At 69.3% G+C, this 696,525-nt stretch carries 606 protein-coding genes, 6 tRNA genes, 3 rRNA genes, 1 other RNA gene, 6 pseudogenes and 1 riboswitch (1 of these 623 only partly in view); of the genes and pseudogenes, 360 read left to right on the forward strand and 262 right to left on the reverse strand.

Translation table 11 applies throughout. The features are described 5' to 3' along the window. Positions 1-492, reverse strand: the 5' portion of a protein-coding gene (locus tag ELQ92_RS02585) for a GMC oxidoreductase (RefSeq protein WP_128497385.1). 1,023 nt of this gene lie to the left of the window's left edge; 492 of the gene's 1,515 nt are visible here — the first part of the coding sequence; the start codon lies at positions 490-492; the stop codon falls past the left edge of the window. 113 nt (positions 493-605) lie between these two features. Here ELQ92_RS02585 and ELQ92_RS02590 point away from each other — a divergent pair, with 113 nt between their 5' ends. Further along, positions 606-1,367, forward strand: a complete 762-nt coding sequence (locus ELQ92_RS02590) for a sugar phosphate isomerase/epimerase family protein (RefSeq protein ID WP_128497387.1) — start codon at positions 606-608, stop codon at positions 1,365-1,367. Between the two features lie 12 nt (positions 1,368-1,379). On the opposite strand, the gene ELQ92_RS02595 is transcribed toward ELQ92_RS02590, so the two are convergent. Then, positions 1,380-2,780 (reverse strand): helix-turn-helix domain-containing protein, encoded by a 1,401-nt coding sequence (locus ELQ92_RS02595; RefSeq protein WP_166426686.1) that lies wholly within the window; start codon positions 2,778-2,780, stop codon positions 1,380-1,382. A gap of 296 nt (positions 2,781-3,076) precedes the next feature. Between ELQ92_RS02595 and ELQ92_RS02600 the strand changes: the two genes are divergently transcribed. The 12 genes from ELQ92_RS02600 to ELQ92_RS02660 all read left to right on the forward strand — a co-directional run bounded on the left by ELQ92_RS02600 (position 3,077) and on the right by ELQ92_RS02660 (position 14,900). Next, positions 3,077-4,162, forward strand: a complete 1,086-nt coding sequence (locus ELQ92_RS02600) for an extracellular solute-binding protein (RefSeq protein WP_128497390.1) — start codon at positions 3,077-3,079, stop codon at positions 4,160-4,162. Then, complete coding sequence (locus tag ELQ92_RS02605) at positions 4,147-5,010, forward strand: ABC transporter permease (RefSeq protein WP_128497391.1); 864 nt, start codon at positions 4,147-4,149, stop codon at positions 5,008-5,010. The genes ELQ92_RS02600 and ELQ92_RS02605 overlap by 16 nt, the downstream gene beginning before the upstream one ends. Continuing rightward, positions 5,007-5,807: an ABC transporter permease gene (locus tag ELQ92_RS02610; RefSeq protein WP_128497393.1), complete on the forward strand. Its 801-nt coding sequence runs from the start codon at positions 5,007-5,009 to the stop codon at positions 5,805-5,807. The genes ELQ92_RS02605 and ELQ92_RS02610 overlap by 4 nt, the downstream gene beginning before the upstream one ends. Beyond that, positions 5,804-6,961 carry an ABC transporter ATP-binding protein gene (locus ELQ92_RS02615; protein WP_128497395.1) on the forward strand — a complete coding sequence of 386 codons (1,158 nt, stop codon included), beginning with the start codon at positions 5,804-5,806 and terminating at the stop codon, positions 6,959-6,961. Before ELQ92_RS02610 ends, ELQ92_RS02615 begins: the two co-directional genes overlap by 4 nt. Beyond that, the gene (locus ELQ92_RS02620; RefSeq protein ID WP_128497397.1) at positions 6,958-7,968 is read left to right on the forward strand and encodes a dimethylarginine dimethylaminohydrolase family protein; all 1,011 of its coding nucleotides are present in this window, start codon (positions 6,958-6,960) and stop codon (positions 7,966-7,968) included. The genes ELQ92_RS02615 and ELQ92_RS02620 overlap by 4 nt, the downstream gene beginning before the upstream one ends. A 4-nt stretch (positions 7,969-7,972) precedes the next feature. Beyond that, positions 7,973-9,220 (forward strand): M20 family metallo-hydrolase, encoded by a 1,248-nt coding sequence (locus tag ELQ92_RS02625; RefSeq protein WP_128497398.1) that lies wholly within the window; start codon positions 7,973-7,975, stop codon positions 9,218-9,220. Beyond that, entirely contained in the window at positions 9,217-10,881 is a 1,665-nt protein-coding gene (locus ELQ92_RS02630) for a thiamine pyrophosphate-binding protein (protein ID WP_128497399.1), read from the forward strand. Before ELQ92_RS02625 ends, ELQ92_RS02630 begins: the two co-directional genes overlap by 4 nt. Next, positions 10,878-11,831: an NAD(P)-dependent oxidoreductase gene (locus tag ELQ92_RS02635; RefSeq protein WP_128497401.1), complete on the forward strand. Its 954-nt coding sequence runs from the start codon at positions 10,878-10,880 to the stop codon at positions 11,829-11,831. The genes ELQ92_RS02630 and ELQ92_RS02635 overlap by 4 nt, the downstream gene beginning before the upstream one ends. A gap of 217 nt (positions 11,832-12,048) precedes the next feature. Further along, positions 12,049-12,342 (forward strand): hypothetical protein, encoded by a 294-nt coding sequence (locus tag ELQ92_RS02645; RefSeq protein ID WP_128497403.1) that lies wholly within the window; start codon positions 12,049-12,051, stop codon positions 12,340-12,342. 58 nt (positions 12,343-12,400) lie between these two features. Beyond that, positions 12,401-13,771: an LLM class flavin-dependent oxidoreductase gene (locus ELQ92_RS02650; RefSeq protein WP_128497404.1), complete on the forward strand. Its 1,371-nt coding sequence runs from the start codon at positions 12,401-12,403 to the stop codon at positions 13,769-13,771. A 129-nt stretch (positions 13,772-13,900) separates the two neighbouring features. Continuing rightward, positions 13,901-14,302, forward strand: a complete 402-nt coding sequence (locus ELQ92_RS02655; RefSeq protein WP_128497406.1) for a VOC family protein — start codon at positions 13,901-13,903, stop codon at positions 14,300-14,302. 106 nt (positions 14,303-14,408) lie between these two features. Next, positions 14,409-14,900, forward strand: coding sequence for an aromatic ring-opening dioxygenase LigA (locus tag ELQ92_RS02660; protein ID WP_243694825.1), 492 nt, complete (start codon positions 14,409-14,411; stop codon positions 14,898-14,900). Positions 14,901-14,974: 74 nt separating this feature from the next. On the opposite strand, the gene ELQ92_RS02665 is transcribed toward ELQ92_RS02660, so the two are convergent. The 5 genes from ELQ92_RS02665 to ELQ92_RS02690 form a co-directional block, all read right to left on the reverse strand. Further along, complete coding sequence (locus tag ELQ92_RS02665) at positions 14,975-16,114, reverse strand: VIT1/CCC1 transporter family protein (protein ID WP_243694826.1); 1,140 nt, start codon at positions 16,112-16,114, stop codon at positions 14,975-14,977. A gap of 241 nt (positions 16,115-16,355) precedes the next feature. Continuing rightward, positions 16,356-16,847, reverse strand: coding sequence for a MarR family winged helix-turn-helix transcriptional regulator (locus ELQ92_RS02670; protein ID WP_128497408.1), 492 nt, complete (start codon positions 16,845-16,847; stop codon positions 16,356-16,358). A 486-nt stretch (positions 16,848-17,333) separates the two neighbouring features. Continuing rightward, complete coding sequence (locus ELQ92_RS02680; RefSeq protein WP_128497411.1) at positions 17,334-18,830, reverse strand: catalase; 1,497 nt, start codon at positions 18,828-18,830, stop codon at positions 17,334-17,336. A 55-nt stretch (positions 18,831-18,885) separates the two neighbouring features. After that, entirely contained in the window at positions 18,886-19,332 is a 447-nt protein-coding gene (locus ELQ92_RS02685; protein ID WP_128497412.1) for a Fur family transcriptional regulator, read from the reverse strand. A 423-nt stretch (positions 19,333-19,755) separates the two neighbouring features. After that, a complete protein-coding gene (locus ELQ92_RS02690) occupies positions 19,756-20,997 on the reverse strand; it encodes a HupE/UreJ family protein (protein WP_128497414.1) in 1,242 nt (413 codons plus the stop codon). A 184-nt stretch (positions 20,998-21,181) separates the two neighbouring features. Between ELQ92_RS02690 and ELQ92_RS02695 the strand changes: the two genes are divergently transcribed. The 5 genes from ELQ92_RS02695 (at position 21,182) to ELQ92_RS02715 (ending at position 31,778) form a co-directional block, all read left to right on the forward strand. Beyond that, complete coding sequence (locus tag ELQ92_RS02695) at positions 21,182-21,811, forward strand: hypothetical protein (protein WP_128497415.1); 630 nt, start codon at positions 21,182-21,184, stop codon at positions 21,809-21,811. Between the two features lie 240 nt (positions 21,812-22,051). Beyond that, positions 22,052-25,309: an immunoglobulin-like domain-containing protein gene (locus ELQ92_RS16445; RefSeq protein ID WP_128497417.1), complete on the forward strand. Its 3,258-nt coding sequence runs from the start codon at positions 22,052-22,054 to the stop codon at positions 25,307-25,309. 107 nt (positions 25,310-25,416) lie between these two features. After that, positions 25,417-30,804: a glycoside hydrolase domain-containing protein gene (locus tag ELQ92_RS02705; RefSeq protein ID WP_128497418.1), complete on the forward strand. Its 5,388-nt coding sequence runs from the start codon at positions 25,417-25,419 to the stop codon at positions 30,802-30,804. Positions 30,805-30,940: 136 nt separating this feature from the next. Further along, a complete protein-coding gene (locus ELQ92_RS02710) occupies positions 30,941-31,186 on the forward strand; it encodes a heavy-metal-associated domain-containing protein (protein WP_128497420.1) in 246 nt (81 codons plus the stop codon). 148 nt (positions 31,187-31,334) lie between these two features. Next, entirely contained in the window at positions 31,335-31,778 is a 444-nt protein-coding gene (locus tag ELQ92_RS02715) for an MmcQ/YjbR family DNA-binding protein (protein ID WP_128497421.1), read from the forward strand. Between the two features lie 146 nt (positions 31,779-31,924). Here ELQ92_RS02715 and ELQ92_RS02720 read toward each other — a convergent pair whose 3' ends face one another. From ELQ92_RS02720 to ELQ92_RS02735, 4 genes are all read right to left on the reverse strand, one after another. Beyond that, entirely contained in the window at positions 31,925-35,023 is a 3,099-nt protein-coding gene (locus ELQ92_RS02720; RefSeq protein WP_128497423.1) for a M14 family zinc carboxypeptidase, read from the reverse strand. Between the two features lie 407 nt (positions 35,024-35,430). Further along, positions 35,431-36,588, reverse strand: a complete 1,158-nt coding sequence (locus tag ELQ92_RS02725; protein WP_243694827.1) for an acyl-CoA dehydrogenase family protein — start codon at positions 36,586-36,588, stop codon at positions 35,431-35,433. Positions 36,589-36,768: 180 nt separating this feature from the next. Then, positions 36,769-38,016, reverse strand: a complete 1,248-nt coding sequence (locus ELQ92_RS02730; RefSeq protein WP_128497426.1) for an acyl-CoA dehydrogenase family protein — start codon at positions 38,014-38,016, stop codon at positions 36,769-36,771. A gap of 1 nt (position 38,017) precedes the next feature. Then, positions 38,018-39,466 (reverse strand): LLM class flavin-dependent oxidoreductase, encoded by a 1,449-nt coding sequence (locus tag ELQ92_RS02735; protein WP_128497427.1) that lies wholly within the window; start codon positions 39,464-39,466, stop codon positions 38,018-38,020. 246 nt (positions 39,467-39,712) lie between these two features. On the opposite strand from ELQ92_RS02735, the gene ELQ92_RS02740 reads away from it, so the two are divergent. The 4 genes from ELQ92_RS02740 to ELQ92_RS02755 all read left to right on the forward strand — a co-directional run bounded on the left by ELQ92_RS02740 (position 39,713) and on the right by ELQ92_RS02755 (position 43,373). Further along, positions 39,713-41,056, forward strand: coding sequence for an ABC transporter substrate-binding protein (locus ELQ92_RS02740; protein ID WP_128497429.1), 1,344 nt, complete (start codon positions 39,713-39,715; stop codon positions 41,054-41,056). Between the two features lie 176 nt (positions 41,057-41,232). Beyond that, positions 41,233-42,072, forward strand: a complete 840-nt coding sequence (locus ELQ92_RS02745) for a carbohydrate ABC transporter permease (RefSeq protein WP_166426687.1) — start codon at positions 41,233-41,235, stop codon at positions 42,070-42,072. Between the two features lie 145 nt (positions 42,073-42,217). After that, positions 42,218-42,991, forward strand: coding sequence for a carbohydrate ABC transporter permease (locus tag ELQ92_RS02750; protein ID WP_243694828.1), 774 nt, complete (start codon positions 42,218-42,220; stop codon positions 42,989-42,991). Positions 42,992-43,300: 309 nt separating this feature from the next. Next, positions 43,301-43,373, forward strand: a tRNA-Arg gene (locus tag ELQ92_RS02755). Between the two features lie 207 nt (positions 43,374-43,580). Here the strand turns inward: ELQ92_RS02755 and ELQ92_RS02760 are convergent. Next, complete coding sequence (locus tag ELQ92_RS02760; protein ID WP_128497434.1) at positions 43,581-44,318, reverse strand: MBL fold metallo-hydrolase; 738 nt, start codon at positions 44,316-44,318, stop codon at positions 43,581-43,583. 101 nt (positions 44,319-44,419) lie between these two features. Here ELQ92_RS02760 and ELQ92_RS02765 point away from each other — a divergent pair, with 101 nt between their 5' ends. Continuing rightward, the gene (locus ELQ92_RS02765; RefSeq protein WP_128497435.1) at positions 44,420-45,067 is read left to right on the forward strand and encodes a trimeric intracellular cation channel family protein; all 648 of its coding nucleotides are present in this window, start codon (positions 44,420-44,422) and stop codon (positions 45,065-45,067) included. A 4-nt stretch (positions 45,068-45,071) separates the two neighbouring features. Here the strand turns inward: ELQ92_RS02765 and ELQ92_RS02770 are convergent, their stop codons facing one another. From ELQ92_RS02770 to ELQ92_RS02810, 9 genes are all read right to left on the reverse strand, one after another. Continuing rightward, positions 45,072-45,848 carry a GNAT family N-acetyltransferase gene (locus ELQ92_RS02770; RefSeq protein ID WP_128497436.1) on the reverse strand — a complete coding sequence of 259 codons (777 nt, stop codon included), beginning with the start codon at positions 45,846-45,848 and terminating at the stop codon, positions 45,072-45,074. Beyond that, positions 45,845-46,453: a hypothetical protein gene (locus tag ELQ92_RS02775; protein ID WP_128497437.1), complete on the reverse strand. Its 609-nt coding sequence runs from the start codon at positions 46,451-46,453 to the stop codon at positions 45,845-45,847. Before ELQ92_RS02775 ends, ELQ92_RS02770 begins: the two co-directional genes overlap by 4 nt. After that, positions 46,453-46,890 (reverse strand): hypothetical protein, encoded by a 438-nt coding sequence (locus ELQ92_RS02780; protein ID WP_128497438.1) that lies wholly within the window; start codon positions 46,888-46,890, stop codon positions 46,453-46,455. Before ELQ92_RS02780 ends, ELQ92_RS02775 begins: the two co-directional genes overlap by 1 nt. Further along, a complete protein-coding gene (locus ELQ92_RS02785; RefSeq protein WP_128497440.1) occupies positions 46,887-47,072 on the reverse strand; it encodes a hypothetical protein in 186 nt (61 codons plus the stop codon). Before ELQ92_RS02785 ends, ELQ92_RS02780 begins: the two co-directional genes overlap by 4 nt. Then, entirely contained in the window at positions 47,069-48,775 is a 1,707-nt protein-coding gene (locus tag ELQ92_RS02790) for a superantigen-like protein SSL4 (protein WP_128497441.1), read from the reverse strand. The genes ELQ92_RS02785 and ELQ92_RS02790 overlap by 4 nt, the downstream gene beginning before the upstream one ends. After that, entirely contained in the window at positions 48,768-49,067 is a 300-nt protein-coding gene (locus ELQ92_RS02795; RefSeq protein ID WP_128497442.1) for a hypothetical protein, read from the reverse strand. Before ELQ92_RS02795 ends, ELQ92_RS02790 begins: the two co-directional genes overlap by 8 nt. 24 nt (positions 49,068-49,091) lie before the next feature. After that, positions 49,092-53,504, reverse strand: a complete 4,413-nt coding sequence (locus ELQ92_RS02800) for an FtsK/SpoIIIE domain-containing protein (RefSeq protein WP_128497443.1) — start codon at positions 53,502-53,504, stop codon at positions 49,092-49,094. A 107-nt stretch (positions 53,505-53,611) separates the two neighbouring features. After that, positions 53,612-53,908 (reverse strand): WXG100 family type VII secretion target, encoded by a 297-nt coding sequence (locus ELQ92_RS02805; RefSeq protein WP_128497445.1) that lies wholly within the window; start codon positions 53,906-53,908, stop codon positions 53,612-53,614. 65 nt (positions 53,909-53,973) lie between these two features. Further along, complete coding sequence (locus ELQ92_RS02810) at positions 53,974-55,329, reverse strand: LysM peptidoglycan-binding domain-containing protein (protein WP_128497446.1); 1,356 nt, start codon at positions 55,327-55,329, stop codon at positions 53,974-53,976. Between the two features lie 400 nt (positions 55,330-55,729). Between ELQ92_RS02810 and ELQ92_RS02815 the strand changes: the two genes are divergently transcribed. After that, the gene (locus ELQ92_RS02815; RefSeq protein WP_243694829.1) at positions 55,730-57,343 is read left to right on the forward strand and encodes a LuxR C-terminal-related transcriptional regulator; all 1,614 of its coding nucleotides are present in this window, start codon (positions 55,730-55,732) and stop codon (positions 57,341-57,343) included. A gap of 105 nt (positions 57,344-57,448) precedes the next feature. After that, entirely contained in the window at positions 57,449-58,873 is a 1,425-nt protein-coding gene (gene thrC, locus ELQ92_RS02820; RefSeq protein WP_128497999.1) for a threonine synthase, read from the forward strand. 24 nt (positions 58,874-58,897) lie between these two features. Here thrC (ELQ92_RS02820) and ELQ92_RS02825 read toward each other — a convergent pair whose 3' ends face one another. Continuing rightward, complete coding sequence (locus tag ELQ92_RS02825; RefSeq protein WP_128497449.1) at positions 58,898-59,092, reverse strand: hypothetical protein; 195 nt, start codon at positions 59,090-59,092, stop codon at positions 58,898-58,900. A 131-nt stretch (positions 59,093-59,223) separates the two neighbouring features. On the opposite strand from ELQ92_RS02825, the gene ELQ92_RS02830 reads away from it, so the two are divergent. Then, complete coding sequence (locus tag ELQ92_RS02830) at positions 59,224-64,161, forward strand: ExeM/NucH family extracellular endonuclease (protein WP_243694830.1); 4,938 nt, start codon at positions 59,224-59,226, stop codon at positions 64,159-64,161. 93 nt (positions 64,162-64,254) lie between these two features. On the opposite strand, the gene ELQ92_RS02835 is transcribed toward ELQ92_RS02830, so the two are convergent. Both ELQ92_RS02835 and ELQ92_RS02840 read right to left on the reverse strand, forming a co-directional pair. Beyond that, positions 64,255-64,893, reverse strand: a complete 639-nt coding sequence (locus tag ELQ92_RS02835; RefSeq protein ID WP_128497451.1) for a DUF4166 domain-containing protein — start codon at positions 64,891-64,893, stop codon at positions 64,255-64,257. Next, complete coding sequence (locus tag ELQ92_RS02840; protein WP_243694831.1) at positions 64,890-66,062, reverse strand: low temperature requirement protein A; 1,173 nt, start codon at positions 66,060-66,062, stop codon at positions 64,890-64,892. Before ELQ92_RS02840 ends, ELQ92_RS02835 begins: the two co-directional genes overlap by 4 nt. A 131-nt stretch (positions 66,063-66,193) precedes the next feature. On the opposite strand from ELQ92_RS02840, the gene ELQ92_RS02845 reads away from it, so the two are divergent. After that, positions 66,194-66,760, forward strand: coding sequence for a GNAT family N-acetyltransferase (locus ELQ92_RS02845; RefSeq protein WP_243694832.1), 567 nt, complete (start codon positions 66,194-66,196; stop codon positions 66,758-66,760). Positions 66,761-66,861: 101 nt separating this feature from the next. Here ELQ92_RS02845 and ELQ92_RS02850 read toward each other — a convergent pair whose 3' ends face one another. The 5 genes from ELQ92_RS02850 to ELQ92_RS02870 are packed head-to-tail and all read right to left on the reverse strand — an operon-like array spanning position 66,862 to position 70,785. Then, a complete protein-coding gene (locus tag ELQ92_RS02850; protein ID WP_166426688.1) occupies positions 66,862-67,449 on the reverse strand; it encodes a GyrI-like domain-containing protein in 588 nt (195 codons plus the stop codon). Between the two features lie 39 nt (positions 67,450-67,488). Next, positions 67,489-67,854 (reverse strand): nucleoside triphosphate pyrophosphohydrolase family protein, encoded by a 366-nt coding sequence (locus tag ELQ92_RS02855; RefSeq protein WP_128497454.1) that lies wholly within the window; start codon positions 67,852-67,854, stop codon positions 67,489-67,491. Then, positions 67,847-68,494, reverse strand: coding sequence for a TetR/AcrR family transcriptional regulator (locus ELQ92_RS02860; RefSeq protein ID WP_128497456.1), 648 nt, complete (start codon positions 68,492-68,494; stop codon positions 67,847-67,849). Before ELQ92_RS02860 ends, ELQ92_RS02855 begins: the two co-directional genes overlap by 8 nt. A 48-nt stretch (positions 68,495-68,542) precedes the next feature. Continuing rightward, positions 68,543-69,727: a low temperature requirement protein A gene (locus ELQ92_RS02865; protein WP_128497458.1), complete on the reverse strand. Its 1,185-nt coding sequence runs from the start codon at positions 69,725-69,727 to the stop codon at positions 68,543-68,545. After that, on the reverse strand, positions 69,724-70,785 hold the full coding sequence (locus tag ELQ92_RS02870) for an aldo/keto reductase (protein ID WP_128497459.1): 1,062 nt from the start codon (positions 70,783-70,785) through the stop codon (positions 69,724-69,726). The genes ELQ92_RS02865 and ELQ92_RS02870 overlap by 4 nt, the downstream gene beginning before the upstream one ends. Before the next feature lie 187 nt (positions 70,786-70,972). Between ELQ92_RS02870 and ELQ92_RS02875 the strand changes: the two genes are divergently transcribed. Together ELQ92_RS02875 and ELQ92_RS02880 are read left to right on the forward strand one after the other, a co-directional pair. Continuing rightward, entirely contained in the window at positions 70,973-71,365 is a 393-nt protein-coding gene (locus ELQ92_RS02875) for a nuclear transport factor 2 family protein (protein WP_128497461.1), read from the forward strand. An 82-nt stretch (positions 71,366-71,447) separates the two neighbouring features. Next, a complete protein-coding gene (locus tag ELQ92_RS02880) occupies positions 71,448-72,278 on the forward strand; it encodes a helix-turn-helix transcriptional regulator (RefSeq protein ID WP_128497462.1) in 831 nt (276 codons plus the stop codon). Positions 72,279-72,320: 42 nt separating this feature from the next. Here the strand turns inward: ELQ92_RS02880 and ELQ92_RS02885 are convergent, their stop codons facing one another. Beyond that, positions 72,321-73,058, reverse strand: coding sequence for an SDR family oxidoreductase (locus ELQ92_RS02885; protein WP_243694833.1), 738 nt, complete (start codon positions 73,056-73,058; stop codon positions 72,321-72,323). A 104-nt stretch (positions 73,059-73,162) separates the two neighbouring features. Here ELQ92_RS02885 and ELQ92_RS02890 point away from each other — a divergent pair, with 104 nt between their 5' ends. The 8 genes from ELQ92_RS02890 to ELQ92_RS02925 all read left to right on the forward strand — a co-directional run bounded on the left by ELQ92_RS02890 (position 73,163) and on the right by ELQ92_RS02925 (position 80,941). After that, positions 73,163-74,584: an MFS transporter gene (locus ELQ92_RS02890; RefSeq protein WP_208004214.1), complete on the forward strand. Its 1,422-nt coding sequence runs from the start codon at positions 73,163-73,165 to the stop codon at positions 74,582-74,584. Positions 74,585-74,649: 65 nt separating this feature from the next. Next, complete coding sequence (locus tag ELQ92_RS02895) at positions 74,650-75,222, forward strand: TetR/AcrR family transcriptional regulator (RefSeq protein ID WP_128493376.1); 573 nt, start codon at positions 74,650-74,652, stop codon at positions 75,220-75,222. A gap of 140 nt (positions 75,223-75,362) precedes the next feature. Then, positions 75,363-76,097 carry an alpha/beta fold hydrolase gene (locus ELQ92_RS02900; RefSeq protein WP_128497466.1) on the forward strand — a complete coding sequence of 245 codons (735 nt, stop codon included), beginning with the start codon at positions 75,363-75,365 and terminating at the stop codon, positions 76,095-76,097. Then, positions 76,094-76,945 carry an enoyl-CoA hydratase/isomerase family protein gene (locus ELQ92_RS02905; protein ID WP_128493374.1) on the forward strand — a complete coding sequence of 284 codons (852 nt, stop codon included), beginning with the start codon at positions 76,094-76,096 and terminating at the stop codon, positions 76,943-76,945. Before ELQ92_RS02900 ends, ELQ92_RS02905 begins: the two co-directional genes overlap by 4 nt. Positions 76,946-77,030: 85 nt before the next feature. Beyond that, positions 77,031-77,882 carry an alpha/beta fold hydrolase gene (locus ELQ92_RS02910; RefSeq protein WP_128497467.1) on the forward strand — a complete coding sequence of 284 codons (852 nt, stop codon included), beginning with the start codon at positions 77,031-77,033 and terminating at the stop codon, positions 77,880-77,882. Positions 77,883-78,079: 197 nt separating this feature from the next. Further along, positions 78,080-79,531 carry an ABC transporter permease gene (locus ELQ92_RS02915; RefSeq protein WP_128497469.1) on the forward strand — a complete coding sequence of 484 codons (1,452 nt, stop codon included), beginning with the start codon at positions 78,080-78,082 and terminating at the stop codon, positions 79,529-79,531. Positions 79,532-79,586: 55 nt separating this feature from the next. Continuing rightward, positions 79,587-80,309, forward strand: coding sequence for an ABC transporter ATP-binding protein (locus ELQ92_RS02920; RefSeq protein WP_128497471.1), 723 nt, complete (start codon positions 79,587-79,589; stop codon positions 80,307-80,309). A gap of 86 nt (positions 80,310-80,395) precedes the next feature. Continuing rightward, positions 80,396-80,941, forward strand: a complete 546-nt coding sequence (locus ELQ92_RS02925; protein WP_243694887.1) for a GNAT family N-acetyltransferase — start codon at positions 80,396-80,398, stop codon at positions 80,939-80,941. Between the two features lie 18 nt (positions 80,942-80,959). On the opposite strand, the gene ELQ92_RS02930 is transcribed toward ELQ92_RS02925, so the two are convergent. Beyond that, positions 80,960-81,033, reverse strand: a tRNA-Gly gene (locus tag ELQ92_RS02930). Positions 81,034-81,107: 74 nt separating this feature from the next. Here ELQ92_RS02930 and dcd point away from each other — a divergent pair. Then, a complete protein-coding gene (dcd, locus tag ELQ92_RS02935; protein WP_128497473.1) occupies positions 81,108-81,698 on the forward strand; it encodes a dCTP deaminase in 591 nt (196 codons plus the stop codon). 201 nt (positions 81,699-81,899) lie between these two features. Next, entirely contained in the window at positions 81,900-82,100 is a 201-nt protein-coding gene (locus ELQ92_RS02940) for a hypothetical protein (RefSeq protein WP_128497474.1), read from the forward strand. 9 nt (positions 82,101-82,109) lie between these two features. Here the strand turns inward: ELQ92_RS02940 and ELQ92_RS02945 are convergent, their stop codons facing one another. Further along, positions 82,110-83,297 (reverse strand): FUSC family protein, encoded by a 1,188-nt coding sequence (locus tag ELQ92_RS02945; protein ID WP_128497475.1) that lies wholly within the window; start codon positions 83,295-83,297, stop codon positions 82,110-82,112. 159 nt (positions 83,298-83,456) lie between these two features. Here ELQ92_RS02945 and ELQ92_RS02950 point away from each other — a divergent pair, with 159 nt between their 5' ends. Next, positions 83,457-83,972 (forward strand): hypothetical protein, encoded by a 516-nt coding sequence (locus ELQ92_RS02950; RefSeq protein WP_128497476.1) that lies wholly within the window; start codon positions 83,457-83,459, stop codon positions 83,970-83,972. Between the two features lie 24 nt (positions 83,973-83,996). On the opposite strand, the gene ELQ92_RS02955 is transcribed toward ELQ92_RS02950, so the two are convergent. Continuing rightward, on the reverse strand, positions 83,997-84,836 hold the full coding sequence (locus ELQ92_RS02955; protein WP_128497477.1) for a helix-turn-helix transcriptional regulator: 840 nt from the start codon (positions 84,834-84,836) through the stop codon (positions 83,997-83,999). Between the two features lie 179 nt (positions 84,837-85,015). Between ELQ92_RS02955 and ELQ92_RS02960 the strand changes: the two genes are divergently transcribed. Then, positions 85,016-85,960: an SDR family oxidoreductase gene (locus ELQ92_RS02960; RefSeq protein WP_128497478.1), complete on the forward strand. Its 945-nt coding sequence runs from the start codon at positions 85,016-85,018 to the stop codon at positions 85,958-85,960. Between the two features lie 28 nt (positions 85,961-85,988). Here ELQ92_RS02960 and ELQ92_RS02965 read toward each other — a convergent pair whose 3' ends face one another. The 4 genes from ELQ92_RS02965 to idi are packed head-to-tail and all read right to left on the reverse strand — an operon-like array spanning position 85,989 to position 88,804. Then, entirely contained in the window at positions 85,989-86,789 is an 801-nt protein-coding gene (locus ELQ92_RS02965) for an SDR family NAD(P)-dependent oxidoreductase (protein WP_128497479.1), read from the reverse strand. Between the two features lie 4 nt (positions 86,790-86,793). Continuing rightward, positions 86,794-87,411 carry a DUF2238 domain-containing protein gene (locus tag ELQ92_RS02970; RefSeq protein WP_128497480.1) on the reverse strand — a complete coding sequence of 206 codons (618 nt, stop codon included), beginning with the start codon at positions 87,409-87,411 and terminating at the stop codon, positions 86,794-86,796. After that, positions 87,408-88,325 (reverse strand): endonuclease/exonuclease/phosphatase family protein, encoded by a 918-nt coding sequence (locus ELQ92_RS02975; RefSeq protein ID WP_243694834.1) that lies wholly within the window; start codon positions 88,323-88,325, stop codon positions 87,408-87,410. Before ELQ92_RS02975 ends, ELQ92_RS02970 begins: the two co-directional genes overlap by 4 nt. Beyond that, positions 88,286-88,804: an isopentenyl-diphosphate Delta-isomerase gene (gene idi / locus ELQ92_RS02980; RefSeq protein WP_128497482.1), complete on the reverse strand. Its 519-nt coding sequence runs from the start codon at positions 88,802-88,804 to the stop codon at positions 88,286-88,288. Before idi ends, ELQ92_RS02975 begins: the two co-directional genes overlap by 40 nt. Before the next feature lie 123 nt (positions 88,805-88,927). On the opposite strand from idi, the gene ELQ92_RS02985 reads away from it, so the two are divergent. From ELQ92_RS02985 to ELQ92_RS03045, 13 genes and pseudogenes are all read left to right on the forward strand, one after another. Then, positions 88,928-89,998: a polyprenyl synthetase family protein gene (locus ELQ92_RS02985; protein WP_128497483.1), complete on the forward strand. Its 1,071-nt coding sequence runs from the start codon at positions 88,928-88,930 to the stop codon at positions 89,996-89,998. A gap of 47 nt (positions 89,999-90,045) precedes the next feature. After that, a pseudogene (locus ELQ92_RS02990) lies at positions 90,046-90,741 on the forward strand (phytoene/squalene synthase family protein); the annotation flags it as partial. Continuing rightward, positions 90,696-92,435, forward strand: a complete 1,740-nt coding sequence (gene crtI, locus ELQ92_RS02995) for a phytoene desaturase family protein (RefSeq protein ID WP_243694888.1) — start codon at positions 90,696-90,698, stop codon at positions 92,433-92,435. The pseudogene ELQ92_RS02990 and the gene crtI, both read left to right, overlap by 46 nt. Then, positions 92,432-92,764 (forward strand): lycopene cyclase domain-containing protein, encoded by a 333-nt coding sequence (locus ELQ92_RS03000; protein WP_128497486.1) that lies wholly within the window; start codon positions 92,432-92,434, stop codon positions 92,762-92,764. Before crtI ends, ELQ92_RS03000 begins: the two co-directional genes overlap by 4 nt. Beyond that, entirely contained in the window at positions 92,761-93,084 is a 324-nt protein-coding gene (locus tag ELQ92_RS03005) for a lycopene cyclase domain-containing protein (RefSeq protein WP_128497487.1), read from the forward strand. Before ELQ92_RS03000 ends, ELQ92_RS03005 begins: the two co-directional genes overlap by 4 nt. Then, entirely contained in the window at positions 93,071-93,946 is an 876-nt protein-coding gene (locus ELQ92_RS03010) for a prenyltransferase (RefSeq protein ID WP_128497488.1), read from the forward strand. The genes ELQ92_RS03005 and ELQ92_RS03010 overlap by 14 nt, the downstream gene beginning before the upstream one ends. A gap of 115 nt (positions 93,947-94,061) precedes the next feature. Beyond that, the gene (locus ELQ92_RS03015; protein WP_128497489.1) at positions 94,062-95,159 is read left to right on the forward strand and encodes a LacI family DNA-binding transcriptional regulator; all 1,098 of its coding nucleotides are present in this window, start codon (positions 94,062-94,064) and stop codon (positions 95,157-95,159) included. Between the two features lie 305 nt (positions 95,160-95,464). Beyond that, positions 95,465-97,162 (forward strand): ABC transporter substrate-binding protein, encoded by a 1,698-nt coding sequence (locus tag ELQ92_RS03020; protein WP_243694835.1) that lies wholly within the window; start codon positions 95,465-95,467, stop codon positions 97,160-97,162. After that, positions 97,159-98,139 carry an ABC transporter permease gene (locus ELQ92_RS03025; RefSeq protein WP_128497490.1) on the forward strand — a complete coding sequence of 327 codons (981 nt, stop codon included), beginning with the start codon at positions 97,159-97,161 and terminating at the stop codon, positions 98,137-98,139. The genes ELQ92_RS03020 and ELQ92_RS03025 overlap by 4 nt, the downstream gene beginning before the upstream one ends. Next, on the forward strand, positions 98,136-99,068 hold the full coding sequence (locus tag ELQ92_RS03030; protein WP_128497491.1) for an ABC transporter permease: 933 nt from the start codon (positions 98,136-98,138) through the stop codon (positions 99,066-99,068). The genes ELQ92_RS03025 and ELQ92_RS03030 overlap by 4 nt, the downstream gene beginning before the upstream one ends. Beyond that, positions 99,065-100,801, forward strand: coding sequence for an ABC transporter ATP-binding protein (locus ELQ92_RS03035; RefSeq protein WP_128497492.1), 1,737 nt, complete (start codon positions 99,065-99,067; stop codon positions 100,799-100,801). Before ELQ92_RS03030 ends, ELQ92_RS03035 begins: the two co-directional genes overlap by 4 nt. Next, complete coding sequence (locus ELQ92_RS03040) at positions 100,798-101,676, forward strand: alpha/beta fold hydrolase (RefSeq protein WP_128497493.1); 879 nt, start codon at positions 100,798-100,800, stop codon at positions 101,674-101,676. Before ELQ92_RS03035 ends, ELQ92_RS03040 begins: the two co-directional genes overlap by 4 nt. A 106-nt stretch (positions 101,677-101,782) precedes the next feature. Then, the gene (locus ELQ92_RS03045) at positions 101,783-102,985 is read left to right on the forward strand and encodes a glycoside hydrolase family 1 protein (RefSeq protein ID WP_128497494.1); all 1,203 of its coding nucleotides are present in this window, start codon (positions 101,783-101,785) and stop codon (positions 102,983-102,985) included. A gap of 12 nt (positions 102,986-102,997) precedes the next feature. Here the strand turns inward: ELQ92_RS03045 and ELQ92_RS03050 are convergent, their stop codons facing one another. From ELQ92_RS03050 to ELQ92_RS03075, 7 genes are all read right to left on the reverse strand, one after another. Further along, complete coding sequence (locus tag ELQ92_RS03050; RefSeq protein WP_128497495.1) at positions 102,998-103,558, reverse strand: hypothetical protein; 561 nt, start codon at positions 103,556-103,558, stop codon at positions 102,998-103,000. A 48-nt stretch (positions 103,559-103,606) separates the two neighbouring features. Continuing rightward, positions 103,607-104,290, reverse strand: coding sequence for a response regulator transcription factor (locus ELQ92_RS03055; RefSeq protein ID WP_128497496.1), 684 nt, complete (start codon positions 104,288-104,290; stop codon positions 103,607-103,609). Positions 104,291-104,339: 49 nt separating this feature from the next. Beyond that, positions 104,340-104,564, reverse strand: coding sequence for a sensor histidine kinase (locus ELQ92_RS16520; RefSeq protein ID WP_243694837.1), 225 nt, complete (start codon positions 104,562-104,564; stop codon positions 104,340-104,342). After that, entirely contained in the window at positions 104,561-105,727 is a 1,167-nt protein-coding gene (locus ELQ92_RS03060) for a sensor domain-containing protein (protein ID WP_243694838.1), read from the reverse strand. Before ELQ92_RS03060 ends, ELQ92_RS16520 begins: the two co-directional genes overlap by 4 nt. Positions 105,728-105,893: 166 nt before the next feature. Next, entirely contained in the window at positions 105,894-107,726 is a 1,833-nt protein-coding gene (locus ELQ92_RS03065; RefSeq protein ID WP_128497497.1) for an MOSC domain-containing protein, read from the reverse strand. Between the two features lie 161 nt (positions 107,727-107,887). Beyond that, positions 107,888-108,637, reverse strand: coding sequence for an SDR family NAD(P)-dependent oxidoreductase (locus tag ELQ92_RS03070; RefSeq protein WP_128497498.1), 750 nt, complete (start codon positions 108,635-108,637; stop codon positions 107,888-107,890). Positions 108,638-108,676: 39 nt separating this feature from the next. After that, positions 108,677-109,528 carry a fumarylacetoacetate hydrolase family protein gene (locus ELQ92_RS03075; RefSeq protein ID WP_128497499.1) on the reverse strand — a complete coding sequence of 284 codons (852 nt, stop codon included), beginning with the start codon at positions 109,526-109,528 and terminating at the stop codon, positions 108,677-108,679. A 161-nt stretch (positions 109,529-109,689) separates the two neighbouring features. Between ELQ92_RS03075 and ELQ92_RS03080 the strand changes: the two genes are divergently transcribed. The 3 genes from ELQ92_RS03080 to ELQ92_RS03090 all read left to right on the forward strand — a co-directional run bounded on the left by ELQ92_RS03080 (position 109,690) and on the right by ELQ92_RS03090 (position 112,534). Continuing rightward, on the forward strand, positions 109,690-111,000 hold the full coding sequence (locus ELQ92_RS03080; RefSeq protein WP_128497500.1) for an L-fuconate dehydratase: 1,311 nt from the start codon (positions 109,690-109,692) through the stop codon (positions 110,998-111,000). After that, on the forward strand, positions 110,997-112,028 hold the full coding sequence (locus ELQ92_RS03085) for an aldo/keto reductase (RefSeq protein WP_243694839.1): 1,032 nt from the start codon (positions 110,997-110,999) through the stop codon (positions 112,026-112,028). The genes ELQ92_RS03080 and ELQ92_RS03085 overlap by 4 nt, the downstream gene beginning before the upstream one ends. A gap of 77 nt (positions 112,029-112,105) precedes the next feature. Beyond that, positions 112,106-112,534, forward strand: coding sequence for an RbsD/FucU family protein (locus ELQ92_RS03090; protein WP_128497501.1), 429 nt, complete (start codon positions 112,106-112,108; stop codon positions 112,532-112,534). Positions 112,535-112,548: 14 nt separating this feature from the next. On the opposite strand, the gene ELQ92_RS03095 is transcribed toward ELQ92_RS03090, so the two are convergent. After that, the gene (locus ELQ92_RS03095; protein ID WP_128497502.1) at positions 112,549-113,418 is read right to left on the reverse strand and encodes a sugar phosphate isomerase/epimerase family protein; all 870 of its coding nucleotides are present in this window, start codon (positions 113,416-113,418) and stop codon (positions 112,549-112,551) included. Positions 113,419-113,620: 202 nt separating this feature from the next. Between ELQ92_RS03095 and ELQ92_RS03100 the strand changes: the two genes are divergently transcribed. The 5 genes from ELQ92_RS03100 (at position 113,621) to ELQ92_RS03120 (ending at position 118,506) form a co-directional block, all read left to right on the forward strand. After that, positions 113,621-115,126, forward strand: a complete 1,506-nt coding sequence (locus ELQ92_RS03100) for a sugar ABC transporter ATP-binding protein (RefSeq protein ID WP_128497503.1) — start codon at positions 113,621-113,623, stop codon at positions 115,124-115,126. A 70-nt stretch (positions 115,127-115,196) separates the two neighbouring features. Then, on the forward strand, positions 115,197-116,231 hold the full coding sequence (locus ELQ92_RS03105) for an ABC transporter permease (protein ID WP_128497504.1): 1,035 nt from the start codon (positions 115,197-115,199) through the stop codon (positions 116,229-116,231). 217 nt (positions 116,232-116,448) lie between these two features. Then, on the forward strand, positions 116,449-117,420 hold the full coding sequence (locus ELQ92_RS03110) for an ABC transporter substrate-binding protein (protein ID WP_243694840.1): 972 nt from the start codon (positions 116,449-116,451) through the stop codon (positions 117,418-117,420). A 122-nt stretch (positions 117,421-117,542) separates the two neighbouring features. Continuing rightward, positions 117,543-118,109, forward strand: coding sequence for a DUF2087 domain-containing protein (locus tag ELQ92_RS03115; protein WP_243694841.1), 567 nt, complete (start codon positions 117,543-117,545; stop codon positions 118,107-118,109). Between the two features lie 127 nt (positions 118,110-118,236). Then, complete coding sequence (locus ELQ92_RS03120; RefSeq protein WP_128497506.1) at positions 118,237-118,506, forward strand: hypothetical protein; 270 nt, start codon at positions 118,237-118,239, stop codon at positions 118,504-118,506. 19 nt (positions 118,507-118,525) lie between these two features. Here the strand turns inward: ELQ92_RS03120 and ELQ92_RS03125 are convergent, their stop codons facing one another. The 12 genes from ELQ92_RS03125 to ELQ92_RS03180 form a co-directional block, all read right to left on the reverse strand. Then, a complete protein-coding gene (locus ELQ92_RS03125) occupies positions 118,526-119,548 on the reverse strand; it encodes a phosphotriesterase family protein (protein ID WP_128497507.1) in 1,023 nt (340 codons plus the stop codon). Then, the gene (locus ELQ92_RS03130) at positions 119,545-120,507 is read right to left on the reverse strand and encodes a shikimate dehydrogenase family protein (protein WP_128497508.1); all 963 of its coding nucleotides are present in this window, start codon (positions 120,505-120,507) and stop codon (positions 119,545-119,547) included. Before ELQ92_RS03130 ends, ELQ92_RS03125 begins: the two co-directional genes overlap by 4 nt. Beyond that, positions 120,504-121,178 (reverse strand): bifunctional 4-hydroxy-2-oxoglutarate aldolase/2-dehydro-3-deoxy-phosphogluconate aldolase, encoded by a 675-nt coding sequence (locus ELQ92_RS03135; protein WP_243694842.1) that lies wholly within the window; start codon positions 121,176-121,178, stop codon positions 120,504-120,506. Before ELQ92_RS03135 ends, ELQ92_RS03130 begins: the two co-directional genes overlap by 4 nt. Further along, on the reverse strand, positions 121,175-122,161 hold the full coding sequence (locus tag ELQ92_RS03140; protein ID WP_128497509.1) for an NAD(P)-dependent oxidoreductase: 987 nt from the start codon (positions 122,159-122,161) through the stop codon (positions 121,175-121,177). The genes ELQ92_RS03135 and ELQ92_RS03140 overlap by 4 nt, the downstream gene beginning before the upstream one ends. After that, positions 122,158-123,660, reverse strand: a complete 1,503-nt coding sequence (gene xylB, locus ELQ92_RS03145; protein ID WP_128497510.1) for a xylulokinase — start codon at positions 123,658-123,660, stop codon at positions 122,158-122,160. The genes ELQ92_RS03140 and xylB overlap by 4 nt, the downstream gene beginning before the upstream one ends. An 83-nt stretch (positions 123,661-123,743) precedes the next feature. Continuing rightward, positions 123,744-124,319, reverse strand: a complete 576-nt coding sequence (locus ELQ92_RS03150; protein WP_243694843.1) for a glucose-6-phosphate isomerase family protein — start codon at positions 124,317-124,319, stop codon at positions 123,744-123,746. 95 nt (positions 124,320-124,414) lie between these two features. After that, positions 124,415-124,606, reverse strand: a complete 192-nt coding sequence (locus ELQ92_RS03155; protein ID WP_128497511.1) for a hypothetical protein — start codon at positions 124,604-124,606, stop codon at positions 124,415-124,417. A gap of 250 nt (positions 124,607-124,856) precedes the next feature. After that, a complete protein-coding gene (locus ELQ92_RS03160) occupies positions 124,857-125,189 on the reverse strand; it encodes a hypothetical protein (RefSeq protein ID WP_128497512.1) in 333 nt (110 codons plus the stop codon). A 178-nt stretch (positions 125,190-125,367) separates the two neighbouring features. Then, on the reverse strand, positions 125,368-126,252 hold the full coding sequence (locus ELQ92_RS03165) for a GntR family transcriptional regulator (protein WP_128497513.1): 885 nt from the start codon (positions 126,250-126,252) through the stop codon (positions 125,368-125,370). 9 nt (positions 126,253-126,261) lie between these two features. Continuing rightward, positions 126,262-126,666, reverse strand: a complete 405-nt coding sequence (gene rbsD, locus ELQ92_RS03170) for a D-ribose pyranase (RefSeq protein WP_128497514.1) — start codon at positions 126,664-126,666, stop codon at positions 126,262-126,264. Further along, positions 126,663-127,724 carry a ribokinase gene (locus ELQ92_RS03175; RefSeq protein WP_128497515.1) on the reverse strand — a complete coding sequence of 354 codons (1,062 nt, stop codon included), beginning with the start codon at positions 127,722-127,724 and terminating at the stop codon, positions 126,663-126,665. The genes rbsD and ELQ92_RS03175 overlap by 4 nt, the downstream gene beginning before the upstream one ends. 79 nt (positions 127,725-127,803) lie before the next feature. Next, positions 127,804-128,805: a sugar-binding transcriptional regulator gene (locus tag ELQ92_RS03180; protein ID WP_166426689.1), complete on the reverse strand. Its 1,002-nt coding sequence runs from the start codon at positions 128,803-128,805 to the stop codon at positions 127,804-127,806. 93 nt (positions 128,806-128,898) lie between these two features. Between ELQ92_RS03180 and ELQ92_RS16205 the strand changes: the two genes are divergently transcribed. Beyond that, a complete protein-coding gene (locus tag ELQ92_RS16205; RefSeq protein WP_166426690.1) occupies positions 128,899-129,540 on the forward strand; it encodes a transaldolase family protein in 642 nt (213 codons plus the stop codon). Between the two features lie 18 nt (positions 129,541-129,558). Here the strand turns inward: ELQ92_RS16205 and ELQ92_RS03190 are convergent, their stop codons facing one another. The 3 genes from ELQ92_RS03190 to ELQ92_RS16525 form a co-directional block, all read right to left on the reverse strand. Further along, positions 129,559-130,245 (reverse strand): FadR/GntR family transcriptional regulator, encoded by a 687-nt coding sequence (locus ELQ92_RS03190; RefSeq protein ID WP_128497517.1) that lies wholly within the window; start codon positions 130,243-130,245, stop codon positions 129,559-129,561. Positions 130,246-130,357: 112 nt separating this feature from the next. Then, positions 130,358-131,692: an MFS transporter gene (locus ELQ92_RS03195; protein WP_128497518.1), complete on the reverse strand. Its 1,335-nt coding sequence runs from the start codon at positions 131,690-131,692 to the stop codon at positions 130,358-130,360. A gap of 157 nt (positions 131,693-131,849) precedes the next feature. After that, entirely contained in the window at positions 131,850-132,503 is a 654-nt protein-coding gene (locus ELQ92_RS16525; protein ID WP_128497519.1) for a TM2 domain-containing protein, read from the reverse strand. Between the two features lie 236 nt (positions 132,504-132,739). On the opposite strand from ELQ92_RS16525, the gene dnaK reads away from it, so the two are divergent. The 4 genes from dnaK to ELQ92_RS03220 all read left to right on the forward strand — a co-directional run bounded on the left by dnaK (position 132,740) and on the right by ELQ92_RS03220 (position 136,829). Continuing rightward, positions 132,740-134,599, forward strand: coding sequence for a molecular chaperone DnaK (dnaK, locus tag ELQ92_RS03205; protein ID WP_128497520.1), 1,860 nt, complete (start codon positions 132,740-132,742; stop codon positions 134,597-134,599). Continuing rightward, positions 134,599-135,270: a nucleotide exchange factor GrpE gene (locus ELQ92_RS03210; RefSeq protein WP_128497521.1), complete on the forward strand. Its 672-nt coding sequence runs from the start codon at positions 134,599-134,601 to the stop codon at positions 135,268-135,270. The genes dnaK and ELQ92_RS03210 overlap by 1 nt, the downstream gene beginning before the upstream one ends. A gap of 14 nt (positions 135,271-135,284) precedes the next feature. Then, entirely contained in the window at positions 135,285-136,292 is a 1,008-nt protein-coding gene (locus tag ELQ92_RS03215) for a DnaJ C-terminal domain-containing protein (protein WP_128497522.1), read from the forward strand. A gap of 81 nt (positions 136,293-136,373) precedes the next feature. Continuing rightward, complete coding sequence (locus ELQ92_RS03220; protein WP_128497523.1) at positions 136,374-136,829, forward strand: heat shock protein transcriptional repressor HspR; 456 nt, start codon at positions 136,374-136,376, stop codon at positions 136,827-136,829. Position 136,830: 1 nt separating this feature from the next. On the opposite strand, the gene ELQ92_RS03225 is transcribed toward ELQ92_RS03220, so the two are convergent. Further along, on the reverse strand, positions 136,831-138,192 hold the full coding sequence (locus ELQ92_RS03225; protein ID WP_128497524.1) for a 6-phospho-beta-glucosidase: 1,362 nt from the start codon (positions 138,190-138,192) through the stop codon (positions 136,831-136,833). Next, positions 138,189-138,938, reverse strand: coding sequence for a DeoR/GlpR family DNA-binding transcription regulator (locus ELQ92_RS03230; RefSeq protein WP_128497525.1), 750 nt, complete (start codon positions 138,936-138,938; stop codon positions 138,189-138,191). The genes ELQ92_RS03225 and ELQ92_RS03230 overlap by 4 nt, the downstream gene beginning before the upstream one ends. A gap of 103 nt (positions 138,939-139,041) precedes the next feature. On the opposite strand from ELQ92_RS03230, the gene ELQ92_RS03235 reads away from it, so the two are divergent. The 7 genes from ELQ92_RS03235 to ELQ92_RS03265 all read left to right on the forward strand — a co-directional run bounded on the left by ELQ92_RS03235 (position 139,042) and on the right by ELQ92_RS03265 (position 146,162). Continuing rightward, a complete protein-coding gene (locus ELQ92_RS03235) occupies positions 139,042-140,184 on the forward strand; it encodes a carbohydrate kinase family protein (RefSeq protein WP_128497526.1) in 1,143 nt (380 codons plus the stop codon). Further along, positions 140,177-141,532: an ABC transporter substrate-binding protein gene (locus ELQ92_RS03240; RefSeq protein WP_128497527.1), complete on the forward strand. Its 1,356-nt coding sequence runs from the start codon at positions 140,177-140,179 to the stop codon at positions 141,530-141,532. Before ELQ92_RS03235 ends, ELQ92_RS03240 begins: the two co-directional genes overlap by 8 nt. Further along, positions 141,525-142,421 (forward strand): carbohydrate ABC transporter permease, encoded by an 897-nt coding sequence (locus ELQ92_RS03245; protein ID WP_128497528.1) that lies wholly within the window; start codon positions 141,525-141,527, stop codon positions 142,419-142,421. The genes ELQ92_RS03240 and ELQ92_RS03245 overlap by 8 nt, the downstream gene beginning before the upstream one ends. Then, complete coding sequence (locus tag ELQ92_RS03250; RefSeq protein ID WP_128497529.1) at positions 142,418-143,236, forward strand: carbohydrate ABC transporter permease; 819 nt, start codon at positions 142,418-142,420, stop codon at positions 143,234-143,236. Before ELQ92_RS03245 ends, ELQ92_RS03250 begins: the two co-directional genes overlap by 4 nt. Continuing rightward, a complete protein-coding gene (locus tag ELQ92_RS03255; RefSeq protein ID WP_243694844.1) occupies positions 143,233-143,970 on the forward strand; it encodes a glucosamine-6-phosphate deaminase in 738 nt (245 codons plus the stop codon). The genes ELQ92_RS03250 and ELQ92_RS03255 overlap by 4 nt, the downstream gene beginning before the upstream one ends. An 88-nt stretch (positions 143,971-144,058) precedes the next feature. Continuing rightward, positions 144,059-145,186 carry a class I SAM-dependent methyltransferase gene (locus ELQ92_RS03260; RefSeq protein ID WP_128497530.1) on the forward strand — a complete coding sequence of 376 codons (1,128 nt, stop codon included), beginning with the start codon at positions 144,059-144,061 and terminating at the stop codon, positions 145,184-145,186. A gap of 103 nt (positions 145,187-145,289) precedes the next feature. After that, on the forward strand, positions 145,290-146,162 hold the full coding sequence (locus ELQ92_RS03265) for a DUF817 domain-containing protein (protein WP_128497531.1): 873 nt from the start codon (positions 145,290-145,292) through the stop codon (positions 146,160-146,162). A 76-nt stretch (positions 146,163-146,238) separates the two neighbouring features. Here ELQ92_RS03265 and ELQ92_RS03270 read toward each other — a convergent pair whose 3' ends face one another. Next, positions 146,239-147,264 carry a TerC family protein gene (locus tag ELQ92_RS03270; RefSeq protein ID WP_166426691.1) on the reverse strand — a complete coding sequence of 342 codons (1,026 nt, stop codon included), beginning with the start codon at positions 147,262-147,264 and terminating at the stop codon, positions 146,239-146,241. Between the two features lie 259 nt (positions 147,265-147,523). Between ELQ92_RS03270 and clpS the strand changes: the two genes are divergently transcribed. The 23 genes from clpS (at position 147,524) to der (ending at position 172,052) form a co-directional block, all read left to right on the forward strand. Further along, the gene (gene clpS, locus ELQ92_RS16530; RefSeq protein WP_243694845.1) at positions 147,524-147,826 is read left to right on the forward strand and encodes an ATP-dependent Clp protease adapter ClpS; all 303 of its coding nucleotides are present in this window, start codon (positions 147,524-147,526) and stop codon (positions 147,824-147,826) included. After that, positions 147,823-148,422 carry a DUF2017 family protein gene (locus ELQ92_RS03280; protein ID WP_166426692.1) on the forward strand — a complete coding sequence of 200 codons (600 nt, stop codon included), beginning with the start codon at positions 147,823-147,825 and terminating at the stop codon, positions 148,420-148,422. Before clpS ends, ELQ92_RS03280 begins: the two co-directional genes overlap by 4 nt. Positions 148,423-148,448: 26 nt before the next feature. After that, on the forward strand, positions 148,449-149,654 hold the full coding sequence (locus ELQ92_RS03285; protein ID WP_128497534.1) for a glycosyltransferase: 1,206 nt from the start codon (positions 148,449-148,451) through the stop codon (positions 149,652-149,654). A gap of 699 nt (positions 149,655-150,353) precedes the next feature. Continuing rightward, positions 150,354-151,874 (forward strand): 16S ribosomal RNA (locus ELQ92_RS03290). Between the two features lie 418 nt (positions 151,875-152,292). Next, positions 152,293-155,412 (forward strand): 23S ribosomal RNA (locus ELQ92_RS03295). Positions 155,413-155,543: 131 nt separating this feature from the next. Further along, positions 155,544-155,660: ribosomal RNA gene (rrf, locus tag ELQ92_RS03300) — 5S ribosomal RNA — on the forward strand. Together the 16S, 23S and 5S rRNA genes form the textbook arrangement of a ribosomal RNA operon. Positions 155,661-155,927: 267 nt before the next feature. Next, complete coding sequence (locus ELQ92_RS03305) at positions 155,928-156,455, forward strand: hypothetical protein (RefSeq protein WP_128497535.1); 528 nt, start codon at positions 155,928-155,930, stop codon at positions 156,453-156,455. 35 nt (positions 156,456-156,490) lie between these two features. Next, positions 156,491-157,462 carry a hypothetical protein gene (locus tag ELQ92_RS03310; protein WP_128498012.1) on the forward strand — a complete coding sequence of 324 codons (972 nt, stop codon included), beginning with the start codon at positions 156,491-156,493 and terminating at the stop codon, positions 157,460-157,462. Next, a complete protein-coding gene (locus ELQ92_RS03315) occupies positions 157,434-158,471 on the forward strand; it encodes an HAD-IIA family hydrolase (protein ID WP_128497536.1) in 1,038 nt (345 codons plus the stop codon). Before ELQ92_RS03310 ends, ELQ92_RS03315 begins: the two co-directional genes overlap by 29 nt. A 9-nt stretch (positions 158,472-158,480) precedes the next feature. Continuing rightward, a complete protein-coding gene (locus ELQ92_RS03320; protein ID WP_128497537.1) occupies positions 158,481-158,678 on the forward strand; it encodes a hypothetical protein in 198 nt (65 codons plus the stop codon). After that, complete coding sequence (locus ELQ92_RS03325; protein WP_128497538.1) at positions 158,675-159,484, forward strand: TlyA family RNA methyltransferase; 810 nt, start codon at positions 158,675-158,677, stop codon at positions 159,482-159,484. The genes ELQ92_RS03320 and ELQ92_RS03325 overlap by 4 nt, the downstream gene beginning before the upstream one ends. Next, positions 159,481-160,398, forward strand: coding sequence for an NAD kinase (locus ELQ92_RS03330; protein ID WP_128497539.1), 918 nt, complete (start codon positions 159,481-159,483; stop codon positions 160,396-160,398). Before ELQ92_RS03325 ends, ELQ92_RS03330 begins: the two co-directional genes overlap by 4 nt. After that, a complete protein-coding gene (gene recN, locus ELQ92_RS03335; protein WP_128497540.1) occupies positions 160,391-162,109 on the forward strand; it encodes a DNA repair protein RecN in 1,719 nt (572 codons plus the stop codon). Before ELQ92_RS03330 ends, recN begins: the two co-directional genes overlap by 8 nt. Positions 162,110-162,265: 156 nt before the next feature. After that, positions 162,266-163,912, forward strand: coding sequence for a CTP synthase (locus ELQ92_RS03340; protein ID WP_128498013.1), 1,647 nt, complete (start codon positions 162,266-162,268; stop codon positions 163,910-163,912). Positions 163,913-163,973: 61 nt separating this feature from the next. Next, complete coding sequence (locus tag ELQ92_RS03345; RefSeq protein ID WP_128497541.1) at positions 163,974-164,609, forward strand: NUDIX domain-containing protein; 636 nt, start codon at positions 163,974-163,976, stop codon at positions 164,607-164,609. Next, complete coding sequence (gene xerD, locus ELQ92_RS03350; protein ID WP_128498014.1) at positions 164,606-165,511, forward strand: site-specific tyrosine recombinase XerD; 906 nt, start codon at positions 164,606-164,608, stop codon at positions 165,509-165,511. The genes ELQ92_RS03345 and xerD overlap by 4 nt, the downstream gene beginning before the upstream one ends. 63 nt (positions 165,512-165,574) lie before the next feature. Next, positions 165,575-166,468, forward strand: coding sequence for a ParA family protein (locus ELQ92_RS03355; protein WP_128497542.1), 894 nt, complete (start codon positions 165,575-165,577; stop codon positions 166,466-166,468). Beyond that, entirely contained in the window at positions 166,452-167,261 is an 810-nt protein-coding gene (locus ELQ92_RS03360; protein ID WP_128497543.1) for a segregation and condensation protein A, read from the forward strand. Before ELQ92_RS03355 ends, ELQ92_RS03360 begins: the two co-directional genes overlap by 17 nt. Beyond that, positions 167,251-167,922: an SMC-Scp complex subunit ScpB gene (gene scpB / locus ELQ92_RS03365; RefSeq protein ID WP_424979606.1), complete on the forward strand. Its 672-nt coding sequence runs from the start codon at positions 167,251-167,253 to the stop codon at positions 167,920-167,922. Before ELQ92_RS03360 ends, scpB begins: the two co-directional genes overlap by 11 nt. Beyond that, positions 167,906-168,757 (forward strand): pseudouridine synthase, encoded by an 852-nt coding sequence (locus tag ELQ92_RS03370; RefSeq protein ID WP_424979608.1) that lies wholly within the window; start codon positions 167,906-167,908, stop codon positions 168,755-168,757. The genes scpB and ELQ92_RS03370 overlap by 17 nt, the downstream gene beginning before the upstream one ends. Next, on the forward strand, positions 168,754-169,860 hold the full coding sequence (locus ELQ92_RS03375; protein ID WP_128497544.1) for a prephenate dehydrogenase: 1,107 nt from the start codon (positions 168,754-168,756) through the stop codon (positions 169,858-169,860). The genes ELQ92_RS03370 and ELQ92_RS03375 overlap by 4 nt, the downstream gene beginning before the upstream one ends. Before the next feature lie 4 nt (positions 169,861-169,864). Further along, positions 169,865-170,545 (forward strand): (d)CMP kinase, encoded by a 681-nt coding sequence (gene cmk / locus ELQ92_RS03380; protein ID WP_128497545.1) that lies wholly within the window; start codon positions 169,865-169,867, stop codon positions 170,543-170,545. Next, on the forward strand, positions 170,538-172,052 hold the full coding sequence (der, locus tag ELQ92_RS03385) for a ribosome biogenesis GTPase Der (protein ID WP_128497546.1): 1,515 nt from the start codon (positions 170,538-170,540) through the stop codon (positions 172,050-172,052). Before cmk ends, der begins: the two co-directional genes overlap by 8 nt. 232 nt (positions 172,053-172,284) lie before the next feature. On the opposite strand, the gene ELQ92_RS03390 is transcribed toward der, so the two are convergent. After that, positions 172,285-172,644: a DMT family transporter gene (locus tag ELQ92_RS03390; RefSeq protein WP_128497547.1), complete on the reverse strand. Its 360-nt coding sequence runs from the start codon at positions 172,642-172,644 to the stop codon at positions 172,285-172,287. After that, positions 172,641-172,988: a DMT family transporter gene (locus ELQ92_RS03395; RefSeq protein WP_128497548.1), complete on the reverse strand. Its 348-nt coding sequence runs from the start codon at positions 172,986-172,988 to the stop codon at positions 172,641-172,643. Before ELQ92_RS03395 ends, ELQ92_RS03390 begins: the two co-directional genes overlap by 4 nt. Before the next feature lie 138 nt (positions 172,989-173,126). On the opposite strand from ELQ92_RS03395, the gene ELQ92_RS03400 reads away from it, so the two are divergent. Beyond that, positions 173,127-174,272: an NAD(P)/FAD-dependent oxidoreductase gene (locus ELQ92_RS03400; RefSeq protein ID WP_128497549.1), complete on the forward strand. Its 1,146-nt coding sequence runs from the start codon at positions 173,127-173,129 to the stop codon at positions 174,270-174,272. A gap of 27 nt (positions 174,273-174,299) precedes the next feature. Here the strand turns inward: ELQ92_RS03400 and ELQ92_RS03405 are convergent, their stop codons facing one another. After that, positions 174,300-174,800: a 2'-5' RNA ligase family protein gene (locus tag ELQ92_RS03405; RefSeq protein WP_128497550.1), complete on the reverse strand. Its 501-nt coding sequence runs from the start codon at positions 174,798-174,800 to the stop codon at positions 174,300-174,302. A 117-nt stretch (positions 174,801-174,917) separates the two neighbouring features. Between ELQ92_RS03405 and ELQ92_RS03410 the strand changes: the two genes are divergently transcribed. Beyond that, positions 174,918-177,080, forward strand: coding sequence for an ATP-dependent Clp protease ATP-binding subunit (locus ELQ92_RS03410; protein WP_128497551.1), 2,163 nt, complete (start codon positions 174,918-174,920; stop codon positions 177,078-177,080). Positions 177,081-177,429: 349 nt separating this feature from the next. After that, on the forward strand, positions 177,430-177,864 hold the full coding sequence (locus ELQ92_RS03415; protein WP_243694846.1) for a hypothetical protein: 435 nt from the start codon (positions 177,430-177,432) through the stop codon (positions 177,862-177,864). A gap of 70 nt (positions 177,865-177,934) precedes the next feature. On the opposite strand, the pseudogene ELQ92_RS03420 reads toward ELQ92_RS03415, so the two are convergent. From ELQ92_RS03420 to ELQ92_RS03455, 8 genes and pseudogenes are all read right to left on the reverse strand, one after another. Continuing rightward, positions 177,935-178,800 (reverse strand): annotated as a pseudogene (locus tag ELQ92_RS03420) (IS5 family transposase). A gap of 48 nt (positions 178,801-178,848) precedes the next feature. Continuing rightward, the gene (locus ELQ92_RS03425) at positions 178,849-180,327 is read right to left on the reverse strand and encodes an MDR family MFS transporter (protein ID WP_128497553.1); all 1,479 of its coding nucleotides are present in this window, start codon (positions 180,325-180,327) and stop codon (positions 178,849-178,851) included. A gap of 262 nt (positions 180,328-180,589) precedes the next feature. After that, on the reverse strand, positions 180,590-181,186 hold the full coding sequence (locus ELQ92_RS03430) for a nitroreductase family protein (RefSeq protein WP_128497554.1): 597 nt from the start codon (positions 181,184-181,186) through the stop codon (positions 180,590-180,592). A 75-nt stretch (positions 181,187-181,261) separates the two neighbouring features. Beyond that, complete coding sequence (gene acs / locus ELQ92_RS03435) at positions 181,262-183,301, reverse strand: acetate--CoA ligase (protein WP_424979613.1); 2,040 nt, start codon at positions 183,299-183,301, stop codon at positions 181,262-181,264. Between the two features lie 114 nt (positions 183,302-183,415). Continuing rightward, the gene (locus tag ELQ92_RS03440; RefSeq protein ID WP_128497555.1) at positions 183,416-183,835 is read right to left on the reverse strand and encodes a hypothetical protein; all 420 of its coding nucleotides are present in this window, start codon (positions 183,833-183,835) and stop codon (positions 183,416-183,418) included. Between the two features lie 133 nt (positions 183,836-183,968). Then, a complete protein-coding gene (locus ELQ92_RS03445) occupies positions 183,969-184,235 on the reverse strand; it encodes a hypothetical protein (protein ID WP_128497556.1) in 267 nt (88 codons plus the stop codon). Positions 184,236-184,269: 34 nt separating this feature from the next. Next, the gene (locus tag ELQ92_RS03450; RefSeq protein ID WP_128497557.1) at positions 184,270-185,493 is read right to left on the reverse strand and encodes a baeRF2 domain-containing protein; all 1,224 of its coding nucleotides are present in this window, start codon (positions 185,491-185,493) and stop codon (positions 184,270-184,272) included. Continuing rightward, entirely contained in the window at positions 185,490-185,750 is a 261-nt protein-coding gene (locus ELQ92_RS03455) for a hypothetical protein (protein WP_128497558.1), read from the reverse strand. Before ELQ92_RS03455 ends, ELQ92_RS03450 begins: the two co-directional genes overlap by 4 nt. 184 nt (positions 185,751-185,934) lie before the next feature. On the opposite strand from ELQ92_RS03455, the gene ELQ92_RS03460 reads away from it, so the two are divergent. The 4 genes from ELQ92_RS03460 to ELQ92_RS03475 all read left to right on the forward strand — a co-directional run bounded on the left by ELQ92_RS03460 (position 185,935) and on the right by ELQ92_RS03475 (position 197,851). Continuing rightward, positions 185,935-186,984: a zinc-dependent alcohol dehydrogenase family protein gene (locus ELQ92_RS03460; protein WP_128497559.1), complete on the forward strand. Its 1,050-nt coding sequence runs from the start codon at positions 185,935-185,937 to the stop codon at positions 186,982-186,984. An 83-nt stretch (positions 186,985-187,067) separates the two neighbouring features. Next, positions 187,068-189,701: a helix-turn-helix transcriptional regulator gene (locus tag ELQ92_RS03465; RefSeq protein ID WP_128497560.1), complete on the forward strand. Its 2,634-nt coding sequence runs from the start codon at positions 187,068-187,070 to the stop codon at positions 189,699-189,701. Between the two features lie 208 nt (positions 189,702-189,909). Next, complete coding sequence (locus ELQ92_RS03470; RefSeq protein WP_128497561.1) at positions 189,910-197,151, forward strand: DUF5979 domain-containing protein; 7,242 nt, start codon at positions 189,910-189,912, stop codon at positions 197,149-197,151. A gap of 112 nt (positions 197,152-197,263) precedes the next feature. Next, the gene (locus tag ELQ92_RS03475) at positions 197,264-197,851 is read left to right on the forward strand and encodes a hypothetical protein (protein WP_128497562.1); all 588 of its coding nucleotides are present in this window, start codon (positions 197,264-197,266) and stop codon (positions 197,849-197,851) included. On the opposite strand, the gene ELQ92_RS03480 is transcribed toward ELQ92_RS03475, so the two are convergent. The 3 genes from ELQ92_RS03480 to ELQ92_RS03490 all read right to left on the reverse strand — a co-directional run bounded on the left by ELQ92_RS03480 (position 197,848) and on the right by ELQ92_RS03490 (position 201,015). Continuing rightward, positions 197,848-198,921, reverse strand: coding sequence for a threonine aldolase family protein (locus ELQ92_RS03480; RefSeq protein WP_128497563.1), 1,074 nt, complete (start codon positions 198,919-198,921; stop codon positions 197,848-197,850). The genes ELQ92_RS03475 and ELQ92_RS03480 overlap by 4 nt on opposite strands. A gap of 85 nt (positions 198,922-199,006) precedes the next feature. Further along, entirely contained in the window at positions 199,007-200,134 is a 1,128-nt protein-coding gene (locus ELQ92_RS03485; protein ID WP_128497564.1) for an ABC transporter permease, read from the reverse strand. After that, positions 200,131-201,015 carry an ABC transporter ATP-binding protein gene (locus tag ELQ92_RS03490; protein ID WP_128497565.1) on the reverse strand — a complete coding sequence of 295 codons (885 nt, stop codon included), beginning with the start codon at positions 201,013-201,015 and terminating at the stop codon, positions 200,131-200,133. Before ELQ92_RS03490 ends, ELQ92_RS03485 begins: the two co-directional genes overlap by 4 nt. Positions 201,016-201,137: 122 nt before the next feature. On the opposite strand from ELQ92_RS03490, the gene ELQ92_RS03495 reads away from it, so the two are divergent. Further along, the gene (locus ELQ92_RS03495) at positions 201,138-201,488 is read left to right on the forward strand and encodes a hypothetical protein (RefSeq protein ID WP_243694847.1); all 351 of its coding nucleotides are present in this window, start codon (positions 201,138-201,140) and stop codon (positions 201,486-201,488) included. Between the two features lie 66 nt (positions 201,489-201,554). Here ELQ92_RS03495 and ELQ92_RS03500 read toward each other — a convergent pair whose 3' ends face one another. From ELQ92_RS03500 to ELQ92_RS03540, 9 genes are all read right to left on the reverse strand, one after another. Then, complete coding sequence (locus tag ELQ92_RS03500) at positions 201,555-202,232, reverse strand: response regulator (protein ID WP_128497566.1); 678 nt, start codon at positions 202,230-202,232, stop codon at positions 201,555-201,557. After that, positions 202,229-203,965 carry a histidine kinase gene (locus ELQ92_RS03505; RefSeq protein ID WP_243694848.1) on the reverse strand — a complete coding sequence of 579 codons (1,737 nt, stop codon included), beginning with the start codon at positions 203,963-203,965 and terminating at the stop codon, positions 202,229-202,231. The genes ELQ92_RS03500 and ELQ92_RS03505 overlap by 4 nt, the downstream gene beginning before the upstream one ends. After that, positions 203,940-204,206: a hypothetical protein gene (locus ELQ92_RS03510; RefSeq protein ID WP_128497567.1), complete on the reverse strand. Its 267-nt coding sequence runs from the start codon at positions 204,204-204,206 to the stop codon at positions 203,940-203,942. The genes ELQ92_RS03505 and ELQ92_RS03510 overlap by 26 nt, the downstream gene beginning before the upstream one ends. Positions 204,207-204,300: 94 nt before the next feature. Beyond that, positions 204,301-205,326, reverse strand: a complete 1,026-nt coding sequence (locus ELQ92_RS03515; RefSeq protein WP_128497568.1) for a Gfo/Idh/MocA family protein — start codon at positions 205,324-205,326, stop codon at positions 204,301-204,303. A 118-nt stretch (positions 205,327-205,444) separates the two neighbouring features. Next, positions 205,445-206,875 carry a DUF6421 family protein gene (locus ELQ92_RS03520; RefSeq protein ID WP_128497569.1) on the reverse strand — a complete coding sequence of 477 codons (1,431 nt, stop codon included), beginning with the start codon at positions 206,873-206,875 and terminating at the stop codon, positions 205,445-205,447. 242 nt (positions 206,876-207,117) lie between these two features. Beyond that, positions 207,118-207,996 (reverse strand): ABC transporter permease, encoded by an 879-nt coding sequence (locus tag ELQ92_RS03525; protein WP_128497570.1) that lies wholly within the window; start codon positions 207,994-207,996, stop codon positions 207,118-207,120. A 112-nt stretch (positions 207,997-208,108) separates the two neighbouring features. Next, a complete protein-coding gene (locus ELQ92_RS03530; protein WP_128497571.1) occupies positions 208,109-209,152 on the reverse strand; it encodes an aliphatic sulfonate ABC transporter substrate-binding protein in 1,044 nt (347 codons plus the stop codon). Positions 209,153-209,276: 124 nt separating this feature from the next. After that, entirely contained in the window at positions 209,277-210,149 is an 873-nt protein-coding gene (locus ELQ92_RS03535) for an ABC transporter ATP-binding protein (protein ID WP_128497572.1), read from the reverse strand. Between the two features lie 240 nt (positions 210,150-210,389). Beyond that, positions 210,390-211,490, reverse strand: a complete 1,101-nt coding sequence (locus tag ELQ92_RS03540) for a Glu/Leu/Phe/Val dehydrogenase dimerization domain-containing protein (protein ID WP_128497573.1) — start codon at positions 211,488-211,490, stop codon at positions 210,390-210,392. 150 nt (positions 211,491-211,640) lie between these two features. On the opposite strand from ELQ92_RS03540, the gene ELQ92_RS03545 reads away from it, so the two are divergent. Further along, positions 211,641-212,561 (forward strand): AEC family transporter, encoded by a 921-nt coding sequence (locus ELQ92_RS03545; protein WP_128497574.1) that lies wholly within the window; start codon positions 211,641-211,643, stop codon positions 212,559-212,561. 115 nt (positions 212,562-212,676) lie between these two features. On the opposite strand, the gene ELQ92_RS03550 is transcribed toward ELQ92_RS03545, so the two are convergent. From ELQ92_RS03550 to ELQ92_RS03560, 3 genes are all read right to left on the reverse strand, one after another. Beyond that, positions 212,677-212,931, reverse strand: a complete 255-nt coding sequence (locus ELQ92_RS03550; RefSeq protein ID WP_128497575.1) for a zinc-ribbon domain-containing protein — start codon at positions 212,929-212,931, stop codon at positions 212,677-212,679. A gap of 133 nt (positions 212,932-213,064) precedes the next feature. Next, positions 213,065-213,940: an exodeoxyribonuclease III gene (locus ELQ92_RS03555; protein ID WP_128497576.1), complete on the reverse strand. Its 876-nt coding sequence runs from the start codon at positions 213,938-213,940 to the stop codon at positions 213,065-213,067. Between the two features lie 51 nt (positions 213,941-213,991). Continuing rightward, positions 213,992-214,942, reverse strand: a complete 951-nt coding sequence (locus tag ELQ92_RS03560) for a LysR family transcriptional regulator (RefSeq protein ID WP_128497577.1) — start codon at positions 214,940-214,942, stop codon at positions 213,992-213,994. 348 nt (positions 214,943-215,290) lie between these two features. Here ELQ92_RS03560 and pyrE point away from each other — a divergent pair, with 348 nt between their 5' ends. Then, the gene (gene pyrE / locus ELQ92_RS03565) at positions 215,291-215,839 is read left to right on the forward strand and encodes an orotate phosphoribosyltransferase (RefSeq protein ID WP_128497578.1); all 549 of its coding nucleotides are present in this window, start codon (positions 215,291-215,293) and stop codon (positions 215,837-215,839) included. Further along, positions 215,840-217,945: a hypothetical protein gene (locus ELQ92_RS03570; RefSeq protein ID WP_128497579.1), complete on the forward strand. Its 2,106-nt coding sequence runs from the start codon at positions 215,840-215,842 to the stop codon at positions 217,943-217,945. Between the two features lie 64 nt (positions 217,946-218,009). Here ELQ92_RS03570 and ELQ92_RS03575 read toward each other — a convergent pair whose 3' ends face one another. Further along, positions 218,010-218,810, reverse strand: coding sequence for an HAD-IIA family hydrolase (locus tag ELQ92_RS03575; protein WP_128497580.1), 801 nt, complete (start codon positions 218,808-218,810; stop codon positions 218,010-218,012). Positions 218,811-218,902: 92 nt separating this feature from the next. Further along, complete coding sequence (locus ELQ92_RS03580) at positions 218,903-219,232, reverse strand: hypothetical protein (RefSeq protein WP_128497581.1); 330 nt, start codon at positions 219,230-219,232, stop codon at positions 218,903-218,905. Between the two features lie 118 nt (positions 219,233-219,350). On the opposite strand from ELQ92_RS03580, the gene ELQ92_RS03585 reads away from it, so the two are divergent. Together ELQ92_RS03585 and ELQ92_RS03590 are read left to right on the forward strand one after the other, a co-directional pair. Continuing rightward, positions 219,351-220,004 carry a hypothetical protein gene (locus ELQ92_RS03585; protein WP_128497582.1) on the forward strand — a complete coding sequence of 218 codons (654 nt, stop codon included), beginning with the start codon at positions 219,351-219,353 and terminating at the stop codon, positions 220,002-220,004. Further along, positions 220,001-220,783 (forward strand): hypothetical protein, encoded by a 783-nt coding sequence (locus tag ELQ92_RS03590; RefSeq protein ID WP_128497583.1) that lies wholly within the window; start codon positions 220,001-220,003, stop codon positions 220,781-220,783. The genes ELQ92_RS03585 and ELQ92_RS03590 overlap by 4 nt, the downstream gene beginning before the upstream one ends. A 93-nt stretch (positions 220,784-220,876) precedes the next feature. Here ELQ92_RS03590 and ELQ92_RS03595 read toward each other — a convergent pair whose 3' ends face one another. The 8 genes from ELQ92_RS03595 to ELQ92_RS03630 all read right to left on the reverse strand — a co-directional run bounded on the left by ELQ92_RS03595 (position 220,877) and on the right by ELQ92_RS03630 (position 227,860). Next, complete coding sequence (locus ELQ92_RS03595) at positions 220,877-221,152, reverse strand: hypothetical protein (RefSeq protein ID WP_128497584.1); 276 nt, start codon at positions 221,150-221,152, stop codon at positions 220,877-220,879. Positions 221,153-221,194: 42 nt separating this feature from the next. Beyond that, the gene (locus tag ELQ92_RS03600; RefSeq protein WP_128497585.1) at positions 221,195-221,974 is read right to left on the reverse strand and encodes an Imm52 family immunity protein; all 780 of its coding nucleotides are present in this window, start codon (positions 221,972-221,974) and stop codon (positions 221,195-221,197) included. Positions 221,975-221,994: 20 nt separating this feature from the next. Next, positions 221,995-223,548 (reverse strand): toxin glutamine deamidase domain-containing protein, encoded by a 1,554-nt coding sequence (locus ELQ92_RS03605; protein ID WP_128497586.1) that lies wholly within the window; start codon positions 223,546-223,548, stop codon positions 221,995-221,997. Then, the gene (locus tag ELQ92_RS03610; RefSeq protein WP_128497587.1) at positions 223,451-225,838 is read right to left on the reverse strand and encodes a hypothetical protein; all 2,388 of its coding nucleotides are present in this window, start codon (positions 225,836-225,838) and stop codon (positions 223,451-223,453) included. Before ELQ92_RS03610 ends, ELQ92_RS03605 begins: the two co-directional genes overlap by 98 nt. A gap of 8 nt (positions 225,839-225,846) precedes the next feature. Continuing rightward, positions 225,847-226,155, reverse strand: a complete 309-nt coding sequence (locus ELQ92_RS03615) for a hypothetical protein (protein ID WP_128497588.1) — start codon at positions 226,153-226,155, stop codon at positions 225,847-225,849. Then, positions 226,148-226,675: a WXG100 family type VII secretion target gene (locus ELQ92_RS03620; RefSeq protein WP_128497589.1), complete on the reverse strand. Its 528-nt coding sequence runs from the start codon at positions 226,673-226,675 to the stop codon at positions 226,148-226,150. The genes ELQ92_RS03615 and ELQ92_RS03620 overlap by 8 nt, the downstream gene beginning before the upstream one ends. Before the next feature lie 64 nt (positions 226,676-226,739). Next, positions 226,740-227,033, reverse strand: coding sequence for a WXG100 family type VII secretion target (locus tag ELQ92_RS16210; protein ID WP_166426693.1), 294 nt, complete (start codon positions 227,031-227,033; stop codon positions 226,740-226,742). Positions 227,034-227,269: 236 nt separating this feature from the next. Continuing rightward, positions 227,270-227,860 carry an FCD domain-containing protein gene (locus ELQ92_RS03630; RefSeq protein WP_341810209.1) on the reverse strand — a complete coding sequence of 197 codons (591 nt, stop codon included), beginning with the start codon at positions 227,858-227,860 and terminating at the stop codon, positions 227,270-227,272. 352 nt (positions 227,861-228,212) lie between these two features. On the opposite strand from ELQ92_RS03630, the gene ELQ92_RS03635 reads away from it, so the two are divergent. Further along, complete coding sequence (locus tag ELQ92_RS03635) at positions 228,213-229,274, forward strand: alpha/beta fold hydrolase (RefSeq protein ID WP_208004218.1); 1,062 nt, start codon at positions 228,213-228,215, stop codon at positions 229,272-229,274. A gap of 75 nt (positions 229,275-229,349) precedes the next feature. Here ELQ92_RS03635 and ELQ92_RS03640 read toward each other — a convergent pair whose 3' ends face one another. Next, a complete protein-coding gene (locus tag ELQ92_RS03640) occupies positions 229,350-230,036 on the reverse strand; it encodes an FHA domain-containing protein (RefSeq protein WP_128497592.1) in 687 nt (228 codons plus the stop codon). 190 nt (positions 230,037-230,226) lie between these two features. Between ELQ92_RS03640 and ELQ92_RS03645 the strand changes: the two genes are divergently transcribed. Continuing rightward, positions 230,227-231,471, forward strand: a complete 1,245-nt coding sequence (locus tag ELQ92_RS03645) for an MFS transporter (RefSeq protein ID WP_128497593.1) — start codon at positions 230,227-230,229, stop codon at positions 231,469-231,471. 12 nt (positions 231,472-231,483) lie between these two features. On the opposite strand, the gene ELQ92_RS03650 is transcribed toward ELQ92_RS03645, so the two are convergent. The 3 genes from ELQ92_RS03650 to ELQ92_RS03660 all read right to left on the reverse strand — a co-directional run bounded on the left by ELQ92_RS03650 (position 231,484) and on the right by ELQ92_RS03660 (position 238,718). Beyond that, positions 231,484-232,929: an MFS transporter gene (locus ELQ92_RS03650; protein ID WP_128497594.1), complete on the reverse strand. Its 1,446-nt coding sequence runs from the start codon at positions 232,927-232,929 to the stop codon at positions 231,484-231,486. A gap of 256 nt (positions 232,930-233,185) precedes the next feature. Beyond that, positions 233,186-237,517 carry an FtsK/SpoIIIE domain-containing protein gene (locus ELQ92_RS03655; protein ID WP_128497595.1) on the reverse strand — a complete coding sequence of 1,444 codons (4,332 nt, stop codon included), beginning with the start codon at positions 237,515-237,517 and terminating at the stop codon, positions 233,186-233,188. 82 nt (positions 237,518-237,599) lie between these two features. Next, positions 237,600-238,718: a hypothetical protein gene (locus tag ELQ92_RS03660; RefSeq protein WP_128497596.1), complete on the reverse strand. Its 1,119-nt coding sequence runs from the start codon at positions 238,716-238,718 to the stop codon at positions 237,600-237,602. 126 nt (positions 238,719-238,844) lie between these two features. Between ELQ92_RS03660 and ELQ92_RS03665 the strand changes: the two genes are divergently transcribed. The 9 genes from ELQ92_RS03665 to ELQ92_RS03705 all read left to right on the forward strand — a co-directional run bounded on the left by ELQ92_RS03665 (position 238,845) and on the right by ELQ92_RS03705 (position 246,561). Then, the gene (locus ELQ92_RS03665; protein ID WP_128497597.1) at positions 238,845-239,672 is read left to right on the forward strand and encodes a hypothetical protein; all 828 of its coding nucleotides are present in this window, start codon (positions 238,845-238,847) and stop codon (positions 239,670-239,672) included. After that, entirely contained in the window at positions 239,665-240,432 is a 768-nt protein-coding gene (locus ELQ92_RS03670) for a hypothetical protein (protein WP_128497598.1), read from the forward strand. The genes ELQ92_RS03665 and ELQ92_RS03670 overlap by 8 nt, the downstream gene beginning before the upstream one ends. 69 nt (positions 240,433-240,501) lie before the next feature. Then, positions 240,502-241,152 (forward strand): TrmH family RNA methyltransferase, encoded by a 651-nt coding sequence (locus ELQ92_RS03675; protein WP_128497599.1) that lies wholly within the window; start codon positions 240,502-240,504, stop codon positions 241,150-241,152. A 133-nt stretch (positions 241,153-241,285) separates the two neighbouring features. Further along, on the forward strand, positions 241,286-242,152 hold the full coding sequence (locus ELQ92_RS03680) for an ABC transporter ATP-binding protein (protein ID WP_128497600.1): 867 nt from the start codon (positions 241,286-241,288) through the stop codon (positions 242,150-242,152). Further along, a complete protein-coding gene (locus tag ELQ92_RS03685) occupies positions 242,149-242,820 on the forward strand; it encodes an ABC transporter permease (protein WP_128497601.1) in 672 nt (223 codons plus the stop codon). The genes ELQ92_RS03680 and ELQ92_RS03685 overlap by 4 nt, the downstream gene beginning before the upstream one ends. Then, the gene (locus tag ELQ92_RS03690; protein WP_128497602.1) at positions 242,817-243,641 is read left to right on the forward strand and encodes an ABC transporter permease; all 825 of its coding nucleotides are present in this window, start codon (positions 242,817-242,819) and stop codon (positions 243,639-243,641) included. Before ELQ92_RS03685 ends, ELQ92_RS03690 begins: the two co-directional genes overlap by 4 nt. A gap of 10 nt (positions 243,642-243,651) precedes the next feature. Then, entirely contained in the window at positions 243,652-244,605 is a 954-nt protein-coding gene (locus ELQ92_RS03695; protein ID WP_128497603.1) for an ABC transporter substrate-binding protein, read from the forward strand. Between the two features lie 129 nt (positions 244,606-244,734). After that, on the forward strand, positions 244,735-245,217 hold the full coding sequence (locus ELQ92_RS03700) for a DUF3151 domain-containing protein (protein WP_128497604.1): 483 nt from the start codon (positions 244,735-244,737) through the stop codon (positions 245,215-245,217). Positions 245,218-245,274: 57 nt separating this feature from the next. Then, on the forward strand, positions 245,275-246,561 hold the full coding sequence (locus ELQ92_RS03705) for an adenylosuccinate synthase (RefSeq protein ID WP_128497605.1): 1,287 nt from the start codon (positions 245,275-245,277) through the stop codon (positions 246,559-246,561). Between the two features lie 93 nt (positions 246,562-246,654). Here the strand turns inward: ELQ92_RS03705 and ELQ92_RS03710 are convergent, their stop codons facing one another. Continuing rightward, positions 246,655-247,263, reverse strand: coding sequence for a maleylpyruvate isomerase family mycothiol-dependent enzyme (locus tag ELQ92_RS03710; RefSeq protein ID WP_128497606.1), 609 nt, complete (start codon positions 247,261-247,263; stop codon positions 246,655-246,657). A gap of 38 nt (positions 247,264-247,301) precedes the next feature. On the opposite strand from ELQ92_RS03710, the gene ELQ92_RS03715 reads away from it, so the two are divergent. After that, positions 247,302-248,438: a lactonase family protein gene (locus tag ELQ92_RS03715; RefSeq protein WP_128497607.1), complete on the forward strand. Its 1,137-nt coding sequence runs from the start codon at positions 247,302-247,304 to the stop codon at positions 248,436-248,438. 60 nt (positions 248,439-248,498) lie between these two features. On the opposite strand, the gene hutI is transcribed toward ELQ92_RS03715, so the two are convergent. The 10 genes from hutI to ELQ92_RS03765 are packed head-to-tail and all read right to left on the reverse strand — an operon-like array spanning position 248,499 to position 261,187. Continuing rightward, entirely contained in the window at positions 248,499-249,701 is a 1,203-nt protein-coding gene (gene hutI, locus ELQ92_RS03720; protein ID WP_128497608.1) for an imidazolonepropionase, read from the reverse strand. A gap of 4 nt (positions 249,702-249,705) precedes the next feature. After that, positions 249,706-251,031 carry a formimidoylglutamate deiminase gene (locus ELQ92_RS03725; RefSeq protein WP_128497609.1) on the reverse strand — a complete coding sequence of 442 codons (1,326 nt, stop codon included), beginning with the start codon at positions 251,029-251,031 and terminating at the stop codon, positions 249,706-249,708. Next, a complete protein-coding gene (locus tag ELQ92_RS03730; RefSeq protein WP_243694849.1) occupies positions 251,028-252,263 on the reverse strand; it encodes an allantoate amidohydrolase in 1,236 nt (411 codons plus the stop codon). The genes ELQ92_RS03725 and ELQ92_RS03730 overlap by 4 nt, the downstream gene beginning before the upstream one ends. Further along, positions 252,260-253,912 (reverse strand): urocanate hydratase, encoded by a 1,653-nt coding sequence (gene hutU / locus ELQ92_RS03735; RefSeq protein ID WP_128497610.1) that lies wholly within the window; start codon positions 253,910-253,912, stop codon positions 252,260-252,262. Before hutU ends, ELQ92_RS03730 begins: the two co-directional genes overlap by 4 nt. A gap of 48 nt (positions 253,913-253,960) precedes the next feature. Further along, positions 253,961-254,662 (reverse strand): IclR family transcriptional regulator, encoded by a 702-nt coding sequence (locus tag ELQ92_RS03740; protein WP_166426694.1) that lies wholly within the window; start codon positions 254,660-254,662, stop codon positions 253,961-253,963. Positions 254,663-254,720: 58 nt separating this feature from the next. Further along, the gene (locus tag ELQ92_RS03745; RefSeq protein WP_128497612.1) at positions 254,721-256,166 is read right to left on the reverse strand and encodes a UbiD family decarboxylase; all 1,446 of its coding nucleotides are present in this window, start codon (positions 256,164-256,166) and stop codon (positions 254,721-254,723) included. Continuing rightward, positions 256,145-257,776, reverse strand: coding sequence for a histidine ammonia-lyase (hutH, locus tag ELQ92_RS03750; RefSeq protein WP_128497613.1), 1,632 nt, complete (start codon positions 257,774-257,776; stop codon positions 256,145-256,147). The genes ELQ92_RS03745 and hutH overlap by 22 nt, the downstream gene beginning before the upstream one ends. A 29-nt stretch (positions 257,777-257,805) precedes the next feature. Then, positions 257,806-258,375: a UbiX family flavin prenyltransferase gene (locus tag ELQ92_RS03755; RefSeq protein WP_128497614.1), complete on the reverse strand. Its 570-nt coding sequence runs from the start codon at positions 258,373-258,375 to the stop codon at positions 257,806-257,808. Next, positions 258,372-259,862 (reverse strand): aldehyde dehydrogenase family protein, encoded by a 1,491-nt coding sequence (locus tag ELQ92_RS03760; RefSeq protein WP_128497615.1) that lies wholly within the window; start codon positions 259,860-259,862, stop codon positions 258,372-258,374. Before ELQ92_RS03760 ends, ELQ92_RS03755 begins: the two co-directional genes overlap by 4 nt. After that, on the reverse strand, positions 259,859-261,187 hold the full coding sequence (locus ELQ92_RS03765; RefSeq protein WP_128497616.1) for an NAD(P)/FAD-dependent oxidoreductase: 1,329 nt from the start codon (positions 261,185-261,187) through the stop codon (positions 259,859-259,861). Before ELQ92_RS03765 ends, ELQ92_RS03760 begins: the two co-directional genes overlap by 4 nt. A gap of 253 nt (positions 261,188-261,440) precedes the next feature. Here ELQ92_RS03765 and ELQ92_RS03770 point away from each other — a divergent pair, with 253 nt between their 5' ends. The 13 genes from ELQ92_RS03770 (at position 261,441) to ELQ92_RS03830 (ending at position 274,221) form a co-directional block, all read left to right on the forward strand. After that, positions 261,441-262,358, forward strand: a complete 918-nt coding sequence (locus ELQ92_RS03770) for an ABC transporter substrate-binding protein (RefSeq protein ID WP_128497617.1) — start codon at positions 261,441-261,443, stop codon at positions 262,356-262,358. Positions 262,359-262,393: 35 nt separating this feature from the next. Next, positions 262,394-263,296 carry an amino acid ABC transporter permease gene (locus tag ELQ92_RS03775; protein WP_128497618.1) on the forward strand — a complete coding sequence of 301 codons (903 nt, stop codon included), beginning with the start codon at positions 262,394-262,396 and terminating at the stop codon, positions 263,294-263,296. Further along, positions 263,293-264,108: an amino acid ABC transporter ATP-binding protein gene (locus ELQ92_RS03780; RefSeq protein WP_128497619.1), complete on the forward strand. Its 816-nt coding sequence runs from the start codon at positions 263,293-263,295 to the stop codon at positions 264,106-264,108. The genes ELQ92_RS03775 and ELQ92_RS03780 overlap by 4 nt, the downstream gene beginning before the upstream one ends. Then, the gene (locus tag ELQ92_RS03785) at positions 264,108-264,896 is read left to right on the forward strand and encodes an electron transfer flavoprotein subunit beta/FixA family protein (protein WP_128497620.1); all 789 of its coding nucleotides are present in this window, start codon (positions 264,108-264,110) and stop codon (positions 264,894-264,896) included. Before ELQ92_RS03780 ends, ELQ92_RS03785 begins: the two co-directional genes overlap by 1 nt. Further along, the gene (locus ELQ92_RS03790; RefSeq protein WP_128497621.1) at positions 264,893-265,852 is read left to right on the forward strand and encodes an electron transfer flavoprotein subunit alpha/FixB family protein; all 960 of its coding nucleotides are present in this window, start codon (positions 264,893-264,895) and stop codon (positions 265,850-265,852) included. The genes ELQ92_RS03785 and ELQ92_RS03790 overlap by 4 nt, the downstream gene beginning before the upstream one ends. A 291-nt stretch (positions 265,853-266,143) precedes the next feature. Further along, positions 266,144-267,805 (forward strand): amidohydrolase, encoded by a 1,662-nt coding sequence (locus tag ELQ92_RS03795; RefSeq protein ID WP_243694850.1) that lies wholly within the window; start codon positions 266,144-266,146, stop codon positions 267,803-267,805. Next, entirely contained in the window at positions 267,802-268,830 is a 1,029-nt protein-coding gene (locus ELQ92_RS03800; RefSeq protein WP_128497622.1) for an agmatine deiminase family protein, read from the forward strand. Before ELQ92_RS03795 ends, ELQ92_RS03800 begins: the two co-directional genes overlap by 4 nt. Before the next feature lie 59 nt (positions 268,831-268,889). Further along, positions 268,890-269,522: a GNAT family N-acetyltransferase gene (locus ELQ92_RS03805; protein WP_128497623.1), complete on the forward strand. Its 633-nt coding sequence runs from the start codon at positions 268,890-268,892 to the stop codon at positions 269,520-269,522. 86 nt (positions 269,523-269,608) lie between these two features. After that, positions 269,609-270,565: a DMT family transporter gene (locus tag ELQ92_RS03810; RefSeq protein WP_243694851.1), complete on the forward strand. Its 957-nt coding sequence runs from the start codon at positions 269,609-269,611 to the stop codon at positions 270,563-270,565. Positions 270,566-270,735: 170 nt separating this feature from the next. Then, complete coding sequence (locus ELQ92_RS03815) at positions 270,736-271,557, forward strand: ABC transporter ATP-binding protein (protein WP_128497624.1); 822 nt, start codon at positions 270,736-270,738, stop codon at positions 271,555-271,557. Beyond that, positions 271,554-272,951, forward strand: coding sequence for an FtsX-like permease family protein (locus tag ELQ92_RS03820; RefSeq protein ID WP_128497625.1), 1,398 nt, complete (start codon positions 271,554-271,556; stop codon positions 272,949-272,951). Before ELQ92_RS03815 ends, ELQ92_RS03820 begins: the two co-directional genes overlap by 4 nt. A gap of 29 nt (positions 272,952-272,980) precedes the next feature. Then, positions 272,981-273,280 (forward strand): chorismate mutase, encoded by a 300-nt coding sequence (locus ELQ92_RS03825; RefSeq protein ID WP_128497626.1) that lies wholly within the window; start codon positions 272,981-272,983, stop codon positions 273,278-273,280. Then, positions 273,277-274,221 (forward strand): SDR family NAD(P)-dependent oxidoreductase, encoded by a 945-nt coding sequence (locus tag ELQ92_RS03830; protein ID WP_128497627.1) that lies wholly within the window; start codon positions 273,277-273,279, stop codon positions 274,219-274,221. The genes ELQ92_RS03825 and ELQ92_RS03830 overlap by 4 nt, the downstream gene beginning before the upstream one ends. A 66-nt stretch (positions 274,222-274,287) precedes the next feature. Here the strand turns inward: ELQ92_RS03830 and ELQ92_RS03835 are convergent, their stop codons facing one another. Both ELQ92_RS03835 and ELQ92_RS03840 read right to left on the reverse strand, forming a co-directional pair. Next, positions 274,288-276,306 carry a YhgE/Pip domain-containing protein gene (locus ELQ92_RS03835; RefSeq protein WP_128497628.1) on the reverse strand — a complete coding sequence of 673 codons (2,019 nt, stop codon included), beginning with the start codon at positions 276,304-276,306 and terminating at the stop codon, positions 274,288-274,290. Then, positions 276,303-279,095, reverse strand: coding sequence for an MMPL family transporter (locus ELQ92_RS03840; RefSeq protein WP_128497629.1), 2,793 nt, complete (start codon positions 279,093-279,095; stop codon positions 276,303-276,305). Before ELQ92_RS03840 ends, ELQ92_RS03835 begins: the two co-directional genes overlap by 4 nt. Before the next feature lie 107 nt (positions 279,096-279,202). On the opposite strand from ELQ92_RS03840, the gene ELQ92_RS03845 reads away from it, so the two are divergent. Together ELQ92_RS03845 and ELQ92_RS03850 are read left to right on the forward strand one after the other, a co-directional pair. Then, positions 279,203-279,868 (forward strand): TetR/AcrR family transcriptional regulator, encoded by a 666-nt coding sequence (locus ELQ92_RS03845; RefSeq protein WP_128497630.1) that lies wholly within the window; start codon positions 279,203-279,205, stop codon positions 279,866-279,868. A gap of 90 nt (positions 279,869-279,958) precedes the next feature. Further along, positions 279,959-280,162 (forward strand): hypervirulence associated TUDOR domain-containing protein, encoded by a 204-nt coding sequence (locus ELQ92_RS03850; RefSeq protein WP_128497631.1) that lies wholly within the window; start codon positions 279,959-279,961, stop codon positions 280,160-280,162. 96 nt (positions 280,163-280,258) lie between these two features. On the opposite strand, the gene ELQ92_RS03855 is transcribed toward ELQ92_RS03850, so the two are convergent. The 12 genes from ELQ92_RS03855 to ELQ92_RS03910 form a co-directional block, all read right to left on the reverse strand. Beyond that, positions 280,259-280,804 carry a Dps family protein gene (locus ELQ92_RS03855; RefSeq protein ID WP_128497632.1) on the reverse strand — a complete coding sequence of 182 codons (546 nt, stop codon included), beginning with the start codon at positions 280,802-280,804 and terminating at the stop codon, positions 280,259-280,261. A gap of 63 nt (positions 280,805-280,867) precedes the next feature. Then, positions 280,868-281,668, reverse strand: coding sequence for an SDR family NAD(P)-dependent oxidoreductase (locus ELQ92_RS03860; protein ID WP_128497633.1), 801 nt, complete (start codon positions 281,666-281,668; stop codon positions 280,868-280,870). A gap of 127 nt (positions 281,669-281,795) precedes the next feature. After that, positions 281,796-282,665 (reverse strand): SMP-30/gluconolactonase/LRE family protein, encoded by an 870-nt coding sequence (locus ELQ92_RS03865; protein WP_128497634.1) that lies wholly within the window; start codon positions 282,663-282,665, stop codon positions 281,796-281,798. Beyond that, complete coding sequence (locus ELQ92_RS03870) at positions 282,662-284,542, reverse strand: glycoside hydrolase family 15 protein (RefSeq protein WP_128497635.1); 1,881 nt, start codon at positions 284,540-284,542, stop codon at positions 282,662-282,664. Before ELQ92_RS03870 ends, ELQ92_RS03865 begins: the two co-directional genes overlap by 4 nt. A 71-nt stretch (positions 284,543-284,613) precedes the next feature. Continuing rightward, on the reverse strand, positions 284,614-286,107 hold the full coding sequence (locus ELQ92_RS03875; RefSeq protein ID WP_128497636.1) for a sugar porter family MFS transporter: 1,494 nt from the start codon (positions 286,105-286,107) through the stop codon (positions 284,614-284,616). A gap of 223 nt (positions 286,108-286,330) precedes the next feature. Beyond that, a complete protein-coding gene (purL, locus tag ELQ92_RS03880) occupies positions 286,331-288,637 on the reverse strand; it encodes a phosphoribosylformylglycinamidine synthase subunit PurL (protein WP_128497637.1) in 2,307 nt (768 codons plus the stop codon). A gap of 160 nt (positions 288,638-288,797) precedes the next feature. Next, entirely contained in the window at positions 288,798-289,079 is a 282-nt protein-coding gene (locus ELQ92_RS03885; protein ID WP_128497638.1) for a hypothetical protein, read from the reverse strand. A gap of 154 nt (positions 289,080-289,233) precedes the next feature. Further along, positions 289,234-291,012 carry an ABC transporter ATP-binding protein gene (locus ELQ92_RS03890; protein WP_128497639.1) on the reverse strand — a complete coding sequence of 593 codons (1,779 nt, stop codon included), beginning with the start codon at positions 291,010-291,012 and terminating at the stop codon, positions 289,234-289,236. Further along, the gene (locus ELQ92_RS03895; protein ID WP_128497640.1) at positions 291,009-292,631 is read right to left on the reverse strand and encodes an ABC transporter ATP-binding protein/permease; all 1,623 of its coding nucleotides are present in this window, start codon (positions 292,629-292,631) and stop codon (positions 291,009-291,011) included. Before ELQ92_RS03895 ends, ELQ92_RS03890 begins: the two co-directional genes overlap by 4 nt. Before the next feature lie 283 nt (positions 292,632-292,914). After that, positions 292,915-293,433, reverse strand: a complete 519-nt coding sequence (locus tag ELQ92_RS03900; protein ID WP_128497641.1) for a hypothetical protein — start codon at positions 293,431-293,433, stop codon at positions 292,915-292,917. Positions 293,434-293,472: 39 nt separating this feature from the next. Beyond that, positions 293,473-294,168 (reverse strand): phosphoribosylformylglycinamidine synthase subunit PurQ, encoded by a 696-nt coding sequence (purQ, locus tag ELQ92_RS03905; RefSeq protein WP_128497642.1) that lies wholly within the window; start codon positions 294,166-294,168, stop codon positions 293,473-293,475. After that, positions 294,165-294,461: a phosphoribosylformylglycinamidine synthase subunit PurS gene (locus tag ELQ92_RS03910; protein ID WP_128497643.1), complete on the reverse strand. Its 297-nt coding sequence runs from the start codon at positions 294,459-294,461 to the stop codon at positions 294,165-294,167. Before ELQ92_RS03910 ends, purQ begins: the two co-directional genes overlap by 4 nt. Before the next feature lie 196 nt (positions 294,462-294,657). Here ELQ92_RS03910 and ELQ92_RS03915 point away from each other — a divergent pair, with 196 nt between their 5' ends. Continuing rightward, positions 294,658-295,872: an alcohol dehydrogenase catalytic domain-containing protein gene (locus ELQ92_RS03915; protein ID WP_128497644.1), complete on the forward strand. Its 1,215-nt coding sequence runs from the start codon at positions 294,658-294,660 to the stop codon at positions 295,870-295,872. Positions 295,873-296,026: 154 nt separating this feature from the next. After that, positions 296,027-296,659 (forward strand): TetR/AcrR family transcriptional regulator, encoded by a 633-nt coding sequence (locus ELQ92_RS03920; protein ID WP_166426695.1) that lies wholly within the window; start codon positions 296,027-296,029, stop codon positions 296,657-296,659. A gap of 31 nt (positions 296,660-296,690) precedes the next feature. Here ELQ92_RS03920 and ELQ92_RS03925 read toward each other — a convergent pair whose 3' ends face one another. Beyond that, positions 296,691-297,620, reverse strand: a complete 930-nt coding sequence (locus ELQ92_RS03925; protein WP_243694852.1) for a phosphoribosylaminoimidazolesuccinocarboxamide synthase — start codon at positions 297,618-297,620, stop codon at positions 296,691-296,693. Between the two features lie 352 nt (positions 297,621-297,972). Here ELQ92_RS03925 and ELQ92_RS03930 point away from each other — a divergent pair, with 352 nt between their 5' ends. The 3 genes from ELQ92_RS03930 (at position 297,973) to ELQ92_RS03935 (ending at position 303,497) form a co-directional block, all read left to right on the forward strand. Then, positions 297,973-301,242, forward strand: coding sequence for a LamG-like jellyroll fold domain-containing protein (locus ELQ92_RS03930; RefSeq protein ID WP_128497647.1), 3,270 nt, complete (start codon positions 297,973-297,975; stop codon positions 301,240-301,242). 110 nt (positions 301,243-301,352) lie between these two features. Continuing rightward, the gene (locus ELQ92_RS16215; protein ID WP_166426697.1) at positions 301,353-301,490 is read left to right on the forward strand and encodes a hypothetical protein; all 138 of its coding nucleotides are present in this window, start codon (positions 301,353-301,355) and stop codon (positions 301,488-301,490) included. 126 nt (positions 301,491-301,616) lie between these two features. Next, positions 301,617-303,497 carry a glucoamylase family protein gene (locus tag ELQ92_RS03935; RefSeq protein ID WP_128498023.1) on the forward strand — a complete coding sequence of 627 codons (1,881 nt, stop codon included), beginning with the start codon at positions 301,617-301,619 and terminating at the stop codon, positions 303,495-303,497. A 58-nt stretch (positions 303,498-303,555) separates the two neighbouring features. Here the strand turns inward: ELQ92_RS03935 and purD are convergent, their stop codons facing one another. Then, on the reverse strand, positions 303,556-304,845 hold the full coding sequence (gene purD / locus ELQ92_RS03940; RefSeq protein WP_128497648.1) for a phosphoribosylamine--glycine ligase: 1,290 nt from the start codon (positions 304,843-304,845) through the stop codon (positions 303,556-303,558). A 19-nt stretch (positions 304,846-304,864) separates the two neighbouring features. Between purD and ELQ92_RS03945 the strand changes: the two genes are divergently transcribed. From ELQ92_RS03945 to purF, 4 genes are all read left to right on the forward strand, one after another. Beyond that, a complete protein-coding gene (locus ELQ92_RS03945) occupies positions 304,865-305,227 on the forward strand; it encodes a sterol carrier family protein (RefSeq protein WP_128497649.1) in 363 nt (120 codons plus the stop codon). Positions 305,228-305,295: 68 nt separating this feature from the next. Beyond that, the gene (locus ELQ92_RS03950) at positions 305,296-305,724 is read left to right on the forward strand and encodes a potassium transporter Trk (protein ID WP_128497650.1); all 429 of its coding nucleotides are present in this window, start codon (positions 305,296-305,298) and stop codon (positions 305,722-305,724) included. Beyond that, complete coding sequence (gene purM, locus ELQ92_RS03955; RefSeq protein ID WP_128497651.1) at positions 305,721-306,827, forward strand: phosphoribosylformylglycinamidine cyclo-ligase; 1,107 nt, start codon at positions 305,721-305,723, stop codon at positions 306,825-306,827. The genes ELQ92_RS03950 and purM overlap by 4 nt, the downstream gene beginning before the upstream one ends. Before the next feature lie 168 nt (positions 306,828-306,995). Continuing rightward, positions 306,996-308,453 (forward strand): amidophosphoribosyltransferase, encoded by a 1,458-nt coding sequence (purF, locus tag ELQ92_RS03960; RefSeq protein WP_128497652.1) that lies wholly within the window; start codon positions 306,996-306,998, stop codon positions 308,451-308,453. Between the two features lie 184 nt (positions 308,454-308,637). On the opposite strand, the gene ELQ92_RS03965 is transcribed toward purF, so the two are convergent. Continuing rightward, positions 308,638-308,832 carry a DUF3073 domain-containing protein gene (locus ELQ92_RS03965; RefSeq protein ID WP_128497653.1) on the reverse strand — a complete coding sequence of 65 codons (195 nt, stop codon included), beginning with the start codon at positions 308,830-308,832 and terminating at the stop codon, positions 308,638-308,640. Between the two features lie 317 nt (positions 308,833-309,149). Between ELQ92_RS03965 and ELQ92_RS03970 the strand changes: the two genes are divergently transcribed. From ELQ92_RS03970 to ELQ92_RS03990, 5 genes are all read left to right on the forward strand, one after another. Beyond that, positions 309,150-310,190 (forward strand): LacI family DNA-binding transcriptional regulator, encoded by a 1,041-nt coding sequence (locus tag ELQ92_RS03970; protein ID WP_128497654.1) that lies wholly within the window; start codon positions 309,150-309,152, stop codon positions 310,188-310,190. Positions 310,191-310,448: 258 nt separating this feature from the next. Beyond that, entirely contained in the window at positions 310,449-311,999 is a 1,551-nt protein-coding gene (gene mmsA / locus ELQ92_RS03975; RefSeq protein ID WP_128497655.1) for a multiple monosaccharide ABC transporter ATP-binding protein, read from the forward strand. Further along, entirely contained in the window at positions 311,996-313,303 is a 1,308-nt protein-coding gene (gene mmsB, locus ELQ92_RS03980; RefSeq protein WP_128497656.1) for a multiple monosaccharide ABC transporter permease, read from the forward strand. The genes mmsA and mmsB overlap by 4 nt, the downstream gene beginning before the upstream one ends. Before the next feature lie 44 nt (positions 313,304-313,347). After that, positions 313,348-314,451 (forward strand): substrate-binding domain-containing protein, encoded by a 1,104-nt coding sequence (locus tag ELQ92_RS03985; protein ID WP_128497657.1) that lies wholly within the window; start codon positions 313,348-313,350, stop codon positions 314,449-314,451. Between the two features lie 382 nt (positions 314,452-314,833). Further along, on the forward strand, positions 314,834-317,770 hold the full coding sequence (locus ELQ92_RS03990; protein WP_128497658.1) for a LamG domain-containing protein: 2,937 nt from the start codon (positions 314,834-314,836) through the stop codon (positions 317,768-317,770). Between the two features lie 72 nt (positions 317,771-317,842). On the opposite strand, the gene ELQ92_RS03995 is transcribed toward ELQ92_RS03990, so the two are convergent. Both ELQ92_RS03995 and ELQ92_RS04000 read right to left on the reverse strand, forming a co-directional pair. Beyond that, a complete protein-coding gene (locus ELQ92_RS03995; protein WP_128497659.1) occupies positions 317,843-319,786 on the reverse strand; it encodes a glycogen debranching N-terminal domain-containing protein in 1,944 nt (647 codons plus the stop codon). Continuing rightward, a pseudogene (locus tag ELQ92_RS04000) lies at positions 319,783-319,996 on the reverse strand (carbohydrate ABC transporter permease); the annotation flags it as partial. The gene ELQ92_RS03995 and the pseudogene ELQ92_RS04000, both read right to left, overlap by 4 nt. Before the next feature lie 229 nt (positions 319,997-320,225). On the opposite strand from ELQ92_RS04000, the gene ELQ92_RS04005 reads away from it, so the two are divergent. The 7 genes from ELQ92_RS04005 to ELQ92_RS04035 all read left to right on the forward strand — a co-directional run bounded on the left by ELQ92_RS04005 (position 320,226) and on the right by ELQ92_RS04035 (position 328,493). After that, a complete protein-coding gene (locus ELQ92_RS04005; protein WP_128497660.1) occupies positions 320,226-320,729 on the forward strand; it encodes a universal stress protein in 504 nt (167 codons plus the stop codon). Continuing rightward, positions 320,726-321,199 carry a CrcB family protein gene (locus tag ELQ92_RS04010; RefSeq protein ID WP_128497661.1) on the forward strand — a complete coding sequence of 158 codons (474 nt, stop codon included), beginning with the start codon at positions 320,726-320,728 and terminating at the stop codon, positions 321,197-321,199. Before ELQ92_RS04005 ends, ELQ92_RS04010 begins: the two co-directional genes overlap by 4 nt. Continuing rightward, the gene (crcB, locus tag ELQ92_RS04015) at positions 321,196-321,588 is read left to right on the forward strand and encodes a fluoride efflux transporter CrcB (RefSeq protein WP_128497662.1); all 393 of its coding nucleotides are present in this window, start codon (positions 321,196-321,198) and stop codon (positions 321,586-321,588) included. Before ELQ92_RS04010 ends, crcB begins: the two co-directional genes overlap by 4 nt. Positions 321,589-321,756: 168 nt before the next feature. Continuing rightward, positions 321,757-324,510, forward strand: coding sequence for a LuxR family transcriptional regulator (locus ELQ92_RS04020; RefSeq protein ID WP_128497663.1), 2,754 nt, complete (start codon positions 321,757-321,759; stop codon positions 324,508-324,510). 400 nt (positions 324,511-324,910) lie between these two features. Further along, positions 324,911-326,218: an acylneuraminate cytidylyltransferase gene (locus tag ELQ92_RS04025; RefSeq protein WP_243694853.1), complete on the forward strand. Its 1,308-nt coding sequence runs from the start codon at positions 324,911-324,913 to the stop codon at positions 326,216-326,218. Then, the gene (locus ELQ92_RS04030) at positions 326,215-327,087 is read left to right on the forward strand and encodes an N-acetylneuraminate synthase family protein (RefSeq protein ID WP_128497664.1); all 873 of its coding nucleotides are present in this window, start codon (positions 326,215-326,217) and stop codon (positions 327,085-327,087) included. The genes ELQ92_RS04025 and ELQ92_RS04030 overlap by 4 nt, the downstream gene beginning before the upstream one ends. After that, positions 327,084-328,493 carry a DUF6716 putative glycosyltransferase gene (locus tag ELQ92_RS04035; RefSeq protein WP_128497665.1) on the forward strand — a complete coding sequence of 470 codons (1,410 nt, stop codon included), beginning with the start codon at positions 327,084-327,086 and terminating at the stop codon, positions 328,491-328,493. The genes ELQ92_RS04030 and ELQ92_RS04035 overlap by 4 nt, the downstream gene beginning before the upstream one ends. Before the next feature lie 30 nt (positions 328,494-328,523). On the opposite strand, the gene ELQ92_RS04040 is transcribed toward ELQ92_RS04035, so the two are convergent. Both ELQ92_RS04040 and ELQ92_RS04045 read right to left on the reverse strand, forming a co-directional pair. Next, entirely contained in the window at positions 328,524-329,480 is a 957-nt protein-coding gene (locus ELQ92_RS04040) for an NADP-dependent oxidoreductase (RefSeq protein WP_128497666.1), read from the reverse strand. Positions 329,481-329,660: 180 nt separating this feature from the next. Continuing rightward, positions 329,661-331,736, reverse strand: coding sequence for an MMPL family transporter (locus ELQ92_RS04045; RefSeq protein ID WP_128497667.1), 2,076 nt, complete (start codon positions 331,734-331,736; stop codon positions 329,661-329,663). Positions 331,737-331,802: 66 nt separating this feature from the next. Here ELQ92_RS04045 and ELQ92_RS04050 point away from each other — a divergent pair, with 66 nt between their 5' ends. Then, the gene (locus ELQ92_RS04050; RefSeq protein WP_243694854.1) at positions 331,803-332,351 is read left to right on the forward strand and encodes a MarR family winged helix-turn-helix transcriptional regulator; all 549 of its coding nucleotides are present in this window, start codon (positions 331,803-331,805) and stop codon (positions 332,349-332,351) included. A gap of 24 nt (positions 332,352-332,375) precedes the next feature. Here ELQ92_RS04050 and ELQ92_RS04055 read toward each other — a convergent pair whose 3' ends face one another. The 4 genes from ELQ92_RS04055 to ELQ92_RS04070 all read right to left on the reverse strand — a co-directional run bounded on the left by ELQ92_RS04055 (position 332,376) and on the right by ELQ92_RS04070 (position 336,270). Beyond that, positions 332,376-332,978 carry a YqaJ viral recombinase family protein gene (locus ELQ92_RS04055; protein ID WP_128497668.1) on the reverse strand — a complete coding sequence of 201 codons (603 nt, stop codon included), beginning with the start codon at positions 332,976-332,978 and terminating at the stop codon, positions 332,376-332,378. A 121-nt stretch (positions 332,979-333,099) separates the two neighbouring features. After that, positions 333,100-333,846 carry a ThuA domain-containing protein gene (locus ELQ92_RS04060; RefSeq protein ID WP_128497669.1) on the reverse strand — a complete coding sequence of 249 codons (747 nt, stop codon included), beginning with the start codon at positions 333,844-333,846 and terminating at the stop codon, positions 333,100-333,102. Next, positions 333,843-334,961 carry a Gfo/Idh/MocA family protein gene (locus ELQ92_RS04065; RefSeq protein WP_128497670.1) on the reverse strand — a complete coding sequence of 373 codons (1,119 nt, stop codon included), beginning with the start codon at positions 334,959-334,961 and terminating at the stop codon, positions 333,843-333,845. Before ELQ92_RS04065 ends, ELQ92_RS04060 begins: the two co-directional genes overlap by 4 nt. Positions 334,962-335,049: 88 nt before the next feature. Further along, on the reverse strand, positions 335,050-336,270 hold the full coding sequence (locus ELQ92_RS04070; RefSeq protein WP_128497671.1) for an ROK family protein: 1,221 nt from the start codon (positions 336,268-336,270) through the stop codon (positions 335,050-335,052). A gap of 138 nt (positions 336,271-336,408) precedes the next feature. On the opposite strand from ELQ92_RS04070, the gene ELQ92_RS04075 reads away from it, so the two are divergent. From ELQ92_RS04075 to ELQ92_RS04090, 4 genes are read left to right on the forward strand one after another with little or no spacing between them, the layout of a single operon-like run. Continuing rightward, positions 336,409-337,170, forward strand: coding sequence for a sugar phosphate isomerase/epimerase family protein (locus ELQ92_RS04075; protein WP_128497672.1), 762 nt, complete (start codon positions 336,409-336,411; stop codon positions 337,168-337,170). Continuing rightward, on the forward strand, positions 337,167-338,264 hold the full coding sequence (locus ELQ92_RS04080; protein ID WP_128497673.1) for a Gfo/Idh/MocA family protein: 1,098 nt from the start codon (positions 337,167-337,169) through the stop codon (positions 338,262-338,264). The genes ELQ92_RS04075 and ELQ92_RS04080 overlap by 4 nt, the downstream gene beginning before the upstream one ends. Positions 338,265-338,266: 2 nt before the next feature. Further along, a complete protein-coding gene (locus tag ELQ92_RS04085) occupies positions 338,267-339,361 on the forward strand; it encodes a Gfo/Idh/MocA family protein (protein ID WP_128497674.1) in 1,095 nt (364 codons plus the stop codon). A 57-nt stretch (positions 339,362-339,418) separates the two neighbouring features. Further along, positions 339,419-340,432: a sugar phosphate isomerase/epimerase family protein gene (locus ELQ92_RS04090; RefSeq protein ID WP_128497675.1), complete on the forward strand. Its 1,014-nt coding sequence runs from the start codon at positions 339,419-339,421 to the stop codon at positions 340,430-340,432. A 118-nt stretch (positions 340,433-340,550) separates the two neighbouring features. Here ELQ92_RS04090 and ELQ92_RS04095 read toward each other — a convergent pair whose 3' ends face one another. Continuing rightward, on the reverse strand, positions 340,551-341,390 hold the full coding sequence (locus ELQ92_RS04095) for a hypothetical protein (RefSeq protein WP_128497676.1): 840 nt from the start codon (positions 341,388-341,390) through the stop codon (positions 340,551-340,553). Positions 341,391-341,440: 50 nt separating this feature from the next. Beyond that, the gene (locus ELQ92_RS04100; RefSeq protein WP_128497677.1) at positions 341,441-342,928 is read right to left on the reverse strand and encodes an APC family permease; all 1,488 of its coding nucleotides are present in this window, start codon (positions 342,926-342,928) and stop codon (positions 341,441-341,443) included. A gap of 137 nt (positions 342,929-343,065) precedes the next feature. Between ELQ92_RS04100 and ELQ92_RS04105 the strand changes: the two genes are divergently transcribed. Beyond that, positions 343,066-343,812 carry a response regulator transcription factor gene (locus ELQ92_RS04105; RefSeq protein ID WP_208004219.1) on the forward strand — a complete coding sequence of 249 codons (747 nt, stop codon included), beginning with the start codon at positions 343,066-343,068 and terminating at the stop codon, positions 343,810-343,812. Continuing rightward, entirely contained in the window at positions 343,809-345,377 is a 1,569-nt protein-coding gene (locus ELQ92_RS04110; RefSeq protein WP_243694855.1) for a sensor histidine kinase, read from the forward strand. Before ELQ92_RS04105 ends, ELQ92_RS04110 begins: the two co-directional genes overlap by 4 nt. Positions 345,378-345,429: 52 nt before the next feature. Here the strand turns inward: ELQ92_RS04110 and ELQ92_RS04115 are convergent, their stop codons facing one another. Beyond that, positions 345,430-346,620 carry an AAA family ATPase gene (locus ELQ92_RS04115; RefSeq protein WP_128497679.1) on the reverse strand — a complete coding sequence of 397 codons (1,191 nt, stop codon included), beginning with the start codon at positions 346,618-346,620 and terminating at the stop codon, positions 345,430-345,432. A 364-nt stretch (positions 346,621-346,984) separates the two neighbouring features. Here ELQ92_RS04115 and rplJ point away from each other — a divergent pair, with 364 nt between their 5' ends. From rplJ to ELQ92_RS04135, 4 genes are all read left to right on the forward strand, one after another. Beyond that, on the forward strand, positions 346,985-347,500 hold the full coding sequence (gene rplJ / locus ELQ92_RS04120) for a 50S ribosomal protein L10 (protein WP_128494034.1): 516 nt from the start codon (positions 346,985-346,987) through the stop codon (positions 347,498-347,500). 54 nt (positions 347,501-347,554) lie between these two features. Beyond that, positions 347,555-347,941, forward strand: a complete 387-nt coding sequence (gene rplL / locus ELQ92_RS04125; RefSeq protein ID WP_128497680.1) for a 50S ribosomal protein L7/L12 — start codon at positions 347,555-347,557, stop codon at positions 347,939-347,941. A 193-nt stretch (positions 347,942-348,134) separates the two neighbouring features. Further along, positions 348,135-348,602: a MarR family winged helix-turn-helix transcriptional regulator gene (locus ELQ92_RS04130; RefSeq protein WP_128497681.1), complete on the forward strand. Its 468-nt coding sequence runs from the start codon at positions 348,135-348,137 to the stop codon at positions 348,600-348,602. Continuing rightward, a complete protein-coding gene (locus ELQ92_RS04135; RefSeq protein ID WP_128497682.1) occupies positions 348,599-349,837 on the forward strand; it encodes an MFS transporter in 1,239 nt (412 codons plus the stop codon). Before ELQ92_RS04130 ends, ELQ92_RS04135 begins: the two co-directional genes overlap by 4 nt. A gap of 13 nt (positions 349,838-349,850) precedes the next feature. On the opposite strand, the gene ELQ92_RS04140 is transcribed toward ELQ92_RS04135, so the two are convergent. Then, positions 349,851-350,858 (reverse strand): LacI family DNA-binding transcriptional regulator, encoded by a 1,008-nt coding sequence (locus ELQ92_RS04140; protein WP_128497683.1) that lies wholly within the window; start codon positions 350,856-350,858, stop codon positions 349,851-349,853. A gap of 325 nt (positions 350,859-351,183) precedes the next feature. Between ELQ92_RS04140 and ELQ92_RS04145 the strand changes: the two genes are divergently transcribed. From ELQ92_RS04145 to ELQ92_RS04160, 4 genes are all read left to right on the forward strand, one after another. Then, positions 351,184-352,503 (forward strand): ABC transporter substrate-binding protein, encoded by a 1,320-nt coding sequence (locus ELQ92_RS04145; protein ID WP_128497684.1) that lies wholly within the window; start codon positions 351,184-351,186, stop codon positions 352,501-352,503. Between the two features lie 134 nt (positions 352,504-352,637). Continuing rightward, on the forward strand, positions 352,638-353,771 hold the full coding sequence (locus tag ELQ92_RS04150; protein ID WP_128497685.1) for a carbohydrate ABC transporter permease: 1,134 nt from the start codon (positions 352,638-352,640) through the stop codon (positions 353,769-353,771). Continuing rightward, positions 353,771-354,742, forward strand: coding sequence for a carbohydrate ABC transporter permease (locus ELQ92_RS04155; protein WP_128497686.1), 972 nt, complete (start codon positions 353,771-353,773; stop codon positions 354,740-354,742). The genes ELQ92_RS04150 and ELQ92_RS04155 overlap by 1 nt, the downstream gene beginning before the upstream one ends. 195 nt (positions 354,743-354,937) lie before the next feature. Then, positions 354,938-356,803, forward strand: a complete 1,866-nt coding sequence (locus tag ELQ92_RS04160; RefSeq protein WP_128498027.1) for an ABC transporter ATP-binding protein — start codon at positions 354,938-354,940, stop codon at positions 356,801-356,803. A 136-nt stretch (positions 356,804-356,939) separates the two neighbouring features. On the opposite strand, the gene ELQ92_RS04165 is transcribed toward ELQ92_RS04160, so the two are convergent. After that, on the reverse strand, positions 356,940-357,689 hold the full coding sequence (locus ELQ92_RS04165; RefSeq protein ID WP_128497687.1) for a DUF305 domain-containing protein: 750 nt from the start codon (positions 357,687-357,689) through the stop codon (positions 356,940-356,942). Positions 357,690-357,693: 4 nt separating this feature from the next. Beyond that, entirely contained in the window at positions 357,694-358,395 is a 702-nt protein-coding gene (locus tag ELQ92_RS04170) for a DUF3105 domain-containing protein (RefSeq protein ID WP_128497688.1), read from the reverse strand. A gap of 233 nt (positions 358,396-358,628) precedes the next feature. Here ELQ92_RS04170 and ELQ92_RS04175 point away from each other — a divergent pair, with 233 nt between their 5' ends. From ELQ92_RS04175 to ELQ92_RS16805, 8 genes are all read left to right on the forward strand, one after another. Continuing rightward, the gene (locus ELQ92_RS04175) at positions 358,629-359,993 is read left to right on the forward strand and encodes a cystathionine beta-synthase (protein ID WP_128497689.1); all 1,365 of its coding nucleotides are present in this window, start codon (positions 358,629-358,631) and stop codon (positions 359,991-359,993) included. 33 nt (positions 359,994-360,026) lie between these two features. Next, positions 360,027-361,205 carry a cystathionine gamma-synthase gene (locus ELQ92_RS04180; RefSeq protein ID WP_128497690.1) on the forward strand — a complete coding sequence of 393 codons (1,179 nt, stop codon included), beginning with the start codon at positions 360,027-360,029 and terminating at the stop codon, positions 361,203-361,205. A 183-nt stretch (positions 361,206-361,388) separates the two neighbouring features. Then, on the forward strand, positions 361,389-362,615 hold the full coding sequence (locus ELQ92_RS04185) for a multidrug effflux MFS transporter (protein WP_128497691.1): 1,227 nt from the start codon (positions 361,389-361,391) through the stop codon (positions 362,613-362,615). 55 nt (positions 362,616-362,670) lie between these two features. Further along, positions 362,671-363,315, forward strand: coding sequence for a phosphatase PAP2 family protein (locus ELQ92_RS04190; RefSeq protein WP_128497692.1), 645 nt, complete (start codon positions 362,671-362,673; stop codon positions 363,313-363,315). Continuing rightward, a complete protein-coding gene (locus ELQ92_RS04195; RefSeq protein ID WP_128497693.1) occupies positions 363,308-364,120 on the forward strand; it encodes a hypothetical protein in 813 nt (270 codons plus the stop codon). Before ELQ92_RS04190 ends, ELQ92_RS04195 begins: the two co-directional genes overlap by 8 nt. Next, on the forward strand, positions 364,117-365,226 hold the full coding sequence (gene menC, locus ELQ92_RS04200; protein ID WP_128497694.1) for an o-succinylbenzoate synthase: 1,110 nt from the start codon (positions 364,117-364,119) through the stop codon (positions 365,224-365,226). Before ELQ92_RS04195 ends, menC begins: the two co-directional genes overlap by 4 nt. Positions 365,227-365,442: 216 nt before the next feature. Continuing rightward, the gene (locus tag ELQ92_RS16535) at positions 365,443-365,865 is read left to right on the forward strand and encodes a hypothetical protein (RefSeq protein WP_243694856.1); all 423 of its coding nucleotides are present in this window, start codon (positions 365,443-365,445) and stop codon (positions 365,863-365,865) included. Further along, positions 365,769-366,005 carry a GNAT family N-acetyltransferase gene (locus ELQ92_RS16805; RefSeq protein ID WP_424979760.1) on the forward strand — a complete coding sequence of 79 codons (237 nt, stop codon included), beginning with the start codon at positions 365,769-365,771 and terminating at the stop codon, positions 366,003-366,005. Before ELQ92_RS16535 ends, ELQ92_RS16805 begins: the two co-directional genes overlap by 97 nt. On the opposite strand, the gene ELQ92_RS04210 is transcribed toward ELQ92_RS16805, so the two are convergent. The 4 genes from ELQ92_RS04210 to ELQ92_RS04225 form a co-directional block, all read right to left on the reverse strand. Then, complete coding sequence (locus tag ELQ92_RS04210; protein WP_128497696.1) at positions 365,962-366,516, reverse strand: hypothetical protein; 555 nt, start codon at positions 366,514-366,516, stop codon at positions 365,962-365,964. The two genes, ELQ92_RS16805 and ELQ92_RS04210, sit on opposite strands and share 44 nt — an antisense overlap. A gap of 161 nt (positions 366,517-366,677) precedes the next feature. Beyond that, positions 366,678-371,192, reverse strand: a complete 4,515-nt coding sequence (locus ELQ92_RS16695; protein WP_166426699.1) for a S8 family serine peptidase — start codon at positions 371,190-371,192, stop codon at positions 366,678-366,680. Positions 371,193-371,403: 211 nt separating this feature from the next. After that, the gene (locus ELQ92_RS04220) at positions 371,404-372,417 is read right to left on the reverse strand and encodes a helix-turn-helix domain-containing protein (protein ID WP_128497698.1); all 1,014 of its coding nucleotides are present in this window, start codon (positions 372,415-372,417) and stop codon (positions 371,404-371,406) included. A gap of 78 nt (positions 372,418-372,495) precedes the next feature. Beyond that, positions 372,496-372,580: transfer RNA gene (locus ELQ92_RS04225), tRNA-Ser, on the reverse strand. Positions 372,581-372,701: 121 nt separating this feature from the next. On the opposite strand from ELQ92_RS04225, the gene ffs reads away from it, so the two are divergent. The 9 genes from ffs (at position 372,702) to ELQ92_RS04270 (ending at position 385,078) form a co-directional block, all read left to right on the forward strand. Then, positions 372,702-372,798, forward strand: an RNA gene (ffs, locus tag ELQ92_RS04230) — signal recognition particle sRNA small type. 137 nt (positions 372,799-372,935) lie between these two features. Further along, positions 372,936-375,062 (forward strand): phosphate acetyltransferase, encoded by a 2,127-nt coding sequence (gene pta / locus ELQ92_RS04235; RefSeq protein ID WP_128497699.1) that lies wholly within the window; start codon positions 372,936-372,938, stop codon positions 375,060-375,062. Further along, positions 375,059-376,264 carry an acetate/propionate family kinase gene (locus ELQ92_RS04240; protein WP_128497700.1) on the forward strand — a complete coding sequence of 402 codons (1,206 nt, stop codon included), beginning with the start codon at positions 375,059-375,061 and terminating at the stop codon, positions 376,262-376,264. Before pta ends, ELQ92_RS04240 begins: the two co-directional genes overlap by 4 nt. Before the next feature lie 190 nt (positions 376,265-376,454). Next, positions 376,455-379,040: a DNA polymerase III subunit gamma and tau gene (locus ELQ92_RS04245; RefSeq protein ID WP_128497701.1), complete on the forward strand. Its 2,586-nt coding sequence runs from the start codon at positions 376,455-376,457 to the stop codon at positions 379,038-379,040. A gap of 17 nt (positions 379,041-379,057) precedes the next feature. Further along, positions 379,058-379,657 (forward strand): recombination mediator RecR, encoded by a 600-nt coding sequence (gene recR / locus ELQ92_RS04250; RefSeq protein ID WP_128497702.1) that lies wholly within the window; start codon positions 379,058-379,060, stop codon positions 379,655-379,657. Positions 379,658-379,803: 146 nt separating this feature from the next. After that, on the forward strand, positions 379,804-381,069 hold the full coding sequence (locus ELQ92_RS04255; RefSeq protein WP_128497703.1) for an aspartate kinase: 1,266 nt from the start codon (positions 379,804-379,806) through the stop codon (positions 381,067-381,069). Between the two features lie 26 nt (positions 381,070-381,095). Then, entirely contained in the window at positions 381,096-382,148 is a 1,053-nt protein-coding gene (locus ELQ92_RS04260; protein ID WP_128497704.1) for an aspartate-semialdehyde dehydrogenase, read from the forward strand. Positions 382,149-382,194: 46 nt separating this feature from the next. Continuing rightward, positions 382,195-383,880: a sensor histidine kinase gene (locus ELQ92_RS04265; RefSeq protein ID WP_128497705.1), complete on the forward strand. Its 1,686-nt coding sequence runs from the start codon at positions 382,195-382,197 to the stop codon at positions 383,878-383,880. Beyond that, positions 383,870-385,078, forward strand: a complete 1,209-nt coding sequence (locus tag ELQ92_RS04270; protein ID WP_128497706.1) for a GGDEF domain-containing protein — start codon at positions 383,870-383,872, stop codon at positions 385,076-385,078. Before ELQ92_RS04265 ends, ELQ92_RS04270 begins: the two co-directional genes overlap by 11 nt. A gap of 201 nt (positions 385,079-385,279) precedes the next feature. Here the strand turns inward: ELQ92_RS04270 and ELQ92_RS04275 are convergent, their stop codons facing one another. After that, positions 385,280-385,882, reverse strand: coding sequence for a hypothetical protein (locus ELQ92_RS04275; protein ID WP_128497707.1), 603 nt, complete (start codon positions 385,880-385,882; stop codon positions 385,280-385,282). Between the two features lie 266 nt (positions 385,883-386,148). Between ELQ92_RS04275 and ELQ92_RS04280 the strand changes: the two genes are divergently transcribed. Further along, positions 386,149-387,642: a glycosyltransferase family 2 protein gene (locus ELQ92_RS04280; protein WP_128497708.1), complete on the forward strand. Its 1,494-nt coding sequence runs from the start codon at positions 386,149-386,151 to the stop codon at positions 387,640-387,642. Positions 387,643-387,911: 269 nt separating this feature from the next. Here ELQ92_RS04280 and ELQ92_RS04285 read toward each other — a convergent pair whose 3' ends face one another. Continuing rightward, on the reverse strand, positions 387,912-388,823 hold the full coding sequence (locus tag ELQ92_RS04285; protein ID WP_128497709.1) for a response regulator transcription factor: 912 nt from the start codon (positions 388,821-388,823) through the stop codon (positions 387,912-387,914). Between the two features lie 89 nt (positions 388,824-388,912). Beyond that, complete coding sequence (locus ELQ92_RS04290; RefSeq protein ID WP_166426700.1) at positions 388,913-389,869, reverse strand: glycoside hydrolase family 6 protein; 957 nt, start codon at positions 389,867-389,869, stop codon at positions 388,913-388,915. A 197-nt stretch (positions 389,870-390,066) separates the two neighbouring features. Here ELQ92_RS04290 and ELQ92_RS04295 point away from each other — a divergent pair, with 197 nt between their 5' ends. After that, positions 390,067-391,545: a malate:quinone oxidoreductase gene (locus ELQ92_RS04295; protein ID WP_128497711.1), complete on the forward strand. Its 1,479-nt coding sequence runs from the start codon at positions 390,067-390,069 to the stop codon at positions 391,543-391,545. Between the two features lie 4 nt (positions 391,546-391,549). Next, positions 391,550-392,179: a thymidine kinase gene (locus tag ELQ92_RS04300; protein WP_128497712.1), complete on the forward strand. Its 630-nt coding sequence runs from the start codon at positions 391,550-391,552 to the stop codon at positions 392,177-392,179. A 42-nt stretch (positions 392,180-392,221) separates the two neighbouring features. Here the strand turns inward: ELQ92_RS04300 and ELQ92_RS04305 are convergent, their stop codons facing one another. Continuing rightward, positions 392,222-392,668, reverse strand: coding sequence for a VanZ family protein (locus ELQ92_RS04305; RefSeq protein ID WP_128497713.1), 447 nt, complete (start codon positions 392,666-392,668; stop codon positions 392,222-392,224). Beyond that, the gene (locus ELQ92_RS04310; protein WP_128497714.1) at positions 392,665-393,090 is read right to left on the reverse strand and encodes a VanZ family protein; all 426 of its coding nucleotides are present in this window, start codon (positions 393,088-393,090) and stop codon (positions 392,665-392,667) included. The genes ELQ92_RS04305 and ELQ92_RS04310 overlap by 4 nt, the downstream gene beginning before the upstream one ends. A gap of 68 nt (positions 393,091-393,158) precedes the next feature. On the opposite strand from ELQ92_RS04310, the gene ELQ92_RS04315 reads away from it, so the two are divergent. After that, positions 393,159-393,235: transfer RNA gene (locus ELQ92_RS04315), tRNA-Pro, on the forward strand. Between the two features lie 135 nt (positions 393,236-393,370). Here ELQ92_RS04315 and ELQ92_RS04320 read toward each other — a convergent pair. Then, positions 393,371-394,345: a metallophosphoesterase gene (locus tag ELQ92_RS04320; RefSeq protein WP_243694857.1), complete on the reverse strand. Its 975-nt coding sequence runs from the start codon at positions 394,343-394,345 to the stop codon at positions 393,371-393,373. Further along, a complete protein-coding gene (locus ELQ92_RS04325) occupies positions 394,342-396,822 on the reverse strand; it encodes a transglycosylase domain-containing protein (RefSeq protein ID WP_166426701.1) in 2,481 nt (826 codons plus the stop codon). Before ELQ92_RS04325 ends, ELQ92_RS04320 begins: the two co-directional genes overlap by 4 nt. Before the next feature lie 160 nt (positions 396,823-396,982). Between ELQ92_RS04325 and sp36 the strand changes: the two are divergent. Together sp36 and ELQ92_RS04335 are read left to right on the forward strand one after the other, a co-directional pair. Then, positions 396,983-397,126: pseudogene (gene sp36 / locus ELQ92_RS04330) on the forward strand (Sp36 family protein); the annotation flags it as partial. 14 nt (positions 397,127-397,140) lie between these two features. Further along, positions 397,141-397,611: a RidA family protein gene (locus ELQ92_RS04335; RefSeq protein WP_128497717.1), complete on the forward strand. Its 471-nt coding sequence runs from the start codon at positions 397,141-397,143 to the stop codon at positions 397,609-397,611. 79 nt (positions 397,612-397,690) lie between these two features. Here ELQ92_RS04335 and acs (ELQ92_RS04340) read toward each other — a convergent pair whose 3' ends face one another. Further along, positions 397,691-399,652: an acetate--CoA ligase gene (gene acs, locus ELQ92_RS04340; protein ID WP_128497718.1), complete on the reverse strand. Its 1,962-nt coding sequence runs from the start codon at positions 399,650-399,652 to the stop codon at positions 397,691-397,693. A 442-nt stretch (positions 399,653-400,094) separates the two neighbouring features. Here acs (ELQ92_RS04340) and ELQ92_RS04345 point away from each other — a divergent pair, with 442 nt between their 5' ends. From ELQ92_RS04345 to ELQ92_RS04365, 5 genes are all read left to right on the forward strand, one after another. After that, on the forward strand, positions 400,095-401,120 hold the full coding sequence (locus ELQ92_RS04345) for a TadA family conjugal transfer-associated ATPase (protein ID WP_128497719.1): 1,026 nt from the start codon (positions 400,095-400,097) through the stop codon (positions 401,118-401,120). Next, positions 401,117-402,061, forward strand: a complete 945-nt coding sequence (locus ELQ92_RS04350; protein WP_166426702.1) for a type II secretion system F family protein — start codon at positions 401,117-401,119, stop codon at positions 402,059-402,061. The genes ELQ92_RS04345 and ELQ92_RS04350 overlap by 4 nt, the downstream gene beginning before the upstream one ends. 100 nt (positions 402,062-402,161) lie before the next feature. Next, the gene (locus ELQ92_RS04355) at positions 402,162-402,389 is read left to right on the forward strand and encodes a DUF4244 domain-containing protein (RefSeq protein ID WP_243694858.1); all 228 of its coding nucleotides are present in this window, start codon (positions 402,162-402,164) and stop codon (positions 402,387-402,389) included. Further along, positions 402,386-402,733, forward strand: a complete 348-nt coding sequence (locus ELQ92_RS04360) for a TadE family type IV pilus minor pilin (RefSeq protein ID WP_128497721.1) — start codon at positions 402,386-402,388, stop codon at positions 402,731-402,733. The genes ELQ92_RS04355 and ELQ92_RS04360 overlap by 4 nt, the downstream gene beginning before the upstream one ends. Then, positions 402,730-403,077 carry an Rv3654c family TadE-like protein gene (locus tag ELQ92_RS04365; protein WP_128497722.1) on the forward strand — a complete coding sequence of 116 codons (348 nt, stop codon included), beginning with the start codon at positions 402,730-402,732 and terminating at the stop codon, positions 403,075-403,077. The genes ELQ92_RS04360 and ELQ92_RS04365 overlap by 4 nt, the downstream gene beginning before the upstream one ends. A gap of 107 nt (positions 403,078-403,184) precedes the next feature. Here the strand turns inward: ELQ92_RS04365 and ELQ92_RS04370 are convergent, their stop codons facing one another. Beyond that, positions 403,185-403,421, reverse strand: coding sequence for a hypothetical protein (locus ELQ92_RS04370; protein ID WP_128497723.1), 237 nt, complete (start codon positions 403,419-403,421; stop codon positions 403,185-403,187). A gap of 114 nt (positions 403,422-403,535) precedes the next feature. Here ELQ92_RS04370 and topA point away from each other — a divergent pair, with 114 nt between their 5' ends. From topA to ELQ92_RS04405, 7 genes are all read left to right on the forward strand, one after another. Continuing rightward, positions 403,536-406,334, forward strand: coding sequence for a type I DNA topoisomerase (topA, locus tag ELQ92_RS04375; protein WP_128497724.1), 2,799 nt, complete (start codon positions 403,536-403,538; stop codon positions 406,332-406,334). Between the two features lie 23 nt (positions 406,335-406,357). Continuing rightward, the gene (gene tmk, locus ELQ92_RS04380; protein ID WP_243694859.1) at positions 406,358-406,972 is read left to right on the forward strand and encodes a dTMP kinase; all 615 of its coding nucleotides are present in this window, start codon (positions 406,358-406,360) and stop codon (positions 406,970-406,972) included. A 67-nt stretch (positions 406,973-407,039) separates the two neighbouring features. After that, entirely contained in the window at positions 407,040-408,290 is a 1,251-nt protein-coding gene (locus tag ELQ92_RS04385; protein ID WP_128497725.1) for a DNA polymerase III subunit delta', read from the forward strand. Between the two features lie 8 nt (positions 408,291-408,298). Continuing rightward, entirely contained in the window at positions 408,299-409,858 is a 1,560-nt protein-coding gene (locus ELQ92_RS04390; protein WP_128497726.1) for an alpha/beta hydrolase, read from the forward strand. 115 nt (positions 409,859-409,973) lie between these two features. Further along, positions 409,974-410,046 (forward strand) — tRNA-Thr (locus tag ELQ92_RS04395). Positions 410,047-410,157: 111 nt separating this feature from the next. Beyond that, positions 410,158-410,649 carry a helix-turn-helix transcriptional regulator gene (locus ELQ92_RS04400; RefSeq protein WP_128497727.1) on the forward strand — a complete coding sequence of 164 codons (492 nt, stop codon included), beginning with the start codon at positions 410,158-410,160 and terminating at the stop codon, positions 410,647-410,649. 4 nt (positions 410,650-410,653) lie between these two features. Beyond that, entirely contained in the window at positions 410,654-411,055 is a 402-nt protein-coding gene (locus tag ELQ92_RS04405; protein ID WP_128497728.1) for a VOC family protein, read from the forward strand. Positions 411,056-411,076: 21 nt separating this feature from the next. Here the strand turns inward: ELQ92_RS04405 and ELQ92_RS04410 are convergent, their stop codons facing one another. Continuing rightward, positions 411,077-411,802, reverse strand: coding sequence for a DUF72 domain-containing protein (locus ELQ92_RS04410; protein WP_128497729.1), 726 nt, complete (start codon positions 411,800-411,802; stop codon positions 411,077-411,079). A gap of 266 nt (positions 411,803-412,068) precedes the next feature. Between ELQ92_RS04410 and ELQ92_RS04415 the strand changes: the two genes are divergently transcribed. The 5 genes from ELQ92_RS04415 to ELQ92_RS04435 all read left to right on the forward strand — a co-directional run bounded on the left by ELQ92_RS04415 (position 412,069) and on the right by ELQ92_RS04435 (position 416,741). After that, positions 412,069-412,995 carry an aldose 1-epimerase family protein gene (locus ELQ92_RS04415; protein WP_128497730.1) on the forward strand — a complete coding sequence of 309 codons (927 nt, stop codon included), beginning with the start codon at positions 412,069-412,071 and terminating at the stop codon, positions 412,993-412,995. After that, positions 412,992-414,014 carry a Gfo/Idh/MocA family protein gene (locus tag ELQ92_RS04420; RefSeq protein ID WP_128497731.1) on the forward strand — a complete coding sequence of 341 codons (1,023 nt, stop codon included), beginning with the start codon at positions 412,992-412,994 and terminating at the stop codon, positions 414,012-414,014. Before ELQ92_RS04415 ends, ELQ92_RS04420 begins: the two co-directional genes overlap by 4 nt. A 57-nt stretch (positions 414,015-414,071) precedes the next feature. Next, complete coding sequence (locus ELQ92_RS04425; RefSeq protein ID WP_128497732.1) at positions 414,072-415,562, forward strand: D-alanyl-D-alanine carboxypeptidase/D-alanyl-D-alanine-endopeptidase; 1,491 nt, start codon at positions 414,072-414,074, stop codon at positions 415,560-415,562. Between the two features lie 32 nt (positions 415,563-415,594). Beyond that, positions 415,595-416,071, forward strand: coding sequence for an NUDIX hydrolase (locus ELQ92_RS04430; RefSeq protein WP_128497733.1), 477 nt, complete (start codon positions 415,595-415,597; stop codon positions 416,069-416,071). A gap of 76 nt (positions 416,072-416,147) precedes the next feature. Beyond that, positions 416,148-416,741 carry an isochorismatase family protein gene (locus tag ELQ92_RS04435; protein ID WP_128497734.1) on the forward strand — a complete coding sequence of 198 codons (594 nt, stop codon included), beginning with the start codon at positions 416,148-416,150 and terminating at the stop codon, positions 416,739-416,741. Positions 416,742-416,879: 138 nt separating this feature from the next. On the opposite strand, the gene ELQ92_RS04440 is transcribed toward ELQ92_RS04435, so the two are convergent. Further along, the gene (locus ELQ92_RS04440) at positions 416,880-418,316 is read right to left on the reverse strand and encodes an XRE family transcriptional regulator (RefSeq protein WP_208004220.1); all 1,437 of its coding nucleotides are present in this window, start codon (positions 418,314-418,316) and stop codon (positions 416,880-416,882) included. A gap of 120 nt (positions 418,317-418,436) precedes the next feature. Between ELQ92_RS04440 and ELQ92_RS04445 the strand changes: the two genes are divergently transcribed. Beyond that, positions 418,437-420,302 carry a phosphoenolpyruvate carboxykinase (GTP) gene (locus ELQ92_RS04445; RefSeq protein WP_128497735.1) on the forward strand — a complete coding sequence of 622 codons (1,866 nt, stop codon included), beginning with the start codon at positions 418,437-418,439 and terminating at the stop codon, positions 420,300-420,302. Positions 420,303-420,465: 163 nt separating this feature from the next. On the opposite strand, the gene ELQ92_RS04450 is transcribed toward ELQ92_RS04445, so the two are convergent. From ELQ92_RS04450 to ELQ92_RS04465, 4 genes are all read right to left on the reverse strand, one after another. Next, complete coding sequence (locus ELQ92_RS04450; RefSeq protein ID WP_128497736.1) at positions 420,466-422,451, reverse strand: ABC transporter ATP-binding protein; 1,986 nt, start codon at positions 422,449-422,451, stop codon at positions 420,466-420,468. 58 nt (positions 422,452-422,509) lie between these two features. Beyond that, positions 422,510-422,725: a hypothetical protein gene (locus ELQ92_RS04455; RefSeq protein WP_243694860.1), complete on the reverse strand. Its 216-nt coding sequence runs from the start codon at positions 422,723-422,725 to the stop codon at positions 422,510-422,512. A 72-nt stretch (positions 422,726-422,797) separates the two neighbouring features. Then, positions 422,798-423,991 carry an N-acetylglucosamine-6-phosphate deacetylase gene (locus tag ELQ92_RS04460; RefSeq protein WP_128497737.1) on the reverse strand — a complete coding sequence of 398 codons (1,194 nt, stop codon included), beginning with the start codon at positions 423,989-423,991 and terminating at the stop codon, positions 422,798-422,800. Then, positions 423,988-425,199 carry an ROK family transcriptional regulator gene (locus ELQ92_RS04465; protein ID WP_166426703.1) on the reverse strand — a complete coding sequence of 404 codons (1,212 nt, stop codon included), beginning with the start codon at positions 425,197-425,199 and terminating at the stop codon, positions 423,988-423,990. Before ELQ92_RS04465 ends, ELQ92_RS04460 begins: the two co-directional genes overlap by 4 nt. Positions 425,200-425,353: 154 nt before the next feature. On the opposite strand from ELQ92_RS04465, the gene ELQ92_RS04470 reads away from it, so the two are divergent. From ELQ92_RS04470 to ELQ92_RS04500, 7 genes are read left to right on the forward strand one after another with little or no spacing between them, the layout of a single operon-like run. After that, positions 425,354-426,394 (forward strand): SIS domain-containing protein, encoded by a 1,041-nt coding sequence (locus ELQ92_RS04470; RefSeq protein WP_128497739.1) that lies wholly within the window; start codon positions 425,354-425,356, stop codon positions 426,392-426,394. Beyond that, a complete protein-coding gene (locus tag ELQ92_RS16225) occupies positions 426,391-427,314 on the forward strand; it encodes a BadF/BadG/BcrA/BcrD ATPase family protein (RefSeq protein ID WP_166426704.1) in 924 nt (307 codons plus the stop codon). Before ELQ92_RS04470 ends, ELQ92_RS16225 begins: the two co-directional genes overlap by 4 nt. Beyond that, positions 427,311-428,240, forward strand: coding sequence for a sugar phosphate isomerase/epimerase family protein (locus tag ELQ92_RS04480; RefSeq protein ID WP_128497741.1), 930 nt, complete (start codon positions 427,311-427,313; stop codon positions 428,238-428,240). Before ELQ92_RS16225 ends, ELQ92_RS04480 begins: the two co-directional genes overlap by 4 nt. Continuing rightward, positions 428,237-429,604, forward strand: coding sequence for an ABC transporter substrate-binding protein (locus ELQ92_RS04485; protein WP_128497742.1), 1,368 nt, complete (start codon positions 428,237-428,239; stop codon positions 429,602-429,604). Before ELQ92_RS04480 ends, ELQ92_RS04485 begins: the two co-directional genes overlap by 4 nt. After that, on the forward strand, positions 429,604-430,539 hold the full coding sequence (locus tag ELQ92_RS04490; protein WP_128497743.1) for a carbohydrate ABC transporter permease: 936 nt from the start codon (positions 429,604-429,606) through the stop codon (positions 430,537-430,539). The genes ELQ92_RS04485 and ELQ92_RS04490 overlap by 1 nt, the downstream gene beginning before the upstream one ends. Then, positions 430,536-431,351, forward strand: a complete 816-nt coding sequence (locus tag ELQ92_RS04495) for a carbohydrate ABC transporter permease (RefSeq protein ID WP_128497744.1) — start codon at positions 430,536-430,538, stop codon at positions 431,349-431,351. Before ELQ92_RS04490 ends, ELQ92_RS04495 begins: the two co-directional genes overlap by 4 nt. Before the next feature lie 2 nt (positions 431,352-431,353). Then, positions 431,354-432,469, forward strand: a complete 1,116-nt coding sequence (locus ELQ92_RS04500) for a Gfo/Idh/MocA family protein (RefSeq protein ID WP_166426705.1) — start codon at positions 431,354-431,356, stop codon at positions 432,467-432,469. Positions 432,470-432,561: 92 nt separating this feature from the next. Here the strand turns inward: ELQ92_RS04500 and ELQ92_RS04505 are convergent, their stop codons facing one another. From ELQ92_RS04505 to ELQ92_RS04530, 6 genes are all read right to left on the reverse strand, one after another. Further along, entirely contained in the window at positions 432,562-433,986 is a 1,425-nt protein-coding gene (locus ELQ92_RS04505) for an MFS transporter (protein WP_128497746.1), read from the reverse strand. A gap of 169 nt (positions 433,987-434,155) precedes the next feature. Further along, positions 434,156-434,626 (reverse strand): 6,7-dimethyl-8-ribityllumazine synthase, encoded by a 471-nt coding sequence (gene ribH, locus ELQ92_RS04510; protein WP_128497747.1) that lies wholly within the window; start codon positions 434,624-434,626, stop codon positions 434,156-434,158. A gap of 57 nt (positions 434,627-434,683) precedes the next feature. Continuing rightward, positions 434,684-435,967 carry a GTP cyclohydrolase II gene (gene ribA, locus ELQ92_RS04515; RefSeq protein WP_128497748.1) on the reverse strand — a complete coding sequence of 428 codons (1,284 nt, stop codon included), beginning with the start codon at positions 435,965-435,967 and terminating at the stop codon, positions 434,684-434,686. Next, entirely contained in the window at positions 435,964-436,590 is a 627-nt protein-coding gene (locus ELQ92_RS04520) for a riboflavin synthase (RefSeq protein WP_128497749.1), read from the reverse strand. The genes ribA and ELQ92_RS04520 overlap by 4 nt, the downstream gene beginning before the upstream one ends. A gap of 1 nt (position 436,591) precedes the next feature. Then, positions 436,592-437,620, reverse strand: coding sequence for a bifunctional diaminohydroxyphosphoribosylaminopyrimidine deaminase/5-amino-6-(5-phosphoribosylamino)uracil reductase RibD (gene ribD / locus ELQ92_RS04525; RefSeq protein ID WP_424979677.1), 1,029 nt, complete (start codon positions 437,618-437,620; stop codon positions 436,592-436,594). Between the two features lie 86 nt (positions 437,621-437,706). Further along, a riboswitch (FMN riboswitch) is annotated at positions 437,707-437,852 on the reverse strand. Positions 437,853-437,906: 54 nt separating this feature from the next. After that, positions 437,907-438,938: a sugar-binding transcriptional regulator gene (locus tag ELQ92_RS04530; protein WP_424979679.1), complete on the reverse strand. Its 1,032-nt coding sequence runs from the start codon at positions 438,936-438,938 to the stop codon at positions 437,907-437,909. A gap of 179 nt (positions 438,939-439,117) precedes the next feature. Here ELQ92_RS04530 and ELQ92_RS04535 point away from each other — a divergent pair, with 179 nt between their 5' ends. The 3 genes from ELQ92_RS04535 (at position 439,118) to glpK (ending at position 443,268) form a co-directional block, all read left to right on the forward strand. Next, positions 439,118-440,806, forward strand: a complete 1,689-nt coding sequence (locus ELQ92_RS04535) for a glycerol-3-phosphate dehydrogenase/oxidase (RefSeq protein ID WP_128498035.1) — start codon at positions 439,118-439,120, stop codon at positions 440,804-440,806. A gap of 121 nt (positions 440,807-440,927) precedes the next feature. Beyond that, complete coding sequence (locus ELQ92_RS04540; protein ID WP_279432150.1) at positions 440,928-441,680, forward strand: MIP/aquaporin family protein; 753 nt, start codon at positions 440,928-440,930, stop codon at positions 441,678-441,680. Between the two features lie 73 nt (positions 441,681-441,753). Continuing rightward, the gene (gene glpK / locus ELQ92_RS04545) at positions 441,754-443,268 is read left to right on the forward strand and encodes a glycerol kinase GlpK (RefSeq protein ID WP_128497750.1); all 1,515 of its coding nucleotides are present in this window, start codon (positions 441,754-441,756) and stop codon (positions 443,266-443,268) included. Positions 443,269-443,360: 92 nt separating this feature from the next. Here glpK and ELQ92_RS04550 read toward each other — a convergent pair whose 3' ends face one another. Genes ELQ92_RS04550 through ELQ92_RS04565 form a run of 4 tightly spaced genes read right to left on the reverse strand, consistent with a single transcriptional unit; the run spans position 443,361 to position 447,029 of the window. Continuing rightward, positions 443,361-443,963 carry a GNAT family N-acetyltransferase gene (locus ELQ92_RS04550; RefSeq protein ID WP_128497751.1) on the reverse strand — a complete coding sequence of 201 codons (603 nt, stop codon included), beginning with the start codon at positions 443,961-443,963 and terminating at the stop codon, positions 443,361-443,363. Between the two features lie 15 nt (positions 443,964-443,978). Then, positions 443,979-444,983, reverse strand: a complete 1,005-nt coding sequence (gene trpS, locus ELQ92_RS04555; protein ID WP_128497752.1) for a tryptophan--tRNA ligase — start codon at positions 444,981-444,983, stop codon at positions 443,979-443,981. Between the two features lie 54 nt (positions 444,984-445,037). Next, positions 445,038-445,886, reverse strand: a complete 849-nt coding sequence (locus ELQ92_RS04560) for an exodeoxyribonuclease III (RefSeq protein ID WP_128497753.1) — start codon at positions 445,884-445,886, stop codon at positions 445,038-445,040. Between the two features lie 9 nt (positions 445,887-445,895). Next, the gene (locus tag ELQ92_RS04565; protein ID WP_128497754.1) at positions 445,896-447,029 is read right to left on the reverse strand and encodes a YihY/virulence factor BrkB family protein; all 1,134 of its coding nucleotides are present in this window, start codon (positions 447,027-447,029) and stop codon (positions 445,896-445,898) included. A gap of 148 nt (positions 447,030-447,177) precedes the next feature. Here ELQ92_RS04565 and ELQ92_RS04570 point away from each other — a divergent pair, with 148 nt between their 5' ends. Next, positions 447,178-448,128, forward strand: a complete 951-nt coding sequence (locus ELQ92_RS04570) for an FHA domain-containing protein (RefSeq protein WP_128497755.1) — start codon at positions 447,178-447,180, stop codon at positions 448,126-448,128. A 120-nt stretch (positions 448,129-448,248) separates the two neighbouring features. On the opposite strand, the gene ELQ92_RS04575 is transcribed toward ELQ92_RS04570, so the two are convergent. The 5 genes from ELQ92_RS04575 to ELQ92_RS04595 all read right to left on the reverse strand — a co-directional run bounded on the left by ELQ92_RS04575 (position 448,249) and on the right by ELQ92_RS04595 (position 453,045). Further along, a complete protein-coding gene (locus ELQ92_RS04575) occupies positions 448,249-449,010 on the reverse strand; it encodes a succinate dehydrogenase iron-sulfur subunit (protein ID WP_128497756.1) in 762 nt (253 codons plus the stop codon). A gap of 1 nt (position 449,011) precedes the next feature. Next, positions 449,012-450,826 carry a succinate dehydrogenase flavoprotein subunit gene (gene sdhA, locus ELQ92_RS04580; RefSeq protein WP_128497757.1) on the reverse strand — a complete coding sequence of 605 codons (1,815 nt, stop codon included), beginning with the start codon at positions 450,824-450,826 and terminating at the stop codon, positions 449,012-449,014. An 11-nt stretch (positions 450,827-450,837) separates the two neighbouring features. After that, complete coding sequence (locus ELQ92_RS04585) at positions 450,838-451,296, reverse strand: succinate dehydrogenase hydrophobic membrane anchor subunit (protein ID WP_128497758.1); 459 nt, start codon at positions 451,294-451,296, stop codon at positions 450,838-450,840. Between the two features lie 11 nt (positions 451,297-451,307). Then, a complete protein-coding gene (gene sdhC, locus ELQ92_RS04590) occupies positions 451,308-451,739 on the reverse strand; it encodes a succinate dehydrogenase, cytochrome b556 subunit (protein WP_279432152.1) in 432 nt (143 codons plus the stop codon). A gap of 187 nt (positions 451,740-451,926) precedes the next feature. Next, a complete protein-coding gene (locus ELQ92_RS04595; RefSeq protein WP_128497760.1) occupies positions 451,927-453,045 on the reverse strand; it encodes a magnesium and cobalt transport protein CorA in 1,119 nt (372 codons plus the stop codon). A gap of 94 nt (positions 453,046-453,139) precedes the next feature. On the opposite strand from ELQ92_RS04595, the gene ELQ92_RS04600 reads away from it, so the two are divergent. From ELQ92_RS04600 to ELQ92_RS04655, 12 genes are all read left to right on the forward strand, one after another. Beyond that, complete coding sequence (locus ELQ92_RS04600) at positions 453,140-454,255, forward strand: mannose-1-phosphate guanylyltransferase (protein ID WP_128497761.1); 1,116 nt, start codon at positions 453,140-453,142, stop codon at positions 454,253-454,255. 173 nt (positions 454,256-454,428) lie between these two features. Further along, positions 454,429-455,193: an HAD family hydrolase gene (locus ELQ92_RS04605; protein ID WP_128497762.1), complete on the forward strand. Its 765-nt coding sequence runs from the start codon at positions 454,429-454,431 to the stop codon at positions 455,191-455,193. Between the two features lie 46 nt (positions 455,194-455,239). Beyond that, entirely contained in the window at positions 455,240-457,732 is a 2,493-nt protein-coding gene (locus ELQ92_RS04610) for a glycoside hydrolase family 65 protein (RefSeq protein ID WP_128498037.1), read from the forward strand. A 184-nt stretch (positions 457,733-457,916) separates the two neighbouring features. Continuing rightward, positions 457,917-459,005: a BMP family lipoprotein gene (locus tag ELQ92_RS04615; protein ID WP_128497763.1), complete on the forward strand. Its 1,089-nt coding sequence runs from the start codon at positions 457,917-457,919 to the stop codon at positions 459,003-459,005. 129 nt (positions 459,006-459,134) lie between these two features. Continuing rightward, entirely contained in the window at positions 459,135-460,649 is a 1,515-nt protein-coding gene (locus ELQ92_RS04620) for an ABC transporter ATP-binding protein (RefSeq protein ID WP_128497764.1), read from the forward strand. Continuing rightward, positions 460,646-461,905: an ABC transporter permease gene (locus ELQ92_RS04625; RefSeq protein ID WP_128497765.1), complete on the forward strand. Its 1,260-nt coding sequence runs from the start codon at positions 460,646-460,648 to the stop codon at positions 461,903-461,905. The genes ELQ92_RS04620 and ELQ92_RS04625 overlap by 4 nt, the downstream gene beginning before the upstream one ends. Beyond that, entirely contained in the window at positions 461,902-463,212 is a 1,311-nt protein-coding gene (locus ELQ92_RS04630) for an ABC transporter permease (protein ID WP_128497766.1), read from the forward strand. Before ELQ92_RS04625 ends, ELQ92_RS04630 begins: the two co-directional genes overlap by 4 nt. Beyond that, a complete protein-coding gene (locus ELQ92_RS04635) occupies positions 463,209-463,646 on the forward strand; it encodes a cytidine deaminase (RefSeq protein ID WP_128497767.1) in 438 nt (145 codons plus the stop codon). Before ELQ92_RS04630 ends, ELQ92_RS04635 begins: the two co-directional genes overlap by 4 nt. Before the next feature lie 61 nt (positions 463,647-463,707). Next, a complete protein-coding gene (locus ELQ92_RS04640) occupies positions 463,708-465,024 on the forward strand; it encodes a thymidine phosphorylase (RefSeq protein WP_128497768.1) in 1,317 nt (438 codons plus the stop codon). 52 nt (positions 465,025-465,076) lie between these two features. Beyond that, positions 465,077-466,207 (forward strand): adenosine deaminase, encoded by a 1,131-nt coding sequence (locus ELQ92_RS04645; RefSeq protein ID WP_128497769.1) that lies wholly within the window; start codon positions 465,077-465,079, stop codon positions 466,205-466,207. Between the two features lie 104 nt (positions 466,208-466,311). Next, positions 466,312-466,773, forward strand: a complete 462-nt coding sequence (locus ELQ92_RS04650; protein WP_128497770.1) for a PTS sugar transporter subunit IIA — start codon at positions 466,312-466,314, stop codon at positions 466,771-466,773. Next, positions 466,770-467,042, forward strand: a complete 273-nt coding sequence (locus tag ELQ92_RS04655) for a PTS sugar transporter subunit IIB (protein WP_128497771.1) — start codon at positions 466,770-466,772, stop codon at positions 467,040-467,042. The genes ELQ92_RS04650 and ELQ92_RS04655 overlap by 4 nt, the downstream gene beginning before the upstream one ends. 12 nt (positions 467,043-467,054) lie before the next feature. Here ELQ92_RS04655 and ELQ92_RS04660 read toward each other — a convergent pair whose 3' ends face one another. After that, on the reverse strand, positions 467,055-468,737 hold the full coding sequence (locus ELQ92_RS04660) for a phospho-sugar mutase (RefSeq protein ID WP_128497772.1): 1,683 nt from the start codon (positions 468,735-468,737) through the stop codon (positions 467,055-467,057). Continuing rightward, the gene (locus tag ELQ92_RS04665) at positions 468,734-469,567 is read right to left on the reverse strand and encodes a purine-nucleoside phosphorylase (RefSeq protein WP_128497773.1); all 834 of its coding nucleotides are present in this window, start codon (positions 469,565-469,567) and stop codon (positions 468,734-468,736) included. Before ELQ92_RS04665 ends, ELQ92_RS04660 begins: the two co-directional genes overlap by 4 nt. A 136-nt stretch (positions 469,568-469,703) precedes the next feature. Between ELQ92_RS04665 and ELQ92_RS04670 the strand changes: the two genes are divergently transcribed. Next, complete coding sequence (locus ELQ92_RS04670) at positions 469,704-471,140, forward strand: NAD(P)H-quinone dehydrogenase (protein ID WP_128497774.1); 1,437 nt, start codon at positions 469,704-469,706, stop codon at positions 471,138-471,140. Between the two features lie 51 nt (positions 471,141-471,191). On the opposite strand, the gene ELQ92_RS04675 is transcribed toward ELQ92_RS04670, so the two are convergent. The 3 genes from ELQ92_RS04675 to ELQ92_RS04685 form a co-directional block, all read right to left on the reverse strand. Further along, positions 471,192-472,139: a hypothetical protein gene (locus ELQ92_RS04675; RefSeq protein ID WP_128497775.1), complete on the reverse strand. Its 948-nt coding sequence runs from the start codon at positions 472,137-472,139 to the stop codon at positions 471,192-471,194. Between the two features lie 158 nt (positions 472,140-472,297). After that, positions 472,298-474,067, reverse strand: a complete 1,770-nt coding sequence (locus ELQ92_RS04680) for an acetyl/propionyl/methylcrotonyl-CoA carboxylase subunit alpha (protein WP_128497776.1) — start codon at positions 474,065-474,067, stop codon at positions 472,298-472,300. Positions 474,068-474,207: 140 nt separating this feature from the next. Then, the gene (locus ELQ92_RS04685; protein WP_128497777.1) at positions 474,208-474,894 is read right to left on the reverse strand and encodes a Maf family protein; all 687 of its coding nucleotides are present in this window, start codon (positions 474,892-474,894) and stop codon (positions 474,208-474,210) included. A gap of 10 nt (positions 474,895-474,904) precedes the next feature. Between ELQ92_RS04685 and ELQ92_RS04690 the strand changes: the two genes are divergently transcribed. The 4 genes from ELQ92_RS04690 to ELQ92_RS04705 are packed head-to-tail and all read left to right on the forward strand — an operon-like array spanning position 474,905 to position 479,131. Next, a complete protein-coding gene (locus ELQ92_RS04690) occupies positions 474,905-476,155 on the forward strand; it encodes a class I SAM-dependent RNA methyltransferase (protein ID WP_128497778.1) in 1,251 nt (416 codons plus the stop codon). Between the two features lie 15 nt (positions 476,156-476,170). Further along, positions 476,171-476,827: a response regulator transcription factor gene (locus tag ELQ92_RS04695; RefSeq protein WP_128497779.1), complete on the forward strand. Its 657-nt coding sequence runs from the start codon at positions 476,171-476,173 to the stop codon at positions 476,825-476,827. Continuing rightward, positions 476,817-478,079 carry a sensor histidine kinase gene (locus ELQ92_RS04700; RefSeq protein ID WP_128497780.1) on the forward strand — a complete coding sequence of 421 codons (1,263 nt, stop codon included), beginning with the start codon at positions 476,817-476,819 and terminating at the stop codon, positions 478,077-478,079. The genes ELQ92_RS04695 and ELQ92_RS04700 overlap by 11 nt, the downstream gene beginning before the upstream one ends. Next, positions 478,076-479,131 carry a hypothetical protein gene (locus ELQ92_RS04705; RefSeq protein ID WP_128497781.1) on the forward strand — a complete coding sequence of 352 codons (1,056 nt, stop codon included), beginning with the start codon at positions 478,076-478,078 and terminating at the stop codon, positions 479,129-479,131. Before ELQ92_RS04700 ends, ELQ92_RS04705 begins: the two co-directional genes overlap by 4 nt. Here the strand turns inward: ELQ92_RS04705 and ELQ92_RS04710 are convergent. The 3 genes from ELQ92_RS04710 to ELQ92_RS04720 form a co-directional block, all read right to left on the reverse strand. Beyond that, positions 479,107-479,901 carry an SDR family NAD(P)-dependent oxidoreductase gene (locus tag ELQ92_RS04710; protein WP_128497782.1) on the reverse strand — a complete coding sequence of 265 codons (795 nt, stop codon included), beginning with the start codon at positions 479,899-479,901 and terminating at the stop codon, positions 479,107-479,109. The two genes, ELQ92_RS04705 and ELQ92_RS04710, sit on opposite strands and share 25 nt — an antisense overlap. Positions 479,902-480,296: 395 nt before the next feature. Then, the gene (locus ELQ92_RS04715; RefSeq protein ID WP_243694861.1) at positions 480,297-480,578 is read right to left on the reverse strand and encodes an acyl-CoA carboxylase epsilon subunit; all 282 of its coding nucleotides are present in this window, start codon (positions 480,576-480,578) and stop codon (positions 480,297-480,299) included. Positions 480,579-480,586: 8 nt separating this feature from the next. After that, positions 480,587-482,158 carry an acyl-CoA carboxylase subunit beta gene (locus tag ELQ92_RS04720; protein ID WP_128498039.1) on the reverse strand — a complete coding sequence of 524 codons (1,572 nt, stop codon included), beginning with the start codon at positions 482,156-482,158 and terminating at the stop codon, positions 480,587-480,589. 187 nt (positions 482,159-482,345) lie between these two features. Here ELQ92_RS04720 and ELQ92_RS04725 point away from each other — a divergent pair, with 187 nt between their 5' ends. The 5 genes and pseudogenes from ELQ92_RS04725 (at position 482,346) to ELQ92_RS04745 (ending at position 487,033) form a co-directional block, all read left to right on the forward strand. Further along, positions 482,346-483,140, forward strand: a complete 795-nt coding sequence (locus ELQ92_RS04725) for a biotin--[acetyl-CoA-carboxylase] ligase (RefSeq protein WP_128497783.1) — start codon at positions 482,346-482,348, stop codon at positions 483,138-483,140. A gap of 49 nt (positions 483,141-483,189) precedes the next feature. After that, entirely contained in the window at positions 483,190-483,747 is a 558-nt protein-coding gene (locus ELQ92_RS04730) for a PH domain-containing protein (RefSeq protein WP_166426706.1), read from the forward strand. Positions 483,748-483,814: 67 nt separating this feature from the next. After that, positions 483,815-485,014, forward strand: a pseudogene (locus ELQ92_RS04735) (5-(carboxyamino)imidazole ribonucleotide synthase); the annotation flags it as partial. 145 nt (positions 485,015-485,159) lie between these two features. Further along, entirely contained in the window at positions 485,160-485,678 is a 519-nt protein-coding gene (gene purE / locus ELQ92_RS04740; protein WP_424979693.1) for a 5-(carboxyamino)imidazole ribonucleotide mutase, read from the forward strand. 53 nt (positions 485,679-485,731) lie between these two features. After that, a complete protein-coding gene (locus ELQ92_RS04745) occupies positions 485,732-487,033 on the forward strand; it encodes an LCP family protein (protein ID WP_128498041.1) in 1,302 nt (433 codons plus the stop codon). 103 nt (positions 487,034-487,136) lie between these two features. Here ELQ92_RS04745 and rfbB read toward each other — a convergent pair whose 3' ends face one another. The 4 genes from rfbB to ELQ92_RS04765 all read right to left on the reverse strand — a co-directional run bounded on the left by rfbB (position 487,137) and on the right by ELQ92_RS04765 (position 490,987). Beyond that, entirely contained in the window at positions 487,137-488,135 is a 999-nt protein-coding gene (gene rfbB / locus ELQ92_RS04750; protein WP_128497786.1) for a dTDP-glucose 4,6-dehydratase, read from the reverse strand. 52 nt (positions 488,136-488,187) lie between these two features. Further along, positions 488,188-489,324 (reverse strand): glycosyltransferase family 4 protein, encoded by a 1,137-nt coding sequence (locus ELQ92_RS04755; RefSeq protein WP_243694863.1) that lies wholly within the window; start codon positions 489,322-489,324, stop codon positions 488,188-488,190. Next, positions 489,321-490,187 (reverse strand): dTDP-4-dehydrorhamnose reductase, encoded by an 867-nt coding sequence (gene rfbD, locus ELQ92_RS04760; RefSeq protein ID WP_128497787.1) that lies wholly within the window; start codon positions 490,185-490,187, stop codon positions 489,321-489,323. The genes ELQ92_RS04755 and rfbD overlap by 4 nt, the downstream gene beginning before the upstream one ends. Positions 490,188-490,258: 71 nt before the next feature. Continuing rightward, positions 490,259-490,987 (reverse strand): CAP domain-containing protein, encoded by a 729-nt coding sequence (locus ELQ92_RS04765; RefSeq protein ID WP_166426707.1) that lies wholly within the window; start codon positions 490,985-490,987, stop codon positions 490,259-490,261. 181 nt (positions 490,988-491,168) lie between these two features. On the opposite strand from ELQ92_RS04765, the gene rfbC reads away from it, so the two are divergent. From rfbC to rfbA, 3 genes are all read left to right on the forward strand, one after another. After that, positions 491,169-491,774 (forward strand): dTDP-4-dehydrorhamnose 3,5-epimerase, encoded by a 606-nt coding sequence (gene rfbC, locus ELQ92_RS04770; RefSeq protein WP_128497789.1) that lies wholly within the window; start codon positions 491,169-491,171, stop codon positions 491,772-491,774. Beyond that, positions 491,771-492,715, forward strand: a complete 945-nt coding sequence (locus ELQ92_RS04775) for a class I SAM-dependent methyltransferase (protein ID WP_128497790.1) — start codon at positions 491,771-491,773, stop codon at positions 492,713-492,715. The genes rfbC and ELQ92_RS04775 overlap by 4 nt, the downstream gene beginning before the upstream one ends. A gap of 122 nt (positions 492,716-492,837) precedes the next feature. Further along, positions 492,838-493,701, forward strand: coding sequence for a glucose-1-phosphate thymidylyltransferase RfbA (rfbA, locus tag ELQ92_RS04780; RefSeq protein WP_128497791.1), 864 nt, complete (start codon positions 492,838-492,840; stop codon positions 493,699-493,701). Between the two features lie 88 nt (positions 493,702-493,789). On the opposite strand, the gene ELQ92_RS04785 is transcribed toward rfbA, so the two are convergent. From ELQ92_RS04785 to ELQ92_RS04800, 4 genes are read right to left on the reverse strand one after another with little or no spacing between them, the layout of a single operon-like run. Then, positions 493,790-495,379, reverse strand: coding sequence for a glycosyltransferase family 2 protein (locus ELQ92_RS04785; protein ID WP_128497792.1), 1,590 nt, complete (start codon positions 495,377-495,379; stop codon positions 493,790-493,792). Continuing rightward, on the reverse strand, positions 495,376-496,728 hold the full coding sequence (locus ELQ92_RS04790) for a glycosyltransferase family 4 protein (RefSeq protein WP_128497793.1): 1,353 nt from the start codon (positions 496,726-496,728) through the stop codon (positions 495,376-495,378). The genes ELQ92_RS04785 and ELQ92_RS04790 overlap by 4 nt, the downstream gene beginning before the upstream one ends. A 27-nt stretch (positions 496,729-496,755) precedes the next feature. Beyond that, the gene (locus ELQ92_RS16230; protein ID WP_243694864.1) at positions 496,756-497,616 is read right to left on the reverse strand and encodes a glycosyltransferase family 2 protein; all 861 of its coding nucleotides are present in this window, start codon (positions 497,614-497,616) and stop codon (positions 496,756-496,758) included. Beyond that, positions 497,613-498,734, reverse strand: coding sequence for a glycosyltransferase family 4 protein (locus ELQ92_RS04800; RefSeq protein ID WP_243694865.1), 1,122 nt, complete (start codon positions 498,732-498,734; stop codon positions 497,613-497,615). Before ELQ92_RS04800 ends, ELQ92_RS16230 begins: the two co-directional genes overlap by 4 nt. A 117-nt stretch (positions 498,735-498,851) precedes the next feature. On the opposite strand from ELQ92_RS04800, the gene ELQ92_RS04805 reads away from it, so the two are divergent. From ELQ92_RS04805 to ELQ92_RS04815, 3 genes are all read left to right on the forward strand, one after another. Further along, entirely contained in the window at positions 498,852-499,670 is an 819-nt protein-coding gene (locus tag ELQ92_RS04805; RefSeq protein WP_128497795.1) for an ABC transporter permease, read from the forward strand. Continuing rightward, positions 499,667-500,410 (forward strand): ABC transporter ATP-binding protein, encoded by a 744-nt coding sequence (locus ELQ92_RS04810; RefSeq protein WP_243694866.1) that lies wholly within the window; start codon positions 499,667-499,669, stop codon positions 500,408-500,410. The genes ELQ92_RS04805 and ELQ92_RS04810 overlap by 4 nt, the downstream gene beginning before the upstream one ends. A 71-nt stretch (positions 500,411-500,481) precedes the next feature. Continuing rightward, complete coding sequence (locus ELQ92_RS04815; RefSeq protein WP_128497796.1) at positions 500,482-503,160, forward strand: hypothetical protein; 2,679 nt, start codon at positions 500,482-500,484, stop codon at positions 503,158-503,160. A gap of 54 nt (positions 503,161-503,214) precedes the next feature. On the opposite strand, the gene ELQ92_RS04820 is transcribed toward ELQ92_RS04815, so the two are convergent. Beyond that, positions 503,215-504,528: a rhamnosyltransferase WsaF family glycosyltransferase gene (locus ELQ92_RS04820; RefSeq protein WP_128497797.1), complete on the reverse strand. Its 1,314-nt coding sequence runs from the start codon at positions 504,526-504,528 to the stop codon at positions 503,215-503,217. 176 nt (positions 504,529-504,704) lie between these two features. On the opposite strand from ELQ92_RS04820, the gene ELQ92_RS04825 reads away from it, so the two are divergent. Genes ELQ92_RS04825 through ELQ92_RS04835 form a run of 3 tightly spaced genes read left to right on the forward strand, consistent with a single transcriptional unit; the run spans position 504,705 to position 511,292 of the window. Beyond that, positions 504,705-507,869: a glycosyltransferase gene (locus tag ELQ92_RS04825; RefSeq protein WP_128497798.1), complete on the forward strand. Its 3,165-nt coding sequence runs from the start codon at positions 504,705-504,707 to the stop codon at positions 507,867-507,869. Further along, positions 507,866-509,953 carry an acyltransferase family protein gene (locus tag ELQ92_RS04830; protein WP_128497799.1) on the forward strand — a complete coding sequence of 696 codons (2,088 nt, stop codon included), beginning with the start codon at positions 507,866-507,868 and terminating at the stop codon, positions 509,951-509,953. Before ELQ92_RS04825 ends, ELQ92_RS04830 begins: the two co-directional genes overlap by 4 nt. A 40-nt stretch (positions 509,954-509,993) precedes the next feature. Then, positions 509,994-511,292, forward strand: a complete 1,299-nt coding sequence (locus ELQ92_RS04835) for a UDP-glucose dehydrogenase family protein (RefSeq protein ID WP_128497800.1) — start codon at positions 509,994-509,996, stop codon at positions 511,290-511,292. Positions 511,293-511,367: 75 nt separating this feature from the next. Here the strand turns inward: ELQ92_RS04835 and ELQ92_RS04840 are convergent, their stop codons facing one another. The 3 genes from ELQ92_RS04840 to ELQ92_RS04850 form a co-directional block, all read right to left on the reverse strand. After that, positions 511,368-512,639, reverse strand: a complete 1,272-nt coding sequence (locus ELQ92_RS04840) for an O-antigen ligase family protein (protein WP_243694867.1) — start codon at positions 512,637-512,639, stop codon at positions 511,368-511,370. Further along, a complete protein-coding gene (locus ELQ92_RS04845) occupies positions 512,636-513,973 on the reverse strand; it encodes an O-antigen ligase family protein (RefSeq protein ID WP_128497801.1) in 1,338 nt (445 codons plus the stop codon). Before ELQ92_RS04845 ends, ELQ92_RS04840 begins: the two co-directional genes overlap by 4 nt. Positions 513,974-514,035: 62 nt before the next feature. Then, a complete protein-coding gene (locus tag ELQ92_RS04850; protein ID WP_128497802.1) occupies positions 514,036-515,214 on the reverse strand; it encodes an acyl-CoA dehydrogenase family protein in 1,179 nt (392 codons plus the stop codon). A gap of 167 nt (positions 515,215-515,381) precedes the next feature. On the opposite strand from ELQ92_RS04850, the gene manA reads away from it, so the two are divergent. After that, positions 515,382-516,590: a mannose-6-phosphate isomerase, class I gene (manA, locus tag ELQ92_RS04855; protein ID WP_128497803.1), complete on the forward strand. Its 1,209-nt coding sequence runs from the start codon at positions 515,382-515,384 to the stop codon at positions 516,588-516,590. Between the two features lie 18 nt (positions 516,591-516,608). Here the strand turns inward: manA and ELQ92_RS04860 are convergent, their stop codons facing one another. Next, a complete protein-coding gene (locus ELQ92_RS04860) occupies positions 516,609-517,583 on the reverse strand; it encodes a GlxA family transcriptional regulator (RefSeq protein ID WP_128497804.1) in 975 nt (324 codons plus the stop codon). A gap of 82 nt (positions 517,584-517,665) precedes the next feature. Here ELQ92_RS04860 and ELQ92_RS16235 point away from each other — a divergent pair, with 82 nt between their 5' ends. From ELQ92_RS16235 to ELQ92_RS04875, 4 genes are all read left to right on the forward strand, one after another. Beyond that, positions 517,666-517,803 (forward strand): hypothetical protein, encoded by a 138-nt coding sequence (locus ELQ92_RS16235; RefSeq protein ID WP_166426708.1) that lies wholly within the window; start codon positions 517,666-517,668, stop codon positions 517,801-517,803. Positions 517,804-518,058: 255 nt separating this feature from the next. Then, positions 518,059-518,385 (forward strand): WhiB family transcriptional regulator, encoded by a 327-nt coding sequence (locus ELQ92_RS04865; protein ID WP_128497805.1) that lies wholly within the window; start codon positions 518,059-518,061, stop codon positions 518,383-518,385. A 169-nt stretch (positions 518,386-518,554) separates the two neighbouring features. Beyond that, entirely contained in the window at positions 518,555-521,806 is a 3,252-nt protein-coding gene (locus ELQ92_RS04870) for a glycosyltransferase family 2 protein (RefSeq protein WP_128497806.1), read from the forward strand. Next, the gene (locus tag ELQ92_RS04875; RefSeq protein ID WP_128497807.1) at positions 521,803-523,215 is read left to right on the forward strand and encodes a DUF5719 family protein; all 1,413 of its coding nucleotides are present in this window, start codon (positions 521,803-521,805) and stop codon (positions 523,213-523,215) included. The genes ELQ92_RS04870 and ELQ92_RS04875 overlap by 4 nt, the downstream gene beginning before the upstream one ends. A gap of 22 nt (positions 523,216-523,237) precedes the next feature. Here the strand turns inward: ELQ92_RS04875 and ELQ92_RS04880 are convergent, their stop codons facing one another. Next, on the reverse strand, positions 523,238-523,690 hold the full coding sequence (locus tag ELQ92_RS04880) for a metallopeptidase family protein (RefSeq protein WP_128497808.1): 453 nt from the start codon (positions 523,688-523,690) through the stop codon (positions 523,238-523,240). Positions 523,691-523,778: 88 nt separating this feature from the next. Between ELQ92_RS04880 and ELQ92_RS04885 the strand changes: the two genes are divergently transcribed. The 3 genes from ELQ92_RS04885 (at position 523,779) to ahcY (ending at position 527,021) form a co-directional block, all read left to right on the forward strand. After that, complete coding sequence (locus ELQ92_RS04885; protein WP_128497809.1) at positions 523,779-523,991, forward strand: DUF3499 family protein; 213 nt, start codon at positions 523,779-523,781, stop codon at positions 523,989-523,991. 5 nt (positions 523,992-523,996) lie between these two features. After that, entirely contained in the window at positions 523,997-525,442 is a 1,446-nt protein-coding gene (locus tag ELQ92_RS04890) for a phosphomannomutase/phosphoglucomutase (protein ID WP_128497810.1), read from the forward strand. A gap of 76 nt (positions 525,443-525,518) precedes the next feature. Beyond that, positions 525,519-527,021 carry an adenosylhomocysteinase gene (gene ahcY, locus ELQ92_RS04895; RefSeq protein ID WP_128497811.1) on the forward strand — a complete coding sequence of 501 codons (1,503 nt, stop codon included), beginning with the start codon at positions 525,519-525,521 and terminating at the stop codon, positions 527,019-527,021. Positions 527,022-527,075: 54 nt separating this feature from the next. On the opposite strand, the gene ELQ92_RS04900 is transcribed toward ahcY, so the two are convergent. Next, the gene (locus tag ELQ92_RS04900; protein ID WP_128497812.1) at positions 527,076-527,915 is read right to left on the reverse strand and encodes an RDD family protein; all 840 of its coding nucleotides are present in this window, start codon (positions 527,913-527,915) and stop codon (positions 527,076-527,078) included. 18 nt (positions 527,916-527,933) lie between these two features. Here ELQ92_RS04900 and ELQ92_RS04905 point away from each other — a divergent pair, with 18 nt between their 5' ends. Beyond that, positions 527,934-528,929, forward strand: coding sequence for a stage II sporulation protein M (locus ELQ92_RS04905; RefSeq protein ID WP_128497813.1), 996 nt, complete (start codon positions 527,934-527,936; stop codon positions 528,927-528,929). An 18-nt stretch (positions 528,930-528,947) separates the two neighbouring features. On the opposite strand, the gene ELQ92_RS04910 is transcribed toward ELQ92_RS04905, so the two are convergent. The 6 genes from ELQ92_RS04910 to ELQ92_RS04935 all read right to left on the reverse strand — a co-directional run bounded on the left by ELQ92_RS04910 (position 528,948) and on the right by ELQ92_RS04935 (position 535,423). Further along, positions 528,948-529,703, reverse strand: a complete 756-nt coding sequence (locus tag ELQ92_RS04910) for an MIP/aquaporin family protein (protein WP_128497814.1) — start codon at positions 529,701-529,703, stop codon at positions 528,948-528,950. A 63-nt stretch (positions 529,704-529,766) separates the two neighbouring features. Further along, on the reverse strand, positions 529,767-531,074 hold the full coding sequence (locus ELQ92_RS04915) for a DUF58 domain-containing protein (protein WP_128497815.1): 1,308 nt from the start codon (positions 531,072-531,074) through the stop codon (positions 529,767-529,769). Beyond that, positions 531,075-532,085: an AAA family ATPase gene (locus ELQ92_RS04920; RefSeq protein ID WP_128497816.1), complete on the reverse strand. Its 1,011-nt coding sequence runs from the start codon at positions 532,083-532,085 to the stop codon at positions 531,075-531,077. After that, on the reverse strand, positions 532,082-533,305 hold the full coding sequence (locus ELQ92_RS04925; RefSeq protein ID WP_128497817.1) for a DUF4350 domain-containing protein: 1,224 nt from the start codon (positions 533,303-533,305) through the stop codon (positions 532,082-532,084). Before ELQ92_RS04925 ends, ELQ92_RS04920 begins: the two co-directional genes overlap by 4 nt. Further along, positions 533,302-533,964, reverse strand: a complete 663-nt coding sequence (locus ELQ92_RS04930) for a DUF4129 domain-containing protein (RefSeq protein WP_166426709.1) — start codon at positions 533,962-533,964, stop codon at positions 533,302-533,304. The genes ELQ92_RS04925 and ELQ92_RS04930 overlap by 4 nt, the downstream gene beginning before the upstream one ends. Before the next feature lie 4 nt (positions 533,965-533,968). Continuing rightward, on the reverse strand, positions 533,969-535,423 hold the full coding sequence (locus tag ELQ92_RS04935) for a DUF7847 domain-containing protein (protein ID WP_128497819.1): 1,455 nt from the start codon (positions 535,421-535,423) through the stop codon (positions 533,969-533,971). 180 nt (positions 535,424-535,603) lie between these two features. On the opposite strand from ELQ92_RS04935, the gene mtrA reads away from it, so the two are divergent. The 5 genes from mtrA (at position 535,604) to hpf (ending at position 541,226) form a co-directional block, all read left to right on the forward strand. Continuing rightward, positions 535,604-536,290: an MtrAB system response regulator MtrA gene (gene mtrA, locus ELQ92_RS04940; protein ID WP_128497820.1), complete on the forward strand. Its 687-nt coding sequence runs from the start codon at positions 535,604-535,606 to the stop codon at positions 536,288-536,290. Next, positions 536,287-537,948 carry an MtrAB system histidine kinase MtrB gene (gene mtrB / locus ELQ92_RS04945; protein ID WP_424979709.1) on the forward strand — a complete coding sequence of 554 codons (1,662 nt, stop codon included), beginning with the start codon at positions 536,287-536,289 and terminating at the stop codon, positions 537,946-537,948. Before mtrA ends, mtrB begins: the two co-directional genes overlap by 4 nt. Continuing rightward, positions 537,945-539,624, forward strand: a complete 1,680-nt coding sequence (locus tag ELQ92_RS04950) for an LpqB family beta-propeller domain-containing protein (RefSeq protein WP_128497821.1) — start codon at positions 537,945-537,947, stop codon at positions 539,622-539,624. The genes mtrB and ELQ92_RS04950 overlap by 4 nt, the downstream gene beginning before the upstream one ends. A gap of 147 nt (positions 539,625-539,771) precedes the next feature. Next, a complete protein-coding gene (locus tag ELQ92_RS04955; protein ID WP_128497822.1) occupies positions 539,772-540,446 on the forward strand; it encodes a ComF family protein in 675 nt (224 codons plus the stop codon). Between the two features lie 114 nt (positions 540,447-540,560). Next, positions 540,561-541,226, forward strand: a complete 666-nt coding sequence (hpf, locus tag ELQ92_RS04960; RefSeq protein WP_128497823.1) for a ribosome hibernation-promoting factor, HPF/YfiA family — start codon at positions 540,561-540,563, stop codon at positions 541,224-541,226. A 64-nt stretch (positions 541,227-541,290) separates the two neighbouring features. On the opposite strand, the gene ELQ92_RS04965 is transcribed toward hpf, so the two are convergent. The 6 genes from ELQ92_RS04965 to ELQ92_RS04990 all read right to left on the reverse strand — a co-directional run bounded on the left by ELQ92_RS04965 (position 541,291) and on the right by ELQ92_RS04990 (position 547,126). Then, positions 541,291-541,935 (reverse strand): PadR family transcriptional regulator, encoded by a 645-nt coding sequence (locus ELQ92_RS04965; protein ID WP_128497824.1) that lies wholly within the window; start codon positions 541,933-541,935, stop codon positions 541,291-541,293. Between the two features lie 81 nt (positions 541,936-542,016). Further along, positions 542,017-542,784: a FadR/GntR family transcriptional regulator gene (locus tag ELQ92_RS04970; RefSeq protein WP_243694868.1), complete on the reverse strand. Its 768-nt coding sequence runs from the start codon at positions 542,782-542,784 to the stop codon at positions 542,017-542,019. Then, positions 542,781-543,569, reverse strand: a complete 789-nt coding sequence (locus ELQ92_RS04975) for a 3-oxoacyl-ACP reductase (RefSeq protein ID WP_128497825.1) — start codon at positions 543,567-543,569, stop codon at positions 542,781-542,783. Before ELQ92_RS04975 ends, ELQ92_RS04970 begins: the two co-directional genes overlap by 4 nt. Next, positions 543,566-544,960: an aldehyde dehydrogenase family protein gene (locus ELQ92_RS04980; protein ID WP_128497826.1), complete on the reverse strand. Its 1,395-nt coding sequence runs from the start codon at positions 544,958-544,960 to the stop codon at positions 543,566-543,568. The genes ELQ92_RS04975 and ELQ92_RS04980 overlap by 4 nt, the downstream gene beginning before the upstream one ends. Further along, positions 544,957-545,709 (reverse strand): gamma-glutamyl-gamma-aminobutyrate hydrolase family protein, encoded by a 753-nt coding sequence (locus ELQ92_RS04985; RefSeq protein WP_243694869.1) that lies wholly within the window; start codon positions 545,707-545,709, stop codon positions 544,957-544,959. The genes ELQ92_RS04980 and ELQ92_RS04985 overlap by 4 nt, the downstream gene beginning before the upstream one ends. A gap of 52 nt (positions 545,710-545,761) precedes the next feature. Further along, positions 545,762-547,126, reverse strand: a complete 1,365-nt coding sequence (locus ELQ92_RS04990; RefSeq protein ID WP_128497828.1) for a glutamine synthetase family protein — start codon at positions 547,124-547,126, stop codon at positions 545,762-545,764. A gap of 228 nt (positions 547,127-547,354) precedes the next feature. Between ELQ92_RS04990 and ELQ92_RS04995 the strand changes: the two genes are divergently transcribed. Beyond that, positions 547,355-548,884, forward strand: coding sequence for an amino acid permease (locus ELQ92_RS04995; protein WP_128497829.1), 1,530 nt, complete (start codon positions 547,355-547,357; stop codon positions 548,882-548,884). A gap of 212 nt (positions 548,885-549,096) precedes the next feature. Further along, on the forward strand, positions 549,097-551,958 hold the full coding sequence (secA, locus tag ELQ92_RS05000) for a preprotein translocase subunit SecA (RefSeq protein ID WP_128497830.1): 2,862 nt from the start codon (positions 549,097-549,099) through the stop codon (positions 551,956-551,958). A 54-nt stretch (positions 551,959-552,012) separates the two neighbouring features. Here secA and ELQ92_RS05005 read toward each other — a convergent pair whose 3' ends face one another. Then, positions 552,013-552,504, reverse strand: a complete 492-nt coding sequence (locus tag ELQ92_RS05005) for an Rv3235 family protein (protein ID WP_243694870.1) — start codon at positions 552,502-552,504, stop codon at positions 552,013-552,015. Positions 552,505-553,104: 600 nt separating this feature from the next. Here ELQ92_RS05005 and ELQ92_RS05010 point away from each other — a divergent pair. After that, a complete protein-coding gene (locus ELQ92_RS05010; RefSeq protein WP_128497831.1) occupies positions 553,105-553,695 on the forward strand; it encodes a hypothetical protein in 591 nt (196 codons plus the stop codon). 59 nt (positions 553,696-553,754) lie between these two features. Here ELQ92_RS05010 and ELQ92_RS05015 read toward each other — a convergent pair whose 3' ends face one another. Then, positions 553,755-554,045 carry a helix-turn-helix domain-containing protein gene (locus ELQ92_RS05015; protein ID WP_128497832.1) on the reverse strand — a complete coding sequence of 97 codons (291 nt, stop codon included), beginning with the start codon at positions 554,043-554,045 and terminating at the stop codon, positions 553,755-553,757. A gap of 124 nt (positions 554,046-554,169) precedes the next feature. Here ELQ92_RS05015 and ELQ92_RS05020 point away from each other — a divergent pair, with 124 nt between their 5' ends. Genes ELQ92_RS05020 through ELQ92_RS05030 form a run of 3 tightly spaced genes read left to right on the forward strand, consistent with a single transcriptional unit; the run spans position 554,170 to position 557,567 of the window. Further along, positions 554,170-554,802 (forward strand): SAF domain-containing protein, encoded by a 633-nt coding sequence (locus tag ELQ92_RS05020; RefSeq protein ID WP_166426710.1) that lies wholly within the window; start codon positions 554,170-554,172, stop codon positions 554,800-554,802. Continuing rightward, complete coding sequence (locus ELQ92_RS05025) at positions 554,799-556,064, forward strand: CpaE/TadZ family protein (RefSeq protein WP_128497834.1); 1,266 nt, start codon at positions 554,799-554,801, stop codon at positions 556,062-556,064. Before ELQ92_RS05020 ends, ELQ92_RS05025 begins: the two co-directional genes overlap by 4 nt. A gap of 9 nt (positions 556,065-556,073) precedes the next feature. Continuing rightward, entirely contained in the window at positions 556,074-557,567 is a 1,494-nt protein-coding gene (locus ELQ92_RS05030) for a sensor histidine kinase (protein ID WP_128497835.1), read from the forward strand. 69 nt (positions 557,568-557,636) lie between these two features. Here ELQ92_RS05030 and ELQ92_RS05035 read toward each other — a convergent pair whose 3' ends face one another. Further along, positions 557,637-557,885: a WhiB family transcriptional regulator gene (locus ELQ92_RS05035; RefSeq protein ID WP_090711166.1), complete on the reverse strand. Its 249-nt coding sequence runs from the start codon at positions 557,883-557,885 to the stop codon at positions 557,637-557,639. A gap of 379 nt (positions 557,886-558,264) precedes the next feature. On the opposite strand from ELQ92_RS05035, the gene ELQ92_RS05040 reads away from it, so the two are divergent. Next, positions 558,265-558,702, forward strand: a complete 438-nt coding sequence (locus ELQ92_RS05040; protein WP_128497836.1) for a hypothetical protein — start codon at positions 558,265-558,267, stop codon at positions 558,700-558,702. 26 nt (positions 558,703-558,728) lie between these two features. Here the strand turns inward: ELQ92_RS05040 and bcp are convergent, their stop codons facing one another. The 3 genes from bcp to aroA are packed head-to-tail and all read right to left on the reverse strand — an operon-like array spanning position 558,729 to position 561,627. Beyond that, positions 558,729-559,208, reverse strand: a complete 480-nt coding sequence (gene bcp / locus ELQ92_RS05045) for a thioredoxin-dependent thiol peroxidase (protein ID WP_128497837.1) — start codon at positions 559,206-559,208, stop codon at positions 558,729-558,731. After that, positions 559,205-560,269, reverse strand: coding sequence for a ribosome small subunit-dependent GTPase A (rsgA, locus tag ELQ92_RS05050; RefSeq protein WP_128497838.1), 1,065 nt, complete (start codon positions 560,267-560,269; stop codon positions 559,205-559,207). The genes bcp and rsgA overlap by 4 nt, the downstream gene beginning before the upstream one ends. Further along, positions 560,266-561,627, reverse strand: coding sequence for a 3-phosphoshikimate 1-carboxyvinyltransferase (gene aroA, locus ELQ92_RS05055; protein ID WP_128497839.1), 1,362 nt, complete (start codon positions 561,625-561,627; stop codon positions 560,266-560,268). Before aroA ends, rsgA begins: the two co-directional genes overlap by 4 nt. Positions 561,628-561,777: 150 nt before the next feature. On the opposite strand from aroA, the gene ELQ92_RS05060 reads away from it, so the two are divergent. Then, positions 561,778-562,512: a sigma-70 family RNA polymerase sigma factor gene (locus ELQ92_RS05060; RefSeq protein WP_128498049.1), complete on the forward strand. Its 735-nt coding sequence runs from the start codon at positions 561,778-561,780 to the stop codon at positions 562,510-562,512. After that, a complete protein-coding gene (locus tag ELQ92_RS05065) occupies positions 562,509-562,775 on the forward strand; it encodes a zf-HC2 domain-containing protein (protein ID WP_128497840.1) in 267 nt (88 codons plus the stop codon). Before ELQ92_RS05060 ends, ELQ92_RS05065 begins: the two co-directional genes overlap by 4 nt. A gap of 165 nt (positions 562,776-562,940) precedes the next feature. On the opposite strand, the gene ELQ92_RS05070 is transcribed toward ELQ92_RS05065, so the two are convergent. Beyond that, positions 562,941-566,735 (reverse strand): multifunctional oxoglutarate decarboxylase/oxoglutarate dehydrogenase thiamine pyrophosphate-binding subunit/dihydrolipoyllysine-residue succinyltransferase subunit, encoded by a 3,795-nt coding sequence (locus ELQ92_RS05070; protein WP_243694894.1) that lies wholly within the window; start codon positions 566,733-566,735, stop codon positions 562,941-562,943. Positions 566,736-566,868: 133 nt separating this feature from the next. Between ELQ92_RS05070 and guaB1 the strand changes: the two genes are divergently transcribed. Then, positions 566,869-568,311: a GMP reductase gene (guaB1, locus tag ELQ92_RS05075; RefSeq protein ID WP_128497842.1), complete on the forward strand. Its 1,443-nt coding sequence runs from the start codon at positions 566,869-566,871 to the stop codon at positions 568,309-568,311. Between the two features lie 49 nt (positions 568,312-568,360). Here guaB1 and ELQ92_RS05080 read toward each other — a convergent pair whose 3' ends face one another. Next, positions 568,361-569,323, reverse strand: a complete 963-nt coding sequence (locus ELQ92_RS05080) for a type IV toxin-antitoxin system AbiEi family antitoxin (protein WP_128497843.1) — start codon at positions 569,321-569,323, stop codon at positions 568,361-568,363. A 394-nt stretch (positions 569,324-569,717) separates the two neighbouring features. Here ELQ92_RS05080 and ELQ92_RS05085 point away from each other — a divergent pair, with 394 nt between their 5' ends. Together ELQ92_RS05085 and ELQ92_RS05090 are read left to right on the forward strand one after the other, a co-directional pair. After that, on the forward strand, positions 569,718-571,031 hold the full coding sequence (locus tag ELQ92_RS05085) for a hemolysin family protein (protein WP_128497844.1): 1,314 nt from the start codon (positions 569,718-569,720) through the stop codon (positions 571,029-571,031). Continuing rightward, entirely contained in the window at positions 571,024-572,073 is a 1,050-nt protein-coding gene (locus ELQ92_RS05090; RefSeq protein WP_128497845.1) for a hemolysin family protein, read from the forward strand. The genes ELQ92_RS05085 and ELQ92_RS05090 overlap by 8 nt, the downstream gene beginning before the upstream one ends. Positions 572,074-572,200: 127 nt before the next feature. Here ELQ92_RS05090 and ELQ92_RS05100 read toward each other — a convergent pair whose 3' ends face one another. Further along, a complete protein-coding gene (locus tag ELQ92_RS05100) occupies positions 572,201-573,271 on the reverse strand; it encodes an NADH:flavin oxidoreductase/NADH oxidase (RefSeq protein ID WP_128497846.1) in 1,071 nt (356 codons plus the stop codon). Positions 573,272-573,354: 83 nt separating this feature from the next. Between ELQ92_RS05100 and ELQ92_RS05105 the strand changes: the two genes are divergently transcribed. The 7 genes from ELQ92_RS05105 to ELQ92_RS05135 all read left to right on the forward strand — a co-directional run bounded on the left by ELQ92_RS05105 (position 573,355) and on the right by ELQ92_RS05135 (position 580,123). Continuing rightward, the gene (locus tag ELQ92_RS05105; RefSeq protein WP_128497847.1) at positions 573,355-574,188 is read left to right on the forward strand and encodes an ADP-dependent NAD(P)H-hydrate dehydratase; all 834 of its coding nucleotides are present in this window, start codon (positions 573,355-573,357) and stop codon (positions 574,186-574,188) included. 126 nt (positions 574,189-574,314) lie between these two features. Continuing rightward, positions 574,315-574,770, forward strand: a complete 456-nt coding sequence (locus tag ELQ92_RS05110) for a hypothetical protein (RefSeq protein WP_128497848.1) — start codon at positions 574,315-574,317, stop codon at positions 574,768-574,770. Next, complete coding sequence (locus ELQ92_RS05115; protein ID WP_128497849.1) at positions 574,757-575,680, forward strand: FAD:protein FMN transferase; 924 nt, start codon at positions 574,757-574,759, stop codon at positions 575,678-575,680. Before ELQ92_RS05110 ends, ELQ92_RS05115 begins: the two co-directional genes overlap by 14 nt. After that, positions 575,677-577,176, forward strand: coding sequence for an oxidoreductase (locus ELQ92_RS05120; RefSeq protein ID WP_128497850.1), 1,500 nt, complete (start codon positions 575,677-575,679; stop codon positions 577,174-577,176). The genes ELQ92_RS05115 and ELQ92_RS05120 overlap by 4 nt, the downstream gene beginning before the upstream one ends. A 58-nt stretch (positions 577,177-577,234) precedes the next feature. Beyond that, positions 577,235-578,482 (forward strand): glycosyltransferase 87 family protein, encoded by a 1,248-nt coding sequence (locus ELQ92_RS05125; RefSeq protein ID WP_128497851.1) that lies wholly within the window; start codon positions 577,235-577,237, stop codon positions 578,480-578,482. A gap of 33 nt (positions 578,483-578,515) precedes the next feature. Beyond that, complete coding sequence (locus tag ELQ92_RS05130) at positions 578,516-578,824, forward strand: thiamine-binding protein (protein ID WP_128497852.1); 309 nt, start codon at positions 578,516-578,518, stop codon at positions 578,822-578,824. Positions 578,825-578,887: 63 nt separating this feature from the next. After that, positions 578,888-580,123 carry an MFS transporter gene (locus tag ELQ92_RS05135; protein ID WP_128497853.1) on the forward strand — a complete coding sequence of 412 codons (1,236 nt, stop codon included), beginning with the start codon at positions 578,888-578,890 and terminating at the stop codon, positions 580,121-580,123. Here the strand turns inward: ELQ92_RS05135 and ELQ92_RS05140 are convergent. From ELQ92_RS05140 to ELQ92_RS05160, 5 genes are all read right to left on the reverse strand, one after another. Then, complete coding sequence (locus tag ELQ92_RS05140; RefSeq protein ID WP_128497854.1) at positions 580,113-580,760, reverse strand: response regulator; 648 nt, start codon at positions 580,758-580,760, stop codon at positions 580,113-580,115. The genes ELQ92_RS05135 and ELQ92_RS05140 overlap by 11 nt on opposite strands. Before the next feature lie 35 nt (positions 580,761-580,795). After that, positions 580,796-582,019 (reverse strand): hypothetical protein, encoded by a 1,224-nt coding sequence (locus tag ELQ92_RS05145; protein ID WP_128497855.1) that lies wholly within the window; start codon positions 582,017-582,019, stop codon positions 580,796-580,798. Continuing rightward, positions 582,016-583,242: a sensor histidine kinase gene (locus tag ELQ92_RS05150; RefSeq protein WP_128497856.1), complete on the reverse strand. Its 1,227-nt coding sequence runs from the start codon at positions 583,240-583,242 to the stop codon at positions 582,016-582,018. The genes ELQ92_RS05145 and ELQ92_RS05150 overlap by 4 nt, the downstream gene beginning before the upstream one ends. 159 nt (positions 583,243-583,401) lie before the next feature. Next, the gene (metX, locus tag ELQ92_RS05155) at positions 583,402-584,607 is read right to left on the reverse strand and encodes a homoserine O-acetyltransferase MetX (protein ID WP_128497857.1); all 1,206 of its coding nucleotides are present in this window, start codon (positions 584,605-584,607) and stop codon (positions 583,402-583,404) included. Positions 584,608-584,748: 141 nt separating this feature from the next. After that, positions 584,749-586,074 (reverse strand): bifunctional o-acetylhomoserine/o-acetylserine sulfhydrylase, encoded by a 1,326-nt coding sequence (locus ELQ92_RS05160; RefSeq protein ID WP_128497858.1) that lies wholly within the window; start codon positions 586,072-586,074, stop codon positions 584,749-584,751. Between the two features lie 188 nt (positions 586,075-586,262). Here ELQ92_RS05160 and ELQ92_RS05165 point away from each other — a divergent pair, with 188 nt between their 5' ends. The 12 genes and pseudogenes from ELQ92_RS05165 to ELQ92_RS05220 all read left to right on the forward strand — a co-directional run bounded on the left by ELQ92_RS05165 (position 586,263) and on the right by ELQ92_RS05220 (position 595,291). Then, the gene (locus ELQ92_RS05165) at positions 586,263-587,039 is read left to right on the forward strand and encodes an SDR family oxidoreductase (RefSeq protein WP_128497859.1); all 777 of its coding nucleotides are present in this window, start codon (positions 586,263-586,265) and stop codon (positions 587,037-587,039) included. 26 nt (positions 587,040-587,065) lie between these two features. After that, positions 587,066-587,554, forward strand: a pseudogene (locus tag ELQ92_RS05170) (phosphoribosyltransferase); the annotation flags it as partial. A 158-nt stretch (positions 587,555-587,712) separates the two neighbouring features. Continuing rightward, the gene (locus tag ELQ92_RS05175) at positions 587,713-588,429 is read left to right on the forward strand and encodes a Type 1 glutamine amidotransferase-like domain-containing protein (protein WP_128497860.1); all 717 of its coding nucleotides are present in this window, start codon (positions 587,713-587,715) and stop codon (positions 588,427-588,429) included. Continuing rightward, positions 588,426-589,154 (forward strand): uracil-DNA glycosylase, encoded by a 729-nt coding sequence (locus ELQ92_RS05180; RefSeq protein ID WP_128497861.1) that lies wholly within the window; start codon positions 588,426-588,428, stop codon positions 589,152-589,154. The genes ELQ92_RS05175 and ELQ92_RS05180 overlap by 4 nt, the downstream gene beginning before the upstream one ends. Before the next feature lie 10 nt (positions 589,155-589,164). Beyond that, positions 589,165-589,743 carry a GNAT family N-acetyltransferase gene (locus ELQ92_RS05185; RefSeq protein ID WP_208004222.1) on the forward strand — a complete coding sequence of 193 codons (579 nt, stop codon included), beginning with the start codon at positions 589,165-589,167 and terminating at the stop codon, positions 589,741-589,743. Between the two features lie 40 nt (positions 589,744-589,783). Beyond that, positions 589,784-591,217 (forward strand): amidase, encoded by a 1,434-nt coding sequence (locus ELQ92_RS05190; RefSeq protein WP_128497862.1) that lies wholly within the window; start codon positions 589,784-589,786, stop codon positions 591,215-591,217. Next, a complete protein-coding gene (locus ELQ92_RS05195) occupies positions 591,214-591,585 on the forward strand; it encodes a TraR/DksA family transcriptional regulator (protein WP_128497863.1) in 372 nt (123 codons plus the stop codon). The genes ELQ92_RS05190 and ELQ92_RS05195 overlap by 4 nt, the downstream gene beginning before the upstream one ends. A 315-nt stretch (positions 591,586-591,900) precedes the next feature. After that, on the forward strand, positions 591,901-592,659 hold the full coding sequence (locus ELQ92_RS05200) for a hypothetical protein (protein ID WP_166426711.1): 759 nt from the start codon (positions 591,901-591,903) through the stop codon (positions 592,657-592,659). A 171-nt stretch (positions 592,660-592,830) separates the two neighbouring features. After that, positions 592,831-593,037, forward strand: coding sequence for a hypothetical protein (locus ELQ92_RS05205; RefSeq protein ID WP_128497865.1), 207 nt, complete (start codon positions 592,831-592,833; stop codon positions 593,035-593,037). Further along, positions 593,034-593,351, forward strand: a complete 318-nt coding sequence (locus ELQ92_RS05210) for a hypothetical protein (RefSeq protein ID WP_128497866.1) — start codon at positions 593,034-593,036, stop codon at positions 593,349-593,351. Before ELQ92_RS05205 ends, ELQ92_RS05210 begins: the two co-directional genes overlap by 4 nt. Before the next feature lie 118 nt (positions 593,352-593,469). Beyond that, positions 593,470-593,757, forward strand: a complete 288-nt coding sequence (locus ELQ92_RS05215; protein WP_166426712.1) for a hypothetical protein — start codon at positions 593,470-593,472, stop codon at positions 593,755-593,757. A 118-nt stretch (positions 593,758-593,875) separates the two neighbouring features. After that, positions 593,876-595,291 carry an HNH endonuclease signature motif containing protein gene (locus ELQ92_RS05220; RefSeq protein WP_128497868.1) on the forward strand — a complete coding sequence of 472 codons (1,416 nt, stop codon included), beginning with the start codon at positions 593,876-593,878 and terminating at the stop codon, positions 595,289-595,291. Positions 595,292-595,356: 65 nt separating this feature from the next. Here the strand turns inward: ELQ92_RS05220 and ELQ92_RS05225 are convergent, their stop codons facing one another. The 6 genes from ELQ92_RS05225 to ELQ92_RS05250 all read right to left on the reverse strand — a co-directional run bounded on the left by ELQ92_RS05225 (position 595,357) and on the right by ELQ92_RS05250 (position 601,590). Next, positions 595,357-596,142 carry an ABC transporter ATP-binding protein gene (locus ELQ92_RS05225; protein ID WP_128497869.1) on the reverse strand — a complete coding sequence of 262 codons (786 nt, stop codon included), beginning with the start codon at positions 596,140-596,142 and terminating at the stop codon, positions 595,357-595,359. Continuing rightward, positions 596,139-596,966, reverse strand: coding sequence for an ABC transporter ATP-binding protein (locus tag ELQ92_RS05230; protein WP_128497870.1), 828 nt, complete (start codon positions 596,964-596,966; stop codon positions 596,139-596,141). Before ELQ92_RS05230 ends, ELQ92_RS05225 begins: the two co-directional genes overlap by 4 nt. A gap of 73 nt (positions 596,967-597,039) precedes the next feature. Continuing rightward, the gene (locus ELQ92_RS05235; RefSeq protein WP_128497871.1) at positions 597,040-597,954 is read right to left on the reverse strand and encodes an ABC transporter permease; all 915 of its coding nucleotides are present in this window, start codon (positions 597,952-597,954) and stop codon (positions 597,040-597,042) included. Then, entirely contained in the window at positions 597,951-598,901 is a 951-nt protein-coding gene (locus ELQ92_RS05240) for an ABC transporter permease (RefSeq protein WP_128497872.1), read from the reverse strand. Before ELQ92_RS05240 ends, ELQ92_RS05235 begins: the two co-directional genes overlap by 4 nt. Positions 598,902-598,952: 51 nt before the next feature. Continuing rightward, positions 598,953-600,449, reverse strand: a complete 1,497-nt coding sequence (locus tag ELQ92_RS05245; RefSeq protein ID WP_128497873.1) for an ABC transporter substrate-binding protein — start codon at positions 600,447-600,449, stop codon at positions 598,953-598,955. 82 nt (positions 600,450-600,531) lie between these two features. Then, positions 600,532-601,590: an alpha/beta fold hydrolase gene (locus tag ELQ92_RS05250; protein WP_128497874.1), complete on the reverse strand. Its 1,059-nt coding sequence runs from the start codon at positions 601,588-601,590 to the stop codon at positions 600,532-600,534. Between the two features lie 135 nt (positions 601,591-601,725). Here ELQ92_RS05250 and ELQ92_RS05255 point away from each other — a divergent pair, with 135 nt between their 5' ends. Then, on the forward strand, positions 601,726-602,196 hold the full coding sequence (locus tag ELQ92_RS05255; RefSeq protein WP_128497875.1) for a carboxymuconolactone decarboxylase family protein: 471 nt from the start codon (positions 601,726-601,728) through the stop codon (positions 602,194-602,196). An 88-nt stretch (positions 602,197-602,284) separates the two neighbouring features. Continuing rightward, a complete protein-coding gene (locus ELQ92_RS05260; RefSeq protein WP_128497876.1) occupies positions 602,285-602,776 on the forward strand; it encodes an SIP domain-containing protein in 492 nt (163 codons plus the stop codon). A gap of 121 nt (positions 602,777-602,897) precedes the next feature. Here the strand turns inward: ELQ92_RS05260 and ELQ92_RS05265 are convergent, their stop codons facing one another. The 7 genes from ELQ92_RS05265 to ELQ92_RS05295 all read right to left on the reverse strand — a co-directional run bounded on the left by ELQ92_RS05265 (position 602,898) and on the right by ELQ92_RS05295 (position 611,481). Further along, a complete protein-coding gene (locus tag ELQ92_RS05265) occupies positions 602,898-604,427 on the reverse strand; it encodes a hypothetical protein (RefSeq protein WP_128497877.1) in 1,530 nt (509 codons plus the stop codon). Positions 604,428-604,566: 139 nt separating this feature from the next. Then, entirely contained in the window at positions 604,567-605,013 is a 447-nt protein-coding gene (locus tag ELQ92_RS05270; protein ID WP_128497878.1) for a Fe-S oxidoreductase, read from the reverse strand. Next, positions 605,014-606,462, reverse strand: coding sequence for a dihydrolipoyl dehydrogenase family protein (locus ELQ92_RS05275; RefSeq protein ID WP_128497879.1), 1,449 nt, complete (start codon positions 606,460-606,462; stop codon positions 605,014-605,016). It lies immediately after the preceding gene. Between the two features lie 74 nt (positions 606,463-606,536). Then, complete coding sequence (locus tag ELQ92_RS05280) at positions 606,537-607,343, reverse strand: crotonase/enoyl-CoA hydratase family protein (RefSeq protein WP_128497880.1); 807 nt, start codon at positions 607,341-607,343, stop codon at positions 606,537-606,539. 74 nt (positions 607,344-607,417) lie between these two features. Beyond that, positions 607,418-608,251, reverse strand: coding sequence for an arginase family protein (locus tag ELQ92_RS05285; RefSeq protein WP_128497881.1), 834 nt, complete (start codon positions 608,249-608,251; stop codon positions 607,418-607,420). Positions 608,252-608,369: 118 nt separating this feature from the next. After that, a complete protein-coding gene (locus ELQ92_RS05290; protein WP_128497882.1) occupies positions 608,370-609,143 on the reverse strand; it encodes a PspA/IM30 family protein in 774 nt (257 codons plus the stop codon). Positions 609,144-609,294: 151 nt separating this feature from the next. Continuing rightward, positions 609,295-611,481: a TPM domain-containing protein gene (locus tag ELQ92_RS05295; protein ID WP_243694871.1), complete on the reverse strand. Its 2,187-nt coding sequence runs from the start codon at positions 611,479-611,481 to the stop codon at positions 609,295-609,297. Between the two features lie 162 nt (positions 611,482-611,643). Here ELQ92_RS05295 and ELQ92_RS05300 point away from each other — a divergent pair, with 162 nt between their 5' ends. The 6 genes from ELQ92_RS05300 (at position 611,644) to ELQ92_RS05325 (ending at position 618,919) form a co-directional block, all read left to right on the forward strand. After that, positions 611,644-612,498 carry a DUF3097 domain-containing protein gene (locus tag ELQ92_RS05300; RefSeq protein WP_128498053.1) on the forward strand — a complete coding sequence of 285 codons (855 nt, stop codon included), beginning with the start codon at positions 611,644-611,646 and terminating at the stop codon, positions 612,496-612,498. Between the two features lie 135 nt (positions 612,499-612,633). Continuing rightward, on the forward strand, positions 612,634-614,676 hold the full coding sequence (locus ELQ92_RS05305) for an acyltransferase family protein (protein ID WP_128497883.1): 2,043 nt from the start codon (positions 612,634-612,636) through the stop codon (positions 614,674-614,676). A 135-nt stretch (positions 614,677-614,811) separates the two neighbouring features. Further along, entirely contained in the window at positions 614,812-615,936 is a 1,125-nt protein-coding gene (locus ELQ92_RS05310) for an ABC transporter substrate-binding protein (protein WP_128497884.1), read from the forward strand. A gap of 9 nt (positions 615,937-615,945) precedes the next feature. After that, complete coding sequence (locus ELQ92_RS05315; protein ID WP_128497885.1) at positions 615,946-616,851, forward strand: ABC transporter permease; 906 nt, start codon at positions 615,946-615,948, stop codon at positions 616,849-616,851. Positions 616,852-616,952: 101 nt separating this feature from the next. Further along, positions 616,953-617,774 (forward strand): ABC transporter permease, encoded by an 822-nt coding sequence (locus tag ELQ92_RS05320; RefSeq protein ID WP_243694895.1) that lies wholly within the window; start codon positions 616,953-616,955, stop codon positions 617,772-617,774. An 80-nt stretch (positions 617,775-617,854) separates the two neighbouring features. Beyond that, positions 617,855-618,919, forward strand: a complete 1,065-nt coding sequence (locus ELQ92_RS05325; protein ID WP_128498054.1) for an ABC transporter ATP-binding protein — start codon at positions 617,855-617,857, stop codon at positions 618,917-618,919. Between the two features lie 128 nt (positions 618,920-619,047). Here ELQ92_RS05325 and ELQ92_RS05330 read toward each other — a convergent pair whose 3' ends face one another. From ELQ92_RS05330 to ELQ92_RS05360, 7 genes are all read right to left on the reverse strand, one after another. Beyond that, positions 619,048-619,554 (reverse strand): hypothetical protein, encoded by a 507-nt coding sequence (locus tag ELQ92_RS05330; RefSeq protein ID WP_128497887.1) that lies wholly within the window; start codon positions 619,552-619,554, stop codon positions 619,048-619,050. A 205-nt stretch (positions 619,555-619,759) separates the two neighbouring features. Next, positions 619,760-620,032, reverse strand: a complete 273-nt coding sequence (locus ELQ92_RS05335; protein WP_128497888.1) for a hypothetical protein — start codon at positions 620,030-620,032, stop codon at positions 619,760-619,762. A gap of 202 nt (positions 620,033-620,234) precedes the next feature. Further along, positions 620,235-620,768, reverse strand: a complete 534-nt coding sequence (locus tag ELQ92_RS05340) for a hypothetical protein (protein ID WP_128497889.1) — start codon at positions 620,766-620,768, stop codon at positions 620,235-620,237. A 156-nt stretch (positions 620,769-620,924) separates the two neighbouring features. Continuing rightward, entirely contained in the window at positions 620,925-622,865 is a 1,941-nt protein-coding gene (locus ELQ92_RS05345; RefSeq protein WP_128497890.1) for a DUF4012 domain-containing protein, read from the reverse strand. After that, positions 622,862-623,839, reverse strand: coding sequence for a hypothetical protein (locus tag ELQ92_RS05350; RefSeq protein WP_128497891.1), 978 nt, complete (start codon positions 623,837-623,839; stop codon positions 622,862-622,864). Before ELQ92_RS05350 ends, ELQ92_RS05345 begins: the two co-directional genes overlap by 4 nt. Before the next feature lies 1 nt (position 623,840). Then, a complete protein-coding gene (locus ELQ92_RS05355) occupies positions 623,841-624,473 on the reverse strand; it encodes an arsenate reductase/protein-tyrosine-phosphatase family protein (protein ID WP_128497892.1) in 633 nt (210 codons plus the stop codon). 56 nt (positions 624,474-624,529) lie between these two features. Continuing rightward, on the reverse strand, positions 624,530-625,945 hold the full coding sequence (locus ELQ92_RS05360) for a tyrosine-protein kinase domain-containing protein (protein ID WP_128497893.1): 1,416 nt from the start codon (positions 625,943-625,945) through the stop codon (positions 624,530-624,532). 113 nt (positions 625,946-626,058) lie between these two features. On the opposite strand from ELQ92_RS05360, the gene ELQ92_RS05365 reads away from it, so the two are divergent. The 3 genes from ELQ92_RS05365 to ELQ92_RS05375 all read left to right on the forward strand — a co-directional run bounded on the left by ELQ92_RS05365 (position 626,059) and on the right by ELQ92_RS05375 (position 629,855). Further along, positions 626,059-626,775, forward strand: coding sequence for a CPBP family intramembrane glutamic endopeptidase (locus ELQ92_RS05365; protein WP_166426713.1), 717 nt, complete (start codon positions 626,059-626,061; stop codon positions 626,773-626,775). A 141-nt stretch (positions 626,776-626,916) separates the two neighbouring features. Beyond that, positions 626,917-628,398 (forward strand): sugar transferase, encoded by a 1,482-nt coding sequence (locus tag ELQ92_RS05370; RefSeq protein ID WP_128497895.1) that lies wholly within the window; start codon positions 626,917-626,919, stop codon positions 628,396-628,398. A gap of 59 nt (positions 628,399-628,457) precedes the next feature. After that, positions 628,458-629,855, forward strand: a complete 1,398-nt coding sequence (locus ELQ92_RS05375) for an O-antigen ligase family protein (protein ID WP_166426714.1) — start codon at positions 628,458-628,460, stop codon at positions 629,853-629,855. On the opposite strand, the gene ELQ92_RS05380 is transcribed toward ELQ92_RS05375, so the two are convergent. From ELQ92_RS05380 to ELQ92_RS05395, 4 genes are all read right to left on the reverse strand, one after another. Then, positions 629,852-630,583 carry a hypothetical protein gene (locus tag ELQ92_RS05380; RefSeq protein ID WP_128497897.1) on the reverse strand — a complete coding sequence of 244 codons (732 nt, stop codon included), beginning with the start codon at positions 630,581-630,583 and terminating at the stop codon, positions 629,852-629,854. The two genes, ELQ92_RS05375 and ELQ92_RS05380, sit on opposite strands and share 4 nt — an antisense overlap. After that, complete coding sequence (locus tag ELQ92_RS05385; protein WP_128497898.1) at positions 630,580-631,836, reverse strand: lipopolysaccharide biosynthesis protein; 1,257 nt, start codon at positions 631,834-631,836, stop codon at positions 630,580-630,582. Before ELQ92_RS05385 ends, ELQ92_RS05380 begins: the two co-directional genes overlap by 4 nt. After that, entirely contained in the window at positions 631,833-634,049 is a 2,217-nt protein-coding gene (locus ELQ92_RS05390) for a glycosyltransferase (RefSeq protein WP_128497899.1), read from the reverse strand. Before ELQ92_RS05390 ends, ELQ92_RS05385 begins: the two co-directional genes overlap by 4 nt. A gap of 88 nt (positions 634,050-634,137) precedes the next feature. Beyond that, entirely contained in the window at positions 634,138-634,710 is a 573-nt protein-coding gene (locus ELQ92_RS05395; protein ID WP_128497900.1) for an LbetaH domain-containing protein, read from the reverse strand. 129 nt (positions 634,711-634,839) lie between these two features. Between ELQ92_RS05395 and ELQ92_RS05400 the strand changes: the two genes are divergently transcribed. The 4 genes from ELQ92_RS05400 (at position 634,840) to ELQ92_RS05415 (ending at position 639,636) form a co-directional block, all read left to right on the forward strand. Next, a complete protein-coding gene (locus tag ELQ92_RS05400; RefSeq protein WP_243694872.1) occupies positions 634,840-636,072 on the forward strand; it encodes a glycosyltransferase in 1,233 nt (410 codons plus the stop codon). A 168-nt stretch (positions 636,073-636,240) separates the two neighbouring features. Beyond that, the gene (gmd, locus tag ELQ92_RS05405) at positions 636,241-637,281 is read left to right on the forward strand and encodes a GDP-mannose 4,6-dehydratase (protein ID WP_128497902.1); all 1,041 of its coding nucleotides are present in this window, start codon (positions 636,241-636,243) and stop codon (positions 637,279-637,281) included. Further along, positions 637,278-638,252: a GDP-L-fucose synthase family protein gene (locus ELQ92_RS05410; RefSeq protein ID WP_128497903.1), complete on the forward strand. Its 975-nt coding sequence runs from the start codon at positions 637,278-637,280 to the stop codon at positions 638,250-638,252. The genes gmd and ELQ92_RS05410 overlap by 4 nt, the downstream gene beginning before the upstream one ends. Positions 638,253-639,222: 970 nt before the next feature. Further along, positions 639,223-639,636, forward strand: a complete 414-nt coding sequence (locus ELQ92_RS05415; RefSeq protein WP_128497904.1) for a hypothetical protein — start codon at positions 639,223-639,225, stop codon at positions 639,634-639,636. A 260-nt stretch (positions 639,637-639,896) separates the two neighbouring features. On the opposite strand, the gene ELQ92_RS16700 is transcribed toward ELQ92_RS05415, so the two are convergent. The 3 genes from ELQ92_RS16700 to ELQ92_RS05430 all read right to left on the reverse strand — a co-directional run bounded on the left by ELQ92_RS16700 (position 639,897) and on the right by ELQ92_RS05430 (position 642,019). Beyond that, positions 639,897-640,499: an acyltransferase gene (locus tag ELQ92_RS16700; RefSeq protein WP_128497905.1), complete on the reverse strand. Its 603-nt coding sequence runs from the start codon at positions 640,497-640,499 to the stop codon at positions 639,897-639,899. After that, positions 640,496-641,587 (reverse strand): glycosyltransferase, encoded by a 1,092-nt coding sequence (locus tag ELQ92_RS05425; RefSeq protein ID WP_128497906.1) that lies wholly within the window; start codon positions 641,585-641,587, stop codon positions 640,496-640,498. The genes ELQ92_RS16700 and ELQ92_RS05425 overlap by 4 nt, the downstream gene beginning before the upstream one ends. A gap of 359 nt (positions 641,588-641,946) precedes the next feature. Beyond that, positions 641,947-642,019, reverse strand: a tRNA-Arg gene (locus tag ELQ92_RS05430). A gap of 169 nt (positions 642,020-642,188) precedes the next feature. Here ELQ92_RS05430 and ELQ92_RS05435 point away from each other — a divergent pair. The 4 genes from ELQ92_RS05435 (at position 642,189) to ELQ92_RS05450 (ending at position 645,120) form a co-directional block, all read left to right on the forward strand. Then, positions 642,189-642,410, forward strand: coding sequence for a hypothetical protein (locus ELQ92_RS05435; protein WP_128497907.1), 222 nt, complete (start codon positions 642,189-642,191; stop codon positions 642,408-642,410). A gap of 50 nt (positions 642,411-642,460) precedes the next feature. Next, positions 642,461-643,126, forward strand: coding sequence for a pyridoxine/pyridoxamine 5'-phosphate oxidase (locus ELQ92_RS05440; RefSeq protein WP_128497908.1), 666 nt, complete (start codon positions 642,461-642,463; stop codon positions 643,124-643,126). A 27-nt stretch (positions 643,127-643,153) separates the two neighbouring features. Further along, positions 643,154-643,948, forward strand: a complete 795-nt coding sequence (locus ELQ92_RS05445; RefSeq protein ID WP_128497909.1) for a transglutaminase-like domain-containing protein — start codon at positions 643,154-643,156, stop codon at positions 643,946-643,948. Between the two features lie 92 nt (positions 643,949-644,040). Next, a complete protein-coding gene (locus ELQ92_RS05450; RefSeq protein WP_128497910.1) occupies positions 644,041-645,120 on the forward strand; it encodes an acyltransferase family protein in 1,080 nt (359 codons plus the stop codon). Between the two features lie 57 nt (positions 645,121-645,177). Here the strand turns inward: ELQ92_RS05450 and ELQ92_RS05455 are convergent, their stop codons facing one another. Beyond that, positions 645,178-645,819 carry a hypothetical protein gene (locus ELQ92_RS05455; RefSeq protein ID WP_128497911.1) on the reverse strand — a complete coding sequence of 214 codons (642 nt, stop codon included), beginning with the start codon at positions 645,817-645,819 and terminating at the stop codon, positions 645,178-645,180. A 107-nt stretch (positions 645,820-645,926) separates the two neighbouring features. Here ELQ92_RS05455 and argS point away from each other — a divergent pair, with 107 nt between their 5' ends. From argS to prfA, 8 genes are all read left to right on the forward strand, one after another. Next, the gene (argS, locus tag ELQ92_RS05460) at positions 645,927-647,591 is read left to right on the forward strand and encodes an arginine--tRNA ligase (protein ID WP_128497912.1); all 1,665 of its coding nucleotides are present in this window, start codon (positions 645,927-645,929) and stop codon (positions 647,589-647,591) included. A gap of 107 nt (positions 647,592-647,698) precedes the next feature. After that, positions 647,699-648,487 carry an LmeA family phospholipid-binding protein gene (locus tag ELQ92_RS05465; protein WP_128497913.1) on the forward strand — a complete coding sequence of 263 codons (789 nt, stop codon included), beginning with the start codon at positions 647,699-647,701 and terminating at the stop codon, positions 648,485-648,487. A 255-nt stretch (positions 648,488-648,742) separates the two neighbouring features. After that, on the forward strand, positions 648,743-650,293 hold the full coding sequence (locus tag ELQ92_RS05470; protein WP_243694873.1) for a diaminopimelate decarboxylase family protein: 1,551 nt from the start codon (positions 648,743-648,745) through the stop codon (positions 650,291-650,293). Continuing rightward, a complete protein-coding gene (locus ELQ92_RS05475) occupies positions 650,290-651,651 on the forward strand; it encodes a homoserine dehydrogenase (protein WP_128497914.1) in 1,362 nt (453 codons plus the stop codon). The genes ELQ92_RS05470 and ELQ92_RS05475 overlap by 4 nt, the downstream gene beginning before the upstream one ends. Before the next feature lie 2 nt (positions 651,652-651,653). Beyond that, positions 651,654-652,739: a threonine synthase gene (gene thrC, locus ELQ92_RS05480; protein WP_128497915.1), complete on the forward strand. Its 1,086-nt coding sequence runs from the start codon at positions 651,654-651,656 to the stop codon at positions 652,737-652,739. Continuing rightward, on the forward strand, positions 652,736-653,668 hold the full coding sequence (thrB, locus tag ELQ92_RS05485; RefSeq protein ID WP_128497916.1) for a homoserine kinase: 933 nt from the start codon (positions 652,736-652,738) through the stop codon (positions 653,666-653,668). Before thrC (ELQ92_RS05480) ends, thrB begins: the two co-directional genes overlap by 4 nt. Positions 653,669-653,872: 204 nt before the next feature. After that, positions 653,873-656,320 carry a transcription termination factor Rho gene (gene rho / locus ELQ92_RS05490; protein ID WP_128497917.1) on the forward strand — a complete coding sequence of 816 codons (2,448 nt, stop codon included), beginning with the start codon at positions 653,873-653,875 and terminating at the stop codon, positions 656,318-656,320. A gap of 108 nt (positions 656,321-656,428) precedes the next feature. Continuing rightward, a complete protein-coding gene (prfA, locus tag ELQ92_RS05495; protein WP_128497918.1) occupies positions 656,429-657,502 on the forward strand; it encodes a peptide chain release factor 1 in 1,074 nt (357 codons plus the stop codon). 60 nt (positions 657,503-657,562) lie between these two features. Here prfA and epsC read toward each other — a convergent pair whose 3' ends face one another. Together epsC and cysK are read right to left on the reverse strand one after the other, a co-directional pair. Further along, positions 657,563-658,126, reverse strand: coding sequence for a serine O-acetyltransferase EpsC (epsC, locus tag ELQ92_RS05500; protein ID WP_128497919.1), 564 nt, complete (start codon positions 658,124-658,126; stop codon positions 657,563-657,565). 8 nt (positions 658,127-658,134) lie between these two features. Continuing rightward, positions 658,135-659,073 (reverse strand): cysteine synthase A, encoded by a 939-nt coding sequence (gene cysK, locus ELQ92_RS05505; protein ID WP_128497920.1) that lies wholly within the window; start codon positions 659,071-659,073, stop codon positions 658,135-658,137. Between the two features lie 162 nt (positions 659,074-659,235). Between cysK and prmC the strand changes: the two genes are divergently transcribed. From prmC to ELQ92_RS05570, 13 genes are all read left to right on the forward strand, one after another. Beyond that, positions 659,236-660,108 (forward strand): peptide chain release factor N(5)-glutamine methyltransferase, encoded by an 873-nt coding sequence (gene prmC / locus ELQ92_RS05510; RefSeq protein ID WP_128497921.1) that lies wholly within the window; start codon positions 659,236-659,238, stop codon positions 660,106-660,108. Between the two features lie 160 nt (positions 660,109-660,268). Next, on the forward strand, positions 660,269-660,949 hold the full coding sequence (locus ELQ92_RS05515; RefSeq protein ID WP_128497922.1) for an L-threonylcarbamoyladenylate synthase: 681 nt from the start codon (positions 660,269-660,271) through the stop codon (positions 660,947-660,949). Beyond that, positions 660,946-662,289: an MraY family glycosyltransferase gene (locus ELQ92_RS05520; RefSeq protein WP_128497923.1), complete on the forward strand. Its 1,344-nt coding sequence runs from the start codon at positions 660,946-660,948 to the stop codon at positions 662,287-662,289. Before ELQ92_RS05515 ends, ELQ92_RS05520 begins: the two co-directional genes overlap by 4 nt. Then, positions 662,286-662,732, forward strand: a complete 447-nt coding sequence (locus ELQ92_RS05525; protein ID WP_128497924.1) for a Cg1360 family ATP-synthase-associated protein — start codon at positions 662,286-662,288, stop codon at positions 662,730-662,732. The genes ELQ92_RS05520 and ELQ92_RS05525 overlap by 4 nt, the downstream gene beginning before the upstream one ends. A gap of 200 nt (positions 662,733-662,932) precedes the next feature. After that, a complete protein-coding gene (atpB, locus tag ELQ92_RS05530) occupies positions 662,933-663,730 on the forward strand; it encodes a F0F1 ATP synthase subunit A (RefSeq protein WP_128497925.1) in 798 nt (265 codons plus the stop codon). Between the two features lie 43 nt (positions 663,731-663,773). Further along, complete coding sequence (atpE, locus tag ELQ92_RS05535; RefSeq protein ID WP_128495930.1) at positions 663,774-664,010, forward strand: ATP synthase F0 subunit C; 237 nt, start codon at positions 663,774-663,776, stop codon at positions 664,008-664,010. A 28-nt stretch (positions 664,011-664,038) separates the two neighbouring features. Next, complete coding sequence (locus ELQ92_RS05540) at positions 664,039-664,605, forward strand: F0F1 ATP synthase subunit B (RefSeq protein WP_128498056.1); 567 nt, start codon at positions 664,039-664,041, stop codon at positions 664,603-664,605. Positions 664,606-664,611: 6 nt separating this feature from the next. After that, positions 664,612-665,406 carry a F0F1 ATP synthase subunit delta gene (locus ELQ92_RS05545; RefSeq protein WP_128497926.1) on the forward strand — a complete coding sequence of 265 codons (795 nt, stop codon included), beginning with the start codon at positions 664,612-664,614 and terminating at the stop codon, positions 665,404-665,406. Between the two features lie 48 nt (positions 665,407-665,454). Further along, positions 665,455-667,092 (forward strand): F0F1 ATP synthase subunit alpha, encoded by a 1,638-nt coding sequence (gene atpA, locus ELQ92_RS05550; protein ID WP_128497927.1) that lies wholly within the window; start codon positions 665,455-665,457, stop codon positions 667,090-667,092. Between the two features lie 3 nt (positions 667,093-667,095). After that, a complete protein-coding gene (locus ELQ92_RS05555; RefSeq protein WP_128497928.1) occupies positions 667,096-667,995 on the forward strand; it encodes a F0F1 ATP synthase subunit gamma in 900 nt (299 codons plus the stop codon). A gap of 35 nt (positions 667,996-668,030) precedes the next feature. Beyond that, on the forward strand, positions 668,031-669,488 hold the full coding sequence (atpD, locus tag ELQ92_RS05560) for a F0F1 ATP synthase subunit beta (protein ID WP_208004251.1): 1,458 nt from the start codon (positions 668,031-668,033) through the stop codon (positions 669,486-669,488). Between the two features lie 2 nt (positions 669,489-669,490). Further along, complete coding sequence (locus tag ELQ92_RS05565; RefSeq protein WP_128497930.1) at positions 669,491-669,760, forward strand: F0F1 ATP synthase subunit epsilon; 270 nt, start codon at positions 669,491-669,493, stop codon at positions 669,758-669,760. Positions 669,761-669,795: 35 nt separating this feature from the next. Then, a complete protein-coding gene (locus tag ELQ92_RS05570) occupies positions 669,796-670,581 on the forward strand; it encodes a YaaA family protein (protein WP_128497931.1) in 786 nt (261 codons plus the stop codon). Here the strand turns inward: ELQ92_RS05570 and ELQ92_RS05575 are convergent. Then, positions 670,567-671,244 carry a DNA-3-methyladenine glycosylase I gene (locus tag ELQ92_RS05575; protein ID WP_128497932.1) on the reverse strand — a complete coding sequence of 226 codons (678 nt, stop codon included), beginning with the start codon at positions 671,242-671,244 and terminating at the stop codon, positions 670,567-670,569. The two genes, ELQ92_RS05570 and ELQ92_RS05575, sit on opposite strands and share 15 nt — an antisense overlap. A 136-nt stretch (positions 671,245-671,380) precedes the next feature. Between ELQ92_RS05575 and ELQ92_RS05580 the strand changes: the two genes are divergently transcribed. The 3 genes from ELQ92_RS05580 to ELQ92_RS05590 all read left to right on the forward strand — a co-directional run bounded on the left by ELQ92_RS05580 (position 671,381) and on the right by ELQ92_RS05590 (position 676,563). Further along, on the forward strand, positions 671,381-672,343 hold the full coding sequence (locus ELQ92_RS05580; protein WP_128497933.1) for an aldo/keto reductase: 963 nt from the start codon (positions 671,381-671,383) through the stop codon (positions 672,341-672,343). Between the two features lie 103 nt (positions 672,344-672,446). After that, positions 672,447-673,715, forward strand: coding sequence for a PP2C family protein-serine/threonine phosphatase (locus tag ELQ92_RS16565; protein WP_243694874.1), 1,269 nt, complete (start codon positions 672,447-672,449; stop codon positions 673,713-673,715). 643 nt (positions 673,716-674,358) lie between these two features. Then, positions 674,359-676,563, forward strand: coding sequence for an FtsK/SpoIIIE domain-containing protein (locus ELQ92_RS05590; protein WP_243694896.1), 2,205 nt, complete (start codon positions 674,359-674,361; stop codon positions 676,561-676,563). Positions 676,564-676,606: 43 nt separating this feature from the next. Here the strand turns inward: ELQ92_RS05590 and ELQ92_RS05595 are convergent, their stop codons facing one another. Beyond that, positions 676,607-677,608, reverse strand: a complete 1,002-nt coding sequence (locus ELQ92_RS05595) for an asparaginase (RefSeq protein ID WP_128497935.1) — start codon at positions 677,606-677,608, stop codon at positions 676,607-676,609. Between the two features lie 120 nt (positions 677,609-677,728). Here ELQ92_RS05595 and ELQ92_RS05600 point away from each other — a divergent pair, with 120 nt between their 5' ends. Next, positions 677,729-678,229 carry an OsmC family protein gene (locus ELQ92_RS05600; RefSeq protein WP_128497936.1) on the forward strand — a complete coding sequence of 167 codons (501 nt, stop codon included), beginning with the start codon at positions 677,729-677,731 and terminating at the stop codon, positions 678,227-678,229. A 45-nt stretch (positions 678,230-678,274) separates the two neighbouring features. On the opposite strand, the gene ELQ92_RS05605 is transcribed toward ELQ92_RS05600, so the two are convergent. Next, on the reverse strand, positions 678,275-679,039 hold the full coding sequence (locus ELQ92_RS05605) for a lysophospholipid acyltransferase family protein (protein WP_128497937.1): 765 nt from the start codon (positions 679,037-679,039) through the stop codon (positions 678,275-678,277). A 163-nt stretch (positions 679,040-679,202) separates the two neighbouring features. Here ELQ92_RS05605 and ELQ92_RS05610 point away from each other — a divergent pair, with 163 nt between their 5' ends. Beyond that, a complete protein-coding gene (locus tag ELQ92_RS05610; RefSeq protein ID WP_128497938.1) occupies positions 679,203-680,216 on the forward strand; it encodes an FKBP-type peptidyl-prolyl cis-trans isomerase in 1,014 nt (337 codons plus the stop codon). Between the two features lie 47 nt (positions 680,217-680,263). Next, positions 680,264-681,346, forward strand: coding sequence for a 1-deoxy-D-xylulose-5-phosphate reductoisomerase (gene dxr, locus ELQ92_RS05615; RefSeq protein WP_128497939.1), 1,083 nt, complete (start codon positions 680,264-680,266; stop codon positions 681,344-681,346). A 22-nt stretch (positions 681,347-681,368) separates the two neighbouring features. Here the strand turns inward: dxr and ELQ92_RS16570 are convergent, their stop codons facing one another. Continuing rightward, complete coding sequence (locus tag ELQ92_RS16570; RefSeq protein WP_243694875.1) at positions 681,369-682,937, reverse strand: Mur ligase family protein; 1,569 nt, start codon at positions 682,935-682,937, stop codon at positions 681,369-681,371. Positions 682,938-683,045: 108 nt separating this feature from the next. Between ELQ92_RS16570 and ELQ92_RS05625 the strand changes: the two genes are divergently transcribed. The 13 genes from ELQ92_RS05625 to nusA all read left to right on the forward strand — a co-directional run bounded on the left by ELQ92_RS05625 (position 683,046) and on the right by nusA (position 696,474). Then, positions 683,046-684,431, forward strand: a complete 1,386-nt coding sequence (locus ELQ92_RS05625) for a M50 family metallopeptidase (RefSeq protein ID WP_243694876.1) — start codon at positions 683,046-683,048, stop codon at positions 684,429-684,431. Positions 684,432-684,549: 118 nt separating this feature from the next. After that, positions 684,550-685,722, forward strand: a complete 1,173-nt coding sequence (locus tag ELQ92_RS05630) for a sensor histidine kinase (protein ID WP_128497941.1) — start codon at positions 684,550-684,552, stop codon at positions 685,720-685,722. After that, complete coding sequence (locus tag ELQ92_RS05635) at positions 685,719-686,384, forward strand: response regulator (RefSeq protein ID WP_128497942.1); 666 nt, start codon at positions 685,719-685,721, stop codon at positions 686,382-686,384. The genes ELQ92_RS05630 and ELQ92_RS05635 overlap by 4 nt, the downstream gene beginning before the upstream one ends. 141 nt (positions 686,385-686,525) lie before the next feature. Continuing rightward, positions 686,526-686,843: an SHOCT domain-containing protein gene (locus ELQ92_RS05640; protein WP_208004223.1), complete on the forward strand. Its 318-nt coding sequence runs from the start codon at positions 686,526-686,528 to the stop codon at positions 686,841-686,843. 93 nt (positions 686,844-686,936) lie between these two features. Continuing rightward, the gene (gene ispG / locus ELQ92_RS05645; RefSeq protein ID WP_128498059.1) at positions 686,937-688,076 is read left to right on the forward strand and encodes a flavodoxin-dependent (E)-4-hydroxy-3-methylbut-2-enyl-diphosphate synthase; all 1,140 of its coding nucleotides are present in this window, start codon (positions 686,937-686,939) and stop codon (positions 688,074-688,076) included. Positions 688,077-688,245: 169 nt separating this feature from the next. Next, the gene (locus ELQ92_RS05650; RefSeq protein ID WP_128498060.1) at positions 688,246-689,250 is read left to right on the forward strand and encodes an AAA family ATPase; all 1,005 of its coding nucleotides are present in this window, start codon (positions 688,246-688,248) and stop codon (positions 689,248-689,250) included. A gap of 7 nt (positions 689,251-689,257) precedes the next feature. After that, positions 689,258-690,145 (forward strand): DUF58 domain-containing protein, encoded by an 888-nt coding sequence (locus ELQ92_RS05655; protein ID WP_128497943.1) that lies wholly within the window; start codon positions 689,258-689,260, stop codon positions 690,143-690,145. Then, positions 690,132-690,611 carry a hypothetical protein gene (locus tag ELQ92_RS16240; RefSeq protein ID WP_166426715.1) on the forward strand — a complete coding sequence of 160 codons (480 nt, stop codon included), beginning with the start codon at positions 690,132-690,134 and terminating at the stop codon, positions 690,609-690,611. Before ELQ92_RS05655 ends, ELQ92_RS16240 begins: the two co-directional genes overlap by 14 nt. 7 nt (positions 690,612-690,618) lie before the next feature. Then, on the forward strand, positions 690,619-691,611 hold the full coding sequence (locus tag ELQ92_RS05660) for a vWA domain-containing protein (RefSeq protein WP_166426716.1): 993 nt from the start codon (positions 690,619-690,621) through the stop codon (positions 691,609-691,611). Next, positions 691,608-692,633 (forward strand): vWA domain-containing protein, encoded by a 1,026-nt coding sequence (locus ELQ92_RS05665; protein WP_166426717.1) that lies wholly within the window; start codon positions 691,608-691,610, stop codon positions 692,631-692,633. The genes ELQ92_RS05660 and ELQ92_RS05665 overlap by 4 nt, the downstream gene beginning before the upstream one ends. Next, complete coding sequence (locus tag ELQ92_RS05670; protein ID WP_128497946.1) at positions 692,626-693,468, forward strand: hypothetical protein; 843 nt, start codon at positions 692,626-692,628, stop codon at positions 693,466-693,468. Before ELQ92_RS05665 ends, ELQ92_RS05670 begins: the two co-directional genes overlap by 8 nt. A gap of 76 nt (positions 693,469-693,544) precedes the next feature. Further along, a complete protein-coding gene (locus ELQ92_RS05675; RefSeq protein ID WP_128497947.1) occupies positions 693,545-695,323 on the forward strand; it encodes a proline--tRNA ligase in 1,779 nt (592 codons plus the stop codon). Positions 695,324-695,487: 164 nt separating this feature from the next. Further along, the gene (gene nusA / locus ELQ92_RS05680) at positions 695,488-696,474 is read left to right on the forward strand and encodes a transcription termination factor NusA (RefSeq protein WP_128497948.1); all 987 of its coding nucleotides are present in this window, start codon (positions 695,488-695,490) and stop codon (positions 696,472-696,474) included. The last annotated feature ends 51 nt before the right edge of the window (positions 696,475-696,525 follow it).

Below are 696,525 nucleotides of genomic sequence, written 5' to 3' on the forward strand. Positions count from 1 at the left end.
GGGATACGGTTCGCGATTCACCTCGAGCAGTTCGGCTGCACGGACGAGGTCGCGCTCCCACTCCTCGGGGGCGATGTGCGGAGTGATCTCGCTGCCCCAGGGGAACGGCGTCGCGGCCGTCCAGTGGATGCCCATCCCCCCGGCGTTCCAGGCGACGGAGGCGCTCGGCATCTCCTCGGCGTCCTCTCCGAGAGAGGTCAGGTGGTACATGCCCGGCGTCACGCCCTGCATCGAGGCACCGGTCTCAGCGCTCGGTGCGACCCCGGTGTAGAAGGCCTGGACGCCCGAGGAGACGCGCTTGTTGTACTGGTCCCAGACCTCGGGATCCGTGACGTCGTGCAGATGCTGGCCGGCGACGGGCCCGACGGTCGGTCCTCCCGCGATCATGACGATCCGCGCGTGGGGTCGCTGTTCGCGGACGCTCCGGGCGACGGCAGCACCCATGAGGCCGCTTCCCACGATGAGGAGATCGACGGGTTCTTCGGCGTGCATGTGCTCTCCTCGGATGGGCCGGTGGGTGTTGACGTGCACCCGAGTGTACTCATAACCTGAACACTCGTAAAGGTTTCGCCCGAAGAACGAGACACGGCCGACGAGGAGACACGATGCTGATCAGCGCGAGCGAATGGGTCCTCGGGGACCGTCCCACAGCCATCCGGCGGGCCCGCGCAGCGGGATTCGAGGCGATCGAGCTCGACGCCACTCCGGGTGTCGACGTCCCCCGCCTCGCAGAGAGTCTCGCGGACGCCGGGCTCGCCGTTCCGTCGCTCTGCTGGGCATGGAACAGTGAAGACGAACTCGGCTCGCCCGACCCCGAGTCACGCCGACGCGCGCAGCGTTATCTCCTCGGTTCGCTCGAGCTCGCTCGCGAACTGGGCGCATCACAACTCGTCACGCTGCCGGCCTGCCGGAAGGTCGCATGGTCCCTCGACGAGACGCGGATGCACGGCATCGAGCGCGCTGCGGCCTCGATCTCCGAGGTCCTCGCCGATGCGCCAGCGGAGGTGTCGCTCGCACTCGAGGGCCTCCGCCGTGAAGAGAGCTTCCTCATGAACTCGCTCGCCGACGCCGATGTTCTGCGCTCGATGATCGACGATGACAGGGTCGGTCTCGTCGCCGACGTGTACCACCTCGCCTACGAAGAGCTCGACCCGATCGCTTCGTTGCAGCGATTCGAGGACGTCATCACACTGGTGCACCTCGCGGAACCCGCGCGGACGCCGCTCCTCGCGACCTCGCCGGGCGTCGACACGCTCGTCGACCGACTGCGAGCGATGCCGGGTGTCCGGTCCGCGACCCTCGAGTTCGAGGTCGGGGACGACGACGCGGCGCTCGCAGCGAGCGCGGAATTCGCGCGCACCATCTGAGCCGCTGAGGGTTCAGCGGCTGCTCTGCGCCGCGAGCTCGATGGCGATGTCGAAATCGGTACGGTCGCGAGTGGAGTCGAGGCTCCTGCCCGTGATCTGCTCGATGAGTTGGACTCGATGTCTCAGCGTGTTCGGGTGGATGTAGAGCTCGCTCGCGGCGATGCTCCACCGTCCGCCCGTCCGGAGGAACACCTCGAGTGTCTGCATGAGCTGACCGCCGCGTGCGCCGTCGTACTCGCGGAGGGGCGCGAGCAGGGCCGCGCCCGTCTCACGCATGAGGTCGGACGCCTGGGAGTACAGGACCGTCGAGGGGCTGTTGAGTTCGTCCGCTCCGACGATGCTCCCCGGTCCCGACCGCCGCGCGAGCGCCAGCGCGTGTTCCGCCTGGATCAATGACAGTCGCAGCCTTCCGGGACCGCCGGCCGACCCGACACCCGCCGACGCCGTCGAGGGGAGTCCCTGTGTGAGTCGCGCGATGACGTCCTCGCCGGACACGCAGACGAGGACGGCATCGTCGAACGGCGCGGCTGCCGCGTGCTGGCCGGCCGCGCGCCGCGTCGCGAGCAGGACCGCCTCGGGATCGGGGTTCCATACGGCGACGACCGCGAGCCCGTCGACCTCCTCGACGCCGAGCGAACGGAGCCGCGCCAGCACGGACACCTCGTCCTGCTCGCCGCTGCGAAGCCAGGTGAAGAGTTCGCGCGTGTATCCGTCGACGGCGCGGCGCACGGAACGGATCCGTTCGATCTCGAGGGCGATGAACGGGACACCGACGGAGAGGACGGCGCGCTGCTCGACGCTGAAGGAGCCGGGCTCGAGGGTGCTGAAGAGTTCGGCGTCCAGAACACCCTCGCTCAGCAACGGGATGGCGTGCATGCCGTCCGTGGAGTCGACGCCGAACGTCTCGCGGTCTGCGACGAGGCCGATGGGGGAGCCGAGACCAGACGACAGGGACTCGAGCATCGAGCCCAGGCTCCTGTCCTCCCGCAGCGCAGCGACGAAGGTCTCGTAGTAGTCGAGATGACGGCGCAGCGGCCGTTCCCAGACCCGGCGCTGAGCCGCGACGAAGGACTTGATGACACGCACGAAGGGCACCTCGACGGGCACGAGGAAGAGCGTGAGGCCGCCACGCTCGCACGCGGTTACGAGATGGGACGGAAGATCGGTCACCGTGCTCGTGAGTCCGAAACCGAGTGCGAGGACCCCTGCGTCCGCAAGGTCGCGGACGTAGGCGTCAGCCGAGACCGCCGGCCACCATTGCCCTGAGGTGAGGGCCACGTCGCCCGCGGAGATGAACTCCGAGGCAGGGAAACGGTCGATCGCGTGCACCCATTCGATGGAGGCGTCGAGATCGCCGTGGACCGCCACCGTGAGCGACAGCCCGGGCTCGCCGAGGAGTTCGCCGACCTTCACGGCGTCCTCCTTTCCACCTGAGATGCAGGCTCTCGAAATCTCCGCGAAACGCTCGGGCGCTTCGCATGTAACGGCTCCGAAACAATCGTCCGCACGGGGACCCTCCCGTTGGAGGATCCACCAACCTCGGGTCGTGAATCGGGCCATTCGTCCAATTCCCTGACGAGACCGACCTCAATCAGGATAGGCGGACCGGACACGCTCACCCGTCACACCCGACCAGCGATGCCCGGTCCGCCGCGCCGTCGGCACTCGCACCTCACCGGCATCTCCACCGACATCCCGAAAGGTCCACCATGATCCGACACCGTTCAGCGGCCATCGCGACGGCTTCGTCCCTCGCCGCTCTCCTCGCTCTCACCGCGTGCTCGTCCGACTCCGGCTCCGGAGCCGGCGACTCCGCGTCGGGCACCGAGATCAGCGGCGAGGTCACGTTCGCCGGTTATGGCGGAGCGGGCGGCGACAGCATCACCTCGGCGTGGCTCGACCCGTTCTCGGAGGAGACCGGGGTCGACGCGCTGCTCGACCCCTCGATGGACAACTCGAAGCTCCTGCAGATGATCGAGAGCGGCAATGTCACGTGGGACGTCGTCGAGGTCGGCCTCGACTTCGACCTGACGGAGGCGAACGACGGCCTCGTGGACATCGACTGCGACGTCGTCGACTGCGCCGCTTTCGACGGAAACTGGGAGGTCACCGCCAAGGGCGTCCCGATGTTCATCTACTCGACGACCGTCGCGTACAACACGGACCTGTTCAGCGAGGCGGACGCTCCCCAGGACTGGGCCGACTTCTTCGACACCGACGCGTTCCCGGGGAAGCGTGCCATCAATGCGGCGGAGGGCTTCTTCGGGCTCGCGGAGGCCGCCCTCATCTCCGACGGCGTCGCCCGCGACGAGCTCTACCCGCTCGACATCGACCGGGCCCTCGAAGTCATGGAGCCGGTGAAGGACGACCTCATCTTCATCTCCAGCGGCTCGGAGTGCATCGACCTCGTCACCTCCGGTGAAGCCGCCGTCGGCGCCTGCTACAACGGACGGGTCACTCTCGCCGCCGCCGAGGGGCTGCCGATCGCGCAGTCGTGGAACCAGCAGATCCAGTCGGCCGATTACGTCGCCATCCCGGAGGGGAGCCAGAACGTCGACGCCGCGATGGCGCTCATCGCCTACATCACCTCGACGGAGCACGCGGGCGACATCGCGGACTACATCACCTACGGGCCGGGTAACCCCGCCGCCGAGGTGAGCGACGAAGCCGCCGCCGAGGTCCCCACCGCGAACGAGGGCGAAGGAGACGACGCCCCCATCGTGGCCGACTGGCAGTGGTGGAACGAGAACCGCGCGGACGTGCTCGAGACGGTCTCCGAGTGGGTCGCGTCCTGAGCATCCAGGGAGGAGGCCGACGCTGGTGGATCAGCGTCGGCCTCCTCGGCCTGCTCTTCGTCCTGCTGGCGCTCGTCGTCCCACTCGTCGTGGTCGTCCAGCGGAGCCTCGACGCCGGATTCGGGAACTTCGCCGACGCGCTCGCATCCGCCTCGTTCCTTCGGTCGCTCGGGAATACCGCGACGCTCGCCGTGAGTGTGACGGTCTGGTCCGCGCTGATCGGCTACCCGTACGCCTATGCGATGGCTCGATCGGGGCGAGTGCTGTCCCGCGTGCTCATGACGGCACTCATGCTCTCCTTCTGGACCAGCCTCCTCGTGCGCAGCTACGCCTGGCAGGTCATCCTCAACGACACGGGCCTCGTCAACGAGCTCCTGCTGGGTGTCGGGATCATCGACGAACCGCTGCAGCTGATCCGGACGCCGCTCGCGACACTCATCGGCATGACGCACATCCTCGTCCCCTTCACGGTCCTCGCCGTCTACGCACAACTGCGCGGCATCTCTCCGGACCTCGCGATCGCCGCGCGGGGACTCGGAGCCACGCGCACCCGGGCGTTCTGGACCGTGACGTTCCCGCTGTCCCTGCCGGGGCTCGCAGCGGGTAGCCTCCTCGTCTTCGTCCTCACCCTGGGCTACTACGTGACCCCGCAGCTTCTCGGCGGGGCCGGGAACGCCGTGATCGGACAGTCGATCGTCGAACAGACGAACGTCCTGCTGAACACGGGGGTCGGGTCGGCCATGGCCGTCCTGCTCCTCCTGATCGTCGTCCTGATCCTCGGCGTCGCCGCTCGATTCCTGGGACTGGGACGTGTTCTCGGCATCGCAACGGAGAGGAGCGCTCGATGAACGCCGGAGTATCGGTCCGCGTCGTCGGGATACTCATCGCCATCCTGCTCATCGTGCCGACCATCGTCATCTGTGCGACCGCGTTCACCAGTGGCTCGTCGGTGACGTTCCCCCCGCAGGGCTTCTCCCTCCGCTGGATCGACGACGTCCTCGGCGATCGTCGCTGGATGCGTGCCTTCGGGAACTCCTTCTCGGTCGGGCTGCTCGCCGCCCTGTTCGCGATGATCGCGGGCGCAGCCCTCGCCCTGGGGGCGGCGCGTGCCCGAGGTGCGGTCGCGTCGGTCTTCACCGCCGTCTCCGTGCTCCCCATGATCGTCCCTCTGGTGGTGGGCGCGATCGGCTTCTATCTCGTCTATGCGCGCCTCGGTCTGACGGGCAACGTGCTGGGCCTGGCGATCGCGCACGGTGTGCTCGGGCTGCCGTACGTCTTCGTCAACGTCCTCGCTCTCCTGCGGACGCTCGATCCGAGGATCGAGGAGGCCGCCCGCGTCCACGGCGCCGGTCAGTTGACGACGCTCGTCACGATCACCCTGCCCCTCCTCGCGCCTGCGACGGTGATCGGCGGTCTCCTCGCCTTCATCTCCTCGTGGGACGAGGTCGTCGTCGCGACGTTCCTGAGCGATGCACGCTTCCAGACCCTGCCCGTCCTGATGTACGGACAGATCCGTTCGGGCGTCGAACCGTCGGTATCCGCTGTGGCCCTCGTCGTCACGGTCGTCACCTTCGCGGTCGTCCTCGTCGTTTTCTCCGTCGGACCGATCCGCGCCCGACTCGCCAGAAGGAGCTCGAGACCATGAGTCCAGCAGACAGCCGCGCCCCTGGGGCGGCCCTCGACATCCGCTCGATCACCAAGCGGTACGGCGACACGCCGGCCGTCGACGCTGTGAGCCTCGACATCCGTGCGGGAGAGTTCGTCACCCTCCTCGGGGCCTCCGGGTCGGGCAAGACCACGCTGCTCCGCATCATCGCCGGTTTCGCCGACGCCGACGAGGGCTCGCTGCTCGTCGACGGTCAGGAGCTGCGCTCGGTGCCCGTCCATCGGCGCGACATCGGGATGGTGTTCCAGAACTACGCGCTCTTCCCTCACCTGAACGTGGAACAGAACGTCGCCTACCCGCTTCGGATGCGCGGGATGCGCGGCCCCGAGCGCCGCCGGCGCGTCGCCGAGGCCCTCGAGGCCGTGCACCTGCCGACCTTCGGCCGTCGTCGGATCACCGAACTCTCCGGGGGGCAGCAGCAGCGCGTCGCTCTCGCTCGGGCGATTGTCAGCCGTCCGCGGCTGCTGCTGATGGACGAACCCCTCGGTGCCCTCGACCGCAACCTGCGCGATGCGCTGCAGCTCGAGATCAGCCGACTCAGTCGCGAGTTGGGCCTGACGGTCGTCAACGTGACGCACGACCAGGAGGAGGCCCTGACGATGAGCGATCGGATCGCCCTCCTCGATCGAGGTCGGCTCGTGCAGTTCGCGACCCCCGACGACCTCTACCACCGTCCCGTCGACGACACGGCGGCCGCCTTCGTCGGAGAGTCGAACCTTTTCCGCGGGTCCGTCCGCGACGACGGAACGCTCGACGGTGCGGACGGCGTCGTCTTCTCCCCGCCGTCTCTCGTCGACGGCTCCGCCGTCGGATCGGGACGCGTCGCCGTCATGGTGCGCCCCTCCCTGGTCCGGATCACCGCCGTCGGAAGCGCCCCGGAAGCCCACTCGCGCGTGGACGGCCACGTCAGCGGAATCGTCTACGCCGGCGACTCCCGCAAGATCATCGTCACGACCGCCTCCGGCACCGAGCTGATCGCACGAGAGGACGCTGCCCGGCCGCTCGACGTGAGCGTCGAGCAGCCCGTCACCCTGCACTGGGACGCCCGGTCGTCCATCGTGACCCGACTCGCCGCAGGCTCCGCCGGAGCCACGGCCCCCGCCCCCGAGACCAGAAGGACAGTACGCGCGTGAGCAGCAACATCGATTCGACGAAAGAAGTCGCCGACGGGCGCTTCCACGCCCTCATGGGGCCGGAGGCGTTCCCCGCATTCCACGAGCTCGGAGAGCTCGAAGGGACGTGGGGTCGACGCTGGGGAGCCGCCGACGAGGTGAGCCGATTGCGCTCCGTGCTGATGCGTCGTCCGAGTGCCGGCCTCGGCGCCGTCCGTGCCGACGCCTACGACGCCGACATGGACGCATTCGTCGACCCGGACCGCCGTTGGTACTGGACGGGGGCCGACCTGCCCGACCTCGACGCCGTCACGGAGCAATACGAGGGCTTCGTCGCCGCTCTCGAGGCCGAGGGCATCGAGATCGTGTTCGCGCCCGAACTGCCGGCCGATTACACCAAGGCCGTGTACACCCGCGACCCTCTCGTCACCGTTCCGGGCGGCGCCGTGATCGGTCGCCTCGCGCCGCGGATGCGCCGCGGGGAGGAGCAGTCCATCGCAGCGACGGTCGCCGCAGCCGGTATGCCGATCCTCGGAACCGTCACGGGATCCGGACTCGCCGAAGGGGGCAGCTTCGTGAAGGTGCGCCGGAACCTCGCGTTCTACGGCTCGTCCGTGCGATGCAATCCGGAAGGCGGACGCCAGCTCGCCCGCATCCTCGAGCCGTTCGGCATCGAGGTGCAGCGTGTGAGCCTTCCGGGCTACCTCATCCACCTCGACATGTGCTCCGTCATGCTCGACGACGACCTGGCTCTCGTGAACCCGCGACTCGCGCCCTACGACTACATGTCGGCGCTGTGGGACCTCGGAATCGAAACCGTCGACGTACACCCCGACGAGGAGTGGTCGACGAACCTGTTGGTCCTCGACAGGCGGCGCGTGATCATGCCGGCCCATCTCGAGCGCACGGCCGAGTTGCTCAACAGTCGCCACGGCGTCGAGGTGGTCCCGATCGAATTCCGAGAGATGCTGAAGAACGGCGGTGGGCTCCACTGCTCGACGATGGAACTCCAGCGGGACTGGAGCTGACGCCATGACGGATGCGTTCCTCGACGATTTCGCGACCATGTCGGCGTTCGGCGCCACCCCGGGTGGGGGCGTCGAGCGGCAGGCGGCGAGCGCCGCCGACGGCGAGAACCGCGCGTGGTTCACCGCCTGGCTCGAGCACAACGGCTTCGATGTCCGGGTCGATGCCATCGGCAACATCTTCGGACTGATCGAGCGGATCCCGGGCGCTCCCTACGTCGTCGTGGGTTCCCACCTCGACAGTCAGCCGCTCGCCGGGCGATTCGACGGAGCGTACGGCGTGCTCGCCGGTGCCCACGCGGTCCGCGCCGCCGCCGGTGCGGAGGGACCGGCGGTCTTCAACCTCGCCGTCGTCGACTGGTTCAACGAGGAGGGTAGCCGGTTCAAGCCCAGCATGATGGGCAGCGCCGTATTCACCGGAGGGCTCGCGCTCGAGGTGGCGCTCGCCACGACCGATCCGGCCGGAACGTCTGTCGCCGATGCGCTCGACGCGATCGGAGGACGCGGAGAGGCTGCTCCCCTCGACGTGGCCGCGTACCTCGAGATCCACGTCGAGCAGGGCCGCGAGCTCGAGGACACGGCGACCACGATCGGCCTCGTCGCCACGACGTGGACGGCTCACAAGCTCGAGGTCGTCGTGCGCGGCGAGCAGTCGCACACCGGAGCGGCGCGGATGGCCGATCGGCGCGACGCCCTCTACGGGGCCGCCGAACTGATCGTCGCGGTGCGCCGTCTCGTCGACGGCTTCGAACCCGAGGAGCTCCACACGGCCGTCAGCGAGATGTACCTCGACCCGAACTCGCCCGTCGCAATCGCCCGCGAGGTGCGCATGCTCGTCGACGTGCGCTCCCCGTACCGATCGATCCTCGAGACGGCGGTCGATCGACTGCGGTCGGAGATGAGCGTCATCGAGGCACGCGCTCAGGTCGACATCGAGATCCGCGGGGTCGTCGAGTGGTCGAGCGGGCCGTTCCTCGAAGAGGGGATTCTCCTGGCCGCGGCCGAAGCGGAGAGGCTCGGCTACAGCCACCGCCGCTCCGCCACCGTCGCGGGGCACGACGCGACGAACATGAAGGAGATCGTCCCGACCGTGATGCTCTTCGTGCCGAGCGTCGACGGGATCTCCCACAACGAGCGGGAATTCACCTCCGACGCCGACATGCTCGCCGGTCTCGACGTCCTCACCGCGGTGCTGGTCAGGGTCGCCGCGGGGCACCTCGACGCGGCCACCGGTGATATCGGGGAGGGGAGATGACCCCCGCCGTGGCTCGGACGGGTGGGGACGTCGCCGTCGAGACGCTGCGGGCGCTCGGGGTCGAACGCCTCGTGGGGACGCCGGGCCAGCACGCGCTCGGCCTCTTCGACGCCCTGCGCCGCCATGGGATGGAGCTGTTGCCCGCTCGAGTGGAGAACAACGCGGGCTTCATGGCGGACGGCCTCGCCCGGGTCGGTGGCGCCGTCGCGCCGCTCCTCCTGTCGACCGGTCCCGGGGCCCTCACGTCGCTCCCGGCACTCATGGAGGCGGCCGGTTCCTCCATCCCCGTTCTGGCCTTGTCCGCCCAGATCCCCCTGAGCGGACTCGGCGGAGCGAAGCACGGGCATCTCCACGAGCTCGACGACCAGTCGGCGGTCTTCGCGCAGGTCGTCAAAGGCAGTTGGACCGTGCGCACGGCTGCACAGATCCCGTCGGCGATCCGGTCGGCATGGGAGCTCGCCGAGACCGTGCCCTGCGGCCCGGTCCTCGTCGAGATCCCGCAGGACATCCTCCTGGGCGAGGTCGGGGACACCGTCCCCGTCGTGGTCGATGTCCGGTCGGAGCCTCGCGCAGCGCGGGTCCGCGACGAATCGATCATCGCCGCAGCGCGGGTCCTCGACGCAGCGTCGCGACCCGTCGTACTCGCGGGTGGTGGCGCGGCGCGCTCGGGAGCCCGCGGCGCACTCGAGCGGGTCGCCGAGGCTCTCGACGCTCCCGTCTTCGCGACCTTCAGCGGTCGCGACGCCGTCGCGTCGTCGCATCCTCTTGCGGCCGGCAGTTGGCTCGAGGACACCGCCACGACGGAGTACCTCGAGAACGCGGACGTCCTCCTCGTGGTGGGCAGCGGACTCGGAGAACTGTCGAGCAACTACTTCACCCTCCGTCCACGCGGAACCGTCATCCAGATCGACGCCGATCTCACCGTGCTCGGGGCCAACCACCCGGTCCTCGCGCTCCACGGCGATGCGAGGGACGCGCTCGAGCGGATCGGCGACGCCCTCGGATCCACGACCGAGGTGGCGCGGCGAGCGGTGCGGGTGGCCGAGATCGCCGCCCTGCACGCGACGGTCGAGGCCCGCCTCGACGCGCAGGGACTCGAGGCGGAACGGACCATCATCGCGGCCATCCGCACCGCGCTACCGGATGCGGCCGACAGCTTCTGGGACATGACCATGATCGCCTACTGGGCGTGGTCGGCCTGGGATGGGAGGGACGGGAGGTTCGCCACGGCACAAGGCGCGGGTGGCCTCGGTTACGCATTCCCCGCGGCGGTCGGAGCGGCCTTCGCGGACCGGTCGCGTCCGGTGCTCGCCGTCTCAGGAGACGGCGGCGCGATGTACGGGATCTCGGAGCTCGGCACGAGCGTGCAGTTGGGGCTCGACATCACCTGGCTCATCGTGGCCGACGGCGGCTACGGGATCCTCGAGGAGTACATGACGAGTGCCTTCGGCGTAGCGACCGCGACGTCCCTCGTGATGCCGGACTTCGTGGCGCTCGCCGCGTCTTTTGGTGTCGACGCTCGGGCTACGACCGTCGACAGACTCGCCGCGGACCTCGCCGATGCGCTGGCGACGCCGGGTCCGTCGGTCGTGGTGCTCCCGCAGCGGATCGCTCTCTTCGCGCCGACACATCTCGACCGACCATCGGGGCCCGCAGCATGACGGCCGCCGCGGACGACCGCCCGGTCGTCGTCATCACGGAGAGTGGAGGCGTCGACCCGGGCGGCGGTGGCGCGCTGCTCGAGGAGAACGGCTTCGAGGTGGTCGTGCTGGCAGGCACACTCCCGATCGGCGAAGTCTCCGGGCCGTCGAGTGAACGGCGGCGGGCGGCCGTCGCGGCCATCATCGGTCTCGCCCCGTTCGGAGCCAACGAGATGGACCAGCTCCCCGACCTGCGAATCATCGCGACGACCTCGACGGGGGTCGACATGGTCGACGCGCGGGCGGCGGCGGATCGCGGCATCGAGGTCGTCGGACTCGGCGGCGTCGCGACGAAGGAGGTCGCCACGCACGCGCTCGCGCTGATCCTCGCCTCATTGCGCGAGGTGCAGGCGGGCATGGACGTGGTCCGTGGCGGCGGCTGGACCTCCGAATTGACCGTCACTCCTCCAGATATCGGCCGACTGGTGCTGGGGCTCGTCGGCTTCGGACGGATCGCGCGGGAGACGGCCAGAATCGCCCGACCGTTGTTCGGTCGCATCGTGGCGACGGACCCATTCGTGACGGAATCCGAGCACGGGGTCGAGTTGGTGGAGTTCGACGATCTCCTCGACAGCGCCGACGTCGTGTCCCTGCACGTGCCTGCGACCGCGGACAGCCGGGGACTCATCGCCCGGGATGCGCTGGCGCGCCTACGACCGGGCGCGCTGCTCGTGAACGCCTCCCGAGCCGAGATCGTCGATTCCGCTGCCGTGCTCGACGCGCTCGAGTCCGGTCGTCTCTCCCGGTATGCCGCCGACGTGCTCGACGGCGAACCTCCCGCCGCCGACGATCCGCTTCGGTCGCACCCTCGCACGATCGTGACACCGCACATGGGATTCCTGTCGACGAGCTCGCTTGAGCGTTACGAACTCGACCCGGCCGGGGCGATCATCGAGCGGTTCGCTCGCTGAGTCCCCCCTCTTCACACCCCGGCCGCCAGCTCGTCGAGGACGTGGCGGGCAAGAGCACGCTGCTCGGATGGCTCGTTCGTGATCATGATGAGCGCCTTCCACACCGCCCAACCGCGGCCGCGCGCCCACGTCGCGTGTTGAGTGACGATACCCCCGTGAAGTCGAGACGCTCCGCAACCCCGGCCGTCGGTGCCGTGGACGCGGTTACCGTGGCCGCATGCCCTCCGTCACCATCGTCGCCCACGTCGTCTCGACCGCACCCGAGGCGCTCGTGATGATCGCCAAGACCGTGCGGTCCCACGTGGAGGGCGCCGGCTCCGCGAGCGCATCCGTCCCGCTGCCCATGAACGCACGGGCGTCCGTCACCGTTGCCGGGTTCGGTGACGAGCTCCCCGTCGCGATCGACGTCGAGGCGCCGACGCTCGAGGAGGCGAAGGCCGCCGCCTCCGCCCTTCGGCTGCAACTCAAGGCGGGACCCGGCTGGCGGATGGAGTCCGGGCCAGGCGCGTGAACGTCATGTCCCGTCACCGTCGTCGCCGGTGCTCGGATGCCGCGATAGCGTGGCTCGGGTGAGCTCCCTGATCCACCTCAACGGTTTCGAGATGAACACCCCCAGCCACATCAATCACGGCTTGTGGGTGCACCCAGAGAACCAGCGGCACCGGTACACCGACATCGACTACTGGACCGAGACGGCGCGATTGCTCGAGCGCGGACTCTTCGACGCCCTGTTCATCGCCGACGTCGTCGGGACCTACGACGTCTACCGCGGCAGCCGCGACCCCGCGGTCGAGCGCGGGATCCAGATCCCGAACAACGATCCGTACCTCGTGGTGCCCGCGATGGCCGCGGTCACACGGGATCTCGGCTTCGCCGTCACCGCCTCGACGACGTACGAGCCGCCCTTCGGCAACGCGCGCCGGTTGTCGACGCTCGATCACCTGACGAAGGGGCGGATCGCCTGGAACGTCGTGACGGGGTACCTCCCCGATGCGGCGCGCAACTTCGGGCTGCGCGAGCAGGTCACGCACGAGGTGCGGTACGACGTGGCTGAGGAGTTCCTCGACGTCTCCTACAAGCTGTGGGAGGGCTCGTGGGAGGACGACGCCGTCGTGCTCGATCGCGAACGCCGCGTCTACACAGACCCCGCGAAGGTGCACGAGATCCACCACGAGGGCCGGTTCTTCTCCGTCGACGGCCCGCACCTGAGTGAGCCGAGCCGGCAGCGGACACCCGTGATCTACCAGGCGGGCAGCTCCGATTCGGGCAAGAATCTCGCCGCACGGCACGCTGAGGGTGTCTTCGTCTCCTCCCGGACCCTCGACCGCGTCGCGGCAGACGTCCGCGACCTGCGGGACCGGGCGGAGGGCTTCGGGCGCGGTCGTGACGCCATCCGCGCGTTCACCTCGATCAACATCGTGCTGGGCGAGACGGAGGCGGAGGCCCGGCGGAAGGCCGAGGAGGTGTTCGGCTATCGTGACCTCGACGGCTACCTCGTCCACTTCGGCGGGGGAACGGGCATCGATGTCGCGGCGCTCGCCGAGGACGAGGGTGTGACCTTCTCCGGCCGAGGCCACATCGAGTCGCGCGAGAAGGAGTTCGCCGAGGCACAGGGCGGCAAGGCGAAGGCGATCATCGATTCGCTGAGCGACCCGTGGAACGACGAGTTCCACGTCGTCGGGACGCCCGAGCAGGTGGCCGATCGCCTCGAGGAGATCGTCGAGCGCACGGGTGTCGACGGCTTCAATGTCGTGCAGTACCTCTCGCCCGGCACCTTCGAGGACATCGTCGAGCTGCTCGTGCCGGAGTTGCAGCGCCGCGGCCGGTACCGCACAGCCTACGAGGAGTCGACGCTGCGCGAGCGCCTCTTCCCGGGCGCCGGTCCGCTGCTTCCCGCGACGCACCCCGCCGCGGCCCACCGCGGCGCCTTCCGCGCCTGACGGGCCGACCGACCGCATCCCATTCCCCCCGAGCGCTACGCGGATCGCCGAGCGCTTCACGAATAGCTGTAGCGCTCGGCGAAGGATGGAGCCCTCGCTGCGGGGACGACGACGCACTAGCGTGAGCGCATGTCAGCGCCGCTCGTATACATCACGTTCCCCGGGACCGCCCGCGAGGCGCTCGGCTTCTACGCCGACGTGTTCGGCGGGTCGCTCTCGCTCCACACCTTCGCCGAGTTCGGGCGGAGTGACGGAGACCCCGACGCGATCGCTCACGGCACCCTCGACGGGGTCGTCGCTCTCGCCGGGTCCGACGCGGCGACCGGCGAGGAGGCCGTGCACGTGCGCGGACTAGTGCTCTCGTTGCTCGGTACCGCGGAACCGGGCGTCCTGCACCAGTGGTTCGACGCCCTCGGGCGCGGGGGTACTGCTATCGATCCGCTGCAACGCCGGCCGTGGGGTGCGACCGACGGTCAGCTGACCGACCGCTACGGTCTGCGCTGGCTCATCGGCTACGAGCCGCAGTCCTGATCGGAGAGACGGATATGCGGCGGTGACGCGGTAGGACCAACGACCCTACGGTGCCCGCGCGCGGTCCGCTTGAGTAGGGCTGTCCACCACTGAGACAGAGGAAATCATGACCGCCACCGCCCCGTCCCCCGCCACATCCCCCGCCACCGCGACCGTCACGATGCCCGCCGGTAAAGCCCGCGCGGCTCGCCTCATCGGATTCCTCGGAATCCTCGCCGGAATCGTCCTCATTCTCGGGGGCGGGATCGTCTGGGGGATGGTGAGCAGTCAACTCGCCGCGGAGAAGATCACCGTGTCCGAGGATGCTGCGTTCCTCGCCGGCGCTGACGTCCGCGGTCCGCTCACGGCTTTCGCGCAAGCGGACATCATCAACCACCACGCCCTCGCCGCGAGCGACGGCAAGACCTACGCAGAGCTCGAGCAGGACGATCCGGTGCGCGCGACCATGATGAACGCGTCGTTCCTCCGCGCGTCGCTCTTCACGTCGGTCGTGTCGTTCGGCGTCGCGGCTTTCGCCATCGGGCTCGGTCTCGTCATCGGGGCGATCGGCTGGGTTCTCACGGTCCTCGTCCCCCGTCAGGTGATCGCTCGCGACTGACACGGCCTCGCCGTGGAACGGCCGGTCGGGTGCACATGCATCCGCCGGCCGTTCGTGTGTCGGGGTCGCCGCCGTCAGCCGACGGTGGTGCCGAAGAGGAGGCCGAGAGCGTAGGTGACTGCCGCCGCGCCGAAGCCGATCCCGAGTTGGCGGAGGGCGCGCGCGAGGGGTGAGGCACCCGAGAGGATGCCGACCGACGCGCCGGTGAGGAGCAGGGCGATCCCGACGAGCGCCGCGGCGACCGCGACCGCCGGCAGCCCCGAGAGGCCGAAGAGGTACGGCAGTACGGGGATGACCGCGCCGGCGGCGAAGAGGAAGAAGCTCGTGATCGCGGCGCTCCAAGCCGTGCCGATCGATTCGTGGGCGTCGGCGAGCTCGGCGTCGTGCCCGATGCTCATCGCTCCGGTGGGCGGCCCGTCGGCGCTGTGGGCGATGCGTTCGAGGACCTCGCTGGCGTGTTCGGACGCCGCCTCCTCCGTCATGCCGCGCGCACGGTAGACGAGGGCGAGCTCGTTCGCCTCGACGTCGAGGTGGGGGAGCGCCTTCCGCGCGCTCGGGTCGGGCGTCGACGCCTCGAGGAGCTCGCGCTGCGAGCGGACGGATACGTATTCGCCCGCGCCCATCGAGAGCGCTCCGGCCAGCAGCCCGGCGATACCGGAGGCGAGCACGACCGACGTGGCGACGCCCGTCGCGCTCATGCCCACGACGAGGGCGAGGTTCGAGACGAGACCGTCGTTCATGCCGAAGACGGCGGCGCGGAAGCTACCCGAGAGACGGGAGCGGCCCCGCTCGGCGAGGCCACGAACGACCTCGCCGTGGATCCGCTCGTCCGCGGCCATCGCGGGTGGGGCGTCGACGTCGTCCTCATAGGGCGAGCGCGATTCCGCCCGCTGCATGAGGGCGAGGACGAAGACGGAGCCGTAACGGCGAGCGAAGAAGGTGAGCACGCGCGTCCGCAGGTCGCTCGGGATCGGCCGGCCGATACGTGCTCCGAGGAGCTCGATCCAGTGCTGCTGATGGCGCTCCTCCGCTTCGACGAGCCCCAGCAGGATCTGCTGCTCCTCGCCCGCGCGACGCGACGCGAGGTCGCGGTAGACGGCCGCCTCGGCGCGCTCGTCGGCGAGGTATCGGCGCCAACGGCGGACCTGCGCCTTCGTGGGCGAGACGGCCGCGCCGTTCTCATCGATTCGGGTGGGGGCGGAGTGTTCGGTCACGGTGATGCTTCCGCTCGGGCGGCCGGTGATCACGAGGGAGGACCGGCCACGGTGGACGTTGTGGCCGAAGGTCTCGCTCGCCCGTCACCGGGTGGGCTGCCGGGTGCCGATCGTCGTGACCGGCGCCAGTATGTCGACAGACCGCCGCGCCGCCCCTGGTCCCGTCGGGCTGAGCCGGCGGTTCTCGGTGGGCGCTCGGAGCTACTCCCCTTCGCGCCCCCGAGTATACCGGGCCGTCACCTCACAGGGTCGGGGAGGGTGAAGCGGCGGCGGTGACGGCGTGGAGCAAGGAACGGAGGGACTCGAGCTCGTCCGTCGCCATGCCGAGCCGGGCGACGATCTGCTGCGGGATCGCCTCGGCCTGGCGGCGGAGGTCGCGCCCCGTCTCGGTGAGTGAGACGAGGAGGACGCGCTCGTCGGCCGGGCTCCGGCGACGGGTGATGAGGCCGGCGGTCTCGAGGCGCTTGAGAAGCGGGGAGAGCGTTGCGGGCTCGAGCGCGAGCGCGGACGCGAGGCCACCGGCCGAGCGGCCGTCCTGGCTCCAGAGCGCGAGCATCACGAGGTACTGCGGGTGGGTGAGGCCGAGCGGCTCGAGCACAGGCCGGTACAGCGAGAGGACGCTGCGCGAGGCGACGACGAGCGCGAAGCAGACCTGATTCTCCAGTGCGAGCAGATCGGGACCGTCGACGAGATCATCGTGATGCGCGTCGGCGGTTCCGGCGGATGTGGTCATGAGGAACACTCTAGCGAGATTCGCTGAGTACACTAAAGGTTATGGTGCGAAAGAAGGCGGGCGACGAGCGGCAGCCCCGCCCCCGCCCCCGCATCCGCGAGGTGGGTTTCACCAACTGGTTGAATGCGACGCTCTTCCCGTACATCGGCCCGCCTCCGGTCGGTCCGTACGACCAGCCGCCACTCCCGCCGAGTACGGAGTCGGCGTGCCCCCTCTGCGGCGCCCCGATGTCGGGGCATGTCGTGGATCGATCCGGGCCACGCACGATGCTCCACTGTCCGCGCCCCGTTACCCCGTAGTATCAAGTCGCCGCCGAGTCCGGTGGGGCTGCGAACCTTTCGGGTAGGCGCCGCGCCCCGCCGGCCTCGGCCGCCCTGCCTTCCGCTCGCCTTCACTCCCCCTCACCAAGAACAGCTTTCGAGCGCCGTTCCGCCGGCATACCGGTGGAAGGACGCTCGAAAGCTGTATCTGGGGAGTGAGGGAGGATCAGCGTGAGGCGGGCGCCGGCTCTCCGACGAGCGAGGTGCGCGGCTCGGCGATGGGGGGCAGGGCCTCGGCGACACGGCGTCCGAGGACGACGTCCACGTTGCTCCAGTAGAGCAGGACGCGCTCGCGCAGCTCGGGGATCGTCACCTTCGAGACGTGTCCGGCGATGTTCGAGACGAGTCGGTCACGTGCGGCGTCGTCGAGGACCTCGTTGACGAGCGTGCGCGCCTGCACGAAGTCGTCGTCCTCCGGGTGCAGTGTCGCGGCGGCACGGATGAGCTCGCCGTCGTTCTGCCAGCCACGGTCGTCGCCGTGCGCTGCGGCATCAGCGTGCGGGCCGCCGAAGGAGTTCGGCGCGTAGACGGGCTGCTCGGGCGAGCGGTAGCCGTGGCGCATCGCGCCGTCCTTCGAGTAGCTGTTCGTCTCCGTGTGGGGGCGGTTCACGGGCAGCTCGGCGTGGTTCGTGCCGACGCGGTAGCGGTGCGCGTCCGCGTAGCTGAAGATGCGGGCCTGCAGCATCTTGTCGGGGCTCGCGGCGATTCCGGGGACGAAGTTCGACGGCGCGAACGTCGCCTGCTCGATCTCGGCGAAGTAGTTGCCCGGGTTGCGGTCGAGTGTCATGCGGCCGACGGGGATGAGCGGGTAGTCGCTCTTCGGCCAGACCTTCGTGAGGTCGAATGGGTTGAAGCGGTACTCGGCGGCGTCCGCGTACGGCATGACCTGGACCGAGAGGTCCCAGCTCGGGAAGTTGCCGGCGTCGATCGCCTCGTGAAGGTCGCGGATGTGGAAGTCCGCGTCCTCGCCGGCGATCTGGTCGGCCTGCGCCTGCGTAAGGGTGTCGTGGCCCTGGGCGGTGCGGAAGTGGTACTTCACCCAGAAGCGCTCGCCCTCGGCGTTGATCCACTGGTACGTGTGCGAACCGAAGCCGTCCATGTGCCGCCACGACGACGGGAGGCCGCGGTCGCCCATGAGCCATGTGACCTGGTGGGCCGACTCGGGCTGCAGGGTCCAGAAGTCCCACTGCATGTTGTGGTCGCGGAGGTGGCTGCCCGGAAGACGCTTCTGCGAGCGGATGAAGTCGGGGAACTTGATCCCGTCCTTGATGAAGAAGACGGGAGTGTTGTTTCCGACGAGGTCGTAGTTGCCCTCGCTCGTATAGAACTTGATCGCGAACCCGCGCGGGTCGCGCCAGGTGTCGGGGCTGCCGAGCTCGCCGGCGACGGAGGAGAAGCGCGTGAGCAGCTCGGTCTCGACGCCGGGCTGGAAGAGTGCGGCGCGCGTGTACATGCTCACGTCGTTCGTCGTCGTGAACGTGCCGAACGCTCCACCGCCCTTCGCGTGGACGACGCGCTCCGGGACCCGCTCGCGGTTGAACTGCGCGAGCTTCTCGACGAGGTAGTGATCGGTCAGCGCGATGGCGCCGTCCGCTCCGACGCTCTGCGAGTGCTGGTCGCTGCCGACAGGTGCTCCGGAATTGGTGGTGGTGTGGTTGGTCACAGAGGGACTCCTGGTGTCGGGGATGGTGATGGGTCGGAAACGATATGGGGTCGCATCATGCGACGGGGGAGGCGACGGGGGTCTCGGCGACCGTAGCGCAATCGGGGCAGACGCCCCAGAAGTTGACCTCGGCGGTCGCGATCGTGAAGCCGCTCGTCGACGAGGGGGTCAGGCACGGTGCGTGACCAACGACGCAATCGACGTCCTCGATCGCTCCGCACTCGGTGCAGACGACGTGGTGATGGTTGTCGCCGAGGCGGCGCTCGTAGCGTGCCGGCGATCTCGCGGGCTCGATCCGGCGCACGAGGCCGGCGCTTGCGAGAGCGGACAGGATGTTGTGCACCGACTGGATGGAGATATCCGGGTCGACGTCGCGCAGCAGCGCGTGAATGCTCTCGGCATCGGAGTGGGGCGCGTTCTCGAGGAGCTCGAGTACCTGCAATCGGCCCCGCGTCACGCGCAGGCCAGCGGCGCGGATGTCGGCGGAGAGATCGGAGGGCATGACCTCACACTAGTGGGTAATCGTGAATGACTCAAAATAGGCGCCCGGCGTGGCGGCTGCGTAACCCCAGCCAGGGGACGCCGATCGGAGGAGAATCGCCGCACGACCGCGCAGTCCCAGGCCCGTCCGACCACTGAAGACCGAGGCCACAAACCGGCCAGATCCCTCAGCTCGACCATCTCCGCCGATCCGAGCAGCCCAAGCAGGTTTACGGCACCTACAACGCGCTGGCGGCGATCGCCTATCTCCTGCGGTCGATCGATCCCGACTCTGACTGGGCCGCGTACGCCGCAACGCAGCTTCGTGACTTCCCGACTTCGGAAGGACTGACGGTCGCATCGCTGGGCGCGCCTGAGGAGATCGCTGGGCGCGCCTGAGGAGTGGGGCTATCTCGGACTGTGGCGATCGTGAGCCGAGTGCCCGTCACTCCCAACCGAAGACGCGCTGCACGAACCAGACGACACCGAAGAGCGCGACACCCGCACTGAGCAGCCCGCTGACCCACCGCGCGACGCTCGGCGCGCGGCGACGCAGGAGCACGAGGAGTGGGAAGACGACCAGGATGATGGCCACCTGGACCGCCTCGATGCCCACGTTGAAGACGAGCAACGACCAGAGCAGTGACCACGACCACGCCTCGTCGATGCCGAGCGCGGACGCGAAGCCCATGCCGTGGATGAGGCCGAAGACGAACACGACTCCCAGGCGGATCCAGCCGGCACGGTCCATCCCGAGCGGTCCACGCGGCGGCGCCTCTTCCTCGGTGTCACTGCGTCGACGCCACAGCCGGACGAGCGGCCAAGCCGCGACGATCGCGATCGAGAGGGCGATGATCGGCTCGATGACCGCAGCCGGGAGCGTGAAGACCTGGAGCGCCGCGAGGATGAACGTGATCGAGTGCGCGATCGTGAAGGCCGTCGCCGCGAGGACGATCTCCCGGAGGCGGCGCGAACCGGCGATGAGCGCGAGCAGGAACAGCACGTGGTCGATGCCGAAGAGCAAGTGCTCGGCGCCGAGCACGAAGAACTCCCAGAGCCGTGTCCCCGCGCTCTGTCCGACCGAGAACTCGGGGTTGTCGGCGTCGATCACGGCGCTGCCCGACTCGTCCCCGAGGTCGTAGGTCAGGATCGTCTCCGTGCCGCGAACGTACAACTCGTCGTCCGGGAAGAGCGAGGACGTGACGGTGAGTTCCGCGCCGCCCTCTCCGCACGCGGCGTCGAGCGACAGGACGGCGTAGGGAACGCCCTGCTGCTCGGTGATCTCGTAGCCGCCGTCCTGGGAGAGCGCGCACGCTGCACCTCCCGACGACACCGTGAAGCGGTCGGCGACGTACGCGAGCGCCGTGTCGGCGTAGGCGTCGAGAGTCGTCGCCTGCTCGGCGGCGTCGCCGTACTCCCACGCCTCCGTGCCCTCCTGGAAGAGCGGGTCGACCTGTTCCGCGTCGGCGGCGGAGACGACGAACAGGTCGTACTCGAGCTGCAGCTCCACGTCGAGATGCCCCGGTGCGGAACCCTCCGCGACGTCCGCGTAGACCACGGAGGAGATGCCGTGAGCCGAGGCGGGCGCCGCACCGAGACCACCGATGCCGAGCATCGCGGCGCCGACGGCGGCGGCCCCGGCGAGCAGGCCCGTGATGTGGCGGCGGTGGGGACGGCGGGATGTCATGGTTCTCCTTCAGGTGACGCTCGGACGGTCGTCCCGAGCCCCACGGCACTCTGTCGTCGATCGGTGAACGGATGGCCAACGCGGGGCGAACGGGAGTGGTCATCGGTCACCGACCGCGCCGCCGTTCACCCCCCGGTCACCCTCCGGCCACCTCGCGGCCGCCGGTTGCCTGTTCACTGTCGCGGTGCCGACCACTTCCCACCTCTTCCGGAACGCAGCCGCCCTCACCGTGACGGCCGTGCTCGCGGTGGCGCTCACGGGCTGCGTTTCCGACGGCTCGGCACCCCCGCCGGTGGCACCGAGCAGTGCCTCCGAGGTCGTTCCGGTCCCCGGGCGTACGATCCCCGCCGTGCCGCCAGCCGTCCCAGATCTGCGCGGGTACCGCATCGCCGTGGTGGTCCCCGATGACTCGAGCGCCTCCGACACCCTGCTCAGTTCGGCACGCGCGTTCGCATCGACGAGCGGCGCGGAACTCGTGGAGTTCGCCGCCGACACGGAGGGCGATGACCCGGTCGGAGACGCGTTCGCGGCGGCCATCGGCGCCGACGCGGATGTCGTCGTCGGTCTCGGCGAAGGCGTCATCGGCGTGTTCGACTTCGAGACGGGGAAGATCCTCGATCAAGAGGTCCTCGTCATCGGCGGTCAACTGGCCGAGCCGACGGGGAACGTCACAGCCGTGATCTGGCCGGGCGCCACCGCTCGAGAACCGACCGACGACGAGAGCGTGACGGTCGCTCGGGGGATCGACGCGTTGAGCGCCGGCATCATGAGCATCCGCGACGGCGTCACGGGTGTCGTCTTGAGCCTCGGCTGATGGATCGCGAGCGGGTTTGGCGCGAAGTGGATGCTCGCCGATCGGTCGAGCCCCACGCTTCACGCGCGAGTCACCCGTCGTTCACCCGGCGGCCGTGTCGCGGTCACGAGGAGCCCCAAAGGTTGCAGAGGGTGCCCGGACGGCGCCCCATGACACACCCATCCCTCCCGAAACTCACGATTGGCTTGTGACATCTTGCTGACAACCGAAGCGAAGCCGCGGTCAGCGGCGGAGCAGCGCATGAACAGGAACGCGAGACGCGGCATCGCCGGTCTCCTTCTCCTTTCCCTCACCACCGGAGGCGCCGCCATGGCGAGCCTGCCGGCCGTCGCCGCCACCCAGACCGTGACCGCCGCCGCCGTGGGCGTCGCCGCCGAACCGGTCCGCCTCCAGGCCGAGGCCTACACGAGTGACAACGGCAACGGTCTCAAGAAGGAGACCTCGAGCGACTCGACCGGCGCCTCGCTCGGCAACGTCGGCGGCACCTGGGACGGTGGCGAGCTCACGTACGACAAGGTCGACTTCGGCTCGGCTCCCCTGTCGTCGCTCACCGTCCGCTACGTCAACAACTCGAACCGCGTCGGTGCGAACCCGTCGCTCGACTTCTACATCGACGAGAAGACCGACGAGAACAAGATCGCCACCGCGGCGCTTCCTGTCACCGGCGACAACTGGCAGGCGTACAACACGACGACCGTCGACCTCGCGACCGAGCTCTCCGGTGAGCACACGCTCATCGTCGTGATGAGCGTGACCGCCGACTCCGGCCACCCGTTCGCCGGCAACTTCGACTACTTCGAGTTCGCGGCCGCGCCGCTTCCCGAGTCGTACCTCACGTCCGCCGACTCCTGGTCGTACTCCGACAACGGCACCGACCCGTCCGGTGACGGATCGCTGTCGTGGACGACGGCCGCGTTCGACGACTCGGCGTGGAAAGAGGGCGTCGGTCCCTTCGGCTCCAAGCGCGGCGCCGCGGACCTGGGTGGCGGATTCGTCGCCAACACGCTGATCCAGTATGCGAAGACCGGCTCGTCGAACACGATCGAGACGTACCACTTCCGCAACGACTTCGACGTCACGGCGGGCGAGCTCGCGCAGATCGAGTCGCTCCAGGGAACGGTCACGTATGACGACGCCGTGCGCGTCTACGTCAACGGCCAGAAGGTCGCCGGCTTCGTCGACGACCGGGTCAACGGTGCGGCAAACCAGAACCTCACCTACGCCGGTAACAGTGGCGGCAACCCGGTGACGAGCACCTTCACGGTTCCCGCCGGCGTGCTCGAGGCCGGAGAGAACACGATCGCGATCGCGCTCTACCAGGACCGCGAGACCAGCAGCGACAACTACCTCGACCTGAAGGCGCTCGCGCCGGTGGTGCCGACCCCGGCTCCCACCGAGGCGACGATCTCCGACCTCGTGCTCGGCGTCGGTTCGACCGAGGCCGAGCGCACCCTGGCCTGGTACTCCGACGTGGACGTCGCTCAGGTCGCGCAGATCGCCAAGAGCTCCGACGTCGTCGACGGCGCGTTCCCCGCGTCGGCCCGTGTGATCGAGACGACGAAGGCCGGCGCCACGACGAGTGGCGAGTTCTTCCGCGACGCCACGCTCGACGGGCTCGAGGAGAACACCGAGTACTCCTACCGCGTGGGCAGCGCCGACATGGGCTGGTCGGACGTGTACACGTTCCGCACCCAGGCGTTCTCCGGCGACTTCTCGTTCTTCTTCTTCGGGGACCCGCAGCTCGGCGCCTCGGGCAATGTGGAGAGAGACGCAGCCGGCTGGCAGGACACCCTCGAGGTCGCGACGCAGAGCTACCCGGACGCGGAGCTGCTGTATTCGTCGGGTGACCAGGTGAACACGGCCACGAACGAGAGGGAGTACGAACTCTTCCTCCAGTCCGACCACCTGCGCGAGCTTCCGTTCGTCGCGAACAACGGAAACCACGACGTCGGCTCGAAGGCCTACGAGCAGCACTTCAACCTTCCCAACGAAGACCTCACGGCGGGTGCCGGCTCGGCCACGTCGTCGGGTGGCGACTACTGGTTCATCTACAAGGACGTCCTGTTCCTGAACCTCAACTCCAACAGCCGCGACTACAGCTCGCACTATGCGTGGATGGACAAGGTCATCGCCGAGCAGGGCGACAAGGCGAAGTGGAAGGCCGTGGCGTTCCACCACTCCCTCTACTCCGTGGGACCGCACCAGGACGACGGCGACGTGATCGACCGACGCAACACCATGCCGGAGAAGATCTCCGAGCTCGGCATCGACCTGGTCCTCATGGGTCACGACCACAACTACGCCCGCACCTACCTCATCAAGAACGGCCAGAAGGCTGATGAGAACGAGGTTCCGGCCGCGGTCAAGGTCGAGGCGAAGGACGGCGAGGTCATGTACGTGACCGCGAACTCCGCCAGCGGATCGAAGTACTACGACACCGAGAACCCCGGCGCGTGGTGGGCATCCGTCTGGAACCAGGAGAAGGTGCGCAACTACACCGTGCTCGACGTCACGGACGACGAGATCTCGGTCCGCACGCTCCGTAGCCAGCAGAACGGCGCCGAGAAGCCCGTGAACAGCGTCGTGGACGAGGTCACGCTGACCAAGGATGCGGCTCCCGAGCTGACGGTGCCCGAGGACGGCGACATCGCCAAGGGCGCCGAGTTCGACCCGCTCGACGGGGTCTCCGCGACGGACAACGTGGACGGCGACCTCACCGAGGCGATCACGGTCTCCGGATCGGTCGACACGGCGACGGCCGGCGAGTACACGCTGAGCTACACGGTCGAGGACGCGCGTGGCAACGTCACGACGGTCGAGCGCGTCGTGACCGTCGTCGCCCCGGACCCGACGGACCCGACCGACCCGACGGATCCCACGGACCCGACGGACCCGACGGATCCCACGGACCCGACGGATCCCACGGACCCGACGGATCCCACGGACCCGACGGATCCCACGGACCCGACCGACCCGACGGATCCCACGGACCCGACCGACCCCACGGACCCGGGCACGGACCTGCCCGGAACGGGTGAGCCGGGCACGTCGCAGCCGTCGTTCACTCCGGCACCGCCCGTGTCGGACGGCTCGGACCTGCCGGCCGATCTCCGCGACGCCGTCGACGCGACGGTCTCCGGACGCACGGTCAGCATCACCGGTCTCACCGCCGGCGAGTGGTACTACGTCTACGTCTACTCGTCGCCGACGGGACTCGGTTGGGTGCAGGCCGACGCGAGCGGCGGCGCGACCGCCATGCTTCCGAGCGGCCTCGACGCCGGCGCGCACCGGCTCGCGGTGCTCGACGACGCGGGCACACTGGTCGGTTGGGGACAGTTCGTCGTCGCGGCAGCGTCCGACCCCGAGGCCGGGGACGACCTCGCCGTGACGGGTTCGGATGCGGCCACCGCGTGGGGCTTCGCGTCCCTCGCCGCGTTGCTCCTCGCCGGCGGCGGCGCCCTGCTGATCACTCGTCGCAACCGCGCAGCCCAGAGCTGACGCACCCGGCCGCCGGGGACCGGTTCCCACCGGTCCCCGGCGGCCCTCCGGGCGATTCGCCCACCTTTGCCGCGCCCCACCAACGCCCCTCGGAGAACCCGCCCAGCATGTCCACGTCATCCCGTTCCCTCCGCCTCGTCGCCGGAGGACTGCTCGCAGCCCTGCTCGGCTCCGTGGCCGCCCCCACGACCGCGACGGCGGTCGAACCCGCCGCGGTGAGCGCCGCGGCCACCGACTTCGCCGCCCTCGTGAACCCCTTCGTGTCGACGGAGGACGACTTCGGTCAGGATCTGCCGGGTGCCGAGGCCCCGAGCTCGATCGTCAAGATCAACCCGATGACGACACCCGGCCGTTCCCACAGCGGATACGACTACGCCGAGGACCAGATCGCCGGGTTCACACACACCAACCTCGACGGGGTCGGCGGATCGGGCGGCGGCGGCGACCTGCTCGTCGTGCCCACCTACACCAGCTACACCGGAGTGCCGACGACGGCGTCGTACGCGAAGGACTACAGCCACGACGCGGAGGAGGCCGAGCCCGGCTACTACGGCGTGGAACTCGAGACCGCGAACGGCCCGATCCTCGCCGAAGCCACCACCGACGTCCGCACCGGCCAGGACCGCTACACCTTCCCGAAGGCCGGGAGAGCGTCGCTCGTCGTCGACCTGCGCAACAACTTCACGCGCCGGAATGACGCATCCATCGACGTCTCGAAGCTCGAGGACGGCCGCGTCGCGCTCTCGGGGAAGGTCGGCGGCCACTTCAACGGCTACGACTACGCGATGTACTACTACGTCGAGACGACCAGTGCCGTGTCGAACACGCGCACGTGGGGCGCCTCGGGCGCCCTCGGCTCGGCGTCCCATCAGGACGGCACCAACCTCGGTGCGATCCTCGACTTCGACGTCGACGCGGGCGAGCAGGTCGGCTTGAAGGTCGCGATCTCGCCGATCAGCGCAGCTCAGGCGAAGACCGACCTCGCGGCCGAGATGAACGACCGCTCGTTCGAGGACGTCCGTGCGGACACGAAGGCCGACTGGAACGAGATCCTCGGGCGCCTCGCCGTCTCCGCCTCGGAGACGAGCGACCCCGACGGCGACCTCGCGAAGCTGTTCTACACGCACCTCTACCGCCTCTTCGGGCAGCCCGTGAACGCGACGAGCACGAGCGGTACGTATCGCGGTCTCGACGGTGAGATCTACGAGGCCGACGGGTACACCCACTACGACGGCTGGGGCACGTGGGACGACTTCCGCAAGTTCGAGGTCCTCGCGATCGGGTACCCCGAGGTCTTCCGCGACCAGGCGCAGTCGCTCGTCGATCTCTTCGGCTCGTTCGCGAAGAGCGGTAAGGACTCGCTGTCCGGTGCCGTACACTCCGTGCCGACCGTCCGCTTCGAGCGTGCGGCCGTCGTGATCGCGGACGCTGTCGCGAAGGGAGCGGAGCTGCGCGGGCTCGCGGATGCGTGGCCGGCGCTCGTCTCCCAGTCGGCCGGCGGCTACAGCAACCCCGACAACGTGAAGCGCGGCTACATCGCGAACGAGGTCGACGACACGCTCGGCGCAGCGTACGACGACACGGCGCTCGCGACGATCGCCGACGCGCTCGGGAAGACGGACGAGGCGCAGAGCTTCCGCTTGCGCGCCGCGAACTGGACGAACCTGTACAAGGACGACGCCGTGACCGTCGCCGACGGCGACACCGTCGGCCTCGTCTTCCCGAAGGACGCGAACGGTAACTGGGTGAACGCGAATCCGGAGGCGTTCGAAGCCGGCAACGTCTACCAGGGCACGCTGTGGCAGTACAACTGGACGGTCGCGAGCGACATGGGCGGCATGATCGACCTCATGGGCGGAGAGGACGAGACCCTCTCGGCGCTCAGCTTCATGTTCGGGGAGCAGGCGCCGAACGACGGCGGCCGCATGCTGTTCTCGAGCGCGAACGAGACCGACCTGCAGGTGCCGTACCTCTTCAACTACGTCGGTGCACCGTCGAAGACGCAGAAGTGGGTGCGCGACCTCTACACGAAGGAGACCTGGAACCGCTACATCGCGACCGGATCGACGGGCGAGTATCCGACGAGCGGCGGCGAGTTCCGTCCGCCGATCAAGACGAAGGTCTACAAGAACGCCCCGCAGGGCTTCCTGCCCACGCAGGACAACGACACCGGCGCGATGTCGGCGACGTTCGTCGCCGCGGCGCTCGGCCTGTACCCCGTTCAGGCGGGCTCCGATGAATACCAGATCGGCACGCCGTTCTTCGAGAACGTGCACATCAGCTACGAGTCGGGCCGCTCGTTCGACATCAGCGCGAACGGCGTCTCGCCCGACGACTACTACATCCAGTCGGCTGCGCTCAACGGGCAGGACTTCGAGCGCACGTGGATCACGTACGACCAGCTCACGGCCGGCGGCGAGCTCGCCTTCGAGATGGGTGACACCGCGTCCGAGTGGGCGGCCGACGGTGTGGCCTCGTCCTCGCTGAGCGACGTGCTCCCGAGCTCGGTCTACGACCGGACGGGCGCGATCGCCGTCTCCTCGCGGCTGTTCTCCGAGTCGGATGCCTCTGACGGCTCCATCGGGAACGAGATCGCCCTGACGCTCGCCAATGGCACGTTCGCCGGCAAGAACGGCGACGACCTCGCAGCGAACGGTGCGATCTCCGCCGCGAACCTGCCCGCCGGGCTGAGCCTCGTGGCGAAGCGCACCGGTGACCGCGGCGTCGCCCTGTCCCTCGCCGGCCAGGCCGACGACCACGGCACGCTCGACAGCATCGACGACCTCGAACTGAGCATCGCCGACGCGGCGTTCAGCCGGAAGCCGTCGACCGGGTCGCGCGAATTCGCGTTCAAGGTCACGTTCGACGGCGCCGCGCTGCAGGCCGAGGACACGACGCTGACGGCGTCCGCCGACGGCACGGTCGACACGACGGTGGCGCTCACGCTGAGCGGTGCGACGTTCGCCGGAGCCGCGGGACGCGACCTCGTCGCGGACGGCGACCTCGCGGTGCCGGGACTCCCGGACGGGATCAGGGCGACGGCCGTGAAGCGGAACGACGAGACGGTCGATCTGCGACTGCTCGGCTCGCTCGGTGACGCCCAGCGCGCTCAGTTCGCCCTCGCCTTCACGGACGCGGCGCTCTCCGGAGCGCGCGCCACGGAACTGAGCGGCGACGGCATCTCCGGACTCGGTACCTTCACGATCGCGGTGGACCAGCAGTGGCGCGCCAAGCTCACCGCCCTCGTCGAGGAGGCCGACCTCGTCGTGGAGGGCGGCTACACGGCCGGCTCGTTCGCTGCGTTCAGTTCGGCGCGAGACGCGGCGAAGGCCGTGCTCGCGGACGAGAAGGCGACGGACGAGCAGCTCCAGTCCGCCTACAGCACGCTGAACCGCGCCGCCGCGGCGCTCACGATCGCCGACACGTCGGACGAGGTGCGCCTCGGCGACACGCTCTACGGCGAGGTCCTGTTCGACGACGACTTCTCGACGGATCGCTCGGCCGAGTACACGGTGTTCGGCGACGTGAGCGAGTCCTCCGCGGACGTCTCCGTGGACACCGCGTCCGGCACGCTCACGGCGAAGGCCGACGGGCGCCGCTTCAGCCACGTCGCCCTCCCGGTGAGCGGCGGGGAGGACTTCGCCCTCGTCGTCGAGCCGAAGAGCTTCGCCGGAACGAAGGCTCCGGAGGACAGTCTCTTCATCGGTCTCACCGACGGGCCCACGAACCGCGCGCACAGCTGGTTCAACAACACGCGCGCCGAGACCGGCATGGACTTCTGGGTCGACGGTCAGGGCAAGGACAGCGGTGCCGGTTCGCTCACAGGAGTGCAGTGGAACCCCGGCGACCGGTTCGCGACCGTCGTCGCCGACGGCGTGATCACGTCGTGGATGGAGGAGGACGGCTCCTGGCGGAAGCTCCGCTCGGGTGTCCTCACCTCCGCCGTGACCGTCGAGCAGCTCGCCGCATGGGATCCCACCCTGAGCCTCCGACTCGACACGGGAACGATCGAGATCGACCGCGTCACGCTCCTCGCGGCGACCGAGGCCGCTCCGGTCGAGCCGGTGCGGATCGAGGCCGAGGGCTTCACGGGGTCGAGCGGCGGGACGCTCGTGGCGGAGGGCGCGAGCCCGTCGGGCAACGTCGGCGGCACGTACGACGGCGGTCGACTCACCTACGCGGACGTGGACTTCGGCGCCGGGGAACAGAGCACGCTCACGGTGCGCACATCCACCCGGGATGAGCGCGTCGGCGCGAACCCCCGTCTCGAGTTCTACCTCGACGAGCCGACCGAGGCGAACAGGGTCGCTGACGTCGCGCTGCCGAAGACCGGCGGCTGGGGCAACTACGTGACCACGACGGTCGACCTCGAGAAGCCCGTCTCCGGACGTCACACACTGGTCGTCGTGATGCACTCCGACCCCGTTGCCGGACAGCAGTACCAGTACGTCTCCAACCTGGACTGGTTCGAGTTCGCGCCCGCCGAGGGCGAGGTGACGCCGGCGGACCTCACGGAGCTGCTGGCCGCCATCGCGGACGCGCAGACGGTGGTGGAGCAGGAGGAGCGGTACATCGCGATCGACTTCGCCGCGTTCCGCCGGGCACTCGACGCCGCCGAGGACGTGGCGGCGACGCCGGAGGTGCGCCAGGACGAGGTCGACGCGGCGCTGCGGATCCTGACCGCTGCGACCGATCAACTCGAGTGGAAGGTCGTGCGTCAGCTCCCGGGGCTCATCGCGGAAGCCGAGGCGATCGACACGGCGCCCTACACGCCCGAATCCGTCGCGGCCCTCGTCACGGCGCTCGAGACGGCGCGCGCGGTCGAGGACGGCGCATCGTACGAGACGTACGTCGGTGCGTTCGACGGACTCCGCGCGGCGATCGACGGGCTGACGGAACCGACGGACCCGACCGATCCCACGGACCCGACGGATCCCACGGACCCGACCGATCCCACGGACCCGACGGACCCGACGGACCCGACGGACCCGACGGACCCGACGGACCCGACGGACCCGACCGATCCCACGGGCCCCGGAGCGCCCGCGTTCACGCCGTCCGTCCCGGCGGAGTCGGGTGACGACCTGCCGGAGGCGCTGCAGGACCGCATCACGGTGTCGGTCTCGGGGCGCGTCGCGACGCTCGGTGGACTCGCTCCTGACGCCTGGCACTACATGTACGTGTACTCGGAGGCGACCGCCCTCGGATGGGTGAAGGCGGACGCTGAGGGTGGCGCGACCGTGACGCTCCCGGCGAGCCTCGAGGCAGGCGAGCACCGGATCGCCGTGCTCGATGCGGATGGCAACCTCCTGGGATGGGCTGAGTTCACTCTCGCCGGCGACCAGGACGGTGCGGGTCAGGGCGGTGACGGCGGCCTTGCCGTCACGGGAACCGATGCGGCAGCCGCCTGGAGCGCGGGAGCCCTCGGCCTCCTCCTCCTCGCCCTCGGCGCGACCCTCGTGGTCGCGCGACGCCGGAGGAGCGCCGCGAACTGAGCCGCAGCGGCTCACGCCGCCCCCGGACCGACATGCGGGTCCGGGGGCGGCGTTGTCCGTCGGGGTGGGCGAGCGTATCGTGGATGCCCCAACCCGGTATTCGGACGACGGATGCCCCGATCGGCGAGGTGGCCTCATGAGCTCCACACACGAACCCGCTTCCCCTGTGCACGAGCAGTACCTCGTCTCGGGGATGACGTGCGATCACTGCGTCCGCGCCGTCACCGAGGAGATCTCCGCGATCGACGGTGTGGAAAGCGTCGGCGTCGACCTCCACGAGGGTGGCGTCTCACGTGTCGACGTCGTCAGCACGCGTCCCCTCGCCGCGACCGACGTCGAGGCCGCGATCCTCGAGGCCGGTTACTCCCTCGCTAGCGCCTAACCCAAAGGGCTACTCCCGCATGAGGGCTACAGATAGACGTGGCGCCCTCGCTGCCGGTCTGTAGCCCTCGCTCCTCCCGAGCCGCGCGCTCTGCGACTCCTGCGCCGACGCCGTGGTGGACGTCGGTGGTTCGGAGTAGCGTCGCGGCATGGAACGGCAGCACCCCATGCTCTTCGAGGAGGGCGACCCCATCGTCGAACGCGTGCGAGGGCTGTGCGCGCCGTATCCCGAGTCCGCTGAAGTGATGGCATGGGGCCGGCCCACGTTCCGGGCCGGGAAGAAGATCTTCGTCACCCTCGGTTCGTCGATGAACAGGCCGCACTCGATCGTCGTGAAGCCCGAGATCGAGGAGCGCCGGGCCCTGATCGAACTCCCCCGAGTCTTCATCCCTCCGTACTTCGGCCCGGGCGGGTGGATCGGTATGGACGTCGATCGCTCGGCCGAGACCGATTGGGCACTCGTCGCCGAGTTGATCGACGCCTCCTACCGCCGGGTCGCGCTCAAACGGCAGATCGCGGCTCTCGACGCGCACCCGGTCGTGCCCGTGGTCGACGCATCCTCGGTACGGCACGCATCGAGGACGGTGAGGTGACCGTCGGCCCTCCGGGGACGCGGCGGGTGAAATCGTCGGGGTCACCGCGGGGCCTGACGAGTCGACAGCGACGGGCGATGCGGGGTTCTGCAAACGACGATGAGGGCGCCACCCCGGCGGGGTGGCGCCCTCATCGTGTCGTGCGGCTACTCCGCGGCGGCGCGCATCCGCTTGGCCGCGACGAGGCAGGCGCCGAGCAGGAGCAACGCACCCGCGAGACCGACGAGCGGGAGCGGGTCGTTCGCACCCGTCACGGCGACGTCATCACCAGGAGCGGCCGGACCGGCGCCGTCCGGATCGGTCGTGCCGGGCTCGTCCGTCCCCGGCTCGCCCTCGCCGGGCTGCTCGCCCGGCACCTTACCGGGAACCTCGACGGCGAGCACCGTGATGTCGTCCCAGCCGATGAGCACGCCCGCGGCATCCTCGACGGCGACGCGGTGGACTTCCGCCGTCGTGTCCGCGGGGATCGTCACCTCGAAGGTCCCGGCGGCGGAGACCGTCCGCGTGCCGAGCACCACCGGCTCCGAGAAGAGCGTTGTCGCGAGTTCCTGCCCGGCGAACGCCGCATCGACCGTCACCGTGATGGTGTCGCCCGCCGTCGCCTCTTCGGGAACGCTCACGCCCGTCTTGGTGTCGTCCGTGAGGTCGTCCTCCGTGATCGGCGGGACGACGGCGGTGCCCGGACCGGCTGCCCAGTAGAGCGCCCGTGCGATGTCGCTGAAGGCTCCGACAGGGTGGTTGCGGAACGTCGGCGACGTGCCGAAGAGGAAGAAGCGGGAGCCCGCCTCCGTCTCCGAGGAGACCGCCGATGCCTGCCCGGCGGCGTCCACCGTCGAGCGTCCGGGGGAGGTCGCCCAGTGACCGGACACGAACGTGTCGGCGGCGTACGACTGCTCCACCGTCACGCCCTCGCCGAGTGCCGAGAACCACGTGGCCGGGTAGATGAACGCCGTGTCCTGCGCGCTCGGCCCGAACAGGCTGCCCTCGGGGGTGTCGACGCGCACGATGCCGTTCGATCCGCTCGTGCCCGTCGTCGCGGTGAGCTGAGCGAGGCCGTTCGTGACACCGAAGGTCGCACCGCCGCTACCGCGCGCCACGACGTCGCCGCCGCGGGCGAGGTAGGCGCTGAGCGCCGCCGCTCCGGCCGACTGCGCCGGCGTGAATGCGAGGTTGCCGCCGAGGAACAGCACGTCGAGCGTCGACAGGTCGACGGCTCCCGACGTGAGCAGCGCGGCGCTCACGAGCACGGGCTCGTCGATGCCGAGCTTCAGCAGGACGTCGCGGTCGTCCGTCGTCGTGTAGCCGACGGCGAGTGAGCGGAGCGAGGTGGTCGTCTCCTCGCGGAGGGCGAGTCCGTCGGTCGCGGCGAAGTCGACGCCGAAGAGCGACGCGGCCTCCTCGGCGGCGGCGCGGCTCGCCGCATCCTTCCCGAGGACGACCGTGCCGTCGTCGAGCTGCGAGAGCGGGATCCCCGCGTCGAGCAGCGCCGTGATCGCCTGCCATTCGGCCGTGCCGCTCGGCTCGAGCGAGAGGTACGGGCCACCCTCGGCGACGGAACCCCCGAGGTCGGCGGTCGTCACCGGCTCGACGGTGACCGAGAGGGCCGGGTCGGTCGTGTTCCCTACCGAGACGACGTCGGCCCCCCAGAGGAGCGAGAGGCTCCACGCGGAGATGTCGTACATGCTGTCGATCCGGTCCGAGATGTCGGTGCCGTCGGCGAGCAGCACGTTCGCGAGCCCACGCAGCGGCTGGTGCATGTCCACGAGGAACGTCCCGGCCCCGTAGGTCGTGCCGCCCGCCGTGAAGGGCGCGGTGGCGCGCGTCACCTCGATGTCGTTGACGAGGAGCTGTTCGACGAGCTGCTCGGCGTCGGAGCGCGAGCGCTGCGAGCCGTCGACGGGGATGACGTAGGCGCGCGGGAACGTCGCGTTGTAGATGTCGGTCTCGTCCCAGATGTCGGTCCACTCCGTGGGGACTCCGGGCTCGAGGTCATCGGCCGCGATGTCGGCGGGGATCGGGGTCTGCTCGGCGCCCGTGATGCCGCGCTCGAAGATCTCCATCTGGTTCTCGAGCAGCGGGTCCCGGTTCTCGACGACGTAGTCGATGATCGAGTCGATGACGACCTCGGCCACCTCGGTGTCGACGGCGGAGTTGAACTGGTTCTGCGCCGGGTTGTTGTTCACACGACCGAGGGGCAGCTCGACGGTGTTGGTGATCGCGCCCTGGTAGGCGACGTACTGCGGGGCGAAGATGGGGGGCCAGTCGTCCCAGCCCGACCGGATGTCGCGGTAGGGGATGAGGATCTTGCCGGTGTTCTCGGTCGTCGGTCGACCCGTGCCGTCGTCGTAGGTGTTGCCGGGGATGTCCGCGGCGACGACAGCCTCCTCGACCGCGAGGGCGGCGGAGTAGGCGTGCGGCAGGAAGAGGTCGTACTCGTAGTTCTCGCCGTGGGGCGGTCCACACGGCTCGACCTGGAGGATGCCCGTGTACCCGTGGATGTCCACGAAGTACGTCGGCTGGATGAGGCCCGTGATGTCGCGGAGTGCCGTCGTCGTGTTGGTCGCGTTCGTGATGAAGTCGCGGTTCGGGTCGTAACCGTTCGCCGTCGCGCGCGTGCCGTTGAAGCGGCCGTCGGGGTTGGCCGTCACGGTGAAGTAGAGGCGCGTCGTGTCGAGGAGCTCGGCGACCTCGGGGTCAGCGGCCGTCTCGACGAGCTGGTCGATGTAGTTGAGGGTCGCGTCCGTTCCCTCCCATTCGTTGCCGTGGATGTTCGCGTTGAACCAGATCGGCAGCTTGTAGCCCTCGGCGATCGCGGCGTCCTGGGCTGCGGCGGTCGGAGCATGCTTGATCGCGTCGCGCCAGGCGGTCTGCTGCGCGGTTTCGGTCGGGGTCTCCGGCGCGGTCACCGTCACGAGGTAGAGGTCGCGGCCCTGCTCCGACTGGCCGATGATCTGCGCGGAGACGTAGTCGCTCTCCGCCATCAGATCGTTGAGAGCGGGAGCGATCTCGGCGTAGGGGACGGCGCCGCGGTTGATGGAGGCATCGGTGGGGTCGGCGGGATACTCCGTGAGCGTCGGCTGCACCGGGTAGCTCGTGGGGAGCGCGACGCCGCCGGTGGTGCGGACGATGGGAAGGGATGGAGCGTCGAGGACACCCTCAGCGGCGGTTGCCGCTGGGGCGGAGAGGAACACGGCCGTTGCGGCAACGATGACGCTGCTCGCTCCGGCCACGACACGATTGAGCACGAAGGCTTCTCCGTTTCGAAGGCGCGATGGAACGACGGAACGACGCACTCGTACGTCGATGGATGCGCCGACGGCGGTGCGTTCGGTGGCCGGAATGGCCGGAGGGAGGCTGTGGCTTCACCGTACGGTCGCCATGTTTCACCGGTGTGTCGGCCGAGTGACTCGTGGCGACCGGCGTACCCCCAGAACGAGGGGTCGGTCGGCGGATCGGTGCGTGCACGGCGGGCTGGGTGAGCGAATCGTTGCGTACGACGCCTCGATCCTGAATCGATAGCGCGTCGTCCGGTCCCGGTGCGTCGGTCCTGCGGGCGCCACAGGGACCCCGCCATCCGCGCGAGGGGGGTGGTTCGGAGCCGAGGGCGCCACGTCTAGGTGGCGCCCTCAGGCGGGAGTAGCCCTTTGGGGGGTCAGGGGGTGGGGAGGGCGGTGCCGATGGACCAGATGAAGGGAGGGGGCGTTCCGTTGATCGACCAGTCGCCGACGATGCGCGCCTTGTAGACGACGGGATTGTGCGAGGCGACCGTGCGGGCGTTCCGCCAGTGCCGGTCGAGCCCCTTCGCGCGACTCGTCGCGGAGGCGCCGAGCGTGTTGAAGACGAGGGTCGCGGCGCGCGGGACGGACTCCGAGAGCACGACTTGCGCTTGAGCCGAGCGGATCTCCGCGAGCACGTTCGCCGCGAGGTCCTCCTCGGTGTCCCGCAGGTGCGCCGTGTCGGCGGCCCCCTGCACGGCCTCGGCGACGCCGCGGACGAGGGCGAGCGCGGTGTAGGCGACGGACGAGATCTCCCCGACGACGGCCTGGATCTGCGCGTCGTCCCGCACGAGCGATGCGACCCCGTGGCTGTACACGCGCGTGCGCTCGCGGATCGCCCGCGCGGTTTCACGCTCGGTCGCGGCGGCGATGCCCGCGAGGACCGCGAGCAGCACGAGCTGGTACAGCGCCGTCTGGTAGCGGAACCGGTCGTCGAAGAGCGAGACGTGCGCCTCGTCGACCTCGGCGTCCGTGAACACGATCGTGCCGGTACCCGTGAGCTGCTGGCCGAAGCCGTCCCAGTCATCCGAGATCGCGACGCCCGACTGGCCCGTGCGCACGAGCACCGTCACGGACTCGCCCTCCCGATCGGCGGTCACGTCGGTCCACTCCGCGAAGATGCTGCCCGTCGTGTAGAACTTTCGGCCGTTCAGGACCCAGCGATCGCCTCGCCGCTCGAGCCGCGTCTGCGAGGAGCCGATCGCGCCGTTGCCCGTCTCGCTCCACGCGTTGCCGACGATCTCGCCCGCCGCGAAGCGCCGCAACCACACGTCGCGCTCGCCGCCGGGAGTGGCCTGCAGCCGGTCCTCGACGAAGGCGATGTGCCCGCGGAAGATCTGCGGGAGATTCGCGTCGGCAGCGCCGAGCTCGATGAGGACCTCCGCGAGCTCGGGGATCGTGAGGCCGTCGCCGCCGAAGTCCGTCGGCACGCGGAGGCGACCGAAGCCCGCGTCGACGAGCCACCGCACGGGCTCGAACGGGAGGACATGCTCCTGCTCGCGCGCGACGGCGCCGTCGGCGATCCGCGCGAACACGGGTCGCAGTCGCGCGAGCACCGCGTCGAGCGGGGTCGCGCCGGTCGCTGAGCGAGCATCGGCCGCTGAGCTTGTCGAAGCGCCAGGAGCTTCGTGGTCGCTGGGCCCTTCGACGGGCTCAGGGACAGCGCGGCCAGGTTCCGAGGTCGATGTGGTGTGCCTCTGCTTCATCGCGAGTCCCTACGTGTAGAGCGAGATCGGTTGGAGCTCGCCGTTGAGCACGAACGCGCCAACCTCGAGCTTCTTGTAGTCGACGGGGTCGTGGAGCGAGTGCGTGCGCACGTTCCGCCAGAAGAGATCGAGTCCCGTCGAGGCCTTCGCCGAGCTCGATCCCGTGATCTCGAAGATGCGGTTCGCGACCTCGATGCCGACCTCGGTCGAGACGACCTTGAGTTTGGCGATCTCGATCGCGATCTCGCCACGGATCTCCGCCGTCACGTCGTGGCCGAGCGCGATGACCTCGTCGAACGCGCGGCCCGCGCGATCGGCGAGCGCCTCGACCGCGGCGATCTTCGACGCGAACTCGCCGACCACGCGCTGCACGAACGGGTCGTCGCGGTACGTGTCGGCGATGCTCAGGAACCACGCCGCCGGTCGGGCACGCGTGATGTCGAGTCCCTGCGCGAGCGCCCCCTCCGCGACCCCGAGGTAGAGGTTGCCGAAGGCGAGCTGGATGCCCGGGGTGATGAGGGTCGAGAACGGCTCATCCGTCCCCACACCGAGGATGTCGGCGGGCGTCACGGCCACGTCGGTGAACCGCACGGAGCCGCTCGCCGAGAGGCGCTGTCCGAGCGCATCCCAGTCGCCGAGGTACGTCACGCCGTCACGATCGTGATCGAGCGCGAAGAAGAGGAAGCGTCCGTCGAGCTCTCCGCCCTTCACGATCGCGTTGACGAGCACGACGTCGCCCGCCGACGCTCCCGTCGAGAAGCGCTTGAGGCCGTTGAGCCGGTACCCGTCGCCGTCGGGGACGAGTTCGAGGTTCGGGTCGGTCGGGTTGACCGAGTCGCCCCAGATCCAGCGCCCCTCGACGGTCCGCCGGTACCAGTCGGCGCGCTTCGCGGCATCGGTGTTGAAGCCGATGTTGCCCGAGTTGATGTAGTGGTACGCGAGGATCTGGGCGATCGAGGCATCCGTCCGCGACAGGATGCGGACCACGAGGAACGCCGACTGCCAGTGGCCCCCGCCCCCGCCGAACTCGGCCGGATCGAGGAGGTTCACGAGCCCGCCCTCGCGGAGGAGGTCCAACTCCGTCGTGGGATCGAGGTTCGCGCGGTCACGGGCGAGGGCGTCCTCGCCGAGTGCCGCGGCGACGCCCTCGGCGACGCCGCGCCAGTGGGCGAGTTCCTCGCGCGAGGCGGTTCCGCTCCAGGGGGATCGTGTGGTCGTCCGTGAGGCATCGACCGTGGGGGTCGTCGTATCGGTCACGTCAGGCTCCTTGCGGTTCGAGGTCGGCTGCCGAGCCGAAGAGGGATGCGGCGGTGTCGTCGGCGGCGCTCGGGCCGTCGGCGAAGGCGCCTCGGTATGCGTGCGCGGGATGCCACGCGGGCACGACGGGCGAGCCGGTGCCGTTGAGGCGACCGCGCAGGGTCCCCTCGGGGTACTCGTCCCACACGCGCCCGCGGCGGCGCAGCTCGGGGACGAGCAGTTCGACGACGTCCTCGAAGGTACCGGGCGTCACGACGTAGGCGAGGTTGAAGCCGTCGATCCCGCCCACCTCGACCCAGCGCTCGAGCTCGTCCGCGACGGTCGCGGGACTCCCGACGATGACCGGGCCGATTCCGCCGATACCGACGTAGTGCGCGATGTCGCGCGGCGTCCACTTCCGCTCCGGGTCGTACTGCGTGAAGATCGCGAGCGCGGACCGCGCGGCGTCGGTGTCGATGTACGTGAGCGGGACGTCCGGGTCGTACTGAGAGAGATCGAGTCCCGACCAGCCGCCATACAGCGCGAGTGCGCCGTCGAGGCTCACGTATGGACGGTAGGAGTCGTACTTCTCCTGCGCCTCCTCGTCGGTCTCCGCCACGACGACCGTCGCGAGCGTGAGGATCTTGACGCTGTCGCGGGGGCGGCCGATCTGCTCGGCGCGATCCCGGATATCGTCCGTGATGCGTCGCGTCAGTTCCGGCTTCAGTCCGTTGATGAAGATCGCCTCGCCGTGCTTCGCGGCGAACTCCCGACCGCGCGACGAGGCGCCGGCCTGGAAGATCACGGGAGTGCGCTGCGGGCTCGGCTCGGAGAGGTGCACGCCGGGCACCTCGAAGTGCTCTCCGACGTGATCGATCGGGTGGACCTTGGTGGGATCGGTGTAGATGCCGCGCTCGCGGTCGATGACGACCGCGTCGTCCTCCCACGAGCCCTCCCATAGCTTGTACGTGACGTCGAGGAACTCGTCGCCGATGCCGTAGCGGTCGTCGTGGCCGATCTGCGCGCCGAGGCCGAGGTTCCGGGCCGCCGAGTCGAGATATGACGTGACGACGTTCCAGCCGACGCGGCCCTTCGTGAAGTGGTCGAGCGTCGAGAAGCGGCGGGCGAGCGCGTAGGGGAGCTCGTACGTCGACGCGACCGTGACACCGAAGCCGAGGTGCTCCGTCGCGTGCGCCATCGCGGAGACCTGGACGATCGGGTCGCCGACGGGGATCTGCGCGGAGTCCTCGAGCGCCGTCGCCGCCGAGTGCCGGTAGACGTCGTACACGCCGACGACGTCCGCGATGAAGAGCGCGTCGAACGTGCCACGTTCGAGCAGCTTCGCGAGGTCGACCCAGTAGTCGAGCGAGTTGTAGCGGTGCGCCTGGTTCTCCGGGTGCTTCCAGAGGCCGGGCGCCTGGTGCGTGACGCAGCTCATGTCGAACGCGTTGAGGATGATGCGCGATGCCATCTGGCTCTGCTCCGCTTCGTGGATCGGATGCCCCGGGGGGCCGTGGTCCGCCGACGCTATCGAAGCCGCCGTGCGCCTCGGAAGGGCCGCCGACACACGGCGAAACGTTCGGAGGACACACTTCGTCACACCGTGTCGTCGTCTTACGTCGCGCCTTCCGCCGGGCGTCACCCGCCCCTACATTTCGATGAACCGCCCGGCCGCCGGGCCGCCCACAGCCCTCCCTCAGCACACCAGGAGACCACCATGACCAGCACCCGATCCCCGTTCGGACGCCGCGCCAGCGGTGTCGCGTTCGTCGCCGGAGCCGCCGCCGTGGCGATGACCCTGTCCGCGTGCGCCGGAGGGGCGGCGAGCGGCTCGAACGCCGACGGCGACTTCTCCGGAGAGGAGCTCACGGTGCTCCTCATTTCCTCGCACGAGGGTGCGTCGGAGTGGCTCTCGACCGAGTTCGAGGAGAAGACCGGCGCGACCATCAACCCGGTCATCGTGCCGTACGACGAGATCGGCTCGAAGCTCGCCCTCGACCAGCAGTCCGGCGCGAACACCATCGACGTCGCCGCACCCTGGTACGTCTCCCTCGGCGATCTCGCGGCGGACGGCGCGATCCAGGACCTCACGGAGTGGGTCGACGGCAACGACGCCCTCGACGTCGACGACTTCATCCCTTCCCTCTGGAAGCCCTACAGCCAGGTCGACGGTAAGACGTACGGTCTGCCGTTCGACGGTGACACGCACGTCCTCTTCTACAACCGGGAGATCCTCGCCCGGAACGGCTTCGACGCGCCGCCCGCGACGTGGGACGAGTACCTCGAGCAGACGAAGACCATCACCGAGAACGAGAGCGCCGACGGCGTGTACGGTGCCGCGATCTTCGGCCAGAAGTCGCCGCTCATCCTCGGTGCGAGCTTCGCGAACCGGCTTGCGGGATTCGGCGGCGAGTTCGTCGACGAGAGCGGCGAGCCCACCATCAACACGCCCGAGGCCGTCGCTGCGGCGCAAGCGCTCGTCGACGTGAACGACTACGCGCTGCCGACCCCCGCCGAGACCGACTTCGGCGCCGGCAACAGCGCCTGGTTCGCGGGCAAGGTCGGCTTCATCGAGAACTGGACCGACCTCGGCGTGCGATCGCAGGACCCCGAGAGCGGCTCCGAGGTCGTCGACCAATGGGGTGTGACGTTCCTCCCGACGGGCGGCGGCAACACGGCATCGCGGGCGTCTCTCGTCGCGGGCTTCAGCTGGGTCATCGCCGCGAACACGCAGAAGACCGAGCTCGCTCAGGAGTTTATCGAGTGGGCGTCGTCGAGCGAGGTCAATGCGAAGCTCCTCACCGAACTGCCGCCGACGGGGATCGACCCGAACCGCCTGTCCTCGCTCGAGGACGAGACGTACGGCACGGAGTTCCCGGAGATCCAGGAGGCCAACCGCGCGACGCTCGACGGGGCGCTCGCGTGGCCGACCGGCGAGAACGCCACGGAGGCTGCGCAGGTCCTCACGGACGAGCTCGCGAAGCTGCTCGCGGGGGAGGGTGGCACCGCTCAGGAGACGCTCGACCGAGTGCAGGCCGAATGGGAAGACCTCCTCGGGTGACCGCGTCGACGACGCGTGACGCGGCCGCGTCCTCAAAACGCCCTCACCCGTCCCCTGAGCCTGTCGACCCTTCGACCGGCTCAGGGAACGACCAGCCACGTCAGGAACGCGGTGCCCGCACCGACCGGAAGGCAACACGGCCCCGACCACGCACCACGTGGACGCGGCGCGTCTTCGTGGCCCCCGCCGTTCTCTCCCTGGTCGTCCTCGGCGGTTATCCGCTCGTGTTCATCGCGCTCGCCGCGTTCACCGAGTCGAGCCTCGGTCGGCCGTTCCAGGAGTTCGTCGGCGCCGCGACGTTCGAATCGGTCCTCGCCGACGGGGACGCGACCGCCTCGCTCCTCCGCGGCGTCGTCTACGCGCTGCTCGTCGCGGTCGTGAGCGTGGCGCTCGGCGTCGCGACGGCCGTCGCCTTGTGGCGTTCGGTGCGAGCGGGAGCCGTCGTGCGGACCCTCCTCCTCCTGCCCATGATCACGCCGCCCGTCGTGGTGGGCGTCCTGTGGAAGCTCGTCTTCACTCCCTCTGGGGGGCTCGTGGACACCGTCCTCGGTGCGGTCATCCCTGGAGGGGCGACCTTCTCGGTGCTCTCGCATCCGGTGTTCGCGTTCCTCGGTGTCGCGCTCGCCGACGTGTGGGAGTGGACGCCTCTCATCGTGTTGCTCGTCTTCGCGGCCCTCATCGGCCAGGACGCCGCGATCACCGAGGCCGCATCGCTCGACGGAGCGCACGGGTTCCGCTTGTTCCGGAGCATCACGCTTCCGGCGATCGCGGGAACGGTCGCGGCCGCGTTCCTCATCCGTCTCGTCCTCGCGTTCAAGGTCTTCGACCTCGTGTACGTGATGACGTCGGGCGGGCCCGGGCAGGCGACGACCCTGCCCGCGTACGTCATCTGGCAAGCGGCGCTGCAGCAGTTCGACGTGGGCCGCGCCGCCGCCGTCACCCTGCTGCTCGCGGTCGTCGTCACTCTCGTGACGCTTCCCGTCGTCGCCGTCACCCGGAGGCTCCACAATGACTGACGCGTTCTCCCGGCACCTCGCCGCGACCCCGCCCAATACAGCTTTCGAGCGCACATCCGGCAGTACAACGGTGCCCCCGCGCTCGAAAGCGGGATCTGGCGGGAGGGGAAGGGGCGGGCGGTCGGTCGCGGCCGAGGTGTGGGTGGTGTTGTCGCTTCTGGCGGCGCTCGTCCCGCTCGGATACCTCGTGTCGGTGTCGCTCATGAGTCAAGGTCAGATCTCGGCCGGGTCGCTCGTGCCGCTCCCACCGGACTGGGGCAACTGGTCCGCCGCTCTCACCGAGACGGGGCTTCCGCGGGCCGTGCTGAACTCGATCGTCGCGGCACTCGGAGGCGCCCTGCTCACCCTCGCGTTCGCGTTGCCCGCTGCGTGGGCGATGGCGCGACACCGCACCGGCGGACGGTCGCTCGCGGGGCTCGTGCTGAGCCCGTGGCTGCTTCCGCCGATCGTCGCGATCGTGCCGCTGTTCAGTCTCCTGCGGGTGCTCGGACTCAACAACACGCTCGTCGGTCTGACCCTCGTCTACGCACTGACGAACACGGCCGTCGCGATCTGGCTGCTCGAGGGCTTCGTCCGTCGGCTGCCGGTCGAAGTCGACGAGGCGGCTCAGCTCGACGGCGCGGGGGAGTGGCGGGTCCTCGTGAGTGTCGTGACGCCGCTGCTCACGCCCGCGCTCATCGCTGTCGGGGTGATCGTCGCGGTGCTCAACTACAACGAGTTCCTTTTCGCGACCTTCCTCACCCAGGGGCCGGATGCGCAGACGGTGCCTGTGATCCTCTCCCTCATGCTCGGGGAACGCGTCCAGGACTTCGGCACGATCGCTGCCGCGTCCCTCGTGGGGGTCGTCCCGGTCTACGCCGCAGCGGTCTTCCTCCAGCATCGCCTCGTGGGTGGCCTCACCGCAGGCTCCCTCACCTAACCCAGAGAGCTACACCCGCACGAGGGCGCCAGGTGCACGTGGCGCCCTCGGGCCCGAAGTGCCGCCCTCGACCCCCGCGCTCTGAGCCCGTCCCGCCCACCGCGACACGGTTGCCGAGCTTGTCGAAGCGTGGTGACCGCAACCGAGCACGATGCCCTTCGACAAGCTCAGGGAGTGCGTGGTGCGCTCCTCCGGGGCCGTGGGGCTCGGTTCCCGGTTCGGTCACCGGCCGATTGGCGCACTGCCACGTTGGCCTGATAGTCTCTACTCTGGCCTGCGAGCGGGAGACTGCTCGGAACGCCGAAAACTGCGCCCGTAGCTCAACGGATAGAGCATCTGACTACGGATCAGAAGGTTGGGGGTTCGAATCCCTCCGGGCGCACTCTGCTAGCGAAAACAGTCGTCAGCCTCCGGCTGATACGTGCAGCTGGCGCAGATTCTGGTTGAGACAGAATGAAACGGCCCGCGAAAGCGGGCCGTTTTCGTGTGGAGTGGCCAACTCGTCGTTCCTGCCGCCCCGCGAGGTCGACGAGGCGGGGACGCACGAGGCGGGGGCTCGACATCGCGCGCTCCCCCTCCCTGCTCCTCGTCACGGTCGACGCGCGATCTCGACGGCGTGCCGCAGCGAGCCGGTCCAGGACGGGCCGTGACCCGGCATCATCGTGGTCGCGTCGAGTTCGGGGAGTCGCCCTAGGGACTCACTCGCTCGCGGCAGGTCGTGATGGAACATGCTCGGAAGCAACTGCGGTCCCGACCGGCGAGACGTGCGGTGGCCGGTGACCAGCGCGTCGCCGGTCACGACGACCCCCGACTCCTCGTAGAGGTAGGCGGCGTGGCCGGAGGTGTGACCGGGCAGGGCGATGAGGCGTGGCGTGCCCGGGACCTGGACGAGACCGTCGTCCGACGGGGCCGCGGTCGCGCTGGGCACGGCCAGGGCGGGATCTCCCCCGAGTAGTGGCGCGATACTCGCGGCCCACGCGATCACTCCGGGCCGTGCGGCTTTTCTCACGATCGAGAGGGGCGTCACTTGCTGGATGTGCTCCCGATGGATGTGCGCCACTTCGCCGGGCGGCGCGTAGACCGGCGTTCCGTGCTCCTTCGCCAGCCAGGCGGCGCCGCCGATGTGATCTGCGTGTGCATGAGTGATCAGTACGGCTCGCACGTCCTCGGGGGCTCTGCCCAGTGCGTGGAGCGAGGCGATGAGCTCGGCGCGCTGTCCCACGTAGCCGGAGTCGATCAGCACGACGCCGTCAGGGTGGTCGTCGATGACCCAGTTCACGTGATTCGTCTGCACGAAATGCAAGGACCCGACGCGTTCGATTCTCATGGCGTATCCCTTCCGGAAACGGAAACTATATGTAATATATCGGATGCCGGTACGCGGGATGATCGGCTGAACAGCCCACCTGACCCACTCGGGAGACGATCATGGATAACGCACTCTTCGCGGTCCCCCTCTGGGTCGAGCTCGTCGCCGCCGGCCTCGGTGGCCTGCAGGGAGCGATGTTCGCAGCCGGCTACCGCGACCACCGAATCGACGTCCTCGGTGTTGTCGCGATCGGAATCGGCACGTCCTTGGGCGGCAGCCTCCTCCGGGACGTCGTCCTCAACCAACCCCCCGTGGTGGTCTGGAGCAACTGGTACCTCCTCGTCGCGGCCGCAGGAGCGCTCATCGGTATGGCGCTCGAGCACATCTTCCAACGCCTCAACTGGCTCATCACCGGACTCGACGCCGTCGTGATCGGCCTCTTCGGTGCGATCGGCACCTCGAAGGCGCTCGTTCTCGGGGTGCCGACGGTGGGTGCGATCTTCATCGGCGTGATCGCGGCCGTCGGGGGCTCGGTCGTGCGGGACGTCTCCCTCGGTCTGCCCGTCGCCTTCCTCCAGGTCGGATCGCTCTACGCCGTCGCGGCCGGCGCCGGCGCCGGCCTCCTCGTCCTCCTCGACTCGGTCGGGGTTCCCATCCCCGCCAGCGGCCTCGCCTGCGTGATCGCCACGACGGTGATTCGCCTGGCCGCCGTCCGCTTCCGCTGGACATTCCCCGAACAGACAACGCTGCGGCACGTGCGCCGCTAGTGGATTACCCCGCACGTGCGCGCCCGGGGTGGGGCGGTGCCGAGAAGAGGTGGGCGTGCAACGTCGACACGGCATCGAACCCCAGCGACTCGTAGACGGGTCGGCCCATCCCACTGGTCTGGAGCGTCGCCCAGGTCGCGCCGGCGGCTCGAGCCTCGCGAAGCGCGTGCATCGTGAGCGCGCTCGCGAAGCCCCGGCCACGGAAGGCCTCAGCCGTCGACACGAGGTAGACGCCGACCAGGTCGCCCGACGACAGGATCTCGGCGGTCGCCACGATCCCACCGTCGACGAGGCCCGCGAAGCGCCTGAAACGGTGGGCCGGATACACCCGCCCGCGTTCCACCCCCACAAGCGGGGCGCCCAGGTGCGCCCCCAACCCCATCGATGCGCTGTAGCCGCGGACCCACTCATGAAGGGAGTCCGGAGCGGAAATCTCCACCACCGTCAATTCCGCGGGCGGGTCGTCCGAGCCGACATCGCGCAGGTCCATCTCCATGATGGTCGTCCCTCCGACGTAGGTGCCGCCATGCGCTTCGAGAAGACGTGCCGTGTCCGGGTGTGAGAGCTCGGACACCTCCCAAAGGAAGGGGACTCCCGCCATGCGCGCCCGGACGTCGTCGACGATCACGTCGGAGATCTCCGAATTGTGGGTGACCGCGTTCAAGCGCGCCGCGGGAACCCCGCTCTTGTAGAGCGACAGGGCCCCGGTCGATCTGTCATCGACGCCCCAGCCGTGCCAATAACTCTGGTGGTTCGCCAGTTGATCGCCGAGACCCGTCACTGCTCACCCCAGCGCACGGTGGTCAGTTGCGCGTCGAAGAGCTCGACGAGAACGTCCGCCAGCGGGCCAGTCGGATCGGCGCTGCCGAGAGTGACGAAGGTGAAGACGAGCCAGGCTCGGTCGTCGGTCGGGCTCGACACCGTGTAGGTGACGCGCCGGACGGCGTGTCGGGAGAGCGGATCGGCCGTAGGGTTCGCAGGCTCGACGCCCTCCTCTCGCAGCGCGGGTTGGCCGTCGATGTCGACGAGCCGCGTGACGCTCGACGAGTTGGCGGCGAGTGCGTTGAGGACCGTCTCCGGCGTCGTCGCGCCGCCTTCGCCGTCTCGCCATTCCGAAACGGTGTACGAGGCGGGAACGGCGATGTCGCCCATGCGGCGGGTCGGGAGACAGATGAGCCCTGCACCGGCGGAACGGGCGTGCTCGACGACCCGACTGAGGTGCTTGTGCAACTCCAGTCGGAACGGTGTCGCGGAGTCGCGCGGCACGTCATCGGGAACCGCCTGATGGGCGAGCGCGCTCAAACGGGCCTCGAGTTCGGTCCGGTCGGCGTTGTTGAGGGAGAGGTTCTCCCAGCCGGGGATGTCCACGATCGAATAGGCGCTCATCACTTCTCCCTCGTTGCGCGCACGGTCGAGAGGAGATCGAGCATCGCTGTGTACAGGTCGGGTACGGTTTCGATCGGCACGGACCGTGCGGTCAGCGTGATGTCGAGACCCCAGGCGCGCCGGAGGAGCACGATCCGGGCCGAAAGGTCGCCCTCGGGACTCTCGTCGAACGACAAGAGCGAGACGCCATCGGCGAGGTGATCCGGCAGGCCCCGCCGGTGAGGTCGGCCGAGCGGGCCGACCTCGTTCGCATCGAAACGGTCGAGAAGGTAGCGGGTGTCCGGTCCGAGGGCGTGGAAGACGCGCAGGGTCGCCGCGGGGGCGGCACCCTGTGCCACTCCCGGTGCGAGGAAGACTCCGGAGGTCTCGCCTCTCCTCCACGCCACGGGGAGCGGCCCGACGGACGCTCCCTCGCCCGTCGATCGTTCGGCGATCATGCGTCCCTCCCGTGCGCGTTCACGTCGTCCGCGATGAGGAGCACGTGTGACCGGTGCCATCGGATGGTCGAGGTCGTGATCGCTTTGCTCTCGCCGTCGGAGGCCGCGACAGGACGACCGGCTGTGTGCCAGCGCTCGACGGCGACGCTGACGGTGTCCGTCGCTTCGACGTTCGTGATCATGACGGGTCGACCTCGTTCCCGGCGAGGTCGAGGTCCTTCCGGGTGTGATCGGACCGTCCGGCGATGTACCGGGCGACGGGAGTGACCTGTCCGTTCTCGGCCATCGACCAGGGCACGACCCACTCGTAGCGGTCACTGTCATCACTGAACAGGGGATTCCGGATGATCATGCCGTTCGCGCCCAGACGGTCGACGAAGTGGGGCGGCTCACCGGTGAGTCCGGGGAACGACTCGAGCGGGTTCTTGTCCAGTTCGCGGTTCGGTGTCACCAGCGTGAACTCGTGAGGGTAGGTGAACTTGACGACGTCGCCCGGCCTCGGGCGGCCCGTCGCGTCGTCCACCTGGTGAGCCCAATTCTCAGCGCTGGCCTTCGTGTCGGCGACGTAGAGTCCCTTCCAGTCCATCCAGGGACTCCCATTCTGGTAGAGAGCGTCATCGCCGCGGCGAGCGCCGTTGTCGTAGAACATCCGGGCCCCGTCCGTGCCCATGCCGCGGTAGCCCTCGAAGTGCGAGATGCGGGTGTATCTCACACCGGTGGGCGACTCCCACGTCTGTGTTCCCGGCTTGATCGTGACGCCCGGCGGGAGGTCGTTCGGCGGGTCGACGACCTTCGACCCCGGAGGAACGTGCCAGTCCAGCTCCGTCTTGGTCGGTCCGGCCGGGGTGTCCGGCCGCGCGGCGGGCGGGGCATCGGGGCGTGGCGTCGGCGCCTCGGGCGCGGGGGTGTCCGCTGTCGGAGTATCCGCTGTCGGGGTATCCGGTCTCGGCGTCGGGGTATCCGGTCTGGGCGTGGGGGGTCGTGTCCCCGCCGGCGTCTCGGTGGGTGTCCCGCGGGCGGGGACGGCCGTGCGCGTTCCCTTGGCGACCGAACCGACGCCGAGAGTGGCGAGGCCGAGCACGGCGAACGCGATGTCCTCTGGTGAGCTCTCCCCGACGGCGACGAGAACGAGCTCGGACACGACCACCACGGCGTCGAGTCCGCGAGAAAACGCCATCAGACCGGCCGAGATCACGGGTCCCACCCCGGGTATCACGAGAGCTACCACGGCGAGCACGGTCGCGACGATCGTGAACACCGTGATCAGGATCTTCAGAATCTTGATGAATCTGTGCGCGAAGCGGTCCCAGTGCGAGTCCTTGAGGCCGTCGTCGAATCCTCTGCTCACCGTCCGGGCGGCTGTGCGCCCGGCCTCGTCCAGACGCTGCAGCACCCCCGTGAGTCTGGCCCTGGCCTCCTGCAGCCGGGCTGCAGCACCGTCGGCTGCCGCGGTCCGATCGGCATTCGCCTGCTCCTCCTCGGGAGTGAGCGTGGCTCCCTCTGCCGCCTCGGCGAGCGGCATCGTGTCGGCGCGGGCCTGCGCGCCGGCGGCGTCGATCGCGTCATCGAGAGCCGAAGCGGAGCCGAGCAGGGCGGCATCGATTGCGGGCCGGTACTCCTGGAGGGCGCTCACCACGGCCTCATAGCGCCCGACGGTCTGCTTCAGGTCCTTCCCGACCTCGCTCGCTGAGGACCGGAGCTCGTCGGCGTACGCTCCCCTGAGCGACTCGCCCGATCCGATCCGGGCGAGCCTGTCTCCCTGCACGCGGAGCGTCTCGGCGAGCGAGCGGAAGTGCGCCAGCTGCTCATCGATCGCGGCCGTGTCGGCCACCACCGGATCGGACGGTTTACCGAGCAGATCCCATGGCCCCGGGCGCTCAGGCATTGCTCACCTCATCCACCTGAATGCTGTCTGCCAGCTGCTTCTCGGCGTCGGTCCACGTCTGGCAGGCCTGGTCGACGCGCTCGCTGAGCTTCCCCAGCCTCTCGTTGATCTTGTCGCGGTGTACGTACCAGTTGTTCACGAATTCGCCCATCGCCCACGTCAGATCGTCCTGACCCCAGATCCGGTTGGTCTGGTCGGCTCGGTCTTTCGCCAGACTGAACTCCTGGTGAATGGTTTTCAGGTCACGATTGGTGTCGTCGAGCGTTTCGTCGACGACGAGGTGATCCGCCATGCAAGGTCCTTTCAGAGGTGAGTGTCAGTTCACGAGCCGGGGGGCTTGAAGAGTGCGGATGGTGCCACCGCCGAGGTGGGCGAGCATCCGGCCGGGCGGCATCGGGGCGACGGTCGCCGACCGCGGGATACGCACGCCGATGAGGTCGCCGTCGAACGGGCTGCGGGGGCTCAGCAGCGCACCGCGCTGATTGTTCCGGACGTCCGTCTGCCAGCCCGTGAAGCCTCCTCCCACCTCGGCGGCGCTGCCCCCCAGGATCACGCCGCGGCCGGCGCCCGGAGCCTCGCGAATCCAGTCCCGCAGGGCGTCACTCGCAGGCATGTCGCGCACCAACTCCCCGTCGTCGATGACGAGGACGACCGGACCGGCCACATCGAGCGCCGGACGGAGCTCGTCCGCCGCGATGTCGCTCCTCTCGAAGACGGGACCGAGGCCGGGTCGGCCCTCGAGCAGACCCGGTAGGGGCGATCGGCGCGGAGCGATCACCACGACCGTCGTTCCGGCATCGAGGAGAGATCGGGCCATGGTGGCCAGTACGTTGCTCTTCCCCGACTGAGGCGGCCCCGCCACGAGGAAGGTCGGCGGCCCGCCCGCCAGGTCCACTCCCACCGATGAGAGCTCGTCGCCCCCGACCCCGAGCAGCGCCCACAGGGCGGGCGCGCCGGCATTCGTGGGGTACCGGGCGATCTCATCCCAGGTCAGGAGGGCCGGCAACAGATCGATGCGCCAGGGACGCTGCCGCGGCGGTACACCGAGGTCTCGCTCCCGCGCGCGCATGGCGATCTCGGTCAGCGCAGCCGCCTGCGCGGTCGCGCTCGGATCGTTCGCGAGGAGGGCGACCTGCGCCTCCTGGCCCGTGGAGCCCCGGAACATCCTTCCGTCCGGCACGGTCTGCGCGATCTTCCGCGGGTTGAGGCCGCCCATGCCGTAGTCGCTCCGGTCGCTGAGTCGCAGCATCCATTTCTCCTCGGTCAGAACGCTGACGCGCCCCGAGAGCAGCGAGCGGTCGCCGGCGACGATCAGGTGGATTCCGGCGCTCGCACCTTCGCGGAGGAAGGCGAGCACCTGCTCCACCAGGATGCCGCCGTCCACCTCGCCGAAGGTGCTCGTGAAGCTCTCCCACCGGTCGAGGAACACGATGATGTGGGGGAGGCGGTCGACGGCGGCGACCTGCTCGCGTTGCTCGGAGATGTCAGCGACTCCGAGTCGGCCGAACAACTCCTGCCGCTCAGTCAACTCCCTCTGGAGCCGGTCGAAGATCCGCCCGATCCGCTCACGCTCGTTGCGTTGCACGACGGCACCCGTGTGGGGCAACCGGTTCAGCGGAAGCAGCGCGCCGTTGCCCATGTCGATTCCGAAGAAGTGGAGGTCTGCGGTACCGATGTTGTCGGCGAGTGCGCCGGCGATGGTTCGAAGGGCCTGGGATCGTCCCGATCGCGCGGCCCCCACGATGTACATGTGCCCGAACTCGGCCAAAGCGATCGACACCGGCGGCTGCGACTGGGTGCCGGGGGCGTCGCCCAGGGCCCATGCGACGGCGGGGAGTGATGGAGCGGATCCCGGCTTCGGGGCTGTGCCGCTCGACGGGGGTCCGCCTCGCGGCTCGTCGGTGCGCGGGAGGTCGGCGCGAAGGACCGTCTCGGGGAGGGGGGCAAGCCACGGCGAGTGGTTCGGGGGCAGGCCGAGACCGGCAGCCGCCTCGATCGCCGCGTCGACGAGCCGGGAGAGGTCGGTGGCCACCCCCTCTTCAGCGTCCGAGCGTGGTGGGGTGGGCGGAGGGTAACCCGCACTCGCCCAGCCGATCTCGACGATGACGGGTGCGGCGACCGGCGCGGGTCCTGCGGTGGTCAGGCTTCGGCCTCCCACGCGCGCGGTCTGGAAGGGGACGAGGGAGGAGTGCCCGAGTCGGACATAAGCGCGACCCGGCAGTGTCGCCGGGATCCGCGCGGAGTCCGGAGCGTCGATGACGTCGGTGCTGTCGGCGGCATCGGTGACACGCAGAGAGATCCGCAGGTTGGTGTTGGCACGGATCTCCGCCGAGACGACGCCGGATGGCCGCTGGGTGGCCAGGATCAGGTGGATTCCGAGCGACCTGCCCCGTTGCGCGATGTTCACGAGCCCGGCGACGAAATCCGGGAGTTCGCGAGCCATCGACGCGAACTCGTCGATGACGATGAGCAGTCGTGGCAGGGGCGCCAGTGCCCCCGGCGCTCCTCGATCGCGAGCGGCGACGTAGTCCTCGATGTCCTTCGCGCCCACGTCCGCCAACAGGTGTTCCCGCCGGGTCAGCTCGGCGCCGAGCGAGGTGAGAGCGCGCTCGACGAGGTGCGCGTCGAGGTCGGTCACCATGCCGACCGTGTGCGGGAATCGGACGGCATCCTTGAAGGCTGCTCCCCCCTTGTAGTCGACGAGGACGAAGTTCATCTCGTCGGGTCGGTTGACCACGGCGAGGCTCGCTACGAGCGACTGCAGGAGCTCCGACTTGCCAGAGCCCGTCGTTCCGGCCACCAGGCCGTGAGGGCCGTCAGCCACCAGTTCGATCGAGAACGGGCCGTCCAGGGACACCCCGATGACCGCGCGCGTGCTGCGAGCACCCCCGGCCCACCGTGCGGCGAGGGCGGGAGCGCCGATGGGCTCGAGCTCCATCACCTCGGTGAGCCGGGCGGCAGAGGGGATGGAGTCCTCTTCGTCATCACCTGTGTCGCGTATCGGGGCGAGGGACCGGGCCACGCGTTCGAACCAGGCGGTGTCGATGTCGTCGAGACGGACGTTCTGCACGGCCTGGTGTGCGGAACGGCGGACGACAGCCCGGCCCTCCGGCAGGATTGCGACGACGGACGTGCACTCCTCCGGGAGCGAACGCTCGTTGTCATCGATGCAGATTCCGTAGACGCCGACGGCCGGCCCGTCCCGGAGCACTCCGGCGACCCCGGGGTAGTTCCTCAAGCGGCGGGCGCCGTCCCACACCACCACGATGTCGGGCGTGAAGCGGTGGAGTCGACCGCTCGCCGCGGCGGCTTGAGACGTCCGGTCTGCGACGAGCTGCACCAACTCGCCGATGCGGCGACCCACTGTGTCCGCATCGTTACCGATGAGCGAGCGGGTGTCCTGGCCGAGCGCGGGGACGGAATGCGGAAGCCACACGGTCCAGGCCCAGTCGTGATGGCTGTCTCCGGACGTGAGGACGACGAGCTGCACGTCGCGTGGGCTCTGCATCACCGCCAACTGAGCGGCGAACCACTTCGCAACGGAGCGGGAGCGGGCGGGCGCCCCCGCGACGCCGATAACGCCCGTTTCGGAGAGCGGCACCGACGTGGGGACGTCCCGAAGAGTTGCGGGTACACGCCGACGGTACTCCACAGGCTCTCGAAGATCCTCGACGGCCACGGCGCTCGGGAGATCGGCGGTGCCGACGCGGAGAAGGAGGTGATCGTCGTCGCCGGCGCGGCGCTCCCAGAGTCGAGAACCGGGGGTCGCGGCGATCGTGCCCAGGTCGGTCGCGCTGGGCGTGGCGGCCTGCAACGCCCACCTCTCCTGGGCGTGACGCTCGCGGATGTCCTCCTCGATGCGTTCGACCGTCGCCTTGTGTTCAGCCAGCTTCTCCCGATGGGTCCGTCGTCCCTGCCTCTTCGCCGTGAGGGCGTTCGCCATCACCATGATCGGTGAGAGCAGGGCCAACGCCAGGAAGGCGACGGACTGGAAGAGGACGGCCGACACCACTCCGGCGAGCAGCGGGAGGAGCGCCGCCACCCAGGGCAGCGGGTTCCTCGGTGGAGCACTCGGTGCGGCGGGGATGCGGTAGAGCTCGTCGACCGGCGCGAATCGCAGCCGAGGTGGCCGATTGAAGTCCAACGTGCCCCCGTCGTCCGACGGTTCGAGCACCGCGTTCGTCTCGATGACCGGGCGCTGTTGGAACAGGCTGTCCCCGATCCGCACGTCGACCCCTTTCGGCCACGGGACGAACTCCTGCGTCAGCGGCGTGCCCGAGAGCTCCGCTTGAACGAGTGTGTTCACCGTGCGCACGCGAACGGTCATCTGGAGGTCGACGACGACCACGAGTGCCCGCGAGGGCAAAGGGGCCAGCACCGCATCGTTCGACGGGGAACTGCCGAGAGAGTGCTGCCCGGGCCCGATGCGGACGACGCGTCCCGTTCCGGGGCCGCTCGATACGCCGATGTCGATGAGCCCCTCGGTCGTACTCACGCGTGGGGGAGGGCCGTGGTGCAGGGCGATCACGGAGCCGTGGCGGAGGCCCGCGGCGCTGATCGTGTCGGTCGGGTCGACTGCTGTTCCTCCAACGGTCACCGTCGTACCGTCCTGTGCGAGGGTGATTCCGGTGCGGGCGAGGATCTCAGCGACGGTCGTGGCTGCGTCGGCATCGACGAGTAGATCGCGCGCTCCGCTGGTGGTGTCGCGGACGGTGACGGCGATGCGCATGGGTCGTTTTCAGGTCGAGGTGCGGAGAAGGGGCTGGACGGCGAAGGGAGAGGAGAGGGAGGCAGCTGGTGTCCCGCCCTGGGGGCAAGCGGGACACCAGCACCGGGTCAGCGCTTGAGCGCGTTGGCGAGGTCCGCGTCGGTCTGCTGCAGAGCCTCGGCTGCCTTGTTGAGGTAGGTGCTCATCCCCTCGAGTCCGGCGATCGTCTTCGTGGCGCCATCGTTGAACTCCTGGTACGAGCTCCCGAAGGCGATGGACGACTGGTCGGTCACATAGCCGCCGGACACCAGGCTGTCGACGAGGCTTTTCAGTCTGCTGAGCTGCATGTTGATCTCTTGCTGGCCGTTCGCCAGACGGCTTGCGGCATCCTGCATGTCGCCGTAGGTCACGTTCAAGTTCGCCATGGGTGATTCCTTCTGTTCGATGGTCGGGGTTGCCACGGGCGGGCGCCCGGACAGGTGGGGGACGGTCAAGCGGAAGTCGGCATCCGATCGGACAGCGACGCGCTGTAGCGCACGTCGGGAAGGAGGTCGCTCGACAGCACGCCGTCCCGCGCTGTGAACCTCCACGGGGCGCCGGCAAAGGGAGCCGTGACGATGACGATCCAGGAGAAGCCCGGTGACAGGAAAAGGGACCGCAGAGCATCGCCTTGGGCCCGCGAGGTGATCTCGTCGACCACGGCGATCCCCTTCTCGGAGAAATCGGTACTCGCCCCGGCGATGAAGTCGTCGAGCGCGATCTGCCGGTCGGCGCCGCGCGCGGCGAGGTGTACGACGTGCGGCGAGCCGGACCAGGGACTGCCGGTCAGCTCGGCGAGCCAACCGTCGACGACATCGGCGACCGCCGTCGCGGGGCCGTCGATGCTCACGGGACCCCCGGCCCTGTGGAAGTCGAGGAGCAGTCGCCCGGCATCGGTGATGCCGAGAGTGGCGAGTCCGGAGAAGCGCTCGCTCCCCGTCTCGGGTACCGGTTGGCGCTGGAGATGAGCGAGAGCCGCTGTCCAGATGCGGCCGTCGGAGGAAGCGCTCCACCCCGACGGTGCGCGAGTGGACGGAGCGGTGAGTTGGAGGTGGATGGACGCTCCATCGACGGTGACGAGGTAGAGGCCGGGGAAGGGGATGTCCTCGGCATCGCAAGCGGCGCTCACGATCTTCAATGCACTGTCGATGGTCCAGGACGCCGACCAGTCCCGCGACCGTGCCGTGCTCCGGGTGCCCGCCGCGCGACGGCGGCGTCGGCGGAGCACCCACCACGCGAGCGCGGCGAGGAGCATCACAACGATCGCGATCGCGATCGCGGCCAGCGGTGGTGCCGTGAGGCCGGCCGCAGGAGCGGCGTCGGCGGTGTCGCGCGTCGGTGTGGCGGAGGGGGGCGCCGACGTCGGTGTCGGTGCCGGCGCGGGGTCGACGGGGCGCGAGGTCGGGACGGGCTGGGACGGCTCGTCCGGGCGCTGAATCCGGCCGAACTGCACACCGGGACCTTCTGCATCAGCGGGCAGGAGGAGGATCCAACCGGGGTTCAGGCTCGTCGGCACGGTGAGCGCTCCGCCATCGGGCTGACGGCGGCCTTCGTTGAGCTCGAAGATCTCCGTGAACCGATTGCCGTCGCCGAGGTAACGCTGGGCGATGGCGAAGAGGAACTCGGGCTCACCGTTCACGCTCGATTGCACGACGTAGAAGGGGACCACCTCGTCGGCGTGGGTGGAGACCCGGTCCACTGATGGGCCCGCCTCGGCCGGGGCGGGTGCGAGCGCGAGGAGCGAGATCGTGATGATCACCAGCGCGAAGAGTCCGCGGATGGTGTCGTGAGCGTGCCGGCTGGTCATTGATTCATCCCACCAACCCGTCATCGGGCGAGGAATACGTATGTCTACCGATATCGCCCATCGGCGCGATGGATCCGCGGATATACGTAGGGATATACGTAGGGATATACGTACCGTTCGGCACGCGCGTGCATCCTCCCGGAATAGGCTCACTGTGTCTGCGATCGTCTGGACGAGCGAACGCGTGACGGGGCGGCGACGTTCGTCGGGGCATCGCGTCGGGGCGGTCACAATCAACGCCCAGCCCCCCTTGATATATTGCGTATTGAATATCACACGGCAGGAACGTGATCTTCGTGCGCGGATCCGTCGACGAGACGGCCAGGGGCCTTCGGTGGACAGTGAGAAGCGCATGCCGAGATCTCGTTCAGGCACCGAAGTCGAGAAGAGGATGACGGACATGTCCGGGAGATCGCCCGATGACGACCCGGTACAGGATGTGAGGAGAGCGGAAGCCCTGTTCCGCTCATCGGAGCATGCTGCGGCCCTCGATATTCTGGACGCTCTGGACATCGCGACTCTTCCGCCGTCGATCCTCGACCGCGCGCTCCCGTTGATGCTCATGGCCGGTGAGGCGACGGCAGGGGAGGAGTTCTCGCTGAGACTGCTCGGTCGGATCGAACGTCTCACAGCCCACGGCGACCTCGACGCGTCGAGCATCGTGATGACGTACCGTGCGGAGGCGACGGCCGAACCGCGCCGTCGAGCCGAACTCGCAACCGTCGCCCTCGATCGGCTGTCGGTCTCGACAGCGCCCGTCTCCCGCCACCGCGCCATCGCCGTCCTCCTCGCGGCCAAGGTCGACCTCGGGCAGGGTTTCGATCACGAACTCCTGGCGCAGATGGAGGAGTTGGAGCGGCAGATCGATCTCGTGGCGCCCGTCGACAGCGCGCTCGCCCAACGCGGATTCCTCGCCTATCAGGTGGGATTGCTCGATGAGTCGCGGAATGCCCTCGCACTACTCCGGCGTCAGGCCCGGATCGATGGCGAGCCCTTCATGGAGCGCATCTTCACGATTCACCTCGCCACGGTGGACGTCTACGCGGGACGTCGGACGGCCGCAGACGATCTCCGGGGAGTGACCGAGGCCGATGCGGTTCTCTCCCCGGCAGCGGCACGCGCATCGGGTTTGATCGCCCTGAGAGGAGCGGACGAGGCGGCCCTGCAGGCCGTCCTCCTTCAGCCGACCGTGCAGGGGTCGGAAGTCCATGGCGCCCTGACGCGCCGTGCTCTGATCGGCCTCGCAGCGGCCCGACGGGAGCAATGGCGAGAGGCCTACCAGCAGCTCTCCATCGCGCTCGCGCACGCCGAGTCGCTCGGTTCCCAGGAGCCCGGGCGCCGCATGTGGATCGACTTCGACCTCGCACGAGCGGCCGTCGGGACCGGTCGTCGGCAGGACGCTCGCCGCATGACGGACCGTCTGGAGATCCTTTCCCGGGGGTCGCGACCGCTCCTCGATGGTGTGGTGATACGCATCCACGCCCTCCTCGCGGCGGAAGAGGATCCCCCACGATCGGTCGAAATGCTCGAGGATTCCGTTGCCGTGCTGTCCGGCGCGGGTTTTCCCGACCAGCTCGTGCTGTCTCTCCTCGAGCTCGGGCGTGCCCTGGCCTCCCTGGGGCGTTTCGACGACGCACGGCAGGTTCTCGAGAGGGCGCACGTGCTGGCTCATCAGACCGGTGACCTCTCGCTCGGCCTTCTCGTCGACCGTGCGATGGCCCTGGCCTCCTCGGACGCCGTCCTCGCTGCGCTCACGACTCGAGAGCGCGAGATCGCGAGGGCAGCTGCGCGAGGCGCCAGCAGCCGGCAGATCGCGGAAGAGAGCTTCACGAGCGTGCGGACGGTCGAGACGCAATTGTCCTCGGTCTACCGCAAGCTCGGGATCACGTCTCGCGCGCAGCTGATGTTTCTGCTGGCGGATCGCGTTCGAGCGGAGAGGGTCGGATCGCTCCCGCGACGGGCTGAGCGGTGGGCAGCCGAAGGGGGGTCTGCACCGACGGGGCTCTGCGGGTAGTCTCCGTGCACCAGCGCGATCAGTGCGGGGTCCCCGTCCTCGAGGCTCCGTAGAATGGCAACGACCACCGATCGAACATCGACGCAAGCGACCGAGGCCCCCATCGTGCAGTTCATCTCCACCCGCGGCGGTTCGCTCGGGACCTACACCGACGTCCTCATCGAAGGCCTCGCGCCGAACGGGGGGCTCGCGGTTCCCGCCGAGCTGCCACGGATCGACGCCGCCGAACTCGACCGGTGGAGGGAGCTCGACTACATCGGTCTCGCCTCCGAGGTGATCGGGCTCTTCGCGACCGATATCCCGCGCGCCGACCTCGCGCGGTTGTGCGAGTCGGCGTACGGTGCCGGCCGCTTCGCGAGCCCCGAGGTCGTTCCGCTCAGCGACATCGGCGAGGGCCTCACGCTCGTCGGCCTGTCCGAAGGCCCGACGCTCGCCTTCAAGGACCTCGCCATGCAGTTCCTCGGCGAGGGCCTCGAGTACGCGCTCACGAAGGCCGACCGCGTCCTCAACGTGCTGGGTGCGACGTCCGGCGACACCGGGTCCGCCGCCGAGCACGCCGTCCGCGGTCGCGAGCGCATCGCGATCTTCATGCTCTCGCCCGAGGGCCGCATGAGCCCGTACCAGCGCGCGCAGATGTACTCGCTGCACGACGAGAACGTGCACAACATCGTCGTCGACGGCGTCTTCGACGAGTGCCAGGACCTCGTGAAGCGGCTCTCCGAGGACCTCGACTTCAAGCGCGCCCATCACCTCGGCGCGATGAACTCCATCAACTTCGGCCGGATCTCCGCGCAGATCACGTACTACGTCTGGGCGTGGCTTCGCGCCACGGACGCCCTCCCTGAGGGCGAGCGTGCGGGCTTCGAGGTGTCGTTCGCGGTGCCGTCCGGCAATTTCGGCAACATCCTCTCCGGCCAGTACGCGCGCCTCATGGGCGTGCCGATCCGCCGACTCGTCCTCGCGGTCAACGAGAACAACGTGCTCGACGACTTCTTCCGCACCGGCGTCTACCGTCCTCGCTCGGCCGAGCAGACGCTCGCGACGTCGAGCCCGTCGATGGACGTGTCCCGGGCGTCGAACCTGGAGCGCTTCGTGTTCGAGCTGTTGGGTCGCGACCCGGAGCGGACCGCCGCGGCGTGGCAGGAATTGAGCGCCACGGGCCAGATCGATCTCTCGGCGGAGAGGCACCGGTTCGAGTCCGAGTTCGGAATCGTGAGCGGGACGAGTACGCACGCCGACCGGCTCGCGACGATCCGCTCGTTCGCCGAGACGGCGTCCGTCGTCCTCGACCCTCACACCGCCGACGGCGTGAAGGTCGCGCGGGAGTACACCGAGTCCGGCGTGCCCATGCTCGTCCTCGAGACGGCGAAGTCGCCGAAGTTCGCCGACACCATCACCGAGGCTCTGGGCGAAGCAGTGCCCGTCGACCCTGCGACGCGTGCGCTTCTCGAGGCGCAGCAGCGCACGGCCGACATGCCGAACGACGAGAACCCGCTCCGCGCCTACATCGGCGAGCACGCGCTGCGCTGACGGTCGTCTCGATCGCCCCTGCTGCTACTCCGCGGGTGCGGCGATGGCGGCGGCGACGGCGGTCGCCTCGATCGCCTCAGCGTTCGCGACGATGTCCTCACCCGGGGTGGACAGCGGTGCGCCCGAACGCAACGCATCGAGGAGCGCAGCGAGCTGGTGGTCGTACGACGTGTCACCCGCGACCGTGAACGTCCGCGGCGACTCGCCGTCGACGTTCACCCGACGGCGGAAACGGCGTCGGCGCTCTCACTTCGCGAGAGTTCACTTTCCCGAAACCTGAGGATCTTCTCAATGTCGGACGCGCAACGTAGCCTGACCGAGTTCGACTGTCGCGATCCGAGGGAGATCCATTGTCCAAGCCAGCCACGAGACCCGTCAGGGCGGGTTTCGCGACGCTTCTCGGGGGCGCGCTCGTCGCGGCTCCCCTCATCGGGGTGGCGGCCCCGGCATCAGCCGCCGTCGACGGCAGCGATGTCGTCATCAGCGAGGCCTTCCTGAACGGAGGCAGCAACGGGGCTGCGTACACCCACAAGTTCGTGGAGCTGTACAACCCCACCGACACCGACATCTCCCTCGAGGGCATGTCGATCCAGTACCGGAGTGCAGGCGGCACGAGCAACCCGACGGGCGTCATCCCGCTCTCGGGTTCGATCGCCGCCGACGGCTACTACCTCGTGCAGGGCGCGTCGAACAACGCCTCCGGCGACATCGGGGACCCGCTTCCCACGCCGAATGCATCGGGGAGTGCCTCCTTCAGCGGCTCGTCCGGCACGATCTTCCTCGCTGATCAGGCGACCGCTCTCACCGCGCCCGCCACGGGTTCGCTCGTGGACGCCGAGGCGATCGTGGATCTCCTCGGCTACGGCACGTCGAACACGTTCGAGACGTCGCCCTCCACAGCGGCCTCGCTCACCACGTCGATCGCCCGCACCGAAGGCGTCGACACCGACGACAACTCCGCCGACTTCCTCGCGGGCGCGCCCACGCCGACGAACGCCGCCGGTGAGATGCCGGAGTCTCCGGAGGAGCCGACCGAGCCCGAGGAGCCCACCGCCCCGAGCGAGCCCGTCACGATCGCCCAGATCCAGGGCGCGGGGACGACGTCCCCGTTCGCCGGCCAGACGGTCACGACCACGGGTGTCGTCACGGCGACCTATCCGTCGGGTGGCTTCAACGGCTACTACATCCAGACGCCGGGCACGGGCGGCGCGATCGACCTCGCGACGCACACCGCATCGGACGGGATCTTCGTCTACTCCGCCTCGACGGTCGCCTCGGTCGCCATCGGCGACTACGTCAAGGTGACGGGAGTCGCGGGCGACTACTACGACCTCACGCAGATCACCGTGGGCTCTGCAGCTGGTCTCGAGAAGCTCGACGCCTCCACCGTCGAGGCGCCGGAAGCGGCGACGATCGCCTACCCGAGCGATGCCGGCAAGCGCGAGGCGCTCGAAGGCATGCTCGTGGCGCCGGTCGGCGGGTTCACGGTGAGCAACACGTACTCGACCAACCAGTACGCCGAGCTCGGTCTCGCGGCCGGCGAGTCCCCGCTCATCACGCCCACGGAGATCGCGCGACCCGGATCGGCCGGGTACACGGCCGCCGTCGCGGACAACGCGGCGCGCGCCGTGACCCTCGACGACGGAGCGTCGATCAACTTCCTCGGCTCCGACGCGAACAAGGACATCCCGCTCCCATACCTCACGCAGAACGCGGCGATCACCGTCGGGTCGGCCGTCGAGTTCACCGAGGAGGTCATCCTCGACTACCGCAACTCCGCATGGAAGTTCCAGCCCACGACGCAGCTCACGGCGGAAGACGACCTGCCTGCGACCTTCAGCGACGTGCGCGAGGCGAAGCCGGCCGATGTGGGCGGCGACATCCAGATCGCCGGCTTCAACGTCCTCAACTACTTCACCACGACCGGCGACGAGCTCGCTGGCTGCGAGTACTACCGCGACCGCGACGGCGACCCCGTCACGATCGACGGCGGCTGTGCCGCTCGCGGCGCCGCCGAGGACGAAGACCTGGAGCGCCAGGAGGCCAAGATCGTCGCGGCGATCAACGGGCTCGGTGCCGAGGTCGTCTCCCTCGAGGAGATCGAGAACTCGGTGAAGTTCGGCACGGATCGCGACGAGGCCCTGTCGATCCTCGTCGAGGCTCTCAACGAGGCCGCGGGCGACGACGTCTGGGCGTTCGTGCCCTCGCCGGACGCCTCGGAGCTCCCCTCCGTCGATTCGCAAGACGTCATCCGCAACGCCTTCATCTACAAGCAGGCCGCCGTGCAGCCCGTCGGTGACTCGCGCGTGCTCCTCGACCCCGCGTTCAACAACGCGCGTCAGCCGCTCGCTCAGGAGTTCCGGGTCACGGACGCCGAGGGCACGTTCCTCGCGATCGTGAACCACTTCAAGTCCAAGGGTTCGGGATCCGGCGCGGACGCCGACCAGGGTGACGGACAGGGCGGTTCCAACGCCTCCCGCGTCGCTCAGGCGAACGCCCTCGTCGCGTTCTCGAACGAGCTCCAGACCGAGCTCGGAACCGACGAGGTCTTCCTCATCGGTGACTTCAACGCCTACACGATGGAGGACCCGTCGGTCGTCCTCACCCAGGCCGGCTACGTCGACCAGGGATCGAAGACGGGCGAGTACAGCTACTCGTTCAGCGGGCAGAGCGGATCGCTCGACCACGTCTACGCCTCCCCGGCCGCCGACGCCAAGATCACCGGTGTCGACATCTGGAACATCAACGCGGGTGAGGCGATCGCGAAGGAGTACAGCCGCTACAACTACAACGCGACGAACTTCTACGACGAGAGCGTCTTCCGTTCCAGCGACCACGACCCGATCCTCGTCGGCTACTCGGTCGACGCTCTCCCGGTCGACCTCAACCTCATCGACATCAACGACTTCCACGGTCGCATCGATGCCAACACCGTCAAGTTCGCGGGCACGATCGAGCAGCTCAAGGCCGAGTACGGCGACGACAACTCGATGTTCGTCTCCTCCGGCGACAATGTGGGTGCCTCGGTCTTCGCATCGTCCTCGCAGGGTGACCAGCCCACGATCGACGTACTGAACACGCTCGAGCTCGTCGCGAGCGCCGTGGGCAACCACGAGTTCGACCAGGGTTTCGCGGATCTCACCGACCGCATCGAGACCGAAGCGGACTGGGACTACCTGGGCGCCAACGTGTACGAGAAGGGCACGGAGACCCCCGCCATGCAGGAGTACTCCCTGCAGGAGATCGACGGCCTGACGGTCGCCTTCATCGGCACCGTCACCCAGGAGACCCCCTCGCTCGTGTCTCCCGACAACGTCGCGTCGATCGACTTCGGCGACCCCGTCGAAGCGGTCAACCGCGTGGCGGCGAAGCTCACGGACGGCGATGCCGCGAACGGTGAGGCCGACGTCATCATCGCGAACTACCACGAGGGTGCCGGCGCGGGCGCGCCCGACGGTGCGACGCTCGAGGAGGAGGTCGCCGCCGGCGGCGTCTTCGCCGAGATCGTCACCGAGACCTCGGCAGAGGTCGACGCCATCTTCACGGGTCACACGCACAAGCAGTACGCGTGGGACGCTCCCGTCCCGGGCGTCGAGGGCGAGACCCGTCCCGTGCTCCAGACGGGCAGCTACGGCGAGAACATCGGAAACGTTGTCCTCACGCTCGACCCCGAGACGGGCGACGTGCAGTCGTACACCGCTCGCAACGTGAGCCGCACGACGGTCGCCGACGACGTCCTCGTCACGGCGTACCCTCGCGTCGCGGAGGTCAAGGCCATCGTCGACACGGCGATCGCCGAGGCCGCCGTCATCGGCAACCAGCCGAAGGGTTCGGTCACCGCCGACATCACGACAGCCTTCGCCGGCGGATCGTACGTCGACGGGAAGTGGACCGGCGGCACTCGTGACGACCGCGCGAGCGAATCGACGCTCGGCAACACCGTCGCCGACGCGCTCCAGTCGATCCTCTCCTCGGAGGAGCGGGGCGGGGCCGAGATCGGCATCGTGAACTCGGGCGGTCTGCGCGCGGAGCTCTTCTATGCTCCGGACGGCACGATCACCTACGCCGAGGCGAACGCGGTCCTGCCGTTCCTCAACAACCTCTGGACCACGACCCTCACGGGTGCGCAGTTCAAGGAAGCGCTCGAGCAGCAGTGGCAGACCAACGCCGACGGCACCATCCCGTCGCGGCCGTTCCTCAAGCTCGGCCTGTCCGACAACGTGGAGTACACCTACGACGCATCTCGTGCCCAGGGTGACCGCGTCACGGGAATCTGGATCGACGGCGAGCCCCTCGTCGCCGCTCAGGACTACCGTGTCGGGTCCTTCAGCTTCCTGCTGCAGGGCGGCGACAACTTCCGCGTCTTCGCGGAGGGGGCGCAGACGCGCGACTCGGGTCTCGTCGACCGCGACGCGTGGATCTCCTACCTCGAGGAGAACCAGGGACTGTCTCCTGAATTCGACCGCAAGAGCGTGTCCGTCACGAACGCACCGACCGAGATCGTCGAGCCGGGCTCGACCGTCACGTTCGACGTCTCGTCGCTCGACCTCACGTCCCTCGGAAGCCCGGTGAACACCTCGCTCACGGCGGAGTGGACGGGATCGGACGCGACGTTCGATCCGATCGCCGTCGCGAACGGCGCGGCGTCGGTGTCGCTCACGGTACCGGCCGATGCTGCAGCGGACAGCGAGATCGTGCTCACGGCGCAGCCGTCCGGCACCGTTTTCCGCGTGCCCGTCTCAGTGAACGCCGCAGAGGAGCCCGAGCCGCAGCCGGAGAAGCCGATCGAGGCGCCCGTCGGCGTCGACTCGGAGGACCTCCCGGCCGATCTCGAGGACGCGATCTCGGTGTCGCCGGATGAGGTGAAGCCCGGCCAGGAGATCTCGGTCTTCGTCGGTGCCGAGCGCGCCGGCGAGTGGGTCGCGGTGTGGATGTACTCCGCTCCGACGCTCATCGCCGACTGGCAGCAGGTCTCGGTGACGGGTTCGGTCACGGCGACCATCCCGCTCGACGCGACGGCCGGTGAGCACCTCATCGCCGTGACCGACGCAGCGAACGATGTCATCGGCTGGACGGACATCACTGTCCTCGCCGCTGCGGCGCCGGGAGACGGAGATGGCGACAACGGCACCGGCGACGGATCAGGAGCCGGCAACGGATCCGGTTCCGGAACGGGTGACGGCCTCGCCGTGACCGGAACGACGGTGGCGCCCATCGCGGCACTCGCGCTCCTGCTGCTGCTCGCCGGAGCGACGGTCCTCATCGCGCGGAAGCGCGCGCGGGCCTGATCGACCCTGAACGCCGTGTGGCGCGTCACCTCGCTGGTGGCGCGCCACACGGCGTTTCGCGCAGCCCGCGATGAGCACGATCGTCGGATCACCTCACCGTTCCGGAGACGGTCCGATCGTGTAGGTGAAGGATCCGGTGTAGCGGAAGATCTCTCCGAGGAACGGGGCGTCGATTCGGACGTCGACGTGCTGACGTGACGGATCCCTCTCCTCGATGTGTTCACGGAGGTGCATCGTGGCGAGTGGCGGGAGCGGGACCCGCGCGCGGCCGACGTGCACGGCGAGGGCCGTGGACGTCATGTGCAGGGCGCCGGAGACGACCGAGAGTCGGATCGTGACGCCGAGCCCGCCACGCTTCCCCAGCCTGTCGTAGAGGCGGCCGCACCGGACGATCATGGCGTCCTCCATGATCCGGGTGCGGCCGCGGAAGGCGAACGTGCGGACGGCGCTGAGCCCGCCGTTCCTCCTCGGAATGTTGGTGACCTCGAACGGCACATCGTGTCCGAGCTCGGGGAAGAGGACGTGCCGCCATGCCATCAGGGCCAGTACGGGACGGAGGAATCGGCGCCGGGATCCCGCGACGCGGTAGACGCCAGCCCCTGATCCCACCCAGCCGGCGGGGATCGGGCCGAAGTAGCGCTGGAGGCGCGGGTCGAGCGCCGAGTAGTCCGCGCCGAGGATGCGCTGATACATCGACGTCGGGGGTTCGGTGAGAGAGGCGTCTTCGCTCATGCCCCAGTGTGCTCCCGGGTCACCTCGAGCACAACGACGATCGTGATCATGATGACGGCGGCCACGACGAGGCTCAGCGGACCGAGCGCGCTCACCGCGAGCCCGACCGCGAGGATCACCACCGCGGCATTCGCCCAGGCGGGCAGCCGGTCGCGGAGGGCGAGGAACCAGATGCCGAGGATGAAGAGGGCGACGGGGACCGTGGTCGTCGCGGCCGCGACCGCCGCATCGAGGTCCGCCTGATTCGTGTCATGGTCGATCGCGACCTCGATCCCTGCGGAGAACGCCCCCGCAGCGGCGAAGATCATGTAGTGCACATACCCGAACACGAACGAACCTCGGAACGTCGTGAGGCGCTCGTGCTGCGGACGCGCGAAGTAGACCCACCACATCCCGGCAGCGAGGATCAGCCCCGTCACCGCGATCGTGAGGAGCGGGGCGATTTCCTCCGAGTGGTGGATCGCGTCGATGATGGCGTTCGCCGACGCGAGGATCGACTCCCCGAGCAGGATGAGCGTGAACAGGCCGTACCGCTCGGTGACGTGGTGCGGATGCGACGGTGTGGCGACGCGTCGCTCCGCCCACAGCGGGATGATGACCTCCACGAGAGCGAGGATGAGGAAGCCGATCGGCTGCCACGCGTCGGGGATGGCGAGCCACCATGCCACCCACAGCATCTGGAGGCCGGCGATGCCACCCGCGTACCGCAACGCCGTCGCGCGGTGGCCGGGCGAGCTGATCCCCGCGCGTAGCCACTGCGTCACCATGGCGAGCCGCATCACGACGTACCCCAGCACCACGAGGGTGAACTCTCCGTCGATCATCGCCGTCGCCGCTCCCGCCGCGAGCACGAGCGCGCCGCCCATCTGGACGATCGTCGTGACGCGGTACAGCCAGTCATCCGTGTCGAACGAGGTCGCGAACCACGTGAAGTTCATCCACGCCCACCAGATCGCGAAGAAGACCATGAGGTAGGGGCCGACACCGCTGACGATGTGCCCCTCGCTCTCGAGGTGGTGGAGGTTCTGTGATGAGATCGCGACCGAGACGACGAAAACGAGGTCGAAGAACAGCTCGAGTGGACTCGCCGTCCGGTGCGGCTGGTCCGGATCCCGCGCCGTCATCCGGACGAGCCCGAATCGGGAGCGGAGGGGAACCGGAGTACTCATGAACGGCCTTCCCGTCGACACGAGGTGCCTCTGCACCGGTTCGGACGATAGCAGTCCGCCGTGTCGCGACAATCGGGCCGCCGTGGCCGGGCGTCGTCCGCGGGGGCTTCGTCTCCCGGTAATCTGGTCCGGTGGGTCAGCAAACCATCGTCCGCTCCGTGCAGGACGCCGATATCGCGGGTGTCGAGCGGGTCGTCCGCGAGGCGTTCGGGTCGGACGGGGCCAAGGTGTTCGGTCTCGTGGAGGCGCTCCGCCCCGGGTACGCCCGTGCGGAACTCGTCGCGGAGCTCGACGGGGAGATCGTCGGGCACGTCCTGCTGAGTCACTCGTGGGTCGATGCGCGCGCCGCCCTCCTCGACGTCCTCGTACTCAGTCCGCTCGCGGTGCTCCCGGCGTTCCAGGGGCAGGGGATCGGCGGCGAGCTGCTCGGCGACGCGTTCGCGTCGGCGGAGGAACTGGCGTCACCGGCGATCTTCCTCGAGGGCGACCCGAGCTACTACTCGCGCCAGGGCTTCTCAGCCGCCGAGCCGCTCGGCTTCGAGCGGCCGAGCCGGCGGATCCCCGAGGCCGCGTTCCAGGTGGCGCTGCTGGACGGTCACGAGGAGTGGATGAGCGGACGCCTCGTCTACCCGGAGCCGTTCTGGACCTACGACTGCGTCGGTCTGCGCGACCCCCTGCTCACCCGATTCGGCTGCTGATCGCCTCCTTGGGGAGCGCATCCGAGTAGGTCCACAGGGCGCGGGCGCAGCCGACAATCTCGCGCTCCGCCGACCGTGCCGAGCGTCGAGTCGCAGGTGGTTCAGAGGACGGGGTCCCTCAGTATCGTGCGGAGCGTGTCCTGCGGCGTGGTCCGGGTGAAGGCGTCGAGATGGATCTCGTGATGCGGGCCGGCTCGGTGCAGGTCCTGACGTCGTGCGTACTCTCCGAGGCGCGCGAGTGTTGCATACTCGTCCGAGAACGGCCCATGATGCATGACCTGAACCACGTCCTGCTCGGGGATCGTGAACGATGTGACGGCGTCGGAGGCGGTGTCCGCGGCGCTCGCCGCCCGGGTCCGTGCTGAGGCGATGGCTTCGTCGGTCGTGCCTGCCGGGATCTGCGCCAGTACCCGATAGAGCAGGGATGGGATCGGGTTCACGCTGTAGAAGTCGGCGATCTCCGCGGGTGTGGAGTTCTCGGGGTACCAGAACTGGAGTTCCACGACCGGCGTCTCCTCCCTCTGGGCGAGGGCGCGGGCGATATCGGAGACCAGGATCTTCTTGCGGTAGAACTCATCGCTGCCGGGCGCGCCGTCGCCGAGGACGGCGACGTAGTCGACAGAAGGAGTCCGGACGTACTCCGGATCGTCCGACGCATGCAGGTGCTCGGAGAGCGTGGTGGCGGACACTATCACTCCTGTCGGTCTTGTGGCGGGGGCGGAAACGGGTCAGTTCGAGTGGTCGGGGCGGGTGCGGGCTATGGTGGCCTCGAGGCCACCGCTGATGTTCGCCATCGTCTCGGCGTAGGCCTGGTCCAGGTCGATGCCGAGCTTGTCGGCGAGGACAAACGTCCACCACATCGACTCCGCGAGCTTGTGTTCGAGCTCGGCGCGTGGATCGCCGTCGATGCCCCAGGTGCCGTCGTGGGCGAGGAGGAGTCGACCGATGTAACCGACGTCGTTCGAGAAGCCGATCATGAGTTCGTGCAGCGACCAGGTCTTCCCGTTGAAGCGCTCCTCCAGCACCTCGTATTGGGATCGGACGGCGAGGGCTTGGTCTCGCGCAATGGACAGTGACGATGTGTGCTCAGACACGGGCGGTCTCCTTCGAGTCGACTGATGGGTGTTCGGTGGAGCGGGGGGAAACGAGGGGTGTGGGGAAGCCGGCCACGATCCGCCGCACCATGGACAAGAGCGTTTCCCGGGTCGTCCCGTCTGCGGCGCGGATGGCGAACCCGCTGGTCACGGTGATCAGAAACGCTGCGAGTTCATCCGGGTCCTCATCCTCCGCGAGATCGCCCTCGTCGACCGCGCGACGAAATCGCTCGGCGAAGAGGGATTCGATCCTCGCTCGGTTCTCCGTGAGTGCAGCCAGCTGCGTCGACCCCTCCGTCGCCACCGCAGCCTGCACCGAGAGGCAGCCGGCGGGACGCCCTGGCATGGTGACCGCGACAGCGTTGCCGGTGAGGAACGACTCCGCCACCTCACGAGCCGTCGGTCGAGCGAGGGCGTCCGTGACGTAGCCCATGCTGCGTTCGACGTAGCGGCGAAGCGCTGACTGGAAGAGCTGAGTCTTGTCACCGAATGCCGCGTACAGACTCGGCCGGCTGATGCCCATTGCTGCGGTCAGCTCGGACATGCTGGCCCCGTCGAAGCCGCGACGCCAGAAGACATCGACCGCATCATCCAGGGCGCGATCGGGATCGAAGCCGCGCGGTCGCCCGGAGACTGCCATGCCCTCGCCTCCTTCTCTTGTATACCAATCGGTACATAAGTCATTGTGTCACAGATCGTCGGGGTGAGGCGAATGCTCACACAGGCGCTGGTAGGCGGTGAGCCCGAGCGTCAGCAGCGCGATGATGCCGAGTGCGGTGAGAGGTGGAATGAGCGACATCGCCGGGGTCAATGCGAGCGCGAGGCCTGCTGCGACCACGCTGGACCGGGGGAGACGGTGGGTCGTGCGCCAGACGTAGGCCGCTGTGGACACGAAGAACAGTGCGACCCCGCCCGTGAGGGCCGTTGCCGTGAAGGCTCCCGCATGGCTCGCTACGTCGATGTGTTCGATGGCGCTGCCGATCCCCGTGGAGGCGAGGAGGATCCCCGCCACGATCCCGAAATGAAGGTACGTGCCGGCGGTCGCTACCGCGGTGCGGCGTGTACCGGTGAGGGCAGCGATATAGCGCTCGGCAGTCGCGGGCAGGCGGTCGAAATACTGCCACCACATCCCGAGTGCGAGTGTCGCGGCGAGGAGTGAACCGACGACGACGACCGGCGAAAGGGTGGCGTGAGTGGCTCCGAGCCCGATCGAGATGATCGATTCTCCGAGGGCCAGGATGACGACGAGACCGTGTCGCTCGGCGTAGTGTCCGACCGACGGGAGCTGCCACTCGCCGTTGCGAGAGGTGAGGTACACGGTGATGCCTTCGATCACCACGGCCGCCGACCACAGCGTGAGCTGAGCGGTCCCGCCCAGTACTGCCCCCGCGATCAATGCGGCGGACACGGGCACGATGGTTATGCCCATCGTGCGGAGCACCTGGCGGCGCAGTGGCAGGTCTCGGCCGGCCACGACGATGTTCACGCCCGTGTAGGCGAGCGACAACGCCACGAAGCCGACTGCGAACAGGAGCGCCCCGAAACGGCTCTCACCGGGGCGCGGATATACCTCGGGGATGGCGATCGAGAGTGCGAGGACCATCACGATCGCGAGGATGATCCCCACCCGGACGACTCCGTGGTCGGCCGTGCTTTGGTTCGCCAGCCAGGCGTGCGAAGCCCAGGACCACCACAGCACTCCGAGAACCGCGACACCGCCGAGCACGCTCGTCACACTCGCCTCGGCAGCCATCAGGTGCGTCACCTGAGTGAAGGCGAAGACGTAGACGAGGTCGAAGAACAACTCGAGCGGTGTCGCGCGGTGGTCCCCGCTCGGCGGGGTACCCGCGCGAGCGTCGACGGGGGCGGTCATGCGCGGGCGAATGCGGTCGAGTTCAGGCCGTTGATCGAGGTGTCGCCCTGGAGAAAGCCCGTCGCGAAGCTTCGGATGACATTCATCGGGTACTCGAGCGTCGGCTCGGTGAGAGCCGACAACCGGGCGATGTTCTCGGGGGACAGCACGACGTCGGCCGAGGCCAGGTTGGCCTCGAGCTGCTCGACGGTTCGGGCGCCGATCAGCGTCGATGTGACCTCCGCCTGCTGCCTGACCCACGCGAGCGAGACCGCAGCGACGGTGGCGGAGTGCTCGTCGGCGATCTCCGCTAGCGCGTCGAGGAGCACGAACGTGTCTTCGGTGAGATTGGGGGAGGCGTAACCTGACCGGCTCGATCCCTCCACGGATCGTACGGCTCGGGAGTACTTGCCCGAGAGCACTCCGGACGCCAGCGGGCTCCAGGGAGTGACGCCGAGGCCGAGCGCACGGGCCGCTCCGAACTGCTCTCCCTCGGGAGTGCGGGCGAGCAGCGAGTATTCGACTTGAAGTGCTGCGATGCGCTCCCAGCCGTGTGCTCCTGAGAGCCCGACGGACTGCCCCACCCACCAAGCCGGTACGTTCGAGACGCCGATCGCCCTGACCTTCCCCGCTCGTACGAGGTCGTCGAGAGTGGAGAGGGTCTCGTCGATCGGGGTGTGCCGATCCCACTGGTGCATCCAGTAGAGGTCGATGTAGTCGGTCTTGAGACGGCGCAGTGATTCGTCGAGCTGCGTGTAGATGGCCTTTCGTCCTGCTCCGCCGGCGTTGGGGTCCGCGGGGTGCAGAGTGCCGCCGAACTTCGTCGCGAGTACGACGCGGTCGCGCAATCCGGATCGCTGCTCGAAGTAGTCGCCGAGCGTCTGCTCGGACTTCCCGGCGTTGTACTGGTTCGCGGTGTCGATGAAATTGCCGCCCGCGTCCACGTAGTGGTCGAGGATCTCGAAGGAGGTCTGCGGTGCAGAGCCCCAGGTGCCGTCGTCGAAGTTCATGGCTCCGAGTGCCAAGGGACTGACGCGCAGTCCCGTCTTGCCGAGCGTGCGGTAGGAGTGGATGGTCATGGTGCCTCCGAAGTAGATGACCGACTGGATGCTTCGAGTCTCCGACCCCGCTTCGGCCGCAAGAAGGGCGAGCCACACGGGGTGCCGCGCACCCCCTCAGCCGATCGTGCATGGAACGAGGGTGGGTGCCACACACCCTGGGAAGCGCACCCTTCCCGGCGACGTCCTCCCCCGTCACTGTGGACTCATGACCACCAACACGAATGACCTCGTCATCACCACCGCCACCGTGACCGCCTGGGTCGACCGCTACCTGACCGCCTGGGAGACCAACGACCCGCAAGACATCGCAGGACTCTTCACGGAGGACGGCGAGTATCACGAGAGCCCGTACGAGACGGACTGGATCGGACGGGACGAGATCGTCGCCGGCTGGCGCAGTCGTTGGGATTGGCAGCAGGGCGGCTGGAGTTTCGATTGGGAGATCGTGTCGATCGACGGCGCCACCGCCGTCATCACGGGTGTGGGTCGCTACACGAAGCTCGGTGACTTCGACAACCAGTGGACCGTGACCTTCCGCACGCCCGAGCTCTGCGAGAGCTTCGTCATGGTCAACACCGAGCGCGACGGGAACGAGTGATTGCCATACACCGATCGACTCCCGTGCACCGCTCCGTGCGCGACACGATGTGCGCATTCCGAGGTCGAGTAACGTGAGGACCATGCCGGTCCAACCCAGTCCTCTCGGTGACTTCCTCCGGGCGCAACGCGCCCGCGTCGCTCCCGGAGATGTGGGACTCCCCGATGTCGTCGGCCGTCGCGTCACCGGTCTGCGCCGCGAAGAGGTCGCCGTACTGGCCGGAGTGAGCGTCGACTATTACACCCGTCTCGAACAGGGGCGCGAGCGCACGCCCTCCGCTCAGGTCGTCGATGCGATCTGCGGGGCGCTCCGCCTCAGTCCTGATGCTCGTCAGCACGCGTATCGACTCGCTCTGCTCGCACCGACGTTCCAGCCGCCGCCGGGCGCCGTCAGTTCGGAGCTGCTGCAGCTGATGGATGCGTTCCCCGGCGCGGCGGCTTACGTCGTGGATCCGGCCTTCCGAGTGATCGCGGCCAACGCCACCGCTCGCGCCCTCCTCGGTCCCACGCAGCTCGAGGCCGGCGGACTCGAATACATCTTCCTCGAGCCCAGCGCGCATGACTACTTCGTCGAGTGGGACGTCGTCGCGCGGGCAGCGGTCAGCGCACTCCGGCTCGCCGCCGGTTTCGCCGTGCCGTACCCGGCCGTGCCGCCACTGGTCGAACGCCTTCTGCGGGAGAGCAGTGACTTCGCCGCCCTGTGGGCGGATCACACGGTGTCGGGACTGAACATCACCTACAAGGTCATCAACCACCCCGACATCGGTCGGGTGGAATTGACCTACCAGACCCTCGATGTCCGTGATGCGCCGGGCCAGCAACTGACGGTTGCGACGGCTCCCGCGGGATCGCCGAGTTCCGACGCGCTCGCGCTGCTGGGTACGATCGACGCCACGCGTCGAGCCCGGAGTTGACTCGAGGAGGCAGGGGCATCGGAGCGACGCTCACATCCGCTGTCAGGCGCTGAAGCCTCCGTCGATGGTCAGGGAAGAGCCGGTCACGAATGCGGCCTCCGGCGTGACCAGATAAGAGACGAGTGCCGCCACCTCGGTCGGCGAGCCGAACCGCTCGACGGCGATGCGGGAACGAAGCGTTCCGCCGGCCGGGCCGTCCGAGGGGTTCGCATCGGTATGCACGGGCCCGGGCTGCACGTTGTTGACCGTGAGCCCGCGCGGTGCGAGCTCGCGTGCAAGAGCCTTCGTGAAGCTCGCAACCGCTCCCTTGGTCATCGAGTAGACCGAACCCCCGACAAAACCTGTGTAGTCGGCGTTCACGCTGCCGATGTTGACGATGCGTCCGCCCTGGCGGAGATGCGGGATGGCGGCCCTCGTCGACAGGACCAGTGCGCGGACATTGATCGCGATCATGGAGTCGATCTCCGCCACCGGCAGCTCGGTGAGTTCACTCCATGTGCCGCCCCCGGCATTGTTCACCAGCACATCCAACCCTCCGACGCGACTGACGACGGACTCGACGACCGCGGCGAAGGCCTCCTCCTTCGTCCCGTCGGCCTGGTAGGCGATCGCGGTCCCGCCGGCATCCCGCACGGTGTCGACGAGCGCGTCGGCTGCCGTGTGCGATGACATATAGGTGAAGGCCACGGTGTACCCGTCTGTGGCGAGGCGTTGCACGATGGCGGCTCCGATTCCTCGTGATCCGCCGGTGACGAGAGCGATGCGTTCGGTTGACGGCATGATTTCTGTCCTCATTCACATAGTAGGGAATATCTGGAGGGCTTCTCCGGATACCTTAGATAGAAACGGAGGTGCTCTCCGTTCATTCCCTTTGAGGAGATTCGGTGTCTCTCGTCTCGAACAAGCCCCGTACTGCGGCCTTCGCCCTGTCGGCGGTGTTGGCATTGCAGCTCATGCTGCAGCTCGACGCTCAGGTCATGACCGTCGCCCTGCCCGCCGTACAAGCAGAACTCGGCTTCACGGCCGCGTCCCTGTCGTGGGTACCGAATGCTTATGCTCTCGCCTTCGGGGGGTTGATCCTGCTCGGTGGCCGACTCGGCGACGCGTTCGGCCGCGTACGGGTATTCGCGGTGGGCACCGGGGTGTTCATGCTCGGGTCGCTGCTCGGAGGTCTCGCGATCGACCCGATCATGCTCGTCGCCGCTCGTGTCCTCCAAGGGATCGGTGCGGCCGTGGCCGCACCGAGCGTGTTGGCCCTGATCGCAACGATGGCGCGAGACGAAGCGGCTCGCGCGAAGGGGCTCGCGTTGTTCACTGCGACCTCCGCGATCGGGTCGTCGGCTGGTCTCATTCTCGGCGGTTCGTTGACCGATCTGGCTTCCTGGCGATGGGGGCTCCTCATCAACGTGCCGGTCGGCATCGTCGTCATCGCGACCGTGGCCTGGCTCGTGAACGAGAGCGATCGGCGCCGAACCCACGCCTTCGACGTTCCGGGAGCGGTCTTCGCCAGCTTGGCATCCGCCGGGATCGTATGGGCCTTCATCTACGCGGGAGAATGGGGCTGGGGTTCAGTCAGCACCGTTCTCTTCTTCGGATTGGCCATAGTCCTCATCGCCGTGCTCGTCGTGATCGAACGACGTTCGGCCAACCCTCTCGTCGCCGTTCACCTTCTGACACACACGCCGCGCGTCGGCGCTCTCATCAACATGGGACTGATCGTCGGCACCCATGCCGCCATGCTGTTCTTCATCGTGCAGTTCCTGCAGCGCGTTCTCGACTTCGGCCCGCTGCTTGCCGGACTCGCTTTCCTGCCCCTCACCGCAACGGTGTTCATTGTCACTCGATGGGTGCCGGGCATCGTCGCTCGTTTCGGCGCTCGCATCCCACTCGTCATCGGGGGAATGCTTGTCGCTACGAGTTTCCTGCTCTGGGCGCCGCTGAACGAGAATGCATCCTATGTCGCCGTCGTCGTTCCGCTTGTCGTCCATGCACTCGGAGTGGCGCTCATCTTTACGGCCGGTACTCTTACGGCGATGAACGCGGTCCCCGAGGACGACACCGGCTCGGCATCGGGATTGCTGCAGATGGCGCAGCAGGTCGGAGGATCGGTCGGGATCGCGGTCGCGGTCAGCGTCTATGCGACCGGTGCGGTAGAAGGGCAGTTCATCCCCGGCTTCGCCGGTGCCATGTTCACCGGCGCGGGACTCGCGGCCGTGGCGACCGTGGTCGCGATCTTCACGATCAGGAGGCCGGTCGCCAAGGCGGCCGAGCAGCCCGTGCATAGCCCCCGCGTCACAGCCCGCTGATCATATCCTTGATACACAACACCACGCGGCTTGCGAGGGGAAGGGCGGACCACATCTCTACCGACATGAACCCACCCCGGCGTATGCGCGCAGACGCGCTGAAGAACCGGGCGCGCATTCTCGAGGCCGCCCGGGTCGAGGTCGAGCTGGGCGGCACGGAGTGCTCGCTCGACAACGTCGCCAAGCGGGCGGGAGTGGGTCCCGGTACCCTGTATCGGCACTTTCCCACGCGCGAGGACCTCATCAGCGAGCTGCTCCTCACCTGGGTCAGCGACGTCGAAGCCGACGCCGACGCCACGGCGACCGATCGCTGGGACGACGTCCTCGACTGGTTGATGCGCTTGGTCGAGCGCGCACGGCTCTACCGTGGACTCGCGTCCACCATGGCGGCCACCGAGAGTGATGAGGACTCGCCCTTGCGTGCGGCCCATGCCGCCGTCGTCGAAGCGAATGGGCGGGTGTTCGACCGCGCCTTCCACGCGGGAGTGGTGGTGGCCCCCGTCGACTCCGGCGAAGTCATCCGGCTCGTCACGGGGGTCGCCATGAGCGCCGAGCAGGCAAAGCTCGATCCGGCTCAGGTGCGGTCGATGCTCTCGATCGTCCTCCACGGCCTCACCCCTCCGCACGCTCACTCCTGAAATCCCGCCCAACGAGGCACCCGAACAACTCGCCAGAAACTCAGGCAAAAAACTTTTGGCTAGCGGGAATTACCTGCCCCCTTCGAGCGCTCTCTCTAATAACCGGAGAGACTCTCCGGTAAAGACCGGAGAGGGTCATCATGACCGACACCACCACCAACCCCACCATCGTCATCGTGCACGGAGCATGGACCGATGCAAGCTCCTTCGCGGGAGTTCAGCAGTTGCTCACCGCGGTCGGCTACGACGTCCTCGAGTTCGCGAACCCGCTGCGATCACTCGGCGGCGACGCCGACTACCTCGCCGCGTTCCTGCAGAGCCGCACCAGCGGCCCGGTCATCCTCGTGGGCCACTCCTACGGTGGAGCGGTCATCGGAGCAGCCGCCGCGGCCGTTCCCAGCGTGACCGGTCTCGTCTACGTCAACGCTTTCGTTCCGACTGAGGGAGAAAGCCTCCTCGACCTGCTGAACAGCGCCGGCCCCGTCGACCCGACCCAGCTGTTCGACATGGCGCCCTACCCCGGCGCCCCAGAGGGAGATGTCGACCTCTACATCCAGCGCGGCCCGTTCGAACCCGCATTCGCAACGGGACTCTCCGAGGAACTGCAGGCGGAGTTCTACGCCAAGCAGCGCCCGATCACGTTCAGCGCTGTCGGCGCGCCGGCTGCTGCGAACCAGGGCTGGGAGAAGCTTCCCTCCTGGTACGTGGCGGGCACGATCGACGGCAGCATCCCGCTGGCTCTCCAGCTCCGGATGGCCGAGCGTGCCGGATCGGCCGTCACGCAGCTGGAAACAGGTCACCTCTCGATGGTGACCCACCCCCGCGAGGTCGCCGACGTCATCCTCGCCGCCGCGACGGTCGCAGAACGCGCATGAGCTTCCTCGACGACTTCCACCCCACCCAGCTCAAACTCACCGTCGAATCGCCGACTTTCTGGCGAGTGACCTTCGACAACCCACCGATCAACGTGATCGGGCTCGAGATGATGCGCGAGCTCAAAGAGCTCCTCACCGAGCTCGAGCACAATGACACGGTCAACGTGGTGGTCTTCGACAGCGCCGACCCCGACTTCTACATCGCCCATTACGACGTCGAAGTCGACAACGACGCCGCCGAGGCACTGCCGACCACCACCGGGTACACCGCCTGGGTCGACATCACGGTGCGCATGAGCAAATTGAATGCCGTCACCATCGCGGCCATCCGGGGCAACACCCGGGGTGCCGGCAGCGAACTCGTCCTCGCAATGGACATGCGCTTCGCGAGCCTGGAGAAGGCGAAGCTCGCTCAAGTGGAGATCGCACTGAAGGCCGTCACCGGAGGTGGCGCCAGCGGTCGGCTGCCGTCGCTCGTCGGACGGGGCCGCACGATGGAGATCCTGCTCGGCGGCGAGGACTTCGACGGAGCGCTCGCGGAGCGCTACGGATACGTCAATCGCGCCATACCCGACGCTGAGTTCGAGGACTTCGTCAATGCTTTCGCACGGCGCGTCTCCGGGTGGGACCACCAAGCGATCGTGGAGATCAAAGCGTTCATCGACAAGTACACCCGTCTCCCCGACGCCGAGTACCCGCTCCACTCCGACGCGTACTGGGCGGGAGTCTCCCGCCCTGAAGTCGCCGGGATCGTGGGGCGCCTCCTGGACAACGGGATGCAACAGCGCGGACCGCTGGAATACGACCTCGGTCGACAGATCGCCACGATCGCTCAAGAGGAGGCATGACGGTACGCCCCTCGTCAGAAACCCAGATAAGCCGCGGCAAATGACCGTCGCACAATCCCCGCAACATCACTCAAGAAAGAAGATCATGAACAAGCCCGCTCGCACCCTCCGGGGTGCCACACGTCGAATCCTCACCATCGCCGCCGGTATCGCTACTGTCGCAAGCGTCGCCCTCGCGGGTACCGCGAACGCCGACAGCGTCACCGACAGGCACAGGCCGCAGGCCAAGCCGACCGTCGTCATCGTGCACGGCGCCTGGACCGACGCCAGTTCGTTCACCGCCGTCGAGAAGATCCTCACGAAGGACGGCTACCCGGTCCTCGATTTCGCCAACCCGCTCCGTTCCCTCAGCGGTGACTCCGAGTACCTCGCATCGTTCCTCGCCGCCCGCACCACCGGCCCGGTGGTCCTCGTCGGTCACTCCTACGGCGGAGCCGTCATCAGTGAAGCAGCCCTCACCGACCCGGACGTGAAGAGTCTCGTGTACGTCGACGCCTTCGTCCCCGCTGAAGGTGAGAGCCTGCTCGACCTGCTGAACAGCGCCGGCCCCGTCGACCCGACCCAGCTGTTCGACACCATCCCGTACCCGGGCGCCCCCGAGGGTGACGTCGACCTCTACCTCAAGAAGGAGGCTTTCGCACCCGGCTTCGCCAACGGCCTCTCCCACGCGGAACAGGCCTCGTTCTACGCCAAGCAGCGCCCGATCACCTTCAGCGCGGTGAACGAGAAGGCCTCCGCGGCCGAAGCATGGAAGACGCTTCCGTCCTGGTACGTCGCAGGCACCCAAGACGCCAGCATCCCGCTCGCACTGCAGCTGCAGATGGCCGAGCGCGCCGGATCCACCGTCACCGAGGTCAAGGCAGGGCACCTCGCGATGGTGAAGGAACCGAAGAAGGTCGCCAAGGTCATCGAGGTCGCAGCGAAGAGCACCAAGTAGCGCTGTCACGTGAAGAGGACGAGGCGCGTCGCGAAAGCGCGCCCCTCGTCCTCTTCACGCATGAGGACGCCGATGGGTCCACTTCTCGCGCAGCCCCCGGTGCGTCGATAGCCCACTCATAGGACACGCATTCCCTGTCGAGAGATCCGGCTCCTACCGTCTGATCGACCGGTCGGACGGACCGGAGAAGGAGACCCATGTACTTCACGTATCTGCGCCGCGAATTGAGCGGACGCACCAAACAGACGGTCATCGTCGCGGCGGGACTCGCGATCGCCATCGCACTCGTCATCATCGTCAACGCCCTCACAGCGGGGGTGCGTGACGCGCAGACGCAGGCCCTCGAGTCCGTCTACGGCGTGGGAACCGACCTCACGGTCGCGGGTGCGCAGCAGGAACCGGGAGAGGGCGATGGGGCGCGATTCGAGTTCGGCGAGGGCGGCGGCGCCACGGCCGACGACGGAACCACGACGCTCGCGCAGTCGCAGTTGCGCACCGAGATGGGACGGTCGACGCTCGACGCGACGACCGTCGACACGATCTCGGGCATCGACGGGGTCTCATCCGCTTCCGGCGCGCTGAGCCTCACGAACTCGACGTTCTCCGGCGAGCTCCCCGAGATACCCGCAGAGGGCGCGACGGGCGAGGCGCCCGCCGACGGGGCGCCGCAGGGCGGGGGAGGGTTCGGCGGCGGATCCTTCGACGTCGACTCATTCACCGTGCTCGGCGTCGACCCCGCCGCGCAGTCCGTCGGGCCGCTGTCGTCGGTGACCGTCTCGGAGGGGCGCGCGCTCGAGACCGACGATGCCGGTCAGAACGTCGCCGTCGTCGACGCGACGTACTCGACCACGAACGACCTCACCGTCGGCGGGACCGTCGACGTCGGCGGCGCCGCGATGGAGATCGTCGGAATCGTCACGTCGAGCACGAGCTCGACGGACACCGCGTCGAACGTCTACATCCCGCTCGACGTCGCTCAATCGCTCGCGGACGTCGGCGACGTCGTCTCCACCGTCTACGTGCAGGCCGCCACCGCCGACGGCATCGCCGCAGTGCAGGAGGAGATCGAGACGGCGCTCCCCGACACGACCGTGAGCTCCCAGTCGGACCTCGCCTCCACGGTCTCCGGCTCGCTCTCGAGCGCGACGTCCCTCGTCACGAACCTCGGCACGTGGCTGTCGATCCTCGTTCTCGCCGTGGCCGTGGTCCTCGCGGTGCTGTTCACGATCTCAGGGGTGTCGCGGCGTACGCGCGAGTTCGGCACCCTCAAGGCGATCGGCTGGTCGAACGGCCGCGTGATCCGACAGGTTGCCGGCGAGTCGATGGTGCAGGGCCTCTTCGGTGGCGCGATCGGTCTCGCGATCGGACTCGGGGGCATCCTCGCGATCAACGTGATCGCCCCGACGATTTCCTCGGCCCCCACGACGACGAGCGAGGCCGGACGGGACGGCGGTCCGGGCGGCGGTGGCCCCGGCTTCGCGTCCGTCGCGCAGACCGTGTCGGACATCACGCTGACCGCGCCCCTCACGCCATGGGTTCTCGTCGCGGCCGTCGGTCTCGCGGTCTCCGCGGGTCTCGTCGCCGGTGCCTTCGGCGGGTGGCGAGCCGCGCGGCTCAGCCCGGCCGAGGCCCTCCGCTCGGTGGCATGAGCCGCCGACCCGACATCGCATCCCTTTCCTCGACAACACGACAGGACCGCCCATCATGACCATGACCGAGCCCCACATCGACGCCCCGAACGAGCCGACGACCCCGCTTTACCGTCTCGCGGACGTGTCGAAGACGTACACGCAGAAGAAGCGGGTGGTGAAACCGCTCGTGGGAGTGGACCTCGAGATCGCCCGGGGCGACTTCGTCACCATCCAGGGCCCCACCGGCGGAGGGAAGAGCACATTGCTCCAACTCCTCGGCGCTCTCGACCGGCCCACGTCGGGACGACTGACACTCGGAGACACCGACCTCGCTGCCGCGAGCAACGCGGCGCTCGGCTCCGCCCGTGCACGCGAGATCGGTTTCGTCTTCCAGGGCTTCAACCTCATTCCGACCCTCACGGCGAGCGAGAACGTAGACATGGGTCTCGAGCCCCTCGGCCTGGCCGATGCCGAGCGTCGTGCCCGCGTGGCCGAGGCCCTCGCTCACGTGGGTCTCGCGGATCGGGCGGATCACCGGCCGGGGGAGTTGTCCGGTGGACAGCAGCAGCGCGTCGCGATCGCTCGGGCGATCGCGAAGCGTCCCCGCGTGCTCCTCGCCGACGAGCCCACGGGGAACCTCGACGAGAGCATGCGCGACGAGATCCTCGACCTGCTGCAGGCGCTCAACGACGGTGGCCTCACGCTCATCGTCGTGACGCACGACTCCGCGGTGGCGCGGCGGGCGTCGCGGAGGCTGCGGCTGGAGAAGGGCACGATCCGCGACATCACGCGGTGAGAAGACTCCCGCGACGCGCTTCGACAGCTCGGCGACAGAGGGGGACGGGCCTCTGGACCGGCCCTCCCGATAGCCTGGAGCCCGTGATGGACAACGACCGGCGGCGTGACTGGGCACCGGAACTGCCCCTCCGCACGCCGCGGCTCCTGCTCCGAGAGCACCGGATGACCGACCTCGACGACCTCGCGCTTTTTCACGGCGACGAGCGGACCGTCCGCTATCTCCCGTGGCCGGTCCGCTCACGCGACGACACCCGCACGGCGCTCCTCAAGAAGCTCGAGCAGCACTGCGCTCCGGCGGAGGGCGACTGGCTCGTGCTCGCGATCGAGGAGATCGCGACCGGGCAGGTGATTGGAGAGGTCGACCTGAAGCGCGGCGCGGACGGCCAGGCGGATCTCGGCTACGTCGTCCGCCGCGACCGGGAAGGCCTCGGCCTCGCTTCCGAAGCCGTCCGCGAGCTCCTCCGCCTGGCGACCGAGGACCTCGGCGTGACGACGATCGACGCACACATCGTGCCCGGCAACAGGGCATCGGAACGCTTCGCCGAGCGCCTCGGCTTCGTCCGCCACCCCGAGGGCGATGTCGACGACACGGAAGACCCGACTCTGGCCTATCGCCGGTCGTCCGCCTGAGGGCCCTGATCGTCAGTATGGAGCGGATGACGGGAATCGAACCCGCGCTATCAGCTTGGGAAGCTGAAGTTCTACCATTGAACTACATCCGCGTTCGCCCGGAGGCGCTCCGCCAGCCTAGCAAACCGCGCCGACACATGCCGCAAGCCGCCACTACACTGACCGTGTGCTTCTCTCCGATCGCGACATCCGGGCCGAACTGACCAGTGGGCGCATCGCGCTCGACCCGTACGAGCCGGAGATGATCCAGCCGTCGAGCATCGATGTGCGGCTCGATCGCTTCTTCCGGCTGTTCGACAACCACAAGTACCCCTTCATCGATCCGGCCGAGGATCAGCCGGAGCTCACGCGGCTCATCGAGGCGAAGCCCGACGAAGCCTTCGTTCTGCACCCCGGTGAGTTCGTACTCGGGTCCACCTTCGAGAGTGTGACTCTGCCCGACGATGTTGCTGCGCGGCTCGAGGGCAAGAGCTCGCTCGGTCGCCTCGGCCTCCTCACCCACTCGACCGCGGGCTTCATCGACCCGGGTTTCGAGGGGCACGTGACGCTCGAGTTGAGCAACGTCGCTACGCTGCCGATCAAACTCTGGCCGGGTATGAAGATCGGGCAGATGTGCTTCTTCCGGTTGTCGTCCCCCGCCGAGCGGCCCTACGGCTCCGCCGCCTACGCATCGCGTTACCAAGGGCAGCGCGGGCCGACGGCGTCGCGATCGTTCCAGAACTTCCACCGCACGGACGTCGGCTCCCGCGAGTTGTGACGATCGCAGCCGGACCCCGTTCCGGTTCTGAGGTATCGCCGGGTGTTGCGGCAGCGTGGTCGGGACGCGTGGACACGACCAGCGCGCGTCGGTGCTAGCACGCCACGCGCGACGGCGGTATGGGTACGACCGGGGTCGCAGCGACGGTTAGGTTCGATCCACCGGGCGAGGATCCTGCTCGCCGTGACGAGAGGAACCGACATGAGCGACCCCACAGCAGCGAACCCCTCGAACAACGGGGCTGACCGCGAGGACGGCTCGAACGGCGCCGGTCCGGCATCGGACGAGAACATCAACGCCGAACTCGATGCCGACATGGCCGAGGCGCTCGACGCCGACAACGACCTCGATGACGACCTTGTCGTCGAGCACCCCTCTCTCGACGAGGGCGCCGGGATCTGACGCCTCGGCCTAACGCTTCGGGCGTCGGTCCCGCGTCGCTTCCCGGGGCGGACGGGCGGTGCGGGACGAGCGTCGCTCCTCGAGGTCCTCGCGCATTCGTCCCGCGGCGACCGCGAGTGAACTCACGAGCGGTTGGGCTTCGGCCGACGCCGTGCGCTCGCGCAACTCCTGCTCCACGACGGCCGGTTCGCGCGCCTCGGACGCGACGTGGTTCTCCGATCCGGGTGAACCGGCGCGCTCCTCGTCCCACCGCTCCATGAAGCGTGCGAGGCCTCCGATCAGTTCGGCCGCCGGAGCGCGCGTCGCCGCATCGGCGAGCTCCGCGAGCGGCCGGTCGTGCTCGGAGCCGCGCAGCACCGCACCCATTGCTTCGAGGTGTACGCGGCAACGCCGAAGCGCGGCCAAGTCGTCGAGGTCCTCGTCGACGTCGTAGTGCATCCAGCGAGCACGCGGGTTCGCGCGTCGGCTGTCCCGGGCCTCGCGCACGGCCGTCGCCGCCTCCGCGAGGCGGGACTCGTAGGTCAGGAGCTCGTGCTCCCAGCCTGACCCGTCGCCGCCCGTCGAGAGCGATTCCGCCATCGCCTCGAGCGTCCGTCCCCCCGTCCGCCGCAACGCCGACAGGGCCATGGCGGAATCGTCGACCCGCAACGGCGGAAACACGAGCAGGTTGACGGCGATGCCGATCACCATGCCGAGACCCATCTGGGCGATGTATCCGATCGAGTAGTCGTTCGCGTTCGCCCCGCCGATGATCAGGACGAACAGAGCGGCGATCGGCACGTAGTCCTTTCCCGGTCCGAGCACCGTCAGGCCCGCGAGCGCGGTCCCGACGAAGAGCGCGACCGGGACCGCGATCCACGGCGGGGCGGCGGCCGCGATCAGACCCCACGCGACGACCACCCCGAGGGCGAGACCCGCGACGGTCTGAACGCTCGAGCGCATCGAGTCCATGAGGGTCGGTGCCATGGCGATGAGCGCGCCGAGAGGGGCGTAGTAGGCGTAGTCGGCCGTCTCTCCGGGCAGCAGACCGCCGAGGAACCACGCGATCGTCGCCGCGAAGGCGGTCTTCCCCGCGTGGAGCAGTCGCGCGGGTCGCACGGCGCGTCGGACCGCGAGCACGAAGGCCGAGCGCCGCGTCGCGGACGTGGTGTTCGGCCGTGCCAAGACGACCGGATTCGTCTCGAGGGGAGAGGACATCGCACCGAGTGTGCCACCCCGCAGCCTCGGACGAGAACGGGTTGCGATCACGGAGCCGCTGAGCATGGCCCGGCGCCTCGCGCCCCCGGTACCCTGGGATCAGCCCATCGGGCGACGGCGGCCGGTGGACGACCAGCGATCCCACCAGAAGAGGCCGCCATGACCGACGCACAGACACGATTCACCTCAGCCCTCACGGCAGCGGGTCCCGCGGCAGCGCATCCGAAGCGCATCGCGCGGTTCGGTCGCCTCGTCGGTTCCTGGCGGGTGTCGGCGTCGCGCCTCGACGAGTCGACGGGCGAGTGGGTCGTCGGCGAATTCACCTGGCACGTCGCGTACATCCTCGACGGCCGCGCCGTGCAGGACGTCTCCGTGCGCGAGACGGCCCACGGCGCCGAGACCATCGGCACCGCGATTCGCGTATACGACGCCGACATCGGCCTCTGGCGTGTGTCCTACGTCGAGCCCCTGCGAGGCGAGTACTGCAACCTCCTCGCGACGGGCCACCGGAAGGACGGGATCCGACAGGACGGCACGCGCAACGACGGCAAGGCCATCCGCTGGAACTTCTCGAACATCACGGACACGTCGTACACGTGGGAGAGCTACGTGTCGGACGACGACGGCCGAACGTGGTGGCTCGCCGAGCACAACGAGGGCACCCGCATCGACTGACACGTGGTCCGCGCGGCGGCGGGATCAGCGGAGCGGCTGGGTTCCGAGCACCGACAGCAGGCGGAGCTTCTCCGCGCTCTCGGTGCCGGGCACTGCGGTGTAGACGAGGAGCGCGTGGGCCTGGTCGGGATCCACGAGCCGCTGACAGTGCAGTTCGAGAGCGCCCACTTCGGGGTGCACGAAGCGCTTGGTGTCCTTCGGACGCACGCCCACCTCGTGAGCCGCCCACAGTTCTCGGAACTCGGCGCTGCGCTCGAGCAGCAGGTCCGCGAGCGCCGACGCCGGGGATCCGGGGCCGCGCCGCCCCGCGATCTCGCGGAGCCCTGAGGCGTACAACCTGCTGAGGAATGCGTGCTCCTCGGCGGCGTAGAGCCGGCGGGCCGACGGATCCGTGAACCACCGGAAGCCGAGACTGCGGTCCGGTCCCACGAGTGTCGTGTTGTCGCCGGTCAGCGCGACGCCGAGCCGCGACTGCCGCAGCGTCTCGCCGAGCTCCGTGACGATCTCGGCCGGAGTGTCCTCGAGGCGGTCGAGCACGCGCAGCAGGCCGGGGCTGATGTGCGCACTGCTGACGCCCCGCGCGGGCGGCGTGTGGCCGCCGAGGTGGAACAAGTGGTCGCGTTCCTCGTGCGAGAGGTGGAGGCCTTGCGCGATCGAGGCGAGCATCTGCTCTGAGGGCTGCGGACCGCGCTCGCGCTCGAGTCGGGCGTAATAGTCCGTCGACATGTGGCAGAGCAGCGCGACTTCCTCGCGCCGGAGGCCGCTCGTCCGCCGCCGGTGCCCGCGCGGCAGCCCGACGTCCTCAGGCTGCAGTGCTTCGCGCCGCACACGGAGGAACTCCGCCAACCCGGTGCGATCGATCACGGTCTCCTCCTTCTCTCGACGTCGTCCCTGTCTACAGTGTCCGACACGACTGAGCCACGGCCCGTCGATCCACCCCTCCGGCCCGAGAGGTGGCGCGGGCAACAGCGGATCCGGAGGCCCTGGATGTGGGATGCGATCGACGCGAGCGTTGATCCACCACGACACGTCAGGAGCAGACCATGCCACGCAGATCGATCGACATCACCCTTCCGGATCTCACGGGGAGACGCGCCCTCATCACCGGGGCGAGCGACGGGATGGGCCTCGTGATGGCGCAGCGCCTCGCCGCGGCGGGAGCCGAGGTCATCATCCCCGTGCGGAACCGCCGCAAGGGAGAGGCGGCCGCCGATGCGATCCGTGCGGCTGCGCCGTCGGCGACCGTCGTCGTGCGCGACCTCGACCTCTCCTCCCTCCAGACCGTGAAGGGGCTCGGCGAAACCCTTCGTCGCGAGGGAGATCCGATCCATCTCCTCATCAACAACGCGGGAGTGATGACGCCGCCGACGCGGCAGACGACCGCCGACGGCTTCGAACTGCAGTTCGGCACCAATCATCTCGGTCACGTCGCGCTCGTCGCCGAGCTCCTGCCGCTGCTCCGCGCGGGGGGAGCCCGCGTCGTGTCGCAGATCAGCGTCGCGGCGCGCTCGGGCGGCATCGATTGGGACGACCCGAATGGGGAGCGGGGCTACGACGGGATGAAGGCGTACAGCCAGTCGAAGATCGCGTTCGGCCTCTTCGGGCTCGAGCTGCAGCGGAGGAGCGAGGCCGGAGGATGGGGCGTCACGAGCGTGCTCTCCCACCCGGGGGTGGCACCGACCAACCTCCTCGCCGCGCGCCCGGAACTCGGCCGGAGCCGCGACACGACGCAGGTCCGGATGATCCGCTGGCTCTCCGCGCGGGGGGTCCTCGCGGGCACGGTCGAGAGCGCCGGCCTGCCCGCGCTGCTCGCCGCGACCTCGCCCGACGTGCGGGGTGGCACGCTCTACAGCCCGAGGGGATTCGGCCGGACGAGCGGCGCACCCGCCGAACAGCCCCTGTACTCGACGCTCCGCAGCGCGGAGGACGCGAGCCGCATGTGGGAACTGTCCGAGCGGCTCACGCAGACGACGATCGACGTGTCCTGACCCCGCTCCACCTTGTGCGGAGCGGGCTTCAGCCCATCCGGATGACGTTCCCCGTCACGCGACGGCCGGCCTCGGAGACGAGGAACGAGACGACCTCGGCGACCTCGTCGGGCTCGGCGACGTCGAAGAAGGAGTCGTCATCCGCGACGAAGCCACGGATCTCGTCGGTCACCCAACCCGTGTCGGTCACGGGCGGATGGAGGGCGTTGGCCGTGACGCCGAAGCGGCTCAGCTCGAGGCTCGCGGACATCGTGTAGTTCGTGATGGCGGCCTTCGCCGCGCCGTAGGACACCTCCTGAGGGAAGCCCTTCTCGCCGCCGGAGGTCATCGAGACGATGCGGCCCCATGCGCCGTCACGTTGCCGCAGGCGCCGCGCGAATTCGGCGATGAGGAGCGCGCCCGCTCGCGCGTCGACGCCGAACTGGCGGTCGAAGGACTCGGGCGTGACCGGGGAGAGTGCCCGCCCCGCCCAGTCGAGTTCCTCCGCACGGAAGGTGTCGCTGAGCGACGCCGTCGCGTTGTTGATGAGCACGTCGACGGGGCCGAACGTGTCCTCGGCGGCGTCGAACAGCCCCGGAATGACGGAAGCGTCGAGGAGGTCGGCCGAGACCGCGATCGCTCGGCCGCCGGCGCCCTGAATCCGATCGATGACGGCGCTCGCGTCGAGGCGGTGGTTCTCGCGCAGTCGCTCGGGCGTTCCCGCGCGCCCCGGCTCGTCGAGCGCGAGGAAGGTGATCACGACGGCGAGTCCGTCGGCGGCGAGTCGTTCGGCGATCGCGGCGCCGATGCCGTGGTTCGCTCCGGTGACGAGGGCGATGTGTCCGGTCATCCGTTCAGCCTACGGCGGCCCCGCGGTCACCGTCGGGGAAGGCCGCCTGCGGCTCCGGCTGACGTCGCATGCTCGCGAGAGCGATGCCGGCGAGCACCGCGCCGACGCTCCCGACCGCCATGTCGGCGATCGTGTCGTCGTAGGCGACGAAGATCTCGTCGCTCACGAATGTCTTGCCGAGCCACTCGATCATCTCCCAAACGGCACTCGCGGCGAGGCCGATGAGCGTCGTGAGGACGATCGGGACCGCGGCCGTCACAGAACCGACCCGCGGTGCCGTGAGGATCTCCACCCGCTCGAGCAGGAGGAAGAGCATCGCCGCAACGACGCCCGTGCATGTGAGATGCACCGCGAGGTCCCACCAGGCGATGCGCGCGTAGAGGTCGAAGACGTTGCTCCACGCGGCGACGAGCAGCGCAACGCCGTAGACGACGTCGAAGAGCGGTCGCGCGCCGATGAAGCGGGGGAGCAGGAGCGCCGGGACCACGAGGGCGAGGACCCCGGCGTCCGTCGCGGTCCACCAGATGGCCGCGACGAGCACACCGAGGCCGCCGAGCCCCCGCACGATATCCGCCGCGATCGCCGTGCGTCCTCGCGGCGGGCGGAGGAAGTTCTCGATCACGGCTCCGTCGCCCTCGTCGACGGCAGGCGCATCACCACCTGGACGGGCAGGTGGTCCGATGCCCACACTCCGGAGGGGCGCGCGGGGTTGATGGCGGCGCGGACCACCTCGACGTCGGCGGTCGTCAGGATCCAGTCGATGCGTTTCCGGCCCGTGCGGGGCTCGCGGTAGTTGGGGAACGTCCCCCACGAGGGTGTGAGCCGCTCGGAAGCGGCGGACCAGGCGTCCACGAGCGTCCGGCGTCGCTCTCCCCGCTCGGTGAGGAGTGCCCGGATCGGTGACGATTCAGCGCCGGTGTTGAGATCGCCCATGACGACCGAGGGGAGCCCGGCCTCCGCGACGAGGGCGCGGATGCGGTCGGCCGATCGCATCCGGGAGCGACGCGACAGATGGTCGAAGTGGGTGTTGACGACGAGGAATCGCGCCGAGGTCGTACGGTCGCGGAACACGGCCCGGACGAGGATGCGCGGCACCATGTTGCCCCAGCCCGTCGAGCCGGGCGCCTCGGGAGAGTCCGACAGTGCCTGCTGGGACCAGTCCTCGAGATGCAGCCGTTCGGTGTCGAAGAAGATCGGGCAGCCCTCGCCGCGGCGGTCACGACCGCGGCCGTGACCGATCCGACGGTAGCGCTCGCCGAGCGCCCGCTTCACGAATGCGGCCTGTTCCGGGACGACCTCTTGCGTGCCGAGCACGGTCGGTCGTTCCGCCGCGAGCAGCGCGCCGAGCGCCGGTCGTCTGGTCGTCCAGAGGTCGGGGCTGCGTTCCGTGAGATGACGCAAGGGCCGGCGGACGTTGAACGTCATGACGTGCAGGTCGGGTGTGAGCGCCGCACCGATCAGCGCGGTGCCCGCCGCCGTGGTCATCGGGTCCTCGGTCAGGCCGACGCGAGCAGCGGAAGCTGCAGTGTCAGCCACGGGCTGAACGCCCAGGGCGTCGCGGCGATCGCGGCGTCGAGTGCCGCGGGCTCGGCCCAGAACCATTCGACGACCTCGGCCGGCTCGGGCAGGACGGCGCTCGTCGTGGTCGCGCGGTAGACGGGGCAGATCTCATACTCGACCGTGCCGTCGGCGTCGACGGCACGGTACCGGAAGTCCGGCAACGCGAGCGTGAGCGAGTCGAGTTCGATTCCGAGCTCCGCGCGGGCCCGGCGGTGGACCGCCGCCTCCATGTCCTCGGCCGGTCCCGGATGGCCGCAGAAGGAGTTCGTCCAGACGCCGGGCCACGTCTTCTTGGAGAGTGCCCGACGCGTCACGAGGATGCGGCCGTCGGGGTCCGATACGTGACACGAGAAGGCGAGGTGCAGCGGCGTCGAGTCGGTGTGCACCGTGGCCTTGTCCGCGACTCCGATCGGGGTGCCGTCTTCGCTCAGCAGGACTACTTGTTCCACGGTCATGCCTCCATTCTCCGTCACACCTGGAGTGCTCGTGCTCGAGAGCATCGTCTCACCGTCGTCAAGATACTTAGATAGTCTAGTAAAAAGTTTCAACGACCACCGAGGGTCGGTTATGGTCGAGCAATGGACCCCCACGATCTGGTGATCGTCGCCGGGCGACGACTGCCCCGCGTCGACGAGGTGCTCGACGGCTGGTTCGAGGTCGCAGCCGCTCGTGCCGGGCGCTTCGGGTCGAGGTATGCGCACATCATTGAAAGCCTGCGGCACAACACCGTGGGAGGGAAGCGATTCCGCCCGCGCATGGTGCTCGCGGCCTACGAGAGCCTCGGCGGTACCGACATCGACGCCGCCGCCCGGGTCGCTGCGGCCTACGAACTCCTCCACACCGCGCTCATCGTCCACGATGACGTCATCGACCGTGACTTCATCCGTCGCGGCCGCCCGAACGTCTCAGGCAGTTACCGCGATCGGGCGACCACGGCCGGTATCGCGCTCCCGCTCGCGGAACACCGGGGTATGTCGGTCGCCGTCGTCGCCGGAGACCTCGCGCTCGCCGGCGCATACCGACTCATCGACGAGTCAGGAGCCGACGAGCTGACGCGCGGCCGGCTCATCGAACTGCTCGACGACGCCGTCTCCGCGGCTGCGGCCGGGGAGTATACGGACGTCGACTTCTCGTTGCACGTCGAGATGCCGTCCGTCGAGGAGGTCGTCGAGATGGAGCGCCTCAAGACCGCGTGGTACTCGTTCGAGGCCCCCCTGCAGGCGGGAGCCGTGCTCGCGGGCGCATCGTTGCCGACCATCGACGCGCTCGGTGTGTTCGGACGCAACATCGGCATCGCCTACCAGATCATCGACGACGTCCTCGGCGTCTTCGGCGAGGAGGACGTGACCGGCAAGAGCGCGACGGGCGACCTGCGCGAAGGCAAGCGGACCGTGCTCATCGCCCACGCGGCCACGCAACCCGAGTGGGCGGCCGTCCGTGGGTTGTTCGGCGACCCGGACCTCGATGACGCGGGAGCCGCGCGGCTGCGTGACGCGATCACGGCGAGCGGAGCGCGCACGTTCGCGGAACTCCTCGCGGGGGACTACGCCAACCGGGCCTGGGAGGCGCTCGCCGGGCATGCCGTCCCCGCGTCGGCGCGCGACGAACTCGCTCCCGTGGTCCGAGCCGTGCTGGAGCGGACCCGGTGACGGGGGGCCAGCAGTACGACGCCGTCGCCGTTGAGGCCGCGGCTCTCGTGATCCGCCGCTACTCCACGTCGTTCGGCCTCGCCGCGCGGCTGCTGTCCCCGCCCGTTCGCCGGGACGTCCGGAGCATCTACGCGCTCGTCCGGATCGCCGATGAGATCGTGGACGGTGCCGCGAGCGACGCCGGGCTCGACGACGCGTCGACCACCCGGACCCTCGACGACCTCGAGGCCGACACCGAGCGTGCCATCGCGATCGGATACAGCGCCAACCTCGTTGTACACGCCTTCGCGCTCACCGCTCGGCGGGCCGGAATCGACGCCTCCCTCACGCGGCCGTTCTTCGCGTCCATGCGTGCAGACATCACGGACGTCGAGCACACGCCCGAGAGCTTCGACGCGTACGTGTACGGCTCCGCCGAGGTCGTCGGGCTCATGTGCCTGCGCGTGTTCCTCGCGGGCGAACGCCGTAGCGCCGCCCAGACGGCGCGCCTCGAGGAGGGCGCCCGCCGGCTGGGCGCCGCGTTCCAGAAGGTCAACTTCCTCCGCGACCTGGCAGCCGACTTCGCGGGCCTCGGTCGCAGCTACTTCCCCGGCATCAGCGTCGATGCATTCTCCGAGGCCGACAAGACGCGGCTGCTCGACGACATCGACGCCGACCTCGCCGCGTCTGCCGCGACGATCGATGGACTGCCCGCCTCATCGCGCCGGGCGGTCGTCCTCGCGCACGACCTCTTCGCGGAGCTCTCCCGCCGCATCCGATCCACCCCCGCCTCAGAACTCGTCACGACGCGCGTGCGCGTCCCCAACCCCGTGAAGATGAGGATCGCCGTGAACGCAGCCAGAGGAGTGCGTCCCCGATGACGCCGCGACACGGAGCGCCCGAGCGCACGGTCGTGATCGGCGGCGGCATCTCAGGACTCGCGACCGCGGCGCTGCTCGCGCGCAGCGGGCGGGACGTCACGCTCCTCGAGAAGAACGACGAGCTCGGTGGCCGTGCGAGCCTCCTCGAGCGCGACGGCTTCCGTTTCGACCTGGGGCCCAGCTGGTTCCTCATGCCGGAGGTCTTCGACCACTTCTTCCGGCTCATGGGCACTTCCTCCGCCGAACAGCTCGATCTTGTGCGGCTCGAGCCCGGCTACCGCGTCTATTCCGAGGGACACACCGAACCCATCGACATCGCCGCGACGCGGGCCGAGAACGTCGCCCTCTTCGAGTCGATCGAACGCGGTTCCGGCGCTCGACTCGAGCGCTACCTCGACTCCGCCGGCGAGGTCTACGAGCTGGCGAAGAGGCGCTTCCTCTACACGACATTCGAGTCGCTCACGCCGTTGCTCGCCGCGGACGTCATCCGGGAGTTGCCGCGATTCGTGAAGCTCTTCGGCACGGATCTCGACTCCGCTGCCGGGGCCGTCGTCTCGGACGACCGGCTGCGCCAGATACTCGGCTACCCGGCGGTCTTCCTCGGGTCTTCCCCGTATACCACTCCGAGTATGTACCACCTCATGAGCCATCTCGATCTCGAGGACGGCGTCTACTACCCCCGCGGCGGCTTCGCCCGCGTGATCGAGGCGATCGCCGACCTCGCCCGCGAGGCCGGCGTCCGCATCGAGACGGGCGCGAGCGTCCGCCGCATCCGCACCGAGGCCGCGCGGCGCCGTCGTGCGCGCGCGACGGGCGTCGAATGGACCGATACGGCGGGGGATCCGCACGTCGAAGAGGCCTCGGTCGTCGTCTCCGCCGCCGACCTCCACCACACAGAGACGAAGCTGCTTCCGCCCGCGCTGCGGACGTACCCGCAGTCCTACTGGGACCGGAAGACGCCGGGCCCCGGCGCGGTGCTGCTCTCGCTCGGCGTGCGCGGCGAGCTGCCGGAGCTCCTCCACCACACGCTCTTTTTCACGAAGGACTGGCGCTCGAACTTCGACGCGATCGGCGGGCCGTCTCCGTATGTTCCCGATCCGGCATCGCTCTACGTCTGCAAGCCGAGCGCGACCGACGCCGTGGCGCCGGAGGGGCACGAGAACCTCTTCGTGCTCGTCCCGATTCCCGCCGATCCGTCTCTCGGCGGCGGATCGAGCGACACCATCCGCGCGGCCGGCGATCGGGCCATCGCGCAGATCGCCGACTGGGCAGACATCCCGGACCTCGCGGAGCGCATCACGGTGCGCCACGACGTCGGGCCGGCTGACTTCGTCGAGTCGATCAACGCGTGGCGCGGCACGATGCTCGGCCCGGCGCACACGTTGGCGCAGTCCGCGCTCTTCCGTGCCGGCAATGCGAGCAAGCGCGTCGACGGACTCGTCTACGCGGGCGGGTCGACGATCCCCGGCATCGGCCTGCCGATGTGCCTGATCAGTGCCGAACTCGTGGTCAAGAGGCTGAATGGCGACACCTCGACCGAGGCGCTGCCGGTCCCCCTTCAGACGGGGCACGAGTGAGCTTCGTCTACCTCGCGGCTCTCCTCGTCTCGATCACGGGCATGGTCGTGCTCGACCGTCGCTTCCGGCTGTTCTTCTGGGCGAACGCTCGCCGTGCGGCGATCGTGCTCGTGTCCGGCGTCGTGCTCTTCATCGTCTGGGATCTCTTCGGGATCGGTCTCGGCATCTTCTTCCGGGGCCAGACGCCCTTCATGACCGGGGTACTTGTCGCACCGGAGGTGCCCGTCGAGGAGATCTTCTTCCTCGTGCTGCTCTGCTACCTCTCGATGAACGTCTTCGGCGCGGCCTCCCGCCTCAGCGACGCCACCGGGACGGAGGAGTCGCGGTGACCTACTCGCTCCTGAACCTCGCGTTCCTCGTCCCCGCCGCGGTCCTCGCGCTCGTCGCAACGCTCCGCGTCCCGCACCGACGCCGCTTCCTCCGCGGCCTTGGCCTCACGCTCCTCGTCGTGCTCGTCCTTACGGCGATCTTCGACAACGTCATGATCGGGATCGGACTCGTCGCCTACGAGCGCGAACACCTGTCGGGGGTCTTCATCGGGATCGCCCCGATCGAGGACTTCTCCTACGCTGTGTTCGCGGCGGTCGTCCTCCCGTCATTGTGGAGCCTGCTCCGCCCGTCCCGTCGGAGGCCCCGTGCGCACGCTTGAACAACTCCTGCTCTCCTCGCGACCGTTGTCGTGGGTCAACACCGCATTCCCCTTCGCCGCCGCGTACTACCTCGCGACCCGTGACCTCGACCTCGCGTTCTGGATCGGGACGATCTACTTCCTGATCCCCTACAACCTCGCGATGTACGGGATCAACGACGTCTTCGACTACGAGTCCGACCTGCGAAACCCGCGGAAGGGCGGTGTTGAAGGGGCGGTACTCGACCGATCGCTGCACCGCACGACGATCATCGCGGTGCTCGTCACCAACATCCCCTTCGTGATCGCGCTCGTCGCGCTCGGCTCGCCCGTGTCGTGGCTGGTCCTCGCGGTGAGCCTCTTCGCCGTCGTGGCGTACAGCGCGAAGGGACTGCGGTTCAAGGAGGTGCCGTTCCTCGACTCGATCACGTCGAGCACGCACTTCGTCTCACCCGCCGCATACGGGCTCGCGCTCGCGGGCGTCGTCGTCGAACCGGCGCTCGTCGCGCTTCTCGCCGGCTACTTCCTCTGGGGGATCGCGAGCCACGCGTTCGGCGCCGTGCAGGACGTCATCGCCGACCGCCTGGGCGGGATCGCCTCGATCGGCACCGTGCTCGGCGCCCGCGCGACGGCCCGTTTCGCGCTCCTCGCTTATCTGGTCGGCGGCCTGCTGCTTCTCGGGACCACCTGGCCCGGCCCGCTCGGAGCGCTCCTCGTGCTGCCGTACGTCGCGAACGTCGCCCCGTTCTGGAACGTCACCGACGAGACGGCGGAGTCCGCGAACCGCGGGTGGAAGCGCTTCCTGTGGCTCAACTTCGTGACGGGCTTCCTCGTCACCCTGCTCCTCATCTGGTACGCCCTCTCCGCCCCGCTCGCTGGTTGAGCTGGTCGGTCGGATGTGAACCTCGGTACCGGCGCCGTGTCCACGGCTCAGGCGACGCGCTTCGGCGACTTAGGATGAGGCGGATGACCGCGATGCGACGAGGGGGGACAGCGCCATGAGTGCGAAGGCCCCCACCGTGTACGACGTCGCCGAGCACGCCGGCGTCTCGATCGCGACGGTCTCTCGTGTCCTGCGCCGACCCGGCGACGTACGCGAGGCGACCCGCGAGCGTGTGCTCGCCTCCGTCCGCACCCTCGGTTATGTGCCGAGTGCGAGCGCCCGGGGGCTCGCCGCCCGACGGACCGGCGTCGTCGGGTTGTTCTTCCCGGACTTCGACGCCATGCGGGAGACGACCTCGTTCGTCCCCGATCGCAGCGGCTCCGTGCCGGTCGTCGCCGACCCCCCAAGAGAGGACGGTTCCCCCGGATCGGACCTCCTCTACTTCGACGAGGTGCTGAGGGGTGCGGAGATCGAGGCATGGCGTAACGGTTTCGTGCTGCTCGTCGGCGTCGGCCGTGGCTCCGATTCGGAGTCGATCGTGTCGGACATCGCCGGCCGCGTCGACGGTCTGGCCGTCCTCGCCGGGAGCGTTCCGGACGAGATGCTCGAGCACATCGCCCGCCGCATCCCCGTCGTCCTCATCGCGGGACCGCGCCGGGACGACGAGTTCGATCACGTGAGCGTCGACAATCGCGCGGGGATGCGCGCTCTCGTCGAGCACGTCTTCGCCGTGCGCGAGGCCGACGGGATGCTCTACATTCGCGGCAACATCGAGACGCCCGACGACATCGAACGCTTCGAGGGCTTCCAGGACGCGATCGCGGCGCACCCGGCCGAGACGCGTCCCGGCGTGAGCGTCGTGGCGGCGGAATTCTCCCGTGACCGGGCTCGCGACGTCGCGACCTCGCTCGTCGCATCCGGCCACATCCCCGACGCGATCGTGTGTGCGAACGACCAGATGGCTCTCGGGGTCCTCGATGCGCTGCAGGCGCACGGCGTCGCGGTGCCCGGTCGGGTCCTCGTCGCGGGGTTCGACGGCATCGACGCGGGTCGCCATTCCGCCCCCCGCCTGACGACCGTGCGTCAGCCGATGGAGGACCTCGGTCGCGCCGCGGTGCACGTGCTGTCCCGCCGTCTCGGCGACCCGTCCCAGCCGCCGGTGACTCTCCGCCTCCCCGTCCGCGTCCTCGTCCGCGAGAGCACCTCCCCCTGAGAGTGCTACACCCGCACGAGGGCGCCACGTATACCTTGCGCCGTCGGTGCCGAAGAGGCGCCCTCGACTGGTTTCTCATGCGAGTACCAATTCGTGCCGGGACGCGACGAGGCGTGGTCGAATGCCTCACATCCGTGTCGAGGGCGCTAGCTAGACGTGTAGCCCTCGTGCGGGTGTAACTCTCTGGAGGTTGCGAAGGCGGGATGTATGCGCATACAGTGGAGGAATCCACGGACGGATCCCCGTCCGGCGCAGCGCAGCCCCCGGACTGCCTCGTGACGACGACGACATGAGGATTCGACACCGTGTCACCCACTTCTCCCCCCGCCCCGACTCCACGCACGGAGCGAGCACCGCGACGTACGGCACGACGGGCCCTCGCCGCCGTCGGCGCCGCAGCCGTGCTCGTCGCGACCGGGTGTAGCATCCAGGTCACGTCTCAACCGGACCCGACGATCCCCGACGACACGATGCTCATCAACGCGGACCGCGGAAACCCGCTCTTCGACCGCAACTTCAACCCGTACCTCACCAACACGCGCACGGCGTCCCGGTGGATGTACGAGCCGCTCATCATGATCAACCCGCTCGACAACGAGCAGACGCCGTGGCTCGCGACGGACTGGACGCTCCCGGACGCCGACACCATCGAGATGACCATCCGCGACGACGCCGAATGGAGCGACGGCGAGCCCCTCACGGCCGACGACGTCGCCTTCACCTTCGAGATGCTCAAGGAATACCCCGCGATCGACATCAAGGGTGCGTGGCAGCACATCGACACCGTCGAGGTCGACGGCGACACGATCACCTTCGAACTCCTCACCGACGACGTGCCGGCGCTCCCGATCATCGGCGCCACGTACATCGTCCCGGAGCACATCTGGTCGGAGGTCGAGGACCCGGCCACCTGGCGCAACGAGGACCCGATCGGGTCCGGGCCGTTCACGCTCGGCAACTACAACCAGCAGCAGTACTCGATGGACAAGAACGAGGACTACTGGCAGGCCGACTCCGTCGAGATCGAGCACCTCATCCTCCCCGCCACGAACACTCAGCTCGACACCGTCACACGCGGTTACGACTGGGCGTACTCCTTCATCTCCGACGTCGAGGGCACCTGGGGTGCTGCGAGCGAGAGCAACACGTGGTGGTTCCCGCCCATCGGCATCATCGGGCTGATCCCGAACCACGACGTCGCTCCCTTCGACGACGTGCACGTCCGTCGCGGCATCTCCCTCGCGCTCGAGCGTGCCGCGATCGCCGACTCGGCCTCGGAGGGCTACATGGAGCCCGCCGGGCAGACCGGGCTCATCCTCCCCAACCAGGAGGACCAACTCGACCCGACCATCCCCGATAGCGGGATGATCGAACAGGACACCGACGCCGCGCTCGCCGAGTTCGAGCAGGCCGGCTACACCCTCGAGGGCGATCGCCTCGTCGGCGCCGACGGCGAGCAGTTCTCCTTCTCCCTCACGACGGCGAACGGCTACTCGGATTGGACACGCGCGGCTCAGGAGGTGCAGCGACAGCTCCGCGGCGTCGGCATCGAGGTGAACCTGAGCCTGCCGCAGCCGGCGGGCTACCAGCAGGCGATCGCGAACGGCGACTTCGAGGTCGCGATCGGCGGCATGGGCGGCGGCTACGTCTATCAGGCCTACAACAGCCTCCTCTCGAGCGAGTTCTACGTTCCCGTCGGCGAGACGACGGCGAACAACTTCGCCCGGTACCAGAACCCCGCGGCGGACGAGTTGCTCGCCGAGCTCAAGGCCACGCCGGACCCTGCGGAGCAGCTCGAGCTGAGCCACGCCCTGCAGAACATCGTCTACGACGACCTGCCCGTCATCGGCATGTACTACGGCGGATCGTGGGGACTCTTCAACGACGCCAAGTTCACCGGGTGGCCGAGCGAAGAGGATCCCTACATGGCCCCGCAGAACTACGACTCCGCGCCGCTGATGATCTTCACGCGCTTGAAGCTCGCGAACGGAGACGACCAGTGAAGTACATCGCCGGGAAGCTCGGCCTCTTCGTGCTCACCCTGTGGGCGGCCGTCACCCTGAACTTCTTCCTCCCGCGCCTCATGCCGGGTTCGCCGGCCGACGCGGCGATCGCGAAGCTCTCGCAGAACGGTCCCGTGACCGAGGCGACGCGGGCCGCGATCGAGGCCCAGCTCGGCGTCCCGGACGGCAGCCTGTGGGAGCAGTACCTCGCGTACCTCCGCCAGGTCGTCACGCTGGACTTCGGCGTCTCGTACACGTTCTACCCGCAGACGGTCTCGAGCATGGTGAGCACGGCGCTGCCGTACACGATCATCCTCGTGGGCGTCGTGACGATCGTCGCGTTCATCCTCGGGACGCTCATCGGCGTCGCGGCGGCATGGAAGCGCGGAACCTGGCTCGACTCGCTCCCGACCCTCGGCGGCAGCTTCATGAGCACGTTCCCGTACTTCTGGACCGCGCTCCTCCTGCTGTTCTTCGCAGGCTACGTGCTGCACTGGTTCCCCACCACCGGCGCGTACTCGGCCACGACGACCCCCGCCTTCACGCCCGCGTTCATCGGCGACGCACTCCTCCATGCGGCGCTCCCCGCGCTCACGATCCTCGTGACGAGCCTCGGCGGCTGGATCATCGGCATGCGCAACGCGATGATCAACACGCTCGGCGACGACTACGTGACCTTCGCCGAGGCGAACGGCCTCCGAGGCGGTACCGTCGCCATCCGCTACGCGGCCCGCAACGCGATCCTCCCGAACCTCACGGGATTCGGGCTCGCGCTCGGAGGCGTCGTCGGCGGATCGATCCTCGTGGAACAGGTGTTCGGGTACCCCGGCATCGGCTACCTGCTGTTCAACGCCGTGATCGGGCAGGACTACCCGCTCATGCAGGCGCTCTTCCTGATGATCACGGTGAGCGTGCTCGTCGCCAACTTCCTCGTCGACATCCTGTACGGCGTACTCGACCCAAGGACCCGCCGATGACGTCAACGCAGAATGTCAGAATCCCGACCGACGGCGCAGCGGACGGGGCCGTCGCGGCGCCGAGCCGGTGGCGCTCCCTCGGACGCACGCTCGGAGTCGTGTGGTCGAACGGGAAGGCCCGCGTCGGCATCGTCATCCTCGGACTGTTCGTGCTCGTCGCGGTCTTCGCGCCGCTCCTCGCCCCATACGACCCGAAGGACACGTCCTTCGACCGCAACCTGGACGCGACCGGAGCGCACTGGCTCGGCACGACGGCCGCCGGCGAGGACGTCCTCAGCCAGCTGATCTTCGGCGCGCGGATCTCGATCCTCGTCGGCCTCGCCGCCGGCGTGCTCTCGACGCTCATCGCCGTGGCGATCGGCCTCAGCTGGGGGTACCTCCGCGGATTCGCGAGCGAGGTGGTGGGTTTCATCGTCAACCTCTTCCTCGTGATCCCGGGCCTGCCGCTCATGATCGTGATCGCCGCGTACCTGCAGAACGGCGGCATCCTGATGATCATCGCCGTGATCGTCGTGACGGGCTGGGCGTGGGGAGCCCGCGTGCTTCGCAGCCAGACGCAGTCTCTGCGCAGCCGCGACTTCGTGACGGCCGCACAGTTCTCGGGGGAGCGCGCTCCGCGCATCGTCTTCCGGGAGATCCTCCCGAACATGACGTCGCTCATCGTGGGCAGCCTCTTCGGCGCCGCCACGGCGGCGATCCTCGCCGAGGCGGGCCTCGAGTTCCTGGGGCTCGGCGACTCGAGCATCGTCAGCTGGGGCACGATGCTCTATTGGGCGCAGAACTCGAATGCCCTCCTGACCGGCCAGTGGGCGCTGCTGTTCGCACCCGGTCTCTGCATCGCGCTCCTCGCGCTCAGCCTCACGCTCATCAACTTCGGAGTGGACGCCGTGAGCAATCCGCGCCTCCGCGAAGGGAAGGCCAAGAAGTGACCTCCACCGAACAGACGGTCCCTGAGCTCGTCGACGGGCTCCTCGACGTCCGCGACCTCTCCGTCGTCTACGAGAGCCCGGGGGCCGCCCCGGTCCAAGCGGTCGATCACGTGAGCTTCACGCTCAAGCGCGGTGAGTTCGTCGGCCTCGTGGGCGAGTCCGGCTCCGGCAAGTCGACCCTCGGCTTCGCGCTCACGCGGCTGCAGAAGCCACCGGCGCGCACGAACGGCGGCAAGATCTTCTTCGACGGCTCGGACATCCGCGAGCTCGACACCGAGATGCTCCGGAAGCAGCGTCAGGGCGGTTTCGCGATGGTCCTGCAGTCGGGGATGAACGCGCTCAACCCGGTGCGCACGATCCGGAACCACTTCCTGGACATCTTCCGCGCCCACGGTCACGTCGCGCCGGCGGACCGCGAGGCGCGTGCGGCGGAGCTCGTGCGCAAGGTCGAGCTCGAGCCTTCGGTCCTCGCCCGCTATCCAGGGGAGCTCTCCGGCGGTATGCGACAGCGCGTTTCGATCGCGCTCGCCCTCTCGCTCGAACCGCAGCTCATGGTGTTCGACGAGCCGACGACGGCGCTCGACGTGCTCGTGCAGCACGCGGTCATGGACACGATCCAGGCGCTGCAGAAGTCCGAGAACTTCACGGCGATCCTCATCAGCCATGACCTCGGCATCGTGCTGGAAGCCACTGAGCGTGTCCTCGTGATGCACGAAGGACGGATCGTCGAGGACGGCTCGAGCCGTGACATCCTCGAGCGGCCTCAGGACAACTACACGCGAATGCTGCTGAGCCATTATGCCGATCCGAGGGCCGACGTCGTCGAGCTGCCCGGGTTCCCCGACCGTCATGCGCGCGTCGCAGCCGGGGTCACTCGCGCGGAGGCCGCGACGAGCGAACCCACCGTCGTGACACGCAGCGTGCGCTCGGCCGATTCCGCGATCGTCGTCGATCACGTCTCCAAGGTGTACCCGCCTCCTCGTCGCGGCGAGAAACCCGTCCGCGCGCTCGACGACGTCTCCTTCACGCTCGAGCCGGGCCAGTCGCTCGCGCTCGTCGGCGCATCCGGCAGCGGCAAATCGACGCTCGCGAAGCTCGTGACCGGTATCGAGAAGCCCACGGAGGGCACGGTCCGTTTCGGTGACGTCGACGTCACGCGGTTGCGCGCGAAGGGGCTGCGCGATCTGCGGAGCAACGTGCAGATGGTCTTCCAGGACCCGTACGCCGCGCTCAATCCGCTGCACACCGTCGAGTACACGCTCTCGCGGCCCATCCACAACATGACGGATCTGCGGGGCGACGACGCGCGCGCCCGGCTGCACGAACTCCTCGAGACCGTCGGTCTCACGCCGACGGAGACGTTCGCGCAGAAGCTCCCGCACCAGTTGTCCGGCGGTCAGCGCCAGCGCGTCGTCATCGCACGCGCCCTCGCGAGCGATCCGCAAGTGCTCATCGCGGACGAGCCGGTGTCGATGCTCGACGTCTCGCTGCGCGCCGGGGTGCTCGCCCTGCTCGAGGACCTGCGCGAGAAGTGGGGGGTGAGCCTGCTCTACATCACCCACGACCTGCTGAGCGCTCGCCTGGTGACCGACGACATCATGGTGCTGCACGACGGCCGGGTCGTCGAGCGCGGGGTCACCGCCGATGTGCTCCGGAATCCGCAAGACGACTACACCATCCGCCTGCTCGACGCCGTGCCCAACCCGCGTCGCTTGCGCGAGGACGTCGCGTGACCGTCTCGTTGGCTCCCATCGACCACTTCGGCGGCCTGCCGATGCGACCGGGGAGCGAGGCGTTCGCGCTCGAGCTGCCGGTCGGTCGGTTGACGGCGCTGCGCGCGGCTCCGGTCGGCGAGGCGCGAGGCGTCGTCCTCTGGGTGCCCGGCTTCACGGGATCCAAGGAGGACGCGCACGAGATCCTTCCGCGTCTCGCCGAGGCCGGCTGGGACGCGTGGGCTTACAGCCAACGCGGCCAGGCCGACTCCGCGCGACCGACGGACGACGACTATTCGCTCGACGCGCTCGCGGGCGATGCCGTCGAGGTGGCGCGGATCGTCGGGGACGGGGCGCCCGTGCACCTCATCGGGCACAGCCTCGGCGGGGTCGTCGCGCGGGCCGCGGTGGTCCATGCGCCCGGAGCGTTCGCGAGCCTCACGATGCTCTGCAGCGGTCCGAAAGGCTGGCCGGGACGCCACAACGACACCACCGAGACGGTGGCGCAAGCCGGCAGCATCGGCCTCTGGGAACGCGACAACCCGGACAAGGTCGGCGCGAGCGACGAGGAGATCGGCGCGTTCGAGGCGTTTTTCCGGCACCGCGCGGCCGCGACGGCGAACCAGAATCTGTTGCAGGGTGCGTCGATCCTCCGCTCGGAGGACGACACGACGGAGGACCTGCGCGCCACGGGCGTCCCCGTGCTCGTCGCGCACGGCGAGGACGACGACAAATGGCCGATCGACTGGCAGCGCGATATGGCCGACAGGCTCGGCGCCCGCTACGTCGTGATCCCGGGCGGCGCGCATTCGCCGCAGGCCGAGGCCCCCGAGGCCACTCTCGACACTCTCACCTCCTTCTACTCCTCGCTCTCCTCGCCGGTTTCCCACCCCTGAACCATCCCGAACCGCCCCTGAACCACCCGTCGAAGTGCGGACTTCGGTCCCCTTCCGGCCTGTATCGACGACCGATGTCCGCACTTCCCGGTGTGGATGAACCACGATGAAAGAGGTTCGCGTGAGCGAGCAGCAGTCCCTCCAGTTCCCCGACGGCTTCCTCTGGGGTGCCGCCACCGCAGCGCACCAGGTCGAGGGCGGCAACGTCTCGAACGACTGGTGGCTCAAGGAGCACACACCGGGAACGACGATAGTCGAGCCGTCCGGCGACGCCGTCGACCACTACCACCGCTATCGGGAGGACATGAAGCTCCTCGCTGACGCCGGTCTCACGTCGTACCGGTTCAGCATCGAGTGGGCGCGAATCGAGCCGGAGCGCGGTTACGTGTCACGCGCGGCGATCGACCACTACCGCCGCATGGTGGACACCGCGATCGAGCTCGGGCTCGAGCCCGTCGTGTCGCTCCTCCACTTCACGGTTCCGCGCTGGATGTTCGAGGCCGGATTCTGGCGGAACCCGGAGGCGCCGGAGCTCTTCGAGCGCTTCGTCGAGACGGCCCTGCCGATCGTGTCGGACGGGGTCCGCTACGTCTGCACGATCAACGAGCCGAACATCGCGGCCATGCTCGCGGGCGGGGAGGACGCCGCCAACCTCGTCGCGTACGGTCTGCCGAATCCCGACCTCGGCGTCGCCGACGCGCTCCTCGACTCGCACACGCGCGCTCGCTCGGTGCTCTCGCAGTTGCCGCAGATCGAGTCGGGTTGGACGGTCGCGACTCAGGCCTTCCACTCGACGGGCGAACCCGGCGCCGACGAAAAGCTGCACGAGTACGGGTACCCGCGCGACGACTGGTACCTCGAGGCCGCACGCGGCGACGACTTCGTCGGCGTGCAGGCGTACACTCGCACGTTCATCGGCTCCGAGGGGCCGCTGCCCGTCGCCGACGACGTCGAGACGACGCTCACCGGCTGGGAGTTCTTCCCGCCCGCGCTCGAGCTGGGCGTGCGCAGCGCGTGGGAACTGACCGGCGGCGTCCCCGTCCTCGTGACGGAGAACGGCATCGCGACGAGTGATGACACCCGGCGCATCGCCTACACCGACGGTGCGCTCCGTGGCCTGCACGCGACGATCGCGGACGGGATCGACGTTCGCGGATACCTGCACTGGAGCGCACTCGACAACTACGAGTGGGCGTCGGGCTTCCGCCCGACGTTCGGCCTCATCGGCATCGACCGCGAGACGTTCGAGCGTCACCCGAAACCGAGCCTCGCCTGGCTCGGCGACGTCGCCCGCCGCAACGGCCTCTAGGCCCCGGCGGCGTCAGGCGGGTTGCGGCTCGACCGGACGGAGGAGCGACGCCCACGCCGTCTCGACGATGAGCAGGAGCGCCCACACCGGCATGACCGACCACACGAGCGCGCCGACGGGAACATCGGCGGTGGAACACGACTCGACTGGAAGTGCCGAGAACACGGTGCTCCCGCACGAGCGGGCGAGCTCGACGGCCTGGAGGAGGAGAGCGGCTCCGAAGACGATGAGCACGGCGCCGCTCGTCGCGGTGACGAGCCACGAGCCGACGCGGAGCCGACGCGTCGGGCGGCTGTCGTCGCCGACCCGTCGGAACGACCCGGCGAGCGCCCCCGCCACCAGGAACGTCCACAGGACGGTGCCGATCTGCACAGCGATGAATCCGTAGGGGAGTCCGTCGGCGCACGCCCAGCCGGCTGCCTCCCCGTCGGCCGTGAATCGACACGCGACGCGGAGAACGTCGCGGAGCACGCCCACCAGGGCCATCGCCACGGCGGCAGAGACGACGCTCGCTCCGACGAGGATGAGGAGGACGCGGAGGACACGTCCAGTTCGCGGCGAGCTGATGGTCACACCGCGAGCGTATGAACATCCGACGGGGCTCGGAAGCCCCACATCGGGTCAGCGCTGGAGGTAGGCGATCACGGCGAGGACGCGGCGGTGGTCGGAGCCGGAGTCCTCGAGGCCGAGCTTCTGGAAGATCGACGTGATGTGCTTCTCGACCGCTCCCGTCCCGACGAAGAGCGCCGCGGCGATCGCCTGGTTGGTGCGGCCCTGCGCCATGAGCTCGAGCACGTCGCGTTCGCGGTCCGTGAGGGACTCGAGGGGATCGCGGCGCCTCCCGAGGAGCTGCGACACGACCTCGGGATCGAGCACCGTCCCGCCGTCCGCGATGCGCTCGATCGCGGACTCGAGCTCGGTGAGCGACGAGACGCGGTCCTTCAGGAGGTAGCCGACGCCGCCGCGCCCGCTGCCGAGCAGCTCGCGCGCATACGCGCCCTCGACGTACTGCGACAGCAGCAGGATCCCGACGGACGGGTGCTCCGCGCGCAACCGCAGGGCCGCCGTCACGCCCTCGTCGCGGAACGTCGGCGGCATCCTCACATCGAGCAGGACGATGTCGGCCGGGGTCTGATCGAGCAGAGCGTGCAACTCCTCGCCGGAGCCGGCCGACCCGACGACCCGATGGCCGGCCTCATCAATGAGCCGCACGAGTCCCTCGCGCAGCAGCACCGAATCGTCGACGACGATGACCCGCAGTTCCCGCCTCACCACCCCACCCTCCCACACCTGAAAACTTCGCATGTGCACGAAAATTCGAGCACATGCGAAGTTTTCAGGGGGGTGAGAGGGGTCACGGGTGGGCGGGGACGGTGGGAAGGGGGAGCGTCGCGGTGACGGTCGTCGGGCCTCCCGCCGGGCTCCACACGTCGAGGCGGCCGCCGACCCCGCGCACGCGCTCGTCGAGCCCGGCGAGCCCATGGCCCTCGAGCGGCTGAGCACCGCCGTGACCGTCGTCGCCGATCACGACACGCAACCAGCGCGTGCCGCCCTCGCCCGGAACCACCTCGAGTGTCACCGACGCCCACGTCGCACCGGCGTGCTTCGCGACGTTCGCCGCGGCCTCGCTCGCCACGAAGTAGGCCGCCCGCTGCACCTCGTCGGGGATGACGATCTCGCGGGGGACGTAGGCGCGCACCTCCATGGGCACGGTGCTCCGCGCCGCGAGCGACTCGAGCGCGGCGACGAGCCCGCGGTCGAGCAGGATCGGCGGCGCGAAGCCGCGCGAGAGGGCACGCAGTTCGTCGAGAGCGTCGCGGGACTGACCCGCAGCCTCGGCGAGCAGGGCGCGTGCGCGCTCAGGGTCGGTCTCGAGCTGCCGCTCGGCGCCGCGATGTCCATCTGCAGACGGACGAGGCGCTGCTGCGGCCCGTCGTGGATGTCGCGCTCGAGGCGACGGAGCGCCGTGCCCTCCGCCGCTGCGGCGGCGGTGCGAGTCGCCTGGACCTCGGCGACGCGGTCCTCGAGGTCCTCGCTGCGGAACCTCGCGAGCATGAGGCGCGCGATCGCGTGGTGGGCGAGTGTGAGCCCGTGCGTGACGAAGGGAAGGGTGGCGAGGAGCAGCAGACCGACGACGACATTGAGCAGCATGTCCGCGGCCTGCGCGCCGATCGAAGGCGCAACGCCGGGCCACAACACCTGGAACAGCCCCTGGTTCGTGCGTTCCGCGTCGATCCACCACGGGAAGCTCCACGCGAGGGCGCCGCCGAGACCGCCGAAGACCCACGCGATCGTGACCGCCCACGTGAAGGTTCCGACGATGGGGTTCACGATCGTGGTGTGCACGAGGTGCAACCAGGAGTGCGGGTCGGTGAAGGGGCGGAAGAACGTCCGCCAGAATCCCTCGGCAGGGCGGACCGGCCAACGCGGCTCGTCGATCGGAGGGAGCCCTGCTCCGCGGAGGCGCAGGAGCTCGAACGAGCCGAACGCGCGGCCCACGTACAGGGTCGCGAACAAGACGAACAAGCCGACGTAGATGACGATCGTGCCGGCACCGATCGCGAAGAGTGTCACGGCAAGGATGTTGCCGGCGATCACGATCGGGAGGGTGGGGAGGAGGAAGCCGAGCTCGCGGGGATCGCCGCGCCAGAGTTTGCCGTAGGTGGCGAGCGGGCCGTCGGTGGTGCGCCGCTCGCTGGGGTGAGCCGCCACTGGGGTGGTCGCGGCCGTGTCGGTGGTCATCGGGTTCTCCTTGAGTCGCGTCGGCCGAGCGAGACGCTCCGGGACGACGGATCAGCTCCATCATCCCGGAAACGCGCGGTTCGGCGGGGATGACTCCAGCCTCTCCTCCCGCCTGCCCGTGCCCCATCCTGTGGACTGCCGACGTCGACGGGGGATAGCCCCCCGCTCATCTCTCGGGATCGAACTCCACGTCGCTTGTCGGGGCGGCGCAGCACACGAGGATCGAGCCCGCGGGAGGCGGGACGAGCGGGTCGACGAGGTACTCGACCGTGCCGCTCCGGAGTCGACGGACGCACGTCCCGCAGGCGCCGACGCGGCACCCGCTCGGCCAGTCCTGGCCGACACCCTCCATCGTGTCGAGAAGCGATCCGGAGCGGGGCCGCCACTGCGCTTCCGCCGATCCCGCGCGCACGCGATGCGGCCCAGAGGACGAGGCTGCCCGTGGCGCCGTGAGCTCTGCCGCCGCCGGCGAGTAGAAGATTTCGGCGTGGACGTGCTCGGACGGGACGCCGGCCGTCTCGAGCGCCGACCGCACCTCAGCGGCGAAGAGCGCTGGACCGCACACGAAGACGTCGACGGCAGTGGGATCGAGTCCGTCGATCGTCGCGAGGACGTCGCTCGCGGTCGGCCGTCCGGCCCGAGCGCCATGCGACTGGACCCCGTCGGGGTCCGCTCGGCTGAGGTGGAGGGTGAGAGAAGCGTCCCCGAGCGCCGCGGACGACCGGGCCACCTCCTCCCACAGTGCGAGGTCGGCCGCCGACCGCTCCACGTGGAGAACGCGCACGCGCCGGTCCGAGCGCTCCGCCGCGAGCGCGCGCAACATCGCGGTGGTCGGGGTGATGCCGGACCCGGCGCTCACGAGCACGACGTCGCGCTCGTGAGCGCGATCGAGCGTCACGTCCCCGAAGGGACCAGTGATGATGAGATCGTCACCCACCGAGAACCGCTCGTGCATGGCGGTGGAGATGCGGCCGTCGCGGCGGACGGTGATGCGGGCGCGACCCGGTGCGATCGCGGAGATCGTGTACGCGCGCCACGCGGGCGCTTCCTCGCCCGGGAGATGCACACGCACGTGCTGACCCGGTCTCGCCTCGCCGATCAGGCCCGTTGGATCCGCGATCCAGAAGCTCGCCGAGCGGGAGCCCGCCGTCTGCCGGTCGACGATTCGGCCGGTGCGGGGCCATCCGGCCTCGCCGTCGAGCGGAGCCGCCTCCGGTGCCGTGTGGTCGAGGATCTTCAGGGCGTCGCCCGCGCGCACGGAACCGCCTGTGATGACGCGCGCGTAGACGCCGCAGTACATGTGGCCGAAGCGGCTCGCGAGCAGGGCGGGGACGTTGAGATCCGAGACCCCGGAGACGGGATCGATCGTCGTGGCGCGGCAGCGGTCCGTCGGCTGGAAGAACTCGAGGACGGCACCACCGACGCGGACGCGGCGGCCGAGGAGGTCGAGCTCGCCCCAGGCGGGGACGCCGTCGAGCAGGATGTTCCCGCGGAATCGACGCGGATCGACCTCCGCTCCGGCGGTGGACTCGAGCGCGGCGACGGTGGCGAGGTTGATGAATGAGAGGTGCGCCTCGGGCCAGTCCCAGAGACCGGTGGCGCCGGTGCGGATGAGGCGCACGGGCCCGGCGGGCCCTGCGGTCAGTGCATCGCCGAGGAGCGCGTTGACGGTCGATCCGCGCAGGGTGGCCGTGCCGAGCGGCGCGCTCGCCGTGTCGCCGCCCGGCGCGGTGAGCGTGAGGACCGGGTCGTCCCCCTCGGCCCCGTCGAGAGCGACGCCGAACCGGACGATCCCCTCGTAGCGTGCGACGTGGAAGTACGCCTCACGGGAGTTCCAGGCCGCGGGCGTCTCGACGCGCACGCGCCCGTTCTCGATCGCGTGGCTCCGGTCCCATCGCAGTCCGCGCCCCGGCTCGAGCGCCACGGCGCCCTCGGCGACGATCCCGGGCAAGCCCTTCACCGGGTAGCGGGTGATCGACGCGATCCGCGGCTCGCTCATGCTTCCTCCCCGGTCTCGGCGAACCGCTCGACACGTCGCCACCCTCCATGATCCCGCGTCGACCCTCTTCTCCCCTCTCTTACCCCCCTAAAAACTTCTTATGTGCTTGAAAATTCGAGCACATAAGAAGTTTTCAGGGGGGAGAGAGGGGAGAGGAGGGCTCAGGGGGCGGGGCGGGGGCGGAGGGCCTGCATGCCGCCGTCGACCGCGAGGTCGATGCCCGTCGTGGAGCCGGACCGCGGGCTCGCGAGGTATGCGACCGCGTCGGCGACCTCGTCGGCGGAGACGAGCCGGCCGTGCGGCTGGCGCGCCTCGAGGGCGGCTCGCTCCGCGACCGGGTCGTCCGCCGAGTCGAGCAAACGGCCGACCCACGGAGTGTCGGCCGTTCCCGGGTTCACGCAGTTCACGCGGATGCCCTCGCGGATGTGATCCGCCGCCATCGCGCGGGTGAGCGCGAGCACCGCGCCCTTCGAGGCGCTGTAGAGCGCGCGTTGGGGGAGCCCGGCGGTCGCGGCGATCGACGACGTGTTCACGATCGCGGCGGCCGGCGACTCCCGGAGGTGCGGAAGGGCGGCGCGCGCCACCCGCGCCATGCCGATGACGTTGATGTCGAACACGCGGGCCCACTCGGCGTCGTCGTTGTCCGCGACGGTGCCCTGGGCGCCGATCCCCGCGTTGTTCACCACGATGTCGAGCCGCCCGAACTCGTCGACGACCCGCTGCACCGCGGCGCGCACGGAGGCGTCGTCCGAGACGTCCGCGCGCACCGAGAGGTGTCGCTCGTCGCTCGACTCCGCCAGGTCGAGCACGCCGACGCGTGCTCCGCCCTCCGCGAGTCGCGCCGCGATGGCGGCGCCGATCCCGGAGGCTCCGCCCGTGACGACCGCCACGAGCCCGTCGAAATCACCCATGATCCCTGATGTCCTTACGTCGATGGTGGAAGGCGTCGCTCACGGAGCGGCGCTGAACTCCTGGCGCTGTCGGCCGAGCCCGTCGATCTCGATCTCGACGACGTCGCCCGGCTGGATGTAGGGGAACCGCCCGGACAGGGCGACGCCTTCCGGCGTGCCGGTCAGGACGAGGTCGCCCGGTTCGAGGGTCATGTACTGGCTGAGGTGCCAGACGATGTGGTCCACGCCGAAGATCTGATCGGCCGTCGACGAGTCCTGCCGCGGCTCGCCGTTGACCCAACTGCGCAGCCGCAGGTTCTGGTAGTCGACGTCCTCGGGCGTGACGAGCCAGGGTCCGGTCGGGTTGAAGCCCGGCGCGATCTTGCCCTTCGACCACTGGCCGCCCGACTCCTCGAGCTGAAAGGTGCGCTCCGACAGATCGTTCGCCGTCACGAAGCCGGCGATGTGCGCGACGCTGTCGTCGGGGGAGTCGAGGTAGCTCGCTCGCGCGCCGATGACGATCCCGAGCTCGACCTCCCAGTCCGTCTTCACGCTGCGGCGGGGGATGTGCACGTGGTCATTCGGTCCCACGACGGTGTTCGGGACCTTGAGGAAGACGACGGGGACCTCGGGAGGGGCCGAGCCCGACTCGGCCGCGTGCGCCGCGTAGTTCATGCCGATGCAGACGACGGCGCTCGGCCGGGCGATCGGTGCCCCGGTGCGGAGGGATGCGGCGTCCTCGACCTCGGGCAGCTGCCCGTTCGCGCGCGCTTCGGCGGCGCGGGCGACGCCGTCCCCCGACAGGAAGTCTCCGTCGATGTCGGCGGTGAGGGAGCGGAGGTCGAACGTGGCGTCCCCGTCGATGAGGACGGGGATCTCCTGGCCGACGGGGCCGAGGCGGGCGAACTTCATCGTGCGATTCCTTCCAGGGGGACGTCGCTGTCGCGAGGGAACATCAGAACTCTAGCGGGGGGAAACGGGTCGAGGCAGCCCCAGTACCCCGGATCGGCGCAATTGACACTATAGACATCGGATGTTTATGCTCGCAGCATCCAACGAAGGAGAAACCGTCCGTGAGCATCGTCACCGCCATCGACACGAGCGACATCCGCTTCCCCACGTCCCAGCAGCTCGACGGCTCCGACGCGATGAATGCCGACCCCGATTACTCGGCGGCCTACCTCCGGATCTCGACCGACGCGAGCGACGGTCTCGAGGGCCACGGCTTCGTCTTCACCATCGGACGCGGAAACGACGTCCAGGTCGCCGCGATCCACGCCCTCCGCGAGCATCTCGTCGGTCGGAACGTCGAGGACCTGCTCGCGAACATGGGGGCGACGTGGCGCAAGTTCGTCTACGACTCGCAGTTGCGCTGGCTCGGTCCCGAGAAGGGCGTCATGCACATGGCGATCGGCGCCGTGGTCAACGCGCTGTGGGACCTCAAGGCGAAGCGTGCCGGCCTCCCGCTCTGGCAGCTCCTCTCGCGGATGACCCCGGAGCAGCTCGTCGAGCTCGTCGACTTCCGCTACCTGAGCGACGCGATCACGCCCGCCGACGCGCTCGAGATCTTCCGTGCGGCGGAGCCCGGTCGCGCCGAACGCGAGGCGGCCCTGCTCGCGACCGGCTACCCCGCCTACACGACGACGCCCGGCTGGCTCGGCTACTCGGATGAGAAGCTCGTCCGCCTCGCGAAGGAGGCCGTCGCCGACGGCTTCGACCAGATCAAGCTCAAGGTGGGTGCGGACCTCGAGGACGACATCCGCCGCATGCGGCTCGCTCGCGAGGCCGTCGGTCCGGACGTCCGGATCGCGATCGACGCGAACCAGCGCTGGGACGTCGCAGACGCGATCGAGTGGGTCAACGCCCTCGCCCCGTTCGACGTGGCGTGGATCGAGGAGCCGACGAACCCCGACGACATCCTCGGGCACGCCGCGATCGCCCGCGGCGTCGCGCCGATCCCCGTCGCCACGGGGGAGCACGGTGCGAACCGCGTCATGTTCAAGCAGTTCCTGCAGGCGAAGGCCCTCGAGGTGCTCCAGATCGACGCCACGCGCGTCGCCGGGGTCAACGAGAACATCGCGATCCTGCTCCTGGCCCACCGCTTCGGCGTCCCCGTCTGCCCGCACGCGGGAGGGGTCGGCCTCTGCGAGGCCGTCCAGCACCTCTCGATGTTCGACGCCGTCGCGCTCTCCGGCGAGACGACCGGGCGCGTCATCGAATTCGTCGACCACCTCCACGAGCACTTCGTCACGCCCGTCGACGTGCGCGGCGGTGCCTACTGGCCGCCGCTCGCGCCCGGAGCCGGCGCCGAGATGCTCGCGAGCACGCGTGAGGAGTTCACGTTCTCGCCGTCGGCCGACGTTCGAGAGGTGGTCGCCCGGTGACGACACTGCGCACCGCCGCGACCGCCGTCCCGTTCGGCGATCTCACGTACGGTGCCGCGAACGTCGGCAACCTCTTCCGCGCTCTGACGGATGACGACGCGGCCGCCGTCCTCGAGGCGGCGTGGGAGGCGGGTATCCGCTCGTTCGACACCGCTCCCCACTACGGGCTCGGGCTGTCGGAGCGACGGCTCGGAGCGTTCCTGCGTACGAAGCCACGCGACGAGTTCGTGATCTCGACGAAGGTCGGACGGCTCCTCCGCCCGAATCCGGAGGCTGACGGCGGTCTCGATCTCGACAACGACTTCCACGTCCCGACGGACCTCCGTCGGGAGTGGGACCTGAGCGCGGACGGCATTCGGCGGAGCCTCGAGGAGTCGCTCGAGCGCCTCGGTCTCGATCGCGTCGATGTGCTCTACCTGCACGATCCCGAGCGGCACTCGCTGCGTGAGGGTCTCGACTCCGCCATCCCGGCGCTCGCCGCCTTGCGTGACGAGAGGACGGTCTCGGCGGTCGGCGTCGGGGCGATGACGACGGAAGCGCTCACGGCGTCCGCCGAGACGGGGGCAATCGACCTTCTCATGGTGGCCGGGCGGTTCACGCTCGCGGAGCAGCCCGCGGCCCTCGACGTCTTCCCGGCGTGCGATCGCAACGGCGTCGGTGTCGTCGTGGCGTCCGTATTCAACTCGGGGCTCCTCGCGCAGGACGTCCCGGCGCGCGACGGCCGGTACGAGTACGGCTCGGTGCCGGACGACGTCTTCGACAGGGTCTCCGCGATCGCCGCGGTCTGCGCGGAGTTCGACGTCCCACTCCCGCACGTGGCGCTGCAGTTCGTGCAGCGGCACCCCCTCGTCCGTACGGTCGTGGTGGGCGCGAGCCGCCCGGAGCAGATCCGCCAGAACGCCGAGCGGATGGGCGCCCCCGTCCCGGACGGCGTCTGGAATCGACTCGAGGAGGACGGTCTCGTGTCCGCTCTCAGTCCGCGATGCGTGCCCTCATCCGAGCGATGCGTGCCCTCATCCGATGTCTAATCGTGATCTGACGGTCTCCTGTCTCCCCGACCGCCCTCTATCATCGGAAACATCCGACCGCTCGAAGGAGAGTGATCATGCTCGACGGAATTGATCCCGTCCTCACGGGGGAGCTCCTGCTCCACCTCGACGCGATGGGTCATTCGGACGCGGTCGTCGTCGCCGACGCGCATTTCCCTGCCCACCGCATCGGGTCCCGTGTCGTCGACCTGCCGACGCTCTCCTCGCCCCGCGTGCTCGCGGCGATCCGCTCGGTCGTGCCGCTCGACGACGCTCCCGGCCTCGACCTCATGAGGTCGGCCGACGGAGGGGTCCTCGATGTCCAGCGCGAACTCATGACGGCGGCCGGAACGGGCGACCGTGACGTGCGTTTCGTCGAACGATTCGACTTCTACGACGTCGCTGCGCCTGCCTACCTCATCGTGCGCACGGGCGAGACCCGGAAGTACGGCAACGCGATCCTGCGCAAGGGTGTCGTCGGGCACCCGCCGGCGGTGGGCTCGTGAGTGCCGCTGCGCGGTCAGTGCAGCGCGATCGTCTCGACGGTCCGCAGGTGGTCGCGGATGAAGCGGTTGGCGTGGGCCGCGAGGTCGTCGCCGTCGTCCCAGAGGTTCCGCCACACGCCGAGGGTGTTGCTGAGCGTGGCGCTCACGACCGTCGAGGAGAAGGACTCGAAGACCACGGGTCCGTCGTAGTCGACGCGCGCGAGTGCGCGGAAGAAGGAATCGAAGTCGACCGTTCCGGATCCCAAGTACCCGCGGTGCGACTCGCCGATGTGCACGTAGCCGAGCCTCTCATCGACGTCGAGCACGGGCTGCATGAGGTCGGACTCCTCGATGTTCATGTGGTACGTGTCGAGGTGCACGAAGACGTTCTCGCGGTCGATCGCGTCGAGGAAGCCGAGCGCTTGTCGGCCCGTGTTGACGAGATTCGTCTCGTAGCGGTTGACGACCTCGAGCGAGAGGTCGATCCCGAGTGCGGCGGCCTTCTCGGCGAGGCGCCTGAGCGCGGCGGCGCTCGCCGCGCGGCCCTCGGCCGTCGGCGGCGTGACGTACTTCTTCATGGCGCTGTAGAGGACGCCACAGAGCTTCGTGGAGCCGAGGGCTGCGACGATGTCGAGGCATTCCTCGAGGAGTCGCTCGCCGGCCTCCCGGGCTTCCGGGTCCTCACTCGTGAGGTCGGTCGCGTCGCTGAGGCCCAGGGAGGCCGTCGCCGCGATGCCGTGCGCGGCGAGCTCGCGGGCCGCGTGCTCGCGGTCGAAGGCGTAGGGGTCCATGAGCGGGAATTCGATGAGGTCGAAACCGGCCTGGGCGGTCTTCTCGACGGCGAGCGAAATGCCGGCACGGTCGAAGGTTCCGGTGAAAACGAGGGCGTGGACGCCGATCTGCACGGGGTGGTCCTTTCTCGAGGATCGTCTCTGATCCGGGGAAACGTCGGTGGTTCTCGCCCACACTATGCTTTTCACGCGCCATTAGATACATTTAGGTACAACTTCGGCCCTGAGGTCCCGACGAGCGAGTGCGACCATGTCGCCTGAGTTTCCGGGAACCCGCGGACCGGAGACGCATCTCTCCAACGAAGCAGGGAGCAACGTGACCACCCATCTGCTCGACGTCGACGGCATCAGCAAAAGCTTCCCCGGCGTCCAGGCTCTCAAGGACGTCCGGTTCCGCCTCGACCGGGGCGAGGTCCTCGCCCTCGTCGGCGAGAACGGCGCAGGCAAGTCGAGCCTCATGAAGATCCTCTCGGGGATCTACACGAAGGACGACGGCACGATCCGCTTCGAGGGCAAAGAGATCGAGATCGACGGGCCGCGCGCCGCTCAGGCCCTCGGAATCTCGATCATCCACCAGGAGATGAACCTCATGCCCCACCTCACGGTGGCGCAGAACATCTACATCGGTCGGGAGCCCCGCGGCCTCGGGGGCTTCGTCCTGCGCGAGCGCGCGCTCAACAAAAAAGCGGGAGAGCTGCTCCGACGACTGCGCATCGACCTCGACCCGCGTCAGGAGGTCGGCGAGCTCACCGTCGCGAAGCAGCAGATGGTCGAGATCGCGAAAGCGCTGTCGGTCGACTCGAAGGTCCTCATCATGGACGAGCCGACCTCCTCGCTCACCGCCTCCGAGAGCGAGACGCTCTTCCGCCTCATCGAGGGACTCAAGGCCGACGGGACCGGCATCATCTACATCTCGCACCGCATGGAGGAGCTCGGGCGCATCGCCGACCGTGTCACCGTCATCCGCGACGGCCGCTACGTCGGCACCCTCGAGAAGGGCTCGTTCGACGTCCCCACGATCATCGAGATGATGGTGGGCCGACACATCGACGAGAACGCCCGGCCCGCGACGATCGATACTCACGACAACGACGTGGTGCTGAAGGTCGAGAACCTCAGCACGCGGAGCCTCGTCACGGACGTGAGTTTCGAACTGCGCCGGGGCGAGATCCTCGGCTTCGCCGGTCTCATGGGCGCCGGCCGCACCGAGGTCGCGCGCGCCATCATCGGGGCCGATCCGAAGACGAGCGGCACGATCACCGTGAACGGGAAGGCCGTCGGCATCACGAAGCCGACGGACGCCGTGAGGCACGGCATCGGCTACCTCTCGGAGGATCGCAAGGCCCTCGGCCTCCTGCTCGGCCAGACGGTGAGCGAGAACATCCTGCTCCCGTCGCTTCCGAATTTCACGAACCCGCTCGGCTTCGTGCAGCCCGCGAAGGGCCGCAACGTCGCGAAGCGCTACGTCGACCAGTTGAAGATCAAGACCCCGTCGGTCCAGCAGGTGACGAAGCTGCTCTCGGGAGGCAACCAGCAGAAGGTCGTCATCGCGAAGTGGCTCGAACGCGATTGCGACATCCTCATCTTCGACGAGCCGACCCGTGGCATCGACGTCGGCGCGAAGGACGAGATCTATGCGTTGCTGACGGATCTCGCGGCGCGCGGCAAATCGATCATCGTCATCTCGTCGGAGCTGCCGGAGGTCTTGCGTCTCTCGCATCGGATCGCCGTCATGGCGACGGGGCGGATCACGGGCTTCCTCGACAACGAGAAGGCCACCCAGAACTCCGTCATGGAACTCGCGACGCGAGGCCACGAATGATCACCCCCCGACCCCGCGCCTCGCGCACACTGCACGCCACCACCGCCGTCCCTGGAGAGAGAGCTCACCGATGACCACCTCCACACCCCCCACCCCCACTTCGTCGGCGACGGCCCCCGAGCAGATCAATCCGCCCGGAGGGACCGAGCGCCGCCCGATCGGTCAGGTGCTCCGCAGTCAGCTGCAGCAGTCCCTGGCGTTCGCGACGCTCGTCGTGCTCATCATCTTCTTCTCGATCTCGAGCAGCAGCTTCTTCACGGTGAGCAACATCTCGGGCATCCTGCTCTCGACCGCGGTGATCGGCATCCTGGCCGTCGGCACGACGTTCGTGATCATCACGGGCGGTATCGATCTGTCGATCGGAACCGGCATGACGCTCTGCGCGGTCATGACGGGTGTCTTCATCACCGACATGGGCCTCCCGCTCATCGTCGGCGTGATCGGCGGCATCGCGACCGGCGCGCTCATGGGCTTCATCAACGGACTCAACATCACCTTCCTGGGCCTACCGCCGTTCATCGCGACGCTCGCGATGATGCTCATCGCCCAGGGCCTTGCGCTCGTGATCTCGGGCGTCGCGCCGATCTACTTCGCCGAGCAGGCGTTCAAGGACATCGCCCTGGGAACGCTCATCCCGGGTCTGCCCAACGCGGTCCTCATCCTCTTCGCGTGTGCCCTCGTGGCCTACGTCGTGCTGAGCAAGACGATCCTCGGCCGATACACGTTCGCGATCGGCTCGAACGAGGAGGCGACGCGGCTCTCCGGCGTCAACACCCGCAAGTGGACGATCCTCATCTACACCGTCGCGGGCATCTTCACCGGCATCGCGGGCGTCGTCATCGCCGCCCGACTCGGCTCGGCGCAGCCGCAGCTCGGCACGGGCTACGAGCTGCAGGCGATCGCTGCCGTCATCATCGGCGGGACGTCGCTCCTCGGTGGGCGCGGCTCGATCCTCGGAACGCTCATCGGTGCGCTCATCATGAGCGTGCTTATCAACGGTCTCCGCATCCTGTCGATCCAGACGGAGTGGCAGAACGTCGTGGTCGGAATCGTGATCCTCGTGGCGGTCTTCACCGACTCGCTGCGTCGTCGTCGCGAAGCCTGACCTCACCCTCTCGGAGCGACCGATCGGCGAGGCGCCGAGCGGTCGGATCCGTTCGATACTGAAATCGGTTCCAGCCCCGTGATCTCGCGGGAGGTAACGATCTTGTATCTACATGGCCCAAACCTGCACAAACGCCTCACCCCCGAATACCGTAAAGAGACCAGCAGAGGTGCTGGGACCCGAGAACAATGGAGTTTCGATGAAGAACGCTAGGAAAATGTCGGTCCTCGCGACCGCAGCCATCGCGGTGGTCGCCCTCGCCGGGTGCGCCCAGGGCGGCAGTGCCGGAAGCGGCGGCGACGCGGGGAGCGGCGACAAGCCGTACATCGCGATGATCTCCAAGGGCTTCCAGCACCAGTTCTGGCAGGCCGTCAAGCAAGGCGCCGAGGAGAAGGCTGAAGAGCTCGGAGTCGAGATCACCTTCGAGGGTCCCGCATCCGAGACCGAGGTCGACGCGCAGCTCCAGATGCTGCAGGCGGCCATCGACAAGAGCCCCGACGCAATCGCGTACGCGGCGCTCGACCCCGAGGCCTGCATCCCCCTCATCGACGCCGCCGGCGCCGCGGACATCCCCGTCGTGCAGTTCGACGCGGGTTGCGACTCCGACGTCCCGGTCAGCATCGCCAAGACCGACAGCCTGGGCGCCGGAGCCCTCGCCGCCGACCACATGGCCGAACTCATCGGCGAGGAGGGCGAGGTCGCGATCGTCGGCCACAGCCAGATCAACTCGACCGGTGTCGAGCGTCGTGACGGCTTCGTCGAGCAGATGGAGGCCGAGTACCCCGACATCGAGATCGTCGACATCCAGTACGGCGACGGTGACCACCTCAAGTCCGCCGACATCGCGAAGGCCATGATCGCCGCCCACCCCGACCTCAAGGGCATTTACGGCACCAACGAGGGATCGGCCGTCGGCGTCGTGAACGCGCTCACCGAGCTGGGCCTGAACGGCGACGATCTCACCGTCATCGGCTTCGACTCGGGCAAGGCCCAGATGGACGCGATCACAAACGGCCTCATGGCCGGCGCGATCACCCAGAACCCGATCGGCATCGGCGCGGAGACGGTTCAGGCGGCGTACGACGCCATCAACGGCGACACGCCCGAAGAGGTCATCGACACCGGTTACTTCTTCTACGACGCCGAGAACATGAAGGACGAGGAGATCGCGGCCGTCCTCTACGAGTAGGCCTCTCCAGCGGTACCCGGGGACGGGGGCGGTGCGCGATCGACGCGCTCCGCCCCCGTTCTCACATGCGATTGGGGGATGACGCCGGGCGCGGTGTCGGGGCGGAGTACTAGCGTGGACGCGTGAGTGAGCTCAGCCGATCGGAACGTCGTCAGAACGCGTCAGTATCGGGCGCCCGGCAACGCGCCCACGTCGAGTTGAACGCGTGGCGCCGCATCGTCGGCATCCTCGCGAACGACGAGGCGCGCGCCGTCTACGCCCGCATCGTCCTCGGCGAACCCGTCACGGAGGCCGCGACGGGGCTCCGCGAGAGGCGGCTGGGACGGGTGCTCGCGAACCTCGTCGACAGCGGGCTCGTCCGTGAGGACTCCGGTGTCCTCGTCGCCACGGGCGATCTGTTTCGATCCATGCTCGCGGCGGAGCCTGCGCAGCAGGCCACCGGTGTTGATCGCTTCCTGCGTGACGGCCGGATCGAGCAGTACCCCGCATCGGCCGGGGAGCGCCGTGAGCTCCTCGAATGGGTCGTCGCCGAGGCGTTCGCTCCGGGCGACGAGCTCTCCGAGGGGGATGTCAACGAGCGGCTCGCGCGCTTCACGGACGATGTCGCCGTGCTGCGCCGGTACCTCGTGGACCACGAACTCCTCGAGAGGACGCCGTCCGGCTCGACCTACGCACCCGTCGCGCGCTGAACGGCCGTCGCGTCACCCCGCGCACGGCCCTGAGCCGCGAACGGGGCGGGAGCGAGCCGTGGGACCGGCGTCATGACGGATGGGGTTCGTCCTCTCTCAGGGTGAGACTCCCGAAAGGACACGAACCATGAACATCGTCATCGACGAATACAGCGTCTGGACCACCGCGCTCAAGGCCGATCGGCTGTTGAATCGACTTCCCGCTGAACAGATCGCCCACCTCGGCGACGGTTTCGCGTGGGACATCACGGACGAGGACGTGATCGTCGCGCGCCGCTACCTCGTCGGCGCCCGCGTCCAAGCCGTCGTGCTCGGCCGCGAGATCGCCCGCATGGTCGCCGCGCCCGAGGGCGTGCTGCTCGAGCACCCCGCCCGACGCGACCTCGCGACGGCCTGACGGGGCCGAGCCCTCCGGGTCAGTGCGACCAGGGCAGGAAGAGCGCGGGGTTCGCCTCGAGCAGGGTACCGACGGCCGCGTCGCCGATGAGCGCTCGGAGCCTCGGCAGGTAGCGCTCGCCGAAGTACCCGAGGCCCGGCATGCCGCCGTACGCGAGGTACCGCGAGCGACGCGCCACGTCGTTCCCGAGCAGGATGCGATTCGTGCCGCCGCCCTGGACGACCCGCAGCGTGAGGTCGAGGAGTTCCGCATCGCTGCGGGTTCTCGAGCGGCCCATCCCGTCGTAGCCGAGGAAGGCGCCGCGTCCGGCGAGCGACAGGTGCAACCCGGCGTCGGGATCCCGGTCGGCGTGGGCGAGCACCACCCGATCGGCGGGCACGCCCCCGGCGGCGAGCAGGTCGAGGACCTCGTGGGCCGCTGAGCAGAACTCGAGATGGACCATCACGGGGGCGCCGGTGACGCGGTGCGCCTCGGCCGCTGCCTCGAGGGTGGAACGATCGACGGCGTCGATGGCCCAGTAGTCGATGCCCGTCTTCACGAGTCCCGCCCGGACAGGAGCGCCCGCGGGTGTCGTCGCCGTCGGCAGGCCCTCGGGGACACCGCCGTCGCGGAAGCGCTGGGCGTCCGCGTCGTCCGCGAGCATCCCGAGCGTCAGTTCCTGCACGAAGAGAGTGGCCTTGTCGTCGGCCGACAGTGACCGTTGCGGGTGGTCCGCTGGGTAGTGGGCCGAGCGGTGCATCCCGGTCGAGGCGACGACGGCCAGGCCGGTCGTGGCGGCGATGCGGGCGACGGCGGCGGTGTCCCGCCCGAGGCCCACGGGCGTCGCGTCGATCATCGCGTCGATGCCGCTCGCGTGGAGGGTGACAGCCTCCCGGAGCGACGCCCGCTCGTCATCGAGTTCATCGCCCGGGAGGAGCGGCGATGACTGGAACAGGTGCTCGTGGTAGTCCAGGCGGCCGAGTGTCGCGACCGGGACGTCGCCGAGCACGGTGCGGATCACGGGCCCCGAGCCCGCACCGTCGGTCCTCCCTGTCTCCGTCATCGCACGGCCGTCGCGGCGTCGGCGAGCTCCTCGACGAGATCGGGGGTCAACTCGACGTCGAAGACCTCGGCGATGACTTGCGACCACCCGTGGATGAAGTAGCGCCAGCCGTCCACGACGGTGAGGCGGCGCGCCTCTTCCTGTGCACGCGCCTGATGGAGGAACTCGAGAGAGCCGCGGTAGTTGAACTCCCACACGATGGAGTCGAGCGGGAAGACGGCTTCGTCGAGAAGCGGCGATCCGGGCCGGTCCTTCCCGAGCCCGCTCGCGTTGACCACGAGACTCCCGGGAGGAGCCGACGCGAGCAACTCGCTCGACGCCTCCGGCGATGCGACGTGCAGGTACTCGACCGCGCCGTCGGGTGTGCCGCGGCGCTCATGAACGGCCCGGAGGTGCTCGAGCCGCCCGATGCTCGTGTCGGTCACGATCGTGCGGGCGGGACGATCGTCGCGTTCCTGCAGGTCCCACGTGAGTGCGGTGCCCGCTCCTCCCGCGCCGAGGACGATCGCCGCCGCCCCCGTCGACGCGAAGTGCCCGCTCGGCAGGAACTCCGACAGTGCGAGCCCGGCGGTCAGTGGGTCCTTGGCGTGACCGAGCAGGCGACCGTCGCGCTTCGCGATGCTCGAGATCTCGCCGCAGGCGTTGGCGAACGGGTCGACGGAGTCGAAGAGTCCGTGAGCGGCGTCGTACAGGGCCATCTTGTGGGTCGTCACGAGCGCCCCGCGGTGCTGGGGGTCGTCGCGGATGCGCTCGACGAGTTCGACGTACGCGTCCGCCGGCGCCCCGACCGGCAGGTCGTGCCCGACGAGCCTGTCGGTGGGAAGGCCGAGGATCCGCGCCCACTCGGGGAACACCCGCATGATCGAGGAGCCGCTCGTGTCGACGCCGACGAACCCCATGTATCCACCCGCGACGTCGGCTCCCGTCGCCGGCGCGTCCGTCGTCCGCGGTGCGCTCATCTCGTCGCCTTCGTCCAGGCCGACGAGAACGCTCGCGCCCGTCGCTCGATCTCCGCCATGTCCCCGCTCGCGAGGGCCGAGGCCGGGACGAGATCACCCCCCGCGCCGAGGGCGACGGCGCCTGCTGACACCCATTCCGCGACGTTGTCGGGCCTGACACCACCCGTCGGCATGAGAGGCGCGTCCGGGAACGGGCCGCGTAACGCCGTCAGGTACGCCGGCCCGCCGAGCGACGCGGGGAAGATCTTCACGACGTCCGTCCGGAGTGCGAGGGCGTGCATGACCTCCGAGGGCGTGAGCGCCCCGGTCATGACGGCGAGTCCCGTGTCCTTCATCGAAGCGGCGAGTTCAGCGGTCGTGCCGGGACTCACGAGGAATCGTGCGCCCGCGTCGGCCGCGAGGCGCGCGTGCTCCTGAGTCACGACGGTACCCGCTCCGACGAGGGCGGCGTCGCCGAGCCGGTCCGAGAGTTCGCGGATCACGCGGGGCGCGTCAGGGGTCGAGAAGGTGATCTCGATCCCGGTCACCCCGCCGGTGACGAGTGCCACGCCGGCAGCGATCGCGGTGTCCGCGTCGGGAGCACGGACGACGGCGATGACGCCGATGCGTCGGATCCGGTCGAGGACGGCGGCGACGGCCGGCGTCGGCGTGTGGAGGGAGGGCAGGGTCACGAGTGATGAGCCTTTCGTGAGGGGGAGACGGGCGGCACGGAGACGGGATGTTCCGGGGGGAGTCCTGCGAGGACGGCGAGCACGTCGTCGACGGCGAGGGTCCCCATGTTGTCGATCGCTTCGACCGTCTGGGCGCCGAGGTGAGGGGTGACGGTGACGACCTCGGCGAGGTCGGGTGCGAGCAGCGGGGAGTCGTGGGCACCCGAGTCGCCTGCGACCGTATCGGCGGCGTACGCCGCGACGACCCGGTCCCGCAGCGACGCCGCGAGCGCCTTCTCGTCGACGAGGTCGGCACGCGCCGTGTTGACGATCGTGATGCCCTGACGGACGCGGTCGAGCCAGGCGGCCGTCACGATCGTCTGTCCGCCGGGGGAGTGCAGCGTCACGAGGTCCGCGGTCGAGGGCAGTTGATCGAGGTCGCGGGGCGAGGCGCCAAACGATTCGATGATCGCCGCGGGGACGTACGGGTCCGCGACGAGCAAGCGGGGTCCGAACCCCGAGAGCCGCCGTGCGACGCCCTGGCCGATCCGGCCGAATCCCACGATGCCGATCGCGAGGTCGGCGACCTCCCGCCCTCGAGTGGCGGACCAGTCGCCCGCGCGGACGCGGCGGTCGCCGGCGGCCGTGCCGCGGAGCGCCGCGAGCATGAGGCCGACGGTGTGATCGGCGACGGCATCGCTGTTGGCGCCTGGGGTGTTCGTCACGACGACGCCACGGGCGCTCGCCGCCTCGAGGTCGACCGCGTCGACTCCCACGCCGTAGCGTGCGATGACCCGCAGCCCGGGGCAGGCGTCGAGATGCGCGGCGCTCACCGGGCCGGTTCCGGCGATCCACGCGACCGCGTCGGCGAGGAGCGGGCGGAGCGTCTCGAGGTCGTGGTCGCTCGGGCCCCGTACCACGCGATGCCCCGACGCGAGCAGACGAGCGGTGACGTCGGCGCGACCGCTCGAGAAGGACCGGCTCGTGACCAGGACCGTGCTCATGACCGAACCGTCCGTGTCGGGTACCAGGGTTCGAGCCGGTCGTAGGCATCGCGGAACACGAGCGACCGGTCCCGGTAGGACGTATGCCGTCCGGCGTCCGGAGTGAACTCCGCCGTGACCTCGGAAAGGTCTCTCGCGGCTCCGAAGTCGTCGACGAGGCCGAGCCCGACGGCCGCGGTGACGGCGGCGCCGAGGCTGTTCCCCTCCTCGACGACCGTCCGACGGCGGACGGGAACACCCCAGACGTCGGCCATGATCTGCAACCAGACCGAGCTCGAGGCACCGCCGCCGATCGCGTCGATGCGGTCGACCGTCGCGCCCGACTCGCGGAACGCGTCGATGCACGTGAGGAGGTTGAAGGCGACTCCTTCGAGCACCGCGCGTGTCATGCTCGCGCGGGTGTGATGCCGATTGAGTCCGACGAAGGCGCCCGCGGCGTCGGGATTGAAGTGGGGGGAGCGCTCACCCATCAGGTAGGGCAGGAAGAACAGGCCCCCTTCCGACGCTGACGCGGTGTCGGCGTCGGCCACGAGCGCCGAGAGGCTCGCGCTCGACGGGTCGGGTGAGAGGATCTCGTTGATCCACTGCACAGCGGCGCCGCCCGCTTGCATCGTCGCGGTCGGGACGAAGAGACCGGGCACCACGTGGCGGAAGGTGAAGACGCGCATGAGGTCGTCGACGGCCGGTCGCTCGCTCGCGAACGAGATCCACGAGGAGGTGCCGAGGCACACGTACGCCTGGTCCTCCGGCCCCACGACGCCCGCTCCGACGGCCGCGATCGGTCCGTCGCCTCCACCGAGGACGACACGCGTGGATCGCGGCAGTCCGGTGGCGCTCGCCGCGTCGTCCGTCAGCTCGCCCACGATCGCCGTCGACTCGAGGATCTCCGGGAAGAGTGAGAGCGGGAGCCCGGCGGCCCCGATGACCTCCTCAGCCCAGACGCCGCGTTCGAGATCGTAGGCGTTGGTCGCCGAGGCGTCGGAGTGGTCGGTCAGGAGCCGACCCGTGAGCCTCTGGACGATGAAGTCCTTCGCGACGCAGACGTGCCGCACTCGAGACCAGACGTCGGGCTCGTTGTCCCGCACCCACATGATCTTGGGGAGCGAGTACGTGGGGTTGAGCCGGTGTCCGAGCAGCGGGTACGCGGCGGCCTGGCCGATGGCGGATTCGAGGGCCGCCGTCTGAGCCGTGCTCCGCGTGTCCGCCCAGATGATCGCCGGCCGCACCGGCTCCCACGCATCATCGAGGAGCACGGCCCCCATCATCTGCCCGCTCACGGTGAGTCCCGTCACCTGGGCGGGGTCGACGTTCGACCGGGCGATGAGAGCCCGGGTGGCCGCGACCACGGCGTTCCACCAGTCGGATGGGTCCTGCTCGGCGATCCCGCCGTCGGCGAATCGGGCACCGTAGGAGACGGTCACGGCGGTGACGAGGCGGCCATCGTCCTCATGGAGCGACGCCTTGTTCCCCGTCGTGCCGAGGTCGTGAGCGATGATCATCGGTGATCCTTCTTCTCGAGTGGGCGGTGGGTGCCGTCGGCCCTCATCGTCGTTGGTCGTCGCACCACCGCGGCGTTCAGGGATCAGCGCGTGAAGCCCACGAGGGTCGGACCGTCGTCACCCGCGTGGACCCGCTTGCCCATGCCGTGCTCGAGGACCCATCCGTAGTCGTGGCCCGCTCCGCCCGGGTAGACGGCGAGGAACGAGTAGGGCTCATCGCCGACGTTGATGCTGCGGTGCGCCCACCCCGGAGGGATGTAACCGATGGTGTCGGGCGTGATCTCGAGGAACCGCGTCTCCGTGCCGTCGAACAGGAGTAGACCGCCTCTCCCTCGGAGGCCGAGGTAGATCTCGCCCTGATGGTCCGGGTGCTGGTGCCCCTTCGTCATCCAGAATTCACCGGCTGTCGTACCGGGTTCGATCGTCGTGATCGATTGCGGCAGCTCGCGGTCGGTCTCGGGCACGAGTGATGACGCCACGGTGTAGACGACGGGGTCGCCGTCGTCGATCGCCGCCGCCCAGGCATCGCCGTCGGCGAACAGCCCCTCCAGGTCGGACATCCTCCGGACGAGGGTGGGGCCGGCGGGGTCCAGTGTCAGCGCGCTCCGATCGAACCGGATGGCGGTGGGCGGGACGGGGACGGGGGAATACTCGCTCACGTGTGCTGCTCCTGTTGTGCTCTGGCGGCGTCGCTGCCACCGGATGTCTGGAACAACAGTACATGTAGTAACAAGTTGGCGATAGAGGTGTCGTGTCAGTCGCGCGGACGCCGCCGGAGGAGCCCTCTCGTCCACGCCGTGAAGCGCCCCCAGTGCCGGTCCGTGAACTCGTCCGAGAGCGCTTGTGACTCCCTCCCGAGGTCGCCGCCGTTCCGGATCGACTCGAGGGCAGCGAGAGCCCGCGCCTCTTGCTCGGCGGCTCGTCGAGCCCGCTCGTCCTTGTCCACCCGGCGAGCCTACAAGCCGGCTCCCCTCAGGCCCCGGTCTTGACGGCCTGCAGCGTATAGCTGAGGGGAGCGACACCGTCGAGCGCCGCTCGATCGTCCCAGTTCGCGCGATTCGTCTCGCGATGGTGGCCGAGTGGTTCGGATGTGAGCGACCTCGCCTTTCCGCCCGACTACCGAGCCGACCAGCTCGGCCGTCCGTCGGCGCGAGGCGCGAACGTCACTGCAGCGCGACGCCGTGTGCCCGTTCGGATCACGAGCTCTCGACGGTGAGGACGATCATCAGGGCGGCGATTCCCGCCACGGCGATCGCGCCCATGAGCCAGGCGAGAGTGTGGGATCGTCTCCGGGTCGGAGGCATCGTGACGGCGGAGACGACCATGAGGAGGTAGAGCACCGCGACCGCGATGATCCCCGAGAGTGCGATCCCGAACTGCAGAGGCAGTTCGAACGTGAGCATCGTGATCGTGATCGCGGCGAGGATTCCTCCGAGCGTGAGCCAGAGAGCCCGTCCGGTGCCACGGAGTGCGGGTTGATTACGGACGCGCGTCGGGTCGGCCGACCGGTCGTTCTGTTCGCCCGTCATCGTCACATCCCTCCGCCCGGCGTATCGCGCACGGCTCGTTTCCGTGCAGGGTCGTCACCACCGACGCTAGGACCGCGGACATTCGAGGACAAGGGGCTTGGCTCGCGCCGGTGTTCGGTGTCAGAGTTCGCCCGTTCTCGAGTTGCCGCCTCCGTCCGAGCGCGTCAGCGCTGCGACGTCACAAGCCGGTGTGTCGCAGCTCCGCCGCGCTCACGTCGCTCGCCGACGCGCGGAGTTGGAATTCGAAACGGCTCCGGTCGCCCCGGTGGTAGGCCACGAACACCTCGATCGGGATCCCGTCCTCGTCCATGCTCACGCTCCGGAGCACGAGGAGCGGTTGCCCGACACCGACCCGCAACAGGCGCCCGTGCGTCTCATCGGCGATCGCGGCCTCGGCTGAGCGCACGCCCTCGACGGCGCGGATGCCGTGCTCCGCGAGGAGCCCGTAGAGCGACCGGTCGCTGAGATCCGCCGATTCGGCGTGCACGCCGATCGATTCCGGCAACCAGGTGGTGCTGAGCGACCACGGTTCACCGTCCACGAAGCGCAGACGCTCGATGACGAGGACGCGCGCACCGACGGGAACCCGCAATTGTTCCGCGATCTCCTCGTCAGCGGGCTCGAACTCCTGCCGACGCACCTCGCTGTGCACGTGACCTCCGCGCGCGGCGACCTCCTCGTACAATCCGGCGAGCGTGTGGACGAGGGTCTCCGGCGTCTTCTTGTGCGCGATGAAGGTGCCCTTGCCCTTCACACGCTCGATGACGCCCTGGTGCTCGAGCTGGGCGAGAGCCTGCCGCACGACGGTGCGCGAGACGCCGAACTCCTCGCACAAGCGGTGCTCTCCGGGCAGGAGATCGCCGGGACCGAGACCGCGCTGTTCGATCGCCTCGATGATCCGTGCGCCGAGTTGCCGATACATCGGGACGGGCGCCTCCCGGTCGATGGTGCCCGTGACGGCGGCGCCGCGGGACCGCCGCGTGCGACCGGCGGGTCGCGACGCTCGCTCCGTGTTCCCGTCGGGGGCGCCGTCGGGGCCGACCGTCGTGGCGGGTGTCGTCATGGCGTCGTCTCAGTACGCCACGCCGGCGGTCAGGATGACGTTGGCGTAGGGGGTGAACTCACCGGACCGGACGAAGGCGCGCGCTGCGCGCGTCAGCTCCTTGAACTCGACGTGGGGGACGAGGACGATCTCGATTCCGAGGGGGTCGAGCCGTCCCCTCAAAGCCTCGAGCATCTCCGGGCTGTGCTCGGCGATCTCGGTCGAAGCGGTGGCGCCCTCGACGACCATCTCGGCGAGCACCGTGTCGAGCACGTCGAGGAAGGCGGGAGCGCCGGCCCGGTACGCGAGGTCGACACGTTCGCTTCCTCGAGGGATCGGAAGGCCGGCGTCGGTCACGACGATGCCGTCGGTGTGACCCGTCTCCGAGATGACGCGGGAGAGTTGCGGGTTGATCGTCGTCGCGGTTCGTCTCATGACTGCGCTCCGTTCTCGGCACCGACGGGCTCCGGCGCGGTGGGATCCGGCGCGATGGGATCCGGCGGGGTGGGATCCGACGGGGCGGACGTCGCCGCCGAGCGCGCGAGCAGCGCGTCGACGTCGATGCGCGCGGGCAGGCTGGGGGAAGCGCCTCGTCGCGTCACGGCGATCGCCCCGGCCGCCGTCGCGACGCGCACGGCGTCCTCGAGCGTCGACCCGGCGGCGAGTGCTGCTCCGAGGTAGCCGGCGAAGGCGTCGCCCGCAGCGGTCGTGTCGACGGGGGTCACCGTGATGGCCGGGAGGTGGGTCACCGAGTCCGCGGACACGATCGTGGCACCGTCGGCCGCTCGCGTGACAATCGCGAACGTCACCCCGCGATCGACGAACCACCGGCCGGCGGCGGTCGCGCTCGCGTCGTCGCTCACCGTGATACCCGTGAGGATCGCGGCCTCGGTCTCGTTCGGCGTCACGATGTCGACGAGCGGCCAGATCGCGTCATCGAGCGGCTGCGCCGGCGCCGGATCGAGCACGGTCAGGAGGCCGTGCTCCTTCGCCGTCGCGACGGTGTGCCGGGTGAGTCGGTACGGGGTCTCGAGTTGCGTGAGAAGAACCGAGCACGTCCCGGCGGTCTCGGCGAACGCCTCGTCGATGTGCTGCTCGTCGAGCGACGCGTTCGCGAGCGGCACCATCACGATGTCGTTCTCGCCGGACGCGTCGACGCGGATGTGCGCGATGCCGGTCGGACCCTCGACCGATCGAACGAACGTCGTGTCGACGCCGGCGTCCCTGAGTCCGTCTGTGACCAGATCGCGGAAGAGGTCGCTCCCGACGCACGCCACCATGACCGCCGGTGCTCCCGCAAGGCCGGCGGCGACGGCCTGGTTCGCGCCTTTGCCGCCGAGGACCAGGGTGAAGTCCTCCCCGAGGATCGTCTCGCCGCGCGCCGGGAGGCGGCCCGAGAACGTCGTGAGGTCGGCCGTGACACTGCCGACGATCAGCACGCCCCGACGTTCGGGGGGCGACGGCGCGGCGGGGGAGTCGACGTGAGGGGACATCGATGGCCTTTCGGTCGGGCGTCAGGCGGTTCGCGAGAACGCCGGTCCGCCGACGCTGACTGTTGAACCTGTCATTACATTAGCCCGAGTCGCGGGTGCCCGTGCTGTTCTCCCCCGGGTGCGCGATGGCCCGGGCGGCCGCCTCGTCGGTCACGAGGACGTCGATCAGCCCGCTGTGCAGGACGCTCGAGATGGCGGTGGCCTTCGTCGCTCCGCCGGCGACGGCGACGACCGTCGGAACGGACCTCAACTGCTCGAGTGAGACGCCGATCGTCCGCTCGGAGAGGGATGACCGCACGGCACGACCGGCGGCGTCGAGCACGATCCCGCAGACGTCGGCTGTGGCGCGCCCGTGCCACAGCTCGCGGCGATCGTCCGGGCCCACGAGGTCGAGCAGCGAGGACGATGGCGGCTGCCACGACCCGATTCCCACGATCGCCGTCGTCACCGCGGGGAACCGGAGTGCGGTGAGGGCGACGCTCGGGTCCTCGCGCAGCAGCGCAGCCGTCCGGGCCGATGCGAGGACGAGCGGGCTATGCAGTGGGACGGCGGTGGCCCCGGTGCGGCGGGCAAGCTCCTCCACGAGATCCCGTCCGCTGCGGGCCGGTCGTCCGGGGGACCGCTCCCCGAGGGGCGCGGGAGTCACGCCACCGACGAGTTGGACGACTTCGGCGAGGTGCACGTCGTCGAGCGCGTCGACGACGTGCGCGACGCTCGCGCCCCACGAGAGACCGACGACGTCGTCGGGCCGGAGATGCGCCGACAGGAAACGGGCGGCGGCGAGGCCGACCGCGTGCAGTGGCGTCGCCGTCCGCCGATCCGCCCCCGGCATCTCCGCTTCACGGACGACGATGACGCGCCGGAGGCCGAAACGTCGTTCGAGCACGTCGGCGAGTTCCGTGTCGACGTCGTCGGGCACATCGATCCGGATGTGCACGATGCCGGCGGCGTGGGCGGCGTCGAGCAGGCGCGCGACCTTGAAGCGCGAGAGACCGAGCTCCGCGGCGATCTCGCTCTTCTGGCGACGATCGAGGTAGAACCTCCGGGCGACGACGGCGGCATCGAGCAGGTTCTCGGTCACGATTCCTCCTCGTCCACGACGCTCATACGAGCGCAATCTTCTCATGTGAGCGATGGCGATGCAGAGTGGAAGGATCGTCGAAAGGACCTCCCCGTGAAGTTGTATGCCGACAGCGCCCGATTGGACGCCGTTCTCCCGCTCGTCGAGGCGGGACTCGTGGCCGGGGTGACGACGAATCCGACCATCCTCGATCGCGACGGTCATTCGGAAGCCCACCGGCCGATGCTCTACGAGACGCTCGCCGCTGCGGGGGCCCGCGAGATCTTTCTTCAGGCCGTCGGGGCGGACGAGCGGTCGCTGCGTTCGGACGCAGAATCGCTCGTGCCCTTCGGGGATCGGCTCGTCGTGAAGGTGCCGGCGACGGCGGCTGGATTCTCGGTCGCGGCGGCGCTCGCCTCGGGCGGCGTCCCGGTGCTCGTGACGGCGGTCTACTCGGTGACGCAAGCGGCGAGTGCCGCCGCGATCGGTGCCGCTTACATCGCGCCCTACTACGGCCGCCTCGCGGACTCCGTGGCCGATCCGCTCGCTCTCGTCTCCCGGATGGACGCCGTCCTCGCCGGCAGCGGGACGCGGACGCTCGTCGCGAGCGTGCGGAGTGCGGAGGCCGCGGAAGCGCTCGCCCTCGCCGGAATCCGCCACATCACTGCGAACGTGCCGGTGCTGCTCGAGATGATGCATCACCCGGCCTCGGAGGCCTCGGCCGCCGAGTTCGAGCGGGTGGCCTCGGGACGGTAAGCGCGCGAGCGCCAGTGCTCAGGCCGTCGTGGTCTCGGTCCACTCGCGGAGCCATGCCTCGACGCCCGAGACGTGGACGAGGGTGAGCGCTCTCGCGAGCTCGGCGTCCCCGCGCTCGAGGGCCGTGACGATGCCGCGGTGCTCGGCGAGGGTGCGCTCGACGGCGTTCTCCTGGGTGAGTCCCCGCCAGATCCGGGCCCGGACCGTCGAGCTCGAAAGACTGTCGATGAGGCTCGCCAGGTAGCGGTTCCCCGCGGCGTCGGCGATCGTGCGGTGGAACTCGAGGTCGTGTTCGACGAGACCCTCGACGCTCGTCGAGCCGTCGACCGAATCGATCTGTGCGCCGAGTCGCGTGATGAGCGCGGGGTTCGCTCGAGCCGTCGCGAGTGCCGTCGCCTCGGGCTCGAGGATCCGCCGGACCGCGAAGAGTTCGAGCACCGAGTCGTCGTCGTGGAGGTCGACGACGAACGAGATGGCCTCGAGCAGCAGGCGGGGCTCGAGGCTCGTCACGTAGGTGCCGTCGCCGCGTCGGACGTCGAGGACCCGGATCACCTCGAGGGCCTTCACGGCCTCGCGCATCGAACTGCGGGAGAGGCCGAGGTGCTCGGACAGTTCCTTCTCCGGGGGCAGTCGATCACCGGGGCCGAGCTCGCCGCGCGTGATCATCCCCTTGATCTTGAGGATCGCCTCGTCGGTGACAGCCATGCCCCGATGCTATCGACCCTCCCCCGCCTCCCCTCTCACCCCCCTGAAAACCTGTTATGTGCTCGAAAATTCGAGCACATAACAGGTTTTCAGGGGGGTAAGGGGGTGCGGGTCAGGGGGAGGGGGTGCGGGCAGGGCGGACGAAGAGCAGCAGGACGAGGCCGATCGCGAGGACAGCGACGATCCCGAGAATGCCCCAGTACTGTGCGCCACCGATCGCGACGAAGACGCCGAACGCCATCGGGGCGAGGAACGAGACGGCGCGGCCGGTCGTGGCGTAGAGGCCGAAGATCTCGCCCTCCTCGCCCGCGGGCACGATGCGCGCGAGGTAGCTGCGAGCCGCCGACTGGGCCGGACCGACGAAGAGGCAGAGCGCGAGGCCGAAGATCCAGAAGACCGTCTGTCCTCCGTCGTGCAGGACGAAGACGGCGAGGCCGGCGACGACGAGTCCGATGAGGGCGACGACGATGACCGGTTTCGCTCCCAGTCGGTCGTCGAGCAGGCCCACCGAGATGGTCGAGATACCCGCGACCACGTTGGCGGCGATCGCGAAGATGATGACCTCGCCGGCCGAGAAGCCGAAGGTCCCTGCAGCGAGTACGCCGCCGAAGGTGAAGACGCCCGCAAGCCCGTCCCGGAAGACGGCGCTCGCGGCGAGGAACCCGAGCAGGGGACGGTTCGTCCGCCAGAGTCGCGTGATGCTCGCGCCGAGCCGGCGGTAGGAGGCGAAGAAGCCGACGCGCTCGCGGTGCGCTCCGCGCCCCCGATACTCGGGCACGGCGAAGAACACGGGGAGGGCGAAGAGCCCGAACCAGACGGCCGACACGAGCATGGAGACGCGAACGTCCATCCCGTCGTCGCCCGTGACCCCGAACAGGCCGACCTCGGGCGAGATGAAACCGAAGTAGACGATGAGCAGGAGCACGATGCCGCCGAGATAGCCCATGCCCCAGCCGAAGCCCGACACGCGGCCGATGGTGCGTGGTGTGGCGACTTGCGAGAGCATCGCGTTGTAGTTGACGCCCGCGAACTCGAAGAAGATGTTGCCGGCCCCGAGGAGGAGGAGGCCGAGCGGCAGGAACGCCGCGTCGGGTGCGACGAGGAACAGGAGCGCCGTCGCGATCACCACGAGCGCCGTGTTGACGCCGAGCCAGAACTTGCGGCGCCCCGAGGTGTCCGAGCGCTGCCCGGTGACCGGGGCGAGGACGGCGATCACGAGACCGGCGGCGCTCAGCGTCCAGGCGAGCCATTGCGAGACGAGCGTCTCGCCCCCGAAGCCCTCGGCCGTGGTCAGGTACACCGTGAACACGAACGTCGTGACGACCGCGTTGAAGGAGGCGCTGCCCCAGTCCCACAGGCCCCAAGCGATCACGCGTCGGGTGTTCGTTCTCTCGGGGGACTCCACCAGCGGCGCGGCCGGGACGGAGGACTCAGTGGTGCCGCTCATGCGCTCAGCGTATCGCCGGGTGGTAGCCGGTCGGTGAACGACGGAGCCCGCGGCATCGCGTTGGGGAGCGGCAGCCCCGCGACCCGTGACACTCCTCTTAACGTGCGGTGGCCGCGAGGGCACCCCCGCGGCCACCGCACGTCGCGTTCTGCAGCACTCAGCCGTCGCGCAGTGGGCGCCCGCTCGCGTCCGTCTGGAAGTTCTGCGACCGGGTGAGGATCATGATGCCCTCGATGAGCCCCCAGATGGAGGACACGATCGCGAGGGTCCCGAACGAGATCACCGTGATGCAGACCATGGCGATGCCGATGCCCGTGTAACCGAGGTAGAACCGGTGCACACCGAACGCGCCGAGGAGGATGCCGAGGATGCCGGCGACGACGCGGCTCTTCGCCTGCGGATCGAAGTTCGGGTTGTAGCCGCCGGGCGTCTGGCCGTAACCGGGCCCGCCGGCGTACCCGCCGTAACCACCCTGCTGGGGATAGGCGTTCGGGTCGAACGGCGGGGTCTGCTGGTAGCCGTTCGCATCGTACGGCGGGTAGGGCACCTCGCCGGGTGCCGGAGGCTGCGGCGCCTGTCCGTAGCTGTTGGGGGCGGAGGGCGACTCCGTGGAGCTCTGTCCATACGGAGAGGACCCCGGGGGCGGTGTCGACGGGGTGCCCTGTCCGTATCCCGGGTAGGGGGCCGAGTCGTGCGGGGGGACCGGAGTGTCCTGCGCGGGGCGCGCGGCGTCGAACGGCGGCTGGGCGTCTGACGGCGGCGGGACGGGCGGGTCCTGCGGCGGGACGGGCGGCTGGTTGTTGTCGGACATGTCCGTATCCTACCGACGCGGCGCTCTCGTGCCGAGGGGGAAACGCCCGTCCCGATGGGAGTTGAGCCGTTTACACTCAACTTTCAGTCCCCCGACTTGACGGCGGGATCGTGCCGAGTAAACTTGAGTCGTCGGCGCTCAAGTCTCGATCGAGGCTTGGCCGGCACCGGACTTCGGGCCGCTCCTCCAGAGGCGGCACCCGTACGGGCGGATCGCCCGAGAAGGAGAAACACACCATGGCACGAGCAGTAGGAATCGACCTCGGAACCACCAACTCGGTGGTCAGCGTCCTCGAGGGTGGCGAACCCACCGTCATCGCGAACGCCGAGGGTCTGCGCACCACCCCGTCGGTCGTCGCGTTCACCAAGGACGGCGAGGTGCTCGTCGGCGAGACCGCGAAGCGCCAGGCCGTCACGAACGTCGACCGCACCATCGCGTCGGTCAAGCGCCACATGGGCACGAACTGGACCTTCGCCGTCGACGACAAGAAGTACACCCCGCAGGAGGTGTCGGCCCGCATCCTCGCGAAGCTCAAGCGCGACGCCGAGCAGTACCTCGGCGACACCGTGACCGACGCGGTCATCACCGTCCCCGCGTACTTCAACGACGCTGAGCGTCAGGCCACGAAGGAAGCCGGCGAGATCGCGGGCCTCAACGTGCTCCGCATCATCAACGAGCCGACCGCCGCCGCGCTCGCGTACGGCCTCGACAAGGGCAAGGAGGACGAGCTCATCCTCGTCTTCGACCTCGGTGGCGGAACCTTCGACGTCTCCCTCCTCGAGGTGGGCAAGGACGACGACTTCTCGACGATCCAGGTCCGCTCCACGGCTGGTGACAACCGCCTCGGTGGCGACGACTGGGACCAGCGGATCGTCGACTGGCTCGCGACGCGCTTCAAGGAGTCGACGGGAGTCGACGTCTCGAACGACAAGATCGCGAAGCAGCGCCTCAAGGAGGCCGCGGAGCAGGCGAAGAAGGAACTGAGCTCGCAGACGTCGACCAACATCACGCTGCCCTACCTCTCGCTCACGGAGTCCGGCCCCGCGAACCTCGACGAGACGCTCAGCCGCGCCAAGTTCGAGGACCTCACGAAGGACCTGCTCGAGCGCACGAAGAAGCCGTTCCAGGACGTCATCCGCGAGGCGGGCATCAAGGTCGGCGACATCGCACACGTCGTGCTCGTCGGCGGATCGACCCGTATGCCGGCGGTCTCCGAGCTCGTGAAGCAGGAGACCGGCGGTCAGGAGCCCAACAAGGGCGTCAACCCTGACGAGGTCGTCGCCGTCGGCGCCGCTCTCCAGGCAGGTGTCCTCAAGGGCGAGCGCAAGGACGTGCTCCTCATCGACGTCACCCCCCTCGCTCTCGGTATCGAGACGAAGGGTGGCATCATGACGAAGCTCATCGAGCGCAACACCGCCATCCCGACGAAGCGTTCCGAGACCTTCACGACGGCGGACGACAACCAGCCGTCCGTCGCGATCCAGGTCTTCCAGGGTGAGCGCGAGTTCACGCGGGACAACAAGAACCTCGGAACGTTCGAGCTCACCGGCATCGCCCCGGCCCCGCGCGGCATTCCGCAGGTCGAGGTCACGTTCGACATCGACGCCAACGGAATCGTGCACGTGTCAGCGAAGGACAAGGGCACCGGCAAGGAGCAGTCGATGACGATCACGGGCGGCTCGGCCCTCTCGAAGGAGGACATCGAGCGCATGGTCCGCGAGGGCGAGGAGCACGCGGCGGAGGACAAGCGTCGTCGTGAGCAGGCGGAGACGCGCAACAACGCCGAGCAGCTCGCCTACAGCACCGACAAGCTCATCAAGGACAACGAGGACAAGCTCCCCGAGGACGTCAAGTCCGAGGTCCAGGGTGACGTCGACGCGCTCAAGTCGGCTCTCGCGGGCGAGGACGAGGACGCGGTGAAGGCCGCCTTCGATAAGCTCAGCACGAGCCAGACGAAGCTCGGGGAAGCGATCTACGCGCAGTCCCAGGCGGAGCAGGCCGCTCCCGCCGAGGGTGCTGAGCAGCCCGCCGACTCCTCGAACGACGAGGACGTCGTGGACGCCGAAGTGGTCGATGACGAGGACGACAAGAAGTAATGACTGAGAACCGAAACCCACAGGATCACGACAGCGAACCCCAGGGCGACGGTTTCTCCGCCGGTGAGGGGCCGGAGGCGACGGCCTCCGGCCCCGCGCCGCAGGACGGGGAGACCGCCGGCCAGTCGGACGGCACCCCCGCCGGCGAGGAGGAGCTGACCGTTCAGGACATTCTCGATGCGGCCGAAGCCGAAGCCGAAGCCGAAGCCGAGGGCGAGGGCGAGGGCGAGGTCGACGGATCGGCGACGTCCGGTCCGGACTCCGAGCACCTCGAGGACCTGCGCCGGGTCACGGCGGAGTACGCCAACTACCGCAAGCGCACGGAGGCGAACCGCGAGACCGAGCGCGAGCGCACGACGGGTGACGTCGTGAAGCTGCTGCTCCCGGTGCTCGACGACCTGGACCGTGCCGAGAAGCACGGCGACCTCGCGGGAGACGCGCCCTTCGCGCAGATCGCCACGAAGCTGCGGTCGGCCGTGGAACGGCTCGGCTTGCGTCCGTTCGGAGCCGCGGGCGAGCCGTTCGACCCGACCATGCACGAGGCGATCTTCCAGCAGCCGAGTGCCGAGGCGACCTCCGAGTCGATCCTCGACGTCGTCGAGACGGGGTACTTCGTGGGAGGAACGCTCCTGCGCGCGGCCAAGGTCGTCGTACAGGTGCCGGCGAACTAAGGGATAACGGACAGATGGCAAGTCAAGATTGGTTCGACAAGGACTTCTACAAAGTCCTGGGTGTGTCGAAGGACGTCTCGGCTGCCGACCTCAAGAAGACGTACCGCAAGCTCGCGCGGACGTATCACCCGGATTCGAACCCGGGCGACGCCGCGGCCGAGGCTCGCTTCAAGGAGATCAGCGAGGCGTATACCGTCCTCAACGATCCCGAGCAGCGCAAGGAGTACGACGCCGTCCGGGCCATGGGCTCGGGCGCGCGCTTCACGGCTCCGGGCGGCGGCGGGGCCGGCAACGGGGGTTTCGAGGACGTCTTCGGCGGGATGTTCGGTGGAGGCTCCCGCGGGCAGCAGTACAGCTACCAGCAGTCCGGCTTCGAGGACATCCTCGGGGGCATGTTCGGTGGCGGTGGTGGCGGCCGCACCGCGGGCTTCGGCTCGCCGAGCGGCGGCTTCCGCGGGTTCGGCGGCCCGACGAAGGGACGCGATGTGACCGCGTCGACGACCGTCGACTTCGTCACGGCGACCCAGGGCGACACCGTGAGCCTGCAGACGTCGGAGGGGCGCACCATCAAGGTGAAGATCCCCGCGGGCGTCTCCGACGGGCAGAAGATCCGCTTGCGCGGCAAGGGTCAGCCCTCTCCCGACGGCGGCGAGGCCGGAGACATCGTGCTCACGGTGTCGGTGCGCAAGCACCCCGTCTTCGAGCGCGACGGTCTCAACCTCCGGGTGACGGTCCCCGTCACGTTCGTCGAGGCGACCCTCGGCGCGACGATCGAGGTCCCGACGCTCGGAGGCGAGCCCGTCAAGCTGCGGGTCGCCCCGGGCACGCCGTCCGGACGCGTCCTGCGCGTGAAGGGCAAGGGCGTCACGACCTCGAAGGGGACGGGCGACCTGCTCGCGGTCGTCCAGGTGGCGGTGCCGTCGCACTTGAGTGCGGAGGCTCTCGAAGCGCTCAACACGTTCGCGAAGGTGGGGCCGCAGGAGAATCCCCGCGTCGACCTCATCGCTCGCGCACGCGGGTGACCGCCGCACACCGGACGGAACACGGCGCACCGAACACGACACGGACAGGCGGCCCGGCGGCCGGGAGGAGGGTGATCATCGATGGATGAGGAGACACCTGTCTTCGCGATCGCCGTGGCCGCCGAGCTCGCGGGTATGCACCCGCAGACGCTTCGCCAGTACGACCGCATCGGTCTTGTGAGCCCGACGCGCACGGCCGGCAAGTCGCGGCGCTACTCGATGCGCGACGTCATGCAGTTGCGCGAGGTCGCGCGGCTCAGCTCGGAGGGCGTGAGCCTCGAAGGCATCTCGCGTATCCTCGCGCTCGAGAACCAGGTCGCGGACCTCACGAAGCGCGTCCGGGACCTCGAGCACACGCTCGCAGACCAGATGCTGCGCTCGTCGGGGCGCCTCGTCTTCGCCGCGGGTGCCCACGGGGACGTCGTCCCGCTCCGCCACGGCACGCGCGCCCAGCGCCGTACCGAAGTCGTCGTCTGGCGTCCCCTCGGGGAGCGCCCGGCTCGTGTCGAGCCCGACGACGTTCTCGGCGACGACTGACTCAGCGACCGTCGAAGAGGCGGCCGATGGAGTCGAAGCGCTCGCCGTAGTGCTGAGCAAGAGACTTCGCGACCGTCACGGAATCGACGAGCGGATGTGCGGCGAAGGCGCGCCACGCGAGCTCGCGGGCGTGAGTACCGGAGGAGCGCGTCGCCTCGATGACGAGTCTCTCCGCGGACTTCACAGTCGTCATGAGCCCCGCCATCTCGCCGGTCACCTCGGCGATCGGCCACGGGTGGACACCCGAACCGTCGACCGTGCAGCCGACTTCGATCACCGCGTCGTCGGGTAGCGCCGGCACGAGACCGGCGTTCGCGATGTTCAGGATCATCGTGGACGAGCGCCCGGTCGCAAGCGCTGCCATGAGGTCGAGCGCGACCTGCTGGTACCCGCCCGAGTCGACGTCGGAGGCGTGGCGTTCGCCCTCCTCTCCCTCCGGCCGGCTCTCGGCCATGTAGCTCGATTCGCGCTCATGGCGCGTGCGGAGCCACGATGCGAGGGGGTCCTCGCCCGGCGCGTCGAAGAACGCCCGCTGCTGCACGTCGAGGAACTGGCCGCGCGTCGCCTCGGACGCCGCGATCCGTTCGGTCGCCTCTCGCGTGAAGTAGTAGTAGTACAGGTATTCGTTGGGGAGCGCCCCGATCGCACGCACCCAGTCGAAGCCCATGAGCCGGGCCTCCTCGATCTCCGCGAGCGCCGCGTCCGAGGCGAGCAGGTCGGGCAAGCGGTCCTCGCCGCCCACCTCGAGCGAGCGGAGCCAGCCCAGGTGGTTGAGGCCGACGTAGTCGAATCGGAGGGGCGCGTCGCTCGCGCCGGCGAGCGGGGCGACGGCGGTGGCGGCTCGCCGCATGAGACCGATCGGGGTGTCGCAGATGCCCACGACACGCTCCCCGAGGATCGAACGCATCGCCTCGGTCACGATGCCGGCCGGATTCGTGAAGTTGATGACCCAGGCATCTGGTGCGACGTCGCGGATCCGACGCGCCAGTCGCTCCATGAACGGGACGGTGCGGAGCGCGTAGGCGAGCCCGCCCGGCCCCACCGTTTCTTGGCCGAGGACTCCCAAATCGAGTGCCGTGCGCTCGTCGATGATCCGGCCCTCGGTGCCGCCGATGCGGACCGCGCTGAAGACGAAGTCCGCACCCGTGAGGGCCTCGTCGAGGTCATCGGTCGTCGTGATGCGCGGGTGACGGGCGGTCGACTCGGACAGCCGCTCGATCACGGCCCCGATGGTGCCGAGGCGAGAGGTCGACGTGTCGTACAGGCACAGCTCGTCGATGACGACGGGCGCGCCCGCGGCTGCGACGGCCTCGAAGACCTGGGGTACGCGGAATCCGCCGCCGCCGATGATCGTGAGCTTCATGTGGTGAGCACCTCCACTCCGGCGGACCGGAGAACGTCGAGTGTGGCGGGGTCGGCGTCGTCGTTGGTGACGACCGTCGAGTAACGATCCGGCCCGCACACGTTGAGCAGACCGACGCCGGGGAACTTCGAGGAATCTGCGAGCACGACGACGCGGTTCGACGACTCGATCATGGCCTTCTTGACGGGCACCTCCATGCCTGTCGTGTCGGCGATCGTGCCGTCTGAGCGGATTCCGCTGGTGCCGAGGAAACACACGGATGCGCGGATCTGCGCGAGTGCCTGCTCGGTGAGTACACCGACCATGGAGTGGTAGTTCTTGCGCACGGCGCCTCCCAGCACGATGAGTTCGACCTCGTCGTCGTCGCGGAGCTGGTCGATCACGGCGAGGCTCGAGGTCACGACGGTGAGGCGACGCCCGCGCAGATGCCGTGCCAGGAGCGCGGTCGTGGTGCCGATGTCGATGAGGATGACGTCGCCGTCCTCCACGAGTGCAGCGGCACGGGAGGCGACGAGTTCCTTCTCGGCACTGCGGACGCGCTCGACGTCGCTGAACGGCACCCGATCGGGTTCCACATTGCCGCCCCCGCGGACGCGCCGGAGCAGTCCGTCGGCGCTCAGCGCGTTGAGGTCGCGGCGGATCGTCGAGGCGGAGACGCCGAACCGACCGGCCAGGAGTTCGACGGACACCTCTCCCTCCGTGCGCAGGGAGTCCAGGATCTTCGCCTGGCGCGTCGCTGTAAGCATGCGGCGAGCATATCAGTCACTTTCGATCATGATTTGACGCAACTTCGATCATTAACCAGTATGTTCAATCAAACGGCTCCACCTCGACGACGAAGGACTCCTCATGACTCCGAGCAACGCTGATCACGATGTCGACGTCGTGCTCGCGGGATCGATGTTCTTCGACATGGTGCTCACGGGTCTGAGCGCGCCGCCGTCGGCCGGCACCGAGGTCTGGGCCTCCGGTATGGGGTCGAGCCCGGGCGGCGTCGCGAACCTCGCCGTCGCCGCGAGCCGGCTCGGGCTCCGCACAGCCCTCGCGTCCACCTTCGGCGACGACGCCTACGGCCGCTGGTGCTGGCGCGTGCTCGAGCAGCACGAGCACATCGACCTCAGTCGCTCACGCTGCCTCGAGGACTGGCACACGGCGGTCACCGTCTCGATCGCCGAGCACGGCGACCGGAGCATGATCACGCACGGGCACGACAGCCCGCTCAGGGCGGATGACCTGCTCGCGGACGCGGTCTCCTCGGCCGCGGCCTTCGCCGAGCTGAGCGGCATGACGACCGTCGACGAGAACGAGGAGTGGTGGCGGCGGGCAGCCGCCTCCGGTACCCGGGTCTTCGCCGACGTCGGCTGGGACTCGACGGGAGTCTGGGATCCCGCGACCCTCGACCCGCTCGACTCCTGCTACGCCTTCACACCGAACCAGGTCGAGGCCATGGCGTACACCCGGACCGACTCGCCGCTCGCCGCCGCGCGCATCCTGGCCGAGCGGGTGCCACTCGTCGTCGTCACGTGTGGAGCGGACGGTGCTCTCGCGATCGACGCGGAGGCCGGGGTGGAGGCCGTCGTCCCACCCGTCCCCGTCACCCTCCTCGACGCGACCGGCGCCGGCGACGTCTTCGCGGCCTCCTTCGTGCTCGGGACGCTCCGCTCGTGGCCGCTCGAGCAGCGACTCGCGTTCTCCGCGTTGTGCTCGGCGCTCGCCGTCCAGCAGTTCGGCGGGTCTCTCGCCGCTCCCGGCTGGGGCGACATCGCCGACTGGTGGGCTCGCACGCGCGCCGCCGGCGAGAGCGACCTCGTCCGCCGCTACGGTTTCCTCGACGACGCCGTGCCCGCCGGCACCGCCGGCACCGCCGGGATCGTGCGCCGCGCCGATGCGACCTTCCGTTGGCCGGACGACGTGATCGAGACCATCCCGAACCCCGATCGACCCCTCACCGCACCACCCACCCGTTTGGAAGGGAACCACGGCAATGAATAGACGAAATCGCACGCTGTTGTCAGGGATCGGTGCGGGCACGCTCGTCGTCGCCCTCGCCGCTTGTGCTCCGGGCGCCGGCGGCACGTCTGACCCCGACACGGACACGGGCGCCATCTCCACCGACATCAGCGGTGTCGAGGACATGACCCTCACCGTGTGGGACCAGGAGACGCGCGGCGGCCAGAACGAGCAGATGGAACAGCTCAACGCGGCGTTCGAGGAGAAGTACCCGAACATCACGATCGAGCGTAATTCGCAGTCGTTCGACGACCTCGCGACGACGTTGCGGCTCGCGCTCACCGGCAACGACGCGCCGGACGTCGTGCAGGCGAACAACGGTCGCAACTCGATGGGCGCCTTCGTCGAGGCCGGTCAGTTGCGTCCCCTCGACGACTACGCCGCGGAGTACGGGTGGACCGACCGCTACTCCGAGAACGTCCTCCAGTACTCCACCTACGGCGAGGAGGGCGCTGTCTTCGGCGAGGGTGAACTCTACGGCCTCCCGCAGGTCGGCGAGGTCGTCGGCGTCTTCTACTCGAAGGCCAAGCTCGCGGAGCTCGGTCTCGAGGTGCCGGAGACGTGGGCGGACTTCGAGGACGCCGTGGAGGCCGCCTCCGCCGATGGTCCTGCTCTCCAACTCGGGAACATCGAGCAGTGGCCGGCCGGTCACGTGTTCGGTCCGATCCAGGGCCAGTACGTCGACGCCGCCGACGTCACGGCCCTCGGTCTCGGCAACCCCGGTGCGAGTTGGACGAGTCAGGACAACGTCGACGCCGCCGCGGAGTTGCAGGACTGGGTCGAGGCCGGCTACTTCAACGAGGGCGTGAACGGCACCGACTACGACGCGGCGTGGCAAGCGTTCGGCTCGGGCGACGGCACGTTCCTCATGGGAGGATCGTGGCTCGCCGCTGACCTCGAGGACGCGATGGGCGACGACGTCGGCTTCTTCGCCCCCGCCCGCGACGACGGCACGATCGCGACGACGGGTGGCACGGGTCTCCCCTTCACGGTGACCTCGGCGGCCGAGAACAGCGACGTCGCCGCGGCGTACATCGACTTCATCACGAGCGACGAGGCCATGGAGGTGCTCGCCGAGACCGGAAACCTCCCGGTCAACCGCACGGCCGAGCTCGCTCCGAGCGACGGCGTCCTCGCGGACGTGTACGCGGTGTTCGGCGAGGTCACGGAGTCGGGCGAACTCCTGCCGTACCTCGACTACGCGACTCCCACATTCGGCGACACCCTCGGCCAGGCGCTGCAGGATCTCATCGACGGCCGGGTCGACCCGGAGGCCTTCACCGAGCAGCTCGAGACCGACTACGCGGGATTCACCTCAGGCGATGAGTAGGACCACCGTGCCCGGCCGGAGCGCGCGTCGCTCCGGCCGGGCGTGGGTGCCGTACGCGTACCTCGCTCCGGCGCTCGTCGTCTACGGCGTCTTCCTGCTCTTCCCCATCGGACGGGCGGCGCAGTTCTCGTTCTTCGAGTGGGACGGGCTCGGGGAATCGACGTTCGTCGGCCTCGACAACTACGTCACCGTCTTCCAGGACGGCCGACTCCTCGAAGCGTTCGGGCACGCGTTCGTGCTGATCTTCTTCTTCTCGATCCTGCCCCTCGGGATCGGCCTCCTCGCCGCGGGTGTCCTCAACCGGGCACAGGTGCGCGGTCTCGGGTTCTTCCGTACGGTGCTCTTCCTGCCGCAAGTCATCGCCATGGTCGTCGTCGCCGTGGCGTGGAGGCAGATCTACGCACCGGACGGAGTACTCAACGGCGCGCTGCGCGCCGTGGGGCTCGGTCACCTGACGAGGCCGTGGCTCGGCGACTACACCTTCACTCTCCCCGCCGTCGGCCTCGTCGGCACGTGGGTCGCGACCGGGCTCGTCATCGTCCTCATGCTCGCGGGGATGAGCAAGATCCCGCGCGAGCACTACGAGGCGGCCCGACTCGACGGTGCCGGGGCGCTCCGGGAGTTCCTCGCCGTGACCCTCCCCGCCGTCCGCGGCGAGATCACGGTTGCGCTCACACTCACGATCATCGCGGCCCTCAAGACGTTCGACCTCGTGTACGTGACGACGCGTGGTGGCCCCGGCACGTCGACGACCGTGCCGAGCTACGAGATCTACCGCCGTGCGTTCGAGACCGGTGACGTGGGTCTCGCGACAGCCGTCGGAGTCGTGCTCACTCTCGTCGTCCTCGTCATCACCGCCGTCATCAATCGCATCGGAGACAGATCGTGAAGGTCTCGGCGTTCGAGCGCGCGACGAACTACGTCGTGCTCGTCTTCTTCGCCCTCGTCGTGCTCGGCCCCATCGGCGTCATCGTCTCGTTGGCTTTCGGCCCCGAGAGCGCCTCGGTCGCACGCGAGGGCTTCGCACTGCACATCGAGAACTTCGCGGAGGCCTGGGTCGTCGGCCGGTTCGGCGAGTACATGGCGTGGTCGGTCGTCGTCGCCGTCATCGTCGTCGTGATCGCCGTGACGTGCTCCATCCTCGCCGGGTACGCGTTCGGGGTGATGAGGTTCCGGGGTTCCGGCGTGCTCTTCGCGCTCTTCCTGCTCGGCATCATGGTGCCGACCGAGGCGTTCATCGTCCCGCTCTTCTTCGACATGCGCAGTCTCGGTCTCACGAACACCGTGTGGGGCGTCGCCCTGCCGCAAGCGGCGATGTCGATCGCCTTCGGAACGTACTGGATGCGCACGTACTTCCGATCCGCGAGCCTCTCGATCATCGAGGCCGCGCGGCTCGACGGGGCCGGCTCGTTCCGAATCCTGTGGCAGATCCTCGTGCCCGTCGGGCGCCCCGCGATCCTCACCCTCGTGCTGCTCACGTTCATGTGGACGTGGAACGAGTTCCTCATCCCGCTCGTGATGTCGCCGAGCGGCACCGTGCGCACGGCGCCTCTCGGGCTCGCCTTCTTCCAGGGGCAGTACACACAGGGCACGGCGCTGCTCGCCGCCGGAGCCGTCCTCGTCGCTCTGCCCGTCGTCGTGCTCTACATCTTCCTGCAGCGGCATTTCATCACGGGCATGATCGAGGGAGCCGTGCGCGAGTGATCAACATCCATCGGCTCCCCGATCCTGCAGCGGTCGGTCGCGCGGCCGCCGATCTCGTCGATGCCGCCGTTCTCGACCGGGGCGAGCGTGTCGTGGGTCTCGCGACCGGTTCGTCGCCGCTCGAGACGTACGCGGAACTCGTGCGCCGGCACGGCCGGGACCCGCACAGCCCGTATCGGTCCGTCGACGCGTATCTCCTCGACGAATACGTCGGCCTGCCGGTCGGGCACCCCGAGCGCTACGCCGCGGTGATCCGCCGGGAGTTCACGGACGCGATGGGGGTGGCGCCGCACCGGGTGCACGGCCCTGACGCCGACGCGCCCGACCTCGACGAGGCGAGCCGCGCCTACGACGCGGCGATCGAACGCGCCGGGGGAGTGGGAATGCAGCTCCTCGGCCTCGGGAGCGACGGGCACATCGCCTTCAATGCGCCGGGCACCCCCTTCGACGCGGGCACGCACGTCGCGACACTGAGCGAGTCGACCCGTCGGGACAACGCGAGGTTCTTCGGCGGTGATGTGGCGAGCGTGCCGCGGACGGCGCTCTCTCAAGGCATCGCGACGATCCTGCGTGCCCGCTCGATCGTCGTGATCGCGACGGGTGCCCGGAAGGCCGACGTCGTCGGGCGACTGCTCTCGAGCGAGCCGACGGAGGCCCTCCCGGCGACGGCCCTCCTCCGTCACCCGGGCACCGTCCTGCTCATCGACGACGCGGCCGCGGCCCACCTTCCCTGAGGTGGGGCGTGTCGTCCCCTCAGACGTTCCGGCGGGGACCGGCACGCGAGACCTCACGAGTGGTGCGGGGTGGCCGTACGCTGAGGGGATGCCTTCCTTCGACTTCGACGCGCTCCGGCGCCGGCCAGACGTCGAGGCCCCCGACCTCGTCGCGGTCGACGCGACCGATCGGCTCCTGCTCGACGAAGCCGCTCCGGCGCTCGAGACGGCGGCCCCGGCAGAGGTCGCCGTCGTCGGCGACCACTACGGGGCGATCGCGCTCGGCGCCGTCGCTCTGCACGGTGCGCGGCACGTCCGGGTGCATCAGGACGCGCTCTCGGGAGAGCTCGCGCTGCGACGCAACGCGGAAGCGTTCGGGCTCGAATCCGAGGTGAACTCCGGACCGCTCGGCGAGCCGCTCGTCGCGGGCGCCCGCGTGGTGCTCGCGCAACTGCCCCGCTCGCTCGACGCCCTCGACGAGATCGCCGCCGTCGTCTCCCGGGGGGCGGCGCCGGACGTGGTCCTGTATGCCGGGGGCCGTGTGAAGCACATGACGCGCGGGATGAACGACGTGCTCGGGCGCTACTTCGACGACGTGACGGCGACACGGGGCAGGCAGAAGTCCCGGGTGCTCGTCGCGCGCTCGCCCAAGCCGGACGCCGTGCCGCGCTCGTGGCCCGTCCGCGCCCACGACGCTGCCCTCGACCTCCACGTCTGCTCCTTCGGCGCCGCCTTCGCCGGCGCGCGTGTCGATGTCGGGACCCGCTTCCTCCTCGAGTCGGTGCCCCGGATGACGCGGAGCGCCCGAGTCGCGCTGGACCTCGGATCCGGCACGGGTGTCATCGCGTCGGTCCTCGCACGTTCGCGGCCCGGCTTGCGCGTCATCGCAAGCGACCAGTCCGCGTCGGCCGTCGCGTCCACGCGCGCCACGGCCGAGGCCAATGGGGTCGCCGACCGCATCGAGGTCGTGCGCGACGACGCTGCGTCGGCGCTCGCGGACGGTTCCGTCGACCTCGTGGTCCTCAATCCCCCCTTCCACATCGGCAACGCCGTTCACGCGGGGATCGCGGAGAAGCTCTTCGTCGCCGCCGGCCGTGTGCTCGTTCCCGGCGGCGAACTCTGGACGGTGTGGAACTCCGGGCTGCGCTACCGCGAGAGCCTCGAGCGGCACGTCGGCCCGACCGAGCAGGTCGCCCGGAACGCCACGTTCACCGTCACGGTCTCACGGCGGCACTGAGCGGGTCCGCTCCTCAGGATCCATCGGGAGGATGACGATCCGGCCGCGCGGCCCGGGATAGTCTGACCGCGGCCGCGGATCCGACCCGGCTGCGAGGGGCGGCATGGCGAGATTCACACCGGTCGAGGAGCGCATCGACACCTTCGCACGCCGCCTCCTCGCGGGGGCACCGGAACGTGGTGCTCGGGCGCGGCTCGTCGAGTTCCTCGTCTTCGGCGCGAAGCAGGCATGGGCGTGCGTCTTCGGCGCCCTGCTCCTCGTCGTCCTCGTGGCGGCGCGACTCTGGTACCCGGACGACGCGGTCGTCGCCCGCAACGACGTCCTCGTGCTCGCGGCCGTCGCGATCCAGGTGTTCATGCTCGTGGCCCGCCTCGAGTCGGGCCGAGAACTCTGGGTGATCGTGCTCTTTCACGTCGTGGGCACCGTCATGGAACTGTTCAAGACGGAGGTCGGATCGTGGAGCTACGAGGCGGGCGGTGTCCTGCACATCGGGGCCGTCCCGTTGTTCAGCGGCTTCATGTACGCCGCGGTCGGCTCCTATATGGTCCGCGTCTACCGGCTCTTCGACTTGCGCTTCGCCCGGTATCCGCGCGTCTGGATGTCGGCGGTCGTGGCTGGGCTCATCTACGCGAACTTCTTCACCCACCACTACGTCTGGGACGCGCGCTGGCTCCTGCTCGCGGCGATCGTGTTCGTCTACGCGCGGACGGTCATGCACTTCCGCGTGTTCCGGCGGACCTTCCGGATGCCCGTACTCGCCGCGTTCCTGCTCGTGGCGGTCTTCATCTGGCTCGCTGAGAACATCGCGACGGCCGCGGGCGCCTGGATCTATCCGCATCAGGAGACGGGTTGGGAGCTCGTCCCGCTCACGAAGCTCGTCGCGTGGTTCCTGCTCATGATGATCTCGGTCGTGCTCGTCACGTTCGTATACCCGCCGCGCACCCCCGATCCCGTGCACGTCGAGCGCCACACGTGACGCCGAGCGCCACACGAATCCGTGTGGTGCTCGGCGGGAGGCGGCGCGCTCGCGGTGGGCGCGGTCACGCGCAGGGCTAGCGGTCGGTCGTCGCGTCGGCGATTTCGCGCTCATCCTCAGCGGTTGGCGGGCCGGCGTGGCCCTGGCCGCGGGTCTTCGCGAGGCTCGCGACCGTCGCGGCGGCGATGGTCGCGCCGATGAAGGCGAGAGAGAACCAGATCGGGATCTCGGGAGCCCAGAGCATCGGCTCACCCGCGTTGATGAACGGCAGTTCGTTGACGTGCATCGCGTGCAGCACGAGCTTGACACCGATGAACGCGAGGATGACCGCGAGGCCCTGCGCGAGGTACACGAGGCGCTCGAGCAGTCCACCGATGAGGAAGAACAGCTGGCGTAGACCCATGAGGGCGAAGGCGTTGGCCGTGAAGACGATGTAGGCCTCCTCGGTCAGGCCGTAGATCGCGGGGATCGAGTCGACGGCGAAGACGAGGTCGATGACGCCGATCGCGATGATCACGAGGAGCATGGGTGTGAAGAAGCGCTTGCCGTCGATCCTCACAGCGATGCGATCGCGGTGGTAGTCGTCGGTGATCGGGAGGATGCGTCGCGCGAGCCTGACGGCCCGGCCGTTCGCGGGATCGCTCTCGTGACTGCTGAACGCCTGCCGGTAGGCGAGCACGAGCAGGAGCGCACCGAAGATGTAGAAGATCCAGGAGAAGTTGTCGATGAGCGTCGCCCCGACGGCGATGAAGATGCCGCGGAGGACGAGGGCGATGATGATGCCGATCATCAGGACCTTCTGCTGGTACGCCTTCGGCACCGCGAAGCCGCTCATGACGATGAGGAAGACGAACAGGTTGTCGATCGAGAGCGCCTTCTCGGTGAGGTAGCCGGCGAAGTACTCGCCGCCGAAGCCCCAGCCGGAGACCATGCCGATCCCGACGCCGAAGAGGAGGGCGAGGCCGATGTAGAAGGCCGACCATCGAGCGGACTCGCCGATGCTCGGCTCGTGGGGTTTGCGGACGTGGGCGAAGAACTCGTACACGAAGAAGGCGATCGTGACGGCGATCGTGATCAGCCAGACAGCAGGGGTGACGTTCACTTTTCCAGTGCTCCAGAAGGGGTCGACGGACGTGGACCAAAGTCTCATCCGCCCCCGGATCGCGGAGTCGCGATCTGCTGGAGGCCGACACTCCGGGACCCGTCGATGGGTCCGTATTGACGAAAGCGCCGGAGCTGGATTACTCCCCTTGCGGCGACAAGAGTAGGAAATGAACCTGAGCAAGCGCCCGGAGTCCCGGTGGGTCCTTCCTCCCTCTGGCGCGCGTGCGGACCGGGTGCGGAGGTGGCAGGCTTGAGAGGTGACCCCCACCCTCTCCGACACGGACACCTCGAGGAGCGCCGAGCTCCATGAGGAGGGCGCGCACGCCTCCCCCTGGGTCGCGATCGTCTGGAACGACCCCGTCAACCTGATGTCGTACGTGTCCTTCGTCTTCCGCAGCTACTTCGGGTACTCCCGTCCCGAGGCCGAACGCCTCATGCTGCGCGTGCACAACGACGGACGAGCGGTCGTCGCCACGGGGAATCGTGAGGAGATGGAGCGGCACGTCGAGGCTATGCACGGGTACGGACTCTGGGCCAGCATCGCGAAGGCCGACGAGTGAGCGCGTTCCTCGCGACGACGGACGGTCGCGTGCTTGCACATTTCGACGCCTCGGAGGTGGACGTGCTGCTGTCCTTGTCGCGGCAGTTCTCGGCGCTGCTGCATGACGCCGCTGATCCCGCGCACCTCGTCGACCCGGCCATCGCCCGGCTCTTCCCCGCTGCGTACCGCGACGACGCCGCGGCGTCGGACGAGTTCCGGCGGTACACGCAGAAGGATCTCGCGAGCGCGAAGCTCCACGCCGCCGACCGGGTGCAGTCCGCGCTCGACGGCACGGCTGAGCCGTCCCTCGAGGTCGTGCTTCCCGACGGACGCGTCGCGATCGGGCTGAGCGTCGAGGACGGCTGGTCCTGGCTACGGCATCTCACCGATCTCCGTCTGACTCTCGCCGCGCGGATGGGCGTCGTCGACGACACCGCGGCCTTCGACGACGAACCGGACCCCGACGTGCTGACCGAGGACGAGCTGCTCACGCGAAGCCTCTTCGATTGGGTCGGGTACGTGCAAGAGCTGTTCGTCGCGGCTCTCGAGGACGTCGCCGGGACCGACACGATCGCGGGCCCGAGCGCAAGCGGCCCGTCGTCCACGGGGGAGTGAGCCCGCGGCCCTAGCCTGGGGTCACCATGCACATCCTGATGCTGAGCGACCAGCACGCCGCGTCCGCCGGAGGGGTGCAGGTCTCCATCCGCCTGCAGACCCGGTTCCTCGAACGAGCCGGGCACACGGTCACGGTGTGCGCGCCGCGGATGCACCCGTCGCATCCGGTCGATCCCCACGATGTCGACACGGCCTCGCTACCGATCACGCTGGACCGGGAGTACTCGGCCTCACTTCCGGGCAGACGCACCGATGCCGCTCTCGATCGGGCGATGGCCGCGCGTCCGCCGGTCGACGTCGTGCACGTTCAGGCCGACTTCTGGCAAGCGGTCATCGGGTACCGCTTCGCCGAGCGGCACGGGATCCCCGTGGTGCACACGTTCCACAATCACGTCGAGTTCGGGATCGAGCAAGTGGTTCCGGCTCCGCGGTTGGCTGTGCGCGCGATGCTGTGGGCACAAGGACTCGTGCTCCGTCCTCGGTTGTCGGCACTCCGGCCGAGCGCGTGGAGCTACCTCGACGAGTTCGCGCGGCGGGCGTCGGAACTCGTCGCCCCGAGCCGACACTTCGCGGAACTCCTCCGGACGAGAGGGATCGGACCGGACATCGAGGTGATCGCGACGGGCGTCGACGACGACCTCATCGACGAGGTGCGCGCGGCGGCGGCGTCGTCGTCGGGGGAGAGGCGTCGACCGGTCTTCCTCTGGATGGGCAGGATGAGCGCGGAGAAGCGGCTCATGGAGTTCCTCGAGGCCGTTCGCCTGTCGGGGGCCGATGCCGAGTTCCGTCTGTACGGCGCCGGACTCCTCCTCGGGAAGGCCGAGGCGTTCGTCGCGCGCCACGGTCTCGGTGATCGTGTGGTCTTCGCAGGTCGGGTGCCGTATCGCGATTCGCTCGTCGCGTTGGCGAGCGCCGATGCGCTTGTGCAGACGTCGATCGGATTCGAGACGCAGGGGATGACCGTCTTCGAAGCGACCGTGGTCGGGACGCGCTCGATCGTGAGCGATCCGGCGATCGCCGGGGATCTTCCGGAAGGGGCGGCATGGCAGCCGGCGGACGGTTCGGTGCGGGCTCTCGCGGACACGATCGCCGAGGTCGCGGGAGCCCTGCAGTCCGGCACGGCCGACTCGCTCTCTCCGGGTGCCGGAGACTCCCTGCTGCAGAGCACGCAGACCGCGCGGATGATCGCCGTCTATGAGCGCGCCATCCGAGCCCACTCGCGAGCAGCGTGAGGGGTAGTGGACGACATATCCGCGTGATTCCGCGGATCCGGACCGCGACACGCCCGGGATGCAGGTGCAATTTGCACGACCCCCGGATCCCACGTAATGTCTTCCTTGTTGCCCCGAGCGGAACGGAAAGCGGGAAGCAGCGAGTGAGTGAAAAACTCACCAGCTAGCTCAGCTCCGAACCCCATGCGGCAAGTGTCTCTGACACAAACCACCCCAGTCTAAAACGCTGATCCTCTTGTAGTGATCGCCTCACATGACTAGGATGGAAAATCCACTCCCGGAGCAGTCAAATGCCCCACTCGGGTGTCTCTGTCGATAAGACAGTAAGACTTCCGGAAGCGAATTTGACACAGCGAAACGAAGTGGTAAGGTAGAGAAGTTGCCCCGAATGGCTGCCGGAAGGCGAGCAGTCGGGAGCGCCCGATCCTTGAGAACTCAACAGCGTGCACAATGTCAAATGCCAAAAACCTCGTGACTGTGCTTACTCGATTCAACTTCGTTGATGACAGTGAACAACACTGACGACAGTCAGGCGCCGACCTCGGTCGGCGAGTCGTGAGATTCCTTTGGAAAAATATTGAACAACAAAGCAAGTCAGTAATGATTTGTTCTGTCAGTTTCGAACTCGTATCGCTCCTACCCATTCCGGTGGGACGGTACACAAAATGTGCCGGGCGTTCGCGTCCGTGCAAATAAACATTTACGGAGAGTTTGATCCTGGCTCAGGACGAACGCTGGCGGCGTGCTTAACACATGCAAGTCGAACGGTGAAAGAGGAGCTTGCTCCTCTGGATCAGTGGCGAACGGGTGAGTAACACGTGAGTAACCTGCCCTTGACTCTGGGATAAGCGTTGGAAACGACGTCTAATACCGGATACGAACCGTGGAGGCATCTCCTGCGGTTGGAAAGAACTTCGGTCAAGGATGGACTCGCGGCCTATCAGGTAGTTGGTGAGGTAACGGCTCACCAAGCCGACGACGGGTAGCCGGCCTGAGAGGGTGACCGGCCACACTGGGACTGAGACACGGCCCAGACTCCTACGGGAGGCAGCAGTGGGGAATATTGCACAATGGGCGAAAGCCTGATGCAGCAACGCCGCGTGAGGGACGACGGCCTTCGGGTTGTAAACCTCTTTTAGCAGGGAAGAAGCGAAAGTGACGGTACCTGCAGAAAAAGCACCGGCTAACTACGTGCCAGCAGCCGCGGTAATACGTAGGGTGCAAGCGTTGTCCGGAATTATTGGGCGTAAAGAGCTCGTAGGCGGTTTGTCGCGTCTGCTGTGAAAACGCGAGGCTCAACCTCGCGCCTGCAGTGGGTACGGGCAGACTAGAGTGCGGTAGGGGAGATTGGAATTCCTGGTGTAGCGGTGGAATGCGCAGATATCAGGAGGAACACCGATGGCGAAGGCAGATCTCTGGGCCGTAACTGACGCTGAGGAGCGAAAGCGTGGGGAGCGAACAGGATTAGATACCCTGGTAGTCCACGCCGTAAACGTTGGGAACTAGATGTGGGGACCATTCCACGGTCTCCGTGTCGCAGCTAACGCATTAAGTTCCCCGCCTGGGGAGTACGGCCGCAAGGCTAAAACTCAAAGGAATTGACGGGGGCCCGCACAAGCGGCGGAGCATGCGGATTAATTCGATGCAACGCGAAGAACCTTACCAAGGCTTGACATATACCGGAAACGGCTAGAAATAGTCGCCCCGCAAGGTCGGTATACAGGTGGTGCATGGTTGTCGTCAGCTCGTGTCGTGAGATGTTGGGTTAAGTCCCGCAACGAGCGCAACCCTCGTTCTATGTTGCCAGCACGTAATGGTGGGAACTCATGGAAGACTGCCGGGGTCAACTCGGAGGAAGGTGGGGATGACGTCAAATCATCATGCCCCTTATGTCTTGGGCTTCACGCATGCTACAATGGCCGGTACAAAGGGCTGCAATACCGTAAGGTGGAGCGAATCCCAAAAAGCCGGTCTCAGTTCGGATTGAGGTCTGCAACTCGACCTCATGAAGTCGGAGTCGCTAGTAATCGCAGATCAGCAACGCTGCGGTGAATACGTTCCCGGGCCTTGTACACACCGCCCGTCAAGTCATGAAAGTCGGTAACACCCGAAGCCAGTGGCCCAACCTTTTGGAGGGAGCTGTCTAAGGTGGGATCGGTAATTAGGACTAAGTCGTAACAAGGTAGCCGTACCGGAAGGTGCGGCTGGATCACCTCCTTTCTAAGGAGCATCTGACTCTCCACTCCGGTGGTGAGTCCAGAGCCAGCATCGAGGCGAATGTCCTCGACTGGAAGCTCATGGGTGGAACATTGACATTGGTGAAGCGCTGAACAGCGAGATCACAGTACGCCGGCTTGCCGGTTGGAACCGATCGAACTGGGAACCGCTTCACATGCACGCTGTTGGGTCCTGAGGGACCGGGAAGGATCGAGAGATCCGGACTGCACCTCTGGACCTTTCGTCGTCGGCATGACTTGCCGACGCGGAGGGTACCGCCCGTACTTTGAGAACTACACAGTGGACGCGAGCATCTTAGATTCAGAGTTTCGACTCTGGATCACAAAGATCAAAGACCCTCTTCGGAGGGTCGTAGATCATTGGTCAATTTCTTTAGAGAAATCGATTCAAACTCATGTGATTTCAAGTTTCTAAGAGCAAACGGTGGATGCCTTGGCATCTGGAGCCGAAGAAGGACGTAGTAATCTGCGATAAGCCTCGGGGAGCTGATAAACAAGCGTTATATCCGAGGATTTCCGAATGGGGAAACCCCGCTGGGCCCGCAAGGTGACCCAGTGACTCCCGCCTGAATATATAGGGCGGGTAGAGGGAACGTGGGGAAGTGAAACATCTCAGTACCCACAGGAAGAGAAAACAACAGTGATTCCGAGAGTAGTGGCGAGCGAAATCGGAACAGGCTAAACCGAGCATGTGTGATAGCTATCAGGCGTTGCATGTTCGGGGTTGTGGGACTTTCCAGACCGCGCTGATAAGCGGTCAGCATTAGAACGCGATATAGACGAATGGTATTGAAAGGCCAGTCATAGAGGGTGCCAACCCCGTAGTCGAAATGTCGCAATCGTGCGGAGAGTATCCCAAGTATCACGGGGCCCGAGAAATCCCGTGTGAATCTGTCAGGACCACCTGATAAGCCTAAATACTCCCAGATGACCGATAGCGGACAAGTACCGTGAGGGAAAGGTGAAAAGTACCCCGGGAGGGGAGTGAAATAGTACCTGAAACCGTTTGCTTACAAACCGTTGGAGCCTCCTTGTAGGGGTGACAGCGTGCCTTTTGAAGAATGAGCCTGCGAGTTAGCGATATGTGGCGAGGTTAACCCGTGAGGGGAAGCCGTAGCGAAAGCGAGTCTGAATAGGGCGATTCAGTCGCATGTCCTAGACCCGAAGCGAAGTGATCTATCCATGGCCAGGTTGAAGCGACGGTAAGACGTCGTGGAGGACCGAACCCACTTAGGTTGAAAACTGAGGGGATGAGCTGTGGATAGGGGTGAAAGGCCAATCAAACTTCGTGATAGCTGGTTCTCTCCGAAATGCATTTAGGTGCAGCGTTGCGTGTTTCTTGCCGGAGGTAGAGCTACTGGATGGCCGATGGGCCCCAAAAGGTTACTGACGTCAGCCAAACTCCGAATGCCGGTAAGTGAGAGCGCAGCAGTGAGACAGTGGGGGATAAGCTTCATTGTCGAGAGGGAAACAACCCAGACCACCAACTAAGGTCCCAAAGCGCGTGCTAAGTGGGAAAGGATGTGGAGTTGCACAGACAACCAGGAGGTTGGCTTAGAAGCAGCCACCCTTGAAAGAGTGCGTAATAGCTCACTGGTCAAGTGATTCCGCGCCGACAATGTAACGGGGCTCAAGCACGCCACCGAAGTTGTGGCATTGACATTAGTGGTAGGCCTTCGTGGTCCAGCCGTGTTGATGGGTAGGAGAGCGTCGTGTGGCGAGTGAAGCGGCGGTGTGAACCAGCCGTGGACGCCACACGAGTGAGAATGCAGGCATGAGTAGCGAAAGACGGGTGAGAAACCCGTCCTCCGAAAGACCAAGGGTTCCAGGGCCAGGTTAATCCGCCCTGGGTAAGTCGGGACCTAAGGCGAGGCCGACAGGCGTAGTCGATGGACAACGGGTTGATATTCCCGTACCGGCGAAGAACCGCCCAAGCCAATCCAGTAGTGCTAAGAGTCCTAACCCGGACGACTGATTCCCTTCGGGGATGACGCATCCGGTCTAACGCTCGAACCCGTCTGGTGCGGTTAGCGTATTAACAGGTGTGACGCAGGAAGGTAGTCGGTCCTAGGCGATGGTTGTCCTAGGCCAAGGTTGTAGGCCGAGAGATAGGCAAATCCGTCTCTCACATAGGCTGAGAACTTAAGGGGAGCACGATAAGTGCAAGATCCGATGATCCTATGCTGCCAAGAAAAGCATCGACGCGAGGTTCCAGCTGCCCGTACCCCAAACCGACACAGGTGGTCAGGTAGAGAATACCAAGGAGATCGAGAGAATCGTGGTTAAGGAACTCGGCAAAATGCCCCCGTAACTTCGGGAGAAGGGGGGCCTGAGGCGTGAACGGATTTACTCCGGGAAGCGCTGTATGGCCGCAGAGACCAGTGGGAAGCGACTGTTTACTAAAAACACAGGTCCGTGCCAAGTCGCAAGACGATGTATACGGACTGACGCCTGCCCGGTGCTGGAAGGTTAAGAGGAAGGGTTAGCTTCGGCGAAGCTCAGAATTTAAGCCCCAGTAAACGGCGGTGGTAACTATAACCATCCTAAGGTAGCGAAATTCCTTGTCGGGTAAGTTCCGACCTGCACGAATGGCGTAACGACTTCCCAGCTGTCTCAACCGCGAACTCGGCGAAATTGCACTACGAGTAAAGATGCTCGTTACGCGCAGCAGGACGGAAAGACCCCGTGACCTTTACTACAGTTTGGTATTGGTGTTCGGTGTGGCTTGTGTAGGATAGGTGGGAGACTGTGAAGCTGGCACGCTAGTGTCGGTGGAGTCGTTGTTGAAATACCACTCTGGTCACTCTGGATGTCTAACTTAGAACCGTAATCCGGTTCAGGGACAGTGCCTGATGGGTAGTTTAACTGGGGCGGTTGCCTCCCAAAAAGTAACGGAGGCGCCCAAAGGTTCCCTCAACCTGGTTGGCAATCAGGTGTCGAGTGTAAGTGCACAAGGGAGCTTGACTGTGAGACTGACAAGTCGAGCAGGGACGAAAGTCGGGACTAGTGATCCGGCAGTGGCTTGTGGAAGCGCTGTCGCTCAACGGATAAAAGGTACCTCGGGGATAACAGGCTGATCTTGCCCAAGAGTCCATATCGACGGCATGGTTTGGCACCTCGATGTCGGCTCGTCGCATCCTGGGGCTGGAGTAGGTCCCAAGGGTTGGGCTGTTCGCCCATTAAAGCGGTACGCGAGCTGGGTTTAGAACGTCGTGAGACAGTTCGGTCCCTATCCGCTGCGCGCGTTGGAAATTTGAGAGGATCTGACCCTAGTACGAGAGGACCGGGTTGGACGAACCTCTGGTGTGTCAGTTGTTCCGCCAGGAGCACCGCTGATTAGCTACGTTCGGGATGGATAACCGCTGAAAGCATCTAAGCGGGAAGCCGGCCTCAAGATGAGATTTCCATACCTTCGGGTGAGAGGCTCCCAGCCAGACTACTGGGTTGATAGGCCGGATGTGGAAGAGAGGACTAAAGACTCTCGGAGCTGACCGGTACTAATAAGCCGATGACTTGATAATCACTACACTCATACTGTTGTAAGGCTGGTATGAGTGGCCTGATGCCCGCGTCCACTGAGTGGTTCTCGATGTACGGTCGAGAACTGATCTAGCTAACAGCTAGTACGTTCACTTTGATACATCAATAGTGTTTCGGCGGCCATAGCGAGAGGGAAACGCCCGGTTACATTCCGAACCCGGAAGCTAAGACTCTCTGCGCCGATGGTACTGCAGGGGGGACCCTGTGGGAGAGTAGGACACCGCCGGACTTCTTCGTTGAAATGGCCACCCATTGTTGGGTGGCCATTTTGCGTTAACGGGGCATGCTCGAGAGAGCCCGTGATGCCGGAACGAGCGAGAACGACCTGGAGACGACATGAGCGAGACCGACGACGAGCGGAACGGCCGCTCCAGGCCCCCACGCGACGGGGCAGATCGCGATCGACGCGCCGGCGGACCCGCCGGAGGCTCTCGCGCTCAAGGCGGCGACGATCGTCGCGCCCGCCAAGGCGGTCGCGACGACCGTCGACCGGCGCGTGACAACGATCGACGTCCTCCTCGTGAGGGTGATCGGCGTCCTCCTCGTGAGGGTGACCGTCGTCCCTCGCGTGACAACGACCGTCGTCCTGCTCGCGGAGGTGACAGCCGTCCCTCGCGTGACAGCGACCGTCGTCCTCCTCGTGAGGGTGATCGTCGTCCTCCGCGTGACAACGACCGTCGTCCGCCGCGCGAGGGTGATCGCGGTCCCGCCCGAGAGGGTGACCGTCGTCCGCCTCGCGACAATGATCGTCGTCCCCCGCGAGAGGGTGACCGTCGTCCCTCCGGCGACAGGGAATGGTCGCCTCGTCCTCCGCGTGACGGTCGGCCGCCCCGAGAGGGCGCCCGCGACTCCGGTCGTCCGTCGTACGGCGATCGAGGCGGCATCGGACGGGGCCGTACCGACGGCGACTCCCGCCCGCGGCGGGACGCACGTCCCGACCGAGGAGGCCGTCCTCCCCAGCGTGACGGGCGCCCCGACCGGGGCGGGCGGCCGCAGCGGAACGATCGGTTCGAGCCTGAACTGACGCCCGAGGAACAGTTGCAGCGTGAGTTGCGGTCGGTGCGCCCGCGGCACGACGATCCCGAGATCCCCGAGGACGTCCAGCCGCGCGACCTCGATAAGGTGGCGCGAAATGAGCTCAAGTCGCTCACGAAGGACAACGCCGACTGGGTCGCCAAGCACCTCGTCATGGCGTCCCGTCTCATCGACGAGGACCCGGAGCTGGCGCACGCGCACGCGCTCAGCGCTGCTCGACGGGCCGGCCGTATCGGAGTCGTTCGCGAGAGCCTCGCGATCACGGCCTACGAGACCGGTGACTACGCACTCGCTCTCCGCGAGCTGCGCACGTTCCGTCGCATCAGCGGCTCCGACGAGCAGCTTCCGCTCATGGTCGACAGCGAGCGCGGGGTCGGGCGCCCAGAGAAGGCGCTCGAGCTCGGCCGTTCCGTAAACCGCTCGACGCTCACTCCCGCGACCCAGGTCTCGCTGGCGATCGCGATGTCGGGAGCGCGCCTCGATCTCGGTTCTCCGGAGCTCGCGCTCGGCGAACTCGAGATCCCGCAGCTCGACCCGGATCGCGCGTTCAGTTACAGCCCTGCCCTCTACGATGCCTACGCCGAGGTGCTGAGCGAGCTCGGCCGCGACGCCGATGCCGCGCTATGGCGGAGGCGGGCCTCGGTTGCTCTGCAGCTGCTGGGCGACCCGGACGAGTCCGAGACGGTCGAGATCGTCGAAGAGGAACTGCCGATGGATGAGTCCGACGACACCGCCGTGGACGGTTACGCCTCCGACGACGCGGTGATTTCAGACGGTGACGACGACGCGTTCGACATCCCGGCCGATGACATCGCCGCGACCGACGACGCTGTCATCGAGGCCGACGAAGCGGACGTGGCCGGCTCGGCTGAGGAAGCTGTCCGGCCCAATGAGGCTGACGAAGCGGACAAGACGGACGCTGCCGTCGAGACCGACGCTGCCGACGAGACCGGGGAAGAGGACGAGGATGGCGCTGTTCGGCCGCAAGAAGACTGAGCCGACGCCGCTCGACGGCGTCGACGTCGTGCTCGCCGACCTCGACGGTGTCGTTTACGCCGGCCCGAACGCCATCGCGCACGCTGTCGAGAGTCTCAACCTCGCGGGCGAGACGCGGCGGCTCGGGTACATTACCAACAACGCGTCGCGCACCGACGAGTCCGTCGCCGCTCATCTCCGCGAGCTGGGCCTCCGCCCCACAGCGAACGACGTCGTCACGAGCCCGCAGGCCGCGATGCGTCTCCTCAGGGACCACGCGGAGCCCGGGTCGACGATCCTCGTCGTGGGTGGCGACGGCCTGGTGTCCGAGGTCGAGAAGGCCGGTTACGTCGTGACCCGCAGGGCCGAGGACTCCCCGGCCGCGGTCGTGCAGGGGTTCGCGCCCGAGGTGGGATGGAGTCAACTCGCCGAGGCGGCCTTCGCACTGCAGACGGGTCGCGAGGCGAACGATCTGCCCTGGATCGCCACGAACACCGACTGGACGATTCCGCAGGCCCGCGGCATCGCGCCCGGCAACGGCACTCTCGTCTCGGCGGTCCACACCGCCGTCGGGCGGCTGCCTATCGTCGCCGGCAAGCCGGAGACGCCGATCTTCGACGAGGCCCGAACGCGCTTCGCCGCGACGAAGCCGCTGTTCATCGGCGACCGCCTCGACACCGACATCAAGGGGGCGAACGCGGCCGGCATGGACTCCGTGCTCGTGCTCACCGGCATCGACCGCGCGAAGCACGTCCTCGCCGCCGACCCGAGTTCACGCCCGACGTTCATCCTGGAAGACCTCCGCGGCCTTCACGAACCGTACCCCGCGACGACGTTCAGCGCCGACAAGTCCACCGCGACGGTCGGGCGGTCCGTCGTGAAGATCTCCGGCACCGACGTCGTCGTCGTCCAGGACGGCGACTCCGCGATCGACCGCTTACGCGCGGCCTCGGCCGTCATCTGGGCGAGCGGTCGCGCGATCTTCGGGTTCACCGTCCCTCCTCGGCTGCACGAGGAGTCGGGACTGTAGCCTGGAGGAGTGTCGAACCAGTCGGATGATCCCCTTGGAGCCGCGCCCGAGACGGGCGTCCCGCTGACCTCGGCCGACGGCGACGGGCTCGTGTCCCGCCTCCGTCTGATCGAGGACCAGCCGCTCGAGCACCGCGCCGATGCGTACGGCGCCGTGCACGCGGAACTGAAGGCGGTCCTCGACAGCGCGGACCGCACGGCCGGATGACGTCCTCCCGACTGGACGCCGCCCTCGCCGCGCGGGGTCTCGCGCGTTCGCGGAGCCATGCCGCACGGCTCATCGCCGACGGCCTCGTGAGTATCGACGGAGCCGTCGTCACGAAGCCCTCGCTCACCGTAGCCGCCACGGACGTCGTCGAGGTCCAGGCCACCGACGGCTACGTGAGCCGCGCGGCCGCCAAGCTCGTGCACGCCCTCGACACCTTCGGCATCGATCCGCGCGGGGTCCGGACGCTCGACGTCGGGGCGTCGACGGGCGGATTCACCGAGGTGCTCCTCCGACGCGATGCGCGTGCCGTCATCGCACTCGATGTGGGACACGGTCAGCTCGTGGAGCCGATCCGCTCCGACCCTCGCGTCTCGGTCGTGGAAGGCGTCAATGCGCGCGAACTCACGGCGGGGCTGCTCGCCTCGGCGAGCGGTGTCGATTGGGCTCCCGAGCTCGTGGTGGGCGATCTCTCGTTCATCTCGCTCACGCACGTGATCCCACCGGTACGCGCGTCCGTCTCCGCGGACGCCGAATTCGTCCTCCTGATCAAGCCGCAATTCGAGGTGGGCAGGACGCTCGTGAAGGAGGGGATCGTCGTCGACGTCGCCGCTCGCGCCGAGAGCATCGGCCGCGTTCTCGAGGTCGCCGAGGAGAGCGGGCTGCACACCGTCGCCGTCCTGTCGTCCCCCATCACCGGACTGCATGGGAATCACGAGTACCTCGTTCATCTCAGCCCGAATTCCGGTCGGCATCCGTCAGAATGGACGGACGAGATCCGACGGATCGCTGGAGCAGGAGAGTCATGACCGCACCACAACGCGCGATCCTCGTCGTGTCGCACACCGGGCGGCGTGACTCGATCGATGCCGCCGTGTCCGTGATCGACGAACTGGCCGCCGGCGGTGCGACGCCCGTGCTCCGACGCGACGAGTGGGAGGACATCGCCGCAGCGTGTGTGCTTCCCAGCAACACCGCCATCCTCGGGGAGCAGATCGACGCCGCCGACCTCGAGCTCGTCATCGTCCTCGGGGGTGACGGCACGATCCTGCGTGCCGCCGAACTCGTGCGGGGCTTCTCCGCTCCGCTCCTCGGCGTCAACCTCGGGCACGTCGGTTTCCTCGCCGAGAGCGAGCGCGACGATCTCGGGGAAGCCGTACGGCGAGCGATCGACGGAGACTACCTCGTCGAAGAGCGCATGACTCTCTCGGTGCGCGTCAAGCAGGGAAACGATGTGGTCTACGAGACGTGGGCCCTCAACGAGGCGACCGTCGAGAAGGCCAGCCGCGAGCGCATGCTCGAGGTCGTCATCGAGGTCGACGGGCGGCCGCTCTCTGCGTTCGGGTGCGACGGTGTGGTCGTGTCGACACCCACCGGCTCCACCGCGTACAACTTCTCCGCCGGCGGCCCCATCGTCTGGCCGACCGTCGAGGCGATCACCCTCGTGCCGTTGAGCGCCCACGCCTTGTTCGCCCGTCCACTCGTCGTGGGTCCGGAGTCGTCGCTCGCGGTCGAGGTCATCCCGCGCAATCAGGGCTCGGGCGTGCTGTGGGCCGACGGGCGTCGCGCACACGAATTACCACCGGGAGCACGCGTCGTCTATCGCCGTTCGAGCGTCCCGGTGCGGTTGGCGCGACTGCACCAGGGGCCCTTCACCGACCGGCTCGTGCACAAGTTCCATCTGCCGGTCGAGGGCTGGAGAGGGCCGAACGGTCGTGATTGAGGAGATCGAGATCCGCGACCTCGGCGTGATCGCCGAGGCGACCCTCCCGCTCGGGCCGGGGTTCACCGCCATCACCGGAGAGACGGGCGCGGGCAAGACGATGGTCGTGACCGCTCTCGGGCTGCTGCTCGGCGGCCGTGCCGACAGCGGCACCGTGCGCTCCGGCCAGGAACGCGCGAGTATCGACGGGCGCTGGGTCGTCCCGGAATCGGGGCCCGTGACGGAACGCGTGCGCGAGGCGGGTGGTGACGTCGATCCCTTCGGTGAGGGGCGCGCAGAGCTCACGCTCGGGCGCACCGTCTCGGCGGAGGGGCGCAGCCGCGCGGCCGTGGGCGGCCGTGCCGCCCCCGTCGGCATCCTGTCCGAGCTCGGCGAACGGCTCGTCGTCGTGCACGGGCAATCGGAGCAATTGCGGCTCAAGTCGGCGACGGCGCAGCGCGAGGCGCTCGACCGGTTCGCCGGAGGCGACCTCGCGGCGCTGCTCGGCGACTACGCGCACGCCTTCGCGCGCTGGCGGGCGAACCGATCCGAGCTCGAGACGATCACGACCGAGCGTGATGCGCGAGCGAGCGAGGCCGCGACGCTGCGCGAGACGATCGCCGAGATCGAGGTGGCGGCTCCTCAACAGGGGGAGGACGAGGAACTCGCCGTGCGGGCGACCCGCCTCGGCAACCTCGAGGCGTTGAGACTCGCGGCCGCGGGCGCTCGCGAAGCTCTCTCCGCCGAGGAGCCGGACGGTGTCGACGTCGTCGGACTCGTCGGTGCCGCCCGTCGTCTCGTCGACGACGCGAGCGGAGCCGATCCGACGCTCGCCGCAATCGGTGAGCAGCTCGCGAACATCGGATACCTCGCGGCCGACGTCGCCGCCGAGCTCTCGAGCTACCTCGCGGAGGTCGACGCCGACGGTGCTCGTGAACTCGAGATCGTGAACGAACGCCGTGCGACGCTGACCGCGCTCATGCGCGCATACGGACCGACGCTCGCCGACGTCATCGCCGTGCTCGACACGGGCAGCGCCCGTCTCCTCGAGCTCGACTCGGACGACGAGCGGATCGAGGAGCTCACGCGACAGGTCGCGGAGGACGCTGAACTCGTCGAGCGGCTGGCGGCCGACGTCAGCGCAGCCCGCACGGCCGCCGCCGCCGAGCTGGGCGAGCGCGTGAGCGCCGAGCTCACCGCTCTCGCGATGCCCGACGCGCGGCTCACGATCGACGTCCAGTCGAACGGTGACTTCACGGCGAGCGGTCGGGACGAGGTCCGTTTCCTGCTCCAGCCCCACAGCGGCGCGGAACCGCGGGCCCTCGCGCGGGGCGCGTCCGGCGGCGAGCTCTCTCGCGTCATGCTCGCGATCGAGGTCGTCATCGCGGGGACTGACCCCGTTCCCACATTCGTCTTCGACGAGGTCGACTCGGGAGTCGGCGGTGCCGCGGCGATCGAGATCGGCCGGCGACTCGCCCGGCTCGCCGAGTCCTCGCAGGTCATCGCCGTCACCCACCTCGCGCAGGTCGCGGCCTTCGCGAACAACCACTTGAGCGTGCGCAAGCAGAGCGACGGCTCCGTGACCTCGTCGAGCGTCGTGCGCCTCGAGGGCGACGAGAGGGTCTCCGAGATGGCGCGACTGCTCTCCGGTCTGCCGGACTCCGAGTCGGGCCTGGCCCACGCGGAGGAGCTGCTCGCGCTGTCCCCGCACGATTCCCAGGTGTTAGGATAGAAGCCCGTGGCGGACATTAATAACGCGGGCTCCCTTTCCTCTCCTGACGCTCCTTCCCGATCACTCGACGACTCCGTCGAGACGGGTGGTTCGAGCAGCGCGTCCCGTTCGTCGGGATCCGGTGGATCAGCGGGCTCCGGCCGCACGACGAAGCACATCTTCGTCACGGGTGGAGTCGTCTCCTCCCTCGGGAAGGGCCTCACGGCCGCGAGCCTCGGCAACCTGCTGACGGCACGCGGGCTGCACGTCGTGATGCAGAAGCTCGACCCCTACCTCAACGTCGACCCGGGAACGATGAACCCGTTCCAGCACGGCGAGGTCTTCGTGACCGACGACGGCGCCGAGACGGACCTCGACATCGGACACTACGAACGCTTCCTCGACATCGACCTGAGCCAGGCCGCCAACGTGACGACGGGCCAGATCTACTCGAGCGTGATCGCCAAGGAACGCCGCGGCGAGTACCTCGGCGACACGGTCCAGGTCATCCCTCACATCACCGACGAGATCAAGCGCCGCATGCGGCTGCAGGCCTCCGAAGACCCACAGCCCGATGTGATCATCACCGAGATCGGCGGAACGGTCGGAGACATCGAGTCGCAGCCGTTCATCGAGTCGGCACGGCAGGTGCGACACGAGCTCGGCCGCAAGAACGTGTTCTTCGTGCACGTCTCGCTCGTGCCCTTCATGGGCGCGTCGGGCGAGCAGAAGACGAAGCCGACGCAGCACTCGGTCGCGACGCTCCGCTCGATCGGCATCCAGCCGGACGCGCTCGTGCTCCGCAGCGACCGACCCGTCACGGAATCGAACAAGCGCAAGATCGCGCTGATGTGCGACGTCGACGAGGACGCCGTCGTCAACGCCGTCGACGTCCCGTCGATCTACGACATCCCCACGATGCTGCACGACCAGGGCCTCGACGCCTACATCATCGACGCACTCGGCCTCGAGGCCTCTCCCGTTGACTGGTCGGGCTGGGAGGGCGTGCTGCGCGCCGTGCACGACCCCAAGCACGAGGTCACGATCGGCCTCGTCGGGAAGTACATCGACCTGCCCGACGCATACCTGTCGGTCACCGAGGCGCTCAAGGCCGGCGGTTTCGCCCACGACACGAAGGTCAAGATCGTCTGGGTCCCCTCCGACGAGTGCGACACCCCCGAGGGTGCCGCCCGTGTGCTGAGCGCGGTCGACGGCATCTGCATCCCCGGCGGCTTCGGCATCCGCGGCATCGAGGGCAAGGTGGGCGCACTCACGTTCGCCCGGAAGAACGGCATCCCCGTGCTCGGCCTGTGCCTCGGCCTGCAGTGCATGGTGATCGAATACGCGCGCACCGAGGCCGGTCTCGAGGGCGCGAGCTCGACCGAGTTCGACCCGGACACGACCTTCCCCGTCATCGCGACGATGGCCGAGCAGGTCGAGATCATCGCGGGCGGCGACCTCGGCGGCACGATGCGCCTCGGCCTCTATCCCGCTGCGCTCGCCGAGGACTCGCTCGTGGCCGAGCTGTACGGCACCAACGAGATCTCGGAGCGCCATCGTCACCGCTACGAGGTCAGCAACGAGTATCGCGAGCGGATCGCCGACGCCGGTCTCCGGTTCTCGGGCACCTCGCCAGACGGTCGCCTCGTCGAGTACGTCGAGCTCGACCGCTCGGTGCACCCGTTCTACGTCGGTACACAGGCCCATCCCGAGCTGCGGTCGCGGCCGAACCACGCCCACCCGCTCTTCGCGGGGCTCGTCGGCGCGGCCCTCGATCGGCACCAGGCCAGCCAGCTGTTCGACGAGGACGTCGTCGACGCCTGACCCGATCGGCGAGTATGACCGATCGGCCCCCGCACGACGCTCGTGACACGAAGGGAACGCCATGACCGATTCGCCTCTCGAGGACACCGCATTCCCCGTCGACGTCACGGCGTCGGAGCGGGTGTTCGACGGCCTCGTGTGGGACATCCGCCGCGACACGTTCGACTACAACGGCAGTCCCGTGACCCGCGAATACATGGATCACACCGGGGCCGTCGCGGTGCTCGCGCTCGACGATCACGACCGTGTCCTGCTCATCCGCCAGTACCGCCACCCCGTCGGTCTCCGGGAGTGGGAGCTCCCCGCTGGGCTTCTCGACGTCGACGGGGAAGACCCGCTCGTCGCCGCGCAGCGCGAGCTCGAGGAGGAGGCGGACCTCCGCGCGGAGGACTGGCACGTCCTGTCGGAGTTCGCGACGAGCCCGGGTGGCAACAACGAGGTCATCCGGATCTATGTCGCCCGCGACGTGAGCGCCTCCCACGGTGATTTCGAGCGAGCCGAGGAGGAGGCGGACATCGAGGTGGCGTGGGTCGCCCTCGACGATGTCGTCGACGCCGTGCTGGCACGCCGCCTCCAGAACCCCTCGCTCGCGATCGGCGTGCTCGCCGCCCACGCGTCCCGCGCGCGCGGCTGGGCGACCCTCGCACCAGCGGACATCCCGTGGGACCGGCACCCGAAGCGGCGTCCGGCACCGTGACCCTGGCACGCGCCGTCGATGACTACCTGCGGCACGTGCAGATCGAGCGGGGGCTGTCCGCCAACACGGTGTCGGCGTACCGTCGCGATCTCGCCGGCTACGTCGAGTGGCTCGAGTCCGCGGGGATCGATGAGCCGCGGGACGTGCTCGCGACCCATGTCACGGGCTACGCGCGGGCCCTCTCGAGGCGTGAGGACCGGCCCCTGGGGCCGTCGTCGCTCGCACGCGTGCTGTCGTCCGTCCGCGGATTCCACCGTTTCCTTCTCGAGGAGCGGGACGTGGACGGCGACGTCGCGCGCGACGTCCGTCCGCCGAAGCTCGGGCGCCGCTTGCCGAAGGCGCTCACCATCGATCAGGTCGAGCGCCTCCTCGCCGCGACCGAGGGGGAGGACGTCGCCGCGTTGCGCGACCACGCGCTCCTCGAGTTGCTCTACGCGACGGGCGCGCGGGTCTCGGAGGTCGTCGGACTCAACGTCGACGACGTCATCGACGAGGACATCGTGCGGTTGACCGGCAAAGGCGACAAGCAACGCATCGTCCCGCTCGGGCGGTACGCCCGCACGGCCGTCGATGCGTATCTCGTCCGTGGCCGCCCCGTGCTTTCGGCGATGGGGGTGGCGACGCCGGCTCTTTTCCTCGGGATGCGTGGTGCTCGACTCTCGCGGCAGAGTGCGTGGCTGATCCTCCAGGCCGCCGCCGAGCGTGCGGGGCTGACGGCGCACGTGTCGCCGCACACGCTGCGCCACTCGTTCGCGACGCACCTCCTCCAGGGCGGCGCCGACGTCCGTGTCGTGCAGGAGCTGCTCGGTCACTCCTCGGTCGCGACGACGCAGATCTACACGCTCGTGACGGCCGACTCCCTGCGCGACGTCTACACGGCCGCGCACCCGCGCGCCCGCTGAGTCGGCGCCTTCGCGGCGACTACAATCGATCCAAGCACCAGAACCGATTGGAGCGAGCCGCCCGTGGCCAGAGCTGACGACACCGCCCTCTTCGCGTCGACCGATGCGTCGGCGGCGCCGAAGCCCGGGGCCACCGGTCGTCCGCTCCGCGAGTTCCCCACGCCGCCTCCGCTCTCGGGTCACGGTCCCGCGCGCATCGTCTCGCTCTGCAATCAGAAGGGCGGCGTCGGCAAGACGACGACCACGATCAGTCTCGCCGCGGCGCTCGCCGAATACGGTCGCCGGGTGCTCGTCATCGATTTCGACCCGCAGGGTGCGCTGTCCGCCGGACTCGGCATCGGCACGCACGAGGGTCTCACGATCTACGACCTGCTCCTCAACCCGAAGCGGCCGGCCTCCGAGGCGATCCAGGAGACGCGGATCCCCGGGCTCGACATCATCCCGGCCAACATCGACCTCTCGGCGGCCGAGGTGCACCTCGTCAACGAGGTCGCGCGCGAGCAGATCCTCTCGCGCGTGCTGCGGCAGGTGACGGGCGACTACGACGTCGTGCTCATCGATTGCCAGCCGTCGCTCGGCCTGCTCACGGTCAACGCGCTCACCGCGAGCCACGGCGTCCTCATTCCGCTCGAGTGCGAGTTCTTCGCCCTCCGCGGTGTCGCATTGCTCATCGAGACCATCGAGAAGGTGCGCGACCGGCTCAACCCCGCGATCGAACTCGACGGCATCCTCGCCACCATGTTCGATTCGCGCACGCTCCACTCTCGCGAGGTGCTCGAGCGGGTCGTGGAGGCGTTCGGTGACGACGTCCTCGAAACGGTCATCGGACGCACCGTGAAGTTCCCGGACGCCTCGGTCGCGGGCACCCCCATCACGTCGTTCGCTCCCGAGCACCCCGCCGCCAAGGCGTACCGGCAGCTCGCGAGGGAACTGGTGGCGCGTGGCGCCGTCGCCTGAGCGCACCGAATCGGACGGCTTCCGGGTCGAGCTCGCGAACTTCGAGGGGCCGTTCGACCTCCTGCTCTCGCTCATCACGAAGCACGAGCTCGACATCACCGACATCGCGTTGTCGGTCGTGACCGATGAGTTCCTCTCGTACCTCCGGGGCCTCGGCGACGACGCCGACCTCGACCAGACATCGGAGTTCCTCGTCGTCGCGACCACACTCCTCGACCTGAAGATCGCGGGACTCCTTCCGCAGGGTGAACTCGTCGACGCCGAGGACGTCGCTCTGCTCGAGGCCCGGGATCTCCTCTTCGCGCGGCTCCTGCAGTATCGAGCATTCAAGGAGGCGTCCTCCTGGTTCCAGTCTCGCTTCGACGCCGAGTCGACGCGGCACTCCCGTTCGGTCCGACTCGAGGAGAAGTACCGGCAGCGCACGGTCGAGCTCGTCTGGACGCTCACACTCGAGGACTTCGCGGCCCTCGCGACGCTCGCCCTGACGCCTCGGGAGATCCCCGTCGTCGGGCTCGACCACTTGCACGCCCCGCTCGTGAGCATCCGGGAGCAAGCGGCGCACGTCGTCGCGATGCTGCGGCACGGCGAGACACTCACCTTTCGGCAGCTCGTCGCGGGCGCCGATCAGAAGGGCGTCGTGATCGCCCGATTCCTCGCGGTGCTCGAGCTCTACCGGCACGCATCGATCTCGTTCGAGCAGCTCGAACCGCTCGGGGAGCTGACGGTGCGCTGGACCGCGGAGAATTGGACAGACGAGAACCTCGCGAACCTGGGAGCAGACTATGACGGATGAGTCCACACGGGCGCCCGCCGACCCGGTGCCGAAAGCCTCGGTGATGGACGACGTGCCGGGTCGGGAGCCGGAGGAGATCGCGACACCCGTCGCGATCGCGCCGGCCGACGTCGACGTGGAGCGGGCGATCGAGGCGCTCCTCATGGTCGCCGACGAGCCGCAGAGCGTCGTCGGTCTCGCGACGGCCCTCGGTCGCCCCGTCGCCGAGGTCCGCGCGGCCGTCGAACGGCTCGCGCGCGACTTCGACGGCGTCGATGGAACGGTGCGCCGGGGCTTCGAGCTCCGCGAGGTCGGGGGCGGCTGGCGCTTCTACGTGCGCGCCGACTACGACACGCTCGTCGCCGACTACGTGAACCAGCAGAACCCGTCGCGGCTGTCGCAAGCGGCGCTCGAGACCCTTGCGGTCATCGCCTACAAGCAGCCGATCTCGCGGAGCGCGATCGCCTCGATCCGCGCCGTGAACGTCGACTCGGTGGTACGGACGCTCCTCGGCCGCGGCCTCATCACGGAGCTCTTCACCGACAGCGAGACGGGAGCGATCAACTACGGCACGACCGACGTGCTGCTCGATCAGTTGGGGATCAACTCGCTCGACGAGCTGCCGCTCATCTCGCCGCTGCTCGCCGATGGACAGGAGGGATTCGATGTCGATGTCCGATGACCCGTTCGCCGAGCCGGAGGGCGTGCGTCTCCAGAAGGTCATGGCAGCCGCCGGCGTCGCCTCCCGCCGCGTCTCCGAACAGTTGATCGCCGAGGGGCGAGTGACCGTCAACGGCGAACTCGTGACCGAACCCGGGCGACGGATCGACCCCGAGACGGACCTCGTGTCGGTCGACGGCCGGGCCGTCCAGCTCGACACGTCGAAGCGCTACCTCATGCTCAACAAGCCGCGGGGCATCGTGAGTTCGATGAACGACGAGCGCGGCCGCCCCGACCTGCGCATCTACACCGACGGGTTCGAGGAGCGACTCTTCAACGTCGGACGACTCGACGCAGAGACCTCGGGCCTGCTCGTCCTGACGAACGACGGCGACCTCGCGCACGTGCTCGCGCATCCGTCGTTCGGTGTATCGAAGACGTACGTGGCGAAGGTCGAGGGCGCCGTGTCGGCGCAGACCATCCAGAAGCTCAAGAACGGCGTCGAGCTCGAGGACGGGACGACGTCCGCCGACGCGGCCCGAGTCCTCGCCGCCGGTTCCGGGAAGTCGGACGGCACCTCGCTCGTGGAACTGACGCTGCACTCGGGGAAGAATCGGATCGTGCGGCGCATGCTCGCGGCCGTCGGTCACCCCGTGATCGATCTCGTGCGCCGCCAGTTCGGCCCGCTGCACCTCGGGACGCTTCGCTCCGGTGCCGTTCGGGAACTCACGCGTGACGAGCTGGGCGCGCTCCTGACGATCTCTCGGGGTGCAGGGGATGCGGGGACCGAGGGTGCGGGGGCCGAGGATGCGGCCGGAACGAAGCCGACGGACGGCGCGCAGCGGGGGACCCGATGAACGACATGTCGCGCGACGGGCGTGCCCCCCGGCTCTCGGGGCAGATCCGTGTGGTCGGCGCGGGGCTCCTCGGTGCGAGCATCGGCCTCGCAGTTCGGGCCAACGGCGTCGACGCCATCCTCGCCGACGCGTCGCCGAGCCAGTTGCGGCTCGCGATCGACTACGGGGCCGGCCGAGCGGAACGCCCCGACGACGATCCCGCGATCGTCGTCGTGTGCGTTCCGCCGGACGTGGTGGCCGACGTCGTCGAGGCGGAGCTCGCGCGCTTCCCGAACGCCGTCGTCACGGACGTCGCGAGCATCAAGCTCGCTCCGTTCCGCGAACTGCAGGCGCGCGGGGTCGACCTCGTGCGCTACATCGGCTCGCACCCGATGGCCGGGCGCGAGCGCGGGGGAGCGATCTCGGCCCGGGCCGACCTGTTCCTCGGCCGGCCCTGGGTCATCTGCCGCGACCACGAGACCCCCGTCGACGCGCTTGCGCTCATCGAGGACCTCGCTCTCGACCTCGGCTCCGTCCCCATCGAGATGACGCCGGAGGAGCACGACGCGAGCGTCGGCCTCGTCTCCCACGTCCCCCAGATCGTGTCGAGCGCGCTCGCGAAGCAGCTCGTGAGCGCTCCGGACGCGGCCGTCCGCCTGACCGGTCAGGGTCTCCGTGACACGGTGCGGATCGCGTCGAGCCAGCCGGAACTGTGGGTGCAGATCCTCGCGGCGAACGGCGCTCCCGTGGTCGAGGTACTCGACCGCCTCGTGGGGGACCTCCGCAGCATCGCGGATGCACTCCGGAACCCCGACGCGCCGGGCTCCCGGCGCGAGATCGCGGACGTGATCGCGGCGGGGAACGCGGGTGTCGCCCGCCTGCCGGGCAAACACGGCCAGGACCGCCGCTTCGCGCAGATCGTCGTCATGGTCGATGACGCCCCCGGTGAACTCGGGCGTCTCCTCTCCGAGCTCGGCGAGATCGGTGTCAACATGGAGGACCTGCGTCTCGAGCATTCACCCGGCGCGCAGATCGGTCTCGCCGAGATCAGTGTCCTCCCCGAAGTCCAGCAGCGCACGGTCGCCGACCTCGAAGCGCGCGGCTGGCGGATTGCGAGTGTGTAGCAGTATGGCCGACATTATCGTTGCGATCGACGGTCCCGCCGGCAGCGGCAAGTCGAGCGTGTCCAAGGCCGCAGCGCGCCGGCTCGGCTTCGACTACCTCGACACGGGGGCGGCGTACCGTGCTCTCGCGTGGTACGTGCTCGACCGGGGGATCGCGCCCGACAACAGTGACGCCGTGCTCGCCTCGCTCGGCGCGTTCGACTACTCGATCTCGATCGATCCGAGCGAACCCGTCGTCATGGTCGGGGACGCCGACGTCACCGACGCAATCCGGGAACCGCGGGTCTCGAGTGTCGTGAGTGCCATCGCCCGCGTCCCCGAGGTGCGCACGTTCGTGACCGGGATCTTCCGTTCGACCATCGATGCGGCGCCGCATCCCGGCATCGTCGTCGAGGGACGGGACATCACGACGGTCGTCGCCCCCGACGCCGACGCACGGATCCTGCTCACGGCGGCCGAAGAGGTTAGAATGGCGAGACGCTCCGCCGAACTCACGACCGAGTCGGCGGCTGACGTCGGGGAGCAGCTCCGCTCCCGTGACCGGGCCGACTCCCGCGTGGTGGACTTCCTCACCGCCGCGGACGGCGTCGTGACGGTCGACTCCACCCACCTCGACTTCGACCAGACCGTCGATGCCGTGCTCGAGGTGATCGCGCGCGAAACGACAAGGACTTCCCATGGCTGACGATTACGACGAGCCCGACACGAACGACGACGGTCTGGCCGAGAAGCTCGGAGGGCTCGACGAGGAGCTCGCCGCCCAGCGGACCGCGGCCCTCCGCAGTGGTCTCGCGGACTACGAGCTCGACGAGGAGGACCTCGCCGTCCTCGACGCCGTCTCAGACGACCCGGACGCCATCCGCTATCTTCCGGCGCTCCCGGTCGTCGCGATCGTCGGGCGTCCGAACGTGGGAAAGTCGGCGCTCGTGAACAGGATCCTCGGGCGCCGCGAGGCCGTCGTCGAGGACACACCCGGCGTGACGCGCGACCGCGTCTCGTACCGGGCCGAATGGAACACGCGCTTCTTCACTCTCGTCGACACGGGCGGTTGGGAGCCGGATGCGCGCGGCATCGACGCCTCCGTCGCGGCGCAAGCCGAGGTCGCGATCGATCTGTCGGATCTCGTCCTCTTCGTCGTCGACGCGAACGTCGGCGCGACGAGCACGGACGAGCAGGTTGTGAAGCTCCTGCGTCGCGCCGGCAAGCCGACGTTCCTCATCGCGAACAAGGTGGACGACGTCCGGCAGGAGCCGAACGTCGCCGAGCTGTGGTCGCTTGGGCTCGGCGAGCCGAAGCCCGTCTCGGCGCTGCACGGCCGCGGTGTTGCTGATCTGCTCGACGAGATCATGAAGACGCTGCCGGAAGTGTCGGCGGTCGCGAAGGAGGAGGTCGGCGGTCCGCGTCGCGTCGCGATCCTCGGTCGCCCGAACGTCGGCAAGTCGAGCCTGCTCAACAAGGCGGCGGGCGAGGAGCGTGCCGTCGTCAACGAGCTCTCGGGCACGACGCGCGACCCCGTCGACGAGCAGGTCGAGATCGCCGGTAAGTTCTGGCGCTTCGTCGACACGGCGGGCATTCGTCGCCGGGTCCATTTGCAGCAGGGCGCGGACTTCTACGCGTCGCACCGCACATCGGCGGCTCTCGAGAAGGCGGAGGTCGCCGTCGTGCTCATCGACGTGACCGAGCCGATCAGCGAGCAGGACGTCCGCATCATCGACCTCGTCCTCGAGTCGGGGCGCGCGCTCGTGCTCGCCTTCAACAAGTGGGACCTGCTCGACGACGAGCGCCGCCGCTACCTCGAGCGAGAGATCGAACAGGATCTGGCGCACGTCTCGTGGGCGCCGCGCGTCAACATCTCGGCGCGCACGGGACGCCACATGGAGAAGCTCGTCCCGGCGCTCGAGCTCGCGCTCGAGTCGTGGGACACGCGCCTTCCGACCGGCAAGTTCAACGCGTTCCTCGCCGAACTCGCCCAGTCGCACCCCCACCCGCTGCGTGGCGGGAAGCAGCCGCGCATCCTGTTCGGTACGCAGGCGTCGAGCCGCCCGCCGACATTCGTCCTCTTCACGACGGGCTTCCTCGACCCGGGCTACCGCCGTTACATCCAGCGCCGCCTTCGCGAGATCTACGGTTTCGAGGGCACTCCGATTCAGGTCAACATGCGCGTGCGGGAGAAGCGCCAGCGCCGCTCCTAACCCAGAGAGCTACACCCGCACGAGGGCGCCAGCTACGGCTGGCGCCCTCGGTGCGTTCGTGGCGCCTTCGACCCCACGCGCACCCTCAGCGTTCCGTCTCCGGTGCAGAAGGACGAGCCCGTCCTCAGTCAACTCCTCTTCCCCAATGGCCGAGGAGGCGCACGAGGGCGGCAGTATGGTGTCGAGAGTGCCTGTTCTACGTGGCGCCCTCGAGCGGGTGTAGCCCTCTGGTTTAGGGGGCGGCGCCGAGCTCGACGAGGAGGACGCCCCCCATGATGAGCGCGATGCCCGTGGCCATGAGAACGGTGAAGGGTTCCTTGAAGAGGAGGGCGCTCGCGACCGCGGTGATCGCGACGCCCGCAGCCGCCCAGACGCCGTAGGCGATACCGAGGGGCATACCCGCGCCGAGCGAGAGCGAGAGCAGCGAGAACGCCGAGACGTAGCCGGCCGCGACGACCGCATACCAGCCCCGGCGGCGTCGGGTGCTCCCCTCACTCTCCATCGAGTCGCCGCCGCCGACGGCCGCGCGGAGCGAGAGCGTCGCGGTCACCTCGGTCAGGATCGCTCCGGCGAGGAAGAGCCAGGCCGTCACGAGCGCGCCCGCTTCCGCTCGGTGGCGCGCTGCGACCCGAGTTCGACGCAGAGGACGCCGACGATGATGAGCGCGAGTCCGGCGAGCATGACGGGCGTGAGGGGTTCCCCGAAGAGGACTGCGGCGAGCAGAGCGGTCGCCGCCACGCCGAGTGCCCCCCAGATCCCATAGGCGACTCCGAGCGGGATGCCCGCGCGGAGGACGAGGCCGAGGAGGGCGAACGAGGCGACGTATCCGACCACGACGACGACGTAGAACGCGGGCGCGTCGAGCGCTGCTTTGAGGGAGAGGGACGCCGTCACCTCGACGGCGATCGCGGCGGCGAGAAGCAACCAGGCGGACACTCTTCCTCCGATGGGTGATCGGGGCGCGCGTCGCCCCGATCGGCACGTTAGCACCGGCGCTCACCGACGGCCGACGCGAGGATCGGCGACAGGGGTCTTGCGATCGCCGAATCCGGTCGGAGACGCCAGGATGGAGTCATGAGAGCGATCGTCGTCGGGGCCGGCGCCTGGGGTCTTCCCGCAGCCGCAGAACTGCAGGCGCGTGGACACGACGTCACGCTCGTCGACCGCTACGGCGTCGGTAATACGTTCGCGTCGTCATCCGGTCCGACCCGACTGTGGCGGTTCGCCGACCCCGATCCCGTGAAGGTGCGGCTCATGCGGCGCGGGCTCGCTGCGATGGAGCGGCTCGAACAGCGCTCCGGGCGTCGCGTCTTCGTGCGTCGGGGGCTCCTCTGGCGGGACGACGCCGGACTCGACCGCCTCGCGGGAACCCTCGCCGACGAGAGCGTCGAGCACACCCTCGTGGACGCCGCCGACGTCGAACGGTTCTTCCCCGGGCTGCGCCCCGACGGTCGCGGCGCGGTGTGGACTCCGGACGGCGGCTCGGTGCTCGCCGCCGAGTCGCTCATCGCTCAGGCCGCCCTGTTCGATGCGTACGGGGGGATCACCGTCTTCGGGAGGGTCGTCGTGGCCGTCGAGCGCTCGGGTCCCCGTCCGCGGGTCGTCCTCGCCGACGGCGGCGTCCTCGAAGGCGACGTCGTCGTGCTCGCACCGGGGCCGGGGGCCTCCGCGCTCCTCGGCGGGCTCGGCGTCGATCTCCCCCTCCTCCCCGTCCTCGAACAGGTCGTGCACGTCGGGGACCCGGCGGCTCCTCATCTCACCGACGACCTGCCCGGCCTCGTCGACGCCCCGCGGGGTGAGGAACCCGGGATCTATGCGATGCCGACCCCGGGCGTCGGGTACAAGATCGGCATCGATGACGCGATCCGCGACTGGTACGATGGCGACCTCGACCGGACGCCGAGCGCGTCGCGGACGCGGGAGACGATCGATCGGGTGGTGCGCGATCTCCCGGGTATCGCCCCGAACGTGATCGACGCCGCCGTCTGTTCGTGGACCGCGTCGCCCGACGGACGGTTCGTCGTCGACGCACTCGACGGGGCAGTCGTGCTCGCGTGTGGCGACTCCGGCTCGGGCTTCAAGTTCTCCGCGGTCATGGGGCTCGTCCTCGCCGATCTCGTGGAGGGCCGGGAACCGGACGCCGACGTCGCGTCACTCGGGCTCGCGCGCTTCGCGGGAGCGCCGCCCCGAGCCGTTCCGCGTAGCCTCTTCGACGTGTGACCGCGGCCGCGGGATCGGGGAGGGGCGTCAGGGGGCGAGCGGTGTGATGGTCTTCGTCTCGCCGTCCCAGAACCGCGCTGCCGTGAGTGTGCCGTCTGCCGGGAAGCCGAGCACCCCGTGAGCGAGGCCCACCTGCTGAGCCGTCATCCGACGGGCGAGTGTGACGTGGGGTGTCCAGGCCCCCGGGGAGCTCGTCGGGACGGGATCGTCCGCCGTCTCGAGGATCGCGGCGTGCAGCGCGAGCAACTCGGCGGTCACGACGAGGCTGCGGACGAGCACGAAACGCCCACGGCCGGCCGGAAACGTCGACAGGGCGCTGAAGCGTAGGGGGAGTGGCAGTTTCGCGAAGGCGACGCGGGGGACATCACCGGCGTCGAGTCGCGTCCCCGCGGCGAGTGTCACGTGGGGTGCGTTGCTCGCTGCGGCGTGCGACGCGAGACTCGGGAGACCGTGCTCGGCGAGGAGGGACCATTCCGCGCGCACCGCCGCGTCGGTCGTCGGGTCGAGGGTCAGTTCGATGCTGCGCACCCCGCCATTCTCCCCTCCCGCGATGGGAATGCCGGCGGCCCCCCGTAGTGTTTCCCTCCATGAAGCGGTAAACTTGAGTCACTTGGACTCAACTTCAATCAAGGAGAAACGAGACACATGCAACCGGGCCAGCAGCCTCCCCAGGAGGAGCAGAAGAGCGCCCTCGAGCAGTTCGGCGTGAACCTCACCGAGGTCGCCCGCAACGGCAAGCTCGACCCCGTGATCGGTCGCGACGCCGAGATCCGTCGAGTGAGCCAGGTGCTCACGCGGCGCACCAAGAACAACCCCGTGCTCATCGGAGAGCCGGGCGTCGGCAAGACCGCCGTCGTCGAGGGCCTCGCCCAGCGCATCGTCGCGGGCGACGTCGCCGAATCGCTCAAGGGCAAGGAGATCGTCGCGCTCGACATGGCGGCCCTCGTCGCCGGAGCGATGTACCGCGGCCAGTTCGAGGAGCGGCTGAAGTCCGTCCTCAAAGAGATCAACGAGGCTGAGGGCCGCATCATCACGTTCGTCGACGAGCTCCACATCCTCATGGGCGCCGGAGCCGGCGAGGGGTCCGTCGCGGCCTCCAACATGCTGAAGCCGATGCTCGCGCGCGGCGAACTCCGGCTCATCGGCGCGACGACCCTCGACGAGTACCGCGAGTATGTGGAGAAGGACGCCGCCATGGAGCGGCGCTTCCAGCAGGTGTTCGTCGGGGAGCCGAGCGTCGAGGACAGCGTCGCGATCCTCCGCGGTCTGAAGGAGCGCTATGAGGCCCACCACAAGGTCGCCATCGCCGACTCCGCTCTCGTGGCCGCCGCGGCGCTCTCGAGTCGCTACATCCCGGCACGGCAGCTGCCCGACAAGGCGATCGACCTCATCGACGAGGCGGCGAGCCGGCTCCGCATGGAGATCGACTCGGCCCCGGTCGAGATCGACCAGTTGCGCCGCAGCGTCGACCGGTTGAAGCTCGAGGAGCTCGCGCTCAAGCGCGAGAAGGACGAGGCGTCCAAGGAGCGGCTGGCGAAGCTGCGTGACGACCTCGCCGAGCGCGAGGCCGAGCTCGCGGGCTTGCAGGCCCGCTGGGAGGAGGAGCGTGCGTCGCTCAACAGGCTCGGTGATCTGAAGACGCGGCTCGACGAGGCCAAGGTCCGGCTCGATCGCGCGATGCGCGACGGCGACTACCAGAAGGCGTCCCGCATCGAGTACGAAGAGGTCCGACCGACGCAAGCGGCCATCATCGAGGCCGAGCGTGCAGAGGCCGAGCCATCCGGCGACCGGATGGTCGGCGACCAGGTCACCGAGAGTGATATCGCCGAGGTCGTCGCGGCGTGGACCGGGATTCCGGTCGGCCGGTTGCTCCAAGGCGAGACGGAGAAGCTCCTTCACCTCGAGGTGGAGCTCGGCAAGCGGCTCATCGGTCAGAAGCGCGCGGTCCGGTCGGTCGCCGACGCGGTGCGCCGGTCTCGCGCGGGGATCTCGGATCCGAACCGCCCGACGGGATCCTTCCTCTTCCTCGGCCCGACGGGCGTCGGGAAGACGGAGCTCGCGAAGGCGCTCGCCGAGCAGCTCTTCGACGATGAGAAGGCCATGATCCGAATCGACATGTCCGAGTACGGCGAGAAGCACTCGGTATCGCGTCTCGTGGGGTCGCCCCCCGGCTACGTCGGGTACGAGCAGGGCGGCCAACTGACCGAGGCCGTGCGGCGCCGCCCCTACTCCGTCATCCTGTTCGACGAGGTCGAGAAGGCGCACCCGGAGGTGTTCGACATCCTGCTGCAGGTGCTCGACGACGGACGCCTGACGGACGGCCAGGGCCGCACCGTCGACTTCCGTAACACGATCCTCATCCTCACGTCGAACCTCGGCTCGCACGTGCTCGTCGATCCGACGATCCCCTTCGAGCAGAAGGAGGCGACCGTGCAGGGTCTCGTGCGTCAGGCGTTCAAGCCGGAGTTCGTGAACCGGCTCGATGACATCGTCGTCTTCCAGGCCCTGTCGCAGGAGGAACTCGGCCAGATCGTGGAGCTCTACATCGACCGTATGCAGGGCCGACTCGCCGAGCGTCGGCTGGAACTCGCCGTCACGCCCGACGCGCGAGCGTGGCTCGCGGAGCGCGGGTACGATCCGATCTACGGGGCGCGTCCGCTGCGCCGGCTCATGCAGAGCGAGATCGACGACCGGCTCGCGACCGCGATCCTCGACGGCAGCGTCCGGGACGGCGACACGGTCCGGGTCGACCTCGATCCGGCGGCGGACGTCTTGACGGTGAAGGCGCTCGTGCCCCACGCCGCCTGACCCCAATCGACCCACAGGAAATCCCCTCTGTGCACACGGTTTCGTGCACAGAGGGGATTTTTCGTGGCCCTAGGCCGTGTCGCTAAATGTTGTTGCGCGGCGCGCGGGTGGTTCTTGAGGTGTGTCGCGAGATGTCGTTACGGACGAGGTCTGGGAGCTGATCCAGGACGTGTCCGCGCGCGTTTGAGCAGGCGAGCGCGGACCGGAGGGTTCGGTGCCCTAGGGTCGCGATATGCGGATCGTCACCTCAGGGACCCACGCGAGCGGAAAGAGCACATTGGTTGCGGATTTCGCGCTTCGTCACCCGGAATTCGCTGTGTTGCCCGATCCGTTCGATCTTGTGGATGAGATGTGGGACAGCCCGAGCGCCGCCTCGTTCGCCGCGCAGCTTCGGGTCTCGGCCGACCGACTCGATCCACTCGAGTCGCCCGAGAACCTCATCGCCGAGCGTGGCCCCATCGACTTTCTCGCGTATCTGCTGGCTCTCGAGGAGCTGACGGGAGCATCCAGCTCCCGTCAGCTCCTCGAGCGCTCGACAGAGATCACTCGAGAGGCGCTGAGCCACGTCGACCTGCTTGTGGTGCTGCCACTCACCGCGATCGACCCCATCGAGGCCTGCATCGACGAGCACTTGGAGCTCCGAAACACGATGAACGACATCCTGCTCGATCTCCTCGGCGACTCCGACCTCATCGGCCAGCGCCCGAAGATCGCCGAGATCACGGGCGACCGGGACCGCCGACTGACAGCTCTCGAGGCTCTGGCCATTCAGAAGACCGACTGACCGCTCGCAGTAGGATCCGCGAGTTGAGCACACTCACGCCGATCGGACCTCGAAGCTATGGGCCGTGATACTAAATCCATTGCAAGGCTGCGGAGAGGCAGAGCCCGGCCGCGTATGAGCAGGCGGTTTTGTCGTACCGGGACGCGAGCCCCGCGCCACTGCTTGATGAAGCTGAAGCACCGTTCGATGACGTTGCGGCCCTTGTAGCGTTCCTGCTGCTCGTCGCTGAAGTCGATCGGGCGGCCCGGCTTCTTCCGACGCTTCTCGATCTGGTCGTCGCGCTCGGGGATCGTGGCCTCGATGCCGCGCTCGCGCAGCCACGCCCGGTTCCTCTTCGACGGGTAGCCCTTGTCCGCGAGCACCCGGTCCGGCCTCGTACGCGCAGGTCCCCGGCCGGGGACGTGGATCTCGTCGAGTACCTCAGTGAGCATGCTCGTGTCCGCGACCTGCCCTCCGGTGAGAACGAACGCCAGCGGCCGAGTTTGCCCGTCGCAGACAAGATGGATCTTCGTCGTCAGACCGCCCCGTGACCGGCCGATCGCGTGGTCAGGAGGCTCGGGCCCGGATTTCTTGTAGTTCGACGGAGCCCCCTGTGTCGCGGGGCAGGATCGCGCCGTGCTGGTGGACGCGCGCGATCGAGGAGTCCAGCGATACGACCCAGTCGATCTCGCCTGCGAGCGACGCCCGCTTCTGCACGTGGCTGAGCAGATCCTCCCAGATCCCGTCGACCGCCCAGCGACGGAAGTTCTTGTAGATCGTGTTCCAGCTCCCGAACCGCTCAGGCAGGTCACGCCACGCCGATCCCGTCCGGAACCGCCACGCCGTCGCCTCGACCACCGTGCACCGATCCACGGGCGGGCGACCCCGCGTCCTCGCCGGCGGGAACACGTCCTGGATCAGCTCCCAGACCTCGTCCGTAATGACATCTCGCGACACACCTCAAGAATCACCCGCGCGCCCCGCAACAGCATTCAGCAACACGGCCTAGTGGTGCGCCGGTGCCGAGGCCCCCTCGGTCGCGGGCGCCGAGCGCACGAAGAACGCGCCGACGATGCCGAGCGAGGAGATGATCGCGCCGTAGAGGAACGCGGTGTGGACTCCGCCCGCCGTCGCGTGCAGGGGGCTCGCGCCGTCGGCGAGGAGTGCCGTGGTGCCGACGGTCATGACCGAGACGAAGAGGGTCGTGCCCGCCGCGCCCGCCAGTTGCTGGACCGTGCCGACGATCGCGCTGCCGTGCGAGTACAGCTTCGGCACGACGGCCCCGAGCCCGGATGTGAAGAGCGGCGTGAAGGTGAGCGCGAGGCCCGCGGAGAGCGCGACGTGCACGGCGAGGACGACCCACGCCGGGGTCGATTCCGTCGCGCCGAACGCGAGTGCCCACAGGGCGACGGCGACGATGATCGTGCCGGGCACGAGCAACGGACGTGCGCCCACCCTGTCGTAGGCGCGACCGACGAACGGAGCTGCGAGGCCCATGAGAAGGCCGCCGGGCAGGAGGAGGAGTCCCGCTTGTACCGGTGCGAGCCCGAGGACGGACTGGAGGTAGATCGGTATGAGGATGAGGGTCCCGAACAGCGCCATCATCATGACCGCCATGAGCAGAACCGTGACCGAGAAGGTGCGGGACCGGAACGTGCGGAGATCGAGCAGGGCGCGGTCGGTGCGCTGGAGCTGCAACTGCCGACCGATGAACAGCGCGAGGCCGAGGCCGCCGACGACGAAGGGGACCCAGACGGGCATGAGCGCGGTTCCGCTCGCGCCTTCGCCGAGCGAGCTGAGCGCGTAGACGACGCCGCCGAAGCCCACGACCGAGAGGATCACGGACAGGACGTCGATCCGCGACTCGGTGTGCTCGCCGACGTTCTTCATCCGACTGAGGCCCAGCACGAGGGACGCGAGGGCGATCGGGAGCACGAGCCAGAAGATGAACCGCCAATCGAGGTAGTTCAGAATGACGCCCGAGATGGTCGGGCCCACCGCAGGGGCGACCGAGATGACGATGGAGATGTTGCCCATCATCCGTCCCCGGTTGGCCGGGGGCACGAGCGTCATGACGGTGGTCATGAGCAGCGGCATCATGACGGCGGTGCCGCTCGCCTGGATGACCCGGCCGAGAAGGAGGACCTCGAACGACGGTGCGAGGGCCGCCGCGAGCGTGCCGAGGCTGAACAACGTCATGGCCGTGCCGAAGAGCGTGCGCGTCGTGAACCGCTGAATGAGGAATCCCGTGATCGGGATGATGACGGCCATCGTGAGGAGGAACGCCGTCGTGAGCCACTGGCCGACGTGCGCCTCGATGTTGAGGTCGGCCATGAGCACGGGGAGGGCGACGCCCATGACTGTCTCGTTGAGGATGACGACGAACGCCGAGACGAGCAGGAGGGTGATGACGGAGCGATCACGGGCGGAGAGCGTGCCGACGGCGTCCGCGGGTCTGGGGGAGAGAGTGGTCTGGTCGGTCATGGGGAGCCTCGAGTCGTCGTCGTGTCGCGCAACCCGACGGGTGGTCGTCCCGCGGGTGCCGCTTCGGTGCTGCAGAGTCGTCGCGTCGATCGGGTGGAGCCCGTGCGCATACGACAGCAGAACCGGCGGAAGTGCTCCGTCATTCCCGATCGGATCGGATTGGATCGGAGCCGCGCCGTCTTCTCAGTATGGCCGTTCGGATCACGATGCGCCGTGGCCGTCCTCAGGTTTCATCCGTCGGAAACCTGCCGGACCGCTCGGCTCACTCGTCGACGAGGACGATGTCCTCGAAAGCGTTGCGACTGCGCGGTGCCGTCTCCCGTGATCGCAGGACCTCCGACTGGAGGGCGTCGGGGGAGCCGACGGGGCCGACGGCCGTGACGGTCACGGGCACGAAGCGCTCCTCCAGCGAGAACGCGCGGCGGACGGCGTCGACGTCGAACCCGCCCATCGTGTGGGTGTGCAGGCCACTCTTCTGAGCCTGCAGGGTGAAGGTCGCGGCGGCTTGACCGAGGTCGTACTCGGCCCAGCGGAGCGGAGTGCCCTCGGCCGTCTCGACTTCCGCGACGTTCACGACCAACGCCGCGGCGGTCGAGGCCCACGCGGCGTTGAATCCGAGCAGGTTCTCGGAGATGCGGCGGTAGGTGTCGCTTCCACGCCGCCCGACGATGAAGCGCCAGGGCTGCGTGTTGTTGGCGGACGCAGCCCATCGGGCCGCCTCGAGGGCGGCGACGAGCGCGGTCTCGTCGAGCGCGCTCTCGGTGTCGAAGGAGCGCGGGCTCCAACGACCCGCGATCACGTCGCTGATGGGTACGCGCGTTTCGGCGAGGCGGTCGGGGGATGTCGTGGTGGTGCTCACGGTCGGGTCTTCCTGTCGATGCGAAGGGACCGGACTCCGTCGTCCTTCACTCCTCAACGCCCGATCCCCGCATTTCTATTCCAAAGTATGGAAAAGAGTGCTGATCCTCGCGGGGACCGTGTCGTCCTGAAGACTCGTCACGTCGCCGAGTGCACGGCCGTCCGCGATGTCGGCGAGCAGACGCCTCATGATCTTCCCCGACCGGGTCTTCGGGAGATCGGGGACGACGAGGATCGAGCGCGGCTTCGCCACGGGACCGATGACCTCGGCGACGTGGGCACGGAGGGGCTCTGCCAATTCCTCGGAGAGCGACCGCCAATACTCGGGATCGTGAGAGCGATCGGCGTCGCGCGCGGAGGGGATGACGAAGGCCGCGACGGCCTGGCCGGTGACCGCGTCGGCGATGCCCACGACCCCGGCCTCGGCGACGCCCGGGTGGGAGACGAGGGCCGATTCGATCTCGATGGTCGACAAGCGGTGCCCCGACACGTTCATGACGTCGTCGACGCGGCCGAGGACCCAGATGTCGCCATCGGCGTCCCACTTGGCACCGTCGCCGGAGAAGAAGAAGCCGTGCTCCCAGAACCGGGTCCAGTACGCGTCGCGGTAGCGCTCCGGGTCGCCCCAGACGGTGCGCGCGAGCGAGGGCCCCGGGAGGTCGACGACGAGATAACCCCCGGAGCCGAAAGGAACGGTCGAGCCCTCGTCGTCGACGATGCGCGCCCCGAGACCCGGGAGGGCTCGGGTCGCCGACCCGGGCTTGAGCGTCGAGACTCCGGGCAGCGGCGCGATCACGGCGGCCCCGGTCTCGGACTGCCACCAGGTGTCGACGATGGGTGCTGAGCCCGCGCCGATCGCGTCGCGGAACCAGATCCACGCCTCCGGGTTGATGGCTTCACCGACCGAACCGAGGAGGCGGATGCTCGAGAGGTCGTACTGCTCCGGGACGCCGTCGGGGAACCATGAGCTCAAGGTGCGCACGAGGGTAGGCGCGGTGTAGTAGGTCGTGACTCCGTAGCGCTCGATGATCTCGAAGTGCCGACCGGGGTGGGGGGTCTGCGGGGTGCCCTCGTAGATCACCTGGGTGACGCCGTTCGAGAGCGGGCCGTAGATCTCGTAGGTGTGGGCGGTGACCCAGGCGAGGTCGGCCGTGCACCAGTGCACGTCGTCCGGCTTGACGTCGAAGACCGCCCAGTGTGTGAACGACGCTTGTGTGAGGTAGCCGCCCGACGTGTGCACGAGTCCCTTCGGACGACCCGTGGTCCCCGACGTGTAGATGATGAAGAGGGGCGTCTCCGCGTCGAAGTACTCGGCGTCGTGCTCGCCGGATGCGGAATCGACGGCGTCGTGCCACCATACGTCTCGCCCCTCCGTCCAGGGGATGTCGGGAGTCTCGGCACCGGTGCGCCGCACCACGAGGACATGCTCGATCGCGGGTGCGTCGGCCACGGCGCGATCGGCGTTCTGCTTGACGGCGACGGCCGCACCCCGGCGGAACTGGCCGTCGGTCGTGATGAGCAGTTTGGCCCCCGTGTCGTGGACCCGGAACGCGAGCGCCTCGGCCGAGAACCCGCCGAAGACGAGCGAGTGGATCGCGCCGATGCGCGCGATGGCGAGCGTCGCGATGACGGTTTCGGGGATGACCGGCAAATACACCACGACCCGGTCTCCGCGACCGATCCCGAGGGCCGTGAGGGCGTTCGCCGCCTTCTTCACCTCGCGCTCGAGTTCGGCGTAGGTGATGCGTCGACGATCACCCGGCTCGCCCTCGAAGTGCAGCGCGACTTTCTCCCCCCGGCCGGCGGCGACGTGCCGGTCGACGCAATTGACGGCGACGTTGAGGGTGCCGCCGGAGAACCACTCGGTCCGCGGGACGCTCAGGGATCCGTCGGCACGACGTCGAACGGGCTCCCACACGTGCGCAGTGTGCCACGGGGTGTGCCACTCGAGGCGGCGCGCCTGCTCCTCCCAGAACGCGACCGGATCGGCGGCTGCCCGGGCGTACCAGGAGCCGTCGACGTTCGCCTCCCGCGAGATGGCGGTGGGAGGCGGGAACTCCCGCCTCTCGTCGAGCAGGTTCGCGATCGTGGGTTCCGAGGAGGTCGCGTTCGTCACGTTCTCAACGCTATGCGCTCACGGGACGCGTGGTCCGCCCGGACGACACGTCGCGTAACAGCGGCACCCGCCGTCCCTGTGGACGACGGGTGCCGTTGTCGTGCCCGAGCGCGATCAGGCCTGACGCGGCTCCGGGTCGATGTCCGGATCCGTGTGCGTCTCGACGTCGGGACCCTCGAGCGAACCGTCGTCTGTGGAGTGCTCGACGGCCGGTCCGGGCCTCGCGGGTTCGTGCGGTTCGGCGTCCTCGGCACCCGGGGTCGACTGGTCGAGGCTCGCGGCCGCGATGGGGTCGTTCACCGCGGCGTCGTGCATGTCGGTGTGGTCCGTCGTCTGCTCCGTGGACCGGCTCTCGTAGACGGGCGTGCCACCGTCGCCGTCTTCGCCGATGTGCTCGCTCAGTCCGCCCGAGCCGCCCAGGTGCTCGCCCGGGCCTTTTTCGGCGTCCTCGACGCGCTTGGCCGCCCACTCCTCTTTCGCCCCGTCCATGATGGGGGCGTCTTGCGTGTCCTCGTGGGATGTGTCGGGAGCCATGTGGTCCTCCTCGTGTCGGGTCGAGACCGATCTCGACTCCGCCCAGGCTACGAAGAGGTCGCCCGGCGGACCAGGCGGTTGACGACGAGCGGCGACCGTGACAGGTGCGCGCGCTCGCCGTCTCCGCCCGAGGTCACGAGGTGAGCGCGCCTCCGTCGGCGGAGTCGTCCAGGTCGATCTCCTCGCCGGACAAATCGTTCTCCGCGTATCCCGGCTCGGGTTCTCGAGGAGCCCCGCCCGTCGGGCCGTCGTTCCCATCACCGGCCCCGGGGAGGACCGTCTCTCCGGCGGCTGCGTCCGTGGCGACCGTCTGGATCGCGTGCTCACGGAGCAGCTCGTCGTCGGGGTCGCGGTGCTCCCCTCCGGTCGAGGTGTCGGGGTTCGTGGTGTCGTTCGTCATGGGTCTCCTTCTTCTCTCGAGTATCGGCGGCTGGTCAGGCCGGGGTGTCGGGCCCGGTCGCCCAGCGCAGCACGGCCGCAGGCGTGCGGACGTCGGCGCGCTCGGCGTCCGCGGGCTCCGGGCCGCCGCCCTCAGCCTCGTAGCTCTCGGCCCGCAGCCGGTCGTCATCGCGCGGTCGCGCGTCGTCGGTGAGGAAGACGACGCGCGCGTCGGTGAGGAGCGCCGCCCGCGCGAGAGCGAGGTCCGCGGGGACGGTCGCGATCACGGTCGCGTCGAACGCCTCCTCCGGTGCCGTCGCGACCCACGGGGCCGCGTCGAGCGCGAGCAGGGTCGCGTCGGCGTCCGACGGACCTCCGAGGAGCAGGATCTCGACCTGCGACTGCTGCAACGCGGCGACGACCTCGCCGACTCCCGACGCCGCGGTCCGGCTGCCCGGCCCGCCTGCTCGCAGCAGATCGAGGGCCGACGCGCGCTCGCGCTCGACGTGGCTGTCGATGAGGCGGTCGATCTCCGCCTCGAGCGCCTCGTTCGACGAACCCTCCGGAGCGCTGTTCGCCACGACCGTCGAGGTGAGCGAGGCGGCGGGCTCGGTCAACTCGCCGTGCAGTTTCTGGACGGCGCGGACGTCGCCGGCCACGACGACGAAGCCTGGCGAGTGCTCCGCGACGAGCTTCTCGACCTGCGCCGCGACGTCCGCCTCGTTCTGGCGCCACACCTCTTCCGTGTGGCGCTGATAGCGCAAGTGCGCCCAGCCGCCGGACGGCACCTTGTGCACGGCGTCATCCCGCCCCTCGAGGTGCTGTTCCGTGAGGGCGTCCACGCGCGCCGTCCGCCGCAACGAGACGGTTGCCGCGTCGCGCTGCACCTCGGCGACGACGAAGAGGACGTCGGCGGGCCGATGCCGAAGGAGAGGGGTGACGTCGGGCACGGGGCCGAAGGACACCCGCTCCGGGACGACGGGGTCGCCAGAGAGTACCTCGTCCACGAGGACCGCACCGTCGCGTACGACGAGGAAGCGGGAGACCGGGCTCGGTGCTCCCGTCGTGGTCGACAGGACTCGCTCGACGGTCTCGAGATCGGCATGCGGGGCGCCGCGGTCCTCCAACCGTGCCGCGAGGCCCCGGGCCCGCAGTTCGGCGAAGCGGCCGGGGTTCTCCTGGTCGCCCGACGCGTCCGCGTACACGACCGAAACGGGCCCCGTCGAGTGGAGCAGGGCGCCGACATCGAGCATGTCGGTGCCGCCGGCGGTGTCCGTCATCGCTCCTCCTCCTCGTCCACGTCGTCGTCCGTCTCGACCGGCGAGCGATGGACGATGGGGTCCTCGGCGTCGACGAACCCCCCGTCCATGCCCGACGCCTCCTGGACGTCGGTGTCGTCGGTGTCGTCGGGGAGCGGTTCCGTCTGGCGGAACTCCTCGACGTGGCTCGGACCGTGACCCTGCACGATGCTCTGCGTCTCGTGCTTCATCTCCTCGTCGAGCCGGGCACTATGGGTCGTGTTGCCTCGTTCGCTCATCGTGCACCTCCATCGGATCGGTGCCCGGCCGTGGTGCCGGGCACTTCCACGGTAGGCAGGGGTACGGTCACGATCCCAGCGCTTGACTCCACCCATCGACCTCGTGATAGTCCCCCCCCCGGCTCCCGTTCGACGTCGGGGCCGGGGGGCAGCGACGAAGCGGCGGGAGTCGTAGGCTCGGCGTATGCATGCCGCCGTCATTCACGCCGCCCACGATGTCCGCTTCGAGTCCGTTCCGGACCCCGTCCTCTCCACGGGAGGCGACGCGATCGTCCGTGTCGTCGCCGCGTGCGTGTGCGGCTCGGACCTGTGGCCCTACCGCGGGGTGACGGAGACCGCGGCGCCGAAACGCATCGGGCACGAGTTCGTCGGCGTCGTGGAGGAGATCGGGCCTGACGTGCGCACCGTCTCCGTGGGTGATTTCGTGATCGCGCCGTTCTACGACTGCGACATGACGTGCGTCAACTGCCGCAACGGCTTCAGCACGTCGTGCCTCGACGGCGGGTGGTGGGGCGCAGAGGACAAGCGGGGGGCCTTCGCGGACGGCGGTCAGGGCGAGCGCGTCCGCGTGCCTCATGCCGACGGCTCCCTCGTCGCGACGCCCGGCCAACCCGACGCTGCCCTCGTCCCGCACCTCCTGACCCTCGCGGACGTGATGGGAACGGGACACCACGCGGCGGTGTCGGCGGGTGTGGGGCCGGGATCGACGGTCGTCGTCGTGGGCGACGGCGCCGTCGGTCTCTGCGCCGTCCTCGCGTCGAAACGTCTCGGAGCCGAACGCATCGTCGCCATGTCGCGTCACGCCGACCGCCAGGCTCTCGCGCGCCGCTTCGGCGCCACTGACATCGTCGCCGAACGCGGTGACGAGGGCGTCGAGCGGATCCGCGCGATGTTCGACGGCATCGGCGCCGACCACGTGCTCGAGTGCGTCGGGACCAAGGAGTCGATGGACCAGGCGTTGCGTTCGGCACGACCCGGCGGACAGGTCGGCTTCGTGGGCGTTCCGAACGGCGGCCCGGAACTGCCGATGCGGCAGATGTTCAGCACCAATGTGGGCGTGCGCGGCGGTGTGGCACCCGTCCGCAACTACATCGACGAGCTGCTGCCCGAAGTGCTCTCCGGGGCGATCGAACCCGGCCTCGTCTTCGACCTCGAGCTGCCGCTCTCGGAGGTCGGCGAGGCGTACGCGGCGATGGACGAGCGCCGCGCCATCAAGGTCCTCCTGCGTCCGTGACGGTCCACCGAAGCCGCCACCCTGTTCGACGGCGTCGGGCACGGTGAGGGACTTTCCGCACGCCGGCCGTCGAAGAGGATGATGTGAGCGACATCGGAGTCTTCGGCGCCCCCCGCGTGTCGCCAGGTCTCGTCCACCGCCCGGCGCTCGAGAGTCGACTCGACGACGACGCGATGATCACGACGATCGTCGCGGGAGCCGGCTACGGCAAGACGACGCTCCTGGCGAGCTGGGCCTCGACGCGTCGCGTCCCCGGCGTATGGGTGGACGGGGCCATCGGCGCCGGTGACAGGGTGTCCTTCTGGAACAACGTCTTCGCGGTCGTGGCCCAGGCCGCAGACCGGGTGGGTTTCGGCGTCTTGCAGCACGCCGTCGTCCCGAAGCAGCCAATGGTCGACGATCGCGACATCCCCGCCGTCGTCACGACGTTCGCTCGGAGCATCTCCGGACCGTTCGTGCTCATCATCGACGGAGCAGAGGCGATCGACATCGACGCGGTCTCGGACGACCTCGTCGCGTTCGTGCGCTTCGCCACGGCCTCGCACCTCTACGTGGCCGATCGTCGTTCACGTTTCCGTCCCGCTCGCGCGGCCTCGGACGTGAGCGAGTCGCGGGTCACAGCTGACGACCTCCGATTCACGATCGATGAGACGGCGCGACTCGTCGAGGCGCTGTCGCACCGGACGAGCGACCGGCTCGCTCCCGACGAGGTACACCGGCTGACGGACGGCGTCGTGGGTCTGGCGCGTCGAGTCGGCGGCGTTTCGCGCAAGGACTCGGTACGCGGCGACGAGGTGAAGGAGCTCCTGCGTCCGTGGGTGGCGGATGTTGCACCGATCGTCGACGGAATCCGAGCGGCCGAGCGGCCTGACGCGTCGGCATCCTCGGAAGCCGAACACGTCGTGCCAGCAGCCCTCATGATCGCGGCGCTCGGACGGACGCGCGTCGACGAGGCCGCCTCGCTCACCGACCTCGCCCGGCCGACGGTCGTCGCTCTCCTCGACGCGGCCGCCGATCGGGGGATCGGTTCATGGGTCGACGGTGCGGGGGAGCGCTTCGCATTCGCCCGCATCGTCTCGCTCGCCGCGCGACTGGACGCTGCGGAGGAGTTGGACCCGGCCGGGATGCGCAGGGTCGCCGCGCGGTTCGCCCACCTCTTCGCGCGACGAGGCGACGCCGTGATCGCGTTCGGACAGGCCCTCGATGCCGCGGAATTCGACCTGGCCATCGCGATCGGAAAGCGATCCTTCCTCGACCTCGTGCGCGACGACACCCCGGGACTGCTTCGCCGACTCAAGCGCATACCGCTCGCGCGCCTGCGCCGGTACCCGCTCCTCGTGCTCTTCATCGCCATCCTCCACATGCAGTCCTCCCGCGGCCATGCTGCAGCGATGCTGCACTTCCGTCTCGCCGAGCAGCTCGCGCGCTCCTCCGAGGCGAGCGCCTCCGCCGACGATCGAGCCCTCATGATCGGCGTCCGGAGCGCGACGGTGCGGATGCAGGGAAGGTTCGACAAGGCCGTCCCGATGGCGCGCGAGTTCCTCGACCGGTTCGACCGACTGACCGTGGAGGAGCAGGACCGATTGAGCACTCTCAGTCGGCACTTCCTCTGGCAGGTGGCCCACACGCTCCTGTTCTCAGGGGACACCGCCGGTGCCGTCGGGGCGGCCCAGCGCATGCTCGGTGTGCCCGTGCCCCCGGAGGTCGAGAAGGATCGGGGTATCCATCCGGCCCTCACTCTCGCGGCGGCAGCCCACGCGATCGACGGATCGATGACGGTCGCCGGGGAGACCCTCGCAGAGGCGATGACGCACCCGCCGCGTCGGAGCGCTTTCCATCACGTGTGGGAGACGACCGCTGAAGCCCTCGCAGCGATCGAACGCGGCGACTTCGCCGCCGCTCGCACGCTCCTCGACGACCTCGATCACGATCTCGCCGGTGGTGAGTACTGGCCGATCGACCTCGTCATCCGCGTGATGGCCGACCTCGGCGACGGCCGCCTCGACGCAGCGATCGAGCGCACGAGAGCCGTCGCCACCGGTGACTCGCCTCCTCGCCAGGCCGTCGCGACGCGGGACAGCGTCATCGTCCTCTTCGGGCTGCTGTCCCTCGCGGGGCGGCCGTCGGGAACGGCCCAGAGCGTCTTGCGCCACGTGTCCGGGCCGGGTCCGCTCCGGTGGCTCGCAGAGGCGATGATCGCTCTTCGCGACGGCGAGTTCCTGAAGGCCGCTGGGCTGACGCGCAATGCGCTCGGAGAGGGAACGGTGTCCCCGCGTGTCCGGTGCGGCGCGCTTCTCGTGCGCGCGGCGGCTCTCGCCGCGGCCGGTCAGGAGGACGCGGCCGCACGCGCGGCGGCGTCCGCGTTGGACCTCATGCAGGAAAACGGCCTCGCGACACCCTGGTTGCTGCTCTCAGCGGCCGAGCGTGCCGATCTCCTCGGAATGGTCGGCACGGCCGATGTCCCGGTCGAGCTCGCCGACGCCCTCGGTCGGATGCCCGTCGTCTTCGTCGACGGTGCACGCGTCGAACGGCCGACGGCACGCGAGCACGAGGTCCTCGTCCAACTCGCGGCGGGCGCGACGATTTCCGAGGTCGCGCGGGCCTCGGGCGTCTCGCCCAACACCGTCAAGACGCACCGGGCGCGCATCTACCGGAAGCTCGGCGTCGACAATCGGGCCGACGCCGTGCGGGTCGCTCTCGAGCACGACCTCCTCTGAGCGCCGGGTCGTCGAGAGATACCCCCCGATCGGGGTGGGATGACCTGAGCGGGTGACAATCGTGAACGGCCTGCCAGACGTCCATAGGCTCGACGACGGCCACCGCAGACCCGAACTGAGGCTCGGCCTTCCGCAGATGCACACGCCCCGAGCGATTGCCCCCCCGCCCGGGGCGTGCATCTTTCAGCACCAACCCGAGAGTCTCCCCGTGTCTGTTCCATACCCTCGTCGGCAGCGCACCCGCGCTCACGTCTCCTCGCTCCGGCAGTCTCGTTCCGCCTTCACCGCGGCCATGGCGATCGTGCTCGCCGTCATCGGGGGAGGACTCACGGCGTCCCCGGCCTTCGCGGCGATCGCTGCGCTCTCGATCACGAAGACGGTCGAGGGCGGCGATGCGGCGTCATTCATCCCGGGAGACGAGTTCTCCTACACGATCACCGTCGGTTGCGACGACGAGGACTGCGTCGACGCAGAACTGGTAGACCCCCTGCCGACCGAGCTCGCCGGCTTCGAGATTCTGTCGACCTCTGTCGAGCCGCCGAGTCAGGCCGCCGCTCTCGAACTCCGGGGCTGCGCCGACGTCGTGACCGAGGAGTGCATTCTCGCCGTGGAGTTCCGGCAATCGCTCGCCGACGGCGTCGGCATCCGCGCCGGTGCCACCTACCAGGTCTCCCTCACCCTCAAGGTGCCGCAGGATCTGCAGCCGACCTGGTCGTCTAACGGCGACACGATCGTCAACACGGCCACGGCTCTCGCCGCGACGGCCGACACCGTCAGCGATCCCGCGAGCATCGTCGTCACGATCGCGACGGACGTCGACGTGGACGTCGACAAGGCGTGGGAGCCGTCGAGCCAGCAGTTCGAGCCGGGAGCCTCCTCGACGGTCTCGCTCGGCATCCGGAACGCCTCCAACATCTCCGCGGGCTCCCTCACGCTGCAGGAACCAGGTTCGGCCGACGCCGGGGAGGCGGCGCTCGCCTCCGACAACCCCTTCCGCATCGTGGATCTCGCAGGGCTCGGAGCAGTCACCGCTCCGGAGGGCGCTGATCGCATCACCGTCGATGCCTTCGTCTACGACGCCGGCTCCTGGAACTGGGTCGTCGGCGGCGAGACCCCCGTCGGTGAGGCCGCCCTGCCCGCCGGTGTCGATCCGGCCGCCGTCGGCGGTCTCCGCTTCACGTTCTCAGCGACGGACGGATCGACGATCGTCGCCGTCGGCGGCGCCGGGAGCGTCGAGATGAACGTCGTCCAGCGCGCCACGGATCGGGAGACCGGGGCATCCCTCGTCCTCGGCGCCGATGTCGTCAACGTCGTCGCGGGGACGGTCCTGCCGGTCACGGGCGAACCGGTCACCGCGACGGCAGAAGCCGCGTACGAGATCGGCAGCCTCGATGTCGAGGTCATGGCGACGAAGAGCATCAACCCCGAACGCGTGCCCGCCGGCTCCAGCGCGACGGCGTCGATCGGTGCTCGCAACGACTCCAACGGCGTCCTCACGCGACTCGTCCTCGCCGACGAGGGCTACTTCACCCCCGACGTCATGTTCGGCGGTTTCAGCGGTCCTCTCGCGCTGCCGGCAGGCGCGACACGCGCGACGGTGACGTGGACGTACAGCGATGGTTCCACCGTCGACGCGGCGGTCGGACCGGGAACGGCGCCCTCTCCCTCCGACGCTCCAGCCGCCGAGCACCTCACGGGCTTCTCGATCGCCTATACGGGAGCCATCGAGGCGGGCGCAACCGTCGCGGCGGACTTCGAGATCGCGATCCGGGAATCGGCCGTCCCCGAAAAGGAGTCCGGGCCGCTCGAGACGGTCAACACCCTCGTCGCGACGGGTGAGAACGCCGCAGGAACGGCCACAGCCGAAGCCGAAGCCCCCCTCGACGTGTTCTTCCCCGACATTCGACTGGTGCTCGATAAGACGATCTCACCGAGCGGAGCCGTCGCGGCAGGCGGGACCGTCGTCGTCCAGACGCCGGTCGCGACGAGCACCGACTCGGCGTTCGTGACCCCGACGTCGATCGTCGTCGACGACGTGTGGCGAGAGGGACGCGAGAGCGACTTCTGGAACGCGTTCACGCCGCTCGCGATCGCGCCGACGCAGGTGCCCGTCGGCTCGACGCTCACGGTCTCCTTCTCGACAGACGGCGGCGCCACGTGGCAGACGCTCACCGACGTCGACGCGACGGCGGGCACGCGGGTGGTCTCCGGGTCCCTCGCGGACCTCGCCTCCGCGAACGGGGTCGACCTCAACGTCGAACTCGTCACGGGGCTGCGTTACAGCTTCCGCGACGGCGTCGGTTTCGCGGCCGGCACGACCGTCTCCCCGAACACCGTCTTCCAGGCCCGATCGACGCTCCGCGGGTCGCCGGATACGGCGACCTCGATCGCCGATGCCGACCCCTCGGTCTACGAGAACCGGGCGTTCGCCGTCGCGGAAGGCGCCGTCGACGGCGGGTCCGTCGTCCGGAGCGACGAGGTCGACGATGTCGCCGTCGGCTCGATCGTCTCGTTCGACGGCGTCGGCTCGGTACTCGCGAACAAGCGCTTCACGGTGCCGGGCGGTTCGGCGAACCTCGACTTCGTGAACGCTCAGTCGGGCGAACGTGCCGGTACGCTCCTCGCGTGGGGTGTCACGGCGACCGGCTACGACTCCGTCGTCGTCTCGGACGCCGCTGGTAACGAGACGTCGCCGCAGGACACCGTCTTCCAGGCGTTCGACCTCACGCGGATCGCTCCCGTCACCTTCCAGCGCGACCCGCTCCTCCGGTGGGACACCGTGTCGGCCGTCGACCTGTTCATCGACGGAGCGTGGCAACGCGTCCCGGCGCCGGGTGGCAACTGGATGAACGGCTCGGGCTTCGTGGGCTACATCCTGAGCGCGTCGGAGCGCGCCGCCACGACAGGCGTGCGCATCACGGTCGTGCCGAACGACGCGGCGCGCGAGTCGAGCTCTGACCCGCTCGCTCCGCCCGTCGGCTCCGGCGTCGCGACGAGCACGGCGACGGGAGTCCGTCCGCTCGACCTGGTCTGGACGCTCCGCAACGTCGTCCGCGTCGAGGACGCCGCCGGTCGCTGGGTCACGTCCGAGCACGGCTACAACGACGAGGATCCCGCGACCGTCTGGAACAGCATGTCGGTCGGCGGAGTGCAGGGCGGCAGCCCCGTCGAGCCCCGCACCGCTCGCGACAGCCTGACGATCATCGACCAGGCGCCTCTCGTGTCGGTGCGGAAGAGCTCGAACACGACGATGATCCCCGTGCCGTTCGCCGGTGACGTCGCTCCGTCGGACTACCCGACCCTCGATTTCACCATCACGGCAACCAACGACAGCTCCGCACGAGCGCCCTACATCCGCGTGACGGACCCGATGCCCTGTGTCGACACGGCGCAGCAGGACTGTCTCGCTGGGCCCGGCGAGTGGGACGCGGATCCGTTCGATGGCCTCCCGTACGAGCCAGACGACAACCCGTTCGAGATGCTCACGATCACGCACCTCGGATTCTCGATCGCGAATGCCGGAGTGGACCCGGCCGCCTCGACTGTGGCGCTGCGCCGACTGGCTGCGGACGGGTCGCTCTCGACGAGCCTGGTGAGCGTCACGGCCGCCGAAGCGCTCACCCCGGCCCAACTCGCCGACGTCGTCGGCGTGAGCGTGCTCTACCAGGGCACCTCCCCCGAGACCACGGGCGGCACGATCGTCACCGGTGCCCCGCTGACCCTCGTGCTCACGGCGCAGTTGCGAGTCACCGAGCGCAGCGACGCATCGATCCCTGTCGAGCCCTTCGTCGTCGCGAACTACGCCTTCGTCCAGGGACACGATCCCGTGCTCGCGGAGGACGGTGCTCCGTACGACTCCGACACAGACGGGTTCGACCTCGTCGGGGGACGGCTCGACGTGACGGCCCAGAAGACCATCGCACCGGACGCGTTGCTCGAGAAGAACCGAGCGGAGCCCGTCTCCGTCTTGTTGCGCGCAACGGGCGGTGCGTCGACGGTCGCGACCAATCGCGTGGTGATCTCCGACACGGATGCCGGCTTCTGGAGCCGGTTCGCCCTCTCCTCGCTCGGTTCTGTGACGTTGCCGGCCGGCTCAGACCGCGTGCGGGTCGACGTGCGGACGGGCGCAGACGAGTGGGTCGAGGGTGTTCCTGCCGCCGCGGCGGCGCTCCCCGCTCTCGATGTCGCCGACGTGACCGGGATACGCTTCGTCTTTACCCGGGCCGATGGCGGTGTCTTCTCGCACACGGCCCCTCCGGCCGGATGGACGGCGACCGCGGCGCTTACGGTCCGACTCCTCGACACGGTCCGCGGGAGCGGTGAGGAGATCCCCTTCCCGAGCGTCATCGACAACGCGATCGATGTCGTATCCGAGCGTACGGACGACCCCGAGATCTACGCGAGCGCCGCGGCCGAGGCGAGCGACACTATCGCCCTTGAGACGGGGACGTACCAGCTGGACGTGGAGAAGAGCCCTGCGGGCAACATGCACACGGTCTCACCCGGAGAGAGTACGCCGTGGACCCTCGAGTTCACCAACACGGGATCGGGCTTCCTCACCGTCGACGAGTTCGTCGACACGCTGCCGGCCGAGCTGTCCTTCGACCAGGTGCCGCCGGTGTACGAGGCGTCGGAGGGTGGGACGCTCCCGATGGAGGTCGAACATCGTTACGACGCCGCTACGCACCAGTTGTCCTTCTCCTGGCCGGACGGCAGTCGTATGCGTCCGGGTGAGACGTTCCGGATCACGGTCGGTCTCGTCCTCGAGCCCGGGCTCCAGGTGGGGCAGCGGACCACGAACCGCTTCGTCGTGACGACCGCGCAGGAACTCTCGGCGTGCACGAACACGTCGGGCAACGGACAAGGAGTCCTCACCGGTTCGGCCGCGACGGAGTGCGGGACGAGCAACTTCGTCCAGCCGACGCCCGGCGCGTCGCTCGCCACCTACAAGGGTGTCAAGGGCGAGATCGATGGTGACCTCGTGTCGGGCGCCGTCAACGTCCAGTCACCGGCTACCGAGTGCGTCCCCGATCGCGACGGGTATGTGCAGACACCCTGCGCAGCCCTCACGGCCCTCGGGGCGACCGACGAATGGAAGCTCCAGGTCGTCAACAGCGGCACCGAGGGGTACTCGCGCGTGACGCTGGTCGACCCCCTGCCCGCACCGGGCGACCGGATGCTGGCCACGGGTGGATCCCGGGCGTCGACGTTCCGTCCCGTCTTCGATTCGGCTTTCGGCGTCGAGGCCCGGACCATCCCCGCCGGAGCGACCCTCGTATGGTCGGTGACCACCGACGCCGCGCCGTGCGTCGGCACCGGGACCACGACGTGGCCGAGCGACCCGACGTGTGAGGCTAACGCCTGGGTCCCGTCCGCCGACTTCGCCGGCGACTGGGCCGACGTCACGGCCCTTCGCGCCGACGTCGACTTCGCCGCTTCGCCCTCCGGGGTGATGACCCCGGGCCAGACCCTCCAGCTCGCATACCGCACGGTCAATGTGCCGGCATCGGCGGAGGAGCCGGAAGCGGCACCGATCGACGTCCCGGTCGTTGACGACGTCGCATGGAACCAGTTCGGCGCGTTCGCGTCCCTCGCGGGAGGCGGGACTCTCCAGCGGGCACCTGTCAAGGCGGGAGTCACGCTCCTCGGCGGTCCGCTTGAGATCGAGAAGGTCGTCGACGGTCCGGGTTCCGGCTACGCCCCCGATTCGTTCCGCGTCGACGTCTCCTGCGTCGTCGGGGGAGCGGCCGTCGACATGGGTACCAATGCCGAGGTCACCCTCGACGAGAGCGGCTCCTACCGTCACCGCATCGACGGCATCCCCCTCGGTGCCGATTGCACCGTCGAGGAGGATGGCGAGGTCGGGGAGTTCGGCGAGTCCGCTCGTGTCGGCAGCCCGTCGGCCGTCTCGATCCTCCAGTCGCAGGGCGAGGACGGTGCGGTGCCCGCCGGTCAGGCCGTGACGATCACGAACGTGTACGAGCTGGGTGGTATCAGCATCACGAAGGCCGTCGACACGGCCGCGACAGTGGGGTCCTTCGGGCCGTTCGGTGTCACGGTCGAGTGTGTGACCGCGCTCGGCGATCCCGTCGCGCTCGACCCGTCGGACTCGGAGTTCGTGCTCGAGGCCGGTGCCACCCGTACGATCACCGACGCGATCCCCCTCGGCTCCCGGTGCACCGTGTCCGAGACGAACGCCGGCGGCGCCGACGCGACGACCATGTCGGGCGGGACCGTCGTCGACGGCGGTGACGGCAGTGCCGTCCTCACGGTCGACGGCGAAGCAGACGGCGTGCTCATCACGAACACGTTCGCGGCCGGCACCTTGTCGGTGCTCAAGACGGTGCTGGGCGACGGCGCCGCCGACTACGGCGACGGCCCGTTCGCGGCGTCCGTCTCCTGCAACTACGGGGGAGAGGTGGTCTACTCCATCGACGACCTGCCGCTCGTTCCGGACGAGGCGGTCCGGGTGGACGCCGTCCTCCCCGTCGGGACGGTGTGCGACGTCGCCGAGGTAGCCACGGGAGGAGCGACCGAGCACGAGGAGTCCGCGGCCGTCGTCATCACCGGTCCGGCCGACGGCGAGACCGTCGGCGCCGTTACTGCCGTCATCACGAACGCGTTCCACACGAGCGGGCTCGACGTCGTCAAGGAACGGACCGGTGACGGTGTCGAGGAGTTCGGCGACGGCCCGTTCGGGATCCTGGTCTCGTGCACCTGGGTGAAGGACGGCGCGACTCTCACGATCCCCGTCGTCGACGGCGGCGTCCTGTCGCTGTCGGAGGAGAACGGGTTCGCCGCGGGGATCGACGGCATCATCGTCGGGGCGTCGTGCGCCGTCGAGGAGACGGATCCCGGACTCGCCGTCGAGAGCCGCATGACGCCCACCGACGGTACGGTCACGATCGCAGACGCCGAGAGCGAGCGGGCGACGGTCGTCGTCCGGAATCGTTTCGACGTCGGTCAGCTCGCGATCGAGAAGACCGTGCAGACTGCCACCGTCGCCCCGGGGGACGACGTCCGCTACGTGATCACGGTGCGCAACACGGGTCAGATCGACGCGGCGAACCTGCGGGTCGAGGACGTGTTGCCCGTCGGTGCCACATTCAGGTCGGCCGCCCCGGAGGGCTTGCTCGACGGTCGGACGCTGTCGTGGATCGTCGACGAGCTCGCGGCCGGACAGAGCACGACCATCGATGTCGTCGTGAGTTACGAGGCTCCCGGCACGTACGTCAACCACGCCGCCGTGAGCAACGGGCTCGGCCCGTGGCGGCCCGTCGAGGTCGTCGCAGGGTGCGAGGGCGGCGACGCCTGCGCGACGGTGGCGGTCGCCGTGCTGGCCGTCACCGGAAGGGCCGAGCGCTCGCTCCTCTTCCTTCTGGGAACCATGGCGCTCGGGCTCGGGTTCCTCGCCGTCGTCGCCGCTCGTCGGCGCTACAGTAGGCGGTGACAGTGGATGCTGCCCGTCCTCCGCGAGGACGGGCAGCATCGTGCTGTGCCGCGGTCTAGCTCGGCGTGGCGGAGAACGGGCGGTCCTGACCGGCCCAGGAAGGTCGTGGCGGATGACGATGTCTCGGTACCCGACGAGGAGTCTCCTCCAGTGCGCGGCTATCGCCGCGGCGGGCGGCGTCCTCATCATTCTGCTCGGCCCTGTGGGAACGTGGGCTGCCGTCCTGAGCGCGCCGCTCTACGCCGTCGTCGGCTCCCTCAACCTGTTGTCCCCCATGGTCGCGCTGCGATGGACCCGGCTGCCGTGGGCGGCCACCCTGACGGCCTTCCTCGGCGGACTGCTCGCGATGTCGTTCTCCGTTCTCGGTATCCTGCTCATCCCGGCGCTCGTGCTCCCGGCGGTCGCGATGGACGCCGTCGCGCTGCTCGTCCGTCCCCGTGGACGACGAGCGGGACTCTACGCGGGTGCGGTGGCCGGTGGCCTCGTGATCTTCGCGATCTCGTTCGTCGTCATCCCCGCCGAGCTGGTGACGCCGGTCCTCGTAGTGATATTGCTCGTCCTGAGGATCGCGGCGTACGTCGGTGTCATGCGTCTGGCTGGCTCGGTCGCCGCGGGCCTCGAGCGTGCTGGCGTCAAACCGACGCCGTCGCCCATCGTGACGCGCGTGGAGCGGCCCTCCGCCGGGGGGAGCGCGGGCTAGGCCGACGCGGCGAGCTCCGCGCGGATGCCCTCGACGAACGTGTCGACGTCCTCCTCCGTGGTGTCCCACGAGCACATCCAGCGCACCTCGCCCTTCTCGGCGTCCCAGTCGTAGAAGCGGAACGACTCGTGGAGGCGCGCGGCGGCCTCGGCGGGGACGGAGGCGAAGACGGCGTTCGCGTCCGTCGCTTGCGTGAACGAGAGACCGGGAGCCGAGCCGTCCGCGATCGCGGCCTCGAGTGCGGCGCGGAGGCGCGCGGCCATAGTGTTCGCGTGCGCGGCCGACGTGCGCCACAGGTCCTCGCTCAGCAGGGCGATGAACTGCGCCGACAGGAACCGCATCTTCGACGCGAGTTGCATGTTGACCTTGCGGAGGTAGGTGAGGCCCTCGGAGGCGGCCGGGTCGAGCACGACGATGAGTTCACCGAGCAGCAGGCCGTTCTTCGTGCCGCCGAAGGAGAGCACGTCGACGCCCGCGTCGGTCGTGATGGCACGCAGGGGCACGTCGAGGGCGGCCGCGGCGTTCGACAAGCGGGACCCGTCCATGTGCAGGCGCATGCCGCGCTCATGCGCGTGATCGGCGAGCGCGCGGATCTCCTCGGGGGAGTAGACCGTGCCGAGCTCGGTCGACTGCGTGATCGACACGACGAGCGGCTGCGCGCGGTGCTCGTCACCCCAGCCCCAGGCCTGACGGTCGACGAGCTCGGGCGTGAGCTTGCCGTCGGGGCTCTCGACCGTGAGGATCTTGATGCCCCCGATGCGCTCGGGGGCGCCGTTCTCGTCCGTGTTGATATGGGCGGTCGCGGCGGCGACGACGGCGCCCCAGCGCGGCAGCATCGACTGCAGGCCCGTGACGTTGGCACCCGTGCCGTTGAAGACGGGGAAGGCCTCAGCGCGCTCGCCGAAGTGCTCGCGCACGACCTCCTGGAGTCGTGCCGTGTAGGCGTCCTCCCCGTACGCGATCTGGTGTCCGCCGTTCGCCTGGCCGATGGCGGCGAGGATCTCGGGGTGGATGCCGGCGTAGTTGTCCGAGGCGAAGGCGCGGAAGCGGGGATCGTGCAAAGCGGTCACCCTCCCATCCAACCACCTCTCCTCACCCCCCTAAACACTTCCTCTGTGCACGAAAATTCGAGCACAGAGGAAGTGTTCAGGGGGGTCAGTGGGTGAGGGCGTCGCGCCACTTCACGGTGCCGCCGAGCTTGAGGAGTGAGTTCTCATAGATCTTGGAGCCGAGCACGATCGTGCCGAGCGCCGTGACCGCGAGGATCACGAGGGAGAGCAGCGGCTCCCACCACTGGGCGTCGCCGAGGAAGAGGCGCACGGGCATCCCGACCGGGGCCGAGAAGGGCACGTACGACATGATCCCGAGGACGACCGGGTTGTCGTAGAAGAAGATGACGAGGAAGTACGGGATCATCACGAGCATCGTCACGGGCGTCGTCGTCGACCCGATGTCCTCGACGCGCGAGACCATCGAGCCCGTGGCCGCGAAGAGCGCCGCGAGCAGGACGAAGCCCAGGACGAAGAAGACGACGAACCACAACACCGGTGCGCCGAGCACGGACAGCAGCTCGCTCTGCCCCGTGATCGTCAGCCCGATGATGGCGAGCGCCGTGATCATCGCGATCTGCCCGAATGCGAGGATCGAGTTGCCGAGCACCTTGCCGGCGAGCAGCGCCCGCACCGGGACGGCCGACATGAGGATCTCGACGACGCGCGTCTGCTTCTCCTCCACGACGGACTGCGCGATCGTCGAGCCGAAGGTCATCGCCGAGGCGAAGAAGACCACGCCGAACGCGATCGCCACGAGGTAGGCGAGGAACGGGTTCTGCGCGTCGCCATCGAGCAGAGCGACGGGTGGCGTGATGCTCAGCTGCTGCAGGAGTCCCGTCGGCGTTTCCGAGTCGGCGACGACGATGATCCCGAGGGCCGTCGAGTCGTCCGGCAGGATCGCGGCGACGACGTCGCCGGCGCGGACGAGGGCTTCCGCCTCCTCGGCTGTCGCGACCTCGGTCACGTCGAGGCCCTGTTGCCCCTGCACGGCCGCGGCACTGTCGCCCGTCACCGCGACCTTCGTCGCCTCCTCGTTGCCGCCGACCAAACCGCCGATGAGGATCGAGCCGAGGACGACGAGCATGAGGATGCCGGTCGAGATGAGGAACGCCTTGCTCCGCAGCTTCATCCGGACCTCGCGCTCGGCGACGAGCCACGAGCTCTGCAGGAAGCTCGGCGTTGCGGGGGTCGCGGCATCGTGGAGCGCGTGGGTCGTGTTCGTCGTGGTCATGCGACGACCTCCTTGAAGATCTGGGCGAGCGACGGACGCTGGCGGGAATACGAGGTGACGGGGCCGCGCGCGACGGCGTCGCGCAGCACGGCCTGGGCGGTGTCCTCGGAGTCGACCTCGAAGATCGTGTCGCCGCCGTGGAAATCGACGACCGTGACGCCCGGGACCTCCCGCACCCAGCCGGCGTCTCCGGCGACGTGCAGTTCGTAGCGGCGCGAGGAGTACTGCTCGCGCAACTGCTCGCGGGGACCGTTCGCGCGGATCTGCCCGCCTGCGATGATGACGAGGTCGTCGCAGAGCCGCTCGACGATGTCGAGCTGGTGGCTCGAGAACAGCACCGGGATGCCGGCCGCCGCGTAGTCGCTCAGCACGCCGACGACGGTGTCGACGGCCATCGGGTCGAGCCCCGAGAACGGCTCGTCGAGCACGAGGACGTCGGGTTCGTGCACGAGCGACGCCGCGATCTGCGCACGCTGCTGGTTCCCGAGCGAGAGGCTCTCGACGAGGTCGCCGCGGCGCTCGCCGAGGCCGAGCCGGTCGAGAAGACGCTCGGCCTTCTTCTGCGCCGCCGACGCGGTGAAGCCGTGGAGGCGAGCGAGGTAGACGAGCTGCTCCTCGACCTTCATCTTCGGGTAGAGGCCGCGCTCCTCCGGCATGTAGCCGAAGCGGCGGCGCGCCTCGGCCGAGAGCGGTCGACCGTCGAGCGTCACACTTCCGGAATCCGAGGAGAGCACCCCGAGGATGATGCGCATCGCGGTCGTCTTGCCGGCGCCGTTGCCGCCGACGAAACCGGTCATGCGCCCGGGCGCGACGTCGAACGAGACCGCGTCGAGCGCGCGGCGCGAGCCGTACGTCTTGGTCACATCCGTGAGTGTGAGCATCTGGAGAGCCTCCCTGGTCGTTGGCTCAACGCTATGGTCGCGGCGGCCCCGCGGCATCCGCCGTGCGACGGGTTAAGCATGTCCGCCCGGGGGAGGAGGGAACGCGTGCGATGATGCTGTCCGTGTGGAGACGCAGACGAGACGAGCAGGCGGCGGGGGCGACCGAGGGGACGGCGGCGGGAAACGGCCTGCTCGGCGTCGGCGTGCAGGTGCACGTCGTCGAATCCTCACCCGGGACGAGCGACCACTGGGCGGGCGAGCCGTCGGGCGTCATCGTCTCGCTGGGTGACTCCCGACCGGACGGCGTCGTCGGCATCCCGCGCCTCAAGGGCCAGGTCTGGAAGGTCGTCTTCGACGAGCCGCAGTACCGACCGGACGGCACGGGTCCGCTCGCCTCCGCCGAGATCCCCGCGTCCCTCCTCGTCGCCGCGCCGCTCGCGACGGGCGACGACCTCCCGTACGAGCTCCGGTAGCGGCGAAATCGGGCAGGCCGGATCTCGCGAGGTCCGATCGCGGGCGGGGCCGGGGAGCCGTCTGCCTCAGCTGCCCGGGACGGTGATGCCGTTCTCGTAGGCGTAGACGACGGCCTGGATGCGGTCGCGCACGCCGAGCTTCTGCAGCACCTTCGAGACGTGGCTCTTGACCGTCGCCTCACCGACGTAGAGCTGCGTCGCGATTTCGGCGTTCGACAGACCACGCGCGACGAGACCGAGGACCTCGAACTCGCGCTCGGTGAGCTCCTGCACCTCGGTGGGCACGATGATCGACCCTGATTCCGTCGCGGAGGGGGCGATCGATCCGAACCGCTCGATCACGCGGCGGGTCACGGCGGGGGCGAGCAGCGCGTCGCCCGAGGCGACGACGCGGACGGCGTCGACGAGCTGCTCGGGGGTCGAGTTCTTGAGCAGGAACCCGCTCGCCCCGGACTGGAGGGCGTCGAAGAGGTAGTCGTCGCGGTCGAACGTCGTGAGGATGAGCACCGCGGCATGGACCGACGGGTCGCGGACGATGAGACGCGTCGCTTCGAGGCCGTCCATTCCCGGCATCTGGACGTCCATGCAGATCACGTCGGGGTCGAGGGCCGCCGCACGCTCGACGGCTTGCGTTCCCGAGGCCGCCTCGCCGACGATCTCGATGTCGGGCTGCGCCCCGAGGATGATGCGAAAGCCGGCCCTCACCATCTCGTGGTCGTCGGCGAGCAGGACTCTCGTGGTCATCGGGTGTCTCCGTCTCCCGACGCCGTCGTGACGTCGATCATGTGGTTCTCGGCATCGGGAGCGCCGACGTGGGGGGCGGCGGGCGCCGGAGTGTCCACGACCGGCACGCGTGTGCGGACGACGTAGCGGCCGTCGGACGCTCGGCCGATGTCGATCGTGCCTCCGGAGGCCGTTGCGCGCTCGCGCATCCCGACGTGCCCGAGCCCGCCCCGATTCCGTGGATCGCCGGTCGCGCGCCCGGTGTTGCTCACTTCGAGCTCGATAGCGTCGTGGAGGTAGCGCACCCGAACGTCGGCCGTCGCGGCGCTGCCGCCGTACTTGCGGGCGTTCGTCAGCGACTCCTGCGCGATCCGATACAGATTGAGGGCGACGCCCGCGGGAACGCGTCGCGGTTCCCCGATGACGTCGAGCGCCGTGGGGAGCCCGGCGGCCGTGGAGTCGTCGACGAGCGCGGGCAGCGCATCGAGGCCGAGGGTCGACGCGCTCGAGGCGGCGGGATCGGCGGTGCCGCCGGGGTCCCGGAGTGTCGAGAGGAGACCGTGCAACTCGGCGATCGCGCTGCGCGCGTTCAGTTCGACGTTCGACAGCGCGTCCTTCGCGGCGGTCAGGTCCGACGACAGCACCATGCGGGCCGCCCCAGCCTGCACGCCCATGACCGAGACGTGGTGGGCGACGACGTCGTGCAGTTCGCGCGCGATGCGCACGCGCTCGAGGCTGACGGCTTGAGCGGCCGTGAGTTCGCGCTCGCGCTCGAGTTCCCGCGTGCGACGTTCGAGAAGGGCGCGCTCCCTGGCGCTGGCGAGTGCGCGGTCGCCGAAGAACCACGCGCCGCCGAAGTACAGGAGGTTCGTGAGTACCTGGACGAGCAGGAATGCGACGAGCGGCGAGAAGGCGCCGGCGCGCGAGAACCCCGCGAGCGAGTCCGGATCTGTTCCCTGGATGAACATCGCGATCATGAGCCACGTGAACATCGCGAGCACGATGAGCCCCCGGGTGAGCAGGGCCCGGCGGCGGTCGGTCACCCAGGCTCCGACCGTATAGATGCCGAGGAAGAGCGTGATGTTCGAGATCAGAAGCTCGGGCACGAGCAGTGTCTGGCCGACGATGAACGCGGTGGAGAGGACGAGGGCCACCGAACACGGGTACCGCCGACGGAGGGCGAGCGGAAGTGTCATCGCCACGGCCCAGATGATACTGAAACCCATTGGGGCCGGCTGCGGATAGAACCCTGCCGTGCGGTAGAGCATGATGCTGAAGACGCAGCCGATGAACAGGGCGACCGCGAGCACCGTGTCGTTCCGGATCGCCGTCCGGTCGACCGGTGGGCGCTGCCACCGCGGGTCGTCGGGGTCGAGGTCGTGCGGGGCGGTCGTCGGGGACGCACCGTCCGTGGTCGCGGTGTCGACGGACGCGCCCGCCCGTTCGTCCCGATCCTCAGCCATGTGTCGAGCGTATAGAGGCTCGCGGTCGGTCGCGTCCGCCGGGAGGCGGAGACGGAGCGCCGGTCGAGTCACGTCAGCTCCGATCCGGGCGAGCTGTTCGCCGACGGTCCGGGCGGCGACGACCGGGCCGAGCCGGACCTGGCCGTGGAGCTGCCGCGCGAACTCGTGGAACTGCGTCGCGCGGAGGATCGTCCACGGCACGACGCCGTCCTCCACGAGCTGCTCCTGCAGAACCTTCCCGGCGTAGTAGCCGTGGGGTGCGCGGTCACTCCCGACGATCCCGAGCGTCACGTGGTGCGCGACCCCCGCGCGCACTTCCGCGTCGAGCAGCGTCCTCGTGACGGAGCGGAAGAACCCCTCCGATGCCCGCGCCGACGAGCGCGGAGGTGAGCCCTGCTCCGGAGACGAGGTCGACGCCCGTCGATCGGGTCAGCACGACGGCGTCGTGACCGTCTCGTCGCAATGCGTCGACGACGAAGCGCCCGACCGTTCCCGTCCCGCCCGCGACGGCGACCCGCTTCGTCTCGTTCATCCGCTCCCTGTCTCGTTCGCCCGTCGGCCTCGTGGCCGTCGGGGCATCATCCCGTCCCGGGGGACGGATCGGTCCCGCCCCTCGGCTTTGCGGTTCAGGCCGCGCCGAGCTGGCGGCGGGCCTCATCGAGCGTCTCCATGACGGCGATCGCCTCGTCGAGGCCGTGCAGCGGCGACTCCGAGAGTCCCGCCTGGATGTACCGTGCGGCCGCAGCCGCCTGATAGCAGAGCGATTGGCGGGCCGGCCGGTCGGCCTCGTCGGTCCACGAGCCGACGAGCGTGCCTGCCGCGTCGTAGAGTCGGACGGTGTCGGCGTCCCAGAACGGGGAGCCGACCTCGATCCGGCCGCGCGTGCCCGAGATGACCGAGTTCGCGGGGGTCGGTGCGTTGATGCTCGCGCTCAGCAGCGATTGCGCGCCGTCGGGCGAGCTGAGGACGAGCGCGGCCTGCGCGTCGACGCCAGTCGGCGCGAGCGCTCCGCGGGCGACGACGGCGTCCGGAGTGCCGAGGAGGAAGGACGACCACGCGACGACGTAGACGCCGAGGTCGAGCAGGGCGCCACCGGCGAGAGCGGGATCGAAGAGACGGCTCGACGGGTCGAACTCCGCCGCGCCGCCGAAGTCGGCGAAGACGATGCGGACGTCGCCGATGGCGTCCGATTCGAGGAGCTGGCGGACGACGTCGCTCTGCGGACGGTACCGCGTCCACATGGCCTCCATCGCGAAGACGCCGGCCGCCCGGGCCGCCTCGACGATCCGGCGGGCTGCCGCAGCCGTCGGCGCGAGGGGCTTCTCGATGAGGACGTGCTTCCCCGCGTTGATCGCGAGCAGGGCGTGCTCCTCGTGATGGCTGTGCGGCGAGGCGATGTAGACGATGTCGACGTCCGCATCGGCGACGAGTTCCTCATACGAGCCGTAGGCGCGATCGATGCCGTGCGCTCGCGCGAACTCCTCGGCGCGCTCGAGGGTGCGCGAGCCGGCGGCGACGACGCGCTGCCCGGTGTGGCGGAGGAGGGAGTCGACGAAGTCGTTCGCGATCGCCCCCGGCGCGAGGATCCCCCAGCGCAGGATCGGCGCGTCGCGCGGGTCGGGGAAACGGGGGGAGGGCAGCGCTGTCGACATCGGTGTCTCTCTCGGCTCGGGATCGCCTTCATCCTGGCATAAGCGCGCGTGCCCGAGACGGTGCGGGACCCGACCGGCCGCCACCTCGCTGGAGTGACGGCCGGTCGGCGGGACGACGTCAGCCGCGCCCGGTGATGCCCGACGTCGATGCGATCACGTCGCCCATCTTCTTCTGCAGCGCCTCATAGAACATCGAGAGCGGGAACTCGTCGTCGAGCACGGCGTCGGTCATGCCGCGCGGTGCGCCGAGGAGCACCTCGTCGGGCAGGCCGCGCTTCCACAGCGAGGCGGGATGCGGCTCGACGACGGCGGACACGAGCTCATAAGCGGCGAGCCAGTGGGCGACCTTCGGGCGGTCGATGGAGCGCCAGTAGAGCTCGTCGATCGCGTCACCCAGCTCGACCACGACGTCGGGCACGGCGTCCCAGTCGATTGCGAGCGACGTGTCGGTCCAGTGCAGGACGCGGTGCTGGTGCAGCCACGCGAACAGCAGCTGGCCGCCGAGACCGTCGTAGTTGCGCACGCGCGACCCCGTGAGGGTGAACCGGAAGATGCGGTCGAAGATGACCGCGTACTGCACGAGACGCGCGTGCCGAAGTGTCTCGGCCTCCGCGTCCGAGAGCTCGGCGCGCTCGCGACTCGAGAGATCCTTCTCCAGGCGCACCGACTCGCGGAAGGCCGTGAGATCGCACCGCAGCTCCTCGAGGGAGTAGAGGAAGAACGGCATCCGCTGCTTGATCATGAACGGATCGAACGGCAGATCGCCGCGCATGTGGGTGCGATCGTGGATGAGGTCCCACATCACGAACGTCTCCTCGGCGAGTCGCTGGTCGTCGAGGAGCTCCTGGGCATCGGCCGGCAGCTCGAGCTTCGTGATCTCTGCGGCTTTCCGGACGACGCGGCGGAACCGTGCCGCTTCGCGATCGGCGAAGATCGCACCCCACGTGAACGTCGGGATGCTGCGCATCGCGACGGTCTCGGGGAAGAGCACGGCGGAGTTCGTGTCGTAGCCCGGCGTGAAGTCGACGAAACGGATCGGCACGAAGAGGGCGTTCGAGTAATCGCCCGCTTCGAGCGCCCCGATGAACTCAGGCCAGACGACCTCGACGATGACGGCTTCGACGAGTCGGTCCGTCGACCCGTTCTGCGTGTACATCGGGAAGATCACGAGGTGGAACTCACCGTCGCGACGCGACGCCTGCGGCTGGAACTCGACGAGGGAGTCGAGGAAGTCCGGCACGCCGAAGTCGGCGTCGGCCCATCGCTCGAAGTCGAGCGCGACGGCGTCGAGGTAGGCGCCGTCGGCGGGGAACAGGGGCGCGAGCTCGCGGATCGACATGACGATGTCCGCGACGTGAGCGCGGGCGGCCTCGTGCGCCGCGGTCTCGGGGATCGAGCCGTCCTTGATCTGGTGCTCCCGGATCGCGCTCGCGGCGGCCTTGAGCCGCAGCCAGGCCGGTGTGGCGGCGATGTCGTCCCCGGAGAGTCGCACGTCTTCCACGACCTCGGGCTCGCCGATGATCGCCTGGTTGCTGCGTTCGATGGTCATGGATCCCTCCTCGGGTGCGCATGGGCTGAGTGAAGGCGAGTGCCCTCTCGGCGAGCGTATCCGGGGGAGTCCAAGCGATTCTTTGCCTCTCGCGCACGCCCGCTGCGCACTTCGCCCCCGCCGCGCACGTTTCCCCCTCGTTCCCCTCTCTCCCCCCTGAAAACTTCGCATGTGCACGAAAATTCGTGCACATGCGAAGTTTTCAGGGGGGAGAGGGAGGGAGGTGGGGAGGAGGAGGGGGGTCAGGACCAGCGGCGCTTGACCCAGCGCTCGAAGAGGCCGACGAGCGAATCGGAGAGCTTGCCGAGCACGGCGAGCAGGATGATGACGAAGAAGATGCGATCGATGCGCCCGTTGTTCTGCGAATCGACGAGGCGGAAGCCGAGTCCCATTGACGACGCGATGAGCTCGGCGGCGACGAGGAACAGCCACGCCTGGGCCAGTGCGAGCCGCAACCCGGAGATGACCGACGGGATGACCGCCGGCAGCTGGACCGTCGCGAACAGTCGAGGGCCGGTGAACCCGAACGCCCGTCCCGCCTCGACGAGGTGGCGGTCGACGTGGCGCAGCGCCGCGGACACCGTTGTGTAGACGGGGAAGAACGCGCCGATCGCGATGAGGATGACTTTCGAGTCCTCGCCGATCTTGAACCACAGGATGAGCAGCGGCACCCACGCGAGCGACGGAACGGCACGGAGGGCTGCGAGGGTGGGCGACAGCAGGATGTCGCCGATCTTCGAGAGTCCGACCAGCGCTCCTGCCGTGAGTCCGAGGGCGGCGCCGATCCCGAAACCGAGGAGGACACGCTGCACCGAGATCGCGACGTCCGAGGTGAGCAGGCCGCGCTGGGCCAGGTCGACGCCGGCGAGCCACACCTCGGTGGGTGACGGGAGCCGCGACGACGGTACGAGATCACTCGCGCTCACGAGCGTCCAGACAGCGAGGACGAGGATCGGGAGGATCGCGCCGGCGACGAGGACGAACCACGTCTTCGACGTGAGCCGACCGGTGCCCCGGGCGAGGAAGGCGCGCCCCGGTCGCGCCTCCGTCGTGTCGTAGGACGGGCCCTGCACGCTCACGACACCGGGCACGCGATCGTCGCGCTCACTCTGATAGGTCATGTCCTCCTCCTTCCGCTGTCCCTCGAACTCCGTGGAGTGTCACGTCTGGTCGCTTTTCGGGCCCGAAGCGGCCACAGATGTCACCTCACGGAAGGTCAGGGGGCTGCCGTGGTCAGCCGGCAATGGCTGAGGGGTCGGCGTTCTCCGCGAAGGACGGCTCGAGGAGGGTGTCGAGGGCCTCGTCCACCGCGTCCTGCGACGCGACGTCGCCCGACTCGACGAAGATCGGACCGATCACCGACAGCACGTCGAGCTGGGCCTGGCCGGGTACGTTGTCGACGTCGAGATTCGAGCGCTCTTCGATCACCGTCGACGCGACGGTGAGGTCGAGACCGGCGACATCGGCGAGAATCTGCGCCGTCTCGTCGGGGTTCGCCTGAGCCCACTCACGCGCCTTCTCGTACGCGTTCACGACGGTCTGCGCGACGTCGGGCTTCTCGCTGAGGAACTCCTCCGTCGCGTTGAGGAAGCCGTAGCTGTTGAAGTCGACGTTGCGGTAGACAAGCTGAGCCCCGTCTTCCTCGGCCCCCGCCATGATGGGGTCGAGCCCCGCCCACGCATCGACGGAGCCGTTCGACAGCGCGGTCGCGCCGTCGGCGTGCTGAAGGTTCTCGATGGTGACGTCCGCCGGGTCGACGCCCGCTTCCTCGAGCGACTGGAGCAGGAAGAAGTACGGGTCGGTGCCCTTCGTCGCGGCGACCTTCTTGCCCGCGAGGTCGGCGACGTCGGTGATGTCCGAGTCGGCGCCGACGACGAGGGCCGACCACTCCGGCTGCGAGTAGATGTCGATCGTCTGGATGGGGCTGTTATTGGAACGGGCGAGGAGGGCAGCGGATCCGGCCGTCGAACCGACGTCGATCGCGCCGGCCCGCAGGTTCTCGTTCGCCTTGTTCGACCCGGCGGACTGCACCCAGTTGACCGTGATGTCCTGGTCCTCGAGCGCGTCCTCGAGCCAACCGTTCTCCTTGATTACGAGGGAGAGAGGGTTGTAGGTCGCGAAGTCGATGTTGAGCGTGCCGCCGGTGGTCTGGCCACCGTCGCTCGACGCTCCATCGGTCGCCGCGTTCTCTCCCGCGGCGCACCCACTCAGGACGAGCACCGTCGCGGCGGCCGCAGCGGTGAGTGCCGAGAGGGATCGGGGTCGGATCGTGCTCATGGGTGCTCCTGATGGTCGGTGTGCCGCCGCGTGGTGGCGGGTGTCGGGTGTGCGATGCGGGTGTCGGGGCACCGGTTGCGGGTGTCGACGAGTGAGGGTGGAGGTGGCGCGGGGTCCGTCGGGATCAGAGGGTCATGCTCGCCCGGTCCGTCCTGACGACACGCGGATCCGCTCCGGCGCCGTGGCGGTCGATGCCCAATCCGTCGAGTAGCCGCGCCCGCAGTTCGGCGAGTTCGGACGAGCCGCGATCACGCGGCCGCGCACCGGGAACCGTGAGCAGTTCCGCGATCGTCGCACCCGCCTCGCCGCCGTCGTCGCGAGCGAGCAGGACGACACGGTCGGCGAGTTGCAGGGCCTCGTCCACGTCGTGCGTGACGAGAAGGACGGTCGTCGGCTCCGCAGCCAGGATGTCGAGGAGGAGGTCTTGCATCTTGAGCCGGGTGAGCGCGTCGAGTGCACCGAACGGCTCGTCGAGCAGGAGGACTCCGGGGTTGCGCGCGAGCGCACGAGCGAGCGACGCGCGCTGGGCCATCCCGCCCGAGATCTCTCGCGGTCGGTGGCCCGCGAAGTCGCCGAGCCCGACGAGCTCGATGAGTTTCTCCACTCGGGCCGACCCCGCGGAACGCGGCGTCCCGCGCGGAAGTCCGATCGCGACGTTGTCGTGCACCGTGCGCCACGGCAGGAGGCGCGGCTCCTGGAATCCCACGGCCGTCCGTGCGTCGATACCGATTACGGGCGAGCCGTCGATGCGCACCTGTCCGGTCGAAGCAGCATCGAGACCGCCGGTGATCCGCAGCAGCGTCGACTTCCCGCACCCGCTCGTCCCGAGGATCGCCACGACCTCGCCCGGTTCGACGTGCAGTTCGATATCGCGGAGGACGGGACGCGCCGGTCCCGATCCCCGTTCCGCAGCGAATGCGCGCCCGACTCCGTCGAAGTCGATGGAGACGGCGCGACTGACGTCGCGAACGGTCTGCCGGGAAGCTGTCGTGGTCACGGGGGCTCTCGTCGATGGCGCGGGAACGGAGTGGGACTGCCTCAACGCTAAGCCGACGGGCTCCTCCGCCTCGGATCGCACGAAAGAATACGTAATAATGCGCCTCCGCCCCCGTTCGCCGGCGGAGCTGCATGACGCCTCCTGCCGGTGGGCCGCGGGAGCGCGGGGTGTTCTCCGCACGGTGCCCCTGCCGTCCGCTGCTGCCCGAACGGGACGGTGATCACCGCCCCGTTCCGCGATCTACGCCGGGGAGCCGGACCGGGACAAACGAGTGGCTGCCAAGCGCTCGGCCGAGTCGAGCGTCGTGGTGCCGTCGCGTCGGGCGGTCTCGACGACCTCGGAGAGGGTGTCGCCGATCGCGGCGAGTCGCTCGGGAAGCCGTGACCGATCCGCGTCGTCACACGCGAGGTGGAGCACGCCTCCCGCGTTCACGATGAAGTCCGGCGCCCAGAGGATGCCGCGCGCCGCGAGTGCTTCGGCCCCCGAGCGATGAGCGAGCTGGTTGTTGGCCGCGCCCACGACGGCGACGGCCGCGAGGCTCGCGATGACGTCGTCGTTCAGGGCTCCGCCCACTCCGCACGGGACGAAGAAGTCGGACTCCACGAGGTGCTCGGTGCCGGGGGAGACCCACATCGCGCCGAGTTCCTCGGCGAGCACGCGCCGGGACGGGTCGACGTCGGTCACCGTGAGGTCGACTCCCGACGTGCTGAGCGAACGGGCGACGAGCGAGCCGACGTGGCCGAGCCCGGAGATCGTGGCGCGCCGCCCGTCGAGTTCCGCGGTGCCGAAGAGCGATCGCGCGACGGCTCGGATGGAGGCGACGACGCCGGTCGCCGTGGCCTCGCTCGGTTCGCCAACGCCCCCCTGCTCGGCGGGCAGGCCCGTGACGTGTTCGGTGCGCTCCGCGACGACGGCCATGTCGGCGGAAGAGGTCCCGACGTCCTCGGCGGTGACGTACGCACCGCCGAGCGACTCGACGGCGTCTCCGAGGTCGAGCATGGCGGCGCGGCGCCGTTCCCCGTCCAGCCGAGTACCCGCCGGGACGTGGACGACGGCCTTACCGCCGCCGTGCGCCAACCCGGCGCACGCGTTCTTGAGCGTCATCCCTTCTGACAGTCGCAAAGCGTCGTCCACCGCCTCGCGCCACGTGAGGTAGGTCCAGACGCGCGCCCCGCCGAGGGCAGGCCCGAGCGTCGTCGAGTGCACGGCGATGACGATGGTGAGGCCGGAGCGCTCTCCGCGGACCACCACGAGGCGCTCGTGGACCGGCGTGTCGGTCGCGTCGGCGGGGCCGCTCGACGTCACGGAGGGTGGTTCGGTGGTCGTGGTCAGGGATGTCATCGCAGCTCCTCGTGGGGGTCCTCGTGCTCGGGTCCGAGCGCTCGGCGAGGGGCGGGTGGCTCCATCGCCGCGACCATCCTTCCACGTCGAGCAGGACTGCGGCGAGACCCTCGACGGCGGTGAGGGGACCGGTCGCCGTAGGCTGAGCGGATGGGAGGCGTGCTGCTCGGGTTCGGGATCATCGGATTCGTCATCGCCGTCGGTTACGTCGCGGCGCGACTCGGGATCGGCGGGCCGGAGGCCGGCTTCGTCCTCAACCGGATCGCGTTCTTCGTGACGGGACCGGCGCTCCTGTTCACGGTGCTCGCGCGAGCGGACATCGCCGATGTGTTCTCCGTGCCCCTCCTCGTCGCGCTCATCGCAGCCGTCTCGATGGCGGCGGTCTACCTCGTGATCAACCTGCTGTTCTGGCGTGATCCGCTCGGGCGGGCGACGATCGGGTCGATGGCCTCGGGCTACGTCAACGCGAACAACATCGGTCTTCCCGTCGCGGTCTACGTGCTCGGCGACGCCCACTACGTCGCCCCGCTCATCGTGATCCAACTCGTGATCTTCGCGCCGATCGGGCTCGCCCTCCTCGACATCGAGGCGCGCGGTTCCGCCTCCGTCGGTGGCATCCTCAGCCAGCCGGTGCGGAACCCGCTCATCATCGCCTCGCTCACGGGGCTCGTCATCGCCGTGCTCGGAATCGAGGTCCCGGCTCCCGTGATGGCGCCGTTCGAGCTGCTGGGGGGAGCGGCCGTCCCGCTCATCCTCATGGCCTTCGGCATGTCGCTCTACGGGCAGCGCCCCTTCGCGGCGTCCGAGGGGCGTTCCCGCATCGTCGTCGCGTCGGTGCTCAAGGCCGTGGTGATGCCGATCATGGCGTGGGTCGTCGCCTCCCTGGGCTTCGGGCTCTCCGGCGCCGAGCTCTTCGCCGTCGTGACCCTGTCCGCTCTCCCCACGGCGCAGAACATCTTCAACTACGCGAGCCGATACAACCGCGGCGTCGTCCTCGCGCGCGACACGGTGCTCGCGACGACGCTCGCCTCGGTCCCCGTCATCGTCGTGATCGCGGCGCTGCTCGCCTGACCGTTCGCTTGCGGCACGCTCACGCTCACCCCCCCATTCCGACCGTCGAGGGCGACGAACGGGGAGTCACGGTGGAGGAACCGCGGTGGAACGGCTCGGCTGTCGGGGTGACGGCTCAGGCGGCGGAGCGCGTCGACGCCCACGCGACGGCGTTGTCGGCCTGCTCCCGGCTGATCGCGGTGCGGCCGCCGCAGTTCGTGCACTCGTTGACGTAGCGGGTCGACACGGGGAAGAGCGGGACGAAGAAGACCGTGAACCTGTTGGCGAGCTTGATGACGCGCTGCGCGACGTTCTGGGAACAGAACGGGCACACGAAGGAGACGATCGCGACGATCGTCGAGCTGAGTCGGGTGCCGAAGAGGAGGATCACCCGATCGACCTTACGGAGAGTCGTCTCCGGCGCGCAGGGGTTCCGCGTGCGTCCGCGATGGGGTAGTGCCCGCTCGACCGATGCTGGTGAGTCCCGGTGCCGACGAGCCCGGCGCCGTCACGGTCTGCGGCCGTCAGCCGAAGATCATGGGGCGGTCGTCGTCGTCCTCCGGGTCGACGTCGAGGTCGACGACCACGGGAACGTGATCGCTCGGTGCGTCGCCCTTGCGTTGATCACGCTCGATCGACGCACCCGAAACGAGGTCGGCGAATGCGGGAGAACCGAGGATGAAGTCGATGCGCATTCCTTCGTTGCGCGGGAAGCGCAACTGCTTGTAGTCCCAGAACGTGTAGCCGGTGGGCACGAGCGGGCGGACGACGTCGGTGAGTCCCGCGCTCTCGAGCGAGGCGAAAGCCTCTCGCTCGGCCGGGGAGATATGCGTCGAGACGCCGGGGATGTGGCTCGGGTCGCCCATGTCCTCGTCGAGCGGTGCGACGTTGAAGTCGCCCATGAGCGCGAGCGGCAGGTCGGGTTCGGCGGCGAGCCAGGTGCGCACGTCCTCCTCGAGCCGGGCGAACCACTCGAGCTTGTACTCGTAGTGCGGGTCGCCGACCGCGCGGCCGTTCGGGGCGTAGAGGCTGAAGAGACGGATGCCGTCGACCGTGCCGCCGATGACGCGCGCCTCGAGCGGCAGGCCAGCGGCGTCGAACTCGGGGCCGGCGCCGTCCGGACCCGGGGTGGCAGGCTTGCCGAAGCCCGGCATGCCCTCGAAGCTCGTGACGATGTCGGTCATGGGCAGGCGGGAGGCGAACGCGACGCCGTTCCACTGGTTGAGGCCGTGCAGGTGGACCTCGTACCCGGCGGCCTCGAAGGCCTCGATCGGGAACTGGTGCGGGCGGCACTTGATCTCCTGCATCCCGAGCACGTCGATGTCGGAGTTCACGAGCCAGTCGACCACCCGTGCCGAGCGGGCTCTGATCGAATTCACGTTCCAGGTGGCGATCCGCATGCCCTCAACGCTACCGGCTGCCGCCGACGGCTCCCGCCGCGTGCGTCACCGTCACACCCAGCGGGGCCCGACGAGCGGGGGCTCCTCCGGCAGGGTGTGGCTGGACGCGAGGGCCTCGGCCTGCTCGCGGATGGTGTCGGCCACCGTGCGGACCGCGAGCCGTTCGGCCTTGTCGGGTCGCATGAGCATGAGCACGTGGCGGAAGGCCTCGACTCCGCGGAGGGGTCTCGTCACGATGCCCTTCTCCGGTCCGGACGCCGTGAAACGGGGGGCGAAGGCCACACCGATGCCCTGTGCGACGAGGGCCTCGGTGATGAGATTGTCGGAGATGCGCTGGACGACCTCGATCTCACTCCCCGTGACCGCTTCGAGCTCATGGAGGAGCAGGTCGAACGCGAACTGCTCCGGGACTCCGATCCACGCTTCGCCGACGAGGTCCTCCGGGGTGAGTTCGCTCTTGCCCGCCAAGCGGTGCCCGACGGGGAGGACGACGTCGAGCGGTTCGCTCAAGAGGTAGATGTTGCGGAGACCCCGGCCGCTCCACGAGCGCTGACCGGGGAGGGAGTAGGCGATGACGATGTCGAAGTCGGCGGTGAGGCTCGGGAAGTCGGTCATGTCGGCGTCGCGATTCGTCAGCTCGACGGTGAGCCCGGGGAGGCGGGAGAGGGCGGCGACGGCCGGCGGCACGAACGTCTGTCCCGCCGTCGGGAACGTGGCGACCGAGACATGGCCCGTCGGGTCGCCGATGTACTCGTCCCACGTGGCCTCGGCCTTCGCGATCGCTGCGGCGACCTCGATGGCGCTCGCCGCGAGAGCGCGGCCCGCGTCGGTCAGGACGATTCCTCGACCACTGCGTTCCGTGAGGGGCAGACCCGCCTCGCGCTCGAGGAGTTTCAGCTGTTGCGAGACGGCCGACGGAGTACGGTGCGTGGCCGTCGCGACGGCGTGGATCGAGCCTCGCTCAGCGAGTTCCCGGAGGAGGTCAAGGCGGCGCACGTCCATGTAGCGAGGCTACACAATAGGCGGAGTTTTATTCGCTTGTCGTTCATGATCCGCGGGCGCTTAATAGGAATGTACGAACGGTTCCCTCCCGGAAAGGACACTCTCATGACCGTTTTCCTCCTCACCCTCGGTCTCGTCTCCGTTTCCGCCATCGCGGGGACCATCGTGACGGTCGCCCGCGACGGATACCGTCGTGTCCCCGTCCGCACCTTCAACCTCGTCTGACCGAAGCCCCCGCCGTGCGGGTCCTCTCGCTCCCAGGGTCAACAGAGCGAGGGGGCCCGCACGGCGGCGTCTCAGGCGCAACCGCATGAAATGGCACGAAATGCCCCGCTAGACTCGGTTTCCGTGACCGACGCACGCGAACGACTGATCGACTTCATCAAGAAGGATGCCGTCTTCCACGGTGACTTCACGCTTACGAGCGGGAAGAAGGCCACCTACTACGTCGACATGCGTCGCGTCAGCCTCGATCACCGTGTCGCTCCGCTCATCGGGCAGGTCATGCTCGAGCTCATCAGGGACGTCCCCGACGTCGCCGCGGTCGGCGGGCTCACGATGGGCGCCGACCCGATCGCATCGGCGATCCTGCACCAGGGCGTCGCTGCGGGAGCCGCATATGACGCCTTCGTGGTGCGCAAGCAGCCGAAGGACCACGGTCGCGGGCGTCAGGTCGAGGGGCCGGATCTCGCGGGCAAGCGCGTCATCGTCGTCGAGGACACCTCGACGACGGGCGGATCGCCCCTCGCCGCGATCGAGGCGCTCCGCAAGGTCGGCGCCGAGATCGCCGGTGTCGCCGTCGTCGTCGATCGCAACACGGGCGCGCGGGAGATCATCGAAGAGGCCGGTTACCCCTACTTCGCCGCGCTCGACCTGAACGACCTCGGGCTCAGCTAGATGTCGGACGGGACGGGCGGCCGTTTTCCCTCGGACGGTGACGAGGCCGACGAGGAGCTTCGACGCGTCGACGGACCGGGAACGAGTGGGGAGACCGCGCCGGACCTCGATCCGGAGACCGACGGCATCGAGATCCTCGACGACGGAGCGGACTGGCTGGCCACGCAACTCGCGGCCCTGCCGCCGGACACGTCAGAGCTTCCGATCGTCGCATCCTCCCCCGATGGCTCGGATGCCGCGGACGGTTCTGATACCGCTGGATCTGATAGCGACGGTTCTGATACCACTGGTTCGGTCGAGGGCGAGTCGGACGCGGCGTCACGACGTGCACCCGATCGCGACGTCCCGGACGCTCACGACTCCTCCGCGACGCCGACGGCGCTCCTGCCCGAGGGTCTGCTCGGCGGATCCGACGAGGAGTCGGCGGACTCCCCGTCCGTCCCGCCGCTGACACGTGCGCGCGCAACGGGGCCGCGCCGTACCGGTTGGCTCGGGCGCCGGGAACCGGTCGACGGCGCACCCCAGGGTGCAGGCGTTCCGGCCCCGGCGCCGCCAGCGGAGGAGGGTCAGGCTTCCGCCGCGCCCGCCGACGACGGGGACGCCCTGTCGATGTCCGGACCGGTCGCCCCTGATCGAGCCGACTCCGGCGACGTCCCGGAAAACGACCCAGCCGACGTGCCGCCGCGGTCGTCCCGCTCCGCGCATCCCAACGCGATCATCATCCCCGGCCTCCCCCCGCGCTCCGCGGCTCCGCCGCCGGCGGTCACCCCCTCCAACGACTCCGAGACCACTCGGCACGCCGATCGCTCGCTCCGTGACGACACCGCCGTGTCGGCCCCCGATGAACCGCGCACCGATGAGCCCCGGTCCGTCGAGGCCAGCACGAGCGATACGGATGAGACCGGGGAGATCCCGTTCGGTGCTTTCGGCTGGTCCCTCGTCGCGAACGACGAGCCGGATCCGATGCTCGAGCGCGAACGACGCGCCGCCGAGGCGGAGGCCGAGCGTCGTGCCGCGGAGGAGTCCGCGGCGCAACCGACCGCATCCGAGTCCACCGGGTCACGCGCCACATCGGCGGGGACGGACGGCGACGACGATCCGACTCCCGGCGGAGTCGACGCCGGCTGGCTCGCGACGACGCCGCTTCCCGGCTCGATCCCTCCCCGGCCTCCGCTTCCGACCGCGTCGCCGGCGTCCCCGACCCCGGTCGACGAGCGCCCGACGTGGTCACGACCCGACCTCGACGACCGCTTCCCGGCGACGGCGGCGATGGACGCTCTCCCCGCGGACGAGGACCCGGACGACCCGGATGACGAGATCGAGGGAGCCGACCGCGACTCGCTCGGAACGACCGGACTGCCCGTCTCCGCGGCGCGAGCGGCTGCAGGAAGCGTCGAGCACGTGCCCGTCTCCTCGGCCGCCGCGGGAGCAGGCGGTGTGTCCGTCTTCCCCGCCGGGGTCGTCACCGATACGGAAGGCGACCGCTCCCGACGGCTGGTGCCTCCGTCGTCGACCCCCGCTGGGGCACCGGTCGAGCGCACGCGGCTGCTCGGCCTCATCGGGGCCGGTGTCGTCATCGTGCTGGCACTCGTCGCCCTCTTCTTCCTCGGCACACGGTTGCCGCTCATCCTCGGCGGGTCGCCGCAAGCGGAGGAGGCTGCGGCGCCGACGCCCACCCCGACGCCGACGCCGGCTGAAGAAGCCCCTGCCACGGGCCCACTCGCTCCGGGCACCTACGCCTGGGACGAGCTCCGCGGCGGAGAGTGCCTCGAACCGTTCGAGTCGCCGTGGGCTGAGGAGTTCACGGTCGTGGACTGCGCCGAGCCTCACGCCGCGCAACTGGTCTTCGAGGCGCCGTACACGGACGATCCCGCCATGCCGTTCCCGGGGGAGGAGGTCATCGCGAGCGAGATCGGCCTCTTGTGCAGCGCTCCCGGCGTGATCGATTTCGCCGCGGCCGAGCCGTTCACCGATCTGCAGGTTCAGGGCGCGTATCCCGTCTCCGGCGAGCAGTGGGCGGCCGGCCAGCGCTCTTACTTCTGCTTCGCGAGTCGTTCCTCAGGAGAATCACTCACGACGTCGGTCGCCACAATTCCCACCCCCTGACCCCCCTGAAAACTTCCTATGTGCACGAATTTTCGAGCACATAGGAAGTGTTTAGGAGGGGGAGCTAGAGGGTGTCGGTCTCGATGGGGCCCTCGATGAGGAGCTCGTGCACGCCGGAGAGGATCTCGTCCGGTCTGAACGGGTACTTGCGGATCTCGGCCTCGTCGCTGATGCCGGTCATCACGAGGATCGTGTGGAGGCCGGCCTCGATGCCCGCGACGATGTCCGTGTCCATACGGTCGCCGATCATCGCGGTGTTCTCCGAATGCGCCCCGATGCGGTTGAGAGCCGACCGGAACATCATCGGGTTCGGTTTGCCCACCACGTAGGGTTCCCGCCCCGTGGCCTTCGAGATGAGCGCGGCGATCGCTCCCGTCGCGGGCAGCACACCCTCGGCGCTCGGTCCCGTCGCGTCCGGGTTCGTGACGATGAAGCGCGACCCGTCGCGGATGAGCCGGATGGCCTTCGTGATGGCGTCGAACGAGTAGTTCCGCGTCTCGCCGACGACCACGTAATCCGGCGCCGTCTCGGTCATGATGAACCCGACCTCGTGGAGCGCGGTCGTGAGTCCCGCCTCGCCGATCACGAACGCCGAACCACCGGGCACCTGGCTCGCACAGAAGTCCGCTGTCGCGAGAGCGGAGGTCCAGAGGGACTCCTCCGGCACGATGAGGCCGGAAGCCCGGAGTCGGGCGCTCAGGTCGCGGGGCGTGAAGATCGAGTTGTTCGTGAGAACGAGGAAGGGGTTCCCGAGGTCGGTCCACTGCTGCAGCAGCGCGCTCGCCCCGGGGAGCGCGTGGTTCTCGTGGACGAGCACGCCGTCCATGTCGGTGAGCCAGCACTCGATCTCGCTGCGGTTCGACATCGATCCTCCTGAAGGTCGTCGGGTCGGGTCGCTCCCAGTGTAGGGCCGCGGCTCCACGCTCGACCGAGCAATCGGCCGACCTCTCGGACTCCCTACCAGCCGGGCTTGCCGGCGCACGCGGTGCCGAGCAGCGCGACGCCGGATTCCTGGTCGGCGAACGCCGCGTACGTCGCCTTCGCGTCGCCCGCGAGCGCCGCTTCCTCCATGCGGTCGAGGTTCCCGGCGGCCGCGCGCGCCCACGCCAGATACGCAGGGTCGTCGATGCCGTCCGTCCCGAGGTGCACGATCGAGCGGAGGTGGGACAGCAGCGGGGTGACGCGACCGAGCTTCGCGGGAGCGCCGAGCGACTCGATCACGGTCTGCGTGAGCTCGAGCACCGTCTGGCGTACCTGTTCGCAGCGGTCGGCGAGAACGTCCGTCATGGCCCCTCCATCGGTCGGTGATGCCCGCGTCCGAGCCTAGTGGTCGCATCCTGCCGCTCCCGTAGAATCGAGCGTCGGGACGCCGGTCCCGAATGATTCGTCGAGGGGATGCACGGTCATGGCCGCATACGACAAGGGGTTCGCCCGGCATCCGGAGCGTTTCCAGCGAGGCCGGTCCTGGGCGAAGACGATCGTGTTCCTCGTCCTCGCTCTCGCCGCGCTCGTCTCCCTCGCATACACACTCGTGAACTTCGCCACGCTGCAGTCGAACGCAGCGGACACGACGGGGACGGTGCGTTTCGTCGCGGGGCAGCGCATCGGTCTCGTGCTGTCGCCGGTCTTCCTCGTGCTCGTCGCAGCGGCGCTCGTGTTCGCCGCGGTCCGTTGGGGGCGCACGTGGAGCGTCACACCGACGGGCACACGCCTCCGCAAGCGGCACTGGAGAGGGCTCTCGGGCGGTCGCGCACTCTTCGACGACCTCTCCGCCCGCTTTCGGACGGGGGACCCCTCGGCCTTCACGCCGCTCCCCGCGGCGCCGTCACACGCCGACGTCGATGTCGAGTTCTGGACGGCGGACGCCGACCGTGTCGGTTTTGCGACCCTCGTCCTCCATGAGGGGAAGAACGGCAAGGACCTGATTTACTCGGAACCCTTCGTGTTCTCGGGACCGTCGTACGACGCCTTGAGCGCGGCCCTCGCGACGGGACTCGACGAGCGGGCCGCGCCTCCGACCGCCGCCGGTCCCGCTCCGGCCGTCCCGCCCGCTCTATGACCGCGCCGGTACCGCTCCCCCCGCATCTGACGCATTGGGCCGACGCGTTCGCTCGGGGTGACCACTACGACGCCCTCTACGACCGGTCCGCCGCCGAAGGCTATCTCGCGCGCAACCGACTGACGGTCGCCGCCCTCGCCGGCATCGGCATCGTGAGTGCGCTTCTGTGTGTCGTCCTCGTCGTGTTCGGGGGCGGATTCACTCGGCTCCTCGTCGTGCTCGGCGTCTTCGGGCTCGTCGTCATGTTCCTGACGCTCCCCACGATGATGAACGTGGGTCGACGGCTGCGTCACATCCGCGCAGGTAACGGCGTGTTCGGTCGCGTCTCGCTCCACGGCGTGGACTTCGCGCTCACAGGACGCATTCCGTGGGAGGAGGTCTCGGCCGTCGTCGTCTTCGACGACACGGAGCGGGTGCGGCGGGTGCGCCGGATCCCCCTCATCGGACGGGGCGTCGACATCTCGCGTCGGGCGGGCAACGGGTCGAAGGGCCTCTCGTTCGCTCTGCCCGACGGATCGGCCGTGCAGGCGCGCATCCACGATGCGTCGCAGCGCGGTTTCGTCCGGCTCTGGGGTCCGACGGGTGATCCGGCCCGACACGGAGACGTGTCGCTCCTCCTCGATCCGCTCCTCGACGAGCGGGGCGCGACGTCGTTCACCGAGGCGGTCGTGACTGCCGCGATCCTCCGCGGTGTCCCGGTTCTCACGCCGCGGTCGAGCGCCGACTACATCAAGACACTCGGCCGCCTCCTCGACCCGAAGTGGCCCGCCGGTCTCTGATGGCGTGATGGCTCGTCGGTCTCTGATGGCGTGATGGCTCGTCGGGCCTATCGCCTCGCCCAGACGAGGCTCCTCGTACGAGTGGGGCACTCCTCACGAGGTGGGGCGGACGAACTTCTCGGGAGGAGTGCGGGTGCCAGCGAGGAACGCGGCGAGTCCCGCGTCGAAGTCGAGCGCCGAGCCCACGAAGAGGACGCTCTCGTCGGGCGCGACGTAGATCTTGCCGCCGCCTCGAGCCGTGTGGAGAACACACACACCGGCACCGTCGTCGAGAGGGATCGTGCGCAATTCAGCGTGCGGAGTGAGTTGCGCGAAATAGGCCTGAGCGACGGCGGCGAGACGCTGCTGTCCGGGATCGAGAGTTGACATCCATGCTCCTGTCGAGGGGTGCCTGCGGGGGGCAGGGAGTGATCAATCGGGACGCTGACCGCTGGGGTGCTCCGAGGACCGCGGGATGCGCGCATTCCAGCCGCCGGCCACCGCGCGATCGAGCACCTCTCGCGCGGATCGGCCCGACACCGCGTCCGTCGGCGAGTCGGGCGTGAGAGAGAGCACGGCGCCGTCGGCCGTCGACTCCATCCGAGCGGAAGCGGGTGTCTCCGGGAATGCGCCGGCGCGGTCGCTCAGATAGGTGAGCGCACCCACCCAGGGAACGTCGATGTCTGGAGGGAGCACACTCTCGTTGACCTGTCGCTGCTCCTTCGAGAGCAGCGCGGCGTGCTCCGGTTGCCAGGCGGCGACGAGGCCCGCGAATGCTGCGTCCCAGAGGGAGTAGGTCTCCTGCTCGGGGAACAGCGAGGTGCCGTCGACGAAGACGCTGTTGAAGAAGCTGTGTTTCGGCACCAGGGCCGAGCCCGCGGTGACCTCGAGGCGGAGAGTCGCCCGGGCATCGAACGCCGACTGCCCGCCGGGGACGAGGATGAGGGTGATGCCGAATCCCTGCTTCGGGAATGTCTTCCCCTCGATCGAGCGGGGGACGCTCCGCGAGACCAGTTCCTCGACAGCGAGGGGATCGGCCGACACATCATTTCCCGAGTCGTCGGTCCAGCGCCCGTCGATGGCTGCGCGGAAACCGTCCAAAGCGTCGAGCGTGCTGGTCAGTCGAGCCGCGATGGCGGCCGGTGCCTCTGCGCGGGCTCCCCAGAAGGCCTGGAACAGAAGGCCCCATCGCGTCGTCGTGTGCGTCGTCATACGATCATCCTCTCGCGTCGTCAGGCCTTCGGAGTGAAGACGACATCGACTCCGCGGATACGACGGTCGCTGAAGTACTCGCGCACGGCAGCGGCGACGTCGAAATCGGAGAAGTGCCATTCGAGTCGTGCGCCGTCGGGGAGGGCGTCGAGCTGCGCACGCAGCTCGGTGACGAACTTCGGGCTGTCGATCCGTGCGAGGAAGCTGTCCTGATCGGCGACGTGCGCATAGCCGTGCTTCGATTCGAGGAACACCTCGACGGGCGGATCCCCGCGGAGCGTGTGGCCGTCGAACTCGACGAAGCGTTCATGGCCCTCGGACCAGATGCGGTACTCCACGATCGTGCCGTTCTGGTCCCGAAGCGAACCCGAGATCTGCTCCTGGTACTCCGGCCAGTCGCCGAACTGGTGTCGGTTCGGCGTCGTGTGCCATTCGCCACTCCCACCCCCGCTCGTACCCGCGGTCGGCGTGACCGGCGGATGGGTGCCGGGGAATCGGCTGTCGCCGGAGGCATACGCGGATGGGTCGACCGGCGAGGCCGTTCCCGCCCCGACGGCCTGCCCGACCGATCGATCAACGGCCGGATCGGTCGTTGCGAGCGGCTCAGTCGTTCCAGATCGCTGGGTTTTTCGCGAGTCGTCGGCGGACGGCGCGTCGCCGGCGCCCGATGCGGCGTCCGTCTCCCGCGGCGCGGGAACGGCGACGTTCTCCGGGCGGATGGAGGCGTCCCAGGTGGTGGCGTTCGGCTCGTTCGGCGGCCAGGGGGAGCGCGTCCCCGTCTGGGCGTCGATCGACCACACCGTCGTGCCGTCGAAGTAGGCGTTGAACCAGTGGCCGTCCCCCGTGGAGCGGTCGATCCCGACGACGCAGTGCGAACCGGCGCCCATCCCGCGGAGCGAGTCCGCGATCTGTTCGGGCGTCATCGGCGTCTGGGGATTGCCGGTACGCGCCTCCATCTGCGGGACGTCGAGGGTCCCCGTCGGGGCCTCCCGCGTGGGATCACCGTTGAGGAAGTCGTTGAGGATGCTCGACGTGTTCCCGCAGTTCGTCGCGTAGCCGTTAGCCGGGTCGAAGGGGTCGAAGTTCGGGTTGATCGCCGCGAGCGCTGCGTCGATCTCCGCCGTCGTGCGCTCCGTCGTGTTGTTGCCGCTGCCGGGCTGCTGAGCGTCGGCGGTGTTCGCTTCGGGAGTCCCGGCGGACGCGTCGCCCGGTGTGGTCGGCGTGGACGGGTCGTTCGGCGTCGACGCGATCGGCGAGCCCGGTGCGTCGGGGGAGGTGGGAGCCGTCGGGGATGTCGGCGTGGACGGCGCCGTCGATGTGGAGGGGACCGTCGGAGCCTTCCCGCCACTGGCTCCCGTGTGGAGACCCACGACACCGACGGCGCCGGCCGCGACGGCGCCCGCTGCGACGGCGTCGTCGGCGTCGAGGGCCTCCGGGTCGACGGTGTCCGCGCGACTCGCGTCAGTCGTGGGGGCGTCAGTCGTAGGGGCGTCGCTCGTGGGGGCGTCGCTCGAATCGGCATCCGCCGCAGCGGCATCGGCGGCGACCGCGGCCTCGAAAGCACTCGAGTCCACGTCGGGCCTGCTCGTCGACGGCGCGCTCGGCGTGGTCGCCGCTCCCGAGGCACCTCCGGCGACCGGCGCGGCGGCGGGCGAACCGTCGGCGGGCGAGCTGGGTGCTGCAGCGGGCGCGGGTGCGGTGGAGGGGGCGGCAGGAGCGACGGGAGCGGCGCTCGCCGGAACGGCGGGTGCGTCGACGTCGGGCCTTGACGTGTCGGGCGTTGACGTGGGCGCGGCGGACGTTGACGAGCCCGGCGCTGCCGGCGCTACCGGCGCGGACGAGCCCGGCGCTGCCGGCGCTACCGGCGCGGACGAGCCGGGTACAGCGGGTGCGGGCGCGTCGGACGTGGTCGACGTGCTCGCATCGGGAGTACTCGCGTCGGCGACCGACGGGGCTCCGCTGTCCGGGTTCGAGGGGACGTTGCTGTCGGGCGTGGATGGGACGCTCGAGTCGGGAGAGGACGGAACCGTGTCGGGCGTGGATGGGACGCTCGTGTCGGGAGCGGACGGAACCGTGTCGGGCGTGGATGGGACGCTCGTGAGCGGACGGAACCGTGTCGGGCGTGGATGGGGCGCTCGTGTCGGGCATCGAGGGGATGCTCGACTCGGGGCTCGAGGGCGAACCGCCGTCCGCCGCCGACGGCGCGGGCGCGTCCGGAGGGGAGACGTCCGGGACGCCGCCGCCGACCGAGGGAGCATCGGCGCTGCCCGCACCGAGCGGAGCGTCGCCGGCGGGGATGTCGACAGACGTGGAGGCGTCGACCGGGGTCGAGGTCTCGACGCTGCCGTCGACGACGGGAGCGTCCGGTGCGTCGGTGTTCGTCCCACCGGCTGTGGCGGGCGCGGAGCTCGACGGTGCCCCGCCGCCCTGCGGGCCGGTCGGAGTGTTCGCGGTCGGGGCGCTCGGGGCGTCCGCCGAGGACGGTGCGCTCGGGGCGTCGGGTGACGCGCTCGAGGGGACGACCACGCCGGGGGAGGTCGTGTTCGCGGATCCGCCCGCGGCCGGCGCGGGCGCGTTCGGCCGTGCTCCTCCCGAGATCGTGCGAGCCGGTCCTCCGATGAGGGCGCCGAGTGCGGCGGACGAGAGCGGGTTGACGGGCGAACCCGTGACCGCAGACTGGACGACGCCATCGGTCAGGCCGTCCACGGCTCCCTCGGTGACGCCGACCGCGGAGTTGGTGGCGACGCGTGAGAAGCCGGAGCGCGAGTTGATGCGCAGGATGTGGGCGCCGCCGTCGCCGACGCGGCCCGAGACGCTGCCGCCGGCGAAGGAGCCGAGACCCGCGGCGAGCAGGCTCTGGGCCCGCTCGGGGGCGACGACGTTGACGGCCGCCTGAACGGTCACGGTCGCGATCGCGCTCTGGGTGCCCTCCGCGAGAGCGCGGAGCAGGACCTTGGCCGCGAGGGCGTTCATGCGCGTGAGGGCGACGAGCTTCTGCACGAGTGCCGCGATCTTGAGCACCCAGCGCATGACCGTGGTGGCGATCTTCGCGACCACGGCGGGGGCTGCGAGGCCGCCGGTCGCGACGGAGAGGAGGGCGCCGAGACCGAGGTCGAGAGCGATCTCCGCGGCCATCTGGCCGAGGAACCACCCGATCTCCTCCCACATCGCCTCGACCTGTTCCTTCTGCTTGGAGCACAGGGAGCTGAGGCCGTCAGCGCCGCTCGCCGCTTTCGCGATCTCGCGCAGCTTCTCGGCGATGAGGTCGCGGGACTGGCGGATGTCCGCCGCCTGCGGGATGTCCATGGACGCCAGGTTCGTGAGGGTGCCGTCGAGCTGGCTCGCCGCGCTCGAGACGGACGTGCCGAACGAGGACCACGCCGAGGCGGCCTCGCCGAGCTTGCCGGTGTCGGCGTCGGGCAGGACGACACCGATCTGGGCGAGCGCATCCATCACGAACTCGCCGAACTCGCCGAGCGGGGTCTCGGGACCGGGCGCCTTCGCGCTCGGGACGGAGAAGGTCGCGGCGGACCCCGGAGTGCTCGAGGGGGAACGGGAGGCGACGGTCTCGAGGGTCCCGACGGTGCCGGCATCCTTATACGCATTGGCCGTGTCCTGCAGGAGCGTGTCGAGGCCGCGGAGGGTTTGTGCATAGGACGCCGCGGCGTTGAGCGTGTTCACGGCGCCGTCGCCGTACCCGTCGATGAACTCCTGCGCGGCCTCCTCGTTGCCGGCCATGCCGCCCGTTCCCGAGAGGGCCGACTGCGCGGCGCGTGCCGCGGAATCGAGGGTGGTCGCGACACGGTAGAGGTCGTCGCCGTCGAGGACGAGGCGCGACGGGGTCACGCGGACGAACACGGACACGGTGCCTCCTAGGCCAGGCTCGCGCGGGTGTCGCTCCACGCGGTGTCGAGGTTCTCGACGGTGGTCGAGTATGCGGTGTGAACGGCTTTGGCGAGCTCGTGGAGGCCACGGGCGCTCTCACCGAGCCCCTGGGCGCCAATCGACCAGGTCTCGAAGCTCGCGAGGAACTGCGTCATCGCGGGTCCCTGCCACTCGGCGGGCAGCATGTAGGCGAAGCCGCCGGCGCCCTGACGAAGGGCGTCGCAATAACGCACGAGGCTCTCCATCTGTGTGACGAGCTGCTCGAGGGAAGCGAGCTCGACCTGCTGCTCAGACATCCATGCCCTCGATGTCTTCGGCCGTGGAGTCCGCCGCCTTCTGCTCGCCCTTGTCGTTCGAGCCCCGCGAGGCGATCGAGCCGCCGGTGACGAACGAGCCGTAACCCGCGGAGACGAGCCGGGTGTCCTCCTCGGCCTCGTCGCGTTCGGCCGACGCGTTTTGCGACGCGGCGACGCGCTGGGCGAAGGCCGCGGCGCCTCCCGCTGTCGAGGCGGTGGACTGGCGCCGGTTTGCGAAGCCACCGGATAGGCCCACCTCCGTGGTGATGTAACCCGACTCCGCCATCCGCAATTGCGAGGCGAGGCCCGTGAGAGCCGCGCGCACCATGAGCGCGCCCGACTCCCACTCGCCCCACAGCTCGACGAACTTGTCGGCGTCATCACCCTGCCAGGTGGCCCCGGCGACGCTCGACACCGTGGCGCTCGCCTCGGCGAGGTTGCTGTCGAAGGTCGCGACGACCGTGTCCAGCAGCGTGGACACCTCGCCGAGCGAATTCGCGCGGACACGGTACTGCACCATCTCGGATCCTCAGGTCGATGACGGACGCGGCGGGAACGCCGCGCGGAGGTGACGCCGGAGCGACTCAGGCGCGGAAGAGGCCGGAGATCGAGGTCTCGGAGTCCTCGTAGGTGAGCGACGCCTGGTTGAGCAGCTCGCTGATGCCCTGGAGGGACTCCTTCAGCTGAAGCGCCGACTGGTCCCACTGGCTGTAGAGCTCGTTGAAGCTCTGCGACGCCGTCCCCGACCAGTCGCCGCCGACGAGACCGTCGACGAGTCCCTTGAGGTTCTGCAGCTGCGACTCGATCGACTGCGAGCCGGACGACAACTGACCCGCGACGCCGGCGAGCGATTCTGATGTGACCTTGATGTCGGCCATGGCAACCCTCCACGTTCTCGAATGATGACGGAGGACCGGGAGATCGTGAGCACGGGTGTCCTGCTGGACCCCCCGTGCCGTCGATCCGGCGTCTCCAACTGGGTCGAGCCTAAAGTGACCTCCCGACGCCAACAAGGTGGAGAGGTACCCATGCCTCGCATTGGGGGGCGTCCGGGAGGTGGCACGTTCGGTCGCTCCGCTCGCGGGCTCGGCGTCGGCAGCGGGGCGCATCGCCTTCATGGCGTGGCTCGCGCGGCCACCGCCGCGAACAGTCCCATGAATGCGGGGTCGCTCGCGCGGCCGAGGGCGCCATCGGCGTCTCGCTCGATGAGGGCGCCGACCATGTCCGACACGGCGTCGTGGTGGCGGTCCACATCGGCCCGCCATTGTGGATCGATGGGACCCGAGAGATGGCGGAGCGTGTCCATCTGGGTCCGCAGGATCGACCCCGCGACCGCGGTGAGGATCCCGGCCGGTGGTATCGACACGATCGTGGCGAATACCTCGAGGCTCGACCGGACGAACGTCTGGAGGTCACCGTCGCGTGCTGCCGTCAGTGCCGTCACTCGCTGACGGAGGGACATCGCGCCGGCCGCGGTCATTCCGTCGACCGCGTCGGCGAAGACGAGCGGGCGAAGGGCTTCGAGCACCCGCGCCGTCTGGGGATACAACGGCCCGTCGATGTTCAGCGGGTGAAGGGACCGAACGAGGTCGGACAGCGCCGAGCTCTCCCCGGCGAAGACGCCACCCCCCGGCCCGGTGCGCACGGAGATCTCGCCGGTCGACTGCAACAAGCGCAACGCCTCGTGCAGTGTGCCGATCGACACCCCGTAGGCCTCGCGTAGTTCCTGACGGCTGCCCAGACGTGCTCGAGGCCCTGCTTCCCGGGCTCGCTCGGCTATTCGTTCCGCGATCGTCTCGGCGCGTGGCACCGACGCCGACCGCGGTCTGCGTGTGGGGGGCATGTTCTCTCCGTCTGCCGGGGTCTCTGTAAATCTAGGCGGACTCACGATCTAAGATTATTCATGAATAATAGACACGTCAGTTCAACCCGTTGCTGCGGCGCGGCCTCAGCAACGGTCCCGAGATCCAGAAGGAAGTGAGGATGGCATGTCGGCCACATCGACGGAAGAGACGAGCCGTTCGCCCCGACCGCGATCGAGAACGAAGAAGGTGTGGATGGCCATCGGCGCCGTCGTCGTCGTGATCATGCTTGCCGCAGTCGTCACATTCGGCGTCGTCAAGCACTCCGTCGACACCTACAGGGATCCATGGATTCAGAAGGTCGCGGACGCCGGCTACGAGGAGAAGACCGCGCGGGTGAACGATGTGAACTTCAGCTACGTCGAGGGCCCGGACAACGGACCGCCGCTGATGCTCCTGCATGCGCAGCTCATGGACTGGTTCGACTACAGCCGCGTCATGCCGGAGCTCGCCGAGAGCTACCACGTCTTCGTGGTCGACTATCAGGGCCACGGCGAGACGACCTACCCGGACGACTACGCGATGACCGCCGATCAGATCGGCACCGACCTCGGCGCGTTCATGGATCAGGAGATCGGGGAGCCGGCTTTCGTGAGCGGCAACTCGTCCGGCGGTCTTCTCACGACCTGGCTCGCGGCCAACCGCCCCGACGCCGTCCGGGCGGTCGCGCTCGAGGACCCGCCGCTCTTCTCGTCCGAGTACCCGGAGATCCAGAACACCGTCGCGATCAAGGCCTTCAAGAGCAGTTACGACGTCGCCATGAGTGACGCCGGCAACGAGGACTTCCTCATGTACTGGCTCGAGTACAACTCCGCGTTCTTCGACAAGAACGTCTTCCCCGGCTCGACCGCGGTGATCACGTACTTCGTCACCTCCTATCGTGAGGCGAACCCCGGCGAGCCCGTCGAGCTCAGCTTCATCTCGGATGACACGGTGCGCCTGCTGATGAGAGGGCTCGAGGAGTACGACCCCCGCTTCGGCGCAGCGTTCTACGACGGAACCTGGAACGAGGCATTCGATCATGCCGAGGCGTTGCAGGCGATTACCGCGCCGACGCTGCTCATCCACGCCAACTTCTCGACCACCGACGACGGGCTCCTCGACGGAGCGATGGATCAGGAGGAGGCCGACAAGGCCATGTCATTGCTCGTGGACGGGACGTATGCGCGGGTTGATTCGGAACACGTCGTCCATCTCGATCAGCCTGACCAGTACGTCGGTCTCCTCAACGACTTCTTCCTCGACGGTGTGAAGTGAGCGCTACGAGCCTGATCCGTCAATGAGGTTGCAGAATCCTCGCGACGAGGCTGCTTCAGCCCACGGGCCAGCCGCTCATAACCCGATGACGTCGAAGTAGTAGTCGGCGCCCATCCAGACGCGATCGCCGACGGCGAGCGGGAACGCCCGGTTCGTCACGAGGGGTGTTGTGCTGTCTCCGCGTTCCACCTCGGTGCCGTTGGCGGAGCCGAGGTCGACGACGGCGAGGGTGCCGTCGGCCGGCTCGATCCGGATGTGCGCCCGGGACACCGAGCGCGAGGGGTCGTCGATCTGCACTCCCGCGATGCGCGCGTCGGTCGCCACGACGCCGGGGTTCCGGCCCACGATCGCGGGTGCGATGATGGCGATGGTGGAGCCGGTGCTGAGTTTCACGTGCACGGAGGACGGGCCGGGCGGTGTCGGGGCCGGGCGAGGCGCGGGGCTCGGTGTCGGGGCGGGGGACGGGACAGCCGGAGCGGCGGCGGGAGTCGGCGTCGATCGCGACGGGGGAGCGGGCGGGTCCGCCGGAGCCGCCTCGTCCGGTGCGGGGGCGCCGAAGGTCCCGGGGAGCGGAACTCGGCCGATCCGCCGCTTCTTCTTCTCGGAAGCCGGAGCGGGTGCGGCGGTGGTGGGAGCGGGCGAGGCGCCGGCGACGTGAGCGCCGAAGGGAGGCGGCACGGAGGCGACGAGCTGGCCGCAGTTCGCACAGAACATGCTGTTCGGACGCAACTCCTCGTCGCAGAACTGGCAGCGCGCGGACATGTGATCTTCCCCCGGTCGATGGTGCTCGCGATCTCGGCGAGACCGAGTCTAGACGGCCGGACGACCACCCCCCTCCGCGTGGGGACGTTCCCCGCACTGCGTACGCAACGGACATCCGCGGGTGAGATCACGGCCGCGGATGTCCGTTGCGTACGCAGTGCCGGGGGTGGGGCCCTCATAGACTCGATGAGTGACGACCCTTCCCGCTGCCCCGCTCTGGGCCGGGCGGACGCTCGCCGTTGTGGGAGTCGTCCTCGCGGCGGCCAATCTGCGCACGGCGGTCGCCGCTCTCTCTCCGATCGTCGCCCAGATCGGCGACGACATCCCGCTCGACTCGATCGGTCTCGGACTCCTCGGGACCCTGCCGCCGTTGTGCTTCGCCGTCTTCGGCCTGCTGGCACCCGTCCTCCAAGCCCGCGTGCGGCTCGAGACACTCCTCGTGGTCCCACTCGTGCTCGTCGTGCTCGGGCACTTCGTGCGGGCCGCAGCTCCATCGTTCCCGTTGCTCGCGATCGGCAGTGCTCTCGCGTTCGCGGGCATGGGAGTTGCGAACGTCGCCCTGCCGCCGGTCGTGAAGAAGTACTTCCCGGACCGCATCGGGCTCATGACGTCGCTCTACGCGACCGTGCTCTCGCTCATGACCTTCGTCCCCCCGCTCATCGCGGTCCCGGTCGCCGACGCGGCGGGGTGGCGGGTGTCGCTCGGGCTCTGGTCGGTCTTCGCGATCGCCGCCGTCGTTCCGTGGGTCGGACTCCTGCTGCGCGAGCGCCGTGGGCGCGAGCGCGCCGCGCCCACCGACGACACCGCGTCGATCGCCATCGTGCCCCCGACGGTCGCGGGGAGGACGTGGCGCTCGCCGCTCGCGTGGGGCATGGCGGTGCTCTTCGGGACCACATCGCTCAACGTCTACGCGCTGTTCGCGTGGCTCCCGCAACTCCTCATCGAGGATGCCGGCGTGACGCCGGCTGAGGCCGGTTCCCTGCTCTCGCTGTATGCGGCCGTCGGCCTGCCCGCGTCGATCATCGTGCCCATGCTCGCGGTGCGGTTGCGGACCGTGTGGCCGCTCCTCGGCGCCGGCCTCGTGTTCTACGTCTCCGGGTATCTCGGGCTTCTGCTGCTCCCACACACGCTCACGTGGTTGTGGGTCGCGCTCGCGGGGGCAGGGCCGCTGCTCTTCCCCCTCACACTCGTGCTCATCAATCTGAGGACGCGCTCGGGCGCGGGATCCGTGGCCCTCAGCGGCTTCACGCAGGGCATTGGCTACGTCGTGGGCGCGATCGGACCGCTCCTCTTCGGTGTCCTGCACGAGGTGACGGGCGGCTGGACGGCGCCGCTCGTCTTCCTCCTCGTGACGGTCTGCTCGATCCTCGTGACGGGGAGCATCGTCGCGCGCCCCCGGAGCCTCGAGGACGACTGGGCCCGTTCCGCCCGCTGACGAGCGACCGGGTCAGCCGGCGTGCACCATGACGTGCTCGCCGCTCGGGAGCAGGTCCTCCTTGCGGCCACGGATGAAGACGACGGCGACGACCGCGGCGACGAGCAGGCCGACCGCGGCCGCGACGAACGCCGCCGAGTAGCCGTCGACGAGCGCGGCGGGCGATGAGGCTCCCGTCGCGTGTCCCGATGCCGCGGCGTAGATCGTCGTGAAGATCGAGAGGCCGAGGGAGCCGCCGATCTGCATCGTCGCGTTGGCCGTGGCGCTCGCGGCTCCCGCGTCGTGCGGCGCGACGCCCGTGAGCGCGAGGTTCTGGAGCGGCACGAAGAGCATCCCCATACCGGCGCCGAGAACGAGGAGCCCGGGCAGGACCTCCGTGAGGTACGCGCCGTCCGGCGTGATCCGGCTGAGGAGCAGGAGGCCGACTGCGCCGACGAGCGGACCGGCGATCATGAGCGGGCGCGGTCCGATGGCGGGGAGCAGTTTCGTCGCGATGGGAGCGACGACCGCGATCGCTACCGTGAGCGGCAGGGACGCGAGGCCCGCGAGGAGCGGCGAGAATCCGAGCACGATCTGCAAATGGAACGTGAGGTAGAGGGTGCCGCCGATCATGACGCTCCCGGCGACCGCCTGCATGAGGAAGGCGCCGCCGCGGACGCGGTGCAGGATGACGCGGAGCGGCAGCAGCGGCTGCGCGACGCGCGACTCGATCCACACGAAAAGACCGAGGAGGAGGACACCGGCGACGATGAATCCGATCGTGTCGAGGCGCGCCCAGCCGTTCTCGGCGAGGGTGAAGCCGTAGACGAGGCTCGCGAGGCCTGCGGCGACGGTCAGGGTGCCGGCGATGTCGTAGCGGTTGTCGCCCTCTGCGCGGCTCTCGCGTAGCAGGAGGGCGCCGGCGACGACGCTCACGATAACGATAGGCACGTTGACCCAGAGGCACCAGCGCCAATCGGCGAACTCGGTGAGGACCCCGCCGAGCACGAGACCGACGGCCGCTCCCGCACCGGCGACCGACCCGAAGACGGCGAAGGCGGTGTTGCGGTCGCGTCCGCTCGGGAAGGTCACGGTGAGGAGCGCGAGGGCCGCGGGCGCCATGAGCGCGGCGAAGATCCCCTGCAGTCCGCGTGCGGCGATGAGGTCGACGGCGCCACCGGCGAAGCCGCCCCATGCGGATGCGAGGCCGAAGCCGATCATGCCGACGAGGTAGGTGCGCTTGCGGCCGGCGTAGTCGGCGATGCGACCGCCGAGCAGCAGGAGCGCGCCGAACGCGAGCGCGTAGGCCGTGACGACCCACTGCCGCTCGGTGTCGGTCAGGCCGAGGCTCACTTGCGCTTGCGGGAGAGCGATGTTCACGATCGTGCCGTCGAGGACGACGACGAGCTGGGTGAGGGAGAGGCTGACGAGGACCCACCAGCGGTGGCTGGTGGTCGTCGCTGCAGGCAGCGTGGACATTGGGGACCTTTCGATCGGGACTGGAGGGGGAGCAACGGGGTTTCCAGCCCGGATCGACGCGGCGCTCGCCGCGGTTCGACCACCCCGACTCGAAGTCGGGCGTCGACAACGATACGTGATTCCGGCGCGAACGCGTGTGCACGGCGTCGACTGACCCCTCCCCTCACCCCCCTGAACACTTTTCTGTGCACGAATTTTCGAGCACAAAGGAAGTGTTCAGGGGGGTGAGGGGAGGGGGGAGAGGAGGGGGAGGGGGTCAGGCGCGGATGTCGGGGACCTGAACCGGGGTGTAGACGCCGTCGCGGAACAGCACGCCGCCGCCCGCCGCGGTCTTGCCGAGCATGAACTTCGGGATCTGCGCCGCGAAGGCCTGCGTTCCCGTCATCGCGTTCGACGGCGAGAGCACGAGCCCTCTGCGGGCGCGCTTCGCTTCGACGTACGGGCCGCCGAACACACTCGACACCGACTCGGTCGAGAGCGAGACGATGAAGACGAGGTCGCGCTTCACCCCGATGAGCGCATGTTCGAGCGGGGAGTCGCGGAGGGCGTCGGCATCATCGACGACCACGGTGAGCGGCCGCCCCTCGAGAGCATCGAGCACGGCCGCGATCGCCTCCGGACCGGCCGACGTGTCGGAGAGCACGGGGACGGAGTGCCCCGCCGCCACCTCCGTCAGTACCGAGGCCTTCGTCGCGACGACGGTGACGGGAGCCGACGACCACGCGAGCTGATGCACGATCGCCGCGAGAGCCGACGACCGCCCGGTGCCCCGATCGCCGAGGACGACGAAGCCCCCGTCACCCGGCCAGTCGAGCGTGAACCGCGAGAGCGTGTCACCCCCGACGCCGATCACGGGCAGCTCCGCCGTCGATCCCGAAGCCCGCGGCAGCGTGTAGGCGGAGGAGAGCGGGACGTACGACGGCAGCGGGTCGACGTGGAACGGCTGCGGCAACTCAGCGAGCTCGGGGAAGCTCGAGAAGTGCTGCGCCACGTGTTCGACGATCGCGCGCACCGTCGCGGTCTGGCCCTCGCCGCTCGAGTCGCGCGACACGAGCGCGAGTTGCGCCTCCGTCCCGTTCGGTCCGAACAGCACACGACCGGCCGGCATGTTCGGCGGCACCTCGCGGATCATGATGCCCGCCGAGCGGTAGTCATTGACGTCGCGCATCGGCAGTACGTACTGCGTGTCGATGAAGCTCGCGATCTTGTCACCCGAGATTCCGCGGTCGGCGGTGACGACGACGCGGATCCCCACGGCCGGTCCCTCGCGCAGCACCCTCATGAACTGGTCGCGGAAGGAGACGAGTTCGTCGGGCCCGAGGGTCGAGGCGAGCCGTTCCCACCCGTCGACGACGACGAGGGCGAAGGGCAGCGCCTCGGCGGGGTCGACGAGGCGGCGCTGCTCCACGATGTTGCCCACGCCGGCGCGCGAGAGCGTGTTCTGTCGGATACCGAGCTCCTCGACGAGTCGAGACATGAGGCGCGGCAGGCGCCCCTGCTCGAGCGCCGTGACGACGGCGCCCGTGTGCGGAGCCTCGGCGAATGGCAGCAGGCCGCCATTGCCGTAGTCGGCGATGTAGAGGTGGAGGTCTGCGGGGGTGAAGGTCTGCACCGCTTGCGCGAGGAGCGTCCGCAAGGCCGTCGTGCGACCCGAGAGCGCACCGCCGAAGAACATGAGGTGCGAGTCCGTCGCGACGTTCCAGGTGAGAGTGCGCTGCGTCTGCTGCGCCGGGACATCCTCCGTGCCGAGGACGATCTCGCCATCCGCGCGTGATTCGGATGTGAAGCGATCGAGGGTGAGTTGCGTCGGGAGGGGAACGAGCCACGGCGACGGGTTCTTCGTCACGCCCATGGTCGCGGTCGCCTCGCCGATGAGATTGACGAGCGCGCGCAGGTCGGTGTCGTCCTGGTCGAGGATCGCGGACGGGACCGAGGCCTCGGTCGCGAATCGGGGCGGGAAGCCGAGAGTGTGCCAGTCGAGTTCGGCGTGCGGCGGCAGCACCTTGCGGACACGCTGAACGCCCGGGCGGATCCCCGCGACGCGCGCCGTCTGGAACGGCACGGGGGCGAGGCCGGCGCCCGTGCGCACGAAGCCGCGACCGGGCGTCGACGCGCTGATGAGAGCCGCCTCGCCGCTCCCGAGCACGTCGGTGGAGTCACCGCGATCGGTCACGCGCAGCGCGACACGCAGGTTGATGTTCGACTGCATCTCGGGAGTGATGACGCCGGACGGGCGCTGCGTCGCGAGCACGAGGTTGACGCCGAGGGAGCGCCCGACACGTGCGATCCGGACGAGCCCGTTGATGAAGTCGGGGAGCTCGGTCTTGAGTTCCGCGAACTCGTCGATGACGATCATGAGCCGGGCCAGTCCGCTGCGCGCGGCCGCGTCGGCGTCCTTCGCCCACGCGGCGTCGATGTCCTTCGCGCCCAGGTCGCGCAGCACGCGCTCGCGACGCTTGAGTTCCGCGTCGAGCGACGCGAGCGCACGCTCGGTCTCGCGGGCGTCGAGGTTCGTGACCATGCCGACGGTGTGCGGGAGGCGCTCGCAGTCGGCGAACGCCGACCCGCCCTTGTAGTCGACGAGGACGAAATTGAGCGCGTCCGGCCGGTTGGTGAGGGCGAGCGACACCACGAGCGCCTGCAGGAACTCGGACTTCCCGGAACCCGTGGTCCCGGCGACGAGTGCGTGCGGACCGTCCTGGACGATGTCGAGGGCGAACTCCCCCTCGGCTCCCGCGCCCACGACGACATACGTCTGCCGCGGCGCGATGCGCCACCGGTTCACGAGCACGCTCGGGTCCTCGAGGTCGACGCCGAGGAGTTCGGTGTAGCGGACGCTCGTGGGCAGGAGCCCCTCGTCGCCCGCGCCGCTCACGTGCACGATCGAGCACAGGTTTCGTGCGATCGTCTCGGCCGACGAGAGGGAGACTCCGTCGAGCAGCACGCTCGGGTAGTAGGCCTCGTCCGTCTCGAGGCGCGCGAGGGTGTGGTCGGTCGGGTCGACGGCGACGACCGTCGCGCACTCCTCCGGCAGTCGGGAGCGGTCCGAGTCGATCGCGATCACGTGGATGCCGTAGGACGAACCCGACGCGAGCAGCTGCACCATCCCGGGCAGCATGCGATATCGCCGCGCGCCGTCGATGACGACGACGACGTGGGAGTCGAACGATCCGCGGGTGCCGGCCCGCATGCGCGCCTCGAGCAGGGCCGTGACCTCGCGGAGGCGCTCGCGGCGGGTGTCGTCGGTGTTCCCGATGAGGGAGACGACGCTGTCGCCGAGTTGCATGTGGGGGAGCCACTGCGCCCAGCCCCAGTCCGACGCGCTGTCGCCGTCGCACAGGACGACGAGCTGGAGGTCGCGCGGCGAGCGCAGGACGGCGAGCGAGGTGAGCATGGCGCGGAGTGTGCCGCGTGTGACGTCCTCGGGCCCCGCGATACCGACGACGCCCGCCTTCACGTCGGCCACGACGGGCGCGGGGGAGACCCCGACGCGTCGTTCCGTCGTCCGGTCCTTCTGCGAACCGCCCTCGAATCGTACGTCGAGGTCGACCTCGGTGACGCCGAGCCGCACCTCGAGCGCGTCCGCGTCGCCGATCCGTCGCTCCCAGAGCCGCGACAGCGGGCGGTTCGCGATGTCCCGGATGACGACGGGGTCCGGGCGCCGGTACCAGGAGTCGAGCCGCTGGTCCTTGACGAGGGTCTCGATGCGCGCCTTCGTGTCCTTCACGTCCTGCACCCACTGCGCCTCGGTGCGTTCGCCCTTGCGCTTCTGGAGGCGTCGGTTGGTGAGGAACGACCCGATGACCATGACGGGCGAGGCCGCGGCCATGAGCAGCATGACCGGTCGCTGGAACAGCACGGCCATCGTGACACCGAGGATGACGGGGATGACGGCGGACAGCCACGGCAGCGGGGACGCGTCGGTCTCCTCGGGTTTGTCGCCCGGGAGCTGGACGACCGGCTGAGGTCGCTGCGGTTGGATGCGAGACGGGCGGTTGAACGCCCGCATCCCCCGTCCGTCGGGAGCGATGTCGGCGTCGGAGGCCGGTCCGACACCGATGCGGAAGAGTCCGCTCCCGAGCTGGAGGAGGTCGGCGGGCACGAGCGTGATCGCGCCCGCGCGCTCCTCTCCGTTCACCCAGACGGGCGCCGTCGTCCGAACGCTCGCACGGAGGGCTCCTCGGCGGCTCTCGTCCCCGGCGTCGAGCGTGACGACGGCGTGGTGGTCGTCGAGCCAGGGATCCGCGATCCGCACGTGGGCCGTCGCTCCGCTGCCGATCGAGAGGGGCACCCCCGGACTCAGGGCGATGGTCTCGCCGGCGAACGGCCCGCCGACGACCTCGAGCCGCGGGAGGCCCGCCGGAAGGTCGCGCGCGTCGGTCTTGGGGAGTGCGGTGCCGGTGAGGACGGCTCCGTTCAGCACGCCCGCTTCCCCGAGGGAGGCGTCGGGAGACGCCGGCACGAGTTCACTCGGCGCGACCTGGAGGGACTCCGCGATCTCGGCGACGGTCGTGGACTCATCCACCTTGAGCAGCCACGATCCCGCCGCCCCCGAGTGCGGGTTCCGAACGCTCAGTCGAAGGGCCATGAGGGCGGTGCTCCATCCATGGGGGCGGCGAGGGGCCGTGGCGGTGTCGAGGGCGCACTGTCGGGAGTCGGGGGTCGAGGTGTCATGGGCTTGCCCTGTCGAGGAGTCCGATGAGCGCGTCGAAGGGGCTCGGATCCGGTCTCGGGGGCTCCTCGACGGGAACCCGCGTCGGCACGATGACGCGCGACTCGCTGCGGGCCTTGGCCGTGATCGGACCGGGGAGCGGAGCATCGGCGAGACCCGGGGTCACGACGGTGACACTACCGACGGCCTGCTCGCCGTCCTCGGTCAGGACGGTGAACGAGAACTGGTCGACGGGTGCGCCGCTCGAGCGGAACTCCGCGCTGCCGTCGCCCGGACAGATCGCGGTGCCCGCCACGGCAGCACCGCACGCGGCGAAGACGGGTACGGCGTCAGGGTCGCTCGAGGCGACGAGCGAGTGGAGGTCGACGGTCGTCGTGCCGTCACGTTCCGCCTCGACGACGCTGTGCAGCGCGAGGAGGGTCGATGGCCCCGTGGGGTAGACGGCGATGGTCAGCGTCGCGGCCTCCGACGCGTGGTCGAGGTCGTCGATCACGCGCACCGTCAGCTCGGCCTCGCCCGTGAAGTCGGGCGCGGCGGCGAACTCGAGATGGGTCGGGGTGACGCCGAGTTCACCGGCTCGGCGCGGGGACACTCCGACGGCCTCGATCCGGGAGTCGCCCTCGGCGCTGCAGAGGGTGCAGACGATGCCGAGATCGGACAGCGGCACGAGGACGCGCGCGCCTTGGGCGAACGGCACCGGGTAGGCCCTCGACTCGAGGGCCGGCGGTTCCGGCGGAGCGAGGCCGACGCTGTAGACGACGGTGATCGTCGTCGATCCCGTGGTCAGGGCGACGGGCACGTCCTGGCGCGGGAGCTCGGGGTCGTACTCGGGAGCGGCGAAGGTGAGCTTCTCCGGCTCGCACGCGATCCGGATGCCGTGCGGCGCCGAGACGGCGCCGCAATCGGCGATCGTCCAACCGGCTGCGGGAGCGATGTCCGCGGTCGAGCGGTAGGGGATGTCGACGACAGCGACGCCGTTCGTCGCGGCCCGCGCCGAGGCCGTTCCGGCGATGGCTCCGGCGACTGTTCCGACGACGAGGAGCAGCGAGCCGACGACGGCGAGGCCACGACGGGAGTGCGCGGCGCGGCGCGGCGCGGCGGTCGCTGGCTCGCTCATGCCGTCGTCGTCCCCTCCGGCCCCTCCCGAGAAGCGGGGTCCGTCGCCACTATGCTAGGTCGTGCCGTCCGGCCGGGACAGTCATGGCCGACCACGAGGTCGCCGCCCGGTAGGCCGAGGGGATGCATGGACAGCACCGCGTCGTCGTTCCGCCGCGATCGCCGGGGCGCTCGGGGGCCGGGCGGGGAACGCCCGGCGGAATCGGGTGGGACGCCTCCTGCGAGGGCGGCCGCGGACGGTGACACGATCGGCTGGGACCCCGAGCGGGAGGTCGTCGTGTCCGCTTCGGCCATTCCTCCGGCCGCCGAAGCGACCTGGGCGCCGTCTCCCGACCAGCCGTCACCGCTCGCCGCCGCGCCGGCCGCCGGTGCACGCGGCCTCGCCCGCCCGACTGATCCCGCCGGTGCCGACGGTGGCGCCGTCCGTCTCGGCTGGGAGCCCGGACAACCCTCTCTTTCCGCGGGAACGCCGCGCGCGGCCGCTCCCGTGAAGCGCGGCCTCGTCTCCGGCGCGACGGTCCTGCCGGAGATCACCGAGGCGCCCCCGGCACCACGGAAGCTCTGGAAGCACCCGGCCTTCATCCTCTCGATGGTGACGACGGTCATCGCCGTGGGCGCCGCGGTCACCCTCATCATCATGGCCGCGCTCGCCGAGGGGCCACCGCGCGTGACGGGACTCGACATCACGGCGGGCAGTGGCGGCGTCGCGCTCTCGTGGAACGGACCGGACGTGCCATACGACGTGTTCGTCGTGGGCGACGGTGGCGACGTCCTCGATGTCTCTCAGGGGGTGCGTGGGCGAGGCATCTGGTTGCCGCGCGCGTTCGACACGTTCGACGACGACTCGTGCTTCGTCGTCCGGGCGGAGAGCATCGGCGGCGACGTCGCGCTCGGGGCGGAGATGCTCGACGAGCAGGGCGCCGCGAGCGTGTGCGTGGCCGACGCCGATGAATGAACGGAGCACGACCACGGTCGCGGCGGTCGCTCTCGCGGCGGTGCTCGGCCTCACCGGGTGCGCGTCGGCCGGGGCTGAGCCGACTCCCCTCCCCACGCCGACTGTCGTCGATCTCTCCGAGGTCGACGTGACCGATGTCGACCGCAACGGCGTCGAGTACCTCTCGGATCGCGCGGCGCTCGACGCGGTCCTCGCGGGGATGGACGAGGCCGGACCGGTCACGGTGACCGGCTCCTTCCAGGAGCGGCCGGACGAGGACGGCGGTGGCACTCGTCGAGTGCGCATCGACCTCACCGGGACGCAGTCGCGCTTCCGGGCTGAGATCTCCGCAGCGGACGCGACGATGACCGCGGTCGTCACGGACGGGCGGGCCTACGTGACGGGCAACGCCGCATTCGCCGAGGTGCTCGGCGTTCCGGAGGCCGCCGGGGGTGTTGTGTGCCTGCCATCGGACGATCCGCGCATCACGACGTGGGCGCCGTCGTTGTCGCCGTCGGACCTCCTCGAGTCGATGGTGGGCGAGGAGGCCGGTGTGTCCCTCGAACCGGCCGTCGGACCGGAGGACGTGACGGAGTCCGTCGAGTTCGTGATCGGGGCGGCCGGGGCACCGATCGGATCACTCGTCGTCGCGGCGACGGGACCGGCCGTACCCCTCCGCCTCGTCGCCGCCGACACGCGCGGTGACGCCGACTTCTCCTTCGTCTGGGGGGAGACGGACGAGGTCGTGGTGCCCGAGGAGGCCGCCCTGCCCTGCGCCTGATCGGCGAGGCGACTCGACCGGCGCGTCGCGGCGCGGCCCGTCGCCGTCGGCTCGTCCTAGGCTGAAACCGTGCAACCGACGCAAGGCGACGAGCCGAACCCGAGCCCGGAGCCGACGACTCACGGCGTCGGGCCGTGGCGGGGTGAGTGGCCGGACGACCCGCGACTCGATCCCGAGCTGCTCGAGAACGGTGACACGCGCAACGTCGTGGACGCCTACCGGTACTGGTCGATGGAGGCCATCGTCGCCGACCTCGACGCTCGTCGTCACCCCTTCCACGTGGCGATCGAGAACTGGCAGCACGACATGAACATCGGGTCCATCGTGCGGACGGCGAACGCGTTCCTCGCCGAGACCGTGCACATCGTGGGTCGACGCCGGTGGAACAAGCGCGGTGCCATGGTCACCGATCGGTATCAGCACGTCCTCCATCACGCAGATGTCTCCGAACTCGTCGCGTGGGCCGCCGAGCGGGGGCTCCCCGTGATCGGTGTCGACAACGTGCCGGGCTCCCGTCCGATCGACGAGGACCCGCTGCCCGAGCGATGTGTCCTGCTGTTCGGGCAAGAGGGGCCCGGGCTGTCCGACGAGGCGATCGCCGCCTCCGAGCGCGTCGTCGAGATCCGCCAGTTCGGCTCGACGCGCTCGATCAACGCATCGGCCGCTGCGGCGATCGTGATGCACGAATGGATCCGCGCATACGCAATCCGGCCGCATTAGCGCACCGAACGGGGAATGCCAAGCACTTGGCGTCGGTTACGCAACTGACGTGACCCGTGGCGCAGTGTCGGTGGTTGCGCCTACGCTCGACAGACAACCGGACGTCGATCCACACGAGGGGAGCCCGGTACGCATGATCACTTTCGACGGTGTCTCGAAGAGATTCCCCGACGGCTCCCTGGCCGTCGACGACTTCTCACTCACCATTCCGTCCCGCACCACCACGGTCCTCGTGGGGTCGTCCGGCAGCGGCAAGACCACCCTCCTGCGCATGATCAATCGCATGGTCGATCCGACCTCCGGGCGCATCCTCATCGACGACGAGGACGTCGCCGGCCTCGATCCGGTGAAGCTCCGTCGCCGCATCGGTTACGTCATGCAGAACTCCGGGCTGCTCCCGCATCGCACGGTCATCGACAACGTGGCGACGGTTCCGATCCTCGAGGGGGTCAAGAAGTCCGAGGCGCATGCTCGAGCACTCGAACTGCTCGACACCGTCGGCCTCGACCGCGGCCTCGCGAAGCGGTATCCCGCACAGCTCTCCGGCGGTCAGCAGCAGCGCGTCGGGGTCGCGCGCGGTCTCGCCGTCGACCCGAACATCCTCCTCATGGACGAGCCCTTCGGCGCCGTCGACCCCCTCGTCCGAGACGAGCTCCAGCAGGAACTGCTGCGCATCCAGCGCGACCTCTCGAAGACGGTGGTCTTCGTCACACACGACATCGACGAGGCGTTCCTCCTCGGCGACCAGGTCGTCATCCTCCGCACCGGCGGTGTCATCGCACAAGCGGGCACGCCGGCGGAGATCCTCGCGAACCCGATCGACGAGTTCGTCGCGAGCTTCGTGGGGGCGGACCGCGGCAAGCGGTCGCTCCACGTCGACCCCGCGCACACGAGCGGGGAGCGTGGGGAACGTGTTCTCGTCGACGGCGGCGGCCGGGCCGTCGGAATCCTTCGAGACGAGGCACCGGCTCCCCGATCGCCCGGGGCCGTAGCGCCATGACCTGGGTCCTCGCCAACATCGAACAGATCTGGCGGCTCACGCTCGACCACATCGCGTTGAGCGTGCCGCCGATCATCCTCGGCTTCCTCATCGCCGTGCCGCTCGGTTGGATCGCCCACCGATACCGGCCGTCCCGCGGCGCGATCCTCACGGTGAGCGGACTGCTCTACACGATCCCGGGGATCGCCTTGTTCCTCTCGCTCCCCGTGATCCTGGGGACCCGCATCCTCGATCCTCTCAACGTCGTCGTGGGCATGACGATCTATGCCGTCGCATTGCTCGCCCGCACCGCCGCCGATGCGTTCGACGCGGTGTCGAACGATGTTCGCCAGTCCTCGGTCGCTGTCGGCTACGGCCCCGTGCGACGCTTCTTCGTCGTGGAATTGCCGCTCGCGGGCCCCGTGCTCCTCTCCGGACTCCGTGTCGTCTCGGCGAGCACCGTGAGCCTCGTCTCCATCGGGTCCCTCATCGGGGTCTCGAGCCTCGGCTACTTCTTCCTCAACGGCCTCAATCGGCGCTTTCCGACCGAGATCTTCACGGGGATCGTCGGTGTCATCCTGATCGCCGTCGTCTTCGACCTGCTGCTCGTGGTGATGGGCCGGTTGGTGTTGCCGTGGGCGCACGTGTCACGTCGCCGCGAATCGTCGAGTCGGAGGGCGATCGCATGAATTCGCTTCTCGGCGCACTCGCCTGGCTCGGCGATCCCGTCAATTGGACGGGCGAGCGGGGCATCCCCGTTCGACTGCTCGAGCACCTCGGCATCACGAGTGCCGCGGTCCTCGTCGCTGCCGTGATCGCCGTCTCCCTCGGTCTCTACATCGGGCACACGGGGCGGCTGTCCTTCCTCGTCGTGAGTACGACGGGAGCATTGCGCGCGCTTCCGACGCTCGGTCTCCTCGTCCTCTTCGCGCTCTGGCTCGGGGTGGGTATCGGGCCCGTCATCCTCGTGCTCGTCATCCTCGCGATCCCGCCGCTCCTCGCCGGTGCCTACGCGGGAGTCGAATCGGTCGATCGCGGCACGATCGACGCGGCTCGCGCCATGGGGATGACGGAGTGGCAGATCCTCACACGGGTCGAGATACCGCTCGGGCTCCCGATCATCGTCGGAGGGCTCCGGTCCGCCGTCCTCCAGGTCGTCGCGACCGCGACGATCGCCGCCTACCTTCCCATCGGCGGGCTCGGTCGCTACATCTTCGACTACCTGCCGCTCCGCCGATTCGAGCCGGTGTTCGCCGGCGCGATCCTCGTGACCCTGCTGGCCCTCGTCCTCGAGGGCGTCTTCGCGGCCCTTCAGCGACTCACCGTCCCGAAGGGCGTGCGGATCCTCCAGGGTTCGCCCGCCGCCCGCGGCGGATCCGGGCGCGCGCGCGTCGAGCTCGCGTCCGGGTCGCCCGCCGCAACAGCCCACGCACAGGGCGCATCGGGGCCACCCCAGCGTCGGTCGGACTCCGTTTCGGCCGAGAACTCGACCTCACTCCCCACACAGTAAAGGAAGTCCCATGTTCACGAATCGACGCACGCGTCTGTCGCTCGGGCTGCTCGCAGCCGGCGCAGCGCTCACGCTCGCCGCGTGCTCCAGCTCCGACCCCATCACGGGCGGCGGCGGGGGCGGAGACGACTCCGGCTCCGGCGACACCCAGTCCATCCACGTCGGCTCCGCCGGCTTCGCCGAGTCCGAGATCATCGCGGAGATCTACGCGCAGGCCCTCGAGGCCAACGATTACACGGTCGAGCGCACGATGCAGATCGGCCAGCGCGACGCGTACATCGCGGCGCTCGAGGACGGCTCGATCGACCTCGTCCCCGATTACACCGGGAACCTCCTCCAGTTCTACGACGACCAGAGCGACGCGGTGACGAGCGACGAGGTCTACTCCGCCCTGCAGGAGGCGCTGCCGGATGGATACGAGGTCCTCGAGCAGGCCGAGGCGGAGGACAAGGACAGCTACAACGTCACGCAGGAGTTCGCCGACGAGTACGGCCTCGCGAGCCTCGCGGACCTCATGACGGTGACGGAACCGCTCATCATCGGCGGCAACCCGGAACTCGCCGAGCGTCCCTACGGTCCCACGGGACTGCAGGAGATCTACGGCGTCTCGCCGTCGAGCATCCAGTTCGAGCCGATCAGCGACTCGGGCGGACCCCTCACGGTGCAGGCGCTCCTCGACGGCACCGTCAACATCGCCAATATCTACACGACGACGCCGGCGATCGCGGACAACGGCTTCGTGACGCTCGAGGACCCGGAGAACATGATCCTCCCGCAGAACGTCGTGCCGCTCATCTCGTCGGACGCCGCGTCCGACGAGGTCGCGGAGATCCTCAACTCCGTCTCGGCGGAGCTCACGACCGAGGACCTCATCGACCTCAACGGTCGTAACCAGGGTGACGAGAAGGCTTCCCCGGCCACCCTCGCGACCGACTGGCTCACCGAAAAGGGCCTCTTCCAGTAACCACAGAGCTACACCCGCTCGAGGGCGCCAGGTCTACCTGGCGCCCTCGACGCGCATCTGCCGCCCTCGCACGTTCCGCGTCCGACCAACTCGGATGTGACGCGGAAGCGTGAGCGGTAGGCTGTTGTCGTGACTGGACACGACCTGCTGGGGACCCCCGAGACGCGGCTCCCCGCTGAACCGGAGGTCGTTGCGGCGCTCGCGTCGGCGACCACCATCGACGACATCGAGGCGGTCGTCCGCGCGCATCCGACCTCCTCGCTCGCGTGGGCCCTGCTGGCGGAGCACAGCTTCCACCCGGCGTCGGCCCTTCAGGCGTACGCCTACGCCCGAGTCGGCTACCACCGGGGGCTCGACGCCCTGCGGAAGGCCGGCTGGCGCGGGCAGGGCCCCGTCCCGTGGTCGCACGAGCCGAACCGCGGCGTCCTCCGCTCCCTCTACGCGTTGCGCAAGGCGGCAGCGGCGATCGGTGAGATGGACGAGGTCACGCGGCTCGACGAGTTCCTTCGTGGAGCCGACGAAACAGCCGTCGCGCGCATCGAATCGCTCGGCGAGACCCGTGACGAACCGTCGCCCTCGACGGAGGCGTTCGTCATCCGCGGCCTGGACTGACCGACCGCGCACAGAACTGACCGAGCACCCGCTCGGCCGAACGAAAGGGCATCGAGCATGCCGGGAATCGTGATCGTCGGCGCCCAATGGGGCGACGAAGGAAAAGGCAAGGCGACTGACCTCCTCGGCAGTCGCATCGACTACGTCGTGAAGTTCAACGGCGGGAACAATGCCGGCCACACCGTGGTCGTCGGCAACGAGAAGTACGCGTTGCACCTGCTCCCCTCGGGAATCCTGACGCCGGGTGTCACACCGGTGATCGCGAACGGCGTCGTCGTCGACCTCGAAGTCCTCTTCCACGAGCTCGAGGCGCTCACCGCTCGCGGGGTCGACGTCTCGAAGCTGCGCGTGAGCGCCAACGCGCACATCATCACGCACTACCACCGCACCATCGACAAGGTCACGGAACGGTTCCTCGGGAAGCGCCAGATCGGGACGACGGGTCGCGGCATCGGTCCCGCATATGCCGACAAGATCAATCGTGTCGGCATTCGGGTCCAGGACCTCTTCGACGAGAACATCCTGCGCCAGAAGGTCGAGGGCGCTCTCGACGTCAAGAACCACATGCTCGTCAAGATCTACAACAGGCGCGCGATCGCCGTCGACGAGATCGTCGAGGATCTGCTCTCCTACGTCGAGCGGCTGCGCCCCATGGTCACCGACACGGCGCTCGAGCTGCACGAGGCCCTCGAACGCGAGGAGATCGTCCTCTTCGAGGGCGGCCAGGCGACGATGCTCGACGTCGACCACGGCACGTACCCCTTCGTGACGTCGTCGAACGCGACCTCGGGAGGCGCCTCGACGGGCTCCGGCATCGCGCCCAACCGCATCGATCGGGTCATCGGGATCGTGAAGGCGTACACGACTCGTGTCGGCGCCGGACCGTTCCCGACGGAGCTGTTCGACGAGTTCGGCGACTACCTGCGCGCGACGGGCTTCGAATTCGGGACGACGACGGGCCGGCCGCGTCGCGTCGGCTGGTACGACGCGCCGATCGCGCGGTACGCCGCTCGGATCAACGGTGTCACGGATTTCGTACTCACGAAGCTCGATGTGCTCGACGACCTCGACACGATCCCCGTGTGCGTCGCCTACGAAGTGGATGGCGTCCGAGTGGACGAGATCCCCGTCTCCCAGTCGGACTTCCACCACGCGAAGCCGATCTACGAGGAGTTCCCGGGCTGGAAGCAGGACATCACCGGTTGCCGCACGTTCGAGTCGTTGCCGAAGAACGCGCAGGACTACGTCCTCGCGCTCGAGGCGATGAGCGGCTCGCGGATCTCCGTGATCGGCGTTGGTCCCGGCCGTGACGAGGTCGTGGTCCGCCACAACCTCCTGCCCTAGCCCTCCCTCGCCCACCTCTCCCCCCTGAACACTTCCTCTGTGCACGAAAATTCGTGCACAGAGGAAGTGTTCAGGGGGGTTAGACGACGGGGGCTAGACGACGGAGAAGTCGTGCGGGAGCGGTTCGCGGCCCGTGAGCGCCATGAGGAGCTGCTCGCCCTTGCCGGTGCGCGCGGCGATTCCGGCCGCGAGCGTGGCCGTGGCCTCGACGAGGTCCGCGGGGACCGAAAGGGGTGCGCCGAGCGCCCGACCGATGTCCATCGAGTGCACGACGAGTTCGAAGACACGGGTCTGCAGGTACTCCTCGAGCAGGATCCCCATGCCACCGATCGAGACGATGCGCCCGGCCGGCTGTGCATCGATGAGCGTGAGCGCATGATCGCGCAGCTCCCGGACGCGCACGATCGGATCGTCTCCCAACGACTCGCCGACCTCGACACCGCGTCGGCGGATCGCCTCGGGGTTCGTGTAGACGAGGTAGAGCGCGCCGTAGTAGTCGGCGGCGGTGTCGATCGACACGGAGCCCGGATCGTCGAGGCCGAGGTAGTCGATCACCGTGATGAGGGCGCGAGCGGTGTGACCGACGAGACCGCGCACATCCCAGGTGCCGAGTCCGGGGAGCGACCACGCGTCGGGCGGCACGGCCTCCACGGCGTCCACGAAGAGGGAAGACGCTGCGCGGAAGCGATCGATGCTGACCATGGCACCATGCTGGCACGGCGGGCTGACACACTGAAGAGATGGATGACAACGCGGTGGCCTTCTGGCTCGGCAGCTACACCCCCGGAGCGGACGGGACGGGAAAGGGGACCGGAGTCGGTGTCCGCGCGCTCGGCCGTGAGGAGTCCGGTGGCCTCGTGCCGATCGCCCACGTCGAGTCGGATTCGCCGTCGTGGGTCGTGCAGCACCTCGTCCTCCCCGTGGTCTATGCGGCCGAGGAGTTCTCGGGCTTCGTCGTGGCCTTCGCGGCCTCCCACGACGGGACGCTCACGCGGCTCGGCGAACCGGTGCCGGTCGGCGGGATCGTCTGTCACCTCTCGGTCTCCGCCCGCGGCGGCGCCCTGATCGCCTCCTGCTACGGCGACGGCCGCGTCGTCGTCCTCCCGCTCGCCCCCGACGGTCGCCTCGCTGGGGGCACGGTGGAACTCGAGACCACCGCCGACCCGTACGCGGTCCCGACCTCGGCGACGCTCTCCCGGGGTGGGCTCCTGCTGCCCCCATCCGTGACCGAACCGGTTGCGCCGGCGATGACGGACGTGGAGCCGCGGCAGTCGCGCGCCCACACGTCCCGCTGGCTCGCCGACGGCCGTGTCGTGACGACGGACCTCGGCTTCGATCTCGTCCGGTTCTGGCGCCGCAGCCCGTCGGCGTCCGCGCCCCTCGTGCTCGACCACGAGGTGACCCTTCCCCGCGGTGTGGGGCCGCGGCACCTGACGTGGCATGAGAGCGGCCACCTCCACGTCGTGACCGAGTACTCGATCGAGGTCTTCACCCTGCGGGCGGGGGAGGACGGCAGGTTCTCGGTGATCGCGGGCGTCGAGGCGACGGCGGACGGCGCGCAGGACGGGGATTCCGCCGCCGAACTGACGGTCGTCGGGTCGCGCGAGCACCTGCACGCGAGCGTGCGCGGCAGCAATCGCATCTCCACGCTGCAGATCCGCGGCGACGGCAGCGAGCTGCGGGCGATCGGCGACGTCGACAGCGGGGGAGACCACCCCCGACACCACGTCGAGGACGGCGGTGTGCTCCACGTCGCGAATCAGACGTCGGGCACGATCGACTCGTTCGAGATCGACGAATGGACGGGAATCCCCGCCCGGCGCGTCGGTCGCGTCGAGGTCGGCTCGCCGACCTGCCTCGCGCCCGCGCGACCGTAAACCGATGCGCACACGCAGGGCGTAGCCCACCGGGGGCTGCGGCCACGGATGCTGATGGAGTCAGCTGACCGGAGCGTCATCCACGGGGCGGCCGCCGGACACGACGAGTCGTCCGCGACGCCACACACTCTCGACGAGCGCGACGCCCGGCCGGTAGGCGAGGTCGACGTGACTCGAGCCGCTCAGGGCGACGACATCCGCGCGGGAACCCACGGCGATGCGTCCGACGTCGTCGCGCCGGAGCGCCGCGGCGCCACCGGCCGTCGCCGCGTACAGGGCCTCGGCTGGAGTCATCCCCATTTCGCGGACGGCGATCGCGACACAGAACGGCATCGAGGAGGTGTAGCTCGATCCGGGGTTGCAGTCGCTCGCGATGGCCACGGTCACTCCGGCATCGAGCAGGCGGCGGGCGTCGGGATACGGCTGCCGCGTCGAGAACTCGACGCCGGGGAGGAGTGTGCAGACGGTCTCCGAACCGGCGAGGGCCGTGATGTCCTCGCCGGTGAGGTAGGTGCAGTGATCGACGGCTGTCACTCCCATGTCGACGGCCAGCCGGACCCCCTCGCCGATGCCGAGCTGGCTGGCGTGCATCCGGGCCCCGAGCCCTCTTCGAATACCGGCCTCGAGGATCCGCCGTGACTGCTCCGTGGTGAAGGCACCGGACTCGCAGAAGACGTCGATCCAGCGCGCGTGCGGTGCGCAAGCGTCGAGCATCGGACCGACGACGAGGTCGACGTACTCGTCCGAGCGGCCCGCGAACTCCGGTGGGACGACGTGGGCGCCGAGAAACGTCACTTCGTCGGTGAAGCGCCCGGCGATCTCGAGGAGCCGCCTCTCGTCGTCTACGGAGAGGCCGTAGCCGCTCTTGACCTCCATCGTGGTGGTGCCCGACAAGAGGGCCTCGGTGAGCAATGACCGCACCCGATCGGCGAGCTCGTCGTTCGTCGCCGCGCGTGTCGCAGCGACCGTCGAACGGATGCCCCCAGCGGAGTAGGGGCGACCAGCCATGCGGGCCTCGAACTCGGCGGACCGGTCGCCCGCGAAGACGATGTGGGAGTGGCTGTCGACGAAGCCGGGGATCACGGCGCGACCTCCCAGGTCGACGACGACGTCCGACGCCGGTGCGTCGGCGCCGGCGCCGACCCACGAGACAAGGCCGTCGTCGAGCTGGACGGCGGCGTCGGTGAGCAGACCGAGGGGGTCGGACCCGTCGCGTGCCTCGTTCGTGACGAGCTGGCCGATGCCCGTGAGGAGTGTCGTCATGGCGTCATCCGTTCGTCGAAGGTACTGCGGTCGTCGGTGAGAGGCCGAGCAGGTGCGCGAGCGCGTCGGAATCGCGGCTGGCGACGGATCGTCCGCCGACGATGACGGTCGTCACATCCGCCGCCGTCGCGCTGTACGGGAGCTGCTCGTGGTCCGAGCCGAGCGTGCGGACGCTGTCCGCCGCGATCTCGACGAGATCGCACCACGCGCCGCTCCGGATCTCCCCGCCGTCGAGTCCGAGGGACACGTAGCCGTCCCGGGTGCCCGCACGCCAGAGCTCATCGGGCGCGAAGCGACCGCGCGAGCCCGACGCGAGGCGCTCGCCGTATTCGAGCCCGCGCACCTCGGCGAACGGATCGATCACGGCGTTCTGGTCGGAGCCGATCGCGATCGGGCTGCCGGCGTCGGCGAGTCGACGTGCCGGGCCGATGCCGTCGCCGAGGTCGGCCTCCGTCGTCGGGCACATGACGATCGTCGCGCCCGCCCCGCCCAGGAGGGCGATGTCGTCGTCCGTGAGGTGTGTGGCGTGCACCGCGCTGAGGCGGCGGGAGAGGAGCCCGGCGTCGGCGAGGAGTCGTGACGGCGTCGCTCCCGTGGCGGAGAGGGACTCGGCGTTCTCCGCCGGCTGTTCCGAGAGGTGGACGTGGAGGGGGACGTCCTGCGGGAGCCCCCCGGCGACGACCGCGAGCTCCTCGACGGGGACCGCCCGCACCGAGTGCACCGCGGCGCCGAGTGTCACGAGGCCGGATGAGCGCGCCGTGAGGGCGTCCCGCACGGCGGACCAGCGGTCGAGCCACCGCGCGGCCGACCCGTCGCCGAAGCGCACTTGATCGCCCTCGAGCGGACGCCCGATGCCGCCGGTGAGGTAACAGGTGTCGAGCAGGACCAATCGGATCCCGACCTCCTCGGCAGCGTCGGCGATGGCGTTCTCCATGTCGTGCCGAGGGTAGGGCGACCCGTCCGGGCGATGGTGCACGTAGTGGAACTCTCCGACGCTCGTGTACCCGGCGGCCGCCATCTCCGCGAACACCGCCGTCGCGACCCGCCGGTAACGATCGGGGGTGAGTCGTCTCGCCTCCTCGTACATGGCGGTCCGCCAGCGCCAGAAGTCGCCGGAGCCGTCGTGCGTCCGCCCGCGCAGCAGGCGGTGGAACGCGTGCGAGTGGGCGTTCGCGAAGCCGGGCACGACGGTGCCGAGCGTGACGGCGTCGGTGGGGCGCTCGACTCCGACGGTCACGGCCGCGATCGCGCCCCGCTCGTCGGATGCGATGAGCACGTCGCTCGCGAAGCCGTCCGGGAGACGGGCGGCCGTGGCCCAGTAGCGCGTCATGCTGATGCCGCCTCCGCTCCGGTGAGATCGGCGAGGACGCGGGTGAGGGCGTCGACGCCCGCCCTGCAGTCCTCGTCCGATGCCGACTCCGACGGGGCATGCGAGACGCCGTTCGGATTGCGTACGAAGAGCATCGCGGTGGGGATCCGGGCGGCGAGCACGCCGGCGTCGTGACCGGCTCCCGTCGAGAGGGCCGGGACGTCGTCACCGATCGCGCGAGCGATGCGCTCGCGCAGACCGGAGTCGAACACGACGGCGGGGGACACCGACTCGGCGGTCACCTCCACCGTGCACCCTTCCACCGAGGCGATGGCGTCCGCCGCGATCGAGACCGCGCGGACGAGGTCGGCGAGCGCGTCATCGTCCTCGGCGCGGCAATCGGCCCAGACGGTGGCGGTGGAGGCGATGACGTTCGTGCCGCCGGGGATGAACTCGACGCGACCGACGGTCGCTCGCGTACTCCGTTCCGCGTCGCCCGCCGCCGCCAGGTCGCGTGCGTCGAGGACCAGGCGGGCGGCCGCGACCACGGGGTCGCGGCGGTCCTCCATGCGGGTCGCGCCGGCGTGGTTGCCCTCGCCGGTGAAGCGGATGCGCCAGCGACCGTGCGCCAGGATGCCCGTCGCGACCGCGACGGCGTGGGGAGTGTCCGCGAGCCCGACGCCCTGCTCGACGTGGAGCTCGACGAAGCTCGAGAGCTCGTTCACCGTCGGGTCGGCGCCCATACCGGTCGGGTCGATGCCCGCCTCGGCGGCGGCATCCGCGAGCGCCACTCCGCGGTCGTCGAGGAGGCCGAGCACCGAGACCGGGTCGACGGCGCCGACGGAGAGACGGGAGCCGAGGCACGCCGAGCCGAAGCGCGCCCCCTCCTCCTCGGCGAACACGACGACGGCGAGCGGCACGGCCGGCCGGTGACCGGTCTCCCGGAGCCACGAGACGGCCGCGAGGGCGCTCGCGACGCCGAGTGGACCGTCGTAGGCGCCGCCGCCCGGCACCGAGTCGAGGTGGCTGCCCGTGCCGACGGCGCCGGGACGGGGCTCCCCCCACCACGCCCAGAGGTTCCCGTTCCGATCCGTCGACACGTCGAGCTCCAGCGCTTCGGCGTGCCGCGTGAACCAGGCCCGTAGCTCGCGCTCGGGCGACTCGAACACGCGGCGGGAGTACCCGCCGCGCGCGGCGTCGCGTCCGATGTCGGAGATCTCCGCGAGCAGGTCGACGACGTCGAGCACGCTCACTCCCACAGGGGGACGCGCAGCCCCCGCTCACGGGCGACCTCGGCGGCGCGCTCGTAGCCTGCGTCGACGTGGCGCATGACGCCCGTGCCCGGGTCGTTCACGAGCACGCGTTCGATCTTCTCGGCCGCGAGGGGCGTGCCGTCGGCGACGATGACCTGACCGGCGTGGATGGAACGGCCGATGCCGACGCCGCCGCCGTGGTGGAGCGACACCCACGTCGCGCCCGACGCGGTGTTGAGGAGGGCGTTGAGGAGCGGCCAGTCGGCGATCGCGTCGCTGCCGTCGGCCATCGACTCCGTCTCCCGGTAGGGCGAGGCGACGGAGCCGGAGTCGAGGTGGTCGCGACCGATCACGATGGGAGCGGAGAGCTCGCCGCTCGCGACCATCTCGTTGAAGCGCAGGCCAGCGAGGTGACGCTCCTTGTAGCCGAGCCAGCAGATCCGGGCGGGAAGGCCTTCGAAGTGGACCTTCTCGCTGGCCTTCTCGATCCAGCGCCGCAAGTGCTCGTCCTCGGGGAACAGCTCGAGGATGGCGCGATCGGTGGCCGCGATGTCCGCAGGGTCTCCTGAGAGAGCCGCCCAGCGGAACGGACCCTTGCCCTCCGCGAAGAGCGGGCGGATGTAGGCGGGCACGAAGCCCGGGAAGTCGAAGGCGCGTTCGTAGCCGCCGAGCTTCGCCTCGGCGCGGATCGAGTTGCCGTAGTCGAAGACCTCGGCGCCGGCGTCCTGGAAACCGACCATCGCCTCGACCTGCTTCGCCATCGCGGCGCGGGAGCGCTCCGTGAAGGCGACGGCGTCGGACGCCGCGGCGGCCTGCCAGTCGGCGACCTCGATGCCCTCGGGGAGGTAGGACAGTGGGTCGTGCGCGCTCGTCTGGTCGGTCACGATGTCGATCGGCACCCCGCGTTCGAGGAGTTCGGGGAAGACGGTGGCCGCGTTGCCCACGACGCCGATGGAGCGTGCGACGCGGTTCGTCTTCGCGTCGAGGGCACGTTCGATCGCCGTGTCGAGGTCGGGAGCCAGCTCGTCGAGGTACCCGTGCGCGACGCGGCGGGCGAGCCGGGCCTCGTCGACGTCGACGATGAGGCAGGCGCCCTCGTTCATGGTCACGGCGAGGGGCTGAGCCCCTCCCATGCCGCCCGCTCCGCCCGTGAGCGTGAGGGTTCCCGCGAGGGTCCCGCCGAAGGATGACCGCGCGATCGCGCCGAAGGTCTCGTAGGTTCCCTGCAGAATGCCTTGCGTGCCGATGTAGATCCACGAGCCCGCCGTCATCTGCCCGTACATCGTGAGGCCCTCGGCCTCGAGGCGGCGGAACTCCGGCCACGTCGCCCAGTCGCCCACGAGGTTCGAGTTGGCGATGAGTACGCGGGGTGCCCACTCGTGCGTGCGGAAGACGCCGACGGGTTTGCCCGACTGCACGAGGAGGGTCTCGTCGGAATCGAGCGACTCGAGGGTCCGCACGATCGCGTCGTACGCCTCCCACGACCGCGCGGCGCGCCCGGTGCCGCCGTAGACGACGAGGTCGTCCGGGCGCTCGGCGACCTCGGGATCGAGGTTGTTCATGAGCATGCGGAGGGGGCCCTCGGTCTGCCAGCTCTTCGCGGTGAGGGTGGTTCCGCGGGCAGCGCGGACGGGGCGGGCGGTACTCATGGTTCTCCTAGCGGATCGGTGTGGTGTGAGGAGCCGCGGGGCGACGCGTCAGCCGGCTGCGCGCCGCGGCGGCGTCCCGGGGAGGATGTGGAGTTCGGTGCTGAGGAGGTCGGCGTGGTGCCGGACGCGCGCGCCGTACGACGCGAGCTCCTCCTCGGTGATGCGGAACGACGGGCCGATGATGCTGAGGGCGCCGACGATGTTGCCGCGCGCGTCCGTGATCGGGGCGGCCGCCGCCGCGGCGTCCGGCTCGATCGGCGTGCCGCGGGACAGGACGAACCCGCCGTCGCCGAGCCGACCGCCGAGCACGGAGCCGAGCGCCGTCCCGACCGTCGTGATGGCGCGACCGGTCCACGTCGCGTGCCGGATGGCACGCGGGCTCTCGACCTGCCGGAGGTACACGGCGGTGTCCTCGCCGTCGGGGACGGCGAGGTAGGCGGTCTCTCCCGTGTACTCGGAGAGCTCGTGGAGGTGCGGTTCCGCGAGGTTGTAGAGGGCGAGGTTGCCGACGGCGATCGCCCCGATCTGGAGGATCTTCGTGCCGGCGACGTAGTGTCCGGCCGTGTCGCGACGCAGGAACCCGCTCGACTCGAGAGTCTTGAGGAGTCGGGCGACGGTGCTCGTCGGGAGCCCGACGGCGCGGGAGGCCGCGCTCAGGCTGACGGGTTCGGAGGCCGCGGCGATCTCGTGGAGGACGCGGAGCGCGCGTTCGACGCTCCGGGATCCTCCGGCGTCTGCCTGGTCGTTCATGGTGCCCCCTCGGGGTCGTGGTTGCTGGAGTGAGCCGATCCGCCGGCGGTCCGGCCGATCACTCCGACATTCTCTCGCGCATGTGCTCGGCCGGTTCGAGGACCGACAGGTCGGCGACGTAGCGGGAGAGGTCGACGTCCTCGAAACCGTGCGGCGGGAGATCGGCCCGTTCGGGGAAGCCCTCGAGCGGCCTCGTCGTGTCGAAGCCGAGCTTCGACGTGGTCGTGTCGGTGCCGTTCGGTGTCGTGAACTGGCGCGCGCTCGGGTCCATTCGGATGCCCTTCGCATCGTGGAGCGTCACGAGGTCGCGGTGCGCCTGGAAGCGCACGTTGAGACTCCAGAGCACGGCAGCGTCGTCCCGCACGTCGATGTCGTCGTCGACGACGTAGACGTGCTTGAGGAAGTGGTCCGCGGCGAAGGCGGCGAGGATCGCTTGCTTGCCGTCGCCGTCGCGCCGCTTCCGCACCGCGATGTAGGCGCTGAACGAGCCGCCCGAGAATGGGATGCGCACGGCGGTCGTCCCCGGGACGGACCGGCGCACCGCGTCGAGCAGCCGCGCCTCGCGGCCGGGGTAGAGCCAGAGGCACAAGTGCTCGGAGTGGGTCGGGTGCAGGTCTTGGAAGATCGCGTCCGACCGCCGCGTGATGGCGCTCGCCGTGAACACGGGCGCCTGCGCGGCACCGTAGTAGTAAGAGAACTCGCCGAAGGGGCCCTCACTCTCGCGTCGGCCGGGGTCGACCGTGCCTTCGATGACGATCTCCGCGCCAGCGGGGACCTCGAGATCGACGCTCACGGCATCGACGACCTCGAGGGGCGCGCCGAGGAGCGCTCCCGTCAGCCGGTGCGCGTCGAGCGCGACGGGGTTCTTCAGTTGCGAGGCGATCGCGTAGGCCGGGTGGTGCCCGATGACGATCGCGACGGGGACGGTCGTTCCCGCCTCGCGAGCGGCGGCGAAGATGCGGCCGAGGTCGTGGTCGGGAGCGGCGTTGACGGTGAGCGTTGCACGACCCGTGATCATCATCCGATACATCCCGGTGTTGATGGACCCCGTTTGCGGGTCGCGCGCGACGACGACTCCGGAGGTGATGTAGGCACCGGCGTCGTTGCGCGAGTGGGTCGCGATCGGCAACGCCCCGAAGTCGATGTCCTCGCCGGTCACGACGACGTCATGGACGGGGGCGGAGTCGACGCGCCGGACCTCGGGCAGCTCCGCGCGCTGAACGGCGAGCACGTGGTCGAGCGCCGCCGTCGCGGGCACGCCGAGGGCGGACGCGATGCGGGCGCGTGTGCCGAACAGTCCCATGAGCACGGGGAGGTCGGTGCCCTCGACGGAGTGGAAGAGTACCCCGGGGGCTCCGAACGGCTCGAGCGCTTTGACGACGGCCGAGACCTCGGCGCCCGCGGTCACGGACCGCGAGACGTCGATGAGATCCGGTGTGTCCCGCAGGCCGTCGAGGTAGGTGCGGAGGTCGGCGCCCGCCATCAGGCCGCCCCGCTCGTCCACAGCTCGCGCGTCGCGGGGCCATCGTCGCCCGGGGTCGTGGGGGACGGAGTCGTGGGGGACGGAGTCGTGGGGGCCGGGGCGTCGCCGAGGCCGGCGAGGCCGATGGAGCCGTGCTCCGCGTACCGTCCCGAGAGGATGTCGGCGGCGATCGTCTCCATCTCGCCCGCGAGCACGCGGTCCTCCGCGAGGAACTCGGAGCGGTCGCGGACCGCGGCGTAGACGCGCGCGAGAGCCGGTGCGTCGGCTCCCTTGCTGCGGAGGTCGCTGCCCTGGGCCGCGGCCATGAGCTCGATCGCGACGACGTACGCGGCGTTGCGCGCCATCCCCGCGAGGCGGGCCCCGGCGTGGGTCGCCATGCTCACGTGGTCCTCCTGGCCGGCGGAGGTGGGGATCGAGTCGACGCTCGCGGGGAACGCCTTCGACCGGTTCTCGGCGACGAGGGCCGCCGACGTCACCTGCGCCATGAGGAAGCCCGAGTTGAGTCCGGCCCCCTCGACGAGGAACGGGGCGAGACCGCTCATCGACGCGTCCATGAGCATCGCCGTGCGCCGCTCGGAGAGCGAGCCGATCTCGCACAGCGCCATCGCGATCGTGTCGGCGGCGAAGGCCACGGGCTGACCGTGGAAGTTGCCGCCCGAGAGGATCACGCCGTCCTCGGGGAACATGAGCGGGTTGTCGGACACGGCGTTGGACTCGCGCTCGAGCACGGTCGCGGCGTGCTCGAGGAGGTCGAGCGACGCGCCCATCACTTGGGGCATGCAGCGCAGGCTGTAGGGGTCCTGCAGTCGGCGTCCGTCGAACTCGGTCGCGAGGACGCCGCTCTCGGCGACGAGCGCGCGCAGTGCCGCGGCCGCTCGGATCTGGCCCGGCTGACGGCGGATCCGCTGGATGCGGTCGTCGAGCGCCGTCGGGCGCCCGGCCGTCGCCTCCATCGTGAGCGCACCGGCGGCGATCGCGGCGTTGAAGACGTTCTCGGCGAGGAAGAGCCCACGGAGAGCGAGGGCTGTCGACACCTGGGTGCCGTTGATGAGCGCGACGCCCTCCTTCGGGCCGAGCACGACGGGCTCGAGGCCGATGCTGCGGAGCGCCTCGGTGGACTCCTTCTCCTCGCCTCCGATCATGACCGTTCCGAGCCCCGTCATCGCTCCGACGAGGTGGGAGAGCGGAGCGAGGTCGCCGGAGGCGCCGACCGAGCCCTGGCTCGGCACCACGGGGAGGATGTCGTTGTTGAGCATCGCGACGAGGGTGTCGACGATGGAACGGCGGACGCCGGAGTGGCCCTGGCTGAGGCACAGAACCTTCACGAGCATCGTCGCGCGAACGACCTCGGCGGAGAGTGGGTCGCCGACGCCCACCATGTGCGAGGCGATGAGGCGACGCTGCAACTCCTCGAGGTCCTCGGCCGAGATGCGCCGGTCGGCGAGCTTCCCGAAGCCCGTGTTCACGCCGTAGATGACGTCGCCGTTCGCGATCGCGTCCGTGATCACCCGGTGGCCGCGCTCGATCGCGTCGATCGCGTCGTCTCCGAGGGTCACGGTCACGGGACCGCGGAAGGGCGCGCGCAGCTCGTCGAGGGTCGCGCCGACGGGGCTGATGGTGAGGGTCGTCATGGGGTTCCTTCGATCGGGGGAGGGGGAGCTCATTCGGCGCCCTCCGTCCAGCGGGTGATGAGCGACGATTCGATGTCGAATCGATCGAGGAGTCGTCCGACCCCGTCGTCGATGATGTCCTCGACGGTTTGCGGACGGTTGTAGAAGGCGGGGGCCGGCAGGCAGATCGTCGCTCCCGCGAGGGTGACCTGCTCCATGTTCCGGATGTGGATGAGGTTGAGGGGCGATTCGCGCAGGAGGATGACGAGCGGCCGCCGTTCCTTGAGGGTCACGTCGGCGGCCCGAGTGAGCAGGCTCGTCGTGGCGCCCGTCGCGATCTCTCCGAGGGTGCGGACCGAGCACGGCGCGATGATCATGCCGCGCGTGCGGAACGACCCGGACGCGATGCTCGCGGCCACGTTCGTCACGGCGTGGTTGACGTCGGCCTTCGCGCGGACCTCTCGCGGCGTGAGGTCGGATTCGAAGGCGAGCGTCAACTCGGCGGCCTTCGACATCACGAGGTGGCTCTCGATGCCGAGCACGCGCAGCTCCTCGAGGAGGCGGATGCCGTAGGCCGACCCGCTCGCGCCCGTCATCCCGACGACGAGTCGATCGGTCATGACGGACGCACCTTGATGTTGATGGACTTCGCCTCGCTGTAGCTGCCGAACTCCTCGGCCGATTCCTCGCGACCGATGCCGCTGCCCTTCATACCGCCGAACGGCGAGCCGGGGTAGTGGCGGTTGGCGTCGTTGACCCACACGTAGCCCGCCCGGATCGCGGTCGAGAGCCGTAGCGCCCTGTCGATGTCGCGCGTCCAGACGGCGGCGCTCAAGCCGAGATCGGTCTCGTTGGCGAGAGCGACGACCTCGTCTTCGGTCGTCCAGGACTGGACGATCGCGACCGGGCCGAAGATCTCCTCGCGGGCGACCCGCATGCCGCTCGTGACGTTCGTGACGAGCGTCGGTTCGACGAAGTACCCGTCGGCCTCGACGCGCGAGCCGCCCGTGACGAGCGTCGCGCCCTCGGCGACCGCCGAGGCGATGTGGTCGAGGACGCTCTCGGTCTGCGCCGCCGAGACGAGCGGTCCCATCTCGGTGTCCGGGGCGTATGCGGCCCCGAGGGAGAGCGAGCGCATCCGCGCGGCGAGCCGCTCGACGACCTCGTCGTGCACGGAGGCGTGGACGAGGATGCGCGCGGTCGACTGGCACGACTGGCCGGCGCTCACGGTGAAGCTCAGTCCCGCGAAGGCCGCGGCGGCGGCCTCATCGATGTCGGCGTCCGCGCAGATGACGAAGGGGTTCTTCCCGCCGAGCTCCGCGGAGAAGTGCTTCACGACGCCGCTCTCGGACAACCGGGCCTGGATGGCGACCGCTGTGCGGTCGCTCCCCGTGAACGCGATGCGCTTGACGCGCGGGTGGACGACGATCGCGTCGCCCGCCTGGACGCCGCCCGAGACGATGTTGACGACGCCGGCGGGCAGAGCCTCGGCGACGAGAGCGCCGAGAGCGAGGGTCGCCACAGGGGTCTGCGCCGCGGCCTTGATGACCATCGTGTTGCCGGCGAGGAGGGGGAAGATGAAGCCGGCGATCGCGAAGAGGCTCGGGTGGTTGAACGCGATGATCTTGCCGACGACGCCGTAGGGTTCGAAGCTCACGAGCGAGATCCCGTCAGCGTGGGGGCGGGTCATCCGGCCCGTCGACGCGAGGGCGATGCCGGGCCACTCCGTGAGGTAGCGGAGGGCGAGCCCGACGTCCCGACGCGTCGAGGCGAGCGGGTTGCCACTGTCGATCGACTCGAGCAGTGCGAGGTCCTCTCCGTGTACGGCGAGGAGCTCGCGGAACCGGGAGAGGTGCGCGGCCCGCTCGGAGACGGTCAGCGCCGCCCAGGTCGGCTGCGCCGCCTCGGCCGCGGCGATCGCGCCGTCGACCTCCTCACGTGAGGAGTCCGGGACGTCGGTGTAGGCGGCACCCGTCGACGGGTCGACACTCGCGCTCCGGTTCCGGGTTTCTGTCCAGGCGCCGCCGACGAGATTGAGGGGCCGTCGCTCCGGCCAGAACGCCGCGAGGGCGTCGTCGTACGACGGGGTGGTTGCGGTTGTCGTCATCCGCGGGAACCTCCGAGTAGTGGGGTGCGTCGTCGCGAGAACGCCGACGACGAGATGGTCGCCCCCGAGAGGGGGAGCGTGTGGGTGAGGGGAGTCGCGTCGGTGTCGTGACCGTCGAGACCCGCGCGGACGATCGCCGTCATGAGGTCGCCGACGACCGGAGCGGTCTTGAACTGGTTCCCGCTCGTGCCGACGGCCACGTAGAAGCCGTCGCGATCCGTTCGGTCGTAGATCGGGAGCCAGTCGTCCGTCACGTCGTAGAGCCCGGCGATCCCGCTCGGCGCGACGGAGATCCGGCTGCCGGGGATACGGCGTGCGGTGCGGACGGAGTGGCGGTACCAGGCCTCGCGGCTGGGCGAGGGGTCGAGGGAGTCGACGTCGTCGAGCACCTCGACGCCGTCGACCGGCGAGCCGTTGCCGCCGACGAGCACGGCGTCGTCTCCGTCCGGACGGAAGTTGATCCCGAGGTCGCCGTCGACGATGTGGGCGCCGTCGCGCGACATCGACACCGTCTCCGGGAGGTGGACGAGGTGGAGCTCCTGGCGATGGGCGCTCAGGCCGACCGTGAAGTCGCCGCCGACGCCCGCGAGCGCGTTGATCGTGCGGGAGTGTGGCCCGGCCGCGTTCACGACGGCCGCCGCATCGAGGTGGCCGCCGTCGTGGAGTTCGATGCGCGTCACGCCGCTCTGCTCGGCGAATCCGGTGACGCGCCGTCCGAGCTCGAAGCGGACGCCGAGGCGCCGCGCGAGAGCGGCGAGGTTCTGCGCCGCGAGCGCGGGGTCGGAGACGTAGCCGGAGGTGGGGGTGTGGAGGGCGCGTTCGATCCGCTCGGTGGGTTCGCGCCAGAACGCCGAGTCCTCGATCGCGGCGGGTGGGCCGAAGCGACGCGTGTCCGCCCACGGCAGTGCTCGGGCGAGGCCGTTTCCGTCGACCTCGTCGTAGTCGACTCGTGCGCGCGTCATCGTGTCCGCGAGCCGCTCGAGCGATTCCGTGCCGTCGTCGAAAACGAACGTTCCGCAGCGGACGAACTCCGCGACGGCTTCGTCGGCCGGCGTCGAGGTGAACTCGCGCCAGTCGGTCCAGGCCGCGATCGACTCGGCGGCCATCGCGCTGCTCTCGACGTCGAAGGCGTGCACCCGGACGATCCCGGCAGAGGAACTCGTGGATCCGAAGCCCGGCGTGCCGTTCGCGTCGATCACGATGACGTCGAGACCCGTTCGTGCGAGCGAGACCGCGATGGTCGCCCCGATGATCCCCGCACCGACGACGGCGACGTCGAACGTCTCCCGCGGTGTTCTTTTCGGGGATGTTACGAACGGGTTCATTTCTTATTTCCTCGCCCGATTGGTCTGTTGCCGGGCGGTCCCGGCAGGTTACTGTTTCCTACCAGTTGGAACTCTATACCGCAGAACGGGAAACATCTGGAAAGGTGGGCTCGCGAAATCGATCTGTAACGTCCTATTTACATGGACGTGAGGAACTCGATTCACGGGCCACTTTCGGCAGCCCTTCCCACTTCTGATGGAGAACCGACTCACCCGCACGACGTATCAACGTCACCGACCAGGAGGTTCAGCAATGCCAGGCACCACCTCTCCGCGGCTCTCCCGCCGCATGCGCGCCCCGCTCGCCGCGGCGTCCATCGTCACGATCGCCCTCTCCCTCTCCGCCTGCGCCCAGGGCGACTCCGACGAGCCGGCTCCCGCCGGTTCCGCCGCCACCGACCTCACGGCGATGCTCCCGGACGACGTCGTCGACCGTGGCTACATCACGGTGGCCGGCGACGCCTCGTACCCGCCCATCGGCTTCATGGACGACGACGGGACGACCATGGTCGGCCTCGACGCCGACATCGCCAAGGCCATCGGCGAGGCCCTCGGCATCGAGCTCCGCAAGGAGAACGCGTCGTTCGACTCGATCATCCCGGGCATCCAGGGCGGGAAGTACGACGCGGGCATGTCGTGGATCAACGACACGGAGGAGCGCCGCGCCATCGTCGACTTCATCGACTACAGCCAGGACGGCTCGTCGATGTTCGGGCTCGCCTCGCTCGCCGAGAAGCCCGCGTCCCTCGAGGAGCTGTGCGGTCGCAGCGTCGCCGTCCAGAAGGGCACGGCCCAGCAGACGGACGTCGAGACGGCGTCGACGGCGTGCGAGGAGGCCGGCGACCCCGCGGTCGACCTGCAGGTCTACCCCGACCAGACGGCCGCGAACCTCGCCGTGAAGTCCGAGCGCGCGGAGGTGTCGATCGCCGACATGCCCGTCGCCGCGTGGCAGGTCTCCGAGACGGACGGCGAGTTCGAGCTCTTCGGCGAGCCCTACGGCGAGGTCATGCACGGCGTCGCCGTCCTCAAGGGCAGCGAACTCGCCGAGCCGATCGCGCGAGCGCTCGAGCAGATCATGGAGGACGGCACCTACGAGTCGATTCTCGACGAGTGGGGCATGAGCGACGCCGCCATCGACGCTCCCCTCATCAACGGGGAACCGCTCTCCTGAGCCCCCGCCGGCACCACGCGTAAGGAAGAACCATCATGACGACGACGGCACCGCCTCCCACTCGATCGGCCCCCCTCCCGGTCGCCCGCCAACGGCACTACGGCCGGTGGGTGGTGGTCGTCGTCCTCGTGGCCGTCGGGGGGTTCGTGACGTTCTCGCTCGTCACGAACCCCCGATTCGGCTGGCCCGTGGTCTTCGAGTGGTTCACGTCCGAGCGCATCCTCTCCGGGCTCCTCAACACCCTCGAACTCACCCTCATCTCGATGGTCATTGGCGTCGTCCTCGGCGGTGTCGTGGGCATCATGCGCCTCTCGACGAATCCCGTCATCGCGGGCGCGAGCTGGGCGTTCGTGTGGTTCTTCCGCGGGACGCCGGTCTTCGTGCAGCTCCTCTTCTGGGGATCCATCTCGGCCCTCTACCCCGTGATCGTGCTCGGCGTCCCGTTCGGGCCGTCGTTCGCCGAGTTCTCGGCGAACGACCTGATCACGCCCTTCGCCGCCGCGATCCTCGGCCTCGGGCTCAACGAGGCCGCCTACATGGCGGAGATCGTCCGGGCCGGGGTCCGGAGCGTCGACGAGGGGCAGCGCGAAGCCGCCGCGGCGCTCGGCATGGGCCGTGCCCGCATCATGTGGCGCGTCGTCCTGCCCCAGGCGATGCCCGTCCTCATCCCCCCGACGGGCAACGAACTCATCGGGCTCCTCAAGACGACCTCGATGGTCGCGGTGCTCGCCTTCCCCGAGCTCCTCTACTCGGCCCAGCTCATCTACGCCGTGAACTACCAGACCATCCCGCTGCTCATCACGGCATCGCTCTGGTACCTCATCGTCACGAGCGTCCTCAGCATCGGGCAGTACGTCCTCGAACGGCACTACGGCCGGTCGTTCTCCGCGCGGGTCTCGCGCAAGAAGACGGCGGCCATGATCGGACACGCGGCATGAGCACCACCACGACGACCACAACGACGGCCCGAGCGGTCTCCGGACCGATGGTCGACGTCCGCGAGGTCCGAAAGCATTTCGGACACATCGAGGTCCTGAAGAGCGTCGACCTCGCCGTGCAGCCGGGGGAGGTGTGCTGCCTCCTCGGACGCTCCGGGTCCGGCAAGTCCACACTCCTGCGCTGCATCAACCAGCTTGAGAGCATCGACGCCGGCGAGATCTTCGTCGCCGGGGAGCGCATCGGGTACGAGGAGAAGCGCGGGAAGCTGCACCCCCTCTCGGATCGTGCTGTCGCCCGCCAGCGGCGCTCGATCGGCATGGTCTTCCAGCGCTTCAACCTCTTCAGTCACATGACGGCGCTCGACAACATCATCGAGTCGCCGACGGGAGTGCTGCGGACGAGTCGCTCCACGGCGAAGGCGCGTGCTCTCGAACTGCTCGACCGCGTCGGCCTCGCGGATCGCGCCGACCACTACCCGCGCCAGCTCTCGGGCGGGCAGCAGCAGCGCGTCGCGATCGCGCGCGCTCTCGCGATGGACCCCGCCGTCATGCTCTTCGACGAGCCGACGTCGGCACTCGACCCCGAGCTCGTGGGCGATGTCCTCGGCGTCATGCGCGACCTCGCGGCCGACGGTATGACGATGGTCGTCGTCACGCACGAGATCGGCTTCGCCCGCGAGGTCGCGGACACCGTCGTCTTTCTCGACGGCGGCGAGGTCGTCGAGCGCGGGGCGGCGAGCGAGGTCCTCACGGCGCCGGAGCACGCGTCGACCCAGGCGTTCCTCTCCCGCGTCCTCCGCGAGGAGGCGTGATGCGCGTCCTCGTCCTCGTGAAGGACGTGCCCGCCGATCCGGCCTCGACGCCCTACCGGCCCGACGGCCGGCTCGACCGCGCGGCGAACCGCTCCGTCATGAGCGGGGTCGACGGGTTCGCCGTGACCGAGGCCGTCCGGCTCGCCGATACAGGTGAGGTCGTCGCCGCGACCATGGGACCGGCGGCCGCACGGACGACGCTCCGCGACGCCCTTCTCCTCGGCGCGGATCGAGCCGTGCACGTCGACGACCCGGCGCTCGCGGGTGCCGATGCCCTCGTCACCGCCCGTGTCCTCGCCGGGCTCGTTCGACGCGTCGAGCCCGACCTCGTGCTCCTCGGGCGCGAGTCGAGCGACGCGCGCATGGGTGTGCTGCCGGCGATGCTCGCCGAGATGCTCGGGTGGCCCGTCCTCATCGGCGTCGACGGGCTCGCCGTTGGCGCGGCGGAGCCGCTTCCGGTCCTCCGCGCCCGTCGCCGGACGAGCCGCGGGGCCGCCACCGTCCTCACGACGCTCCCCGCCGTCGCGGCGATCGGGGAGTACGCCAACACTCCGCGTGAGGTGGCCGTCGATGACGCGCGCCGTGCCTTCACCGCATCCGTCGAGCACGTGACGGCGGCCGAGTTGGGTCTCCGGCTGGACGAGCTCGTTCCCACGATGCGTGTCGTCGACGTCACCGCCGTCCAACCCGTCGCGCGAGCGGCCGTCAGACCTGCCGATCCCGTCGCCGCGATCCTCGAGGTGCTCGAACGGGCCGGCGCGCGCGTGCAGCCGGCGGTGGGCGCATGACCTGCGTCGTCGTCGAGGTCGTCGATGGTGAGCTCACGTCGCCGTCACGCGACGCCGTGGCGCTCGCCGTGTCCCTCGCACCGGTCACAGCCGTGTCGGCGACCGTGCTGCCGAGCGCGGTCCTCGGCGAACTCGGCGACGCGGGCGTGCACGACGCCCTCGTCGGTTCCCTCGGCAGTGGTTCGGATGAACCTGTCTCGACCGACGCGATGCTCGCCGGCCTGCTCGCCGAACTCGACCACGACCGAACGGTCGTCGTCACGCCGTCGAGCGGTTCCGGCCGGCAGATCGCCGGACGGCTCGCGGTGCGACTCTCCCTCCCGGTGCTGGGATCCGTCACCGCCGTCGAGCGGGTCGAAGCGGGGCTGCTCGCGACCACGACGGACGGCGCACACCGTGTCCGCGTGCAGACGGCCGAGGCCGCGGTCCTCGTCGCCCGACCGACCGGGCGGGCGGCTGCCGCGCGCGTGGGGGGCAGCGCTGCCGTCTCCCGACCGATGGTGTCCGCCGCCGACGGCACGAGGGAACGCGTCCAGTCCGTCGGATGGGCGGCGCACTCAGCCGGGCACGACGCCGCTCTCGACCGGTCCCGCATCGTCGTGGTGGGCGGACGCGGGCTGGGCTCGCCCGACACCTTCGCGCGTGCGAGATCGTGGGCCCACGCGATCGGTGCGGCCTTCGGATCGTCGCGCGCACCCGTGGAGGCGGGGTGGGCGTCCTACGACGAGCTCGTCGGCCAGACGGGAACGACGATCGCTCCCGAGGTGTACCTCGCTTTCGGCGTGGCCGGGGCGCCCCAGCACCGAGCGGGGATGCGGGGCGCGGCCGTCGTCGTCGCGATCAACTCCGATCCGGGAGCACCGATCATCGACGACGCGGACGTCGTGGTCATCGGTGACGCCGCGGAGACGCTCGCGGCGCTCGAGGCGGCGAGCGTGGGAGAACCTCTCGTCTGACGGGCTCACGGGCAGCGCGTGCGCGTTTGATTGGTGTGCGAACACGTGCGTCGGGGCGATTCAACGGATTCCGTTGTCAAACACCTTTTTCGCAACCGACTCTGGTGTTCCGACCCCCACAGATGTATCGTGATCGTCACCCGGGGTTCGGAGCGACGGTGAGCCGGCCGCCCACCTTCCCGAGGGTGAGGATCGCCCAGCGTCGCTCCGACCCGCCCCGCGTGTCGGCCTTCCCGAGAGCGGTCACACCCGCTCGCCGCCGGCCCCGATGAGAGACCGACGGAGACCGCCGTGACCCCACCGCCCGAGCAGCACTCGCCCCTGCCCGTCGACGGGCAGGAGCCGGATCTCGTCATCCTGGCCCGCGTCGTCCACACCCTCGATCCCGATCTCGGCGATGTCGAGGCGCTCGCGATCCGCGACGGCCGGATCGTCGCCGCTGGTGGCCGGAACGATGCCGCGGCATGGGGAGGAGGGGCCACTCGTGTCATCGATCTGGGCGCCGCCGCTGTCACCCCCGGGCTCGTCGACGCGCACCTCCACCCGATCTCCGGCCTCGAACTCGCGCGTGGTGTCGACCTGAGCGGGTGCGAGGACCTCGACGCCGTCTCCGCCGCCCTCGCCGAGGCCGCAGCACACGTCGGTGCTGATGACTGGGTCTCCGGGTGGGGGCTCGATCCCAACGTCTTCGGCACGACCGAGCCTCACGGCGGCGTACTCGACGCCGCGTGCGGCGGCCGTCCCGCATTCGTCATGCTCTTCGACGCGCACTCGGCGATCGTCTCCCGCGCGGCACTGCGTCTCGCGGACGTCGTGGGGGAGCGGGAGTTCCCGGACGCTTCCCGCATCGTCGTCGATGCGTCCGGTGATCCGACGGGACTCCTGCTCGAGAACGAGGCCATGCGACTCGTCGAATCGATCAGGCCGTCGGAATCGTTCGACGAGCGCGTCGCGCACCTCGTCGCCGTGCTGGAGGGGATGGCTGCGACCGGTATCACGGCCGGTCACGTCATGGACATGCACGATGACGATGCCATCGCGGTGCTCGAGGCCGTCGAGGCGCAGGGTGACTTGCCCATCCGCCTCCGCATCTCGCCGATGTGCGTCCCCGGCATGACCGATACGGAGTTCGCCGAGTTCGTCGGCCTGCAGGGCCGGGGCGGTCGTCGCTGGACCGTGGAGGGGGTGAAGCTCATGATCGACGGCACGATCGACAACGGAACGGCCTGGTTGCGCGAGCCCGACACGCGTGGCGAGTCCACGAGCCCGCTCTGGCTCGACCCCGCGGAATACGCCCGGCGCGTGACCGAACTGCACTCCCGCGGCATTCCGACGGCGACGCACGCGATCGGCGACAAGGCGATCGAGGTCGTCGTGCGGACGCTCGCCGCCCTCCAGCGCACCGGGATCCAGCACCGCGTCGAGCACATCGAGACGCTCCCGGACGACGTGCTCGCGGTGTTCGTGGAAGCGGGCATCGCCGCGAGCATGCAGCCGACCCACTGCACGCACTACACACGCGCCGACCAGACGGACAACTGGTCGGTCCGGCTCGGTCGTGAGCGCGCCGATCGCGCGTGGCGCATCGGCGACCTCCGCACCGCCGGCGTGACGGTCGCGCTCGGGAGCGATTGGCCCGTCGCCCCGTACGACGCGCGCGCCTCGATCGCCGACGCGATCCTCCGCCGCCCGGCCCTCAAACCGCACGTCGCCCCCGTCCTGCCCGAGCAGGCCGTTTCCGCGCTGCAGGCGCTCGAGGGCTACACGACGCATGCGTTCGCGTCGATCGGCGCGGTCGGCGGGACGCTCTCGATGGGAGCCCCCGCCGACCTCGTCGCATTCGCCGTCGATCCGCTCGACAGCGACCCGGACGACTTCGCCGCGTCGGACGTCCTCCTGACCCTCATCGACGGCACCCCCGTCATCGGGGCCGACGAGCGGGTCGACGCGTGAGCGCCTGGCGGATGCCCCACGAGGCGGGCGAGCAGGTCCGTACCTGGATGGGGTGGCCGGCGCCGGCGGAGACGTTCGGTCAGGGCGATGAGGAGGAGGCGGCCGCCGTCGCGGCCTGGTCGAACGTCGCCAACGCGATCGTCGACTTCCAGCCCGTGACGATGATCGTTCCGGCGGAGTCCGCGTCCGCCGCCCGACGCACGCTCTCGCGGAGCGTCGACGTCGAGATCGCGCCCCTCGACGACGGTTGGCTGCGGGACAGCGGTCCGACCTTCGTGCACGCCGAGGACGGATCCGTCGCCGCGATCGATTGGCACTTCAACGGCTGGGGACAGCAGCCGGACATCCGATGGGAGGAGGACCAGCACACCGCTCGCCGTGTCGCGGCGCTCGCCGGCGTGCCCGTCGTCTCGTCGCCCATCGTCAACGAGGGCGGCGGCATCCACGTGGATGGTCGCGGCACGGTGCTCGCGACCCGTTCCGTGCAGCTCGATCCGTTCCGCAATCCCGGTCGCACGGCGGAGGACATCGAACGCGAGTTCGCACGCACGCTCGGCGCCGACCGCGTCATCTGGCTCGATCGTGGTCTGTACCGCGACGCGCAGGCATACGGCACCCGTGGACACGTCGACATCGTGGCGGCCTTCCCCGACGAACGGACGCTGCTCGTGCACGACCAACGGTCGATGGAGCACCCCGACGCTGCGATCATGCGTGACGTCATGGACGTGCTCGGCGACGCCGTCGACGTCGACGGCCGCCCGTATCGGATCGTGCGCGTGCCGGCGCCCGTGTCCCTGCACGACGACGAGGGATTCGTCGACTACAGCTACATCAATCACACGCCCGTGAACGGCGGGGTCATCGCGTGTGCGTTCGGCGATGCCAACGATTCCGTCGCGGCCGAGTTGCTCGCGGAGGTCTACCCGGGTCGTGCCGTGGTCGCCGTCGACGCGCGACCGATCTTCGCTCGCGGCGGCGGCATCCACTGCATCACGCAGAACCAGCCGGTCCCGCTCGGCTGAAAAGAGCGCCCGGATTCCGTCGTCTCGACCCGGTCGCCACCGCGTGGAAGACTGACGCCGTGAACGCTCGTGTCCCCGAACCGCAGACGCTGACCGGTCGCTCGGTCGCCCTCACCCCGCTCATCCGCGCCGACCTGCCGGAGCTCCACGCGGCGATCGCGCATCCCGAGGTGTTCGCAGGAGGGTACGGCGGCGGACCCGCAGGCCTGCCGACGGATCTCGCCGCGTTCCTCGCGTTCGCGGAGTCGTACTATCCGTGGACGACGGGCATCCCGTTCCTCGTCTCGACGGTCCCCATGCCGGAAGCCCCCCGCGTCGTCCTCGGCACGACGTCGCTCGCCGACCTCGACGTGACGAACCGCGGGGCTCACATCGGGTGGACGGCATACGACCCGCGTGTGTGGGCGACCTCGGTCAACATCGAGAGCAAGCTCCTCGTCCTCGGCCTCGCGTTCTCCCACGGCTTCGATCGCGTGAAGCTCCAGGCCGACGCGCAGAACGCCCGCTCCCGCGCGGCGATCACAAAACTCGGGGCGGTGTTCGAGGGGGTGCTGCGGCACGATCGCGTGCGCGCGGACGGCTCGTGGCGCGATACCGCGGTGTACTCCATCCTGTCCGAGGAGTGGCCGGAGGTCCGCGCGGGCCTCGATCGCCGCCTCGCCGTCGACACGCGTCCGCTTCCGGTGTTCTGACGCCGTCCGTGACGGGCGGCGGGAAGTGGCGCTTCCATGACCGAATGCCGCCGGTGCCGTTCGTCCGCGAGCGGTAACGTCGATGCGTGAGCGCCACCGACACCTCCCCGACCGCCGTCGATCCCTCCGGGCCGAGCCGCCGCGCCGGCATCACCGTGACGGTGCAGTTCCTCGCCCTCGGTCTCGTCTGGGGGTCGAGCTTCCTCTTCATGAAGGTGGCGCTCGACGGGGTGTCGTTCGGTCAGGTCGCGTGGGCACGACTCGTGCTCGGGTCCCTCACCCTCGGCGTCATCGCTCTCGTCATGCGGGTGCGGCTCCCGCGCTCGCCGAAGGTCTACGCACACCTCACGGTCGTGGCAATCTTCTACGCGGTCGTCCCTCACCAGCTCTTCGCGTGGGCCGAGCAGTACGTCTCGTCGAGTCTCGCCTCGATCTACAATGCGATCACGCCGCTCATGACGGCGCTCTTCGCGGCGCTGCTCTTCCGAGTGGAGAGGTTCGACCTCGGGCGGGCCCTCGGGGTCGTGCTCGGTCTCGTCGGCGTCATCGTCATCGTGGCGCCGTGGCAGGTCGGCGCCCTCGCCGGTGACATCGGCGGCCAACTCGCATGCCTCGGGGCGGTCGCCTGCTACGGCTTCACCTTCGGGTACATGCGTCGCTTCCTCACCCCGTACGCGCTGCCGCCGATCACCGCAGCCTTCCTCTACATCTCGATCGCAGCCGTCATCATGGTGATCCTCACCCCGGTCGTCGCCTGGTCGCCGGTGCGGCTCGACGTGTGGATCGTGTTGAGCCTGCTCGCCCTGGGAGTGCTCGGGACGGGCGTCGCCTACATGTGGAACATGAACGTGTTCGACGCATGGGGTCCGACGCCGGCTTCGAGCGTGACGTACATCACCCCCGTCGTGGGTGTCGTCCTCGGAATCGTGCTGCTCGGGGAACAACTCTCGTGGAACCAGCCGCTCGGCGGTCTCGTCATCTTCGTCGGCATCCTGCTCGCACAGCAGCGCATCCGCCTGCCGCGCCGCCGCGCCGTCGCCTGACCCGCAACGACTCGCGGCGACGGCCCCCTCGAGCGCGGGTTGTCACGAATCGGCTATCCCCGGGGCTGGGGACCGCTGATATGTGACAACCCAGGGATCAGTCCAGGGAATGATGACGATGCGTCGGTGGGCCGACGCGCGATCGAGCGACGCCGACGAGGCTGGAGAGCATGAACACTCCACTCCTCCACGCCTCGTCCCTCGTTCTGCGGTACGGCTCGACGACGGCCCTCGCGGGTGTCGACCTCGTCATCAACGAGGGCGAGTCCGTCGCCATCATGGGCGCGTCGGGCTCCGGCAAGACGAGCCTCCTGCACTGCCTCTCCGGCATCCTCCGACCGGACGGCGGCACGGTACGTTTCGCCGGCCCGACCGGCCCGGTCGACCTCTCCACACTGTCCGACGGTGAGCGCTCCCGACTGCGCCGTGAGGCGTTCGGGTTCGTCTTCCAGCAGGGACTGCTCGTCCCCGAGCTGACGGCGGTGGAGAACGCCGCCCTCCCGCTGCTGCTCTCCGGGTACGCGCGACGCGATGCCGAGGCTCGCGCGGCTGCGTGGCTCGGGGCGCTCGGCCTCCGTGGCCTCGAGGAGCGCCGGATCGGCGAGCTCTCCGGAGGTCAGGCGCAGCGCGTCGCGATCGCGCGGGCCCAGGTGGGCGGTGCCACGCTCATCTTCGCGGACGAGCCGACCGGTGCTCTCGATTCCGCGACGAGCGTCGACGTCATGGACGCACTCCTCCGCTCGACGGTCGGTCAGGGCCACACGCTCGTCGTCGTGACCCACGACGAGAAGGTCGCGGCTCGCTGCTCCCGCGTCGTGCGGCTCACCGACGGCCAGATCGTGAGCGACTCGGCCGGACCCGTTCCTCCCCGTGCGGCCGTTCCCGCGCCCGGCGCCTTCGCCGGCCCCTCGCCGGTGACGACGGCCGTCGCTCACGTCGCCGCCACGGACGGCCCCGCCTTCGGCGGCGCCGGTTGGGAGGCCGGACGATGAGCACGATCGCTCCTCCCACCCCCACCGCAGCCCCCACGGCTTCTCGCCCCTCCGGCCGCGCCCCCATCGCTCGGCTCGCGTGGATGCTCACGCGCCCCGGCGCGGCGAGCCCCGCGACCGTCGCGCTGCCGATCGTCGCCTTCGCGGTCACGACCGCGCTTCTGCTCATCGTGCTCGGCGGCGTCCTCATGTTCTGGCAGCGCACGGACGTCAACGCCGAGGCCTTCAAGCTCCTCAGCCTCCTCGCGCTCGCGCTCCTCATCGTCCCGCTCGCCACGCTCGGTGGCGCGGCGGCTCGGCTGTCCGCACGTCGCCGGGACGACCGGTTGGCCACTCTCCGCCTCCTCGGCGCCACGACCGGGACGGTCACCCTCGTGACCGTCGTCGAGTCGACGGTGCTCGCGTTCCTCGGCGCCCTCGCCGGGGTCGTGCTCTACGCCGTCAGCATGCCGCTCGTCGGCCTCATCCCCTTCGACGGTGGACCGATCGGGCCGACGGCGATCTGGACGGGACCTCTCCCCATCCTCGCGGTCGTCGTCGGCGTCGCACTGCTCGCCGCCGTGAGCTCGGTGATCGGCCTCCGCGCGGTCGTCGTCTCACCGCTCGGCGTCCGGCTGCGTCAGCGGGCCCCGCACACGTCGTGGCTGCGCCTCCTCGCCGGAGTGGTCATCGTCGCGGTCGCGTACGGGACGCTCAGCAGCCTCGGTGTGATCACGGATGTCGCGATCCTCGTCGTGGCCCTCGTCGGCGCCTTCGCCGCGTCCGTCGCCGTCCTGGGCCTCGTCGGCCCGTTCGCTCTGTCCGTGTTCGCGAAGGTGCGGCTGCGCCGGGCGAAGACCGCCGAGCAGCTCATCTCCGCCCGCGGCATCCTCGAGTCCCCGAAGGCTGCGTGGCGCCTCGTCGGAGGCGTGGCGATGACGAGCTTCGTCGCCGTCGTAGCCGGGACGGGAACGGCACTCCTCGAGTCGTTTTCGGCCCAGTCGTCGGCCGATGCGATCTTCATCGCGGACATCCGCACGGGTGTGCTCATCACACTCGTCGCATCGTTCACGATGGTCGCCTGCTCCGTGGGTGTCGGTCAGGCGGCCGCAGTCCTCGACCGGCGTGACCTCTACGTGAGCCTCGATCGCGTCGGGATGCCCGTCGCGACCATGGATAGGGCGCGCGTGCGCTCCGTCATGCTCCCGCTCGTGTTCGTCGCGGTGGGCTCGGCGCTCCTCGGTGCGCTCCTGGTGTTCCCTCTCGCCGGTCTCGCGCTCATCGTCGCGCCGCTCTCGCTCCTCGTGATCGGGATCTGCTTCGTGCTCGGTCTCGCCCTCGTGAGGCTCTCGCTCCTCGCGACCCGGCCCATCCTCACGAACGTGCTCGCGCATCCGGAGCGTTCGCTCGGCTGACGGCCCACGGCGGCGGATAGGGTTTCGGTATGCCGGATAGCGACGTCACAGCCCAGCTCACCCGCTTGCGCAAGAGCATCGACAACATCGACGCCGCTCTCGTGCACCTCCTCGCGGAGCGCTTCAAGTGCACGCAGGAGGTGGGGCATCTGAAGGCGACGCACGGTCTGCCGGCGGCCGACCCGTCTCGCGAGTCCCAGCAGGTCGAGCGGCTCCGGGCGCTCGCCGAGGAGAGCGAGCTCGACCCGGCGTTCGCGGAGAAGTGGTTCTCGTTCGTGGTGGCGGAGGTCATCCACCACCACGAACAGATCGCCTCGGAGCGGGGATGACGACCCGCGGGTCGCGCCACTGGGACCCGGAGCGGCTCCCCTCGCAGGTCGGCCGGGTGGTCGCGATCACCGGGGCGAATGCGGGGCTCGGGTTCTTCACGTCGCTCCAGCTCGCTCGGGCCGGTGCCCGCGTGGTGCTCGCGTGCCGCGACGAGACACGCGCGGAAACTGCGCGCGCGGCGATCCGCCGGTTGGTGCCGGAGGCGTCGGTCGATGTCGTGCGTATCGACACTTCCGACCTCGCATCGGTCGGGGACGCGGCGCTCGCACTCTCGGCCCTCAATCGGCTCGACGTGCTCATCACCAACGCTGGAGTCGTCCATCCGCCTCGCGAGCGCGCCCTCACGGGGGACGGCCTCGAACTCGTCGGGGCGACCAACCACTTCGGTCATTTCGCTCTCGTCGCCGGCGTCATCGACGCTCTCGAGCGCACCCCCGGAGCCCGCGTCGTGACGCTCGGGAGCCTCGCGACGCGGCTCGTCCGGCTCGACGTTGACGACCTGCAGCTCGAGCGCCGATACACCGGCTGGCGCGCCTACGCGCAGTCGAAGATCATGGCGTGGTCGTTCGGACTCGAGCTCGACCGTCGGCTCCGCGCGTCGGGCCTCGGCACCCGGGCTCTCGTCGCCCACCCGGGTTACTCGATCACGGGCCGAACGCCCATCGTGCGCGGGGTGAACGAACCCGGGGCCGGGCAGCGATTCGTCGACAACCTGCAGGCGTCGTTCACGCAGGGCAAGGACCGCGGCGCGTGGCCGACGGTGCGGGCAGCCGTCGACGCGGGCGCCGAGGGCGGAGAGTCCTTCGGTCCGCGCTTCTTCATCAAGGGCGCGCCCGTTCCCCAGATGCCCGTCGGAGTGGTGCGGGATCGTGCCACGGCCACGGCGATCTGGACCGAGAGCGAACGCGCGACCGGCGTCCGCTTGCTCTCCGCCTCCTGACCCGACGACGACAGGCCCCGGCGGCACTCGACTACTCGAGTGCCGCCGGGGCCCCGTGGTGCGGGGTCAGGCCGTCGTGGGTGAGGCCGTGGTCGCCGGCGCGGTCGGGGTGAAACGCCGCGCCGGGACCGTGCGTTCCGTGGCGACCCGGATCGTCGAGACGATGAGGGCGGCGAGCGTCCAGAGCACGAGGCCGACGATCGCGGGGGCGAGGCCCGTCGTATCCGCGGCGATCGCGCGGATCGCCTCCTGAGCGGGCGCCACCGGCAGGAAGCCGAACACGGCGTCGAGCGCGTCCGGCACGGTCGCGACGATGCCCGTCGCGAGCGTCACGAGGGCGACGATCATCGCGATGAAGCGGCCGCCACCGTGGAAGACCGCGACGAGTGCCTGCATGACGGCTGCGAACGCCACTCCGGTCAGGGCGAGCAGTCCGGCGAAACCGAACCACTCGGCGATCCCGAACTCCAGTTGGAACTGCAGGACGCCTGCGACGAGCACGCCCTGGATCGCGCCGGCGATCCCCGCGGGCAGGAACGAGCGCAGCACGAGACCGACGGACGAGCGCGTCGAGCCCACGAGGGTCGTCGGCACCGCGCGCAGCAGGATGAACGACGCGAAGGCGCCGAGCCAGAGGGCGAGCACGGCGTAGAAGGGCGCGCCCTTCGAGCCGAAGTCCACGCCGCCGCCGTCAGCAGCGACCGGATCGGCCACGACCGACGCGAGGTTCTCGCGCTCGCTCTCGTTGTACGTGGGAAGCGCGTCGACAGCCTCATCGAGTCCGTCGGCCAGCTGCCCGACGCCGTCGGCGAGTTGGCCCGTGCCCTCGGCGAGGGTCGTCGTGCCGCCCGCGAGTTGCCGGACGCCGTCCGCGTACTGGTCGACGCCGTCCGCGTACTGCGTTGCCCCGGAGGAGAGCTGGCTCGCGCCGCTCGAGAGCTGAGCCGTGCCCGATGCCACTTGTGCAGCACCGTCGGCTGACTGCGCGATCCCGCTCGCGAGGGATGGGGCGTTTCTCACGATGCCTGCGGCACCGGCACCGATGGTGGATGCATTCGCGACGAGTTGAGTTACCTGCCCGTCAACCGGCTCGGCCACCGCGGCTTCGAGTCCTGCAGCATACTGATCGAGTCTCTTGCAGAACTCCTGAGAGCCATCACACGTTTCCGCGAATCCTCGCGCCGCCTGGGCTTGGGTTCGGAGCCCCTCGGCGCCCGCCGACACGAGTGCGGGGAACGCTGTTGCGAGTCCGGACACTCCGTCGGCCAGCACATCCGCGTCCGCCTGTGAGGGCAGTTCTGCCGTACCGTCCGCGATCTGGCGCAGGCCGGATGCGAGCGACTGCGCGCCGTCGTTCAATTGGCTTGCGCCGTCGGCGAGCCCACGTGCGCCAGACGCGATACCGTCCGCGCCGGTCGCAAGGGTGTCCGCGCCTGTCGCGAGCTCGGCGGTTCCGGTCGCGAGTTCGTCGGCGCCCGACGCGAGTTCGTCCGCTCCCTCCGCGGTCTGCTGCGCGCCGTCGGCGGCCTCACCGAGCTGGTCGCCGAGCGTGTTGAAGCCGAGGTAGATGTTCTCGAGGTAGGACGTCGTGAGCTCGCGCCCCGTGAGCGATGCTGCCGTCGACGTGATAGTCGCGGTGAGAGCGTCGTCGACGAGGCGGGTGCGGTCGGACGTCGTGACGTCGATCGTCGCCTGCTCGGCGTCCTCCGCGTCACCACCGACGGACGTCGCCGCCTCGGAGAAGTTCTCGGGGATCGTGACGACGGCGACGTAACTGCCGTCGGCGAGGCCCGCGTCGGCGTCCTCCTCATCCGTGATGACCCAGTCGTAGTTGGGGTCGTCGTTACTGACGAGTCCGGCGGAGAGCTGGCGGCCGAGCGGGACCTGCTGGCCGTCGATCTCGACGGGCTCGTCCGCGTTGACGATCGCCGCGGTCACCTGCGGGAGGCGATCCTGCGGATCCCACAGCGCCCAGACCAGGATGCCCGCGACGACGAGCGGGACGAGGATGATGCCGACGATGGACGCCCAGCCGATGCGGCGGGGGCTGCCGGCGCGTTCGAGAAAGCTCACGGGGGTGCTCATGCGCGTACCTGCGTTCCTGCGTGTGGAGAGTGTGTGGACGCATCGGCGGGCGAGCCGCCGGCGTCCGCGAGTCTGTGGGTGATGCCGGGGGCGGGGAGCACGTCGCTCGTGTCGCCGGTGGTCCCGAGGAGGAGTGCCGTCCGGACGCCCGACCGGGACTCGGCCGTCGCCGTCGCGTGGAGGAGGTCGCGGATGCGGCCGCGCTCGACCGGGTCGGTCACGACGTCGACGCCGTCGACCGCGATGACGGAGGGACGCTCGGCGAGGCCGCGGCGCAGCGCGGTCACCGGGTCCACCGAGTTGCCGAGATCCACGTAGCCCGTGCGCGAGCGGACACCACTCGCGCGCACGGGCAGCGGGAGCCCCGCGACCTTGAGACGGCCGTCCGAGATCTCGAGCCGGCCGGTGAGCGCGAGCAACGCCGCCGAGACCTCGTGGGGCGACGAACCGGAGACGACGACCGACTCGCCGACCGGCACCATGAGTGAGAGGTCGTCGAGAATCGCCGCGTCGTCGGTCGCGACGCGCACGTCCTGCGCCGCGATCGCGACGTGCTCGCCGCCGAAGTCGCGGAGCGCGAGCTCCTTGTGGATGCCCTCGCCCTCGACGTCGAAGTGGGGGAGCGCGCGGTCGAGACGCTTCGGGATCCACCACGCGCGCTCGCCGAGCAACGCGAGGATCGCCGGGATGAGCGTCATGCGCACGACGAAGGCGTCGATGAAGACTCCCGTCGCGAGGCCGAGCGCGATCGGCTTGATGTTCGTGTCGCCCTCGGGGACGAAGGCCGCGAACACCGCGAACATGATGATCGCCGCGGCGGTCACGACCTTCGCCGAGCCGAGGAAGCCGGTCTCGATCGATCTGCGCGCGTCGCCCGAGTGCACGTAGTCCTCCCGCATCCGTGCCACGAGGAACACCTCGTAGTCCATCGCGAGACCGAACAACACACCCATGAGGATGATCGGCATGAAGCTGATCACCGGCCCGGTGTTCGCGACGTGGAGCAGGTCGGCCCCGACGCCGTTCTCGAACACGAGCGCGACCACGCCGAACGACGCGAGCACCGAGAGCAGGTACCCGAGCGCCGCCGTGACGGGGACCCAGATCGAGCGGAACACCATCGTGAGAAGGATGAGCGAGAGGCCGACGACGAGGATGCCGAACGGCAGTAGCGCACGACCGAGCAGATCGGAGATGTCGATGCCGACGGCCGTGAAGCCCGTGACCGAGAGGTCGACGTCGTACTCGTCGAGGAAGTAGTCGTGCATGTCGCGGATCTCCGCGACGAGGGCTTTGGTCTCGACGGAATCGGGCGATCCCTCCGGGATGACCTGGATGATGCCCGTGTCGGCCGTCATGTTCGGTGTCGCGAGCGGCACGGCGGCGACGCCGTCGAGGTCTTCGAGCTCCGACTTGAGGTCGTCCATGAGGCCGAGCGGGTCCGTGCTCTCGACGATCGTCCCCGTCACGATCAGGGGGCCGTTGAACCCCTCACCGAAGTGGTCGGAGACGAGGTCGTATGCGACGCGTGCCTCGTCGTCCGGCGGGAGAGCGCCCGCATCGGGGAGGGCGAGCCGCAGCCCGGTGGCGGGAAGGGCCAGGAGCGTGACGACGCCGACGACGCCGAGGATCGTCACGATGGGCCAGCGGGTCGCTGCGCGGACCCAGCCGCGGAAGAAGCGGTTGGGCTTCGCGGTTCCCTCGTCCTCCATGGCCGCTGGCGGCAGCGGTTCGCCGTTCGTCTCCGGGATCGCGCGCCGGGCGCGCTTCGAGACGATGCGCGTGCCGACGATGCCGAGGATCGCCGGGATGAGCGTGAGGGAGATGACGACGGCGATTCCGACTCCGACGGCGGCTGCGACACCCATGATCGTGAGGAACGGGATGTTCGCGACAGCGAGGCCGACGAGGGCGATGATGACGGTGAGACCGGCGAAGATGACCGCCGATCCCGCCGTCGCGACCGACTGCGCGGCAGACTCCTCGGGGTCCATGCCGCGCTTCAGGTTGTCCTGGTGGCGCGAAATGATGAACAGGGCGTAATCGATGCCGACCGCGAGACCGAGCATGAGCGCGAGCATGGGCGTGGTCGAGGTCACGGAGCCGAAGGCCGTCGCGATGAAGATGAGGCACACGGAGATGCCGACCCCGAGGATCGCCGTGAGGAGGGGGATTCCGGCGGCGAGAGCTGACCCGAACGTGATCATGAGCACGACGAGCGCGATCACGACCCCGAGGACCTCGGTGAGCGTGAACGCCGGGAACCCCGTGCTGAAGAGCTGTCCGCCGAGTGCCGACTCGGCGCCCTGGGGCAGCGCCTCCGCAAGCGACGCCGCCGCGTCCTCAATGTCGGAGCGCGTCCCCTCGGTGATGTCCCCGGCTTCGCCCGTCAGCTGGATCGAGATGATCACGGCGCCCTCGTCATCCGAAATCGAACCGTCGACGTTTTCGTCGTACGGGGACACGGCGCTGTCCACCTGGCGCAGGTCGTCGAGCTCGGCGATGACGTCTTCGACGGGCTCCCGGACATCGTCATCGAGGACGGAGCCACCGTCGGGCGCGACGACGACGATCTGGGCGCTCGCACCGCTCACTTGGGGGAACGTCGCCGCGAGACGGTCGAGAGCCTCTTGCGACTCGGTTCCGGGGATCGAGATTCCGTTGTCCGTGCCCTGCTGGAAGAGCAGGGCGGACCCACCGGCGAGAGCGAGGACGACGATCCAGATCGTGACGACGGTCTTGCGCATGCGGAACGCCCAGCGCCCGAGCGAGTACAACAGTGACGACACGCGGTCTCCTGAAGAAGGGATGAGAAGGGATCGATACACCGGCGTATCCGATACATGAATGTATTCGATACACTGGTGTATCGCAATCCGGCACAGGAAAGGCTCAGATGTCCACAGACGTCGATACCGCGCCCGCCGTCGGCGACTCCGAGCGCCGCCGCCGTACCCGCGAACGCCTCATGGACGCGGCGTTCGACGTCTTCGCCGAGGCCGGCGTGCACACCGCCTCCGTCGAAGCGATCTGCGAACGCGCGGGCTTCTCGCGCGGGGCGTTCTACTCGAACTTCGAGTCGAAGGAGGAGCTCTTCTTCGCCCTCTCCGACCGTGAGGTCGACAAGACGCTCGCGCGGGCGACGGACATCGCCCGTGAGGTCTTCCCCGCGAGTGCGCCGAACGGCGAGGACGTCGCGGAGGTCGTGCGCACCATGATCCAGTTCGTCCGGGGGGAGGCGAACTGGCACCGGATCGTCGCGGAGTACCGCTTGCTCGCGATGCGCAGCGGCGACGTCGCGACGCGATACCTCGACTTCACGCGCCGCCTCAACGAGCGCGTCGGCGACATGCTCGAGACGATCACGCTGGGCGCCGGCCTGCGGTTCGTCGGTGACATCCGGCTCATCTCGCGCACGCTCATCGCGCTCTCGAGTGCGATCACCGAGGAGCAGATGCTCGGCGGTCAGTCCACCGACGGAAGAGAAACGGAAGGTGATCCCCTCGACTTCGAGGCGATCGTCGCCTACGTCCACCTCGTCACGGAGCCGGCGATCGACTGACGGCGGCCATCGCTCGTCCGCCGTCGCGCGATGTGCACGCCGGTCCGCAACGGGTTCCGCGTCCCGTCCCGCGCCAATACCGTTGGCGGCATGAGTATCTCGAAAGGCGACACGGTCTCGTGGAACACCTCCCAGGGGGAGACCCACGGGAAGGCGGTCCGGAAGCGTGTGAGCGACTTCGAGTTCGACGGCCAGACGTTCAAGCCGACGAAGGACGACCCGTACTGGATCGTCGAGTCGGAGAAGTCGGGCAAGCAGGCCGCGCACAAGGAGTCGTCGCTCACGAGGGAGTGATCCGTCCGGCCGTCCCCTCGACGCGAAAGTGCGGGCTTCGGTCGCCATTCCGTGAGGAACGACGACCGAAACCCGCACGTCGGGGGTGGGGAACGGCTAGCTCACGCGCTTGGCGACGCGGTTCTCCGCTCCGACCATCCACGCGTACTGCTCGAGCTTCTCGATGATGCCGTGCAGGATGTCGGCGCTCGTCGGGTCGTTCTCGTCGACGGTGTCGTGCACCTCGCGCATCGTGCCGACGACGGCCTCGAGTCGCTGGACGACGAGGTCGACGGTCTCGGCGGTGTCGATCTCACCGTGAGGGAACTCGGGAAGCGTCGTCGTCGCCGACACGGTGTCGCTGCGGCCGTCCGGGACGGCGTGCAGCGCTCGCAGTCGCTCGGCTACCTCGTCGCTGAACTCGCGGGCGGCCTCGATGATCTCGTCGAGCTGGAGGTGCAGGTCCCGGAAGTTCTTCCCCACGACGTTCCAGTGCGCCTGCTTGCCCTGGAGGTGGAGCTCGATCAGGTCGACGAGCACGGCCTGCATGCAGTCGGTGAGCTCCTTCGAGGCGACGAATCCCTTCTCGGCGTTCTGACGGCGGGTCTTCTTGCCGCCGGCGTCTGCGGGAGCGGTGGTCGTGCGTTCGAGAGTGTCGGTCATTCCTTCTTCTCCTTCGTGCCGCGACGTTCGCGGCGTCGTTCCGGTGATGGTGGTTCGGGTGGGTCAGGTGGTCGCGACGGAGCCGGCGTCCACGCGGTAGTTCGAGCCGTTCACGAACGACGCGAGGTCTGAGCAGAGGAAGGCGATGACGCTCGCGACCTCCTCGGGACGACCCCGTCGGCCGAGTTCGATGTAGGGACGCTCCTCCTCCAGGAACGACGCGATCGCCTCGTCGACATCGGTGCCGCGCTGCGCAGCACGCTTCTCCATCATCGCGTCGGTCATCGGCGTGTGGATGAAGGCGGGCGAGACCGCGTTGACGAGCAGTCCCTCCGCGGCGTAGCTGCGTGAGAGGCCCTTCGCGAACGCGAGCACGCCGGCCTTCGCCGCGCAGTACGGCAACTCGTCGTCGTACGGCTGCACGGCGTCCTCGCTCGCGATGAGAACGAGTCGGCCCCAACCCCCCGATCGCAGGTCCGGCAGGAATTCGCGGACGAGCCGGACGGGACCCATGAGGTCGGTCTCGATCGTGTCGACCCAACCGGCGTCGTCGATCTCGTGGAAGAGCCCCTGAGTGCCGGTGATCCCGGAGGACTGCACGAGGATGTCGATCTCGCCGACCGCCTCGCGCGTCCGCGCGTGCAACGCGGCGAGGTCGTCGACGCTTCGCACGTCGGCGGCGAAGGCGAAGAGCTTCCCGTCGGCGGCTCCGAGTCTCGCCGCTGCGTCGTCGAGCTTGCCCTGATCCTGGTCCGAGATCACGACAGTGGCACCCTCGGCGAGTAACGTCTGGGCCGTGTGCCACCCGATTCCGGAGTCACCGCCGGTGATGAGCGCCGTGCGGCCGCTGATTCCGAGGTCCATTCGACTCCTTCCGTGGACGCAGATCTGCGCCTTCCCCCTACTCTTCTCCGGTCTCGCGGAGAGCGCAGGGGGTTGCACGTTCAGGAAGGAGGGATCACTCCGTCGGCCTCGTCCCGGGGAACCGTCCTCACCCCGCGAAGGCGAACACCGGGCGTCCCGGAACGCCGACCTCGAGGGTGAAGATCCCGCCGCTTTCGGGGCTCTCCTTTAGTTCCTCGGGCGAGAGGTTCTCACGAGCGGTTCCGACGAAGAGGGTACGGAGACCGGCGCCGCCGAGAGTCACGCTCGTGACGTTCGGCGCGGGCACCTCGACGGTGCGGTCGATCGTGCCGTCGGGAGCCCAGCGCACGACGACGCCCTCGCCGTAGAGACCGTTCCAGAGGTAGCCGTCGACATCCCGCACGATGCCGTCGGACGGGCGGCCCACGAGGAAGGGGGCGCGTTCCGCGAGGGCGCCGCTCCGCGGGTACGGAGCGCGGAAGACCGTCGAGAGGTTCGTGTCGCCGAGGTACATCTCGCTGCCGTCGTCATTCCACTCGAACGCGTTCGTGGTGCCGAAGCCGCTCGCGAGCAACTCGACCGAGCCGTCGGGCCGGACGCGGTGGATCTCCGCGACCGGATCGTCGCCGCCCTCGTTCATGCCGCCGACGATGAAGTCGCCGAACGGGTCGACCTTGCTCTCGTTGACGCGGACCGACTCGGACGCGAGCGGGAGCAGCGCGAGCTCGCGCTCGATCGCGCCGTCGTCGTCGAGGAGCAGGACGCGGTCGCGGTCGCCCGCGACCACAAAACCGCCGCCGCGTCGCGGCTGTACGGCGGAGACGGGCGGTGGCAACTCGACGACCGTGTCGGCTGACCCGTCGGCGGGACCGTCGATCGGGCTCACGTGCAGCAGCCCCGCGGCGATGTCGACCCAGCAGATCGCTCGCCGCCCGGCGTCCCAGTAGAGGCTTTCGACGAGTTCGGCTCCCGTGGCACGGAACGTTCGCATGGTCATCCTGTGGTCTCCTCGATCGTGATGGCGGCGTTGATGAGCGCGAGATGGCTGAGCCCCTGCGGGAGGTTGCCCCAGAAGTCGCCCGTGTCCGGGTCGATCATCTCGGAGTAGAGTCCGACGTCGTTCGCGAGCGCGATCATGCGCTCCATGAACGCGTGCGCTTCGTCGCTCCGTCCGACGCAACCGAGAGCGGAGGCGACCCAGAACCCGCACGCGACGAAGGGGAACTCCTCGGACTCGACGCCCGAGTAGCGGTAGGGCGGCCCCGCCGTCCCGAGCTCGGCGAGGACGGCGTCGATCGTCTTCGACATGCGCTCACCGCGGTCGAAACCACTGGGCGCGTGCAGGAGGACCGACGTATCGAGTTCATCGCCGCCCGGGTGCATCGTCCACGCCTGCTTCGTCTCCGACCAGCAGTTCTCCCACACCCATGCGTGGATGCGGTCGCGTTCGGTGCGCCACCGCTCGACGCTCCCCGAGAGTGCTCCGACATCGGCGAGGTGCACCGCGGCGTTGAGCGCTTGCCAGCAGCCCATCATCGACGAGGTGTGGCGGCGCAGGTCCGGCAACTCCCACATGCCCGAGTCGGGGTGACGCCACAGATCGCACGTGACGTCGGCGACCTGAGCGAGGAGCCGCCGTGTCGGCACGTCGAGGACGTTGCCGCCCGCGACGTGCTGTCTGGCGATGTCGATGAGGTCCCCGTAGACGCCGAGCTGCAGTTGCGATCCAGCGGGATTGCCGGAGACGACGGGCCCCATGCCGCGCCATCCGGGTGCGCTGTGCTCGACGGGCGCCACGGGATCCTCTCCGTGGAGGTCGAAGAACACGCGGAGATGGGCGCCGTCGGACTTCACGGCGTGCAGGATCCACGACAGAGCCGAGTGCGTCTCTTCGCGGAGCCCGAAGCGCACGAGCGCGCGCGTCGTGTACGCGAGATCCCGCACCCACGCGAACCGGTAGTCCCAGTTCTTCCCGCCGCCGCGGCTCTCGGGGAGAGAGGTCGTCACGGCCGCGGCGATCGCGCCCGTCTGGCTGTGGATGAGGAGCTTGAGGGCGAGCGCGCTCCGGTGGACGGATTCGGCCCACGGGCCGTCGTATGCGAAGGTGCGTGACCACTGACGCCACTCCTCGATCGTGCGGTCGACCCGGTGGACGGCCGCCTCCGGATCCGCCACATGCAGAGGCTCGTCGAGCGTCCCCGTGATGATGAGCGCGTGGGCCGAACCCTCCGACGTCGCGAACGTGCCGCGTGGCATGCCGTCCCCGTCCTCACCGGGCTGCCGACCGGGCTCCGGACCCGTCGACTCCTCCGGTCCGTGTCCGGCGCCCGAAACGGCGATCGATGCCCCGTCGACGTGGAGTACGGTGCACACTGCGCCACCACCACCGCCATCACCACCGCCCTCCTCCGCCTCGGGGTCACGAGCGCCTGACGGCAGATCCTCCACCCACGGCGAGGCCGTCCCGAGCGCCGTTCCCGGCCGGACGCACCACCGCATCTCGACGGAGCCCGACAGGCCCTCGACGCGGCGGGAGAGTTCCGTCCAAGGAAGGGGACCGGCGACGCCCGTGACGAGCGCGTCGGTGACGCGCACCCGACCGGTCTCGGTCGTGAAGGTCGTCTCGAGAACGTTGGTCCCCCGCACGTAGCGCCGCGCCGCGCGGAACCCGCCGACGGGTCGCAACTCGATCCGGCCGCCCTCCTCCTCGTCGAGGAGTGATGCGAAGACGGGAACGCCGTCGAGCGCCGGTACGGCGAGCCAGTCGATGCGGCCGTCGGAGCGCACGAGAGCCGCCGTGCGCCCGTCGCCGATCACGGCGTAGTCACGGAGCGGGGCGTAGTCGTCGGAATCCGATGTCGTACGAGGCTGCATCCCCTCACCCTAAACACGTGTCGCGGGTCCCGGGAGGAGTTGCGCAGACGGCGCCGACGGGTCAGGTCTCCTCAGGAACGCGACTTCGCTTCCGCGCGGGCCTTCGCCTTCGCCTTCGCCTTGTCGGAATCGGCGAAGAGCGTCTCGGCGTGCTCGAGCTCCATGCCGTTCGTCTCCGGGACCTTCCGCCACACGTAGAGGCCGGACAGGAGCGCGAGCGCCGCATAGAGTCCGTAGGTGAAGGTGAGCGAGAGCTCCGACAGCGGCGGGAACGAGACCGTCACGAGGAAGTTCGCGATCCACTGGGCGGCGGCCGCGACGCCGAGCGCCTTGGCGCGGATGCGGGTCGGGAAGATCTCGCCGAGCAGCACCCACACGAGCGGGCCCCACGAGGCGCCGAAGCCGACGACGAACAGGTTCGCGGCGATGAGGGCGACGGGGCCCCAGACGCCCGGGAGGGAGACGTCATCGCCCGACCCTTGCGAGAACGAGAACGACAGGGCCATCGCGGCGAGCGACAGCGTCATGAGGGCCGAGCCGCTCAGGAGGATCGGCTTCCGACCGATGCGGTCCACGAGGACGATCGCGACGATCGTCACGAGCACGTTCGTCACGGACGTGATGACGCTCACGAGCAGAGAGTCCTGCTCGCTGAAGCCGACGGCCTTCCAGAGACTCGTCGAGTAGTAGAAGATCACGTTGATGCCCACGAACTGCTGGAACACCGAGAGGATGATGCCGACCCAGACGATGGGGTGCAGGCCGAAGGCCTTACCCCGCAGCGACGCGTCCGCGTGCTTGCGGTCCTCGTCGATCGCCGTCTGGATGTCACGGACGGAGCGGTCGAGGTCGTCCGCCGGGACGAGTCGGGAGAAGATCTCGCGGGCCTCGTCCGTGCGACCGCGCGCGAGCAGGTACCGCGGCGACTCGGGCATCGTGTACGCGAGTACCCCGTAGACGGCGGCCGGCACGACGCCCACCAGGAACATCCAGCGCCACGCCTCGAGCCCCCACAGCAGCGGCTCCGACGCACCGCCCGCGATGGTCGCGAGCAGGGCATCGCTCAGGAGTGCGGCGAAGATACCGAGGGTGATGGCGAGCTGCTGCAGCGAGCCGAGGCCTCCCCGGATCTGGCGGGGCGCGATCTCCGCGATGTACGCGGGAGCGACGACCGATGCGATGCCGATCCCGACACCGCCGACGATGCGCCAGACGATGAGGTCCCACGGGCTGAACGTGAGCGCCGATCCGATCGAGTTCGCGAAGAAGAGCACGGCGCCGATCATCATGACGCGACGGCGACCCAAGCGGTCGGAAAGGTTCCCGGCCATCACCGCTCCGACGGCGCACCCGAGGAGTGCGACGGCGACGACGAACCCGGTGAGCGCACTGCCGAGCTCGAAGTTCCCGTCGATCGAGTCGACGGCGCCGTTGATGACGGAGCTGTCGAAGCCGAACAGGAACCCGCCGACCGCCGCCGCGATCGAGAGGGCCACGGCGCGCCGTCCATATGGTGTCCGGACGGTGAAGCGGGTGTCGTCTGTCTTGTCAGTCTGCTCAGCCACCCGCACACGCTAGTACCGACCGGGCAGGCAGGAGCGAGGGTGGACAAGCGTGTCGCCGAGCGATACGCGACCTCCGGCCTCCTCCGCCATGTGGCCGGCGTCTCCCGGGTTGTCACATATCAGCGGTCGCGAAGCCGTTTCACCGCGGAGATGCGACAACCCAAGGGGGACGGAGGGCGGAGGGCGCGTGTCGGGGGAGGGAGGCGAGGACGCGGGAAAAGCGTCAGACGGCGGTTGCGCCGAAGTGCTCGGGGAGCGTTGCGGCGGAGCGCGCCCGCAGGTCCTCGGCCTCGATCGTGAAGACGTCCTGGATCTCGAGAGCCGTGCCGTCGGTCACGCCGATGCGCAGCACCGGGTAGCCGCGCACGTCGCAGAGGGCCTGGAAGCGCACGTCGTCCTCGCGTGGGACGGAGACGATGACACGGCCGGTCGACTCGGAGAAGAGCGCCGTCGTGAGGTCGACGCCGTCGCGCTGCATGACTTCTCCGAGCCAGACACGAGCGCCGACGCCGAAACGCATGACGCTCTCGGCGACGGCCTGGGCGAGCCCACCGTCGGACAGGTCGTGCGCCGAAGCGAGCAGCGACTGCTGCGATGCGGCGTGCAGGAGACCCGCGAGCGTCTTCTCGGCCTCGAGGTCGACGGCCGGCGGGCGACCGCCGAGGTGACCGTGCACCGTGGCGGCCCACGCGGAGCCGTCGAACTCCTCCTGCGTCGTGCCGAGGAGGTAGATGTTGTGGCCCTCGTCCTGCCAGCCCGAGGGAACCCGGCGCGCGACGTCGTCGATCACGCCGAGCACACCCACGACGGGCGTCGGGAAGATCGGCGTGTCACCCGTCTGGTTGTAGAACGAGACGTTACCGCCCGTGACAGGGATGCCGAGCTCGAGGCACGCGTCCGAGAGGCCCTCGACGGCCTGCGAGAACTGCCACATGACCTCGGGGTTCTCGGGGCTGCCGAAGTTGAGGCAGTCGGTGACGGCCGCCGGCACGGCACCCGAGACGGCGACGTTGCGGTACGCCTCCGCGAGGGCGAGCTTCGCGCCCTGGCTCGGGTCGAGCTGGCAGTAGCGGCCGTTCGCATCGGTCGCGATCGCGAAGCCGAGCCCCGACTCCTCGTCGACGCGGATCATGCCGCCGTCGTCGGGGAAGCTCAGCGCCGTGTTGCCGAGCACGTAGTAGTCGTACTGGTCGGTGATCCAGTTCTTCGACGCGAGGTTGGGCGACGCCACGAGGGAGAGGAACTGCGCGAGCACGTCCTCGCTCGACTCCGGGCGGGGGAGGACAGCGGCCGTGTCGGCGTTGAGGGCGTCGATCCACGTCGGGTAGGCCACCGGACGCTCGTAGACGGGACCGTCGACGGCGACCGTGCGCGGGTCGACGTTCACGATCTCCTCGCCGTGCCAATCGATGACCAGACGACCCGTGTCGGTGACCTCGCCGAGCACACTCGTCTCGACGTCCCACTTCGCCGTCACGGCGAGGAACGCGTCGAGCTTCTCGGGCTCGACGACCGCCATCATGCGCTCCTGCGACTCCGACATGAGGATCTCCTCGGGAGTGAGCGAGGGGTCGCGCAGCAGGACGTGGGAGAGCTCGACGTGCATGCCGCCGTCGCCGTTGGAGGCGAGCTCGCTCGTCGCGCACGAGATACCGGCTGCACCGAGGTCCTGGATGCCCTGCACGAGGCCGTCGCGATAGAGTTCGAGGCAGCACTCGATGAGGACCTTCTCGGCGAACGGGTCGCCGACCTGCACGGCGGGACGCTTCGTCGGGCCGGTGCTGTCGAACGAGTCGGACGCGAGGATCGAGGCGCCGCCGATGCCGTCGCCGCCCGTCCGCGCACCGAAGAGCACGACCTTGTTGCCGGCGCCCGACGCGTTCGCGAGGTGGAGGTCCTCGTGACGCAACACACCGACCGAGAGCGCGTTGACGAGCGGGTTGCCCTGGTACACCGGGTCGAAGTACGTCTCGCCGCCGATATTCGGAAGGCCCAGGCAGTTGCCGTAGAAGGAGATCCCGGAGACGACGCCGTGTACGACACGGGCCGTGTCGGGGTCGTCGATCTTCCCGAAACGCAACTGGTCCATGACGGCGACGGGCCGGGCGCCCATCGAGATGATGTCGCGGACGATGCCCCCGACGCCGGTCGCGGCGCCCTGGAAGGGCTCGATGTACGAGGGGTGGTTGTGGCTCTCCACTTTGAAGGTGACGGCCCAGCCCTCACCGATGTCGACGACGCCCGCGTTCTCGCCCATACCGACCATGAGGTTCTTCGTCATCTCCGGAGTGACCTTCTGGCCGAACTGGCGGAGGTAGATCTTGCTCGACTTGTACGAGCAGTGCTCGCTCCACATCACCGAGTACATCGCGAGCTCGCCGGAGGTGGGGCGGCGTCCCAGGATCTCCGTGATGCGGGCGTACTCGTCGGGCTTCAAGCCGAGAGCGCCGTACGGCTGCTCCTTCTCGGGCGTGGCTTTCGCGTTCTCGACGGTGTCTGCGACGGCGGTGGGGGACGCGGGAGTGCTCACGGCGCTTGGGGCTCCTCGGTACGGGCGGGCTTCGCGATGCGGAAGGGGGCTGGTGCGGTGACGAGCTGTCGCCTCAATCCTAGTCGCGTGCAGACGGACGACGCCCCCGCTCCCGGGGTCACCGGGGCGGGGGCGTCGACCGTCCGACTGAGGTGTGACGTCAGGCCGGAAGTCCGAGGGAGAAGCGCACTGCGTTGTTCTCGTCGAGCTGCGCGTCGAGGATGCGATCCGACAAAGCGGTCGCGGCGTTCTCCTCGAGGAAGACGCGAGCGCCCTCCCGCTCGACGATCTGGTCTGCCGCTTCGGGAGCGGGGACCACGTCGACGGCGAAGTCGGTCGTGCTCTCTGCCTGGCTGATACGCAGGCCACCCTCCGTCGTTCCGACGGACTGGTCGGTGATGGTCCGGACGAGCGTGCTGGCGTTTTCGGTCATGGTGAGCATGGATCGTCTCCTGACGTTGGCGTTCGTTCTCGTTCGTGCAGCTACGATTCCGTGGTCGGCGCCGGAGTTCAACCGAAACGCGTACTCTCTGCGGGAACTCCCACGGTCCGCACACGGGGCACGGAGGATGGTGCCGCTTCCCGCCGGGCGAAGCTCAGACGCGAGCGAGGAGAGCCGCGAAGGGCCCGGCGGCATCGGCCAGATCCGCCGGCGCTCCCTCCTCCACGACGGCTCCGCGGTCGAGGACGAGGACCCGGTCGGTGCCGAGGACCTGGTCGACGCGGTGGGTGACCTCCACGATCGTCCGGTGCCCGCCAGCCCACGCGGCGAGCCGTTGGCGGACCGAGTGTTCCGTCACCGGGTCGAGGGCTCCCGTCGACTCGTCGAGAACGAGCACGTCCGGGTCCGTGATGAGGGCCCGCGCAAGCGCGAGGCGCTGCAACTGGCCTCCCGACAACCGGGCCCCGCGTTCCCGGAGCGGCGTATCGAGTCCCTGGGGGAGCGAGGCGACGACGTCCTCGAGGGTTGCGACGTGGAGGGCCGCGGCGATCTCCTCCTTCGTCGCGTCCGGCGCTCCGAGCACGAGGTTCTCCCGCACGGAGCGGCCGAAGACGAACGGTCGCTGGCTCACGATCGCGACGCGGCTCCGCACCTCGCCGAGGGGGATGCCGCGGAGGTCGATGCCGTCGAGTTCGACGGATCCGGACTGCGGATCCCAGACCCGCGCGAGCAGAGAGGTGAGCGTGGACTTGCCACTGCCGGACACACCGACGATCGCCGCGTGCGTGCCGCGCGGGATACTCCAGGTCACTCCGGAGACCGCCGGTTCGAGGGAACCGGGATACCCGAAGGAGACGTCCGTGAAGCGCACGGCGTCCACGTCGTGGGGGCGATCGGCTGCGGAGACGACGATCGAGGCCGGTCCCGCATCGGAGACGACGGGCTCGCGCTCGAGCACCTCGAACAGCCGCGCGGCGCTCGCGAATGACGCGTCGAGGTCAGCGACGAAACCGTCCACGGCGCGCGCCGGCCCCGCGATCCCGAGCAGCACGGCGATCGCCGTCGCGACCTCCGGCCAACCGATCACGCCGTCGCCCGCGCGGGTCGTGCCGACCAGCAGCACCGCGACGACGCCGCCGAGCTGGACGACCTGGACGAGGGCGGAGCGCACTCCGGCGACGATGCCGACACGGTCCGCGGCCCGAGCGGCGTCCGCTCCCAGTCGGTCGAGACCGGCGAGGCGGTCCTTCGCGTGGTCGAACGCGACGATCTCGCGAACCCCGGCGACGGAATCGGCGACGTGCTGCGAGATGCGGCCGTTGGCTCGGGCGCGTTCCTCGGTCGCGCGCCACGTCCGGCGACCGGAGAGGAAGGGGATGACCGCGACGACGAGGGCGGGAACCGGGAGCATGACGAGGGCGAGGACGGGGTCGACGGCCACGGCGGTCCACGCGATGGCCGTCAATGGCACGACCACCGCGGACGCGGCCGGCGGCAGCGTGTGGGCGAAGAACACCTCGACGCGGTCGATGTCGCGGGTGGCGCGAGTGCTGAGGTCACCGCTCGCCGCTCCGTCCGTCGCGGCGGGAGCCTGGGGAGCGAGCCGCGAGAAGAAGAGCCGCCGCAGCGACGCGAGCGCCGAGAACGCGACGTAGTGTCCCGAGTACTGCTCGAGGTACCGCAGCAGGGCCTTGACGAGGGCGAGGCCCACGAGCGAGCCGACCGTCGGCAGTACGACGCCGCCGAGGACGTCCGTTCCACTCTCCGTCGCCGAACGGATCACGCCGGTGACGGCGACGACGAGCAGGGCGACGCCCACGAGCTGCCCGACGATGCGGAGGACGATCGCGAGGAGGAGCGGCGTCAGCAGGTCGCGGGTGTGGCGGAGCAGCCAGAGCGCGAGATCACGGCGGCGGGGAGCGGGGGCGCTCACGAGTGGGCTCCGAGTTCGATGATGCGGTCGACATCCCGGATGGCGCTCGTGCGGTGGGCGATCGTGACCACGGTCCGGTTCCGGGACAGGGTTCTGAGCGCGTCGACGATCGCGGCCTCCGAGGCGAGGTCGACCTGGGAGGTGGGCTCGTCGAGGATCACGACGGGGGCGTCGCGGAGCAGCGCCCGAGCGATCGCGATGCGCTGCGCCTGACCGCCGGAGAGGGACAGGCCGCGCTCGCCGACGGGCGTGTCGAGGCCGAGCGGCATGCGCTCGACGTCGGCGGCGAGACCGGCCGACGTGACGGCGGCGTGCAACTCCTCGGTTGTCGCGTCGGCCTTCGCAACACGCAGGTTATCCGCGATCGAACCGGTGAAGAGGGTCGTCTGCTGGTCGACGACGGCGATGAGGCTCCGCACCGACTCGCCCGAGGCGGCACGCGTGTCGAGGTGCCCGACGCGCACCGCTCCCGATTCCGGGAGCAAGTGGCGACTGAGCAGCGCGGCGACCGTCGACTTCCCGACGCCGCTCGGCCCGACGAGGGCGACGTGCTCGCCCGCGGCGATCGAGAGCGACAGATCGCGCAGCACGGGCGCCCCGTCGCCGTAGCCCGCCGTGACGTGGTCGAGTTCGATGGACACCCCACCGCTCGTCGGCCGCTCCCGGCTCTCGGTGCGTCCTGTGGGCAGGGCCGGACGTTCCGCGAGCACGCCTGAGAGGCCGCGCTCGGCCGCACGCCCTGTCGCCCCGATGTAGAAGAACTGGCCGACGATGTCGGCGGGTCCGGTGAGGAGCGTCGAGAGGAGCACGAGGGCGACCGCGGCTCCGGGGGACAGTGTCCCATCGAGGAGACGCACGATCGCGAGCGTCGCCGCGAGCGCGAGCGTCCCGAGGGAGAAGGCCGCGTCCACGACGAGGATGAGGAGCTGGTTCGCGGCGAGGAGCCGCATGACCTGGCGGCGGTTGTCCTCGCCGCGTGCCGCGAGGTCACGACCGGTGCGCTCCTCTGCGCGGTGCAGGACGAGGGTCGAGAGGCCCTGGACCGCTTCGAGGAACGCTCCCGACAACATCGCGGTGCTGCGACGGTACGATCCGCTCACCTTCCGGAAGGCGCGCTGGAAACCGCCGACGACGAGGGGGATCACGGGAATCGCGATCGCGAGCCAGAGCGCCGAGACGACATCGACCGTGAATCCGATCACGATGATCACGAGGACCGGCCCGGCCATCGTCCCCGCGATCGGTCCGACGAAGCCGGCGCGATACGCCGCGGCCTTCTCGACGTCGGTCGTAGCCGCCGAGACGAGCCGACCGGACGCGGCCGCGGGGCGTCGCGTCACTCCCAGTCCGAAGACATGGCCGAGCACGAGTCCGCGCAGGCGGCGTTCCGCCCCGCTCGTCGCCCGTGCGGAGAAGCGCGACGACAACAGCGTGCACGCGACGGCGACGAGCGGCAGGATGATCAGACCGGAGACGACAGGTGTTCTCAGCGCGTCGCCGGCGGCGATCGCGTCGAGCACCCGGCCGACGAGCACGAAGAAGACGGCGAGGGCCGAAGCCGACACGAGCGCGAGGACGACCGGCACGGCCGCCGCCGCGCGCGGAGTCGCGGCGAGCACGCGGGGATCGACGGGCGTCGCGTCCGCGGCCCCGGGGTGACCCGGGCGTCCGCCGCCTGGGTGGCCCCTCTCCGCAGACGGACGGCCGCCGGCTCCGGGACGCTGGTCGGCCGCCGCACCGCGGGCACCACGGGTGGTGGTCGCAGGATGCGCAGGGGATCCCGTCGACGCATGATTCACGCCTTCATCATCTCCCGGATTCCGGATGCCTGGAGCGGGTTGCGGTCCCGCGAGGCGTTGGACGGCGCGTGGCAGAGCGAGGTCGACTGACTCGTTGCACCGGTCAGGACAGCGGCTCGAGCACAGTCTCCCACTCGCCGTCGAACGTCACCATGTACGTCGTCGCCGGGTCGAGGCCCTCCGGGTCGTCGATCTCGAAGGTCGTCGGTCCCAAGTCCGCGGTACAGACGTCACCACCCGTGCGCTTCAGGACGATATCCAGCGCGTCCGCGCCGGTCAGCTCGAGCGCTGCGGGGGCGGCCGGACACGAGGAACTTCCGAACGTCACGACCGCCAGGGTCTCCTCGGAGAGCCAGACGGCGCGCGGTGAGAAGTCCGGATCGGGGAGGGGAGTGCTCTCGGGAGCCTCCGGAACGGCGGTCTCCGAGCCCGGCTCGATATCCGTGGGCTCGAGCGACACGAGGGGCGGGGCCACCGTCGGGACGGGGCGCACCTCGGTGACGGACCAGTCCATCCCCTCCGGGAACCCGCTGTAGCTTCGCGAGGCGATACCGGTGTCCCGGACGCCGGGGACGCCGGAGCACCCCGCGAGTACGACCATCGAGATCGCTGCGGCCGACACGGATCGAAGAAACGGTGGCATCCGCGCGTTCACAGCGGCTCAGACGGCCTGGAGGGCCCGGATCGCCGAGGTGAAGAAGGTGAGGCCGTCGGTGCCCGAGCGCATCGCATCGCGCGTGTCGGGACCGAAGCCGAGCTCGGTCGCATGCTCGGGGTGCGGCATGAGGCCGACGACGTTGCCGCGCTCGTTCGACACTCCCGCGATGTCTCTCAAGGACCCGTTCGGGTTGACGCCGAGGTAGCGGAAGACGACACGTCCCTCGCCCTCGATGCGGTCGAGCTCCTCATCCGACGCGATGAAGCCGCCCTCGCCGTTCTTCAGCGGGATGACGATCTCCTGCCCGTGGGTGAAGCCGTTCGTCCACGCCGTGTCCGTCTGCTCGACACGCAGGGCCTGGTCGCGACGCACGAAGGTGCCGACATCGTTGCGGATGAGACCTCCCGGCAGCAGGTGCGCCTCGGTGAGCATCTGGAAGCCGTTGCAGATGCCGAGCACGGGCATCCCCTTGCCGGCGGCGTCGACGACCTCGGACATGATCGGCGCGTGGGCCGCGATGGCACCCGCCCGGAGGTAGTCGCCATAGCTGAAGCCGCCCGGGAGGACGAGGGCATCGACGCCGTCGAGGTCATGGGAGCCATGCCAGAGGGCGACGGGCTCCGCGTCGGCCAGACGGATCGCGCGCAGGGCGTCACGGTCGTCGAGCGAGCCGGGGAAGGTGACGACGCCGATCCTCACGGCGCGACCGTCTCGGCGGGAGCGGCCTCCGTGGACACGGTGGGGCCGTCGATGACACTCACACCGACGACGTCCTCGATGACCGAGTTCGAGAGGAGGTCGACGGCGATGCCGCGCACCTGCTCGAGCGTCGCGTCGTCGACGGGACCGGAGGTCGTGAGTTCGAAGCGCTTGCCGACCCGCACCCCCGTGATGTCGGTGTTTCCGAGTCGGGTGAGTGCTCCCGCGACGGCCTTGCCTTGCGGGTCGAGCAGCTCGGCCTTCGGCATGACGTCGACGACGATCGTGGGCACCGGTGAACTCCCTGGAGTGTGGGGGACGGGAACCCTTCCATCCTACCGGGTGCCCCGACGCTCGTCCGGCCGTGACCGCTGCCTGCCGTTCACCCGCCGTCCACCGACCGTCCACCGCCCGTTGGGGACCGCTCGTTAGCGTGGGTCGCGCCGACTGGAGTCGGCCGCCGCTCGCCGACGAAGGAAATGGGGGACGATGCGTGCGACACGCCGTCCGGCTGCCCCCGCCGTGCCCGTCGACGACGTCGGCCCCACCCGGCACGACGTCATCGTCCGCCCGGCGCCGATCGCGATGGTCTGGCAGGGCGCCGACACCGCCCATGCCGCGATCGCCGTCCCCGGTGTGTCCCTCGGTCCGGGGGACGTCCTCGTCGCGGTCGAACTCGCGACCGTGTGTCCTGCTGATGCCGCCACAGTTCGCGGCAACGGAGCCGTGAAGGTCCCGCTCGTCCTCGGGCACGAACAGGTCGGCCGGATCGCGGCGATCGGTGGCAGCGCTGAGACCGCGGACGGCGCCCGCCTCATCGTCGGGATGCGCGTCGTGTGGTCGCGTCGGATCGGGTGCGGATCGTGCGACGCCTGTCTCGCCGGGTCTCCGAGCGGTTGCGCGACGGCGCGGGAGTACGGCGCCGACCGCTTGCGCCGCGGGTGGGAACTGAGCGGAGGGTTCGCCACTCACGTCCTCGTGCGCTCGGGCACCGCGATCTTCCCCGTGCCCGAGGTCGTTCCCGCCGCCGTGCTGGCGCCGGTCCCCTGCGCGACGGCCCTGGCGGCGGCGGCCGTCGAGGGCGTTCTCGTGGCCACGGAGGTCGACGGTGAGGACGTCGTGGTTCTGGGGGCGGACCTCGTCGGCTTGACGGCGGCGGCGATGCTCGCCGACGAGGGCGCTCGCGTCATCGTGGTCGATGCCGACCGTGCTCGGCGTGCGCGTGCGCACGCGTTTGGGGCGGCGGCCGCCGTCGCCGACGTGGCGGGCATCGTGAGCTCCGGGCGACCGATCGTGGCCGTCGTCGACGCAGCCCCGGCGCCCCGAGCGAGGCCCGACCGAGCGGACTCCGAGGTGCACGACTGCTGCGATCGAGCCGCCGAACTGGTGGGCGGCGGAGTGCTCGCGCGGATCGTCCACCTGCACGGAGCGCCGGCGGCCACGCACCGACCGTCGCGGAGATCGATCGACTCCGCGCCCGATCCCGTCGCCGACGGTGCCGCCCGCGACCGCGTCCTGCTCGTCGACCGCCCCGATCCGCGCCACCTCGCAGCGGCCGTCGCGTTCGTGTCGAACGCCTGGTACCGCTATCCGCTCGAGGATCTCGTCTCCGTCCGGTACCCGCTCGAACGACTGGACGACGCGCTGCGGGCCGCCGCGGAGGGACCGGCGCTGAGAGTGGGCGTCGAGACGTCCGCGCGTTGACCGGTCCGCGCTGACCTGTGCAGGTCCGCGATCGTGGGCGGCGAGTCGTCACCCGGGGAGGGGTTGCCGGAAAAGCCTCGTCGTCTGGGCCTTATAGGATGGGTGACGAGTCGGGGGCGACGACATCCAGGGGGCGAAAGGAGAGCGGTTCCACGTGCCCAAGAGGCGGGACGCAGTTCAGAACCACGAGAAACTGTTGGCTGCGGCACGGGCCGTGATCGCGGAGCGAGGGATCGACGCTCCCCTCGAGGAGATCGCTCGGCGGGCCGATGTCGGCATCGCGACGCTGTACCGCAACTTCGCGAGCCGCGACGAGCTCGTTCAGGCGCTCTTCGAACGGTCGATGGACGAGGTCGACATCCTCCTCTCCGAGATCGGCGGAGAGGCGACGGCCTGGCAGTCTTTGGTCAACTTCATGGACCGTCTCGGGATGTGGCTCCTCGCCGACCCCGCGATGCCGACGATCGTGACCCGCATCGGGATCATCGACCCGGATCGGCGGCCCGCCATGCGTTTCACGGGCGCCATGACGGCGATCGTCGAGCAAGCGCAGGCCGATGGCGACCTCCGGGATGACGTGACCTCGATCGACATCGTGCTGCTCGCGACGATGCTCGGATCCATCGGCCGGTATGGCGACGAGTACGTCACCCAGTGGCGGCGTCAGCTCGACATCGTCCTCGACGGGCTTCGGCCCGCGGATGCTGCCCGTGTCGCGCTCGCGGCGGGACCCGTCGACCTCGACAGCTACCACAGGATGCTCCGCCGGAGTCCGGCGCAGGCCTGACTCGCGACTCGGGGTCGGAGCGCCGACGCGCTCAGACCGATGTGACCCGCTCGAGCAGCTCTCGGTAGCGAGCAGCCGTGCGCTCCACGATCTCGGCGGGCAGTTCCGGCGGGGTGCCGGTCTTGTCCCAGTTCGCGGCGAGCCAGTCGCGCACGATCTGCTTGTCGAAGCTCGCCATCCGCTCGGTCGGCGTCGAGCCCGCGTTCCACGCTTCGGCGTCCCAGTACCGGGACGAATCGGAGGTGAGGACCTCGTCGGCGAGCGCGATCACGCCGGTCACGGGGTCACGGCCGAACTCGAACTTCGTGTCGGCGAGGATCAGCCCGCGCGATTCCGCGAGGCGGGCGGCGCGATCGTAGACGGACAGGGAGAGGGCTCGGAGCGCTTCCGCGTCCTCGACGCCCACGATTTCGACGACCCGCTCGAACGTGATGTTCTCGTCATGCTCACCCAACTCGGCCTTGAATGCGGGAGTGAACAGGGGTTCCGGCAGGCGGTCGCCGTTCGACAGACCGGCGGGAAGGGCGATCCCGCAGACGGTTCCACTCTCCTGGTACTCGAGCCATCCGGTCCCGGTGATGTAGCCGCGCACGACGCATTCGATCGGGAACATCTCGAGCGTGCGCACGAGCATCGCCCGCCCGGAGACGTCGCCGGGTATGAGGTCGCGCGCACCAGACGGGACGTTCTCGTCGATCGTGTGGTCCGGCTGGAGGTGATTCGGCACGTCGGACAGTGTGTCGAACCACCACAGACTCAGGGTCGTGAGCAGTTCGCCCTTCCCGGGGATCCCGGGGGAGAGGACGTGGTCGAACGCACTCACGCGATCGCTCGCGACGACGAGCATCGTGCCGGCCGGCCCGGGCGGACGATCTCCCTCGCCGTCCGGTCGGTAGAGATCACGGACCTTCCCCGAGTACACATGCTTCCAGCCGGGCAGATCACGGAGTGTCGAGGTCACCGCCCCATTATCTCCGACTCGAAAGACCGGATTCGACGTATCGTCGTGTGCCTCGGCATCGACCCTGGGCGTCGCCGAACGTGACGGTAGGTCTGCGCCCGCGCTCCGGTCGACGTGCGCATGACCCCCGGAGTGGGGGGACGAACGGACTTGGCCTCCGGGGGAGTAGGCTGGAACCTTGATGTGAGCATCCGTCATGTTCGTGCCGAGGTGATTGCCGACGATCGACCAGGCCGTTCGTCGAAACGAGTGGAGAGCAGTGCGTACCCAGATCGAGTCATCCCCGAGGTCCTCAGGCCTCCACCGCCCCCCAATCGCGCGCTCGCTCGCGCTCCTCTCGGGGGTCGCCGTGATGATCTCCGCGTTGCTACCCGGCGGTGTCGCCGTCGCCGATTCCGCCCCGGTCGACCCGGCGTCGCCACGCACCCCGACGACGGTCAGTGCCGACGTGCTCCCGACGCCTCAGATCGACGGAGTCGTGTGGGATCAGCTCGTCGTCGGCGACACCGTCTTCGTCGGCGGGGAGTTCACCTCGGCGCGGCCCTTCGGCGCCCCTCCCGGCACGCAGGAGGTGGCTCGCACCAACTTCCTCGCGTACGACCTCGAGACGGGGGAACTCCGCACCGACGTGGCGCCGACGTTCAACGCGCAAGTGCGGTCGATCGCCGTCACCCCGGACGGCAAGCGCCTGTTCGTCGGCGGCTCCTTCACGAGTGTCAGCGGTCAGACCCGGTACCGGCTCGCCGCCTTCGATCTGCCGTCGATGACGCTGGTCGGCTCGTTCCGCCCGACCATCGCCGCGACCGTGGAGGCGATCGCCGTGACGTCGTCGTCCGTGTACATCACGGGCGTGTTCGGGGCTGTGCAGAAGCAGACGCGAGCACGGGCGGCGGCGCTCTCCCCGACCAACGGCGCGCTGCTTCCGTGGGCACCCGCCGTGGTGGGTGGGACGTCGAAGGCCATCGTCATCTCGCCAGACGAGTCGAAGATCGTGCTGGGCGGCAACTTCACGTCGCTCAACGGCTCGAGCGACCCGGGGTACGGCATGGGCGCTGTCACCGCCGACACGGGCGCCTCGCTCCCGTGGGACATGAATTCGATCATCCGAAACGGCGGATCGAAGTCCGCGATCATGGATCTCTCGAGTGACGGGGACAGCGTCTACGGCGTCGGCTACCAGCACAGCGAGGGAGGAAAGGCGACCGAAGGTACCTTCCGAGCCAGCTGGTCCGATGGATCGCTCACCTGGCTCGCCGACTGCCATGGCGACACCTACTCGGTCGAGGTCGTCGGTGACGTCGTCTATACCGCAGGGCACAACCACGCGTGCGACAACACGGGCGGATTCCCCAACGACCCCGACACGTATCACCGGGCGATCGCCTACTCGAAGGCGCCGTTCGGTACCACCATCCACAATCCGCCGCCCGCCGGCTGGACCTACGGGAATTTCGCGGGGAATCCGGCAACGAACGTCCTGCACTGGTACCCCGACTTCGACGCCGGCACCTATACGGGCATCACGCAAGGACCGTGGGACGTCACGTCGGCCCGGGGCTTCGTCCTCTACGGCGGCGAGTTCACGTCGATAGACGGCCAGAAGCAGCAGGGACTCGCGCGGTTCGCGTCGCCCGCGACCGCCCCGAACGCGAAGGGACCGCAACTGTCCGCGACCGCGATGAATCCGGCCGTGACGGCGATCGGTGATGGGGCGGTCCGTGTCTCGTGGCAGGCCAACATGGACGTCGACAACAGGACACTCACCTACGAGCTCATCCGTGACGGCGGGTCCTCGCCCCTCGCGACGATGGACGCCGACTCGGCGTTCCACGATCGCCCGATCCTGTCGTTCATCGATAGGGACGTCGCGCCCAACTCGACCCATACGTACCGTGTGCGCACGATCGACCCCTTCGGCAACGCCACGTCGAGCGGAACCGTCTCGTTCTCCATGCCTCCCGCGGATGATCTCGACACCGTCCCCGTGTCGGACTACGACGCCCTGGTCCTCTCCGATACGCCGAGCCACTACTGGCCGTTCAACGAACCAGCCTCCGCGACGGCGCGGGACTGGGCGGCTGCCTCGGATCAATCGCTGGTCGGCTCGTACGAGCGGGGAGTGACGGGTATGGAGGGTGATGGTGCGGGAGCGGCCACGCGCTTGGATGGGGACGCCCGATCCACATCCAGCCCCACCGAGCCCCTCTCGAACACGGTGAGCATCGAGGCCTGGTTCCGCACGACGACGACCCGGGGCGGACTGCTCGTCGGGGCGACGAACGCGGGTGGTGGTGACCGCGACCGACTCGTCTACATGAGTGATGATGGGCGCCTGCACTTCGGCGTCTACCCGGGAACTGTGCGCATGGTCGACTCGGATGAGTCGTTCAACGACGGCCAGTGGCACCATGCCGTAGCGACTCTCGGACAAGGGGGCCAGCAGCTCTTCGTTGATGGAGAGCTCGTCGACGAGCGCACGGACACGATCAGCGCCCAGGCCTATTCGGGATCCTGGACCGTTGGAGGGTACTCGCTCGCCGGGTGGCCGGATCGACCGTCGAGCGATACGTTCGAGGGAACCGTCGATAATGTCGCGGTCTACCGCACTCAACTGGACGCTGCCACCGTCGCCGCACATGCCGCGGTCCTCGATGGCGTCGATGCCCAGCCGGAGCCGGAGCCGGAGCCGGAGCCGGAACCCGAGCCGGCGAACGAGCCGCCGTCCGCGGCCTTCACCGCGACCGTGACAGGCTTGACGGTCGCGGTCGACGCGGAAGGCTCTTCGGACACCGACGGCATCCTGGTGGACGTGAAGTGGGACTTCGGAGACGAAGGCACCGCGACGGGTGTCACGGCGACGCACGTCTACGCCACCGCCGGCGACTACGACGTCACGGTCACCGTGACCGACGACGACGGTGACAGTGCCACGCGGTCAGAGATCGTCTCGATCGTGGCTCCTCCCGTGGAGGAACCCGAGGAACCGGCGGGCCCGGACCCTGTCGCGGCCGACGACTTCGCACGCACCGCGCAGTCGAGTTGGGGAACCGCGCGTGTCGGCGGCGACTGGTCCGTCTCGGGCGGCGCCAGCGGTTTCGCGGTCGACGCGGGCAGCGGGCGCATCACGAACACGGCGGGCCAATCGCGGTCTGCTCTGCTCCGCGGAGTGGACGTCGGCCCCTCGCAGTCGCGGGTCGCGTTCTCCCTCGACGAGCAGCCCGTCGGCGGAGGTCAGTACGTCCAGCTCACTGCGCGTCAAGTCGGCTCCGAGAAGTACACGGCACGCATCCGAGTTCAGGCCGACGGCGTGCTCCAACTTCAACTCCAGCGGTCGGGGACCACTCTCAAGGCCGTCAACCTCGCGGGTGTGGACTACGAGCGCGGCGATGTCGTGTCCCTCGTCGTCGATCTCAGGACGAGCGGGGCGGCGACCGAGCTCGCGGCGAAGGCGTGGATCGCAGCCGAGTCGGACGAACCCGAGACGTGGCAGGCATCGGCCACCGATGCGACCCCGGCGCTGCAGTCCGGCGGCAGTGCAGGCCTGACCTTCTATCTCTCCGGATCGGCGACCTCCGCCACGACGGTCGCGTTCTCCGACTTCGCCGTCGTGCCGACGCAGTAGCGGGGGAGCACCGTCCCGACGCCTCATTGCGGCGGCCTCGTCTTCGAGGCCGCCGCCGGGAACGCGGATTTCAGGCCCGATCGATTCTGGGCCTGGTGTGTTCGGTGTGAATGCTCGCTCTTCGGGTTCCGGACCGCGTGGAGCGGCACGACCCGAGCGGGATGTTCTACAACTGGTACGCGCCCGAGACGGGCGCGAAGCTCACGACCTGGCCGGACAGCGGCGACGTCGTGCACCCCTTCCGGTGAGTCGGTCCCGACCGGCGGCACCGCCGACGACTTATCCCCAGGCGGGGGTCGTCGGCGGTTTCGCGTGGTCGGAGTGTGATGCACTCGTCGTGTGCGGGCCGACCCCGCGCAGGGGGAGTTCTCGTGATGTTCCGTCGCGCCGCGTCGTCCGGCACCTCGACCCCGAGCCGGCGGTGGCGCGCTCCCGCAACACTGTCGGCTGCAGTCGTCGTCGTCGCACTGTCGGCATACACGGGCGCCGTCGCGCCGGAACGGACGGGCGCGCGTGAACCGACGGAGATCGCCGCGGCCGGTGATCCCACCGTGTCGTCGCGACCGACGCCCACCCCGGCGACCGCGAGACTCTCGGATCCGGGGGGACTCGGGACGCCTCCCGGTGGACCACAGCCGACTCGGACGAGTGACCCGCGAGGCGGCGGAGCCGAGACCCCGTCCGGGGCCGTGACCGCCGCGCCGGTCGACGGTGTCACGGGCGAAGACGATCCCGCCGCTTCTCCCGATCCGTCTTCCGCGCTGACCTCGACCGACGAGCAGACCCTCCGCCGTTATGCGACGGACAGCTGGCGCTCGATGACGGCCATGGTCGACGAGCAGACAGGCCTCGTCACCGACCACATCGGCATGGCTCTCGATGATCCGAGCACGTACACCTCTCCGACGAACATCGCCGGCTACCTCTGGTCGACGGTCGTCGTCCGCGATCTCGGCATCCTGTCGTCCGAGGAGTCGCACGAGCGCCTCGCGGCCGCACTCGACGCGGTAGCGCGGCTCGAGCGCCACGCTCCAAGCGGCATGTTCTACAACTGGTACTCCCCGCAGACCGGCGCGAAGCTCACTGCATGGCCGGATGGGAAGGCGAATGGGGTCGAGCCGATCGAGCCGTTCCTGTCCACGGTGGACAACGGATGGTTGGCCGCCGCTCTGCGCATCGTCGCCTCCGCTGATCCGGCACTCGCGGCGGAGGTCGAGCGAATCTCCGCCCCCATGGACTTCGCCTGGTTCCACGACCCGACCGCGGCCGACGGTGCCGGGCTCTCCCGCGTGGGCTTTTGGCCCGATCGCCCATCGGACGACTGCTCGGAGCCGGCGGACGGGTCGGGAGCGGCGGTCGGGGTCTTCGTCTCCTGCGCGTCCTACGGGACCACGGTGAGCGAGGCGCGCATCGCCACCTACATCGGCATCGCCAACGGGCAGATTCCGAGCAGCACCTATTTCGCCACGTCACGGACCGGTGCCGCGAGCGGTTCGGATGCTGGGTGGATGCGCGCTCCTCACGGGGAACGACGCCACTACGACGGAGTGCCCGTGCTCGAGAGCACCTACGCGTACGACGGTATGCGCATCGTGCCGAGCTGGGGTGGCAGCATGTTCGAGGCGCTCATGCCCGACCTGCTCGTGCCGGAGGCCGAATGGGGACCGCGCTCCTGGGCCGTCAACCACCGTGCGACGGTCGCCGCTCAAAAGAGCCGAGGATTCGTCGACGGAGGAGACGGCTTGTGGGGTTTCAGCCCGGCCGCCGATCCGTCCGGCGGCTATGGGCTCTACGGGGTGACCGGGCTGAGCATCGGCGCCGTCTCGCATGGGCCCGCGACGGCGAGTGCGCAGGTGGACGCCGATGGTGGTGGCTCCGCCACAGGCGTCGAGCTGCTGCCCCCGTCGCTCACACATTCGCCGACCCCGGCGGGCGGACCTCCGGGCGACGAGGTCGTGACACCCCACGCGTCGTTCCTGGCACTGCCCTACGACCCTCGAGCTGCCCTGGACAACCTCGCCCGGCTCGAGAGCGAGCCCGGCATGTACGGCGCGGGCGGATTCGCCGACGCCATCGACGTCGAGAGTGGACGGGTCGCCTCGACGCATTTGAGTCTCGACCAGTCGATGGTGCTCGCTGCGATCGGCAATGCGGTGAACGACGACGCGCTCAAGGGCTATCTCGTCGGCGGCGAGTTCGAGGAACGCGTCCGGCCGCTCGTCGCTCTCCAGATCTTCGGCTCCGTCATAGACTGACCGCGATGAATCGCCCGTGGCCCATTCACGCAGCGCTGGCGGCGCCGGGGGACGGCGATCAGCGCGCCACGCGCGCGGCGATGTCCGACCGGTGGTGCGAACCTTCGAGTCCGATGGCGCCGACGGCCTCGTAGGCGCGGGCACGCGCTTCGCCGAAGCCCGCTCCCAGACCCACGACGCTCAGTACACGGCCTCCCGTCGCGACCAGACCCTCTGTCGTGGCGACCGTCGCGGCATGCGCGATGTGCACACCCTCGACCGCTGCAGCAGCGTCGAGTCCCGTGATCGGGCGGCCCGTGATCGGAGCGGCAGGGTAGTTCTCACTCGCGACGACCACCGTCACGGCGGCAGTGTCGGAGAAGGTCGGAGGGTCGATCTCGGCGAGGGTCCCGGTCGCTGCGGCCTGGAGCAGTTCCGAGAGCGGCGAGTCGAGCCGCGGAAGGACGACCTGCGTCTCGGGGTCGCCGAAACGGGCGTTGAACTCGATCACCCGGATCCCACGATCGGCGTCGCTCTCGTGCTTGTCCGTCAGGATGAGTCCGGCGTACAGGAGCCCGATGAATGGTTTCTGCTCGTCCGCCAGTCGGTGGATGACCGGTCGGGCGATCGTCTCGGTGACCTCCCTGACGAAGTCGGCTTCCGAGCCGAAGCGCTCGCCGAGCCAGGGAAGCGGCGAGTAGGCACCCATGCCGCCGGTGTTGGGACCCGTGTCGCCGTCGCCGGCGCGCTTGTAGTCCTGCGCCGGGGAGAGCGGGACGACCGAGTGACCGTCGCTCACGAAGAAGAGCGAGACCTCCTGGCCGTCGAGGAACTCCTCCACGAGTACGCTGCCGGCATCGAGGAAAGCGTGTGCATGACGGAGCGCCGCGGCTCGATCGTCGGTCACGATGACGCCCTTGCCGGCCGCGAGGCCGTCGGCCTTCACGACGTACGGGGCGCCAAAGGTGTCGAGAGCCGACTCCACCTCCGCCGCCGTGGCCGCTCGCACCGCTCGGCCCGTCGGCACCCCCGCCTCCTCCATCACGTGCTTGGCGAAGGACTTCGAACCCTCGAGCTCCGCCGCCTCCCGGCCGGGACCGAAGACCGCGATCCCCTGCTCGCGCAACTCGTCGGCCACTCCCGCGACGAGTGGCGCCTCCGGACCGATCACCACGAGCTCGACGCCCTCGGCGATCGCATGGTTCGCGACGGCGACCGGGTCATTGGCGTCGAGCTCCACGATGGGGACGGACGCGGCGATCCCGGCGTTCCCCGGGGCGACGACGATCTCGTGAGCGGTCGACTCCGACAGGAGCGAGAGGACGATGGCGTGCTCGCGCGCGCCGGAGCCGAGGACGAGGATCTTCACGGCCACTAGCCTATTGGTCATGGCTCGAGCACGGATCTCCGACGGTGACGGCCGCGAGGCGCTCGCGCGGGTCGGCTCCGGGGCGACGGACAGGAACGCCGTCGCGACAGCGGTGCGATACACGCTCCAGCGCCTCGCCGACATCGCACCGGGACACACGGTCGAGGTGCGAGTCCCTCCCTTCGCCGCGGTCCAGTGCGTCGACGGTCCCCGCCACACGCGCGGCACCCCGCCCAACGTCATCGAGATGGACGCGACGACGTGGCTCGCGCTCGCCCTCGGGACGACCCCGTGGGAGGAAGCCCTCGCGTCGGGGTCCGTGCACGCCTCGGGATCGCGCGCCGATCTCGGCGGGCTGCTTCCACTGCGACTGCCCGTGTGAGCGCCCGCTCCGGCCCCGTCGGCACGTCGGCGCCGCGGAGCCGGCGGCTCGTGAGGGACAATGGACGAGTGAGCCTCGAACAACCCTCCCCGGTCGATCCGCACGATGCGGAACCCACCCGCGAGCGTGTCATCGTGCGCCGTGCTCCGAAGGTCTGGGGTTTCCTCGCGCTCGGCACGCTCCTCGGGGTCGCCGCGGCCCTGATCCTGACATTCGCCTTCCGCCCCGCCGACGGTGGACCCACGGTGACCGAGGACGGGACGGCGTTCGGGCTGACGCAGGTCTTCGGCTTCCTCCTCGTCTGCCTCGTTCCCATCGGAGCGGGGGTCGGTGCGCTCGCCGCGATCGTCCTCGACCGGATCCTCGCGCGAAAAGCGGTGGAGGTGGACGTCGATAGGATCGACGTGGCCGCCGACCCCGGGTTCTCCGGAGGCGCGGACGCGACCGACGACATGCCATCCGACGCCACGCCGAACGAGGACTTCCCACGCCGATGAGCTCAGCTGACACCTACCGCGACGCCGGCGTCGACACGGCCGCGGGAGACCGCGCCGTCGAACTCATGAAGTCGGCCGTGTCCGCGACGCACGGACCCGAGGTCCTCGGCGGCGTCGGGGGCTTCGCCGGTCTCTTCGACGCGTCGGCCCTCACGCGGTACCGCTCGCCGCTGCTTGCGACCTCGACAGACGGCGTCGGGACGAAGATCGCGCTCGCGCAGGCGATCGACCGGCACGACACGATCGGGCAGGACCTCGTCGGAATGGTCGTGGACGACATCGTCGTGGTGGGAGCGAAGCCGCTCTTCATGACGGACTACATCGCGTGCGGCCGCGTCGCACCCGAACGGATCGCCGCGATCGTCACCGGAATCGCCGAGGCCTGCGCCGCGACGGGCACCGCGCTCGTCGGCGGCGAGACCGCTGAACACCCGGGACTCATGGCACCCGACGACTACGACGTCGCGGGAGCGGCGACGGGTGTCGTGGAGTCCGACGCCGTCCTCGGTGCCGACCGGGTGCGCGACGGGGACGTCGTGCTCGCGATCGAGTCGTCGGGACTGCACTCGAACGGCTTCTCGCTCGTCCGTCACATCCTCGCGACGGCCGGCATCGGCCTGGCTGACCACTCGGACGACCTCGGCGGCGTCGTCGCGGACGTCCTGCTCGAGCCGACGCGCCTCTACACCTCCCCTCTTCTGCAGGTGCTGGAGGGGACACCGACAGCGGGCGCGGTGCACTCGCTGTCGCACGTGACGGGCGGCGGTATCGCCGCGAACCTCGCCCGGGTCCTGCCGCGCGGGTCCTGGATCGAGGTCGAGCGCTCGACGTGGTCCCCGCCGACGGTCTTCCGCGCGCTCAGCAGCATCGCGGGCTCGACGCTCGAGAGCTCGGAGGGCACCTGGAATCTCGGCGTCGGCTTCTTCGCCGTCGTCGAGGCCGAGCGTGCTGCTCTCGTCGCCGAGACGATCACGGGACTCGGCATCCCGACCTGGCCCGTGGGTACGGTCTCCACGTCTCCGCGTGATCTCGATTCGTTCGAGCAGGGCGCGAAGGGTGTCGACGGCGGCGCCGTGCGCCTCGTCGGAAGCTACGCGGGCTGACGCCGCAGCGCCCGCGCGGTCGATCGCAGCCACGGGAAGGGAACGTGGTGCGCTGAGTCCGGGGTGGCCTCAGCCCCGTGCCCTGCGGGACGTCGGCATCGGCTTGTGTGCGAGACTAGGGACGTCCGCTCGGACACTTCCCAGAACCCCCAGGAGCCAGCGCCCAGCATGTGCGGCATCGTCGGTATCGTCTCGCCTGAGCCGGTCAATCAGCAGGTTTATGACAGCCTCCTCCTCCTTCAGCACCGCGGGCAGGACTCGACAGGGATCGCGACAGCGGACGGCTCGACCTTCCACATCAAGAAGGCGAAGGGTCAGGTCCGCGAGGCGTTCCGGACGCGCGACATGCGCTCGCTCCTCGGCACCATCGGTCTCGGTCATGTGCGGTATGCCACGAAGGGTGATGCGACCAACGAGAGCGAGGCGCAGCCGTTCTACGTGAACGCGCCGTACGGCATCGTTCTCGTGCACAACGGCAACCTCACCAATACGCGTGAGCTCGCGGACGACCTCTTCCACGTCGATCGTCGGCACGTCAACTCGACGAGCGACACGGAGATGCTGCTCAACGTGCTCGCGACGGAGCTGCAGGGACAGATCTCGGGGCTCGACCTCGACCCCGATCAGGTCTTCGCCGCCGTGTCGCAAGTCCACGAGCGTGTCGAGGGCTCGTACGCGGCCATCGCGATGATCGCGGGCCACGGGTTGCTCGCGTTCCGCGACCCGTTCGGCATCCGTCCTCTCGTGCTCGGCCGCCGCGCCGCGGGGCTCGTCGGCGACGAGTGGATCGTCGCCTCGGAGTCCCTCGTGCTCGAGGCGAGCGGCTACGAGGTCGTCCGAGAGGTCGCCCCCGGCGAGGCCGTCTTCATCACGACGAGCGGTGAGTTCTACTCGCGCCAGTGCGCTCGCGAGCCGCGACTCGTCCCGTGCTCGTTCGAGTACGTCTACCTCGCTCGCCCCGACTCCGTCATGAACGGCATCTCCGTGTACGAGGCGCGCTTGCGGCTCGGCAACCGTCTCGCCGACACGATCGCGCGCTACGCGCCCGCCGGGGACATCGACGTGGTCATGCCGATCCCGGACTCGTCGCGGCCGGCGGCGATGCAGGTGGCGCAGAAGCTCGGCGTCGAGTACCGCGAGGGCTTCTACAAGAACCGCTACGTCGGTCGCACCTTCATCATGCCCGGTCAGTCGGAGCGGAAGAAGAGCGTCCGGCAGAAGCTCAATGCGATGTCGAGCGAGTTCGCGGGCAAGAACATCCTCATCGTGGACGACTCGATCGTGCGCGGTACGACCTCGAAGGAGATCGTGGACATGGCGCGCGCCGCCGGCGCGAACAAGGTGACGTTCACGTCGGCCGCGCCGCCCGTGCGGTACCCGCACGTCTACGGGATCAACATGCCGACCCGGCGGGAACTCGTCGCCGCCGGTCGCAAGATCCCGGAGATCGCGCGGGAGCTCGGGGCCGACCACCTCATCTACCAAGAGGTCGAGGACATGAAGTCGGCGATCCTCGAGGGCTCCTCGATCACGGAGCTCGAGATGAGCTGTTTCACGGGCGAATACGTCACGGGCACGGTGACGCAGGAGTACCTCGACTGGGTCGAGCGCACTCAGCTCTCCTAACCCTCACCCCCCTGAAAACCTCTTATGTGCGCGAAAACGCGTGCACATAGAAAGTTTTCAGGGGGGAGAGGGGAGTGCAGCAGACGACGACTCGCTCACCGCAGAGCGGCGTGGCCCGGCCTACGCCGACGATCGGGTCAGCCGAGCACGTCACCAGCGGACGGAGCCAGCAGGTGACGTCGTGCTATGCGCGCTTCGACTCGTCGGGGAACCCGTCCGAGGCGTACTCGGACCACTTGGACACCTCGTCCTCGATGTGGGGGTCGTGTGCATGACCCGTGAGTTCTCGTTCGAGCGCATCGTAGTTCACGTCGGGGCTGTACGACTTCAGCTCCCGCGCGATCTTCGTGTGCTTTGCCTTCTGACGGCCACGCCCCATGCGAGACCCCCTTACGATTCGGTGACCGGCTCCCGAGGCGGGAATCGCTGAGTTCCGGGGAGACGATCGGCCGAACGGACGTGCCGTGCCGAGCATGCTCTGCGGGTCAGGGATTCTCGATGCGGTGAACCGGAGGTTTCATCAACCAGAGAACGACTAAGACTGCCTCGAAGTCTACCACGGCGGCCCTGGGGTCGTGGCCGCGCGGGGGACCTGTGGGCGGCCCTGCGGCTCTCTGCGGGGCCTCGACGTGTGCGTACAATGAGGGCGACCGCCGTCGTGTGAACGTACACATGGACCCTTATTCTTGGAGCGCAATGCCGCCGGAAGCTGGAAAGGGGCGCGCTCCGAACATCCGGGACGTCGCTGCACTCGCGGGAGTGTCGTACCAGACGGTGTCCCGAGTGCTCAACGGAAGCGAGAAGATCCGGCCCGAGACGAAGCAGCGCGTCCTCGAGGCGATCGAGGAGAGCGGCTTCCGCCCGAACCAGGCTGCCCGTGCCCTCGTGACGAGTCGGTCCCGCACCATCGGGGTGCTGTCGACCCACCAGCACGCACACTTCGGCCCACAGACGATGGTGCACGCGATGGAGGTCGCGGCGGCCGAGTCGGGTTACCGATTGGCCGTCGTCACGACGGGGACGACTGCCGCCTCGATCGTCGAGGCCCTCGAGCGGCTGCAGAGCCAAGCCGTCGAGGCGCTCGTCGTCGTCGCCCCCAAGGTCAGCGTCTTCGAGGCGATAGAGGATAGTTCGCTCGATCTGCCCCTCGTGACGCTCGACTCGTCCATCCACAACAAGCGCCCGGGGCGCACGCACAGTTTCGCCGTGGACCAGTACGAAGGCGCCCGGATGGCGACGCGCCACCTCATCGAACTCGGGCACCGCTCGATCATCCACGTCGCCGGTCCCCAGGACTGGATCGAGGCCGATGAGCGCATGCAGGGCTTCCTGTACGAACTGAGTGAGAACGATCTGCCCGTACGAGCGCCGATCCTCGGGGAGCTCTCGGCCGACTTCGGGTACCGAGCCGGTCTCGAGCTCGTGCGGCGCCGTGACTTCTCCGCGGTGTTTGCAGCGAACGACCACATGGCCCTCGGCCTGCTGCATGCGTTCCGCGACGAGGGGCTCTCCGTCCCGGGGGACGTGAGCGTCGTCGGCTTCGACGACATCCCGGACGCCGCGCACTATCTGCCACCACTGACGACGGTGCGCCAGGACTTCGCCGCCGTCGGCCGCCGGTCGGTCGAGATCGTCATCGGCGCGATCGACACGGGTTCCCTCGGGGCGCTCGAGCTCATCCGGCCGACGCTCATGGTTCGCGAGTCGACCGCGCCTCCTCCCGTCGCCTGGCGATGAGAAACACCGACCCGGCCCGTCGACGGGGCGCGAGGTCACGACCGGGTCACGGTCGCGCACGGCCCAGACGATCCCGGTTGACACCGGCTCGACGCGGGCCTATCGTGATCGCGGGCATGTGAACGGTCACATCAGGATCGGTCATCGCCCGAGTTTCTGACGGACCGACCGGCCCGCCACGACAACGACGTCCTTTGTGGAGGCAGTGAATGCGAACCCGTCGCGCCGAAACCCGAATCGCTCGGGGGGTGCAGTCGCATGGTTGATCAACCCGTCATCCTCGAGATGCGATCCATCACGAAGGAGTTCCCCGGCGTCAAAGCGCTGTCGGACGTCTCCATCGCGGTGCGCGCCGGAGAGGTCCACGCCATTTGCGGCGAGAACGGCGCCGGCAAATCGACGCTCATGAAGGTGCTCTCGGGTGTGTACCCCTACGGCACCTACGAGGGCCAGATCGTCTACCAGACCGAAGAGGTCCGCTTCCGCGACATCCGCTCGAGCGAGGCCGCCGGAATCGTCATCATCCACCAGGAGCTCGCGCTCATCCCGGAGCTGTCGATCACCGAGAACATCTTCCTCGGCAACGAGCCCGGCCGTGGGGGAGTGATCAACTGGAAGGAGGCGAAGAAGCGCGCCGTCCAGCTGCTCGCCCGTGTCGGCCTCCGTGACGACCCCGACACACTCATCAAGGACATCGGCGTCGGCAAGCAGCAGCTCGTCGAGATCGCGAAGGCCCTCAACAAGGACGTCAAGCTCCTCATCCTCGACGAGCCGACCGCTGCTCTCAACGAGAACGACTCGCAGCACCTGCTCGACCTCATCGTGGGTCTCAAGGGCAAGGGCATCGCGTCGATCATCATCTCCCACAAGCTCAACGAGATCGAGCAGATCGCGGACTCGATCACGATCATCCGCGACGGGAAGACGATCGAGACGCTCGATGTGCGGGGCGGCGACGTCAACGAGGACCGCATCATCCGCGGCATGGTCGGTCGCAGTCTCCAGTCGCGCTTCCCCGACCGTACGCCCCACGTCGGCGAGGTGTTCTTCGAAGTCAAGAACTGGACCGTGCAGCACCCCCTCGTCCCCGAGCGCCTCGTCTGCAAGAACGAGAGCTTCACCGTCCGCAAGGGCGAGATCGTCGGATTCGCCGGGCTCATGGGCGCCGGTCGCACGGAGCTCGCGATGAGCATCTTCGGGCGCTCGTACGGCACGTTCGTCGAGGGCCAGGTGTTCAAGGACGGCAAGGAGATCCAACTCCGCAACGTGAGCGAGGCGATCGACCAGGGTCTCGCGTACGTGAGCGAGGACCGCAAGTCCCTCGGGCTCAACCTCCTCGACGACATCAAGCGTTCCGTCGTCTCGGCGAAGCTCGGCAAGATCTCGCGCGGCCAGGTCGTCGACGATTTCAAGGAGCACGCGATCGCGGACGAGTACCGCAAGAGTCTGCGCATCAAGACGCCGACGGTCGACGAGGGCGTGTCGAAGCTCTCGGGAGGTAACCAGCAGAAGGTCGTCCTCGCGAAGTGGATGTTCACCGACCCCGACCTGCTCATCCTCGACGAGCCCACCCGCGGCATCGACGTCGGTGCGAAGTTCGAGATCTACGGCATCATCCAGCAGCTCGCGGCCCAGGGGAAGGGTGTCATCGTCATCTCCTCGGAGCTGCCCGAGCTGATCGGCCTCTCCGACCGGATCTACACGATCTTCGAGGGCCAGATCACCAACGAGTTCACGTCGGCGGAAGCCGAGCCGGAGATGCTCATGAAGAGCATGACCTCCACGAGCAAGAAAGCTGAAGCAGCATGAGCGGATTCTCCGACGTCAAGAAGATCTTCGGGGGCGGCACGACGTCGACCGCCCGTCAGGCCGGCATCCTCCTGAGCCTCGTCGCCATCGTCCTGGTGTTCCAGTTCTGGACGAACGGTCTCACCCTGACACCCGGCAACCTCATCGCCGTCGTCAACCAGTACTCCTACATCCTGATCCTCGCGATCGGCATGGTGATGGTCATCATCGCCGGTCACATCGACCTGTCGGTCGGTTCGGTCGCGGCGTTCACGGGCATCATCGTCGCGAAGGCGATGGCGGACTTCGACCTCCCCTGGCCGCTCGCGATCGTCCTCGGCCTCGTCGTCGGAGCGCTCATCGGTGCATGGCAGGGCTTCTGGGTCGCGTACGTCGGAGTACCGGCGTTCATCGTGACACTCGCGGGCATGCTCATCTTCCGCGGCGGGAACCAGTACATCGGCGCCGCGACCGCCGTCCCCGTCCCCGAGGGCTTCACGGTCATCGGTGCGGGGTACCTCCCCGAGATCGGCCCGGACACGGGATACAACAACCTCACGCTCATCCTCGGCTTCCTCGCCGTGGTCGCCATCGCCTGGCGCGAGTGGCGCTCACGCCGCACGCAGGCCGAAATGGGCTCCGAGATGGTTCCGGTCTGGGTTTCCATCGCCCGCGTCGTCATCATCGGCGCCGTAGTGCTCTACGCGGCCTTCCTCTTCGCCGGCGGCCGCGTCGGGACGAGCTTCCCGGTCTCGGGCCTCATCCTCGTGGCGCTCGTCGTCGCATACTCGTTCCTCACTCGCAATACGATCATCGGTCGTCACATCTACGCGGTCGGCGGCAACTCCCACGCCGCCGAGCTGTCGGGCGTCAAGTCCAAGCGGGTCAACTTCTTCGTCATGATGAACATGTCGATCCTCGCCGGCCTCGCCGGCATGATCTTCATCGCACGGGCCGGAGCATCGGGCGGCCAGGACGGAAACGGCTGGGAGCTCGACGCCATCGCCGCCGCCTTCATCGGAGGCACGGCGGTCGCGGGCGGCGTCGGAACCGTCATCGGCGCCATCATCGGCGGTCTCGTCATGGCCTTCCTCAACAACGGCCTCCAGCTCGTGGGCGCGGGAGCCGACCTCGTGCAGATCGTCAAGGGCCTCGTGCTCCTGCTCGCCGTCGCGATCGACGTCTACAACCGGTCGCAGGGCCGCTTCTCGATCATCGGCATCTTCCGGCCGAAGCGTCGCAACGGCCCCTCCGACCAGACCCCGACGCCGACGACGGGAACGCCCGACACGGCGAAGCCCGGCGCCGTGACCGTCAACAACTAGACCTGTCCAATCCCCACCCTGAATCCCAAGAGAAAGTGAAAACAATGCGCAGAACAGCACTCGCAACCGTGGCCCTGGCCTCGGCTGCTGCGCTCGTCCTCGCCGGCTGCTCCAGCCGGACAGCTGACGAGACGGCTGGCGGAAGCGGCGAAGAAGCCGGCTTCGCAGCGGACTCCCTCGTCGGTGTCGCCCTCCCGGCGAAGACCTCCGAGAACTGGGTCCTCGCGGGCGACCTCTTCACCGAGGGCCTCGCGGACGCGGGCTTCGAGTCCGACGTCCAGTACGCGGCGGCGAGCGGCACAGTCGCCGATCAGCAGTCGCAGATCCAGTCGATGGTGACGAAGGGCGCGAAGGTCATCATCATCGGTGCGGCCGACGGCTCGCAGCTCGGCACGCAGGTCGCCGCGGCCAAGGAGGCCGGTGCCACCGTCATCGCGTACGACCGCCTCATCCTCAACACGGAAGACCTCGACTACTACGTCGCGTACGACAACGCCGAGGTGGGTCGTCTCCAGGGCCAGGCCCTGCTCGACGGCATGGCCGCGAAGGGCGAGGGTCCGTACACGATCGAGCTGTTCTCCGGCTCGCCCGACGACGCCAACTCCGCCGTGTTCTTCAACGGCGCCATGGAGGTACTCCAGCCCGCGATCGACAGCGGCGACGTCGTCGTCGGTTCCGGTCAGACGGACATCCAGCAGACCGCCACGCAGGGCTGGGAGGCCGAGAACGCCCAGAGCCGCATGGACTCGCTCCTCACGAGCACCTACACAGGTGACACGCAGCTCGACGGCGTCCTCTCCCCGAACGACAACCTCGCGCGGGCGATCATCACGTCCGTCAAGGGTGCCGGTAAGGACATCCCGGTCGTGACCGGTCAGGACTCCGAGGTCGAGTCGGTCAAGTCGATCATGGCGGGCGAGCAGTACTCGACCATCAACAAGGACACTCGCGCCCTTGTCGCGAAGGCCATCGAGATGGCCGAGCAGCTCCAGAAGGGCGAGGACGTCGACGTCAACGACGAGGAGTCGTACGACAACGGCTCGAAGATCGTGCCGGCATTCCTGCTTCCCCCGGTCATCGTGACGAAGGAGAACGCGGCCGAGGCCTACGCGAACGACCCGACTCTCGGGCCGATCGCCGAAGGCTGATCACTGCGGCAACACCCGTAATACCAGCTACACGCGCTCCAGGACGGGCGGACCGGATCTCCGGCCCGCCCGTCCTGTGTTGTCCACAGGCATGTGGTCCCGTTGGGGCGCTCTGTCCTCCTGCTGGGGCACAATCGGGGTGCGCGTCGATCATCCGTCGTGCGTCACCTTGGGGGAGGGACGAACCATGCATTCTCGTGCGCAATCATTCGACAGGCCGGACGGCAGACCGAGTGCTCGTCCACGACGCGGGTCATCACTCTCCGCTGTGATTCGTCGGCGTCGCGCGACCGTCGTCCTGACGGTCGGCGCTGTTCTCCTGGCATCGGTCCTGTCCGCGTCGGTCGTCCCGAGCGACACAGCCCGAGCCGAGGCTGCTCCCGTGGATCCGTCAGCGGCGGCGACTCCGCCCACGGTCACGGCGGATCTCCTTCCGGCCCCGCAGATCGGCGACGGCAGTACGGGAAGCGTCGGCGACGCCGTGAAGTCCGGCGTCGTCCGCGACCAGGTGGTCGTCAGCGACACGGTGTTCGTGGGCGGCGCCTTCACGAAAGCGCGGCCCTTCGGCGCGGGAGTCGGCAAGAGCGTCGTCGCACGCACACATCTCCTCTCGTACGACCTGAAGTCGGGTGTGCTCTCGGACTTCGCTCCCACGTTCAACGCCCAAGTGCGTGCGGTTGCGGCATCCCCCGACGGTGCGCGGCTCTATGTCGGCGGCGACTTCACCATCGTGAACGGCCAGAAGCGCTCCCGGCTCGCCGCGTTCGACGTCGCGACAGGGGCACTCATCGGTTCGTTCACGCCCGTCGTCAACAAGTCGGTGTCCGCGATCGCGGTCACGGCCACCGCGGTCTACGTCGGAGGCGGTTTCACCACGGCGGCCGGCGATGGCCGCAGCCGATCGGCCGCCTTCGCTCCGACGACCGGCACGCTTCTGCCGTGGAATCCGGGTACGACCGGCGGTGACGTCAAATCGATCGTCGTCGCGGCCGGGGGCGAACGCGTCGTCCTCGGCGGCGTGTTCCAGTCGCTCGCCGGGGGAGCGCGCGAGGCCCTCGGCATGGCGTCCGTCACTCCCGATACGGGGGCGGCGCAGCCCTGGGCCGTCGGATCGGTCATCCGCAACGGCGAGCAGCAAAAGTCCGGCATCCTGAGCCTCGCGACGAGTGGCGATTCCGTGTACGGCACCGGTTACGCCACAGGAACGGGCAATTTCGAAGGAACGTTCAAGGTACGTGCATCCGACGGGGCGATCGAGTGGATCGAGGACTGCCGTGGCGACACCTACTCGGTGCAGCCCGTCGGACGGGTCGTGTACACGGCCGGTCACGCTCACGACTGCTCCAACGCGGGTTCCTTCGGCGGCTACGTGGAACCCGAGCGCTACTATCGGGCCATCGCCTTCTCCGACGCCGCCACGGGGACGGTGCTCGACCGGCAGACGGAGTTCTGGAGCCACGCCGGCCACCCCTCGCCCTCGTTGCTGCACTGGTTCCCGGCGATGGACACCGGTGCCTTCACAGGCGCGAACCAGGGACCGTGGGACGTCACCACCGGGGGTGGCTACGTCCTGTACGGAGGCGAATTCCGCTCGGTCAACGGCGTGAAGCAGACGGGACTCGCGCGTTTCGCCGTCGTTCCCGAGGCCGAGCGGAAGAATCCCCCGACGCTGTCGGGAGCCGCCATGACCCCCGTCCTCGAGGCCTTCCAGGGCACGGGTGTCACGCTCTCGTGGGCAGCCAATCACGATCGGGACAACTCGCGGTTGCGCTACGAGGTCATCAGGGACGGCGATCTCGAGAACCCGGTCTTCGGCACGGGCTGGATCGAATCGACGTTCTGGCAGCGGCCCGAGATTCGGGGCGTCGACGGAGGGCTCGACCCCGGGGCGTCCTATTCGTATCGGATCCGCACCGTCGACCCCGACGGCAACGCCACTCTCAGCAGCGCGGTGAGCTACACCGCGAGCGCTGGTGTCCTCGGAGCGATCACCGACTACGACCGTCAGGTGCTCAGCGACGCTCCGACGGCGTATTGGCCGCTCAACGAGACGGCCGGTGACGTCGGGTACGACTGGGCGGGCTCGAACCATCTGACCGCCGTGCCCCGTCGAGTCGTCGGGATCGAGTCGGTGCCGGGGGGACGCGCGGGGGACTTCGATGGGACCGACGACTTCGCCGTGCAGAGCGACGCGGTGTCGGCACCGCAGGTGTACTCCGCGGAGGCGTGGTTCTCGACCACGAGCACGAAGGGCGGTCAGATCGTGGGTTTCGCACACACCCGCGATGCCGTCAACGCGGCGCATGACCGACACGTCTATCTCACCGACGACGGGCGGGTGGTCTTCGGCGTCTGGACCGACAACGCCCAGACTGTCGTCTCGCCACCGGGTCTCAACGACGGCGGGTGGCATCATGTCGTGGTGACCCTCGGGCCCTCCGGGCTTCGACTCTTCCTCGACGGAGCACTCGTCGGATCGAGAGCGGGCGACATCACAGCAGGTGTTTTCGAGGGCTACTGGAACGTCGGCGGAAACACGGTCGCGGGGTGGCCCGGGGCGCCGTCGAGCGACTTCGTCGACGGTGCCATCGACAACATCGCTCTCTACCCCGTGGTCTTGTCGCCCGCGGCGGTCGCCGCGCACTTCGACGCGGCCACGTCGGGCACGGAGCCGGTACCCGAACCGGAGCCGACGCCGACGCCGGAACCCGAGTCTCCGACGGTGATCGCGCGTGACGGCTTCGAGCGTTCCACATCGAGTGGGTGGGGCACGGCCGAATCCGGTGGAAGCTGGTCGGTGCCGGGCTCGGGGGTGAGCGTGGGCTCGGGAGCCGGTGTCCTACGACTCGCTCCCACGGAGCAACGCACCGCGATCCTCGGCGCCGTCTCCGCGCCGGCCACCGATACGCGGATGACCTTCCGTCTCGATCAGGCCCCCGGCACCTCGCCGCACTACGTGAGTGTCATCGGCCGCGCTATCGGATCCGAGCGCTACACGGCCCGCGTCATCCTCGAACCGACGAAGTCGCGGATCGACATCCAGGCGTCCGGCGTGACGCTCGCAACCGTGGGCATCGCGTCATCGGCCTATGCGCCCGGCGAGAGCATCACCCTCCGATTCGAGGTCACGGGCACCGCGCCGACGACGCTCCGCGCCAAGGCGTGGACGGGAACGGCGGAACCCGACGCGTGGCAGCTCACGAGAACCGACTCGAAGGCCGCGCTCCAGGCTCCCGGAAGTGTCGGGATGATGTTCTACGCGGGACGACCGACCACCACGACTCTGTCCGTGACCGACTACGTCGTTGTGCGTCCGTGAGCCCCCCAGTCACGAGCCAACGCTGAAGCCCTGCGCCGCGACCACACCGGGCCGCGGCGCAGGGCCTGCCGCTCAGGACGTGACGGCCGTCTGCACCGCGAACGCTGCGGCCGCCGACCAGGCCTGCGGTCGGCAGGCTGCCGGGTAAGGCGTCGGCGAGGAGAATTCGTCGGCGGCGTCGCCCGAGTACAGCTCCGGCATACGGAACGAGAACCGCTCCGCCGCCGTCAGCAAGCCCTCGGACAAGACCCGCGCCTGCTCGAGGTGCCCGGACCGCACGAGTCCCGCGATCGCGATCGCCGTGTCGTGCGTCCACACGCTTCCGCCGTGATAGCTCAGCGGCCAATACCCGGCGGCTTCGGTCGACAGCGTCCGGAGACCGAAGCCCGACGACATCGAGGGGCCGATGAGCAGCGTCGCGACCGTGCCTTCCTCCTCCGCGTCGAGGATGCCGGTTCCGAGGAGATGCCCGATGTTGCTCGTGAGCGAGTCGACCGGACGCTTGTGCGCATCGAGCGCGACGGCCGGGTAGCGGCCCTCCGGGGTCTCGACCCAGTAGGCCTCCGCGAAGCGCCGCTTCAGGTCGGCCGCCCAGGAGCGGAGCGCCTGGGTGTCGTCGCGGCCGTCGCCGAGAGCTTCGAGAAGTCGAGCGCCCGCCATGACGGCCTCGTACGCATACCCCTGCACCTCGCAGAGCGCGATCGGGCCTTCGGCGAGGCGGCCATCCCGCCACTGGATCGAGTCACCGGAGTCCTTCCAGCCCTGGTTCGCGAGACCGTGACCCGTGAGATCGACGTAGTCGAGGAACCCGTCGCCGTCATTGTCCCCCGGCTGGATGATCCAGTCGAGACAGCCGCGCAGCGTGGGGAGCAGCTCCGTGACGGCGAGTTCCGACATCCCGGCGGCGTACGCGTCGGCGAGCAACGTGACCCAGAGGGCGGTCGCGTCGACGGTGCCGTAATACACGGGCGGAAGCGTGACCCCTTCGCCCGGGATGGTGAGAGGCGCCGACCGCAACTCGTGCATGATCTTCCCCGGCTGCTCCGCCGACTCCGGATCGTGGGCGATCCCCTGCAATCGTGCGAGGATACGGAGCGTCGACGCGGCGATGTCCGTCGTCACCGGCAGGAGGAGGCGAGCCGCCCAGATCGAGTCACGGCCGAAGAGCGTGAAGAACCACGGGGCGCCGGCGGCCAGGAACTCGTCGTCGGGATGGTCGGGGAGCGCGAGGCGGAGAGCGTCGAGGTCCGCCAGGGCGGCAGCGACCCAACGGGCCACACGCGGATCCGACGTCGTGCCCTCGGGAGCACGCCAGGACACCTCCCCTCGGGGCGCCACGACGACGAGGGACTCGTCGGTGATCGCGACGCAGAGCTCCCGTGATTCGGACGCGTGCGGCGGAACGTCGAGCGGCCAGGAGACGCGCACCTTGCCGTCGGCCGTGGAGACCACGGCGCCCGGAGCCGTCACCCGCAGAGTGACCGATCCGCTCGAAATCACGATGCCGTCCTCTATCGGCTCACCGCTCCACTCGGCGCCGTCCACGATCCCCGCCTTGAGGCTCGACATCGTCGAGAAGTCCGGCGACAGCTCGACCACGAGGGATGTCTCGATCGTGTGGTCCACGCCCGACGAGAGCGTGAGGCGCTCGACGACCGATCCGGCCGAGACATCGCGTCGTCGCTCGAGGCGCACCCGAGGATCCGCGCCGCCGTGACCATCGATCTCGCGCACGAGCGACACGAAGGTCGCCCCCGTCGCTCCCCGCGGTGCGACGCTCACGGCCTCCGGGTCCGTGTCGCCGACACGGACCCGGAGGCCCGCCGCGACCCGCGTGTCGCCATGGTAGATCCCGTGGATGACCGTCGCCCCGATGTCACCGTCCTCCGCCGACCACGCCTGGGTGGGGGCGCGCAAGACGACGACCGAGTCGTGGAGGAGCGGCTGGAGGGGACGGACGGCCGGCTCATCGTCCCCGGGTCGCGTCGTCTCACTCGTCGGATTCGTACTCGTCATTCCGTCACGGCCCCTTCACTGGCGTTCCTGATTCGACGTGGAGGATGAAGAACTTCACGGCAACGGAGATCATCATGATCGCCGCCGGAGCGAGTTGCAACGGATACGGCGTCCCCTCACCCAACTGACCGGACGCGAGCGACGCGACGCCCTTGCGGGGCGTGGTGAGCTCTGCGTCGCCACGATGGAGTGCGACAACTCGTTCCAGGACCGGGAGGACGTCGCCGCGGGCGCCCTCGACCTGCTCATGGGCCCACGGAACCGGCGTCGACCGGTCCGTCACGGGCGCGTCCGCAGGTGACGTCCTCGTGGAGCCGCGCCTCATCGTGAGGGGATGACGGCGGCGTTATGCTGAGCGTGTGGGACACCGTCGGTCCCGATCGGATCCGGTCCGATCGGGGGACTGCCGCAAGCGGAGTCACAGGAGGAGGCTGAGGTCATGACCGTTCGACCCTCGTCGCAACCCGTCCTCGTGGGCATCGTGCCGGGTCAACCGGACGCCGTCCTTCGAACGGCAGCCGAGTACGCCGCCGCCTTCGGCGCCGAGCTCATCGTGGCCTGGGTCGACGCGACGCGTTACACCGCCGGCCTCTGGGCGGACGGCTCCGTCGCGTTCGTCCCGTACGACGTGAACGGTGACAGTGAGATCGATTCCGACTGGATCGACGCGCAGGTACGTCCCCTCCTCGAGGGCGCTCCTGTGAGGTGGCGGGTCGTGACGGGGGAGGGCGAACCGTCGGCCGGACTCTGCTCGATCGCCGACCGCGAGAAGGTGGGCTCGATCGTCGTCGGTACGCGCGAACCGGGATTCCGGGCCGGTCTCCAGGAATTCTTCACCGGATCGATCGCCGCCCACCTGGCCCACCGCCAGCGTCAGCCCGTCATCGTGGTGCCGCTCGCGCCGGTCCGGGAAGCCCACGACTTGCCGTGGGCCGAGGAGTGACCGTCCCCCCTCACGATCGATCCGCCCCCTCCGCCGTCCGCACCTCCCCGTGGCCCGGCCGCCGAGCGGTCCTGCTCGTCTTCGTCGGCGGTGCCATCGGAACGGCGGCACGCGCCGCGGTTCTCGCGCTTCTTCCGCAGGTGAGCGCCGTTCCGGTGGGCGTCCTGGTCGTCAACGTGGTCGGCGCGTTCGTGCTCGGGGTGCTCGTGGCGGGGCTCGAAGCGGTCAGCTCGGCACGGCGGCGAAGGGAGGCGCGGCTGCTCCTCGGCACGGGGCTGCTGGGAGGCTTCACGACCTACAGCGCTCTGGCCATGGACACGGTGTCGCTCGTCGCCGTCGGTGAGGTGCTCCCCGCTCTCCTCAACGCCGTTGGCTCCGTCCTTGTCGGCCTCGCGGCTGCCGCAGTGGGTCTGGCGGCCGGCCGCGTCATCGCTCGTCGCCGTGAGGCGACCGGGAACGACGACCGATGACGCCGTTGTCCGTCCTGCTCGTCGCCGTCGGTGGTGGCGTCGGTGCCGCGCTGCGGTTGATCGTCGACAGTGCGGTCCTGGCGAGACGGCCGGGTGCGCGGTTTCCGCGCGGAACCATCGTGGTCAACATCTCCGGCTCGTTCGTGATCGGCGTCGTCGCGGGGATCACGGCAGCGTCGATGCTTCCCGTCGGCGTGGCGGCGATCCTCACGACCGGCGTCCTCGGAGGGTACACGACCTTCTCCTCCGCGAGTCTCGACGCCGTCGCGCTCATCAGTGCGGGGAAACGAGGCGCGGCGGTCGTCTATGCCGGCGGCACGCTCGTCCTCAGCGTCATCGCGGCGGCGGTCGGGCTCGCGGCGTCGGCGATCGCCGTCGCTGCCCTCTGACGACTGGCGACACCGTCCCGGGTCATCACCCGGTGAGGGCGCGGACCATTTCGAGGACCATCTTTCGGGTTCACCGCCATCCGGAGCGCCGTCGAGTCGACAGTGTGATCTACACCGGGTGTGAATCACCCGGCGTAATTCACTCGTCGATCAAGGTGAGGGTCGCACATGGCGGGATCGATCAAGAGAGTGCCGACGGGGGACGACGTCCTCGCGCACGCACGGTCACGAGCGCACACGGTGCAGGCGCACGTCCAGTTGGACGAGGGGTTGCACGCCCCCGGACAGGCTGCGCCGGCCACGATGCGGACGGCGCAATCGGTCGACGGCGGCGCGGGTGTGCCGTCGCTCTACGGGTCGCCGCTCGAGCCGTCCTGGACCATCCGGCGACCAGAGCTCACCGCCGTACTGGACGACGGCCGCGCCGTCACGATCGTGCGCGGGGGATCGGGCTTCGGCAAGACGATGCTCGTCGCACAGTGGGCCGCCCGCGCCGCCACTGCCGGGGTGTGGATCGACGTCGATGACGATGTGTCCGACCGCCTGACCTTCTGGGCCCGCCTCTTCGCGATGGTGCAGGACTCCGGCCAGGCGCCGCTCGACGAGAAGTGGCTCCCGTCACCGGATCAGATCATGGCGGGTGGAGACCTCCGGCGTCACCTCATCCGGTTCGCATCGCACTTCAGCGCCCCGTTCGTGATCGTCATCGATAACGCGCACGACCTCGGCGACGGTGCGGTGGAGGACGACGTGCGCGCGATGCTGCGGGTCACCGATCGGCTGAGGGTCGTCATCGTGACGCGGGGAATGAGCTCGTTCGACCGGAAGGAGCACGGAGCGGATCTCGACATCGTCGAGATCGAACCGCGCCGACTCCTCTTCACCGCGAGGGAGTGCGCCCTCGTCATCGTCCGATCGGTACTCACCGTCGACGCGAAGCTCGCTCACGAGGTCCATGCCATCACGGGTGGCATGCCGCTCGCGACACGTCTCGTCGCCGAGTTGCTCGACGGAACGAATCGCTTGAGCACCTCGCGGGAGACGGACGCGGTCATCGATCGCGTCGCCGAGGCCCTCGTGGCCTCTGCCGGTGTTCCCGGCGGCCCCGAAGAGGAGGAGTTCTGGTCGTTCCTGCAGCGGGCGTCTCTCCTCGACGGTGTGACGGCTGACGAGGCAGCCCGCCTGGGCGGGGCGCACCGGCACGCTGCCCGGGAGTGGCTCGACCGGGCGCGGTCGCTCGGATTCGGCTTCTGGGAATCGGACGGCGATGAACCGCGCTTCCATTTCGTGCCCATCACGGCGCGTGTACTCGAGCGCAGCGCGACGCCCCCCGATCGCTCCAATACGGCGAACGCCGAGGCGGCAGCCGCCGAAGTGCTCTGGAGCCGGGGCGATGCGCGTGCCGCATGGGCGCGGGCCGTCCGCACCGAGCAGTTCGCGCTCGCAGAACGCATCCTCCGGGAGTCGTTCACGATCGTGTCGGACGACGTCCCGTCGGCATTCGAACCCCTGCTCGCGGTGGGGACGTCGAAGCTGCGCCGTTTCCCCTTCCTCACGGCCCTCCTCGGGGTGGCCCACGCGCGTAGCGGGAACGGCCGCGCGGTGGGCTCGGCGTACTTGTCGAATGCCGAGCAGTTCGCGCGCTCGCGGATGGCCGAGGCATCGGGCGACGAGCGACTCGCGATGCTCGCGGTGCGGCTCGTGGCTTTGAGGCTCGACGGCCGGTGGGCCCCGGCGCTGTCCGTCGCGGCGGACGTGAGTGCTGCAGCGGAGCGGGCCGAGCTCGATCACCGCCGTCACACCCCCGATGTGCTCGCCTCGACGCTGTTGCAGGCGGCGTTGACGTTCGCCGACGCCGGCCAGCACGCCTCCGCGCTGCGGGCGGCCGAGCGTGCGCTCTCCGTCTCCGGCATCCGGGCGGAGTCCGTTTCCGCGATCCACGGGGTACTCGCGGGAATCCACGCCCTCGGCGGATCGATCCCGCGAGTCGAGGAGCACCTCTCCGCCCGTGAACAGCCCGGCGTCCCGTCGACCCGGTCATCGTGGGCAGAGCTCGCAACCGTCCTCCTCCTCCTGGAGTCGGCGGATTTCGAGGCGACGCTCGACGCGCTCGACGCGCTCGCCGTGTCGTCGAATCCGGAGATGCGGGTGCGGTCGATCCCCGTCCGCGCGCTCGTCGACGCGGCGCAGGGGCGCTCACTCACGAGTATCGCGACGGTGAGCGATGCCGTGACCGACCGGGACCGTATCGCGGTGCCGCCGGCCGTCCGCTCCAGCCTCAACCGCTCGATCGTCGTCCTGTATCTCGCCGTCGGGGCGCTTGCCCACGCGAAGTCCGCCATCCGCTCCTTCGAGAAGGGAGACCCGGCGTCGGCCATCGGGCGAGCGCAGATCGCCCTCATCGAGGACAAGGCCCTCGATGCCGTCGCCGGAGCGAGCGATGCTCTTGCCATTCCCACGCTGCGCCCCCGCGATCGCGCCGAGCTGCTTCTGGCACGAGCGGCGGCGTCGCTCCGCCTCGGGGGCGAGCGAGCGGCCATCCACGACCTCTCGGAGGCGCTGAGGGTCCTCGACGGCAACGGTCTGCGTACGCCGTGGATGTTCCTCGTCGAATCGGATCGATTGGCCCTCGGAGCGCTGGCCGACGGTGCAGGACTCCTTCGGCCAGAGCTGCTCGAGCGGCTCGAGAGTGTCCCGGTGCTCTTCACACGTCTCGACTCCATCGTGGAGCTGACCGGCCGCGAACGCGAGGTGCTCACGTTGCTCGTGTCCGGGCTCAGCGTGTCGGTCATCGCCCGCCAGCTCGTCGTCTCGCCCAACACGGTGAAGAAGCAGCGCGCGAGCATCTACCGGAAGCTCGGCGCCACCACGCGCGAGGAGGCGGCCATCGCCGCGATCGCGCGCGGTCTGCTCGACCGCTGACGCCCTCACGCTGGCGCCTCCGTGCCCGCGTCCTCCTCGGCGAGGACCACTGAGGGGACCAAATCCCGGCCCCTCTTCGTGTCGATGAGAGGAGCCGCGTCATCGTGGAGCGACGTGCGTGACTCCGCCTTGGCGGTGTCACGTCGGACGAGACGTCCGGGGCACGGTGAATGGACCGGGGGGTTGCGTTCGCCGTCGCCTCGGGCCCAGAGGATAACCCTCCTCGCAGGTGGCTCCTCCGGCCGCCGATCGGGTCGGTGACCGGAGGAGCTCCCGTCGGCCGTCGTCGTGGTCCGATGACACGCACGGTCCCGCTCACGCACACAATGGTCGTCGGCGGGGAGACGCGCGTTCACCGGGCGGCCACCTCGCGGCTACTCGACCCGCTTAGCGTCACCCCATGGACACAGGGCGGCCGATGCGATCGGAGGAGGACTCCCTCGCGTCGGTGACCCGGAGTGTCGTCGCGATCATCCCGGCACGCGGCGGATCGAAGGGCATCCCCGGCAAGAACCTGCGTGTCGTCGGAGGAGTGCCCCTCGTCGCTCGCGCGGTCGCGGCCGCGCGTGGCGCTCGTGGCATCGACGCGGTCGTCGTCTCGACGGACGACGCCGAGATCGGTCGGGTCGCGCGGGCCGCCGGCGCTCTCATCGTCGAGCGACCGGCCGGGATCGCCGGGGACGAGGCCTCGTCGGAGTCCGCGCTCCTCCATGCGCTCGACATGCTCGAGGTCGACGGCTCGGCGCCCGACGTCGTGGTCTTCATCCAGTCGACCTCTCCGCTCATCGACCCGCTCGACCTCGACGAGGCCGTCGCGCGCGTGGTCTCGGGTGACGCGGAGGTCGTCTTCTCAGCTACGGCGACGCACGCGTTCCTCTGGCGTGACGCAGGACCGGCGCACGGCGTCGTCGGTGTGAACCACGACAGGGCCTCTCGTCCCCGGCGGCAGGACCGTGCGCCGGAGTACCGCGAGACGGGAGCGTTCTATGTCATGGACGCCGCCGGCTTCCGGTCGGCGCGGCATCGCTTCTTCGGCCGCGTCGCGGTCCAACTCGTACCCGAGCGGCACGGTCTCGACATCGACACGGCGGCCGACCTCGAACTCGCCCGCGCTATCGCCGCGATCGACGAGGAATCGCTCGACGAGGCCGCCGTCCATATGGACGCGATCGACGTGGATGCCGTCGTGACCGACTTCGACGGCGTGCACACGGACGACTCCGCCTTCGTCGACGCTGACGGCCATGAATCGGTCCGTGTGAGCCGGGCCGACGGGCACGGCGTCCGACTCCTCCGTGAGGCCGGTGTCCCCGTCATGATCCTCTCCGCTGAGCGCAACGACGTCGTCATGGCGCGGGGCCGCAAGCTGCAGGTCGAGGTCGTCCACGGCGTCGACGGCGACGACGCGCGTGGTGACAAAGGCGACGTCCTGACCGCGTGGTCCGAGCGCGTCGGCGTACCCCTCGAGCGCGTCGCCTACGTCGGCAACGACGTCGGCGACCTCCCTGCACTCCGACTCGTCGGTTGGCCGATCGCGGTCTCCGACGCTCACCCGTCGGTGCGCGCGGTCGCGCGTGTCGTCCTCGCCGCCCGTGGCGGCGACGGCGCCGTGCGCGAGCTCGCCGACCGTGTCATCGCCGCTCACCGGCGGCCATCACTCGACCCGCGACCCGCGGGTCGGCTCACAGAAGAACGGAGATCATCATGACGATCACCATCGGACGCTCGGAGATCGGCGACGGCCACCCCGTCTACGTGATCGGCGAGATCGGTCTCAACCACAACGGCTCGGTCGAGCTCGCGAAGAACCTCATCGAGGTCGCTGCGGAGGCCGGAGCGCAAGCCGTCAAGTTCCAGAAGCGCACCCCCGACATCTCGACGCCCGAGCACATGAAGAGCACGCCGCGCGACACGCCGTGGGGCACGATGACCTATCTCGAATACCGCCGCCGTGTCGAGTTCGACCGCGACCAGTACATCGAGATCGGCGATTACGCGACGCTGTGCGGGCTGGACTGGTTCGCATCACCGTGGGACGAGCCGGCCGTCGCCTTCCTCGAGGACCTCGCGGTGCCGGCGCACAAGGTCGCCTCCGCCTCGGTGACGGACCTCGGGATGCTGCGGGCCCTCGCTGCGACGGGGAAACCCGTCATCCTCTCCACGGGCATGTCGACGCTCGAGCAGATCGATGCGGCCGTCTCGGTCTTCGATCCCACGCACCTCGTGCTTCTGCACGCGACGTCGACCTACCCGCTGCCGGCTGGTGAGGCGAACCTCCGCACCATCCGGACCCTGGGTCAGCGCTACCCCGCGCTGCCCATCGGATACTCCGGCCATGAGCCGGGGCTCGAGATCTCCTTCGCCGCGGTCGCACTCGGTGCGTGCGTCGTCGAACGTCACATCACCCTCGACCGGGCGATGTGGGGTTCGGACCACTCCGCGTCGCTCGAGCCGAGCGACTTCGCGCAACTCGTCGCGGGAATCCGCACGGTCGAGGAAGCGCTCGGAGACGGAATCAAGCGCGTGTTCCCGGGGGAGCAGGCCCCCATGGCGAAGCTCCGTCGGGTCCTCGTGTGACGACCCCCGCGGTGCAGCGGTCCGAGCCCACGGGAAGCTCGACGGCCGGTCGCCGGCCGACGCTCCTCGTGATCGGCGACACCGATTCGTACGTGAAGTGGGGAGCGGCACTCGCGTCGCGGCTTCCCGACGGCTGGGACGCGGAACTCGTCGTCGTGCGCAACCCGATGCGGCCGAGCGCCCGCCAACTGGCGTCGGCGCTCGCGGGGAGCAGATTCGCGCCGGACGACGCGCGTGACACGACTCTCGCGGACCTCGGTACGCTCGTGCGATCCCTCAAGCCGGAGGCCGTCCTGCTGTCCGTCCGCGGCCCGATGGTCCGTGTCCTCGTGCGGCACGTCGTGTCACGGGAGTGGCGACCCGTCATCGTGTCAGGGCTTCCCGGGATCACCATCCCGGCCGCGGTCAAGGCGGTCGTCTACCGGGAGCAGGCCGACCTCGTGGTGCTGCACAGCAAGCGCGAGGTGAGGGAGTTCGCCGCGAACGCGCGCTCGCTCGGCGTCAGCACACGATTCGGCCTCGCCACCTTCCCGTTCATCCCCGACGTCGTACCCGTCGCGGCCCACGCGGCCGTCGGTCGTATCGCCGCCCCGGCGTCCGAACACGTCGAGGGAGTCGGAACGGCGACGGCGCACGGCGGCGCCGATCGCGGGGACGTCGCCGAGCGTCGCCGAGACTCGATCGTCTTCGCGACACAAGCCAAGGTGCCGTCGTCGCGCGCCGACCGTCTGCTCCTGCTGTCCTGGCTCGTCCGGCTGGCCCGCTCACAGCCGGAGTCACGGGTCGTCATCAAGGTGAGGGCGCTCGCCGGGGAGGCGCAGACGCACGCCGAGCAATGGGACTACGCAGGTCTGCTCGAGGCGCCCGAGCTCCCCGCGCTCGCCGACGGGCCCGTCCCCGGCAACCTCGTCGTCGCGGACGGGCCGATGTCCGAGCACCTCGAGCGCGCTTCCGCTTTCGTGACGATCAGTTCGACGGCGGCGCTCGAGGCCGTCGCGGCCGACGTTCCGGCCCTGCTTCCCACGGACTTCGGGGTGAACGCACGGCTCATCAACCTCGTGTTCGAGGGCAGCGGACTGCTCGCGGGGTCGGACGCCCTCGTCGCCGGTCGGTTCGCCGAGCCGGATCCGGCGTGGCGCGACGACAACTACCTGCACGGCCGAGCGAACGACGACTGGGCCGAGGCCCTCGAAGCGCTCGTCCGCCGGGAGCGGGTGGCACGCACGAATGTGCTTCCGCAGCGCTTCAATCGGATCGGATGGGGGATTCGACGGGCATGGGAGCGCAAGAGAATGCTCGGCGACGAGGACCGGACGCTGTCGGGATCGGTGGCCGTCGCGATCGCCGTGCCCGCCCGCCGGGTCGTACGCGTCGTTCGCCGGATCGTCCGCCGAGCGGCGGCCTGACGCGTCGGCGGAGCCCGGCCCGTCTACGCCCTAGCTGTCCGCGATCTTCACCACGAGCTTTCCGCGCGTGTGTCCGTCCTCGAGGAGTGTGTGGGCCTCGGACACGCGATCGAGGTCGAAGACGTCGTCGACGAAGACCTTCACGTCACCCGACTCGAGGAGTCGTGTGATGGTCGAGAGCGTGTCGCCGTCGGGAGCCACCGTGTAGGTCGTCGCGCGCACTCCGGCAGCCTCGGCCTCGTCGAGCACCGTGGGCCAGCTCCCTGTGGGGGCGTTGACGATGAGACCGCCGCGCCGAAGGACTCGGAGCGATCGCGAACCCGTGTCGTCGTGCACGTTCCCGACGAGGTCGATGACGACGTCGACCTCGCCGACGACCTCGTCGAAGCGGGTCGTCGTGTAGTCGATCGCCACGGATGCCCCGAGTTCCCGCAGCCACTCGAGGTTGCGCGTCGACCCGGTCGCGGTGACGTGAGCGCCGAAGTACTTCGCGAACTGCACGGCGAAGTGGCCGACCCCGCCGCCCCCGGCGTGGATGAGCATCCGCTGGCCGTCGTGCGCCTTCGCGAGCTCCACGACCATGCCCCACGCGGCGAGGGCAGCGACGGGCACGCCCGCGGCCTCCACGTGAGAGAGGGTGGGCGGCTTTCGCGCGACGCTCAGACTCGGAACGGCGATGTACTCCGCGTACGCTCCCGAGTAGCGGGGGACCGGAACGACGCCGTAGACCTCGGTGCCGGGCTGCAGCGGGTGAGCTTCGTAGGGCGAGCGCACGACGACGCCGCTGAAGTCGTTTCCGAGCACCGCGGGGAATCCCGGGAGCGCCGCCGAGACGCCCCCGCCGGCGCGTGTCTTCGCGTCGATGGGGTTCACTCCCGCTGCGACGACGCGCACGATGAACTCGGAGCCGCTGCGACGGGGCACGGGGACGGTCGCCGTCCGGAGGACGCTGGGCGGACCCGTCTCCTCGATCACCGCCGCGGTCATGGACTCGGGGATCTCATCAAGTGGTCCGTCCGCGGATCGAGCTTGCCACGCATCCCTCACACCAAGCCGCATCGCCTGCACACTCCCCGAATCCACCCCCGATCACGACGGCGATCGGTGACCTCCGACGAGGTCATCCTCAGTCAAGTGAGGCAATGATTCGGGGGTGTTACAACGGCGTCAACTCGCGGAGAACTCTCGTATTACCGGCGTGTTTCGCGGCCACCAGAAGGCGTCGCCCGTGAGGAAGACGAGCGCGGGGACGAGGACCGTGCGGACCACGAGCGTGTCGAGGAGCACCCCGATGCACACGATGATGCCCACTTGCGTCAAGGCGACGACGGGCAGCACGCCGAGCACCGCGAAGACCGCCGCGAGCAGGATTCCGGCGCTCGTGATGACGCCTCCCGTCGATGCCAGCGCGCGCACCATGCCTTCCCGTGTCCCGAAGCGCACGCGTTCCTCGCGCGCTCGCGTCGTGAGGAAGATGTTGTAGTCGACCCCGAGCGCGGCGAGGAACAGGAACGCGTAGAGCGTCACGTTGGCGTCGAACGCGGGGAAGCCGAGGAGGTTCAGGAAGATCCAGTTGCCCGCGCCGATACTCGCGAAGAACGTCGCGAGCACGCTCGCGATGAGCAGCACCGGGGCGACGAGCGAGCGCAGGAGCAGAGCGAGGATCACGAAGACGATCGCGAGGATGATCGGCACGATGAGGGCGAGGTCGCGTGCTGCCGCGACATTCGTGTCGAGCGCCCTCGCATCGGATCCTCCGACGAGAGCGTCGGAGACCTCTCCGTCGGCGCCGGCGAGGTCGGTTCGCAGGGATCGGATCGCGTCGAAGGCCGCCTCGCTCTCCGGCTCGGCGTCGAGGGTCACGGACAGAGCGGTGAGGCCGTCGTGGCTCTCTCCGGGGCGCACGCTCTCGACGGACTCCGCCTTCCGCAGGAGGGCGACGGTGTCGCCGACACTCGCCTCTGCGGTCAGCACGGTCGTCTCGCTCGTGAGCCCGGCCGAGAAGGACTCGTCGATCGTCTCCTGCGCGACGACGGAGTCGGGACTGCCGAGGAACTGGTCGGTCTGCGACAGTCCGACGCTGTAGCCGGCGAGACCGAGGAGCAGCACGCCGATCCCGGCGACCGCCGCGGTCGCGACGATCGCGGGTCGTCGCTCGACGCCTCGACCGAGGCGTGTCCAGAACCCGGGGCGTGCCCCGGTGTGCTGACCGTGCCGGACGCGGGGGACGAAGGGCCAGAAGAGACCACGGCCGCACACGACGAGTGCGGCGGGCAGGACGACGAGGGCGAACACGATCGCGATGACCACGCCGATCGCGCACGCGAAGCCGAGGGCCTGGTTGCCGGCGAGGGATGCGAAGAGCAAGGTCACGAGGCTCAAGGCGACGGTGCCGCCGCTCGCGGCGATCGCCGGTCCGGCGCTGCGCACGGCCGTCGTCATCGCGGCGTGACGGTCCGCCTGCACGAGCAGTTCCTCGCGGTAGCGGGCCACGAGAAGGAGAGCGTAGTTCGTCCCGGCTCCGAAGACGAGCACGGAGAGGATCCCCCCGATCGACGCGTCGATCGTGATGCCGACGACGTCCGCGAGCGCCGTGACGACGATGCGAGCGAGCCCGTCCGCCGTGCCGACGACGGCGAGAGGGACGATCCAGAGGAGGGGACTGCGGTAGGTCACGATGAGGAGGACGGCGACGACGATCACGGTCACGAGCAGCAGGCGGATGTCGGCGCCGGCGAAAGCGTCGGAGATGTCGTCCTGGAACCCGACCGGGCCCGTGAGTCGCACCCCGAGCCCGTCCGGGCCGTCCTCCTCCGCGACATCGCGGAGCTCCGCCGCCGTCCCGGGGAGGTCGTCCTCGACCTCCCCGGCGTCGAGCGGGACCACGACGATCGCGGCGAGTCCGTCGTCGCTCGGCCGGGGGACGACGGCCGGGGGCGTCGTCGAGAGGTCGGCGAGGGCAGCGGCACGGTCGGCGATCGACGCGAGGTCGTCGGCGGACAGTTCGCCGCCGTCCTCCCTGCTCCAGACGAGGATTCCGGCCGTCGCCTCGGCCGAGGGGAACTCGTCGAGCAGGGCGGCGGCCCGGGCGGACTCCGCCGATGCCGGCAGCCCGGTGTCGGGGAAGGCGTCCGATTCGACGGACGGGACGAGCGCGAAGAGCAGCCCGGCGATGATGACGGACAAGGCGAGGGTGACCCACGCGGTGATGCGGCCGCTGAGGAATCGCGCGATCGTCGCCATATCGGACTACCCCTGCTCTTCGTACTACCAAAAAGTTTAGCTATCGCAGGGATTAGCATGTCTGACATGGAGGACGGACGCAAGCGGGAGGACGCCGCCGCACGGCGTGGTGTCGGCGACCCGGCCTCGATCCGCGAGCGGTACGCGGAGCTCCTGCCCGAGGGGTTCCCGGCCCCGAGCCCCATCCCGATGCTCGTGCGTCGCGTGTTTCAGCTCGAGCAGCGCTTCGAACGGCGGCTCGCGCAGGCCCTCGACGTGAACGCGACGGATCTTTCGGCGATGGAGCACCTCATGGAGCAGGGCCCGATGACTCCGAGCGAACTCGCGACGAGACTCGAGATGTCGACGGCGGCGACGACGCATGTCATCGACCGGCTCGTCGCCGTCGGCCATGCGGAACGCCACCCGCATCCCGTCGACCGGCGCAAGATCACGGTCACTCCCGCTCCGGCGTCCGTGAGGCGGGCGTTCGAGGAGTTGTCCCCGATGATCGCGGGCGTCGGCGAAGTCGCGGCGGCCTACACCGCCGAGGAGCAGAGGGTGATCGCCGGGTTTCTCGCGGGCATCGCCGATCTGTACGAGGAACTCGTCGAGGACGAGTCGTCCGCCTCCTGACGGAAGCGTCGTGACCGTGCGCCGTCAGACCGCGCGCTGCTCGGGCGGAGTCGTCCGGCGGTGCAACTCGTCGATCAGCGCAGAGGCGAGCCGGACGAGCGCGGTGATCTCGAGCTCGTCGCGATCGACCCATGCGCACCGCGGCTCGTCGTCGACGGGCACGAAACCGTCGTGCTGCTCCCACACCACGAGTGTGCGCTCGGCCCCGAGGACGTACTGCTGCCACCACACTTGTCGCAAGTAGTGGCGGGGGATGGAGCGCCAGGCTTTTGCCGTTGTCTTGATCTCGCAGAGGAGGAGTCGACCGTCGGTCGATTCGGCGAGACCGTCGGGGGTCGCGAGGTGGCGACGCTCCTGCTCAGCGTGGTAGAGAGCCGTCGAGGGGCGGATGCCGTGCGTCGCGGCGACCCAGCGGGCGATCTCCGGCTCACGGATCCGACCGTGATCGGTGTACGCGTTGCCGCCGAAATTCGTCCCGTAGAGCTTCGCTGTCGCTGCCACGTCGATCGAGCGCGGGGTGGAGAGCTTCGCGACGTCGGTCGCCGTGATCCCCCGCGATCGGGCCCGAAGCCACGCGACCCGATCCGTCGAGTCGGCGACGAGTCGTTCGCGGTAGGTCAGTGGCACCCGTCTATTCTGCCTCGCCTCGACCGGCGGCCGGACCGACACGCCAACGCGGGCCGACGCGGCGCACCCCTGCTCCTGCCGTGCGGATGGGCGGGAGGGAGCAGGGGTGCGATGAGAGGGATCAGTGGGAGAGGTACCACTCCCGCGCGGGATTGTCGACGGCCGGGATCGACCGCGCGGCTGCCGCGGGCGCCACGGGGGCCGCCCAGCGCACGCCGTTCGCGAGCACCTTGCGGATCTGTGGGTGGAAGTAGACGGGGTACTCCTGGTCTCCCGGGCTGAAGTAGAAGATCCGGCCGTGGCCGCGTGAGAACGTCACGCCCGACCGGAAGACCTCTCCACCCGCGAACGAACTGATGAAGACGAGGTCGTCGGGCGTCGGGATGTCGAAGAGCTCTCCGTACATCTCCTGGTGCTCGATGACGATGGGGTGCTCGATCCCCTCCGCGATGGGGTGGGTCGGAGCGACCGTCCAGACAAGCTCGCGCTCGGCCTCGTTGCGCCATTTGAGGGAGCAGGTCGTGCCGAGCAGCCGCGTGAAGATCTTCGAGAAGTGCCCGGAGTGGAGCACGAGCAGTCCCATGCCGGACAGGACGTGTCGCTGCACGCGCGCGACGACCTCGTCGTCGACCTGGTCGTGGGCGATGTGGCCCCACCACAGCAGCACGTCCGTCGCGGCGAGGACCTCCTCGGTGAGACCGTGCTCGGGGTCGGCGAGCGTGGCCGTGCGGACGATGACCTCGTCACCGAGCGCCTCGGTGAGCCCGTCGGCGATCGCGCCGTGGATGCCGGACGGGTAGATCTCGGCGATCGCGGGCTGGGTGCTCTCGTGCACCCCTTCGTTCCAGACGAGGACGCGGATGGTCATCGGCTTCCCTCTCCATCGGTGATGTGCAGGTCGTGGTCGAGGCGCACTTCGGCGCCGGCCGCTGCGGATTCGTAACACGCATCGATGATGCGTGCCCGCCCGAGCGCCAGCGACCCGTCGTGTGTGGACCACGAGGACTCGTCGGCGACGTGCTCGACGAAGGTGTCGATGACCGCGGCGTGCCCCCGCCCCGGGTCGGCCTCCACCCGGATGTCGGTCTCCGTCTCGGCCTGCCCGGTGAAGAGGGTGAGCTCGCCGACGGGGGCGTAATCGACGACCCGAAGGTCCGCGCCGCCGTCCGTGCCGTAGAGCGTGATGCCGAACTCGTCTCCCGAGGAGCGGAATGCTGCCCAACTCGTCTCCAGCACGAGCGAGCCCCCGCCTTCGAGTCGCAAGAGCACGCTCGCGAGGTCCTCGACCTCGTACGCCGACCCCACTTGCTGTTTGTCGGAGACGGCGCCTCCGAGGCCGCGCGGGCCGAGTTCCGAGTGCGTCACGGCGGAGACGGCGAGGACGCGCGGCTCTCCGAAGAGGTGGAGCGCGTAGTCGAGGACGTGCACACCGAGATCGATGAGGGGCCCTCCGCCCGCCATCTCCCGGTTCGTGAACCAGCTGCCGAGCGCCGGGATGCCGGAGCGGCGCAGCCACGTCGCTCGCGCGTGGTAGGGACGCCCGATCGTGCCCTCGTCGATCGCGGCCTTGAGCGCCTCCACGTCGCCGCGACGGCGGTGGTTGAACGCGATCTCGAGCACCCGTCCGGCCGAGCGGGCCGCGGCGACCATGCCCTCCGCCTCCTCGGCCGTGCGGGCGATCGGCTTCTCGCAGAGGACATGCAGTCCGGCCTCGAGTGCGCCGATGGTGATCGGTGCGTGCAGGAACGTCGGGACGGCGACGCTCACGGCGTCGAGACCTCCCGCCGCGACGAGGTCCTTCCAATCGCTGTACGCGTGCGGCACGCCGAACTTCTCCGCGAGTTCGGCGCGCGGGCCGTCCTCCATGCCCGCGATGGCGACGAGCTCGACGTCCTCGAGGGCGTCGTATGCCTCCATGTGCTGCTGTCCGGCCCAACCGAGCCCGACGACTCCGACGCGGAGCGGTCGTGAGTTCGTGGTCATGCGTCCTCCTGATGTGGATCGTGTTGTCTGGTGCGGTTCTGGTTCGTGGTGCTCGGTAGGGAGAGCACGGGGGGACGGATCCGCACCGTCAGTCGGCGACGGCCGTGACCGGCGACGGGTCGGCTCTCACGGCGTCCCACGTGCGGGAGCCCGGAGAGAGGGCGTCCTGGATCACCAGGATCGCCGCACCCGCGACACCGGCGGTCTCGTCCGACCGGCTCTGGACGATCGTGAGGTGCTGGGTCGCGAGGGGGATCGACCGGCGGTAAACGGTCTCACGGACCCCGGCGATGAGCTGCTCCCCGGCGCGGGCGATGCTGCCCCCGATCACGATGACCGAGGGGTTGAGCAGGTTCACGAGCGACGCGAGCACCGCCCCGATCTCGCGCCCGGCCTGTCGGACGAGGTCGTGCGCCTCGCGGTTCCCCTGTCGCACCAGCGAGACGACGTCCGTGCTCGACGTGGCCGCCACGCCGCGCTCCCGGAGGAGCGCCGCGATGGCGGGACCGCTCGCGATCCCCTCGAGGTCGCGGTCGTCGTCGACCGGTCGCTCCGTTCCCGGATGCCACGGCACGTGCACGTGACCGAGGTCGCCCGCCGAGCCCTGGGCCCCGCGTTGAAGCGTCCCGCTCGACACGATCCCCGCGCCGATGCCCGTCGAGACCTTCACGAAGACGAGGTCGTCGGCGTCGGGCCACGCCGTCGCGTGCTCCCCGAGCGCGAGGAGGTTGACGTCGTTGTCGACCAGGACGGGCACATCGAAAACGGTACGGAGCCGGGCGGGGATGTCGAAACGATCCCAGCCGGGCATGATCGGCGGATTGATGGGACGACCGGTCTCGTGCTCGACGGGTCCCGGCACCCCGACCCCGACGCCGATGAGGTCGGAGCGGGGGCGACCGCTCGCCGACATGAGATCGAGCGCCGTCGTCGTCGCCCAGTCGAGGACGGCGTCCGGGCCGTCGGCGATGTCGAGAGTCGTCGTCGCGTGGTCGAGGAGGGTTCCCGCGAGGTCGGTGATCGCGACGGTCCCGTGGGTAGCGCCGAGGTCGATCGCGAGCACAACCCGGGAGGACGGCAGGAAGGCGATGCGGGCCGGTGGGCGTCCCCCGGAGGAGGCTGCTTCGCCGGCCGGTCCCACGAGCCCCATCCCGACGAGCGCATCGACGCGGCTCGAGACGGTTGAGCGGGAGAGCCCGGTGAGGTCGACGATCTCGGCCTTCGTCCGCGGCACGCCGTCACGGAGCAGCTGCAGGAGCTCTCCGACACCGGAGGCTCGCGTCGCTGCGAGACGACTGAGCTCGACCATGTTTTGAGTAAACCACAGGCGACTAACGCGCGACCAGGATCGACTTTTGATTGACAGGCGTCAAAAGTCCGTGAAAGGTTGAGGACAGGGCACCGGTGCGCCCGCATCGACGCGAACATCCGATCACGAGGAGAACGAGTGACCTCCCCCAGCATTTCCGTCCAGTTGTACACGGTGCGCGAGCAGGCAGCCGAGGATCTCGGCGCGACCCTCCAGCGCATCGCAGACCTCGGCTACAGCCTCGTCGAGCCCTACGGCTTCGTGGGCTTCGGTCCCGCCCTCGGAGAGGCGCTGCGCGTCTCGGGACTCCGAGCACCCACGACCCATCAGGGCTTCATCGGGCAGGGTGAGGCCGAACTCGACGAGGTCTTCTCGAAGGCGGCGGCCCTCGGCATCGACACGGTCATCGACCCGCACGTTCCCGCGGACAAGTGGCAGAGCGCCGACGACGTGCGCGCGACCGCCGAAGCCCTCAACGCCGCGGCCGCCGTCGCCGCCCGTCACGGCGTGCGCGTCGGCTATCACAACCACGCCCACGAGATCGAGTCGACGATCGAGGGTGAGACCGCCATCGAGTTCTTCGCCGGCCTGCTCGACGACTCCGTCGTCCTCGAGATCGACACCTACTGGGTCGTCGTCGGCGGGGAGGACCCCGTCGCGCTGCTCGGGCGCCTCGGCGACCGCGTCGTCGCGATCCACGTCAAGGACGGATCCGGCGGCACCGACGTGAAGGAGCAGGTCGCGGTCGGTTCCGGTCGACTTCCCATCGCGGACATCGTCGCGGCCGTTCCGAACGCCCTGCACGTCGTCGAGCTCGACGACTCGCGCGGGGACCGCTTCGAGGCCATCGCCGAGAGCCTCCGTTTCCTGACGGCTCTCTCCGAGGGAGAGGGCAAGTGAGCGCCGGGCCGGTCGGGGTCGGCATCATCGGTGCCGGCGTCATCAGCACGCAGTACCTGGAGAACCTCACGGTCTTCCCGGACGTCGAGGTGCGCTTCATCGCGGACCTCGACCTCGAGCGCGCAGCCGCGCAAGCCGCGGCGTTCGGCGTGCCCGCCTCCGGCACGGTCGACGAGCTGCTCGCTGACGACGGCATCGAGATCGTCGTCAATCTGACCATCCCGCGCGTGCACGTCGAGGTCGCCCTGCAGGTGCTCCGCGCGGGCAAGCACGTGTGGAGCGAAAAACCCTTCGCGCTCGAGCGCGAGAGCGGGCGGGGGCTACTCGAGGCCGCGCATGCCGCAGGCCTCCGCGTCGCGACGGCGCCCGACACCTTCCTCGGCGCCGGCATCCAGTCGTCGCGTCGCCTCGTCGAGTCCGGCGCGATCGGGACCCCGCTGACGGCTCTGACGCTCATGCAGAGCCCGGGACCGGAGTCCTGGCACCCCAATCCCGACTTCCTCTTCCAGGAGGGCGCCGGTCCGCTCTTCGACATCGGCCCCTACTACATCACCGCGCTCGTGCAGTTCTTCGGTCCCGTGAAGCGCGTCTCGGCCGTGACCTCGAAGGCGAAGGAGAATCGGACCATCGGGTCGGGACCCCGCGCCGGAGAGACGTTCGAGGTCACCGTCCCCACCCACGTCGCAGCGTTGCTCGAGTTCGAGAGCGGTCAGACGGCGCAGTCCGTCTACAGCTTCGACTCGAAGCTCAAGCGCACCCAGTTCGAGATCGCCGGGGTCGACGGCACACTGACGGTCCCGGACCCGAACACCTTCGACGGAGACCTGATCGTCCAGGGTGACGAGCCCGAGCCCCACACGGTCCCGGCGACGGGCTCGACGTTCTCCCGAGGAACGGGAGTCGTGGAACTCGCGCGCGCCATCCGTGCGGGCGTCCCGGAGCGTGCATCGGGCGAACTCGCCTTCCACGTGCTCGACGTCATGCAGTCGACGATCGAGGCGGGCACGAGTGGTCGGCCCGTCGATGTCGAAAGCTCCGTCTCGGTCGTGCCCCCGCTGCCGGAGGACTGGGACCCGTCCGAGAGGACACTCTGACCATGGCGTTCACCACGGGACTCGGCGTCGGCATCGTCGGCGGCGGCTTCATGGCCGAGGTGCACTCGCGAGCCGCTCGAGCGGCGGGTGCGAGGCTCGTTGCCGTGTCGTCGTCGTCGGCGGACCGGGCGGCCGCCGCCGCCGAGCGGCTCGGGATCGAGCGGGGCGTCGAGTCGCTCGACGCCCTGCTGGAGGATCCGCTCATTCAGGTCGTGCACGTCTGCACGCCCAACGCGCTGCACGCCGAGCAGGCCGAGCGTGTCATCGCGGCGGGCAAGCACGTCGTGTGCGAGAAGCCCCTCGCGACGACGGTGCCCGACGCCGCCCGGCTCGTGGCGGCCGCTGCCGCGGCCGGAGTCGTCGCGAGCGTCCCGTTCGTCTACCGGTTCCACCCGCTCGTGCGGGAGGCGCGGGCCCGCGTGGCCGCGGGGGAGAGCGGCCGGCTGCTGACATTCGCCGCCTCGTACCTGCAGGATTGGCTGCTCGAGGAGAGCGACGACAACTGGCGTGTGGACTCGGCGTCCGGAGGCCGGTCCCGTGCCTTCGCCGACATCGGCTCGCACCTCGTCGACCTCGTCGAGTTCGTCACCGGGGACCGGGTCACGCGCGTCGCCGCGAACGCCCGCACGTTCTTCACCGAGCGCGCCGAGCACAGCGCCGTCACGACGGAGGACGCCGTCGCCGCGACGGTCGAGACGGCGTCGGGTGCGATCGGCACCCTGCTCGTCTCGCAAGTCGCCCCGGGCCGGAAGAACCGCTTGCACGTCGAGATCGCGGGTGCCGCCGAGTCCCTCGTCTTCGATCAGGAGCAGCCGGAGACCCTGTGGCTCGGTCGGCGTTCGGGGACGACGGTGCTCCCACGCGACGCCGACCAGCTCTCGCCCGACGCAGCGCGGCTCGTGGCCGTTCCTGCCGGTCACGCGCAGGGCTACCAGGACGCCTTCAATGCATTCGTCGTCGACTCCTACTCGGCGGTGCGCGGCGGTCGGCCGGAGGGCCTTCCCGTCTTCGCGGACGGACTCCGTGCGGCCGTCGTGACGGAGGCCGTGCTGGACGCCTCTGATGCCGGCGCCTGGGTCGACGTCCCCCAGCCCTGACCGGTCCCGACGGGTCGGCGACCGCGCGGCCCGAGACATACTCATCGAGGAGATGACATGACAGAGTCCACCCACCCCGTCACCCTGTTCACCGGCCAATGGGCCGACCTGCCGTTCGAGGAGGTCGCCCGACTCGCCTCGGAGTGGGGTTACGACGGTCTCGAGATCGCGGCGTCGGGAGACCACCTCGACCTCAAGCGCGCCGATGAGGACGACGCCTACCTGAAGAGCCGGCTCGAGATCCTCGACCGCTACGGCCTCAAGGTCTGGGCGATCTCGAACCACCTCGGCGGCCAGGCGGTGTGCGACGATCCGATCGACTTCCGCCACCAGGCGATCCTCCGTCCGTACGTGTGGGGCGACGGCGACGCCGAAGGCGTCCGTCAGCGCGCCGCCGAGGACATGAAGCGCTCCGCCCGCGTCGCCCGCAAGCTCGGCGTCGACACGGTGGTCGGCTTCACGGGATCCAAGATCTGGCCGTACGTCGCGATGTTTCCGCCCGTCGGGGCCGATGTCATCGACGCGGGCTACGAGGACTTCGCGAATCGGTGGAACCCCATCCTCGACGTGTTCGATGCGGAGGGCGTGCGATTCGCCCACGAAGTGCACCCGTCCGAGATCGCGTACGACCACTGGACGAGTGTCCGTACGCTCGAGGCGATCGGCCGTCGGGAGGCGTTCGGCTTCAACTGGGACCCGTCGCACATGATGTGGCAGGGTGTCGACACCGTCGGATTCATCTGGGACTTCCAGGACCGGATCTACCACGTCGATTGCAAGGACACCCGCCTCCGCCCGAACACGGGCCGACCGGGCATCCTCGGCTCACACCTGCCGTGGGGTGACCCTCGTCGCGGGTGGGACTTCGTCTCGACCGGGCACGGTGACGTGCCGTGGGAGGACGCGTTCCGGGCGCTCGACGCCATCGGCTACGACGGGCCCATCTCGATCGAGTGGGAGGACGCCGGCATGGACCGGTTGCACGGCGCGAAGGAAGCGGTCGGCTACATCCGGTCGCTCCTCTGGAAGCGGCCGGAGGCCTCGTTCGACGCGGCCTTCAGCAACCAGTAACTCTGCCGCATGCTTCCGATTGCGTACGCAACGGACATCCGCGGGGGGAATCCCAGGCGCCGTTGTCCGTTGCGTACGCATTCGCTTGTTTGGGGAGAGGCGGGAGGACGGAATCGAGTCAGCCGAGGGGGACCGTTCCGCGTGGCGTCTCGACGTGCAGCGTGACGTCGTGCGCCTCCGGCCAGCGGTCCATCTCGCGCGTCGGTTCCTCACCATCGTCGGTCACCTCGACCATCTCGAGAGACGCGAGCCGCCCGTCGCCGATCGCGAGAGTCACGACGTAGAGGGTCCCGTCGTCGGCGGCGAATCGGGCCGTCACGGGAAAGACGGCGTTACCGGGTACGGCGAGCGGCGCGTCGTCGGCGACGACGAACTGCACGAACGAGACCGATGGGAACCGCTCGTCAGTGAAGCTGCGCTCGCGAGCGGTCACGAGTTGCGCGCGCAACGCGGGAGCGCCGAACGCATCGGTGCGCGCGAGGAGAGCGGCGGTCAGCACGCGTACCGGATCGGGCAGCGGCCGGTCCTCCCAGGCGAGGGCGTCGGGATCCGGCAGGGTGTGCAGGCTCCACGCGCGGTCCGCGAGGAACGTCGCGGCGGCGAAGGCCACCGAGGTCGCAGCGATCACGATCCGCGGTCTCCGGACGCCGAGTCGCACGAGACCGCGCTGCATGCGGGCGTCGACGGCCTCGCCCGCCTCCGCAAGACCGAGAGCCGCTCCCGTCGCTCCGACCGTGGTGCCGACGCGGGCCTCCATCGAAGCGAATTCGGAGCGGGCGGCCGCCCAGGTCATCGCGCCCGTGACGGCGGCGATGGTGGTTCGGTACGCGGCGCGCCGGGCCGGACTCAGTGCTGACGGATCGATGAGGGAGAGCGCGCCGAGGGCGACGGAGGAGACGACGCCGAACTCGGCGCTGTGCGGGTCGCCGAGCCGGCGGAGGGAATCACGGAGGTCCACCCGTCGAGCTTAACCGCGCTCGACCGAGGCGCCGCGGCGATCGGGTCAGGTCACACGGGTTCCGCATGTGCGAGGCGTGAGTGGCGGCGCCCGTACAGGAGGTAGATCGCCGCTCCGATCACGAGCCAGACGAGGAATCTCACCCACGTGAGCGTCGTGAGGTTGAGCATGAGCCAGAGGCACAGCGCGGCCGAGACGATCGGGAGCACGGGTGACCAGGGCATGCGGTAGGCGATATCGCGGTTCGGGTACTTCCGACGCAGCACGATGACGGAGATGCTCACGAGCACGAAGGCGGACAGCGTGCCGATGTTGATCATCTCCTCGAGGATGCCCACGTCGGTGAGTCCCGCGAGGAGCGCGACGACGGCGCCCGCGCCGATCTGCAGCCGGATCGGCGTGTGGCGCGTCGCGGACGTCTTGCTCCACGAGCGCGGCAGCAGGCCGTCGCGGCTCATGGAGAACAGGATGCGCGCGAGGCCGAGCAGCAGGACCATGATGACCGTCGTGAGGCCGAGCAGGATGCTGACGGAGATGACCTGGGCGGCCCAATCCGCTCCCACGGCGACGAACGCCGTCGCGAGCGACGGGGCCTCGGCCTCCGCGAGGACCGTATACGGCACCATCCCCGTCAGCACGATGCTGACGCCGATGTAGAGGACCGTGACGATGCCGAGACCGAGGAAGATCCCGAGGGGGAGGTTCCGACGGGGGTTCTCCACCTCCTCGGCGCTCGTGGCGACGACGTCGAAGCCGATGAACGCGAAGAAGACGATCGACGCGCCGGCGAGAAGCCCGAAGACACCGTACGTCGCGGGTTCCGCTCCCGAGAGGAATGAGAAGAGCGACTGCGCCCAGACATCCGAGTCGCCACCATCGGTCGGCTGCGACGGCGGGATGAAGGGTGAGAAGTTCTCCGGTCGGACGAAGAAGGCGCCGACGACGATCACGAAGAGGACCGTCGCGACCTTGATGACGGTGAAGACGGAGCTCACCCGGGCGGAGAGCTTGGTCCCGAGCGCGAGGAGGGTCGTGAAGACGGCGACGATCACGAAGGCGCCCCAGTTCACCTGGAGCCCGAACACCGGGATTTCGGGAGGGACGTTCCAGCCCCAGATCCGGAAGACCTCGTCGAGGTAGACGCCCCAGTAGCTCGCGATGACCGCCGCCGCGGTGAGCATCTCGAGGATGAGGTCCCACCCGATGATCCACGCGAGTCCCTCTCCGAGGGTCGCGTACGTGAACGTGTAGGCGGAGCCCGCGACCGGGACGGAAGACGCGAACTCGGCGTACGCCATGATGGCGAGGGCGCACGTCACGGCCGCGAGGACGAACCCGATCGAGATCGATGGCCCTGCGTAGTTCGCCGCGGCGTTCGCCCCCACCGAGAAGATCCCCGCCCCGACGGCGACGGCGACGCCCATGATGGCGAGATCCCACCACGTGAGCGACCGCGTGAGCGTGCGCCCCTCTGCATGCGAGTCGGCGATCGACGCCTCGATGCTCTTCGTGCGGGTGAGGGCGGAGAGAAGACCCATGGTGGTGCTCCTTCGACGAGAGGGGCCGCTGACGCTCCATTCTCGTCCGACGGGGCGGCGAACGCCCAGCCCGATCCTCCGGCGGGCGCTCACGCCACCCATAGCCGCCACAAAGGTCGATCCTGATAATGAGGAGCATGACGCCTTCCGGCCGCACCCCCGCCCGCCCCGCCCCACTCACGAAACCCGACGGGTCGCCCATCCGCGTGCTCGTCGTGGATGACGAGCAGAGCCTCACCGACCTCCTCCGCATGGCGCTGCGCTACGAGGGATGGGACGTCCGGACCGCGGCGGACGGCCACGCGGCGCTCGGGATCGTGCGGGAGTTCCGTCCCGATGCGCTCGTGCTCGACGTCATGATGCCGGGCCTCGACGGCCTCGAGGTTCTCCACCGCTTGCGCGCTCAGAACGACGACACCCCCGTGCTCTTCCTCACGGCGAAGGACTCCCTCGATGATCGCCTCGCCGGACTGACGGCCGGTGGTGACGACTACGTCACGAAACCCTTCAGCCTCGAGGAGGTCGTCGCCCGGCTGCGCGGGCTGATCCGGAGGACGGCGCTCGTGTCGGCGGCGAACTCGCCCATCATCACCGTCGGGGACCTCGAACTCAATGAGGACAGCTACGAGGTGCATCGTTCGGGCTCGCAGATTGACCTCACGGCCACCGAATTCGAACTGCTCCGGTACCTCATGCGCAATCCGCGGCGGGTGCTCAGCAAGCCGCAGATCCTCGACCGGGTCTGGAGCTACGACTTCGACGGCCGGGCGAGCGTGGTGGAGCTCTACATCTCCTACCTCCGCAAGAAGATCGACGCGGGACGTGAGCCGATGATCCACACCGTTCGCGGGGCCGGGTACATGATCAAGGCCGCCGGCTCGTGAACAGGGGAGCCCTCGGAGGCTGGTCGCTCCGCCGCCGGCTCACGATGGCGACCGTGGTCCTCATCGCGATCGCCGCGCTCGTGATCGGCGTCGTGAGCATCCTCAGCGTCCGCGGGATCCTCACTCAGCGGCTCGACTCGGAACTCGCGGCCGCGAGCGAACGTGCGTCGAGGGCTCCGACGGGCTATCGCTCGTACCCGCCTCCGGGAGAGTTGGACGACGAGCCGGGGCCCGGTCAGATCATCGGCATCCTCGGTCAGTCGACCGGAACCCTCGGGGTGGAGATCGAGAACGGTGTCGTGACCTACGCCGGGTACCTCGACGAACAGGGGACCCGCCGGGACATCGATGGGGGCGTGGCCGCTGCGCTCGCCCTGCAGACGAGGACCGGTGCCCCGACGACGGTCGACGTCGGTGCTGAGGGTCTCGGCCGCTATCGGGTCGTCGCCGTTGAGACGGAGGACGGTTCGGTTCTCGTGGTCGGACTGCCGATGGCGTCGCTCGAGCAGACGGTGACCCAATTGATCTGGATCGTCGTCGCCGTGACGATCGGCGGAATCGCGCTCGCTACGGTCGTCGCCTATCTGATCGTGCGTGCGAGCGTCCGACCGCTCGAACGGGTCGCCCAGACCGCTGCGGCCGTGTCGACTCTTCCGCTCGAACGCGGCGACGTGCCACTGTCCGTGCGCGTGCCGGACGAAGACGCGGACGAGCGGACCGAGGTCGGGCGCGTCGGCGCCGCGTTCAACCGCATGCTCGGGCACGTCGGCGGTGCGCTCTCGGCGCGGCAGGCGAGCGAGGACAAGGTTCGCCGGTTCGTGTCGGACGCGAGCCACGAATTGCGCACGCCCCTCGCGTCGATCCGGGGCTACGCCGAGTTGACCCGGATGTCTCCGGAGGAGCTTCCGTCCGACGCGACCTATGCCCTCGGACGCATCGAGTCTGAGGCCCGCCGGATGACCACGATCGTCGAGGACCTCCTCCTCCTCGCCCGACTCGACGAGGGCCGAGCGCTCGAGAGCGAGCCGGTGGATGTACGCACCCTCGTCGTCGATGCCGTCAACGATGCACGGGTGTCCTCCGCCGATCACGAGTGGTCGGTCGAGCTGCCGCCGGAGGATGAGCCGACGATCGTCTGTGGCGACGCCTCCCGGTTGTTCCAGGTCGTCACGAACCTGCTCGCGAACGCACGAGTGCACACTCCCGCCGGAACGCGGGTGGCGACGACACTGCGGGTCCTCCGGGGACCGGCGGTGATGGTGGGAGCCGCGGCCGGAGCCGGTGGACCGGCGGCCGGGCGGCTCGAGATCGCCGTGACCGACGACGGCCCGGGGATCGCCCCCGAGATCCGCGAGCGGGTCTTCGAGCGCTTCGTCCGCGGTGACAGCTCGCGCTCCCGCGCGACGGGCAGCACAGGACTCGGGCTCGCGATCGTCCAGGCCGTGACCGAGGTGCACGGGGGTTCGGTCGCGGTGGAGAGTGCCCCCGGCCGTACCCGCTTCACCGTCGAATTGCCGCTGTCGGAACTCGCGAGCGACGCCACGGCCCGTCCGGCCGCCGTCTGACGTCCGGCCGCCGTCTGGCGTTAGGCCGCATGGGCCGGTCGGAGGGCGGGCGTCAGCGGGTCGGCCATACCCACGCGGGAGCGTCGAGCATCCCCTGACCCGCCACGAGTGTCTCGCCTAGTCGCTTCTCGAGCCGGTGCTCGGTGGCGTCGGCGCCGGTGCGCACGGCGTCGACGAGGGCGCGGGCATGGGTCACGACCACGAGTTGCGTCTCTGCCGCGGCCGCCACGATGAGCTCTCCGAGAGCCGGCAGCAGGTCGACGTGCAGGCTCGTCTCCGGCTCGTTCAGGACGAGCAGCTCCGGCGGCCGCGTCGAGAGCAGGGCGGCGGTGAGCAGGAGGAACCGCAGCGTGCCGTCGGAGAACTCGTGCGCCTCGAGCGGCCGGAGCATGCCCGGCTGGCGGAGGCGAACGCGGAAGAGTCCGCCGTCGTCGGCCTCGACGCGGACGCTCGTGCCCGGGAACGCGCGATCGACGACGGCATCGACCGCGTCGCCGCCGCCCTGCTCGCGGATGGTCTGCAAGCAGGCGGCGAGGTCGGCGCCGCTCGAGGACAGCACGGGGGTGGCCGTCCCCACCCGCGGTCGCCGCGACGGCGCATCGGCGTCGGTCCGGAGGTGGTCGTAGAACCGCCATCGTCTGATGGAACGACGGACAGCGTCGATCTCGGGGGTCGCGTCGTCGCCGCCGAACTCGGAGAGGATGCTCTCGCGCGCGTCGAGCCGCCGTTCGAGGGACCGCCAGTGGGCGTCGCGGACGCGGACCGCGGGGCCCGAGCGGTCGACGAGGACGGCCGACGGCCGGGCGACCCCTCCCGCGAAGATCTGCTCTCGCTTGATCTCGGGGTCGTTGACGAACGCCGTGATACCGGGACGCGGGATCCCGAGGTCCACGAGGTACCCCAGATCGTCTCCGCCGAAGCCGAGTCTCATCGACACGGGCGAGGAGCGCCGGCCGCCCTGGACGGGCACATCCCCGGAGAGCATGTCGCGCGAGAACCCTTCGGGACCCGCCCACAGGGTCGACGCGAGCCCGCCCTCGCGGGCGAGCGCGCCGACGACGCCCGTGCCCGTGGACCCGCCGTCGGTGACCCCGGCGCCCGCCGTGCTCGCGAGCAGTCGCAGCGCGCGGTAGAGGCTCGACTTGCCGGAGCCGTTCGGGCCGGTGACGATGTCCAGACCCCCGAGGGCGATCACGAGATCGCGGACGGAGCGGTAGCCGGCGACGGCGAGGGTCGAGATCATGGAGACAGGATGCCCCACGCCTCCGACAGTCCGCAGCGGACTCGATCGCACCGCTCCGGCATCGGTGATCCCGCGCGACACGCCCGAGTTGTCATGGGTGCCCGCGGTGGGGTACCGTAGAGCCATACCGAAGACCGCCGGTTGTCGTCGTGCGCGGAAGCGCACATCGGCCGAAGGCTCTGAACGAGACTCGTCTCGAACGGGGTGACCTGCGCAGGTGTGACGAAGTTCTCCTCGTCTCGGGTCTCACGATTCGATACGACTCCAGGCTCCGCGCGCTTGCGCCGGGGCCTTTTTTCATGGCTCGGGCGGTCGTCGGGCGCGTCACTTCCGTGACGCGTGACATGACAATCAAGGAGTGGCCATGGCGAACAAGGAAGCCTCGGTTGCCGAACTCACGGACCTGTTCCAGAGCTCGACCGCCGTTCTGCTGACCGAGTACCGCGGCCTCACGGTGGCGCAGCTCAAGCAGCTGCGTACGGACATCCGTGCGGACGCAACGTACGCCGTGGTGAAGAACACGCTGACCAAGATCGCGGCGAACAACGCCGGCATCTCGTCGTTCGACGACGAGCTCGCCGGTCCGTCCGCGATCGCTTTCGTGCACGGAGACCCTGTCGCCGTCGCGAAGGGCCTGCGCGCCTTCGCCAAGGCGAACCCCTCCCTGGTGGTCAAGGGTGGTTACTTCGACGGTAACCCGCTGACCGCCGAAGAGGTAGGCAAGCTCGCCGACCTCGAGTCCCGCGAAGTGCTGCTCGGCAAGCTCGCCGGCGCTTTCAAGGCCTCGCTGTTCGGAGCCGCATATCTGTTCAACGCACCGCTGTCGAAGGCCGTTCGCACGGTCGACGCGTTGCGCGAGAAGCAGGAGTCCGCTGCGTAATCGTCCTCCGGGCGATTCACAAGCGGTGAGTAAACGACACAAGGAGAAGAAACTATGGCAAAGCTGTCAACTGAGGAACTGCTCGAGCAGTTCAAGGAGCTCACGCTCATCGAGCTGAGCGAGTTCGTCAAGGCGTTCGAGGAGACCTTCGAGGTCACCGCTGCCGCCCCCGTCGCCGTTGCCGGTCCGGCTGCTGCCGGTGGCGCGCCCGCCGAAGAGGTTGAGGAGAAGGATTCCTTCGACGTCATCCTCGAGGCTGCTGGTGACAAGAAGATCCAGGTCATCAAGACCGTTCGCGAGCTCACCTCGCTCGGCCTCGGTGAGGCCAAGGCTGTCGTCGACGGAGCCCCCAAGGCTGTGCTCGAAGGCGCCAACAAGGAAGCTGCTGACAAGGCGAAGGCCGCTCTCGAAGAGGCCGGCGCGACCGTCACCCTCAAGTGAGTCGTCCCCTTCGGGGGAACTCCGTGCGGTGGGGGTCGACTCCGGTCGACCCGAGCTCCGAATCACGCTGAAGGGCGTCGTCCTGCGGGACGGCGCCCTTTCGTGTTCCCGTCGCGACCCCCGGCGGCGTCCGGGGGTAGGTGTATCCGGCCAGGTGCACCATTGCATAGCCGAGCTATGTAAAGTGGATTCCGTGAGTACCGATCAGAACACCGACCTCAAGACCCTGCTGGGCGCGCTCGTCTCGAGCGGCCACCGACTCACGCGACTCGCCGCAACCGCGACAGACGATCAGCGATCACCCGCCGTCTGGCGCACCCTGAGTGCGTTGTCGTCCTACGGACCCGTGCGGCTCGGGGAACTCGCGCGCCTCAGTCGCGTCACGCAGCCGACGATGACCAAGATCGTCCGGAACCTCGACGACCTCGACTGGATCAAACGCATCATCGACGTCGAGGACAAGCGGGCGTGGCTCATCGCGGCGACTCCGAAGGGGCTCGACGCCCTCGCCGAGTGGCGCGACACCCTCGCGACCGCCCTCCTGCCGTATTTCGCCGACCTGAGCGACGACGACGTCGCCGCGATCGAACGCGTCGTCGAGATCCTCGACGAGCGCGCGGCGCTCGACGCGTCCGAGGCTGTCGACGGAGAGGTCGCGTGAGCGCGGGGGCGCCGGCCGGCTCGATCCTCCAGCAACCGCGGAGCGTCTGGGCGGTCGCTTTCGCGTGCGTCGTCGCGTTCATGGGTATCGGTCTCGTCGACCCGATCCTGCCCGCCATCGCCGCCGACCTGCACGCGACGCCGACGCAGACGTCGCTGCTCTTCACGAGCTACCTGCTCGTCACGGGACTCGCGATGCTCGTCACGAGCTGGTTGTCCAGCCGGATCGGCGCGAAGCGGACGCTCCTGCTCGGGCTCGCGCTCATCGTGGTCTTCGCTGTCGCCGCCGGTGCGTCGAACTCCGTCGAAGCCGTCATCGGCTTCCGAGCGGGCTGGGGTCTCGGCAACGCGCTCTTCATCTCGACGGCGCTCGCGACGATCGTCGGAGCGACATCCGGTGGCACGGGGGCGGCGATCGTGCTCTACGAGGCCGCCCTCGGCCTCGGGATCGCGATCGGCCCGCTCGTCGGTGGGCTCCTCGGTTCGGTGAGCTGGCGTGGACCCTTCTTCGGGACGGCCGCGCTCATGGCGATCGGTTTCCTCGCGATCACGACACTTCTGCGCGCGGAGGGCGGACGCGCGGCTCCCCAACCCCTCTCGGCGCCGTTCCGGGCGCTCCGAGTGCCAGCGCTCGCCGTGCTCGCGGTCACGGCGCTCTTCTACAACATCGCCTTCTTCGTCCTCCTCGCGTACACCCCGTTCGCCCTCGAGGCTCTCGGCGTCGATGACGCGTTCACGCTCGGGCTCGTCTTCTTCGGCTGGGGGGTCGCCCTCGCCATCACGAGCGTCGCGCTCGCTCCCGTGCTCGCTCGGCGCGTGCGACGGACCACCGTGCTCGCCGCCGGCTTCATCGTCCTCGCGGCCGACCTCGTCGCGATCGCCCTCCTCACCGAGTCGCTCCCGGGGGTCATCACGGGAGTCGTGGTCGGTGGTCTCGTCCTCGGCGTGATCAACACCGTCCTCACGGAGGCTGTCATGGAGGCGACGGAGTTGCCGCGATCGGTCGCGTCGTCGGCCTATTCGGCCGTGCGCTTCCTCGGCGGCGCGGTCGCCCCTCCCGTCGCCGCCGAGCTCGCTCGCGTGTCCGGCACCCCGGCGCCCTACGCCACGGCGGCGGGGTCGGCCCTCCTCGCCCTCGTCGTGCTCCTCCTGGGTCGTCGTGCCCTCGGTCGCGTCGACGTGCCGGTCATCGATCCGCTCGAGGAGGCCGCGGCCGTCGGTACGGGCGACGCATGAATCGACGCGGGACTCAGGTCCGGGGACGGGCCGTCGTGCTCCGAACGACGAGGCGCGTGGGGTGCAGGAGTGCCGTCGTGCTCTCCTGGCGGCCGCCGAGCGCGTCCATGAGCAGCTCGACCACGGCCACGCCTTGCTCTCGAGGCGACTGCTCGACCGTCGTGAGGGAGAACATCTCGGCGTACTCGTGCCCGTCGACGCCGACGATACTCAGCTCGGCGGGGACCTGCACCCCGGTCCGGCGCGCGGCCACGATCGCTCCGACGGCCACCTCGTCCGAGGCCGCGGAGATCGCCGTCGGGCGCGACCGCAGGTTGCTCACGACCTGCACCCCGGCGGCGTAGCCGCCCGGGAGTGTCATCTCGCTCGGGACGTGCAACGTCTCTGCGCCGAGACCGGCATCGGTCATCGCATCGAGGTATCCCCGGAGCCGTCGACCGTGCACGGTCCCCGTCAGATCCGCCGATCGTTCCCCGCCGATGTGCACGATCCGTGTGTGACCGAGTCCGATGAGGTGCTCTGTGGCCAGCCGCGACACGGCCACGTCGTCGATCGCGACGGAGCTGACCCCGTCGTACTGAGCGCCGAGCGATACCACCGGGCGATCGAGGGAGAGCAGCCGATCGAGCTCGTCGGGGGAGGGGTCGAGGCCGATCGTGATGACGCCGTCGAATCTCTTGCGGGCGAGGAAATGCTCGAAGATGCGCGAGCGGGAGGGGGTGCCCGGCCGCACGTTGTAGAGGGTCAGGTCGTAGTCGCACGCGAGAAGTGCGTCCTCGACGCCCTCGAGGACCTCCCCGAAGTACCAGCGGTTGACGAAGGGGATGATGACGCCGACGTTCTTGGTGCGCCCCGTCACGAGGCTCGCCGCATTGGTCGATGCGACGTAGCCGATGTGGCGAGCGGCCTCAAGGACGCGCTGGCGCGTCGCCTCCGAGACGTAGCCACCGCCCGTGAGCGCCCGGCTAGCGGTGGACTTCGAGACGCCGGCCATGCGCGCAACGTCCGAGATCCCACTCATCGTCGTGCTCCCCTCCTTCGGGTCCGGCACCTGAGGCTAACGCACGATCGGCCCGGAATGGAAACGGTTCCCGATCGATCGAGGCGCCGCGGAATGAGAGCGCTCTCCCGTCTCATCACCGTTTCCCCCGTCTTGGCCGGTGCCGCCGCGCTGAGAGCGCTCTCAACGTTATCCACAGGTATATCGATTTGTGATCTTCGGAAGTTGTGCAACGGTCGGGCGTGCCATAGCGTGTGCATGGAACCGGTTCCCGACCCGTTCGGAGATCGACCCGAGCCTGCGGCCCTACGCGTCGTGGCGCACACACTCAACGAGGAGGCACTTGATGCGAATCACTTCACGGGGGCGAGTTCTCGCACCCATCGCCGCGATCGGCGTGATGGGCTTGGCCCTCACGGCATGCTCCGGCGGACCCGGCACCGGCAACGGTGGCAGCGGAGGAGGCGAGGGCGACGGCGAGGTGACCGTCTACGGCACCATCGCCGACACCGAAGCCGAACTTCTCGAGCAGTCCTGGGCTGACTGGGAAGAGGAGAACGACATCGACATCGTCTACGAGTCCTCCAAGGAGTTCGAGACGCAGATCTCCGTCCGCGCACAGGGAGGCAACGCTCCCGACATCGCGATCTTCCCGCAGCCCGGCCTGCTCGCCGATCTCGCGACGCGCGACTTCCTCAAGCCGGCCCCGCAAGCGGTCGAGGACAACGTCGACGAGTACTGGTCCGAGGACTGGAAGGCCTACGGAACGGTCGAGGACACGTTCTACGGCGCCCCGCTCATGGCGAGCGTCAAGGGCTTCATCTGGTACTCGCCGTCGCAGTTCGAGGAGAACGGCTGGGCCGTTCCCGCGACCTACGACGAGATGGTCGAGCTCACTGCGACGATCAGGGAGAGCACGGGCACCGCTCCGTGGTGCGCGGGCTTCGGCTCCGACGCGGCGACCGGATGGCCGGGAACCGACTGGGTGGAGGACCTCGTCCTGCGCCAGGCCGGCCCCGAGGTCTACGACCAGTGGGTCGCGAACGAGATCCCCTTCACGGACCCGCAGATCGCCGAGGCGTTCGACGCCGTCGGTGAGATCCTCAAGAACCCGGAATACGTGAACGCGGGCTTCGGCGACGTCGCCTCGATCACGACGACGCCGTTCGGCGACCCGGCCTCCGCCCTCGCGGACGGCACGTGCGCGCTGCACCACCAGGCGTCGTTCTACGACGGCTTCGTCACGGACGCCGGTGCGACCGTTGCTGAAGACGGCGACATCTGGGCGTTCCTGACGCCGTCGATCGACGGCTCGAAGGCCGTCACCGGTGGTGGCGAGATCGTCGGCGCGTTCAGCGACGACGCCGACACGCAGGCCGTGCTCGAGTACCTCTCGAGCCCGGAGTGGGCCAACAGCCGCGTCGCCCTCGGGGGCGTCATCTCGGCCAACACGGGTCTCGACCCGGCGAACGCCTCGAGCGGAATCCTCACGCAGGCCATCGAGATCCTCCAGGACCCCGAGACCACGTTCCGCTTCGACGCGTCCGACCTGATGCCGAGCGCCGTCGGCGTCGGCACGTTCTTCAAGGGCATGGTCGACTGGGTCAACGGATCCGACACCGCGACGGTCCTCGAGCAGATCGAATCGGGCTGGCCGTCCGAGTAGACGGTTGACGGGCAGGGCCGCCGGGACACAGTCCCGGCGGCCCTTCTCCCCAGCCCCTCCACAGCACTACCCACCCGACCCGCTACACCGCGTATGGTGAGCACTGAGTCCACCGTCGCACTCGAGAGGCGTCCATGTCGTCCTTCTTCACGTGGCTGAGCACCCTGCCGGCCATCGCGCAAGTCCCGATCATCATCGTGGCGTTCGTCGCCCTGATCGGCATCCTGATCTTCTTCATCGAGATCGCGCCCCGCCGAGGCAGGGTCTACACGATCCTCCGACTCGCGGCGTGCATCCTCATCCCGCTGCTCATCCTCGTGGCACTCGAGTCGTACACGATCGCGATCATCGCGGCCGGCGTCCTCGGCGTGTTGTTCTTCTGGCTCGACTACCGGTCCTCACAGGGAGCCGGGTATCTCTTCCAGCTCGTCGGCTTCCTGGCCCCCGCGATCGTGCTCCTCGTGATCGGACTCGTCGTCCCGACGATCCAGACCACGGTGCAGGCGTTCCTCAATGCACGCGGCACCGACTTCGTCGGTCTCGACAACTTCATCTGGATCTTCACGCAACCGCAGGCCGTCCGGACCGTCCTCAACACGATCGTCTGGGTCCTCATCGCTCCCGTCGTCTCGACGATCGCGGGCCTCGCGTACGCGGTCTTCATCGACAAGTCCCGCGGTGAGAAGTACTTCAAGATCCTCGTCTTCATGCCGATGGCGATCTCGTTCGTCGGCGCCTCGATCATCTGGCGGTTCGTCTACACCGCTCGCCCGGCGGACCAGCAGCAGATCGGTCTGCTCAACCAGATCGTCGTCTGGTTCGGCGGCCAGCCGGTGACCTTCCTCTCCGCCGATCCCTGGAACACGATCGCTCTCATCGTCGTGCTCATCTGGGTCCAGACCGGTTTCGCCATGGTGGTGCTCTCGGCCGCGATCAAGGGCGTTCCGGCGGAGCAGATGGAGGCCGCCGAGCTCGACGGCACCAATGCCTGGCAGCGGTTCATCAACGTGACCGTCCCCGGCATCCGCTCGTCGCTCGTCGTCGTGCTCACGACGATCTCGATCGCGTCGCTCAAGGTCTTCGACATCGTCCGCACGATGACCGCCGGCGCCAACAACACCTCGGTCATCGCGAACGAGATGTACACCCAGTTCAAGAACTTCGAGCAGGGTCGGTCCGCGGCGTTCGCCGTCGTGCTGTTCCTCCTCGTGCTGCCGATCGTCGTGTACAACGCCCGGCAGATCAAGAAGCAGAGGGAGATCCGCTGATGAGTGCCGTCACCCCCATCGACCTGCCCGTCGACGAGGATCAGAAGAAGACGCTCACCCGTGGGGAGCGCAAGGTCGAGAGCGGTTTCGCCAAGGGGACGAAGCGTCGTCTCACGTCGCGCGGCGCGACGATCGCCGCCCTCGTGATCGCGATCCTCTGGACGATCCCGACGTTCGGCCTCTTCGTCTCGTCGTTCCGTCCCGCGAACGAGGTGCGTACCACCGGCTGGTGGACCATCTTCAGCAACTGGGGCTTCACGATCGACAACTACACGACCGTGTTGCAGTCGGGAAACGGCCAGCTGACGCTCGGGGACGCGTTCATCAACTCGGTCGCGATCACCCTGCCGGCGACGGCGATCCCGCTCGTCATCGCGTCGCTCGCGGCGTACGCCTTCGCGTGGATGGAGTTCCGCGGCAAGAACATGCTCTTCATCGCGGTGTTCGCCCTCCAGATCGTGCCGATCCAGATGGCCCTCGTCCCGCTCCTGCAGCTGTTCTCACGCGGAGAGATCTTCGGCTTCCCCGTGATCGCGGCGCTCGGATCGTCCGGATACACGCAAGTGTGGATCGCCCACTCGATCTTCGCATTGCCGCTCGCGATCTTCCTCCTCCACAACTTCATCGCGGAGATCCCCGCCGAGGTGATCGAGGCGGCCCGCGTCGACGGCGCCGGTCACGGCCAGATCTTCTTCCGGATCGTCCTCCCGCTCACGATGCCGGCGATCGCGTCCTTTGCGATCTTCCAGTTCCTGTGGGTGTGGAACGACCTGCTCGTGGCGTTGATCTTCGCGGACGGCTCCGTCGCCCCGATGACGAAGCTGCTCGCGGAGATCACGGGAAGCCGTGGTCAGGACTGGCACCTGCTCACGGCCGGCGCCTTCATCTCCATCCTCGTGCCGCTCATCGTGTTCTTCAGCCTGCAGCGGTACTTCGTGCGAGGACTGCTCGCGGGATCGACGAAGGGGTAGGGGCTTCCCGGCGGTCTCGGTCTGACGACCGGTACCGCCGACGGGGCTACCCTCGAGCGACGGCGGTGGACAAGGGAGTCCGCCGCCGTCCGACATTCTCGCCGCGGCGGGCAGAGTCGGCAGGCGCGGTCTGGTACGCCCTCGGCGCAACCGTCCGGTGAGGCTCGATGGCGGTCGTATGGTGAGGGCATGACGATGCGGGGCGGCGGCCACGGTGGGCCGAGGGCGCGGGTGAGCGCGAGCGACGAATCGATGCAGCGGGCGCTCAACGCGGAAGCCCCGAGGATCCCTGGCCTCTTCCACCGCATCACGGGTCTGTTCGCGCCGTACCGCACCCGGCTCATCGTCACAGCGGTGCTCGTCGTCCTCGCTGCCGGACTCTCTGTCGTGCCACCTCTGCTCGTCGAGCAGGCGTTCGACGTTGGGCTCTTCCCCGAAGCGGGTGGCCCCAACCTGGGGGCGCTCGCGCGGATCGTCATCATCATGATCGTGATCTTCATCGTGACGAGCTGTCTCGGCGTCTGGCAGAGCTATCTCACGGCGACGGTCGGCAATCGTGTCATGGGAGCGCTGCGCGTCGAACTCTTCTCGAAGCTCCAGTCGATGGAGTTGAGCTTCTTCACGCACACGAAGACCGGAATCATCCAGTCCCGGCTTCAGAACGACGTCGGTGGCGTCGCGAGTGTCCTGACGAACACCGTGTCGAGCGTGCTCGGGAACACCGTCAACGTGCTCGCGGCCGTCGTCGCGATGATCCTCATCGACTGGCGGCTCACGATCGTCGCACTCGTCCTCATGCCGGCGCTCGTGGCCGCGCAGCGTCGCGTGGGGCAGGTGAGAGCGCGCATCGCGACCCAGACGCAGGAGTCGCTGTCCGACATGACGGCGATCACGCAGGAGACCCTCGGTGTCTCCGGGATCCTGCTGTCGAAGAGCTTCAACCGTCAGGAGAGCGAGATCGAGCGGTACCGCACCGCGAATGCGACGCAGATCACGTTGCAGGTGCGCCAGGCCATGAGTGGTCAGTGGTTCTTCGCGATGGTCAACATCTTCCTCTCGTCGATCCCGGCGATCGTCTACCTCGTGTCGGGCTGGTTGCTCGTGGGCGGTAACGAGGGCGTCACCGCCGGGACGATCGTCGCGTTCACGACGGTCCAGTCGCGATTGCTGTTCCCCCTCATGGCCCTCATGCGGGTCGGGCTCGACGTGCAGACGTCCGGTGCACTCTTCGCGCGCATCTTCGAATACCTCGATCTGCGCCCGCGCGTCACCGACAAGCCGGACGCGATCACCGTCGAGGAGGCGCCGGGTCCGCTCGGTCTCGTCGAATTCCGCGACGTCTCGTTCCGCTATCCGGATGCGGCCGAGGACTCGCGCCCGACGCTCGACGAGGTGTCCTTCCGGATCGAGCCCGGCCAGTTCGCCGCCTTCGTCGGTCCGAGCGGTGCCGGCAAGACGACCGTGTCCTATCTGGTCCCGCGCTTCTACGACGCCGAGAGCGGTACGGTCTCCTTCGCGGGAGCCGACGTCCGGGATCTCACGCAGGACTCCCTCGTGTCGCACATCGGCATCGTGAGCCAGGAGACCTCGCTCTTCCACGCGTCGATCGCCGAGAACCTCCGTTACGCGAAACCGGATGCGACGGACGAGGAGTTGCGGGAGGCCGCGATCGCGGCGAACATCCACCAGACCATCGTGTCGTTCCCGGAGGGCTACGACACGGTCGTGGGGGAGCGCGGCTATCGTCTCTCGGGCGGAGAGAAGCAGCGCATCGCGATCGCACGCGTGCTGCTCAAGGATCCCGCCGTTCTCGTGCTTGACGAGGCGACGAGCGCCCTCGATTCCCTCTCCGAGCGAATCGTCCAGCGTGCCCTCGAGGCCGCATCGGCGGGCCGGACGACGATCGCCATCGCCCACCGGCTCTCCACCGTCATCGACGCGGACATCATCCTCGTGGTTGACGCGGGTCGCATCGTGGAGCGCGGGACCCATGCCGAGCTCCTCGCCCACGACGGCATCTATGCGCGGATGCACGCGGAGCAGCGCACGGACGCCCTCTGACGCACTGGCGGCCCGCCGCAGGAGGTGTTCGAGGGCGAGTGCGCCAGGGGGCCGCGAGGTGTGCGCTCAAAAGCTGTATCTCACCGGGGGCGAGTGGGCGCGGAAAGGGGAGAGCAGGAAGGGGAGATGAGGAGGGTCAGAACTCGTCGGTCGCGCCGCGGTCCGCGAGCATCGATTCCATGAGGTCGATCTCCGACTCCTGACTCGCGACGACGCCCGTCGCGAAGCGCGTGACCGTCTCGTTCGTGCTGCGGTCGAGCACGGCCTCGGCCATCTCGACGGCCCCGCGGTGGTGCGCGATCATGAGCTGGAGGAAGTAGACCTCGGCGTCGACGCCGGTGAGCGTCTTGAGTTCGGCGATCTGGTCCGCCGTCGCGAGCCCCGGCATCGGAGCCCCCGGCTCGTGGGCCGCGGAGCCGCCGCCGTCGTGCTCGTGGCCCGAGCCGTCGAGGGCCGCGCGCGTCATCCAGGTCATGGGCGGCTCGGGCCCGGCCTGCGAGAGCCCCCACTCCTGAAGCCAGCCGTACATCATGCCGGACTGCGTCGCTTGCGTCGTCGTGATGTCGTACGCGAGGGTGCGGACGTCCTCGGCGTCGGTCAGGTCGCGCACGATGAGCGCGAGCTCGACGCCCTGGTTGTGGTGCGTCTGCATGTCCCGCGCGAAGCCCGCCTCGGCGCTCGTGTCCGTCGGGGTCGCCTCGCCGAGCGTCGACAACCGCCCGACGGAGAAGGACACGGCGGCGACCGCCAGGAGGACGAGGACCGCGATGACCGCGACGGCGATCGGCGAGCGGCGACGGACGGTCGTGGGGGCAGCGGCCGAGGAGGGAGCCGTGTCCTCCGTCTCGACCGCGCCGTCCACGTCGCGTCCGTCGCTCGTCGTCATCGGATCAGCTCACCTTCCCCGGGCCGTCGACCGCGCCGGAGCAGGAGGCGCCGGGCTCCGGCACCGAGTCGCTCCGCCAGTACTCCTCCATGAACTCCGCGATGCGCGAATCGTCGACCGAGTCGACCTGCAGCTGCGTGTTCCATCCGCTCAGGACCACGGGGCTCGGGAGATCCTCGAAGGGCGAGAGGATAACGTAGGTCGACGGCAGCTTCTCACGCAGCGTCTGCACGTCCTCGTCGCTCAGCGACGGGTCGTAGGTGACCCAGACGGCGCCGTGCTCGAGCGAGTGCACTGCGTTCTCGTTCGGGACGACCTCGGTGTAGATGCCGCAGTTGAGCCAGTACGGGTTGTGCTCCCCACCGGCGGGAGGCGTCTGCGCGTAGGTGACCGCTCCCTCGACGTGCGTCGAAACGTTCTCGAAGGTCTCGACGCCCTCGATCTCGGCCCCTGTTCCTCCGGCCGTGTACGAAGCGCTCCGCGGAGCGGTGAGCACGATCGTCGTGACGACGAGCGCGACGATCGCGACGCTGCCGATGACGGCCGACCAGATGCCGATGCGACGGTTGCGCGCCTTGCGGGCCTGCTCCTTCTTGTACGCCTCGACCTTCTCGGCACGCTGAGCGGCTCGCTGCTCCTTGACGCTCTGCTTCTTAACCGTCGGGGGAATGCTCGCGCCGGACGGCGTCTGCTGATTGGGGGTCACGGGGGGCCTCTCGATCGCGGGTCTCTCGGTGCTTCCAACCTAGGCGATGGCGCTGTGTATTCCCTCGAATGGACCCCTCGTCCGCACGAAGATCATCCGGGGTGCTCACCCGGTGTCTCGTCTAGAGTGGAGGCGTGTGGTCCTCCTTTCCCTGTTGTCGCTGTCGTTAGTCACGTCGTAACGACCCTGCCCGGGTGAGGGCGCCCCTCTGACAGCTACGCAAGGACACCGGTATGAAGTACGCAGCCTCCATTCTCGACCTCGTCGGCGACACCCCGCTCGTCCGGCTGAACTCGGTTACCGACGGTATCGCCGCGACCGTGCTCGCGAAGGTCGAGTACATGAATCCCGGCGGATCGGCGAAGGACCGCATCGCGAGCCGCATCGTCGACGCCGCGGAACGCGACGGGCTGCTGAAGCCCGGCGGCACGATCGTCGAGCCGACCTCCGGCAACACGGGGGTCGGGCTCGCACTCGTCGCCCAGCAGCGCGGCTACCACTGCATCTTCGTGCTCCCCGACAAGGTCGGCGAGGACAAGCGCAACGTGCTCACGGCCTACGGCGCGGAGATCGTCGTGACGCCGACCGCTGTCGCGCCCGACCACCCCGACTCCTACTACAGCGTCTCCGATCGGCTCACGGCGGAGATCCCCGGGGCCTTCAAGCCCAACCAGTACGCGAACCCCAACGGCCCCCGCAGCCACTACGAGACGACGGGTCCGGAGATCTGGCGCGACACGGACGGCCGCCTCACTCACTTCGTCGCGGGCGTCGGCACGGGCGGGACGATCTCGGGCACGGGCCGTTACCTCCGGGAGGTCGCGGGCGACGCCGTTCGCGTCATCGGGGCGGATCCCGAAGGCAGTGTCTACTCGGGCGGCACGGGGCGCCCGTACCTCGTCGAGGGCGTCGGCGAGGATTTCTGGCCGGGCGCCTACGATCCCACCGTCGTCGACGAGGTCATCCCCGTGACCGACGCGGAGTCCTTCGCCATGACGCGGCGACTCGCACGCGAGGAAGGGCTGCTCGTCGGCGGATCGAGCGGTATGGCCGTCGTCGCCGCGTTGCGAGCGGCTCGTGACCTCCCCGCGGACGCCGTCGTCGTCGTCCTCCTGCCGGATGGCGGCCGCGGATACCTCGGCAAGATCTTCAACGACACGTGGATGCGTTCTTACGGGTTCCTCGACGAGGACAAGGGCGCGACCGTCGCAGACGTCGTGTCGGGCAAGGACGGCGCCATCCCCGCCCTTCTGCACGCCCACCCCGTCGACACCGTGCGCGACGCGATCGCGGTGATGAGCGAGTTCGGCGTCTCCCAGCTGCCCGTGCTCACGGCCGAGCCACCCGTCGTGATGGGAGAGGTCATCGGGGCCGTCTCCGAGCGCTCGCTCCTCGAGAACGTGTTCTCCGGCGACTCCAAGATGTCCGACGCCGTGTCGACGGTCGTCTCCGACCCGCTGCCGATCATCGGCTCGGGGGAGTCCCTCGCAGCCGCGCGTGCGGCGCTCGCGTCGTCCGACGCACTGCTCGTGACCCTCGACGGCAAGCCGCACGCCGTCATCACCCGCCACGACCTCCTCGCCTTCCTGGGCGAGTAGAGGCTTCCGGCACGACACCCGTCAGGAGACCCCATGGCGAAGAAGAAGTCCACCCCCACAAGCGCGTTCGCGACGCTCGCCATCCACGCCGGTCAGGATCACGACGCGGCGACGGGCGCTGTCATCCCGCCCATCTTCCAGTCCTCGACCTTCGTGCAGGACGGCATCGGCGGCCTGCGCGGCGGCTACGAGTACGGTCGGAGCGCGAACCCCACGCGGACGGCGCTCGAGACGCAACTCGCGGCGCTCGAAGGTGGTCAGCACGGTCTCGCGTTCTCGTCGGGACTGGCGGCGGAGGATGCTCTCCTGCGGGCCGTCGTCCGCCCAGGTGACCACATCGTCATCGGCAACGACGTCTACGGCGGCACGTACCGTCTCATCAACCGGATCTTCGGGGATTGGGGTGTCGAGCACACGGTCGTCGACCTCGCCGACCTGCGTGCCGTCGACAAGGCGATCACGCCCCGCACGAAGATGCTGTGGATCGAGACGCCGTCGAACCCGCTCATGAAGATCAGTGACATCGCGGAGCTCACGGAGATCGCCCATGCCGCCGGGCTCCTCGCGGTCGTCGACAATACCTTCGCCTCGCCGGCGCTGCAGCGCCCGCTCACGCTCGGTGCCGACGTCGTCGTGCACTCGATGACGAAGTACATCGGCGGGCACTCCGACGTCATCGGTGGCGGCCTCGTGCTCGACGACGACGAGCTCGAGGAGAAGGTGCGCTTCCTGCAGTTCGCCGCCGGCGCGATCGCGGCACCGATGGAGGCGTGGCTCACGACGCGCGGACTGAAGACGCTCGACGTTCGGATGCAGCGGCACTCGGAGAACGCCGGTCGTCTGGCCGAGTTCCTCGACGGGCACTCGGGCATCGAGACGGTGTACTATCCCGGGCTCGCGTCGCACCCCGGTCACACGATCGCTGCGACCCAGATGTCGCGTTTCGGCGGAATGCTGTCGATCGCGGTCGCGGGTGGGGAACGGGTCGCGCGCCGCTTCGCCGAGAAGACACGCGTCTTCCAGCTCGCGGAGTCCCTCGGCGGAGTGGAGTCGCTCGTCAATTACCCCTCGGCGATGACGCACGCGTCGGTCGCGGGGACGGAACTCGCGGTGCCGCCGAACGTCGTGCGACTGTCGGTCGGCCTCGAGGACGCCGACGAGCTCATCGCCGACGTGGATCGTGCTCTCGCGAAGGCCGTCAAGCAACGCTGAGCCCGGAACGGGTGCGGCGGCCGCCGGCGGTCGTGCCCGTTTCCGCATTTTCGGCGAGTCAAGGGTTCAAGTCGCTCGAAACGATTCGATAAGCTGATCGCGAGCACTGGCCCGCTCCGCGCCCCGAGGCGACGAGCCGCTGCATCCGCTCCTCTTCCGCCCTCGAGCTCTGAAAGCCGTTTCGTGACGACCATCGTTCACCCCGGCGATGCGCTGTCCCGTCGACAGCGCGTCGTCTACATCCTCGTCCTCGGCGCGCTCACCGCGCTCGGGCCGTTCACCATCGACCTGTACCTGCCGGCGTTCCCCGTCCTCGAGGACGAGTTGGACGTGAGCGCCGCGCTCATCCAGCTCACGCTCACCGGCACGACGATCGGATTCGCGGTCGGCCAGCTGTTCATGGGCCCGTGGAGCGACAAGGTCGGACGTCGCCTCCCGCTGCTCATCGCGACGAGTGTGCACATCGCCGCCTCCATCGGTGTCATCTTCTCGCCGGACATCGTGTGGCTCGCCGTCTTCCGCGTCCTGCAGGGCGCCGGGGCGGCGGCGGGCGGAGTCGTCGCGATGGCGATGGTGCGTGACCTCTTCGGAGGGAAGCCGCTCGTGCGGATGCTCTCCCGGTTGGCCCTCGTCAACGGCCTCGCGCCCATCCTCGCTCCGGTCATCGGCTCGCAACTGCTGCTCTTCGTCAACTGGCAGGGACTGTTCGTCTTCCTCGCGGTCTACGGTGCCCTCGTGGTGACGGCGGTCGCCCTCTTCATCATCGAGACGCTGCCCGCGGCGCGCCGGGCGGAAGCCGGTCACAGCACGATCGGGCAGCGCTACCACGCCTTGTTCACCGATCGTGCCTACCTCGGCGTCGCGCTCATCGGCGGCATGACGTTCTCGGGACTCTTCGCGTACCTGTCGTCGTCGTCGTTCCTCTTCCAGCAGCACTTCGGACTCGACGCACAGCAGTACGGCCTCCTCTTCGCGATCAACTCGATCGGCGTCGTCGCGGGGGTGCAGATCTCGTCCCGCGTCATGCGTCGGTACGGTCCGCAGTGGATCCTCGCCTTCACGACGGGGACACACGTCGTCACCGCGACGGCGATCATCCTGCTGGCGCAGACGGACGCAGGACTCTTCGGCATCCTCGTCCCGCTGTTCTTCTACATCACCGCGTGTGGATTCTCGTTCCCTGCCGTTCAGGTTCTCGGGCTGGCGAACCACGCGAAGGAGGCCGGGACCGCCGCCTCGCTGCTCGGCGCGCTCAACTTCGGGCTCGCGGGCGTGATCTCACCGATCGTCGGCGTGCTCGGCATCTCGGCGACGGCCATGGGATCGGTCATGCTCGGGACGGCCATCATCGCGACGTTCTCGATCTGGGTCATCGTCCGTCCCCGGACAGTACCCGAACTCTCCAACTGACCGCCGCGCCCGCCCCCCGTGGTGGGCTGGGACGAGCGGCCACTACCGTGGGGTGATGGCCACCCGCGCGCGTTACGTCGGAACCCTCGTCGGCGTGGGAGTCGTCCTGATCCTGCTCGCGACGACCGCCGGTGTGCTCATCGCCGCCGGTGTCCTCCCGAACCCGAACGCCGTCGACACGTGGTGGTCGGGACTCGCGGCGTCGATGCGGTCGCCGGTGACGACCGCGATCGCGCTCGCGTTCAACGCTCTCGGTCGCGGCCTCGCGGCCACACTCGTCGTCCCCCTCGTGCTCGTCGGCGTCCTCGTGGTCGCACGACGACCGTGGTCCGCCGCGGCGCTCGTCGCGGCGGCGGCTCTCACCTGGGCGCTCACGCGGGTCCTGAAATCGGTCGTGGCCCGCGACCGACCCGAGGACATCCTCGTCGTGAGCGACTTCGGCTCCTTCCCCTCGGGGCACGCGTCGAACGCGGCGGCCCTCGTCACGGTGCTCTTCCTCGCGTTCCGGTCGGTCGCCCTCCGCGTCCTCGTCTCGATCTACCTCGTCGCGATGATGTGGTCGCGACTCCTGCTCGGGGCACACTGGGCGACCGACGTCGTCGGGGGAGCGCTCGTGGGCGTCGGCGCCGCTCTCATCGTCGTGGCTGTCGTGCGACCGCTGCTGCGCCGTGAGCCGCTCCGGCGGGGAACCCGTGGCTGAGTCGTCGGTCGCGCGAGCCGGCGCTCGACGCGCGGCAGACCGAGCCGGCGTCCGGATCGTCGAGGCCCGGTCACCGGCGGAGGCGCGTGCGACGGAGGCGATGTTCTCCGCGACGTGGGGAGAGGGGCGCGGGGCCGACGCATCGACGCTTCAGGCGATCGCCCATGCGGGGAACCCTGTGCTCCTGGCGCGACGCGACGACGCCGTGCTCGGCGCTCTCTTCTCGTTCCTCGGGTGGGACGGTGGGCTGCACGTGCACTCGCACATGACCGCAGTCGCGTCCGGCACACGATCCGCGGGCGTGGGCTTCGCGCTCAAGCTCACTCAGCGCGCGCTCTGCCTCGAGCACGGGATCCGCGAGGTCCGCTGGACCTACGACCCCCTCATCCGCCGGAACGCCCGCTTCAACCTCTGGAAGCTCGGCGCGCGGGTGTCCGCGTTCCACCCCGACTTCTACGGCGTGCTCGACGACGCCATCAACGGCTCGGACCGGAGCGACCGATTCGAGGTGAGGTGGCGGCTCGACTCACCGGAGGTGGAGGCCGCGCTCGCCGAAGACCGCGCTCCGGCTGCTCGCGAGCCGGACGACGGACGACGCGACGACGGACGACGCGACGACCTCGTGCTCCCAGTCGACTTCGAGGCGCTGCGTTCGGAGGAGCCCGCGGCCGCCTCGGGCCTCCGGGAGCGCAGCAGAGGGCTGTTCACCGAGGCCCTCCGTTCCGGTCGCTCCATCCGCTTCACGGGCACAGGGTACGTCTTCGACCGCGGGGGGACAGCTACCAGGGAAGGGAACACACGATGAGGATCGAACGCATCGAGCTCCACACAATCGGCATGCCGCTCGTCCGGCCGTTCGAGACGAGCTTCGGCCGACAGACCGAGCGCGAGGTCCTGCTCGCCCACGTCGTCGCCGACGGCGTCGACGGCTGGGGCGAGTGCGTCGCAGGCACGACTCCCGACTACAGCTCGGAGTACGTTGCGGGATGCGCCGCCGTGATCGAGCGGTTCCTCGCTCCCGCGCTCCTCGCGGCCCTCGACGTCACGGCGGACGGTCTCGACGCTCTGTTCAGGGGCGTGATCGGCCACCGGATGGCGAAGGCGACCCTCGAGGCCGCCGTGCTCGACGCCGAGACGCGCGCGGCTGGCATCTCGTTCGGGGAGCGACTCGGGGCTGTGCGCGACCGCGTCGAATGCGGCGTCTCCGTGGGGATCAGCCCTGATCTCGACACCCTGCTCGCCGAGGTCGACGGCTATGTCGAGGCCGGTTATCGACGCATCAAGCTCAAGATCAAGCCGGGCTGGGACATCGAGCCGGTCGCGCGGGTCCGCGAGCTCATCGGGACCCTGCCGCTCCAGGTCGACGCCAACACCGCGTACACGCTCGATCACGTCGAGCATCTGCGGCGCCTCGACGAGTACGGGCTGCTCCTCATCGAGCAGCCGTTCGTCGAGGAGGACATCGCGGCACACGTGCTCCTCGCCGACTCGATCGACACCCCGGTGTGCCTCGACGAGAGCATCACGTCGACAGGGATCGCCATCGACGCGATCGAGCGGGGAGCGACGAGCATCGTCAACATCAAGCCGGGCCGCGTGGGCGGCTACCTCGAGGCCGTGTCGATCCACGACGCGTGCCGTGCGCTCGACGTGCCCGTGTGGTGCGGCGGCATGCTCGAGACCGGCGTCGGGCGAGCGATGAACGTCGCGCTCGCCGCCTTGCCGGGATTCGCGCTGCCGGGCGACACGAGCGCGTCGAGCCGGTACTTCGCCGAGGACCTCACGGAACCCTTCGTGCTCGACGACGGCTATCTGGACGTGCCGACGGGACCGGGATCCGGTGTCGAAATCCGCAGAGACCTCGTCGAGCGCTGGGCCCTCGCCGAGCCGCGCGTCCTCGTGCGACCTTAGGATGCCCGACCTGACGAGCGGCGACGGTGCGGCACGGCCGGACCAGGACGCAGCCGCGGCGCGCAAGCGGGCGGACGAGCTCGCGTTCCCGGGTGCTCGACACTCAGGAATCGAGCCTCGGGCTCGTCTTCCACTACGCCGAGGACGTGTGCTGCGCGAGACGTCCCCGTCGACGACGCCACGGGCGATCACCTCGACGACGAGGTGCTCGCGGACGTGTACGCGACGCCGTACCTCGACCATGCGACGGGCGTCGGCCTCGTCGCCGTCGACGAGGCCGACGAGGTGCAGGGCTACCTGATCGGCACGACCGAAACCGCGGCCTTCTCGCGCTGGTTCGTCACCGCCTGCTGGCCGAAGGTCTCGCGGGGCCGCGCGCCACGAACCCGCGCGGACGCGGCGCTGCTCGCGTCCGCCGCCGATCCGAACCGGATGCTCGTCTCGTGCATAGACGACTTCCCGGCGCACCTGCACATCGATCTGCTGGAGGGGCGCGAGGCGTGGGGACGGGTCGACGTCTCGTCGGGGCCGCCGTCGAGCAGTTGCGCTCGCGAGGAGTACCGGGCGTGCACCTTGTCGTGTCCGCCTCGAACGACCCCGCGATCACGTTCTACCGACGGACGGGTTTCGCCGAGGTGACCGAGGACCGGGCGACGGTGCCCGAGGAATCCATCGTCTTCGGGCGCCGCGTCGACGCTCGCGTCCCCCGAGAGGTGATGCCCCCGGGCCGGGTCTCTAGCCGAGTCTTGTCGGGCGTCGCTCGAACCAGTAGAGCATGAGGGGATTCGTGCGCTGGAGCTCGTCGAGGGTGATGGCGTTCTCGATGTGCTCGACGGGGACGGTGACGAGGTGCTCGGCGACCTTGTGGATGGATGCCGTCGACCAGTAGTCGCCGCGCATCCGCAATTGGACCCGTCCGTCGCCGTCGAGAACGAAGAGCTGGCGGCGGGGCTCGGCGGCGAGCGTCCTGTGCAGATCGAGGAGCACGGCACGCGCGACCCTCTCGAGCGGGACGCGGTGCGTGCCACCGAAGAACGTCTTCTCCACGAGGTGTGTCGGGGTGACGGTGACCGACACACGGAAGTACTGGACCATCCCGTACGCGACGACGAGTGCGACGACCGTCGCCGCGCCGGCGACCCAGATCCAGGGACCGTCCGGGACGGTCAGCCACAGCAGCACCAGGAGGATCGGCACGGTGAGGGAGGCGATCGCCACGAGTCCCTGGCCGAGGAGCCGGCGGCGCACGTGCACGGTGACCGACGACCCCGTCCCCACGTTCTTCAGCATGGTGCCCCCTCTCCCCGGCGTACAGTCTGCCCGAGAGTGAGGCCTGTTCACCATCCACCTTTTGGAGGACAAGGAAGCGGAGAGCGGGGACGATGCGGTGCGCCGAGTGATGCGGTGCTCCCAGCTGCCGGGCCGCCGGGAGCACCGCGCGACGGAGGTCGTCAGCCGACGGTGGAGGTCTCTCCTCTCCGGCGACGCGCGCGCAGGAGAGCGAACGCGCCGAGGGACATGGCCGTGCCCGCGGCGAGCATCAGGGCTGCTGCGCCCGCCGCTCCGGTCGAGGCGAGGGGATCGTCGGATGCGTCCGGATCTTTCGGGTCACCCGGGATCTCGCTCGGCTGCGGGTCCGGTGTGGGCTCCCCGGGCTCCCCGGGCTCCCCGGGCTCCCCAGGCTCCCCGGGAAGCCCGGGCTCGGCGGGTTCGCCTGGCTCCCCGGGCTCAGTCGGCGCCTCGGCACCCGGTCGCAAGTCCTCCGTGCTCAGACCCGGGATGTTGATCCAGGTCTGCGCGATGAGGTGGATGCCCGGCGGGACTGTCGCCTCCCACCCGGTCACTGCCCACAGCGGCGTCTCCTCCCGCACAGGCATCGACCGGCTGATCACGGGCCCGCGTTCCGTGATCTCCTCGACGGGGATCGCCTCATAGAAGAAGGGGTCCCGTTCGAAGCGTTGCTCGCCCTCACCGACCGCGAGGTCGAACCCGCCGCTGTACGGCGCGTACCGATTGCTCATCTCGAGGGTGAGAGGCCTTTCCTCGTCGGTTTCGTCGCCGACGGTCATCGTGCCCCAATAGTTCTGGGAGATGGAGATGCCCGCCGTATCGCAGCGGCCGTCGGCAACGTTCTCGAAGGTGGCGATCGTCGTCGCCGTGGCCTGATCGAAGACCTCCACGCTGACGAAACCGGTGAGATCCCATGTCCGTGTGGCGCTGCCGCCGTCGAAGAACTCCGATGCGACCACGAGACGGCCGTCGCAGCCGACGTAGCGCACCATTTCGACGATGGTCGTCCCGGTGCGGTTGTCCACGGCGACGTCGACGACATCGGGGTCGGTGGTGTTCGGCGTGATGGTGAGGGAGCTCGGACCGGAGGTCTCGGCCGTGAAGACGTCTGTCCTGTACGACGGCCCCTCCGAGCCGTCCTCGAACACCACCGCGATGACCCCCACGAGTTCGCCGGCCGCGACCTCCACCGTGGACGTGTCGATCGTGAGGGAAGGCAGGCCCGTGACCTCGCCGACCCTCAGGGTCTCATCCGCGAAACGTTCACCGGAGGCCACCGATTCGATGGTGTAGTGGATCGTGCCGTGGCCGGAGTACGTGATCGCGAGTCGCGACATCGGCGTGCCGTCGAAGGCGACCGTCGGGTAGCCCCACGCATTCTGAATCGTGACAGGCGTGACGTTGAACGGCGCACTGAGCTCGGCGCCACCTCCCGCGAGGGTCAACTCGTGGGCTCCCGCAGTCGTGTCGTCCGGGACGGTGACGAACCAGTCGATCGCTCCTCCCGGCGGAGCGACGCCGACCCTGACCACGCCGATGCCGTCGATCGACGCCGTGTAGCGTTCACCCGCAACGAGCCCGGTCGCCGAGACGCGCAGATCGCCGCCGAGACCGACCCACTCGGGGCCGACCTCCAGGGCCGCGAGCCCGGGAGCGGCGACCGGCTCATCGCCGGCGTCGACGGTCACGATCGTCGTGAGTCCGGTGTCGCCGAAGCGCACGACACCGAGATAGGTCCCGCCGTCGAGTCCCGACCATGCCGCGCGGACGATCGGGGTGTCGCCCACGGCCCCGGAGAGGGTACCGGGTTCCGTCGTGAACTCCCCGGCGGCCGCCGCGGGATCGACGGCGAACGTCGTGAGCGTGTAGTCGAGGGACGTGGACCCGTCCGATGCGGCGGAGTAGAAGCTCACGTCCACGAGGTAGGTGCCGCCGGACGCCGGCACCGAGCCGAGGTCCACACGCTCGTCGGCGCTGCCCGTCGCGGACATCCCCACCTGGGAGAAGCCGCCGTTCTGGTTCCGGCGGGAGACCACGAGGTCGAGGTCGGCCGAGTCGTCCGCGGCGTCGAGGTCGAAGCGCGCGAACGTCGTCCCCGCCGGGATCGTGATGGCGAAGCGGTCGGAGGAGGCTCCGACCGTGCCTGTACCGGTCTGGCGCGAGCCCCGGGCCAGACCGTCGGCGCTCAACGGGATCGAACCGGCCTCTCCGACGCTCACGGGGATCCCGACCTCGCCGGTCGTGCCCGTGCCGGCCACCTCGGTCGGCACGTCGAGTGCCACCGGCTGGATCGCGAGAGCACTCCGCACGGCGAACCGATCGTTCGCCCACGTGAGGTATCCCGTGCTGAACCGCGAGAGTTCGGCGTCGGTGCGGGTGAAGGTCACTGTGAACTCGCGCTCCTCGCCCGCGGCATCGAAGCTGAGTGTGCTCGGCGACACCGTCACCGACACGCCCGAAAGCCCCTCGACGGACGCGGTGTACTCGCCCGACGCCGTCGCGGTGACGGTCCGGGTCACGGTCTGAGAACCGGCGAGTCCACCGATCCCGATGGACGGGAGGTTGAGATCCGACGGGTCGATCGGATCGACGCCGTGCTCTTCGCCGATGCCCTGCAGGTACGCGGTCCAGTCGGTGACGTCGTTGAGATAGAGAAGACCGGGGGACAGGTAGTCGCGGGGAACCACCTCGCCGTTGCCCTGCCCGAAGGGGTCACCGAACGGTTCGCCGATGTCGGTGAGTGTTTCGCGCGTGGTGGTCATGAGGGCCGACTTCACCTCCGACGGCGACGCCGTCGGATGTTCCCCGAGGTAGAGGGCAGCGAGGCCGGCGACGTGTGGAGAAGCCATCGAGGTTCCCGACATGTATCCCCATGTCGGGTCGGCTTCATCGGCGTTGGCGGTGGCCGCGAGGATGTTCACCCCGGGGGCGGCGACGTCGGGCTTGATCAGGTCGGATCCGTCCGCGAGCACGGGGCCGCGACTCGAGAAGCCCGCTACCTGGGGAGTCGGAGCCGGGGCTTCACCCGCGGTGTTACCGTTCTCGAGCGTCGCCGTGGGTCCGTCGGTGGCGGTGTAGGCGACGAGGGCGTCGCGAGCGGCGGAGTCGACGTGGATCGTCGGGACACTGTGCGCGTCGAGGTCCGTCGAGTCGGGCGAGGTGTTGACGAGCACCATACCGATGCCGCCGGCTCGCGCAACCTCGGCCGATTTCGCTACCCTGTCGACCTCGCCGCGGTCGCAGAGCACGATCGTTCCGGCTGTTCGAGCCGGGTCGAGGGAGTCTGGGCCGCACAGTGCGGAGGACGTGGCACCGGCGAGCGCGACGTCCGCTGCGGACACGAACGGACCGGCGACGCCGGCGCTCGGCACCGTCGTCGTCGCACCGAGGAATGCGGTGCCGTCGCCGAGGCGCACCGTGCCCTCCGGTGCGGGAATGGTGGAGGCGGCGACCGTCGTGATCCACGGCGACGCGTTGTCCAGCGTCGAGGCATTCGGCCCCGCATTGCCGGCGGCCGCCGCGACGAAGATGCCGACCTCGGCCGCCCGCATGAAGGCCTGATCCGTGAGGGAGTTCGTCGTCTCGGCCGCGCCGCCTCCGATGGAGTAGTTGATGACGTCCACGTTGTCGGCGACGGCGGCGTCGATCGCCGCGAGCAGGTCGGCCGTCGCGCAACCGTCGTCCGTCGTCGCCGCGGGGTCCGGGCCCTCCCAGCAGGCCTTGTACACGGCGAGCTTCGCGGCGGGCGCGACGCCCGAGATGACCGGCCCGGCGGTGACGGCGTCGACGGACGCGTTGCCGGCAGCGGTCGAAGCCGTGTGGGAACCGTGCGACGCTCCGTCGCGAGGCGAGAGGTACTCGCCGGTAGCGGTGGTGCCGATGCGGTCGGCGCCGAACCCGTTCACGAAGTATCGCGCTCCGATCAGCTTGGTGGAGCAGTCGTCGGCCGTGAACTGGTCTCCCGTCTCGCACGTGCCGCGGAACTGTGACCCGTCCGTCTTCTCGAAGATGATGGCGTCGCCATCGCGATACGGGTCCCCGCCGGCGGTGGAGCGGAGGGGGTCGCCGGCGAACGAGGGGTTCTCCGGCGCGATGCCGGTGTCGATGATGCCGACGACGATGCCCGCCCCGGCCTCGTCGGACCCCCCGAGCGAGGACCAGACGCCGTCGTCGCCCTCGAGTCCGAGGTAGCCGGTGGACGTGCCGGCGTCGGAGACGCTGAGGATCTCGTTCTCGACGACGGTCGCGACGCGAGTGTCTGAGCGCAGCTTCTCGAGTTGCGCGTCGGTGAGGTCTGCGGCGAAGCCGTTGGTCGCCAGCGTGTATCCGATCAGGATGTCCGCGCCGACGGATTCCGCCACCTGGGACTGGGTCTCCTCGAGCCCGCGGGTGTAGTCGGCGACACGTCTCGACGCGGCGTCGAAGCGCGAACCCGATCGAGCCGCGGCAGCCTGGTCCCTCAGGACGACGACGTAGGTCTTCGTCTCCTCTGTCCCCGCGTCCCCCGCCGGTGTCGAGAATTCGGTGGCCGAGGACGGGGCGACGATCGGCTCGAGAGCCAATGCCGTCGACGGGAGGGCGAGGGAGACGGTCACGGCGCCGAGCGCGAGAGCGGCCGCGAGGATGCGCGCCGGTCGTCGATGCGCTGGGGCAGGCCGAGGTGATCTGAGTTTCACTGAGGGTCCTTTGAGACATCGGGAGGGGACGGGTCCTCCCGGTGACGATGCGCAACCGGAGAGTCCCTCCTCCGTTGCTACCGATGCCACGGGTTCCGCGTCAATCGACCGCGTGTCCGATAACGGCGCTGTCCGATTCCGGACGCCCCCGTTCATAGAGCCGCAACAGCGGGGAAACGCGCTCGACACATCGGCACCGCGGTGGAGAGGACTAGATCCAGCCTCGCCGCGCCGCCTCGACACCGGCATGGAACCGGCTCATGGCGCCCAGCTCGGTGAAGACGTCCTGCATCCTCCGCCGGAGCGTGCGTGTGGACACGCCCAACTCGCGTGCGATGACCTCGTCCTTGAGGTCGGCCGACAGCAGCGTGAGGAGCATGCGTTCGTCCGGCGTCGGGGGTCGTCCCGTTCGGCGGCCGGTCGAGGGGGTGCGGATCCGTGGGCCGGCGCTCTCGCCGCCCACGAGGGGCTCTGCGGTATCCCAGTAAAGCTCGAAGAGTGCGACGAGGGCGTCGATGAGTTGCGGGGACCGTGTCACGAGCGCCTCGTGCGTCGGTTCGCCCAGAGAAAGCGACAGGATCGCGCGCTCACGGTCGGCCAGGGCGAGCTTGAGCGGCACGGACTCGGTGAGCCGTGCCCGCTCGCCTCCCGCGATGTCCTGGAGGACCTCGCCGAGGCGGCCGGGTCGGTCGAAGCTCTCGCGTCCGTAGAGACTTCGCCAATCGACGCCCCTGGCGAGCGCGAGGCCCTGCAGTCGATCCTGCACGCCGACGACGTATGGAGGCTTGTCGAAGGCGAGCATCTCCCGTTCCACGCCCAGGCTGACACGTCCGTACCAGTCGCCGATGGCGTCTGCTCCGGTCACGACCAGCGTGCGCGTCGATTCCGCCGCTCCCCGCCGGTTGAGGTCGAACGCCTCGGCGAGCTCGGGGATGACCGAGCGGAGAGCGTCGACCCGCTGAGCGTGACTGTCGGCGATCGACCTGAGGGAGGCGCGCGGATCGACGGCGATGAATCCGCCGGAGGCCACCTGGACCGTGAGGCCAGCGTCGGACAGGTTCGCCAGTCTCTCCGCGACGACATCGTCCGAGAGGCCCAGAGCGAGGGCGAGTGAGCTCGGATGTGCGACGTCGACCGAGAGGAGCTGCCGATAGACACTCTCGCCGGTCTCGTCGATCCCGGCGAGTTGCAGTACGTCGAGGCGAGGCTCTGAGCCGGCGGTCACGAGCGGGCCACTCGTCGTGGGGTTGTGCGTGTACCCGATGTCGCGATCCGAGGTGTGACTGTGGCGGCGTGTCTTCGGCGGAGGATGGGGGATTCGAACCCCCGAGGGCTTGCACCCAACACGCTTTCCAAGCGTGCGCCATAGGCCACTAGGCGAATCCTCCTGACGGTCGCGGCGAACCGCGACCTGAAACATCCTACCCGGTCGCACGGCCGGCCCGCGCCACCGCCGCTCGTGCTCCCCCGGTGCGCGAACGACGAGTCGGCGGGCGCTGTAAGATGGTGGTCGGCCCCCCGCGTGGCGCCATCCAGGCCAACTCCCCCAGGGCGGAAACGCAGCAAGGGTAACCGGGCTCTGGCGGGTGCGCGGGGGGTCCTTTCTTGTCGGGGCGCAAGTGACCCGTGCAGCGTCCGACGCGACCTCGCCGCACGTCCTCCCAGTTTTCGACGGTGCGTAGAAGAGCGTCGGCGGCCTCCTGTAGCGTGGGACACGAACCCTTGGACAACCGAAGGATGATCGTGGCCACGAGCGTGTACATCACATCGGCGGAGGGGCACACCGGCAAGTCGACCATCGCCCTCGGGCTGCTCGACCTGCTCTCCCACGAGGTCAAGCGCGTCGGTGTCTTCCGCCCCATCTCCCGATCGGTCGAGGAGCGGGACTACGTCCTCGAACTCCTCCTGCAGCACGACGGGGTCGACCTCGAGTACGACGAGTGCATCGGCGTCGGGTACGACGACGTGCATGCCGACCCCGAACTGGCCCTGTCGCGGATCGTGCAGCGGTACAAGTCGGTCGAAGCGAAGTGCGACGCCGTCGTCGTCCTCGGTTCCGACTACACGGACGTCGGCAGCCCGACGGAGCTCGGGTTCAACGCGCGGATCGCGACCAACCTCGGCGCCCCCGTCCTCCTCGTGCTCGGCGGGCGAGAGGGTCAGGGCGGGGGAGAGCGCCTCGGTCAGAGCCGGTCGCGCAGTCCAGAGCACATGCGTCAGATCGCCGAGCTCGCGCTCGAAGAGCTGCGGAACGCCCATGCGACCCTCCTGGCCGTGATCGCGAACCGCGCCGACGGCACCGACACGGCCGCCGTCGTCGACGGCATCGAGGCAGCGAAGCCCGGTGTGCCCGTCTGGGCCATCCCCGAGGATCCGTATCTCGTCGCGCCGAGTATGGGATCGATCATGTCGTCGCTCGACGGCGAACTCCTCAAGGGCGACCCGGCCCTCCTGCAGCGGGAAGCGCTCGGGGTCGTCGTCGCGGGGATGGGCATGGTCAACGTCCTCCCGCGCCTCACGGAGGGCGCCGTGCTCGTCGTCGCGGGGGACCGGACCGAGGTCCTCCTCGCCGCGCTCATGGCCCAGGCCGCCGGAACGTTCCCGTCGATAGCGGGGATCGTGCTGAACGGCGGTTTCGACCTCCCCGAGCCGATCGAGAGGCTGCTCGACGGTTTGCCGCAGACCCTGCCGATCATCCGCACCGGTCTCGGCACCTACGACACGATCGTCTCGATCACCTCGACGCGCGGCCGACTCGCCGCCGACTCGCAGCGGAAGTACGACGCGGCCCTCGCGCTCTTCGAGCAGCATGTCGATACCGACGCGCTGCTCGACCGGCTGCAGGTGAGCCGGACGTCGGTCGTCACTCCGCTCATGTTCGAGTACGGCCTGCTCGAGCAGGCCCGGGCGGCCGATCGACACATCGTCCTGCCGGAGGGGGAGGACGACCGCATCCTCCGCGCGGCCCACACGCTGCTCGCGCGCGACGTGGCCCGGCTCACGATCCTCGGAGAGCCGTTCGAGGTGCGCTCACGCGCCATCGAGCTCGGCCTCGACATCGCTCGCGCCGAGGTGCTGTCGCCGCACGATCCCGTGCTCGCGCTGAGGTTCGCGGAGGAGTACGCCCGTGTCCGCGCCCACAAGGGGGTCACCCTCGATCAGGCGAAGGACGTCGTGACCGACGTGTCGTACTTCGGAACGCTCATGGTGCACATGGGGCTCGCCGACGGGATGGTCTCGGGCGCCATCCACACGACGGCGCACACGATCCGACCCGGTTTCGAGATCATCAAGACGACGCCGGGCGTCAACGTGGTGTCGAGCGTCTTCCTCATGGCGCTCGAGGACCGCGTGCTCGTCTACGGCGACTGCGCCGTCGTGCCCGATCCGGATGCGTCCCAACTCGCCGACATCGCGATCTCCTCGGCGGGGACGGCAACCCAGTTCGGCATCGACCCGCGCATTGCGATGCTGTCGTACTCGACGGGGGAGTCGGGCTCCGGCGCCGACGTGGAGAAGGTGCGAGCGGCCACGGCCCTCGTCCGGGAACGTCGGCCCGACCTGCGGGTCGCCGGCCCGATCCAGTACGACGCGGCCGCCGACGCGGCCGTCGCGGCGACGAAGATGCCCGACTCCGACGTCGCGGGACGTGCGACCGTGTTCATCTTCCCCGACCTCAACACGGGCAACAACACCTACAAGGCCGTGCAGCGGTCGGCGGGCGCGGTAGCCATCGGGCCCGTGCTCCAGGGGCTCAACAAGCCGATCAACGACCTCTCGAGGGGAGCGACCGTGCAGGACATCGTGAACACCGTCGCGATCACGGCCATCCAGGCGGGCGCTCGCGCCGCACAGGAGACGGCGTCGTGACGACCGTCCTCGTCGTCAACTCGGGGTCGTCGTCGTTCAAGTACCAGCTCATCGACGTCGAGAACCGCACGGCGCTCGCATCCGGACTGGTCGAGCGGATCGGTGACGACGCCGGCCGGGTGCGACACCGTGACGAGACCCGTGGTGATGCCGACGCGGTCTGGGAGCGCGACACCCCGATCGCCGACCACACCGCGGGCTTCGGCGAGATGATCGCGAGCTTCGACGAGCACGGGCCGTCTCTGGAGGAGAACAGGCCGGTCGCCGTCGGCCACCGCGTCGTGCACGGCGGGCGGCGCTTCTTCGAGCCGACCGTCATCTCCGAGCTCGTCAAGATCAACATCGAGGACCTCTCCGACCTCGCGCCTCTTCACAATCCCGCGGCCGTGCAGGGGATCGACGCCGCACAGAAGGTGTTTCCCGACATCCCGCACGTCGCGGTGTTCGACACGGCTTTCCACCAGACGCTGTCGCCCGCAGCATTCACCTATGCGATCGATCGCGACCTCGCGGCGAAGCACCGCATCCGCCGCTACGGCTTCCACGGCACCTCGCACAAGTACGTCTCGGAGCACGTCGCGGAGTTCCTCGGCCGACCACTCGCCGACCTGAATCAGATCGTGCTCCACCTCGGCAACGGCGCGTCGATCACCGCCGTGCGGGGCGGGCGCTCCGTCGAGACCTCGATGGGCATGACACCCCTCGAGGGCCTCGTGATGGGCTCGCGCTCCGGCGATCTCGACCCGGCCGTCCTCCTCCACCTCATGCGGCGCGCGGGTATGTCGGCCGACGACCTCGACGAACTCCTCAACAAGCGCAGTGGTGTCCTCGGCTTGTCGGGCGTCTCCGACATGCGCGACCTCGGCCGGCGGGCTGAGGAGGGGGATGCGATCGCTCGAGAGACCCTCGACGTCTACGTGCACCGGCTCCGCCACTACATCGGGGCCTACTACGCCCAGCTCGGGCGAGTGGACGTCATCGCGTTCACCGCCGGGATCGGCGAGAACGACCCGGTGATCCGCGCGGAGAGCCTCGCCGGGCTCGAGAGGCTCGGGATCGTCGTCGACGACGAGCGCAACGGGTCGGTCGTTCGCGGGGCGGTCTCCGTGATCTCGGCGGACGAGTCGGAGGTCACCGTGCTCGTCGTGCCGACCGACGAGGAGCTCGAGATCGCGGTGCAGACGCTCTCGGCCGTGAGCTGATCCCGACCGCGAGGGTCAGGAGCAGCGCCAGCCGACGAGGGCGACGAGGCTCCTCGTCTGCGGGCGGCATCCGGGCCCACCCAGTGCTGCAGGGTCGCGCGGACGGTGATCGAGAGGGCGATAGCGATCGTCCTCCGCTTCGCCCGACCCGGCCGGACCGGCTGTCGGTGGTGGCGGCTACCATTGACTCGTGGTCACCGCCCTCTATCGCCGATATCGGCCCGAGACGTTCGCCGAGATGATCGGTCAGTCTCAAGTGACCGATCCGCTCCGCACAGCGCTGCGCACCAACCGGGTCAACCACGCTTACCTCTTCAGCGGTCCGCGTGGCTGCGGCAAGACCACGTCGGCGCGCATCCTCGCGCGGTGCCTCAACTGCGCGGAGGGCCCGACGGACACGCCGTGCGGCGTCTGCGACAGTTGCGTCGAGCTGTCGCGCGACGGCGGGGGCTCGCTCGACGTGGTCGAGATCGACGCCGCGAGTCACAACGGCGTGGACGACGCCCGCGATCTGCGCGAGCGCGCGATCTTCGCCCCGGCACGCGACCGCTACAAGATCTTCATCCTCGACGAGGCGCACATGGTGACGCCGCAGGGATTCAACGCGCTCCTCAAGATCGTCGAGGAGCCGCCGGAGCACGTGAAGTTCATCTTCGCGACGACCGAGCCGGACAAGGTCATCGGCACGATCCGTTCGCGGACGCACCACTACCCGTTCCGCCTGATCCCGCCGGCTCAGATGCTCGACTACGTCGCCGAGCTCTGCGAGGCCGAGGGCATGTCGGTGGAACCGGGGGTCCTGCCGCTCGTGGTGCGTGCCGGTGGGGGCTCCGCCCGTGACACGCTCTCGCTGCTCGACCAGCTCATGGCGGGGTCCGAGGGCTCGTCCGTCGACTACGAACGAGCCGTCTCCCTGCTGGGGTACACCCATACGGCGCTCCTCGACGAGGTCGCCGACGCCCTGGCGGCGAGCGACGCTGCGGGAGTCTTCGGTGCCGTCGACCGCGTCATCCAGACCGGACAGGATCCGCGCCGTTTCGTGGACGACCTCCTCGAACGCCTCCGCGACCTGATCGTCGTGGCGGCCACGTCCGACGGCGCGTCCGCCGTCATGCGGGGGATCCCGCAGGACGAACTCGATCGCATGTCGCGCCAGGCGTCGGCATTCGGGCAAGCGGAATTGTCGCGTGCAGCCGACCTCGTCGGGCGTGCCCTCACCGAGATGTCCGGTGCGACGTCACCACGACTCCACCTCGAACTCATGATGGCGCGCATCCTCGTGCCCGCCGCCGACGCGACGGCCCGCGGGGCGCTCGCCCGTGTCGAGCGGCTCGAGCGCCGTGTCGGGGTCGACGGCGGCCCCGTGGCCGGGTCGACGCCGATCACGACCGCCGCCGACGGGCAGAGCGTCCCTCCGGCTTCGGCGGCGGCGTCGTCGTCCGTGTCGGCTCCGGCGCCTGCTGCGGCCTCCACCGGGGGAGCGGGCGCGAGCGCCGCGTCGGCCGACGCCGAGGCGGTCCCACCGTCCGCCTCCGACGGCCCCGCTTCGGCTCCCGCGGCTTCGCGGGCGGAGAGTTCTGCTCCCGCCGTCCCGGCACGAGCGGATGCGGTGTCGCCGTCGGCACCGGACCCGGAGAGCACCCCGCCTCGTCCGACGACGCCGCCGACGGGTACCGTCTCGCTGCAGCAGCTCAAGGACGCCTGGCCTGAGGTGCTCGAGCGCGTCGGCGCCGCGAAGCGCGGGGCGTGGATGGTCGCCGTCACGGCGACCGTGCGCAACCTCGAGGGCGACGTGCTCACTCTCACGTTCCCGAGTCAGCACGATGTCGAGAGCTTCAAGCAACTGAACGCCGGTACCGGCGTGAGCGAGTACGTGCGCCAAGCCATCCTCGACGTCCTCGGTATCCGTGTGAAGTACATCGCACGAGTCGACGGTGCGCCCGTCGTGGCACCGGCTGCCCCGGCGCCCGCCGTCCTGAGCGCCACTCCGGTCGAGGAGCGCTCACCGCGACGGTCCGCCGGGACCGGTGGTGCGGTCGCCGGAGGGCCGACGAGCGCGGCTTCGCCGGGTCCGGCCGCGTCGGCCGACCCGACGGGGGGTCCGGCCGCGGCGCGATCGACGGCGCGAGCACAGCAGAACCCCGGGCGCCGCACGCCGCCACAAGCCCCCGCCGACGACGATGTGCCGCCGCTGTCGGACGATGACGCGCCGCCGGACGACTCTGTTCCGCCGCCGCTCGAGGATCACGAGCGGCCCGGGCGCGGCGCGCCGGCCGGTCGACGACCGGGGAGCGCCGCACCGCAGGACGCGGGAGCGCCGCGGACGAGCGCGTCGTCCCCCGCAGCGTCATCGCCCACGGTGTCGTCGCACGTAGCGTCGTCGGCCAGGGCCACGGCCGCACCGCCCGCCGGTGCTGCGCCGCAGAAGAGCACGCCGCCCTCGTCGAGTGGCACGACGGACGCGGCGGGATGGCACGTCGTCGCGATCCCCGGCGCCTCCCGCTCGGGGGCGGACGCCGGCCCCCCGGCGGCACCGAGCGTTCCGGATCCGCAGCCGAGCCCGCCGACCGTCGCCCCGGCGGTCACTGCGGCACCGGTCGCCGAGATCCCGGAGCCACGCGCGGTCGCCGCTGAGCGGCCCATACGCCCTGCGGTCGCCTCCGATTCCTCGGGTCGGCAGAACGCCCGTTACGGCGAGGCGGTCGTGCGCGAGATCCTCGGGGCCCGCTTCATCGAGGAGCAGCCGTACTCGCCGCCGTCGAGGTTCACACCATGACGGAAGGGGAGTAGGCCGTGTACGAGGGAATCGTCCAGGAGCTCATCGACGAATTCGGCCGGCTTCCGGGTATCGGCCCGAAGTCGGCGCAACGCATCGCGTTCCACATCCTGCAGACCGAGACGTTCGACGTGTCCCGGCTCGCCGAACTGCTCACGGAGTTGCGCGAGAAGGTGCATTTCTGTGCGATCTGCGGCAACGTTGCCGAGCAGGAGACGTGCTCGATCTGCCGGGACCCCCGTCGGACGCCCGCGCTCATCTGCGTCGTCGAAGAGGCGAAGGACGTCGTCGCGATCGAACGCACGCGAGAGTTCCGCGGTCTCTACCACGTGCTCGGCGGAGCGATCAGTCCGATCGACGGCATCGGGCCCGACGAGCTGCGCATCCGCCAACTGCTGCAGCGGCTCGCCGACGGTACGGTGCAGGAGGTCATCATCGCGACCGACCCGAACCTCGAGGGCGAGGCCACGGCCACGTACCTCAGTCGCCTCCTGCAGACGCTCGAGATCCGCGTGACCCGACTCGCCTCAGGTCTGCCCGTCGGCGGCGACCTCGAATATGCGGACGAGATCACCCTCGGTCGCGCCTTCGAGGGACGGACGGTCCTCTCCAACTGACGGCGCGATGCCACGCCCCCGGTGCTCGGGGTCGCCGGCGGTCGGCGAGCGGCGTCCGTCCGTCCCGTCACATTTCCGGTCGGTCATGCCGCGAACCCTACAATGGTGACCGGGCTTCGCCCGTCATCCCACCCAGGAGTCATCCCGTGAGTCTCATCGTGCAGAAATACGGCGGGTCGTCGGTCGCCGACGCCGAGAGCGTCAAGCGCGTCGCGCGCCGCATCGTCGAGACCCGTAAAGCCGGCCATGACGTCGTCGTGGCCGTCTCCGCGATGGGCGACACCACGGATGAACTGCTCGATCTCGCGCATCTGGTCACGCCGCTCCCCGAGCCCCGAGAGCTCGACATGCTGCTGTCGGCGGGGGAGCGCATCTCCATGGCGGTGCTCGCCATGGCGATCAAGGGCATGGGGTACGAGGCGCAGTCGTTCACCGGCAGTCAGGCCGGCATGATCACCGACGCGCACCACGGCGCCGCCCGGATCGTCGACGTCACCCCGGTCCGCGTGCGCAAGGCGCTCGATGCCGGGGCGATCGCGATCGTCGCCGGCTTCCAAGGATTCAACCGCGACACCATGGACATCACGACCCTCGGTCGCGGCGGTTCGGACACGACCGCCGTGGCACTCGCCGCGGCGCTCGACGCCGACATCTGCGAGATCTACACCGACGTCGACGGGATCTTCACCTCGGACCCCCGTGTCGTACCGAAGGCGCACAAGATCGACTCGATCACGAGCGAGGAGATGCTCGAGCTCGCCGCCGCCGGTGCCAAGGTCCTCTACATCCGCGCCGTCGAGTACGCACGTCGCCACGGTGTCACCCTGCACGTGCGCTCGTCGTTCAGCAACAACGAGGGAACCCTCGTGATCAACCCGAAAGAGGGTGAGACAGTGGAACAGCCCATCGTCACCGGGGTCGCCATCGACCTCAGCGAAGCCAAGATCACGGTCGTCGGCGTGCCCGACGTCCCCGGCAAGGCCGCTCAGATCTTCAAGATCATCGCGCGGGCCGACGCGAACGTCGACATGATCGTCCAGAACGTCTCGGCAGCGGCGACCGGCCTCACGGACATCTCCTTCACGCTGCCGAAGTCCGAGGCGCAGTCGGTCCTGACCGCGCTGCGGAATGAGCGCGACGACGTCCGGTTCGCCTCGCTGCAGCACGACGACCAGATCGGGAAGCTCGCGCTCGTCGGCGCCGGAATGCGCACCAACACGGGAGTCTCGGCGCGACTGTTCGAGTCTCTCTACGACGCCGGCATCAACATCGACATGATCTCGACGAGCGAGATCCGCATCTCGGTCGTGACCCGCGCAGACACGATCGCGGAAGCCGCGCGAGCGGTCCACACCGCGTTCGGCCTCGACGGCGACGTCGATGCCGTCGTGTACGCCGGCACGGGACGTTGAGCGGCGAGATCGAGAAGAGGATCAACATGGGTGAGGGAATGCGCGTCGGAGTCGTCGGAGCCACCGGTCAGGTTGGGACGGTCATGCGCCGACTCCTGCTCGAGCGGGAGTTCCCGATCGCGGAGATCCGATTCTTCGCAACGGCTCGCTCCGCGGGTCAGACCATCTCGTTCGGCGATCGCGATGTCGTGGTCGAAGACGTCGAGACGGCCGATCCCGCGGGACTCGACATCGCGCTCTTCTCGGCCGGTGCGACCGGCTCCCGGGCACACGCACCGCGGTTCGCGGCGGCGGGGGCCACCGTGATCGACAACTCGAGCGCGTGGCGCATGGACCCGGACGTGCCGCTCGTGGTGAGCGAGGTGAATCCGCACGCCGTCGACGAGGCGCGGAAGGGCATCATCGCCAATCCCAACTGCACGACGATGGCGGCGATGCCCGTGCTCAAAGTCCTCCACGCCGAGGCGGGACTCGAGCGCCTCATCGTCAGCACCTACCAGGCCGTGTCCGGCTCGGGCCTCAAGGGTGCGGAGGAGCTGGCCTCGCAGGTCCGGGCGGCGACAGAGCAGAACGTTCTCGGCCTCGTGCACGACGGCGCCGCCGTCACACTCCCGCAACCGGTGACCTATGTCCGCCCGATCGCATTCGACGTCATCCCGCTCGCGGGTTCGATCGTCGACGACGGCGAGCGTGAGACGGACGAGGAGAAGAAGCTCCGGAACGAGAGCCGCAAGATCCTCGAGCTCCCCGAGCTGCTGGTCGCGGGGACGTGCGTCCGCGTCCCCGTCTTCACGGGCCACTCGCTGTCCATCAACGCCGAGTTCGCCGAGCCGATCAGCCCGGAGCGCGCCGAGCAACTGCTCGCCGCAGCACCCGGCGTCGAACTGGCCGACGTCCCGACGCCATTGCAGGCGGCGGGGAGTGACCCGTCGTTCGTCGGGCGCATCCGCACCGACCAGAGCGTCCCGGGCGGTCGGGGTCTCGCCTTGTTCATCTCCAACGACAACCTGCGCAAGGGTGCGGCGCTCAACGCGGTGCAGATTGCGGAACTGATCGCCGCAAAGCAGCCCGCCGCGTGATCGTGTCCGGCGGGGCGCCCGTCGGACCCGTTGCTACTCTCGACCCATGGCTCGAGTGATGGCGCGCGTTGCGGGCGTCGCGGCGCAACGCCTCGAGCGCAGCGTGTTCCGCATGCAGATGCTCGCGGCGACCTCGGTGCTCGCGCTCACCGTCGTGACGTACGTGTTCTCGCCGCTCGGCGTGACGAACGCGTTGTATGTGACGGGCCTCGCGATCATGTTCCTCGCGACGGCCGTCGCCGCCGCGGTGCCGTGGGCCCGGTTGCCGCACAACGCCATCGCCGCGGTCCCCCTCCTCGACATCGCGGCCATGATGTTCGTGCGCGAGGGTGAACCGGCTGCCGCCGCGAGTCTGTTCTTCGTGTTCCCGATCTTCTGGCTCGCGACCCACTTCTCGACGTGGATCGCGATCCTGGGACCGGCCATCTGCGCGGGCCTGCTCTGGACGTCGGTCTGGTGGCGCGGAGAGACGCTCACCGTCTCGAACGTCCCCACCCTCTTCGTGCTGCCGATCACGTTCATGTTCCTCGCGACCGCGGCGTACCAGGCCGCTCGGCGCGGCGCCGCGCATCGGATCCTGCTCCGCCAGCAGTCGCGGTTGCTCGAAGGCGCCGTCGCCGGGGTGCGCCGCCAGCAGGAGACCCTCGACGAGATCATCAACGCCGTGACCTTCGGGGTGATCGGATACGACGAACGCGGCAACGTCGTGCTCGTGAACCAGGCGCATCGAGCGCTCATGGAGCCCTTCGGCGATCTCAACGACGCCCTGGTCCAGGAGCGGGTGTACCTGCCGGACCGGGTGACGCCGATTCCGGAGCGCAGACGACCGTACCGACGGGCGATGCGCGGCGAGGTCTTCGACAACGAGATCATCTGGCAGGGCCGGCCGGGAGAGCGACGGATCGCCCTCGCCGTCTCCGCCCGTCAACTCCTCGACGACGACGGCGAAAGCCAGGGGTGCATCATCATCACGCGCGACGTGACGCCGGAGCTCGCCGCCGTGGAGGCGCGTGACGACTTCGTGGCGTCGGTGTCGCACGAGTTGCGCACACCCCTGACCTCCGTTCTCGGGTACCTCGACCTCGTCGTCGACAATCCCGGACTCGACACCGAATCCCGACGTCTCGTCGGTATCGCGCTCGACAACTCCGAGCGGCTGCTCCAGATCGTGAGTGATCTCCTCGTCACCGTCAGTGGCGACTCCCACCAGTTCGTGATGCACTTCGCCCCGTGCGAGATCACGGAGATCGCGGCGCAATCGATCGAGGCCGCGCGTGTCGCGGGAGGAGCTCGCGGCATCACGCTCGACGTGCGCTCGAGCGGGGACGTCATCGTGATGGGGGACGCGTTCCGGCTCCGGCAGGTCATGGACAACTTCGTGTCGAACGCGATCAAGTACAACGTCGACGGCGGTTCGGTCGTCGTGACCATCACGGACACGGGCTCCGACGCACGCGTGACGGTGCGGGACACGGGGCGCGGCATGCGTCCGGACGAGCAGGAGCGGCTGTTCGAGCGCTTCTACCGGGCGGATTCCGTTCGGCAGACGTCGATCCATGGCACGGGTCTCGGCCTCAACATCGCTCGCGAGATCATCGAGGAGCACGGCGGCTCCGTCTCGGTGGAGAGCGAGCGGGGCGTGGGGACGACGTTCACCATGACCCTCCCGAAAGAGCCTCGATCCGCAACGGTGACGGGCAAAAGACAAGGACGGAACGGTCATGATGCTTGACACCGGCACCCTCATGGTGATGAGCGCGCTCGTCACCATCCTCGCAGGGGCGTCGTTCATCCTGAACACCTCCATCCAGCGGATCGACCTCGTGTCGCGCCTCTGGACGGTCGCGTTCACGAACGGCATGCTGGCTTCGCTCGCCTACGGCTTCGACGCCATCAGCCCGGGTCTGTGGGTCACGGTTGCGGTGGGCAACGCGGCCGTCACGGCGGCCGTGGGCTTCGTGTGGGCCGGCTGCCGCGCGTACAACGGTCGGCGGCCCTGGCTCGTGGTCGTCGTCGTTGTGACCGTCGCGGTCGCCGCGGCTGTCGTCGTCCGGGGGCCGGAGGGAGGCGAATGGGCCGGAGGTTGGGCGATGCTTGCGGGCGTCGGGCTCTTCGCGCTGCTTGCGGGAGTCGAGGGTCTCACGGGGCAGATGCGCTCCCGGGTGAATGCACGCTTGTTGGCCGTCGTCATGCTCGTGATCGCCGGTTTCTACCTCGCACGTTGCGCGGTCTTCCTGCTGTACGGGCCCTACAGTGATCTCTTCCGCGCCTACTTCGGCACGAATCTCGCGACCTTCGTGACGATCCTCTTCATGATCTCCTCGTCCGTCGCGATGACGAGCCTGCAGGTGGAGCGCTCGCTCAGCGGGGCCAATCCCCTCGTCCGCGGGGGACGACGCACGTTCACGCTGGGGGTTCTGGCGAGCGACACCTTCGAAGAGGGAGCGCGGGACCGCATCGACCGCGCGCGCCGCCGCTCGAGTTCGGTTGCGCTCCTGCTCATCCGCATCGACGGCCTCAAGGAGATCAACACGGCGTTCGGCCGCGGGACGGGTGATGTGGCCCTGCAGACGGTCGCGACGGTGCTGCGCGAGGTGACGCCGACGTCCTCCATCCTCGGCCGTCAGGACTCCTCGCACTTCGGTGTGCTCGTGATGGTGTCGGAACCGCAAGCGACGCGGGAGATCGCCGAGGCGGTGCTCGCCGAGATCGTGGAGGCGCGCGTCGAGGGCACGAACGACATCCGTTTGAGCGCGTCCATCGGTGTCGCCGACAGCTTCACCGTGCCCTTCGACTTCGACAAGCTGCGAGACGCAGCCCTCGGTGCTCTCGATCGCGCCCGCGAGGCCGGCGGCAACAGGGTCGAGGCGGCGGTCCAGACTCAAGCGGTTCCGCGCCGCATCGACCGTTCCCGCATGGCTCTCGACTGACCCAAAGCGCTACACCCGCACGAGGGCTCCAGCTACACCTAGCGCCCTCGAGGCCCAACTGGCGCCCTCGGTTCATGTTCGCATCGAGTCCCACCGCGGCTCGTCCCTGACGAGCCGCCGAAAGCCTGCTTACGAGCGCGCCAGCTCGGTGCCGAGGGCGCCACGTAGAGGTGTAGCCCTCGTGCGGGTGTAGCTCTCTGGCTAGGGGGCGATGGCGACCGTGAGGGTGTCGGTCGCGGTCTGCTTCGCATACTCCGACGATGTCGGTGTCGTCTGGAGAAGCAGCTCATAGGTGATCGTGAGCTGCACGGAGGTCGCCGTCGCGTCGACGGCGGGCAGGACGAAGCTCTGGCTGTAGCTGTAGGGCGACGAGATGAAGTAGCCCGGCGCGACGTTGGCGTTGTCCGCGAGTGGCGTCGGGGCCGGGAGGGGGGCTCCGTCACCTCGGACGGCCGTGACGATCGACACCTTCGACAGGTAGATCCGGTTGTCCCCGCCCTTGAGAGCGGCGACCGCCGAGAAGCTCAGGGGCTTGTTCGCGTCGGCCGTCCACTGGTCCATGGACAGCGTCGACCAGTAGTTGACGGTCAGGGTGATGTTGCCGGCGGTCAACTGGCGCTCCGTGCTGCCGGAAGCCAACTCGTTCACGACGGTGGCGACCGTCTCGACCGGGGCCGGCGTCGTCATGACCGGTGTCGGCGTCATCGACGTCTGGGCCTCCCAGGGGCCAGTGCCGCATCCCGCGAGCGAGAGGACGACGGCCATCGACGCCACGGTGGCGGTCATGATTCTCCGGATGCGCATGGGGCCATCTTCCCATCCGCGACAACGATCCGCTGCCGGTCGAGCGGCGGAACGGCTCCGATGGGACCCCCCAACGAAGGGGAAGGGCGCCGCCTCGGCCGATGAACTGCGCCGATGGTGCGCAGATCTTGAGGAAAACCTGAGCTTAACCAGCGGGTACCCCGCGGGACGCTTGAGGTCGCGGGTATCTACTGATCTCAGAACGCACGAGGAATCGTGCGGGACACCTAGCACACCATCACACTCGGATGCGGACGGACACGGCCATGAACACAGGGACCCGAACCCCGACGTCATCGGCACAGAGTGCCGTCCGTGAAACCGAATCCCCACGCGTCGGGGGGACCTCGGCACGACCCGATCTCGATGAATTCGCGAACGACTTCATCGAGAGTGTCGAGGCCCTCCCCACGTATCGCCCGACGGTGGGCTGCATCATCCCCGCGTACAACGAGGAGGAGTCGATCGCGAGCGTGCTCGATTCCCTCCTCCAGCAGACGCGTCTGCCCGATGTCATCCACGTGATCGTCAACAACACGACGGACGCGACGGTCGAGTTCGCAAGTCACTACGCGGGCCCCCACGTCCGCCGCACCGGCCCGGGCGAGTACCAGGAGACCGAGATCTTCGTCCACGACATCGGTGTGAACCCGGACAAGAAGGTCGGTGCGCTCAACTACGGCTACGACCTCGTCGAGGGCTACGACTACCTCCTCGGTGTCGACGGCGACACGACGGCGGACCCGACCGCCGTGCAGAACCTCATCGACGAGATCTCCTCCGACACCCGGATCGGCGGCATCTCCGCCATCTACAGCATCGACGACACGGCCATCACGGGCCCCATCGCCCCCTTCCTCATCGCCGGTCAGCGTGCCCAGTTTGCGGCGTTCAACATGTCGAACATGTTGAAGGGCCGCAACATGGCGGTGCTCGGTGGTCAATTCTCGATCTTCTCCACCACGGCCCTCCGTGAGGTCATGGAGGACAGCCACCAGCAGACGCCGTGGGTGAAGGACAGTGAGGTCGAGGATTCGCTCCTCTCGCTGCAGATCAAGAGCGCCGGCTACCTCACCAAGATCAGCGCCCAGGCGCGCGCCAACGTCGGGGGCATGCACACGCTCCGTTCGCTCGACGCGCAGCAGGTGAAGTGGAACTTCGGCGCCATCGAGCTCATGTGGCCAGGACAGCGCGGTGACACGAAGGGGCAGCCCTTCCATCCCAACCTCCGCTTGCGCTGGTTCGAACACTTCTCGATGCTCGTCAACATCATCACGCGCGTCATGTTCGTGCTGCTCCTCGTCGCGTCGCTCTCCATCGGGGCCTTCGTGTTCAGCCCGGTCTGGCTGATTCCGCCGACCGTCGCCGTCATCCTCAACCTGCGCGTGGCGCTGTCGATGAAGTCGCGCAACTGGAAGGACATCCTCTTCGCCCTCCTGGTGGCGCCCGCCGAGATCTACATGTGGATTCGGATCGGCCACTTCCTCCGAGCGTGGACGAAGTTCGCGAGCCGCAAGCAGGTCGACAACTGGGCGGAGCAGGCGAAGGCCGAGCGTGGCTCGGGCAATGCCTACCTCGTTCCGCTCGTCGGACTGCTCGCGACCGTCGCCGCGCTCACCTTCGTCTGGTTCCAGCTGTCAACCGACGTTCAGTCGATGATCCTCTGGGTCTGCTGGCCTATCCTGGGTGTCATCACCGTCCTTCAGACGCTCGGCATGTTCTTCTCAGTCATCCGTCGTCACCGCGGGTACCGCGTCTGATCCCACCCGACCGGTTCGAGCCTCTCGACGGGCCCAGGGGGCACCCCCTCAGTTCCCTGGGCCTCTCGAGGGCCTCGAATAACCGATAACTCAATATGACACCGCACGACTCGAGCCCGTCGACGGGTTCAGGGAGCACCCCCTCAGTTCCCTGGACCTCTCGCTGGGCTCGAGTGGTCTCCACCGGACCCCGACCCGGGCCGGGCCGCTGTGTCTCCGCGGCAACGCCCGGTGCCGTCGGACCGGCCCACCCCGAGAGGGGCAGCGGCCTAGCTGAGGGCGGCGAGCCGGTAGCCGACGCCGCGCACCGTCTCGATGAATCGCGGGGACGCGATGTTGTCACCGAGTTTCCGGCGGAGGTTCGCCATGTGGACCTCGACGGCGCGCTTGTCGGCGTCGTTCACGTAGTAGGTGGTGACGTAGTCCTCCCCGCGCAGCCGCAGGGCGAGGTCCGCCTTCGACCGGACGCGCCGACGGGAGTCCATGAGCGCGGCGACGAGGTCGAACTCGCTGCGCGTGAGTTCGAGCTCGACACCGTCGACCTCCGCGATGCGCATCTCGGCGTTGACCCGCAGGCCGTTGTGCTCCAACCAGCCTTCCTCCGATGACTCCGGAGCACGGTCGGCGGCGGGCAGCGGCGCGGACGGGGCTGGCGAAGGCGTCGGCTGCTGAGCGAGGGCGCGAGCGGGAGCCGGGGCGGCCGCGGCCGGAACCGCGCCGTCGGCCCGAGCCGTCCAGACCGGGGTCATCGCCGGGCCGGTCGTCGGGACGGGCCCGGTGGTCGTCGCGTCGCCGTTCGGGTGACGCGGCCGCCGGAGCATCGCCTCGATACGGGCACGGAGCTCACGAGGCCGGAACGGCTTCGTTACGTAGTCGTCCGCGCCGGATTCGAGGCCCTGCAATGCGTCGATCTCCTCGTCGCGGGCGGTCAGCATGACGATGTAGGTGTTGCTGAAGGCCCGGATGCGCTTGGCCGCCTCGAAACCGTCGATCCCGGGGAGGCTGACGTCGAGCGTCGTCACCACGGGGGAGAACTGGCGGACGGCGGCCACGCCGTCGATGCCGTTGTCCGCCGACACGGTCTCGAAGCCCGCTTGTGAGAGAACGGTCTCGAGGAGCCCCCGGATGTCGGGATCGTCTTCGATGATTACGGCGAGGCGCCGTTCGCCAGTGTCATCCATCGGGCCGATCGTACCAAGTCGCGGGGCCGGAGGCTGCCCCCAGGCCGGGGAGCGACCGGCGTGGCGGCCTCGATCGCTCGCGCCGGCGCTCACCAGCCGGCGTTGCGCCCGAGCTCCTCGACGGCCGACGGCCACCACGCACCGGCCCGTGGACCGCCGTTGCACGCACCATCACTCTCTCCGGGTGCCTTGACCCACAGGTTCGCGTCCATCGCTCCGCTCGTCGGCTCGGAGAGGGGAGTGGCGCCAAGAGCACGACCCGACGGATTGCACCAGTCACCGTTCGACCCGGCGCCGTTCCGCGACGTGTCGATGACGTAATGTGCTCCGCCCACGAGAGCACTCAGCGTCTCGGCGTAGTCCCGCTCGTCCGACGTGGGATTGAAGTTCGACACGTTCGTCGAGAAGCCACGGATCCGGTCGATCCCGACGCGCCGGAGCAGCGCGGCCATGTCGTCGGCGCTCCGCCAGTTGGAGTGCCCGCCGTCGACGTAGACCCACGCTGTCGTCTCCGCGAGCATCGACACGGCCCCGGCGATAGCGTCGACCTGCTCGTCCTCATCCTCGCACTCGATCGCGAGAGAGAGCGAGTCCGGCTCGACGATCACGACACTGCGTTGCTCCCCGAGGGACGAGGCGATCTCGGCGACCCACTCGGGGTAGGCGGTCGGGGAGAGTCCGCCGACGGAGAAGTTGCCGCAGTCGCGGTTGGGGACACCGTAGACGACGAAGACGGGAACGGACCCGGTCGTGGCCGCATCGGCGACGACGCTGCGGACGTATCCTCCGACCTCTCCCCGCCCGTGTTCCTCCGGGGTGAGCCAGACGGCGGTCGGCGTGGCTGCGACGCGCTCCACGACGGGGTCGCCGTTCCCCTCCGCGACGGCGGTGGCGGCGGCTCCCTGCGGATCGACGTAGATCCTCTGTGCGTTGAAGGGACCGCTCGACTGCGCGTTCACGAGGAAGACGAAGCCGGCCGCGACGACGATGACGGGCACGAAGACGCTCGCGAGCACGAGCGCCGTACGCCTACGGACTTCACCCAACGATCCTCCCCACCAGCTGCCTGTTCGACAGTGTATTGCCCGCGGTGCGGCGGGAGTGCGCGATGACGTGTCGCCCGGCGGGAGCGGAGGGGGACGAGCGTGGCCTCGCCGGTGTGCGACGAGACCATCGGCGCGGCCGCGTCGTCGTCGTCGGCACCGGGGCTCCGGGCCGTGCCGCGCCACCTAAACTAGAGGTCATGACGTCTCCTGAACCGGTGGATGTCGTCCTCATCGGTGGCGGCATCATGAGCGCGACTCTCGCTTCCCTCATTACCGAGCTCGAGCCCGATTGGACCGTCGAGATCTTCGAGCGCCTGGGCGACGTCGCCCAGGAGAGCTCGAACCCGTGGAACAACGCGGGAACGGGTCACGCGGCGCTCTGCGAGCTCAACTACATGCCCGAGGGCAAGGACGGCTCGGTCGACCCAGCGAAGGCGATCGGCATCAACGAGCAGTTCCAGCAGAGCCGGCAGTACTGGAGCCACCTCGTCGAGACGGGCGCCATCTCGGAGCCGTCGACGTTCATCAACACCGTTCCGCACATGACGTTCGTGACGGGCGAGCACGACGTGACGTACCTGCGGAACCGCTACGACGCCCTCAAGGACCAGCCGCTCTTCGCCGGCATCGAGTTCTCGGACGACAGCCGACGCATCGCGAAGTGGGCGCCGCTGCTCATGACGGGGCGCCGCTCCGGTGTGCCGTTCGCGGCGACACGCGTCGAGGCCGGGACGGACGTCGACTTCGGAGCTCTCACGCGCCAGCTCTTCGCCTCCGCGATCGACAACGGTGCGAAGCTGCGACTCAACCACGAGGTCCGGCGCCTCAAGAAGAACCGCGACGGCACCTGGCGGATCGGCTACCGTCGCACCGTCGGACGCGCTCCCGGCGCGATCGACGCGCGCTTCGTCTTCGTGGGGGCCGGGGGCTGGGCGCTCAAGCTGCTGCAAAAGGCCGGCATCCCGGAGATCGACGGCTACGGCGTCTTCCCGATCTCCGGCCAGTTCCTCCGCACGGACGACCCGGCGATCGTGGCGAAACACCAAGCGAAGGTCTACAGCCAGGCCGCCGTCGGAGCGCCGCCCATGTCGGTGCCGCACCTCGACACGCGCGTTGTCGACGGCAAGCCGAGCCTGCTCTTCGGTCCGTACGCGGGCTTCAGCCCGAAGTTCCTCAAGAACGGGTCGATCCTCGACATCGTCACGCAGGTGCGACCGAAGAATCTCGGTCCGATGCTCTCCGTCGCGCGTGACAACCCGAGTCTGCTCACCTACCTCATCGGCGAGCTGCTCGCGTCGCGGAAGAAGAAGGTCGCGGCCCTCCGCGCGTTCATGCCGACAGCCGACGGCTCCGATTGGGAGTTGATCACGGCCGGCCAACGCGCTCAGGTCATGAAGAAGGACCCGAAGAAGGGCGGCGTGCTGCAGTTCGGCACCGAGGTCATCGCTGCCGGCGACGGCACGATCGCGGGTCTCCTCGGGGCCTCGCCCGGAGCGTCGACGGCCGTGCCCATCATGCTCGACGTGCTGCGGACGTGCTTCCCGGGCAAAGCCGACGAGTGGGACGAGGCGCTCCGCACCATGATCCCGACGGTCGGCACGACACTCAACGACAAGCCAGAGCTCGCCGACGAGGTCCTCACGCGCACGGCGCGTGTACTCGGCATCGCCCGCTGACACCATGGCGAAGCTGTACTTCCGCTACGGGGCGATGAACTCCGGCAAGAGCACCGCGCTCCTCCAAGCGGCGTACAACTACGAGGAGCGCGGACAGCGCGTGCTGCTCGCGAAGCCCGCCGTCGACACCAAGGGTGACCGCTCGATCGAATCCCGCCTCGGCGTCACGCGCGAGGTCGACTACGTGATCGAGCCGGGCGAGGACGCCTTCGCACAGTTCCAGCGGCACCGCCGCGAGTCGCTCGACCGCGACGGCGTTGACATCAGTTGCCTGCTCGTCGACGAGGCGCAGTTCCTCGAGGGCCCGCAGGTCGACGGACTGCTCCGTGTCGCGCTCCTCGAGGGCGTCCCCGTGCTCGCGTACGGTATCCGCACCGACTTCCTCACGGAGGCGTTCCCCGGCTCCCGCCGGCTGCTCGAGGTGGCTCATACGCTCGAGGAGCTCAAGACGATCTGCCGCTGCGGGCGCAAGGCACTCTTCAACGGGCGCAAAGTCGGCGACCGGTTCGTGTTCGACGGCGATCAGGTCGCGATCGACGGCGAAGAGGTCACCTACGAGTCGCTCTGCGGCAATTGCTACCTCGAGGAATCGGGCAACGTCATCGGCGCCCACCCCACCCTCTCACCCCCCTGAAAACTTCGATTGTGCACGAAAATTCGAGCACAATCGAAGTTTTCAGGGGGGAGAGGTGGGGAGACGGTGGGCGGTTGCTCTTCCTCTGATCCGGAAACCCGTCACGACGAGCGCGCCGATCGTTGCGCCCGTCGTGTTCGCGAGGACGTCGAGCGGCGTCGCGAAGCGCTCCGGCAGCAGCAGGGCCTGACCGAACTCGATGGCGAGTGAGAGCGCGAGCCCGATGATCGGCGCGAGCCACCACTCCCACCGGGGGAGGAGGAGGGCGATGAGGACGCCGAGGGGCACGAACATCACGATGTTCGCCCCGAACTCGAGATGGGCGTAGTCGACCCAGCCCGGTGCGCCCGCCGCGGCGAGTCGATCGAGGACCGAGCCGAGGAGGCTCCGCACGCCCCGGTCGACGGGTACCGGCCAATAGCCGATCGCGAAGACCACGACGAGGGTGAGCGTCGCGAGGACGCGGACGGCGATCTTCCGAGCGGTCACGCGGCCTCGGAGCGCTGACGCGGTCGGCGACGGAACAGGAGGGAGAGCGCGCCTCCGATGAGCGCACCGGCGGTGTTGGCGAGGAGGTCGGACGTCGTCGCCCACCGCTCGGGCAGGAACGTCGACTGCAGGAACTCGATGAGCAGCGTGAAGGCGAGCCCGAGCACGATCGCCCACGACCACATCCAGCGGGGGAGGGCGAGTGCGAGGAACAGCCCGAAGGGCACGAACATGACGATGTTCGCCGTGAACTCGATCACCTCGAACGTGATGGCGGTGGGGAGCCCGGAGGCGTGGAGGGCGTCGACGATCGCTCGGGCGAGGGGAGTGCCGTCGCCGCCCCGCGGATCCGGCCACAGCGTCATGAGCAGGATCGCGAGCATCGTGACGGCCAGGAGGATCGTCGGAAGTCGTCTCGCCATGCCGACGATTATGACAGTGTCTCGAGCGACCGAAATGTCGGGTATCCTGGGTGAGGCCTTCGGGCCACCGGGGTGTGGCGCAGCTTGGTAGCGCGCCTCGTTCGGGACGAGGAGGTCGCAGGTTCAAATCCTGTCACCCCGACCATCCGGGCCCGGATCCACGCGAGAGCGAGGATCCGGGCCTTTCCTTTTCCCGGCCTGCCGGCCCCCGACAACCAGGAAGTCCCCTCTGTGCCCGCATCTTCGCGCACGCAGGAAACTTTTCAGGGGGGCGAGCGAGTCAGCGCTCGGCGGGGACGAGAGTGAGGAGCGTCGCCTCGGGGAGGCACGCGAAGCGGACCGGCGCGTAGATCGACGTGCCAAGACCGGCCGAGACGTGCAGGAAGGCCGAGCGGTAGGCGTGGCGCCACGTGCTGAGGCCTTTCACCTGGCGGCGGGGGATGTCGCAGTTCGTGACGAGTGCGCCGAAGAACGGGACGCAGACCTGGCCGCCGTGCGTGTGGCCGGCGAGGATCAAATCGGCGCCGTGCGTGACGAATGACGCGAGCACGCGGCGGTAGGGAGCGTGCGCGACGCCGATCGTCACGGCCGGCTCCGAGCCGCGGTCGTCGTCGTCGAGCGACTCCTCGTCCTGGCGGGAGTCGATGAGGCCGGTGAGGCGATCGAGTCGGTCGCGACCGATGTGCGGGTCGTCGACGCCGAAGAAGTCGAGCCGCGTGCCCTTGATCGTGATCGATCCGACGTCGTTGTTGAGCCCTGTCCAGCCGAGTCCTTCTCGGAAGAAGCGTTCGAGGCGCGGGGTATCGAGATCGGCGGGCTCGTCCTTCACGCCTCCCGAATGACGCACGAGGTACCGCAGCCAGTTCTTACGCATCGGGCCGTGGTAGTCGTTCGAGCCGTTCACGAAGACGCCGGGGATACCGTCGTAGCCCTGGAACGCGGCCTCGATGCCGGCGATCCCGTCCTCGTGGCCGAGGTTGTCGCCGGTGTCGACGACGAGGTCGGGACGGAGCTGCGCGAGCGAGCGCACCCACGCCTGCTTGTCGCGCTGCCACGGCGCCATGTGCAGGTCGGAGACGTGGAGGACGCGGATCGGCTCGGACCCGGGCGGGAGGATGGGCACGGTCTCACGGCGCAGGGTGAACATCTTGCGCTCGACGAGCGATCCCCAGGCGAATGCGAGCGCCCCAGCGAGCGCCGTGGCGCCCAGCACGATGCTGGGCGCCACGATGCTGCGGGGGATGTGCGAACTCAACCGCAACCGATCGTCACGGTCGATCCCGGTGCTGCGTCGGTGTCGCCACCCGGTGATTGAGAGTTGACCCGCGCGTCGTCCTCGGAGCACGACCCGTCGACGGCGACTGTGAAGCCGGCGTCCTCGAGGTCCTGCTGGGCATCGTCGGGCCTGTCGCCCATGATGTCGGGGACCTCGGCGCCCTCGCCACTACTGACGTAGAGGGTGATCGTCGAGCCGTAGTTGGCTCGCCCGCCACCACCGGGCTCGGTGCGTGCGACGAGACCGGCCCCGATGCTCGAGGGCACCTCGCCGTCGGCGACCGTCACCCCGAATCCCGAGGCTTCGAGACGGGACGTGGCCTCCTCGACCGACATGCCGGAGACGTCCGGCACGGCCCGCGTCGCGACCTTCGTGAGGTTGGGGTCCGGGGTGGGGAAGACGCCGCCGGGACGGAGGTCGTCGATGTCGGCCATGATGTCCTTCCACACGGCGAAGCGCGCGCGGTCGCCCTGGTAGTCGCCGACGGAGGCATACCGGAGGTCGACCGCCCCCTCGACGTTTCCGATCCAGAGCGCGACGGCGGCCGTGGTGCTCGCGCCGGCGAGCCACGTGTGCTTGCGCTCGTCGGTCGTTCCCGTCTTTCCGATGAGCTGCGTGCCGTCGTATGGGTTGCCGGACGCGCCGGTTCCGCCGTTCATGACGCCCTTGAGCGCGTACGCGGCGGTCGCCGCGACGTTCTCCGGGATCGCCTGCGTGCAGGTGCTCTTGGGTGCCTCGAGCTCGTCGCCCTCCGGTCCGACGATGCGGTCGATCGCGATCGGCGTGCAGTACTTGCCGTTGGCGGCGATGGCCGCGTAGGAGCCGGCGACGTCGATCGGCGCGACCTCGTTGGTGCCGATGATGGAGGTCGTGTTGACCTGGAGCTCGGTTCCGTCGGCGCGCTTCATGCCGAGGGACTTCGCGACGTCGCGGATCTCGCAGAGGTCGAGCTTCTCGGCCATCGCGGCGAAGCCCGTGTTGAGCGACGACGAGGTCGCGCTCATGACACTGAGCGTGCGGCCGCTCGCGTTGCCTGAGTTCTGGAACTTGTACGTGCCGCCTGCTCCCTCGCACGAACCCGTGAGGGTGTAATTGCGGATCGTCCCGCGGACCGTCTCGTTGACCGAATGGCCGTTCATGAGCCAGTCGACGAGGGTGAAGAGCTTGTACGTCGATCCAGACTGGAAGCCCGTCGAGCCGCCGTACTCGGATGTCGTGTTGAAGTTGACGGAGGTGTAGCCCGGCTCCGTCGAGGTGTTGCTGAACTTCTTCGACTGGGCCATCGCGAGGACACGTCCCGTTCCGGGTTCGATCGTCGTCGCTGCTGCTGCGACGTCACCCGAGTCGGATTGCAGCGGAACCTTGCCGTAGATGGACTGCTCGCTCGCCTGCTGAACGCCGAGGTCGAGCGTCGTGTAGATGTCCAGTCCACCGCGCTTCAAGAGGTTGAGGCGCTCCTGTTCCGAATCGCCGAACTCGGGGCTGTTCCGGATGACGTTGATGACGTAGTCGCAGAAGTATGCGGCGCCGCCCGAGGGCTCGCAGCCTGTGCGCGGCTGGGTGATCTTCGGCTCGACCGGAGTCGCGATCGCCTCGTCGTACTGCTCCGCCGTGATCTTGCCGTAGGCCTTCATGGCCTGGAGCGTGATGTCGCGTGCCTTCTTCGTTTGCTCGTAGCCGTTCGCCGCACCGTTCGTCTCGCTGTCGGGGCGGTCGATGCGCAGGGAGTTCGGATTGGTCACCATCGACATGATCGTCGCCGCCTGGACGAGGTTGACGTCCTTGGCCGAAACCCCGAAGTAGTACTGCGACGCCGACTCGACGCCGTAGGTGATGCCACCGAAGTGCGCGATATTGAGGTACCCGCGGAGGATCTCGTCTTTCGAGTACTTCTTCTCGAGGCCGATCGCGTACCGCATCTCCTTGAGCTTGCGGGCGACGCCGTCGGAGCCGTCGGCGGTCGTGTACGCGGTGGCGCACTTCTCGCCCTCTTCGACGGACTCGGAACTGTTGACGCAGCGCTGGACGAGCTGGTTCTTCACGTACTGCTGGGTGATGGACGATCCACCCTGGACCTCGCTGCCGAGGAGGTAGGTCGAGACGATGGCTCGAGTCGTACCGATGACGTCGACACCACCGTGCTCGTAGTAGCGGTTGTCCTCCTTGGCCACGGCCGCGTCCTTGTAGAACTGCGAGATCTGGTCCCATTGGACCTCCTGGCGGTTCTGGTCGTAGAACTCCGCCAGCTCCTTCGGCTGCCCGTCGGCGCCCTTCGCGTAGACCGTCGACTTCTCCATGAGTGGAGTGATCTCGAGGAACTCGGGAAGGGCGTCGAAGATCTTGATCGTGTTGCTCGCCCCCATGCCGGAGATGGCGAGGGCCGGAGTCACGGCGGCGGTGACGAGGATACCGGCCGCGGCACTGAGGCCGACGAAGCCGAGGAGGCCCCCGAGCACACCTCTAGCCGTACGTTTTTGATGAGGCATAGGATCGATGGTAAGCGACGATTCTGGAAATGCGCCCTATCACGCGCGCAGACGCGCGCCCGGTAGCGGCACGCGAGCGGGGGTGTCGCGCCTCATCAAGCCCCGCAAACCCCACCACGAAGGAGCCCCCATGACGCGCTGGGAGTACATCACCACGCCGCTTCTGATCCACAACACCACGGCCATCCTCAACAACTGGGGGAGCGACGGCTGGGAGCTCGTCCAGATCGTCAACGGGCCGGAGGGCGGCCTCGTCGCGTACTTCAAGCGCCCGATCGCGAGCGCCTGATGGGAGCCGTCACCGACCGGCTCGCCGAGCTCGGCGTCGAACTGCCCGAGGTCGTGCCGCCTCTCGCGGCCTACGTGCCCGCCGTCGTCAACGGCAACCTCGTCTTCACCTCCGGCCAGTTGCCGATGTCGGCTGGGCAGTTGCCGGCGACCGGCAAGGTCGGCGAGGGTGATGGTCTCGTCTCCGCCGAGGACGCGAAGACCTATGCGCGCACGTGCGCCCTCAACGCCCTCGCGGCGGCGCGATCGGTCATCGGCTCTCTCGACCGGGTCACCGCGGTCGTCAAGGTCACGGGCTTCGTCGCCTCCGACCCGTCGTTCACGGCGCAGGCCGCCGTCATCAACGGCGCGAGCGAGTTCCTCGGCGAGGTCTTCGGCGACGCGGGTGTGCACGCCCGCTCGGCCGTCGGGGTCGCGGTGCTGCCGCTCGATTCGCCCGTCGAGGTCGAGGTCATCCTCGCCTTCGCCTGACGCTGACGCTGACGGCACGAACGACGGACGGCGGGTTCCCCGAGGGGAGCCCGCCGTCCGGCGTTGACGGGAGGAGCGCTCAGCGCACCCTGTCGCCGATGATCCGCATGACCTGCGTGTCCGCGAGCGTCGTCGTGTCGCCGATCTCGCGGCCCTCGGCGAGGTCGCGGAGCAGGCGGCGCATGATCTTCCCCGACCGCGTCTTCGGCAGCTCCGCGACGACGTAGATGTCGCGTGGGCGTGCGATCGCGCCGATCTGCTTCGCGACGTGCGAGCGGAGTTCCGCCGCGACATCGGTGGCCTCGGCCTCCGCCTTCTGGCTCTCCTTGATGATCACGAAGGCGACCACGGCCTGGCCCGTGGTGTCGTCCGACGCACCGACGACCGCGGCCTCGGCTGTGAAGTGGTGGGCGACGAGCGCGGACTCGATCTCAGCCGTCGAGAGGCGGTGACCGGAGATGTTCATGACGTCGTCGACGCGACCGAGCAGCCAGATGTCGCCGTCCTCGTCGATGCGCGCGCCGTCGCCCGCGAAGTAGCGGTCGCCGAAGGTCGACCAGTAGGTCTCCCGGAACCGCTTCTCGTCCCCCCAGATGCCGCGGAGCATCGACGGCCACGGTTCGGTGACCACGAGGAGCCCGTCGCCCTGACCGACCGAGACGCCCGCGTCGTCGACGACATCGACGGAGACGCCGGGCAACGGGACCTGAGCGCTGCCGGGCTTCGCGTCGGTGACGCCCGGAAGGGCGGAGATCATGATGGCGCCCGTCTCCGTCTGCCACCACGTGTCGACGATGGGGGTCTTGTCGGCACCGATGACGTGTCGGTACCACAGCCACGCCTCGGGGTTGATGGGTTCGCCGACTGAGCCGAGCAGGCGGAGACTCGAGAGGTCGAAGCGCTCGGGGATCTGCCGCCCGAGCTTCATGAAGGATCGGATCGCCGTCGGTGCCGTGTAGAGGATCGTCACTCGGTACTTCTCGACGATCTCCCACCACCGTCCGGCGTGCGGCGCGTCGGGTGTGCCCTCGTAGAGCACTTGTGTCGCTCCGTTCGCGAGCGGCCCGTAGGCGACATAGCTGTGGCCCGTCACCCAGCCGACGTCGGCCGTGCACCAGTAGACGTCGGACTCCGGGTGGAGGTCGAAGACGTTGCGGTGCGTGTAGGCGACTTGAGTGAGGTAGCCGCCCGAGGTGTGCAGGATGCCCTTCGGCTTCCCGGTCGTGCCGGACGTGTAGAGGATGAAGAGGGGGTTCTCGGCCGGAAAGGACTGCGGCTCGTGCTCCGCCTCGGCAGTGGCCATGGCGTCGTTCCACCAGATGTCGCGGCCCGGGGTCCAGCCGACCTCGTTCTCGCCGCGGCGGACGACGAGCACGTTCGTGACCGTGTCCTGAGCAGGCAGGTCTCCGCGCGGCTCGAGGGCGGCGTCGACGGCGGGCTTCAACGCGGAGACCTTGCCCTTCCGCCAACCGCCGTCGGCCGTGATGACAAGCTTCGCGCCGGCGTCGTCGATGCGGGCGCGGAGGCTGTCGGCGCTGAACCCGCCGAAGACGACCGAGTGCGCGGCGCCGAGCCGCGCGACGGCGAGCATCGCGATGATCGCCTCGGGGATCATCGGCAGGTAGATCGCGACGCGGTCGCCCGCCTCGATGCCGAGGTTCGTGAGCACGTTGGCGGCGCGCTTGACGTCGGCGGTGAGCTCCGCGTAGGTGATGGCGCGGGAGTCGCCGGGCTCGCCCTCCCAGTAGAGGGCGACGCGCTCACCGTTGCCGGCTTCGACGTGACGGTCGAGGCAGTTGTACGCGACATTGAGTTCGCCGTCGTCGAACCACTTCGCGACGGGGGCGTTCGACCAGTCGAGCGTGCGGGTGAAGGGCGTGTCCCACGCCAGAAGGGTCCGGGCCTGGTCGGCCCAGAAGCCGAGCCGATCGGCGGAGGCCGCGGCGTAGAGCTCGGGGCCCGCGACCGCGGCATTCCGGAACTCGGGGGACGGGGGGAAGACGTGCGTCTCGTGCGGCGTCTGATCGACCTGTGAATCCATGAACCGCTCGCTCCTTCGCGTGCTCTGCCGGGCGTCAGTGCGTGCGCGGACGCCCGCCCCGACGCGGACGATGAACCGAGGTTATCGCGGAGGACGGAACCGGGACACCCTCCGAAAGGAGGGAGCGAACGGCGCCGATGCGGACGTGCGCGTATCAGTTCGATGAGGGCGCGGAGTCGGATGGCGAAAAACGGATGTGAGGCGTACGATTGAGCACGGCCGAATGCAAATTCTGGCGTGCAGCGCGCGTGATTCCCCCGATCCAGCGTTGCGTGAGGCGGCATCCATTCCCCCCAATGGATGCCGCCCTTTTTTGCGGTCCATGCCGTTCGAGAGTGCGTGGCCCGTGACGACCGCCGTCCACAAGCGGTGACCGTCGGCGCTCTCCACGGATTGGCACCTCGTGCGCTACGCCGCCGGGCGTGCGGCGTAGCGTCCGCGTATGAGAGAACGCTTCGTCGCCGTGCCCTCGTTCGGAAGCCGTGCCGAGGAGATCGTCGGCCGATCGGCCGTGGCCTCGACGGAGCGGCTCGCCCTCGCGGCAGAGTTCGGGCCGTTGGCGCGGTTCGTCGCGAGTGCGGACGTGACCGATGTGTTCGTCAACGGCGGACGTGACGTCTGGGTCGATCGCGGGAGCGGACTCGTCCGCGCCGAGGTGACGGCGCTCGACGCTCACGAGACCCGCGATCTCGCCGTTCGTCTCGTCGCGCTCGGGGGCCGGCACGTGGACGAGGCGACGCCGTGTGTCGACGTCCGGCTCGCCGGAGGTGTTCGCGTGCACGTCGTCCTGCCCCCGATCGCCGCGTCCGGGACGGTCGTCTCCATCCGCTTGCCCCCGGAGCGGCGCCTCGGACTCGAGGACCTCGCCGCTTCGGGCCTGTTCGGCGGGGAGGCGTCGCGGGTCGATCGGCTCATGCGAGCGGTCGGCGCTCGCACGAATCTTCTGGTCACCGGCGCGGGAGGCAGCGGGAAGACCACGCTGCTCGGGGCCCTGCTCGCAGCGGCGCCGCCGGACGAGAGGATCGTCACGATCGAGGACGTGGCCGAACTCCGCATCGACCATCCCCACGTCGTCGGCTTGCAGACCCGCCAGGCGAACGTCGAGGGCGCGGGAGATCTGAGCCTCGGGCGGCTCGTGCGCGAGTCGCTCCGCATGCGGCCCGATCGGCTCGTCCTCGGCGAGTGCCGGGGATCCGAGGTGCGCGAGCTGCTCGCCGCGCTCAACACGGGCCACGACGGGGGAGCAGGAACCTTGCACGCGAACTCCCTCGACGACGTCCCCGCACGGCTCGAGGCGCTCGGGGCGCTCGCCGGGATGAGCCCCACGGCGCTTGCACGACAAGCCGTGAGCGCGATCGGATTGGTGTTGCACGTCGAGCGTGCGGCGGGTGCTCGCCGACTGAGCGCCACGGGGCACCTCGTGCTCGCGGCCGACGGTCGGCTCGCCATCCGACGTGGACAATGGTGAGCCGACGGCGCCTCGGCGACGCCGTCGAGGACGCTGCCGGCGTCGCCGAGCGGCTCGCGGTACTTCTCGGCGCAGGGGTCGCGCCGGCATCCGTGTGGGGATATCTGATCGATGACTCGGCGGTCGGGAGCGCACGCGGCGACCCTCTCGGTGATCGTCTCCGGCTGATCGACGCGGCGGCGCGAACCGGCCGTGACGTCGCCCCTGCCATCGTCGGCGCTCTGTCCGATGCGCACGGCGAGGACGCCTGGCGGGCCGTTGCAGCGGCCTGGATCGTGTCGTCGGAGTCCGGAGCGCCGATGGGCCCGGCGCTCCGCGCGTTCTCGACGGCTCTGCGCGCGATCGTGCACTCACGGCGGGAGGTCGACGTCGCGCTCGCCGGCCCGCTCCTGAGCTCGCGGATCGTCCTCGCCCTGCCGCTCGTGGCGATCGGGCTCGGCGCTGCCCTCGGTTTCGACGTCCTCGGAGTGCTCTTCGGCAGTATCACGGGGTTCGTGTGCCTCGTCGTCGGTGCCACGTTGGCCGGTGTTGCGGTGTGGTGGGTCGCCCGTCTCACGGCCGCCGCGAGACGGGCCGACCCGTCTCCCGGGCTGAACGCCGACCTCGTGGCGATCGCCATGGGCGGCGGAGTCTCAGCCGAGAGGGCCGTCGCACTGGTCGAGGAGGCGCTCGCCCTCGTGGACCTCCCGGGAGGGGCATCGACGGCCGTCGACGGCATCCTCGCCGTGTCACGGAGAGCGGGAGTCCCCGCTGGCGAGCTCTTGCGGAGCGAGGCGGAGTCCGAGCGGCGCCGTGCGCGTACGGAGGGCGCGCGTCGTGCGGCTCGACTGGGATCGCTCCTCATGCTCCCGCTCGGCGTGTGTGTGCTCCCCGCGTTCATCGTGCTCGGGATCGTCCCCATGGTCCTGAGCCTCCTGTCGTCCACCGGTCTCGCCTGGTGACGGTTCTCCGCCACCCGCCCCATTCGGGACATGCACGGTTCCGTCGCCCGCTTGACTGGCCGTTCACCCGATCACCGATTCCCGAGGGAAGGTACCCGACATGACTCCCGCAACTCCCACGCCTGCAGCTGCCGACGGCACGAGCGGACGATTCCGCTCCCTGGTCCGGCGCCTGCGTGACGACGACGGCGCCGCCACGGCCGAGTACGCCATCACGACGATGGCGGCGGTCGCCTTCGCGGGTCTCCTCGTCGCGATCATGCGTTCCGACGAGGTCCGCGGCATCCTCACCGAGCTCGTCCGGCGCGCGTTGTCGTTCGACGGATGACGCCGCGCAGAGATCGCGGCAGCGTCACGGCGGAGTTCGCCGTGACGCTGCCGGCCGTGCTCCTCGTCCTCGTCGTGTGCGTCGGCGCCGCATCCGTCTCCGTCCAGCGCATCGAGGTGGAGGGCGCCGCGGCCGCGGCCGCGCGGGTGCTCGCTCGCGGAGACAGGTCGGTCGCGCCGACCACCGTCGCCCGATTGGCGCGGAACGCCCGGCTGAGTTCGAAGCGCGACGGTGACTTCGTCTGCGCCACCGTCACCGCTCAGGCTCGCTTCGCGGTCGCTCACTCCATCGGTGTGGAGGTCGTCGGGCACTCCTGTTCGCTGTCGGGGGAGGACGCTCCATGAGACGCGGAAGAGGGAAAGAGAAGGGATCCGCTTCGGTCCTCGCCGTCGGGGTCGCGAGCGTCTCGCTCGTCTGTGTCGCTGCGGCGGGGGCCGTCGGCGAGGCGAGCGTCGGCCGTGCGAGCGTCGCCACCGCAGCGGATGCCGCCGCGCTCGCGGGTGCCGACACGCTCGCGGGGTTCGTCGTCGGCGACGCGTGTGAGATCGCGGCTCGAGCGGCGCGCGTCAACGATGCACGGCTCGAGAGCTGCTCCGTGACCGGGTCTGAGGTCCGGGTGGTCGTCGGCGCGATGATCCTCGGCGTCGCTGTGACGTCACGGGCTCGCGCAGGACCGCCGCCCGGATGAGGGCGACGCTGTCGACACCCCGGCGATCAGGCGAGCGCTCAGAGCTGGGACATGCGGGGGCCGGCCCTCATCGCTCCTCGTGCGGGAGGCCTCCTCGTGCCGGAGGCTCAGTCGAAGGAGGTGGATCGGTACCGGTACGCGACGGCACTCGGCCGGTCCGAGCCCTCCGTGTCGAACTCCCGATCGGAAGTGCACGTGTATATATAGGTCTTCTTGCCGTCGGAGGGAATTCCGATGCTCGGTTTCGGTTCTCCTGAATCGAGGAAGTCGACAGCGATCGTCTTCCCCTCGAGCGGACCGTCCGTGAGCTTCGCTGTGTAGCGAGCGGCGACTGTTGTACTCATGCGACCCATTGTCCTCAGCGACCCCCGGGGCGCAAGAGGGCGTTCGATGCGACCGGAACGATTAGGCACCTCCTCTGTTCGTGTGTGTATGGTGTGCCTGAAGAAAGGACCCCTGTGGCCACCACCAAGAAGCTCGTGATCGTCGAGTCCCCGACGAAGATGAAGTCGATCGCGGGGTACCTCGGCGACGGCTACGAGGTGCTCTCGAGCGTCGGCCATATCCGGGACCTCGCCGAGCCGAAGAACCTCCCCGCCGAGCTCAAGAAGGGCTCCCTCGGCAAGTTCGCCGTCGACGTCGACAACGACTTCGAGCCGTACTACGTCGTCTCCGACGCGAAGAAGAAGACGGTGGCCGAGCTCAAGCGGGCACTGAAGGACGCCGACGAGCTCTACCTCGCGACTGATGAGGACCGCGAAGGCGAGGCCATCGCGTGGCACCTCCTCCAGGTCCTGAAGCCTAAGGTCCCCGTCCACCGCATGGTCTTCCACGAGATCACGAAGGACGCGATCCTCGCGGCGAAGGACAACACGCGCCAACTCGACGAGTCTCTCGTCGACGCGCAGGAGACCCGCCGCATCCTCGACCGGATCTACGGCTACGAGGTCTCGCCCGTGCTCTGGCGCAAGGTCGGACCGAGTCTCTCCGCCGGTCGTGTGCAGTCGGCGGCCACGCGACTCGTCGTCGACCGGGAGCGGGAACGTCTCGCCTTCGTCGCCGCGTCGTACTGGGATATCTCGACCACGGCGACGCCGGGTGAGGAGAGCGACGCCTTCGAGGCGCGCCTCGTCCGTCTGGACGGCACGCGCGTCGCGACGGGACGCGACTTCGACGACTCGGGGACGCTCACCGCGAAGGTCACGACCCTCGATGAGGCCTCGGCGACGCTCCTCGCGAACGCCCTCGCCTCGGGTGCCGATGCGAAGGTCTCCCGGCTCGAGACGAAGCCGTACTCCCGTCGCCCGGCTGCGCCGTTCACGACGTCGACCCTGCAGCAGGAGGCGGCGAGGAAGCTGCGCTTCTCGGCGAAGCAGACGATGAGCGTCGCGCAGTCGCTCTACGAGAACGGCTACATCACCTACATGCGTACGGATTCGCCCTCCCTCTCCGGGCAGGCCATCACGGCTGCGCGGGAACAGGCCGTCGAGCTGTACGGCGCGGACTCCATTCCTGACAAGCCCCGTCTCTACACGGGCAAGTCGAAGGGAGCGCAGGAGGCGCACGAGGCCATCCGCCCGTCGGGCGAGCACTTCCGGTCGCCGGCATCGCTCTCGAACTCCTTGCGCGGCAACGACTTCCGCCTCTATGACCTCATCTGGAAGCGCACGGTCGCGAGCCAGATGGCCGACGCGAAGGGCCAGACGGCCACCGTCACGATCGAGGCCACGGTGCCCGAAGCCGCTCGCGGTGTGGCTTCGGTCGCCGAGTTCACCGCCGCCGGTACCGTCATCACGTTCCGCGGTTTCCTCGCGGCATACGAGGAGGGACGCGACGAGGAACGTGTCGCCGACCCGTCGAAGCGCGAGGCGAAGCTTCCCGAGCTCACCGAGGGTCAGGCCCTCACGCTCACCCAGGTCGACGCCAAGGGCCACGAGACGTCGCCGCCGCCCCGCTACACCGAGGCGAGCCTCGTCAAGGCGCTCGAAGAGCTCGGGATCGGCCGGCCGTCGACGTACGCGGCGATCCTCTCGACGATCATGGACCGCGGCTACGTGAGTCAGCGCGGCCAAGCGCTCGTGCCCAACTGGATCGCGTTCAGCGTCGTGCGCCTGCTCGAGGACCACTTCTCGGAGCTCGTGGAGTACGACTTCACGGCGTCGATGGAGGAGGACCTCGACGAGATCGCGGCCGGTCGCCGCGACCGTCTCGACTGGCTCACGTCGTTCTACTTCGGCAAGGACGCGCACCGCGGCCTCCGTCAGGTCATCGACAACCTCGGTGAGATCGACGCGCGGGAGATCAACTCCGTGCACCTGACCGACGACATCACCCTCCGGATCGGCCGGTACGGCCCGTACCTCGAGGTCGCGGACCCCGACGGAACGCCCGACCCGGAGACGGGCGTCGTCCCGCCGCGCCGTGTCAACGTGCCCGAGGACCTCGCGCCGGACGAGCTGACCGCCGACAAGGCGCGCGAGCTCGTCGACGCCCCGATCGTGGGCGACCGCGTCGTCGGCGTCGACCCCGAGAGCGGCAAGCAGATCGTCGTGAAGACGGGACGCTTCGGCCCGTACGTCACCGAGGTCGAGCCGGAGCCCGACGCGGAGGCGACACCCCTCGCCGACGAGAAGACGGGCGAGATCATCGAGCCAGCCCCCGCCGAGGCTCCGGCGAAGGCGAAGACCACGAAGGCCAAGACCACCAAGGCGAAGGCGGCGTCGAAGGCGGCCGCCCCGAAGCCGCGGACGGCATCGCTGTTCCGGTCGATGTCGCCGGAGGAGATCGATCTCGAGACCGCTCTGAAGCTGCTCTCTCTGCCCCGCGTCGTGGGTGCCGACCCGGAGACCGGTGCGGAGATCACCGCGCAGAACGGTCGTTACGGCCCCTATCTGAAGAAGGGGACCGATTCGCGTTCGCTCGAGTCCGAGGATCTCATCTTCGACATCGAGCTTCCGGCCGCGCTCGAGATCTTCGCGCAGCCGAAGTACGGCGCGAGGCGAGCGAGTTCGGCGCTCAAGGAGTTCGAGGCCGACCCCGTGAGTGGCAAGGCCATCCGCATCCGCGACGGTCGTTTCGGACCCTACGTGACCGACGGCGAGACCAACGTCACGATCCCGAAGGCCGAGAACCCCGAAGAGATCACCTTCGAGCAGGCCGTCCAGATGCTCGCGGACAAGCGAGCGAAGGGGCCGGCCAAGAAGCCCACGCGGGCGGCTGCCAAGAAGCCGGCGCGCAAGGCGCCGGCCAAGAAGTGATCGAGGCGTCGTCGCCTTCCGGCTTGTGGATCACGCTGGAGGGAGGCGACGGCTCCGGCAAATCGACGCAGGCCGCCCTCCTCGAGCGCTGGCTCGTCGACGAGGGGCGCACGGTGTTGCGAACACGCGAGCCGGGTGGATCGGACGTCGGCGTCGCGATCCGGGAGATCGTGCTGCACCACCGCGGAGACATCGATCCGCGCGCTGAGGCGCTGCTCTACGCCGCCGACCGCGCACACCACGTGGCCACCGTCGTGAGACCGGCGCTCGAGCGCGGCGAGGTCGTCGTGCAGGATCGCTATCTCGACTCCTCGGTCGCATACCAGGGCGCCGGCCGAGTGCTCGACCCCACGGAGATCCGCGAGCTGTCACTGTGGGCGACGGGATCGGCACTGCCGGACCTCACTGTGCTGCTCGACATCGACGAGGGAGCGGCCCGCCGGCGGCTCGACACCTCCCGAACCCGCTACGACCGGCTGGAGGCCGAGAAGGCCGAGTTCCACGCCCGAGTGCGGTCGGCCTTCCTCGACCTCGCGGCTGCCGAACCGGAGCGCTTCCTCGTGGTCGACGCCGCACAGCAGATCGACGTGATCGCCGAGACCATTCGCGCTCGCGTGACGACCGCGCTCGGCTCGTGACGCCTCGCGGACCGATTGTGACTCTCACCGGTCCGCCGAGGTCAGGGGTCCCGGCTACGCTGGTCGGGTGACGGTGTGGACGGAGATCACGGGCCAGGGCGAAGCGGTCGCCGAGCTCGCGCGGGCCGCGTCGATCGACCCCCGCGACGGTGTTGTGCCCACCGCGTCGGGAGTGTCCGGACCGGAACCCGGCGGGCTCTTCGACGGCCTCGCCGAGGCACCGTCCGGCTCCGGCGATCCGGAGGCCCGCTCGAGCAACGCGAGCGCCATGACCCACGCGTGGCTCATCACCGGTCCTCCGGGCTCGGGGCGCTCCAATCTCGCCTACGCCTTCGCGGCCGCCCTCATGAGCCCGGACGGCCGTGGTGACGAGAACACCCTGCGGCAGGTGAACGCGCGAACCCATCCCGACCTCGGCGTGCTCGCGACCGAGAACGTCAGCTTCAAGATCGAGGACGTGCGCCGATTCGCGACGACGTCGTACTACTCGCCCTCCGTCGCGCGCTACCGCGTCATGGTCGTCGAGGACGCCGACCGGATGACGGAGCGCACCTCGAACGTGTTGCTCAAGGCGCTCGAGGAGCCCCCCGAGCGCACCGTCTGGATCCTGTGCGCGCCGAGCGACGCCGACATGCTCCCGACGATCCGCTCGCGTGTCCGCACGGTACGACTGCGCATCCCCGACGTCTCGGAGGTCGCCGAACTCATCGCGCGGCGTGACGGCGTCGATGCGGCGACGGCCGAGCAGGCGGCGCGACTGGCCCAGAGCCACATCGGCATGGCCCATCGGCTCGCCACCGATCCGGAAGCGCGCCGCCGCCGCGACGACACCGTGCGCACGGCCCTCGGCATCCGGTCCGTGGGAGGAGCCGTGCTCGCCGCCGCCCGCATGATCGAGGTGGCGACGGCCGACGCGAAGGCGTTCACGGAGTCGCGCGACGCCGAAGAGCGTGAGAGCGCGCTGCGCTCGCTCGGGGTGGAGCCCGGGGCGGCCGTTCCCGCACAGTTGCGTGCGCAGCTGAGGTCGCTCGAAGACGACCAGAAGCGGCGCGCCACGCGCTCGCTCCGTGATGGCATCGACCGCATCCTCGTCGACCTGCTCTCGGTCTTCCGCGACATCGTCATGGTGCAGCTGGGTCGACCCGAGGCGGTCATCAATCGCGAGTTCGGGGACGAGATCGGGCGAGCGGCCGCCGCGACGAGCCCGGCTCGCACACTCGAGACGATGGACGAGATCACCGTCGCCCGCAGACGGATCGAAGGGAACGTCGCTCCAGCACTCGCCCTCGAGGCGATGCTCGTGTCGGCGGTCCGGTGAGGGAGAACATGACACGCATACGTCGGCGCACGCTGCTCACGATCGGGGCGCTGGCCACGGCGGTCGCCCTGACACTCACCGGGTGCGTCACGGCCTTCTTCCCGGACGGCGGCGGCTCGGGCGGCGCCTCGACGCCCGCTCCGGTGACGGACGACCTCGCCGGCGACCTCGTGCCCTTCTACGAGCAGCAGCTCGCGTGGGAGTCATGCGAGGGCGAGGGCTTCGAGTGCGCGACCGTCGCGGCGCCGATGGACTGGGAGAATCCGGCCGACGGCGACATCGAGCTCTCGATCGTCCGCCAGCGCGCGACGGGCGGCGACCCCATCGGGTCACTGCTCCTCAATCCGGGCGGACCCGGCGCGTCGGGGGTCGACCTCGTCGCAGACAGCGTCGATTTCGCGGCCGGTGAGCCGTTGCAGCGCGACTTCGACATCGTCGGCTTCGACCCGCGCGGTGTCGAGCGTTCGACACCGGTGCGCTGCCTCGACGCCGAAGACATGGACGCGTACCTCTACGATCTGCCGACGGCCGAGAAGGGCAGCGACGCCTGGATCGCGGAGATCACCGACAGCAGCGCCCGTTTCGGCGCGGCATGCGCGGCGAAGACGGGCGAGTCGCTCGAATTCGTGACGACCGTCAACGCCGCTCGCGACCTCGATCTCCTGCGTGCCGTGCTCGGTGACGACGAGCTCTACTACCTCGGCTACTCGTACGGCACCTTCCTCGGGGCCACCTACGCGGAACTCTACCCCGAGCGCGCCGGCAGACTCGTCCTCGACGGTGCGATCGACCCGTCCGCCTCGATCACCGATGTCAACGTCGCGCAGTCGAAGGGATTCGAGAGCGCTCTCGCCGCCTACCTCGAGGACTGCCTCGACGGAACGGACTGCCCCTTCAGCGGCACGGTCGACGAGGCGAAGCAGGACATCACCGCATTGCTGTCGTCCGTCGAGCAGTCGCCCCTTCCGGCGAGCGACGGTCGGCAACTCGGCACGTCGACCCTCGTCACGGCGATCATCTACCCGCTCTACTCCGCCGCCAGCTGGCCGTACCTCTCGCAGATGTTCGAGCAAGTCATGTCCGGCGACCCGACCTACGCCTTCTACTTCGCCGATCAGTACAACGGGCGTGACGAGGACGGCGAGTACCTCAACAACCAGACCGAGGCGTTCTCGGCCTACAACTGCCGCGACTACACGTTCGACCCCGACGTCGAGACGATGCGGGCGAATGCCGAGGAACTCGCTGCTGTGGCGCCGGTGATCGGACCGTACATGGGCTACGGCGACATCGGGTGCTCCGCCTGGCCGTATCCCGAACAGGCCGACCGTGACGAGATCCACGCGGAAGGGGCCGCTCCGATCATGGTCGTCGGGACGACGAACGATCCCGCAACGCCCTACCAGTGGGCCGAAGCGCTCGCGGAGCAGCTCGAGAGCGGCTTCCTCGTGACCTACGAGGGTGAAGGACACACCGCCTACAACAAGGGCTCGGACTGCGTGAACGCGGCCGTCGAGGCCTTCCTCGTCGACGGCACGGTGCCGCAGGAGGGGCTCACGTGCGACTGAGCTCCGGCCGCCACTCGCCCGGGACGCAGCTCCGTTTTCACGTTCGCCGTTCGACCCGCTAAGATCATTCACTGTGCGTTACAGCAGTCCGGTGACGGGTCGGCTCGGCGCACGTGCCGCCTTAGCTCAGTTGGTAGAGCGATTCACTCGTAATGAATAGGTCGTCAGTTCGATTCTGACAGGTGGCTCCGTGTTGATGAGGGTCAACCGCCCGCGCCGGGTCGGCTCCGCCTGATCCCTCGGCTTCGGTTGGGGGATTCGTTCGTCGTGCGGTCCCTCGTGCGGTGTACCGTCGAGGCATGTCGCCCGACCGGCTCCGGATGCTGCGTGATCTGCGACGCGCTCGCGACCTGATCGACCGCGAGTACGCGCAGCCCCTCGACGTCCCCACGATGGCGCGGCACGCGCTCATGTCGCCGGCGCACTTCTCCCGTCAGTTCCGTGCGGCCTACGGTGAGAGCCCCTACGAGTACCTCATGATGAGGCGCATCGAGCGCGCGATGCTGCTCCTGCGAAACGGCGTCTCGGTCACCGACGCCTGCACGGCCGTCGGCTGTACCTCGCTCGGCTCGTTCAGCTCCCGATTCGCCGAAGTGACGGGCGATTCGCCGAGCGCCTACGGGCGGCGACGGCACGACGCCGTCGAGGCGATGCCGTCCCGATACGCGCACGCCGTCACCCGCCCGCGCCGGTCGCCGCGCGGCGCCGTAGACGGTGCCGACCACGACGAGGCGCGCACCCCGATGAGCAGGATCCGAGAAGCGGACGAGCGCGTCCCCGCTCTACGGTAAACCCATGATCTCTCTCCAGTACTGCGCCATCACCGTCGAGGAGATCGACTCCTCGATCGCCTTCTACCGCGACGCCCTCGGCTACGAGGTGCGGAACGACGTGTCCTCCGGCGAGTTCCGCTGGGTGACCCTCGGATCCGGCTCCGAGCCGACCGCCGCCGAACTCGTCCTCTCTCAGCCGCACGCGGGCCAGTCTCCCGAGGACGGCGACACGCTGCAGGAACTGCTCGTGAAGGGAGTGCTCGGCTTCTTCGTGTTCCGCACCGACGACGTCGACGCCGCCTTCGAGCGCGCGCGGGCCGCGCGCGCCGACGTCCTGCAGGAGCCGATCGACCAGCCGTGGGGACCGCGTGACTGGGCCGTTCGCGACCCGTCCGGGAACATCATCCGCGTGGCGCAGGCCTGACCTGCGCCTCGCGCGCCGACGTCAGGCGATGAGGGTCGTGAACGTCTGGGCGTTCCGCACGGCGTGCCCCTCGCCGTCGTTGTTGAAGTAGACGAAGACGTCCTTCCCTGCGTCCCTCCACTCGCCGACACGATCGGCCCACCAGCGGAGATCCGCATCGGAGTACGCCCCCGCGTAGAGGTGCTCGTGATCGGGACCGTGCATCCGCACGTAGACGATGTCGGAGGTGGCCCGGAGTACACATGGCAGGTTCGCGCCGCTCATCACGCAGAGGGCGGCGCCGTGCTCCTCGAGCAGGCGGTAGACCGCCTCGTCGTCCCAACTCGGGTGCCGCCACTCGACCGCGACGCGGATCCACGCGGGCATCGCGGCGAGGAAATACGCCAGGCGGGCGTCGTCGCGTTCGAGATCGGGCGGCAATTGCACGAGGAGGACCGCGCGGCGGTCGCCGAGTGCGTGCCACGACGCCGCGATCCGCTCGATCCACTCCTCGGGGTGCAGGAGTCGCCGTCCGTGCGTGAGCCACCGAGGCGCCTTCGCCGAGAGCAGGAAGCCGGGCGGGAGCCGGTCACGCCACGACGCGAAGCTCGCCGGCGGCGGCCACCGGTAGAAGCTCGCGTTGAGCTCGACCGTGGGGAACCGTGCCGTGTACGCGTCAAGCCGCCGCGCGGCGGGCAGTCCGGGTGGGTAGAGCACGCCGTTCCAGTGGTCGTAGCTCCAGCCGGAGGTGCCGATGTGAATGCCCACGGAGCCAGGCTAAGCAGATCGGCGTCACGGTGGACACCCCTAGGGGGACGTCAGTCGGGTCGGGTCGACGTGCACGCCGATGGAGAAGGCACCGCCACTGTTCGGCCGGCGTCGTGGCTGCCGAGGGGAGCGATGGAGGGGAGCGGTGGCACCGGCGCATCGAGAAGAGGGGAGGGCGTGAGGGCCACACGACGACCCTCACGCCCCGTCGACGGCTGGTGCGACAGGTGAGCCGTCGACGGCCCCTTCGGATAGAGTTCGGAGCGATGAGCACATCGGAGTGGTTTCCCACAGGAGAACAGGTCGACCTCGTCCGGGACGGAGTCTCGGCGGTCGTGACGGAGGTCGGGGCGACGATCCGGCGCCTCGTGGTCTCGGGCGTCGACGTCGTCGAGGGCTTCGAGGCGGACGAGATCCCGAAGAGTTCGCAAGGCGCGATCCTCGTGCCGTGGCCGAACCGGGTCCGCGACGGGAAGTGGCAGCACGAGGGGCAGACGCTGCAGCTCGACATCAGCGAGCCGAAGTTCGGCAACGCCTCCCACGGGCTGTTGCGGAACACGGGCTACGCCGTCGAGCGGCTCGCGGCGGACCGTGTCGTCCTCCGCGCGCCCGTCCATCCCACGCGCGGCTACCCGTTCAGCCTCGCGACCGAGGTGGAATACGCGCTCACCGACGACGGTCTCGCCGTCACGCACCGCATCACGAACCGCGGCCGCGATGCCGCGCCCGTCGGCATCGGCGCCCACCCCTACTTCCGGATCGGCGACGTCCCGACCACGGAGCTGACGCTCCGGACCACGGCCGCGACGATCATCACGGTCGACGAGCGCTCGAACCCCACCGGAACGGCACCGGTTCCCCCCGAGAAGGACCTGCGTCCGGGACCGCGGGTCGGGGACATTACCCTCGACGACGCCTTCACGGATCTCGAGCCGGTGGGCGGTCGCGTCGAGCACGTCATCACCGCCCCCGACCGAAGCACCGTCACCGTGTGGGCCGACGAGTCCTTCGCCTGGGTCCAGGCCTTCACCTCCACGACACTGCGGCCCGGCCGGATCGCGCTCGCGGTCGAGCCGATGACGATGCCGGCGAACGCCTTCAACTCGGGCGACGGCCTCACCTGGCTGAGCCCCGGCGACACCCTCACGTGTCAGTGGGGGATCAGCGTGCACATCGAGGAGCAGCAGGGATGAACGGGACCGACGAGCGGGCGGCGCCACGGGGACTGCGCTGGGGCATCCTCGGAACGGGCGGGATCAGTACGACCTTCGTCGAGGACGTGACGGCGGGCGGATTCGACGTCGTGGCCGTGGGGTCGCGGTCGATGGAGTCGGCCGAGCGGTTCGCGCGCGAGCACGGGATCTCTCGCGCGCACGGCAGCTCGGCGGAGCTCGCCGCCGATCCTGACGTCGACGCCGTCTACATCGGCACGCCGCACCCGTTCCACGCGCGGAACGCCGTCGAGATGCTCGAGGCGGGCAAGCACGTGCTCGTCGAGAAGCCGTTCACGATCAACGAGGCGGAGGCGCGGCTGATCGCCGACACGGCGACCCGTGTCGGCAAGGTCGCCCTCGAGGCGATGTGGACGCGCTTCCTGCCCCACATGGTGCGGGTGCGCGAGATCCTCGCCTCCGGCGCCCTCGGGGAGCTCCGGTCCGTGACGGTCGACCACTGCCAGGACCTGCCCGACGACCCGGCCCACCGTCTCAACGACCTCGCGCTCGGCGGCGGAGCGCTCCTCGACCTCGGCATCTACCCGATCTCGTTCACGTGGGACGTGCTCGGCGCCCCGACGGACATCGCCGCCCAGGCGATCTTCAAGGACACCGGGGCCGACGCGCAGACCGCGACGCTCTTCCGCTACGCCTCGGGTGCGGTCGCGACGACGGTCTGCGCGAGCGACGCGGTCGGCCCGAATCGCGCGAGCGTCGTCGGGACCGAAGGTTGGCTCGACTTCGACAGTGTCTGGTATTCGCCGACGACGGTGCGCCACCACGCGTCGGACGGGTCCCTGATCGAGGAGATCGACGGTCGCGTCGACGGGCGCGGCATGCGGTTCCAGGCGGCGGAGCTCGAGCGGCTCGCGGCGTCCGGCGCGATTTCCGGCGAGATCCTCCCGCTCGAGGAATCGGTCGCCATCATGGGTACCCTCGACACCGTGCGTTCACTCACGGGGTTGCGGTATCCGAGCGAGGACCCTTCCACGGACTGACGGGTGAGAGGACGGGTTCACACCGGGCTCGGGTCCGGGCGACCGTAGACTCGTCAAGTGACGACCGACGCCAGCACCCGGCTCTCGCGGGCGGAACGTCGAGCGGTGCGGAGAGCCGCGCCCCGACACGGTCGTCGGGCCCCGATACTCGGCAGCGGAGGCCCGGTCCGCTCGGCCGTCGCGACGATCTGCGTCGCCCTGGCGGCGGCCGTCGTGGCCGTCTCGGCCGGTGCCGGAGCGACGGCCGTGGCGTCGGCCGTCGCGGCTCCGGCACTCGTTCCCACGGTGCCGACTCCCACGGAGGACCCGCGGATCGTCGCGGACGAACCGGTGCCGGCGACCATCCCCCGCACGTGCTCCGTCGCGGCGGTGGCGGCGGATCCTCGCCTCGCGACGTTGCAGGCGCAGGTGCGCAACGCGGACACCGGCGAGATCCTCTTCGATCGGGACGGTTCGGTGCCGAATCGGACGGCGAGTACCCTCAAGGTCGTCACGTCGGCCGCCGCGCTCGCCGTCTTCGGAGAGGACCACCGCTTCGAGACCCGCGTCGTCGCCGGAGCGGAACCCGGGACGATCGTGCTCGTCGGCGGGGGTGACGTGACGCTCAGCCGATTGCCGAGCGGCCAGTCGTCGGTCTACCGCGACACCGCGCACCTCGACGACCTCGCGGCGAAGACCCTCGAGGGATGGGCGGCAGCCGGTCACACCGAGCCCGTCTCGCGCATCGTGCTCGACGCGTCCCTCTTCGGGGACGACGCCTGGCGCTCCGACTGGAACCCGAATGCACCGCTCGAGGGGTACCACACACGCGTCACCGCCCTCCAGGTCGACGGGGATCGCGAGGATCCCACGCGTACAGGGTCGGTGCGGGGCACGGATCCGATCGGTCGCACGGGTGCCGCGTTCGCCCGGTACTTCGAGGGCGCGACCGTCGAGACCGGGACCGCGGCACCGGCCGCCGAGGAGCTCGCGAGCGTGTCCTCTCCGACGGTCGGTTCGCTCGTCGGCGACACCCTCCTCCACAGCGACAACATGGTCGCCGAGATGCTCGCGCGGCTCGTCTCGATCGAGCTCGGGAGCGGCGCGACCTTCGCGGCCCTCCAGGACGCGATCCCGACGGCGCTCGCCGGATACGGGATCCCGACGGACGCTCTCGTGATCGCGGACGGCTCAGGTCTCAGTACCGCCAACGCCGTACCGCCGGCCTTCCTGACGCGCCTGCTCGGCCTCGTCGAGGACGGGATCGGCGAGCTCGAAGCCGTCGAGGCCGGGCTGCCGGTCGCCGGGCGGTCCGGCACGCTCGAGGAGGACGGTCGCTTCACCGGTGACAGCGCGGCGGCGGCGGGTCACATCCGCGCCAAGACGGGGTACATCCGCTCGGCGTACGCCTTGTCCGGCATCATCGACGCCGCGGACGGCTCGACCCTCGTCTTCACGATCTTCGCCATCGGAACCGTCGGGCAGACCCTGCCGAGCAGCACGATGGAGGGTATCGACGCGCTCGCGACGGCGTTCTACCGCTGCGGCGACACGCTCTCGAACCGCTGAACGCGGTCGTCGCGCCCGGTAGAGTCCGAAACGTGGCCACTCCCGAATTCATCATCGCCCTCCGCGAGAAGATCGGTACGGCGCCGCTCTGGCTCTCCGGAGTCACGGCCGTCGTACTGCGCGCCGAGGAGGTCCTCCTCGTGAAGCGCGCCGACACCGGCGAGTGGACACCGGTCACGGGGATCATCGACCCGGGCGAGGAACCGGCGATCGCCGCGCTCCGCGAGGTCGAGGAGGAAGCGGACGTCACCGCGGTCGTCGAGCGGCTCGCGTGGGTCCGCGTCACGGACCCCGTGGTGTACCCGAACGGCGACCGCTCGCAGTACCTCGATCTCGTGTTCCGCTTGCGTTGGACGGCGGGCGACCCGGCTCCGGCCGACGGGGAGAACACCGAGGCCCGTTGGTTCCCGCTCGACGCGCTGCCCCCGATGTCCGAAGACATGCTGACGCGTGTCGCGGTGGCGGTGGAGGACCGTCAGGACACGCGCTTCCAGGCGCCTGGTCGCTGACGTACGCAAGCCCTCCACCGACTCCCGGTCAGGCGTCCTACAATCGGCTCAGCACCACACCGAAGGAGGACGAGCCATGGCGCGAGCGCTGCTCATCGTCGATGTTCAGAACGACTTCACGGAGGGTGGGGCCCTCGGAGTCAGGGGTGGTGCAGCGGTCGCCGACGGCGTCACCCGGTATCTGCGCGCGCACCCCCACTTCTACGACCTCGTCATGGCGTCACGCGACTGGCACGACCCGGACGGCTCGAACGGCGGGCACTTCGCCGACGGCCTGCCGGACTACGTCGACACCTGGCCGAGGCACTGCGTCGCCGGCTCGCCGGGAGCGGAGTATCACCCGGCGCTCGACACGTCGCTCATCGACGTGCACGTGCGGAAGGGGCAGGGCGTTCCGGCGTATTCGCTTTTCGAGGGCACGACCGACGAGGGGACGAGTTCGGGGGAGGCGCTGGCCGATCGAGGCGTCACCGAGGTCGACGTCGTCGGTATCGCGACGGACCACTGCGTCCGCGCGTCAGCCCTCGACGCGATCGCGCACGGTCTGCATGTGCGCGTCATCACGGACCTCATCGCCGGTGTCGCCGTCGATCCGAGCGCCGCGGCGCTCGCCGAGATGGCACGACAGGGCGGCGAGCTCGTCCCGAGCGCCTCGATAGCCGTCGCCTAGGGCCGGAGGACAGGACGGCGTCACCGTGGCCGGTCCTCGGCACCGGGCCTGGGTCGCCCGGCGCGGGGGAAGGGCCCAGGAGTCGCGCCTCTCCCCGGGCCCCGATTCGTTCGGAGCACCGTCGGGCGCTGGATGGCCTCAGGATTCGTGACGGGAGAGGAACTCGTACACCTCGGTGTCGTCGACGCCGGGGAACGAGCCGCGTGGCAGCGGTGCGAAGGTGTGGGTGTGCACACGCGCGCTCGGCCACGCCTTGCCGGCCCAACGGGCCGCGAGCTCGTCTGACGGGCGGCGGCAGCAGGATTCGTCGGGGCAGCGCGACTCCGCGCGTTCGGTGGTCTCCCGTCCGCGGAACCACCTGGCGTCGTCGAACGGCACCCCGACGCTGATCGAGAACTCGCCGTCGTCGGTGGAGCCGGTCTGGGTCGCACACCAGTACGTCCCGGCCGGGGTGTCGGTGTACTGGTACAGCTCGGTCGTGCGGTTGGTGCGGTCGAACGCGTTCCGCGCGCTCCACTTCCGGCACACGAACTGGCCCTCGATCGCGCCCGTGACGTCGGTCGGGAGAGGGAGCCCGTCGTTCTCGTAGCCGCGGAGGAGCGAGCCGTCGCCCGTGACACGCAGGAAGTGCATGCGTATGTCGAGCTTCGACGTCGCGAGATTCGTGAAGCGGTGGGCCGCGGCCTCGTGCGTCACCCCGAACGCGTCGCGGAAGTCCTCGATCGCCAGGTCCTTCTCGCGTTTCGCTTGGGTGAGGAAGGAGACCGCCGCGGTCTGGGGCATGAGGCAGCAGGCTGCGTAGTAGTTGATCTCGAGGCGCTGGTGCAGGAACTCCGCGTAGCTCTCGGGCCGCTCGTGTCCGAGAACGCGGTGGGCCATGGCCTGGAGAGCCATCGACCGGAGGCCGTGGCCGCCCGGGATCGACGCCGGCGGCAGATAGATGCGCTTGTTCTCCATGTCGATGACCGAGCGGGTGGAATTCGGGAGGTCGGCGACGTAGATGAGGGTGAACCCCAGTTGCTCGGCCATGATCCCGACGGTGCGGTGGGTGAGCGCGCCGGAGGTGTGGCCGGCGGCGCGGACCCGCTCCTCCGCGAGGCTCTCGATCTCCGGCAGGTAGTTGTCGTGCTCCCGCATCCGCTCCCGCAGCTCCGTGTTCGCACGCCGGGCCTCCTCCGGCGTCGCGATCGCCTCGCTCGCCCGGCGCTGGAGCTCGCGGTGCAGGCCGACGACGGCTTCGAGCGTCTCGTCGGTCGTACCCTTCGTCACCCGCACACGCGGGAGGCCGAGCGTCGCGTAGAGCGCGCCACGCTGGGCGCGTTCGAGTTCGATCTCGAGCGCGGCGCGGCGCGTGGGAGCCTCGCCGGACAGCAGCTCGGCGAGGTCGAGCCCGAGCTCGCTCGCGATCGCGTGCAGCGTCGAGAGTCTCGGCTCCCGCTTGCCGTTCTCGATGAGCGAGAGCTGACTCCCGGCGACACCGACTCGGTCGCCGAGAGCGTCGAGCGTGAGGCCGGCGGCGGTCCGGAAGTGCCGGATGCGGTGGCCGAGGGTGTCCAGTTCGGATTTCGTCGTCACGCTTTGACTGTAGCGAAAGAATCGGTGTTCTTTCGAGAATATTCGGGGGTCGGATGCTGGTTCATCAAGTCAGGATGGCATCATCACCGCTTCTTGACAGCCCGATGAAGGGACGCCAGCATGAGCATCGCACACGTGAGTGAGACCCAGCACCGGACCGCGGACGCGGAGCCGTCGCGGACCGTGGACGAGCGTCGCGGCATCGCGGCCCTCGAAGCGTGGGTCGCTCGGATCGCCGCACTCACCCGGCCCGACCGCGTCGTCTGGTGCGACGGGACGCGAGCCGAGTCCGACCGTCTCACGAAGCAGCTCGTCGCCGAGGGCAAGCTCATCCGCCTCAACCCCGAGTGGCGGCCGAACAGCTTCCTCGCGCGGAGCGATCCGGACGACGTCGCTCGCGTCGAGTCGCGCACGTTCATCTGCACGACGCGTCAGGAGGACGCCGGCCCCACGAACAACTGGGTTGCCCCGGACGCCATGCGAGCCGAGCTCGACGGCGTCTTCGCCGGCAGCATGCGGGGTCGCACGATGTACGTCGTCCCGTTCTCGATGGGGCCGCTCGGCGGTCGATTGTCGCAGCTCGGCGTACAGGTGACGGACTCCGCCTACGCCGTGTTGTCGATGGGGGTCATGACGCGTATGGGGTCGCGGGTCCTCGATCTCATCGAGGCGGGAGAGCCGTGGGTCGCGACCGTGCACTCGGTCGGTGCGCCGCTCGCGCCGGGCGAGCGGGACGTCGCGTGGCCGTGCAATCCCACGAAGTACATCGTGCAGTTCCCCGAGACACGGGAGGTGTGGTCGTACGGTTCCGGTTACGGCGGCAACGCGCTCCTCGCGAAGAAGTGCTTCGCGCTCCGGATCGCCTCCGCGATGGGGCGTGAGGAGGGCTGGCTCGCCGAGCACATGCTGCTCATCAAGCTCACCGATCCCCGTGGCCGGTCGTACCACATCGCCGCGGCCTTCCCCTCGGCGTGCGGCAAGACCAACCTCGCGATGCTCCGGCCGAGCGTGCCCGGGTGGAGGGTGGAGACGCTCGGCGACGACATCGCCTGGCTCCGCCCGGGGGAGGACGGGCGTCTGTGGGGCATCAATCCGGAGGCGGGATTCTTCGGCGTCGCCCCCGGCACGGGGGAGTCGACGAACGCCACGGCCGTCGAGACCCTCTGGGGCAACACGATCTTCACGAACGTCGCCCTGCGCGACGACGGCGACGTGTGGTGGGAGGGCCTGACGGACACTCCGCCGGCTCACCTCGTCGATTGGCGGGGTGAGGACTGGACGCCGTCGAGCGGCCGACCGGCCGCTCACCCGAACTCGCGGTTCACGGTGGCCGCGGCGCAGTGCCCGCAGATGGCGGACGACTGGGAGGCGCCGGACGGCGTGCCGATCGACGCGATCCTCTTCGGCGGGCGCCGGGCGACCAATGTGCCTCTCGTCGTGGAGGCGACGGACTGGCGGCACGGCGTCTACATCGGAGCGACGATCTCCTCCGAGAAGACGGCGGCGTCCGAGGGTACCGTCGGCGAGCTCCGGCGGGATCCCTTCGCGATGCTCCCCTTCTGCGGGTACAACATGGCGGACCATTGGGCCCACTGGTTGGCGATCGGCGACGCGCTCCGTTTCGATCGAGCCCCGCGCATGTTCCAGGTGAACTGGTTCCGGAAGGGCGCCGACGGCGAGTTCCTCTGGCCCGGATTCGGAGAGAACGCGCGCGTGCTCGAGTGGATCGCCGGCCGCGTCGCCGGCGAGGCGGGGGCCGTGGAATCGATCATCGGCAGGTTGCCCGTCGTCGACGAGTTCGACGTCGACGGACTCGACCTCCCGGACGACGCCCTCGAGCAGCTGTTCGCGGTCGACGTGGAGTCGTGGCGTCAGGAGGCCGACCTCACGGAGGAGTTCTTCTCGGGCTTCGGCTCGCGACTTCCTGCCGCTCTCGCGACGGAGCTCGCGGCCCTGCGCTACCGTCTCGCCGCAGCCGGCTCCTGATCGGTCGGGGTGGGGGTGGCGGACCCGGTGATGCCGCAGGACGACCTTGGCGGGACCGTTCTGCGGCATCACCCGGCCCTCCCTCCCCCCCCCACCCCTCTCCCCACCCTGAACACTTCCTATGTGCTCGAAAATACGTGCACATAGGAAGTGTTCAGGGGGGTTAGACGAGGAGTTGGTGCTTGGCGAGCTCGCGATAGAGCGGAGTGGACTCGACGAGCTCCGAGTGCGTGCCCGCTCCGACGACGCGGCCGTCCTCGAGCACCACGATGCGGTCGCTGTCGACGACCGTCGAGAGCCGATGGGCGATGACGATGAGCGTGCGCCCCTCCGCGACGGCATCGATCGCGAGTCGCATCTTCTGCTCGTTGACGCCGTCGAGGCTGGACGTCGACTCGTCGAGCAGCAGGATCGGGGGAGCCGCGACGAGGGCGCGGGCGATCGCCAGTCGCTGTCGCTCACCGCCCGAGAGCATGATCCCGTCCTCGCCGACGGGCGCGTCGAGGCCGGCGGGATCCCGGTCGAGGACGTCGCCCAGGTTGACGGCGTGCAGCACATCGATGCACTGCTCGTCGGTCGCCGTCGGGTTGCCGAGCAGGAGGTTCTCGCGGATCGTGCCCGCGAGCACGGGAGCGTCCTGCTCGACATAGCCGATCCGCGCACGCAGTTCCTCCCGTGGAAGCGAGCGGACGTCGACGCCGTCGATGCGGACCACTCCGGACGCGGGGTCGTAGAACCGCTCGATGAGTCCGAGGACGGTCGACTTGCCCGCGCCGCTCGGCCCGACGAGGGCGGTGCGGGTTCCGGGAGCTGCGCGGAAGCTGACCCCACGGAGAACGGGGTCACCCGGGGCGCGACGGCTCCGGCCCGCCTCGTCGTCGGCGGTGTCGGTTGCGGCAGCCGTGTAGGCCGTGTCGACGGCCGCCACGCTCCGGTCGCCCGTCGGAGTCGGTGCGGCCGTCCCCTCCCGCTTCTCGGTGTCGACGGCCGGTCGTGCGTAGGCGAAGACGACGTCCTCGAACTCGATCGCGGCCTGCGCCGACGCCGGGGTCTTCGGGGCCGCCGCCGATCGCGCGATGTCGGCGTCGTAAGCGTCCTCGGCGGGGAGTCCGATGATCTCCTGGATCCGGCCGAGCGCACCGAGAGCCTGGTTCGTCGCGGTGATCGCGCCGAAGGCCTGGCCGAGCGGCATGATCATCATGAACAGGAAGAGGATGAACGCGACGAGGTTCGCGATGGTGATGGCGTCCGACGCGACGCGGAACCCGCCGACGCCGAGCACGACGAGGAACGATGCCTGCATCGCGATGCCCGCTACGGGGACGACGAGGGCGGAGATCTTCGCGACCTGCACCCCCATCCGCCAGGCGCCCGTCGCGTTCTCGTCGATCGCCCGCACCTCGCGCTCCGTGGCCCCGGCCGCGCGGATCGTCCGCACGGCGCTGATGGCGCGCTCGACCGAGGCGGCGAGATCCCCCACCTTCTTCTGCGCGCGCGCGCTCGCGACGCGGATACGGGCAGCGAGGAGCGTGACCGTCACGACGGATACGGCGATCACGAGGACCGTGAGTCCGAGGAGCACGGGGTCGATGATGAACATCGCGATGAGCGCCCCGACGAAGGTCACCGCTCCCCCCACGGCTTCGACGAGGCCCTGGGTCAGGACCGCGCGGAGCAGTGTTGTGTCGCTGCCGACGCGGGAGACGAGATCGCCGGTGCGCCGCGCGTCGAACTCGGACACGGGCAGGTGCAGCATGCTCCGCACGAGGCGTCGGCGCGACGAGAGCACGACGCCTTCACCAGTGCGCTGGAGGAGGTAGTGCTGGTAGCCGCTGATGAGCCCGCTCACGACGACGAGCGCGATGAGCCCCCACACGAGCGTGCCGAGCGGGTCTCCCGCCTCGACGATCGAGATGACCTGGCTCACGAGCAGCGGCTGGGCGAGCGACGCGGCCGCGCCGAGGATGCTCAGCCCGATGATGAACCAGAGGACCCGGCTGTGCTCGAAGAGGTAGGGGAGGAGTTCGCCGAATCGGGCGCGGGGGCCCTCGTCGATCGTAGGAGTGCCCCGGCCGAGCCGACTGCGTCCCGTCCGTCTCGGTCGGTCCTCCGTCGTCGTCGCGGCGGCGGAGGGGGTGGAGCCGGTCATGCGTGTCGTCCTGTCGGGAGTGCCACAAGGGCGGGGGATCGGGTGGAGAGTGCCGGGGTCACGATCGACCGTACTTCTTGTGCACGGCCTGGCGGCTCACGCCGAGACACATCGCGACGAGTTGCCAGCTTGCTCCGGTGTTGCGGGCCCGCCGGATGGCGACGGCCTCGACGCGGTCGAGCTCGCGGCGGAGCGCGGCGATCGCACGCAGCGACTTGAGCGGATCGTTCGATCCCGCGTCGGCCGCGAGGGTGTGGATGGTCGTCGAATCCATGGCCACTCCTCCCGTCGCGCGTCAACTGGAGTTGACACATCGACAGTACGTCCCGCTCGACGGCATGTCAACTCACGTTGACGCTCCATCGCCTGGTGCTCCGACGAAGCCGGGCGCGCGATGAATCGTGCGGCCGCCCGCGATCGTGGCGACCACGCGCAGATCGGGGTCGAGGAGGACCAGGTCGGCGTCCGCGTCCACGCGGATCCTACCCTTTTGCGATGCGCCGATCGATGCGGCCGGGGTCGTGGAGAGCGAGCGCAATGCGTCCGGCAGGGGGACACGGGCGCGTGAGACGAGGAAGCGGAGCGCGTCGTCGAGCGGCGTGACGCTCCCTGCGAGCATGCCCTCGTGCGTGCGCGACGCCCCCTCGGAGATCACGACGTCGGTGCCCTCCCATCGGCGGTGGGGTCCGTCCGGGAGGCCCGTCCCGTCGGACCCGTCGCTCACGACGACGATCCTGTCGGGGCCGACCTCGCGATAGAGGGCGGCGACGACCTCGGGCGGGACGTGGTGTCCGTCGGCGATGATCTCCACGCGGACACCCGGGTCGGCGAGGAGGGCGGAGACGAGCGAGTCCCCTCGACGTTCGGGCATGGCGTTGAAGAGGTGGGTCGCTCGCGAGGCGCCGGCAGCGATGGCGGCGCGTGCGGTGGCGCCATCGGCGTCGCTGTGGCCGATCGACACGCTCACGCCGGCCGAGCGGAGTGTCCGCACCGCCTCGAGCGCGTGTGGGGCCTCCGGCGCGAGGGTGACGATCAAGAGGGCGTCCCCGAGTGCTGCCACGAGACGCCCGATCTCGGCGAGGTCGGGGTCTCGCACGGCGTCTGCCCGATGGGCCCCTCGGCTGCGCGGGCTGAGGAACGGGCCTTCGAGGTGGACGCCGAGGACGTCGAGCCCGTGGGCCCGCCGGCCGAGGAAGCTGGGGAACCGGCCGACCGACTCTTCGAAGGCCGGCCGAGGGAGGCTCGCGGTCGCCGCGGTGACGGACGTCACACCGTGCCGCACGAGGAACGCGCCGATCGCGTCCGCTGCGTCGGGGGAGCCCTCCATGAAGTTGCGACCGAGGGCGCCGTGCACGTGCGTGTCGACGAAGCCGGGCACGACGAGGAGACCGTCGGCGTCCGTGTCCACCGCGTCGAGACCGGATCGCGCCGGTTGCTCGATGCCCGCGATCCGTCCGCCGTCGATGACGACGTCCCGCTCCCTGATTCGCCCGTCCGGAAGCAGGACGCGCCCCCGGGAGATGCGGTGTCCCACGTTCATGCGATGGCGCCCTCAGCCGCATCGGCGGGCGACCAGATCGCAGGACGCGACAGGATGCGCCGGTAGGCGCCGCCGAGGAGGATCGACGAGGCGTGGTCGCGCGCGAGGAACGCCGCGCCCTGCACGGTCGCGGCGGTCCCCTTGCGGGAGGTGCGCACCTCCGTCCGGGGGATGCGCGAGCGGAACTCCTCGACGACGAGCGCCACGAACTCGGGATTGCGCGAGAGGCCGCCGCCGATCACCAGGACCGACGGGTCGAGCACGGTCGCGACCGCCGTGGCGACCCGCGCGATCGCGGTCGCGTGCCGACGCATGACACTCGAAGCGACCGGGTCCCCCGTGGCCGCGAGGGCGAAGACCTGTTCGCTCGACGCCGGCGGCTCTCCTTCAGGCCACTCTGATCGCACGGTGGCGAGCAGTCCCCGAGAGCCGTAGGCGTGCTCGATCGCATTGCGAGGAGAATCCACGGCGGCGTCCCAGGCGAGGGGGATCTGCGCGAGCTCGCCGCTGGCTCCGCTGCTTCCGCGGATGAGCGCGCCGTCGGCGAAGAAGCCGAGACCGATCCCGACTCCGATCTGGAGGTAGCCGCCATCGTCGACGCCCCGCAGGTCCCCGTCCTCGTGCTCGGCGACCGCGGCGCAGTTCACGTTGTTCTCGACCACCACCGGCACGGTGGAGGGGAGCCCCGACGCCCGCACGAGGGCCGAGACCATCACCGCCGTCGTACCGTCGTCGGAGGGGCTGAAGCTCTTCGGAACGACCTGGTTCACGCCCACGCCGACGGAGACGGGGTGACCCCGTCTCCGCTCGGCGGCCAGCACGGAGGCGACGAGCGCCCCGGCCGCCAGAGCGGCGGACAGCGGGTCGCCCGTCTCGACCGCCCGGTCGAGCCGAGCCAGCACGGTCCCGTCGAGGTGCTGCGCGAGCACGCTCACCTGCGTCGAGCCGATGTCGACGCCGACGACCCATCCGGCCGTGTCGTCGAGCCCGTAGACGAGCGTCGCGCGACCACGCGGACCCTGCTCCCGGCGCAACTCGCGAACGAATCCCCGCGCCTCGAGATCGCCGAGCACGGTCGTCACCGTGGGGAGGCTGACACCGAGCACGGCGGCGATCGACTTCCGCGTCGCCTCGCCGTTCTCCAGCAGGATCGCGAGGACGCCGGCGGCGATCCCGTTCTTTGCCGCAGGCGGTTGGGTTGCTGGCATGGTCGTCCCTCCTCGTTCGGTTCCGGGCCTCCACCGATCATCGTGCATCGCACCATGCCGCACACGGACTTCGGGAAAAAGCTTGACTTAATTATTAAAGTCGGCAAGTTTAATAAAAGCTTGCCACAGACACCAGACGAGGAGCGAATCGCACGTGACGGAGAGCACCCCATACGACCCGCCGAGGGAATGGATTCCGGCTGCGGCATCGTTCGCCGCCCAGCCCGAGGCACTCCGCTCGATGATCCGCTCGGTGCCCGAGCAGCTCGCGAACCTCCCCGCACGACCCGATCGCCTCCTGATCGCCGCGATCGGGGCCAGCCACGCGGCGGCGGCCTCACCCCTCCACGTGCTCCGGGCCGACGGGATCGATGTGACGCGGCACCTCCCGGGCGAACTCGCCGCAGGCACCGGGACGGCCGACCTGTTGCTGGCCATCTCGCAGAGCGGACGCAGCGCCGAGGTCGTGGACCTCGCCGCGCGGTCGACGGCACCGTCTCTCGTTGCCCTCACCAATTACGCCCGCTCGCCGCTCGCCGCTCATGCATCACTCGACGTCACCCTCGGCGACCACTCCGACAGTTCCGTCTCGTTCCTCTCGTTCACGGGCACGATCATGGCCCTGGCGATGATGGCGGACCGGTGGGCCGGGCGCTCGGACGAGGCACGATGGGCCGCCGTCGTCGACGCGGCCGAGGAGTCGGCCGCCGTCGCGGAGCCGGTGCTGGCCGGGATGATCGACGAGATCGTCTCCCGGCGATCCGTCGACTTCGTCGCGCCCTCCGCCGCGCTGTCCGCCGCCGAGGAGGCCGCCCTGATGCTGAGGGAGGGGCCGAGGATCCCGGCGACCGCCATGGAGACGCGGCTCTACCTGCACGGGCCGATGGACGTGGCGGGCGACACCGCGCACGTCGTCGTCGGCGGTGCGCGAGAGGCGATCCTCGTCGATCAGCTCGGCGAGCGGTCGAGCACCCTGCTGTTCGTCACCGGCCGCAGCGGCCCGCGCCCCACGACCGATCACGCGCGGGTCATCGAACTCCCCGTCGACCTCTCCGACGGCCCCGGCTTCTCGATCGTGGCATCTGTCGTCACCCAGCGCCTCGCACTGCTGGCCTCCGACGCCCTCGGCATCGACATCGACGAGCCCGCGTTCACGAGACTCGACACCAAGACCGCCCTTCCGGACGCACGATGAGTGGCGGGGTCATCGCGGGACTCGACGTGGGAGGGACGAAGGCGCACCTGCTCGCCGTCGGTGCGCACGACGGCGACACCGTGGTGGACCGCGTCGTCTCGAACCGGGGATGGACGGGACTGGGGGACCTCGAGCGCCGCGACGTCCTCGCTCGCATGGCCCTCGAGCACTTCGCCGGCCTCGAGGTGACCGCGATGGTCGCCGGTGTGCACGGGAGCGACAGCCCCGAGCAGCAGCGCATCCTGACCTCCGGTCTGGCGGGCGGCTTCCTCGTCGCGGAGGTCGTCAACGACTCGGAGCTCATCCTCCCCGCCGGCGGTCGTTCGACGGGCACCGGTGTCGTCGCGGGAACCGGGTCGTCGGCGACCTCGCGGACGGCGGACGGGTCGAGCTTCACGGTCGGAGGGTGGGGATGGGCGCTCGGTGATGACGGCGGCGCCGTCGCCATCGTCCGCGACGCCGCGCGCTCCGTCCTCGAGGCGGCCGACGCGCTCGACACCGACCTGCTCGTGCCCGCTCTGCTGAACGCCCTCGACGTGGGCCACCCCCATGACCTCGGTCACCTGCTCGCCTCCACGGAACCGACCGACTGGGCCGTCACGGCGAGGGCCGTCTTCGAGGCCGCCGAGCAGGGGTCGCCGAGAGCGGTCGCCGTCATCGAGGCCAACGCCGCTGCGCTCGCGGACCTCCTTGGCGTCATCCGGCGTCGGGGCGGTGACATCTCGATCGTCGTCGCGGGAGGGGGCGTCATGACGGGACAACCGTCGTTCTACGCGGCCTTCCGTCGAGCCGTCGAGGAGCGGCACGGGGACGACGCGCAGGTCGCCCTGCTCTCCGCCCCACCCGTCGTCGGCGCCGTGGCTCTGGCCCGTGACCTCGTCGACACCCCCACCCGTCCGGATATCGGGAGGACCCCATGACCATCCGCCGCGCGAACGCCCCGGTCACCTGGGGGGTGTGGGGTCCGCACAGTCTGCCCGCCGGCCGGGAGCCGGCCGACGTCCTGCGCGCCGTCGCCGACGCCGGCTACGACGGCATCGAGCTCGGAGCCCTCGGGTTCTTCGGGCACGACGAGGAGGTGGCCGACACTCTCGGCTCCGTCGGTCTCGTGAGCGCGGGAGCCTACGTTCCGCTCCGCGTCTTCGAGGGGGAGGAGGCGCTCGCAGCGGACCTCGCCGCGCTGCAGGACGTGGCGCGCGTGCTCGTCCTCTCAGGAGCGACCGGTCCGCTCATCCTCGCCGAGGAGACAGTCCCCTCCATCAAGAGGCACGTCGCGCGTGGCGGCCGGCACCCGGAGCTCGACCTCGACGACGACCAGTGGAGGGAACTCGTCCGGATCGTCCGACACGCCGTCGCCCTCACCGAGGACGCCGGGCTGACGGCCAGTTACCACCCCCACACGGGCACCCATGTCGAGCAGCCCGGCGAGGTGGATCGGCTCCTCGAGTCGACGGACGTCGGCCTCACCCTCGACACGGGCCACGCGCTCGCCGGAGGCGACGATCCCGTCAATCTGGCGCGACGCTGGGCCGGTCGACTCAACCACGTGCACATCAAGGACATCGTCGTGGCGCCCGTGCACCGCGCCAGCCGCGACGGCACCGAGTTCGGCATCGCGGACGTCTCCGTGCCGCTCGGTGAGGGCGACGCGGACCTCGTGCCGTTCCTCGACACGCTCCGCACGCAGCACTACGCGGGCTGGATCGTCGTGGAGCAGGACCGACGCCCGGACGGCGGTCACGACCACGCGGCCGTCGACCGCGAACAGGCCAGGAACCTGGCCTGGCTCGATGATCACATCCCCTATCCACCCGACCACCGTGGTCACACAGAGGAGAACTCATGAATCGCACCAAGAGCAGGCCGCTCGCTGCGGCCATCGGCATCACGACGGCGATACTGCTCGCCGGGTGCGCGCCCGGGTCCGGGCAGCGCACCGACACCGCGGAGGTCGAGGAGATCACCGAGCCGGTGACGGTCGAACAGGTCGCCGACCTGGGCGACGTGACACTGCGGGTCTGGGCCGATGCGGGCGAGGAGAGCATGCTCGACGCCCTCGTCCAGCAGTACGAGGAGACCTACGACAACGTCACCGTCGATGTGACCATCAAGGGATGGGACGACCTGATGGGCACGGTCGTCAACGCGATGAACGGCGACAACGCACCCGACGTCACGAACGGCAACCAGGGCTTCGCCATCATGGGGACGATGGTGAAGGGCGGGATGCTCCGCCCCATCGATGATGTCATCTCGGCCTACGGCATCGACGAGGGGCTGCCGGAGAGCGGTTTCGACTCCATGCGCTGGAACGCCGACGGCACGCAGTGGGGGAGCGGGAGCATCTACGGCATGGGTGGAGCGACGCAGCCGCTCGGGCTCTTCTACAACCGCGCGAAGCTCGACGCGCTCGGGCTCGAGGTGCCGGACTCCATCGGCGAGCTCGAGGAGGCGCTCGCCGCGGCGAAGGCCGGCGGCGAGACGCCCATCCAACTCGGCAACTCCGACCAGTACCCGCTCGGCTCCCACGTACTCGGGATCCTCATCAACATGTACGCGGCTCCGGCGAAGGTGAACGAGTGGATCGCGGGCGGATCGGACGCGTCCTTCGACAGCCCCGGCATCCGGGCGGCCCTCGATAAGCTCGCCGAATGGGGTGAGAAGGGCTACTTCGCCCCCGGGTACGACGGTCGTTCGCTCGATGACGCCGTCGGTGCCTACGGCGAGGGGGACGGAGTGTTCTTCCTCGGCGGGTCGTTCAACGGCTCGAAGCTCGCCGCCGTGGATCCCGACGCGTTCGGCTACACCCTGCTGCGCGCGGAGAGCGGGGAGTACGTCACGACCGGCACCTTCGGGACCCCGTGGCACATCAGCTCGAAAAGCTCGATCCAGCCGGCGGCGATCGCGTTCCTCAGCATGATGCTCAGTGAGGACTTCGCCCAGACATACGCCGACAACAGCCGGCTCCCCGTCGCCGACCTCGACGGCGTCACCGCGACCGGCTCGATGCACCAGTCCCAGCTCGACGCCGCCCAGGCCCTCTTCGCCGATGGCGCGTTCGTCGGCTACCTCGACTGGGCCACCCCGACGATGCAGCGCACCCTCGGCGCCGGGGCGCAGGAGCTGCTCGGCGGACAGATGAGCGTCGACGAGTTCATCGAGAGCGTGCAGTCCGACTGGTCCGACTACCAGACCGAGCGCACGGGCTGATGACGACGGCTCCCGCCGTCCTCACGGTCGCCGACCGGGGCGCGCGTCGCGCGCGCTCCGGTCGGCCGGGACGCGCCCGCTCGCGCCACTACCTCTACCTGGTGCCCGGCTTCGCGCTGTACGCGGCGTTCACGCTCGCGCCGCTCGTGCAGACCATCCAGTACTCCTTCTACGACTGGGACGGCATCACGGAGGCGACGTGGGCCGGCGTCGACAACTACGTCGCCGTCATCACCGACCCCGTGAGCCGCTCCACGTTCGGGCACTCGATCGTCTTCATCTTCTTCTACACGGTGCTCCCGACGATCATCGGGCTCCTCATCGTCGCCGTCATGAGCAGGGTCCGCATCCGGTTCCTCACCGTCTTCCGCACGGTCCTGTTCCTGCCGCAGATCCTCGCCACCGTGGTCATCGCCGTCGCCTGGCGCTGGATCTTCGCGCAGGACGGGCCGATCAACGCGATCCTCGATCTGCTGAGTCTCGGAGCCCTGTCCCGGGCGTGGCTCGGCGACTTCGCGACGGCGCTGCCGGCCGTCGGGCTGATCGGCACGTGGATCATGTACGGGCTCTGCATGGTGCTCTTCGTCGGCGGCGTGCAGAAGATCCCCGTCGAGCTCTACGAGGCGGCCCGCATCGATGGCGCCGGTCCCGTCCGGGAGTTCTTCAGCGTGACCCTCCCCGGTCTGCGCGGTGAGATCTCGATCGCACTGGTCCTGACGGTCACGAACGCGCTCCGAAACTTCGACATCGTCTGGAACACCACGTCGGGGGGCCCGGGCACCTCGACGCTCGTGCCGAGCTACCTCATCTACGAGGGGGCCTTCGTGACCCGCGAGGTCGGCTTCGCCGCGGCGGCGAGCGTGGTCCTCACGCTCCTCATCCTCGTGATCACCGGTGCGATCACCCGACTGCTGCGATCGGGGGCCGATCGATGAAGGCCTCGCTCAAGGAGAGCATCGCCGGACACGCCTTCCTCATTGCCGGCGCGGTCATCGCCCTCTACCCGTTCCTGTCGATCATGGCGCAGGCACTCAGCCCGGCGCCGGGGAGCACGGCGAGCGGGCCGACGCTCGAGAACTTCGAGTCGGCGTGGACGCGCGGCGGTTTCAGCCTGTCGCTCTTCTCGAGCGCCTTCGTGGCGCTCGCGGTCGTCGCGGTCACGGGTTTCGTGGCCGCTCTCGCCGGCTACGCCCTGTCGGTGCTGAAGGTGCGGTGGCGCGGTCTCATCATGGCCGTTCTGCTCATCGGGCTCGTCCTCCCCTCGGAGGCGCGCATCATCCCGCTCTATGACATGATGTCGAGCCTCGGTCTCCTGAACACGTACTGGGCGCTCATCCTGCCGCAGATCGCGAGTTCGTTCTCGCTCGCCACCTTCTGGATGGCGAACTACTTCGGCGCGCTGCCCTCGAGCCTCGCCGAGGCCTCGTCGCTCGACGGCGCGAACAGCTGGCAGACCCTGCGGCACGTGTATGCGCCGCTCGGCATGTCGGCCCTCGCGACCCTCAGCTGTCTCGTGTTCCTCTATACCTGGAACGAGTTCATGCTCGCCCTCGTCCTCATGCCGGACGACGCGAGCGTACAGACCGCGCCGCTCTCCCTGTCGTTCTTCGCGGGGAACGAGCGCAACACGGAGCCGGAGGTCATCGCGGCCGCGGCCGTGCTGGTGGCCCTCCCCGTCGTCATCGCCTATGCCTTCCTGCAGCGGCGATTCATGTCCGGACTTCTGGAAGGAGCCGTGAAGGAATGAGCATGGACACCACGTCCGGACGGAGGACGCGTCTCGGCATCGTCGGACTCGGGTTGATCACGCAGAGCGTGCACCTGCCGAACCTGCGGGCGATGGCGGACCGCTTCGAGATCGTGAGGGTGTGCGACCTCTCGGCGAGCGTCGCCGAGAGGATCGCCGCTGACCTCGGCGCCGCGCACGGGACGGCGGCTCAGGAGGTCATCGACGATCCCGCCGTCGACGCCGTGCTCCTCGGCACCCCCGGGGCGCACTCCGGGCTCGCTCGCCGGGCACTCGAGGCGGGGAAGCACGTCTTCGCCGAGAAGCCGTACGCCTACGATCCCGCGGTCGCCGAGCGGGATGCGGTGTTCGCCGCGTCGGCCGGGCTCGTCCTGCAGGTCGGCTACATGAAGATGTACGAGCCCGCGATGGCGGAGGCGCGACGGCGTCTGCCCGAAATCGGCGCGGTCCGGCTCGTGCGGATGACCGTCCTGCATCCCTCGGACGAGCACCAGACGACGGGCATCCCGGTGCTGCGCGGCTCCGACGTCTCGGACGACGTGATCGAGGCGGCCGTGGCGGCGAACCGACGGGAGGTCGCCGATGCGCTCGCCGCCGATCCTCTGGTCGATCCCGTGCTGTTCCGCAACGTCCTGCACGGATCGGTGTGCCATCAGGCCGCCGTGCTGCGGGCGCTGCTCCCGAATGACGAGGCATCGGTGTCCTGGGCCGACGCGGACACGGCGTCGGCGGGGGAGCGCACCGGGCCGCCTCGGCTCCAGGTCGCCGGGCGGCTCTCGGGCGGGGCGCAGTGGTCGCTGTCCTGGAACTGGCTGGCGGACCACCCCGAGTACAGCGAGTGGGTGGAGGTCTTCGGGGACGCCGGCTCGATGCGGATCGATCTCCCCGGCCCGTACGGCGACCGGACGAGCGCGACGCTGACGGTGACGAGCGCCGCGGTGACGGAGGAGACGTCATCAAACGGCGGCTTCTGGGACCCGGGCGAGCCCGGCGCCTTCGTGCGCGAGCTGGCCGCGTTCTCCGACGCGATCCGCGGGGGAGCCCCAGTGCTGTCGACCGCGGAGGGTGCGGCGGCCGACGCCGGTCTCCTCCGGGAGATCGCCCGCCGGCTCGTGTGACTCGAGGTCCGGGCTTGCGTCCGCCGCCCGGAGACGAAAAGGGTGGCGGGTCCCTGGACGAGACCCGCCACCCTTTCACCGTCACGGCGACGTCAGGCGTTGATGTCGATGTCCTTCGTCTCCTTCGAGAGGAGGAGTGCGATGAGCGTCAGCACACCCATCACCGAGAGGTAGACGCCGACCCAGAACGGACTGCCGTCGGCGGAGGACCAGAGCCACAGCGCCACGATCGGAGCGAGGGCCGCGCCGAGGATCGAGCTCACGTTGTAGCTGATCGCCGAACCGGTGTACCGCACGTTCGTCGGGAACAGTTCGGGCAGCAGCGCGCCCATCGGGCCGAACGTCGAGCCCATGAGCGCGAAGCCCAGCACGAGGAACAGGATCACGGCCGGCGTGCCGCCGCCGAGCATCGGGACGAAGAGGAATCCGAACACGATGATGAGCGACGTGACGACGATGAGCGTCTTGCGGCGACCGAAGCGGTCTGCGAGCGGTCCGGACACGAGCGTGAAGATCCCGAAGAACACGACACCGAAGATGAGCATGAGCACGAAGTCGGTGTACGAGTAGCCGAGTCCCGGATAGAAGGCCGCGCGGAACGCCTCCTCGTTGAACGGGTTGCCGGCCTTCTCAGCAGCGGCCTGCGCCGCAGCCGCGTCGACATCACTCGCCTTCGTTCCGTAGGTGAGCGTGAAGTTCGTCATGAGGTAGAAGAGCACGTAGGTCGCGAGCATGATGAACGTGCCGAGGATGAGTTCGCGCCAATTCGACCGGAGCACGGTGCCGAGCGGCAGCTTCCGCACCGCACCGCGGTCGACGGTCTTCTGGAACGCGGCCGACTCGACGAGTCGGAGGCGGACCCACAGGCCGATGACGACCATGACGGCGGAGAAGAGGAACGGGATGCGCCAGCCCCAGTCGTCGAACGCCGGCGAGGGGGTCCCGGGTGCAGCGGAGTTCGGGAGAACCGCGTTGATGATGAGGAAGATGCCGTTCGCGATGATGAAGCCGAGCGGGGCACCGAGCTGGGGGAACGTGCCGTACCAGGCGCGCTTGCCGGCGGGGGCGTTCTCGGTCGCGACGAGGGCTGCGCCGCTCCACTCGCCGCCGAGCGCGAAGCCCTGGGCGAGGCGGAGGATCAGCAGCAGGAGCGCGGCGAACCAGCCGATGTTCTCGTACGTCGGCAGCACACCGATGAGGAAGGTCGCGATGCCCATCGTGAGCAGGGAGGCGACGAGGGTGGCCTTCCGCCCGAACTTGTCGCCGAAGTGACCGAAGACGACGGCGCCGACGGGTCGCGCGATCATGGCGGCCCCGAAGGTCGCGAACGACGCGAGGAGCGACGTCGTCTCGTCGGCGGCCGGGAAGAAGAGCCGCGGGAACACGAGCACGGCGGCCGTCGCGTAGACGTAGAAGTCGTAGAACTCGATCGTCGTGCCGACGAGGCTCGCGAGGATGACACGCGAGCGGGGATTGGCGGGAGTGGTACCGGAGGGTACGGAAGCGGTGCGAGACATGAAGCCTGACGTCCTGAGAGTGAGCGAAGTGAGATGACCGCGGTCCGCGGGCACGCCGTTCGTGCCCGTACCGACGGTGGAGAGTGGGGAGGTCCGCTCGTGACGGACCCCGTAACCCTACGCCCGCTGTGAATCCGATGCCAATCCGCGCCGCACGGCGGCGAGCGCGCTAGGAGCGCAGCGACCGGAGCGCGACGGCGGTCGCGACCGCGGCCTCGGCGGCCTCGCGGCCCTTGTCCTCCTTGGAACCGGGGAGGCCGGACCGATCGATGCCCTGCTGCTCGTCGTCGAGGGTCAGCACGCCGAACCCCACGGGCTTGCCGGTGTCGAGTGCGACCCGCGTGAGACCGTCGGTCGCGGCCGCCGAGACGTACTCGAAGTGCGGGGTCCCGCCGCGGATGATGACGCCGAGCGCCACGACGGCGTCGGCCCCCGCTTCGAGAGCCGCCTTCGAGACCACCGGCAGCTCGAAGCTTCCAGGCACCCGCACGAGCCGGTACGAAGCGCCGGATTCCTCGAGCGCGGCCGACGCGCCCGCGATGAGCGCCTCGCTGATGGTCTCGTGCCAGCTGCCGGCGACGATGACGACGTCGAGGCCGCTGCCGTCGACGGAGATGTCGGGTGATCCTGCACCGCTCATGAGTGGGCCGTCCTTCGTGGTCGTGGTGAGAGGGAGATGAGGAGGAGAGGGAAGAGGTCAGCGACGGTCGACCGGGGGCACGGGCTCCGGGACGGGTATGACCATGTCCAGCTGGTGGCCCATCCGGTCGCGCTTCGTGTCGAGGTAGGCGGCGTTGATCTCGCCGACGCCCACGACGAGGGGGACGCGCTCCGTCACCGTGATCCCGCGGCCCTCGAGCTGCCGGACCTTCTCCGGATTGTTCGTCAGCAGTCGCACGGAGGAGATGCCGAGGTCTTCGAGGATCGCGGTCGCCGCCGTGTAGCTGCGGGAGTCGGCCGGGAGCCCGAGCGCGAGGTTCGCGTCGAGCGTGTCGAGCCCCTCCTCCTGGAGTCGGTACGCGCGCAGCTTGTTGACGAGACCGATGCCGCGGCCCTCGTGGCCACGCAGGTAGATGACGACGCCGCCCGAGCGGTCGATCTCCTCGAGCGCCGCCGTGAGTTGAGGGCCGCACTCGCACTTCAACGAACCGAAGGCCTCGCCCGTCAGGCACTCCGAGTGCACCCGCACGATCGTGCCGTCGGCTGGTTCGCCCGAGATGATCGCGACGTGGTCGGCGCCCGTCTCCCGATCGCGGTACGCGCGCACCCGGAAGCTCCCGTAGGTCGTGGGGATCGTCGTCTCGACCTCGAAGCGCACGGCGGAGTCGGCGTCCGAGTCATCGCTCTGGCGATCGCAGACACCGGCGGCGTCGGGGTGGGAGTTCAGGAAGTCGACGAGGTCGGCGATCGTGATGACGGGGAGCCCGGAGCGCTCGCCGAGCTCGATGAGCGCGGGGAGCCGCATCATGTCGCCCCCGTCCTCGACGAGTTCAGCGATGACACCGACCGGCTCGAGGCCCGCGAGGGTCAGGAGGTCGACAGCCGCCTCAGTGTGACCCGGCCGCGTGCGGACGCCCCCGTCGACGGCGCGCAGCGGCAGGACGTGGCCCGGCCGAATGAGATCGGACGGCCCCGATGCGGGGTCGGCGAGCACCCGCAGCGTGTGCGCTCGGTCATGGGCGCTGATGCCCGTCGTGATGTGATCCGCAGCATCGACGGAGATCGTGTACGCGGTCCCGCGGGGGTCCTCGCTGCGCGCGACCATCGGCGGCAGCTCGAGCCGATCCGCGGTCGCGCCCGTCATGGGCGCGCAGAGGTAGCCGCTCGAGTGGCGCACCGTCCAGGCGATCCACTCGCGCGTCGCGAACTGGGCGGCCATGATGACGTCGCCCTCGTTCTCGCGTCCCTCGTCGTCGGCCACGATCACGGGTGTGCCCGAGCGGAGCGCGTCGAGCGCCTGCGGGATGGTGCCGATGGTCATGATGCGTTCCTTCCGGCGGCCTGGAACGCGAGCATGCGTTCGACGTGGCGAGCGACGATGTCGGTCTCGATATTGACGGTGTCGCCGACCGCGAGGGCCCCGAGCGTCGTGGCGGAGAGGGTCTCGGGGATGAGCGAGACCTCGAACCACTGCTCGGTCGAGGCCGAGTCCGAGATCGAACTCACCGTGAGTGACACGCCGTCCACGGCGATCGACCCCTTGTCGACGACGAGGGGTGCGAGGTCGGAGGGCAGGGCGAACCGGAGCACGCGCCAGGCCGAGCCCGGCGTGATCGACAGCAGCACGGCCGTACCGTCCACGTGTCCCTGCACGATGTGCCCGCCGAGCCGGTCGCCCACTTGCGCGGCACGCTCGAGGTTCACCTCGCGACCGACGAAGATCCCGTCGAGGGTCGACATCGCGAGCGTCTGGGCCATGACGTCGGCCGTGAAGCCCTCGGCGTCGTACGAGACGACCGTGAGGCACACGCCGCTCACGGCGATCGAGTCGCCGAACCCCGCCCCGGTGACGGCGAGAGGGCCGCGAACGGTCAGTCGGACGGCGTCCTCGCCGTGATCGACGGCCGTGACGACGCCGCGTTCTTCAATGATGCCGGTGAACATGTCAGTGGCGTCCTTTCGGGGAGGCGATGAGAAGGAGGTCGGGACCGAGCGGAAGGGTCTCGCGGACCGCGAGTCGCATCCCCTCGGATATCGAGGAGACCCCGATGTCGGTGATCGCGGTGCGCTCGCCTCCGAGCAGGAGCGGAGCGAGATAGACGTGGACCTCATCGACGAGACCGGTCGCGATGACGGCGCTCGCGAATCGTGGTCCGCCCTCCACGAGCAGCGAGCGGATGCCGCGGGCGTGCAGTGCGCGGAACTCGCCCGGAAGAGCGTTGCCGGGCGACGTGAGGAAGCCGCGCGGATGCGCGCGCACCTGGGCGGCCGCAGGCACCTCGGAACGGCCGAAGACGACGGGGATCGGTTGGGTCGGCGCGAGCCGGTCGTCGATCCGGGCCGTGAGCGCCGGGTCGTCCGCGATCACGGTTCCGGTACCGACCGCGATCGCGTCGACCGCGGCGCGGCGACGGTGAACATCGGCGCGGGCCTCGCGGCCGGTGATCCAGCGGCTCGATCCGTCCACGGCGGCCACACGACCGTCGAGTGACGACGCCCACTTCACCGTGATGAGCGGTCGCCCGAGCCGGGCGGACGCGAGCCAGTCGTCGAGCAGGATCTCGCCCTCCTCGCGACGGACGCCGGCGATGACGTCGACGCCGACGGAACGTAAGCGCTCGGCACCGCCGCTCGAGGCGTCGCCGGGGTCGTCGACGGAATAGGCGACGCGCGCGACGCCCGCGGCGATGAGCGCTTCGCTGCAGGGTCCCGTGCGGCCCGTGTGGTCGCACGGCTCGAGCGTCACGACGACGGTCGAGCCCTCGGCCTCACCCGGCGAGAGCCGCGAGAGGGCGTCGACCTCGGCGTGCGGCGTCCCGGCGCCACGGTGGTGCCCTTCGGCGATCACTCGGCCGTCGGCGGAGAGGATGACACAGCCCACGCGCGGATTGACGCCGCGCGCAGGGCCGAGCGCGGCGAGCTCGAAAGCGCGCGTCATCGCTGCGTCGATGCCTGATTGGGTCAGCATCCTCATCCGTCCTGTCTCGATCGAGACGGGCCCCGGGGTGCTGACGGTGCCGCGGCGGCATCGTCGATCACGGCCCCGCGGGTTCGCGAAGCCGTCGTGCTGCCTTCCATCCGGACTCGAGCCGATCTGCACGATCAACCCATAACCGTCGGTGCTGGAGTTCCACCAGCTCAACCGCCGAAGCGGGTCGCGGACTATCACCGCCGGTTCGGACTCTCACCGACCCCGGAGCACGTATCTGTTGTCATCGTAGGCCAACGCAGCGGGTCGCGCGATATTCCGTCACCCGCCGTCACATAGGTGACGGGACGTTGTCCTCCTCCGGGCGGCGACCCCCGTCCGCCGCCCGTGCTGCGAGCGTCTCATCGACGAGTCGGCGGGCGGTGCCCGAATCGACGATGAGGTCGGTCACGATCCCCGCGGCGAGGGCGCCCTTGAGGCTCGGGAGCTTCGAGACGCCCGAGACGACGCAGACGCGCCGCGCGACGCCACGGAGGACCGCGATGCCGGGACCAGAGGACCGGGCGTTGAGCGAGACGCCGTCGTCGCTGCCGTCCTCCCGGTAGAACACCGTCGCGACGTCTCCGACGACTCCGGCGGCGGAGAGGGCGGCGAAGTCCTCGGGGTCGAGGTAGCCGCCGATGTAGACCTGGCTCGGTACGCCGGCGAAGGGGGACCCGAGGCCGAACACCGCGATGTCGAGCGTGCGCTGCATCGAGACGACACGCGCGATGCTGCGCTCCCGCCACAGGGCCGCCTTCGTCTTGGGGTCGTCGAAGAACGCGGGGACCGGGAACTGCTGCACGGCGGCGCCGTAGGCGGATCCGTACCGCTCGAGGATCTCACTCGCGTAGAGGATGCCGGTCGTGCGTGGGTTGGCGGCACCGTTCAACTGCACGATCGTGGAGTTGTGGGTCGGCCGGGGGATGAGGTGGCGAGAGATCGCGCTCATCGTCGAGCCCCATGCGATCCCCATCGACATGTTCGAGTCGAAGAACGCGCCGAGAATTCGTGCAGCGGAGACGGCGACCCGTTCGAGGCGGTCGACGTCGACGGCCTGGTCGGGAACGGGCACGACGTGCGCGACGATCCCGAACAGCCGGGCGATGTCGCCCTCGAGCTGACGCGGCATGTCGAACGGGGAGTGGACACGGATGTCCACGAGCCCGGTCTCGCGTGCGTGGCTGAGGAGCCGGGAGACCGAGGACCGCGACGTGTGGAGCTCGGCCGCGATCGCCTCCATGGTCAGATCCTGCAGGTAGTAGAGCTGAGCGGCGGTGAGGGCGTCCCGTGTCTTCGCGCTCAGCGCCCCCGTCGTCTCCACTGTGTGCTCCGCTTCTCTGCACGTTTGTTCAATCCGCTTGAACAGACGTGAGTCTACGCGGAAGATTCCTGTCGAGGGTGCCGATGACGCATGGTCGTCGCGCGCCGATCGATCTACGCGAGGAGCACACCGTGGTACGTCCCAACCCGATTCCGGCCGAGCGCCGTGCAACAGTCTCGATGATCGCCGACCGTCCGAATGCCCAGGTCCTCATCATCGGTGGGGGCATCAACGGTATCGCCACCTTCCGTGACCTCGCCCTCCAAGGCGTCGACGTCGTCCTCGTCGAACGAGACGACTTCGTCGCGGGAGCATCCTCGGCCTCGTCCCACATGATCCACGGCGGCGTGCGCTACCTCGAGAACGGCGAGTTCCGCCTCGTCCGCGAATCCGTCCAGGAGCGAAACCGGCTCATCAAGACGGCTCCGCACTACGTGAAGCCGCTGCGGACGACCATCCCGATCTACTCGACCTTCTCCGGGATCCTCTCGGCCCCGCTGCGTTTCCTGACTCACAAGGCCGGCAAGCCGACCGAGCGCGGCGCCGCGCTCATCAAGGTGGGGATGGAACTCTACGACTCCTTCTCTCGCGACGGCGGGTCCGTTCCGCGCCACCGCTTCCTGGGCCGGAAGCGCTCGCTCGAGGAGCTTCCCCGCCTCAACGCCGGTCTCAAGTACACGGCGACCTACTACGACGCCTCGATGCACGACCCCGAGCGGCTCGCGCTCGACGTGCTCCGAGACGGCGTCGAGGCCGGGCCGCACGCTCGCGCCGCGAACCGGCTCTCGGCCGTGGCGTCCGAGGGCGGGTCCGTCATCCTCCGCGACGAGGAGACCGGTGAGACCTTCCCCTTCACCGCCCAGGTCGTCGTCAACGCGAGCGGGCCGTGGACGGACCTCACGAACGAGAGCCTCGGGAAGCCGACCGCGTTCATGGGCGGGACGAAAGGTTCCCACATCGTGCTCGACCACCCCGAGCTCCTCGAGGCGACGGGCGGGCGCGAGATCTTCTTCGAGCACGAGGACGGCCGCATCGTCCTCATCTACCCGCTCAAGGGCATGGTCATGGTCGGCACGACCGATCTCGAGGCCGACCCCTCGAAGCCGGCCGTCTGCACGGAGGAGGAGGTCGACTACTTCTTCGACCTCGTGAAGCACGTGTTCCCCGACATCGCCGTCGACCGCTCGCAGATCGTCTACCGATTCTCGGGGATCCGCCCACTGCCGGGTCACGGCGACACCGCTCCCGGCTTCGTGTCGCGCGACTACCGCATCGTCGAGGGCGAGCTCGGCGGAACGCCTCTCCTCAGCCTCGTCGGCGGCAAGTGGACGACGTTCCGCGCCCTCGGCGAGCACCTCACCAACGAGGTGCTCGGAAAGCTCGGTCGTGAGCGCACCGTCTCGACCGCGACTCTCGCCATCGGCGGCGGTCGCGACTACCCGACGACCCCGGCGGCGCGCCGGGTCTGGGTCAGCGCACGGGCCGACGCGCTGTCGTCCGACCGCGTCGACGAGCTGCTCGAGCGTTACGGGACGCGAGCGGACGCCTTCATCGCCCTCGCCGACGAGTCCGACGAGCACCCCCTCGAGACGGTGCCGTCGTACAGCCGGGAGGAGATCGCGCACATCGCGCGCACCGAGCAGGTCGTGCACCTCGAGGACCTCGTCCTCCGGCGCACGAGCATCGCTTTCACGGGCCGCGCCTCGCGCGCCGCGCTCGAGGAGCTCGCCGAGGTCGCCGCCGGTGCCCTCGGATGGGACGAGGCCACGCGTGACGCCGAGGTGGAGCGCACAGCGGCGCTCCTCGTCGAGCGCCACGGAGTGGATCTCGACACCGCAACGCGGAAGGAGACCAACGGCGTCCGCTGATCCCCAGCGGGCCCGTCGGCTCTTGTTGCAGCACTCGCCTGGCGCTACCTTTCAGGTGGGTTGACAATCCTCGCCGAGCGTCCGGGACGGACCCGGCCGGCGTGATCGAAAGAAGGTCAATGTGGACACTCCTCTGGCAACAATCTTCCTGAGCGAGGTGGTCGGTACCGCGATGCTCCTCCTCCTCGGTGGTGGTGTCGTCGCCACCGCGATCCTCGCGAAGTCGAAGGGTCTCGGCGGGGGGTGGCTCCTCATCAACTTCGGGTGGGGTCTCGCGGTCTTCGCCGGTGTCACCGTCTCTTACTCGTCCGGTGCGCATCTGAACCCGGCCGTCACGATCGGACTGCTGACGACCCAATCGGTCACGATCGGTCAGGCCTTCGTCTACTGGGGCGCGCAGATGGTCGGCGCGTTCATCGGTGCGGTCCTCGTGTGGCTGACGTTCAAGCAGCACCTCGACGCGGAGACGGATCCGGGCGCCAAGCTCGGTGTCTTCTCGACCGGTCCGGCCATCCGCAATTACGGTTGGAACCTCGTCACCGAGATCATCGCGACCTTCGTGCTCGTCTTCGTCGTGATCGGCTTCGGTCGTGCGGGCGACCCCGAGCTCGGTTCTCCCGCCGGCCTCGCCGCCCTCGGTGCTGTGCCCGTCGCCCTCCTCGTCGTCGGTATCGGTGCCTCCCTCGGTGGCCCGACGGGGTACGCGATCAACCCCGCACGTGACCTCGGCCCGCGCATCGCTCATGCGCTGCTTCCCATCAAGGGCAAGGGATCGAGCGACTGGGCGTACGCGTGGGTCCCGGTCGTCGGACCGCTCATCGGCGGCGTCCTCGCCGGCCTCGCCTCCGGCGCTCTGCTCCCGCTTCCCGTCTGATCCTCCTCGGCTGCGGCGAACCCCGTCGCCGCACCCCTTCCCGACACGCTGTCCACAACAAAGGAGTTAACCCATGGCGCAATACGTCATCGCCATCGACCAGGGCACGACATCGTCGCGTGCGATCGTCTTCGACAAGTCCGGGTCCATCATCAGCACGGGCCAGCTCGAGCACGAGCAGATCTTCCCGAAGGCCGGCTGGGTCGAGCACGACCCGAAGGAGATCTGGAACAACACCCGAGAGGTGATCGGTCAAGCGCTCTCAAAGGCCAACATCACCCGCCACGACATCGCGGCGATCGGCATCACGAATCAGCGCGAGACCGCGGTCGTCTGGGACAAGAACACGGGCGAGCCCGTCTACAATGCGATCGTCTGGCAGGACACCCGCACCCAGTCGATCGTCGACCGCCTCGCGAAGGACGGCGGTGTCGAGCGCTTCAAGAAGACGGTCGGTCTCCCGCTCGCGACGTACTTCTCGGGCACGAAGATCGTCTGGATCCTCGAGAACGTCGAGGGCGCGCGTGAGAAGGCGGAGGCGGGGGACCTGCTCTTCGGCACCACCGACACCTGGGTGCTCTGGAACCTCACGGGCGGCACGGGAGGTGGCGTGCACGTCACCGACGTGACGAACGCGAGCCGCACGCTCTTCATGGACCTCGAGACCCTCGAGTGGGATGAGGAGATCCTCGCGGCCTTCGATGTGCCGAAGTCGATGCTCCCCGAGATCAAGTCGTCGAGCGAGGTCTACGGCACGGCGTCCACCCACAGCCTCCTGCGTGAGGTCCCGATCGCGGGAATCCTCGGCGACCAGCAGGCGGCGACGTTCGGCCAGGCCGCGTTCCAGACGGGCGAGGCGAAGAACACCTACGGCACCGGCAACTTCCTCATCTTCAACACCGGTGAGGAGATCGTGCGGTCGGAGAACGGCTTGCTCACGACGCTCGGCTACAAGCTCGGCGACGCGAAGCCGCACTACGCGCTCGAGGGCTCGATCGCCGTCACGGGTTCGCTCGTGCAGTGGCTCCGCGACAACCTCGGGCTCTTCTCGAGCGCCCCCGAGATCGAGACGCTCGCGAAGAAGGTCGAGGACAACGGAGGCGCCTACTTCGTCCCCGCCTTCTCCGGCCTCTTCGCGCCGTACTGGCGCCCCGATGCCCGCGGCGCGCTCGTGGGACTCACGCGCTACGTGAACAAGAACCACATCGCACGCGCGGCGCTCGAGTCGACGGCGTACCAGACTGCCGAGGTCATCGACGCTGTCAACGCCGACTCGGGCGTTCCACTCACCGAGCTCAAGGTCGACGGCGGCATGACGGCCAACGACACCCTCATGCAGTTCCAGGCCGACATCCTCGGCGTTCCCGTCGTCCGTCCGGTCGTGGCCGAGACGACCGCGCTCGGTGCCGCGTACGCCGCCGGCCTCGCGGTGGGCTTCTGGGCCGACCTCGACGACCTCGCCAAGAACTGGCAGGAGGACAAGCGCTGGGAGCCGCAGATGCCGACGGAGCAGCGCGACAAGCTCTACCGCAACTGGAAGAAGGCCGTCACGAAGACCTTCGACTGGGTGGACGAGGACGTCGACTGACGCCTGCTCGCCACGTCTGACAGGGGACGCGGGGGTGCTCGAGCGATCGAGCGCCCGCGCGTTCGTCGTTCCTTGCAGGGTCAGGGGCGACCTCAGGTCGTGGTGGTCGTGAGAGTCTCGGCCGGCCATTCGTCGGCGGGGGAACGCGGATCATCGGCGAGGATGGCCGCGGTCCATTCGTCCTCGCGACCCGACCGGCCCATCGCTCCGAGCCGTCTGACGGCCTCGAACCGGAAGCCGGTGAGGCGCGCGACCCGAGCAGACGGTCGATTGCCACGGTAGGCGCGCCACTGCACGCGGACGAGGGCCGCATGATCGGGGTCGAAGGCGTAGTCGAGTACGGCGGAGACGGCTTCCGTCATGAGTCCGAGGCCGCGTCCCGCCGGAGCGAGCCAGTAGCCGATCTCGCCGGCGCCGTCGCGGATGCCCTCGAGACCGACCATGCCGACGAGTTCGGTCGCTGCGTCTGGTCGTCGCACCCGGACGGCCCACGTCCGAGCCGTGCCCGCCTCCCAGCCCGCCGGGACGAACGCGTTGACGAAGTTCTCGGCCGCATCGCGGCCGTAGGGCGAGGGCACGGTCGTCCACCGCTGCACGGCCTCGTCCTGGCAGGCCTCGGTGATCGCGTCCACGTCGTCGGCTGTCGGCACCGAGAGGACGAGGCGCTCCGTCCGGAGTTCGGCCGGATCTGTCATACGTGCCTCATCAGGTCAACGCCGCCGCAGGAGGCCGACGCGGTCGTAGACGTCGGAGAGCGTCGCGTCCGCGACGGCGTCGGCCTTCTCGGCGTTCACCGAGAGGATGCGGTCGAGTTCCGCCGGGTCGTCGAGGAGCTCGAGGGCGCGGGAGCGGACGGGTTCGAACTCCGCGAGGACGACCTCGGCGAGCGCCTTCTTGAAGTCGCCGTAGCCGGAACCGGCGAAGTCGTCCTCGATGGCCGACACGGGGCGTCCCGACAGCGCCGAGAAGATCGTGAGCAGGTTGGAGACGCCGGGCTTCGCGTCGCGGTCGAAGCGGACGGATCCCTCGTCGTCGGTCACGGCGCGCATGATCTTCTTGCGCGTCACCGACGGCTCGTCGAGCAGCCACAGCACGCCAGCGTGCGACTCCGACGACTTGGACATCTTCGACGTGGGGTTCTGGAGGTCGTAGATCCGCGCCGTCTCCTTCTGAGTGATCGCCTCGGGGATCACGAAGGTCTCGCCGTAACGCGCGTTGAAGCGCTCGGCGAGGTCGCGCGTGAGCTCGATGTGCTGGCGCTGGTCGTCTCCGACCGGGACGACGTCGGTCTGGTAGAGCAGAATGTCGGCGGCCATGAGGACGGGGTAGGCGAACAGTCCGACGCTCGTCGCCTCGGTGCCGTAGCGCGATGACTTGTCCTTGAACTGCGTCATGCGGCCCGCCTCGCCGAAGCCCGTGATGGTGTTGAGGATCCAGGCGAGCTCTGCGTGGGCGCGGACGTGCGACTGCACGTACAGCGTCGACGACTCGGGTTCGATTCCGGCAGCGATGTACTGGGCGGCGGTCCGGCGGGTCTTCTCCCGCAGTTCGGCTGCGTCGTGCGGCTGCGTCAGTGCGTGCAGGTCGACGACGGAGAAATACGCGTCGTAGTCGCGCTGGAGCTCTCGCCACTGCAGCAGGGCACCGATGTAGTTGCCGATCTGCAGGGAATCGGCGGAGGGCTGCATGCCGGAGTAGAGACGGGGCGAGGTCATTGTCGTCCTTCGCGAAAGGAGCCGGGGGCGGCGCCGAGTGGGTGGGGGAAGAGGTCAGATGGCGTAGTCGACGACCACGGGGGCGTGATCGGACCATCGCGTGTCCCAGGCGCTCGCGCGATCGATCGCGTACGAGGCGACGGTGGACGCGAGAGCCGGCGACGCCATGTGGTAGTCGAGCCGCCACCCGGTGTCGGTGTCGAAGGCTTTTCCGCGCTGGGACCACCACGTGTACGGCCCCTCGACCTCGCCCGCGAAGGCCCGGCCGACGTCGACCCAGCCGTGGCCCGTGCCGACGCTCCCGTCGACTCCGGTCACCTCGGCGCCCTCCTCGCCGAAGAAACGGTCGAAGTAGGCGCGTTCCTCGGGGAGGAAGCCCGCGTTCTTGCGGTTGCCCTTCCAGTTCTTGATGTCGAGTTCGCGGTGCCCGACGTTGAGGTCGCCGACGACGAGCGCGTACTCCGCGTGCGCGCGGAGCTCCGGGAGGCGGGCGGTCATCGCGTCGAGGAACTTGTACTTCTCGACTTGCTTCGGGGTCCCGACGTCGCCGGAGTGCACATACGTGGAGACGACGGTGAGCGGTGTCCCGTCGACGTCGTAGTCGGCTTCGAGCCAGCGCCCGGCGCTGTCGAAGTCGTCGGCGCCGAAGTCGACGCGGTGCACGTGAGCCGCCCGCCTGCTGGCGAGGGCGACTCCGGCGCGGCCCTTCGCCGTCGCCTCGTCGTGAAGCACCGTCCACTCGGGACCGAGCAGGTTCTCGATGTCCGCCGTCGAGGCGCGCACCTCTTGCATCGCGAGGATGTCGACGTCACGACCGGCGAGCCACGCGCCCATGCCCTTGCGATAGGCGGCGCGGATGCCGTTGACGTTGACGGAGACGATGCGGATGGGACGATCGGGCATCCCCCCAGTTTAGTCGTGACGGCCGACACCGGCCCGTGCCGCTTCGTCCTCCGCGACGGCGCGCTCGAGAGCGCGTCGCGCGCGGAACCGGGCGAACGGTCCGCCGGCCTCGGCGAGCCGGGTCCGCGCCGCCTCGAGGGCCGACGCCGCCACGATGCGTCGCGCCTCCGCCTCGCGCTGCGCCTGCTGTTCCGGTGTGTACTGCACCACGTCGACGCCCCGGTCGTCGAGTGTCACGGCGATCCAGGTCGCGCTGACGAGCACGACCCGCCAGACGATCGCGAGCCAGAGCAGGAGACCGATGAACACGGCGAACGTCGCGAGCAGCGGATTCCGGGTCGCGCCCCCGAGCAGATATCCGCTCGCGATGCTGAGGGCTGCGAGCACCACGCTGCCAGCGCCCGCTCCCAGGAGGAGGTCCCGTGGCGGGATCGGGATGGCGCTCAGGACGCGGAAGATGAGGGAGAGCGCGACGATGTTGACGACGACCGAGACGAGGATGCCGACCGCCCGGATGCCGATGGCGACCGGTGCCGATTCCTGCTCGAGCCCGAGCAGCCCGGCGACCCAGTCGAGAGCGGCGGTGCTCGCGACGGAGACGAGCCCGCCGGCGACGAGGAGCACTCCGAAGCCGAGGGCGAGACCGAGATCGATGGCCTTCTGCAGGAGGAAGAAGCGTGTCACGGGCGGCACTCCGAAGACCGCGCGCACGGCTTGCCTCATGAAGCCGAGCCAGGCGATCGCCGTGCCGAGGAGACCGACGAGCGCGATCCACCCGACGAACTCGACGTCCCGGAGGGCGTCGGGGGAGATCAGGCCTCCCTCCGCGATGAGCCCGGGGACGTAGCTGTTGATGATCTCGATGAGGGCCGCGAGGACGTCGGGGTTGGAGCGTAGCCACACTCCGGCCACCGAGAAGCTCACGAGGATCGCCGCGAACACGGCGAAGACCGACTGGAAGCTCATGCCGGCTGAGAGCAGCACGCCGTCACGCTCGCTGAATCGCGTCAGGACCCGCACGGGCTTGAGGGCCATGACGCGTTCGGTGACCCGTCCCACCCGCTCGACGAGGGAGGGCGTGCTCGTCGTCGGCGAATCGCCCGCCGGGTCCGTCGAGTGATCGGTGTCGGATCGGGAGGCCATGGGGAGAGCCTAACGAGACACTCGCGCAGACCCGGCGGCGGCCGAGTCCCGCATACGGGGGGTGTTCTGACAGAATGGCCGGAGGCGTGTGCCGAAGCCGACCGACGTTCCCCGAGCCGGCCGCACGCCCGTCGTCCTGAGGTGGTTCGTGAATCCCAGCATCCGATACTCGGCGTGGACGGACAGCCCCGACTGGGTCCTGCTCGTCACGCGCCGGATCGTCGTCGCCCTGAATTCGGCTCCCGACCATGTCCTGATCTCGCGTCTGTGGGCCACGGCGTCCGCAGAGGGTGCGACCGTCGATCGCGTCCTCGACGCGGTACCGGCGGAGCTCGGCGGGAGTCCGTTGCCCTTCGCCGTCGTGGGACTGCCCGTGGAGGAGGGTGATTCGGCGCTCACCCTGTTTGTGCACGCGGGCGCGGGACTCGACGTGCTCGCCTCGGGGACGCGTCGCCGGGTCGTCGCGGAGAGCAGCCCGTGGTTCCGGACGCGTCTCGACGCCGTATCGCACGTCGCGCTCGGGGACCCGGCGCAGATCCACGCACCGGCCCTGCCGCTCACGGAGGGGGTCGTCCGGGCCGGTCGGCTCGACATGGTGTTCGCCGACGAGCGCCTCACGCAGCCGCGCACGGGCGCCATCAGCGTCGCCGAGGCCGCGCACGACGGCCATACCGTGCTGCGGTCGGACCTCCCGCGACCTCGTGACCTCGACGCGCCTGATGAGCCGGCCGTCCCCGGGGGACCCCGGACGCTCATGTACGGCTATCGCCTGAACGGGAGCCCGCCGTTCGCGCTCGACGTGCCGCACTACTTCGGGCGGAATCCCAAGCTGCCCTCCGCGGGTGGACGCGTCGTCATCGTGCAGTCCTCGACGAAGTCGGTGTCGGCCACCCATGTGAAGGTGGAGCAGGTCGGGGACAGCGTCGTCGTCACCGACCTGAAGTCGACGAACGGAACGTCGCTCATCGTCCCGGGCTCCAGCTGGCAGCGCCTCGCCGCCGGTCAGTCGCTCGTCGTCCCGGCGGGGACCTTCGTCGACATGGGCGACGGCAACGTCATCGAGATCATGCCGGGCCAGCCACTCGAGCCCGGCCGCTGATCCGCCTCGCCGATCTCCCGGCGAGGGTGCTCGCCTCCGGATCGACCTCTCGACACGACAACGGCGCCGGTACTCGGCTGATCGAGTACCGGCGCCGTCACGTGGGCGGGGGAGTGCGGGTCAGGCGGTGCCGCGCATGAGCGCGGACTTGACCTCGGCGATCGCCTGAGTCACCTGGATGCCGCGGGGGCACGCCTCGGTGCAGTTGAACGTGGTGCGGCAGCGCCACACGCCGTCCTTGCCCCCGAGGATGTCGAGGCGCACCTTCGCTTCGTCGTCTCGGGAGTCGAAGATGAAACGGTGCGCGTTGACGATGGCGGCGGGACCGAAGTACTGCCCGTCCGTCCAGAACACGGGGCACGACGACGTGCACGCGGCGCAGAGGATGCACTTCGTGGTGTCGTCGAAGCGGGCCCGGTCCACGACCGACTGGACGCGCTCCTTGCCGGCACCGGGCATCGTGCGCGCCTGGAGGAACGGCTGGACCTCCCGGTAGGAGGCGAAGAACGGCTCCATGTCGACGATGAGGTCCTTCTCGAGGGGCAGGCCCTTGATCGCCTCGACGTAGATGGGCTTCGAGATGTCGAGGTCCTTGATCAGCGTCTTGCAGGCGAGGCGGTTGCGGCCGTTGATGCGCATGGCGTCGGAACCGCAGATGCCGTGCGCGCACGAGCGACGGAACGTGAGCGAGCCGTCCTGCTCCCACTTGATCTTGTGCAGGGCGTCGAGGATGCGGTCCGTCGCGAACATCTCGACGTCGAAGTCCTGCCAGCGCGGCTCGTCGTCGGCGTCGGGGTCGAAGCGACGGATGATGAGCGTGACGGTGAACGACTCGATCGCGTCGGCGTCGCTCGGTGCTGCGTCGAGGGTGGCCGTCGACATGTCAGTACTTCCTCTCCATGGGCTCGTATCGGGTGATCACCACGGGTTTCCAGTCCAGGCGGATGTGGTCCGCCGGATTGGCCGAGTGGGGGTCTCCCGACAGGTAGGCCATCGTGTGCTTCATGTAGTTCTCGTCGTCGCGCTTCGGGTAGTCGTCGCGCATGTGCCCGCCGCGGCTCTCCTTGCGGTTGCGAGCCGAGAACACGACGACCTCGGCGAGGTCGAGAAGGAATCCGAGCTCGATCGCCTCGAGCAGGTCGGTGTTGTAGCGCTTGCCCTTGTCCTGCACCGAGATGCCGAGGTAGCGCTCGCGGAGGCCGTGGATGATCTCGGTGACGTCGGCGAGCGACTCGTCGGTCCGGAAAACCTGGGCGTTGCGGTCCATGTTGTCCTGCAGCTCCTTGCGGAGGACCGAGACGCGCTCGGTGCCCGTCGCCGAGCGCAGTTGCGCGATGAGCTCGCGGATCTCCTTCGTCGGGTCCTCCGGGAGCGGGGTGAAGTCGACGCCCTTGACGTACTCGACGGCATTGCGGCCGGCGCGCTTCCCGAAGACGTTGATGTCGAGGAGCGAGTTCGTGCCGAGACGGTTCGAGCCGTGGACCGAGACACACGCGCACTCGCCGGCGGCGTAGAGGCCGGGGACGACGGTCGTGTTGTCACGCAGGACCTCGGCGGCGACGTTCGTGGGGATGCCGCCCATCGCGTAGTGCGCCGTCGGCATGACCGGGACCGGCTCGACGACGGGGTCGACGCCGAGGTAGGTGCGCGCGAACTCCGTGATGTCGGGGAGCTTGGTCTCGAGGACCTCGGCGCCGAGGTGCGTGCAGTCGAGCAGGACGTAGTCCTTGTGGGGACCGGCGCCACGGCCCTCCGCGACCTCCTGCACCATGCAGCGTGCCACGATGTCGCGGGGCGCGAGGTCCTTGATGGTGGGGGCGTAACGCTCCATGAAGCGTTCGCCGGATGCGTTGCGGAGGATCGCGCCCTCACCGCGCGCGCCCTCCGTGAGGAGGATGCCGAGGCCCGCGAGTCCCGTGGGGTGGAACTGGAAGAACTCCATGTCCTCGAGCGGCAGCTTCTTGCGCCAGATGATGCCGACGCCGTCGCCCGTGAGCGTGTGCGCGTTCGAGGTCGTCTTGTAGATCTTCCCGAAGCCGCCCGTGGCGAAGATGATGGCCTTCGACTGGAAGACGTGCAGGTCGCCCGTCGAGAGCTCGTACGCGACGACGCCCGACGGCTGCTCGACCCCGTCGACCTCGGTCATGACGACGTCGAGGACGTAGAACTCGTTGAAGAAGTTGATGCCGAGCTTGACGCAGTTCTGGAAGAGCGTCTGGAGGATCATGTGGCCGGTGCGGTCGGCCGCGTAGCAGGCGCGTCGGACGGGCGCCTTGCCGTGATCGCGAGTGTGGCCGCCGAAGCGCCGCTGATCGATCTTGCCCTCGGGGGTGCGGTTGAACGGCAGGCCCATGTTCTCGAGGTCGATGACCGCGTCGATGGCCTCCTTCGCGAGGATCTCGGCCGCGTCCTGGTCGACGAGGTAGTCGCCGCCCTTGACGGTGTCGAAGGTGTGCCACTCCCAGCTGTCCTCCTCGACGTTCGCGAGCGCTGCGGCCATGCCGCCTTGCGCCGCTCCCGTGTGGGAACGCGTGGGGTAGAGCTTCGAGATGACGGCGGTCTTCGCGCCGGGGCCGGCCTCGATCGCCGCGCGCATGCCGGCACCGCCGGCACCCACGATCACGATGTCGAACTGGTGGTAGTGGACGCCGTCCACGATCGTCGAGTCGGACGTGGTGGTACCTGTGGAATTCGTCATGGTTCCTGTGACTAGGGGGCGGGGCAGAAGGAGGGGAGCAGGTGCGCCTGGTCGGCAGTCACCGGCGGGCACGGATCGAACGTGAAGACGACCAGGGTGCCGAGCGCGATGAGGACGACGACCGACGCGAGGATCGCGCCCTTGAGGACCTTCCGGAGGACCGGCGTGCGCGCGTAGTCGTTGACGATCGTACGCATGCCGTTGCCGCCGTGGATCATCGCGAGCCACAGCATGAGCGTGTCCCAGACCATCCAGAACGGGTCCGACCACTTGCCGCCGACGAAGGCGAAGTCGATCGCCTTTACGCCTTCGCCGACCATGAGGTTGACGAAGAGATGTCCGAAGATGAGCACGAGGAGCACGACGCCGGAGACGCGCATGTACACCCAGCCCCACTTCTCCCAGTTGATGCCGCGCGTCTTCGCGGAGCCGGCCGGGGTGCGGGGGGATTCGATGGTCGTGGAAGTCATGATCGTCCCCCTCAGTGGCTGAACACGTTGATCAGGTGCCGCGGCACGAAACCGATCATCGTGATGGCCCAGAGGCCGATCACGACGTAGAACATGACGCGCTGGTAGACGGTGCCCTTCGACCAGAAGTCGATGAGGATGATCCGGATGCCGTTGAACGCGTGGAAGACGATGGCGCCGACGAGGGCGACCTCGCCGAGACCCATGATCGGGGTCTGGTATGTGCCGATGACGGCGTTGTACGCCTCGGGGGAGACCCGCACGAGCGCCGTGTCGAGCACGTGCACGAGCAGGAAGAAGAAGATGGCCACGCCGGTGATGCGGTGCAGCACCCACGACCACATGCCCTCGCGGCCGCGGTACAGGGTACCGGCGGGACGGCGCGACGTCGTAGTGGAGAGATCGGGCTCTCGCGATTGCTCCGGTGTTCCGACAGTCTTCACTGACACGAAACGACCTCCCATTTCCGGCGGGGGTTGTCGGAGCCTGTGCGGCCCCGTGCGTCACTTCGGCGCGTGAACCCAGTCTATTCGGCCCCGCCGACATTGTCCCTTTAGGGGACCCTAACCCTCTCGACGTCGAGACACTGGGTGTCGCCGAGCGTCGCTCGTGTCCGCCCGCGACGCCGGCTCAGAGCCAGGTCTTCCGTTTGAACACCGCGTAGAGGGTGACGCCCGAGGCGAGGAGGAGCGCGAGTGCGAAGGGGTAGCCGAAGAGCCAGTGCAGCTCGGGCATGACGTCGAAGTTCATGCCGTAGACGCCCGTGATGATCGTCGGGCCGAAGAGGATGGCCGCCCATGCCGAGATCCGTTTCACGACCTCGCCCTGCTGCAGGCTCGTCTCCGTCATGCGCGCGATCTCGTCGTTCTGCCGCTGGGCGACGAGGGTGCCGTTGACCGTGAGGATGTCCCGCAGGAGCTGGCGGAACCCCATCACCTTCTCGTCGATGTGCTGGAGGTGGTCGGACACGTCGCGGAGGCCGCGCTGCAGCTCGGGTGCGACGCCGTATTTCTCGCTCCCGAGTTCGAGTCGGCGCACGACGTCGAGGAGGGGCTGCTCGGCGCGCTCGAAGGCGATCACCTCGCGGGAGAGTTCGTAGATGCGGCGCGAGACGGTCGTGTCGCCCTCGAACACTTGCTCCTCGATCTCGTCGATGTCGTTCGAGAGCCCCTGGACGACGGGCACGTACTCGTCGACGACGGCGTCGATGATCGCGTAGAGCACGGCGTGGGGACCGAGGGCGAGCAGATCGGGGTTGGCCTCCATACGCGAGCGGACACCCGTGAGTTGTGGTGCCTCCGAATGCCTCAAGGTCACGATGAAGTTCGGGCCGACGAAGAGATGCAGTTCCCCGAACTCGAGGCGCTCGTCCTCATCGACGTAGTCGGCCGCGCGCAGCACCATGAAGAGGACGTCGTCGTAGCGCTCCATCTTCGGGCGCTGATGCGCGACGACAGCGTCCTCGACGGCGAGGGCGTGGAGTCCGAACTCGTCCGCGATCGCTCCGATCTCGTTCTCGTCCGGCCGGTAGAGCCCGATCCAGGCGAAGCCGTCCGTCGTGGTGCGGAGGATCTGGAAGGCCTCGGACAAGGTAGCGGGCGTCGAGACCTTGCGGCCGTCGGAGTAGACGCCCGCGGCGACGAGGCTGTCCCGATCGTCGGGTGCGTGCACGAGGCGGCGGGCGCCTCGGGTGGCCGATGAGCGCTTCACATCGGGAAGCGGGATGCCGAGGGTGTTGCGATCGTTCACTGCCGCCCCTTCCGTGACGTCCTTACTGTAGACCCGCTCACAGGGGCGCTTCTCCCGTCATGTCGCGGAAGTGCCGTGTCGGTATGGTGGCCCCATGACGACGTCTCTCGAGCGGTTCTACAGTGTGATCCCGGCCGGGGGGATCGGTTCCCGGTTGTGGCCCCTCTCCCGCGCCGACGCCCCGAAGTTCCTGCACGACCTCACCGGTAGTGGCAGCACGTTGCTGCGGGCGACGTACGATCGGCTCTCCCCGATCGCCGGTGCCGACCGGATCATGGTCGTCACCGGGCGCGCCCACCGCGCCGCCGTCGAAGCTCAACTCCCCGGCATCGCCGATCACAACATCGTGCTCGAGAGCGAGCCCCGTGACTCGTCCGCGGCGATCGGTCTGGCCGCGGCGATCCTGTCCCGCCGCGAACCCGACGTCATCATCGGCTCGTTCGCAGCCGACCACGTCATCCGCAGCTCCCGACAGTTCCGCGCGACGGTCGCGGAGGCCGTCGCTGCCGCCGACGCCGGCTACATCACCACGATCGGCATCCAGCCGACGGAGCCGGCCATCGGATTCGGGTACATCAACAGCGGCGAGAGCCTCTCGATCGACGCGTCCCCGAACGCCCTCCGCGTGCGCTCCTTCGTCGAGAAGCCGAACCTCGCGACGGCGCGCCGCTATCTGCGTTCGGGGGAGTACCTCTGGAACGCCGGGATGTTCATCAGTCGCGCCGACGTCCTGCTCGAGGAGCTCGGCCGCTCGGAACCCGAGCTCCGCGACGGACTGCTCGAGCTCGCGGCCGTCTGGGACGATCCGGCGCTCCGCGGGCCGGCCGTCGACAGGATCTGGCCGGGCCTGCCGAAGGTCGCGATCGACTACGCGGTCGCCGAGCCCGCGGCGAAAGCCGGTCGGCTCGCTGTGGTCCCGGGGCACTTCGATTGGGACGACGTGGGCGACTTCGCGTCGCTCGCGAAGATCAACTCCGGTGGTCGACCGTCGGACCTCGCGATCCTCGGCGAGAATGCGCGAGTGCTCGCCGACTCGTCGAGCGGCATCGTCGTCACGCAGACGACCCGGGTCATCAGCCTCATCGGTGTCAACGACATCGTCGTCGTCGATACGCCGGACGCGCTGCTCGTCACGACCCGCGAGAACGCTCAACGGGTGAAGTCGGTCGTCGACGCGCTCAAACTCTCGGGTCGGGGCGACGTCCTCTGACCCCGGCCGCTCCCGCCGCCGTCGTCCTCGACGCGGCACCGGCGTCCCACTCTGCACAGACCGGTCGCCGTCGTCTTGCGCATCACGGTATGACTGACAAGATTGACTCCGACGGCCCCTGACGATGTGGGCGCGACGTGTCGATTCCCGCACCCACCACCAGTGGAGACTCCGTGACAACCACCCCATCGGGCAACGCGCTCCTGCCCGACCTCACCACGTACGACGCCGTGCTCTTCGACCTCGACGGAGTCCTGACGCCGACGGCCGACGTGCACATGCACGCGTGGAAGCTCATGTTCACCGAGCTGTTCGCCGCCTGGGGGGTGGCGAAGCCCTATCTCGACGAGGACTACTTCCTGTACCTCGACGGGATGCAGCGCTACGAGGGCGTGTCCCGCCTGCTCGCCTCCCGCGGCATCGAACTGCCGTGGGGCTCGCCGGAGGACGCCCCGACCGCCGAGACGGTGTGCGGCGTCGGCAACCGCAAGAACATCGCGTTCGCCGAGACGCTCGCACGCGAGGGCGTGGAGCCGTATGCCGGATCGGTCGCGATGCTCGATGTGCTCGACGCCGCCGGCGTTCCGAAGGCCGTCGTCTCGAGCTCGAAGAACGCCGAGGCGGTCCTCACCGCCGCGGGCCTGCGCGAGCGCTTCGGCGTCGTCGTGGACGGCGCCGTCGCCGAGGTGGAGGGCCTTCCGAGCAAGCCGGCACCCGACATGTTCCTCCTCGGGGCGACGCGACTCGGCGTCGATCCGTCGCGCGCCGTCGTCGTGGAGGACGCGACCTCCGGCGTCGCCGCCGGCGCCGTCGGCGGCTTCGGCCTCGTCCTCGGTGTCGACCGCGGCGCGGGTGCCGACGCGCTCCTCGCGGCCGGAGCGGGCGTCGTCGTGTCCGATCTCTCGGAACTGCTCTCGGCCGACTCCGCCGCCGAGTGACCCTTTTCTCCGCTTCCCGACCCGAAGGACCACACACCCCATGGCGATGATGGATCGCGAGCGCTTCCCGGTCGACCCGTGGAAGCTCGTCGAGAAGAAGTTCGACGTCGAGTCGGCGGGCCTCACCGAGACCCTCTTCTCGATCGGCAACGGCTACCTCGGGATGCGCGGGAACAACGCGGAGGGTCGCAAGGCCCACGAACACGGAACCTTCATCAACGGCCTGCACGAGACGTGGCAGATCCGGCACGCCGAGCAGGCATACGGCTTCGCCGAGGTCGGTCAGACCATCGTGAACGCTCCGGACGCGAAGGTCATGCGCCTCTACGTCGACGACGAGCCGCTCTCGCTCGACGAAGCCGAGCTCCTCGACTACACCCGCACGCTCGACTTCCGCTCCGGCGAACTCTCCCGCGAGCTCCTCTGGTTCACGCCCGCCGGCAAGAGGGTGCGCGTCAAGACCACCCGGATGGTGTCGTTCGTCGAGCGACACCTCGCCCTCCTCACGATGGAGGTCACCGTGGAGGACGCCGACGCCCCGGTGACGATCTCGTGCCAGATGCTCAACCGGCAGGACGGCGAGGACGAGTACGGCGGAGCGCCCGGGCGAAGTGGCAAGACTTTCGATCCGCGGAAGACCGACAAGATCTCCGACCGCGTCCTCATCCCCGGCGAGTACTGGCAGGACGGCGGGCGGAGCGTCCTCAGCTATCGTGTCGCGAACTCAGGGATGACCGTCGCCGTGGCCGCCGATCACACGATCGACACCGACAACGACTACGTGCACCGCACCATCATCGAGCCGGACATCGCCAAGAACGTCTACCGGGTCCAGGCGAAGGCCGGGGTTCCGATCAGCATCACGAAGTTCGTGAGCTACCACTCCTCGCGGGGGGCGCCGACGCGTGAGCTCATCAACCGCTGCCGGCGGACGCTCGACCGTGCGCGCTCGGAGGGGATCGCCGCCCAGAGCGACAAGCAGCGCGATTGGCTCGACACCTACTGGCGCGCGTCCGACGTCGAGGTGGACGGGCAGCCCGAGATCCAGCAGGCCGTGCGCTGGAACCTCCTGCAGCTGGCCCAGGCCGCCGCGCGCGCCGATGGGCTCGGCATCCCGGCGAAGGGCCTCACCGGGAGCGGCTACAGCGGCCACTACTTCTGGGACACCGAGATCTACGTGCTCCCGTTCCTCAGCTACACGACGCCGCTCTTCGCGCGCAACGCGCTCCGCATGCGCGAGCAGATGCTTCCGGCCGCGCGCAAGCGGGCCGCCCAGCTCAACGAGGACGGCGCGCTCTTCCCGTGGCGGACCATCAGCGGCGAGGAGGCCTCGGCCTACTACGCGGCGGGCACCGCGCAGTACCACATCAACGCCGACGTGACGTATGCGCTCGCGCGATACGTCCGGGCGACGGGTGACACGGAGTTCCTCCACCGCGGCGCGATCGACATCGCCGTGGAGACCGCACGGCTCTGGGCGACGCTCGGGTTCTGGCGCATTGTGGACGAGGACACCGAGACCTTCCACATCCACGGCGTGACCGGGCCGGACGAATACACGACCGTCGTGAACGACAACCTCTTCACGAACGTGATGGCACGGTTCAATCTGCGTTACGCGGCGCAGTCGGTGCGCGAGCTCGAGCAGTCGGACCCGCAGGGTTATGCGCTCCTGATCGCCCGACTCGCGCTCTCGGACTCGGAGATCGAAGAGTGGGAGCGCATCGGCGCGTCAATGGCGATCCCCTATTCAGAGGCGCTCGGCATCCATCCGCAGGACTCGCTGTTCCTCGACCGCGAGGTGTGGGATCTGGCGAACACGCCGAAGGACCAGATGCCCCTCCTGCTCCACTTCCACCCGCTCGTCATCTACCGGTTCCAGGTACTCAAGCAAGCGGACGTCGTGCTCGCGTTGTTCCTGCAGGGGGACGAGTTCACGCACGAGGAGAAACTCGCCGATTTCGAGTATTACGACCCGCTGACGACCGGTGACTCGACTCTCTCGGGCGCCGTTCAGTCGATCATCGCGGCGGAGATCGGCTACCAGGACCTCGCGCTCGACTACTTCCACGACTCGCTCTTCGTCGATCTCGCCGACCTCCACAACAACGCGGCGGACGGCGTGCACGTCGCGTCGGCCGGAGGAGTGTGGAGTTCGCTCGTCAGTGGTTTCGGGGGCATGCGCGACTACGACGGACGGCTCTCGTTCGACCCGCGGCTGCCCGCCGAGTGGACGAAGCTCGCCTTCAACCTCATGTGGCGCGGAAGCAAGCTCGTCGTCCGGCTGCGGCCGAATGAACTGAGCGTCACGGTCGTCGAGGGGGAGGCGGTCGAGCTCTCGGTCCGTGGCACCTCCTACACGGTCGAGCCGGGCGCCGAGCTCGTCGTGTCGCTGCGCGATCAGGGCCCGCGGATCCCGGGGAAGCCCACTCAGCGGATCCACTCGCGGGCGCGCCGCGACGACGGCACCCTCATGACCGCGAGCCTCCCCGTCGTGAGCAACCTCGTCCAGGAGGACGACCTCGAGGGAGACTCCTAGGGGCCGGACGGCTCCGCCGGGCGTCCGTGCGATGGCGGAAACGAGCAGCGATTCACCGCTTCGGCGCGCTATGTAACGAGTCTGTTGCGAGAAGCTCCCCTGGTCCGGGACGGATCGTCACATTGGGTAACCTGTGTGCATCCGTCCCCGCCGTCCTGCCGGGGACTTCTTTCTGGAGGACATCTTGACTATCACTACCCGACGGGCCACGGTCTCCGGTCTCGCGAGCCTCGGCGTCATCGCGCTCCTCGCCGGCTGCGGCCAGGCGCCCGAGGAGAGCGGCACCGGCGGCGGCGACGCGGCTTCCGACTTCACTCCCTGCATCGTCTCCGACGCCGGTGGCTTCGACGACAAGTCGTTCAACCAGGCGAGCTTCGAGGGGATCACGAAGGCCGCCGACTCGCTCGGCACCGAGGTCGTCGACGTCGAGTCCGAGACCGAGGACGACTACGCCCCGAACATCACGAGCCTCGTCGACGAGGGCTGCAACCTCATCGTCTCCGTCGGCTTCGCACTCGCCGAGGCGACCGGTGCGGCCGCCGAGGCCAACCCCGACGTCGAGTTCGTCATGCTCGACGACAACTCGATCGAGGCCGACAACGTCAAGCCGATCATCTACGACACGGCCCAGGCCGCGTTCCTCGCGGGCTACGCTGCAGCCGACACGACCGAGACCGGCACCGTCGGCACCTTCGGCGGCATGCAGTTCCCGACCGTCACGATCTTCATGGACGGCTTCGCGGACGGCGTCGCGTACTACAACGAGCAGAAGGGCACCGACGTCCAGGTCGTCGGCTGGGACGTCGACGCGCAGACCGGTTCCTTCACCGGTGGCTTCGAGGCGAACGACACCGCCAAGCAGCTCGCGACGACGCTCATCAACCAGAACGCCGACATCCTGCTGCCCGTCGGTGGTCCGATCTTCATCAGCGCCATCGAGGCCATCCGCGACTCCGGCAAGGACGTCAAGATGATCGGTGTCGACGCCGACCTCTACGAGACGTACCCCGAGGGCAAGGAGTTCTTCCTCACGTCGATCCTCAAGCAGATGTCGACGGGTGTCGAGGACGTCGTGACGGAGGCCGGCAACGGTGAGTTCGACAACACGCCGTACGTCGGAACCCTCGAGAACGAGGGTGTCGGCATCGCACCGTTCCACGACTTCGAGGACGCCGTGAGCGAGACGCTGCAGAGCGAGCTCGACGAGATCTCCGCCGGCATCGTCGACGGATCCATCGAGGTCACGTCGCCCGCTTCGCCCGCCGCCGAGTAACAGCAGCGGAGCATCACCCCCAGCGTCGGGAGGCCGGTCGGATCGACCGGCCTCCCGACCACGTGAGACGACAGCGGGAGGCCAGCCGCTCGGCTGGCCTCCCGCTGTGTCCGGCTTTAGGATCATCGAATGCAACTCGAACTCCGCGGGATCACCAAGCGCTTCGGCGCTCTGACCGCGAACGATCACATCGATCTCGTCGTCGCCCCCGGCGAGATCCACTGTCTCCTCGGGGAGAACGGTGCCGGCAAGTCCACTCTGATGAACGTGCTCTACGGCCTCTACCAGGCCGACGAGGGCGAGATCCTGCTCGACGGCGCCGTCCAGCACTTCGACGGACCCGGCGACGCGATGCGCTCCGGCATCGGCATGGTCCACCAGCACTTCATGCTCATCCCCGTATTCACCGTCGCAGAGAACGTCATGCTCGGGCACGAGCAGACGAGCTTCGGCGGACGACTCGACCTCGACGCCGCGCGGAAGCGCGTCCGCGAGATCTCCGACCGTTTCGGGTTCAGCGTCGACCCCGATGCGATCGTCGGGGACCTGCCCGTCGGCGTGCAGCAGCGCGTCGAGATCATCAAGGCGCTCTCGCGCGACGCCCGCGTCCTCGTCTTCGACGAGCCGACGGCCGTCCTCACTCCACAGGAGACCGACGAGCTCATGGCGATCATGCGACAGCTGCGCGACGAGGGCACGTCGATCGTCTTCATCACCCACAAGCTCCGCGAGGTCCGCGAGGTCGCGGATCGCATCACCGTCATCCGGCTCGGCAAGGTCGTGGGCGAGGCCGCCCCGACGGCGAGCAACTCGGACCTCGCCGCCCTCATGGTCGGACGAGCCGTCGAGCTCGTCGTCCAGAAGCAGCAGGCGCGTCCCGGGCCCGCGTCCCTCGTCGTCGAGAACCTCGATGTCATCGACCCCAACGGCCTCAAGGTCGTCAACGACGTGAGCTTCACCGTTCATGAAGGCGAGATCCTCGCGATCGCCGGGGTCCAGGGCAACGGCCAGACCGAACTCACCGAGGCGATCATGGGTCTGCAGCCGCGTGTGAACGGCCGCGTCAGCCTCGGCGGCCAGGTCCTCACGGGTCTGAGTGTGCGCCGCGTGCTCGACGCCGGAGTCGGTTTCGTGCCGGAGGACCGGACCGAGGACGGCCTCGTCGCCGAGATGACGATCGCCGAGAACCTCATGCTCGACCGTTCCCACAGCGAGCCGTTCGTCGCCCGCGGCTCCCTGCGACTCGAGCACCTCGACGGCTTCGCCGAGGAGAAGAAGAAGGAGTTCGACATCCGCGCCCAGTCCATCTCGACGCCGGCCGGCCGGTTGTCCGGAGGGAACCAGCAGAAGGTGGTCCTCGCTCGCGAGATGAGCCGTGATCTGAGACTCCTGATCGCCGCCCAGCCGACGCGGGGTATCGACGTGGGGTCGATCGAGTTCGTGCACAAGCGCATGGTCGAGACGCGCGACGCGGGAATCCCCGTCATCGTCGTGTCCACCGAACTCGACGAGGTCGTCGCCCTCGCCGACCGCATCGCCGTGATGTACCGCGGCTCGATCGTCGGCATCGTTCCCGGCGACACGCCCCGCGACGTCCTCGGCCTCATGATGGCCGGCGAACGCCCCTCGGAGGTCGCCGCGTGAGCGGCGGTACGCCGGCACCGGCGACCACGACGGAGCAGACCGCCGACCAGCCTCGGGCGAATGCGATCCTCAAGGAGATCGTGAACGGGAACGTGCTCATCACGGTCCTCGCCGTCCTCCTCGCGCTGCTCATCGGCGGCGTCCTCATCGCTCTCACGAACGAGGACGTCCAGACCGCCGCCGGCTACTTCTTCAGCCGACCGCAGGACACCCTCCTCGCGGTATGGAACGCCGTGTCGGGAGCGTACGTCGCGCTCTTCCAGGGCTCGATCTACAACTTCCGCCGCGACGACTTCCTCACGGCGATCCGCCCGCTCACCGACACGCTCACGTATGCGGCGCCGCTCATCGTCGCGGGCCTCGGAGTCGGTCTCGCCTTCCGGGTCGGAATGTTCAACATCGGTGGACGCGGCCAGATGCTCATCGCCGCCGCGGCCGCCGGATGGGTCGGCTTCTCCTTCCACCTCCCGTGGGGCATCCACCTCATCGTCGCCGTGATCGCGGGCATCGTCGGCGGCGCGCTCTGGGCCGGGATCGTCGGCCTCCTCAAAGCGCGTACGGGCGCCCACGAGGTCATCCTGACGATCATGCTCAACTACGTCGCCTTCTACCTCGTGGCCTACATGCTGAGGACGCCCGGCCTGCTGCAGGCGCCCGACCAGGTGAACCCCAAGTCGCCGCCGATGCTCGAGACGGCGATCTTCCCGCCGCTGCTCGGACCGGCGTACAAGCTTCACGTCGGCTTCATCATCGTGATCCTCGCGACGGTCTTCGTGTGGTGGCTCCTCAACAGATCGAGCCTCGGCTTCCGCTTCCGCGCGGTGGGTGAGAACCCGAACGCCGCGCGCGTCGCCGGAATGGACGTCAAGAACATCTACGTCTACGCGATGCTCGTCTCGGGAGGACTCCTCGGGCTCGCCGGCGTGATGCAGGTGCTCGGCACCGTCCCGACGGGCTTCAGTTCCGGGATCGACGCCGGCATCGGTTTCGATGCGATCACAGTCGCTCTCCTCGGTCGATCCAAGCCGTGGGGGATCTTCGCCGCCGGCGTCCTCTTCGGAGCGTTCAAGGCCGGCGGCTACGCGATGCAGGCGTCGCAAGGCGTCCCGGTCGACGTCGTCACGATCGTGCAGTCGCTCATCGTCCTCTTCATCGCCGCACCTCCGCTCGTGAGGGCGATCTTCTTCCTGCCGGACGGCAGCAGGAGACGCCGCCGCACCACGCCGATCGTCACGAAGGAGGTCGAGGCCAAGTGAGCGCGACCATCACGCCCGATGCGACTCCCGTGTCGGTGACCCTCGAGTCGACGGAGATCCGCAGCTGGAAGGCGCCCATCGCGCTCGCCGTCTTCGTCGTCGTCGCGGTCGTCCTCTTCGTCGTGCTCGGCCGCGACGGGGCCACGACGTTCCGGCTGTCGAGCGACTCGGACGTCGTCCAACTCGCCGACTGGGTCCTCCCGGCCCGTCCCACCGGTATCACGGTGACGGTGCTGCTCGCGCTCCTGACCGTGGTCGTCGTCGCCCTCACGACGATGGGGAACCGGTTGAGCGCACGTGCCCGGCGGATGGTGCTCGCAGCGTCGATCGTCGCGTTCACCTTCCTGTTCCTCCTCGGCTTCCTGACCTGGGCGGCGGCTGGGGCAGCGATCCCCGTCACGGGTCTCCTCCTCGGCACGGTGTCCCTCAGCGCCCCGCTGATCTTCGGGGCGCTCGGTGGCGTCATCTCCGAGCGCGTCGGCGTCGTGAATGTCGCCATCGAGGGCCAGCTGCTCGCCGGGGCCTTCTGCGCCGCACTCGTCGCCTCGGTCACGGGCAATCCCTTCGTGGGGCTCGTCGCCGCGATGATCGCCGGCGTGCTCGTGAGCTTCGTGCTCGCCGCGTTCTCGATCAAGTACCTCGTCGACCAGGTGATCGTCGGCGTCGTGCTCAATGTGCTCGTGCTCGGTCTCACGTCGTTCCTGTACTCCACGGTCCTGAGCGTCGACACCGCGGCCCTCAACACCGCTCCGCGCTTCCCTCGCTTCCCGATCCCGGTGCTGAGCGACATCCCGGTCATCGGCCCGGTGCTCTTCCGCCAGACGCTCATCGTGTACCTCATGTACATCGCCGTGGTCGCCGTGTACATCGGGCTCTTCCACACCAAGTGGGGACTGCGGCTGCGCGCCGTCGGCGAGCACCCGCAAGCGGCCGACACGGTCGGCATCCGCGTGAACCCCACCCGGTTCTGGAACGTGTCCCTCGCGGGGGCGGTCGCGGGGCTCGGTGGCGCGTACTTCACGCTCGATTCGGTATCGAGCTTCGGGAAGGACATGACCGCGGGAGCGGGCTTCATCGCGCTCGCCGCGGTGATCTTCGGGCGGTGGAACCCCGTCCGTGCCACGTTCGCGGCACTGCTGTTCGGCTTCGCGACGAATCTCCAGAACGTGCTCGGTGCGATCGGCTCGCCCGTGCCGAGCGAGTTCATGCTCATGCTGCCGTACGTCGTCACCGTCCTCGCGGTGGCCGGTCTCGTCGGCTACGCCCGCGGCCCCGCCGCCTCAGGAAAGCCCTACATCAAGTCATGACCGACGTCTCGAACGCCCCTCAGCCCGCCGGTACCGACGACACCGATTGGGACGCTCTGCGCGCGGTCGCCGACGAGGCGATGCGGAAGGCCTACGTGCCCTACTCGATGTTCCCGGTGGGGGTGGCCGCGATCGTCGACGACGGTCGTGTGATCTCCGGCTGCAACGTCGAGAACGCCTCCTACGGTCTGACGCTGTGTGCCGAGTGCGCCCTCGTGTCGACCCTGCACCTCACGGGCGGCGGGAAGCTCGTCCGCTTCACGTGCGTCGACGGCGACGGGAACATCCTCATGCCGTGCGGGCGCTGCCGCCAGTTGCTGTTCGAGCATGCAGCCCCCGGGATGCTCCTCGAGACGGTCTCGGGTGTCCGCACGATGGACGAGGTCCTGCCGGACGCGTTCGGCCCGAGCACCCTCGACGCCTACGCCCGCTGACCCCCGCGCCGTCCGCGCGGACGCCGGCGCGTCTCGGCGCGTTGGCCGGAAAGGAACATCCATGAACGTCACCGTCACGGACGGCCAGGCCGTCGAGGCCTTCGACGTCGTCGACCTCATCCGAACGAAGCGCGACGGCGGGGAACTCGCCACCGCGGAGATCGACTGGCTCATCGAGGCCTACACGCGTCGCTACGTGGCCGACGAGCAGATGTCCGCGCTCGCGATGGCGATCCTCATCCGCGGCATGAGCCGCCGCGAGATCCGCGACATGACTCTCGCGATGATCGCGTCGGGCGAGCGGATGGATTTCTCGGGGCTCGGCAAGCGCACGGTCGACAAGCACTCGACGGGCGGTGTCGGGGACAAGATCACCTTGCCCCTCATGCCCCTCGTCGCGTCGTTCGGCGTCGCCGTTCCACAGCTCTCCGGGCGTGGCCTCGGCCACACCGGTGGGACCCTCGACAAGCTCGAGAGCATCCCGGGCTGGCGCGCCGACCTCACGAACGAGCAGATGTTCGCTCAACTGCGCGATGTCGGCGGGGTGATCTGCGCCGCCGGCAGCGGTCTCGCCCCCGCGGACAAGCGCCTCTACGCCCTCCGCGACATCACGGGGACGGTCGAGGCCATCCCACTCATCGCATCGAGCATCATGTCGAAGAAGATCGCGGAGGGCACCGAGGCGCTCGTCCTCGACGTCAAGTTCGGCTCCGGCGCCTTCATGACGGACTTCGACAAGGCCGAGGAGCTCGCTCGCACCATGGTCGAACTCGGAACCGATGCCGGCGTCGCCACGTCGGCGCTCCTCACCGACATGAACGTCCCGCTGGGCCTCGCGATCGGCAACGCGAACGAGGTACGCGAGTCGGTCGAGGTGCTCTCAGGAGGCGGGCCCGCCGACATCGTCGAGCTCACCGTCGCACTGGCCCGGGAGATGCTCGCCCTCGTGGGCCAGCCGGACGCGGACGTCGAGGCGGCGCTCGCCGATGGCCGCGCGATGGACTCGTGGCGCGCCGCCATCTTTGCGCAGGGCGGCGACCCGGATGCGCCGCTGCCCGTCGCGCGCGAGACGCACACGGTGACGGCGGACCGCTCCGGCGTGCTCGCTCGCCAGGACGCCCTCCCGTTCGGCATCGCGGCATGGCGCCTCGGCGCCGGACGTGCGCGTCAGCAGGATCCGGTACTGCACGCCGCCGGCATCGACCTGCACGCGAAACCGGGCGACGAGGTCGTGGAAGGGCAACCGCTCTTCACCCTCTCGGCCGACGACGACTCACGGTTCGAGCGCGCCCTCGCCGCCGTCGAGGGCGCGTGGGAGATCGCACCGGCCGGTACGGTCGTCGAGAGCGGCCCACTCGTGCGGCAGCGCATCGGCTGATCCGCTGGAGATCCGCCCTGGCGCGTGATCGACGTCGCGGTACGCTGATGCAGTGAGCACGAGCGACGACGAATTCTTCTCCGACGGCATCGACCTGCGGGACCTTCCGAAGGTGTCCCTGCACGACCACCTCGACGGCGGACTCCGCCCCCAGACGATCATCGACCTCGGGCGGGAGATCGACCTCGACCTCCCTGCCGCCGACGCCGATTCCCTCGCCGACTGGTTCGTCGACTCGTGCTCGGCGGGCAACCTCCCCGACTACCTCAAGACGTTCGATCTCTCGATCGCCGTCATGCAGTCCCGCGAGGGACTCCGGCGGGTGGCGCGCGAATTCGTCGAGGACCTCGCCGATGACGGAGTCGTCTACGGCGAGATCCGCTGGGCGCCCGAGCAGCACCTCCGCGGCGGACTCAGCCTCGACGAGACGGTCGAAGCGGTGCAACAGGGCATCGACGAGGCGATCGACGACGCCGCCCGGACGGGTCATGACATCCGCGTGGGACAACTCGTCACCGCCATGCGGCACGCCGATCGCGGCCTCGAGATCGCCGAGCTCGCGGTCCGGCACCGGGACCGCGGCGTCGTCGGGTTCGACATCGCGGGAGCAGAGGCGGGCTTCCCGCCCAGCCGCCAGCGCGTGGCCTTCGACTTCCTCGCCTCCGAGTACTTCCCGGTTACGGTGCACGCCGGCGAGGCCGACGGCCTCGAGTCGATCCGTGGAGCGCTCTTCGACGGACGGGCCCTCCGGCTCGGACACGGCGTCCGCCTCGCGGAGGACATCACCATCGAACGCAGCGACGACGAGAACGTCTACGTGTCGCTCGGGCGGCTCGCCCAGTGGGTGAAGGATCGTGAGATCACGCTCGAGCTCAGTCCATCGTCGAACCTCCAGACGGGCGCCATCGAGCGCTGGGGCGACGAGATCGAGGACCACCCCTTCGACCTCTTGTACCAGCTGGGGTTCCGCGTCACGGTCAACGTCGACAACCGTACGATGAGCGCGACGAGCCTCACTCGCGAGCTCGCACTCTTGAGCGACGCCTTCGCGTACGACCTGGGGGACCTCGAGGCCTTCCAGCTGAACGCCGCGGCCGCCTCGTTCCTGCCCCTCGAGGAGCGTGAGGACCTCGCGGAGCGCATCTCGGCCGGATTCGACGACGTGGAGAATCGCGCCCGCTGATCGATCCGGAACGGCCTCCACATGCTGAGGAAACGCTCGGCCGCCGAGCGGTACTCTGGAGGCGACGAGCCACTCGTCAGCCACCCCGACCTCAGGATCCGCCGATGCCGCTGCCTCCGCTCACCGAAGCCACCGTCCGACTGGGCGTATCGGCGGCGGACTGGCGCGCGGCCGTGCGGCTCTCGGGTGACGTGCTCGTCGCTTCGGGATCGGTCAGCCGCGGTTACCCGCAGCGCATGGTCGACGTCATCGAGGAGTTCGGCGCGTACGTTGTGATCGCCCCAGGGCTCGCCCTGGCGCACGCGCGGCCGGGCGCCGACGTCGTCGAGAACGGCTTGTCGCTCGTCACGCTCGAGAGTCCCGTCTCCTTCGGTCACGCACACAACGATCCCGTGCACGTCGTCATCGGGATCGCCGTCACGACGGCAGACGTGCACGTGACGGGCATCGCCGACCTCGCGAATGCGTTCAACGATCCGGACCTGGTCCCGGCGCTGAGCGCCGCGACAGACGCGACAACGGCGATCGGGCTCATCGAATCGGCTACGGCGAGGGGAGCGGTATGAAGATCGTCGCGATCTGCGGGGTCGGTGTGGGGACCTCGGGAATCCTGAAGGTGAACGCCGAGAGGGCGCTCGCTCGACTCGGCATCGAGGCGGACGTCACGGCCTCCGACGTCGGATCGCTCGCGATCACGGCCACGGATGCACAAGTCATCCTCACCTCGCCGGAACTCGTCGACAAGATCCCACCGACGTGGGCCGACATCGTCGTGATCGACAACTACGTCGACCATGCCGAGATCGAGAAGAAGCTGCTCGAAGCCCTCGGCTGAGGGAGTCGGGGATCAGGCGCCGACGAGTTCGGAGACCCCCGCTCGGAGGGCGGCGAGTCGGGCCTCGGCCTCGTCGACGCGGTGGGCGAGGTCGCCGTCGGTGCTCGAGACGTCGATGTAGACCTTGAGCTTCGGCTCGGTACCGCTCGGGCGCACCATCACGCGGGACCCGTCGACGAGACGGAGACGGAGCACATCACTCGGAGGCAGAGCGCCGAAGCCGCCCGACAAGTCCTCGATCCGCTCGACGGCGATCCCCCCGACCGCCCGCGGCGGCTCCTCGCGCAACCGTCTCATCGTCGCTCCGATCTGTGCGACATCCGAGACGCGGACCGAGATCTGGTCGCTCGCGAAGTGACCGAAGGTCTCGCTGAAGCGCTCGAGGTGCTCGGCGACGCTCGAGCCGTCGGCCGCGAGCTGCGCGGCGAGATCGAGGAACGCGACGGCCGCCGAGATGCCGTCCTTATCGCGGACGGTCTCCGGATTGACGAGGTAGCCGAGTGCCTCCTCATAGCCGAAGATCAATCCGGGAGCGCGGGAGACCCACTTGAAGCCGGTGAGCGTGTCGGCGAATTCGAGCCCGTACTTCTCCGCGACCGCGGCGAGCGCCGGGGAGGAGACGATCGAGCACGCGAGCGTCCCCTCCGGGGCGCCGTCTCGGGGGGCCGCGAGCGACTCTGCCGCGCGCCAACCGAGGAGGGCGCCCACCTCGTTACCGGTGAGTCGCCGGTAGCCGCTCCCGCTCGCCGGGTCCGGGATCGCGACCGCGAGCCGGTCGGCATCGGGGTCGTTGGCGATGATGAGGTCTGCTGCGTGCTCACGCGCGGTCTCGTAGGCGAGATCGAGCGCGCCCGGCTCCTCCGGGTTCGGGAACGACACGGTCGGGAAGTCGGGGTCCGGGTGGACTTGGGCCGCAACCGTCACGGGCGACGCGAAGCCCGCCGCCTCGAAGACGCGGGACGCGGTCTCCCAGCCCACGCCATGCATGGCCGTGTAGACGACCGTGGGCTGGACGCTCGGCTGTGCCGACGCGACCTGCGCCGTACGGGAGACGTAGGTGTCGATGACGCTCTCGTCGGCGACCTCGTAGTCCGTGGAACGGGCCAGGCCGACGATCGATCCCGCCGCGACCGCGTCGATCGACTCGGCGATCTCCGCGTCGACCGGGGAGATGATCTGGGAGCCGGCATCGCGGTCGCCGAGGTACACCTTGTAGCCGTTGTCGCGCGGCGGGTTGTGACTCGCCGTCACCATCACGCCGGCGCTCGCGTCGAAGTGGCGGACGGCGAATGCGAGCACCGGGGTCGGCAGCAAGCGGGGGAGGAGGATCGCGCGAACACCGGCACCCGCCATGAGCTCCGCGGTGTCCTCGGCGAAGACCCGCGAGTTCTTGCGGCCGTCGTAGCCGATCACGACGGACGGCTCGTCGCGGCGCGCGATGAGCCAGTCGGCGAGACCACGGGCGGCCTGGGCCACGAGGACGCGGTTCATCCGGTTGGGCCCGGCGGCGAGTTCCCCGCGGAGGCCCGCGGTGCCGAAGGCGAGTCGTGAGTCGAACCGATCCGACAGGACCGCCTCGGCGCCCGGGCGTGCGTCCTCGACGGCCTCGATGAGGCCTCGGAGCTCGGCCCGGGTCTCGTCGTCCGGATCCTGGTCGAGCCACGCCCTCGCTCGCTCGACGAGCCCGGCGCTCACAGGCGCTCCACGACGCGCGCGAGCAGGTCGCTGATCACGGGCTCGGCGGCGCGGCCGGCCTCGATGACCTCCTCGTGGCTGAGCGGGGTCTTCTGGATGCCTGCCGCGAGATTGGTGATGAGAGAGAGCCCGAGGACCTCCATGCCGGCCTGTCGCGCGGCGATCGCCTCGAGCGCCGTCGACATCCCGACGATGTGGCCGCCGATCGCCTTCGCCATCTGCACCTCCGCGGGCGTCTCGTAGTGCGGGCCGCGGAACTGGCAGTAGACGCCCTCGTCGAGCTCCGGCGCCACCTCCCGTGCGATGCCGCGCAGCCGAGACGAGTACAGGTCGGTGAGGTCGATGAAGGTGGCGCCCTCGAGGGGGGAATCGGCCGTGAGATTGATGTGGTCGCTGATGAGGACCGGCGTCCCCGGCGTCCACGTCTCCTTGATGCCGCCGGCTCCGTTCGTGAGGATCATCGTGGTCGCGCCCGCAGCGGCGGCCGTGCGGACGCTGTGCACGACGCGGCGCACCCCGTGACCCTCGTAGTAGTGCGTGCGGGCGCCGATGACGAGGGCGTGCTTCCCAGAGGGGAGTCGGACGGAGCGCAGTGTGCCGACGTGGCCGACGAGGGCGGGCTTCGAGAAACCGGGGATCTCCGTGGCGGGGATCGTCGCGACGGTCTCGCCCATGAGCTCCGCCGCTCGGCCCCAGCCGGAGCCGAGGGTGAGGGCGATGTCGTGCCGCGCGACGCCGGAGATCTCGGCGATGCGCTCGGCGGCCTGAGCCGCGACGGTGAAGGGATCGACGCCCGGAGCGTCCAACGGATTCGACGAAGAGTCAGCCATCCCTCCACTCTAATCGGGCGTGCGAGTCGGACCCGATGCCACGACGGACCCGGGACGGCGACGTCGGCGTGTGATCCGGGTGCGAGGCCGCTTCCGCGAATTGGTGCGGGTCGTCCCGCACTGAGAGAATCGACGCATGGCTTACGAGTTTGAGCGGAAACAGCGGATCGCCGTACTCGGCGGGGGGCCCGGCGGGTACGAAGCGGCGCTCGCGGGAGCACAGCTCGGTGCCGAGGTCACGGTCGTCGAGCGCGTCGGTGTCGGCGGTTCCGCCGTCATCACGGACGTCGTACCGTCGAAGTCCCTCATCGCGACGGCCGAGGCGGCGATCGCCGTCCGGGAGTCCTCCGAGCTCGGCGTGCAGTTCTACGGGCGCACGGGCGACGGGAAGCCCGTGCGCCCCGAGGTCGCCGTGAACCTCGCCGCCGTCAACAAGCGTCTCCTCGGCCTCGCGCGGCAGCAGTCGGAGGACTTGCGTTCCAATCTGCTCGAGAACGGCGTCCGGATCGTTACCGGTGAGGGTCGTCTCGACGGACGTGACGCCGTGATCGTGTCGACCGAACCGGGTGGCGCGGGCACCGACTTCGACCGCATCGAGGCCGACACGGTCGTCGTCTCCGTCGGCGCGAGCCCGCGCATCTTGCCGACGGCGATCCCCGACGGTGAACGCATCCTCACGTGGACGCAGCTGTACAACCTCTCCGCGATCCCCGAGCACCTCGTCGTCGTCGGTTCGGGCGTCACGGGCGCCGAGTTCGCGTCGGCCTACCGGGCGCTCGGCTCGGAGGTCACACTCGTATCGAGCCGCGACCAGGTCCTCCCCGGCGAGGACGCCGATGCCGCCGCCGTCATCGAGCGCGTCTTCAAGCGCAACGGCATGACGGTACTCGCGAAGTCGCGGGCCGAGTCGGTCGTCCGCTCGTCCTCCGGGGTCGTCGTGACGCTCTCGGACGGACGCACCGTGGAAGGCAGCCACTGCCTGATCGCGATCGGAGCGGTTCCCAACACCACGGGGATCGGGCTCGAGGAGGCGGGGGTGCAGCTCTCCGAGAGCGGCCATGTGCGCGTGAACCGGGTCGCTCGCACCTCGGTCCCGAACATCTACGCGGCGGGTGACTGCACCACGTTCCTCCCCCTCGCATCGGTCGCGTCGATGCAGGGCCGGACGGCGATCTTCCACGCCATGGGCGACGCGGTGACGCCGACGGAGCTGCGGAACGTGTCGGCGAACATCTTCACCCAGCCGGAGATCGCGACGGTGGGGTGGACGCAGAAGCAGATCGAGGACGGCATCGCTCAGGGCGACATCTACAAGCTCCCGCTCTCGTCGAATCCCCGGGCCAAGATGATGGGGATCAAGGACGGTTTCGTGAAGCTGTTCGCGCGAACCGGATCCGGGACGGTCATCGGCGGGGTCATCGTGGCGCCGAAGGCCTCGGAGCTCATCTTCCCGCTCGCCCTCGCCGTCGAGCACCGGCTCAATGTCGACCAGGTCGCACGCGCCTTCGCGGTATACCCCTCGCTCACCGGAAGCATCACGGACGCCGCCAAGGCTCTCCACATCGTCCTCTAACCCCCCTGAACACTTCCTATGTGCACGAATTTCTAAGCACATAGGAAGTGTTCATGATGGGGAGCGGCGAACGGTCGGAAGACCTGCTTGTCGGAGGATCGCGGCGAGTCGACCGACGCCGGTGACGTCTCGGTGCTCCCACCGAGCGAACCCGACACTCATCCGTCGAAGGACGTTCTCGCGATTCTTCTCGGCGATGACGGCCTGGCGAGCGTCTTCGCCATCGGGGGATGGCGCGGCGCCGTATTTGATCCGGCCGTCCGCCTCACCGATTACACCGTAGTCGGGCCACCAGAAATCGACCTTCGCGCGGAAGCTGTCGGGGCCCCTGAACTCCTTCTGCAGTTCTGGTTCAGCGAAGCCGGCCTCCATGATGCGAACCCGACTGAACGATTCGAGTGGCGAGTCGGCGAGAGGTGTGGCGAACGCGACCGCAGCGGCCGCTCGCCGTGAGCCCGGCACGCCCTGCATTCTCCCGGCGGCTTCTCGTAGCTCATCGCGAGTGGTCGCCGGGCCTCCGTCACGCCCGGCATACAACGCACTGTCCATCGTCACGACCGCTTCCGCGAAGGGGACGATCAGTGCGATGTCGACGGCGGTCTGAGCGACGGTCGTGACCGAGAAATCTCCGGTGTGAACCGTCTCGTGACGGTCGGCGTTTCCCGTGTGGCGGCGGAAGGCGCCGGATGATCGCGCCGCCCTGTTATCCACGAGGATGTCGACGGTCGCGGGCCAGCGTTGCCAGATGTTGAGACCCCAGTAGGCGGCGGCGGAAAAGTGGCTGAGGGTCGGATCCGAGTGGAGGCGCTCGAGCGAGGCCAGGACTCGAAGGCGGTGGCGGCGAAGTGGCGGGAGTTCGCGCCAGACGCGGCTGTCGACATACGCTCCGGGTGCGACCGAGAGGAGGTCACCCTTTCGGAGTGAGCGATCCAGATCGCTGATCGAGTCCCCCCGAGCAATGCGGTCACGGCGGCGAGTGATGAGAGAGTCGTCTTCCATCCGAAGAGGATGCGCTGGTCGGCACCGCCGCCGGACTCGCTCAGTGCCGTCCGGCGGAGGGGCGTGGGCACGAGCGGCTTGGGGACGACGCACCCTTACCCGCATGAACACTTCCTATGTGCTCGAATTTTCGAGCACATAGGAAGTGTTTAGGGGGGTTAGGGGAGGGGGAGGGAGAGGAGGCGGTGGCCCGCCGAGACCGTCGTGCCAGCCGGGGCGTCGAGGTTCGAGACGGTGCCGTCCTTCGGGGCGGTGATCGGCTGCTCCATCTTCATGGCCTCGAGCACGAGGAGGAGATCACCCCTGACGACGGCCTGCCCCTCCTCGACGGCGACCTTGACGATCGTCGCCTGCATCGGCGCCTTGACGTCGTCGCCCGTCGCCGCGGCGGACGCGCCACCGGACGAGCCGCGCCGCGGCGGAGGCGTCGCGCTGCGACCGCGCGGACTCGATGCCGGCAACAGAGCATTCGGCAGGTTCACCGCGAGTCGCTTCCCGGAGACCTCGACGACGACGGTGTGGCGTTCGGCCGGTGGCAGCGCCTCCTCCAGCTCACCGTTCCACGGCTCGATCTCGCCCGCGAACTCGGTCTCGATCCAGCGCGTGAAGACTCCGAAGTCGCCGTCCTCCGCCATGAAGGCGGGATCGCGGACGATGAGCCGGTGGAACGGCAGGACCGTCGGCAGTCCTGACACCTCGAACTCGTCGAGGGCCCGTCGGCTGCGTTCGAGCGCCTGCGCGCGATCCCGGCCCGTCACGATGATCTTTCCGAGCAGAGAATCGAAGGCGCCGGAGATACTGTCGCCCGCCGTCACACCGGAGTCCAGGCGGATGCCCGGGCCACCGAAGGTCTTGAAGACGTGGATGGGACCCGGCTGGGGCAGGAATCCGCGCCCCGGGTCCTCCCCGTTGATCCGGAATTCGATCGAGTGCCCGGTGGGGACGGGGTCGTCGTAGTCGAGGACGCCGCCCTCGGCGATACGGAACTGCTCACGGACGAGGTCGATGCCCGTGACCTCCTCGGACACCGGGTGCTCGACCTGCAACCGCGTGTTGACCTCGAGGAAGGACACCGTGCCGTCCTGCCCGATGAGGAACTCGCATGTCCCGGCGCCGAGGTAGCCGACTTCCCGCAGGATGGCCTTCGACGCCCGGTACAGCTCGGCGTTCTGCTCCTCCGTCAGGAACGGAGCGGGCGCCTCCTCGACGAGCTTCTGGTGACGGCGCTGCAGAGAGCAGTCGCGCGTCGACACGACGACGACGTTCCCGTGGGCGTCGGCGAGGCACTGCGTCTCGACGTGGCGGGGCTTGTCGAGGTACTTCTCGACGAAGCACTCTCCCCGGCCGAAGGCCGCGATCGCCTCGCGCGTCGCGGACTCGAAGAGCTCCGCAACCTCGTCGCGTTCGCGCGCGACCTTGAGACCGCGCCCCCCGCCGCCGTAGGCGGCCTTGATCGCGACGGGGAGGCCGTGAGCATCGACGAACTCGAGCACCTCGGATGCGTCGGCGACGGGGTTGAGCGTCCCCGGCGCGAGAGGGGCGCCGACCTTCTCGGCGATGTGGCGTGCCGACACCTTGTCGCCGAGCTTCTCGATCGCGTCGGGGGATGGACCGATCCACGTCAGACCGGCGCCCTCGACGGCTCGGGCGAAGTCCGCGTTCTCCGCGAGGAAGCCGTAACCCGGGTGCACGGCGTCCGCTCCGGATCGACGGGCCACACTCAGGAGCTTCTCGATGACGAGGTACGTGTCAGCGCTCGTGGTCCCCTCGAGCGCATACGCCTCGTCCGCGAGTCGGACGTGCAGAGCGTCCCTGTCCTGATCTGCGTAGACGGCGACACTGCCGATTCCGCTGTCTCGAGCTGCGCGGATCACACGGACCGCGATTTCTCCCCTGTTGGCGATGAGGACCTTCGTTATGCGTGGCACAAGAGTCGAGTCTATTGGGACGCCGGAAGACGTCTGTGAGGAACATACACAAAATTGGCCGAAGGATACGTGGGAAGCCACTAAAGCCATCGGACACGGCCGGACTACGCCTCCCCGGAACGCCGGGAACGCGCCGTCGCTCAGAGCGCGCCGCGTCGGTTCCAGAGCGCCGTCCACTCATGGCCCGAGGCACGGACGAGTCGGCGGAGGGTCGGGAGGGAGAGACCGACGACCGTTGAGGGGTCGCCCGACACGGACGAGATGAAGGGCGCGCCGAGACTGTCGATCGTGAACGCGCCCGCGACGGCGAGGGGCTCACCGCTCGCGACGTACGCGTCGATCTCGTCATCCGAGACGTCGTCGGCGAACGTCACCGCGGCCTCGGCGGCCGCTCCGCGCGCTCCGTGGACGACACCCGCGACCGGGTCGACGTCGATGAGCCAGTGGCCCGAGTGGAGGACCCCGGTCCGGCCGCGCTGCATGAGCCAGCGCTCGCGAGCGCGCTCGGGAGTGTGCGGCTTGCCGTGCAGCGTGCCGTCGAGTTCGAACATCGAGTCGCCGCCGAGGACGAGTCCCCGTTCCCGTCCCGCCGAGAGGACACTCTCCACGACGGCTTCGGCCTTCTCCCGGGCGAGCAACGAGACCGTCTCGGCGGGAGACAGCACGCGGTGCCGCGACGCTTCGGCGAGAACGGCGTCCTCATCCACCGCCGAGGGCAGGACAACGGGTTCGATGCCGCTCGACCGGAGGAGGGCGAGGCGCGCGGGCGACGTGGAGGCGAGGTACAGCAGCACGGGGAGGTCCTCTCGCGCACGGGCGTGTGTCATGCTCGAACGCATGGCAGACGCACCGGACATCGTGGATCTGACGATCACCAACGTAGCCCACGGCGGGGTCTTCGTCGCCCGCCACGAGGGTCGAGTGGTGTTCGTCCCCGACACGCTCCCGGGAGAGACGGTGCGCGCGCGGCTCGTCGACACTCGGAAGAAGAGCTTCTGGCGCGCCGAGGCGCTCGAGGTGCTCGACGCGTCCGCCGACCGGGTCGACCACGTGTGGTCGGCGTCCGCGATCGACCGTGATCCGGCCGACCGGGCCGGAGGCGCCGAGTTCGGTCACATCGCGCTCCCGCGCCAGCGGACCCTGAAGGCCGACGTCTTGAGCGACGCCCTCGTCCGGTTCGGCGGTCTCGACGCGGACTCGCCGTTCGTCCGCACGGTCGTCGAGCCGACGGCGGGCGACGACGACGGGAACGGCCTGCACTGGCGCACTCGTGTGTCCCTGCACGTGGACGGCGAGGGGCGCGTCGGTCCCTATGCCGCCCGTTCCCACCGCGTCATCACCGTCGAGGACCTGCCCCTCGCGACCTCCGAGGTCGCGGCGGCCGCTCCTCTCCGCGAGCGCCTCGACGGGGCGACGACGGTGGACGTCGTCCTCTCCGCCGACGGGGTCCTCGTAGCGGTGGACGGTGCCGCCCGTACCGGGGCCGTTCACGAACGTGTGGGGGAGCGCACCTTCTCGCTCGAGCCCCTCGGTTTCTGGCAAGTCCACCGCGAGGCGGCGGTGCTGCTCTCGTCGGCGGTGTCGTCGGCCGTCGACGCCGGACGATTCGATCCGGCTGCCCCGAACCTCGACCTCTACGGCGGCGTCGGCCTGTTCGCCGCGACGCTCGCCGACCGTTTCGGCCGGGGTGTCCGGGTGACGACGGTGGAGGCGGAATCGTCGGCGACCGACCACGCCGCCGAGAACCTGTCCGACGTGGTCGGCGCCCGGGCCGTCACGGCCCGCGTTGATCGGTTCGTCCGCTCGATCGGCGCCGAACGCGACGTCGCCCGCTACCGAGCGGCCACGATCGTCCTCGATCCGCCGCGCTCGGGCGCGGGCACCGCCGTCGTCGGCGAGCTGGCCGCGCTGCAGCCGGCCCAGATCATCTACGTCGCGTGTGATCCGGTGGCGCTCGCGCGGGACACGAAGGCATTGCGGGCGTCGGGTTACGAGCTCGACTCGCTGCGCGCCTTCGACCTCTTCCCCCATACGCACCATGTCGAGGCGGTCGCCGCGTTCACACGCACCGGGGACCGCCCCTCCTGACGCTACGATGAGCGCATGGTTAGGGTAGCGATCATCGACGACCACGAGTCGGTCAGACTGGGTGTCTCGGCGGTGTGCGCCATCGCGGGCTATGAGGTCGTGCACAGCGTCTCCACCGTCGACGCCTTCGTGGCGCGGGCCGCCGAACGGCCCGTCGACATCGTGGTCCTCGACCTCTCGCTCGAGGACGGCTCGTCCATCACCGACAACGTCCAGCGATCCCACGCGACGGGGGCGGCGGTGCTCATCCACAGCATCGCCGATCGCGTCGCGAGCGTCCGAGAGGCCTTCGCAGCGGGAGTCGCCGGAGTGATCCCGAAGGCGTCACCGACGGAGGTCATCGTCGATGCGATCGCGACGGTCGCCGCCGGCGGCGTTCTCAACAACCTCGAGTGGGCGAGCGCGATCGACGCGGACAGCGAGTTCGCCACCGTGCAGCTCGGTCGCCGGGAGCGCGACGTCCTGCACCTCTACGCTTCCGGGCTGCCGCTCAAGCAAGTCGCCCTCGAACTCGGCATCGCCGTCTCGACGGCGAAGGAGCACTTGGGACGCATCCGGAGCAAGTACGTCGAGGTGGGCCGCCCCGCGCCGACGAAGGTCGATCTGCTCCGACGCGCCGTCGAGGACGGTATCCTGCCGGAGCTGAACCCCGGTCAAGTGGATGGCGACTGACCGCCCCCGCAGCCGCTTCCAGCCGGCGAGTGTCGCCGAGACGATCGTCACGCGCGGCGAGCTGTCGGGTCGCAAGGTCTTCAGTTCCGGGCGGGTCGAGGAGCTCTTCGCCCGCACCATCGGAATCGCGACGGTCGTGTTCGGTGGTCAGGCCGTGTGGATCGGCCTCGCCGCCCCTCAACTGATGGAACGTCCGGTCGGCATCGCCGCGCTCGTCGCCATGACTCTGATCATGGTCGCGACGGTCGTCGCGTCGTGGATGCTCCGTGGCATGCGCGTTGCGAGTCTCTTCTTCTGCTGGGGGTACATCGTCGTCCTCCTCGTGTGGCCGTCGCTCATCGACGTGCCGGGAGGAGACCCGGCCGAGCCGTGGTTCTGGTACCTGCTGACCGTCGCGGGCGCGTGTGCGGTGTTCGCGATGAGCGTGCGGCTCGCCGTCCTCTACACGGTCGTCTCACCCATCCTCTACGGCGTCGCCCGCGCCGCGACGAACGATCCGTCGCAGTGGCAGGTCGGAGTGTTCGACGCCTCGTACGGCCTGATCATCGGGCTCGTCGTCCTCGTGGTCGGTGTCACCTTCCGGCGTGCGGCGCGGGGGGTCGACGCCGCCCGGGACACTGCACTGGCCCGCTATGACGAGGCGGTCCGCCTCCACGCCGTCGAGGCCGAGCGCGTCGAGGTGGACGCGATCGTGCATGACAGCGTGTTGGCCGCCCTGCAAGCGGCGGACCGCGCCGAGTCCGCGGCTCAGTACCGCGCAGCGGCGACGCTCGCCGTGAAGGCGCTGGCCCATTTCCGCCACGCGGGACTCGCCCCGGCCGCCTACGACGCGCACGTCACCTCGGGCGAACTCGCGGACGCGCTCGCGTCGCAGGCGTCGTCGCTCGAGCGTCACATCGACTTCACGTTCCTCGGCGCTCGCGACCGTGTCATGCCGTCCGTCGTCGCCGAGGCGATGATCCTCGCCGCCGCCCAGGCGATGCAGAACAGCATCCAACACGGCGGCGGCGAGACGGTCGGACGATCCGTCGTCGTCCGGGCGACGGGTACGGCGGGGGTCTCCGTGAGCGTGGAGGACGACGGCGAGGGGTTCGACCCGCGCGAGGTCGAGCCGGGCCGGCTCGGCGTGCGCGTCTCCATCATCGAGCGGATGGTATCCGTTGGAGGTCGCGCCTCGGTGGACTCGGAGGTCGGTCGTGGCACGACGGTGCGCCTCGAATGGACGCCGGCGGGATCGGAGGCCGACACATGATCCGCATCTCCCGGTACACGATGCTCGCTCTCGCCGGGCTCTTCTCGCTCTACCACGTCTTCCGCGGTGTCATCACGCTCGGCGTGCCCGACTCCCCGTGGCCGAGCATCGTCGCGATGGTCCTCTACATCGGTGCGACGATCATCAGCCTCTGGCCGACCTCTCCCGTCCAGATGCCCCTGTCGCTGGCCTTCTTCAACCTCGCCGTGTCGATCACGCTCTGCCTGCTCGTCACGAGTGAGCTCGATCCGGGGGCCGACAACGGCTATGCGACCTGGCACGTCGCCTCCATCGGCACACTCATGACGATCACGGCGGCACGCCGCCGGGAGTGGACGGCATGGGCCGGCGTCGGGTTCCTCACGATCCAGTCGATCGTCTGGGCGGGTATCGGCACGGCGGCGGCCATCGGCGTCACGGGCTCGGTGACCTGGGTCGCGATCGCCGTCGTAATCGCTCGCGCGCTCGCCCGCGCGGGTCGCGACGCGGAGAAACTCGTACTCGCCGAGAGGGCGGCGGCGGAGTGGCAGGCCGCCCAGGACGCCCACTTCACGGAGCGTGCGCGTCGTCTCGACGAGGCATCGCGCCTCGCGGGACCGACGCTGCGACGCATCGTGCTCTCCGGCGGCGACCTCACCCCCGACGAGCGGATGGAGGCGCGACTGCTCGAGGCCGGCCTCCGGGACGAGATCCGTGGTCGGAGGCTGCTGAACCTCGATGTCCGTCGGGAGGTGCTCGCGGCGCGCCGACGAGGGACGATGGTGTCTCTCCTCGATGAGGGCACCATCGACGACCTGCCGCAGGAGGAGCTCGACCGGGTCCTCGCCGTCGTCGCGGCGTCCGTCGCGGACTCGACGTCCGAGCGGCTCATCGTGCGGACGGCTCCTCTCGACTCCACGGCGGCTGTGACGCTCGTGGGCCTGTCGAAGCCCGCTCCGGGGTCCGAGGACCCCGACGATGACGTCGACCTGTGGCGAGAGGTGCCACGATCGGCGGCGGCCGGGTCCGATCCGGGGAGACGGAGCCGTCAGGGCACGATGGAGTCCACGTAACCGCCGTCGACGCGCACCGCTGCGCCCGTCGTCGCCGATGCGAGGGGGGAGGAGAGGTAGACGACGAGATTCGCGATCTCCTCGGGCTCGATGAGCCGTTGGAGCAGCGATTGGGGCCGGTGAAGCCGCATGAACTCCCGCTGCGCCTCGTCCCAGGGCAATGAACGGTCGACGAGTTCGTACACGAAGTCCTCGACACCGCCCGTGTGCGTGGGGCCGGCGATGACGGAGTTGACGGTGACGCCGGTGCCGGCGGCCTCCTTCGCGAAGCCCCTCGACACCGCCAGGAGGGCGGTCTTCGACATGCCGTAGTGGATCATCTCCCGGGGGATGACGATCGCGGAGTCGCTCGCGATGTCGAGCACCCGGCCCCAGCGGCGCTCCATCATCCCGGGCAGGTAGACGCGGATGAGCCGCACCGCGGAGAGGACGTTCACCTCGAAGTAGCGTCGCCACTCGTCGTCGTCGATCGTGAGCGCGTCCTGCGACCCGAACACGCCCAGGTTGTTGACGAGGACGTCGACGTCGGGGAGCGCTGCGAGCACCGCATCGACACCGGCCTCCGTCGTCACGTCGGCGACGACGGGGACGAGGCGCGCACCGTCGACCCGTGCGGCGATCGCGTCGATGGCGCGGGTCACGCTCTCCGCGGTGCGTCCGTTGACTCCGACCTCGGCCCCCGCGGCGGCGAGTCCGGTCGCGATCGCCGCGCCGATCCCTTGCGTCGATCCCGTCACGAGGGCCGTCTTCCCACTCACATCGATCTTCATCTCCCCATCCTCCTGCTTCCTTCGCGGAAGCGCCCTTCGTTCGCGGCAGTGGAGTGAGAAGGGCATCGAGGGGTCTGCCCGGACGACTTCCCCAAAGCGATCGCGCGGACGCGGAACGCCCCCACGCACATGTCGCGCGTACGGAGCGAATCGACCGACTAAAAAAGGAAGGGCCGGTTCTTCCCGAACCGGCCCTTCCGAAGCCCCGGGTCAGAGCAACAACCCGAATATTGCTCTGACCCGCCCCCAACACATCCGCCCCTACCCTAGTGAGGCGGATGATTGGCGGTGCAACTCTTGAGAGAGACACCTAGCAATAAGTATTCTGTTCGTTCGCGCCCCCGTCCGCTAGTCGGCATTTTGGGGGACAACGGGAGGAGAAGCCTCCGCTGCGTTCACGCCCAGGGGAAGCGCCACGCTCCCGGCGCCGGATGCAACGGCGTCCGGAGGTTCCGCTGGGACAGCGCCCACCGACTCCGGACGGGACCGTCGTCGGTCGTCGCTCGCGCGGCCTCTTCCTCGAGCTGGCGGGCGATCACCACGGCCACGGCTGCGACCTCCTCGGGCGTCGCGCCTCCCGAGACCACACGAACGGCGGGGGATGGTGTCGCCGGCTCGGTCACGTCGGTCTGGTCGAGCTGGTCGGGCCGGGGTGCCGCGTGCCGTCCTGTCATCATCGTGCCCATCAGAGGGGGATGTTGCCGTGCTTCTTCGGCGGCATGCTCGCTCGCTTGCCCTTGAGCGTGCGCAGCGCCTTGATGACCGCGACACGCGTCGTGGCGGGCTCGATGACGCCGTCGAGTTCGCCGCGCTCTGCGGCGAGGAACGGGCTTGCAACGTTGTAGGTGTACTCGTTCGCGAGTCGTGTGCGGACGGCGGCGACGTCTTCGCCAGCCTCCTCCGCGCGTCGGATCTCCCCACGGTACAGGATGTTGACCGCGCCCTGCCCGCCCATGACGGCGATCTCCGCGGTGGGCCAGGCGAAGTTGATGTCGGCGCCGAGTTGCTTCGAGCCCATCACGATGTAGGCGCCGCCGTAGGCCTTCCTGAGGATGACCGTGACGAGGGGCACGGTGGCCTCGGCGTAGGCGTAGAGCAGCTTGGCGCCACGGCGGATGACACCCGTCCACTCCTGATCGGTGCCGGGCAGGTAGCCCGGGACGTCGACGAGTGTGAGGATCGGGATGGAGAAGGCGTCGCAGAATCGCACGAAGCGGGAGGCCTTCTCGCCGGCCTCGATGTTGAGGGTCCCGGCCATCTGATTCGGCTGGTTCGCGATGATGCCGACCGTGCGGCCCTCCACACGGGCGAACCCGATCACGATGTTGGGGGCGAAGAGGGGCTGAACCTCGAGGAAGTCCCCGCCGTCGACGACGTGCTCGATGACGACGTGCACGTCGTACGGCTGGTTCGGGGAGTCGGGGATGAGGGTGTTGAGCTTCCGGTCCGCGTCCGTCGTCTCGAGCTCGACGTCGGCGGCGTATTCCGGCAGTTCCGCGAGGTTGTTGTCGGGGAGGAAACCGAGGAGGGTCCTCGCGTACTCGAGGGCGTCGTGCTCGTCCTGTGCGAGGTAATGCGCGACTCCCGAGCGGGTGTTGTGCGTGAGTGCCCCTCCGAGCTCCTCCATACCGACGTCCTCGCCCGTGACGGTCTTGATGACGTCGGGTCCCGTCACGAACATCTGGCTCGTCTTGTCGACCATGATCACGAAGTCGGTGAGGGCCGGCGAGTAGACGGCGCCGCCGGCCGCCGGCCCCATGATGATCGAGATCTGCGGGATGACGCCGGACGCCGCGGTGTTCCGGCGGAAGATCTCGCCGTACTTGCCGAGCGCGACGACGCCCTCCTGGATGCGCGCTCCTCCGGAGTCGAGGATGCCGATGATCGGCACACCCGTGCGGAGCGCGAGGTCCATGACCTTGATGATCTTCTCCCCGGCGACCTCGCCGAGTGATCCGCCGAAGGTCGTGAAGTCCTGTGAGTAGACGGCGACCTGGCGGCCGTTGATGGTCCCCGTTCCGGTGACGACGGAGTCGCCGTACGGACGCGATTTGTCCATGCCGAAGGCGTGGGTCCGGTGGCGCACGAACTCGTCGATCTCGACGAAGCTGCCGTGGTCGAGGAGTTCCGCGATCCTCTCGCGAGCGGTCATCTTGCCCTTGGCGTGCTGCTTCTTCTGAGCCGCGGCATCGGCGTCGGTGACGGCCTGCTGGTAACGGTTCTTCAGGTCGGCGACTTTGCCGGCCGTCGTGAACATGTCGGGTTCGGTCGTACGCTCTTCGGTCACGGATGTCACTCTATCCCGGGCCCGGGTGACGGCACCGTGCACGACTTTCGACAAGAGACCGTCGGGATCTTGGAGGGATGTCCACAACGGCGCGTCCACGGCGCGGCGTCGTCGGCGCCGGCGCGTTCTCCACGTCGGCGCGGGTTAGCCTGTCGACATGCCCGTCGACGCGCCCGACCTCCCCCTCAGTTCCGTCCTCGTCCCTCGGCTCGAGTGGCTCTCGTCGATCGGTTCGACGAACGGGGAGCTCGTCGCTCGAGCCGCTGCACAGGGGTGGCCGGACCTCTCGGTCGTGGCGACCGACGACCAGACGGCGGGCCGTGGGCGACTCGGGCGCAGCTGGGTCGCTCCGGCCGGATCGGCGCTCGCCGTCTCGATCCTGCTCCGTCCGCGGCTCCCGATCCCCCGATTGGGCTGGCTTCCGCTCATCGCGGGACTCGCGGTCGCGCGCGCCGCCGACAGGTTCGTCTCGGCCGATCGTGTGAGCGTGAAGTGGCCGAACGACGTGCTCGTCGGGGGACGCAAGCTCAGTGGCGTCCTCTCCGAGCTCACGACCGACGGTGCCGTCGTCGTCGGAGCCGGTGTCAACACGGCGGCGACCGCTGAGGACCTCCCCGTGCCGACGGCGACGTCCCTCGCGATCGAGGGTGCGACCCTGACGGGTCCCGATCCGGTGCTGTCCGCCTACCTCGAGGAACTGCTTCCCCTCTATCGGTCCTTCGTCGCGGCGGGAGGTGACGCCACGACGAGCGGTGTCCGCGCCGCCGTCAGTGAGCGATGCGCGACGATCGGCTCGCGGATCCGGCTCGAGCTCCCCGGCGACATCGTCGTGCACGGGACGGCTCTCGGCATCGACACGGACGGGCGCCTCGTCGTGCAACCGGCGGACGGATCCGGTCTCCTCCCGGTCGCCGCCGGCGACGTGACGCACGTGCGTCCGGACGCCGACTGACGACGCGGCCTCCACGGGTCGCCCCGGCGCATACTGCACAATGGGTTCCATGACCTTCGAGCCCCCTGCTCAGGCCGGTGCCGCCGTGCGCGCCGCCGGAGCGACAGAGCAGGTCGTCGCGCGCATGCACCGCAACGCCCGCGTCCTCTTTCTTCCGGCTCTCCTCTTCATCGCGCTCGCCGGGGGCGCCGTCTATCTCCTCGGCATCGCCGAGGAGACCTGGCAGCTCGCCGCCGGACTCGTCGCGGCGGGTCTCCTCTTCCTCTTCGGTGTGCTCGTACCCTTCCTGTTCTGGCTCACCCGCAGCTACACCGTGACCACCAAACGGATCATCGTTCGGCACGGTCTCTTCACCCGCACGCGGCGGGAGGTCCTGCACTCGCGCGGCTACGCGATCACCCTGAAGCGCGGTCCCCTCCAGTCGATGCTCGGTTCGGGCACGATCGTCGTCGACGCCGGGAGCGACCATCCCCTCGTCTTGTCAGACGCGCCGGGGGCCGTCCTCGTCCAGTCGACGCTGCACGAGCTCGTCGAGCGAGCGCAAGCCAGTGGTGGCACGGGCTACGGGACGGGGCCGCAGGGCGCGGAGGGGGCTACTCGCTTCTGATCCGCTCCCGGCGTCGTCCGCTCCCCGCGCGTGTCGTCATGGGGGAGGATGGGGGGACGCACGGAGAGGTCGTGCCGCGCCCGGGTGGCGCGGACGCGCGGCCTCTCGAGGAGAACGGAGTGACGACATGCCTCGAGTCGGAGTGATCGGTGGAGGGCAGCTCGCCCGCATGATGGTTCCGGAAGCCCTCGAACTCGGGATCGACATCCGTGTCCTCGCCGAGTCCGACGATGCACCGGCGTCGATCGCCGCGACCGCGGTCGGCGACTACCGCGACGAGGCCGTGGTCCTCGCGTTCGCCGCGGATGTCGACGTCGTGACCTTCGATCACGAGCACGTCCCGCAGCACGTGCTGCGCGCGCTCGAGGACGCAGGCGTCGAGGTGCGCCCGGGTCCCGACGCGCTCCTCTACGCGCAGGACAAGATCCTGATGCGCCGTCGCCTCCAGGAACTCGGTCTCCCGGTCCCGGAATGGACCACCGCGTCGTCCGCCGAGGACCTCGAGCGCTTCCTCGCCGAGCACGGTGGCGCGGCCGTGGTGAAGACCCCGCGGGGTGGGTACGACGGCAAGGGGGTCCGGGTCGTCCGGGCGGCCGCGGATGTCGCCGATTGGTTCGCGACTCTCGACGAGGACGGCAACGGGGGAGAACTGCTCGTCGAGGAGCTCGTGAGCTTCCGGAGGGAGCTCGCACAGCTCGTGGCGCGCCGTCCGTCCGGCGAGATCGAGGCGTGGCCGGTCGTCGAGACGGTCCAGCGCGACGGCGTGTGCGCCGAGGTCCTGGCTCCCGCTCCCGCCTCGGCCGGTCGCGTCGCCGAGGTCGCCGCGCAGATCGCGTACGACGTCGCCGAGGGTCTCGGGGTGACGGGTGTGCTCGCGGTCGAGCTCTTCGAGACCGACGATGACAGGCTGCTCGTGAACGAGCTCGCGATGCGGCCGCACAACTCGGGCCACTGGACTCAGAACGGCTCGACCACGAGCCAGTTCGAGCAGCACGTGCGCGCCGTGCTCGACCTTCCGCTCGGCGCCGCGGGGACGACGGCGCCCTGGAGCGTGATGGTCAACGTGCTCGGCGGTCCCACCGACGGTTCGGCGCTCGTCGATCACTACCCCGCGATGCTCGCGCAGCACCCGACGGCGAAGATGCACGCCTACGGAAAGGCTCCCCGCCCCGGTCGGAAGCTCGGCCACGTCAACGTCGCCGGGGACGACCTCGATCAGGCCGTGTACGAGGCACGAGCGGCGGCGGCCTTCTTCACGACCCTCTGAGTCGAACCTCCCATCCCCGACGTGCGGCCTCTCGTCGCCGATTCCTGGATCGCGGGGACGAGAGCCCGCACGTCGGAAAGTCGATGGCCTCTGAGGACGGGACGACGGGCGCGCCTGGACGTTCGTCCAGGCGACTCGACCTAACATGTGCGTTATGCCACACCACGATTCCGTGCGCCCGATCGTCGGCGTCGTCATGGGAAGCGACTCGGACTGGTCCGTCATGAGTGACGCGTCCGCGGCGCTCAGCGAGTTCGGCATCGACCACGAGGTCGAGGTCGTGAGCGCGCACCGCACTCCCGCGCGCATGATCTCCTACGGCCGGGGGGCGGCCGACCGGGGACTCCGCGTGATCATCGCGGGTGCCGGTGGCGCGGCCCACCTCCCCGGGATGCTCGCTTCGGTCACATCGCTCCCCGTCATCGGCGTCCCCGTCCCCCTCGCGCGGCTCGACGGTCTCGACTCGCTGCTGTCGATCGTGCAGATGCCCGCCGGGATCCCCGTCGCGACCGTCTCGATCGGCGGGGCGAAGAACGCCGGGCTGTTGGCGGCTCGCATCCTCTCGACCTCGGACGACGCGGTGCGCGAGAAGCTCGACGCCTACGCGCTGGCCCTCGAGGGCCAGGTGGCCGAGAAGAACGAGCGCCTCAAAGGGAGTCTGTGAGCGGCATCGCCGCGAGTCCCCTCCGGTACCCGGACTCGCGTTCCGCTCGGGTCATGACGCATCGCGCGTGGTGGCTCGTCCTCGTCAACTTCCTCATCCCGGGCTCCGCCCAGGTGCTCGCGGGAAGTCGACGGCTCGGTCGCCTCGGCCTCGGCGCCACGCTCACGCTGTGGGCGCTGCTCGCCGTGGGCGTCGCGTTCTTCCTCTTCTTGCGCTCCGCTCTCATCACGATCGTCACGTTCGAACCCGTGCTGTGGCTCGTGCAAGGGCTCATGGTCGCCTACGCCGTGCTGTGGCTCGTGCTGACCCTGGACACGTTGCGCCTCGCCCGGCTCGTCAAAGCCGCGCCGGGCGCTCGCGTCTGGATCGCGGCCGCCACGGTCGTCCTGCTGGCCGTCTCGGCGGGTGGAGCCACCGTTGGGGCCTACTACGCGGGAGTGACGCGGGGGACCCTCTCGTCGATCTTCGGGGGCGGGGCGATGGAGGCCCCGGTCGACGGCCGGTACAACATCCTGCTTCTCGGCGGTGACGCCGGACCCGACCGCGACGGACTCCGTCCGGACACCATCCGCGTCATGAGCATCGACGCCGAATCCGGGGCCGCGACGACGATCGGGCTCCCGCGCGACATGCGTGACACGCCCTTCTCCGCCGACTCGCCGCTCGCCGGCCTCTACCCCGATGGCTTCCAGAACTGCGACGTCAGCGCCTGCAAGCTCAACGCCGTCTACACCGAGGCCGAGCTCCGTCACGGCGATCTCTACCCCGACGCCGCGGCGTCGGGGAGTTCCGCGGGTATCGAGGCGATGAAGGAAGCGGCTGAGGGTGTCACGGGCCTCACGATCCAGTACTACGTCCTCATCGATATGCAGGGCTTCGCCGACCTCGTCGACGCGCTCGGCGGTGTGGAGGTCACGGTGAACGACCGGCTCCCCATCGGCGGCGACGAACAGCTGAACAACGTGGACGGGTGGATCGAACCGGGCACCCAGGTGCTGGACGGCTACCACGCCCAGTGGTACGCGCGCTCGCGGCACTCCACGAGTGACTGGGACCGGATGGAGCGCCAGAACACGCTCATCGAGGCCATCCTCACGCAGTTCACCCCGGGCAACGTCCTCACGAAGTTCGAGGCGATCGCTCAAGCGGGGTCGAAGATCGTGAAGACCGACATCCCGCAGGGGATGCTGTCCTACTTCGTGGACCTCGCGACGAAGACGCGTGAGCAGCCGATCCAGTCGATCGAGCTCACGCCGCCCACCGTCGATCCGGACGATCCGGACTTCGCCGCCATCCACGAACTCATCGGGACGACGCTCTCGCCGCCCGACGACTCGACGTCCGGCGAGGGCTGACCGCACGCCGGACGACGCCGGTCGCCTCTGACGAAAGGATCGCGGTCGCCCCCGATCACTCGAGGACAACCGCGATCCGTGGTCGTGCGGTGTGGAACGGGGGCTACTGGCCCTGGGCGGCGTAGCGGGCTTCGGTCGCGTCCTTCACGGGCGCCCACCAGGCCTCGTTGTCGCGGTACCACTCGATCGTGGCGGCGAGTCCGGCTTCGAAGTCGACGTAGCGCGGCTCCCAGCCGAGTTCCGTGCGCAGTCGCGTCGAGTCGATCGCGTAGCGGAGGTCGTGACCGGGACGGTCGACGACGTGGTCGTACGCGTCCGCCGGCTGGCCGAGGGTCGTGAGGATGAGCTCGACGACCTCTTTGTTGTTCTTCTCGCCGTCGGCACCGATGAGATACGTCTCGCCGATGACGCCCCTCTCGAGGATCGTGAGCACGGCGGACGAGTGGTCGTCCGCGTGGATCCAGTCGCGCACGTTCTCGCCCGCTCCGTAGAGCTTGGGGCGCTCGCCGCGGAGCACGTTCGTGATCTGTCGCGGGATGAACTTCTCGACGTGCTGGAACGGACCGTAGTTGTTCGAGCAGTTGCTGATGGTGGCCTGCACGCCGAACGAGCGGACCCACGCGCGCACGAGCAGGTCGCTGCCGGCCTTCGTCGACGAGTAGGGGCTCGACGGGTTGTACGGGGTGTTCTCGGTGAACTTCGCGGGGTCGTCGAGTTCGAGATCGCCGTAGACCTCATCGGTCGAGATGTGGTGCAGGCGGGTGCCGTGACGACGCGCGGCCTCGAGGATCGTGTACGTCCCGACGATGTTCGTGTCGAGGAACGGACGCGGGTCGTCGAGCGAGTTGTCGTTGTGGCTCTCCGCGGCGAAGTGCACGACGGCGTCGACGGTGGGGAACAGTTCGTCGAGCAGGGGCGCGTCGGTGATGTCGCCCTGGACGAACGTCAGACGGTCGGCGGGGATGCCCTCGAGCGACGCGAGATTGCCGGCGTACGTGAGGGAATCGAGCACGGTCACGTGCGAATCGGTGTTCGCGATGACGTGGTGGACGAAATTGGATCCGATGAAGCCGGCGCCGCCGGTCACGAGAAGCGTGGACATTCGATCATCCTAACGGGAGGGTCGAGGGGAGGACCTGTCGCCTCCCGTGGGCTCAGAGGTCGGCGTGCAGCTGCCAGACACGTTCGGCCGAGTCGCGCCAGCTGAACGCGCGCTCGCGGTCCTGGGCGAGGATGCCGAGTCGGCGCAACTGCTCGCCGTCTGCGAGGGTGTCGGAGAGTGCGGCCGCGAGGCGCTCCGGGTAGCCCTTGCCGGTGAGCTCGACGGCGACCCCCGCGTTCGCCGACACCTCCACGAGAGCGGCATCATCGGAGTGTACGACGGGCGTCCCGAACCGGAACGCCTCGACGATCGGGAGCCCGAAGCCCTCGTGCCGCCCGGGATGGACGAACACGGTGGCGCGATCGAGGAGGACGGCGAGGTCGGCGTCATCGACGACGCCGAGGGCACGGACACGGTCGTCCGGGAGGCCGGCCTCGTCGGCGACGGAGGCGACCGTGAGCTCTCCCCACGAGTCGGGGCCGAGGATCAGGAGAGGCAGGTCCGGCGCCCCGGGCAGGCCGAGGGCGGTGATCAGATCCGTGAGCCCGCGGCGGGGGTCGAGGCTTCCAATCGTCAGCAGGAAGGAGGAGGGCAGCCCCAGCCGCTCGGCGCGCTCGTCGGCGTCGTCGGGGACGACGAGGTCCTCGCTCGCGGCACCGCCGATGACCCGGACCCGGTCGCCGAGGTCCACGATGTCGGCGAGGCGCGCCGCGACCGCGTGCGAGGGGACGACGACGGCGTCGGCGTGCTTGCGAGCCCGCTTGAGCATCACCTTGTTCCAGGCGACGGTCGCGGGTGTGAGCGACTTCGGGTGGGTCCACGCGAGGGTGTCGTGCACCGTGACGACGATCTGCGTGCCGTCGGTCGCGGTGTCGTGCTTCACGAGGGGCGCGAGGAGGCCAGGGGCGTGGATCATGCCGGTGGCGAGCGTCGGGGCGATGCCGAGCTGCCAGGCTGTGGCGAGCTCTCGGCGCGGCAGGGTCGTGCGGTGGAGGTCCCCGAGCCCCGGCAGCCGATCGGTGAGCACGTCGATCTTGTCCTGCGGGAGTGCCGACACGATGCCCTCGACGCTGCAGCCCCGCGGAGCGGTCGCGATGAGCGCGCGAGTGAGTTCGTGCGTATACCGTCCGACGCCCGTCGGAGCGGGGGTCGCCATCTGGTCGACGACGACACGGAGGACGGTCGTCACGACTGCGCCGGAGCGGCGGGAGCGATGGCGCCCTGCTGGACGGCGGCGTGGAGTGCTTCACGCCAGTCACGGAGGGGCGGGAGTCCCGCTCGGGCCCAGCCGTCGTGGCCGAGCACCGAGTAGGCGGGACGCGGTGCCGGTCGCACGAACGTGCGGCTGTCCGTCTCGAGCACGCGCTCCGGGTCGAGATCGAGCTCCTCGAAGATGGCGCGCGTGAAGCCGTGCCAGCTCGTGACGCCCGCGTTCGTACCGTGGTAGATGCCGGCGGGCGCGTGGGCGTCGAGAAGGGCGACGATGCGTTCGGCCAGATCCTTCGTCCACGTCGGCTGCCCGAGCTGGTCGTTCACGACCGACACCGTGTCGTGGCTCGCGGAGAGCCGCACCATGGTCGCCGCGAAATTGGGGCCGTGCTCGCCGTAGAGCCAGGCGGTGCGGACGACGAATGTGCCGTCGGGGTGTTCGGCGAGCGCGGCCTCCTCGCCGGCGGCCTTCGTCCGCCCGTAGGCGTTGATCGGGTCGCGCGTCCTGTCCTCGGGGTACGGGGAGGTCGCGAAGCCGTCGAAGACGTAGTCGGTGGAGATCGTCACGAGCCTCGCCCCGCTCTCGTGGGCGGCGATCGCGAGGTTCGCCGGACCCGTCGCGTTGACGGCGAAGGCGGCGTCCTCGTTCGCCTCGGCGTCGTCGACCTTCGTGTACGCCGCCGCATTGATGACGGCGTCGTGTCCCGCAACGGCCTCGCGCACCGCCTCGAGGTCGGTCACGTCGAGTTCGGCACGGCCGAGCGCCGTGACTTCGCGTCCCGCGAGGGCCTCCTGGAGGTCGCGACCGAGCATGCCGTTCGCGCCCGTGATGAGATACCGCATCGTGCTCCTTCGTCTGAACGTGTCGATTCTAGGCGAGGGAGCCGCGTGGTCCCGGAGGTGGACGCGGGGTGCTAGCGGGCGATGACCGGCGTCGGCTTGCTCGTCCGTGTGACCGTCTTCCCACCGTAGGTGCCCGTGACCTTGGAGGTGAGGCGCTTACCGGCCTGCGATGCCAGGATCAGGTGCCGCTCCCCTCGAGCGCCCGGGATCCGGACTCCGTCCACGTACCACGAGTAGGAGAGCGTCACGCCCCGCGGGCCCCAGGAGCCCGGGCTCGTGGTGATGATCTTGCCGACGCGCGAGTCGCCCGAGAGCCGAGGCACGGAACTCGTGATGGCCGTGTTCGGGTAGGTCGCGAAGACCTGCACCCAGAAGTTCCCCTTGGCGGCATAACCGACGCCGATGTGCGTGTAGCGGGTGTCGAGGATATTGGCACGGTGTCCCGTCGATCCCATCCAGCCCTTCACGACGGCACCGGCACCCGTGTACCCGTACGCGATGTTCTCGCCGCAGCAGAGCGAGTAGCCCGGCGACGCCTTCGACGTCCGCCAGGCGTTGGTGCTGTGCTCCATGCGGTTCACCGAGGACATGTGGTTCGCCCAGGCCTGCGCCATGTTGTTGAGGCTCTGCTCCGGTGCCAGGGCCCGCCGGCCGTTCGCGGCGCGGTGCTCGTTCGTGATCCGGATCACGGACTGGACGGGGGTCTCGGCGGCGACCGCCGGACTCGTGAGGGGGGCGCTCGCGACGCCCGCGCTTCCCAGGAGAACGCCGATCGCGAGCGCGGCGGTGAGTCTGAGCATCCGATTCATGGTGACGGTGTCCTTCGTGCGGGGGTCCCCGGGTGAGGGACGAGTCGACGGTCGACGGGTTCGGGTGCTTCGACGAGGGGGGCTAGACCTCATGACTACGGTATGCGGGCGGCTCGAAACGAGCAAGTCGACACCTCCGGGCGGGACCCGGTCGAACCGCTAGGCTGCACTCGTGAACATCCGCGAGCTCAGCATCCCCGACAGCTACGAGATCACGCCTCGCCTCATCGGCGACGACCGCGGCCTCTTCCTCGAGTCGTACAAGGCCGACGTCCTCCGCGAGGCGACGGGCCGCACGATCGATCTGGCGCAGACGAACACCTCCGTGTCGACGCGCGGCACGGTCCGCGGCATCCACTTCGCCGACATCCCGCCGAGCCAGGCGAAGTACGTCACGGCCCACCGGGGAGCCGTCCTCGACTTCGTCATCGACATCCGCGTGGGATCTCCGACGTTCGGGCAGTGGGATTCCGTGCTCCTCGACGACGTGGACCGTCGCGCGATCTTCATCTCCGAGGGTCTCGGCCACTGCTTCGTCGCACTCACGGATCACGCGACGGTCAACTACCTCGTGACGGACGTCTACCGTCCCGACCGCGAGCACGGGATCAACCCGCTCGACCCGGCGATCGGGCTCGAGTTCCCGGACGATGCTGGGGAACTGCTCCTCTCGCCGAAGGACACCGCTGCACCATCTCTGGACGAGGCCCGAGCCGCCGGGCTGCTGCCCGAGTGGGACGCCGCGCGCGCCTTCTACGGCTCCCTCAGCACGTCATGAGCGCGGCCGTCCCCGTCTCCACGCGGGTCTCGCTGGCGAGCCACTGGCAGCCTCGCCACCTCGTGCAGTCGGCATGGACGGGGCACGCGCCCTTCGCGGCGGCCGTCGTCGAGGTGCTTCGTCCGGACACCCTCGTCGAGCTCGGCGCTCACATGGGCTTCTCGTACTTCGCGTTCTGCGAGACGGTCGCCCGATTGGGCATCGACACGCGAACCGTCGCGGTCGACTCGTGGGAGGGAGACGAGCACGCCGGGTACTACGGTGACGAGGTCTACGAGTCGGTCCGGCGCATCAACGAGGCATACGCGTCGTTCTCCACACTCACCCGCAGTTACTTCGACAAGGCGCTGCCGGGATTCGCCGATGGGTCGATCGATCTCCTCCACATCGACGGCCGGCACCGCTTCGAGGACGTCACGAGTGAGTTCGAAGCCTGGCTCCCGAAGATGTCGCCGCGCGGTGTGATGCTCTTCCACGACACCAACGAGTTCAAAGAGGGATTCGGCGTCCACCGGTTCTGGGCCGACGTGGAGTCGCGTTACCCGTCCTTCCACTTCCTGCACTCGCACGGCCTCGGCGTACTCGGCGTCGGCTCCCAACTCGACCCGCGCGTCCGCGACATGTTCGCGATCCTGAACGATTCGCCGGACGCCTCGCGCGCGGCGTACGAGTCGCTCGCGGGCGACATCACGCACCGCGCGAAGCTCGAGGCGCTCCCCGCCCGGGTCCGGGAGCTCGACCGTCGCGCCCGCGACATCGGGTCGGAGCTCTCGAGCGAGACCCGGCACCGCGAAGAGGCGCAGGAACGGCTCGCGCAGTCCCGGCGCGAGCTTCGTGCCGCTCGCCGCGCTCTCGACGACGTGCTCTCGAGCACGAGCTGGAGGCTCACAGCACCCGTGAGAGCCCTGGGCGGGCTCGTCCCACGGCGGAGTCGTCGCTGACCCCGCCACCGTCGAGCCGGGACACGCGGTGATCGTCGCCGACAGGTGCGGGAGGGAGCACATGCGCCGCCACCCGCGCGGTCGCGGCCGAGAACGGCGCCTAATGGGTAGGATGGCCGACTATGCGTGGCATTGTTCTCGCCGGAGGATCCGGCACCCGTCTGTGGCCGATCACCAAGGGTATCTCCAAGCAATTGATGCCCATCTACGACAAGCCGATGATCTACTACCCCTTGTCGACCCTCATGATGGCGGGCATCGACGAGATCCTCATCATCACGACCCCGGAGTACAACGAGCAGTTCCGCGCCCTGCTCGGTGACGGGTCGGAGCTCGGAATCCGCCTCGAATACGCCGTGCAGCCGTCGCCCGACGGTCTCGCCCAGGCGTTCATCATCGGCGAGGAGTTCATCGGTGACGAGAGCGTCGCGCTCGTGCTCGGCGACAACATCTTCCACGGCACCGGTCTCGGTTCCTCCCTGCGCGGGAACACCGAGGTCGACGGTGCGACGATCTTCGCGTACCACGTCTCGAACCCCACCTCCTATGGCGTCGTCGAGTTCGACGACGACTTCCGCGCGGTGTCGATCGAGGAGAAGCCGACGGAGCCGAAGAGCAACTACGCGGTGCCCGGTCTCTACTTCTACGACAACGACGTCGTGCGCATCGCGAAGACCATCGAGCCGAGCGCGCGCGGGGAGCTCGAGATCTCGACCGTCAACGAGCGGTACCTCGAGGCCGACCGGTTGCACGTCCAGGTGCTCGACCGCGGCACGGCCTGGCTCGACACCGGGACGTTCGAGTCGATGATGCAGGCGTCGGAGTACGTGCGTGTGATCGAGGACCGACAGGGCTTCAAGGTCGGCTGCATCGAGGAGATCGCCTGGCGTGCCGGCTGGATCGACGACGCGCAGCTCGCGAAGCTCGCGGCTCCGCTCGTCAAGAGCGGGTACGGCCGCTACCTGCAGAGCCTGCTCGCCGACTGACGGCGACGGTCCACCGGCTCCCGGTTCGAGAGCGGAAGGGGGTGCGCGGCTCGGCTGCGCACCCCCTCGTCGTCTCCGGGTCGAGGCGTCAGCGCCCGAGCCGGCGGCGGGCGGCGCCGAGTGCTCGGCGGGCGGCCGCGGTCGGACCGGGCGCGATCGACTGAGCCCGCCGGGCGATGCGCGTGAGCCGCGGTTCGAGCGGCGTCGTCCCCGTGCCCTTCGCGGACGGGCGGGCGACCCGGAACCAGCGCTCGCGCAGTCGCGCCGTGTCCACCGGGCGTCGCGCCCAGTCCCCGAGCAGTCCCTCGAGGACGTGCTCGGGGGCGTCGAGCCCCGTCACCGTCCACTCGGCATGCGTCACGACGGGCGTCGCATCCAGGTAGTGCGTGAGATCGGCGTTCGCCTGCTCCGACGTTCCGACGATCACATCGGCGGCGGCGATGAGGTCGAGGACGGCCGTCCGGTCCTCGCCTCGCGGGTCCCGGCGGTCCCAGCGACGGAGGTAGGAGGGATCGTCGTTGACGTACACCCACCGCAGCGCGCTGCGGTTCATCCGCAACAACTGCTCGGCGGACGATGCGTCCGTCCCGATGGCGATGCCCACGTCGTGAAGCGAACGGAATTGCGAGTGCGGCACGACGGTCAGGCCGCGGAACCGCGTCGCCGTCGCGGCGGCGACGGCGTCGGGCACGGAGACCGTGAAACGTGCGGATGCCCCCGCCCGTTCCCGCGCGAGTTCGAGGAACCGGACGGCGCTCTCCGGCAGCACCTTGCCCTCGAGACGATCGATGTCGAGGAAGACGGTCGGTACGTCGTCTCCGGGGACCATCGCGTCCGCGAAGTGATCGACGGGGTCGATGTCACGCCAGAGGTACTGCTGGACCGCGTCGGTGTAGAACGGGTATCGAGAGACGACGATCTTCTCGTGCGCCGATCGCAAGGCCATGCGCTTCTCGCCCTCGAAGCTCTTGGACCCGGCGTGGAAGGCCAGGGCGCGGTTCGCGATGAGGGACAGGTAGCCGTGGGCGTTGACGCGCAGGCAGAAGTCGTTCTCCTCGCCGTAACCGGGTGCGAAGATCTCGTCGAAGAGCCCGTAGGAGCGGATGAGCTCCCGGCGGACGAGGAAGCAGAATCCGTGCGCGACGGGGGAGATGCTGTAGCGGGGGAGCTCCGGTGCGAGCACGGCGTGCACCGCAGCCGTGCGCTCGATCGTCCGCGGCGTCTTGGGAACGCGCAGATAGTGGGGCATGCTCACGATCGTCGCGTTGTTGCTGCGCGCACACACGACGCCGTGCGTGTCGGACGCGTGCAGCACACTCGACATCTCCTCGAGGAAGCCCGGCGTCGCCATCGCGTCGCTGTTGAGCAGCAGGATGTCGTTGTCGGTCGTGTCGAGCTCGAGCGCCGCTCGGTTGCAGTTGCCGACGAAGCCGAGGTTCCGCGGGTTCCGTTCGTACCTGACGCCGGGGGCGCCGTCGATACGGGAGAGGAGCGCCCGCTCGATCTCGTCGGCGTCGGGCCCGACGTCGTTCACGAGGAGGAGCGAGTTCCGCTCGAGGTCGACGTGCTCGATGACCGAGTCGACGCACTCGAGCAGCGTCGGGAGGTCTCCGTAGACGGGGACGACGATCGTGACGGGCCATGCGGTGACGGCCGGAGGGGTGACGGCGGTGCTCATCGTCCGACCACCCGCCGGACGGCCGCGACGGGCCGTTTCGCGAGGTTCCGCAATCGGCCCCTGATGCGTGTGGCGATGAATCGCACGGTCGTCATCCCTCCCGTCCTCATCATCTCGGAGTAGTGGCCGGGCAGGGCGAACCAGTAGCGCGCGATCTCCGGCAGTCGATAGGCGGGGCCGCCGACGAGGCCCGTGAGGGTGTCGATCGCTGCCGCGTTGCTGTACTCGTGCTCCGTCATGCGCAACGCGCGCTCGCGGGCGGCGGCGCCGTGTGCGGCGACGGCCGCGGGATCGGCGGCATAGCGGGCGATCGCGTCCACGAGCGTCTCCGGATCCTCGGGCGAGAACAGGCTGCCCGTCGCCCCGTCCTCGACGAGTTCGGCGCCACCGCCGTCGGAGGACGCGATCGCGGGCTTCGACAGCAGCATGTACTCGAGAGTCGTGCGGCCGAAGGCCTCGATACTGGAGGCGGTGACGCAGACGTCGGCGGCCGAGACGAAGGGGAAGGGGTTCTCCTGCTCCCCGACGATCGTGACGCGGTCGTCGATGCCGAGCGCCCGTGCGCGGGCGGTGAGCTGGACGTCGTAGTCGGGGTCGGTCCAGGAACCGACGAGGCACACGCTCGCACGGATGCCGCGCTTCTCGAGCTCCCCGACGGCGTCGATCACACGCCACTGGCCCTTCGTGTCCGAGAGGCGACCGACGACGGCGATCCGCAGCCCCGGGTCCGCCGGGAACGGGGTGGGGTCGGCGATGGCCGACGCCTTCGCGTCGAGTGAGGTGACGTCGACCTTGGGGTAGACCACTTGGATCGGCTTGTCCATGTACTGGGCGATGTGATCGCGCACCGCGAGCGAGTTCGCGAACACCGCTTCCGAGAGGAGACCGACGTCGTGGAAGGTCCGCTCCCGGCCGATCTGGAATGCGAGGCCGTGGTCGAGGTCGCCGTACTCCCGGACGAACCAGGCGTGGGGGATGCCGAGGACCTTCGCCGCGAAGGCGCCCCACGGAGCGACGATCGAGTTCGTGACGACGAGGTCGGGGCGGCGGCGCTCCATCATCTCGATGATGCGGCCCACCGAGGCGTAGTCCTCGCGGGCGAAGTAGGTGATCTCGGAGAGCGGGGCCTCGGGCTTCGGGATCGTCCAGCCGCGGTACCGGAACGCCTCGTAGGCCCAGCCCTTCTCCTCGATCGCGGCGATGAACTGGCCGCGGGGGTGCTTCGTGATGAAGACCGCCTCGAACTCCGGATCACGGTCGTACCAGTCCTGGACGAGCTGGATGAGGGACCGCTCGGCGCCGCCGAGATTGATCGGAGCCGTACTGTGGTTCACGAAATAGACGAGCACAACGACCGATTCTAGGGCGTCGTGCTGTCAGGACCGCGGGAAGCGCGTCGCCAGGCGTGATCGCACCGCGAGCCCGGCCCGCAGCGCCCAGCGCACCGGCGCCCACAGCGGACCCGGGTACACGCGGGACACGTAGGTGTAGGCGCTGCGATGGTGCGCCCGCACCATCGCGGTCGAGGCGTGCGACGTCGAGTGGGCCCCGACGTGCGTGACGACGGCTCCCGGTACGTACCGGGAGCGGAACCCCGCCTCACCGATGCGCCGGCCGAGGTCGACGTCCTCGAAGTACATGAAGAACACCTCGTCGAACCCGCGGACGCGCTCGAAGACGGAGCGCCGGACGAGGAGACACGCGCCCGAGAGCCAGCCGGTGTCGAAGGGGGAGTCGACGGCCGCGAGATCCGTGGGGCGGTATCGCCTCGACCACGGATTGTCAGGGGCCACCGTGGACAGGACGCCGTGGCCGATTCCCAGGAACAAGCGGGGGAGGGGGCGGGCCGACGGGTACGTCGCGCCGTCGGCGTCGAGGATCCGAGGACCGACGACACCGATGTCGTCGCGAGCGCTCGCCGCGTCGATGAGTGCGTCGATCGAGCCGGGGTGCAGGACGACGTCGGGGTTGACGACGAGGATCCACTCCTCCGTCGCGCCCGCCGCCGCGCGGTTGACCGCCCGCCCGTACCCGAGGTTGTCGGCGTTCTCGAGCACCTCGACGGCCGGACCGCGCCGGGCCGCTTCGCGCTGCGGGGCTCCGTCGACCGAGCCGTTGTCGCTGATGACGACGCGGAGGTCGTGAGTCGATGCGCCGTCGAGGGAATCGAGGAATGCGGTGAGGTGATCGCCGGAGTTGTACGTGACGGTCACGACGAGCACGGAGCCGCGCGTCACGATCGAGCCGCGCGTTCGTAGGCGCGGCGGTGGGCCGCGGCGCTCACCGCCCACGTGAACGTCGCGGCGCGCTCGCGCGCCCGGTGTCCCCGCTCGACACGACCGTCGCGGTCCGCGACGACGCGGGCGATCGCGCTGCCGAGCGAGGAGACGTCCGTGCCCGCGTAGACGACGGTGTCGCCCCCGACCTCGGGAAGCGACGACTCCCGCGTCGTGATGACGCTCGCGCCGCACGCCATGGCCTCGAGGACGGGCAGGCCGAAGCCCTCGCCCCTGCTCGGGTAGGCCACGGCGAGGGCGCCGCCGAGGAGGACGTGCAACTCCTCGCGCGGCAGGTAACCGGGGAGGACGACGTTGAGGTCCGACGGCACCCGCTCGAGGTGCGCGTCGATGGTCGAGTCCCAACCGCGCGCTCCCGCGAGGACGAGAGCAGGGGGGGCCGTGGTCCCGGCATAGCGCTCGACGTAGGCGTCGATGAGCGCCGGGACGTTCTTGCGGGGTTCGAGAGTGCCGAGGAAGGCGATCCATCCCGACGTCGGCAGCTCGAGCCGGCGGCGGAAGGCCTCGACGGCACGGTCCTCCGGGGGCCGGAATGTCTCGAGGTCGACGCCGTGGTGGGCGACGACCGCGCGGTCCGACGCGACACGCGCGAACGGCGCGAGTTCATCGAAGGTCGCGGCGCTCGGCGCGACGAGGACGTCCGCGCGACGAGCGGCGAGGAGCGTCCACGCCCGGAAGAACCAGCGCTTCACGACGGAATGGTCGTGCGGGAGCGTGAAGAACGTCGCGTCGTGGATCGTCACGACGTGAGGCGCTCGGGACGACAGCGGGAAGGTGTAGTGGGGGGAGTGGATGACGTCGGCTCCGATCGCCCGGGCGATGCGGGGGAGTCGGACCTGCTCCCACAGCAGACGGAGAGGAGCGGAGCGGAAACGGTCGCCAACGATGACGCGTCCGTAGCCCGCTCCGGAGGCGAACACGGCCGATGCGAGAGACCGTCGCGTCACGACGGTGATGCGCATCCCGTCGCCGCGAAGTTCCGGTGCGATGCCTTCGAGGTACCTGCCGACTCCGCCGAGTTCATCGGGGATTGCGGTAGCGTCGAGCAATACGTGCACGCTCTGCATCCTCCCGCGACCCACCTCGTCTGATTCGGCGGATTGCCCGCACAAATGTTTAGATTCTAGTCGAGCCGCGAAGGAATTCTCCTCCGCGTACCTTCCCGAAAGCACCGGATGACCTACCTCTCAGAGCTTTTCGCCAGCCGCGAGCTCTTCTACAACCTCACGATGCGCGACGTGAAGGGGAAGTACCGTCGCACCGTCCTCGGGCAGTTGTGGTCGCTCATCAACCCGCTCGCGACGATGCTCGTGTACACCCTCGTGTTCTCGTTCATCTTCCGCGCGAGGCCCTCGGAGGGTGACCCGAGCGGACTCGACATCTACCCGCTCTGGCTCATGACCGGGCTCCTGCCGTGGATGTTCTTCACGCGAGTGGTCAACGGGGGCATGTCGTCGGTCATCGGTAACGGCGGGCTCATCAAGAAGGTGTACTTCCCCCGGATGCACCTCCCGTTCTCCGTCGCGGGCTCCGTCGGTTACACCTGGGCCATCGAGATGGGAGTGCTGACCGTCGCCCTGACGGTCTTCGGCGGCATGCCGCTCATCTGGGTGCCCGTCGCGCTCGTCTTCATGGTGATGCTCGCGCTCTTCGCCCTGGGGCTCGCGATGCTCCTTGCAATCGGCAACGTCTACTTCCGGGATCTGCAGCACTTCACCACGATCGCTCTGCAGATGTGGATGTACCTGACGCCGATCATCTACCCCATCCACCTCGTGGAGGACCAGGCCGAGCGTCACGGCCAGTGGATCCTCGACGTGTACAAGCTCAACCCGATGGAGCGCTTCGTCTCCGTCTTCCGCGAGCTCCTCTACGACAACCGGTGGCCCGACCTGAGCGATTCGCTCGTCTGCGTCGCCTGGACGGTCGTCATGTTCACCCTCGGATTCCTGGTGTTCAAGCGGAGCGAGAAGAGATTGGCCGAATTGCTGTGAGTGAAGCCGCTGTCGTCGTCGACGACGTATCCAAGAAGTTCCGTCTCTACAAGGAGAAGAACGATTCCCTGAAGACCGCACTCATGCGGGGCCGGCGCTCGGTGCACGAGGACTTCTGGGCGCTGCGTGACGTCTCGTTCGAGGTGCCCGAAGGGTCGACGTTCGGTCTCGTCGGGCGCAACGGGTCCGGGAAGTCGACTCTCCTGAAGTGTCTCGCGAAGATCCTCTACCCCAATTCGGGGTCCATCACCTCGAAGGGCAAGGTCGCTTCGCTGCTCGAGGTGGGGTCGGGATTCCACCCCGAATTGTCGGGTCGCGAGAACGTCTACCTCAACGGTTCGATCCTCGGGATGAGCCGGAAGGACGTCGCCCGGAAGTTCGACGAGATCGTCGAGTTCAGCGGAGTGCGCAAGTTCATCGATCAGCCCGTCAAGAACTACTCCTCCGGCATGTACGTGCGGCTCGGCTTCAGTGTCGCCATCAATGTCGACCCCGATGTCCTCGTCGTCGACGAGATCCTCGCGGTGGGCGATGCGGCCTTCCAGGCGAAGTGCAAGGAGAAGTTCGCGGAGTTCCGTCGCGCCGGCAAAACAGTCATCCTCGTGACCCACTCGATGGGCAACATCCGGGACATGTGCGACCACGCGGCATGGCTGGACAACGGCACGCTGCGTCAGGTGGGCGATGCCCAAAGCGTGATGAGCGCATACACTGCAGATATCGGTAAGGGAGACCGATGATCGCGGGGTTCTGCGCCGCGGCGACGTAGGGCCGGCTCGCACTCGGCTCGCCACACGGCTGAGGGAGAACCGTGGAAGCCAGATCGCGACGCATTGCGTCCCTCGCCGTTTGGGCACTCGTGCTCACGATCCTGGTCCCGCTCGCGGGACTCATGGGGGCGGCCCCCGCCAAAGCCCTCGTAACCGACGGCTTCGACCCCGGTTACATCATCAGCGATGAGAAGTTCGCCGACTCGGGGTCGATGACGAACGCCCAGATCCACGAGTTCCTGCAGGCCAAGGGTGCGAAGTGCACCTCGAACTGCCTCAAGGACTACCGGATGGCGACGAGTGACCGTGACCCGGTCGCCGGCCGCTGCAACGGCTATACGGGCCGGAGCAGCGAGAACGTCGCGAACATCATCAAGAACGTCGCGGTCTCGTGCGGCATCAATCCGCAGGTGCTGCTCGTCATGCTCGAGAAGGAGCAGGGTCTCGTGACCGCGACGGCCCCGTCGGCGTCGCGGTACAAGATCGCGATGGGCTACGCCTGCCCGGACACGGCCCCGTGCGACACGCGCTACTACGGCTTCTACAACCAGGTCTACATGGCGGCGTACCAGTACAAGGTCTACGCGACGTCGCCGTCATCGTTCCGGTACAAGGCCGGTCAGAACAACTCGATCCAGTGGCACCCGAACGCCTCCTGCGGCTCGTCGACGGTGTACATCCGCAACCAGGCGACCGCGAGCCTCTACAACTACACGCCGTACCGCCCGAACGCCGCGGCGCTCGCGAACCCGTACGGCATCGGCAACTCGTGCTCGTCCTATGGCAACCGCAACTTCTTCGTGAAGTTCACCGACTGGTTCGGGACGACGACGTCCTCGCTGCCGGAGGGTCGCATCAACTCGACCGTGGTGGATCCGGGCGTCGTCCGCGTGACCGGGTGGGCTCTCGATCGCGACAGCTCCGAGTCGATCGGGTTGCACGTGTACGTGAACGGATCGATGTACAAGGCGGCGGAGGCGGACATCTCCCGACCGGACGTCGGTAGGGCGTTCCCCGGCTACGGTGACGACCACGGATTCGACCTGTTCCTCCGGCTCCCGGCGGGTCAGACGGAAGTGTGCGTCTACGGCCTCAACGTCGGTGGCGGCAAGAACAACCTCATCGCCTGCCGCACCGTCGATCCCATTGCCGGCTCGCCCGTCGGCTCGCTGACCACAGCCCAGGTGGAGCCCGGTGGGGTCCGCCTCGCGGGATGGGCACTCGATCCCGACACCCTCGATGCCGCCTCGCTCTCGGTGACGTTCCAGGGCAAGAGCGTCGGGACGATCCGGGCGTCGTCGACCTCCGAGGGAGTCGTGACGTCGTATCCGACGCACGGCACCAATCGAGGCTTCGACACGGTCGTGCCGGTCGGGGTCGGTCGAGGGGACGTGTGTCTCACAGCAGTGAACGTCGGCGTCGGGAAGAACGTCTCTCTCGGGTGCCGAACGCTCGACGTCTTCGGCGACAACCCCATCGGCCGCGTCGACACGATGTACACGGGCCCCGCCACCGTGCAGGTGAGCGGGTGGACCATCGACCGCAACACGACGGGCGGCGTCAACACCGAACTGCTCGTCGACGGCAAGGTCGTCGCGTCGAAGGTCGCCGCGGCGTCCCGGCCCGACGTGGCGCGTGTCTACCCCGGGTACGGCGAGTACCACGGCTACACGGTCTCGGGCGTCCTCCCGGCCGGTTCCCACACGGTGTGCGTCCGCTTCATCAACAGGGGGGACGGGACCGGCCAGACGACGATGGGCTGCCGGAGTGTCACTGCTCCGACGGGGTCGCCGACGCTCGAGATCGAGAAGGTCGTGCGCACGGCCACCGGGTACACCTACACGGGCTATGCGATGGACCCGGACTCGACGAGCCCCGTGACGATCCGCGCGGTCACGCCGAACGGGACCGTCCTCGCCTCCACGACGGCCTCCGCGAGCCGACCGGACCGCGGAGCGGCCTTCCCCCTCTACGGCGCCGACCAGGGGTTCACCCTGACCGTTCCGCTCGGAGCCAAGACCGCCGACTTCTGCGTCACGGCCGTGAACGTCGGAGCGGGATCCAACGCCGCGTCGTGCACGCGGTTCGGTCCCGATCCGACCGCACGCCTGGACGCCGTCACCGCGGCCCCCGGCGGAGTCGACGTGCGCGGGTGGGCGCTCGACCCGGACACCCGCAACGCGATCGACGTGCACGTCTACGTCGACGGGAGGCACACCTCGACGCTTACGGCCAACGGGACCCGCGCGGACATCGGGCGTGCGTACCCCGCGTACGGCGACGCGCACGGCTATTCGGCCCGGATCCAGATGTCGGCCGGCAGCCACAACGTGTGCGTGTACGCGCTGAACGTCGGCTCGGGCACGAACGTCCTCGTCCGCTGCCAGAAGGTCGTCGTGTCGGGCGGTCTCCCGTTCGGCCGCGTGGACTCGCTCGTCGCCTCGACGGGTGGCGCGACCGTCTCGGGCTGGGCTCTCGACTACGACACCGCGAACCCCATCGACGTGCACGTGTACGTCGACGGGAAGATGCGCGTGGCCTCGACCGCTTCCGGCTCCCGTCCCGACGTCGCCCGTGTCTACCCGGCGTGGGGCGCGCAGCGTGGATACTCGGTGCCGCTCGCGCTCAGCTCGGGGACACACGAAGTGTGTGTCTACGGCATCAACGCCGGACCCGGGAAGAACGACAGGATCGGCTGCAGGACGATCACCGTCCGGTGACGGCGAGGAGGAGCGAGGCCACGTCCTGGTGACCGGTCCGCTCCTCCTCTTCCCTTACGCGACGACGTCGGCGATGGCCGTGAGCGCGTCCTCGAGCGGCCCGCCGATCCGGTCGCGGGTGATCGGCGAGAAGGACCCGGGGCCCTCTGCGCGTTCACGTCGGATCGCGGCGACGAGGGCAGCGCCGAGCGCGTCGGGCGATTCCGGGACGGCCGTGAGGCGCTCGTGCAGGTTCTGGCGCGTGCCGTAGAACTCGTTCGTGACGACGTGAGCCCCGGAGACCGCGGATTCGAGCGGAGGGTGGCTCGGGTGCGGACTCATCTGCAAGGAGAGCACGACGTTCGCCGTGGGGAGGAAGGTGAAGTAGTCGTCCCACGCCATGCGGCCGAGGGGCGAGAGCGTGCGACCGCCGCCGAGATCGACCGGGGGGTGAGCCTCGCCGGCCGAGACGACGTCGACGGACGTGGCCTCGTCACCGAGGATCTGCATCGCTCGCCGGAGCGAGGCGACGCCGAGCTCGAAGAGATTGCGGGGCTTGCTCGGTCGCCCGTAGAAGAGGACGGTCGTGCGGTCCCCCCGGCCGCGGCGAGCGGCGACGTCGGCGAGTCTGTCCCCGTCGAAGGCCGGCGCGAAGACGTGCTCGGGCGGGACGTCGAGTCCTTCCGTCCTCTCGAGATGATCGAGCAGTGGACGGGAGTTCACGAGGGGCACGAATCCCGCGTGGTAGGTCGACCGGGCGGTCGTGAACGACGTCGACCACGGCGTGAATCCGGGCTCGTAGTCCTGGATCAGGTAGGTGACGGACGACCGATCGACGAGCTCGGCGTGGGCGGCGACGTCGAGCGCATGGGCGGTCGTCCAGTGCGTGGCGATCCAGCGGTCGCCGGGGTGGAAGCGCGACCCGGGGAGGTCCTGGCGCAGGAGGATCTCGACGTCGTCGAGTCCGAATGTCTCGCGGAGCAGAACGCGACCCGCGTCGGCGTCCGAGGCGATCTGGTTCCGGGCGAGGGCGATGACCCGCACCGGGAGGTTCACGCGGGCGGCGATCCCGGCGAGAACGTCGATCGCCGTCGCGACTCCCGCGAAGACCGCATCGGCGCGGAACTCGGGGAGCACGAGGTTGACGTGACGCGGGACGTCGGACGCCGGTGTGAGGGTGCTGAGCGCGAGACTCGAGTCGACGAGGCCGAAGAACACTCGCGCCGCCGCTGGAGCGACGGCCTGCTCGCGCCGGTCGATCGCGTCACCCTGAGCGGCCGTGGTGCGGCCGTGGGCGTGCAGGACGGCTGCGCGGAACTCGGAGGAGCGCACGTACCCGATGTTCAGTTTGCCGAGGTCCGAGAGGAGCTGCAGGGGGCGTGGAGGCATGGACACACTTTCGGCCGAGGGCAGGAACCCGCCACAGTCTATTTTGTTAGGCTGTGTCGTCGCGCCGGGCACCGTGGTCGGGCCCGCACAGCGGACCGACGGGTGCGACTGGCTGGTCGAGAATCACGGGTCGACCGCCCTCGAGCTGAGTCAATCGACGGAAGAGACCAACCACCATGAATCGACGGGCGATCGCGCGCCGCGTGCTCGACAGGATCCCGCTCCTCGACGCGAGGATCATCACCCCGATCCGTGTGGAGCGTCGGAAGCGCCAGCTCCGGGAGCTCGGGCGTACCGGACTCATCGACGCCGCGTACGTCGCCCTTCAGGCCCCCGTGCCCATCCGGTCGTCCCGGGATGCCGTCCGATTCCTCGCGACAGCGCCCAATCACTTCTCGCCCCATCCCATCGTGGAGCCTCGCTGGATCTCGAGTCGGGTGAAGGGGCGCGACTGGCTCGCGACGCTCCTCGACCCGTCCGTCCCGCCGATCTCGGTCGGACCGGTCTTCGACGTCGCGGTGCTCCCCGAGGCGGAGCGCTCGGGCTCGCTCGCCGAGACCATCGGGCGGTTCCTCTCCGCGTCGAGCGGTGCGACGCCGCTGCCGCTGCCCGAGGGCACTCGTGGCCCCGTCACTCTCGGGGACGCGCGCGCCGACGCCTTCCGTCTCGCCGAGGAGCGCGCCGCGACGGCCGACTGGGTCGCCGTCCGCGGGAGCCGCGAGTGGGACGCCGACGCCGAGCGACGCTACATCGAGACGCACCACGCGCGCGCGGACCGGTGGCTCGACCGGCCGCACGACCGCCCGGCCGTATCGATCGTCATGCCCGTCTTCAATCGCGCGAACGTCGTCGGCGCCGCGATCGACTCGGTCATCGCCCAGACCTTCCCCGCATGGGAGCTCGTCATCGTCGACGACGGATCGAGCGACGCGACGGCGGACGTGGTGCGCGAGTACTCCGCTCGCGACGAGCGCGTCCGCCTCGTCACGGGTGATCACGCGGGCGTCTCGGCCGCCCGCAATCTCGGGATCGGAGCCTCCCGCGCAGACGTCCTCGCCTTCATCGACTCCGACAACACGTGGACGCCGCACCTCCTCGCCCTGTCCCTCAATGAGATCCTGAGCGGGCGCGCCGACCTCGTCTACTCCGCGATCGAAATCGACGAGGGTGGGGAGAAGCCGCGCTACCTCGGCATGGAAGGCACGGCGGAGCACCTCCTCCACGGCAGCAGCTTCATCGATCAGAACACGCTCGTCGTGAGGAAGGACCTCGTCGAGGAGGTCGGGGCGTTCGACGAGTCGCTGCGGCGCTGGGTCGACTTCGACCTCTTCATCCGGCTCTTCCGACGCACCGATCGGATCTCCTACCTCCCCTTCATCGGGGTCCGCTACGACCACCGCGACGACGCCGTCGACCGCATCACGACGAGCGAGTCGCCCCACTGGCGCGAGATCGTGCTCAAGAAGTACGTCCTCGACGAGTATGCGGCGACAGCCCCCGAGCGGGTCGACGGGCGTGTCTCCGTCGTCATCTCGACGGTCGGGGAGTGGGAGTGGCCCGTGCGTGCGGTCGACGCGGTCCTCGCGACGACCGAGGGCTCGGACGTCGAGGTCGTGCTCGTGGTGTCGGGTTCGCAGCGGGAGGTCCCGGCGATCCTCGGAGCCCGCTACACCCACGATCCGCGGGTGCGGGTGATCGTCCGGCGCGGCCGTCTCAAGCGGCCGCTCGCGCACGACATCGGTTTCGCTGCTTCGAGTGGCGAAACCGTCGTCTTCCTCGAACGCACGGTCGAGGTGCGCCCGGGCTGGCTCGAGCCCCTCGTCGCCGCGCTCGACGACGAGCGCGTCTTCGCCGCGCAGCCCGTGCCGGTCGGACCCGGCGGGGCCGCGCGTCATGCGGGCATCGTGTTCGGGGGGCCGGGCGTGCTCCCGATGCGCTACCTCGCGGAGCACCCGGTCGAGGACCTCGTCGCCTCGCGCCAACGCGAGTTCCTCGCCGTCGGCGACGGGGCGATCGCGGTACGTGCGTCGTCGTTCTCGGCCGTCGGCGGGTACGACCCGCTGTTCCAGGGCGCGTTCGAGGACGTCGATCTGTGCCTCCGCGCCGCACGCGAGCTCGGGACGGTCAACGTCGTCGTGCCCGAGTCCCGCGTCTTCCTCCAGGGTGAGCGGGGACGCGTCGTCCAAGTGGGGCGACGCGAGAACGCGCGCCGCTTCGAGGACCGCTGGGGCGCCACTGTGCCCGACGAGATCGAGGAACGGTATGGGGCTGCGGGCTTCGACGTCGTCGAGCGCCGAGGCGCCCCCTCCGAGGACGTCGACGGTGACGACGGGGCCGAGTCGGCGGGCCCGGTCGACATCGAACTCGTGCTCTCCCGACGTGAACGACTCGTCGAATCCGGTCCCTTCGCCGGACGGCCCGCCTTGCGCTGGGCCATTCGGATCGCCTCTCCCGCCGAGCCGCGGGGCGACGTCTGGGGTGACACCTTCTTCGCCGCCGAGATGAGGACGGCCCTCGAACGGCTCGGTCAGGAGGTCGTCGTCGATCGCACGAGCCGCCGGGTCCGAGCGACGGCGTATCTCGACGACGTCGTTCTCACGATCCGCGGCCTCGCCGGCGCTCGCATGCAGGACGGCGCCGTCAACGTGCTCTGGGTCATCAGCCACCCCGACCGCGTCGGCGAGGCGGAGGTCGTGCCGCAGGATCTCGTCTACGCGGCGAGCGAGTCGTGGGCCCGTGAGGCGTCCGAGCGCTTCGGCCGACCCGTGCGGCCGCTCCTGCAGGCGACGGACCCCGAGCTCTTCAATCCCGAGCGCGCCACGCCCGGAACGGGGCACGACGTGCTGTTCGTGGGGACGACCCGCAAACTGTACCGGCCGATCGTGCGGATGGCGCGCGAGGCGGGGGCGCGTCCGGCCATCTACGGTCACGGCTGGGAGGAGTTCCTCCCCGAGGAGGAGATCGCCGGGCAGTCCATGGACCGCGCGGAGGCCGGTGCGGCGTACCGGGCGGCCGGCGTCGTCCTCAACGACCACTGGGAGGACATGGCGACGGAGGGCTTCCTCTCGAACAGGCTGTTCGACGGCGTCGCCGCCGGGGCCCGCATGATCTCGGATCCCGCCGTCGGTCTCGGTGAGGTGTTCGGCGACGTCGTGACCGTCGTCACCTCCACCGAGGAGATGGCCGCGGCACTCGCCGACGTCCGGGAGCGGGTCTCGGAGGAGGCCGTTCTCGCCGCGTCCGCCCTCGTGCGGGAGAAGCACTCGTTCGACGCGCGCGCGTCGACCCTCGTGACGGATGTCTACGCGCTGCGCGAGGAGCGGGGACAGACCGCCTCATGAGCGGGTCCCGACGGGTCGAGGGCGGGCGCCGCGAGCCGGACGGGTTCCGTCCCGAGATCCAGGCGCTGCGCGCGGTCGCGGTTCTCGCCGTCGTCGTCTACCACTTATGGCCAGCCCGGCTCCCCGGCGGGTACGCGGGCGTCGACGTCTTCTTCGTGATCTCGGGTTTCCTCATCACGGCCCACCTCGTGAAGGAAGCGGAGCGCTCGGGCCGGATCCGGTTGCCGTCGTTCTATGCGAGACGGGCGAGACGGCTGCTGCCCGCGGCCCTCGTCGTCCTGCTCGCGACGGCGATCGGGACCGCGATCGTGCTGCCGCTGCAGAACTGGCCGCAGGTCGTGGGCGAGATCCTCGCCGCGACGTTCTACGTGGAGAACTGGGTGCTCGCGGCGGACTCGGTCGATTATCTCGCGCAGAACGCCAACATCGCGAGTCCCGTCCAGCACTTCTGGTCGCTCTCCGTCGAGGAGCAGTTCTACCTCGTCTGGCCACTCCTCGTGATCGCCGCTCTCGTGCTCGTCCGGCGCCGGGGCCATGGACCCGTGCGTCGGATCCTGGTGTTCCTCTTCGGGGCCGTCGCGGTCGCCTCGCTCCTGCACAGCGTCGTGCTCACGACGGTCGACCCTGGCCCCGCCTACTTCGCGACCACGACGCGCGCCTGGGAGTTCGCGGCGGGTGGTCTGCTCGCGCTCGTGCCGGCCGCGCGCCGGCTCCCGGCCGCCGTGCGAGTCGGCTCCTCATGGCTCGGCCTCGTGCTCATCGTCCTGACGCTCGTGACCTTCACAGAGCTCACGCCGTTCCCCGGTTGGGCGGCACTCCTTCCCGTCATCGGGACGCTCCTCGTGATCGCCGCCGGCGCGAGCGGCGGACTGCTCGGCACCGCCCGTCTCTTCCGGCTCCGACCCGTCCAAGCGCTCGGCTCAATCTCCTACAGCCTCTATCTCTGGCACTGGCCGATCGTCGTGCTGGCTGCCGCTGCTGTCGACGGTGAGCTGTCGACCCCCGCCCGCCTCGGCCTGCTCGCCCTCTCCCTGCTGCTCGGCTGGCTCACGAAGCTCCTGGTCGAGGACCCCGCGCGCACATGGGCGGTCCTCGCCGGCGCGCGCCCCCGCCGCACCCTCGCGGCGACGTCGCTCGCTCTCGTGCCCGTCGTCGTGGCCTCGCTCGCCGTAGGCGGAACGGCGTCGGCGCGGATCGCGACGGAGGAGGCCCGTGTGGTCGCGGCTGTGAACGGCGACATCGACTGCTTCGGCGCGGCCGCGCTGATCGACGCGGGATGCGACGCCGATGCGGCGCCGGCGGGCGACCTCGTGCCGTCGACGATCGCGGCGCCCTCCGACGACGTCAACACGCCGGAGTGCTGGAGCCGCAACGGCGAGGCCGAGCTCAAGGTCTGCTCGTTCGGACCGGACGCGGCTCAGGCCGAGGTCCGCATCGCTCTCGTCGGGGACTCGCACAGCAACCAGTACCTGTCGGCCGTGCAGTGGCTCGCCGAGGAACGCGGCTGGGCCGTCGACGTCATCGGCAAGACGGGGTGCATCTGGACGGCGGCGAGCCAGGACAACGACCCGGCCTGGCTCGCGAACTGCGCCGAGTGGAAGCGATCGCTCGACACGTACCTGCGGGGTGACGTCGAGTACGACGCGGTCGTGACGAGCGCATCGGCGGAGTCGCCGATCGCCCCGGAGGGTGAGGACCTCGCGACGGCGACGGTGCGCGGCTTCGTCGAGGCCTGGGCACCCGTCGCCGACCGAGGCACGGTCATCGTCGCGATCCGGGACAACCCGCACACGCGGGGCGACTACCTCGAATGCATCGCCGATGACCCTGCTTCGGCGGCCGCTCGCTGCGCGGTGCCCATAGACGACGCCTTCCCCTTCTTCGACGGTCTCCCGGGAGCGGTCGAGCGCACCCCGGGAGCGACGCTCGTCGACTTCACGCCCTACTTCTGCGACGGTGACGTCTGCCCACCCGTCATCGGGGGCAGCATCGTCTACCGCGACCCGGGACACCTGACCTCGACGTACGCCCGGACCCTCGCGCCGCTGCTCGGCGACGCGATCCAACAGGCCATCGGCTCCTGACCCGTCCTCCACCCGTCTCATTGCTAGGCTGATCCACGATATGAAGCTCTCAGTTATCGGTTGCGGCTACCTCGGAGCCGTCCACGCAGCCGCCATGGCGTCCATCGGCCACTCCGTCGTCGGCATCGACGTCGACGCGGACAAGATCGCTCTCCTGAATTCGGGCCGCGCCCCGTTCTTCGAGCCCGGTCTCACCGAGCTCCTCTCCGAGGCCCTCGCCACCGGCAACCTGCGGTTCTCCACCGACTTCGCCGATGCGGCCGCGGCCGAGGTGCACTTCGTCGCCGTGGGCACTCCGCAGTCGAAAGACGGTCTCGGAGCCGACCTCCGCTACGTGAACTCGGCCGTCGACGCCCTGCTGCCCCACGTCGCCCCCGGCGACGTGATCGTCGGGAAGTCGACCGTCCCGGTCGGCACGGCGGAAGGTCTTGCGGAACGGATCACGCCCACCGGGGCGATCCTCGCGTGGAATCCCGAGTTCTTGCGTGAGGGCTTCGCCGTCGAGGACACGCTGCGTCCCGATCGGCTCGTCTACGGCGTCGGAGACGGCGCCGAGCGCGCCGAGAGCGTGCTCGACGGCGTCTACCACGTGGCGCTCGCCGCGGACACGCCGAAGATCGTCACGGGCTACGCGACGGCCGAGCTCGTCAAGGTCTCCGCCAACGCCTTCCTCGCCACCAAGATCTCCTTCATCAATGCCATGGCCGAGATCTCCGAGGTCACGGGAGCCGACGTCACCGCCCTCGCCGACGCGATCGGGATGGATGCGCGCATCGGTCGCCGATTCCTGAACGCGGGAGTCGGCTTCGGCGGCGGGTGCCTCCCGAAGGACATCCGGGCCTTCCGCGCCCGTGCGGAGGAGCTCGGCGTCGGTCGCTCCGTCGCGTTCCTCGGGGAGGTCGACGCGATCAACCTGCGCCGCCGGGACCGGGTCGTCGACCTCACGACGGCCCTCCTCGACGGCGACGTCGCGGGTCGGAAGATCGCCGTTCTCGGCATCGCCTTCAAGCCGAACAGTGACGACATCCGTGACTCGCCCGCCCTCGACATCGCGTCGCGCCTCGCGGCCCTCGGCGCCGACGTCGTCGCGACCGACCCCGAGGCGATCGAGAACGCTCGCCGCATGGAGCCGGACCTGACCTTCGGCACCGTCGAGGAGGCCCTCACGGACGCCGACATCGTCCTCCTCCTCACGGAGTGGAAGGACTTCACGGGCATCGACCCCGTCTGGGCCGCCTCGCTCGTGAAGACCCCGCTCATCATCGACGGACGCAACGCCCTGCCGCACACGCAGTGGATCGATGCGCTCTGGGAGTACCACGGCCTCGGCCGTCGCTGAAGCCGGAACCGTTGAACCGCCGGCCCACGGGCTCGCCGCGACCGTCGACCCGCCCGGGTCGGCGGTCGCGGTCGTTCAGGCCGGGAGCCGCGACCGCCAGCTCTGGCTCTCGGAGGCCTTCACTGCACAGATGACGAGCAGCAGCCAGCCCGACTCCACGAGCGGGAAGCTCTCGGCGACACCCGTCGTGAGGAGCGCGACGAGGATGAGCGCCGGCCAGGCGTACGTGACGGTCCGGCGGTTCGACGCGAGCAGCCACGAACGGATGACCGCGAAGGCGCAGAGGGCCCCGAAGAGGGCGAGCCCGACGATGCCCACTTGCAGCGCCACATCGATGTACGCGTTGAGCGCCGACGCGTGCTCCCGCTGCACGGACCAGTTGATCCCGGCGAACGGGAGGATCGAGTCGCGCCAGATGCCGGTCCAGCCCCAGCCCTCGATCGGATTGACGTCGACCGCGCGCAGCGTCGAGAGCCAGAGCGCGTAGCGCACCTGGAACTCGCCTCCCGCGTTGAGGAGGTCGATCACGCGGGAGCGCCCGACATAGGTGGCGACGAGCGTGACGACGACGAGCGCGAGGAGGGCGTACTGCAGCATCGGCCGGCGCTCCGTCGGCGTGCGCCGCACGGCGAAGAGGGCGGAGGTGGCGGCGAGGATGACGATGGCCACGACGGCCGTGACGGGTGAACCGCTGAAGAAGAGGCACGTACCGGCGAGGACGATCGAGACGATCCCGAGACCGCGCTGCACCGACCGTGTCCGCAATTCGATGATGTGCGTCACGAGCGCGAGCACGGCGACGAGGCCGAGGAGGTTCCGCGTTCCGAAGACACCCTGGATCGGCCCGCCGACGGCGAGATCGCCGGCGATGCCGAGGACGGGGATCGGGGTATCGATGAGGATGCCGCTCAGGATCTCGAGCCCGAGCGAGAGTCCGAGCACGGCGCGGAAGACGCTGCCGGCGGCTCGGACGATCTGGATGAGGTCACGGCAGAGGGCGATCGTGACGCCGAGCAGGGCGATCGCCACTTGGAACAGCCAGCCGGCGAGCGAGATCCACTGTGCACCGCTCCAGACGATGGAAGCGCCGCACCAGATGACGAACCCGAGGATCGTGAGCGGGAGCACCCCCCGCCACTCGATGAGTTCACGCCGCGCGATCAGGATCGCGATCGCGAGCACGCACAGCCCGGCGATGACGGCGATGTAGCCGGGCCATCCGATGAGCGAGCGGGTGAGGTGGCCGGTGAAGCCCGCGGTGATCGCCGTGACGGTGAACGCCTGGGCGACGGGAGCCGACTCGAGGAACGATCGCAGAGAGTCGCGCGGCACGGGGCGGGAGCTCACGCCGCGACACCGCCGCGGCGCTCGATGACGGGGCGCGCCTTCGTGGCGACGGCGAGGGCGACGAGCAGGACCCAACCGGACTCGATGAGGATGCGGCTCTCCATGAGTGACTGCACGACGAGCACGACGGCCACGAGGACGGGCAGGAGCGCGCTGATGGAGTAGGGGGAATCGTCGGCGAGACCGGTGCGCGGGCGGTCGATCGCGATGAACCAGGACCTCCAGAGGACGGACACGATGACGGCGGCGAAGAGGACGAGCCCCACGACCCCGAGCTGCAGCCACACGTCGAGCCAGGCGTTGTGCGCTTGCAGTTGCTCGACGCCGTTGCGCACGATCGGCTCGTCGAAGGGGACGGCCCCCGGGAGCCACGGACTCGAATAGCCCCAACCGAACCATGGGCGCCTCGCGGCGAGTTCCGTGACGCCGGCCCAGATGTCGACGCGCCCTGTGAGGTCGGCGCTCTTGCCGAGGAGGTCGAGTGCGGCTCCGCGGAAACCGACGGCCACGACGACGACGACCGCCGCGACCGCGGCTCCCGCCCCGTACAGCGCGAGTCGGCCGCGCGGCGACGCCCGGCGAGCGAGCAGTGCGGCGCACAGGACGATGATGCACGCCACGGCGGCGATCATCATGGTGCTCGACCGGGTGAGGCCGAAGGTGATCGCGGCGAGCGCCAACCAGACGTAGCCGCTCGAGCGACGGACGGAGCCGTCGGCGAGCTGTACCGCGAAGACGATGATTCCGAGTAGGGCGATGATGCCGAGGAGGTTCGCATTGCCGACCCAGCCCTGGATGCGGTCGCCCTCGAAGAGCACGTCGCGGGACCAGAGGTCCATGAGGGGGGCGTCGGCGCCGCGTGGGTCCCACGGTCGGGGGAGCGGTGCGCGCACGATCGTCGCGACGACGAGCTCGAAGACGAGCGACAGGCCGATCAGCCAACGCAACGAGGATCCGAGCACGCGTTCGACGCCGTGCCAGTCGAGGGACAGTGCGACGGTGCACCCGACGATCGTGGTCATGAGGGTGCCGACGAGAGTCGCCGCCGTCGGCCCGGGGTACGCGGACCACGCGAGCGAGACGACCGCGAGGGCGAGGAACGCGACGAGCGACTTCGGCGTCGTCGACCAGCGCAGTCGTGGCCGGGACCGGACGAGGACGACGGCGCACGAGGTGGAGACGACGATGCAGAGGGCGATGTAACCGGGCCAGGTCAGGAGGTTCCGCCACCCGTCTCCGCCGAAGGCGACGACGAGCCCGAGCGTCGAGACGGCCGTGGCCACGACGGTCCGGGTGTCCTGATCGCGCGGAGGCGAGACGGTCTGCACGCTCATGGGGTCAAGGGTAACGTGACGCGCCGTCACCGAGCCTCGTTCGGGATCGCCGGCGCGACGACTCACACGAACGCGGCGGACCCGGTGATGGCGCGTCCGACGATGAGGGCGTTCATCTCTCGCGTGCCCTCATAGGAGTACAGCGCCTCGGCGTCGGCGAAGAAGCGCGCGGCACCGTAGTCGAGGACGATGCCGTTCCCGCCCATCGCCTCCCGCGCCCATGCCACGGTCTCGCGCATGCGAGCGGTGCAATACGCCTTCGCGAGAGCCGAATGCTCGTCGCGCTGCGTGCCCTCGTCGTGCATCTGGGAAACGCGCACGCACATCGCCATGGAGGCCGTGATGTTGCCGAGGCACTTCGACAGCAGGTCCTGGACGAGCTGGTGCGACGCGATCGGCTTGCCGAACTGCACGCGCTCCTTGGCGTAGGCGAGGGCGGCCTCATACGCGCCGATCGAGACCCCGACACTCGACCACGCGACGCCGGCGCGCGTGAGCCGGAGGACCTTGGCGGTGTCGCGGAAGGAGGACGCGCACTGCAGACGGTGCGACTCGGGGACGACGACGCCGTCGAGCACGATGTCGGCGTTCTGCACCGCACGCAGACTGATCTTGCGTTCGATGGCCGTCGCCGAATACCCCGGGGTGGACGTCGGGACGATGAAGCCCTTGACCTGCCCGTCCTCGACGTCCTTCGCCCACACGATGGTGATGTCGGAGAACGTCGCATTGCCGATCCACCGCTTCGCACCGTCGAGCACCCAGTTCTCCCCGTCACGACGCGCGGTCGTCCGCAGGCCCTGTGCGCTGTCGCTGCCGGAGAGGGGCTCGGTGAGGGCGAAGGCCCCCGTCACCTCGCCGCTCGCGAGCCGGGGGAGCCACTCGGCCTTCTGCTCCTCCGAGCCGCACACGCCGATGGAGCCCATCGCGAGCCCCTCCTGCACACCGACGAACGTCGAGATCGAGGCGTCGACGCGGGAGAGCTCCATCGACACGAGGCCGCGGAAGACGGCCGAGTTCTCGAACGGTGTCGTCTCGGGCCAGGCGAAGCGGCCGACGTCCGTCGCCATGAGCGGCGCGATGAGGTCGTACGGGAACTCCGCACGCTCCCAGTAGTCGTCGATCGTCGGCCGCACGTGCTCCTCGAGGAAGGCGCGGATGCCGGTGATGGCGTCCTTCTCCCGGTCGGTGAGAAGGGTCTCGAAGCCGAGGAAGTCGCTCGCGAGGGGCTCGAAGGACATGTCGCTGCTTTCGTTGCTCGATGGTCGTCGCGCGTCGGCGTCGGGCGCCGTCGCACCTCGACCCTACGGCCGCTCCGCTCGCGCCGGGAACGCTTGGTAGATTCGCTCCAGCCGCGACGCGAAGCCGTCCGGCGTCTTTTGTAGGGTCGCCCAGAGGAGAGTGCCGCATGTTCCTGCCCATCGACAACGTCCCGCGGGACTACGCGTGGGGGTCGACGAGCGCTATCGCCGAACTCCGGGGGATGGAGCCATCCGGGGGACCCGAGGCGGAGCTCTGGCTCGGCGCCCACCCGGGCTCTCCCGCACGAATCCTGTCGCCGGAGAGCGTCGGCGGCGCGACGGACCTCGCCGAGTGGATCGCCGCTTCGCCGTCGCACGCGGGGCTCGCGGGCCCTCGTCTCCCCTTCCTCCTCAAGCTGCTCGCCGCTGCCGCGCCGCTCTCCCTGCAGGCTCACCCGTCGCTCGAGCAGGCGGACGCGGGCTTCGCGCGCGAGAACGCCGCCGGCGTGCCCATCGACGCTCCGCATCGCAACTACAAGGACGCGTTCCACAAGCCGGAGCTCGTCGTCGCGTTGAGCGAGACGTACTCGGCACTGTGCGGCTTCCGCGCCGTGGGGGAGACGCGCGCACTGCTCGCGGCGATCGACGACGGCGCCGCCCCGCTCGCCGCGCTCTCGGCCTCCCTCGGGGAGGACAGCGACGCAGACGCCGAGGTCCTCCGGCGCACCGTCCGCGACCTCCTCGACGGACGGCTCGGCGCCGTGGTCCCCGCGCTCGTCGCCGCTGCCGACGCGGCTCTCGCTCGCGGCACCCTCGATGCGGACGAGGAGACGGTCCTCCGCACCGTCGCCTCCCTCGCCGACGCGTACCCGGGCGACGCGGGCGTCGCCGTCGCGTTCCTCCTCAACCGCGTCACCCTCCAGCGGGGAGAGGCGCTGTACCTCCCCGCCGGCAACATCCACGCGTACCTCGAGGGATTCGGCGTCGAACTGATGGCCTCGAGCGACAACGTCCTGCGGGGCGGGCTCACCCCGAAGCACGTCGACGTCGACGAACTGCTCGCGGTCCTCGACTTCGAACCGCTCCCCGTCCCTCTGCTGCGCCCGCTCGCGGTCGGCCCGGGCATCGACGTGTTCCGGCCGGACGTCCCGGACTTCGAGCTCTTGCGCGTCGACGCGGCGCTCGCCGCGGACACCCCGATCGACCTGCCGGGTCCCGCGATCGCCGTCGTGACGCAGGGGACCGTCCGGCTGACCGCGTCGACGGAGATCACTCTCCCGGTCGGCGCGGCCGCGTACATCGTGCCGGAGGAGCAGCCCCTCAGGGTGTCGGGAGACGGAGAGGTGTTCGTCGCCACGACGCATCTCGACCGCTGAGCGCCGGTCGCGGGGTCCTCAGCCCGTCAGGAGGACGCCGTCGTCGATGCAGGAGAATGCCCGTCGGTAGGCGTTCGGGGTCGTCTTGAGGGTGCGCACGAAGTGGTGCCGCATGACCGAAGCGCTCCCGAAGCCGCTCTCGTCGGCGATCTGCTCGAGGCCGAGGTCGGTTCGTTCGAGCAGTTGTTGTGCGCGGATGAGGCGTTGCCGATTGAGCCAGGCCGCCGGAGTGGCCCCCAGTTCGGCGCGGAAGCGTCGCGCGAACGTGCGCTCCGACATGTGCGCCCGGCGTGCGAGGACCGCGACGGACTGATCCTCGGTGAGGTTCTCGACCATCCACGTCGTGACCGCAGCGAGGGACGAGATCCGCTCGTGCTCCGGCGGTGTCTGGATGAATTGCGCCTGGCCGCCGTCCCGCTGCGGCGGAACGACCATGCGCCGCGCGATGATGTTGGCCGCCGCCGCTCCGAGCTCCGTGCGGACGAGGTGCAGGCACGCATCGATGCCGGCGGCCGTCCCCGCGCCCGTGATGACGCGTCGGTCCTCGACGAAGAGGACGTCGGGGTCGACGTGCGTCCCCGGGAAGCGGCGCGTCAGCTCGCCGGCGTGCATCCAGTGCGTCGTCGACCTCCTCCCGTCGAGCAGTCCGGCGGCCGCGAGGGCGAACGCGCCGCTGCAGACGCTCAGGACCCACGCTCCCCGGCGCTCGGCGTCCCGCAGCGCCTCAACGATGCGCGGGTCGATGTCCGTCTCGCCGGAGCCGAAGGCGGGCACCGCGACGAGGTCGGCGGTCGCCGTCGCCTCGAGTCCCTCGGACACGACGAGACCGAGCCCGTTCTTCATGGTCACGACGCCGGGCTCCGCCGCGACCACGTGGAAGTCGAACACCGGGCCGCCCTGAGCGCTCCGGTCGATGCCGAACACCTCGGCGAGGACGCCGAACTCGAACGGGGCGACCTCCGGAATGGCGATGACGGCGACCGAGCGGAGCATTGCGCCTCCTTGGCGGAAATGAGTCGATTTCTGACCATCCTGCCACTGGTGGCAGGATCACTCAAAATCGTAGTTTTCTGCCATGGCACTCTTCCTCATCCTCCTGGCCCTCATCCTCGTCACAGGCGTCGTCTGGACGCTCGTCGTCACCGCTCGCGACGGGTATCGCCGCATCCCGAATCGGGGCTCTACGCGTGTCGATCGGATCGTCGACGACTGACGGGCGTCGCGCCTCCGTGCTCGTCGAGGTCACGGCCTGCATACGACTCGCCGTGTCGCAACCCTCGATTGGGGGTCGAGGGTTTACGATCCCCGACTTGACCCGCGCGAACTACACGGGTGTAATTAGGTGTCGGCGGTGAAACGCCGGTGATCGTGAGATCGGATGTTCACTCCGCCTCGATCGCGGCGGCCGGTGCGAGACAGTGCACCGCTGCTGCAGAGTCAGTAAGCGCAACGTAGGTGGGGAGACGGTATGGGCATTCCGAACGAACATTCCGGTGTCCCGGACGACTGGTTCGTCGACCCCGTTCAGCTCGGTGTCCCCGGCGTCCGCAAGAACATCGCCGCAGAGGACGACAACCCTCTCTCATGGCAGTCGGACTCCCTCTGCGCTCAGACGGACCCCGAGGCGTTCTTCCCCGAGAAGGGCGGATCCACTCGCGACGCCAAGCGCATCTGCTCTTCGTGCGAGGTGCGCAGCCAATGCCTCGAGTACGCACTGCAGAACGACGAGCGGTTCGGGATCTGGGGCGGGCTCTCGGAGCGCGAGCGACGCAAGCTGAAGAAGCGCGCGGTCTGAGATCCCGAGGTCGGGGTTTCCGCGGTCTCGTTTCCGCGGTCGGAGTCTCCGAGGTGTGAGACTCCGCGGTCTGGGTTTTCGAAGTTCCGGGTCGTGCGGTGGACGGGAATCGACCACGCCCGACGATGGAGCGGTCGCCGCTCCCTGACCCGCTTAGGCTGAACGCGCTATGGAGACCCGCGTAACCGTCCTCGTCGTCGCGCGCTCGAACGCCGACCGCCTTCACCGCACTCTCGACGCGATCAGGGGCCAGACGCGGATGCCCGACCGGATCGTCGGGATCGCCGTCGACGCGAAGGACGACGTGGTGCGGGCGTTCGAGGACGCCGGCGTCGAACGCATCGTGACCGTGTCGGAGAACCTCGTATTCGGTCGTGCGATCGCCGCGGGCGTCCGCGAACTCGGCGAACCGGGCGACGACGACTTCCTCTGGCTACTCGCGCAGGACACGGTGCCGAACCCGACCGCACTCGCGCGGCTCCTCGCGGGCGTCGAGGTCGCTCCGTCCGTCGCCGTCGCGGGGCCCAAGGTCGTCGACGCCGACGACCCCGGGCGCATCCGCTCGCTCGGCGAGACCGTGACGACCTTCGGGCGGACCGTCGAGCTCGTGAGCGACGAGCTCGACCAGGGCCAGCACGACGCCGACTCCGACGTGCTCGGCGTCTCGCCGATCGGGATGCTCGTGCGGGCTCGTGTATTCGCAGAACTCGGCGGTTTCGACCCGGCCCTCGGCCCCGTCGACGACGGCCTCGACTTCTCCATCCGTGTCCGTCTCGCGGGGAGTCGCGTGACGCTCATCCCCGCCGCCGTCGTCTCGTCCGCCGGTGACGGGGTCGCAGGCGCGCCTCGCGGCCGTCGATTCGGAACCGCTCAGCGACGCGCGCGCCTCTTCCGCAGCGCCGAGCTCCATCGCCGCTTGGTGTACGCCCCAGCGGCGCTCCTGCCCCTGCACTGGCTCGCCATTCTCCCGCTCGCCGTCGTGCGAGCCGTCGTCCACCTCGTCCTCAAGCGTCCGGCCCTCGTGGGGGCGGAGTTCCGCGCGGCCTTCCGTGCCGCCTTCGCGGATCCGCGGGTGCTGTCGTCCCGAGCGACCCTCGCGCGCTCCCGTCGTGTGGGCTGGTCGACGATCTCCGACCTCCGTATGCCGTGGCGGGAACTCCGCCGCCGCCGACAGCTCGAACGTGAGGTCGCGGGCGACGACGATGCCTGGACCGAACGTACGGACCTGCGTTTCCTCGCGGGCGGTGGAGCGTGGCTCGTTCTCGCGTCGACCGTCGCCGGAGTGCTCCTCCTGCTGCCTCTCGTGCCGGCGACCGTGCTCGACGGCGGGGCACTCCTGCCCTTGTCCCACTCCGTCGGTGAACTGTGGGCGAATGTCGGTTGGGGCTGGCGCGACGTGGGCTCCGGCTTCGTGGGGGCCTCGGACCCCTTCGCCGTCGTCGTCGCGTTGCTCGGAACGCTCACCTTCTGGGACCCGTCGTTCTCTCTCGTGCTCGTGTGGCTCATCGCCTTCCCGGTCGCGACGCTCGGCGGCTGGTTCGCGGCCACGCGATTGAGTGAGCGCGGGGGATACCGCATGCTCGGGGCGGTGCTGTGGACGCTCTCGCCCGCCTTCCTCGCCGCCCTCGCCGAGGGACGACCGGCCGCCGTGATCGTGCACCTCGCCCTGCCATGGCTGTTCCTCACCGGCACCGCAGCCGCCAAGTCCTGGGCCTCGGCGGCGACGACGGCGATCCTCCTCGCCGTGGTCCTCGCATGTGCTCCGATCCTCGTCGGTGCGCTCGGCGTCGTGTGGCTTCTCGCCCTCGTCTCGGCCGGTCGGGGCGCCCTCCGGGTGCTCCTCGTCCCCATCCCGTCGCTCGTGCTGTTCGCGCCACTCGTCTGGCAGCAGGGCGTGCAGGCCGGCCGGTGGATCGCGCTCCTCGTCGACCCGGGGGCACCCGCGGCGACGACCGCCGTCGGTCCCGCTTCCCTCCTGTCGGGTTTCCCGGTCGATCGTGACGGCACGTGGGCGGCGCTCGCGTCCGGATGGCCGGTCGTGACGACAGCGCTCCCCGTGGCGCTGCCGCTGTTGCTCGCCCCGCTCGCCGTGCTCGCGCTCGCGGGACTGTTCGTGCGTGGGCAGCGCCGTACCCTCGTCCTGCTCGGCGTCGCCCTGCTCGGTCTCGGAACGGCCGTGCTCGCCGGCTCGCTCACGATCGCGTCGATCGACGGTGTCCTCGTCGCGGTATGGCAGGGGACGGCGCTCAGCCTGTACTGGTTGGGGCTCGGGGGTGCAGCGGTCTCCGGACTCGAAGGCCTCGGGCGGCGTGGAGCGGTACCGGCCGTCGTCGCGGCGGTCGCGCTCGCGCTCGTCGTCGTCCCGCTCGCGGCCGCGAAACCGCTGGGGACCTCCGTCGTGACGGCGGGTTCCGGCCGGACGGTGCCGGCGTACGTCGATGCGGCGGCGGGAGAGGATCGGCGCATCGGCACACTGCAGATCACCCCGCTCGCGGACGGCTCCATCGCGGTCCGCTTCCTCCCGGGACGCGGCGACGTGCTCGACGGGCAGTCGACGATCGTCCGCACCGCCGATCCGACCCGGGAGACGGACGCCCGCATCGCCGAACTCGCGGGCAACCTGGTCTCCCGATCGGGTCTCGACACGGCTCCGGAGCTCGCGGCGCTCGGGATCGACTACGTCCTCCTCGCGACCGAGCCGGCGAGCATCGCCGAGGCCGAAGCCGAGGCCGCGGAGGCGAACCCCGGCGACGCGCTCGCGGACCCGGCGCCGACCGCTCGTGGGCCCGTCGACCTCACGGCCGACGCGATCGCCGCCCTCACAGCGAATCCGGCCGTCGACTACGTGGGACCGACCGACGCCGGGGAGCTGTGGCGGAACGTCGCGGCCGCCGAGCGACCCGCCCCCACTTCCGTCGACCCCTTCTGGTCTCGCGCGGTCCCCGTGGCGTGGGCCGTCGTGTTCCTCCTCGCTCTGCTCATCGCGGTCCCCACATCGGCATCGCGCGAGGCGGCACGGCGGCGACCCCGCACGGTCGGTGTCAAGCCGGCGACTCAGCCGCGACGGTCGCCGGACGCCGAGGAGGACGCCGTCGACGTGCTGCCCGATCTCGCGACGGCGCCCGACGGTCAGTCGGAACCCGACTGGGCGGACGAGTCCGTGTCCGGCACTGATGACACTGATGACACTGATGGCACCGATGGCGCCGATTACGACGACGAGGACTCCGATGACGGCTCCGGCGCCGAAAGCGGCGCCGGACCGGAGAACGAGGCCGGATCCGAGAAGGATCCGCGTCCTGCCGATTCAGACGACGCCGACGCGGCCGAGTCGGGTCGGTACACCGACGGCACCGCCACAGCGGAACCGGGAACCGGGAACACCACCCGTCCCGTGCGTATGACGAAGGGGACGCCATGAGCAGGAGACCGACAGCGACCCGCGTGATCCGGACCGTGATCGGCGTCGCGGGCGTTGCGGCGGCCGTCGCGACGGTGCTCGTCGCCGGCCGTCTCGACGTCCAACCCATCGGTTCGGAGCCCGCGAGCGTGACGGTGACCCCGGTCCCCGCCGCGCAGTCACGTGTGTGCGCCGGCCCGGTCGTGGAGGTCGGTGGCGACGCCTCGGCGGCCACCGCGGTGGCCTCTGTGGGCGTGCCCGTCATCACGGCCGGTGACGGCCTCGACATCGCGGCCGATGTCTCCGCCGTCGCGGCACCCGACGACGTCGCCGGAGGCGCCGGCCCGTCGGTCCTGTCGGCGCCGCCGGCCGAGGACGGGACAGCCCTCGCGGGTTCCCAGGCGCAGAGCGTGACGGGCGAGCGTCTCGCGGGCTTCGCAGCCTCCTCGTGCATCGAGGCGAGACCCGAGGCCTGGCTCGTCGGCGGCTCGACCGACGTGGGCCAATCGACGGTGGTCCTCCTCACGAACCCCTCGAACGTCGAGGCGAATGTCACGATCGAGGTCTTCGGTGAGGCGGGACCGGTCGACGCGCCGGGAGCTTCCGGCATCGTCGTGGGCCCGTCGTCGCAGCGGATCGTCCCGCTCGCCGGGATCGCGCCCAACATCCAGATCCCCGCTCTCCGTGTCACGAGCATCGGCGCTCCCATCGCGGCGAGCCTGCAGCAGTCTGCTCTGCGTGCGATCACCCCGGAAGGGCTCGACGTGATCGGCGCGACGACGGCGCCGGGCGTCGAGCACGTCGTGCCCGGGTTCACCGTTCCGGCCTCCCGGCCCGCGGACGGCGCGACCGGGTACGACTATCGCGTCCCGGGAGTCCGTGTGCTCGCCCCCGGCACCTTCGACAGCGAGGTCACCATCACCGCGACGCCCGTAGGAGGAACGGCCTTGGAGCCGCGGATCGCGACCGTGCCGGCCGGTTCCGTCGTCGAGGTTCCGCTCGACGATCTCGCGCCCGGCGGCTACAGCCTGACGGTGACATCGGACGTCCCCGTCGTCGCCGCCGCCCACGCGGCGTCCACGGCGGACGGGGCGACGGACTTCGCGTGGTTCGCGGCCGCTGAGCCGCTCGATGACGCAGCGACGGTCGCCGTGGCCGGGGACCAGGGTGCGAGTGCGGTCCTCTACCTCGTGAACACCGGGACAGAGGATCGGCCAGCGACCATCGTCGGTCCGTCCGGTGAACGCCGCTTCGTCGTCGCGGCCGGCGGTACGCCGAAGCCGATCGGGCGGGTCGCGGGGATCAGCACGTTGGCGAGCGTCGAGGGACTGACCGCCGCCGTCGTGTACCCCGGAGCCGCCGAGTTCGCGTCCTTCGTGATCGCGCCTCCCGGGGCGGCGTCGGATCCCGTCGTCGTCCGCCCGCGCTGAGCGAGTCGAGGACGGATCGGGTTCAGAGGAAGCGGAACCGCTCCGGGCCGAGATCCCACGGATCCTTCCCGAGGAACTCCGCCGTGGCGCGGAAGACGCAACTCTCGATCATCATCCGCTGGTGCAGCTCGTCGTTGCGGTGGAGGTGGCTCAGCCGCTGGATCGGGATGCGGAAGATCGTGATTCGTCGGGTCGCGGCGTCCGTCTGCCACCGGTCGACACCGTCGTTCGAGTCGAGGGACGGCGGCATGGCCTGGACCTCGTAGCGGACGCCCGCGAGCTCGTCGGGCCAGGAGCCCCGGAGGAAGTCGGCCGTCGTCGCGACGGTCTGCTCGAAGAGGTCGACGCGCGACCGGAGCAGCGGAAGCGGGGGTCGGAGGACCGAGCTGCGTCCGGCGCGGCCGTGGCGGTCGCGCCGAACGGCCTGGCGCCCCGGCTCGTCGAGCGGGGACTTCCGTGCCGTACGCCTCACCATCCCGTCATCCTACGCGCGCGGGGAGCCTCGCGGTCCTCGGCGGCGCGGTGCCGCCTCGGTGTCGGCGGCTGCTCGTAGACTGACGCCGATGGACGACAGGAACTGCTCGAAGGTCGGGTGCACACGCGAGGCCGTGTCCACCCTCAGCTACGACTACGGCGACCAGATGGCGGTGCTCGGCCCCCTGGGTCTCACGCGCGACCCGCACACGTATGACCTCTGTTCCATCCACTCGGAGCGACTCTCCGTACCGAAGGGCTGGCAGGTCATCCGCCACGCGCTCCTCGGCGAAGTATTCTGATCCCCATGGCTTCGGAATCGGTAGACGGTGCACCACGGATCGATGAACGCGTGAAGGCGGTCGTGGGCGCGTACGACGTCCGCGGCGTCGTGGGAGACGATCTCACGGAAGAGGTCGTGGAGGCGCTCGCCGCGGCGTTCGTCGACGAGGTCGGAGCGGCGGGTACCGCCGTGGTCGTCGGTCACGACATGCGCGACTCCTCACCCGTCTTCGCCGCGGCGTTCGCGCGTGGCGCGACGGCACGCGGCGCCGACGTCCTCTCCATCGGACTCTGCTCCACGGACGAGAGCTACTTCGCCTCGGGACGTCTCGGCCTCCCGGCCGCCATGTTCACGGCGAGCCACAACCCCGCGACCTACAACGGCATCAAGTTCTCCCGCGCCGGTGCCGAGGCGATCTCGCGCGCGACGGGTCTCGCCTCCATCAGCGAGAGGGCCTCGCGATTCCTCGCCGACGGTATCCGCGCCGTCGAGACGACGGGTTCCGTCGAGGAGCGCGACGTCCTCGCGGACTACGCGGCGTACCTCCGTTCGCTCGTCCCCCTCGACGCCGTCCGGCCGCTGACCATCGTCGTCGATGCCGGTAACGGCATGGGTGGTCTCACGGTCCCCGCCGTGCTCGAGACCGCCGCGGGGCTCCCGTCGCTGCCGCTCACGATCATCCCGCTCTACTTCGAGCTCGACGGCACCTTCCCCAACCACGAGGCCAACCCTCTCGAGCCGAAGAACCTCGTCGACCTGCAGAAGGCCGTGGTCGAGCACGGCGCCGACCTCGGACTCGCGTTCGATGGGGACGCCGACCGCTGCTTCGTCATCGACGAGCGCGGAGACGCCGTCACACCGTCGGCGGTGGCGGCGATCGTGGCCGTCCGTGAGATCGCCCGGGCGCGACGCGAATCGACCGACGAGCAGATCCACGTCATCCACAACCTGATCACCTCACGCATCGTGCCCGAGACGATCGAGGCGGCGGGGGCGATCCCCGTCCGGACGAAGGTCGGCCACTCGCTCATCAAGGACGAGATGCGCCGCACGGGAGCCGTCTTCGGGGGCGAGCACTCCGCGCACTACTACTTCCGCGACTTCTGGAGCGCCGACAACGGCATGCTCGCAGCGATGCACGTTCTCGCCGAGTTCGGAATGCAGGACGAGCCCCTTTCCGCCTTCGCGGCCGAGTACTCGCCGTACGCCGCGTCCGGCGAGATCAACTCGACGGTGGCCGATGTCCCCACCGCCTTCGCCCGCGTCGTCGAGGCGTTCTCCGGCCGAGCCGACTTCGACGAGCTCGACGGCCTCACGGTGAGCGGCAACGCGAGTATGGACGACGACTTCTGGTGGTTCAGTGTCCGGCCATCGAACACGGAGCCGCTCTTGCGTCTCAACGTCGAGGCCGCGACGAGGAGCCGCATGCAGTCGATCCGCGACGAGGTCCTTGCCCTCATCCGGTCCTGATCCACCGACCGTTCCCGCTGATCGTTCCCGCCGACACACGGGCGGTGCAGAGCGTCGCGAGTGCGACAATGGAGACATGACGATCACCTCTCCCGCGGCGCCGAGTGCCGAGTCCCCGTCGACCGCTCCGTTCGCCGTCGCCGACCTGTCCCTCGCGGAGGCGGGCCGTCACCAGATCCGCCTCGCGGAGAACGAGATGCCGGGGCTCATGGCCCTCCGTGAGGAGTTCGGCCCCACCCAGCCTCTGGCGGGAGCCCGGATCGCGGGTTCGCTCCACATGACGGTGCAGACGGCCGTCCTCATCGAGACGCTCGTCGCCCTCGGTGCGCAGGTCCGATGGGCGAGCTGCAACATCTTCTCCACGCAGGACGAGGCCGCCGCGGCGATCGCCGTCGGGCCGAACGGCACCGCCGACGCACCCGCGGGCGTGCCCGTCTTCGCCTGGAAGGGTGAGACGCTCACCGAGTACTGGTGGGCGACGAGCCGCATCTTCGACTGGTCGGCGGAGGCCGCCGAGGCCGGCGGCGACTGGACCGGCCCGAACCTCATCCTCGATGACGGCGGCGACGCGACCCTCCTCGTGCACAAGGGTGTCGAGTTCGAGGCGGCCGGCTCGGTTCCCGCGGCGGCCGAAGGCGACAGTGAGGAGTACCGCGTGATCCTCGACGTCCTCCGTCGCTCGCTCTCGGAGAGCGACGACCGGTGGACGCGGATCTCGCGTGATCTCCTCGGTGTCACGGAGGAGACGACGACCGGTGTGCACCGTCTCTACGAGCTCCACCGCGACGGCGACCTGCTCTTCCCCGCGATCAACGTCAACGACTCCGTCACGAAGTCGAAGTTCGACAACAAGTACGGCATCCGCCATTCGTTGCCCGACGGACTCAATCGCGCGACCGACGTCCTCATTGGCGGCAAGGTCGCCCTCGTTGCCGGCTACGGCGACGTCGGCAAGGGAGCGGCGGAGGCCCTCCGCGGTCAGGGTGCTCGCGTCATCGTCACGGAGGTCGACCCGATCTGCGCGCTCCAGGCGGCCATGGACGGATACCAGGTCGCGCGCCTCGAATCGGTCGTCGGCGACGTCGACATCTTCGTCTCGGGCACCGGCAACAAGTCGGTCATCACGACGGAGCACATGCTCGCCATGAAGCACCTCGCCATCGTCGCGAACGTCGGTCACTTCGACAACGAGATCGACATGGACGGACTCGCGCACGTCGACGGCGCCGAGCGTGTCGAGATCAAGCCGCAGGTCCACGAGTGGAGGTTCCCGACGGGGCGCTCGATCCTCGTGCTCTCCGAGGGCCGGCTCATGAACCTCGGCAACGCCACGGGGCACCCCTCGTTCGTCATGAGCAACTCCTTCACGAACCAGGTGCTCGCGCAGATCGAGCTCTACACGCGCCGCGAGGAGTACCCGATCGGCGTCTACGTCCTGCCGAAGCACCTCGATGAGAAGGTCGCGCGTCTCCACCTCGACGCGCTCGGCGTCGAGCTCACGGAGCTGACGCCCGAGCAGGCCGCGTACATCGGTGTGCCGACGGACGGCCCCTTCAAGGTCGACCACTACCGCTACTGACCCCGGTCGTTCCCGCTCCTCGGGGAGGGGCGGGAACGGTGGGACGAGAGACGGTCAGCGCTCGGGGAAGTGATGCGGGTTGCCCTCGAGCGTCGGCCGCAACCGGTCGAGGCGCTCGCGTTCCAGCGTCAGCCGTCGGAACTCCCGGTCGCGCCGGATCGCGGCGACGGCGAAGAGGAAACGTTCGGCGGGCACGTTCGGGAGCGGGGAGACGTACGGCGCCGCCTCGGCCGCGAGTTCGCCCCCGAGGCGCTCGCGCGCTCCGGGGGAGAGCCGCTCCACGTGCTTCAGGTACTGGGCGATGCGTCGTGCGAGCCGGTCCGGCAGCCGGCCGACGTCCGCTGTCGAGGCCCACTCGGTGAGTTCGGGTGGTACGCCGTGGACCGGCTCGACGACCCGCGGGACGCGCTCGTGCTGCGAATAGGTTCCGGCGAGTAGATCGCCGAGGCGCTTCGATCGGTCGCTCAGGAGCCCGACGAGAGCGGCGACTCCGCCGAAGGTCATGTAGATCTCGAAGAAGGCGACGAGCGAGCGGATGAAGGCGTGCCGGAATCCGATCGCACCACCGTCGTCGCGGACGATCCGGGCCCCGATCGCGAGCTTCCCGAGGGACCGCCCCCGGCTCGCGAGTTCGACGGCCGTCGGAGCGACGATGAAGGACAGGACGACGATCACGATGAGACCGGCCTGCAGCGCCGCTTCGTCGAGCGCGACCGCCTCCGCTGCGACGAAAAGCAGGTAAAGCAGGCCGAGGGCGAGCAGCACGTGCGCGATCAGGTCGATGATCGCTCCCGCGGCGCGGAGGATGAAGCTCGCGGGGCGGACGTCGAGGGCGACGGCCTCGCCCGTGACGAGCTCGTGCGGATCGGCGGTCGTGTGCGCGCTCGAGCTCATGGATATCATCGTAACCGGATGGATCTCGACGCCTACGCAGCCGCGCATCGCGCGGAATGGGACCGCCTGGACGCGCTCGCCCGCCAGGGGTCGCTGTCCGGCGCGGACGCGGACGAGTTGATCCACCGCTACCAGTCGGGAGCAACGCAGCTGTCGGCGATCAAATCGACGGCGGGATCGACCGTCGTGGGCGACCGGTTGAGCGTCTCGCTCTCGCGAGCGCGGTTGCGGTTCACGGCCGCGGGACGCAACGTCCTTTCGCAGATCCCCCGCTTCTTCGTCCTGCAACTCCCGGCGGCGCTCTACCGATTGCGGTGGGTCACGCTCGGCGTGTTCCTCGCCTTCACGGTCGTCGCGTCGCTCTACGCGACCTGGATCGCCACGAATCCTCAAGCGCTCGCGGCGCTCGGTGACGAGGAGACGCTGCGCCAGACGGCCGAACAGGGCTTCGTGTCGTACTACTCCGAGAATCCCGCGACGTCGTTCGCCGGCCGCGTGTGGACCAACAACGCCTGGATCGCAGCGCAATGCATCGCCTTCGGCATCACGGGCGTCTGGGTGCCGTACGTGATCGCCGGCAACGCGCAAGGGATCGGCCTCACGGCGGGCATCATGTTCGCGTTCGACGAGGGCGACACATTCTTCCTCTACATCCTCCCGCACGGCTTGCTCGAGCTCACGAGCGTCTTCGTCGCGGGAGCGGCGGGCCTCCGGATCTTCTGGGCCTGGGTGGCACCGGGGCGGGACTCACGAGCGCATGCGCTCGCCCGCGAGGCGCGCGCCCTCTTCACGGTCGTCATCGGCCTCATCATCGCCCTCTTCGTGTCGGGCGTCATCGAGGGCTTCGTCACGCCGGCGCCGTGGCACCCCGCGGTGAAGATCGCCATCGGTGCCGCAGCCCTCGGTGCATTCCTCGCCTACATGCTCATCGTGGGCCGACGCGCGACGCGAGCGGGCGAGACGGGTGACCTCGACGAGTTCGAGCGCGGGGCGACGACCCTCGTCGCGGGCTGAGCGGCGAGCGCCCGGTCGTCAGTCGGACTCGGTCATCCGCCGGCGCGGGACCCGACGTGCCCACCGTGTCGCGAGCGCCGCGAGCGCCGCACCGAGGAGCGGGAAGACGATGAACACCCACACCTGCGCGAGCCGGTCGGGACCCGCGAAGAGCGCGGTGGCGAGCGAACGGGCCGGGTTGAACGACGCGTTCGAGACCGGGAGCGCGAGAAGGGTGATCGCGACGAGCGTCGCACCGACGAGGGCCGCCGCCGGGGAGCGGTCGCGGGCCCCGTCCCCGTGTCGTCCGTCCGCCACGAGGTATGCCCCGACCAGGGCGGCGGTGAGGAGCGTCTCCACGAGGGCGACGGCGAGCAGCCCGTAACCGTCGGGGGAACCCCCGACGCCGAAGCCGCCCGCCGCGAAACCGACGCGTTGCGCCTCCTGGAGTGCGCCGGGAGGCCCGTCCGCGACGATCGTTAGGACCACGGCGGCCCCGAGGGTCGCGCCGACGAGCTGCGCGATCACGTAGGTCGAGACGTCCCTCCACGGGAACCGCCCGGCGAGCGCGAGACCGATCGTCACGGCGGGATTGACGTGACCGCCCGAGACACGCCCCACCGTGGCGACCACGGCGAGGAGCGCGAAACCCGTCGCCGTCGCGATCCCGAGCGGACCGAGGACCACCGCTCCGATGACCGACGTCCCGACGACGACGGTCGTCACGATGAGGGTTCCGACGATCTCGGCGGCGACGACGGCGGCGAAACGGGGGTCGGGATCTGAACCGGTCATGCATCGACAGTAGCGAGGTGCTCCGGGCTCTCGGTGCCGCACGCGCCGGGGCCGCCGCGCGGGTCAGAGTCGGCCAGCGGCCTTGAGCGCGAGGTAGTGGTCGGCGAGTGCCGGTGGGAGGTCGCTCGGGGACCCCGTGACGACATCCGCCCCCGATCGACGGACGGCGGCCGCGACGCGTGCCGCGTCGAGGACGGCCCGCTCCGCCGCCGCCGCCCGGTACACGGCCTCCCGATCGCCACGATCCGCTCGTGCCTCGAGGACGGCGGGATCGGTCACGGAGACGACGGCGACGGTGTGGTCACGCGTGAGTTGCGGCAGCACTGAGAGGAGGCCGGTGGAGGAACCGGGCGTCTCGATGGACGTCAGGAGGACGACGAAGGCGTGATGACTCGTGATCTGGCGGACGTGACCGGGGACGGCGTCCCAGTCCATCTCGATCAGGTCGGGATCGATGTCGGCCATGGCGTCGACGAGCTTCGCGAGCAGGTCGGCGCCCGTTGCGCCCGTGACGCGGCCGCGGACACGGCGGTCGACGGCGAGGAAGTCGACGCGATCGTCTGCTCTCGTCGCGAGCGCGGACAGCAGGAGCGTCGCCTCGAAGGCGGTGTCGAGCCGCACCTCGTCGGCGATCCGGGCGGCCGACGTCCTGGCCGTGTCGACGACCACCACGACGCGGCGGTCGCGCTCCGGGCGCCAGGTCCGGACGACGAGCTCGGAACGCCGAGCGGTCGCTCGCCAGTCGATCGAGCGCACGTCGTCGCCGCGCACGTACTCGCGCAGCGAGTCGAACTCGGTGCCCTGACCGCGCACCATGACGCTCGTCGCGCCGTCGAGCTCCCGTAATCGCGCCAACCTGCTGGGCAGGTGCTTCCGGGCGTTGAAAGGGGGAAGGACGCGCAGGACGCCCCGCGAGGCGATCGTCGCTTGGCGGGCACCCAAGTGGAGCGGTCCGACCGAGCGCACGGTCACGTGCTCGGATCGGCGTTCGCCGCGGCGGAAGGGGCGCAGCGTCTGCTCGATGCGCCGTCGCTCCCCGGGAGGGATCACGACGCGGCTCCGCTCGGACGGCGCACCGGCCGTCGGCTGCCAGCCGTCCCGGACGATCCCGCGCACGGTGCGGCGCCCCGTGTTCACGAGGAGGAGTTCGCTCGTCGTCGTCTCTCCGAGCCGGACCCGATCCGCGAGCGATCGCGTGATGCGCAGGGAGCGCGGGGATCCCGCGAGCACGACGTCGACCGCGAGCAGCACGATCGAGAGCACGATCCAGCCGGCGAGGACGGTGAACGCGCGCCCCTCGTCGACGCCGACCACGACGACGGGCACGATCCCGGCGAGCAGGAGCGCGACGAACCAGCCGGTGACCGCCATCTAGATCGGGACCTGGACCTGCTGGAGGATCGATCGCAGGATCGCGTCCGTGGCGACGCCCTCGAGCTCGGCCTCCGGCCGCAACTGCAAGCGGTGCCGCCACACGGGGATGACCATGGCCTGGACGTGGTCCGGAGTGATGGACGCGTAGCCACTCAGCCAGGCCCAGGCCTTCGCCGAGGCGAGGAGCGCCGTCGTCGCACGGGGGCTCACGCCCATGCGCACCGACGGACTCCGGCGCGTCGCCCGCGCGAGATCGACGATGTAGGCGAGAACGTCACCACCGACGGCGGTGCGGGCGGCGGCTGCCTGCGCGGCGGTGAGCTGCTCGCTCGAGAGCACGGGGGAGACCCCGGCACCCGCGAGGTCGCGCGGGTCGAATCCCGCGGCATGCCGCCGGAGCACCTCGACCTCGGTGTCCCGCTCCGGGAGGTCGAGCACGAGCTTCAGGAGGAAACGGTCGAGTTGCGCCTCGGGGAGCGTGTACGTGCCCTCGTATTCGATGGGGTTCTGCGTCGCGGCGACGAGGAACGGATTCGGGAGGGGACGCGTGACACCGTCGACGGAGACCTGTCGCTCCTCCATCGCCTCGAGAAGCGACGACTGCGTCTTGGGAGGCGTCCGGTTGATCTCGTCGGCGAGGAGGATGTTCGTGAAGACGGGCCCCTCGCGGAACTCGAACTCCCCGCGCTTGCCGTCGTACACGAGCGAGCCCGTCACGTCGCCCGGCATGAGGTCCGGCGTGAACTGCACGCGCTTGGTGTCGAGCTGGAGCGCGTGGCTCAACGTGCGCACGAGGAGCGTCTTCGCGACGCCCGGGACGCCCTCGAGGAGGACGTGTCCGCGCGCGAGCAGGGCGATGATGAGCCCCGTGACGGCGGCGTCCTGACCGACGACGGCCTTTCCGACCTCGGTGCGGACGCGGGCGAGCGATGCGCGCAGCTCGGCGGACGGGTCGGCCGAGCCGGCGTGCGCCGCCGCGTCGGGTGCTGTGGGGTACTGGTCGCTCATCGTGCAGGTCTCCCGGTGGGGTCAGTGAGGGTGCGGATCTGGGTCTCGAGGGTCGTGAGGGCGTCGGAGAGGGCCACGAGGTCGGCGTCGCTGCGAGGCACGGCCTCGACGAGGACCGCGCGGACCTCCGCGCCGGTCCGTCCGGTGAGGGACGCCGCTGCTGCCGCGACGGCGTCGACGTCGGCGTGGCGGGAGAGCGCCAGCAGGGAGGCGATCCGCTCGACCGAGCCGATGCGGAGCGCGTCGAGCGCACGCGTCCGCGCCGATGTCCGCTGGTAGAGCCGGGCGCGGCCCTCCATCGTCTCGCCGGCCCGCACGGTCACCGGGAGGGGTTCGACCACGAGGGGGCCGAACCTCCGACCGCGCCAGATCCCCGCGGCGATCGTCGCCACGAGGACCAGCAGGAGGGACGGCACGACCCAACCGGGGGTGAGCTCGCCGATCGTCGGGGGAGCATCGGCTTCGACGTCGGCGAGCCCCGGGACGTACCAGACGAGGTCCGTCGCCTGGCCGAGGAGACCGAGGGCGAGGGCCGCGTTGCCGTGTTCGGTGACCGAGCCGTTCGCGAACACGGCGGGGGAGCCGACGATCGTCACGGGGATCTCGCCGGGAACGCTCACGACACCGAACCGGTCGTCGCCGACCGGGAAGCACCCGCTCGCGTCCCCGTCGATCCGGTACGTGTTCTCGACCGTTGCCCGCTCGGCTCGCGCCATCACGGCGTCCCCGCACTCGGCGTCGACACCGTCGCCGGTCGCACTCCCCGCGAGGCGGACGTCCGGGGAGAGCTCCTGCAGGGTCTGGAAGGACGGAGCGACGACGACGACGCGAGCGGCGCTCGCTCTGAGGTCCTCGAGGCGAGCGGGATCGAGGTAGACGTTGTCGACGACGAACAGGGTCGCGCCGCCGTCGGCGACGGCGTCGAGCGCACCGATCGCCTCGGTCGCGCTGTACGCCGTGACGACGTCCACTCCTTCGGCGGCGAGCACCTCGGCCACGGCCTTGCCGCCGTCGGGGTTCGCGCTCGTGGGATCGAGCGGAGGCGCGGCCGGAGAACCGGCCCCGGCGAGGGAGTAGACGACCGCGACCACGAGCAGGCCGAACGCCGCCATGACGATCCAGAAGAGCGCGCGCCGGAGGCGTGTGCGCACGCGCGGGGTGATGACGTCCCCGTCGGCCCCCGTGGCGTCCGTCCGGTCGCTCGTGAGCGTCGCGGTCACGCGGACACCTCGTCGGGAGCGTCGGTGAAGTCGGGCGAGCGCCGGGAGAGCGACGCGTCGAGGTCGACGATGGACCGATAGAGCGCGGGCGTGCCCGACGCTCCGGCGTAGCGCACCGAGTCGAAGCCGTCGGCGGCGGCGGTCACGGCGGCGGAGAGATCCGGGAAGGCGGCGGACGCCTGCCCGGCGAACTCGTGCGCCGTCGTTCCAGGGAGCATCGTGACGACGGTCCGCTCCTGCAAGCCGCGAGCGAGGGCACGGAAGGCGTCGAGCGTCGCCGCCGTGTGGTCGCCGCGGGCGGCGGCGTCGGCCGCATCGGCGCGGAGCCGCGCGGCCGACCGGCGTTCATCGGCACCGAAGAGGCCGTCGTCCGCGCGACTGCGTCGATTGATTCGAGGCACGCCCCAGACGAGGAACGCGACGACGATGCCGACGGCGAGGAGCACGGCGATCACGAGCGGGACGAGGCCATCGAGGGAACCGTCCGTGGGTGCGACGAGCGACTGCAGCCACTCGGAGATCGCCTGACCGATGAGGTCGAGCAGAGTCGGTTGCGCCGCCTGGTACTCCGGGTCCGACAGTTCCCGGATGAGCAGCTCGCGCGCGTCGGGGGGCGAGGGGTCGACGGGCACGTCGACCGGCCAGGGGAGGGCGCGCACGCGGTCAGGCCTCGCCGCGGGACGAGCGCACGGCCAACGGGAACGGGTCGGCGACCTCCGGGTCGCCCGATTGCCGCGCCTCCACGAATCGGACGAGCTCGAGATCGAGCCCTTCCTTCCGCATGCGCAGATCGATGTACACGAGGGCGATCGCGGCGGCCTGGACGACGGAGGTAATCGCCGTCACGACGAGGGTGACGAGGAGCAGGAGGATGTAGGTCACCACGAACGTCGTGAGCGCCGCGCCCTCGCTGCTCTGCGTCGGGTCGACGAGGCCGCCCCCGATGCCCATGATCATGCTGATCGGGAACGTGACGACTTGTGCGGCGGTGCTCAGGATGATGGAGACCAGGGCGAGGACGCCGAACGTGCGCCAGAAGTAGCCGCGTGTGAGGGACCAGGAGCGGGACACCGCTCGGAACACCGGTGCGCGCTCGAGCACGATGAGGCTCGGGACGATCGAGAGCTTCGTCGACAACCACGCGAAGAGGACGACGAGGCCGAGCGCGCCGAGGACGGCGATCCCGATCCCGAGTCCGAGGAAGTCCGTGTCGATCGCGATCGTCGCCCAGACGATACCCACGAGGGCCCCGATGGCAAGGGCGATCGCGACCGTCGTGATGAGAGTCCAGCCGACGAGGGCCCAGAGGCGCGGCAGCGCTCCCTTCCAGACCTGTCCGAGGGTGAGCTTCTCGCCGAGGGTCGAGCGTGCGACCTCGGCGACGACGACGCCCTGCACCATGACCGTCCCGATCACGGAGATGACCACGGGGACGAGGGCGGCGAGGATGATCGCGAGGATCGACCCCGCGGTGATGGCGTCGCGGTCCTCCGGGGCGGCCGAGGCGATGCGGTCGGTCGCGAACCACGTGACGGACCCGAGCACGAGCACCGTGATGACGATCACGAGGCCCTGCACGAGCATCGCGCTTCCGAACGTGGCCTTCGGATTGCGCCGCAACGCCTGGAACGGCGCTCCGAGCAGGGTGCCGAATGCGAGCGGACGGAGTGGGATGAGACCGGGCTTCGGCGGGGGAGCCCACCCGGAGGTCGCCGGCCCCGCCGCGGTCCCGGCCCACGAGGGCGTCCCGGCGAACGCTTGTCCGAAGGCGGGCTGCTGTCCGTACGGGGGCTGCTGTCCGTAGGAGGGCTGCTGTCCGTAGGAGGGCTGCTGCCCGTAGGAGGGCTGCTGCCCGTAGGAGGACTGCTGCCCGTACGGGGCCCCGTTTGCCGACGTGCTCTGCGGAGGGGCGCTCGTCGGCGCCGCCTGCCCCCACGGGGAGCCGGCCGGTGGGGGGACGGATGCCGGAGCGGCCCAGGGGGTCGCCGACGGTCCGGGTTGCGGGACCACGCCGCTCGGACCGCCGCTCCGACCGGGATCGTACCCTCCGGCCTCCGTGCGCCCGTCCGTCTCCGGGGGCGTCCCGGCGTTCTCCCGCTCGCGCTCGTCCTCGGCCATGTGGCAGACCCTTCCCCGTCACCGTGAGATTCCGTGGCTCCATGCTTTCACACGGGGACGGCGCACACGTGGTCTCACGGCGTCGTGATGCGCCGTCCCGGGGCTCCTCGGCTACTCTGGGGGGAATATCGCGGGTGCGATCGGGCATCGCGGCCCGCGTGAGAAACGAGAACGGGGCCCATGAGCGCACGAATCCTGGTCGTCGACGACGACACGGCTCTCGCCGAGATGATCGGCATCGTCTTGCGCACCGAGGGCTTCGACACGGTGTTCTGCGCGGACGGGGCGCTCGCGGTGGAGACCTTCCAGCGGGAGAAGCCCGATCTCGTGCTCCTCGACCTCATGCTCCCCGGCATGGACGGGATCGAGATCTGCTCCCTCATCCGCCAGGAGTCCGGCGTCCCCATCATCATGCTCACCGCGAAGTCCGATACGGCCGACATCGTCGGGGGACTCGAATCCGGTGCCGACGACTACATCGTGAAGCCCTTCAATCCGAAGGAACTCGTCGCCCGCATCCGCACGCGCCTGCGGCCGGCAGCGGAGTCGGCGAGTGACATCGTGCGGATCGGCGACCTCACGCTCGACGTCGCCGCCCACGAGGTCATGCGTGCGGCGGAGCGCATCTCGCTCACTCCGCTCGAATTCGACCTCCTCCTCACACTCGCGTCGAAGCCGCAGCAGGTGTTCACGCGGGAGATGCTGCTCGAGCAGGTGTGGGGCTACCACTACAAGGCGGACACCCGTCTCGTGAACGTCCACGTGCAGCGCTTGCGGGCCAAGGTCGAGGTCGACCCCGACAACCCCCGCATCGTCATGACCGTGCGGGGAGTCGGCTACCGCGCGGGCGCCACCGACAGCGCGTGACCGGCGTGACCGACGTCGGTCTCGATCCGCAGCGGCTCGTGCGCGAGATCCGCGCCCTCCCCCGACGGGTCGCATCGGTGTGGCGACGGTCGTTGCAGTTCAAGACCGTGGTCGTCACGCTCGGACTCACGGGTCTCGCCGTCTTCATCGCGGGCGCGTACATGTCCGTGAGCATCGGCAACGACCTGTTCCAGTCGCGGCTCGAGCAGGTCCTCGTCGATTCGGCGCGAGCGCAGCTGGCCGCCCAGCGCACGTTCGACGCCGCCGAGACGGGGGAGGCCGTCAACCTCGACGGCGTGATGGGTTCGGCGCGCAATGACATCGCGACGGTCTCCTCGAGCCGTCTCATCACCGTCTACCGTGTGCCCGGCCAGGAATTCGACCCGGCGGCGCCTCAGGACTTCGAGAGCCCGGGGCTCGATGGTGCGGTCATCTCAGCCGGACTCCGCGAAGAGGTCGCGGAGAACGCGGACGGGCAGTGGTGGCAATCGGTCGAACTCTCCCAATCACGTGGGGGATCGCCCGCAATCGTCGTCGGGCAGCGCATCACCGTGCCGGGAGCCGGCGACTACGAGCTCTACATGGGGTACGACCTGAGCGACCAGGAGGAGACCCTGCAATTCGTGCAGCGCACTCTGCTCCTCGCGGGCCTCGCCCTGCTCGCCCTCATCGGTGCCGTCGCGTGGGCGGTCGTCCGCATCGTCGTCCTTCCCATCCGGATCGCCGCCGAGACGAGCGAGAGACTCGCGGCGGGAGAGCTCGAGGTACGTATCGATCGTCGCGGGGAGGACGAGATCGCGACCCTCGCGCGCTCCTTCAACGAGATGGCGGAGAGCCTGCAGTCGCGGATCAAGGAACTCGCCGAGCTCTCCCTCGTCCAGCAGCGGTTCGTGTCGGACGTCTCGCACGAGTTGAGGACGCCGCTCACGACGATCCGGCTCGCGGGCGACGTCCTCTACGACCAGAGGACCGACTTCCCCCCGTCGACCGCTCGAACCGCGGAACTCCTCCACACGCAGGTCGAGCGGTTCGAGCTGCTGCTCGCCGACCTGCTCGAGATCAGCCGGTACGACGCCGGGTCCGCCGAGCTCGAGACCGAACCCACGAGCATCGCCCGGCTCGCCGAGGACTCCGTCGAGGAGCTCGGTGAACTCGCGCGCCAGCACGGCTCGGACCTGCGATTCGTCGCTCCCGGCGGGTACACCGAGATCGACGTCGACCCGCGTCGTATCCGGCGCATCGTGAGGAACCTCGTCGGTAACGCGATCGAGCACGGTGAGGGTCGCCCGATCGTGGTCTCCGTCGACAGCTCGGAGACGGCGGTGGCTCTCGGCGTCCGCGATTACGGGCTCGGTATGGCCGAGGTCGACGCCGAGCGCGTCTTCGACCGCTTCTGGAGAGCCGACCCGTCTCGACGACGCACGATCGGCGGAACGGGGCTCGGGCTGTCGATCGCGATGAGCGACACGAAGCTGCACGGGGGAGCACTCGAGGTGTGGTCGCGGCCTGGTGAGGGCAGTCTCTTCCGGCTGACGCTGCCGCGTACGCCGGGCGCGGCGCTCGGAGAGTCACCCGTCCCGCTGCCGCCGGTCGACGCCGATTCACCGGGGGCGGCGTCCCTGACCGTCGATCCCCCGTCGAGAGAGGTGACGCCATGAAGCGCATCGTCGCATCGATCCTCGCCGCGTTCCTCGTGATCGTGTGTGCGGGTTGCGTCGGGATCCCCCGGAGTGGCGTGGTGCAGGAGGGCAAGCCGATCACCGCGGACGACGGCCTCGACATCACCTTCATCCCGAGCGGACCACAACCCGGGTCCACCCCCGAGCAGGTTCTCAGGGGCTTCATCGCTGCGGCCACCGGGCCGCAGAACAACTACGCGGTGGCCCGCGAGTACCTCGCCCCCGGGATCGAGCGCGAGTGGAGACCGGACGTGAGCGTGCTCGTCGACGCCTCCGCCGACCGGCGGTTCGAGGCGGAGGGCGACGCCGTCCAGCTCTTGAGCGTCTACCCGGAGGCGCAAGTGGATGCGAGCGGCCTCTACGAGCGGAACCCGTCGGACAACCCCGTGGTGCTCACGTACGGCTTCGAGCAGGTAGAGGGGGAATGGCGCATCAGTTCGGCGCCCGACGGCATCGTGCTCGACGCCAGTACATTCACGACGGTGTTCGGCGCGCACGCGCTCATGTTCTTCGACCCCACGTGGACGTACCTCGTGCCGGATATCCGCTGGTTCCCGACGCGCGCCTCGACCGCGACAACGGTCGTCAAGGAACTCCTCGACGGTCCCGCTCCGTGGCTGAGCGGCGGGGTGAGGACGGCGTTCCCCGATGGGACGGCCCTCTCGACGCAATCGGTGACGGTGGACGGGGACGTGGTCCGGATGGACTTCTCGAGCGGATTCACGGGGGAGAACGCGGTCGCGCAATCGAGGATGAGGGCGCAATTGAGCGCGAGCCTGACGGGAATCGGGATGCTCGGTCCGGACAGCATCTCCTCGCAAGGCGCGGTCGTGGACATCGACATCCTCACGGTTCCGTCCCCGCGCGTCGACGCGCGCGCCCTCGTGCTCGCCGAGGAGGGCTTCGGGTTCCTCTCGGGCGACGTCGTCGAACGGATCGACGGGCTCTCGCCCGCCGTCGAGGGCCTCGCACCCTCAGCGGTCTCGGTCGGTGTGGGTCTCGCCTTCGCGGCGGCGCTCACCACCGACGGGGTCTTCGTGGTGCCGTCGGGGGGCGAAGACCCACTGCGGGTGGACGCGAGAGGTCGCCTTATCGCCCCGACCGTCGATCCCTTCGGGTACACGTGGAGCGTCCCGCAGGATGACCCCGGAGCCATCCTGGCGTTCCGGCGCGACGGCAGTTCGACGCCGGTCGAGACGCCGTGGCCCGAGGCCTCGAGCATCACCTCTCTCCAGGTGTCGCGAGACGGCACGCGCATCGCGGCGCTCGTGACGACCGCGTCGACGACCCGCCTCGTCGTCGCCGCCGTCACACGATCGGAGCCCGCGGGTCCTCCGACGGCGATCGGCGACCTCTACGAACTCGATGAGACGCTCGGCAGCCCGCTCGCGGTGACGTGGGTGGACGATCGCACGGTCGCGTCCCTCACCGAGGACGAGGAAGGCGATGGGGAGATCGAGGTCTACACGATCGGCTCGAGCAGTACGATCGCTCCGGCGCTCGCCGGAGCCACGACGGTCGTCGGCGCGAACACGCCGCAGCAGATCCGTGCTCTGCTCGAGACGGGCGAGATCCGGGTGCGCAGCGGATCGGGCTGGCAGACCCGGGCGACCGGCATCCTCGTCCTCGCGACGCAACTCGCGACCCTCGGCTGACGCGTCCACCCGATCTCAGGATGGTCGCGAGCCCGGGGGACAGTGCTAGGTGACTCCGTGTCCACAGCACGGCGGTGATCGCCGTGCTCCACGGGCGCCACGGACAGTCGAGTGCGGAAGCCGCCGTCGTGCGAGCGTGGGCCCGTGATGAGCGAGCTGCCCCCGGCCCTCGCGCGAGCACTGCGGGAAGCGCTCGCCGTCGTCCTCCCGGTCGCGTGCCCCGGGTGCGGCTGTCCGGACACCGGGGCGTGCGACGACTGCCGAGTTGCCTGCACGGCGGTCGTCAGGTGCGAGACGGTCGGCGACGTCCCGGTGTGGTCGGCGCTCGAATACGCGGGGCCCGTCGCCCGTCTGGTCACGGCGTTCAAGAACGAGGGCCGGACGGGACTCGCACGCGTGCTGGGCACGTCGTTCGGCCGGAGCGTCGCCGCGGCCGTCGATCCGGACGCCGTCGCTTCGGGTTCCGTCGTGGTCGTCGCGATACCCGGCCGTCGCTCCTCCCTCCGGAGAAGGGGATACCGCCCGGTGCACCTCCTTGCTCGGCACGCCGGGGTGCAGCTCACCCGGGGCCTGCGTTTCGTCCGTCAGCCGCGCGATCAGGTTCGACTGGGTCGTGTGGATCGTGCGGAGAATCTCGCCTTCGCGATGCGCGGGACCCCCGTCCTGAACGGTCGCGACGTCCTCATCGTCGACGACGTCCTCACGACAGGCGCGACGGTCGCCGAGGCCGCGCGGGCTGTGCACGTCGCGGGCGGACGGCTCGTCGGGGCGGCGGTGCTCGCGCGCACGCTGCGGGGCCGGAGACGATCGGCGCCTCCCTGAGAGGTGGGTCAGAAGTCCCGTGACAAGCATTGGCGGCGGCGCTAGTGTCGAACGACACGGCGTGGAAGAACCGTCCGAATCGTCAGGCGGCACGCCGAGAACGGGGAGGTCGCTGTGGAAACCAACATCGTCGGTCTGGGGCTGGGGATCACGGATCGCTTCCGGGACTACGTCGAGGAGAAGTCCGAGAAGCTCGGCAATCTCGCCGATCGCGCTCTCGCCTTCGACGTCAAGGTCAGCCGTCATCATGACAAGAGCGGGAAGCCGGGGGACGACCGCGTCGAGCTCACGCTCGTGGGCCCGGGACCGCTCGTTCGGGCCGAGGCCTCCGGGTCGGACAAGTATGTCGCCTTCGACCTCGCCATCGCGAAGATCCTCGAGCGGGTGAGACGCTCGAAGGACCGGAAGAAGGTGCACCGCGGTCGTGGCCGTACGCCACTCCGGGCGGCGAGCGAGCAGGGCTTCGCGAACGCCGGCCTGCAGGCGGCCCCCGTCGAGGTCCTCGCAGCGGTCCAGACGGGCTCCGTGCCGGTCACGGGCGGCGATGAGGAACCCGATGAAGAGGACTACAGCCCTGTCGTCATCCGCGAGAAGGAGTTCCCCGCCGAGTGGATGACCGTCGACGAGGCCGTCGACCGGATGGAGCTCGTGGGGCACGACTTCTTCCTGTTCATCGACGCCCGGACCGACCAGCCGAGCGTCGTCTACCGTCGGAAGGGCTGGGACTACGGCGTGATCGAGCTCGTGGACGAGGCGAAGACCAAGGCGAAGCGAGCCTGACCTCTCACCCTCACGACGGCGATGGTGCGTCCGCGCACCATCGCCGTCGTCGTGTCCGCGCTCCTCAGATGGGCCGTGTGGTGGTGGGTCGTGTCGCGGCGGGTCGTGCCGCGGCCGGTCGTGCCGGGGCGGGTCCGGCTTTCGCCGGCCGGCCCCGTCGCGGCTTCTCCGTCGACAGGGGGACGGGCTGCGCCGGGGTCTCCTCGAGCACACGTGCGCAGTGGTCGAGCCACGCGAGCTCCGCTTCGGCGTCGAAAGCGAGCCCGTCGCGAATGAGTCGCCTCGAGAGCGCGGAGGCGGAGCCGGTGGCTCCCTCGTCCTCGCGGCGGAGCTCCTCGAGTCGAGACTGCGTCGCGGCTCTCTGAGTGCGGAGGACGGCGCCGACGTCCGAGCCGGGAAGGGTGGCCGCGATCGCGACCTTGATCGCGAGTTCGTCGCGCGTGCCCCGCGCCGGAGGCGTCGGGTCGGCGAGCCATGCTGATGCCGAACTCCGCCCCTCGTCGGTGATCTCCCAGTAGAGATGCCCGTCGGTGTCCGTGTCCCCGCGGCGCACGAGCCCGTCCCGTTCGAGGCGCTCGAGCGTCGTGTACGTCTGCCCGACGTTGAGGCCCCACGTCGATCCGGTCCGCCGGTCGAACTCCGCACGCAGCTGGTACCCGTAGCAGGGTCCGATCGAGAGGATCGCGAGCAGGCTCTGTCTGACGGTCATGGCGCTCCGGAAGTCGACGGATAGGGATACGCGGTAAACATATACGACCTCCGCGGTCGCAGGGTCCTGCCGCCCCGGTGGTCAGCCGAGGAATCCCCGGAGGAGCGCCGCCGAGCCATCGAGATGCTCCGCCATGGCGCGGTCCGCCGCCTGGGCATCGCCGGTCAGGATCGCGATGACGATCGCCTCGTGCTGTTCGTCGGAGTGCCGGATGTTGCGGTCGAGCAGCGGGATGTCGTCGAGCAGCCGATTCACACGCATCCGGTTGTCCGCGAGCAGCGGGAGCAATGACGGCGAGCCGGTCAGCTCTCCGATGACGAGGTGCAAGCGGGAATCGAGCCGGCGATAGTCGTCGCCCGTGACCGACCGCGTCTCGGTGAGGCTCGTCCAGAGCAACTCCCGTTCGGCGGCCGTCAGCGGGCGCGAGGCGGCGGCGCGTGCTGCCCCCACTTCGAGGATCGACCGGAGGCCGAGCACGTCGTCGATCTCCGCCGGTGACGCGGCGACGGGTTGAGGCTCTCCCGCCGTGGCGGGCCCACGCCCACGTTCGGGAAGCGGATCCCGCACGAAGGTACCGCCGTACCGACCACGACGCGAGAGGAGGTAGCCGGCGGCCGTGAGTTCCTTGATGGCATCCCGCACGGTGTCGCGGCTCACTGCGAGACGGACGGCGAGGTCACGTTCCGGTGGCAGTGCGCCGCCGGGCGAGACAAGTCCCAGGCGGATCGTCTGGAGGAGTCTGTTGACGGTCTCCTCGAACGCGTTCTGTTCGTGGACCGGGCGAAGCACCGCGTCGCCCGCCGTCGTGCTGCGCGCCGACCCGCTGTCGTCGAGCGGCAGCTCGGTCACAGGGGTGTCACGTAGGCCGACCCGATTCCGCCGTCGACCATGAAGCTCGACGCCGTGATGAAGGAAGCGTCGTCACTCGCGAGGAATGCGACGGCCGCGGCGAGCTCCTCAGGCTCGGCGAAGCGGCCGACCGGGACGTGCACGAGGCGGCGGGCGGCGCGCTCGGGGTCGGAGGCGAAGAGCTCGGTGAGCAGCGGCGTGTTCACGGGGCCCGGGCAGAGCGCGTTGACGCGGATGCCCTGCCGCGCGAACTGCACACCGAGTTCGCGCGTGAGCGCGAGCACGCCGCCCTTCGATGCGGTGTAGGAGATCTGCGACGTGGCCGACCCGAGCACGGCGACGAAGGACGCCGTGTTGATGATGGATCCGGACTGCTGGCGCACCATGTGGCGGAGGGCGGCGCGCGAGCACAGGTACACCGACGTGAGGTTGACGTCCTGGACGCGCTGCCACGCGGGAAGCTCTGTCGTCTCGATGGAATCGTCGTCAGGAGGGGAGATGCCAGCGTTGTTGAAGGCGATGTCGAGCCGGCCGAACCGTGCGACGGTCGCGTCGAACAGATGGTCGACCGAGTCCTGATCGGCCACGTCGCAGCGGATGAAGACGCCGTCGACCTCATCGGCCGCCGCGGCGCCCGCGCGTTCGTCGAGGTCCGCGATGACGACGGTCGCCCCCTCTGCGGCGAAACGGCGGGCGGTCGCGAGCCCGATGCCACTCCCTCCCCCCGTGACGACGGCGATCCGCCCGCCGAGGCGGCGGGTGAGGTCGATGGGGGGCACGGTCATGGGGTCTCCTCCGGTGCATCGGTGATGGGTGCGTCATCGATGGCGAAGAACACGTTCTTCGTCTCCGTGAATGACAGCGGCGCGTCGGGGCCGAGCTCGCGGCCCAGGCCAGACTGCTTGAACCCTCCGAACGGTGTCGAGAACCGCACGGACGAGTGCGAGTTCACCGACAAATTGCCGGACTCGACCGCGCGTGAGACCCGGACGGCGCGCGACAGGTCACGTGTCCAGATCGAGCCGGACAGGCCGTAGTCGGTCGCGTTGGCGAGGGCGATCGCGTCGGCCTCGTCGTCGAACGGCACGACCGAGACGACGGGACCGAAGATCTCCTCCCGGAAGGCGCGGTCGGTGCGCGCCGGCGTGAGGACCGTCGGCGCGAACCAGAAGCCGTCCCCCGACGGTGCCGAGCCACGGAACGCCACGGCGCTGTCGTCGGGAACGTATCCGCTCACCTTCGCGAGGTGCTCACGGGAGACGAGCGGACCCATCTCGGTCGCGGGATCGAAGGGGTCGCCGACGATCACAGCCGTGACCGCCGGCTCGAGCAGCTCGAGAAAGCGATCGAAGACACGACGCTCGACGAGGATGCGGCTGCGCGCGCAGCAGTCCTGGCCGGCGTTCTCGAAGACCCCGGACGGAGCGGTGGCGGCGGCTCGCTCGAGGTCCGAGTCCGCGAAGATGATGTTCGCGCTCTTGCCTCCGAGTTCGAGGGTGACCCGTTTCAGCTGGTCGGCGGCGCGAGCCGCGATGAGCTTGCCCGTCGCCGTCGACCCGGTGAAGACGATCTTCCGCACATCCGGATGGGTCACGAGCCGGTCCCCGACCACCGATCCGAGCCCCGGCACCACTTGGAGGAGGTGCTCCGGCAGCCCGGCGGCCACGCCGATCTCGGCAAGCCGGAGCGACGTGAGCGGGGTCCACTCGGCGGGTTTCAGCACGACGGCGTTTCCGGCGGCGAGTGCCGGGGCGAATGCCCACGACGCGATCGTCATGGGGAAGTTCCACGGAGTGATCACTCCCACGACGCCGATCGGCTCGTGGAAGGTGATGTCGAGGCCCCCGGCCACGGGGATCTGCGAACCGGCGAGACGCTCAGGAGCGGCGGCGTAGTAGTGGAGGACGTCACGGACGTGGCCCGCCTCCCATCGCGCTTGCGAGATCGGGTGCCCCGAGTTGCGCGCCTCGAGTTGCGCGAGCTCCTCGACGGCGCCGTCGACGGCGAGAGCGAACGACCGCAGCCCGGCGGCACGATCAGCGGGGGAGAGTCGGGCCCAGCCGCGCTGGGCCGTCACGGCCCGGGCGACGGCGGCGTCGGTGTCCTCGACGTCGGCGAAGTCCACCGCGGTGAACGGTGCGCCCGTCGAGGGGTCGATGAGGCTCGTCGCGGTCATGCCGGTACTCCTTCTCTGCCTCGCGGCCCGTCCGCGTGCGGCTCCAACGATCGCCGCTGCGCGACGGTCCGCGCGGCGGTGACGGTGGCCTCGAAGAGGCGGAGGTCGTCGAGGTCCTCCTCCGGGTGCCACTGGACGGCGACGACGAACGTCGCTCCGGGGAGCTCGACGGCCTCGATGACACCGTCGGTCGTGTGAGCGCTTGCGACGAGCCCGTCGCCCAGCCCGTCGACGGCCTGATGGTGGTAGAGCTTCACGCCGACGCGGTGCCCGACGATCCGCTCGAGCACGCTGTCCTGCCGCACTGACACCTGCGCCTCTGAGAAGACGCCGCCACCGAGCTGGTAGCGGTCGTCCCCGATGATGTCGGGGAGGTGCTGGTGCAGGGTCCCTCCCCGCAGCACGTTGAGGATCTGCGCTCCGCGGCAGATCCCGAGGACGGGGAGATCATGATCGAGGGCCGCCTCGAGGAGGTCGAACTCCCACGCGTCGCGGTCCGGCCGGGGGTCGTCGGTGTGGGAATGCGGCGCCTGACCGTAGCGGGCCGGCTCCACGTCCTTCCCGCCCGTGACGACCAGTGCGTCGAGACCTGCGACGACGCGCCGCGCGATGCCCGGGCCTGTGGGTTGCGGAGGCAGCAGGACGACCGTTCCGCCCGCTCGCGTGATGGCCTCGATGTACACCTTCGGCAGGAACGACGCCGGAACGTCCCAGACCCCGGTCCTCGACTGCTCGAGGTAGGTTGTCATTCCGATGATCGGTCGGTACGGTTCGGCCTCATCCGGACCGGCCATCGTCGAATCAGAGGCGCTCGAAACCACGGACCCTCTCCCAATCGGTCACGGCGGCGTCGAAGGCGCTCTGCTCGACCCGCGCGGCGTTCAGGTAGTGCTCGACGACGTCGTCGCCGAAGGCCTCACGAGCGACGGTCGACGCGCCGAAGAGCGTTGCGGCGTCACGCAGGGTCGACGGTACGCGCTCGGCGTCGCTCTCGTACGCGTTGCCCGCGAGGGGCTCGCCGAGCTCGAGCTCCTGGTCGATCCCGTGCAGACCGCCCGCGATCAACGCCGCGACCGCGAGGTATTGGTTGACGTCGCCGCCGGGCACCCGGTTCTCCATCCGCATGGAGGGTCCGCGGCCGACGACGCGCACGGAACACGTCCGGTTGTCGAAGCCCCACGCGACGGCTGTCGGCGCGAAGCTCCCGTCGGCGAAGCGCTTGTACGAGTTGATGTTGGGGGCGAGGAAGAGGGTGAGTTCGCGCAGGGTCGCGAGCTGCCCGGCGATGAAGTGGCGGAACATCGGCGACATCCCGTCGGCCGCATTCGCGTCCGCGAAGACGAACGCGCCGTCCGATCCGCGGAGGGAGAGGTGGATGTGGCAGCTGTTCCCCTCCCGCTCGTTGAACTTGGCCATGAACGTGATGCTCTTGCCGTGTGCGTCGGCGATCTCCTTCGCCCCGTTCTTGTAGACGGAGTGGTTGTCGCAGGTCGCGAGGGCGTCGGTGTACCGGAAGGCGATCTCCTGCTGGCCGAGGTTGCACTCGCCCTTGACGCCCTCGCAGTACATCCCGGCGCCGTCCATACTCACGCGGATGTCGCGGAGCAGCGGCTCCATCCGCGTCGAGGCGTGCAGGGCGTAGTCGACGTTGTAATCGCTCGCCGGCGTGAGGTCGCGGTAGCCGCGCTTCCAGGCGTCCCGGTACCCGTCGTCGAAGACGATGAACTCGAGCTCCGTGCCGACGTACGGCACGAGCCCCCGCTCGGCGAGCCGCTCGATCTGGCGCTCGAGGATCCGGCGGGGCGACTGCTCGACGGGGCGCTCGTCGAGCCAGTGCAGGTCGGCCGTCACGATCGCGGTGCCGGGGAGCCACGGCGCCAGTCGCAGCGTGTCGAGATCGGGGATCATCGCCATGTCGCCGTAGCCGGTCTCCCAGCTCGACATGCTGTAGCCACCCACCGTGTTCATCTCGACGTCGACGGCGAGCAAGTAGTTGCAGCACTCGGCTCCGTGTTCGGCGACCTCCTCGACGAAGAGGCGCGCCGACACGCGTTTACCGACGAGGCGGCCCTGCATGTCCGTGAAGGCGACCACGACGGTGTCGATGTCTCCTGTCGCGCTCAACGCCGAGAGGCGCTCGAGGGTGAGGTTGCCTGTCGTCGTCATGGCTGCTCCCGCGGTTAAGGTCGGTTCGCGCTCATTCAAGCACACGGAGACAGCCGCCGGAGCCGCTTCTGTTACACGATGTTTACAACCAAAGGTTGGTCAGGGGTACCAATCCAGGAATAGTCTCTCGCTCAATCGCTCCGCCTCAACTCGATCCCAGTTCTCCGCTCCACCGCAGTTCTCCGCTCCACCGCAGTTCTCCCCGACCACGCAGAGAAAGAGGACCAGATGGCCGCAGCAGACAAAGTGAGCGTCTCGGGAGTGAGCTACAGCCGCGCAGAGGCCGGCTACTTCGAGAAGCGCAGCCTCAAGCGAACCGCCGGCTTCTGGGGGATCTGGGGCATCGGCATCGCTGCCGTCATCTCGGGCGACTTCTCGGGCTGGAACGGCGGCCTCGCCGTCGCGGGCTGGGGCGGTCTCGTCATCGCCTTCGGCCTCGTCATCGTCATGTTCCTGCTGATGATCAACAGCATCGCGGAGATGGCCGCGGCGATGCCGCACACCGGTGGGGCCTACTCGTTCGCGCGCGCCGCGATGGGGCCATGGGGCGGATTCGTCACGGGCTTCGCCGAGACGATCGAGTACGTCATGACGACGGCCGTCGTCACGTACTTCTCCGCGCAGTACGCCGACCAGATCCTCGACACCCTCGTGGGCGTCAGTCTTCAGGATCAGTCGATGATGTGGGTCTGGTGGGTCGTGTTGTACGGGATCTTCGTCGGTCTCAACTCCATCGGAGCGAACACGTCGTTCCGTTTCGCCGTCATCGTCGCGATCATCTCGCTCGGCATCCTCCTCGTCTTCGCGGTCCTCTCGGTCACTTCCGGAGCCTTCGACGTCGCGAAGCTCTTCGACCAGCCGGTGCAGGAGGGTGGCTCGGTTTTCCTCCCGTTCGGTTTCTGGGCCGTGATCGCGGCGATGCCGTTCGCGATGTGGTTCTTCCTCGGCATCGAGGAGCTCCCGCTCGTGGCCGAGGAGGCGCACGACCCGGAGAAGGACATCCCGCGCGCGAGCATCTGGGGGTTCGTCACCCTCATCGTCACGGGCGCAACGGTCCTCCTCCTCAACCCCGGCGTGCTCGGCGCCGAGGCGACGGCCGGCTCGCTCGAACCGCTCCTCGAAGGATTCCGCTCCGTCATCCCGGCAGAACTCGCGGCCGTGCTCTCTGCCTTCGCGCTCATCGGTCTGCTCGCGTCGCTGCAGGGCATCATGTTCGCCTACGGCCGCAACGTGTACTCGCTGTCCCGTGCCGGCTACTACCCGAAGTTCCTCTCGCTCACCGGTGCCCGGCAGACGCCCTACGTCGCGCTCATCGCGGGAGCGCTCGTCGGCTTCCTGTCACTCTTCCTCGCGGAGTACGGCGGCGCGACAGCCGGTGGCATCGTGCTCAACATCGCGGTGTGGGGAGCGGTCATCGCCTACATGCTGCAGATGGTGTCCTACGTCATCCTTCGGCGCCGGTTCCCGAACGCCCGGCGACCGTTCCGCAGCGTGTTCGGGGTGCCGGGCGCGATCATCGCGGGCGTGCTCGCGTTCGTCATCTGGATGGGGGAGAACCTCAACCCCGCCTACACGCCGGCCATCGTCGCCGCGATCGTCGTCTACGTCGTCGCCCTCGTCCTGTTCGCCCTCTTCAGCCGCCGCAACCTCGTGCTGTCGCCGGAGGAGGAGTACGCGATGTCGGGGGGTCTTCACGGCGACCCGGCCGCGGAGGGGTACGGGGGAGCCGTCGAGGACGAGATCCTCGGCCGGCGCTGACCGTCCGCGCTCCGCCGGATCGCGCAGTGCCGGTCCTCCCAGTGCCGGTCCTCCCAGTGCCGGTCCTCGTCGTCACAGGCGATCCGCCCGTTTTCAGCGTGTGGTGAGCCGCCCGGACTAGCATGGGACGGTGCGGGGTGACGCCCTGCCCGAGAACATGCACCGGCCGACGATAGAGGTCGATGTCGACGACGCACGAGTGGAGTATGTCCGTGGCCTCAGTACTGGAAAAGGTCCTCAGAGTCGGCGAAGGCCGGATCCTTCGACGACTGCAGAACATCTCGAAGACGGTCAACTCGCTCGAGGACGATTTCACGAACCTCAGCGACGACGAACTCCGTAACGAGACCGTCGAGCTGCGTGAGCGGTACGAGAAGGGCGAGTCGCTCGACGACCTCCTGCCCGAGGCCTTCGCGGCCGTTCGCGAGGCGGCGAAGCGCACCCTCGGAATGCGTCCGTTCGACGTGCAGATCATGGGTGGTGCGGCCCTCCACCTCGGCAACATCGCCGAGATGCGCACCGGTGAGGGTAAGACACTCGTCGCGACGCTCCCGGCGTACCTCAACGCGATCGCCGGCAAGGGCGTGCACATCGTCACGGTCAACGACTTCCTCGCGACGTACCAGTCGGAGCTCATGGGGCGCGTGTTCCGCGCACTCGGGATGACCACGGGCGTCATCGTCTCGGGCCAGAACCCCGCGCAGCGGCGCGAGCAGTACGCGGCCGACATCACGTACGGAACGAACAACGAGTTCGGGTTCGACTACCTGCGCGACAACATGGCGTGGCAGACGAAGGACATGGTGCAGCGCGGTCACTTCTACGCGATCGTCGACGAGGTCGACTCCATCCTCATCGACGAGGCGCGGACCCCGCTCATCATCTCGGGCCCCGCGTCGGGCGAGGCGAACCGCTGGTTCACCGAGTTCGCGAAGATCGCGACGCGTCTCATCGAGGGCGTCGATTACGAGGTCGACGAGAAGAAGCGCACCGTCGGCGTGCTCGAGGCGGGCATCGAGAAGGTCGAGGACCACCTCGGCATCGACAACCTGTACGAGTCGGCGAACACACCGCTCATCTCGTTCCTCAACAACGCCATCAAGGCGAAGGCGCTCTTCAAGCGCGACAAGGACTACGTCGTCATGAACGGCGAGGTCATGATCGTCGACGAGCACACCGGGCGCATCCTCGTGGGCCGCCGCTACAACGAGGGTGTGCACCAGGCGATCGAGGCGAAGGAGGGTGTGACGGTCAAGGCCGAGAACCAGACGCTCGCGACCGTGACCCTCCAGAACTACTTCCGCCTCTACGAGAAGCTCTCGGGCATGACCGGTACCGCCGAGACCGAGGCAGCCGAGTTCATGTCGACGTACAAGCTCGGCGTCGTGCCGATCCCGACCAACAAGCCGATGAAGCGCATCGACCAGTCGGACCTCGTCTACAAGAACGAGGAGTCGAAGTTCGCGCAGGTCGTCGAGGACATCGTCGAGCGGCACGAGAAGGGCCAGCCGGTCCTCGTCGGAACGACGAGCGTCGAGAAGAGCGAGTACCTCTCCCGCCTGCTCGCGAAGAAGGGCATCCGGCACGAGGTCCTCAACGCGAAGAACCACGCGCGCGAGGCCGCGATCGTCGCGCAAGCGGGGCGGCTCGGCTCGGTCACGGTGGCCACGAACATGGCAGGTCGAGGCACCGACGTGATGCTCGGCGGCAACGCCGAGTTCCTGGCCGTGCAGGAGATGAGCCAGAAGGGTCTCTCGCCGACCGAGACCCCCGACGAGTACGAGGCCGCGTGGGACGACGTGTTCGCACGTGTCAAGGCAGAGGTCGAGGAGGAGGCCGAGAAGGTGCGCGAAGCCGGCGGCCTCTATGTCCTCGGCACCGAGCGCCACGAGTCGCGCCGCATCGATAACCAGCTGCGCGGTCGGTCCGGTCGTCAGGGCGACCCGGGCGAGAGCCGCTTCTACTTGTCCCTCACCGACGACCTCATGCGACTGTTCAACTCGGGGGCCGCTGAGAGCATCATGGGCCGTGGTGTCCCGGACGACGTCGCCATCGAGTCGAAGGTCGTGAGCCGCGCGATCCGCTCCGCCCAGGGTCAGGTGGAGTCGCGCAATGCGGAGATCCGCAAGAACGTCCTCAAGTACGACGACGTCCTCAATCGCCAGCGTGAGGCCATCTACGCCGATCGTCGTCACATCCTCGAGGGCGACGACCTGCATGAGCGCACGCAGAAGTTCCTCGAGGGTGTCATCGACGAGGTCCTCGACCAGCACCTCGCCGAGGGCTCGAGCGAAGAGTGGGACCTCGACGCGTTGTGGGTCGAGTTGAAGACCCTCTACCCGATCGGGCTCACGATCGACGAGGTCGTCCAGGAGGCGTCGACGCGAGGTCGGCTCAACCGTGACTTCCTTCGCCGCGAGATCCTCTCGGACGCGAAGCTCGCGTACGAGCGCCGCGAGGAGCAGCTCGGTTCGCCCGCCATGCGTGAACTCGAGCGTCGCGTGGTGCTGCAGGTCATCGACCGTCGGTGGCGTGACCACCTCTACGAGATGGACTATCTGAAGGACGGCATCGGCCTTCGCGCGATGGCGCAGCGCGACCCGCTCGTCGAGTACCAGCGCGAGGGCTACGCGATGTTCCAGCAGATGATGGGGCAGATCCGCGAGGAGTCCGTCGGCTACCTGTTCAACCTCGAAGTCGAGGTCAAGAGCGCGGACGCCGGCGAGGTCGGAGCCTCGATCTCCGCGAAGGGACTCGCGCGTCCCGAGGGCGAGGAGGAGAGACTCAGCTACTCCGCCGCGAACGAGGGCGGCGATGTCGAGGTCCGCAACCAGCGCGGACAGATCGAGAAGAACGCGACGAACCGTGCCCGTCAGGCGGCCGCGAAGGCCACGGCGACCGGTGCGACCGCGGCGGCGCAGCCGGCGCAGGCGCCCGCGCGACCCGGTCAGAAGCGCCAGCCGCAAAAGCCGCAGCCTGCCGCGCGGGGGGCGTTCGGTCAGTCCTCGGGCGAGGAGGGCGCCGCCGTCGGCAACCGTGCCCAACGTCGCGCGAGCGACCGCAAGTCGAAGTAGCACGTCGCTGCGAGAGGAAGCGGTGGTCCCGATGGGGCCACCGCTTCTTCGTCGTCAGAGCACGTGGATGGCGACGGCTCGCCAGCGCCGATCGACGCCCTCGAGTCGGATGGCGATGGCACGGCTCCGGCGACGTGAGTGGGCGACGACGACTCCCTCGACGACGCCGTCGCGGGGGCTCGTGGCGATGACGCTGCCGATCCGCAGCACGGGGCGCGCGACGGTGGCGCCCGACAGTGTCCGTGCCCTCTTCGCCAAGAGCGAGCGCCGGAGGATGGTGCGGTAGACGTCTTCGTTCACCCAGCGGGCGAGTTGTTCCAACTCGCGTGCACCCGCCAGGACCTCGACGACGCAGCGGGCGAGGTTCTCGAGGAGAGGGCCCGGGTCGGGGAGTTCCGCCGACGGCGTGGACTGACGGCCGAAGAAGCGGTCGATGTCGAAGGGTTCGCCGCGACGTGGGCGGTTCGGCCGTTCTGTGGGCGTCGGAGTGACGGGTGGCAGCGCCGGCTGGACGGCGGACGAGCGAGCAGAGGACGCGGGTGGCATGCGGTATCCCGATTTCCGGACGCCCTCGATTCCTCGTCGGGCCCTCCGGCGCAGCGTGGACCGGCGCCGCCTCGAGTGGCGTGCGTCGTTCAGGTGCTGCGGAGAAGGCCATACCGCCGGTGGCACCGTGCCGGTGGCACCGTGCCGGTGGCACCGTGCCGATGACACCGTGCCGATGACACCGTGCCGATGACACCGTGCCGATGACACCGCGCGGGCGGGAGTCGAGAGCTGGACGTGTGAAGAGACGAGTCCCCGCATCGCGGGGTCCGGGCGGGCGCCTCACGATCCCCACCTCGCGGTGGGAGCCGTGGTGGCTCGTCCGGTGGCAGCGCCTCGCCCCCCAAATCGGCGCGCGTCTGCATCAACCGTGGCCCCCGTTCGGGGGTGCTGTGGCCACGCTAGCGTATGAGCCGATCCCTCCCTGCAGAGGCCGGCTCCGGCCTGTGGAGAGCGTACCCACGACCGTGCGGAGCGACAATGGTCCCCCCTCTCCCCGTATCGGGGGCCAGATGCCGACCGGCCTCCGCTTGGGGACAAGCTCCTCGCGGGACGGGCGGGCGTCGATAGCCTGATCGGGAGCGCGGGAGGAGGCGGCCGATGCGGTGGGACGACCTGTTCGACGATCTCGAGAGCCAGCTCGCGACGGAACGCGACGCGGAGGAGCGCGACGAGCGAGCCGACGAGGAGCGGCGCCGCATCGGGCGACTCCTCCTGCGCGAACGTGTCGAGGCGCTCGCGATCGGTGCGCGTGGTGGCGCCTCCGTGACGATCGAGCTCGGAGCGGAACGTCTCGTCATGCGGCCGACCACGATCGGTCGGGACTGGGTGTCGGGGGAGACCTCGGTCGCCGGCGCGCGATCGCGCGGGTGCATCGTCCCGGTCGCGGCGATCACCGGCGTGATCATCCCGCCGGGCGACGTCGTGCGAAGCCTCTCCGTCCTGTCATCGGCCGGAGCGCCACGGGTGTCGGATCGGATCGGGTTCGCCTTCGTCCTGCGCGACCTCTGCCGTCGCCGCGTCACCACCGAGGTGCACACGGTCGGTGGAGTCCGGACCGGCACCATCGACCGGGTGGGACGTGACCATCTCGACCTCGCCGTCCACGAGTTCGGTGAAGCGCGTCGGCATCGGAACGTCGCCGACATCCTCCTCCTGCCCTTCGCGGCCGTCCGCCGGATCCTGATCTGACCGGGCCGGCATCGGCTCGACGCCGAGCGGGACGGACGCGAGACCCGTGGCCGTCGGCGTCAACGTCGGCGGAGAGCGGAGGCGTCGCGCGGATCGACGAGATCGATGACACTCGCGTCCGCAACCTCGCGCCAGAGGCCCATGCGACGCGATTCCTCGTACTTGCCCGCGATGAAGCCCTCGAGGGCGCTGCGTTCGATGCGCCAGCGCCGGGGACGGCCCACTCGGATCGCGGGCAGCTCGGCCGTCCGGACGAGCTCGAGGACCTCGTCCGACGAGATGTTGAGGATCTCCGAGGCATCGCCGACGGTCAGGAACCGGCCGATCGAGTCTGGGGATACCTGGTCCATGCCTCCCAGTATGAAGCGAGCGGCGTCCCCGGGTACGGCTTGTGGATAACATTCGGCTCGACCTCGCCGCCCTTGGCACGATGGCTGCGGCGCGATGATCGCGCCGGGACGGGGGGCCCAGGGTATGAGCGTGCGTGCGTCGAAGAGGCGATCGATCACGAGGATCGTCGACGTCCGGCTCGTCGTGGGCGTCGCGCTCGTCGCGGCGTCGATTGCGGGGGTATGGGCGGTCGTCGCGTCGGCCGACAGGTCGGTGTCGGTGTACGCGGCCGGTACCACCATCGTCGCGGGAAATGTCGTCGGGACGGAGGACCTCGTCGTCGAGCAGGTCTCTCTGGGACGCTCCGCCGATCTCTACGTCGCCCCCGGGGGTCTCGTCGACGGTGCCGTCGCGACGCGGTCCATCCTCGCCGGTGAGCTCGTTCCGGCTGAAGCGATCGCCGCTACCGCCGACCTCGCCATGGCACCCGTCGTCGTGAGCGTGAGCGGGGAACTCCCCGAAGGCGTCGTCGCGGGCCGCGACGTCGACGTGTGGGCGTCGGGCTCGGGCGGACAGGGAGACGAGGCCGACCCGCCCTCGGTCCTCGTGGCGGGAGCGCTCGTCGCCCGGATCGTCGCGGAGGAGAGCATCGTCGCCGGGTCGTCGGAGGTGTCGGTCGAACTGTCCGTGCCGGACGGGGCGGTCGCCGTCCTCCTGGCCGCGTCGACGGCGGGGGACGCGCTCACTCTCGTGCCCGTCGAGGGAGGCGCGCGGTGAGGATCGCCTTCGCCGTCGATCGGCGGCTCGAGGACACGGTCGTCGGAGCCCTCGTCGAACGCGGCCACGAGCTCGTCGCCCGTTTCGCGGAGGGGGAGGATGTCGCGCCTCTCGTGACCCGGCTCCTCCCCGACGTCCTCGTCGTCACCGCGGACGGGTCGCGGTTGAGCCGCGAACTCCTGACCGCGTGCGATGAGTCGGGCGTCCGCCTCGTCGCACTGCTCGACGGCGAGAGGTCCCGTCGTCTCGCCGCATCGCTCGGCGTCTACGACGTGGTCTCGGTGGACGCGTCGATCGACGACCTCGACGAGTTGGTGGTCGGCGGTCCCCTCGCCGCTCGCACGCGTGCCCGCTCCGGTGGGATCGTGGCGGTCTGGGGTCCGAGCGGTGCCCCCGGCCGAACGACCGTCGCGATCACTCTCGCCCACGAACTCGCGCGCACGGGCGCGACCGTCGCCCTCGTCGACGCCGATACGGTCGGCGCGTCGATCGCACCGGCGCTCGGCCTGCTCGATGAGGCGCCGGGTCTCGCGGCGGCGTGCCGGTTGGCGGGACACGACGCCTTGTCCGTCGACGAACTCGATCGGGTGGCGCGCGAGCATCCCGTCGGCGACGGTCGGCTCGCGGTGCTGACGGGGATCACGCGATCGTCCCGGTGGCCCGAACTCGGGGCCGAGCGGGTCGCGACGACCCTCGCAGTGTGCCGGACGTGGGTCGATCACGTGATCGTCGACGTCGGTTTCTCCCTCGAGGACGACGAGGAGTTGTCGAGTGATCTCTTCGCACCTCGCCGGAACGCCGCGACGGTCGCATCGCTCCGCGCCGCCGACCGGGTCGTGGCCGTCGGGGCTGCCGATCCGATCGGAGTCAGCCGTTTCATCAGGGCGCACGCCGACCTCCGCGAGGTGGTCGGTCCCCAGGTGGTCGACGTCCTCATGAACCGCGTCCGGTCGTCGACGGTCGGCGTCGGGGCCGGTCACCAGCTCGTCACGACCCTGCGCCGGTTCGCGGGTGTCGACGACGCCGTACTCGTACCGAACGACGCGAAGACGGCCGATGCCGCGCTCCTCGAGGCGCGACCGATGGGAGAGGTGTCTCCTCGTTCGCCCGCGGTGGCGGAACTGCGACGCTACGCCCGTGCCCACCTCATGGCCGCGCCGGAGCCGTCGTCCGAGGGTCGGCGGGCGGCCCGTCAGGCGCGCGTCGCCGACGACCGGAGGGCCGGGTGGACCCCTCCGTTCCGCCGCAAGCGCTCGGCCTAGACTGGGACCGTGTCGACGCTCAGTGATCTTGTACTCGCCCAGGGCCGTTCGGGGGACGATGACGTCAACTGGCTGCACATGCTCGTGCAGGACGCCCAGCTCCTCGCCGATCTGGCCTTCGCCGACATCGTGCTGTGGATTCCGACGACGGACGACAGCTTCGTCGCCGTCGCCCACTACCGGCCCTCGAGCGCCGCGACACTGTTCTACCGCGACTTCGTCGGCCAGCGCATCAAACAGCAGTGGCGGAGCCAGGTCACCGAGGCGTTCGAGACGGGGGCGATCGTCGACTCGTCGGCGCCCGACTGGTACGAGGAGACACCGACGCGCGTGCGCGCCGTGCCCGTCCTGCGGCGGTTGCGGTCCTCGAGTCCGGAGACGACGGACGCACCCATCGCCGTGCTCACGCGACACACGAACCTCGGGGAGGCGCGGACGCCGAGCCGTCAGGAATTGACGTTCAACGCGCTCGCGGGCGAGCTCTTCACGATGATCGCCGCAGGAGACTTCCCCGATCTCTCGGCGCCGGCGGGACCACGACGCGGTGCACCGCGGGCGTCGGACGGCCTCATCCGCCTCGACGTCGAGGGCGTCACGACCTTCGCGAGCCCCAACGCCTTGTCGGCGTTCAACAGGATGGGTTTCGTCGAGGAGCTCGAAGGTGAATCGCTCGCCGAGGTCACGACGCGTATCCTGCCGTCGGAGGACCTCGTCGACGAATCGCTCCCGCTCGTCGTCACCGGCCGAGCGCCCTGGCGGACGGACATCGAGGCGCGCGGAGTCACCGTGACCCTCCGCGCGATCCCACTGCGTCACCGCGGGACCCGGACCGGCGCGATCGTCCTCTGCCGCGACGTCTCCGAGCAGCGCCACCAGGAGCGCGAACTGCTGACGAAGGACGCGACGATCCGCGAGATCCACCACCGCGTCAAGAACAACCTGCAGACGGTCGCCTCGCTCCTGCGCATCCAGTCGCGGCGCTCGCACACCGACGAGGCGCGGGACGCATTGTCGCAAGCGATGCGACGCGTCGCCGCAATCGCCGTCGTGCACGACACGCTGTCGGAGGGCCTCACGCAGGACGTCGACTTCGACGAGGTTTTCGATCGGGTTCTCATGCTCGTCGCCGAAGTCGCGTCCGCCCACAACACGACGGCGCATCCCCGGAAGACGGGCGCCTTCGGGGTGCTGCCGAGCGAGTACGCCACGCCGCTCGCTCTGGCCCTGACCGAACTCGTCACGAATGCCGTCGAGCACGGCCTCAACGGACTCGAGGGAAGCGTCGAGATCGAGGCTCAGCGCAACGATGAGCGACTGACCGTCGTCGTCCGCGACAACGGTGCGGGACTGCCCGAAGGCAAAGTCGGGACCGGTCTCGGCACGCAGATCGTCCGCACACTGATCCAGGGTGAGCTCGGGGGCACGATCGATTGGCACACCGTCGTCGGCAACGGCACCGAGGTCACGATCGACATGCCGTTCCGCTGGATGAAGAACCGCTAGAGCAGGGCATCCGGTCGACCGATGCTCACGGGGACCGCGGCGGAGCCTCCCGGCATCAGGAGGCCCCGGTCAGGAGGCCCGGCGGGCGCGCGCCGCGCGGCGCTTGAGCGCGCGGCGCTCGTCCTCGGAGAGTCCGCCCCAGACGCCGGAGTCCTGTCCGGTCTCGAGGGCGTACTGAAGGCAGATCTCGGTGACGGTGCAGCGGCCACAGACGGCCTTCGCCTTGTCGATCTGGTCGACGGCCGGCCCCGTGTTCCCGACCGGGAAGAAGAGTTCCGGGTCGGCGGTGAGGCAAGCGGCTTTGTCGCGCCAGTCCATGGAGGTGCTCCTTTAATTGCAGGGGAATCGACCGATATGGTCGGAGTAGGGTTTCGCGGGCCGGAATCGTCGAACGGGACGCGGGGTGACGTCGGCGTTCATTCCCGTCGGCGCTCCTCCTGTTGCACTCGTCCCCCGCGGTGGGGGCACCGGCGATCGGATCGCCTCGGCGAGGCACGTCTCACCGATCGGTACGCGATCGATGCGGGCATCGACCGGACAGCGTGTGAGAGTTCGGGGGAAGCGGTCTCCAGGGGGAGGTCCGTCGGGCGGACATGCTCGCAACCCTGAGAGCGTCGTTTCGGCCTCCAATATGGTCGCATACTGGGTAGACCGAATCAATAGCTCTGTATGGGATTGGCCTGTGAACGCTGCACCGATGGACCACTCGGACGACGGCGGGGCGCGCGTCCCGGGCGGACGGAGGCTGCCGTCGCGGGCCGTGCGCGTCGTGTCGGTCCTCGTGGGAATCGAGGCCGTCGCCCTCGCGGTCGCCGTGATCGTCCTCCTCATCGACGTCCTCACGCTGACGCCGGCGTCGCTCGCGAGTGCGCTCGCGCTCATCGTCCTCACAGCGGTCGCGACCGTCTGGGTCGCCTGGATCGCCCTGTCGCTCCTGCGTGGCGCGAGCTGGGCGCGTGGAGGGGCGCTCTTCTGGCAGTTGATCCAGTTGACGATCGCCCTCGGTGCGGTCCAGGGCGCGTTCGCTCAGCCGCTCATCGGAGCGGCGATCGCGGTGCCGTCGATCGTCGTCCTCGTGTTGCTCTTCACCCGCTCGGTCATGCAGCACACCCGGCGGCCGGATCCCGAGGTCTGAGGATCCGGGTGCGGCCTCGAGGGCCGTCAGTCGAGACCGAGCTTCTTCCGCAGCATGGTGACGTGCCCGGTCGCCTTGACGTTGTAGAAGGCGTGCTCGAGTCTCCCGTCGGGACCGATGACGAAGGTCGAACGCAGGACCCCCGTGACGACCTTGCCGTAGCTGTTCTTCTCGCCCCACGCGCCGTACGCGAGGTGCACGGTCTTGTCCTCGTCGGAGAGGAGATCGAACGGCAACGCGTCCCGTTCCCGGAATGCGTTCTGCTTCTCGGGAGCGTCACGCGAGATCCCGACAACGGTGTATCCGGCGGCGAGGAGCGACGCCTCGTTGTCACGGAAGTCGCAGGCCTGGGTCGTGCAGCCGGGCGTCATCGCCTGCGGGTAGAAGAAGAGGATGACGCGCTTCCCGGCGAGGTCCCTCAGCGAGACGGTCTCGCCGTCCTGATTCGGAAGGGTGAACGCCGGGGCGGGCTGCCCGATCTCGGGCCGCTGGGTCAGGGTGGTCATTCTCCGAGCTTAGGTGCTGACACCACGCTCTGAAGGAGCCGGTGGAACGAGTCGAGCCGGGCCGGCCCGCCCTCGCCGAGCTCACCTGTCTCCACGGCCTCGGTGATCGCGCAATCCGGCGCATCGGGAAGGTGGGTGCACCCTCTCGGGCAGTCCTCGGCGATCTCGGCGAGGTCGGTGTAGGCCTTGAGGATGTTGGCCGGGTCGACGTGGCCGAGCCCGAATGAGCGCACTCCGGGGGTGTCGATGACCCAACCGCTGCCGGCCTCCGTGCGCACACGGTAGGACTCCGTGGACGACGACGTGTGTCGGCCACGCCCCGTCACCTCGTTGACGTGCCCGATCGCACGACCGGCCTCCGGCACGATGGCGTTCACGAGGGTCGACTTGCCGACGCCGGAGTGGCCGACGAAGACGGTGCTGTGACCGATGAGCCGCTCGACGATATCGGCGACGGGGATGGTGCCCGAGCCGGAGGTCACGACGTCGAGGTCGAGACCCGCGAAGTTCTCGAGGAAGGCCGTGGGATCCGCGAGGTCCGTCTTCGTGATGCACAGGATCGGCCGGATGCCCGCGTCGAGTGCTGCGACGAGGTAACGGTCGACGAGGCGCGCCCGGGGCTCCGGGTTCGCGGCCGCGACGACGACGACAATCTGGTCGGCGTTCGCGACGATCACGCGCTCGACCTGGTCGGTGTCGTCCGCGCTCCGGCGGAGCAGCGTCGAGCGCTCCCGGATGCGCACGATCCGGGCGAGGGTGCCCTGCTCACCGCTCACATTGCCGACGAGGTCGACCTGGTCGCCCGTGACGACAGACTTGCGGCGCAGCTCGGAGGCGCGCGTCGCGGTGAGTTCTCGCTCGTCGGCCGTGCCCTCGGCGAGGAGTACGAGGTAGCGGCCGCGATCGACGCTCAGGACACGCGCCGTACGGGCGTCCTTGTGCTCGGGGCGTTGCTTCGTCCGGGGTCTCGATCCCTTCGGGTTCGGCCGCGTGCGGATCGAGTCCTCGTCGAACTCGTCGAAGTCGTCGTCCCCGGCGTCCGCCGTCTCCCACCAGCTCACGTGGAGTGTGCTCCCACCATCTCGCGCCACAGGGACGGGAACTGCGGAAGCGTCTTCGCCGTGGTCGCGATGTTCTCGATCCGCACACCCTCGACGACGAGGCCGATGATCGCGCCGGCCGTCGCCATGCGGTGATCGTGGTAGCTCGACCACCGGCCGGCCGTGAGCGGCCGTGGCGTGATGCGCAGCCCGTCTGCGAGCTCCTCGACGTCCCCGCCGAGGCGATTGATCTCGGTGGCGAGAGCAGCGAGACGATCGGTCTCGTGGTGGCGGATGTGTCCGATACCCCGGATCGTGGAGGGACCGGTGGCGAGGGCCGCGAGGGCCGCGAGGGCCGGTGCGAGCTCGCCCCCCGTCGTGAGATCGAGGTCGACCCCGGAGATCTCCGGTGCTCCGGTGACGGTGATCCGGCCGTCGCCCACGACGACTTCGGCGCCGAACAACGGGAGGAGATGGGCGAGGTCCGCTCCCACCTGCGTCGTCTCCTCCGGCCACCCCGAGAGGGTCACGCGTCCGCCCGTCGCCACCGCGGCGGCGAGGAAGGGGGCGGCGTTCGAGAGGTCCGACTCGATCCGGACGTCACGGCCCCCGATCGGGCCGGGGGCGACTCGCCAGGACGCCGCGCCGTCGCTCGAGGCGTCGACCCCCCGCCGGCGGAGCGCGTCGAGGGTCATCTCGATGTGGGGAACACTCGGCAGCCGGGTGCCCGAGTGGTGCAGGTGGATGCCCTCGTCGAAGCGCGGCGCCGAGAGGAGCAGTCCGGACACGAACTGGCTCGATTGCGAGGCATCGATCTCGAGACGGCCGCCCGTCACTCGACCGGTGCCGTGGACGGTGAACGGCAGGGAATCGGTACTCGTCGCATCGATGTCGACACCGAGGGCTGTGAGTCCCGCCACCAGGCCGCCCATCGGGCGGCCGCGAGCGGCGTCGTCGGCGTCGAAGACGGTGGGGCCGAGGGCGAGCGCCGCGACGGCCGGCACGAATCTCATGACGGTACCGGCGAGTCCACACTCGATCGTCGTCGACCCCGTCAGCTCCTCCGCCGGCGCCACGATCCAGTCGTCGCCGTAGTCGCCCGTGGCCGGGGCCGGCTCGATCGAGGCGCCGAGGGCGCGGAGAGCGGCGACCATGTTGTCGCTGTCGCGGGAGTGCAGTGGTGCCCGGAGCCGCGACGGTGCGTCGGCGAGAGCCGACAGGACGAGCTCGCGATTGGTGATCGACTTCGAGCCCGGGAGGGTGAGCGATGCGACGACGGGGCCGGCGGCGACGGGCGCGATCCAGTCGTCGTCGGTCGCAGGGGTTGCGCGCTCGCCGAAGAGATCGACTTCGGGGGCGGAATATTTGGCTTCGAACATCGTTGTCCTAGGGTAGCGGCGAATGGCCGCACCGAGAGGAGAGCCGTGCCGTCCGTCGTGCTCGAACGTACCGAGGCCCGAGTGGTCGACGGTGGTCGTGACGTGCTCTCCACGAGCCGTTCCGCGCTGCCCGAACTAGACTGGGCCGCGATGAAACCGATCGACGACGCCCCCGCTTCCGATGCCTCGGAGGACACCGCCGCACCGGACGGCTCGCGCGCTCCGGAGGACTCGACGACGGAGGTGCCCGAGGACGTCGTCGAGACGGTCGAAGAGGCTCTCGACTTCGATGAGCCGGTTCAGCCTGACGCCGATCCGCGCCCCCTCTTCGAGGAGCAGGCGCTCCCGTTCATCGACCAGCTCTACGGGGCGGCGATGCGGATGACGAAGAACCCGTCGGACGCCCAGGACCTCGTGCAGGAGACGTTCGTGAAGGCGTACGCCGCTTTCGGGCAGTTCCAGCAGGGCACCAACCTCAAGGCGTGGTTGTACCGCATCCTGACGAACACCTACATCAACCAGTACCGGAAGAAGCAGCGCGAGCCCTACCAGGGCACGATCGACGACCTCGAGGACTGGCAGCTCGGCGGCGCCGAGTCGACGACCGCGGCGTCGAGCAGATCCGCCGAGGCCGAGGCGATCGACCGCATGCCGGACAGTGCCGTGAAGGATGCGCTGCAGGCCATCCCCGAGGACTTCCGCCTGGCCGTCTACTTCGCCGACGTCGAGGGGTTCGCCTACCAGGAGATCGCCGACATCATGAAGACGCCGATCGGGACCGTGATGAGCCGGCTGCATCGAGGCCGCCGGATGTTGCGGGAACTGCTGGCTGATTACGCGCGCGAGCGCGGAATCGAACCGACACGCGTGAGGAGCACACGATGAACGACTGCGGTTGCGACAAAGCGAAGCGCGACCTCGAGGAGTACCTCCGGAACGAGGTGTGCCGGACCGAGGCGTCCGACATCCGCGACCACCTCGAGCATTGCGAGTCCTGCCGGAGCGAGGCCGTTCTCGCCGTGACGCTCACCGAGGCCGTTCAGCGGGCCTGCCAGGAGACGGCTCCCGCAGACCTCAAGGAGCACGTTCTGCAGCGCCTGCGTTCCGTGAAGACGGATCACGAGGCGTCGATCGTCCCGTCGCTCTGACGACCCTTCGTCGGCCCGCACCGCTCAGGAGCAGCGTCCGACCCGGCCGCACGGCGCCGTAGCGGTAGGGCGCGGGAGCGTGTTGTCCCTTCTCAGCGAGAAGGCCCGCGCCGATCACGATCGGTGCGGGCCTTCGTCGTCCTGAGGACGTGGCGGGAGCCGGGCTCAGCGCCCGAGAGCCCGACGGATGAGGTCGCTCTGCTCGGTGGCGTGGCGCTTTGCGGACCCCGTCGCGGGGGACGCCGACGCCGGGCGGGTGACTCCCGAGATCTCCCGCTCGATCGTCTTCGGGAACTCGGTCGCGATGAACGGCCACGCGCCCTGGTTCTCGGGCTCGTCCTGCACCCAGACGACCTCGGCCGACGGGTACGACTCGAGCACGGCGGCGAGCTCCTCGCTCGGGAACGGGTAGTACTGCTCGAGGCGGACGAGGGCGATCGAGTCGTCCGGGTTTTTGTCGAGCTCGGCACGGAGGTCCCAGTGCACCTTGCCGGCGTGCAGGAGCACGCGCGTCACCGTCGAGCCGTCGAGCTCGCGGGTGTCGTCGAGCACGGGGCGGAATCGACCGGAGGTGAAGTCGGCGACGTCCGACGTCGCTCCGCGCAGTCGCAGCATCGCCTTCGGGGTGAACACGACGAGCGGCCGTCGCGGCAGCGCGTAGGCCTGGCGGCGCAACAGGTGGAAGTACGACGCCGGCGTCGACGGGCGTGCAACCGTCATGTTGCTCTCGGCGCACAGCTGCAGGAAGCGCTCGATGCGAGCGGACGAGTGGTCCGGCCCCTGGCCCTCGTAGCCGTGCGGGAGGAGGAGCACGACGCTCGAACGCTGGCCCCACTTCTGCTCGGCGCTCGAGATGAACTCGTCGACGATCGTCTGCGCGCCGTTGACGAAGTCTCCGAACTGCGCCTCCCACAGGACGAGGGCGTCGGGGCGCTCGACGGAGTACCCGTACTCGAAGCCCATGACCGCGTACTCGGAGAGGATCGAGTCGTAGATCCAGAAGCGCGCCTGGTTCTCGTGCAGGTTGACGAGGGGCAGCCACTCCTGACCGTTGACGCGGTCGTGCAACACGGCGTGCCGCTGCACGAACGTGCCTCGGCGCGAGTCCTGACCGCTCATGCGGACGGGCGTGCCCTCGACGAGCAGCGACCCGAGGGCGAGCAGTTCGCCGAAGGCCCAGTCGATGCCGCCGTTCCGGCTCATCTCCTGCCGGCGCTTGAGGAGCTGGTCGAGCTTCGGGTGGACGGTGAAGCCCTCCGGCTTGTTCTCGAAGGCGTTGCCCACGAGTTCGATGACGCTCGACGAGACGGCCGTCGACTCCGGCTCGCCGGAGTAGCCCTCGTCGTCGACCGTGGGGGAGATGACCGGCGTTGACGCCGTCTGGGCGGCGTGCGTCTCCATGAACGCGCGCTCGAGGCGGTCCTGGAAGTCGCGGTGTGCGGCCTCGTACTCCTCCTCGCTGATGTCGCCGCGGCCGACGAGGGCCTCGGTGTAGAGTTTCCGCACCGAGCGCTTCTGCTCGATGAGGCTGTACATGAGCGGCTGGGTCATCGAGGGGTCGTCGCCCTCGTTGTGACCGCGCCGGCGGTAGCAGACGAGGTCGATGACGACGTCCTTGTTGAACTCCTGGCGGAACTGGAACGCGAGTTCCGAGACGCGGACGACGGCCTCGGGATCGTCGCCGTTCACGTGCCAGATCGGCGCCTGCACGGTCTTCGCGACGTCGGTCGCGTAGATCGAACTGCGGCCGTCGCGCTCCGGGGTGGTGAAGCCGACCTGGTTGTTCACCACGATGTGGATCGTGCCGCCGGTCCGGTACCCACGCGTCTGGGAGAGCTGCATCGTCTCGAGGACGATGCCCTGGCCCGCCATCGCGGCGTCGCCGTGCACGAGGATCGGCAGGGTCGAGTACGTGCCGATGGGCTTGCGGTCCTGCTTGGCCCGCACGATGCCCTCGAGCACGCCGTCGACGGCCTCGAGGTGCGAGGGGTTCGCGGCGAGGTAGACGGGCAGTTCGGTGCCGTCGGCGGCACGGAAGGTGCCCTCGGTGCCGAGGTGGTACTTGACGTCGCCCGAGCCCTGGGACTTCTTGTCCTGCGTGCCCTCGAACTCCTGGAAGATCTGGCCGTAGGTCTTCCCGGCGATGTTCGTGAGTACGTTGAGCCGTCCGCGGTGCGCCATACCGATCGCCGCGCCGTCGAGCCCGGCGGACGCCGCGCCCTGGAGGATCGCGTCGAGGCACGCGATGGTCGACTCGCCGCCCTCGAGGCTGAAGCGCTTCTGACCGACGTACTTCGTCTGCAAAAACGTCTCGAACGCCTCGGCCTCGTTGAGCTTGCCGAGGATGCGCAGCTGCTCGTCGTGCGTCGGCTTCGCGTACGGACGCTCGACCTTGCTCTGGATCCACTTCCGCTGGGCCGGATCCTGGATGTGCATGTACTCGAGCCCGATGGTGCGGCAGTAGGAGTCGCGGAGGACGCCGAGGATGTCGCGGAGCTTCGCTTGACGTGAATCGCCGAACTCCCCGGTCACGAACTCGCGATCGAGGTCCCAGAAGGTGAGGCCGTGGCTCGCGATGTCGAGGTCGGGGTGCGAGCGCTGGACGTACTCGAGCGGGTCGACGTCGGCCATGAGGTGACCGCGCACGCGGAACGCGTTGATCAACTCGTGGACGCGAGCCGTCTTGTTGATCATGTCGGCGAGGTCGACGCTGATGTCGGTGGCCCAGCGGATGGGCTCGTAGGGGATGCGGAGAGCGGCGAAGATGTCCTCGTAGAAGCCGCGCTGACCGAGCAGCAGTTCGTGGACCTTCTTGAGGAACTCGCCGGATCCGGCGCCCTGGATCACGCGGTGGTCGTAGGTCGAGGTGAGCGTGATCGTCTTGCCGATGCCGAGTTCGACGAGCGTGTGGTCCGACGCCCCCTGGAACTCCGCCGGGTACTCGAGGGCGCCGGCGCCGATGATGCAGCCCTGCCCCTTCATGAGGCGGGGGACCGAGTGAACAGTGCCGATGCCGCCGGGGTTCGTGAGCGAGATCGACGCACCCTTGAAATCGTCGGCCGTGAGCTTGTTGCCGCGAGCGCGGCGGACGAGGTCCTCGTAGGCGGCGAGGTAGTCGGTGAAGCTCAGGGTGTCGGCGCGCTTGATCGCGGGCACGAGGAGCGCGCGCGATCCGTCGGGCTTCGGGAGGTCGATCGCGATCCCGAGGCCGACGTGGGCGGGGGCGACGACGCTCGGCTTGCCGTCGACCTCGTCGTAGTAGACGTTCTGGCTCGGGAACTCCTTGAGTGCCTGGATGAGCGCCCAGCCGATGAGGTGCGTGAAGCTGACCTTGCCCCCGCGGGACCTCTTGAGGTGGTTGTTGATGACGATGCGGTTGTCGATCATCAGCTTGGCGGGAACCGTGCGCACGCTCGTCGCGGTGGGCACGGTGAGGCTCGCGTCCATGTTGGTCGCGAGCGACTTCGCCATTCCGCGCAGCGGCGAGACGACGTCCTCCGGCTCTTCCTCGGCGGCCTTCTTCGAGGGGGCCGGCGCATCGGCGGGGATGGGCGCGGCTTGCGGCTGCTGGCTCGTCGTGCGGGCGACGGGCCGCGCGGTGTCGGAGGTCGAGGTCCGTTCCGTGGGCTTCGCCGGCTCTCCCGTTGCGGCCGTCGAGGTCGCGTGCCGGGCGCTCGCGGCCGCCGGCGTCCCGGAGGTCGTGGCCGGGCTGCTCGGGGCCGGGGTACTCGCGGCGGGGGCGCTCGCGGCCGGGGCGCTCGCGGTCGGAGCGGGCGTCGATGCCGGGGCTCCACCCGACGTGTGCTGGTGGTACGCCTCGAGGGTCGGCCACCAGGACGAATCCACCGAGTTCTTGTCGACCCGGTACTGCTCGTACAGCTCGTCGACGAGCCACTCGTTCGCTCCGAATTCCGCTGCGGAATTCTCGTCGGTTCCTGCTCCGGTCACTGGGCCTGACACGGTCGGACCACCACTTTCGTCACTCGCCATTCGGACCGCCACCGAGGGCTCGATGGCGTCGCACACTCCGGAAATCAAGCCTAAACCCTGCCACCCCCCTCCGCGGCACCCCCGAGACGGCTAGCGTGGTTTCATGCAGTTCTACGGAGACGATCCCCGCCACGACCTCACCTACTCGGACGTGTTCCTCGTGCCGTCGCGATCGGGCGTCTCGAGCCGGCTCGATGTCTCCCTCGCGCCGCAGGACGGCACGAGTCAGACCATCCCGATCGTGTCCGCCAACATGAACTCCGTCACCGGCCCGCGACTCGCCTCGGCGCTCGCGCGCCGAGGAGGGCTCGGCGTCCTGCCGCAGGACATGCCGCTCCAGGGACTCGACGCGGCCATCCGGTGGGTCAAGGATCAGGCCGTCGAGTTCGACTCTCCGGTCTCGTTCTCGCCCGACACGACGGTCGCCGATGCGTTGCTCGTCGTGCCCGCCGTCCCCGGTGGTCACGGGGTCGTCGTCGTGGGATCCGATGGGGAGCTCGTGGGCTGCCTCGATGCCGAACGGCTCGGCCGAGCGCTGCCGGACGCGCGACTCGGCGACCTCGTGCATGGCGGCGTCGCGTCGATCGATGCCGACGACGTGACGTCGGCTCGCGCCGCCTTCGATCTGATGGTCCAGGCGGACATCGAGTTCGCGCCGGTGCTCCGCCACGGGCATCTCGTCGGCACACTCAGCCGCACGAGCGCGCTCCGCTCGACCCTCTACTCTCCCGCGCTCGATGCGTCGGGCCGCCTGTCCGTCGCGGCGGCCATCGGTGTCAACGGCGACGTTGCGGCCAAGGCGAAGGCCCTCGTGGCCGCGGGCGTCGACGTGCTCGTGATCGACACCGCCCACGGCCACCAGGAGACGATGCTCTCGGCGCTTCGAACGGTCTCGGCCCTCGAACTCGGCATTCCGATCGTCGCCGGCAACATCGTCACGGCGGACGGCGTCGCCGACCTCGTCGAGGCGGGCGCGAACATCCTCAAGGTCGGGGTGGGACCCGGCGCGATGTGCACGACACGTATGATGACGGCGGTCGGGCGTCCTCAGTTCTCCGCGGTGCTCGAGACGTCGGAGGCGGCGAAGGCGCACGGCGCCGCCGTCTGGGCCGACGGGGGCGTGCGGTACCCGCGAGACGTGGCACTCGCGCTCGCGGCCGGCGCCTCGTCCGTCATGATCGGCTCGTGGTTCGCCGGGACGATCGAGGCACCGGGCACGATCCATGCCGACGACACCGGCCGGCTCTACAAGGAGAGCTGGGGCATGGCCTCGACGAAGGCGGTGCTCGAGCGGTTCGGTCGACTCGACCCCTACGAGCTGGCGCGGAAGACGCTCTTCGCGGAGGGGATCAGTTCGTCGAGGATCTTCCTCGACCCGCTCCGTCCCTCCGTCGAGGACCTCCTCGACATGATCACGTCGGGTGTCCGCTCCTCCTTCACCTATGCCGGCGCACGCTCGATCCCGGAGTTCCACGACCGTGCCCTCGTGGGACTGCAGTCCGCAGCGGGCTACGAGGAGGGCAAGGCCCTCCCGGTCTCCTGGTAGCCCGCCCGATCTGCATTTGCGCACGCAACGGGCAAGTGCGGCCGAAATTTCACCCGCTGAAGTCGTTTGCGTACGCAAGTCGGCGAGTGGGACGGGGGAGACCGGCCGCACCGAGGAGTCGAGCGAGGCGGAGTGGGTCGCGCACGTCGGACGCCGTCCATCGGACGAAGCCGGATGAGAGCGTCCGGAGCCGGTCCTCGCGGATCTTCTCCCGGACGAGGGCCGAACGTGCCTCGTCACCCTCACCCGAGCCGTATTTCACGAGCCCGTCGAACTCCCCGACGACGCCGTACTCCGGCCACCAGAAGTCCGTGCGGTACGACGTTCGGTCGTCCCAGCGGAACTCCTGCTGAAGAACGGGGTCGGGGAAACCCAGCCGCCGAATGGTGACCCGACTCACCGACTCCCATACCGACTCCGACTGGTCCGTGGCGAAGGCCGCGGCATCAGCGGCGCGCCGTCCGCCCCGTCGTCCACGAGCCGCACAGGAGAGGTCTCGGACCTCCGCGAGCAGCGCCTTCGGAGCCGCACGGCCGATCCGGCACGCGGCGTCGATTGCGACGACCGCCTCCGGGAACGGGAGGACGCGAGCGAGATCGACGACCGTGCGAGCGGGTGAGGTGAGCCGAACGCCGTCGGTGGTGCCGATCTGCTCGGCCGGTATCGCAGCCGACGGATGCCGACGGATCTGTTCGGACGAGCGCCCACCTGATCTCACGGGACCTGTGACGTCGACCCGGTCGGGCCAGTCGCCGAGGAGCGGGATCCGCCACAGGGCGGCGGCCGCGTGGTGAGAGAAGACGTTGTCCGTCGCAGCCGTCGATGCGACGGCGAGGGTTCTCAAGCGATGCCGCTCGAGACCGTCCATGGCATTCCACGATTCGGCATCCACATAGCGGCCGTGGGAGATCCGCACGAGGCGCCCAGCCTGTGCCTGTCGCAGCAGCGCGCGCGACTCGAGGTGTCTCCCCGCCCACGGGTCGGCCCGCAAGATCTCTGGGTGGTGGGTCATGTGCTCAGCGTGCCGCGCACGCCGGTGATCCCGGGTTCGTCCACACGCCCTCTGTGTGATGCGCCGAATCTTCCGAACCTGGGGACAGCCGGACGATTTGCGTACGCAACGGACAGCTGCGGCTGCGATTACGCGCGCGGATGTCCGTTGCGTACGCAATCGGCGCTGAGGCGGTGAGGCAGGGAGGGCGGCGGATATACTGAGGCGACAATGGACGATCCTCCTTCTGCGAATTCCTCCGTCGCCGCTTCTGCGAATTCCTTCGTCTCGGCTTCCGCACATTCTGTCGGCGCAGCCGGCGTCGGTCGCTCCGATTCGGCCGCCACGGCCCCCGAGGAACGCGACGCCCCATCGGAGGACGACAGTCCGAGCCTCCGCGTGACGGAGGCCCCCCATGTATGAGTGGATCATGCTCGCGATCGGGCTGGTCCTGACGATCGGCACCGGCTTCTTCGTTGCGAGCGAGTTCTCGCTCGTCAACCTCGACCGCTCCGACCTCGAAGCGCGACGTGAGCGCGGCGAGTCCCGTCTCGCGATGACGATCGCCGCGCTCAAGATCACATCGACCCACCTCTCGAGTGCACAGCTCGGGATCACCCTCACGACGCTCCTCACCGGATACACCATGGAACCGGCGATCTCGTCGTTGCTCGCCGGCCCGTTCACGGCGATGGGCGTCCCGGAGCCCGTGATCGCGCCCATCGCCACCGTCGTGGCCATCGTCATCGCGACGCTTCTGTCGATGATCGTCGGCGAGCTCGTGCCGAAGAACTTCGCGCTCGCCCTGCCGCTGCACACGGCGAAGCTCGTCATCCCCTTCCAGACCCTGTTCACGACGGTCTTCAAGCCCGCGATCGTGGTGCTCAACGGCAGCGCGAACGCCGTCCTCCGCTCGGTGGGGATCGAGCCGAAGGAGGAACTGTCCGGCGCCCGGACGGCCGAGGAGTTGTCGAGTCTCGTCCGCCGTTCCGCGGGAGCGGGCACTCTCGAGCAGGACACGGCGACGCTCCTCAACCGCACCCTCCTGTTCTCCAGCCACACCGCGTCCGACGTCATGACGCCACGACCGCGTCTCGAGGTCGTCCGGCGCACGGACCCCGCGGCTCTCGTCGTCGAACTCGCGCGCAGCACGGGGTACTCGCGCTTCCCGGTCATGGACGAGGACATCGACGACATCGTCGGACTCGTGCACGTCAAACAGGCCGTTGCCGTTCCGCGCGACCGCCGCGCGGACGTGCCCGTCTCCGCGCTGCAGTTCGACATCCTGCGTGTCCCCGAGACGATGCACCTCGATACCTTGCTCGTGGAACTGCGCGGCCGCGGATACCAGATGGCGGTCGTCGTCGACGAGTACGGCGGAACGGCCGGGGTCGCGACGCTCGAGGACCTCGTTGAGGAGATCGTCGGCGAGGTGTCCGATGAGCACGACCGCACGCGTGCGGGCGTCGTGAGGGGTCGCGACAGCACGGTGTTCCCCGGGAGCCTGCGCCCCGACGAACTGCTCGAGCGCACGGGGCTGAAGGTGCCCGAGGACGGGCCGTTCGAGACGGTCGGAGGATTCATCATGAGCGAGCTCGGGCGCCTGCCCGTCGCGGGCGACGAAGTCGAGATCGACGCTGGTACCCTCCGGGTCGAGCGACTCGACGGGCGCCGGATCGATCGCGTGCGATTCACTGCGCGCCCGGAGGAGGGTGACGACGATGAGTGACTGGGCCGGAATCGCCTGGCTCGTCGTGCTGCTCGCGGCGAACGCCTTCTTCGTCGGCGCGGAGTTCGCCGTCATCTCCGCCCGTCGCTCGCAGATCGAGCCGCGCGCGGAGCAGGGGAGTCGAAGCGCCCGGACGGCGCTCTGGGCGATGGAGCACGCGACGCTCATGCTCGCGACGAGCCAGCTCGGCATCACGGTGTGCTCCTTGCTGATCCTCAACGTGTCCGAACCGGCGATCCACCATCTCCTCGAGTATCCGCTGCACCTCACCGGCTGGTCCGAGGAGGTCATCGGCACCGTCGCGTTCGTGATCGCGCTCCTGCTCGTCTCCTACCTCCACGTCGTCTTCGGCGAGATGGTGCCGAAGAACCTCTCGTTCTCGATCCCGGATCGGGCCGTGCTTCTGCTCGCTCCGCCGCTCGTGATGATCGCGCGCATCTTCAAGCCCATCATCTGGACGCTCAATGCGACGGCGAACGCCGTGCTGCGGTTGTTCCGGGTGGAGCCCAAGGACGAGGCGACGTCGTCGTTCACCCTCGAGGAGGTCGCGACGATCGTGTCGCAATCGACGCGCGAGGGTGTGCTCGACGATTCGTCTGGGGCGCTCGTCGCGGCGTTCGAGTTCACGAGCAAGAAGGTCGGCGACGTCGCGCTCCCGCTCGACGGAATCGTGACCCTTCCGGAGTCGGTGACGGCGGCCGAGCTCGAGCGTGCGGTCGCGAAGCACGGTTTCTCCCGCTACGTCATCGTCGACGGCGACGCCCAGCCCATGGGATACCTGCACTTGAAGGACGTGCTGCGGTTCGAGGCGACGGCGGAGCCCGGAGACGAGGACCAGCCCGTGCCGACGAAGCGCATTCGTCAGCTCGTGTCGATCTTCGAGGAGACCGATCTCGAGGACGCACTCACGATCATGCGGCGCTCCGGCGCGCACCTCGCGCGGGCGTTCGACCGCGAGGGCGCGACGACCGGAGTGCTCTTCCTCGAGGACATCATCGAGGTACTCGTCGGGGAGGTGCAGGACGCGACTCGGCGTCGCTGAGCCGGGAGCGGTCGCGCGGATCAGGCGAACCGCGTGACCGTGACCGTGACCGTGACCTACACCGCCACCGGGGCCGGGGCCGGGGCCGGGGCAGGGACCGGGACCGCGACCTGCACCGCCACCGTGATCAGTCGAAGGGCGCGCGGAGGTATTGCGGGGGCGTGTAGTCGATCGTCGCGCCGAGCTGCGCCGCTGCCCGTAGCACGATGTGTGGATCGCGGAGGAATTCGCGCGCCATCATGATCGCATCCGCGCGGCCCGACCGGACGATCTCCTCGGCGGCTTCGGGGTCCGTGATGAGTCCGACGGCGCTGACGGGGGCGTCGACCGCGTCGCGCACGTGGGTCGCGAAGCGCACCTGGTAGCCGGACTCGGTGGGGATCGAGGCGTGCACGTTCCCGCCGGTCGAGATGTCGAAGAGGTCCGCGCCCGCCTCGGCGGCCCAGCCGGCGACCGTCGCCGTGTCGTCCTCGTTCCAGCCGCCCTCCGTCCAATCGGTCGCGGAGAAACGGACGAAGAGGACCCGCTCGCCGATCGCCGCGCGCACACCGCGGACGACCTCGAGGAGGAGGCGGGCCCGGTTCTCGAGCGAACCGCCGTAGGAGTCTGTGCGCTCGTTGGAGAGCGGCGAGAGGAACTCGTGCAGGAGGTAGCCGTGAGCGGCGTGGACCTCGACGACGTCGAAGCCCGCGTCGACCGAGCGGCGGGCGGCGGCGACGAAGTCGGCGACGACCTTCTCGATGCCGACGGTGTCGAGCTCCCGCGGCGTCGCGTAACCGGGGAACGGGACCGGCGACGGGCCCAAGAGCTCCCACCCGCCCGCTGCCGCCGGGACGGTCCCACGCTCGTGCGCCCACGGTCGGTAGGTCGACGCCTTCCGCCCGGCGTGGGCGAGCTGGATGCCCGCGGCGGCCCCCTGGCCGTGCAGGAACCGGACGATGCGCGCCCAGACCTCCGCGTGCTCGTCCGTCCAGATCCCCGTGTCCTCCGGTGAGATGCGGCCTTCCGGACTCACGGCCGTCGCCTCGGTGAGGACGAGGCCGGCGCCACCCGCGGCGAACTGCCCGAGGTGCACGAGGTGCCAGTCGGTCGGCACGCCGTCCCGCTGCTCGACGGAGTACTGGCACATCGGAGCGACCCAGAGCCGGTTGCGGAGGGTGAGTGAGCGCAGGGTCAGGGGTTCGAAGATGGCGGGCACTGCATTCCTCTGGTTCGTTGATGTGACGTCGCGTCACCCGCGAGGGGGTGCTCCCGCGACCCGAATCAACCTATCGTGAACGGATGATCGAGGAGACGGACTGGACAAACGACGATGCCGTGCGCTGGCTGCGGCGCCCGACGGCTGAGGACGACAAGTACTCCCGCGGCGTGGTCGGGATGGCGACGGGCTCCGAGCGGTACCCGGGGGCCGCGGTGCTGGGCGTCGACGCGGCGGTGCGCGCGGGGGCCGGCATGGTCCGATACGTCGGGCCGGACGCCGTCGCGCACCTCGTGCTCCAGCGCCGACCGGAGGTCGTGCGGGGGATCGGCCGGGTCCAGGCGTGGCTCATCGGATCGGGCGTCGACGGCGAGGAACCGGGGGAGGAGCGCACGGCCGACTTCCGGCACGCGCTCGAGGACGGTGTTCCCGTCGTCATCGATGCCGGCGCGCTCCCGGCCGTCCCCGGCCGAGTCGACGGTCTCGCGGTGCTGACCCCGCACGCGGGCGAGCTCCGGCGGTTGCTCGCTGCTCGGGGGACCGAGGTCGACGCGGACGCGCTCTCGCGCGATCGTGACGGGTGGGCCCGCCGCGCCGCCGCGGACACGGGCGCCGTCGTGCTCCTCAAGGGTTCCCGGACCGTCGTGGCGGAGCCCGGCGGGCGCCTGATCCGGTTGCCCGAGGCGACGCCGTGGCTGTCGACGGCGGGAACGGGGGACGTGCTCGCCGGTGTCCTCGGAGCGGTGATCGCCGGCTCCGCTGGACGCATCGGCTCGACCGTCGAACTCGCGGAGTCCGCCGCCGCCGGTTCCCTCCTCCACGCCCTCGCGGCGGCGAGCGCGTCGGGCGGGGGACCGATCGCGGCGCTCGACGTCGCGGAAGCGCTTCCCACGACGATCGCGCGCTTGCTCTCGTGAACGAGCGTCCCGCTCACAGCCTTCTCACAGCTCTGGGAAAGCCGGAGGCTACCGGTCATCCGTAGCGTCGACGGGAACGAACGCACATCGACGACAACGAACACCCATCGACGACAGGGAGCCATCATGCGCGCACGGACACGACGGAACGCGGGAGCGGCCCTCGCGGGGATCGCGGTGATCGGAGGACTCGCGGCGTGCAGCGCGGACTCGACTGGTGCCGTCGAGGACACCGACACGGGCTCGGCCGCCGAGGGCTCGAGCGCCGCACCGGGTTCGAGCGCGTCGTACGCCGACGGGGAGTACACCGCAGAGGGCGACTACGCGACCCCGGGTGGTCAGGAGTCCGTCACCGTGACCGTCATGCTCGAGGACGGGGCCGTCTCGGCGCTCGAGGTCGAGGGCAGTGGCGGGAGCCCCAACACGCAGCGCTACCAGGGTGAGTTCATCGACAACATCGAGGCCGAGGTCGTCGGGAAGGACATCGACGACCTCGAGGTCTCGAAGGTCGCCGGGTCCTCGCTCACGAGCGGCGGTTTCATGAGTGCGATCGAGACGATCAAGAGCGATGCCGCGAGCTGACCTCCTCGCCGAGGCCTCCCCGGTCGGCTCCGCTGCGCCGCTGGGTGTCCTCACCATCGACGCCATCGGGGTCCCCTGGCGCATCGACACGGACGAGCCCCTCGGCGACATGGCGCGCGACGCGGTCATCGAGCGGATCGCGGTGTTCGACGGAGCATGGTCGCGGTTCCGCGACGACTCGCTCGTCGCGGAGATCGCGCGGAGCGCCGGGGAATGGGCGCTGCCGCCCGAGGGGCCCGCTCTTCTCGCGCTCTATCGGTGCGTGTACGAGCTCACGGGAGGGCGCGTCTCCCCGTTCGTCGGTTCCGCTCTCGAGGGACTCGGCTACGGAGGCGGCCCCGGCGCTCGCCTCGGTCGCTCCACCCCGGATGCCGTCGCCGCGGTGCCGGACTGGGATGCCGTCGCGCGTCTCGACGGTGATGTCCTCTCGACATCGGCTCCCGTTCTCCTCGACGTCGGTGCCGCCGGGAAGGGCCTGCTCGTCGACCTCGTGCTGGGGGTGCTCGGGGATCACGGACTGCACGACGCGACGGTCGACGCTTCCGGTGACCTGCGCGTCTCGGGTCGACGCTCCGAGCGCGTCGCCCTCGAGCACCCGTTCGATCCGCGCCGCGCGATCGGCGTCGTCGAGGTCGTCGACGGTGCTCTCTGCGCGTCCGCGACGAATCGGCGATCGTGGGGTGACGGACTCCACCACGTGATCGACGGTCTCACGGGCCGTCCGGTCGAGTCGGTCGTCGCGACCTGGGCGATCGCTCCGACCGCCGTCGTCGCCGACGCCGCAGCGACGGCCCTCTTCTTCTCCTCGCCCGCCGAGGTCCGCGCAGTGACGGGCGCCCTCGGGGTGCGCATGTTCAGCGACGGCCGGAGCGAGCGGCACCGTGACTTCCCCGGGGAGCTCTTCTCATGATCCGAGCGATCGACGCACGCATCGGGCGCGTGCCCATGTACCGGCTCGTCCTCATCCTCCTCGCCGCGCTCGCGGCGATCGCCGTCGTCCTGTCCGCCGTCGGCGTCCTGTTCTTCACGCCGCTCGAACTGCTCGTGACGGGTGGGATCGCCGTGGGCCTGTCGTGGCTCGTGAACCGGATCGCCGCACCGCTCCTCCGCGTGACGCCTCACGACGAGTCCGCGTTCATCACGGGACTCCTGCTCTTCTTCATCATGAAGCCGGGGACGGAACTCGGCGACCTCGCCGCCGTCGCGGTCGCCGCGACGGTTGCGGCCGTGTCGAAGTACGTGCTCGTGATCCGCGGGCGCCACGTGTTCAACCCCGCGGCGATCGGAGCCTTCGTCGCGACGCTCACGGGGCTCGGCGTGAGCTACTGGTGGGTCGGGAGCGAGTCGCTCTTCTGGTTCGTCCTCGTCGCCGGCGGCGTCGTTGTCTGGCGTGTGCGCAAGGTCGGCATGGCGGTACTCTTCGTCGCGGCCGTGTGCGCCGTCATGATCCCGACGCTGCTCACGAACGGCATGGCGGTCCCGTCCGCCCTCACGACGCCGCTCCTCTCGACGGCCGCCGTCTTCTTCGCGGCCTTCATGCTCACGGAGCCGCTGACACTCGCCCCGCGGCGGTGGCAGCAGCTCGTCGTCGCCGTCGTCACGGGAGTGCTCTTCGCGCTGCCCTACCACGTCGGGCCGGTCTACTCGTCGCCGGAGCTCGCCCTGCTCGTGGGGAATCTGCTCGCCTTCCTCGTCGGCCAGCGCCGCGGTGTCGCGCTCACGACGCGGGAGGCGCGTCGCCTCGGCGGCGACGTGCACGAGCTCGTCTTCGATGCCGCAGCACCCGTGCGTTTCCGTGCCGGGCAGTACGTCGAGTTGCACGTCCCGCATCGGACGGGTGACCGGAAGGGAGTCCGCCGCACCTTCAGCGTCGTGTCGGCGCCGAGCGACGGTCGCGAGGTGCGCGTCGCCTTTCGCGTGCCCGAGCCCGCGAGCTCCGCGAAGCGCGCGCTGCTCGAACTCGTCACGGGAGACACGATCCGTGCGACCGTCGTCGCGGGGGATTTCGTCCTGCCGGAGGACGGCGACCGGAAGCTGGCCCTCGTCGCCGCGGGCATTGGGATCACTCCCTTCGTGAGCCAGATCCGGGAGGAGCGGGCGAGGGGACGGAATCGAGACATCGTGCTCGTCTACGCCGTCTCCGATCCCCGCGACATCGTGTACGCGGATGAATTCGCCGGGATCCGTGTGCTCGTCTCGAGCCGCGTCGAGCCGGACACCGTGCCGGACGGTTGGCGCTGGATCGGACCGGAACGGGTCGACGCGGAGACGGTGCGCCGGGCCGTGCCCGACCTCGCCGAGCGAGACGTCTACGTATCCGGCCCCCCTGCGTTCGTCGACGACCTCCGCCGCCGGCTGCGTCCAACCGCCCGACGCGTCCGCACCGACGCGTTCTCCGGGTACTGACCCGGCCCGTCGAGGGGATGGGGAGGGGCGGCGGGGTCGGACGGGCGCTCCGCCTAGGATGGGTGCCGTGAGGGCTCGCGTCGGACTGTGGATCGCGTTCCTGGTGATCCATGCAGGCCTCGCCTGGTTGTGCCTCGCCGCCCCCGGCCTCCCGCTCGGCGACGTCACACTCGTCTACCGGCCCTGGTCGATCCAGCTCGCCTCGGGATCCCCCGTCGTCGGGATCGACCTCGATTGGGTCTACCCGCTGCTCGCGCACGTCCCCATGCAACTCGCGCTCGTCGCGGGCGAATCGGTCTACGCGGAGGCGTGGCTCGTGCTCATGACGGTGCTCGACGCCGTCGCCTTCGCGATCCTCGTCGGTGACGGGTCGAGTCGCCGCCGGGGCGGTGCCGCGTGGTGGTGGCTCGCGTTCATCGCCCTCCTCGGCCCCATTTCGCTCGGCCGCATCGACTCGGTCACGGTGCCGCTCGCGGTCGTCGCGGTCCTCATCGTGATGCGGCGCCCGACGGCGGCGTCGATCCTCCTCGCCGTCGCGACGTGGATGAAGGTGTGGCCGGCGGCGATCCTCGTCGCCGCTGTGCTCGCCCTACGGTCGCGCTGGCGCGTGGTCGTCGCATCCGCCGTGTTCTCGTTCGGCGTCGTCTTCCTCGCGTTCGCGCTCGGTGGCTCGGCGCACGTCTTCAGCTTTCTCGGGGAGCAGTCCGGTCGTGGGCTCCAGCTCGAGGCGCCCGTGAGCCTGTTCTATGTGTGGCAGACGGCGATGGGCGTCGAGAGCGCATCGATCTACTACGACCAGGCGATTCTGACGTATCAGGTCGCCGGTTCCGGGATCGACGTCGTGATCGCCCTCATGACGCCGCTGCTCGTCGTCGTGGTCCTCGCCGTCGCGCTGCTCGGTGCTGCGGCCGTCCGCGCGGGCGCGTCGACGATCCGGGTGCTTCCGTCGCTGTCCCTTGCGCTCGTGCTCGTGCTCATCGCGGTCAACAAGGTGGGGTCGCCGCAGTACCTGACGTGGCTCATCGCTCCCGTCGTGTTGGGCCTCGCCTGGCAGGGGCGCCGCTTTCTCGTTCCCGCCGCGCTCGCGCTCGGGCTCGGGGCGCTCACGCACGTCGTCTATCCGTACCTGTATTGGATGCTGCTCTGGGCGTGGCCGCCCATGGTCGTCGTTCTCACGGTGCGGAACGTCGGGTACCTCGTCCTCCTCGGCTGGTGCGTCGTCGAACTCGTGAGGGCGCGGCGCGCAGCGCCCACTCGACGGCCACCGGCGGTCGTGCGCGACGAACTCGCCGCGCACCATCCCTGACCGACCCATCCTCTCCACCGAAAGGACACCATCATGCTCGTCGCCTTCTCCGTCGCTCCCTCCGGCGGCTCGAACTCCACCGATTCCGTGCACGACGCCGTCGCCGCGGCCGTCACCGTGGTCCGTGAGTCGGGGCTGCCGAACCGGACGACGTCGATGTTCACCGAGATCGAGGGTCCCGATTGGGACACCGTCATGGATGTCGTGAAGCGCGCGACCGAGGCCGTCGCCCCGTTCGGTTCGCGCGTCTCCCTCGTTCTCAAGGCGGACATCCGGCCCGGCTACTCGGGAGAGCTCGACGCGAAGCTCGAGCGACTCGAGAAGGCCATCGACGAGGGCTGACCCGCGGCCGCTCCGCCGTTCGAATCGATTCGAGCGGCGCCCCTCCGGCCGTACACTGGGACGATGCCCTCCGTGACCCACGGGCCGACGACGACGTCCTCGGCCCGCATTCGTCTTGCCCTGCTCGCGCTCGCCGTCGGCGGTTTCGGCATCGGCACGACGGAGTTCGCCGCGATGGGGCTGCTTCCGCAGATCGCCACCGACCTGTTCCCGGCGCTCGCGGTCAGCGATCCGGAACGCGCCAACGCGCACGCGGGCCTCCTGATCTCGGCCTATGCGCTCGGGGTCGTGGTGGGCGCTCCCACGATCAACGCCGTCATCGCCCGGTTCCGTCGCGACCGGGTGCTCGTCGTCCTCGCGGTCGCGTTCACGGTCACGAACCTCGCGGCAGCCCTCGCGCCGACGTTCGAGCTCATCCTGCTCTTCCGCTTCCTCGCCGGCATCCCGCACGGTGCGTACTTCGGCATCGCGGCCCTCGTCGCCGCGCAGCTCATGGGTCCCGGGAAGCGGGCGCGGGGCGTCGCGCTCGCCATGGCGGGGCTCACGATCGCGAACGTCATCGGTGTCCCCCTCGCGACCCTCGTCGGGCAGGCGTTCGGGTGGCGCGTCGCCTTCGTGCTCGTCGCCGCGGTCTTCGCGCTCGCGACGGTCTCGGTGTGGGTGGCGGTGCCGCGCGTCGACGGGTCTCCCGGGCAGACGATGCGGCGCGAACTCACCGTGTTCCGGAACGGTCGCGTCTGGTTCGCCCTCCTCACCGGGTGCATCGTGCTCGGCGGGCTCTTCGCCGTCTACACGTACCTCTCGCCGATCACGACCGAGCTCACCGGGCTCCCGGCCGGCGCCGTCCCGTGGGTGCTCGCGACCGTCGGTCTCGGGATGACCGTCGGGAACCTCGTCGGGGGTCGCCTCGCCGACTGGAGCGTCATGCGCAGCCTCTTCGGCTTCGCCCTGCTCATGCTCGTCGCTCTCGGCGGCTTCGCGCTCACGGCGCAGTGGCCGGTGACGCTGTTCCTGTTCACCTTCGCGATCGGGTTCGCCGCGCAAGGCCTCGGCCCGACGATCCAGACGCGCCTCATGGACGTCGCGGGCGACAGCCAGGCGATCGCCGCGGGCCTCATCCACTCCGCGCTCAACGTCGGCAACGCGCTCGGCGCGTACTTCGGCGGTGTCGCGATCGCGGCCGCCCTCGGCTACTCGTCTCCCGCCGTCGTCGGCATGGGACTGACCGTCGTCGGCATCCTCATCGCCGCTCTCGGCTACACGCTCGAGCGACGCGGGGTGCTGCGCTCTACTCGATGATGATGCCGTCGAGGATCGCGCGCTTGCGCAGCGCGACCTTCGTGCCGACGTCGAATCCGCTCGAACGGTACTTCTCGCGGATGCGCTTGAGGTAGGACTTGGCCGTCTCCTCGGAGATGCTCAGCTCGTAGGCGACCGACTTCACCGGTTCGCCCGCTGCGTAGAGCGCCATGACGCGTCGCTCCTGCGCGCTGAGCTTCGGCGCATCGTTGGGCTCCGAGTTGAGCGCGAGGTCGAGTTCGTCGGAGACGAACATCTGCCCACGGTGCGCGGCGCGGATCGCCTGCACGATCATCGAGGCGTCCTCGCTCTTCACGAGGTAGCCGTGGGCGCCGGCGGCGAGGGCTTCGCGTACGAACTTCGGGTCGGAGTAGGTGCTCATGAGCACCGTCTTCACGCCCGTGGTCTTGAGCGTCGATATCTTGAGGACGACGGGGATGTTGTCCTTGAGGTCGAGGTCGAGGAGCACGACGTCGACGGGGAATTCGGGGTGTGTGAGCAACTCCGGCCAGGTCGCGACCGCCGCGACCATGCTGATGTCATCCGCGGCTCCGCGGATCCATTCCGTGAGTGCCCCGAGCAACATCTTGTGGTCGTCGACGATGGCCAGGCGGATGTTGCCGGTGTGGATGCTCATACGATCTCCCTGAACTCTTCCCTGGATTCTACTGTTCAGCGCGGCTGGTCACTCGCAAGCGGGACCTCGGTCTCGATGTCGACGCGCAGTCCGAGCGGCGTCGCCGTATCGGTGTAGCGACCGACACGGCGCAGCGCCGCCCACGTGATCGCCTCCACGCGCGAGCGGCTGATGCCGTCGACATCGAGCGCGATGAGGACGCGGCGCGAGTCCGAGCGCGGCTGGTCGCGGCGCTCGACGAAGCTCACGCGAGCCGTCGCGGGCATGCGGGCGGCGCTCGACATGAGCATCCACAGGCCGGAGAGGAGACCGTCCCGCTGCAGCTGGTCGAGCCGCGCCGAGAGGCCGTTCGGGTCGTCGATCGTCACATGGTCGCTCAGGAACTCCGACTCGCTGACCGCGTGCGAGAGCCACGTGTCCTGGTGGCCGGCGACCAGGTGACGGCGGAGTTCGGTCGCGAGGGCGCTCGCCTGGTCCGCGCGTTCCGGACTCAGCGGCAGCGGCTCACGTCCGGACGCGACGTCGTCGAAGAGTTCCTCCACCTCGTGATCGAGTTCGGCGAGTTCCGCGCTCCCGAGCATGCCGGCCGTGAGCACGACCGGGGCGCTGATCGCGCTCTGCGTGAGCACTCGGTCGAGGGCGAGGAGGATGTGACGGCGGTACTCTCCGAGGATCGACGCCGCGAGCAGCGGCGGCACGATCGCGAGCACGAGCAGCAGGAGGAGCGGTCCGAGCTGGTCGTGCCCGGGACCGGGCACGAGGACGCCGAGGAGGAGTCCCACCCCGAGGATGGTCGAGGCCATGACGATCTCCCGGGCGGGTCGGAGCGACGAGGCGCCGAGCAGCACGGCCCCCACGGCGATCGCCGACGTCGGGTACACGCCGTCGTCCACGACCTGCCAGACCGCGGCGAAATCGAGGACCGCGGCGACGGTGAGGCTCAGGACCATCGACCAGAACAGCACGGTCGAGAAGATGAAGCCGGCCGCCCGCAACGCGACCACCACGAGCACGACGGTCACGAGGAGGATCGCCCAGGACGCGATGTTGAGCATGAGCCGGGGGAAATCCTCGACGTGGTCGAGGAACCGCCAGAGGGCGTGCAGGAAGAGGAGACCACCGGCGAGACCGAGGCCGACGCCGAGTTGCGACGTATTGAGGGTGAGGAGCGACGTCTCGCGCAGTCCCGCCCGCCGTACGCGATCGGTCTGCCACTCGAGACCGGCCGAGGGGTCCGGTCCGCCCGCGTAGCCGCTCATTTCGGGACCTCGAGCACGACCGTCGTTCCGGCCCCCGGCGCCGAGAACACCCGGACGGTGCCTCCGATGTCCTGGACGCGCGCGATGACCGACTGCTGGAAGCCGAGACTCGACCGCCCGACGGCGTCGGGGTCGAATCCGGCACCCGCGTCGGTCACGACGCCCCGGACGACCGTGCCGTCGTCGCTCAGGGTCACGTGGGCCTCGTCGACGCCGGCGTGGCGTCGGACGTTCTCGACGCACTCGGTGAGGGCGAGGATGAAGGCCTCGAGCCGCGCATGCTCGAGTCCGAGCTGGCCGGAGCCGTGCCACGCGACGTCGAGGCCGGAACTCGCGAACCGGGCCTTCACGGCCTCGAGCGTTCCGTTCAGTTGGAGCTCCGCCGTGTGGGTGAGGGTGTACGCGCCGGAGGAGCGCGGCGCGGGGCTCTCGCCTTCCCGGAGGCGGCGGAGCAGGTCGCGATCCGAGACGGCCTGGTCGCGCATGGCCGCCTCGTCGACACCGCGTCCGCCGTGCGCGAGGAGGGTCAACGTCGCGAGCGCGGTGTCGTGCAGGAGCCGCGCGTCTCGATGGCGCTGCGCTTCCGCCTCGCTCGCGCGCCGCTCGATGAGGTAGGTGTAGCCGATGCTCGAGATCCGCCGCATCACCCGCGGACTCGCTCGCGTGAGCCACAGCCCGAAGACGGTCGTCACGGCCCAGCCGAGGCCGACGAGCACGGGGGCGGAGAGCGCGGGCTCCTCACCGAGGTCCGCCTCGAGCAGCGTCGTGATCGTCGCGGTCGTGATGACTCCGTAGGCGAGCAGGATCACTTGCGCCCACGTGGAGGACAGGACGGCGCCGATGCAGCCGACACCCCATCCGGCGATCATCACAAGGGCGGCGGACGCCGAGGCGTTCGGGGTCGGACCCGTCGCGATGCCGACCGTGGCGAGGCAGACGATGCCCGCCGCGTAGACCGCGACGACCGCGAGGCCGTGCGGGTGGCGGGCGAGGAGCACGTGCGTCACCGCGAGCAGCGCGAGCGAGGCGATGCTCCAGAGGTACTCGGGGAGCGATGCAGCACCCGGGATGCTGAGGGCGATCGCCGCGCCGAGGACACCGCTGAAACCGAAGGTGCGCGCCATGCGGTACGCGAGGTGGCTCTGCTGGATGGAGAAGCGGTCGACGGATTCGAACTGCCGCCGCGCAGGATCGGAGGCGTCGGTGCCGCGCCACACGCTCATGCCGACCCTTCCTGGTACTCCCCGTCGGCCGTGCCCCCATGACCGTGCGCCAAGTTTACGGGGCACGTGTGAGGCCGTCACGCCCGCGACACGCGTGGGTGATGGCGACGGGACCGCCGACCCGGTCGTGCTGCGGTCGTGGGCTGTCGTCGTGGTCGCTCAGGCCGCGAAGATGCGGTCGAGGTGACGGGAGAGGACGTCGAACTCGATGAGGAACCCGTCGTGCCCGAACTCCGAGGAGATGACGGTCGGCTCGTCCCCGTCGATGTTGGTGGGGATCCCGGCCGCGATCCGGCGCTGACCCTCGACGGGGAAGAGCCGGTCCGAGTCGATGCCGACGATGAGCGCCCGCGCGGTGACGCGAGCGAGCGCCTCCTCGACGGACCCGCGGCCACGACCGATGTCGTGGGAGTTCATGGCTTCGACGAGGGTGATGTAGCTGTTCGCGTCGAAGCGGCGGGTGAACTTGTTGCCGTGGAAGTCGAGGTAGGAGGAGATCGCGAAGCGACCGCCGTCCGCGAGGGGGTCGATCCCCGACTGCCAGCGGCGGCCGAAGCGGTCGTTGAGCTCCGTCGGGCTGCGGTACTGCAGGAGCGCCATGCGGCGGGCGAGGGCGAGCCCGCGGTGGGGGCCGCCGCCGTCACCGGCGTCGTAGTAGCGCCCGCCGTTCCATGCCGGGTCCATCCGAACGGCCTCGAGTTGCACGGAGTTGAGTGCGATCTGGTCCGCCGTCGTGACCGGCGGCGACGCGAGGATCGCGACGCGCTCGACGCGTTCCGGCCGCCCGACGGCCCATTCGAGCGCGTGCATGCCGCCCATCGAGCCTCCGATGACAGCCGCCCAGGAGTCGATCCCGAGGGAGTCGGCGAGCAGCGCTTGCGCCGTGACCTGGTCGCGCACGCTCACCGAGGGGAAGCGCGCCCCCCATTCGCGGCCGTCGGGGGCGAAGGACGCGGGGCCCGTCGATCCCTGGCACCCCCCGAGCATGTTGGGGACGACGACGAACCAACGGTCCGTGTCGACGGCGAGTCCGGGGCCCACGATGCGCTCCCACCAGCCGGCGGTGGGTTGACCGGGGCCGGCGTCACCGCGCGCGTGGGAGTCGCCCGTGAGTGCGTGGGTGATGAGCACGGCGTTGTCGCGGGCGGGGGAGAGCTCTCCCCAGGTTTCGAAGGCGAGTCGGACGTGGGGGAGATGACCGCCGAACTCGAGATCGAGCGGACCGAGATTCGCGAAGCGTCGGTTCGCTGGCGGGTCGCCGTCCCGCCAGGCGCCCGTCGCGGGTGGGCGACCGAGAAGGCTCTGCAGGTCGGCGTCGGTCACGATGCGCGACGGGATCGTGTCCTCGGGGGTCTGCCAGTCCATCCCCCCATCCTCCCCGACCCCGCGAACCCTCCCGTCTTTTGTTACACCCCCTCACCCATCCGTGAGGTGTCACCTCCGGTCGCTCTGGCGGTGCTCAGAGCGACGAAAGGTGACACCTCACGGGTCTGGAGGGGCGGTGCGTCAGGCGCGGGCTGCCTCCACGACGGAACGGGCGGCGGCGAACGCCTGGTCGAGGTCGGCCTTGAGATCGCCGATGTTCTCGAGCCCGACCGAGAGGCGCACGAGACCGGGCGTGACGCCCGCCGTGAGCTGCTGCTCGGGGGTGAGCTGCGAGTGCGTCGTCGACGCGGGGTGGATGACGAGTGAGCGGACGTCGCCGATGTTCGCGAGGTGCGAGAACAACGTGAGGCTGTTGACGAGCGTGCGGCCGGCGTCGACGCCGCCCTTGAGCTCGAACGACAGCACGGCGCCGACGCCCTTCGGCGCGTACCGGTTCGCCGCGGCGTACCACGGGCTCGAGGGCAGACCCGAGTAGTTCACGGAGGCGACGTCGGGGTGCGCGTCGAGCCACTCCGCGATCTCCTGGGCGTTCTGGACGTGGCGCTCGATGCGGAGACTGAGCGTCTCGATGCCCTGGATGAGGAGCCACGCGCTGTTCGGGGAGATCGCGGCACCGAGGTCACGGAGCACCTGGACGCGCGCCTTGATGATGTAGGCGAGGGCGTCGCCGACCGCCGTCGTGTAGCTCGCGCCGTGGTACGACGGGTCGGGCTCGGTGAGGCCCGGGAACTTCTCCACGTTCTTCGACCACTCGAAGGTGCCGCCGTCGACGATCGCGCCGCCGATGACGGTGCCGTGACCGCCGAGGAACTTCGTCGCCGAGTGCACGATGATGTCGGCGCCGTGCTCGAACGGGCGGATGAGATACGGCGTCGCGATCGTGTTGTCGACGATGAGCGGCACTCCCGATGCGTGCGCGACGTCGGCGACGAGCGAGATGTCGAGGATGTTGATCTTCGGGTTGCCGATCGTCTCGGCGAAGAACAGCTTCGTGTTCGGGCGGACGGCGCGGCGCCACTCGTCCGCATCGTCCTGGTTCTCCACGAACGTCGTCTCGATTCCGAGTTTCGCGAGCGTGTACTTGAACAGGTTGTACGTGCCGCCGTAGATCGACGAGCTCGAGACGATGTGGTCGCCCGCTTGCGCGATGTTGAGGATCGCAGCCGTCTCGGCGGCCTGACCCGACGCGAGGAGGAGGGCTCCGGTGCCCCCCTCGAGCGCGGCGATGCGCTGCTCGACGACGTCTTGCGTGGGGTTCTGGATGCGCGTGTAGATGTTGCCGAACTCCGCGAGGGCGAAGAGGTTCTTGGCGTGGTCCGCATCGTTGAAGACGTAGCTCGTGGTCTGGTAGATCGGCGTCGCGCGGGCGTTCGTGACGGGGTCCGGCTGGGCACCCGAGTGGATCTGTTTCGTCTCGAACTGCCAGTCCGGAGTCGTGTCGCTCATGGGTTTCTCCCTTGCGTGGGTGGTCGTGCGGGGTCGGGGCGCCGGTGCGGCGTAGGTCGAGAGTAGGCCTCTGCCCAGTCGTCGACAACGAGCGGAGCAACACGACGTAACCCCGCGAGGCGGACCGGGGAGACGGCGTGACGCAACCCCGTCAGCGGTACCCCTCCGCCAGCCCATACCCTGGAGGCATGACGGTGAGACGAGCGGTGGTCACGGGAGCGAGTTCGGGGATCGGACGGGCCACTGCTGCCCTGTTCCGGCAGCACGGGTGGGACGTCGTGGGCGTCGCCCGCCGTGAGGACCGGCTCGCCGAACTCGCGGCGGAGACCGGCGCGCACACGGTGGTCGCCGATGTGACCGTCGCGGAGGACGTGGAGCGTGTCCGAGCGGCGGTCGAGGCGCTCGGCGGTGCCGACGTCCTCGTCTGCAACGCCGGCGGCGCGATCGGCCTCGATGCCGTGGAGTCGGCGTCGCCCGACGACTGGCGGCAGATGTTCGAGGTCAACGTGATCGGCACGCAGCGCATGATCGCCGCCCTGCTGCCGTCGCTGCGCGCCTCGACGCACGACGGCGGTACCGCGACGATCGTGGGTGTCACGTCGATCGCCGGGCATCGCGCCTACGAGGGCGGCGGCGGGTACAACGCGACGAAGCACGCGCAGCGCGCCGTGCTCGAGGTACTCCGGCTCGAGCTCAACGGCGAGCCCATCCGCGTCGTCGAGGTCGCACCCGGCATGGTGCGGACGGAAGAGTTCTCTCTCAAGCGCTTCGGGGGCGATCAGGCGAAGGCCGATGCCGTCTACGACAACGTGCCGGCGCCGCTCGTCGCCGAGGACGTCGCCGAGGTCATCGTTCACGCGGCCGAGCTGCCGCCGCACGTCGACCTCGACTCGATCACCGTGAAGCCCGTCGCCCAGGCGGCTCCCCACAAGGTCGCCCGCGGCGAACTGCGAGCGAAGTCGTGAGCCCCGATGTCGCGCACGGTGACGTCCTGAGCGCCGAGACCGTGACGGGTGAGCCGGAGCGTGAGGTCCTCAGCTGGGACGCATTCGGCGAGGCTGCGCGGGACCTCGCCCGCGCGGTGCGTCGGAGCGGCTTCGCCCCGGACCTCGTCGTCGCGATCGCGCGCGGCGGTCTTCCGCTCGCCGGCGCCATCTCCTACGCGCTCGGCACGAAGATGTGCGGATCGATCAACGTCGAGTTCTACACCGACGTCGACGAGACGCTCCCCGAGCCCGTGCTGCTGCCCCCGATGCTCGACGCACCGGCCCTCGGCGGCAAGAGGGTGCTGCTCGCGGACGACGTGTCGGATTCCGGGCGCACGCTCGCACTCGTCGTCGACCTGCTCGCGAGCTACGGGGCCGACGTGCGCACGGTCGCCTTGTACACGAAGCCGCGCACCCTGCACGTGCCGGACTTCGAGTGGCGGAAGACGGACCGGTGGATCACGTTCCCGTGGTCGGCTCTCCCACCCGTGAGCATGGACGGCCGCGACGACGGCGACGATGAGGGCAGCCCGCGCGAGGGCAGCGCGAGCGACGACAGCACGAGCGACGACAGCGCGAGCGATGGCAGCGCGAGCGATGGCAGCACGACGGACAGCAGCACGACGGACAGCAGCAACGAGGGGACCACGGCATGAGCATCCACCTGGTGGGCGGCGGGCAGCGCTTCGCGCACGACACGACGATCCTCTCCGCGTTCGTCGCGGAGGCCGCCGAGCGCGCCGAGGTCGCGACGGTGCCGCGCATCGGTGTCTTCCTCGTGACGGAGGACGACGGTCTCGAGTACGCGGCGCGCGTGGAGAGCGAGCTCGCCCTCGCGGGGCCGTGCGACGTCGTCGTGCGCTTGCGTGTCGAGGGCGGCCGCTACGAGCTCTCCGATCTCGCCGACCTCGACGCCGTCTACATCGGGGGTGGGCTCACCCCCGCCTATGCGACGGCGCTCGAACCACTCGTGGGAGAGTTGCGCCGCCTCGTCGCGAGCGGCATGCCGTACCTCGGCTTCTCGGCCGGGGCGGCGCTCGCCGCGGAGCAGGCCGTCGTCGGTGGCTGGAAGATCGGCGGCGTCGCCGTGAGCCCGGAGGAGACGAGCGAGGACCTCGACGAGGTCACCGTGCAGTCGGGGATCGGCCTCATCGACATCGCCGTGGACGTGCACGCCGCCCAGTGGGGCACGCTCGGCCGACTCGTGGCTGCGACGGAGGCCGGCCTCGTGTCCGGCGGGGTCGCGATCGACGAGAACACCGCGCTCGTCGTGTCCGAGTCGGGGCTCACCGTCGTCGGTACGGGCAGCGTCTGGCAGGTCACGACGGACGACGCCGGGGTGCGGGTCTCGACCGTCGCGGCGTCGTGACGGGAGGGCGTTCGCTCGCGCAACTCGCCGCCGCCGGTCTGATCGACCCCGAGTGGGCCGACGCGCTCGGGCCGGTCGCCGAGCGGATCTCGGCGATGGGCGAGTTCCTCCGCACCGAGCATGCCGCCGGTCACGCGACTCTTCCCGCCGGTGAACACGTGCTGCGGGCGTTCTCGTATCCGCTGTCGCGCGTGAAGGTGCTCATCGTGGGCCAGGACCCGTACCCGACGACCGGGCACCCCATCGGTCTCTCGTTCGCGGTCGACGCGCACGTGCGGCCGTTGCCGCGCAGCCTCTCGAACATCTACCGCGAGCTGCACGACGACCTCGGCATCGCGCCCGCGCCGACCGGCGACCTCACGCCGTGGGCCGAGCACGGCGTCATGCTGCTCAACCGGGTCCTCACCGTGCGACCGGGCGAACCCGCCTCGCACCGTGGCAAGGGCTGGGAGGCGGTGACGGATCACGCGATCCGGACGCTCGTCGCGCGGGACGCCCCGCTCGTCGCGATCCTGTGGGGGAAGGACGCGCAGAGCCTCACCCCGCTGCTCGGGTCGACGCCGATCGTGGCGTCCGCACACCCGAGTCCGCTGTCCGCGTCGCGCGGCTTCTTCGGATCGAAGCCGTTCTCCCGCGTCAACGAGCGCCTCGTGGCCGCGGGCGCCGAGCCCGTCAACTGGTGCCTGCACCCGTCGTCGGGGCACCCGTCGTCGGTCGGGCATTAGGCTTGTCCCCGTGCTGGAAGAGGAATACCTGCAGCCGCGGAAGCTGCCGCCGCATCTGCGGAAGATGCCCGCGCCGGAGCCGACGTTCGAGTTCAGCATCCGCGACGCCGAGCCCGGCGATCTGCCGTACATCCGCGAGATCTACAACTACTACGTGACGAACAGCTCGGTCACCTTCGACGAGGACCGCATGAGCCTCGCGAAGTGGAAGTCGAAGTTCGCGCACCTGCAGAAGCAGGGCATGCCGTTCATCGTCGCCGTGTCGCCCTCCGGTCAGGTGCTCGGCTACGCGCTCGTCCAGCCGTGGAAGGAGAAGCGGGCCTACCGTTTCACCGTCGAGAACAGCATCTACCTCGGTGCCGCCGCGACGGGGAAGGGGCTCGGGCGCGCGCTCCTCGGCGAGCTCATCGAGCGGTCGAAGGCCGCCGGCCTCAAGGAGATCCTCGCCGTCATCAGCGACAAGGGCGCCGAGGCGTCGCTCGCCCTGCACGAGAAGTTCGGTTTCACAGAGATCGGCCGAATGGGTCGCGTGGGCTTCAAGTTCGACCGCTGGCTCGGCACCGTTCTCCTCCAACTCTCCCTGAAGTAGCCCGGGAGGAGCGGCCGTCCACCGCAATAGGCTGGAACCCATGACCGAGACCGAGTGGGAGCGCTTCACCGCACTCGAACTGTGGACGCACCTGCAGCGCGGCCACATCTCGCCCGTCGAGCTGACGCAGTTCGTCGTCGAACGCGCGGAACTCGCGAATCGCGAACTCGGCGCGTTCGCGGCCCTCACTCCCGACGCGGCCCTGGCCCGCGCGCGCCACGTTCAGGACCACCAGCCGCGCACCGCCATCCTGTGGGGCCTGCCCCTCGCGGACAAGGACCTCACCGCTCGTGCCGGAACGCCCATCGCGTGGGGCTCGCGCGCCTTCCCCGGGACGATCTCCGAACGCTCCGACGCGATCGTCGACGTCCTCGACCGCGCCGGCGCCGTCAGCATCGGCAAGACGGCGACCCCCGAGTTCGGTCTCTACGGCTACACGGAACCCTTCGGCCGTCCGCCCGCCCGCAATCCGTGGGACCCGTCCCTCGGAGCCGGCGGGTCGAGCGGGGGAGCAGCGGCGGCCGTCGCCGCGCGCGTGCTCCCGTTCGCGCCGGCGAGCGACGGCGGTGGCTCCATCCGCATCCCGGCGGCGGCATGCGGTCTCGTGGGACTGAAGCCGTCGCGCGGTCGCGTGCCGTCGGGATCCGCTCTCGACGGCCTCGCGGGTCTCGCGGTGAAGGGACCGATCGCGCGCACCGTCACGGACGTCGCGCTCCTCTTCGACGCGATGCTCGACCGACGGAACGGCCGATTGCAGCACCCGTTCAGCGTCGGGGCCCCCGGCTTCGACGACGGCGATTACCTCGGCGTCGCGAACCGCGGCGAGGGCCGCTTCACCCTCGGCCTCCTCACGAACAGTCCGTGGGACGACGACACGGAGATCAGCGTCTCGCCGGAGGCTCGCGCCGCGGTCGATGCCGCACTCGCCCAGTTCACGGCGATCGGCCACGCCGTCGAGGACGTGACGCTCGACCACGGCAACGTCTACCCGGCGGCCTTCCGCACGATCTGGCAGGTCTCCGCCGCGATGCTCCCCGTCGATGGTGACACGATCGGCCTGCTCGAACCCGTCACGCAAGAGCTCGTCGCCCGCGGTCGCCGCATCTCCGCTCGCACCCTCGCCGAGACGCTGTCACTGCTCGCGACGTTCGAGCGTCGCGTCATCGAACAGTTCGACCGTTTCGACGCCGTCATCACGCCGACCCTCGCGCTCACGCCGCGTCGTATCGGCTGGCACGACGTCGCCGACCCCGACCGCAACTTCACGCAGCAGGTGCAGTACTCACCCTTCACGTCGTTCGTGAACGCCGCGGGCCTTCCCGCGATCACCCTGCCCGTGTACGAGACACAGGAGGGCCTGCCGATGGGCGTGCAGCTCATCGGACGACCAGGCGGCGAGGACGTGCTCCTCTCGATCGGTGCGCAGTTGGAGCGGCGTCTGCACTGGCAGTACCGGCGCCCGTCGGTGTCATGACCGGAACGTCGGGTGATCCGTCGCCCGTCGAGGCACTCGAAGCGCGTCGGACGCAGCTCCTCCGTGACGCCGGGGTCGCCGACGCGCGGCTCGCGGACATCCGGTCGACGCGTGCGAGCGGGTCGGACGACGACGAGCACGATCCCGAAGGCGAGACGCTCTCCGCGCAGTGGTCCCAAGCGGAGGGCCTGCGCGTGGGACTTGCGCAGGAGCTCGCGGAACTCGATCGGGCCCTCGAACGCGTCGCCGCCGGCACCTACGGAATCTGCGCGCGCTGCGGTCGTCCTATTGGGGACGAGCGCCTCGCCGCCCGCCCGACGGCCGAGCTCTGCATCGCCTGCGCGCGCGCAGCAGAGGCGCGGCGGTAGCGGCGCCATCCCCAACACGGGGGGCATCACATCTGGGCGGGTGACGGCTTTTCTACCGGAACGGGGCACAGACGCCCTCTTGGATGTGCCCCTACCGTGTGGTTTCTGTGCCCCAGCAATGGTTGACCGCACGATCGGACGTGGCCTCGCCTCGACCCGGTCTACGACCGGCTCGGTCGCATCACCGAGACATCGACCACCGCACCCAATGGCGGTTCACGGACGCAGTCGTTCGAGTACGACGCAGACGGGAAGACCGGGAGGGTTCTTCTCGATGGGAAGCCGATCGCTGACCCCTCGTACACGGCGGGCGAGGTGACCGGTGTGGTCTTCCCGGGTGGGGCGGATGACGCCGGGAACGGGGTGTCGCTCACGAATGTGACGCGGAACGAGTCGGGTGCGTCGACGGGTGTGACGTGGGCGTTCCCGAACGGGCAGGCGGCTGTGCGGGATGCGGTGGTGCGGTCGCAGTCGGGTCGGATCGTGGCGAACACGATTACGGATGGCAGCGTTTCCGAGACGACGGCGTACACGTACGACGGTGCGGGTCGGCTCCTGACCGCGACCGGTGGTGTCGTGGATGCGTCGTACTCGTTCGCGAAGACGGGTGGTTGCGGTGCGGCGCCGACGGCGGGGGCGAACGGTAACCGGACCTCTTCGGTGGTGAACGGTGTGTCGACGACGTACTGCTACGACAATGCGGACCGGTTGACCTCGACGACGGTGACGGGCGCTCCCGCAGGCGCGACGGCTGTGAGCTCATCTCTCGCCTCGATCGGGTACGACGCGCACGGCAACACGGTGACCCTCGCGGATCAGTCACTCGTCTATGACGTGGCGGATCGTCACGTCGAGACGAACCTCGCTGACGGGACGAGCATCCGGTACACGCGTGATGCGTCGGATCGGATCGTGGAGCGTCGGGTGTCGAAGGCGAACACGCCGGACGTTGTGACCCGCTTCGGTTTCAGTGGCGCCTCCGACAGTCCCGACCTGGTGTTGGACGGTGACGGCGCCGTGATCGAGCGCAATTTGCAACTGTCGCGGCACTGCGGTCCATTTGGTCGCGACTGACCAAGCCCTGGGAAGAGGTTGACCTCGTGGCTTTCGCCTGGGGGGACCTACCTGAATACACGGCGTTTCGCCCGTGGGAGCCGCCATTCATTGGCGCCGATGGGAAGACCATTGACCCCCTGATCAAGCTCGATGCCCTCCTCGATGAGAAAAGACGGACACTCTTCACACGTGATCGATGAGGAGCGCCGACCTGTCTACTGGCTCTTCGCGGAGTTCTCTGAGGATTGGGGTCTGTCGTTCTGGCGCACCGACGCGGTCGCGATGCGCGAGGCCGTCGAACCAGCGCTTGAGCGCTACCGGTCAACCCCGGACGCGGGCGCGACGATTCTGCGAAGCTCGGATGACACGACCGACGACTCGAGGGAGCTCACATGATCGACCGCGACGCGCTCGCCGACATCGCCGCCGAGACCATCACCGCCGTCGACCCGGATGGGGCGGGCCGCTCGAGCGACGAGTACCGCGAGATCGCGGGCGGCCTCGCCGACCGTGTCCAGGCCGGGCTGTCGCAGCAGGAGCTCGTCGAGTGGCTGAACGGGGTCCTCCCCGGCGACGAGGGCTCCCGCGACGCCGACGCGCAGACGATCGCGAGCGCCGTGGTCGAGCAGCTCGCCGACGTCTCCACGTCGCCGCTGCTCGAGCAGCCGGGGGATACTGAGAACACCGACGGGCCTACGCGACCGGGATAGCGGCTCCCGATTCACGGCAGCGGGCGAGGGCTTTGCCTCGGCGCCGCACCGCGGCGTGACGAGTGGGCCCTGCTGGCAGTGGCCGAGAACCGAGGGGAGGGCGCGAGTGAGTGACGACATGACGCCCGGAACCGAGGGATCGCGCGGACCGCTGCGGCGGGACCGCCGGGCGGCCCGCGACGATGGCCGGTCTCGTCGCGGACTGCGGGCGGTGCCGCTCCTGCTCGCGAGCGTCGCGTTCGAGATCGTGGGCGAGATCGTCTTCGCCGCGCTCATCGCATTGGTCTCGTTCCTCGTGTACGGGGAGGTCCGGTGGCTGTTCGTGGCTGCGGTGTGGCTTGCGGTCAACGCCGTGCTTCTGCTTCTCGCACTGATCGTCTGGCTGCGCGGGAGAAGGCGGCGATAACTCCGATCGACGGTATCTCGAGGAGAACACCGTCCGGAACAGAACCGGACTCGGATCGGGTATTTGTCTCGATCCGATCGCAGGAACGAATGTCGGTGGTGTGGTGTTCACTGTTCCTATGACCAACTTCCGGCAGACACTCGTGGCGATGGGCGCAGACGTGCGCGCCACTCTCGGCGAGGTCTCGATCGGTGGGGCGTCGGACAGCGAGCTCATGGCGTGCATCGGCGAGCTCGAGGCGGTCGGGCGTCTGCTCGACGGCGCCCGGCTCGCGTATGCGGCGGAGTTCGACCGGCGTGCCGCACTCGACGGGGATCTCGTCGTCGCACAGGGTGGCCGCAGTGCCGTCGACTCCGTCGCGAAACTGGCGAGCATCTCCGAGAGCGCCGCCAAGCGGCGCATCGTTCTCGGACACGCGCTCGCGTCATCCGTCTCGTTCTCGGGGGAGACGATTCCGCCCCGATTCGAGTCGGTCGCCGACGCCGTGCGCGACGGCCGGCTGGGCATCGAGGCAGCCGGGCTCATCGTGACGCAGTTGTCCAAGGTGTCGCCGCGCGTCGACGACGCGGTGCTGCGCGCCGCGGAGGCGTCCCTCGTCGAGCTCGCGACGGGAGACGGCACGGCCCCACCACTCGCCGTCGACCTCGTCGCCGACCAGGTCGCCCTGTTCGTCGCCCGGATCGATCCTGACGGCGTGCGACCGCGCGAGGAACGCGCGCGTCAGAACCGCGCCCTCACGTTCGGCCGCGTGACCGCCGACGGCCTCACGACCATCCGCGGCGCCCTCATGCCGGTGACCGCGGCGCAGCTCCGGCGGCTCTGCGATGCACACATCCGGGCGGCCGGTCCACAGTTCCTCGATCCCGATGGCCTCAGCGAGGCGGAGCGGGAACAGCTCGACAGGGAAGCGGCGGCCGACCGCGCCGACACCCGCAGCCGCGCACAGAAACGGCACGACGTGCTCGGTTCCATCCTCGACGCCGCCGCGCGAGTCGCCGACGCGCCGCACCTCGCGGGAGCGCCGCCTGCCGTCATCATCACCGTTGCGGCGGCGGTACTCGAGGAGGGCCGCGGTGCCGGCTTCCTCGACGGGACGCGCACGCCCGTGTCGGAAGAGACGGTCGAGCACCTCGCCGACACCGGAGGCGTGCAGCCCGTCACGCTCACTCCGGGCGGGGCGATCCTCTCCCTCGGTTCCGTCCAGCGCTGCTTCACCCCGATGCAGCGTCGCGCCATCATCGCCCGCGACGGCGGCTGCATCATCCCCGGCTGCCCCATCCCGGCCGGATGGAGCGAAGTGCACCATGTCATTCCTCACCGCGACGGCGGCGCGACGCACGTCGACAACGGCGTGCTCCTCTGCTGGTGGCACCACCGGGGCATCGACTCCGGGCCGTGGCGGCTGCAGATGCAGCGGGGTGTCCCGCACGTCCGCGGACCGGGCCACTATGAGTGGACCGTCGCGACGAAACGCCGCGCGAGCATCACCGAACTCCGCCCGCCCTCACGGTCGGAGCATCGACGAACGGGATGACCGAGGCGTCGCTGAGCCCGTCCGTGCAGCTCGCGTTCTCTGCGGCGTCTCTCGCGGCGGCGCGCTCAACCGAGGGTGGGCACCGAGGCGAGCAGGCGACGCGTGTACGGGTGCTGCGGGGCGGCGAGGACTTCGGCGGTCGCACCCTCCTCGACGACCTCGCCCTCCGTCATCACGACGACGCGATCGCAGAGCCGGGCGACGACACCGATGTCGTGCGAGACGAGCACGAGTGTGAAGCCGAGATCCTGCTTGAGGGTCCCGATGAGATCGAGGATCGACGCGCGCACGGTCACGTCGAGTGCACTGAGCGGCTCGTCGCCCACGAGCAGCTTCGGGCGGTGCACGAGCGCCCGCGCGATCGCGACCCGCTGCCGCTGCCCGCCCGAGAGCTCGTGGGGGTAGCGGTCGCCGTACTCCGCGCCGAGGCCCAGGAGACCGAGCATCTCGCGCACGCGGCTCCGGCGGTCACCGTCGATCCCGAGCGCGACGAGCGGCTCCGCGACGATCCGTCCCACCGTCATGCGCGGATCGAGCGACGCGTACGGGTCCTGGAACACGACGCCCACCTCCCGGCGCAGCCAGCGCACCGACGAATCCGACCGACCTGAGACGACCTGCCCCTGGAACAGGACCTCGCCCGCCGTCGGAGTATCCAGAGCGGTGAGGAGCCGCACGAGCGTCGACTTGCCCGAGCCCGACTCGCCGATCACACCGACGGCCTCACCCGCGCCCACCGTCAGCGACGTCGGAGCGAGCGCGTGCGTCACCACGGGGCGGGTGAAGAGAGTGGCGCGCGGAAGCCTGTAGTCCCGGGCGACGCCGCGGAGCTCCACGAGGGGAGTGTTCATCGCGGTTCCTCCTCTCCACCGTGAACTCCATCACGAGGGAGGGAACCCGGCGCCGACCAGCTCGTCGCCCGCGCCGACTCGACGAGCCGGCGGACGAGCTCCGTCCGCGGCCGGTGCACGAGATCGTCGACGGAGCCGTCCTCGACGATCGAGCCGTTCTGGAGCACGACGGCCCGGTCCGCGATGCGGCGCAGCACGGCGAGGTCGTGCGTGATGAACAGCAGGCCGGTGCCGAGTTCGCTCACGAGGCGATCGAAGAGGTCGAGGATCTCCGCCTGGATCGTCACGTCGAGGGCGGTCGTCGGCTCATCGGCGATGAGCAGCTGCGGTCGACCCGCGAGGGCGAGTCCGATCGCGGCGCGCTGGAGCTGCCCCCCGGACACCTGATGCGGGTAGCGCTTCACGAGCACCTCCGGGTCGGGGAGTCTCACGAGGCGCGCGAGCTCGACGGCGCGCGCCGCTGCCTCCGCTCGCGACACGCCCTCGAACCGGCGCACGGGGTCGGCGAGTTGGCGGCCGAGTGAGCGGATCGGGTTGAACGACGACCGCGGCTCCTGGAACACGATGCCGACGCGACGTCCGCGCAGCCGGGCGACATCGCGATCGCTCGTGCCCACGACCTCGTCACCGTCGACGTGGATGCTGCCCGTCGCGACGGCGCCGTCGGGGAGGAGACCGAGCACGGCGAGGGCCGTGAGCGACTTACCCGAGCCGGACTCGCCGATGAGCCCGACGCGCTCACCGTCCTCGACCCGGAAGCTGATTCCGTCCACCACGACCCGACCGTCGATCGTGATGCGGAGGTCGTTCACCTCGAGGCTCATGCGGTCGCCCCCTCGCTGGGGAGCTCGGCCAGGAGCTCGCCCAGGAGCTTGCCCAGGAGCAGAGCCTCGCGCATCATGCGGTCACCAGAGGAGCGCGGGTGAGGCGCGGGTCGGTCACGTCGCGGATCGCGTCGCCGAGGAGGTTGAACGCGAGCACCGTGAGCGTGATGGCGAGACCCGGCCACAGCACCGACCAGGGGTGGATGCCGATGTACGACTGCAGCTCGGCGAGCATGCGACCCCACGAGGGCGTGTTCGACGGCGCACCGTACCCGAGGTACGACAGCCCCGCCTCGGCGAGGATCGCGACCGCCATGGCCCACGACAACTGCACGATGAACACCGGCGCGACGTTCGGCAGCAGGTGCGTCGTGAGGTTGCGGATGGGGCCTCGCCCCGCGGCCCGCCCGGCGAGGACGTAGTCGGCCCGACGCACGCGGCGCAGCTCGGGCCGTGACACGCGCCCGATGTTCACGCCGAAGGAGAATCCGACGGCGAGCACGACGACGAGGAGCGACCCTCCGAAGGCGGACGCGAGCATCATGGCGATGAGCAGCGTCGGGAACGCGATGAGCACGTCGACGAGCACCGCGACCCCTTCACGCACCCAGCGCGCGGTGAGGGCGCCGAGCGCCGCGAGCGCGATCCCGACGATCGCCGCCACGAGGGCGCTGCCGAGCGCCACCCCGACGGTGACACGTGCGCCGACGAGCAGCACGCTGAAGATGTCGCGGCCGATGTTGTCGGTCCCGAGCAGGTGCTCGAACGATGGGCCGAACCACTGGTCGTAGGGGTTCGCTCGCTGCGGGTCGTACGGAGTCCACACATACGAGAGCCCCGCGGCGGCGAGCAGGAGGACGATCACGACACTGCCGTAGAGCGCCGACGGGTGCCGCACGAATGCGGCGAACCACCGGGGCCGAGGGCGCCGCGGTCTTCTTCGCGTCGGGTTCCGCGTCGGGTTCCGCGTCGGGTTCTGCGTGCTCATGTCGCCTCCCGCTGGCGGGGATCGAGCGCGCGTGCGAGCACGTCGATGAGCGCACCGATGACGAGCACGATGGCCGTGAAGACGAAAACCGCGCCTTGCACCATCTCGAGATCCCGGTTGCCGACGTTCGTGACGAGCAATCGTCCGACGCCCGGAAGGGTGAAGAGCTGCTCCACGATGACCGCGCCGACGAGCAGGCCGGCGACCTGCAGCGCGAGCACCGAGACGACGGAGAGCGCGACGTTCGGCAACCCGTGGGTGAGGAGCGCGCGCCGCCGGGTCAGGCCGCTCGCCGCGGCCGTCCGCACGTAGTCCTGGCCGATGGCCTCGAGGGTTGCCGACCGCACGAAGCGGAGCAGCACCGCTCCCTCGACGACGCCGATCGTGAGCGCCGGGAGCAGGAGCGAGCGGATCGCGTCGCCGGGGTCCTCCCAGCCGTCGCGCGGGAATCCTTGCGGCGGCAACCAGCCGAGCCACACGGCGAAGACGATGACGAGGATCATGCCCGCCCAGACGACGGGCACCGCGGCGAGGGCCTGCGCGGTCACGGCGAAAGCCGTGCCCGTCGCGGTGGTGCGGCGGAGCGCCGCGAGCACACCGAACGGCACGCTCACGAGGAGCGCGATCACGAGGGCGAGGAGCGCGAGCGGCACGGTCACGGTCGCCTTCTCGGTGAGTTCCTCGACGACGGGGGTCCCGGTCACGAGCGACGTGCCGAGGTCACCCCTCACGATCCCGCCGACCCAGTCGAGGTACTGCAGCGGCAGGGGCACGTTGAGTCCGAGCTGCTCCCGGATCGCCGCCACCTGCTCCGGCGAGCCCTGTGTGCCCGCGATGATCTGCGCGACGTCGCCCGGCAGCACCCGGAGGGTGAAGAAGATGAGTGCGCTCGCGATCAGCAGACCGATCGCGAGCAGCACCACCCGGGTGAGGAGGAATCGGATCACCGGAGAGCGCGTTTCCGCCGCGTCGCCGGCGCCGCAGCGAGGATCACGTCGCTACTCGGCTGCGAGTTCACCCAGGTCGAGTCGCGCGTTGGGGGAGTCCGTCGGGAAGCCCGTGATGCCGTCGGCGATGGCCGTGAGTGCCGTGGCGTTGTAGAGCACATCCCCGGCGTGGTCCTCGGCCACGATGCGCGCCGCCTGGGCGAGGAGGGCGGACGCCTGCTCCTCATCGGTCGCGGCGATCGACTCCTGGAAGAGCGACTGCACCTCCGGGTTGTCATAGCCGAAATAGTATTCCGGGTTGGCCCAGTTGCCGAAGTCGCGCGCTTCGAGGTGGTCGACGTAGCTGAGGTCGTAGTCCTTGTTCTGGTAGACGTCCTCGAGCCAGGCGCCGAATTCGACGGAATCGACGGTGAGCGTGACGCCGACGTCCTTGAACTGCGACACGAGCAGGTTCGAGACCGTCGTGGCATAGATGTTCGGGATCGTGAGGGTGAGAGCGAGGTCGCTCTGCCCGGCCTCGGCGAGCAGTTCGCGCGCACGCTCGGGGTCGAACGGCCGCACGTCGGTGAGGTCCTCGAAGCCCGGGTCGAGCTCCGGGATCGGGCCGCCCTGCTCGATGCCGGCGCCGCCGATCGCGGCAATGATGGCTTCGTGGTCGATCGCGAGACGCAGCGCCTCACGCACACGGACATCGTCGAGGGGAGCACGCTGGTTGTTGAACGCGAGCGTGTACTTGTCGGTCGTGCGGCCCTCGGTGATCGTGAGCTCGTCGACGGCCTCGACCTGCTCGCGGAGGTTGGCGTCGACGGGCGTGAGCACGTCGATGTCTCCGGCGACGATGGCGTTCACGCCGGCGGTCGCGTCGGGGATGTACTCGAAGACGACCTCGGAGACCTGGGCGGCGTCGCCCCAGTAGTCGTCGAAGCGGGCGAGCGAGATGCTCGAGCCCTGGCGCCAGCGGTCGAGCGTGTACGGCCCGGTGCCGTTCGTGGCCGTCGAGAAGTCGGTGTCGTCGTCCTCCTCGAAGACGAGTCCACCGCGACCCGTGAGGTTCCAGAGGAAGTTCGAGTCCGGGGCGGACAGGGTGATGACGACGGTGTCGTCGCCCTCGGCGGCGATGGAAGTGACGTTCGCGTAGATCGCGTTGTCGAGGAGTGAGTCGTCGTCCTTGACCGTCGTGAGCGACGAGACGACGTCGTCGACGGTGAGTTCGTCGCCCGAGTGGAACACGACCCCGTCGTTGAGCGTGAAGGTGTAGGTGAGGCCGTCGTCGCTGATCTCGTGGTTCTCTGCAAGGGTGTCGACGATCCCGCCGTCGGCGGTGCGCGACACGAGTCCCTCGTAGACGTTGTCGATGAGGACCTGCTCGAGCGCGGCGCCGGAGGTGCGGCGGATGTCGAGGTCCGTCGGCTCGAGCACGAGGCCGACCGTCACCGTGGAGTCGTCGTCGCCCGTCGGACCGGTGTCGCCATCCGACGTGCACGAAGTGAGGGCGAGGGCCGCGACGAGCGCGAGCCCGACGACGGCGTTCCGGCGGAAGCGGGACATGTCGGACGGTTCCTTTCGAAAGGCGATGGGCCAGCGTGACCGGTCGGGTCGGCGGGCCGGGAAAAGCGTACCCGGCGTCGGGTCAGACGGTGTGAGCGCCCGAGTCGGTGGTGGTGTCGGTGGTGCCGGTGGTGTCGGCGTCGGTGGTGCTGGTGCTGGTGCTGGTGCTGGTGCTGGTGCTGGTGCTGGTGCTGGTGGTGCTGGTGGTGCTCGTGAGGGCAGAGGAGATCGCTCGGGCGAGAGCGACCGGGGCGTCCTCCTGCAGGTTGTGCCTGCCCTCGATCGTCACCGAACGGGAACCGGGGACGCGGTCCAGGAATTCCTGCTCGAGAGCGTCGGTGAGGAACCCGCCGGACGCGCGCACGAGAAGTACGGGCACGGTGAGGCGCTCGAAGGCCGCCCAGAGTCCGGACTTGTCGGCGTCGAAGAGCGGCGCGGCGTTTCCGTGCAGGTTCGCGAGGTGATGGCGGAAGATGTAGCCGCCCTCGACGGCTTTCGTGTTGAGGAAGACGCCGCGAGCGAGCGCTTCTCTGTCGCTGCCGATCCCGAAGGCGACGGCCCGCTCGACGATCTCGTCGCGCGACGCGTACACCGGCGGGCCGTTGAGGAAGTCGCGCACGGCAGCGGCGCCGGTCGACGTGTCGACGCTCGGTGTGATGTCGACGACGACGATCCCGCACACGATGCCGGGGTTCCTCGACGCGAGGGCTGCGGCGGTGAGGCCGCCGAGCGACTGGCCGACGACGAGCTGGCAGTCGGAGCCGACGTGTTCGAGAACCGAGAACACGGCCGCGGCGTTCGTCTCCGCCCGGTAGTCGAGGTCGTCGCGCCAGTCGGAGTGGCCGTGACCCGGGAGGTCGACCGCGAGAGCCGGGCGGCCGAGAGCGAGGACCGTCGAGTCCCACGTGTGGGCGTTGAGCCCCGCCCCGTGCAGGAAGGTGACCTCGGGGCCACCCGTGCCCCACTCGATCGCGCCGATCGTGCGGCCGTCGCGATCCGTGAACAGGGCCCGCCGGTGCTGCGGAACCTGCGGAACCTGCGGCACGTGCGGGGACCCGGAGCCGGGCGCCGACCCGGAGGCGAGGGCTGCGGCTTGTTCCGGCAGGTAGCGGAACTCGTCGGTCGTGTCGACGTCGCTCATCGGGGTCTCCTTGATTTCCGTACTCAGTACAGTCTGGTCCATCCCGCGACCACGGCATCCCATCGCGACCGGATCGTGACGATCGGTGACGGCCGCCCCGTTGAATCCGGGAAGCGCGGCCCCCATGATCGAGGAGTGACCGACGAACGCATCCACCTCTCCCGAACCGTCCCGAGCGTGTACGAGAAGATCGCCGCCTTCTCGACCGAGGTGGGTCAGGTCGCGCGAGCCGCGGGGGTGCCTGCCACGACGGCCGAGCTCGTGCAGTTGCACGCGTCGCAACTCAACGGCTGTGCCTATTGCATCCGCGTGCACACGAAGCGGCTCCTCACGGCGGGGGAGACGGCGGAGCGGCTCGCGATGCTTCCGGCCTGGCGTGAGGCGGGTATCTACGACGAGCGGGAGCGCGCCGCGCTCGAAGTGGTCGAGGCCATCACTCTCATCGGCGACGGCGGCCTGACCGACCGTGAGTACCGCGACGTCCTCGACATCCTCTCCGTCGACGAGTACGCGGCGATCTCCTGGATCGGTGTCGCGATCAACGCGTTCAATCGGGTCGCGATCGCGGGACGCTACGCGACGGGGCCGCACGCCGCCGGGCGCTGAGGAACGGGCGCTGTGGGGACCGGGCCGCTGAGCGCGGCCTGGCAATGCGGGTACCGGTGAGGTTAGGCATGCCTATACTGGAGATGTTATGTCGACCCCCTCTCGTGAGTCCACGCGCCGCCGCTCCTCCGCTGCGGAGAGCCGTCGACTCGCCCCCTTCCTCCTCGCGTGCGACGAGTCCGCGATCGCGGAACTCGACGCGATGATCGCGACCCTTCCGCTGTGTGCGAGCGGCCGCGTCTTCATCGAGGTGCCATCGTCGGACGACATCGGCATCGTGTCGGTGCCCTCACGCATGACGGTCACGTGGTTGCCGCGCTCCGCCCGCTCGGGCGCGCCGGGAACCGGGTCCGTGTGTGCTCGCGGAGAGGCGCTCGACCGCGCCGTCCGTGCGTGGGCCGACGAGATGTTGTGCGACGAGAGTGCCGAACCCGAGCACGACGGTTCCGAGGGACGCGGGGTTCAGGTGTGGCTGGGCGGTGACTACCGCGGTGTGGCTCCGGTGTTCGAGCACCTCGTCCACACCCGCAACGTCGACGCGCGGCGCGTCACCGCTCCCGCGAGCTACCGCCTGTCCTGAGCCGCCCGTCCTGAGCCGCCCGTCCTGAGCCGCGTGTCCTGAGCCGCTTGTCCTCAGGCTGGCAGCCGGATCCGCTTGTCCTGGGCCGCCCGGTCCTCCGGTCCGGTCCTCTGGCCCGCCCCTACAGTTCCGGGTTCGACTCGCGTGGGGTGAGGAAGAGCGCTTCGACGTGCGCGGCAGGAGCGGGCGCCGGCTTCTCCCCGCCGTTCCGGAGCGCCACGCGTGGCTCTGCGGAGAGGACGATGTCCGAGCGGATGCTCTCGAGCACCGATGTGTTGCCCGACGCCGATGCCACCTTGTTGTGGTTGATGAACCCCTCGATGACCTCGATGGCCGGTCCGACGGCGCCCGCGAGCAGCCGCAGCGGGAGATACCAGGAATCGGCCGTGAGGCCCGGGTCCTTCTGCTCGAAGCTGTTGGCTGCAGACGGTGACACCGCGTACCCCACAGCGTCGCCGTTCACGAGTCCATAGATGTAGCGCGTGACGTCGTTGCCCGCGACGTAGGCGACGTACCGCGTCGATTCCGAGGGCAGCCACCCCGCCACCATGCCCACGCCGCCGAGCACGATGCGAGTGTCGAACCGCGTGCCGAGCATCTCGGCGACGCCCCCGACGCTCGACCCGAAGCTGTGCTCGACGGAGGTGCGGGGGAGTGAGCCCACGATCGTGCTGTCGAGACCCGAGTTGAAGCGGTGGAAGGTCACCCCGAGCTCGATCGAGCGACGGTTGTCGAGGGGGCCGTCGGCCACGGTCCATTCCGGGAAGCTCCCGAGCTTCGAGACGAAGGCGACCGTCGATTGTGACGCGGGGGCGTTGCCCACCTCCCATGAGGCGAGCGACTGGATGTTGCCGGTGTAGAAGTCGGTGAGCGACGCGGTCGTGCCCGGTGTGAACACGAGCGCGCGCGTGGCGGTGTGGGGGTTTCCGACGATCTCGACGATCGAGTCGCGGCCGACGTCGAAGGCGTAGAGCGACGCGATGCCGGAGGAGACCTTCGCGAGGTAGGAAGCCTCGGCGCTCGCGAGGTCGGACCCCGTCCGCGGGTATGCGGCGAGCGTCCGGCTCGCCGTGACGCGATTGGCCTCGACGCGGTCGTCGAGGGGCACACCGTCGAGATTGCCGACGAGGACCGGTGCGGCCGCGGTGAGGTCAGCCCGCTCGGATGCGCTGAGCCCCGTCCACCACGCGGCGACGACACCAGCGGGCAGCGCGGCATCGAGAATGTGCGCCACCGTCGCGGGATTGGCCGCCGCGGCGGGCGTCGTGCGGGCGGAGTCGAGGACCGCCAGGGCGCTGTCGCGCTCCGCCGCTTCGACGTGCGAGGCGGCGGCGATGGCCTCACGCGCCGATCCCGCCGCGGTGGTCGCCGCAGCGGTGACAGCGGTGCTCACGGTCGTGGCACCCGTCGAGACGGCGCCGGCGACGGAGGCGGCCGTCGACAGCATCGGTGTGAAGGCGCGCACCTGGTCGGCGAACGAGCCGCCGATCAACTGCACGACGAGGACGAGGCACACGAACACCGGCAGGCGACCGATGAGCGGGAGGCGACGGACGAGCGCGAGGCGTCCGATGATCGCGAAGGGCGAGATTTCCGGCGCGACGGTGACACCGCTGGCACTTCGGCGCAGGGTGACGTCGAGGAATTGCATGGCCGGCTCCCGCCGTCGGCTCACGTCGGGCTCGCAACGCGCGGGCTGGGGGGAATCCCTCACGCGGAGCCGTCTCCCTCAGGGTACCCGGAATGGGGAGTGTCGTGCAGGTAATCCACACGATTCCGTCAGCGACGGACTACGATTCGCGCGCGTCGTCCTCACGCGGCGTCATTCGTCGCGTGCTGCGACGCGTTTTCCGCACATAGCCGCCCTTCTCGAGCCCCGCCTCGATCTCGAAGCGATTGCGGAGCGGGTTGCGCCCCGCGACGAAGTAGAGCAGGGGGAAGAGCATGCCGTAGCGGCGCCATTGACGCTTGTGCACGGCCTCGTGCTCGAGCACAGCGTCCGAGACGTTCGAGTCGGTGAGATAGCACCCGCCCACGCACGATCCGCCCCTCCCGAACGCGCGCTTCGGCATGCCGGTGAAGACGAGGAGGCCGTTCCGCCGTTCGACCGGCCCCGTCGACAGCAGGAAGCCCCACGTCGCACCGACGGCGGTCGCGAACCAGTACCCCGCGTGGCTCACGGGGGAATCGAGGAGGAAGGAGGGCCGTGGCGGCTGAGGCGGTTGTAGCTGTGGCATCTACGCGTACCGTTCGGTCTCGAGGATGCGCAGCCACACCTCGTTCATCGTGGGGTAGGCGGGAACGGCGTGCCACAACCGGTCGAGCGGGACCTGCGCGACGACGGCGATCGTCGCGGCGTGCAGCATCTCCGACACGTCTTGTCCCACGAACGTCATGCCGAGGATGATGCGGCGCTCGGTGTCGATGACCGCGCGCACCGTGCCCGCGTAGCCGTCGGCGTGCACCGCGGCGCCCGCGACCGACCCGAGGTCGTAATCGACGATGCGGGTCGGGTATCCGGCGTCGGCGGCCGCTCGAGAGGTCAGGCCCACCGTCGCGACCTCCGGCTCCGTGAACACCACGGAGGGGACGTGCTCGTGGTCGGCCGTCGCGGCGTAGTCGCTCCAGGGCTCGGGACGGGCCGACGGAGCGGACGAGAGCGTCCCGGCGGCACGAGCGGCGATCGCGAGTCCTGCAGCGCGAGCCTGGTACTTGCCCTGGTGCGTGAGGAGGGCCCGGCCGGTGATGTCGCCGACGGCGTACAGCCAGTCGTCGTGCACGCCGGCCACGCGCATCGAGTCGTCGACGCGCAGGTCCGTCGGGTTCACGCCGACCGTCTCGAGGCCGAGGTCGGACGTCGCCGGGTGACGCCCGGTCGCGACGAGGATCTCACGGGCCTCGATGGCGGGGGCGTCGTCACCGAGCTCGATCCGGACGCCGCCGTCGTCACCGCGCGTCACGGCACTCGGTGACCCGGAGACGAAACGCACGCCCGACTCCTCGAGACTCGTGCGCACGGCGTCGGAGGCGATGTCCTCGAGCGAACCGAGCAGCCGGCTCCGGATGATCATGGTGACCTCGGCGCCGAGCGAGCGGAAGATCGTGGCGAGTTCGGCGGCGACGACGCCGCCCCCGACGATCGCGATCGACTCCGGGACCTCGGTCATCGCGGTCGCCTCGCGGCTCGTCCACGGCTTCGCCTCGGCGAGACCGTCGATCGTCGGGAAGGTGGGGGTCGAACCGGTGCAGACGGCGACCGCGTGGGTGGCGGTGAGGCGACGCACCGTTCCGTCGGGCTGCGTCACGTCGACGATGCGCTCTCCCGCGAGGCGGCCGTGACCGCGGACCAGGTCGATGCCGGCGCTGTCGAGCCACGACACCTGACTGGAGTCGTCCCATGCGCTCGTGAACCCGGTGCGCCGCTCGAGCACCGCGGCGACGTCGAGGTCTCCCGCGACGGCGGCGCTCGCTCCCGCGACCCGGCGAGCGGCCGTGAGCACGGAAGACGGCCGCAGCAGCGCCTTCGAGGGCATGCACGCCCAGTACGAGCATTCGCCTCCGACGAGCTCCGCCTCGACGATGACGGTGCGGAGGCCGCCCTTCGTGGCGTAGTCGGCGACGTTCTCTCCGACCGCTCCCGCCCCGATGATGATGAGGTCCCAGGTGTCTGTCGTGCTCTCGGTCATGGAGACTCCTTGCGTCGGTGTGTGTCGGTGTGTGTGTCGGTGCTTGCTGGTGCTGGTGCCGGGGCGTCCGGATGTCAGCGCCCGATGAATTCGGGCGGGGTCCGGGTTGCGAAGGCGCGCATGCCGATGGCGGCGTCTTCACTCGCCACGAGGGAGGCGAGCGCCGGACCGAGCTCGGCCTCGGCGACGGCGTCGCCTTCGCGCACGGCCGTGCGGGCGTTGGCGAGAGCGGCCTGCACGGCGAGGGGGGCCTGCGCCGCGATGCGTTCCGCGAGTTCGACGGCGCGGTCGAGTTGGCGCCCGGGTTCCGTGAGCTCCTGCACGAGGCCGATCCGGTGCGCCTCGGCGGCGTCGAACGTGTCGCCCGTGAGGATCCAGCGCATCGCATCGCCCCACCCGGCGGCGCGGGGAAAACGGATCGTCGCTCCTCCGAACGGGAGGATCCCGCGTGACACCTCGAGTTGGGCGAACCGCGTGTCCGTCGCCGCGACGACGATGTCGCTCGCGAGGGCGAGTTCGATTCCGAGGGTGAAGCACGTGCCCTGAGCGGCGAGCACGACGGGCTTGCGGAGGCTCCGTCCCTCGACCTGCCACGGGTGGATGCCGCCGTCGGGCACGAAGTCGAGGCCGTCGGAGCCGAGGCGGGGCCCGATGTCGGCGAGATCGAGACCGCCGGTGAAGTGGTCTCCCACGGCCCACACGACTCCGACGCGCAGTTCGGGATCGTCGTCGAGCTCCCCGTACGCGGCGGCGAGCTGCTGCAGCATCTCGAACGTCGCGGCGTTGCGCTTCTCCGGGCGGTTGAGGCCGATGAGGAAGACAGGGCCGCGGCGCTCCGTCAGCACGAGCGGGGACGGGGAATCCGGCGGGAGAGTGGACATGGGCTCATTCTGCCCGCGCACGTCACTACTCGTCGAGGGGCCTGCCGCTCCTCGCGGCGCGTCCTCGGCGGTGCTCACGGGCGCAGCGCCCCGATGAGCCGCAGGATGGTCGTGAGGTCGTCGCCGATCGCGACGGCGTCGGCCGTGGGTGAATCGTCGGGGGCGAATTCGGTGATGCCGGCGCCCGCGAGATCGAACTCGGCGCGGATCGCGCGGACGGTGTCGAGCAGTGCCGGGACAGAGAGCCCGAACGGCTCCGGATGATTCACGGCCGTGACGGCGGACGGGTCGAGGACGTCGAGGTCGACGTGCACGTAGACGCTCGTGGCGCCGGTGGAGCGGAGGGCCGAGAGCACGGCGTCGCTCGAGGCATCGTCTCCCGGCAGCACGGTGATTCCCGACGCCGCCGCGAAGGCCTCTTCGCCCGGATCCATCGAGCGTGTGCCCGCGAGGACCGTGCGGGTCGCGGGCACGACGGCGCGCGAGGCGAACGCGCGCGGCCCGTCACCGAGGATCGAGCGCAGCACCATGCCGTGGAACGCGCCGGACGGCGACTCCTCGGGGACGTTGAGGTCGGCGTGCGCGTCGAACCAGACGATGGCGAGTCCCGGATGCTGGATGGCCGCGTGTTCGACGGCTGCGAGCTCGACGCCGCAATCCCCGCCGATCGTCACGACGGGGACGGGCGAGTCGCCGAGTGTGGCCGCGAGGGCTTCACGCACGCGCAGAACGGACGACGCGCGGACGACCCCGGTCTCGAGGGCCGACCCGGCCTCGAGCGGCACGTCGACGACCTCGGTCGCCGCGCGGGGGAGGTCCTCGGCGATGCGCTGAGCACCGGTGGCGAGGCGCATCGCACGATCGGAGCCGGAGCCCTGCCACTGGGGCACGATCACGAAGCGGGCCATCGTCAGTCCCCCGCTCGCGAGGGAGCACGGGAAACGCGGTGGGCGGGCGACGACGGCACCCGCAGCGGGGTGGGACGAGTCGCGCTCGTCCCGCCCCGCTGCTCAACCGAGGCGGATGTCACTGACCAGGCGTGTAGGCGGTGCCCGGCGTCGCTTCCACGGCGGGGAGGGCCGTGGCCGATCCGCCGCTCTTGAGGGCGGCGAGGCGCGCCTCGACCTCCGTGAGCTCGCCGAGGTCCTCGAGCGACTCGAACTGCGCGTCGAGGCTCGATGCAGCGAGTTCGGCCTGGCCGGCGGCCTTGGCCTCTTCGCGGCGGATCTTGTCCTCGAAGCGGGACACCTCGCTCGTCGGGTCCATGATGTCGATGCTCTTGACGGCATCGTGCACGCGCTGCTGCGCCTCGGCCGTCTTGGCGCGAGCGATGAGCTCGCTGCGCTTCGACTTCAGCTGGTCGAGCTTGCCCTTCATGTTGTCGAGGCCCGACTTGAGCTTGTCGACGACCTGGGTCTGGGCGGAGATCTGTGGCTCGGCGGCTCGCGCCTCGCGCTCCTCGCTCAACTGACGCTGCAGCGCGACCTTCGCGAGGTTGTCGAACTTGTCGGCGTCGGTCGTGTTGCCGGCGGAGCGGAGCTCGTCGGCCTTGCGGCTCGCGGCGAGGGCCTTCTGGCCCCACTCCTGAGCGGCGCGGACGTCCTCGGCGTGGTCCTGCTCGAGGAGTCGCAGGTTGCCGATCGTCTCGGCGATCGCGCTCTCCGCGTCGGCGATGGAGTTGGTGTAGTCGCGCACCATCTGGTCGAGCATCTTCTGCGGGTCCTCGGCCTGGTCGAGGAGGGCGTTGATGTTGGCGCGGGCGAGTTGGCTGATGCGTCCGAAGATCGACTGCTTGCTCATGGGGTGTTCCTTCCGTTGTGGTGCTGTCGTGTGGCGGTCGAGACGGTGGGTGTCGAGACGGTGGGTGTCGAGACGGTGGGTGTCGAAAGGGTGGGTGTCGAGACAGCGGGTGCCTGGAGCGTCAGGGCCCGGGTGGGGATGGGTGGTCGCATCAGAAGCGTCCGCCTCCTCGGCGTGAACGCCCGCCGCCGCCGCGGGAACCGCCGAAGCTCGAGCGCGAGCGCGACCCGCCGAAGCTGCCACCGCCCGAGCGCGACCGGCCGCTCCCGCCGAAGCCGCCCCCGAAGCCGCCGCCGCGCGAACCGCCGAAACCTCCGCCGAAACCGCCGCCGAAACCGCCCCCGTAGCCGCCACGGCCGCCGCCCCCGAAGAGCATGTCCGTGAGGATGTTTCCGATGACGGCGCCCGTCGCCGCATCGCCGATGCCGCTCCCCGTGGACATGCGCGAGGAGGAATACGAACCCAGGTCGTTCTGCGCGGAGTTCATCGCCTCGCTCGCGAGCGCCTCGGCGCGCTGCGCGTGCTGGAGCGCGGCCGCGGGGTCCGTGGCGCCGAGCTGCTCCGCCATCGACAGCGCTTGAGCGGCGCTCGCGAGCCGGGTTCGCGCGTGCTCGCTGATCGCGCCACGCCGCGAGGAGATGAAGTCGGACGCGGCGCTCACACGAGCGCGCGCCGAGATGAGCACCGACTGGAGCATTCCGTTCGCCCGCTGGGCGGCCTGCTCCGCCGCGCGGAGCTCGGTCGTCGCCGATTCGATCGACTGATCCGCGGTCGTGAGGCGATCGAGCATCGCGAGCGGGTCCATCGGGGCGCCTGAGGACTGCGCTGCCCGGACTTCGGCGACGACGGTCTCCGCGCCGGCGATCGCCGCGGCGAGGTCGCCTCCGCGGGTCTCGCGCGCTCGGGCGGCGGCGATCTCGGCGTCGATCTCGGAGAGGAGACCGGGGATCGCCTGTTCTGCCTGGCCGAGCTGCTCGAGGTGGCGGTCGGTCGCGTCGAGCAGCGACTCGGCCTGGTCGACGGCCGTTTCCGCCGCGCGGATCGCGACGGCCGCTTCGCCGGGCTTCTGCGCGGCGATGTCGGAGTCGGCCTCGGTGAAGCGGGCGTCGGCGAAAGCGAGCAGGCTGGCCGTCTCGTCGGCGTTGTCCGCGACGGGTGCGAGGGCACTCTGTGCGTAGCGAGGCGCCGCGGTCGAGAGGCGCTCGCGCGTAACGGGTAGTCGGGCGGCGGCGGTCGCGGCCTCGGTGCGCACGGTGGCGAGCACCTCCGGCGCCTTCTGCTCGATCGCGCGCAACTGGGCGAAGGACTCCGCTTGGGCATCGAGAGCGTCGTCGGCCTCGTCGCAGAGCGCGAGGATGCGGCCGTTCCACTCCCGCACCTGCTGTTCGGTGTCCTCGATGTGGTCGTCGAGCTGCTGCTTGATCGAGAAGGCCTCGGCGAGCTTCGCCTTCGCGGTGTCGATCGACGCGCGGAAGGGAGTCGTGGCGTCGGCCCCGTATTGAGCGACCGCGAAGCTCAGCTCCTGCTCGCTCGAACGGACGGCGTCGTCCGTGCGCACGAGCGCGACCCCGGCCTGGCGCTTCAGATCCTCGAGCGGGATCGGCGCGGGGGCGGAGCCGCCGGTGACGGCGCCGCGGGTGCGGCGGGAGCGGGCGATGAGGAAGATGACGCCGGCTACGATGACCGCGCCGATGATGATGAACCAGAAGAAGCCGCCCCCGCCGCTGCCGCCGGACGACGGGCCGTCTCCGATGGTGCCGCCCGTCGCGACGGCGAGCAGGCCGTCCGCCGCGGCGACGCCGGCTCCGGCCCAGTCACCGTCTCGGAGTTCGGGGAGGATGGCGTCCTCTTCGATCGCCGTCAGCTGGTCGGCCGAGACGGGCCCGGACGTGTCGCCGGAGAGGTAGAAGGTGCGTCCCTCGGTCGCGACGGCGAGGAGGTACTGGCTCGGGCCGAGCCCGTTCTGCTCGGCGGTCGTGTTCGCCCACGACTCGGCGTCGGCGGGCGACTCGAACTCGTCGACGTAGACGACCCAGAGGTCGAGTCCCTCGTCCTGGAGCCGCGAGACGGCCTCCTCGATCGCGGCGACGCCGGTCGCGTCCACGGCGCCGGCCTCGTCGGTGACGACGCCCGACCCGAGCTCGACGGGGGACTCGGCGGGAAGGACGGCTGCGACAGTCGAGGGGACGGCGGCTGTGACAGTCGCGGGGACGGCGGCTGTGACGGGCGCTGCGACAGGTGCGGGCGCTGTGACAGGTGCGGGAGCGGCCGCGGCAGGACCGACGGGGAGGAGCGCCACCATGACGGCGGCGAAAGCCGTTCCGAATCTCGCCAGCATCGGCCCACTCTCCCGTTCCCGCATGTCTTCGCAGTCTAGGCGGCGGCCTCGGGCGTCGTCCATCCGTCCAGTCGGCTCCCAGTTCTCCTCCAGGAACGGCGCCCGTCCGAGAGCGGCGTGGCTCGGCGGGAGTGCCCCGCCGCCGATTACCGTGTCAGGGTGATGGACTCCCGCGACCCCTTCGACCGCTACGGAACCGACGTTCTGGCGGGCGACTGGCGAGGGAAGAACAAGAAGGTCGCGCGGTCGGTCGCGGCCGAGCGCGACCTCGTCGTCGAGGAGTCGGCGAGCGGTTGGGTGGGCGCCGTCGTCCGCGTGGACGCCCGCATGGTCGAGCTCGAGGACCGTCGCGGTCTCGTGCGCGCGTTCCCGCTCGGCGGCGGCTTCCTCATCGACGGGGAGCCGGTCGTCCTCACCGCGGCGGTCGCCGCACCGACGGGGCCGAAGCGCACCGCGTCCGGGTCGTTCGCCGTCGAGAACCTCACGGCGCGCACGGCCCGGGCGAGCCGCATCTACGTGGAGGGTCGGCACGACGCCGAGCTCGTCGAGAAGGTCTGGGGACACGACTTGCGCGTCGAGGGTGTCGTCGTCGAGTTCCTCGGAGGCGTCGACGACCTCGCGTCGCACCTCGACGAGGTGGCACCGAACCGCGGGCGGCGCATCGGCGTTCTCGTCGACCACCTCGTCGAGGGCTCGAAGGAGAGCCGGATCGCCGCGCAGGCCGTGAAGCCCGCCTACCGCGATCACGTCCTCATCGTCGGGCACCCCTTCATCGACGTGTGGCAAGCGGTGAAGCCCTCGAGCCTCGGTATCCGCGCGTGGCCGACGATCCCGCGCGGCATCGAGTGGAAGAAGGGCATCTGCCAGGCGTTCGGTTGGCCGCACGAGACGCAAGCGGACATCGCGCGGGCCTGGCAGCGCATCCTCTCCCGCGTGAACGGTTTCGGCGACCTCGAGCCGGAACTCCTCGGTCGTGTCGAGCAGCTCATCGACTTCGTCACGGAACCGACCGCCTGAGCACGCCGACTGAGCACGCCGACTGAGTCGCCGATTGGGCACGCCGACTGAGTCGCCGATTGAACCGGCGCGGTTCCACCCCCTGACACCGGCCGTGCCGCTCGCTAGGCTGCCCGGGACGAGTGAGGGGTACCGGTGGCGGAGCGGCGATCGAGCGCGCACGAGCGTGCGGGGTTCCGCGGCGACATCACGGGGCTGCGTTCGCTCGCGGTCGTGCCGGTCGTCGCCTTCCACGCCGGTGTCGCGGCCCTGCCGGGCGGCTTCGTCGGCGTCGACGTCTTCTATGTGATCAGCGGTTTCCTCATCACGACGATCCTCGTGCGGGAACTCGAGGCGACCGGTTCGGTGCGCTTGGCGGCCTTCTGGACGAAACGGCTGCGGCGACTCGCCCCGGTGCTCGCCGTCGTCGTGGTCGTGACACTGTGCGCGTCTCTCGTCGTCCTGTCTCCCGTGCGTTGGACGGTGGTGGGACTCGACGGCCTCGCCGCACTGCTGTCGGTCTCGAACATCGTCTTCGCCTCTCGCGCGACCGACTACTTCGCCGACGGACTCGTGCCGAGCCCCTTCCTCCACACGTGGTCGCTCGGCGTGGAGGAGCAGTTCTATCTGCTGTGGCCGGTGCTCATCGTCGGTGTCGCATGGGTCGCTCGACGGGTCGGTGCGCGACCGCGGCGGGCGCTCGCCGTCGCCTTCGTCGCCCTGATCGTCTTCTCGTTCGCGCTCTCGGTCGTCTGGACGCCGGTGGAACCGGCGTGGTCGTTCTACCTGCTGCCCACTCGTGCGTGGGAGTTCGCGATCGCGGGGCTGCTCGCGCTCGTGCCGCCCGCTCGGATCACACGGTTCCTGCGGTCGCGCCGCGTCGCCGACGCGGTCGCGGCACTCGGCGTCGGGCTGCTCGTCGTGAGCATGCTGACGATCGACTCCGGTGCACCGTTTCCCGGAGGTATCGCCGCCCTCCCGGTGCTCGCGACGGTGCTCGTGATCGCCGGTGGCACGGCGCGCTCCGACGGCCGGGTGGCTCGCGCCCTTGCGGCACGGCCGCTGCAGTGGATCGGGACGGTGTCCTACTCCTGGTACCTCTGGCACTGGCCGTTCATCGTCCTCGCCGCCGTCGCGTTCCCGACCCGGTCGGACGCGGGCGCGCTCGCCGTGGGCTGCGTTGCGGGTGTCGCCTCTCTGGGCGCCGCGGCGCTGTCGTACCGGTTCATCGAGTCTCCCGTGCGGTTCCAGCCGACGCTCGTGGCCTCGCCACGCCGGACCGTCGCCACGGTCGGAGCGGTGACGGTCGCTGCGATCATCGCCGCCGGCGGGGTCGCGGGCGGGGGAGCGTCGGTCGTCGCGCTCGAGCCGTACCGCACCTACGCTGCGGCGCTCGCCGACGTCCCGGATCAGTCGTGCGCTCGGGAGCGCGGGTCGCAGAGGGGTCCCGTCGTGTGCGAGCTCGGTGACGTCGGCGCCGACCGCACGGTCATGCTCGTCGGTGACTCGCACGCCGGACACTGGAAGGACGCGTTGGCCGAGGCCGCGGAACGGGCGGGCGTCCGGCTCGTCGTGAGGTGGCGCTCGTCGTGCCCCGCCATCCCCGTCGCGCTGCTCGACACGCACGGTTCCCCCGACGAGGAGTGCCGTCGCTTCCAGGACGACACCGTCGCCCTCGTGGGAGAGGTGCGCCCGGACGCCGTCGTGCTCGCGCAATCCGCCGCCTACGGCTCGCGGCTCCTCGCGCCGGACGGTCGGCGCCTCGATGCGGAGGACGACCGGCGCGCAGCCTGGTCGTCCGCGCTCGACGAGTTCCTCGGGGCGGTGGAGGCTACCGGTGCGCGCCCGGGCGTCGTCGTGGACAATCCCCGCCTCGACTTCGACCCGATCGAGTGCGTCGCGCGCACCGCCCCCCTCCCCGGACCGGGAGTCGAGGCTGACTCCGACCGCTCGTGCTCGGCCGAGCGCTCCGACGCGCTCCGGGGGGTCGAGCTGCTGAACGCTGTCAGCAAGGACGTCGTCCGCGGTCGCGGCTCCGACTCCACGTTCGACGTGACCGACGACATCTGCGACGAGGAACGCTGCTACGCGACGCGTGACGGCGTCCCCGTCTTCCGTGACGGCAACCACCTCTCCGAGGTGTGGACGACGAGTCGCGCGGGCGAGCTGTGCGACTGGCTCGGCGCGCTCCTGCGCTGAACACGCGCTGACCCATCCGGTCGGAGGAGCGACACGATCCGTTCACCTGAGCGTCGCCGTCGCATCACGTCGCCGTCTTAACCTCCGGGTGGCAACCGAGTCCGACCCGTCCTCGGTGCACCACGAGAGGAAATGATGTCCACACGTCGAGGAATCGCCGCGCTCGCGGCGGCCGCGTCCATCACCCTGCTCCTCGGAGCATGCTCGTCCGGCCAGGCCGACGCCGACTCCGCGTCGTCGACCGATGCCGCGACGGCGACGAGCCTCGCCGATTTCGGTTCGCTCGAAGACCTCGAAGCCGCAGCGAAGGCCGAGGGACAGCTCAACGTCATCGCGCTGCCGCGCGACTGGGCCAACTACGGCGCCGTCCTCGACGCGTTCGCCGCGAAGTACCCCGAGATCACGATCAACGAGGCGTCGCCCGACGCCTCGAGCGCTGAGGAGATCCAGGCCGCCGAGACGAACGAGGGCCTCGACACGGCGCCCGACGTCTTCGACCTCGGCCTCACGGTCGCGCTCGAGAACACGGACATGTTCGCCGAGTACAAGGTGGAGCAGTGGGACGCCATCCCGGACGAGCTCAAGGATCCCGACGGCCTCTTCACCGGTGACTACGGCGGGTACATGTCGATCGGGTACGACTCCTCGAAGTTCGAGGAGCCCGAGGCACTCGAGGACCTGCTCGGCGACGAGTACCGCGGCTCGGTGGCGATCAACGGCGACCCCACGCAAGCGGGCGCGGCCTTCGCCGCCGTCGGTCTCGCGACCGTGCAGAACGGCGGAGACCTCGACGACTTCGGCCCCGGCATCGACTTCTTCTCCGACTTGAACGCCGCGGGCAACATGCTGAAGCTCGACGTCACGAGCGCGACGGTCGCCTCGGGCGAGACTCCCGTCGTCTTCGACTGGGACTACCTCAACGTCACGCACTCGGCGGACAACCCCGACTGGAAGGTCAAGATCCTCCCGGGCACCGGCTACGCGGGCTACTACAACCAGGCCGTGAACAAGGACGCGCCGCACCCTGCGGCCGCGCGCCTCTGGCAGGAGTTCCTCTACAGCGACGAGTCGCAGAACCTGTGGCTCGCCGGCGGAGCGCGCCCCGTCCTCGCCGACGCGATGGCCGAGGCCGGCACGATCGACGAGGAGCTCTTCGAGGCCCTCCCCGAGGCTCCCACCGAGGTCGTCGTCCCGACGTCCGACCAGAGCGCCGCTGCCGGTGAGCTTCTCGGCAGCGAGTGGGCCGCAGCGGTCGGCTAAGTCACTTTCGTGGCGACAGCAGTACACGAGCGCGTCGGCGTCGTCGACTCCGGTCGACGGCGCCGGCGCGCCCCCGCCCCGGCAGTCCTCGGGCTGCTCCCGTTCGGCGCCTACATCGCCGTGTTCCTCGCCCTCCCGACGGGCATCGCCCTCGCGAGCGGCTTCTTCACCGCCGACGGCGCGATGACCCTCGACAACCTGTCGGCGCTCGCCGACCCGGTGATCCTGTCGACGTTCTGGAACTCCATCTGGCTCTCGTTCCTCACCGCGATCATCGGTGCGGTCGTCGGCGCCGCCCTCAGCTATGCGATGCTCGGCTTCCCCGAGGGCGGCCGCGCCCGCGCGATCGTCGACGCCGCGAGCGGCGTGCTCGCCCAGTTCGGTGGTGTCATGCTCGCGTTCGCGTTCATCGCGACGATCGGTCTGCAGGGCGTCGTCACGCTCCTGCTGCGTGACGCGTTCGGCATCGACATCTTTGCCGACGGCGCGTGGATCTACGAGCTGCCCGGACTCGTCCTCCCGTACGTCTACTTCCAGGTGCCGCTCATGGTCATCACGTTCCTCCCGGCGCTCGCGGGCATCAAGCCCCAGTGGATGGAGGCGACGCTGACCCTCGGGGGAACCGCTGGCACGTTCTGGCGCAAGGTCGGCATCCCCGTGCTCGCGCCGTCGTTCCTCGCGAGTTTCCTCCTCCTCGTCGCGAACGCGTTCTCCTCCTACGCGACGGCCGCGGCCCTCTCGAGCCAGGGCTCCTCGATCGTGCCGCTGCAGATCCGCACGGCGCTCACGAGTGAGACGGTGCTCGGCCGGGAGAACGTCGCGGGTGTGCTCGCCCTCGGCATGATCGTCATCATGGCGCTCGTCATGGCCGCGTACGCGCTCGTGCAGAGGAGGGCCGCCCGATGGCAGTCGTGAACGGGTCAGGCGTGAACCAGTCAGGCGTGAGCCGGGCAGGCGCGAACCTGTCAGGCGCGAACCTGTCAGGCGCGAACCGGTCGGGCGTGAGCGGGTCAGGCGTGAGCCGCTCGGGCATCGCGCCCCGCCCCGTCACGACGTGGGTCATCCTGGGTGTCGTCGGCCTCGTCTTCCTCATCCCCATCGTGTCGATGATCGAGTTCACCCTCCGCGGTGCAGACGGCGGCTACGATTTTCGGCACTGGGCGGCCCTCGTCGACCCCGCGAACGCGGGGAAGTACGCGCCCATCTGGCGCGGCCTGCAGGGTTCGCTCGTCCTCAGCATCACGACGGTCGCGATCGTGCTGTTCCTGCTCGCGCCGACGATGATCCTCGTGACCTTGCGGTTCCCCGCGTTGCGGCGTCCGCTCGAGTTCCTCTGCCTGCTGCCGCTCTCCATTCCCGCGATCGTGCTCGTCGTGGGGCTCTCGCCCATCTATCTGACGATCGGACGCAGCGTCGGGACGGGCGTCTGGACCCTCGCCTTCGCGTACGGCGTCACGGTACTGCCGTACGCGTACCGCGCCATCCAGGCGAATCTCGACGCGATCGACGTCCGCACCCTCACGGAGGCCGCGCGCTCGCTCGGCGCCGGCTGGGGGAGCGTGCTCCTGAAGGTGCTCGCCCCGAACCTGCGCGTCGGGCTGCTCTCGGCGTCGCTCATCTCCGTCGCCGTCGTGCTCGGTGAGTTCACGATCGCCTCACTCCTCAACCGGCAGAACCTCCAGACGGCGCTCTTCATCGTCAACAAGCAGGACCCGTACGTCGCCGTCATCCTCGCCCTGCTCGCGCTGCTCTTCGCTTTCCTGTTGCTTCTCGCGATCGGGCGGGTCGGCACCGCTGCGGCACTCCGACGCACCACCCCGAAGAAGGACCCGACATGACCAACGCCGACATGACCGACGCCGACATGACCGACGCCGGCATCACCCGCACCAACTCTGCTCCCGAGTCCGGCGCCACGATGCGCACGACGGGGTCGAACCCGCTCGTGGCCTCGGGTGTCGACGGCGCGAGCGTCTCGTTCCGCGGCGTCGTGAAGGAGTACGGCGGCCATCGCGTGCTGCACGAACTCGACCTCGACATCGCCGCGGGGGAGTTCGTCTCGCTCCTCGGCCCGTCGGGCTGCGGGAAGACGACGGCGCTGCGTGTGCTCGCGGGGCTCGAGAGCCCCGAGGGCGGTGTCGTGCGCATCGGCGGCACCGATGTCTCGAACGTGCCGACGAACAAGCGCGACCTCGGCATGGTCTTCCAGGCCTACTCGTTGTTCCCGCACCTCACGGCGCTCGAGAACACGATGTTCGGGCTCGGGATGCGCAAGGTGAAGAAGGCCGAGGCGCGCGAGCGGGCGCTCGCCGCGCTCGAGCTCGTGGGCTTGCAGGCGTTCGGTGATCGGTACCCGGCGCAACTCTCGGGCGGACAGCAGCAACGCGTCGCGCTCGCGCGGGCACTCGTGACCGAGCCGCGCGTCCTGCTCCTCGACGAGCCGCTCTCCGCGCTCGACGCGAAGGTGCGCGTGCAACTGCGGGACGAGATCCGGCGCATCCAGTTGCGGCTCGCGATCACGACGGTGTTCGTGACGCACGATCAGGAGGAGGCGCTCGCCGTCTCCGATCGCATCGCCGTGATGAACGCCGGTCGCATCGAGCAGATCGGGTCGCCGGAAGACCTCTACCGTGATCCGGCGACGACGTTCGTGGCCGACTTCGTGGGTCTCTCGAGTGTCGTTCCGGCGACGGCCGCGCGGGGAGCGGTGACGATCTTCGGGTCGTCGCTCCCGATGCGGTCGCCGCGGGCCGACGGCGAGGTCGAGGTCCTGCTCCGCCCGGAGAACGTGCGCATCGCGACGGACGGCCGGGGCGAGCGGGCGACGGTGCTCGAGAGCACCTTCCTCGGTTCGCTGCGCCGCACGCGACTGCGGACGGACGACGGCCTCACCATCCGCATGCAGCACGCGGCGGACGAGCGTCTCGCCTTCGGCGACGTCATCCAGATCGAGGTCGCCGCTGACGCGGTCGCCGTGCGCTGACCCGACGCGCCCGGTCCCTGAGCCTGTCGAAGGGCGGCGACCACCTCGGAGCATGGTGCGCTTCGACAAGCTCAGCGACCGTGGGGGTGCGTCCCTGAGACGGGCCGACGGACTAACGCCGCCGTACCTCAGACCGCGGTGGACCGGCGCAGCCGCGCCACCGTGAAGAGCACGGCCCCCGACACGACCGCGCCGACCCCGAACCAGATCGCGGCGAGAGTGGAACCGCCCGTCACGGCGAGGCCGTCCCCGTTGCCCACAGACGCCGGCACATCGGCATCGACGACCGTGAAGGACGCGACCGCCGCGGCCCCGGAGCTGACCCCGAAGGCCGACACAGCGCACGTGCCGGTCGCGCCGTCCGGCACCGTCACCGGCGTGCTCGTGCTCCCGCCGGAGTCGGCGACATCGTCGATCTCCACATCCGTAAGCCCGGGGCAGGAGACGACGAGCGTCACGGGTTCCCCAGCACGGAACGCTCGGTCGAATTCGACCGTGAGGACCGCTCCGGCAGCGGGCCGGCCGGTGATGGTCCCGGCGGAGACCTCTCCGGGGACGTAAGCGGAGGCCGCACTGGGAGCGGCGAGCAGGAGGGCGACGAGTACTCCGAGGCCGATGGCGAATGTTCTGAGCATGATGTCCTTCGTGTGGCAGCGAGCGATGGGATCGCCCCCAGGAGCGGCAACGCCGAACGGGCGACACCTGCACGGTAGAGCCGGTCACGGATGAGCAGTGCTCACTCGGTCGGAGGCTGTGGAGAACCGCTCGTCAGCTGTCGAGGACACGAAAAGCGAGAAGGCCCCCGGACGAATCCGGGGGCGTTCTCGTCGTGACGCGTAGTCACATGGTGGTGCTCAGGTCAGACGGTCGTCTTGCGACCGACGCCGCGGTCCAGGAGGAGCACGACGCCGAGGCCGCGAGGAGCGTGTAGTCGCCCACCGCGTTCGTCGGCAGCGTTACGTCGACCGAAGCGGTGCCGTCGGCCGCTGCCGCCTTCTCGAGCGAGGCGGTAGAGATCGCGGCGCGGAACACGGCGAGCGTCGCGCCCGCGCCGTTCTTGCCGGTGAGCGTGAAGGAGACTGTCTCGTTCGGCTCGAAGCCGACGAATGACATCTCGACGGTGCCACCGGGTGAGACGACGAGCGTCTCATCGGTGGGGGCCGGCGCGTACTGGGCATTGGCGGCGGGAGACGCGAAGAATGCGACGACGGCGATACCCGCTACGGCGAGAGCGATGGTCTTGAGACTCGGGTCGTCCCAGACAACAAAGGCCCCCGGAAGATCCGGGGGCCTTTGTTGGCGGTGAAGCGGGGTATTACGCGTTCGCGTTGCGGCGCAGCGTGCGGACCAGGAGGAGCACGACGCCGAGGCCGAGAGCGCCGGCGGCGATCCAGATGGCGGTGAGAGCGGTGCCACCGGTGACGGCCAGGCCGTCACCGCTGTCGTCGCCCGCGCCGGAGCCGCTGTCCGCAGCGACGACCGTGATGTCGGCGGCCGCGATGATGCCGGACTCGAGGCCCGTTGCGGTGACGGAGTAGGTGCCCGACGCGTCGGTCGGAAGGGTCACGTCGAAGACGACGGTGCCGTCGGCGCCGGCCGCCTTCGTGACGCTGTCGGTCGCGGCCTTGAAGATCGCGATGGTGGGCTGGCCGTTACCCGAGACCTGAGCAGAAACCTGCTCGCCCGGCGTGAAGACCTCGTCGAAGGTGACGGCGAGCGTCTCGCCCGGCTGCGCTTCGCCAGAGACGATGACGTCCTCTTCCGGCGCGTACACGGCCTGAGCGGCTGCAGGAGCGGCGAAGAGAGCGACGAGGGCGATTCCCGCGCCCGCGATGAATTTCTTGAACAAATGATCCCCCGTGAAGGCTTGTGTCTGACAAAAGGCCCGGTGGTGCGTAACCGAGTTGGTGCTGATGTTCCCGGTTGTGCGCAACCGGTCCCTCATCGTGCTTGCCGGTCGTGAGACCGGTAGCGGGTAGGCGGATAGTGTCCGCCCGGAGCAAGTCTAGGGAAACTCGCAGCCGATGCGAAGACTTTTTGTTTCGATCGTGTGAACGCCGGGAGTCATTTCGGTGACAGAGCGAGTCGTGGAATCCTCGGGTCCGAGGAATCTGACGTGCAGAGTCGTGCTCTCGCCCGGCGCGAGTTCGACGGTCGTGAGTACGACGGGACGTCCGGAATCCTCCGCCGGGCGCGACTCGGCCGCGGCGCCGTCGCGCTGAATTCCGACGAATTGCGAACCGGCCGTGCCGTAGAAGGCCACGATGATCCGCGTGTTTCCGGGGGTGACGCCGAACTGGCCGTTGCCGGTGACGTATGGCGGCAGGCTCGTGGCGGCGTCGGCCGGTGCCGTGCTCGTGACGGTGACCTCGACGTCGTGGAAGGGGCGACCGTCGTTGCGGCACGTCGCGTCACCGGTCCCGAGGTCGTAGTCGAGGTACGCGCCCATCTTCGCCCCGGTCGCGTCGTTGACGTACACCCCGTAGCGATCGTGTCCCCCGTTTTGGGTGAGGTCTCCGGTGAGCGTCGTGCCCTCGAGGATCGACTGTTCGGCCGGATCGGAGCTCCAGACGAGCACCCGCCGCTCCTCCGACGCCTGGGTGAGCGCACCGATGAAGGCCACCGGATCGACATCTCCCGACGAGATCGCGGAGAAGACCTCGGCGGCGGTGGAGGCGAAGAACGCGTCCTGCACCGTCGGCTCCGTGTACCGCTCGTAGACGTCCTGCAGGAGGAGCTTCACCGCGTTGTCGGCCGTGAGCTCGTCCCCTGTCGCGAGGGTGAGCGGCCCCGTCGCCCGGAGCAGGTAGCTGAGCGTCGTGGGGTCGAGCGCGATCACGCCGTCGACCGTCGTACCGAACGCGTCCTGCCACCACGCTTGCGCCATCTGGGCGGAGAGCGGGAACTGCGGAGTGATCGTCGTGTTCTGGACGAACCGTCCCGTGATGTCTCCGTAGAGGTTCTCGGTCTCGGCGGGAAGCTCGATGATCGGCTCGTCCCGTTTCGGGAAGTCGCTCGCGGAGGCCTGCTGCGTGAGTGAGATGGCTCCGTCCTCGGTATGCACGAGAGCCATGGCGCTCGTGATGCCTCCGCCGGAGCGCGGCTCGGCCGAGTTCTGGAAGAGCAGCAGATAGTCGCGCGGACCATCGCTCCCGAGCACGAGGGGGAGGAGGCGCACCGCACGGTCGGCGGCGTCGGTTGCGGCGTAGGCGGTCTCGACGAGTCCGCTCAATCGGTCGACCGCGTCGCTCACGGGACCGATCGTGTCGGAGGTGTCGATGGCTTCGACCCGATCACGGGCGGCGGTGGTGGCCGCCGCCGCCCGAGCGACGGTGGGCTGCGCGTCGAGGAGCGGTTGCACGTCGAGTCGGCCATCGACGGGCCGGAACTGGTCGAGCCCGAACGTCTCGGTCAGGTCGAGGACGGGGGTGACGGCGTCGCGAGCGAGACCGTCGACGGATCCTGCGACGTTGCGGACGGCGCGGAGGTCGTCGCCGATCCACGGGAGGATCTCGAAGGCGCGCCAGATCGGGTCGCTCGTGAGGCTCGCCGCCGTCATGGTGTGGGAGACGAGTTCGCGGGATGTCTGCCGGGCAGCGGTGGTATCGCCGTCACCGATCGAGTCGGTGATGCGGGTGGCGAGGGGAACAGCGGCCTCGAGTTCGTTCTTCGCGAGGAGCGCCCGGATGCCGACCCAAGCGACGGCGGCTACGAGGACGACGACCACGCCCGTGATGGTCCAGCCGATGATGCGCCGACGACGTCGGGCTCGCCGGCTCAGTCGCGTGCCGCGACCGCCTCCCGAGCGACGACGACCCGATCCCGTACGGTGCTCGGAACCGGTCGAACTCCGACGACCGCGAGAGGGCCGCTCGCCAGCCGCCTCGAAGTCGGTGAGGAACCGGTCGACGGAGTCGTCGTCGTGCTTCGGGGTGTCGTTCGTCACCAGGTGTTTCCTCCATCGGTCGAGATGAGGAGTCGGTCGTCCACCCACGCCCAGATGGAGTCGGCGTTCCAGTCGATCGCGGTCGTCGCCGCGAGTTCGGCGCCGTCGAGCGGGCTCTCGATGCAGCTCACATCCGTCCGGGTGCCCTCCGTGTCGGCGAGGACGAGCTGGACGCCGGCGCACGCCGACGTGCCCGCGAGGGCGATGAGGAAGCCGCCGTCGCCCTCGGTGAGGGCAACGGCACCGTCCGTGCCGTCGAGCGGTATCCACGTCGAACCGGTGTCGGTCGTGACGTGCACGGAGCTGTCGTCGCACAAGACGGCGGCCTGCTCGGCGGAGAGCGACGAGACGACGAGGGCCTCGTCGCACGGAGCGGCGACGTCACCGCCGGGGGAGTGCACCACTTCGCGCTCGGTCGGCGGGATGAACCACGTGCCGTCGAGCTGAGCGCTGCTCTCCGCGAAGTCGTCACCCGCGACGAAGGTGCGCACGAACTCCGGCGTGCAGTCCTCCCCGGTCGCGCCGATGAACGAGGCCGTGTCGGCGCTCGAGACGAAGATCCGCTGCAGCGCGCGGACATCCGTGGTGCCGGTGATGTCGGTCGACTTCCACGACTCTCCGCCGTCGGTCGTCAGTTCCGGAGCGGCGGTCGCGTCGGGGCATCCGCCCGTCGTCGCGCGCCACGCGACGTCGCCGTCGAGTGCCGCGAGGATGCGAGTCGGAGCCACGGCCGTGACGGAGGACTCGGACTCCTCGTCGGGGGTGGGCGCGGGCGTATCCGATTGCTCGGGCACGGACGCCGGAAGCGAGGCGCTCGGAAGCGGAACGGTCGACCCGGACGGCCGGGATGCCGTCGATTGCAGGGCGAGCACCACGAGCAGGACGTCGACGACGAGAAACACGACGAGTGCGGTGAAGATCCACCACGGCTTCCGCGACTCACGCTCCGCCGACATGCGGCGTGGCTTCGCCATGTCAGGCAGTCCCGGCGGGAGTGGCGTTCGTCGTCAGCGTTGCGGCGTGGCGGATCACGCGCGCGGCGGTCTCCGCAGCCGGAACCAATTGTGCGGCGGACTCGCGGTAGACGGCGTCGCTGCGTCGGTACGGGTCGACGATGTCGTCATCGGTCGGGTCGAGCGGCCTCTCGACGAGTCCGCGACGCGCGGTCACGGCGCGCACGAGCTCGGCGAGCCGCTCGGTGACGGCGTCGAGCGGCAGAGCGGCGACGTCACTCAGCTCCTCGTCCGTGATTCCCTCGCTCAAGCGCGCGAACTCCCGGAGCGTGAACGTGGTGCGCGTCGCCCGCGGCCGCATCTCGACGATGGATCGGCGGTGATCGCGGGACATCGCGAAGACCAATCCGGCCCCGTCGATGATCGCGGGAGTGAGATCGCGCGCGATGTGGTGCTCGGCCCCGAGCCCGCCGAACTCCGCCGAGAGCGCCGCCGCTTCCGGGGTCATCGGGCTGCCGGCGAGCGAATAGACACCGGCACTCGCGACCGACACGCGGGGCAGGTCGCTCAACCGTGCCCGCAGTACCTGATCGGCGAGCGGCGACCGGCAGATGTTGCCGGTGCAGACGGTGAGGATCTCGAACGTGGAGGTCATGGGGTTTCTCGGGTCGGGGTGACGGAGGGAGGGGGTGGAGGGAGGGCGGACGGCTGCTATGGACGCGCCGCGGAGCGCGTGGGCTCGGCGAGTGCGTTCTCGTCCTCGACGCCGTAGCCATACCCGTACCCGTAGCGCCCGTAGCCGTACGCGTCCGGACCGGAGGTCGGCAGCATCGTGAGGATGATGCCCGAGACGGGGGCTCCGACGTGCTCGAGCGTCGTGACGGCGCCCTCGAGCTGGTGCTTCGTCGTGCGACCGGCGGCGACGACGACGAGCGCGCCGCCGACGAGCTTGCCGAGGATCGCGCTGTCGGTGACCGGCAGGAGTGGCGGAGCGTCGAAGATCACGTGGTCGAACTCGCGGTTGAGTTCCTCGACGAGTGCTTCCATCGCGGGGGAGCCGAGCAGCTCGCTGGGGTTCGGGGGGATGCGGCCGGCGGGCAGCACCGTGACGGTTGAACGACCCCACGGCTGCAGCACGTCCTGGAGCTCGGCACGGCCGATGAGCACATCGGTGATGCCGACGGCGCCCTCGATGCCCATGTAGTCGGCGACCTTCGGGCGACGGAGGTCGGCGTCCACGAGCACGACGCGCGAGCCCGCCGCGGCCAGCGCGATCGCCAGGTTGGCGGCCGTCGTGCTCTTGCCTTCGGACTCGATCGACGAGGTGACGACGAAGCTGTGGTGTCGTTGACCGGCGCCGAGGAACTGCAGGTTCGTGCGGAGGCTCCGGAAGGACTCGGCTCGCGGGCTGCGCGGGTCGTCCTGAACGATGAGCGGACGCGACGTCGCTTTCGGGTCGAAGGCGATGCCGCCGACGATGGCGGCCTCGGTGACGGACTTCACATCACGTTCCGTCCGGATGCGGGTGTCGAGGACATCGCGCAGGACGGCGAAACCGACGCCGAGGGCGAGCCCGACGAGGAGCCCGAGAACGAGGTTGACGGGAACGTTGGGGCTCACGGGAGTGTTCGGCACAGCGGCCTGCTGAACGAGGGTCAGCTTGACGGGGGAGACGGCGCCTTCCTCGAGCGGGCGCTCGAGGTTGTCGACGACGCTCGTGAGGCTCTCGGAGGCGCCGTTGGCGATCTCCGCGGCCAGCACGGGGTCTGAATTCACCGCTGTGATCTCGATCAGCGAGGTGTTCTGGGGTGCCGATGATGTGAGTGTCCGTCCGAGCCCGCCCGCCTCGACGTCGAGCCCCAGCTCCGCGATGACCGGCAGGAGAACCGCGGGTGTGGCGACGAGATCGGCATACGTCTGGACGCGCTGCGTCGTGAACGTGTTGCCCTGCGCGAGGTCCGACACGGTGCCGCCCGACTGCGTCGAGACGAAGACCTTGCTCGTCGCGCTGTATTGCGGCGTTTGCAGCAGTGAGTACGCCGCGGCCGCGGCGATGCCGAGCAACGTCATGACGGTGATGAGGATCCAACTCTTGCGCAGGATCCGAATGTAGTCGCGCAACTCCACGCTGGCGGCCTTCCCTCTGTCCGTCGGCGCCGACCGGTCGCCTCCGGATCATGCTCCCATACATCCGGACGAGGTTCGCTCTCGACCACGCCGCTCCCGGTACGGTGTCACTCATGCAGACGACTCGCAAGTGGAGCCTCCTCGTGCCGCTGGCCGGTCTCGCGCTCGCCGTTGTACTCCTTCCCGTGGCGACGGCTCGCTGGGTGCCGTTCGCCCTGCAGGACACGCTCGGGTACCTCGTCGTGTGGGTGCCGTTGGTCGCCGCGGCCGTGGTCGCGGCGGTGCTCGCGGGCCGGCAAACCGGGACCCGCTGGTGGAGGGCACTGTCGTGGCGGTCTTCGGGCATCGGAATGCTCGTCGGGGTCTTCGTCGCGCTCCTCGTGCGCTCGGCGGCCTTCGTAATCGAGTTGCTCGTCACGGGCCGGATCTCCGGTGGGGCCGTGGGTCTCGGCGGCACGTCGGCCGGCGTAGCGGAACTGGTCTGGGTTCTCGTGGCGTCGGCGCTCGTGGCGCCCGTCATCGAGGAGACGTTCTTCCGCGGTGTGCTGCAACCGGCGCTCATCGAGAGGTCCGGCTCGGGTCGGGCGGCTCCCGGGATCGGAATCCTCGCGAGCGCGCTGCTGTTCGCCCTCGTGCACGCGCTCGCCGGAGCGAGCCTTCTCGGCGCCGTCATCACGTTCATCGCCGGGGCCGGATTCGGGGTGGTCGCTCGCTCGTCCGGGCTTCTCGCGGCCATCGTCGCGCACGTCGTCTTCAACGCATCGGGTCTCGCTCTCGTGCTCGCGAACGCTCCCATGTTCGCCGTTCGTCCGACACTCGGACTCGGGTGAAGCGTCATGGGGAGGTGACCCGCTGGCCCCTAGACTGAGACGGTCGCGAATGTAGAGGGGTCCAGTGCCAACGCGACACACCGCCGCCACTAGAGGGGTCCAGCAGTGGGCACGAATCTTGACGTGGGAGACGTGCTGCCAGTGTCGTCAGTTGAAGCTCCGTCGCACAGCGACTCGAAGCGCCAGCGGGACTGGCGTCAGTCGTATGCGCGCCGACTTGCGGTCACGGATCTCGTCGCCCTGATCTGGGTCGTCTTCGGCGTGCAGTTCCTGTGGCTCGGGAACGACGGGGACGCGACGTCGATTCGGCAGCCGGGTGAGGCTCCGCTCGTCGTCAACTACACGATCATCTCCGTCGTCCTCACGGTGCTGTGGGTCCTTTCGCTGCGGTTCGGTGGTACCCGCAATTACCGAGTCGTCGGTCAGGGGTCCACGGAGTACAAGCTCGTGGCGGATGCGTCGGGTCGCCTCTTCGGTCTCGTCGCGATCGTCGCCTTCATCTTCAAGATCGACCTGGCCCGCGGTTACATCCTGCTCGCGTTCCCGGTTGGCATCCTCGTGCTGTTGTTCTTCCGGTGGGCGTGGCGGCAGTGGCTCGCGGTGGAGCGCCAGCAGGGGCGGTTCGCGTCGAACGTGCTGCTGATCGGGTCGGAGCAGAGTGTGCGCCACATCGCCACACAGCTGGCTCGTGACACGAGCGCGGGGTACCGCGTCGTCGGGGCGTGGGTGAAGGGCGTCCCGGCGGGTGCGGTGATCGATGACGTTCCCGTTCGCACGTCGGAGGAGTCGGACTCCGTCGTCGAAGCGCTCGACTCGTTCGGCGCAGACACCGTGGTGGTGACGAGTAGTGATGCGCTCAGCGCAGAGGAGTTGCGCGAGCTGAGCTGGCAACTCGTGCCCGGCGTTCACCACCTGGTTCTCGCGCCGAGCCTCACGGATGTCGGCGGACCGCGCATTCACACCCGCCCCGTCGCGGGACTCCCGCTCATCCACGTGGAGACGCCGCGGAGCGAGGGGTGGAAGAAGTACGGCAAGCGTGGTCTCGACATCCTCGGTTCCGCGTTCTTCCTCCTGCTTCTGAGCGTCCCGCTACTCGCCGTGGCGCTTCTCGTGAAGCTGACGAGCAAGGGGCCGGTGTTCTACCGCCAGGAGCGTGTGGGTCTCAATGGGCAGCCGTTCGAGATGCTCAAATTCCGTTCGATGCGTGAGAACGCGGACGCGGAGCTTCAGACACTTCTCGCCGCGCAGGGGTCCGATGGAACACCGCTCTTCAAGGTCAAGAACGATCCGCGCATCACGCCCATCGGCAAATTCCTCCGTAAATACTCGGTGGATGAGTTTCCGCAGCTCATCAACGTTCTCCGGGGCGAGATGAGTCTCGTCGGCCCGAGGCCGCAGCGGGAGGCGGAGGTCGCCCTCTACGACAACGTCGCCTACCGTCGGCTCCTCATCAAGCCCGGTATGAGCGGGCTCTGGCAGGTGAGCGGGCGCTCGGAACTCTCGTGGGAGGACGCGATCCGGCTCGACCTGTACTACGTGGAGAACTGGTCGCTTATGGGCGACTTGGTGATCCTCTGGCGCACCTGCCGCGCGGTCGTCCGGCCGGGTCGGTCGGCCATCTAATGGCGGTGGATTTCCTGCGTACCGGATCGCCCCGTCGGCAGCGGCCTGGTCTCGATCCGGTGTCGGGGCGATCGATCGCGATCCTCGGCTCGGTCGTCACCGTGATCCTCGTGCCGCTCGTGCTGGCGTTTCCGGCGGCGATCGTCCTCGTCCTCGCGCCCCCGGTCGTCCACCTCTTCGTGCGGTACGCGATCGTCCGGCTGGTGTGGTTCATCGGCGGCGCGATGCTCGTCTTCCAGGTGGGTGACGGACTCACGCCGGAGAAGCTGATCTACATGGTCGGCATCGTCGCCGCGTCGATCATCTCGGTCGTCCGTTTCCGGACGATCGGCGGGCAGCAGTGGGCGAGACGGTTCCGACTCTCCCTCGTGGGGAGCGCCGTCCTCGCCGGCTGGATCCTCCTCGTGACGTCGATCCATTCCCTGGTAGTCATGGGCATCGAACCCACGATGTGGGCGCGGGACGCCCTGACGTATCTCCTCATCGCGGCCGCCGTGCCGATCGCGATCGACGCTGCCTCGACGACGTCGTTGCGCACGGCCCGCATCCTCTCGATCGTCGTCGGCGTGCTCGCCGCGAGTGGCTTCGCGGTCGTGTGGATCCAATCGCGTGGGTACGGCGCGACCGAAGGGGAGGTCGAGCGATCGTTCCTCGCCTCGCTGCTCGCCGTGACCGTGCCGCTCGCGCTCGCGTTCGCTCTCGGGCTGGCCGGTCGACGATTCAACCTCCTGTGGGTGGCCCTCGGATGCTCGCTCATCGTCGCCGTCCTGATCACCGGGACCCGCACCGGTTTCGTCCTGGTGGCCGCCCTCGTCGGCGTTATCGGTGCGGTGAGCAAGGAGCGGGTGGGTGCCGTGAGATTCGTCGGTGGGGCCGTCGCGTCGATCGCGTTGATCGCGGCCGCCGTGCCGATCGCGGCGGCCGCGTTCTCGTCGGCGACGGACGTCCTGGCCCGGCTCACCGGCATCGTCGCGACGCTCGAGCGCGGCTTCGGCCAGGATCAGTCCGGCGCGATGCGCGAGTGGGCCACGCATCGCTCGGCATCGATCTTTCAGTCGAACCCCGTACTCGGCCAGGGCCTCGGCGTGTTCTTCCCGAATCCGAATCCGCTCGGGGTCGCGTCGAGTTTCTCGCTCGATACGCCGATGATGTTCCCAGCCAAGTTCGGGATACTCGGCTGCATCGTCGTCGTCGTGGCGCTCGTCCTCATCATGTATCCAGTGATCCGGAAGACCCCCGATACTCGGTGGCTCGTCGAGTCCACGGCCGCGCGTGGCGCGACCCTCGTCTGGGTCGCCCTATTGCCCCTCGCCTCGACGACGGAGGACAAGGGTTTCGCGATCTCGATCGCGCTCATCGTGCTGCTCGTCGGCGCGAGTGCCCGAGACGAGCGGAACAGGATCATGCGTGTCGAGCCCGGAGGAGGGGCGGCCGTCGCGATCGAGCAGGAGACCTAGGCTTGCTTGCGGGCGGCCAACCGGACCAGGTGGTTCTCGATGCGCGCGAGCAGGAGGTTGGACAGTCTCGAGCGGGACGCGCTGTAGGGTCGCCCGGACGTGCCGGAGATCCCCTCGAAGAACGGCCGCTCCGGGAAACGGTCCCAGGAGAGCGAGCCGCCCGCGAGTCGCGACGCCGCGTGCACCACGAGCTCCTTTTCGATCGGCTGGTCCACGCGGTCGTCGACGGACCGACCAGCGGGGATGACGATGTCCCGCCACACGTCGAGGGAAGCACCCACGAGCCGAGTGTCGATCCAGGAGCGGTCGAGAGTCATGCGACCCCGCAACGTCGCTTCAGCGAGAGGCGAGATCACGCGGTTCGCATTGGCGACGGACAGTCGCCCGGTGCACTTGTAGACCGTCTCCTCATCCGGGAGCGACGCGCTCGCGAGGAAATGGCCGAGGGCCGCCGTCTCGATCGCGCCCTTTCCCCGGAGAATCTCGTCGTCGCTCGGGGTGTAGGACTCGAATCGGATCTCGGTGCTCCCCGCGATGCCGTGTGTCACGTCGTTCTCCGCCGCACCACTGGTCTCGACGACGGCCAGAGCGAAGCCCGATGCGTCGGCAGCGGCGCGCCACGCCTCGAGAGACGAACGGTACTGCCGCAAGCGCGTCCCCGGGTCATTGACGACGAGGTGGTCCGTGACGCTCGGAGTCACCGCCGCCGTGAGTATCACCGTCGTCATCCGTCGTCCTCCTCGTCGGTGCCGGGAGCGTCCCGGGTCCGCTTGATCCTACGGATCTCGTGCCACAGCCCGGCGATGAGCGAACCGAGGAGGACCACCTGGGTCACGGCCGACGCGATCGCGGCACCGAGCGCACCGAGGGTCGGAGCGAGCACGAGGATTAGCACGAGCTGAACGACGACCGCTGCGGCCATCGCGGCCCCGGCGAAACGGTCGCGGCCGAGGGCCTGCAGGACGACCATCATCGGTTGTCCGACGATCGACGCCATCGCGGCGAGCGCGAGCACCCGGAGGACGTCGGCGGACCCCGCGTATGCGGGCCCGAGGAGAACGTCGACGAGGAACGGGGCGAGGACGAAGGCCAACGCCGATGCGAGGACGGCGCCGATCGGCATCCAGATCGCGCGACGCAATTGCGACCACGCGCTCACGAGGGAGCCCGCGCGAGCGACGAACGGCGCGGTGACGGAGGAGAACGCCGCAGCGAGTAGGGCCATCGGTTGCGTCCACCGGCTGACCGCGCCGAAGACTCCGGCGGGAACCGGGCCGGCGACCATCGTGAGCAGCGTGACGTCGAGCGACTGCGCGCTGATCGCGAGGGTCGACAGCCCGAAGTAGCCGGATCCGCTCCACGGGTTGAGCACGCGCGAATCCCGGAGCCGCAGCCGCTCGCCGTGCGGAGTGAGGAGGAGGAGCGCGACGCTCGAGATGAGGGACCCGACGAAGAGGCTCAGCCAAAGGACGTCGACGGCTCCGGATCCGAGGCCGATGAGGCAGAGGAAGAGCGCGGTCGCCGCGACGCGGTCGCCGAGGACGCACAGCGCGACGAGTTCGGCGCGCGCCGCAGAGCGCAACGGGACCTGCAGGGTCTGGTTGAGGATGATCCCGCACATGATGGGACCGGCCATCCAGACGAGCGACTCGGGTGCCAGGAGCGCCGTCGTGGCCGTCCAGACGATGCCGACGACGAGCGAGAACATGAGCTTCGCGGCCATGCGTCGCCGGAGGTCCTCGGCGCTGAGGATCCCGCGGGCTCGTTCCCGGATCCAGTAGGAATTCGTGCCGAAATCGATGAATCCGACCGCCGCGGTGCCGAGCCCGACAGCGGCCGCGACCAATCCGAATCCCGACGGCTCGGCGTCGCGCGCGGCCAGAACGTAGATGACCGCCACGAGAATCTGCGAGACGCCGGTCGCGAGGGCGAGCGCGCTCGCTTGTGCGCCCGCACCGCGTGCCCGATCGGGGCCGGTCACAGAAGAGCCGTCACGAAGCGGTCCACCGCCGGTGTGCCGCTGGCTGGCGGGCGGGGCTTCATCGAGGCGGCTCGAAGCGCCTCGGCCAGACTCTGCTCCGTCAGCGGCACCCAGTCGGCGCCGTCGCCCGCTTCCGCGGCGTCATGGCGAAGGCTCGCCGCGCCGGCGGCGACGATGCGAGTGCCCGCGGCGGCGGCCTTCCCGAAGAGCCCGCTCGGACCCTCGTTGGAGTGAGCGAGGACGACGCAATCGGCGAACGTCACGGCGGAATCCAGTTCGAGGCCGGTGAGCAACCGGTCGACCATGACGACGCGGACGCCGGACGCACTCAATCGCTCGATCTCGCGGTCGATCTCGAGCCGCGCCTGCGGCTCGATCAGCCCGGCGATGAGCAGGCCGATCGGCCGTTCGGTTATGCCGGTGAGTGCGCGAGCGATCAGCCCGACGTTCTTGCGCGGCGCGATCGCACCGAGGACGGCGAACCAGTATCGCCCGGGCTCCACGCCCCAGGCCGCCGCCGTGGCCAGCACATCGTCTGTTCCGGCCGTCAGGGTCACGGGGTCGCTCGCCGTCGGGAGGATGGACCGCCCGGCCCACCCGCTCGGTTTGAGGACGGAGACGCGGACGTTGCCGACGGACGAGGCACTGACGAAGAGAGCTGACCGGAGGAGGGTCTTGGCGGTCTGTACACCGGGGAGGCGCGATGGTTGCCCGACGTCCCTCATGATCAGAAGCGAGAGCGTTCCCCGGCCGCGCCAGGCGTGCCGGAGGCCGACCGTCGCGGCCATCCTGTCGGCATCGGGGACGACGGTGAGGTCGGCACGCAACTCGTACGACAGCCGGGCGGTGTCCGCGATCTCCGGGTCGCTCACGTACCGGAGCTCGATGCGCTCGTCGAGCTCCGAGAGGTGGAGGGCGATCTCCTCCCGTTCTCGATGCGCCGCGGGGAGGACGACCGAGACGCGGCGATCCTCCCGAACAGCAGCGTCGGCCAGGATCCTCACGTAGTACAAGCGGTGGCCGGTGACGTTGTCCTCGACGATCACGGTGTGCGGTGGCGCGGCGGCTTCGTCCATGGTGTCCATGATGTCCATGATGTCCATGGAACCGGCTTCGGGCGCGAGGGCACGCAAGAAGACGTCCGCGAGTTCCTCGGGGCCGTAATCGAGGATTTCGGGAGCCTCGACCGGGCCGTCCCACGCGTCCCGGGAGGCGCGCATCCCCGACGCGATCGTGGACATGAACGGAGGGGCGGTGAAGACACCCCTCATGCCGGTGACGAACGGAGTCGCTCCCGCGACGTCGCTGACCACGACGTGCAACCCGGCCGCGAGCGCTTCATTTACGACGAGCCCCCACACCTCCTGGCGGGACGGGAACACGAGAGTGTGCTTGTCCGCGAGCGCGGCGGGGATGTCCTCGTTGAGGACGTAGCTGGCGAAGGTCACGGCGTCCGCGACGCCACGGCGGACCGCGGTGCGCCGGAGGTCGTCCTCGAGAGCCCCGGTTCCGAAGACCGTGAGGGTGTCGCCGTCCTCCCGCATGGCCGCGAAAGCCCCGATGAGTAGGTCGACGCCCTTGCGTTCGATGAGCTCGCCTACGTAGACGAAGTGATGGCCGTCGGCCCGGGGCACTCCGTTGGCGGCCCGTTTGCGGCGCGCGGCGCCGTGGATGATCCGGCCGTCGACGGCGTTGAATCCGAGCTCGATCCTGCCCGGGTCGACGCCCAGGGAGAGAATGGCCTGGCGCGCCGCTGGCCCGGGGACAACGACGGCGTCGAGGGCGTTGAAGAACCGTCGGCGCATCCATCCGATGGGCCCGCCGACGTGCAGCTGCGTCTGCAACGTCGACGTCTGCAACGTCGATTCGTAGAACCCGACCGTCCGCACCCCGGTGAGCTTCGCGAGCAGCAGGAACTGCCAGTCGGCGGGCGATTCCCACCCGCCGAGTAGGATCGAGTCCGGGCGGCGACGGGGGAACCCTATGAGTGTGTAATGGCGCGCCTCGTGCCGTGCGAGACGCACGGCACGGATCTCGCCGAGCGAGTAGCCGGCTCCGTCGCCGACGGCCCAATCGCGCCCCCTGTTGGCGGACGCGTCGCGTTCGGGGCGCCGATCGATCTCGAGGAGGCGTACCTCGAGATCGACGTGGCGGGCGAGTGCCTCCCGGACCGGCCGGCGGTAGGGCGACGCGAGACCGGTGTCCCACAGCACGGTGCGCCGTGTCGGACCGTTCGGGCCCTCAGAGGCGGAGACACCGGAGTTCCTCGCGCGGTGGGGCTCTCGGTGCGGCACCTCGGACTCAGTCAAAGCGCTTGCCCAGGACGACGCTCTTCGGCGGGCCGAACACCGTGTTCTCCTCGACACGCCCCGAGACGACGGCGTTCGGGGTGATGAGGGCGTTCCGTCCGATGTCCGCACCCCCGAGGATGATGCACCGGGAGGTGATCCACGCTCCGGCCCCGATCGAGACGGGGCGCGTGATGAGGGCCATGTTTCGCCGGTGCGCGTGGCTGCCGGTCGTGACGAAGGTGTCCTGGGATACTACGGCGTCGTGGCCGACGGTGACGTGGTCCTGATTGTGGAACCATACGCCCTCACCGATCCAGCAGTCGTTGCCGACGTGGAGCTTCCACGGGAACTTCACCCGCGTGCGCGGACGGAAGATGACCCCAGCGCCAATCTCCGCGCCGAACGCCCGCAGGACGCACACACGGAGGGACGAGCTGATCTGCCAGGGGTTGGTGACGAAGACCAGTTCCGCGATAGCCCAGACGTAGACGAACCAGCGGGGACGGTCCCACGCGGCGCGTTCCCCCGGCGCGTTCCTCAACGGGATTACCGGTGGTCGCGTGGTGCTCGTCTCGTCGCTCAACGGCGCCCCCTTCTTCCTCGCTCAGACTACCCGCTGGCCTCGCGTGCCCACTCTTCCGGCTGGGCTGGAATCGAGATGTTTACGCGCCGCCGCTGCGGTCGCGCCGATCGGGCGGCTAGTGTCGGGAGGGTGACTTCCGGGGGAGAAAAGACCATGGTCCTGTCGGCTCACTTCTCGCCGGAGACCACAGGGAATGCGCCGTACGTCGGCAAGCTCACGGCGGGGCTCGCAAGACGGGGCCGACGTGTCCGCGTCCTGAGCGCCCACCCGCACTACCCCGAGTGGGAGATTCGCGACGGGTACGGCCAGTGGAGGCGGCGGGACGACGGCGACGGCGTCGTGGTCGAGCGGCTCCTCCACTACGTCCCCGGCAACCCGAGCAATCTCAAGCGACTCGCCGCCGAGCTGTCGCTCGGCCTGCGCTTCGCGTTTGCCCGATGGGGTCGACCCGACGTCATCGTCCTCGTCTCTCCGGCCCTGTTCTCTTCGGCCCTCGCCATGCTGAAGGCCCGGCTCCTCCACCCCCGCGTGCCCGTTGGCGTGTGGGTCCAGGACATCTACTCTGTCGGTGCGCAGGAGACCGGTGGGCACGAGGCGGTGGCTGCCGTCATCAAGCGGATCGAGTCGTGGTTGTTCCGGTCGGCCGACGGCGTCTCCGTCATCCACGATCGCTTCGCGACGGTCGTGACCGAGATGCTCGGCGTCCCGCGTGATCGTGTCGAGGTGATCCGCAACTGGGCGCACGTCGGGGAGCCGGCCACCCGTGACCGAGCGACCATGAGGCGATCGCTCGGGTGGCGGGACGAGGAGATCGTCGTGCTGCACGCGGGAAACATGGGTGTGAAGCAAGGGCTCGAGAACGTCGTCGACGCCGCCCGCCTCGCCGACACGTCGCCGCGCGACGTGCGTTTCGTCCTCATGGGCGACGGCAATCAGAAGGACCACCTCGTCGAGTACGCGGAGGGGACCGCCTCGGTGGAATTCCTGGAGTCGGTCTCGAACGATGACTTCCTCAACGTGCTCGCCGCCGCGGACGTGCTCCTCGTCAACGAAAAGGTGGGGGTCGCGGAGATGTCCGTGCCGAGCAAACTGACGTCGTACTTCACGGTCGGCCGACCAGTCCTCGCGGCGACGGCATCCGAGGGGGCGACGGCGACGGAGTTGCGCTCGTCGAATGCCGGGGTGCACGTCGCCGCCGGCGATCCGGCGGCACTCCTCGGGGCCGCCATCGCTCTCGCGGACGACACCGACCGCGCGGGCGAACTCGGTCGCAACGGCCAGGACTTCGCCGCGCGCGTCCTCGACGCATTCGCCGCGATCGACCATCATGCCCGGTGGATCGGCTCGCTCAAAAGGAGGTGACGCGGTGACCGATCGGACGAGGATTCGCGGTCATAATGGACGCAAGGCCACTCGGCCAGCGCGTCTCCCCACTGCCGCAGGGACGTCGTCCCGCACCGATCCAGACGAGCATCCCGTCTCCGGAACGCCGAGAGGCCGCCGGATGACACCGAAATCAGGAGAGTGACAGTGACCAAGAAGGCATTCATCACCGGCATCACGGGACAGGACGGCTCGTACCTCGCCGAACTGCTGCTCTCCAAGGGCTACGAGGTCCACGGCCTCATCCGTCGCGCATCGACGTTTAACACGTCCCGCATCGACCACCTCTACGTCGACCCGCACGACCCGGAGGCCAAGCTCTTCCTGCACTATGGCGACCTGAGCGACGGCGTCCGCCTCGTCACGCTGCTCTCGGAGATCCAGCCTGACGAGGTCTACAACCTCGGCGCGCAGTCGCACGTGCGAGTCTCGTTCGACGAGCCCGAGCACACTGCAGACACCACAGGGACGGGTTCCATCCGCCTCCTTGAGGCCGTCCGCACGGCCGGCATCCGTCCCCGGTTCTATCAGGCCTCCTCCTCAGAGCTCTACGGTGCGACGCCGCCGCCGCAGAACGAGGACACGCCGTTCTACCCGCGCTCGCCGTACGGCGCGGCGAAGCTCTACAGCTACTGGATCACCAAGAACTACCGCGAGGCATACGACATGTTCGCGGTCAACGGCATCCTCTTCAACCACGAATCGCCCCGCCGCGGCGAGACGTTCGTGACGCGAAAGATCACCCGCGCGGTCGCCGCCATCAAGGCGGGCAAGCAGGAGCACCTCTACATGGGCAACCTCGACGCTGTGCGCGACTGGGGCTACGCCGCCGAGTACGTCGAGGGCATGTGGCGGATGCTGCAGGTCGACGAGCCCGAGGACTTCGTGCTCGCCACCGGTGTCGCGTACACCGTTCGCGACTTCCTGCAGATCGCGTTCGAGCACGCGGGCCTCGACTGGGAGAAGCACGTGCGCTTCGACGAGCGCTACTTGCGGCCCACCGAGGTCGACGCACTCATCGGCGACCCCTCGAAGGCCGAGGAGAAGCTCGGCTGGAAGGCCACGGTCGCTCCTGATCAACTCGCCCGCCTCATGGTCGACGCCGACATCACCGCGCTCGAGTGCGCAGGAACACCGTGGATCGACTCGGTGGACCTCGCCTCGTGGACGCCCGAGGCCGTGCGATGAGCGACGCCGTCGAGTTCGGCGGAGTCCCCTTGGACCGCTCCGCCCGCATCTATGTCGCCGGTCACCGCGGACTCGTCGGATCTGCCATTTGGCGAAAGCTCGAGGCCGAGGGCTTCACCGACATCGTCGGTCGCACCTCGTCGGAACTCGACCTGAAGGATCGCGGCGCGGTCTTCGAGTTCTTCCGCGAGACGAAACCCCGGTACGTCGTGCTCGCCGCCGCCAAGGTGGGCGGCATCCTCGCGAACAACACCTACCCGGTCGACTTCCTGACGGACAACCTGCAGATCCAGGTCAACGTCATGGATGCGGCTCTCGAGCAGCGCGTCGAGCGGCTCCTCTTCCTCGGCTCCAGCTGCATCTACCCGAAATTCGCGCCGCAGCCGATCCACGAGGACTCGTTGATGACGGGTCACCTCGAAGAGACGAACGACGCGTACGCCGTCGCCAAGATCGCCGGCATCTACCAGGTGCAGGCGGTGCGTCGTCAGTACGGGCTGCCGTGGATCAGCGCGATGCCGACGAACCTGTACGGACCGGGGGACAACTTCTCGCCGCAGGGCTCGCACGTGCTGCCGGCTCTCATCCGTCGGTATGACGAGGCAGCCTCCTCCGGCGCACCGTCCGTGACGAACTGGGGGACCGGCTCACCACGACGCGAGTTCCTCCACGTCGACGACATGGCATCGGCCTGCCTGCACCTGCTCGACCACTACGACGGTCCTGAGCAGGTCAACGTCGGGACCGGCACTGACGTCACGATCAAGGAAATCGCGGAGACGATTGCCAAAGTGGCCGGCTTCGAGGGTGAGACCGAGTGGGACACGTCGAAGCCCGACGGAACCCCGCAGAAGCTCCTCGACGTCTCACGCCTCACCGAAGCCGGCTGGACCGCTCAGATCGGCCTGGAGGACGGGCTACGATCGACCGTGAAGTGGTATCGAGAGCACATCGACGCCCTTCGCGTCTGACAGCAATATGGACTGCGCGCGCGGATGAGACGGTCAGCATGATTGCGCTGTCAGCTGTAGTTGCCGCGATAGCCCTTGTCTATGTGATCGCCTCCTCGCCAGTGAAGGGTCTGGGCCGGTTTGTCGCACCGGACATGACCGCGTCCGTGATGCTCGCGATGATCTTCGGCATACGTCTTCGTCTTCGTCGATCGCTTCTAGCTGCGAACAATTTACGGTCGCGCGACGGACAGGGATGCGGCTCGATGCAGCGATGACCGTTGGTGTAACGTGTCTCGCCTTCTTCGCGTTTGGCGCCTTCATCGCCAGGGCCCGTCCGCGCCGTGCGTCGCAGATTCTCCTGCGGGGGCACCAGCGAACCGGCGCACATCCGGTTGAGCGCGGCCGCTGTGCTGTGGGTCGCGTTGCTCTCTATCGCCATCTACGCGGCGGCGATCACGGCGTTGGCAGGATCTTCGAGTTTGCTCGCACTCGGGGGCGGGCGTTCGTCCGAGGTGTCTCTGAGCGGATTACCCGAACTCGTCCTGGTGGTTCCCATCGCGACCGTGCTTTTCCTCTCATCGAGGTGAGGCGAGGCGATCGGCTGAGACGGTCCGAGGTGCTCCTTCTGTTGGCAGCAGTTTCGCTTTCTCTCCTAGCGCTCTCGCAGCTCGGTACTCGCCGGTTTCTGATTCCGGGACTACTGATTCCGCTGATTGCAGCGTTCATTCGATCTCCTGTCCGTTTGAGGCCATGGCGTGACATTGGGGAGCCACGTCCTTCGTCTTCTTGGAAACCGTTCCCATGGCGGTCGACAGGCGCCCGCATGCCGGGCGAGAAACTCTTGACCGCGTCGTGGAGGCATTTCAGCGATGAGGGTATTGCAGGAGTTCTTACGCCAGTCTTTGCGTCGTTCGAGCACTGAGATGCTCGACTACATCGCCGTATACGCCGGCCAGTCCAACCGGTCATGTGCGCGGGAAAAGGCACGATGGTTGAATTCCTCACGAAGCCCATCCCTGGGAACGGGCCCGGAACCGCCTTCTCGGGCCAGGTATTGACCTCCATTTGGGGCGGTGGTTGCGGATTCCCGAACTGCCCGGTGGCTTCGGTTGCGGGTGTTCTTTATTTCGACGGTGGCCTAGTAGCGGTGGCAGTCGGTTCTCTGCTCTTCGGGATGCTCGTGGTACGTTTCCTCGCCGGGAGGTGGGCGTTTAACGCCGTCCTCGCCGATCTCGGTGCCGCCATCGTGGCCGTCGTATCCGGTTTCGCCCTTGTCGGGGCTCGCGGGAACACGGTTCACGCCATGTGGTGGTGCATTTACACGCTCGTCGTGCCTTTCCTTATTTACGCACTTTGCTCGGTTCGCCTCGGACTGCCAAAGCCAAGGCCTCTTCGGAGGTGAACCGCCCGCCTTCGGATCCGGTGTTCCAGCACTCGTCACGCGTCTAACGCGGCTGCTTCCGGAAGCGTGCCGGGCCAGGCATTGTTGACGGAGTGAGTGCAGGAGGACCAGGGGAGCCCTGAACTGATTGAGCGAGGCACGTCGATCGAGCGGGAGAGCGCGAGGGCGCCGCGATAGGCTGCGTCGAACGATAGTCGCGATCAGCCTCGCTATTCCCTTCCTTGGCGCCCCGGTTCGTCTCCGGCGGAGATTGACTTCTCTCAGTCCCGCCGCGTACGCCGCGGTGCGGTATCTCGGGAACGCGCGAGCCTTAGCGCTTCCAAATGATCTATTCGCTGGTCGGGTGTGAAGCGCTCGGCGAGTTTGTGCGCTGGATTGCCGCCGACGATCGTGAACGCGTCTACATCGTGAACGACCACGGCTCCAGCGGCCACGATCGCGCCCGGACCGATGGCAACGCCCGAAAGAACTATTGCACCGTAGCCGATCCAAACGTCCTCTCCGATCGTGACGACGTCTGTGGGGAGGAGTGCGCGGTCTCCCACCCACGTCGAGTCGAGGATCGCTCTCCCAACCTCGTCCGTGGCGTGGTCAACCTTTCCAACAATTCCCACGTTGGCTGCGATGACTGTCTTGTGCCCGATTGAGCCACTTACTTCGATGGTGCAGTTGCGACCGATGGCCACGCCCTCGCTGATATCCAGGCCATGCAGTGACCGGATGACGGTTCCCGAGCCGATTCGAACGTCGCGCCCGAGGGTAACGCGGCCCTGAACCGCCTTCCTCCTCTGCCAGGACTGCCAAACCGCGCGAATATGCTTGCCGCCAGGTACGCGGGAGAGGCGGCCCCGTTCGGTGGTCACTTCGCCACCGGCTGATCTATGTTCCGAAGCGCCAGCTCGAACCCGCGTGCCATCGCCGTCGAAGAGTAAGTCTCACGCACAGTCGCAACGATCGCCGTGCGATCCCAGCTGTCCATGTTCTTCGACAGCCACACCATTTCTTCGGCCATCGCCCTGCTGTCGTCCATGGGAAATGATCTTCCGGTCGACGCCGAGAAAAGCTCAAATTCGGGGGCGTGTGGCTCGTCGCGAGCCACCAGCATGGGAACGCCAAAACCAAGCGACTGAGTGAGACTGAGACCCACGTAGCCCGGCGACAACGACGCAACGCTCTCCGCGTACAGCTTTCGTAGCCGTTCGTAGTCGTTGATGCTTCCGAGTACATCGACTCGATCGGACACGCTGAACGCTCGCGCCTGGGTCTCAAGTTCGGATGATTGTGATCCGCTCCCGACGAAGGTCAATCGTACGCGGTCATCGAGCGACAACTCACGGCGCGCGATCGCGAAGGCTTGGAGAGCTAGGATGGGCTTCTTCGTCGGCTCTATGCGACCGACGTACAGGAGGCGGTGTCGGAGATCGGACTGGGCGTCGTATCCAAGCAACGGGTCGGGGTAGAGGCCATTGGCGGCGACCCAAACCCGAGCGGACTTGTCCTCCTGAATGACCTTCTGGGCGTCAGACCACGTGTAGCTGATCACGCCGCTCGCCAGCCGCCGCATGCGCCGTCGCAGAGGCGCCGTCCTAGCCGCGGCGCCTCGTCGGGGCAAGATATGACCCCAGACGAGAGTCCGTCGCCGCAGAGCCATCCTCCAGAGCAAAATCACCCATGCGGTGACCGATCGCGGATTGAGATCCACGACCACCACGTCGGCGCCGTGCACGTGACGGAGCGCTCCGGCCTGCCAGAGGATTCTCCTGCCCAGGAAGGTGCGATTCCTCACTTTGATCACTCGCGGGTGATCCGCCGACTTCACAGTGGCGTCCAGGTGCTGGTCGCCGACGACGAACGATAGGTCTGTATCGCTCTGGCCGAGCGCTTTGTAGAGCTCCTGGACGAAGCTCGATCGGTAGTCGGGAAGTACTGCCAGCACCGCGACCGCTTTCATCAATGGCTCGCAAACATTTGAGTGGAGCACGTTACGAGCGTTGGAGCGTGTTGAGCGCCCTCACCGCGCTGAGATCGGTGAACACCATGTGCTTGTACTGGTCCTGCACACTCACCAGGCATCAGATTCCGCTTCCGTCCGTTGGTTTCCTGGCCCGAGCGTACCGTGACGTGATTTCTTGTGGGTCATAATCGAAGTCGCTAGGACGCATCACTGATCCATACCAAGGTGGGCAGGCGCACAGCGTCATGGTCCGCTTTCGCAATCCGCTCGAGCAACGACCCCGAAGATCGTCGCGTGAACTTTCAAAGCCACAAATGGCCGCCTACTTCAACTGAAGTGGCGGCCATTTTTTACAGTGCCCCCGGAGGGATTCGAACCCCCGACCTTCGGTACCGGAAACCGGCGCTCTATCCCCTGAGCTACGGAGGCGCAGTGCTCTGACACGTTATCAGAATTCGCGATGAGGCCCGGACCACGGCCGTGCCGCACGGGCAAAGGCGCGCCGCGTGGTGAAAACCCGGGGGACCAAGGTCCCGGTCGTGGGGCTCCGGCCGTCTCTAACGTCGGAACGCAACGAGACGTGACCAGGAGGCGGCCGGTGGCATCAGCTGTGAGCGGCCACGCCGCCGTGGACGCGTTCGGGTCGCGTCCACCGCTTCCTGTTCGGCCCCCGCGAGCGCTCGCCGTCTTCTGGATGATCGCGGGGGCGGCCGGATGGATCGTCTCGTTCCTGCTCTACCTCGAATACTTCGCGGACTACCTGCTCATCGCGGTTACGGCGCAACTGCGGCTCGGCGTCCTCCAGAGCCTCATCGGCTGAGCCGTCGCAACCCATCCCCGCCACGCACGCCGAAACCATAGGCTCGCCGCATGACCGACGCCCCCAGCGGTTCCTTCCGCGACGTCCTGCGCGCCATCCCCACCCGCCCCGAGGAGCGACCCGTGCTACGGGCGGAGTCGCTGCCCACCCACCCGATGGTGCTCCTGCGCACGTGGCTCGAGGAGGAGGTGGAGAACGGCACACCCGTCCCACACGCCTTCGCCCTCGCGACGGTGGGTATGGACGGTGCACCACAAGCGCGCACCGTGATCCTCAAAGACCTCGACGACGCGCTCTGGTTCGCGACCTCCTCGGGAAGCCCGAAAGGACTGGCGCTCGCGCACGAGGCATCCGCCGAGGCCGTCTTCTACTGGGCGCGCTCGGGGCGGCAGATCCGCGTGAAGGGGCGCGCCGAACCCGGTCCCCGCGACGTGTCCGACGCGGACTTCCTCGCCCGGCACCCGTCCGCTCGCGCCGGCGTCGCTCTTGGCACCCAAGGCACCGAACTCGGAGACCCCGACGAGGCGGAACGCCGGCTCGCGGAGGCCCGTCGCGGCGCCGAGGAGCGCCCTGGCGACACGTCCACGGCGTGGACCGCGTACCGCCTCATCCCCACCCACGTCGACGTCCTGCAGCTCCGGCCCGCGAGCGCGGGGGAGCGCGTCGACTACGTGCAGGACGGCGACGGCTGGACTGTCCGGGATCTGTGGCCGTGACCCCTCGCGCCGTGTGAGGATGAGACGATGCCCGCCACCGTCTCCTCGACGCTCGAATTCCGGCTCGCCGCCCCGAGTGACGTCATCCTCTCCATCGCCGTCGCCGCGGGCACCCCGATCGCGCACGAGTCGCTCACGGTGTTCGGGAACGGCCTGCAGCACCCCGTGCACGAGGTCGTCGACCGGCACGGCTCCCGGCTGCACCGCTTCTCCGTCCCGGCGGGTTCGTATCGCGTCGACTACGCTGCCGCGGTGCTCGGGCAGCGCCCGCTGGCCCCGACCACGGAGATGGACCTCATCGAATACCTCCGCCCCAGCCGCTACGCCGAGTCGGACGAGGTCTACGGCTTCGCGAAGCAGACCTTCGGTCACCTGAGCGGCGGTTACCTCGTCGACGCGATCAGCAGTTGGGTCGCCGACAACTTCTCGTACGTCTCCGGCTCGACGACCGGGACGGACAGCGCGTCCACGACCCTCGCCAGCCGTCAGGGCGTCTGCCGCGACTACGCGCACACCGTCGTCGCACTGCTGCGCGCTCGTGACATCCCCGCACGCATCGTCTCCGTGTACGCACCGGGAGTGTCTCCGATGGACTTCCACGCCGTCGCGGAAGCGTGGATCGAGGGCCGCTGGTTCGTCATCGACGCGACCCGGCTTGCGCCGCGTCCGTCGTTCGTGCGCATCGCGACCGGGCGGGACGCCGCGGACGTCGCGTTCCTCACTAACCACTTCGCGGCGCTCACCCTCGACCGCGTCGTCATCTCCGCGGTCGCCGACGTGCTGCCGTTCGACGACTACCGGTCGCCCTTCAGCATCGGGTAGTCCGCACCAGCGGGGACAGGTCGTCGCGTCAGCAGTGGCCAGCTGCCCGTCGACAGGCTCGGAGACCGTATGAGTTCTCGTAGACTGCGCTGGTGCAGGGACGAATCGCGGGGCTCGATCTCCTCCGTGGTCTCGCCATCGGGCTCGTCCTGCTGCGGCATGCGTGGCCGGGCACGTTCGGATCGGCGGGCATCGTCGGCGTCGTCGCGTTCTTCGCCCTGAGCGGCTACCTCATCACGGGGATCCTGCTCGCGGACCTCGCGAAGCGCGGCCGCGTCGACTTCGTGCGGTTCTTCCGCAATCGGGCGATCCGCCTGTTCCCGCCGCTGCTCCTTGTCCTCGCGGCGATCGCTCTCGTGACCCTCACGGTCGATCCGCTCGGTCAGCGTGACGGGCTCGCGCGAGCGCTCCTCATCGGCCTCACCTACACGGGCAACCTGCCGATCGAGCTCGGCAGCTCGGCCATCGACCACCTCTGGACGCTCGCGACCGAGGAGCAGTTCTACCTCGTCTGGCCGCTGCTGCTCACCCTCGCCGTGCGGCGCCGCCGACCGGGTTTCGTGGTGCTCGCGGTCGTTGCCGCGCTGTTGCTCGTGCTCACGATCACACTCGTCGGAGCGGCGCCCGACGTTCAGGAGGTCTACCGCTACCCGGCGTCGTGGTCGCTCGCGCTCGTGATCGGGGCGGCGGCGCGAATCTGGTCGGATCGGGTGGTGGGCTGGATGCCGGTCAGCCACGCGGCGCGAGCGCTGGTAGGTGGGGTCGCTGTCGCGACTCTCCTGGCGTTGTCGTTCCTGCCGGGCGGGAAGTACGAGGCGACCTCGTACCTGATCCTCGGTCCGTTCGTCGCGCTCGTGACGGTCGTGCTGATCCACGTATGGAGGGACTGGGGCGAGCTTCCGACGCCCGCCCTCCGGCCGCTGCTCGCCCTGGGCACGATCTCCTACGCCGCGTACCTGTGGAACTATCCGATCGTGCTGTGGCTCGGGGCGGTGCTCGGGCGGAGTGCCGCCGCGGGTTGGCTTCCGCTCGCGGGGATCGTCGCCACGATTGCGGCGGCGACGGTCAGCTGGTGGCTCGTGGAGGTGCCGTCCAGGCGCTGGCGCCGGCGACTCGATGCTCGAGCGGCGACGGCCCAGGTTCAAGGACGGGTCACGTCGCCCGTGGGGTGAGCCCTTTCGACAGGCTCAGGGACCGACAGGCTCAGGGACCGACAGGCTCAGGGACCGCTACAGCTCGAGGTTCGTGAGGATCGGGGCGACGAGTTCGCGCGCTTCGGCGGCACCCGCGAAGAACGGGCTCGACAAGACGATCCAGTGGTCATCGGCGAAGACCTGAGCGACTCCCGTGCCGTCGACGACATCGAAGTAGGCGGCGTCGCCGCCGAGTTCGCTCGCGGGTGTGCTCGACGTCTCCGCCTCTTCGCTGACGCGGTCGAACTCGCTCGCGCCGGGGATCGTCACGGCGACATCGATGGGGAAGGCGTTCGTGTCGTTGCTCCAGCGGCAGATGCGCCCGCCGAGGTCGGCGGCCTCCGCGAGCGCCGAACCGGCGGACGGAGTCGGGGCGGCGACGGCGCTGTAGTTGGGGTTGTACGCGTAGACGTCGTCGGCGGAGAGCACCTCGGCGCACTCCGGCGCGGCCTCACCGAGGTCCGGCAACTCCGGCGGGGTCTCGTCGGGGGTCGGGACGCTCGAACCCGAGGGGGTCGCGGACGGCGACGGAGCACCCGACGCGCTGGCCGACGGCGTCGCCGCGGGCTCCGGGGTGCAACCGCTCAAGAAAAGCGCGGCTCCCGCCACGAGGGCGGCGGCGGTGGCGGTTCGTGCGAAGCCGCGCACGTCGACGCGCGGGGAGCGGAGGCTGACCATGGGGTCCTCTTTTCTGGGGAGCGAGCAGCCCGACGATAGCAACGCGGTGGCCCGGAGCGCCGCTCCACCGGCGGCGCGCCCCGCGGGGGCGGATAGAATCGACCCCCGTGACCCCGACTGATCTCGCCCAGACCCTGTACGACCTCGTCCTGCCGCTCGCCGAGCGACGCCAGGCCGGTTCGGCGGCGTCCATCACGCGCGAGTCCATCACGATCGAGCGGCCCAAGAACCGCGAGCACGGCGACTGGACGTCGAACCTCGCCATGCGTCTCGCGAAGCCGCTCGGCACCAACCCGCGCGAGCTCGCGACGGAACTCGCCGAGGGCCTCGCGCAGGTCGACGGCATCGACTCCGCCGAGGTCGCCGGTCCCGGCTTCATCAACATCCGGCTCTCCGCGTCCGCCGCGGGGCAGCTCGCGAAGACGATCGTCGACGCCGGCGCCCACTACGGCGAGGGCGACCTCTACACGGGCATCCCGATCAACCTCGAATTCGTCTCCGCCAACCCCACCGGTCCCATCCACATGGGTGGTGTGCGCTGGGCGGCCGTCGGCGACTCGCTCGCGCGCGTGCTCCAGGCCGAAGGCGCCTCCGTCACACGCGAGTACTACTTCAACGACCACGGCTCGCAGATCGACCGCTTCGCCCGGAGCCTGCTCGCCCACTACCTCGGCGAGCCGACTCCGGAGGACGGCTACGGCGGCGCGTACATCGGCGAGATCGCCGAGCGCGTCGTCGCCGACTACGACGGCGACATGGCGGCGCTCGACCGCGACGCTCAGCAGGAGATCTTCCGCTCGCACGGCACCGAGCTCATGTTCGAGGAGATCAAGGCGAAGCTGCACGGCTTCGGCGTCGACTTCGACGTCTACTTCCACGAGGACCACCTGCACGAATCCGGCGCCGTCGGTCGCGCCATCGAGCGCCTCCGCGCGCTCGGTCACGTGTTCGAGGAGGACGGCGCCGTCTGGCTCCGCACCACGACGTTCGGCGACGACCGCGACCGGGTCATCATCCGCAGCAACGGCGAACCCGCCTACATCTCGGGTGACCTCGGCTACTACCTCAACAAGCGTGAGCGCGGCTTCGAGCAGAACCTCATCATGCTGGGCGCCGACCACCACGGCTACGTCGGCCGCATGATGGCGATGGCCGAAGCTTTCGGCGACGTTCCGGGCGTCAACCTGCAGATCCTCATCGGCCAGATGGTGAACCTGCTGAAGGACGGTGAACCCGTCAAGATGTCGAAGCGCGCCGGCACGATCGTGACGCTCGACGACCTCGTCGACGCCGTCGGGGTCGACGCCGGCCGCTACGCGCTCGTGCGCTCCTCGAGCGACTCGCCCCTCGACATCGACCTCGACCTGCTCGCGAAGCGCTCGAACGACAACCCCGTCTTCTACGTGCAGTACGCGCACGCCCGCACGAGCGCCGTCGACCGGAACGCCGCGACGGTCGGCGTCGACCGCTCGGCGTTCGCGCCGGAGCTGCTGTCGCACGAGACCGAGTCGGCGCTCCTCGGCGCGCTGCAGGAGTTCCCGCGCATCGTCGCCCAGGCGGCCGAACTGCGCGAGCCCCACCGCATCGCGCGCTACCTCGAAGAGGTCGCTGGGCTGTACCACCGCTGGTACGACAACTGCCGCGTGCTCCCACTCGGCGACGAGCCGGTGTCCGACCTGCACCGCACACGCCTCTGGCTCAACGACGCGACCGGGCAGGTGATCCGCAACGGCCTCGGCCTGCTCGGCGTCTCCGCGCCCGAGCGAATGTGACCGAGGTCGGGCGGCTGAGCCCGAACGGCTGAGCCCGAACGCCTCTGCCCCCCCGAACGGCCCTGACCCCGAATGGCCCTGACCCCGAGCATCGGAACGGATGAGACATGACCGAAGATTTCTTCGTGGCACGGCCCGTCGAGAAGAACCCGAGCCGGGTGAGGCGCTGGGTGATCGGCCTCGTGGTCGCCATCGTCCTCCTGGTGCTCGGGGTCATCGCGCTGTTCGCGGGTGACTCGATTGCCCGCGCGATCGCGGAAGACGTCGTGAAGGGCCAAGTGGAGCAACGCCTCCCCGAGAACGTCGAGGCCGACGTCGACGTCTCGATCGAGGGCGACTGGGTCATCGCGCAACTGCTCAGCGGACGGCTCGACCACGTCATCATGAGTGATGAGGACGCCACGGTCGACGGAATCCCGCTCGGCATCCGCGTCGACGCGACGGAGGTGCCGACCGACGTCAAGCAGCCCGTCGGTCACATCGACGCGACCGCGACCCTCGACGAGACGGCGCTCAACTCCCTCATCACGCTGCCGTCCGGCGACCCCGACCTGTCGCTCGGCGACGGTACCCTCGCGTACGAGAACAGCTCGGCCTTCCTCGGCATCCAGTTCTCCTACCTCTTGAGCGTCATCCCGCAAGCGGCGGGCACGTCGCTCATCCTCACGCCGGAGACGGCCGAGCTCACGACCGACCTGGGCTCCGTCGATGTGGCCCCCGTGCTCGAACGGCTCGTCGGGGACGCACCCGTCACCGTGTGCGTGGCCGACTACCTGCCGGAGGGCGCCCAGCTCACGGGGCTCGAGGTGACGCCGGAGGCGGCGGACCTCACGCTCAGCATGTCGAACGTGAAGCTCTCGGGCGCGCTGCTCGAGTCGCGCGGCAGCTGCGGCTGAACCGCGGAACGCCAGGGGGTTCCTCGTGACGCGCGGATTCCGGAGGCGGAATCCGCGGTGTGGCACGATCGGTAGACTTCCGGGAGACTCCACCAGGGCTCCCGACGGCGACGCTCCCACTCACCCCCGGGACCGGTCCCGCCGAGTGACGGATCGGCACCGCGATCCGTCACCGCCACAACGCACCGTCACCACACGCGCGGTCACCACACGCACCGTCAGCACCGACCAGCACCTCACGACGCAAGGCTCACCGTGATTCCAGAACAGACGTCGCCCGCCCCGGCGGGCGCACCGAATCCACTCGCGCCCGACTGGCTCGCCGTTCCGGACGACGTGAACGCCCTCGCGGCGAGCGTGTGGCCGTCGGGTGCGGCGCGTCGTGACGACGGCGTCGTCGAGATCGCCGGGGTCGCGGTCACCGACTTGGCCGCCTCCTTCGGCACCCCGCTGTACGTCGTCGACGAGCAGATGGCGCGCGACAACGCGGCGCGCATCTCGGGAGCGCTCAACGACGCGATGACGGCGATCGGCTCGAGCGCCACGTCGTACTACGCCGGCAAGGCGTTCCTCTCCGCCGACGTCGTGCGCTGGATGCTCGAGGCCGGCTTGAACGTCGACGTGTGCTCGGGTGGCGAGCTCGCCCTCGCGCTCGCCGCGGGCGCTCCGCCCGCCCGCATCGGCTTCCACGGCAACAACAAGTCGCAGACCGAGATCGAGCGGGCGGTCACGAACGGCGTCGGCACGATCATCCTCGACAGCCTGCAGGAGATCGACCGTGTCGCGGCGGCGGCGGAACGCCACGGCGTACGCCAAGGCGTGCGGCTCCGCATCAACTCGGGAGTGCATGCGCAGACGCACGACTTCCTCGCGACGGCGCACGAGGACCAGAAGTTCGGCCTCACGCTCGCGGCCGCAGAAGACGCCGTCGCGGCGATCCGCGCGCACGAGTCCCTCGACTTCCGCGGCCTGCACTGCCACATCGGCTCGCAGATCTTCGACGCCGGCGGGTTCTCCGAGTCGGCTCACCGGCTGCTCGCCGTGCACGCACGACTCCTCGAGCACGGCCCGGTGCCCTCGCTCAACCTCGGTGGCGGGTTCGGCATCGCCTACACGCCCGCCGACGAGCCGACGCCCATCGAGACGATCGCCCGGCAGATCGCGGAGACCGTCGCGGCACGCTGCGCGGAACTCGACATCCCCGTCCCGGCGCTCGCCTTCGAACCCGGCCGCTCGATCATCGGGGGAGCGGGCGTCACCCTCTACACCGTCGGAACGACGAAGGACGTCGTGGTCGACGTCGGAGTCGACCACGATCTGAGTGTGGGGCCGGGAGCGGAAGGCCGGACCGACGGAGCCGCTGCGGCCGGGACCTCGGGCGACCTCGACGCGGTGGCCGACCTCGACGCGACGGTCGAGGCGGGCGGCACGGCGCTCCGCCGGTACGTGAGCATCGACGGGGGCATGAGCGACAACGCGCGCCCGTCCCTCTACGGCGCCGACTACACCGTGCGCATCGTCGACCGCGCCTCGGACGCCGCGCCGCAGCTCGTCCGCCTCGCGGGCAAGCACTGCGAGTCCGGCGACATCGTCGTGAACGCCGACTACCTGCCCGCCGACGTGCGGCCGGGCGACCTCGTCGCCGTGCCCGCGACGGGCGCCTACTGCTTCTCCCTGGCGAGCAACTACAACTTCCTCACGAGGGCGGCGGTGGTCGCGGTGCGCGACGGCCGGGCGCGCGTCCTCGTCCGAGGCGAGACCGAAGACCAACTGTTGGCGCGAGACGCCGGATTGGATGGCCGATGAGCGACACCCGCAGCCTTCGAGTGGCCCTGCTCGGAGCCGGAACCGTGGGCGGTCACGTCGCCCGGCTCCTGCTCGAGCACCACGACGAGCTCGCCGCACGAGCGGGGATCTCCCTCGACCTCGTCGGTATCGCTGTGCGCGACGTGAACGCCAAGCGCGCCGTCGACCTGCCCGCCGAGCTCTTCACGACCGACGCCGAGACGCTCATCCAGGGCGCCGACATCGTCGTCGAACTCATCGGCGGCATCGAGCCCGCGAAGTCGTACATCCTCGCGGCGATCGGCTCGGGCGCCGACGTCGTCACGGGCAACAAGGCGCTGCTCGCGGAGCACGGCGCCGAGATCTTCGCCGCCGCCGCGCGAGTGGGCGCCGAGGTCTACTACGAGGCCGCCGTGGCCGCCGCGATCCCGATCATCCGGCCGCTGCGCGACAGCCTCGCGGGCGATCACGTCGAACGCATCCTCGCGATCGTGAACGGCAGCACCAACTACATCCTCGACCGCATGGACCGCTTCGGCGACAGCATGGAGGATGCGCAGCGCGTCGCGCTCGAACTCGGCTACCTCGAGGCCGACCCGACCCTCGACGTCGAAGGGTACGACGCCGCGCAGAAGGCCGCGATCCTCGCGGGGCTCGCGTTCCACACCACGGTTCCCGCCGCGGGCGTGCACCGCGAGGGCATCTCGTCGATCACACTCGAGGACGTCGAGTCCGCGCGCGAGGCCGGCTACGTCATCAAGCTGCTCGCGATCGCCGAACGCGTCGCCGACGACGCCGGCGTCGAGGGCGTCTCCGCGCGCGTCCACCCGGCGCTCGTGCGCCGCGACCACCCGCTCGCGAGTGTGCACGGCGGCAACAACGCCGTGTTCGTCGAGGCCGAGGCCGCCGGTCCGCTCATGTTCTACGGAGCGGGCGCCGGGGGAGTGCAGACGGCATCGGCCGTGCTCGGCGACGTCGTGTCGATCGCCCGCCGGCACCTCGCCGGCGGAGTCGGTGTGGGCGAGTCCGTCGCCGCCGACCTGCCCGTGCACCCCATCGGCGCCGCCGAGACGCGTTACCGCATCAGCCTCGAGGTCGATGACCGGCCCGGTGTGCTCGCCGAACTCGCCGGGATCCTCGCGAGCCGTGGCGTCTCCGTCGAGACCCTGCAGCAGTCGACGAGCGCGGCGGATGCGAGCGCGTCCGCCGTCGCGTCCGACGACGTCGCCGCGAGCGGGGAGGCCGATCGCGCCACCGCTACCCTGGTCATCGGCACCCACAGCGCGCGCGACGCGGCCCTCGCAGCCGCGGTCGAAGCCCTCGCCGCCTCCGACGCCGTCGAGTCCGTGCGCAGCGTCCTGAGAATCGAAGGAGCCTGACGATGGCGAAGCAGTGGCGCGGAGTCCTGCACGAATACCGCGACCGTCTCGACGTGACGGACGCGACGCCGATCGTCACGCTCGGTGAGGGCGGAACGCCCCTCATCTCCGCGCCCGCGCTCTCCGCCCGCACGGGCGCCCGTGTCTTCGTCAAGTACGAGGGGATGAATCCCACGGGTTCCTTCAAGGACCGCGGCATGACCATGGCGATCTCGAAGGCCGTCGAGCACGGCGCGAAAGCCGTGATCTGCGCGTCGACCGGGAACACGTCCGCGTCGGCCGCCGCCTACGCCGCCCACGCCGGCATCACCGCTGCGGTGCTCGTCCCCGAGGGCAAGATCGCGATGGGAAAACTCAGCCAGGCGATCGCCCACAACGGTGAGCTCATCCAGATCCAGGGCAACTTCGACGACTGCCTCGACATCGCGCGCGAACTCGCCGAGCACTACCCGGTCCACCTCGTGAACTCGGTCAACAACGACCGCATCGAGGGGCAGAAGACCGCGGCTTTCGAGGTCGTCGAGGTGCTCGAGGACGCTCCCGACTTCCACTTCATCCCCGTCGGCAACGCCGGCAACTACACCGCGTACACGCGCGGCTACTCGGAAGAGGTCGAGCGCGGCGTCGCGACGAAGCTCCCGCGCATGTTCGGCTTCCAGGCCGCGGGCAGCGCGCCGCTCGTCTCGGGCTCGGTCGTGCGGCACCCGGACACGATCGCGAGCGCCATCCGCATCGGCAACCCCGCGTCGTGGGAGCCCGCGCTCGCCGCGCGCGAGAAGACCGACGGCTACTTCGGGGCGATCGAGGACGAGCAGATCCTCGAGGCCCAGCGCATCCTCTCGCGCGAGGTCGGCGTGTTCGTCGAGCCCGCGTCCGCGATCTCCGTCGCCGGGCTCCTCGAGCGGTCCGAGGCCGGCGAGGTCCCCACGGGATCGGTGTGTGTGCTCACGGTCACGGGCCACGGCCTCAAGGACCCGCAGTGGGCGCTCCGCACGGCCGACGGTTCGGACGTGACCCCCACGGTCGTGGACGCCGACGTCTCCGAAGTCGCGGGAGTCCTCGGACTCCGGGCGGGAACGACCGCGTGAGCCTCGTCGGCCGTCGCGTCGCCGTCCGCGTGCCGGCGACCACGGCGAACCTCGGTCCCGGATTCGACACGCTCGGGCTCGCGCTCTCCGTGTACGACGAACTCACGGTCGAAGCCGTCGAGCGACCCGGCGTGCGAGTACACGTCGAGGGCGTCGGAGCAGGCGAGGTCCCGACGGACGAGTCGAACCTCGTCGCGTCGTCCCTCCTTCATGCGCTCTCGGCGCTCGGCGTCGAGGCCCCCGGGCTCGAACTGCACGCCCGCAACACGATCCCGCATGGCCGTGGCCTCGGCTCGTCGGGCGCCGCGGTCGTCGCCGGGATCGTGGCCGCGAAGGGGCTGCTCGAGGGCGTCGTCGACGTCGACGACGAGACCCTCCTGCGCCTCGCGACCGAGATCGAGGGGCATCCCGACAACGTCGCGCCGGCCCTGTTCGGCGGCCTCGCGATCGCGTGGACGACACTCGCCGGGCCCGCGCAGAAGACGCTGCTCGTGCACCGTGGGGTCTCCCCGCTCATCCTCGTGCCCGAGACGACACTCTCGACGAAGGTCGCGCGGAGCCTTCAGCCGGAGCACGTGCCGCACGAGGACGCCGTGTTCAACGTCTCCCGATCGGCTCTCCTCGTCGCCGCTCTGACGCAGAGCCCGGAACTGCTGTTCGCCGCGACCGAGGACAAGCTGCACCAGAGCTACCGCGCGTCGGCGATGCCCGAGACGGCCCACGTCGTCGCGCTGCTGCGCGAACACGGTCTACCCGCGGTCGTCTCCGGGGCGGGGCCCTCGGTCCTCGTGCTCGCCAACGGGGCGGGGCAGCGGCTCGAAGCCGCCGATCTTATCGCGCGACACGCAGGTGTGCACTGGGCTCCGCTCATGCTGGCCGTCGACGTCAAGGGTGCTACAGTGGAAGCGATCCCGGGGGATCCCGCCTAGCACGCGGATTCACCGCTCGGATCGATTCCACTCACTCATCACCTTCGCTCTGGTCGATGCGCCCGCGCCCTCTTGCGCGGACATCCCGGCAGCGTGCTTCGAGAGGCAGTGTTCTCTCCAGGCCGACGCCGGGCCTGATCGCCGGCGAACGGCTCTCCTCTCGTGGTCATCGGACCACACCGTAGGAGAAAGGAAAATCTCTTAGTGTCAGACGTCAGTCTCCGCGATCGCATCGCGGACAACAGTGTTGCCATCGGATCCCTCAAGGTCGCCGAACTCAAGCAGTTGGCCGCCGAATGGGGCATCGCCGATGCATCCAAACTCCGGAAGGGTGAGCTCGTCGAGGCGATCACCGCCGCGAGCAAGCAGCTCTCCTCCGTCGACGACTCGGGCGACAGCACGCTCGACGGCACCGCGGTGCCGTCGGAGGCGAGCCTCGCGGCCGCCGGTGTCGCCACCGAGGTCGACGTCGACGAGGCGAACGCGCCCGCCGGCGACGCCCCCGAGCACTCGGCCGCCCAGGCCGAGGCCGCTCCGGCCACGGTGCCCGCCGCCGCTCCGGTCGAGGCCGCTCCCGTCGATTCGGCTCCGGCCGAATCCGCTCCGGCCGAATCCGCTCCAGCCGAGTCCGCTCCGGCTACGGCGCCCACGGGTCGCCGTCGCGGTTCGCGTCGCGCCACGAGCGAGGACGTCCAGCGCGCCTCCGTCCCCGCGGCCGGCCACGTCAACGCCGACCAGCCCGCGCAGATCCCCTCGACCCCCACGGTTCAGCCGGCCGACGTCGTCGCCGACGCCCCCGCCGAGGCCGCTCCGGTCGAGTCCGGTTCGGTCGAGGCCGCTCCGGCTGAGTCCGCTTCGGCTGACTCCGGCGAGCAGAACGGTTCCGAGCAGCAGGGCTCCGAGCAGAACGGTTCCGAGCAGAACGGTCGCGAGCGCCAGAACAAGCGTGGCAACCGTCGTGGTCGTGGCCGTCGCAACAACGACCAGGACCAGCAGGACCAGCAGGACAACCAGGACCAGCAGGACCGGGCCGACGACTCCACCGAGGTGGAGGAGCAGCAGCCCGAGCGCGGCGAGCAGAACGAGGGCGACGAGCAGCAGCCGCGCCAGGGCCGCTCGCGCGGTCGCAACCGCAACCGTGGCGGCGACCAGAACGCTCCGGCGCAGAACGGCAACGCTCAGGCGGGCAACGGGCAGAACGGCGCTGCGCAGAACGGCGGGCGCGGCCAGAGCAACGCCAACGCCCAGGCCGAGCAGGGGCGTGACCAGCAGAACCGCGACCAGCAGAACCGCGACCAGCAGGGCCGGGACCGCGCCGAGAAGGCCGATGCCGAGCAGCAAGGCCGCGACCGCAACCGCACCACCGCGCAGCAGCAGCAGGACGACGCCGAGGGCCGCGGCCGCGGGCGTTACCGCGACCGCAAGCGTCGTGGCGGTGCAGCGGGCGACGACGCTGAGCCGGAGATCTCCGAGGACGACGTCCTCATCCCCGTCGCGGGCATCCTCGACGTTCTCGACAACTACGCGTTCGTGCGCACCACGGGTTACCTCCCCGGCACGAACGACGTGTACGTCTCGCTCGGCCAGGTCAAGAAGTACAACCTGCGCAAGGGCGACGCGGTCGTCGGTGCGATCCGTCAGCCGCGCGAAGGCGAGAACAACTCGCGCCAGAAGTACAACGCGATCGTGAAGGTCGACAGCGTCAACGGCCAGCCCGTCGACGAAGCCGGCACGCGCGTCGAGTTCGGCAAGCTCACGCCGCTCTACCCGCAGGAGCGTCTGCGCCTCGAGACGGAGCAGGGCAAGCTCACGCAGCGCATCATCGACCTCGTCGCGCCGATCGGCAAGGGCCAGCGCGGCCTCATCGTCGCGCCGCCGAAAGCCGGTAAGACGATCGTGCTGCAGCAGATCGCGAACGCCATCTCGATCAACAACCCCGAGGTCCACCTCATGGTCGTGCTCGTCGACGAGCGGCCCGAAGAGGTCACCGACATGCAGCGCACGGTGAAGGGCGAGGTCATCGCCTCGACCTTCGACCGCCCCGCCGAGGACCACACGACGGTCGCCGAACTCGCGATCGAGCGTGCGAAGCGCCTCGTCGAGCTCGGCCACGACGTCGTCGTGCTGCTCGACTCGATCACCCGCTTGGGTCGTGCGTACAACCTGGCGGCCCCGGCCTCCGGTCGCATCCTCTCCGGCGGCGTCGACGCGTCGGCGCTCTACCCGCCGAAGCGCTTCTTCGGTGCGGCCCGCAACATCGAGAACGGTGGCTCGCTCACCATCCTCGCGACGGCGCTCGTCGAGACCGGGTCCAAGATGGACGAGGTCATCTTCGAGGAGTTCAAGGGCACCGGCAACTCTGAGCTGCGCCTCTCGCGCCAGCTCGCCGACAAGCGCATCTTCCCGGCCGTCGACGTCAACGCGTCGTCCACCCGCCGGGAGGAGATGCTCTTGTCGAACGACGAGGTCAAGATCACCTGGAAGCTGCGTCGCGCCCTCGCCGGCCTCGACCAGCAGCAGGCTCTCGAGGTCGTGCTCGGCAAGCTCAAGGAGACGACCTCGAACGTCGAGTTCCTCGTGCAGATGCAGAAGTCGATGCCGCAGCCCGCGGCCAACGGCCACAGCCACGGTCACGAGCGCGACCACCGCTAGCGACCCCACCGAACCCACCCGGAGCGCCGGAGGCATGTGCCTCGGCCACCGGGTGGGTTCAGTGCTTTCCGCGTAGGGTTTTCCCGAGTCTTCCAGGAGGAAGTCACCATGTTCGAATCGGTCGAGGTGCTCAAGAAGGAGCACAAGGAGCTGCAGGACGAGCTCGCCGACCCGGCGCTGCACGCCGATCCCGCACGCTCGAAGCGCGTGAACCGCCGGTACGCCGAGCTGTCGCGCATCGTCGCGGCCGAAGCGACGTGGAACCAGGCGAAGGACGACCTCGAGGCGGCGCGTGAGCTCGCCAAGGAGGACGAGGCCTTCGCCGAGGAGGTACCGGCGCTCGAGGAGCTCGTGCAGACCTCGCAGGAGAAGCTCCGCCGGCTGCTCATCCCGCGCGACCCCGACGACGGGCGTGACGTCATCATGGAGATCAAGGGTGGTGAGGGCGGCGCGGAGAGTGCGCTCTTCGCGGCAGACCTCTTGCGGATGTACCTCCACTACGCCGAGTCGAAGGGGTGGAAGACCGAGCTCCTCGAGCGCACCGAGAGCGACCTCGGCGGGTACAAGGATGTGCAGGTCGCCATCAAGTCGAACGCGACCGACCCCTCGCAGGGCGTCTGGGCTCACCTCAAGTACGAGGGCGGCGTCCACCGCGTGCAGCGCGTCCCCGTGACCGAGTCGCAAGGTCGCATCCACACCTCGACGACGGGCGTGCTCGTCTTCCCCGAGGTCGATGAGCCCGAGGAGGTCGAGATCAACCAGAACGACCTGAAGATCGACGTCTACCGGTCGAGCGGTCCCGGCGGTCAGTCCGTCAACACGACGGACTCGGCGGTGCGCATCACGCACCTTCCGACGGGCATCGTCGTGTCGATGCAGAACGAGAAGAGCCAGCTCCAGAACCGCGAGGCGGGGATGCGTGTGCTGCGTGCCCGGATCCTCGCGCGTCGGCAGGAGGAGCAGGCGGAGCTCGACAGCGCGGCTCGTAAGAGCCAGATCCGCACGATGGACCGGTCGGAGCGCATTCGGACGTACAACTTCCCGGAGAACCGCATCGCGGATCACCGGACGGGTTACAAGGCGTACAACCTCGATGCTGTCATGAACGGAGCGCTCGACCCGCTGATCGCCTCGGCGATCGAGGCGGACGAAGAGGCCCGCCTCTCCGCCGTCGCCGACTGACCCCCCTGAACACTTCCTATGTGCACGAAAATTGATGCACATAGAAAGTGTTTAGGGGGGTCAGATGAGGTACTCGGGGGTGGGTAGGCCGTGAGAGGCGGCGGTGCCACGCGGGCGCGCGCGCGCCGGGACGCCCACGAGGAGCGAGTCCGGGGGAGCGTCACGCGTGACGACCGCGTTCGCGCCCACGATGCTGCCGCGCCCGACGACGATGGGCCCGAGGATCTTCGCGCCGGCACCCACCTGGACCCCGTCGCCGAGCGTCGGGTGCCTCTTGCCCTTCCCGCGACTCTTCCCGCCGAGGGTGACGCCGTGGTAGAGCATGACGTCGTCGCCGATCTCCGCCGTCTCACCGATCACGACGCCCATGCCGTGGTCGATGAAGAAACGGCGCCCGATCGTCGCCCCCGGGTGGATCTCGACCCCGGTGAGGAACCGGACGAACTGCGAACCCAAGCGGGCCGGCAACCGGAAACCGGCACGCCAGACGCGCGCGTTCACGCGGTGCGCCCAGATGGCGTGCAGTCCGGAGTACCCGAGTACGATCTCGAGATCCGTGCGCGCCGCGGGATCGTGGACGCGCGCGGCGACCACGTCCTCGCGGACCCGGGAGAGCAGACTCACGACGTCGACTAGTCGGTGAGGTCGGCCCAGAGCGGCGTCGAGATGTAGCGCTCACCGGTGTCGCACACGATCGCGACGATGGTCTTGCCCGCGTTCTCGGGGCGCTTCGCGAGTTCGAGGGCCGCCCACATGATCGCGCCCGAGGAGACACCCGCGAGGATGCCCTCCTGCGACGCCATCTGCTTCGCAACGGCGATCGCGTCATCGAACGACACGTCGACGACCTCGTCGTACACGGTCGTGTCGAGGACCTCGGGCACGAAGTTCGCGCCGATGCCCTGGATCTTGTGCGGTCCCGGCTTGCCGCCGTTGAGGATGGGGGAGTCGATCGGCTCCACGGCGACGATCTGAACGTCCGGCTTCCGCTCCTTGAGCACCTGGCCGACACCCGTGATGGTCCCGCCCGTGCCGACGCCCGCGACGAAGATGTCGACGCCTCCGTCGGTGTCGCGCCAGATCTCCTCCGCGGTGGTCTTCCGGTGGATCTCCGCATTCGCCGCGTTCGCGAACTGCTTCGCCCAGATCGCGCCCGGCGTCGACTCGACGATCTCCTGGGCCTTCTCCACGGCGCCCTTCATGCCGAGGGCCGGCTCCGTGAGGACGAGTTCCGCGCCGAAGGCGCGCAGCAGGACACGGCGCTCCTGGCTCATCGACGACGGCATCGTGAGGACGACGCGATACCCGCGGGCGGCGCCCACGAGAGCGAGCGCGATGCCCGTGTTGCCGCTCGTGCCCTCGACGATCGTGCCGCCCGGCTTGAGCTCGCCCGAGCGTTCCGCCGCGTCGACGATCGCGACGCCGAGTCGGTCCTTGACGCTCGAGCCCGGATTGTAGAACTCGAGCTTCGCGAGGATGGTCGCGTCCGTCTCGCTCGCGAGTCGGTTGATGCGGACGAGAGGGGTGTTGCCGAACGCCGCGGTGATGTCGGAGTGGATCGTGCCGGTCATGAGGGTCCTTCGTCGGAGGGATGCGTCGATGAGTACAGCGCCCAGCCTAAACCGCGCACCCGCGGGTGTCGCCGAGATGACGGCGGCAACGGCTGGGGCGACGCGCGGGCCCCCTATTGACTAGGCTGTGTGTCCGACCCCCGCCCCTCCGTCGGAACCCTCATGAGCACCCCACCCGAAACCACCCTCGCCGCCGCGCGCGCGGCCGCCGTCGAGCGTCTCACCGCCGCGGGCGTTCCGACCCCGGAGGTCGACGCCGAGCTGCTCATCGGTCACGTCACGGGCCTCGGCCGCGGCGAACTCGCAGCGGCGATCGTCATGGGTCGCTCGCTGCCCTCCCGCGACGCGGCCCAACTCGCGGAGTACGTCGCCCGTCGGGCCGCTCGGGAACCCGTGCAGCACATCACGGGCACCGCGTGGTTCCGTTCGCTCCGGCTCTCGGTCGGTCCCGGGGTCTTCGTGCCGCGGCCGGAGACGGAACTGCTCGTCCAGTACGCCATCGACGAGCTCCGTGCGCTCCCCGATCCGGAACCGATCGCCGTCGACCTCGGCGCCGGATCCGGCGCCATCGCCCTCTCGATCGCGACCGAGGTGCCCCAATCGACGGTCTTCGCCGTCGAGAACTCGGTCGACGCCTTCGTCTGGGCGCGGCAGAACGCCGACCAGGTGGGCGCGACGAACGCGACCGTCGTGTTCGACGACATCGCGCACGCGCTCGCCCGACTCGACGGCACCGTCGCGTTGGTCGTGTCGAATCCGCCGTACGTCCCGGACGCGGCGGTCCCGCGCGACCCGGAGGTGCGGCTGCACGATCCGTCCCACGCCCTCTACGGGGGAGCGGACGGCCTCGACGTCGTGCGCGAGGTGTCGGTGACGGCGCGTCGGCTATTGCGGACGGGCGGGCGCGTCCTCATCGAGCACGGCGAGCTCCAGGGTGAGGCGATCCGCGACATCCTCGCGGCCGACGGCTGGGAGGCGCCCGCGACGTTCCGCGACCTCACGCAGCGCGACCGCATCACGAGCGCCACCCGCTAATACCCCTGTCCGACCCGGCGGGGACGCTCATGGGGCGTGTGGGGGAGCCGTTGTCCGCCCATAGGCGAGCTGTCGCTTCTCGTCGCACCGAGCGGCCGAGAAGGGACGAAACGCGACACCTCACGGGTGTTCTCCGGGAGCGCCGGTAGAATCACACCCGATGTCCCGCGTCTACGACTGCTCCGTCGATTCCCAGTTGCTCACCGGCATGCGCCTCGCCCGCCAGGCGATCGCGAAGGGTGAGCTCGTCGTCATCCCCACCGACACCGTCTACGGGGTCGCCGCCGACGCCTTCGCTCCGAAGGCCGTCGCCCGCCTCCTCGACGCCAAGGGGCGCACGCGGTCGCAGCCTCCGCCCGTGCTCGTGCCGGGGATCGCGACTCTCGAGGCGCTCGTCGCCGAGCTGCCGGACGTCGTCCGCGATCTCGTGACGGAGTTCTGGCCCGGCGGCCTCACGATCGTCCTCCAGGCTCAGCCCTCGCTCGCGTGGGACCTCGGCGACACCGCCGGTACCGTCGCCGTGCGGATGCCCGCGAACCCCATCGCACTCGAACTGCTCGAGGAGACGGGCCCGCTCGCGGTCTCGTCGGCGAACCTCACGGGCCGTCCCGCCGCCACGACCGCCCAGGAGGCCGAGGCGATGCTGGCCGACAGCGTCGCCGTCTACCTCGACGGCGGCCCGAGCGGTGACTCGGGGGCCTCGACGATCATCGACGCGACGGGGCTCACCCTGCCGGACGGCACGGTCTCGATCCTGCGCAACGGCGCCGTCTCGGGAGACGAGCTGCGTCGCGTCCTCGGGTCGAACCTCGCCGGTGGCGGGTGGCCTGACGACTCATGATCCAGTACGTCCTCATCGCGGCCTTCGCTGCCCTCGTGACGTTCGTCCTGTGCCTCGCGGTCCTCCGCGCCGCACACAAGTGGAAGCTCTACCCCGAGATCCGCACACGCGACGTGCACACGCGACCGACGCCCCGACTCGGCGGCATCGCGATGTTCTTCGGGGTCGTCGCGGCGTTCTTCGTAGCGTCGTTCAACCCCTACTACCGCCTCATCTTCGCCAATCCCGGTCCCGTCTGGGCGATCCTCGGGGCAGCGCTGCTCATCGTCGTCATCGGGATGGCCGACGACATCTGGGATCTCGACTGGATGATCAAGCTCGCGGGCCAGTTCCTCGCGGCCGGCCTCATCGCCTGGCTGGGCGTGCAGATCTACTCGCTCCCGATCGGTGGCCTCACCGTCGGCTCCGGCTGGATGTCGGTCGCGATGACGGTCTTCGCGATCGTGCTCGTCATGAACGCCGTGAACTTCATCGACGGCCTCGACGGTCTCGTCGCGGGAGTCAGCCTCATCGCCAATGGCGTCTTCTTCCTCTACGGCTACCTGCTCGTCCGCCAGATCAGCCCGTCCGACTACTTCAGTCTGTCTCTCCTCATCTCCGCGGTGGTCTGCGGGATCTGCGCGGGCTTCCTCCCGCTCAACTGGCACCCCGCGAAGCTCTTCATGGGGGATGCGGGAGCGCTGCTCGTCGGTCTGCTCATGGCCACGAGCGCGATCGCCATCACCGGCCAGATGGACCCGGCGTTCATCGAGGGCCCCGACCGCTTCGGCCGCACCCAGCTGATCGGTGCCTTCATCCCGATCATCCTGCCGTTCGCGATCCTCGTCGTCCCGTTGCTCGACTTCGGACTCGCCGTGACGCGTCGTCTCCGCGCGGGGAAGTCGCCGTTCAGCGCCGACCGGTTGCATCTCCACCACCGGCTCCTCGACATGGGGCACTCCCAAGTGGCGGCCGTGCTCATCTTCTACGCGTGGACGATCGTGATCTCGGTGTCGAGCCTCATGTTCTACGTGTTCCAGCCCTACACGATCGCGCTCACGTTCCTCATCGTCGGCGTCGTGACGTGCACGATCGTCACGCTCGCGCCGCTCGGTCGCCGGAAGCGCGCCCAGAGCACGGCGCAGTCGGTGCCAGAGGAGATCGCCGAACGGCTCGACATCGCCGCGTACGATCCGCTCGACGAGGCCGCGAACACCCTGGCCCCCGACGCCATCGTGCCCGAGGCCGTCGTGAAGCTCGCCGAGCGCATCGAGATAGACGCTCTCGAGAACCCACGCGCCCTCGACGGCCACCAGAACCAACGCGCCCTCGACGGCCAACAGAAGGAAGACACCCGGTGAGCTCCAACCCCATCCTCCGTTCCGCGCTCCTCTGGGGCGGCGTCTTCGCCCTCGTGCTGGCCGTCGTCGCCGGGGGAGTGGGCTTCGCCGTCGACGGGCAGCGCGGGCTCGTGAGTGGACTGCTCGGCACCCTCATCGCGGCGTTCTTCCTCGGCATCACGGCGGGGAGCATCCTCTTCGCGAACCGGTTCTCGGGCTCCGACATGTTCGTGCCGATCTACTTCGGCGTCGTCATGGGCGGCTGGGTCCTCAAGTTCGTGCTGTTCCTCGTCGCCGCCTGGCTCCTGCGCGAGCAGCCGTGGGTGAACCCGACGATCCTGTTCCTCAGCCTCATCGTCGGGGTCGTCGGAACGCTCATCATCGACTGCGTGGTCATCGCGCGATCGCGGATGCCGTACGCGAGTGACGTACGCCTTCCGGAGTACCGCGCGAGCGACGACTGATTTCTCCGCGCGGATTCGCGCTTGTCCGGAATATTGATAGAGTTAGAGGAGATTCCCCAACCGATTCCCACACGTGAAGTGTGTCCGGGCGTTGCCGCCTCGGGCTCTTCTCGAATCGGGCTGGCGTCTTCCGAACGTTCGTCGTCGCGAGAGCAGAGCTCCACGCCCCGAAACAGGAGATAGCGCTGAAAGCACTCGCTGTGAACTTGCTGGTCCAAACTGCAACCGATGATGGTGGTTTTCACGCTCCCTCGATCGACGAGTTCTTCCCCGGGGCACTGTTCTTCGAAGGAACCCCCTTCGAGATCAACCGCATCATGCTCGTCCGCTTCCTCGCGGTCGCCGTCCTGCTGATCGTCTTCTACCTCGGCACCCGCCGGATGAAGGTCGTCCCGGGTCGTTTCCAGAGCATCATCGAGATGGGCCTCGGACTCGTCCGCAACAACATCGCCTTCGATCTGCTCGGGGAGAAGGACGGCAAGCGGTTCCTGCCGATCCTCACCACGATCTTCTTCATGGTGCTGTTCATGAACCTCACGGGAATCATCCCGTTCTTGAACATCGCCGGAACGAGCGTCATCGGCGTGCCCCTCGTGCTCGCCGCCGTCGCGTACATCGCGTTCATCTACGCGGGCATCCGCAACAACGCGGGTGCGTTCTTCAAGAACGCGCTCTTCCCGCCCGGTGTGCCGAAGTTCCTCTACATCATCGTGACACCGATCGAGTTCGTGTCGGCGTTCGTGCTGCGTCCCGTGACGCTCACGCTGCGACTGCTCATGAACATGGTCGTCGGTCACCTGCTGCTCGTCCTGTTCTTCTCGGCGACGCAGTTCTTCCTCTTCACGGCCGGCGGCTGGTACACACTCTTCGGAGTGGGCACCCTCGCCTTCGGTTTCGTGTTCACCCTGTTCGAGATCCTGGTGGCCGTCCTCCAGGCGTACGTCTTCACACTTCTCACCGCGGTCTACATCCAGCTCGCGGTCGCCGAAGAGCACTAATCCGTCGGGCGCCCGCCTCGACGTCCCTACGAAAGGAAACACAGTGGACTCCACCACCCTTCTCGCCGAGATCAACGGAAACATCGCGACGGTCGGCTACGGCCTCGCCGCGATCGGCCCGGCCATCGGCGTCGGCATCGTCGTCGGAAAGACGATCGAGGGTGTCGCCCGCCAGCCAGAGCTCGCCGGCCGTCTCCAGGTGCTGATGTACATCGGTATCGCGTTCACCGAGGCGCTCGCCTTCATCGGTATCGCGACGTACTTCATCTTCACCAACTGACCTCGCCCCACCGAATCTAGGAGGCATGATGCTTCACGCATCGCTTGCAGCTGCAGCAGAGGGTGAGTCGCACAACCCGGTCATTCCGGAGTGGTACGACATCACCTGGTCGCTGGTCTGCTTCGTCGTCATCCTGTTCGCGTTCTGGCGCGTCTTCCTCCCCCGGCTGCAGAAGATGCTCGACGAGCGTTCCGCAGCGATCGAGGGCAACATCGCGAAGGCCGACGAGGCTCAGCGTCAGGCGGAGGCTGCTCTCGAGCAGTACACCGCCCAGCTCGCCGAGGCTCGTCAGGAAGCCGCCGCGATCCGCGAAGGCGCTCGCGAGGACGGCAAGAAGATCATCGCCGAGGCCCGGGAACAGGCCGTCGCCGAGGCGCAGCGCGTCACGGTCGGCGCTCAGGCCCAGATCGAGGCCGAGCGCCAGGCCGCCGTCGTGACACTCCGTCGCGACGTGGGCACGCTCGCTCTCGACCTCGCCGGAAACGTCATCGGAGAGACCCTCGCGGACGACGCGAAGGCCTCCGCCCTCGTGGACCGCTTCCTCGCGGACCTCGAGGCATCGGAGAAGGCCAGCCCTTCAGCAAGGAACAACTAACCAGTCATGGGTAGCGCAACTCGGGAGGCACTCGCCGCGTCGAAGCAGGTTCTCGACGCGACGGGTTCCGTCGACCTCACGGTCGCGGCGGAACTGTTCCAGGTCGGGCGGGTCGTCGGCGACTCCCTGCAGCTCCGGAGCCTCCTTCACGACTCCGCCATCCCGGCGGCCACGAAGTCGGCCATCGTCGAGCGGGTCTTCGGTGACGGCACGGGGGAGACCACGCGTTCCCTCGTCTCGTCGCTCGTCACGGCCCGCTGGTCGAGCGCTGAGGATCTGCTCGAGGGAATCGAGGATCTCGCGCTCCGAGCCTCGGCCGTCGCCACCGGCGACCAGGCCTCCATCGCCTCGGAGCTGTTCGCCTTCGGGCGCGTCGTCTCGAGCGACGCGCAGCTCGAGCTCGCCCTCGGAACGAAGCTCGGCCGTCCGGAGGCGAAGGGCGTCCTCGTCTCGCGCCTGCTCGACGGCAAGGCCTCACCCGCGACGGTCACGATCCTGAGCGCTCTCGTGCAGCAGCCCCGCGGCCGCCGCATCGGTGAGCTCCTGCGTCACGCCGCTCGCGTCGTCGCAGACCAGAAGGGGCAGACGGTCGCCACGGTCACGAGCGCGGTGCCGCTCGGAGAGCAGCAGCTCGAGCGGCTCCGGTCGGCGCTGTCGGCGAGCTACGGCCGCAACCTCACGATCAACGAAGTCGTCGATCCTGCGGTCATCGGCGGGCTCCGTATCCAGGTGGCGGACGACGTCATCGACGGAAGTGTCTCGACCCGTTTGGGCGAGCTCAGAAGACAACTCGCCGGCTGACGCCAGGCGACGGCAATACACGGGAACACCCCACAGATAGGGAAGAAGATGGCAGAACTCACGATCAGCCCGGACGAGATCCGGAATGCGCTGAAGGACTTCGTCGGATCGTACGAGCCGAACGGCGCGACGACGACCGAGGTCGGCCACGTCACGAACGCGTCCGACGGCATCGCGCACGTCGAGGGGCTCCCCGGCGTCATGGCCAACGAGCTCGTCCGGTTCGCGGACGGCACCCTCGGCCTCGCCCTCAACCTCGACGAGGACGAGATCGGTGTCGTCGTGCTCGGTGAGTTCACCGGTATCGAAGAGGGCCAGGAAGTCACCCGCACGGGCGAGGTCCTCTCGGTCCCCGTCGGCGACGGCTACCTCGGCCGTGTCGTCGACGCGCTCGGAAACCCGATCGACGGCCTCGGTGACGTCGCCTCGGAGTCGCGCCGCGCGCTCGAGCTCCAGGCCCCCGGCGTCATGCAGCGCAAGTCGGTGCACGAGCCGCTCCAGACGGGCATCAAGGCGATCGACGCCATGATCCCCGTGGGTCGCGGTCAGCGCCAGCTCATCATCGGCGACCGCCAGACCGGTAAGACGGCCATCGCGATCGACACGATCATCAACCAGAAGGCCAACTGGGAGTCGGGTGACGAGAACAAGCAGGTCCGCTGCATCTACGTCGCGATCGGCCAGAAGGGTTCCACGATCGCATCCGTGAAGGGTGCGCTCGAGGACGCCGGCGCCATGGAGTACACGACGATCGTCGCCGCTCCCGCATCGGACCCCGCCGGCTTCAAGTACCTCGCCCCCTACACCGGCTCGGCCATCGGCCAGCACTGGATGTACGGCGGCAAGCACGTCCTGATCATCTTCGACGACCTGTCGAAGCAGGCCGAGGCCTACCGTGCGGTGTCCCTGCTCCTCCGTCGTCCGCCGGGGCGCGAGGCGTACCCCGGCGACGTCTTCTACCTGCACTCCCGTCTGCTCGAGCGTTGCGCGAAGCTCTCCGACGAGCTCGGCGCGGGTTCGATGACCGGTCTGCCGATCATCGAGACGAAGGCGAACGACGTCTCGGCGTACATCCCGACCAACGTGATCTCGATCACCGACGGCCAGATCTTCCTCCAGTCCGACCTCTTCAACGCCAACCAGCGTCCCGCGGTCGACGTCGGAATCTCGGTCTCGCGAGTCGGTGGTGACGCGCAGGTCAAGTCCATCAAGAAGGTCTCGGGAACGCTCAAGCTCGAGCTCGCCCAGTACCGCTCGCTCGAGGCGTTCGCGATGTTCGCGTCCGACCTCGACCCGGCCAGCCGCCGCCAGCTCGCTCGAGGCGCCCGCCTCACCGAGCTGCTCAAGCAGCCGCAGTACTCGCCGTACCCCGTGGAGGAGCAGGTCGTCTCGATCTGGGCCGGCACGAAGGGCAAGCTCGACAACGTCGCGATCGAGGACGTCCTGCGCTTCGAGCGCGAGATGCTCGACTACCTGGGACGCAACACCAACGTCCTGACGACGCTGCGCGAGACGAACGTCCTCGACGACGACACGACCGCGGAGCTCGAGAAGGCCGTCGATGCGTTCGCGCTCGAGTTCCAGGCAGGCGACGGCCACGGGATCGGTGACCCGGGTTCGGAGGACGTCGACGCCCTCGAGGCCGAGAACGTCGGCCAGGAGAAGATCGTGAAGGGTCGCCGCTAGTCCATGGCAGCCTCACTCCGGGTCTACACGCAGAAGATCAAGTCTGCGCAGACGACCAAGAAGATCACCAAGGCGATGGAGCTCATCGCCGCCTCGCGCATCCAGAAGGCGCAGGCACGGGTACAGGCGTCCGCGCCGTACTCGCGGGCGATCACCCGTGCCGTCTCTGCGGTCGCGACCCACTCGAACGTCGACCACCCGCTCACCACGGAACCCGAGCGGATCACCCGCACGGCGGTCGTCGTCTTCTCGTCGGACCGTGGTCTCGCGGGTGCGTTCAACTCGCAGATCCTCCGCGAGGCGGGCGAGCTCACCGAACTCCTGCGCGAGCAGGGCAAGGACGTCGTGCACTACCTCGTCGGCCGCAAGGCGGTCGGGTACTTCCAGTTCCGCCGCCGCTCGTTCGTGAAGGACTGGCAGGGCGGGACGGACAACCCCGACTTCGAGACCGCGCGCGAGATCGCGTCGACCCTCCTGGAGGCGTTCGCTCAGGACGCCGCCGATGGGGGAGTCGACGAGATCGTGCTCGTGTTCAACCGCTTCGTGAGCATGATCACGCAGACGCCGGAGACGGTGCGGCTGCTGCCGCTCGAGGTCGTCGAGGCGGAAGCGGACGACACAGCTTCCGAGATCCTGCCGCTCTACGAGTTCGAGCCGGACGCGGCGACGGTCCTCGACCAGCTGCTCCCGGTGTACATCGAGAGCCGTATCTTCAACGCCATGCTCCAGTCCGCCGCGGCGAAGCACGCCGCCACGCAGAAGGCGATGAAGTCGGCGAGCGACAATGCCGACACCCTCATCACCGACTACACCCGACTGCGTAACAACGCACGTCAGGCAGAGATCACCCAGCAGATCGCGGAGATCGTCGGCGGCGCCGACGCCCTCTCCACATCCAAGTGACGACAGACCACGAAGAGAGAAGAAGACCAATGACTATCACTGCCGAAGCCACGGGCCCGGCGTCCGAGCAGAAGGCCGGAGTCGGCCGGATCGCGCGAGTGACCGGTCCCGTCGTCGACATCGAGTTCCCTCACGACGCGATCCCCGACATCTACAACGCGCTCAAGACGACCATCACGATCGGCGAGGACTCGACGGTCATCACGCTCGAGGTCGCCCAGCACCTCGGCGACGACCTCGTGCGCGCCATCGCCCTCAAGCCGACGGACGGTCTCGTCCGCGGCCAGGAGGTCACCGACACGGGCGAGGCCATCTCGGTTCCCGTCGGCGACGTCACCAAGGGCAAGGTCTTCAACGTCATCGGCGAGGTGCTCAACGCTGAGCCGGGCGAGACCATCGAGATCACGGAGCGCTGGCCGATCCACCGGAAGCCCCCGCGCTTCGACCAGCTCGAGTCCAAGACGCAGCTCTTCGAGACCGGCATCAAGGTCATCGACCTCCTCACGCCGTACGTGCAGGGTGGGAAGATCGGCCTCTTCGGTGGTGCGGGCGTCGGCAAGACGGTCCTCATCCAGGAGATGATCCAGCGCGTCGCGCAGGACCACGGTGGTGTGTCGGTGTTCGCCGGTGTCGGCGAGCGCACCCGTGAGGGCAACGACCTCATCAGCGAGATGGAAGAGGCGGGCGTCTTCGACAAGACCGCCCTCGTCTTCGGCCAGATGGACGAGCCGCCGGGAACGCGTCTCCGTGTCGCGCTCTCCGCGCTCACGATGGCGGAGTACTTCCGCGACGTGCAGAAGCAGGATGTGCTGCTCTTCATCGACAACATCTTCCGCTTCACGCAGGCCGGTTCCGAGGTGTCCACGTTGCTCGGCCGTATGCCGTCCGCCGTGGGTTACCAGCCGAACCTCGCCGACGAGATGGGTCAGCTGCAGGAGCGCATCACCTCGACGCGTGGTCACTCGATCACGTCGCTCCAGGCGATCTACGTCCCCGCCGACGACTACACCGACCCGGCGCCCGCAACGACGTTCGCGCACCTCGACGCGACGACGGAGCTGTCGCGTGAGATCGCGTCGAAGGGCCTGTACCCGGCCGTCGACCCGCTCACCTCGACGAGCCGCATCCTCGACCCCCGCTACTTGGGCGAGGACCACTACCGCGTCGCGACCACCGTCAAGCAGATCCTCCAGAAGAACAAGGAACTGCAGGAGATCATCGCCATCCTCGGTGTCGACGAGCTCTCGGAGGAGGACAAGGTCACGGTGTCGCGTGCGCGCCGCATCCAGCAGTTCCTCTCGCAGAACACCTACATGGCGAAGAAGTTCACGGGTGTCGAGGGCTCGACGGTTCCGCTCAAGGAGACCATCGAGTCGTTCGACGCCATCGCCAAGGGCGAGTTCGACCACGTCGCTGAGCAGGCCTTCTTCAACGTCGGCGCGATCAGCGACGTCGAGGAGAAGTGGGCCCAGATCCAGAAGGAGAACGGCTGATCATGGCGAGCGCTCCGCTCACCGTCAACGTCGTCGCGGCGGACCACGAGGTGTGGTCCGGCGAGGCGTCGATGGTCGTCGCTCGCACGGTCGAGGGCGAGATCGGCATCCTTCCGGGTCACGAGCCGATGCTCGCGATCCTCGCGAAGGGAGAGGTCCGCCTCACCCTCGCAGACGGACGGAAGCTCACCGCTGACGCCGAGGACGGGTTCCTCTCCGTCGAGAAGGACGTCGTGATGATCGTCGCGGGCACCGCGAGCCTCGTCTCGTAGTCCTGGCACCAGCTCTTCCGACCACCGAACGCCCCGTGCTGCTTCTGCTCCCTCCGTCCGAGACGAAGGTGCAGGGAGGCACGGGGCGTTCGTTGTTGCTGCGGGGACTGTCGTTTCCGGAGCTCACGTCGGTGCGGTCGCGCGTCCTGACGGGCCTGGCGGAGCTGTCCCGCGATCGGGACGCCGCCATCCGCGCGCTCAAGCTCGGTCCGCAGGGGCACGGGGAGGTCGCGGTCAATCGTGCGGTGCGTCGCTCGGCGACCCTTCCCGCCGTCGACCGCTACACCGGGGTGCTCTACGACGCTCTCGACGCCCGGTCTCTCCCGGAACAGGCCCGCGAGGCCGCCGGAAGGCTCGTCGTGATCCAGTCGGCGCTCTTCGGCCCGATCGGGGCGCTCGATCCCATTCCCGCCTATCGGTTGTCTCACTCGTCGAATCTGCCGGGCGTCCGGCTGGCGCCCACGTGGGCCGAGCCGGCCGGACGTGCGATCGAGAGCCGGGGAGGCCTCGTCGTCGATCTGCGCTCGGAGGGTTACGCCGCTCTCGGCCCGATACGCGACACTGATCGCTCCGTCTACATCCGGGTCGTCTCCGTCGACGGCTCGGGCCACCGCCGAGCCCTCAACCACTTCAACAAGAAGACCAAAGGTCTCTTCACGCGGGCCGTGCTCGAGAGCGGCATCGACGTCGACAGTATCGAGGACCTCGCGGCGTGGGCGGGGACAGCGGGCTTCGTGCTCCGGCCGGGGGTGGTCGCGGGGGAGTGGGACCTCGTCGTGCCCGATGAGGCGCTCGCGAGCACCGCATCACGGGCCGGCTGAGCCGGCGTCGGTCTCGTCGGCGCGCCAACAGCCCACGACGTGGTCGTCGACGAGTCCACCGGACTGCATGAGCGCATACATCGTGGTCGGCCCGACGAAGCGGAATCCGCGCGCCTTGAGCTCGGCGCTGAGCGCCGTCGACTCCGCGCTCGTGGCGGGTACCTCGCTCCAGGACCGCGGGCGCGGTCGGGTACCGGCGGCGGGCGCGAATCGCCACACGACGCTCGACAACGGCTCGTCGAGGGCGATGACCGCCCGGGCGTTCGTGATGGTCGCCTCGATCTTCCGCCGGTTCCGGATGATCGCGGAGTCGCCCATGAGGCGCACGACGTCCTCGTCTCCCATTCGTGCGACGGCCTCCGGATCGAAACCGAGGAAGGCGGTTCGGAACGCTTCCCGCCGGCGGAGGATCGTTATCCACGACAGTCCCGCCTGGAAGCCTTCGAGACTGATCTTCTCGAAGAGCTCCCGATCGCTCCGGAGCGGGCGACCCCATTCCTCGTCGTGATAGCGCTGGTACTCCGCGTCGTCGCCGCTCCACGCGCAGCGTCTGCGGCCATCGTCACCGGCGATCGTGGTGGGCCGCTCGACCCGGCGCGCGCTGTCGGTCCGTGACAGACGGTCCGCTGTCTCGTCGGGTCGTGAGGTCGGGGGTGTGTCCATGTCTCGACACTACAAACGGCGTCTCCCGCTTGCACCGCCGATCCAGCGACCGGCGCGGACGAAACGCACCTGCCGCTTGTGGACGACGGGTCGAGCGACTTCGCACCACCGTCGCCAGCGCGGCTAGCCTATGACCATGGCACACATGGAATACCGTCCCCTCGGCCCGTCCGGTCTCATGGTCTCCACCGTCGGGATCGGCTGCAACAACTTCGGGCGCGCCGGCACCGTCACCGAGACGCAGGAAGGGACGGACGCCGTCGTCCATGCCGCCGTCGATGCCGGGGTCAACTTCTTCGACACCGCCGACATGTACGGCAAGGAGGCCGGGCTGAGCGAGACCCTCATGGGCAATAGCCTCGTGGGTCGTCGAGACGACGTCGTCATCGCGACGAAGTTCGGCCACAGCGGATTCGACGCGGGCATTCCGAGTTGGGGGGCGAAGGGCTCCCGTCGCTACGTTCGGCTCGCGGTCGAGGCCTCGCTCCGCCGCCTCCGGACCGACTGGATCGACCTCTACCAGCTCCACACGCCGGATCCGATCACCCCGATCGAGGAGACGCTCGCGGCGCTCGACGAACTCGTCACCGAGGGCAAGGTGCGCTACATCGGGCATTCGAACTTCGCCGCCTGGCAAGCCGTCGAGGCCGATTGGGCGGCGCAGTCGGCCGGCGTCTCCCGCTTCGTGTCCGCGCAGAACGAGTACAGCCTCATCGTCCGGGACGCCGAGACGGAGCTGCTCCCCGCCCTCGACGAGTACGGTCTCGGGTTCCTTCCGTACTTCCCCCTCTACAACGGCCTGTTCACCGGCAAGTTCTCGCGGTCCGGCGGCCCGAGCGACTCACGCATCATGCGTCAGCGTCCTCACCTCCTCGAGAACGCCCCGTGGGACGCGATCGAGACGTTCGAGGCGTTCTGCTCCGAACGGGGCGTCACGATGCTGCAGGCGACCATCGCATGGCTCCTCGCGCAGCCGGCGCTCACGAGCGTCATCGCGGGGGCGACGCGACCGGAGCAGATCGCCCAGAACGCGGAAGCGGCGACGGCGTGGGACGCGTCCGAGGAGGACATCACCGCCATCGGTGACATCTTCGCCTGATCGCCCGCCGACGGCGCGAGGTGGACGGCGCCACTCCGACTCGCCGCTAAGATTCTCAGGAAGGCGCTCCCTCCGGCGCCGAACGATCTCGAAGGGTTCACCGGTGACCGAGACCATCGCGTTCGCGTCCTCCCGCGTCGTCGACGCGGGGAACGGCCGGCAGGTGGACCTCCGATGGGCGGCCATCAGCGACAGCGGTCGGCGGCGCGAAGTGAACCAGGATTCGCTCGTCGTGGAGTTCCCGATCCTCGCCGTGGCCGATGGCATGGGCGGCTACACGGCGGGGGAGGTCGCGAGCGCCGCGGTCACGAGGCGTCTGCAGGAACTCGCCACGACGACCTCCGACGACGTCTCGCCGGAGGGCATCGAGGACGCTCTGCGTCTCGCGGTGTCGGACCTCGCGGAGTCGGTGGAGGACGTCTCGCCCGGCACGGGGACGACCGTGACGGGACTCGTTTTCGGGCGGAGCGGCGAGCGAGCGGAGTGGACCGTCTTCAACATCGGTGACTCCCGCGTGTACCGTCTCGACGGCGACGTGTTGTCCCAGGTCACCGTCGACCACTCGGTCGTGCAGGAGCTCATCGCGATCGGTGCCATCACCCCCGACGAGGCCGACTCGCATCCCCACGGCAACGTCATCACGCGTGCCGTCGGATTCTCCGAGGATCCGGTCCCCGACTACATCACGGTCGGGATCGAGGCTGACGCCCGCTGGGTCATCTGCTCGGACGGGCTCACGAAAGAACTGACCGATTACGGCATCCGGCACTACCTCCTGCTCGGGACGACTCCGGAGGAGGCGGCGAGGCTGCTCTCGACGCCGCCGTCGAGAACGGAGGACGGGACAACATCTCCGTCATCGTGCTCGACGTGCTCGACCTCGACGACGACACGGCTCCGACGGCGGCTCCCGCCGTCGATCCGGCTGGCTGACGACTCCGTCCGCCGGACCGCCGTCCACAGGCCATCGACCATCGGACGATCGCACCGGTTCAGCCCGCTCGCCGCGACGGTGCCCCGCGACCTGATGGACTCCGGTCATGCCGACCTCGAGCACGTCCCTGTCGCCGACCCCCGCCCGGATCACACTGCCCTCAGCGCCGCCGGCCCGCGAGTCCCACCCCTTCCCGGTCCTCGCGACGATCGCCCCCGTCGTCGTCGCACTCGCGATGTGGGCGGTCACGCGGTCGCCGTTCGCGCTCATGTTCGCGGCATTCGGCCCCGTCATGGCCGTCTCCGGATATCTCGATGCAGGTCTCGGCGGACGACGCCGCCATCGCGCGGCCCGGGCGCGGTACGCGAGCGCCCTGAGCGCGGCGGAGGACGCCGTCTCGCTCGCCCACGAGGACGAGCGCCGACGCCGGGCCACTGAGCACCCCGCCGCCCGGCTCATCGTGGCGTCGGGACGTACCGACGCGCGGTGGCGGGTCCCACGCGACCGATCGTCGTTGGTGAGCATCGGCGTCGGATCGGCCGTGAGTGGCCTCCAGGTCGACGGGGCCGACGACCCGTCGAACGCACCGCTGCGAGAGCGCGCCAGGACCGTCGACGGCGTTCCCGTCGTCGTCGACGCACGGCAGGGGATCGGCGTCGTCGGACCGTTGCCCTTGGCGCGCGCCGTCGCGCGCGGCCTGCTCGTGCAACTCGCCCATGCGGCAGGCCCCGAGTCACTCACGGTCGTATCGATGCCGTCGGCGGGATGGGAGGAATTCCGTGTCCTCCCTCACCTCGCCAGTCGGCCCGCCACGGGTGGGCGACCCACACGCACGCCCACCGCGGGGCCGTCCACCCTGAGCGTGACGGAGCGGACGGCGGAGGGGGACGGCGGGCTCGACACCGCCGATATGCGGATCGTCGTCGCAGCGTCAGTCGCGGAGCTGCCGTCGACGTGCGTGGAGATCGTCGAGTGCGAATCGCCCGGTTGCGTGCGCTGGCGTCGCGCGGACGCGGTCGGCGGTGTCCCGGCCCGACCGGATCCGGTGTCCGCCCCCGACGCGCGCCGCTTCGCCGCGGCCATGGAGGCCGACGCCCTCGCGCTGGGTCTTGCACAGGCACGGAAGGAGCCGCCCGCGAGCCTGCGCTTCGACGAGTTGCCGTCGGCCGAGCGCGCGTCGGTGCACCGGCTTGCCGTCCCTCTCGGTGCGAGCGCCGACGGCCCTCTCGTCGTCGATCTGGTGGCCGACGGGCCCCACGCGGTCATCGGCGGAACGACGGGGAGCGGCAAGAGCGAGCTCCTCATCACGTGGGCGGTCGCGCTCGCGTCCTCCGCCCCTCCGGACGAGGTGTCATTGCTCCTCTTCGACTTCAAGGGGGGAGCGACGTTCGGCGGCCTCACGGGCATCCCCCACGTGGCCGGCCTCGTGACGGACCTCGACGAGGCGACGGCGGGCCGAGCGCTCGAGAGCTTGCGAGCAGAAGTGCGTCATCGGGAGCGGTGGCTGCAGGAGTCCGGATTCCGCGACATCCGTGACGCGACCACCGGGTCCCTGCCGCGACTCGTGATCATCGTCGACGAATTCGCCGCGATGATCGACACCTTCCCGGACCTCCACGCCGTCTTCGTCGACGTCGCCGCGCGGGGACGTTCCCTCGGCGTCCACCTCGTGCTCTGTACGCAACGACCCGCCTCTGCGGTCCGCGACGGCGTCCTGGCCAATTGCGACATCCGCATCAGCCTGCGCGTGAACAACTCCGGCGACAGCGTGGCCGTCGTGGGTGCGGCTGATGCGGCGGAGCTGCCGCCGTCGCAACCCGGTCGGGTGATCGCCGCGCTCGGAGGCCGCCCGGCGGTCGTCGCGCAGATCGCGACGACAGCGGACGCCCACGTCGCCGCGCTCGCCGCGCTGCCGCCCGCGGCCGACCTGCACCGTCCGTGGCTCGATCCGCTGCCCGCCCGCATCCCGCTCGAGAGCCTCACCGGGGCGAGCGCGACCGACGGGGGGAACGACGACGGTGACGGCTTCCGACTCGGTCTCCTCGACCTTCCCGCCGAGCAACGCCAACCCGTCGCCTGGTACCGGCCGGAGGAGGACGGGCACCTCCTCGTGCTCGGAGCCTCCGGGCGGGGGTCCTCGTCGCTCCTCAGGGTGCTCGCCATGCAGTCCCGCACAGGCTGGGTTCTGGAGCGGCTGCCGACGGACCCCGAGGCGGCGTGGGACGCGCTGCAGTCGCTCGCGGATCACGTCCGCCGAGGAGACCGCGCGACGACTCGGACGCTCGTACTGATCGACGACCTCGATCTCCTGCTCGCGCGGTGGGGCGACGATTACGCGCGAAAGGCTCGTGATGATCTCGCCGAGATCCTGCGGGCAGGTCCGCCGCGGGGTGTTCACGTCGTCCTCACCGCGCACCGTGCCACGGGTGACGTCCTCGCGCTCGCCTCGCTCGTCGGATCCACCCTCCGGCTCGGCGCGGTGAGCAAGCAGGAGCACGTGCTGTCGGGAGGGGACGGCGCCACCTACCGTCGGGATCGGCGACCGGGCAGCGGCACGTGGAGGGGGCACGAAATGCAGGTCGCAGATCCCGGTGCCGCCCAGTCGTCCGTGGTCGACGCCCGGCCGGCTCCGGGCGTACCGCTCCGGCCCGGGCTCCTCATGGTGGTCACCCGCCGTCCCACTCTTCGTGTGCGCTGGGCGCGTCAGCGGGGCGTCGAGAACGTCGTGGTGCTCGGAGCGCCGACGCAAGGGACTCTGCGCGTCGATGACCTGACAGTGGGGCGCGGTCCGACCGTCGTCATCGGGGAGGCCGACGCCTGGCAGCAGCAATGGGCGCTGCTGTCCACCCTCCGGTCCACTGCGGCCGTTGTGCTCGAGGACGCGAGCGTGTCCGAGTTCCGGGCCCTCACCCGGCGATCGGAGCTTCCGCCGTGGATCGCCCCGGGCGCGTCCCGGGCCTGGTTGCTCCGCCCTGACGGTCGCGTCGCCCGCGTCTCGTTCGATGCGGACAGCGAGGAGGAGGCGGCGCAGGAGAGCGGGACGGTGCGTGAGAGCGGGGCGTCACGGGTGAGTGTGGTGTCACGGCAGAACGGGTCGTCGCGGGCGGGGGAGAGCACGCGGGCGGGGGAGAGGGCGCGCGAAGGGATGGGCCGGAGGGTGAACGCCGCCGCGGAGGCGAGCGGATCACCGGGCATGTCACGCCACGGCCTCCGCTCGGCGACGGCGCGAACTCCGGCGTCGACCGAGCCGGAACGTACCCGGCCGGAGCGCGGGCTCGCGGGGTAGGACCACGGAGGGGGTGACGGAGAGGGTGAGCGCTCGAGGTCGGTCAGCGGCCGACGACCGAGCGGATGCGCCCGACGGGAGCGCCACCGCCGAGGACGTCGAGGTGCAGTTCCGGCACGACCTCGTCGACCGCCGACGCCTCGAGGGCTCCGGCATCGACGAGCAGTGCCAGCGCCACGACCGTCGCCGCTCGCGAGCTCCCGTCGAGTGTCTTCGACGTGACGGTGGTTCCGTCGGGAGCGGTCATGACCATGACGCCTTCCGCGCCGCCCTTCGCGAACACCCCGAGCCGCTCGATCACGACCGTATTGTCCCGCCCGACGCCGTCGAGGGCCCACGGATGACGGCGAACCGCGTCGACGATGATGGCGGCGTTGCGGTAGAGCGCGAACGGAGACGAGAGCGAGGACGTCGCGATCTTCTGGATCCCGCGGGCGAGCGCCGTGAGGCCGATGGCGAGCACGGGCGCTCCGCACCCGTCGACCGCCGTGGCGGCGGGACGCTCGCCCGTGAGGCGTTCGACGGTGTCGCGGACGGCGGCCTGCATCGGATGGGCCGCATCGAGGTAGGAATCGACGGGCCACCCGTTCGCGACGCACGCGAGCAGCATCGCGGCGTGCTTGCCGGAACAATTCATGGCGACGCGCGACGGCCCGAGTCCGGCGGCCACCACCTCGTCACGCGCACGTCGATCCGACGGCCAGTCCGCCGGGCACTGCAACGCGTCCTCGCTCAACGCGGCCGACGCGAGCATCGCGCGGACCACCGACACGTGGCGAGAGGTGCCGGCGTGGCTCGCCGTCGCGAGCGCCGCGTGCTCGTCGCGGAGGGGGACACCGGCGTTCAGAACCGCGAGGGCCTGGAACGGCTTGAGGCTCGACCGCGGGAAGACGGGCGCATCGGGCGAGCCGAACCTCTGCGCGACGGTCCCGTCGGGAGAGAGGACCACCGCCGAGCCGATGTGGCGGGACTCGACGAATCCCGACCTCTCGACGACGGCGAGTTCGACGGCCTCCGCCGGTGTGAACGTCCCTGGCGACGACATCCGCTCTCCCTTCGTGCCGGGCCCGACCGGCGACGCTCCAGCCTATCCGCGGCGCGCATCGCGACCGGCGGGCGACACGTCAGACCCCTCCAGTGCGGTGCACTGTGGAACACTGGTGGCATGCCCGGGACACACGAGTACACCGTCGACATCGACTGGCAGGGCAACCTCGGAACGGGGACGAGCGGCTACCGCGACTACTCCCGGCAGGTCGAGATCCGCAGTATCGCCGCCGATCCCATCGCCGGCTCAGCCGACAAGCCGTTCCGAGGCGACCCCGAGCGCTGGAACCCCGAGCAGCTCCTGCTCGCCGCTCTCGCCCAATGCCACTTGCTCTCCTACCTCTACGCCGCCGTCACGGCCGGCGTCGTCGTCACCGACTACCGGGACGCGGCCGTCGGAACGCTCACGGAGGACGGCGCGGCGAGCGGCGCCTTCACCGACGTCCTCCTGCGTCCCGTGGTCACCGTCGCGTCCGCCGAGATGGTCGAGGCCGCCACCGCAGCCCACGCCGAGGCCCACCGGTTGTGCTTCATCGCCAATTCGGTCAACTTCCCGGTGCGCCACGAACCGACGATCCTCGTCGCCGAGAGCCCGGGGGTCGGCAGCGTCACCGCGTGAGACCCGGTCGTCGCAGACGGTGGGATCGGGTCCGCCGGAGCGGCGTCAGAGCCGCTCCGGGCGCAGCACGGCGCGCTTGATCTTCTCCATCGCGTCCGCCGGCGGCGCCTCGTTGTAGACACCGGCGAGCTCCTGGCCGCTCAACCCGTGGATCGCGGCCATGATCTCGTCCGTCGCGAGCCGACGCGCCTTCCCGGACTCGGCCGGGCCGAGGTGCGACACGTCGATGGGCTCCCCGAAACGCACCGTGATGCGCTTGAAGCGCGGGCGTGTCGACCCCACGGGCATGACCTCGTCGGTGCCGACGAGACCGACGGGGACGACCACGGCTCCCGTCGACAGCGCCAGCCACGCGACGCCGGTCCGTCCCTTGTAGAGGCGGCCGTCGAGGGAGCGGGTGCCCTCCGGGTAGATGGCGAACGCGCTCTCGGTCTCGAGGATGCGCTTGCCCTGATCGAGGGCGGCTTGCGCGGCTTGAGCCGAGTGGCGGTCGACACTCACCGCACCGATGGCCCCGAAGAACGTGCGGTTCACCCACCCCGAAACCCCGGTGCCCTCGAAATACGAGGACTTGGCGAGGAACTGCACGGGGCGGGGAGCCGCGACCGGGATGGCGACGCTGTCGATGAACGACAGGTGATTGCTCGCGAAGATGACACGGCCGTGCTTCGGGACGTTGCGGCGGCCCTCGATACGGGGACGCCAGAGGATCCGGACGACGGGACGGAGGATCGCTCGGCCGAGCCAGTAGACGAGGCCGGGGCGACCGATGTCGCCGCTGGGGGAATCGATGTCTTCGGTCTCGGGCACGCAACGACAGTACGGCAGGCGCTATGCCGTGTCCGGCATGGCTCCATTCGAGGGAGTGCCGATCGCGGTGCCCCGGGCTCCGCCACCGACGGGCTCGCGTGCAGGCTTCCGTCACCTTCATGCGGCAGACTCGGGGGACACCGTCCCCACCGAAGGTTCTCTCATGCGTCGTCGTTCCCTGTCCCTTCTCGCCGCGATCCCGGCGTCGGTCCTGGTCCTCGCAGCCTGCGCCGGCGCGCCGGCTCCGGGCGAGAGCACACCGGCCCCGTCCGCGGGCTCGGCCTCCGCGACCTGCGCCGACACCTCCACGGGAGACGCCGTCGAGTCCGTCTCGGTGAGCGACGACATCGGCGCGGCTCCCACCGTCGAGATCCCCACGCCCGTGACGGTCGACACGACCGAGCGACGCACGGTCGTCGAGGGCGACGGAGACGAGACGAAGCCCGGCGATACGGTGGGTGTGGAACTCACCGTCTACGGCGCCGCGACCGGGACCCAATTCTCCCAGACGGCCTACGGCGAGGGCACCGCGCAGCAGATCACGGTGGATGACAGCCAGTTCATTCCGGGCCTCGTCCGCACGATCGAGTGCGCGGCGGTCGGTTCACGCATCGTCTCCGTCGTCCCGGCGGCCGACGCCTTCGGCGACCAGGGCTCGGAAGGCGGCGAGGTCGCTCCCGGTGACTCCATCGTCATCGTCGCGGACATCGTGTCGATCCTGCCGACGCGAGCGACGGGGACCCCGGTCGATCCGACGCCCGGGCTGCCGGAGGTCGAACTCGACGACTCGGGAGCCCCCACCGTCACCATCCCGGACTCCGACGCCCCCACCGAGCTCCAGCTCGCGGTGCTCACGCAGGGCGACGGCGACACGGTGGCCGCCGGCGACAACGTCACCGTGCAGTACGAAGGTGTCATCTGGCGCACCGGCGAGGTCTTCGACGGCAGCTGGGACCGGGGCACCCCCTCGTCCTTCAACACCGAACAGGTGGTACCGGGCTTCAAGCAGGCCCTCGTCGGGCAGCAGGTCGGCAGCCAGGTGATCGTCGTCATCCCGCCGGCTCTCGGCTACGGCGAAGCGGGGAACTCGCAAGCCGGCATCGAAGGCACCGACACCCTCGTCTTCGTCGTCGACATCCTCGCGACGAGCACCGTCCCCGCGGCCGGCACCGACTGACGTGGCGGCCGGTCGTGCGCTCGCCCACCGGGCGTTAGCCTGACGGCATGCGTCGCGTCGTCATTCTCGGATCCACGGGCTCCATCGGGACCCAAGCGCTCGACGTGATCCGGGCGAATCCCGAGCGCTTCGAGGTCGTGGGCCTCGCGGCCGGTCACGATCGCGACGGTCTCGCCGCACAAGCAGCGGCATTCTCCGTCGACGAGACGGCGCTCGGTGCCGATGACGCCGAGCGTCTCGTCCGCAGCGTCGACGCCGATGTCATCCTCAACGGCATCACGGGCTCCGTGGGTCTCGGTCCGACCCTCGCGGCTCTCGAAACCGGTCGGACCCTCGCCCTCGCGAACAAGGAATCGCTCATCGTGGGCGGCGATCTCGTGAAGCGTCTCGCCGGTCCGGGACAGATCGTCCCGGTCGATTCCGAACACTCGGCGATCGCCCAAGCGCTGCGCTCCGGTGATCCGTCGGAGGTCCGGCGCCTCGTGCTCACGGCCTCGGGCGGGCCGTTCCGGGGGCGGAGCCGCTCCCAGCTCGAGAACGTCTCGCCGTCGGAGGCGCTCGCGCACCCCACCTGGGACATGGGGCGCGTCGTCACGACGAACTCGGCGACCCTCGTCAACAAGGGCCTCGAGGTCATCGAGGCCCACATCCTGTTCGACGTCCCCTACGAGCGCATCGACGTCGTCGTGCACCCGCAGTCGATCGTGCACTCGCTCGTGGAGTTCGTGGACGGCAGCAGCATCGTGCAGGCGTCGCCCCCCGACATGAGACTGCCCATCTCGCTCGGCCTCGACTGGCCGCACCGCGTCGCGGGTATCGGACGGCCGCTCGATTGGACGACCGCGAGCTCGTGGACCTTCGAGCCGCTCGATGCCGTGGCCTTCCCCGCCCTCGACCTCGCGAAGACCGTCGGACGCGCCGGCGGCACGTTCCCGGCCGTCTTCAACGCCGCGAATGAGGAGGCCGTCGACGCGTTCCACGACGGCGCGATCGGCTACCTCGACATCGTCGACACGATCCGCTGCGTCGTCGACGCGCACGACGGTGTCGACGAGGTGACGCGGGAGGCGCTCGCCGAAGCGGAGTCGCGGGCGCGCAGGAAAGCGCGGTCCGTCATCTCCTCGCGCTGACGCTGCTGTTGACGCTGCTGCTTCAGAGCCAGCCGGACTCGCGGAGGGCCGCCGTGGTCTCGCCGGGGACCGAGAACGGCACCGTCGTCCCGTCGAGCTCGCGGTGGTCCTTTCCGGCGAGTCCCATCCAGACGACGACGTCGCCCTCCGAGGCGGCGGACACGGCGGAGCGGATGGCGCTCGCGGGGTCGGCGATGTCACGGACATCGGCCCCCGGTCGCGCTGCGAGAGCCCCCGCGACGACGGCCGAGCGGATGACGGCGGGGTCCTCACCGCGGGGATGGTGGTCCGTCACCACCACGAGGTCGCTGCCGAGCGCGGCAGCCGCGCCCATGTCCGCCCGCTTCGTCGTGTCGCGGTCGCCGTTCGCACCGATCACGGCGATGAGGCGACCGGCCGTCAGCCGGCGCAACGAGGCGAGGGTCTTCTCGAAGGCGTCGGGGCTGTGCCCCGAGTCGATGAACACGGTCGGTCCCGAGCCTGAGGGGATCCGCACGGCTCGGGCCGGCAGGTCCGCGTCGATGAGCCCGTCGGCGCCGAGCGCGCGGGAGATCTCGTCGATGCTGTGGCCGGCCTCGACGAGCATCGCGATCGCGAGGCCGCCGTTCGCCGCCATGTGTCGGCCGACGACGGGGACGCGCGCGGCGAGCGAGCCGTGCACCGCGTGCCGAACGACGAAGGCCGTGTGGTCGAGCGATTCCTCCGTGATCTCGACCACCCAGTCGGCGGCCGTCTCGGCGCCCGGTTCCGTCACCGTGGCGATGGTCGCGACGGGGACCTCCGCGCGTTCGACGACCGTGGCGCCGGCCGGGGTGTCGAGGTTGACGACCGCACGCCGGGACCGCGAGGACCGGAAGAGTTCGACCTTCGCCGCGAGGTACTCGTCCATGTCGGCGTAATCGTCGAGGTGGTCGTGGCTGAGGTTCGTGAAGGCCGACACGTCGAAGAGGAAACCGTCGACACGGTGGCGGGTGAGGGCGTGGGCGCTCACCTCGATGACGAGGGACCGGGCACCGAGCTCCGCCATCCGGGCGACGATCCCGTGCAGCTCCGCAGCCTCCGGAGTCGTGAGCTTCGAGGGGATGACGGTCGCTCCGATGCGACGTTCCGCCGTCGAGCTCACGCCCGGGACGAGCCCCATCCCGGCGAGGACGGCCTCGAGGAAGTGCGTCGTCGACGTCTTGCCGTTCGTCCCGGTGACCGCGAAGAACGGGAGGTCGAGGGAGCTGGTGTCGTAGACCGCTGCCGCGAGATCGCCGACGAGCGGACGGAGCGGGCGGTCCCGGACGAGGACCGGGACGCCGATCCCACGCTCGAGCAGCAGCATGCCGTCGTCGTCGGTGAGGATCGCGACGGCGCCCGCCTCGACGGCCTGACCGGCGAACGCGGCGCCGTGATGCCGGGCACCGGGCAGACCGATGTAGAGATCGCCCTGGACGACGGCGGATCCGTCGATCGAGACGCCCGAGACGAACGGATCACCGGAGCCGAGTCCGCGTACCCGACGGAGGTCGAAACCGCGCTCGAGGGCCGACAGTGGGACGGATCGGATCGAGGTGGGGCGCATCGCCGCGGGTCCGTACGAATCCACTGCGCCTCACTTGCCCTCTCGACCTCCGGAGCGACCGCCCGGGAGGACATCCATAGTCTCACAGCCGCGCGACAGGCTCGTGGAAGGCGGCGGCTGTATCGTGTGCGAGTGGAATCGGTCCTGCTCTATCTGCTCGGCGTGTTGATCATCGTCGTGGGCCTCGTCGTGTCGATCGGGCTCCACGAGGTCGGCCACCTCGTTCCCGCGAAGCTCTTCGGCGTGCGCGTCACGCAGTACATGATCGGGTTCGGTCGCACGATCTGGTCGCGTCGCCGGGGCGAGACGGAGTACGGCGTGAAGGCCATCCCGCTCGGCGGGTACATCTCGATGATCGGCATGTTCCCACCCAAGGCCCCGGGGGAGCGCGCGGTCGAGTCGAGCACCGGCTTCTTCCAGCAGTTGTCGACGAGTCCTCAGGCTCAGCAGCCGAGCACGCGCGCTCGCTACTTCGACACGCTCGTGCAGGACGCGCGGCAGGCGAGCGCCGACACGATCGGGGCGGGGGACGAGGAGCGCGCGTTCTACCGGCTGTCGGTGTGGAAACGCGTCGTCGTGATGCTCGGCGGGCCGTTCATGAACCTCGTGATCGCCGTCGTCCTGTTCGCCGTGCTCCTCATGGGTTTCGGGACCGCGCAAGCGACGACGACCGTCGGCGCCGTCTCGCAGTGCGCGCTGCCCGCGACGTCGGAGCGCACGACGTGCGCCGACGGCGATCCGGTCGCTCCGGGGGCCGCAGCCGGCTTCGAGCCGGGCGACACGATCGTGAGCATCGACGGTGAGCCCATCGACGGGTGGGAGGAGTCGACAGCGGTCATCCGCGAGTCGGCCGGTCGTACCCTCTCGGTCGTCGTCGATCGCGACGGCGAAGACGTGACCCTCAGACTCACTCCGCTCCTGACCGAGCGCTACGTCTACGACGAGAACAACCAACCCGTCGAGGCGAACGGGGAGCCCGTCGTCGAGGAGGTCGGGTTCGCCGGCATCTCGCCGACGTCAGCCCTCGTCCAGCAGCCCGCGACGGCGGTGCTCCCGACCGTCGGGAACGCGCTCGGCTCGATGGTCCACCTCATCCTCAACCTGCCGCAGCGACTCGTCGACGTCGCCGAGGCCGCGTTCGGGCCCGGTGAGCGCGATCCGAACGGGCCCATGAGCGTCGTCGGTGTCGGCCGGATCGCCGGGGAGGTCGCGGCCCTCGACGAGGTGCCCATCGCGAGCAAGGCCGCGACGATGATCGGCATGCTCGCGTCCCTCAACGTCGCGCTCTTCGTCTTCAATCTCGTCCCCCTCATGCCGCTCGACGGCGGTCACATCATCACGGCGCTCTTCGAGGCCGTGCGTCGAGGCTTCGCGAAGCTGCGCCGGAAGCCCGATCCGGGGCCCGTCGACTCGGCCAAGCTCATGCCGCTCACCTTCGGTGTCGTGATCGTGCTCGGGGCGATGAGCCTCCTGCTCATCTACGCAGACATCGTCAAACCCGTGAACCTCTTCGGCTGACCGCCGGACGAGGGCCCGCTACTCTCGAGGGCCCGCTACTCCCGAGGGAGTAGCCGGCGAGCGGGGATCGCGACGCGGAGCTGATGCCCGCGACCGGCGGGATCCGTAGGATTCGAGCATGACGTGGCCGGATGGGCAGGGGTCGTCGCGCTTCGACGACGCGCCGCCGTGGCGGCGTGCCTCCGCCCGAGCCCGCCTGTGGTTCCCCGTCGTCTTCTCACTCGTGGTCCAGGGGGTCGGCACGGCGGTCGTGGTCCGCCTTCTCGGTCTCCCGGCGCCAGCCGCCGCTGTGGCCATGACCGTGGCGGTCGTCGGCCCGCTCGCGCTCCTCGGCGCCCGCCGTCACCCCGGTCCTGTCGCCGCCGTCGTCGCCCTCGCGACCGCCGTGGACCTGCTGATCGCGCCGGAGCCCGGCCCGCCCCCCGTCTCGCTCGCCTTCGCCGTCGTGTTCGGGATCGTCCGGGGTGCGCGGACGTGGGTCGTCGCCTCGATCGCGAGCGCGTGGGTCGGCGTCCTCGTCCTCGCTCCGGCGCTCGGTCACGAGTGGCCCCCGGGCCGAATCGTGCTCTCGACCGTCGCGCTCCTCGTCCTCGTCCTCGTCGGCGTCTCGGTCCGCGAGCGCCGCGAGCGTGCCGTCGAATTCCGTCGACTCGCCGCGCAGCGTCGACAGTCGGCCGAGCAGGCCGAACGCGTGCGCATCGCCCGGGAGCTCCACGACGTCCTCGCTCATTCGCTCTCCCAGATCTCCGTTCAGGCGGGGGTCGGTCTGCACCTCATGGACGTGAAGCCGGAGGAGGCCCGAGCCGCGTTGGCCTCGATCAAGTCGACGAGCAAGGACGCGCTCGACGAGGTCCGCTCGGTGCTCGGGGTGCTCAGGGGGGACGACGACGTGCCGACGTCTCCCGCCCGGGGACTCGCGGACGTCGACTCGCTCGTCGACGGGGTCCGTCGAAGCGGCATCGAGGTGTCGGTCGACGTGGCGCCGGACATCACGGAGACGGTGTCCACGACGGTCGGAGCCGCCGTGTACCGCATCGTGCAGGAGGCGCTCACGAACGTCGTACGGCACTCGGGCGCCGCACGGGTCGAGGTGCGGGCGCGGATCGAGGGCGGTGCCGTCGTCGTGAGTGTCGCGGACGATGGTCGTGGGCCGGACGGGGCGACGGAGGGCAACGGCATCCTCGGCATGCGCGAGAGGGCGGCGCTCTCGGGCGGCGGGCTCACCGCCGGTGCCGCCCCGTCCGGAGGCTTCCTCGTCAGCGCCAGCCTGCCTCTCGGAGCCACGGCATGATCCGCGTCGTGGTCGCCGACGACCAGCACCTCGTGCGGGCGGGCTTCCGGGCGCTCCTCGACAACGAGCCCGACATCGCCGTCGTCGGCGAAGCGGCGACCGGACGGGAGGCGGTCGCCGTCGCCCGGAGGGAGCGACCCGACGTGATGCTCGTCGACATCCGCATGCCGGACGGCGACGGGCTGTGGGCGACCGAGCAGATCGTGCGTGACGGCGACCTCGCCGGGGTGCGCATCGTCATCGTGACGACGTTCGAACTCGACGAGTACGTCGCACGGGCGATCGCGGGAGGAGCGAGCGGTTTCCTCGTCAAGGACACGGAACCCGTCGAACTGTTGCGGGCGGTGCGCGTGGTCGCCTCGGGCGACGCCCTGCTCTCGCCCGGCGTCACCCGCAGGCTGCTGGAGCGCGTCGCGGCGGGTTCACGGCCCGTCCTCGACTCCCGGGTGCTCGCCCCGCTCACGGAACGCGAGCGCGAGGTGCTCGCTCTCGTGGGCGAGGGGCTCAGCAACGACGAGATCGGCCGGCGGCTCTTCATGAGCCCACTGACGGCGAAGACCCACGTCTCCCGCATCATGCAGAAACTCTCAGCGCGCGACCGGGCGCGGCTCGTCGTCACGGCGTACGAGACGGGACTCGTGACACCGGGGGAGCGGGACTGAGCCGTCGGCTGACGGTGTCGGCCCCTCCTCCGGAGGGCGTAGCGGGAAGGGTCCCGGCGGCGGATTCGAGATGGCGGCGTCCCGGCGAGAGTCGATACCGACACCGGACGACCTCCGTCCGGACGGATCGAGGAGAACCCCATGTCCATCGCACTCGCCGAATTCGCGACGCTCGCTCCGAGCGTCGTCGCCCATCCCGGGGGAGGCTGGCAGGGCGGGCCAGGCTGGCTCGTCGTGCTCGTCCCGCTCCTGTGGTTCGCCCTGTTCGTCGTCGTGGTGACGCTCATCGGTCGCCGGTGGCGGCACGGCGGTCCGCCGTGGGCTGCGGCACGACAAGCGGCGCCGACCGCCGCTGCGGAGGGCGTGCTCGCCCAGCGGTTCGCGAACGGTGACATCGACGAGGTCGAGTACCGCGCGCGGCTGGAGGTGCTCCGGGCGACGCGTCCGCCCGTCGGCTGATCGCGTCGGCTGGCCGGGTGGCGGGTTCCGTCATCCGGCCGCTTGTCCGTCGCCCGCGCGTAGGATGACAGCGTGCCAGCCGTGAACCTGGGGATGCCGAGCGTCCCGGACGTCCTCGCCCCCCGCCGCAAGTCCCGCCAGATCCGCGTGGGAAGCGTGCTCGTCGGTGGAGACGCCCCCGTGAGCGTCCAGTCCATGACGACGACGCCGACGCCGGACATCAACGCGACGCTGCAGCAGATCGCGGAACTCACGGCCGCGGGCTGCGACATCGTGCGCGTCGCCGTGCCGAGCAGGGACGACGCCGAGGCGCTCCCGATCATCGCGAAGAAGAGCCAGATCCCGGTCATCGCAGACATCCACTTCCAGCCGAACTACGTCTTCGCGGCGATCGACGCCGGGTGCGCGGCCGTGCGCGTCAACCCGGGCAACATCCGCAAGTTCGACGATCGGGTCGGCGAGATCGCGAAGGCGGCGAAAGATGCCGGCGTGAGCTTGCGCATCGGCGTCAACGCCGGTTCGCTCGATCCGCGTCTCCTGCAGAAGTACGGCAAGGCGACGCCCGAGGCGCTCGCGGAGAGCGCGCAGTGGGAGGCGAGCCTGTTCGAGGAGCACGACTTCCACGACTTCAAGATCTCCGTCAAGCACAACGACCCGATCGTCATGGTGAAGGCGTACCGCCTCCTCGCCGAGCGCGGCGACTGGCCTCTGCATCTCGGGGTGACGGAGGCCGGCCCGGCCTTCCAGGGCACGATCAAGAGCGCCACGGCGTTCGGGATCCTCCTGGCCGAGGGCATCGGTGACACGATCAGGGTCTCCCTCTCGGCGCCGCCGGTCGAGGAGGTCAAGGTGGGCCTGCAGATCCTGCAGTCCCTCAACCTCCGGGAGCGCAAGCTCGAGATCGTCTCGTGCCCGAGCTGCGGTCGCGCCCAGGTCGACGTGTACTCGCTCGCCGAGGAGGTCACGACGGGGCTCGAGGGCATGTCGGTCCCGCTCCGGGTCGCCGTGATGGGCTGCGTCGTCAACGGCCCGGGCGAGGCCCGTGAGGCGGACCTCGGCGTCGCGTCCGGCAACGGCAAGGGGCAGATCTTCGTCAAGGGCGAGGTCATCGCGACCGTGCCGGAGTCGGACATCGTCGCCACCCTCATCCGTGAGGCGAACCGCTTGGCCGCGGAACTCCCCGCGGACGACACCTCGACGGGCACCCCCACCGTCTCGGTCGGCGCCCCCTAACCCAAGGGGCTACACCCGTCCGAGGTCTACACGTAGACCTGGCGCCCTCGCACCCGATCTGGAGCCCTCGCGGTAACGACGCACGCTCGCAGAATCGCCACCTAGACTGGACCGACGATTCTCTGGCAGCGACGCCCGAGCACAGCAACGAACCGGGGAGCACGCCGTGATCGAGCAGCCCACGACCACGTCCACCGTGACGCGCGAGGAACTCGAGCGGGCACGCGGCATCATCGGTGCGATCGCCTCCCGCTTCGACGAGAAGGTCGTCGGTCAGTCGAGTCTGCGCACGAGCCTCCTCGTCGCTCTCCTCACGGGTGGGCACGTCCTGCTCGAAAGCGTCCCCGGGCTCGCGAAGACGACGGCAGCGGAGACCATCGCGGATGCGGTCGGCGGCAGCTTCCGGCGCATCCAGTGCACTCCCGACCTGCTCCCGTCGGACATCGTCGGCACCCAGATCTACGACCCGAGAACGGCCGAGTTCCGGACTCAACTCGGCCCCGTGCACGCGAACTTCGTCCTCCTCGACGAGGTGAACCGTTCGAGCGCGAAGACCCAGTCGGCGATGCTCGAGGCGATGCAGGAGAAGCAGACGTCGATCGGCGGAGTCGACTACGCGCTGCCGAACCCGTTCCTCGTGCTCGCGACGCAGAACCCGATCGAGCAGGAGGGCACGTACCACCTCCCCGAGGCGCAGCTCGACCGCTTCCTCATCAAGGAGGTCCTCGACTACCCCACGATCGCCGAGGAGGCCGAGATCGTGCGTCGGGTCAACGCCGGCGTCTACTCGCATGACGGGCGAGCACCTCGCGTGAGCGTAGACGACGTGCTGTACCTGCAGTCGCTCGTCCCCCGCATCTACCTCGACCCGGCCATCCTCGCGTACATCGTGCAGACCGTGTACGTCACGCGGAACGCTGCCTCCTACCTCCCCGAGCGGATGGCGTCCTACGTCGAGTACGGTGCGAGTCCGCGGGCGAGCATCGCGTTCGCGACCGTGGCACGCGCGCTCGCGCTGCTCTCCGGCCGGGAGCATGTCATCCCCGAGGACGTGAAGGCGTACCGCCACCAGGTGCTGCGGCACCGCATCATCCTCGGCTTCGAGGCGATCGCGGACGACGTCCGCCCGGAAGCGATCATCGACGCGATCTTCGGCGTCGTCCAGGTGCCGTGAGTCCATCGTGACCGCGCTGCTCACGCGGGTGAAGACGACCCTCTCGATCCGAGCGCACCGCCGCGTCCGCGGCATGCTCGACGGCGAATACGCGTCGATCTTCCGGGGGAAGAGCCACGAATTCGACGACATCCGCCCCTATGTCCCCGGTGACGAGATCCGCGACATCGACTGGAAGGCGACCGCCCGGGCCGGTTATCCGCTCACGAAGCAATTCATCGCCCACCGCAAACAGACCATGATGCTCGTCGTCGACACCGGTCGAGACCTCGCGGCCGTCGCCGCCGGCGGGGAACCGAAGCGGGATGTCGCGGTCCTCGCCGCCGGCGCGCTCGGCTACATCGCGGTGCGCCACGGCGACCGGGTCGGGCTCATCGCCGGCGACGCCGGCGGCGTCCGTCTCGTCGAGCCGAAGGGCGCCGAGTCGCACCTCGAGCGCATCCTCCAGGTGGTCGTCGAGCGTGCGCGCCTCGACGGTGCGCGGAGCGATCTCCGGGCCGTGCTCGAGCGCGTCGTCCGGACCGTGCGCCGGCGCATGCTGCTCGTGATCGTCGCGGATGATGCGGCCGTCGATGAGGAGACGGCCGCACTCGTCCGCCGCCTCACCGTGCAGCACGAGATCCTCTGGATCACCGTGGGCGACGCCGACGTCATGGCGGCGCAGTGGGCGACGTCGCCCATGTTCGACGTGGCAGACGACAGCGGGATCCCCGATTTCCTGCGTCGAGACCGACGGCTGCGCGCCGCGTTCGAGGAGGCCGAGCGAGTCCGCGATGCGGCGCGCGACGAGCGTCTCGACGCGCTCGCGATCTCGCACGTCCGCATCACTCGCCACGACGAGGTCGTGCCGACGCTCTTCCGACTCATCGAGGCGCACAATCATGCTCGGCGATGAGGTCGGGTACAACCCGCTCGCCCAGTACTGGTGGGGGTGGATGGCGATCGCGCTCACGCTCGTGACCCTCGTGGTGGCGTGGTACGTCTTCGTCTGGTGGTCGTCCCGTCGCGCGACCGAGGTCGTCTCCGTGCCGGACGCCGACACCGTGCCGGCGCCCTCGCGCGAGGAGCTCACCGCCCGGTACCTCGCTCTCGTGGACGAGGTCGTCGCCTCTTACGACTCCGGGCGGCTGTCGCGGAGGGCGGCGCACCAGAAGCTCGGGACCCTCGTGAGGTTCTATGCGCAGGAGTCGTCCGGTGTGCGGGCGGACGTCATGACGCTCGATGACCTCACGCGAGCGCGCCTCGGCGCCATCGCCCACGCGGTCGCCGTCTACTACCCGGCCGAGTTCGCGCGTGTCGAGACGGGGGACGTGCACCGCTCGGCGGACGTCGCCCGCCAAGCCGTGGCGTCATGGTGGTGAGGCGGCCGTGACCCTCGTCAACCTCTGGCTCGTGCTCGCGTGGCTCGTCGCCGCGCTCGTCACCGCTGCGATCGTCGTCTGGCTGCAGCGGCGAGCGCGACGGCGAAGCGCTGAGGCGGTGCCCGTCGCGCACTCCGACCGGCTCACGACGCTCCCCGCCTACGCGTCCGCGCTCCGACGGTACCGAACGTTGCTCTGGACGGTCCTCGTCGCCGTCGTGCTCCTCGTCGCCGCGAGCGCCGTGCTCTCCGGTCGGCTCGTCAGCCTCACCACTGTGCAGCCGGAGCTCCGCAATCGTGACATCGTGCTGTGCCTCGACGTCTCGGGCTCGATGATCGATTACGACGCGCAGATCGTCGAGACGTTCTCGGAGCTCACGGAGGAGTTCGACGGCGAACGAATCGGTCTCGTCCTCTTCAACGCGTCGGCGATCACCTCGTTCCCGCTCACGAGCGACTACGCCTATGCGCGATCGCAGCTCGACGCGCTGCACGCCGACCTCGTCGATCCCGACACCGACTGGTCGTTCGCGAACGGGACGCTGCTCGGTAACGGGTCATCGATGATCGGCGACGGCCTCGCGTCGTGCGTCATGCGCTTCGACGACCTCGACACGCAGCGGTCCCGGTCGATCGTCTTCGCGACGGACAACTACGTCGCGGGAGAACAGATCATGACGCTCCCGGAGGCCGGGGAGTTCGCGCGGTCGAAGGACGTCGTCGTGTTCGGCCTCAACCCCGGAGACGTGCGAAGCCTCGACTACATCGCCGAGTTCGCCGACGAGATGCGTCAGGTCGTCGAGGCGACGGACGGCACCTACTGGGCCCTCGAGGACCCCGATGCGGTGCCGGGCATCGTCGCGCAGGTGCAGGAGAGGCAAGCGGAGCGGTTCACGGGTGAACCGGTGCTCGTCGTCACGGACGAGCCGACGCTCCCGGTCCTCGCGGGCTTCGTGGCACTCGCGGCCGTCATGTTCGCGGGATGGAGGTTGCGTCGATGATCCTCGACCCCGTCCTGCCGGTGTGGCTCATCGCCGTGCTCGGCGTCGTCCTCGCGGGTTTCGCACTCACGCAACTCGTCTGGCCCGGGCGCGGCCGATCCCGTCTGCTCTGGGCTTCGCGCCTCGTGATGGTGCTCCTGCTCGTCGGTATCGCGCTGCGACCGGGCGTCCCCGCGTCGTCCTTGCCCCCGGCCGCTTCGGGCGACGTCGACCTCTACCTCGTGGTCGACACGACGAGCAGCATGGCCGCCGAGGACTGGGGGGATTCGGCTCCTCGCCTCGACGGCGTCCGCGACGACGTGCTCTCGATCGCCCAGGCGCTCGTCGGATCGCGCGTCTCGCTCATCACGTTCGACGCCGTGACGGTCCACCGCGTGCCGCTCACGACCGACGTGTCGGCGCTCGCCCAGGCCACGCGTGCGCTGCGGCAGGAGATCACGTCCTACTCCGCCGGCAGCAGCATCGATGAGCCCGTCGAGTACCTCACCGGCGTCCTCGCGTCCGACGCGGAGGAGAACCCGGAACGCTCCCGCGTGCTCTTCTACCTCGGCGACGGGGAGCAGACGAGCGGCGAGGCGCCCGGCTCCTTCTCGGCTCTCGCCCCGTTCATCGATGGGGGAGCCGTGCTCGGCTACGGTACCGACGGCGGGGGTCGGATGCGCTCCTACACCGGGTACGACGACGGCACCGAGCCTCCCTACATCGTGGATTACTCCACGGGGGAGGACGCCATCTCCCGCATCGACGAGCGGGCCCTCACGACCATCGCCGGAGAGCTCGGCGTCCCGTACGTCCACCGCGACGCGGAGTCATCGGTCGCGGCGGCGACAGCGGGGATCGAGGTCGGGGACGTGGAGAGCGGTGGCGAGGTGCCGGCGGAGACCGGTGAGTTCTACTGGCTGCTCGCCATTCCGCTCACGGCGCTCGCCGTGCTCGAACTCGGGTGGATGCTGCGGACGGTGCTCCGTTCGGGCGTCGGCCCCGGTCGGCGCAATGGACGGGAGGTGATGACCGGTGGTTGAGCCGATCGCGCAACCGACGCTCGCGACGGAACCGACAGGCGCGACGGAACTGACAGGCGCGACGGAATGGACGGGAGCGCCCGCGCGCACGGAGCGCCGGGTCACGGCGACGGCGATGCGACGGCGCCGTCGACGGCTCCTCTGGTGGTCGCTCCCCGTCGTCCTGATCGCGCTCGCGATCTCGTTCAAGCTCGCGAGCCTCTCCCTCACGGCGCAGGACGCGATCGATGCGGCGGAGAGCGGGCGGTTCGATGAGAGCATCGCGGCGAGCGATTCCCTCATGACGCTCAACGTGGTCGAACCGTGGATCGCGTACTTCAACCGCGGCACCGCCTCGGCGCTCGCCCAGGAGTACAACGACGCGACGGACGACCTCTCGGTCGCTCTCGAACTCGCTCCCGACGATCAGGCGTGCGACGTTCGTGTGAACCTCGCTCTCGCCTGGGAGGAGCTCGGCGACATCTATGCCGAAGGCGGGTACCTCCGCGGCGCTTCCCTCCTCTACGACACGGCTCTCGCCGTCATCCGCGGGGGAGAGGAGGACGGCTGCTTCCGCAGCGAGGAGGAGGGCGACTCGACACCGCCAGAGGAGCCGTCCGACGGATCGACCGACGCGGGCGAGCGGCTCGAGAACGCGCGAGACCGCGTGGAGGGCAAACAGGACGAGGTCGATCGGCAGGACGGTCAGCAGGGTCAGGGTGCGCCCGACTCGGACGCCGGTGGGGGATCCCCGACCGAGGACCTCGAGGACCGAGGTGATGCGGCGGAGCAGGAGCGTCGTGATCAGGACGCCGATCAGCGCGGCGGTGGCGAGTACGTCGAGAAGCCCTGGTGAGGGCCGTCCGGAGGCGGGGCCAGCCGCGGGCGGCGGCGCCACCCGACTAGCGGCGCCACCCGACTAGCATGGACGCGTGGTTACGCGCCTGTCGACATACTTCCTCCGCACGCTCCGTGAAGATCCCTCCGACGCGGAGGTGACGAGTCACCGGTTGCTCGTGCGCGCCGGGTACATCCGGCGCCAGGCGCCGGGGGTGTTCGCATGGCTTCCGATCGGTCTGCGCGTGAAGGCGAAGATCGAGACGATCGTGCGCGAGGAGATGGCCGCCGCCGGCGCCTTCGAGGTCCACTTCCCCGCACTGCTGCCGCGTGAACCCTACGAGGCGACCGGTCGCTGGGAGGAGTACGGCGACGCGCTCTTCCGCCTGAAGGACCGCAAGGGCGCCGACTACCTGTTGGCGCCGACGCACGAGGAGGTCTTCACGCTGCTCGTGAAGGACCTGTACTCGAGCTACAAAGACCTGCCGCTGTCGATCTACCAGATCCAGGACAAGTACCGCGATGAGGCGCGACCCCGCGCGGGGCTGCTGCGCGGCCGCGAGTTCACGATGAAGGACGCGTACTCCTTCGACTACACGGACGCCGGCCTCGACGCGAGCTACCAGAGCCAGCGCGACGCGTACGAGCGGATCTTCGCCCGACTCGGCCTCGAGTACGTCATCGTGCACGCCGACGCGGGCGCGATGGGCGGCTCGCGGAGCGAGGAGTTCCTCCACCCCACGCCGATCGGCGAGGACACGTTCGTGCGCTCGGCGGGCGGGTACGCGGCGAACGTCGAGGCGTTCACGACCGTCGTCCCTGAGGCACGGCCCGTCGACGGACTGCCGGAGGCGATCGTGCACGACACGCCGGACACGCCCACGATCCAGACGCTCGTGGATCTGGCGAACGCCGAGCACCCGCGCGAGGACGGCCGCCCCTGGACGGCCGCGGACACCTTGAAGAACGTCGTGCTCGCCCTCACCGACCTGGAGGGGAACCGCTCGCTCGTCGTCGTGGGGCTTCCGGGCGACCGCGAGGTCGAGATGAAGCGCGTCGAGGTCGCGTTCGCCCCCGCCGAGGTCGAGGCGGCGACGGAGGAGGACTTCGCGAAGCACCCGGGCCTCGTGAAGGGGTACATCGGACCGTGGTCCCCGGCGGGTCCCGTCCTCGGTGAGGAGTCGAGCACGGGCATCCGCTTCGTCGTCGACCCCCGAGTCGTCGACGGCACCGAGTGGATCACGGGAGCGAACGAGCAGGGCCGGCACGTCTTCGGACTCGTCGCGGGTCGCGACTTCACGGCGGACGGCGTCGTCGAGGCCGCCGAGGTACGTGTCGGCGACCCCGCTCCCGACGGTTCCGGCCCCGTCGAGCTCGCGCGCGGCATGGAGCTCGGGCACGTCTTCCAGCTGGGCCGCAAGTACGCCGAGTCGCTCGGTCTCAAGGTGCTCGACGAGAACGGCAAGCTCGTCACGGTCACGATGGGCTCGTACGGCATCGGTATCACCCGCATCCTCGCGACGATCGCGGAGCTCAACAACGACGAGAAGGGCCTCATCTGGCCGACCCAGGTCGCGCCGTTCGACGTACACCTCGTCGCGACAGGCCGGGAGGCCGCCGTCTTCGAGACGGCCGGGTGGATCTCGGACCAGCTCGAGGCGGCCGGTCTCGACGTGCTCTACGACGATCGTCCGAAGGTCTCGCCCGGAGTGAAGTTCGGTGACGCCGAACTCGTCGGCGTGCCGATCATCGTGATCGCCGGCCGCGGTGTCGCCGATGGCACGGTCGAGGTCTGGGACCGTCGCTCGGGCGAGCGTGAGACCGTCACGATCGCCGAGGTCGTCGACGCGGTCGCGCGCTTCCGCCTCTCCTGACCTCCGGCCTCGTCACGGGGCTCTCGCGCCGCTGATCCGCGTCAACTCAGCCGAATGGAGCTCGCGTCCTCCGGGGTGTCGACGGTCATGCGGTCGGGTACCCTTGACAGGTAGTCCGGCGCGCGGTTTCGCGTCGGCAAGAGCTGAATATGGAGGTGGCCGTCGTGGACATCGATCTCACTGTCCTGAAGATGATGGAACGGGAGCGGGAGATCCCGTTCGACGAACTCGTGCACATCATCGAGCAGGCGATCCTCACCGCCTACCAGAAGAACGAGACCCAGTCGGGCGGCGACGCGACGGATGCGCGCGTGCACCTCGACCGGAAGACCGGACACGTCGCGGTCCTCATCCCGGAGAAGGACGAGGACGGCAACGTCATCGGCGAGTCGGAGACGATGCCCGAGGACTTCGGTCGGATCGCGGCCTTCGCGGCGAAGCAGGTCATCAACCAGCGTCTGCGCGACATCGCCGACGATGCGGTGCTCGGAGAGTTCAAGGGGCGCGAGGGCGACATCGTCGCGGGCGTCATCCAGCAGGGCCCGAACCCGAAGATGATCCACGTCGATCTCGGCACGATAGAGGCGATCATGCCGCCGGAGGAGCAGGTGCCCGGCGAGCAGTACACACACGGATCGCGCATCCGCGTCTACGTGACGAGCGTCTCGAAGGGGCTCAAGGGCCCGTCGATCACGGTCTCCCGCACCCACCCGTCGCTCGTTCGCAAGCTGTTCGCGCTCGAGGTGCCGGAGATCGCGTCGGGTCTCGTCGAGATCGTGTCGCTTGCTCGCGAGGCCGGTCACCGGACGAAGATCGCGGTGCGGGCGACCGACCCGGCGATCAACGCCAAGGGCGCGTGCATCGGCGAGATGGGGCGTCGCGTCCGCGCCGTCACCGAGGAACTCGGCACGGAGAAGATCGACATCGTCGACTATTCGCCGGACCTCGCGACGTTCGTGGGCAACGCACTCTCGCCCGCGAAGGTCACGTCGACCTTCGTGCTCGACCAGAGCATCAAGGCGGTTCGGGCGCTTGTGCCCGACTACCAGTTGTCGCTCGCGATCGGCAAGGAAGGCCAGAACGCCCGCCTCGCCGCGAAGCTGACGGGCGCGAAGATCGACATCCAGCCGGACTCGATCCTCGACGAATAGAGGGTGTCCGGTTGGATGTCGGTCTTCGCGCATTCGATCGGACGCGCAGCG

Origin of the sequence: Labedella populi (assembly GCF_004078655.1) — a bacterium.
In the GTDB taxonomy this organism is placed as follows: domain Bacteria; phylum Actinomycetota; class Actinomycetes; order Actinomycetales; family Microbacteriaceae; genus Labedella; species Labedella populi.

Coding starts and splice junctions, on each gene's coding strand:
- ELQ92_RS02590 (WP_128497387.1), top strand. CDS start 606: ATGCTGATCAGCGCGAGCGAATGGGTCCTCGGGGACCGTCCCACAGCC.
- ELQ92_RS02600 (WP_128497390.1), top strand. CDS start 3,077: ATGATCCGACACCGTTCAGCGGCCATCGCGACGGCTTCGTCCCTCGCC.
- ELQ92_RS02610 (WP_128497393.1), top strand. CDS start 5,007: ATGAACGCCGGAGTATCGGTCCGCGTCGTCGGGATACTCATCGCCATC.
- ELQ92_RS02615 (WP_128497395.1), top strand. CDS start 5,804: ATGAGTCCAGCAGACAGCCGCGCCCCTGGGGCGGCCCTCGACATCCGC.
- ELQ92_RS02625 (WP_128497398.1), top strand. CDS start 7,973: ATGACGGATGCGTTCCTCGACGATTTCGCGACCATGTCGGCGTTCGGC.
- ELQ92_RS02630 (WP_128497399.1), top strand. CDS start 9,217: ATGACCCCCGCCGTGGCTCGGACGGGTGGGGACGTCGCCGTCGAGACG.
- ELQ92_RS02635 (WP_128497401.1), top strand. CDS start 10,878: ATGACGGCCGCCGCGGACGACCGCCCGGTCGTCGTCATCACGGAGAGT.
- ELQ92_RS02645 (WP_128497403.1), top strand. CDS start 12,049: ATGCCCTCCGTCACCATCGTCGCCCACGTCGTCTCGACCGCACCCGAG.
- ELQ92_RS02655 (WP_128497406.1), top strand. CDS start 13,901: ATGTCAGCGCCGCTCGTATACATCACGTTCCCCGGGACCGCCCGCGAG.
- ELQ92_RS02660 (WP_243694825.1), top strand. CDS start 14,409: ATGACCGCCACCGCCCCGTCCCCCGCCACATCCCCCGCCACCGCGACC.
- ELQ92_RS02670 (WP_128497408.1), bottom strand. CDS start 16,847: ATGACCACATCCGCCGGAACCGCCGACGCGCATCACGATGATCTCGTC.
- ELQ92_RS02685 (WP_128497412.1), bottom strand. CDS start 19,332: ATGCCCTCCGATCTCTCCGCCGACATCCGCGCCGCTGGCCTGCGCGTG.
- ELQ92_RS02690 (WP_128497414.1), bottom strand. CDS start 20,997: ATGACATCCCGCCGTCCCCACCGCCGCCACATCACGGGCCTGCTCGCC.
- ELQ92_RS16445 (WP_128497417.1), top strand. CDS start 22,052: ATGAACAGGAACGCGAGACGCGGCATCGCCGGTCTCCTTCTCCTTTCC.
- ELQ92_RS02705 (WP_128497418.1), top strand. CDS start 25,417: ATGTCCACGTCATCCCGTTCCCTCCGCCTCGTCGCCGGAGGACTGCTC.
- ELQ92_RS02710 (WP_128497420.1), top strand. CDS start 30,941: ATGAGCTCCACACACGAACCCGCTTCCCCTGTGCACGAGCAGTACCTC.
- ELQ92_RS02715 (WP_128497421.1), top strand. CDS start 31,335: ATGGAACGGCAGCACCCCATGCTCTTCGAGGAGGGCGACCCCATCGTC.
- ELQ92_RS02735 (WP_128497427.1), bottom strand. CDS start 39,466: ATGGCATCGCGCATCATCCTCAACGCGTTCGACATGAGCTGCGTCACG.
- ELQ92_RS02740 (WP_128497429.1), top strand. CDS start 39,713: ATGACCAGCACCCGATCCCCGTTCGGACGCCGCGCCAGCGGTGTCGCG.
- ELQ92_RS02760 (WP_128497434.1), bottom strand. CDS start 44,318: ATGAGAATCGAACGCGTCGGGTCCTTGCATTTCGTGCAGACGAATCAC.
- ELQ92_RS02765 (WP_128497435.1), top strand. CDS start 44,420: ATGGATAACGCACTCTTCGCGGTCCCCCTCTGGGTCGAGCTCGTCGCC.
- ELQ92_RS02775 (WP_128497437.1), bottom strand. CDS start 46,453: ATGAGCGCCTATTCGATCGTGGACATCCCCGGCTGGGAGAACCTCTCC.
- ELQ92_RS02780 (WP_128497438.1), bottom strand. CDS start 46,890: ATGATCGCCGAACGATCGACGGGCGAGGGAGCGTCCGTCGGGCCGCTC.
- ELQ92_RS02785 (WP_128497440.1), bottom strand. CDS start 47,072: ATGATCACGAACGTCGAAGCGACGGACACCGTCAGCGTCGCCGTCGAG.
- ELQ92_RS02790 (WP_128497441.1), bottom strand. CDS start 48,775: ATGCCTGAGCGCCCGGGGCCATGGGATCTGCTCGGTAAACCGTCCGAT.
- ELQ92_RS02795 (WP_128497442.1), bottom strand. CDS start 49,067: ATGGCGGATCACCTCGTCGTCGACGAAACGCTCGACGACACCAATCGT.
- ELQ92_RS02800 (WP_128497443.1), bottom strand. CDS start 53,504: ATGCGCATCGCCGTCACCGTCCGCGACACCACCAGCGGAGCGCGCGAT.
- ELQ92_RS02805 (WP_128497445.1), bottom strand. CDS start 53,908: ATGGCGAACTTGAACGTGACCTACGGCGACATGCAGGATGCCGCAAGC.
- ELQ92_RS02810 (WP_128497446.1), bottom strand. CDS start 55,329: ATGACCAGCCGGCACGCTCACGACACCATCCGCGGACTCTTCGCGCTG.
- ELQ92_RS02815 (WP_243694829.1), top strand. CDS start 55,730: ATGTCCGGGAGATCGCCCGATGACGACCCGGTACAGGATGTGAGGAGA.
- ELQ92_RS02835 (WP_128497451.1), bottom strand. CDS start 64,893: ATGAGCGAAGACGCCTCTCTCACCGAACCCCCGACGTCGATGTATCAG.
- ELQ92_RS02840 (WP_243694831.1), bottom strand. CDS start 66,062: ATGAGTACTCCGGTTCCCCTCCGCTCCCGATTCGGGCTCGTCCGGATG.
- ELQ92_RS02860 (WP_128497456.1), bottom strand. CDS start 68,494: ATGGCAGTCTCCGGGCGACCGCGCGGCTTCGATCCCGATCGCGCCCTG.
- ELQ92_RS02865 (WP_128497458.1), bottom strand. CDS start 69,727: ATGACCGCCCCCGTCGACGCTCGCGCGGGTACCCCGCCGAGCGGGGAC.
- ELQ92_RS02870 (WP_128497459.1), bottom strand. CDS start 70,785: ATGACCATCCACTCCTACCGCACGCTCGGCAAGACGGGACTGCGCGTC.
- ELQ92_RS02875 (WP_128497461.1), top strand. CDS start 70,973: ATGACCACCAACACGAATGACCTCGTCATCACCACCGCCACCGTGACC.
- ELQ92_RS02880 (WP_128497462.1), top strand. CDS start 71,448: ATGCCGGTCCAACCCAGTCCTCTCGGTGACTTCCTCCGGGCGCAACGC.
- ELQ92_RS02885 (WP_243694833.1), bottom strand. CDS start 73,058: ATGCCGTCAACCGAACGCATCGCTCTCGTCACCGGCGGATCACGAGGA.
- ELQ92_RS02895 (WP_128493376.1), top strand. CDS start 74,650: ATGAACCCACCCCGGCGTATGCGCGCAGACGCGCTGAAGAACCGGGCG.
- ELQ92_RS02900 (WP_128497466.1), top strand. CDS start 75,363: ATGACCGACACCACCACCAACCCCACCATCGTCATCGTGCACGGAGCA.
- ELQ92_RS02905 (WP_128493374.1), top strand. CDS start 76,094: ATGAGCTTCCTCGACGACTTCCACCCCACCCAGCTCAAACTCACCGTC.
- ELQ92_RS02910 (WP_128497467.1), top strand. CDS start 77,031: ATGAACAAGCCCGCTCGCACCCTCCGGGGTGCCACACGTCGAATCCTC.
- ELQ92_RS02915 (WP_128497469.1), top strand. CDS start 78,080: ATGTACTTCACGTATCTGCGCCGCGAATTGAGCGGACGCACCAAACAG.
- ELQ92_RS02920 (WP_128497471.1), top strand. CDS start 79,587: ATGACCATGACCGAGCCCCACATCGACGCCCCGAACGAGCCGACGACC.
- ELQ92_RS02925 (WP_243694887.1), top strand. CDS start 80,396: ATGGACAACGACCGGCGGCGTGACTGGGCACCGGAACTGCCCCTCCGC.
- ELQ92_RS02940 (WP_128497474.1), top strand. CDS start 81,900: ATGAGCGACCCCACAGCAGCGAACCCCTCGAACAACGGGGCTGACCGC.
- ELQ92_RS02945 (WP_128497475.1), bottom strand. CDS start 83,297: ATGTCCTCTCCCCTCGAGACGAATCCGGTCGTCTTGGCACGGCCGAAC.
- ELQ92_RS02950 (WP_128497476.1), top strand. CDS start 83,457: ATGACCGACGCACAGACACGATTCACCTCAGCCCTCACGGCAGCGGGT.
- ELQ92_RS02960 (WP_128497478.1), top strand. CDS start 85,016: ATGCCACGCAGATCGATCGACATCACCCTTCCGGATCTCACGGGGAGA.
- ELQ92_RS02965 (WP_128497479.1), bottom strand. CDS start 86,789: ATGACCGGACACATCGCCCTCGTCACCGGAGCGAACCACGGCATCGGC.
- idi (WP_128497482.1), bottom strand. CDS start 88,804: ATGACCGTGGAACAAGTAGTCCTGCTGAGCGAAGACGGCACCCCGATC.
- ELQ92_RS02985 (WP_128497483.1), top strand. CDS start 88,928: ATGGACCCCCACGATCTGGTGATCGTCGCCGGGCGACGACTGCCCCGC.
- ELQ92_RS03015 (WP_128497489.1), top strand. CDS start 94,062: ATGAGTGCGAAGGCCCCCACCGTGTACGACGTCGCCGAGCACGCCGGC.
- ELQ92_RS03030 (WP_128497491.1), top strand. CDS start 98,136: ATGACGTCAACGCAGAATGTCAGAATCCCGACCGACGGCGCAGCGGAC.
- ELQ92_RS03045 (WP_128497494.1), top strand. CDS start 101,783: ATGAAAGAGGTTCGCGTGAGCGAGCAGCAGTCCCTCCAGTTCCCCGAC.
- ELQ92_RS03055 (WP_128497496.1), bottom strand. CDS start 104,290: ATGCGAAGTTTTCAGGTGTGGGAGGGTGGGGTGGTGAGGCGGGAACTG.
- ELQ92_RS03060 (WP_243694838.1), bottom strand. CDS start 105,727: ATGACCACCGACACGGCCGCGACCACCCCAGTGGCGGCTCACCCCAGC.
- ELQ92_RS03065 (WP_128497497.1), bottom strand. CDS start 107,726: ATGAGCGAGCCGCGGATCGCGTCGATCACCCGCTACCCGGTGAAGGGC.
- ELQ92_RS03070 (WP_128497498.1), bottom strand. CDS start 108,637: ATGGGTGATTTCGACGGGCTCGTGGCGGTCGTCACGGGCGGAGCCTCC.
- ELQ92_RS03075 (WP_128497499.1), bottom strand. CDS start 109,528: ATGAAGTTCGCCCGCCTCGGCCCCGTCGGCCAGGAGATCCCCGTCCTC.
- ELQ92_RS03090 (WP_128497501.1), top strand. CDS start 112,106: ATGCTCGACGGAATTGATCCCGTCCTCACGGGGGAGCTCCTGCTCCAC.
- ELQ92_RS03105 (WP_128497504.1), top strand. CDS start 115,197: ATGACCACCTCCACACCCCCCACCCCCACTTCGTCGGCGACGGCCCCC.
- ELQ92_RS03110 (WP_243694840.1), top strand. CDS start 116,449: ATGTCGGTCCTCGCGACCGCAGCCATCGCGGTGGTCGCCCTCGCCGGG.
- ELQ92_RS03120 (WP_128497506.1), top strand. CDS start 118,237: ATGAACATCGTCATCGACGAATACAGCGTCTGGACCACCGCGCTCAAG.
- ELQ92_RS03125 (WP_128497507.1), bottom strand. CDS start 119,548: ATGACGGAGACAGGGAGGACCGACGGTGCGGGCTCGGGGCCCGTGATC.
- ELQ92_RS03130 (WP_128497508.1), bottom strand. CDS start 120,507: ATGAGCGCACCGCGGACGACGGACGCGCCGGCGACGGGAGCCGACGTC.
- ELQ92_RS03140 (WP_128497509.1), bottom strand. CDS start 122,161: ATGAGCACGGTCCTGGTCACGAGCCGGTCCTTCTCGAGCGGTCGCGCC.
- xylB (WP_128497510.1), bottom strand. CDS start 123,660: ATGATCATCGCTCACGACCTCGGCACGACGGGGAACAAGGCGTCGCTC.
- ELQ92_RS03160 (WP_128497512.1), bottom strand. CDS start 125,189: ATGACGGGCGAACAGAACGACCGGTCGGCCGACCCGACGCGCGTCCGT.
- ELQ92_RS03165 (WP_128497513.1), bottom strand. CDS start 126,252: ATGACGACACCCGCCACGACGGTCGGCCCCGACGGCGCCCCCGACGGG.
- rbsD (WP_128497514.1), bottom strand. CDS start 126,666: ATGAGACGAACCGCGACGACGATCAACCCGCAACTCTCCCGCGTCATC.
- ELQ92_RS03175 (WP_128497515.1), bottom strand. CDS start 127,724: ATGTCCCCTCACGTCGACTCCCCCGCCGCGCCGTCGCCCCCCGAACGT.
- ELQ92_RS03190 (WP_128497517.1), bottom strand. CDS start 130,245: ATGGCTGTCACCGACGAGGCGATCCTCAAGATCAAGGGGATGATCACG.
- ELQ92_RS03195 (WP_128497518.1), bottom strand. CDS start 131,692: ATGAGCGGCACCACTGAGTCCTCCGTCCCGGCCGCGCCGCTGGTGGAG.
- ELQ92_RS16525 (WP_128497519.1), bottom strand. CDS start 132,503: ATGTCCGACAACAACCAGCCGCCCGTCCCGCCGCAGGACCCGCCCGTC.
- dnaK (WP_128497520.1), top strand. CDS start 132,740: ATGGCACGAGCAGTAGGAATCGACCTCGGAACCACCAACTCGGTGGTC.
- ELQ92_RS03210 (WP_128497521.1), top strand. CDS start 134,599: ATGACTGAGAACCGAAACCCACAGGATCACGACAGCGAACCCCAGGGC.
- ELQ92_RS03215 (WP_128497522.1), top strand. CDS start 135,285: ATGGCAAGTCAAGATTGGTTCGACAAGGACTTCTACAAAGTCCTGGGT.
- ELQ92_RS03220 (WP_128497523.1), top strand. CDS start 136,374: ATGGATGAGGAGACACCTGTCTTCGCGATCGCCGTGGCCGCCGAGCTC.
- ELQ92_RS03225 (WP_128497524.1), bottom strand. CDS start 138,192: ATGAAGCTCACGATCATCGGCGGCGGCGGATTCCGCGTACCCCAGGTC.
- ELQ92_RS03230 (WP_128497525.1), bottom strand. CDS start 138,938: ATGCTTACAGCGACGCGCCAGGCGAAGATCCTGGACTCCCTGCGCACG.
- ELQ92_RS03235 (WP_128497526.1), top strand. CDS start 139,042: ATGACTCCGAGCAACGCTGATCACGATGTCGACGTCGTGCTCGCGGGA.
- ELQ92_RS03240 (WP_128497527.1), top strand. CDS start 140,177: ATGAATAGACGAAATCGCACGCTGTTGTCAGGGATCGGTGCGGGCACG.
- ELQ92_RS03245 (WP_128497528.1), top strand. CDS start 141,525: ATGAGTAGGACCACCGTGCCCGGCCGGAGCGCGCGTCGCTCCGGCCGG.
- ELQ92_RS03260 (WP_128497530.1), top strand. CDS start 144,059: ATGCCTTCCTTCGACTTCGACGCGCTCCGGCGCCGGCCAGACGTCGAG.
- ELQ92_RS03265 (WP_128497531.1), top strand. CDS start 145,290: ATGGCGAGATTCACACCGGTCGAGGAGCGCATCGACACCTTCGCACGC.
- ELQ92_RS03285 (WP_128497534.1), top strand. CDS start 148,449: ATGCACATCCTGATGCTGAGCGACCAGCACGCCGCGTCCGCCGGAGGG.
- ELQ92_RS03315 (WP_128497536.1), top strand. CDS start 157,434: ATGGCGCTGTTCGGCCGCAAGAAGACTGAGCCGACGCCGCTCGACGGC.
- ELQ92_RS03325 (WP_128497538.1), top strand. CDS start 158,675: ATGACGTCCTCCCGACTGGACGCCGCCCTCGCCGCGCGGGGTCTCGCG.
- ELQ92_RS03330 (WP_128497539.1), top strand. CDS start 159,481: ATGACCGCACCACAACGCGCGATCCTCGTCGTGTCGCACACCGGGCGG.
- ELQ92_RS03345 (WP_128497541.1), top strand. CDS start 163,974: ATGACCGATTCGCCTCTCGAGGACACCGCATTCCCCGTCGACGTCACG.
- scpB (WP_424979606.1), top strand. CDS start 167,251: ATGACGGATGAGTCCACACGGGCGCCCGCCGACCCGGTGCCGAAAGCC.
- ELQ92_RS03370 (WP_424979608.1), top strand. CDS start 167,906: ATGTCGATGTCCGATGACCCGTTCGCCGAGCCGGAGGGCGTGCGTCTC.
- ELQ92_RS03375 (WP_128497544.1), top strand. CDS start 168,754: ATGAACGACATGTCGCGCGACGGGCGTGCCCCCCGGCTCTCGGGGCAG.
- cmk (WP_128497545.1), top strand. CDS start 169,865: ATGGCCGACATTATCGTTGCGATCGACGGTCCCGCCGGCAGCGGCAAG.
- der (WP_128497546.1), top strand. CDS start 170,538: ATGGCTGACGATTACGACGAGCCCGACACGAACGACGACGGTCTGGCC.
- ELQ92_RS03400 (WP_128497549.1), top strand. CDS start 173,127: ATGAGAGCGATCGTCGTCGGGGCCGGCGCCTGGGGTCTTCCCGCAGCC.
- ELQ92_RS03410 (WP_128497551.1), top strand. CDS start 174,918: ATGCAACCGGGCCAGCAGCCTCCCCAGGAGGAGCAGAAGAGCGCCCTC.
- ELQ92_RS03415 (WP_243694846.1), top strand. CDS start 177,430: ATGTGGGACAGCCCGAGCGCCGCCTCGTTCGCCGCGCAGCTTCGGGTC.
- ELQ92_RS03425 (WP_128497553.1), bottom strand. CDS start 180,327: ATGACCGACCAGACCACTCTCTCCCCCAGACCCGCGGACGCCGTCGGC.
- ELQ92_RS03440 (WP_128497555.1), bottom strand. CDS start 183,835: ATGGCTCCCGACACATCCCACGAGGACACGCAAGACGCCCCCATCATG.
- ELQ92_RS03445 (WP_128497556.1), bottom strand. CDS start 184,235: ATGACGAACGACACCACGAACCCCGACACCTCGACCGGAGGGGAGCAC.
- ELQ92_RS03450 (WP_128497557.1), bottom strand. CDS start 185,493: ATGACGGACACCGCCGGCGGCACCGACATGCTCGATGTCGGCGCCCTG.
- ELQ92_RS03455 (WP_128497558.1), bottom strand. CDS start 185,750: ATGAGCGAACGAGGCAACACGACCCATAGTGCCCGGCTCGACGAGGAG.
- ELQ92_RS03460 (WP_128497559.1), top strand. CDS start 185,935: ATGCATGCCGCCGTCATTCACGCCGCCCACGATGTCCGCTTCGAGTCC.
- ELQ92_RS03475 (WP_128497562.1), top strand. CDS start 197,264: ATGACGATGTCTCGGTACCCGACGAGGAGTCTCCTCCAGTGCGCGGCT.
- ELQ92_RS03485 (WP_128497564.1), bottom strand. CDS start 200,134: ATGACCACGACGAACACGACCCACGCGCTCCACGATGCCGCGACCCCC.
- ELQ92_RS03490 (WP_128497565.1), bottom strand. CDS start 201,015: ATGCTCACACTCACGGATGTGACCAAGACGTACGGCTCGCGCCGCGCG.
- ELQ92_RS03500 (WP_128497566.1), bottom strand. CDS start 202,232: ATGACCACGAGAGTCCTGCTCGCCGACGACCACGAGATGGTGAGGGCC.
- ELQ92_RS03510 (WP_128497567.1), bottom strand. CDS start 204,206: ATGAACGAGACGAAGCGGGTCGCCGTCGCGGGCGGGACGGGAACGGTC.
- ELQ92_RS03515 (WP_128497568.1), bottom strand. CDS start 205,326: ATGTCGACAGCGCTGCCCTCCCCCCGTTTCCCCGACCCGCGCGACGCG.
- ELQ92_RS03520 (WP_128497569.1), bottom strand. CDS start 206,875: ATGACCATCGAACGCAGCAACCAGGCGATCATCGGCGAGCCCGAGGTC.
- ELQ92_RS03525 (WP_128497570.1), bottom strand. CDS start 207,996: ATGACCTATCAGAGTGAGCGCGACGATCGCGTGCCCGGTGTCGTGAGC.
- ELQ92_RS03530 (WP_128497571.1), bottom strand. CDS start 209,152: ATGAGCACGATCCGACCCCGATCCCTCTCGGCACTCACCGCTGCGGCC.
- ELQ92_RS03540 (WP_128497573.1), bottom strand. CDS start 211,490: ATGACATCCCTGACCACGACCACCGAACCACCCTCCGTGACGTCGAGC.
- ELQ92_RS03545 (WP_128497574.1), top strand. CDS start 211,641: ATGGGAGGCGTGCTGCTCGGGTTCGGGATCATCGGATTCGTCATCGCC.
- ELQ92_RS03555 (WP_128497576.1), bottom strand. CDS start 213,940: ATGCGGATCGCCACCTGGAACGTGAATTCGATCAGAGCCCGCTCGGCA.
- ELQ92_RS03560 (WP_128497577.1), bottom strand. CDS start 214,942: ATGGACGTGCGCCGCCTTGACCTCCTCCGGGAACTCGCTGAGCGAGGC.
- ELQ92_RS03570 (WP_128497579.1), top strand. CDS start 215,840: ATGTCGGACGGGACGGGCGGCCGTTTTCCCTCGGACGGTGACGAGGCC.
- ELQ92_RS03575 (WP_128497580.1), bottom strand. CDS start 218,810: ATGTCGAACCGCAGCGAGATCGAGTGCTGGCTCACCGACATGGACGGC.
- ELQ92_RS03580 (WP_128497581.1), bottom strand. CDS start 219,232: ATGACGGACGTTCTCGCCGACCGCTGCGAACAGGTACGCCAGACGGTG.
- ELQ92_RS03585 (WP_128497582.1), top strand. CDS start 219,351: ATGGCCGCATACGACAAGGGGTTCGCCCGGCATCCGGAGCGTTTCCAG.
- ELQ92_RS03590 (WP_128497583.1), top strand. CDS start 220,001: ATGACCGCGCCGGTACCGCTCCCCCCGCATCTGACGCATTGGGCCGAC.
- ELQ92_RS03595 (WP_128497584.1), bottom strand. CDS start 221,152: ATGTCAACTCTCGATCCCGGACAGCAGCGTCTCGCCGCCGTCGCTCAG.
- ELQ92_RS03600 (WP_128497585.1), bottom strand. CDS start 221,974: ATGACGACGCACACGACGACGCGATGGGGCCTTCTGTTCCAGGCCTTC.
- ELQ92_RS03615 (WP_128497588.1), bottom strand. CDS start 226,155: ATGTCTGAGCAGCAGGTCGAGCTCGCTTCCCTCGAGCAGCTCGTCACA.
- ELQ92_RS03620 (WP_128497589.1), bottom strand. CDS start 226,675: ATGGTGCAGTACCGTGTCCGCGCGAATTCGCTCGGCGAGGTGTCCACG.
- ELQ92_RS16210 (WP_166426693.1), bottom strand. CDS start 227,033: ATGGCCGACATCAAGGTCACATCAGAATCGCTCGCCGGCGTCGCGGGT.
- ELQ92_RS03635 (WP_208004218.1), top strand. CDS start 228,213: ATGGCCATCGGCGCCGTCGTCGTCGTGATCATGCTTGCCGCAGTCGTC.
- ELQ92_RS03640 (WP_128497592.1), bottom strand. CDS start 230,036: ATGTCCGCGCGCTGCCAGTTCTGCGACGAGGAGTTGCGTCCGAACAGC.
- ELQ92_RS03650 (WP_128497594.1), bottom strand. CDS start 232,929: ATGTCCACGCTGCCTGCAGCGACGACCACCAGCCACCGCTGGTGGGTC.
- ELQ92_RS03655 (WP_128497595.1), bottom strand. CDS start 237,517: ATGGCCCTTCGACTGAGCGTTCGGAACCCGCACTCGGGGGCGGCGGGA.
- ELQ92_RS03660 (WP_128497596.1), bottom strand. CDS start 238,718: ATGAGCGAGCCAGCGACCGCCGCGCCGCGCCGCGCCGCGCACTCCCGT.
- ELQ92_RS03665 (WP_128497597.1), top strand. CDS start 238,845: ATGGACAGCACCGCGTCGTCGTTCCGCCGCGATCGCCGGGGCGCTCGG.
- ELQ92_RS03670 (WP_128497598.1), top strand. CDS start 239,665: ATGAATGAACGGAGCACGACCACGGTCGCGGCGGTCGCTCTCGCGGCG.
- ELQ92_RS03680 (WP_128497600.1), top strand. CDS start 241,286: ATGATCACTTTCGACGGTGTCTCGAAGAGATTCCCCGACGGCTCCCTG.
- ELQ92_RS03685 (WP_128497601.1), top strand. CDS start 242,149: ATGACCTGGGTCCTCGCCAACATCGAACAGATCTGGCGGCTCACGCTC.
- ELQ92_RS03690 (WP_128497602.1), top strand. CDS start 242,817: ATGAATTCGCTTCTCGGCGCACTCGCCTGGCTCGGCGATCCCGTCAAT.
- ELQ92_RS03695 (WP_128497603.1), top strand. CDS start 243,652: ATGTTCACGAATCGACGCACGCGTCTGTCGCTCGGGCTGCTCGCAGCC.
- ELQ92_RS03705 (WP_128497605.1), top strand. CDS start 245,275: ATGCCGGGAATCGTGATCGTCGGCGCCCAATGGGGCGACGAAGGAAAA.
- ELQ92_RS03710 (WP_128497606.1), bottom strand. CDS start 247,263: ATGGTCAGCATCGATCGCTTCCGCGCAGCGTCTTCCCTCTTCGTGGAC.
- ELQ92_RS03715 (WP_128497607.1), top strand. CDS start 247,302: ATGGATGACAACGCGGTGGCCTTCTGGCTCGGCAGCTACACCCCCGGA.
- hutI (WP_128497608.1), bottom strand. CDS start 249,701: ATGACGACACTCCTCACGGGCATCGGCCAGCTCGTCACGAACGAGGCA.
- ELQ92_RS03725 (WP_128497609.1), bottom strand. CDS start 251,031: ATGACGCGCTACTGGGCCACGGCCGCCCGTCTCCCGGACGGCTTCGCG.
- hutU (WP_128497610.1), bottom strand. CDS start 253,912: ATGAGTACCGCCCGCCCCGTCCGCGCTGCCCGCGGAACCACCCTCACC.
- ELQ92_RS03740 (WP_166426694.1), bottom strand. CDS start 254,662: ATGAACGACCAGGCAGACGCCGGAGGATCCCGGAGCGTCGAACGCGCG.
- hutH (WP_128497613.1), bottom strand. CDS start 257,776: ATGACGACCCTCACCATCAGCCCCGTCGGCGCGACCCTCGACGAGCTG.
- ELQ92_RS03755 (WP_128497614.1), bottom strand. CDS start 258,375: ATGACCGATCGACTCGTCGTCGGGATGACGGGCGCGAGCGGGTCGGCC.
- ELQ92_RS03760 (WP_128497615.1), bottom strand. CDS start 259,862: ATGACGACAACCGCAACCACCCCGTCGTACGACGACGCCCTCGCGGCG.
- ELQ92_RS03765 (WP_128497616.1), bottom strand. CDS start 261,187: ATGAACCCGTTCGTAACATCCCCGAAAAGAACACCGCGGGAGACGTTC.
- ELQ92_RS03770 (WP_128497617.1), top strand. CDS start 261,441: ATGCCAGGCACCACCTCTCCGCGGCTCTCCCGCCGCATGCGCGCCCCG.
- ELQ92_RS03775 (WP_128497618.1), top strand. CDS start 262,394: ATGACGACGACGGCACCGCCTCCCACTCGATCGGCCCCCCTCCCGGTC.
- ELQ92_RS03780 (WP_128497619.1), top strand. CDS start 263,293: ATGAGCACCACCACGACGACCACAACGACGGCCCGAGCGGTCTCCGGA.
- ELQ92_RS03785 (WP_128497620.1), top strand. CDS start 264,108: ATGCGCGTCCTCGTCCTCGTGAAGGACGTGCCCGCCGATCCGGCCTCG.
- ELQ92_RS03790 (WP_128497621.1), top strand. CDS start 264,893: ATGACCTGCGTCGTCGTCGAGGTCGTCGATGGTGAGCTCACGTCGCCG.
- ELQ92_RS03815 (WP_128497624.1), top strand. CDS start 270,736: ATGAACACTCCACTCCTCCACGCCTCGTCCCTCGTTCTGCGGTACGGC.
- ELQ92_RS03820 (WP_128497625.1), top strand. CDS start 271,554: ATGAGCACGATCGCTCCTCCCACCCCCACCGCAGCCCCCACGGCTTCT.
- ELQ92_RS03825 (WP_128497626.1), top strand. CDS start 272,981: ATGCCGGATAGCGACGTCACAGCCCAGCTCACCCGCTTGCGCAAGAGC.
- ELQ92_RS03830 (WP_128497627.1), top strand. CDS start 273,277: ATGACGACCCGCGGGTCGCGCCACTGGGACCCGGAGCGGCTCCCCTCG.
- ELQ92_RS03835 (WP_128497628.1), bottom strand. CDS start 276,306: ATGAGCACCCCCGTGAGCTTTCTCGAACGCGCCGGCAGCCCCCGCCGC.
- ELQ92_RS03845 (WP_128497630.1), top strand. CDS start 279,203: ATGTCCACAGACGTCGATACCGCGCCCGCCGTCGGCGACTCCGAGCGC.
- ELQ92_RS03850 (WP_128497631.1), top strand. CDS start 279,959: ATGAGTATCTCGAAAGGCGACACGGTCTCGTGGAACACCTCCCAGGGG.
- ELQ92_RS03855 (WP_128497632.1), bottom strand. CDS start 280,804: ATGACCGACACTCTCGAACGCACGACCACCGCTCCCGCAGACGCCGGC.
- ELQ92_RS03860 (WP_128497633.1), bottom strand. CDS start 281,668: ATGGACCTCGGAATCAGCGGCCGCACGGCGCTCATCACCGGCGGTGAC.
- ELQ92_RS03865 (WP_128497634.1), bottom strand. CDS start 282,665: ATGACCATGCGAACGTTCCGTGCCACGGGAGCCGAACTCGTCGAAAGC.
- ELQ92_RS03870 (WP_128497635.1), bottom strand. CDS start 284,542: ATGCAGCCTCGTACGACATCGGATTCCGACGACTACGCCCCGCTCCGT.
- ELQ92_RS03885 (WP_128497638.1), bottom strand. CDS start 289,079: ATGCTCACCATGACCGAAAACGCCAGCACGCTCGTCCGGACCATCACC.
- ELQ92_RS03915 (WP_128497644.1), top strand. CDS start 294,658: ATGCGTGCGACACGCCGTCCGGCTGCCCCCGCCGTGCCCGTCGACGAC.
- ELQ92_RS03930 (WP_128497647.1), top strand. CDS start 297,973: ATGATCTCCGCGTTGCTACCCGGCGGTGTCGCCGTCGCCGATTCCGCC.
- ELQ92_RS16215 (WP_166426697.1), top strand. CDS start 301,353: ATGCTCGCTCTTCGGGTTCCGGACCGCGTGGAGCGGCACGACCCGAGC.
- ELQ92_RS03935 (WP_128498023.1), top strand. CDS start 301,617: ATGTTCCGTCGCGCCGCGTCGTCCGGCACCTCGACCCCGAGCCGGCGG.
- ELQ92_RS03945 (WP_128497649.1), top strand. CDS start 304,865: ATGGCTCGAGCACGGATCTCCGACGGTGACGGCCGCGAGGCGCTCGCG.
- purM (WP_128497651.1), top strand. CDS start 305,721: ATGAGCTCAGCTGACACCTACCGCGACGCCGGCGTCGACACGGCCGCG.
- purF (WP_128497652.1), top strand. CDS start 306,996: ATGTGCGGCATCGTCGGTATCGTCTCGCCTGAGCCGGTCAATCAGCAG.
- ELQ92_RS03965 (WP_128497653.1), bottom strand. CDS start 308,832: ATGGGGCGTGGCCGTCAGAAGGCAAAGCACACGAAGATCGCGCGGGAG.
- ELQ92_RS03970 (WP_128497654.1), top strand. CDS start 309,150: ATGCCGCCGGAAGCTGGAAAGGGGCGCGCTCCGAACATCCGGGACGTC.
- mmsA (WP_128497655.1), top strand. CDS start 310,449: ATGGTTGATCAACCCGTCATCCTCGAGATGCGATCCATCACGAAGGAG.
- mmsB (WP_128497656.1), top strand. CDS start 311,996: ATGAGCGGATTCTCCGACGTCAAGAAGATCTTCGGGGGCGGCACGACG.
- ELQ92_RS03985 (WP_128497657.1), top strand. CDS start 313,348: ATGCGCAGAACAGCACTCGCAACCGTGGCCCTGGCCTCGGCTGCTGCG.
- ELQ92_RS03995 (WP_128497659.1), bottom strand. CDS start 319,786: ATGACGAGTACGAATCCGACGAGTGAGACGACGCGACCCGGGGACGAT.
- ELQ92_RS04005 (WP_128497660.1), top strand. CDS start 320,226: ATGACCGTTCGACCCTCGTCGCAACCCGTCCTCGTGGGCATCGTGCCG.
- crcB (WP_128497662.1), top strand. CDS start 321,196: ATGACGCCGTTGTCCGTCCTGCTCGTCGCCGTCGGTGGTGGCGTCGGT.
- ELQ92_RS04020 (WP_128497663.1), top strand. CDS start 321,757: ATGGCGGGATCGATCAAGAGAGTGCCGACGGGGGACGACGTCCTCGCG.
- ELQ92_RS04025 (WP_243694853.1), top strand. CDS start 324,911: ATGGACACAGGGCGGCCGATGCGATCGGAGGAGGACTCCCTCGCGTCG.
- ELQ92_RS04030 (WP_128497664.1), top strand. CDS start 326,215: ATGACGATCACCATCGGACGCTCGGAGATCGGCGACGGCCACCCCGTC.
- ELQ92_RS04040 (WP_128497666.1), bottom strand. CDS start 329,480: ATGACCGCGGCGGTGATCGAGGAGACGGGTCCGCCCAGCGTCCTCCGG.
- ELQ92_RS04045 (WP_128497667.1), bottom strand. CDS start 331,736: ATGGCGACGATCGCGCGATTCCTCAGCGGCCGCATCACCGCGTGGGTC.
- ELQ92_RS04050 (WP_243694854.1), top strand. CDS start 331,803: ATGGAGGACGGACGCAAGCGGGAGGACGCCGCCGCACGGCGTGGTGTC.
- ELQ92_RS04060 (WP_128497669.1), bottom strand. CDS start 333,846: ATGACCATCCGCGTCCTCGTCTGGAACGAAGGGGTGCACGAGAGCACC.
- ELQ92_RS04065 (WP_128497670.1), bottom strand. CDS start 334,961: ATGACCACGAACTCACGACCGCTCCGCGTCGGAGTCGTCGGGCTCGGT.
- ELQ92_RS04070 (WP_128497671.1), bottom strand. CDS start 336,270: ATGGTCGAGCTCAGTCGTCTCGCAGCGACGCGAGCCTCCGGTGTCGGA.
- ELQ92_RS04085 (WP_128497674.1), top strand. CDS start 338,267: ATGGCGTTCACCACGGGACTCGGCGTCGGCATCGTCGGCGGCGGCTTC.
- ELQ92_RS04090 (WP_128497675.1), top strand. CDS start 339,419: ATGACAGAGTCCACCCACCCCGTCACCCTGTTCACCGGCCAATGGGCC.
- ELQ92_RS04100 (WP_128497677.1), bottom strand. CDS start 342,928: ATGGGTCTTCTCTCCGCCCTCACCCGCACGAAGAGCATCGAGGCGTCG.
- ELQ92_RS04105 (WP_208004219.1), top strand. CDS start 343,066: ATGACGCCTTCCGGCCGCACCCCCGCCCGCCCCGCCCCACTCACGAAA.
- ELQ92_RS04115 (WP_128497679.1), bottom strand. CDS start 346,620: ATGATCTCGACCCTCGCCGTCGCCGGCTACCGCTCCGTCCGCGATCTC.
- rplJ (WP_128494034.1), top strand. CDS start 346,985: ATGGCGAACAAGGAAGCCTCGGTTGCCGAACTCACGGACCTGTTCCAG.
- rplL (WP_128497680.1), top strand. CDS start 347,555: ATGGCAAAGCTGTCAACTGAGGAACTGCTCGAGCAGTTCAAGGAGCTC.
- ELQ92_RS04140 (WP_128497683.1), bottom strand. CDS start 350,858: ATGAGTGGGATCTCGGACGTTGCGCGCATGGCCGGCGTCTCGAAGTCC.
- ELQ92_RS04145 (WP_128497684.1), top strand. CDS start 351,184: ATGCGAATCACTTCACGGGGGCGAGTTCTCGCACCCATCGCCGCGATC.
- ELQ92_RS04150 (WP_128497685.1), top strand. CDS start 352,638: ATGTCGTCCTTCTTCACGTGGCTGAGCACCCTGCCGGCCATCGCGCAA.
- ELQ92_RS04155 (WP_128497686.1), top strand. CDS start 353,771: ATGAGTGCCGTCACCCCCATCGACCTGCCCGTCGACGAGGATCAGAAG.
- ELQ92_RS04160 (WP_128498027.1), top strand. CDS start 354,938: ATGCGGGGCGGCGGCCACGGTGGGCCGAGGGCGCGGGTGAGCGCGAGC.
- ELQ92_RS04165 (WP_128497687.1), bottom strand. CDS start 357,689: ATGACGACGAGCGACGGACGCGACGTGGACGGCGCGGTCGAGACGGAG.
- ELQ92_RS04175 (WP_128497689.1), top strand. CDS start 358,629: ATGAAGTACGCAGCCTCCATTCTCGACCTCGTCGGCGACACCCCGCTC.
- ELQ92_RS04180 (WP_128497690.1), top strand. CDS start 360,027: ATGGCGAAGAAGAAGTCCACCCCCACAAGCGCGTTCGCGACGCTCGCC.
- ELQ92_RS04190 (WP_128497692.1), top strand. CDS start 362,671: ATGGCCACCCGCGCGCGTTACGTCGGAACCCTCGTCGGCGTGGGAGTC.
- menC (WP_128497694.1), top strand. CDS start 364,117: ATGAGGATCGAACGCATCGAGCTCCACACAATCGGCATGCCGCTCGTC.
- ELQ92_RS04210 (WP_128497696.1), bottom strand. CDS start 366,516: ATGCTGAAGAACGTGGGGACGGGGTCGTCGGTCACCGTGCACGTGCGC.
- ELQ92_RS04260 (WP_128497704.1), top strand. CDS start 381,096: ATGGGTGAGGGAATGCGCGTCGGAGTCGTCGGAGCCACCGGTCAGGTT.
- ELQ92_RS04265 (WP_128497705.1), top strand. CDS start 382,195: ATGGCTCGAGTGATGGCGCGCGTTGCGGGCGTCGCGGCGCAACGCCTC.
- ELQ92_RS04270 (WP_128497706.1), top strand. CDS start 383,870: ATGATGCTTGACACCGGCACCCTCATGGTGATGAGCGCGCTCGTCACC.
- ELQ92_RS04275 (WP_128497707.1), bottom strand. CDS start 385,882: ATGCGCATCCGGAGAATCATGACCGCCACCGTGGCGTCGATGGCCGTC.
- ELQ92_RS04280 (WP_128497708.1), top strand. CDS start 386,149: ATGAACACAGGGACCCGAACCCCGACGTCATCGGCACAGAGTGCCGTC.
- ELQ92_RS04285 (WP_128497709.1), bottom strand. CDS start 388,823: ATGGATGACACTGGCGAACGGCGCCTCGCCGTAATCATCGAAGACGAT.
- ELQ92_RS04295 (WP_128497711.1), top strand. CDS start 390,067: ATGACGTCTCCTGAACCGGTGGATGTCGTCCTCATCGGTGGCGGCATC.
- ELQ92_RS04300 (WP_128497712.1), top strand. CDS start 391,550: ATGGCGAAGCTGTACTTCCGCTACGGGGCGATGAACTCCGGCAAGAGC.
- ELQ92_RS04310 (WP_128497714.1), bottom strand. CDS start 393,090: ATGGCGAGACGACTTCCGACGATCCTCCTGGCCGTCACGATGCTCGCG.
- ELQ92_RS04335 (WP_128497717.1), top strand. CDS start 397,141: ATGGGAGCCGTCACCGACCGGCTCGCCGAGCTCGGCGTCGAACTGCCC.
- acs (WP_128497718.1), bottom strand. CDS start 399,652: ATGGATTCACAGGTCGATCAGACGCCGCACGAGACGCACGTCTTCCCC.
- ELQ92_RS04345 (WP_128497719.1), top strand. CDS start 400,095: ATGAGAGAACGCTTCGTCGCCGTGCCCTCGTTCGGAAGCCGTGCCGAG.
- ELQ92_RS04355 (WP_243694858.1), top strand. CDS start 402,162: ATGACTCCCGCAACTCCCACGCCTGCAGCTGCCGACGGCACGAGCGGA.
- ELQ92_RS04360 (WP_128497721.1), top strand. CDS start 402,386: ATGACGCCGCGCAGAGATCGCGGCAGCGTCACGGCGGAGTTCGCCGTG.
- ELQ92_RS04365 (WP_128497722.1), top strand. CDS start 402,730: ATGAGACGCGGAAGAGGGAAAGAGAAGGGATCCGCTTCGGTCCTCGCC.
- ELQ92_RS04370 (WP_128497723.1), bottom strand. CDS start 403,421: ATGAGTACAACAGTCGCCGCTCGCTACACAGCGAAGCTCACGGACGGT.
- ELQ92_RS04390 (WP_128497726.1), top strand. CDS start 408,299: ATGACACGCATACGTCGGCGCACGCTGCTCACGATCGGGGCGCTGGCC.
- ELQ92_RS04400 (WP_128497727.1), top strand. CDS start 410,158: ATGTCGCCCGACCGGCTCCGGATGCTGCGTGATCTGCGACGCGCTCGC.
- ELQ92_RS04405 (WP_128497728.1), top strand. CDS start 410,654: ATGATCTCTCTCCAGTACTGCGCCATCACCGTCGAGGAGATCGACTCC.
- ELQ92_RS04415 (WP_128497730.1), top strand. CDS start 412,069: ATGAGCACATCGGAGTGGTTTCCCACAGGAGAACAGGTCGACCTCGTC.
- ELQ92_RS04420 (WP_128497731.1), top strand. CDS start 412,992: ATGAACGGGACCGACGAGCGGGCGGCGCCACGGGGACTGCGCTGGGGC.
- ELQ92_RS04435 (WP_128497734.1), top strand. CDS start 416,148: ATGGCGCGAGCGCTGCTCATCGTCGATGTTCAGAACGACTTCACGGAG.
- ELQ92_RS04445 (WP_128497735.1), top strand. CDS start 418,437: ATGAGCATCGCACACGTGAGTGAGACCCAGCACCGGACCGCGGACGCG.
- ELQ92_RS04450 (WP_128497736.1), bottom strand. CDS start 422,451: ATGACCGGCTCCACCCCCTCCGCCGCCGCGACGACGACGGAGGACCGA.
- ELQ92_RS04455 (WP_243694860.1), bottom strand. CDS start 422,725: ATGGATTCGACGACCATCCACACCCTCGCGGCCGACGCGGGATCGAAC.
- ELQ92_RS04460 (WP_128497737.1), bottom strand. CDS start 423,991: ATGAACGTGGGACACCGCATCTCCCGGGGGCGCGTCCTGCTTCCGGAC.
- ELQ92_RS04465 (WP_166426703.1), bottom strand. CDS start 425,199: ATGCCAGCAACCCAACCGCCTGCGGCAAAGAACGGGATCGCCGCCGGC.
- ELQ92_RS16225 (WP_166426704.1), top strand. CDS start 426,391: ATGAGTGGCGGGGTCATCGCGGGACTCGACGTGGGAGGGACGAAGGCG.
- ELQ92_RS04480 (WP_128497741.1), top strand. CDS start 427,311: ATGACCATCCGCCGCGCGAACGCCCCGGTCACCTGGGGGGTGTGGGGT.
- ELQ92_RS04485 (WP_128497742.1), top strand. CDS start 428,237: ATGAATCGCACCAAGAGCAGGCCGCTCGCTGCGGCCATCGGCATCACG.
- ELQ92_RS04490 (WP_128497743.1), top strand. CDS start 429,604: ATGACGACGGCTCCCGCCGTCCTCACGGTCGCCGACCGGGGCGCGCGT.
- ELQ92_RS04495 (WP_128497744.1), top strand. CDS start 430,536: ATGAAGGCCTCGCTCAAGGAGAGCATCGCCGGACACGCCTTCCTCATT.
- ELQ92_RS04500 (WP_166426705.1), top strand. CDS start 431,354: ATGGACACCACGTCCGGACGGAGGACGCGTCTCGGCATCGTCGGACTC.
- ELQ92_RS04505 (WP_128497746.1), bottom strand. CDS start 433,986: ATGTCTCGCACCGCTTCCGTACCCTCCGGTACCACTCCCGCCAATCCC.
- ribH (WP_128497747.1), bottom strand. CDS start 434,626: ATGAGCGGTGCAGGATCACCCGACATCTCCGTCGACGGCAGCGGCCTC.
- ribA (WP_128497748.1), bottom strand. CDS start 435,967: ATGACCATCGGCACCATCCCGCAGGCGCTCGACGCGCTCCGCTCGGGC.
- ELQ92_RS04520 (WP_128497749.1), bottom strand. CDS start 436,590: ATGTTCACCGGCATCATTGAAGAACGCGGCGTCGTCACGGCCGTCGAT.
- ribD (WP_424979677.1), bottom strand. CDS start 437,620: ATGAGGATGCTGACCCAATCAGGCATCGACGCAGCGATGACGCGCGCT.
- ELQ92_RS04535 (WP_128498035.1), top strand. CDS start 439,118: ATGATCGCCGACCGTCCGAATGCCCAGGTCCTCATCATCGGTGGGGGC.
- glpK (WP_128497750.1), top strand. CDS start 441,754: ATGGCGCAATACGTCATCGCCATCGACCAGGGCACGACATCGTCGCGT.
- ELQ92_RS04550 (WP_128497751.1), bottom strand. CDS start 443,963: ATGACAGATCCGGCCGAACTCCGGACGGAGCGCCTCGTCCTCTCGGTG.
- trpS (WP_128497752.1), bottom strand. CDS start 444,983: ATGACCTCGCCCCGTCTCTACTCCGGCATGCAGCCCTCCGCCGATTCC.
- ELQ92_RS04560 (WP_128497753.1), bottom strand. CDS start 445,886: ATGCCCGATCGTCCCATCCGCATCGTCTCCGTCAACGTCAACGGCATC.
- ELQ92_RS04565 (WP_128497754.1), bottom strand. CDS start 447,029: ATGGCCTCCCGATCCGACACCGATCACTCGACGGACCCGGCGGGCGAT.
- ELQ92_RS04575 (WP_128497756.1), bottom strand. CDS start 449,010: ATGTCGACGGCCACCCTCGACGCAGCACCGAGCGACGCCGACGCGATC.
- sdhA (WP_128497757.1), bottom strand. CDS start 450,826: ATGACGAATTCCACAGGTACCACCACGTCCGACTCGACGATCGTGGAC.
- ELQ92_RS04585 (WP_128497758.1), bottom strand. CDS start 451,296: ATGACTTCCACGACCATCGAATCCCCCCGCACCCCGGCCGGCTCCGCG.
- ELQ92_RS04600 (WP_128497761.1), top strand. CDS start 453,140: ATGACGACGTCTCTCGAGCGGTTCTACAGTGTGATCCCGGCCGGGGGG.
- ELQ92_RS04610 (WP_128498037.1), top strand. CDS start 455,240: ATGATGGATCGCGAGCGCTTCCCGGTCGACCCGTGGAAGCTCGTCGAG.
- ELQ92_RS04620 (WP_128497764.1), top strand. CDS start 459,135: ATGCAACTCGAACTCCGCGGGATCACCAAGCGCTTCGGCGCTCTGACC.
- ELQ92_RS04635 (WP_128497767.1), top strand. CDS start 463,209: ATGACCGACGTCTCGAACGCCCCTCAGCCCGCCGGTACCGACGACACC.
- ELQ92_RS04640 (WP_128497768.1), top strand. CDS start 463,708: ATGAACGTCACCGTCACGGACGGCCAGGCCGTCGAGGCCTTCGACGTC.
- ELQ92_RS04650 (WP_128497770.1), top strand. CDS start 466,312: ATGCCGCTGCCTCCGCTCACCGAAGCCACCGTCCGACTGGGCGTATCG.
- ELQ92_RS04655 (WP_128497771.1), top strand. CDS start 466,770: ATGAAGATCGTCGCGATCTGCGGGGTCGGTGTGGGGACCTCGGGAATC.
- ELQ92_RS04665 (WP_128497773.1), bottom strand. CDS start 469,567: ATGGCTGACTCTTCGTCGAATCCGTTGGACGCTCCGGGCGTCGATCCC.
- ELQ92_RS04670 (WP_128497774.1), top strand. CDS start 469,704: ATGGCTTACGAGTTTGAGCGGAAACAGCGGATCGCCGTACTCGGCGGG.
- ELQ92_RS04675 (WP_128497775.1), bottom strand. CDS start 472,139: ATGGAAGACGACTCTCTCATCACTCGCCGCCGTGACCGCATTGCTCGG.
- ELQ92_RS04685 (WP_128497777.1), bottom strand. CDS start 474,894: ATGACACACGCCCGTGCGCGAGAGGACCTCCCCGTGCTGCTGTACCTC.
- ELQ92_RS04690 (WP_128497778.1), top strand. CDS start 474,905: ATGGCAGACGCACCGGACATCGTGGATCTGACGATCACCAACGTAGCC.
- ELQ92_RS04695 (WP_128497779.1), top strand. CDS start 476,171: ATGGTTAGGGTAGCGATCATCGACGACCACGAGTCGGTCAGACTGGGT.
- ELQ92_RS04700 (WP_128497780.1), top strand. CDS start 476,817: ATGGCGACTGACCGCCCCCGCAGCCGCTTCCAGCCGGCGAGTGTCGCC.
- ELQ92_RS04705 (WP_128497781.1), top strand. CDS start 478,076: ATGATCCGCATCTCCCGGTACACGATGCTCGCTCTCGCCGGGCTCTTC.
- ELQ92_RS04710 (WP_128497782.1), bottom strand. CDS start 479,901: ATGAAGATCGATGTGAGTGGGAAGACGGCCCTCGTGACGGGATCGACG.
- ELQ92_RS04715 (WP_243694861.1), bottom strand. CDS start 480,578: ATGATGACAGGACGGCACGCGGCACCCCGGCCCGACCAGCTCGACCAG.
- ELQ92_RS04720 (WP_128498039.1), bottom strand. CDS start 482,158: ATGTTCACGACGGCCGGCAAAGTCGCCGACCTGAAGAACCGTTACCAG.
- ELQ92_RS04725 (WP_128497783.1), top strand. CDS start 482,346: ATGCCCGTCGACGCGCCCGACCTCCCCCTCAGTTCCGTCCTCGTCCCT.
- ELQ92_RS04730 (WP_166426706.1), top strand. CDS start 483,190: ATGACCTTCGAGCCCCCTGCTCAGGCCGGTGCCGCCGTGCGCGCCGCC.
- purE (WP_424979693.1), top strand. CDS start 485,160: ATGTGCGTTATGCCACACCACGATTCCGTGCGCCCGATCGTCGGCGTC.
- ELQ92_RS04745 (WP_128498041.1), top strand. CDS start 485,732: ATGACGCATCGCGCGTGGTGGCTCGTCCTCGTCAACTTCCTCATCCCG.
- rfbB (WP_128497786.1), bottom strand. CDS start 488,135: ATGTCCACGCTTCTCGTGACCGGCGGCGCCGGCTTCATCGGATCCAAT.
- rfbD (WP_128497787.1), bottom strand. CDS start 490,187: ATGCGGTATCTCATCACGGGCGCGAACGGCATGCTCGGTCGCGACCTC.
- ELQ92_RS04765 (WP_166426707.1), bottom strand. CDS start 490,987: ATGCTCAGACTCACCGCCGCGCTCGCGATCGGCGTTCTCCTGGGAAGC.
- ELQ92_RS04775 (WP_128497790.1), top strand. CDS start 491,771: ATGAGCGCGGCCGTCCCCGTCTCCACGCGGGTCTCGCTGGCGAGCCAC.
- rfbA (WP_128497791.1), top strand. CDS start 492,838: ATGCGTGGCATTGTTCTCGCCGGAGGATCCGGCACCCGTCTGTGGCCG.
- ELQ92_RS04785 (WP_128497792.1), bottom strand. CDS start 495,379: ATGAGCACCGCCGTCACCCCTCCGGCCGTCACCGCATGGCCCGTCACG.
- ELQ92_RS04805 (WP_128497795.1), top strand. CDS start 498,852: ATGACCTACCTCTCAGAGCTTTTCGCCAGCCGCGAGCTCTTCTACAAC.
- ELQ92_RS04820 (WP_128497797.1), bottom strand. CDS start 504,528: ATGCCTCCACGCCCCCTGCAGCTCCTCTCGGACCTCGGCAAACTGAAC.
- ELQ92_RS04825 (WP_128497798.1), top strand. CDS start 504,705: ATGAATCGACGGGCGATCGCGCGCCGCGTGCTCGACAGGATCCCGCTC.
- ELQ92_RS04830 (WP_128497799.1), top strand. CDS start 507,866: ATGAGCGGGTCCCGACGGGTCGAGGGCGGGCGCCGCGAGCCGGACGGG.
- ELQ92_RS04835 (WP_128497800.1), top strand. CDS start 509,994: ATGAAGCTCTCAGTTATCGGTTGCGGCTACCTCGGAGCCGTCCACGCA.
- ELQ92_RS04845 (WP_128497801.1), bottom strand. CDS start 513,973: ATGAGCGTGCAGACCGTCTCGCCTCCGCGCGATCAGGACACCCGGACC.
- ELQ92_RS04850 (WP_128497802.1), bottom strand. CDS start 515,214: ATGTCCTTCGAGCCCCTCGCGAGCGACTTCCTCGGCTTCGAGACCCTT.
- manA (WP_128497803.1), top strand. CDS start 515,382: ATGTTCCTGCCCATCGACAACGTCCCGCGGGACTACGCGTGGGGGTCG.
- ELQ92_RS04860 (WP_128497804.1), bottom strand. CDS start 517,583: ATGCTCCGCTCGGTCGCCGTCATCGCCATTCCGGAGGTCGCCCCGTTC.
- ELQ92_RS16235 (WP_166426708.1), top strand. CDS start 517,666: ATGGCACTCTTCCTCATCCTCCTGGCCCTCATCCTCGTCACAGGCGTC.
- ELQ92_RS04865 (WP_128497805.1), top strand. CDS start 518,059: ATGGGCATTCCGAACGAACATTCCGGTGTCCCGGACGACTGGTTCGTC.
- ELQ92_RS04870 (WP_128497806.1), top strand. CDS start 518,555: ATGGAGACCCGCGTAACCGTCCTCGTCGTCGCGCGCTCGAACGCCGAC.
- ELQ92_RS04875 (WP_128497807.1), top strand. CDS start 521,803: ATGAGCAGGAGACCGACAGCGACCCGCGTGATCCGGACCGTGATCGGC.
- ELQ92_RS04880 (WP_128497808.1), bottom strand. CDS start 523,690: ATGGTGAGGCGTACGGCACGGAAGTCCCCGCTCGACGAGCCGGGGCGC.
- ELQ92_RS04885 (WP_128497809.1), top strand. CDS start 523,779: ATGGACGACAGGAACTGCTCGAAGGTCGGGTGCACACGCGAGGCCGTG.
- ELQ92_RS04890 (WP_128497810.1), top strand. CDS start 523,997: ATGGCTTCGGAATCGGTAGACGGTGCACCACGGATCGATGAACGCGTG.
- ahcY (WP_128497811.1), top strand. CDS start 525,519: ATGACGATCACCTCTCCCGCGGCGCCGAGTGCCGAGTCCCCGTCGACC.
- ELQ92_RS04900 (WP_128497812.1), bottom strand. CDS start 527,915: ATGAGCTCGAGCGCGCACACGACCGCCGATCCGCACGAGCTCGTCACG.
- ELQ92_RS04905 (WP_128497813.1), top strand. CDS start 527,934: ATGGATCTCGACGCCTACGCAGCCGCGCATCGCGCGGAATGGGACCGC.
- ELQ92_RS04910 (WP_128497814.1), bottom strand. CDS start 529,703: ATGACCGGTTCAGATCCCGACCCCCGTTTCGCCGCCGTCGTCGCCGCC.
- ELQ92_RS04915 (WP_128497815.1), bottom strand. CDS start 531,074: ATGGCGGTCACCGGCTGGTTCGTCGCGCTCCTGCTCGCCGGGATCGTG.
- ELQ92_RS04920 (WP_128497816.1), bottom strand. CDS start 532,085: ATGAGCGACCAGTACCCCACAGCACCCGACGCGGCGGCGCACGCCGGC.
- ELQ92_RS04935 (WP_128497819.1), bottom strand. CDS start 535,423: ATGGCCGAGGACGAGCGCGAGCGGGAGAACGCCGGGACGCCCCCGGAG.
- mtrA (WP_128497820.1), top strand. CDS start 535,604: ATGAGCGCACGAATCCTGGTCGTCGACGACGACACGGCTCTCGCCGAG.
- ELQ92_RS04950 (WP_128497821.1), top strand. CDS start 537,945: ATGAAGCGCATCGTCGCATCGATCCTCGCCGCGTTCCTCGTGATCGTG.
- ELQ92_RS04955 (WP_128497822.1), top strand. CDS start 539,772: ATGAGCGAGCTGCCCCCGGCCCTCGCGCGAGCACTGCGGGAAGCGCTC.
- ELQ92_RS04965 (WP_128497824.1), bottom strand. CDS start 541,935: ATGACCGTCAGACAGAGCCTGCTCGCGATCCTCTCGATCGGACCCTGC.
- ELQ92_RS04975 (WP_128497825.1), bottom strand. CDS start 543,569: ATGACCGTGCCCCCCATCGACCTCACCCGCCGCCTCGGCGGGCGGATC.
- ELQ92_RS04980 (WP_128497826.1), bottom strand. CDS start 544,960: ATGACCGCGACGAGCCTCATCGACCCCTCGACGGGCGCACCGTTCACC.
- ELQ92_RS04985 (WP_243694869.1), bottom strand. CDS start 545,709: ATGACAACCTACCTCGAGCAGTCGAGGACCGGGGTCTGGGACGTTCCG.
- ELQ92_RS04990 (WP_128497828.1), bottom strand. CDS start 547,126: ATGACGACGACAGGCAACCTCACCCTCGAGCGCCTCTCGGCGTTGAGC.
- ELQ92_RS04995 (WP_128497829.1), top strand. CDS start 547,355: ATGGCCGCAGCAGACAAAGTGAGCGTCTCGGGAGTGAGCTACAGCCGC.
- ELQ92_RS05005 (WP_243694870.1), bottom strand. CDS start 552,504: ATGCCACCCGCGTCCTCTGCTCGCTCGTCCGCCGTCCAGCCGGCGCTG.
- ELQ92_RS05010 (WP_128497831.1), top strand. CDS start 553,105: ATGCGGTGGGACGACCTGTTCGACGATCTCGAGAGCCAGCTCGCGACG.
- ELQ92_RS05015 (WP_128497832.1), bottom strand. CDS start 554,045: ATGGACCAGGTATCCCCAGACTCGATCGGCCGGTTCCTGACCGTCGGC.
- ELQ92_RS05020 (WP_166426710.1), top strand. CDS start 554,170: ATGAGCGTGCGTGCGTCGAAGAGGCGATCGATCACGAGGATCGTCGAC.
- ELQ92_RS05035 (WP_090711166.1), bottom strand. CDS start 557,885: ATGGACTGGCGCGACAAAGCCGCTTGCCTCACCGCCGACCCGGAACTC.
- ELQ92_RS05040 (WP_128497836.1), top strand. CDS start 558,265: ATGGACCACTCGGACGACGGCGGGGCGCGCGTCCCGGGCGGACGGAGG.
- bcp (WP_128497837.1), bottom strand. CDS start 559,208: ATGACCACCCTGACCCAGCGGCCCGAGATCGGGCAGCCCGCCCCGGCG.
- aroA (WP_128497839.1), bottom strand. CDS start 561,627: ATGTTCGAAGCCAAATATTCCGCCCCCGAAGTCGATCTCTTCGGCGAG.
- ELQ92_RS05060 (WP_128498049.1), top strand. CDS start 561,778: ATGAAACCGATCGACGACGCCCCCGCTTCCGATGCCTCGGAGGACACC.
- ELQ92_RS05065 (WP_128497840.1), top strand. CDS start 562,509: ATGAACGACTGCGGTTGCGACAAAGCGAAGCGCGACCTCGAGGAGTAC.
- guaB1 (WP_128497842.1), top strand. CDS start 566,869: ATGCAGTTCTACGGAGACGATCCCCGCCACGACCTCACCTACTCGGAC.
- ELQ92_RS05080 (WP_128497843.1), bottom strand. CDS start 569,323: ATGACCCACCACCCAGAGATCTTGCGGGCCGACCCGTGGGCGGGGAGA.
- ELQ92_RS05085 (WP_128497844.1), top strand. CDS start 569,718: ATGTATGAGTGGATCATGCTCGCGATCGGGCTGGTCCTGACGATCGGC.
- ELQ92_RS05090 (WP_128497845.1), top strand. CDS start 571,024: ATGAGTGACTGGGCCGGAATCGCCTGGCTCGTCGTGCTGCTCGCGGCG.
- ELQ92_RS05105 (WP_128497847.1), top strand. CDS start 573,355: ATGATCGAGGAGACGGACTGGACAAACGACGATGCCGTGCGCTGGCTG.
- ELQ92_RS05110 (WP_128497848.1), top strand. CDS start 574,315: ATGCGCGCACGGACACGACGGAACGCGGGAGCGGCCCTCGCGGGGATC.
- ELQ92_RS05115 (WP_128497849.1), top strand. CDS start 574,757: ATGCCGCGAGCTGACCTCCTCGCCGAGGCCTCCCCGGTCGGCTCCGCT.
- ELQ92_RS05120 (WP_128497850.1), top strand. CDS start 575,677: ATGATCCGAGCGATCGACGCACGCATCGGGCGCGTGCCCATGTACCGG.
- ELQ92_RS05125 (WP_128497851.1), top strand. CDS start 577,235: ATGGGTGCCGTGAGGGCTCGCGTCGGACTGTGGATCGCGTTCCTGGTG.
- ELQ92_RS05130 (WP_128497852.1), top strand. CDS start 578,516: ATGCTCGTCGCCTTCTCCGTCGCTCCCTCCGGCGGCTCGAACTCCACC.
- ELQ92_RS05135 (WP_128497853.1), top strand. CDS start 578,888: ATGCCCTCCGTGACCCACGGGCCGACGACGACGTCCTCGGCCCGCATT.
- ELQ92_RS05140 (WP_128497854.1), bottom strand. CDS start 580,760: ATGAGCATCCACACCGGCAACATCCGCCTGGCCATCGTCGACGACCAC.
- ELQ92_RS05145 (WP_128497855.1), bottom strand. CDS start 582,019: ATGAGCGGCTACGCGGGCGGACCGGACCCCTCGGCCGGTCTCGAGTGG.
- ELQ92_RS05150 (WP_128497856.1), bottom strand. CDS start 583,242: ATGAGCGTGTGGCGCGGCACCGACGCCTCCGATCCTGCGCGGCGGCAG.
- metX (WP_128497857.1), bottom strand. CDS start 584,607: ATGGACTGGCAGACCCCCGAGGACACGATCCCGTCGCGCATCGTGACC.
- ELQ92_RS05160 (WP_128497858.1), bottom strand. CDS start 586,074: ATGAGCGACACGACTCCGGACTGGCAGTTCGAGACGAAACAGATCCAC.
- ELQ92_RS05165 (WP_128497859.1), top strand. CDS start 586,263: ATGACGGTGAGACGAGCGGTGGTCACGGGAGCGAGTTCGGGGATCGGA.
- ELQ92_RS05175 (WP_128497860.1), top strand. CDS start 587,713: ATGAGCATCCACCTGGTGGGCGGCGGGCAGCGCTTCGCGCACGACACG.
- ELQ92_RS05190 (WP_128497862.1), top strand. CDS start 589,784: ATGACCGAGACCGAGTGGGAGCGCTTCACCGCACTCGAACTGTGGACG.
- ELQ92_RS05195 (WP_128497863.1), top strand. CDS start 591,214: ATGACCGGAACGTCGGGTGATCCGTCGCCCGTCGAGGCACTCGAAGCG.
- ELQ92_RS05210 (WP_128497866.1), top strand. CDS start 593,034: ATGATCGACCGCGACGCGCTCGCCGACATCGCCGCCGAGACCATCACC.
- ELQ92_RS05215 (WP_166426712.1), top strand. CDS start 593,470: ATGACGCCCGGAACCGAGGGATCGCGCGGACCGCTGCGGCGGGACCGC.
- ELQ92_RS05220 (WP_128497868.1), top strand. CDS start 593,876: ATGACCAACTTCCGGCAGACACTCGTGGCGATGGGCGCAGACGTGCGC.
- ELQ92_RS05225 (WP_128497869.1), bottom strand. CDS start 596,142: ATGAACACTCCCCTCGTGGAGCTCCGCGGCGTCGCCCGGGACTACAGG.
- ELQ92_RS05230 (WP_128497870.1), bottom strand. CDS start 596,966: ATGAGCCTCGAGGTGAACGACCTCCGCATCACGATCGACGGTCGGGTC.
- ELQ92_RS05235 (WP_128497871.1), bottom strand. CDS start 597,954: ATGAGCACGCAGAACCCGACGCGGAACCCGACGCGGAACCCGACGCGA.
- ELQ92_RS05245 (WP_128497873.1), bottom strand. CDS start 600,449: ATGTCCCGCTTCCGCCGGAACGCCGTCGTCGGGCTCGCGCTCGTCGCG.
- ELQ92_RS05250 (WP_128497874.1), bottom strand. CDS start 601,590: ATGAGCGACGTCGACACGACCGACGAGTTCCGCTACCTGCCGGAACAA.
- ELQ92_RS05260 (WP_128497876.1), top strand. CDS start 602,285: ATGTCGACCCCCTCTCGTGAGTCCACGCGCCGCCGCTCCTCCGCTGCG.
- ELQ92_RS05265 (WP_128497877.1), bottom strand. CDS start 604,427: ATGCAATTCCTCGACGTCACCCTGCGCCGAAGTGCCAGCGGTGTCACC.
- ELQ92_RS05270 (WP_128497878.1), bottom strand. CDS start 605,013: ATGCCACAGCTACAACCGCCTCAGCCGCCACGGCCCTCCTTCCTCCTC.
- ELQ92_RS05275 (WP_128497879.1), bottom strand. CDS start 606,462: ATGACCGAGAGCACGACAGACACCTGGGACCTCATCATCATCGGGGCG.
- ELQ92_RS05280 (WP_128497880.1), bottom strand. CDS start 607,343: ATGTCCACTCTCCCGCCGGATTCCCCGTCCCCGCTCGTGCTGACGGAG.
- ELQ92_RS05285 (WP_128497881.1), bottom strand. CDS start 608,251: ATGGCCCGCTTCGTGATCGTGCCCCAGTGGCAGGGCTCCGGCTCCGAT.
- ELQ92_RS05290 (WP_128497882.1), bottom strand. CDS start 609,143: ATGAGCAAGCAGTCGATCTTCGGACGCATCAGCCAACTCGCCCGCGCC.
- ELQ92_RS05295 (WP_243694871.1), bottom strand. CDS start 611,481: ATGCTGGCGAGATTCGGAACGGCTTTCGCCGCCGTCATGGTGGCGCTC.
- ELQ92_RS05300 (WP_128498053.1), top strand. CDS start 611,644: ATGGACTCCCGCGACCCCTTCGACCGCTACGGAACCGACGTTCTGGCG.
- ELQ92_RS05310 (WP_128497884.1), top strand. CDS start 614,812: ATGTCCACACGTCGAGGAATCGCCGCGCTCGCGGCGGCCGCGTCCATC.
- ELQ92_RS05325 (WP_128498054.1), top strand. CDS start 617,855: ATGCGCACGACGGGGTCGAACCCGCTCGTGGCCTCGGGTGTCGACGGC.
- ELQ92_RS05330 (WP_128497887.1), bottom strand. CDS start 619,554: ATGCTCAGAACATTCGCCATCGGCCTCGGAGTACTCGTCGCCCTCCTG.
- ELQ92_RS05335 (WP_128497888.1), bottom strand. CDS start 620,032: ATGTCATTCGTCGGCTTCGAGCCGAACGAGACAGTCTCCTTCACGCTC.
- ELQ92_RS05350 (WP_128497891.1), bottom strand. CDS start 623,839: ATGGCGAAGCCACGCCGCATGTCGGCGGAGCGTGAGTCGCGGAAGCCG.
- ELQ92_RS05355 (WP_128497892.1), bottom strand. CDS start 624,473: ATGACCTCCACGTTCGAGATCCTCACCGTCTGCACCGGCAACATCTGC.
- ELQ92_RS05365 (WP_166426713.1), top strand. CDS start 626,059: ATGCAGACGACTCGCAAGTGGAGCCTCCTCGTGCCGCTGGCCGGTCTC.
- ELQ92_RS05380 (WP_128497897.1), bottom strand. CDS start 630,583: ATGACGACGGTGATACTCACGGCGGCGGTGACTCCGAGCGTCACGGAC.
- ELQ92_RS05410 (WP_128497903.1), top strand. CDS start 637,278: ATGAGCGACGCCGTCGAGTTCGGCGGAGTCCCCTTGGACCGCTCCGCC.
- ELQ92_RS05415 (WP_128497904.1), top strand. CDS start 639,223: ATGGTTGAATTCCTCACGAAGCCCATCCCTGGGAACGGGCCCGGAACC.
- ELQ92_RS05425 (WP_128497906.1), bottom strand. CDS start 641,587: ATGAAAGCGGTCGCGGTGCTGGCAGTACTTCCCGACTACCGATCGAGC.
- ELQ92_RS05440 (WP_128497908.1), top strand. CDS start 642,461: ATGACCGACGCCCCCAGCGGTTCCTTCCGCGACGTCCTGCGCGCCATC.
- ELQ92_RS05445 (WP_128497909.1), top strand. CDS start 643,154: ATGCCCGCCACCGTCTCCTCGACGCTCGAATTCCGGCTCGCCGCCCCG.
- ELQ92_RS05455 (WP_128497911.1), bottom strand. CDS start 645,819: ATGGTCAGCCTCCGCTCCCCGCGCGTCGACGTGCGCGGCTTCGCACGA.
- ELQ92_RS05465 (WP_128497913.1), top strand. CDS start 647,699: ATGACCGAAGATTTCTTCGTGGCACGGCCCGTCGAGAAGAACCCGAGC.
- ELQ92_RS05475 (WP_128497914.1), top strand. CDS start 650,290: ATGAGCGACACCCGCAGCCTTCGAGTGGCCCTGCTCGGAGCCGGAACC.
- thrC (WP_128497915.1), top strand. CDS start 651,654: ATGGCGAAGCAGTGGCGCGGAGTCCTGCACGAATACCGCGACCGTCTC.
- prfA (WP_128497918.1), top strand. CDS start 656,429: ATGTTCGAATCGGTCGAGGTGCTCAAGAAGGAGCACAAGGAGCTGCAG.
- cysK (WP_128497920.1), bottom strand. CDS start 659,073: ATGACCGGCACGATCCACTCCGACATCACCGCGGCGTTCGGCAACACC.
- prmC (WP_128497921.1), top strand. CDS start 659,236: ATGAGCACCCCACCCGAAACCACCCTCGCCGCCGCGCGCGCGGCCGCC.
- ELQ92_RS05515 (WP_128497922.1), top strand. CDS start 660,269: ATGTCCCGCGTCTACGACTGCTCCGTCGATTCCCAGTTGCTCACCGGC.
- ELQ92_RS05520 (WP_128497923.1), top strand. CDS start 660,946: ATGATCCAGTACGTCCTCATCGCGGCCTTCGCTGCCCTCGTGACGTTC.
- ELQ92_RS05540 (WP_128498056.1), top strand. CDS start 664,039: ATGCTTCACGCATCGCTTGCAGCTGCAGCAGAGGGTGAGTCGCACAAC.
- ELQ92_RS05545 (WP_128497926.1), top strand. CDS start 664,612: ATGGGTAGCGCAACTCGGGAGGCACTCGCCGCGTCGAAGCAGGTTCTC.
- atpA (WP_128497927.1), top strand. CDS start 665,455: ATGGCAGAACTCACGATCAGCCCGGACGAGATCCGGAATGCGCTGAAG.
- ELQ92_RS05555 (WP_128497928.1), top strand. CDS start 667,096: ATGGCAGCCTCACTCCGGGTCTACACGCAGAAGATCAAGTCTGCGCAG.
- ELQ92_RS05565 (WP_128497930.1), top strand. CDS start 669,491: ATGGCGAGCGCTCCGCTCACCGTCAACGTCGTCGCGGCGGACCACGAG.
- ELQ92_RS05575 (WP_128497932.1), bottom strand. CDS start 671,244: ATGGACACACCCCCGACCTCACGACCCGACGAGACAGCGGACCGTCTG.
- ELQ92_RS05580 (WP_128497933.1), top strand. CDS start 671,381: ATGGCACACATGGAATACCGTCCCCTCGGCCCGTCCGGTCTCATGGTC.
- ELQ92_RS05590 (WP_243694896.1), top strand. CDS start 674,359: ATGGAGGCCGACGCCCTCGCGCTGGGTCTTGCACAGGCACGGAAGGAG.
- ELQ92_RS05595 (WP_128497935.1), bottom strand. CDS start 677,608: ATGTCGTCGCCAGGGACGTTCACACCGGCGGAGGCCGTCGAACTCGCC.
- ELQ92_RS05600 (WP_128497936.1), top strand. CDS start 677,729: ATGCCCGGGACACACGAGTACACCGTCGACATCGACTGGCAGGGCAAC.
- ELQ92_RS05610 (WP_128497938.1), top strand. CDS start 679,203: ATGCGTCGTCGTTCCCTGTCCCTTCTCGCCGCGATCCCGGCGTCGGTC.
- dxr (WP_128497939.1), top strand. CDS start 680,264: ATGCGTCGCGTCGTCATTCTCGGATCCACGGGCTCCATCGGGACCCAA.
- ELQ92_RS05630 (WP_128497941.1), top strand. CDS start 684,550: ATGACGTGGCCGGATGGGCAGGGGTCGTCGCGCTTCGACGACGCGCCG.
- ELQ92_RS05635 (WP_128497942.1), top strand. CDS start 685,719: ATGATCCGCGTCGTGGTCGCCGACGACCAGCACCTCGTGCGGGCGGGC.
- ELQ92_RS05640 (WP_208004223.1), top strand. CDS start 686,526: ATGTCCATCGCACTCGCCGAATTCGCGACGCTCGCTCCGAGCGTCGTC.
- ispG (WP_128498059.1), top strand. CDS start 686,937: ATGCCGAGCGTCCCGGACGTCCTCGCCCCCCGCCGCAAGTCCCGCCAG.
- ELQ92_RS16240 (WP_166426715.1), top strand. CDS start 690,132: ATGCTCGGCGATGAGGTCGGGTACAACCCGCTCGCCCAGTACTGGTGG.
- ELQ92_RS05665 (WP_166426717.1), top strand. CDS start 691,608: ATGATCCTCGACCCCGTCCTGCCGGTGTGGCTCATCGCCGTGCTCGGC.